Genomic DNA, 922,746 nt, shown 5'->3' with positions numbered 1-922,746 from the left:
TTCTTATTCGGATTTATTAAACGTCTGTTAATTCCATTCGGTTTACATCATATTTTCCATGCGCCATTCTGGTTTGAGTTTGGATCATATACTACAGCAGCAGGGAAAGTTGTACACGGAGATTTATCAATTTTCCAAGCACAAATTGCTGATAATGTAAGTTTAACTGCTGGTAAATTTATGCAAGGTGAATTCCCAGTTATGATGTTCGGGTTACCTGCAGCAGCATTAGCGATTTACCATACAGCTAAACCTGAAAACAAAAAAGTAGTTGCTGGTTTAATGGGTTCAGCAGCACTTACATCATTCTTAACAGGTATTACGGAACCATTAGAATTCTCATTCTTATTCGTAGCACCATTATTATTCTTTATTCACGCAATATTAGACGGATTATCATTCTTAATTTTATATTTATTAGATTTACATCTAGGTTATACATTCTCAGGTGGATTCATTGATTTCTTCACATTTGGAATCTTGCAAGGTAAAACAGCATGGTGGCTAGTAATCCCAGTTGGTTTAGTATACGCAGTTATTTATTACTTTGTGTTTAGATTCTTTATTTCAAAATTCAATTACAAAACACCTGGTCGAGATGATGCAGAACAAAAAACAACAACTGTATCTAATAGTGAATTACCGTTCTCAGTTTTAGAAGCAATGGGTGGTCAAGATAACATTAAACATTTAGATGCTTGTATTACGAGATTACGTGTAGAAGTTCAAGATAAAGACCAAGTTGATAAATCTGAACTGAAAAGTTTAGGTGCTTCAGGTGTACTTGAAGTAGGTAATAATATTCAAGCGATATTTGGACCTAAATCAGATCAAATTAAACATGACATGGCACGTATTATTTCAGGTGAAATTACGAAACCAAGCGAAACAACAGTCACAGAAGAAGGAAATCAAGAAAATGCTGAAATTCTAGCTGAAGGAGATGCAACAATTTATTCTCCTATTAAAGGTGAAATCATTGATATTAGTGAAGTACCAGATAAAGTTTTCTCTGAAAAAATGATGGGTGACGGCATAGCTATCATTCCAGAAACAGGCGAAGTTGTAGCACCATTTGACGGTAAACTAAAAATGACATTCCCTACAAAGCACGCTATTGGTTTAGAATCAACTGAAGGTGTGGAATTACTAATTCATTTCGGTTTAGAAACTGTTAAATTAGAAGGTCAAGGATTTGAAATATTAGCAGAAGCAGAAACTGATATTATTAAAGGACAACCTTTAATGAAAGTAGATTTAGACTATATTAAAGAGCATGCAGATAGCACAGTAACACCGATTGTTGTAACAAACCTTAATGATTCTAAGTTAGAAACATTAGTTAAAGGAAAAGTAGAACAAGGCGATAAAATCTTTATTGTTAAATAGAATATATAAAGAGAAGGATCTTCAAATAGATTCTTCTCTTTTTTATTTTTATTATGATAAATCATAAAATTATTATGTAAACTATTGATGTAAAATTTTACTGTTAAACTTCGTCGATTAGGGTATAATAGACTATAAATTAATACAAGGAGGGCTATTCTTGGAAAAAGAATCACGAGGTCGAGGTTCGAACGGTAAAGAAACAAGATTTATGAGATTTTTTGGAGGCCGAGATATTTATTTTATTTTAGGTCTGCTTATACTCATTGGTTTAACGGTATTTATATTCCAAAAAGTTTCATTTATTTTCGAACCATTAATCACAGTAACGACAACTTTAATTGGCCCAATTATCGTTGCGTTTATAGCATTTTATTTATTTAATCCAATAGTAAACTTTATGGAAAGGATGAATATTTCACGATTATGGGGAATCCTTATTTTACTACTTATTATCATTGCAGGTATTACGTTTATAGTTACTTTATTGATTCCAGTCGTACAGCATCAAATAGAAAGCTTTTCAAAAAACTTACCTACATATATAGATGAGTTTAGCGATAAAATTAAACAGTTATCCAAAAATTCGTTTATAGCGGATTATTACACTCAAGCTCAAAATTGGTTACAACAAAACTTTAGTGATATTCCTAAAAAAATATCAAATTCAGTAGGTAGTTTCGGAGACAAATTCCAATCATTTGTTTCTACTATTACGCATGTCGTTGTTATTATTGCGACATTCCCATTTGTGTTATTTTTCTTATTGAAAGATGGAGAAAAATTTAGAAACTATTTCATTAGTTTAATGCCTCCTAAATTTAGAAGAGATACACATGATTTAATTGATAAAATGAACCTTCAAGTTGGTTCATATATTCAAGGACAAATGATTGTAGCATTCTGTATTGGTGTATTACTATTTATTGGCTATTCAATCATTGGACTTGATTACGCATTAACATTAGCAAGTATTGCTGCTGTGACAAGTGTAGTGCCTTATTTAGGGCCTATGATAGCTATTTCACCAGCAATCGTATTGGCAGCGATTGATTCACCATTTATGCTACTTAAACTTGCAATCGTTTGGGCAGCAGTACAATTTTTAGAAGGGCATTTCATTTCGCCAAATATTATGGGTAAAACGATGAAAATTCATCCACTTACAATTATATTTGTATTGTTATGTGCAGGTAATTTAGCTGGCATAATAGGTGTTATTCTGGGAATTCCAGCATATGCTATTATTAAAGTAGCTGTAACACACGTATTTACTTTATTTAAACGCAGATATAATAAATATTATAAAGATGATTCAGGACCATATGAAATAGAAGATAATAAGGTAATAAAAGAAAATTAATGATCTTCTACCATAAATCTAATTAAGAATAAATAAGACTAGCAGTGAAGAATTCTAATACAATAGGATTCTTCACTGCTTTTTTATATGTAATAGCTTTCAATCTATATATAAATACAAATTTATTGAATTTTATGGTATTATTTGGTAGAAGGAATGATTAAGAGGTCGAAATATGAAATTATTAAATAGTAAGAGCATTATTTCATTTTTAAAAATCCCATTTATATGTCTAGTGTTTATAGTCGTCATTTATATTCTACATAATGAAATATCTAAAATTAACTTTAAAAAGACATTTGTGTTATTTAGAGAAATGGATACATTTATATTTGTCGGTATTGTTATTTTAGGTGTACTATCTGTCCTAATATTATCTTTATATGACGTGATGTTAAAGCAATCATTAAAAATTAAACTACCGCTACATAAAATTTTATCAATTAGTTTCATCATTAATACTTTTAATAGCATTTTAGGATTTGGCGGATTAATAGGTGCTGGAATTAGAATTTATTCATATAGAAATGAAGTCCAAGATAGAAAGGTGCTCATTAAGAGTGTGTCTTTATTATTACTTTCTATGTTAAGTGGGCTGAGTTTATTATGTTTATTAATTGTTCTGCATTTATTTAAAGTCGATACATTATTAGATAATATTTCATGGGCTAAAATTGTTTTATATATCGGCAGTGCTTTTTTACCGATATTTATAATCTTTTCAATTTTAAAGCCTTCCACAGAGCAAGATAGATTATTAGGTGTTAAGTTCACAATAGTTTCAGCGTTCGAATGGTTAGCAGCGAGCTTTTTACTATATGTTATTTTACAGGCTCTAAATGTTCATGTAGATTATTCACATTTAGTAGGTATATTCGTTATTGCAGCTTTATCAGGACTAATGAGTATGATTCCAGGTGGATTTGGTGCTTTTGATTTAGTAATATTATTAGGCATTAAATCGTTAGGCGTACCAGAAGAACAAGTTCTATTGGCTTTATTACTGTATAGAATTGTTTATTATTTCTTTCCATTTATTATTGCTCTTGGACTGTCTACATTCGAGTTTGGGAGTATTATTAGAAAGTATATCGAAGAAAGCAAATTCTATACGCCTGCAATGGATACAACTTCATTTATTAAAGCTATTCAGAGAGATTTATTGACGAAAATTCCTTCTATCGCATTAGGATTATTAGTCGGAATAACTGGGTTTGTTTTATATTTTAATCATGTATTTATTTTATATGATGCTATTTATTCTCATCATTATACGTTTTATTCTATTTTACTAGCTTTACATACCGCTGCGACACTGCTTTTACTTATTTGTTCTAAAGGTGTAATGTCCGGGACAATGCGATCCACATTAATGAGTATTATATCAACGCTAGTATTAATGTTCGTGTCGATTTTAACGAACGGTACAATTATTGCATTTTTATGGTTAGCAATATTATTAATATTGTTATTTATAGGTTATAAGAATGCAAATGTCGTTAAAAAAATCGTTACACCTATAAAAATTTTGCTAAGTGGCATACTCATTCTTGTCATGTTTATTTTCAACAGAATTATCACAGTGAATTATTTAAATTTATATCCACATGAAGTTACAAAATTTGATAAATATGCCGTATTTAGTCTGTTTATAGTTGTACTCGTACTATTATTACTTCTAGGAACAGTCATAACATTTATACTTTCTAAAAATAATCAAAGAAATTTAACTAAAGATTTTAATTTTGAAACGATTGAAAATATCATTCAAAAATATGAAGGTTCTTACGTGAGTCATCTAGCGTTTACAGGCGATAAACAATTTTTTGTAAACGAAGATGAAGATGTATTTATTATGTATCGTCAAACAATGAATGCCGTCATTGTATTAGGTGATCCTATCGGAAATGAAGATAAATTTTCTGAAGTGCTAACTAAATTTTATGATCAAATGTATTTTTTAGGTAGAGACATCATTTTTTATCAAGTACAAACTAAATTACTTTCTTTATACCATGAATATGGAAATGTATTCTTTAAACTTGGTGAAGAAGCGCTCATTAACCTAGATACATTTACCTTATCTGGAAAAAAGAAAAGAGGTATGCGCGCAACATATAATAAACTTGAAACTGAAGGTTATCTATTTGAAATTTTAGAGGCACCATATAGTGAAGAAGATATTCAAATGATGAAAACTATAAGTGATAATTGGTTAAATGGTAAAAAAGAAATGAACTTTTCAGTAGGCGCTTTTAATTTAAATTATTTAAATAAAGCTCCAATTGCTGTTATACGTCATGAAGCATATGGTATCGTAGGATTTTGTTCATTAATGTATACAAATTATAATCAGTCGATATCGATTGATTTAATTAGATGGAATAAAGATATTGATATAGCAGTGATGGATGCACTATATATTCACATGTTGCTTTGGGCTAAAGAACAAGGCTATAAACAATTTAATATGGGTATGGCTACATTATCAAATGTAGGTTATAACAAATATGCATACTTAAGAGAGAAATTTGCTGCTAAAGTTTTTGAAAATATGAACGGTATATATAGCTTCCAAGGTTTAAGAAACTACAAACAAAAATACCACCCAGATTGGGAACCAAGATTTCTAGTCTATAAAAAGTATAGTTCATTATTATGGAATTTAATAAGAGTGAGTTTAACGATAAATTATAAAATAAAAAATAACGATAACACCAAATAGCGAGGTGTTATCGTTATTTTTTAATCTGCACGTGTTTCTTTTATACGTTTAAACCAGCGATATAGAACATATAATACAATAATCGCAATAATGATGATAAATAATTTAGAATATATACCTGCGAATTCAATTATTTTATGCCAATGACTTCCTAATGTCATGCCTAATACAATCAGTAGTATATTCCACATACCAGTACCGATTGCTGTTAATACAATGAATAAAGGTATATTCATTTTTGTGATTCCTGCAGGTAAAGATATCAAAGTTCTTACTATAGGAATAAATCTTCCGATAAATATAGCCCAATTTCCATATTTATTTAGCCAAGTAATTGTTTTATCTAAATCTTTAGTTTTAATTCCTATGTACTTACCATGCTTATGTATTAAACGATATATACGTTCTTCGCCAATCCAAGCACCGATGCCATATAATACTAACGCACCAAGCACCGCTCCTACAACTGCTAATATACATACGACGACAATACTTAAATTAGATTGTGTTGTCATAAATCCTGCAAATGTTAATACAATTTCAGAAGGGAAGGGATGTATAATATATTCTAAAAACACGAGTATAAAGATACCTACGTATCCATATTGGGTCATAAAATCAGTAATCCATTGTTCCATAATTAACTCCTTATGTAATGATTTATGTCAAAAATATAATTAACTTTAAACAGAAAAATAACAGTACAGTACACTATTGTACATACTTTACTGCTATTTAACTAAAGGTATATTTATTTTTTAAAACGACTTCTTTCTAATTGCTCTTCTTTATATCTTTCAGGATTTTTCTTATAAAAATCTTGATGATGATCTTCTGCTTCATAAAATGATTGATATGGTAATAATTTTGTTACAACTGTTTGATTTTCAGGTAATTTATCGTTTAACTGTGCGATATATTCTTCAGCTAATTTCTTTTGGTCATCATTTGTATAAAAGATAGCTGTTTGATATTGGGAGCCACGATCTTGAAATTGCCCATGAGCATCAGTAGGATCTATAATTGCAAAAAATATTTCTAATAATCTATTGTATGAGAATAATGCAACATCGTATTGGATTTCAACAACTTCGAGATGTCCTGTTTCTCCTGTCTTTACTTCTTCATAAGTTGGATTTTCTGTTGTTCCACCCATGTAACCTGAAGTGACTTTATCAATACCTTCATACTCATCGAATGGTTTAACCATGCACCAAAAGCATCCACCTGCGAAATACGCTTTATTCATATTCATTATAATTTTACCATCCTTTATTCAGTCTCAAGTCTTATTTTCCGATAGTTTCACAATTTTTTCTTGATTTTTAAACCATAAATTGGTTAACTTAGTGTATGATATTAATTATAATATAATTAATATCAATTTTGAAGATAAAAGGTTGGTAACAATGACTTCGCAAAATCAATCAGAAACAGATGACAATCGTCAAACAGATATACCACGAAGAACGAAAAAGCGTAGAATTAAAAAAGGGCCTTTTATTCTTTTAGGTATCATTTTGCTATTAATCGGGTTAGTATTCTATATAACTGCTTCATATAAGTCCGGCTTGAAGGTTTCAACTGAGAATGGTAAGGATCATCAATTACATAAGTTCCATAGTTCTACCAGAAATGATGGTAAGGTTAATGTGCTTGTGTTAGGGGAAGATCGTAAAGTTGATAACTCACAGCCTAGAACCGATTCAATTATGGTTGTTCAATATGATTACTTAAAGAAAGATTTAAAAATCGTTTCGGTCATGAGAGATATTTATTCTGAAATACCTGGTGGTTATCGAAATTACAAAATCAATACTGCATACTCACTTGGTGGACCAGAACTATTGCGTAAAACATTGAAGAAAAACCTTGGTCTTGATCCAGAGTACTATGCCATCATAGACTTTGATGGATTCGAGCAAATGGTTGATGAAATTGCACCAGACGGTGTTCCAATCAATGTTGAAAAGGACATGTCTGAAAAAATTGGTGTTTCTCTGAAAAAAGGTCAACATAACTTAAACGGGAAAGAATTATTAGGTTATGCGCGTTATAGAAATGACGAAGAAGGCGACTTTGGACGAGTAAGAAGACAACAACAAGTTATGACAGGACTGAAATCAGAACTATTAAGTGTAAATTCAGTTCTGAAAGCACCTAAAATTGCAGGTATTGCAAGAGGTTATGTTAATACAAATTTAGATGATCAAACAATTTATAAAACGGGAGCTAGCTTTATAGCTAGAGGCGATAAAGATATTAAGACTTTAACAGTGCCAGTAAAAGGCTCTTATACAAATGAAAATGATATTGAAAATGGTGCTGTTTTAAGTATTGATAAAGAACAGAATAAAAAAGCAATAAAAGAATTTCTTGATGAATAGTAGATGAGTATGGCATTTTATCCGTATTCAAAGTGAGAGGGAGCGAGACAGAAATCGTATTTTTTAAAGATTTCATAGTCTCGCTCCCTTTTTTTAATATATTTAAAAATTAAGAATCTGATTTACGAACGCCTGCTACACCATAGTGTTCAGGTTTCATTTCTTCAATGATAACGTGTATATTTTCTTTTGGAGCTTTAGCATTCTTATGTACTGCTTCGGTAACATCATTAACTAGACCTCTTAACTGTTCATCTGATCTACCTTCAATTAATTTAACATTTACGATTGGCATTATTTTCTCTCCTCATTATATTGTATATTTGCTGAAGGACCTGTATCACCGCGCCAGTCTTGCTGGCCATCATCTTCAATGAATTCGATATTAACATCCTCAACATGTGATAAGTCTAACAACTTTAATATAATCCGTTTTCTGATATCTGACAACTCTTTTAACGTAAAGTTCTTGTTTAACTCTAATAATGCTTCAATATGCAATGCTTCTCCTTCTTTAATGACAGCTAATCGTTTAATATCGGATACAGCTTTTTCATCTAGAATGATACGTGAAGCATGTATTTCTGATTCGTGATCAGCGATACCAAGAACACCTTGGGCATTTTCAACAAATATAATACCGACAATAATAAACATCATGATACCGATTATGACTGAAGCAATACCTTCAAGCATACCTAAGCCAGTTAATCGAGCAATGATAATGGATAATACAGCGATTATACCGCCACCAGCTGCTACTGTATCTTCCATAAATACAAGTTTTGTAGCGGGCTTTGCTTTGCTGATATTTAAATAACTTTTAGTGAAAGGTGTTAATAAACCTTTGCTGGATTCTCCAGCTTCTTCTAAAATTTCTTTGCCAGCTTTTCTTAACACTGTACCTTCTAAAACAATACCGATAACGAGTACGCCGATATTAATCCAGAAAAATAAAAGTGGGCCATCAGTATCATTAGGATGAATAATATGGTGAAAACCTTCTTTTACTGTTTCGTATGAAAGAATCCCAACAATTATAACTGCTATTAAACATACTAGATTAATAAGTCGACCATATCCAAGTGGGAATTTCTCATTAGGACTGCGTTTTGAAAAAGCAGAACCGAGAAACACGAATAATTGATTAGCTGCATCCCCAAAGGAATGCATCATTTCAGCAAACATAGCGATGTTGCCTGTAAAAATAAAAGCGAAGAGCTTTAAAAAACCAAGAATGAAGTTAACGATAGCAGCAGATAAAGAAGACATGCTACCTTTTTTAAGTAAATTGAAAAATCTGCTCATAACAAGCTCCTTTGCATATTAAATTTTTATAATGATAACATCTTAATTCCCATAATTTAATATTGCTAATCATTTTAGATACTTATAATTTTATTATGTAAACTATAAGTGTTGTTTGAAATTTCTTAAGACCATTAGCTAGGGAATGTGTTATACTATAAATGTATAATATCTAAATATGTCACACTATTTGATTACTATATTAATGTATCTTAATACATTAAATGTCTTATTACACCTTATCTATGAGTTGACACTTTTTTAATATAGATATTAGGTTTATAATAGAGTTAATACATAAAATTATGTAAACAAATTTAATAACTGAAATTCTGTATATTTGTTATGGGCATATATAGATGAGTAAATTAATATTGAAAGGGGCTCTGTAGTTAATTATGAATTCAATACATAAGAAAACAGATGTAATATTAATTGGTGGTGGCATAATGAGTGCGACTTTAGGCACAATGCTTAAAGAATTATCACCAAACTTAGAAATTAAATTATTCGAAAAATTATCTAAACCAGCTGAAGAGAGTTCTAATGAATGGAACAACGCAGGTACAGGACATTCTGCTTTATGTGAATTGAATTACACTAAAGAAGAGGCGGATGGTTCCGTTAATATTGATAAAGCAATCCAAATCAATGAACAGTTTCAGTTATCAAAACAATTTTGGACTTATCTTGTAAATCAAGGTAAGTTAGCTGATCCAAAATCATTTATTCGTCCTGTTCCACATATGAGTTTTGTTTATGGCAAGAAAAACATAGAATTTTTGAGAAAACGTTGTGATGCTTTATCGAATAATCCTTTATTCACAGGTATGACATTTACTGATGATTTTGAAACATTAAAACATTGGATGCCATTAATGATGGAGGGACGTCCGACTACTGAGGAAATTGCAGCAACTAAAATAGAATCTGGTACAGATGTAAACTTCGGTAATTTAACACGTTCACTTTTAAGTAATTTAAAAGATGAAGGTGTAGAGTTATATTACAATCATTCTGTTCAGAATATTCGAAGAAATCAAGATAACACATGGCAATTAAAAATTTATAATAGTGAAACGAAGAAAACTGAATATCACAACACTAAATTTGTATTTATTGGTGCTGGTGGCGGCAGTTTACCGCTGTTACAGAAGACAGGTATTAAAGAATCTACAAATATAGGTGGCTTCCCAGTTAGTGGTTTATTCATGGTATGTAATAATGAAGACGTTATTGCTAAACATGAAGCCAAAGTTTATGGTAAAGCTAAAGTCGGCGCGCCGCCAATGTCAGTACCACATTTAGATACAAGATACATTGAAGGTAAAAGAACATTATTATTTGGACCTTTTGCCGGATTTTCACCTAAGTTTTTGAAAACAGGTTCAAATTTAGATTTAATTGAATCTGTTAAACCTAATAATGTTTTAACAATGCTATCTGCTGGATTAAAAGAAATGGGATTAACGAAATATTTAGTGGAGCAAGTACTTTTATCTGATGAAAAACGATTAGAAGAGTTAAAAGAATTTATTCCAACTGCAAAATTAGAAGATTGGGACATTGTAATTGCTGGCCAACGTGTGCAAGTAATTAAAGACACAGATGAAGGCGGGAAAGGGACACTTCAATTTGGTACAGAGCTTGTCACAAGTGAAGACGGTTCAATATCAGCTTTACTAGGTGCTTCTCCAGGTGCTTCTACAGCAGTACATGTTATGTTGCAGTTATTAGAAAAAAGTTTCTCAGAACAATTCCCAGAATGGAAACAAAGAATTAAACAAATGATACCTTCATATGAAGTACAATTGTCTGAAAATCCTGAAGTATTTGATGAAATTAATACATCAACTTCAAAAGCATTAGGATTATATAAATAATAGAACTATAAAATTTTGATACGCTTCTTTCAAAGCACACTCTAAAAAGTGAAATCTTTGAAGGGAGCTTTTTTTGGTAATATAATGTGAAGGTATCGAAATACATGCACATTAGCGTATAATTTTCATGTATTTATAATCTGTATATTTAATCGTATGTAACAAATTTACAAATTTCTTTAACTCTAAAATAAAAATTGATTTTATTCTCTTTAACTTTTAACCCAATCGCGTTAAACTATTCTTAATGAAGATTAAGGGGGGTTCACTCTATGTTTGAAAAATTACTAACTTCTATTGGTATCGGTAATTTAAAAATTGATACGAGACTAGAAAAATTAACTTTTAATGAAGAAGAACCAATTAAAGGTAAAGTGATTTTTTATGGTGGTTCATGTGACATTAAAGTAGAATATATTATGTTATCTTTAATTGAAAGAGTTAACAACAAAGATGAAGATAGTGATTTTGCTGAATTTGATAATGTATTGCATAAATACAAAGTTAATAAATCTTTCGTTATTAAAAAAGGTGCACAACAAGAATATGAATTTGAATTCAAATTAGAACAGATTGATTTTAAAGGTGAACCTGAAGAAATCTTCTTAAAAACACATGTTCATATTGATCAATCTGTCGGTGCAGATGACGAAGAACGATTAATTATAGTAAGATAGTGTTCACTATTAGTTTATAAAAATATTATTATTTTAGTATTGTAACGTTCATGTCTAAATTCTTAAAAACACACCACAAAAGTAGGGTAATCCTTAGCTTTTGTGGTGTGTTTTATTTTTATTTTGGAATAACAGGGATTAATAAGGGAAACCTTCTTTTGAATACCAATACATATAACGTTTCAGTTGATTAAAAACATTATTTATACAAAAATAAACGTATTAACGTTGAAATAGAACGTATGTTCGTATATAATAAAAATATATTCAGTCGATTGAGGGAAGGTGACATTATGTATGATTATCATTTATGTGAGGACCGAGATATCTTATGTATAGATCAGAAAAGCTTCTTTGCGAGTGTGTCTTGTATTATGAAAGGGCTGGATCCGTTAACAACAAAATTAGCAGTAATAGCAGATACTAAACGACAAGGTTCTATCGTGTTAGCAGCTACGGAGCCTTTGAAAAAGTTAGGTGTAAAAACTGGATCAAGATTGTTTGAAATACCTCATAGAAATGACATTTACATTATTAATCCAAGTATGAAACGATATTTAGAATATTCTGTAGCAATTACTAAGATAGCTTTACGTTACGTCGCACCTGAAGATTTTCATCAATATAGTATTGATGAATTTTTTATAGATATTACGGATAGTTACAAACAGTTTAGTTCTACACCAAGAGCATTTGCTCAACGTTTAATGAGAGAAATCAAAGAAGAAACCCAAATTCAGTGCGCAATTGGCATAGGCTCTAATATGTTATTGAGTAAAGTTTCATTGGATATGGAGTCAAAGACAAATGAAGATTTCATTGCTGAGTGGAGATATCAAGATGTACCGATAAAGTTATGGCCCATAAATCCACTTAGTAAATTTTGGGGGATTAATCATAGAACTGAGAAGAAATTAAATGCTAAAGGTATTTTCACAATTGGAGATTTAGCGCACTATCCACAGCAATATTTAAAGAGAGAGTATGGTGTAATTGGCACAGACCTACATTTGCACGCAAATGGTATAGATTTAAGCAAAATTAAAGAAAAGCATCGTATTATGAATCCGACGATATGTAAGAGCCAAATACTGATGAGAGATTACTACTATCATGAAACAAAAGTAGTATTATTAGAATTAGTAGAAGAAGTTGCGATGCGTTTAAGATCAAGAGATTTATTAGTTAAGACCATATCTTTTTCAATGGGATATAGTGGAGAAGGCGGCGTTAATAAACAATATACTTTAAAAGATGGCACGAATTTAACTATGGATATATTTAGAGTGATTTGGAGCTTTGCAGAACAATTGTGCGATAAACAAGCAAAATATCGAACATTAAGCGTCACTTTAAATAACTTTGTGCCAGAAAGAGCAAGACAACTTAATTTATTTATTGATGAATTTGAAAGACAACGAGATGAAGCACTTGAGAAGACAATCGATAAACTTAAAAGAAAATACGGTCCTAATGTTGTATCTAGAGCTGTGTCATATACACCAGCAGCTACAGCAAGAGAAAGAGCAGGACTCATAGCAGGACATAAAAAGTAATTTATATAATAAATCTATAAACATAATATAAATGTGTGTAAAAATATAATATTTGACAAACTATACACACATTTATATACTTAATTTTGACCGATAATCAAATATGGGGAGTGGTGCATGTGATTAAACAAGTTACACCTTATCTTTACTTTAACGGAACTTGCGAAGAAGCATTGGCATTTTATAGTGAAGCGCTAGACGGAAGTGTAAGAGAATCACAAACATATGGAGATGCTGGCATAATAGCAGAAGATCCTAAGAGAATTTTGCATGCACAATTAGAGGTAAATGGTCATATATTAATGTTTTCAGATGTTCCTAATAATGACGAGTCTCTCAATAAGAACCATAATATATATGTTGTTTTAGATTTTGAACAAGAAGAGCAAATTAAAGAAGTTTATGAAATATTTAAAAAAGAAGGTCAAGTACAAGTAGAACTTGATAAAATGTTTTGGGGTCAAACCTATGCTAAAGTTATTGATAAATTTGGAATAGGTTGGGATTTTTCATATACCCATCAAGAATAAATAATAAAAAAGCACATCGGCTATAAAGTCGGTGTGCTTTTTAGTTATTCCTCTAAAGTCTCAGCTATCTCTTCCCAAGCTCTATTTCTATGTGATTGCATAGCAAATCTAGCCGCATTTTTATCTTTAGCTTCCATACAAGCTATAATAGCACGATGTTCCACAATAGATTGGTAAGGTATAGGGCGGTTATTGATTGTATATAATCTAGCTCTGTATAATTGATCAGCATGTATATTAATTACACTGCTTAGTCTAGTATTTTGTGCAAAACTAATTAAATCAGCATGAAATTGGTCATCTAGAATAGACCAATTATATAAATCATTTCGATCAAGACTTTCTTGTTGGAGAGATACAAGATGTTTTAAATGATTAATGTTTTCTTGAGTTATTTTTGAGGTAGCTAATTCTACTGCTAATCCATCTAAACTTTCAGTAATTTCATAAATCTCTTTTAAATCTTGCTTTTTTATCGGGTTGATAATAAATCCTTTTCTAGGAACGAGTGTGAGTAAACCTTCAGTCTGTAATCTAACTAATGCCTCTCTAACAGGAGTACGACTCATCTCTAGAACTTCAGCAATTTCTCGTTCTAATAATGTTTGACCAGGTTTTAATTTCAATTGTTTTATAGCAATCCGAATAATATGATAAGCACGAATAGGTAAGCGTTGTTCATCAATCTGCTCAGCTATTTGATTTAATGTGACTTTCAATTTTTGATATTCAATTAGTTCGTCGTTTGACATAAAATCTCCTCCAAAATTAAACAATAAAAAAACGTCTATCTCGTATATTAGTTAAGTATATTATACCAGAAAGACGTTTTATCAAATATGAATAGAAGTTATTTATCTAATCTATTATTTTACAATTTTGGAATTTAAATTTTGTATGATAGCATTAGTCATTTCTTCAGTTGTAGTGTCTCCTCCTATATCTTGAGTAAGTGCGCCAGAATCAGTTGCTTTTTTTATAGCGTTATTTAATTGCATTGCTTCATCTTTGAGACCGAAATTATCTAACATTAATGCCGCACTTCCAATAGCACCAATAGGGTTTGCAATTCCCTGTCCAGCAATATCTGGCGCAGAGCCATGAACTGATTCAAACATACTAGGATATCTCCCGTCAGGATTTAAGTTAGCACTAGCTGCAATACCTAAACTACCAGCTAAAGCACTACCTAAATCAGATAAAATATCTGCTAATAAGTTTGATGCTACAACCACTTCTAAATCTTCGGGGTGAAGCACAAAGTTTGCTGCCATAGCATCTACTAACCATTGATCAGTTTCAACATCAGGGTATTCTTTACTTACACGTTCAAAGACTTCATCCCATAGCACCATACCATATTGTTGAGCATTACTTTTAGTTACGCTTGTTACTTTCTTACGCTTTCTCTTTTTAGCAGTTTCAAAAGCAAATCTGATAATACGTTCACAGCCTTTTTCAGTAAATAATGAAGATTGTACTGCTACTTCATTACCGGGACCTCTACCAGTAAAGTTTCTTCCACCAATACCTGAATATTCTCCTTCCGAATTTTCGCGTATTAATACCCAGTTTAATGATTCAACATTGGGGTGATTAAGTTTACTTTTTACTCCAGGTAAAAATTCAACTGGTCGAATGTTTGCCCATTGGTCAAAGCCTTGACAAATCGCTATGCGAAGCCCCCACAAACTAATATGATCCGGAACATTAGGAAAACCCACTGCTCCAAAATAAATTGCATCATGATTTTTTATTTGTTCTAAACCATCTTCGGCCATCATTTTCTCATGTTCTAAATAATATTCACATCCCCAAGGAAAATAATCATACTCAAATGAAAATTTACCGTTTGATTGTTCTGATAAGTGATTTAAAACACGAATACCTTCATTAATAACTTCTTTACCAATTCCATCGCCAGGTATTACTGCAATCTTAAATGTATTTTTCGTATTCATATTATCTCTCCTTTTCCTTTGTTATAAACTCATTATCAAACAACGTATACATTAAAGTCAAGTTATAATGAATTTAATCGTATATTAAATAAATTAATTGACTTAATGTATACGTTAATGTAAGATTAGAAAAAATGAAAACGCTAACATAAATTTGAAGGGGGATTTTATTTATGGATGCATCAATAATCACGCTAATATTTTTAGTATTTGCAATTATCATGTTTGCTTGGGAGAAAATACCCTTGTCTATTACTGCTATGATTGTTGCAGTAGGTTTAGTTTTAACAGATGTTCTAACAGCAGAAGAGGCGTTTGCAGGATTTGTAGATAGTAATGTACTTTTATTTATGGCGATGTTTATAGTAGGGGGAGCATTTTTTGAAACTGGGATGGCTCAGCAAATAGGAGGCATCGTTACAAAATTCGCCAAAACAGAAAAGCAATTAATTGTAGCAGTAATGTTAATAACAGGTTTAATGTCAGGGGTATTATCTAATACTGGAACAGCAGCAGTGTTGATTCCTGTTGTTATTGGAATTGCAGCTAAAGCTGGATTTTCGCGTTCTACCTTATTACTACCTCTAGTATTCGCAGCAGCGATGGGAGGAAATTTAAGTTTGATTGGTGCTCCAGGTAATATGATTGCTCAGTCGTCATTAAAAAAAATAGGGGAAGGCTTTGGCTTTTTTGAATATGCAAAAGTAGGATTACCAATATTAATAATTGGTATTTTATATTTCGCAATAATTGGTCGTAAGTTACTTCCAAAAAGAGAAGAGACAGATCTGGATGAAGATTCTATATATGCACAACAAGTTGACTATTCAAATGTACCTAAATGGAAGCAAATTGTAGCATTAGGTGTATTAATTTTAACTGTTATTGCAATGATATTTGAAAAACAAATTGGTATACCATTATATATATCAGCATGGATTGGAGCATTAATACTTGTAGCAACGAGAGTTATAACAGAGAAAAAAGCAATGAAAACTATAGATATGAATACAATACTTCTATTTGTTGGATCACTTGCTTTAGCAAAAGGAATAGATGTATCAGGAGCAGGTAAAGAAATAGCTAATGTATTAATAAATACACTTGGTAAAAATCCTTCCCCCTATGTATTGTTATTTGTAATTTTAGTATTATCTGCAGTGATGACAAACTTTATGTCGAATACTGCTACAACAGCTTTGTTAGTACCAATTAGTTTATCTATAGCAAATGGTATGGGAGCAGATCCAAGTGCTGTAGTAATGGCAACAGTTATTGGTGGATCTTTAGCATTTGCAACACCAATTGGTATGCCAGCAAATACAATGGTGTATGGTCTCGGTGGATTTAAATTTAAAGATTATGCTATCGCAGGTATTCCTTTAATCATATTATCTATTATTATTTCAATGATATTACTGCCAATTTTCTTCCCGTTTTATTAAACAAAGTTACAATTTTAATTATTTTATGTATCATAAGATATAAAGTGAATATAAATGAGGTGCGAAAATGAAAGTTTTAATTTCACCTGATTCTTTCAAAGGAAGTATTGATGCTTTAAATGCTGCTAAAGCAATTGAGTCGGGTATTCATAAAGTTGATTCTACAGTAGAAACTGAATTACTACCTATGGCTGATGGTGGAGAAGGTACTATGATAAACCTTGTACAGGCAACAAATGGCACAATAAAGACTATTAATAGTAGAGATCCCTTGAATAGAGAAATGAAAGCTGATTATGGTATTACAGGTGATGGGCAAACGGCGATAATTGAATTAGCGACAAGTTCTGGTATTGATTTGCTTTCGGCTGATGAATTAAATCCGTATGTGACAACGACTTACGGTACAGGATTACTCATTAAAGATGCTCTTGAAAAAGGAATAAAGCACTTTATCATATGTTTAGGTGGAAGTGCTACGAATGATGCAGGCGTGGGGATATTACAAGCATTAGGTTATCGATTTTTAGATAAAAACAAACAAGAAATTAAATTTGGAGGCATACATTTAAAAGATATTGAATCGATAGATGAGTCTCAAGTATTAACAAATTTAAAAAATGCACATTTTGATATTGCTTGTGATGTAACGAATGTTTTTGTCGGCAAACAAGGTGCAAGCCATATTTTTGGACCGCAAAAAGGTGCTACATACGAACAAGTAATTGAATTAGATCATGCTTTGAATCATTTTGCTCATGTCGTTGAAAAAGATAAAAATATTTTTATTAAAGAAATAGAAGGTGCTGGTGCAGCTGGAGGAACAGCTGGTGGATTAATGGCTTTCTTGAATACAAATATTGAAAGAGGTATCGAACTTGTAATAGATTTTGTGAATTTTCACGACCTTATAAGAACGCAAAACTTTGACTATATATTTACAGGAGAAGGAAAAATTGACGGTCAAACAGCAGGAGGAAAAGTTATTTCAGGAATTTGTAAAGTAGCCTCTGATTATAATATTCCAGTTATTGCAATAGGAGGTTCTGTAGAAAGTGATTTATCAGAATTACATAATCAAGGTTTAACAGTAGCATTCAGTATTACTACAAAACCAGTTAGTTTAGAATATGCTATTAAAAATGCACAAAGTTTAATAGAACAACAGTCAGAACAAATATTCCGACTGATTTATCGCAAGTAATAAAATGAAAATGTTAGATATAAGGATAGTAATAGTTTTTTATTGTAGTTGGATTAATGAGTAAGAAAATCCAATAAAAGTGTGGTTAGTGAAGTGCACCCTAAAAGTTGAACCAAAAATAAACTTTTAGGGGTGTTCATTTTATGAATAAAAAATATAGCTTAAAATTTAAATTAAAACTAGTTAAAAGATATAGAGAAGGCACTAATAGTGCTACTAGTATAGCTCGTGAATTTGGCATTGGGCGATCATTATTATTTTGCTGGAATTATCAATTTGAATATTTTGGAGAAGCAGGGTTATCTCCTAATAAAATTTCTAGGTATTATACTGACGAAGAAAAACTTCATATCTTACGATATAGAAAGAAATATCAATTATCTTATAGAGAAACAGCGATTCATTTTAAAATAATTAATTATTATTTAATAAGTCAGTGGCAGTCTAAATTTGATAAGTGTGGTATTCTTGGCATAAATAACATGCGTGAAAGTGAGAGACTGCCAATGATTAGAAAAAATGAAAATAAGAAGCTCAACGATAGTGAGAGAGCCGAATTAGAATATTTACGTGAACAAAATAAGCGATACGAAATACTTATGGCGTACGAAAAAAAGTTAAACACCTTAATTCAAGAGGATCAAAAAAACAAAAAGTGATAGCTATTAATGAATTAAGGTCACAAACAAATTATAAACTGAAAGATATATTAGATGTGGCTCAAATTGCCCGTAGCGTCTATCATTATTGGATAAAGAAGTTAGAGTCTAAAAATGGTGTTTATAATAAATTAGTTAATTTAATTAAAAAAATTGTACATGATAATAAGATGAGATATGGATATAGACGCGTTACGCTAACACTAAAAAAATTAGGTTTCATTATTAATCATAAAAAAGTACTTAGAATTATGAGAGAGAATAATTTATTATGTACAAAATTTACACGTCGCTCACGCTCTTTAAAAACATATAAAGGACAAATTGGAAAAGTAGCTAAGAATATGTTAAATCGTAGATTTAAAACCGATCGCCCATTACAAAAATTAGTGTCAGATGTTACACAATTCAATATAAAAGGCTCAAATGTAAAGCTCTATCTTTCAACTATTCTTGATATATATTCTGGTGAAGTTATTTCATTTTCGATAAGTAAATCGCCTCAATTGTCTTTCGCCATGGAATCGTTAATTACTTGCATTGATAAACTAAAAAATTTGAGCTATCGAACTACTATTCATACAGACCAAGGGTGGCATTATCAACATAATTCCTGGGTTTCTACTTTAAAGGAAAATAATATATTCCAAAGTATGTCCCGTAAGGGAAACTGTTTAGACAATGCGCCAATGGAAAATTTCTTTGGATTACTCAAACAAGAAATGTTTTACGGTATGAAATATGATAGTTACGATGTTTTAAAAAAAGATATAATTCAATATATTAAGTATTACAATCATGATCGTATCAAGACGAAATTAAATGGAATGTCACCTGTAGAATACAGGGAAAATTTCAAAGTAAATATATTATAAAAAAGTCCAACTTTTAGGGTTCACTACATAGTTGGATTAATGAGTAAGAAAATCCAATAAAAGTGTGGTTAGTTGGATTAATGAAGTAGAAAATCCAATAAGAGTGTGGTTAGTTGGATTAACGAAGTAGAAAATCCAATAAGAAGGTGTGTAGTTGGATTAATGAGTTAGAAAATCCAATAAAGGTGTGGTTAGTTGGATTAATGAAGTAGAAAATCCAATAAGAAGTTGTGTAGTTGGATTAATGAGTAAGAAAATCCAATAAGAGTGTGGTTAGTTGGATTAATGAAGTAGAAAATCCAATAAAGGTGTGGTTAGTTGGATTAATGTCATAGAAAATCCAATAAGAGGTGAAAGGGTGAGACATCTTTATGTCTCACTCTCTTTTTGTATATAAAATTGGTCATTTTGACTAATATACTTGTCAAAATGACTATAATAATGTATATTAGATGTCGTAGGTAGGTGGTTTAATGAAGAATAGAGTAAAAGAATTAAGAGCACGTGAGGGTTATAACCAGACGGAGCTTGCTAAAAAAGCAGGTATTTCTAGACAAACTGTTTCATTAATAGAACGTAATAATTTTATGCCATCAATACTGACTGCTGTGAGAATAGCTAGAATACTAAAAGAAAACGTTGAAGAAGTTTTCATATTCGAGGAGGAAGAACTATGAAAAAGAGTAAAATCATGTTATTTGGTAACTTGTTATTATATTTAATAATAGGCGGTATTATAGGTGGATTAACATCGGTTGTACTAAGCAATAATTATGAACTATTTGAATTTAAATTATCAAAAACGCAAACAGATATAACAAGTGTAGTGTTGGCTATTATATATATTATTCTAGTAATCGCTCTACTTAATGTATATAAAAAAGCACAAAGATTAAGAGAGACAGAAACAAATATTGATAATGAAGATGAAATAGAAATTCAGATTGAGCGAACGTTAATTTTAGCTCCAGTCATTTTAGGTATTAATACTGCAATTGCTTTATCTATTTTAAATATAACGATAAATATGGCAGAAGAAGTAAGTATTTTATCTACGTTAATGGTAGTAGTAACACTATTTGTAACAGCACCATTAACATATATGCACATGTCTGCCATGAGAAAATTATATCCAGAACGTAATTATCCAAAGCCAGGCGATAAAAAGTTAAACGAAAAACTTATAAATATGATGGATAGTGGTGAACAGTATATTACATTGCTAGCATTACAAAAAACATATTCACTGAATCAACAAATCATCATTTCGATTATCGCTTTAGCATCTATATATTCATTGGCTTCACATGATAATCAATTTTTCTCAGTAACACTTATGATTCTGCTGTACCTTGTTAATACAATGTATTACACTAAACAAGTTTCACAAACTTTGTAGTAAATAAGAAGAGGACAGATACTCTAACGTGCAAGAAATTTTAAACAAGCTCGTTACATTTTCTAACGAGCTAGTGGTAGTAAACAAGCACGTTAGCGCTATTAAAAGCTTTGATTTTTATTAATTTGCCTTAAATTTTATATGATATCAACGGCTAACGTGCAAGAAATTTCAAACAAGCTCGTTACATTTTCTAATGAGCAAGTGATTATAAACAAGCCCGTTAGCACTATTAAAAGCTTTGATTTTTATTAGTTTGCATTAAATTTTATACGACATCAACGGCTAACGTGCAAGAAATTTCAAACTGAAATAATCAGTTAAGTGATATGCTTATTTATTTTGAGTTAAGATTTGTGTTTTTATTCATAAGTACTCTTCTTCTATATTTAATCGTTCTTCTTTAATACCTTCTTTACTAAGTGGTTCTAAGTGACCGTGAATATATGTTTGATAGTCATATTGTTCTACTGTTTTAATATAATGATAGTATTTTTCTTTGTCGTATCCACCGTCTAATAAGTAGAAATCACCGGTATCGGCATCTCCAGCGAACAATACTTTGTCTTCTTGAACATAAGCAACTACACCGTCTTCTGAATGGGGATTTACAATGCGTTGTACTTCTAGCGTTACATTACCTAAATCAAATGAACAATGATCTTCGAATGTCATATCTGCATTGACAACTTTAATTTCTGAAATATCATCATACTCGATTTTAATATGTGTATCACAGAATTTACATTCTTCACCAGAGTTTAAGCGTTTTGCCATTGCTTCGGGTGTCCATGGCCATTGTTTTAATTTAGTTAATGTTAAATCTGTTTCTTTTTCTGCAATTGTTATACCATTAAATGCATGCATAGCAAAAGTATGGTCCCAATGCCAATGCGTAATTAACGCTACTTTCGGTTGAGGTAAATTAAGTTTTTCTATTTCATTTAGCATTTCTGTTAAATGTGCAGGCGAATTACCTGTATCTATTAACATGCTATATTTTTCTCCATGTATATATCCTAAATTAGGTCTATCTCTATGACTATCAAAAGGTAATATATATACATTCTTACTGATTTGTTTAAGTTTCACAGTCATCTTCCTTTTCAATACAATAGTGATATTATATCATCAAAATTTAATATCGCACATTACAAAGTATATGTATCGAAAGTATTCAATGCTTCTATAGCTCTATCACGATCATTATTAGATTTAAAACTAAGTCGCAATGCACCCATGATATCTTCTCTAATTTCTAAAATTCTAATGTTTGTAATAGAAATATGTTGTTGCCCTAAAATTCTCGTAACTTCACTGATCATACCTGGTTTATCTGGGATATCTACGTATAAATCAAAAGTAGAAGTCAAGGCACCTTGTTCTTTAACAGGCAAGTTGTCACGATATTCTTTTGCAGATTGGAAAAAGTCACGAATTAAACTTGGATTTCCTTCTTCGATAACTTCTTTCGTCTGTTCCATTTGTTCAATCCAATTATTCATTAACGTTACAAGATGGTCTTTATTTTCTAAAGTAATATCTCTCCACATATCCGCATTGCTACTCGCTATGCGAGTAATATCACGAAAACCTCCGGCAGCTAGCGTTTTTACATATTCTGAAACTTGTGTATTTTCTTCATTCATATGAATAAGGCTAGAAGCGATAATATGAGGAAAATGACTAACTACGCCGGTAACATAATCATGCTCTTTTGCAGACATCTTAATAAATTTTGCTTTAGTTGGTTCTAATAAATGTTTAACTTCACTATGAGCCGCTTCATTCTCAACTTGGTCATATATCAAGACATAATAAGCATTTTCAAATAGGTGTTTCTTAGCATTTACAACACCAGATTTATGACTACCTGCCATAGGGTGTCCGCCAATTAAATGAACATCTTTATTTAATAATTTTGATTCAAGTGTACTTAAACCAAGTTTTGTACTGCCTGTATCTGTGACGATAAGGCCAGGTTTCGTATCAATGTTTAATAATCTTTTACTGTACTCTATTGATTGTTGAACGGGTGTTGCCAAAATAATTAAGTCAGCTTCACTTGCAGCTGAATCAAAATCATGTGCAACTTCGTCAATGATGCCCATAGAGTAGGCAATCTCTGAAAATTTATCAAAACAGTCAAAACCTGTTATATGTATGTGTGGATGATGAAATTTAATATTTTGTATTAAACTTCCTCCAATTAAACCTAGTCCTACTATAAATATACGTTGCATAAAATCCCTCCAATACTTTAATAGTTTAAAGCAAGTTAGTGTATGAAAGCAAGTGTTATTGATTTATTTCTATAAAAGTTTAAAATATTAATTAATATGAAATAAGTAGGGAGTGGAGAAAATGACAATCAATGTAAATGATACAATCGTAACAATTAAAGAACTTGTTAATATTAATAGTCCATCAGGTTTTGCAGATCCAGCAATTGAATATTGCCAAAAATTCGCTGAAGCACTTAATTATGAAACAAGTTTAACACATAAAGGTGGATTATTAATTAATGTACCTGGTAAAAATGATGATAAACAACGTGTTATTACTGCACATGTTGATACACTCGGTGCGATTGTAAAAGATATAAAAGAAGACGGCCGATTAAAATTAGATTTAATAGGTGGATTTAGTTGGAATGCTATCGAAGGGGAATATTGTACAATTACGACACAAAGTGGATTAGAAATATCAGGCACAATCTGTTTACATGAAACAAGCGTTCACGTTTATAAAAATAATACTGAAATCCCTCGAGATGCTGAACATATGGAAGTACGAATAGATGAAAAAGTATTTTCAGCAGATGACACTAGAAATTTAGGAATTGAGATTGGTGATTCTGTTAGCTTTGAACCTCGCTTTGAACATACTGCTTCAGGATTTGTTAAATCTAGACACCTTGATGACAAAGCAAGCGTCGCGATGATTATTCAATTTTTAAAATATTTGAAAGAAGAAAATGTCGAATTACCACATACGACTCAATTTTATATTTCAAATAACGAAGAAATAGGTTATGGTGCAAACTCAAATATTTCTGATAAAGTCGTTGAATTAATAGCATTTGATATGGGTGCTCTAGGAGATGGACAAGCTTCAGATGAATATACAGTATCCATTTGTGTAAAAGATGGTTCTGGGCCATATCATGTTGGATTAAGAAATCATTTTGTTGATTTATGCAAAGAAAATGATATTAAATATAAATTAGATATTTATCCATATTATGCATCAGATGCATCAGCAGCTTTACGTGCTGGAGCAGATATCCGTCACGGGTTATTTGGCCCTGGAATAGAGTCTTCTCACGCTTTAGAACGTACACACGAAGATTCAATTTTAGAAAGTGAAAAGTTATTAAGAGCTTATTGCTTATCCGAAATTAACAGTTAATTTAAATATTAAGGGTTGACTTTAAAAAAATTATCTCGTATAGTGTATTTAAATTAATCCGATAAGCAATTGTCGGAATTTGAAAGATAAGTATCTCGTGATGTTAGTAGCAATCAGAAAGCTAATGGTTGATGTAAATTAGCACTGCACACAGTGAGAGAATTGGGCTTTCAAATTATAAAATTTAATGTGATTTTTAAAGTGAACATGATAATGAATGTTAACTAAGGTGGCACCACGGTAACGCGTCCTTACAGAATGCGTTACTGTGGTGTCTTTTTTGTATAGAAAAATATCAGTGGTCATAAGTATAAATTTAAGAATGTAGTTAAAGAAAGTTAGTGGTTGATGGAAACTAACACACTTAAATTTAGAATTGGGGATCATGTAGTTAAAGCTAAATATAGAATGAGTGAATAAGTGTTAACTTATTAATGAAGGTGGTACCGCGCAAAAGCGTCCTGTTGTATAGGATGTTGTTGCGCGGTTTTTTTATTTAGGAGGTAAAGAGAATGAACGTAAAATATAAAAGATTAAATGCTGATGTTACACCAGAAACATTAGGACAAATTGATAAGAAGAAAATGATATTAGAAAGTGCAAGTACGAATCAAATGAAAGGTAGATTTTCAATTGTAGCTTTTGATGCAATCGGTAAAGTGAACCTTTTTGATGAGTATTTTCAAATAAATATAAACGGACAAGAATCGGTTACACATGATGGACCTTATGAAGCATTAGAACAATTTATTAATGAAATGAAAGCAGATAATATTCCAGAACCACTTAAACATTTACCATTTGTTTCAGGAATGATTGGTTATTGTAGCTTCGACTTAATTAGATATCAAAATAAAATTTTAAAAAGTATAGAAGTTTCATCTGAATATCCAGACGCTTCATTTAACCTAGTTGAATCAGTATATGTATTTGATCATTTTAAAGAAGATTTATTTGTTATAACGAGTAATCTTTTCAGTAATAGAGATGAACAAGCATTGAATCAAGAATTAGACAACATGATAGAAGAGCTTCAAAATATTAAACTTTTTGAAAACAAAATTAATCATCATAAAAAAGGTGATTTAGAAACGAATATTTCTGAAGAAGCTTTTATGGAAGAAGTTTCATATTACAAAGATTTAATTAGTAAAGGCGATATGTTTCAAGTTGTTCCTTCTCGTATCTATAAATATAAACACTTTTTTGAAAATGAAAATAAAGACACTTTGAAATTACAGATGTATAAAAATTTAAAACGACAAAATCCAAGTCCTTATATGTATTACATCGATGATGAAGAAAGAACGATTATAGGTTCTTCACCAGAAAGCTTCATAAAAAAAGAAGGCAAAATTATCACAACAAATCCTATTGCAGGCACTAACAAAAGAGGAAAGACAGAAGAAGAAGATTTAGCAAATGAACAAGCTTTAATCAACGATGAAAAAGAATTATCAGAACACCGTATGCTTGTTGATTTAGGTAGAAATGATTTAAACATAATAGCAAAAACTGGTTCAGTCCATATGCCGAAACTTATGACGGTTGAAAAATTTGAGCATGTCATGCACATCGTGACAATAGTTGAAGGAGAAATTAAACCGGAAGTAACACCGCTTCAAATGATTACAGCTTTACTGCCTGCTGGCACAGTTTCAGGTGCACCGAAGACGCGAGCTATAACGCGTATATACGAAACGAGAAAACAAAAAAGAGGTATATACGCTGGTGGCGTTGGTTATATAAATTGTAATCATGATTTAGACTTTGCTTTAACAATTCGAACGATGGTTGTTGATTCAGAGTATATCAATGTAGAAGCAGGATGCGGTGTAGTTTATGATTCTGTACCACAAAAAGAATTACAAGAAACGAAGATAAAAGCTAAAAGTTTATTGGAGGTATCGCCATGATATTAGTGATAGATAATTATGATTCATTTACTTATAACTTAGTCAATTTAATAAAGCAATATGATGAAGTTATCATTCATCATCCGGATGAAGCACCATTAGATCTGGAAATAGACGGTTTAGTAATATCACCGGGTCCTGGTCATCCGTTAGATACAGACCATTTAAATAAAATTATTAAAGCATATCATGACGTACCAATACTAGGTATTTGTTTAGGCGCACAAGCATTAACTTGTTACTACGATGGGGAAGTAATTGTAGGAGAAAAAGTAAAACATGGCAAAGTAGACCAAATTGATTTTGTAGAATCATCCAAACTGTATCAAGGATGTGAAACTGGTTTTAATATTATGAGATATCATTCGCTCATAAGTGATGAAAAATCTTTTCCTAATTGCTTAAAAATAACAGGGAGAACACCCGATGCAATACAGTCGTTTGAACATCAAATTAACCCGCATTTCGGAATACAATATCATCCAGAATCATTTGCATCAGATAATGGAGATAAAATAATTAATACATTTGTAAATATAACAAAGGAAGGTGCACAAAATGAACACATTAAAACAACTCATCCAATATCGTAATTTAGATCAACAAGAAATGAAATCATTTGTGCAATTAATGATGAATGAAACAGAAGATGTTTCATTGAAAGTTGCTCACTTAGTTGCGCTAAGCATGAAAGGAGAAACATCTGATGAATTATCTTATTTAACAGAAAACCTTATAGCGACAACTTATAAAAATAGACCATATATAGAAGATAGTATTTGTGTTTGTGGCACAGGTGGTGATCATTCAGGTAGTTTCAATATATCGACTACCGCTTCATTTGTTGTAGCTGCAGCTGGATTGAAAGTATTGAAACACGGTAATAAAAGTATCACATCTAAAACGGGTAGCATTGATATATTATCTGCGTTAAATATTCAAACGACACCAATTAATGAAGCAACTAAAAGAGTTAATGATACAAACTTAGCTTTTTTAAGTGCTACTGAAACATATCCGATTATGAAAACTGTGCAACCAGTAAGAAAAACAATCACAACACCAACTACTTTTAATTTAATTGGTCCAATGATTCATCCTTACAAATTAGATTATCAAGTGATGGGTGTATATGATGAATCAAAATTATCTACTATTGCAGAAGCACTATATAAATTAGGTCGCAAACGTGCAATTGTACTACATGGTGCTGGTGGAATGGATGAAGCAACTTTATCTGGAGATAATATTATTTATGAAATTTCACAAGAAGAAGGCATCAAAAATTATACGATAAACGCAGAAGACTTTGGTTTACAAGCTGCATCAAATGATTCTTTAAAAGGTGGAACAGCTGAAGAAAATAAGCATATCACGTTAAATATCTTATCAGGACAAGACAATGGTCCTAAAAGAGATGTAGTCGTATTAAACGCTGCACTTGCATTATATATTGGTGGAGTAGTTGAAACGATTGAAGAAGGTATAGAAAAATCTCAAAGTATTATCGATAACAAAGAAGCGCTAGCTATACTAGATCAAGTAGGAGGACAAGTATATGACAATATTGGATGAAATCGTTGAATATAAAAAATCATTACTAGCTACAAATTATTATGAAACAAAGATGGAAGAATTAGAAAAAGTAGACGTACAACATAAAACAACATTTTTAAATCGTGTAAAAACAGACGATAGATTGAATATCATTGCAGAATTAAAAGCAAAAAGTCCAACAGTTTCAGACATACCTAAAAGAGATATGGCTACACAAATTAAATTGTATGAACAATATGGTGCTTCAGCAATTTCTATTTTGACAGATGAAAAGTACTTTGATGGCAGTTATGAACGTTTACAAAGCTTAACGACTAAAACAACATTACCAGTATTGTGTAAAGATTTTATAATCGATAAAAGACAAATAGACTTAGCTCATCAAGTAGGCGCTTCTATTATCTTACTAATCGTTAATATATTAACAGAAACACAATTGAAAGATTTATATGAATATGCAACACAAAAAGGTTTAGAAGTATTAGTAGAAGTACATGATAAAGAAGAATTAGCAATTGCTCATAAAACAAATGCCGAGTTAATCGGTGTGAACAATAGAGATTTAAAACGTTTTGTAACGGATGTTAAACATACAAATGAAATATTAACTACGAAGAAACAAGGTGTAACGTATATCTCTGAAAGTGGTATACGCACTGAAGAAGATATAGTAGAAATTACAAAGAGTGGTGTAGACGGCGCACTTATCGGCGAAACTTTAATGAAACATCCAGATTTAGAAACATTTCTACCAAGTATTCGAGTGTTAAAAAGGGGTGAACAGGATGTACATTAAATGTTGTGGCTTTAAAGAGAAATCGGACATCGAAACAGCTGTTAAATATCAAGCTGATGCAATAGGTTTTATCACTTTTCCTAAAAGTAAACGCTATGTAACGGTGGAAGAAATTAGCACTTTAAGTAAAGATATCGATGATAAAGTCGGTAAAGTCGCAATTGTTGTAAATCCAACAATTAAAGATATAGAAGCATTAGTAGAAAGTACTTCCATAAACACAATACAATTTCATGGTGATGAAACAGTTGATTTCATTGAAAAAGTGAAAATAAAATATCCAAATATAAAAATTTTTAAAGCATTGCCAGCCAATGATTCTTTAGAAGACAATATTCAATTATTTAAAGGACAAGTTGATTTATTTTTAATTGATACACCTTCGAAAGATTATGGTGGAACAGGAAAATCTTATGATTGGTCTATATTGGAGCATATAGAAGATGTGCCATATTTAATAGCTGGTGGTTTAGATTTAGAAAAGATACAACAAATTGAAAAACGTGAATTATCTAATATAGGGTATGACATATCTAGCGGCATTGAAACAGAAGGTAAAAAAGACAACTCAAAAATTAAAACATTATTAACACAATTGAAGGGATGATAAAAATGGCTGATGAAATACAATTAGAAGCTGACGATTTAGGATTTTTTGGTGAATTTGGTGGGCAATATGTACCAGAAACACTAATGCCAGCAATTCAAGAATTAAATGAAACTTATCAAAAATTAAAAAATGATCCAGAATTTCATAAAACATTGAATGCTTATTTAAAAGATTATGTAGGTCGAGAAACACCTTTAACTTATGCAAAAAGATATACAGAAGCATTAGGTGGCGGAAAAATTTATTTAAAAAGAGAAGATTTAAACCATACTGGTGCTCATAAAATTAATAACGCATTAGGACAAGCTTTAATCGCTCAAAAAATGGGCAAAAGAAAATTAGTTGCAGAAACAGGTGCAGGACAACACGGTGTGGCAAGCGCCACAATCGCTGCTTTGTTTGACATGGAACTTATAGTGTTTATGGGTGAAGAAGATATTGAACGCCAAGCGTTAAACGTATTTAGAATGGAACTACTAGGTGCTAAAGTTGTACCTGTTACTGATGGTCAAGGTACTTTATCAGATGCTGTTAACAAAGCTTTACAATATTGGGTTTCAAACGTTGAAGATACACATTATTTACTTGGCTCAGCATTAGGACCACATCCATTTCCTACTATAGTAAGAGACTTACAAAGCGTTATTGGTAAAGAGATTAAAACGCAAATTTTAGAGAAAGAATCTCGTTTACCTGATGCAGTTGTAGCTTGTATAGGGGGAGGTTCAAATGCAATTGGAACATTCTATCCGTTCGTTAATGACGAAGAAGTTAAATTGTATGGTGTAGAAGCTGCAGGTAAAGGTGTCGATACTAAGAAACACGCACTTGCAATCAACAAAGGTAAGCCTGGTGTACTACATGGTTCAAGAATGTATCTCGTACAAGATGAAAATGGACAAATAGAATTAGCGCACTCTATTTCAGCAGGGCTTGATTACCCTGGTGTAGGACCAGAGCATAGTTATTATAACAATATTGGTCGAGTAGAATATCCGAATGCAAGTGATAAAGAAGCGATGGATTCATTGATTAAATTTACTCAACTTGAAGGCATTATTCCAGCGATCGAAAGTGCTCACGCATTAAGTTACGTGGAAAAACTAGCTCCAACTATGGATAAAGATGAAATTATTGTTGTCACAGTTTCAGGACGTGGTGATAAAGATATGGAAACGATTAGAAAATATATGCAAAATCAAAAGGGTGAACAAAATGAGTAAATTATTTATACCATATATAATGGCTAACAAAGATTTTATTGGAAATGTGAAATTAATGGATAAGTATGGAGCTAACTACATTGAAATAGGATTGCCATTTTCTGATCCTGTAGCAGATGGACCAACAATTATGAAAGCTGGCCAAGAGGCAATTAAACAAGGTATGAATGTAAATAAAATCATCGATGAATTAACCGAACATAAAAACGACATACATACACCATATCTATTTATGACTTATTATAATTTAATTGATGCTTATGGTGTAGAACGTTTCATCGAGCGTATAGATGAAGCTAATGTATATGGATTAATTATTCCAGATTTACCATTTGAATTGGGTCAACGATTCAAAGAAAAATTAGCAAAAACAAATGTGAAATTAATACCTTTAATTGCGATGACATCAAGTGATGAACGAATTAAACAAATTGCAGAACATGCAGAAGGTTTTATTTACACAGTTACGATGAACGCAACTACAGGTGATGGTAGAGGATTCCATGAATCACTTAAAGATAAAATAAAATTTATACAACAACATTCTCAAGTACCTGTTGTTTGTGGATTTGGTATTAAAACAGAGGAACATGTTAAAGAAATTAAATCGTTTAGCGATGGGGTTGTTATAGGTAGTGAAATCGTAAAAAGGTTAGAACAAGATCCAACTACGGATACAATCGAATATATAAAGTCTATTAGAAATGCTTTAGACGAAAAATAAAGTTTACAAACCCTTCAAACAAGAAATAGAAGTTAACATCATGTATAATCGGATGTAACAAAAGAAAAGGAGTGTTTCTAATGAGCAAAAAATTACTTATGGTTGTAACAAATACATCTCAATTTAAAGATGGTAAACCAACTGGATTATGGCTAGAAGAAGCAGCAATTCCTTACAAAGTTTTCATCAAAAATGGAATAGAAGTGGACATCGCATCAGTTAGTGGTGGTAGTGTGCCAATCGATCCAAATTCAACACAAAATGATGAAACGAAAGAATATCATGATGTTTTAGAAAAACTTCAACAAACTTACGGAATTAAAGATATCGTATTTGAAAATTATGATGGCATATTCTTACCAGGTGGTCACGGGACAGTATTTGATTTCCCTAACAATCCTGATTTAGAGAATATGTTAGCTTATTATAAAGAGAAAAATAAGGTGATTGGTTCAGTTTGTCATGGACCAAGCGCATTTATTGGTGCCAAACTACCTAGTGGCGATTATTTAGTTAATGACGTTAAATTAACATCGTTCACAGATAGTGAAGAACAATCAATGGGATTAGAAAAAGACGTTCCATTCTTGTTACAAACTGAATTAGAAAAACAAGGTGCAAGATTCGTTAAAGGTAGTGATTTCGACTCACACACAGTAGTAGATCGTAATTTTGTAACCGGACAAAATCCTAATTCAAGTGAAGAAGTAGCAGAAAAAATTGTAAATGTTTTAAAATAATAAAGTGATGGAAAAAGCAGGCTGGGACATACATAAATGTCTCAGCTCTGTTTGTTTTAGAAGATCTCTAACGTGTAAATGTATAAAGTTAAGTTCTATTCCTTTTTATTCATAACCAATTAGTTATACATTTGTGTCATAAAACTCTATAGTGTGAAGTAAAATAATGGTATAGTAATGAGTATTGTTTTAGAATAAAGGTAAAATAATGTATAATTGTATTAAATACATAAATATTAGATTGGGAGTATTGTATAAATGAAATTTACAAATTTAACGACTGGTGAATTTGAAACATTTACTAATAACATGCCATATGCTCATTTTACTCAGACAGTGGGTAACTATGAACTAAAGACATCAGAGGGCACTTCAACACATTTAGTTGGTGTAAAGAATGACCAAGATGAGGTGTTGGCTGCATGTTTGCTTACAAGTGTGCCAGTAATGAAAAAGTTTAATTATTTTTATTCGAATCGAGGGCCAGTAATGGACTTTGATAATAAAGAACTTGTTGACTTCTTTTTTAAAAAAATCGTACCGTATTTAAAAAAGAACAAAGCATTATTCTTTAGAATTGATCCTTATTTACCATATCAATTAAGAGATCATGACGGTAACGTTCTAAAGAGCTTTAAACGTGATAATTTAATTCAGCAATTTGAATCTTTAGGATATGAACATCAAGGTTTTACAACTGGTTTCCACCCAATACATCAAATTAGATGGCATTCTGTACTGGACTTAGAAGGTATGGACGAAAAGTCATTAATTAAAAACATGGATAACTTGAGAAAACGTAACACTAAAAAAGTTCAAAAAAATGGTGTTAAAGTTCGCTTTTTAACTAAAGATGAAATGCCTATATTTAGAAGGTTTATGGAAGATACAACAGAGAAGAAAGATTTCGACGACCGTGGTGACGACTTCTACTACAACAGATTAAAATACTTTGATAATGTTAAAATACCGTTAGCATATATAGATTTCGAAACGTATATACCTCAATTAGAAAAAGACTTTGAGGAACATAATAAAGAAATTGAAAAAGCTGAAAAAGAATTAGAAAAGAAACCAGACAACCAAAAAGCAATCAATAAAATTAATAACTTGAAACAGCAAAGAGAAGCTAACGAAGCTAAATTAGACGAAGCTAAACAATTACAGGCAGAGCACGGTGATACTTTACCAATCGCAGCAGGATTCTTCATCATTAATCCATTCGAAGTTGTTTACTATGCAGGCGGTTCATCAAATGAATATCGTCATTTTGCAGGAAGTTATGCAATACAATGGGAAATGATTAAATACGCATTAGAACACAATATTAATCGCTACAACTTCTATGGAATTAGTGGAGATTTCTCTGAAGATGCACCAGATGCTGGCGTTATTAAATTTAAAAAGGGTTATAATGCAGATGTTTATGAATACATTGGTGACTTTGTGAAACCAATTAATAAACCAGCATATACCGCTTATAAAGTGTTAAAAAAAGTATTAAAAAAATAAACGATTTTCAGTAAGAGAGGAATTTAGATAATATGAAATTTACAGAATTAACCGTTACTGAATACGACGATTTTGTATCTGATAGTCAATATGAAAGTCATTATTTCCAAGTGAAAGAAAATATCAAAACAAGAGAAAATGATGGCTTCCAAGTCGTATTATTAGGTGTTAAAGATGAGAGCAACCAAGTTGTTGCAGCAAGTTTGTTCTCTAAAATACCAACATTAGGCAGTTATGTTTATTATTCAAACCGTGGTCCAGTGATGGATTACAGTGATTTACAATTAGTAGAATACTATTTTAAATCGCTTGAAAAATATTTAAAACAACATCAATGTTTATATGTTAAAGTAGACCCTTACTGGATTTATAACATCTATGATAAAGACCTTAATCCAATAAAAGAAGATGGCCCGAACGACCAAATTGTCGACTTAATAAAATCATTAGGATATCAACACCATGGTTTTACTACACAATATGATCCATCAAGCCAAGTAAGATGGATGGGCGTACTAAACTTAAAAGACAAGACTTTAGCAGAAGTTAAAAAAGGGTTCGATAGCCAGAGAAAACGTAACGTTAATAAAGCTCATAACTACGGTGTGAAAGTTCGTTTTCTAGAAGAAGACGAATTAGATATATTCTTCAAATTATATAGAGAGACTGAAGAAAGAGCAGGCTTTATATCTAAAACAGACGAATACTTTATGAACTTTATCAATACATACGGTTCTAAAGCATTAGTACCATTAGCGTATATAGATTTAAATGAATATATACAATCTACTCAAGAAAACTTAACTGAATTAGAAACGAAACGCGATCAAATGATGGCTAAAGAAAATAAATCAGAAAAGCAACTTAAGAAAATCGCTGAAACTGATAGACAGATTGACCATGCTCAAAAAGAATTACTAGAAACAAGTGAGTTAATGAAGACAGATGGAGAAGTATTAAATCTCTCTGCAGGTGTATTCTTTGAAAACGCATATGAAATCAACTATTTCTCAGGTGGTTCAAGCGAAAAATACAATCACTTCATGGGCCCATATATGATGCATTGGTATATGATTAACTATTGTTTCGATAATGGCTTCGATAGATATAACTTCTACGGTTTATCAGGAGACTTTACTGAAAACAGTGAAGACTACGGTGTATATCGATTCAAACGAGGATTTAATGTACAAATCGAAGAACTTATAGGTGATTTCTACAAACCAATCAATAAGAAAAAGTATTTCTTATACAATACATTACAAAAAGTACGCTCAAAAATTAAAAGATAGAAAATATATAGAAGCTGGGACATAAATACATGTCTCAGCTTCTTTCATTATAGGTGTAATGTCCTTATTGTCACAACTTGTAAAACGTGTCAACAAGAGTAGTCATATTGTCACAACTTGCGAAACGTGTCAATAAGGATAGCCATATTCTCACAACTCGTAAAACGTGTCAACAAGGGTGGCCATATTGTCACAACTCATAAAACGTGTCAATAAGGATAGTCATATTGTCACAACTTGTAATTTGTCTGAATGTTGCAAGACGAGGTGCACGTGCGACATTCATAGCCTAAATTATATAAAAAACAGGTTGAGACATTTATTTATGTCTCAACCTGTTTCAATTCTATTTAATAATGTCTATTAATTCTTTTTTCGATGCTGAGCGTGCTGGTATCCAACCGAATACTATTCCGATTAATGTTGACACACCAACTGCTAAAATTACAGATCCTAGACTGATAACACTTTGTACCATATCAGGTGTTACTGCTTCTACTAGTTTTGATATTAATATACCGAGTATCAATCCTATAATTCCGCCTATGAGACATAATACAATACTTTCAACTAAGAATTGTACTTCTATATCTCTTCCTTTGGCACCAAATGCTCTTCTAATTGCGATTTCTTCTGTTCGTTCTGCTACTGAAATATACATCACATTCATTACACCGATACCTGCAATGAATAGGGAGATACCAGCTACTGCAGCTACGAAGTAAGTAATGGCATCGAATACTTGTGTAATACTTTTCATAACTTCTTCTAAGTCTGTGTATTCGTAATTGCCATCGCTACTACCAGAACCGCTTTTATTTAATTGTTTAGCAGCTTTATTCGCTATTTCTTTCTTTTCGCTATCATCGTTTACTTTAATCTCAAGTTCTGGAAACTTTTGATTTAAGTTACCCATGTATTTACTAAATGTTTGGCTAGGCATATGCACTGCTGAATCATTCATTTCATCATTAGCAATGCCGACTATTTTAAAGCCTTGATCATCAATGAATAATGTTTGTCCTATAGCGTCATTATTAAATACTTCTTTCGCTATTGTTTTATCTACCGTGACAACTTTTTCATTTAATTCATTATCTGTTTTCGAAAATCCATGACCTTCTGTTGTATTTGAAAACTGTTCTTTTTTAATAATATTAACGTTTTGTTGTTTTTGAGCATTTGTTAATTTCGCTGAATAACTTTGATTTTTGTCTTCTTTAATTTTAACGCTTTTAACGCCTTTAATTTGTCTTACCATATCCATATCTTCTTTATCAAAAGGATTTTTAGTGGCGTTATCTGGATTACTAGGCATATAGCTTATCACTGCTTGACCTTTACTTGCACCAGTATCTTCGAATTCTTCTGAAGCTGTCTTTTTAAAGCCATTACCTAATGACATGATTGTTATTACTGCAGCAATACCAATAATGATACCAATCATCGTGAAGATATTCCGACGTTTATTTTTCATAATCGATTTAAGAGATATTGATATAATGTTAGGTAAGTTTTTCATTCAACCACCTCTTCTCGTTGAACACGACCATCTAAAATGTGTATGATGCGATCTGCTTGTTCTGCAACTTTGCGGTCATGTGTGACGATAATCATAGTTGTGTTTTTATCACGATTTAACCGTACGAATAAATCCATAATATCTTTAGATGTTTGAGAATCTAGTGCGCCGGTAGGTTCATCGGCAATAATAAATTTCGGTTGGTTTACAATCGAACGTGCTATAGCAACACGTTGTTGTTGTCCGCCTGATAATTTACTAGGTACTAAATTCTTTTTATCTTCAATGCCAACTTCTCTTAAAACGGATTCTACATGACGCTTTCTTTCTTTTGTGGACATACCTGAATAAAGTAGGGGGATGCTCACATTTTCTAATATCGTATTATTTTGTATTAATTTAAAGTTTTGAAAGACAAATCCGACTGTTTTATTTCTTACAGCAGCAAGCTTATTATCTGAAACATTTTGGTAGTTTTCTTGATTAAATAAATATTCACCAGTATAGCCTCGATCTATAAAGCCTAAAATATTAATCAATGTACTTTTTCCTGAACCAGAAGGCCCCATTATTGCAATAAACTCACCAGTATCAATCGAAATATTAATATCTTTCAAAATATGGTTTGTTTCTTCGCCATTCTTAAAGTGTCGATTAACATTTACTAAATTAATCATGAGGATACCTCAACTTTATCACCATTATTTAATGATTTTTTAGGTGAAACAATCAGTTTTTCTCCTTTTTTAAGACCTTTTTTAACAAATATTTCACCATTTTGACGTTCGATATTAAGATGACGTTTTTCAACTTTATTATCTTTGTTTAATACGAAAACATCATTATTTCTAGTTAATACACTCTTAGGTAGTTTAATAGCATCTATAGGGATTTCTGCTTCTGTAGAAAAACCACTGCGAATAGGTAAGTCGATTTTTCCTATTGTGACTTGGTATTTTGAGTTGTCCTTATTTAAAGTAGGGTTATTGGACACAGGATTTGAAGCCTGTGAACTTCCTTCTTCGCTATCGCCTTGACTCATACCAGCACCAGTAGCACCTTTTTCTTCATAGTTACTAGGTAGTTCAGATATTTTCGTGATTTTACCATGACCTTTTTCGCCAGTACTATTAACCTTGATGTTAACTGAATCTCCGACTTTTATTTTGTTCACATCAAATTCAGAAACAGAAGATTTAATTTGAGTTTCATTTGCTATCAATTTTAATATAGATTCTCCGCTTGCAGCATCTGTATCATTGTCCATTTCAATTACACCGTCAAATGATGCATAAGTACTATCATTAATTTGTTTAGTATACTGAGATAGTTCTTTTTGTGCTTCATTCAATGCGTTTAAATCTTGATTTAACTTCTTTTGTAAATCGTTGTTGTTCGGTTGCTGATTAATATTTTGATAGTCTTGATTAACTACATTTTGCGCGTCGTTAACCTTACTTGATAAGTCCTGTCTTTTTTGATCGTTGATATTGTAGTTGATTAAAGTATCGCCTTGCTTTACTTTTTCTCCGTCTTCAACCAAAGTACTCACTAAATCACCTAACTGATCATTGTTATTATATGTTTTTATTTTAGATGGGGAAGCTTTCCCAGAAATGTTTAAAGGCGATTCTTCCTTAACTTGATATGTATCATAACCGTCACTTTTCTTGTCATTATCATTACTAGTCTGTTTTACAATATATGCAGTCAAGACTAATAAGAGAATAACGATGATACCGATTATCCAAATGAGTTTCTTCTTCAAAATTTTTCACTCCTATATTAAAAATGTCTACCCCAAAATAATAACATATATTGTATAAAAATATATGGAATTCGAGGCAAATGGTGATATTATATAAATATAAATTTATTTAAATAGGGGGATCTTAGCTGAAAATTTTTATAAATTTAGAGAAAAACCAAAGTGGCTAGTAAACATGATATTATGTATTGTATTAGAATTAATCATAGTATGGATATTTACGTTGACATCATCAAAATTAAGCATAATATCTGATGTAAAAGCATCAAGTTTGTTTGCAGCGACAACATTTATCTAGGCGTGTTTGATCTCGGAATATTGATAGAAGGATATTTAATAGCAATCTTATTATATGAAACAAGCAGATTATCAGGAAAAGCATCAATAATTTAGAGTGTCGTAATGGTTGTAATTTCTATAATCATAAGTTTAATAATTGCATGAGTTAAGTAAATAAGGAAACAAATGTGACTAAAATCTCTTTCAAATATAAAAATCTCTCAATTAAGTAGTTAAAAACTATGGATTGGGAGATTTTTTTACTTTATAGTTTAGCGAAAAAATACGTAAATATTCAAATTTGAAATATTTTATTGAATATTTATCTAAAAATTTGAATCTGTATATATACTGCTATAAAAGCTTCTAAGACAAATAATTAGTTATTGAAACATCTGAATTTTCAAATAATTGTGTAAAAATACTTGATATTATGAATGCGTTTCCATATAATAAATAACTATAAACATCATTATGTATTTTAAAACATCATTATCTTAATGGAGGCGTTAATTTATAAAGTATTTATCAACAATAAGATTCTGCTACCACTATATTTATAACTTGTAACTTTAGGAATATATAAACCAAAAGGGGGATTAAAAATGGATAATATTGCATTTACTTTAATAACGTGCGCACTTTTTATGGGGGGAGTCGCATGGTATTCCTATTATAAAACAAAAAATACTATAAATGATTCTGAAGGTTATTTTTTAGCAGGGAGAGGATTAACAGGTGGTTTTATAGCAGGTTCATTAGTTTTAACAAATTTATCCGCAGAACAATTAATTGGCCTAAATGGACAAGGATATAATGCCAATATGTCTAGCATGGGTTGGGAGGTAACTGCAGGTTTTTCAGTTATTATATTGTCAGTTATTTTATTACCGAAATATTTAGGAGGAGCATTTACAACGCTTCCACAATTTATCAATAATCGTTTTGATAAGGGGACTCGATTATTAATTGTCTTTCTATTTATGTTAGGTTATGGATTAATTACAATTCCCGCTGTTTTATATTCAGGTTCAATCGCAGTATTACAATTATTTGATATACCTAGTATGTTAGGTATAACTTTTGAACAATCAATGTGGGTAGTTGTTTGGATAGTGGGTATTATTGGATCTATTTATGCAATTTTCGGAGGACTTAGAGCTGTTGCAATTTCGGATACAATTAATGGAATAGGTTTGTTAATTGTTGGTTTACTTGTTCCGATACTTGGATTTATTGCTTTAGGTAGTGGTAATTTATTTGATGGCATGGAAAAAATTGCGACTGATCATCCCGAGAAAATGAACGCAATTGGATCTAGTAAAGATGATGTCCCTTTCGGTTCAATTTTTACAGGAATGATATTTGCTAATTTATTTTATTGGGGTACTAATCAGTATGTTATTCAAAGAACACTTGGGGCCAAAAGTTTAGCAGAAGGGCAAAAAGGTGCGTTATTTACTGGTTTCTTAAAAATATTAGTACCTTTTCTAATGATGATTCCAGGAGTGATTGCTTATCATTTATACGGACCAGGATTAGAATCGATGGATCTAGCATATCCAACTCTAATTCGAGATATTTTTCCAACATTTCTTAACGGATTTTTCTTAGCTGTTTTACTAGGAGCTGTCTTCTCTAGTTTTAACTCTTTACTGAACAGTGCATCTACATTATTTGTCTATGATATTTATAAAGTGATTATTAATAAGGAAGCTAGTGACAAAAAAATGATAAGAGTCAGTCAATGGTTTGGAACAATTTTAGCGCTTGTTACATTTTTTATTTCACCATTACTAATTAATGCTCCTAACGGTTTATGGACACTAATTAGAGAATTTACAGGATTTTTCAATATTCCAATTATCGCAATAGTATTAGTAGGTATATTCTCTAAAAAAGTTCCTGCTATTGCACCGAAAATTATAATTGTATCTCATGTAATAACTTACTATCTATTAGTTTGGGGATTACCAATGATATTTAATTTTGAACTAACTATTAATTTTATTCATATTCAAGGAATAATGTTTATTGTCGAGGTTGCAATCATGTTATTAATTGGCATGATTAAACCATTAAAAATACCTTTTGTATTTGAGCAAAATTCAAAAGTTGATATGACACCTTGGAAATATACATTACCTGTAACAGTTGTATTACTTAGTACAATGACATTCACTTACATTTTATTTTCTCCAATCGGTTTAGCATCACAAAATAATATTGTATCAATTTGGTTTTGGCCTATGTCAATTTCTTTAATCATTATTTGTATAATATTATATTACATTGCACTTAAATATTGGAATGAAAAATATGAAAAATTGTTAAAGCAACAACATAAAAAAAACATATATAAAAAACATATATATGAACAAGAGATGGATAAGGAGGCGTATAAAAGTGAAAACCTCATTTGAGAAAATAAAAGAGGTCAATCCTACCAAAAATATTAACCATATAGAGAGTAGAGAATTTGAAAAATACGGTAAAATTTTAAAAAGTATTTCTTGTGATTATTTTAAAAACACTATGGAACTCTTTCCCATACCAAAAGAATTTAACCAATATGTTGCTTCAGATAGTACTTTAGAAAACGCAAAAATAAAAAAAGAAATATCTGAGAATATATATGGAGGAATGGAAATACAGATTGGATATTGTAATGGGAAAAATAGTAACTTAAATGCTTTAGAATATCATAAAGGTAGCGAAGTCAATATTGCTGTAACAGATTTAATTCTTATTTTGGGTGATATAAAAGATATTAAAAATAATGAATTTGACTCTAATAAAACAGAATTTTTTTATCTTCCAAAAGGGAGCGTTGTTGAAATTTATCAAACAACATTACATTTTTCTCCATGCAGAGTTCATAAAGAAGGATTTAAATGTATAGTGATTTTACCAAAAGGGACTAATGAATTATTAGAATTAGCTCAAAAAAATTTGTTGGAAGAAAGAGAATTATTATTTATGAAAAATAAATGGTTATTAGCTCATCCTGAAAATAAAAAGCTAATATCAAAAGGAGCATATCCTGGAATAATTGGAGAAAATTTTAATATAAAAATAATTAAAGAATAATTTAAAAGGGAGAGATACAAATGACAATAGAACAAAAAGAATTAGATATTTTAGCAGGATTCAATAAATCCAAATTTGACTATTTGCCTGAAGAGGACCGATATTTGACAGCAGATAAAACCCCTAAATTAAAATTTAATTTAATTGGAACTGGCAACATTGGGCAAGAACATATGAAAGTAACACTAATGGAAGGTAGAGCGACAATAAATGGTATGTATGATCCTAATGGACAAAGTATTGAACAAGCTAAAAATGTTTTTACAAATGAATTAAATGGCGGAAGTATAAAAATATTTAATTCTTTGGAAAAAGCTTGTAACGATTCTGAAGCAGACGCTCTACTAATTTGCACGCCTAATTATACCCACATCGATGTCATCAGAGTTGCGGCTAAAACAGGTAAACATATTTTTCTTGAGAAACCTATGACTACTAATTTAGAAGATGCATATGAATTATTAGAAATATCTAAGGATTATCCAGGTATTTTTCAAATCGGCCTTCAATATCGCTACAAACCTAATTATGTAGAAGCAATTCATGAAGCTTTAGAAAGAAAATCAGTAGGAGATATCAAAACAATATCCATAATGGAACATAGAGTACCATTTTTAGATAAAGTAGGGCAATGGAATAAGTTTACCAAAAAATCTGGAGGAACCTTTGTAGAAAAGTGTTGTCATTATTTTGATTTATTCAATTTATTTGCACAATCTAAGCCTGTTGAAGTATATGCAACAGGAAATCAAGCAGTGAATTTTCAATCGTTTGAATATGAAGGAGAGCAGTCGGATATTATCGATAGTGGATTTGTTATTGTAAAGTATGAAAACGGTGTTCAATGTAATTTTAATTTATCAATGTTTTCACCAATGTTTTATGAAGAACTGGTGCTTTGTGGGAATGAAGGACGTTTAAAAACATCAGAAACAGAACGATTTTTACCTATAAAAAATGACCAATATTATTTTGAACTTATTCGTGGAGGGGGACAACCTTCTAAAATTGCTACACCAGCATATCCACATGAAATTCAAGCGAGTGGACATGGAGGGGCTACATATTATGAGCATGTTTACTTTGTTGATAATATTCTAGGTAAAAAAACATCAACAGCAACAGTTGAAGATGGTTTTTGGTCAATAGTAGTTGGATTGGCTGTGGAAGAATCATTTAGAAAAGAGGAGAAAGTTAATATTCAGGAATTTTTAGCTGAAAAGGAAATAGCAAAATTTAATTAAATAATCATTGAAAATATATAGGGAAGTAGGGATTTGTAATGAGTAATGTTATTTTATACCTTCCAATTGGTAGGAAAACATTTGATTTGAAAGCAGCTGAAGAGCAAAGGGCTCAGAGTTCCAAATTGCTAAATCGTTTAAGTGATCAAGTGATTGAGCCTGACAATATTATTACTTCAATTGAAGATTTATTGTATTTTTTAAATAATGAAGATATTGGAGAAATAACTCGTATAGTATACCAACATTCTACATTTGCTGATGCAGCTGCATTGGTTGAATTAACAGAAATTACAGAAACACCTATAATTGTATGGAGCGTCAGAGAGCCTAGTGTTGGTGGGCGACTACGTTTGAATTCATTAACAGGAGGAAATGCAACAAGTCATCATTTGAAAAATGAAAATTATCAATATGATTTTATTTTTGGTAATGCAAATGAAAAAAATATAGAGCAAAAGTTAATTTCACTTTTAAATAATGAGAAAAATGAAAATAAGGGTATTAAAAATGATTTAAGAATAAATCACAATAATATTAAATTGAATGCTCAACAAAAATCAAAAGTAACAGATGTAATTAATAATCTTAAAGCAATTAATATAGGAGTTTTTGGAGAACATCCTACTGGTTTCTTCTTTTCAGATACTAATGAAGAAGAGCTTAAAAAGAAATTTGGAATATCGATAAAATATTTCAATCTCGATAAAGCTTTTGAAAAATGTATTGAAATTCCTAAGGAGAGATGGATAGTTGAAGTTGAGAGAGCAGAAAAGCAGGTCATAGGATTGAACAGAACTGATGAAACCGTGAAAAGATTCGCTCAATTTTCAACTTATGTGAAAGATAAAATTAATCAAGAAAAATTAACTGGTATAGCCGTACGATGTTATCCAGAGTTTTTTAATAAGTTAGGTGCAGCAGCATGTTCGACATTATCCCAATTCACTGAAGACGGTATTGTTTCATCTTGTGAATCCGATATCCATGGAGCTATATCAATGTCGATTCTTCAACAGCTGTCAGACGGTAACGCACCATATTTAGGCGATATGGTTCACATTAATGAAGACAATAATTCAGTTGTCTTTTGGCATTGCGGAGCTGGTGCTTATTCATTAGCAAATCCTAAAACTGGTGCAAAAACAGGAGTACATCCTAATAGAAAATTAGGATTTACAATGGAATTTGGACTAAAAGCAGGAAAAGTGACTATATTTAGAGTTAGTTATACTAATGAAGGTTATCGTTTATTAATTATGTCAGGAAGAGCCTTAGATACTGAACAACCTTTTAATGGTACATCTGTAGAAGTTAAATTAGCCACAAATGTTGAAAATACTGTTTATGATTTAATGGACGAAGGTTTTGAACCTCATTATGCACTTGTTTACGCTGATATAACAGACGAATTAGTAGAATTAGGAAAACAATTAAATATAGAAACAATAATATATGATAAATCACCGGAAGAAGTTAGTGTATGAAAAAAATTGTTATAGGTCAAGTCGGCGGACCTACGTCTGTTATTAATACAACATTATCAGGATTTATAAAATCTACAAAAGATGACCACGAGCTTTTTTATATAGAAAATGGTTATGAAGGATTATTTTACGGAAGATTTATAAAAGGAGAAGAAAAGTTAAATAAATGGATTATTGATAATGAAAGAGTTCCAGGAGCTTGTTTAGGTTCAGGACGCTTTTCATTATCAGAAAGAGGTATAGAAACATGTGTCGAACAGTTAAAAAGTATAAATGCTGATACTCTTGTAGTTATCGGTGGAAATGGAACTATGAAAGCCTTAAATAAAATAGAAGAAAAATCTACTAAAATAGGTTTTCAAATACAAGTAATAGGATTACCTAAAACTGTAGATAATGATTTAGGAGGAACAGATCACGCGCCTGGATTTGGCAGTGCGGCAAAATATGTTGCACAAACTACACTGGATATTAGTCGAGATTTACGATCCATGAAAAACTTTGAAAAAGTCAGAATACTAGAAACTATGGGTAGAAATAGTGGTTGGTTGGCTTTAGCTTCAGGATTTTTACGAAGATATAAAGAAGATGGTCCACACCTTATATTAATACCTGAAAGAAAAATAACTAAAGAAAAACTGATTGAAAGAGTCAAAGAAATTATTGAAAATTATGGTTATGCAATAATTGTTGTTAGTGAAGGGGTGGAATTAGAAACTTCAGGACAAATTGAAAAGGAAGTAGTGAATGGAAGAAAAATATTGGGAGGAATTTCATCAGCGATTGAAGCTTTACTAAAAAAAGAATTGAAAGTAATGGTTAGAGCTGAACTAATGGGTATGAGTCAACGAAGTTCATCAACATTTATTTCTGAAGTAGATTATAAAGAAGCAAAAGAAGTAGGGATTTATGGAGCTCAATGTGTTTCAGAAGGAAGAAGTAAAATAATGGTTTCCCTTCAAAGAACTAAGCAATTGGACTATAATATAATAAAAATACCAGTTGATTTGAAGGAAGTAGTAAAAGAAGGAGAAAGAAATGTTCCAGATTATTTTATAGATGATTATGAACAATACTATGAATGGTTAAAACCCTTCATAGATATTAACTCCTATCATTATCCTTCACCAATTGCTAGGAGAGATAATAATGTCAAAGAACCATTTTGAAACGCAAAAAGGAGAACCACTTTATCTTCAAGTTAAAAATGAAATATATAGAAGAATACAAGAAGGTGTATGGAAACCAGATACTCTTATTCCTGCAGAACAAGACTTAATAACTGAATTTAATGTGAGTAGGACAACTATCAGACAAGCAATAAATATCCTTGTCCAAGATAATTTACTAGAAAAAAAACAAGGAAGAGGAACTGTTGTTCGTCCTCAAAATTTAATTGGACATTTAGGTAAACTTAAAGGGTTTACAGAAGAAACAAGAGAACGAGGACAAGTACCTAAGTCAAAAGTTTTACGTTCTGAATATAAAGATAATTTGATATTTGAACAAGATATTTTAAATGTGTCAGAAAAAGAATCTATTTTATTGATAGAAAGAATAAGATTAGCCAATGATATCCCAATAGCAATCGAAAGATCGTGTTGGACTAAAAAAATTGGTGAAATTTTAAAGTCTTACGACCTCAATCAAGCACATTATTATGAAGTATTAGAGCAACATAATATTTATCTAAAACGTGCAAAAGAAACAATAAGAGCAATAAATGCAACAATTAATGAAGCTGATTCATTAGGAGTTAGACCAGGAGAAGCATTACTAGAAATGACACGAATAAGTTATGGCATGGATAATCGACCAATTGAGTACACAAAGACTAAATATAGAAGTGATAAGTATCAATATAATATTGAATTAAAAAGATAAGGAGACGATTTTTAATGCCATTTATAAATGGAAAAGATATGATTAATCATGCATACCAAAATGGGTATGGGGTAGGAGCATTTAGTGCACATAACGCTGAAACTATTTTAGGAATTTTAGAAGCTGCTGAAGAAGAGCAATCACCTGTTATGATACAAGTTGGACAAAAAGTTATACAAACTTTAGGAATGGAAGCTATGAAAAATTTAATAGATATTTATGAAAAGCAATTTACAATCCCTATATCTATTCATTTAGATCACAGTAGAACTTTTGACCAAACTATGCAAGCTATTCAGTTAGGATTTCAATCAGTAATGTTTGATGGTTCTGCCCTAGATATTGATGAAAACACTGATATAACTAGAACTGTAGCAAAAATTGCAAAATCACTCAATATAGGTTCTGAGGGTGAGATAGGTAAAATAGGGGGAACAGAAGACGATATTTCTATAGATGAGAAAGATGCATTAATTACAAATGTAAATGAAGCACTAACTTTTGTAGAAGCGACTGATGTAGATTATCTAGCAATCTCAATAGGAACAGCGCATGGTTTATATAAGCAAACTCCAAGTATAAGATTTGAACGTTTAAATGAAATATCAAGTGCAGTTCAAAGACCGATTGTTTTACATGGGGGTTCTGACGTACCAGATGAACAAGTAAAAAAAGCTATTAGCTTAGGTATCTCAAAAATCAATGTGGATACAGAACTACGCCAAGCTTTTACAAAAGGTATTCAAAATGTTTTGGAAACAAATCCAGATGAAATAGTACTAGCAAATTCATTAGGTTCTGGTAAGGAATTTTTAAAAATGAAAGTACAAGAAAAAATTAAAGTGTTTGGTAGTCAAGGAAAAGCAAAGGAATTTTTATAAAATTAAAGGTAATGACCTTATATCATGAGAGGATGACGTTATTATGAATAAAAGTATTTTGAAAAGTAGTTACGGTCTTTTAATTGGTGGAAAATGGTTAGAAAAAGATAAGAAAATGTCAGTATTTAATAAGTATTCACAAGAAGAAATTTCAAAAATTTCTGTAGCCGAGAAAAGTGATGTAGAAGATAGTGTTAAATATGCAAAAGAAGCTTTAAAAAAGCCATTTTCTCCATATGATCGCTTTATGATACTAAAAAAAGCTTCTGAAATTTTAATACAAAGAAAAAATGAAGTTGCTAGCATTTTGGTTAAAGAAGTTGGTAAACCAATTAATGAAGCGATTGGAGAAGTGGAGCGAGCTGCTCTAACACTTGAGGTATCTGCTGAAGAATCTAAACGTATAAATGGGGAAGCTATACCTATTGAATCAGCTCCGGGATCAGAGAATAGAAAAGCTTTAACTATTAAGAAACCAGTCGGTGTGATTGCTGCAATAACACCTTTTAATGTGCCTTTAAATTTAGTTTGTCACAAAGTGGGACCTGGTATTGCGTCAGGCAATAGTATTATATTAAAGCCTGCAGCTGAAACATCACTTTCAGCATTAGTTTTAGCTGAAATTTTTGAAGAAGCAGGATTACCTTCTGGACGATTAAATGTATTAACAGGAAAAGGTTCAGAAATCGGTAGTTATTTAACATCAAATGATGATATTAATATGTTTACTTTTACAGGAAGCCCTGAAGTAGGAAAAATGTTAAGTAAAGAAACAGGTATCAAAAAAGTATCCTTAGAATTAGGCAATAATTCAGCTACAATTGTTCATAATGATGCAAATATAAAAGAAAGCGCTATTGAAATTGCAAAAAAAAGCTTCAATAATGCAGGTCAAGTTTGTATTTCTGTACAACGTGTTTTTGTGCACGAGAAAGTTTACAATGAATTTCTTAATAACATGGTGGAAGCGACTGATAATTTAAAGATTGGGGATCCTTCTGATAAAACGACTGATATTGGTCCTATGATCGGAGAAGGTGAAACAATTCGTGTAGAAAATTGGGTAAATGAAGCAATTAGTGAGGGAGCAAAGGTACAAATTGGTGGTAAACGTAAAGGTGTATTTTATCACCCAACTATATTAACGAATATAAATCGAGATATGAAAGTTTGTAAAAATGAAGTATTTGGTCCCGTAGTAGCTATAGAGAAATATAATGATGAAAATGAAGTAATAGATAAGGTAAATGATTCAGAATATGGATTACAAGTAGGTCTATTCACTAATAATTTGGAGTTTGTTCTAAATGCAATGGACAATATAGAAGTGGGTGGTTTAATAATAAACGATACTTCTGGGTATAGAGTGGATCATATGCCGTATGGTGGCGTTAAAAATAGTGGTAATAGCAAAGAAGGTCCTAAATATGCTATTGAAGAAATGACAGAAGAAAAATTAATAGTTTTTAAATAACTTAAAATAAAAGGGCATCTTTTTGCCCTTTTATTTTAAAATTTATATGAAATGAATAAGCTAAATAAGGTGATTAAATGTTTGTTTTATCAGTTATGTTACCAATTTTTTTAGTGTTTTTAGTAGGTTATATTGGACAAATATTTTTAAAATTAAATACCGCAATTATATCTAAAATGGCTATATATATGCTTGTTCCTTTTTTAGTTTTTCGCACATTTTATACTAATCGTATAGATAGTTCCTTTTTTTATTCTATAATTTTTTTGTTATTGTTATGTTTTATAAGTATTATAATAATAAGTGTTTTTTCAAAATTAGCAAATTATTCTGAAACACAGAGGTGCGGATTAATTTTATCTAGTGCTTTCATGAACAATGGTAATTATGGGACGCCTTTGATACTATTTTTATTTGGTAAAACAGGCTTGCAAGTAGCTATAGTACTTATGGTGTTGCAACAGTTAATTATGAGTACATTAGGGGTGTATTATGCAGCAAAAGGTAGCTCTTTTAATATGAAAAGTGTAGAAGCTTTTAGACAAGTGCTGTATATGCCTATGATTTATGGTGCATTATTAGGTATATTTTTCAATTATTTACATATACCTCTTGGTACTTTATCAAAAGGAATAGATTTCATTGCTGATTCAGCAATACCTGTAGTGATGTTATCTTTAGGTATGCAATTAGCTAATTTAACTATAAAAAGAGTTAATTGGAAGTCAATTTCTTTTAGTGTCATTTTGAGGTTATTAATTTCACCAATAATTGCATTTTTAATTGTATCTCAATTTCCAATTGATGACTTAACTAAAAAGATCATGATTATTATAGCAGCTACGCCAACAGCTGCAAATACTACTATGTACGCCATTCAATTTCAAGTAGAAGAAGATAACGTGTCTGCATCTACATTAATATCAACTATATTAAGTTTAATTACCATACCATTAGTCATTTATGTAGTTTTGTAATCAATAAACACAGATATTCATATTAAGAATATGATCTTCTAGTTATTAGTTTACATAATATATATTATAGGAAGTTACGTATATTGTGATTAGGGGACCCTTTTCTATTCGTTTAACGACATACTTATATGTTTAACGTTGTTATATTTATCTATGCTATATAAATCTGGATTTTTTAATGCTTTCCATTCTTCAAATCCAATCTCGTGATTAAAATGATTTAATAGCAATGTCAATATATTACCGTGTGTAACGATTAAGCTGTTATATGATTGATTAATGGATTCATATACGCTTAAAATTCTTTTTTGAGCTTCTGAACTTGATTCGCCATTATGTATATGATATTCAAAGTCTTCAAATGTGTATTTAAGCTCATTTAACCAATTATCTAATGATATGTCGCTTAATTGACGTTCATTGAGCCTTGAATCTGTAATAACATTTACTTGATATTTACTTATATATGGTTTGATTGTTTCATATGTACGCTTCATATTACTAATGTATATTTGATCAATATTAAGGTTTGCTAATACTTGTACTAATTGTTCTGCACATAATTGGCCATCTTCAGTTAAATTTGCATGTTTATCTTGACCGATAGCTTTGCAATGTCTAAGTATGTATATCATTATGATTCTCCTTAAAATTTAATATTAAGCTACAATAACATAAACATAATATAAAACACCAATGAGTTTAAATCGTAATTATTCCGATTAACTCATTGGTGTTTCTCTTATTTATGATTTTCTACATATATATTAATAGCTTCATGCATAAATTGTGCTAATCCATCACCAAATCGGTTTATATTTTTAGTAAAACGTTCGTCAGCTACATACATTTCACCTAAACCTTTAAATATTTCTAATGAATACTCATAATTGATGTTATCATTTAAGAAATCATACCAATTTTGAATAAGTTGTTGTGCTTCTTTTGATGCTGGTGATTTTTCTTTATCATTAACTGAAGCTAGTTCTCTAAATATAGTATTCATTTCATCTTCTTTTTCGAATCTTTCTTGCTTAGGCATATTTGCTAATTGTTCATTAGCTTTATCAACTGTCTTTTCTCCCCACTTTTCTTTAGCTTCTTGTTCATAAAGATTTTGACTAAAATCAAAACCTTCGAATCTTTCTTCTTTTGTCATATTAATCTCTCCTTTTAAATGTAGATTTGTTTTATCAATGGTTTCTATCATTTTGTCTATACGCAATCTTTTTTCTAAAAGCATTTCTTTGTGTAACCTTAATGCTTCTTTGGTATCGAATGATGGATCATTGAGAATTTCTTTTATTTTTTTGAGAGGAAAATCTAGTTCTTTAAAAAATAGAATTTGCTGTAATTTTTCGAGACTTTTATCGTTATATAACCTGTACCCAGCTTCAGTTGTATTATCTGGTTTTAATAAGTTTATTGAGTCGTAATGATGGAGCGTGCGCACGCTTATTCCTACTAAATCTGCAACTTCTTTTACAGTCATTTCCATTCTTCTGACCTCCTCCTACTTATTACTATAAAGTCTAACGTAACGTAAGGGTCAACAACAAATATTAAAAAATATTATTTTTGGTCATATAGATAATGTTATAGTTGATATACTATAGAAATAAGAAAAATTGAATCAGATAGGAGCATTATTATGAGTCACAACATAAAATTTGATTTAAAGCTAGAAACTGATCGTTTATTTTTACTAGCTGGAGAACGTGTTTATACATATAAAGATACTATTAAACAAGGCATGCTTAATTCAGTTGATCGCTTAAAAGAATGGGTTTCCTTTTTTAATCATAATTTTGACGATTTTAAAGTTACAGATTTTATTAATAAAACTACTGATATAAACTTAAATAAACAATTTTTAAGATATTTTATTTTCGATAAAGAAACTGAAACTTTCGTTGGATCAATCGTTTTACAAGATATTAATTTAAGATTACCCTCATGTGAAATTGGCTATTGGATGGTTAATTCTGGTTTAGGAAAAGGATTTGCTACTGAAGCTATAAAATATGTTACAAAATATTTAGTTGAAGAACATGGCTTTGTTAGAATTGAAGCTTATATAGATGTTCAAAACACTAAAAGTATAGAAACTATCGAGCGTTGTGGATATGAATTAGAAGGAACATTAAAGAATTCAGATTTAAGTTCAGATGGTAGTAAGCTAATAAATGAAGTATTATATGCTGTAGCTACACCAGTTTATTTTAAATAATAAAATAAAACATCGACTTGAAATGTAAATTCAGGTCGATGTTTTATTCTATATTATGTTGTTTATCATTATTTTTCTCGTCTTTTTAATTTTTCAAATTGATGCCCGCTATCTATACCTTCTTTTTCGCTTAACTTTTCTAGTCTTCTTTGTCTATTCTTTTTGACTAAATACCATGTTAAAAGACTGAAGCATAAACTAATAATGGCCATAAAGGCAGCGTAACCTAATAATGGTTCGTATGTAATATCATAAAAATTAGGTAAGATAAAAGCAATAATGCCTAATATTATAAATGTTAATATTGCGCTAATAACATATTTTTTTAATATTAATGAAGACAATATTGAGAAAACGACGACAATCACAAATGATATCCATAAGTAATTTGGGAAATCAAATATATTCAAACTATTACGCCTCCTTTACAACTATATCTCATATTATACCCGATTATTAATATATTAATTAAGTTTTGCAGTATTTTTATAAAAATAATTGAATTTAACAAATGTTTTATAACCTAGCAAATTTGTACTCTAAAATGATTAATATTATAATGAAAATGAGCAATTATGTGAACATTGCAAATATTTTAAAAAGGGATGAGACAATGGGACAAAAATTACGTAGTGAAATACCTATTAACGAAACATGGGACTTATCGAGTTTATACGAAAATAACAACGCTTTTTATTCAACGTTAACTGACTTAGTTCAAAGAGTGACTGATTTTAATGAAAAATATCTCAATCAATTAAAGGATGTATCGACTATTGAATCAGCTTTACATGAACAAGCTGATCTTATTATTGATGTAATACATTTAAGTACATATGCAGAACTATTGTATTCTACTGATACGACTGACGCTGATAGTCAAAAAGTAGCAGCACAATTTTCTACTACATACGGGAAGATTGCAGGTTTATTATCATTTTTAGAATCGGAAATCTTACAATTAGAAGAGGAAACATTTAATGCTTTAATTAAACAATCAGAATACCCTAAATATTTATCATTACTAAAACGACAAAAACCACATACGTTACATCCTGAAGTTGAAAAAACTTTAGCGACGTTCTCACCTACTTTTAGTGCACCGTTTGAATTGTATGGAATTACGAAAATGTTAGATATTGAGTTTGGTACGTTTGAAGCAAATAACGAAGAAATTGCATTAGATTATGTATCATTCGAAGGAGATTTTGAAGTTCACTCAAATACTGAAGTGAGAAGAAATGCGTTTAAGAAATTCAGCGAAGCATTGCGTCGCTATGAAAATACGACTGCTGCAACATACAACGCTCATGTTCAAAAAGAAAAAATAGAATCCGAACTTCGTGGATATGATTCTGTTATAGATTTCTTGCTTGAACCTCAAGATGTTACGAGAGAAATGTACGATAGACAAATAGATGTGATTTCTGAAGAATTAGCACCACATATGAGACGTTATGCTAAATTGCTAAAGCGAACAAATAATTTAGATGAAATACGTTTTGAAGATTTAAGAATTCCGCTAGATCCAACTTATGAACCTGATGTATCAATTGAAGGATCAAAAGAATATATTAAAGATGCATTAAGTGTGCTTGGCGATGATTATATGCAAATGGTAAATGATAGTTATGACAAACGCTGGATTGATTTTCCTCAAAATAAAGGTAAACAAACAGGTGCTTATTGTGCGAGCCCATATGGCGTAAATCCATTTATATTCATTTCATGGACAAGTAAAATGACTGAAGTATTTGTATTAGCCCACGAATTAGGTCATGCTGGTCATTTTAATTTAGCGAATAAATATCAAAATGTATACCAAGCTGACTGTTCTATGTATTTTGTGGAAGCACCATCTACAATGAATGAAATGTTAATGGCAAATAGCTTATTAAAAAAATCTAATGATCCAAAATTCAAACGTTGGGTGATAAGTTCAATTATTTCAAGAACTTATTATCATAATATGGTTACGCACTTATTAGAAGCTAAGTACCAAAGAGAAGTTTATAGAAAAGTAGACGAAGGTGAAGCGTTAACTGCCCCACTGCTTAATGAAATTAAAAAGAAAGTTATTTCAGATTTTTGGGGTGACGAAGTCGAAATAACTGACGGTGCTGAATTAACTTGGATGCGCCAACCTCATTATTATATGGGATTATACCCATATACTTACTCTGCTGGATTAACAATTGGTACAGTAATGAGTCAAAGAATAGAAAATGAAGGACAACCTGCTGTTGATGATTGGTTAAATGTATTGAAATCAGGTGGTTCAAAATCTCCAGTTGAATTAGCAGAGTTAGCTGGAATTGATGTTACTACAGATAAGCCGTTAAAAGAAACAATAGCTTATATCGGTAGTTTGATTGACGAATTAGAAACATTAACAGATGAAATTGAATAATTAAATAAAGGTTCTTTTCGTCATGAATGGCGAAAAGAACCTTTATTGTTAGTGCTCTTAATGACTATTCTTATTAAACGTGTCAACAACGCTGGTCTTATTGACTATTCTTAGCAATCGTGTCAATAACGTTATCCTTATTGCCTTTTCTTGCAAAACGTGTCAATAACGCTACCCTTGTTGACTATTCTTACCAAACGTGTCAATAACGCTTGCTACTACCATTAACATTCATTCCAAAAATATAAAAGCCGTGGCCCAACTTTTGCGTTAGGTCACGGCTTTTAAATATACTTAGCTCTTTTAAAGCAATATACGAGATTATGCTTCGTCTTGTTTAACTTGAGCCCAGCCTTTTGTAGTAATCGCAATTTTACCTGTTTCAATAACGATAAGTTTTTGTTTATACAATCTACCTATTGCGCGTTTGAAACTTGCTTTACTCATATTAAATACTTCTTTGATTGCTTCTGGGTCGGATTTATCCCAGAAAGGTAGTTCTCCATCATATTCAACTAGTAAATCAAAAATAATTTGTCCGTCTTCATCAAGACGTTCATGTGCTAATGGTAAGAATGAACCATTTAACTCGCCATTTTCTTTAACGCCAATAATTCTAACGTCCATTTCTTCGCCTAACCTAGGTTCATGTCTACGTTCAGATTCATGTACGAATATTTTGTATCCGTCTTCTGAAAGTAAAAATGTTCCTACTCTTAACAAGCGGTATGGTCTAGCTGTAACATGTTGATGTAAAACTGTTTCTTCCGCAGCTTTATACATAGTATCAACAATTGTTTCAGTCGCTAATCTTGCGAACATTTGACTATTGCTATCTATTCTTAGCGTACAAAAAATCATGTCGCCATTTTGTGGCCAAAGTTCTTTAACTTTTGGAAGGTCTTCCCAAGGGATTAATACTTCTCTAGGTAGACCAACATCAACTGCTGCGCCATCTCTATCTACTCTTAAAACTTTTACCCAATCGTAACGGTCTTTTGTAATTGTTGGCATATTTTGTGTGGCAAATAATTCGCCAGAACGGCTTGGATATACAAAGAAACTATAATCTTCGCCTATTTCTAAATCGTCTTCATTATCTACTTCAGATGCATTCATTTTAATATGTTCGCTGTTAGGTCCAAGTAAATGGTACGTTGAACCTTCCAATCTATCCACTTTTAAAAAGTCTATTCGACCTACAAGTGTATCTTTTTCTTGTGCCATATCATTCTCCATTCTTATCTTATTAGTTTCTACATTATAACATGCATTTTGTTTCATGTAACGACAGTTCATTCTCTTGTCCTTTTTTGTTAGATATATGGTATAATTCATCGATAGAAGTATTAATGAAAAGGAGTCATTTAATGTTACAAGTCACTAATGTAAGTTTACGATTTGGTGATCGTAAACTATTCGAAGATGTAAATATTAAGTTCACACCAGGCAACTGTTACGGACTTATTGGGGCTAATGGCGCTGGAAAATCAACATTTTTAAAAGTGTTATCTGGAGAATTAGACTCACAATCAGGTAACGTTTCATTAGGTAAAGATGAACGTTTAGCTGTATTAAAGCAAGATCACTTTTCTCATGAAGATGAAAAAGTAATTGACGTGGTATTAAAAGGTCACGAAAAATTATGGAAAGTTATGAAAGAAAAAAATGACATTTACATGAAGCCAGACTTCTCTGATGAAGATGGTATGCGTGCTGCTGAACTTGAAGGCGAATTTGCTGAGATGAACGGTTGGAACGCTGAAGCGGATGCTTCTGTATTACTTTCAGGTTTAGGTATTAAAGACGACCTACATGATAAACAAATGTCTGAATTAGAAAATAACCAAAAAGTTAAAGTATTATTAGCTCAAAGTTTATTTGGTGAGCCAGATGTTCTATTACTGGACGAGCCTACAAACGGTTTAGATATTCAAGCAATCGCTTGGTTAGAAGAATTCTTAATAAACTTTGAAAATACAGTAATCGTTGTGTCTCATGATAGACACTTCTTAAACAACGTATGTACACACATCGCTGATTTAGATTACGGAAAAATTAAATTATTTGTTGGTAACTATGATTTCTGGTATCAATCAAGTCAACTAGCTGCACAAATGGCTCAAGATCAAAACAAGAAAAAAGAAGAACGCATTAAAGAATTGCAAGACTTTATTGCTCGATTTAGTGCGAACGCATCTAAATCTAAACAAGCAACAAGTCGTAAGAAGATGTTAGATAAAATCGAATTAGATGATATTCAACCTTCTTCAAGACGTTACCCATTTGTTAACTTTAATATTGGTCGTGAAATCGGTAACGACTTATTACAAGTTCAAGGTGTTTCAAAAACAATTGATGGTAATAAAGTTTTAAATAATGTTTCATTCACTATGAATCCTAATGATAAAGCTGTATTAATAGGAGAAAGTGAAATCGCTAAAACTACCCTACTTCGTATTTTAGCTGGTGAGATTGAACCAGATGAAGGTACAGTTAAATGGGGCGTTACGACTTCTCGTTCTTATTTACCTAAAGATAACTCAGAATTCTTTGACGGTGTAAATATGAATTTAGTTGATTGGTTAAGACAATATGCACCACCAGAAGAACAAACTGAAACATTCTTAAGAGGTTTCTTAGGACGTATGCTATTTAGTGGTGAAGAAGTTAAGAAAAAAGCAGACGTACTTTCAGGTGGAGAAAAAGTTAGATGTATGTTGAGTAAGATGATGTTATCAAATTCTAACGTACTATTATTAGACGAACCTACTAACCACTTAGACTTAGAAAGTATCACAGCTGTGAACGACGGTCTGAAGAACTTCAAAGGTTCATTAATCTTTACTTCATATGACTTTGAATTTATTAACACAATTGCTAATAGAGTTATTGATATTAAAGAAGATGGCGTAATTTCTAAAGAAATTAGCTATGAAGAATATCTAAAAGATCAAGGTATATATAGCTAATATATGCTGAGATTATACGAACAGGCTGAGACATTTATATGTCCCAGCCTGTTTTTTTGTTATATAAGTGCGAGTAGCTTACTGTTTATAATGAATTAGAAGAGAATGTCCCCTCTAACGTGCAAGAAATATAAGACAAGCTCGTTACATTTTCTAACGAGCTAGTGGTAATAAACAAGCACGTTAGCGCTATAAAAAGCTTTGATTTTTATTAATTGCCATTAAATTTTGTGCGAAATCAACGGCTAACGTGCAAGAAACTTAAGATAAGCCTGTTACATTTTCTAATGAGCTAGTGGTAATAAACAAGCACGTTAGCGCTATAAAAAGCTTTGATTTTTTTAATTGTCATTAAATTTTGTGCGAAATCAACGGCTAACGTGCAAGAAACTTCAGACAAGCCCGTTACATTTTCTAATGAGCTAGTGGTAGTAAACAAGCCTGTTAGCGTGATGTTCCCTACGATTTTGTAAAGTGCTGACGCCTGAGGGAATATTATGAGTGGGAGACTACAGGCTCGAACCATACCTTAGGCAAGCATGCACGAACAAAATCGTAGATTATTTATTTTGAGTTATAATTTATCTCCCAACCCATTCTTTGTTTCTGCATTAATTTACCCATTTTATTCATTTTAAATTTGTTGAATTGTTGTGACTTTTTGAAATAATCTGTTTTCTCTCTTTACATAAATATTCTTTCTATGTATAATGAATGCATATCAATTGAATATGTTTTTGATGAGGCGCATCAATCATTAGTAACTCCCCTATAGGACTGCAATCTTCAAGGAGTGAAAGGGTGCGATGCCGAAACATAATATTTTTGCAGAACTATTATGTTGGACGTATAGGTTAACAGCTTATTGTCTGTCATTATCTTAATGATAAATGGAGTGCATCACTTGTATATATAAATTAAAACAAGTTCGGATGCCGAACTTGTTTTTTTATTTATATTACGGCGTTGACCTCCCGATTTTAATTGGAGGAATAATCTTGACACAAAGTGTATTGAAATTTGGCGGAACATCCGTAAGTGATTTTAACAAAATTAAAAATATAGCCTATATGTTAAAATCTCGCGTTGATAATGGCGAACAACTAGTAGTTGTTGTAAGTGCTATGGGCAAAACGACTGATACTTTAATGCAAAATATTGATACGTTAACATCGCAGCCTAAAGATGAACATTTAGCAATGTTGTTAACTACAGGTGAACAACAAACAATATCTTACCTTTCAATGGTGTTGAATGATATAGGTGTTCAAACGAAGGCGATGACGGGGTATCAAGCTGGTATTAAAACAATTGGTCATCATTTAAAGAGTAAAATAGCTGAAATTGATGCTCCTAGGTTTGAAGAAGCTTTTAAAACAAACGATATTCTAGTAGTAGCTGGCTTCCAAGGTGTTAATGATGAAATGGAAATCACTACTTTAGGACGCGGTGGTTCAGATACAAGCGCTGTAGCAATAGCATCAAGTATAAATTCCACTTGTGAAATATACACTGATGTTGATGGTGTTTATGGAACAGATCCCAGAATTTATAAAGATGCAAAATTACTTTCTGAAGTTTCTTATGAAGAAATGATGGAAATGAGTGCTTTAGGAGCTGGTGTATTAGAATCAAGGAGTGTTGAAATAGCTAGAAATTACAACATACCTCTTTATTTAGGTAGAACATTATCAAACGTGAAAGGAACATGGATTATGCCACAAACAGAAATTTTAGAGAAAAAAGCAGTCACTGGAGTCGCGTTAGATACGCATATGATTCATGTAACATTAACGTATCCAATGCAAAACTTTAAATTACTGCAAAAAATGTTTGATTCTTTAGAACACGAGTCAATGAATGTAGATATGATTTCACAAATTGAAAATCAGAGAGGTCTACAATTGTCATTTACAATAAAAGATTCTGAAGTACAACAAATTGAAAGAATTATAGAAGATTTAATGCTAGATTACCCTCACCTTCGCTACATAATGAAAGAAAATTATGCAAAGCTATCCGTAATTGGAACTGGCATGAGAGACATGTCTGGTATTGCTTCTAAAGCATTCAGAACTTTAATTAGTAACGACATACCTTTTTATCAAACAACAACATCAGAAATTAGTATTTCTTATGTCGTTGATCGAGATTTAGGTGAAGAAGCAGTACGTATTTTGTGTGAAACATTTAATATATAATGAATGATGGAGTGAACAAAATGACAAAATTAGCAGTTGTAGGTGCAACAGGTTTAGTAGGAGAAAAAGTATTAGAAGTATTAGACAGAAAGAATATCCAATTTGATGAATTAGTATTATTTTCATCACCACGTTCAGCAGGTAAAGAAGTAGAATTCCAAGGTAAAACATACACTGTTGAAGCTTTAACAGACGATAAAACAGATGGACAATTTGATTATGTCATCATGAGTGCTGGTGGCAGCACGAGTGAACATTTTGCTCCACTTTTTGAAGAGAATGGCGCAATTGTTATAGATAATTCTAGTCACTGGAGAATGCACGAAGGTATCGATTTAATCGTTCCTGAAGTAAACGAACCAAAATTAAATCGAAAAATTATTGCAAATCCAAACTGTTCTACAATTCAATCTGTAGTTCCTCTGAAACCTTTACAAGATAAGTTCGGCCTTAAGCGTGTAGCTTATACTACTTATCAAGCTGTATCAGGTTCAGGTTTAGCTGGTAAAGAAGACTTATTAAAAGGAGAACAAGGTGAAGAACCAACTAACTACCCTCACCCAATCTATAATAATGTCTTACCACATATCGATTCATTTTTAGAAGATGGTTATACAAAAGAAGAACAAAAAATGATCGACGAAACACGTAAAATCTTAAACGATAACACTTTAAATGTTACAGCAACTTGTGTTCGTGTTCCTGTACAAGACAGCCATAGCGTGCATATGAACGTAACATTAGATAAAGAAGCTACAGTTGAAGATATTAAAAAATTATTCGATGAAGATGACAGAGTTGTACTCGTTGATAATGTAGAAAATAATGAATATCCATTAGCAATTCATTCTACGGGTAAAGATGAAGTATTCGTAGGAAGAATTAGAAAGGATGAATCATTAGATAACACATTCCATATTTGGTGTACTTCTGATAATTTATTAAAAGGCGCAAGTTTAAATGCAGTACAAGTTTTAGAACAAGTTATGAATTTAAATAAATAAAAAAATTGAGGAGTGTTAAGTATGTCACATATATTTACAGGTGTAGGTGTTGCGTTAACGACACCATTCACAGAAGAGAATGTAGACTACGAAGCATTTGAAAACCATATAGAATTTTTAATTGAAAACGGTGTACAAAGTATCGTGATTAACGGTACTACTGCAGAAAATCCAACTTTAACAAACGATGAAAAAAATCAATTATTAGAAATAGGTATAAAAAAAGTAAATGGTCGTGTGCCGGTTATAGCAGGTACAGGTACTAACAACACACAAGCTTCTATTGAAGCATCATTGAAAGCAAAAGAATTAGGTGCAGATGCAATTATGCTTATCACACCATATTATAATAAAACAAGCCAACGTGGTTTAATCGCCCACTTTACTAAAATTGCAAACACAGTTGAATTGCCAGTAGTTCTATATAATGTACCTTCTAGAACAAATATGACAATTGACGTAGAAACAATGATTAAATTAAGTGAAAATCCGTATATTGTAGCATTAAAAGATGCTACTGGAGATTTAGAATATGCACAAACATTAAAAGAGAAATTACCTTCTGATTTTGCTTTATACAGTGGTAATGACGATAATATGTATGACTATTACAAGCTTGGCGGAGAAGGATTAATTTCAGTTGTGGCAAATGCAATACCACAAGAAACTCAAAAATTATTCGACCTTGTTCAAAAAGATGATACGAAAACTGCTGAAAACTTAAGAGATCAAATTCTAAGTTTACTTAATGATTTAGGTGTAGATGTTAACCCTATTCCTATTAAGTTATTAACAAGTGAACTAGGTTTCGGTCAGTATGAAGTAAGGTTACCTTTAGTAACATTAAATGAAGAAGAACAACAAACATTAAGCAAAGCATTTGCTAACTTTAAAGATGGTGTAAAACAATGAAAATTTTATTAATTGGTTATGGCGCAATGAACGAACGCGTAGCAAGACTAGCAGAAGAAAATAATAATGAAATTGTAGGCGTGGTTGTTAAAGATCCTTCTAAACAATATCCCTACCCTGCCTTTGATACAATTTCATCGGCACCTGAAGCGGATGTAGCAATCGATTTTTCTAACCCAGAATTATTAATTCCGCTATTAGAAGAAGACTTTAAACTACCATTAGTTATTGCGACTACAGGTGAAAAAGAAATAATCATTGAAAAGTTAAAAGAAAAATCTAAAGATATGCCGGTATTCTTCAGTGCAAACATGAGTTATGGTGTGCATATTCTAAAAGAAATTATTCAATATGCTGTACCATTACTTGAAGACTTTGATATTGAAATGTTGGAAAAACATCATAATAAAAAAGTGGATGCACCAAGTGGTACGTTAGTACAACTATATGATGCTATTAAAGAAAAGCGTGAAGAAACTGTTCCGGTTTACAATAGACATGAAACTAACACGAAGCGTGAACCTTCTGAAATTGGAATTAGTTCTCAACGTGGTGGTACAATAGTTGGAGAGCACCAAGTATTGTTTGCTGGCCATGATGAAACGATTGAAATTACGCATCGTGCACAGTCTAAGGATATATTTGCCAACGGTGCTCTAAGTGTGGCAAATATATTAGTAAATAAAGAAAACGGATATTACACATACAATAATTTAAATGAGGAGAGAATTTAACATGGTTAAAGATTTTACTGCAGAAGAGATTATACAATATATTAGTGAGGCTGAGAAGGTAACACCTTTAAAAGTCTACGTTAACGGTCAATTTGAAAATGTTGAGTTCCCTGAGTCATTTAAAGTTTTTGGTTCAGAAACATCTAAAACAATTTTCTGTGATGCTAAAGATTGGAAAGCATTTAATGAAAAATATGCAGATCAATTTACAGATGTCGAAATAGAAATGGATCGTCGCAATTCAGCGATACCATTAAAAGATTTAACAAATACAAATGCTCGTATTGAGCCTGGTGCTTTCATTAGAGAACATGCAGTTATTGAAGATGGCGCTGTTGTAATGATGGGCGCTACAATTAACATTGGCGCTGTTGTTGGCGAAGGTACAATGGTTGATATGAACGCTTCACTTGGAGGTCGTGCTACTACAGGTAAAAATGTGCACGTTGGCGCAGGTGCAGTATTAGCGGGCGTTATTGAGCCACCTAGTGCTTCTCCAGTAGTTGTTGAAGACGATGTACTAATCGGAGCTAATGCAGTAATACTTGAAGGTGTTCGCATTGGTAAAGGTGCTATCGTTGCTGCTGGTGCAATTGTAACGAAAGATGTTCCAGAAGGGGCAGTTGTTGCTGGTACCCCTGCTAAAGTTATTAAACAATCAGCAGATGTACAAGATGGTAAAAAAGAAATCGTATCTGCTTTACGTAACTTAAACCAATAACTCAGCCTAAATTATTAGATTGGCAATATATCTAGTTTGAAATAGATTATATTAAAATTTTCAATACTATTTATATTTGCTTGGGTGGGACAATGAAATCTTATTAAAAAAATTGGATTGATGTCCCACTCTCTTTCTATACATACTATAAAGGGACTGATTTTTAAATGTCTGAATTAAATTTTGTTAAAGAAACAAGAAGATATTTGCATCAACATCCAGAATTAAGCATGCAAGAATTTGAAACAACAACATATATTGAAAATTTTCTTAAATCATTAGAAATACCATATGAACGCCCTATTACTACAGGGATTATTGGTTATTTAGAAGGTAATTCAAATAGGACAATTGCTTATAGAGCAGATATTGATGCCTTACCTATTCATGAAGAAAATGAAGTACCTTATAAAAGTAAAAATGACAATGTGATGCATGCTTGTGGACACGATGGTCATACGACAGCGTTAATGTTATTTACGAAAAGGTGTAAAGCATTATACGACAAAGGCGAATTACCACATAACGTTGTATTCATTTTTCAACCTTCAGAAGAAACGGAAGCGGGCGCAAATCAACTTATAAAATCTAAAGTATTTGATCAATTTCAAATAGAAGAAATTTATGGTGTACATATCATGCCTTTTGAAGATTTAGGTACAGTAGCATTTAAAAATGATGAAATAACTGCAAGTGCTACAGAGTATCGTTTCTATTTAAATGGCTTATCTAGTCATGTAGCGAGTAAAGAAGAAGGAAAAGCTGCATCAGAAGCATTAATGCATGTATTAAGCCAAGTGAGTCAAATTCAACAATTTCATTTAAATGGTCTTAATAGAAACATTGTACACATAGGTCAATTTAATGTTGGAGAAGCAATTAACACGGTCCCACAAAATGGCTATTTAGAAGGTACAATTCGAACTTATGATGTACAAGATTTAGAAACCGTGAAACAACAAATGATAAAAATTGCTCAAAGTGTTGAATTGTTATTTGATGTTGAATGTCGTGTTGATTTTGCTGAGGGATACCCACCTACTACAAATGATTCGACACTATACGAAAATGTAAAGTCAGCATTAAATACAACTGGTGTCGAATTACATGAACTAGAAAAACCATATTTATTCGGCGAAGATTTTAGTTTCTATGGACAATTGGCGCCAAGTTATTTTGTATTTTTCGGAACTAAAAATATTGAAAAAGATTTTGTGTATGGTCTACATACAAACAAATTAAATTTTGATGAAGAAGTGCTTATTTTAGTAGCTGATTATTATATGGCATTGTTAAATCAAGGAAGGGATAAATAATGGTTGCACGTATCACAATATATGAACAAGACTTTATAAATAACGCTAAACAGTTTACAGATGGACAAGAAGTTATGGCTGTTGTGAAAAATGATGCTTATCATTTTGGTTTAGAATTTGCAGTGCAATCATTTATCGCTGCTGGTATACAGACATTTAGTACGACATCTTTACATGAAGCTGTGAGAATTAGAAATTTAAACAGTGATGTAAATATCTTTTTAATGAATCCATCTACAGAGTTTGAAACTTTAAAACAATATAATATCGCAATGACTTTACCCTCTTTAGAATTTTATTATGAATTTAAAGACGCTTTAAGTGGTATTAAGTTGCATTTAGAATTAGAAAACTTGCTACACCGTTCAGGATTGAAAAATGCTCAAGAAATGCAAGAAGTATTAAAATTCAATACTAACCTACCCCATGATGAACAAGCTAAAATAGAAGGAATATGGACGCATTTCGGATACGCAGATGAATTTGGTGGTGATGAGTATGAAATAGAACGAGCAGCTTGGTTAAGTTGTTTAGACGAAATGCTAAGTTTAGGTTATACGTTTAAATTTATTCATGCTCAGAATAGTGCGAGTTTTGTAAGAGAAGAGGGCTTGCTTAATCAACATACACATGCGCGATTAGGTATTATTCTATATGGTTCAAGACCTTATAGTAGTCTCCCTACTTCAACTACTCATCAAAATTTTACTGTTACTGCGAATGTGATTCAAGTACGCCCTATTAAACAAGGCGAAACTTGTGGTTATAGTTTCCAATATACAGCAGATAAAGATTGTAACCTTGCAGTAGTTGATATCGGTTATGGAGACGGTATACTTAAAACACGTGCTAAACATGATGCGTTAATCAATGGTAAAAGGTATCCTATACGTGGATTGATGATGAGTCACATGTTTGTAGAAGTGGATGAATCAGTAAAACGTGGAGATATGGTAACAATGTATAGCAATGACATAAGAATAGACGAATTTACATTTAAAGGTGTAGGTGCTAATTCAGAACAAATTAGTGCACTGAACCATCATTCATTAATAAAGGAGATTAAATCATGACTGTTAAATATAATGATCAAGGCGTATTAACGATGGGGAATATCTCATTAAAGACAATTGCAGCTAGTTATGGTACCCCTACTATTGTTTATGATGAAGAACAAATTAGATCACAGTGTAGAAGATTTCATGAAGCATTTAGTAACAGTGGTCTAAAATATAATATTTCATACGCATCTAAAGCCTTTAGTAGCATTCAATTATTTAAACTAATGGCAGAGGAAAATATGGGCTTAGACGTAGTATCTGAAGGAGAACTATTTACAGCTTTAGCGAGTGATTTTGATCCGAGTAAAATACACTTTCACGGTAACAACAAGACGAATGATGAAATAGAATATGCAATTGAAAGTGGCGTTGAGTATTTCGTTATTGATTCATTAGATGAAATTACACGTATTAACCGAATTGCATCTAAACCAATCAAAGCAGTTTTAAGAGTTAATCCAGGTGTTGAAGCACATACACATGAATTTATACAAACAGGACAAGAAGATAGTAAGTTTGGATTATCGATAAAACATGGTACTGCTTTAGAAGGTGTACGAGCATTACAAGCATCAGACAAAATAGACTTTAAAGGTATCCACTTCCATATTGGATCACAAATTTTTGAAGCGGATGGTACGATTAATACGATACAAATTGTATTTGAATGGTTAAAAGAAAATAATATCGATATTGAAATTCTCAATTTGGGTGGCGGTTTCAGTATTAAATATACAAACGAAGATAAGAGCTATCCAATTGAAGAAAGTATTAAGCGCATTACTGATGCTATTAAAGAACATAGTGAAAAATATAGCATGGATATACCTGAGATATCTATAGAGCCAGGACGCTCTATAGTAGGAGAAGCGGGTGTAACTTTATATAGAGTTGGCACTATTAAAGAAATACCTAATGTTAATACTTATGTTTCAATTGATGGAGGTATGAGTGATCATATTAGAACAGCTTTATATAATGCGAAATATGAGGCACTATTAGTAGATAGACAAGAAGATGATTTACAAGAAGTAACAATAGCAGGTAAATTATGTGAATCAGGTGATTTAATCGGTAAAGATATGAAATTACCTAAATCAACAAAAATTGGTGATTATATAGCTGTATTATCGACAGGAGCGTATCACTACTCTATGAGTTCTAACTATAACCAAATGCCAAAACCGGCAGTGTTATTTGTCAGAGATGGAAAAGCAAGAGAAGTTATTAAGAGGCAAACATTAAAACAACTCATTTTGAACGATGTGAAATAAATAATTATTTATTTTTTTGAATAAAAAAGCGCTACCCAATCAGATAGAAATCTGCGGGTAGCGCTTTTAAATAATTAAAGATATCGTTATATAAACTTAAACTTTATTATTATTTAATAGTATTATAGTTTTGCAGAAAGAAACCCTAACATTGTTAGGGTTTCTTTCTAGTCTTTCAAATTCATATATTTTATAGTTTTACAACGTTTGCAGCTTGTGGGCCGCGGTCGCCTTCAACTACTTCGAATTCTACTGCTTGACCTTCTTCTAAAGATTTGTAACCTTCTTGGTTAATTGCTGAGAAATGTACGAATACGTCATTTTCTCCTTCGATTTCGATAAAACCAAATCCTTTTTCTGCATTAAACCATTTTACTGTACCTTGTTTCATAATTGAGAAACCTCCAAGACTAAAATTCAATATGCGATATTCGCATATTACAAAAAACACCAAATATATAATGTCATTTGCAATATGGAATAACGATATTGCTATTACTTATTATACGTCACTAAATATTCAAATGCAATACCAATTCAGATATTTTCAGAATTTATTAATTTGGTAAAGGTGTATAAATAGAATTGTCATTTAATATAAGAATACTATAAAAAATTTGTAAATCTTCTTCACAATCTTCACAAAAAGCAATATCGCAATTATTATAAAAAGCATGAATATTATATTTACCAACTATCTCATTTGCATATTTTTCTTGGTACGATTTCAGTAAGTCATTATAAGTTATTAGCATCTCATCAAAATCATTGCAAATGATTTCATGAATAATATGATCTGTCCAATCATCGAATAGCCACCAGCCCTCATAATCTGCCCGCATAGTAACAACTTTCCACATTTATAACGCCCCTATTCAGAATATTACCTTAAAACAAATTTAAATCTATTTGAAGATGAAATCAAGAAAAGCGCTTAGTATTTATGTTTCTAATTATTAGTTTTTTTGTAAGAAACCCTTTATAATGGATATATGAGGTGATTAATATGAACGGAAAACACATTAAAGTTTATGGACGCGTACAAGGCGTTGGTTTTAGATTTTTCACAGCACAACTGGCTAAGAAATATAATATAGTTGGCTCAGTTGAAAATGTTAACGATTATGTTGAAGTTTATGCTAGCGGGAAAACAGATGACTTAGAAAGTTTTACTAAAGGAATAATTGAAGGTGTTGCACCTGCTTCTCAAGTAGATGATTACAACATAGAAGATGTAACATTAGATGAAAATACAAAGCATTTCAAAACGTTATAATTTAGGAAGATGAAAATGAAATATAATTTATCGTATATATTAGGTGCACTATTAGCTGTACCAATATCGTCTGTTGTTTTTTTATTTAGTGTATTTCAATTAGATTTACATTTCATGTTAGATACTGGTATGTTTATCGGATCATATATATTGAGTTTTATTCCTATTCAATGGTATAGCTCTAGACGTTTTTTAAAGGAAATGGGATTAACTCGTAGAGAATATCATTTCATTAGAAAACAATTAAATGATGCGAGCCCAAAACTTAAACGGTTATATAAAAATTATATGCGTGTACGTTCATATAATGAATTTAAAAATTTAAATGAAGTTGCTAAATTAACAAGAACAATTTACAACACTGTTAAACAATCTCCAGAAAAGTTTTATACAGTCGAAAGCTTTTTCTATTCGCATTTAGATAATACAGTTAATTTAATTGATAACTACACTCTATTACAACGCATGCCGAATAAAACTAAAGAAGAAAAAGCTAAATTGAAACAAACTAAACTTACGATTGATGAGAATAAAAGGACTTTAGTTGCTGATTTAAAGCAGTTGAATGAATCGAATTATAATCAATTGGATATTGAGATGGAATTAGCTGACATGGCTAAAAACAGAAATGATTTTACTAAAGAAATACCTGAAACAACTAAAGAAAAAGTAAATTTGAAGACTAATCAAGAAAAATACGAATATGAAACGGAGCGTAATTATGACAGAAACTAATAAAAATTTATTTGATGACTTAATTGATGACCCGTTTAAGGATTCATCGAATGAAATTGCACCACAGGAAGCTCAAGAAAATGAGCAATCTGGTCAATCAGATGTAACTTCAACTTATGAAAAGAATTTCTCAGATGAAGATCAACAAAAAATAAACGAAATAGCTAAACAGATTAAACCGTTAGATAATGATGGTCTGTTACTGTATGGTCAACAAGCTCAAAACAAATTATCACAGTTTTCTCATCAAATGCTCAACCAAGTTCAATCTAAAGATGTCGGGCCAATCGGTTCTTCACTTAGAAACTTGATGAACAAATTAAAAGAAGTAAATCCTGATGAATTACAAAAACAAAATCAATCGCGTTTAAAACGTATTTTTAAGCGTGCTGAGCGCTCAGTTAATGAAATGTTTAGCAAATACCAATCAGTTGGTGCGCAAGTCGACCGCATATCTGTAGAGCTGCAAAAATCACAAAATATGCTGATGAAAGATGTTGGTCTATTAGATCAATTGTATGAAGAAAATAAAGCGTATTTTGATGCTTTAAATATTTATATCGCAGCAGCTGAACAAAAGCGTGATGAACTTAAACAAAATGATTTAGTGGAGCTTGAGAAAAAAGTTAAAGCATCTAATAACCAAATGGATGTACAAGATTTGGCTGATTTACAACAATATATAAACAGATTAGAAAAGCGAATCTATGATTTACAATTATCTCGCCAAATTACTTTACAATCAGCACCACAAATTAGAATGATACAAAATATTAACCAAACATTGGCTGAAAAGATTCAAAGCTCTATTTTAACGAGTATTCCATTATGGAAGAATCAAATGGCTATCGCGTTAACTTTATTGAGGCAACAAGGTGCTTCAGAAGCACAGAAGAAAGTTACAGATACGACAAATGAACTGTTGCTTAAAAACTCAGAAATGTTGAAACAAAATGCGATAAGAACAGCAGAAGAAAATGAACGTGGTATTGTTGATATTGAGACACTTAAGACGACACAAACAAATATCGTGGATACAATTCAAGAAACATTAAGGATACAAGAAGACGGTACACGTAAACGTCAACAAGCTGAACAAGAACTACAATCTTTAGAACAAGATTTAAAAACTAAACTATTACAACTTAAAGATGAACAACAACAACTTAGAAATACATTTAAATCATAAATAAAAAGCACTATCTCCTTTTATTAAAATAGGGGATAGTGCTTTTTTCTACATAAATTGGCTAAGTACATAGAACATTAAAGTGCCAACATAGTTACCAATTACATAACCTAATGTACCTATAATTAGTATAGGACCTACGAGGCTTTGCCACCCTTTAGATATAGCTAGCGCAGCGGCAGTTGTCGGACCACCAGCATTAGCATTACTTGCTAACAACATTTCTTCAATATTAAATTTGAATAACTTACCGAATGATAAAGTAACAGCTAAGTTAAATATTAATATAATAGCTACAAAAATAAATAATAAAGGCGCAGTTTTAATAATAATCGGTATTGATGCTGGTACACCTATTACAACAAAGAAAATATAAATTAAAAATGTTCCAAGTTCATCAGATGCATTTAACTTTTCAAAGAAATTGCTAAATGCTGCAACTACTATTAAAGATAAAGTCGTCAATAATAAGAATTGATCCCCTATAATACCAACTACAACTTCTAAAAAAGGATTTGATTTCGGAACGGCCGACTGTATCCACTCTGATAGTTTAAAGCTAACTGCTACTAGTGAAAAAGCAATAGCAATTGAATATGCAATATCCTTTAAACTAATTTCATTTCTTTTCCAATATGCTTCTGCATTGTTTTCATTAGATTCAGCATCACTATTATACAACCTTCTAAAATACTTTTTCACAAATTTTAAATTTGGAATTGTAATCAAGACAATAAAATAAAATGCCATAACACTGTTATCAGCAACAACTGTTGCCGATACAAGTTCCCCAGGTGTTTCGAACTTGGTACTTAATGCAGCAAAGTTTACACCACCACCTATATAGCTTCCAGTCATCATAGCCGCAATTTTATTAAGCTGTGGTATAAATTGATGCAATAGTAAAAAGCTGACAGCAACCCCTACTACTGTCCCTACAGAACTAATTAAAAATATAAATAATAACCTTCTACTTTCGTTCCATATTTTAAAAATATTAGATCTGAATAATAATAATGGTATTGCAAGTGGAATAACGTAATCCCAAACTTGGTCATACACTGGAGATTCAATCGGAATAATGTTTAAATTAGATAAAATCATAGCACCAATTAACGCGATTATAGCGCCAGTAATTTTAGAAGCAAAATCATATTTTTGTTCTAAAAAGATACTTAAAGCAGCTATACTTACTAAAATAGCGCATAAAATCCATGTTTCATCTTTATTAATAAAAGCAAAGACCATCATATTCCCCACCCCTTTAATTATATGTATACTTATTATGACATAAATAAAAAGAGAGTGAGACTGCGAAATCTCTTTTTCTAAAAAGTTTTCGCAGTTCTGCTACGTTGTAAAACGTAACTAGTATTTAAAAAAGGATTATTATAGTGCTAATGTGCTTGTTTTAGAAGTCTTGCCCGTTAGAAAATGTAACGAGATTGTCTATGAAGTCTAGCTCGTTAGCTGTTAAGCCTCACATATAAATTAAAGTATTACATAAGCTCATCTAATATAAAAAATCCGAGACAAGTTTATGTCTCGAATTTTTTTCTTTAACTATATTCAATTGGAGCTTGATTTTTAACTTTACCTATAATAAATCCAATGATATAACCTACTATTGCAAAAGGAATCCATTCCATCTGATATTGAGCTAGAGGCAATTCTTGCATAAATGCGATATTGATAACCCCATTACTATTAAATACAGAAATGAATGAAATAATTGTTACTAAAGCAACAGCCAATTGTTGTGCAATTGGTGGTGTCTTAACGTATTTACCTAATAGTATTAATAATACAGATGTAATAGCTATTGGATATAATACTAACAATACTGGTAATGAACCTTGGATAACTGTAGTTAAACCTTGGTTTGAAATAATGAAACTGACTAAAGTGAAAATAGTAACAAACCATTTGTATGAAATTTTTGGTAAAATTTCATGGAAGAATTCACTAACAGATACAATCAATCCTGTAGCTGTTGTTAAACAAGCTAATGCTACAATAATACCAATTAAATACTTACCGAATTCACCAAATGATACTTGAGCGGCAGTTGTTAATAGATACGTACCAATATTTTGACCATTATCATTTAATTCTTTCAATGTTGCATCTGAAATGTTCATATGATTTCCGATCCAACCTAAAGAAATATAGATAAATCCTAGTGCAATTGCAGCAATTACACCTGCCAAAATAGTTTGTTTAAATAATCCCGTTTCTCTTGTAACACCTTTACTCTTAATTGCTGTAATAACAATCATAGAGAATGCAATAGCAGCGATCGCGTCCATCGTTAAGTAGCCTTCAACGAACCCTTTACCAAAACTAGTAGCACCACTACTGTAAACTTCCATTTCTCCAGGAACGACAGGTTCTCCACCTATGCTGAAGAAAGCTTTAATGATTAGTAAAACAATTGAAATAAGTAGTACTGGTGTTAAAACAGCACCTACTTTATCTACCATTTTACTTGAGTTGAAACTTAAGTAAAATACGATAGCAAAGTAAACTAATGAGAAAATAAATAATGCCATTGAACTATTTGTGTCGAAAATTGGCGTGATACCCATTTCAAAAGATGTTGCTGCTGTACGCGGTATAGCGAACAACGGCCCAATAGTTAACGAAATAGCAACAAGCAATACGACAGCAAATACTGGATGAATTTTACCTAAAGACGCTCTATATCCTTTATCTTCAATAGAACCGGCAATAACACCGATAAGTGGTAAGCCAATCCCTGTAATTACAAATCCAAAAATAGCTGGCCAGAAAAATTGACCGCTCGATAAACCTAGCGCAGGAGGAAAGATTAAATTACCTGCTCCAAAAAATATCGCAAATAACATAAAGCCTACTACAAAAATATTCTTATTCATATGTTAAACTCCTTTTACAACTTACAATAATTTATATTTTATCATTGGAATTAGGTTTCGTCCATATGAAATTTCTGAAAATTATAAATATATTTTAACTTATTACAACGTTTATTAAATAGACTGCAATAGTAATTTTTTTAGTAGTGGTGATAATTGAGCAGGTAAATTCTCAACACCTTCTACAAATAAGCTTTGTCTACCATAAATATTATGAACTGTATTTCTTATACTCTCATCAATAGTGTCTTGATTTAAAAATACATTAAATACGTAAACGCCTTGCTTATCTGCTTCTATAACAGCTTCGTGAGTATCAATAATACCATCCTCTGCATAATCAAATGCAGAAGGTTCACCGTCAGAAAATACAATTAAAAACTTCTGTTCTTCTGATCTTTGTAGTAATTGTTGTGTTGCAACCCGTAAAGCTACCCCATCTCTATTATCATCTTGAGGTTCAAGTGTCATAATTCGTGCATCATTTTGTTTCATTGTAGATTCGTTATATAAAATGATTTCATCAATTGTGTTCGGTTGGTTAAATTTATCTGCTTCGAAAGCATCTTCACTAAAGCCAAGTATTTCATGTTTAATATCTAGATTTTTTAATGTTTCATGGAATAGTACTACACCTTTTTTAGTTTCTTCCATTTTGTCATGCATACTAGCTGAAGCATCAACTAAAAGTGTAAATGTAGCATCTAATTTTCTACTAAATGCATCTTTTTTGAAGAATAATTTGTATTGGTCATCTATAAACCAATTAAGTAAATTCTTTTGTAATCTACCTTTAGTTAAATTTTCTCTAACGTCACTATATTGATGATTCATTGATTTTTGGATAATACTTGTTAAATCTTTAATTTCAAATTGAACACTTTCAACTGCTCTTTTATATGCTTCAACATCTTCAGGAGAAATTTCTGGTTTGTTAAATGTTAATGAAACATTCTTGTTTACACCTTTTAATTGGTAAGGATTATTATTGCCTTGAGACCCACCTTCTTCGTCATCAATCGTATCGTTAGATCCTTTACCTTTTTTCTCCATCATATTAGTCATATCATCTGAAGCATCGCCTTCTCGCTCATTATCTGTCAGCACGTCGCTATTTTCACCTTCATGAAGCTCCATTTCTAAATAATGATCGCTATCAGATTGACTATCGGCTGTTTTAGTTTCAGCATCTTCAGTTACGATGTCCTCTTCGTCATGCTCAGTTTCGCTACTATCGTCCGTTTGTGCAGCATCTTGACGCTTAATATCCTCAAGTGTCCATTCTTCCTCGTAAGACGCGTATATGCGCTCAGGAAGATGATAGTATTGGTTCAGCATATCTTCTTTTAATAAATAATCAACGAGCACCATTATGCTTACTGCTAAGTCGTAACTGTCTTCTGAAGTTTTTAAATTGAAAATTTGCGTTAAGCGATTGAAAACTTGAACGAGGGCATCATCAAATTCTTCAGTAATACTAATGTTATTAATGAAGTTTTCGTTTAAGATAGCATGTTCAATCGTTAGAAATAGCAAATCAGTATATGTTGTTTTCGTTTGATAAACTTGTATTTGGCTATTGTTTTGTCTTTTCTTAACGTTTAAGCGTTTATTAAACAGCTTTTTAGTAACTGGTCTAGTGTCCATGATGATACTAGATAATCTATATTCTTCAATTAGCATAAATAATTGCTTGAAAAAATCCATATGGTCAAACGTTTCATCTAATACTTCTTGGTAAATAGAGGGGTCTGTATGTTTGAAGCCAATCGTATCTAACATAATATCAGATTTTAATCCTGCATTTGTGATATCTTCTGGTCGATGTAACCAGTTGAAACTCACATTGCATATATTATGAATGGGATCATAATGTTGGAATTTTTGGAATGCAACTTTTACATTTGGATCTTCAAGTAATAATTTTGCTAAGTCAGTTAACATCATGATTTGTTGTGCATCGATTTGTTCATCATTGAATAATATAAAACGATCACTCATGTTATTCTCCTTACTCGAAAATTAATTCTATTGCATTTTGTATTGCTTGTTGTTCTCTTTCGTCATCAATTTTATCTATAATAGCGCGTTTAATCGCTCTTCTAACTGGTATAACGGTAGCTAAGTCTGCAAGGTCTAACAACGCTCTTATACTCGCTGATTCTTCTGAGATTTGTCCTTGGCTAGACATGACTCTCAAATCTTTATTGAATTGGATAATTGAATCGATAAGTTCTTCATCGTTTAATTGACTTTGTTCTTTGATGATAGTCTTAAGTGTTTCTCCATCAATGTAGTCTATATCTAATACGACGAATCTATTTTTTAAAGCTTCGTTCATTGGTAATGTTCCAATATAACCTACGTTAATTGCAGCAATAACAGAAAAACCTTCTTTAGCTACGATAACTTCTCCTGTAAATGGATTAGTTAATGCTCTTCTGAAGTCTAATACTCCGTTTAAAATTGGTAATGTCTCAGGCTTCGCCATATTGATTTCATCAATGTATAATAATTCGCCATTCTTCATTGCTTTAATAACTGGTCCATCAATAAATACAATTTCTTGGTGACCTTGTTCATTTGTTTCGATTGTTTTAAAACCAAGTAAACTTTCAGCATCTAAGTCTACAGAACAGTTTACAGAATGCATCGGTTTATTAATGTCTTGTGCGATTGTTTCAGCTAATTTCGTTTTACCAGAACCTGTTGGCCCTTTTAGTAAAATATTTTTATTTAATTTAATCATTGATAAAGCATCTTCATATATTGTTTCATCATTGTTAATGTATTTGTTTAATTTGCTCATTGTGTACTCCTTTATATACTAATAATAAACTTAAAAAGGGAGTGGAACAGGAATCATCTCATTTTTGAAAAGATTTCATTGTACCACCCCAGCATTGAGGACTAGGATAGAAGCGTGATTTCAATCCTAGTCAACTATTGCTAATATAGTCAATGAGGTTGAGACAATTAAATTGCCCCAACCTCTGGTTTGTTTTTAATTCAATCTTTAAAGTTCTTTAAAATAAGTTTTGAAATATCCACCAACATGCCCAGAATTATCTATAATTTGATAATATTCTTCTGTTTCATTCACGACATCATAAACTTTTCCTACTGTTAACATATCGGATACTTTAAATTTTTCAGCATCAGTATGAACGACTTCTACCTTTTTTATAACGTGATTTTCTTTCCAAGTTTCATGTAACATAAATAAACGCTCCTTTAATTCACTGTGTCTAATGTAATTGTATAAATCATGCCTGTTATATCGCGAATAAATAATGAAATCATACCTTCTTCATGTTGTATGATTTGGTGTTGCATATCAATATCTTTAACATGTTCAACTATTTTATCGAAATGTTCGACATTATCAATTGTGATTGCGACTCTATCGACAGGTGGATGTGAAGATTTAAGAGGATGTGGATAATCTATTAAATGTAATTCTCCTCCATTACCACCTGGACCAATTTTGAAGACGATAGCAGATTCATCATCTATTGTCTTGTATTCAGCATATAATTGCAACTCAAAAATACTTTTTAATAATGAACCTGTTATTTGAGTTTCTGGCGATTTAACCATGATTGGACCGATTCCTTGTATTTGATGAAGAGGACTTATAGGACCATCATCATAAGCAGTACCAAGAGGCACTCCAGCGTTCTTTTCATCTGAAATTAAATAAAATGAATGACCATTATTATCGTAAAACCTAAACATATGTTTACCATTTAGTTGTTGAACCGATTCATATTCTACATTGTGGTCATCAAATTGTTGTTTATATTCATATAACGCAAAGTCTGTAGGAACACGTAAAGCAACACCATAAAAATGCGTGTCCGGCTCTTGATCCTCACCTTTATATTGTTTATAAATAATTCTAGTACCGGGAGCTAAATGTGCATCACCGATATGTAAGATATTCGTTTCTTTGTTTAATAGAGTATTTAAACCTAATATATTTTTATAAAATGATTCAGTCTCTAAAAGATTGTGGGTCCATAATGTCACACTTCTTAATCCATTCATGAATATCTCTCCTATAATTGAATTCCTATAAATTATACCAAATTAATTATAAATATGACAAATTAATCAGTTTAACAGTTAGAATTAAATTTTGATGAGAGGGTGAGTTGGTCGAATGTTGCAAGACGAGGTGCACGTGCAACATAAAGCCCTCGAATGTTGCTAGAGAAGGTCCACGTGCAACATAAAGCCTCCGAATGTTGCAAGACGAGACGCACGTGCAACATAAAGTGCCGGAATGTTGCAAGACGAAGTGCACGTGCAACATAAAGCCCTCGAATGTTGCAAGAGAAGGTCCACGTGCAACATAAAGCCCTCGAATGTTGCAAGACGAGGCGCACGTGCAACATAAAGCCGCCGAATGTTGCAAGAGAATGCCCACGTGCAACATTCCACATCCCTCCACTACAATTAACAGAAATAAAAAACCACAACGGCTTTGATAGCCGTTGTGGTTACTATATTATAGTATATTAAGACTCTAATAATAAATCTTCTGGATTTTCAATTAGGTCTTTGATTGTTTTTAGGAAACCTACTGCTTGTTTACCATCGATAATTCTGTGGTCATAACTTAAAGCAATATACATCATTGGTCTGTTTTCCATACGTTCTTTATCAATTGCAATTGGTCTTGTAACAATTGAGTGCATACCTAAAATAGCAGCTTGTGTTCCGTTAATAATCGGTGTTGACATTAATGAACCGAAGACACCGCCATTAGTGATTGTGAATGATCCGCCCATCATGTCATCTAATCCTAATTTTTTGTTATTAGCTTTAACTGCTAAGTCATGAATATCTTGTTCGATTTCTGCGAAGTTCTTCTTATCACAGTCTCTAACGTTAGGTACAACTAGACCTTCTTCTGTAGATACAGCAATACCGATATCGTAGTATTGTTTTAATAGTAAATCAGTACCGTCAATTTCAGCATTCACATCTGGATATTTCTTCAATGCTGCTACTGATGCTTTAGTGAAGAATGACATAAAGCCTAATCTTGTACCGTTATGATCTTCTTGGAATTTATCTTTTTTACGTTTACGTAATTCCATAACGTTAGTCATGTCTACTTCGTTAAACGTTGTTAACATTGCTGTATTATTTGATACTTCTAATAATTTCTTAGCAATTGTTTGACGTCTACGAGATAATTTTTCACGTACAACCGGTTTAGATGGGTTTTCATTTTTCTGTGCTGCTGGTTGACTTTGTTTTTCTTGTTGAGCTGGTTTAGAAGGTTGAGAGGCTTTTTCTACATCTTCTGGTCTAACAACATCTCCAGCTTGTGTTTTCACTTTGTTTAAATCAATGCCTTTTTCACGTGCAAGTTTACGAGCTGATGGCGTTGCTTGTACACGGTCGTTTGAACTAGCTTCTTCTTTGCTAGTATCTTCAGTTTGTTTAGTATCTTCAGATTTAGCAGCGCTTTCTTTAGGTGCTTCTGTTTGTTTTTCTTTATCTTTAGAATCTTTAGACTCGCTGTCATCACTTTCTTTTTGTTCACTTGAAGTTGAACCTGATTCACCTTCAGAAACAATCGCGATTACTGATCCAACTTCAACAGTGTCGCCTTCTTCTGCTTTAATTTCAGAAAGTACACCTGATACTTCAGAGATAACTTCAACGTTTACTTTATCTGTTTCAAGTTCAACAATATTTTCACCTTGTTCTACTTGATCTCCAACAGATTTCAGCCATTCTGAAATCGTTCCTTCTGAAATTGATTCTGCTAACTCTGGTACTTTTACCTCTGACATTATTTATTTCCCCCTAATTATGTTTTAAAGCTTCTTCGATAACTTTACTTTGTATAAGTTTATAAATTTCTGCATCACCTTCTGCAGTTGCAGAACGAACTTTACGTCCGTGATATTCTAGGTTAACATTTCTATCTTTTAGAATACTTTGCAATTGTAAGCTCACAAAACTCCAAGCACCTTGGTTTTTAGCTTCTTCTTGTGCCCAGCCTACAGTTTCTAAGTTTCTAAATTCTGAAAGAACATTTTTTATCTCTTCTTTAGGGAATGGATAAAGTTGTTCTAATGCAATTAAACAAAGCTCATCGTTAGGATTTTTTTCTAATTCAGCTTTTAAATCAATGAACATTTTTCCTGAAGCGATAATCACTTTTTTAATTTTAGTTTTTTTGTACGGTTCAACTAAAATAGGTTCGAATTGACCTGTAGTAAATTCATCAATTGGTCTAGAAACAGTTTTGTTTCTTAGTAAACTTTTTGGTGACATTAATACTAACGGTCTCATCTTATCAGTGTTTAAATATTTAGCGTGTCTTCTTAACAAATGATAATAGTTTGAAGAACTAGTTAAATTAGCAATTGTCATATTATTTTCACCAGCTAATTGTAAGAAGCGCTCTAATCTCGCTGAAGAGTGTTCTGGACCTTGTCCTTCGTTACTATGTGGTAAGAATAACGCTAAACCACTTTTCTCTCCCCATTTAGCATTACTGTTAGCCATGAAGTTATCAAAAATCATTTGTGCCATATTCGCAAAGTCACCATATTGTGCTTCCCAAATATTAAATGATTCTGGATTATCTACGTTATAACCATATTCGAACCCAACAACAGCTGCTTCTGATAATGGAGAATTATATATATCAAATGATGCTTTACCATTTGGAACATGATGTAAAGGAACAAATAGTTTTCCATCTTTTTCATCATGTAAAACAGCATGTCTTTGAGCGAATGTTCCGCGTTCAGAGTCTTGTCCTGTTAAACGAATTGGCGTACCATTTTGTAAAATTGTTGCAAATGCTAATTGTTCTGCATGAGCCCAATCCACAAGACCATCTTTTTCGAAAGGTTCACGTCTTCTATCTAAGACTTTATTAAGCTTTTTAAATACTGTAAAGTCTTCAGGATAGTCAAACATAGCATCATTTATAGCTTTCAAATCATCATAGCTCGCATTTGTTATTTCATAATCTTGCCCTTGGCTAATCTTATCAGGCATTGTCATTTCTGGATTATCCATTTCAGCATCTTTATCAATTTTATCGTGAGCGGTTCTTAGTCTTTTAGTAACATCATCAAAGATTTCATTCATTTCTTCTTTAGTAATTAAACCTTGATCTACTAATTCTTGCCCATATTTTAATTCGATTGAAGGATGTTCTTTAATAGCTTTGTACATCATTGGATTCGTGATTGAAGGTTCATCCATCTCGTTATGTCCATAACGTCTATAACCAACTAAATCTATGACAAAATCTTTATTAAATCTTTCTCTAAAGTCCATAGCCATTTCAATAGCTTTAACAGTTGCTTCTACGTCATCAGCGTTAACATGGATAATTGGTAAGTCATAACCTTTTGCAACATCAGTAGAATAAGTAGTTGAACGTCCATCTTCAGCTTCTGTTGTAAAACCAATTCTGTTGTTTGTAATAATGTGTAATGAACCACCTGTTGTATATCCATCTAAATTGCTTAAGTTCATGGCTTCAAAGTTAATACCTTGTCCAGGGAACGCAGCATCCCCATGAATTAATACAGCTAGTGATTTATTTAAATCTTGGCTTGGTCTACCAGGATCAGCTGTTGTATCTTGGTTAGAACGCGTCTTACCTAATACGACAGGAGAAACGATTTCTAAGTGACTTGGGTTGTTTGCTAAAGTTATAGTTTGTTCTATTCCATATTTACTTGTCGTTTTTGTTCCACCAAGATGATATTTTACATCTCCAGTCCAACCTGCTGTGATTTCTAATGATCCATCTTTAGGTAAAAAGATTAAAGGATTTTTATGCATAAATTCAGAAATCATCATTTCATAAGGTTTTTCTAGTACATGTGTTAAAACGTTTAATCTACCTCTATGTGCCATCCCAATTTGAATGTTTGGAATTTTAGCAGCATTTGTACGCTTTAAGATACGTTGTAACATAGGTACTAAAGTATCAACGCCCTCAATTGAGAAACGCTTTGCACCTACAAAGTTTTTATGAATATATTTTTCAAAGCCTTCAACTTCTGCTAAGCTTTTAAGTAATTCAATTTTTTCATCTTTAGATATTTCAATAGTGTTTGTTGATTCTATATACCTCTTAAGCCATACACGTTCTTCATTATTATTAATGTGTGTATACTCAAAAGCTATAGGACCTTGGTAACATGAAGTCATATATTCTATTGCTTCATATGCATTATCAAATTCACCATCAAAATGGTCAGATACTATACCAGCTGGTAATTTTTCTAATGTTTCTTTAGATAGCCCAAAGTCTTGATGTGTTAGCTTAGGTACATTTTTTCTTTCTGGACGGTATACTGGATAGATATCAGCAGTTAAATGTCCATATTGTCTGATATTGTCTATTAAACGCATAACACGTTTAACACTTGAATTGTCCACCCCTGTACCTATTTTTTGGCCAGTGCCTGTATTATTACTCGTTATTTCATCGAATAACACTTGCAAGTCTTCTGGGACTGACTCCGGATCATTAACGTAATTATCATACATTTCTAACATTAACCCTAAGTTAGTTCCAAATCTTACAGGTGCTTCGACATGATTATCATTCTTCATGTTCCACCCTCCAAGAAAATTATAAACCGTTTACATTCCCATTTTAGCACTTAACCGATTTATATTAAAGGCTAATTTACCATTTATGGCAGTTTATTTCCTATTTTACTTATTGATGAAAGTATCCTTGAAAATTACTGATATTTTAGTATATTCATCGACTACACTATCAACTTTCACAATACCGTCATACGAGTTGACTAATTTCTTAGCAATAGATAATCCTAAGCCATTTCCACCTTCTTTTCTTGAACGTGATTTATCGACTCTATAGAAGCGATCAAAAATAAATTCTAGGTCTTTTTTAGGTATACCCATTCCGTGGTCAATTATATCAATTGTGATGGTTCTATTTTTTAAATTTGTTTGTATTTCGATATTTTTATTCTTTTTGTCATATTTCATGGCATTATCCATAAAAATAAGTAACATTTGTTCAAAATGGAAACGATTAATATTCATTCTGATCGCGTCATAATTAGATTTAAAAGCAAAAGAATAGTCAGGGTGTAATTTACGTAATGATTTGATTCGTGATTGTATTTCATAATTAATATCCACGATATCATTATCATCACTTGCGCTTGTTCTTGAATCCTTAGATAGTAATAATAATTCTTCCACTAATTTCGTAATTCTTTCCATTTCTTCAATGGAAATATCCAATGATTCTTCTAATACTTCTGGGTTGTTTTTTCCCCATCTTTGAATTAAGTTCAAATGCCCTTGAATAATCTGTAATGGTGTTCTTAATTCATGTGAAGCATCTTCCACAAATTGTTTTTGTTGATCAAATGAAACTTCTAGCTGTTCCATCATGTTATTGAATGTTTGGATCATATCGTCTGTTTCTTCATAATTAGTTGGTACTTCTAATTTTTCTTGGAAACCATCTCGACGAATTTGTTTCATCTTATCTGATAGTATCGTAATTGGTTTCGTAATTTGTGATGAGAAAATATAACTTATTATTGCGATAAGGAATAAAGCAGTTAATCCAAATATACTGGCTAAAATAATCATGAATTTAATAATGGCGTCATAGCTATCTAAAGGATGAACGATTGCTTCATAGCCATTAAAGTAGCTTGTATTAATTGGACTATAAACGACTAAATAAGATTTGTTATCGACATGCATTTCATATATTTCTACTGATTTAACACGTTTAAATTCAGGAGTATATTTCAATTTGTCATTATGTGTTTCTTCAAACATTGGCTTACCAAATTTATCAAAAAGTATCATTTTTTGATTGTCTGTTATCGTCGCGTTTATATCAGTTGAAGTAATTTGTCCTAATGTCTTAGATTGAAGCAAATTAACGGTATCTTGCGCGCTTCTCGTTGCAGTTCCAGTTTCTTGGTCTTTTAAATATAAGCTAATAAAATAAATGATAAACATACTAAACAATGCGAAAATGATAAATGTAATCGTGGTTGTAAGCATCATCCATTTTGTCTTTAAAGATTGTTGTTTCATGAACGTATCACGTACCCCACTCCTCTAACCGTTTCGATGATGTTTTCCTTTTTGAACGGTTTCAATTTATTTCTTAAATAACGTATGTAAACATCTACTACATTTGTTTCCACTTCTGACTCATAGCCCCAAACATGATTTAAAATTTGTTCTCTCTGTAATACATAATTTTGATTTTCAGCGAGCAATAATAATAATTCATACTCTGTTTTAGTTAAATCAACTGATTCTCCACCTATATAAACAGAAAAAGCATTTTTATCGATTTTAATATCATTAATTTCAATAGTACTAGTGTCAGATTCTAATGTTACATTTCTACGTATAATAACTCGGATTCTAGCTAACAATTCTTCAATATCAAAAGGTTTAACTATGTAGTCATCAGCACCATAATCTAAACCGATAACTTTATCATAAGTGTCACCTTTAGCAGTAATCATAATGATAGGCGTATTTTTTTCTCGACGTATACGTCTACATACTTCTAGACCGTTCATTTTAGGCAGCATTAAGTCCAATAGTATACAATCATAATCGTCAGTTAAAGCTTGATTTAGCCCGCTCTCACCGTCATAACATATCTCTACTTCATAATCTTCATGTTTTAATTCTAATTCTATAAACCTTGCTAAATTTTGTTCATCTTCAATGATGAGTATCTTTTTCATGATGACACCTCAAATTTTTTAATTTTTTTCACTTTATAATTGACAATCGTTCTCAGTTAGTTATAATAGTAATTGAAAATGATTATCAATGAAAGAGTTCCCCCTCTAGTAAAAGATAACATTTTCAAGTTTCACATGCTCATTATATATGAGCAAAACTATTTTATCATTTAAAATAGTAAAAATTTAAAAAACTAATTGACATTCATTCTCAATTAGTTATAATAGTAATTGAAAATGATTCTCAATCAAATAAAAGAGTTCCCCCTCTAAGTATGGATTGAACATTTTCTATAACCCCCTTTTATGCCCATAAAAGTAAAACGTCCTAGTGATTCTGTCCAAATCACTAGGATGTTTTTTTAATATCTAATTTATTTTTAAGCATTAATTGAGCTAAAAGAATACAAACAATACCTCCAATAATACCTGCGATAATATCAGTTGGATAATGGACTCCTAAATAAACTCTAGAAGTAGATATCATTAATATAAAAATGACACATATTCCTGTTAAATAAGGTTTCATTGAACGTTTTGAAGCTCTAAAAACAATGTACATAATCGAGCCGAAAAATGCTGTTGAACCCATTGCATGTCCACTCGGAAAACTAAATCCTGAAATATCAATTAATCTCAGTAATGTTGGACGTTCTCTATCGAAAACATTTTTCAATAGTGGATTTAAAGTACCTGATAGAATCATTGTTAATGCAAAAAATAATGTTTCGATATTTAATCTTTTTAATTTAAGATAACAAATAATTAACAGTGATAAAGCAATCATTGCCCATACTTCTCCAACTTTAGTGAAACCAAGCATAATAGAAGTTGTAATAAAACTTTCTGTAGAATATATAAAGTTATAAACTTCGTTGTCTATCCACTTTCCTAAACGTGATTCATGAAAGAAAGCTATAACCCCGAAAATCAGGCTAAATATTAGTATTAATAACGTTCGATTAGCTTGGCTCATATAATACCTCCAATATTATTGAATATCAGATTCAATTTTGTTGAATAATGATTCTTTTGTATAACTTTCTTTAAATTTAGACATATTTTCAATCAACGTTTCACGTTCATTTTCAAGTTGATCTAAATTTCTAACTAATGTATTTTGATTCACTTCTTTTTCTTGTATAACTTTAGCATAACCATTTTTTTCGAAAATTTTAGCATTATCAATTTGGTCACCACGAGATTGGTCTAATCCTAAAGGAATTAGCAACATAGGTATTTTTAAAGTTGCAAACTCATAAATAGCATTTGCTCCTGCTCGACTGATTACTGTGTCAGAAATAGCGTAAAAATGCATAAGTTCTGATGAGACAAATTCGTATTGAACATAGTGATCATTTTCAATGTTTTCATCTTTATGACCTTTACCTGTTAAATGTATAATTTGATATTTTTTAGTTAAGTAATCTAAATTGTCACGAACAGCTTCGTTTAATATTTTAGAGCCTAAACTACCACCCATAACCAATAAAACAGGTAATTTATCATTAAATCCCGTTATTTTGTATCCTTCTTCTTTCTTACCATCTCTTAAGTCTTCTCTAATAATTGCTCCAATGAAATCTGATTTTTCTTTAGGAACATATTTTAATGTTTCTTCAAATGTTGTATACATTTTATTAGCAAACTTCATTGATATTTTATTAGCTAAACCTGGTGTTACGTCAGATTCATGAATAATAGTTGGTATTTTTAATGATTTAGCAGCGATTATTACCGGCACGCTCACGAAACCACCTTTAGAGAATACTAGATCTGGTTTTTCTTTTTTTAATGCTTTGCGAGCATCTAATACACCTTTTAATACTTTGAATACATCTTTTAAGTTTTCAAATGATAAATATCTTCGCAATTTACCACTAGATATCGGAATATATTTAGTAGTTTTTGCTGAATCAGTTATCATATCTTTTTCAATACCATTCTTTGAACCGATATAAACAGTTTCGATGCCACGTTGTTCAGCTTCTGGAATGAGTGCTAAGTTAACAGCGACGTGTCCAATTGTTCCGCCACCTGTAAATGCTATTTTTTTCATTTTAAATCTCCTTCTAATCTATCAATTTATAATACGCATAAAATGGTGCGTTTTTATCAAATGGAAATTCGTTCGATTCATGTTCTCCAATAAATTTAAAATCAAATCTACTGAATAAATTTTGAGCACGTTTGTTTTTTGAGAATGTATCAGTCAATATAACTTTTACATTATTTTCGTTAGCTACGTCAATAGCAAATTGCATCATTTTATCAGCTACACCTTTAAACTCTGGGTTAGTAGCCATTCTGTGAATGACTACAGCATTATCAATTGGTACAGGCCAGTTAAATTGCTTATACCAATCTGCTTGTGATTGGTTGATACAAACATAACCTACCACTTCATTATTTAGCTCATACAAATATAAATGACCATTTTCTATATCGGTATAGAAATCTTTTTCTAAAGGATATGCTTCATCCCATTGTGGATTATCATCTGACTTCATGATGGATTTTGCCATATTTGTTAGTTCATTAATGATTTCCATATCTGAATGTGTTGCTTTTCTCATTGTTGATCCCTCACTTATTGATGAATGTATTTAATCGTATCATCTAGTTGAATGTCTTCTTTTTGAATTTTATTGCGCATTAAGTCAATAAATTTTTCTGTTGTTTTATCTGTAAATATACCATCATCGTTAAGATTATGATCTTGTTGGAAATTTTTAACTGCGCTTTCTAATTCACTATCATAGTTTTCATTTTCATTGCTTACATTATACCCTAACGCATCTAGCCCAATCTTAATTGATTTCACTTCTTTTGCTTTATCACCGTTTTGGAATGATTTTTTAGGACTTATAATTTCAATTTCTTCATATTTAGGTGCCTTGATTTCTTTATTAGGTTTAATTCCTTTTTTATGAATATAAGACTTATTTGGCGTCAACCATCTCATATTTGTATATTTTAATATAGATGAATCATCGAATGATTGATGACTTTGTCCAATGCCTTTACCGAACGTTGTCGTTCCAACTACTTCAGCAATTTTATAATCTTGTAATGCCCCGGCGAATATTTCAGAAGCACTAGCTGAACCTTTATTTACTAATACTGAATAATCCATATCATCGATACCTGACATTTTATCTTTTTCAGTTTTTACTGCTTCAGGTTTGTCTCCTTTTGTCTCTAGATAAATGACTGGTTTGCCTTTATCAACGAAAAGGTTAACACTCGTGATTACTTCATCTAAAAGACCACCAGGATTGTTTCTTAAATCTAATACGACATGTTTAACATTGTCTTTTTTAGCTTTTTTAATAGCTGATTTAAGTTCTTCTGTTGTCTTTTCCTGGAATTTAGAAATAGAAATGATACCAGTATCATCTTTTTTCTTATAATCTACACTAGTAACATGTATTTTATCTCGTTTAATTTCTACATCAAAAGGTTCTTTACCTTCTCTTTTGATTGTGAGTGTAACTGTTGTGCCTTTTTTACCTCTTACTTGGTTAACAATTTCATTCAACGATTTATTCTTAATAGATTTGTTATTAACTTTAGTGATAACATCTAAAGACTTAATACCAGCTTTTTCAGCAGGAGAATCTTTCATAGGGCTTGTAATACGTACATAATTATTATGAGATTCCATCTCAGCACCTATACCTACAAAATCTCCAGAAATTTCTTGATTATAACTTTCAGTATCTTCAGCAGATATGTATTCACTGTACGGATCATTTAAAGATTTGACCATTCCATCAATTGCACCTTTAGTCAATTTATCCTCATCAACATCCTTATAATAATCACCTTCAATTTGTTCATATACTTTTTCAATTTTATTAATGTTCTTTTGTTTATCGTTGCCATAATTTAAGCCGAATTTATATGAAGCAAATGTAACAATAGATGTTAAAAATACTGTTATAAATAAAAGTATGAGTAATTTATACAGCGGCATTGTTATTTGCTTATCATTTTTGTCATTTGATAATTTCATGATCTCACAACTTTCTTGTCAAATATAATTTATTTTAACAGTTTATCCAATCAAATAAAAACACTTTGGTGCTCAAAACACCAAAGTGTAAACTTTTAGAACTTTAACCATTCTTCATACGATTCGTATAAATCATCAAATACGCTCATTGGTTGAGTAAACATTACTTCTGTTTCTAAATAGTCTGAGAGTGTATGATAATCATTTGAAAACTTCGGAAAAGATAAATCTTGAAAAATTAAGTCTGCTAATTTTCCCATTTCGCTGTTTTCATTACGTTTTGTTAGTGCGTATTGATAAAATGAATACTGTTTCATTTATTTCATTTTCACATCTATTGCTTTAGTTTCGCCTTTTTGAAGACTAGTTAAAGATTCGATATTAATTTCTTCAGCATCATCAGTATTAGTAATAATAACTGGGCTGATAGTAGATTTTACTTTTGAATCGATCGTATCGATATCAAATTTTAATAATTCTTGTCCTTTTGTAACTTTATCACCAGTATTTACAAGTGCCTCAAATCCTTCTCCACCTAGTTGAACTGTTTCTAATCCAACGTGAACTAAAACTTCAAGTCCATTTGCTGCTTTAACACCTACAGCGTGATTTGAAGGTTTGAATACATTAACAACTTCACCGTCAAAAGGAGCTACTACAATACCTTCTGCAGGTTTGATACCAAACCCTTCACCCATCATTTTTTGAGCGAATACTGGATCAGGTATATCTTCTATTGCTACATACTCACCTGAAATTGGTGCAAATACTTCTACATTTACGTCTTTTGTCTTGTTACCGCCAAATAATTTTTTAAACATGTTAATCGTCTCCCCTGTTATTTAAAATGATGTACTAAATCTCCGTATCCTAATTCTTCTAACTTTTCATACGGGATAAATTGAACTGCTGCAGAATTGATGCAATATCTTAATCCACCAGCTTCTTTAGGTCCATCGTTGAACACGTGACCTAAATGACTGTTAGAATCTTCTGAGCGTACTTCAGTTCTAACCATGCCATGTGTTTTATCCACTAGCTCAATAACTTCTTCGTCATTTAACGCTTTAGAAAAGCTAGGCCAACCGCAATCTGATTCAAATTTTTCTTCAGATGTAAACAATGGTTTTCCGGATAACTTATCTACATATATACCTTTATCAAAATGATTCCAATATTCATTTTGAAAAGGTGGTTCAGTACCATCTTGTTGTGTTACAAGGTATTCCATTTCATTTAATTCGTCTTTTGATTTTTTTAACACTTTAATTCCCCCAATGTTTTTCTATAAAAGCATTACGACCAGAACCTTGTTGATAACCTTGATAATGAGCCGGGTTCTTCAAATAATAATCTTGATGATGTTCTTCGGCTGGATAGAAATTCTTATAAGGTTTCACTGGTGTAATTACGGGTTTATCAAAAATTTGTCTTTCATTTAGTTCGTCTATTTTATTTAAAGCTACTTTCTTTTGATTTTCATCATGATAGAAAATTACAGGTTCATAACTCTCTCCTCTATCGAAGAATTGCCCTTTATTATCAGTAGGATCAAAAGTTTTGAAATATATATCAAGAATAGCTTCGAAATCAGTTATATTCTCATCATATTCAATTTGAACAGCTTCAACATGTCCAGTTTGATTTGTACATACCTCTTCATAAGTAGGATTTTCAACATGACCACCGCTATAACCAGAAGTCACTTCTTTAATGCCAGGGTATTCGTTGAATGGTTTAACTAAACACCAAAAACATCCACCCGCTAAAGTTGCATATGCCATTGTTGCGCCTCCCTTGTTGATTTACTTTAACTTAATATCAAAATACCATTTTTTTGCCGAAATATCTAACGTTTGAATTTGGATTGCGTCAACATTATCGATATCTATCTTGTCTAAAGATAAATATATAGTTTCTTCTTTTGGATCGATATTTATATATTCTGGTAAATCACTATACTTTTTAATTTGAGATAATACAAAAGGATTTGAAATATTTAATTTACCAATATCTATTGATTGTATTTTAAATTTAATAGTATCTTTATTTACTTTTGTAGGTATTGTATCTAACTTAATGTTAATATCCCTATTTAAAACTTGAGTCGTCGTATTAAAAATTAAGTCATTCTCCGTTATTTCTGTTTCGATGTCATAATCTTTTAAAGTCGCATTCATAAGAGATTGTAATTCTGCATTATTAAAAGAAACAGTGAAATCTTTGGACGTCTGTTCATTTGATTCATTTACAGGTTTAGATGAATCAGTTATTGAAGTGAACACATAAATAATCGCTATAAGTATTAGAACAATAAGAATAGTAAAAGCATAAAACCAAAAGCGATTATTCATCCAATTTTTATTTTCCATAATAAAACACGCCTATAGCACCTTCACCTGTATGTGTAGAAACAACTGGTGTCGTAATTGCTGTATCAAAGTTATGAATATCTTTTTTTTCTTTAATTGAATTCATTAATTTATTCACCAAATCTTCTGCATTTGCATCAGCTATACCGACTTTGATGATTTCTTTAGTTTCTAAGAATACATCTAACTCTTTAAGTAAAAATTTAACGACAGCGTTTTGAGTGCGAGCATTATGAATCATTTCTATCTTTCCGTTAATGAGTTCGCCAATAGGTTTAATGTTCATCAATGAACCTAATAAAGCTTTAGCTTTACCTATTCTTCCACCTTTAACTAAATTATCTATATTACCGATAACAACAAATAAACGCATGTTAGATTTCATATTTTCATGTTCTTTAACAATTTCTTCTGATGAATAGCCTTCGCTAATTAATTTAACAATCTCTTCTACTTGAAATCCATATGCTAAAGAAATGAATTTACTATCGATAACAGTAACTTTTGTTTCTGTCATTTGGCTAGCTTGTTGAGCCGCGCTAAAAGTACCAGATAATTCAGATGTCATATGAATGCTGATGACTTCTGAACCGTCTTCTCCTAATTTATCGTAAGTTTCAACTAATTTACCTATTGCTGGTTGGCTCGTTTTAGGTAAGTTTTCAGCTTCTCTCATTTTCAATAAGAACTCTTCAGAACTGATTTCTGTTTGGTCTTCGTAAGTAACACCGTCAATTACTATATTTAAAGGTACAACACTAATATCGTGTTCTTCTAAATAATCTTTTGGCAAATCCGTAGTTGAATCGATAACTAATTTAATTTTATTCATTGCTTTTCTCCTTTAACGATTGAACAGAAAGGCTAATTTGATCTTGAACAAAGTGACTAACTTCCTGCATCGTTTTATCTTCAAATATTGATGGGTCAATAGGGTCTAGTATATGTACATAGACATCACCAGGCACCATTTTTCTTGATTGATATTTCTCCATTATTTGAGATGTACCGTATATTGCTATTGGCACAATTTTAACTTGAGCAGATTTAGCTAATTTCAATGAACCAGCTTTGAACTCTTGCATCTCTTGGCCTTTACTTCTACTACCTTGAGGAAAAATCAATAAAGAATGTTTTTCTTTTAATTTTTTAATACCATCTTTAATCATTTGTAAACTTGCTCGTCGATTAGAACGATCTAAGTAAATACAATTTAATTCTTCCATCCATGGTTTTAAAAAAGGGATTTTTTCAACTTCTTTTTTTGAAATAAAACCAAAAGGTTGTGGTAATTGATTAATCAAAACGGGAATATCAAAATTACCTTCATGATTCGATACATAAAGCACTGGGTCATCTAGAGGTTCTGTACGACCAGATAAATGTACCTTTACGCCTGCAGATTTTAATATTTTTTGAGACCATCTCTGTGCGTATAGAAATGTCATTTCATCTTGACTTCTAATATCGTCTATTTGGTTTTTCTTTTCTTTAAGTTTAGGTAATTGAGTTGATACAAGTGCAGCATAACCGATAATACAACCAACTGTTCTAGCCATTCTTAACATATTATTTTATCCTTTCCAAGTGCATAAAAGTATGTGGAAGTATGTTTTTTTCATCTAATTCTCCTGCTTCAGATGAAATTACATTCCATTCATTAAAGGTATAAGGTGGAAAGAATGCATCTCCTTGAAATTTATCTTCTATTACAGTTACATACATATCGTCCACACGTGACATCATTTGTTCATATAAACCTTGCCCACCAAATATAAATATATGGCCTTCTAATTGGTCTATTTCATCGATTGAATGAATCACGTCTACGCCTTCGTGATAAAAAGATTCATTAGAAGTTAAAACAACATTTCTTCTATTCGGTAATGGTTTACCAATTGATTCGAATGTTTTTCTACCCATCACAATTGTATTACCCGATGTTAAATTTTTCACTCTTTTTAAATCGTTTGGTAAATGCCAAGGCATTTTATTATCTAATCCTATTACTCTATTTTGATCATGACATACAATAATTGATTTCATTTAAATTCTCCTTTAAACCGCTATAGGTGCTTTTATACTTGGATGTGATTGATAATCTTGAATTTCTAAATCTTCATAATCTATATCGAATAGTGATTTTTCTGTATTGATATTTAGTTTAGGTGGATTGTATGAAGACCTTGATAATTGTTCTTCAACAGCATCTATATGATTTTTATAAATATGAGCATCACCGAATGTGTGTACAAATTCCCCTACTTCAAGATTACACTCTTTAGCTATTAAATGTGTTAAAAGACTATAACTTGCTATATTAAAAGGTACTCCTAAAAATATATCAGCACTTCTTTGATAAAGTTGGCAACTTAATTTACCATCTTTTACGTAAAATTGGAATAATGTATGACAAGGTGGTAAAGCCATTGTATCTATCTCAGTTGGGTTCCATGCTGAGATTATATGCCTTCTAGAATTCGGATTATTTTTAATATTATCAATTAAAGTTTGAAGTTGATCGAAGCTTTGTCCGTTTTGATCTTTCCAATCTCTCCATTGTTTACCGTAAACATTACCTAAATCACCATATTTACGCATAAATTCATCATCATTTAAAATTTTATCCTTAAAGATTGCGAGTTGTTCTTTATATTGTTCATTAAATTCATCATTAACTAATGATCTTCTACCGAAGTCTGTCATATCTGGGCCAGTATATTCATCACTCTCTATCCATTTCTTAAATGCCCACTCGTTCCAGATATTATTCTTATATTGCAATAAATATCTAATATTAGTATCGCCTTTAATAAACCATAATAATTCAGTGGCAATTAATTTGAATGAAACTTTTTTAGTTGTAAGTAGTGGAAACCCTTCTGACAAGTCAAATCTCATTTGATGACCAAATATTGAAATTGTACCTGTACCAGTTCTATCGTCTTTATTTTCGCCTTCATTTAATACTTTGCGGCATAAATCGTGATATGCTTCATCAAAGTTATTCATACGAGCACCTCTTTTTAATCTTTATTCTTCTTTTCTATATTAACGAAAATACTTATAATTTACTACTGATATAATATAGAAACTCCTTTGATATTTATGTATAATAGAGATAAATATAATAACCATTACTTTAAAGGGGGCCATCTCAATGAATGAAATATTTGCTACTTTGGGATTATTTTTATTATTATGTTATATGATTAGTATGTGTATCACTGAATAAGTAATGATACGCACGCATATTTAATGTGTCATTTCATTTAAAGTTAAAAAACAGAGAAAATCCTTTATTCATTTTAGGGTTTTCTCTGTTTTTTGTTATAAGGCTTGTTTACTATTGTTTACGCGTAAGCCGTAATGCGTTTTCGAACTTTTTCGTAAGCATTGTATAACATTTAACTCTTTAAATAATAAACTGTCAAAGCGCGCCTTTAAAATTAAGTATTTATAGTGTTTTATCGGTTTATATTCTTGTATTTTAAGAATATTATTAGAAAGTTCACCCATTCTATCACTTTCTATTAAAGTTTTTTCGAACATGTGATCTAAATATAATATATCAACTTTTTCTTCATTCAACTTAACCCAATTATTATAATCTTCATTTATAAAATGAATTCTTTTTAATTCGTTATTGTTGAGTTGTAGTTTCATACCTTCAGAAATTACGAAATGAATTAAAGGGTGTTGTTCAATAGAAAATACGTTAGCGTTTGGAAATTGCTTTAATACTAAATAGCTATCTCTACCAAAACCCATTGTTCCATCAACAAAATTAAATGAAGTTTCTTTACTCGTTATATGATTTATCATTTCACTTAATATGGGTTGTTGTTGATTTTTTACCATATTTAATTTTACTTTTGCGGTATCTAAATGAAAATAAATTGGTATTTCTGAAGTGAAATATAGTTTTGGACCAGTATTTTCAAATACGATAACTGGTGAGTCATTAGATTTAAAAATCTGTTTTATCGTTAATTTTTTACGTTTTATAATAGAAATGTTTTGTATGTATTTATTTTTATTCAGCAAATGAAATGCATCTTCTACCTGTTTGTAGAGAGATGCATTTGTTTTTACTGAAGTTGTTATGCGTAAATTAGTCACAATATTCATCGAATGCGTCTTTTATATCCATACAAATTTCTTGGATATCTCTTCCTTCAATATGTTCACGTGGCATAAAGTATTTTAGTTCATTTCCTTTAAATAAAGCCATTGAAGGGCTTGAAGGAACTTGCGCAATGTATTCTCTCATTGTTTCTGTTGCTTCTTTATCTTGACCAGCAAATACAGTGGCAGTTCGAGATGGTTTTTTATCATTTTGTAAAGCGACAGTTACAGCAGCAGGTCTTGCTAACCCAGCAGCACAACCACATACAGAGTTAACAACTACAAATGTTGTTTCATTTTGCTCTGTATCTTCCATATAACCTTTAACTTGGTCAGGTGTTTCTAAGCTTTCAAATCCTTGCTCAGTCAATTCGCTTCGCATTGGTTGAGCTAATTCTTTCATGTATTGTTCATATGCATTCATATTAATTCTCCTCTCTTTTTCTGTTAGCCATTTGTTTCCAAACAGAACCTAAAGCAGCTTCGCCATTTTCAATTCTTTCAATGGCCATTTGAACTTGTAATTTAACATCAAACGCTGGATCATCTTGTCTATTCTTAAGCGCTGGTAAAGCAGTTTCGTCACCTTCATCAAAAATAAACATCGCTGCACGCCATCTTACGATTTTTTGTGGATCTTCTAAAGCTTCAATCATAATAGGTAAAGCTTCTTTAAAGCCTAAATCACTAAAGCAATCTCCAGCTGTTCTTCTTACTGCTACATTTTTATCTTTCATAGCTTCATATAAATAAGGTAATGTTTCTTTCGTCTCAATCATACCTAACAATACAACAGCCATACGTCTAATTTGTGGCTTTTCATCATTAAGTGCGACTTCCAGTAATGGATAGTCATCTTCAGTTGGCGTTGGAAAATCATTTAACATTCTTAGACGTGTTTTCCAATCTTGTTCTTGTTCGAATTCTTCCTTACTAACATGGATGAATTGTTTTTCTGGAATTGTAATATCTTTAGTTAAAGCTTCTTCAACTAAATTTTCAAGAATTGATTCTGGATATAATGCAAGAATTTCTTCTTGTACAGTTTCCATTACATCATCTAATTCGCCATAACGGATACCTAAATCATCCCATTTTCTTAAAAATACAACGTTGTCCTCATCTTTAGTTGCTTTTAACATACTATCAATATAAATCTCAGGTAGCTGTTTTCTTTTTTCTTCATTCTCCGTTGTTAATTTTATTTGATAAGGAATACCTTTAAATCTTAATACTTCAGCTTTAACTTCCCCGTAATGTTCATTGACTTTAGCTTCTTGTTCTTCGTTATCATCTTCTGTACCAGAAATAGCAGCTGTCACGTCTTTTAATAAAGTATCCCAGTTTTCTTTACCTTTTTTGTCGACTGCAATGAAATCCATAACATGAAAGACTGATCTTATACCGTCTAACTGTAAAATACGATTGATAAATTCAGGGTTGTGATCGTTGACTTCTGTATATGTTTGAGAAGTTCTATCCTCTTTCTTGAATGATAATACGATTTTCATCGTGTTTGGACTTGGTGTTGGTTCTACTCTTACGATTTCCATAATATCCTCCTTATTGAAGTTTGTTTCCCAATTGTTTTATGCGTATACCTATAGAACATTCAGATATACAATATTGATGAGCTTGATGTTTGCCTTGCGTCTCTCTATAATGCGTTTTTAATAAACATCCTTTGCAATATGTCTCCATTAATTGATCTATTTTTTTAATAGCTATTTTTTCATCTTCAACTAAAATAAGCGTCACTCCTTACTTAGACCGTAATTATATCATTAGTATTATAAATTGTGGATTATAAAGCTTATTGCATTTTATAACTTTGGCCTTTATAATTGTTAAGTTCGAATATCGCGGTTTCTAAACACCCGCTATATCAAAATTTAGGAGGAACAAAGTTATGTATAATGAATTATTTGGTATTATTACCTTTTTAATCACATTTATATTAATGTTGATTCTATACCGTATATTTGGAAAAACAGGTCTATTTGTTTGGGTTGCCGTAGGTACTATTATAGCAAATATACAAGTTATTAAAACAGTAGAGTTATTTTCAGTGAGCGCAACACTCGGAAATGTAATGTTCGCTTCAATTTATCTTGCAACGGATATTTTAAATGATATATATGGTAGAAAACAAGCTAAGAAAGCAGTTTGGCTAGGTTTTTCTTCCGTCATTGTAATGGTTATATTATTACAATGTTCATTAACATTTATACCAGCACAAGAAGATGTATCACAAGATGCATTAAAAACTATTTTTGGTATCGTGCCAAGAATAGCACTAGGTTCAATTTTCGCATATATTATTGGTCAACATTTAGATGTACTATTATTTAATATCATTAAAAAGAAATTTTCTTCTGACAGTACATTCTACATAAGAGCATATGGTAGTACAGCTATTAGTTCTATTGTTGACACAGCGATATTCGTGCTAATCGCATTCTATGGCAATATGCCTGGAACTGTATTATTTGAAATATTTATAACTACTTACTTCCTTAAACTACTAACAACAATCACAAATGTGCCTTTTGGTTATATAGCTAAGTCTATGTATCGTAAAGGGAAAATTGTAGAGTAACATTATAAATAGAAGTAAATTAAAATCGCTAATCCTTATAAGGGTTAGCGATTTTTTATTGAAATAAGGAAACAGCCTGGGACATATATAAATGTCTCAGGCTGTTTCTTTATATAGGCAGTGGCTGACTGGATTGAAAATATGCTTATAGTAAGTTTTTTTCAATCCTAGCCACCCTTGCCCGAGGAGCGGTCCTACGAAATCTTTTTAGCAAAATGAGATATCTGTTCCACTCCCTTCTCTTATAAATTCAAGCAATAAACTTACTTAAATCATCGAGAATATTATTCTTTATCTTCAGATTTTTTACGTCTGAATAATAATGCTAGGCCACCAAATAATGAAGTGATACCTAATAAACCAGCTTGTTTGCTTTCTTCTTCACCAGTGTTTGGTAATACTTTTGCACCTTTATGGTCTTTATTTGAATCAGATTTAGATGGTTGATCTTTACTATTCATATTGCTAGTTGCATTTTGACCATTAGAACTTGTAGTACCATGTTGTTTCATTGAAGAATTGTGCTTTTCGTGCATTGAACTATCAGCTTTATCGTCAGTATTTACTTTGCTGTTACTGTTGTTATTACTGTTAGTCATACCGTTATCATCTGCTTTATTGCTATCTTTTCCAGCTGGTTTAGTAGTATTGTCTTTAACAGGTTTGTCATCTCCACCAGTATTTAGTTTATCAGTACCGTTGTTGTTAGAATCTTTAGCTGGCGTTGTGATATCAGGTTTACCATTGTTGTCTTTATCCGTAACAGTAGTGCCATTCGGATCAGACTCATCTTTATTCGGAATACCATCATGATCTGCATCTTCGTCGCCGTCTGGTGTACCATTACCATCAGAATCAGGATTTGTTGGATCAGTACCTGCAGCTTCCTCGTCTTTGTTGTTTACGCCATCCCCGTCGATGTCTGGATCTTGGTTATCCGGTGTACCATCGCCATCAGTATCTTTAGGTTGGTCGCCTGTATTTGGTTTGTCAGAACCATCATCTTTACCTGGTTTGTCGTTTCCACCAGTATTTGGCTTGTCAGAACCATCATCTTTACCTGGTTTGTTGTCTCCACCAGTGTTTGGCTTATCAGAACCATCGTCTTTACCTGGTTTATCGTCTCCACCAGTACTTGGCTTATCAGAACCGTTGTTGTTAGAATCTTTGGCTGGTGTTGTGATGTCTGGTTTACCATCGCCATCTTTGTCCGTTGGTGTAGTTCCATTCGGATCAGACTCATCTTTGTTTGGAATACCATCATGATCAGTGTCTTCGTCACCGTCTGATGTACCGTTACCATCAGAATCAGGGTTACTTGGATCAGTACCTGAAGCTTCCTCGTCTTTATTATTCACACCGTCACCATCGATATCTGGATCTTGGTCATCAGGAATACCATCGCCGTCTGTATCTTTAGGTTGCTCACCTGGTTTGTCGTCTCCACCAGTGTTTGGCTTATCAGAACCATCATCTTTACCTGGTTTGTCGTCTCCACCAGTGCTTGGTTTGTCAGAGCCATCGTCTTTACCTGGTTTGTCGTCTCCACCAGTATTTGGTTTGTCAGAGCCATCATCTTTACCTGGTTTATCATCTCCACCAGTGCTTGGCTTATCAGAACCGTCATCTTTACCTGGTTTGTCGTCTCCACCAGTATTTGGTTTATCAGACCCATCATCTTTACCTGGCTTGTCATCTCCACCAGTGCTTGGCTTATCAGACCCATCGTCTTTACCTGGTTTGTCGTCTCCACCAGTATTTGGTTTATCAGAGCCATCATCTTTACCTGGTTTGTCGTCTCCACCAGTATTTGGTTTATCAGAACCATCGTCTTTACCTGGTTTATCGTCTCCACCAGTATTTGGTTTGTCAGAGCCATCATCTTTACCTGGTTTGTCATCTCCACCAGTATTTGGTTTGTCAGTACCATCGTCTTTACCTGGTTTGTCGTCTCCGCCAGTGTTTGGTTTGTCAGAGCCGTTGTTGTTAGAACCTTTAGCTGGCGTTGTGATGTCTGGCTTACCATCTTTGTCTTTATCCGTAACAGTTGTGCCATTCGGATCAGACTCATCTTTATTTGGAATACCATCATGATCAGTGTCTTCGTCACCGTCTGATGTACTGTTACCATCAGAATCAGGGTTAGTTGGGTCAGTACCTGCAGCTTCCTCGTCTTTATTATTCACACCGTCACCATCGATATCTGGATCTTGGTCATCAGGTATGCCGTCACCGTCTGTATCTTTAGGTTGGTCGCCTGTATTTGGTTTGTCATCTCCACCAGTGTTTGGTTTATCAGTACCGTTGTTGTTAGAATCTTTAGCTGGCGTTGTGATGTCTGGTTTACCATCGCCATCTTTGTCCGTTGGTGTAGTTCCATTCGGATCAGACTCATCTTTGTTCGGAATACCATCTTTGTCGGCATCTTCATCACCGTCTGGTGTGCCATTTCCGTCAGAATCAGGATTCTTCGGATCAGTACCTGCAGCTTCCTCATCTTTATTATTTACGCCATCCCCATCAATATCTGGATCTTGGTTATCTGGTGTACCGTCTCCATCTGTATCTTTCGGCGTTGTGATGTCTGGTTTACCATCTTTATCTTTATCCGTAACAGTTGTGCCATTCGGATCAGACTCATCTTTGTTCGGAATACCATCTTTATCAGCGTCTTTATCGCCGTCTGGTGTACCATTTCCATCAGAATCAGGATTCTTCGGATCAGTACCTGCAGCTTCCTCATCTTTGTTGTTTACGCCATCCCCGTCGATATCTGGGTCTTGGTTATCAGGTGTACCATCTCCATCTGTATCTTTCGGAGTCGTAATATCTGGCTTACCATCTTTGTCTTTATCCGTAACAGTTGTGCCATTCGGATCAGACTCGTCTTTGTTTGGAATACCATCTTTATCAGCGTCTTCGTCGCCATCCGGTGTGCCATTTCCGTCAGAATCAGGATTCTTCGGATCAGTACCTGCGGCTTCTTCATCTTTGTTGTTTACGCCATCCCCGTCGATGTCTGGGTCTTGGTTATCAGGTGTACCATCTCCATCTGTATCTTTCGGAGTCGTAATATCTGGCTTACCATCTTTGTCTTTATCCGTAACAGTTGTACCGTTTGGATCAGATTCATCTTTGTTCGGAATACCATCTTTATCAGCGTCTTCATCGCCATCCGGTGTGCCATTTCCGTCAGAATCAGGATTCTTCGGATCAGTACCTGCAGCTTCCTCATCTTTATTATTTACGCCATCCCCATCAATATCTGGATCTTGGTTATCTGGTGTACCGTCTCCATCTGTATCTTTCGGCGTTGTGATGTCTGGTTTACCATCTTTATCTTTATCCGTAACAGTTGTGCCATTCGGATCAGACTCATCTTTGTTCGGAATACCATCTTTATCAGCGTCTTTATCGCCGTCTGGTGTACCATTTCCATCAGAATCAGGATTCTTCGGATCAGTACCTGCAGCTTCCTCATCTTTGTTGTTTACGCCATCCCCGTCGATATCTGGGTCTTGGTTATCAGGTGTACCATCTCCATCTGTATCTTTCGGAGTCGTAATATCTGGCTTACCATCTTTGTCTTTATCCGTAACAGTTGTGCCATTCGGATCAGATTCATCTTTGTTCGGAATACCATCTTTATCAGCGTCTTCATCGCCGTCAGATGTTCCGTTACCATCAGAATCAGGATTTGATGGATTTGTACCTGCAGTATCTTCGTCTTTATTGTTCACACCATCCCCGTCGATGTCTGGGTCTTGGTCATCTGGAATACCATCATTGTCAGTATCCTTAGGATTTGTTACTACAACTGGATCAGAAGCTTCAGAAGTATTTGGCTTTTCAGCTTTATCTGTCGCTTTTGCTGTTATTTCACCTTCAGGTAAAGGTTTTGTCGGTGTAATAGTAGCGATACCTTTACCATCTGTTTCGGCCTCACCTAACTTATTACCTTTCTTATCGAATAGTTCAACTTTCGAACCTGGTTCAGCTTGAACCGTAACTGGTTCAGTTGTACCAGCTTTGCCCGTTAAGTCTGTTTGGATGACTGGTTTCGCAGGCGCTGTAGTATCTGTTGCTTTTATCGGGTCAGAAGGTACAGAAGTATTCGGCGTTTCAGCTTTATCTGTCGCTTTCGCTGTTACATTACCTTCCGGTAAAGGTTTTGTCGGTGTAATCACGACATTACCTTGATCATCAGCCGTGCCTTCCCCAATCTTATTACCATCTTTATCGAATAATTCAACTTTAGATTTCGGTTCTGCTTGAACTGTAATTGGTTCTTTTGTACCAGCTTTGCCCGTTAAGTCTGTTTGGATGACTGGTTTCGCAGGCGCTGTAGTATCCGTTGCTTTCTTCGGAATAGAAGCTTCAGAAGTATTAGGTGTTTCAGCTTTATCCGTTGCCTTAGCTGTTACATTACCTTCTGGTATTGGTTTCGTCGGTGTAATCACGACATTACCTTGATCATTCGCTGTGCCTTCACCAATCTTATTACCATCTTTATCGAATAATTCAACTTTAGATTTCGGTTCTGCTTGAACCGTAACTGGTTCTTTCTTACCAGCTTTACCTGTTAAATCAGTTTGAATGACTGGTTTCGCTGGTGCTGTAGTATCTGTTGCTTTCTTTGGATCAGAAGGTAACGAAGTATTTGGTGTTTCAGCTTTATCTGTCGCTTTCGCTGTTACATTACCTTCCGGTAAAGGTTTTGTCGGTGTAATCACGACATTACCTTGATCATTCGCTATGCCTTCCCCAATCTTATTACCATCTTTATCGAATAATTCAACTTTAGATTTCGGTTCTGCTTGAACCGTAATTGGTTCTTTCTTACCAGCTTTGCCCGTTAAGTCAGTTTGAATCACAGGCTTCGCAGGCGCTGTAGTATCCGTTGCTTTCTTTGGATCAGAAGGTAACGAAGTATTCGGCGTTTCAGCTTTATCCGTAGCCTTCGCTGTTACATTACCTTCCGGTAAAGGTTTCGTCGGTGTAATCACGACATTACCTTGATCATTCGCTGTGCCTTCCCCAATCTTATTACCATCTTTATCGAATAGTTCAACTTTAGATTTTGGTTCAGCTTGAACCGTAACTGGTTCTTTCTTACCAGCTTTACCTGTTAAATCAGTTTGAATGACAGGTTTCGCTGGTGCTGTAGTATCTGTTGCTTTCTTTGGATCAGAAGGTAACGAAGTATTCGGCGTTTCAGCTTTATCCGTAGCCTTCGCTGTTACATTACCTTCCGGTAAAGGTTTCGTCGGTGTAATCACGACATTACCTTGATCATTCGCTGTGCCTTCCCCAATCTTATTACCATCTTTATCGAATAGTTCAACTTTAGATTTTGGTTCAGCTTGAACCGTAATTGGTTCTTTCTTACCAGCTTTACCTGTTAAATCAGTTTGAATCACAGGCTTCGCAGGCGCTGTAGTATCTGTTGCTTTCTTTGGATCAGAAGGTAACGAAGTATTAGGTGTTTCAGCTTTATCTGTCGCTTTCGCTGTTACATTACCTTCCGGTAAAGGTTTCGTCGGTGTAATCACGACATTACCTTGATCATTCGCTATGCCTTCCCCAATCTTATTACCATCTTTATCGAATAATTCAACTTTAGATTTCGGTTCTGCTTGAACTGTAATTGGTTCTTTTGTACCAGCTTTGCCCGTTAAGTCTGTTTGGATGACTGGTTTCGCAGGCGCTGTAGTATCCGTTGCTTTCTTCGGAATAGAAGCTTCAGAAGTATTAGGTGTTTCAGCTTTATCCGTTGCCTTAGCTGTTACATTACCTTCTGGTATTGGTTTCGTCGGTGTAATCACGACATTACCTTGATCATTCGCTGTGCCTTCACCAATCTTATTACCATCTTTATCGAATAATTCAACTTTAGATTTTGGTTCAGCTTGAACCGTAATTGGTTCTTTCTTACCAGCTTTACCTGTTAAATCAGTTTGAATGACTGGTTTCGCAGGCGCTGTAGTATCCGTTGCTTTCTTCGGAATAGAAGCTTCAGAAGTATTAGGTGTTTCAGCTTTATCCGTTGCCTTAGCTGTTACATTACCTTCTGGTATTGGTTTCGTCGGTGTAATCACGACATTACCTTGATCATTCGCTGTGCCTTCACCAATCTTATTACCATCTTTATCGAATAATTCAACTTTAGATTTTGGTTCAGCTTGAACCGTAATTGGTTCTTTCTTACCAGCTTTACCTGTTAAATCAGTTTGAATGACTGGTTTCGCAGGCGCTGTAGTATCCGTTGCTTTCTTCGGAATAGAAGCTTCAGAAGTATTCGGAGTTTCAGCTTTATCTGTCGCTTTCGCTGTTACATTACCTTCCGGTAAAGGTTTTGTCGGTGTGATGATAGCTTTACCACGATCATTCGCTGTGCCTTCCCCAATCTTATTACCATCTTTGTCGAATAATTCAACTTTAGAATTAGGCTCGGCATTAACAGTAATTGGTTCTTTCTTAGTAGCTTTACCTGTTAAATCTGTTTCGATAACAGGTTTCGCAGGCGGTGTAGAGTCGATTACTTTATAAATGAATTCTTTAGTTACACTATTACCACTTGGATCTCTATAAGTAACCGTTACAGTGCTTGTACCTTCAGTCGTTGGCGTACCTGTAATTTGTCTAGTTTGACTATTATAAGTTAAACCTGCCGGTAAGCCTGTTACACTTGTTGGATTAATCTCGCCACTATTGTCTGTCGCGTTTGGTAATGTAAATGCTTGAATTGGCGCACCTTTTTCACTTCTCTTTTCTTTAATATCTGGTGCTGTTGGACGCATTGTGTCATTTACTGCCACCACTACAGCGACATCATCATGACTACCATCTGGATAAGTTACACGAACAGTCGCATTTTTATCACCAGTTGTTCTTGTGTCAACAGGTGTTGTGTACGCGTAACGCGTACCACTCGGTAAGCCAGCTGTATTAATCGATTGTTCAGCGTTAGGTGTCGCTTTTAACTCAACTGTTTGTTTTTTACCAGTTGGGTTAAGTCTTTCTGCGTCTGTAGGTCGTACAGTAGCATTCACTACATCAGATGCTGGTGACGTATTGTTAGCTGCATCTGTCGCTTTCGCTGTTACACTACCTGCTGGTATCGCTCTAGTAGGTGTAATTGTGACATTACCTTGAGCGTTTGCAGTACCTTCACCTAACGGTTGATTTTTATTATCAAATAATTGGACTCTTGAACCTGGTTCAGCATTAACTGTAATTGGTTCTTTTGTATTCGCTTTTTCTGTTAAATTCGTTTGGATCACTGGTTTAGGTGGTGCTGTTGTATCTTCAACCACGTATTTAAACGTTTTGCCTACTCCATTTCCAGTAGGATCAATGTATTCAACAGTTATAATACTTGTACCTACAGTCGTTGGTGTACCTGTAATTTGTCTAGTTTGGCTATTGTACGTTAAACCTGCCGGTAAGCCCGTTACGCTTGTTGGATCAATATCGCCACTATTATCTGTCGCTTTTGGAAGTGTAATCGGTGCGATTGCTAAACCTTTCTCACTTTTTTGATTTGACAGTTTTGGAGCAGTTGGAGCAACTGTATCATTTACCTTTACAACAACTGGTACGTCATCATGACTTCCATCTGGATATGTTACACGAACTGTCGCATTTTTATCACCAGTCGTTCTTGTATCAACAGGTGATGTGTACTCGTAACGCGTACCAGTAGGTAAGCCAGTTGTATTGATAGACTGTTCAGCGTTTGGTGTACCTTTTAATTCAACTGTTTGATTTTTACCAGTTGGGTTAAGTCTTTCTGCGTCTGTAACTCTTGGTGTTGCGATTCTTACATTACTAGGTTGTAATTCTCTTGTTCTTGGTGGGTCATCTGAGTCGTTATGTTTTTGAGTAACTACAATTTTAGCAGTAATATTACCAGCAGGAATATTTACAGTCGGTGTTATTGTTGCTTGACCATTTAATCCTGCTCTTCCTTCTCCTATTACTTGGTTGTTTGGAGCATATAATTTAACAGTTACACCAGGTACAGCACTTACTACAATTGGGGTTTTTGTATTGGCTTTCTCTGTTAAATCTGTTTCTATATTTGGCTTAATATCGGTATTATGAACACCTTTATATCTTAAATAATTATAGCTATTAGACCAAGCACCTGCTGCTATATGGAAGGCTTTATGTTTCCATGGATATGGTTGGCTTTCATATTCATTAAGTAATCTCGATAATGGTACAGTGACTTCAAACTCAACCGTAAATTTATCTGAACCTCGACCACTTATAGACTTAATATCAGTAGTTATTGGTGTGAATCGGTCATTCGCAAAGAAGTTATACCCACTTGGATTTTTTGCTCTAAAAGTTTTCTCTAAATTATCATCTTTCACACTGCTTAAATCAAGAGGGCTACCATTTTTCTCTACACGTAGCACCTTTATAGTTCCTTCAGTAGCACCAAAGTAATATTTAATAGGCCCCCTGCTTGCAAATTTCTTTTTATTTTCAGGAGTGTGATTAAATCTCATTTCATATCTAATTATAGCATTGTTGCCTTGTCGTCTTACATTCTGTAAATCGAAATCAACACACCAAGCATATTGATCATCTAATGGGAATTTACCCCAAGCTTCAAGTCTTCCATTGCCATCATAATCTATTTCTTGAGATATACCCGTATTGTATTTTGGTACGTCTGCTGAATCAGATCTAAACATTGAATTATCTATACTTCTTAAAGATCTTCGTGTTCTAGTACGTCTTTCTTCTCTTGGTTGTTCAGTTACTACACCAGCTTTATCAGGAGTGTCCGATTTGACTGGTTTTTCTTCAGTTTCAGTAGTTTTCTTTTCAGACTGTGTATTTTCTTTAATTTCTGGTTGTACTACTTCATCTGAAACTTGTTTGTTTTCTGTAGTTGCAGGTTGTTCTACTACTACATCATCTTTATTTGTCTTTTCTTTTTCTACTGATTTGTCTTCAGATTTTTCTGTTTCTTTTTGAGATTTTTCATCTGACTTATCTTCGGATTTTACAGTCTCATTTTTTGGTTGTTCTTCTTTAGTTGCAGGATTTTCTGTTTTTGTTTCTTTTTCTGCTACTTCTTTAGTTTTAGGTTTCTCTACTTCTTCAACCTTTTCTTCTTTGACAGTAGATTCTTGTTTATCTGCTGCGTTTTCATTGTTAACTGATTCTTCGGGTTTTACAGTTTCTTCTGTAGTTACCGATTTCTCTACTTCTACTTGTTGCTTATCAGTTTCTTCAGTTGTTGGTTGATTAGTTGAAGTTTCTTCATTTTGTTGTTTATTTTCTTCTGAAGATTTATCAGCTTCTTCAACTGTTTTAATAATTTCTTTCTCTTCGTTTTCTTTTGCTGATTCTTCTTGTTTAGCTACATCTAAAGTGTTTTCAGACGCAAAAGCATGGTCTGCTGGTGAGCCTAGGAATATGAGTGTTCCGATTAATATCGAGCATGTTCCAACAGCATACTTTCGAATACTAAACTTTTGTAATCGCCGTTGCTTATCCATTAGCAATCCCCTTTACAAATTATTTTTTGGAGAGCAACTTAACTCATAAGGCGATTCATTTTTACTATTTAGTTTTATTTATTAGTCATGAGTTAATTATCTACTCTTAATTGAATCGTTGTTATATGAGTGAAGTGGCACAAACATATGTGAATTGAATAAATAAAATATAAGTTCTCCTTTCTTTTAAATTATTCACATATAAGATATGGAACAAAATGTAATTTGTTCTAAGTTAGTATACCACTTTTATTATGTATGTAAAATACTATTCTTTTAAAACTCTATAAAATATTTATATAAATTTTGTAAAATGTAATAAAAACTTTTATTTTGAAGAATAAGATTTTTCATTTTAAGAATACATCTTTGAGATTGACTATGTACTTAAGAAGTATTAATAAATAAAGTTTATATTTAATTGAATTAAAATAGAGAGTGCACGTGTGCACTCTCCTCTACTTATATATTATTAAGAAGCGTATTATTCTTTGTCTTCAGATTTTTTACGTCTGAATAATAATGTTAATCCACCAAATAATGAAGTGATACCTAATAAACCAGTTAGTTTACTTTCCTTTTCTCCAGTGTCAGGCAATACTTTTGCATCTTCATGGTCAATATTTGAATGAGCTTTAGATGATTGATTATTATTGCTCATGTCATTAGTTGCATTTTGATCATTTAAATTTGTATTGCTATTCTGTTGACTCATTGAACTGACATTATTTAATTCATAATTAATGTTAGTCACGCCATTATCTTCTGATGAAATGTCGTCTTTAGCAGCTAATTTAATAATATCGTTATTACTACTTAATTTATCATATTTATTCATGCTTTGTTTGTTTGTAATATTGCTATTATTTGTCATGACATTTCCATCAATGTGTGATTGTATAGAGTCCTTACTATCGAATGATTTTTCCTTGTTACTAAGCGCACCATTTTCTTTAGTATCAGAGTTCATTGGATTAGTACCTGAGATTTCTTTGTTTATATTGCTTATGCCGTCGCCATCAATATCTGTGTCTTGGTTATCTAGAGTACCATCATCATCTGTATCTTTAGATTGGTCAGTATTATTTGGATTGTCATCATCAGTATTAGATTGACCAGAATCATTGTTGTTTGGATCTTGGGCAGATGTTGTGATGTCAGGTTGAGTATTACCGTCTTTGTCAGTTGGTATTGTACTGTTTGAATCAGATTCATCTTTATTTGAGATACCATCTTTATCAGAATCTTCACTGCCATCTGAAATACCATTACCGTTAGAGTCTGAGTTCGTTGGATCCGTGCTTGCAACTTCTTTATCTTTATTATTTACACCGTCGCCATTATTAGTTTGCTCATTTTCACCAGTATTTGGTTGATCAGAACCATTGTTATTACCTGGTTTCTCATCTACACCATTGTTGCTTGGATTTTGCGATGGTGTTGTTGCGTCAGGTTGTATGTCACCATCATTATTAGTTGGTGTTGAAGCGCTTGGATTAGATTCATCTTTGTCAGCATCTTCACTGCCATCTGAAATTCCATTACTGTTAGTATCTGCATTCGTTGGATCTGTACTTGCAACTTCTTCATCTTTATTATTTACACCGTTACTTTCAATATCTGAGTCTTGGTTATTTGGTGTGTTATCGTTATTTGTATCTTTATATTGATCGGTATTATTCGGATTGTTGTTACCAGTATTAGATTGACCATTACCATCTTTGTCAGTTGGTATTGTACTGTTTGAATCAGATTCATCTTTATTCGAGATACCATCTTTATCAGCATCTTCACCGCCATCTGAAATACCATTACCGTTAGAGTCTGAGTTCGTTGGATCCGTGCTTGCAACTTCTTTATCTTTATTATTTACACCGTCGCCATTATTAGTTTGCTCATTTTCACCAGTATTTGGTTGATCAGAACCATTGTTATTACCTGGTTTCTCATCTACACCATTGTTGCTTGGATTTTGCGATGGTGTTGTTGCGTCAGGTTGTACGTCACCATCATTATTAGTTGGTGTTGAAGCGCTTGGATTAGATTCATCTTTATCAGCATCTTCACCGCCATCTGAAATACCATTACTATTAGAGTCTGAGTTCGTTGGATTCGTACTTGCAACATCTTCATCTTTATTATTTACACCGTCGCCATTATTAGTTTGTTCATTTCCACCAGTATTTGGTTGATCAGAACCATTGTTATTACCTGGTTTCTCATCTACACCATTGTTGCTTGGATTTTGCGATGGTGTTGTTACATTAGGTAGATTATTACCATCTTTGTCAGCATCTTCACCGCCATCTGAAATTCCATTACTGTTAGTATCTGCATTCGTTGGATCCGTGCTTGCAACATTTTCATCTTTATTATTAACACCGTTACCTTCAATATCTGAGTCTTGGTTATTTGGTGTGTTATCGTTATTTGTATCTTTATGTTGGTCGGCATTGCTCGGATTGTTGTTACCAGTATTAGATTGATTAGAACCATTGTTGTTAGAATCTTGCGATGGTTTTGTTACGTCAGGTTGTCCATCACCATCATTGTCAGTTGATGTTGTGTTGTTTGTATTAGATTCATCTTTATTATTTTTGCCATCACTGTTTATATCTGAATCTTGGTTATCCGTTGTATCATCAGTATCTTTTGGATTTGTTACCATAATTGAATCAGAAGCTTCAGAAGTATTAGGGTTTTCAGCTTTATCTGTCGCTTTCGCTGTGATGTTGCCTTCTGGTAAAGGTTTTGTAGGTGTAATCGTAGCTATACCGTTACCATCTGTTTCACCTTCTCCAATTTTGTTCCCATCTTTATCGAATAATTCTACTTTACTTCCTGGTTCTGCTTGAACTGTAATTGGTTCAGTCGTACCGCCTTTGCCAGTTAGGTCTGTTTGAATTACAGGTTTCGCAGGTGGAGTTGTATCTGTAACTTTCATTGAATCAGAAGGTTCAGACGTATTTGGTGTTTCAGCTTTATCTGTGGCCTTCGCTGTGATGTTACCTTCTGATAAAGGTTTAGTTGGTGTAATTACCGCATTACCTTGATTGTCAGCAGTACCTTCACCTATTTTGTTTCCATCTTTATCGAATAGTTCTACTTTTGAACCTGGTTCAGCTTGTACTGTAATTGGTTCAGTTGTACCGCCTTGGCCAGTTAAATCTGTTTGGATTAATGGTTTAGCTGGTGGAGTTGTATCTGTAGCTTTTATCGGTTCAGAAGCTTCAGACGTATTAGGATTTTCAGCTTTATCCGTAGCTTTCGCTGTGATGTTACCTTCTGGTAAAGGTTTAGTTGGGGTAATAATAGCGACACCATTATTATCTGTTTCGCCTTCTCCAATTTTGTTACCATCTTTATCGAATAACTCTACTTTTGAACCAGGTTCTGCTTGTACTGTAATTGGTTCAGTTGTGCCGCCTTTTCCTGTTAAGTCTGTTTGAATTACAGGCTTAGTTGGTGGAGTTGTGTCCGTAACTTTTATCGGCTCAGAAGCATCAGAAGTATTAGGGTTCTCAGCTTTATCTGTCGCTTTCGCAGTTACATTACCTTCTGATAAAGGTTTAGTTGGTGTAATCGTAGCTATACCGTTACTATCTGTTTCACCTTCACCAATCTTATTACCCTCTTTATCAAATAACTCTACTTTTGAACCTGGTTCAGATTGAACTGTAATTGGTTCAGACGTACCGCCTTTACCTGTTAAGTCTGTTTGGATTACAGGTTTAGCTGGTGGAGTTGTATCTGTAACTTTTATCGGTTCAGAAGCTTCAGACGTATTTGGTGTTTCAGCTTTATCTGTGGCCTTCGCTGTGATGTTACCTTCTGATAAAGGTTTAGTTGGTGTAATTACCGCATTACCTTGATCGTCAGCAGTACCTTCACCTATTTTGTTACCATCTTTATCGAATAATTCTACTTTACTTCCTGGTTCTGCTTGAACTGTAATTGGTTCAGTCGTACCGCCTTTACCTGTTAAGTCTGTTTGAATTATAGGTTTAGCTGGTGGAGTTGTATCTGTAACTTTTATCGGTTCAGAAGCTTCAGACGTATTAGGATTTTCAGCTTTATCTGTCGCTTTCGCTGTGATGTTACCTTCTGGTAAAGGTTTTGTCGGTGTAATCATAGCGACACCATTATTATCTGTTTCGCTTTCTCCAATTTTGTTTCCATCTTTATCGAATAACTCTACTTTTGAACCTGGTTCAGCTTGAACTGTAATTGGATCAGTTGTTCCGCCTTTGCCTGTTAGATCTGTTTGAATAACTGGTTTAGCTGGTGGAGTTGTATCTATAACTTTTATAGGTTCAGAAGGTTCAGAAGTATTAGGGTTCTCAGCTTTGTCTGTCGCTTTCGCTGTGATGTTACCTTCTGGTAAAGGTTTAGTTGGTGTAATTACCGCATTACCTTGATCATCAGCCGTGCCTTCACCTATTTTGTTACCATCTTTATCGAATAATTCTACTTTTGAACCTGGTTCAGCTTGAACTGTAATTGGTTCAGTTGTTCCGCCTTTGCCAGTTAGATCTGTTTGAATAACTGGTTTAGCTGGTGGAGTTGTATCTGTAACTTTTATAGGTTCAGAAGGTTCAGAAGTATTAGGGTTCTCAGCTTTGTCTGTCGCTTTCGCTGTGATGTTACCTTCTGGTAAAGGTTTTGTAGGTGTAATTACCGCATTACCTTGATCGTCAGCAGTACTTTCACCAATCTTATTACCATCTTTATCGAATAGTTCTACTTTTGAACCTGGTTCAGATTGAACTGTAATTGGGTCAGTAGTGCCACCTTTACCTGTTAAGTCTGTTTGGATTACAGGTTTAGCTGGTGGTGTTGTATCCGTAATATTTAGTTGGAATACTTTTGTAACTGTATTACCACTTGTATCTGTATAAGTAACCATTACATCATTTGTACCTTCAACAATTGGTGTACCTGTAATTTGGTTAGTTTGATTATTATAGTTTAAACCTGTTGGTAATCCAGTTACGCTTGTAGGTTTGATTTCTCCACTATTATCTGTCGCATTTGGAATCGTAATAGGATCAATAGCTTTATCTTTTTCAATTGATTGATTCTCAATTGTCGGACCTACTGGAGCTACTGTGTCATTGACTACTAACACAACGAGCACATCGTCATGAGTACCATCTGGGTAACTAACACGTACAGTTGTGTTTTTATTTCCTATAGTGCTTGTGTCTACTGGTGATGTGTATACATATTTTGTACCATTTGGTAATCCAGATGTATTAATAGATTGTTCAGCATTTGGATTTTCGTTGATTTCAACTGTTTGCTCTATGCTTTTAGGGTTAAATTTGTCTGCATCTGATACATTAGCGCGGTTTTCTATAAAATTAACATGGTTAGCTCTATTTGCTCTTGCTATATTTTCAGTCGCAACTCCTATTGCAACATAGAATTTACCGTTGTTTTTTCTTAGAATATCTTTAGATACTGTTGCCGTCATTTTAGCTATATATGAATTACGTCTATGATTAAGTTCTTCATGTATATAGTAGAAGTTATCTTCATCTGTTATTTTAGTTAAATTTCTATAATAATCTCTATCAACAGGAATCATCGCTTGATATACCATAGAATTAAGCTTGCTACCACCAGTAACTAGAGCTTTATTTTTCCAATTATTAAAAGTTCCGCTACCAGTTACTCTTTGTATAGAACCTGGTGTGAGTTTTACAAATGATGGTGCATAAACATAAAAACGTCCTCGTGCTTTATTAGATTCAGCTTTATTGAAATGGATAACATAATGAAACTCAACGTTATCTCCATTTTCTTTTACGTAACTATGTGCTATATGAGCATAGTCTGATACCTCTTGATCATTTGCTTTTTTGCCAAAAGCTTTACCAGTTATAACAAAATTGTCAGAGCTAGTCTCATTATTTACATTTTCTCTAGGTGCTGAATCATCATCACTTCTTAACTCTCTTCTTGTTCTAATACTTCTTTCTTCTCTTGGTTGTTTTACTGCAACAGCAGTTTTATTAGGCGTTTCAGTTTTGTCTAGTTTTTGTTCAGATTCAGTAGTTTTCTTCTCAGTTTGTGAATGTTCTTTAATTTCTGTTGATACTACTTCTTTTTGAACTTGTTCATTTTCTTTTGCTACTGTTTTAACTTCTGATTTTACAGCGTCATTATGATTTTTATTTTCTTTAACTTCTGGTGTTACTTTTGCTGGTTGAGAAGCTTCGTCATCTTTAGGTATCTCCATTTCTTCAACCGTATCTTGTTTGACAGGAACTTCTTGTTTATTGTCTATTTCGTTCTTAACTTCTAATTTATTGATTGATTCTTCAGGTTTCGAAGACTCTGCTATAGAGTCAACTTTCTCTTGTTCTACTTGTTGCTTAATTATTTCTTCAGATTTAGCTTGTTCTGTTGATTCATCAGTTGCTGACTGATTTGTAGAAGTTGCTTCAGTCGTGTTAACTGCTTCTTCAACTTCCTTTTCAGCTTTTGATACTTCATTTTCTTTCTCTTTTTCTGTTACTTCAAGTTTAGTAGCATCTACAGTATTTTCAGATGCAAAAGCATGGTGTGTTGGAGAGCTTAGGAATATGAGAGTCCCGACTAATATCGAGCACGCTCCAACAGTATACTTTCTAATACTAAACTTCTGTAATCGCCGTTGCTTATCCATCAGTAAACTCCTTTATATTTTTATTTTTGGAGAGCAACTTAACTCATAAGGCGATTCATTTTTACTATTCAGTTTTGATATTAATCATAAGATGTACATTTTATTTAATTGAATCATTAATATGAGTCAAGTGCACAATCATTTTATGCAAATTCAATTATTTAATCATAGAATAAAAAATTATTTCAAGTTCTGTCCAATAAGAAATGGAACTAATTGTAATTTGCACCAAATTAGTATACCACCTTATTTTTGTATGTAAATACTATTTTTATAAAAATCTATGTTTTATTTATTTAAATTCACAAAAATGTAAAAAACTTTTGTTTCGAAAATGTGATTTTATTTTTGTTGAAGACTAATTATAAATCTTTGTTTTGTTTGAAGTATGGACTGTGTTCGTGTAAGTTTAAAATAATGAACATTTAAATTGAAAGAGTTGAATATCATGCCACAAATATATTTTGATGCTGCTACTAAAGGTAATCCTGGAGAAAGTACTTGTGCTTCTGTTATCATTATTGATAATGAAAGATATCACTTTACGGAGTACATCGGTTCATTAGATAACCATAGTGCTGAATGGGTAGCTTTTATAAAGTCTTTAGAGAAATCTCATGAATTAGATGTAAAGACAGCATTAGTGTATACAGATTCTAAGTTGATCGAAGATAGTTTAAATAAGAGATTTACTAAAAACGCTTTGTTTAAACCGTATTTTGAAGCTTTCAAAGAATTAGAAACAAAATTTGATTTAGTATTCGTAAAATGGATACCACGTGCCAAGAATAAAGAAGCGAACCAACTTGCTCAAACTGCTTTAAGAAAGCATTTGAAAAAATCTAAATAAATTAAAAAACGAGTCTGGGAGATAAGTAAATGTCTCAGACTCGTTTTTTTACATTGATCGTATTAGTTGTTATTAAGGTAATTTCTAAATCATAATTTACTTTGGATTTTCTGCCTTATTAATCCAACATCAACGCTTGCTTCTTTATTAATCCCACTAAAAAGGGAGTGGGACAGAAATCTCATTTTAATAAATAGATTTCGTAATCCAACCCCGGCAAGGATGACTAGGATTGGAAAAAGCTTGATATAATCGCATTTTCAATCCAGTCAGCTACTGCCATTATAATAAAAGAGGCTGAGACATGTATTTATGTCCCAGCCTCGTCTGTCATTATGAAAAGTTACTCATCAAGTATTTACTTGAAACGAATAAATCATGTTCATTACAAATAGTAATTGAATTTTCTATATGATGATTGTATTCCATTTTTGCCAATAATTCTTCTGTTTCAAGTGGTACATTTGTATGAATTGCTGCTAAACGTTTAGACATTTCTAAGTCAGCTTGATAAGTTGTAATTTTATTTTGTTGGCCAGGTGTTAATGTTTCTAGATTAGCCATAACATTTTCTACGGATTGATGTTCTTGTATTAATTTAATAGCAGTTTTCTCGCCTATTCCTTTAACACCTGGATAACCATCTGCTGTATCACCCATAAATGCTTTTACATCTACTAATTGCGATGGCTCTAAACCGTATTCTTCTCTAAATCTGTTTAAATCATATTTATTATATAGGTTAAAACCTTTTTTAGTTAACCATACATGTACATCAGTATCTATACATTGTAATAAATCTCTGTCACCGCTCACGATATAAGTTTCATGTCCCTTTGCTTGTGCTTTTTTACTAATAGTACCAATTACATCATCTGCTTCGTAATTAGTAATACCTAAGTTGCAGAAACCTAATTTTGAAGCTATATCTTTAGCTTTATCAAATTGAGGTACCATTTCTTCTGGTGGTGCAACACGATTTGATTTGTATGCTTCAAACATATCATTTCTAAATGTTTTTGAACCCATATCCCAACATATTGCCACATGGGTAGGTTTTATGTCGTTAACAGCTGTAAATGCGTGTCTTACAAATCCTTGAATTGCATTTGTTGGTGTACCAGCTGAATCTCTCATAAATTGTTTGTGTACACTCGTCGCATAAAAGTGTCTAAATAATAAAGCCATTCCATCTATTAATAAAATTCTATTTCCCATTTATTTCGCCTCTATATTTCTTTTAAGATTTTTTCAATTCTTTCTATTAAATCATTATTAATATTAATAGATAAGTAAGAATCGATAAGTTTATTTGTTTCTATATTGTATTCTTCAATGTATTGTTCTGCTTGTTCATCATAACTGTTTAAATTTTGTTTAATTTCATCATCAAAAGTTACTATTGGAGAATCAATTAATTCCATTGTATCATTTAGAATCCCTTTTTGAATCTCTTTAGCTTTAGATGTTTTTAATAGATCTTTTTTAGATATTGTTCGAACAGTTTTATCAGCTAAATCATTTAAATGGATACTGATTGCATGAACTGAAACTTTATTTTCAAACTCGTGCTTGAATTTAGAAATTAAAATTGATGCTTCATTTAATTCTACTATTGTAGGTGTTAATAATTCATCAAAAGTTTTATTATAAAAATTCTTCAGTCTTTCAGTAATTAATGAACTTTCCAAACTTAACTTTTGGTTAATATCATCTATATATTGTTTCGTGTTCGTTTGTAATGAAGTTTTGAAATCATTTGTAACGGTTGAAGTATTAAAATGTTTTTTCACGATATCATTTAGCTGAATCATGAGTCTGTCTTTTAGATAATATAGTTGGTCATCTATTTCTTTATCTAATTGATGATGTGACTTCACGACAATTTGATTGTTAAAGTTTGTTTGATTTTTATATTTAAGTAAAGTATCTTTTCTTTTTTCGAATTGATCTTTATCTTGTCTATACGTAGTAACCATTTGTTCTAGTTCATTTTCTAATTGATTAATTCTAGATTCTACTTGTGACTGTAGAACTTGTTTACTTTCAACTTTTACAAAATGATCAAGCGCGTTCATAAATTTTGTGAAGTATTCGTCATATTCTTTAATAGCATTTTTACTTGAGACTGGGTAACACTCAGGTTTAATATTTAATGCATCTAAAGATGATTCTACATATGAAATAACAGCTTCTTTATCTTCTTCGGATTCAGCTAAGTCAATCGCGTTAATTACGAATTTCAAACCTTGAGATTGCTGCAAGTTATTCATGTCGCGCATATATGATAGAAATTCTCCGTCTTTATCTGTAAATGCATGATTATAGTAGCTGACATAAATGATAAGGTCACTAGATGCAATGATTTGTTCAGTTTCTCTTGTATGACGTTGGTTGTTTGAGTTCAAACCTGGAGAGTCTATTATAACTTTATCTTTTAACCAATCCTCTTCTAATCTTAAATGAATCTTATGAACAAATGCAGCGTGTGTATCATTAGCTGTTAATTTTTCAAGTTCTTCTAGTTCAAATTGTACAGGTTTATTATTATTTAAGGCTTCTACGTATTCATAAAAGTTTGTTTCTATCGCCTCAAAAAATGCTAAGTGATTACTTGATAAGGATGGATGACTTTTAATATTCTTGTCTTTAATAAATGATTCTATCGATTCATATGATTGATTAGCGAATTCCGTAATATGATTTATTTCTTCTAATAACTGATCATATGTCTTAAACAACACTTCTTGTGTATTACCATAGCTAATTTCTGTAATACTAGCTGTAGTTGGATTAGGTGAACTTAATAGTATCGGTCGTTTTAAGATAGCATTGATTAAACTACTTTTACCAGCACTAAATGTACCGAAAACAGCAATTTTTGTTATGTTTTCATCCATTCGCTCTATTTGATTTTTAATGTTTGTTACTTCACTTTGATATATCGGTAAATCAGATAAAGTTTGAACTTTTTCTTTCAATAATGCCATGTTACTTTCTTTGTGTTCAATTATGTTCTCAGATGTCTTTTTAACTTTTGCTTCGTTGTTGTTAATGTTTAAGTCTTCTATTTTTATATATGTACGATCAATCAATTTATCTATAGATTCATCTAAGTGTATATAATAATGCTGGAAATTATTTGTTACGAGCGAAGTTAATAATTCGTTATATTCTATAAATTCTTCATATAAGCTTAGTTGATCCGTATTTTCATATGAATTTACTTTTACTTCACTATTTTGAACGATTTCTTCTATTATACTATTCGTTTCATTTCGAATTTGTCTTGTGATGATATCCGTAATACCTTTTGTATATATTAAGACATAGTCATTAGTAATGTTCGGTTGTTCTTGTACATGTTCAGCTAAAGCTTCTTTAGAAATTGTATATTTTTGATTAATTATTTTTTCAAACAGATTTGAGTCATTAATATATTTATTTAAATTTTCTAATGACTTAATCCATACTTTAGTTATTTCATCATGAATTTTTAAATCTAATTGTTCTTTAACTAAATCTAATTTTTCATTTTGTATGGCTTCTTTTTTCTTTTCTTTATTAAATAAGCCTTTAACCTTATATTCCTTCGCTGTTGTTTCTAAATATTTTCTAATTGTTTCTCTCATTTCATAAGGCATTAAATAAGCATTATCTAATATTTCTTTTCTCGTGTCTTTTAAGTTTTGTCTGAATTCATCTTTATTTTGTATAAGTGAATGCTCATTTTGTACGTTGTACTTTTCTTTGTAAGCTTTGTAATCTTCATCAAAAGTTTCTTCAGTAGAATCGATTTCAGATAGAATGTCTTCCATATTATTCTTAATATATTCTAGTTGATCATTTTTAATATAATTTGTCACGCGTTCAATAAAATGTTGATGTTCTGTTCTATTTTTATCTAATTCGTGAATAAAATGATTAAACTTTTCTTTCTCGTTATATTTTGTTTCAAATTTAGAAACATAAAATACTTCTTCTACGTTTAAATTCCAATCTTTTAGTGCTTTATTCACACGATTTTTATAAATTTCAAATGAAATTTCTTCATCATCATGTTTGTCAATTTGATTTACGACTAGAATGACTGGTATATCAAGTTTGTTTAATGACTTTATAAAGTTAAAATTCATGTCTGATTGAACATGATTATAATCGACAGTATAAAATACGTAATTTGATGTTAATAAATATTGAAAAGCACTTTCTCTATGATTATCACTCATTGAGTCTACGCCCGGTGTATCTTGGAAAGTAAATCCTTTATTAAATTTATCAGACGTAAATTCAATTTCTATCGACTCTACTTCCCTATCCTCAGTATTTAACTTCTTTACGTCTTCTTGTTCTTGTACAACTGTATATTGATTATCATTTAAATTTACCGAAATGCTATTTTGATTAGATGCTATTAATTGTGCAGTGTTACTTGTCGTCGGTACCGGTGAACTCGGTAAAATATTCTGTCCAATGACATTATTTATTAATGTTGATTTACCTGCAGAAAAGTGGCCGACAAAACTTACAGTATATTGTTTGTTATAAACTTTTTTTATCATTTCATTAATTTGCTTAATCAATGAAATGTTCGAAGATTTTTCGATTTCTTTTTTCAATTTATATAATAAGTCTAATGATTCTTGATTGCTTTTCATTATTAATCCCCTTTAAATAAGCGCAAATAATTTTGATAATGTGATTTAAATCACATATTTTTCTCAATCTCTACTCTATTATAAGTAATGAAGAGAATATAAGAAAGGATGAATCATATGACAAGGCAAAATAATCAAACGATTAAAGAAGCTGAACACCATTCACATGACGATTTAGACTTAAGTGGAACATTGTATTCAGTTTTTACAATAGGAGGTATTTTTGCAGTATTATGGGTAATTTGTTTCATTTTATATCTTGTAAGAATTTAAGGGGGGATTTACGTGCATAAGTATGAAAAAATCTGGCTGACAACTGGAATCAGTTCCTTAGTTCTATTTTTAGCGATATTAATTATTACGGCGTTACATAACGGACACACGCCTGCAGCATCAGGTAGAGAATACATTAACCCTGATAGAGTTGATGAAATTGAACCATTTAATAAACCAGGTTTGCACAAAGTTAGCGGGAAAGACTATGACTATGAACTCGTATTCGTAGCTTCAGCATTTAGCTATCAACCAGCAAAGGTTGAAATACCGAAAGGATCTAAAGTAAAAATCATTGCTACAAGCAAAGATACGTTACATGGCTTTAGTTTACCAGGTACGAACGTAAATATGATGTTAGAACCTGGACATATAAGTCAGTATGAAAAAAAGTTTGACGAAAAACGTGAATACCTCATTTTATGTAATGAATATTGTGGTATTGGACATGCCGATATGAAGTCGATGATAAAGGTTGTGGATAAGAAATGATAGAACGTTTAAGCAAAAAAGATAGTAAACTTGTTATGGCACATATGTACGTAGCAATTTGTTGTTTAATCCTAGGGGGACTCGCAGGTTTACTACAAACTTTTGTTAGATCAGGTTTATTACAACTACCTAAATCAATTTCATACTATCAAATACTTACTGTACACGGTATTGTATTAGCGTTAGTATTAACGACTTTCTTTATTATTGGATTTCAATATTCAGCAGTAGCGAAGACGGCAGGAAATCTGTCACCACTACAAAGAAAGTTAGGTTGGATTGGATTTTGGGTAATGGTTGTAGGTACAGCAATGGCTGCAACTATGGTCCTTTTAAATAAGGCAACTGTTTTATATACATTTTATGCACCTTTGAAAGCACACGTTATATTCTATGTTGGAATGGCTTTAGTCGTAGTTGGTAGTTGGATTTCTGTAAGCGGACAAATTTTAAAATATGCAGAATTTAAGAAAAAGAATCCTGGTAAGAAATCACCATTATTAAGTTATATGGTTACGATTAACGATGTTATGTGGATTGTCTGCTCTTTAGGGGTAGCATCAACAGTTCTTTTCCAACTTATACCTTGGTCTTTAGGTTTAGTTGAAAGAGTCGACGTCTCATTAAGTAGAACACTCTTTTGGTATTTTGGACATGCACTTGTTTACTTTTGGCTTTTGCCTGCTTATATGTGTTGGTATGCTATTGTTCCAAAAATTATTGGTGCAAAAGCTTTCTCTGACAATTTAGCTAGAATGTCATTCATGCTATTCTTATTCTTCAGTATTCCAGTTGGGATTCATCATCAATTAGTTGAACCAGGTATTGATGATATATGGAAATACTTCCAAGTTATTTTAACATTCATGGTTGTCGTACCATCATTTATGACAGCGTTTAGCCTTTTTGCAACTTTTGAAAATTATGGGCGTTCATTAGGATATAAAGGTTTATTCGGTTGGTTTAAATCTCTACCATGGAATGATGCAAGATTTGTATTACCGTTTTTAGGAATGCTAGCGTTTATACCAGGTGGTGCTGGTGGTTTAGTAAACGCTTCGGCACAAATGAATGGATTAATTCATAATACAATTTGGGTTACTGGACACTTCCATTTAACAGTTGCTTCAGCAGTAATACTAACGTTCTTTGGTATGATGTATTGGTTAATACCACATTGTACAGGTAGAAAATTAACTAAGTTTACAAATAAATTAGCGATTATTCAAGGTTATACATGGGCAATTGGGATGACGGTTATGAGTGGCGCAATGCATTATATCGGTTTAGTTAAAGGGGCACCTAGAAGATCTGCATTTTCAACATACGGTGGATCTAAACAAGCAGCTGAATGGGTTCCATATCAAATACTGCAAGCAGTTGGCGGAACGATACTATTTATATCAATTATCTTAGTAGTAATGGTATTTATACATTTAGTTTTCCTTTCACCTAAAGGAGACGAAGAATACCCAGTAGCTGAAGCTTTAGATCAAGACGCACCAGTTATTAAATTCGCAGAGAATTGGAGATTCTTAATCATTGTTACAGTATTATTAATCTTAATCGCTTATACCTTCCCTATCGGACAAATGTTTACCGACCCACCACCAGGAGCAAAAGGAATGGGCGAAGGTAAACTTTGGTAATATTATAATTAGAACAGGAGCGGGACAGTTATGATGTTCCTTCCTGACAACAAAATAAATCATAGCATCTCATTTCACTGATTTACTCAGTTATAAATGAGATGCTATTTTAAGTTAAGACTTATGTTCCATACTATTTTTGTAAGGAGAGAAAAATGAACGAACGAGATTATAAATTATATATCCAGTCTTTAGAAGGAAGAGTTATACTCAATAACGACCATCGTAAAGATTTATTATTTATGCAATCAGGAAATGATGGTGAAAAATATTTCAAAGCATTATTAGATGCAACTGGCAATGTATGTCATTTTAGAAATTTAGAAATAGGAAATAATAATCATACACAAATAGATTTTCTAGTAATTTCTCAAAATAAATTAATCATATTTGAAATAAAAAACTTTAGCGGAGAATGGTATTTTGAAGAAAATTTTATGAAAAGTAAATTAGGTGCACAAATTCAATCCCCTTTTATACAAATGAAAAAAATTGAGCACGAATTAAGATATTTATGTAATAAGCTTGATATTAATGTAAATATTGAATCATATGTCGTATTTACAAACTCCTGCTTTATTTTAACGAACCATTTACAATTACCTTATCACAATTTTATACTACCCCATCAGTTAAATAGCCTATCTAAAATTATTCCCATAAAAAGTCCTAATAATGATTTTTTGATTTTAAATAAAATTAAAAAATACGAAAAAACACATTCAAAATATTATCAACGAGAAAACTTTGTCGAATTTAATACCATTGAAAAAGGAATAAGGTGTCCAGTCTGTAAAAAATTAAACACTATCATTGTTAAAGATTTACAAAAATATAATTATTGTACTTATTGTGAGAAGGATGTATTAAATAAAGAAATTTTGATAAATAATTTAAGAGAATTATATTGTCTAAAAAGAGCTCCATTTACAATTAAAGAAGCTATAGATTGGTGCAGTCCATTCAAAGAGAGAACAGTTAGAAGAATTTGTACTAAGTATTTTTTGCCAGAACAAAAAAGAAATATAAAATTTAGCTATAATATGAACCATGAATTTCATAAAGATAACAAATAGTATGAATTTTGGGCAGTATCATATTGGCTAACGAGCTTGTTTAATGTAACTTGCACGTTAGCCAGTGATTTTACAATATGTTGTTGACACGTTTGATGAGAAAAGACAATAAGGGTACTGTTATTGACACGTTTGATGAGAAGTGTCAACAAGACTATCGTTATTGACACGTTTGGTGAGAAGCGTCAACAAGGGTACTGTTATTGACACGTTTGATGAGAAGTGTCAACAAGACTATCGTTATTGACACGTTTAGTGAGAAGTGTCAATAACTACCCCACCTACTACAAAAAATAGACAAATCAACACGCATCTTCGCGTTTGATTTGTCTATAACAATAAGGTTTATTTTCTTTTACCCCAATATTGATAATAAGTACATTCAATATAACCGTTAAAGAGTTTTCTTCGTTTTGTTGCTTTACGACCTATTAAATGTTCGAATTCTTTATAGCTTGTTAACATATAAAGTGAAACTTGATTGTTTTTATTTATAATTTCGCCTAAATGTTTATACATAGCTTCTACTTCGTTTCGCTCACCTATACGCTCTCCATATGGAGGGTTACCAATTATAGATACTGGACCTTCTGGTACTGAAACATCGTGAACGTCTTGTACTTTAAATTTGATAACGTCTCCTAAACCTACTTCATCAGCGTTTGCTTTAGCTATTTCTACCATTTTAGGATCTATATCACTTGCCACAAGATTAATTTCTTTATCATAGTCAGCAGCTTCATCAGCTTCTTGTCTTAATTGTTCAAATAAACCTTCTGGTATAATATCCCAATCTTCACTTGCAAAACTTCGATTAAATCCTGGTGCTATATTTTGAGCGATTAAACAAGCTTCTATAGCAATTGTTCCAGAACCACAGAACGGATCGATAAATGGTGTTTCACCTTTCCAATTCGTTAAGCGAACAAGTGCTGCTGCTAATGTTTCTTTCATTGGTGCTTCACCTTGTGCTAATCTATAGCCTCTTTTATGCAATCCTGAACCAGAAGTATCAATAGTAAGGAATGCTTCATCTTTCAACATTGAAACTTCTACTTGATACTTACTACCTGTTTCATCAATCCAACCTTTTATGTTATATACATGTTTAAGTCTTTCAACAATTGCTTTTTTAACAATTGCTTGGCAGTCAGAAACACTGAAGAGTTTAGATTTTACACTTTTACCTTGAACAGGGAACATACCTTTAGCTCCGATAACACTTTCCCATGGTAATGATTTTGTCTTTTCAAAAAGTTCATCAAAAGTGGTAGCATGAAAGCGTCCGACTACGATTTTGACTCTGTCAGCTGTTCGTAACCATAAGTTTGCTTTCACTATTGCAGTTTCGTCACCTTCAAATAATACGCGACCGTTTTCTACTGTTGTTTCATAGCCAAGTTCTTGAACTTCTTTAGCAACAATTGATTCTAATCCCATTGGACTAGTAGCGAGTAATTGATACATGTATATACTCCTTTATATTAAATTTAATATTATTTCCAAATAAAAAGCTCTCCTACGTGGGAGAGCGACACTAGTAAGTGATAAATCTGTAAGCCATGTTCTGTCCTTTAGTACTTCAAACGTGTACTAGTTACACTCGTACGCCAGTGATAATCATCTGTCTGTATGTTTAACATACCTTCTTATTCCGTTCATTTCCGTCAAAGAAGTGCTCCTACCAATTTTGGATTGCTCACTCGAGGGGTTTACCGCGTTCCACCTTCTACATTTCTGTAGAAGCTACGTCACTGTGGCACTTTCAAACTACACTAACCATATTTAAAATAAACTTAGGTTATTTCGTTGCCGTCAATAATTGCCCTGGCTTATTGTTTCACCAAGCACGAACACTACATTCATCTCAGAATGTGTGAGCATGGACTTTCCTCTACTTTACGTAGCGATTACCCGAAATATCACTCAAAGAAGAATTATATCATAAATTATGATTAATAACTATCTTTTATTCACCAAATACAGCTTTTTCAAGATTTGAAATTCTCTTTAAAATATCGACATTATTAGAGCTGTATTGTTGAGAGCCTTGTGGTCTACCTGAGGCAACTCTAATCCTTAATTGTTCGATTTCTTTATTTAATTTACTATTTTCTTCAGTTAATTTAATGACTTCATTATTTAAGTCTGCCATTTTTTGATAATCAGAAATAATGTCATCTAAAAATGCATCGACTTCTTCAGTCTTGAAACCTCTTAGACCTCTTTCAAATTCTTTCTCGTAAATATCTTTAGCAGATAACTTCAAAGTTACATCAGCCATTTTTACACCTCATTTAATAAGATTCATTACCATTATTATAATTAAATTCCATAAAATCCTGTAAATCCATGAATGTTATAACATTATAAGTATAATTTGTCTTTTCCGCAAAATCAACTAACTTAGTCTTAAAGTACTTTGGTGAAGCTTCTTGTTCGTCGTCATAAAATAAAATGGTCTTGTCAGTATTATCTAAAATGAAATCATTAGCTTGTTGAAATTGAAACGCGCCTTGATACTCACTTTGATGTATAGCGTTGAGGTAGTCAGCATTCATGACGATGTTTTGATACTTTTGCTGGTTTGTTTCATTCCATTTATTAAAATGATTTAGAAAAGGAGTCAAGATTGCGAGCTTTAAATCTGGGTATTTATTTTTTAAATCAATCGTAACTTCAGCGGACCATAATTCAAAACCAAGCTGTCCTGAAATAATAACCCATTCAAGCCCCTCTTCTATTTCATTTTCTATCAATTCTTTAATATAAGCTTTAATGACTTTTACTTCTGGTTGGTCATCTTTAAAAATATTTAACTCAAAAGGCTTATACCCTGTAAAATAAATAGAACTCATGACAAATCACCTAAATGTGTTTGTATATATTTTAAATCATGTTGAACAGCTTTATGTTTTTCTAGAAATAGTTTTTTACTTGTACGTTTATAATGGCATTCTACTGATAATTCTTTATAGTTATCTATTAATAATTCGAACTTTTGTTCATTCATATATTGTAATTGTAATATTGTATTTTTATGTTGTATAAATTGTTCTAGACATTCATCTACATATTCAACAAAAGGTACAACATCTTTATAGAAATCATATTCATGATCATTTTTAGCGTTACTAAAAATTTCTTGCATTTCAGTAAGTTTATTTAAAAGTGTTTCAATCATTTTTATCCCTACTATCAATCAGTTTGTAATTTATAATACCTCACGATAAAATGATAACATAACTAGGTATGTTCTAGAATATATATGTTTCATAAAAAACTTTTGTAACTTATAATGAAATAAGGTATAATATGTAGAGTTTTTATGAAGTAAAGCTAGGTGATGTATTTGAATTATCCAAATGGTAAAAAAGTTTCAAAAAATACTTCTAAAGTCTCACGGCAAAACCAGACAAATTATAGTAAAATACAATATGGTAAACGTGGGATGAATTTAGAAGAGGAAATTGATAAATCTAATCAATTTTATAGATTAGAAGAAATCGCAGTTATTCATAAAAAACCGACACCAGTGCAAATTGTTGATGTAGATTATCCGAAGAGACAAAAAGCTGTTATTAAGGAAGCTTATTTTAGAAAGCCTTCTACTACAGATTATAATGGTATTTACCAAGGATATTATATTGACTTTGAAGCCAAAGAAACTAAAAACAAAACGAGTTTCCCTTTAAATAACATTCATGATCATCAAGTTTCTCACATGAACCAAATTTTAAAACAAAAAGGCATATGTTTTTTATTGATAAAATTCAGCTACCATGATAGCGTATTTTTATTGCCTTTTAGGAAATTCATGGTATATTGGGACAGATATAAATCAGGAGGCAAAAAATCAATCACTAAACAAGAAATCGAAAGAGATGGTTATTTAATTCCTTACCAATATAGACCTAGAATAGACTACATAAAAATAGTTGATCAATTGATAAAAATAGAAAGTGAGGCGCTCAAATGAGTAAATCAAAAGCTTCTAATAGTAAAAATAACAAAGAACAACCTAAGAAGAAGAGGAATATCAAAAGAACTATAATCAAGGTGTTTGGTATCCTTGTTCTAGCATTTTTGGCAATGGTCATAGTAGGTGTTCTATTATTTGCATACTATGCTTGGAAAGCTCCTGCTTTCAATGAAAGTGCTTTGAAAGACCAATTACCAACTAAGATTTACGATAAGAACGACAACCTCGTAACAACCTTATACATGGGACAAAAACGTGAACACGTAAAATTTGATGATGTTCCTGACAAAATGAAAGATGCAGTATTAGCAACAGAAGATAATCGATTTTATGAACATGGTGCTTTAGACTACAAACGTTTATCTGGAGCTGTTATGAAAAACTTTACGGGCGGATTTGGCTCACAAGGTGCTTCAACATTAACACAACAAGTTGTTAAACGCTCATTCTTAACAGATAAGAAATCAGTAGAGAGAAAAGCACAAGAAGCATATCTTTCATACAGATTAGAACAAGAATACTCTAAAGATGAAATCTTTGAAATGTATTTAAATAAAATCTACTATTCAGATGGTATTTACGGTTCTCAAACAGCTGCTAAATATTATTTTGATAAGAAGCTAAAAGATCTTAATTTAGCCGAAACTGCTTATTTAGCTGGTTTACCTCAAGTACCTAACCAATATAATATATATGATAATCCTGAAGGTGCTGAAAAGCGTAAAGATACTGTACTCTATTTAATGGAAAGACATGGTAGAATTTCTAAGAAAGAAATGAAAGAAGCACAAGATACACCAATAGATAAAAACTTAATCAAACGTACTGTAGAAGAAAGAAACGATGCAATGACTGAAACACCAGACAATGAATACGCATCATATGTTAACTACGTTAAACAAGAACTTAAAGAAAACAAAGCATTCAAGAAACAGTCATTAAACGATATTATGACAAGCGGACTTAAGATTTACACAAATATGGACAAAGATGTACAAAAAACATTACAAGATTCAATCGACAATGGTACATTCTATAAAAACGATGACCAAATTGCTGGTTCTTCAATAGTAAATACGAAGACTGGTAAACTTGTAGGTATTAGTGGTGGTAAGAATTATAAAGATGTTGTAGATAGAAACCAAGCAACAGATGCCCACCCTACTGGTTCATCATTAAAACCATTACTAGCTTATGGTCCAGCTATTGAAAATATGCAGTATGCTACAAACCATAAGTTCCAAGATGAAAATGAATATAATATTAACGGTAGCATATTTAAGAACTATGATGGTAAAGGTCATGGCTCAGTAACAATGGCTGATGCACTTGCAAGATCTTATAACATACCAGCATTGAAAGCTTGGCAAGAAACAAACCAAAACGCTGGTGAGAAAGCTGTTAGAGACTTCGCATCTAAAGTAAACTTAAATTATAAAGATACAATCGGTCCATCAGAAGTACTTGGTGGTTCACAATCTGAATTCTCCACTACTCAATTAGCATCAGCATTTGCTTCTATGGGTAACGGCGGAACATACAACGAAGCTAAATCAATAAGAAAAGTTGTAACACAAGATGATGAAACAATTAAATTCTCTAAAGAAAGCCATAAAGCTATGGAAGATTACACTGCTTATATGTTAACTGAAATGCTTAAAGGAACATTCGATCCTTATGGTTCAGCTTACGGAATGGGTATTAGCGGACTTAACGTAGCTGCTAAGACAGGTACAGGTACTTATGGTGACGAAGTTTACACTGAATATAACTTACCTGAAAATGCAGCTAAAGACGTTTGGATTACTGGTTATACACCACAGTACACAATGTCAGTATGGATGGGCTTCACTAAAGTTAAAGAATACGGTGAAAACTCATTCTTAGGACATGACGAACAAGTAAAACCACAAACGTTATTCAAAGATGTAATGAGTCAAATTTCAAGTTACGATGGCACTGACTTTGAAAAACCAGATTCAGTATCAGGTAGCGGCAAGAGCTTAAGTGTTGCTGGTAATGAGGATAATCAAACAACAACTAGTTCATCACCAGACACTGGCAACGAACAAGAAAACAATGACAGTTACAATTTCTCAAACAACAATAACAACGTAAATACAAATGAACCACAAACAACACAAAGAAACTCAACACAGAATTCAACACAATCTAATACATCTCCACAACAAGCACGTAATGAAGATGTAACAACGGAACAACCTACAACTGAAGAATCCTCTGACTCCGACTCTGATGGTGATGAAGATGATTCCTCAAGTGATAGTTCCACTAATAGCTCATCCAGCTCTAGTTCAGCAGAACAAGCTGCAGAACAAGCAAAAGATGAAAATTAAAGAAAAATGGTAGCTCATATGAGCTACCATTTTTTTGTTTGATACAAAATAGTGTTGTTTAGGGTGCGGTTGTTGTCATTTCTTATCAAACGTGACAATAAGAGTAGCCTTGTTGTCATTTCTTATCAAACGTGACAATAAGAGTGGCTTTGTTGCCTTTTCTTATCAAACGTGTCAATAAGGATAGCCTTGTTGCCTTTTCTTATCAAACGTGACAATAATAAATGTAAAATCACCTGCTCTAACGTGCAAGTCCATTCAAACAAGCTCTTTAGCCCCATAAATATAAATTCCTCGTCCAATGAAAAAAGTCTTTTCATTAGAATAATTTATCTAATGAAAAGACCTTTTATTTTTGTGAGTTTCGTTTTCTTTTTAGTTGCAATTGATATCTCGCATTCATCTTAATCAATTCATCTTTAAGTGTCACCATTTGTCTATATCCCATAAAGTGATAGATTCGCTGATTAATATATTGATATCTTTCTGAAAAGTTCATAGGTACTACTGGATATTGTTCTATATTATCTATATCAAACTCTTCTATTTCATTGATTTGTTTAAAATAGTCCATAATCAGTTTGTAATATTGATCTAGAAGTTGACGTGCTTTATCAGTTTTTAATTGCTTTTGCTTTACTAACGGTTCTATTTGTTCTTCTAGTTCTATAAAGTCATTTTTATCTATCATGCGCCATCAACCTTTACTAATCCTGCTCTTAATCGTTTTTGCCCTTCTCTACAATCATCTAATAAAGGACATACTTCACATTTTGGTTTACGACTTACACAATGGTATCTTCCGAAGAATATAAGTTGATGATGACTTTTCGTCCAACGTTCTCTAGGGATAATGCTACATAGTCTATCTTCTACTTGTCGAACATTATCTTTAATTCTACATATTCCTAATCGTTTTGAAACACGTTCTACATGTGTATCCACTGCTAGTGATGGTTCTCCAAAAGCAACACTCATGACTACGTTAGCTGTTTTTCTACCTACTCCAGCTAATGATTCTAGTTCTTTATGTGTTTGTGGAACGATACCATCATAGTTATCTAATAATGATTGGCATAATTTCTGTATGTTTTTAGCTTTATTGCGGTATAAACCTATCGATCTAATATCATCTTGTAATTCTTCTAAACTTACATTTAAATAATCTTCAGGTGTTTTGTACTTTTCAAATAAAGATTTTGTAACTTTATTGACTAAGACGTCTGTACATTGGGCAGATAGTAATACTGCAATTGTAAGTTCGAAAGGATTATCATGTCTAAGTTCGCATTCAGCATCAGGAAACATCCCGTCAATTACATCAACCATTTCTAATGCTTTCTTTTTACTTATCATAAGGATTCTCCCCATTCACCCAATCAAAAGTTGGGATTAAATTAACATTATGTTTTACTTTTTTACTTTGATTAAATTTTTCACTTTCTTGTTTAGAAGAAGAAACTGTTGTGATATTTTTCTTTTTCCAATTTAATAAAATTCTATCTATATATTTAAAACTCAATTTTTCTAAACTGTGTGCTTCGTTTAGAGCACTCATAATCAGCTCGTTAGAATGTTTGTCACTATCAATCCAGTGATTAAGCGTTTGTACTTCTAGAGGTGTTAAAGGTCTACCAAAAGTAGATTCAAATTCTTGGAACAAATTTTTGAATTGAATATTCAATTTTTCATTTTCATTTTCTTGAGTACTTTCGTTTAAAACTAAAGCTAGTTGTTCATACAATGGTTCGAATGATATAAACTCATTATATTTATGCTGTTCGTCTTTTTCGATTTTAATATCTATACATTTCAGCAAAGATAATTGGTTAACTATGTGACTAACTTCTTGTATAGATAAACTCGTTCCTTGTTGAACTTCTTCTAAAGGTGGTTGTAGACCACTGTTATTTTCTTTATCCAATAGTTTAATTAAAATAACAAATTGTTTTTCATTTAAACCTAAATCTGCGTAATGATTAAATAAAGATCTTTGTATTACAACCGGTTTTTCTTTTAACATTTGGCTCGTGTACATGTTTATTTCACCTACTTTGTAATAGAAGAGTCTGAGACATAAATAAATGTCCCAGACTCATTCATTATATTAGCCATAACTGACAGGATTGATAATACGCTCATATCAAGCTTTTCAAATCTAGTTATCCTGTCGAGGTGGGGTTTAAATGAGATTTCTGTCCCACTTCCTATGGATATAAGCGATTTAATAATCTTGGGAATGGTGATGTTTCTCTTACATGTTCTACGCCACTTAACCAAGCTACTGTTCTTTCAAGGCCTAATCCAAAACCACTATGAGGAACACTACCGTATTTTCTTAAGTCAGTGTAGTATTCGTAAGCTTCTGGATCAAGACCGTATTCTCTAATACGTTGATTTAATAATTCTAAATCATTAATTCTTTCTGAACCACCAATAATCTCACCATATCCCTCGGGTGCAATTAAGTCAGCACATAAAACTGTATCAGGGTTTTCTGGATTTGGTTCCATATAGAATGGTTTAATTTTAGTTGGGTAGTTCACGATGAATACTGGTTTATCGTAGTGGTTAGCGATAGCCGTTTCATGTGGCGCTCCAAAGTCGTCTCCCCATTCAATATCAGTAAAGCCTTCCTCAATTAAGAACTCAACTGCTTCGTCGTAAGTAATACGAGGGAAAGGCGTTGTAACTTGTTCTAATTTAGAAGTATCTCTTTCTAATAGTTCTAATTCTAATTGACAGTTTTTAAGTACAGATTTAATTATGTGATGTACATAGTTTTCTTGTACTTCTAAACTTTGATCGTGGTTCATGAAAGCCACTTCGCCTTCAATCATCCAGAATTCAATTAGATGACGTCTAGTTTTTGATTTTTCTGCTCTAAAAGTTGGTCCGAAACTGAATACTCTTCCGTGTGCCATTGCAGCAGCTTCTAAGTATAACTGGCCACTTTGTGATAAGAATGCATCTTCATCAAAGTATTTAGTATGGAATAACTCACTCGTACCTTCTGGTGCAGTTCCCGTTAATATAGGTGGATCTATTTTTGTAAATCCATTGTCATTAAAGAATTCATATGTCGCACGAATAATTTCGTTTCTAATTTTCATAACAGCATGTTGACGTTTAGAACGTAACCATAAATGTCTGTGGTCCATCAAGAATTCTGTACCATGATTTTTTGGTGTGATTGGATAATCATGTGATTCTGAAATAACTTCAATATCACTTACTTGTATTTCATATCCAAATTTAGAACGGTCATCTTCTGTAATTGTTCCTGTGATATATACAGATGACTCTTGGTTTATAGATTTTGCAGTTTGGAATACTTCTTCCGAAACTTCAGCTTTAACTACAACACCTTGCATAAAGCCTGTCCCGTCTCTTAATTGTAAAAACGCAATTTTACCACTTGATCGCTTGTTAGCAATCCAAGCACCGATTGTCACTTCTTGATTGACATAATCTTTAGCTTGTTTAATCGTTATGTTCATTATTATTTCTCCTATTCAAATAAATTACCTATTGTTATTTTATCAAATAATACATGGAACTGCTATCTGTTTGAATATTTTCTTAGCTTATCTGTAAATTTATCTATGTCGCCTTCTATAACAGGTATTTCTCCTAAAGCATTAATGAAAAATTTACTATAAGTACTATCTAAAATTCTTCTGTCAAAGCACACAAGTAAGCCTTGATCATGTTTGTTACGAATTAATCTGCCAATACCTTGTCTGAATTTTGTTACTGCATCAGGCAAAACAAAATCTTTAAAAGGATTTTCAAATTCATCTTTCATCAGATGATATCTTGGGTCGTCTTGATGTATAAACGGTAATTTTGTCATCATGACACATTTTATTCCGGCAGATTGATAATCGAAGCCTTCAAAGAATGACAAAGTACCTAACAATATCGTTTTATCAAACTGATTAAATTGTTGTACTAATTTATAGACGTGCGAATGTTGTTGCTGCATTAAAATGACATAATCACTAAACATTTCTAGTTCTTCCATATATCGATAAGCTTGATATAACATTGAATAATTGGTAAATAAAACTAAACATTTTTGATTGGTTTCAGTTACAAAAGCTGATAAATAATGCACGATTGTTTCAATGTATTCATCTTGGTCTTGGTATTGATATTGTGGCATGTTTTCTGGAACGAAACATGATGCTTGATTTTTTAAATCGTATATATCATTTAGGAAATAGCTTTTAAATGCTATATCATCTGGAAACATTGATTTAAACGAGTTAAATGATTCATTAACTGTTAAAGTCCCTGAAATAAATATATTACTATTAAACTGTTCTATGAATACTTCATTTAATAAATCTTTCACTTCTTCTTTTTTTACAAATAAAGAAAGTGTTGATTTCTGGGATAATTTTTTTATAGAAACAAACGGCACTTGCCCTGCTTTTATCATATTATAAATTTTAGTATATTGATGATAAATATAAATAAGCTCTTTTCTAAATGCTTTTATATGAGCATGTGTATAAGATTTGAATCTTGATAATATTTGATTTATTGTACTAATTTGCTTCTTGAAAATTTCGGAAATCTCATCAATTTCTAAATCATAAAAGTAATGGATTTGATTGTCATATTGTTGCTGATTATGATGTTTTTCGTTAATTTGATTCATTAAATTATCAAATAAATTTTCATTTTGTTCATGCAATAAATCTATATCTCGTTTTAGTTGATAAATATCAATCGGTTCAATTGGATATTGTTCTATAACTCTTCTGTTTTCTAACTTATCCAACCTCTTAAATAATTTCTCTTGTTCATTTTTACCTAATAAACCAAGGTGATATTTAATGTGTTGATAGCTTAATACATCAGTTACTTGATTTAAAGCGTAGTCTTGTATTCTGTGCGCTTCATCTACAATTATGTGTTTGAATAATTGGTATACAGTGTCTTCTGTACTATGTTGAAGTAAGTGTGCATGATTAGTTATCCCTATTTCTACATGATTCGCACTTTCCTTAACAAATTGATAGTAATGTATATCATTTTTAAAAGGTACATAAGTAGTTCTTTTTTGTTCGAAAAATACTTTTTGTCCACCTTTTAAGTGCAATTGTTCGATGTCCCCGGTTTCAGTTTCAAGTATCCATACTAAAAGCTGCATTTTAAGAATGGTAGCTTCATAATTATCAGTGTCATCTTGTAAAATATTTAAAATTAAACCTAAAGATATATAATGATCTTTACTTTTAATAATCATAGCTTTCAAATCAAGATTGAGCACATCTAATACTTTGTTAAATTCTTGTTCTAATAGTTGATTTTGTAATAATTTAGTATGCGTCGAAACGAGAATATGTTCGCCAGTTTCTAAATAATATAATAAAGATGCAAGAACGAAACTCATAGATTTGCCACTACCTAGAGGCGCTTCAATCAACGCATTTTCATTATGCAGTAACGAATCAAATAACTGTTGAACAAGTTGATATTGTTCTTTACGATAATCAAATCCGAACTTTTCTAAAATTCTTTCATACGCTTCATCAATAGAAATCGTATCTTTACTACTAGATTTCTTTATAGGTTTTTGCTTTAAATAATATATATTTTGATATTTTTTAATATTATGCAGTGATTCTTCTTTACTTTGAGAAGTTCTTACGATTTCGAAAAGCACGTCACTTAAGTTATATTTTAAAGATTTCGATAAATAATATAATTGTTTAATTGTGTCTATCGGTAATGATTCTATTTTTTTAATAGCTTTAATAAATAATAAGGCTGTTGCTTTCGCATCTTCATCTGCACTATGTGCTTGATTTAAATCTACTTCTAAAGATTGGCTTAATTCACTTAATTGATAACTTTCTTCTTGTGGGAAAGCAATTTTAAATAACTCCATCGTGTCTATCGCTAATTTTGGTTCAAATTCAATTTGATGTTTTTCAAAGTGAGATTTTAAGAAATTTAAATCAAATAAAACATTATGCGCAACAAATACACAATCTTTTAGTTGTGCGTAAAGGGATTTGCTAACTTCTTCAAAATAAGGTGCTTCAAATAAGTCTTGTTCTGTTATGTTCGTTAAAGCTTGTATAAAAGATGGGATTTCTAAATCTGTTTTTACATATGTATGATATGTATCCACGACTTTGAAACCTTCTACAAAAGTTATACCAATTTGTATAATCTCGTCATATTGTATTTGATTACCAGTTGTTTCTAAATCTACAACCGCGTATCTTTGTGCCATATTATCTCTCCTATATTTCGATATCTGCACTCATAAATTGATAAAGTTCACCATCTTGAGATATCACTGTTAAAAAGCCATTATCTTGAATATCAATTGCTCGCCCTTTTATTCTTTTCTTGCCTTCAGTATATATCAGCTCACGATTCCAAATCATACTTTTACTTTTATATACCTCTTTTATATCGGTAAATTCCCCATTTAAAAATTGTTCATATTTATCTTCGATGGAAAGTAATAAGTTCTCTAAAAATTGATATGGCTCAATATGACTTTCTTTTTCAATATGTAAACTTGTTGCACGATCCTGCTTTGCCTTTTTAAAATCTTCTTCGGTTTGATTTAAATTTAAGCCTATTCCACATATAATTGCATTTACACCATCAGTATCAGCTATCATTTCTGTTAAAAATCCACATGCTTTTTTTTCATTGATATATATATCATTCGGCCATTTGATTTTACTTGGCAACTGGTAATGCTCTTCGATAACTTCTTGAATTGCTAGACTAATAAATAAATTAAATGTCGACATTTTTTGAATTGGTATGTCTGGTCGTAATACGACTGACATCCATAATCCTTTGCCTTTTAATGATGACCATGGTCGATTGAAACGACCTCTTCCTTTCGTCTGCTCATCGCTCAATACTATGAAAGAACCATCATCTTTATTGAGTATTGACTTAGCTAAGATTTGAGTAGAATCAACTTGTGGTTCTACATATGCTTTATTTAATATTTTGTTATTTTGAATATCTATATTAACAATATCTTCTTGCCAGTTATCAGGAAGTTGATTGAGCTTATAACCTTTATTAGATATAGATTCTATTTCATATCCGTCATTACGTAATTGATCCATCACTTTTTTTACCGTTACTCTTGAACAGTCTAAAGCTTCAGCTATATGTTGACCAGATAAATATTCATTTTGTTTGTATAAATAACGAATTATTTCATGCTTATATTTCGACATGTTCTCTCATCCATTCTATTAATTCATACCGTTTATTGTTCACTTTATTTAATACAACAGCCTCTTCCAGCTGGTTTAAAGCATGTTTAATCCACGGTCCACCAGTTTTATTAAATTCGGTCATTAATATTTGGCCATTAATATTTAATTCCGATTTATTGTATATAGGTAGTTTACCATATATTTCATCTATTAATATGTTATTCATAATAACTGGTTGATATTCAATATTTAACATTTCATGATATTCTTTAATAAGATTTAAAATATTTTTGACTTGAACATCACCATATTTATAAACGATTAAAGTTAATTGTTGTTTGCTAATATTCTTTTTGGAAAATGATTTAAGTAACTCTACATAAGCTATGATTTGTTTTCGTTCTAAATTACTAATTTTGAGTGTATTTAGTGAAGTTGTGTCGACTTTATAAATGAAGCATAAGGCTCCAATCCATAAGTCAAAGTCTGCGTCAGTAGGCATAAAAATTTCATCATTCTTAATTTGTTCAAAAAATGGTATATGTTGAAAAATTGATAAAGAATCAATTGTTCTCTTTGATTCTTTTATATAACTGCCAGAGATAAGCTTTTTTAACTCTACTATAATGCGTTCTATTGAAATGTTACTTAATAAATGAACAGTGTCTTTCATAGCATTTTGAGTGTCTATTTCAATATCAAAACCAGTTTGTGCTTGAAAACGAATACCTCTCATTATGCGTAATGCATCTTCATTCATTCTATCTAATGGTGTACCTACAGCTTTAATAATGTGATTTTCGATATCTTCTTTGCCGTTAAAATAATCATGTATACCATAATTTTTATCCATGGCTAAAGCGTTCATTGTAAAATCACGTCTAGCAACATCTTCGTATAAATCCGTTACAAATTGAACTGATGTCGGTCTACGATGATCTACATAATCTCCATCTTTTCTAAAAGTTGTAACTTCAAATTGTTGTTCATTACTTATAACCATAATCGTTCCATGTTCTTTACCGATTGGTAGTGTTTTGTCAAAAATAGACTCTACTTCATCTGGTAAGGCACTCGTCGTTATATCAACATCTGAAATTGCTTTATTCATTAAAAAATCACGTACAGATCCTCCAACAAAAAAAGCTTTATGGCCATAATTCTCAAGTTGTTCGATTATCCATTTAGACTGTTCGAAAATTTTTGTGTCATTCATATTAATCTCCTAACATGTTAATATAACAATTTTCATATTGATCAGCGATAACTTTAGATGAAAATCGCTCTTTAACATCTTGTATCATAGCTTGTTGCATTTTGTTATACAATTCGCTATCAGTTAATAAATCAATCGCTCGTTTACTTGCTAAGTCAGTATCACCAACGTCTACAGTATATCCTGTAATACCATCTTTGATTACTTCTTTTATACCGCCAGCGTTTGTCCCTATAGGTAAAACACCAGTAAGCATAGCTTCTAGTAGTACGAGACCAAAACTTTCTTTTTCACTTAATAGAAGTGTAATATCAGACATTTGATAGAATGTGTTCACTTTATCTTGTTTACCTAAAAACAGTACATTATCTTCTATGCCCAATGATTTTATTTGCTCTTTAGCATCCTGAAGTTCTGGACCGTCACCGATTAAAAGTAACTTTGATTTAATTTCTTTATTTATTTTAGAAAATGTTTCTACGACATCATGCACGCGTTTTACTTTTCTAAAGTTTGATACGAACGTAATCACTTTTTCATCTTCTTTAATGCCATATCTAGATTTTAATTCTTTATTGTAAACTTGGGGGAAACTGTCTTCTTGAACGAAATTATAAATTGTTTTGATTTCTTTATCTGGTTGTATAATTTCATAAGTTTCCTTTTTCAAGCTGTTACTAACACTTGTAACGACATCACTTTTCTCAATGCCAAATCGGATCGCGCTTTGTAAAGAAGTGTCATATCCTAATACAGTTATATCAGTACCATGTAATGTCGTCATAATCTTAACATCTTTACCAGAAATTTGTCTTGCTAATATTCCACATATAGCGTGTGGTACAGCGTAATGCATATGTAAAATGTCTAAATCATAATCATTGATAACATCTGCAATTTTAGCGCTTAATGTTATGTCATATGGAGGATATTGAAATACTGAATACTGATTAACATCAACTTGGTGAAAAGTCACGTTTGGCACAGGTTCTTTCATCCTAAAGGGCATATTAGAAGTGATAAAATGTATTTCGTGTCCTCTTTTAGCCATTTCTAACCCTAATTCTGTGGCTACTATGCCAGAACCACCCATAGAAGGATAGCAAGTTATCCCTATTTTCATGTTAATCCTCCTTACTATTTTCATCTATGCGTTCAAAACGATCTTTATCTCTCGTATTAAATTTTTGCATTGTATTTTCAAAACTTTGATTTAAATCTATATCTAGAGAGTTAGCAAGACAAATTAAAACAAATAAATTATCTCCTAATTCTGCTTCTATTGTATTATCTTCTTCAGTAGATTTTTTCTTTTTCTCACCATGAGAATGATTAATTTCTCTAGCAAGTTCACCCACTTCTTCAGTCAAACGAGCTAAATTCGCTAATGGAGAAAAATAACCAGTCTTAAACTGAGAAATATATGCATCTACTTCCTTTTGCATTTCATGCATATCCATTGTACTTCCCCCTAATATTTATATTTTGTTTTTTTGAGCCCACTTAATAAAATTATAAAGGATTTATATACATAATGACAATGTAATAAACTCGGCATAGTAGAGTTTACCGCAAAATAGCACCGTATAAAGGTATAGAAAAACTTAGATTGAGAAGTGATTTGGATCGTGGATGAATTAAATTGCGATTGGGTTCTGTTATTGGATTAAGAATGTCGTAAATTCACGAATTGCACTTCTAGTTGGATTAACTAAGGCAATAATCCAACTAGGGCACCTTTTGTTGGATTAATTAAGTCGAAAATCCAATTAGAGCACCTTTTGTTGGATTAACTAAGACAATAATCCAACTAGAGCCCCTTTTGTTGGATTAACTAAGACAATAATCCAACTAGAACCCCTTTTGTTGGATTAACTAAAACAATAATCCAACTAGAGCATCTTTTGTTGGATTAATTAAGTCGAAAATCAAATTAGAGCCTTTTTATTGGATTAACTAAGACAATAATCCAACTAGAGCACCTTTTATTGGATTAACTAAGACAATAATCCAACTAGAACCCCTTTTGTTGGATTAACTATGACAATAATCCAACTAGAGCACCTTTTATTGGATTAACTAAGACAATAATCCAACTAGAACCCTTTTGTGAAGTGCACCCCAAAAGCTGAACCAAAATAAATTTTTATGGTGCACTACATTATCAGATTAAATACCGTTTTTACCCTGGCAATACCGAAATTTATTATAATCCTCCATATAAAAAAAGCTAAGACATCATAATGTCTCAGCTTTTTGTTAATTAGTCACCACTACGTGCTATTAGTATAAATCTAGCAAGTTCTGCTACTGCTACTGCAGTAGCTGCTACATATGTCATAGCTGCTGCTGATAATACTTTCTTAGCATGTTTGTATTCTTGTTGATTGACCATATTTAATTTCTCAATTTGTCGCATTGCTCGTTTACTCGCATCAAATTCAACTGGTAATGTAATAATTGTAAATAGTACAGCGAATGACATGAATACGATACCTACCCATAATAGAGTTGTACCAAATGTATTGCTTAATGCCGTTAATACAATACCTGCTAAAATAATGATATACGATAATGAACTTCCAAGGTTTGCAAGTGGTAATAATGCTGTTCTAAATTTTAAGAATGCATATCCATGTGCATGTTGGATTGCGTGTCCTACTTCGTGGGCTGCGATTGCTGTACCAGCTACAGTAGGCTTGTTAAAGTTATCAGGTGATAATACTACTCTCTTCTTAACCGGATCAAAGTGATCTGATAAGAACCCTTCACCTTGCAATACTTGTACATCATGAATACCATTTGCTGCTAAAATTTCTTCAGCAACTTCTCTTCCCGTCTTGCCACTAGTTGAGCGTACTCTAGAATATTTGTTGTAAGTTGATTTTACTTTATATTGGAAGTACATAGGGACAATCATAATGATTATGAAATATATAATAAATGAAAACAAATAACTTCCTCCTTTTTATCCCTCTTAAATTATATATTACGGAGTGAAGACCTTCACGTCAAATGTTTTGACCCTAATTTAAATGTTTTTTGTAAATATATTAATAGTAAGAATGGAATAATACTTAACCAGAAAGCTAAATATCCTATGTGTGCCTCGTATTGGCTCAACATACTATAAACTGGATATTGATGATATACATAATCTATCACATCATTATGGAAAACCCATATCATTGTAACGACAATATGCCATGTTTTGATTTCAAATAATGGATAGAACATAAATGCTTGTACAACCATAATGCCATGAGAAACCATTAACATGAGCGCCATTGGAACAAGTTGCTCATAATGTATCATCACAAATAAATTCATAAGTACTGCCCATGCTCCGTATTTAATTAAAGTAATAAATGCTAAACATTCAAAAAGCCCTAAATGACGATTAAAATATATGGCTGCTATAGCTATTATTAGGAAGAATGTTGCTGTTGGGCTGTCTGGTACAAATGGCCAAAAGTACCATTTTGTCTCAGCAAGTTGACCACCATACCATATGTATCCGTAAACAGTGCCTAGTAGATTGGCTATAAAAAATGTGGCAAGCATTGGTTTTTGGCCCATTACGTATTTCCAAAATGCCATTTAAATTCTCCTTTGAAAAAAGAGGCTGGGACATAATAATGTCTCAGCCTGATTTATTATATTGGCAGTAGCTGACTGGTCTGAAAATATGCTTTTATTAAGCTTTATTTCAATTAGAGTCATACTTGCCGGGGTGGGACTAAGAAATCTTTTTAGTAAAATAAGATTTTTATCCCTATCCCTTTAAATTATTATTTTTTCAATTCTTTACCATTAGAGTCTGTTTCATGTAAATCTGCAACATATTTTGAAACTTTATCTATTTCTTCTTTAGAAAGGGTATCTTTAAAGCTAGGCATTTTACCAGCCCCTTTTTCGACGAAACCTTTTACGCCCTCTTCAGGTAGTTTAGATTCGACTAGGTTTGGACCTTGCCCACCGGTCAACTCACCACCATGACAACTTGTACAGTTTGACTTGATGATGTCCGTATATACAGGGTCAGATTTATCTAAGTTTGAGAATACAATTTGACCTTGCTTAGCTTGTTGTTTCCAGTCATGGTAATAACTAGATTCCCAAGTAGTGTAGAACAAAATAGCAACTGCTAATAACATAAATCCAGATGCAAATGGTCTCTTTGTCCATTTACGTTCAGGGCCTCTATCTAACCATGGTGCTAATAGTAATGCACCAAATGCGATACCTGGTAAGACGATAGCACCAAAAGTATTATATGGACCAGATGCAAATGAATATTTAAGTATTTGATATAAGAATAAGAAATACCAGTCTGGTAATGGTGTATAACCAGTATCAGATGGATCCGCCACACGTTCAAGTGGCGATGGATGTGCAACTGTTAAACATAAATAAGCAATTAAGAAAACTGCTCCAGTCATCCATTCTTTAAGTAGAAAGTCAGGCCAGAAACTTTCAGTACGACCTGGAAATTCTGAATAATCTCTATTTAACTTTGGTTTGTCGTATGACTTAATTCTTGAGTCACCAACAAACTTCATCCCTTTACCGCGATGCATGTCGCATGACCTCCTTTTTCATTTATTCACGTTAATTTTATAGTGGACCTGAAATACCTTGTTTTCTGATCATTATAAAGTGTGCTGCCAGTAACGCGAATAGTGCAGCAGGAAGGAAGAATACATGAATCGCAAAGAAACGAGTCAGAGTTTGTGCACCAACTATTTCTGCATCCCCTGCCAGTAATGTTTTAACCCAAGGCCCTATAATAGGGACGGATTCTGCAATTTGTAAACCAACTTTAGTTGCGAATAGTGCTTTCATATCCCATGGTAATAAATAACCAGTAAAACTTAAACCAAGCATTACAAAGAATATTAAGACACCTACAACCCAGTTTAATTCTCTAGGCTGTTTATATGAGCCTGTAAAGAATACACGAAGTGTATGTAAAAACATCATTACTACTACTAGACTAGCCCCCCAATGGTGCATACCACGAACGATAACACCTGCAGCAACATCGTGTTGTAAATAGTAAACTGATTTCCAAGCGTTTACGATATCTGGTACGTAATACATAGTTAAAAACATACCTGATAAAACTTGGATAACTGTAATGAAAAACGTTAATCCACCAAAACAATATACGAAAGCTGAAAAGTGATAAGCAGGGTTAACATGCTCTGGCACTTCATGATCAGCAATATCTCGCCAAATTGGTGTAATATCAAGTCTGTCATCGACCCAATCATAGATTTTATCTATCATTGTTAATCCCTCCTTATTTAGCTAATTCGTTCTCATGTTTATTACCGATTTGAATAATGCCATCTTTCACTTTTACTTCATATTGATCTAATGGTGCTAATGGCGGCGTTCCAGGTACATTCTTACCATTTTTCTCATAACGTCCGTTATGACATGGACAGAAAAATTGATTTGGATTTGAATTGTCACCATTCCACTGAACTGTACATCCTAAATGTTTACAGACTGGTGATAATGCGACAATGTCTTTACCATCCTTGTATACCCAAGCGAATTCGGTAACTTCACTCGTGTACCAAGCATCTTCTTGCTCAAATTTAAAGTCAACTTTAATTGGCTCTTTACCAAGTTCAGACTCTTTTACGCCTGTAGCGATCATATCGCCTTTGCCCTCTGCTTTAAAAACAGGATCAAGCGCAAATCTACCCATAGGTAAAATCATACCAGCAGCCATAAATGACCCAACACCCATTAATGAATAGTTTAAAAATTGGCGTCGTGTGACACGTTGGCTCATTTAGATTCCCCCCTCTATTAATCGTTCTTTTATAACTAGGACAATTTAATTTTAGCCTATTATCTCAAGACGGTCAACGCTTTGTCACAATTTATATTTTTATTTCTTGTGGTTTTATTCACTATTTTTGAGCAAAAAGAAAATAGGCTTAGACAAATTTAATTGCCTAAGCCTAATTCGTTATAATAGTAGGAGTTAAGTGGATTGAAAATGCATTTAAATCAAGCTTTTCACTCCTAGCTATTCTTAGAGGGAAAATTTCTTTCCCAATTGTTTCTATCTATTTCTTATTCCAAGTTTTTATTATAAATTTCATGAAGTTTTTAACTTCGTCTTCTATAAGTGTGCGTTTCATTTCCTCATCTAAGTCGGCCATCGGAATAGTATTAACAGTATATATTTCTTCAGTTTCAATATTTTCTAATTTATCACTTGTTAAAATAATGATATTAGTTAAACCATATTCTTTAAGACTTTGAATGAATGATTGTATATGCTCAGTATGAAAATCACTAGTAAAGAAAGCTGGAGTTAATAATAATCTACCTTTGAATTGCTTTTCAGTTAACATACCGACTAATTGAATCGTTTCACTTTGATCACAAGATGTAATTAATTGATTAGTCATATCTATATTTGAAACAGGGATAATCGCTGTGTCGATATATTCTAAATTATTTTTTAAATCCTTTAAATCTGCATGATTGAATAACATTACCAATTTTCCTCCAACTCATTAATGAATTGTAATATTTTAGTCATTTCCAAAAATGTTTCCTGATCGTTATTATCTAATGCTCGATCAATTTCATTCCTAATTAATTGTTCCCAATGATAAATGCTATATTCTTTTGGGTTATCTTTAGAAAAATTAACATTTTCGTTATCGCTAAATTGATCAAATAACATTTGCAGTAACATTATTCTATTTAGACGATCATCTCTTTGATTTAAATAGAGAATCACATTTAAATGAGACTGATCTAATCTAATATCATGAAAAATCTGTCTGCCATCATCAATGCAAAATTTTTCTTTACAATACATTAGAGATAATTGATTAGATTGTTTAGTACTTATTGATAGAAATCGATCGTCTGTCATTTCTTTCGCAAATGAAATATTTGATAAGTATTTAGGGTTACTCTTAATTAAATTTAAAATCCATACACTTTCAGCATTTTTAAACTCATATTGATATAGAATATATTCAATAAAACGTTGCTTTTCATAAATGAGCCATGTATGTTCCATTGGAATAACCTACTTATTGTAATCTTTCTAATTCTTGGTCCCAGTAAGGATTTTCTGGGTCAATTTTACGAATAGATTCTAGAATGTTTTTAGCAGTGGCAATTTGGCCAATTTCAATTAAGTAATGATAGTAGTCATTTAAGAAATCAATGTTTTGAGTTAAATCCGGATATGCTAAATCATAAAAATGTTGAGCTTCTTTATCACGCTCTTCAATACCAAATGCATAAGCAATATGCCATGCTACTATTGGATCAATGTCATCTTCATCAATATAAGTTAGTAAGTTAATTAAACCTGTAGTATTATCTTTCTCTCGATAATAGTCCGCTAATAAAATAGCAGCTTCTGTATATGATGGATCAACAGTTAGAGCATCTTGTAATAGTAAAGCACCATGTTCATCATTTGTCGTCAACATTAAGCGTGCTGTGTCAGTCATTAATTCTTTGTAATAAGCGTTTAAACGTAGACCTTCTTTACCAATCTCAATCGCTTTTTCATAATCTTTTTCGGATTCATAAATTTGCAGTAGATAATGATAAGCTTGCATGAAGTCAGGATCTTTGTGTAATAGTTTTTCAAGTTGCTTAATCGCTTCTTGTGTCAGTTCATTCTTCTGATAACTAATCGCTTGTTTGAAATAATCTTCCACAGTCATATCCATTTCAGATACATATTCATAATATTTAACTGCTTCTTCATAAGCGCCACTTTGTAAACTGGAATCTGCCATTCTAGCGTAAATAGATATACCGTTTATAATATCTTCGCCTGTTTGAACAATTGATTCATAGTTTCTAATTGCTTTTAAATACTGACCATCATAATAATACATTTCAGCCAGAGCAAATGTAATAACCATATCATCTGGTTCGATTTCTTTTGCTTCTATTAATTTTTCTATACCTACTTCGAATAATCCTTGTTGTTGATATAAGTCAGCTTCAAGCATTAATTTTTCAGTAGAGGTTGGGCTATTAAATAATACTTCATGTGCTCTATCTAACTCATTTTGGTCAATTAGACCTTCTACGTAATATACAAGCACTTCATTTTCATCAGGGTATAGCATATATAATTCTTCAAATATTTTTACACCTTGATCCACAATTCCATATTTGTATAATGTTTCACCAAGCATAAATAGCGCATCGTGATCATCAGATTGTAATACTCTATCTATCTTTTCGTCTAATTGGTTAATATTTTGCATATGAATATCATCTATAACTTTATATACATCTTCCATTTTGTAGGACTCCTTCTAATCATTTATTAGCTGCTTAAGCTTTATAAATGAATCTAATACTTCTTCTTTAGAAACGGCTTCAATTGTAAACGAACCATCGCCCGTTTGTAAAACCATTTGAATAGATTGTCCAATATTTTTTTTGTCTTTTTTCATATATTCAAATATTTTCTCAATATCAACTTGATTTAAAATATTTAATGGATAGCCAAGTTCTTTTAAATAATTTATAAATTTAAAAATACTATCTTCGTTATCGTAAGCAGTAATCTTTTGATTGATAATTTTTTGGAATAGTATACCTATCATGACAGCTTCACCGTGAGCTATTTTAGTCAAATATTCTAAACCATGTCCAAAAGTATGACCTAAGTTTAAATGTTTTCTTACATTGCCTTCAAACTCATCTTGTATAACAATATCTAATTTAGTTTGAATACCCATTTTTAAAAATGCTTCTATGTCTTCTAAGTGTGTTAACTCTTTAATTGAGGGATAAGTAGCCATTAACTTATTAGCTTCTTCTTCGTTATTTAATATAGCGTGTTTAAATATTTCACCATAACCACTTCTAATCTCGGTGTTTGGAAGCGTGTTTAAAAAGTGCAAATCGAATATAACAGCTTTGGGACGATGAAATGCACCGATTAAATTTTTACCAACAGAAGCATTAATACCTACTTTCCCACCGATAGCAGAATCATGTGCGAGCAATGTTGTTGGCACTTGTATAAAATCAATACCTCTTAGTAGTGTTGCTGCAAGAAAACCTACAAAGTCACCTGTAGCTCCTCCACCAATAGCTATTAATTGAGACTGTCTATTAATATTCATTGAAAGCAACTTTTCACTGATAGATTCAAAATAAGACATTTGTTTACACATTTCTCCACTTATGATCGTTAAATACTTAAGGTTTAGTGAATCTAAATGGTCTTTTAAATAATCTTTATGAAGTTTGTACACATCTTGATCAATCAAAACGATATTTTGTTCATTTGGTTTTAAATATGATGAGAGTTCAGATAATGCATTATCTTTTAGTATGATTGGATAATTATCTTTAGTATAAGTTGTTTCAAATATCATGACATCACCTAGAAATTTAAATTCCAATCACGGTGTTGCTTAATAGCATCTTGTAATTGGTCGATATGATTAGATTGATACTCTTCTGTAATAGCTTTAGCAATTTCGAATGCAATAACATGTTCACAAACAACACTTGCTGCTGGAACGGCACAGCTATCAGAACGTTCGATTGTAGCTTTATAATCTTCTTTAGTTTCAATGTCTACCGAGTTTAATGGTTTGTATAGTGTAGGAATTGGTTTCATAACACCATTTATAACAATAGGCATACCATTAGACATGCCACCTTCTAAACCACCTAAATGATTTGAAAGTCGGTAATATCCCTTTTCTGGATCGTATGCTATTTCATCTTGGATTTCACTGCCTGGTTTTTCAGCAGCTTTAAAGCCTTCACCAAAACTTACACCTTTGAAAGCATTTATACTTACAACAGCTTGAGCCAATCTGCCGTCTAGTTTTCTATCGTATTGTACGTAACTACCGATGCCAGCTGGTAAGTTTTCCACTACAACTTCAACTATACCGCCAATAGAATCGCCTTCTTTTTTAGCTGCGTCAATTCTCTCACGCATTTTGTCTGCTACATCATCACTAATACAACGTACATCATTATGATCTATGTTTGCTTTTACTTCATCAAGTGTATATTCATAGTCATCTTTAATTCCGCCAATTTCTATAACGCGTGAATAAATATCAATATCTAATTGTTTTAATAATATTTTAGAAACAGCACCAACAGCAACTCTAGCAGCTGTTTCACGTGCAGATGAACGTTCAAGAACATTTCTTAAATCTCTATGGTTATATTTCATACCACCTACTAAATCTGCATGTCCGGGTCTAGGTTTTGTAATAACACGTTTCATATTTTGAGCTTCTTCTTCAGTTAAAGCGTCTGCTCCCATGATTTTTCTCCAATGTTTAAAGTCATCGTTTGTTACGATAAGTGTAATAGGACTACCTAAAGTATAACCATGTCTTACACCAGAAACAATTTCTACTGAATCTTTCTCAATTTGCATACGACGTCCACGGCCATAACCGCCTTGACGCTTAAACATTTCTTCATTTATTTCATTTACATCGATTTTAAGATTAGCTGGGACACCTTCAATAATGATAGTTAATTGTGGGCCATGTGATTCGCCTGATGTTAAGTAACGCATATTATCTCTCCCTACTGTTAATTAAATATAAAATTAATCATATCATATTTAACGCGTTAAATTAACAAAAAGAAAGGATTAGTTTAACAAAAATTCGTTAAACTAATCCATATATTAATTATTCTTCATAAACCCAATTTTCATTGTTTAATTTATAGTCATTAAGTTCAGACTCATTAAACCATAAGTTAATCTCACGTTCTGCAGATTCATTTGAATCTGAGCCATGTATAATATTTCTACCTAAATCTAAACCGTAATCTCCTCTAATTGTACCTGGAGCAGCTTTAGATGGGTTAGTTTCACCTACAAGTGTTCTTGTAACTTCTACAACATTGTTTCCTTCAACAACCATAGCAAAAACAGGTCCTGAAGTAATAAAGCTAACCAATGCGTTAAAGAATGGTTTATCTGTATGTTCTGAATAATGTTCTTTAGCTAATGCTTCATCAGCTTGAAATAACTTTGCAGCAACAAGCTTTAAACCTTTTCTTTCTAATCTAGTAACGATTTCCCCTATAAGATTTCTTTGCACCGCATCTGGTTTAATCATTAAAAAAGTTCTGTCCATATGTAATCCCTACCTTTGTTTTATGTAAATCCAAGATAAGTTTATCACTGTGGGACTCCACTTGCAACCGCTTTCTAGTGGTTTCTGTTACCTATTTTTTTAATAATTTCAGCTAGCATTTTTTGGCCGGATTCATTTTCGAGAGAACTGATTAGTTTTTCCGCTTTTTTCAAGTAGTTATTACTCACTTCTTTAGACTTTTGTAATTCTTCAGATTCAATAACTTCTTGTATAACAGCGTTAAATACTTCATCAGAACTATCTATACTTAGTTGCTGTATTTTATCTTTGAACTGTTTAGAATTTTTCATTCTAAGTAATACTGGTAAAGTTAAATGTCCATTTCTTAAATCTGATCCTACTGGCTTACCAAGTTTCTTTTCAGTGCTTGTGAAATCTAAAATATCATCTATAATTTGATAACTCATACCAATATAATACCCAATTTTACCAAGCTTTTGAGCTGTCTCGTCACTTGTTCGAGCACTATAAGCACCTAGTTCAGTTGATAATGAAATTAAAAGTGCCGTTTTTCGTTTTATTCGCCTTAAATAGTTTGTAATAGATTGATCAGCAACAAATTGGTCTTCAAATTGGAATAACTCGCCACGGCATACTTCTATTATACCTTTAGCTAATTGCTCGTGTAATTTTTCGTGTTCTATTGTACTCACGACGTTTAAGGACTGAGATAATAAATAATTTCCTGTAAGGACAGCGGTCTGGGTATCCCACTTCTTTGCAATGGTATATTTACCTCTCCGTTTATCACTTTTATCAATTACATCATCATGAACTAAACTAGCCATATGTATTAATTCAAGTGTCGTAGCGACTGCTCTAACATCTTTTGACCCACTATCACCAAATTGACTAGCAATAAGCGTGAAAAGTGGTCTAATACGTTTACCCCCAGAAGATAATAAATATTGGCAAGCTTCATTAACAGTACTTTGCTCACTATTAATATAACTGTTAAGAAGCTTTTCTACTTCTTTTACTTCTTTATTTAAGTTTATCTTTGTTTTGTCATACATGTGATCACCTTTTTATTTAGGTTTATAAGCTAAATGCATAGCCGCTACGCCACCAGTAAATCCTTTATATTTAATTCTTTCATAACCAACATCTGCAAACATTTGAGCAAGTTCTTTTTTACCTGGGAAGTTTTGAGTTGATTCTTGAAGCCAATTGTACTCTTGTAAAGATTTTGCAAATAATTTGCCGAATAATGGCATGATGTTTTTGAAATAAAAACTATATAATTGTTTGAATACTGGTATAGTTGGTTGACTCGTTTCTAAACATACTACCATACCGCCTGGTTTAACAACACGTTTTAATTCGTTTAATACATGCTTGTAGTCTGGTACATTTCGCAAACCAAAACCAATTGTCACATAATCGAATTCATCGTCTTCAAAAGGTAGATTCATTGCATCGCCATGTATTAAATGGATATTAGCCATATTTTCGGTTTTCTTTTTACCTACTTCTAACATGTTTTCGCTGAAATCTAATCCTACTACTTCTCCATATGGGCCAACTGCGTGACTTAATTGAATTGACCAATCAGCAGTTCCACAACAAACATCTAGAGCTTTGCTGCCAGGTTTAACGTTCATTTCTTTCATAACGTATTTACGCCATCTTTTATGTTGTTCAAAGCTTATAATATTATTTAAAGTATCATATTTTCCAGATATATTTTGAAAAACGTGATGTACGTGTTCTGATTTAGATTTATTGTCCACTATTTATTCAGTCCTTTGGTTTCTTTTATAATAGTATGCGTATATCTCTTCTTTTATAGATTCTTTATCTAATTCAATATCAAAGTAGTCTAATAAAGTTAAAATAAATATAGATTCAATTTCTTTTAGAGAATCAATATTATTTTGAGACTTGCTATCTATAAGAGTTTGTTTTAGTTCGTTTTGTTTACTAATTGCTTTAGTCATAATATCTAAAAATTGCAAATCTCTATGTAATGTAGCACATTTGTAAAAGTACGCACTTACAAGATCTCCGATTAGAATATCTTGATTGGATACACCAGGCTCTCCAATTCTATTTAAAAAGCGCATTGAGGCATCTATAGATATTGTAGCAAGCTTAGCATTTATATCAATATTAATATCATTTAATATATTTGCTATTATTGGATTGACTACTGGTATACGACTATTATTAACGCCTTTTAACAATTCAGCAACTTCTTTATTATAAATTTTTTCTATATTATCCATCTTATCACCTCAACATTATCACCTATATATCTTAACACTAACTTTATTGAAATGAAAATGCATATATTTAAAGAAATAAAAGAAATAAGACAAATAAAAAAAGCCCTTAAAAAGGGCTTAGATACAATTCATTATTTAACTGCATCTTTTAATGCTTTACCTGCTTTAAAAGCTGGAACTTTGCTTGCAGGGATATCAATTTCTTTACCAGTCTGAGGGTTACGTCCTTTACGAGCAGCTCTTTCGCGTACTTCAAAGTTACCGAAACCAATTAATTGTACTTTCTCACCATCTGATAAAGATTTTTGAATTGATTCGAACACTGCATCTACAGCAAGACCAGCTTCTTTTTTAGTTAAATTAGCTTTCTCACTTACTGAATTGATTAATTCTGTTTTGTTCATTTCAAATTCACCTCCCAAAAGGTTATCTAATGATATGTATAATACCATTATGATAAGACTTTAACACAACAACCTGTGTCACTGCAACGATTTACAAGCTATAAATGCACTATTTTTCGAATTTTATTAATAATTTTTCACTTTTGATTTAAAAACGGGTTCTTTATCACTATTTATTGTAAATTCGGGCGAATAAGCTGGTAGTACTGGCGAATCTTCATACAATAATTTTCTGATGTCCGTTCCTGGTTTTGGAAGGTCTTTTCGTTTTTTAATTTCTTTAGATAAATCTAGCCTATAATCAATAATAAAATCATTTCCGCCATTCATATATACTGGTAATCTTTCATTGCTATATGGGCTTGGTACAGTTGGTTTCTTTTTAAAACCATACTTCTTATAATCAATTTCATAAACATTTGGTGCTACTTTATCACCTAACTGAAGTGGTTCACCGCTAGCATCTATGCGTATTCTAATATCTTTTAATACTTCGGAAGTTCTTAAATCGATTAAATAAACAGTAGGATCTTTATCTACATCCATAATGACGTATTGATAAATACCACCATTCTCAAAAGAATTACCTGGTAATTGAGATATAAATTTAGGTTTTAATTTATTGAAGTCAACTGGATGTTGTAGGTAAATCGAGTAGCTTTCATCTCTTTCTTTGATAGGTAATAAACCATCATTGGCTTTTTGATATTCATCTACAGCCGTTTGGACGATGCTTAATTGATCTTTAGCAGGAACTTGATTTTCTGCCTTTTCTTTATCAGGAAAAGCACATGCTGATAACAACAACACACAAGTAAATAATAATATGTAAATACGCTTTTGTTTATCCATGGCTTGACCCACCTAAAACGACAATCATTAAGACGCCTGCCAATATAAGTGATATTACCGCTAGAAACATCGTAATACCACTTATGATTCTATTACTAAATTTAAACCTTGATAAATATACAAATACTATTGCTAATATCATAAATCCAATTGAATAAAAAGATACCCACATTAAATCCATTCTTGAAATATCAAACATTTCACTACCCCACTTGCTTAAATATTCTCAGACTTCTTATCTCGTTCCATCAAATCTCTAACCCCATCTGGTACAGGATAATCTTCGAATAATACTTTATATAGACTTGATGTAATTGGCATTTCAACGTCATACTTTTGAGCAAGATGATAAGCAGCTTTAGTTGTACGAACACCTTCTACTACCATGTTCATTTCTTCTAAAGCTTCATCTAAAGTTGCTCCTTGACCCAGCATATTTCCACATTTCCAGTTTCTAGAATGTACAGAAGTACATGTAACGATTAAATCACCGATACCGCCTAATCCTAAGAAGGTCATAGGATCTGCGCCCATTTTAACGCCTAATCGCGTGATTTCTGCTAATCCTCTTGTTATAAGTGCTGCTTTTGCATTATCGCCGTAGCCTATTCCATCAGTTATACCTGAAGCCAGTGCGATTATATTTTTTAAAGCCCCACCAATTTCAATTCCAACTAAATCGTTGTTTGTATAAACTCGGAAATAATCAGTCATAAATAGATCTTGAGCTAGTCTCGCTACTTCTTGATTTTCAGAAGATACAGATACTGTAGTAGGATGTTTAATTGCAACTTCTTCTGCGTGACTTGGTCCAGATAGTACAGCGATACCGCCGTTAATTTTGCTGTCTATTGATTCATATATCATCTCAGATATTCTCTTGAATGTATCAGGTTCAATTCCTTTAGATACATGAATAAAGATTTTCTTTCCATATGCAATATCGTTAATATTTGTAGAAACTTCTCGTATCGCTTTTGTAGGTACAGCGATTATATAAATTGATGAATGATGTACAGCATCCTTTAAGTCCATCGTAGATTTAATGGATTCATTAATTGATATATCTTTTAAATATTTATGATTGCTGTGTTCTTTATTTATTTCGTTTACAGTTTTTTCAGTTTTGCCCCACATTAGTACGTTGTGATTATTATCTGCTAAAACGTTAGCTAAAGCAGTTCCCCAACTTCCAGTACCAAATACAGTAATATTTGACATAGTTATCCATCCTTTTTCTTTAGTTTCTTTTTCTTGAAATTAAGTGGATAGGTGTTCCCTCATATCCAAAAGCATCTCTAATTCGATTCTCTAAAAATCGTTTATAAGAGAAATGCATTAATTCAACATCGTTAACAAAAATAACGAATGTTGGAGGTTGTATAGCAACTTGTGTCGCATAGAATATATTCAATCTTCTACCATTATCAGTTGGTGTAGGATTCATTGCAACAGCGTCTGTAATAACCTCATTAAGTGTCGAACTTTGTACACGTTTACGATGATTTTCATCAGCCATTTGTATGAATGGGAATAATGTTCTTAGTCTAGATTTCTCTAGAGCTGATACGAAAGCTATTGGTGCATAATCTAAGAATTGGAAGTTATCTCTAACTTTCTTTTCGAATTTCTTCATAGTATTTGAATCTTTTTCTACTGTATCCCATTTATTAACTACTATTACAATTGCTTTACCAGCTTCATGTGCATAACCAGCTACTTTTTTATCTTGTTCGATTATGCCTTCTTCAGCATCAATTACAACGAGTACTACATTAGATCTTTCTATTGCTTTTAATGCTCTTAATACTGAATATTTTTCAGTGCTTTCATATACTTTACCTTTTTTCCTCATTCCTGCTGTATCAATTAATACATATTCTTGATCTTCATAATTGTATACAGTATCGATAGCATCTCTAGTTGTACCAGCGATTGGCGAAACGATAACACGTTCTTCACCTAGAATCGCATTGATTAAACTTGATTTACCAACATTAGGACGACCAATTAAAGATAATTTAATTGTTTCATCATCATATTCAGGGTCTTGTTCAGTTGGGAAGTGTTTAGCCGCTTCATCCAACAAATCACCTAAACCTAATCCATGGGAGCCTGATATCGGGAAAGGTTCTCCAAATCCTAATGAATAGAAGTCATATATTTCACTTCTCATCTCAGGGTTATCAATCTTGTTCACTGCTAATACAACTGGTTTATTAGACTTATACAAAATTTTAGCAACCATTTCATCAGCTTGAGTGACACCTTCTCTACCATTTACCATAAAGATGATGACATCCGCTTCATCAATTGCTACTTCTGCCTGTGCAGTTATTTGTTTTTGGAAAGGTTCATCACCTAAATCTATTCCACCAGTATCTATTAAGTTAAAGTCATGTGTTAACCATTCACCACTAGAATAAATTCTATCTCTTGTGATACCTGGTGTATCTTCAACTATTGATACTCTTTCACCAATAATTCTATTAAAAATTGTAGATTTCCCTACGTTAGGTTTCCCTACAATCGCTATAATGGGTTTTGTCATAAACCGTCTTCCTCTCATTCATAATCCTTTTTATTTTAACATATCATCGCTATTTAGCCTATGAAATATAAAAAGAGCTTTAATTTAATAATTTATCATATCATGTAATGTTGTAAAAAATAAAAACGACTGCTAATAAAGGTCTACTTCCTCTAATAGCAGTCTCATGTCATATCCTATAATTTTATAGTTTGAAATTCTTTAACTTGTCTCCGAAAACATCACCTAATGTAGGGTTATCTTCATCTGAATCTGATTGATTTAAATATGATTCATCATAGTCAGTTTCTTGTTCGATTGTATCTTTAATAGATAATGAAATTCTTTCTTCGTCTTTATCTATACCTAAGATTTTCACTTGAACGTTTTGACCTTTTTCTAATACTTCCTCAGGATTGCCAATGTGTTCGTGGCTAATTTGAGATATGTGAACTAAACCTTGTAATCCAGCAGCAATTTCAACAAAAGCACCAAATTGAGCTAAACGCACAACTTTACCTGGTACAATATCGCCTACATTAAATTCTGATTCGATTTGTTCGAATGGACTTGGTAAAGTGTCTTTAATTGAAAGCGAGATTCTTTCCGCTTCACGATCAACAGCTCTTACTTTAACTTTTACATTATCTCCAACTTGAACGACTTCATCAGGCGTTTTAACATGATTATGTGATAATTCAGAAACGTGCACTAATCCATCTACTCCACCTAAGTCAATAAACGCACCGAAGTTAGCAATTCTAGCAACTCTTCCTTCTAGAATGTCTCCTTGAGAAAGATTGTCTAATAACGCTTCTTTCTTAACGTCTAATGATTCTTGTTCCACTTTCTTGTGGCTTAGAATCACTCTGTTATTAGTTTGATCAAGTTCTTCTACTTTTAATGTTAAGACTTTTCCTAAATAGTCAGAGAAGTCTTCGATATAATGAACAGAAATTAAAGAAGCAGGTATGAAACCTCTTATACCAGCATCTACTACTAGTCCACCTTTAACTACTTCTGTTACTTCAGCCTCAATTGTTTCATCATTTTCTTGGATTTTTTGAAGTTTGTCATATGATAAATTTTCATCTAGTTTACGCTTAGATAATATATAATGACCGCTTTCTTCGTTTTGTTCAATTTTAGTTACGAAAGCTTCGATTTCATCACCAATATTGACGACTTCATTAGCTGTTTCGATGTGTTGAGTTGACAGTTGGCTTATTGGAATGATGCCATCAAATTTACCACCATCAATGTGTACAACTACATGTTTGTCTTCAATTTGTTGCACCGTACCTTTTACTTTGTCACCTTCTTGCACTTCATTTATCATGGATTCGTTGAATTCTTCCGTCATCAAAATTGCCTCCTTAAAATAAATATCTTAATATTAACTTCTTATAAAGAAGCTAAATTGTCAAGAAATTCGTACTATTTACACCATTTTGACTTTTGCCAAATTTATAATTTCATTTGTCACTTCGTCAATGGATAAACCTGTTGTATCAATACTTATTGCATCTTCCGCTTTCACAAGCGGTGAGATTTCACGATTCATATCAAATTGATCTCTTCGCTCAATGTCAATTTTTAAACTTTCTAAATCTGATTCAATGCCTCTTAGTTCATTATCTTTTAATCTTCTTAAGGCACGTTCTTCTACAGATGCTATCATGTATACTTTTAACTCTGCATCCGGTAATACTGTTGTCCCTACATCTCTACCGTCCATCACAACATTTTTTTCTTGAGCTAACTTTTGTTGTTCCTCTACTAAAAATGTTCTAACAGGTTCTTGTGAAGCTACATGAGAAACTTTTTCTGTAACATCATTCTCTCTAATTCTTTCTGATACATCAACATCGTTTAAAATGACACGCTGACCATTTTGTAAAACAATTCTTAAATCGATGTTTTGAACAAGCTGGCTAAAATCTTCTGTCTCTTGTTCGATATAATAAAGCGTAATTGCTCTATACATAGCACCAGTATCTATATAAATCATATTGAAATGCTGTGCTACTAATTTAGCAATGGTACTTTTTCCAGCAGCTGCTGGTCCATCTATAGCTATATTTATTTTACTCATTTCCTTAACCTCTCTTGTTCTTTAATCTTATATATTTTATCATAAATTATAAACTTATGAACAGGAGGAAAGATATGAAGCGAATTTTAGTAATTCATACTGGTGGAACAATTAGCATGTCAGAAGATAAAGATACAGGTAAAGTCGAAACAAACGAAGAGCATCCAATGCATAGGCATCAAGCTTTTATACAATCACTTGGAGACATAGAAGAGATTAATCCTTTCCAAGTTCCTTCTCCACATATGAACAATGATTATATCATCATTTTAAAAAATATTATTACTGATGCTATAGAAAAAGATGCATATGATGCTTTTGTTATTACGCACGGTACAGATACTTTGGAAGAAACAGCATATTTGTTAGATTTAACAATAGATACATCATTACCAATTATTTTAACTGGTGCGATGAGATCTTCAAATGAAATTGGTTCTGACGGATTATATAATTATGTTTCAGCATTAAAAGTAGCTTCAGAAGACGAAGCGCGTAATAAAGGTGTCATGGTCGTCTTTAATGACGAAATTCATACAGCTAAAAATGTTACAAAAACGCATACGTCAAATACGAGTACTTTCCAAAGTCCTAACTATGGACCAATCGGTAGTGTAACTAAGACACATGTTATATTTCATCATCAACCTTTTCCTTATAAGAAATACCCTGAAATTAACCCAAATACCAAAATCGGCTTAATCAAAGCACATATGGACATATCTAGTGATATATTTAATTTCTTTGTAGAACATCAATACAATGGTTTAGTTGTTGAAGCGCTCGGACAAGGTAATTTACCCCCAACTGCTCTAGATGGCTTACATAAGTTAATGGATGCGCATATACCAGTAGTAGTCGTATCTCGTTCCTTTAACGGAATAGTAGATGGTATATATGCATATGAAGGCGGAGGTTCACAACTTCAAAATATGGGCTTAATTTTCTCAAACGGCTTAAATGGTCAAAAAGCACGATTAAAATTGTTAGTCGGTTTAAGTAATCATTTAAATAAAGAACAATTGAAAACATATTTCGCGTAAAATAAAAAATCCTTTTTATGAGTGTATTACTCACAAAAAGGATTTTGTTTTATGATTCCAGTGGTGTTTGCTTTTTTCTAGCTATTTCTTGTGCGATTGTACCACCATGATATTTACCATTTTCAATAAAGATTGTGTTGGCATCATTACCAGCTGCTATTACACCAGCTATAAATAGATTTTCAACATTTGATTCCATGGTATCTTTATTGTATGAAGGCGCTGTGCCATATTCATTAGTTATTGTATCAATACCACATGATTCTAAGAACTTATAATCTGGGTGGTAACCAATCATTGCAAATACAAAATCGTTCTTAATTGTATATGATTTACCATCTTGATTATACGTTAAAGTCTCTTCGTCAATGTGCTCAACTTCACTGTTGAAATGCATTGTAATCTTTTCGTGATTTACCAATGATTCAAAGTTAGGTAAAATCCAAGGTTTTATACTTTTAGAGTATTCTGATCCACGATAAATTACTGTTACATTTGCACCCGCTTTTTCTAACTCGATAGCAGCATCTACTGCAGAGTTTTTGCCGCCTACGATTACAACGTCTTGATTAAAGTACGGATGTGCTTCTTTAAAGTAATGCATAACTTTATCTAACTCTTGGCCTTCTACATCTAATTCATTATGCTGACCATAATATCCTGTTGCTACAGTTAAAAATCTAACTTTATAAGTTTGTTTAGTTGTTGATACTAAAAATCGGTTATCAACTTTTTTTACAGTTAATACTTCTTCGAATGTTCTTACATCTAATTGATGATGTTTAACCACTTCTCTGTAATAAACAAGTGCTTGGTTTCTTTTAGGTTTTAAGTCTTCAACGATAAAAGGTACATCACCGATACCAAGTTTTTCACTTGATGAAAAGAATGTCTGATGCGTAGGGTAATGATATATAGCATCTACAACGTTCCCTTTTTCAATTACTACAGCGTTTATACCTTGACGTTTTTGTTCAATGGCTGCACTTAAGCCACATGGTCCACCACCAATTATTAGGCTTTCAAATTCTTGCATTTATTTCACTCCTTATAATATACCTTGATAATTATATCAATAAAGAGCTATAAATAAAATAAAATGAGCCCAAGACATAAATAATTGTCCTGGGCTCTATTTTTCTTAGTCTTCAGTTACATCTAGAACTTTGAATCCGTTTCTAGATAAATACTTAATGAATTTTTTAATGTTATCTGTCTTTTCAACTTTAATAATCATACGACGATACATTTTGTCTGTTTCATCAAATGTTACAAATGAAATAGTGTTTAATTTATATTTTGCAATAATATTAGATAGTCGCTTAATTCTACCTTCAGCATCCACTGAAGTAATCGCAATTCTTACCCCTTTTTGCTTCATACCGAATGCTGACTTAAATTGTTCCATTACATCATATCTTGTCACAATTCCAAGGAAGTCTTTATCATCGTTAACTACAGCAATAATCGGAAAATCTTGCAAGTTCAACAATGCTTCTTCAACGACTAAGTTTTCATTAAGTGAATGCAAGTCAATCGTCAGTATATCTTCAATTATTGTATCATCAATGAAATTATCTCTTGATACATTTTCCTTTTTAAAAAAGTAATGTCTAAAAATACTGTAACGTGTAATCATCCCGATATACTTGCCATGTTCAACAACTGGTAAACCGTCGATACCATGATGTTCTAACTTATCTAATGCTGAATGAATCGTATCTTTTGGATGTGCGATGTAACATTTTTCTTTAGGTATCATAATATTTGATAAATACATAATTCCATCCCCTTTAATTGATGTCTATGGTATTACTAAATCTTGACCTTGAGAAATACTGTTTCCAGAAATACCATTTGCTTGTCTAATTTTTTCAACGTTTTCAGCTGAACCGTCACCATAATATTGTATAGCAATTCGGTACAAGTTCTCTTTACCAGTTACAGTATGAGATTCTTGGCCTTGACTTTGATTAGACTGATTGTTTTGGTTATTTTGGGCGTTTTGACCATTTTGCCCATTCTGATTGTTCGCTGCATCATCAGCTGCATTTTGAACATCATCATTGCTTGAATCTGAATTTTGACCGTATTGATTTACGTTTTGATCGCTATTTTGGTCTGGTTGTGAAGCTTGGTTGTTATTAGAAGCGTCATCACTAGCATTTTCATTACTGTCACTATTATCATTATTCGAATTGCTATCATCATTTGAACTATTAGATGATTTATCACTATCATCGCTTGATTGTTTATCTTCATCTGATGATTTATTAGATTTATCGTCTTCTTCTTTATTTTTTCTATCTTTTTCAGCTTGCTCGTCAGCTTTTTTCTTAGCATCGCTATTTGTCTGAGATGTCTTTTCTGCTAATTCTTTACCATTATCATTATTTGTACCGTTTAAATATGTGCCTAAGAATATTGCTAAAGCACCAAGTATCAATATTGCTGCAACGATTGGTATAATGGCTTTTTTAAACTTGTTTGAACCATCACCATTTCCATTACCGCCGTTTCCGCTTCCGCCACTTGGAGGTGTTCCTCCACCACCAGATGCTCCAGCTCCGGCTGCACCGGCTGCGCCTGTCGCTCCTGCGGCACCAGCTGCTGCACCTTTCTTCTTATTAGAATGATCTTTATTATCTTTCTTAGAATCTGTTTCAGCAGCACTATTATTTTTAGAATTAGCTGCTAAACCTGCCGCGCCTGCTGCACCGGCACCTACAGCAGCCGCTCCAGCTGCTTTTTTCTTATTAGAACCTTTATCTTCTTTATTTGTATCTTTAGATGTTTCGTCTTTATCCTTTGGAGAAGCATTTCCAGATTGAGAAGATGTAGCTGCGCCAGCCGCTGCTGTTCCTGCAACTTTACCTTTTTTGTTTTGTTTGCCTTTTTGATTTTTATCGTCTGTATCTTTTTCAGGTTTATCTGTTAAAGATTTTTTAGAATTTTTGTTTGCATTTACAGCGCCCGTTGCTCCTGCAACTCCAGCAGCGCCTGCTGCTGCACCTTTATGATTCTTATCTTGCTTTTGTTCAACTTGATCAGTGCTTTTATCTGTTTCTTTAGGTTGTGAAGCTTGTTTTTGCGCTTCTTCTTTTCTTCGTTGTCTTCTTAACGCGCCTCTTGGAGGATACTGTTGTTTGTCTTTCTTTTGCTGTCTATTTTGTTTTCTGCTTTCTTTCCGACTAGATTGATTATCTTGATTATTTTGATTCTCTTTAATATCTTCTTGAGAATCATTTAGTTCTTGATCTGCTTTGTCTTCAGTTCGCTCTATCGGTTGACGACTTTTCTCGAATTCGTCTTTGAAATTATCTTTAGACAATAAACTCACCTCTTCATTATCTTTTTAAATTTATATACTTAATATTTAGTATACTTTATTATATCCCTGTTCAACTTACCAAGTAAAGCAATCCTATTAAAATATTGCATTTAATCTTTCTTTGAATGTGGTCTTCTGTTTTACTTCTTTTTTGTTTGGTTCATTTAGCAATTCAACATTCTTACAATTGTCACAACAAAGATTATCTTGTTTCACATATTCATCAAAATACTTTAATAAATATATTCTTCGGCATGATTCTAGCCTTATATAATTTAATATGTAACGATAAGCATTAAATTTTTGTTCTTGTTCTTTTAATATTTTTTGCTTTAATTGTTCCATAGGATATAACTCTAAAAGGAACTGAATATTTCTAGAAAGTTCCTCATTTATTTGATACCCTTCTTCAAACAAATTAAGCACATCAATATCTAAACTATTTTCATTTGCTAAATGGTTCAATATCATTAAATCTCTATCTGTATATAAACTGATTGCTTGAGATGGTCTACCATCTCGTCCAGCTCTCCCCACTTCTTGTACATATTTTGAAGGAGAAGTTGATAAATGATAATGGATTACCGTTCTTACATCTTGCTTATTAATCCCCATTCCAAAAGCGCTGGTAGCGACAATAATTTTAATATCATTATGAATAAATTGTGATTGTACAGTGGTTCTTTCTTGATAATCCAAATCCCCATGATATATCCCTGTTAGATAACCTGCTTTATAAATTTTTTCAGCAAGCTCATGACATTTTTTCTTTGAAGAAACATATATAATTGTAGGACCGGTTTTTTTAATTTCTTTTAACAACCAATTCTCTTTATCGTCTTCGCTCGAAAAATTAAAATGATGATACATTATATTTTCACGATTTAAACTTTCTTTGTGTAACTTGAACTTTCTATTTGTGATTTTTTCAATGTCGTTAAACATCTTATCTGTTAATGTAGCCGTTAATGCAATTACTTGAGCATCATTGAAATAATTTGTAACTTTTGAGATTAATGCATAGTGAGGTCTAAAATCGAATCCCCATTCACTTAAGCAATGCGCTTCGTCTATTACAATATATTTTAAAGATAAATTTCTAAAATGATTAAAATTATGATTTTCACATATAAATTCAGGACTACAGAAAATAAATTGATATTTGTTTAAATTGCGAAATACTTCGTCTTTTTCTTCTTTAGAAAGTGCTGAATGAATGGCGATAACATTTTTTTCGCCATTTATTTTCATTTGAGCTACTTGATCATCCATCAAAGAAATAAGGGGTGAAATGACAAGAACACTACCTCCAGTAATATAAGCAGGCAATTGATAGCATAAACTTTTCCCTGCTCCTGTAGAAAGTATGCTTAATACATCATGTCCATCTAAAATATATTGTATCGTTTCTTCTTGACCATTTCTAAAATCATCATAACCAAAATATTTTTTCAGTTCATCTTTTAACATAGATTTCCTCCATTGCATAAATAACGTACATTAATTTAATTTCAAAGTAACTTAAATTTTCAAGTTTCTCATAATAATATTTTAAATTTTGGTTAGGCTTTTCTTCAAATACTTCTATAAAATTGACGTAAGTTTCGTCATCTATGTATAGAGATTTATCGATTAAATAACCTTTAATATACATTTCAATAATGTGATCGTGTATTGTATGAGTCTTCACGTTTTTTAATTCTGCTAATCTTTCAATATTCGTTGTCTGATTTAATAATTGAAAAGTTGTTAAAGTTTGATAATTTAAACTAGCTTCAAATTTAATTTTCGATAAAATCGGATATTTCTCGCTATTTTCTAAACACTTTTGAATATATTGAAATTCTTGTATTAATTGTGACTTTAACTCTAGTACAGGAATATGTTCAAGAAGTGATATTTGTTCTACTGTGTAGGGCGTTTCACCAAATCCCGTCAATAAATAATGTACGTATACGATATTAAATTCATTTTCTATTTCTTCTAATAATTCGTAAATTTCGTTTATAAATAAATCGAATTTATCATTTTTAATAAATGTGTATAATTCTTTTGCCTTGAATTGAATAGATTTATCATTGATAATTGGTTGATAGAAGGAATGGTCATGCTTTTTATGACTAACCATTTGTATAACCAATAAAATCGTTTGAATTGTTTGATAAGCTTGTTCATAAAAAGTGTTGGCTTTAATTGGCTTATATTGTGAGTATGATCCATTTTCTATAATCGATTCAAAGTGATGATATTTTAAATTTGGTAAACAACCATAATAGAGTTTAAGATGTTCGATTGTAGCATCAAAATATGTTTGATGAGACTTTTTACCGATAAGAATATTATAAATACTTTTATTAGTTTTGAGTTCGTGTTTCATAGAGAGTGTTTTCATTATTATCTCTTGCAATTAAGTCACCTCATTTAATATAAAAATGTTGAAAAATATACATGTAATCACTAAAATAGTTATGTATAATAAGTGTAGCATGTTTTTTAAAGGAGGCGAAAATTTTGGCTAAATACACTATAGTAGATATGGATACATGTATTGCTTGCGGTGCATGTGGTGCAGCTGCCCCTGATATATACGATTATGATGATGAGGGTATCGCCTACGTAATATTAGACGACAATAAAGGAATCGAAGCTGTCCCGGAAGAATTACTCGAAGATATGGAAGACGCTTTCGAAGGTTGTCCTACAGATTCAATTAAAATAGCAGACGAACCGTTTGATGGAGATGCGCTTAAATTCGAATAATATATATAAGAGTATAAGACTTAAATGTCTTTCTCAAAAATAAATGAACTTAGGATAATAAATCCTTACTCAAAATAAAGTTCCTAACCTGTTTTCGTTAACGGGTTAGGAACTTTTATTTATGTTTTTGAATTAGGGTTAATCCAATAAGAAGCGTCTAAGCTTCCCTCAAATTTCTTACACATTAGAACCATATACTATGAGACAGAAATCTCCTACTAGTAAAAAAGCTGAAACATTTATTTCTGTCTCAGCTTTTCTTATTTGTTTTCTATCTTGTTATTGTTTTCAATTTATCAAATATCAATATATAGATGATTGCTATGATGACACCTTTGATGATATTAAAAGGTATAATACCTGCTGATACGATTGCTTTTAAATTGTGTGCTAAATCTGCAAGGTTCATTATTTGGCCATATAGTGGCAATAATACGAAGTAGTTCAATACGCTCATTAATATCGTCATCAATATAACACCTATTGCCAAACCGTACATCATGAATAATTTAGACTTTTTCATCTTATAAAAATAGTAAGTTGGAAGTATTAAACATACAGAAGCTAAAAAGTTTGCTGTATTTCCAATTGGTTCATGAGATACAATTAAAAAGTTAAAAATATTTTTGAATAGTGCAACTAAAATTCCTGAAACCGGACCGAATGTGAATGTCGCCACTAAAACGGGAACATCACTAAAATCCATAGTTAAATATGGTGGTAAAAATGGTAAAGGAAATTTTAAAAACATCAAAATAAAGCTAATTGCGATTAGCATACTTACCGTTAGTAAGCGCTTAGTTTTGTTATCGTTAGACATAATAACTCCTCCCATTCATCTCGTTAGAATAGGAGGAAAAGCAATAGCTAAATAAACCTAGCGCGTGCTAGATTATTCCTCCATCTTCTCCCATCCAGACTTTTACTGTCGGCCTTAGATTTACACTAAGTCAGCCAATATGAAATTAATCACATTGGGTCGCGGGCTATTACCGCCGGTATGGAATTACACCAAACCCCGAAGATGAATTTTTATTTAATTTTATTTTACGATTATATCTTAACACATTGCTAAGGGATTTTCATCAAATTAACTCATAAATATTTTATTTTGGTAAAGTGATTGTAAATTCTGTCCCTATTTGTTCTTTACTTTGCACATCTATACTACCTTCATGGGCATCTATTATTTTTTCAACAATAAATAATCCAAGGCCAGTTCCGTATTTACCTCTCGTACGAGAAGTATCCACTTTATAAAAACGATCAAATATTTGTTCTAAATGCTCTTTTGCAATGCCGACACCTGTATCTTTAACCTTGATTTGTACATAGTCTTCTAGACTATCATCAAATATAACGTCGATGCTATCTTCTTCGTGTGTGTACCTAATAGCATTATCTATTAAGTTTGTTAAGACTTGTTCTATTCTATCAACATCGCCATACCAAGTGTTGCCATCACCTACATGCTTAACTGAAAGTTTTAAATTATTTTCAATAGCTTGAGGCTTGAATTTTGTATCTATTTTATTAATTAATGTCGTGATGTTAAAGTCAGCCAATGAAACTTTAATACCTTCTGCGTCCATTTTAGCTACTTCTAATAATTCATTGACTAGGCGGCTTAATCTTTTCGATTCATCTAAAATAATATACAAGAAATCATCTACATCTTTTTTCTCTGTTACAACACCATCTACTATTGCTTCAGTATAGCCTTGTAACATAGATATAGGCGTTCTTAATTCGTGTGAGACACTTGCTATAAAGTCTTTCTTCATTTGATCCATATGATGTTCTTCTGTCATATCTCTAATGATAATGACGATACCTGATGACCCATCAATTTGAATACTTTCAATATAAGTAGATATTACGACATAATATTTATGTCCTAATTCATATTCGAAAAATTGAGTGTTCTTCTCTTTAAAAGTAACATTTCTTTGTTCACTCATATCTTTGTTCTCAAAGTCTTTTAATTCATTTAAGAATACGTCCGCTTTTGAGTTTGAAATAATAACTTCATTTTTATCATTGATACCAATGACACCATCAATCATTGAATTGATTAATTTTTCTTGAATATTGTTTTTAGACTTTACATCTTCTATATTTTTTCTAATATCTTTACTCATCTTATTAAATGCTAAACCTAGTTCACCTATTTCATCTCTCGTATAAATAGGTACTTTTTCTGTGTAATGACCTTTCGCTACTTTAAAAGCAGCATATTTAAGTTGAATAAGTGGTTTAGTAATTCGAGTTGAAAGAAAGAATGCAAATACTGTGCTGACAATCAATAATATGATAGCAGCTATCAATATACTTAACGTAATCACTTTTTGCGTTTCTTTTATTGAATTGATGTCTTGGAATAAAAATATACCCGCGTTATCACTTTGAAATGCTTGAGAAGGATAACCTAGTAAGATATAACGATGATCTTCACCGTTAACAGTTAGCTTAATCTCTTTTAAAACATGTTCATTGCTACGAAATACTTTGTTGAATGAAGGATTTTTTCTTATTTCATTAATCATTACCCCTTTTAAAGGATCTTCAGATTTTTCTTGTAAATCTTTTTTGTTTTTAATGATAATGAGTCCTGCTGGGTCTTCTACAAGCTCTCTTGCATAATCAATCGTGGAATCTTTTTCATGTGTATTTAGCATTAGTCGTTCAATTTTAGCTGCATTATTATATAAGTTTTCACCAATATTAGAGGTGTTGTAAGATTGGATAAATGTGATTAAAAAGCCACTTAATAAAAGTAAAACTGTCGTTACTATTAATATAATAGATAACCACAGTTTTACAACGACACTATTCAGCCGTCTCATTATTCAGGCGCCTCAAATTTATATCCAACACCCCATACAGTATGAATCATTTGAGCAGCTTCTTCAGATACACGATTTAGCTTTTCGCGTAATCTTTTTACGTGTGTATCTACAGTACGTAGGTCTCCGTAAAATTCATAATGCCATACTTCTTTAAGGAGTTGCTCACGATCGAATACTTTATCAGGTGATTTCGCTAAATATAATAATAATTCATATTCTTTAGGTGTTAAGTTCACTTCTTTTTGATCTGCTAATACACGATGAGCATCATTATCTATAACTAGATTTTCGAATACGATAAGATCTTTAGCAGTATTTGATTGATTGACTACGGCATGATTAGTTGTTCTTCTTAATAAAGCTTTAACTCGTAAAACTACTTCTCTTGGCGAGAATGGTTTTACAATATAATCATCTGCTCCAGATTCAAAACCTTCGACTCTATTATTTTCTTCACCTTTAGCAGTTAGCATAATAATAGGTGTAGATTTAGTTTCTCTTAGTCGTTTACATACTTCAATACCATCTAATTCTGGCAACATTAAATCTAGTAAAATACAATCATAATCTTCGTTTAAAGCTTTATCGATTGCGACTTGACCATTTTCTGCTTCATCTGTTTCGTACCCTTCTCTTTCAAGGTACATTGTTACTAATTTACGAATTCTATCTTCGTCGTCTACAACTAAAATACGGTCTGTCATTCTTACAAAACTCCTTTCTAGTCTAGCAATATTATGCGTAAGAATGTAATCCTGCTACGATTAAGTTAACTGCGATTACATTAAATAGAATGATAGCAAGGCCGCCAACTGCTAGCCAAGCAGATTTTCTGCCTTCCCAGCCTTTACCTAATCTTAAGTGTAGGAATATTGCATAATACAAGAATGTAATGAGTGCCCATACTTCTTTAGGGTCCCAACCCCAATACCTACTCCATGCCATCTGTGCCCAAATACTAGCAAATAATATACCGCCTAAAGCAAATAACGGGAAACCGATTATAACTGAACGATAACCTATTTCATCCATAAGCGATAAATTAACGCGTTTGGTTAATGGTTTTATTAAGCTAAATAAAGTTCGACCTTTGAAAATCAATCTTAGTATACCATAAAGGATTGTACCTATAACAATAGACCATATTACAGTGTTTAATTTTTGAGCATTAATAACTGCAGGTAGTTCAATTTTAGACCATTTTAATATATCTGTACGCTCTTTAGGTTCATAATCACTACCGGATACATGATCAACTAGCAAACTATCTTGTTGTGTAACAAAAGCTGGTAGATGATAATGTTGCACTGAATTACTATCATTCTTATCAATAAAGAAATAAGTGTCATCATAACCAGCGATATCTTTCATGACAACAGTCGTTAAAATAAATCCAATAACAATAACAACGAAATACATAATGACTTCAACAAAGAAACTATGTATAGATTTTTCTTTTGGACTTACTGCTGCTAATAAGTATATTAATCCTGCTACACAGCTAATGGATAAAATACCATAAGATATAGTTACCGTAATAACGTGTATAGCTAACCAACTTGATTGTAAAGCTGGTATTAATGGAGATACATCTCTTGAGAACATACTTGCATAAGCAATAAGCAACATTGCAATTGGTAATACGAACAATGCAAGAACAGGCGTTTTATAAATAGAATAAATGACTAAGAAGCCACCTACCATCATAATGCCAAACATCGTCAAGAATTCGCACATATTACTTACTGGGGCATGTCCTGCTGCTATCCATCTCGTTATAAAATAAATGATTTGTAACACAAATCCTACTATCGTTAACGTTACACCAATCTTTTCAGCTCGCTTTTTTGAAGAACGAACTGAAAATGAAAATGGCACAACTGCAACAAGATATAAAATAAATGCTGAATATAAACTGATATTACTTATATTTAATATTAAATCTTTATCCATTGTTTGCCTCCTTGCTTTCATGTGAATCTTCTTTTGTATCAACTATATGTTGAATATTATGTTTGTCTAGAACTTGATTGATTTCTTTACTAAATCCATAATAGTTCTTATTTGTATGGCCGGCAATATTAAATTCACCGTCGTTAGCGCTAACCCATACACGTCTATGGTTAATATACGAACCAACTGCTAAACCAATTAAGAATATGATGAAACCAGTTAAGAGAATAGGAAGCGTTAAGTCTTTTTTAACAGCTAATACTGTAGCCCATTGATTAGTAGCATTAGCAAATTTTACTTCATATTGATTATTCTCAGAAATATCTTGAGACTCTTTAATTCTTAAGAAACTAAATTCTGGTTTCTCACCTTTTTTATTTACTTCAAACACAAAAGCAGGATTGTTTGGATTTGGTGTTTTCGTTGCTAGTACACCATTTTCTATTTTTTCATAATCTGGTGCATAACTACGTAATTTAACTGTGTAGTCATTGCCTACTTTATATTCTTTCTTAGGATTATCCAAATTAACAGTGAATGATTCACCTAATTCTTTTCCATCTTTCGTTTTTAAATTGAACGTCATTTCTTTAAGCAATGAATTATCAAAACTACTTTGATAAAACTGTAAATTATCGTAAGTCAACGGATGGTTTACTTTGATAGAATCTGATTTAACTTCTTTTAAGTTTGCATCTGAGCCGATAACATCCTGTTTACTATTTTTATATAAAGTAGCTTTTGTTTCATAATTTTTCGCTATTTTATTTAGACTTGGATCAATAGATTCAGGATTTGTATTTGATTGAGATTTTTGGTCGTATTCTTCATAGATAAAGTCGTTGTTTTTCATATAATATTCTCTATCTGTACCTGGGACAGGTTTTGTTTCACCTTCTTTAATGTAGACCATCTCATCTAAATAAAAGCCAGGTAAGAAGCGGAGCATTGCACCGAATAATAATATGATTAATCCTAGATGGTTAATGTATGGCCCGTATCTTGATAGACGACCTTTTTCGAGCAATAGATTATCGCCATCTCTTTTTACTTTGTATCTTTTTTCATTAAAAGATTTGCCTAATGCATCTAAATCAACTTTATCTTTAGTAGACATGTATAATCTTTGGCGTTTAAAGAAAGTGATATGCTTCTTAGTTCGTTGTTTTTTTAATGATTTATGTAATGGGAGGCCTCTATCTATACTTGAAGTTATGATAGAGAATGCAACTAAGCCCAGTAATATTAAAAACCACCATGAACTGTATAAATTATGAAAACCTAATTTATAGTATAGTAAACCTAGTGAACCATAATGTTCATAATAATATTGTTCGGGATTTACGTTCATTGGGATAAAATATTCTTGTGGGAATATCGTACCTATTGATGCTGCAATCACGGTAATAACTAGTAATGTGACCCCTGTTTTTATTGACGCGAAGAAATTCCAAACGCGATCCAATAACGTTCTGTTTTTAGTTTTAGACCTTATGGCTTGTCCATCGTATCTCATAACGTCTGTCGTTTTTTTCTTGTCGTAGTCGTCGTTAATTAATCGACCACAGTTTAAACAAAGCTGAGTTCCTTCAGGATTTTTGAACCCACACTCACAAACGATTTGCTTGTTACTGTTACTCACCTTTAATCCCCCTCTACTTCACTTTGACCGATTCCATCTCTTTAATGATTTGTTTTTTCGAAAGTTCACCAGTATGTTTTGATTTCACTTTACCATCTTTATCAACTGTTATTGTTGTAGGAAGTGGGTTCACACCGTACGCATCAGTAACTAAATTATCGTTATCCATAGCGACATTAAATGTTGGTGTTTCTTTTAATGAACTTAAATATTGTTTAATTTGTTGTGGATTGTCTCTAACGTGAATAGCTACTACTTCTACGCCTTTATCCTTATATTCTTTATATTGATTTTCTAGCTCAGGCATTTCACGTTTACATGGTTCACACCATGTTCCCCAAAAGTTTATTAAAACTCCCTTACCTTTAAAATCTTCAAGGTTAACTTTTTTACCATCAACTGTTTCTAGCTCGAACAACGGCGCATCATCACCTACCTGAGCCACTTTATCTTTATCTTTTGAAAGACTAGACCATACTGTAAAAACGATTGCTATTAATATTAGAGCTGTAATAACAATTTGCAGTATTTTCTTTTGTTTCCTTTTCATTTAAAAATCCTCCCTAACACAATAAAAAACCATACATATAATATGTTATGGTGTTTTGTTTAGTATATCATGACTAAATACTAGTTTAGTGGCATAATTGTGAACGTTTTCAGCTTATTTACCATCTTGCGCTAGATGTCTTAATACTTTAACCTCATGCGGTGTCAAGGTTCTGCCCTGTCCAGCATTTAAACCTTTTAAATTTAAAGGACCGTACTCTACTCTAGATAATTTAGTTACTTCATGTCCGAAATGACTAAACATTCTTCTAACTTGTCTATTTCTACCTTCAGTTATTGTGATTTCTACATGTGTAACATTTCGGTCTCTATCTTGACTCTTAACTTTTATTAATGCTGGTTGAGTCATACCATCTTCTAACTTAATGCCTTTTTCTAACTGTTTAACCTCTTCTCTTAAAAGGTATCCTTTAAGTTTAGCTATATATTTTTTCTTTATTTTATATCTTGGATGAGTCATTAAGTTTGTGAATTCCCCATCATTAGTCAGAATTAATAAACCTGAAGTATCGTAATCTAATCTTCCAACAGGAAAAATTCGTGTTTTTAAATCTTTGAAATAATCTGTTACAACAGCGCGCCCTTTATCATCAGAAACGCTTGTAATAACTTTAGTTGGTTTATGGAATAATATATATAACTTATCTGGCATTTCAAGAGGAATCCCCTCAACTTCAATGTGATCAGTTTCTTTCACTTTAGTACCAAGTTCTGTTACACGTTCATGGTTAACTGTCACTAAACCTTCTTCTATTAACTTTTCAGCTTTTCTACGTGAAGTATAACCGCTTTTTGCAATAACCTTTTGTAATCTCTCTAATTCTTCGCTCATTATGATTGCTCCTCATTTTCAGATTCGTTCATGCTACTAAAGAATAAATCCATTTCTTCTTGTTCATTTTCATCATTTGTTGTCTTAGGCAAATCATCTAAAGATGTTAAACCGAAAACATTTAAAAAGTATTCAGTTGTATATAACAATTGGCTTCTTGATTGTTCATTATGCTTTGACTCTATTACACCTTTAGCAATTAACGTTTTTACTGAAGCATCAGAATTCACACCTCTTATCACTTCTATATCACTTCTTGTAACAGGCTGATTATAAGCAATAATCGAAAGTGTTTCTAAAGCTGCTTGTGATAATTTTGTGTTTACATTATCCAACATTAATTGCTCTAAATATGGATGCATAATTGTCTTCGCTGTTAATATACACTTGTTACCATAAAAAATAATTTGTAATGTTTCTCTCTCATATTCGCTTGCTAAATCTTTAAGTTGTGACGGTGTAATTTCTAATAACTCACATAATTGATTAACTTCAATTCCTTCATCACCTAAAGAATATAACAATCCTTCTAATAATCCTAATTTACTCACTGACATAATTGACGCCTCGATTTATTGTTATTTCTCCAAATTGATGTTGTTGAAAAACATCAATTTGTCTTAATTTCATCATTTCTAATACTGCTAAAAACATTGTGACTAATACCGGTATTGATAAATCTGGTGGTAACGCTTCGAAAAAATGATAACTTTTCTTATTTGAAAGTTCTTCTCTTATTTTAGAAGTTGCCATTTCAATTGTATAAGAATCTTCGTTAACTGTAACATTTTGTGGCTGATTAAAACGTTGTCTCTTTTTAGTCCGTTGATATGCAATGATTAAATCTGTCATATTTAAATCTAACGGCGCTCGTTTATCATGAACAGCTTCAAATTTCGATAAATCAGCTGGCTTCTTCACAAAAATTTGTTCTCTATCATTTTTCTTTTCATTTAACAATTGCGCATATTCTTTATAGTTTTGATATTCAATCAATTGTCTTACTAAATCTTCCCTAGGGTCATCTTCTAATTCATCAATATCGGATGGAGGTGTTGGTAATAATAATTTACTTTTAATCATTAATAATTCTGAAGCCATTACTAAATATTCACTTGCTACATTTATTTCTAATATTTTCATTTGATGGATATAACTTAAATATTGCTCTGTTAATTCCTTCATTGGAATATCATAAATATCTATTTCGTATTTTTGTATCAAATGAAGTAATAAATCTAAAGGACCTTCAAAGGCATCGAGTTTTACTTCATACATTTAAGACTTCCTCTTTTCTATTCCTTTTACGTGCATAAACCTAAAAATTATTATAACATGATTACGTATAAAGATTCTATGCTGTGAGGGATTTATGATGGAAACAAATATTATGGAATTTCATTATCATTTCCATGTGTTAAGACATTATTTTGAGTGTCACGATATTTTAGAAGAACACTGGAAAGAACAAGATAAATTTAGTAAAAATGACCCAATCGTAAGTTTAATATTATTTTCAACGGCTTGTTACCATTATCGCCGCGGAAATGTTAAAGGTGCACTTAAAACTTACCAAAAATCTTTACAAATAGCAGAACTAAATGACCAATTCGATCATTTAGGAATAAAAAAAACACAATATATATCGGTTGTTAATTCTCAAATATTGCGCATCCAACAAAACAAATCATATCAAAATATACAATTGCCTCTAACTTCTGCTTGTTATCAAGCGCTAGAAAGTGCATATGATGATTTTACATTTAATTATGATGAGCAAATATCAGATTATATTAAACACTATCATTTATTAAGAGATCGTACAGAAGTTATTAATAGTCGTAATTTAGCATATGAAAATCGACATGCTAAACGATAAATAACCAGTATACGCTCCCCCATATAAGAATAAAGGCAACTAAAATAATAAGTGTTATGTACTTATTAGATTCATTATTTTTATTTTGTTTACTCAATTTTCATTCTCCTTTTTAGCTCTTGGGTGATAATTTAAATACATGTCTCGTATTTGCTTTTTAGAAATGTGTGTGTAAAGTTGCGTAGTAGATATGTCTGAATGACCCAACATTTCTTGAACCGCTCTTAAATCTGCACCATTTTCTAATAAATGTGTAGCAAATGAGTGGCGTAATGTATGTGGTGTTAAAGTTTTAGTAATACCTTTCGCTAGTCCAATTTTTTTAAGTATTTTCCAAAAACCTTGTCTTGTTAATTGAGTTCCGCGTGCATTTAAAAATAAAATATCTGTAACTTGTTTTTTCAAAAGGTTAGGTCTTACTTCTTGGATGTAAACACGCAATAATTCCATTAAATGCTTACCAAGCGGAACAATTCTTTCTTTATTTCCTTTACCAAATACACGTATAAAGCCCATTGTAAGGTTAACATCTTCAACTTTTAATTCTATTAATTCTGTTACTCTGACCCCAGTACCATAGAGCAGTTCTAACATTACTCTATCTCTCTCATCTCTAGCATTTGTTATATGACTAAATGTTAGCAGTTGATTCACTTCTTCTTCACTTAACACATCAGGCAATTTTTGTTCATATTTTGGGGTCTCTATTAATATCGTTGGATCTTTTACTGCGTATTTTTCTCTAATTGCGAATTGATGGAAGCTTCTTATTGTCGCAGCTAATCTCGCAATTGTTTTAGAAGACTTTCCATCTTTCTTTAATTCCGCGAAATATTTTTGTATGACGATACGATCTATATTATCTATATGACTAATTTTATGTTCATTCAAATATTCATTATACTGTGACAAATCACGATTATAAGATTGTATCGTATTTTGGCTTAATCCTTTTTCTAATCTAATAAAATCTATAAATTCATTGATAATTTGCTCCATGTATTCACCTCATTGTTGAACTTATTTTACCATAAAAAAAGACATCACTAAAATTTGTGTTAAACACCTTTTAGTAACGTCAGCTTAAAAGATTAATCTTTTTTACATCTATGGCAAATACCATGAAAAGTTAATCTATGATCTAAAATTTTAAAGTCGAATTCTTTCTCTACACGTTTTTCTACATCTTCTAATAAATCTTCTTCAATTTCATCAACTGCTCCACATTCCATACATACCATGTGATGATGGAAATGCTTCGCTCCTTCTTTCCTTAAATCAAATCTTGCTACCCCGTCCCCAAAATTAATTTTGTCGACTACTTTTAATTCTGCTAATAATTCAAGTGTGCGGTAAACAGTAGCTAAACCTATTTCAGGCGCTTTATCTTTTACTTTAAGATAAACGTCTTCTGCGCTTAAATGATCAGATTCATTCTCAAGTAATACTCTAACAGTCGCTTCTCGTTGTGGCGTTAATTTATAGGAAGCTTTGTGTAATTGCTCTTTTACACGTTGAATACGTTCTTCCACGGTGACACCTACTTTCTTAAATAAAATCATTATCAATTAGAAACATTTCGTATACTAAATTACCAATAATTTTATAAAAAAGCAAGCGAAAACTTTGTATTATTTAGAATGATTATAATTTAATAATAAATATTGAAACGCAATCATTGTTTTTGCATCTTCAATTTTTTGAGATAACAATAAATTTTTAACTTCTTCAATTGTATATTTTTTAATATCTAGAAATTCATCTTCATCTAACTTCATTTTTCCTTCAGATAAATTATCAGCTAAATAGATGCTTATTTTCTCATTACAGAATCCAGGGCTTCCGTATACTTCACCTATTAATTCTAAGTCTTCTGCAATATAACCAGTTTCTTCTTCTAATTCTCTCAATGCAGCACTTTTTCTTTCTTCACCTATCTCCAATTTACCAGCTGGAATTTCTATTAAAACTTTTTCCATTGCTTTTCTAAATTGTTCTACGACTAATACTTCTTTTTCAGGTGTTATAGCTAACACAGCTACAGCTCCATTATGTAAGACAACATCTCTTGAGCTCGTTTCACCATTAGGTAATTTGATTTCATGTTTTTCTACTTTAAAAATCTTACCTTCGTAAATTAATTCTTTACTAATTGTATCTTCTGTTAACTTCATTCGAGCGTGCCTCTTTTCATTTAAATAATTAATCTGATAAACTTAATATATAAAGTGTAGCGAAAGGAGCTTCAATATGCAAAAAAATACTTTAAAAAGTGGTATAGAAATATCAGAAGTTGGCTTAGGTTGTATGAGTTTAGGTACAGATGTTGAACATGCTGAAACAATTATTGACGAAGCAATTAACCAAGGAATAACTTATTTTGATACAGCAGATTTATACGATTATGGTGAAAATGAAAAAATAGTTGGTAGTTTGCTGAAAAAATATCAAAATAACAGTGATATTGTTATCGGCTCAAAAGTAGGTAATCATTTTGATAAAGAAACAAAAGAACATCATTGGGACCCTTCTAAAGAGCATATAATGAACGGCGTTAAAGATACATTGCAACGCCTAGACGTAGAACAGTTGGATTTATATATGTTACACGGCGGTACAATAGAAGATAACAAAGATGAAACTATTGAAGCGTTTGAAAGGTTAAAAGAACAAGGATTAATAAGAGCATATGGTATTTCTTCTATTCGACCAAACGTCATTGATTATTATTTAGAAAATAGTAATATCGAAACAATTATGATGCAATTTAGCCTTCTAGATAATAGACCAGAAGCTCTGACAGAAAGAATCAACGATAAAGATATTAAAATATTAGCTAGAGGACCTGTTTCTAAAGGTTTATTGACTGATAAATATAATAAAGTTTTAGAAAATAAATTCAAAGATGGTTTATTAGAATATAATGCAGATGATTTAACAGAAACAGTAACAAAGTTAGCAGAAGAATTTGATAATCTATCAGCTGTTACTTTTAACTATTTAAAATCATTCGAAGCATTAGGTTCTATTATCACAGGTGCAAGCTCTAAAGAACAACTTATTACAAATATGCAACATTACAATGAAAGTCTTTCAGAAGACCAAATTAACCATGCAAGATCAATTGTTAAGAACTTAGAATATACAAATCATTTAAGCTAATAATCTAGCTTATGAACGTATATCTCTTATTAAAATAAAACGCCTCATCCGTTAGTTTTACTTCTCGGATGGGGCGTTTTCATTATAAAAACCTATTACATCTTACTTAAAAAAACTTTTTTAAATATTTTTTCTATTGTTCTTGGCGCTAACTGATAAAATCTAAGTCCAATATCCATCCACTTAGGTTCATTTATTTCTATCGTTTTATTAATCATACCTTTAATAATTTGGTTTGCTAAAACATCAATATCCAATTGTAGAAATTCAGTAGATTCATTGTACGAACCAGATGGATCAGCTTTTAAATGAAATGACGATTTAAATGGACCTGGATTTACCGTTAAGACATGTAAATCTGGTCTTTCTAATCTTAAGGCGTTTGAAAAGTTTATTAAACCTGCTTTAGAAGCGGCGTAATGGCTTGCATACGGCGTTGTTACTTTTCCTGAAATAGACGCAATATTTACAATTGATGCCCCTCTTTTCATGTTTGGCAACAATATGTTTTGTAATAAAATTAGGTTGACCAAGTTCGTGTTGTATATAGCCATAATATCTTCAAAACTATGATTATCATTAGATTTAAAATAACCTAATCCGGCATTATTTATGATGCCATCGTATTTATGATTTAAACTACCCATATTAATAATTTCATTTGAATTATTTAAATCTAATATGATTGTATCTTCAATATTATTATATTTATTTTGTAAAATTTGAGCTTTTTCTTTATTACGAACTATTATTGTAGCTTTTGCGCCGTATAAATTTAAATAATGAATTAGACTTTCTCCTAACGAACCTGTAGCACCCGTCACAATAAAATGTTTACCTATCATAGTTATCACCTTTTTATATGTATTATTATAAATGGTAACACACCTTCTAGTAATTGATTAATACATACCGAATCATTTTTGACATAAAAATTAATTACTTTATAATGAAAATGAAATCCTACGGAAGTGAGTGATTAATAATGAAAATTGTTTTTTATGGTTCAGGCAACATGGCTAACGCAATTTTTACTGGTATTGTTAACAGTAAATCAATTGAGCCGGAGAATATTTTTTTAACAAATAAATCAAATCAAGGAGCTTTAGAAGACTATCATAATTCATTAGGTGTCAGTTACAGTTATGATGACGCTGAGTTATTAAAAGATGCTGATTATGTTTTCTTAAGTACTAAACCTTATGACTTTCTAAAATTAGCTGAGCGTATTAGACCTCATATTAATGCAGATAACAAATTTATCTCTATCATGGCAGGGTTACCTATAAATTATATTAAAGAACATTTACAAAATGATAATCCTATCGCTAGAATTATGCCGAACACGAATGCTCATGTTGGTCATTCAGTAACAGGTATTAGTTTCTCTTCAAACTTCGGCCCTACTTCTAAACAAGAAGTTTTAACGTTAATTGAAGCATTTGGAACTGCTTTAGAAGTAAAAGAAGATCATTTACACCAAGTAACAGCGATTACTGGTAGCGGCCCTGCATTTTTATATCACGTATTTGAACAATACGTTAACGCAGGAACTAAGCTTGGTATCGAACAGTCTCAAGTAGAAGAATCTATAAAAGAACTTATCATCGGTACTGGTAAAATGATAGAACGCTCTGACTTAAAAATGGATCAATTGCGTAAAAACATTACATCTAAAGGTGGAACGACACAAGCAGGATTAAATGCTTTAAGCAATCACGATATAGAAGCAATTTTCACTGATTGTTTAAATGCTGCTGTATAAAGAAGTATAGAATTAGCTGAAGCAGATGAAGATAAATCTTAAAGTGATAATACTTTAAAAAACGCCAATTCGTTAGTTCATAACTTAACTAACGAATTGGCGTTTTTAATTACTTTATGTGCGTGAGAGCTTATACTTGATATGTTTCATAGTCATTAACAAAGTTAAATTTATGGTGTGTTATTTTGTTAATTTCTTCTTCAATTTCTTCGATTTCTTCTATCTCATATCTATTTGATAAATGTGTGAACAATGCTCTTTTTACATTAGCTTCAGTCATTAAAGATAAGACGTCATCTATGTGGCTATGATAATAATCATTAGCTAGATTCTTATCACCTTCTATATATGTTGTTTCATGAACAATAACATCTGCATCTTTCGCTAAAATCAATTCATTTTCACATGGCATCGTATCACCAAAAATTGTGATGACTTTACCTTTTTTCTTTGGCCCTTTAAAATCTTTAGACTGATAAGTTTGGTTGTTATAAATAAAGGTTTCATTAGCTTTAACCTCTTGATATAACGGACCAGGCTCCATACCGAGTTCTTTCAATTTATTAACGTCTAGCTTACCTTCTATATCTGGAGCGGTAATTCTATATCCGACTGATAAAATGCCGTGTTTCAATGGTAAAGCTTTTATGTGAAAACCATCGACGTTTAAATCTGTATCAGTATTAAATTCATTAATCGTTATTTGATAATTTAAGTGGGATTGAGAAATTTCTAATACTGTATTTATAAATTTAGATATTCCTTTAGGACCTACTATCGTAAGAGGTTTATCTTTTCCACCTTGGAAAGATCGACTTGTTAATAGTCCAGGTAGACCAAATATATGATCTCCATGTAAATGTGTAATAAAAATATGACTCACTTTACCTAGCTTAATACCTGTATGTAATATTCTATGTTGTGTAGCTTCACCAACATCAAATAGCCATATTTTATTTTCTTCAGGTAGGCAATTAAAGGCAATAGATTGCGTATTTCTCTCTTTGGTCGGTAAACCAGCACTTGTACCTAAAAATGTAATCTCCATCGTCTTCCTCCTAACGACATTATTATAACACGTCTTTTAAATTTATATTTATAAAAAAATAATTTCGAGTATACTAATATGTATAGTAATATTTCAATTATAATTTTGATAGTTCAAATTGAAGAATATCAAGAAGTATCATGTTATAATAAATGATATTGCATAAAGATAAAAAAGTCAGAGAATCGAGGTAATCAAATTGGCAACTGAAACTAAAAATATACCATGTTTAATTACAATATTTGGGGCGACTGGCGACTTAAGTCACCGTAAACTTTTCCCATCTATTTTTCATTTATATCAACAAAATCAACTAGACGAGCATATTGCAATCATAGGTGTTGGTCGTAGAGATTGGTCTAATGAAAAGTTCAGATCAGAGATTAAAGCTTCTGTTCAAAAGCATGTTCAAGACACAAACAAATTAGATGAATTTATGGAGCATGTATTTTATCAGTCCCATGATGTTAATGATGCTACAAGTTATCAAGAGCTTTTAGAATTTGCGAATGACCTAGATTCAAAATATGAACTACAAGGAAATCGTTTGTTTTACTTAGCAATGGCACCTCAATTCTTTGGAACAGTTACAGATTTCCTAAAATCTTCAGGTTTAACAGAAACAGATGGATTCAAAAGACTTATCATTGAAAAACCGTTTGGTAATGATTTAGCATCTGCTGAAGATTTAAATGAACAAATAAGACGTTCATTCAAAGAAGAAGAAATATATAGAATCGACCATTACTTAGGTAAAGATATGGTTCAAAACATAGAAGTTTTAAGATTCGCTAATGCGATGTTCGAACCATTGTGGAATAATAAATATATATCAAATATTCAAGTTACTTCATCTGAAATACTCGGTGTTGAAGATCGCGGTGGATATTATGAAGACAGTGGTGCATTAAAAGATATGTTCCAAAACCATATGTTACAAATGGTTGCTTTACTAGCAATGGAACCCCCTATCAGTTTAAATAGTGAAGATGTTAGAAATGAAAAAGTTAAAGTCCTTCGTTCTATTAGACCTTTAGACGAATCAGAAGTTAAGCAAAACTTTGTTCGTGGACAATATGATAGAGGACAAATAGACGGAGAACAAGTTAAGAGTTATCGTGAAGAAGATAAAGTAGCCGATGATTCAAATACCCCTACATTTGTAGCCGGTAAATTACTAATTGATAATTTCAGATGGGCTGGTGTACCATTCTTCATAAGAACAGGTAAACGTATGAAGAAAAAAGGAATACAAGTTGTAGTAGAATTTAAAGAAGTCCCAATGAATTTATATTATCAAAGAGATTCACAACTTGAATCTAATTTACTTGTTATTAATATTCAACCAAATGAAGGCTTATCATTACACTTAAATGCTAAAAAACAAGTTCAAGGTATTGAAACAGAACCTGTTCAACTTTCTTATTCGATGAGTGCTCAAGATAAAATGAACACAGTTGATGCTTATGAGAATTTAATTTTTGACTGCTTAAAAGGTGATGCAACAAACTTTACGCATTGGGAAGAATTAAAAGCTACATGGAAATATGTGGATGTAATACAAAATGTATGGGACAATGATAAAGCCCCATTCCCTAATTATAGAGCTGGCACAAATGGCCCAATTAAGAGTCAATTATTGTTGTCAGTCGATGGATTTAAATGGTGGGACGATATAAATTAATCTTTCTACCCACAGGAGTGACTGAACTTTGGAAGTAATTAAAGATTTACAAAGAGTGATTGTTTACATAGAAGACCATTTGTTAAGTGATATTAGTTTACAAACTTTAAGCGATTATGTAGATAAATCCCCTTTTCATATAAACCAAACTTTTACTATGATAGTAGGTATGACGCCTTTAGAATATCAATCAGCAAGAAGAATGACCGAAGCGGCCAAGGATATTTTAAGTGGACACACAAGGATATTAGATATAGCTATGAAATATGGTTATCGTGATGCAAACTCTTTTGCACATGATTATAATGCTTATCACGGTATCAGCCCACTACAAACAAAGACACATCAATCTATGCTTAAAATTAAAAATCGAGTTTCTATCAAACTTACAGCTACTGAAACAGAACCTTTAAATTATACTTTACAATATAAAGACGATTTAAATTTAGTAGGTAAAAATTATCATTATCAAGCAAGCGAATTAGATAACCATTTTCTTGTACCGGATTTATTGGAAATGTTAATTGAAAATAAATATGTCGAAGATTTTATTAGGTATAATGACGTTAAACCAAATCAACTTTTTATTATACGAAGACCACTTCTAGATGGTTTAGAAGTTTTCGTCGGTGTACCAAGTGATCGTTATCCAGGGCATTTAGATAACTATTACTTACCTAGTCATCATTTTGCTACTTTTAATTTACAAGGCGAATTGGATTTCGTCGTAAGTGAAGCATGGCACCATATTGAAAATCAATGGCAATTAAAAATGCCTTATTTACATGATGACTTTTATGTTGAAGTATACCCACTAGATGTTAACTTTGATCAAGAAAGTACTAAAGTACAATTATGGATACCTATTGATTACGAGAAATTAGATTAAATATAGATAAATAAAAGCAGTGAAGAAAACCCTATTATTATAGGAATTCTTCACTGCTATTTTTATATACTGTTATTGGATTAAAATTAAGTACGACATATACATAGGTGCTTTTTTATGAAGTGCAGCCATCGTTATTGGATTTTCTACTTCATTAATCCAACTAAACACAACTTCATTGGATTTTCTACTTCATTAATCCAACTACACACACTTTTATTGGATTTTCTACTTCATTAATCCAACTAACCACACCGTTATTGGATTTTCTTCCTCATTAATCCAAGTAGACACAACTTTATTGGATTTTCTACTTCATTAATCCAACTACACACACTTTTATTGGATTTTCTTCCTCATTAATCCAAGTAGACACAACTTTATTGGATTTTCTACTTCATTAATCCAACTACACACACTTTTATTGGATTTTCTACTTCATTAATCCAACTACACACACTTTTATTGGATTTTCTAACTCATTAATCCAACTACAGACACCTTTAAGGAACAAGTATGTGTGAGAGACTACAGAATCGAACCATACCCTAGACAAACATGCACGAACAAAATCATAGATTATATAAAAATAACATCTCATTTCTAACTGAATAAATCAGTGAAATGAGATGTTATTTATTTTGAGTTGGGATTTATGTCCTAGTCTCTTGACTATAACTCTTAATTACTTAGTCCATTCTGTATGGAAAATACCTTCTTGATCTTTACGTTCGTATGTGTGAGCACCGAAGTAGTCACGTTGTGCTTGGATTAAGTTTGCAGGTAGGTTTTCTGATCTATAACTATCGAAATAGTTAATTGCTGATGAGAAACCAGGTGTAGCAATACCAGCTTTAATAGCTGTAGCTGCAACTTCTCTTAATGAACCTTGGTATTTAGAAACGATATCGTTGAAGTATGGATCTAATAAAAGGTTTGTTAATTCTTTATCATTATCATAAGCTTCTTTAATTTTTTGTAAGAATTGTGCACGGATGATACAGCCTTCTCTCCAAATCATAGCAAGTTCGCCTAATTTTAGGTTCCAATTATTAGTTTCACTAGCTGTCTTCATTTGAGCAAAGCCTTGTGCATAACTACAAATTTTACTCATATAAAGCGCCTGTCTAATTTGTTCTAAGAAAGCTTCTTTATCTCCATCAAATTCTGTAACTTCAGGATTAAATGCTTGGCTTGCTTTCACTCTTTCATCTTTAAATGAAGATATGAATCTAGCAAATACTGATTCTGTGATAATAGTTAATGGGATACCTAATTCTAAAGCATTAATAGATGTCCATTTACCAGTACCTTTTTGACCAGCTTTGTCCATGATTTTTTCTACTAATGGAACACCATCTTCATCTAATTTTTTAAAGATCTCGCCAGTGATTTCGATTAAGTAACTTTCTAATTCACCAACGTTCCAAGATTTGAATGTTTCTGCGATTTCATTATGGTCCATGTGAAGAACACGTTTCATTAAGTCGTAACTTTCAGCAATTAGTTGCATGTCAGCATATTCTATACCGTTATGTACCATTTTCACATAGTGTCCAGCACCATCTGGTCCTACATACGTTACACAAGGTGCGCCATCTTTTGCTTTAGCAGAAATACTTTCCAATATAGGTGCTACAAGTTTGTATGCTTCTTCTTGTCCACCTGGCATGATAGATGGTCCAGTTAATGCACCTTCTTCTCCACCTGATACACCTGTACCAATAAAGTTAATGCCACTCTCATCTAGATATTGATTTCTACGAATAGTATCTAAATAGTTAGTGTTACCACCATCGATTAAAATATCACCTTTATCTAATAACGGTAATAAACTATCGATTGTTTTATCAGTTGCTTCACCAGCTTTAACCATTAATAAAATTTTTCTTGGTTTTTCTAATGAATCTACAAATTCTTCTATAGAATAATTCGGATATATATTTTTACCTTTTGACTCTTCAACCATTTGTTCTGTCTTTTCTTTAGAACGGTTAAATACTGATACTGAGTATCCACGTGATTCAATATTCCAAGCTAAGTTTTTACCCATTACAGCTAAACCGACTACACCTATTTGTTGTGTCATGAAATTTACCTCACTTTTTATCGTTTTCATATATATTTTAACATAATTCACAACTGTTTCGCGTCTATGAAAGCTTAATTTTCTTGAAAAACGAAATGAATACGTTTACAATTTATAAAATTACGCTAATTCTGAAATTGCTATAATTTGTTCTGTAATTTTTTGTAATTCTTCAATTGCCATACGCTCATTTTTAGTATGGATATATTCATAACCAACTCCTAAAATAACTGTAGGAATACCGAAACCACTAATTACGTTTCCGTCTGAGCCACCACCTAATTTAACTAATTCTGATGTTCTACCTATTTTTTCAGTTGCTTTTACAGCTAACTTAACAACATCATCTTCTTCACTTAAATTAAAGCTAGGGTACATTATATTGACTTCTACATCAGCGGTACAACCAAATTCTTCAGCAGTTTTTTCGAAAGCTTCTTTCATATGTTCAACTTGTTGTTTCATTTTTTCATCATTTAAAGAACGCGCTTCAGCTAAAATATATACATGGTCACTCACGATATTTGTAGCAGTACCACCTTCAAATCTACCGATGTTAGCTGTAGTTTCTTCATCGATTCTACCTAAACTCATATGACTTATTGCTTTAGCAGCGATATTTATAGCTGAAACACCTTTTTCAGGTTCAAGCCCAGCATGTGCAGTCTTCCCTTTAATTGTAGCTTCGATTTTAGCTTGTGTAGGCGCTGCAACAACTGTCGTTCCAACTTTACCAGGAGCATCTATCGCATACCCAAATTTAGCTTTAATATCATCAGGATTTAATGCTTTCGCTCCAACAAGACCTGTCTCTTCCCCTACTGTAATAATGAATTCAATATCTCCATGCTGAATTTCATCTTCTTTCATTACTTCAATTGCTTCTAAAATAGCTGCAAGACCAGCTTTATCATCAGAACCTAAAATTGTTTCACCATTAGAATAAATATATCCATCATCACGTATTTCTGGTTGAATATTATTACCTGGTGTTACAGTGTCCATATGACTCGTAAAATAAATAGGTGTCTTACTTGTATCTTGTCCGTGTAACGTACAAATTAAATTTCCAGCACCGTATCCCGTTTCATCTTGAGAGTCATCTTCTTTAACATCTACACCTAGTTGAGTGAATTTTTGTTTCAATAAATCTGCAATCTTTCTCTCATTAGAAGATTCAGAGTCGACTTTTACTAATTCTAAAAATGTGTTAATTAAGCGTTCTTCATTGATCATGCTTGTCCCTCGTTTCATTTATTTAATTATCTCACTTTCTAGTGTATAATAGTTGATAAATATATACAAAACTAATGTTCAAAGCGAGGGTAATCATGTTAAACAAAAATGTACGAAAAATTATTATTATTGTAATGTTAGTTGCTATCGTAGCTTCATTAATATTATCGGGCGTATTGCCATTCTTATTATCATAATAAAATAACTTAATAATAATATTTCATAGCAATGGACAAGAAAGTCCTAGAAGCAAAAAGCCGGAGAAAAAATCTTTCTAAAAAGAATTTTCTACGGCTTTTATTATATTATTTTTTCAAACTTCCGAATTCAGATTTAATATGCAAGTATTCTTCAATTTCATTTAATAATTGGAATACAGAGGCTACACTTTCTAATTCTATATGGTCTTTAGGTAAATCAATCGTTTGTAGTTTAATTCTAATCGCATATAAATCATGTAGTCTCATTAATGAATAATCATTACTTTGAACATGTTGCGATACATCTAATAGTAATTTGCTGCAGAGTTGATGTGCATGCTGACTATGTTGCATAGATTCTATTAGTTTCTTCATCCGTATAAGTAAGGTTAATTGTTCTTGTCTCATATCAAAATAATGATAATAGGAATTTTCATTTCTTACAAAATGATTTTTTACATCTCTAAAAGCAAGAGATTTTGCTTTCTTAATATTATCTTCAACTTTATCAAAAGAAGGAATATTAAGTTCTTTATTTGGATCTAATAACGCTTGGCTAAAGACAAAAGTTATTAAAATAAAGTCATCTTCAATTTTACGTTTATAATGATTAAGTTTTGTATCTAGACTTGGCATAAACATATTCATAATAAGCGCGATGCCTATACCAATTATCAATAATAATACTTCATTAATAATTAAGTCTAAATCAATTTTAGGTGCTAAAAATAAATGTAATATAATAACACAACTCGTTACAATACCTTCTTGAACACCTATCATGACAGTAATAGGAATGAATAATAATACCATAATCCCAAGAACTACAGGATTAGTACCTAAGAATGTAAAGAATAATGATGCTACTAGAATTGCAATTAAACATGCTATAAATCTGTACATAGCCGCTTCAACTGATTTCACTCTTGTATCTTTAGTACATAACACTACTAAAATAGCGCTTGAAGCATAATTATCAAGTCCTATTAACTTAGAAAGGATGACAGCTAATGTCATCCCTAATGCGGTCTTTAATGTTCTATACCCTATTCTATACGGTCTTATTTGCATGCCTCTATACCAATCCTTTAGATTTCATCACAATGTTCTTCGAATAGAGCTTGAATATTTGTGATAACACTCATAGGGTCATGCCCTTCGATTTCATGTCTTTCTATCATTTTTACAATTTTACCGTCTTTAAGGAAAGCAAATGACGGACTTGAAGGTGGATAACCTTCAAAATAATCTCTTGCTGTTTCTGTTGCTTCTTTATCTTGCCCAGCAAATACTGTAACTAATTGATCTGGTAATTTATCATAATGTAAAGCATGTTGCGCAGCTGGTCTTGCGATTCCACCAGCACATCCACAAACTGAATTGACCATAACAAATGTTGTACCTGGTTTATTAAAAGTTTCTTCTACTTCTTCTTTTGTTGTTAATTGTTTATATCCTGCTGCTTCAATTTCATTTCTTGCAGAGCTTACAACGTCATTCATATATAAATTGAAATCCATTTCCATAAGAAAAGCCTCCTGTAATAATAGTTATCTTTATTTTACAGGAGATTTCTAGTTAAAACAATGCGTAGGTGTTATTAATATATAGATGTATTTTCAATCGTCATACTTTGTATACGTTCTTTAACAAAGTTTAAAAACTCGCCTGCTAATAAGCCATCTAATATTCTATGATCAATAGATAAAGATAAATTAACCATATCACGAATGCCTATCATGTCATCAATTACTACAGGTCGTTTAACAATAGATTCAATTTGTAATATAGCTGCCTGTGGATGATTGATAATACCCATAGATGATACTGAACCAAATGAACCTGTATTATTAACAGTAAAAGTACCATCTTGCATATCTTGAGATGTTAGTTGATGTTTTCTACCTCTTGTAGCTAAATCATTAATTTCTTTTGCAATTCCTTTAATTGATTTATCATCAGCATTTTTAATAACAGGTACATATAATTTATCTTCACTTGCTACAGCTATAGATATATTGATATCTTTATTAATTTTGATTTCATCTTCATGCCAACTACTATTAAGCATTGGATACTTTTTCAACCCTTCTGCTACTGCTTTTACAAAAAATGCAAAGAAAGTAAGATTATATCCTTCGTTTTGCTTAAACGATGTCTTATGATGTTGTCGCGTTTTAACTAAATCAGTTGCGTCTACTTCAACTTGCATCCAAGCATGCGGTATTTCTTGTACACTTTGCAACATTTTATTTGCAATTGCTCTTCTAACACCATTAACAGGTATTGTATCGTGACTTGAATTTGAATTATGCTCTATAGCTGCACTTTCAGATTGTGGGCTTTGCTCTGCAGGAGTAGTATTCGCAATAGGCTCGCTTTTTTCTGTATTTCCTTTATTTTCTATTGCTTTTACAATATCTTTTTTAGTGACTCTTCCTAAATTACCAGTACCTTCAATATTTTCTAAATTAATGCCATTTTCGCTCGCTAATTTAAACACTACAGGTGAATACTGTCCATTATTTTTAGGTTTGTTATGAGACTCGCTTACAGACTGGTTATCATTTTTAATATTTTCTGATGCTTCTTGAATAGATTCATGATTTTCTTGTTTATTATGATCTGAATCATTTTCTTTCTCAACTTCACCTTCTACTTCCATAGTGCAAATAACGGTCCCTACATCAATCGTTTCTCCCGCTTCTACTTTAATTTCTTTTATTACACCAGTATATGAAGAAGGTACTTCTGCTGTGACTTTATCTGTAATAACTTCACAAAGTGCGTCATATTCTTCGACATGATCGCCAGGTTTAACTAACCACTGTTCAATTGTGCCTTCGTGGACGCTCTCCCCGAGTTTCGGCATTTTTACTTCCATTTTTTTACCTCCTAAAATTCAGCTAATGTTCTCATTTTTTGTTCTATTTTTTCTGGATTCATCATAAAGAAATCTTCCATTGGTGGTGAAAATGGCATAGCTGGAACATCAGGCCCTGCTAATCTAGCAATCGGAGCATCTAAATCAAATAAGCAATGCTCTGCTATAATAGCTGATACTTCACTCATAACACTACCTTCAAGGTTGTCTTCTGTAACAAGTAATACTTTACCTGTTTTCTTAGCACAGTTAATTATCGTTTCTTTATCTAATGGATATAAAGTTCGTAAATCTACTACTTCTACATCTATATCTTCAGTAGATAGGATTTCTGCAGCTTGTAATGCATAATTCACGCATAGTCCATAAGTAAACACTGTAATGTCTGAACCTTCACGTTTTACGTCTGCTTTGTCGATTGGTACCGTATAATATTCTTCAGGTACTTCTTCTTTCAATAAGCGATAAGCTTTTTTATGTTCAAAATATAATACAGGGTCATTCTCTTCAATAGACGCTAGTAATAAACCTTTTGCATCATATGGTGTTGATGGAATAACAACACGTAGACCTGGTGTGGAACAAAAAATACTTTCAATACTTTGCGAATGATATAAAGCGCCATGTATTCCTCCACCAAAAGGACTGCGTATTGTCATCGGACAATCCCAATCATTATTTGAACGGTAACGAATTTTTGCTGCTTCATTAATAATTTGATTTGTAGCAGGCACGATATATTCTGCAAATTGAATTTCTGCAACTGGTCTTTTCCCTAACATTGCTGCACCTATAGAAGCACCTACAATATTTGATTCAGCTAATGGTGAATCTAGAACACGACTTGCACCATATTTATTAAACAGATTTTTTGTTGCTCCGAATACGCCGCCTTTAAGACCAACATCTTCGCCGATAACAAAGACATTATTATCTTTTTCCATAGCTTGATCCATCGCTTGATTAATAGCGTCTAGATAAGATAATTTAGGCATTTGATTCGCCTCCTTGATCATATACATGTGTTAAAGCTTCTTCAGGTCGTGGATAAGGTGCTTTTTCTGCATTTTTTGTCGCCGTATTAATTTCTTGTTTAATTTCTTCTTCTATCTGATTAAACCACTCTTCATCTGCAACTTCATTTTCAATCAAATATTCTTTGAATTTGATATTACAATCATTTTCTTTTTCTTCTTTTAATTCTTCGGCTGGACGATAGTTATCATTATCATCTGAAGAATGTGGTGTTAAACGGCTACAAATTGCTTCAATTAAAGTTGGACCTTCTCCATTTATTGCACGTTCTCTCGCTTTTTTAACAGCTTTATATACTGCTATTGGGTCATTCCCATCTACTTGTTCACCAAAAGCGCCATATCCTTCAGCTCTTTTAGATAAATCATCTGTCGCAAACTGTAATTCAGTTGGAACTGATATAGCATATTTATTATTTTCTATTATGCAAATATAAGGTAGTTTGTGTACACCAGCAAAGTTCATCGCTTCATGGAAATCACCTTGACTCGTACTACCTTCACCTAGAGTTGCAAGTGCTATGTTCTTTTTATTATCCATTTTTAAAGATAAGCTTGCTCCAGCTGCGTGTAATACTTGTGTAGTTACACATGAACCCTGAGTTAATATATTTAAGTCTTTCTTGCTGAAATGTGAAGGCATTTGCTTACCACCACTTGAAGTGTCTCCTTCTTTTGCAAAAGCAGCTAGCATCGATTCTTCTGCAGTTATGCCTCTAGCTGTAACTAAAGCTAAATCTCGATAATATGGTGCTAATACATCATCATCTTGTAATGCATAATAAGTACCGATTTGGGTTGCTTCTTGACCTTGGCAACTAATAACAAACGGAAGTTTACCCGCTCTATTCAAAAGCCACATTCTTTCGTCGATTTTTCTACCGAGCAACATCCATTTATATATTTCTTTTAAATCTTCATGTGTTAAACCAACAGTTTTGTAATCTAACATTTCGTCACTCCTTTTTTAGACGTGAATTGCACGGTTTTCTGATTTTAATCCTAATTCCATTAATACTTCTCCAATTGAAGGATGAGCATGTACTGCTGTTGCTAATTCTTCAGTAGAACCATTCATAAAAGTAAATAAAGACACTTCATTAATTAACTCAGTTACTTTAGCACCAACCATATGAATGCCTAACACACGGTCATTTTCCATGTCTTTTATTAATATGCATTCTCCTAATCCATTGTTTTCTATAACAGATTTACCTATGGCTTTAAAAGGTACTTTGAATTTCTTATAATTTATATTTTCATTTTTAGCATCTTGTTCTGTCATACCAATTGAAGCTACTTCAGGATTTGTATAAATACATCTAGGCACCGTTAAGTAATCTAACTGAATTGGATTTTGATCAAACATGTTTTCCACAGATATGGTTCCTTCTTTAGTTGCAACATGAGCTAATTGATAATTACCTATTACATCACCTACTGCATATATATGTTTGTCTTCTGTTTGATATACATTGTTTGTAACGATATAGCCTTTATCATCTGTTTTAATCTTTGTATTTTGAATTCCAATATCTTCAGTATTTGGCTTTCTGCCAACAGCTACTAGTACTTTATCAAACGTTACTTCATCATCTCGTAATTGTACTTTAATATTTTGGTCAGTAATTGATATATTTTCTTCACTTAATGGTAAATCTTCATAGATTTTAATACCACTTTCTTGAAAATCCTTTTTGATTATTTTACTAATTTCTTGCTGTTCATTTGGAATAATCGAAGCCCCTGCTTCTACTACTGTCACATCTACCCCTAAATCGTTGAGTAAAGATGCAAACTCAAGACCTATAACGCCACCGCCTATAATTAAAATATTATTAGGTAAGGTTTCCATATTCATCATGTCATCACTAGAAATGATTGTTTTATGATTGAACTTTAAGAATGGTAATTCCACAGGTTTAGAACCTGTAGCAATTAAAACATTTTGGTTAACAAGTAATTCAGATTCACCATTTTCTAATTCTACTGACACAGTGCCAGCTTGTGGTGAGAATAGTGATGGTCCAAGTAATCTTCCATTTCCTTGATATACATCAATTTTATATTTTTTCATTAAACTTTGTACACCTGTGTACATAGTTGTAACGGTTTCATCTTTTTTAGCGACGACATCTTGGATATCAAAATCCGCGGAAGCTTGTTTGATTCCATATTGATCTGCATGATTAATATATCTTAATATTTCAGCGGTTTTTAAGTAAGATTTAGTAGGTATACATCCTTTATGTAAACATGTACCACCTATTTTATATTTTTCGACAATTGCGACTTTTTTTCCAAGTTGAGCAGCACGAATAGCAGATACATAACCTGCCGTTCCACCGCCTAGAATAACTAAATCGTATTCTTTAGACATAGTATTACTCCTTATTCATATGACTTGGTACTAATTTTACCTTGTAAAAGGTCCAAAATGCCAACATTTAGGGCTTGCATTTCTTTTTCTCCTTTGTATATCGTAACATTTTGTAGCCAAGATACATATTTTTTTACTTTATTTACTAAATATTCAGAATAACTTAACCCACCAGTTATAATGATTTGATCAACTTCACCTTCTAATGGTACAGCGCAAGCACTGATTGATTTTGCTATTTGGTAAGCCATAGCATCTAATACTAATTTGGCTTCTTTGTTTCCTTCGTTTATCATTCTTACTACTTCTCTACAATCATTTGTCCCAAAATATGAAAGTAAACCAGATGATTTACTGAGTTGATTATTTGCTTCTTCAACAGTGAAGTTGTTTTCTTTCACCCATTTAATTAAAGCATCATTGGGTATTGAGCCGGCTCTTTCAGGACTAAATGGTCCTTCTCCAAGTAACCCGTCATTTACTTCAACGACACGGCCTTTCTTATGTGCCCCTACGCTAATTCCACCACCTAAATGTGCAACGATAACATTTATATCATCGTATACTTTATTATTATCTTCAGCATATTGTTTTGCAACAGATTTTTGGTTTAATGCGTGGAAAATACTTTTTCTTTCTATTCCTTTAATACCTGTTATTCTTGCCTCTGGAATTAATTCATCTACAACAACAGGATCAACTATGTATGCTTTAATTTTGAACTTTTTAGATAATTCATAACCTATCAAACCACTTAAGTTAGATGCATGAAATCCATATTTAAACGTCTTTAAATCTTCTAACATCTTTTCATTTATAAGATAAGTACCACCTTGTATAGGCTTCAACACACCACCTCTACAAGCAATAGCGTCTATTGCTTGTAGAGAAACATTGTGTTGATTCATAGAATTCTTGATACTTTCAAGTCTATATGGAACTTGATCAATTAGTGGAAGATTTGTCACATTCATATCATGTCTTATAACATCTTCGTATAGCATTTCATAATCAGTAAATACTGCTACTTTAGATGAAGTGCTTCCTAAATTAAGTACAAGAATATTTTTCATTAACGTTTACCTCTAGATAAAATAGATTTTTCTGTACTTAAGTAAGTACTTCTTACATTCATCATTTGGTTAATACGTTCTTCAGCTAAAATTTCAGCAGCTCTAGCCGATGTAATTTTATCACGCTTGCTTATTTCAAATACTTTATCCATTTGATCATAAATTTTTTCAATATTAGCAATTGCACGCGCTTCGTTATAGCCATCTAATTCATCAGCAACATTGATAACACCACCGGAATTAGTAACAAAGTCTGGTGCATATACTATACCTTTATTTTCAAGTTGGTCAGCATGTTTATCAATATCTTCTAATTGGTTATTTGCACTACCGCAAACAACTTTAACTTTTAATCTGTTAATTGTGTCGTCATTTAATACTCCACCTAATGCACAAGGAGCAAATACGTCAGCTTCAACATCATAAATTTCATCGATACCTACACTTTTAGCGTTAAAATCATTTACAACTCTGTCTACAGCTTCTTGATTAATATCTGTAACGACTAAATGAGCACCTGCTTCATTTAAATAGCGACAAAGTTCGTAAGCAACATGACCTACACCTTGAACTGCTACAGTTTTACCTTCTAGATCATCTGAACCGAAAGCTTCTTTAACTGCACGTTTCATTGATACAAATACACCTAAAGAAGTTTTCGGACTTGGATTACCACTTGAATGGTGACTTTCTGATAAACCAACAACATAATTTGTTTCTTCAAAAATAGTATCCATATCCATTTCCGTAGTGCCCACATCTTCTGCAGTGATATATCTACCATTTAAGCTTTCTACATATCTACCTAATGCTCTAAATAATGCTTCTGATTTATCTTTTTTCGGATCTCCGATCACAACTGTTTTACCTCCACCAAGGTTTAAACCGGCAGCAGCATTTTTATATGTCATACCTCTTGATAAACGCAGTGCATCGTTTATCGCTTCTTCTTCACTTTCATATGGCCACATTCTACAACCACCTAATGCAGGTCCTAATGTTGTATCATGAATAGCAATGATTGCTTTCAAACCTGAACTTTTATCATGACAAAAAACGATTTGTTCATAGTCATATTTTTCAATTGTTTCGAATAACATAATAATCCCCTTTTCATTCTATATATAATAAACTTCATCTTTAATTTTACATCAAATGTTTTATTTATCAAATAAATTCATGCAAAATGATAGCGCTTACAAAAAGTAAAAATTTTTAGAATATTCTAAATAACTTGGTATCTATAGATTGTAATAACTTTCCAGTTATTCTAAATTAAAGCATAATTAACATTTTATTATTTAAATATACTAAATTATACTAATGTTAATGCACAGCAAATTGAATGAAATTTATCTTTAGATGAATCTGAACGAGAAGTTAATATGACAGGAACTTTAGCACCTACTATTACTGAAGCAACATCAGCATTAGCTAAATACACTAGAGACTTATATAATATATTTCCACTTTCAATTTGTGGAACAATAGCAGCATCAATATTCCCAGAAACATTTGAAGATATTTTTTTTATAATAGAAGCTCGTTTATTAATCGCAGCATCAAAAGCTAATGGGCCTTCAATTTCAACATCTGTATTTTCTTTTTTAATATAATCTACTATTTCCTTTGCATCAACTGAAGATTGCATTTTAGGGTCAACTGTTTCGATAGCAGATAATACAGCAATTTTAGGTGTATCAATGCCTAATTTCTTTAAATTTGATATTACGTTTTCAGTAATTTCTATTTTTTGATTTACGTCAGGTGCAATATTCATTGCAACATCTGAAATTGCTAACATTTTATGATATGTTGGGATTTTGAAGAAAGATAGGTGACTAATTCTCTGAGTCGTTTTTAAAGAATATTTATCTTTAAGTATTTCTTTTAAAATTTCTGACGACGATACTAATCCTTTCATTATTAAATTTGCAGTGCCTTCATTAACCGCCCTAACGCATTCTGAAATCGTATGTTCATAATCTCTTGTTTGAACAATTTTAATCTTTTCGAATTCCTCATGACTTAAATTAAAAGAACGTATTAATTCATCTTGTGGTTCTTCATCAAATAAAATAAATTTAGCTCTTGTCTGTTTAATACATTTTATAATCGCTTTAATAATACCTTCATCATTTGATTTGCAAACTGCTATAGTAGCATCTATATTTTGACCTTTATTTATCATTTCATTAAATTGCATATAAACCCCTCCTAATATTAATCATAATCAAATTTCACCGATTATTCCATCTTTTCCTTGTTTACTTTCATTCATCATCTCATATATAATATAAGTTATTAATAAATAGGAGTTTTCAATTATGCAAAAATATATTGCATTAATCATTTTAGTTATTCCGGGAATTTTAGCAGGCTTAGGCATTAAATGGATGCGAGATGCTGTCTTTGGAGAGCTCGTCCCCCAATTACAATTTATATGGCTACAGTTTTTACTAGGTCTTATATTTTTTGTGTTTGGTGTTGTTTTCATCGGTGGATATATATTGCATAGAGAAAAGAAAAATAAACGCGCTCAAGAATACTTTTTAAACAAAGATAATCAAAGGAAACAATCAAAAAAAGCTGACAAATCTTAAATAGATTTATCAGCTTTTTTTGATTTGATCGTCTTTATATAATTGATATAAATGAATAATAAATTCACCATTTGTAGGTCTTACATATGAATTTTCTTGTTTATACCAATATTTTTTTAAATCTTTATCCCACGCTAATTTAATTGCATGTCTAATTGAACGTTCTACATTATTCGATTGTACATTAAAATATTCTGATATACGTGGATACAATTCTTTTGTAAGTTGCATATTATGTGAGTGTTCTAGCATTATTTGTACGCCATATTTGATATATTTATAACCATTAAGATTATAAGAAAAACCTATTTTCTCTAATAATAAATCTATAGCATCTATTTCAGCTATAATAGGTTTATTATTATTAAGAACACGTTGAATTGTATTAAGTAATACATCAAATTCTACCGGTTTGATAAGAAAATAATCTACGCCTAAGGAAACAGATTCCTTTAATAGGTCATCACTGACAAATGCACTCATACAAATTACTTTATACTTTTTATTAGGTTTTATATATTTTTTTAGCAAAGTCATGCCATCAATATGAGGTAAAATTAAGTCTAATAAAAGAACGTCGAAAGTATCTGTATTAAGAATCTCCAGTGCTTCTTTACCATTGTAACCTATATTAACTATTTCAATATCATGTGTTTTCAAATAATGAGACACTTCGCTCACATAAGCTTTCGAATCCTCTATTATCGCTACTTTAATACTCATATTTAACACCCTATCAAATCATACTATTTTAATTTTTATTTTGAATTATCATTTCTTTAGCATGTTGTTTTGTTAATTCTGTCACTTCAACACCCGAAATCATTCTAGCTATTTCATCTATTTTATCGTCTCCGACTAATTGTTTGATAGATGTAATCGTCCGATCGTTTACAGTTTCTTTAGTAATGTATAAATGATTATCACTAATCGCAGCGACTTGTGGTAAATGGGAAATACATATCACTTGTATTGATTGAGATATTTGATACATTTTTTCTGCCATTTTTTGAGCTACACGACCAGAAACACCAGTATCTACTTCATCAAATAAGATTGCTGTCTGACCTTTATTAGATACAAATATGCTTTTTAATGCTAACATTATTCTTGATAATTCACCACCTGAAGCGATTTTATTTAAACTTTTCAGTGGTTCACCTTTATTCGGACTGATTAGAAATTCAATTTCTTCTAAACCATTTTTACCTGGTGATGTTTCAGTAAATGCTATTTCAATATTAGCATCTTGCATATGCAAGTTTTGAACTTCATCAATAAGTCTATCTCTTAACTTCAATGCGATTTTTCGTCTTTTTGTAGATAATAACTTTCCTTTTTCAAGAACTTCTTCATGTAAGCTTTGAATTTCTTCTCTTAGTTGAGTAGTACTTTGTTCATAATTTTCAATTTTGAAAATTTCATCATCAATTTTGTCACGATACTTAATAAGCTCAGGAATACTTTTACCATATTTCCGATTTAAATCATTTAAAACATTTAATCGAGATTCGTATTCATTTAATAATGATTCATCAAACTCATTATTTGTTAAATCATTATATAATTCATGTTTATAATCTTCTAACGTATAATACATTTGATCTAATTCTTCACTAAAAGCAGTATATTTATCTGGTATTATATCATTAATATTTTGAATTTCTTGATTAAGTTCATAAATTTTATCTGGTATATTTTCTTCACTACTTAAAAATAAATGAGCTTTATTTAAACTTTCGCTAATTTTCTCATGATTTTGTAGCTTTTTAATTTCTTGGTTTAAAAAGTCTAATTCATCTTCTTTTAAATTAGCATCATGTAATTCATCACGTTGAAATTTTATCAAGTCTAATCTTTGTAGTAAAGCCTGGTCTTGAGATTCTAACTTCTCTAACTCTTGCTTTTTAATTCTATAAGATTCATAAACATTAATATAATTATCAATTTCTTTTTGGTATTTACCATCAGCATAATTATCTAAAAGTGTTAAATGATATTTGGGCTTTAATAGAACTTGTGTTTCGTGCTGTCCATGTATATCCAACAATTCTTGCATAACTGTTTTTAATTCAGCTAAAGTTACATTTTGGTTATTTAATTTACAAAGACTCTTACCTGATGCGAATATTTCTCGTTTCACAAATAGAAAATCTTCATCAACGTCAATATCTAAATTTTGAAGGATTTTATTGACGTTTGGAACATTATCAATGTCAAACACACCTTCAATTGTTGATTTTTGTTCACCATGTCTTACAAAACTTTGTGACGCCCTCGCACCTACTAACTGACCTATAGCATCTATAATAATAGACTTACCTGCACCCGTTTCACCACTTAGTACAGTTAAACCATTTGAAAAATTTATTTCTAAAGATTCAATTATTGCGAATTGTTTGATTGTAAGTGCTTGTAACATAGTTTATTAAATCTCCTTTAAAGCATATTGAAAATTCTATCTGTAATAATTTCTCCAGATTCTTTGTCTTTACAGATAATTAAGCACGTGTCATCACCACAGATTGTGCCTAAAACTTCTTTCCAGTCAATTTGATCTATAATAGCACCGATTGATTGAGCATTCCCGGGTAATGTTTTTAGTACAAGTAAATTATCTGCACCATCGATTTTCACAAATGAATCCATTAAATATCTACCTAATTTATCAATTGGGTGATATTTTCTATCTCTAGGTAAACTATATATATATTGACCTGATGGAGCTGGGACTTTGATTAATTGCAACTCTTTAATGTCACGAGAAATAGTGGCTTGCGTGATGTTTAAATCGAGCTCGTTTAACCTTCTAACTAATTCTTCTTGTGTTTCTATTTGTTCGTTTGAAATAATTTCTCTTATTTTAATTTGTCGCATTGTTTTATTTGCCATTTATAACACCTCAACTAATGAATATTTATACAATTATAATAGCATAAAATTTGTAAAATGAGTAATGTAAGCGCTATTAAATATTTAAAAGACGCTTTATTATTACTAAAGCGTCCTTTTTATCATAATTATTCATCTGTTTATAATTATTTTTTTATTATTGATTTAGCAACTGATTTTATATTTGCTTTGGAGATACCTATATCTTCTAATAATAAATTAACATCTCCATGTTCTATATATTCATCATTTATACCGATTCTTCGCAGTTTATTTTCATAATCGTTTTCTATAATGAATGTTGCAATTTGTGTACCTAAACCACCAGTTAACATAGATTCCTCTATCGTAATAAACGGTATACCTTTTTCGCCTAGTTCATGTAACAACTCTACATCCATCGGCTTAATAAATCTAGCATTTACTACGGTAGCATTTATTCCTTCTTTCAATAATTCATCGGCTACTTCAGTAATTAATTCTAAAGTTGGACCGTAACTTATTAATGTTACATCATTGCCTTCTCGTTCCTTTGTCCAACTTCCTATGGATAATACTTTTATTTCTTCTCTATCTTCTACTGCTGGTGCATTACCTCTAGGATATCTAATCGCCATTGGACCATGTTCGGTTTCAAATGCAGTTTTAAGCATGTCCTTTGCTTCATTACCGTCTTTAGGCATCATAATCGTGAAATTAGGAAATTGATTTAAAAATCCTATGTCAAAGACGCCTTGGTGTGTTTCTCCATCTGCACCAACTAAACCAGAACGATCAACACCAAATAAAACGCCGAGGTTTTGTCTATCAACATCATGTAGTAGCTGATCATAAGCTCTTTGCATGAAAGTTGAATATATAGCTACATATGGTTTCATACCTTGAGTCGCTAATCCAGCAGACATTGTTACAGCGTGCTGTTCAGCAATACCTACATCAAAAAATTGTTCAGGTAGTTCTTGCTGAAACTTCGTTAATTTTGAACCAACTGGCATTGCTGGTGTAATAGCTACTACACGTTTATCTTGTTTCGCATAATTAAGTACTTCGTTGCTCATTAAAGCACTCCAGGCAGGGCCTTCTGCTTTTCCTTTAATCACTTCACCAGTTTCAAGTTTATATGGTCCTAAACCATGCCAAGTGCCTACTGTATCAATTTCTGCGGGTTTATAACCTTTACCTTTTTTAGTGACAACATGAATCAATACAGGTTTATTTATTTGTTTAGAAGCATTTATTGCTTCGTCTAATTCTTTAAAATTATGACCATCTACTGGACCAATATATTTGATACCTAACTCTTCAAAAAATATACCATCAACGACTAAATATTTTAAACTGTCTTTAATTTTATCAGCTGAGTCCCTCAATTTATCTCCACCTGGTAATCTTGTGATAAAGCTCTCAGCATCAAATTTAAAACGATTATAATTATGATTTGTTCTAATTCGTCCAAACATATTATGCATCGCACCTACATTCGGAGCAATACTCATTTCATTATCATTTAATATAATTGTTAAATCAGTTTTGTCGTGACCGATATGATTTAATGCTTCTAAAGCCATACCACCTGTCAAAGCACCGTCTCCAATAACTGGAACGATGTGATTTGTGTTTCCAAGAATATCACGTGCTTTTGCCATCCCCATGGCAGCTGATAATGAAGTGGAACTATGTCCTGCTTCCCAAACATCATGTTCAGATTCTTTCATTTTAGGAAAGCCACATAATCCTTTATATTGCCTTAAAGAATCAAACTCATGTCCTCTTCCAGTCAAAATTTTATGGATATAAGCTTGATGACCAACATCCCAAATAATTTTATCTGTTGGGCTGTTAAAGTGTTTATGTAAACTCAGTGTTAATTCAACAACACCTAAATTCGCCCCGATGTGTCCCCCAGTTATAGAACATGTTTCAATTAAAAATTTTCTGATTTCTGCGCTTAATTCCTCAAGTTCAGAGTTTGATAGTCCTTTTATAAAGGAAGGATTTTTTATTTTTGAAACATCCATTATTTTACCACCTTTAGCCCTATTACCTATAAGTTCGAGATTATTACTTTTCCCTATTTGCAAATAATTTAGTTAACGATTTAAGTTCTTCAGTATTATAATCTTTACCTAATTGCTCAAGTAAATATAACGCTTGGTTAACATGTTGCTCGAGAGCGATTTTTGTATTAGTTGTCCCAAGTATACTTATATATGTACTCTTATTATTTGTTTCATCGCTTCCAACAGCTTTTCCAATTTTTTCAAAGTCACCTTCGATATCTAATAAATCATCTTTTATTTGGAAAATTAAACCTAATTCTTGGCTAAATGAATCTAATAATAAAAATGTTTTACTATTTACTTTAGCAATTGTACAAGCTGCAACAACAGAAAAACGTATAAGCGCTCCAGTTTTATATCTGTGAATTTTACGTAGAGTATCTAATGAAATATCTTTATTTTCACTATCCATATCGAGAATTTGGCCACCTACCATACCTTGATGCCCAGCTGCTTCAGATAATAATCTTATTAATTTAACTTTTTCTTCAGATGCTAACTCTTTATCTTTAGAAATAAGTTCGAATGACTTCGTTAATAAAGCGTCTCCTGCTAAGATAGCTGTCGCCTCGCCAAATAACTTATGGTTTGTCTTTTTACCACGTCTATAATCGTCGTCATCCATTGCAGGTAGATCATCATGGATTAATGAATACGTATGTATCATTTCTAGAGCTTTGGCAGTTTCCATACCTTTATTTATGTCAGTCTTCAACATAGATAACGTCATTAATAATAAAACAGGTCTAATTCGTTTGCCACCAGCAGAAAGAGAATAGCGCATACTTTCTTCTAATTGAGTCTCAACTATAGGGATAAGTTTGGTGTTATTGAGTGATTCATTAAATTTTTCAACATAATTATTCATTATCTGATTCATTAGAATCACCTTCTTTTTTTACTAGCTTGTTAACTTTATCTTCAGCTTCTTTAAGTTTTGTTTCACATTTACTGCTCAATTCAATGCCACGTTGATAAAGTTCTATAGATTCTTCTAATGAAATATTCTCTTCATCTAATTTACCTACAACTTTTTCAAGTTCTGTCATCATTTCTTCAAATGTCTGTTCTTTAGTCACAATCATCACCTAATTTCTTTAACATTAGCTTTTATTTTACCATCTTTTAAGTTAACCGTAATTTCATCTTCTACACTTAAATCATCTTTACTTGTGATTATTTTATCATCTTTCTCAATAATAGAATAACCTCGTAACATTGTTTGTGTAGGACTTAAAGTATCTAATTGTACAAGCTTATTAGCTAATAGTTGCTTTTTATCAGTCAAAATACGATTAATCAGCTGATTTTGTTCATATTTCAAACGATCAAAATCTTGTCTGTATTGAAAAATTCTATTGGAAATTGGTCCAATTCTTAATTTATTCTGTAATATATCCATTCGATGTTTATATCGGAGTATTGTTTGCTCGAGATTTCTATTTAATTGCTTTTGATAATCATCTAGTAATTGAGTTTCCTGATCATATAATAATGATGGTGTTTTCAATTTATAGTAAGATGATAACTGATTCAGCCTTTGTTTTTCTCTTTGAATATCTTGTGTGATATGTTTCGTCAAATATTGACGTGCATTCTGAATAAGTTGATACAACGCATTTATATCTGGCGTTGCAATAACAGCGGCTTGTGTAGGTGTAGCAGCTCTAACATCACTCACAAAATCACTTAATGTCGTATCAGTTTCATGTCCTACTGCAGAAATAATAGGAGTAGAACAATTATATATAGCTTCAACTACTTCTTTCTCGTTAAAACTCCATAAATCTTCAATTGATCCACCACCACGGCCAACGATAATAACATCAACACCCATAGAGTCTGCCTCTTTAATATTGTTAATAATATTATCCTTAGCTCCTTTACCTTGAACTAAAGTACTTATGAGTACTTGTTCAGCAAGCGGGTAACGCTTGTCTAGGGTAGAACAAATATCTCTTATTGCTGCACCTGTTGAAGCAGTTAAAACTGCTATCTTTTTAGGATATTTTGGAATACTTAATTTATGATCGGCATTAAAATAACCTTTCTCAGCAAGCTCTTTTTTAAGTGCTTCAAATTTCTCATATAGCAAACCAATACCGTCTAATTGCATAGTTTGAACATAAATTTGATATGAACCTCTTGATTCATAAACGCCTATACGTCCCTCAATTAAAACTTGATCGCCTTCTTTTGGCTCAAATGATAATTGGTTAGCATTGGATTTAAACATCATTGCGCTTAATACACCTTTATCGTCTTTTAAAGCAAAATAAAGGTGCCCGCTTGAATGTCTTTTGAAATTTGATATTTCTCCTTTAATAAACACATTTTGGAGATGAGGGTCTTGGTCAAATTTATATTTTATATATTTTGTTATAGCTGTAACTGTTAAATACTTATCCATTTAATTATCACTCTTTATTATTTTGATAGGCTGCTTAGTACACCATTAATAAATTTATAATGATCATCATCACTATAAGTTTTTGATATTTCTACCGCTTCGTTAAATACGACTTTTTCAGGTGTATCTGTATATTCTAATTCATATGTGGCCATTCTTAAAATAATTCTATCTGTTTTCAGTAATCGTTCAAGCGTCCAATTTTTCAAATGTGGTTTGAAAATATCATCTAATTCGTTAGATTTTTCAATAACTTGATTGACATAGTTTTTTACATATAAATATTGTTCACCTTTAAAATCTTCAACTAAATAAGAAATAGCTTCTTCTACAGTTAATTCAGTTTTGTTGTTTTCTAATTGATACAAAGTTTTGAACACAATTTCTCTTAATTCTTGTCTTTTCATATTCTTCTCCTTCAAAGAATAAGAGGATGCACGCATCCTCTTAATTAATCATTGTTTATTATTGAAAGTGTATATTGACGATATGAACATTAACTTCTTTAGGTGTTAATGCAGTCATTGTATTTAATGCTTGTTTAATTTCTGATTGGACTTTTCTCGCTGTTTCAGAAATTTTTGTTCCGTAGTCAAATGTACAGTAAACATTAATATAAATACCATCTTCTTTTATATCGACTTTAATACCTTTACCAAAATTCTTTTTCCCGAATTTTTCTAAGGAATTCTTATTAAAAACGGATTGCATGTGAGAGACACCTTTGATATCTGTAGTTGCTATACTTGCTATTACCTCAATTACTTCTGGCGCGATCTCTATTTTACCTAAAGAAGGCTTTTCATTTTCAATTGTTTTAGCCACTTGAATCCCTCCTTAATTATCTTCATTATTTATAATATCATGAATCTCGAGGAAATTGGTATTAAAATCACCTGATTTGAAAACATGATTTTCTAATAATCTTAGATGGAAAGGGATAGTTGTATCTATACCAGTTACTAAAAATTCTGTTAAAGCTCTTTTACCAATTTGTATTGCTTCAGTACGGTCTGAACCATATACAATTAGCTTAGCAACCATGGAATCATAATAAGGCGGTATAGTGTAACCTGCATAACAAGCTGAATCTATACGTACACCAAATCCACCAGGTGTTAAGTATTGATTGATTTTACCAGGTGAAGGCATAAAGTTTTTAAATGGACTTTCTGCATTGATTCTAAACTCAATAGCGTGACCTGATAAATCAACATCTTCTTGCGTCAATGGTAATGCTTCACCACTTGCAACTTTTAATTGTAATTTAACTAAATCCATACCTGTTACCATTTCAGTAACAGGATGTTCTACTTGGATACGTGTATTCATTTCCATGAAATAAAATGTATCTTCATCTAAATCATAAATGAATTCAATCGTACCTGCATTTTCATATTCAACGGCTTTAGCAGCTCTGACAGCTGCCTCTCCCATTTCTTTTCTCATTTCCTCTGATAATACAGGTGAAGGTGATTCTTCTACTAATTTTTGCATACGACGTTGAATCGTACAATCACGTTCTCCTAAATGAATCACGTTTCCAAATGAATCGCCTAATACTTGAATTTCAATATGTCTAAAGTTTTCTATGAATTTTTCTAAATAAACGCCTTTGTTACCAAACGCTGTTTCAGCTTCTTGTTGAGTCATTCTAAATCCAGTAACAAGCTCTTCTTCATCGCGTGCTATTCTAATACCCTTACCGCCGCCGCCAGCTGTTGCTTTAATAATTACTGGATAACCAATTTTTTTCGCGCATTTTTTTGCGATTTTAACCGTGTCTACTAACCCGTCACTACCTGGTACAACAGGTACATTAGCTTTTATCATTTCCTCTTTAGCAACATCTTTAATCCCCATTTTTTGAATGGATTTGTAACTAGGGCCGATAAATTTAATTTGGCAAGCTTCACACATTTCTGCAAAGTCGCCATTTTCAGCTAAAAAGCCGTATCCAGGATGTATGCCATCACAACCTGTAGATTTAGCAATTGATAGAATGTTAGGTATGTGTAGATATGAATCTTTAGATTGTGTTGGACCAACACAATATGCTTCATCAGCAATTTGAGTATGTAATGCTTCTTTATCTGCTTCAGAATAAATGGCTACTGTTTGTATATCAAGTTCTCTACAAGCTCTAATAATTCTTACGGCTATTTCCCCTCTATTTGCTATTAATACTTTTTTCATATTATTTCACCTTGAACAACGGTTGGCCATACTCTACCATTTGTCCGTCTTCAACTAATATTTCAGTTATTTCACCTGATACTTCAGCTTGTATTTCATTAAATAGTTTCATAGCTTCCAATATACATACAGTAGTATCAGACTCAACTCTAGATCCAACTTGTACATATGGGCCTTCATCTGGTGATGGAGATTTGTAGAAAGTACCTACCATTGGTGCATTAATAGTGATGCTATTATCTACTTCAGTTTCAGGAGCAGGTTGTGTGTCAGCTTGATTTGTAACTGGTGCAGGCTCTGCTACACGTGTAGGTTCTTGATTATAGATAACTTCTTGTTTAATTTCTTTTTTTAAAGTCAGTTTAAATTCTTTATCATTAATGTCAATTTCAGTTAAAGAAGAATTGTCTAGTACGTCAACAAGTTCTTTAATTTGTTTCAAGTTCATGTAAAAAAACTCCTTTTAAATTCAAATTCATGATACTTCATACATTTTACTTTAGTGGTCATACCAATTCAAGCGATTTTAATATTTAATTAAAATTTGGGAGTGTAATACAAATTTTGAATTTTAAAAAGCCTTATATAAATACATTTACAAAACAGTCGCACACTATCCATATAATAATTTAGGCTGAGACACTTATTTATGTCTCAGCCTAAATTGTTTAAATATTATCCTCTTGATACGTAACTTCCATCACTTGTATTAATAACAAGTTGGTCACCTTCGTTAACGAATAAAGGAACATTTAAAGTATATCCTGTTTCTACAGTAGCTTGTTTAGTAGCACCAGTTGCTGTATCACCTTTAATACCTGGTTCAGTTTCAGTGACTGTTAAAGTAACTGTGTTAGGCATTTCGATACCGATTGTTTCACCTTCGTACGTTTGAATATGAACTTCCATATTTTCTTTAATAAATTTAAGTTCATTTTCTAAAGTGTCGCCAGGTAATTCTAATTGATCATATGTTTCATTATCCATAAATACATGGCTATCACCATTAGCATATAAATATTGCATACGGTGGTTATCGATTTGTGCTCTTTCTACTTTTTCACCAGCTCTAAATGTCTTTTCTTGAATGGCACCAGTTCTTAAGTTTCTTAACTTAGAACGAACAAATGCTGCACCTTTACCAGGTTTAACGTGTTGGAAGTCCATAACTTTCCAAATACCATTATCTACTTTAACTGTTAAGCCTGTTTTAAAATCGTTTACTGAAATCATTCATTTTCCTCCTAATTATCCTTCTTATAAAATAATAAGGTCTTTTGTGGATTTAGTAAAGCGCTGTAAGCCATTTTTTGTTACTAATACGTCATCTTCTATTCTTACACCACCAAGTCCTTCTACATATATACCTGGTTCTAACGTAACGCACATATTTTCTTCAAGAACTATATCTGATTTTTGTGATAATGCAGGACCTTCATGTACTTCTAATCCTATACCGTGTCCAAGAGAATGTCCAAATTGCTCGCCGTAACCATAACTAGAGATAATGTCGCGTGCGATAGAGTCTGCTTCTTTACCAGTCATACCTGGTTTAATTTGCTCTAATGCTGCTAATTGTGATTCTAATACAATATTATATATTTTTTTCATTTCTTCTTTAGGTTCACCAATAGCAAATGTTCTCGTAATATCACTAACGTAACCTTCATATAACGCACCAAAATCTAAAGTAATCATGTCTCCTTCTTCAATTACTTTATTACTTGCAACACCATGAGGTAAAGCGCCACGATGTCCAGATGCTACTATTGTATCGAATGAAGAGCATGTTGCACCTTTACTACGCATGAACATTTCCATTTCATTATTTACTTCGTTCTCAGTCATACCTGGTTTAACCCATTTAAGAATATGTTCATATGTTTCATCGACGATATCAGCTGCTTTTTGGATTTGTTTAATTTCAAAATCATCTTTAATCATACGAATTGTTTCAATTACACCTTCAATAGAAGATAATTGTACTTCGTCTGTATTTAAAGCTTGATATTCATTATACGTAATTAAATCTGCTTCAACACCTACATTTTTATAATTACCATGTTGAATTAATTCATTAATTTTATTAATCATAGGACCATTTTGATTAATAATTTCAAAATCTTCAGCTTGCGAATTCGCTTGTTGTATATATCTGAAATCAGTAATTAATTGTTTCGTATCCTGGGTGATTAATAAACTCCCGCTTGTACCAGTAAATCCAGAAAGGTATCTTCTATTGTATGGCGAAAGAACAACAATAGCATCTAACCCTTTTTGTTCCATTACTTTTCTTAAGTTTGTAAATTTCATATTTATCCCCTTTCTATTTGTACAATAAATCTATATACATTAAAATAATATCATACATAGTTTAAATTTTTCAGAGTAAAACATTGGGAGTTAAAAAATATGAAAAAAATAATAACAATATTGATGACGAGTACAATCATATTATCAGCATGTGGTAATGATAAAATAGATCAATTAGAACAAAAGAAATCAAAATTAAAAAAAGAAAATAGAAAAGCTAAACAAGAAATTACGAATCTAGAAGATAAAAATCAAACATATAAACAAAAGGAAAAAACATTAGAAAATTCTATTAAAAACAAAGAAAGCCAAGTAACATCACAATTTTCTATTACATATTTACGTTCTTCTACTCAATTTATAAATGAAACAAGATCTAACATATCTGAATATAATAAAATAAATGATGATATTAAGAAAAAACTTGGAGACGAAAATATTAAAAATAAAATAGAAAATATATATACGAATCAAAAGACAATTTCAAATGAGTATAAAAATGAGATGAAAGGCAAAACCATTCCAAAAGATTTTAAAAATTTACATGAAAATTTGGAAAGTCTATCTAAAAATATAGAAAATGTTTTCAAAGATTTAAAAGACGCTTATGAGAAAAAAGATAAAAAGAAAATAGAAGAATCTATTAATAAATTAAATGGTTTGAAGGATGAAATAGGTCAAATTAAGTGAGGTATTATCTGAAATATGATATATTAAATAGACTAATAAACTAAGGTGAGATTTTATGAAAAAGTTTTTGTTTTATTTAATTATAATAATTGCATTGTTTGGATTAATTATGAATCTTGATTTCTTTATTATGGGATTCATTAGAATGGTTATTTCATTAATCATATTTGGTATTATCATTTATTTAATTTATTATTTCTTCTTCTTAACACCCGATCAAAGAAAATACAAAAAAGCAGTTCGTAAAAACAAAAGAAAAAATAGATAAATATGAAATCGGGAGATAAATTCCCTTCTCAATATTAAAATCCCAATCCGTTGATTTTACTTCGGATTGGGATTTTTTGTTTTATTTTCTATAAGTCCATTCTTCTGATCGATATTTATCTTCTAAGTGTTTTATTTCTTCTTTTTGAGATTCTGTGAATTCTAATGGTTTAAATTCAATATTTAGTCCTTTTTTAAAACCTTCATAGAATGCTGTTTCCATTTCTTCTAATGTAATGTGACGATCTGAAATATCATTTATAGCGATTGCTTTATCCATAAATGCAGCTTTCATTTTTTCTTTTAATCTATCATTTCTATATGTAAACATATCGAACAATTCATCTACATTAATATCTTGAAGAATTGAACCATGTTGTAAGATAACACCTTTTTGTCTAGTTTGGGCGCTACCAGCTATCTTTCTACCTTCAACTACAAGTTCATACCAACTCGGTGCATCAAAACAAACTGAGCTTCTTGGACTTTTTAACTTTTCTCTTGCTTCTTTAGATTTCGGAACCGAAAAGTAAGCTTCAAAACCTAATGCTTTAAAACCTTCGAGCAATCCTTCAGATATAACTCTATATGCTTCAGTTACAGTCTGAGGCATGTTTGGATGCGACTCTGGTACGATAACACTATAAGTTAATTCTTTGTCATGTAAGACACCTCTGCCTCCTGTTGCGCGTCTTACTAAACCAAATCCTTTTTCTTTAACCTTTTCAATATCTATTTCTTTAGTGAGTTTTTGAAAATAACCGATTGATAAAGTTGCTGGATTCCAAGTATAAAACCTTATTACAGGATCAATTTCCTCCCTGCTTACAAAATTCATAAGCGCTTCATCAACAGCCATATTATAAAACGGATTGCTAGATTTTGTATTTACAAAATGCCAAGTTTCTTTCACAATAAAAACTCCTATTCGATAAATTCTATATACTTTATTATTTTAGCAAATATATTTTGATAAATCTCACAATAAATCTTATAATAGTAGTTATAGAGTTAAATTGGGAGGAATTAGACCATGAATTATTGGTACATCGCGCTCATCGTCCTAGTTTTGATTATCATTTATATGGCAATAAACTACACTTTAAATAAGCGCGCAGTCACAGAATTAGATCAAAATGAGTTTCACAAAGGATTAAGAAAGGCGCAAGTCATAGACTTAAGGGAAAAAGCCGATTTTGACTATGGTCATATCGTTGGTGCTAGAAACATACCAATGAGTGTTTTCCGCACAAGATATCAAGGGTTACGTAAAGATCAACCTATATACTTTTGTGATGCCAATGGCGTAGCAAGTTATAGAGCCGCAAAAATGATGAAGAAAAAAGGTTACACAGATCTTTACATGTTAAAAGGCGGATATAAAAAATGGACAGGAAAAGTTAAATCTAAATAGATTAAAAACGTCCAGATTAAAAACTTTAATATTTAAAAAATAGCAGTGAAAAATTCCGTTTTTTTTGGAATTCATCACTGCTATTTTTATTTTATCATTATACTTTTTCTTCTTTTAAAAGTTCGAATTTTAATACTGGTTTTCTAGCTGCTTGAGTTTCATCTAGTCTACCAATAACAGTTGTATGCGGTGCATCTAATACCAATTCAGGATCTTCTTCAACTTCTTTTGAAATTTGAATTAATGTATCACAGAATGCATCTAGTGTTTCTTTTGATTCTGTTTCTGTTGGTTCAATCATCATACATTCCTCAACATTTATCGGGAAGTAAATTGTAGGTGGATGGAAATTGAAATCAAGCAAACGTTTTGCCATATCTAAAGTTCTTACACCTAGCTTTTTCTGTCTTGAACCACTAATTACAAATTCGTGTTTACAATGTTGCGTATATGGTGTATCAAAATGATCTTGTAATCTTCTCAACATGTAATTAGCATTTAATACTGCTGCTTCAGATACTGCTTTTAGACCATCAGGCCCCATAGTTCTAATATAAGTATAAGCACGTAAATATATACCAAAGTTGCCGAAGAATGGTTTTACTCGACCAATAGAATTTGGCATATCATGTTCAAATTTATATACATCATTCTCTTTAATAACAGTTGGTTTTGGTAAATATGGAATTAAATCAGATTTGACTCCAACCGGACCTGAACCAGGACCGCCACCTCCATGAGGACCAGTAAACGTTTTGTGTAAGTTTAAATGAACAGCATCGAATCCCATATCTCCCGGACGTACTTTACTCATAATTGCGTTTAAATTTGCGCCATCATAATAAAGTTTACCGCCTGCTTTATGAACAATTTCTCTTATTTCAAGTATATCTTCTTCGAATAAACCTAAAGTATTCGGGTTCGTTAACATAATAGCTGCAGTATCATCACCTACAACCTTTTTCAAATCTTCTATATCGACTAATCCTTTATCATTAGATTTTACAGTGACAGTATCAAAACCTGCGACTTTTGCAGAAGCTGGGTTCGTGCCATGAGCAGAATCTGGTACGATAACCTTCGTTCTATTATAGTCACCGTTTGCTTCATGATAAGCTTTAATCATTAATAATGCAGTCCATTCACCATGTGCACCTGCTGCTGGTTGTAATGTTACTTCATCCATTCCTGTAATTTCTTTTAAGTGTTCTTGTAAATCATAAATGATTTCTAAAGAACCTTGAACAGTTGCTTCATCTTGAAGTGGATGAGCATTTGCAAACCCAGACATTCTTGCTACTTTTTCATTAACTTTAGGATTATATTTCATCGTACATGAACCAAGTGGGTAAAAACCTGTATCAACCCCATGGTTTTTATTAGATAGCTCAGTATAATGTCTCATTAAATCCAATTCACTAACTTCAGGTAACTCGGCTTTTTGTTTTCTAGTGAATTTATCCCCTAAAATTTCTTTTATGTTTTGATTGTCTACTTCTTTTTCAGGTAATGAATATGCAAATCTGTCTTCTCTTGATCTTTCAAAAATTAATTCACTTGATGGTTTACGCATTATATTCACCTACTTTTTCAATAAATGTATCTATTTCATCTTTCGTTCTTAGTTCAGTTACAGCAATTAACATATGATTTTTTAAATTGTCATCTACAAATCCTAAATCAAAACCACCAATAAAGCCATCTTGCAATAGTTTTTCATTAATTTCTGCAATAGGCTGGCTAAATTTAACAACAAATTCATTAAATGAAATGCCTTCTAAAACTTCAAAACCATTTTCTTTTAATTTATTTTTCATATAATACGTGTTTTCCATGTTCATTTCAGCCATTTCATAGACACCATTTTTGCCTAATGCACTCATACATACTGAAGCTGCTAATGCATTCAATGCTTGGTTTGAACATATATTAGAAGTTGCTTTATCTCTTCTAATATGTTGCTCGCGGGCTTGTAATGTTAATACAAAACCTCTGTTCCCGTCATCATCTTGAGTTTGTCCAACTAATCTACCTGGTAATTTACGCATTAATTTTTTAGTTGAAGCAAAGTAACCACAATGAGGTCCTCCATATTGAGCTGGAATACCAAATACTTGTGCATCACCGACTACAATATCTGCACCAAAATCTCCAGGAGGCGTAATTAAACCTAAAGCTAATGGGTTACTAGAAACAATAAATAAAGCTTTTTTGTCTTCAATTAATGTTTGGATTTTTTCTAAATCTTCTAAAGAACCAAAGAAGTTTGGATACTGAACACAAACTGCTGCTGTATCATCATCTATTGCAGCTTCTAATTTCTCTAAATCCGTAACAGTGCCATCTAAATCTATTTCTACAACATCAATATCTTGAGCTTTCGTATATGTTTTAAGTACTTCGATAGATTGATAATGTACAGATTTAGAAACAATAACTTTTTTCTTTTTTGTATGACCAGCTGCTAATACAGCTGCTTCTGCAAATGCTGTCCCGCCATCATACATTGATGAGTTTGCAACATCCATACCTGTAAGTTCGCAGATTAATGTTTGGAACTCAAAAATCGCTTGTAACTCGCCTTGAGAAATTTCTGGTTGGTATGGTGTATATGCAGTGTAAAATTCCGATCTAGAAATTACATGGTCAACAACCGTAGGAATATAATGATCGTATACCCCTGCTCCTAAAAATGAAGCATGTGTTTCACTCGTAATATTTTTATTAGCTAGTTGAGACAGTTCCCTTAATAAAGCTGTTTCTGATTTCTTTTCTTTAATATTTAAAGGTTGATTAAACCTAACTGACTCAGGGATGTCAGTAAATAATTCATCTACTGATTTAATACCAATTACATCTAACATTTCTGATTTATCCTTCTCTGTTAAAGGAATATAACGATGACCCATTTTATTCACTCCTATGATTTAAATGATGATTTTTTAACAATTTTAGCTTTAACTTGTCTTTTTCTTACTTGAATAAGTAGTTCTTTATCCAATTCAAACTCTTCTTTTTTAATTAAGCCCATAGCAATTGATTTACCTGTAGAAGGTGATTGAGTACCTGATGTTACATAACCTATTTCATTACCATCAGTATCTAAAATTTCATAATCAGTTCTTGGTATACCTTTATCAATCATTTCAATTCCAATTGATTTTCTGTCAGCACCATTTTCTTTTTGCTTTTTTAAAACTTCTTTTCCGATAAAGTCATCTTCAATCAATGGCTTTACAGCAAAACCTATCCCGGCTTCATATGGTGTAATATCTTCAGATAAATCTTGTCCATGTAATGGTAGACCCGCTTCTAATCTTAAAGTGTCACGTGCACCAAGACCACATGGTGTTACACCTTCTTTTATAAAACCATCCCAAATTAATTTCGTATCTTCAGAATGACAATATACTTCAAAACCATCTTCACCTGTATAGCCTGATTGAGAAAGTATAACTTCTTTACCAAATATCGTTACATTTTGTTTGAATTCAAACATTTTCATTTCACTAATATCAACGTCTACTAGTTTTTGAACAATTGATCTAGCTTTAGGTCCTTGAATCGCTAATTGACCATAATCTGATGATTTATTTTCTACTTTTGCGTTAAATCCTTTTATTTCTTTCAACCATTCGTAATCTTTATCAGTATTACCAGCGTTAACAACTAATAAATATACAGAATCCTTCAGTTTATAAATCACTAAGTCATCAATAATACCGCCTTCTTCAGTACAAAGGGCTGTATATTGAGCTTTAGAATCGTTAAGTTTTGTAATATCATTTGTAAGTGCATATTGTACAAAATTAGACGCTTCTTCCCCAGTTACTAAAATTTCTCCCATGTGACTAACATCAAAAATACCGACTTCATTTCTTACTGCATTATGTTCTTCCTTAATACTTGTAAATTGGACTGGTAAAGCCCAACCTGAAAAATCAATCACTTTTGCACCTTGATCAAGATACGTTTGATATAACGGTGTCTTTTTTAATTCATTAGCCATTATTTTTCTTCCCTTCTTGTTATGTATAATAAAAAAACAGGGTAGCTTAAGCTACCCTGTTGAAGTACTCTTCAGGAATGCGTCACAAAGTTATCCTTTTGCCTGAGAGATTCACACTAACATGGCTTGCTCCTTCGGCGATGAATTATTCATTCTCTCTAACTTTGATCATTCGCAAATATATCTTTGTCCAGAGAATTAATAATCTCTGTAACAACTACTTCTTTAGGTCTATCTGCATCAATATGTATGAATGCGATATCATTATAACTTGATTCTCGTTTTGAATACAAGCTTTTTAAATCTTCTAGTGATTTTCCATTAGCATTTGGTCTGTTTGGGTCATGATTAATTCTCTCATAAACTGTATCAACATCGCATTTTAACCAAATGTTATGAGGATTACCTTTCATAACATTTCTTGATGCCTCAGACTCAATAATACCACCACCAGTTGAAATAATAACGTCTTTATCAATCCATTCTTCCAGTGATTTTTTTTCCAAATCTCGAAAATGTGATTCTCCATACTTAGCAAAAATTTCTGGAATTGATAGTTTAGTTGTTTCAACGATATAAGTATCGATATCAACTAAAGGTTTGTCATAATGTTCACCTAAATAATTACCGATTGAAGTTTTACCTACGCCCATAAATCCTATTAATACTACTGACATTATATCGACTCCTTAGTTGCTATATTCCAACTTAAACTATATTCTATCTCATTATTCAGAAAATAAAAAGACTATAAATCATTTATTTAAAATAATTTTTATTTCGTTTTTGTAGTATTCTTCTAGATGATTATAGATTTTTATTTTATAACTATATTGAACGAGATAAAATGATAAAAAAGCAGAATAGACAAATAATATACTAAGAAGAAATGGTAAAATAAATCCATCATTTTTAAATAAATATCGTTTCACGAATTGTGATTCTCCCCTTAATGATTTCTAAGTCAATCTGTATATTACCATTATCGTTTTTATTGATTTTAAAAGATTTAATTTTATTTAATAAAGTTATATTTCCTCTGCCATTTATACTTTTATAAATTTTAGAATTTAATAAGGTATACTCAGAACTCGAGTGTTTATGGGTAAAAATTATTTTATTATGAACCTGATTAAGTTTGATTTCAGCCTCTTTGCTCTCTTCTATAATATCTTTTCTAAACATTATTAATTCATATTCACTATGATTAAAAGCATTTTCTTTCAGAGCATATATACTTTGAATTAAGAATGGTATTAACGCTAATATAATCATTAAAAATGATAAAGATAATAACATTTCTAACATCGTAAACCCTTTGTTATTTCTGAACACAAACTTTTTCATAACTATACACGTCTTCCAAGCATACTTTGTCATTCAAATAACTTAATTTTATTTTAGTAGTATCGTACTTTATTTGTTTGGATTGTACTGATTGATATAGAATTTGATAAAGCTTAATTTGTTTCTGTTCACTTTGTATATGTTTATTTAATGTATGAACTATCGGTAATAAAGTGCCTCCTAACAATACGATAATAAATATAGATAACTTTAAATCTATAAATACATAACCATTATTTTTCTTCAACAATTCTATACCTCCCTTTTTCAATACGAAATATGACAAGATAACGTTTATTATTAAACTATAATTTTAATGTTCCAAATTGATTGATATTACCTTCTCCATCGTAAACTAATGTAGTGAATTTATTATCTTTAGATATTTTTCCTTTATATAGATTAATTGAATTTATATTTCCGTTATTAATTTGATATTGTATTTTGGTTGAATTTGGTTTAAACCATACAAGTATAGGTTGTTTAGTTGATAAAGATTTGGTTTCTAAATATTCTAATTTTATTTCAAAATCATTAATGCCACTTGTTAAACCAAATTTATCTACAGAATTAATTGAAATGTGTATTGTTATGAGAACAATAATACTTAGAATACTCAACACAATTACCATTTCTATTAACGTTAAGCCTTTATTATTCATTATTGAGCTACTACTTCTCCGTTATTTAAAACAATGTTCTGACCAGATTTACAAGTCAATTGATTCTCTTTTATGAACCCATCACTTACTAAATCATTAATTGAATTTGGCTTAGCATCGTGTTTTAATGTATATGCTTCTACTTGGCCAGCCACCATTTTAACTTGTGCCTGACAACCAGTACTTTTCACGGTTTCAGACTGCTTGCTTATGTTAGGGATTATAATTATAAGTAAAATACTTATAATTAATAATACGATTAACATCTCAATCAACGTGAAGCCTTCTTCTTTTTTAAAAAACTTTATATTTTTCATTTATTTCATCCTTTCATTTAATGCCATCAACCATTTGTAGCATTGGTAAAATAATAATTAAATATAATGTGACGATTAGGAATGCCAAAGTTCCAAAGACGATGGGTTGTACCCACTTTAAATGTTTGATAATAGATTTTTCTAGTTTCTCAAGCATATATACACTAAAATAATATAATTCTAAGTCTAATTTAGATTTATGTTCTCCATGTGTAATATATTGAATCAGAGTACTATCAAAACAATTCAAGTTATTAATCGCTTGAGGTAAGGAGTCTCCTGATTTCATCGATTGTTGAATAAATAATCCGATATATTTTAATACATCGTCTTTAGTCTGCATAATATAAATTTCAATTATTTTATGAAGCGGTATGCCATTTTGAATAAAAAATGAAAAGTCTCTAGATAATCTATATGAGCGATACATCGAAATATATTGATTCAAAATAGGAATTTTATTAAAAAAGTAGATTTTCTTTGATACTTCTATACCTATATAGAAAAAATAACCTAATAACAATGTGAGAATTGCGATTAAAAATATAATTAATAACGAAGTTGGTAAGTAAGAAAATATTGTAGATAATACTTTTAATGAGGTAGAGACATTTATGTTCATTGATTGATAAATTTCATTGAATTGAGGGATAATCGTGTGATTAACTGCGGTTAGTAACATGAAAAATATAAAAAATAAAAGTGTTGGATATTGAATCGTTTTTATAAATTTTTGTTTCACTTGTTCAATCTTTTTCAAATACAAAATTGAGTGATCTATAGAATCAATCATATTGCCATATTGTTCACCAAAATAAATTTGAGTGATAATAACTTGAGGATAATTTAAAAATGAAACAACTTCATGAAGTAGACCAGTATTTTTCACTATTTCAATAAGCTTTTCCTTAATACGTAACCTTGATAATTGCGAAAATTGATCAGTTAGTAATTGTACTGATTCCATTAATGTGAAACCTTGCTTTAACATATCTGATAAGCGTGTTAAAAATAGTATTTGGTCTTTCTTTAATATATTGCCTTTCTTCATCATGATTTATTTTCTAAATATAGATTAATTTCATGACTAAATATATAAGTCATTTGTCTATATCTATTTCCTAATTGGTCATTTAAAAGTCTTTGATTGGCTATACATGCGATACCTTGTTTTATTTGCTCTTTAGATATTCCAAGTTCTAAAAGTCTATAAATAGCCCCTAAATTATCTTTCGCATGCATTGTAGATAATATTAAATGACCACTTAAACTTGCTTGTATAACTTGCTTGGCTGTTTCTTCATCTCTAATTTCTCCTATCATGACAACATCTGGATCACATCTTAAAATGGCTTTAAAAGAATTATGATAATTTATGTTTGCTTTTTCATTTACAGAAACTTGTACTACACCATCTAAAACTTGTTCAACTGGGTCTTCAATCGTAATAATATGTTTATCTTTAATTTGTTGTAAGTCATATAAAAATTGGTACATAATCGTCGATTTACCCGAACCGGTTGGTCCTGTGAACAAAAATAAGCCTTCGGAATTAAACATTTCTTCTTTAATTATTTTATAATTGTCATCAATATTATGGTCAATATATTCTTCGAAATATTTAGGCGTTAACCTAATTGAGCAAGACTCAATTCCTAGACTTAAAGGTAAAGTGGATATTCTTAAATAATATTTATATATATCATCAAATATATATTGACCACTTTGAGCTTTATTCCTTTCACTTACATCTAGATGAGCAATAAACTTCATATAAATTAATAAACGGTTATATAAAGCGTTATTAATATCACAATCATAAATCGTATTCTCACCACTTATCCTCAACTGAACTTTGACTCGATCCTCTTTCACTGGAATAAAATGAATGTCAGTTGCTTTCAAAATAATAGCATCTTTGATAATTGTCTTAAATAAAGTTTCCATAATCGCCTCCTAATATATATAAACGTAATGAAAACCTTGTTTTACTTACTATATACTTTATATTTTGTAGTAATGCCTATTTACTTTTACACATAGTAACTTTATAATTGTAAGTGACTAAGAAAGTAAACACAGAGGGGGTTCATAAGAAGATGGATAAAGTTTTTAAAACTCTAGGCTTCTGGACTGCTATATTTGCTACAATGTTTTATGTTGGCGGTATGAACATGATGGCTTATTTCTTCGTAGCTCAAACAGGATTTTTCGTATTGTTGGGATACTTAAAATTAACAGAAAGAATGTATATGTATATATTCGCACTATATTTAGTTGTATGCTTTGTTGGATTTACATATTATTCAACATTCTTACTAGAGCCAAGTTTCGGACATCATGGTTAATAGAAGTTTATCTCAACCTAAAAACACCAATTCGTTAAACAACGAATTGGTGTTTTTTATAGCTTTAACTAAAACCATTTAAATAAGGATTGCTCATTTCTTCTTGTTCTATTGTAGTATCTGGACCATGGCCAGGGAACACGGTTGTATCTGGATTTAAAGATAGAAGTTTATCTTCAATAGAATTTAATAAAGTTTGAGTATCTCCTTTATATAAATCTGTTCTACCTATTCCACCTTTAAACAGTGTATCTCCAACGATTGCAAAGTCATCAAATACAAACGTTAAACTGCCTGGTGAATGACCAGGTGTATGCAGAGCTTCAAACTCAAACTCACCTATAACATGATGTCCTTCATCAATCACTGTTGGTATTGTTTTTTGTACTACTTGAGGTAACTGATAAGCTTCAAACTTTTTAGAACCATTTTTTACAGTATCAGTTAACCAAGATTTTTCTTCTTTATGAACATAAACTTCAACGCCCTGCTTGTTGACCACTGCATCTATTCCACCAATATGGTCAAAGTGTGCATGTGTTAATAATATGGCAGCTAATTTTTTATTAAATTTTTTTATACGTTCATTTATAAATTCACCGTTATCACCTGGATCGATAACTAATAGTTCACTTTCACCTTCAATTATATAACAATTTGTTTCAACTATTCCTAAAGAATAACTATGGACTTTCATTTTCTTTCCTCCTCTTGTAAAAAGTATCTCGACAAAACACAATATTAATTATACAATTAATATGATAATAAAAGAAAAATGTATTGGGGGTAATGGAATGCCATTTATCGACACAGGGGAACTATTTGAATTATTCGGAGTAAAGATACATATCGGTGTTAATATTTTCTCATTGTTAATGCTAGCGGTATTTATACTCGGAATATTCGGTTTAATTTCAGCATTCAAAAACAAAAATGTTTTAGGCATTCTTTTTGGTGCGATTACAGTAGTAGCATTTGGTTTCTTTTCACTTGCTACAATATTCACTTATGGATATCCAATATTAAGTCATTAAAGAAAGACGAGTTAAAACTCGTCTTTTTTTATTTGTCTAAATGTCTTTGTACTGAATCTAATTTTTCATTCATTTTTCTCGATTTGTCTCTTCTATCATCAATCCTAATATTTGTACAAACTCTATCTAGTCCTTTATTAAATGGACTTTCATGAATCTCTTGTACAACTTCTAATAAATCTTTTAAGTCACCTTCAATTAATGTGTTCATTGGTGTTAATTGAAAATCTATTTTACCAGTTTCTTTATGTTTTTCCAAAATTAATTGAATATCAGCGATATACTCACTTACACTTGGTCCTTCAGTCCCGACTGGAATTACTACGACATCTACAATTGCCATTATGCATTCTCCTTATCTATTACATATGTTTTAATCAATCCTGCTGCACCAATAATCCCTGCATCATTACCTAAACTCGCAACAACAATTTCTGTGTCTTCTTTAGCAGGCTTGAACGTCATTTTTTCATAATGCTCTTTGATATATTCAATTAAAATATCACCGGCTTTACTAACGCCTCCCCCAATTATAATATATTTAGGGTTACTCATGACACTCATAATACTTGCCGCATACGCAATATAATTAGCAACTTTATCAATTATAAATAAACTAAACTCGTCTCCTATTTTTGCTGCATCAAAAACATCTTTTGCTGAAACATTTTTAGTTGTGATTAAGTCGTGGATACTAGATTTAACACTCATATTTGAATAATAATGGTGTACTAAATTAATAACACCAGTAGCAGAAGCTACAGTTTCTAAGCAACCTTTCATACCACAATTACATCGGAACCTTTTTTCATGATCTACTACGAAATGCCCAATTTCAGCTCCCGAACCATTATGTCCATGAACTAATTCATCGTTAGAGACGATTCCACCTCCAACACCAGTTCCTAATGTGATGCAAACAACATCACTTTCGTTTTGTCCTCCACCTTTAAACTTCTCTCCTAAAGCAGCTACATTAGCATCATTATCTACATAAATTGGGCCATCAAAATATTGTTGCATGATTTTTCTAACTTCAATTTTACCTGTCCAATTTAAATTTACCGCTCCATGAACTATGCCATTATCAAAATCTATTGGCCCAGGTACTCCAATTCCCATTCCAAGTACATCTGATAAAGAAATATCATGTTTTTTTAAATGTACGTTGAAAGAATCGGAGATATTCTCTAATATTCCTTCCCCTGCTTTATTAGTCGCTATTTCCCATTTTTCAACTATGTCTAATTTTTCATCGAAAATCCCTAATTTACAAGTAGTTCCGCCAATATCAGCTGATAGTATATATGTCATTTATTTTCAATCCTTCTCTGATTTATAATTAATCTTGCTTGTAAAAATGTTTCCTTCGAAATTAACATCGATTTGTATAAATCTTTAATTTCTTGCTCCATCATTTCTAATTGATCATCTTCATTTTTAAAATATATTATATAACCAAATTTTTTCAACAATTGTTGTACATCATATAAATTATTCATCTTTAACTCCTAAATGCTGCGATTTCTTTTTTCAAAGCACTGTAATTTTTATTATTTCCATTTAATTTTATCGCTTTGTTATTAAATTTCTCTGCTTTATCGTAATCATCTTTTGCACGATAACCTAATGCGAGTTGATAATTTAAATCTGCTGAGTCTGGAAAAGCTTTTAATCCTTTTTCCCATTCTAGTATAGCCTCGTCTAATGACTTATCATTAGCTTTAATTAGACCGCTAAGTATATATGTTTCATCTGACTCAAAGTGCTTATTTTTTATATGTGTAATCATCTTTTCAGCGCTATTAAAATTCCCTTGATTCATAGCATCTTTCGTTAATTCATCATAAATATAATGTTGTTGCCTATTAAAAATTACGATTATGAGAATAATAGTTAATACGAAAAATCCAATGAAATATAACCATTTACGCTTATCGTTGTCCATCCATTTTTGAATGCAATACATAATGATAGCACCACCGATAAATCCACCTAAATGAGCAAAATGGTTAACATTATTTATGAATAACGTAAATAATGAAATAATCAAAATACCTATAAATGTTTGTAAAACAAATTGTTTATTAATATTACTTTTAGTAAATAGATAAACGATAAACGCACCAATTAACCCGAATATTGCGCCACTAGCACCAATCGAAATAGAAGTTGTATCAATACTTAAAGAAACGATGCCAGCGAATAAACCGGAAATTAAGTATATCGTCCCCATCTTTATAGAACCTATGGCTCCTTCTATCAATTTACCAAATACGATTAACGAGAACATATTCATCAGTAAATGTGTGATGTCTGCATGTAAAAACATGGAGGTAAACAATCTATACCATTCGCCGTGCACCACATTGAAATGAACGAGTCCTCCATAATCTATTAAGCTAATTTGTGAATCTCGCTTAAACACTAGAACTATTGATAACCATACAATGACATTAATTGCGATTAAAAAATATGTTACTGGTGAAAATTTCAACATAAATTTATCTATAAAACTAGCGTTTAATAATTTATTTTTATATGTTGTAACAGACATTAATTTATTACGTTTAATTTGATGTTTTGTCACTACATGTGATGTTACTTTCTCAAAATCTTTAATTTCATTAATAACATAGTATTTAATTTTAGGACGACTAGTTTGCTTAAACTCTGTTAAGTCCATCTCTTTATCAGATATATAAAATACATCTAACTGTTCAAAACTAAACCCTATAAACTCTATTAAATTACTAAGATGGTCTGTGACTTTTTTAAAGTCAAAGTCCACTTCTTGATGAGTTGGTGTTTTATGTATAAATCGTTTAACTGTTTTTTTAGCTTCATGAGTCAGCCAAATTTCGTCATTATCCTCATCAATTGATAATATTGTATAACCTTCTGTGTACACTAAATAATAAATCGACTTCCACATTCTTTTTAATTTTTCCATTTATTTTTCTCCATATACTTCTCTTGGTAATAATAATTCTTGTACTGGTACATCATGACTTTCTATATCAAAACCATGAATTTGTATTGGATATACTAAACTTAAAGTTGAACCAGTATAATCCGCAAGATATTTGTCAAAATATCCTCCACCATAACCAATCCGATAACCATCATGACGAAATACAACACCAGGTACAATAATTAAATCGATATCATCACTTATTTCCGTTTCTTTAGTAATAAATCTTATTCCTTTTGAATCGAATGATATAGAATTCATATCGTATAATCGCTGAAACTTCATTTCTTTTGTTAAGTAATTTGTCGTCGGTACATAAACTTCTTTATTTAATTTAAGCAATTCTTCGATAATAGAATCCGTATTCACTTCATGGTCCATGCTCAAAACAATTGCTACAGATTTAGCTTGTATAAAATAATCATGTTTAAATAATTGTTCATATAAATCTTCATCAAAAGTTAATTTTTGAGCTTTAGTTTGTTCTTTCATTTCTTGAAGTACTTTTTTTCTAAGTAATTTTTTAGTAGTCATGGTCTTCTACACTTCCTAAATAAATTATTTAAAACCACGTTAGACACCTTTAATAATAACATAAGAAATACTGGGTAAGGTAGTTGTTGCACCTTATAAATTCATTTTCATTATATAAAAATAAAAAACACATAACTATAAAATAGCCATGTGTTTTCATTCGTTTTATTATTTAGTTTCTCTATGAAGAGTGTGTTTACCGTCGCGAGCACAATATTTTTTCATTTCGATTCGCTCTGGGTTATTACGTTTATTCTTTTTAGAGATGTAGTTTCTTTCACCACAATCAGTACATGCTAAAGTTACGTTTACGCGCATGATGAACCCTCCTGTTCTTATTTCAATTAATATACGACCTTTTTATAATACCATCTATGGTTACAGAATTCCAGTATTATTTTTCAATAGATTCATAGTGTTCACCTGTTATATAGTAATAACAACTTTCACTTATATTTTTTATATGGTCGCCTATTCTTTCTAAATACCTTGCAGCTAAATGTGCTTGAGTCGAAATAAATGGATCATCATCTATTAAATAAGTTGTATTACTAATTTCTCTATACAAATCATCAATATCTGTATCTCTTTCAATAATCTCTTTGATTAATAATATATCTTTATTTCGAATTGCATTTTCTAAATCTTTTAACATTAACATCGCTAATTTACCCATAGTTTTTAATCTTGTAAGAATAAAATAATCAGTAATAATAACACGCTTCCTAATTTGAGCAATGTTCGTTGAGTTGTCCGCCATTCTTTCTAGTTCAGAAGCAATTTTAAGTGCAGAAATCATAACGCGCAAATCTGTAGCCATTGGTTGTTGTTTTGTAATTAACATTACTACTTTTTCATTAATATCATATTCCATTTTATTAATTTTACTATCATAAGCAATAAGTGCTCTAGCGTTTTTTTTATCTTCATCGCTTAACACTGACACAGACTGTTCTATCATATTATATACTTCTTTACCTAATTCAAATAAATCTTCTATAAGTGCTTTCAGTTCGCCTTCGTACTTTTCTCTTATAACCATATTAACCAAATCTCCCTGAAATGTAATCTTCAGTTTGTTTGTCAGCCGGATTAGAAAAGATTTTGTCAGTGTTATCAAATTCATTTACGTATCCATTTAAGAAGAAAGCTGTTTTATCAGAAATTCTAGCTGCTTGTTGCATGTTATGTGTAACAATAATGATAGAGTATTTTGATTTTAAGTCTTGTACTAACTCTTCAACTTTAAGTGTTGATATTGGATCTAAAGCCGATGTAGGTTCATCCATTAAAATAACATCCGGTTCTATAGCTAAACAACGTGCAATACAAATTCTTTGCTGTTGTCCCCCAGATAAACTGTAAGCATTTTGATCTAATTTATCTTTACACTCGTCCCAAATTGCAGCGCCTTTTAAAGAACGTTCTACAATTTCATCGAGAATTTTTTTATCTGTAATACCATGAATTCTAGGTCCATAAGTTATGTTATCATATATTGATTTAGGGAATGGATTTGGCTTTTGGAACACCATACCAACATTCGTTCTTAATTCTTCAACACTATATTTCTTATCAAAAATATTTTTATCTCTATAAATAATTTCTCCAGATGTTTTTACACTTGGAATTAATTCAATCATACGATTTAACGTTTTGATATAAGTTGATTTACCACAACCAGATGGTCCTATAATTGCTGTAACTTCATTTTCAGCAATATCTAAATTTATATTTTTTAAAGCATGGAAATCACCATACCATAAATCTAAATTATTTGTTTTGTATACAATATTTTTTTCTTGTTCTATAATCTTTTTATTTTCTAAGTTTTCATTTGATGTAGCATTTTGAGATAACTCTCTTATTTTAACGTCTGTCATCATTATGACCCCTCTTCATTTTGATTTAAAGTTTACGTTGATATTTATTTCTAATATAAATAGCTATTGAGTTCATTATTATGAGTATGATTAACAATACAATAATTGCCGCTGATGAGACCAATTGGAATTCAGCTTGGGGCAGTTTAGCCCAGTTGTATATTTGCATTGGTAACGCCTGGAATGAATCAAATATACTATTTGGTGTTTTCATTAATATGGCTGGTATACCGATTACTACTAATGGAGCAGTTTCTCCTAACGCTCTCGATAAAGCTAATATGGTACCAGTTAATATTCCTGGTATAGAAGCTGGCAATACAACATTTTTAATTGTTTGCCACTTAGTACTGCCTAAGCCTAAAGAAGCTTCTCTAATAGACGAAGGCACTGATTTTAGCGCTTCTTGACTAGCTACAATGATAATTGGCAATATCATTAAAGACATCGTTAGTGCTGCTGCTATTACCGATTTCCCTAATGATAAATTCTCAAATCCTGCGCCTCGAACAAATATTGTTAGCCCTAATAAACCAAAGACTACTGATGGTACACCTGCTAAGTTAGAGATGTTCACTCTAATGAATTTTGTGAACCAATTTTCTTTAGCATATTCCACCATGTATATAGCTGTTCCTACTCCAAGAATGATTGATATTGGTGCAATCGTCATCATTAACCAAAGTGTACCAATTAACGCACCTTTAATACCTGCACTGCTTGGTGTCGTAGATGAGAAATTAGTAAAGAAATCCACATTAAGATGTGTCATTCCTTTTCTAAATATATCAAATAACAAAATAGCTAATACGACTAAACCTATTAGTGTACAAATTAAAAATACACTTTTAATAACTTTATTTTTCATTAGCCTAGTAGGTAATTTTTTGCGAACTATTGATTGATCTACTAAATTTGTATTCGACATATTAATACTCCTCTCTAAAGCGCTTCGTTACCCACTGAGAAATGATGTTCATAATAAATGTGAATAAGAACAATGTGAAACCAACCGCATATATACTGTAATAAATATCAGAACCATATGTTGCGTCGCCAGTTGCAACTTGAACAATAAACCCTGTCATGGTTTGTATAGAACCTATTAAACTAAATGATGAATCCGGTGTGCTACCAGCTGCTAGTGAAACAATCATTGTTTCACCAATTGCTCTAGAAATCGCTAATACAATTGAAGCAATGATGCCTGATAACGCTGCAGGAAACACTATTTTTGTAGCAAGTTCAAATTTAGTAGCTCCTAAACCTAATGCACCCTCTTTAATAGAATCAGGTACTGAACTCATAGCATCTTCACTCATACTTGTAATCATTGGTATAATCATGACCCCCACGACTAAACCTGGACTAATTGAGTTAAAGCTGCCTAATTCTGGGAAAACGCTTCTTAATATTGGTGTAACAAAAGTTAAAGCAAAGAAACCATAAACAATAGTTGGTATACCCGCTAAAATTTCTAAAATCGGCTTAATAATTCTTCTTGATTTATCCGATGCATACTCACTTAAATACAGTGCTGCTCCTAATCCAACTGGTACAGCAAAGACTGTTGCAACTGCAGTTACTTTTAAAGTACCGAGAATTAGAGAGAAAATTCCGTATTTAGGATCGGAAGAAAACGGCGCCCATTCTTTTGATAGTAGGAATTCCATTGGATTTACTCTTGTAAAGAAAGTTACTGTCTCAGTTAAAAGTGTAAATAATATCCCGATAGTTGTAAGTACTGAAACAGAGGCAATAAGTAGCAATACAATTGGAACTGCTTTATCAGCAAATACTTTTCCTTTATTATTATTATTTTTCTTTATTAATTCTTGAACAGAAGTTTGTTCTTTCATACAATTGACTCCTTCATTTTGAAAAAGGGCGACATTAAGACGCCCTTAGCTTTGATTGATTTTTAATTATTTTTTAAACTTTTCTAATGTTTCTTTATCTTTGTCATATTCTTCATCTTTAAGTGGAACATATCCTGCATCTTTAGATGCTTTCTTAGAATGTTCAATTACATATTCCATAAATCCGTGGAATGCATCATTTTCTTCTAGTGATTTATTTTTAGCGTATACAAACAATGGTCTACTTAAAGGATAAGAATTATCATTTATTGTTTTTTCTTCTGGTGCTATTGCTTTATCTTTATCGTCTTTAATTTTCACTGCTTTTAATGAATCTTTATTTTCTTGATAGAAGTTATATCCAAAGAACCCGATTGAATCTTTGTTATCTTGCACTGATTTAACAATAACGTTTGTATCAGCATTTTTTTCTGATTTTAAATCTTTCTCATCTAATACTTCTTCACTAAAGAAATCGTAAGTACCGTGAGATTGGTCTGGTGAAAAAGCTTTTATTTTTTTATCTGGGAATTTAGAATTTACATCTTTCCAAGTTTTAGCTTCACCATTATAAATTTTTGCTAGTTCATCTTTACTCAATTCGTCTACAAAATCATTTTCTTTATTAACTGCTACTGTTAAACCATCTTGAGCTACTTTAAATTCTGTATATTCTATGTTTTCTTTTTTAAGTTTCTCTTTTTCTTCATCTTTAATTTCTCGAGATGCATTCGAAAAGTCTGTTTCACCAGCGATAAATTTTTCAAATCCTCCACCAGTTCCCGAAACCCCGATTGATACTGACACATCAGGCTGATCCTTTGAGAATTCTTCATTTATTTTTTCCATTACAGGTGCTACTGTTGAAGAACCATCACCTTTAACTTCACCACTTAATTTATCGTCTCCAGAAGATTTGCTTTCTCCTGAACTAGATTTTTCTGCTGCGCCTCCACAAGCACCTAATAATAGTGCAGAACTTAATGCAGTTGTAGTTCCAATCAATTGCCATTTTTTCATGTCAAATCCTCCTATTAATTACACCCTTAATCTTTATTACATCTTCACTTTACAATTACTTTATTAATTACAAATAAACCTAATGTAAAGTTTGTGTTAAGACGTTATGAAAACGTTTATATCGTCATTAGTTGTGACAAATATAAGTCGAAAAGGCATAAAACGGCTAAATATAGCTGATAAAATAAAAAAGGAGCTTGGAACATAAATCCTCACTCAAAATAAATAAGTCCTCACTTTACTGATTTATTCAGTTAGAAATGAGATATTATTTTTATATAAACTTCAATTTTGTTCGTACATGTTTGCCTAGAGTATCTACTCTCTTCTTATCCTTCATAAACAATAAGCGCGAGTAGTAGATTGGTTATGTTGCACGTGGACCTCGTCTTGCAACATTCAGAGTCTTTATATTGCACGTGCGCCTTCTCTTGCAACATTCAGAGGCTTTATGTTGCACGTGGACCTCGTCTTGCAACATTCGAGGGCTTTATGTTGCACGTGGACCTCGTCTTGCAACATTCGCTACTTTATTTACACAAATAAGAGGCTGAGACAATTTATTTGTCTCAGCCTCTTTATGAATTACTTTTTATCTTTAAAGTAATAATTTATGATATCTCTACCTAAGTCCCCACCTGGTAACCATGGTTCTGGTACTGGTTGGTTTGTATATGTGATTGAGAATGATAACTCAGGGTCTTTAGCTGGTGCATATCCTACATATGTTGAGTTAACCTGTGGTTTACCATCTTTAAATACTTCTGCTGTTCCAGTCTTACCTGCTGATCTAACTACAGTATCATGGAAACTAGAATACCCTGTTCCTTCTTCTTTATTAAATGCCATATCGAAACCTTTTTGGACTTGTTTTATTTCTTTATCATTATTGTTTACTTTGTTCATCACTTCACCTTTAAATGATTTCTTAATAGGTCCAAGTGAATCTTCATTAGTAGAATTTCTAATTTCTTTTGCTAAGTGTGGTTTTAAGCGGTAACCATCGTTAGCTATTGTAGAAACATATTGTGATAATTGTATTGGTGTATAAGTATCAAATTGTCCAATTGCTAAATCAATATAATTACCTGGATTATCTTTAATAGGTTCGATTTGACCTGCTGTTTCATTTGGTAAATCTATACCTGTTTTAACACCTAACCCTACTTGGTTTAACCCTTTTCTTAATTTAATACCGGCTTCTTCCACATCAGATGGTAATGACATACCACTATTATATGGTGTGCCCGCTAATAATAATGCTGTTTTATACATAAACACGTTAGATGAATGCATAAGTGCTTCAGCATCTGTTATTCTCTTCGTACCATCTTGGTTAAAGTAAGAACGTTTTGTTAAACCACCACTAAATTTTAATGGTTCATCGACCATTGAATCTCCAACTTTTAATGCATCGTTTTGATAACCCGCTAATAAAGTAGCGCCTTTTACAGATGAACCAACTGTATATTGACTTGTAATATTTCCGATATGATTGTCAGTAATTTTGCCATTTTCATCAATATCTCGACCTGCCATTGCAAGTACATCACCATTTCTTGGGTCTTGTACAACAACCATCACTCGATCCATATCTTTGGCACCTTTATTTCGTAATGATTCTATATGTTTATCAACATATTCTTCAACTTTTTTCTGTAAATCTATATCGATTGTTAAGACAAGATCATTACCTCTAGATCCTTCAGATATAACTTCAGAACTTGTTATTTTTCCGGATTTATCAGTAACGTATTTCATTTTTTTCTTAGAACCTTTTAGAATATCTTCATATTGGTATTCTAAATATGATTTACCTACTCTATCGTTTCTTGAATATCCTTTTGATAAATAGTCGTTTACTAATTCTTTCGGTAAACCTTCCTCTTTGCTAGAAACATCACCAAATAATGTTCTTAGTGTTTCTTCATATGGATATCTTCTTTCCCAGTCCATTGTCGTATTAACACCTGGTAATTCAGATAAATGTTGAGATACTGCTGCATATTCTTCATTGCCTACATCTTCATTTTTTATGACTACCGGGCTTAACTGAGAACCTGAATTCATTTCTCTAAAAATAGCTAAAACTTGTAAATCGTCTTTAGATAATTCATCTGTATATTTCTTCGTCACTTTATTGTATAAAGCTTCATCATAATCATCTTGACTTATGTTACCGTCAGAGAAAAGTGCTTGTTCATCTTTCATAAGTTTTTGCACTTTATCTTGATTTTTGATAATCCAGTAATCTTGTTTATCTCGATCTGTGATACGAGAAGTATCCATTTTTATTAAATGAGATAATTTTTCTGCAATATCTAAAATATCATCCTGACTCGTTCTTCTATCTCTTGTATATGTAATTGCTTTCTTAGATTCATTATCGACTAGTACTTTTCCATTTCTATCGTAAATTCGACCTCTAGGGACCGATTCGTTCACAGTTATTGATTCTGTACTATCAATTGTTCTCTTATACTCAGCACCTTTTACAATTTGTAAATACCCTAATCGCATAATTAAGACTGAGAATAAAATGACAACTATCCCTAAGATGATACTTACGCGTTTATTCATTAAAAGTCGAAATTCTTCTTCTTTAGATTTCTTTTTTAATCGTTTCAAGAACTAAACCTACCTTTTCAACTCTAATATAATACTTTCATAATATATGATTATAGCTAACAATGCTATTGATATAGTTGAAATTTTATAAAAAAAGAGAGCGAGAGGAAAATCTCTTTTTTCTAAAAAGATTTCGTTATCTCACCCCAGCTTGGATGATTAGGAATGAAAAAAGCTTGATATAAGAGAATTTCAATCCAATCAACTACTGCCAATAAAAAACAAGTCCGGGACAATTAATTATGCCCCGGACTCTATTAATAAATTATTTTGCTGCTTGGTATAATTCGTTTACTTTATCCCAATTTACAACATTCCAGAATGCACTGATATAATCTGGACGTTTGTTTTGGTATTTCAAGTAGTAAGCGTGTTCCCAAACATCTAAACCTAATACAGGAATTTTACCTTCAGATAATGGGTTATCTTGGTTTGGAGTTGAAACGATTGATAATTCACCGTTATCTACAACTAACCATGCCCAACCTGAACCGAAGCGTCCAGCTGCTGCTGCTGCAAACTCTTCTTTAAATTTGTCTAATGAACCGAAAGTAGAACTGATTGCATCTACTACTTCGCCTGATGGTTCAGAAGCATTTGGAGTTAACATCTCCCAGAATAATGAGTGATTGTAATGTCCGCCACCATTGTTTTGAACTGCAGTACGGATATCATCTGGTACAGAATTTAAGTTTTTAATAATATCTTCAATAGATTTACTTTCTAAGTCAGTACCTTTAACTGCATCATTTAGTTTTGTTACATAAGTGTTATGGTGTTTCGTATGATGAATCTCCATTGTCTCTTTATCGATGTGTGGTTCTAATGCATCATACGCATATGGTAATTTTGGTAATTCAAAAGCCATAAATAATCATCCTCCTCATTTGTTTTACATACTTATCTTATCAAGTTTATTCTATTTAAACAAATCTTTTGTTTATTAATATTCAAAATATTTAGTTTAGTATTTAATCATGTTGCACTTAAATCGATTTATCATTATTATTAATTAAGAATGAGGTGAACGCATGCAATATGTTAATGAATTAAAGAGATTGATTAAGCATCCAAAAAAATATCCCATGTATAGAATTACTAAATTGAGATATGTTTTTCTACATATATTACTACTGAGTATAATTCTAATTATACCGAATACTATTCAGTATTTTCAAATCACTCAAAATATATCTACATTAGCTCACGAAGAAGTTGATGAAATTCCTAAGTTTAAAATACATAATAATGAAATGAAACTGTCTGAAGAAAAAATCATTAAACTAAATGATAAACATTCTATTGTATTTACTAAATCACAACAATTTAAAATGAAACCCGAACATCTAGTCGTCTTTAAACCACAGGACATAGAAATTTCAAATTATAATGATCATACTAAAATAAGTTATGGTTCTTTATCAAGTGTAATTCATGATGAAAAGGATTTATCTAGTTTTATCGATACTATTAATGCTTCCAAATATTTTTATTTCTCTATCATTATCTTACTATTATTGTTTATACAATTTATGAGTATTTCATTTAAAATTGCTATAGTTGCTTTTATAGGTCACTTAATTAGTATCCTGTTAAATAAAAAATCTAGATATATGACTTGGTTTAAAATGATAACATTTATTATATCTATTCCTACTTTAGTCTTATTATTAGGTATTCTTATTGGGAACGCTTTATTAATGTTTGTATCATGGTGTATAATAATTGTGGGCATTATTGTTACGGCGTATTATTTACCAAACGGAAAGAAACGTGCTAGTCTTAAACAATAATAAATTAAATAAAGGGGTCTTATCATGTCACAAATCACTCATCGTACTAAAACAAAGCCAGTTAAAGTGGGCAATTTAACAATAGGCGGTTCTGATGAAGTCGTTATTCAAAGTATGACGACTACTAAAACACATGATGTTGAAGCAACAGTAGCAGAAATCAAACGTTTAGAAGAAGCAGGTTGTCAAATAGTCCGTGTAGCTTGTCCTAACGAAGAAGATGCTTATGCTATTAAAGACATAAAGTCACAAATTAACATTCCACTTGTCGTGGATATACATTTCAATTATAAATTAGCATTAATTGCAATTGAAAACGGTGCTGATAAGATTCGTATCAATCCTGGTAATATAGGTAGAAGAGAAAAGGTAGAAGCCGTTGTAAAAGCATGTAAAGAAAAGAATATTCCAATAAGAATTGGCGTTAATGCAGGCTCTTTAGAAAAACATATTATAAAAAAATATGGTTACCCTACTGCAGATGGTATGGTAGAAAGCGCATTACACCATATTAAAATACTAGAAGATTTAGATTTCCATGATATTATCGTATCTATGAAAGCTAGTGATGTTAACTTAGCTATAGAAGCTTATACTAAAGCAGCACAAGCTTTTGATTACCCGTTACATTTAGGTATTACAGAAAGTGGTACGTTATTTAATGGTACTGTTAAATCATCAGCAGGCTTAGGGGCTATTTTAAGTCTAGGCATTGGAAATACTTGTCGAATTTCATTATCTGCTGATCCAGTTGAAGAAGTTAAAGTAGCTAAATCTTTACTTAAAGCTTTCGGCTTAGCTAGTAATGCAGCTACTTTAATTGCATGCCCTACTTGTGGACGTATTGAAATTGATTTAATATCCATTGCCAACGAAGTTGAAGAATACATTTCTAACCTTCAAGTACCTTTAAAAGTAGCGGTATTGGGTTGTGCAGTAAATGGTCCTGGCGAAGCTCGTGAAGCTGATATAGGTATCGCTGGAGCACGTGGAGAAGGACTTTTATTCATGAAAGGTAAAACAGTTCGAAAAGTGCCAGAAGAAACAATGGTGGAAGAATTAAAAAAAGAAATCGATAAACTGGCAATAGAAATGGAAAAAGCATAAAGTTCAACAAAACAGGAAAAACAAATTAAGGCACAATAAATTTTATTTATTGTGTTTTTATTAAATTTATAAAAAGGTGATTTAAATGACTCGGAAACCAAGATTAGGAATAGATATTGATGGTACAGTTACATGTCCCAAAACTTTCGTTCCTTATTTACAGAAAGATTTTAATGAGAAATTACGTTATGAAGATATAACTGAATACAATTTAGCTAATGTATTAAAGTGTGAGGAAGAAGAAATGTTAAACTGGTTCAAAAATAATGAATCTTATATATATCAAAATTCCCCAGTTGCTGAAGGCGCTAAAGATATATTAAACCAGCTAAAACACGAATATGAATTATATTACATCAGTGCCAGACACCACTATTTAGAAGATATAACTAAGACTTGGTTTGATACACACAATATTCCTTTTGATCAAATCATATTAACAGGGAGCCACGATAAATTAAAGGTTACTAAAGAACAACGTATTGATGTATTCTTTGAAGATAAATTAGATAATGCTTTAGATATTAACGAAAAGCTTAATATCCCGGTCTTTTTATTCGATACGCCTTATAATCAAAAATCACTTAATAAAGGCATATATAGAATTAATAATTGGCATGACGTATCAAGCATTTTAAGTAAAATATAAAAAAGGACTTCTTCACTAGATTTAACAACTAATGAAGAAGTCCTTTTAATTTATCCCGTTTTACAATTTTCGCATTTACCGTATACTTCTAATTTATGTGAAGTAATTTCAACATTTCCTAACTGTTGTTTGATTACATCCATTGGACAAAAATCAATAACTTTTGTGTTTCCGCATGATTCACAAATAAAGTGATGATGGTGATGATCCTGACATGAAATTCTAAACTTCATTTCTCCATCTATTTCCGTACTTTCTATAATATTTAGAGATTTAAATAAATATAAGTTTCTATAGATAGTATCAAACGATAAACCTTTGTAATCATCTTTCAAAGCTTCTTGAATATATTTAGCCGTTATATATTTATCTTCATTAACAAATAATGAAATAATATCGCGGCGTTTATTTGTATATTTATGTCCTTCACTCTTCAAGATTTGAATGGCCTCTTCTACTTTCAAGATGATAGCCTCCTTTTTTTATCAATACTTTACTATAAGTAATACTTCCTAATAACTCTATTATCAATAAACCTACTATAATACCACCCGGAGAAATATTCAAATAGAATGAAAGTATTAATCCCAGTATTACAGATAATTCACCAAATAAGATACTTAATCCTATTAGTTGTTTAAAGCCTTTTGCTAGTCTCATACTCGTAGCAACTGGTAAAGTCATTAAACTACTGACTAATAATATTCCTACAACTCTCATTGAAGCGGAAATAACTAGCGCTACAATGACAATGAATAATAATTGAATCCACTTAGGCATCCCTATTACTCGAGAATATTCTTCATCAAATGATAAAACGAAAAGCGATTTATACAGCAACATAACAAATATTAATACGATGATTGTTATAGCCAATATCGTAAATAAGTCACTTAAATTTACAGCACTAATTGATCCAAATAAATAACCAAATAAATCTTGATTAAAGCCACTAGCTAAAGAAATAAAAATAACACTTATTCCAATACCTGCGCTCATAATAATTGGTATCGCGATTTCTTGATAATGTTTGTATTCAGTTCTTAACTCTTCAATTAATAAAGCACCTGCTATCGAAAAGATAATACCGAACCATATAGGATTTACAGCTGCAAATACTGGACTAATGCTCATAAAGAATAATCCCATAGAGATACCACCAAGCGTCACATGGCTCAATGCATCCGCTATAAGAGATAATCTTCTTACAACGATAAAAGCCCCAATTAAAGGCGCAATTAGCCCAACAAGAATACCACTAATAAACGAATATCTTATAAAATCAAAATTCATAAAAGCATCGATCATACACAGCACGACCTTTCGAGCTCATATGATTGTGTATGCTGTTCATACGTAACCCAATACGCATTAGAATCATTGGGTGTACCTTCCATATATCATAACTCCTAACCATTTTTGTTTTGTTTATTATACTTTAGTTTATGTAGCAAGAAGCTAATCACTTAAAATCATATTTATCCTATTAACTAACATTTTCATTTAAGTTACACAATTCTTACTTTTTTATTAATAATTTTTATAGTCATTTAAAGTACTATTAGTAGTGTAAATCGTATTCATTACTAAATCAACCTTAATTGTTTTATAAAATAAAGTTTTAACCTCAATGTATTATTTTAAAATAGTAATAAAAAATAGCCGCTTGTGTAGCACCACAAACGACTAAACTTCAATAAGCTATGGTAAAGTAGACCTATTATTATCTATGGCCTAACATTTTACACTTAGTACACCACCCAAAGCTACTGAGTGTTTTTAGATTTATATAGTAACATTACATTTTGTAATGCGCAATATTTTTTGTCTATTCGCTTATGGCTTCTTCTTCAACACAACAACTTCTATCGTGCTGATGGTCTACGAACTGGACTGGATGTCCATATATTTTAGAAATAGCTACTTCATCTAATGATTTGAATGATTCGCTTGTTCCATGGAAATGTAAGTGTTGGTTTAGGCATGCTACTTTACTTGCCGTGTCTGCAACTACACCAATGTCGTGTGTTACTAAAATAATTGTGATTCCCTCTTCTTTCAGTTGTGTTAATAACTGATAGAATTCTGATACGTGTCGTGCATCTATACCAACAGTTGGTTCATCTAATATTAAAATGCTTGGTTTAGATATTAAAGCACGTGCGATAAAAGTTCTTTGTTGTTGCCCTCCTGATAATTGGGCTATATTTTCATTTTTTAAATTACTTATATTTAAACGTTCTAATATTTCATCGACTTTTGCTACATCATCTTTATTAAACCATTTAAACAAACCTTTATTTTTAGTTAATCCACTCATAACAACTTCTTTTACAGTTGCAGGAAATCCTGAACTAAATGCGTTAGATTTTTGAGATACATAACTTATTTTTTCCCATGATTTATATTGGTTTATTTTTTTACCACTTATATATATATCACCCTTTTGTAAAGGTAATAATCCTAAAATTAATTTTAATAACGTAGACTTACCTGATCCGTTCGGACCTACAATAGCTAAAAAGTCTCCTCTGTATATTTGGATATTAATATCTCTTAATGCTAATTTACTAGGATAACTATAACTTATGTTTTTTAATTCGAAAATTGGTGTTTCATTTTCCACATTATTCACCTCGTCAATAGATTACTATACAACGATTATTTATAAATGTAAATATTAATGTTTACGAATAAAAAAAGAATGCTATATGATTAGCATTCTTTTTTTATTATTGATTAAATATTTTATCTTTTAAATCTGGATCAAATGTACCATTCTTTATCATTTCAATCTCAAATTTATATGGTGGTTTTTTATTTTTCTTATCATCACCGACATATGGTGTTTCTAATATTTTTGGCACGTCATTGAAAGCTTCATGGTTTACAATATAATGTAATGCATCATAGCCAATAGAACCAAAACCTATATTTTCGTGTCTATCTTTTCTCGCACCTTGTGGGTTTTTACTATCGTTAACATGTAGCACTTTAATTCTATCAAGCCCTACAATTTTATCGAACTCATTTAATACACCGTCAAAGTCTTCTTTAACATTATATCCAGCATCATTTGTATGACATGTATCAAAACATACTGATAACCTTTCGTTATGTTCTACACCATCAATGATTTGAGCAAGTTCTTCGAAAGTTTTACCACATTCTGAACCTTTACCTGCCATTGTTTCTAAAGCAATACGAACATCATTATCGTTAGTTAAAACTTCATTTAAACCTTCAATAATTTTTTTAATACCTTTTTCTTCTCCAGCCCCAACGTGAGCGCCTGGATGTAAAACAATATCTTTCGCCCCAAGTGCTTCAGTACGTTCAATTTCAGATTGTAAAAATTCTACGCCTAAATTAAACACTTCAGGTTTCGTTGTATTCGCAATATTAATAATGTAAGGTGCATGAACAACAATATTTGAAAGGCCATACTCTTTCATAGCTGCTTGACCATTTTCAATATTTAAATCTTCTATTTTTTTGCGTCGTGTGTTTTGAGGCGCTCCAGTATAAATCATAAATGTTGAAGCATTATAACTAGCAGCTTCCTCTGCTGCTTGAAGTAACATCTTCTTACCACTCATAGAAACGTGAGATCCAATTAACATATCTGACACCTATCCTTTTCTACTTTGCTTTTTTGTACGTTTAGAATGTGCTTTTTTCTCTTTGAATTTCAGCTCATCTAATTCTTTCTTGAATTTCTTTTTATATCCTGGTTTTACTTTATTTTTGTTGTTACGTTTAATTCTTTGTTTTAAACTTTGTTCTATATTATCTTCTTTTTTAACACGTCTTGTACGTTTTTGACGATCTTTAATCTCGACAAATTCACCATTTTTTATATCAACGTGATTAAATTTATAGTTTTTCTTTTCGATTTGCGTAATTAAATCATCTTCATCAGGCGTATATAAAGTAATAGCAATACCTTTATAGTCTCCACGACCTGTACGACCAACTCTATGTGTAAAGAAGTCAATTTCTTTTGGCAAGTCATAGTTAATAACATGGCTTACACCTTCAATATCGATACCTCTTGAAGCTAAGTCACTCGCAACAACAAATTCGAAGTCTAACTGCTTAACACGTTTCATTTGTTGTGTACGTTCTCTTGGTGATAATCCACCATGAATAACACCAACTTTATAACCATGTTCAGATAAATAAGCCACTAACTCATTTGCTCTATCACGACTATTAGCAAAAATAATTGCTAAGTATGGATTAATAACGTCCATTACTTTTAACATTTTCGCTTGTTTCTCTTCACCTTTAGTAGGTATTAAATAAAAATCTATATTATCTTTATTAGATGATTCTGTTTCTATTTCAACAAATTCTGGTTTATCTAAATATTTATTTAAAAATGGAAGTAATGCTTTAGGTATAGTTGCACTAAACACAGAAATTTGAGCAAATTTATCAAGTCTGCTAGCAATGCTGTCTACTTTAGGCATAAATCCTAAATCAATCATTAAATCCGCTTCGTCAATTACTACTGATTTTGCTAAATGTAAATCTAATGCTTTTTCTACAGCCATATCATCAATTCTATTTGGAGTTCCTACCACAACTTGTGGCGTGTTCTTAGACTTATCTATATCTCTTGATTTATCTGTACCACCAATATATAAATTGACTTTTATACCTTTTTTATATTCCGCTAAATGAGATGCAGCGTCATACAATTGTTTAGCTAACTCTCTTGTTGGAGCTAATATAATAACTTGTGGCTCTTTTAAATCTACATCTATTTTATCAAATAGTGGTAATAAAAATGCATGAGATTTACCCGTACCAGTTTGTGATTGTCCTATTATATTTGAACCCTTTTTAATTTTTGGTATTACACGTCGTTGTACTTCTGTCGGCTGGTTAAATTTCAAATCTTTAACTGCCTCAACTAATTCATTTTCTAATTGAAAATGTTCAAACGGATGCTTAGACATAAGCGACCCTCCTCGTTTCTTTTTCACTTCATATATTATATAGTAAATGAAAGTAATATGATAGAGTTTAAGGTTATTTTGATACTTTAATTAGTTTCAATCATTCTTGACACTTGTTATAATGATTAAGAATAAGGGGGGGCTTTGTATGGAAATCGTTAAAATAACGCCTAGAGGATATTGTTATGGTGTTGTAGATGCCATGGTTATTGCACGAAATGCTTCATTAGATAAAACGTTACCGCGTCCGATATATATTTTAGGTATGATTGTTCATAATAAACATGTGACTGAAGCTTTTGAATCTGATGGTATTATTACTTTAGATGGACCAAACAGACTAGAAATTTTAGAACAAATCAACGATGGAACTGTTATATTTACTGCGCACGGCGTTTCTCCAGAAGTTAAACGTCGCGCCAAAGAAAAAGGGCTTGTATGTATTGATGCCACTTGTCCTGATGTAGAAAACACACACCAATTAATTAGAAATATGAAATCAAATGGCTATAACGTTGTTTATATAGGTAAAAAAGGCCATCCAGAACCAGAAGGTGCAGTAGGAGTAGCACCAGATATTGTACATTTAGTTGAAACAATTGATGATATTAATGCTTTACCCGAGTCTTTAAAAGATAAAAAATTAATCGTAACTAATCAAACTACAATGTCTCAGTGGGATGTTAAACACCTTATGGACGAATTAAAAGAACAATATCCAAATATCGAAATACACGAAGAAATCTGCTTAGCGACTCAAGTTAGACAAGAAGCTGTTGCTAACCAAGCAAACCAAGCTGATTTATTAATTGTTGTTGGCGACCCAAAAAGTAACAACTCTAATAGATTAGCACAAGTCTCTAAAGAAATTGCACATACAAATGCCTATAGAATTTCAGATATAAGCGAACTAAAAATTGAGTGGTTGCAAGGTGTAAGTACCGTTGCAGTAACAGCAGGTGCTTCCACTCCTACACCAATTGTTAAAGAAGTAATTGATTATATTAAAAATTATGACCCAACAAATATTGACGTTGAAAAACTTAAAAGTAATGTGCCAGTTGAAAAAATATTACCAAAAATTAAAAAACCAAAGCCTGTAGAAATTATGAAGTAATAATGATTAAATATTATAAGTTGCAGTGAAAGATTCCAAATCGGTGGAGTTTTTCACTGCTTTTTTATAGGGTAAGTATTAAATAGATAAGTTTTATTGGATTAATTAAATAAAAAAAGTCTGCGACACAAACAAATGTCCCAGACTAATTGATTAAACCTATTAATTGTACTTATAGTTTATTACATATATTCGTAAGGATCAGTATTAATATTTGATGATACAACGTTTATTTCACCATTAGTCCAATCTTCTAGTAATGATTTTAATCCGTCTTTCATGACATATTCACTATAGTGATTGGCATCTAATACGTTTATACCATCCATTATTGAATCTAAAGCTTCATGATGTTTCACATCGCCTGTAATAAATAAATCAGCCTGTTTATTTTTAGCGATATGAGCATAACCAATACCTGCTCCACCTACTATAGCAATTCTCTTAATAGTAGCTTTTTTATCACCTATAAAACGAACTGCTGGTATATCTAACTGTGTTTTATAATGTCCAACAAAATCCTCTACAGAAAGTTCTTGTGGTAATTCTCCTATAACACCTAAACCTACTGAAGAAGCTTTCTCCATTTTAATAAAATCAAAAACAGGTTCCTCATAAGGATGATATTCGTATAATAATCGTGTTGCTAAAGCTTTATCTTTCCCATCAATCATTAACTCTAATTTCGTTTCATAAACTATTTCTGTTTTATTAGATGTACCTATATGGGGATTAGCATTTTCACTTGGCTTGAATTGGCCTTTACCTTGTGATTGGTAAAATACATTACTATATTCTTCTGTTTGAGCTAATTGATGATTATCAAATGCCTTTTTCATTTCTTCTACGTTTTCATCTGGTATAAATATTTGCAGTTTATAATATGTTTCATTTTGCTTATCTAAAATTTCCACATTAGTAAGTCCTATTTTCTGACCTATCATATAACTTACACCTTTATCATACACATCTAAATTTGTATGAAGAGCAATTAATTGTATGTCATTTTGGATTAATTTTCTTATAATCGGTCCATAACTATCATTTGTGATGTTTTGAACACCTTTAAAAATTAAAGGATGATGTGCGATAATCGTATTGATATTTTGTTCAATTGCTTCATCTACTACTTCATTCGTGCAATCGAGAGTTGTTAGTATACCATTCACTTCATTTTCTTGGTTACCAATCAACAAACCTACATTATCCCATGATTCACTACTTGAGAATGGTACATGCTTATCTATTACTTGTAATAAGTCTTTAATAATCATCATAGCACCTCTTTAATCTGTTTTATTTGCGCCTGTATTTCATTATAACGAGTTTGGTCTTTATGATTTTTTAGCTGATTACTAATATTCTCTAAAGATTCAATTTCTCTTTCCCATTTTTCATAAAATAATTCATCTTTTTCTATCATCAATTTAGGACCAAACTTTAATTCATTCTCACTTAATTGCATTTTCCCTTTTTTAGCAACAATAATCTCGTATATATGCTTTTTATCTTTAATCAATTGCTCTGCTTCAATGTTGTATCCTAACATTTGCAATACTTGTCTAATTGGTAACGCATGTATATTAGCTTGTAATATTAAATCAGGGTAATGTATCAATTTTTCTTTACCTTCATCTAATATTTGAGCAATTAAAGGTCCACCCATACCACATATTGTAATAACATCTACCGTATCATTTACAACTTCTAATCCATCGCCTAACTTTATCTCAATAGACTTCGAAAGTCCGTGTAACTCGGTGTTTTTTTGAGCTGATAGAAATGGCCCTTTAACAACTTCCCCTGCGATAGCTTCTTTTACTAAATTATTTTGAATGGCGTAAATAGGCAAATAAGCATGGTCTGATCCTATATCTGCTAATTTATTATGATTTAAGTACTCACTAACTTTTGTTAAACGTTTATTTATTTGGATCATGACATTTTCCTTTCATTAAAAAAATCTTTTGCCAAGGCAAAAGATTTTTTATTATTATTTAGCATCTTCTTTTAAATATTTGACAAGTGTGTCTAAATCTTTGTCTGAAATAGTCGCTTCGTCATGCGCAGGCATTGAACCTTTACCATCACGGATGATTTTTTTCATTTCACCAGCGTCTTTAGAACTACCAGCTAATTTAGGACCCATTCCACCTTCAAGATTTTGTCCATGACAACTTGTACAATTATCTTTTGCAAATGTTGCAGCGTCAAACTTCTCAGTTTTTTCACCGCCACCTTTGCCTTCTTTTTCTTCATCCTTGTTAGCACCATGTGCTGACATGAAGAATATTAATCCCACACCGAGTAATAAAATCAGAATAAACGGGAAAACAGGATTACGATTCATTCATACAACCTCCCTTTTATTAAACCTTCATACAATTATATTTTATATTAAAACAACGCATTGTCAAAGGCTTTTTGGGATTAATATTAACTTTTACAAATTAGTCCATAAAATCTTTCAAGCGTTTACTTCTTGATGGGTGTCTTAATTTGCGTAAAGCTTTTGCTTCGATTTGTCTAATACGTTCTCTTGTTACACCAAATACTTTTCCTACTTCTTCTAAAGTACGTGTACGACCGTCATCAAGACCAAAACGTAATCTTAATACATTTTCTTCTCTATCCGTTAATGTGTCTAAAACATCCTCTAATTGCTCTTTTAATAATTCATAAGCAGCGTGGTCAGAAGGACTTTGTGCATCTTGATCTTCTATAAAGTCACCTAAATGACTGTCATCTTCTTCACCAATAGGCGTTTCAAGTGACACTGGTTCTTGAGCAATTTTCAAGATTTCGCGTACTTTTTCTGGTAGTAAATCCATTTCTTCACCAATTTCTTCTGGTGATGGATCTCTACCTAAATCTTGTAATAATTGTCTTTGAACACGAATTAATTTATTAATCGTTTCTACCATGTGTACTGGAATACGTATAGTACGTGCTTGGTCAGCTATAGCTCTAGTGATAGCTTGACGAATCCACCATGTAGCATAAGTTGAGAACTTGAATCCTTTGTTAAAGTCGAATTTTTCTACAGCTTTAATAAGCCCCATGTTACCTTCTTGAATAAGGTCTAGGAATAACATACCTCTACCAACGTAACGTTTAGCTATACTTACTACAAGTCTTAAGTTCGCTTCAGCTAAACGAGACTTCGCTACTTCATCGCCTTTTTCTATTCTTTTAGCTAATTCAATTTCTTCTTGTGCTGTTAATAGATTTACACGTCCTATTTCTTTTAAGTACATTCTTACTGGGTCATTTATTTTTACACCTGGAGGAGCACTTAAGTCATTTAAACTTAATTTATCATCAGTATCAGTAGAATCTTTTTCGTTAATAAGGTTGATTTCATTTTCGTTGATCAAATCAAAGAAATCATCCATTTGATCTGAATCCATTTCATAATTTTGCAATTTATCAGCAATTTCTTCATGACTTAAATGTCCAGCTTTTTTACCTTGTTCAATTAATTGATGCTTAACTTGTTCAATTGTTAAAACTGCTTCATTGTTAGCGCTATTGATTTTATTTAATTCTTTGTCAGACATGAATAGGCCTCCCGGTTATTTAACTCTTACATTCTATTCCGATTATATTGTACAATTTGTTCCAAATACTGTCTTTGCAACGCCATATCACCTGATTGCATTGCTTTATTTAATTGTTCATTTAAATATTCGATTGTATTTTCTTTAATTTCTTCAGGACTGATTATATTAATATAGTCTTCAATTTCTTCACTTTCTGGATCGTCATTAATAAGCAATGAATCGAGGTACATAACGGTTTCCATAATATTATGATCTTCAATGTAACTCGAAAAATCACTAATATTAAAGACATCGTTATTCTTATAATACCCATTTAAACGTGAAAAAATCACTCTATTATTCAATGAAGTAAAATCTTCTTGATTAATCCTAGAATGATATTCTAAAAACAACTGTTTTTGATTCATAAAATGTTTTATTAATGCTTGTTCAGCTCTACCGACTTTATCTAGTTTTTTTTCCTTGAAATCCGGAACATATTGGTCGTAATCGATAGTATTTTGAACTATATTAGGCGAGAGTTGATTTTTTAGACTGTTAACATCTACTTTATACAAATCAGCAACTTGTTGCAATACTTTTTTTCTTAAAAAGTCTGAGCGAATAAGATTTATATCATTAATTAATTCTTCTAAGTGTTGCTCGTGTTTTAAATCGTTGTTTTCATTAGCATAATATAATTGTTGTGCTTTAAATCCAACAAATGATTGTTTTTGGCTATCTACAAACGATTTAAACGCTTCGTTTCCGTACTCTGTAATATAATCATCAGGGTCCATTTTTTTAGGTAAATGAACTACATAAACATTTATGCCTTCATTTAATAATATTTTACCTACATTTAAAGCCGCTTCATTCCCTGCGAAATCTCCATCATACAGCAAAGTTACATTAGATGCCAGTTTTTTGACCATAATAATATGTTCTTTTGATAAAGCTGTTCCCATTGTTGCTACAACTTGCTTTATATCCGCTTGATCTGCTTTAATAACATCCATAAAGCCTTCTAATAATATCACTTCATCGTTTTGTCTAATAAACTTTCTTGCTCGATCGATATTATAAAGCATTTTTCTCTTTTGAAATATAGGAGTTTCTGGGCTGTTTAAGTATTTAGGTGTCTGATCTGTATATGTACGCCCTGAGAAACCAACTGTTTTACCTTGAAAGTTTAATAACGGGAATATTATTCTATCTCTAAATCTGTCGAAATAATCAAAAGTTTCATCATTTCTACTTAATAACCCTGCCTCAAACGCTAATACTGCATCATATCCATTTTTTTCAAGAAAATCATGAGTAAATTTAGAATGGTTAGGTGAATAACCAATTTTTCTATCATTAATTAATTCATCTGTAAATCCTCTAGATTTTAAATATGCTAAAGCTTCTTCGCCTTCTTCAGTATGTTTCAAAATATAATGAAAGTTATTTGCCATTAGTTCGTGCATTTCAATCATTTTTATATGATCGTCTACTATTGCCTCAGAAGAACTCGGTTCATTACTTTCAACATGAATATCTACTCTACTTCCAAGTTCTTTTACTGCTTCAACAAATGGAATATCCTTAATTTCTTGAATAAATTGAAAGACGTTACCACCTTTTTTACAACCAAAACAATGACATATTTGTTTATCTTCAGAAACAGAAAAGGACGGTGTTTTTTCATCATGGAAAGGGCAAAGTCCAATATAATTACGACCTCTTTTTTCTAACTTTACATATTCACTTACAACATCTAATATGTCATTTTTTTCCCGAATTTCGTTTATTGTTTCTTGTTCAATTCTCATTATTTCACCCTTTAGCGGTTTTGTTGAGTAATGATTTTTATAATATCATTAGCTGTTTCTTCTATTGCTTTATCTGACACATCAAGTACAGGACAGCCAATTTTATCAACTACTTCTTCAAAATAGTGTAACTCTTCTTCAATACGGTCATCTTTCGCATAATTTGCATCATCACTTAAACCTAATTGTATTAATCTCGCTCTTCTAATGGCATTTAAATTTTTTTGATTAATTTTAAGCGCTATACATTTTTTTGGATCAATATCAAATAATCCTTCTGGAGGTGCTACTTCCGGAACTAATGGAACGTTCATCACTTTATATCTTTTGTGAGCTAAGTATTGCGATAAAGGGGTTTTAGAAGTTCTAGATACGCCTATTAGTACAATATCTGCTTTAGGTAATCCTCGTGGGTCTCTTCCGTCATCATATTTAACAGCAAATTCAATAGCTTCAATCTTCTTAAAATAATCTTCATCTAATTTATGAATATTGCCTGGTTCATTAAGAGACTTTTCATTTAACTCATTGCTCAGTATTGTCATTAATGGCCCCATAATATCTACGTTTTCTATGTTATGTTCTTCTAGTTGTTCCTTTAAGTAATTTCTCATATCAGGTTTAACCAATGTATATACAACGATTGATTTTTGTTCTAAAGCGAGTGATACTACTTCATTAATATTATTTTCATTTTCGATGTAAGGCAATCTAACAATATCTAATGCATTACCTTCTGTTTTAAATTGTGAAGTACATGCTTTAGTTACAAGTTCAGCTGTTTCTCCTACTGAATCAGATGCAATGATTATTCTAATTTCTTCCATTTGAAATATTCCTCCTACTCGTCTTCGATAAGTGAAACAAAAGCCCTAGTTATAGTAGTTTTTGTTATTCTACCTTTAACCTTCAATTTATTATCTTTTACTTTTTTTACTACCGGTAATGCATCAATTTGCTTATCAATTAATAATTTAGCAGCATAGATTAATAAATCTTCTTCTAAACAAACTGTAATGTTTGGCATGCGGCTCATATTTATACTTACTGGTGTCTCTTTTAAGCTTTGACCACCAATTGCTGCTCTTAAAAGGTCTTTTCTTGAACATACACCTATTAAATAACCTTCTTTATCGATAACAAACAATGTTCCTACATCTTCTAAAAACATTTTACAAATTGCTTCATATACTGAAACACTTTCTTCTATAACAACTGGTATAGCCATAGATTCTTTAATTGTTATTTTTTTGATAGAATCACTTAATAATTGTGTACTAGATTTTCCTGTATAAAAATACCCTACCCTCGGTCTGGCATCTAAATATCCAGCCATTGTTAAAATAGCGAGATCCGGTCGTAAAGTTGCTCGCGTTAAGCTTAATCGTTGAGCAATTTTTTCTCCTGTTATCGGGCCATTATTTTTCACAATTTGAACGATTTGCTCTTGTCTTTGATTTAATTCGATTTCTCTCACCCCTTCAAACACAACTCAGTTATATTGATTATAACATGACTGATAAAATATACTCAATTTGAATACTTGTTTTTACTTGATTAGTACCAGATTGCGTGCTATATTTTAATTAACTTTGAAATTAAAAGCGAGTTAAGGACGGTGAAAGCTTAACAATAAAGTTTTGGCTTACAAATATATATATAAAGTGAGTGGCTACACTAATTTGGGTGGAACCGCGGGTAATATACTCGTCCCAAGGCATTGATACTTGATGTCTTGGGGCTTTTTTAATTAAATGAGGAGTGAATTTTTTTATGGCAAAAGATATGGATAAGATAGTTACGTTAGCGAAACACAGAGGTTTTGTATTCCCAGGAAGTGAAATTTATGGTGGTTTAGCTAACACATGGGATTATGGTCCTCTAGGTGTAGAATTAAAGAATAATATCAAAAAAGCTTGGTGGCAAAAATTTATTCAGCAGTCTCCGTATAACGTTGGTTTAGATGCTGCAATTTTAATGAATCCAAAAGCTTGGGAAGCATCAGGACATTTATCAAACTTTAACGACCCAATGATTGATAACAAAGATTCAAAAATTCGTTATAGAGCAGATAAACTAATTGAAGATTACATGCAAAATGTTGAAGGCGATGAGAACTTTATTGCTGATGGCATGAGCTTTGATGAAATGAAACAGTTAATTGAAGACAAAGGTATCACTTGTCCAGAAAGTGGAACAGCTAACTGGACTGACATTAGACAATTCAATTTAATGTTTAAAACTTTCCAAGGTGTAACAGAATCATCTACAAACGAAATTTTCTTACGTCCTGAAACTGCACAAGGTATTTTTGTTAACTACAAAAATGTTCAGCGTTCAATGCGTAAAAAATTACCATTCGGTATTGGACAAGTTGGTAAATCATTTAGAAATGAAATAACACCAGGTAACTTTATTTTCAGAACAAGAGAATTTGAACAAATGGAACTAGAATTCTTCTGTAAACCAGGTACTGAAATTGAATGGCAAAATTACTGGAAAGATTTCGCAGCAAATTGGTTAACAGATTTAGGTATTAAAAAAGAAAATACTAAAATGCGTGATCATGATGAAGATGAATTAAGTCACTATTCAAATGCTACAACTGATATTGAATATAAATTCCCGTTTGGTTGGGGAGAACTATGGGGTATCGCTTCAAGAACAGACTATGATTTAAAACAACATAGTGAATTCAGTGGTGAAGACTTCAATTATCACGATCAAGAAACAAATGAAAAATACATCCCTTATTGTATTGAACCATCACTTGGTGCAGACCGTGTAACATTAGCATTTTTATGTGATGCTTATGAAGAAGAAAACGAAGGTGAAAAAGAGCAACGTACAGTAATGCATTTCCACCCTGCTCTAGCACCATATAAAGCAGCAATTTTACCATTAAGTAAAAAGCTATCACCTGACGCTATTAAAGTTTATGAAAAATTAAGTGCAAACTTCGCAATCGACTTTGACGAATCACAATCTATTGGTAAACGTTACCGTCGACAAGACGAAATTGGTACACCTTACTGTATTACTTTCGACTTCGACTCATTAGAAGATAATCAAGTAACAGTACGTGACCGTGATACAATGGAACAAATTCGTATGCCAATTGATGAAGTTGAAAACTTCTTAGCGGAAAAAATTAAATTCTAATTTTTAATCTAGAAAACATACACCCCTTAAATGAGATTTAAACGCTCATTTAAGGGGTGTTTTTATATTTTTAAATTTTCAAGTTGCTTTATTAACTTTTTGGTTTTAAAAATAATGCCTATATATTCATCGTACATATTATCGATAAGGTTTTGTATTTCTTTTTTTATATCATCATTGATTTTAAAACTATTTAAATTCTGTATTGGTAATTGATACATTAAATTCATAAGATACAATGCTCTATTTGAAATTCTAAATGCATGCTCATCATGAATTAATGCCTGATTACTTAAGGGACCATTATATATAAAGCTGTAAGCATTAAGTTGTTGTTGATCCATATCACCTGTTACAACACATGCATTAAACCTTGGTTCATAACCATATTTAGGCATACATTTTAAAGCGACAATCATACTCATTGTGTCAGCGTCGACACCCTTTTCTACCGCTTGAAAAACACCTAGCAATAATTCATAGAAAAATGCATCATGCTCTTCAGCTTCAAGTGCTTTATCTATTACTTCTATGCAATAAGCACCATAAGCGCTTTTAAATATATCACTTTGCATCATTCTATGACTATTAATAATGTCAGCAGAAGTTAAAGTGCCCATTCCTTTAAATTTAGAAAAAATAAACAAGCCATGTACAAAGGGTTGAGTAGCACCTTGTAAATGATGACTTGTTTTTTTTGCACCTCTAGCCATAAGCGGAACTTTATGACCATGTTCATTTAAAATTGTAATGATTTTATTATTTTCACCGTAATCTACAGAGCGAATGACAAAACCTTCTTGTTTATAAAGCACTTTATCATCGCCTCCATTCTCATTAATACTCGTCTTCGCGATAACCCATTTGCTTAATAAAGTTAGGTTTATTACGCCAATCTTTTTGTACTTTAACCCATAAATCTAAATAAACTTTAGAACCTAACAACATTTCAATGTCTCTACGTGCCCGTTTACCTATTTCTTTAAGCATTTTTCCACCTTTACCGATGATAATACCTTTTTGTGAATCACGTTCTACATAAATTGTTGCTTCTACATGAACTTTTTCATTTTCAGCTTTTGTCATTTTATCAACATTTACACCTACTGCATGTGGTATTTCTTGATTCGTCAAATGCAAAGCTTTTTCTCTGATTAATTCTGCTACAACAAATTGTTCAGGGTGATCAGAAATTTGGTCTTTTGGATAATACATTGGACCTTCTTCAAGATATTTTTTGAATTGAGCTAATAACGTTTCAATATTTAAGCCTTCTAAAGCTGATATTGGAACAATTTCTGCAAATTCCATAGTTTTTTGATATTTTTCAATTTCAACTAACAATTGGTCAGGGTGTATTAAATCAATTTTATTTAAAACTAAAAACACTGGTGTTTTAGTTTGTTTAAGTAACTCAATGATATATTCATCACCTTTACCTATGCTTTCATCAACATTTACCATAAACATGATTAAATCCACTTCTTTTAAAGTGTTTTTCGCTATTTTCATCATGTAATCTCCTAAAGCATGTTTAGGTTTATGAATACCTGGAGTATCAATAAATATCATTTGTGCATCATCCGTTGTTAATACACCTTGTACTTTATTTCTAGTAGTTTGTGCTTTATCTGACATAATCGCAACTTTATGACCTATAACTTTATTCATAAATGTTGATTTGCCGACATTAGGTCTACCTATAATAGATATAAAACCTGATTTAAATTCGCTCATTTATCCTAAATCCTTTCCTGAGAAACCGAGTGGTAATAATTCATTAACAGTCGTTTCAATTCTTTCTTCTGTTTGATTTGTTAAAAATACTGGCATATCATCGTCACATAGTTCTTTAAGTACTTGTCTACATGTTCCACATGGTGAAGAAGGTTCATCAGCATCAACTGTAATTGTAATACATTTGAAATCACCAGGTCTTTAACCATCTGACATTGCCGCCACTAAAGCTGATCGTTCTGCACAAATAGTTGATGGATAGGCTGCGTTCTCAATATTTGCGCCATAGTATGTTTTCCCGTCTTTCGTTATTAAATAAGCACCTACATTAAATTTAGAGTAAGGTGTATACGCTCTTTTTTGCGCTTCTCTAGCACCTTCATACCATTCTTTTAAAAATTCCATATTTTCCATCCCCTTAAAAAATATTTAACAATTTAGGTAAAAATATTATTATCCCGATAATGATAGCCATAATAGATGCTAATAATACTGCTAAAGCAGCTGTATCTTTAGCGTGCTTTGCTAGTATATGAAAATCATCAGTGTACATGTCTACAATGTATTCTATTGATGTATTGAGCACTTCTGTTATTAAGACTATAAAAATGGCAATTAAAACAAATAACCATTCATACAGATTTAACTTAAAAACAAAACTCAAAACAATAACAATCAGTGCCATTAATAAATGAAATAAAAAATTATTATCTTTCTTTAGAATCGTAAAAAGTCCTACTACAGGAAATTTAAACCTATTAAAAAATTTATTCACGTGTAAGTCCAAACTCAGTTAAAATTTCATCTTGTCGTGAAAACATTTCTTTTTCTTCTGATTCTGTCATATGATCATAACCTAGTAAGTGTAAAAAGCCATGTAATGCTAAAAATCCTAATTCTCTACTTAAGCTATGATTATATGATTCTGCTTGCTCTTTAGCAACTTCTAAACAAATTATGATATCACCTAATATTCTAGGCATATCTAATCCTTCAATCTCTGGTTCATCTTCTTCTAGAGAAAATGAAATAACATCTGTTACTTTATCTTTATCTCTATAGTCTCTATTGATTGCTTGTATTTCGCTTTCATCGACAAATGAAATAGATAATTCTGCTTCTTCTTCAATTTTTTCCTTTTTAGCAGCAAATTTTAATAGTGATTCTATTTGTTCTTTCGTATCTTGATTAATGACGTTGTGATCATCAATAAAATCCATTGTTAACATGTTATTTCTCCTCTTCATAAGCGTTAATTATTTTACCAACTAATGGGTGTCTGACAACATCAGTTTGTTCTAAGTAAGTAATTTCAATACCTTTAATACCACTTAGCTTTTGGTCCGCTTCAATTAAACCACTTTTAACGCCTTTAGGTAAGTCAATTTGTGTTCTATCACCCGTGACTACCATTTTTGAGCCAAAACCTAATCTTGTTAAAAACATTTTCATTTGCGGTAAAGTTGTATTTTGGGCTTCGTCTAATATAACGAATGCGTCATCAAGTGTACGCCCTCTCATATAGGCTAAAGGAGCAATTTCAATTGTACCTCTTTCTATTAAGCGCGCTGTTTGCTCAGTCCCTAATATAGTGTGCAAACCATCATAAAGTGGTCTTAAATAAGGGTCGACTTTTTCTTTTAAATCGCCAGGTAAGAATCCTAAAGATTCTCCAGCTTCAACTGCTGGCCTTGTTAATACGATTCTTTTAACTTTACCTAAGCGTAACGCTCTTGCAGCCATTACGACAGCTAAGAATGTTTTTCCGGTACCTGCTGGTCCTATACCAAACACTAAATCATTATTCTTAATGTTATTAATATATATTCTTTGGCCCATTGTTTTGGCTCTAATTACTTTACCATTACTATCTTTCGCAACTTCTTCGTCGTATAAATTGACTAATTTATCAATTGTACCTTTTTCAGCCATTTTCACTGCTGCTTGTACATCATTTATCGTTATATTCGAACCACTTTCAATTACTTTAAGTAAATTCATTAATACACGTTCAGCTTTTTCAACATTTTCTAAACGTTTACCACGAACACTTATTTCTTGTCCTCGTGTTAAAATATCCACCTCGAGTTCTTCTTCAATATATTTTATATGCTCATCTCCATTACCTAGTAATGCTTGAGCTTGATCCATACTCTCGATTTGAATTAGTGTAGGCATTAAATAACTCCTTTATTAGTTGAATTGTTACCACTTTAAATGTACCAAACCTTTGTCTAACGTGCAATCTTATGCACTTTATTTTGAATATTATTTAAGTTTTCCTGTGATTTAATCATTTTATTTATTTTTTGAAATTCACGTAACCTATTACTATTATTTAACTTAATATTCGGATTGATTCGAATTAATGTAATAATAAATTCTCTTTCTTCTATTGGAGAAACTTTTTCTATAATTTCTCCTTTGTATACTATTTCTATCATACTATTTCCTTCGATAGATTTCGCCATATTTAACTGTTCAATATTAAATATATTATATGTTTTTTTGAAAAGACCTCTACGTATAGTCAAGAAGTGTTCTTTTACAGTATATCTCTCTAGAAGTATATTAATTATAATTAAAAACACTAGAACAAAAGTAATAAAAATTAGTAATTTATTACTTATAAGTAACGGAATTAAAGATATTAAAAATAGCAAAATTGATATCATTATAGATGAAACACTTAGTTTCTTTTTAAATATCATTTTTATCACACCTTTGTTCTTACTAAGTTTATTGTAATTCTAAATCTACAATTTGTGAATAAAAACTAAAGGTATTATCAAAATAAAAACTCAGAGAAAATTCTAGTTGTAAGAATTTCCCCTGAGTTATGCTACTCTAATAAATGTTAATCTCTAGCTATTCAACTTATTTGATGCCCTCTGGTCTTTTAAGAATTTCTGACCAAATAATACCATTAACAACATTGTTCTCGTCAATATTTACAGCTTCATCATTAAATTTATGTTTACTATTTAAGTAGAGTTGTTTAACCATCGTTCTTCTAGTTCTTTCAGAAAGTTGAGTATTATGAATAATCTCATTAGCTTCTTCTTCAAGTTTTTCAAAGCTTTCCTGTTGAACTTTAGATAAAGATTGTTTTTCTTCTTTACTAAATTCTAATAAATTTTTGATTGCTTCTTTTTGACGCTTTGGTTTATTTTTATGAATTTCTTCTTTTCTTTTATTAATCAATTCATTTTCATGAGCATCTGTTGACTGAGCTTGGCTTTGAGTTTGTGGCTGAGTTTCACTATTATTTTGCTTTGTATTTACTTGCTCAACATCTATCCCTTGTTTCTCTAGATGAGTGGATAGTTGTTTAGCTAATTGTTTATAGTGGTTAGACATTCGATCAGTCGAACTAGTTTCAGCCTTTTCTTTATAGGAATAGAACTTTTTAACTAATTCTTGTAATTCTAGTTGAGCATTATCCACTTGATTACTAGCTTGTCTTTGGACTGGCTTTTTACTCGGATTTGGATGTGCAGGCCATTGAGTATTTTGCTTTTTCTTTTTATTTTTAGCGCCATTTTCAACTATGCCACTAATCACACTAATAATAATCCAAATAACAAAGATTATAATGCCTATCTCCATTTAAATCACCTCTCTTATTCGTTCGGTGAATTTGCGTCTTGTGGATTAGTACTCTTATTTATAGCTTCTCTCATACCAGTATCAGCTTCTATATTTTTTAAATTATAATAATCTTTAACGCCGATATTGCCTGATTTAAGTGCTTCAGCCATTGCAAGAGGTACTTCAGCTTCAGATTCAACAACTTTAGAACGCATTTCTTGTACACGTGCTTTCATTTCTTGTTCTGTAGCTACAGCCATTGCACGACGTTCTTCAGCTTTAGCTTGTGCAATATTTTTATCTGCAAGTGCTTGCTCAGTTTGAAGATCTGCACCGATGTTTTTACCGATATCCACGTCTGCGATATCTATAGATAAGATTTCAAATGCTGTACCTGAATCTAAACCTTTACTTAACACTGTTTGTGAAATACTGTCTGGATTTTCAAGTACTTTCGTATGGTGTTTACTTGAACCAATTGTTGATACAATACCTTCACCAACACGTGCGATGATTGTATCTTCACCAGCACCACCAACTAAGCGATCAATATTTGCTCTAACAGTAATTCTAGCTTTCGCTTTAACTTCAATACCGTTCATAGCAACACCAGAAATAAATGGTGTTTCAATTACTTTAGGGTTAACTGACATTTGTACAGCTTCTAGAACGTCACGACCAGCTAAATCGATAGCTGCACCACGTTCAAATGCTAAGTTAATCTCAGCTCTTTGTGCTGCAATAATCGCATCTACTACTCTATCAACGTTACCTCCAGCTAAATAGTGAGATTCTAATTGATTTGTAGTTAATGCTAAACCTGCTTTATGTGCTTTAATTAACGGATTAATAACTCGTCTTGGTGAAACACGTCTTAAACGCATTCCGACTAATGTTCCTATTCCTACTTTAACGCCTGCAGCTACAGCTGAAATCCATAATCCAACTGGTACAAACGAGAATAGAATCATAAGTAATACAATAACAATTACCGCAATAATGATTATGGCGATTAAACCTGATAACATATGCAACTCTCCTTAATTTAAATTTCTCTTACGACTACTCTTGTACCTTCAACCTGTACAATTTTAACTTGTTGGTCTTTTTGAATAAAATTACCATCAGAAACAGCATCTATTCTATCATCATCAACAAGGATAATACCTGAGGGTCTCAACGCTGTAAAAGTTGTACACACTTTACCAATTAAATGACTTCTATCATCATGTGATGTATAACCTGACTCTTTGTTTGTAGAATCTCTAAGAATGACTTTTTCAAAGAATGGTATTTTTCGATTAAAACCTTTCACTAATATCACCCACTCTATAGTTGTTAAAATTAAAGCAACTGCAATAATAGCGCCCATGATTAATAAATTATCACCAACTAATATAAAACTGCCGATAATTGCAATAAAACCAAGGATACCAAGTACAGCGCCTACAACAAATAATTCAATAATGACTAAAATAACACCAATTGAAAACAATAAAACGGACATTAAACTAATTTCATCAACTATTACAAAACCTATAAAAAATATAAGTGTACATATAAAACTTGCAATGCCGGCAAAGTTTATACGTTCTGAATATAGTTGATAAAGTGCGCCTAGAAAAATAATACAAGTCAAAATCAATGTAATAATTGGCGAAGATATAAAGTCACCAAATGAAGAAACACTTTGACTTGAAACAATACCTAAATTTATGTTGTTTTGAATAAACATAAGTATGTATTCATACGCTGATGTCAATATTACCACCCCTCTATTTCATTATACAATAAATCACCAGTGAACTAAAACGTATATATCTTTTATTCTAAATATTTTATAGAAAATTTTTTTATTTTCAATTTTTTCTAAAAATATCGTATACCCATGAATAGGATTGAAAAAGCTTGATATATTTATATTTTACTTAAGTCAGCTATTGCCTATATAAAAAAGCAGTCCGAAACCTATAGGTCTCGGACTGCTTTAACATTTAATTTACGCAAATAGATTTCATTATAATTAATTAATATTCTTTGAGGGAGTTCAATAGAAAATTAATTATTTAAATTTACGTTTGCGAGCTGCTTCTGATTTCTTCTTACGTTTAACGCTAGGTTTCTCATAGAACTCACGTTTACGCACTTCTTGAATCGTACCGCTTTTTGAAACTGTACGTTTAAAGCGACGTAATGCATCTTCGATTGATTCGTTTTTACGAACTACTGTTTTAGACATCTGTATTTCCCTCCCTCCAAATATCAACAAAGCTTTATATGTCAGTTACATAGTAAATATATTACTATGTACTTAAACATTATAAAATAAGTCATTTTTTAAGTCAATAATCATTTGCAATGAATCTTAATATGCAACTAATCTTTCGTCTTTATTTGTTGCATGATTGATTACTTTTACAAGTTTTCCTTTATTAATTGGATAACCTGGTTCTATTACTTTAACTTTTACTAATTCTCCAATTAGAGATTCATCTCCATCAAATTCTATCTTCATGTAATTATCTGCATAACCAACTAATTTACCATCTTTAGAGCCTTTTTCTTCAGGAATGACTTCTAATACAGTTTGGTCGAATTTTGATGCATAATCTTTTGCAAGTTGATTTGATAGTTCTATAAGTCTATGAACACGGTCATTTTTAATGTCTTCATCTACTTGATCTGTCATTCTTGCTGCAGGTGTACCTGTTCTCATTGAATATGGGAAAACATGCAGTTCAGAGAATTGATGCTTAACTATGAAATCATAAGTTTCTTGGAATTCTTCTTCAGTTTCACCTGGGAAACCAACTATAACATCACTTGTTACTGCTAAACCAGGTAATGCTTTATGAAGTTTTTGTAGTCTTTCTGAAAAATGAGCCATAGTATATTTTCTTCTCATACGTTTCAACACAGAATCAGAACCGGATTGTAATGGAATATGCAAATGCCTTACGACTTTTGTAGATTTATCGATAACATCGATAACTTCATCTGTTAATTGACTCGCTTCTATAGAAGAAATTCTAATTCTTTCTAAGTTTTCTACTTCTTCTAAATCACGTAATAATTGCGCTAAGTTATAATCTTTTAAATCTTCACCATATCCACCTGTGTGAATACCAGTTAATACGATTTCTTTATATCCTGAATTTACAAGTGTTGTCGCTTGGCTAACTACTTGTTTAGGATCTCTTGAACGCATTAATCCTCTAGCCCATGGAATAATACAAAAAGTACAGAAATTATTACAGCCTTCTTGAATTTTTAATGAAGCACGAGTTCGGTCAGTGAAATAAGGTACTTCTAGTTCTTCATATTTTCTATTCTTCATGATGTTTCCAACACCATTTATTGGCTGTCTGCTTGTCTTATAGTCTTCAATATAAGAAATTAACTTATGACGATCTTGAGTACCTACAACGATATCTACCCCTGGTATCGCCATGATTTCTGCTGGAGATGTTTGCGCATAACAACCTGTTACACATACTACTGCATCAGGGTTTTTACGAATAGCTCTTCTTATAACTTGTCTACTCTTCTTGTCTCCTGTGTTAGTCACTGTACAAGTATTTATAATAAATACATCAGCGTTTGTTTCAAACTCTACTCTTTCGTAATCATTTTCCTTAAATAATTGCCAAATTGCTTCAGTTTCATAATGGTTAACTTTACAACCTAAAGTATGGAATGCTACTGTAGCCAACTATATTCACCTCATTAATTCTAATTGATAGCTTAAAGCAGCTAAAGCATACAATGGAGCGGTTTCAGCCCTTAATATTCTCGGTCCTAGACTTATGTTATATCCATCTTCAAATAAAGCAACTTCTTTTTCAGAAAGCCCACCTTCTGGCCCAAAGATGATTAAAACTTTTTGTCCCTTTTTTAAGTTAGAACCAATTTGATGTAAATTACTTGTTCCCCCACGTTTAGCTTCTTCTTCATAAGCTATTAATACATAATCATATTCATTTATAATATCACAAACAGAATTAAAATTCGACATATACCTGATATCTGGGATAGTCAAACGCATGCTTTGCTCACTTGCTTCTTTAATGATTTTTTGCCATCTATCAATCTTTTTAGACTGCTTTTTATGATCTAATTTAACGACAGAACGTTCAGATTGAACAGCAATAAAACGGTGTGCGCCCATTTCTGTTGCTTTTTGAATCATCCACTCATATTTATCGCCTTTTATTAATCCGCTAGCGATTGAAATCTCGACAGGTAATTCTGTCTGTCTCGTCGTATCTTCTAATGTCAGTACTTCTATATTTTGTTCATGAAAATCTATAATTTTGCAAATCATCGATTTTTGATCATTAAAAGTGATGATAATCTCATCATCAACTGTCATTCTCATTACATTTTTTATATGGTGTATGTCTTCGTTATTATGTAGAAAAAAACGCTGATTTAACTCAGCGTTTTCAAGTAAGAAGTATCTTTGCATTGTTCTCCTACTTTCTAGCTCTTATTGAAACCCAGCCGTTTTCTTTTAAAACTTTCTCAATTTTAAAACCAACTTCGGTTAATCTATTAGTGATTTCATCGCATTTCTCATCAATGATGCCAGATGTTATAAAGAAACCACCATCGTTAAGTCTATCGTAACTATCTTCTATCATTAAATCTATAACATGCGCTAAAATATTTGCAATAATAACATCGTATTGCTCAGTTTCTTCTGTTAATAAATTCCCAGTCTCAACTTTTATACTATTTTCGCAATGATTTTTTTCAAAGTTTTCTTTAGCAACTTTAACAGCTAAGTCATCTAAATCAATAGCTTTGATAGATTTAACGCCTAATAAATAGCACCCAATGCTTAAAATGCCTGAGCCGGTACCAACATCAATCACTTTATGATTTGGCTCTACAACTTCTTCTATGTGTCTTAAACACATACTTGTAGTTGGATGATCTCCTGTACCAAAAGCCATCCCTGGATCAAGTTCTATACATAAACTGTCATCAGTGTTTTCATATTCTTCCCAACTAGGAACAATCGCAAAGCGTTCTGAAGCTTTAAAAGGATGAAAATAATTCTTCCATTCATTTTCCCAGTCTGATTCTTGAATGACTGTCTTTGAAAAAGCCAATACTTCCGGTTTAATACCATCAATATTTGAAATTGTATTTTTTATTTCTTGTTCTAGCGATTCAGTAAATACTAGTTCACTAAAATAACATTTCACTCTAATATCATGATCTGGGTAATCATCAGGATTTAATTCATATATTTCACCATAAACATCGATGTGTTCTTTATCTAGTTCAGATGAATCTTCAATAACAACACCATTTGCACCTAATTCATTTAATAGTGCTGTTACGACAGGTTCTGATTCTTCATTTATCATTATAGAATACTCAATCCAATTCACGGGCTATTCTCCTTTAAAGAACTTTTTAGCTCTATCTTTTAAACTTGAAGGTTGTTCTGTTAATGTTTCTCCACCAATTTCAGCGAATTCACGTAGTAATTCTTCTTGACGTTCTGTTAATTTATCCGGTGTTACAACTTTTACAGTTACGAAATAATCACCTTTACCATAACCATGAACATTTTGAATACCTTTTTCACGTAATCTGAACTGCTTACCAGTTTGTGTTCCTGCAGGTACTGTTAGTGCCACGCTGCCATTTAATGTCGGAACAGTTACTTCATCACCTAATGCTGCTTGAGGAAATGATAGATTTAAATCGTAGAATATATCGTCTCCATCACGTTTGAATTTATCATGAGGTCTAACTCTAAATACCACATATAAATCACCTGCTGGACCACCATTAACACCTGGTCCACCTTTGCCTGCTAAACGAATTTGTTGATCATTATCTACACCTGCTGGTACTTTAACTTTGATTGTAACTTTTTTGTTTTGAGTACCTTTACCGTGACAATCTGGACATTTCTCTTCAAATTCTTGTCCAGTACCATTACATTCAGGACAAACTTTTTGCGTTTGCATTCTACCAAGAATTGTATTTTGTTCTACTGTTACATGACCTTGTCCATTACAATATGAACATGTTTTCTTCTTAGTTCCTGGTTTAGCACCATTGCCATGACAAGTATCACATTCTACATCTTTACGAACTGTAATATCTTTTTCAGTACCAAATACTGCTTCTTCGAATGATAACGTCATGCTATATTGTAAGTCATCACCTTGTCTCGGTGCATTAGGATCTCTTCTTGCACCGCCACCAAAGAATGAACCAAATATATCTTCGAATCCACCAAAGCCAGAGAAGTCTTGACCTCCAAATCCTTGTGATCCTCCACCAAATCCTTGTTGTGATGCATTATGTCCAAATCTATCATATTGAGCACGTTTATTTTCATCACTAAGAATTTCGTATGCTTCAGATAATTCTTTAAATTTGGCGTCAGCACCTTCTTCATGGTTTATATCTGGGTGATACTTTTTTGATAATTTTCTATAAGCTTTTTTAATTTCATCTTGTGAAGCATCTTTAGATACACCGAGTACTTCATAGTAATCTCTTTTAGCCAAAAAAATCTCTCCTTTACACATTGATATATTACTAGAAAAACTTGAATTAAAAAAGCCAAAGCCAATCACATTGACTTTGACTTTTTAATGAGTAATATTATTGTTTTTTATCTTCGTCGTTAACTTCAGTATACTCTGCATCTACTACATCATCATCTGAATTCCCTTGTCCTTCAGCTGATTCTGCACCTTGTTGTGCTTGAGCAGCTTGTTCATACATTTTCACTGATAATTGTTGAACGATTTCTTCAAGAGCATCTTTTTTAGTTCTGATATCTTCAATATCGTCGCCTTCTAATGCTTTTTTCAATTCTTCTTTAGCATCTTCAGCTTTAGTTTTTTCACTTTCGTCAACATTATCACCTAAGTCAGATAATGTTTTATCTACAGTGAATACCATTTGGTCTGCTTCGTTTCTTAAATCGATTTCTTCACGACGTTTTTTGTCTTCTTCCGCATTTTTCTCTGCGTCTTTAACCATACGGTCGATTTCATCGTCTGATAGTGAAGAACTAGATTCGATTGTGATTTTTTGTTCTTTATTAGTACCTAAATCTTTAGCTGTAACATTTACAATACCGTTTTTGTCGATATCGAATGATACTTCGATTTGAGGTACACCACGTGGAGCTGGTGGTATATCAGTTAATTGGAATCTACCAAGTGTTTTGTTATCAGCTGCTAATTGACGCTCACCTTGTAATACGTGAATGTCTACCGCTGGTTGGTTATCAGCTGCTGTAGAGAATACTTGAGATTTAGATGTTGGGATAGTTGTGTTTCTTTCGATTAATACTGTAGAAACGCCACCCATTGTTTCAATACCTAATGATAATGGTGTTACGTCTAATAATACAACGTCTTTAACATCACCAGTTATAACGCCACCTTGAATAGCAGCACCCATTGCTACTACTTCATCTGGGTTAACACCTTTGTTAGGATCTTTACCGATTTCTTTTTTAATTGCATCTTGTACAGCTGGTATACGAGTAGAACCACCTACTAGAATTACTTCATCGATATCTGAATTAGATAATCCAGCATCTTTCATAGCTTGTCTAGTTGGACCCATAGTTTTTTCTACTAATTCACTAGTTAAAGCTTCGAATTTAGCTCTAGTTAAAGTAGTTTCTAAGTGTAATGGGCCATTAGCGCCACCTGAGATAAATGGTAATGAAATTTGTGTTGAAGATACACCTGATAAATCTTTCTTAGCTTTTTCTGCAGCGTCTTTTAGACGTTGTAAAGCCATTTTATCTTGTGATAAATCAATGCCATTTTCTTTTTTGAATTCTTCAGCTAAATATTGAATGATAACGTCGTCAAAATCGTCACCACCAAGTTTATTATCACCAGCAGTTGCTAATACTTCGAATACACCGTCGCCTAATTCTAGAATAGACACGTCAAATGTACCGCCACCAAGGTCAAATACAAGTACTTTTTGATCTTGCTCTGTTTTATCTAAACCGTATGCTAAAGCTGCTGCAGTTGGCTCGTTAATAATACGTTCTACTTCTAAGCCAGCGATTCTACCAGCGTCTTTAGTTGCTTGACGTTCAGAGTCATTAAAGTAAGCTGGAACTGTGATTACTGCTTTAGTTACGTTTTCGCCTAAATAACTTTCTGCTGTTGATTTAAGATTTTGTAGAATCATTGCTGAAATTTCTTGTGGAGTATACTCTTTATCTTCTACTTTTTCTTTGTAATCAGTACCCATATGACGTTTTACTGATTGAATTGTATTAGGGTTTGTTACTGCTTGACGCTTAGCAACTTCACCTACTTGAGTTTCACCGTCTTTAAATGCTACTACTGATGGTGTAGTTCTGTTACCTTCAGGGTTTTGAATAACTTTAGGTTCTCCACCTTCTAATACTGATACTACTGAATTTGTTGTACCTAAGTCTATACCTATTACTTTACTCATAAGAAAATTCCTCCAATTATTTATTTGCGTTTTAAATTCAATTAATTATTCATTTACTTTAACCATTGCTGGTCTTAAAACGCGTTCTTTTAATTTGTAACCTCTTTGTAGTTCTTCAGTAATAACACCTGATTCAAAATCAGGATTGCTATCTTGCATAACTGCTTGATGTACAGTTGGATCAAATTCTTTATTCTCTGACTCAATTTCTTCTAGACCATTTTCTTTTAATGATCTCAATAAGTCATCATAAACCATTTGTACACCTTTTTTAAATGATACGAAATCTTCTGATTCGCCTTCTTGTTTTAGTGCGCGATCCATGTTATCCAATGCTGGCAACACATCTGTTAAAACACGTTGTGCTTGGTAATCTTTCGCCACACTAGCTTCTTGTTTCATTCTACGCTTGTAATTTTCAAACTCAGCATACAAACGTAAGTATTTTTCTTCTTCTTCGTTTAATTTTTCTTTTAATTGTTCGAGTTCAGTTTCCGGAATTTCGACTGTTTTTTCAGTCTCTTCAACCTCTTCTACATTTTCAACTTCTTCATTTTCGTTACCATTAGTTTCTTCAGTGGCAACGTTTTGAGATTGTTCAGACGACTCGTCGAATTTTTCATTTTGATTTTCTTCCGTCATTTCATGCCCTCCATTTTCTTTCCTTATTTAAAAATGATTCAAAAGTTGAATCACTTTATTGTAATGCATTGCAGTTGGACCTATAACGGCTAAATGACCGCTTATATCTCCCGAAATCTCATAACTTGTACTTACTATTGAAATACCTTCTAAGTCCTGATTAATTTCTTGTCCAATGTTTACGCTAATGGAATCATTAGCTGTTTCGTTTAAAAATTGGGCAATTCGTTCAGATTCCAGATACTTTAAAATTGACTGTATCATGGACACATTCGAAACGTTTAACGCCTCAATCAAGTGCATTTTTCCACCTAAAAACATTTCTTCATTTTGATCATTAATTTGTGTAATTAGCGCGTACTTAAAATTATTTATAAATTGTTGATCAATAAATGACAACGTTAATGATTCTAACGTGTTTATCAATGTAGATAAAGTATTTTGCTTAAAATGTAGATTCAAGTAATTCATAAACTTTTCTATTTGTTCATGTGTTATGAGTTTAGAAATTTGTAAATGAACTTTCTCTACATATCCATCTGCAAAAACGATAACACTCATTAAATGATTAGGGTTCACTCTAACGAAATGAATTTCAAAAATATGTCTTGAAAATTTATTGGGTCCTAATACAACAGTCGTATAATGAGAACGATTGGATATTTCCAAAGCTAACCATTTTAGCATTGCATTAACATCATATTGATTATCATCATAAAATTGGTTGAACCAGTCTATTGATTGTTTACTACGTGATTTAACCTTTAGTAATTGGTCAACATAATGTCTAATTCCTTTTTCAGAAGGAACTCTTCCTGATGAAGTATGTGTCTTCTCGAGGAGTTCTAATTCTTCTAATTGTTTCATCTCATTTCTAACTGTTGCTGGGCTTATAGGCAATTGATGCCTTTCAATAATCGACTTAGAACCAATTGGCTGGCCTAACTCAACATAATCCTCAACAATTACATTTAGTATTTGTAATTGTCTCTCAGTAATCATGTTATCACCTCGATTAGCACTCTATCTATCCAAGTGCTAATTATAATTTATCAAATTGGTCAAAGTAAGTCAACATTAAACCCTCGAATTTTTGAAAGATTTTTCATTCTTTTATTTAAGTTAATAAAAACTGCTCAAATACTTCGTTACCAATGATTTGACCACGTTCACTTAAGTATAAATGATCTTCATTTTCATTTAACAAACCATTTTCCAATAAATTATTAACCTTTTGACCAAATACTTCTTCAATCGTTTGATCAAATTTTTTATAAAATCTAGATTTTGAAACACCTTCAGTCATGCGTAAGCCTAAGAACATTTGCTCTTCCATTTGCTCTTTCAATGTAACTTCACTATTTTGCAGTACAGGCATTTCTCCATTAGTTAGTTTATTTATATATTGATTAACCGGATTAATATTACTATATCTCACACCGTTTATATATCCGTGTGCGCCAGCTCCGAAACCATAATATTCTTCATTCTTCCAATATACTTTGTTATGAAGTGATTCATGGCCTACTTTAGAAAAATTAGATATTTCATATTGATGTAGAGGTGATTTTTTTAATTTATTTTGTAAGTGTTGATACATTTCTTCACCTAAATCTTCATTAGGTAATTTTAATTTTCCTTTTCTATATAAATTATAGAATTGAGTTTTAGGTTCAAGTATAAGTGCATAGCTTGAAATGTGGTCAACATCAAGTGATAATGCTTTATCTATTGATTCATCAAATTGTTTCAACGTTTGACCAGGTAAGTGAAACATTAAATCTAAACTAACTGAGCCTATATTATGTTTTCTAGATAACTTAACTGCTTTTTCAATATCGTCACTATGATGTGTACGTCCTAAAATTTCTAATAAACCATCATCAAAAGTTTGCACTCCAAGTGATAACCTATTAACACCATATTTTTTTAAAAGTTGAATTTTACCTTCAGTTAGTTCATCCGGGTTTGCTTCAAATGTATATTCATCAGTTACAGTAAATAAATCATTTATTGATATTAGTAGTTTTTCTAATTGAACTTCTGATAATGCTGTTGGCGTCCCACCTCCAACAAAAATTGTTTCTACAACTTTATCTTTGCGAGTAGACATTTCTTTTATTAAGCAATCTAAATATTCATCAACAGGCTGATTGGCTATAAAAAACTTATTAAAATCACAATAAGTACAAATTCTAACGCAGAAAGGTATATGAATATATACACTTTTAGCCATTTAAATCCTCCTTTAAAAATAAAAACAGCTACTTAAACGCAGCTGTTTCTTGTTTAATCTTCATCCATTTTCAGTACTGCTAGGAATGCATCTTGTGGAATCTCAACGTTTCCGACTGACTTCATCTTAGCTTTACCGGCTTTTTGTTTTTCAAGTAATTTACGTTTACGACTAATGTCACCACCGTAACATTTTGCTAATACATTTTTACCCATAGATTTTATGTTTGTACGTGCTACTATTTTATTACCAATTGCTGCTTGAACTGGCACCTCAAATTGTTGTCTAGGAATTAATGTTTTAAGTTTATCTACAATTGCTTTACCTCTTTCGTAAGCAAATTCTTTATGCACAATAAAGCTTAACGCATCTACTTGGTCTCCATTTAATAAGATATCCATTTTCACAAGTTTACTTTCTTGATATCCGATTAATTCATAGTCGAAAGAAGCATAACCTTTCGTATTAGACTTCAATTGATCAAAGAAATCAAATACAACTTCAGATAAAGGAATTTCATAAATAATATTCACTCGAATATCATCTAAATAATCCATTGTAACGAAATTACCACGTTTTTTCTGACATAATTCCATTACTGCTCCGACATAGTCACTTGGTACCATCATAGTCGCTTTAACATACGGTTCATAAATCGTGTTGATTTTTTGTGGATCTGGGAATTGTGAAGGGTTATCAATTTCAACTTTCTCTCCATCTGTTAATTCACATTCGTAAATAACTGAAGGTGCAGTTGCTATTAATTCAATGTTAAATTCACGTTCAATTCTTTCTTGTATGATTTCCATGTGTAATAATCCTAAAAATCCAGTTCTGAACCCAAAGCCTAATGCTTGAGATGTTTCTGCCTCAAATTCTAAAGAAGCATCATTCAATTGAAGTCTTTCTAAAGCTTCTCTTAAGTCATTATATTTACTATTGTCTATTGGATAAAGCCCACAGAATACCATTGGATTCATTTTCTTATAACCTTGAAGTGGTTTGTCTGCAGGTCTGTCAGCATTTGTTATCGTATCACCTACGTCAGAATCAGCAACGTTTTTAATAGATGCAATTATATATCCAACATCACCTACTGATAAAGTTTCAACTGGTAATGGTTTAGGTGTATTAATACCTACTTCCGCAACTTCAAAAGTTTTATCTGTGGACATCATTTGAATTTTGTCTCCGGCTTTAACTGACCCTTCAACTATTCTAATTGAAGAAATTACACCTCTATAAGCATCGTAAGTAGAATCAAATATTAATGCTTGTAGTGGATTTTCTGGGTCACCTTCTGGTGGTGGTACTATTTCAACGACTTTCTCTAATATTTCTTCGATACCAATATTAGCTTTCGCACTTGCAAGTACCGCATCACTCGCATCTAAACCAATAACATCTTCAACTTCTTGCTTTACCCTTTCCGGTTCAGCAGCAGGTAAATCGATTTTGTTTATTACTGGAATCAACTCTAAGTCATTGTCTAAAGCAAGATAAACGTTTGCTAAAGTTTGTGCTTCGATACCTTGAGCTGCATCTACGATTAGAATAGCCCCTTCACATGCAGCTAATGAACGTGATACTTCATAAGTAAAATCGACGTGTCCCGGTGTATCAATTAAATGTAGTATGTATGTTTCCCCATCTTTCGCTGTATAATTTAATTGAACAGCGTTTAATTTGATAGTTATACCACGTTCTCTTTCTAAATCCATTGAATCTAATAATTGAGACTTCATATCTCTCGTCTCAACACTTTTCGTATTTTCCAAAATTCTATCAGCTAATGTTGATTTTCCATGATCAATATGAGCAATAATAGAAAAGTTTCTTATTTTCTTTTGGCGCTCTAGGCGTTTCATTCTGTCCATTTGAACTCCAACTTTCTCGTTAATTTTACATCTTCAGATGTAAGTAGCATCTTTGATATGATACCTTCTTTATAGAATAAATGCAAACCAATTACCAAACTGTTCATAAAGTGTTAAGCTTTATAAGGAATATGTAAATAATGATTGCACTTAAGGCGTACATTTGATAAAATATTTTTTGTTGCAATCAAATTATTTGATCACGGACAACATATTTAGGAGGTGACTCTCATGCCAAACATTAAATCTGCAATTAAACGTGTTTCTGTAACTGAAAAGAAAGACGCTGCAAACATTTCACAAAAAAATGATATGCGTTCAGCTGTTAAATCTGCAAGAACTGCTATCGAAAATAATGCTGATAACAAAGGTGAATTAGTTTCATTAGCTATCAAAAAAGTTGATAAAGCTTCTAAAAAGAACTTAATTCATTCAAATAAAGCTAACAGAATTAAATCTAGCTTAATGTCTAAAGCTAACTAATTAACAAAAGCTACAGTTCATCTGTAGCTTTTTTATTTTTAAATTTTCAAGATAAACAACTCTAAAATTAAAACTTTATCCATGTATGAAGATTTTAATTCATAGTCAGTATCAGCACATATATCTATCGTCTTTAACAGTCTTTCTAAAGATAAATTTCTTATAATTCTTAAGGCTAATTTCACTCTATAAGGATGTACTCCTATTGTTTTAGCAATTTGTTGCTCACTGTAACTTTTGCCGGCTAATATTTTACATTGATAGTACAATCTATAATTACTTGTTATTAATGCTAACAACTTAATAGGCTCTTCTTTCAAATTTATTAAATCTTTTAGCAATTCAATAGACTTCTCTTTTTTTCCTTTTTGTATATACTCCGTTAATAAAAATACATTTTGTTCAAGAGAACGGCTAACTATTTCAGTAACATCTTTTTTATTAATAACTGGTTCATCACCAATAAATAAAATTAATTTTTCTAATTCTGCATGTATAATATTAAATTGAATACCAGTTAACTCTAAAAATGCGACGAGTGCGTCTTCTTTAATGTCTTTATACTGCTCATTTAAATATGACTTAATCCATTGTTTCATTTCTTGTTCTGACATTTGCTCTATTTTATTTAGTGTTGCATTCTTTTTAACAGTTTTTACGAGTTTCTTTCTTTCGTCTAATTTTTCGTTACTTACATCAAAAACTACTAGCGTATCTCCATCATATTGCTCTATAAATTCAAGTAAAGCATCAGTACTATGGTTAATGCTATTATTCACTTTTTCACCTGTAAATAAGTAAGCATTTTTAATATGAACAACTTTCTTGTCTGAGAGGAAAGGTAAAGTTAACGCTTCTTCTATTGCATTAGAAATGGGTGTTTCGTATAAATCATATTTGGCGTAATTGAATTCATCACGCCCTTCTTTTAAATATTGATTGATAATTTCGTTAGATTTTTTCTCTATTAATGCATCTACTGCACCATAATTTAATACAATATTATCTTTCAAAATAAGTCTTCCTCTCTTATAAAGTTCTAATTAAGTATAGCATTTTTAAGCTTATTATCATATAATGAATGTAAGTATAGGAGGGAGTCATATGAACAGATTTGAAGGTGAAAATACTCAAGGGCGTAACAATGACGTTAAAGACTCTGGATTAGGTTTTATTGTAGGCTTCTTATTTTTAGCAGCGATTTATATCATTGCTCAAGTATTCAGCTTACTACCTAACTAATAGTACATATTTATATTTTTTAATCAAGGCTGGGACATAATAATGTCTCAGCCTGATTTATTGTAATCGTATAAACCATTAGTTGTTGATATCCCAGCTTTAGTCAATGTGATGGTTATTCCCCCTATATCTTGCGTGTTTAATATTTTACATTTATGGTTTTGAAGTTTTTTAATAGTTACTTTTTTAGGTAAGCCATATTTATTTCCTCTACCAGCACTTATAATACATAACCTAGGTTTCACTCGAGATAAAAATTCTTCAGTTGAACTCGTTGAACTACCATGATGTCCGACTTTTAAAATATCATATTGATGATCAATTTTATTTAAAACAGCTCGTTCATTATTCTGCGTTGCATCTCCTGTAGAAATTATCTTCTTATTGTAAACTTCTAATTCCGTTATGATTGAATTTTCATTTTTATCAGGATGACTTTTTGTATCTTGATTATAAAACCTATAAATCGCTTTACCTACTTTTATATTTTTCAACCCTACACTATCAATAATAGTTATTCCTTTTTGTTCAAGGCTACTAATTAGTAACTTCAATTCTTTGTTATCCCAAGTTCTTTTATTTATTATTAGATTTTTAATTTTTATTTTTTGGCTTAATTCTTCTAGTTCTCCCATATGATCTAAATGTGGATGTGATACAATTAAATAATCGATTTTTCGAATGCCTTTTTCATGAAGTTCAGGTATTAATACAGACTTTGTATAAGAAAGTTCATTATCTTTGATTTGCCAGTCTTTTTTATTTGATAACATTTTACCGCCTGTATCTATCATTACAATTTGATTTGTATCTTTATGATATGAAACCATCGCATCCCCTTGTCCCACATCCAAAAACCTTAATATCACTCTATCTTCTTTAAAATCATAAGTTACAGTTATAATAACTAATATAAAAATAATAATAGCTTTAAAAATTTTCTTTTTAAGAATATACATACTTATCATCACACAAATAATAAATATTAGAAAATACGATATATGAGAAAGATTCCTTACTACAATATCTTCTATATTGAAATTATTTATTATTTGTATAATATCAATAGTTATACTTAACATTAAATCTGTTAAATATATCAAAATATTAGGTACAAAGCCGATTGTTACATAGATAATCAAAAAAATCATAACTAGAGGGAATAATATTAATTCAAACCAAGGAATAAAAAAGAAGTTGGTTAATAAACCTAACCATTGAAAAGTATTAAAATGCATAATAAGAATAGGAAAAGTAGAAATTTGAGCTATTAAGTTAATACATATTAGTTTATAAATGAAATGAAATGTTTTAATAATGGGGATAGTAAGTAGTAAAAATGTAGAAACTAAATAAGATAATTGAAAACCTATGTCATAAATTATAAACGGTTTATACATGACAGACAAAATAAAGGTAATTGAAAGAATTTGTAGTGAATCAAGACGTGTAAACTTTTTAATCACAAGATATAACATTACAACAGCTACTGCTCTAATAACACTTGGACTTAATCCTGTTAATACTGCATATATAGGTAATAAAATAAAAATAATCAGTTCTGCCTGATGATATCTTAGCTTAAATTTCAACAATATATTAAACAAAAACACACTGAGTAAAGCAACATGTGAACCACTTACTGCATACAAGTGGTATATACCTAAATGTTTTAATTCTTCAATTCGTTCGCTAGATAAATACTTCGTTTCTCCTAAAGTCAATGCAATAATATCTTCAATATATTCTAAATTTAACCTTTTTAAATTTAAAATAAGATGTTCCCTATGAAACTGCAATTTTTCTAAAAGATTCAATTTACTATTAATACAAGATTTGAGAAACGGTTGTTTAATTTTAATGATGCCTTCAATATCTTGTTGGATAAGATATTCTTTATAGTTAAACTTCAAACTATTAGTATTAGGTAAAGGGTTACTATAATCATAATAAACTTCACATTTTTTAAATAAAGGTAAGTTATTAAGGATTTTATCTTTTTCTTCTTTAGATTTAATTGTGTAATAAACTTGATAAGTTTTACCTTTTTGTTGAGCAATTGATTTAAATAAATCACCGTCAATTACCATATCATCTTTAAATTCTATAAAATCATGTAACGGTGCTTTGTTACGCTTTTCATGATTAAACGAATCCAATTGTGGTAGTTGTATTGACGGTAAAATTAAATAACCAATTACGACAAAGATAATACCAAGTATCGCAATTCTATATGATTTCAATTTGATCATACAACTTAGCATGACTATACTTAAAAATATCATCCCGATATAAATATTAAAGACAATTAAAATACCTGATAATAAATATAAGGCTAAGTAAAAATACATAACGCTGCGTAACCTATTATTTTAAATATTTCACAATATCTTCAGGATGGAAATCAATTCTTTCAAAATGAACACCTGATTGTTCTAATAACTGAATCGCATATGTATGATTGTGATAATCGTCTGCATAATAAATTTGTTTAATGCCAGCTTGTATTATAGATTTAGTACAGTTTAAACAAGGAAAGTGTGTTACATATATTGTTGCGTCTTCTGAAGATACACCCAATTTTGCGCACTGAATAATAGCGTTCATTTCAGCATGGATTGTTCTTATACAATGTCCGTCGACAACTAAACATCCATTATCAATACAATGTTCTTCACCTGAAACAGACCCATTGTATCCCCCTGCAATCACTCTATTATCTTTAACGATAGTTGCACCTACCGACAACCTTTCACATGTTGATCTTAGTGATAACAAATGGCTTTGAGCCATAAAATATTCCTTCCACTTGATTCTTTCCATATTAATCATCCAACCTTTCATATACTATTATTGTAAGTATTATGTTTATGAAATGCAATTTCAATTTAAAATGACATATTCTTTCAAAGATTCTACTGTTTTATCTCCAAATCCTTTTATCTTCTTCATATCGTCTATAGATTTAAAATCTCCTTTTGCTTCTCTATATTTTATAATTGCGTCGGCTTTACTTGGTCCTATCCCGGGTATTTTCTGTATTTGTTCTTTAGTTGCAGTATTAATATTTACTTCAACATTTTCATTTTGACTACTTTGCTTATTCAAATTTGAAGGTATTTGTTCACCTTTCATTGGAACATATATACTCATTTGATCTTTTAATTTCTCTGAAAGATTTAATTTAGATAAGTCAGCTTGCTCATTTATTTGTGCTTTCTTTAAAACATCATTTATTCTTTCTGAAGATTTCATTTCATATGTTTTTGGAAATTTAACAGCTCCTTTAACATCTACAATTACTTCTTTAATATTTTCTTTAGATGATATTTCTCTCCTATCTATTTCTTGCTTTGATTCTTTACTTTCTTCATTTTCAATCATTCCACTATTATTTTTATTTATAGTTTCTATTGGCTCTTCATCTGGTTCATTCATTCCAAAAATTAATTTCAGTATGATAATCAAAGCTATAAATCCAATTAAAATATAACGATAATATTGCGAAAAATACTCCTTAATCATTTTGATTTTATCCCAAAAAACACCTCCTACATATATAAACGTAAAAGGTGTCAAAAATTACTTATTCATTTTTTGAGCAACGATAAATTGTCTATCGCCTTGTTCACTATACGTATCTATATCAAAATCAGTGAATTTTGTTTTAATTTCAAATCCTGCTAGTTTTAATAATTCTTCGTATAAACTTATTTCAAAAGTACATTGGTAGTGCTCTTCATTAAATCGTTCGTATAAACCATCTTCGCGTTCTACGAAAAATGACATCTGATGATAAACGCTATTAGGTTCTTCTCCTGTTATAGCCTGCCAAATTAGCGTAAGGCGTTCTTCTTCATCGATATAATTTTGGTTATTAAATTGATGATTCATCTTATATATGCTATGGACATCAAAAATAAATATACCCTCGTCTTTTAAATATTTATCTATATAATTAAATACTTGTAATATATCTTCCGGTTCAGTCACATAGTTTAAACTATCACAAAATATAGTAATCATATCATATTGATTTGGTAGTTCTAAATCTCTCATATCTTGACAATACCAATTTATAGATGGATTACGAGACTCTGCTATTTCTAGCATTTCTTGACTAACGTCTACACCACTCACTTGACCATATTCAGTCAATTGTGAAGTTAATGTACCTGTTCCACAACCTATATCTAATATTTCATTTTCTGAGCTACTTATAAAATGCTCAACTATATATTTCCACTTATGATAAGGTTGATCAGCTGTCAACAAATCATAATAATCGCTCATTCTATTATAAGCCATTAAGACATAACCTCATTCAAGGTAATGATTGGTGCATCTTTGTATAATCTTTCCAAGTTATAATAATCTCTTTCTTCTCTATGGAATACATGTACGACTACATTACCTAAATCGATTAAAATCCATCTTGCTTCGTTAAAGCCTTCTAGTCTTTTGACATTAACTTCATTGATTTCCGCTTCGTCTTTAACATTTCTAGCGATAGCTTGTACTTGTTTATCACTATTACCATGACAAACTACAAAGTAATCAGCAACATCACTAATACCTTGCATATCGATTGCTATTATATCTTCTGCACGTTTATCATCACATGCAATTAAACTTTGTTTCATTAATTCATTCGAATTCATTTAATCATTCCTTTATTGTTCTGTATGCATATTATAATAATTTAAGCATTCAATTGTTTTTAAATGTACAGTTTTATCATTACCAACTAAATGTAACACTGTTCGTTTAGATATTTCATAAATCGCTTTATCTAAATTTTTATCTTTAAACACGATATCTCTAATATCATCTACACCAGGTTGCGTTCTTTTAGGTTCAATATAATCAGCGATAAAGATTATTTTCTCAGTTTTATTCATATGCGCTCTACCAGTAGTGTGGTTATATATCGCATAATATACTTGCTCATCATCAATTTCATATTCATCTTTTAATCTTGCAGCTGCCACTGGCCCATGTAAAATCTCAGATCCATAGCTTAATAAATCTTGACCTAAATCATACTTCGTTACACTTTGATACAACTCTGATAACTCTTCATATTTACATAAGTCATGTAGAATGCCTGCGAGCTCAACTTTTTTCGGATCTCCATCAAAAATTTCCGCCATTTTCTTACCAGTTTCTGCTACTCTTATTGAATGGTTATAACGTTTTGTGGGTAAAGTTTCTTCTACGAGTTTAACTGCTTTTTTAATCTTCATACAACCGTCCCCTTTTGATATATCTTTCAATTCTTGGTGTAACTAACATCTTGACTGAATGATGATTTTTACAACGATTTCGTATATCCGTCGAGCTTATATCCATCCTTGGGATATTTAGGGATAACATACCACTATCAACATTTTGTTTATCTACTTCTCTATTGACCACTACAAACGTAACCATTTCTTTCAATTTATCAATATTTCTCCATTTATCTAAATTTACATATTGATCTGTTCCGATGATTAAATAGATTTGATATTCTGGATATTCATTTTGAATTTCACTAATAGTATCAAAAGTATAACTTGTTCCTTGTCTGTTTATTTCTCTTTTATCAATTACGCCGAATTCTAAATCTTCAATTGCTAACTTTAGCATGTCAATTCTTTCATTTTCTAACAACTGAGATTCATTGTGGCTTTTTAAAGGTGATTGATAACTTGGTAAAAACACAAACTCATCTGGTTTAACAAATTGATAGGCTTCACTCGCAACTAACATATGGCCTACATGTATTGGATTGAATTGGCCACCGTATATCATGATTTTTTTCATTTTATTTAAGGTAATTCTATTTTTTTGTTTTCTTTAGATTCTTTATAAAGAATAATGATACTACCTATAAGTTGAACGAGTTCACTTTCAGTTTGTTCAGATATTGAATTTGCTACTTCTTTATGATCATCCATGTTGTTTTGTAAAATGTGTACTTTAATTAATTCTCTTTTTTCTAATGCCTCGTTTAATTGTTCTATCATGTTTTCACTTATTCCGCCTTTACCTATTTGGAATATTGGATCTAAGTGATGAGCTTCTTTTCTTAAATATCTCTTTTGTTTACCTGTTAACATATTTATCTCCTTTTAAGTTCTTCTATAACTTTATTTTTCATTGCTTTTATATCCGCAGTTTCACCTGTCCATATTTTAAAACTTTCTGCACCTTGGTATATAAACATATCTAAACCATTATATATAGTTAATCCTCTACTTTCACATGCTCGTAAAAGTGGTGTTTTGTCTGGGATATAAATAATATCACAGACTAAAGCATTTGCGTGAATTTCTTCTATAGGTATAATGAGTTCATCCGATGATTCATTCATACCAACTGGTGTCGTATTAATAATAATATCGAATTCGTTCAAAATAGGCTTTATTTTATCTAATTGATACTGATTAATATCTAAATTCCAATTTTCAAATCTTTCAAGACTGCGATTTGCTACAGAAATTTTCCTTTCAGTATACTTCATCATTTCAGCGACTATGCCTTTACTTGCACCGCCAGCACCTAGTACAAGTATATTTTTGCCTGCTATAGAACCATAATTATCTAGTAAACCTTTAACAAATCCAATACCATCTGTATTATAACCTGTCCATTTATCACCATCTATATGAACAGTATTAACAGCTCCTATATGCTCAGCATTTGTAGAAATTTCATCTAAGTATGGAATAATCGTTTCTTTATGTGGAATCGTAATATTAAATCCATCAAGTTCTTTTTCTTTTATGATATCTCTTATATGCTGCATATGTTTAGGGTCTATATCAAGTGCTATATATTCATCATCTCTTTCTAACGCTTCAAAGTTATTTAAATGCATAATTGGAGAAAGAGAATGTCCTATTGGATGTCCTATAACTGCAAATTTCATGTCGCTCACCTCTTATAAAATTGATTTTCTTGATGTAACCTCTACCTCTTTAGGTGCTATTACGTTTATTTCTGCGCCTTCGTCCACTGTAATAAAGCCCAACCCAGAAATCATAATATCACGTCTTTCATCTTTAACAAATATTTCATTGTTTTTCAAATTATTAAAATTAAAATTTTCTTTAGAATATGGTGGTTTTAATAATTCCCCAATTTGGCGTTCCCATAGATCATCAGCATTTTCTAGCTTTGTTCTATGAATATTCAAATCATTTGAAATGAAACAAGTTAATGAACGACGTCCACCTTTTTTATAATCAACTCTTACTAGCCCACCTAAGAATAAAGATTGTTCTTCATTCAATTGATAAACTTTAGGTTTAATTTCTTTTTTCGGCATTATTACTTTTAATTCTTTATCTGTAACATAATGAGTCATTTGATGACTTTGGATAATTCCAGGTGTATCAAACATATAAGAATCATCATCTAAAGGTATATCTATCATATCTAAAGTTGTACCTGGAAAATGACTTGTTGTGATAACATCTTTTTCTCCAACACTCTTTTCAATCAAACGATTTATAAGCGTAGATTTACCTACGTTTGTCGTACCTACAACAAAGACATCTTTTCTATCTCTGATTTCTTCTATTGTGCCTAATAGTTCATCAATTCCTTGATTTTTAGCGGCAGAAATAAGTACAACTTTGTCAGGATTTAAACCATAATCTTTCGCTCTTTGTCTCAGCCATATTTCTACTCTCTTTTTATTAATGGCTTTTGGTAAAATATCCATCTTGTTTGCAACTAAAATCACTTTTTTCTTTCCTACAATATCCTTTAGTCGATGTATCATTGAACCTTCCAAATCAAATACGTCCACTACGTTTACAATCAAACCATCTTCATTATGAAGTGATTTCAACATATTTAAAAAATCATCACTTGTTAAATCTACATCTTGTACTTCATTATAATTTTTAGTCTGAAACACCTTTTACAAATTACATCTTCTTTATTCAAGCTGGATTTTGGAACGTAACCCGCTTCGTTCGGGTGTTCTGATTGTAATGTTGCCCCACAACCAATACATTTTGCTGTTTCTGTCAAATTTATTCCTCCCAATTAATTAAACCTTTTCTTTTGAAACGATTTAATAATCTTCTTTCTATTAATCGATTAAATTTTGTAATTAAACCGTCTGTTTTTTTCACAGGAACAACCATAATTGTATATAAACCATTTCGGTTGCCTCCAAATACATCTGTTAACATTTGATCGCCTATTACAACCACTTCTGATTTTTGTACATTCATAAGATGAGAAGCTTGTCTAAACGCTTTACCTCTTGGCTTACGAGCTTTAAATATAAAATCAATGTTTAATGTTTTTGAAAATGATTCTACACGCTTTTGACCATTATTAGAAACAATCGTTACAGTAATATCATTTTCTTTCATTCGTTCAAACCAATTTCTCACATCATCTGTTGGATCTTTAACATCCCAACCAACTAAAGTGTTATCTAAATCTGTAATAATAGCTTTAATGCCTTTACTTTTTAAATGCTCTGGACGAATATGATAAATTGATTCTACATATTCATTTGGTAAAAAATATTTTGTAAATATACCCATGTTTACACCTCTATATTATTTCTTATTCTAACATAAAAATAACTTAAATTTCTTTTACATAAAACAAAATAAAAGTGTTGCAAACCTTTAAAGATTTGCAACACTCAATATTATTCTGTAATTTCACGGTCAGAAGATTTTTCAACATCTGTATTCGCATAAATTACAAATCCAACAAGTGCTGTAGCAATGACAGCGATAGCCATTAATATTAACATTTTACTGCCTCCTTATGCCACTCTATTTAATAATAATTTTACAATTTTACTTGAGTTCACGCAAGCAACTTTTAAGAATTCATCAAAAGTCACATCTGATTCTTTATCAGCTAAATCTGAAACTGCTCTTGTTACTATAATCGGAACTTCATATTGATAACAAGTTTGCGCAATAGCGCCAGCTTCCATTTCAACGACACTAGCTGTAGGGAATGTTTCTTTTATTACTCTTCTTTGTTCTAAAGAACCAATAAAACTATCAGCTGTTGCAACTTCTCCAACAACTCCGTTTAATTCTAATTCTTCAATTGTTGAACGTGCACTTTTAATTAAATGATTTTCTGTTGTATAAGATTCAGGCATACCAGGAACTTGTCCCATTTTATACCCAAATGCAGTAGCATTTACATCATGATAGTAAACTTTATTACTTATAATAATGTCACCTATATTTAAGTTAGGATCAATAGCTCCAGCTGAACCAGTGTTAATAATTAGATCTGGTTTAAAATCATTAATCATTAAAGCGGTAGTAATTGCTGCGTTAACTTTACCTATACCACTTTGTGCAAGAACTATTTCTTTTCCTTCTAAATGTCCTTTATAGAATATAACATGTGCTTTTTTAATTGTTTCTTTATTTTCTATAGCGGATTTTAATATTTCAACTTCTTCTTCCATTGCTCCAATAATACCTATCATGTTAAATCACTCCATCATGTTCATTCTTATATATATTAACATAATAGACTTAATTATAGATATAAATTTAATTATTCCATAAATCTTGTAGACCTTGTAGAGATAAGACACCTGCTATCAATGTCGTTAATACAGCTATTACACCTATTACAAGCATCCAAGTTGGATGTCTATAATCTCCAACAATACTCTTTTTACGAGACGCTATTAAGATTGTTCCTAAAGTAACTGGTAATATTAATCCATTCATAGCACCTGCAATTATTAATAACTTTACTGGTTTACCAATCGTTAAGAAAATAATAGAAGAAATTACAATAAATAATATAATTACTAAGTTTTTATGGTTTTTAATTGATGGATGTAGCGATTGTATAAAAGTAGTACTTGTATAAGCACAACCAATAACTGACGATAAAGCCGCTGCAAATAATACAACTCCAAAAACTTGTTTGCCAACTGGCCCTAGGACATGTTCAAATACCGATGCTGGAGGGTTATCTGGATTAAGTGTAAATCCAGTGACTACAACACCTAAAACAGCTAGAAATAAAAATGTTCTCATTACGCCTGTTGTTAATATACCCGAAATTGCAGCTCTGTTAACAAAAGGAATGTAATGCTTACCAGTTATACCGGCCTCGAGTAATCTATGTGCTCCAGCAAATGTAATATAACCACCTACCGTACCACCAACTAATGTAATAATCGGTACTATCAGCTTATTAATATCATCTGGTACTATCATTTTTTGAGCTGCTTCCATTACAGGTGGTTTTGTTAAAACCATAACATAAGCAACAATTGCTATCATTAGAACACCTAGTATTTGTGTAATAATGTCTACAACTTTCTGTGCATTTCTAACAATAAATATTAATATTGCTAATACACCAGTTATACCGGCACCTATCCGTACATCAATACCAAAAATTGCATTTAAACCTAGACCTGCACCTGCTACGTTACCAATGTTAAATGCAAGTCCACCAATAGCAATTAATACCGCAATAAATGTACCTAAACCTTTGAATACATCATTAGCAATATCTTGGCCGCCTTTACCGACTACTGTAATTACTCGCCATATATTAATTTGAGCACCTATGTCTATAATAATAGATGCTAAAATAGCAAAAGCAAAACTAGCCATAAACTGTTCTGTGAATACTGCCGTTTGTGTTAAAAATGCTGGGCCAATAGAAGATGTGGCCATCAAGAATACGGCACCCCATAGTATTCTACGATGTTTATTAGTATATTCAAATGGCTTGCTTAAATCATCATACCCCTTTTGTTCTTTCATGTACATTCCTCCTAGTTTAACGCTTTAATCTCAATACCTTCAGATTTAAATTGCTTTATTATTTCTTTTACAAAATTTAAAGCATGTTCACCATCACCATGAACACAAATTGTATCTGCTTCTATATCTATTTCTTTACCGTTTATAGATGTTACTTTCGATTCTTTTACCATTTTTAATACTTGATTAACCGCTTGTTGTGTATCGGTTATTAGAGCACCTTCTTTCTTTCTAGAAACCAACTGTGCATCGTCTTCATAAGCTCTATCAGCAAAAACTTCACTTTTATATTTAAGATCAAGACGCTTACAAGATTTAATAAGTTCACTGTTAGACAATCCTACGAGAAATAACTGGTCATCAAAGTCTTTTACAGCCTTAACAATAGCATCAGCTATCTTTGAATCCTTAGCACCCATTTGGTACAAAGCGCCATGAGGTTTTACATGATAAAGTTTTGTATCATGTATTTTACAAAATGCTGACAGTGCGCCTAATTGATAAATAACCAAATCATATACTTCTTGCGGTGTTACATCAATATTTCTTCTTCCAAACCCTATTAAATCTTGGTAGCCCGGATGTGCACCGATATGAATATTATGTTGTTTAGCAATTTCAACTGTTTGATTCATAACATGTTGATCACCTGCGTGAAAACCACATGCTACGTTTGCTGAAGTTATTAAAGGTAATATCGTCTCATCATCACCTAATTTATAATTACCAAAACTTTCACCTAAATCACAATTTAAATCAACTTGCATGATTCCCATCTCCTTTATACTATTTTATGTTCATGTAAGAATTTAATTGTTATATCATTGTCTATGTATGGTTGATAACTTAAGACTCGATACAAGAAGTCTAATGTAGTAGGAAATCCTTCTATTACAGTCTCTTCAAGCGTACCTTTCATTTTTTCTATAGCTTCTTGACGATTAGCCCCTTTAACAAGTATTTTAGCAACTAATGAATCATAATAAGGCGGTATTTCATAGCCATTATATAACATGCTATCTATTCTTGTATTAAATCCATTAGGTAAGTGAAGCGCATTCACTTTACCAGCAGCCGGTCTAAATTTCTTCTCAGGATCCTCTGCATTAATTCGACATTCAATAACATGTCCATTAAAATTAATATCTTCTTGTTTGATTTTTAAATGTTCACCATTAGCCATTAATATCTGTTGTTTAATTAAATCAATATCAGTTAATAGTTCTGTGACAGTATGTTCTACTTGAATTCTTGTATTCATTTCTAAGAAATAATAACCATCATCTGTCAATAAAAATTCAATTGTTCCTGCCCCTTCATAATCACAAGCTAATGCAGCTTTTACAGCATCTTCATGTAGTGAATCTCGTGTGTCTTTGTCTAAGGCCGCACAAGGTGCTTCTTCTATTAATTTTTGGTTCTTTCTTTGTATAGAACAATCTCTTTCACCTAAATGGACAGCTTCTTTATGTTTACTTCCTAAAACTTGTACTTCCACATGTCTTGCTTTATCTATAAATGCTTCGATATATACTCGTTTATCATTAAAATATTTTTCACCTTCAGATTGTGCTTCTTTAAAATATTTTTCTACTTCGGTTTCATCATTTACGATTCGAATACCTTTACCACCACCACCGCTGGCAGCTTTAATCACAAATGGATAATTAATTTCTTTAGCTATGTTTTTTGCATCAGCGACATCTGTAACCTCCCCAATAGATCCTGGGATAATTGGTACATCAGCATTATACATTGTTTCTCTAGCTTTAATTTTATCTCCCATCAAATCCATAGTGCTATAACTTGGACCTACAAATATAAGATTTTCTTCGTCTACTCTTTTTCTAAATGTAGTTGATTCAGATAAAAAGCCATAACCAGGATGTATTGCCTCAGCTTTACTCATTCTACATGCTTCTAAAATACGCTCGATATCCAAATAACTGTCTATAGATTGATTGGGTCCAATACAATACGCTTCATCTGCTAATTGTACATGTAAACTATCTTTATCTGCTTCTGAATAAATAGCTATGGTTGTGATGTTCATCATCCTACAAGTCCTGATAATTCTAACAGCAATTTCTCCTCTATTAGCTATTAATAAACGTTTAATCATTACAATTCCCCTTTTTTACTTTAATGTAAAGATTGTTTGTCCGTATTCAACTGGTTCTCCATGGTCAATATGTATTTCTTCAATAACGCCATCTTCATCACTCGTTATTTCATTAAGAACTTTCATCGATTCTATATATCCTACTACTTGTCCTTTGTTTACTTTATCTCCTATATTAACTAATGGATTAGATAACGTTTCTTCATCTTGAAGATAAAAAGTACCAATAATTTCAGCATTTATAGATTTTGGTTCAGATTCTTCATTAGTATTTTGTTTAGTTGTTTCTTTAGGTTGTTGTACTACTTCTGAATTATGAGAATTTAAATCTAATTCAACTTGAAACTGTTCTTCTTTATATTTCATATAAGGAATATCATTCGTTTTCATTAAATTGATTAATTGTTCTACTTTTTCTATACTCATTTTTATTTCCCCTTTATTAATTGTCCTAATTTTTTAGATTTAGGTCTAATAAAATCTAATGATTTGAATTTTTTAATCTTTATTAGGTCTAAATCACGTTTCACCTTGTTTGAATATTCTTTGTATGATTCATTGGCTTCTTCGACTGAAATCCATTTAAATGTTATTTCATCATTTGCCTTTAATTGAGACAATCTTTCTCTGCCCACGAAACTAACTGTAGCTATCTTAGTGTAGCCACCTATTGTTTGTCTGTCGTTTAGAAGAATAATAGGTTGACCATTGCTTGGTATTTGGACGCTACCAGGTGCAATTGGTTCAGATATAATATCCGCACTATCCAGATGTTCTAAGTTAGATTCTCCGATTATTCGATAGCCCATCCTATCTGACATATCCGAAATCTTATAAACTTGTTCTGTTAATAACCTTTTTGAAGCATCAGTAAACTGGTCGAATTGTAACCCTTTTATTATTGGTATAATATATTTTTCCTCGTCTTCTTCAACATTAAACTTATTACCTATTACGTCTTGGTTTAAATTTTTATCTTTAAAGCTTAAAGTGTCACCAGACTTTAATGTTCTACCTTTGTACCCACCTATACCACTACGTGTATGAGTTGATAAACTACCTAAAATAGGATCAATATTCAACAATTTATGAAATGCTAAATATCCTCTTGTTCCTTTAGTGATTTGCTTAATATTTAAAACTTGACCTTTATCTACAAAAATTGCAGCATTTACCGGTACAGTTAAATTATCTAAATATATTTCAGCGTCATATGCGACAAATGTAATAATGTTTGATTCTGAAAATTTCAATGTCGGACCATTTAAAGTAACTTCTAACACAGCTGAATTTTCATTATCTACCAATGCAGTAGCTAATTTATAAAAATATTGATTCATAACGCCAGCAACTGAAAAACCATCTTTTTCATGTTTATACCTACCTAAATCTTGTACTGTTGTAAACAACCCAGGTTTTATTACTTTCATCTCACTTCACCAACTAACTGATTATAATCATACGTACCATCTAATATCTCTTTCTCAATTTTGTTATAAGTTTCTTCGTCTATTGATTCAAAAGAAATATAGTCTCCAGCTTCATATAAAATCATTGGATTACGATTTAAATTAAATACATCTATAGGTGTCCTACCGATAATTTGCCATCCCCCTGGAGATTCTTTAGGGTATAAACCAGTTTGGTTATTAGCAATCCCAACAGATCCGGCTGCAATTTTCTTTCTCGGTGTTTCCTTCCTCGGTGTATGTATTTTCTTGTCTAATCCACCTAAAAATGGAAATCCTGGTAAAAATCCTATAGCATATATTAAATATTGCCCACCAGTGTGAATATTAATAACATCCTCTTTTGTTATATTTGCATGATCTGCAACTACATTTAAGTCCGGTCCATATTGCTCCCCATAAACAACTGGTAATGTAATGCACTTTTTAGATTGGTTAGATGATTTTTTAGTTTTTTCTATTTCGTTTAATTTCAAGTCTTCTAACAATTGCTCATATGTAAAATTCAAACCATCAAACTCAACCATAATAGAATTATACGAAGTTGTAACACTTAGTACACCTGGATGATTTAATTCTTCTAGTTGCATAGCTAAAAATGAAATTTTTTCTTTTACATCAGGATTAATTTCATTTTTATCATAAATCATGAAATGTGTTTCGCTAATCGCTTTTATATTCAATTTTACACCCCTTTTATTAGCCATAATAATCAGACTATTTAAATTAATACTTCACTATAATAACATGAATTAAATCAAAACAAAAAGGCTGTTTATACATTTAATGGAAATGCGTAAACAGCCTTTTTATATTTTGTAAAAATATTTAGTCTATTTTTACTATTTTAACTTTCATTTCATTACCATTTGGTAATGGAACATTTACTTCTTGATTTAATTTTTTACCTATTAATGCTTTAGCAATTGGAGATTCGTTAGAAATTTTACCTTCAAATGGGTCTGCTTCAGCTGAACCTACTATTTTGTAACTTTCTTCTTCGTCGCCTGGTATTTCTGTAAAAGTAACTGTTCTACCAATTTGAATTTCATTTTTAGCGCCATTATCTTCGATAATTTGAGCGTGACGAATCATATTTTCTATTTTTTGAATTTCTTGTTCAATAAAGCCTTGCTCATCTTTTGCTGCATCGTATTCTGAATTCTCAGATAAGTCACCAAAGCTACGAGCAACTTTTATTTTTTCAACGACTTCTGGTCGTTTAACTGTTTTTAATTCTTCTAATTCTTGTTCTAATTTTTCAAAACCTTCCTGTGTCATAGGAAATTCTTTTTGTGTTTCCATTCTTCCATCTTCCTTTACTTTGTAATTATTTAGATATTTTGGACTAATGATTGAATCTTAGTCGTCATGATGTCTATTGCAACCTTATTACTACCACCTTCAGGGATAATGATGTCTGCATATTTTTTTGTAGGTTCTATAAATTGAATATGCATAGGTCTAACAACTGATAGGTATTGATCTATTACTGAATCCATTGTACGTCCACGCTCTTTAATATCTCTCGTTAAACGTCGAAGTATTCTAAGATCAGCGTCAGTATCAACATAAATCTTAACATCCATCAAATCTCTTAAATCTTCATTTTCTAAAGCGAATATACCTTCAAGTATAATTACGTCTTTAGGTTCGAACCTAATTGTCTTATCACTTCTAGTATGATTTGAATAATCATAAGTTGGAACTTCAATTACATTTCCCTCTTTAAGATTTTTTAAATCATTCACTAACCTTTCGTTATCGAAAGCAAATGGATGATCATAATTTGTCTTCAACCTATCTTCAAAAGACATATGTGATTGATCTTTATAATAGTAATCTTGTTCAATTAAAGCAACACTATATCCATCTAAATCTTTCATTATCTCGGATGTTACAGAAGTTTTCCCTGAACCAGAACCCCCTGCAATACCTATTATTGTTGTCTTTCCCATCAAACTAATCCCTTTCTCATCATATTATTTGGGTATATTGGATGATCCACTTTAATTTGTATTATTTGTAGTGGATGTCTCGCTGCATCTAATTCCACGCCATCTTCGTCATATATTTTATCAATAACTTGTGTGAAATTATCAATTTCAGGTCCAAAGAATTCAATTTTCTGACCAGGCTTAAAATAATTTCTTTGTTGAATAGTTGCAATTTGTGATTCTGGGTCATAGTCTATCACTAAACCACAAAAATCAAAAGGTGTTTTTTTATTTGCTTCGCGGCCAAACATTTGCTCTTCAAAATGAGGGACACCTTCAAAGAATGCTGGAGCTGTATCTCTATTAGCACATTTATCAAGTTCAACTAACCATTCTGGATCAATTTTAAAGTTCTCTGGATCTTCAGCGTAGCTATCGATAACTTTTCTATAAACGGATACAACTGTTGCGATATAGTGCATAGGTTTCATACGACCTTCAATTTTTAAAGAATCAATACCGATGTCCATCATTTTAGGTATAGATTCGATTAATTTCAAGTCTTTTGGACTCATTGCAAACGGTGTAGTATCTTCATCGCCAAAATAAGGCTCTAATTCGCCATCTTCTTCAACTGTTATTAAATCATAATCCCAACGGCAACTTTGACAACAACCACCTCTATTTGAGTCTCTCGCTGTCATATGATTACTTAATGTACATCTGCCAGAGTATGCAATACACATAGCACCGTGGATGAAAGTTTCTATTTCAATATCTACTTTTTCTTTCATTTCACGCATTTCTTCAGCACTAGTTTCACGAGCTAACACTACTCTTTCTAAGCCTTCTTCTTTCCAATATTGAACAGCGCGATAATTAGATAATGACTGTTGTGTACTTAAATGAATTTCTAAATTAGGCGCAACACGTTTACATGTTTCAATAATAAGTGGATCGGCAACTATTATGCCATGAGCACCTGTATTACTTAATCCTTTTAAGTAATCTTCCAAGCCTGGAATATTCTCATCATGAGCAAATATGTTTGTCGTAACGTATATTTTAGCACCATATTTATCAGCAAACTGAACACCTTCAGCTATCTCTTCCATAGTGAAATTATCAGCATTAGATCTCAACCCATATTCTTGTCCACCTAAAAAGACAGCGTCTGCACCATAATGGACAGCAATTTTTAATTTTTCTAAATTGCCTGCAGGTGCTAGTAATTCTGGTTTTTTCAATTTTGATTTACGACTAGCGCCAATAGGTTCTAATACTTTCATTTTAATCATTCCTTTAATCTAACTTAGTAAACTGTTTGTTTAAATAAGAAACCTTGATCCATTGGACGATGATCTTTTTGAACATCTTCAATAGGCTCTAATAACATAAATTTTTCATCTTCATACAATTCTGGGTCTTCGTTATATAAATCGATGGCTTGTCTATACTGCTCTGTAGCTACATTTATATATTCTTCTGTTTGTAAAACACCATCAATTTTTAAACTGTCAATATTTGCTTCTAATAGCTCTTCTAAGTCTTCAATTAAACAAATATCATTAGGACTCATAATATGCGTACCATTGCTATCTTCATAAATTGGATATTTATTACTTCGTTCTTCATCATACAATAGCATATCTTTATTTTCTTTTCTGTTTTCTATCTTCATTACTTTATCTTGATACATAAAGTAATTACCTAGCAGTTTACGTTTAGATTGGAACATACATGTCATTCCATGAACTTGCACTTCTATTTCCACATTGCTGTTTTTCTTTATTTCGATTACTTCTTCTATGCTTAGTTCACGTGCAAGAACTGCTCTATTAGCACCGCGTTCTCCCCAATAATTACATTGGAAATGATTTGTGACAATAGTTTCAGCATTCCAATTTAAAGGTATTGGGTTCTCTTGTTCTTTTACTGCCATCAATACTGCAGGATCTCCAAAAATAATGCGGTCAACGTTTAATTCATGTAATAAATCAATATATGCTTCTAGATCAGCTATATGTTCATTATGAAAAATAGCATTTACAGCTACATATGCTTTTTTACCATGTTCATGAATAATTTTAATAGCCTCACGTAATTCTGGTTCTTTAAATTCTCCTGCTAGTCTTAAGCCAAATTTTTCTTCACCAATGACAAACGCATCTGCACCTAATTCAATTAAAGTCTCAATGTGGTTGATTGACTTAGGCGTAACTAGTAATTCTGTCATACTTCTAACTCCTTTTTAGAAATAGCTATGCCATCTCCTACGTTCATTAAAGTTGTCTTATAGTCTTTGCGATTTATTAACCACTCATTATAATTTTTAACTTTTTTAACCATTTGTCTTACATTTCTACTTCTAACAATATCGATATCACTTACAAATCCATGATATAAAATATTATCAGTAATAATGACCCCATCATTTTTTAAAATGGCTCATATAGCTCGAAAAACTTTTGTGATTGAGCCTTAGCTGCATCAATAAATATCATATCAAATTTAATTTCATTTGGAATGAATTTTTCTGCTTTTAAAGCATCAGCGAAAATGGGATTAACTTGATTTTCAAAACCATATTGTTTTATATTGCGAGCAGCTAGCTCATACATTTCTTCATTTCTTTCAATAGTCCAAACTTTAATATCGTTATGACATGAAGCGAAATGCATTGCACTATATCCAATAGCTGTACCAATTTCTAAAATATTTTTAGCTTCTTTTATTCTAATAATTTGTTTTACAAATTCGGTCGATATCTTATCCATAATTGGGACATTATGTTGAGCAGCATACGGTCTCAAATCATCAATTTGAGATGAGTTTTGAAATAACAATTGTTCAATATACTCTATATCTTTATCCATGTCATGACTTCCTTACACTTGAATATAATAAAAAACCCAACTAGTTTATATAACTAGTTAGTATGTCTCACTCATTTATTTATATGGTTTTATAAACATTAGATATTTTATCACATAATGACATAAATAGTAAGAGTAAATTTAAAACAAGAACGCTTATAATCAGTTTCAGCGTTCTTGCTTTAATATTTTATTTAGATTGGTTTTCTTTTTGTTCTTTTAAACTAGATGAGAATAATACTTTACCACTATTGTTTTTTGTAAAATAATAGTAATCCGTATCTGGTGGATTAATTGTTGTACTAGCTGTTTCTTCAGAAATATTGCTTATTGATCCAATTGGAATACCCTTGTGTGTATAAGAGTTATATTTCGAGTCATTATTAAAGTCACTTTCTGACAAATCCTCATTTGGTTCTTTTCTAACTGCATATCTAACAGTCGCGTCAGAATCTAAAGCACTTTGCGGGTTATTTTCTATTCTGTTTATTAATAACGAAATATATCTTGATTTGTCAGTTATCTTCTTCATTTCCGACTCAACTATTGAAGATAATGTCATATATTCATGGAATGTAATTTCAGTTTCTTGGTAGTTTTTTGTTATCTTAAAAGCACCATTGTCTTTATATTTCTTAAATGTAGTGTCATAAGTATTCTTCAACATTTCATCTATAATATCATCTAATGATACATCACTTTCTGAATATTGATATGTATTCGGAGCTAAATACCCTTCTAAAGGATATCTAATATCTTTATTCATTATCTCGTCAGTTAACATGTCAGGATATTTTTTTTGGAATTTCTTTATGTAGTCTCTATCCCGCATTTTCTTCTTAAAAGTTTCTCTTGATATTGAAGTGTTCTCTTCTACTACTCCCGCTATTAGTTCAATTGTAGAACCTTCTTTTATTTCAAATTGAACAGCAGTTTTTAAATAAACTTTACCAGATTCTAAACTTTTCGCTATTTCTTTGAGCGTCATAGATGGCGAAAACTTATATTCACCTGCTTGAAAGCTAGAAATATTATTTAATTTTAAATAATATTTGAATGTCGTAGCGTTTCTTATAATATTTTTATCTGCAAGTTGGTGACTTAACGTTTCAGTCGTAGTATTTGGATTAACAGTTATGATGATTTTTTCATTGCTGTCAGCATTTACTGGTCTCGTATTTACTCCTGCAACAATTAACCCTATTAAAACTGTTAGTATAAATAATAAGAAAAGGATGACTAAAATCGTTAAACTTATATACTTAGATAACAACCTTGCATCTTTATAAATACTATTTTTCTTCATAAGCCACTTTTACTCCTTAGATAAATAAATTGTCCCTAATGATTATATCACATTAGGGACAAAGTGTACTATTACAAGTGAAGTTTAGATATCATCCATTTCAGTGTTTACGATTTCTTCAATCATATCCCACTCTTCATCTGTTTCAACTGGTAATAATTTTCCGCCTTCACCGTCATCATTAGCTTCATTAATCATTGGAATCAGTTCAATTTCTTCGTCTTGATCCGAACCTTCTTCTGCTAAGATGATATATTCTTTTTTGAATTCAGGATGGTAGAATTCTAACACTTTACGATAAAGAACTTCGTTATTATTCTCATCGATTAAAGTTAGTAATTCCTCTTCGTTATTAATTTCTAAATGTCCTTCATGATTTTGTTCACTCATTATTAATTCTCCTCTGTATGCGTTATTTAATAGAATCCAAATAACCTTGTAATATAAATACTGCAGCCATTTTATCTATTACTTTTTTTCTTTTTTTACGAGATACGTCCGCTTCAAGTAATGTTCGTTCAGCGCCGACAGTACTTAATCTTTCATCCCACAATTTCAACTTCAAATCAGGTCTTTTCTTCTCTAATAATTCTTTAAAGTAGATGGAAGCTTCACCACGTGGGCCGATTGAATTATTCATATTCTTAGGCAATCCAATAATGACAGTGTCAACATCATATTGATCTATAATTTTGATTAATTCATCAAAGCCAAAATCTTCTGTTTCTTCGTTAATTTGGAGTGTATCGATACCTTGAGCTGTCCATCCCATAGCGTCACTTACAGCTACACCTATAGTCTTACTTCCAACGTCTAAACCAATTATCCTCTTGTTAAGCATTGAATTCATTTTCTTGCTTTAAATAAGTTGATACTAGTTCTTCCATTATATCATCTCTGTCTAAGCGTCTTATTTGATTTCTAGCTTCATTGTGTCTAGGGATATACGCAGGATCACCAGAAAGTAAATATCCAACAATTTGATTCACTGGATTATATCCTCTTTCTTCTAAAGTGCGATAAACATTTTGTAGTACTGTTTTGACATCTTCTTTTGGAAATTCATCATAATTAAATTTCATTGTTTTATCAAAATTATTCATCTTTTTTTACACTCCTTAACTCCATTAACTTAGTATTAATTATATCATATTCCTTTAATACTTAAAATTATAGAGTTTTAATGTAGTTTTTAACAAACTGTAATGCTTCTGTTACTTTGGAAGGATCAGTACCGCCACCTTGTGCCATATCAGGACGACCGCCACCTTTACCATTTGTAATTTGAGCAGCTTCTTTAATGATATCTCCTGCTTTAACTTTATCTGTTAATGATTTTGGAACTGAAGCTACTAATGATACTTTTTCGCCGTTAACACTTGCTAACAACAATACGGTATCTTGCATTTTTGATTTATAGTCATCCATAATTGTTCTCAATACTTTTGGATTTTCTGCTTCAACTTGTGTAGACAATACTTTTATACCGTTAATTTCTTCTACACTTTCTTCAATATTACCTGTTTTTAAATCCGTAATAACTTTATTTTTATGTTGAAGTTCTTTTTCTAAGTCTTTAATTTGTTGTTGAATTTGATCGATTTTTTCTATTGTTCTATCTTGCTCTTTTACTTTAACATGACTCATTACATCGTTAAGAATTTGCTCTGTTTCTTTTAATGTTTCGTATGCTACCTTGCCAGTTACTGCTTCTATTCTTCTTACACCTGCACCAGTACCTGATTCTGAAACGATTTTAAACAATCCAATTTCGCTTGTGTTTTGGACATGTATACCACCACAAAGCTCAATAGAGAATGGCGACATATCTACAACGCGTACAATATCACCGTATTTTTCACCGAATAATGCCATTGCACCTTTTTCTTTAGCTTTATCGATAGACATTTCTTCAATTTGGACTGCAATGTTTTCCCAAATTTTTTCGTTCACTATTTGCTCTATTTGTTCTAATTCTTCAGCAGTTACTTGTCCAAAGTGAGAGAAATCAAATCTTAATCTTTCGCTTTCAACTAATGAACCAGCTTGGTTAACATGATTTCCTAATACTTCTTTTAATGCTGCATGTAATAAATGGGTAGCAGAATGATTTTTTGTAATACTTCTTCTTTCATCTTTATTTACAAATGCATCAACTGTAGTGCCTACATGAACTTGTCCAAATGTAACATGACCAGTGTGTAAGTTTTGACCATTTGGTGCTTTAGTAACTTCTGTCACTGCAATTTCGAATTGATCATGTCTAATGATTCCTGTATCGGCAACTTGTCCACCAGAAATTGCATAAAATGGCGTTTCTCTTAAAATAAATTGTATCGTTTCTCCACTTTCTGCTTCTTCACATATTTCGCCGTTTAGAATAATATCTGTAATTTCTGTTTGTATTTCTGTTTTATCATAACCAACAAATGTGCTCGGTGTTGTTAATTTACTCAACACTTCATTTTGAACTTGCATAGATTGCGTTTTTTGACGAGCTGCTCTTGCTCTTTCTCTTTGCTGACGCATTTCATCCGCAAAGCCTTCTTCATCTATTGATATACCTTCTTGAGTTGTGATTTCTTCTGTTAACTCAATTGGGAAACCGTAAGTATCATAAAGTTTAAATGCATCTGAACCTGATAATATATGATTATTCTCTTTAGCTTTAAGCATCATCGTGTTAAGAATCGCAAGACCTTCTTCTAAAGTTTCATGGAAACGGTCTTCTTCTGATTTAACTACTTTCTTGATGAAATCGCTTTGTTCTTTTACATTTGGATAGTATGGTTCCATTATTTCTGCAACAATATCAACTAGTTTATATAAGAAAGGTTCATTAATTTTTAAACTTTGGCTAAAACGTACTGCTCTTCTTAATAACCTTCTTAATACGTATCCACGACCTTCGTTAGCAGGTAGTGCGCCATCACTAATAGCAAAACTAATCGTTCTAATATGATCAGAAATAACTTTGAATGCTGTATCTTGTTCTTTATTTTCTCGATATTTCAAACCACTAATAAGTTCTACTTGTTCAATAATTGGAATAAATAAATCAGTATCATAGTTTGTTGGAACATCTTGAGCAATAGATGTCATTCTTTCTAGACCCAATCCCGTATCAATATTTTGATTAGGTAATGGTGTATATGTGTGATCACTATTATGGTTAAACTCACTGAATACTAAATTCCAAACTTCTAAGTAACGCTCGTTTTCTCCACCTGGGTACATTTCTTCTTCAGGATCTTCTTGTCCATAGGTTTCACCGCGGTCATAAAAGATTTCAGTATTAGGTCCAGACGGTCCTTCACCTATATCCCAAAAGTTACCTTCGATTCTAATAATTCTACTCTCTTCCAAACCAATCATGTCATGCCACAAATCATAAGCTTCTGTATCTTCTGGATGTATCGTAACGTACAGTTTTTCATGATCCATAGCCATCCAACGTTCGCTTGTTAAAAACTCCCATGCATATTGAATAGCTTCTTTTTTGAAATAGTTACCAATTGAGAAATTACCTAACATTTCAAAGAATGTATGATGTCTTGCTGTAAACCCTACATTTTCAATATCGTTTGTACGAATTGCCTTTTGAGCGTTAACAATTTTAGGATTTTTAGGTATTTCACGGCCATCGAAATATTTCTTCAATGTCGCAACCCCAGAATTTATCCATAATAACGTATCATCATCGATAGGTACTAAAGGTGCTGATGGTTCAACCATATGCCCTTTTTCTACGAAGAAATCAATGTACATCTGTCTTATTTCACTAGCTTTTAAATTTTTCATTCAAATCACTCCTCAAAATAAATAAAAAACGCCCATCCCTAAAAAAGGGACGAACGTATCGCGGTACCACCCTAGTTATGACACAATGTCATCACTTTAAGTTTATTTGATTATAGTTCAAAGAAGCAGCGTTCAATAAATAATGTCATGTTTTTCACCAACCAACATGTCTCTCTAAGCGATTATTTATTTACTCCTCTTCTTTTTGTATTCTATTTGATTATAAGCAGAGTTATTTTGTATGTCAATTATTTCATGAAGTCATAAGGTGTTTTATTTTGCATGTTTATCATTGGATCAACTTCATACATATTTTCTTCTGTCAGTATCAAATTTTTGATTTCAGTTGGTTCCTCTGTATCATCATTACTAAAATACAGTTTAAGTTTTGTATCGAAAGACGTCATACGTCCATTTCCTAATGTTTTAATACCTTGATTAAAAGCATTTTCCTCACCACAGACAACTAAAGACTGTTTTGCTCTTGTTAAACCAGTATATAAAATGTTTTTCTGTAACATTCTAAAGTATTGTCTAACAATAGGCATGATAACAATCGGAAATTCCGAGCCTTGTGATTTATGAATTGAACAACAATATGCATGTGTAACCTCTGATAAATCTTGTTTCGTGTAAGTTATTTCATTTCCCTCATAATCAACGATAATAACATCTTTCCCCAAAGCATTTTCTTCAGCTTTATATACACCTATAACAACACCAATATCACCATTAAACACGTTATCGTCCGGTCTATTAATAAGCTGTAGTACTTTATCCTGTTCACGATACTCTACTTCACCGTATTGTAAAAACCTTGTTTCTTCAGTTTTAGGATTTAAAATGTCTTGAAGTAATTGATTTAACTTATTGATACCTGCTGGACCACGATATATTGGCGCAAGAACTTGAATATCTTGCATATTATATCCTTTTTTAACTGCACCTTGAACAACTTTTTCAACGACTGAAGCAATTTGGTTACTGTTACAACTGATAAATGAGCGGTCATGATGTTTTTCATTAATAGAAACTGGAATATTATTTTTTATTTTATGTGCTAAATCAATGATTGATGAACCTTCTTGTTGCCTATATACTTCTGTTAAGTTCACACGTGGAATGACTTTTGAATCAATTAAATCTTTGAATATTTGACCAGGCCCAACTGAAGGTAATTGATCTTCATCACCTACAAAAATAATTTGCGCATAATCAGGTACTGCTCTTAAAAATTGGTACATTAACCATGTATCAACCATAGACATTTCATCCAATATAATTAAATGAGCATGTATATCATTATCTAATACATCATCAGGTTGAGTATCTTTACTCCAACCTATCAATCTATGGATAGTCATGGCTTCTAAACCAGTTGATTCACTTAATCTTTTAGCTGCTCTTCCTGTTGGAGCTGCTAAAACTATTGGAAAATCAGTTCCTTCTTGATAATCATCATAATCCAAACTAACGCCATGAATTTCAGAATATAGCTCACATATTCCTCTTATAACAGTCGTCTTACCTGTACCAGGACCACCTGTTAATAACATCATTTTATTATTGATGGCTGTTTCGAGTGCATTCTTCTGCCCTTCAGCATAAGAAACGTCATTCATGTCTTCTATTTCACCAATATGAAGTTGTAAATCACTTTTTTCAATTTCTTTTAAATCTTCTTGGTGTTGATACAATCTATGCATAATTTGAACACTTTTAGCTTCTGAGTAATATAAAGATGGCATGAAACAATTATTGTCTTCTATTATAATTTTACTTTCTTCACTCATCTCAACGATAACATCATTAATTTGCTCTTTTGCTACAACTTCAGGTTGGTTATGATTTAATAATTCATATGCACCATTGATTAAAATATCAATCGGTAAAAATGTATGACCGTTTTGTAACGATTGCTGATCTAAATAGTAATTCACACCCGCCACAACACGTTCATTATGGTCTTTTGAAATACCAATTTGTTCAGCGATTTGGTCTGCTCTTTGAAAACCAATACCATTTATATCCATAACTAATCGATAAGGAGACTGTTTTATGATGTTCATTGTTTCTTCTTTATACGTTTGATAAATACTCATGGCTAGTTTAGGTCCAAATCCTAATTCATTTAACTTTATCATTATGCGTTCTATCGCTTGATTTTCTCTTATAGATTCTACTATAGTACTACGTTTTTGTTTGTTTAATTTAGGTATTTCTTCTAATACATCTGGATCATCCAATATTTTTTGTAGTGCATTTTCACCCAATTTATTGACGATTGTCTCTGCAGTTTTCTTACCTATTCCTTTAAATAAATCACTGGACAAATAATGAATGACACCTTGTTTCGTTTGAGGTAATTCTTTCTCGAAAGTGTCAGCTTGAAGTTGCTTTCCATATTTAGGATGTTCAATAACCTTACCTTTAAAAAGATAAGTTTCACCTTCTACAATTTGAGGAAAGTACCCTACTATAGTGACTTCATGGTCAAAATCTTCATTTGAATCCATCACATCAACTTTTATAACAGTGTAATAGTTATCACTATTTTGAAATAATATTCTAATAACTTCACCTTTAACATGTGAAAGATCAAATAAAGATAAATTTTCCAATGCTAGTCCTCCTCTGACATTTGTTCAAACATTTTAATTGCGTGTCCACTTAATAAATGGTCCGGTTGTATCTCTACTGCTTTATTGAAGTATTGTAACGCTTCTTCAGCATCTTCATTTTTCATATATTTTGCTAATCCTAAATTATATAATGCATCCACATGTTGTGAATCTTTTTCAAGCACATTTTCTAATTGCGTTATGGCTTCTCCAAACATTTCTACTTGGCAAAGTGTTAAACCATATTGAAAAGCTATTTCTAAATCATCTGGTTTTAGTTCATGAGCTCTCATAACGTATGGCATTGCTTCAGTATGTGCTCCTAATTCGTTAAAACACATGCCTAACATAAAGTTAGTATCTGAATCATTTAAACCTTTTTGAATAGCAAATTGATATAATTTAACAGCTTCATCAAATCTTTGTTGATTGTAATATAAATTCGCTAAACTATAATATGCACCACCGTGCTCTTCATTTATAGTAATAGCTTTTTGGAAGAATTTTTCTGCTTTTTCTATTTCATCCGCTTCAGCCAAAATAGTACCCGCATTAATGTAATTCGTCACTTCATTTGGATTCTCTTCTATATTTTCAAATAAACATTTGAGTGCTTCATCAAATTTTTTATTTTCTATTAATTCTACGATTTCATTTTCGTTATGCATGATTTAACTCCTTTTAAATTATCATTGACTACCATTATAACAAAATTAAAAAGAGGTGTATCTTAAAAGATATCACCTCTAAAAATTTTATACCATATAGTCTAATTGCTTTTCAGTTTTATATACTTCATCAATTGTAGCGCCACCTAAACAAACTTCACCATCATATAATACGACAGCTTGTCCAGGTGTAATTGCTCTTACTGGTTCTTCAAAAATGACTTTAATTTGGTTATCTGAAATTTTTTCTACTGTAACATTTGTATCTTTTTGTCTATATCTAAATTTTGCAGAACACTGAATTGGTGTGCTGAAATCTAATTCATTGATGAAAGAAATATCAGAAGCGATTAAGTAATCACTATATAAAGCTTCATGGTGAAAGCCTTGTTCAACATATAACACATTATCTTTAAGATTTTTACCTACAACAAACCATGGATCTCCGTCTCCGCCAATTCCTAGACCATGTCTTTGTCCAATTGTATAATACATTAAACCAGTATGTTCTCCCATATCTACGCCATCAAGTGTTTGCATTTTACCATTTTGAGCAGGTAAATATTGAGATAAAAATGTTTTAAAGTTTTTTTCGCCGATAAAACAAATACCCGTAGAATCTTTCTTTTTTGCAGTTGCTAAATCTTGTTCTTCTGCAATTTTTCGTACTTCACTTTTTTCTAATTCTCCTAATGGGAACATAACTTTAGAAAGTTGTTCTTCTGTTAATTGGTTTAAGAAATAAGTTTGGTCCTTATTATTGTCTACGCCTCTAAGCATTTCTACTTTATCGCCATCGCGTCTTACACGAGCATAATGACCTGTAGCAACATAATCTGCTCCAAGTTTTAAAGCATGATTTAAAAATGCTTTGAATTTAATTTCTTTATTACACATAACATCAGGGTTTGGTGTTCTTCCTTTTTTATACTCATCTAAGAAATACGTAAACACTTTATCCCAATATTCTTTTTCAAAATTTACTGCATAATAAGGAATATCTAGTTGGTTACATACTGCAATAACATCATTATAGTCTTCAGTAGCTGTACAGACACCATTTTCATCAGTGTCATCCCAATTTTTCATAAATATGCCTACGACATCATAACCTTGTTCTTTTAATATATGCGCAGTTACAGAACTATCTACGCCCCCGCTCATACCTACGACTACACGGGTAGATTGATTATTCATTTTCTTCCTCCTTAAATTGATGATATATTTTCATAATTGCACTTACAATATAGTTAATCTCTTCTTCAGTTGTCTCTAATCCAAAACTAAATCTTACAGATTTTTTCGTTCTTTCTTCATTGCCAAACATCGCTTGTAGTACATGAGATGGTAGTGTAGATCCAGCTGTACAAGCAGAACCACTTGAAACATAAATATTAGACATATCCAATAACGTAAGCATTGTTTCAACTTCTATAAATGGAAAGTATAAATTCGTTATATGGCCGGTTGTATCTGTCATACTTCCATTAAGTTCAAATGGTATCGCATTTTGTTGTAATCCTACGATGAAATTTTGCTTTAAATTCATTAAGTGTACATTGTGATAATCCATATTTTCATTAGCTTCAATTATAGCTGTTGCCATTCCACAAATATAAGGAACATTCTCAGTACCTGCTCTTCTCTTTAGTTCTTGTTCTCCACCTTGAATAAATGTATTAAACTGAATATCCTTTTTAACAAGCAAAGCACCTATACCTTTTGGACCACCAAATTTATGAGCTGTAACACTTAGCATATCCATAGGCATTTCATTAAAATCAATAGGCATATGTCCAATTGCTTGAACAGCATCGACATGGAATGTAATTTCTTGTCCTTCAATTATTTCGGCAATCTCATATAAAGGTTGAACAGTTCCAACTTCATTATTAACAAGCATAATTGAAATTAAAGTTGTATCTGGTCTAATGCTCTCTTTTAAATGTTCTAAATCTACAACACCATTTGGATGAACATCTAAATAAGTGACTTCAAATCCTTCACGCTCAAGTTCTTCAAAGACATGCAATACAGAATGATGCTCTATACTGCTTGTGATAATATGCTTTCCTTGATTTTCTTTTTTTCTCGCAACGCCTTTTATTGCCGTATTGTTTGCTTCTGTCGCACCACTTGTAAATATAATTTCATTTGGTTGAGACCCTAAAACAGATGCAATGTCTCTTCTCGCTTGATCTAAATATTTCCTCCCATCTCTACCTATAGAATGTATAGAAGATGGATTTCCATAATGCTCTGATAATATTTCTGTTATTTTTTCAGTAACAATAGGTTTTACTGGCGTTGTCGCTGCATAATCTGCATATACTTTCATCTTGAACGTCCTTTCTTAGTTTTCAATGTCACTATTCTAGCACCATTTTATAAAATTGACTAGAAGTCTGTTTCTTTATTTCTTTCATCTGTAAATTGCTCTAATATTTTTAACTCTTCCTTCATCGATTCAGCATCAATAGGTGTATTAATAGATACATTTTCATGAATGAGCTTACAGTTTTCAATCTTCCAAACTTGGTCTCTTATTTCATCTTTAAAAATTTCATCATGCGACACAATAATTACTGCACCATTAAAACTTTGGATTAATTGTATGATTTTCTCTTGCATACCAATATCAAAATAATTAGTTGGTTCATCTAAAATTAAGATGTGTGGGTTAGAAAAATATAATTTTACAAATTGTAACCTGCACTTTTCTCCCATTGATAACTGACGAACTTTATCATTCATCCTGCTCTTATCAAAATAAAAACTCGCTAAAATAGTCCTCGCGTCTGTTATCGTCATATTCTCAATATCCATAACTTCTTCTAATACCGAGTTATTTGGGTTTAAATTTTGAAAATCTTGCGAGAAGTATCCTATGTCTAAGTCTGGGTGCTTTTTGACAGCTCCACTCATTGGTAATAAGTTACCTAAAATTAATTGTATCAATGTAGATTTACCGGACCCATTTTTACCTTCTATAATTACAGTTTGATTTCTCTTTATTTCAAAATAAGTGTCTTTAAAAATTTCACGACTCTTATATGAAAATGAAACATTTTCGAATCTTACTAAGTAATGTGATTTAAATTCATTATTTTCTATAGAAAAGGATTTATTTTCTTCTAACGGATTATCAGATTTTGATTCTTCTAATTTACGATTTAACTGATGTTCTTTTGATTTAAATCTTTTAGCTAATTTACTTAATTGTTTTTGAGCATATGGACTACGAACAGAAGCTTTCTGAGCAGCGCTTTGATACCATTCTTTGTATTTCTTAATACTTTCTTCTATTGCTTTTTGTTCTTTCTGTTCTTTTTCATATTTTAATTTTTCTGTTTCAATTTCAATATCTTTTTGATTTTTATAATCATCATAATGGCCTGAATATCGAGTTGCACCATCTTTTGTGAGCTCTAAAATAGCATCTGGTGTTTCATTTAAAAACTCTCTATCATGCGATACGAATAGAATAGCTCTTGGTTCTGATTTAAAAGCTTTTATTAACCACACTTTCATCTCTTTATCCATATGGTTAGTTGGTTCGTCTATTAATAATAATGGTGCATCTGATAAAATAACTTTTAAAAATGAGACTTTAGTTTGCTCACCACCACTTAAAGTGCCTATCTTTTGCTCAAAATGTGTTGATGATAATCCTAATTTATTCCCTTCAATAATAATGTTATTTTCAACGTTATATCCGTCTAATTCTATATAACTATTTAAAGAATCAATGTCAGATAAATCTTTTCTCAATTCAACTAACTTTGGATATGCAGACATGACATAATCCATAACATCAATATCATCATATTTACTTAAATCTTGTTCCATCATGGCTGTATCAATCAATTCATTTTTATGAATATGATGTAATAGCGTAGATTTACCAACACCATTAACGCCGATAATGGCTAAATGCTCATGGTCTTCGATATGAAATGACAAACGTTTTATAAGCTGTTTATTCTCAATTTCTAATGGTTTTTCTTCAAATAAAAATAGCATAATGTTGCCTCCCGACCCATGTATTACACATACAAGGACGCACCATTACACTATTCTCAGTAATGGTGGCTTACAATATTTAGACATATTTATCCAATCATCATTGTGTAATACAATGGTATTTTTACGTAATCAAATTAAGTGCGTAAAAATTATTGGATGTCCATGTCTAATATTGATGCCACCTTTCGCTAAATTTTCATATAGTATAACGAGAAGTTTTACATTAGTCAACTTTTAATGAGCAATTTCATAGAGCGCCTTCTTTACTATTGTTATACTTCGATTATATAAATAAGTAAGGAGAATTAAACATGCAATCACATTTCCCAATTTCTGCTTTGAATCTTGTTCCTTTAAGAAAAGGAGAATCAGAGCAAGAAGCGATTCAAAATATGGTACAACTTGCACAACATGTAGAAAAATTAGGTTACGAACGTTATTGGATAGCTGAACATCATAATGCACCTAATTTAGTAAGTTCTGCAACTGCTTTATTAATACAACATACTTTAGAACATACAGATTCAATCATGGTAGGTTCAGGTGGTATCATGCTTCCTAACCACGCTCCACTAGTCGTAGCAGAACAATTTGGTACAATGGCTACTATGTTTCCAAACCGCCTTAATTTAGGACTTGGTCGCGCTCCCGGCACTGATATGATGACTGCTTCTGCACTAAGACGTGATTCACATAAAGGTGTATATACATTCGGAGATGACATTAAACAATTATTAAAATATTTCGGTCCTGAAGAAGATCAATCATATGTAAGACCTTACCCTGGTGTAGATACAAATATCCCTATATACGTGTTAGGTTCATCAACAGATTCTGCCCACTTAGCAGCTCGCCTTGGTCTACCTTATGTGTTTGCAGCTCATTTTGCACCACAACAAATGGCACAAGCTATAGAAATTTATCGTGATTTATTCGAACCATCTGAGTATTTAGATAAACCACGTGTGACAGTATGTTTAAATGTCATAATAGGAGAAACAGATGAAGAAGCAACATATTTATCATCCACTATGCATTTAATGTTCTTAGGTATTGTTAGAAATTCACGTTTACCATTACAACCACCAACAGATCAATTAGAAAACATTTGGTCACCTCAAGAAAAATATATGGCACAAGATAAAACAAACACTTCATTTATAGGTAGTGAAGAAACAGTTAAAAAACAATTTTTAGCATTCCAAGAAAAATATAATGTAGATGAAATTATGGCAGTTAGTTATATTTATGATTTAGATAAACAGTATAAATCATTTGAATCATTCAAAAAAGTAGTAGACGAAATATACAGTGAGTAAATTAGATATAAAAACACACAGTCCGAGACATATAAAAATGTCTCGGACTGTGTGTTTATGTTCTATTTTAAATTATTATTAATATATTCTTGTACACTTGAATTGAATAGGACACCACTGTTATGTTCACCTGTAACGCCACCATAATGAATACCAATCAATTCTTTATTAGCGTTAAATATAGGTGAACCTGAGTTACCACCGTATGTGCTTAAATCATATGTAATGCTACTGCCTGAAGCGGATAATACATTACCTTTACTTTCCCATAAAGTAGCTAATGGCTTGTCACCAGGATAACCTGTAACTGTAATTGGATCACCTTTTTTCACAGATGATGTATCTACTGGACTTGAAGGTTGAACTACATCACCAATAGACTGTCCTTTACTATTCTTACCAACATGGACCACAGCTAAATCTTCTCCATCTGGAGCAGTTGTGTAATCAGTAGCTGTGAAAGTACCAAACGGGTAATTTCCTTCGCCATTTGCTCCTGGTGAGAATTTCAATTGAGATGCATCACCATTCGTAAAGTCTACTACATGTTTATTTGTTAAAATTGTATTTTTACCTACTACAACCCCAGATGCTATAGACGTACCGCCTATATCAGCAAATGCAACAGATTGGTAATGTCCAGAAGTCGTGTCTGTTATTTGCGTGCGGTCATTCTTAGGTAATATGACTCTTGGTTGTTTTGGTTCATTATGTGCATTTGCTTCTAATGGTGCACTAACTAAACCAACCATAATAACGGAGACTAAGGCCAACATAAATATTTTTAATCTATTCATTTAAAACACTCCTTTGTTGTAATGTACAATTATTTTAATATGAAATTAATATTCTAGGATAAAAATACCCTACTTTGATATTATTTATACCCAACCGTTAACTTTTATAGCAGTTTTTTACAGTTGGGCACTGAAATCGTACACTTAGGCATAAAAAAGAGATTGAACGCTCGCGTTCAATCTCAATTATTTTTAAATATAGAACATATAACCTTCTAATTCATCTTGGTTTGTATAGTTCGCTAAATATTCTAAAGTCGTATTATCCAGCACTTCTTTAACAGCGTCACGTATTCTTATCCATAACTGTTGTTGAGCTGGAGGTTCATCTTCTATTCCTTCGACTGGTGTAATTGGTCCTTCTAATAACCTTATAACATCCCCAGCAGTGATTTCAGATGGTGATTTTTGTAATTCATATCCCCCTTTTGCACCTCTGACACTTTTAATAAGACCAGCATTTCTTAATGGCCCTACCAATTGTTCTAAATATAAATCACTTAAATTATTTTCTTCGGCGATAGACTTCAATGATGTACATCCTTGACCATAACGCTTGGTCAACGATATCATTAGTGTTAAGCCATATCGTCCCTTAGTTGAAATTTTCATGTACTACACCTCTTGTTTTCTTTAAAAAGTATTGTTTAACTTATTTTATCATTTTTTTGACAGTTTGAGTAATTAGAAAGGTTGATCACAGATGAAAAACGAACCGTTAGCATATAGAATGCGTCCAAAAACGATAGATGATGTCATTAGTCAAGATCATTTAGTTGGACCTAAAGCCATTATTAGACGAATGGTAGAAACTAAAAGATTAACGTCTATGATTTTTTATGGGCCCCCAGGAATAGGAAAAACAAGCATTGCACAAGCTATTGCAGGTAGTACACAATATAAGTTTAGACAGCTTAACGCTGTTACAAACACGAAAAAAGATATGCAACTTGTCGTAGAAGAAGCTAAAATTTCTGGACAAGTTATATTACTGTTAGATGAGATTCACAGATTAGATAAAGCGAAGCAAGACTTTTTATTACCTCACTTAGAATCGGGCAAAATAGTTTTAATTGGTGCAACCACTTCAAATCCATATCATGCTATTAATCCAGCGATTAGAAGTAGAGCTCAAATTTTCGAATTATATCCGCTAGAAGAGGAAGACATTATAGAAGCTTTAAATCGTGCATTAAACGATGAAGAAAATGGATTATTATCATATCAACCTGAAGTAGATGAAGAAGCAATCGCTTATTTCGCACAAGCTAGTTATGGTGATGTAAGGAGCGCTTTGAATGCATTAGAACTAGCTGTATTAAGCGCAGATATCGAAAATGATACTCGACACGTTACGGTTGAAGACGCAAAAACATGTATACAAAAAAGCGCTTTTCAACATGACAAAGATGGTGATCAACACTACGATGTGATGAGCGCATTCCAAAAATCTATTAGAGGTAGTGATGTAGATGCTGCACTACATTACTTAGCACGACTTATAGAAGCTGGAGACTTACCTACTATAGCTAGGCGTTTATTAGTTATTAGCTATGAAGATATTGGTTTAGCTTCACCAGGCGCTGCAGCAAGAACATTATCAGCAATTGAAGCAAGTGAACGATTAGGATTTCCCGAAGCACGTATTCCATTAAGTCAGGCAGTTATAGAGCTGTGCCTCTCTCCTAAATCTAACTCAGCTATTACCTCAATAGATTCAGCATTATCAGATATTAAAAATGGTAAAGCAGGTCTTGTACCAAAACATTTAAAAGATGGACACTATCAAGGTGCTAAAGAATTAGGTAACGCAATAGGCTATAAATATCCTCATAACTATGAAAATAGTTATGTAAAACAACAATATTTACCTGATACATTAAAGCATAAACAATACTACCAACCAAAATTAACGTCCAAAGCAGAACAACAATTTGCAGAAGTCTACAAAAATTTAAAAAACAAAAACTAATTTATAATAAAGTCATCTAGAATATAAACGGAGTCAACATTATACAAAATCGTAGGAAATATCACTCTAACGGGCTTGTTTATCATCACTAGCTCGTTAGAAAATGTAACGGGCTTTTCTCATGTTTCTTGCACGTTAGCGCTATGTATCGTATATATTTAGGGTGAAATTACATTGAAATGATGATGGATATTGCGCTAACGGGCTTGTATACAACCTCTAGCTCGTTAGAAAATGTAACGAGCTTGTCTTATATTTCTTGCACGTTAGAGCAGCGTATCATATATATTTAGGGTGAAATTACATTGAAATAATGATGGATATTGAGGTAACGGGCTTGTTTACAATCTCTAGCTCGTTAGAGAATGTAACGAGCTTGTCATATATTTCTTGCACGTTAGAGAATCCATTATTCTCTTATTCATTATAAACAATAAGCTACACGTGCTTATATAATAAAAACAGGCTGGGACATATAAATGTCTCAGCCTGTTGTTTTTACTTATCTTTAACTCTCTTAACATGAATATCTTTTAGTATGTCATTCACTACATAACTTGCACAAATCAATCCTACTGTACTTGGTACAAAAGCATTTGAAGATGGTGGCATTTGTGCTTTTCTAACTTTAGCATTTTTATCTCCGACGACTTCATTAACATCTTCTCTTATTACAATAGGACTTTCATCACTAAATACTACATTTATTCCTTTATGAATTCCCATTTTTCTAAGTTTAAGACGAATAATTTTTGCCATTGGATCAGTATGTGTTTTTGAAATATCAGCAATTTCAAATCTAGTAGGGTCTGTTTTATTTGCAGCCCCCATACTTGAAATCACGTTGATGTTTCTTTCTAAACATTCTTTCATAAGATGTATTTTGTACATAATTGTATCACTAGCATCTAAAAAATAATCTATATCGTATTCATTAAATAATGCTTCGTATGTTTCTTCTGTATAAAACATATGTAATGAAGTGACTTTGCAATCTGGGTTGATTAATCTAATGCGTTCTTCCATTAAATCAACTTTAGATTGTCCAATTGTTGTAGTAAGTGCATGTAATTGTCTATTCACATTTGTAATATCTACATCATCTTTATCGATTAAAATTATATGTCCTATATTCGTTCTTGCTAGTGCTTCAGCAGCAAAAGAACCAACGCCGCCTACTCCTAGTACAACAACTGTTTTGCTTTTAAGTAAATCTAATCCTTCTTTACCAATCGCTAACTCATTTCTTGAGAATTGATGTTTAGTCATATTTTTAACTCCTTTACACAAAAATACGCAAGACATAGAGTCTTGCGTACCGATAGAATCCAATTGTGCCGTAATATTGCGTGCTAGATCATTTTGGCCTGCTAAATACAGGTGGGTGCCCTGTTTCTTATTTTGCATGTCCTCCTTAAGAGGCGTATGCGCTATTAAGAAAACCCATTAGGCTCCCTTGATCGAAAGTGTTAGGTCAAAATACATAAAGCGTATCACGAACACTTCAGATGTCTACCTTATAAATTTATTTTATCATAATTCTTTTAAATAACAAGTATTTATACTTTTGTTATTCTTCGTCTAAATCTAATTGTAAATGTAATTCTTGTAATTGGCTATTTGATACTTTGCTTGGTGCGTCAGTTAATAAACAAGATGCGCTTGCTGTTTTAGGGAAAGCAATTGTATCGCGTAAATTAGTTCTACCAGCCAATAACATAACAAGTCTATCCAACCCTAAAGCAATTCCACCATGTGGAGGTGCTCCATATTTAAACGCTTCTATTAAGAAACCGAATTGTTCTTGAGCCTCCTCATCTGTAAATCCTAAAGCTTTAAACATTTTTTCTTGTAAGTCAGATTTGTGGATTCTGATTGAACCCCCACCTAATTCAAACCCATTTAATACAATGTCATATGCATTTGCTTCAACATTTGTAGGATCTGTTTCTAACATATCTTCGTGTTCTTTTTTAGGAGCAGTGAATGGATGATGGGCAGCAACATAACGGTTAGTATCTTCATCATATTCAAATAATGGCCAATCTGTAACCCATAAGAAGTTATATTGATTAGGATCTATTAAGCCACGTTCTTTACCAAGTTTATTTCTTAATTGAGCTAAACTAGCTGCAACAACATCTTTTTTATCTGCAACAAATAGAATTAAATCACCAGATTTTGCTTCTGTTTCTTTTAATAATTCTTCTGTGTGTGATTCATTAAAGAATTTGCTAATTGGACCGTTTAATCCTTCATCAGTTACTTTAACCCAAGCTAAACCTTTAGCTCCGTATATACTTGCAAATGATTGTAATTGATCAATATCTTTTCTTGAATAGTCGTCTGCTCCATTTTCAACAACTATCGCTTTAACTTCCCCACCGTTTTCAACAGCGCTTTTAAATACTTTGAATTCCATTTGTGAAGCTAATTGTGATAAATTGATTAATTCCATACCGAAACGTGTATCTGGTTTATCAATACCATATCTCTCCATTGCTTCAGCGTAAGTCATACGAGGGAATGGTGTCGTAATATCGATTCCTTTAACGTCTTTCATAATACGTTTCATTAAACCTTCGTTCATTGTCATAACATCTTCTTGATCAACGAAACTCATTTCGATATCTATTTGAGTAAACTCAGGCTGTCTATCAGCTCTTAAATCTTCATCTCTGAAACATTTAACGATTTGATAATACTTATCAAAACCGCCTATCATTAATAACTGTTTAAAAATTTGTGGTGATTGAGGTAATGCATAAAATTCACCATCATGGACACGTGATGGAACTAAGTAGTCTCTAGCCCCTTCTGGTGTTGATTTCGTTAAAACAGGTGTTTCAACCTCAAAGAAATCTCCTTCATCTAAGTAGTTTCTAACAGAGCGTGTAATTTGATGTCTCATTTTAAATGTTTGAGCTAAACTTTCTCTACGTAAATCTATATATCTATATTTAAGACGAACATTTTCATCTATATCATTTACATCTGTAATTGAGAACGGTGGTGTTTCAGATTCATTTAATATTTCTATACTTGAAACTTGCACTTCTACTTTACCAGTTTTAATTTTATCATTAACTGATTTTTCATCTCTTTTAGTTACTTGACCTTTAACTTGTATAACATATTCAGAACGAACTTTATCAGCAATTTTTAAAGCTTCTTCTGAAAAATCTGGGTTAAAAACAATTTGTACTACGCCTTCACGGTCACGTAAATCTATAAAAATAAGTCCGCCAAGGTCACGTCTTTTTTGTACCCATCCGTTTAAAGTTACTGTCTGTCCAATATATTCTTCTGTTACACTTCCACAATAAGTTGTTCTTTTATTCATTATGATTCCACCTTTAAATAATTCTCTAATTCTGAAAATGCTACTGGTTCACTTTCGCCAGTTTTCATATTTTTAACTTCTACTTGCTCTTTTTGTAATTCATCTTCACCAATAACAATTGTATAAGTTGCATTTAATCTGTCAGCTTGTTTCATTTGGCCTTTTAATTTTCTACTTAAGTAATCTTTGTCACAACTAATACCTGCTAATCTTAGTTTATTAAGTAATTCTACTGAATAATGATCAGCTTGCTCTCCCATAGTAGCAATGAATAAATCTATAGAGTCTTCTTGTTCTATTTCAATGCCTTCCGCCTCTAGAGCGAGCAATAGTCTTTCAATACTTAAAGCAAATCCTATACCTGTTTCTTTTGGACCATCTAATAATTCTAATAATCCATTATAACGTCCACCGCCACATAGAGTTGTAATAGCTCCGAATCCTTCTGCATTGCTCATTACTTCAAATGCAGTGTGCGTATAATAATCTAAACCACGTACTAAATTGCTATCAATTTCATATTCAATACCAATTTCATCTAATAGTGTTTTAACTTCTTCGAAATAACTTTTTGAATAATCATTCAAATATTCAGTAATTTTCGGCGCATTTTTTACAGCTTCTTTATCTCGATCAACTTTACAATCTAGAATGCGCATTGGATTTGTATAAAGTCTGTTTTGACAATCTTGACAAAATGTATCAATGACTGGCTCAAAATGTTCTTGTAATGCTTTAGAATAATCTGCTCTTGATTCAGCATCACCAATACTGTTAATAACTAGTTTTAAGTTTTTCAAACCGAATGACTGATAAATGTGTACAAGCATTGCAATAATTTCAACATCGATTGCAGGATTTTCTGATCCAATTGCTTCTACTCCAAATTGAACGAATTGACGATAACGTCCTTTTTGTTTTCTTTCGTATCTAAACATAGGACCAGTATAATATAATTTTACAGGCTGATTCGCATTACCTTGCATTTTATTTTCTATGAAACTTCTCACTACACTAGCAGTACCCTCAGGTCTCAATGTGAGACTTCTATCACCTTTATCTTTAAATGTGTACATTTCTTTCTGTACAACATCAGTTGAATCTCCAACACCTCTACTAAATAAATCCGTGCTTTCAAATATAGGTGTTCTAATTTCTTTATAATTATAAATTTTCATCAGTTCGTGTAATTTATTTTCAATATACTGCCATTTATAACTATCTTTCGGCAAAATATCTTGTGTGCCACGTGGTATATTTATCATTTAATTTCCTCCTTAAAATTAAAAAAGTCCCTTGTATGCTTAATAAACATACAAGGGACGAAGATTCCGTGTTGCCACCCTAATTAGTATTCTCTAAAAAAGAATACTCACTTAACAACATTGTAACGGATGTCAATCGATCTTACTTTCATAAGATTCCCTCTTCTTGTGTTCAAAAGTATACGTGGCATCTTTATAACTTTCAGCACATGTTATAATCTCTGTGTTCAGCCTAAAGTGTATACTATTCAAGAATAAACGGTAAGTTTATATTTAGTAATTTATATTAATAGTAACCCCATACTTAATTTCAGTCAACATTTAATTTGAAAAGTAAACTTTCAAACCATCTACAATACCAGTTTCAACTATGTGTCTGTATTTGCGATCAACGATTAAGTTTTCATCAGTTGGGTTGCTTATATATCCAAGTTCTAATAATACAGCAGGTGACTTAGCTTGTCTAATAACTTGGAAGTTTTCATTTCTTACCCCTCTATCAGACAAGATAGACTTTTGATTGATTGAAGTGTGTAAAGTTTTTGCGAAATCTTTATGACTTTCATGATGATAATAAACTGTTAAACCATGTGGATTAGAAGATTCAAGTGCGTCATTATGTATGCTTATGAATACATCTCCATCAGCTTGTCTATCTTTTAATTTAACGTACTCATCTTTTGAACGTGTTAATTTTACTTTAGCACCTTCATCTTTTAACATTTTTTCCAATTCTTTAGCAGTTTTTAACGTCATTACTTTTTCTGTTACGTCTTTGTGTTTGGAGCTTGCCGCGCCTTGATCACTTCCACCATGCCCTGGATCAAGTACAATGGTTTTACCCTTTAATGGTTTTTGGACTGGATCCACATCTTCTTTAATATCTAAATTTGTATGCCAACCAGCAATCCAACCCTTTTCATTGTCACTATTAATGACTTCAAACCATTTACCTTCTCTATCTATGATTTCAAACTTATCTCCATCTTTAACATCAAATATAATTGGATAAAATGCAGCTGGACCGGTTCTCAGTTCACCATCTTCTATCATAGAAAGTGACTTAGGTTCTTCAACTTCTTGTGTTAAGAGATTAATAATAATAATAATTAATGCTAATAATATTAATCCCACGATAATAATCGGTATTGGCTTTAGTTTCTTTTTTTTAAACCATAAGCTTATTCGGTTCATTGAATAATACCATCCTTGCTTTCGAAAATAATCGTTATTGGACCATCATTAACAAGTGATATATCCATATGTGCACCAAATTCACCACTTTTGACAGGTATACCATAAGAAGCTAATTGTTCATTAAAATATCTATATATATTGTTAGCTTCGGTTGGTTCTTTAGCATTCATAAACCCAGGTCTATTTCCTTTTTTTACTGAAGCATATATTGTGAATTGTGAAATAGATAGTATTTCCCCATCAACTTGATGTATATCTAAATTCATTTTACCTTGGTCATCTTCAAAAATTCGAGTTTTGGCGATTTTTTTAGCAATGGCGTCAGCATCTTTATACGTTGACTCTTCACCAACTCCTACTAGCAATAAAAAACCTTGTTTAATTTCATTTTGAATATTTTCAGATGTCACTTTAGCTTGACTTACTTTTTGTAAAACAACTTTCAAAATATCACCTCTTAATTCCATACACGGGTAACTGTATAGATATCGCCTAATTGTTTTATTTTATCAACAATTCGATAAACGTCATTAACGTTTTTAACCATAACACTTATGTTTATAACAGCATTTTTATCTATATCAGCTTTACCTGAAACTTTTACTAATTGTACTTTAATAGAATTTACAACTTGCAAGACTTCATTTAACAAGCCATTTCGATCGTATCCTGTAATTTCCAGATCAACTTGGTAACTTTTTTGTTCATTTGTATTTTTAACCCATTCTACATCGATTAATCTCTCGGTTTCATTAATAATATTAGGGCAATCTTTTCTATGTACTTTTACCCCGTGTCCTTTTGTAATGTAACCGATGATATCATCACCAGGGATAGGGTTACAGCACTTCGATAATTTGATTAGCATATTGTCCAAGCCTTCTACATAGACACCTGTTTCAGTACGTATATCATTTTTAATCGGCATAGACTTACTGACTTCTTGAACTTGGTTTAATGACTGTTTTTTACGTTCTATTCTAATTTTTTCAGATAATCTATTAACAGCTTGTAACGCGGTGATGCCTCCAAATCCTACTGCTGCATATAAATCATCTTCGTTCGAAAAATTATATTTCTCATTTACATTTTTGATATTCTCAGAAGTTAATACTTCATCTACGTTGAAACCTTGTTCTTTAATTTCAGCTTCAATCATAAACTTGCCTTTTTCAATGTTTGCAGATCTATCTTGTTTCTTAAAGAAACTGCGAATTTTGCTTTTAGCACTTGAAGAACGCACAATTTTCAACCAATCTCGACTCGGTCCATATGAATGTTTACTCGTTCTAATTTCAACTATATCTCCAGTAGATAATTTATAATCAATCGGCACGATTTTACCGTTTACTTTTGCTCCTATCATCTTATTTCCCACTTCACTGTGGACAGAGTAAGCAAAGTCTATTGGTACAGCACCATAAGGAAGTTCTACAACATCACTTTCTGGCGTAAAGACGTAAACTTTATCACTTTGTAAATCATATTTTAATGATTCCATAAATTCTTCAGCGTCTGGAGATGTGTTATCTGTTTCAGCTATCTCTTGTAACCAACTCATTTTTTGTAAATATTCTTCAGATTTATTGCTTAAGTTTTTACCTTCTTTATAAGCCCAATGAGCAGCAACACCGTGTTCAGCTATTTCATGCATCTCATAAGTTCTGATTTGAATTTCTAAAGGATCGCCATTTGGTCCAACTACCGTTGTATGCAATGATTGATACATATTTTGTTTTGGCATAGCTATATAGTCTTTAAATCTGCCAGGCATAGGTTTCCAAAGTGTGTGCACTAAGCCCAATACAGCATAACAATCTTTAATAGATGGCACTATGACTCTAATAGCTAATAAATCAAATATTTGTTCAAATTGCTTTTTCTGTTTAACCATTTTTCTATAGATGCTATATATATGTTTAGGTCGTCCGCTTATGTCGCCAGAAATATCCATAACTTCCATTTCTGATTCAATATCTTTAACAGCATTAGAAATATATGTTTCACGTTCACTTCTTTTTTTCTTCATAAGATTAACTATTCTGAAATATTGAACGCTATCTATATATCTTAAAGAAATATCCTCCAGTTCCCATTTAATTGTATTAATACCTAATCTATGAGCTAAAGGTGCGTAAATTTCTAATGTTTCTTTTGCTATTCTTTTTTGTTTTTCTTTTGGCATGGCTTTTAAAGTTCTGACGTTATGAAGCCTATCTGCTAATTTCACAAGTATAACTCTTACGTCCTTAGCAATTGCTATAAATAGTTTACGATGGTTTTCAGCTTGCTGCGTTTCTTTTGATTTATATTTTACTTTTTTAAGTTTTGTCACACCATCTACTATAATTGCAACTTCTTCATTAAACATTTCAACCAAATCATCGTAAGTATAAGGTGTATCCTCAATTACATCATGTAAAAATCCAGCAACAATTGTTGGGCCATCTAACTTCATTTCAGTCAAAATACCTGCAACTTGTATTGGATGCATAATATAAGGTAAATTATTTTTTCTAATTTGGCCTTGATGTGCTTTAAAAGCTAAATCGTAACTTTTTTCAACTAATTTGTAAGCTTCTTCGGATAAGTAGCTTTTAGCTTTATATAAAACATCATCAGCACTATAAGGATATTCTTTATTCATAGGGACACCACCTCATCACAAATTTCTCTTTAATATTACTATTATAGCAATTAATATAAGTAATATGCCACATATAATTATTATATTTAATCTAAAAATAAAATAGTCACAAAAGTGACTATTTTATTTTAGTATTTACATACTATTCATCATATGAAATTAAAGATACAACATCGTATCCTTTTAGTTTATCTATTCCGTGTAAATATTTCAATTCTATTAAGAAAGCAATACCTACTACAATACCACCTAGTGATTCCACCAAATGGATAGCAGCTTCTATTGTACCGCCTGTTGCTAATAAATCATCAGTAATAAGCACACGTTGACCAGGTTTAATTGCGTCTCTATGCATTGTTAAAACGTTAGAGCCATATTCTAAATCATATTCATAACGAATAACTTCACGAGGTAATTTACCTTCTTTACGAACAGGTGCAAAACCAATTCCCATAGCATAAGACACAGGGCACCCTATAATGAATCCTCTTGCTTCAGGTCCAACTACTACATCTACTTGTTTGTTTTTAGCATAACTTACAATTTGGTCAGTTGCATATTTATATGCTTCCCCATTGTCCATAATTGTTGTAATATCTTTAAAATTAACCCCTTCTTTTGGCCAATCTTGTACTTCTGAAACATATTGTTTTAAATCCATTAAACTTCCTCCTCAACGTTGCCTATCAATGACTGAATCCATTTGATTAAAGCTTGACTATCATTATATAACAATGTCTTTTCAATTTCTATTTGTCTTTTCTTCTCTTGATACAACGGCGCACTTTGAATGCTATTCTTTTCCGCTTCTTTATTCACTTTTATTATACCATCATTTATTGTAATAAAGTCTAATTCATAAAAGCAATTTAGTATGAATTTTAATTGATCAGGTTTAATTTTCAAAAATTGACAAAGTTGCATACCTTCAGTTTGAATATTTGTTTCTGCTTTACTGAGTAATGCTTTATATGTTTCTTTAAATTTTTGTTCATTAGGTAAACCTTCAAAGTATGAATTAGATTGACCTTTAAAAACTAAATAATATTTATCTGCATTAACTTGATTTAAAGTTGTTTTTAAATCATCTAAATCTTTTGGTAAATCTCTAAGCACACACGCTTCAACATTTCTTTCATATCCTTCTCCATAGAACACATATCTATCATTTAGTTTTTCTTCTGTTGAATTAACTACAAACAAAGCGTCTTTTTGATTAATTTTCAATAAGTCTTGTTTATTTTTACTTCTATAATCGAATACTGTATGTTCATTACCTAACTCTAAATCTTTTACGATTATTTGTGGAGATTGATGTCCATTCCATTCGTTTACATTTAAGCTGCCCGCTATATTAATAGTTGTTTCATTTGTTATGTCGTGTTGAAGATGTCCGAAATTCCAATGAAGTGCTGCAATATTTTTGTCGGTTAATGTAAGTTTTAAATGTTTTTCACTTTGTCCAATACCTTTCACCGAATTAACCTGCACATTTTTCACTGCAAATAATGGTGCAGAAATATCAGTTCCAAAAGGTCGTAATCTCTCTAAGTCAAAAATATTTTCAACTGAAATGTCAGATACTTGAATTTCTGAATCCACAGTTAATTGCGGTAATAGTGGTTTACCTTCTGTTAACTTATACATTTCATCATTTAAAGCTTTTTTTAATGATTCTATAGCATCAATATCTAACGTCATACCTGCTGCCATATGATGACCACCAAATTTTTGTATAAGTTCAGAGTTATTTTGAAGAAATTCAAACATAGATACTTGTTCAATACTTCTAGCTGATCCTTTAGCATGATTTTGCTCTATATCTACATTTAACACGATAGTTGGTAAATGATATTGTTCAACAATTCTTGATGCTACTATTCCGAGCACACCCTCGTTCCAATCTTCTTTTGCTAAAACTAAAAATTGTGAGTTGGTGTCAATTTGTTCTTGAGCGAGAACAAGAGCTTCTTCTGTAATAGTTTCAACTATTGCTTTTCTTTCCGTATTAAAATGATCCACTTCTTCAGCAAGAAAAGTCGCTTCATCGCTGTCTTCGCACATCAATAATTCACATGCTAATCTAGCATCATCCAGACGACCAACCGCATTTAATCTTGGGCCAATTATAAATCCTACAGTTTGTTCACTGACTTCATCAGTGTAATCTGCGACTTCTAATAGTGCTTTAATACCCGGGGAAGGTTTTTCATTTAAAATGTTTAAACCTCTCTTGACCATATATCTATTCTCATCAGTTAAACTCACTAAATCTGCAATAGTACCGATTGCTACAAGTCCAAGAAAATAATCGGGCAAGTCCGCCTTAAGTGCTTTACATAATTTATAAGAAACCCCTACACCTGCTAAATATTCAAATGGATAGTCGAAGTCAGGGTGCATAGGATGGACGATAGCATATGCATTAGGTTTTGTAATACCAAATTCGTGATGATCTGTTACGATAACGTCTATCCCCAATTCATTAGCAATATCTATTTCATGATGCCCTTGAACACCATTGTCTACTGTAATGATTAAAGTAACGTCCTCATCATGAGCATTTCGAAATGCCCCTTCACTTGGACCATATCCTTCTGTAAATCTATTTGGAATATACCAACCGACTTGAGCTCCAAGTGATTCTAATGTTTTTACGAGAATTGTTGTTGATGTCACACCATCAGCATCATAATCACCATATACTAATATTTTCTCACTATTTTCTATAGCTTTATGTATTCTTGAAACAGCTTTCTCCATATCACTTAACAACATAGGATCATGAAAAAGTTCTTCTTTAGAAAGTAAATGTTCGATATCAGTTTGTGTTGTATAACCTTTAGAAACTAATGCTTTTTCTAATAGCGGGGAAATATTAAATTTTTTAATTATCTGCTTGTCTATTTCTATAGTTTGTCTAGGTATAGACCATTGATAACGTGCTTTAGTCATAACAAATCTCCTCATTTCTACTCAAAACATTATACATGAAAAATTAATGATTCTCTACTAAACAAATTAAGCATATCAAAATAAATATTTTTTGCATAGAATTGATAAACTTCAACTGCATAAAAAAGCACTTATCAAAGCAGACACATAAAGTGTAGCTTTGATAAGTGCTCATGAATTTTAAACGAGTATTTTTTCGTCGTTTGATTTTTTCTCTTCGTAGACAACTAATTTGCCGTCATCAGAATTTTTAAGTTGTTTCTTTTTCAACATGCCCCATAGCGGAACTGCCACGAACACAGATGAGAACACACCTGAAATCAGTCCTATAAGTAATGCTAATGAGAAGTTGAATATACTTGATGATCCAAAGATTAATAGTCCAATTACAACTATTACAACTGTTAACACTGTGTTAATTGATCTCGTCATCGTTTGTCTAATAGATGAATTTACAATCATATCAATTGTTTCTGGGTCTTTTATAACTTTGATTTTACGTAAGTTTTCACGAACCCTATCAAATGTAACGATTGTATCGTTTATGGAATAACCGATTATCGTTAATACAGCAGCAATAAATGTAATATCTACTTCTAATCTAAATAAGCTAAACACTGTTACAATCATGAACACATCGTGTAGAAGTGCTAATACTGCAGTAGTTCCCATTCGCCATTCGAATCTAAATGTAACATAAATGACGATACCAAGCGCTGCAATGCCTAAAGCTTTCAATGCGTTTACTGCGAGCTCTTGGCCAACTACAGGAGATACTGTACTAACATTAGGGTCATGACCTAAAGTATCTTTAAAATCAGATTTAACTTTTTTTATCTCCGATTTATCTAAAGCATCTTTAAACTGTACAGTAGCCATTTTATTACCCGAACCACTTGTCGTAACTTGAGAAGGTTCTAATCCCATATCTTTAAATTGTTTAGATACTTGTTCAGTTTTTATTGCATTATCAGATTGTAAATCAACTCTTGTACCACTTGTGAAGTCGATACCGAGATTTAATTTAAATATAGATATTATAATCGCACCAACAATAATAGTTATGATACTAAATGTTAAGAACGGTTTTGCAAGTTTAACAAAATTAACTTTATCATAAGGTGTGCTTAAATCATGCACATCTAATTTTTCGCTAATATCATGTCTTGATTTTTTAGATATGCCGAACCAAGTATACTTTTTGTTAAAGTAATTTGAGTTAATCAAGATTGATAACAGTAATCTTGTTAAGAATACTGATGCTACAAAACTCATCAGAATAGATAGTAATAACATTGTTGCGAAACCTTTAACGGAACTTTCACCAAATACAAATAATACTAATGCAGCTAATATTGTCGTTAAGTTAGCATCTAGTATTGTAACAAATGATGAACCCGAACCTTTTTTGAAGGCTTGTTTCAATGTCCTTCCGATTCTTAACTCATCTTTTATCCGTTCATACATAATAATATTCGCGTCTACAGCCATACCTACACCTAACACCAGAGCAGCTAGACCAGGTAGAGTAAGAACACCTGAAATAAAGTTGAATGCTAATAATGTTAAATAAACATAAGCGCTTAATGTAACAACAGCAACAACACCAGGTAATCTATAGTAGATTAACATGAATAAAAATACGATACCTACACCAATTGTAGAGGCAAAAATCGTTTCATCTAAAGCATCTTGACCAAACTGAGCACCTACTGAAGTAGAATAAACTTCATCTAATTTAACTGGTAAAGAACCTGAATTTAATAAGTCAGCGATTTGTTTTGCTTCTTTAACGCCTTCTTCACCTTTAAATCCGCCTGATATTTCTACATTTTCAGAATTGATAGGCTGACTAACTGTCGCTGCAGAAATATACTTAGGCTCTTTGCCTTCTTGTTCTTTCTTAGCTTCTTTTTCGTAGCTATCTCCATTTTCGTAATCCATCCAAATAACCATTAGGTTTGGATTCATTTTAGATACTTTTTCAGTTACTTCTTTAAATTTTTCTGCATCTTTTAATTTAAGTGTAACTGCTACTTCATTTGTATTATCTTTAAAACCTTGTTTAGCGCCACCTTGTACTAAATCTTTACCTGATAATAGTACATTATCTTTAGCATCTCTAATTGTTAAATTAGCTTGAGTCGAAAGTACTTCACGAGCCTCGTTTTGATCTTTAATACCCGCTAATTGTACTCTTATTCTATTGCCTTCCTCAACTTGAATCTTCGGTTCAGAAACACCCAATACGTTAACACGTGATTCCAAAGTTTTGGCGGTCGATTTAACAGCGTCTTTATCTATTTTGTCACCTTTATCTAAAGGATTGACTTGATAAAGAACTTCAAATCCACCTTGTAAGTCTAGACCTAAATTTACATTCTTCGTTATATTTTTACCGGTTGACCCTATTAAAGTAAAAATCAACACCGAGAGAAGTAAAAAGGCTATAATTCTACTACGCTTTTTCACGATAACACCTCTTACTTTTTTTAGTTCACTATATATGTTATAGCATACATTACCAGTTTTTGAATAGTCATAACGTACATGTATCAAAAAAAGACATGGATAACCATGTCTTTAACGTTAAATATATTAAACTAATTCCATCAAAATGTAAACTTTTTTATGAAGGGTCTACTTGTTTGATAGCAGGTTTTTCAAAAGTAATTTCTTGGCCTTTGTCATTTACAGTAACAACAACGATTGATTCGTCAACTGCTCTAACTGTACCTTTAATTCCACCAATTGAAGTAACTTTTTGACCTACTTCTAAGCGGTTTAATAATTCGCGATGCTCTTTTGCTCTTTTTTGTTGTGGTCTAATCATTAAGAACCAAACAAGTGCAAATATCAAAATAATTGGTAATAATTGTACTAATACTTCCATAATCATACTCCTTTAAAAGTTTTTGGGGTTATCTACATTTAGTCCATATTGTTCGAAAAATTCATCTTTGAAATCAAGTAATCGATCTTCTCTTATTGCTTGGCGAACATTCTCCATCAATTTTAACAAGAAATACAAATTATGATATGTAGTAAGACGAATTCCAAATGTTTCATCTGCTTTAATCAGATGACGCAAATAAGCTTTAGTATAGTTTCTACATGTGTAACAATCACATTCAGGATCTAATGGTGATAAATCTGTTTGATATTTCGCATTTTTTATCACTACTCTACCTTGTGAAGTCATACATGTACCATTTCTAGCTATACGTGTTGGTAAAACACAATCAAACATATCGATACCTCTAATTGAGCATTCGATTAATGCATCAGGTGAGCCAACGCCCATTAAATATCTTGGTTTATTAAATGGCATTAACGGTGTCGTATGTTCAACCATTCTGTACATCACAGGTTTCGGTTCTCCAACTGATAAACCGCCAATCGCATAACCAGGAAAATCAAGTGAAACTAAATCTTTAGCACTCTGCTCTCTAAGATCGTTGTATTCCCCACCTTGGATTATACCAAATAGAGCTTGATCTTCAGGACGTTTATGAGCTTCAAGACATCTTTCAGCCCATCTAGACGTTCTTTCAATTGATTTCTTTACATAATCATACTCAGATGGCATAGGAGGACACTCATCAAACGCCATCATAATGTCTGAACCAAGATCGTTTTGAATATGCGTTGCCTTTTCTGGACTTAAAAACAATATAGAACCATTTAAATGATGTCTAAAATGCACACCTTCTTCTTCAATCTTTCTCATATCACTTAAACTGAATACTTGAAAGCCTCCTGAATCAGTTAATATTGGTCCATCCCAATTCATAAACTTATGTAATCCACCCACCTTAGAAATGATATCACTTCCAGGTTGTAACCACAAATGATAGGTATTGCTTAAAATGATTTTCGCTTCCATTTGTTTAAGTTCTTCTGGACTCATCGTTTTTACAGTTGCTTTTGTACCAACTGGCATAAACATTGGTGTCTCAAATGAACCATGTGGTGTATGAACGATTCCCAATCTTGCACCAGACTGTTTACAAGTTTTAATATGCTCATATGTTACTGCAGGCATGTCTTTTTCTCCTTCACTATATAATAATCATTGCATCCCCAAAACTAAAGAATCTATATTCAGATTCAACAGCATGACGATAAGCATTTAAAATATTTTCGCGCGATGACAGCGCTGAAACTAACATGATTAAAGTAGATTTTGGTAAATGGAAATTTGTAATTAAGCCATCAATCGCTTTAAATTCATACCCAGGATATATAAAGATATCTGTCCAGCCACTTTCGGCTATGAATTTATCATTCCTACTTCGTATTGTTTCTAACGTTCTTGTTGAAGTAGTACCAACTGAAATAATTTTTTTACCATCGGCTTTAACTTTATTTAATAATTCAGCAGTATCTTCAGACATTTGATAATACTCTGAATGCATTTCATGTTCGTCGATATTATCTACACTTACCGGTCTGAATGTACCTAATCCTACGTGTAAAGTTATAAATGCAACATGTACACCTCTATCTCTAATTTCTTGTAATAGATTTTTAGTGAAATGTAGTCCTGCAGTTGGTGCTGCAGCTGATCCAACAGCTTTAGCATAAACAGTTTGATATCGGTCTTGATCATCTAGTCTTTCTTTAATGTAAGGAGGTAATGGCATTTCACCAAGTTCATCCAAACGTTCTTGTAAAATGCCTTCATACGAAAGTTTCATAATTCTACCACCTTGGTCTAACTCTTTAACACAAGTAGCAATTATTTTACCTTCCCCAAAAGATACACTTTGATTTATCTTTATACGTTTTGCAGGTTTGATAAGTACTTCCCATTCGTCATTCTCTTGTTGTGTTAGCATTAACATTTCAACTTTCGCACCAGTTTCTTCTTTAATTCCAAATAATCTAGCAGGCATGACTTTTGTATCATTTAGTACTAAACAATCTCCCGGTGATAACTGATGTATAACATCTTTAAATGTTAAATCTTCTAATTCACCTGTAACTTTATCGCATTTTAGTAGTCGACTACTTTCTCTATTAAGCAATGGTGTTTGAGCGATCAAAGACTCAGGTAAATCAAAATCAAAATCTTCAATATTCACAGGCTTTGCCTCTTTCCTCATTCTAATATTATTTCTTTATCTCAAAATGGTCATAACTCACTGCAGTTGCTTTTCTACCACGAGGCGTTCGTTCTATAAAGCCTTTTTGAATGAGATATGGTTCGTACACATCTTCTAATGTAATACGTTCTTCCCCAATGGTAGCAGCAATTGCATCTAGGCCAACTGGTCCACCTTTATAATTATTCAATATACAGTGCATAATTTTATAGTCAATATGGTCTAACCCTTCTTTATCAACTTGTAATAAATCTAATGCATGTTTAGTTGTACCAATTGTTATTGAATCGTCACCTTCAACTTGAGCAAAATCTCTCACTCTTCTTAACAATCGGTTAGCAATTCTTGGTGTCCCTCTGCTTCGTTTTGATAACTCATTTGTACTTTGGTCATCTATTTCAACATTAAAGACTTCAGCAGTACGTTTAATGATTTCTTTTAAACTTCCATCATCATAATATTCTAAACGTAAATGAACGCCAAATCGATCTCTTAAAGGAGCTGATAGACTTCCTACTCTAGTCGTAGCACCCACTAATGTAAATGGCGGTAAATCAATTCTAATACTTCTTGCTTCTTCACCTTTACCAACTACTATGTCTAAGAAAAAGTCTTCCATAGCTGGGTATAAAACTTCTTCTACTACACGACTCAAACGATGTATTTCATCTATAAATAGCACATCACCGGGTTGTAAAGCTGATAAAATCGCAGCTAAATCTCCTGGTCTTTCTATAGAGGGTCCACTAGCTGTACGTAAATTAACGTCCATCTCATTAGAAATGATGTTAGCAAGAGTCGTTTTACCTAAACCTGGAGGACCATATAACAAACAATGATCAAGAGGTTCTTCTCTTAATTTCGCAGCTTTAATAAAAATATCTAAATTAGATTTAATATTATGTTGACCTATATACTGATTCAATGTGTCCGGTCTTAATGATAATTCATTTTGCAAATCTTCTTCAAGTTCATGTTCATCAACTACACGATCATCCAAAAAATCACCTCATTTATTGAATAAGTAGTGCTAAAGCCCTTTTAACACATGCATCTACAGTATCGAATGTTTCTTTTTCTAAAGATTTTTTAACCTTAGTAATTTCACGTTTAGAATAACCTAATGCTTCTAACGCTAATACCGCTTCTTCTAATACATCATTTTTACTTTCGTCAGCTTGAGCAAAGAGCTCTGATTCTTCGGTAATAGTTAATTTACCTTTTAAATCTAATATAATTTGTCTAGCTGTTTTCTTTCCTATACCAGGGAATTTTGTTAAATATGCTTCATTTTCATTCTCAATAGCAATTTTAACTTCATTCGGTGTACTGGCTGCTAATATTGCTAGTGCAGATTTAGGACCAATACCGGTAACTTTAATAAGATTTAAAAACATGTCTTTCTCTTCTAAATCTATAAAACCATATAATAGATGCGCATCTTCACGTACAATTAGTTGTGTAAAGACTTGCGCCTCTTCTTCTAATTGAGATTGAAAACGATATGAATTTGGTGTTTGTATTTCATAACCTATACCGTTATTTTCAACTACTATATGTGTTGGATATAATTGAGAAATTTTACCTTTTATATATGCATACATTAGATAACTCCCTTTACATGCTCATTCCAATAACTTCAACTTCATCTACGTGTGGACTTTCTTTAATAGCATCCATCAATTCTTCTAGAGATAATTCTATATTAGAGGCATTTAATGAAATCGTTATAGTAGCTCTGTCTTTCATAGGTAAACTTTGATGAATCGTTAAAACAGATCCTTTTAATTCAGCAATTTTATTTAATACAAAAGCAAGCATACCTACTTCATCTTGAACATACAAAATTAAAGTTAAATTTCGTGTTTGTTCCTCTAATCTATCTATAGGGAAAATCGTATCCTTATATTTATAAAATGCACTTCTAGAAAGATTAAACTCTTTCACTGCATCATAAATAGTCAAATTGTTATTTTTCATGAGCGCATTTTTTACTTTTATAGTTTTTTGAACAGATTCTGGCAATACATCTTCCCTAATTAAATAAAACTTCTTTGTTGATTCATTTGATTTTTTCAATTAGAACACGCCCTATTCGACAAATTCAAATTCTCCACCTAATATTCTTACAATATCACCATTAGAAGCGCCTTTTTCTCTCAAGGCATCATCGATACCCATTGATCTCATCTGTCTAGCAAAACGTCTAACAGCTGCATCACGATTGAAGTCAGTCATCATGAATAATCTTTCAATTGAATCACCTGTAACAACATAAGCTCCATCGTCATCACGAGAAATAACAAAATGGTCTCTTGATTTTTCATGTTTATAGACAACTCTATGAATACCTGTTTCTTCTTCTATACTATCGAAATCTACACCTTCAGTTTCATCGAGTAAGTCAGCGATTTGATATAATAATTGATCAACATTTTCGCGTGTAACTGTACTAATAGGAACAATTTTTACATCTTCCTCGAGCTGTTCTTTAAACATCTCTAATTGTGCTTCTGAATCTGGTAAGTCCATCTTATTTGCAACAACTATCTGCGGTCTTCTTGATAAGTTTTCATTGTAAGATTTCAACTCTTGATTAATTGTAACATAATCTTCATAAGGGTCTCTGCCTTCCATTCCACTCATATCAATAATGTGAACTATCACTCTCGTACGTTCAACATGACGTAAAAATTGATGACCTAGACCTACACCTTCTGAGGCTCCTTCAATTAAACCAGGTAAATCTGCCATTACAAATCCTCTGCCGTCTTTAGTTTGTACAACACCTAAATTAGGCTTAATAGTTGTGAAATGATAAGCACCTATTTTAGGTTTAGCTTTAGATACAATTGATAGGAGTGTCGATTTTCCTACGCTTGGGTAACCTACTAAACCTACATCAGCCATTAATTTCAATTCTAGAATAACTTCAATTTCTTCTCCAGGCTCACCATTTTCACAAAAGTCTGGTGCTGGGTTACTCGGTGATGCAAACCTTGAATTGCCTCGACCACCACGGCCACCTTTTGCTACTGTAGCACGTTGTCCATGCTCTACTAAATCGGCTAGTACTTCTTCATTTTCTACTTTTTTTATAATTGTGCCAGGTGGAACTTTTAATACTAAATCACCTGAACCTCTACCATGCATGTTACTGCTTTGTCCATTTTCACCTTTATCAGCTTTAAATTTTCTTTGGAATTTAAAATCTAATAAAGTACGTAATCCTTCATCTACTTCAAATACTACTGAGGCACCTTTGCCTCCATCTCCTCCGGCCGGACCACCAAACGGAACATACTTTTCACGACGAAAAGCAACTAAACCGTTACCGCCATCACCAGCTTTCAAAGATATCTTGACCTGATCTATAAACATGTTTACACCTCTAGTTCATTAATATTAATAAAAAATTCTAATTCACATATTTCTTGATTATACGAAATAATTTCTATATTATAGTTTGGAAAAATTTGTTTAATTTCATTTTCGTTTATCGTAATACCTTTAGCTGACATTATTAATGTAACAAATTCCTGTTCAATAATTAATCCGATATGTGTATCTAATTCGTCAATTTCATTGACGATATGATTCATCCATTTGTGATAAATATTTAACAAAATGTTATCTGATAGGAATAAATTCCTTTGATAATCTTCATCGCTATTACATTCAATTTCAAATGTCCATTTAGAGCCTGACAATGAGATTTTGTGTGAAAATACTTCTTGAACAAACTTTCTGCATGGTGCATTTAAAAATAATTGTTCTTGTTTAAGTTCTTGATACAATTCATCTATTAATGAATTAACTTTACTTTCTTTACCCAACTGTTTATAAGTGTATAACAGTTGAAATTGATTGACAAAATCGTGTCTCGACTTTAAATACACATCTAAATCATCCATTTTATCACCTATATTGTAAGTATTCATAAATACTATTATACCATTTTAATCATTTGATTAAAAAAAGAAACACCAGAAAAAATTCTGGTGTCTCAATTTAGCGATTATTCAGCAGCTGTATATACAGATACTCTCTTTTTGTCACGACCAAAACGTTCGAATTTAACAACGCCGTCGATTTTAGCGAATAATGTATCGTCTCCACCGCGACCTACGTTTTCACCAGCGAAAACTTTAGTTCCACGTTGACGATAAAGGATAGAACCACCTGTAACGAATTGACCGTCAGCACGTTTAGCTCCTAAACGTTTTGATTCAGAGTCACGACCGTTCTTTGTAGAACCAACCCCTTTTTTCGATGCGAAAAATTGTAAGTTTAATTTTAACATGAGTTACACCTCACTTGTAATTTAGTTTAATATATTGCCCGTATTCTTCTTCAATAGTCTTTAAAGAAATGATTAGGCCTTGTAATAAAGTTTGCGCTTGTTCATTTTCTAAGTTTACACTACGTATATGAAAATATCCACCATCGTCACTGTAATCTATATCAGGTGTTTCATCAGTTAAACCGATGATTGCATTCGTCGTACCAAACACGACTGCAGATGCGCCAGCGCAGACTATATCTTTGCCGTATTCACCTGAATCAGCATGTCCAGACATAATAATATCTGTAACTTGCCCTTCATCGTTTAAACTAATATCTACTTTAATCATTGCTTACGCGTTAATTTTTTCGATAGTTAATTTAGTGTAAGGTTGACGATGACCTTGTTTACGCTTGTAGTTTTTCTTAGCTTTGTATTTGAAGACAGTGATTTTTTTACCGCGTCCTTGTTTTTCAACTTTAGCAGTAACTGAAGCACCTTCAACAACTGGTGATCCAACTTTAACTGAATCTCCACCTACAAATAATACTTGGTCAAAAGTGAATGAATCACCTTCATTTACGTCTAATTTCTCAACCCAAATTGTTTGACCTTCTTCTACTTTAACTTGCTTTCCGCCAGTTTCAATTATAGCAAACATACTTGCACCTCCTAATTTTTTAAGTCACGCCATTCATAGGTGACGTTCGTACTTAATACCTATGATTGAGCGGTTGTATGTAGCTTGAAACTACTCAACTTCAATAGATTACCATCTACAGTTACTATTGTCAATATTCTTTAATTAATTTGTATTTCTTTCTAATAATTTCAAAACGAAAGGAAAAATAATAACTAAACAAATTAAATTAAATATTATTGTTGGAATTAATCGGAATAATATAAGATTACCAAAATCTATTGAAATAAATCCTAATATGCCATAAAAAGCCATAACCCATATTTCTAATAATACCACCGAAATAATGAGTAAAATGACCATCATTAAAATATCTCTATAAAATACTTTGAATAATTTATCCATCATTACTACAAATAATGCATAACCAAATGTGTAAACACCATATACGCCGCCATAATAAATGTCAGTAAATATTCCAGTAACGATTGCTAGGATAATCGCTACTTTAGGGTTTTTATAAACTGCAATTATTAGTAAGTATAAGAATGTAAGGCGTGGAACGATAACGAATGTTTCATTAAATAGATGAATAGGTGATATTCTAGTTAATAAAGAATCTAGATAAAATAGTAAGACGCCAATCAGAGGAATAACATATAATCTCATTATTCCTCACCACTTTCGTCTGCTGAAGGGATAGTCTCAGGATCTCTATTAGCCACATAGACATGATTAAGGTCTTTAATATTTGTTGAAGTTTTTATGTATGCTACTTTAGACAATCCGTATTCATCATTTTCGACTTTCTCAACTTCTCCTACCAATAAACCTTTAGGAAGTTGATCGCCTAAACCATTTGTTACTACTTTAGATCCTTTTTTAATTTTGTATTTATTATCGATATCACTAATAACGAGAAGCCCTTTTTCTTCGTCATATCGATTAATCATACCAAAGACATTTTCGCCTTCTTGTTGAATATCCACAGAAAGCTTACTCGTTTTTACACTTGTAGAAATCAGTTCAACTTGAGATGAAAATTGGTTAGCTTTTTTGATTCTTCCTACTAACCCTTCACTAGTGATTACAGCCATATTTTCTTTCATTCCACTTTTTTTACCTTTATCAATAATAATCGTGTTCATCCATTGATCTGGACTTCTTGCAATTACAGTAGCAGATATTGGATTAAATTGTGAAATGTCTTTCATATCAAGTTCTTTTTTTAATTCTTTGTTTTCTTTTTCCAAACGAGCTTTATCAGCTCTAATCTGTTCAGTGCGCTTTGCTTCTTCTTTTAATTTTTTAACATCATCTTCCGAAGTTGTTAAATTAGTGAAAAAGTTCGATACCATCGTCACAGGATAAGAAACAATTCTACCTCCAAATGATGATGTATCACTAGCATATTGTTCACTAAGCGATGCAGATTGTGCCCTCATTGAATACCCTACTATTACTATTAACAAAACCATGGAAATTAGAAAAAATACTAATTTATTATTTTTAAAAAAATTCGACAATCTAAACACCTCTTAATTTTCAAATGTCTAAATAACAATGATATTACTATTTTATCTTACAGTTCCATTTAAATAAAGTACGAGACTGTCGATATAGTAAAAAAGTTAATATGCTTCTTCAGGTAAGAGTTCAATATTTTGATTCATTTCATTTAAATCATCTTTCAAATCTTGCTCTGTGTGATAAACGTACATTTGTGGTTCACCAAATTTATATAGTATATATTCAGTGCCTCTTTGACCAGCTACGTAATTTTCATTATAGCCCATTCTTTCTAAATCAGACACAGCCATAAACTCTCTCTTATTAATCCAGCTAAAAGCTTGTTTCGTTTGTCCTAAAGGTACATTTCTTAACAAAGGTGTATCTTCTGTTGTATAAGTAGAATTAGCTCTCCCAGGAACAACTTGTTCACTTTGTGGTGTTTCATCACTATGATCGAAAGGATTTAATTCACTTAAAGCAGGTACATTTCTATATACAATGATAATAATAACAATAATTGCTATTAATGCTAATAAATTTCTAATTAACCTAAATAACCATCTCAATTTTATGGCACCTCTCATTCAAATTTATTATACATAATTGTTTTAAAACTATCATCAGACTTGGGACCTAACTCTTTAATCATGCTGTAGTCTGATGTAAGATATGTTTGAAGCCTTTATAATGATATTAAGAGGTGAGAATTATGGAGTTAATTTATATTTTCATAGCAATATTATTGTTAATTATATTTTTTAGATTTTTCGTTGGAATATTAAGATTCGCTATAAAATTAGCTATTATCGCTTTAGTAATATATTTTGTATATCAAGGCGTTATGTATTTCATGTGAAATTTATATAATTTTTAAAGCCAACTATACGATTAAGGCCGTATAATTGGCTTTTAATTCTGTGAGAATATTCTTTATCACTTATTTAATAATTTACTTAAAATAAACAATGTAATAGAAACTAATAATCCCCACACAATCCCAGCACCAATACCACCTATAAATAAACCGAAATTGATATTAGTACTACTATCATTTATAGCAATTAAAATAGAACCTAGAAAGACACCAACTATACTCAATCCCATTACAACACCATAATCCTTTTTAACGATAGCTCGTCTATTTTTATTTTGAAAAACAGTAATTATAAATAATACAGGTAAAATAACTAATATAAACGTAATAATTTGCAAAACTAAAACTCCTGACTTCATTTTACATATATTATAACATTGTATGATTATGAACGTTCAATAATTTCTAAATCTTCTTTTGTAATATAGTCATCTTCAAATAAACTTATAAATTCTCCATCTCCTATAATGATATGATCTAGTAAATCAATTCCCATTAAATCACAACAGTATAATAGTCTTTTCGTAGTTTTGATATCTTCTAAAGATGGAGTAGGATCCCCACTAGGATGATTATGTGCTATTACAATAGAAGCAGCTGAATGTTTAACCGCTTCTCTTAATAAATCACGTGGATGTACAATCGACATATTTAAAGAACCTATGAATATAGATTGCTCATGAATAATTTGATTTTTTGTATTTAATAAGAGTGCAACAAAATGCTCTTGTTTTAAATATCTTAATTTTTCCATAAGATAATCTGCAACATCTTGAGGTTCATTTATTTCTATTTTGTCCAACACAGTATTGCTATGCATTCTCTTTGCTAATTCTATCACTGCCAATATTGTCAAAGCTTTCTTCTCACCAATTCCATTTACACTTAATAACTCTGGTAATGTTAGGTGCCTTAAATCACGTAATTGATTTACAAGTTTTAGCACTTGATTTGCACAATCTATACTAGAAAATTGTTTACTACCTGAATTGATTATAATTGCTAATAATTCTCTATTTGTTAATCTATCAGCACCATATGATTTTAATCTCTCTCTTGGCTTGTCTTCTTGTTGTAAGTCTTTGATTTTCAATGACATATTAACCTCCTAAAAATAAAATAGTAATTGATTATTAAATACACATACACTTATTGATGAAATTGCTATATAAGGTACTAATGGAACTTTTGTTATAATAGATTTTTTAAATAAAATATAACTGATAGCAGAAATACCTGAAATGATAAAAGTAAACATAAATATAAGTAAAAATTGCTTCCAAGTTAAAATGAGAATTAATATACAAAACAATTTCACATCCCCATAACCTATTCCACCTTTAGATAAAAAGTATAAAGTATGGATGATAAAAACGATTTCTAATGAAATTAATATATTTTCTAAATCGGGTTTGAATATCAAAATACCAGTTATAAACATGAGAATTAAAATATGATTAGGAACAATATAGTATTTCATATCATATATAGCTAAAGGAATTAAAAATATAATTAAAAAATAATACAAATGAGGATTATGTATTTGAGGTGAAATTAGTGGCATAATAAATAAAATACTTAATAATATTTCAACAGTGATTAAATCTTTAGGTATGGACGTATTACAATATCTACATTTACCTTTGAGATAAATATAACTAAAAATTGGAATTAAATCTTTATATTCTAGTTTATGATTACAATATGTACACTTTGAACGACATGTTAATGTTTTAAAATTGACGATTGTTGTACTTGTTAATTGATACATATAACTTGCTAAAATAGATCCTAAAATAAAGTATAAAAGCATTATTTATATCTCCTTAGTTGATATAAAATAATATATCAATTAAGGCCATAATATTCCTAATTTCATAAATTCAAAATTTTTAACTAACAAAATGAATAAGTTTTAAAACAGACAAAAAAACTTGAAAAAACCGCTATTATTAAGCAATTTCTTTCAAGTTTTTCATATTATTAATTAACGAGTATTAAAGCGACAAATATTCCGACCATACAAACGATTACCCATAGTAATAATAACTTCCATATAAATTTAACCCACTGTGTATACGGGATACCTGCTACAGCTAGTCCACCCATAAGTGAAGCAGAAGTAAGAAAAATACTATTACTAATTGCATCACCATATTGGAAAGCTAGTACAGCCATTTGTCTATTAATATTTAGGATATCAGAAATTGGTACCATTAATGGCATCGTTGTCATGGCTTGTCCTGAACCTGATGGTATAAAGAAATTAAGAAATAATTGAATAATAAACATCGTTCCAACAGTTATACTAGCAGGTAAATCTTGAATTGAATTTGTTAAATAGAAGACTATAGTATCAATTATTTTACCATCTTCCAATACAACTACAATTGCTTTAGCAAATCCTACTATTAACGCTCCAAACAAAATGGATTTCATACCATCGATTAGCGCATCAAATGTTCCATTGAAACCTAAACCACCAATAAATCCTGCCAGCAAACCTGCTACTAAGAAGTTTGCACTCATTTCATTGAATGACCAACCGAACTTGAATATCCCAAAGACATTAAAACAAATTGTACTTACAAGCAAAATTAAACATATAATTTGTCTTTTTGTAAATCGTTCGACTTTTTGGTTATCTTCACTTTCCTCAACTTCCTTTACTTCTATATCATATACTAAACTTTTAGAAGGGTCTTTTTTTACTTTTCTAGCATAGAACATTACGTAAAGTATGCCTACAATCAGAATAGCAATATAAATCGGTGTTCTTATTTCCCATCCTGAAAATAATGGCAATTCTGCGATCTTCTGTGCAACACCGACTGTAAAAGGATTGAGCATACCTCCTAGAAATCCAGCAGCTGCTCCCATTATAATCATAGCGGCTCCAGTCATTGCATCATAACCTGCTGCTCTTGCTATAGCTATTCCAATTGGTACAAATATAATCGTTTCTTCTGCTAAACCTATTGAAAATCCTAATAACGAGAAGATAAGCATCGTTAAAGGTATCATAAACTTACTATTTTTACCTAGCTTATTCATCGCTGCGTTTACACCGTTTGTGATAGTGCCAGTCTTATGTATTACGCCAAACGCGCCACCAACTAAAAAGATATAAAATATAATATCAGCACCACTTATTAAACCTTCAGGAATAGATCTGAAAATATCTAAAAAGCCAGAAGGTTCACTTTTTACAAAATGGAACGTCCCAGAAATTACTTCTTCTCTATCATTAACAGTTTTTCTATCAAATTTTCCAGCCGGTATAATATAAGTCAAAATAACACTTATCACGATAATGAATAACAAAATAGCATAAGTATGTGGATTTTTAAATGTGATATTTCTTTTCTTTTTTAACCCCATTAAATTCTCTCCTTCTTCGTTTGATTTTCTTTTACCCTATTATTCAGAAAATAATGAAAATATAAAAAAGTATTGGATTAAAAACCCAATACTTTTTATCCATTATACAAGTAATTTACGAACTTCACTGATGAAATATAAACTACCAGTTATTATAAGCAAATCACCTTGATATGATTCAATGAACTCTCGATAATTTTTAACTTTCTCTATATGCGAATGCTCAACACTTTCATAAATTGTATCAATTGGTAATGCTTTTGGAAAATCAAATGTTGTAACGAAAAATCGATTCGCTATGTCTTCAAGACTATTTAACATTTTCCCAATAGGCTTTCCATCAATAGCAGCAAATAACACGTCAATCTTCTTATCTGAGTAATAATGCTGTAATGTTTTTACTAAAGCATCAATACTTTCTTTATTATGAGCACCGTCTAAAAAGATTAAAGGATTATCATTTACCTTTTCAATTCTTCCATACCACGTTACATTTTCAATTGCGTCAATCATCTTATTGAAATCTAACTGGATTAATCCTCTTTGATACATTTCAATCAACGTTGTAATTGCTAGCGCAGCGTTTTCATGTTGATGATTACCTATCATTTTTAGTTTGATATTTTCTAATTCATAGTTGTCATAACGATACGTGAATTCTTCGCCTTCTGACACAACATATATATCCCTATCTAATTCCAAACCTTTATTATGATGATGTTCTACAACTTCTCTAATAAAATTCAAAGCATCTTTAGGTTTGATTGAATATACAAGAGGCACACTAGGCTTGATTACACCTGCTTTTTCACGTGCAATATCCATGTAAGTCTCGCCTAATATATTAGTATGGTCTAATCCGATGCTTGTTAATACAGTCATAATAGGTTGGAATACATTTGTTGAGTCGTTTAAAGCACCTAATCCTGCTTCTACTACAACAAAGTTAACTGGTCGAATTGTACCAAAATAAACAAACATAATTAATGTAATAACCTCAAATTCAGTTGCAGGACCTAGGTCTGTTTCTGCTTCAAGTCTTTCAGTTATAGGTTTGACTATTTGAACTAATTCAACTAGTTCCTCATTTGTAATTGGTTTACCATTTAAACTTATTCTTTCATTAAAAGTAATGATATAAGGTGAAGTAAAAGTACCGACTTCATATCCATTTGCTATTAGTGCATCACGAATATAACTAACTGTCGATCCTTTACCATTTGTACCAACTACGTGAATGCCTTGTATTTTATCTTCTGGATGATCAAGCTTACTTAACATCCATTTCATTCGTTTTACACCTGGTTTTATCCCGAATTTAGTGCGTTCATGTATCCAATGTAAACTATCTAAATAATTCATAAGCCTTCCTAGCCTCTCAATTGTTCAATTCTTGCTAAAACACCGTCATATTTTTCTTGATAAGTTAATTTCTTTTCTTTTTCTTCGTTGATGATTTTTTCAGGTGCTTTTGCAACGAATTTCTCATTGCTTAATTTTTTGTTCACACGATCAAGTTCTTTTTGCCATTTGTCTAATTCTTGTTGCAATCTTTCAATTTCTTTATCCATATCAATTAAACCTTCAAGCGGTAATATTACTGTAGCACCATACACTACTTCAGTCATCGCTTTTTCAGGAACTTCAATTTTAGTATCAATTATTAACTCACTAGGATTACAGAAACGTTCTAAATAATCCTTATTGTTTATTAATTGTTCTTGTACTTTTTCATCTTTAGCTTCAATATGAATTGGCACTTCTTTAGACATAGGCGTATTAACTTCTCTACGTGCTTGACGAACTGATTTTATAATTTCAACTAATAATTGCATTGAAACTTTACTATTTTCATTAGACAATTCTGGTCTTACTTCTGGCCATGAAGCTTGGATAATCGTTTCGCCCTCATGTGGTAGAGCTTGCCAAATATGTTCAGTAACGAAAGGCATAAATGGATGTAACATACGCATAGTTTGATCAAGTGTATATGATAAAACAGAACGCGTCATTTGTTTTTTAGACTCGTCGTCACTATTCATAGGAATTTTACTCATTTCAATATACCAATCACAGAATTCATCCCAAATAAAGTTATATAATACGCGTCCAACTTCGCCAAACTCATACTTATCACTTAACTCTGTAACATGAGCGATTGTTTCATTTAAACGTGTTAATATCCATTCATCAGCAACTGATTTTTCTCCTGATAAATCAATATCCTCAACTTTAAATGATTCACCTATATTCATTAAGCTAAAGCGAGAAGCGTTCCAAATTTTATTAATAAAGTTCCATACTGATTCAACTTTTTCAGTTGAATAACGTAAATCATGTCCTGGTGAAGAACCTGTAGCTAAGAAGTATCTCAAACTATCTGCACCGTACTCATCAATCACATCCATTGGGTCTACACCATTTCCTAGTGATTTACTCATCTTACGTCCATCTTCAGCTCTAACTAATCCGTGAAGTAAAACATCATTAAATGGTCTTTGATCAGTAAATTCTAAACCTTGGAAAATCATACGACTAACCCAGAAGAAAATAATATCATAACCAGTAACTAATGTATTAGTTGGGTAGTAACGTTTGAAGTCTTCATCTTCTACATTTGGCCAACCTAAAGTTGAGAATGGCCATAAAGCAGAACTAAACCAAGTATCTAATACATCTTCGTCTTGAGTCCAATTTTCGATATCTGAAGGCGCTTCTTCGCCTACATATATTTCACCTGTTTCATTATGATACCACGCAGGAATTTGATGACCCCACCATAATTGACGTGAAATAGTCCAATCACGAATATTTTCCATCCATCTGTTAAATGTGCCTTCAAAACGGTCTGGTACAAAATTAATTCGTCCATCAGTCTCTTGATTATCTAAAGCTCGTTTAGCTAATGGTTCCATTTTTACAAACCATTGAGTTGATAAATATGGTTCTACAACTGCACCACTTCGCTCTGAATGACCAACAGAATGCTCATGCTCTTCAACTTTAATCAATTCACCAGAAGCTTTTAAATCTTCTACTAATTGCTTACGACATTCAAAACGATCTAAACCATTATATTTACCTGCTAATTCATTCATCGTGCCATCTTCGTTCATTACATTGATTTTTTCTAATTGATGACGTTCACCAATTTCAAAGTCATTTGGATCATGAGCAGGTGTAACTTTCATTGCACCACTACCAAATTCCATATCAACATAGTCATCAGCTATAATTGGTAGTTCTCTACCAATTATCGGTAAAATAACAGATTTCCCTATAGAATCTTTGTATCTATCGTCATTTGGGTTAACAACGATTGCAGTGTCACCAAGCATCGTTTCGGGACGTGTAGTTGCAATTTCAATAGAACCTTCTCCATCTTTAAATGGATAATTTATATGATAAAAATGACCAGTGATATCTTCGTGAATTACTTCGATATCTGAGATAGCTGTTTTTGTTTGTGGATCCCAGTTAATGATTCTTTCACCACGATATATAAGATCTTTTTTATACATCTCAACAAATACTTTCTTTACAGCTTGAGATAAACCTTCATCTAAAGTAAATCTTTCGCGACTATAGTCTAATCCAAGACCTAACTTTGCCCATTGAGCACGAATAAAATCTGCATACTCTTCTTTCCAAGACCAAGATTGTTCTAAAAATTTCTCTCTACCTAAATCATGTCTCGTTAAACCTTGCTCATTTAATTTAGCTTCAACTTTAGCTTGAGTAGCAATACCAGCGTGATCCATACCAGGAAGATAAAGTGTATCGTAGCCTTGCATTCTTTTCATTCTTGTTAAAATATCTTGTAATGTTGTATCCCATGCATGGCCTAAATGTAGTTTCCCAGTAACATTTGGTGGCGGAATTACAATTGTATAAGTTTCTCTATCTTTATTCTCACTTGGTTTAAAATAATCATTTTCTAACCATTGTTCATAACGACCTTCTTCAACCTTTTTAAGGTTGTACTTAGGTTCCATTTCCATATAAATCACTCCTCATTAAAATAAAAAACCCGTCCTATAAACTAGGACGGGCTCAACCGTGGTACCACCTAAATTCAATATAAAATAAATTATATTGCACTCTTACGATTATCGCTCGCTCACGCGTTAACCTACTTAGTTTCAGATAACGTTCCAAACAAGGCTACCTTCAATCACCATTAATATGCATTTTCACCAACCATGCACTCTCTATCATTAATCAATGATTTACTCTTCCTCTTTAAATATTCGATTACTTTAATAATATAAGTACCGACTATATAAGTCAATATTGATTTATATTAATTCTTATAATTTTTAGATTGTTTTGTTAAAAATACTTTTATTAATGGCGCAACGATTAGCAAAATGAAAAATATTCTAAATATATGGTAACTGGATATCATTGCAACATCACCGCCTGTTTCTAAAGCTACAACAATTATTTGTGCCATACCTCCAGGTGCAGCGCTTAAGAATAAATCATTTATATTTTCATTAATAAATAGTTGGAATAAAAAGACGAGTAAAAAAGCACCAATAATAAGCATAATATTTTGAAATGCAATCGCAAAAATTGTTTTTTTCGTAATATTATCTATTAAATCAGCGATTTGAACCCCTATTCTAATACCAAATAGTATTTGAGCTATGATAATAAATTGATAATCTAATGTGAAAACTTGGCCAGTTAATAAGTTCCAAGTTAACATGACTAAAATAGGAGATAATAAATAAGGAACTGGAAATCGGAATTTATAAAAAATGAGAAATGTTACTGCGATGCCAATTAAAATAATAAATAACTCTGGTATACTCAATACGTTAAATATAGAAGGTTCTTGTGCTACGTGACCACTTTGTTCACCATTACTACCATATATAGATGAAATAATAGGTACTAAAATAACTACGAACATAATTCTTGATGTTTGAGTTAAAGTAACTACTAATAAGTCAGCTTTTTTATTTTCTTCTGCCATAACAACCATTTGACTTAGCGCCCCAGGAATAGCACTTAACAAAGCAGTTTCAAATGTGACATTAGCAATTTTCTTAAAAACAATAGAAATTAATAATGCAATTAACAAAATGAATAGTGACATTAGTACAATTTGTAACCATTCACCTTTAATATCATTTAACACAACAGGCGTAAAGGTTGATCCCATTTGTACACCCAATATTAAAAGACCTAAATTACCTAACCATGTTGGCCAAATAATTTTTCTTTTCATGAATTTGATTACAATTAAACTCGCAAATATTGGGCCAAACATCCATGGTAAAATCATATGGATTTTATCAAGGAAAAACCCTAGTGCGATAGCAAGTACACTTACTAATAAAATATTCCATTTATTACTATTCATGAAATAACACCTCGAATAGATTATATCATTTTTACAATTAAAGACCCCGAAAAACGGATTATAATCCAATTTTCCGGGGGTATATTAAACTTATTTTACAATTCTTGATAAAGCATTATCAAAGGCTTGGATTGTTTTTTCAATATCTTCTTTCGTATGTGAAGTAGATAAGAATGTACCTTCAAATTGTGAAGGTGGTAAAAATACACCTTCTTTAGCCATTTCTCTATACATATTACTAAATAATTCTAGATCAGATTTATTAGCTTCGTCAAAATTCGTAACTGGGCCTTCGTTTAAGAAGTAACCAATCATTGATCCAGCACGATTAACAGTTATTGGTACATTGTATTTACTGAATACATTTTTCAAACCTTCTTCTAATAAATCTCCCAATTCATTGAAGTATTCATAACTTTCTTCAGTCAATTGAGTTAATGTAGCATAACCACTCGTCATAGCAAGTGGATTACCAGATAATGTGCCCGCTTGATATACTGTACCTACTGGTGCTATTTGTTCCATAATGTCTCTTCTACCACCAAAGGCGCCAACTGGTAAACCGCCACCAATCACTTTTCCAAGACAAGTTAAATCTGGTGTTACACCGAAATAGCCTTGTGCACAATTATAACCAACTCTAAATCCAGTCATTACTTCATCAAAAATTAATAAAGTATCATTTGATGTAGTTATTTCACGAAGTCCTTCTAAAAATCCGTCAACAGGTGGTACAACACCCATATTACCTGCAACTGGTTCTACTATTACAGCTGCGATATCATCACCATAATGTTCGAAAGCTACCTTAACTGATTCAATATCGTTATAAGGTACTGTAATTGTATTTTTAGCTGTACCTTCTGGAACACCTGGAGAATCTGGTAGACCTAGAGTGGCAACACCAGAACCTGCTTTAATAAGCAATGAATCACTGTGTCCATGGTAACAACCTTCAAATTTCAATATTTTATTTTTTCCTGTAAAACCTCTAGCTAAACGCAATGCTGCTAGCGTAGCTTCAGTACCTGAAGAAACCATTCTCACCATTTCTATAGAAGGTACACGATCAATAACTAATTGAGCCATTTTATTTTCAAGAATCGTTGACGCACCGAAAGAAGTCCCTTTGTCCACCGCTTCATGTAATGAATTTCTCACTTTATCATCAGCATGACCAAGGATTAATGGTCCCCAACTTAATACATAATCTATATACTCATTACCATCAATATCATAAATCTTTGAACCTTTACCATATTCCATGAATATTGGATCAGTGTCTACTGATTTAAATGCACGAACCGGACTGTTAACACCACCAGGCATTAAATTTACGGCTTCGTTGTAAGCTTGTATTGATTTTTCATAACTCATATTAGTATTCTCCTTCATCTAGATATTTACAAATGTCTTTTGCAAAGTAAGTAATAATCATATCTGCACCTGCACGCTTCATAGAAATCATTTGTTCCATAACAATTTTTTCTTCATCTATCCAACCATTTAACGCTGCTGCTTTAGTCATGCTATATTCTCCGCTTACATTATAAGCAACTACAGGTACATCAGTATTATTACGTACATCACGAATAATATCTAAATAACTTAAAGCCGGTTTAACAATCATCATGTCACAACCTTCTTTTAAGTCACTTTCTAATTCTCTAAAAGCCTCTAATCTATTACTTGGATCCATTTGATAAGTCTTACGATCTCCGAATGAAGGCGCACCATCTGCTGCCTCTCTAAATGGACCATAGAAACTTGATGCATATTTTATACCGTAACTCATAATAGGTATGTTTTTGAATCCTGCTTCATCTAAACCTTGTCTAATCTCCGTTACAAAGCCATCCATCATATTACTTGGTGCAATAATGTCTGCTCCTGCTTTTGCTTGTGATACAGCTGTCTTAACGAGTAATTTTAATGATTCATCGTTATCTACATCATGAGTCGTTTCATCTATAACACCACAGTGACCGTGGTCAGTATATTCACATAAACACGTATCTGCTACAACTAATAAATCAGGGAATTTACTTTTTGCTAAACGAGTGGCTTTCTGTATGATGCCGTCATCTACAAAAGCACCAGTACCACATGCGTCTTTTTCATTTGGAATACCGAAGAACATAACACCTCTTACACCTAAGTCATATGCTTCTTTAAGTTCTTCTTCTAATAAGTTTAAGCTTAATTGATATATACCTGGCATAGACGTTATTTCATTTTTAATGTTATCTTCTTCTATTACAAAAATAGGATAAATTAAATCTGCTTTATGAACATAAGTTTCTTTTACAAGATTTCTCATTGATTGTGAAGATCTTAATCTTCTATGTCTATCAAATTTCATTACTCTACCTCTTCCAATATTTTATTTAACATATCATTCAGTGTTGCACGTGGAGCAACTTTACATTCTTGATGGTATGTTTTTAATTTTTCTTCTGTTATTTCACCAATCGCATACACTTCAATATTATCAATCTTATTATACTTTTCAAAATAACTCGACACAGCAGATGAACTAGAAAATGTAACATGCGTTACTTCGTTATTTTCAATAAGTTCATGAACTTTATCTACATTTTCATAATTCGTTTTTGGTTCGTAAATATGAAGTCGTTGAACTTCATTGTCCCATTCTCTCAAATGGTCTGTTAATTTATTTCTTGCTAGTCTACTACAAGGGATTAATATTGATTGTTTATGCAATCGATTCTCTAAAGAATCCAATAAACCTTCTTGTGTAAATGTACTTGGCATAACTTCAATCGGTATTGAATAATCTTCAGCGAGTGCTTTAGTTTTTGTACCGATTGCTGCTATATGCTTTACATTTATTAAATTTAAATATGGCTGAAATAATTTAATGGCGTTTACAGACGTAAAAATAAGCCAATCATAGTATGGTTTTATACAAGATTCGTCAACTTCGATTGGAACAATATCTATAAAAGGATAATGTTTCAGTTCTATATCTTCGCGTTGAACAGTTCTTGTACTTGTAACCACTACAATTGGCTTCATTTTAACGACTCCTTATTACGCTTCTTCTTCATTTAGCTTTCTAATAATCTCATAAGCACCTTGGGCTTTTAACTCGTCAGATACTTCTTTACCTATTTCTACTGGATCAGTTCCAACTTTAGTAGATTCATATCTTTCTTTACCATCTGGTGACATTATTAAACCTGTGAATGTAATTTCGTTGCCTTCTTTAGTTGCATAACCAGCAATAGGCACTTTACAACTACCATCCATTTCACTTAAGAAAGTTCTTTCACTTGTAACACATGTTTTAACTTCTTCATCATGAACAGCATTTAATATATCTAGTAATTCTTTATCATCACTTCTACATTCAATGCCGAGCGCGCCTTGACCGATTGCTGGCATCATCGTATCTTCACGTAAGTACTCTGTAACTATATCGTCACCCCAGCCCATACGTTTTAATCCAGCTGCTGCTAATATAATTGCATCAAAATCTTCAGTACGTAACTTTTCTAAACGTGTATCAATATTACCTCTTATCCATTTAATTTCTAGATGTGGGTATTTCGCTAAAATTTGAGCGCCTCTTCGTAATGAGCTTGTCCCAACAATACTGCCTGGTTTTAAATCAGCTAGTTTGACGTGATTGTTAGCTACATATGCATCAAAAGGTATTTCACGTGGTGGTATGCAACCTAATGTAAGACCATCAGGTAACACACTTGGCACATCTTTCAATGAATGAATAGCAAAATCAATTTCACGGTCGAATAAAGCTTGTTGAATTTCTTTAACGAACAAACCTTTTCCACCTACTTTAGATAATTGAACATCAATTATTTTATCGCCTTTAGTGACAATTTCTTTAATTTCAATATCTAAATCCGGAAATTTTTCTTTCAATTTATCAATAAATTGCTGACTTTGTGTCATCGCTAATTTACTTCTTCTTGAGCCGACAATAATTTTACGCATATTTTCCTCCATGATCATTTAGTTAAACCATTGATGAAATCCTGAAAATTTCGAAACCACCAAATAATTTATCATACAAACTAAGAATATCATAATATTAGCAACTACTAATGTCTTAGTTTTAACAGTTTTTCTTACTCGTAGGAATAAATATATACCATATAGCAATAAGACAATTAATGATCCAATTACTTTTAAGTCCAACCAAATCTCACTACCAATAATGATTAGACCCCATTGTATTCCTAATATTAAACTTATTAACAAGACTAAGAAGCCTACTAAAGAAAATCTAAATACATTTTGCTCTAGCTGTTCAATGCTTCCCATTCTAAAAAACTTTTGGTTAAATGTCTTTTCTTTTAAATTTTTTCTTTGTAATAAGTATAAAATTGCATGTGATGTACTCAATGCAAAGATAACATAACTCAAAATCGCTAATGAAATATGAATGAGTAATAATTCATTCATCATGTTTGCGGCAGTATTTTCGGCATCATATTGTTCAGGTCTGAAAGTATGAATTGTTAAAAATACAAAACCAATTAAATTAATTATAAATACTGTTAAGTCAGTTGATTTAAAATAGTTTAAAACTAACGAAACTGTAATAATCATCCAGGTGTAAAAATAAAAACCTTCAAATAGGGTTAATATCGGAAATTGTTTAGTCGTAATGATATACATGCATAAAAAGATTGTTTGAAATATCCAAACAATCCCTAATGCATAGTAACCAAGTTTTCGTACTTTATTATTCTTTTGAATAAAATCATAAAAGTAACACCCTAAACATATCATATAGATGATTAAAACAACCTCATGCAAACGTACTGCAATTATATCTTGCATAGCATCACCATTTAATTAAATTAAGATTCAACTGTATTAGGCGTCAATTGAACTTGTTTAGATTCTTTCTTTGTTTCTGTTTTATTTTCATTTATTCTCTCAACTTCATTTGTAATGTTGAAGATTTCTTGGAATAATTCTAATTTTTCATCAGATTTTTTATCTGTTGATAATTCTTTAGCTTGTGTAATAGGATCTTTAAGTAACTGATTGACGATGCTCTTCATATGTTTAGAGATTACTTTACGTTCTCTTTCAGTCATGTCAGGTAATTTTCTCTCAATGCTTGTCATTGTATCTTGTTGTATGTGAGAAGCTTTGTCTCTCAAAGCAGTTATTACTGGTACAACACCTAACATATTAACCCACTCTTCATGCTTATCAATTTCTTTAGCAATTAATAGTTCAATTTCACGCGCAGCTTTCTCACGTTCTGCTAAGTTTGCATCTACTAGACCATTTAAGTCGTCTACATCATAATTAAACATTAATTCTAAATCGTTAACTTCTGGATCAATATCACGTGGAACAGCAATGTCGATAAGAACTAAAGGTTTATGCCTTCTAAATCTTTCAACATCTCTCATCATATCTTTTGTTAATACATATTGCTCAGCACTTGTTGAACTAATTACAATATCAGCTTCCATTAAAGAACATTGCAATTCGTTTATGCTTTTTGCTACACCTTTATATTGCATAGCTAAAGCCTCAGCTTTTGCAACAGTACGGTTTAAAACAGTTATATCTGTCACGCCACTACCGTTCAAATTCGCAACAGCTAATTCTGCCATCTCACCGGCACCTATGATTAACGCTTTTTTATTATCTAATCTGCCTAATACTTTTTTAGATAGTTCTACTGCAGCATAAGAAACTGAAACAGCATTAGATGCGATATCTGTTTCACTGTGAGCACGTTTAGCTAATGTAACTGCTTGTTTAAATAAACGATTAAACATCGTTCCAGTAGTTACTTCTGTTTGTGCAGTTTGGAAAGCGTCTTTCATTTGTCCTAAAATTTGAGTTTCACCTAATACCATAGAATCTAACCCAGATGTCACTCTGAATAGATGTTCTATTGCATCATTCTCAGTTAGAACATTTGTATACGTCTTAATTGTATCTAATGATTGATTAAACCAGTCAGCTAAAAATGATTGTATATAGTATCTGCCTGTGTGTATTTGATCTACTACGGCATATACTTCTGTTCTATTACATGTTGATAAGATTACACATTCTAATATAGATTTTTTGTTACTAAGAGTTACAAGCGCGTTTTCAATTTCTTGATCATTAAACGCTAATTTCTCGCGCATCGCAACGTCTGCAGTTTTATAGTTTACACTTACTACAACTACATGCACTTCTAACGCCCCCATTAATTTATGTCCAATGTCTTAATTATAACATTTCTAATCTAGGAATGTGAGGAATTTGTTTAAATAAATTGTGACAATAATGCCCAAATATTGTCCGTCTTGTCTTTATTTAATGAAGAATAACTAATTAATACGTCCTCAGATTCTATTTCCAGTGTTTCTCGAATAATTTTGAGATGTTTTTGAACTTTACCTTTTGGTATTTTGTCTTCCTTAGTAGCAACTATAATCGTAGGTATTTCAAAATGCTTTAAGTAATCGTACATCAATATATCATCTTGTGTAGGTTTGTGGCGTATATCTATAAGTTGTATTACACATTTAAGTTCTTTTCTCGTTGTTAAGTACTGTTCAATCATCTTGCCGAATTGTTCTCTTTGTTTTTTACTTACTTTAGCATAACCATATCCAGGCACATCTACAAATATTAATTGTTCATCAATGTTAAAAAAGTTTAAAGTTTGTGTTTTACCTGGTTTAGATGAAGTTCTCGCTACTTTTTTTCTAGAAATAAGTGTGTTAATAAATGTTGATTTACCTACATTTGATCTTCCACTTAATGCTATTTCAGGTAAGCCTGTTTCCGGATATTGTTTAGACTCTACTGCACTAATTATAATGTCTACATTATTTGGATTTATTTTCATTGTAATCTCCTACATCATTCGTTTCTTTTATTATAGCTTAAATCATTAAATAATTAAACATAGCAATGTAGTGAAACAACAAGCTCTTATTTTTAAAAAGTCTTTGTAATGTCACCACTGCTAAAGAAAGAGTCCGAGACAATTATCATGTCCCGGACTCTAGATTTTATAATTTAAGCTGATGTTTTTTCATCGTTTAATAAGTTACCTTCGCTATCATATAAGCTTGGGTTCTTATGATCTCTAATTGTCTCTTCAGTTATAACGACTTTCGTTACATCATCGCTTGATGGAATATCAAACATGATATCAATTAGAGCTTCTTCAATGATTGAACGAAGACCACGAGCACCAGTCTTGCGTTCTATAGCTAATTCACTGATAGCACCTAAAGCCTCATCAGAGAATTCAAGTTCTACATCGTCTAGCTCTAACATTTTAGTATATTGTTTAACTAAAGCATTTTTCGGTTTAGTTAAGATATTTTTAAGAGCTTCAACATCTAACGTATCTAAGTTAGCTACAATTGGAATACGACCAATAAATTCAGGAATTAAACCATATGACTGTAAGTCTTCAGGTCTAATTTGTGAAAGTAATGATTCTTCATCGCTGATTTCTTCTCCAGCACTACTAAAACCAATTACCTTTTCACCTAAACGACGTTTAATAACTTCATCGATACCATCAAAGGCACCACCAAGAATAAATAAGATATTTGTTGTATCAATTTGGATAAATTCTTGGTTAGGATGTTTTCTTCCTCCTTGAGGTGGTACGCTTGCTGTTGTACCTTCAAGAATTTTAAGAAGTGCTTGTTGAACACCTTCACCTGATACATCACGAGTTATTGAAGTATTTTCAGATTTACGTGCAATTTTGTCGATTTCATCCACATAGATGATTCCTTTTTCAGCACTTTCAACATCAAAGTCTGCAGCTTGAATTAATCTTAATAATATATTTTCAACGTCTTCACCAACGTAACCTGCTTCAGTTAAACTTGTAGCATCTGCAATTGCAAATGGAACATTTAATGATTTAGCTAATGTCTGAGCTAGTAATGTTTTACCACTACCAGTTGGACCTATTAGTGCAATATTACTTTTTTGCAATTCAATACCATCTTCACTTTCTGAAGGTTGTTGAACACGTTTGTAATGGTTATAAACAGCTACTGCTAATGATTTTTTAGCGCTTTCTTGACCAATTACATAGTCATTTAATTGCTCTAATATTTCTTTAGGTGTAGGAACTTCAGTAAATTGTTCTGGTTCTTGTGATTTTAACTCTTCTTCTACTATTTCTGAACAAAGTTCTATACATTCATTACAAATGTAAACACCACTACCAGCTACAAGTTTCTTAACTTGATCTTGTTCTTTACCACAGAAAGAACATTTTAAGTTTTCTTCACCATCGTTAAATTTAAACATTTTTACACCCCTATTCTTCTTCTAGACTATACTAAAAGTACTTTATTATTTCAAATTAAACGGGTTAAAAAAGAATAGTAGCAGAAATATTCTGCTACTATGATCTATTTTAATACCGAATAACGATTATGCTTCTTTAGATTCATTAACTAATAAGTCGATAACTTTTTGGATTTTTAGGTCATTAACTAAGATATCATTATTACCTAAAGTAGATTTAATATCTTCTACAGATAATCCGAATTGTTCACTCATTTTTGTTAACTCAGCTTCAACATCTTCGTCTGAAATTTCAATGTTCTCAGCATCCGCAATAGCTCTTAAAGTTAAATTAGTTTTAACACGTTTTTCAGCGTCTTCTTTCATTTGAGCTTTAAGTTCTTCTTCTGATTGTCCTGAGAATTGATAATATAAATCAAGGTTTAATCCTTGTTGAGAAATACGTTGTTCAAACTCTTGCATCATACGATCTAATTCAGTGTTAATCATAGCTTCTGGAATATCTACAGTAGCATTATCAGAAGCTTTTGTAATTGCTTCTTCTTTTTCAGTAGCGTCAGCTTGGTTAACTTTAGCTTCTTCTAAGTCTTTACGTAATTTTTCTTTATATTCATCAACTGTTTTTACAGATTCATCAAGTTCTTGAGCTAATTCATCATCTAATTCAGGAACTTCTTTACCTTTAACTTCGTTGATTTCTGTTTTGAAAGTAGCTTCTTTACCAGCTAATTCTTCAGCGTGGTATTCTTCAGGGAATGTGACAACAACATCTTTGCTATCATTAGCTTTAAGACCGATAAGTTGTTCTTCAAATCCTGGAATAAATGAACCTGAACCAATTTCAAGATCATAACCTTCAGCTTGTCCACCTTCAAAAGCTTCTCCATCAACATAACCATCAAAGTTAATGTTAGCTACATCACCTTCAGCAATTTCACCATCTTTAACTGTTAATTCAGCTTGACGACTTACCGCATCATTTAAAGCTTCTTCGAATTCTTCGTCAGTTACTTCACGGTCTTGCTTTTCAATAGCTAAACCTTTGTATTCACCTAATTCTACTTCAGGTTCTACAGTTACAGTTGCTTCAAAGATAAGTTCTTTACCTTTTTCCATTTGTGTAACATCGATTTCTGGACGATCAACAGGGTTGATTTCTGCTTCCTCTACTGCATTACCATATGCTTCAGGTAAAATAAAATCTAAAGCATCTTGGTATAATGATTCAACACCAAATCTTTGTTCAAATAATGGTCTTGGCATTTTACCTTTACGGAAACCAGGCACATTAATTTGTTTAACAACTTTTTTGAATGCTTTGTCTAATCCTTTATCTACTTCTTCTTTTGGAACCGTAACAGTTAATAAACCTTGGTTGCCTTCTTTCTTTTCCCATGTTGCTGTCATGAATAAAAACCTCCGTGATTATCCTAATTTATTAATTTTCAACTCTTTAATTATAACATAGCTTTTCAATGTTTCAACTATAGTGTTTATATTCATTCAAATTTCTGAATAACGCCAATAAATTGTTCCCAATCATCTTGGCTCACACTTTCATAGTTAGCGTATATATTAAGGCGTTCTGATAAAAGTTTCAAGTAACATGCTATTAAAACTTCATTTTTAATAGATTTAAATTCGATTGGATAAAGTAAAATGGCATGTTGATTTAATATAGAGTTACTTAATTCTATAGACGCTGGGCTATCTATTTCAAGTTGTTCAATAATTTTAGGTATAATATTTATTTTAAAATCTGTTCTTTCAATGCCACTAAGTTCTGTAGGAACAATAGCTATATTTGTATCTATTTTATTAAATTTAACTTCAGCTGACCATTCTCCCAAACGTAAATACTCTAATATTAAGCTTTGAACATTTGGATGTAACGGTTCATTCTCAATAATTTGAGCTAATGTTAAATTGAAAATACCTAGATGGTTATCTATTAAATCTATTAATAATTGCACTTGTTCCTCAAAGTTTGTATCTTTAAAAGTCTTTAAAATTTCTGAAGCTTTAAGTTTCCTTTGTTCTAGCTTATCTTTTGCTAAATCTTGCATTGGTATTAAAGTCATTCTTGTTGCATGGTCAATAGCTTCATCTTTAATTTGATTTATGATTTCCACTACAGTTTGATACTGTTCTAATTGAAATAGGCTTTCTACAAAATATATTACAACTTGATCATATTGTTCGTGACCTTGGTTTAATAATATACTTGCTTCTTCTCTTAATTCTAGATAATGACCGCAAGACTTTAAAACTTCACATTTCATCAACGATAATTGTTCATCCATTTCAAAATGTTGTTCATATGTTTCGAATGATTCATATGCTTTATCATATTCACCATCTTGCATTGAAGTTTTAATATTTGTAATCAATTGATTCTTTAATTTAGGAAATGGAATGATATCAGACAAGGTCACTCACCTCTTCTATATAAGCCGTCTATAATTAAGCTACTCCATGTTTCATAATTTTTATTATTCGCTAAATCTGATTGTTTAACCCAATTAATTTTCAAGGTATCAGTTTCTTTAGCTTCAACACTTGATTCATTTACTTTTAATTTGAAAACTAATCCGATGTGTACTTTACCAACTTCGTTTTGGTCGTCATTAATAAAGCCGATTAGTTCCATATTTTTAACATTTTCTTTATCAAGCCCTACTTCTTCTTCTAATTCTCTTTCTGCATTATCTCGAATCACTTCTTCTACATTTGTAGCATTTGGAACATCATTCATATGACCGCCTACACCAATAGAACTTAAGCCATGAAGTCTACCTTCTCCTCCACCTGTTAGTCGTTCATATACAAGTATTTCATCATTTTCATTTTCTAAAATACAATATGAAATAAGTTGTTTATATGAAGGATCTTCTTCCATGTCCCCACGTCTTTTAACTTCGTACTCATTAATTGTTTCATAAATATATTTCGTTTCTTCATCTTGAATAGATTTAAAACCATCGAATTGATAAGCTTCATCTTTAAAAATTGTCTTTCTAGGGACAACTGTAATCATTTCATCAAATTTAGACATAGTATTCTCCTTATAAGTTGTTCTTCTTTATTTTATCAAAGCGTATATAAGGCGTAAAGAAGATACCTTTATATTAAATTTAATCTTCTTTATAAAAAAAGAGTCCAGGACATGGTAAATGCCCCCGGACTCTATATATATTTATTATTTTGCTAAAGCATCTTTAGCTTTAGTAGCTAATTCAGCAAAAGCTTTTTCGTCTGAAATAGCGATTTCAGATAACATTTTACGGTTAACTTCGATACCAGCTAATTTAAGACCATTCATTAAACGGCTGTAACTGATGTCGTTTTGACGAGCCGCAGCGTTGATACGAGCAATCCATAATTTACGGAATTCACGTTTTTTCTGACGACGGTCACGGTAAGCATAGTTACCTGATTTCATAACTTGTTGCTTAGCAACTTTGTATAATGTATGTTTTGATCCAAAGTAACCTTTAGATAATTTTAAGACTTTTTTACGACGAGCTCTCGTCACTGTTCCACCTTTAACACGTGGCATGATAATTCCTCCTTGAAATGGACCATTAGTCCAATAAATTTATTATTTTACGTACGTTAACATTTGTTTAACTCGTTTTACATCTGATTTAGATACTAAAGTAGATTTACGTAATTGACGTTTAGCTTTAGTTGATTTGTTTGCGAATAAGTGTGAAGTAAACGCTCTAGAACGCTTTAATTGTCCTGAACCAGTTCTTTTAACACGTTTAGCTGCTCCGCGATGAGTTTTCATTTTAGGCATTGAGTTTTCCTCCTAGTATTTCGGTTTATTTTTCGTTTGTGATAGGCGCTAACATTAGGAACATTGAACGCCCTTCCATTTTAGGTCTTTGCTCAACTGTTGCTATATCTTTACAAGATTCTGCAAAGCGTTCAAGCACGCGTTGACCAATTTCTTTATGCGTAATCGCACGACCTCTAAATCTAATAGATACTTTAACTTTATCTTCTTTAGATAAGAATTTTTGAGCATGTTTTAGTTTAGTTTCAAAGTCGTGTTCTTCGATAGTTGGACTCAATCGAATTTCTTTAACATTAACAACTTTTTGCTTTTTACGAATTTCTTTTTCTTTTTTCTGTTGTTCGAATTTATATTTTCCGTAATCCATAATTCTTGCAACAGGTGGTTTAGCACCAGGTGCTACGATAACAACGTCTAAATCTACTCTTTCAGCCATTTCAATAGCTTCTTGTTTAGATTTAACACCTATCTGTTCACCATCTTGGCCAATTAGTCGAAGTTCTTTTGCGCGAATTCTGTCGTTAACTTGAGTCTGATCTTTAGCTATGGTTGACACCTCCTAGATTTTTACGAAGTCGTCCAAGAAAAAAAGAGCGAATGCATAAATGCACCCGCTCTTATCCATAAACATTAAAGGTTTATTTTTACCTGCCAACTGCTTAAAGCGTCACTACAGGTGAGAAGCGGGTATGCTTCTACTTGGTCCGTTTCGTATTCAACATGACCTATCATACCAACTATAAACCTTTATGTCAATATTTATTTAATATTCTTTTCGAATTCTTCCATATCAACATCTTGACTTAAGTCCACTTTTTCTAATGGAATTAATTTCGTTTTATATTTTAACTTATGGAAAATGTAAAATACTAAGAATACAGGAATACCCATATAAGTAATGAAAAATCTTCTAGGATCAAATTCACCCGTTTGTATAAAGTCTACATCTTGGCCTACTATGACAATCGCACATAATATAAATGCAAACAATGGACCAAATGGGAATAATTTAGCTTTATATTTTAGTTTTGTTTTATCATAATCTTGTAAATCAAAAGCTCTTCTAAATCTATAATGACTGATCGCAATACCTAACCAAGCAATGAAGCCTGTCATACCTGAAGCTGCGATAATATATTCATAAGCGCCACCACTTAAATGTTCTATTATAAATATTAATACAACTACAAATGCAGTAGCTATTAACGCTGTATAAGGTACACCAGCTTTATTTGTTTTTGAAAATACTGGTGAAGCCAATTTATCTTTACTCATTGAAAACAGCATTCTTACAGAAGCATACATACCTGAGTTGCCTGCTGATAATACTGAAGTTAAGATTACTGCGTTCATAAATGAAGCTGCAAATGCTAATCCTGCATTTTCAAATACAAGCGTGAATGGCGATTTAGCAATTTCATCTCCACCCATTAGGTTCGTATTTGTGTACGGAATAATCATTCCTATTACAAATATAGCTAAAATATAAAATAGTAATATTCTCCAAAACACTTGTTTAATTGCTTTCGGCACTGCTCTTTCAGGATTTTCAGATTCTCCTGCCGTAATACCAATAAGTTCTGTACCTTGGAATGAGAACCCTGCAACTAAGAATACTCCTAATGTTAATAAGAATGTATTCACATTTGAATCTCCTAGGAACGGTGCATCTCCTACAAGAAAATTATCAAATCCTAAGTATTGACCACCTATAATACCAAATATCGTTAATAAACCGATACCGATAAAGATAATAACTGTTGCAACTTTAATAAATGCAAACCAGTACTCACTTTCACCATATACTCTAACAGATAGTGCGTTAAGACCAAATATAATCAACATGAATATGATACTCCATAGCCATGAAGGTAATATTTCTAATGGTTCCCAATAGCTAATAACTTGAGAAGCAATTGTAATATCAGCTGCTACTGTAATAACCCAGTTAAACCAATAGTTCCAACCTAAAGCGAAACCTAATGATGGATCAACAAATCTTGTAGCATATGTACTAAATGATCCCGAAACTGGTAAATATGTTGCCATTTCTCCTAACGATGTCATAAGGAAGAAGACCATAATACCAACTACTGCATATGCTAATAATGCACCACCTGGTCCCGCGTCTCTTATAGCACCACCCGAAGTCATAAATAAACCTGTACCGATACAACCACCGATAGCAATCATAGAGATGTGTCTATCTTTTAACTTCCTTTGAATATTATTAGTTGTTTTTTCTTGCGACATTGATCTTTCCCTTTCTACAATTCCACAATAGAGCCACTAAAAAAGTCGCATACCCTATTCGATATGCGACCATATATGAACATTCCATACAAATTGGTAGCACATCACTTAGTGTGACAGTCCAGTATTTATTTAACACTGGCCCAATAAATAGCATTATGGTCACTATTTATTTCGGCAATATCCCCTTTCTACATTTCAACATATGTGCCATAACACTTCTGAATGTATAATCTTGAACATCGCAACCTCTAACTCATTACTGAGGAATATTAAATTAATTTTTACTATTAAACTATAACTGAAGAATCCGAAATTTTCAATAGCCTCTTATTTTTTCAAGCGAATTTCATCAACAAGATTCCAAATAAACTCGTCTTTTTCGACTGTTTTTGAATCTTTTGATCCATACTGTCTAACATTAACTTCTTGATTTTCTACTTCTTTGTCACCTACAACAAGCTGATAAGGTATTTTTTTCATTTGAGCTTCTCTTATTTTGTAGCCCATTTTTTCATTACGATCATCGATATGAACACGAACACCTTGTGATTTCAATTCATCTTGTAATAATCTAGCATAATCATAATGTAAATCTACGTTAACAGGTATAATTTCAACTTGATTTGGTGCTAACCACGTTGGGAATACACCTTTAGTTTCTTCTATTAAGAAAGCAGTGAAACGTTCCATAGTTGAAATAACACCTCTATGGATAACAACTGGACGGTGTTCATCTCCATCTTTACCAATATATGTTAAGTCAAAGCGTTCCGGTAATAGGAAATCAAGTTGCGCAGTTGATAAAGTTTCTTCTTTACCCATTGCAGTTTTCACTTGAACATCTAATTTAGGACCGTAGAATGCCGCTTCACCAATCGCTTCTTCATATGGTAGTTCCATTTCATCTATTACTTCTTTCAATACTGCTTGAGCTCTATTCCACATTTCATCATCATCGAAGTATTTCTCTTTATCTTCAGGATCACGATAACTCAATCTGAAAGTATAGTCTTTGAATCCAAAGTCTTCGTAAACATCTAAAATCATGTTTACTACACGCTTAAATTCTTCTTTAATTTGATCTGGTCTAACAAAGATGTGCGCATCGTTTAAAGTCATACCACGAACACGTTGTAAACCTGATACTGCACCACTTGCTTCATATCTATGCATCATGCCTAATTCAGCAATACGTATAGGTAATTCACGATAAGAATGACGACTATTTTTATAAATCATCATGTGGTGTGGACAGTTCATAGGTCGTAAAACTAACGATTCATTACCTACATCCATAGGTGGGAACATGTCTTCTTGATAATGATCCCAGTGACCTGATTTTTTATAGAAATCAACGTTAGCCATGATTGGTGTATAAACATGGTCATAACCCATACTTACTTCTTTATCTACAATATATCGCTCTAATTCACGTCTAATTACAGCACCATTTGGCAACCATAAAGGTAGTCCAGCGCCAACATCTTGGTTAGTTGTAAATAGTTCTAATTCTTTACCGATCTTCCTATGGTCACGTTCTTTTCTCTCTTCTAAAATTTTCAAGTGAGCTTTCAAATCTTTTTTATCGAAGAATGCAGTACCGTAAATACGTTGCAACATTTTGTTATTAGAATCGCCTCTCCAATAAGCCCCTGCAGTTGATAAAAGTTTAAATTCTTTAATTTTCGAAGTTGAAGGTACGTGTACACCTCTACATAAATCAGTAAATTCACCTTGTGAATATAGCGTTACATTTTCGTCTTCAGGTATAGCATCAATTAACTCTAATTTATATTCATCGTTTTTGAAAAATTCTTTAGCTTCATCTCTAGATACAACTTTACGTTCAATTTTGAAGTTTTCATTTACGATTTGTTTCATTTCCTTTTCGATCGTTTCGAAGTCGTCACTAGAAATTTTGTGTTCTGTATCTATATCATAGTAGAAGCCACCTTCAATGACTGGACCAACACCAAATTTCACATCTCCATATAATCTTTGCAATGCCTGTGCCATTAAATGTGCAGTCGAGTGTCTTAACACTTCTAAAGCTTCGTCACTACCAGGTGTTACAATTTCAATATCCCCATCTTCCTCTAAAGGTCTAGTTAAATCGACTAGTTGTCCATTGAATTTACCTGCTACTGCTTTTTTTCTTAACCCAGGGCTAATAGATTGAGCAATATCTTCAGTTGTTGTGCCTTGTTCAAATCCTTTCACATTGCCATCTGGAAATTTGATATTTATTTCGCTCATAACGACTTCCTCCTCATTAAAATTATTAAAGAACATAAAAAAGAGACCTCATCCAAAGGGACGAAATCTCTCGCGGTACCACCCTCATTAACGCAAACTTATTGTGTTTACGATAACTCTACATAAGATAACGGTCTTGAGCCGAATGTGGATTAACACATCATGTATGAGGGAGTAACCGAATATATCGCATTATCTCAATTTCAGCTAGATGAGACTCTCTGTGAATGCTAAATAGACGTCATGTCCTCTAAATTTAAATATTCATTTAAGATAATTCAATTATACAACTCTATTATAAAATATCAAGCTAAAATTACGCTCTATAGTTTTTGCCTTCAAGTTCATAGTCTTCAGTAATTGTCTTAATTCGTTCCATAATTCTACTTGCTTTCGTTATTTCAGCACCTTGTCTCGTTTTGCTCAAATGAAATTCTAATTCTTCAAAATTAAAGTTCGAGCTAAAGAAAGTCGGTAGTTTATGGACCATTCTATAATGTAATAACGGACCTAATACTTCATCCCTTACCCAAGGGGTTATTTCTTCCGCACCAATATCATCAAGCATTAATACTTTTGCTTCTCGAGCAGATTCAAATCTTTGGCTAAATGAACCATCATTAAAACCATTTTTTAATACTCTAATAAATTCTGGTAAATATATAATTGTTGAAGCTTGGTTTTTCAATTTCAATTGATTAGATATTGCACCAAGTATATATGATTTACCTGTTCCAAATGGACCGTGTATATAAAGTCCTTTAGTATCTTCACCATTCACTATTTTATTACAAATTTCCATAGCTTTTTTAATAATAGTCATTCTCGCTTCATTATCTACGTATATATCTTTAATTGTTGCCTGTAATGTTTCTTCAGGCATTTGAAAAGATGTTACTAAGTTAGATTGGAAGCGTTGTTCATCATGTTCTATTTTATTCGGGCATGGTAAATATCTAATTTTAATGTGATCATTTTGAATGTATAATTCTGGAACATGCCCTTTAACAAAGTTAATGCATTTATTGTAACAATCACATTTTTCACAACTTTTCGACTGGTCTTTAAATGCTTGCAGTTGATCTAAATCTCTATCTATCATAGCATTTGTCAATTCAGATTGATGTGCTTCTATAAATGCTTTCACTTCTTTATTGGCAAGTGTATCTCTTTTTATTTTATCTAGTCTTTTTTGAAAATCTTTATTTTGTTGCAAATGCTGCCCTAGCGGTTCCATCAATGATCACCTTCTTTCCAAAATGCTTCCATTTCTCTTTGTAGAGCTTTTTTTCTTTTTTCAAATTCTTCATCAGTTTCATCTTGTTGTTTATCATTATTGGCGCCGTCTTCTTTTTCTTCACTCGATTTTTGTTTTAATAGCCAATCAGGTGTTTTTTCAATCGATTTCAATTTATATGAATTATAATTACCTTTTTCTTGACGTTGCTTTTTCTTTTCTTTAGTTTTCTTTTCAAATTCTTTAATATAATTATAAGCTTCCTCTGCTGAACTTAGCTTTAACTTCTTCCAGTTAGAAGCGATTTCCTCAATATAAGCTTTCGGTAATTGCATGTTGTTTTTGAACATAACATATTGTAATAGTATGTTCATAACCCCGTAAGGTAATTTTTCTCTAGTAATGATTTCTTCTACAAGTCTTTTCTGTGCAACGGTTGGCTCAGATTCTGTAAACGAAGATAACATTTCAATAGGGCTTGTAGTATCTAATAATTCATACCAAGATAATAATGAGTTTACTTCTTCACTTGGTTGTTCATTTTGACTTGATGTTATACTACCTTGCTTTACTTCTAATGCTGGTAAAGCACCTTCATGCTCTATTTGATAAATTGAGCGAGCATGTTTCCTTAAATCCTCTAAAGAGATTGTTTGGTTCTCTGTTATAGATTTTAAAATGATAGATTTCATATCTACAGGTGTTATACCATATAATGTAGCAATTTGTATAATTACTTCTTTTGTCTTTTTATTTAAAATCTCTTTAGAAATTAAATGATTATTCAGTAATAACTCAAGCATTTCAAAATCGAATTTTACATCGGATAAATCCAAACCTTTGTTTTTAGCATCTTGTTGTATTTCTATTGAATCTGTAGGTGCTACTTGTGACATATTAGGCACTTTAAAAACATCTGTGAAAGTTTTGGTAACATCGTTATAATCTGAAGTAGAAACACTTTTATCTTTATATCTATTTTTCAAGGCAATAAATCTTGCCTTACCTATTTGTTGGTATAAAAAAACTGATAATAATGGATCATTAAAGAATTGTTCAGTTGTAGCAGGTTGTTGTAACGAGTATATAAATGTTTGCTCTTCTTGGTTTACTTTCATAAAAGTTTTAATTAATCCAATACCTTCTAATAAATCTAACGAATCTCTAAAATTTGATAAATTAATTTTTAAATCATTCATAATTGTATAATGACTATAAGCGTCATGTTCATTATGAAAATTAAATTGTGATAAATATAAATAAACACCTATTGCATCAGTACCAATTAACGGCGTATATAAGCTAGTTAATATGTCTTGATGGACATGTGTGTAATTATAATTTGATTTCACGTAAAAGCCATCTCCAGGCTTTATACCACTAAAATATTCCGCCATTAATAATCACCTTACTTTCGGTCTTTCAAAATACCTTGCATTGATTGTAGCAATTGATCGACATCTTTGAACTCTCTGTATACAGACGCGAACCTTACATATGATACTTGATCAACATCCATTAAATGTTCCATTACTTTTTCTCCAATATCATTAGAAGATACTTCAGTAACTCCTTCAGCTCTTAAGTCTTTTTCTACTTGGTTTGTAATATCTTCTAGTTTTTGAAAAGCAACTGGTCTTTTTTCACATGAACGAACGAGACCATTTAATATTTTATCTCTATTAAAAGTTTGTCGAGCTCCATCTTTTTTAACTACTATTAAAGGTGATAGTTCAACTCTTTCGAATGTCGTGAAACGAAATCCACATGATTCACACTCTCTTCTTCTTCTTATAGCAGTCAGATCATCAGCGTGTCTTGAATCCACTACTTTAGAATTATCATATTTACAATTTGGACATCTCATTCGTTTCACCTCTCAGAACTTATATTTTCATACATAGATTATACAGTAGTTTCGGATATTTTTAAACGCTCACTACTTTACATTTGTAAATCATCAAATAAAAACACAATGCAAATTTCAAAATTCGCATTGTGTTTATTAAGTATATCAATTATGAAATTTTTTGTTCTTGTGTTTCAGTTAAAATGTTTGCCACTTGCTCAGCTAATTCAACAACTCTCATTGAATATCCCCATTCATTGTCATACCAAGCCAATACTTTAACTTTATTATCTCCAATGACCATCGTAGATTGTTCATCAACAATAGCTGAATGTGGGTCAGTATTGAAATCAATTGAAACTAATGGTTCATCGCTTACAGCCATAATCCCTGCCAATTCTCCATTACTTGCTTCTCTTAGTGCATCATTTACTTTTTCTATCGTTACATCAGTTTTCAAATCAACAACTAAATCAACTAAAGAAACGTTTGAAGTTGGTACTCTTAATGCCATACCATGCATTTTACCTTCTAATTCTGGTAATACGAGTGATAAAGCTTTTGCAGCTCCAGTCGAAGTTGGTATTATGCTGTCAGTACAAGAACGTGCTCTTCTTAAATCTTTATGCGGATTATCTAAGTTCTTTTGATCATTTGTAAAAGCATGAACGGTTGTCATTAAGCCATTTTCAATACCAAACTTATCATTTAAGACTTTAGCTACAGGGCTTAAGCAATTTGTTGTACAAGAAGCATTTGAAATAATATCAAATTCTTTTAAATTAAGTTGATTATCATTTACACCTTTAACAATCGTTTGAACTTTCCCACCTTTAGCAGGACCAGTCAATATTACTTTTTTAGCACCTGCATCTATGTGTGAAACTGCTTTATCTCCATGGTTGAATTTGCCTGTTGCTTCTATAACAATATCAATATTTAATGTTCCCCATGGTAATAATTTAGGGTCTCTCTCTGACACTAATAAAATTTTATGATCATTTATTACAATTCCATCTTCAACTGCTTTTATTTCTTCATCTAATTTGCCATGTGTTGAATCATATTTAATTAAATGTGCAATTGTTTCTGGCGGATAAGACGCATTTATCGCAACAATATTTAAATCATCAGATTTAAGTGCACCTCTTAATACCATTCTACCTATTCTTCCTAATCCGTTAATCGCAATATTTTTTTTCATAATCGAGAACCCCTTTTAATGTGATATACTATTTGTTGCAATTAGTATATCACATTAAAATCGTATTGAAAACGTTTACTATTATGTTTTTGAAAATTTTATTTTTATTAATAAAACTACGTTATTAAGTATTTTTACTCATATATTATATTTAGTATGTAACATTGAATTTTCTAGTAAAACAAAAATGCGCTCTTCAATTTAAACACTTAAAGTGTCTATCTTAAAGAACGCATCAAAATATCAGTAATTCAAACTTGAAATTATTATAAAATCATGTGGTTTTATAGTTTTTAGCAGTTAAAAATTGAATAATAGTCGATTCTAAATCTTCTTTTGTGCCATTGTTTTCAATAGTTTCATCTGCTAAATGTCGTTTTTCTTCAATTGGAATTTGTGAACGTATACGTGATAGTGCTTCGTCATCAGTCAATTGATTTCTTTCTTTCAATCTATTAATTTGGTTTGTTTCATTTGTATATACTAACCATGTTTCATCAACTGTATCTTGTAATTGGTTTTCAAATAATAAAGGGATATCCATTATAACGTTTTTTCCCTCGTTCAATGCTTGTTGTTTCTCATCTTCCATTATTTCACGAACTTTAGGATGTATAATGTTATTTAATTTATTTCTCATATTTTCATCATTGAAAACAATCTGGCCAATATACTGACGATTCATTTCACCATCAATTATTGCTTCGTCACCAAATACTTCTCGCACTTCATCTAATCCTTTACTGCCTTTTTCGACAGCTTTACGACTAGCTATATCAGCGTCCACAATATAAAACCCATGTTCTTTTAACAGGTTTGATACTGTTGATTTCCCCGTAGCTATTCCACCGGTTAAACCTATTACACGACTCATCTTTACACACCTACTTTTGACAGTTTGGACAATAATGAGTATTTCTTGTAGCTATGATTTCTTGTTCAATAGTACCACCACATTGTCCGCAAATATTTTTACCATATACAAGATGTCTTTCTTGCATCGTTCCTTTTTCTCCGTCGGCATTGTAATAATCAGAAATACTTGATCCACCATTATCAATACCTTCTTGAAGAACTTCCACTACTTCACGAAATACTTTTTCTTGTTCTTCTTCACTTAATTCTTTAACGCTACGACTAGGCAAAATTCCTGCACGTAATAAAGCTTCGCATGCATATATATTTCCACACCCTGAAATCACTGTATGGTCGAGTATTGCCACTTTTATAGGTTTATTAATAAACTTTTTTGTCTTAATTTGTTCTTTATAATGAAGAAAGGCTTCTTCAAAAAATGGCTCTGGCGCTATTTTTAATACTGAAGGATATTCTGTTAAATCTTTCAAAGCTCTTATTTCACCAAATCTTCGAATATCAGTATAAATAAGTTTAATTCCATTATCTAACTCAAAAATAACGTGCCAATGCTTTTTATGATTTGGTATCGTAATATCTTCTAATTGCGGAACTGTAAAGAAAGCACCTGTCATACCAAAATGACACATCATAATATGGTGATTTTGATCTTTTTCTAATTCTATAAATATATATTTACTTCGTCTGTATACGTTCGTAATCGTATAATTTTCAATACGCGCTTTAAATTCTTCTAAAGAGGTACCTTTAACAATCGTTTCTTTACCTGTATCTTTACCTATTTTCACTTTATCTGAAAATTTAATATGTTGAATCGTTCTTCCAATTAATTTAGGTTCGATACCTCTCTTAACATGTTCTACTTCTGGTAATTCTGGCATTTTCAGTCTTCTTTCTCTTCATTATTTTGCATCATACCATGTGTCTCCATAACTTGATTCAACACTTAATGGTACGCTCAGTTCAAGCGCATTATCCATGATTTCCTCTACAAATGGCCTGAATTCATCTATTTCATCATTTGGCACTTCAAATATTAATTCATCGTGTACTTGTAATAATAATTTTGCATTAAAGTTTGTATCTTTAATTTTATGAGCAAACTGAACCATTGCAAGTTTGATGATATCAGCTGCACTACCTTGTATAGGTGTATTCATAGCTGTTCTTTCTGCAAAGCTTCTTAAATTAAAGTTTCTATTTGTAATATCAGGCGTATATCGTCTTCTATGAAGAAGTGTTTCTACGTATCCTTTTTGTTTTGCATCTTGCACTATTGTATCCATATATTCTTTTACTTTAGGGAAACTATCTAAATAGTCATCGATAAATTTCTTAGCTTCTTTTCTCGTAATACCTAAACTTTGACTCAACCCATAATCACTGATTCCATAAACGATACCAAAGTTAACAGCTTTAGCTTGTCTTCTCATATTTCCAGTAATTTCGTCTTTACTATCTATGTTGAAAACACGCATTGCAGTTTTCGTATGAATATCTTCATTAGATGTAAATGCTTCTTTCATATGTTCGTCCCCTGTAATATGTGCCAATACACGTAACTCAATTTGAGAATAGTCAGCTGCAAAAATAACATGGTCTTTCTTACTTGGTCTAAATGCTTTTCTAATTTTACGACCTTCTTCTAATCGAATCGGTATGTTTTGCAAGTTAGGTTCAACAGAACTTAAGCGACCAGTTTGTGCCAATGTTTGGTTAAATCGCGTATGAATCTTACCTTCAGGTGTAATCATTTTTTGTAGGCCTTCAATGTAAGTAGATTGCAATTTAGATAATTGTCTATAAACTAAAATATCTTCAATTATAGGATGTTCATTTCGTAATTGTTCTAACACATCTACTGCTGTTGAATAGCCAGTCTTAGTCTTTTTAATAATTGGTAATTTTAAATCTTCAAATAATACTACACCAAGTTGCTTAGGTGAATTAATATTGAATTCAGAACCCGCATAATTATGAATTTGTTCAATTAATTTCTCAAGTCTTGAATTTAAATCTTCTTGCATATTTACTAAAGTATCCTTATCAACTGTTATACCTAATCTCTCCATATCAGCTAAAACTGTCGCTAGTGGCAACTCTAAATCATCGTGTAATGAAAGTTGTTCTCTTTCTTTTAATAGGTCAATCATTTTTTCTTTTGATTCTGAAATCGCAGTCACTTTTTTTGCGATACATTCAAATAAAACGTCTCTTTCTGGCACGTGTAACTTTTTGCCTTTTCCATAGATGCTTTCGTCATTAGGCACGTAATAAATTCCAAATTCAGACACGACTGAATATACATCATCTATTGTTCTAGAAGGATCTAATATATAACTCGCTAACATTGTATCAAATGTAACACCTTTAATTTTTACACCTAATCTATGTGATAACACAATAGTCTTTTTAACGTCATAAGCAGACAATGATACCTCTTCTCGTTCTAACCATTCATGCAAATCTTTATTTTGTTTAAATTCTTCTTCTGTTATCACAAATACCTGATTTTCCGTTTGAATAGCGAAACCTAGAACGTCTGCTTTTAGATAATTGTTTTCATTCGTCTCAAAATGTATGGACGCTTCTTTTGTATTTTTAAAATCAAAATCATCCATACTATCTATATATTCAATAACACGATCATCTGAAGCTTCTGTACTTGCATCCATTTGATCTAACAATTGTTTAAATTCTAAAGTTTTGAATAGTTTAATTTTCTCTTCATCACTATAGTCTGTTAATTTTAAATCATCTATCGTTACTTCTATAGGGCTATCTCTATTAATCGTCGCTAAATCTTTACTTAATTTTGCATTTTCTTCATTTTCAATTAGCTTTTCTTTCATTTTAGATTTTTTTAATTCATCTATATTTTCGTAAACGCCCTCAACTGTTTCAAATTGTTTCAATAACTTGATAGCAGTCTTTTCACCAATACCAGGGACACCTGGTATATTATCTGATTTATCTCCCATAAGGCCTTTCATATCAATAATTTGATTTGGTACTATTCCATCATACTTTTCAGCGATGAATTCAGGTGTATAGTGATCAATATCTGTCACACCTTTTTTAGTGTAATAAATTGTTACGTTTTCGCTAGCTAATTGTGTTAAATCACGATCGCCAGTTATAATTATAGTTTTTAAATTTTGATTATCAGCTTGTTTTGATAGCGTACCGATAATATCGTCCGCTTCATAATTTTCAAGTTCATAGTGTTTAATATTATAACTTTCAACTAATTGACGAATATATGGCAATTGGCTACGTAATTCATCCGGCGTTTTTTCACGTCCACCTTTGTATTCACTATACATGTTATTTCTAAATGTTGTTTTTCCAGCATCAAATGCAACCATAAAATGAGTCGGTTGTTCTTCTTTTATTATTTTATCTAAAATCATTGTGAAACCATAAATTGCATTTGTGTATACGCCCGCTTTATTAGTTAAAAGAGGCAATGCAAAAAAAGCTCTAAATGATAAACTATTTCCGTCTATAAGTACCAATTTTTCCAATGTGAGATACCTCCATCATTATATTGATTTCATTTTATCATATATAAGTCCATATTTAGATTGTTTCGCATAAAATAAAAAAGCAAGATATCGAAGTATCTTGCTCAATCATCAAAATGAAGGGGTCTAGATTCATTCTATCTATAAACCATGAAACTAGTGTGAATTTATTGTAAAGATTATATGAAGATTATTCATTAAATAATTTAACTATAAAATTAGAGCCCTCGCCTACTTTAGATTCTACTTTAATTACACCATTATGTGCTTCTATAATATGTTTTGTAATAGACAGTCCTAAGCCAGTACCTCCAGAATCTCTACTTCTTGCTTTATCAACTCTATAAAAGCGTTCAAATATACGAGCATGCTCTTCTTCAGAAATACCTATACCATTGTCTTTAACAGAAATAATTTGTCCGTCTGTTTCATTTTTAATTGTTAAAACAACTTCACTAGATGGCGAAGAGTAACTAATGGCATTCGTTAACAAATTAATAAGAACTTGAGTGATTTTATCTTTATCTCCAAGTGCATATACATCATTATCGATATTACCTATCAATTCAATATCTTTTTTATGTGCTGCATTACTTACAGTTTGTATACAATGCTCTCCTATTTCAGTTAAAGAAATACGTTCTTTTGGAATTTTATTACTTTGTTCAATTTTAGATAAATCTAACAAGTCTTGTACTAATGATTGTATCCTGTTTGATTCTTCAAGAATGATATTTAAAAACATATCTAAAGATTCTGGATCATCTTTAGCACCATCTAATAAAGTTTCAGCAAAGCCTTTAATAGAAGTTATAGGTGTCCTCAGTTCGTGAGATACATTTGCAACAAAGTCTTTGCGCATATGTTCTAATTTTTTCAATTTTGTAATATCATGCATTACTACTACGAGACCTAAAAGATTTTTCTTACGTCTTGATAGGACTGGTATAGTAGATACTTCGAAAAATTTATTATGAACATTATTAATATACAATTCAATTTGCTCAAATAAAGGTTGTTCTAACTTCAAAGCTTCGTTCATCATTTGGCTGATTTCTTGATTAGGCATAACATCTTTAAACAATTGCCCTTCTGCATTCCCAACTCTATCAAATAAATCATGATAAGTTTTATTAGCTATAACAATATAACCATCTCTATCGATCATCAACGTTGCACTTGGAATGTTTTCTAATGTCGTTTCTAATCTATTTCTTTGAAGTTTCTGCTCATTATTTAAATCGTCTAGCGTTCTAGCGAGCTCATTAGTGTTAATGAATAAGTCTTTCGTTTCTTTAACATTACTTTCTGGAACTCTTACTCTATACTTACCAGAAGCTAATAATTTAGTAGCATATGTTACTTCTTTTATAGGATAGATGTAAGAAGTATTGATGTATCTAACTACGAAATAAATAAGTGGTAAAGTAAATAATAAGACGATTAACAAGTATTGCCAAATATCTTTTTGAATAATTGCTATAGTTTCAGATTCTTTCGCTAAAACAATCGTATATTCACCATATTTTTTAGCAGAAATTAATTCACTTTTTTCTTTATTAAGTTTAAACGATTCATCGAATTTTCTAGCTTCTTTAATGGCATCATCTTTTTCATCATCAAAAATTTTAGTCCCTTGATTTTGAGAACTATATAATTCTTTATTATTCTTCATGACTAAAACATCTTGTACAAATACATTTAATATATTATCCAAATCTTCTGGATGTTGTTTGGCAATATCGTAAATCTTTCTAGAATCGTTTTTCATTTGTTTATCTTCTTGCTTAGATATTAGATCATAACTTGAATTATGTAGGAAAAACCCTAATATAAGAAAACTTACAACGGTAACTGTTGTAAGTATAATTAAAAGCTTATTATAAAACTTAATCATTATTTTTTGGTCTTTCTAACTTATAACCTAAGCCTCTCACCGTTTTTATAAACTGAGGCTGTTTAGGGTTTTCTTCAAGCTTATCTCTTAAATGACTTATATGTACATCTACAATACGTGAATCTCCTGCAAATTCATAATTCCATACTGAATTCAGCATATGTTCTCTAGTAATCACACGGCCTTGTCTTTCGATTAAATATAGTAATAATTCGAATTCTTTCGGTGTTAATTCTAAAAGCTCGTCATTTCGATAAACTTCAAAATAATCTGGACGTATTCGAATTGAACCTAATATAATATCTTCATCTTCATCTAATTGACTAGATTCGATTTGGCTAACTCGTCTTAAAATTGCTTTAACTCTTGCTACCACTTCTCTTGGAGAAAATGGCTTTGTCATGTAATCATCTGCACCTAGTTCTAAACCTAATACTCTATCAAATTCATCATCTTTTGCTGTTAACATTAAAATAGGAACTTGATTTTTATCTGAACGTATTGTTTTACATACTTCAATACCATCCATTTCAGGTAACATGACATCTAAAACCACTAAATCCGGTTTTTCTTCGTTGACTTTCTCTAATGCTTGGACACCATCATAGGCTACAATAACTTGGTAACCCGCTTGTTCTATATTATATTTAAGCAAAGTGACGATTGATTGTTCATCGTCTACTACCAATACTTTTTGTGACATGCAAGAACCTCCTTAAGCGATTTAACATAATTATAACGTAAATTATTAAAAAAATAATACGTATTTAGAGAACTTTACAAAAAGTTAACACTGTATTAACAATTAAGCTAATAAAATAGGGAGTAGGACAAAAATCTCATTTTCAAAAATTTCGTAGTCCCACCCCCATTAAAAATGACTAAGTATGAAAAAGCTTGATTTAAGCACGTTTTAATACCTAATCAGATACTGTCTTGTAATGAATGAAGCTGAGACATTTATTTATGTCCCAGCCAGTACTTTAACTATATTATTCCTATTGTAACACTTCTTTAACTGATTTAACTGCTTCTGCAGATTCATCTAATAATTCTTTTTCTTCATTTGTTAAATCTAATTCAATAATTTTTTCTATACCATTACTACCTAGCACAGTTGGTACACCTAAATAGATATCCTCATACCCATATTCGCCTTCTAAATAAGCAATAGAAGGTAATACGCGTTTTTGATCTTTCAAAATAGATTCCGTCATTTCAATTAATGCAGCTCCAGGAGCGTAATAAGCAGATCCATTTCCTAAAAGGTTAACAATTTCTGCCCCACCTTTTCTTGTACGATCTACAATTGCATTAATTTTTTCTTCTGAAAGTAATTTTTCTAATGGAACTCCACCAGCTGCTGAGTATCTAATTAAGGGAACCATAGTATCCCCATGACCACCAAGTACAAAACCTGTTACATCTTTAACAGATAAATCTAATTCTTCTGCAACGAATGTTCTGAACCTAGCTGTATCTAATACACCCGATTGACCAATAACTCTCTCTTTAGGAAATCCTGATGCTTTATATACAGTGTACGTCATAGCGTCAACAGGATTTGTTAAAACTAAAATAATTGCATTAGGTGAATATTTGACTATTTGTTCAGTAACTGATTTCATGACTTTTTGGTTTGTTTGTACTAAATCATCTCTCGACATACCAGGTTTTCTAGCTATACCCGCTGTAATAATTACAACGTCAGAGTCTTTTGTATCTTCATAGTTTGATGTCCCAATAACTTTAGAATCAAACCCAAGTACTGGTGCGCTTTCAGCTATGTCTAATGCTTTACCTTTAGTAGGATTTTCAGATTGAGGTATATCAACTAATACAATATCCCCTAATTCTTTTTGTGCTGCTACAAAAGCTGCTGTAGCACCTGTAAAGCCGGCGCCAATAATTGATACTTTTTTTCTTGTCATAAATTACATCTCCTTAAAATAAAAGGGAGGTTATATATAACCCCCCTCAATTAATCACATTATGGTAAATTTTTAACTAATTCATCAGCGAATTCTGAAGATTTAACTTCAGTTGCGCCTTCCATTAAACGAGCAAAGTCATATGTTACTACTTTAGATGCAATAGTCGCTTCTACAGATTGTGTAATTTTATCTGCAGCTTCTTGCCAACCAATGTGTTCTAATAATAGAACACCACTTAATAATACTGATGAAGGATTCACTTTATCTAAACCAGCATATTTTGGTGCAGTACCATGTGTAGCTTCAAAGATTGCATGACCAGTTTCATAGTTGATGTTAGCTCCTGGTGCAATACCAATTCCGCCAACTTGTGCTGCTAAAGCATCTGAAACATAGTCACCATTTAAGTTCATTGTAGCTACAACATCAAATTCAGCAGGGCGCGTTAAAATTTGTTGTAAGAAAATATCTGCGATTGAATCTTTAATGATTAATTTACCTTCAGCTTCTGCATCAGATTGTGCTTTGTTCGCAGCATCTTTACCTTCTTCTTCAACGATTTTATCGTATTGTTGCCAAGTGAATACACGATCACCAAATTCACGTTCAGCTAAATCATAGCCCCATTGTTTGAACGCACCTTCAGTAAACTTCATAATGTTACCTTTGTGTACTAATGTAACGTTACGACGATTGTTATCAAACGCGTAGTTAATCGCTGCTCTAACTAATCTTTCAGTACCTTCTTTAGAAACAGGTTTAATACCAATTCCTGAAGTTTCAGGGAATCTAATATTTTTAGCACCCATTTCATTTTGTAAGAAATCAATAACTTTTTTAGCATCATCAGAACCCTCTTGGAATTCGATACCAGCATAAATGTCTTCTGTATTTTCACGGAAAATAACCATATCTGTATCTTCAGGACGTTTTACCGGTGAAGGAACACCTTTAAACCAACGTACAGGTCTTAGGCAAGTAAATAAATCTAATTCTTGACGTAAAGCAACATTTAATGAGCGAATACCTCCACCAATTGGTGTAGTTAAAGGACCTTTAATGGCGATTAAATATTCTCTAATTGTATCTAAAGTCTCAGCAGGTAACCACTCGCCTGTTTCATCGTAAGCCTTTTGACCAGCTAATACTTCTTTCCATTCGATTTTCTTTTCGCCATTATAAGCTTTTTCTACAGCTGCATCTAAAACTTTACTTGCTGCATTCCAGATATCTGGACCAATACCGTCTCCGATAATATACGGAACAATAGGATTATTCGGAACATTTAAAACGCCTTGATTTGTTGTAATTTTTTCTGCTGTCATTATATGATTCCTCCATTTAAATATGTTTATTTATATTATATTTATAAAACTATCTATTTTCAATTAGTTCATACTTACGATTACGTTCACCTGTATATTCAGCTCTTGGTCTCATAATTCTATTTTCTCTATATTGTTCTATAATATGAGCGGTCCAACCTGCCATACGGCTTACTGCAAATATCGGTGTGAATAAATCATGGTCTATACCCATGCTATGGTAAACAGTTGCACTAAAGAAATCAACATTAGGCAATAAACCTTTTTCTTCTTTCATTATTTCTGCAATACGTAATGAAATTTCGAATAACTCTTTTTGACCAGTTTCATCAGTGATACGACGACTCATTTCTTTTAAGTACTTAGCTCTTGGGTCACCATTTTTATATACTCTGTGACCGAATCCCATAATTTTTTCTTTATTTTCGATTTTTTCTTTAATATAACTATCTGTCTTATCAACAGTTCCAATTTCAGTCAACATTTTCATAACTTGCTCATTAGCGCCACCATGCAATGGACCTTTTAAAGCTCCAGCTGCTGCTGTTACACCTGAATACATATCTGATAATGTTGAAACTGCTACCCTAGCTGTAAATGTTGATGCATTAAATTCATGATCTGCATGTAAAATTAATGCTTTATTAAATCCTTCAATTTCTACGTCACTAGGAACTTCCCCTCTTAACATGTACAAGAAGTTACCTGCATAGCTTAATTCCTTTTTAGGTTTAACAACTTCTTTACCATTTCTAACTCTTGAGAAAGAAGTTACTAATGAAGCTACTTTTGCTTGAATTCTTATCGCACGTTCATAATTTGTTTCATCATCAAACACTTCAGCTTGTGGATCAAAATGAGCTAAGTATGATAATGACGTACGCAAACCTGTCATCGGATGTACTTTATCCGTTGCATAATCTTCAAAATGTGAGTACATTCTCGGGTTTAAAGTCATATAATGCAATAATTTTTCTTTTAAGTCTTCTAGTTCTTCTTTATTTGGTAATCTTAGATTCCACAGTAAAAACATTACCTCTTCAAATAATGCATTTTCTGTTAAGTCATCTATATCATAACCAGCATAAGTTAGTTGATTATCTATAATAGAACTAATTTTTGTTTCAGAAGCAATAATACCTTCTAGTCCTTTTGCTACTTGTGCCATATTGTTTATCCCCCTTACTAAATAATTGCCCATGTATGTAATGGCTTTCATATACATTATATATAATTTAAGCCATTTTGTGAATGCGAACACCTTTTAAACTTTTAAAAAGTTAATTAATATCGTTAAATAAATTAGGATAAGTGTAAAATTATTGAAAATACAATTTTCATATAACTTTTAGACGATAAGCTTTGAACCAAGTGTTATAAAGGTTTTGAACACTTTTAATTCTTATAAAAGTTATCAGATATATACGTTACTCCTCTTTAATCATTCATTTTATTTATTGTTTATGATAAAAATAATAAATCATTTTTAATAGACTTAACTGCATACAATTTATGTATATTTTAATTGCTATTTTAATAGTGTAAGTGCATAATAAAATATATATTAAGACGTATTAAGGAAAGAAGGAATTAATTTTTATGTCAAATAATTTACAAAGGGAATTAAGTAATAGACACGTTCAACTAATTGCTATAGGTGGAGCAATAGGAACTGGTCTATTTTTGGGTGCAGGTGAAACAATACATTCAGCTGGCCCTTCAATTTTATTAACCTATATCATAATAGGTTTCATACTGTTTATGTTTATGAGAGCTTTAGGGGAAATATTATTATCTAATACAGACTTTCATTCATTTGCAGACGTTACACATACATATATTGGTCCATTTGCTGGATACATTACAGGTTGGACTTATTGGTTCTGTTGGATAGTTACCGGCATGGCAGAAGTAACAGCCGTAGCAAAATACATAAGCTTTTGGTTTCCTGAAATACCAACTTGGATTACAGCACTATTCACAATACTCGTACTAATGACAATGAATTTAATGACCGCAAAATTATTTGGAGAATTAGAATTTTGGTTCTCAATCATTAAAATTACAACAATTATTGCCTTAATTGTTGTAGGAATCATCATGCTAGTCATGGCTTATAAAACGCCATATGGTACAGCTTCACTTACTCATATTTGGAGTCATGGTGGATTGTTCCCTAATGGGATGAATGGATTTTTCTTATCATTCCAAATGGCGGCATTTTCATTCGTAGGTATTGAATTGATAGGTGTAACTGCAGGAGAGACTAAAGATCCACACAAAACTATTCCAAGAGCTATAAACAGCGTACCTATTAGAATTATGTTATTTTACGTAGGGTCACTAATCATTATCATGTCTATAACACCATGGAATCAAATTGATCCTGCTGAAAGCCCATTCGTAAAATTATTTGGTCTAATAGGCATACCTATTGCTGCTAGTATTATTAATTTTGTTGTCTTAACAGCAGCAGCTTCATCTTGTAACAGCGGTATTTTCTCTAATAGTAGAATGCTTTATGGTTTATCCCAAAACAATCAAGCAAATAAAGGTTTCGGTGAAACAAATAGCAGAGGCGTACCATATAAAGCAACTTTATTTAGCTGCTTATTATTAATGATATCTGTACTTTTAAACTATATTATTAAAGACGCAGGCGAAGTTTTTAAATATGTTACATCAGTATCTACTGTACTATTCTTAGTTGTTTGGTCATTGATAACAATAGCATATATTAGATATAGAAAATTAGCACCAGAACTTAACAAAACGTCAAACTTTAAATTACCTGGTGGTGTTCCGATGGCATGGATTACATTAATATTCTTTATTTTTGTATTTATATTGCTTATGACTAACAAAGTAACTTTAATCGCTATTTTAATTACACCAATTTGGTTTGTTATATTGACCATCATGTATTTTATACAAAAAAGAAAATTTAAATAGATTCACTTAAAAACCATCAAAATTCTTATTTATTAAAGAATTTTGATGGTTTTTTATTTTTATATATAAATAAAAAAAGTCCAAGACAAAAAATTGTCTCAGACTCTTTCATTATATTGATTAAAGTACGTTAGCGTATCCTTCATAAATCTTATGTTGTTTTGGATCTAAAGTGATTAATGTGCCGTCAACAATTTTTTGACGAGCATCTTCTACGCCAACTATAGTCGCAATACCTAAGTTTAATCCAACTACTGCAGCGTGTGAAGTTAATCCACCTTCTTCAGTAACTAAACCTTTAGCATTTTCAAGGTAAGGAACCATATCAGCATCACTAGATTGTGTAATAACTATAGCTTCGCTTAAATCTTTACCTTCTAAATCTTCAGCTTTATCAACTACTACAGCTTTACCGACAGCAGATGAATGGCCAATACCTTGTCCTTTAGCTAAATCATCACCTACTAAGTGAATTTTCATTAAGTTAGTTGTACCTGTTTCACCTGTTGGTACACCAGCAGTAATGATGATTAAGTCACCATTATCCACTAAACCAGTATTTACTGCTGTTGAAACAGCATTGTTTAATAATTCGTCTGTAGTTTGTTTACCTTTTCTAACTACTGGTAAAACGCCCCAAACTAATGACATATGACGTGCAGTTGTTTCATTAGGTGTTACTGCAATAATATGAGAATGTGGTCTATATTTAGATATAGTTTGTGCAGTAGCACCACTTTCTGTTGCTGCTACAATTGATTCAACATTTAAGTTTAATGCAGTGTGAGCTACTGATACACCAATTGCATTAACTAAGTTTGTATCAATCATCTTAGAACGATCTGATAATAATTTTTTATAGTCTTGTGCTTTTTCAGCCGCTACTGCAATATTTTGCATTGTGCGAACAGCTTCTTCTGGATATAACCCAGCAGCTGTTTCACCTGATAACATAACAGCATCTGATCCATCGTAAATAGCGTTAGCTACGTCACTTGCTTCAGCTCTCGTACAACGTGGGTTTCTTTGCATAGAATCCAACATTTGTGTTGCTGTAATAACAGGTTTACCTAGTTTATTACATTTTTGAATTAATTGTTTTTGTACCATTGGAACTTCTTCAGGTAAAATTTCAACACCCATATCTCCACGAGCAACCATTAAACCATCAGAAACTTGAAGGATTTCATCGATGTTTTCAATACCTTCTTCGTTTTCTATTTTTGGAATTATTTTAATGAAATCAGTATTACTTTCTTCTAAAATAGCGCGAATATCTAATACATCCGAAGGTCTTCTTACGAAACTCGCCGCTATGAAATCAATACCTTGTTCAATACCAAAACGAATATCACTAGCATCTTTATCTGTAATACCAGGTAAGCTCACTTTAACGCCTGGTAGGTTTACACCTTTTTTATTTTTAAGTTCTCCAGAGTTATCAACTGAACAATGAACTTCTCCTTTAGATGCATCAATAGATTTAACTGTTAATTCAATTAATCCGTCATCTAAAAGTATTTTAGAACCAACTTCAAGATCTTCAGCTAAATTCTCATAAGTTACTGAGAAAGCTTCTGTTGTCCCTTCTACTTCTGTAGTTTTAACAGTAATATCATCACCTTTAGTCAATTCAATAAAACCATTTTGCATAGTATGCGTTCTAATTTCTGGACCTTTAGTGTCTAATAAAATACCAATGTTTTTGTTTAATTTCTTACTTACTTTACGAATCGTATCGATACGATTTTTATGTTCGTCATGATCACCATGTGAAAAGTTTAATCTTGCAACGTTCATACCTGCAAGCATTAATTTTTCTAACATTTCTTCAGACTCTGAAGCTGGACCTATTGTACATACAATTTTTGTCTTTCTCATTTTAAATGACCTCCGTATTTTTGTTTTATATAGATAGCTGATTTGCTAATTCATACATTTTATTATCAATGCTATGCTCTGATTGGAATATTTCATCAAAGTTTGTACGAGTTAGTATATTTTTTTGAATACCAACTGCTTTTGCACTTTCGCCTTCAATAAGTAATTCTACTGCATATCCGCCCAATCTAGAAGCTAAAACTCTATCCATACCTGTTGGTGTACCACCACGTTGGATGTGTCCTAAACAAGAAACACGTGTATCTATATTTATAAATTTCTTAAGCTCTTCGCCACATTGATTACCTGTCATAACGCCTTCAGCACAAACAATGATTGAATGTTTTTTACCACGTTCCATACCTTGTTGAATCTTTTCAGCAATTTCTTCAATGTCAGATTTAACTTCAGGTATTAATATTGTTTCAGCTCCAGCAGCAAGTCCAGACCATAAAGCTAAGTCTCCTGCATCTCTTCCCATTACTTCTATAATAAAAGTACGTTCATGGCTTGATGCTGTATCACGAATTTTATCGACTGAATCAATAATCGTATTAAGTGCAGTATCAAAACCAATTGTAAAATCTGTACCATTTATGTCATTATCGATTGTTCCTGGTACGCCGATTGTTTTAAGACTTTTAGCTTCTTCACTTAATCTTTGTGCACCTCTGTAGCTACCATCTCCGCCGATAACTACTAACCCTTCAATACCTCTTTTTTCAAGGTTTTCAATTGCTTTAGCGCGGACTTCTTTTTCTTTAAATTCTGGACATCTAGCAGAATATAAGAAAGTTCCACCTCGTTGAATCATATCTCCAACTGATCCTAATTCTAGTTTTTCAATGTTATCATTAATTAAACCTAGATAACCTTGATAGACACCATAAACTTCAATATCATGGTATATTGCTTTACGAACGACAGCACGAATAGCTGCATTCATCCCTGGTGAATCTCCACCACTCGTTAATACTGCAATTTTTTTCATAAATATACAGACCTCTCTTAATATATGATTGTTAATTTAAAAATAACACAAATGTGAACTTGATTCCATTAAAACTAACGTTATTTAGATATGTAAACGTCTTCTTTGATAAAGCTTCACACTTTCACAATAATCAATTTATTGAAAACGTTTTATAATAATGAATATTATGCATATATACTCATTATAAACAAAAAGAAAAGTCTTACATAAGTAAAAGACTTTTCTTTTTGTTTATAAAATATTAATCAATATAACTTCCAATATTTCGGTACTTATTAAATCTATCTTCTACTAAATTATCAGGTGATAATTTTCTCAGCTCTGATAAATGAAGTTCCAAAGAATTTTTAATTAGTTTAGCTTGGTTTTCGACATCTTTATGTGCACCACCAAATGGTTCTTTAATAACTTCATCTACAACATCCAATTCATTTAAATCAGGTGCAGTAATTTTCATTGTCTCAGCAGCCATTTGAGCTAAATTAGAATCTTTCCATAGTAAAGCAGCTGCCCCTTCTGGTGATATAACAGAATATGTACTATTTTCTAACATCAGTAAGCGGTTTGTAACACCTAATCCAAGCGCGCCACCACTGCCTCCTTCACCTATTACAATTGAAATAACAGGCACACTTAAAGAAGCCATTTCTACTAAATTTTTAGCAATAGATTCACTTTGACCTCTTTCTTCGGCAGCTTTTCCTGGATATGCACCTTTAGTATCGATAAACGTAACAATCGGTCTATTGAATTTCTCCGCTTGTTTCATTAATCTCAATGCTTTCCTATACCCTTCAGGGTGAGCCATACCAAAGTTTCTATATATATTGTCTTTCGTATCTTTACCACGTTGATGACCGATAACAGTTACAGGGACACCGTTAAAATAAGCTAATCCACCAATTAAAGCCGGATCATCTCTGAATGTGCGATCACCATGTAATTCAATAAATTCATCAAAAATATACGGAATATAATCTAAAGTAGTTGGTCTTTCCTGTAGCCTTGCGAGTTGTACTCTATCCCATGGTTGTAAGTTTTCATATATTTTCTCTGTTTCTTTTATTAATGTTGCTTCTAGCATTTCAATTTCATCTGCTAGATTAACATTATGCTTTTCTTGATAAGCTTTTATTGATTCAATTTTTTCTTTTATTTCCTTTAGTGGCTTTTCAAATTCAAGCATTATCTTTCACCTCATTATAATGCATACTTAGTACTGTACTAAGTGTACGGTACATATCTTTTCTATGCACTACTTTATCTAATTGACCGTGTTCTAACAAGAATTCAGCAGTTTGAAAATCATCCGGTAATTTTTCACTAATTGTTTGTTCTATAATTCTACGACCCGCAAAGCCAATTAAAGCTCTAGGCTCAGCAAAATTCAAATCACCAACTGAAGCAAAACTTGCAGAAACACCACCTGTTGTTGGGTGGGTCATATATGAAATAAATAATAAACCTTTATCACTATGACGCTTAATAGAAACACTAGTCTTAGCCATTTGCATGAGTGAGATAATACCTTCTTGCATTCTTGCTCCTCCACTTGCTGTAAATAAAACAAAAGGCAAATTGTTATCAGTGCAGTAATCTACTATTCTACAAATTTTTTCGCCTACAACTGCGCCCATACTACCCATTCTAAATCTAGAATCCATAACACAAACACCATATGGAACGCCATCTATTTTTGAAATACCAGTTACTACTGCATCATTCAAACCTGTTTTCTGTCTGTCTTTTTGTAGTTTTTCTTCATAACCTGGAAATTCTAATGGATTCGCTGCTATCATCCCTGCATCAAATTCCTGGAATGCACCTTCATCACTTATAGCTTGAATTCTATCATGAGCAGTTAAAGGTATATGATGATCACAATTGAAACAAACATTCAAATTTTGTACAAGTTCTTTAGTATACATAATTTTTTTACATTTAGGGCATTTCGTCATAATACCTTCAGGAACGTCGTTATCTTTGCTGTTTTGAACTGTCACATATTTTTTCTTTTTCTGGTTACGATTGAACAAGTCTTTAAACATGTCACTACCCCCTGACTTAATTACTATTATCTCTTTCAAATCTATCGCTATATTGAGAGAGTAACTTCCAAATCATATACATAATTTGGTTATTATTTGAAGAAACAAGTTCTTCTTTTGATTGTGCTTCAATGTTAGTATGCTCTTCACAGAAGTTCTCAATCATCCACTTAAGTTCGTTTATTTCATCTAATTGAGAATCATTGTGTATCAAAAATCTACCAATTAAATCAAAAAGTTGGTGTTGGTACATATCACTTAAGAATGTACCTTCACCTCTTCTCGTATGTATCACACCTAGTAACTCTAAAGCTCTAAGTGCTTCTCTTATACTTGAACGTCCAACATTAAGCGTATCGCTGAGAAATCTTTCAGAAGGTAGTTTTTCTCCCACTTGAATATTTTTTTCAACAATAATTGTTTGAATTTGTTCAACAATTTTGATTAAACCTTTTTGTTTATCTTTATCCAATGTGGTGTCTCCTTCCGAAATTATGATAAATCTGCTAGTTCATATGTCTTACGTTCAATTTCATCTATATCTACTTCAATACGTGCAACGCCTGATTCCATTCCTGCTTTAGCTACCGCCTTTGCTACGTATGGTGCTACTCTAGGATCGAATGGGCCTGGGATGACATAGTCAGCGTTTAATTCTTTATCTGAAACTAAGTTAGCGATTGCTTCAACAGCTGCTTGTTTCATTTCTTCATTAATATGAGTCGCACGAATATCTAATGCACCTCTAAATATACCAGGGAATGCTAGGACATTATTAATTTGGTTTGGAAAGTCAGAACGACCTGTACCGATTACTTTTGCTCCTGCTTCTTTAGCTATATCTGGCATGATTTCTGGAACTGGATTTGCCATTGCGAAGATAATTGAATCTTCAGCCATAGTGTCAACCATATCTTTAGTTAGAGCACCTTCTACAGACACACCAATAAAGACATCAGCATCATTAATGACATCTTCTAATTTACCTTCAATTTTATCTTTGTTAGTCCATTTAGCTACAAATTCTTTAGTAGGGTTCATGCCATATTCACGACCTTCAAAGATTGCACCTCTAGAATCACACATAATCATATTTCTAACACCATAACTGTATAGAAGTTTGATAATTGCGATACCTGCTGCACCTGCTCCGTTTAATACAACTTTGATGTCAGCTAAATCTCTATCTGTCAATTTAAGCGCGTTTAATAAGCCTGCAACTGTAACAATTGCAGTTCCGTGTTGATCATCATGAAAAACTGGTATTTTTGTTTCTTTTTTTAGTCTTTCTTCAATTTCAAAACATCTTGGAGCTGAAATATCTTCTAGGTTTACGCCACCATAATTTGGCTCTAGTAACTTCACTGTATTTACGATTTCATCTACATCAACTGTATTTAATGCAATTGGAATACCATCTACTCCAGCAAAACTTTTAAATAATACAGCTTTACCTTCCATTACCGGTATACTTGCTTCTGGACCAATATCCCCTAATCCAAGAACAGCTGTACCATCAGTTATAACAGCTACTGCATTAGATTTCATTGTGTAATCATAAACCTTGCGGACATCTTCATGAATGTCCTTACATGGTTCAGCTACCCCTGGAGAATAAGCTAAACTTAATTCTTCTTTATTTGTGACTTTAACTTTTGCGTAAACGCCTAATTTTCCTTGTTTTTCTTTGTGCATGTATAAAGCATCGTCTCTTAATGACAATATAATCATCCCTTCGTTATTATATGTATCTCCCAATATATTATACATGAAATTTCCTATTTTTAATTAAAAAATTCTCCATAGTGGTCAGACCACCATGGAGAATACTATATCATAATTTAATTGATTAATAAAGCCTATATCAATCGTATATTTTCGTAACCTATCATATCGATAAAATCTTTAATATTTCCTTTATCAGAATTTAAATAACCCATATTATGAGATGTATAATCTTCGTCATTAAAATAAGTTACTTTAATGCCACTTTTATGATTTTGCGTAACCCAATCATTAAGTTCAAATACATTTCGAACAACTAATTCAGAAGTTGTTTTGATTTTGTACTCTTTATAATCTTCTAATAAATCTATTTGGTTGATAATTATTTGCATTTTACCGTTTCTGTTTTCGAATTTACCTTGAATAATTAAAGGTTTATTTTCTATATTCATTGTTTCAATTTTTTTATACGTATCCGGAAAAATAACGCCTTCAACTTCATTAATGCCGTCAATTAAATTAACGAATGCCATGTTTTGTCCTTTTTTAGTTCTTATTTTTCTTAAAGAAGCAATCATAACAAGCATTGGCACTTTATCGTTTTGTACTCTAATTGGATAAATCGTTAAATATTGATGCTGCTTAAATAATGTTAAGATAGGATGTTCTGTAGCATAAAATCCTAAATATTCTTTTTCATATTCACTTTTCATTAAACTAGGCATTTCTTCTACTTCTTTAAATTCTTTTTTAACATTTAAACCCAACTCTGAAAGTAAATTATTCGCATCTCCAACAGATGCGCTACTTTCGAAAACATCATCTAAAGACTGTAGCATTGTTGCTCTAGTTTGCTTAAAATCATCTAACGCCCCAGCATAAATAAGTGCTTGAATTAGTTTTTTATTCTTAACTTTATTTGGTAGCCTATGCACTAAGTCGTACATATCTTTATAAGGTCCTCTATACTTTCTTTCTTCTACTAAACTCTTTACGCTTTGATAACCGACAGTTTTAATTGCACCTAAAGATGTGTATATACCAGTTTTGGTTGCTTTGTAGAACCATTCACTATGATTAATAGATGGCGGATAAATTTTTACACCTATCCTTTTTAATTCTGTAACCATTTGTTCAGTTTTATTTTCATTACCAACTACATTAGATAAAATAGATGCATAAAAGTAAGTAGGATAATGCACTTTTAAATAAGTCATAATGTAAGCTATTTTACTATATGCGACAGCATGAGCTTTAGGGTAACCATAATCAGCGAATTTTAAAATTAAATCAAAAATTTTAATAGCTGTTTGTTCTTCATAACCACGACTTAAACTCCCATTTATAAAATGTTTTCTTTCATTTTCAAGAACAGATCTATTTTTCTTACTCATAGCCCTTCTTAAAATATCAGCTTCACCATAGGAGAAACCAGCAAATTTACTAGCTATTTGCATAATTTGTTCTTGATAAATAATAACACCATATGTAGACTTTAAGATTTCTTCTAAATCAGGATGCAAGTATTCAATTGGTTCAACTTTTCTTCTTCTTTTTATATAAGTAGGTATTTCTTCCATAGGTCCTGGTCTATATAAAGAAGTCACTGCTACTATATCTAAGAAATGGTCAGGTTTTAACCTTTTCAACACACTTCTTACACCTTGAGATTCTAGTTGGAATATTCCAGTAGTTTCTCCACGTGATAATAGTTGAAATACTTTTTGATCATCATAAGGTATATTTTCGATATCAATTTCAGTTTTTTCTTGATACTTAACTTGATTCACAACTTGCTGAATGATTGATAAATTCCTTAATCCTAAAAAGTCGATTTTTAACAGACCTAATTTTTCAGTTTCTGTCATCGTCCATTGTGTTAATACACCTGTATCTCCCATCATTGTCGGTACAAATTCATGTAAAGGTTGATCGTTTATAATGATACCTGCTGCGTGTGTCGAAGTATGTCTTGGTAAACCTTCTAATTGTTTACATAATTGGAACCATTTTTCGTTTAAATGGTTTTTACTGACGAATTGTTTAAATTCATCACTTTCATATGCCTCGTCTAAAGTTATACCTAACTTGTGTGGTATTAACTTAGATATATAATTTAAAGTTGGTTCATCAAATTGTAATATTCTACCTACATCTCTGGCAACTGCTCGTGCTAGCAAATGACCGTAAGTCACTATACCTGCTACTCTATTATCACCGTACTTCTCTTGGACATATTGAATAACTTTATCCCGCTTCGTATCTTGGAAATCAATATCAATATCCGGCATAGTTACACGTTCTGGATTTAGAAAACGCTCAAATAATAGGTCATATTCAATAGGATCCAATGTCGTAATATTTAGTATATAACTTACGAGCGAACCACCTGAAGAGCCACGCCCTGGACCAACTAACACATCATTTGATTTCGCATAATTTATTAAGTCACTCACTATAAGGAAGTAATCTGAATATCCCATGGATACTATAATGTCATACTCATATTTCAACCTTTCAGCATAAGTGTCATTAAATTGTGGAAAGTTTGATTTATTGTTCATCAATAATTCCCACAGATAAGTATCACTATCTTTGCCATTTGGCGTAACATACTTCGGCAATAAATCTTGATGGTATTGAATTTGTACATTACATTTTTCAGCTATTTCATCAGTTGTTTTGATAAATTTAGATGAGACGTCAATTTGGCTTAATTCTTCCATAGTTAAAAAATGTTGGTTTAAATGCGTATTAAAATCAGATATTGTTAATTTTTCATTATTTTTAATAGCATTTAATGCAATTAAACTATCGCTATCTTCATCATTTAAATATAAAGCCGATTGCATATACACTTTTTTATAATTTTCTTCAACTGATGAATCATGGGATATGTACTTGTCTTGGTCAGATATTTTTATTGAATGGAATAAATGTTCATTATCAATATTTAAGTTTTTACCTATTATGATTAAACCTTCTGAATAAGTATTTAACCACTCGATTGGCGTTGAATGTCTTTCTTTAAGAGATATCGCTGAAGATAATTTAACTAAATTTTGATAACCAGATTGATTTTTGGCTAACAACACACATTCTAATTCATTTAATTGATCATCTAAATAAATGGTCAAACCAAATATAGGTTTAATACCTTGTTTTAAACATTCATCATAAAATTGCAAAGCTCCATACATGACATTTAAATCTGTTATAGCAAGCGCTTGATAATTTTCATTTTTAGCCTTTTTAATAACATCTGGAATTCTCAAACTAGAATTCAACAAATCAAATGACGAATGAATATTTAAATGACTTACCATGCGCTTTACCTCCTATATTTCAGATTTAATATCTCTAGCTAATTCATCGAACTCTTCCCAACTGTATACAGAAGCACCTGATGCATTAGGGTGTCCTCCACCATTGTATTTTGCCGCAATATGATTTATTTTTATACCTTTAGATCTAATGCGACATCTAATTTCTTTTCCTTCATCGACTGCAAACACCCAAGCTTTCACACCTTTAATATCTGCAACTGCATTGACAAATAATGATGCTTCATTTGGTAAAATATCAAATTTTTCTAATATATCTTTCGTTATTTTTATATAACAAAATCCGTTTCCATCATAGTTGAAGTTTTGAAGGATGTACCCTTGAAAATGTAATAGCTTTGGTTCACGTTCACTAAGTTGATTAAGCATTTCATTGCGGTTAAATTCTTTAGTCATAAGTGAAGCGGCTACTTCCATAGTATGAGGTGTCGTATTATCAAACAAGAAACGACCAGTATCTCCTACTATACCTAAATATAATACACGACTTGCTTTTGTATTAATTTCAGATTGGTTTAAATTCCACTCTTGATTTAAATCATAAATAATTTCACTTGTTGAAGAAGCTTCAGTGTTAACATAATTAATATCGCCATATGAATCAACTGGTGGATGATGATCTATTTTAATGAGCTCTTTACCTAGTTTAAATCGATTATCATCGATTCTTGGTTCATTTGCCGTATCACAAATTATTACTAAAGCATTTTGGTATACTTCATCCTCAATATTGTCTAATTCACCAATAAACTCTAATGAAGGTTCTGATTGTCCAACTGCATAAATATTTTTTTCGGGAAAAGCTTCTTCTAAAATATATTTCAGTCCTAGTTGCGAGCCGTAAGCATCAGGGTCTGGTCTTACATGTCTATGTATAATTATTGTTTCGTATTCTTTAATTTTATTTAAAATGTCATTCATATTGGTCCCTCTTTCTATATATTTACTTATATTTTATAAATTGATATAATGCTTCTTGGTAGGAGGATTAAACTATGTCACCTGAAATTATGTCCGTATTGGTTGCGTTATCCGTAACCGTAATGATTCTCGCTTTAATTTTTACTATTTTAAACTTTGCCCGTTCATTCAGAACAAAAAGAGATGTTAGAAAAGCATATCATAAAGAACGTGCGAGATTTTTCTTTGGTATCTTCTTAATAGCATTCTCAGCAGACCAAGTACTTTTGTTTCCAACTTTAGTTACTTACATAATTGTCTTAGTATTGGTGTTCTTTGGTATTGTTAATATTACCTATGGACATAAAGCAAGTAAATACTTTAAAGGTAATTTACCGATTGAGAACAAAGCTTGGGAAGAATTCGAACGAAAAAAACGTAATCAATCATCTTAAAAACGGAGTGGGACAGAAACCTCATTTTACTAAAAAGGTTTCGTTGCCCCACCCCGGCAAGAATGATTAGAATTGAAAAGCTTGATATAAGTGCATTTTCAGTTCAGTCATCTATTGCCAATATTTTTCTTTGGTCTGGAGCATTTATTGTTTTCCAGACTTTTTTATTTATCTAGTAATTGACACATCAACAATGCTTTCGCAACAGTATTATTACCATTCATCATAGATATTTCAAATTTAGCAGACAACCTGCCCATATCTAAAACTGATATATTAACAGTAACTTCTTCATCAATTTGTACCGTTTTAAAATAATAAATGTCTATATGTTCAATCATCAACTCTGATTTCTTCAATTTTCTCACTTCATATCTAAGTGCTTCTTCTATTACTGCTATATAAATTGATTTCGTCATCATACCAAATTGATTTGTAAGTTGTGGAGAAATATTAACTTTTATTTTGCCGTTCTCCATACTAATTTGTTTAGCAATTTGATCATGAATTGTTTCTCCTATCTGAGGCTGTCTACTCATCAGTTGCATTGTCTTTAACACATCTTCTCTTGAGATTATACCAATTAATTCTTTCGTATTTGAGACAACTGGTAACAATTCAATACCTTCCCAAATCATCAAATGAGCACATGTAGCTATCGTTGTATTTAAATGCGCAACGATTGGTGCTTTAGTCATTAAAGCTTTAATCTGTTTATCTGGCTCTTCATTAACAATATCTTTACTCGTTAAAATACCGATGACCTTTAGTTCATTATCGACAACTGGAAATCTAGTATGAGAAGTTTGTTGTGACATTTCGTTCCAATCTCTCACTTTTTGGTTATCAAATAAATAAGAAGTTTCTTCAATTGGTATCATGATATCTTCTACCATAAGAATTTCTTTTTTAATCATTTGGTCATAAATAGCTCGATTGATTGCATTGGCTACTAAAAACGTATCATAATTAGAAGATATTATAGGTAAATCATGCTCATTGGCATATTCGATAATGTCATCATCCGCTTCAAATCCACCCGTTATTAATACGGCTGAACCTCTTTTCAACGCTTCCATTTGAACATCTGCTCTATTACCGACTATAAGCAATGTATTCATCGTTAAGTATTTAACAACATCTTTGATTTCCATAGCACCAATTGCAAATTTAGATAAGGTTTTATGTAAGCCTTGTTTACCACCTAAAACTTGTCCATCTACTATTTTCACAATTTCATTAAAAGTTAAGTTTTCAATTTGTTCTCTTGATTTTCTTTCAATTCTAACTGTACCTACTCTATCAATTGATGCTACTAACCCTTTATTATCAGCTTCTTTTATCGCCCTGTATGCAGTACCTTCTGAAACATTTAAATCTTTAGCAATCTGTCTGACAGAGATTTTATGTCCAACAGATAACGATTCAATGTACTTTATTATTTGTTCATGTTTCGTCATGTTTTATACCCTCTATCGATTATAATGAATTAATTATATTATACATTCTTGAGAGATTAAAAGATATGTTTACATAAGAAAGAATCATTAACAAAATATAAGAGACTGGGACATTTATTTATGTCTCAGCCTCTTATATTAATTATAATTCTACATGTTCACCTGGTTTTAAAATATGAACTTCTGCTTTTGTTACAGCTTTTTCAAATTCTTTTGGATCTTGTTTAATTAAATCAAATGTGTCGTAATGGATTGGAACGACTTTTTTAGGTTTGATAAACTCATTGATGGCATAACTTGCATCATCAATGCCCATTGTAAAGTTGTCACCGATTGGTACAAAACATAAATCAACAGGATGTCTATCAGCTATTAACTTCATATCGCTGAATAAACCTGTATCACCTGTATGATAAATTGTGCCACCTTCAGTTTCTAGAACAATACCTGCAGGCATTCCTAAATAAATTATTTCGCCATTTTCTTCTGTAAAACTATTACTGTGGAATGCTTGAACAAATTTTACTTTACCAAAATTAAATTCAATGTTCCCACCAATATTCATTGGATGTAGGTTTTCAAGTCCATGTTTATTAGATAAATAATCAATTGCTTCTGGTAATGCAATAACTAGTGCACCTGTTCTTTTAGCAATATTTACTGTATCCCCAATATGGTCGCCATGACTGTGTGTCAATATGATATAATCTGCTTCTACTTCATCTACATTTAAGTCACTCATAGGATTGCCAGATATAAATGGGTCTACAATCACTTTATGATTTTTACTTTCGAAATATATAACTGATTGACCATGAAATGATACTTTCATGAATTTCCCTCCTCACAATATCTTTTCTCTATATTATATACCCTAAATTTGAATTTATTAAGCAGGAAGTCTAGAATAATGATGTACGAAAGATAATTGGGAGGCTGAATTATGAAACACAATGAAATTACAACGTTTTTAAATGAGAAAAATGTAGATGCTGCATGGATAACAACACCTTTAAATATTTTTTATTTAACTGGTTATTTATCTGAACCTCATGAACGTTTATTTAGTTTATTAATTACAAAAGACGGAGAAGAAACACTATTTTGTCCAAAAATGGAAGTTGAAGAAGCTAAAAATGCTGGGTTCAAAGGGGATATCGTTGGATATTTAGATACTGAATCAGCTTTTGACTTAATTGAAGAAAGAACTTATAAAACTTTCGCTATTGAATCCGAACATTTATCTGTTAAACGTTTTCGCGAAGTAGAAAAAGCTTTTAATGTTGAAAAATTCGAAGATATTGATCAAGTGTTGAAAGATGTAAGAAACATTAAAACTCAAAATGAAATTGAATTATTGCATGAAGCGGCTAAATATGCAGATTTAGCAATTAAAGCTGGTGCCGAAAAATTGGCTGAAGGTGTAACTGAAATCGAAGTACTTAATCATATTGAAACAACTATGAAACAACATGGGATTTCAAAAATGAGCTTTGATACGATGGTATTATTCGGAGATCACGCAGCAGCACCACATGGTACCCCGGGAGATAGAAAATTACAAAACAATGAATATGTTTTATTTGATTTAGGTGTTATATACAAAGGTTACTGCTCGGACATTACAAGAACAATAGCATTTGGTACACCGCCTGAAAAAGCTCAAGAAATTTATAACATTGTATTAGAAGCAAATAAAAAAGCAATTGATATTATTAAACCAGGCGTTAAAATCTCTGAATGTGATAAAGTAGCACGAGATATTATAAGTAATGCTGGATATGGTGATTACTTCCCACATAGACTCGGTCACGGTTTAGGATTAAGTGTTCATGAATTCCCTGATATTTCTAGCGTTAACACAGATACATTTAAAGAAGGTATGGTTTTAACTGTTGAACCAGGCATTTATGTTCCTGGAGTAGCTGGTGTTAGAATTGAAGACGATATTGTTGTAACAAAAGACGGCCATGAATTTTTAACAGGTTATGAAAAATGATAAAAGAATCTTGCGTTGAAACAATTGAACAAATTAACCATGCGATTAAAAACGGAGCAAATCGTATAGAATTATGCGATAACTTATCTGTAGGTGGCACTACACCTAGCTATGGTATGGTTAAAATTGCAACTGAGTTATGTCATCAAAATGATGTACAAGTTGCTGTTATGATTAGGCCTAGGGGTGGAGACTTTAATTACGATTATTTTGAATATGAAGTAATGAGACAAGATATTATTCAACTTAAAACTTTAAATGTAGACGCATTTGTTTTTGGTTGTTTAGATGAAAATGAACAACTCGATGAATGGAAAATGGATGCTTTAAAAGAAACATGCGGAGATACACACGCAGTATGTCACATGGCATTTGATTTAATCAATCCATATATTCAATTAAAGTCTCTTGATTGGCTAATTGACCACGGCTTTGAGCGCTTGTTAACACATGGCGGCCCAAGTGATCAATCAGTCTTTGATAACGTATTCCATCTCGGTAAATTGCTAATGCATTCAAAAGGCAACATCACAATTATGCCAGGTGGCGGACTTAATAAAGATAATTTACAAACGTTACTTAACGACATACCGTTTGATGAAGTACATGGAACTAAGATTGTTTAAATTATAAAAGACAAATCTGAATTAATATCAGATTTGTCTTTTTCATTATAGTAACTTAGATTTTTTATTTTTGTACATCAACTTTAATAAATTGTTTTATATTTTGTTTGTACTTTTCATAATCATAATTATTATTTGTATTATCAGTAACTAATGTATCTATTTTAGAAAGTGAACAAATATTATGTAATGAAACTTTATCAAACTTAGAACTATCAGTTAGAAGAAAAACTTCCTTAGATTGTTTAACCATTATTTTTTTAGCTGGTGAAAGTTCTTCGCTATAATGTGTAACACCATGATTATAGTGTATAGCAGGGGTTCCTAAAAATAATTTTGTTGGATTCAAACCACTTAAAACCTCATTAGTTATATATCCATTTAATATATAGTTATCTTTATATAGTATTCCACCCGTGACAATCACTTTATTTTGTGAAGATTTTAATATAGACGCTATATGGATGTCGTTAGTAATTATTGTTAATTCTGACTTGTTGATTAGTTGTTTAGCAAATTGAAAAGTCGTAGATCCGGAATCAATTATAATAGTATCTCCTTCTTCGACAAATTCAGCTGCTTTTTTACCAATACACTCCTTTTCAATTATATAACTAGATTCTCTGTCGTGAAAATCTAACTCATCAACTACTTCGTCACTACGTAAAACTACGCCCCCATGAGTCCTTTTTATCTGATTAAATTGTTCTAAACTTTTTAAATCTCTACGAATAGTAGCTTCATGGACATTAAATGAAATAGATAATTCATGTACCGTCGCCTTTTTATTTTGTTTTAAATAATTAATTATATTTTGTTCACGTTCTGCTGGTAGCATAAAAAAACATCTCCATATTTAATCTTTTCCTATTATTATAACAAAAGACTATACTTACTGTTCTTTTTTACACTTATTTATATTAATATTTTGGCAATTTTATAAAGTAAGTTAATATTGAACTAAAGAAATAAAGGATAGCCAAAATCCATATAACGCCTCTAGCCTCTACTATATCTATAAATAAATTCACAATCATTGGCCCTATAAATACAGGTAAACCAGCACCCAAATTCAATACCGCCAATGCTGCTCCTTTATCATTTTTAACAAGAGATGGTATTAAAGCAGATAAAGGAACATATGCTGCTAATAGCGCTCCCCAAATTATACCTACTATTGTTAAAATTACTAAATTGCCATTTGTCCATAAAGGTATATATCCTATTAATAATGTTGTAACACCACATCCGACGCCACCAAATAACATAATTGTATTTCGCCAACCGAATTTATCACCAACTATTCCAAAAATGAGATTAAATGCAATATTTGAAATAAATATCACAGACCAAACACCTAACCATTTAGAAGTTGGTATGCCAAAAGTTGCTAGATAAATTGGTAAGAACACTGGAAATGCAAATTGAGCAGTAGTATTAATAATTCGAACAATACCACCTAATAAAACTTTAGGCTCATCCTTCATAATCGTTATGCCTCTAAATATTTCTGCGATTTTTTCTTTTGAATTACCTTTGTTAGTTGGTAAAGTATCTTTATTAATAATTAATGCTAAAAATCCACCGAGAGCTACCCAAAATAAAGAACTCCAAAGCGTATTAACATGTCCTAATACTTCTATAGCAAAAATTGAGTAAACAGCACCTAATACATTTAATCCTCCAGTAAATACAAACCAAAACCAACCTACTGCTGAACCTAATTTATCTTTTTCTGCACGATAAGATATCCAAACTAAGAATGAATATGCAAATAAAGGATAACCAAAGCCTCTTAATGCATAAGCTGGAATCATTACTCCTAAGTTATTGGTTGGTAGTGCTATTCCTACAAAACCAACTGTTCCAATAATATATATAAATAAACCAACAGCCATTGTTTTCTTACCGCCAAGCGACTCAGCTAATACACCACTAAACCAACTTGAAATAGCAATTGTAACACCATAACTAGCAAACAATGCGCTTGTTTCCTTAATTGTAAATCCTTGACCATGTAACCAAGGACTTAACCAACCAATTTCTAAACCATCACCCATCATAAATATTAAAATACCAATATAACCCCATGCTATTTTACGTGGCATTCCTAGTATTGTTTGATTTAAGTTCAATATATTCACCCCTTTTTACAATTTACCAATTATATTTTAAATATATTTTTTTCCAATCTCTGTTATTTGCAGCATCATCCATTGCTTTGTTTAGGTCACTAATTTCATTAATTTCATAATATGATTGAGGAATTAATTTACTTAGTGCTTCTTGATAATCTTGATTATCAAAACTTTGAATCAATTGTTCAAATTCTTTTTTAGTACTTCTTGAACTGCCGGATAAAGTTAATCCTTTCTCTAAAATATCTCGTGTATTTATACCTACTAAATCTTCTGTAACACCCATTAAGATTATTTGCCCTTGTCGATCTATTAAATCAATTGCTTGGTTAATCGCAGATTCAGAAAATTTGCCACCTGCACATTCAAACACTGTATGAATTCCATTCTCTTTTTTAAATGGATAATCATTTACTAAGTGTGTAGTAGCTATATTAGAGAATTCTGCTAATTTTTCTTCAACTGCACCAAATACAATTAGATTCTCTTTTTTAATTCCAAATATATAATATAGGGCTGTTGCTGCAAGATAACCAACGGGACCATCACCAAAAACTGCAATTTTAGGAGATTGCTCAGTTGTTAGTTTTTCCAATTGATTCATTGGGAATAAAGACACTGAACATAATTCAGCTAATAATGCTACATCTTCATTTAACTCTTTCGGTATTTTAACGACGTTATCACCATGAATAACTAACTTACTTTGACAAATTCCATCATAACCACTTCCCATAAAAACTGCATTTTCATCATAATTGTCTAATAAATTAGTATTTTCGACATTTTCTTTTTGTAACCTTGACGGAATGTTAGGTACAATAACCACTTTATCTCCTTCTTTAATTTTGTCATGATTAGATTCTTCAACTACTCCAATACCTTCATGAAATAAAGCCATTGGTAATTTTCTATCTAGTGCTTCTTTTCGACGATTTCCTGTATAATATCTCAAGTCAGCATGACATACACTTGCTTTAGTTGGTCTTATAATTACGTCATTGTTTCCAAATACATGTTGAATAGTTGTTTCTTTAAACTTTCCTGGTTTAATTAATCTATACGCAGTAGAAGTTATATTATTGTTCATTTATGCTCATCCTCCGTTTTTCAAAAGTTTATTTGTGTTCATATCGGTATCATAAACTCGTTTATATTACGTTGTCAACATTTTAATGTTCATTTATATTGATTTTATGTTCATTTATGCTTATTATAATGAGTAAGTGCTTTCACAAGGAGGATATATTATGACTTATAGTATTGGTATAGATTACGGCACTAGTTCTGGTAGAGTTTTTCTAGTGCAAACTGAAAACGGAAAGATAATTTCTCAATTCGTAAAAACATATACACATGGGACAATAGATGAATATTTATTTGATCAAAAATTACCACATGGTTTTTCATTACAAAACGGAAATGATTATTTAGAAGTTCTAGAGGAAGGCATACCCTATGTCATCAACCATTCAAATGTAGATCCTAATGAAATTATAGGTTTAGGAATAGATTTCACTTCATCAACAGTAATTTTTGTAGGTGATAATATGATGCCTATACACAATAAGCCTAGATTTAAGGAGAACCCTCATGCTTATATAAAACTATGGAAACATCATGGTGCAGAAGCTGAGGCTAATTTATTATATGATACTGCGATAAAAAACAAACAGCGTTGGTTAGGTAACTACGGTTATAACGTGAGTAGTGAATGGATGATTCCAAAAATAATGGAAGTAATGAATAAGGCTCCAGAAATAATCGAACAATCCTACGCTATCATGGACGCTGGAGACTGGATAGTTAATATATTAACTAATAGCAATATACGATCTAATTGTGGTATAGGATATAAATCTTTCTGGGAGGAAGATAAAGGCTTTCACTATGATTTATTTGATGAAATAGATAAAAATATTTCAAAAGTGGTTAAAGATAAATTAGAAGCTCCTATAATAAAGATTGGTGAATCAGCTGGTTCAATATGTAAAAAGATGGCTTCTAAATTAGGGTTATCTGAAAAAACGCAAGTTAGCCCTTTCATCATAGACGCACATTCTAGTCTACTTGGCATTGGATCAGAAAAAGAAAAACAAATGACTATGGTTATGGGGACAAGTACATGTCATATAATGTTGAACAAAAAGCAAAAAAAAGTACCTGGAATTTCAGGTTCAATTAAAGGTGCAATTATACCTGAATTATATGCTTACGAAGCTGGACAATCAGCAGTCGGTGATTTATTTGAATACGCAGTAAAACAAACTCCTAGTTCCTATGTTTCTGAAGCAGATGAAAGAAATATTTCAATACATCAGCTTTTAGAAGAAAAAGCGAATAAATTAACACCTAGAGAAAGTGGACTGATAGTTTTAGACTGGCATAATGGAAACAGAAGTGTATTGAGTGATAGCACTTTAAGAGGAAGTATCTTTGGATTAACATTACAAACTAAGCACGAAGAAATTTATAGAGCATATTTAGAAGCAACAGCTTTTGGAACAAAAATGATAATGCAACAATATGAAGACTGGGGTATGGATGTTGAAGATGTGTTTGCATGTGGTGGCATTCCTCAAAAAAATAAACTATTGATGGAAATTTATGCAAATGTCTTGAATAAAAAAATCACAGTAATAGATAGCGAATATGCTCCAGCAATAGGTGCTGCTATTCTAGGAGCCGTTGCTGGAAAAGTATATTCTAATGTGCAATCTGCTTCAAAAGCTATGAAAGCACCTATTCTGTATGAAATTGAACCAAATAATTTTGATGTCGAAAGTTATAAAATACTTTTTGATGCTTATAAAGAATTACATGATATTCATGGTTATAAAAAAGCAAGAATAATGCAAAGTATAACTAAATAATTTAATCTATCAAAAAAAGCACAAAATGTTTAATATACCAACATTTTGTGCTTTCTCTATTATTTCAAGATGTCTTGATAAGGTGTAAATTCCTTATCAAATGTTTTTGCTACTTCTTCGTAAGTTAATTTACCATGAATTGTGTTTAAACCTTTTGCTAGTGCTTCATTTTCTTGGCATGCTTTTATATAGCCTTTGTTTGCAAGTTGTAATGCGTATGGAGTTGTTGCATTATTTAAAGCTATTGTTGACGTTCTAGGCACTGCGCCAGGCATGTTAGCAACTGAATAATGAACGACACCGTGCTTAACATATGTAGGATCGTCATGCGTTGTAATTCTATCCGATGTTTCGAATGAACCACCTTGATCAATTGCAATATCCACAAGTACTGAACCAGGTCTCATTTTCTTAACCATATCTTCAGTTACAAGCTTTGGTGCCTTTGCACCAGGGATAAGAACAGAACCTATCACTAAATCACTTTCAACTACAGATTCTTCGATGTTTAATGGTGATGACATCATTGTTTGTACACTAGAACCAAATAAATCATCTAATTGTTGTAATCTAGTAGGATTTAAATCAATAATTGTAACATCAGCACCAAGACCGACTGCCATTTTAGCAGCATTTGTTCCTGCTTGTCCGCCGCCAATTATTGTGACTTTTCCACGTTTAACACCGGGTACACCAGATAATAGAATTCCAATTCCACCATTAGTTTTTTGTAAGAATTGAGCACCAATTTGTGTAGACATTCTTCCTGCAACTTCACTCATAGGTGCTAATAATGGTAGAGAGCGATCTTTTAATTGAACAGTCTCATAAGCAATTGCTGTTACTTCATTTTCTAATAATGCATTAGTTAACGATTCTTCTGCTGCTAAATGAAGATATGTAAAAAGTATTAAATCCTTTTTGAAAAATTGAAATTCTTCTTCAAGAGGTTCTTTAACTTTCATAACCATTTCAACATTCCAAGCTTCTTTTTGATCAACAATTTCAGCACCTAAAGCCTTGTAGTCTTCGTCTGTAAATTGTGAACCTAAACCTGCACCAGTTTCTACTTTAACTGAGTGTTTTTGGTCAATTAAAGTTGCTACTCCACTGGGTGTTAACGCCACCCTATTCTCATTATTTTTTATCTCTTTTGGTACTCCAATTATCATAATAAATTCCCTCCTTGACTCAATCATAACGCCATAATTTTGAAAGCGCAATCATTTTTATTCAAAAATTATACTATTGCTAATGTCTTAAATTTCTAAATATTCAAACAATAATTATACTTTATCATATTATGATTAAAAATGTGACATTATCTCTATTATTAAAAAGTTAATTTGTTATTTTTTCAGAAAATTATGATATAATAAGATAAAAGAACTAGGAGGCGGTTCAGATGTTAAATTATAAAAATATTCTTATAGCAGTAGATGGATCAACTGAGGCAGAATGGGCTTATAACAAGGCAGTAGCTGTAGCAAAACGTAACGATGCTAAATTAACAATTGTTAATATTGTTGATTCTCGCTCATACGCTAGTGTTGAGGCTTATGATACTCAAATAGTAAATAAAGCTACAAGCTTCGCTGAAAGTTTATTATCTGGATATAAAGAAAATGCTGAAAAAAATGGTGTAGCAAATGTTGCAACTAAATTGGAATTTGGCTCACCTAAAACGATTATTCCTAAAAAGTTAGCTGATGATTTTGAAGTCGACTTAATCATGTGTGGTACTTCAGGACTAAATGCAGTAGAACGCTTCATTGTAGGTTCAGTTTCAGAAGCAATTGTTCGAAATTCTCCATGTGACGTTTTAGTTGTTAGAACTGAAACAATGCCTGAAGATTTCGAACCAACAGTTGCAACAAAAGAATTATTCGATCAACATCACGATGGGAAATAATTTTTAAGAACTAAATATTAATCGAGTTTAGGATATAATTCCACACTTCCAAAAAGCTTGAGAGTTGGGCAGAAATCTCATTTTATTAAACAGATTTCGTAGTCCTACCCCGGCAATGAGGCTGAGACATGTATTTATGTCTCAGCCTCAAATTTTTTATTATTTTTGTTCGTTATTTTGGTCTTGTATATCTTCATTACTTTTTTGCTTTTGTTTTTTCGCTTGTTCTCTACCTACTCTTCTCATTACAATTCTAACTAATCGCAACAGTGCTCTCTCTGGTCTCATGATATTCCTCCTCATTGCTTCTTTAATTATGTATAGCCTTAACGATAAATAGATAAACATAAAGGAATTGGATAACTAACATTAAAATTTTCATATAAATAAAAGAGGTTGAAACAATTAATTTGTTTCAACCTCTTGATTATTAATAATTATTTACCTAAGTTACCAAATTTCATAACATCACGAGCGATTACAACTTCTTCGTCAGTTGGAATAACAATTACTTTAACTGGTGAATGTGGGTAGTTGATAAATGCTTCTTCACCATGTAATCCTGTGTTTAAGCGTGGGTCCCAATATACACCCATGAATTCTAAACCTTCTAATACTTTAGCACGTACAGTATCAGAGTTTTCACCAACACCTGCAGTGAATACAATAGCGTCTAAACCATGCATTCTTGTTGCATAAGAACCCATATATTTATGAATTCTAGAAGCGAATACATCTAATGCCAATTTAGCTCTTTCATTACCTTCGTTTGCATCTTGTTGTATATCTCTTAAATCACTTGAAGAACCTGAAATACCAAGTAATCCTGATTCTTTGTTTAAGATATTTAATACTTCTTCTGCATTTTTGCCCGTTTTTTCCATGATAAATGGAATTAAAGCTGGGTCTAAGTTACCTGAACGTGTTCCCATTGTTACACCAGCTAATGGTGTGAAGCCCATAGATGTATCTACAGATTTACCGCCATCAATAGCTGCGATTGACGCGCCATTCCCGATATGGCATGAAATAATTCTTAATTGATCTATAGGACGATCTAATAATTCAGCTGCTCTTTCTGATACATATTTATGACTTGTACCATGGAAACCATATTTACGAATACCGAAATCTTTATAGAAGTTATAAGGTAAACTATATAAATATGATTCTTCTGGCATAGTTTGATGGAATGAAGTATCAAATACTGCAACGTGAGGAATATTTGGTAATAGCTTTCTGAAAGCCTTAATACCCATAATGTTTGCTGGGTTATGCAAAGGCGCAAGTTCTGTTAATGATTCAATTTTTTCTAACACATCATCTGTTACAAGTGCTGATTCAGGGAATAATTCTCCACCATGTACTACACGGTGACCAGTTCCTTGAATATCATTAATATCATTGATAATGTTATGATTTTTCAGTGCATCTAACATAATGTTAACTGCAATATCATGATTTTCAATATCTAATGTTTCAGTAATTTTTTCTCCGTTTACTACAATTGAGAAAACTGAATTTTTTAAACCAATACGTTCTATCAAGCCTTTTGTTATTACTTTTTCTTCAGGCATTTCAAATAATTGAAATTTTAATGATGAACTACCGGCATTAATTGCTATTATTTTTGTCATTTAGACTTCCTCCTGATAATACTTTTCTATACTATTTAAACACTAATACAGATACTAATCAAGTATTAATACAGTTTATGAAGGATGATTTTCTTTCATCCATTCATCAACTTCATCTAAAAACGTTTTCAGTTGGGCTTGTGCTTTGAAGTCTGGAATATTCGCTAATAATACCTCAACAGAATGAGTTTTCCCTGAGTCTTTCTTTTGTAAGATTAATAATGATTTTTTAGATTGTTCTGTCTTAAACAATGTTTTAGGGAAGTTTAAAAATGCTTGCATTTCTGTTTCTGTTGCAATAAATTTTTGAAGCTGTTTCACTTCTTCACCTTCGAATAATTGACTTGGAACAATTAAAAATACATAACCACCTGGTCTCACTGCATTGACTGCTTGTTCTAATAATAAATAATGGCTATAACTGTGACCATTTTCGAAACCTAATTTCATTTCTTTACTACGTTCATCAACTGGATAATACCCAACTGGTAAATCCCCTACTACAACGTCCGCTTCTTCTAATGGTAGTGGCATAATTGCATCATGTGGATATACATCGAATGGTATTTCCAAGAAGTTAGCAAGATGAATACTTACACGCTGTAATACTGGGTCTACTTCTATTAAATGATGCATTACAGTTTTTTCTTGGTTCTGTTCATTTATTGTCGCACTTAAATGTCCTGTTCCACTTGCTATATCTACAACATTTAATTCCTCTTTATTCTTATTAAATAAGTTAACAAGGTAGCTTAATATAAAGCCTATTGAGTCCGGTGTCATTTGATGATTAGGTTGAATGATTTCTTCTTTTAGCAAACTTAAATATGCAAATTGAAATGCTTTTCTTCTCTCTTGTATTGTCGATTGTTCTAAGAGGTCTCTTTGGTTGGTATAAATATCTTCCATTGCTAAACCTAAGTTTTCAATGTAACTTTGTCCATTTTCATCATGTAATTTTTTACTATTTTCATCCAGTTTCTCATACAATGTTTCCATAATATTTTTTTCTTCAGTCATAATTGCCCTCTTTCGTATAAAAAGCTGCCCATTCATATGGACAGCACTTTATAGTTGTTTATTAGTTTAAGTTTTTGAAAGCTTCTAAAGCTTTATCATAGTCTGGGTGATTTGTGCCTTCACTCACAATTTCTGAGTAAACAACTTTATTGTCTTTATCTAATACAAAGACAGAACGTGCTAGTAAACGTAATTCTTTCATTACTACACCATAATTTTCACCAAATGATAAGTCACGGTGATCACTTAATGTAATTACGTTTTCTAAACCTTCAGCTGCACACCATTTCTTTTGAGCAAATGGTAAGTCGTTTGAAATTGTTAGAACAACTCCATCTTGTACATCTGCTGCTTCTTCATTAAATTTGCGAGTTTGTTGACTACAAACACCTGTATCTAAAGAAGGTACGGCACTAATGAGTTTCTTTTTACCTTCATAGTCTTTTAAAGTTCTTTCTGATAAATCATTTGCTAATACAGTAAAGTCTGGTGCTGTTGAACCTACTTCTACTTCTTTACCTACTAATGTAATAGGTTCATTCTTGAATGTAACTTGCGCCATTAAAAAAGCCTCCTTAATCTTGATAGGTATATTCTATCATGATTAAAGAGACTTTGAAATTCATTTGTTTATGAGTTTTGACTCGTTACTCTTTGGAAATCTTTTCTCATTTCAATGTATTTATTTTTCAAAACAACTGTATCACCAAAGTAATCGTGAATACCTTTATGTTTTTTATTAAATGCTACGACTATATAAGGTAAGCCAAGCAATATGCCCGAAATAATTCTACCTATCCATTCTCTAAATAACACATCAGTAAATTTTAACGGCTTTGCATCTTCTCGATAAACACTCAAGCCAAGTATCATTTTTCCTAATGTTGCCTTAAAATAATAAGTCATTAACACAAAATATAAATAAAATATCAACGCGCTAACAATATTTTCAACACTGAAATATGGTACGAATAGGTACTCACTCTTAATACTTGTTGACGCGAATAGCGGTCCTAATACAATACCTTTAAACCCAGCTAAAGCAAGTAAATCAATGATATAAGCTAAAAATCGAACCCAGAATCCAGCAAATACGATAGATTTTATACTAGACATATACTTATTTACAGTGCGTTCTATGTCACTTTGTTCACGAGAAGAAGCGACTTGTTCGTAATGTACTTCAGTCATTTAAAATCCTCCTTACTCACCATATAGATACATAGGTTGTGGTGAATTATTTGCTTTAATAAGTGCTTCATATTTACTTATATCATCAAAACCTAACATAGATGAAATTTTACTTTTAGCTCCCATTGGGAAGTTCATGAATGAACCAGTTGTATCATAAGTAACTACTTGTGCATTTTTAGATTTTACTGCATTTCTTAAATCTTTAATTGCATCATCTTCATAACCAATTTCATCGATTAATCCGTTTGATTTTGCTTGTTGTGAAGAATATATTCTTCCGTCTGCTAATTTCTTAACTTTATCTTCTGGCATATCTCTGCCATCTTTAATAACTTTAACAAATTGTTTATAGCTATCATCTATGATTGATTGCATAATGTCTTTTTCTTCTTTAGACATATCTTTCATAGGGTTTAATATTTGTTTATGTTTACCTGAAACAACTGATTGATCTTTTACGCCTAAGTTATCTGCTAGTTCAGCATAATTAATACTAGAGATAATAACCCCTAATGAACCAGTTAAAGTTTGTGAACCTGCATAAATTTTATCAGCTGGAGTAGAGATGTAGTATCCCCCAGATGCAGCCATATTTTTCATTTGTACATAAACTTTCTTGTTTTTCGCTTTTATTTCTTCAAGTTTTTTATGTATTTCGTCACTTTCGTATGTACCACCACCTGGTGAATTAACTTCTAATAAGACGCCTTTTACGCTATTATCTTTTTTAATTTTATCTAATTTCTTTAAAAATGATTGATGATTATACCCACTGCCACTGAATAATGATTCTTCAGTTCCAGTATCTTGTATAGTTCCATCAACAGATAATTTAACTATTTTACTACTGCTATCACTTCCTGATTGGACTGATTCACTTATGCCGTCAGAACCTGTAACAGTATTTTTCCAAGAATTATCAAGAAATACACCTACTGTACTCATCACAATACCACCAATAACAAGTACTAGTGCAATAATAATTGCAACTAACCTTTTTGACATACTATCTTCCTTTCTATTTTAAGATTTTACATTTATAATGATAACAGACTTTCATATCAACTGTAACAATTTGGGAGGAAGATTTTATGAATTCTAATAAACATATTTATTTTTTCACATCTAAAGATAAAGACATACTTCAAACATGTGACGAAATCAAAGCACAGATGGAACCATATGGCTTTAAATTCGTAAATAATCACGAAGAAGCGGATATTATCGCTTCAATTGGAGGGGATGGTAGCTTCTTACAGGCATGTCGCAAAACTAATTTTAATAAAGACAAAATTTATGTCGGGATTCGTACACGCTTAGATCAAAATTACTTATATGTTGATTTTAGTGTTGATGACATACAAAACTTGATCGATTCTATTAATTCAAATGATGTAATGGTCCGTAAATACCCAGTTTTAGAAGTAAACCTTAACGATCAGATGTCATATATGTGTTTAAATGATTTTTACATTAAATCTAGTGTTATTAAGCCAATGAAGATGGAAATTTATATTGACGATGAATACTTTGAAGCATTTAATGGTGATGGTTTACTAATCTCTACCCCTACAGGTTCAACAGGTTATAATAAATCTTTAGATGGCGCTATAATTGACCCGATGATTCGAAGCATGCAACTAACTGAAATTGCTTCATTAAATAATAATAACTTTAGAACAGTAAGTAGTTCTGTCGTCTTAGGCGAAACGCGTACCCTTAAAATTGTATTAGATAAAGAAGGCAATTATTATCCTATCATGGGATTAGATAATGAAGCATTAAGTATACAAGAAACTGAGTTTGTTAGACTTCAAATAAAAAATAAATATATACGTACACTCAGACTCCCACACAATTCATTTTGGAGCAAAGTACAAAGGAAATTTTTATAATAGAAAAAAGCCCGAGACACATTTATGTTTCGGGCTTTTATTATATATGTGAGGTAATGACCTCTAACGTGCAAGAAATTATTAACAAGCTCGTTAGCGTTATAGGCCTATATTTTAAAATCGTATATATTAAAAATCTTCTTAATTTGTTAATTAATATCTCAACGGATTAGGAGGATTTTTTGAGCTAATGAATTATCTCCCTGTCTCATGTTATTTTAATCACATTAACTGTACAGTCACATAATCATAAATATTTTTAATAATCAAAATGATAGTCACAACAATAAATAATACTTTTACATAAGATACGCCTTTTTTAATAGCAAACGTCACTCCTAAGTATGAACCTGCTACCATTGATGCGGCCATACATAATCCATATACATAATTGACTTGTCCGAGAAACATGAACAATAATAAAGCACCAACGTTTGAAGCAAGGTTTAAAAACTTTGCATTACCTGCTGCATGTAAGTAGTCAAGGCCAATTAATAACAACATGAATAGGAAAAACGAACCTGTTCCACCACCTAAGAAGCCATCATAATAACCAATAACAATTACACCAATAATAAAAAGTATCGCCTTTTTTAATGATAATTTTTTATATTGGTTAATATCTCCCCAATCTTTCTTTACAATGGAATACACTGTAACAAGAGCAAGAATGATAATAGCTAACGGCTTTAAATATTCTGGTGGTAAATAAGTCGCAGTTATTGCTCCCAAGATTGAGCCGATAAAGCTTAAAGGAAATAACTTTCCGACAATATCAAAATCCACTTTCTTTGCTTTAATAAACTTCATTGTACTTGTAAATGTACCAAAAGAACTTGCTAATTTATTTGTACCTAACGCAACTGCTGGATCCATTCCAACTGCTAGTAGCGCCGGTAAAGAAATCAAACCACCGCCACCTACAACAGAATCTATAAATGACGCAATTAAACCAAATACTATAATGATGAGTAGGATATTAATATCAAACTCCATCGTCTCATCTCCTCTACTTTATGAATACGACATCCCAACGTCTATTTTAAAGTAGATCATCCATCCATTCTTCTTTCTCTTTTTGAATATCATCATGTTTAGAAATTGTGATTGTTTCTACATTTTCTACCGCTTCATCAATTAATGGACCAAAATCAAAATTCGATTCAAAATATTCTACTTTTTCTAATTTTGGATTTGTTTTCGGGTTTTTCGGCGTAAAAATTGTACAACAATCTTCAAAAGGTTGAATCGATAAATCGAAAGTGTTAATAGCTTGTGCTTTTTTAACAATTTCATCTTTATCGAATGTTAATAGTGGTCTTAAAATAGGCATAGATGTAACACTATTTATTGCATACATACTGCCAAGAGTTTGACTAGCTACTTGTCCTAAGTTTTCTCCATTAACGATAGCATGTGCTCCAATATTATGAGCAACTTTTTCTGTAACTCGAAGCATCATTCTTCTCGTACTTGTCATTGTATAACTTTCTTCAACAACTTTATGAATTTGTTTTTGTAAATTCGTAAAAGGTACAATATGAAGTTTAATGTCCCCTGTTAAATAAGAAAGCTGTTTCGTTAAGTCGATAACTTTTTGTTTTGCTTGTTCACTAGTATATGGTGGGCTATGAAAATGAATAGCTTCAATTGTTACACCGCGTTTCATTACCTCCATGCCAGCTACTGGAGAATCTATTCCACCAGAAAGCATTAATAAAGTTTTACCCCCAGTTCCTACAGGTAAACCTCCTGCACCTTCTAGGACTTTATTATACATATAAATTGCATCTTTTCTTACTTCTACTTTAATTTTATGATCAGGCTGTTTAACATCAACCGTGATGTTGTTAGTGTTTTCGAGTACATGACCACCTAGAGCTTGGTTTAGTTGAAAAGTATCCATTTCAAATGTCTTATCTGCACGTCTAACATCTATTTTAAATGTGTCACCATCATTAAATTCATTCGCGAATTGAAGTGCAATTTCCTTCATAACATCTAACTCTTTTTCAATTCTTACTACTGGGCTAACTGAATGTACACCAAACACCGACGTTATACGTGTCATCATTTCTTCAATATCTGAACCTTCATAGACATCTATATACATTCTATCTCGATTAGCACGTACCTTATATCCTTGTAGTGGCATTAAGCGATCTTTAATGTTAGCTCTTAACTTATTTACAAACATCTTTCTATTGCCTGATTTTAAAGTTAATTCACCGTACCTAACTAATATATGATCATAATTCATTTTTTAATAACTCCTTTACTTCTATATATACTTTATTAAAGGCTTCTTTAAATGTTTCGATTTGTTCTTCTGTTATATCATACGTTATGCTAATTCTTATACTACCTTCTATACGACTATTACTCATACCCATAGCTTTTAGCGTTTCATTATGTGAACTTTTTTTCGAAGAACATGCACTTGTAGTTGAAAGGTAAATATCAAATTTTGAAAAAGCATTAACCAATACTTCACCTTTTACTCCCGGAAATGAAATATTCAAAATATATGGAGCTGCGTCGGTCGGAGAGTTAATTACTATACCTTCATAATTTTCTATAAACGAACGAATTTCAGACCCCTTCGCATATAATACTTTACGATGTTGTTCACAATTCTCTTGCATAAATCTCATAGCTTTAGCTAAAGAAACATTAATTGGGGCATTTACTGTACCACTTCTAATACCGTATTCTTGTCCCCCACCAAATATGATTGGTTTAATAGATCTGAGTTGGTTCAACACTAAAATTCCAGAGCCTTTTAATCCATGGAATTTATGAGCGCTTAAACTATAACTATCCATTAAATTGATATCTAAAGGGATTTTACCAAATCCTTGAACACCATCTACATGAAAATGAACTTTAGGATAAGCTTCAAGTATTTTGCTAATCTCTTCTATAGGTTGAACTTGGCCCATTATATTATTGACATGCATACAAGTTACAAGGATGACATCATCATTAAGTAGCTTTTCTAAAGAATTTAAATCTAATTTACCATCAGCAGTTGTATTAATATATTTCAGGTTAAATCCTTGTTCTTCTAACGCTCGCATCGTTTCAAGTACAGATGGATGTTCCATTTTAGTTGTTAAAATCGTATTCCCAAATCTTTTCTTCGTTTGAGCCATACCTTGCAAGACTATATTATTTGATTCAGTGGCTCCACTAGTAAATATGACATCAAATTTATCATTTAAATTTAAGTATTGTTTTATATTTTTTCTTGCTTTATCAATCAAATGTGCAATTTTTATTCCTGCACCATGAGGGCTATTTGGATTAAAAAAATAATGTTGGTTCATTTGAGTATATGACTTAATAACATCCTCATGAGGCTTCGTAGTTGCAGCATTATCTAGATATATCATACTGTCACCTCTTTTTTTCATTATATAATGATACCACAAGTCAAATGGTATAGATATACTTAAAAATGATAGAATAGCTAACGTAAAAAAATGAAGATTGACAATTGATTATCCAAAAATAACAAGCTAGAACAAATTATTGTTCTAGCTTGTTATTATAAATATTTATTAATTTTGCTGATAAACTTCTTCTTCGATTTTATCACTGATTCCAGGTTCAACTTTTTCTAAAGCCGCTTCTGAAATTTCTATTGCACGTTTGTATCTATTATTAGCGAAAAGTCTTTCTGCTTCATTAAGACTTTTGTTTAATTCGTTATTTTCTTTTCTATATCTATTACCATATTGAATTAATGTTTCAGCATGAACTGCATTAATTAAAACGTCTGTTGTTTCATCTTCAAACTTATTCATTTGTAAAACGATATTGCTCACTTTATCTTTCACAAACTGAACATTAATCGGTCTTTGGCTAAAGATTTTATTAACTTCGCGTATTTCATGATCGATTTCATTTTTCATAATGATAAATCTTTCAGGTACGCTAGGTAAATTTGAAGCAAGTAAATTTCTGTATATTTCTTCTTTCTTAGATTGAACTCTAAGTGTGTTTTGTTGAGCTGTTGCTTCATCTTCACGTAATGAAACAAGGTGATTTTGAATTTTTTCTTGATTGTCATTAATAACTTTTACGTGTTCTTCAATATATAGTAAATTATCTTCTACTTCACTGTATCTAACACTTGCTTTTGCCATCTCACTCAAAATTTCATCATATACAGTTATTAAATTTTGAATTTCATTTTCATACTGTCTTACTTTATGAACATCTTCTTCAGAAATATAATAGTTTTCTTTTACATATTCAATTTCTGTTTGTAGCGTATAGTTCATATCTTTAGCATGGAATAATTCATCTGTAATAATTTCTTTGGATTGTTCAACTGTATTTTTAGATTTAACTTCATGTTCGATTAAATCGTACATATCATCTAATGAATCGTTAATCTCAGTAATAATGTTTTCAGCTTCACTTAGTTCTAATCTACCTATTAATGGTTCAACTAAATTCAATCTACCTCTTAAAGTTTGTAAAGTACTTTCTACTTTAACATGTTCTAAATTATAACCTTCTACTTTTAAATCGCGACAACCAAATTTTAAATCTTGGAATTGTCCTGGTAATTCTTTTTGAACGTCTTTGATTAATAGAGGAATTTCATTCATGTCTTCTTGCATGCGTTTCATATCTGTATGTAATTGATCAATATGACCTTTTGCTTTAACATAATGTCCCTCATCAATAAGTTCTTCATACTGCTCAATTCTAGGATAAAATGCTTCGATATTTTTTTCGATTAAATCAGCTGCATCACCGAATTGGTGTCTGTTTGCTAACACTTCTCTTTTGGTTTCTCTGTAGATTTGCTTACATTCTTCATACAATTTATCGCTTGATTCTACTGTTGTAATTAATTCTGTAACACTCTGAGTTAAGCGCGTATATTTCTTTTCGATGCCATCCATAATCTTATCTGCATCAGCTATACTTTCTTCCGATTGCGAAAACTTAAATTTATCTAGCTCTGCATCGGCATCATGTATTTTAGCATCCACTACTTTCAAATCTTCTTGTAGCACTGTTTGCCACTCTCGTTTAAATTGATCATACTTATCTTTAGCTTCGCCGCGCACATTTAATTTTTTAAGTTTAGCTAACTCATCTTGAAACGGTAATTGTTTAATTTTTTGTTTACGCTGTTCAGTCTCAGTAATCAAATTTCGCTTTGATGTACGCAACCATAACATTATACCAATACCAATTAATATAATGATGATAATTGCAAGTGTTATATAAATTGCCATTATGTATTCTCCTCCTAAATCGTTCTCTTTATTATAACGTAAAATATTTATCCAACAAACCTTTTTCTGTGCAATTTGTATCTAAAGTTCTAAAATAGATTTATAATTTAAAAAAATAATGAAAAGAGGAATAAATATGTCTGAACATAATTTGAATTATTCACTATTAAGCAAACAATTAGATGGCCTTTTATCAGGTGAAAAAGACCTAATTGCAAATTTAAGTAATACATCTGCTTTTATTAATCAATTTTTACCCGAAATTAATTGGGTAGGTTTTTATCTTATTAAGAATAATGCATTAAAACTTGGTCCGTTTCAAGGATTACCTGCTTGCGTTGATATAGAAATTGGTAAAGGCGTATGTGGAACAGCTGTAGAAAATAACTCAACTCAGCTTGTAGATGATGTCAATGCCTTCCCTGGGCATATAGCTTGTGATGCAAACAGTAAATCTGAAATAGTTATACCACTATATTATAACAAAGAAGTTATCGGTGTGTTAGATATAGATGCACCAATAAAAGCAAGATTTACAGAAAAAGATAAAGATTGTTTAGAACAACTTGTGCAAGTACTCGAAAAGCATCTCTATATCTAAAAATAGTTTGACATTACCCATCAAGAACAGTATACTATTCTTTGTGTGAATTAACGGAAGTAGCAGTTAAATATTATAGGGCTCTATGTTATTCCCAGAGAAGGCGTGTTGTGTAACCGCGGCTGCAAGGTGAAGGCACACAAATATAACATATCCATATGAGCATTTAACATTCTTTCTTGTTTCTTCATAACAATCAAACAAGAAAAAGGAGGAACTTCAAAATGGCAAGATTTAGAGGTTCAAACTGGAAAAAATCACGTCGTTTAGGTATTTCATTAAGCGGCACAGGTAAAGAATTAGAAAAACGTCCATATGCACCAGGACAACACGGCCCTACTCAACGTAAAAAGTTATCTGAGTATGGTATGCAATTACAAGAGAAACAAAAATTACGTTACATGTACGGAATTAACGAACGTCAATTCCGCACTATCTTCGACAAAGCTGGTAACATGCAAGGTGTTCACGGTGACAACTTCATGGCACTATTAGCTTCTCGTTTAGATGCTGTAGTATACCAATTAGGTTTAGCACGTACTCGTCGTCAAGCACGTCAATTAGTTAACCATGGTCACATCACTGTAGATGGTGGTCGCGTAGACATCCCATCTTACACTTTAAAACCAGGTCAAACTATTGGTGTTCGTGAAAAATCACAAAAATTAAACATTGTTGCTGAATCTGTAGAATTAAGTAACCACGTACCTGAGTACTTAACATTTGATGCTGATAAATTAGAAGGATCATTTGTACGCGTTCCAGAACGTAGTGAATTACCTGCTGAAATCAATGAACAATTAATCGTTGAGTACTACTCTCGTTAATAGTTTAAATTTATATCCCCACTCCATTCGGAGCGGGGATTTTTTTATAAGATTTTATTCATTTAACCATTCACTTAAACTTTGAGGATAATCTGTAATAACGCCATCTACTCCAATTTCTATCATTCTTACAAAATTATGATAATCATTTACAGTGTAAGGTAATATTTTTAAACCATGCGCATGTATACTTTTCACAAACCCTTTCGTAAGCAATTTATAATTTGGATTTAAATACTGAGCATATTCACTTATTTTTTGTATTGTATCATTTCTAATAAGACGATGTCTTTTACTTATCAGCACACCAAGTTTTATATTTTTATTTAATTCTCGAACCTTTTTCACGCTGTTTCTATCAAATGATTGGATAATAATACGATTGATATCAAGCCCTGTCTTAATAATTTCATTTATTAACTCTTCTTCTATGCCTGGATATTTATCTGGATGTTTAACTTCTATTAGTAATTTAATATTGGTAGGCTTGATAAGCTGTAATACTTCTTGTAGCAATGGTATACGTTCTCCTATAAATTTCTCTCCTTTCCATTTACCTATATCATATTTTAATAATTCATCATAAGTTAAATCTTTAATGGTACCTTGTTCTAAAGTTGTTCTTTCAGTCGTAGGATCATGCATAACAACTAATTTTCCATCTTTAGTTCTATGTATATCAATTTCTAACATATCGATGTTTAATGTGAGAGCATATTTATAAGATGCTATCGTATTTTCAGGTATCAATGAAGGAACACCTCTATGTGCTACCTTAATTATTGAATTTATACTGTTCAGATTCATTGTCTACTCCTTAATTATCCGTCATAATGTAAAGTATACCTAAAATTATTTATTTAAAGAAAGGAAAAATAATTATGACTACACATATTTTTGACTTAAAAGGAACATGGACTAAAGGTAGAAATACTTCAGGCCATATTACAACTAATAATTTATCAACGAGAGTTTCGATTCCAGAGGTTATGGACGGACCTGAAATTGGCACAAATCCTGACGAAATGTTACTAGGCGCAGCTTCAACTTGTTATATGATTACTTTAGCAGCAATGATTGAGCGTTCTGAAATTGAAATCGAAAGAATTGAAGTTGATTCAAAAGGATATGTTGATGTGGAAAATGGTGTCATTACTTATAAAAAAATAGAACACTATCCTGTAATTTATATTGGGGATGAACCTGATGAAGATTTACAAGGAAAACTTAAAAGACTTGTTCAAAAAGCAGAAGAATCTTGTATGGTGACACGTGCCTTAGCTGGAAATGTTCAAGTTATTGCCAGTGGCGAAGTAAGATATTGATATGAAAGCGTTTTAATCTGAATTTTCTATAAATTCACTATATTTTTATTATTTTCTTTGCTACAATATAGAACATAAATTCAATAAGGAGTGTATATAAATATGTATCAACATGATTCTTTATTACTCGCACCAGGTCCTACGACAGTTCCTAGGCAAATTCTAGAAAGTATGAACTTACCTATGACTGGTCATAGAACAAAGGAATTTAGTCAAATTATTCATCAAGCATCAAGAGATCTACAAACAATTTTTGGGGCTAAAAACCCTGTAGCTATCCTTACTTCTTCTGGGACAAGCGCTTTAGAGGCGGCAATGGTCAATATCGTAAACCCAGACGACCATATCGTGATTATAGTATCAGGCGCTTTTGGAGACAGGTTTAAAAAGATAGCTGCTTCCTATCCATTTAACGCTCATATTTTTGAAGTTGAATGGGGAAATGGTGTAGACATAGAAGAATTCGAAGCATATATTAATGCACTCGACGAAAATATAACTGCTGTATTCACTCAATTTTGTGAAACATCGACTTCAGTGAAACATCCTATCCGTGAATTAGGTAAATTAGTACATGATATTGATCCAAATATTTATTTTGTAGTAGATGGTGTAAGCATCATTGGTGCTGTAGACGTAGATATGGAAAGAGACAATATTGATTTATTAGTTGCGGGTAGTCAAAAAGCTATCATGCTACCTCCAGGTGCTGCTTTTGTAGCTTATAATGATCGATCTATAGAAAGATTTAAAGAAGTTACAACATCACGTTTTTATTTAGACTTAAATAAATACATTACTTCATTAAATGATGATTCTACTCCTTTCACACCAGCAGTTTCACTTATAAGAGGTGTTCAAACTTATTGTGATTTAATTAATGAAGAGCAATTCGAAAATACTATTAAGCGTCACGAAGTGTGTAAAGAAGCTGTTAGAGCTGGTATAAAAGCATTAGATATCGATTTATTAGTAGAAGATCAATTTGCATCCCCTACTGTTACAGCATTTGTACCTAATAAAGAAGAAGTAAAACCAATTAAAGATGAATTACTAAATCGTTTTAATATAACAATTGCTGGTGGTCAACAACATCTTAAAGGTTCAATTTTAAGAGTTGGACACATGGGTAAAGTGTCGCCTAATGATATGTTGAAATTCATTAGTGCATTAGAAATTGTATTATCAGAACTGAGAGGTACATCCGTACTCGGAAAAGGTATCACAAAATTCCAGGAGGTAATTAATCAATATGTTTAAAGTTATAGTCGTAGACCCAATTTCAGAAGAAGGTCTAAAAAGTTTATTAGAACATGATAATTTTGAAGTTGATATTAACACAGGTCTATCTGAATCAGAACTTACTGAAATTATAGGCAATTACGATGCATTAATAGTAAGAAGTCAGACTCAGATAACTCCTCCTATATTAAGTGCTGCAAAACAATTACGTGTAATTGCACGCGCAGGTGTTGGCGTTGATAATATTGATGTTGATTATGCAACAAAAGAAGGAATATTAGTAATCAACGCACCAGATGGTAATACAATTTCTGCAACTGAACATTCTATGGCTATGATTTTAGCGATGGCTAGAAATATTCCTGAAGCTCATCGTTCATTGCAAGAAGGAAACTGGGATAGAAAAACATTCCGCGGTACGGAGTTATATCAAAAAACACTAGGTGTTATTGGTGCTGGCCGAATTGGTCTTGGTGTTGCAAAAAGAGCACAAAGTTTTGGTATGAATATACTCGCATTCGATCCTTATTTATCAAGCGATGAAGCAAAGCGTTTAGAGGTTACACGAGCTACAGTTGAAGAAATTGCAGAACAAGCAGACTTTATAACAGTACATACTCCTCTTACACCTAAAACTAAAGGTATTGTAAATGAGGACTTTTTCAATTTAGCAAAACCCAATTTACAAATCATTAACGTTGCTAGAGGTGGTATTATAGACGAAGACGCCTTAATTAAAGCATTAGATGAAGGTAAAATTGCTAAAGCTGCACTCGATGTATTTACAGAAGAACCAGCAAACAACACACCTTTAACGCAACACGATAAAATCATTGTAACTCCTCACCTAGGTGCATCTACAATTGAAGCACAAGAAAAAGTAGCGGTATCTGTGGCAAATGAAATCATTGATATTTTTGAAAATAATAATGTTTTACATGCAGTGAACGCCCCTCAAATTTCTGGTGATGTTGAAGAAGAATTAAGACCGTTTGTACAGTTAAGTAGAACTACTGGTGAAGTAGGTATACAATTATTTGATAAAGGACCACGTGAACTTAAAATTAAATATCATGGTGAAATAGCTTTAGATGATACTAGTTTAATTACACGTCAATTAGTAATGGGTGTACTAAAACAAGATTTAGGCGATCACGTTAACCTTATAAATGCATTAGTTTTACTAAATGAACAAGGTGTAACTTATCAAATTGAGAAGAATAGTAAAAAATATGGTTTCAGTAACTATATAGAACTTGAGTTAATCAATAAAGAACATTCAGTTAAAATTGGTTCAACCGTTCTTAATGGATATGGTCCTCGCATCGTAAGAATCAACGACTATCCGGTAGATTTCAAGCCTGAAAAACATATGTTAATTATTAATCATAATGACCGTCCAGGTATTGTTGGTAAAATGGGACAATTACTTGGAGAGCATAAAATAAATATCGCTTCAATGCACTTAGGTAGACATTCTATCGGCGGCGAAGCAATGATGGTACTTTCAATTGACCAAGAAGCAACTGATGAAACTATTTCAGACCTTTATGGCATTGATGGTTTCCAAAGAATTAATAAAGTAGAATTAGATAAACCAATAGATTAATCTATAAATATAAAAGAGAGTCTGGGACAATTATTTATGTCCCAGACTCTCTTTATTATCTTTATCAACTCTATTTAATTAGTATATTTCTAATATCCAATACATTATCTACTATATAATCTGCGTCATTTTCTTCTAATTCTGCTCTAGCTGCTTGCCCTTTCAGTCCTGTTAAAGTACCTATGAAAGTTGCGCCTGTTTTCTTAGCGCTTAGAAGATCTGCTAACGAATCGCCTACTATATATATTTCTTTATCTTTAAATGCTTCTTCTTGATTATTAATATAAGTTAAATAATTTTCATCACTATTACCACCGTGTGCTATTAAATAGCTAAATGGGTTTGGTTTACCTAAAGGTTTGTGCTCTGGGTATGTAGTTTCAGCATTTAGCACTTCCGAAGCAGTACCAATATGATATTCATCAAATTGTGTTAACCAACCAATCGTTTCAAAAGGCACTAGTGTTTCTGTTCTTGGTCTCCCAGTTGCTATACCAATTTGAAAACCATTATTTTTTAAATCAGTTAATAATTCATTTACTTTAGTAATGTCTGCTAACACAACTTCTTCTTTTATGTAGCCTTTCTTAAAATCAGTTTTAGCTGATTTCTTTTCAACTTCTTCGTATAGTTCGAAACCTAAATACCATTCTTGATAAAGTTCTTGAGCGATATCCCAGAAACGGCTTTTCAATTCAAAAATAGAAGCATCTTCAATATTTAATTGAGATTTTGCAAATTCAATTAAGTCAGAGTAAATATTTTCTTTACCAGAAGTTGCTTGAGATAAAAATTCAAGTGGCGTTTGAAGCTCGATATTATAGTTACTTAATTCTTTAGACCACCCTTTTAATGTTTCTATAGAAAAGTTTTGATTACTCAAGTCAAATTTACTTGTATTTGCTTTTTTTAATAAATCAATTAAATGTGTACTAATCACTATAAAAAGCATATCCCAATTGGAATTTAAGCCTAATGATTTAAGTTGATTTAAAATTTTGTCATCTAGAAATACATCTTTTCTAATTTTTCTAATATCATTTTCACTTAAATGAGTTAAATCTATAGTGCTTTGTAAATTTAAAAATTGGTCACTATATAACATTTCATATACAGTTAAAGCCGAAACGTCAAAACACCTTTCTTCACTTAAAAACACACCATCTACATCGAACAATATTTGTTTCATAATATGCCTCCATTTTTAGAACATTCTGATTATAATTTTATCATATCTATATATTTAAAACAGTAGATATTGTGGTCCTTTTAAATGAAAACGTTTTATATTAAAATTCTATAAATATTTAAGAAAGCGAGGCAGAAATTCTTATTAAAAAATAAGATTTCTGCCTCGCTTTCTTAAGATAAATTGTTATTTTTTATTAGCTTTATTAGCAATATAAGTTACTTCTTTTTGAAGTGTATTTGTTCTTTCTTCTAATAATTCCATTACTTTTGCAATTTTTTCACTTTTTTTCATATCACTAGGAAATTCACTTGGATTTATAGGATCGCCATATTTGATAAAAGATTTATGTCTAAATGTAAAAATAGACTTCACTTTTTTAGGTCCTTCAAACGCTGCAGGTATAATAGGTTTATTACTTAAGACAGCTATTGTTGCAGCGCCTCTTTTTAGTGGCGCTTCGCCCGCTTCTGCTCTATGTCCAGATGGAAATATTCCTACGCTTTTTCCTTGGTTTAATAGTTTTACAGGTGTTTTTAAAGTGCTTGGTCCTGGTTTTTCTCTATCTACTGGAAAAGCATTTAACGAATGGAAAAACTTATCTGACCAGTCTTTAGAGAACAATTCTTTTTTAGCCATATAATGAATTTCTGTAGGATATAAACTTAGTGCTAACATAATTACTTCAACATAACCACTGTGTGTACATGTCACAATATATGGTTGTTCTGGTACTTTTTCTTTATTAATAATCACGAGTTGTTTTCCGAATTTTTGAAACACTGAATACAATACACTACTTGCAAATTTATACATATGTTGACCACTCTCTTCTTAATGATATTCATATTTTATCACTCTACAACTTTAGTCTCAAGTTTTCATACAAAATATTGTAACAATTAAAATACATCATATTATTGGCAATTTTTCTTGATTTCTATAATAATTATTTTATGGATAGCATTAAGGAGGCGTTAAGTAAACATGGATCAAAATGATCAAAATCAAAATTCAAATCAACTAAATGGTACTTCAAATGAATATTACTACAAAAAGAAAAATAATATTCCGTGGTACCAAAGTTGTCTTATTCCATTTTTATCAGGTATTCTTGGTGCAGCTTTAATACTTGCACTATTTTTTGGCGGTTCTAAATTATTGGATGTATTTAATTCAACCAATGATGATGCCAATGTTACAAACGCGCCAGCAAGTGAAAAAGGTGGAAACACTAAAGATAAGGAAGCGAAAAACAATTCGGTTTCTAAAATGGTCGAAGATGTCTCCCCTTCTATTGTCGGAGTTATAAACAAACAAAAAGTGAGTGGCTTAGAATCATTTTTTGGAGGTAATAATTCTGAAGGTTCAGATGAATCACAAGAAACTGGTGCCGGAACAGGCGTGATTTATCAAGTCGATAAAAATAGCGCTTATATTGTGACTAATAATCACGTTATTGAAGGTGCTAATGAAATTGAAGTTAGACTTCATAACGATAAAGCTGTAAAAGCTAAATTAGTTGGTAAAGATGTTATGACAGATTTAGCAGTACTTAAAATTGATGGTAAATATGATATTAATCCTGTTAAATTCGCAGATTCTTCAAAAGTTAAAGCTGGTGAAACTGTATTTGCACTAGGTAATCCTCTTGGTGTAGAATTTGCAAATAGTGTTACCCAAGGTATTATATCTTCTGAAGAACGTACTATGAATGTTCAAACATCTGAAGGTGTTACAGAAGCAACTGTTATTCAAACTGATGCTGCAATCAACCCAGGTAATTCTGGTGGTGCTCTTGTCGATTTAAATGGTAATTTAATCGGTATTAACTCTATGAAAATATCACGACAAGATGTTGAAGGTATAGGTTTTGCCATACCAAGTAATGAAGTTAAACATATCATTAAAGATATTATGGACGATGGAAAAGTAACTAGACCATACATTGGTATTAGTATGATTTCAATCGACGATATCCCTGACCAATATAAAAAAGAATTAAAACTTACTGTTGATAGTGGCGTATACATTTCAGAAGTTGACGAGAAAGCAAATAATGGAATTAAAAAGGGCGATGTCATCACTGAAATAGATGGTAAGAAAGTTAAAGATGATTCGGATATTCGAAATTATATTTATAATGATAAAAAACCAGGTGACAAAATCACTCTAAAAGTCGTTAGAGATGGTAAAGAAAAATCAGCAAAAGTCACATTAAAAGAACAGAATTAAAAACTAACTAGGGACATAAATGTTAATTCAAAATAAATAAGCATATCACTTAACTAATATTTTAGTTCATAAGTGATATGCTTATTTTTATAAAAACATGACTATTACACATTTTAATGTCTCAGCCTGGTTCTTTATAAAGGCAGTGTATGTGTTATTAGAATCCTCTGCCAGCACCACCGCCGGAGAAGCCGCCGCCTCCGCCGAAACCGCCGCCAGAAAATCCGCCACCGGAACTACCAGGTGGCCCACCAAACATAAACGGTCCAGCCGAACCTCTTCTCGTTCTTCTTCTTGTACCGCCTCGTGGTGGTTTACCTCCACCATTTAAGAAATAAATAATGAAAAATATAATGATAAAAATAATAAATACTATAAAGGGAATTTTACCTAAACCACTACTTTGTGGTTCATCCTCAGTAAATTTTTTCCCGTCATATCCATAGCTTTTAGCAATTTCGTCCCAAACTGCGTCATACAATTTAGTTAAACCTTTACTATAATATGCTTTAGATTTATTTTTATCGGAAGTTTTTGCTGCTTTTTCTTGATAAGGCATAAAATTATCATCTATTAATTGTCCTACTTTTGAATCATTTAATACGCCTTCAAGTCCATCTCCAACAGCTATATCTATACCTCTATTATTATTTTCATTGCCATTATCTAAATTAAGTAGAATAACTATACCACGGTTATGTTTCTGGTCGCCTACTTTATAATGACGTCCTGCCTCGAGCGCATAGTCTTGCCTAGGTGTTTGCCCAATTGATTTCATTGTCATTAACATAATATCTGCGTCGGTACCATCTTGTAGTTTTTGACCTTTTTTATTTATGTTGTTCTTATCTTTATCTAATACTAAATTAGCGTGATCTTGAACAAATACTGGCTTTTCAAGTTTAGGAAATTTATCCACTGCAAAAGCTGTCGAGCTAAACGTGAGTAAAATTGCGATTATTAATAAATTTACGCGTTTTAAAAATTGATTCATTAAGAATCATCTCCACCAAAGTCAACTTTAGGTGCATCTTTTGCTTCACCTTTTGCTTGGAAGTATTCTTTCTTATCAAAATTGAATAAACCAGCTATGATACTTGATGGGAATTTACGTGTTGCTTGATTATATTCATTAATAGAATCGTTATAATCTTTTCTTGCAACAGCAATTCTGTTTTCTGTTCCAGCAAGTTCATCTCTTAAACCTGTGAATTGTTTATCTGCTTTTAAGTCTGGATAATTTTCACTTATCGCTATTAATCGGCTTAATGCACTATTTACTTCACCATTTGCTTCTGCTTTTTCTTGTGGCGTATTTGCACCGGCTAATTTACTTCTTGCATCTGAAACATCTTTAAACACTTTCTCTTCATGTTTCGTATAACCTTTTACTGTATCAACTAAGTTAGGTATTAAATCTACACGTCGTTGTAATTGGTTGTCGATATTAGATAGAGATTTGTCCGCTTCTTCTTCTAATCCTACCAACCTGTTATATGGTCCAATCATAATTATACCAAGAATAACAAATACTGCTACAACAGTAATTATGGGTGCTAAGTATTTTTTCATTATTAAACTTCCTTTCACTGAATTTTACACTATTCATTATACATTATATGGTAGATAAAACTATAATTCTACAATAGAAAAGGAGTGGTAAAGAAATCTAGTATTTATAACAAGATTTCATTGTCCCTCTCCTTTTCTAAATTTTTATGAATATTTAACCATTGTATATTTCTTCTTACCTCTTCTTACAATTGTAAATTCATCTTCAATTTTGTCTTCAGTAGTAATTTCATGATTAACATCTTGAATTCTTTCACCATTTAAATATATTGCACCATTATTAATGTCTTCTCTTGCCTGTCTCTTAGATGGAGATACACCCGCTTCTATAATAAACTCTACTAATTGAGTTGTTTCTTTACTAACTACAGCTGTTGGCACATCTTTGAAACCTGCTTCGATTTCATCTTTTGTTAAAGATTTAATATCTCCTTTGAATAAAGCATTTGTAATTCTTTTTGCTTCTTCTACAGCATCTGGACCATGGATAAACCCAACCATTTCTTCAGCAAGCACTTTCTGTGCTTCTCTTAAATGAGGCGCTTCTTCTACCGTTTTTTCTAATCTTTCAATTTCTTCTCTGTCTAGGAAAGTAAAGTATTTCAAGTATTTAACAACATCTGCGTCTTGTGAATTAATCCAGAATTGGTATAACTCGTATGCAGAAGTTTTACTTCTATCTAACCAAACTGTACCTGATTCTGATTTACCGAATTTTTTGCCATCTGCTTTTGTAACTAATGGAATTGTGAATCCAAACGCCTCAGTTTCACCATACATTCTTCTCATTAAGTCAAGACCCGCTGTAATGTTACCCCATTGATCTGAACCACCGATTTGCATTTTACAGTCGTAATTTTTATTTAAATAACCGAAATCAATAGCTTGTAAAATCATATAAGTAAATTCAGTGTATGATATGCCCATTTCCAAACGTGCTTTTACTGAATCTTTACCTAACATATAATTCACACCAACATGTTTCGCATAATCTCTTAAGAAAGAAATTAAATCTATTTCTTTCAACCAATCTTTATTATTTACTAAAATTGCAGCATCTTCGCCTTCAAATTCAAAAATCTTATGCATTTGATTCATAATGCCACGAACGTTTTCTTCGACTTGTTCATCAGTCTGTAATTTTCTTTCCTCAGTTCTTCCAGACGGATCACCAATCATACCTGTACCTCCGCCTACTAAAACAATAGGTGTATGACCATGATTTTGGAATCTTCTTAAAGTTAAATAAGGTAATAAATGCCCTATATGTAAACTATCTGCAGTTGGATCTGCACCACAGTATATTTTTACTGACTCTTTATTTAATAATTCTTCAATTCCCTCTTCATCAGTTTGCTGATAAACAAGGCCTCTCCATTTTAAATCTTCTAATAATGCATTTGCCATAATATTTTCCTCCTCCAAAATAAAATAAAATAAAATAAAATAAAAAAGCACCCTTACAATAAAATGTAAGGGTGCTTGAATACACGGTACCACCATACTTATGACATTATTATGTCATCTCTCATTAATGTTACGTACATTAAAAACGTAGAACTATTTTTTACAAGGTGTATTCACAATTACCTCTTTATCAGTTCCCAGCACCACTGACTCTCTTAAAAAGATAATAATCATTACTTCTCCTTTAGTTCAACACAATCTTCAATTAATTACAAAGTATAAAGCTAACAATTTTAAAAGTCAATATTATTTATATATGTTATAATTATGATGATTAGATTGGAGGTTAAAATTTGAGTTCAAATCAGTCTAAAAATAAATTCAAAGATCAATTTAATCGTTCAAGTAAGAAATATAAAAATACTTTTAAAGAAGCAAAATGGACTCCAAAACTAATATTCTTTACAACTTACCAAGTCATAAGCAATTTGTTTTTTATTATTCTTTTTATTAGTTGTTTATTACTAGCATTAGGTTTAGGTATTGGTGGCGGATACTTTGCAGGCCTCGTCAAAGATGAAAAAGTGATGTCTAAGAAAGAAATGAAAGAACAGCTTTATTCTATGACCGAAAGCACGTCTGTATATTTTGGTTCTGGAGAATCTCTTGGCCGATTAAAAAGTGATGTCCAAAGGGATGTTATTAAGGGAAATGAAATAAGTGATAATGTAAAAAACGCACTTATAGCAACAGAAGACGAAGAGTTTTACCAACATAATGGTATTGTACCAAAAGCATTTTTACGTGCCTCAGTACAAGAAGTACTAGGTAGTTCAAATTCTTCTGGTGGTAGTACTTTAACGCAACAATTAGTTAAAAATCAGTTATTAACAAATGAAACATCATTCGAACGTAAAGCAAAAGAAATGCTGCTATCTATGAATGTCGAAAAAAACTTATCAAAAGATGAAATTATAGACAGTTATTTAAATGTAGTATCATTTGGACGTAACTCTAATGGGTCTAATATTGCAGGTATTGAATCAGCTGCACAAGGTGTATTTGGAAAATCTGCTAAAAATTTAAATGTTGCACAATCAGCTTATTTAGCAGGATTACCTCAAAACCCATATACTTACACACCATTTTTACCAAACGGTGATTTAAAAGATGATAAATCATTAGAGTTTGGTATTAATCGTCAGCACTATGTACTTAAAAGAATGTATCAAGAAGAAAAAATCAGTAAAAAAGAATACGATGAAGCTTTAAAATTTGATATTAAAAAATCATTTGTCGATAAAGTTGAAGAACCAAATCAAAAATATCCATTCTTAACTGAAGAAGTGGAAGATCGTACAATCGACATTTTAAAATATCATTTAGCTAAAAAAGATAACATTTCTAAGAAAGAATTAGACCAAACGCCAGTGTTAATGACTAAATATACTGAGAAAGCTAATAAAGCAATGCGTACTGAAGGATACAGAGTCGATACAACAATCGAAAAAGATATGTATGACACTCTTCAAGATGTAAAAAATAATTCAAATAGCTATTCTTGGGATAGAGAAGCAAGCTACACTAATGCGGAAGGTAAAAAAGCAACAAAAGATTTCCAACACGAAGTTGGTGCATTACTAAAAGAAAATGGTAGCGGTAAGATCTTAGCATTTGTAGGTGGTCGTGATTATGAAAAATCACAAATCAATCACGCAACAAAAGCAAAAAGATCACCTGGTTCTACAATGAAACCACTCTTAACATATGCACCAGCATTTGAACATGGTTTAATCACACCAAACACTGCTTTACTAGATAAAAAGTTTGATATCAATGGTTATTCACCTGATAACTATGATAGAAGAGAGTTTGGACCCGTAACTGTAGATTATGCATTAAGAAATTCACTTAACTTAAGTACATTAAGATTATACAGTAACGTACAGGATTATAAACCATGGGAAAACCTTAATAAAATGGGTATGAACGTACCAGAAAACGTACAAGATGGATTAGCTCTAACATTAGGTACAGCTGACTTCACTTTAGGACAAGATGTTGATGGATTTAGTACTTTAGCTAATAAAGGTGAATATAACGATAGTTATATGATTGAATCCATTAAAACACGTGACGGTGAAGTTGTTTACCAACATAAGAAAGACCCTAAACGTATATTCAGTGAATCTACTACTTATTTAACAACTGATATACTAAAAGGTGTACTAGACGATGGGTCAGGTTATCAAATTAAAGATTCTTATGATGGAACATGGGCAGCTAAAACAGGTACATCAGAATCTGGTAAAGACAGCTTATTAGTAGGATATACACCGAAAGTAACATTAGGTATTTGGATGGGCTATGATCAACCAATTACATTTGACGAAGATAGTCATTATCAAATCTTTATGTGGAGAGATATGGTTAACGCCCTATCAAATACAGATAGAGAGAAATTAGGATATGACAGCGATTTCGAAAAACCAAGTACAGTTAGTGAGAAGACAATTTGTCAATACACAAACTCTACTGGTAGTTGTAGTAAAGGCGAATCAAAAGCTTCTACATTAATCTCTGATAAAGTAGATACTTCTGAAAAAGACATTTATTCAGAATCAGTATTGAAACGACTTGGTATTGCTGTAGATGGAAATACATCATCTAAAATCAAACCTAAAGAGAAAGTATCTAAAAACTCTAAAGAAGCTTGGTCATACAACTCAAGCGAAAACAAAAAAGCAGATTCAGATAGCGGTAAACCATCCAGTGGTACAAATACTAAACCACCAAGTGGTGACTAACCTAATTATCATAAAACGAATATAATAAAAACAGGTTGAGACAATTATTTATATCCCAACCTGAAACTTAAAACATCAATCCTTTAGTTTTATAACTTTCGGATTGATGTTTTTTTATTTGATATATGATATTTTTTAGAATAAACCTTTCGCTGTGCCATCTTCATTAACATCCATATTCAAAGCAGCTGGTTGTTTCGGTAATCCAGGCATCGTCATAATATCTCCTGTCAATGCTACTATAAAACCCGCCCCTGTTTTCGGCAATAATTCTCGTATTGTTATATCAAATTCTGTAGGCGCACCTAATTTTGTAGGATCATCGGTAAATGAATATTGTGTTTTAGCGACGCATACTGGATATTTATCCCAACCATTTTCTTTTATTGTTTTCAATTGTTTATAAGCTTTATCTGTAAATTTGACTGTACGACCACCGTAAACTTTTTGAACGATGGTTTCAAGCTTATCTTCTATAGACATTTCTAAATCATATAGTGGTTTAAATTGTTGAGGTTTTTCTAGTACTTTTAAAACTTCTTTTGCTAAATCTATACCTCCTTTACCACCTTTTTCCCAAACTTCAGTTAAAGCAACTTTCACACCTTGCTCTTTACACCAATCTTCAACAAATTTTACTTCTTCATCCGTATCATGAATAAAAGCATTGATTGCTACAACTGGCTCTACACCAAATTGTTTAATATTTTCAATATGTTTATTTAAGTTTACAATACCTTTTTTGACTGCTTCTACATTCTCAGTTTTTAGTTCATTTTTTGAAACGCCGCCGTGCATTTTTAAAGCTCTAATAGTAGCTACAATTACAATAGCACTTGGATCAAATCCTGCTTTACGCGCTTTTATGTCTAAAAATTTTTCTGCCCCTAAATCGGAACCAAACCCACTCTCTGTTACAACAACATCCGCTAGTTTACGCGCAGTATTTGTTGCAATAATTGAATTACAACCGTGAGCAATATTAGCAAATGGCCCACCATGTACTAGTGCTGGTGTACCTTCAATAGTTTGAACAATATTAGGTTTGATAGCATCTTTTAAAATGAGCGTTAAAGCTCCTTCTACTTTTAAGTCTCTCACTGTTACAGGTTTTTTATCTACTGTATAACCAACAGTTATATTGGCAAGGTTTTCTTTCAAATCTTCTATTCCGTTTGAAAGACAGAATATCGCCATTATTTCAGACGCTACAGTTATATCAAATCCATCTTCTCTTGGAACACCTCTACCTGGTCCACCTAGTCCAACTACTACTTGTCTTAGTTCTCTATCGTTCATATCTAATACACGTTTCCATTCAATTCGTCTTGAATCTATATTGAGTTCATTACCATGATATATATGATTGTCTATAAAAGCAGATAATGCATTATTAGCAGTTGTAATAGCATGTAAGTCACCATTAAAATGCAAATTAATTTCTTCCATTGGGAGTACTTGAGCGTAACCTCCCCCAGTCGCTCCACCTTTCATGCCAAAAACAGGTCCTAGTGATGGTTCACGTAGAGCTACCATAACTTTTTCATTCAATTGATTTAAAGCATCAGCTAGACCTACTGTTACAGTAGATTTCCCTTCTCCTGCTGGTGTTGGACTCAATGCTGTAACTAATACAACTTTCCCTTTTTCTGTTTTATCTTTTAATTTTGTAATATCAACTTTCCCGCGAAAATGTCCATAAGGTTCAAGTGCCTCGTTTATTATACCTACTTTTTCAGCTATTTCATTAATGCGTTTTAACGTACTTTGATTTGCAATTTCTAAATCTGATAAATGACTCAAGCTCATTCACTCCTTAAATTTAAATAACAAATTCATATGTATACCTTTTCAACTTCTATCTTTAGCATATACAAATATGCATAAAAAGTCGATTAATATTATTGTGAAATTCATATGAAATACTATTGTTAAAAATCAAATTTTTGACATAAAGAAAGCCAAGAAACTCCTTTATATTTAAAGGATTATTCTTGGCTTTTTAACATGATTAATATTAACTTATTCTTCTAAAGTAGATAAATCTCCTGCTGGTAAGTCTAGTTCCCAAGCTTTTAATACACGTCTCATAATTTTACCTGATCGTGTCTTAGGTAATTTATCCTTAAATTCTATCTCACGAGGTGCTGCATGCCCAGCTAAACCTTCTTTAACAAACTTTCTTATTTCTTCTTTTAGTTCATCAGATTCTTCATATCCATCTCTTAAACCAATGAATGCTTTAATAATTTCTCCACGAACTGGATCTGGTTTACCTATTACACCCGCTTCAGCAACTGCTGGATGTTCAACAAGTTTAGATTCAACTTCAAACGGTCCTACTCGTTCACCTGCAGTCATGATGACATCATCAACACGCCCTTGGAACCAGTAATAACCATCTTCATCTTTATAAGCTGAATCTCCAGAAACGTACCATTCGTCGTTAATGAAATATGAATCATATTTAGGCTGGTTATTCCAAATTGTTCTCATCATTGAAGGCCAACCTTTTTTCAGAGCTAAATTACCCATTCTATTTGGTGGTAGTTCATTACCTTGATCATCAACAATTGCTGCTTCAATACCTGGTAATGGTTTACCCATTGAACCAGCTCTAATATCCAATGAAGGATAGTTAACAATCATGTGTCCACCTGTTTCAGTCATCCACCAAGTATCATGTACGCGGTGGTTGAATACATTATAAGCCCATTTAATTACTTCTGGGTTTAGTGGTTCACCCACTGAAAGAACATGTCTTAATGATGAAAGGTCATACTTTTTAACAATGTCATCACCAGCGCCCATTAACATTCTTAGTGCAGTTGGTGCTGTATACCAGATTGTAACGTTGAATGTTTGGATGAATTCATACCATCCTTCAGGTGAGAATCTTCCACCTGCCACACAATTTGTTACGCCATTTAGCCATGGACTAAAGATACCGTATGATGTTCCTGTAACCCAACCCGGATCAGCAGTACACCAGTATACGTCATCTTCTTTAAAATCTAAAACATATTTACCAGATATATAATGAACTAACATTGCTTCTTGTACGTGTAATACACCTTTAGGCTGTCCTGTTGAACCTGAAGTGTAATGTAAAATTAATCCGTCTTCTCTATCTAACCATTCTATTTCAAATTCACTATCAGCTTTTTCGAGTTCTTTATTGAAGTCAATATACTCTTCAGAAACATTTTCATCAACAATTACAATATGTTCTAAATTCGGTAATTCATCTTTAGGTATTCGATCTACTAGATCATTAGTTGTGATGATTACTTTAGCTTCACTATTTTCTAAGCGATCTTTTACCGCTTTTTCCATAAACGCTTCAAACAATGGTCCAACAATACCACCAATTTTTAATGTTCCTAACAAAGCAAAATATAATTCTGGTGTTCTTGGCATAAATATAAATACACGGTCACCTTTTTCAACATTTGCTTTATCTTTTAAAAGATTAGCGGCTTTATTACTAGCAATTTGTAAGTCTTTAAACGTATAACTATCTTGTCTATTTTGATCTTTATAGTGGAGTGCAAATTTGTCCCCTTTACCATTGTCCACATGACGATCTATACATTCATATGCCATGTTTATTTTACCAGTTTCACTCCAACTGAAATTTTTCTCAATATCTTTCCAGTTATGATTATTAACTGCATTCTCATAATTTGATAGATTATAATCTTCGTTTAATGCTTCGTATACTTCGACTTTCATCTAAATCTCCCCTTTTATAAATGTAATCGTTTCCAATAAAGCCTGAGTCTATTATAATATAAGTAGATGATACTTTTCAAAAAAATTTGATTATTCAAAATAAACTTTATATTTACACATTACCATATTAATAGGAAGGAGGTATACTATGGACTATAAAAAGACCTTCATATCAGAAACTATACCCTTTACATCTGATTCTAATATAACAATTGAAGGTCCTGTAGAACCCGAAAAATTAAAAGAAATGACTTTTGATGAAGGGTTAGATAGTTTTCGCGTACCTAAGGAACAATTTGAAGCGCTAATAGAAATTTCTGAATTACCTGAAGGAAGAATTATTGTATGTAGAATAGATCAACATATTATCGGTTATACAACTTACGTTTATCCTGATCCACTTGAGCGTTGGTCAGATGGTAACCTACCCTATATCCTTGAGTTAGGTGCTATTGAACTTTCTTTAGAATACAGAAAATATGGACTTGGAAAGAAAATGCTTAAATTAGCTATGAAGTCACCAGAAATGGAAGATTATATCGTTATCACTACAGAATACTATTGGCATTGGGATTTAAAAAACAGTGGTTTAGATGTTTATGAATATCAAAAAATCATGCATAAAATGATGGCAGAAGGTGGTTTAGAAGTATTTGCGACTGATGACCCAGAAATAATCAGCCATCCTGCCAATAGTTTAATGGCAAGAATAGGAGCAAATATTAGCCAAGAGCAAATGGAAGCTTTCGACAGACTAAGATTTATGAATCGGTTTTTCTTTTAAGGAGGTATATTATGTTAGTTGAAAAAATTATGACTTCACCTTGTACAACAATTCAAGGTAACCAATCTATTGAAAATGCTTTAGAACTTATGACACAAAAAGAAATTAGGCATTTGCCAATTGTAAATGAAAAAGACGAATTGTTAGGAATTATTTCAGATAAAGATATAAAAATGGCTTTACCAAGCATTTTATCTGATGAAGACCCAAATAATAGTTTAAGTTTATCTGTTTCTAAAATTATGAGAAGAAATGTTATTAGATGTCATCCTTTAGATTTTGTAGAAGATATAGCTTTAGATTTTTACGAAATGGCAATTGGAGCTATACCAGTTCTCCGTGATAATAAAGTAATTGGTATCGTCACACAAAAAGATATGTTAAATACATTTTTAGAACTAACTGGTGTTACAATTCCTGGTTCTATAATTGAAGTACATATTGACGATAAAATTGGTGCATTACACGATATTACTGCTATATTTAAAGAACAAAATATTGATATATTAAACGTCCTTGCTTATGCTGATCAAGAAAATGTTAAGAAAAGATATCTTATGTTACGAGTAAAATCAATGAATCCTGAAAAAATATATAAATTATTGGAAGAAAAAAATTACCATGTCATATATCCATTTGGTATAAGAAATGACTAATGTTAAATATGTGTATTCAGAGGATTTATTGAAATATCGTTTTTCAGATAGTCACCCTTTCAATCAAATGCGTTTAAAGTTAACGACTGATTTGCTTATTGACCTAGGTGTGCTTAAATCTGAACATTTGATACAACCAAGAATAGCAACTGACGAAGAATTAGAACTCGTTCATGAACCGAGCTACATAGAAGCTATTAAAAAAGCAGGCAATGGAGATTTACCTATAGAAGAATATGATAAATATGGATTAAATAGTGAAGACACCCCTCAATTTGTAAACATGCATGAAAATAGTGCAAGAGTTGTAGGTGGAACTTTGAATGCAGTTGATGCAGTTATGTCTGGTGAAGCAAAGAGAGCATGCCATTTAGGTGGTGGATTACATCATGGATTCAAAGGGAAAGCAAGTGGATTTTGTATTTATAATGACAGTGCTGTTGCAATACAATATTTACAATCCAAATATAAACAAAGGGTTTTGTATATTGATACAGATGCACATCATGGAGATGGCGTTCAATGGTCATTTTATACTAATGAAGATGTTATGAATTATTCTATTCATGAAACAGGTCGATATTTATTCCCTGGAACAGGTGCCATTACTGAGCGTGGAGATGGTAAAGGATTTGGTAGAACTGTAAACATACCATTAGACGCATACACGGAGGATGAATCATATATAGACGTATTTAAAGAAACAGTAGAAGCTGTATGTAAAGCTTACAAGCCAGATATTATACTAAGTGTAAATGGTGTCGATATTCATTATTTAGATCCACTCACGCATTTAAGTTGTACTTTGAATACGTTATATCAAATACCATATATCGTAAAAAATCTAGCAGACGAATATTGTGATGGTAAAGTCATTATGATCGGTGGAGGCGGATATAATATTTGGAGAGTTGTACCTAGAGCTTGGTCTCATGTTTGGTTTGCTTTAAATAATCTTGATACCCCAAAAGGAAATATACCACAGACTTGGCTTGATAAATATCAAAGCAGCGCTCCGTTTCCTTTACCAAAAACATGGATAGATGAAAAAGATGATTATATGGAAATACCAAGAAAAACCGAAATAACTGAAAAAAATAATAACACGAAATTAAGAATTTTAGAGTGGTATAAATAAAAAAGAGGGAGATTCGTTTATCGAATTCCCTCTTTTATTATTTAGTTGTGCCTCTATATTCTATTCTATACGGCAATATAACATTAGGCTCGTCAATTTGTTCGTCATTCATATATTTAGTTAACAATCTCATTCCAACAGCTCCAATGTCATAAAGCGGTTGAGTAACACTTGATAATTGTGGTCTAACCATATGAACAAGTCTTGTGTTATTAAAGCTGACAACTTGCAATTCTTCAGGTATTTTAACACCTGCATCTTGAGCAGCATGAACAATACCAATTGCTTGTTCATCACTTATACAAAGAATTGCATCAGGATTAGCTTGAGATACTGTCTCATATGCTTTACTGCCATCTTTATATGTTTCATTACCAACATATTTAGCATTGTCATTAATATCTAGACCAGCCTCTTCTAATGCAGACTCAAGACCTTGGATTGCATCGTCTTGTGCTTTCTCTGAGTATCCACCACCAACAAATGCAAACTTCTTAGCACCGTTCTCAATAAGTGTATTTGCTATTTCTTTACTAGCTTGTGTGTAATTAATGTTTACAGATGCTAATTTTGATTCTTTATCATTTGTTCCAGATACTACAACTGGTACAGATGATTTCTCAATTAACTCAACAGTTTCGTCAGTTAATGTTCCACCAAGGAAGATAATACCATCAACTTGTTTACTCAATAAGTTGTTAAATATTTCTTGTTCTTTATCACTATCGTTATCAGAGTTAGAAATAATTGTATGATATTTATACATTGTTGCTATATCTTCTAATCCTCTTGCTAATTCAGAATAATAAACATTCGAAATATCTGGTATAATTACGCCAACTGTTGTAGTTTTTTTACTTGCTAAACCACGTGCAACAGCATTTGGTCTATAGTTTAATCTCTTAATAACTTCGTTTACTTTATCTCTAGTTGACGGTTTAACATTTTGGTTACCATTTACAACACGAGATACAGTAGCCATTGAAACTTTTGCTTCTCTTGCTACATCATATATTGTTACAGTCATAATATCCTCCCATTTTTGAAAACGTTTTCTAGTACATTCTATCACGTTTTCATATTGTTTTCAAAGCATATGAAAGCGAACTCACAATTACTCATTATAAGATATTCATAAACTCTTGTCGATAAAAGAAACTTAAGTTTTTAAAAGAAAGTGTAAAATGAAAATTGTTTTTCAGAAAACGGCGATAAATTAAACTATACCACATAAAGCTTATGTTTTTCCATAATAAAATCCCTCTAAAGTGAACACATATTATGTTTACTTAAAGGGATAATATTAATAAATATTTTTTAATTGAGCTTATTTCTCATAAAGTTTTGCAGCTTTTACAATTTCTTTGTAAAATGCATCAAACTCATTTAAATCCATTTGTTGTCCAGCATCACTTAATGCTACTGATGGATCTGGATGTACTTCTGCCATAACACCATCAGCTCCTACTGCTAATGCTGCTTTAGCACATGGTAACATGATATCTTTACGGCCAGTACTATGTGTAACGTCAACCATAACTGGTAAGTGTGTACCTTGTTTTAAGATTGGAACAGCTGAAATATCTAAAGTATTTCTAGTTGCTTTTTCATACGTTCTAATACCACGTTCACATAGGATGATATTGCTATTACCTTGTGAATGTATGTATTCTGCAGCGTAAATAAATTCTTCAATAGTTGCAGATAATCCGCGTTTTAATAATACAGGTTTATTCGTTTTACCTGCTTCTTTTAATAACTCAAAGTTTTGCATGTTACGAGCACCTATTTGGAATACATCTAAGTAGTCGTCTGCTAATTCAAAGTGAGCAGGGTTTACGATTTCACTTACAACATTTAAACCGTATTTATCTTTAGTATTTTTTAAAATTTGTAGACCTTCTTCTCCAAGCCCTTGGAAATCATATGGAGATGTACGTGGTTTGAATGCGCCACCTCTTATGAATTTCTCGCCTCTATTAGCTAAATCTTGTGCTACTGTATCTACTTGTTCTTGTGACTCTACAGAACATGGACCAAATACAAATTGCTTTTTATTATTACCTACTATTGCACCATTATCAAACTGTACGATAGTATCTTCTGGTTTTAATTTACGAGAAACATATAAATGTTTTTCATTTTCAGATTTTTGTAAGTCAGTTGAAGCTTTAAATATTTCTTTAAATAATTGCTTAATAGTATTATCGTTAAATGGTCCTTTATTAGCGTCAATTAATTTATTTAACATTTCTTTTTCACGCTGTGGATCATAAACTTGAGTACCTTGTTTACTTTTTTCTTCACCAATCTTTTTAGCTAGGTCACCACGTTCTGATAACAATCCTAAAATTTCGTCATTAATTTCTTCTACTCTCTGTCTTAAATTCTCTAATTCATTTGTCATCCTCTTCACCTCATGTAAACAATTTAACTCACATACTTTAAAGCGATAAAATATATAAGTGATTAGATAGTAGTATAACAATTAAAATCGAGCTATTCAACCTTAATTGTTATTTTTCTGAAAATAATTATAATTTATGTTTATGTTATATATAATACCTCATATGTATAAATATTAAAAAGAAAGTGGAACAGAAATCTCATTTTTTTAAAAGAGATTGTAATCCCACCTTTGTTAGCTACTGCCAATATAATAAATCAGGCTGAGACATTAATATGTCTCAGCCTGGCTTCTATCTTTAATGCTTACTTTTTATCAAAAGTCTTTTTTTCTACTACTGTTTTAGGTCCTTTTAGATCTTCATCATTAACTTCAGACTTAATCGCACCTTTTTGTGCTTTTAATTCTTCGTCATCGACATCGTCAGCTGTTACAACATTTTTGTTTGCTTTCTTTTCAGCTTGTTTAGATTTTACTTCGTCAGCTTTTTTCTTTGTTTCTGTTTTTTTCTCTTCAGCTTTTGCTTTAGCTTGTTCTGCTTTATCAGCTGCTTCTTCTTTCTTTTCTTCAGTTTTAGCTTTTACTTCTTCTTTTTTGTCTTCAGCTTTAGCTTTTACTTCTTTTGCTTTTTCAGTTGCTTCTTCTTTCTTTTCTTCTGCTTGTGTACGAAGTTCTTCAGCTTTTGTTTGAGCTTGAGCTTTTAAATCGTCTGTTTTAGTTTTAACATCTTCAATAATTTTATTTGACTGTTCGCTTAAATCATCTTGAAGAGCTCTACCTGATTTAGGAGCTAATAATAAACCGGCAATCCCACCTACTACTGTTCCTAAAATCACACCAAATACAAAATCTCTACCACTTGTATTATTTTCATGTTTTGCTTCATATGTTTCTAAACCATGTGTATATAAATCTCTATTATATTGATTTTCCATCAATAAAACCTCCTGTTTAAATTAATTAATGTTAATAGACAATAAAATGTTTGAGGCTGAGGCATTTAATTATGTCTCAGCCTCATTAACTTTATTTTTTCAATCCTGCATTAATTTTATCTTCGTCTAATTTATCACCAGACGTCGTTTGTTCATTATAATCTTTAGGAACTTCCGCTTCATAATCTTTAGAAGTCGTTGTACCATTTTTAAATGAAGCATAACTTCTACGATTCTTCCTCATTTGCCATTTGTCTGCAACTTCCATTGCAACATTTGACCATTGTACTACTTGAGAAATTTTATCTTCATTTTGAGAGATATTATGCGTAATTGAATTTGTAACTCTATCTACTGAAGAGTTAAGTGTTTGTACTGAATCTCCAACACCTTTAACTGCATCTACAACAGAATTTAAACGTAATGATTTATCTTGAATATCTTCAGTTAAGCGGTTTGCTTTGTGAAGTAAGTCAGTTGATTCACGTGTAATTCCTTGTATTTGGCCTTGAATGCCATCTAAAGTTTCATTGATTCCTTTAACTGTTTTTAATAATTGCACTAAGAACATTGCTAATACTACACAAATAACTAAAAATGCAATAGCAGCAATAATACCTGCTAATGGTAATAACCAATCCATACTGAACGCCTCCTAATAATTATAAAACTTAATATGATTTACTAATATTTAATACCCTTAATCATTATGCATAAACATAATATTATGATTCAGTAAGAGTACTCACATAGGCTCTTTGAACTTTTTGTATGTCTCCAGCGCCCATAAATAGTATAACACCATTTGAATGGTTTTTAAGTTGTGAAACTGTTTCTTCACTAATTAATTTTGAATTTTCAATTAACGCTTGTAGATCATTTATTGTTAATTCACCTTGTTGCTCTCTTATAGAACCAAATATATCACATAAATAAACTTGATCCGCTTGATTTAAGCTTTCTGCAAATTCATTTAAAAATGTTTCAGTTCTTGAAAAAGTGTGTGGTTGAAATACTGCTATCACTTCTTTTTCAGGATATTTTTTTCTCGCTGACTCAATTGTAGCATTAATTTCCCTTGGATGATGTGCATAATCATCTATTAAAACTTGATTATCATAAAAACTTTCACTAAATCTTCTTTTTACACCGCCAAATGTTAATAATGCTTCTTTTATATTATTAATATCTAAGTTTTCTAAATAACATACTGCAATAACTGCAAGTGCATTTAATACATGGTGGTCTCCATACATAGGTGTCGTAAATGAACCTATATATTGCTTACCATTTTTAAAGTAAACATCAAAAGTAGTGCCTTTTGAAGAAGTTTGAACGTTTTCAGCATAAACATCATTTTCATTTTCAAATCCATAAAAATAAATCGGAATATCTGCTTTTATTTTTCTTAATTCTGCGTCGTGGCCCCAAGCTATAATAGCTTTCTTTACGTTATTTGCCATTTCTTGAAAGGCATTCGTCACATCTTGTAAATTCTTGAAGTAGTCGGGGTGATCGAAATCAATATTTGTCATAATTGCATAATCAGGGTAGTAACTTAAGAAATGCCTTCTATATTCACATGCTTCAAATGCAAAATAAGAACTATCAGGTAAGCCCATACCCGTTCCATCCCCAATTAAAAATGATGTTTTTTGATCACCATTCATTACGTGAGAAAGCAAACCAGTTGTTGAAGTTTTTCCGTGAGCACCTGTTACTGCTACAGAAGTATATTGAGACATAAATTCACCTAAGAATATGTGATATCTTTTAACTTCAAGACCTAACTCGTATGCTTTAGCAATTTCGGGATGAGTATCAGGAAAAGCATTTCCAGCTATAACTGTCATACCTTCATGAATATTTTCTACATCAAAAGGTAATATTTTTATTCCTTTATTTTTCAATGCAATTTCAGTAAACACTGTATTTTCTATATCAGAACCTTGTACATTATGGCCCATGTCATGCATAATTTGTGCTAAAGAACTCATTCCAGCCCCTTTTATTCCGACAAAATGAAATAATGTCATTTCATGTCACTCCTTCTATTTCTTATATGTTAGTTTTTCCATTTTCTAATGTATCTTTTGAAATTAAAACCTCTCTCGGTTTCGAGCCATTTGGTCCTGAGATAAAGCCGTTTGCTTCTAAGTTATCAATCATTCTAGCAGCTCTATTATAACCAATTTGGAAATGCCTTTGTATCAATGACGTAGATATATGACCTTCATTAACCATAAATTCACATACATCATCAAATAGTGCATCAGCTGGTTGCTCATTCACTTTTTTCAATAATGTTTCTTGTTTAAATAAATAGTTAGGTTCCATTTGATCGCTTACATAGGAAACTGTTTCGTCAATTTCATCATCTGACACAAATGCACCTTGTACTCTAATCGGTTTATTCATACCATTTCCTAGATATAACATATCACCGTTACCAAGTAGTTTTTCAGCACCACCAACATCAAGAATTGTTCTAGAATCTATAGAAGATGAAACCATGAATGATATTCTAGTAGGAACATTTGCTTTTATCAATCCTGTAATAACATTTACAGATGGTCTTTGTGTAGCTAAAATCATGTGAATACCACATGCTCTCGCTTTTTGTGCAATCCTAGCTATTGATTGTTCAACTTCTTGTGGAGACATCATCATTAAATCTGCTAATTCGTCTATTACAATTACAATTTTAGGCATGCGTTTTTCATAAGTGGCTTTCTTATTATAAGCCGTAATATTTCGAACATGCAATTCCGCAAACTCTTTATACCTTTTTTCCATTTCTTCTACAGCCCATTTAAGACTTGCTGTAGCAGCTTTAACATCTGTAATAACTGGTGAAACTAGATGTGGTAAATCGTTATATGGCGCTAGTTCTACCATTTTTGGATCAATGAGTAGCAACTTCAATTCATCAGGATGATTTTTGTATAACAAACTCGTCAAAATTGCGTTGATACATACTGACTTTCCTGAACCAGTAGCTCCAGCTATTAATGCGTGCGGTGTTTTTGAAATATCCATTAATAAAGGTTCATTATTAATCTTAAAGCCCATAGCTACTGTTAATTTACTTTCAGCTTGTTGAAAAGCTTTAGATGTAATCATTTGACCTAATGGTATTTTTCTAGGTGTTTGATTTGGCACTTCAATACCTACTAAACTCGTTCCTGGAATTGGCGCTTCGATTCTTATATCTTTTGCTGCTAATGCCATTTTTATATCATCTTGAAGTGCTGTAATTCTTGAAACTTTAACGCCTTTTTCTACAGATAGTTCAAAGCGAGTTACAGTTGGCCCTTGTATCATATTGACAACATGAGCAGGTACATTAAAGTGATAAAACGCTTCGTCTAATTCTTTTTTCTTCTCTTCTAACCATTCTGTATTATCCTCTTGTTCAACTACATCGTCTAAAATTGTCAATGGTGGTAATACAAATGATGGTCCTTTACGTTTTGTCACTGTTTCAAGGCTCTCGTTGTCGAAATCATTATTCGTCTGATTATTTTCAGAAGCATTATTCACTTTAGTTTCTTGCTTTACATTTGTTGAAGTCTGATTTTTAAATGTATGATATTTCTTTTTATCTGAAGGCGTCATAACAACATTAAATGGAGATGATTTTTTATTATTAGGTTTAAGTACTGGTTCTAAAGATTTCTTTTTATTTTTTGGTTCATCTCTCAACTGTGACTTATCTTCAAGTTCTTCGTTTGATTCAGAGATTTCAACTTTAGATTGAGTATCTTCAGTTTCATTTAATTCTTTTTCTGATGTCGTAAACTCATCATCTATAAATGACAGTTCTTCGTCGTCATCTTTTTCTTCAAAGTCTTCATTAGTCGTTTCTGGGACTTCTTCAAATTCAATATCATCTTCTACAAAATTATCTTCTACAAAATTATCTTCTTTGAAATTATCGTTATTTTCATTTCCATTAAAGGACGAGTCTACCCCTTCTATAACTTCTTCTTCAAAATATTCATTAGAGATTTCTGGAACTTCCTCAAATTCAATATCATCTTCTACAAAGTTTTCTTCTTCGATACTATTATATTCACTTTCATTAGGAACACGCTTTATTTCTGTATCTTCAACTTCTTCAAATTGTAAATCTGAGGATTTCGCTGTTTCTTCTACTGGTTCTGTATTTTCAGATTGATTATCTAAAGACTCATTATTTGATTCTTCTGTAGCTAATTCTGTTAATTCTTCAAACTGTACGTCTAAATCTTCTGAGTTTTCTTCTTTAGCTGGTTCTATTCCATCGATTTCTTCAACATCAAGATTTTCTTCTTGTTGTTGTTTTTGTTCTTCTGGTTCTTCATCAATATCCAAATTTATTTCTTTAAATTCATATGTAGTCATGTCGTTTACATCTGGTTGCAATGACTCTTTAGAGCTTTCTTCTTCAAATTTCAACTCATTTTCGTCACTGTTAGGTTGTGTAATATAATCATCTGATGACTTAATGTCTTCAGTTGTAGTTTCTTCAGTGTTATCTTCCGGCTCTTCATCGATTTGATTATTTTTAATAAAAGATGCCTGTTTTTTGAAAAATTCGTCTTGTTGTTTAATTTGAGATTTTTCTTCTTCAGATTGAATATTTTGTAGTTCTTGTTCTCTTTTTTCTCTTAAAGCTTTTTCAAATTGTTTTTTCTTTTGAAGCTTCTTTTCTCGCTCTTTTCTAATTTCAGAAACAATTTGAGAAGCGTATATATTTTCAATATTTATAGTATTGTCCGTCTTTGAATAAGTGGGCGTATCACGTACCACTTCACTATTGCTACTTTGATTATTAGTGCTCTCATATCCGTTACTATCTTTGTTATCTTCTTCTTTGATGTTAGAAGTATCAGGTGTAGAAGGTTCTTTTAAACCACTGTTTGGAACATCTTTTTGTTTTCTCATTCCAAATATAGCAGAAGGCACTTCTGAAGCGTGAAACTTGGGTTGATTTAAAGAAGATAATCTTCGATTGAAAGCATCGTCTTCTTTATCATGAACAGATTTCTTTTTGAAAACTGAAGAATATTGTTCAGTGCTAGAAGGTCTTGTTAAACGTTTGTTCTCATAAACACCCTTCTCTTTTTTAGGTTGTGGTTCAGAGGGTGCTTCTTCTCCGTCATGACTTCTTCTGCGACGCCTTCTTCTATTTGTTGGATATGACGCTTCATTTTCATTATAAAATCGCTCATCATAGTAGTTATATTCTTGTTGTGAATCATGCTCTTGATCAGAATTTTGTTCAGTCTCTGTTTCAGTTTCAGCGTCAACATCCATATCTATTGGAAATCTAAATTTACCTCTTGGTCTTTTATAAATTTCTTCGTTTACTTCTTCATCTTCTGAACCATGGTCAAAAGAAATATTTTCATTTTCTTTTTCTTTATTTTTTTGTTTATTTTTAGACTGACCGAATATATCATCAAACCAACTCATAGGTTCACTACCTTTCATCTTCAAAAAATGGTGTTCCTACAGTATAACTATCATCTAATACCATTATACCTTTTTCTTTCGGAGCACCTTCTAAATCTAGCTCTTTCATAGAACAAACCATGCCACTTGAAGGAACGCCACGTAATTCTGCGTCTTTAATAATCATACCACTTGGCATAACTGCTCCTACTTTAGCTACGACTACTTTTTGATCTTGCTCTATATTTGGAGCTCCGCATACAATTTGTAATGTTTCGTTTCCAACATCGATTTTACATACAGATAATTTATCTGCATCCGGATGTTTAGATTTTTCTTTAACAAACCCTACTACAAATTTAGGTGATAAATCAACTTCTAATTTATAGTTGATATTATTCTTTTCTAGTAAATCTTGAATACTACTAACATGTTTTTCTTCAGTTTTGATATTTCCGTTTCCTTCAATTTGAACATATTTAGAAGCATTAAAAATATTAAAACCAACAATGTTGCCATCGCTTTTTATAATTGTAATATCATTTTGATTTTCATATTCCAAACTTTCTGTTGATGGTTCTAATGAAACTAACAATACATCCCCAATACCATTTTTATTATAAAATAAATTCATAATTATAACTCCTTATCATTTCTTTTCATTATTTTTCATATTTTTAAATATTTCTCTATTTTTTTCTAATCTTTCTATTACTTCTTTATTCCTTTTACGTGAATGATTTTTACCTAATATAAATATAGGTTCTAATGGTTCATCCGGTTTGTAAGAGAATGACAGCGAAGTTATAGGCACTAAACCATTTTGGAAGAAATGCATATTCATTTGCGCTACCACATCATAGCCTATTTCATTTTTGATGTCACAAATAACCAACACATCTTGATGAGGTGTTGCAAGAAGCATTTCTCCTTCGATATTTTGATAAACATCCTTAAGGAATGACTGATTTAAAATTCTAGAAGCATCATATCCATCATTTGTATTCACAAAATAAAATGTATTGCCTTGTACTTCATCAGATTTATATGATGTTTTTCTTTTTTTAATGTTAAATAAAGCTTGTTCTTTTATTTGATTATGAGACATATTTAGTTCTTCTAACATAGATTCATCGATTAATCTATAAGTGTTGCCTAAATCCAACGCATAATAAATGTTTGTTTCGGCTGTATGTTCATCTATTATAAATGGAGTACCTTCTTTAGTTTCTTTATGGAAACTTGTAGATCTAATTACAGGTAATATTTCTATTTTACTTATTTCCTTAGTAGATTCATCTTGCATTGCATGAATTGTTTCAGTTACATAATAAACAATTTCATCTACAATTTTATCTCCACTATTTTTATACTTTGCAATAATTGGTGAAATTTTTACTGATAAACCTTTTTGGTTATCTTTACGTTCAATTCTTAAACTTTCATCTTCTCTATCAAACTTGAAATTAGCATCTAATGATTTCAAGCGTTCTTTTAGTAAATCTCTCATTTGAAAGACATTCATACATAACACTCCTATTTTTATACCTTTATCTAGTTTACAACAAATTAGCGCCATGTTACAGTGATAAACTTATTTAAATCAATGAAAAAAGTAGGTTTCGAGAAATAAAATCAACTTTTATTTCAACCTACTTTTTTTCGATTTATTTCTTCAATCCTTCTATAAATTCACTTATTTGTTCTATAGTTTTTCTTTCTTTTCCAACATATCTTCCTAGTTCTTTTTGATTATCAAATGCTACAAAACTCGGAATACCCATCACACCAACTTCTTGGCATAATTCAATAAATTCATCTCTATCTACCGAGACGAACTGATAATCATTGTATTTTTGTTCTAATGCCGGTAAATCTGGGTCAATAAAATGGCAATCAGGACACCATGAAGCCGTGAACATGAAAACGGTTGGGTCATTTGTTAATTGATTAAATTCTTCTATTGATGTTAATTGTTTCATTTTTTTACACTTCCTATCATAATTGTTTGTTGTCCACCTTTAATCATATGATATCTTTTCAGTATATGATAAACAAATAAACTGACTACAGCCGGTAATAAGAAATGGAAGAATAAAATTTGTAACCATACTTCTGTAGATGCGCCCATCGTTTGTATTGTCATAATTTGACCAACAAACCCACTTGAACCCATGCCAGCTCCTGCTGCATTATTTTCCATCGGCCAAAACACTGTCATTATTGGAGCTACTACAATACTGGCTACTACAGGTGGAATTAAAATAAATGGGTGTTTTAAGTAATTTGAAATTTGTAACTTACTTGTTCCAATTCCGTGTGCAATGATACCTGAAATACCATTATCTCTATATCCTGTTACTGCAAATCCTACCATGTGACAACATCCACCAATAGTGGCTGCTGCTGCGGCTGTTCCACTCAAACCTAACATTAAAGATAAAGCTGCACTAGAAATCGGACTAGATAAAGTCATTCCTACTAAGCAACTTACGAATATTCCCATCAATAAAGGCTGTTGTTCCGTGCTTATTTGGATCCAATTTCCTAAGTGTTTCATAAACGCATCGATAAATGGTGCGATAAATTTCGCAATACAAACACCTACTAATAATGTCAAAATTGGAGACAAAATAATATCTATTTTAGTTTTCCCTGAATATACTTTTCCTAATTCACTTGCAAAGACTGAAGATAAATAACTGCCAACCGCCCCTCCTTGTTCGTAACCATACATACCAGTTACTACTGTTGCAAAAATGATGAGCGGCGAGGCGCCTAAACCATAACTAACAGCTACCCCTACCCCAGCTCCAGTTAAATTTTGTGCTAACTTTCCTATTTCAATCATTATTGATGTATCAAAATATGTATTCAATGTACGGCCAAGTGTTTCAATTATAAGTCCTACAATTAAAGTACTAAATAAACCTAAAGCCATATAACTTAATCCATCTATAATCGTTCTACTAAAAAAAGATTTTATTTTGATCATTATTCACACTCCTTAAAAAAGATTATACTATAAAAAAACACATATCATTATTAAATTTAATATTAATAACGACATGTGTCTTATATAATTAACCTTAATAATAGCAAGATATAGAATTTAACTATCTGCTAGTTTATTTAAATTCTAATTATATTTTAAATGTTCGATTTTTTCTTTATTAATGTCTTGAACAATTTCTACTAATAATTGTTTAGCATTTAAATAATCTCTAACATCATATATCGCTTTACTTGTATGAATATAACGAGCACAAACACCAATAACTGCAGTTGGTATACCTGTTAATGCTTTATGAATCTCACCGCCATCTGTACCTCCCGGCGATTGGAAATATTGATGATTAATATCTTTTTCTTCAACTATATTAATTAAATAGTCTCTCATTCTTTCAGATAAAATCATAGTTCTATCAAGAATTCTTATTAACACACCTTCACCTAGTGATCCAGATAATCCGATATGACCTTTCATATCATTGGCAGGTGAACAGTCTACTACTAAGGCTATGTCAGGTTCTATTAAGTTAACACTTGCTGAAGCACCGCGTAATCCAACCTCTTCTTGTACGTTAGCGCCTACATATAAATCAACATCTAAATCAATATCTTTAACTGCTTCTAATAATTCTAACCCAACTAAACATCCATATCTATTATCCCATGCTTTAGCTAAAATTCTGTTTTCAGTGAGTTGCTCTAGATTTGTTCTAGGTACAATTGTATCTCCAATATTGATTCCCATATCTTTAAGTTGTTGCATATTTTCTGCTCCAACGTCTAACAACATATCTTCAATTGCAACACCAGATTCTTTACCAGTTCTAAAATGTTTCGGAATACTACCTACTACGCCATTGTAATATTGATTATCTCTTGTTTTTAATTGCAACGTTTGTGATAACCATACATCAGATGATACACCACCTAAAGGTGTGAATTTCAACATGCCTTCTTTTGTCATTTCTGTTACCATAAATCCAATTTCATCCATATGGGCTGCAACTAAAACTTTTGGTGCATTTTCTTTTTTAGATTTTTTTACACCATAAATACTCCCCATATTATCTCCGATTATTTCGTCAACAAAAGGTTTCATTTGTTCTTTTAAATATTCACGAGCTTCACCTTCAAAGCCAGGTACAGCATGTAATTCAGTCAAAGTTCTCATTCTATTTATTGTTTCTTGTCCAATTTGTGTCATAATGATTCTCCTTGCTAAAATTTTATCTATCATTCTTTCTTTATGGTACACTAGATTTAAGTTAAAGGAGGCATGGTCATGCAAAATAATAAGTTGCGACTAGTCATGTTATTGTTTTCAATTTTTACTGGTATAGGGATTCTTACAGCATTAATTTACTTTAAACAATTTAAACATTACAGCTGCGAAGAAATTTTAAAACAAGTAAAAAGCCAATTTAATGACGTTGAAGGTTCTTACATTTTACATATCCCAAAGACCTACCAAAAGTTTGGTATTGAAACTAAAGTAGTTCATGGTGGAATAACAATTAACAAAAATGGTAGCCCAGTCCATTACGAATTTATTGCCGATGCTTTCAATGGTCAAGTTATAGACATTTATGAAATTTAATTTTCAAAGAAAACATAACGTACATTTTTTGTACGTTATGTTTTCTTTATTCTATTTCATCGTTGTCTAAAGCGTTAAATGATTGTTTAATAGCTTCTAATCCACCAATTAATTTATCTTCACTACATGCTACATTAAGTCTAAAGTGATGACTTTCATCAAGCTCATATGAATTTCCAATACCAGTCGCGATTTTACCAACAGACTGTAACGCTTTTTGTACTTTTTCCTCACTATAACCACTATTTGAGAAATCAATCCATGCTAAATATGTCGATTCAGGCTTAATGAAACTTAATTGATCTGACATTTCATTATCTACGAATTCTTTTAAAATTCTCATATTTCGTTCTATATGATCGTTTAATTGATCAACCCACTCTTCAGCTTGGTTATATGCAACTTTTACCGCCTCTACCGCTAAAGTATTTGCAGCTGCAAGTCCATAATAAGTTCCTAGTTTTCTATTAAATTGCATTGTAAAATAGCGATGTTTTGTAATCATATAGCTACTTGCTAAACTAGCTAAGTTAAATGTCTTTCCTAAGCCTGTTACCACTAAAATTGGAGAATCTAACTGCATAAGATTTGCCATAGAATAAAAGCCGTTTTCACTTCTTACAAAATCCATATGAATTTCATCAGAAACTATAAACACATCATGTCTCTCACATATTTCTTTTATTTGCTCACATTCTTCTTTAGTCCAAACTTTACCTGTTGGATTGTGAGGATTACAAAATACTAAAACTTTCACATCTTCCCTAGAAGCTACTTTTTCAAATTGTTCTACGTCTAATTTATAGCCTTCATCAGTTTGGATAAGAGGAGATTCAACTACCTCTCTTTTATTTCCTTCTATAAGGTTAAGAAAAGCATTATAAGATGGTGTATGAATAAGAACACCTTCGCCTTCTTTCGTAAATTCACGAATCACTTCTGTGACTGTGAATAATATACTTGGCACATAGTATATATCATTTTTTTGAACGTTAACGCTGAATCTTTTTTTATACCAATTTTTAATCGCATTTAAATATTCATCTTGTTTCCACACTAAATAACCAAAATGTGCTTGATCTAATTTATTTTTCAAATGTTCTATAATAAATTCAGGCGTTTTAATATCCATATCAGCTATCCAAAATGGTTCTAAATTCTCGTAATCATATACTTTTTGTTGCCCGTCATAAGCAACTGTAGCTGTACCTCTTCTATCGATAACTTCATCAAAATTATACTTCAATTAGCTCATCCCTTCTGATATCGTTTTTAATTTTTCTCGTTTCATCATCAATCTTAACTGCAAAATGATTAATATCGTGATAAAACAAGAACCAATAATTTTCTTTTATATATTTTTGTATTAATCTTTCTTTAGCATTAATAGAATCCATAGGATAATCGTCATATGCTGTAACCCAAAGTGGATTTAAGTGTGCAAATGTTGGAAATATATCTGCCATATGAACTGCTTTTTCCCCATTGCTTTCAATTTCAATAACTGAATGTCCCGCGCTATGGCCTCCTGTATGTTTCATCGTTATACCAGGTATAACTTCAAATTCATCTTTGAATGTAACAACTTGATGTTCAATATTTTTATGGTTTTCTTCCCAATAAGTAGACTTACTTCTAATATTGGGCGCTCTCATTTCATTCCACTCTATTTGCGAAGTGTATATGACAGCATTTTTAAATACAGATTGACCATCCGGCGTTGTTAGCCCACAAGCATGATCAAAGTGCATATGTGACATAATTACAATATCTATATCATCAACTGTTAAGTTAAATTGTTCTAAAGAACCATGTATATCACTTTCATATGTAGCTCCATAATTACGTTTTTGTTTTTCAGTAAATTTTCCATTACCCACACCAGTATCAATAATCATATTATGATTATTATTTTGTATTAAAATAGGATGACATACTAGTGGTATTTGATTGCGTTCATTACACGGATACTTCTTCGTCCATAATGGTCTTGGTACAACACCAAACATGGCTCCACCGTCCATATTCGTAATACCACCTTGTAATGGATATAAATTGAATTCTCCAATATTAAACAATATATTCCCCTCCATTCATTATTATTATTTTATCATTTATTATTATAATGAACACCCATCAAGGTTTAGATAAATATGTTTTGTGATGGTAAAAGAGTAGTTGTGAGCGCTATGTTGCACGTCGACCTTCTCTTGCAACTTTCGGGGACGCTATGTTGCACATGGACATCGTCTTGCTACATTCGGGGGTGGTATGTTGCACGTCGACCTTCTCTTGCTACATTCGGGGGTGGTATGTTGCACGTCGACCTTCTCTTGCAACTTTCGGGGGCGCTATGTTGCACGTCGACCTTCTCTTGCTACATTCGGGGGTGGTATGTTGCACGTCGACCGCGTCTTGCAACATTCGGGAGCGCTATGTTGCACGTGGACCCCGTCTTGCTACATTCGGGGGTGGTATGTTGCACGTCGACCGCGTCTTGCAACATTCGGGAGCGCTATGTTGCACGTGGACCCCGTCTTGCTACATTCGGGGGTGGTATGTTGCACGTCGACCTTCTCTTGCAACTTTCGGGGGCGCTATGTTGCACATGGACATCGTCTTGCTACATTTCGAAACTGTACTTCGGCTTTTAATACAATTTTAAAGTTTTAAGTAATACTTTCTTGGCTTGCCTTCAATAATTTCAAAATATTTATTACAAATTCTTCTCAGTGTGTGTTTATTATTAGTACTACACCATCTTTCTGCATCTTGTAATGTAAATGGTTCGCCTTTACAAATAAACAGTTCTTTTAAGTTATACAAATATATACTTCTTCTACTAAACTTATTTGAGCAGATAGTACAACATACACTTTTCTTCTTCTCGCTTATGTTTAGTTTATCAACGCTTTTACAATTCGGGCACTTCAAGCCATGTTTAATATCATCAAATGGAACTCTCTTATTATTTTGATATATGTCAGAAAAAGTATTCTTTTCCTCTTCAATTATTTTTAAAATTCTATTATTTTCTGCTGTTTTATAATTTTTGAACAATCTTTGGATTTTATGTAATTCAGTTGGTAATAGAACTTCATATTGGGGCGGTATTTGGGATTTTAAAGTAAAAGTGGGATTAGTGAAGATTAGTATAGTCTTTATTTCTCTATTAATTTCACATTTCTTTAAAAGCAGTTTTAATTCATTATTAGCTCGATATAACTGTTGAAATGGTGTATAAAACATACTTCCATAATCATTTATAAATTGGTCGTTTTTTATATAGTAATCACCACTATAATTTTTTATTTCAAAGTGATAAACATAATCATCAGAAACGACTAAAAAATCTATTTGTACTCTATTATTTATATTAAGTTCAATATTGTAGAGAAATGGTAAATGATTAATTAGTTTTAGTTTTTGATAAATAATTGCTTCGCCTTCTAGTCCCTTCAAAAAAGTAGCCATTTGACTATCAAGTGAACTTTTATCAATTCTATTAATTAAAGAAGTAAAATATACTATATTTTGCATCGGCAAACCTCCAATATTTTTTATATAATTATAAACGCTTTTTATTATATAGAAAAGAAAAAAAGGACGAGACATGGCTGTCTCGTCCTTTTTAACTACATTATTTAAAACTTGCTTCCATACGATAGATTCTAAATCCTCTGTTTGAGAATTTGTCTTCATATTCTGTGCGTATGTTCTCTTCTGGTTCATTCTCATGTAAGTTTAAATTGATTAAGTCGAATGTCATTCCAAAGGCTGACATACTTTCTAAACTATATTCGAACAATCCTTGGTTATCTGTTTTAAAGTGGATTTGTCCGTCTTTCTTTAATATATGTCGATAGATTTCTAAAAACGATGAAAACGTTAATCTACGTTTTGTGTGACGTGTTTTCGGCCATGGATCAGAAAAGTTTAAATAAATTCTCGATACTTCATTTTCTACAAAGTACTCTGTAAGTAATTTAGCATCTTGATTAATCAACTTAATATTCTCAAGTTCTAATTCTTTTACTTTTTCTAATACTCGAACCATGACGTTTTTGTCTCTTTCTATTGCAACATAATTAATTTCTGGATGACGTCTTGCCATTTCAGTTATAAACCTACCCATACCTGTACCAACTTCGATGTGTATTGGTTGGTCTTTTTCAAACCATTCAGCCATTTTATACTGCTGATTCAAATCAACATCAACAATTTGGGGATGACTTTTTAAGAAATCATCTGCCCAAGGTTTATTTCTCATTCTCATTCAAAGTAACTCCTTATATAAATACATTTCGATTCATGACTTCACTTAAGAAATTCAACCAATCATTCATATCATTATAGCGTTTTTTCTCTTCGTACCACTCAACCATAGCAATAGCCTGTATAAGCGTATACCATTTCATTCTTTTCTTTAAGTCATGTGTATCATTAATACCATACTTACTTAACCAATCAACCCAATCTTTTTCATCAACATAAGTATACAATATCATACCTATATCTATAGCAGGGTCAGCAATCATCGCGCCTTCCCAATCTACTAAGTATAATTCGTCTTGATCAGATAAAAGCCAATTATTATGATTCACATCGCCATGAATAACAGTATAGAAGCGACTATCTAGCATTGGCATATTTTCTTCTAAATATAGCAACGCTTTTCTAACAGTTCTATTCGCTAATACGTGCCTAGATAAAGAACTATTAATTTTATTAAATAATAACTCTGGGTGCATAGGTTTCATTTCCATACGCTTTAACATATTAAGTAATTGTTTTGAAGAATGTATTTTTTTAAGAAGTTTGGCAACGCGGTTAGAATTCATTTCATCTTGGACTAACTCTCGACCATTTTTCCAATGTTGTGCAGTTACAACTTCTCCAGTTTCAATTCTTTTTGTCCAAACTAATTTTGGTACAATCCCTTCAGCTGACAAAGCTGTTAAGAAGGGGCTTGAATTTCTTTTTAGGAAGAGTTTGCGGCCGTCTTGTTCTGCCATATATGCTTCACCAGATGCCCCACCTGCTGAGTCTAATGTCCATCCTAATTGATAAAAATGTTCCAACCTATCCACCTCACTTTCAGAAAAAGAAAAAGACTCATGAACATCAATTTTCAAGAGTCATTACTTAATCTTAAAAAACCCGTTTATTTTTTGTCATTTTAGTGCGCTTGATTTAAATTTTATTATTTTTCTGTGCAGATTTCAACCACATAAATGAAAACTTTGGGGTATTTTGAACCTATTCAGATACAAAATATCTATAAAGTTCAGTATTTACGTGGTTTACACTATATTAATAAATTACACTAAAATATTTTTTCTATGTTTGACTCTATATAATTGTTAAACGATTTTTGTAATTCTTTTGTAATTTTACCTACTGTACCATCAGAAATGAATGTGTCATCCACTTGAATTACCGGCATAACTTCAATTGAAGTACTTGAAACTATAACTTCATCAGCACTTTTCAAAAATTCTACATCAAAAGGTTCCTCAACAAATGGTATATTCAATTCGTTAGCTATCTCATTGATAACTCTTCTTGTAATACCATTTAAAATTAAATTATTCGCTGGGTGTGTATATATTTTACTGTCTTTTACAGCAAAAACATTGCTAGAACTTCCTTCTGTTACAATTCCATCTCTATGCATGATAGCTTCTCCAGCATCACTTTGAGTTGCTTTCTCTTTAGCTAAGACATTACCAAGTAAATTCAAGCTTTTAATATCACATCTTAGCCATCTAATATCATCTACAGTAATTGCTTTTATGCCATTTTCTAATTCATCGTATGGTCTTTCATAACTTTTAGAAAATGCTGAGAATACAGGTTTCGTGCTCGCTTCTGGGAAAGGATGATTTCTTGGTGCGACTCCTCGTGTTACTTGGATATATACGCCACCATTTTTGACGTTATTTTTTTCTGCCAATTCTTCAATTAATTCTGTTAAGCTTTTTACAGTATAATCTTCTAAATTTAAGCCGATTTCCTTTGCACTTCTGAATAAGCGTTCAAAGTGTTCTTTAGCTGTGAATGCATTACCGTCATAGATGCGTATATATTCGTATATACCATCGCCGAAATTATAACCTCTATCAGTATAACTAACCTTGCCTTCTGATTCATCTACAAATTCATCATTAATATATACAAATGTCACTCTAAATCATCCTTTACACAAATATTATATATAGCTTCTAAATAAATAGCAGTTGCATCAAATAATTGTTTTTTTGTAATATATTCATTTTTTTGATGCATTAAATCTTCTGATTCTTTAAACATTGCTCCAAATGCAACGCCTTTATCTAGATTGCGAGCATAAGTGCCTCCACCAATTGTAAACGGCTCTGATAAGTCTTTAGTTTGGTTGCGGTATGCAGACAATAATTTATCGATAAACGGATCATTCTTATCTACATAATGAGGTTCCTGATGTTTATCCATATCTATTTCAAATCCTCTATCCGCAATTTCTTCAGTAAATCGTGTTAAAGATTGTTCAAAGTTGAAACCTTCTGGATATCTCAAATTAATACCAAATTGTCCACCATCAACATCAGTATAACTCATTATTCCAGTATTAGTAGTTACTTCTCCCATTTCTTCAGTCGCAAATTTCATACCCATTTTTTCACCATTTGGCGAATTTACTAAATAATCATTGGCAAATTTCACATATGAATTTGCATATTTATCTAAATTTAAATTGTTTAAAAATTGTATTAAAAGTAAGCCTGCGTTAATACCTTGTGATGGATCCATACCATGAGCCGATTTACCATGAACAGTTAAATTCAAGAAACCTTCATCTATTGAAGTTTCACCTTCAATTTCATTCTCTTCTAAAAATGTTTCGAAATTTTGAACAACGTTTGTCATTTGTTCTTTAATTAAAAGTTTGGCTTGAGCAGTATCTGGTACCATGTTAAAACGTTCACCCGAGAAGAATGCTTTTAATTCAACTTCAGGCTCGTCATCGTCTTCTTCATAACCAGATTGTAAAATATTAAAAGTGACGATTCCCTTTTCACCATAAATTAATGGAAACTCTGCATCAGGAGCGAAACCGATTGTAGGCATTTCTTCAGTTTCAAAATACCTATCAGTACACTGCCAATCAGATTCCTCATCTGTTCCTACAATGATATGTATTCGTTTTTTCCAATCTACTTTCATATCTTCTAATATTTTTACAGCGTAGTAAGCTGCAATTGTAGGACCTTTATCATCTAAAGTACCTCTAGCGATAATAGTATCTTCAGTTTCTACTGGGTCAAATGGATCTGTGTCCCACCCGGCACCTGCTGGTACTACGTCTACATGACATAAAACTCCTAATAAGTCATCACCTTTACCCGCTTCGATTCTTCCGACTATGTTTTCAATATCTTTATAACTAAACCCATCTCTTTCTCCGAGTTTATACATGTAATTCAGTGCTTTTTTCGGACCTGGGCCAACTGGTTCATCAACATTACTTTCTGCATCATTTCTTACACTTTCAATGCTTAATAAACCTTTTAAGTCTTCAACAATATCTTTTTCATATTCTTTAACTTTATTTCTCCACATCGGATATCATCTCTTTCTTACTTGAATAGTTATCTATATGATACATGAAAATTTTAAAAATATGAAATAGAAATACCAAAAATTCTTAAGTTTTTTAACTACTTATTATTTCCTTATACATACGACTATAGTCGTGTGTATTTAACATTTTTATTTCCCAAATTTTTATCGACCTTATAGAGTAAAAAAGACCGACAAAACTGTCGGTCTTAAAATAAATTATTATTTTTTTAAATCTTCTTCAGTCACAATTCTTAAATTACCGTTTGCTGTTCCACCTTCATCATCGAATTTAGCTTCACGTAAATCAGTGTTATCACTATCATCTTTTTTCAAACGTGATTTTGCATCTGAAGCGTAGCCTTTAGGATTTTCTTTAGCTTTTTTCAATTCTGTTTTAGCTTTTTCTTTATAAGACTCTGGATCTTCTTTGTATTTAGAATATTCGTTTTGTGCTTTATCTTTTATTTCAGACGCTTTTTCTTTTGCTGATGCTTTATAATTTTCAGGGTCTTCTTTATATTTATCATATTCATTTTTTAGCTTATCTCTGTTTTCTTTTTTAGATAATACTACTGCTGCTGCAGTTCCCCCTAATACAACTAATGTTCTAAATAATCCTGCTTTTTTAGCCATTTTATATCCACCTCTATTTATTTAATAATACTAGTTTACCCAACACAGTATTTTTCAAACATATAATTATTCTTATAATCCTAATAATTTAAAATCTTCTTCAAGTAAATGTCTATATTCACCTAAAGCTAATTCTTCATCCAAGTTCAAATTATTTATTTGAATTCGTTTTAAATACGTAACTTCACAATCAATTGAATGAAACATTCTTTTCACTTGATGAAATTTACCTTCATAAATTGTCACATATGCTTTTGATTGAACATCATCTTCTATAATTTCTAATTCGCTTGGAGATGAAGTGAAGTCACCTAGATCTATTCCATTTTTAAAAATTCCAATCGCTTCTTCTTTTATATGACCATCAACTTCAACATAATATTTTTTTGGCACTTTATGTTTAGGATTCATTAGTTGATGAGAAAATTTCCCGTCATTTGTTAGTAATAACAACCCTTCTGTGTCTTTATCTAATCGTCCAACTGGGAATAAATCCATATGCATATATTCTGGAACGATATCGATAACTGTTTCGTGCTCATCATCTTCAGTCGCTGATATAAATCCTGCTGGCTTGTTCATCATTAAATAAACAACTGGTTCATATTCTATAGGTATTTCATCAAAAACGACAATATCTTCTTCTGGATTAATATGAATATCTGGTTTTTTAACCAGTTCATCATTAACAGTTACTAAATTTTGTTTTACAAATTTTTTAACTTCTTTTCGAGTTCCAATTCCAGCATTAGCTAAAAATTTATCTAGTCTCATTTCTACACCCACTTAATTTTACGTCTTATTTTAGCAGTTAAATCACCAAAGAATTCATCAGCTAAACGAGAACGCATTGTTAAATAACCATATACAATCATACCAACTAGAGCACCTACTATTAATACTATTAAAGCACCCAATTTCGATGTTGGATCAATAATTAATGAAATAATAAAGTAACTTAATTCTACGAACAACATCATGATAATTGTATAAAATAGAATTCTCAATGTATGTTGAATTGTTACATTAAACTTATAATTAGCATGTTTCCAAAGAACATAACAATTTAATGCTACTGCGATCAATAGTGCAATTGCAGTACCTAATACTGCTCCTAAAGTATTAAAAGCAATAATTAAAGGTAAATTGATGATTGCTTTAACGCCTAATGCGCCAATCACTATCCATACTGTTAATGCTTGTTTATCAATACCTTGAAGCATCGATGCTGTTACTGATAATAACGCTATTAATATACTAACTGGTGCATACCAGAATAGAATTTCTGTACCCATTGGACTATAACTATAAAACACATTGTACAATGGTTGTGCTAATACCATAATACCTAATGAAGCTGGAACAGTTAAATATAGTAGTACTCCTAATGATTTTCTTATTTGTATATGCATTTCATCAATTCTTCCTGAATTGTAAGTGTTAGTAATAAACGGTACTAAACTTACAGCGAAACCTGCCGCTAATGAAGTAGGAATCATTACAATTTTATTAGTAGTCATGCTAAGCATTGTAAAATAAACATCGTGAAGAGAACTATTTACTCCACCTATAGCAAGTCCAGTATTATGTGTAAACTGGTCTATTAAATTTATGATTGGAAAACATAAACTTACAATTACAAATGGAATACTGTATTTAATGATTTCTTTATATATTTTGACATAAGAAACATCTATATCGCTCGTATCTTGTGCAACTTCTGCTTTAATTAAATGTCTACGTTTTATCCAGTAATATAATAACGTTAATAGGGCAACAATCGCACCTATCCCAGCTGCAAAAGTAGCAACTTGGTTCGCTACTAACACTGAACCATCCATTACATATAAAACAATGTAACTTCCACCTAAAATAAATGCAATTCGAGCAATTTGTTCAGTCACTTCAGAAACTGCAGTAGGACCCATTGAGTTGAAGCCTTGGAAAATACCTCTCCAAGTTGCTAATAAAGGAATAAAAAGAACAACAAAACTAATAGTACGAATTACATTAGTAATATCTTCAACTTTCCATCCACCTTCTATACCACCTTCGTTTGCTAATGTTAATTGAGCTATCGTTGGTGATAAGAAGAACAGTAATAAGAATCCAATTAAACCAGTAATAGACATTACTATAAAACTCGACCGGTATAATTTTTGACTTACTTTATAAGCACCTAATGCGTTATATTTAGATACATATTTAGCAGCTGCTAATGGTACACCAGCAGTTGCGATTGTTATCATGATTGTGTATGGTTGATAAGCATATGTAAATGGTGCAAGATTTTTTTCATCGCCGATTATAGCGTAAAAAGGAATTAAGTATAAAATACCTAATATTTTTGTAATTAAAATACTAGCTGTGAGTAAAAATGTCCCTCTCACAAGCGCTTTACTCTCTGACATATTTTCATCCCTATCTCAATTTACTTTTAAATTTAATAATAACAGGTTTATTTCTATTGTACTACTTTTTTTAAAAACCATTATTCGTTAAAATATCATTACATAAATCTTTGGAGGTAACTTATGTATCATACAATTATAATAGGCGCAGGACCAAGTGGTTTAATGGCTGCCTACAGTGCCAGTAAAGATGGTCAAAGCGTTCTATTAATAGAAAAGAAAAAAGGCCTCGGCCGAAAACTTCGTATATCTGGTGGTGGCAGATGTAACGTTACAAATCGACTCCCATACGAAGAGATAATAAAAAACATTCCAGGAAACGGAAAGTTTTTATACAGCCCATTTTCGACTTTTGATAATGAATCTATTATTGATTTCTTCGAATCTCGTGATGTAAACCTTAAAGAAGAAGATCATGGACGCATGTTCCCTGTTTCAAATAGAGCACAAGATGTAGTCGATGCACTCGTAAAAGCCATTAAAGATAACGGCGTTGAAATTCGCCAAGAAACTACAGTATCATCAATCGAAAGTGAAAATCAACAAATAACTGGTGTAACATTACAAAATGGTACTTTCATACCTTCACAAACAGTTATTATAGCATCCGGTGGTTGTAGCGTCCCACATACAGGTTCAACTGGAGATGGCTACAAATTTGCTGAACAACTTGGACATACCATAACTGAATTATTCCCAACTGAAGTACCTATTAAATCAAGTGAGCCATTCATTAAAAATAAAATATTACAAGGTCTCAGTTTACAAGACATAGGACTTTCCGTTCTAAAGAAAAATGGAAAACCAAGAATTACACATCAAATGGATATGTTGTTTACCCACTTCGGTGTTTCAGGACCAGCCGCATTAAGATGTAGCCAGTTCGTATATAAAGAACAAAAATCACAAAAGAAACAAGAGATTAAAATGGCTATTGATGCCTTTCCAGAAATAAAACAACATGATTTAGAACAACAAATTATAAAAAAATTAAAAGACGAACCAAATAAAGCTATTAAAAATTCGTTAAAAGGTTTAATACAGGAACGTTATCTGCATTTTCTATTAGAACAGTCAGATATAAATTTAGATGTAACTTATCACAATTTATCACAACAATCCATCAAGACTTTCGTAGAAAACTTAAAAGCATTCACTTTTACTGTTAACGGAACTTTACCAATCGATAAAGCATTCGTTACTGGTGGTGGCGTAAATATAAAAGAAATCGAACCAAATAAGATGCATTCAAAAATTTGTTCTGGCTTATTCTTCTCAGGTGAAGTGTTAGACATTCACGGTTATACAGGTGGATATAATATAACAAGTGCACTTGTTACTGGTTATGTTGCAGGGCATAACGCTTCGTTATATAATTCTTAGGAATTACATTGCTAACGAGCTTGTTCAAAATTTCTTGCTCGTTACAATTTGTAACGTGCTTGTTTCCTTACTCTTGCTCGTTAGAATTTGTAACTGGCTAGACTAATATTTCTTGCTCGTTAGCGCTATACTCTCTTCACATTAAGCATAAATAAATCAAGGGTAAGACATTATTAATGTCTTACCCTTGATTTTCATAATAGTTAATACTACAGCGTTTATTTAAACTCTTTTATTTTCAAGCCCTTCATCGCCCCATGCATTCATGCCGCCTTCAACGTTCACAGCATCTATATCATGGTCGTTTAAATATTCTACAACTTTAGCGCTTCTAACGCCACCAGCACATACTATATAATATGTTTCATTCTCTTTAAAATGATTTAATTCGTTTGGTATTTCTCCCATTGGGATGTGTTTTGCACCAGGTATTACACCCATTGCTACTTCTTCGTCTTCTCTAACATCTACTATGTTAATAGGACTGCTTGAAGTTATTTTGTCTGCTAATTCTTTAATTGTTATTTCTTCCATTTTGATTACACTCCTCTTTTTAATTTGCTACAATATTAACCAATTTTTGAGGTACGGCAATCACTTTACGTACTGTTTTGCCTTCAATTGCTTGTTTCACTTTATCAATTTCTAAAGCAAACTGTTCCATTTCTTCTTTAGATAAATCTTTAGAAACTTTAGTTTTTTCTTTTAATTTACCATTAACTTGAATAACAATTTCTACTTCATTGTCTACAAGTAAAGAAGGATCAAATGTTGGCCATTCTTCATAAGCAATCGTATCGTCATGTCCTAATTTTGCCCATAGTTCTTCTGAAATATGAGGTGCTATAGGCGATAACATTTTCACAAAGCCTTCAACATAAGCTTTACTTAATTTATCTTGCTTATAACAATCATTGATAAACACCATCATCTGACTGATAGCTGTATTAAAGTTCAATGTATCGAAATCTTCAGTTACTTTTTTAACAGTTTGATTGTAAACTTTATCTAATTCAGGTGTTTGTTCGTCTACAACCTTATCTGTAATTTGATTTTCTTCTGTTACAAGTAATCTCCAGATTCTATCCAAGAAACGACGTGAACCATCTAAACCATTTTCACTCCAAGCGATTGCCGCATCTAAAGGTCCCATAAACATTTCATATAGACGCAATGTATCTGCACCGTGAGATTTAACGATATCATCCGGATTAACAACATTACCTTTAGATTTACTCATTTTCTCATTACCTTCACCAAGTATCATGCCTTGGTTATATAATTTTTGGAATGGTTCTTTCGTTGGAACTACACCGATATCGTAAAGAACTTTGTGCCAAAATCTTGAATATAATAAGTGTAACACTGCATGCTCTACTCCACCAATATATAAATCTACAGGCAACCAATGTTTTAGTTTTTCGGGATCTGCTAACATTTCATCATTGTGAGGGTCTATATATCTTAAATAATACCAACAACTACCAGCCCATTGTGGCATAGTATTCGTTTCGCGACGACCTTTCATACCTGTTTCTGGATCTACTACATTAATAAATTCATCAATATTAGCTAATGGTGATTCTCCTGTACCAGATGGTTTAACTTGGTCAGTTTCTGGTAATAACAACGGTAATTCTTCTTCAGGTACAGTGGTCATTGTGCCATCTTCCCAATGTATTACTGGAATTGGTTCACCCCAATAACGTTGACGACTGAATAACCAATCTCTTAATTTATAGCTAATTTTCTTCTCGCCGATACCTTTTTCTTCTAACATTTCAATTGCTTTAGGTACCGCTTCTTCTTGAGTTAGACCATTTAACTTGTCTGAATCTATCATTTTTCCATCTTCATCATATACAGTAACGATGTCTAAATTGAATTTTTCAGCAAATTCTCCATCTCTTTCATCGTGTGCTGGAACTGCCATAACAGCACCTGTACCATAACTAATTAATACATAATCAGCAATCCATATAGGCATTTTTTGACCTGTAAATGGATTAGTTGTAAATGCTCCAGTAAATACACCGCTTTTATCTTTTGCTAAATCTGTTCTTTCTAAGTCAGATTTACGAGAAGCTTCAAGTTTATATTGATCTACTGCCTCTTTTTCATCTTCAGTAGTAATTTTATCTACTAATGGATGTTCTGGTGATAACACTGCAAAAGTAGCACCAAATATTGTGTCTGGACGAGTTGTAAATACGTTAAATGATAAGTCTGTATCATCTATGTTAAATGTTAATTCTGCACCTTCTGAACGACCAATCCAGTTTCTTTGCATATCTTTAATAGATTCAGGCCAATCTACGTCTTCTAAATCTTCTAGTAATCTATCAGCATACTCAGTTATTTTTAATACCCATTGTCTCATTGGCTTACGTACTACTGGGTGTCCACCACGTTCTGACACACCATCGACAATTTCTTCATTAGATAATACTGTACCTAAAGCTGGGCACCAGTTAACTGCTACTTCATCTACATATGCTAAACCTTTATTGTATAACTGAATAAAAATCCATTGAGTCCATTTATAATATTCTGGGTCTGTTGTATTGATTTCTCTATCCCAATCATAAGAAAAGCCAAGTTCTTGAATTTGTCTCTTGAACGTAGCTATGTTCTGAGCAGTAAATGCTTTAGGGTCATTACCAGTATCAATAGCGTATTGTTCTGCTGGTAAACCAAACGCATCCCACCCCATTGGATGTAAAACGTTATACCCTTGCATGCGTTTATATCTTGAAATAATATCAGTCGCTGTATAACCTTCTGGATGTCCTACGTGTAATCCAGCTCCTGATGGATATGGGAACATATCTAAAGCATAAAATTTCTTTTGACCTAAATTGTCATTTGTTTTAAATGTTTTATTATTTTCCCAATAATTTTGCCATTTTTTCTCGATTTGTTGATGATTATAATTCATTAATTGTTCCTCCTGTAAAATAAAAAAAGCCACCCCAAACCATAGTTACAGTTGGGACGACTAAAATATAATGCCGCGGTACCACCCAGAATTCACTTAAAAAGTGCACTTCATTTATATGGTTTAAGATTGCTTTAATTTAATACTATCATCTGGTAAGTTCACTTAATGGATATCATCAGTTCCCACCACCACTGACTCTCTAAAGATTCGCATTAAAGTTACTACTCCTATACATTCTTAATATTATTCAATTTCTAAGGAATTTGCAAGTTTTATTTCATTTTATGCAACATTCCCCTTTTTTATTCCTTTGTCGTAAATTATTAAGAAATAATAACCAACAAGAATTAAGGCAATCATGCTAAAGAACATGACTTTCATATCAAATACATCTACGATAACACCACCCACTACAGGCCCAAAAGCTTTACCTACAGTTGAAGATGCATTTACAATACCTTGATATGCTCCCATACGACCTTTAGGTGCAAGTTTATTCGCAATTGCCGGAACTGCTGGCCAAACAAACATTTCACCGAAAGTTAAAATAACCATACCTACAACGAACATCGTAAATTGTTCCGCCACACTTGTTACTAAATAACTAACTATAAAAACACCTAATCCAACACCCATTTGTAATTTTAAACGTTCTTTAAAACGATTAATAAATGGTGCGATTAATGGTTGTCCAGCTAATATTAACACGCCGTTGACAGTCCAAAGAAGACTATATTGCTTCAAGGAGATGCCTACTGATTGTGTATATGTCGCAATTGTCGTTTGCCATTGAACATAACCAATCCAACATAAACTAAACATCACACATAATAAAATCAGTGCTTTGAATTTCTTTTTATCTTTAACTTCTACAGCACTTGAAATACCCTCGTTATTTTTCACATTTACATTTAAATCTACATTATAATAACGTAAAGCTATAATAATGAATACAACATATAATAACAAATTAGCCATAAATATATATTTAAAGCTGAAGTCTGCTACAAAACCACCAGCTGCAGCACCAATAGAAACACCTAAATTTTGAGCTAAATAAATAGCATTAAATGTTGTTCTTCCTCCATTAGGCCAGCTTGCTGCAGCCATCGCATAAATTGCAGGTACGATTATGCCACCACCGAATCCTAGAATAACTAACCAGAAAGGATACCACGGCCAGTCATTTAAGAAATTTAAACCAACTAAACTTCCTATATTTATAATAGAAGCAAATATGATAGATCGAAAACCACCAATTTTATCAAATAAAGAACCGCCCAGTAAATTTCCGATTACGCTCCCAAATGCGTTAATCATTAATACAACACCGGCGGTACTTAAACTTTTATTTAATTCCTCATTCATATATATCGTATTTAAAGGCCACAAAAAACTAGCGCCCGTTATATTAATTGCCATTCCAATAATAAGCCACTTTACGATTTTTGGCATTTTCAAAGGGCATCACTCCCGTCAATTTTTTTCTCAATTTGAATAGTCTAAACCTTTTTCTGCAAAAGTTCAATATTATATGTTAAAATGCTTTAGATAAGTTTGTAGAACAGGATGTGAAATAAATTGACAGAACAATTCCGCTTTGCCTTTGATAACAAAAGATATCATACATGGAATTATCATTTAAAAAATAAATTTGGTGAAAAAATATTTAAAATAGCACTCGATGGTGGATTTGATTGTCCAAACCGAGATGGTACCGTTGCTCATGGTGGTTGTACTTTCTGTTCAGCTGCTGGTAGTGGTGACTTCGCTGGTAATAGAGCTGAACCAATTCATGTACAATTTAAAGAAATTAAAGATAAAATGCATGAAAAATGGTCTGAAGGTAAATATATCGCCTATTTCCAAGCTTTCACAAATACTCATGCCCCAGTCGAAGTGTTACGAGAAAAATACGAAGCAGCATTGTCTGAAAAAAATGTTGTAGGTTTATCTATAGCAACAAGACCAGATTGTCTACCTGATGATGTTGTTGAATATTTAGCTGAATTAAATGAACGTACATATTTATGGGTAGAATTAGGATTACAAACTGTGCATCAAGAAACTTCTGATCTTATAAATCGTGCACATGATATGAAATGCTACTATGAAGGTATAGAAAAATTAAGAAAGCATAACATCAACATATGTACACATATTATTAATGGTTTACCTGGTGAAGATTATAATATGATGATGGAAACAGCTAAAGAAGTAGCTCAAATGGATGTACAAGGAATTAAGATTCACCTTCTACATTTATTAAAAGGTACGCCTATGGTTAAACAATATGAAAAAGGTATGCTTGAATTTATGACACAAGAAGATTATACAAATCTTGTTTGTGATCAGTTAGAAATTTTACCAGAAGAAATGATTATTCATAGAATTACTGGAGACGGCCCTATCGATTTAATGGTAGGTCCAATGTGGAGCGTTAATAAATGGGAAGTATTGAATTCTATAGACAATGAATTAAAAGCTCGTGGGACAATGCAAGGTTCAAAATTCATTAAAGCTGAGAGCGTTCAATCATGATTGTAGAAGGAATATTGCCATTTGCTAGGCATTTAATTTCAAGTCATATAGATAAAAATAGTATCGTAGTTGATGCAACTTGCGGTAACGGAAATGATACATTATTTCTTGCCAATCAAGTAACAAATGGTCAAGTTTATGCTTTTGATATTCAAGAAAAAGCTATTAACACCACAAAAGAAAAAACAAAAGAATATAACAATATTCAATATTACTTAGAAGGACATGAAAAAGCTGCCGATATCATTTCTGCAGAACATAATAGTATCGACGCATCTATCTTTAATTTAGGCTATTTACCTAAAGGAGATAAAAGCATCACAACAAACTCAAATACTACCATATCCGCCATTCAATCATTATTCGAATTAACTAAAAAGAATGGCATCATTGTGCTAGTTGTTTATCCAGGACATCCAGAAGGACAAATCGAATCAAATGATGTATTAAACTTTGTTAAAAATATAGATCAAAATGAAGCACATGTATTAAACTATCAATTTATTAACCAAAAGAATAATCCTCCATATATTATAGGTATAGAAAAAAGAAATTAATAAGAGGGAGTGGGACAGAAATCTCATTTTAATAAATAGATTTCGTAGTCCCACCCCGGCAAGGATGACTAGGGTTGGAAAAAGCTTGATATAAGCGCATTTTCAATCCAGTCAGCTACTGCCATTATATTAAAAGAGGCTGAGACATGTATTTATGTCCAGCCTCTTTTTTGAATATAACTTATAAAACAAGAGCTATTATTCCTTATTGGATTAACTATAACATTAACTTACGAATGAATTTTTATCCCCTTGCTCAACTACAACCAATATAATAGAAGAGCCCGAAACAAATTCATGTCCCGGACTCTTTTTACATTTTATAAATTAAATAAGTGGAAGTATATGTAGTTTCGTTTAGATATTACATGTATCAACTATAGATTTGAATTGCTCTTCAAACAAAGTTTGTCTTTTTTTAATTTCCTCACAAGCATATTTAATTAATTCATTTTTATGCTCGTCAAACTCTTGATTAACTTCTACGATAACTGTTCTTTCATCATCTTCCGGCCTTGTCTTTTTAATCCAACCTTTTTTAACTAAATTATTATATAACCTAGTTCTTTTATATGGTTTTATATCAATGTGTTCGTCCAATTCTTTTAAACTCATTGAACCTTTGTTCCATAAAACTACTAATGTTAAAAATTCTTCTTTTTCAATTTGAAATTTCTCTTCAATATTATCAAAAATATTATTTATATTTTTTTGAATATCATCTAATAAGATTAAGTCACTTATATCGCCCTCTTTATATCCCATAAGCTCTCCTCCAGTGTGTCATATAAATATAATATACCCACAATGATAGGTTTAAATCTTATTATGTATGATTATTATTTCTTATTCTTCATCTTCTATAAGTAAGCCTACGTAATGAATACGGTTATTCATAAATGATATCAAGTATCTCATGACATTTTCTCGTTCAGGTTCATTGTGTATTTCATGATTTAAACCATGCCAAGATTTATAATAAAGCTCATTTGTATTAATGTGTCTTGCTACTGATTTAATAGAATCTAAGTCAGCAATTTTATCTTCTGTACCTGACATCAATAGTAATGGAATAGATGATATATGTTGAAGATTTTCCATTGTCGTCTTCATCGTTTCTAAAATTGTCTTATACCAATGATAGCTAACTTTATTAAGCATTAAAGCATCGTTATTTGTATCATCGATTACTTCTTTATTTCTAGTTAAACTTTCAATAGTAATTCCAGCGTCAAATTTTGCATCTTTTGCAACTGTACCGAAGCTAGAAGCTAAAAAGTTTCTTCTTGTCGAAATATTTTGTTGAAAAGCTACTAATGGAGAAATAAGTAAAACACCTTCAACTTTTAAGTCTACTTTCTCTAATAAATTTAAAAGAATCAATCCACCTAATCCAACGCCTAAAGTGAAAACAGGTAAATGGTATTCCTCCGCTATTGATAACCATTCTAAAACTTGCTCATGATATTCTTCAAAATCATCTATGTGCCCTCTATGTACTCTTGAAGTTTGTCCTTGACCTCTTAAGTCACCCATAATAACGTGGTAACCTTCTCTACGTAGCTTTGTAATAACGAACGCGTAACGTCCAGTATGTTCAAGCATATTATGTACGATTACTACAATACCTTTAGCTTCTTTTTCAGTTTCCCATTTCCACATAATATATTACTCCTTTTACCTAAATAGCTACTTTTTTGTTAAACTTAGTATAACAAATTTTTTAAAAAGAATGGAGAATCTTGAATGATAAAATCTTTTAACAATAAAACACCTCAAATTGATTCTAGTAGTTATATTGCAGAAAATGCCACAATTATCGGGGATGTTGAAATAGGTAAAGAAAGTTCAGTTTGGTTCAATGCTGTTATTAGAGGTGATGTAGCACCTACAAAAATAGGCAATGGTGTTAATATTCAAGATTTAAGTTGTCTACACCAAAGTCCTGATCAACCATTAATAATAGAAGATAATGTTACAATAGGACATAAAGCTACATTGCACTCTAGCATTATTCGCAAAAATGCACTGATAGGAATGGATTCTACTATATTGGATGGAGCTGAAATTGGAGAATATGCATTCATTGGCGCAGGTTCACTAGTACCACCTGGCAAGAAAATACCTCCGCGCACATTGGCATTTGGTAGACCAGCAAAAGTAGTAAGAGAATTAACAGACAAAGACTATGAAGAACTAGACAGAATTAATCAATCATATATTGAAAAAGGAAAATTATATAAAGATAACCAATAATTTTAACATTACACTGATAAAAGATGAAGACGATAAATTGAAGTTGTTGCTTGCGTTACACGTGAACCGCGTCTTGCAACATTCGGAGACATTATGTTGCACGTGGACCGCGTCTTGCAACATTCAGGGGCATTATGTTGCACGTGCACCTCGTCTTGCAACATTCAGGGGCATTATGTTGCACGTGCAGCCCGTCTTGCAACATTCACAATAAAAAAAAGAGGCTGTGACATAAATACAAGTCTCAGCCTCTTTTTTTATAATGGCAGTAGCTGACTGGATTGAAAATACACTTATATCAAGCTTTTTCCAATCCTAGTCATCCTTGCCGGGGTGGGACTACGAAATCTATTTATTAAAATGAGATTTCTGTCCCACTCCCTTTTTAATTTAAGCAATTTTAAATTTACTGTGCATATACGGTAACTTAACAACGATATAAGAAATTATAATCTCATAGAACATTGAGAAGAATTTTTGGAAGAAGAACAATACATTTTGAGATAGGATTGTTCCAAGCCCCTGCCCGCTAAATTGATATGTTACTAATAAAAAGTTATCTATTAAATTTAATACAATAACTGTTACAAATACTGTCCACGATTTCTTTGTTATCATAGCTATTAAAATTGCAATAACACTTATTAAAATAGGTTCAAATACGAATAACTGTAAAAAGCTATCTAACGGTTTCCCAAATATATAAAACGCCATATCCCTAAACATAACGATTACTCCTTTGTTAACAATTCTATTCTCATACATTGTAACACGTGACATGGCTATGTTTTATTAAGTTATTCTAAAGATTTAAACCGTATCTTAACAATAAATTAATAATTGTATAAATTGAATCTTAACATTAACTTCGCAACAACTTCATAATCAAATGTTATATTGAAAATGTAAACAACGTCATGATTTAAAGGAGCATTAACCTATGCGTTTCTTTAAAAAATTCTTGTTATCTGTTCTAATACTTACGTTTCTCCCTCATGCCATTAGCATAGCATCTGAACCAATTTCTCCTACAATGGATCAAATTAAAGAATAACACCCTTTTCTAGGTTGTTATTTATGTTATTTTTATGTCTTTTTCTTTTATTAGTGTAAAAATATATTTTATTGGTATGAAAACGCTTAACTAAATTATATTATACATGATAGAATAAAAGAAAGAAGATATTTGATTAAGGAGGACTTGCTATGCCTGTCGTTAAAGATTTTTTTATTGCATTATCTAACAATAAGTTTATGAATGAATCAGCTAAGAGAATGGGTCCTGCACTTGGTGCGAAAAAGGTTGTAGCGGGAGTTGATATTGATTCAACAATCGATACAGTAGAGAAATTAAATGAAAGAGGAATTTCTTGTACGTTAGATAATTTAGGTGAGTTTGTAACTTCACGCCATGAAGCGTTAGAAGCACAACAAAATATCGTCGAAATAATGCGACGATGTTATAACGCTAATATTCAAGCACATGTTTCAATTAAGTTAACACAATTAGGGATTAATATTGATAAAGATTTTACTTATCAAAATACTCGGGAAATTTTATTAAAAGCTCAAGAATTTGATAATTCATTTGTTAACATAGATGCTGAAAAATTTGAAGACTTAGTTGGCATTACTGAAATACTTGATAAATTGAAAAATGAATTCAATAATGTCGGCACAGTAATTCAAGCATACTTACACGACGCAATGAATATTATGGATAAGTATCAAGATTTAAGGCTTCGCTTAGTAAAGGGTGCTTATAAAGAAGGCCCTCACATCGCCTATCAAACTAAAGAAGAAATAGATAGAAATTATATAAAGTTAATTGAACACAGACTGTTAACGGCTAATGCTTTTACATCTATTGCTACACATGATCACAACATTATTAATCATGTTAAACAATTTGTTAAAAACCATAATATCGATAAAAATTCATTTGAATTCCAAATGCTATACGGTTTCAGAACTGACTATGCATATGAATTAGCTGACGAAGGATACAACTTTACTATGTATGTACCATTCGGGGAAGATTGGTTCGGTTATTTCATGCGCCGTTTAGCAGAGAGACCTCAAAATATTAATCTAATGCTATTAGATATATTCAGTGCAAAAAACAAAAAGACATTTATCACGGGAGCGGCAGGAGTTGCAGCTGCATCATTGTTAACAATTGGTAGTATTGCATTGTTTAAGAAAAACAAATAAAAAAAATAATCATTACACGGTTTTAATTATATTTAATAGAAAAACTCCTAATACATCGGTTTATAACCAACATGTTAGGAGTTTTTTTATGAACTATTTTATATTGTTTTTTCTATATTTTTTAATAAGTTAGCCATTTCAATAGCTGCTAGAGCTGCATCTCCACCTTTATTACCAGCTTTTGTACCTGCTCTTTCTATTGCTTGTTCTATTGTTTCCGTAGTTATAACACCAAAGATAACAGGTATATCTGTTGTATCACTTACTTTAGATACGCCTTTTGCTACTTCATTACATACGTAATCATAATGTGTTGTTGCGCCTCTAATTACACACCCTAATGTAATGACAGCATCATAATTCCCTGAGTTAGCTAATTTTTTAGCTACTAATGGAATTTCAAAAGCACCCGGTACATAAGCTACATGTACATTTTCTTCTTCGACATTATGTCTAATTAAAGTATCTTTTGCACCGTCTAATAGTCTTCCTGTAATAAAATCATTAAATCTACCTACTACAATTGCTATTTTTAATTCTGATCCATTCATTTTACTTTCAAATTTCATTTCAATTCTCTCCATTTCAATTATAATAAATGACCCATTTTTTCTTTTTTTGTATCTATATAAGATTGATTATTAACATTTGGATTCATCACAACTGGTATTCGTTCTGTTATTGTAATACCTAAGTCGTTAAGCTGTTGGAACTTATCTGGATTGTTACTAATTAGTTTAATATGATTAATATTGAAATATTTCAATATATGAATAGCTTCCGTATAATCTCTTAAATCCGCTTCAAACCCTAAAGCTTTATTAGCTGTGATTGTATCGTAACCTTGTTCAATTAATTCATATGCCTTTAATTTATTAATTAAACCAATACCTCTACCTTCTTGTGGTAAATATAAAATAATACCACCATGCTCTTTGATGTATTTCATCGCATACTCAAGTTGTTCACCACAATCACATCTCGCACTGTGAAAAATATCTCCAGTTAAACAAGCTGAATGAATACGAACGTTCGTATCATTTTTTATGTCACCTGAAGTAATCGCTAAATATTCTTTGTCGTCCAATTGTGATGAAAAACCATACATATCAAATTCTCCAAAAGATGTTGGCAATTTAATTTTCGATTCAAATTGTACGATTTGATCATGTTTTTTTCTATATTTTACTAAGTCTTCTATCGTTATCATTTTCAAATCATGTTCTAATTTAAATGTATATAGCTCTTCACGGTTAGACATAGTTCCATCATCATTCATTATTTCACAAATTGCACCAGCTGGTTTTGCGTCAGTTAATTTTGCTAAATCTATACAAGCTTCCGTATGCCCTATTCTTTCAAGCACACCATTGTCTTTCGCAATTAACGGAAAAACATGTCCTGGTTTAACAAAAGCATCGCCGGAACTTTCACTGATTAACGCTTTAATTGTATCCGTTCTTTCAAATGCACTAATACCAGTAGTTGTAGATATGTGATCAACACTTACAGTAAAAGCTGTTTTGAATTTATCATTAGTACTTGTCATAAGGTGTAAATCAAGTTGAGTTGCAATCTGTTGACTAATAGGCGCACAAATTAATCCTCTAGCAAATTTAGCCATAAAATTAATTGTATCAACAGTTAAATATTCTGATACTGCTATTAAGTCGCCTTCATTTTCTCTATCTTCATCATCCACTACAATAACAGGTTTGCCTAACTTCAAATCTTCTAATGCCGCTTCAATACTATCAAACATAGTTAGCCTCCTAAAATCCAAAATTCAGTAATTTTTCTTGTGATAATTGACTGTTATTTTGATTCGTTATTTTTTGAACATATTTAAACAATAAATCCGTTTCTATGTGTACAGAATCACCTTGTTTTTTATTTACAAAAATCGTACGTAATCTTGTTTCAGGTATGAGATGAATTTCAAATGAATTTTGATTTAACTTGAATATCGTTAAACTTACTCCATCTACAGTTATCGAACCTTTATCAATCATTTGATTTAATAATGATTCATCTACATTAATTTCGATTAACCATTCATCATTTCTTTTAGTGATGCGCTTTATAATACCTTTGCCATCAACATGTCCACTAACGAAATGTCCTCCGAATCTTCCATTCGCTAACATTGCACGTTCCAGATTCACTTGATCATTTACCGTAAGATTTTCTAAATATGTCACAGAAATTGTGCCTGTAATTACTTCAACTTTAAATAATGAATCATTTCGTTCTGTAACAGTTAAACAAACACCATTGACACTTACTGAATCTCCTAGTGACAAATCATCACATATTTCTGGAGCTTGTATTGATAATGACTTTACACCACTTTTTGTGCTCACATTTTTAATCGTACCTACTGTTTCAATTATTCCTGTAAACATACACTCACTACTTTCTTAAAATTAATTTAAGATCTTCGTCAATGATTTCTGTTGATATAAATTTAAACTGTTTAATTTTGGATAAAGGATAAACATCATTTGTTTGATAAAATTGATATTTGCCTTGACCACCAATTACTTTCGGGGCTTGATAAATAATTAATTGGTCAGCTAAATCTTGTTCTATAAATTGACTAACAAGTGTTGGTCCTGCTTCTACTAAAACACTCGCGTAACCTAATTTATATAGAAGTTGAAGCATGTTTTCTAAATTTGATAAATCACTTTTATATAACTCAATATTTTGTGTGTCTTTAATTTCAAAATTTGGATGGTTTGTTACTACTATTGCAGGATTATCTCGATCTTTGAAAATTTGTAAATCTTCATCGAAAGAAGACTGTTGGGATAAAACAATGCGTTTTGGCTCTTTGAAGTTTGGTTTTCGTGATGTTAGTAGCGGGTTATCTTCTCTCACTGTGCCGCCACCCGTAATAATTGCATCATTTTCACTTCTTAAATGAAGTACATCTTCTTTCACTGCTTTACATGTAATCCATTTACTTTCCTTAAAATCAGTAGCAACTTTCCCATCTAGACTAGTTGATATTTTTAATGTTACAAAAGGTGTCTTCTTCTTTTGTTGAATAAAAAATTCTTTATATAATTCCTCCGCTCTACTTGAAGGCGAATGTATTACTTCTACTCCTGCCTCTTCAAGCATATCGTGTCCACTTTTACTTAGTGATCCATCTTTCACAGCATATTCTACTCTAGAAATACCACTTTCTATTATTGCTTCAGAACACGGCGGTGTTAAACCATAGTGTGAACACGGTTCAAGAGAAACATATATTGTTGCACCTTCTGCTTCTTTACCAGCCATATTAAGTGCTTGAATTTCGGCGTGTGCTTCACCTTTTTTTAAATGAGCACCAAAACCGATAATTCTATTATCTTTTACGATAACAGCACCAACAGAGGGATTCGTACTAGTTTGTCCTTTTAATTGTTCAGCTAATTGAATAGCAAATTCTAAATATTGATTCATTTATATACCTCCTAAAAATGAAAAAAAGACACCGAAAATTAACATTTCGGTGTCTTGGGAGTAAAAAATGTATCAAGAAATAAGCCTTTAATAGATTAAAGACAAAAACATTTTTGTATAACGAAATAAGCGTATTGTATACGCTTCGTCTATTCTTTCTCCCATCCAGACTATACTGTCGGCTTCAGATTTTCACTGAATCAGCCACAAATGCTAAGCAAATGCAGGTCGCGGGCTTGAATTACCGCCGGTTGGGAATTTCACCCAGCCCCGAAAGAATATTATTAAATTATAATCATCAGTAATCACTGATGACCATATTCTATACTAAAATAGTATGGTTTACAAATATATTACTAAATTTAATATATTTATTTATTTTTCTTCTTTTTCGACTTTTTCTTTCTGTTATTATTTTTTAAGTTTCTTTCTTCTAGTTCAATATATAAATCATTAACGGCTCTAACTGTTTCATCCACTAATAATGAAACGCCATTAACATCAAAATTTACACCACTTGTAATTTGTCCTATTGCTTTTAAATTTGGCATTGTTCCATATTTAGGGCTAATTATTTCATTAGAATATGGCACTACTAAAATACCACCAAAAGGATGAGGCGCAATGATTTGTTTATTTTCTAAACCTTTTATAAAATGCTCATCCTCATTTAATTCAGATAAATGCATTTTAGGACCTGTTGCATTAATAACATAGTGATAACTATCTTCATTTTCACTATTTTTATATTTTAGTCTAAATTTCCCATAATATTTACGAACGTTTTCTAATCCTTCTTTTACAACTACATCTCCACTTTCTATCCATTCAATTAATTGTTTAGCTGAAGATTGTGGCATGGGGTTAGCGTTTCTTTTAAAATGCTGACCGTATTTAGATAAAAATGTTTCTTTATCTTTTATAGTCATTGCGTTCCATAGTGGAATCATATTATGTTTTACTTCTTCAACAAAGGATTGGAAGTGTCCAACTTCGTCTTCATGCTTTAAATCATATTTTATATTGATTACATTATCTTTTTTAAATCGATGTAACATTTTCTTTAAATCAATATTTTGATATTCACACTCTTTTTTAAACAATTCTTCTATTTCAAATAATGGTGCTATTCCTTTATGAATTTTTTTGATTTTTTCTACTTCTTCAACACAAATATACTTTAATTTAATATCATGGTTAATACCACGAACTGTCGGAAACTGAGCATGTCTAGAAGTCACTACAATCGGAAATTGTTTATGGTTTTCCATAACATATCGAATAACATCAACTGAACTTAATCCTGTACCAATAATAGCAATATCGTCATTTTCTTTAACGCCTCTCAAAGATTGTACAGTTGGATAAGGTGATTCTATATATCCTTTCACACCTTTTAATTTATAAGGATCTTTGTAAGGTAAAGTTCCAATCGTCATAAAAACATAATCATATTTTTGACATACCGCTTCATTATCTTCTATATAACAAATATCTATTTTATATTGTCCTCGCTCATCTTTAATTTCTTCAACATAGCAACTATCAACTTTGTATTTGTGAACGAAGATATTATCATATTTGTTTAAAATATTATGTAAAATAGATTTCATATAATGACCAAAAACTAATCTTGGTAAATACTTTGCTTTTCCATAATCAAAAATGTCATTGTTTTTATACCATTTTTTAAAATCTTTTTCGTCATCTGGATCTAATGACATTTGATTGGCCGGAAGATTAATAAGTAAACGATCACTATCATTTTGAAATGGCTTCCCCATCCCCATGTCTTCTGAACTATCAAAAATATCCACGGTGATGTTTTTAAAATTTTTATGTTTAGTCAATTGGTTTAAAGTGCTTACGCCAGCAGTTCCCATACCTATAATTGCTACTTTCAAATTTTTCTCCTCCAAAATAACACAGTTTATATTACTTTAATTTTACCATTAGTATTTAAAATAAATGTATGATTTCTCTATTCTTTATATTATATTATTACCTCATTTCAAATTTCTAACCGTAATATGCCTTAAACACTATTGTCCATGCACTATATGCAAGATTTCAGCATACGATTTCTTGTCACTTTTTTATTCTTTACATATATGACAATATTCTTACTTTAATATTTTTCGCGATTTTACGCTTTTTATAAATTTTCTTATTTTTTATAATATTCGCTTTTCAAAAACCTTAGCACATGTAAATTTTATAAATATGCAAATAATATGCTATAATGATAAACGTTGTTATTTTACATATTAAAATAAAGGAGAAGTGTTATGTTATCAATACAAGACTTAACTAAAGTTTATCGTGGCGGTAAAAAAGCTGTAGATAGTATCAGTATGGAAATTGAATCTGGTGAATTTATAGCATTTATTGGTACGAGTGGTAGCGGTAAAACTACTGCTTTAAGAATGATTAATCGCATGATTGAACCCACTGGTGGAACAATCACTTTAAACGGGAAAGATTTAAGCAAGATGAATGCAGTAAGTTTAAGAAGAAGTGTAGGATATGTCATTCAACAAATTGGTTTAATGCCACATATGACAATTCGCGAAAATATTGTTCTAGTTCCTAAATTATTAAAATGGAATAAAGAAGAAAAAGAAAAGAAAGCAAAAGAGCTTATTAATTTAGTTGATTTACCTGAAAGCTATTTAGATTTATATCCCTCTCAATTATCTGGAGGACAACAACAACGTATAGGTGTCGTTAGAGCGCTAGCAGCAGATCAAGACATTATCCTTATGGATGAGCCGTTTGGTGCCTTGGACCCTATTACGAGAGATACACTCCAAGATCTTGTCAAAACGCTACAACATAAATTAGGAAAAACAATTATCTTCGTAACACACGATATGGATGAAGCTATTAAGTTAGCAGATAGAATTTGTATCATGTCTGAAGGAGAAATTGTTCAATTTGATACACCTAATAACATTCTTAAACACCCAGCTAATGATTTCGTTAGTGAATTTATCGGTCAAAATAGATTGATACAAGATAGACCTAACTTAAAAGTGGTAGATGACGCTATGATTAGTGCTATTACAATTACTTCTGAAAAAACAATAGACGAAGCTGTAACATTAATGCGTGATAGACGTGTCGATGTTCTATTTGTTACGAATCTCAAAGGTAAATTAGTAGGTTGTATTGACATTGAAGACTTAAATGAAGGCTATCGAAAAGGTAGCGATATTATCGATATGATGGACCGAAATGTTTACACTGTTAAAACAGGTACGATGCTTCAAGATTCAGTGCGTACAATACTTAAGAGAAACGTTAGATTAATTCCTGTTGTCGATAACCAAAACTTAATCAAAGGTGTTATAACAAGAGCTAGCCTTGTTGATATAGTTTATGATTCAATTTGGGGATTAAATGAAGAAGAAGCAAAAACAAGTGATATTAAATAAGGAGTGAACAATTGTGATAGAATTTCTTCAAGTTAATGGACAAGAACTATTTCAAAAAACAATAGAACACTTCTATATCTCTTTCGTTGCGCTTTTACTAGCAATGGTTGTTTCAATACCTTTAGGCATCGTGTTAACACGAACGAAAAAACTTGCCAAAATAGTATTGTCAATAGCTAGTGTTCTACAAACCGTACCATCTTTAGCGGTATTAGCAATTATGATACCTTTCTTAGGGGTCGGTAAATTACCTGCAATTATTGCATTATTTATTTATATTTTATTACCTATACTAAACAATACGTACATAGGCATTAATAATGTTGATAAAAACGTTAAAGGTGCCGGCATTAGTATGGGGATGACTAAATTCCAAGAAATGTATATGGTTGAACTCCCTCTAGCCATTTCTGTAATCATGAGTGGTATACGCTTATCTAGTGTATATGCTATCAGTTGGGCAACTTTAGCAAGTTTCATAGGAGCAGGTGGTTTAGGTGACTTTATCTTTAACGGGTTAAACCTATATCAACCAGACCTAATAATCGGTGGTGCAATTGCGGTTACAGCAATCGCGCTAATTATGGATTTTGTACTTTCTAAAGTCGAAGAATGGGTTACACCTAAAGGGTTAAAAGTTTCAAGATAAGGAGGAAACATAAACATGAAAAAATATTTTAAATTGTTTATTCCGATAGTTACGCTAACAGTAATTTTATCCGGATGTTCCCTACCTTTTCTTGGAGGAACTGGTGATAAAAACTCTGTAAAAATCGGAATGCAAAACACAAGTGAATCACAAATAATAGGTCATATAGATAGACTAATGATTGAACATGAAGCAAAAAAAGATAATGTTAACGAAAATAATATTCAAATGATTAATAATTTAGGTTCTTCAACTGTTACATTCAACGCAATGAATACAGGTGACGCTAATATATCCAGTGCACGTTACACAGGTACAGATTTAACTGGCGCTTTAAACATGGACCCTATTACAGATCCTGATAAAGCTTTGAAAGTTGTAAGAAAAGCTTTCGATGAAGATTATAATCAAAAATGGTACGGTTCATACGGATTCGAAAATACTTATGCTATGATGGTTACAAAAGAAACAGCTGAGAAATATAACCTTAAAAAAGTATCGGATATGAAAAATGTTGCAGATAAATTAGAGGCAGGCGTAGACTCTTCTTGGATGAAACGACCTGGTGATGGTTATCCTGCTTTCAAAGAAAAATATGGTTTTGACTTCAAACGTACAAGACCTATGCAAATCGGTTTAGTATATGATGCATTAAATACTGGAAAAATGGATGTAGTCCTTGGATATACAACTGATGGTAGAATCGCAAGTTATGACTTAGTTGTATTAGAAGACGACTTACGTTTCTTCCCTCCATATGATGCAAGTCCTCTAGTTACTGAAGAATTAATTAAAGAAAAACCTTATGTAGATAGAGCGATGAAAAAACTTGAAGGAAAAATTTCAACTGAACAAATGCAAAAATTAAACTACGAAGCTGATAATAACTTAAAAGAACCAGCTGTAGTTGCTGAAGAATTCCTTAAGAAACATAATTATTTTGACGATGAAAAGGACGGTGAGTAAATTGACGAATGGAAATGTATTAACACAATTAATTGAATACTATAAGTATAATGGTGGTTATATTTTTCAACTATTCTTAGACCATTTACTCATTTCTGTTTATGGCGTATTATTTGCGGTTATAGTAGGTATACCATTAGGTATTATTATTGCAAGATATTCTAAATTATCAGGTTTCATCATAACTTTAGCAAATATCATACAAACCGTACCTGCTTTAGCACTATTAGCTATTTTAATGCTAGTTATGGGATTGGGTTCAAATACAGTTGTTATGACTGTCTTCCTATATGCCCTACTCCCTATCATCAAAAATACTTATACTGGTATTAAAAACGTAGATAGCGGAATCAAAGACGCGGGTAAAGGTATGGGAATGACTTCTAAACAAGTATTAACGATGGTCGAACTACCATTATCACTTTCCGTAATGATTGGTGGTATAAGAATTGCGTTTGTAATCGCAATTGGTGTTACAGCTATAGGATCATTCATCGGCTCTTCATCCCTTGGTGATATAATCATTAGAGGTACAAATGCTACAGACGGTACATCACTTATTCTAGCTGGTGCAATTCCAACAGCTTTACTAGCAGTACTAAGTGATATTGTGTTAGGGTATATAGAAAGAAAATTAGATCCTACTAAGCGTAAGCAAAAGGAACCTCAACCACAAACACTTTCGGAGTGATAAAATGAAATTTATATTAAAAATACTCATTGCATTTGTTGCAATATTAATACTTTCACCCAAGAAAAAACTTAAGTAAATGTAATAAAATGGACATAAATATAATAATTTTTGCAATTAAATTATATTTAATGTTACCATGTTTAAAACAAGGGAGGAAGCCAAATGAAATTCAGAGTATTAGGCAGTTTATTTTTATCTTCATCTCTATTATTAGCAGCTTGTGGAAATAGCGGTGATGATGATTCAGGAAAGAAAACTGAAAAAAAAGAAGAAACTAAAAGTGCTAGTCAAGTAATATCTGATTTACAAGACAATGCTAAAGATGTTAATAGTTATCATACAGATAATGCGATTGCAATGAAACCTAAAGACGGTGAATCACAAAAAGTCAAAGTCGGCATGGATGTTGACGAAAAAGAAACAGCAAAACTAGTAACAAATCAAGCCGGTCAAGAAATGACGATTTACGTACAAGGTAAAAAAATGGTAGCTAAAGCGAACGATCAATGGATAGATTTATCATCTCAAGTAGATAACATGGATATAGATAGTTCATTAGATCAATTAAACTATGAAAAATACGTTAAATCATTAGATGGATTCAAAGATGCTAAAGCTAAAAAAGTCGATGATGGATATGAATTAAAATATAACATCAAAAATAAAGAAGACTTCAAAAAATTAGCTAGTTCATCAGGTAATAAAGACCAACTTGAACAATTTGAAGATCAAATTGATGACGTTTCTGGTGATGCAGTTCTTAAAGTAAATAAAGATAATGAAATTGAATCATATATTTTAGATTCTAAACTTAAAAAAGACAAAGACACAGCAAACATCAAGACAAAAGTTACTTATGATAAAATCAATGATATAGATGAAATTAAAATTCCAGACGAAGCAAAAGATGCTAAGAAAATAGAAGACTTACAAAAAGAGCAATCTTCTGATCAGAAATCTTCTGAAAGTTCAAATTCAGAAGAAGCATCATAATATAACGATAGAAAGTCCGAGACATATATAATATGCCTCGGACTTTTTTAATTATTTTAGCAGTATATAATTGGACTGACAATACGCTTATATCAAGTGTTTCGATATTAAGGATCTGTGCTATGTAGAGATACTCTTATTGGATTAAGCATGATATTAGCTCACATAGACACTATCTTCTATTAAAAGTGATTTATCATATAAAAAAACAGCCAATCCTTTTCCTGGATTGGCTGTTTTTATAGAGTTAGAATTTATTTTCTAGCCTCTTCTTGTTCTAGTTTTTTATCTAATTCTTTTATAGAAAGTGATTTATCAGTATCTTTATATTTATAAACAATATAGTACTTACCTTCTGTTTTTAAATCTGAATAGAATTCTGCAATAATACGTGCGTTACTTTGTGCCCATTTAATATCCGTTGCATATTGATGTACACCTGGTTTCTCAGGATTCCATCTCATACTATATAAAGTATTTTGCTCTGGATTTGATAAATAGTGATCATGAATAAACTTAGCGCCACCTGATATTGCTTTATGTGGGGTATCCCAACCTTTTTTCTTAGCATATCTAGCTCCAGTACCTATTGGATCTTCATCTAATGCGCCTACACCATAGAAATTGTAGTATTTCTTACCATCAGATTCTTCTTTAGAATTTGTCACTTTTCCTTTATCCGTTAATAATACACCATTAGCTAGTTTACTCTTATTATTACCTGTTTCTAAAATAGCATGACTAATTAAGTACACCTCATTAACATGTTCTTGTTTAGCAGCATCTAAAAATTGATTTGAGTATTTCTCAAGTGCTCCTCTTTCTCTTAGCATGTGGTGGAATCTTTTTTCATCAATACCTTGATACTCTGATAAATTTAAAAACTGATAAACTTGTTTTTTATCATTTAGTATCTTTTCAACATCCATTACATCATGTATTTCACTTCTTGACGCATTCTTCCAATTGCCTGACTCTGTTGCTACCTGCATTTTCGTATCATTTTTATATTGTTTTTCAACGGCTTTACTTAAAGTTAGTGGTACCTCTACATTTTCTTCTTGTTTATCTACTTCGTAAAACTTTAAATGATTTGAAATTAAATAATAGAACAGGCCAACAATTATTGCTAAAACTAATAATAATACGACTATATTTTTAATTGTTTCTAGCCTGGCATTCTTCATCGTTTCACCTCTAAATTTGTAAACTTATAACCGATATCATTTTGATTAACTATTTTTAAAAAGTTTACCTCTTATATTTTAAAGGATTACAACGGAATATTCAAAATTTAAATTATTAAGTTTTAATTACTATTATATTTCAATTCAAATAAAAAAAGCAGACATACTTTAAAAGCATGTTTGCTTATTTATAAGGTGTATAGTCCATGAAAATAAATGACATTGCAGCTGATCTATTTTTATAGTTGTAATGACTTAGATTAATCGTTCCTTCTTCTTCGCCATTTCTATAATTCATAAATCGGTTTACATTGTTAATCATTACAAAATCAGCATTATCTCTAATATTATTTAGTTCATTGTTTCTCGCAAAAAAATGTTCTAAATTTAAGTGTTCATAATCCATAAGATGAACCTCCTAGTCTTTGCCCCAATAAAACATATGTCCATATATATCCAAATATACACGTTATTATGGCAATTGTAAATCATTTAAACGTATAATTTTTAATGTGCTTTTTTATGTTTTATTTCGGCTATATTTTTATATTTTTTACGTAAATTTACGTTTTATTTTGTTTAATCTATATTAGACCTTTATATATGTTGTTTTCAAATTAAACGCTTGTTCCTAAAATATATATAATTAGTACATCCGGAAATACTAGTGTGCATGCCCACAAAAAGAGGCAACCATGTTAGACAAGCAATTCAATTTGAATTATAAAAAATACGAAAAGATGATACATCATCTTTTGCATCAACACCAAATTAAATATCATTACGATGATTACTTTCAACTTATGGTTATAAAACTATGGGATTTATTAAAATCCTATGATGAATCGAAATCTACAAATCAGGAAAAATACATTTATTTAAAGTTAAAGTATTATTTAATCGATTGTCTAAGAAAAAATATTAAAGAAATAAACCGTTTTTTGCCTACATCTGATTATACACTACTTGATCAATCGTACAGTGATTTTTATCAATATGAATTATATAGTTTATTGGAGATTTTAAATGAAGAGGAGTTGACTTGGCTCAATTTAACATTACAGGGTTTTTCTACAAACGAAATAAGCATATATATGAATAAGAGTCCTTCATCAATTAAAAGATATAGAAAATCAACTAGAGAAAAATTAAAATCGGAATTCTTATTTTAGATTTTAACAATGAGCTATACACTGTCAGCATTTATATATAAAATATTAAGTGTTAGGAGGTGTAGTTACTGAAGACATTAATTTGTGCAGACATGACCTTTTTAAAACGTTCAGAAAATCCTATATATAAATACCAAATAGAATATATACAGCATCCAATCCAATACACTAACCTTTCTGTTAAAACCCTTATAGACGATGCTTTAAAAATTGAAGGTGCTAATATGCGCACTCGCGAACAATATGCTAAATATATTTTGAAAGTTCATAAACTTATTCCTCTCATGATTTACGCTACACAAGACTTTGTTCTATTCCCTACTACATCAAAATCTCACTTTGATTATATGTTAATCAATGCTAAGCAAATACAACATATTGAACCATTGTCATATCATACAGAAATAAAATTTAAGAATAATAATACTATCAATATAGATCAAGATTATCATCTGATTAGTAAAAAGTTTGGTGAATCCTTAAGACTCATACACTACCAAAAATATCATTTAAGGATTTAAAAAAGAGTGGGCACATGAAATCTTATAATAAAATTAGACTCATTACCCTCTCTCTTTAAAATGTATTTTATTATTTTGTTAATTTACTACTCACACCTGAAAGTAAAGCTTGATAAGCACTATTAAAGAAAGTTAGTAATACTTCATCTCTTCTCATAATGCTTTCTAAGTCTTCTTCATAAATTAAAAAGCTACCATCTTTACCATTGTATTCAGCATAAGAAGGTTCAACTTGTTTTAAATTTATTTTATCTTTTTTAAATGGATTAATCTTCAGAACATAGTATGGCGACTCTCTATACTTATCTCCAAAATAATAACATAATGAAACTGTATATTCATCATTACCTTCAACATAAAAAATAGAAGTAACATCAAATTTATCCCAGAATAAACCTGTTTTTACATCTTTAATATTTCTTGAATGTAGAAATTGATAATGATCGTATTGTGCTTGTTGCATCAAGCGAAGTGCATGATAAGCTATTTTAGGATTAAAAGTACGTTCTTTATCATCCTTATCTAATGTTGTTTCATAAGGTATATTATAAGGTTTCGTATTAATTTTAATTGTTATATCATGTTCTTCTAATATTTCGAAAATAAATTCATAATATTCCTGAATTGTTTGTCCTGTTTTTATTAGTAATGACTGCTCTTCTTTGTCTACTTTCACAACCAATGTTTGATCCAATAAATCTAAAGTTATTTCAAATTCATGACCATTACTTTGTAATACACCTGTTGATAAACCAACTTGATTAACTGTCAGCATGACATGTTTATATAGTGGCTCTGGTTCTTTTGTTTCTATACAACACTTACCCATTATTTGTGCTATATATCTTATAGTTGCTCGTGTTTCACGCCACTCGTCAAAATATAATAAACTCATTCATGACACCCCCTACATATGCTACGATAAATCTTTGAGCCATTTGGCTATTAGTATTCTTTTTGTGAAGTAAGCATTTACCCACTTTATGCCTTTATAACCAATGAAAAGTAATACGACACCTAGAATGATGTAGAGTAGCTGAAATAATAGCGCCTCACTTAAAGGTTTTGTAAAGTATAAAGTGAATGTACCTAATATTAACAATGCTGCCGTAATGAGAATACCTACCATGAGGACATTACCAAATAGTAGTCCACCTAACGTCATAGCTTTATCTATTGAACTCGGTGGTTTAGCTTTATCTATAATTTCTTTCTCAAGAAAATTAGAAACAAAATGACTAGGTTTACCATGTTGCTCTAATAGATTTTCATTGCTATTTAGCATCTCTGTAGCAACTTCTTTTTCTTTATTGTTTATAAACCACAATTTTTTATAAACAACTGATTTATATTGTTCGTTATTCATGCAACACCTCTAAATGTCATTAGTAAATTTATTATAACATTAATCAATATACGTTGGGATTAAATTAATCTTAGATTTAAACTATTAAATAAAACCTATTTTATGCTCGTTCAAGATAACGTTCTATAATTTCTTCAGCCTTTACATTCTTATCTAAAATATTTATATGACTAAAGTCCAAGTCTTCTGTAATATCATGTGTTATAACAATAACATCCATTCCAGCATCAACAGCTGCTTGAGCTCCATTAGGTGTATCCTCAATTGCTAAGCACTTATCAGGTTCTACGTTTAATTCATGAGCTGCCTGAATATATAATTCCGGATTAGGTTTTACAAATGCTACATCTTCTCTTCCTTTTATAACATTTATATTTTTATTCAACTCTAAACGTTCAACGTTATGTATTATATCTTTTTTGTAACTACTAGTAGCAATACCCATCTTCAAATTAGTTTCCACACTATAATCGTATAATTTTTTAACTTCTGGTTTTAGTGGTAAATTGTATGTGCCTTTATAATGATCTTCAAACATTTCTTTTAATGCGATTTCTGAACCTAGTGCATTAAATATTCTTTCATCTAATTCTTTTGATACTGATCCGATTGAGGCTTTATATTCATCTAAAGATATAGGTGGATTTTTATAATTTTCAATATGCTTATTTAGTGTATTAAATAAATGAATCTCTGTATCTATAATTGTACCGTCAAAATCGAAAATAATTGCTTCGTACATATTTAACACTCCATTCTAAAAAAATAAAAGTCACGAAATCGTGACTTATTTGTATTTTATAAACCTTCTGATTTAAGAGTTAACTCTAAACGATCGATAATATTCTCCAATTGTATAATACTTAACCCTTTTTCTTTAGCAATTGCTTCTTGATTAGATGCTAAATATTGGACAATAAGTTGTAAAGGGACAATTGCTCCACACTTTTTATTATCCTCATTAATAATAAATAACCCGTCTGATTTACTTAAATTTAAATCTTGTTGTTCTTCCGAACTAAGATCGCCTTGAAAGTAAACTTCACCATGCTCAAAATTTTGATGTTTTCTTTCTTCTAAACTTATAACGGCTTCGTGAATACTTTCTTGATTTAAGCCTTTATAAAATTTATTTATTATATTTTTTCGACTTTTTTTGTCATTGATTAAAGTTACATTTGTAAGCACAGTAATTCACCTCATCTCATTTATTCAATTTTAACATTTTATTCTGAATTTTTAGAGTGTTTTAATATTACATTTTGGATACATTTATTACATGGCTTTTTCTAAATTCACTAAAGTTTCATAATTTTCCACTTTTTCATATTGTATTTATTTTCTTGAAGTTATACCTTTAACTAGGCGAGAATAAATAAAGAAATCGGGGATGTTATTGTGAAACAAGTTTATAACCCATTAAGACGTTTACATTTTTACGCAGCATTTTTTATTACGCCTTTACTTCTAACTTTATCTTTAACAGGCATTGGTTATTTATTTTTTACCAATGTAGAGAATCATATATATGAGGATGAATTTTTCTCAAATAGCGAAACAAAAGGTCATCAATCATTAGATGGTGCAGTTAAAGAAATACAAGAAGTTTATAAAGGATACGAAATCAAAAAAATAAGTATTATGGATGAACCTTACAATAACCGTGTCACAATCGGTAATGACAAAGGAGACTCTAGATACATATTTTTAGATGAACATAATCAAAGAGTGGCTAATCAAAATGCTAAATTCACTTATTCAAATGTACTTAGAGAATTACACAGCTCTTTATTTGTTGGTGGTACAATCGTAAATTATTTAGTTGAATTAGCAGCATGTTGGACAATCTTTATGATACTATCTGGTGTTTATTTAACTTTCAAATCAAAAGCATTAAAGAATACTAAAAAGAAAAACGCATTCTTATTTAATAGACGACTACATGCAATAGTTGGATTAATCATAGCTATACCTATTTTTATAGTAGTCTTAACAGGCTTACCTTGGTCGGCGTTTATGGGAAAACAAATTAATCAGTTTGCAGAAGATCATCCAAAGTTAGGATATACAGCATTAAAATCTAACCCTCCAAAATCTGAAGATAATGAATTACCTTGGGCAACTAGAACTAAAGAAAAACCCAAATCGGACAAGGATGCACATGCAGAGCATCATGGTAATTCAACAAGTATGATTGGTACAAATGGTCAACAAAGCTTAGAGAACATTATAACTCAAAGTAAACAAGATGGCATTAAAGAACCCTTCTCAGTAGTATATCCAGGAGATAAAGATGGGGTCTTCACTGTTTCTAAAAGCAGTAACAGTGGTGTAACTGGTCTAGACGTCCCACCTAAAGAAGAAACTACAGCTTATTATGATCAATATTCTAGCAAACAATTAGGTAAAGTTGACTATCAAGATTATGGAATTGTAGGAAAATGGTTTAGCTATGGTATTCCCCTTCACGAAGGTCATCTATTCGGTACAGCAAATAAAGTAATGAATTTACTAGTTTGCATCACATTCATAGGTGGCATAGTATTAGGTTTTATCACTTGGATGAAACGACGAAAAACTGGTACCTTTGGCGCTCCTCCAATTGTTAAAGGAAAGTGGTCACTTGGATTAATAATACCACTAGTGTTGTTAGGCATAATAATGCCGTTGTTTGGAGCTTCATTAGTGATTGTAGCAATAGTTGAATTTATATTATGGAAAAAAACTCAAAAAACCGTTACCTAAATATATCTAATAAAAAATAAGCATATCACTTTCAAACTGAGATAATCAGTTAAGTGATATGCTTATTTATTTTGAATTAGGATCTAGGTCCCGAACTCAATCTTTATAATAAATATTCTTAATGGCTTTCATCATAATCATTACAAACCGCTTCTAATAAATATCTTAATTCATCATCATCCATATCATCTGGTACTCTCACTTTGATTAAATGGTTTTGATTTGTTATGACATGAAAGTAATGATGATCATTTTCATAGCCTTTTCCTAATATTTGCATGCATAACATCCCCTTTTGTTTTTTATCGAACGCTATGACCATAATATACCATATTGATATGATTATTATTATGAATTAGTTTTAATTTATAGTAAATAACACAAGAATCAATCTATACTTTTGATTATCTTAGCTGGATTTCCTCCGACTACTTTATTAGAAGGAACGTCTTTAATCACTACTGCTCCAGAGGCAATTACTACATTATCACCGATAGTGACCCCAGGATTAACAACAACGCTACCGCCAATCCAAACATTATCACCAATTACTATCGGTTTAGCAAATTCTAATCCGGAATTTCTTTCACCTGGATCAATTGGGTGTGTCGCTGTGTATAATCCTACATTAGGACCAAACATACAATTATCACCGATATGTATTGTAGAAACATCTAACATTGTACAGTTGTAGTTAGAATAAAAATTTTCTCCTATAAAAATATTATATCCATAATCAACATTAAATAGTGGATTAATTTCAAAGTTTTCTTTATAATCACCTAATAATATTTGTAGTACTTTTTTTCTTTTGTCTTTTTCTTTAATCGGTAATTGGTTAAACTCATATGTTAATTCGCGTGCTTTTTTTCTATCTTCTACTAATTCATTGTCACTCGGTAAATATAAGTCCCCTCTTATCATTTTCTCTTTTTCAGTCATATTATCGTTCCTTTCTATTAATGAAACATCATTTTACATTATACATTTAATATAAACAAATAGAGAGTAAGACTAGAATTGAAAAATATTTTCAATCCAATCAACAATTGCCAATGTAATGAAAGAGCTGGGAACATAATTCCTTAGTTCGTTTTTGGATGGGACTGATCAAAAAGCAAGAGTTGATATTGTTATTGGATTTTCTATCTCATTAATCCAACTAACCATACCTTTATTGGATTTTCTAAGACAATAATCCAACTAACCACACTTTTATTGGATTTTCTACTTCATTAATCCAAATACACATACCTTTATTGGATTTTCTAAGACAATAATCCAACTAACCATACCTTTATTGGATTTTCTACTTCATTAATCCAAATACACATACCTTTATTGGATTTTCTATCTCATTAATCCAACTAACCACACCTTTATTGGATTTTCTACTTCATTAATCCAAATACACATACCTTTATTGGATTTTCTATCTCATTAATCCAACTAACCATACCTTTATTGGATTTTCTATCTCATTAATCCAACTAACCACACCTTTATTGGATTTTCTAAGACAATAATCCAACTAACCACACTTTTATTGGATTTTCTAAGACAATAATCCAACTACGCACCTTCTTATTGGATTTTCTACTTCATTAATCCAAATACACACTCCTTTATTGGATTTTCTACTTCATTAATCCAAATACACACTCCTTTATTGGATTTTCTATGACAATAATCCAACTAACCATACCTTTATGAAGTGCACCACAAAAGTTGAACCACAAATAAAGCACTTTTGTATATCTTAACGAGAAAAGTCTAAAATGAAATATGTTTTAAGGATTGCTATAATAGCAACAAATATAAGAAAAATGGAAAATTTAAAAATCAACAAAACGAGTCTGAGACATATTTATGTCCCAGACTCGATAAGTTTTTTATAAATTAGGTTCAGGATGAACATAAGACGAATATACCCCTGATTTTTGTAATTCTTTTTCAACTAAGTCACATATATCGTGAGCTTCGTCTAAAGAAAGTTTTTTATCTACAACAATTGTAACATCTAAAAACACACTATTTCCGTGGTATCGGCCTTTAATCGATGGAACATCTATTACACCAGGTATTTTAGATATATCCTCACTATAATTGTTTAAATCTTTTTCGTGAAATCCGTCACTAAGTGTAAATATAGATTCTTTAAATATTGAAAAACCAGTAAACACAATAATCACACCTAAAATAACTGCTAAGACAATATCCACTATAGGAAATCCAATTTGTGTGAATATTAGACCTATACCAGTACCAATACTGACTAGTGCATCGGATAAGTTATCTTTAGATGCAGATTTTAAAGATGTACTCTTTGTTTTCTTTGATAAAGAATCATTAAATTTATATACGAGAAGCATGACAATACCACTGATGAAACTGACCCATATTGTTAAAGTGCTAGGTTGACCGTACTCTCCAGTGAAAAGTATAGGTATATTAGATGATATAACTTGAATACCTACGAACATGATTATAAATGAAACGATTAAAGTTGTGATATTCTCAGTCTTCATATGTCCATACGGATGATTCTTATCTGCTGGCTTTATAGATATTTTTAATCCTACTAATACAGCCACTGAAACGAAAATATCCGTTAAGTTGTTTAAACTATCTGCTCTTAAAGCAGAAGAATGATAACTGGTACCTACTATATATTTTATAATTGAAAGAATGATATACATAACAATACTAATATATGCACCCTTTTGAGCTAGTCTTAAGTTGTTTGCCATATTGTCCACTCCATTTTTGTCATTGAAATATGATTATATAACAAAACAACAGACAAGTTAATGAATTAGCTATCGTAAAATAATATTAATTTAGTGGGTTAATTCTAGTTTAGGTCTACCTATAATTTAATATTTATTTCAGTAAAAAGGAGCTTGGTATATTATGTACCAAACTCCATTTTTATAACTTCTCAATATTAATTATAAAATGCTTAAACCACTTGCTTTAATATCTTTAGCGAAACCTTTAACTGTATCTACTGATAATTCATTTACATCTCTTCCAATGTTAGGAACCTTAGCCACTACATCTTTTGGACATGTTATAATATCAACACCAATTTCATCTGCTTGAACGACATTAAATAATTCTCTACAGCTTGCCCATAACAATTTCACGCCTTCTTTGCTATGACAAACTTTTTCTGCTTCTTTCATTAAAGGAAGTGGATCTACACCAGTATCAGCAATACGTCCTGCAAATACAGATACGTATGTTTCAACACCCGGTTTAATCACTTCAACAATTTCTTTTACTTGTTCTATTGTATATACTGCCGTAACGTTTACTTTCACGTCATTCTCTGACAGTTTTTTAATAAGTGAAATCATCGATTCACCTTTAGTATTAACGACAGGAATTTTTACGAATACATTTTCACCGTATTGTTTTAAAATTTCCGCTTCTTTTTCCATAGTTTCTATATCATCCGCAAATACTTCAAATGAAATTGAAGCGTCTGGGATTGCTTTAACTGCTTCTTCAGCAAATGTTTTATAGTCAGTAACGCCTGCTTTTTTCATTAAACTAGGATTTGTAGTAAAACCATCTACTTCATTATTTTGGTATGCTTGCTTCATTTCTTCGATGTCTGCACCATCAGCAAATACTTGTACTTTTAGATTACTCATGCTATTCATTCCTTTCAATTTATGTAACATTATCGTACCACAATTTGCAATCGCTTACTAAATTATTTGATTTATATAACATTTGTTAAGCTTCCTTAAATGTAATTTCAATAGTTTTATGTCATAATATACATAAATATAAGTTTAATTATAAATATGATTTATATATTTAAAATATGGATTAACTAGGCGGTGAGTTACGATGATTGACAAGCATGAAATAATTAAACACTTCAAGCTATATTCAACGGGCTCCTTTCTAGGAGACGAAGCCATCATAAATAATAGAAAGAAAAGTTTAGTCGAACGCTATTATATCTTTTCTTATTATTTAGAAATTAACGATTTTAAAATTTTAATCAATACTGGTTTTTCAGAACGCGTTAAGCCTAGCACCGATTTAAAAACTTTAAAACTTTTTCATAGACAAGATTATAAAGTTTTTGAAACGTTGCCAAGCCAACTTATGAAAGACCATATTCATCCTGATCAAATTGATTACTGTATTATTACAAATTTCGCTAGTCACCACATTGGATATTTAAATGCTTTTAAAAACGCTACGATTATCACTTCTCATGAAGCTTATCATGATTTCATAACACAACAAGTTTCAAACAATAGCCTACAATTGAGTTTCCATGTTATGCCTGATGACTTTAAAGATCGTATAGAGTTTATAGAAAATTTTTCGAAAGTTGATGATTCTGTTCTTGGTAAAGGATTTAAAATTTTTAATAATGATTCACTAATCAGTTATTATTTACCTGGAGCAATGCCTGGTCAATTTGGCTTAATGATGAAATTTCAAGATTTAAATATATTCATGTGTAGTGACGCTGCATGGTGTCGTTCAAATTTAGACAAAAATGAACTTCCTACAAAACGATTACTTAAACAATCATACAATGGCGAGCGTTTTATAGAAACCCATATGAAATTAATTGATTTTAAGCATAGCAGTAACAAAAAGTTATTTATTCTTCCAAGCCACTGTAAAAAGATGGATGATTTTGAAGAAGTATTAAAGTTATTAGATGCATTGAATTAACATTTATGATAACATAAGCGATTATATGGAAATTTTGGAGGCCATCATGGATAAAGCTAAACGCTATTTTTATATATCAGTTGTACTCATGATTATTAGTTTATTTTTAAGTGCACAGAATCCTCTCATAGAATCATGGTTTGGATCTCTAGTATCACTTGTATTAATCAGCAGTATTTTAAACGGTATTCTATTACTTATTGCTGTTATTACAACTGATAAGTCAATTAAATATCAAACTGAAAAGCATAAAACTATTGCGAAAATCAGTAAATTTTTACCAATTTTATTATTTGTAGTTATTATTTACCACATTGTCGTTATAGTGAAATTCTTTGGTATAATTTAAGGTTAGGATATTATCAATGTCTCAACCTCTGTCATGATATTGACAGTAACTGACTGGAATGAAAAATGCGGTTATATCAAGCTTTTTTTACTCCTAGTCACCCTTACCGGGGCGGTACTATGAAATCTTTTTTGAAAAATAAGATTTCTGTCCCGCTCCTTTTTATTTTGGAGGTTTTTATATGATTTATGTCGTAATATTTATAGGTGGTGCAATTGGAGGTGGATTACGCTATCTTTCAAGTTTTATTATTTCAAGTAATACCTTCCCCTTCTCGACTTTATCAGTAAATCTAATTGGTGCTCTTCTTATGGGTATTTGCTCTACTTATTTTATAAAATATTTTAAAAAACACCCTTATATACAGAAAATGATAACAACTGGTTTCTTAGGTGCGCTCACTACGTATTCTAGTCTAAGTTTAGAAACAATACACTTGTTAAAAAGCGGACAATTTATATTAGCTTTTACTTATGTAACTATAAGTATTATCTTAGGATTTATATTTGTTGCTCTCGGATATAAGAAAGGGACAGAGGAAAAATGATATTAATTTTAATAATGATAGGCTCTGGTGTAGGAGCAGTACTTAGACATATGACAAATCAAATTATCAGTAAATTTTTCACGCAAAGTTTCCCCTTTGCTACATTAATCGTTAATGTTGTTGGAAGCTTTATTATTGGTCTTTGTGCACAATATATAGCAGAAAGTTCACATATTTATTCGATATTAGCTATCGGTTTTTGTGGAGGTTACACAACTTTTTCAACACATATACTTGAAGTATATGAACGTTACTTATTAAAATCATATAAACAAATGATATTATATATAGCATTAACGGTTATATTATCATTAACTGCTTGTTATTTAGGCTATATCATTTAACAAATTTCAAAGTTTTTTAAAGTAATAACACCTATACTTAGGCATTCATACACTTAAAAATTCGAAAAAATTCTCCCAATCCAAAATTTTAAAATCTAACGGATTAGGAGAATTTATTTATATTTTACTTATTCACCTTATTTACCAGTAAATTTCTCTGGGTCAGGTCCAATTCTTTCGTCTTTATTTAAATTATTTAATCGTGACAATTGATCTTCATTTAATTCAAAATCAAAAACATTTAAATTCTCTTCAATTCTTGATGGTGTTACTGATTTAGGTATCACAACTATATCTTCGTCAATATTCCATCTAATGATAACTTGAGCCGGTGTTTTACCTATTTCTTTTGCTATCTCTTTAACTGTTTCATCTTCTAAAATTTGTCCATTCATTAATGGAGACCATGATTGAGCTACAATTTTTTGTGCTTTTAAGTATGTTCTTAAGTCTTTTTGAGTTAGATATGGATGGCATTCAATTTGATTAATCACTGGTTTAATAGATGCTTCTTGTAACAAACTTTCTAAATGTGAAACATTAAAATTACTCACACCTATATTTTTAATTTTTCCATCGTTATATAAAGCTTCCATTGCTTTCCACGTTTCAGCAATTAATTCTTTATCGTCTCCAGGCCAATGAATCAGATATAAATCTACATAGTCTAGCCCAAGTCTTTGTAATGAAGCTTCATATGCATTTTGGACATTTTCCATACCGTAATCCGTCATCCATAATTTAGTAGTTATAAATAAATCTTCTCTATTTAAGCCTGCTGATTCTAAACCTTCTTTAATACCTTGGCCTACTTTTTCTTCATTTTTGTAAGTTTGTGCTGTATCTATATGACGGTAACCACTTTCTATAGCATGTTTAACCGCTTCTCTACATTCATCATTGTTTTCAACTCTAAACGTTCCTAATCCTAGTGCTGGTATTGTATTACCATTGTAAAATTCTACTTGTTTCTGTGTCATGTTATTTCCTCCTGGTTTTATCTTTATAATAGTATTGAAGCTACTTTTGTTTCTAGATATGGCTCAATACCTTCTGAACCGCCTTCTCGGCCAAAACCACTTTCTTTCATACCACCGAACGGGATATGTGCAGCACTTGGACCTCCATCATTCCAACCAATCACACCATAATTTAAGTTTTCATATAATTCTATGCCAGTTGCATAATTTTCTGTAAAGAAATATGCTGCTAAACCAAATGGTGTATCATTCGCCTTCTTGATTACTTCTTCTAATGAGTTATATGTTTGAATTGGTATAACTGGTCCAAATGTTTCTTCAAACATAATTTTCATATCATCAGTAACTTCAGATAGAATAGTTGGCTCTACAAAATAACCACCATCTTTATAACTATCTCCTCCAGTTACTACACGGGCACCTTTACTAGTTGCATCATCAATATGTGATTTTATTTTCTCAAATCCATCACTATTGATTACAGGACCAATGTCAGTAGATTCATTTTGCCCGTTACCTACTTTCAATTTGTTCACTTCAGATTTTAATGAAGATTCAAATTTATCTTTAATAGATTCATGTACATATATTCTATTAGCACATACGCAAGTTTGACCAGCATTTCTAAACTTAGATGCTATTGTACCTTGTACGGCTTTTTCTATATCAGCATCTTCATGAACAATTAAAGGTGCGTGCCCTCCTAATTCTAACGTAACTTTTTTAAGAGTTGAACTAGATTGCTCCATTAATTGTTTACCTACTGGTGTAGAACCAGTGTAAGTGATTTTAGAAATTAATTCATGGCTTGTAAAGATTTTACCAACGTCTTTACCTGAACCATTAACGTATTGTATAACATCTTTATCAAAACCAGCTTCATGAGCTAAATCTACAAATTTCATTGTTGTTAATGGTGTATCTTGTGCAGGTTTACAAATAAATGTACATCCTGCTGCTAGAGCTGGCGCTGCTTTTCTTGTCATCATTGCTGCTGGGAAATTCCATGGTGTAATACTTGCGACAACACCCACCGGTGCTCTAGTAACGATTAATCTTTTATTATCTACATGCTCTGGTATTGCTCTGCCATAAGTTCTTTTAGCTTCTTCAGCAAACCATAAAATGTAATCTGTAGCATACTTTACTTCACCTTTTGATTCTTTTAATGGTTTACCACTTTCTTTAGTCATAATTAACGCAATTTCTTCTTCTTGTTCTAAAATGAGCTCACGCCATTTATATAGAAGTGCACTTCTTTCGTGAGCTGTTGTTTTTTTAAATTTTTGAAAAGCATGATGAGCATTTTCAATCATTTCGTTAATCTCTTCTTCACTATTATTGTTCAAAGTTTCAATAATTTCTTCCGTAGCAGGATTTCTAACATCAAATTGTTTCTCACTCATTTTCACAACCACCTTTTCATATTATTTATAAAAAAAGAAAACGCTACTATTATTGTAGCGTTTTCTGCTTAAGGATTAAACTTTTCTAACTCGTCCATTATTCTTTCTAGATCTTCAACACTGTATTGGAATCTTCCATGGAATACAAATTTATTGAAGAAATGTTGTAATTGTTGTTCACCAACAAGCACTTTAATATTTGGATCTTGTGAGTAATTACTAATTGTGGCTTCATCCACTTCATCAGGATGGAAATAGATGATTGGTGTTGGCGTATATTTAAGTTCGAGTTGTCTTTGTAATTCTTCAGATGTTTCGTCCACTTCTTTAACTTTATCAGTATAATCATGAAATGCAGCTGATTTTTTACTAGCTTGTTTTTCAAGGAGTAAAGTTTGTTCTTTTTTAGGATTTAAATCCAATGTTTCAAACACTTGCCCAAGTACAGGGAACTCACTAAATTGCTGTTCAGTTATACCATGATATATATGGCCGTTTACCAAATTAGAGTCAATAACATAAATACCAGTTCTCGTTAAAACAATATGATCGATTTGATGTACCTTACCTAAAGGATCTTTAGGTAAAAAGATATTTGCCATTATATGCATATCTTCAGGTCTTATTCTTCGTTCATTAACAAGTTGATCACGGAGATCTAATAAATGTCTATCAGTTATATATTCTCCTTCATTTTTCGAAAATATTTTTAATGAGTCAATTTCTCTTTCTTTTTGAGAAATTTCAACTTGATGCTCTTCTTTTTGTTTAGATAGAACCTTTTTGTTTTCTACTCGTTCATGGTCCAATTTTTCTTTGTGTTCAGATTTAAGTGACTCATTTTGCTTCTTATGTTGTTCCTGAACTTTCGCCAAAGAATTCTTTCTTTGTTTTAATGAAACAAAGAATAATATGATAAATATTATCGCAATAACGACAGCTGCGATTAATCCATAATGAATCGGTTCTAATTGACTCATATTTGCTGATCGCTCCCTTTCTTATGTATTACATCTATTATAGTAAATATTATAAATAAATTCAGTATATATCTTCAATATTCTTCTCTAATTTAAGCATTATTTTTTGATTTTTTAAATACTTCGTACATTTCTATAGTTAATACACACTTTATTAGTAAATTAAAATTCTCAGATATCTAAGAATATATATAAAAAGAATCTCACCACTAGATCATATAACTAATGATGAGACTCTTTTTTAATACTGATTTTACTTTTAGGTTTATTTATTTACTAAATCTTTTAATAATTCTACTTTATCTAATTGTTCCCATGGTAATTCTACATCAGTTCTACCAAAATGACCGTATGCTGCAGTCTTTTTATATATTGGTTGTCTTAAGTTTAGCATTTGAATAATACCTGCTGGTCTTAAATCAAATAATTCTCTTATTTTTTCTACTAGTACATTTTCTTCAACTTTACCAGTACCAGCAGTGTCAACAGCAATTGAAACAGGTTGTGCTACTCCAATTGCGTATGCAAGTTGAACTTCACATTTATCAGCTAGGCCGCTAGCTACGATATTTTTAGCTACATAACGAGCCGCATAAGCACCAGATCTATCAACTTTAGTTGGGTCTTTACCACTGAAGCAACCTCCACCGTGTCTAGCATAACCACCATATGTATCAACGATGATTTTTCTACCTGTTAAACCTGCGTCTCCTTGTGGCCCACCAATAACAAATCTTCCAGTAGGATTAATAAAGAATTTTGTTTGATCATCTAATAATTCCTTAGGAACGATTGGATATATAACATGATCTTTAATATCTTGTTGAATTTTTTCTAATTCTATTTTTTCATGATGTTGTGAAGAAACAACAATAGTATCTACTCTTAAAGGTTTATCATTTTCGTCGTATTCTATTGTTACTTGTGTCTTTCCATCTGGACGTAAATATTCTAAAGTGCCATCTTTACGTACATCAGTTAATCTTTTTGACAATTGATGAGCTAGATATACTGGTAACGGCATATATGTTTCAGTTTCATTTGTAGCATAACCAAACATTAAGCCTTGGTCTCCAGCACCGATAGACTCAATTTCACTATCTGTTAAATCGTCTCTATCTTCTAAAGCACAATCAACACCTTGAGCAATATCAGGTGATTGTTCATCGATAGCTGTTAGTATTGCCATTGTTTGGAAATCATAACCATACTTCGCTCTAGTATACCCTATATCTTTTACAGTCTCTCTTACTACTTTCGGAATATCTACGTATGTTGAAGTTGATATTTCTCCTGAAATTAAAGCCATACCTGTAGTTACAGTTGTTTCACAAGCGACTCTCGCTTTTGGATCACCTTTTAGTAATTCATCTAAAATTGCATCAGATATTTGGTCGGCAATTTTATCAGGATGTCCTTCTGTTACTGATTCGGATGTGAAGAGTCTTCTGTTTTTTGACATAAAAAATCTCCTTTAGATTATGTTGTACGGTCTCTTCCTCAGTGCAAATAAAAAGTGCCTTCTCTCTATAAAACAATAGAGAGAAGGCACACTCGTGTCCATTCGCTCTTATCGTTCAGACAATATTGGTCTGCAAACGGTTTGGCACCTTCCTTTCATTTAGAAAGAGGTTGCTGGGTTTCATTGGGTCCATGTCCCTCCACCACTCAGGATAAGAGAATCCGTCAGAAATGATAATACTAAAGTTTTAGAATTATGTCAATGAAACACGAAATAAATATTTTGTCATAAACTTTTAACAATAAATTCGTTTATTAGTATAGACTATTTATCTCAATGTGTTATACTAATTCCATGAAAATGCTTACAAAATAATTTTTAGACATGGGGGTCGTCATTTATGGCAATACAGTCAATTACAGAATCAATCGAATTAACTAATCTTCTTAGCAAAGAAACAACTTTAAAACAACTTTCTAGATCTGAGTTGTACAAACACATTTTAGAATCAGGTGAAGGTGTGTTAACTGAATCCGGAGCTATTAGAATGGAAACTGGTAAATACACAGGTCGCTCACCTAAAGACAAATTTATTGTTAAAGAAGAAGACACGGAACAAGATATAGATTGGGGTTCTATAAACCAGCCTATTTCTGAACACAGTTTTTTAAATTTATATGATCAAGTTATTGACTATTTAAACCAAAAATCACAACTTTATGTCTTCAACGGATATGCGGGTGCCGATGAATCTACTCGTTTAGATTTACGTGTTATAAACGAACTACCTTGGCATAATTTATTTGCACAAAATATGTTTATCCGCCCTGAAACAAAAGAAGAGGCTTTAAATATCAATCCTAATTTCACAATAATAAGTGCCCCTGGTTTCAAAGCAGACCCTGAAAAAGATGGAACAAACTCTGAAACATTTATTATTACTTCTTTTAAACATCGTGTAATTTTAATTGGCGGAACAGAATATGCTGGAGAAATGAAAAAAGGTATTTTTTCAGTTATGAATTACCTTCTTCCTAAAAAAGGTATCATGAGCATGCACTGTTCTGCAAATGTTGGATACAATAATGACGTTGCTTTATTCTTTGGTCTATCTGGAACAGGAAAAACAACTTTATCAGCTGATCCAAACAGAAAATTAATTGGTGATGATGAACATGGTTGGAACGAAAATGGCGTATTTAATATTGAAGGTGGCTGTTATGCTAAAACTGTAAGTTTAAGCCAAGAAAAAGAACCTCAAATATATGATGCTATTCGTTACGGTACAGTCTTAGAGAATGTTGGTGTGCAAAAAGATGGTACAGTTGATTATGACGACACAACATTAACTGAAAACACACGAGCTGCATATCCAATTGACTTCATTGATAATATCGTACAACCGTCAATTGCAGGTCATCCAAATACTATTATTTTCTTAACAGCTGACGCATTTGGTGTGTTACCACCTATTTCAAAACTTGATAAATCTCAAGCTATGTATCATTTCTTAAGTGGTTTCACTTCTAAATTAGCTGGTACAGAAAGAGGCGTAACGAGCCCTCAACCAGTGTTCTCAACATGCTTCGGTTCACCGTTCTTACCATTACATGCAACAGAATATGCTGAGTTACTCGGTAAATTAATTGATGAACATGGCGTAGACGTTTACTTAGTAAATACAGGATGGACTGGCGGAGAATATGGTGTTGGTTCTAGAATGGAATTAAAATATACTCGTTCTATGATAAGACGTGCAATAAGCGGAGAAATTAAAAACTCCGAATTTATTCAAGATGAAATATTCGGTTTGAATATTCCTAAACATGTAGCTGGCGTACCTTCAGAAATTTTATATCCTCGTAATACTTGGGTATCTCAAGAAGCGTATGATGAAAAAGCTAAACAACTTGCAAAGGACTTTAAAGAGAATTTCTCTAAATTCGGTGAAGCTTCTGAACATATTCAAGAAGAAGGCGGATTTAGTTATAATCGAATTTAATCTTATATTAGAGAAAAACTGAGTTCATTTATTTATGGCTCAGTTTTTTTGTTCACATAAATTCATCCAATTTTGTAGTTCGATTAAAGTTTCTTTTTCTGTTTGAGGTCTAAAAACGTGACCTTCCCCTTGTTTATAAATCGTTTTGTGAAAGACGGTTTCTTTTATTAAATGTTGTTCTAAGTGGTAAGCCATTTCTATTCCTACTTGAGCATCCTCATCTCCATGAATAATTAATATAGGAGGGCTGTCTTCACGAATCATTTTAAGCGCATCACGCCTTTCATAAGCTCCCGGTTGCTTCTTAGGGTGACCTACCATACGACGCAGCATTCCTCTCAAATCAACACGTTCTTTATACATCATAAGCATATCTGTTACCCCGCCCCATATAATATAACTAGATGCTTTTACTTTTTGATACGTAAGCAGACCTTGTATTCCACCTCTTGAAAAACCTATCATATGAATAGGTGCTTCTGGATATTTTGATTTTAAAATATTAATGCCGGTAATAACATCATTTAAATCATCACCACAAAACTCATCTCTTCCTTCGCTACCGTTACTTCCTCGATAATATGGTGCAAAAACAAGTGTATTTGGATTTTTAAATTGAGCCATTCTACCTGGTCGAACTCTACCTACTTGACCCTTACCACCTCTTAAATAAACAACAATGCGTTTCACTTTGGCATGGGGAGTCATGAGCAAGCCTCTCACTTTTAAGTCATCTACTGAATAAGTAACTTCTTCAGTGTAATGATTGTTAAAAAATATAGGCATTCTTTTTCTATTTAAGAAATCCAAGTTCATACACCCTTTCTAAACATGTTAATATTGCTTTACCTTTAAGTAAAAAACTTTTATCTTCTTCGTTGACTTCATTTATATTATCTACAATTATAGGACCATACGTCTCTAAATAATCATTTTTTTCGAATATTTCTTCAACATTAACAATATATACATCTTTATCAAATGGAATTTTATCATGGACGATATATGAGGCAATAAACATGGCACACTTAGCTTTAGCGCCCGTTTCTTCGTATAATTCTCGAATAACTGCTTCTTTATTCGTTTCATTTTTTTCAACTTTTCCACCAGGTAACTCTATACCTCTTATTTTATGGTGTGTTAGAACAATTTGATTGTTATATATAGGTATCGCTAATACATGCTTTGCATGTTGGGCTTCTATTTGTTCTTTAAATTGTAGATCAACAAACAATCCATTTGGATCTTTATAACGCATGATACACGACCTCTTTCATTGATTATGATAAACTGTATATATATTTTATTAGAAAGGTAGAAACTATTGAAAAAGTTAATTTTTACAACCCTTGTTATGACAATTACTCTTATTCTAGCAAGTTGTAGTCAACAAGGTCAAAATAATTATAAAGATAGCTCAGATGCTATTGAATCTTTCCAGAAAAACATTAAGAAAATTGATACTCATTCAATTCATTCTAAAAATGTAACGACGGTTGATTATCAAGATAAAAAGATAAAATTGAATCAAGAATCGTACGGTCGTACTAATCACCACGATAAGCTAGCTTTCAATATCGAACAAGAAAGTAATAGTAAAGCATTTAAAACGATGAACAAAAGTATATATGTTGACTCAAACAAACTCAAATCTTCACCTAAATCTAATTACTTAAATTATCATACACAAAATGCAGAAGTTGATTATTATCAAAAACTTGGTCAAGATTGGTTTGATTTAACAACATTTAACCAAAGTTTACTAAAACCTATTGAAGATGATATCAATTTAGAAGATAGAACATTGTCTTACGAAGGTACAGGTAAAGTTATGAAATACTTATATGATTTTGGTTATAGCCAATCACCTTTAATTGACCAAAATTCATTAAGTAATATAAGTGATTTAAAAATTAAAAAAGGTAACTTTAAATTATCATTCCAAAAGAATAAAAGCTTGCCTAAACAGCTTACATTTGACATAGAAGCTACTGGAAAAATTAAAAATGAGAATATTAAAATCCACATGAAACAAACGACAGATTTCTATAAATTTAACAGCACAGATGTGAAGCCATATAAAAATTTAACAAACAATCAATATAAATAGGAGCTTAGCAATGAAAAAATTATTTATTAAGCTAATTCGATTATATCAAAGATATATTTCGCCTCTTACGCCTCCAACATGTCGCTTTCATCCGACATGTTCTAATTACGCTATAGAAGCAATTTCCGAATACGGCGTTCTCAAAGGAACTTGGTTGGCTATTAAAAGAATACTAAAGTGCCATCCATTTCACCCAGGCGGTTTTGATCCAGTACCAACTAAAAAAGACCATAAACATTAATATTTATAAATTATAAGTCCAGTTAGCTGCTGTAAAAATACTAATTAAGTCTGAGACCTTTCTACATCTCAGACTTAATTTTTTTTAATTTATTATATATAACAACAGGCGGTGAATATAACAAGTTTTGATTTGTTAACTTTGAAGATTTATAGACAAAGTCATCTTCAAAATAATAATCACTTGGCGTTATATCACTTGGTAAATCACTATATTGTGCCAAATATGCTGTGAAATAACTACTTAAACCAAATTCATACATACCGCCTATAACGACTTTCAATTGATTTTCTTTACAATATTGTATAATTTCTAAAGCTTTGTCTATTCCACCTACTCTTGATGGTTTAATAACAACACCATCAATTACGTTTGATTCTCGAAACTTTTGTATCATTTCTAAACTTGTAGCAGACTCATCAATAAAAACAGGTATTTCTAATTTATTAGTTACTTCTTTGTATTGTTTAAGTTCTTTAAATGGTTGTTCTACATAAATAAAATTTTCATCATAAAAACTATTTAGCACTTTTATAATATCTGTATTTAAAACACCATTCGCATCGATTGCTCTTTTAACTTCAGGATAATTCATCTTCAAATATTTCATATCCTCTTTTATATTATCATTCCATTTTACTTTGATGCGCGATGGCAATCGACCGTTGTAGCTTTTAAAATATTCTTGAAGGTTCCCACTAATTGTTGCACCATAATCTACTTCTATCTCTTGTAACTCATGAAATTTTTGAAAGAATATCATAGACATGACGCTTCTTGCATTGGGATAGTCGTTTAAAGACTCTAATGATAAACTAGCTTTATCATAACTATCAAGTTGGTTGTATTTATTATTTTCATACCATATGGTTAAAATATTTTGAACAGATTGTATCGTCTCGTAATGGTACCAATTAGTAGAAAAAGCATTACATTCACCGTAAAAAGTATTTCCTTCATAATCTTTCCATTCAACTACTAATACTTCCCTACTATCAAGTTCAATTAAAGGCGTTTTAATGGGAATCTTAAATTCAGCAGTAAACGTATAAAAGTTCATTTTATTTCCTAACATAATCTACCCACGCCTTTACTTTATGTCTAGATAACTTGCCCGTCGAAGTTCTTGGAATTTCTTTAATTTTATAAAAATGTTTAGGATGTTTATACTTGGCTAAATGATTGTTTAACAAGTTGATTAATTCCTCATCTTTAATTTGTTTAGATGATTCATATACAAGTGCAGGAACTTGCCCCCATTTTTCATCTTCTACCGGAACGGCTACACAATTAATGATGTCTATATGGTTTAACACAACATGTTCAATTTCAAATGGATATATATTTTCGCCACCACTTATGATTAAATCTTTTCTCCGATCATAAATAAAAATAAATCCTTCGTCATTAATAGAACCAATATCCCCCGTTTTAAAATATCCATTTATAAAATCTTCTTCAGGATTATTAGATGTTAAATAACCATTCATTACATTTTCACCCAATACAGCTACTTCCCCGTGGCCTTGCTCATTACTATTTATAATTTTCAACTTAACATTTGAAGGTACTTTCCCTACAGTTTCTGGTTCCTCTTTCAACATATCAGGACTTGCTGTAACGAATTGAGAACACGTTTCTGTCATACCAAATGAATTATATATAGGTAATGATCTACTTAAAGACTCTTTAATAAGTGAAGGAGATAATTTTGCCCCTCCTAATAATATTTTTTCTAAATTGTATGGTTGGTCTAAATTTGATTCCATTAACCATTGCAAAGTTTGAGGTACGAGTGATATATGAGTTATATTATTGTTTTTTATAAGATTCATTACACGATTTGTCTCAAATTTCGGTTCAATGATTATCGTAAAACCAAAGATTAAACTTCTAATCAATACACTTAGGCCTGATATATGATAAATAGGTAACACTGAAAGCCACCGAGTTGATTCACCAAAACCTAAGCTTTCTTTACAACCAAGTGCACTATAATAATGATTGTTAAATGTTTGAGGAACAGCTTTAGCAGGTCCTGTTGTGCCAGAAGTGAACATAATTGTGGCAATTTTATTTATATTAAATGGCTTAATTTCATACACTTCGTTTCGCCCTTCAATATCATTTATATTGATTACTTTTTGATTTATTTTTAAATCTTGATAACTTAAAACTGTATGAACATCTATGCAGTTTAATTGGTTTTCAATTTCTTTAGCAGTTAATTTAGTATTGATCATAACAAGCTCAACATTTTCCAACCATGCACCTATAATAAGTGCAGCATGATGGATATCATTTTTAATATATAAAGCTACTCTTTCAAGATTTAACTCATTCAAAAATTGCGCATATTTTTTTGCATCTTTTAATAATTCTTTATAAGTTAAAATGTTTTCTCCTTGCTGAATCGCTATTTTATGAGGTGTTTTAATTACACGTTCCTCAATCCAATGTCTCATTTGTTATTTGACCTCCTTACAACAATATATATTATACCTATAAATTAGTGGTAACACATAAAAAAAGCTTAAATATGTATGGATAAAAACATGAAAGTTGCAAGACAAGCCCCACTTGCAACATAGTATCTCTGTCAACTACTGCCAATACAAAAAGAGAGTCTGGGACAATTATTTATGTCCTAGACTCCCAATAAAAAATTATGCAGTTTTTAAAGCTCTTTTTTTAGATAATGCTTGCTCTAATATTAAGAATATTAAACCAATAATTGTTAGGAACGGCGCAACTAATGCTAAATTTTCTGTTCCTAATTGGCTCACAACTATACCACCAATAGCTGCACCTAATGCATTCCCGATATTAAACGCTGATTGGTTTAACGTACTTGCTAGCATCGGAGCATCTTGAGAGACAATTGTACTCTTAAATTGTAATGACGGACTCATACTAAATCCAATCAAACCAAATACAAATATTCCTACTACCATTAGCACGCTATAGTTTTGAATGTAATACATTAAGAATATATAGATAGGAAATATAACGAATATAATTTGTAAGGCTTTGTTTAAGTTCCAATCTGCCAATCTTCCACCAATAATATTACCTAATGTAACCCCTACACCAAAAATAATTAAAACAAATGATATCCAACGTTCTTCAATATTAGAAACATTAATCAATATTTGTGAAATGTAAGTGAAGTAAGCAAATACACTACTAAATCCAAATAGTGTCACACCTAAAGTTAGCCATAATTTTAAATCTTTTAACACATTCAATTCATTCTTAATCGAAATTGGTTGCGTTTCTTCTTGATTTGGAACATATTTGATAATCCCTATAAGTGTAAATAAGCCTAAAACACTTATAACAACAAATGTCATTTTCCAGCCTAATAATTGACCAATAAATGTCCCGAATGGTACACCGATAATATTACTTAATGTTAATCCCATAAACATTAAAGCCATAGCACTTGCTCTTTTATGAGGTGCTACCATATTCGCTGCGAATAATGATCCTATTCCAAAGAATGACCCATGAGCTAAAGCAGCTATAACCCTACTAATCATAAGTGAACCATAGTTAGGGGCGAAACTACCAATACCATTACCTATTATAAATATAGCCATTAATAAAATAAGCAAGTTCTTTCTAGGTAATTTATAAGTTGCTAGTACGATAATTGGTCCACCAATTGCTACACTCAGAGCATACCCTGTAATAAGTTGACCCGCATCAGATACAGAAACATTTAAGTCTCTCGCAATGTTTGGTAAAAGTCCCATAATTACAAACTCTGTCATACCAATTGCAAAAGCTCCTAAACTTAATATCCAAATCGCTAAAGGATATTTTTTCATTTATAGTCACTCCTTAATCATATTATTTTAATCAGATTTATCTATGATAGTACTTTTACAAATTTAAAACAAGAGTATATTTAATATTTCTCAAAATAAAAAAGTTGAGAAAATATTCTCAACTTTTAAAATATTTATTTACTTGTTTGTGTTAATCCATCCAATTGCTATTGTTTCATATCCCGTGTGTACACTTGCCACTGGTACAAGAGGTTCAACTGATACTTGAATATTTCTATTCAATGTAAGAATACGCTCTTTCCAAATATGTGCTTCTTTTTCATTACCAGCATGCAATACACCAATTCTTTCAACACCTTTAGCGATTGCTTCATCAATATGACGCACTAAATAAGCTTCTATCTTCTTCATACCTCGAGACTTAACTTCTAAATCGATTTTCCCATGTTCAAGTTTCAATAAAAGTTTAATATTCAATAAACTACTTAATAAATATTTACTATTTGTTACGCGACCACTATTTTTTAACTGCTGTAAATTTCTAGGCAATAAATATAGTTCACTTGAGTCTTTATAAGATTCTAATTGATTAACAATTTCATCAAATGAACACCCTTCTTCAGCAAGTTTTCTACCCTGTTCTAATAAATCTTTCTGTGGAAAACTCCCCGTGCCGCTATCGATTACATGTATTTCCATCGGGAAGGTCTGTGCAGTAGATAATGAAGAATTATAAGTGCCAGATAAAGCGCTAGAAGGATGTATTGCTATAACATGCGTATAACCTTCTTCTTGAATATGTTGGTATGTTTCAATAAAATCTTGTGGCGTTGGTTGAGCAGTTTTTGCACCATTCCCATTTTCTTTTAACATTTCAAAAAATACATTTGAACTTTCAAATTCCGTATCTTTATATGGTTTTCCATCGATAATTGTTGATAAAGAAACAACAAATACATCTTTGCTATCAACATTATCATCAATATAAGTTGTAGTATCTATTAACCAAGCTAATTTCATACTTCCTCCAAAAAAACGCATCACTATCACGCTGTTTATTTAAGTTAATGGTAAATCCCACTATCTCATCTTCATTTTTACCACAAAACCTATAAATTAACAATTAAAAATGCATGCCATAAATTTTTATGATTATACAATAAAATACATTTTATAATATCAATATATCTTTTATAATTATATTAATCGAATAACACCTATTTTTACAATTTCATTAAAAATTATTAATTATATTAATATATAAAGAGAGAGGCATAATTCTTTTTTAAAGATTTCATAGTCCCACCTCGACAAGAATGACTAGAATTATAAAAAGCTTTGTATAAGCACATTTTCAATCCAGTCAGCTACTGCCAATATAACAAACGAGCCTTAGTCATAAATGTCCTAAAAAACCTAAAATACTATTATTAGTTGGATTAATGTCGGGGTAAATCCAATAAAGGTGTGTGTACTTGGATTAATGAGGTAGAAAATCCAATAAGAGTGTGGTTACTTGGATTATTGTCATCGTTAATCCAATAAGAGTATTGTTAATTGGATTATTGTCTTAGTAAATCCAATAAGAGTGTAGTTAATTGGATTATTGTAGGTGTAAATCCAATAAAGTATGTGTACTTGGATTATTGTCGGGGTAAATCCAATAAAGGTGTGTGTAGTTGGATTATTGTAGGTGTAAATCCAATAAGAATGTAGTTACTTGGATTAATGAGGTAGAAAATCCAATAAGAGTGTGTCTAATTGGATTATTGTAGGAGTAAATCCAATAAGAGTGTGGTTACTTGGATTATTGTCTTAATAAATCCAATAAAGGTGAATATGTCCATATAATTGTGTAATAAAAAAAGAGCCAAATATAGCTCACTTTAGTACAATGTAATCGACTAAGAAAATATTGTAGAGGTGACCTATATATGACTCAGTTAAATATTAACGTAGACTTTGAAGAATTGGCAAGTGCTATTTTAGAAAGTAATTTAAATACTGCTATGAAAAGTATAGCTGTAACTGTATTAAATGCTTATATGGAAATGGAAAGAGATCAGTTTGTGAACGCTGATTTCAAACAAAAGCATCCTGAAAGGATTGCACAACGAAATGGCTACTATGAACGTGATTTTATGATTCCAGTCGGAACACTTCATTTAAAAGTACCTAGAACGCGTGATGGCGAATTTACAACTGAAGTTTTTGATCAATATTCTCGCTCTGATCAATCACTGATTTTAGCGATGATAGAAGCTTATATTAATGGCGTTTCAACTAGAAACATCACGAAAATTGTAGAGGCTCTGGCAGGTAAATCTGTTTCGAAATCTACGATTTCAGAAGTTATGAAAAATATTGACCCCGATATTCAAAAGTGGTCGAGTAGACCTATTACTAGTCATCAGTACAGATATGTATTTGTTGATGCCATGCATATTAAAGTTAGAGAGAATAATAAAATAGTTTCTAAAGGAGTTTATATAGCTATGGGAGTAAATGAACTTAAAAGACGTGAAATTATTGGTTTTAAAATTTCTAATCAAGAATCTGAACAGGCTTGGTCTGAGTTCTTTGAAGATTTAAGAATGCGTGGCCTCACAACTCCTGAGCTCATTATTTCTGATGCACATTCTGGTCTTATTAAGTCTATTAAATCACAATTTATAGATTCAACTTGGCAACGTTGTACATTTCATCTTCTTAAAAACATCATTGAAAGATTTCCAAAAAAGAATTCACAAGAGGCAAGAACATTACTTAAATCTATTTTTCAAGCTCCTACATATCAACATGCGCTTGAAAGTAAAAATGAATTTGTAACTAAGTATGAAAATAATCCTAAGTATTCAGAAGCTTTAAATATATTAGATCAGGGCTTCGAAGATGCCACACAGTTTTATAGATTTCCAGCACAACACCATAAGAATATACGAACTACTAACTCTATTGAAAATATAAATATGCAGCTTAGAAAAAGAGAGAAAGTCATTAAGACTTTCCCTAACCTAGACTCAGCTTTTAGATTAATTGGTGCATTACTCATGGATATTCAAGAAAATCTAGATAATGCTAAAAGACCTTTTATTCCTTAAACTTACTACTTATTTTTGAAAAATAAGTAGAGATTAACAAAATGAATCTGCTAAAAATCAAACAGATTTATTTTGTTAATACATTCTAAAAAACCAAAGGTTGATTACTTCTAAAGATATTACACATAAATATGGACTTGACTATAAAGGTGTGTGTACTTGGATTATTGTAGGAGTAAATCCAATAAAGTATGTGTAGTTGGATTAATGAGGTAGAAAATCCAATAAGAGTGTGGTTACTTGGATTATTGTCTTAGTAAATCCAATAAAAGTATGTGTACTTGGATTAATGAGGTAGAAAATCCAATAAGAGTGTGGTTACTTGGATTATTGTAGGAGTAAATCCAATAAGAGTGTGTCTAATTGGATTATTGTAGGAGTAAATCCAATAAAGTATGTGTACTTGGATTATTGTAGGTGTAAATCCAATAAGAATGTAGTTACTTGGATTAATGAGGTAGAAAATCCAATAAGAGTATGTCTAATTGGATTATTGTAGGAGTAAATCCAATAAGAGTGTGGTTACTTGGATTATTGTAGGAGTAAATCCAACTACAATATCACCTCTTGCTTTTTGATCAATCTCATCCAAAAAAGAGCTAAGGTTTTATGTCCATAGCTCTTTTTCTTATATTTATTTCTATTAAGTCAAGCCTGCACGAACAAAATGTAAGATTATATAAAAATAACATCTTATTTCTAACTGAATAAACAGTGAAATGAGATGTTATTTTGAGTTAGGATTTATGTCCCAGACTTTTTATTCATTATTTATTTATTTAAAAGTTCTTTCTTAAAGAAATCAGATTGTTTTTCTAAAGAAATAGGATCTGAATACAAGAATTCATTAATTGAGTAATAAATGACATGGTCATTTTTAATTGCGTCAGTATTTTTCCAAACGTTACTCTTAGTAAATGCATTATTAGGAGCTTTGCCATCTTGAGTCGGCACTAATAGGTAATCGCCAGTGTACTTTTGGAAATCTTCTTGTGAAACTTCCATGTATCTTTCCTTAGGAATATCTTTCTTAGCATCTGGATCTTGTTTCAAGCCATAACCATTATATATGACATCACTACCTCTACCAAATCCAGGGCCGAACAAATACATAAGTTTAGGTTGGATATCCATAATCGTATAAGTATTATCTTCCCCTAGTTTCTCTTTAACTTCCTTACCATCATCTTTCATTTTCTTATCTAAATCTTTAATCTGTTGTTTTGCATCATCTTCTTTACCAACTAACTTGCCAATATCTTCATGCATATCTTTATAAGTTAAATCCTTAACTCTAAACGATACAGTTGGTGCTATTTTTTTCAATTTATTTATATTTTTATTCTCAGCATATGCAATAATTAAATCAGGCTTCAATTTAGCAACAGCTTCAGGATCTTCAGGATCTACCTTTTTAATATCATCTTGTTTTAAGAACTTTGAATCAGGATATACATTAGTAATTGCTATAGGTTCAACACCTAATTTTTTAAAATTACCATAACTAGCAGTTAAATCTACAATTCTTTTAGGTTTATTAGGAACCTTAATTTTATTACCATCTTGGTCAGTATATGTAACTTCCTTACTATCACTACTATCTTTGGAATCTTTACTATCATTATTGCCACACGCAGCTAACAAGAATACTAAACATGCCATAAATAAAAATAAATATCTTTTCAATTTTTACACTCCTTTATTGAGAATCTTTATCAATTATACTATTAATTTAGGATTCTACAATATAAAATTGTAAAAAAGATATATTATTCATATTTTGATTAACTAAATAATTTATAAAAGTAAAAAAAGAAACCCTAATGTACAGGGTTTTAAATATTAAAATAAAGTATATTATTTATCTTTGTTTGAAAAATCATCAAAATATGGATGTACTACTGTTTTTGTTTTTTCTTCTGCTTGAGCGTATATTTCAATTGTAAATTCTCCTGGTGACTTAAAGTAAAATGTATATGAACCATGTGCTAAAGCTGGTTCCCACACTTCAAAACCGTCTTCTTTGAGTGTCTCATATATTTTGTCTACACTTTCTTCATCTTCCTGTGGAAAGCCTATATGGAACGTATCTGGATAACTTGCATTTTCATCTTTTATTAAATTGAATAATAAACCATCATCGTCATTTAATGCTGTAAACATATTTCCAGCGGAAGCAATACATTTTAAACCAAAATATTTTTCTAAAAATTCCTTTGTCGTCACAACATCTTTAACTGCTATATTTATATGATTAAGTTTCATTTTTTTACCTCTTTCTCTTCTTTTGAATTCTGAATTTGAGTTTCTAATAACTCTGTAAATCCTCCTAAAAAACTTTTAATTGTTTCTAATTCTTGTTCATTATAGTTAGAGCTTAATCCTAGCAAATTCTTATTTAAATCTGAAAAAACCTCTTGAACTTCAACTTTTTGTTCATATTGTGGAACGATAATAACTTTACGACGATCTTCAGGATGCCTTTCTCTTCTCACGTAGCCTACTTTTTCTAATCTATCTACTAATGAAGTAACACTTCCAGTTGTTAATCCTACTTTATTAGCCAACTCGCCTGCCGTGATAGGCCCAGTCTCTCGTAATAAATCTATCGAAGTAAAGTCATGACTGTAAACTTTCAATAATTCAGAAACACGTTGTTGATATAATACAATGCGTGTTCCCAAACCTCTCACAAGAGAAACTAATTCTTCATCAGAATTAGTTATTTCATCTTTATTATTTTCTTTCAAAAGTGCACCTCCTTTTATCTTGATAATCAAGATACTTTGTTGTCTAACTAACTTAACACGTGTGATTTTATATTGCAATGATTTCTGTTTACACACCACTTTCTAAAATTATTTAAAAAGTAAAAAAGACCTTACCTAGCGTTAACTAAGTAAGATCTTTAAGTATGAAATATCTTAAAAGATAGTTATCAATGAATATTGAATATAGTAATTTTAGTTCAGTATATAACAATATGTTGCATTAATTCATATTTGCTTTAATCCAATTATATATTTCATCGTTTATCGATATGTATGTAATTTTTCCTTCTCTTGGCCCACTTAAAACACCTAATGTGTGTCCATCTTTATTAAGTAGCGGACCTCCTGATTGTCCAGGATAAGTTTCTAAATCCGTCTCAACGAAGTATTTTGAAGACCCTATTATTTTACCTACATCTCCCCATTGACTTACACCTTCTTCTTCTTCTTTAAAGCCTGGATATCCTACAGAAGAAATTTGTGTGCCTACTTTTTTATTTGAATCTTTCGTCTCCATAGACACTGGAGGAACAACATCACCTATATGTTGATTATTTTTATTAGGTTTTACCTTTATTAACGCAATATCATAACTCCAGCGAGTATTTTGATCTAACCAACCTTCATGTATGATGATGTCTTTTGATTCAAATACACCATACGGTTTTTCATCTTTATTTTGACCAGGCGTTATTTTTACTTTAGTAGCCTTGCCAGCGATGTCATGTTTATAGAGACAGTGAGACGCTGTTAAAACTGTATCTTTAGAAATAACAGTCCCTGTACAACCCGTATGCTTAACTTTCTCTATCTCCCCATTATAGTTTCCAAAATCTATATTTAATTTTGTTACAGATTGATTGACTGGTGTTACTAAATTAAGTTCTGCTTTTGCCTGTCCAGACATAAAGCCTGAAGCAAGTAGCATTGTAATTATAGTGCTCAAAAATAATGTTTTTTTCAATTTTTTTCCTTCTCTCTCTTTTGATGTACAATTTTTGATATGCAAACATTATTATATACTGAATTTTATCATACTAAATTTTCAATAAATATTCCATATATTTCAAGTTAAATTTCAAATAAATTTAAAAATATATAAAAAATGAGACTGAGACATGAATACATGTCTCAGTCTCTATCATTATAATGGCGGTAGTTGACTGGGGGGACTCCGAAATCTTTTCAATAAAATGAGAATTCTATCCCACCCCCGTTTTAAAATATTGTAAATACATAGTTTTTAGAAACTAAGCCCATTTGCTTACTGTTGAACATAAAAAAGAGCAAGGTCAACGTGTCAGAGAATTATTCTCTTGACACTTTTTTGACACTTGCTCTTTATAAATTTCCTTCAAATAATGAAGAAAGCTAGTAATATCAACGTCTTGGAGTTGTTGATAATTAAGGTACAAACGGAGAGTGAGGGATTCGAACCCTCGAGACGCTTGTGACGCCTACACACTTTCCAGGCGTGCTCCTTCGGCCAACTCGGACAACTCTCCACATAAAAAAATCAGAAGCGATATTTCACCTCTGATTATATGACCCCTACGGGACTCGAACCCGTGTTACCGCCGTGAAAGGGCGGTGTCTTAACCGCTTGACCAAGGGGCCTTATGGCTCCACAGGTAGGATTCGAACCTACGACCGATCGGTTAACAGCCGATAGCTCTACCACTGAGCTACTGTGGAATAATAATGGAGCGGGTGATCGGAATCGAACCGACATCATCAGCTTGGAAGGCTGAGGTTTTACCACTAAACTACACCCGCGTAGTAAAAATTTATATGGGGCGACTGATGGGAATCGAACCCACGAATGTCGGAACCACAATCCGATGCGTTAACCACTTCGCCACAATCGCCATACTTGTAAAAAAGTATGGCTCAGGACGGAATCGAACCGCCGACACAAGGATTTTCAGTCCTTTGCTCTACCGACTGAGCTACTGAGCCAAATTTATAAATGGCGGTCCCGACGGGAATCGAACCCGCGATCTCCTGCGTGACAGGCAGGCATGTTAACCGCTACACCACGGGACCATCATTGAAAAAAAGTAATTGCGGGAGGCGGATTTGAACCACCGACCTTCGGGTTATGAGCCCGACGAGCTACCGAACTGCTCCATCCCGCTTTAATATTAAATAAATCGGCTACCCTTTTAATATAACACAATTATTAATACTATGTCAAGAAAATATTAAAATTATTTTATTTAAAATGGTGACCCCTACGGGACTCGAACCCGTGTTACCGCCGTGAAAGGGCGGTGTCTTAACCGCTTGACCAAGGGGCCTCTCCATGAGAACTACTTTATTATATATAGAAATATAGAAAAGGTCAATGCTATTTCTTTACTTTCTTTAATAAAAAACAAGTACTTTTAACATCTTCGATACAATTTTCACTAAAGGGAAAAATAGACTTGATTTTTAAAGATTTTTTAAAGATAAAGCTAAAAATTATAATGTGAATTACATAAAAATATAGCCTTATCTTTAAATATAAATCCTTAATTAATTTAAATAATTTATCATTTTATCACTTGCATTTTTCGCCATTTGAACACAATCTGGTAAACCTACCGCATCAAATGATGCTCCTGTAAGAATTAAATTGTTATAATTATCTTCAATATGTTTTTGTATATGACGAATACGATCAATATGCCCTACTTCATATTGCGGCATACTATTAGGTAATTTCGTTACAATGAAGAATTCAGGTTCACCTTTAATCGTCATAATTTTATTTAAATCATTTAGTGCTACTTGTTTAAGTTGTTCTTCATCTTTATGATGAATAATATTTGACCCAGGCTTACCTACATAAGCTCTTAGTAATACTTTGCCTTCAGGCGTCGTATGTGGCCATTTTTTATTAGTCCATGTGCATGCAGTTATAGCAGTATCGCTCGTTCTAGCTATTACAAAACCAGTACCATCTTTATCATTAAGTACTTGTTCTTTATCAAAAGCCATCACAACTGTAGCAACACTTGTAGAAGGCATATAATTGAAATAATCTAATTCTATATCATCTTGGAACCACTTCACAAAATGTTGGTGTGGCGTTGTTACAATGACACCATCATAATGATGATTTTTACCATTAACTGTGACAACTGTTTTTTTGCCTTTTTGTTTAACATTTTGAACTTCTGAATTTAAATTTATTTTTACATTTCTATCTTCAAGGTTATCTTTTAATGTATTAACGAAAGATTCCAAACCATGTTTGAATTGTTTGAACTGCCCTTTAGGTTTTATAGTAACATTTTGATTCGCTTTATTTTTTGCTTTTTGTGCAATCATACCTTTGATGAGACTACCTTCTTGTTCTTCTTGCTCTTTAAAATGTGGGAAAGTAGTTTTCAAACTTAATTTATCAATGTCTGCACCGTAAATTCCAGACATTAACGGTTCAATTAAATTTTCAAGTACTTCATTTCCTAGTCGGTGTCTAAAAAAGTGACCTATTGATATATCAGTATGCATTGGTTTAACTGGCAAGAAATAATCTAACCCAGCTCTAGCTTTAGCGAGTGGAGATATTAATTGGGTTTTTAAAAATGGTTTTATTTCTGTAGGAATACCCATAATAGAACCACCTGGTATAGGATATAGCTTGTTATGACTGTATATATAAGATTGACCTGTTTTGTTTGTTACTAAATCATCAGCAATCCCTATTTCTTCTGCTAGTTCTGTCATAATAGTTTTTCTACCGAGATATGATTCTGGTCCTAATTCTATTGTATATCCATCTTTACGGTAAGTTTTAATTTTACCGCCAACTCTATCTGATTGTTCATAAACATCTATTTTTAAATCTGAATCTTCTTTTCTTAAATAATGGGCAGCAGATAACCCAGTTATCCCTGCCCCAATTATTGCAATTCGTTTTGACATATTTCACACTTCTTTCTTCTTCGAGAATCGAATTAGAATTTTTTATTTATTGCGGAAACCATAGCCTCAATGAATTTTGGATCGATATTCGGCATAGGCGGTCTATGATAATTTACGCCTAATTCATCACATACTACTTTACATTCATAGTCGTTATCATATAAAACTTCTAAATGTTCACATACAAATCCTACTGGCGTATATATAAAGTGCTTATAACCTTTTTCATTATATAAATCACGTGTTAAATCTTGAACATCTGGTCCTAACCAAGGTTCACCTGTCTGTCCTTCAGATTGCCAACCTACTGAAACATGTTTAATATCTGAATCTTCAGCTAAAATACGAGCTGTTTCTTCTAGTTGATCTGGATAAGGATCATTAGCTTTTTTAATTTTTTCCGGTAAACTATGCGCTGAAACGATAAGTACAGTTTCATCATGGCTTTCTTTAGGAATCATTTGTAACGTATCGTTAATCATTGTAGTCCAATATTCAATAAATGCTGGTTCATTATAAAATTGTTCAACATGATGTAGTTTAATACCATATTTATCCGCTTCTTCTTGAGCACGTTTATTATAGCTACCTACTGAGAAGTTTGAATAATGTGGAGCCAATACGATTGTAACAGCCTCATCAATTCCATCTTTATTCATTTGTTCAACTGCATCTTCAATGAAAGGATTGATATGTTTTAGGCCGATATAAAGTTGGAATTCTACATCTTTATAATTTTCATTTAAAGCTCCTTGTAGACTTTCAGCTTGCTTTTTAGTTGTACCCGCTAAAGGTGAAATACCACCAATTGCTTTGTAACGGCTTTTCAAATCTTCAATTTGTTCATCTGAAGGTTTGCGCCCACGTCTAATATGTGTGTAATAAGGCACGATATCACTTTCTTCATAAGGTGTACCGTATGCCATAACTAATAATCCTATTTTTTTACTCATTTTCCTTACTCCCTCTAATAAAATTAAAGCTATTTAATGTGATTACTGTTTTGATTTATATTCTGCTGAATAATCATGTACAAATTTTGCTACGCGTTGTAATGTAGATGGTTGAACTTCTGGAAATACACCATGACCTAAATTAAAGATATAGTTATCATTCATTAAGCCTTGATCTAATATTTGTTTTAATTTATCTTCTATTATTTCCCATGGAGCCATTAATACAGCTGGGTCTAAATTACCTTGTAGCGCTTTTGTTATACCTTTTGCTCTTGCTTCTTTAATTTGTAAACGCCAATCTAAACCAATTACATCTACAGGTAATTGATTCCACTCTTCAATTAAATGACTAGCTCCTACTCCAAATGTTGTAACCGGTACATTTTTCTCTTTAATTGCGCTGAAAATTTTATTCATAGATGGTCGAATAAAGTAATGATAGTCTTCAGCATTTAAAGCCCCTACCCATGAATCAAACACTTGAATCATCTTACAACCTGCATCTATTTGTGCATGTGTATAGCGTATAGACATATCTGCTAACATATCCATCAATTTAAACCATGCTTCAGGTTGCTGATACATAAACGCTTTTGTTTTATTATAATTTTTTGAAGGTCCACCTTCAATCATATAGCTCGCTAAAGTGAAAGGCGCACCTGTAAATCCTATTAAAGGAACATTTAATTGTTCTTGAGTTAATATCTTGATAGTGTCTAAGACATATTTAACATCTTCTTCAGGATTAATTTCTCCTAATTTGTTTATGTCTGAAATGTCCTTAATAGGATTATGAATAACTGGACCTATTCCAGCCTTGATTTCTACATCTACACCAATACCAGTTAATGGCGTCATTATATCCTTATATAAAATTGCTGCGTCCGTATTGTATTGATCAACAGGCAATTTTGTAACATAAGCACATAACTCAGGTTGATGTGTAATTTCAAATAAAGAATATTTTTCTTTAATCTTTCTATATTCAGGTTGAGATCTCCCTGCTTGTCTCATAAACCATACTGGTGTATGCGTTGTTTTTTCTCCTCTTGTTGCCTTTAAAATTGTATCGTTAAACGGTACACTCATTTATTTCACCTCATTATAATCATTACAATCTATTCTAACATATTCTGTTATAAACACATCATTGTGTGAAAAAAGTCATAAATTATACAAAACATTCAGATATATGTTTTATTTTACCGCTTACATGTTTATAATTTAATTAAAGAGATAGGGGGTAAAAAATTATGAACTTTTATATAACAACAGGAACATATCATTTTCTTCAAAACATAATGAAGAAGCATCCAAACGAAAATATTCATCATTATACTAGACAAGATACTACAGTTCTTATTCACGAAACAAATGGTGAATCTGTATTTGCACAACCAAGAGAATATAGTGTTATCGAATCTCGAGGTGAGTTTTATGACCATGAGTTCATAGCAGCAAGCTACATTCCTGTTTCAGAAGAAATGAGACATCGATTTGAAAATCATTATACTAATATCGATAGTGAGTTCGACAGATTTGAAGGTTTTGAATCCTTTAGATTATTACGTCCTAAAAAAGGTGATACTTACATGATTCTTTTAGGTTACGATTCTAATGAATCTTATGAAGACTTTACGAAGTCAGCATTTTTCGCTGAATATTTCTCAAGAGAAGCAACACGAAAATTCTCTGGTGCAGAACAATATTCAACTGCTAACTATACGAAATATTGGTATAGACCTGAAGATGACGAATAAAAATAATAAGAGTCTGTGACATAATCAATGTCACAGACTCTTTTGTTATATTGGCGGTAACTGACTAAATTGAAAATGCAATTATATAAAACTTTTTTCAATCCTAGTCATTCTGTTCCGTTCCTTTTTTAATCTCTTAATAGTTCTTGATGTTTTTTTATTTTTTTAATAGAGGAATCGATAGTTAACCAACCTACAATGAAGAATATTATAAAGAAATATGATGTCGTAACAAATTTCACTATATAAATAATTGATAATATAGCACCTAGTACCCACATCATAGATATTAAAAATTGATGATAACCTTTAATGACTTTACCTTCATTTACTGGCCATACTTGTGGCCATAGTCCATACGCTTGTTGTTTATAAAACTGCGATAATTGTAAAATGAGTAAGTACATAATAAGTGCGCCTAATATTGCCGAAATAATAGCCTGATCAATCCACCATATAAGTATTAGTCCTATAATAAGAAATCTCAATACAATAAAGAATGCATCTTTCCCTCTCGCAAAACTTCTTATAAATAGAAATTTGTACATATAATTTTCATTGAACTTCTTAGAAGATGGTGTTCTTAAGAATAAATCTAAATACTTTCTTCGAACTGTTCTTTCATTTAATACTTTCACATCTGTAAACATATTTACAAGCTTATAATAATTCATCTTATGATTATACTCAATTGCTATTAATGTTTCCCATTGATAGAAAGTTCCTCTATTAATACTCTCCATTAAAATGACTAATGAAATTAATACTAATATTGTCGTAATTCCTGAAAATAGCCCTACTTTTAACGTTATAAAATAACCACTGGCATAAACAATGAATAATAATATGTTTGCACCCCATACTTCAAGACCATACTTTAACCAAAACCATTTAATAATAAGCCCCATTAAAGGATAAATAAAACTTAATACTATAACTGTAATGTATAAATAAAATTTACTTCCTAATAATTCATAAAATAATGGAAACCCTACAATTAATACGATTATAGGTAGAAACAATCTATTGATATAACTATATATTATTGCTTTTTTGATATAAATACTTAAATGTTTTTCAAATGGTAATAAATATAACTTATCCGCTTCTCTGAAAAGTGTTCTAAGTGGAAATATAGAAACAACTGCTAAAATTACGCTTAATATCAACCTATAATTTATATTTTGTGGTATATCTTGTAGCCAATTACTATAACCTAAAGCAAACGCACCAAGCATAATTGTTAAAAATATAAGAAAGTGACCGTTAAATATAAATTTATTATAATTTAACTTCTCAATTAACTCTTCTTTTTGTCTTGTATTAAATAAACTTTTAGCATCATACATATGTCTCACCTTGTGTTAAATGAATATAAATATCATCCAAAGTAGCATTTGTAAGTCCTGTCTTTTCCCTTAATTCATCTAAGTTTCCCATCGCGATGAGTTTACCTTTATGCAATATAATAAAACGATCACAATATCTTTCAGCAGTTGCTAATATGTGAGTAGACATTAACACTGATGCACCTTGATTTCGTCTTTCAACAATAAGATCTAACATAGTTTGAATACCTAGAGGGTCCAGTCCTAAAAATGGTTCGTCGATAATATATTGTGCTGGTTCAACTAAAAATGCACATACAATCATGACCTTTTGTTTCATACCTTTAGAAAAATGTATTGGGAATACTTTCAATTCATTTTCTAGTCTTAATCTTTTTAATAACGGCATCGCTCTATCTAGTGCTGTTTTCTTATCAATTCCATATGCCATAGCAGTCATATAAATATGTTCTTCTAATGTTAATTCATCATATAATACTGGACTTTCCGGTATATATGTAAGATTTCTTCTATATGATTCTATATCAGATTTTATATCAATATTATTAACAGACATCTCACCTTGTTGTGGTGTCAATAATCCTAATAAGTGTTTAATAGTAGTACTTTTCCCTGCTCCATTTAAACCGATAAGCCCTACTACTTCATTAGCTTTACATTCGAATGAGATATCATGGATGACAGCTTTCTTGCCATAGCCGCCTGTTAAATTATTCACTTTAATTGCCATGTGAACGCACCTCCAAAATACATTGTAGCATGTTCTTATTGTTTCGTTCATCAAATATTATCTTAATCTAATGAGAAGAAACTTTGAGCATGATATAATAAACATAATATTTACATAGGAGATGATAACATGTCAGAAACAATATTCAGCAAAATAATCGACGGAGAAATTCCTTCATTTAAAATTTATGAAAATGAACACGTGTATGCATTTTTAGATATTTCACAAGTTACTAAAGGTCATACGTTATTAATTCCGAAAAAAGCTTCACCAAATATTTATGAAACAGATGCAGAAACGATGAAACATATTTCTGAGGCGTTACCAATTGTTGCTAATGCCATTAAAAAAGCATTTAATCCTGATGGCTTGAACATTATTCAAAATAACGGTGAGTTTGCTTCACAATCTGTATATCATATACACTTCCACCTTATTCCAAGATATAAAGATGATATCGATGGATTTGGCTACATTTGGGAAACAAATGAAGATAAATTAGATGATGCTAAAAAAGAAGAAATTGCAAAAGCTATCCAATCACAATTTTAATAATTGTGCTTATCTCTTCTTTAAATGGGTAAATAAATAACTAAGAGTACTAAGGAGGAAAAATTATGAAATTTACAAGATTCGCTTTAGGTGTAGGTGTTGGACTTGCAACTGGTTTTGCAACAGCAATACTTAACACTGATCGCTCAGGTGATGCTTTACGCACAGATTTAAAATCAACTGCTGATGGATCAAAAGTTCAAATAAATGAAATTAAAGATAACGTAGCAGAAATTAAAGAATATGTTTTAAAAACTAAAGATGAAAGTCAAATAGCTATTCAATCATTAAGTGAAGAAATAAAAACGATGATTAGTCAATTTAAGGCTGATATCGACCCGAATATTGATCGCATTCAAAAAAATATTGAAAATATAAGTAATCGTGGTAATGAAATTCAAAAAGAAATTCAAAATACGAAACTACCATTTCTAAAAAAATAGAAAACATGTTAAAATTATTATATTATTAAAGTGTTACATCTTAGCATGATACATAAGTATCATGCTTTTATTTTACAAATAAAGGGGAGATTGTTATGACGAATGAACGGGATATGATAGAGAAAATGTTATTCACTCATAAAGTTTCACAATTATCGAAAGCTTTATGGAAAACAATCGAAAAGGATTGGCAACAATGGATAAAACCTTTTGATTTAAACATCAATGAACATCATATTTTAATTATTATAAGAAGCTTAGATGAAGCAACTATTTCAGAAGTTAGTAAATACGGTGTTATGCACGTTTCTACAGTATTTAATTTTGCTAAAAACTTAGAAAAACGTGGCTATTTAACAATGCCTAAAAGCCAACACGATAAAAGAACTACTTATTTAGAGTTAACTGATAAAGGATTGTCAGTATTACGTAAAACTTATTTTAGTTATTCAAATGACACAAACAGACTATATGATATAGCTACCGATTATGAGAAAGTTATGTTCAATATGCCAGAATTTACCGATGTTAAATATATCGTTGGTCAAATTTATGGTAGTGACTTTATTAAACATATTGAAGATAACCACGAACAGCTTAAAAAATATCTACTTGACGAACAATCAGAAGATGATGCATAATATCAAGATAATTATATCTGAGAAGGTGACATACTTATGTTTCTATGTTCTAAATCCATCAATATACAATCTCGGTATGGACTACAGAGAATTGTATTAATTAGTACTTTAGTTTCATTTTTAACATTTATCGTCACTTACGAAATATTCATGTATTTACAAATTCAACCATTAAAGGACGATAAGTTTATTTTATTCTTATTCGTCCTTTGCTTAATTTATCCAATTCATAAATTTTTGCACCTGATTGTACTCATTTATTATCGTAAGTCATTTAAGATGAATAAAACGACTAAAGCAAAACGTGGTCTACCATTATATAATATACGTGTAGATCAACCAGTAAATAAGATTGTATTTTGTTGTGCACTTATATGCCCTATTGTAACCATAACTGCACTTTCTATTTTTCTAATCAATATCATCCCTCAATATGGACATTATATTTTATTTATTATGTCAGTTAATATAGGTATATCTATTATAGATTTACTTTATTTAAAAATTATATTGTTTACTAAAAAAGGGACTTATATAGAAGAAAGAAAGAATGGCATCGAGTTGTTAACAAAACGTTCACTAAATACAGAACATTTATAGGATATTTTTTGTAATCAATTTCCTAAATGTGCTATATTTATCATTGTATTCTTACAAAAGGAGTTCTAATTTATGAAATCAATTAAAAAATTAGTGTTACCCGTAACACTTTCAGCATCAGTTTTAACATTAGGTGCCTGTGGTAATGGTTCAGATAATTCAGGCGAAACTTTAATCGAAACAAAAGCTGGCGATGTATCATCTCAAGACGTATTAGATAAAATGGGTAGCGATGAAGTCGCTCAAAATGCTTTTCAAATTGTTCTTAACAAAGTCTTAAAAGATAAATACGAGGACAAAGTTGACACTAAAAAATTAGATAAACAAGTTGATAAGCAAATTGAACAATATGGTGGCAAGAAGAAATTCGAAGAAGCATTGCAACAAGAGAAACCTGGTGCAACTTTAAAAGACTTCAAGGAATCACAAAAAACTTCTAAATATCAAGAAGAATTTATTAACGATTCTATAAAAGTTTCTGATAAAGAAATTGAAGAAAATGCTAAAAAAGGTTCTCATATATTAATAAAAGTTAAATCTGAAGATTCTAAAGATGGCTTAAGTGATAAAGAAGCTAAGAAAAAAGCAGACGATTTACTTAAAAAAATCAAAGATAACCCAGATGACTTCGATAAAATAGCTAAAGAAGAAACACAAGACGAAGGTACAAAAGATAAAAATGGTTCATTAGGATTTGTACTTAAAGGTCAAATGGATGAAGCATTTGAAAAATCATTATTTAAACTTAAAGACGGAGAAATTTCTGATGTCGTGAAATCTCAATATGGTTACCATATAATTAGAGCTGACAAAGGCGAAGCTAGTAAAAAACAAAAAGAAAGCCTAAAAGAACAATACCGTCAAATGAAAATTCAAAAAGAACCAAAACTTATCATTAATGCATACAAGAAATTATTAGATGAGTACAAAGTAGACTACAAAGATAAAGATATTAAAAAATCAATCGAAGATAATATCTTAAATGCTAAAGCTCTACAACAGCAACAAATGCAAGCTGCACAACAACAAACAGCTCAATAAATAAAACTACTAAATCCGGCTGGGACATAAATACATGTCTCAGCCTTTTTTATTATAATGAGATTTTTATCCCACTCCCATTTTTTATATGAAGTGTCGCTTTATGTTGCACGTGGACCTTCTCTTGCAATATTCCACGTGCTTTACCTCATAAAAAAGAGTCTGAGACATAAATAATTGTCTCAGACTCTTTTTTGTATTGGCAGTAGCTGACTGGTATGAAAATGCGCTTATAACAAGCTTTTTTCATACCTAGTCACCCTTGCCGGGGTGGGACTACGAAATCTTTTTAATAAAATGAGATTTCTGTCCCACTCCCTATTTCTCGTTATATTAATCTAAAGTTTCAGGTTTATAGAACTGTCTATTTTCTAATGCAAAAATACGTTCTGTAAATTGCCCTTTTTCTACTTTTTTAAGATGTTTTTCAAACATCATCATTCTCGCATCTAAATTATCAATGAAGTGAAGAACTTCTGCTTCTTTAACCATTGGCAGTTTAGGCGATCCATATTCTAATTTACCATGATGGCTTAAGACAAGATGTCTAAGTAACATAACTTCTTCGCCTTCTATATTATGTTCCTTTGCAACTTGAGATATTTCATCACTAATAATTGAAATATGTCCTAATAAATTACCTTCCACTGTATAAGTTGTAGCTACTGGCCCTGAAAGTTCTTTAACTTTTCCTAAATCATGCAAAATAATGCCACTGTATAATAAACTACGATTTAAAATAGGATATATATCACATAAGGCTTTTGCCTGTCTCAACATCGTTACAACATGATAACTTAGTCCAGATACAAAGTTATGATGGTGTGAGCTCGCTGCTGGGAAAGTGAAGTAATCTTTTTGGTATTTTTTTAGTAAAATACGTGTGATTCTTTGTAATTTAGCATTTTCAATATCTAATACATATGTCATGATTTCATCTGACATTTCTTCAATTGTTAGAGGTGCTGCTTCTAGAAAGTTTTCTAATTTTACATTATCTTCTTCAGTAGCTACTCTAAACTTATTTACTTTCATTTGTTTACGTCCACGGTAATCTATAACATCACCTTTAACGCGAATAACTGTTTCTGGAACAAGTAGTTTTATGTCTTCATTAGTGACAGTCCACACTTTTGCTTCGATATCTCCGCTTTTATCTTTTAAATAAAGTGTCATATATGGCTTACCTTGTGCTGTTACGCCTTGAGTTGCACGATGTATTAAGAAGTAATGATCAACCGAATCTCCTGGCTTTAGTGTTTCTATCGTTCTCATTAATTCTTGCCTCCTTCTATTTTTGTCAGAGTTATTGTTTGTTTTTGTGGAACAGAATTATCTTTATTACACGTAAAGTATAACACTTGTATATCTTTAGACATTGACATTAAATATTTAATCATTATTTCTTTACGTTGTTTATCAAAGTGAACAAATGCATCGTCAACAATAATTGGAAACGGATAATATTTGTGTAACGACTTAATTAAGCTAAATCTTAAAGCAATATACAATAACTCTTTAGTTGATTGGCTTAATTCAGTTGGATGGAATATTTGACCATTCTCATGCCTTACACTCACCGTTTGTTCATCATATATAACTTGATTATATCTACCTTCTGTTAATGTTTTTAAGATATCCGTGGCATCCTTCACTACAAATGGTAAACGTTTATCTTTAATTTGTTTAATATGAGCTTCAACTAAGCTTTGTAAATAACTTAAAGCTGCCCAATCTTTTGCTGTTTCGTTCACTTTTTCTTTTAATAAATGATATTCATGTCTTAAATTAGATAATGTTTCATCTGTTTCCATCTGGTTAATTTTTGCGGTTAAATCACTAATTTCAGCTTGTACTGATAAATATTTATCATTATATTCATCGACTTGATGTTCTAATTGAGTTCTTTCATTTTCTAAATCTGTTTTCGTCATATAACTAAGTTGCGTATTTTTGTCGTAATCATAGTTTTGATTACTTAAATAGTTTGTTAATTGAGAAAATCTATTTAAATTCTCATGGTACGTTACATACTCTTTATGATGACGATAATAAGATTCTTCATCTTGTACATTAATATAATCGAACAGAGTCTGTATAACATTATTATTTTCTTCTAATCTTTCGTTTAAAGCGTTAATTTCATTTGTGAGTAAAGCTTGTTGTTCGATATTTCTCGCTTTAATATTAGATTCTTTTTGTTGTTCGTCTAGAGTTTGTTTGACGTCATGGAATAAAGAGATTTCTTGATAATGAATACCAGCATGACTGACAATACTATCAGCTTCTCTGTAAAATGCATTTATTGTTTCTTCTTTTTCATTTCTTATTTTAGATAGCCTATCTATTTCGATTCTGTTTTGTTTAATTTTCTTAATTGTATTTAGAGCATCATTTAATAACTGAGAAGATAATTGATTTGAAACGTGTAGACTTGATTTTGTTTCCTCAATCGCTCGTTCTTTTTTCGCTATGATATCTTCCACTTTTTCTAATTCTTTAGTTAGTTCTGCTTGCTTTGTAGCAAGTATTTCTTGTGATTGATAATAACGATCTAATTCTTGTCTTATTTTTGTTTGTTCTTCTAAATTAAAGTCCAAACTATAAAACTGTTTAAGCTGAGACACCTTCTCCTCAAGTTCATCAATTTCTCTTGAAAATGCTTCATCATGATCTAACTCTTTTGTTTTAATGAAAAATGATAGTACAAGAAGTAATAAACCAACAACGGCAAATATACCACAAAATACAAATTGAGATATAACAAATGCATATATTGCTATCGCAACAAACAGAATTCCACCAATTACTGAGCCTAAACGATATTGTTTTGTTCTTTTCTCATTTTCTTCTTTTTGCTTTTTAAAACTGTCTTCCATCTTTTGATAGAGTGAACGTTTTTCCCCGAGCTCTAAAGCCTTTTGATTATATACTTTCTTTTGTTCATAATTTTCATCTGAAACTAAGTCATTGTGTAATCTTTCGATGCTATGATTATAACGCTCTTGTTCAATATCTTGTTGGTTCATCGCACGTTTAATTTGTTCACGTTCAGCGATATTTTCATCTTTAATTCTATTTAACTCAGCAATATGTGTTTTCATTGCTTCGGATGTGTCTACAGATAAATATTCTTCATCCCAACCAATATCTTGACGTAGTAACGTATTATCACGTTCTGTATCTTCAATTTGTTTATTTAACTGCTTTAATTCTTGATGTCTTTCTTTAATATCAGTTTCTCTTTGACGAATGCTATTTAATGCCTTTTCATCACGTTCTGACATCACTTTAACTTGATTTAATGTATGATTTACTTGTGTAAGCTTTTCATTTCGTAAAGTCAAATCTCGCTTAATACTTTCTTTAGCTCTAATAGCGGATTCATAACGCTCTATCCCCTGCTCAGGGAATGTATATGGTTCGATGTTTAATTTTGTTTCTAAATCTTTCCATTCAGCTACATCTTTATGTAAAGATATTTCTTTTTCTTTGCTAGATAAACGATTTGTAAGATTACCTAAATTATCTTTTAGTTGATTTAATCTTCTAGATACTTTATCTTTTTCATCTTGTAACCGTTCATATTCCGCCATTTTCTTTTCTTCGTTTTTAATTTTTATTTCTATATCATTTAACTGTTCAAGTTGAACGTTTAAAATTGGGTTTTTCCCATTTTTCTTATATAATGCATCTTTTTCTAACTGCATTAAATTACTCATACCAGTAAATTCTGTAGAACCTAAAGCACCAGCCTGTAATAAATACATTTGCAATTGATCTTCAGTTAAATTTTTATGAATGTCTTGTAATCCTAAAACATTAAATGAAAAAATACCTTGATATGTTTTTTTATTAATGAAATTTAGTTTTTGTTTAAGCCATTCTTCATCTTTAACTTTACCGTTTGGGAGATAAACTTTAACGTCTCCAGTAACACGACCTTTAACGCGTTCAACTTCTACACTTTGACCATCAAAATCTAGTTCTAATTTACCGCCGTATTGATTGCCTAATCGTGGCTCTAGTCTCGGTTCATTTTCTTTCTTTGTTGGAAACCCAAATAGAATAGAATGAATAAATGCTTGTATAGTGGATTTACCGGCTTCATTCTCTCCATAAATCTGCATAAAACTTTGGTCAAATTTAATTTTACGAGACATGAGTTGGCCATAGCCATAAATTTCTAATGATTTTAATTTCATCGCTTTAACCTCTCATTCTTCTTTTTAAAATTTCTTCGCCACGTTCAATGAGTGCTTCTTTATCAATATCACTAAACGGTTCTAGGAAACGATTTGCTTTAGGATTCATATATAAATCGCTCAATGCATCTTCTAATATTTGGTCATCTTCTAAAATATCATCATTAAATTCGTTAGCTAACATCACTTCAGAATCTTGTTCATAAAATACATTTAATTCTTCAATAAAAATAAAATTAGTTTGATTTTCTTCATACTCTTGAATCAATTGAATAACTTGATTAATTTCTTCTTGCTTAAGTACTTCATCATGCTTTACATATACGTCTAATTGGTAGAAGGCTTTCCCTTCAGTTCGCACACTATCTTTGAACTTTTGAATCGCTTCGTACAATGCATGTTTACCTTTAGCTTTTGTTTCAATTATAGCTTTTTCAAAACGTATATATTGTGTCGGTTTAAATCTGGCTTCTAACTTCGCCTCATCACCTTCTACTAATAAATAGCCTTTTTCGCCTTTTTCTTTAAAATGACGTGCTTGAATATTACCTGGATAGTGAATTTGAGATAGTTCACTAATCATTTGGCGCTCGTGTATATGTCCTAAAGCCCAGTAATGATAAAGTTTACTGTTTAAGTCTTCCACATTAAATTCAGTATATCTGTTTTTGACATTCGAAGCTTGAGAATAAGTTCCATGTAGTAATCCAATATGTATACCTTTATTGCCAGTTGATTCAGGGTATTCATCAACTTTATTTTCATAACTTGCATCTTTTTGATAACTAAATCCATGTAAATAAACGACTTGACCATTTTTTGTGATAAGTTGATATGTTGAAACTTTATCACTAAATACCGTAACGTTTTCTGGCCAAACAGTATGAACTGAATCTGATAATGGATCGTGATTACCATGGATAATATATACAAATATTTGTTCTTGTTCTAGCTTTTTAAATTGTTCTCTCAAGTAAACTTCCGCACGTAAAGTTCTGTTATCTTGATCAAATAAATCACCTGAAATAATAACAAAGTCAACTTGTTCTTTTATTGCATCATCAATAATATTAGTAAAACTATTATAACCACTCTGTTTAACATCGTTTAAAATAGAAGGGCTTAAATAATGTCTAGATTTAAATGGACTATCAAGATGTAAATCTGCACAATGTATAAATTTAATCATTTAACTAACCTCTTTCACTATTAGTTCATTTTCTTAATTATTTTATTCAAGCACAATTCAATAGAATAATCAGATTAATAAGTAGTCTTTTAATGTATTAATTTTACCATATTCAAGGCATATACGATACATGACAAAGGTAATAAACAACGGTTTAAACCTAAAAAAAGTCTTGTTAGATACGACTACGTACCTAACAAGACTTTTGAAATTAAGAATTATTGTTGACCTTCTTGATTATCTTCAAGACTACCATAAATATCTTCTAATGGTTTCATGATAACACGGTTTAAATCTTGAATAAGTTGACTCATAGCTTGTTCAGCTTGCATTAATTCAGAAATTGTTTCGTTTTGCTCAATTTCTTGTGCTGACTTTTGAGCTCTAGCGATATCTACTTCTGAGATTTCTTCGCCTTGCATTTGTTTGTTTTGTAAATCTAGTTGAACTTCACGGAATTCATCGAATAATTTTTTAGTTTCTGGGTCAGCATTTACTTTTTCGTATTGCTCTTTAATTTTGTTATATTCGTTGCTTTCACGTAAAGTTTGTTCTAGTTCATTCGCTTTGTCATAAATATTTACTTCTGCCATAATAAATTCGCTCCTATAATTAAAAAGTGTATTAGAATATCAATTCCAATAATACTGTATCACACTTCGAAAGCTTATACAAAAATAGCGATTATACCTTGGAACAAGCCTATTATGCCACCTAATACAAATCCTAGTAATGTGATTAATTTCAACTCTTTGTTTGAAATTTCTATTACTAACTTTTCAAGATATGACAATTCGAAGCGATCAATTTGTTCTTTAATCAATTCTGCTAATTTCATTCTTTCTAGAATTAAACTAATATTATCTCCAACTTTTTGAATCATATAGTCAATAAATCTTTCTGTACCTTTACCTTCCATATATTCAAATAAACTTGGTACAAGTTCATATAATGGTGTGTTTAAATATTTATGCACATTAACAGATTCAGTTATTTCATCAGCGATAAGAACTTTTGCTTTATCTTTCCTTCCAAGTGTAACAACTTCATCTAATGATTTTGACATCCACTTTTCATATTGTGTTTGTACTTGTAAATCAATCATATTATGAATTTTTTCTTGCTTAATTACATTTCTCAGTTCTTTTCGAACCTTATATACAATGTCTTCAGTAGTCATAAACATTTGAATCATGCCCACCATTTTTCCTTTTTGTTCGAAAAATTCTTCTACCATTGTATATATATCATTTTTGCCTTTATCAGATGCTAAATAAATATCAATTTTCGATAATATCTCAGGTGTAACACGATTCACTTGTCGACTTAAATCCTCATATATTTCTTCAGGGATTAAACTATGAATTGCATCTTTTTGATGAATTTCATAATATTTATCCACTTTTTGTTCTATTGTATTTTTTAAAGTTTCATTTAATTTTTCTTCCAATGGATAATCAATTCTATTTATAAAATCTTGTGGTGTGTAGTTTTTTTCTTTTAATGTTTTAAATTGAACTTTAATTGTATCTTCAAGAACACTTTTAGTATTAGGGTTAACAAGTTTTTCTTTAAATACTTCCGGAGTCAATAAATGGTTTGTTACCATCTGACCTACTTTTTCCGATAATTCATTTCTTCTTTTTGGAATAAGTCCTGGAGTAAATGGTAGTTTATAACCAAAAATTTTCTTTTCATGGTATGGATGAAATAACATTTTAATAGCGACAAAGTTAGTAAAGCCACCAATAATTGAACCTATTATCATCATTCCTATAATTGTTAATATAGTTGTCATATCTGTTCTCCTTTAAAAAAAGCTACTTCTTTAGAATAATCTAAGAAGTAGCTTTTCACAAATATTAAACAAATAATGATTGAGTTTTACGTAAGAAATATGTTTCTGCTTCACGTTTCTTCGCAGTACCAAATATTGGTTGACGTTCGTCATTTAAAACTCTATACAAATCTGTTTTTTTATTAGATTGTAAAATGTAGCCTGATTTTGCATCAATAGTAGTCCAATAAATATCACTCGTATTATCATGGTTTGGATATGCACAATGATGACGAGAAATAATTTGAATTACCTCTAGAGGGTCACAACCAAATGTTGTGTTTAAAACGTCTGAATCTCTGAATAATGCACAGATAGATACACAAGTTGTCCAGTTTGGTAATACACGTTCTTTTTCTATTTGTACTAAAGTTTTTTTAGATAATCCTACTGTATTCGCCATTGTATCTTGAGTGTAACCTGCCTCAATACGAACCATTTTAAATTTTGTTTGAATTATCGTTGTAAAAGTTTGTTTATCCATCAATAACTACCTTTCTATTTAAATTCTATTATTAATTTATTATATTATGTTGCAAAAATACACGATTTTTTCGAGCACAAGTATCATCATAATACATTTTGCATAAAAATAAAAGAGATAAATTGATTTTTTATCAATTTATCTCTTTAATACGTTGAAATGTTAATTTTTCGCCAATTTTGACTTTTCTCTCTCAGAAAGAATTAATGCACATGCAGCATCACCTGTAATATTTACTGATGTACGTGTCATGTCTAATAATCTATCTATACCGATGATCATACCAATTGCGGCTGGGTTTATACCGATTGATGTTAAAATCATAGCTAACATAACTAAACCTACACCAGGTACACCAGCTGTACCAATAGATGCTATAACAGCTATTATAACTACCGTAATCATTTGCATGACTGTCAAGTTCATCCCAGATACTTGGGCAATGAAAATTGTAGCTACGCCTTGCATTATGGCTGTACCATCCATGTTAATTGTTGCACCAAGTGGTTGAACAAACGAACTAATTTCTTTTCTAACTCCCATATCTTTTGTACATTCTAGAGAGATAGGCAACGTTGCATTTGAACTAGATGAACTAAATCCTACAGCAATTGCTGGTAAGAACTTTTTAAAGAACCATAAAGGATTTTTTCCTGCTAAGATTTTGACTGCTCCACCATAAACAACAAAGAAATGTATGAATAATGCCAACAATACAATGACGAAATACATACCTAGTTGCTTGATAGCTCCAAAACCTGCATTTGTGAATGCCGTTGCAACTAGACCAAATGTACCTATTGGAGCAAATACATTCATAATCATTGTAACGATATACATGAGTATATCATTGGTCTGTTCGAGAAAAGTCCTGACGACTTCTATTTTATTACCTAATGCTATCATTCCTATACCAATGAAAATCGCAAATGTGATGATTGGTAACATATCTTGTTCAACCATAGACTGCATTGGATTTTTAGGAAATAAATTAATGAGCGTTTGATCGAATGTTTGATTTTCTGGTGCTTCAGCATCCCCAGATTTAGCTTTCTGTTCAGCTCCATATTTCTTAACTTCGTCACTATTTAATAAGTCTCCTTGGCCAGCACCTGGTTTAAATACAAGTGCTAAAGCCATTGCGATAATTATTGCGATAGCTGTTGTTGTTAAGAAAAAGATAACGGTCTTTAAACCAATACCACCAAGTAGCTTAGGGTCACCGACACCTACAACGCCTAATACGATAGAAACAAATACTACTGGAACTACTAACATGAATATTAGATTCAGAAATATTTGCCCTAGTACATTAAATATATACTGATTAGTATTTTGAACAAAACTATTACCTTCGTAAATATTAAATATAGATCCCACTACTATACCTAATATTAAAGCTATAACAATCTTTAAAGTTAAATTCTTTTTTACTTTCATATTTATACTACCCCCAATTGTTAACGTAAAATAATTTCTCCATGTCATTATTATATAGTAAGCGCTTTCTTTTTGTAAGACTTATTTAAAATTTTATACAAAAAAATGAGTTAATATCAAAATTTTGATATTAACTCATTAAAATAATCATGTATTTAATTGATTAATTGATGTTCCATAGCATAAACAGCAGCTTGAGTTCTATCTGATACTTTAAGCTTATTTAATATATGGCTAACATGGGTTTTTATCGTTTTTTCAGAAACAAAAAGTGTTTCTGCTATTTCTTTATTAGTTTTTCCTTTTACCATCTCTTTAAGTACTTCTATTTCCCTCTTTGATAATTTATTAGCTCTGTGTGGTTTTTGTTCACTTTCAGAGATAACAGATTGAACTTTAGGGTGAATTTTTCGTTCACCTTTTAATACATCTCTTATTGTTTGTATCAGTGCTTCTGGTTCTACATCTTTTATTTCATATCCATCCGCTCCTTTATCAAGCGCGGATATGACATGTTCTTCATCAAGAAAGCTCGTTAAAACTAATACTTTTATGTTTGGATATTTTTTCTTTAGAATACCAGTTATTTCAATACCGTTCATCTCAGGCATTACTAAATCTAGCAATATGATATCTGGTTGTTCATTTTCTTCTAAATAATCTAACAATAATTTTCCAGTTGGAAAATCTGCTACGATATTAAAATCTTTCACTGTATCAATCAAAAATCTTAATCCTTGTCTTACTATATGATGGTCATCCACTAATATTACTTGATAATTCATTTTTACAACCCCTAATCACATTTAAAGTGGTATTGTTAATTCTATTTTGGTACCTTTATTTGTACTAGAACTGACTTCTATGTGTCCTTTCATAACTTGTGCACGCTGTTTCATATTTCTTAAACCATTAGAAACTGTTTTTTCTGTTTTACTACTTTCAAATCCTATGCCTTCATCTATAATAACCACTTTAAATTGTAATTTGTTTTGTTCCATATAAATGTTGGCATGATGTGTTCCAGAGTGTTTCTTAATATTATTTAATGATTCTTGAATAATGCGATAAACATTCTCTTCTATTGTATTCGGTAAGTCAATTAAACCTTCAACTTCAAATTCAGATTCAACGTGAATAAATTGACTGTATTGTTTAATTGCAGAAATAAGACCGTTTTCTAGACCAACAGGTTTTAATTGCCAAATTAAAGCTCTCATTTCATTTACCGCACTTTGACTTGTTTCTTCAATTGTTTGGAATGCTTTTTTAGCCTTTTCGTGATCCGTGATACCTTTAGCAGCATGAGCTGTAATCTTTAAAGAAAATAACATTTGATTTACTGAGTCATGCAAGTCTCTCGCTAACCTGTTTCTTTCATTTATTCTTGCAGCTTCTTTTTCTTGATCTGTTAATATAATCCTTTTGATTGCTGAACCTATTTGAAAGGCCACTGATTCTAATAATTCTAAGTCTTCTTCAGAATATCTTTTTGTTTCTGGCGTAGCAATGTTTAATAAGCCAAATTGTTCATTTCCTGATCTTAAAGGCACTGTAGCGTGATGAGTAATACCATCTGTTTTATCATGATGTTCTCTAGTTGCCTTAACAATTCTAGAACAATTAATGATATTAGAGGCTTTTGTTAATTTTTTATTATGATAAGCTGTAACACACCAACACGTACCTTCAGTCATATATTGACAATCATTATGTGTTAAAGCAGGCGGTAATGCTTCTTCTGCAACTAATTCATGACGTCCTTTTTCATCAATGAAAAAGATCCACCCTGTATGAAAATTACTTCCATTCACTAATTTTTTTAGAGCACCATGCATCATACTATACATTTCTGTTTCTTCATTTAAAAACTCTGCAATTTCTTTCAATAAACTTGTACGTGTCGGTTTCTCCATTTACATCACCTTTATCATCATTGGTTATACACCTATTATACATACCATCTCTTTATCATTTAAATGTTTAAATTAAGCGGTAAAGATACTTCTTATGTAATTTTCTTGTTATACTAATTATAACTTAAATTTAGTTATAACATCATTTTTCCGATTTTAAGCTAAATATTCTTGGAGGATATCATGAAAATAATAATACCATCGAAATACGAAGGACAAACAATAGAAGAAATGTTTAAATCTTTGCAATTACCTAAGAAAGAATTACATTTATTGAGAATGTCCAAAGAAATAACACTTAATAACGAACCAAGCACGTTGCGTAGTCATGTGTCAAAAGGAGATAAACTTCATATTCCTGTCTTAAATGAAACAAGTCAGTATGTATCAAGCTATCGTCTTGCTGAAGTTAAATATGAAGATGAATATTTTGCAATCGTTGTAAAACCTAAAGGCGTTAAAACTCATCCTAACGATTTACAAGAAGCAAATACTTTAATGAACCATGCTATTTATACTATAGATTCTGATTATGTAGAGCCCGTGCACAGATTAGATCAGGAAACAGTTGGGTTATTACTAGTAGCAAAACATCCTATTGCTAAAAAAATATTGGATCGTATGCTAGAAGATAGACAAATTAAGCGTACTTATAAAGCACAAGTAGATAGTTTATTGCCTTTGAAACCACAAACAATCGATATGCCTATCGGTAAAGATAAGTTTCACCCTAATAAACGTCGCGTATCACCTACTGGTCAGCGCGCTGTAACACATATTCTTGAAAGTCATATGCTTGATGAGCACACAGCAGAAGTCGAACTAAAATTAGACACAGGTAGAACACACCAAATCCGTGTACACTTAGCAGAGATTGGTCATCCAGTAGTTGGAGATCCACTTTATAACAATAGTAAACTGAGACAATTGAAACTGCACAGTTACAAAATTGAATTTGAACATCCATTTAAAGATGAATTCGTTTCAGTTACGCTTGAAGATTAAAATATAAAATGAATTAGGGGGTGGGACAGAAATCTCATTTTATTAAAAAGATTTCGTAGTCCCATCCCGGCAAGGATGACTAGGTATGAAAAAAGCTTGACATAAGCGCATTTTCATACCAGTCAGCTACTGCCAATACAAAAAGAGAGTCTGGGACAATTATTTATGTCCCAGACTCTAATTATATGTTTTCAAGGATACATTACTTATAATTATTTATCTTTTAAACCTTCGTTTGAATTTATTAAATAAATTAGATTTCTTACTTCTTATTGGTTTCCCTATTTTAATTTCACTTTGCTGTAATTGTTTAGCCTTAAGAATTGCTTCTTCCATCAATATTTGTTGAGAACTAGCTTGTTTGTTTCCAGCATCATTGTAATGATACTTTCCATTTGAATCTTGGATCCTTCCCTTCAGTCCATCATCAAGTTGTAAATTCAAATAGTCTTTTAATCTTTTAACGATGCTTTCATCTAAAATTGGAAATAAAATTTCAACTCGTTTTATCATATTTCTTGTCATCATATCTGCTGATGATAAGTACATTTTTTCTTCACCGTTATGATAAAAATAATATATTCTAGAATGTTCTAGATATCTCCCCACAATGCTAATTACTTCTATATTTTCACTTACACCTTGTATACCTGGCTTTAAACAACAGATACCACGAATTATCAGTTTAATTTTCACTCCATTTTGAGAAGCTTCAAATAATTTCTTTATGACTTTTTTATCTGTTAAAGAATTCATCTTAGCAATAATAAGTCCATTACCATGTTCTTTATGAGCTTCAATTTCTTGATCTATGTGATCAACAAATACATCTCTTATTTCAAATGGCGCTACAATCAGCTCATTATAATTTGGCTTTAATGAATAACCACTTAAATAATTAAAGAAATTAATCGCATCTTCTCCTATATCTGGATTAGTAGTAATGATACCCATGTCTGTATATAATTTTGCAGTTTTATCATTATAGTTACCTGTTCCTAAATGTACAAACGGCATAACTTTACCGTTAACACGTTTTATCACAAGAGTAATTTTACTATGTGTTTTTAAAAATGTCATTCCATAAATAACATTACAACCTGCATCTTCTAGCATTTTAGCCCACTGTACATTATTTTCTTCGTCAAACCTTGCTTTTAATTCTACTAATACAGTAACCTGTTTACCATTTTCTGCAGCATTTTTCAACGCTTGAATAATAGGTGAATCACTACTTACACGGTAAAGTGTTTGTTTAATGGCAAGTGTATCAGGGTCTTCAGAAGCTTCTTTAATAAACTCTACAATTGGTTTAAATGATTCGTATGGGTGATGGAAGAATATATCTTTTTCTAATGCTAACTCATATATATTATTTTTATTTAAAGACGCAGGAATTTGAGGCGTATGTGGTTTGAATAATTCATTCGGTAACAAATCCTCCAATTGACTAACTAACGAAAATAAAACAGTTAAATCTACAGGCCCATTTACCCTATATATATCATGATTATCTATTTCAAACTCATTCATGAGAAATATACTTTTTACTTCAGAATCAATATGTCTACTGTCAATTTCTAATCGGACAGCCACACCACTTTTTCTTTCTTTTAAAAATCTTTCAATTTCAATAAGTAAATCTTCAGCACCATCTTCATGTATCGTTAAATCTGCATTTCTTGTAACTCTAAAAGTATAAGTATTAATGACTTCATAACCATTGAATAATTGTTCGATGAATAAAGAAATCACATCTTCAAGAAATACAATATATTTTTTACCTTCGTGTTCAAGTTTAATAATTCTGTCCAATAGAACTGGAACGGGTACAATTGCTGATCTGATTTCTCCATCATCTAGTTTTATATCTACAAATAAATTAAGCATTTTATTATTTAATTTGGGTAATGGTCTGTATGCATCAATGCCTAATGGTGATAAAGTTGGCAGTATTTCTGAGTTGAATTGAGCGTGTAATTGTTCAATTAGAATTTCTGGTAACCTTTCTGGTTGAGTAATATAAATATTATAAGTTTTTAATTTTTCTTTTAATTCATTAAATCTTTTATATTGCAAATCGACATTGATTCTATTTTTTTCTTCAATGCAAATAAGTTGTTCTTTAGGTGTTAATTGCGCTTTGTTCTCAGGTTCATTAAAGTTCATTTTAATTTGGTCTTTTAACCCGGCCACTCTTACCATAAAGAACTCATCTAAATTAGAACTGTGAATTGCTATAAATTTTAATTGTTCAAGTAATGGATTATTAGAATCAAATGCTTCTTCAAGAACACGGTAATTAAAGTCTAACCAACTAAGTTCTCTGTTATTATAGTATTTTGAATTATCTAGATTATATTGTTTAGCTTGTTCTCCCATAATTACCACACCCTTTACAAATTTGCATCGTTTAAAAAGTTAGTACTGTTCTATTAAAACGTATAAACATTAACCTTGAGTAAATTTTATATTAAGTTTTTTTGGTAATAATTTTTCTATATGTTTCTTCTGTCTTTCAGATTGATATTGCTCCGCTATAGGATCTGTTACATATTGTACTTCTAGTACATATTCATCTTTAGATTCTGTCAATGTTAATGAATCAACACAGTCTGTATTTGATACATTAAGTGCATGAGCAAATTTAATTAAACCGCCTAGCTTCTGTATTTGATCTATCTCATTAGTTTTGAACCAATTAGTTTCTTTTGCATAAAATTTTAATAAAGTTTTATTTTTAAAACTTGCTAATAAAGCTAATTTCACTCTCTCTTTATGCGACAATCCATTGATACTACTATTTGCGATTATATAATATGTGTGTTGAGAACTGGAATCTGCATCAATAAATGAACCTAAATAGTATAAATAAGCAGCATCTTTAAATAATGATTTATCACTTTCAGAAATAGTAATATCGTTTATTTCCATTACTTTATTTAGTAGAGTTTCTGCAAGTTTTACCCGTTGTCGTCCATTAGAAGGATTAATATTGTACTCATTTGCTAAATATTTAAGTGCATCAGTGGCCACATTATCTTTATTAAAAGCTTTGGAAAAATCTTCTTTTAATATGGTCATAACAAGTCCTTCTCTTAAACCTTTTCTAGAGAAACTAAATTCTGTTGCATCTACAACCTCGAATAATGTATTAAATACAATTGAACTTGGCATAATAATGTCTACTCTATCTCTACTTAATCCATCTAAATCTTTCAAATCGTTTTTGTCTGATTTTTTCAATACATCAAACACTTCTTCTAAACCTTTTTTATTCATGTCATAACCATGAACACCTGCTATCGGATAATTGTGTAAAGATTGATGAATTCTCGCATTATTTCGTGCAGAACCACCGATACCTATAATTGGTAATCCTTTATTTTTAATCCATTTTTCTGATTCAAATTGATCTTTAACATATTTTTCACATTTTTTTATAGCGTTCTTATCATTATGATTTTTTCCTTCAAAGAACATTTTTTGTAGCGTTACAACTCCAAATGGGAAACTTACTGCATTCATTAGTTTTTTATTTTCAAAATGTGTAATTTCTGTTGAACCACCACCGATATCTACGGTGATTCCATTTTGAATATTAAGCGTATGAGTAGCAGCAAAGAAACCATAAAATGCTTCATCTTCATCAGGAATGACTTCTATATCTAAACCTGTTTTAGTTTTTACTTTTTCTTTAATTTCATTTAAATTCTTCGATTGTCTAACAGCTGCAGTGGCTGCAGGCACTAATTCATCTACATTGAACTTCATAGCAACTTTTTTGAAACTATATAATGTTTCACTTAATATTTCGATACCTTCTTCAGTCATAACTTTATCTTCTGTTAAATATTGACTTAATCTAGCTGGGGTTTTAATGTTTTGTAATTCATTTAATCCTGTTTCATCTGAACATTCAAAAATAACGAGTCTAATAGTATTTGAACCGATGTCAATTAAACCTATTCTCTTCATATATACCTCCGAGTGTATCTTTTGATATGCAAAAAGGTGCCTATAGCACCTTTTTGACTTCTTTATATTTCTAATAGCTGCTATTATTCTTTAGAGCTTATCATGTCTTCTGGTTTGATCCATTCATCAAATTGTTCTTCTGTTAATAGACCAGACTGTACTGCAGATTCTTTCAATGTTAAACCATTTTTATGAGCATTTTTAGCTATTGAAGCTGCATTTTCATATCCAATATGTGGATTTAAAGCAGTAACTAACATTAATGATTGATTTAAATATTTATCAATATTTTCATCAATAGGCTCAATACCTATTGCACAGTTATCATTGAATGTTTCCATACCATCTGCTAATAAATAAATTGATTGTAATGTATTGTATAATATTACAGGTTTGAATACGTTTAATTCAAAATTACCTTGTGATGCTGCTATTCCAACCGTAGTATCGTTACCCATTACCTGAACTGATACCATTGTTAACATTTCACATTGCGTTGGGTTTACTTTACCCGGCATAATTGAAGATCCAGGTTCGTTTTCAGGAATTGAAATTTCCGCTAGACCTGCTCTAGGACCTGAAGATAACCATCTTACATCATTCGCTATCTTCATTAAATCACTAGCTAATGCTTTAAGTGCACCATGTACATAAACAACTTCATCATGAGCTGTTAAAGCATGGAATTTATTTTCAGAAGAAACAAATGGATAACCTAATTGTTCAGCAATTTGTTTCGCAACTTTATCTCCAAATTCAGGATGAGCATTTATACCAGTACCTACTGCTGTACCACCTATTGCTAAGTTAAGTAGCTGACCTTTAGATTCATTTAATAAAGATTCACATTTATCCAACATGTATCTCCAACCGCTTACTTCTTGTCCTAAAGTTAATGGTGTCGCATCTTGAAGATGCGTTCTACCTATTTTAATAATGTCTTTGAAAGAAGTTTCTTTCTCTTTAAATGTATCTCTTAACTTACTTAATGCAGGTAATAATTTTGATTCTATTTCATGATATAATGCCACATGCATCGCAGTTGGATATGTATCATTCGAACTTTGAGACATGTTGACGTGATCATTTGGATGTACACTTTCCTCTGAACCTTTTTCTTCTAAATAGTTGTTTGCAACGTAACTAACAACTTCGTTAACGTTCATATTACTTTGTGTACCACTACCTGTTTGCCATACAACTAATGGAAAATGTTCATCTAAGTTACCTTTTAAAATTTCATCAGTAGCATATACGATAGCATCTTTCTTATCATCAGATAGCTTACCTAGTTCATGATTAGCAATAGCTGCCGCTCTTTTCAAATGAGCGAATCCGTATATTACTTCAATTGGCATTTGTTCCTTACCAACTGGGAAATTTTGTTTACTTCTTTGTGTTTGCGCTTTCCAAAACTTGTCACTCGGTACTTTTATTTCACCAAAAGTATCATGTTCAATTCTGTAATCCATTTACATTACTCCCCTTTATTACATGTTTAAATCAATTTAACTTCACCTTTATTATAGCCTATAAATATAATGAATAAAACTGTTAGTAGTCTGATAATTCAAATTTGTAAACAATATACAATCGTAAAAGTGCATAATTCAATTTTTTACAAATAAAGATTTTGATATTTGATATTTTTTAAATAAAAAAAGAATTTATGCACTAAGTTCTCATGCATAAATCCTTTTTTGAAAATATTTGAAGATATATCAACACTAATTTATTTTTCTTCTTTTTCTTCTTCTTTTTCTTCGTCATTTTGTTCAGAGATTTGTTCCATCTCTTTACCTAGTTCTTTGACGTCTTCTAAATCTTGAACCATTTCATTTTCTTCTTCATTTTCATTATGATCAATGTGTTTATCCAAATTGTTCACCTTCTTACGAAAATTGAATTGAGAAGTAAGATCTTACATCTTCAGGTAGACCTTGCGCCGCTTCATTATCTAATACAACAGTAACCATTCTATGTTGTTTTAATTTTGCTGAATCAACAGAACCATTAGCAGGTTCTTCATATAATTGTTTTACTGCTTTAGCTTTTTCTTTACCCGTAACAAGTAATACGACTTCGCGAGCAGGATGTATCGAAGAATCATAATCTAAACCGATTCTACTATCGTCAGTTAATGTTAAAACATTTAACATTAATTTATTTTTCTTCTTATCAGTATTTACTTTATCTTTAATCACTGATTCAACATCGCCACCAACATCAGTTTTTATGACTTGCTTACTAGGAACACCTAATTCAGTGTAATAGTCTTCTTTACCGTCAAAATCTAAAACATGAATTTGACTAAAATTAACTGGACTCTTTTTTACATTATCGAATAACTCATCAAAAAATGTTGTGTTTTCGTCATTTAGATGTACGCCTACTACCGATGTACTGTCACCATTAAATTGTTTACGTACAATATCAGCGGCATAACGTGCAGCTATACTTTTTGTTTCGAATACTTTAAAATTTAAAGCCATTTTCTCCACTCCTCATTTCAACTTATCTATTATCATGTCAATAATCATTGTTCATTATCTATAATATACCCTTTTTTAATCGTAGTTAAAACATTTATTTCTGAATCAACTATAACAAGGTCTGCTTGTTTACCTTTTTTGATTGAACCTAGCCTATCTTCTACGTTTAATCGTATAGCTTGATTTAAACTAGTTGTTCTCCAAGCTTCTTCTAACGGGATATTTGCGTAGTTCATCAAATTTTTCAATCCTTTATTCATGAGTAAAATACTTCCAGCTAATGAACCATTTTCTAATCGCGCCTCATGATCTTTCACGTGAACATTTTGTCCACCTAAATCATATTCTCCATCTTTCATACCTTTTGCTCTCATTGCATCAGTAATCACGCAGAAATTTTTGTTGCCTTTCGATAAATAAGCTAATTTAACGGACGCTGGATGTGAATGTACACCGTCTACAATAACTTCTGTCGTTAACCTTTCATCTGTCAATGCAGCTCCAAAAACGCCCGGCTCTCTGTGAGTAAATGTAGTTTGAGCATTATATAAATGAGTAATATGCTGTAAGCCATTATCAACTGCTTCTTCTATACCATCATAATCCGTAATCGTATGACCAGCAGAAAAAATCACTTTATCATTAAGTGCCTGTATTGTTTCTTTAGCACCTTCTACTTCCGGAGCTATTGTTATAATTTTCATTTTATCTTTAGCTACTGATTGAAATGCTTCAAACTTTGCAACTGAAGGTCTTGCTACATATTTAGGATTTTGCGCACCAACTTTATGCTCAGAAATAAATGGACCTTCTAAATGTACTCCTAATATTTCTGCGCGTTTATCATCTAAAGGCTTATACTCTGCTACATTTTGTAACGCTTTATTAATTGCTTCTGATGATTGTGTCATTGTAGTCGCTAAGAAACTTGTTGTTCCTTCTGATAAAAGATTTTCAGATAGTATATTCAATGTTTCCGGTGTTGCATCCATTGCATCCTGACCATATCCCCCGTGTATATGTATGTCAATAAAGCCTGGAATAATATGTTGACCATTTACATCAACAACTTCTAAATTGCCGCTATATGAACCTTCTTGTATATCTTGTATATATCCATCCTGTATTTCAATATAACCATTTTCTATTTTTCCTTGTTCAGTATAAATTACTGCATTATCTAAAATATAATGTCCCATTTTAAAGTCTCCTTAAAAATTATATTTAAATATTCACCTAATTCGTATATAATAAAGATAACATAACATTACTGGGGGGCTAATTAAATGAATACATTACTAATCTGCATGGTTGGTGTAGCGTTTCTTACTTCAATGTTAACAGCTGGTCGTGATTCTAAAGACTATGGACTTAAAGAAGAAGATTTAAACAAAGAGCTTGAATCTTTAAAACAAAATAATCAATAACTGAGACCCCTACGGCCTCAGTTTTTTTATTTTAAATTTGGATAATCTTGTTGTCTTAATGCTTCATAAATTAATATAGCTGCTGTATTAGATAGATTTAAAGCTCTTACATTATCATTCATAGGTATTCTTAAAGCTGTTTCTTTATATTTTTCTTTAACCCAATCAGGTAAACCACTTGTTTCTCTACCAAACACAAAGTAATGATCTTCATCAGTATTGCTGTAATCAAAATCAGTATGCGGCTGTGTACCGAATTTAGTTAATAAATAATAGTGACCACCTTCTGTTTTTTCAAAAAACTCTTCAATGCTATCGTAATAAGTGATGTTAACGAATTTCCAATAATCTAATCCTGCTCTTCTCAACATCTTATCGTCAGTGCTAAATCCTAATGGTTTAATTAAATGTAAATGTGTGTCTGTAGCAGCACAACTACGTGCAATGTTTCCTGTATTAGCTGGTATTTCTGGTTGATATAAAACTACGTGGTTCGTCATAATTTATTGTCTCCTCATTTCTAATCCTTTAATCATTTCTTCTTGTACTTCTTCAATTTCATGTTCATAATGCGACATGATAAAGGTTCTTGCCTCTTCCCCTTGAATTTGGCCAATCGCCCAATAAGCAGTAGCTCTAATCATTGGTCTAGGGTCTGTTAAAGCAACATCTTTCAATTCAGGTATAGCACTTTCTTCGTTAAAATGTGCCAATGCAACAATCGCATTTCTTTGAATAGGCTTTTTACCTCTCCATGCACCAGCTAAATGTCCATAAGTATTTTTAAATTCTTTATTAGACATCTTTAATAACGGTACTAATCTCGGCTTCAAAATTTCAGGTTCTAGCACGATATCATCATGTTGAGTGTTTATACCTCTATTTCTTGGGCACACTTGTTGGCATGTATCGCAGCCATAAAGACGATTTCCTATCTTATATCGATACTCGTCCTTTAAGTATCCTTTAGTCTGTGTTAAGAAGCTTATACATTTTTGACTGTTTAATTGACCATTACCTACTAGTGCACCTGTAGGACATCTGTCTACACATATATTACAATCTCCGCAACTATCTATCACTGGATCATCGGGCTTAAACGGAATGCTCACAAGCATTTCTCCTAAATAAGTCCAAGTCCCTAAATCCTCATTAATTATGAAACCATTTTTACCTGCAAAACCAAGTCCCGCTCTTTCAGCAACAGCTCTGTCAGATAATACACCTGTATCTACCATTGATTGGATTTCAACATCTGGTACTTTTTCTTTTAAAAATTCTCCAAGTTTATCTAATCGATTTCTCATAATTGTATGATAGTCTTGTCCCCAAGAAGCTCTCGCAAACATACCTCTTCTATCACCGCGCACACTTTTTGGAGCGCCTTTTAATTTGTTAGGATAACCTACTGCGATAGCGATAATCGAGCGTGCTGAAGGCAGTGATAATTTTGGTTCTGTTCTTAAAGCTATATCACTTTCTTCAAACCCAGAAGCATAACCTTTGTTATGGTAATCTGCTAGTTTCTTTTTTAACTCATCAAAAGGATCTGCAGTTGTAAACCCAATGCTATCTATTCCTATTGAATGCGCATAATCTATCACTTCTTGTTTTAATTGATCTAAATTCAAATTTACTCACCTCACTATCAAACATGCCTATATATTTTAACATATTTAATTCTTAAAAATTGCATATCTTTTAATGAAACAAAATTAAAAATAAGTCCGAGACAAATATTTATGTCTTGGACTTATTTTAGCATTTATTTTTAATTTTTTTGTAGTAAATAACTTAAGAAATAATTGTAGTACCGATTGAATTTGAATTAGAACTATTTATTAAAGCGTGTTTAACTGTGCCTGGAATAATTTTAACACTACTACATCCATCTTTAATAGCCGATACAGCACCACTCACCTTTGGTATCATGCCTCCATATATTTCAGTAGTTTCAATATAAGTATTAATTTCTTGTATGCTTAATTCAGATTTAACTTCATCCTCTATTAATACACCAGGAATATCACTTACTAAAAATAAATCTGCATTCATTTCGCTCGCTATTTTATATGCTAAACTATCTGCATTAATATTATATTTTTGACCATTTTCATGATTAATACCAATCGGTGCTATTACAGGTATAGCTAACTTACATATATCTGCTAAAACTGGTTTGTTTACTGAGAGACATTCTGCAACGTATCCATACTTTTCATTTATAGGTTCAATCTCAAATAAGTTAAGATCTATTCCGTTTAATCCTATAGCTAATGTTTCTTTACGGTTCACTTGATGTACAATTTTTGGATTGACTTCACCTATCAATGTATTTACAGTTTGAAGCAAAGTTTGTTCATCAGTAACACGTAAACCATCTAAAAACTTACTTTCAACCCCTAATCTATTGAGCTGTTTTTTAATAAATGGTCCTCCACCATGAACAATAATAGGTGTGTAATTATCTTTTCTTAAAGCATGTATATCTTCTATAATCGTATCGCAAAGGTCACTTAATATGCTACCGCCTATTTTAATTACTGCATACTTCATTTTAAAAACTCCTTATTAGGTGCTATATAAAGCATTAATACGCACATATTCGTATGATAAATCACAACCAAGTGCTGTAGATTTAAATAAGCCGTTACCAACTTTAGCTTTAATAACAATAGTGTCCTGTTCCATATTTGCTTTAAGGTCTAATGCATCGAATGGAACTGGCATACCTTGTTTCACAATCAAATGATCACAAAGCCACACGTCCACATTATTTGGAGAAATTGTATTGTCTGCATATCCAATTGCTGTTACAAATCTTCCGAAATTAGGGTCGCCACCATGAATAGCTGTTTTAACTAAACTAGAGCCAACGATTGTTTTGGCTATAGCATTATTTTTTTCTTTTGAAATTGCACCTTCAACTTCAACTTTTATTAGTTTTGTAGCACCTTCACCATCTTGGGCAATGCTTTTTGCAAGATGCTCACAAACATAGCGAACCGCTTCAACAAATTTATGCCATTCAGGATGTTCTTTAGTTAACTGTTGTTTACCTACCATTCCATTAGCTAGAAGTAACACCATATCGTTTGTACTCGTGTCACCATCTACAGTAATCATGTTAAAGGTATCATCTACTGTAGGCTTTAATATGTCCTCTAAATCCTCAGCTTGTACGTTAGCATCTGTCGTCATAAACCCTAACATTGTCGCCATATTAGGATTTATCATCCCTGAACCTTTACTAGATCCACCTACAGTTATAACTTCACCATCTATGGTTACTTGAACAGCGATATGCTTCGTTTCTTTATCAGTTGTTAAAATAGATTCATTAAAATCTTTAGAACAAGTTGCACCTTCAATATCTATATGTTCAACGCCGTATTTAATTTTATCCATAGGTAAAAATTCTCCGATTAAACCTGTAGATGCGACAGCTATTTCATGTTCTGGAAGTTGAAGTTTTTCAGAAATCCATTTTTTTGTTTGTATTGCATCCCTTAAACCACGTTCACCAGTACAAGCGTTAGCTATTGCTGAGTTAATAACCACTGCTGATAATTGTTTTGAAACATTTAAACTTGCTTGTGTAACTTGTAAAGGTGCAGCTTTAAACGCATTTTGAGTATATACTGCTGCGCATTGAGCAGGATTTGATGAATATAACCAACCAAAATCTTTCTTTGCTCGACGTAATCCAACATGTATTCCACCTGCTGTGTAACCATTAGGAGATGCGACATCCCCGTCTTGCAAAATCGTTATTTCAGAGTCTATAACTTGCTTAGTTTCTTCAATCATCAAATTCCTCCACTCTATGGGTATATTGGTAATAAATCTAAACCTTCCATCTCATCAAAGTTATATAGTTTATTTAAATTTTGAATTGCTTGTCCACTAGCACCTTTTACAAGGTTATCAATTACTGAAACAATAATAGCTTTATTTCGTTTTTCATCTACATAAATTCCTATATCACAATAGTTACTCCCAAGAACTTCTTTAGTTTTGGGAAAATCTCCTAAATCTCTAATCCTTACAAAAGGCTTATCTTTATACATATCTTTGTATAAAGCATGTAGACTTTCTTCTGTGTAATCTTTTGTTAAATCAATATAAATGGTTGATAATATACCTCTTGTCATTGGCACAAGGTGTGGTGTGAAAGTTACATTAACTTCGGTATTAGAAAGATTCGTGAGATATTGTTCTATCTCTGGTATATGTTTATGTCCACCTAATTTATATGCTGATAAATTTTCATTCATTTCACCATAATGAACATTTTGACTTAAACTTCGTCCAGCTCCTGATACACCAGTCTTTGCATCAATAATAATAGAATCAAGTTTAATTAACTCATCAGTTATTAGCGGATGTAATGCTAATAAAATAGATGTAGGAAAACAGCCGGGGTTTGCGATAATTTGGTTATTTTCATTTACCTCTGACCATTCGGGTAAACTGTAAAATGCTTGATTCAATACAGATTGTTTGGCTGGTTGTTCTCCATAAAATGATTTATATACATTTGGATCTTTTAATCTAAAATCACCTGATAAATCAATTACTTTAATGTCTCTTTCGATTAAGTCAGGGATAAAATGTTTACTAACATTTGAGGGGGTTGCAAAAAATATTAAATCACATTGTACCTCTTTTACATCTAAGCTTGAGAATTTTGCCTGAATACTGTTTTGTAAATGAGGATAAGTATTTTTAATCGCTTCTCCTGATTTAGAATGTGAAAATATATATTTGATTTCAACTTCTTTATGTTGATTTAATAATCTAATTAATTCCACTGCTCCGTATCCACTTCCGCCGACAATTCCAACTTCAATCATTACGACACCTCTTTTTTATATTTGTATTATAAAACTTTTGACAAAAATTGCTTTGTTCTATCATTTTGAGGATTATCAAATATTTGTTCGGGAGTGCCTTCTTCTTGTACTATTCCTTCGTCCATAAATATAACGTGATCACTTACATTTTTAGCAAATCCCATTTCGTGCGTCACCACTACCATTGTCATACCTTCTTTAGCCAAATCTTTCATAACACTCAATACTTCACCTACAACTTCGGGGTCTAATGCCGAAGTTGGTTCATCAAATAATATAACTTGAGGATTCATTGCAAGTGCACGTGCTATTGCAACACGTTGTTTTTGTCCGCCTGATAGTTTAGACGGGTAAACATTATATTTATCTTCTAGTCCAACTTTATTTAATAATTGGATGGCTTGGTCATCTAATTCTTTTTTGCTTCCTTTTTTTAATGTTAATGGTGTTAAAGTGACGTTTTCTATTACTTTTTTATGTGGGAATAAATTAAATCCTTGGAAAACCATCCCCATTTTTTGTCTTAATTGGTCTAACTTTGTCCCTTTAGCATTCGTTAAATCATTATTTTTAAATAATATCTGTCCTGAGGTTGGTTCTTCTAATAAGTTCAAACATCTTAAAAGCGTACTTTTACCGCTTCCTGAAGGTCCAATAATAGCAACAACTTCACCTTGTTTAATATTTAAATTAATGCCTTTTAATACTTCGTTTTTTCCAAATGTTTTGTGTAAATCGTTAACTTTAATCACTTACACTGAACCTCCTTTCAGCGAAATACATTACTCTTGATAATGTAAAGGTTAATATGAAGTATAATACCGCTGCGACTAGTAACGGTGTAAATGGATCGAACGAAGCACCTTGTACTACTTGTGCATTAAACATCAGTTCGCTTACACCTATTACAGATACAATTGATGATTCTTTAATAACAGTTACAAATTCATTACCTAAAGCAGGTAAAATATTTTTAATAGCTTGTGGCATAATTACTTGCTTCATCGCTTGAGTTCTATTTAATCCTAATGATCTAGCTGCTTCCATTTGTCCATTATCTACAGCATTAATACCTGCTCTAATTATCTCTGCAATATAAGCACTACAATTAATGATTAATGCGATAATACCGCAAATAAGTGCTGATAAATCGAGTCCGAGTACTGCGGTTGTACCGAAGTACACTAGAAATACTTGTACAAGTAAAGGTGTACCTCTAATAAATTCTATGTACACTGAAGCGATAGACTTAAGTATTTTGCTATTACCTAATTTCATTAGTGCTAATACGCAACCAATAATTGCACCTGCTACTACACCTAAGAAAGATAGTAGAATTGTAATACCGATACCATGTAAGAAATAAGAACCATACTTACTAAAGAATGAACCATCATCAAACATAGCTTCTGTTGCTTTGTCTTGATAATCCTTTATCAAATTATTATCTCTCACATCTTTTACGCTTTTGTTTACTCTATCCATTAATTCTGGCGAGTTTTTCGGTAAAGCAATCGCGGTTGTTTTATCGGCATCAGAAAATTCAACATCAGAATAAGTTAAATTAGGATTTTTCTCTAGATAAGCGTCTGCAACTGGACCTTCTATAATCATTCCGTCTATTTTTCCAGAATTAAGTGACATGATAACTTCGGGTACCCTAGTAAGAGAGCTAAGTTGTGATTCAGGCATTTCAGTTTTTGCAAGTTCTTCTTGAGTCGTTTGCTTTTGAACACCAATCATTTTACCTTTAAAATCATCGACCGTTTTTAATTTGTCTTTATCTTTTTTCTGGACAATCATCCTTTGTTTGACTTCCATATAATAATCCGAAAAATCTACTTCTTTTTTTCTTTCAGGAGTTGGTGCCATACCAGAAATAATCATATCGATTTTTCCAGTTTTTAATGCGCCGAGTAAACTATCAAATTGCATATTCACAATTTTTAATTCTATATCGTTATCTTTTGCTATTTTTTTAGCGAGCTCGATATCAATCCCGGCATATTCTCGATTACCATCCTTAGTATGTTCGAATTCATATGGTGCATAATCAGCTGATAATCCTACTCTTAATTCTCCACGTTCTTTTGCTTTATCCCATTGATCCGTTTGTGCTGCATTAGCTTGGCTTATACTAATGTTTGGAATCATAAGTGATAAACAAATGATGGTGAAGACAATTTTTAATAATACATTTCTTTTCACAGTTCCAACCTCCTGAATTAATAATATTCATTATTATACGCATTATTGTAATTTTATGCAACAGTGTTTTTTAAAAAATAGTATGAATGTTCAAACATTCATACTTGTTTATCATTATATTTCGTTTAAGCTTTTCCCTGTGTTTATTACTTCAAGTGCGCTATCAAGTGATATCTCAACCATATTCTGAACAGCTGTTTTTGTATAAAATGCTATATGGGGTGAAATTAACACATCATCACGCGATAATAAATCTTTTAATATTTCATCTTCAATAGATTTATTTGAATAATCATATGCAAAATAATCAAATTCATGTTCATATACATCTAAAGCAGCGCTATGTATTTTTCCTTCATTTAATCCTTTCAATAAGGCTTTAGTATCAACTGTAATACCTCTTGAAGTATTCACTAAATATGCACCATTTTTCATATAACTTATCGTTTCTTCATCGATCATATGCATTGTTTCATCATTAGCAGGAACATGCAGAGTTATAAGGTCCGCTTTAGATATAGCTTCTTTTAAGTCATCAAAAAATTCAACATTATCACAACTTTGGTCATAAGGGTCATAACCTATAACCTTTGCACCAAATCCATTGAATAATTGAGCTGAAACTTTTCCTATTCGACCTACTCCAATAACAAGTATAGTCATACTTCTTAATTCATTAGCAATAACATTTTCATCCCATGTAAAATCTTGATTAGTAACACGTTTATGTATTTTATTAATGTTACGAACTAATTCTAATGCTCTACATACCGCAAACTCTGCTATGGCATTAGGACTATATGCTGGTATATTAGTAATTTTAATATCATGTTTAGCTGCTTCTTCTTTATTGAACATATCAAAACCTGCAGTTCGGCCAGCTATTTGCTTAATTCCTACCTTATTAAGTGCCTCATATATATCATCATCATATTTATGTAGTTGTTGAGTACTAATAGCATCAAATGCTTCTAAGGAAGATACATTATCTAAAGTTAAATGTTCTTCAACACATACTATTTCATGATTATTCACTTTCCCCCAGTTATAAGCAAAATTTTTCTCGTCTTCTCTTATATCAAATAATTTTATTTTCATCATTTACTTCCTTTCAATATGCAATATTGTGAATAATCATTAATTGTACAAGAAAACAAAGAAACAAACAATCTATTTTTCAATATATTCTTACTATTCAGAATATAATATGTAGTTTTAGGGCTTATTCTTTTTTACATAAATAAAAGCCAAGGACATAAATCCTTAGCTCAAAAATGGACTACGAAAACTTATTTAACAAAATGAGGTTTCTGGCCCTCTCTCTATGCTTTATTATTAAAAGCAAATATATCTTTTTGATATTTTGGTAATACTTTCAAACATAGTGTGTGTATAATGTATGCACTTATTAAAGGTATAATGAAGTATGCTAATAACAATAATAATACGTTAACTATAAACTGTCCGTCCATATATTTTATAGCATTAGCTGGTCCGACAAAACCTGTGTAGCCAAAACCTGTAGACATTGGTGTTCCTTTAATTCCAACAAAGTAAGTCAATAGTCCACAAATTAATCCATTAAACAGTAACGGTACTGCGATTATAGGATGTTTGAAATAAACTGGTATCATTAGTTTTGCTGCACCAACAATCAATACAATATTTGTGCCTCTATTATTAACTTTCCATGATCCTATTAAGAACGTCATACAAGCTGCTACAATACCCATATTACCTGCGCCAGAGCTTAAACCTTCTAATCCTACAGCAGTAGCAATAGCAACTAAGGAAATAGGTGTTACCATTAATAAAGAGTATGTAATTGCTATTAAGATACACATTAATAATGGATTTAAAGTAGAAAAATGACCAATTAAATTGCCAATACCTTTAGTTACAGTACTTACATAAGGTAAAGTTAACATGCCAATAAATCCACTCACAACAGAAACTAAAATTGGTAATATAAGCATATCTAATGAACCAAATTTTCCTTTTAATTTAATCATTAAGAAACAACTTATTACCAATACAACTATTAAATTTACTACATCCCCAATACTTGCAAATGTATATGTACCATTCTCTATTTTAACAGCACCTGATCCAATCAATCCTGCAGCTCCAATCATAACAGCATCAGTAGCTTGGAATTTAAATAGATTTGCTACAATCACTCCTATTATAAAGCTCATACCAAACTGCATTAACAGTAAAGCTTGGTTAAACATTTCTAATATAGGATGAAACTGTGCTAAGTATGTAAAAAGTACGCCAAGAATAGCATTTGGTATTAAAGCAATAACGATACCAACACCAATACCATTTAAAATATTAGAAAAAAATTCTTTTGCAGTGAAATGTTTATCCATAGTATTCCTCCAGATGTAAATATGTATTAATGATATAGGACTTTATCTTTTTAAACAATCGTATTTTCACATTTATCCTAAACTTCTTAATATTATATAAAATAAAAAAGCCATAAACCTAAGTTTATGGCTTTCAATATAGTACCGGCGGTCGGGCTCGAACCGACACGTCCGCAATGGACACGGGATTTTGAGTCCCGCGTGTCTGCCAATTCCACCACGCCGGCATAACTTTATCCTATAAAAAAATCTTCCCTATGGAAGAAATAATGGAGCGGAAGATAGGATTTGCACCTATATCTCATTCCGGGAAGGAATGTATTCTAAAAGTTGAAATACTCCCGCATTTTAATAATTAATCATTTAGGAAAAATGGAATTGGAGCGGAAGATAGGATTTGCACCTATATCTCATTCCAGGAAGGAATGTATTCTAAGAGTTGAAATACTCCCGCAATATTTATTAATGGAGGCGGCAACCGGATTTGAACCGGTGAATAGAGGTTTTGCAGACCTCGGCCTTACCACTTGGCTATGCCGCCAAACAACTGGGCTAGCTGGATTCGAACCAGCGAGTGACGGAGTCAAAGTCCGTTGCCTTACCGCTTGGCTATAGCCCATTAATAAAAATAAGGGCGGCTGATGGGAATCGAACCCACGAATGTCGGAACCACAATCCGATGCGTTAACCACTTCGCCACAACCGCCATGGCAGGGGTAGTAGGAATCGAACCCACACCAAAGGTTTTGGAGACCTCTATTCTACCGTTGAACTATACCCCTATAAATAATAATGGTGGAGGGAGGCAGATTCGAACTGCCGAACCCGAAGGAGCGGATTTACAGTCCGCCGCGTTTAGCCACTTCGCTATCCCTCCGATAGATGGTGCCGGCCAGAGGACTTGAACCCCCAACCTACTGATTACAAGTCAGTTGCTCTACCAGTTGAGCTAGGCCGGCTTAAACTTTAAAAGATGGCTCAGGACGGAATCGAACCGCCGACACAAGGATTTTCAGTCCTTTGCTCTACCGACTGAGCTACTGAGCCATACATTAAATTTTAAAAATGGCGGTCCCGACGGGAATCGAACCCGCGATCTCCTGCGTGACAGGCAGGCATGTTAACCGCTACACCACGGGACCTAAAAATAATAATTGCGGGAGGCGGATTTGAACCACCGACCTTCGGGTTATGAGCCCGACGAGCTACCGAACTGCTCCATCCCGCTTTAATAATAAATAATTAGTGTACAAATATAATGGCGGAGGAAGAGGGATTCGAACCCCCGCGAGCCGTTAAGCCCCTGTCGGTTTTCAAGACCGATCCCTTCAGCCGAACTTGGGTATTCCTCCACTATATAAGTATGGACCTTGCAGGACTCGAACCTGCGACCCAACGGTTATGAGCCGTTTGCTCTGACCAACTGAGCTAAAGGTCCAAAATCAAAATATGTATGACATATTTAATTTTAATGGCGGCAGAGGGGATCGAACCCCCGACCTCACGGGTATGAACCGTACGCTCTAGCCAGCTGAGCTACGCCGCCATAATGGTAATGTATTAATTTTAAATGGTGGAGACTAGCGGGATCGAACCGCTGACCTCCTGCGTGCAAAGCAGGCGCTCTCCCATCTGAGCTAAGCCCCCATTTAATATATAACTTTTAAAGAGTCGGGAAGACAGGATTCGAACCTGCGACCCCTTGGTCCCAAACCAAGTGCTCTACCAAGCTGAGCTACTTCCCGTAACCTTAACTGGTCATTACGCGCCCGAGAGGAGTCGAACCCCTAGCCTCTTGATCCGTAGTCAAACGCTCTATCCAATTGAGCTACGGGCGCATATTAAAATGGTGCCGAGGACCGGAATCGAACCGGTACGATAATCACTTATCGCAGGATTTTAAGTCCTGTGCGTCTGCCAGTTCCGCCACCCCGGCAAATAATGGAGCAGAAGACGGGATTCGAACCCGCGACCCCAACCTTGGCAAGGTTGTATTCTACCGCTGAACTACTTCTGCAAAATTAAATGCTTAATTTCTTTAAATAATGCGGGTGAAGGGAGTCGAACCCCCACGCCGTAAGGCGCTAGATCCTAAGTCTAGTGCGTCTGCCAATTCCGCCACACCCGCTAATGGTGAGCCATAGAGGATTCGAACCTCTGACCCTCTGATTAAAAGTCAGATGCTCTACCAACTGAGCTAATGGCTCTAAAACATGGTGCCGGCCAGAGGACTTGAACCCCCAACCTACTGATTACAAGTCAGTTGCTCTACCAATTGAGCTAGGCCGGCTAAATGGTGGAGAATGACGGGTTCGAACCGCCGACCCTCTGCTTGTAAGGCAGATGCTCTCCCAGCTGAGCTAATTCTCCATTTAATATATGTAATTTTTATATTTGCCCGGCAACGTCCTACTCTCGCGGAACGTAAGTCCAACTACCATCGGCGCTAAAGAGCTTAACTTCTGTGTTCGGCATGGGAACAGGTGTGACCTCTTTGCTATCGTCACCAGACAAATAGTAAAAACTTATTAAGAATGTATTGCACATTCAAAACTAGATAGTAAGCAGATTTTACGGCTCAAAAACCGATTTTAAAAATTTGATTAAGTCTTCGATCGATTAGTATTCGTCAGCTACACACATTACTGCGCTTACACCCCGAACCTATTAACCTCATCATCTTTGAGGGATCTTATAACCGAAGTTGGGAAATCTCATCTTGAGGGGGGCTTCATGCTTAGATGCTTTCAGCACTTATCCCGTCCATACATAGCTACCCAGCTATGCCGTTGGCACGACAACTGGTACACCAGAGGTATGTCCATCCCGGTCCTCTCGTACTAAGGACAGCTCCTCTCAAATTTCCTACGCCCACGACGGATAGGGACCGAACTGTCTCACGACGTTCTGAACCCAGCTCGCGTACCGCTTTAATGGGCGAACAGCCCAACCCTTGGGACCGACTACAGCCCCAGGATGCGATGAGCCGACATCGAGGTGCCAAACCTCCCCGTCGATGTGAACTCTTGGGGGAGATAAGCCTGTTATCCCCGGGGTAGCTTTTATCCGTTGAGCGATGGCCCTTCCATGCGGAACCACCGGATCACTAAGTCCGTCTTTCGACCCTGCTCGACTTGTAAGTCTCGCAGTCAAGCTCCCTTGTGCCTTTACACTCTGCGAATGATTTCCAACCATTCTGAGGGAACCTTTGAGCGCCTCCGTTACTCTTTAGGAGGCGACCGCCCCAGTCAAACTGCCCGCCTGACACTGTCTCCCACCATGATCAAATGGTGCGGGTTAGAAAGTCAACACAGCCAGGGTAGTATCCCACCAGCGCCTCCACGTAAGCTAGCGCTCACGCTTCTAAGGCTCCTACCTATCCTGTACAAGCTGTGCCGAATTTCAATATCAGGCTACAGTAAAGCTCCACGGGGTCTTTCCGTCCTGTCGCGGGTAACCTGCATCTTCACAGGTACTATGATTTCACCGAGTCTCTCGTTGAGACAGTGCCCAAATCGTTACGCCTTTCGTGCGGGTCGGAACTTACCCGACAAGGAATTTCGCTACCTTAGGACCGTTATAGTTACGGCCGCCGTTTACTGGGGCTTCGATTCGTAGCTTCGCAGAAGCTAACCACTCCTCTTAACCTTCCAGCACCGGGCAGGCGTCAGCCCCTATACATCACCTTACGGTTTAGCAGAGACCTGTGTTTTTGATAAACAGTCGCTTGGGCCTATTCACTGCGGCTCTTCAAGGCTTGCACCTTAAAAAGCACCCCTTCTCCCGAAGTTACGGGGTCATTTTGCCGAGTTCCTTAACGAGAGTTCGCTCGCTCACCTTAGAATTCTCATCTTGACTACCTGTGTCGGTTTGCGGTACGGGCACCTATTTTCTAACTAGAGGCTTTTCTTGGCAGTGTGAAATCAACGACTCGTCGGATTCATGATCCAACTCCCCATCACAACTCAACCTTACGAGTGCCGGATTTGCCTAACACTCAGTCTTGTTGCTTGGACGTGCACTCCAACAGCACGCTTCGCCTATCCTACTGCGTCCCCCCATCGTTCAAACAATCATAGGTGGTACAGGAATATCTACCTGTTATCCATCGCCTACGCCTATCGGCCTCGGCTTAGGTCCCGACTAACCCAGAGCGGACGAGCCTTCCTCTGGAAACCTTAGTCAATCGGTGGATGGGATTCTCACCCATCTTTCGCTACTCACACCGGCATTCTCACTTCTAAACATTCCACATGTCCTTGCGATCATGCTTCAACACGTTTAGAACGCTCTCCTACCATTATCCTTACGGATAATCCACAGCTTCGGTAATATGTTTAGCCCCGGTACATTTTCGGCGCAGTGTCACTCGACTAGTGAGCTATTACGCACTCTTTAAATGATGGCTGCTTCTAAGCCAACATCCTAGTTGTCTGGGCAACGCCACATCCTTTTCCACTTAACATATATTTTGGGACCTTAGCTGGTGGTCTGGGCTGTTTCCCTTTCGACTATGGACCTTATCACCCATAGTCTGACTCCCAAGTTAAATTATTTGGCATTCGGAGTTTGTCTGAATTCGGTAACCCTAGAGGGGCCCCTCGTCCAAACAGTGCTCTACCTCCAATAATCATCACTTGAGGCTAGCCCTAAAGCTATTTCGGAGAGAACCAGCTATCTCCAAGTTCGATTGGAATTTCTCCGCTACCCACACCTCATCCGCTCACTTTTCAACGTAAGTCGGTTCGGTCCTCCATTCAGTGTTACCTGAACTTCAACCTGGACATGGGTAGATCACTTGGTTTCGGGTCTACGACCAGATACTCATTCGCCCTATTCAGACTCGCTTTCGCTACGGCTCCACATTTACTGCTTAACCTTGCATCAAATCGTAACTCGCCGGTTCATTCTACAAAAGGCACGCCATCACCCATTAACGGGCTCTGACTATTTGTAAGCACACGGTTTCAGGTTCTATTTCACTCCCCTTCCGGGGTGCTTTTCACCTTTCCCTCACGGTACTGGTTCACTATCGGTCACTAGAGAGTATTTAGCCTTGGGAGATGGTCCTCCCAGATTCCGACGGAATTACACGTGTTCCGCCGTACTCAGGATCCACTCAGGAGAGAAATAACTTTCGACTACAGGACCTTTACCTTCTATGGTTGGCTTTTCCAAAACCATTCGTCTAATTATTTCCTTTGTAACTCCGTATTGAGTGTCCTACAACCCCAATAGGCAAGCCTATTGGTTTGGGCTATTCCCGTTTCGCTCGCCGCTACTCAGGGAATCGAGTTTTCTTTCTCTTCCTCCGGGTACTAAGATGTTTCAGTTCTCCGGGTGTGCCTTCTCACATACTATGTATTCATATGTGGATAACATGACATAACTCATGCTGGGTTTCCCCATTCGGAAATCTCTGGATCAAAGCGTACTTACAGCTCCCCAAAGCATATCGTCGTTAGTAACGTCCTTCTTCGGCTTCTAGTGCCAAGGCATCCACCGTGCGCCCTTAATAACTTAATCATGTAAATCCTTAGTTAAGCACTATGTATCGAAGATACAACCATGTTTAACTAACCTTTACCAGTTATTAATCTGTGATGTCGTCTAAAAAGACGACGCGCGATTATTAAGCTTGTTGAATTTCGTTAAAAATTCACTCGGTTTTTTGCTTGGTAAAATCTATTTGCTTACTTATCTAGTTTTCAATGTGCAAAATAATAATGGTGGAGACTAGCGGGATCGAACCGCTGACCTCCTGCGTGCAAAGCAGGCGCTCTCCCATCTGAGCTAAGCCCCCGTAATGGGTAATTTAATTTAATGGTGGGCCTAAATGGACTCGAACCATCGACCTCACGCTTATCAGGCGTGCGCTCTAACCAGCTGAGCTATAGGCCCATTCTTAATTTGAATGTCAAATAAACATTCAAAACTGAATACAATATGTCTCCGTTATTCCATGACCTTACGGTCATTCCGTAATATCCTTAGAAAGGAGGTGATCCAGCCGCACCTTCCGATACGGCTACCTTGTTACGACTTCACCCCAATCATCTGTCCCACCTTCGACGGCTAGCTCCTAATAAAAGGTTACTCCACCGGCTTCGGGTGTTACAAACTCTCGTGGTGTGACGGGCGGTGTGTACAAGACCCGGGAACGTATTCACCGTAGCATGCTGATCTACGATTACTAGCGATTCCAGCTTCATGTAGTCGAGTTGCAGACTACAATCCGAACTGAGAATAATTTTATGGGATTTGCTTGACCTCGCGGGTTCGCTGCCCTTTGTATTATCCATTGTAGCACGTGTGTAGCCCAAATCATAAGGGGCATGATGATTTGACGTCATCCCCACCTTCCTCCGGTTTGTCACCGGCAGTCAACCTAGAGTGCCCAACTTAATGATGGCAACTAAGCTTAAGGGTTGCGCTCGTTGCGGGACTTAACCCAACATCTCACGACACGAGCTGACGACAACCATGCACCACCTGTCACTTTGTCCCCCGAAGGGGAAAACTCTATCTCTAGAGCGGTCAAAGGATGTCAAGATTTGGTAAGGTTCTTCGCGTTGCTTCGAATTAAACCACATGCTCCACCGCTTGTGCGGGTCCCCGTCAATTCCTTTGAGTTTCAACCTTGCGGTCGTACTCCCCAGGCGGAGTGCTTAATGCGTTAGCTGCAGCACTAAGGGGCGGAAACCCCCTAACACTTAGCACTCATCGTTTACGGCGTGGACTACCAGGGTATCTAATCCTGTTTGATCCCCACGCTTTCGCACATCAGCGTCAGTTACAGACCAGAGAGCCGCCTTCGCCACTGGTGTTCCTCCATATCTCTGCGCATTTCACCGCTACACATGGAATTCCACTCTCCTCTTCTGCACTCAAGTTCCCCAGTTTCCAATGACCCTCCACGGTTGAGCCGTGGGCTTTCACATCAGACTTAAGAAACCGCCTACGCGCGCTTTACGCCCAATAATTCCGGATAACGCTTGCCACCTACGTATTACCGCGGCTGCTGGCACGTAGTTAGCCGTGGCTTTCTGGTTAGGTACCGTCAAGACTTGTTCAGTTACTAACAAATTTGTTCTTCCCTAACAACAGAGTTTTACGATCCTAAGACCTTCATCACTCACGCGGCGTTGCTCCGTCAGGCTTTCGCCCATTGCGGAAGATTCCCTACTGCTGCCTCCCGTAGGAGTCTGGACCGTGTCTCAGTTCCAGTGTGGCCGATCACCCTCTCAGGTCGGCTACGTATCGTTGCCTTGGTAAGCCGTTACCTTACCAACTAGCTAATACGGCGCGGGTCCATCTATAAGTGACAGCCGAAACCGTCTTTCAACATTGAACCATGCGGTTCAATATATTATCCGGTATTAGCCCCGGTTTCCCGGAGTTATCCCAGTCTTATAGGTAGGTTACCCACGTGTTACTCACCCGTCCGCCGCTAACATCAGAGAAGCAAGCTTCTCTGATGTTCGCTCGACTTGCATGTATTAGGCACGCCGCCAGCGTTCATCCTGAGCCAGGATCAAACTCTCCATAAAAGAAGTAAGCTTGATTAGCTCTTGTTGATTGGTTAAGCCAATCACTCTTTGAAGTACTTTCAGTACTCAATTATTGGAATTAACGTTGACATATTGTCATTCAGTTTTCAATGTTCATTTTTAACCGCTACAAGAATCAATTATACCAGTTATTTTATTTCGATGCAAGCTTTATTTTTAAAAAGTTTTAATTTGTTTTTTTCGCTAGAAACAATCTTTTCAAGTTGTTAATTGCGATGTAACTCACTCGCATAATTTATATTACATTGTTATTTCGTTAAATTCAAGCATCAAATTTACACTTTATTAACCTTTTTAACAAATTCTATAAGTTGTATTCGTCTATGTGTTTCGACGACTTTTTTATAATATCAAGTTATATAGAGAACGTCAACGATTTATTCAAACAAATATGTATATTATTTCACTTTAAAAGCCACTATATATCATAATAGAAAATATGCTATACTTTATCAGTATTAAATAGTGTGGAGGGAATAGAATTGAAGCTATTTCGTAAAAAACCTACTAGTAAAATAAATAGAATAAGATCTTTTGCATTAGGATTAATCTTCTTAGGAATGATAATAATGTATATAGGTGTATTCTTCTTTTACTATTTCAAGAGTCAAATTGTTTTTAGTATTTTCTTAGTACTTGGTATGCTGGCATTAGGATTATCATTTATTGTTTATTTCTGGATTGGGATGCTTAGTTCGAGAACAATACAAGTTAAATGTCCAAACTGTGATCAATATACTAAGATGTTGGGTCGAGCAGATATCTGTGCAAATTGTAATCAACCTTTAACTCTAGATAAGAACTTAGAAGGAAAAACTTTTAATCAAGATTACAACAACAAACGTAAATCTAAGAAGTTAGAAGAAGCCGAACAGGATAATAATACTGAAGAACATAAATAAAAAAGCTAAAGACCTAAAGTCTTTAGCTTTTTTATTTGTTTTTATTTTTACTTTGACATTCCGGACAAACACCATATATTTCCATTCTGTGGTGTGTAACAGAAAAACTTGTTACATGTTGAGCTAGTTGTTCAACTTCATCTAATCTCGGATAATGGAAATCAGTAATCTTTCCACATTGATCACAAATGATATGATAATGGTTGTGTGTTTCAAAATCAAAACGACTTGATGCATCACCATATGTTAATTCTTTAACAAGTCCAGTTTCTTTAAAAACTTTCAAGTTATTATAAACTGTAGCAACACTCATATTTGGAAATTGTGGTGAAAGTGACTGATAAATTTCATCAGCTGTAGGATGACTATCTGCTTCTATTAAATATTGAAGAATAGATTGACGTTGTGGTGTTATTCTTACGCCTGTACTTCTCAATGTTCCAATCGCATCTTCTAATAAATGTTCAACATCTTCTGTACTATGCTGCATCCTTTCACCCACCTTCTAATTTATAATGATTATTATTTATAATATAGCCCCTATAACAGTGCTTTGTCAAACAATTAATCAATATCCTGACTGAATATTCACTTCATTATTTAACTCGCTATTATCATTTTCTATCATTTTATTGAGATTTTCTATTAATATATCTGCACATCTCTCCATATTACGATTGTCATTACCCGTGATGTGTGGGGTTATCGTAACATTTTCCATATCATATAGCTTTGAATCCTCCGGCAGTGGTTCAATTTCAAAAACATCTATAGAAGCATGTCGTATTTCTTTATTTTCTAATGCTTTTACTAACACATCTTCAGAGACTACAGTTCCTCTTCCTACATTAATAAAGTGTACATCATCATTCATAGATTTGAAGTCTTGTTCATCTAATAAATGTACCGTGTTATCTGTTTCAGGTAATACATTCACAATAAAGTCTGCTTTATGATAAACTTTACCTCTTTCTTCTATAGAATATACTTCATCAAATTCATCTACTTTGTGACCTGTTGTATTTATACCAATCACATTCATATTAAATGCTTTCGCAATACGTGCAGTTCTTTCAGGAATTTTGCCAGTCCCTAAAAATAGGATTGTCTTATTATAGATAGAACCGGGATTTAACTTATGTTTAAATTCATGGTTCTTTTGCGCTTCATATGTTTCTTTAAATAGTTTTATATCATTAAATATGTAACCAAAAATAAACTCTGCAATTTGAATTGCGTGTACGCCTCTAGCATTTGTTAATTTAATTCCTCTTTTGTCGATATAATCGAGTGGTAAATTATTTACACCAGTAGCAAACCACGCTATCAATTTTAAGTTCTTGCATTTATCTAAAAAGGTTTCATCTACTTCGCTATGATAAGCTACCAATACATCCGCTTCTTTTAATACATCATTATCAGCTAATTCTGGATGCTTATAGAAAGTAAATTCAACTTTAGGAAATGCATTTACTAATCTTTCTTCTTGATCCTTCAATTTCATCAAAGCAACTACCTTCATTTATATCATTCCTTCAAAAAGTTTTTTAAGTCTTCTATTTGTGTTTTAACTTTAACTTTTTCAATAACATGTATTACTTTATTATCTTCATCAAGAACAAATGTAGTTCGAACTATCCCCATTGATTCTTTACCAAAAGATTTTTTCAGTTGATATACACCAACCTTTTCAGATAATTGATAATCTTCATCTACTAACAAATCAAAATTTAGGCTATGTTTGTTTGAGAAATTAGAATGTTTCTTCTCACTGTCCCCACTTATACCATATACTTTAGTATTCAATTCATTAAAATCTTCTAAATTATCTCTAAAGTCACATGCTTCTGTAGTACATGTAGGTGTATTATCTCTTGGGTAAAAATACACAATAGATTTACTGCCTTTTAAGTCTTCACTAGATATTGTTTCACCATTTTGATTATTTAAATTAAAATCTGGAAATTTGTCACCAATTTTTGTCATCATATACACTCCTTATCAACGATAGATACTTAATTTTATGATACGATATATATGAAAATAATTAAAACAAAAGAGGTTGATAAAATGGATTTTAAAAATAGTGAATATTTACAGACACTTTCTGATGAATATATTTTAGGTGGCGTTAACTCCCCTTCTCGTTCATATAAAGCGGTCGGTGGTGGAGCACCTGTAGTTATGAAAAAAGGGAAAGGCGCTTATTTATATGATGTAGATGGAAATAAATTCATAGATTATTTACAAGCTTATGGCCCTATTATAACAGGCCATGCTCATCCTCATATTACTGAAGCTATTAAAGGAGCAGCAGAAGATGGCGTACTACTAGGTACACCAACTGAATATGAAATTACATTTGCTAAAAAGCTACGTGAAGCTATCCCTTCATTAGAAAAAATTAGATTCGTCAACTCAGGTACAGAAGCTGTAATGACTACAATAAGAGTTGCGCGTGCATATACAAAAAGAGATAAAATTATAAAATTTGCTGGTTGTTATCACGGTCATTCAGATTTAGTACTAGTTGCAGCGGGTAGTGGTCCAGCTCAATTAGGAACGCCTGATTCCGCAGGAGTACCAAAAAGTGTAGCTCAAGAAGTAATAACAGTTCCTTTCAATGACATTGAATCATTTAAAGAAGCAATGGAACATTGGGGCGACCAAGTTGCTGGTGTTCTAGTTGAACCTATTGTAGGTAACTTTGGTATGGTTGAACCTAAAGAAGGTTTTTTAGAAGCTGTAAATGATATTACTCACGAACATGGTGGCTTAGTTATTTACGATGAAGTGATTACAGCATTTCGTTTCCATTATGGTGCAGCTCAAGACTTACTGGGCGTATACCCTGATTTAACTGCTTTTGGTAAAGTAATTGGTGGTGGACTACCAATCGGCGCTTATGGCGGTCGACAAGAAATCATGGAACATGTTGCACCTTTAGGTCCAGCTTATCAAGCTGGTACAATGGCTGGTAATCCATTATCAATGAGAGCAGGAATTGCATTATTAGAAGTTCTTGAACAGCCTGATGTATATGATTATTTAGATAAACTAGGTAAACAATTAGAAGAAGGTCTTCTAGAATTAATTGAAAAACATAATGTTAAAGCTACAATTAATCGTATTAAAGGTGCTTTGACTATCTATTTCACTGATGAAAAAGTTGAAAATTACATTCAAGCTGAAAACACAGATGGTGAGAAGTTTGCTAAATTCTTTAAATCTATGCTAAATCAAGGCATCAATTTGGCTCCATCTAAATATGAAGCATGGTTCTTAACAACTGAACATACTGAAGAGGATATAAAAGAAACTATAAAAGCAGCAGATATCGCTTTATCTCAACTATAAACTTGAAAATTGTTTAAAAACAATGTATAACCTATATATATATAATAGACTTGTGAATAAAGTTACAAGCTTTCTTCAACAACAAAAAGGAATGGTTCTATGAAATTTGGGGCAAGAATATTTAAGACAGGTATCGCAATTGTCCTTGCTATATTTCTAGCAAATTTACTACCAGGTTCAGTCATGCTTACTTCCATAGCTGGGGTTACAGCAATGGTAGCTATGCAACCAAGTGTTTATCGATCATTTAAAACAGTAGTAGAACAATTTCAAGGTAATATCATTGGTGCGGTTACTGCCATTACCATATTCTCTATTTTTGGTAACAATGTAGTCTTTATTGGTCTTACTGCGGTTATTATTATTTCAATACTTTATAAATTTAATTTACAACACGTTTCTAATTTAGCCGTTGTTACAGCTTTAATCATACTTGGGCATCATGAAGGCGACTTCTATATTTCTGCATTCTACAGATTTGCTCTCGTTATGATAGGTGTATCAAGTGCATTCATAGTGAATTTTGCTTTTCTACCACCAAAATTTGAAACTAAAATGTATTATAACTCTTTAAATATCTCTACAGATATATTTAAATGGTTCAGATTAGTATTAAATGGTACAACAGAATTTCATTACGTTAAACAAGATTTAGAAAATATTAGAACTCGTATTGTAAAGTTAGAACAGTTTTATCTTTTCTATAAAGAAGAGAGAGCTTATTCTAAGAAAAAAGCATTTGCTCAAATGCGCAAAAAGGTGCTATTTAAAGAAGCTATCATGGCAACTAGGCGAGCCTATGAAGTATTGAGAAAAATGAATCGGTATGAAAATGATATTCATAATTTAGATGATGACTTTAAAGTACAAATGAAATTTGAATTAGATGAATTGATGGCATTACATGAACAAATACTCGTTCGTATCTCACAAAAAGCAAAACACGAACTCGATAATGTGCCTGATCATCTAGTAGAACCATATAAAGAAGAGCTAATGGATATTTTCATTAAAGAAATCACAAGTAACCCTGATCAAGATGATTATGATATAGAAAACATAATGCAAGTCATTTCAGCAATGTTGGATTACAAATCTAGTATTTTACATTTAGATAGACTTTCATCAAGTTACTTTAAATTCCACCCTGAAGATAGTGATATAGAAATTGCTGAGGAAGATTTCGATTTATAAGTTTGACTGGCAAAGCTACAATACTAACACTTATCTTAAAAAGAGACGGAGACACTTTTATGTCTCCGTCTCTTTTATTATATTGCTCTTTTTTCATTATATAAAGATTTTTTATACTGTATACCATTTAACACGTGCCCATTATAACTTCTATAGAGTATATGTTTTTCTTCTATTTGATTCGGACTTTTAACTCCAACTGCAGCTGCTAAATTAAATAATCCTTCATGCAAGCTTACAATATAATTCGACACTCTATATTCTTTCTCTGATACGACTAATGCTGTTTCTTTTTTAGGGTCAGTAGTTGCAACACCAACCGGACAATTATTAGTATGACATTGTTGTGCCATGATACACCCTACATTAATCATCAAACTTCTTGCAACATTGACTAAATCTGCGCCTAATCCTAATGCAATAGCAATTTGATCAGGTGTAATTAATTTACCTGAAGCGAATACTTTTACTTTATCTCTAATTCCGTTGTTTTTGAGTTCTAGGTCAAGCAGTGGTAAAGCAGTAAACAGTGGTAATCCTACTGTATCCGTCAATTCTTGAAAAGTTGCCCCTGTCCCACCTTCACTACCATCTACTGTAATGAAATCAGGAATGATTCCACTTCTTGACATTTCGCTTATCAAATCTTTTAAGTCTTCTATATTACCTACTACGATTTTAATTCCTACAGGTTTTTCTGATAGATTTCTTAACTTATCAACAAATTGTAATAGCTCTAGGTTATTATGTAGAAATTCAAATCTATTTGGAGAGTTAACAGTTTCATATGGCGTCACGTTTCTAATTTCAGCAATTTCTTTCGTTATCTTCTTGCCATCAATATGCCCGCCTCTTGTTTTTGCACCTTGAGCTAATTTTAGTTCAAAAGCTTTTACTTGTTCTATTTTAGATTTCTCTATAAATTCATCCTCATCGAAGTTACCTGCTTTATCCCTTACTCCGAATAATCCCGGGCCAATTTGAAAAATGATGTCACAATTTCCGGATAAATGATGGTCACTTAAACCACCTTCTCCTGTATTCATCCAAGAACCGCTTCTTGCTAAGCCTTTAGATAATGCAGTTATAGCATTTTTACCAAGTGCACCGTAGCTCATCCCTGATTGGCCTACTAATCTATTTACTACAAAAGGATGCTTTAATTCTGGACCAATTACCATTTCATTAGTTTCCGTTAATTTATAAGGTTCTACAGTTTTTTTAACTTGTGACTCTTTTCTATCAAATAACCCTTCATTATCAACATTATAAATATAAGTAGACATCATATCTTTTTGATTTATTTCTAATTCATCAACATCTATAGGAAACATAGAATTTTGGATATAAAAACCTGGTTCTTCAAATTGTCTCTTAGAACCAAAACTTTCTATTCGACTCTTATATTTACCTGGCATTACCATATTTAAATATTGCTTTCTAGAAAATGGTTTGCCATCGTTATCATTTAATATTAGATATTGTCTTAATTCTGGCCCAACACTTTCTAAAAAGTATCTTGCTCTCCCTAGTAAGGGATAATTTCTTAATACGCTATGATGTTTTTGTCTTTTGTCTATTATATAAAGCGTTACCCCCGTGATTAACAATCCAATTATAATAACAAAAAATAATATGTTCACAATTAATTGTAATACACTTAGAAAAGTCATAAAAATTCCCCCTCTTTTCTACTATGATAACTTAATAATATCATAGTTAGATAGAGGGGGATGTAATTTTACTCGAAAGATTGTATATTGTATAAATTGAAGTAGCTGCCTCTAGCTTCCATTAACTCTCTATGCGAACCAACTTCTTCAATATTTCCATTTTGTATAACGACTATTTTATCTGCATGCGTAATTGTTGAAAGTCTATGCGCAACAATTAAAGTCGTTCTTTCAGCGCTTAATATTTCAAGTGCATCTTGAATAATTTTTTCACTTTCTAAATCTAACGCACTTGTCGCTTCATCTAGAATCAGTACAGGTGGGTTATTTAAGAATATTCTCGCAATAGATACACGTTGTTTTTGTCCACCTGAAAGTTTAACACCACGTTCTCCTACTTCTGTTTCATATCCATTAGGCAATGACATAATAAAGTCGTGAGCATTAGCTTTTTTACTTGCTTCAATGACTTCATCTTCAGTCGCGTCTGGTTTACCTAATAATATATTTTCTTTAATTGAATCCGAGAATAAAATATTATCTTGTTCAACCATGCCTACTTGATGACGTAAGCTCTCTGTTGTGAAATCTTTAACGTTATGTTCATCTATCATAATTCTACCTTCTGTTACATCATAAAATCTAGGTATCAAACTAATTAATGTAGATTTACCGCCGCCACTCATGCCCACAAATGCGAATGTTTCACCTTTATTAATATTTAAATTAATTTGATGTAACACTTCATCGTCATATTCATTATATTTAAATGAAACATTTTCAAATTCAATATCACCATTCGTAATTTTAATGGGTTCGGCGTCTTCTGTATTTTTAACATCGTATTTTTCATCAAATAAATGAAAAACTCTGTCCATAGAAGCAATACTTTGAGTTAACGTTGTTGATGAAGAAACTAGTCTACGTAACGGTCCATAAAGTTGTTCTAAGTAAGCAACAAATGCTGCTAAAGTCCCTACTGTTAATTGTCCATTTATAACTAAAAATCCTCCGATACCTACTACTAACAATGGCCCTAAATCTGTTACTGTATTGATGACAGCAAATGATTTAGCGTTCCATAATGTATGTTCAGTAGCTTTCGTTAGAAAATTACGGTTACGTTCGTCAAATCTTTTTTCTTCATTTTTTTCAATAGCAAAACTTTTAATCACAGACATTCCAGAAACTCGCTCATGTAGAAAACCTTGAAGCTCAGCTAAACTTTGTGATCTTTTTCTAGTTAGCCTTCTTAACTTTCCGAAGAAGTAATAAATACTAAAGATGAATAGTGGAAAAATTGCAATTGCTGCAAAAGTTAATTTAATATCTAAAACAAACATAATACTTAATGCTATAACAATTGTTACTAAGTCTAGCCAAACATTCATAAGCCCCGTTAATATAAAATCTTTTGTCTGTTCAACATCATTAATAACACGTGAAATTACTTCACCCGCTTTGTTGTTCGCATAAAATCTTGAACTCAAAGCCTGTAAATGTGTATATAATTTTTTACGAATATCATACAAAATCTTGTTAGATGTCCATTGCGCTAGATATTGTCTAAAGTACTCTATTGGTGGTCTTAAAACTATAAATATAAATCCCATAATTAATAGTGCATAAGTTAACTTTTCAGTTTTTTGCCCAATTGATAGTGCACCATTATTTATTACATCATCAATAACGAATTTTATTAATAATGGTAATAATAAAGGAATCCCAAATTTTAAAATCCCAATGATAATCGTACCTACAATATGCCAAGTATATGGCTTTACAAATTGTAAATACCTTTTGATCATTTTTGTTCCCCCATTCATAATATCAAAACGAAACAGCCTAGCAGATCGCTAGGCTGTATAATTTTTTCATTCTCCTGGATAATGTCTATCAATAGAATGAAATCTTTCTTGCCAAACTTTAATAAAGTCAGGCGCAAATGGTCCTTTTTTCCTTTCAATCCATTGTTGTAGAATATCAACATTTCTTCGTAGAATTGTATCAATATCTTTTGGATAATTCATTTGTTTCATATGCTGACGATATTCATCTTCATCTAAGAGATGATATTTCCCACTTGGGTACACTTTTATATCTAAATCGTAATCAATATATTTAATTGCTTCTTCATCACAAACAAATGGTGAAGAAAGATTACAATAATAATAAACACCGTCGTCGCGGAACATACAAATGACATTAAACCAATATTCAGCATGGAAATAAACAATCGCAGGTTCTCTTGTAACCCAAGTTCGTCCGTCACTTTCTGTTACGAGTGTACGATTGTTTCCACCGATAATGACATGACTCGTACCTTTAAGAATTGTTGTTTCAGACCATACACGATGTATATTACCATCATGTTTATAACTTTGAACCTTAATTACTTGGCCTTCTTTTGGTATGGATTCTTTGACCATGTTCCACACCACCTTTTAAATATTTACCAAGCTATTATATCATACTTCAATAAATAATCTAAAATAATGTTTTAGTTAAAGTAATTGATTCATTTGCGTGAAAATTTTAGTCATTGACGTAGAAAATGACAAAGTATCTTTTTCGTTTTTGTTCATCCACTTATAAGGTGGTTTAATATTTTCTTTTTGCATGTATGCCTTATATACTTTCATATTCCAAGTCATATGCGTAAATACATGTTTAGTTTGTATAACAGGTTCATTCTCTATCGTAATGACAGAATCAAGTTCATCTTCAATAGCATCAATACTTGTGTCTTGTTCAAACATTGGAAATTCCCACATACCATTTAATAATTTAGTATCTCTTTTACGTATAAGGATTTGACCTTCTCGGTTCGTAATATAAAGTACGTCATAATCAATTGTTTTTTTCTTAATTTTCTTTTTCTTAACTGGTAATTCTAAAACAACACCTTCTGCGAATGCTTCACAGTGCTTTTGAACTGGACATAATATACATATAGGCTTTTTAGGTGTACAGATTGTAGCGCCTAGTTCCATCATCGCTTGGTTAAAATCACCAGACTTTGTTTCTACGAATGGTTGCAATTCTTTTTCAAATAATTTTTTAGTTTTAGGTTGAGCAATATCAGCATCGTTACAAGTTAACCTACTCCAAACTCTCAATACATTTCCATCCACTGCCGGCAATGGATGATTATGTACGATACTCATAACAGCAGCATTAGTGTATGGACCTACCCCTTTAAGGGATTGAAAGCTTTCTGGATCATCAGGTACTTTCCCATTATATTTGTTGTGGACTTCTTTGACCGCTTCATGAAAATTTCTAACCCGTGAATAATAACCTAAACCTTCCCAATATTTAAGGACATCTTCTTCATTTGTAGTACTTAATGCTTCAATTGTAGGGAAACGCTCTATAAAAGCATTATAATATGGTCTTACAGTATTAACTTGAGTTTGTTGCAACATCACTTCACTTAACCAAATGTAATATGGATTTTTAGTTTCTCTCCAAGGCATTTGTCTTTGATTTTCATCAAACCATTTAAGTAAATCGTGCTTAAATTCATTTATTTCTAACATTTTGACACTACTTTCTGGTTAATTGCTTTAAGATTTCTATACTTATGCTATATAATATATATCATATACCTTAAAGTAAAGAGGTGAAATTTATGGATACTGGAACACATGTCGTTATGGGTGTAGCCTTAACTGGCCTTGCAACGTTAGATCCAAACGTAACACCAACGTTTGCAGCAGTTGCAACTGGTATTATGGTTGGCTCTCAAATTCCTGATATAGATACAGTATTAAAGTTTAAAAATAATGCTATATATGTAAAAAACCATAGAGGAATCACGCATTCTATTCCTTTTACATTATTATGGCCACTTATTTTATCATTTTTAATATTTGTTATATTTCCAAGTGTTAATTTATTACACATTTGGTTATGGACACAGCTTGCTGTATTCTTTCATGTTTTTGTAGATATTTTTAATTCTTATGGTACACAAGCACTCCGGCCAATTTCTAACAAATGGATACAATTAAGTATTATAAATACCTTCGACCCTATCATATTCATTACGCATTTGATTGCTATACTTTTTTGGACATTAGGATTGAATGCGGGTGTTGCATTCGGCACACTATACCTTGCACTGGCATTTTATTATGCGATACGATTCATATTACAAGATGCTATCAAGAAACAAGCTTTAAAACAAATCCAACAAGAGCATAATCCAGTGAAAATTTTCGTAGCTCCAACCATTCGTTTTATGGAATGGCGCATTGCGATACAAACTGAAACGCACGATTATGTTGGACGAAGCTACGGTCGTAACGTTTCATTTAATGATGTCTTCAAAAGACAAGCTTTCCCTAACGACCATATTATGGAACATGCTAAATTCGACAAAAATCTCAGAGCATTTTTAAACTTCAGTTCAATATATAGATGGGAAGTTACTAGAGTAGATCAACATACGACAGAATTAAGGTTCATCGATTTAAGATATTTAAAAAATGGCCATTATCCATTCGTTGCGATACTACTACTAGATGACGATATGAAAGTCACAAGTTCATATATCGGTTGGGTCTTTACAGAAGAAAAATTAATGAAAAAATTAGAAGTATAATTAATATATGACACGAGAAAGTTCAGCATATAAAAAATCCCCTTTCAAAGTTTTCAACGTTTAAGTTGCATACTTTAAAAGGGGGTTTTTCTTCAGTTTAATCTTTAAAATATTTTACTTTATCTGCTCTATTAACATTTATCCAAGCTAAATACACAATACCTAATTCAAAATAAAATAATATGTGATAAGGTAAATTGGTTACAGAAGCATTCCCTAAAATCATTGTCTGTTGGAAACCATTAATAATATAAAATAATGGATTTAACTTGAGTACATTCACCCAAACAGCATACATATTATTCGGGACATATAAAACTGGCACGATGAATAATAATATGATTAATAAACCAAATACAATAAATCTCGTTTTATAGAAATATTTTCCCAGCAAACCAATGATGGATGCTAATGGAACAAGTAAAATATATGCCATTACTAAATAATAGAAAAAACCTAAATGATTAATATCTATTATTTCAGACATGTTTGTAGATACCATACCTGTAATTGTAATAATTATAAGAAACATTAACATTGCTAAAAATACTTGGGCAGATGTCCCAACATAATAAGGAACAGATAACCTATTGTATAGTGCCCCTTGCTTTCTTACAGTTTTCTCAGCGTGAAATAACGATAAAAATATCCATATATAAGCAAAAAATCCTACAAGTCTAAAGAATGAAGTTGATCGTTGTATATCTATTGTATCTCGTATCAACAGTTGTCCAAATGTTAAAATAAGCAATAATAACATTATACCAAACGCTGATAAATAGTACTTGTAATGATAACGAACTTCAAAGAAGCAATATTTGATCATATGTGGAAAATGCTTGATGTGTTGTTCAAATAATTCGTTCATATTAACCTCCTATAATCGAATAAAGATCCATTTGTTTGCTTTCAAGTCTGCTACCATATACCCGTCTCTTGATTTAACGACCCAATTATCACTAGAAATATTATATTTTTTGATGAGTTTTTCTTTATTTTTAATATCAAATGTAAAGCCAATTAATTTATTATCGCTGTCAAAAATCATATGGACTTTTTGACCTTCCATTTGCTCATTAAACCTATTTTCATTTTCTGGTCTGATAGTCTCAGATACTTGTTTATGGCTTTTATGCATAAAACTATTATAAAAATCAATATAATTTAAATAATTATCATCCACATAATCTTCTAATTCAGACCAATTTTTTTCTTCGTATAAGCCTGCTGGATTAAAGAAGTATAAATTATTTTTATTTGTTGTATAAGCTTGACTGTCTATTTCTAGTCTGTATTTAGATTCATTTTCACCAGTGACATCTAGGAAACTATATTGAGGAAGTTTATAATTTTTATCTTTAGATGATGATTGTACTTCTGTATCTTTTTTTAACGATAATATATATGCTGATTTGTCTATGTATTCAGGCTTACTGTTCGTAGCAATAACTTGTTTAGTTGTATCTTCTTTATTAGAACTTAAATTTCCTACATCCAAGAACATGAATAATGCTGCTAACAATGCGCCAATAAGAAAAGTCGTACCGTAAAATAACATTTTTTCTATAGATTTAGGTATTTTACCGTATTGATATTTGCGCATTCTTTTATAACCTTCACCTTGTGCAACTGGTAACTCTTGCTGTGATATTCTCCATTTCAAATCATATAACGACTTTTGTTCTTTGTCATAAAGTTGATTATACTTTTTATAATAATCTCTATAGTGATTTAAAACTTCTTTCACTGTACCTTCTTTTCTAACTTGACCGTATGTTAACCAAATTAAATAGTTGCTCATTTTCTCTATAGAATGAACATGATCATCTATCAATACTGCAGCTCTATCATTTTCTTTCTGTTCTGTTAAAAAATCATGAAATTTTTGTTGAAATGATTCATTTAAATATTGAATGATATTTGTAAAAATCGCTACAGTAGGTTTCATATAATTACTAATACCAATAAGTAATTGAGCATACTCACTTTGAGTAATTTCTTGGCATGTAGAAGTACCTTTATCTTTTAGCTCTGCAAAATCTAAAATCTCATCTTGTAACTTAGATATGTTTTTAGCACTAACCTTTGATAAACTTAGCGTTCTTATAATCAATTCATTTAAAGTTTGAAAATCATTTTCTTTATGCGAAACATCAGCAAGAAATGTTTGTTCGTTATTGGTTACTTTACCTATGTTGGGCGATATTTCCTTTGTCATTAATCTGCTGATTAATTCTTTACCTGATTCATCATCGCCTATTATACCAAGTACTTCACCACGATATAGATGTACCGTCACATTCTTCAAAATAATTTCTCTATCTAAACGATTTAATTTGAACAAAGATATAATTTTATTCTGTTTTTTAGTTTTGTAATAATATTTTGTTGCATTAACAACTCTTACTAATATTTGCTGTGTCATACTGCACCACCATTATAGTTGTAGAAGACTAACTGGAATGCCTTCTTCAATTTTTGAACCTTTTAATCTAAAGCCCCACGCAAACACACCATTAATTCTTTCAACTTTAAAGTAACTGCGCGTCTCACCTATTAGTCCATAAACCTTTCCTGTTTCTATCTTAGATGTATCAACAAGATAAGCTTCTGCAATTAAAGCTTTTCTTTTATAAACTTCGTATTCATTTAGAATGCCCATCGCTTCAGCTTTTCTCATTTTTTCTCTATAATCCGCTATTACTGTGTTTAATTCGTATTCTGTCATTTCTACAAATTTTTTATCTTCACTCATCTACAATACCACTTTCTCTTAATTTGTCATTAATCATATCAAATGTATAGCCTTTTCTCGCTAATGCTTGAACGACATGAGTTTTTAGTTCATATCCATTATATTTCTTTTGATATTTATTATATACCTTTTCTAAATCTTTCATCAAAATATTTTCAACATCGTCAGAAGTTGGTTCTATATTTAAATCTGTTAAATGCTCGTTAATAAGCGAAAAAGCATATCCTCTTTGTTGTAGCGTTTGTACGATAGATTGTTTTAACCTATTTGGTGGCTGTTTCTTTTTACTCATAATTTTATTTGCAATATTTATAATTCTATCATCAGACATTTCTTCTTCAAATTTTGATTTATATTTTAATATTAAATCATTTGATAATCCTTTTTCTTTAGCTACTCTTTCAAAATGATCTGGACCTTTATCAGTTGTTTTTAAAATTGTATTTTTCAAACTTTCAATATAATCTTCATGATTAATATAGCGATTGTTTTTACAGTAATCAATTACATCTTTAACTAAATCGTAACTGTACTCTTTGTCCGTTAAATATTGTTCTACTTCTAGTTCCGTTCTTTTTTTATGGGATAGATATATAATTGCTTGATTTAAAGCTTGTCTATATTGATCATAGTCTTTAATTTTTTGAAGTTGTTCTTTCGTAACTTCCATATCTTTTCTTAAATTAAAATATATATAAGTAGCTTGATCAATACCCATCTCAAATTCGTTGTTAATAAATAAATTTAGCCGTTCTTTGTTTTTCTTTTGTACTTCTAATTTAGTGATTTTCAGCAAATTGAATCCCTCCACATTTATATATAGAATACAATAAAACACACTGAGTTTAAAAGTTTAATCACTTAACCCAGTGTGCTTTGTTATTGGTTTAATTCATTTATAGCTTGTGTATATTGACTATCTGTAATATATTTTTGTTGTTTCATTTTCTCTAATGTTGATTTAATCCTTGTTACATAACTATCACTAATGTTATTAATATCGAAATTTGATGGCGCATTAACAACGCTTGCTAAAATTGCACTTTGTAATACTGTAACTTGTGGTAAATAAGGATTATTTTTATCTACTGTAGCGCCAAAATAATAATTAGCCGCTTCTTCTATAGTATAATTGTTTCCTCCGAAATATATATTATTAACATAAAAACTTAGTATATCATTTTTATCATAAGTATCTTCTACTCGCTTAGCTACAAACATTTCTTTTACTTTACGCGTCATTTGAGTTTCGTTCGTATAAAAATAATTTTTAACGACTTGTTGTGTTATCGTACTACCACCTTGTGTCAATTCACCATTTTTTAATGATACTACTAAAGCTCTTGATACACCTCTTAAGTCTATACCCTCATGATCATAGTACCGTTTATCTTCTACGGCAACGAATGCATTTTTCGTATAATCAGGCATATCTTCAACTTGAACATAAGATGGTTTATCTTCTATTTTTGTTAATTCATCTACGTCCGATGTTCTTGACCACATATACATAACTGCGATATAGAACGCGATAACAAGTATGATTAATATAGCTAAAAATCCAAATAATTTGGACACTTTTTTTCTTTTTCTAGGTTGTATAGGTTCTTGATAGTAGTGTTGATATCTTCTATATTGAACTTCTTCTTCAGAATTTGTTTGAGAAATATCATTTTTCTTATTTTTAAATAGCCCCATCTTTGCGCTCCCTCATTCGTATTTCTTTTATTATTATATCTTGTAATAAGTATTTTAAACACTGGTTTTTACTTAAAAACAAGAAAATCAGTCCGGAGACTTACTTTTACGTATTACTTTTAGCGTATTTGGGTATATATATTAGTATATGCAAACAAGGAGGAATAATGAATGGCAAAAATAAAAGCAAATGCAGCACTTGTACAAGTTTTAAAAAATTGGCAGATTGACCATGTGTATGGAATACCTGGTGATTCAATAGATAAAGTTGTTGATGCTCTTAAAACAGAAGAAGAAGCGATTAAATTTTATCATGTGAGACATGAAGAAGTCGCTGCACTTTCCGCTAGTAGTTATGCTAAGCTAACTGGAAAAATAGCAGTAGCTCTAAGTATAGGCGGACCAGGAGCAATCCATCTATTAAATGGTATGTATGATGCCAAAATGGACAACGTGCCTATGCTTGTATTAGCTGGTCAAACAGACTCAGACAAATTGGGAACAAAATTTTTCCAAGAGGTTGATTTACCAGCATTATTCGAAGATGTTGCCGTTTATAATAAACAAATTGAATCAGCGGAAAACATCCACGAAACAGTTAACGAAGCAATTAAAACAGCATACGCTAAAAAAGGTGTTGCTGTACTTACAATTCCAAGTGATATATTAAGTGGAAAAATAGAAGATAAAGTTCCAAGAGAAACTTATGAATTTCAAAATTCAGTTAAATATGCTGAAGAAAGTGAAGTTCGAAAAGCAGCTGAATTAATTAATAATAGTGAAAAACCTGTTGTATTAACGGGTGTTGGAGCTAAAGATGCAAAAGATGAACTACTCGATTTCATCGATCACATTGATGCGCCGGGTGTAATCACATTACCAGCAAAAGGTATCATCCCTGATAAACACCCTAATTTCATGGGTAATTTAGGTAAAATTGGTACAAAACCAGCTTTCGAAGCTACTAAAGACGCAGACTTATTAATTTTAGTCGGTACTAACTATCCTTATGTAGATTATTTACCTGATAAAGATATACCATGTATTCAAATCGACATTAAACCATCAGTTATTGGCAATCGTTTTAATGTAGATGTTGGTTTAGTTGGCGATACTAAAAATGTACTAGATTCATTAACTAAAGAAGCTAAAAAAGTAAATGACCGTAAATTCCTTAAAGCATGTCAAGAAAATATGAGAACATGGAATAAATGGCTTGAAGAAGATAGAACAGACGATAGCATGCCAATTAGACCTGAAAGATTAATGGCAGAAATTGAAAAAATAGCTACCAAAGATACTGTTTATTCAGTAGATGTTGGTACTTCTACAGTTTGGAGTACACGTTATTTACAGCTAGACCATAATAATCAATTTATTACTTCATCATGGTTAGGTACAATGGGCTGTGCTTTACCAGGAGCAATCGCTAGTAAAATAGCAAATCCTGATAAACAAGCAATCGCAATTACCGGTGACGGTGGTTTATCTATGGTTATGCATGACTTTGTAACAGCCGTACTATACAAACTACCAATCATTGTTGTCGTATTAAATAACCAAGAGCTTTCCTTCATTAAATATGAACAACAGGCAGCTGGTGAATTAGAATACGCTATCGATTTAGGAGATATAGACTTCGCTAGATTTGCTGATAGTTGTGGTGGTATCGGTTATAACGTTTCAGATGTAGAAGATATTGCACCAACATTAGAAAAAGCAAAACGAGCAGATAAACCAGTAATCGTTAATGTAAGAGTAGATCCAGATGCTGCCCCACTACCAGGAAAAATCGTTTGGGATGAAGCACGAGGCTATGCGAAATTCGAAATTAGAACAGCGTTAGAAGAAAACAGATTAGAAAAAATGCCACCATTAAAAACATTAATTAGAAGATTCTTCTAAATTAATAGTCTAATTAGAAGAGCTTAGGACATAAATCCTAACTCAAAATAAATAGCATCTCCTTTCACTGATTTATTCAGTTAGAAACGAGATGCTATTTTTATATTGGCAGTAGCTGACTGTACGGGCTTGTTTATTTTTTCTTGCACGTTAGACAGACATTTCTTGAATATGTCCATATAATTGTGTAATAAAAAAAGAGCCAAATATAGCTCACTTTAGTACAATGTAATCGACTAAGAAAATATTGTAGAGGTGACCTATATATGACTCAGTTAAATATTAACGTAGACTTTGAAGAATTGGCAAGTGCTATTTTAGAAAGTAATTTAAATACTGCTATGAAAAGTATAGCTGTAACTGTATTAAATGCTTATATGGAAATGGAAAGAGATCAGTTTGTGAACGCTGATTTCAAACAAAAGCATCCTGAAAGGATTGCACAACGAAATGGCTACTATGAACGTGATTTTATGATTCCAGTCGGAACACTTCATTTAAAAGTACCTAGAACGCGTGATGGCGAATTTACAACTGAAGTTTTTGATCAATATTCTCGCTCTGATCAATCACTGATTTTAGCGATGATAGAAGCTTATATTAATGGCGTTTCAACTAGAAACATCACGAAAATTGTAGAGGCTCTGGCAGGTAAATCTGTTTCGAAATCTACGATTTCAGAAGTTATGAAAAATATTGACCCCGATATTCAAAAGTGGTCGAGTAGACCTATTACTAGTCATCAGTACAGATATGTATTTGTTGATGCCATGCATATTAAAGTTAGAGAGAATAATAAAATAGTTTCTAAAGGCGTTTATATAGCTATGGGAGTAAATGAACTTAAAAGACGTGAAATTATTGGTTTTAAAATTTCTAATCAAGAATCTGAACAGGCTTGGTCTGAGTTCTTTGAAGATTTAAGAATGCGTGGCCTCACAACTCCTGAGCTCATTATTTCTGATGCACATTCTGGTCTTATTAAGTCTATTAAATCACAATTTATAGATTCAACTTGGCAACGTTGTACATTTCATCTTCTTAAAAACATCATTGAAAGATTCCCAAAAAAGAATTCACAAGAGGCAAGAACATTACTTAAATCTATTTTTCAAGCTCCTACATATCAACATGCGCTTGAAAGTAAAAATGAATTTGTAACTAAGTATGAAAATAATCCTAAGTATTCAGAAGCTTTAAATATATTAGATCAGGGCTTCGAAGATGCCACACAGTTTTATAGATTTCCAGCACAACACCATAAGAATATACGAACTACTAACTCTATTGAAAATATAAATATGCAGCTTAGAAAAAGAGAGAAAGTCATTAAGACTTTCCCTAACCTAGACTCAGCTTTTAGATTAATTGGTGCATTACTCATGGATATTCAAGAAAATCTAGATAATGCTAAAAGACCTTTTATTCCTTAAACTTACTACTTATTTTTGAAAAATAAGTAGAGATTAACAAAATGAATCTGCTAAAAATCAAACAGATTTATTTTGTTAATACATTCTAAAAAACCAAAGGTTGATTACTTCTAAAGATATTACACATAAATATGGACTTGACTCATTTCTTATAAATTTCATGTGTATTTTATATAAATCAGCCTAATTTATACCGCTAACGTGCTTGTTTTATAACTCTTGCTCGTTAGAAATTGTAACGGGCTTGTCTTTTTTTTCTTGCACGTTAGACAGACGTTTCTTATAAATATCATGTGAAATTCATATTAATTAACCTAATTTATACCGCTAACGTGCTTGTTTTATAAGTCTTGCTCGTTAGAAATTGTAACGGGCTTGTTTATTTTTTCTTGCACGTTAGACAGACGTTTCTTATAAATATCATGTGAAATTCATATTAATTAACCTAATTTATACCGCTAACGTGCTTGTTTTATAAGTCTTGCTCGTTAGAAATTGTAACGGGCTTGTTTATACTTTCTTGCACGTTAGCCATCATTTCCTTTTAAGATTTACCACATAAAAAAACCACCCACCGTAATGGTGAGTGGCAATTAAAGCATTTATTGAAGCAATGCAAGTGATTCACGGCTAAAGTCTTCTAAGTCATCTGGTGTACGACTTGTGACGATGCCATTGTCAACGACTACAGATTCGTCAACGACTTTTGCACCTGCATTTTGTAAATCTTTACGAACTGATAAGAAACTTGTTAAAGTTCTACCATTTAATAAATCAGTATCAATTAATAATTGAGGTCCATGACAAATTGCGAATGAAGGTTTCTCTTCTTGTACGAAATGTTTTACGAATTCTCCAAAACGTCCTTTTTCATCTCCACGTAATAAATCAGGAGAAAAGCCACCAGGAATCAAGACTGCATCATAGTCTGCTGCATTTGCTTCATCTATACCAACGTCTACTTTAACTTTTTCGCCTTTTTTACCAGTGATTTCTTTACCTTTTTCTTCACCTACAACAACAACTTCGTGTCCTGCGTCTGTTAATGCTTTTTGTGGGCTTGTTAATTCAACGTCTTCAAATAAGTCAGTTACAACTGCTGCTACTTTCTTACTCATAATATCAATCTCTTCCTTTCATAATGTGTCTACTCTCTGTATACCACATATCTGAAATTATAAACTTATTTCAAGTTTATTTTATGATAGGAAGACACCGTATTAGTCTTGCATAGCTTGAACTTTTTTCTCTAATTCATCTAATAATGCAATCCATTCATCCACATCAGAAACTTCCATATCTTCTGGATTCATTGCTTCAATTTCATCTAAAAAATCATATAATCTTTGTTTAATATCAGTCAAAGACGTCTTTTGGGTCATATTGATACTCCTTTTAATGTTTTTAATAATATTATTATGAATGATTACAAGTATAAAAACAATGATAATCCAGTATTGGCATTCATTCCTACATAAATAACCAAAGCTAAAGGCCCATCACAGAGCGAAATAAGCATTTGACAAAAAGCTTGAAGAGATGGAAAATAAAAAATCGAGAGAGTAAACAAAAGTTTATTTTATTCAAAGTTAACGATAGTGCTATAAAATGAATGATGTTAAACAGGTATCATTCAAGATGAAAGGATTTTATAAATGGCAATACATAGTGGTTTAAAGAAGAAAAAAATAACAATTAATAACGACCCTTGGGAAGCTTATAATGACATAGATGAACATGGCTCACTTCAACTAAGTAATATTGAATTTACAACTACGACTTTATGTAATATGAGATGTGCGCATTGTGCAGTTGGCTACACTTTACAATTGAGAGACCCTGACACTTTACCGATGGATTTAATTTTAAAAAGATTAGACGAAGTTCCTCATCTAAAAACAATCTCTATTACTGGCGGAGAGCCAATGTTTAGTAAAAAGTCTATTAGAGAAACAGTGGTACCTCTTTTAAAATATGCATATGATAGAGGTATTTATACTCAGATGAATTCTAACTTAACACTGCCTTTAGATCGTTATTTAGAAATTGCTGAATACATAGATGTGATGCATATTTCTCACAACTGGGGTACGATTGATGAATTCAGTGAAGTCGGCTTCCACGTAATGGACAAGAAACCACCTTTAAAGGCACGCTATAAACTTTACGAACAAATGATTCAAAACTCAGCTACCTTGTCAGAACAAGGCATGTTTGTATCAGCTGAAACAATGTTAAACCGTAACACTAAACCTTATTTGAAAAAGATTCATAATGAGATTGTACATGATATGAAATGTAGCCGACATGAAATACACCCGATGTACCCATCAGATTTTGCTAGTCAGTTAAACATCATGACATTAGATGAAATGAAGGAAACTATACATGATATTTTAGACTTTAGAGATAAAGATACTTGGATGTTAATTGGCACATTACCATTTTATCCATGCTTCTTAAATGAATCGGATCAGTACTTGTTAAATCGTTTGAATCAAGCTGAAAATGTCACTTTACGAAATGACCCTGATGGTCGAAGTAGATTGAATGTTAGTGTATTTTCTGGAGATGTTATCGTTACAGATTTCGGTGATGAAACTGGATCAATCGCAAATATTAAACAAGATAAATTAGAAGATGTTTACCAAACATGGATGAATTCGTCACTAGCAAAATCTTTAAATTGTCATTGTCCAAAAGTTAAATGTTTAGGTCCTAACTTACTTGTAAAAGATATGTATTATAAAGATGTAGACTTTAAGGCAAATGAGCATAGAATGAATCACTTATAAAAAGATTTCCTAATCCTAGCTTGTTTTAGATTTATCGGACCGTATTTTACATTTGCGGTTCGATATTTTTTATTTATCGACCTGTATTTTGCGTTTGCGGTTCGATGTTTTTTATTTATCGGACCGTATTTTACATTCCATATACTTCTTACATAAAATCCTCATCTCTGATTTTTCATTACAACATAGTTAAAAGAAAGATTTTTACATGATTTGCAATAAATATAAGAAAAACAGTAGAAATTCAATATTAAAATTGAATTTCTACTGTTTTTGGATTTTCAGGACATTTATGACCAAGCCTAACTTTATTAAATATATAGTTTTGTCGACATAAATTCTAACGTTCTCTTGCTTTCGTCTCTTCTTTCGTGTCTTAAATTCACACGATCTTTAGCTGTTTCGTAAAACCACTTTTCATCTTCTGTTTCTGGATAAATAGCTGGTACTTTAACTTTTTTACCATTTTCGTCTAGTGCAACAAATGTTAAAAAGCTATATGCAGCTAAGTGTTTATTTTGGTTAATATTATCTTCACTGACAACTTTCACGCAAATTTCCATAGAAGAAGTGCCAGCATATGTAACGAATGAAACTAAAGAAAGTACTTCTCCAGTTCTAATCGGTTGAATAAAATCTACAGAATCAATAGATGCTGTAACTACTGAATTTCCACTATGTCTCATCGCTGCAATAGCAGCTATTTCATCGATTTCTGCAATTAATTTACCACCGAACATAGTATTATGATGATTTGTATCTTCAGGAAAAATCTGAATAGATTTAACGCTTCTTGATTCTGTCATGCCTTTACTTTCTTTCATTATTACATCCCCCTATTAAAAACTATGTAATTTAAAAATCTTGATATATTTAATACAGTTCTCTACTACCTATATAATATTTTAGGCTGAGACATAAATAATGTCTCAGCCTCATTAAAATTGATTAATGATAATGTTCTTCGTCATCGAAAACTTTCTTTTCTAGTGCTTCTTCTGCTGTATCAATACGTACTGATTCTTTGCCATCGAATGTTTTCGATAAATATAACATGATTGCTCCACCGAATGTAAAGATAGAGAAAACAAAAGCAATCATTACTGCCCATTCCATAGGTGTACTCATGATAACCCCTCCTTAGAATAACAAACTTTACAATTTTATTTATCTTTATTATACATGATGTTTTAGCAATTGGCTATGTTTTAAAATGCCCAGTTACCATCTCTAAAGACTGGTTCTCTCTCACCATTTTCTAAAATACCATCGATTGATAAATCTTTACTACCTATCATAAAGTCAACATGTGTCATAGAGTCATTTAAGCCATTTTCAGCTAGTTCTTCTTCTGTCATATTTTTACCATCTTCAATACAGAATGCATAAGCTGAACCAAGAGCAATGTGGCATGAGGCATTTTCATCAAATAATGTATTATAGAATAAAGCATTCATGTTAGATATCGGTGAATCTACTGGCACAAGTGCTACTTCACCTAATCTTTTAGCACCTTCATCTGTTTCTAAAATACCTTTTAATATTTCTTCACCTACACCAGCTTTATAATCAACAACTTCTCCGTCTTTAAAAGTAATCGTGAAATCATCGATGATATTACCGGAATGGCTCAATGGTAAAGTGTTTTTAACAGTTCCATTTACACCATTTTTATGCGGTGCAGTAAATACTTCTTCAGTTGGCATATTAGCAACAAATGAATTACCTTTAGAGTTTACTGAGCTAGCACCGCTCCAATATTGAAGTTTCGGTAATTCAATTGTTAAATCTGTGCCTTCAGATTTATAATGCAACGCTTTATACTTTTTATTATTTAAGTATTCAGCCTTCTCATGTAATGTCTTATCATGCTCTTCCCAAGCTTTAACCGGATCTTCTTGGTCAACACGTACTGTTTTTAATATTGTTTCTAATAGTTTATCAAACGCTTCTTGATCATCTAAATCTGGGTACATCATTTTTGCCCATCCAACAGAAGGATAAGCAGCAACGCACCAGCTTACTTTATCACTTTGAATAGCTACCATATAATCTTTAAATGCTTTACCACTTGCTGCCATAGCTTTATTAATTTTCTTCGGATCAGCATCTTTTAGGCTATCAGGACTTGAAGATATAAGCGATAAGAAAGCTGCTTTTCTATCTAAGTAATCTAATCTTTCATCGACTACATATTGTTTAATTTCACTAAAGAATTCTTCTGGTTCATATTTATATTTCAATTGTTGTAATCGATCATCTTTATATTTAACTTGTACGTCTTCTGCGCCAACTTTATAAGCTTCTTCAACTAACAAGTGAACGAATGAACTTGATTCAATAGATGCTTGAATATAGACAGGTTCCCCTTTTTGTACATTCAAACCGACTTTGACTAATAATTCTGCATAATTTTGTAAGTCTTTCTCATATCCCATATTGATAACCACCCTCTGCTATTTTCTTAATTCACCTAATGCTTGAGTAATTGCACTCATCTCACTTGCTGAAATGTTTTTTCTAGACATAACCATAGTATGAATATCTTTTAATTCCTCTTTCTTTTCTTCTGGAATTGCGTCTTTATTTAACACACTCGTGTTTACTAGACGTAATTTTTCTTTTAAATCATCTACCATTTGTTCAATTGTTTCTGTCATTTGTTATCATCCTTTCAGAATAAGTTTAGCAAAAAGTACATATAATTAAAATAGTGAAACTATACATTAACTTTACAATATATATTAAGATTATATACAATAAAATCAAGTAATTTAATAGGAGTGATATAAGATGGCAGTTCAAGAGATACTTTCATGGACACTATTTGAAAAAATAGACATTCCAAATGAAATTAATCAATATCTCGCTAATGGTGAAGAAGCTTATAGTGCTTTCAAAACATTTAGAGATACGGCAGTCTTTACTAATAAACGCATTATAATTCGTGATTTACAAGGTATAAGTGGCAAAAAAATCGAAACTTATTCCATACCATACAGTATAGTTTTAATGTGGTCTACAGAAAACGCAGGTAAATTTTTAGACTTAAACGGAGAAATAACCTTGTGGACTAAAGCTGGCCAATTTAAAATTAAAATCGGAAAAAATCTTGATATTATGCCATTCGAAAAGTTACTATCAAACGCTTTATTGTAGATTATTTGTGTTTACAATATCACATTAATGGGAATGAATGTAATTAGTTAAATTTTAAATAATAAATGATGCCTATGTAAACAAATTTTATGCATTTATATGATATGATATGTAGGTCGAAGATATTTATTTAGATTAATATATTGAAAGGGGAAAACATTATGCAAAACAAATTAGTTCCTGCAATTTTGATTGGTGGCGCTATCGGTGCAGCAATTGCATTAGCAGATAAAAACACACGTCAATCATTATCAAATCAAGTACAAAATATTAAAGAAGGTAACACTTCTAGAGAGCCTTCTAAATTCGATCAAATTAAAGACGAAGTTTTATATTGGAAAGATGTAATAGAAGAAATTCGTCGTAAAAACCCAGAGTTAGAACAATCTATTATGGATGCGAAAGACACATTCATTGAGAAGAAAAATAACAGACAAATCTCAGGTCCAAATCATTCATAAATTTTAAAAGACTAGGCTTCTTTAAGCGACCTAGTCTTTTTTAACATTAAATATAATTAGGAGAATTTTTATGGCAAAAGATAAATCTAGCTCAAAGTTTTTAGAACAAGCTAAACACTTTAAAGATGAACAAAAAAAGTCTATAAAAAAAGAAAACTATATTCAACCTCAAGTGTTTGAATCTAAAACACCAAAAAAAGATAATCAAATATTTTTTGTATCAAAAATAAATAAGCCGGCAAAATACACTAAAAATGGTAATATTTTAACTACGTTATTATATAGAATTAGTAAAGATAATGCTACAGGTTTAGCTGCACAGCTATCTTACTACTTCTTATTAGCATTATTCCCTACACTTATCTTTATATTAACATTGATTCCGTTGTTCCAAATTAGTCCAGATACAATTACGAACATGATTTCGGAAAATGCTCCTGGCGATACAGCTAAACTGATTACCGGTATAATTGATGACGTCATGCAGAACGCTAGTGGCGGCCTATTCTCATTCGGTTTAATTGCGGCGCTTTGGTCCGCATCAAACGGAATGACAGCTTTAATGAACGCATTTAATGTTGCATATGATGTCGAAGACGGCCGTAATGCAATCGTATTAAAAATAATGAGTGTGTTCTTCACAATCATTATGGTTGTTGTATTTGGTTTAGCAATTGCATTACCAATATTTGGACAACAACTTGGTAATCTATTATTTGGTCCACTTGGTTTAGAATCTGAATTACGTTGGATCTTTAGTTTAATTAAATTTGTGTTACCACTAATCGTGACATTTATAGTATTTATGACGCTTTACGCTTTAGCTCCAAATATTAAAATTAAATTACTTTCAGTAATTCCTGGTGCTGCCTTTACTACAATTGTATGGTTAGGCTCAAGTGCCCTATTTGGACTATATGTTAATAACTTTGCTAACTACTCAAAAACATATGGTAGTATCGGAGGTATTATCGTGTTAATGTTATGGTTATTCTTAACAGGATTAATCATTATCATTGGAGCAGAAATAAATGCTGTTTTACATCAAAAGAAAATGCTTAAACATGGGCCACCAGAACAGCAAACTTTTGATAATATAGCAGAAAATGGTGAGATGACGAATGCCTCTATTGAATGATATTTTAAAATTCAATCAGACCTTTGTGGCAAACAAAGAATATGAGAACTTTATTACTACAAAAACACCTAACGCAAAAGCAGTTATATTAACTTGTATGGATACACGGCTTACCGAACTATCAACAAAAGCATTAGGCTTTAAAAACGGTGATGTTAAAGTCGTTAAAAATGCAGGTGCTACTATATCGCATCCATATGGATCAACAATGCGAAGTTTATTAGTGGCAATATACGCTCTTGGCGCAGAAGAAATTATTATAATGGGTCATAAAGATTGCGGAATGGGTAACCTTGATGTAGGTTCAGTAATTGAAACTATGAAAAGTCGTGGTGTTACTCAAGATACATTAAATACGATTCAACACTCTGGCATTGACATTCAACGATTTTTAAGAGGATTTGATGATGTAATACAGAACATTGAATCGAACATACAAAAAATTTATAATCATCCATTATTCGACCAATCAATTCCGATACATGGATTAGTCATTGATCCACATGACGGGTCATTGGAACTTATACAAAACGGTTATGACGCTATTAAATAGCACTTTAACTTGTAAAATACTATTAGAGATTTAAATATCAATCACATAGTCAAAATAATGCTGCTACTTCGTTGAATTTTAGTCAACCGAGTAGCAGCATTTATTTATATATGATTTTGTATGTGTGTACTTATTTTTAATTTATCAAATTGTGTTGAAAAGCGTAAATAACAGCTTGTGTTCTATCTTGTACTTCTAATTTACTCAAAATATTACTTACATGTGTTTTTACAGTTTTAATCGTAATATGTGAAGCACTAGCAATTTCTTGATTAGAATAGCCTTTTGCAATTAATAATAGTATTTCCATTTCGCGATCTGTGAGCATCTCAAATAATTCAGCTTTTTGATTCATACGGTTACGCATTTTAACTAATACTTCCGCTTCAAATACTGATTCTTTATTATAAGTTTTACGAATAGCATTAGCGATATCATCTGCTGAAGTTGTCTTTAAAATATAACTATCAACTCCTGCATCTAAAGCTTGATATACTTCATTGTCATCTATAAAACTTGTTAACATCACAATTTTAACGCTTGGCTGGTGTTGCTTAATATATTGAGTTGCTTCGATACCGTTCATATCATCCATCACTAAATCCATTAATATTATATCTGGTTTCAGTTCTTCTGCTTTCTCGATTCCTTCTCTACCAGAAGCAGCTTCACCCACTACTGAGATATCTTCTTGTGTTGATAAATAACTTGATATACCTATTCTTACCATTTCGTGATCATCAACGAATAATACTCTAATTGTCATACTCTTCCTCCTTATTATTCGGTACCTTCACTTCTATTCTCGTTCCTGAATTAGGCATAGAAATAATATTAAGTGTTGCGCCAATTTCAAGTGCACGTTCATTCATAGTATTTAAACCATAGCTTTGAGGATCTCTTTTAGATGTGTCAAAGCCTACGCCATCATCTTGTAATCTTAAAATAACGTAATCGCTTGTTTCGATTAATTCTATTGATAACTTCGTACCTTTAGAGTGACGTAATGTATTTGAAATTGCTTCTTGCGTTATTCTAAACAAGTGGTCTTCAGTACCTTTAGCAATTTCTATATCCTCTATATCATAAACAACTTTCATAGGTATTTTTTGTTTTAAATCGACGACTAAATCTTTAATACCTTCACCTAATGATTTGTTTTTTAAACCTAATGGTCTTAAATGGAGTAACAATGCTCTCATTTCAAGTTGTGAATCTTGAATCATCTTTTCTAATAAATTAACTTGTTTTGCTAAAGGATCGGTTAATTCAGTAGATTTAATAGCAGATAACATCATGCTCGCAGCAAATAATTGTTGGCTGACGGAATCATGTAGTTCTCTAGCTAATCTTTGTCTTTCGTCTTCTATAATTTTCTTTACAACAGAATCTTGCATTTGGTAAGACTCATTAATAATTTGTTGAGATTTCAACCTTAATGTATAAAGTTCTTCATGTAATGGGATTAAAGTTTGATAAATTTCTAACGTTTCTTTGTGTAAATCTATTTCATGATTATTAACGCCCAACACTTCACCTTGAAAAGAACGTTCTAATTGTTCTTTAATCCAATGGTGTTGCTGATTAATCTTATAAGCTACTGCTGAACCTATGATAATACAAAGAAGTATAACAACAATATTAACGAATAAAAAGGCAGGTATACCCATTATTTGTGTATAAAACAAACCTTGAAAATAAATAATGTTAATAAATATTCGATCTAAGAAAAACAATACAACTACAATTGAATAAACAAGTATTAACATTGAACCAATGATACGTGAATAGTTATTCATCGGAAAATCACCTCAACATCTCCCATAAATGTTGAGTAAAATATATTCACTTTAAATGTATTTTTGTGACTATTAACGTTGTAGTGTACAGTTTCATTTTTAACTCTGTAAACTTCGTCATTTAAATATAATCTACCAAAAAGAGCTGTAACATGTACATTAACTTGGTAATTATATGGTACGATAACTTGAGTTTTACCTATAAGTTGCCTTACAACTATTACATTGTTTTCGGATAAATTGGCAGCTAAAGATAAATCTAATTCTACATCTCCTACAGCTTGTTGAATTTGGATATCATCCCATTTATATATGTAGTGAGGTGTTTTTTGAGGTAAGAACCAACGTTGTTTAATGAAAGACTCATTTATGTTTTCGTTAGCTGTCGTTTCGACATGCTCGACTTTCAAAGGTTTTTTCCTGTATATGATATAGCGAATCACTAAAAATATTAAAAATAAAAATAAAATCATAAGCATATACGGGTTTGAAAGTAACGCATAAATTAACAAGATAGCCCCTATCCAAAATAAAATTAGACCTCTTAATTTATGGAAGTATAAATAGCCTACATAAATAAAAATCATGCCCGTTATTACAACAAGCAGTAATCCTATTTTTTCAAAGAAGATATAGTAAATATTCGATAATAAAATTAAAATTGTTAATACAATTAATAATTCTGTCGATATAAATTTATTCTTCAATCTACCACTCCTATTTTAGAGAAGCGAATTCATTTGTGTGAGCATTGACCGCTCAGCTACAGCATGTGCAATTTGATCTAAAGTACGTTTTATCGTTTCTTCAATCTTTGCTGAATCACTTTCTAACATATTGATTTGTTTTTGTAACCATACTAAATCATGGTCTTCTAATTTTTTGGCATACGTAATTTTAAAGTCTTCTATTTTGTCCATATACTTATTGTCTAATTCTAAAGTATACTTTTCAATTAGTTCAAATAAGTTTTGACGCTTTTGTTCTAAATATAAAATATATTCTTCCATTGCTTTTATTTTAACATCTAATTGCTTTGCACATGTATCTAAACTTTCATAATAAGAAACAAGAATAAGTTGCTTTAATTGATTTGAAACAACATTAAACATAGAATCACCTATTTCTTTCAGATTAACCTCTATTATAAAATGTTATTAAAAATCTCGAAATGGACCTAGGAACCAACTTTCTATAGGTCCTTAGTCTTAGAAAAGAAAGTATATAGAATGAATTAGGCTGAGACATTGATCAATGTCTCAGCCTCTGTTTTTAGTCTTCTAATTTCGTTAATAATAATGGTCCATCTTTAGTAACAACTATAGTATGTTCTATTTGAGCGACAAAACTTTTATCTTTTGTCTCAAATGCCCATTCATTTTTACCATCGCCAACAATTGTAGCGTTTGATGAAATAAACGGTTCAACTGCTAACACCATTCCTTCTTTTAGCAATTGCTTTTCTAAAGGATCAAAATAGTTCATAACATGTTGTGGTGAGTCATGTAGTGAACGACCAACACCATGGCCAGTTAAGTTTTTAATTACTTTCAAGCCATTCTTTCTTGCTGTAGAATTTACAGCTCTACCAATTTGAGATAATTTAGTGCCTGGTTTAATCTTTTTCATTGCTTCTTCAAAAGCCATTGCTGCAACATCTACTACAAGTTGTTTTTTAGGATCATCTGCTTCTCCTACAACGAAAGAAATACCTGTGTCAGCATAGTATCCATTCTTTCTTGCTGAAACATCTATATTAACTAAATCACCTTCATTGATTACACGGTTACCAGGAATACCATGCGCAACTTCTTCATTTACACTTATACATGTATAACCAGGAAAATCATATTCTGCGATAGGAGCAGATTCTGCTTCTAATTCCTCAAATCTTTCCTTCGCTATGTTATCCAACTCTTTAGTTGTAATTCCGGGTTTCGTTGCTTCTTTCAATTCATCACGAATTATTGCACAGATTCTGCCTATTTCTTTAAGGCCTTCAAGTTCTTCATTGTTTTGAATAATCATTTAAATCCCGTTCTTTCTTTTAAATTTTTTTGTCGTCTTTATTATATCAGAAAATACATGGTATACTATAAAAAAATGATTTCGGAGTTTTGTATATGAAAGAAAATTGGTTAATCAGATTTATAGGTGCAAGAATTATCAAAACAGGTTTAGCTACATTTTTAACTGCACTAATATGTATGGTTTTGAATTTAAATCCCATTTTTGCGGTTATAACATCAATTGTCACAATAGAACCTACAGCAAAAGCATCTTTAAAAAAAGCTTTTGTCCGCTTCCCAGCTTCTATATTAGGCGCATTTATAGCAGTAATCAGTACATATTTCTTCGGTGAGTCGCCATTAAGTTATTCTTTGGCTGCTACAGTAACTATATTTGTATGTTACCAACTTAAACTTATAGATGGTATGCTAGTAGCTGCTATTACAGCGGTTGCAATGGTGCCTGTTATCCATGATGCTTTTGTATATAACTTTATATCTCGTTTAGCAACAACGACAATCGGGTTAACAACAGCAGGTTTAGTAAACTTCATCATATTACCACCAAAATATATTACACAAATTGAAAACATAAATAAAAATATGGAACGTCGTATTTTAGAAATTTACATAAACAGATTAAAAGAATTACTCATTGGAGAATATGAATCCAATATATCAATGAAACAAATGACTTCATTGCAACAGTCAGCAACAAAAATAGAACAATTGATTAAATATCAAAAAGAAGAATATGATTATCACCGTACAAAAAAAGAATCTAAAGCATATATTAGAAAAGTCGAAATGGCCTATCACACAAATAGATTATTGAATTCTCATTTATTAAATCTCATTTATTTACCTGAAGAAACATTCATAACGTTTACTGAAAATGAAAGAAGAGCAATTTCTAATTTAATCATTTCTTATAAAGATTTATTAAATCATAAAGAATTTAAAAAGCAGAAAAAAGCCGCATCTATCCTTAAAAACAGCGTTAAAGGCCTCGATGAATTTGATGAAAACCAAATAAAAAGCCATATCATATACGAAATCTTAATGATAAACCGAATTATAAACGATCGTTTTTCTAATATAACGAAAAAGGGTTAAAGTAATAAAACAAAAGTCTGGGACATTGATAATGTCCCAGACTTTTGTTTTTATATTATTTTTCTTTTAACAACCTATTTATAATAGCTCGTTTTGCTGCTTCTTCAACTGAATTATCTAATTCTTCTGGACTGAATTCAATCCCTTTTCTTTCACAAGCTTTTTTCAATAAATAATCAGTAATTTCATGATTTTTTGGTAATATTGGTCCATGTAAATACGTACCTATTAAGTTTTTATAATGTATACCTTCTTTTTTATCTGTATCATTATTTCCGTACCCATTTATAACTTTACCAAGTGATGGATATTCATGATATGTACGACCACCATGGTTCTCAAAACCAACAATTTGACCAAATGTTTCAGACTCCATAACAATATCTCCAGTAAGCCTTTGTTTTTTAGATTCAGTATATATGTCTAAAATATTTAAGCCTTCAAGTCTCGTACCGTCTGGCGTTACATATTCAGAACCTAAAAATTGATAACCACCACAAATCGTTAATGTTGGCAAGCCGTCTTCGATTGCGTCTTTTAGTTGTGTTTTAATTTTCTTAAGTTGTTCAGTAGCAAGACTTTGTTCTCTGTCACTACCTCCTCCAATAAAGAAAATATCACAATCATCCAAACTCAAACCTTCTGTATCTATAATATCTACGACTTCTACTTTAATATTGCGCCATTTAGCACGTTGCTTTAAAGCAATAATATTACCGATATCTCCGTAAAGATTTAATTTATCTGGCATAAAATGAAATATTTTTATCGCTGACATTATACTTCCTCCTTAAACGCTCTATTTAGTACACGATGCATCGGAGATAGTGAAGTATAGTTAGGTATAGCAACAGTAAATTGAGGATACTCCATTGACATTCCAGTCGCTTTTTCAATAGACTTTTCAATGATAATGTCTGCATCTACTTCTGCATATTTTAATCTAAGTGCTAGTTCTTCAGCTCTTTGTCCCGTACATATAACTGCTTTTATATTTTGGCGTGATAACTTTTCAAAGTCCGCATCGTAAATCCAAGAAATATCTCTACCATCAGCTCCATTATCATTTAAACTGATAATGTATACTTTCTCCGAATCTATTTGTTCACCTACTGATAGACTAGCATTTAAACCAGCTGGATTTTTAGCTAAGTTAATTAATACTTCTTTATGACGATTTTTGTAATATTGCATACGGCCATTATCAGACGTATAAGATTCAAACCCGGCATTAATACTCTTATCGTTCAACCCTAATTCCCTTAAAACTGTATATGCAGCAACAACATTAAACACGTTGTAGTCTCCAGCTATTTTCATATCAAAAATAGTACCATTTATACCTGCATCTATAAATGGCTCTTGTTTAAAGGAGGAAACTTCATATTTAGGTTTTTCACGTTTAAATCCACAAACACAATCATAATGGCCAATTTGATTGTAATGAACATGTTTGTAATTTAATAATCGACCACAATTCGGGCAATATTTACTTTCAACCATCGTACTTTGTTCAAATTCATGAATGCCCGCTTTCATGCCGTAGTATATAACTTCATCACTAGCAATTTTTAATCTACTTACGAATGGATCATCAGCATTTAATAATAGTTTAATACCCCTACCTTTAATTGTATTAGCTATATTATCGACCATTGTATCAATCTCGCCAAATCTATCCATCTGGTCTCTAAAGAAGTTTGTTACGACCATCATCGTTGGTGTCATTTCTTTCAATACTCTTGGTATTGAACCTTCATCAATTTCGATAATAGCAATTTTAGTATCTTTATTAGACTGAATAACAAAGCTTGAAGTAATACCCGCTGCCATATTGGCACCTTCATTATTATGTATTATATTTATATTATTTTTCTTTAAAGTATGGCCAATTAAATTGGAAGTAGTCGTCTTACCATTTGTTCCACTTATCATTACAATTTCATCAACATCATTTGCTAACTTTCTTAATATAAGTGGATCTATCTTACGAGCGACTTGTCCCGGAAGGTCGGTACCTTGTTTTCCCATTTTTCTACTTGCAAACCTAGCAAGTTTAGCCATATTTTTCGCAACATACTTCTTCATACGTTACCTCCTTATTCTGTCATATTATTATAACACGTTCAAAAGCTTTTAAAAAAGACTTTCACTAAGTTAAAACATTGGTATACCCTTACAAATAATGTATAATAAATATATAAACAAGTTTATTATAGAAGGGAAGATTTTAAATGTTATCTAAAAATATACTAGACGCTTTAAACAATCAATTAAATCACGAGTTTTATGCAGCACACGCATATATGGCTATGGCAGCATATTGTGCGGATAAGAGTTATGACGGTTTTGCAAACTTCTATATTCAACAAGCTAAAGAAGAACGTTTTCACGGTATGAAAATTTATAATTATATAAATGACCGTGGTGAAAAAGCTATCTTTACATCATTAGAAGCTCCAAAGACTGAATTTAATTCATTATTAGAAACATTTAAAGATGGCCTTGAACAAGAAAGAGATGTAACACGACGCTTCTATAACTTATCGGAAATCGCTAAAAATGAAAATGACTTTGCGACTATTTCGTTCTTAAATTGGTTCTTAGATGAACAAGTTGAAGAAGAATCAATGTTTGAAACACACATTGACTACTTAGAAAGAATCCAAGAAGATAATAACGCACTATTTATATATGAAAAAGAATTAGCTGCTCGTCAATTTGATGAAGATGGTGAATGATTCTTAAGATAAGTAAAGGTCTAGGACATAAATGTCCTAGACCTTTTTATATTGCAATTTTAAAGTTGAACGTTGCACGTGAATCTCGTCTTGCAACATTCGCCCTCCCCACCATCTTTATTTTTATCATTTCGAACAATTTTATTTACATTTTCATTATATATCCATATAATGACTTTCAAAGGAAGTGATTGAATGTCTTCATTTGTCGCGTTAGATTTTGAAACGGCTAACGGCAATCCTGAAAGTATTTGTTCAATAGGAATGGTTAAAGTTGTTGACCATCAAATTACTGAAGATTTTTATACTTTAGTTAATCCTAAAGATTATTTTTCTAAATTTAATATTAAAATTCATAAAATACAACCATCTGATGTGGAAAGCTCCCCTACTTTTGATGTAGTCTTCCCTTATATGATGGACTTCATAGGCGATTTACCTGTTGTCGCACACAATGCAAAATTTGATATGAATGTATTATTTAAATCGCTTATCAAATTGAATATAGAAATACCCGATATGACATATTTTTGTTCTTGTATATTAGCAAGAAAAACAGTAAATAATCATAGATACGGTTTAGCGCATATGATGTCTTATTATAATATTGATTTTAAAGGTCATCACCACGCTCTTAACGATGCAAAAGCATGTGCAATTATCACTTATAGATTGTTGCAACACTATCAAGATTTAAACAGTGTCATAAACATTTACGGTAAAACTTTATCTGACAAAAAATATGTATATAAAAAATAGGGAAACAACTTAATTAAAAGTTGCTTCCCTATTTTTTATTTTATTCTTTGTGCTGAAATTCTTTTTTAATATCTCTTTTAAGACTTGCTTTATTGACTGGTCTTTCTAATTTTCGATCTGCCCAGAATAATAATAAAGCGATAGCAACAATACCTATTAATTTAACAATATCAAAACTTCCTGTATCGATTGTACTCTTTACAAAAAGTAAAATCATTAATACTGTTATTCCGATAATAGCAAATTTAAATTTCATATCAATCTCTACTTTCTGAATAATGAATAAATACCCGTTCAATGTGATTTCAAAACTTAATCACAATCTATATTAGGATACTAGTACTTTAACACTTTATCAAGTTTTCTACTTATAAAAAGTCATATATCGTCAAATTCCGGTATGTTTTAGACACTAAATTTCCTATTGAAACACCAATTAATCTAATTGCTGTATCTTGATCTTTAAGACTGTTATATAGTTCATATGCAATGTTATATATTTCTACTTCATCATGTACAGGGTTATTCACACTTGTTTGTTTAGACAATGTTTCAAAATTATGAGTTTTCATTTTCACCGTTATAGTACGACCTGCAAGTTCGTGCTTATCTGCTCTAACAGCTACTTCCCCACTTAAAGTACGTATTTTATTTAATATGAAATCATCATCATTTTGGTCTGTTTCAAAAGTAGTTTCTCTACCTATAGACTTTCTAATTCTTACTGGTTTAACAGGTGAGTTATCAATTCCTCTTACTTTATTATAAAAACTCAATCCTCTTTTCCCAAACATTTGAATGAGTTCCATTTGACTATAATCATATAAATCTTGACCAGTATGGATGTTCAATTCTTTCATTTTTTCTTCAGTCACTTTACCTACTCCTGCAAATTTACCTATTGGTAGTGACATCAATAAGTCATGTGTGTTCTCATAATTTATAACTGTTCTACCACTCGGCTTGTTCATACCACTAGCAAGTTTTGCTAAAAATTTATTATACGAAACACCTGCCGAAGAAGTAAGTTGTGTCTTATCGTAAATGTCTCTTTGAAGATATTGAGCAATAGTAGAGGCTGATAAATCTCTGCGAACTAGTTCAGTTACATCTAAATATGCTTCATCTAAAGATAATGGTTCAACTATATCAGTATAACTTTTAAATATCTCCATAATTTCATTAGAAACTTCTCTATAATGATTAATTCTAGGCCGAACATAATAACCATCAGGACATAATTGATGGGCTCTAGCCATAGGCATCGCAGAATGTACACCATATTCCCTAGCTTCATAGCTTGCAGTTGATACAACGCCACGTCCAGAAGCTCTACCACCGATGATAACCGGTTTACCTTTTAACTTTGGATTATCCCTCACTTCTACTTGAGCAAAGAATGCATCCATATCTATATGAATGATTCGACGTTCCATCTTAAACACCTCTATAAAAAATAGGAATATGGTTTCCCAAATTCCTATATATTATAACAAAAATTGTATTAAGTTGTTGAAGATATGTTTTTCTTGTCAGTATATAAATTTATGCCTACATCAGTATCTTCGATATATTTCATTTGTTGATGATTATATAAAACTTGCACCATATAGAAATCCCCTATACAAGCTGCACCATGGAATGCAAAAATATATATAATCGAACTTAATTTCAACCATAATAGTACCAAAAGTAAACCAATACTAATAATTACAAATGGAGCTAGCGCGATGGTATAAAATTGTCTACGTGTAAATATTTCTTTTGGCATAGATGCGTAGAACATACCACTTTTGTAACCGTATTTTACTTTTTTCGATGGTTGAAAAATTTTAAAACAAATACCATGAATAAGTTCATGAATAAATATTAAAATTATTAAACCAATAACACCTACAATAATATTTCTAAGAATACCTTCTTCTTGTATATATATAAAATTCGCCATTACTTTAAAACCAATTAATACGAGTGAAAGAAATAGGACAAATTGTAATAATGCTAATCGTTTTAATATAGAAGTGCTATTGAGTAAGTCAATTTTTAACATACAATTCCTCCATCAGATTGAATCTCTTTATCCGTCCCCTCATATTATAGATTAAAAACGATATTAATTCTATTCTTAATTTAACTTATTTGATATTATTTTAATTGGTTTAATGGTATTTTATATAGCTTATCATCATTATCAGAAGGATTACCTCTACCATCTGAATTATTACTAATGAAATACAACGTTTCTCCTTCAATCATGACATCTCGAATACGTCCGTGATCTGTAATGACCTTTTTAACTTTATCATTTTTAGTGTCAAATTCTAGAACTGCTTCACCTCTTAAAGCTGCAGAATAGATTTTCCCATCATGGTAAGCTAAACCTGAAGGAGCCCATGTTTCATCTGCTCCAGAAGTAAATAATGGTGACACCATACCATCTTTTTCTTCATTCCCTTCTATAACCGGCCAACCATAATTTTTACCTTTCTTTATGTCATTAATTTCATCATTAGCTAAGTCTCCGTGCTCGCTAGCATAAAGCTTATTATCTGAAGGCCACACAAGACCTTGCGGATTTCTATGACCATAACTATAAACATATGAATTTGAAAATGCATTATCTTTCGGTTTACTACCATCTAAATTTAATCTTAAAATCTTGCCACCTAAAGAATCTTTATATTGTGCAATTTCATCATTTGCAGCGTCACCAGTAGTAGCATACAACTTATCATCAGGACCAATCTTCAATCGACCACCATGATGGAAATCTCCACACGGAATTTTGTCTAATAATACTTCCTCTTCTTCCCATGAGTCACCATCTAACTTCAATTTTACAATTCTGTTAAACTGCCCTTCGTTGCCTTCATACGTATAATAAGCATAAGCTTCATTGGATTCTTTAAAGTCAGGTGCCAACACAAAGCCTAATAATCCCGCTTCAGCAGCAGTTGCAATCTTCTCATCTAAGTTCACCTTTTGATCAGTCTTCTGATTACCCTCAATCTTAACAATCTTGCCAGGACGCTCAGTTAAATAAAAAGTATTATCCATCTTCTCAATAGACCAAGGTGTGTTCAAACCATCAACCACAGTCTCCATACCTTTAGATTCCTCATCATTAGACTTCTTCTCATCCGAATCACTTTGTTGTTTATTAGAATCATTTTGCTTTTCATCACTACTCTCTTCAGTCTTATTCACACTCTCCTCAGAATCATTACCACAAGCCGTTAATAAAAAACTTACAGAAATAGCACTTGCCAACATTCGTTTCATAAACAACCCTCCTTAACTTATTTATACAGATGAATGCGTTTACAAACAATAATATCGCTCAAAATAATAAAAAACAACCAGCTAATAAACTGGTTGTATGTTTAATAATATCTATTTATTTGATTGTTTTGACTTTTACATATCCCATTTTAACTTCACATTCCTTAACACAATGAATAACAAGATACTTAATGCGAATAAGTAGAGCATTTGATTACTATATTCTCCCCATGAAAACTGGCCAATCCATATCATTTGCATTACTTCAATACTATGTGACATTGGAAATATTTTCGCCACAACTTGAACATAAGATGGTAGAGAATCAAGTGGTAAAACAACCCCAGAGGTAAATAACATCGCCATAAAAAATCCTGAAGAAACTAAATTTGCTGTTCTTGCAGACTTAATAAATAAAGCAACTAAAAAACCAATGGAGTAAAAAATATAAATAATCATCACGTAAATAAACATAAATATCAGCAAATCAATGAAATTCATATAAATTGATGCATGGTAAACAACGATTGATAAACTCAAAAAGAGTAATGTCGATAAAACGCTTATGAGAGAAAATGTGAATACGAGAGAAATAAAATATGTTCGTAAATTTACAGGGTACGTGCTATATCTTTTTAATACACCTTGTTCTCTTAATTCTAATACTGTAATAGGGATTCCCATTAAACCTGCATTCGCGAGTAAAAATACGATGTTCACAGGAACAACCGTATCTATCCCAAGCACGTGCTTACCATATTTTGTAGCTTCATCTCCAAACGCTCCGCCAAAGACAATTGTTAAAATGATTGGTAAAACAATCATAAAAAATATTGAAACAGGTTCACGCAATAACGACCTTAATTCTATTTTAAAAAATGCATATTGTTCTCTAATCAAATGCTTTCCTCCTGTACAAAAGCCCCAGTATAATAGAAATAAATATCTTCTAAATTAACTAGATGAACGCTAAATTCTTTTGAATGTACCAGCTCACCACCTGATTTAATCACATCTTTATTTGTAAATAAATTGTATACAGAGCCAGAAACCTTTACATTTACTAGATCATTATCTGCCTTTAAAACTTCTTTTAGTTTGTCTGCATATTGCTCTCTCGTTTTGATAACATAACTATATGGAAAACTACTAATTAAATGTTCTGTTTCTCCATGTAAGACAATATTCCCTTGATTAATTAAGTACGTATAATCACAATACTGTGATGCTTGATTTAAATAATGGTCAGATGTAATGACAATTTTGTCTTTCGCATAATCACGAACCATATTCCAAATTTCGTCTCGACTATACGTATCAAGTCCTGAAACAGGTTCATCCAAAACTATTACTTTATGATTAGGCATTAATAACATCGCTATTAAAATTCTTCTTTTCGTCCCACCAGATTATTTCTTTGTTTTAATATTATAATATTCTTGTAAATTAAACTTTTTTAAATATGCATATGTATCTATATCTAATTGAAATAACTCTTTAACAAGCGTTAATTCTTCCTTCACAGTACAATTTTTTCTTAACGTATTCTGCTGTGTTAAAAAACCAATTTCCCGATTTATCTTCGCTTTTTCAGGCTGTACTTTATTGATAAAAACTTCTCCCTGATTAGGCTTTCTTAACCCTACTAAAATTTCTAAAAAGGTCGTCTTTCCACTTCCATTTGGACCAGCAATTAAGTATACACCTGGTTTATTAATCGAAAAATTAATATTCTCCAACACCTTTTTATCACGATAGGATTTATATAAATTATTTGCCCGAACCTCCATAAATACCCCCCTTATCTAGTTTTGTAATCTTATGTTTATAATCTTAAAATCCCCTTCCTTTGCATTATTGTTTTACTACCATTTTATATATAATAGCCTAAAATTTATCCATAAAATACCATAAATGGAATTAACATTCAATATAAATATGTAATTTCAATAAAAAAACAACCAGCTAATAAACTGGTTGTTCAATAAATTTATTTACTTAAATTCTTCTAACCTGTGAAGTTGTCTTCCTTCTTCATCAAAATTCTCTTCTGCCAACCATTTATTAAATGCTTGTTTATGCTTCGGCCATTCCTCTATTAACATGGAAAAACAACATGTGTCTCTTGAGCGATTTTTATACACTACAGCGTTTCTGAAAGTCCCTTCATACTGAAAACCTAAACGTAATGCAGTTTTATAGGAGTTAGCATTTAAAGAATCACATTTCCATTCGTAGCGTCTGTATTGAAGTTCTTCGAATACATATTTAGCTAATAAATAGTGTGCTTCTGTAGACATTCTTGTTCTTTTTAATGAATCTGAAAAGTTAACATGTCCTTCTTCGACTACTCCATTTGCTTGATCAACTCTCATTAAACTAAATATTCCTAGAGCTTTGTTTGTCTCTTTATTTATCACCGCATAGAAGATAATTGTCGTGCTTTCAATCTTTTCGTTTAACTCTTCTTCAAAAGATTCATAGTCTTGAGGATACTCATATGGTAAGTAAGTCCAATTACTAGGATGAGAATCTCTATATGCATTATAGAGGTCTTTAGTGTGTGAATGAGATAACCGAGTAATAATAGTATACTTACCGACATAATGTATATCAGTAGGAAACTTTCTTGGCTTCCAGTTAGGTAACTCTTCACCAATTGGTAGGTTGTATTCGTTAATTCTCTGTTTCATTTAATCACCGCATTTCATTCTTTTTTACAGTATAACGTGTTAAGAATGTTTAAGCATCTAAATTCTATTAAACGAAAGTTGATTTTCTCATAAAAAAACAACCAGCCTTTAAACTGGTTGTTGGTATAAATTACTACTTATTTTCTTAATTATAATGAAAGCTTCTACATGGAGCAAAACAAAAACAGTTACTTAAATTATGATTGCTAGCTCATATAATGCTTTATTTTGTTTAAACACTTTATGATATAATAACTATATTTTCGATAATAAATTCCCTTTTTTATCTTTACTATTTATTAAATATAAGATATATAAATCATAATTTAATTAATATGAGATAAGAGAGCTTATAAAATACAAAACCATTTCAAATCAATGTTTCAAAATATTGAACATCATATTATTAAAATAATTCATTTTAATAATAAATTTGCATCTAATGTATTCTCAGCACCAAATAACAATTTAGCTTTTTCAATAATAATTTGATCACCTGTTACCATAAAAACTATTAAGTTTTCCTTTGCTCTTGTACAAGAAACATAAAAAATTTTTCTAGTTCTATTAATAACATTGTTATTAATAGAACCTTTACCAAATAACGTTTTGAAATCGTATTTATTCCATTTCCCATTATCCAGTACTAATAGAACATTATCGTATTCACTCCCTTTAACACTGTGTTGAGTAGCATAAGGCAAGTATTCTCTTTGGTAATTAATTGAATTGATATACGACTGGAAAGGTAATTCACTTAGTCTGTTCCATAAATATTTTCCTTTACCGTTAATGAATTCATTAAACCTATCATCTATTTGCTTATAAAATATATTTACAGCCTCTTGAAATACCTCATGTATAGATTTGTTGTCTAAATTTTCAAAATAATTCATTTTACTATATAATTTTTGTTTATCTTTATAATTTTTTATTTGGTATTTTGTTTTTCGTAAAAACTCATTAAATTTTCCTTCTTGATAACATTCAATTAATTCATAGATTTTATCTAATTGTAAGAGGATTTCATCTCGTTTAGAAGTACCTTCATACTTTCCAGTAAGCCCATTCAGCTTATATGATAAAAGAGACTCTCTGTCAATCAAGATTTTTTCTACTTCATCTTTCCATGACATTGTTTTCAAGTCATAATAGTATTTAGAATAATATTCATCACTTTTAATTAATTCAAGAACTGATTTTTTATTTTGTTTATTAACAACATTTACTTCCATAGCTATCTCTTCAAACGTTTTATTTAAGACGCAGATTTTTTCATTATTTAATTTACTTCTTATTTTATCAATCAAGTCATAAAGCTTATCATTATTATATAAGTTATATAAATCACTAAAACCTGAATTATTTGCATTAAATTTGTGAGTTAACAAAAGTACTTTAGTATTACTTGAATTTTTAAAATCCCAATTCTGGAAAATTTCATGATTCTTTACATCTTCAAATATTTCTATTTTATCCGCATATATAAATCGAGCACTTCCATTAATAATTTTGCCGTTTCTCATATTAGGTGCGGATTTATCCAGTGATGGCTCTTGTTGTATAGAGTCTACTGATTCCCGTAATTTATTAGCAAGATCAATCACAGATTTAGGGTTTCGTCTATTTTGTATTTTGTCTATTCTAATCAAATTAAAATCTTCCAAACTACCAGTACCTGTATCATAAATAGATTGCATAGGATCCCCAAAAAAACCAATTATACATTCTTTTTTGCTTTTGTTTATCTGATTTAAAAAAATATCAATAACTTTTGGATCAGTATCTTGATACTCGTCAATAAAAATAAAATTAGAAGTATCCTTTAAAATATCAGACAGTTTAGGATATTTACTAAACATCTTTTGAGCAACTAATAAAACATGATCATGGCTAATTTTTCCATTCTTCAAACTAATATATTCATCATATTCGATTTTCTCAGGTAATTCCATTATAGTAAAACAATCAATATCTTTAGGTTTATTGAATAGCGTTTGCTCAGTGTCATTAACTAATTCCACTATGACATCTTTTATTTCTATTTGATATTTTTTAATCATATTCCACATAAATTCATGTATTGTGGAGACTACTAACTTCTCATTATCAATTCTTGATCGTATTTCACGAACAGCATTGTTTGTATAAGTAATACAAACTATAGTCTTTAAAGGATAAAGTCTTGTTACTTCCTGAATAAGAGAAATTAAGGAATATGTCTTACCACTTCCGGCGCCTCCTGAAAATACAAAATTTTGTTTCTGTTCAATGCATCTTAAAGCCTCTGTAACTTCTTTTTCTATTGAATTTTTAACCATTTTAGCCCCTCCTCAATATAACTTGGAGTTTCCCAATTACTAAAATTAGAATCACTTAATAGTAGTATTTCTGTAGCAAATGCCGATTTCTTACCTATACATTCTTCAGCTAATTTATAAGGCGAAAGATCCTTTTCTAACTTTTTTGTATTTTTCAAACCCTGCTGAAACCTATCACTATTAGCTTTGAGAAAGTCTTTATTTAAATGAATGAAGGCATCTTCAAAACTGCTAGCTTGATTACCATTTTCCTCTATTTGGTATGCTATTCTAAAATTGCCATTTAGATCAAATGAATACTTATCGTTATTATCTTCTTGTGAAAATCTTACGATTTTATTATTCATAGATTTAATTATATGGAAATCATCTGTACTAAGGAATTTTTTTAAGGATGAGTTGCTTGTAGTTGTCGCATCTGAAGGATTACACTTATTTTTAACACCCTTCGTTTTTCCTTCTTTATATCTGGCAGCATCAATATCTGTAATAATTAATGCTTTAATACCCAAGAAACTAATTAATTTTCCAAAAAGATGCGCATAATTCCCCACTTCAATAATTGATATATTCTGTGAAAGTAAAGGTCTTTCTGTGGCCTCTTCCATATCAACTTTTTTCATCATTGCTGGAAGTAATATTCTTTCAGTGTCTCCTTCAATAAATATAGCTTTATCTGCAAAAAACAGCTCTGAGCGACTTAATGTTAGATATTGTTTTACAAATTTAAAGGCTTCTTGATTATCATATTTTCTCTCAAGTTCATTAAAATTTTTAGCTACTGAATTTGTTCCCTCCTTTTTAAGATATCGAACATCATTAAAATCACACTCTGAAACAATGTGCGAGGAATGTGTAGTAATAATTGTTTGCATTCCTAATTCATGATTATCAGTTGTCAATCTTTCTTTAATTAATGCTTTAATATTTTTAATGAAAATATATTGAAGTTGTGGATGGGTGTGCGCCTCTGGTTCCTCAATAAATAAAATATTAATATCTGCAGGTTCCTCATTCTCTTTTCCATGAAATCCAGCAATAATTGTTTCTATTTCAAAAATTATACCGATTAGGTTCAAATATCCTAAACCGTTATAACTTTCAGGTAAATGTACTTCATCATATTTATAATACAAAGTGGTATTTCCGGAAAGAAGTTCTTTTTCTCCTAAAGAAGATTGTATACTAATTTGAGTTTCACCATCTACTCCTCCAAACTTAGCAACACTTTGATTAATATTAGAAAAAACATTCTCATAAATTTTATTCAAAGATTCATCAGTATCCATAATGGCTTTTTCAAATTCATTAATAGTTTCAGATTCATTTCCCTTTAAATATTCATAATATCTTGATGAAAGTGATGATAAAGAGTGATTATTATGTTTATTGGAAACTTCACGACTAGCTTTTATACTTTGAAATCGTATAATTTTTTGTACTTCTTTTTTATCTAGTGGTAAAGACTTATCATTAGTAAGCTTTTTATGTACTATATCATATCCACGTGAATACACAGTTAAATTAAAATATTTTTTAAAATTCTTTTTAATATACTTTATAAATTGTTCGAAATTTTTTTCTGGTAGATTTTCATAATCATTTTTCAATTTTCTAAAATTGATACCTGAAATCGAGTAATCAAATTCTAAAACTACAAAATTATTTTCTGGATTCAAATCAAGCATCAGATTTTGAATATTAATGTAATTATCATTTTCATCGTAACTAATCAAAAGGGTTAACTTAATACCATCTTCTTCAACACCCTTTTCTATTTCATTAACTCTTTCCACTAATTGTTGAAACAATTTTTTTTGAAAATCTAAATTAAAATCATCCCATTTAAATTGATTACTTTCAAAATTTAAGAATTTATCCATAACTGTTAATAATGATGTTTTTCCACAATTATTTTTCCCAACTATTAAAGAAAGTTCACTTTTTAAATCTAACTTAAAATCTTTCAACATCCTATAATTTACTATTTCAACTGATTCTAGTAACAACTACATATCCCCCTCATCATTCTAGACTAATACCATTATTCTAATATATACTCTTAAAAACTGGAAGTGCAGGTTAATATAAACTCCTTTATAACTTCAAGTAAACTTATAATGTTAGACTTATATTATTTTATCTATAAAAATAGACACTCAATTTTAATTGAACGTCTAAAATTTCATTGTTTATTCACTTATTTTCTCTATTAAAGCGACTGTTTCTACATGTGTCGTGTGTGGAAACATATCCACTGGTGTGATTTCTTTTAGTTGATAACCGCTTCCTTTTAATATTTCTACATCTCTTACTTGTGTTGCTGGATTACATGATATATACACAATACGCTTTGGTGACAATTCAATTAGTGTTTCTATAAATGTTTGATCGCATCCTTTTCTTGGTGGATCGACCATAACGACTTCTGGCTTAATGCCTTCTTTTTGCCATTTTAATATAACTTCTTCTGCTTTTCCTGCTTCCCATGTCGCATTCTCTATATGATTGATTTTCGCATTTTCTTTTGCGTTTTCTATAGCTTGTTCTACTATCTCTACACCATATACATGTTTAGCTTTTTGTGACATATATGACCCTATTGTGCCAATTCCACAATATGCATCAATTACTGTTTCTTCACCGTTTAATTGTGCGTATTCTAATGCTTTGCTGTATAGTTTTTCGGTTTGAGTTGGATTAATTTGATAGAAAGATGTATCTGATATTTTAAATTGATATTCTGCTAGTTGATCTGTAATTGTATCTTGTCCATAAAGTGTATAAGAAGTTCTTCCCATTATAACGTTTGATTTTTCTCGGTTCACATTGTGTTTAATACTAACTACATTATCAAATTCTGAAGTAATAAATTCTATGATTTTATTTTTATGACTTAATTGTTTACTGTTTGTTACAAAAATAACCATAGTTTCCCCAGTATAATAACCTGTTCTTAAGATGATATGTCTTAATTCACCTTTATGCTTATCTTCGTTATAAATACTTAAATTCAAATCTTCTATTAATCGCTTTATTTTAACCATAATTGTGTCATGCTTCTTATCTTGTATCATGCAGTGATCGATATTTACAATATCATGGCTTCTTTGTCTATAAAATCCTAATTCAATTTCACCATGTTTATTTTTCCCGACTGGTATTTGAGATTTATTACGGTAATGCCAAGGGTTCTCCATACCTATTGTGTCATGTATAACGGTATCTTCAAAATTCGATTTACGCTTGAATAAATTGACGACTTGTTCTTTTTTCATTTGTAATTGGGCTTCGTAGCTTAAATGTTGTAATTGACACCCACCACAAACTTTATAATATTCACAAGGTGGTTCAACTCTTTCATTTGATGTTTCTTTTATAGTTAACAGTTTACCAATAGCAAATTGCTTTTTTACTTTTATAACTCGGAATTCTATTTCTTCATCTTTAATTGCATTTGGTACAAATATTGGGTATCTATCAAATTTTACAACGCCATGACCTTCATGTGTAAAATCTATAACTTGTCCCGTATACACTTCGTTTTTATTTACTATACTTGCCATAATTTCTCCTTCTTTCACGTACAACATAGAAAAAAGGGACAGTTAAATGTCCCTATGTATTTATTCTTCAGTTTGCTCTTCGTGAAGTCTTTCTCTTTCTCGTTCTACAGTTTCAATACCATGCTCTGCTTTCACACGTTCTAATTTAGAAAATACTTGTATATGTCTTTTTAAATTCACAAAATTGGCTGGTAGAACGCCACCAAATTCACCATCTACATTCAACTGTATTTGTTCAAATGAAGATACGTTAATCGTTTTTGCTTTTGTATAATGTACTTTAGGGTGGTTAATATGATCGCCTCTAGAAGCTAATGTCATAATATGACCAAGTTCAGCAAAATTAACTTTCTCTAATATTAATAAAGTGAAATTACCATCATTGATTTCAGCATCTGGTACTAATTTTTCAAAACCACCAATTGAATTTGTTAAACCTATTAAAAACATCATGGCTTCACCTTGAAAAACATTCCCATCATATTCAATTCGAATATCTGTTGATTTAATTTGTGGTAACATTTCTAAACCTTTGATGTAATAAGCTAATGGTCCTACCATAGTCTTTAATTTGCTTGGTGCTTCATATGATACTTCGGTGATTTTACCACCACCAGCAATATTTATAAAGTAGCGATTGTTCATTTTACCAACATCTACTGGCACGAGATCACCTTTAATGATTGTATCTACAGCTTCCATAATATCATTAGGTATAAGCAATGCTCTTCCAAAGTCATTTACCGTCCCCATTGGAATTAAACCTAATTTAGGTCGATTAGTTGCTTCAGCGATACCATTGATAACTTCATTAAGAGTACCATCTCCACCAGCTGCTATAATAACATCATAATCATGTTTCAAAGCTTCTTTAGCAGCATATGTAGCATCTCCAGCACTCGTTGTAGCATGAGCGCTTGTTTCGTATCCAGCTTGTTCTAATTTAATCAACACGTCTGGTAGTGCTCTCTTAAATAACTCTCTACCTGATGTTGGATTATAAATGATTCTAGCTCTTTTTTTCATTGTGATCCCTCTTGTATATTCTTATATCTTTATATTATAGCAAATGATACATATTAGAAAGTAAAATATATTAACGTTTTGTGTACTATAAATATTTTTATATATCATTTTAATTGATTCCACAAAGTATTGAGTAATAACAAAGGTTATACCAAAGAAAAAATGGGTCTGAGACAATTAAGTATGTCTCAGACCCATATATTTATCTTTTATCTTTTTTCTAATTCTGATTTTAGTAATTGGTTAACAACTTGAGGGTTCGCTTGTCCTTTTGAAATTTTCATAATTTGACCAACTAAGAAGCCCATTGCTTTCCCTTTACCATTTTTAAAGTCTTCTACTGATTGTGGATTATTGTCTAATGCTTCAGTAACAAATCCTAATAACGTTTCTTCATCAGAAATTTGAACAAGACCTTTATCTTTCATAATTTGTTGAGCGTCGCCGCCATTTTTAGCTAATTCAGGGAACACTTTTTTCGCAATTTTACTACTCATTGTTCCATCTTCAATTAACTTAATCATTCCAGCTAAGTTTTCTGGTGTTAATGCAGTATCTTGTAAATCGATTTGATTTTTATTTAAATATTCATTAACTCCACCCATTAACCAGTTTGAAGTCAATTTAACGTCTGCTCCATGCTCAATCGCTTCTTCGAAGAAATCAGACATTTCTTTAGTTAATGTTAATACGTGAGCATCGTATGCTGGTAAACCTAAGTCATTTACATAACGCTCTTTACGAACGTCTGGTAAGTCAGGAATTGTTTTTCTTACACGCTCTTTCCATTCATCATCAACATAAAGTGGCACTAAATCTGGTTCTGGGAAGTAACGATAGTCGTCTGAACCTTCTTTAATACGCATTAAGATTGTTTCGCCAGTAGCTTCGTTAAAGCGACGAGTTTCTTGTAGAATTTCTCCACCTGCTAATAACACTTCAGCTTGACGTTTTTCTTCATGTTCTAAACCTTTACGAACATAGTTGAAAGAGTTTAAGTTTTTCAATTCTGCTTTAGTACCAAACTCTTCTTGACCGTATGGACGTAATGAAATGTTAGCGTCACAACGAAGTGACCCTTCTTCCATTTTACAGTCTGATACGCCAGTGTATTGGATAATAGCACGTAATTTTTCTAAGTAAGCATACGCTTCTTTAGGTGAGCGAATATCTGGTTCAGATACGATTTCAATTAATGGCGTTCCTTGTCTGTTTAAGTCGACTAAAGAATAACCATCTTTATGAGTAAGTTTACCCGCATCTTCTTCCATGTGTAAACGTGTTATACCAATACGTTTTGTTTCGCCGTCAACTTCTATATCAATCCAACCATTTTCACCAATTGGTTGATCGAATTGTGAAATTTGGTACGCTTTCGGATTATCTGGATAGAAATAGTTCTTTCTATCAAATTTTGATTCTGTAGCAATATCCATGTTTAATGCCATTGCTGCACGCATAGCCCAATCTACAGCAGTTTTGTTTACTACTGGTAGAACACCTGGATATGATAAATCTATTACATTTGTGTTTGTATTCGGTTCAGCACCAAAATGAGCTGGTGATGGTGAAAACATTTTTGATTCTGTTTTTAATTCGACGTGTACTTCTAAGCCGATTATTGTTTCAAAATGCATTCAGATTCACTCTCCTTGTAATGTTTTATAGTCATCATGTAAGTTAAATTGTGTTTCATATTGATAAGCAACTTTGTATAATGTTTTTTCATCGAATGGTTTACCAACAATTTGTAAACCAATTGGACGACCATTTGATTTACCACAAGGAATTGATATTGATGGTACGCCAGCTAAGTTAACAGGAATTGTTAAAATATCATTCGCGTACATTGTTAATGGGTCATCAACTTGTTCACCAATATTAAATGCTGTTGTTGGAGCAGTTGGTCCAACGATAACATCATAGTCTTTAAATATTTTTTCAAAGTCTTGTTTAATTAATGTTCTTACTTTTTGAGCTTTTTTGTAATAAGCATCATAATAACCAGAACTTAATGCAAATGTTCCTAACATAATACGACGTTTAACTTCATCTCCGAAACCTTCGCCACGAGATTTTTTATATAACTCTTCTAATGTATTTGCAGATTTAGAGTGGAAACCATAACGGATACCATCGAATCTAGCAAGGTTTGCAGACGCTTCTGAAGATGCAATGATGTAATAACTTGCTACACCATATTTAGTATTCGGTAATGAAACGCGGTCAACAGTAGCACCTAAAGATTCTAAAGTTTTAACAGCTTCAGTAACTGAATTTTTTACATCTTCAGATACACCTTCACCAAGAAACTCTTCTGGAACTGCTATTTTTAATCCTGTGATGTCTTTACCTATTTCTGAAGTGAAATCTACATCTTCAACAGGTGCACTTGTTGAATCTTTTTCATCATGACCTGCGATTGTTTCTAAAATTAAAGCATTATCTTTTACGTTTCGTGTAATCGGTCCAATTTGGTCTAATGAAGATGCAAATGCAACTAAACCAAAACGTGATACACGTCCATATGTAGGTTTCATACCTACTACACCACAATATGATGCAGGTTGGCGTATTGAACCACCTGTATCTGAACCTAATGAGAATGGTACTAAACTAGCCGCAACTGCAGCTGCTGAACCACCAGAAGAACCACCAGGAACAGCTTTATGATCAAATGGGTTTACGGTTTTCTTAAAATAAGAATTTTCGTTTGAACCACCCATTGCGAATTCATCCATGTTTAATTTACCAATTAAAATTCCATTTTCAGCTTTTAATTGATTCATTACAGTAGATTCATAAATAGGAATGAAACCTTCTAACATTTTACTTGCACAAGTCGTTTCAACGCCTTCAGTAATAATGTTATCTTTGATACCCATTGGAATACCAAATAGTTTACCTTCCATTTTATCTTCTGCTTGTAATTTATCTTGTTCTTCTGCCTGTTTTAAAGCTTCTTCTTTGTTAAGAGCTAAGAAAGCTTTTATGTTTTTATCATCTGATTCAATTGCATCAAAAATGTCTCTTACGATATCAGATGGTTTGATTTCTTTGTTTTTAATCATTTCTGATAAACGTTCTACCGTTTCATAACGAATTGTCATGCTTTAGTCCTCCTCGTTCATAATAGCTGGTACTTTAAATTGGCCAGCTTCAGTTTCTTTAGCATTTTTTAATGCTTCTTCTTGAGGAATCCCTGATTCACTCTTATCTTCTCTTAGAACATTTTGTAAATCTAATACGTGGAATGTTGGCTCAACATTTTCTGTATTAGCTTCATCTAATTGTCCTGCAAAGTTTAAGATATCCTCTAACGATTGTGTGAATTCATTGACTTCGTCTTGTGAAACTTCAAGTCTAGCTAAATTAGCAACATGTTCAACTTGCTCAGATGTTACTTTCGTCATGTGCGACGCCTCCTTAGTTAATCTAACATCATATAATTTTAACAAATTTTCATATAAAAATCTAAAGTTAATAGAAAATAACTACATGAAAGCGTATACATTGATGTATAATAAATTATCAGAATAATTTCTGAACTTAAGTCAATGAGTGAGAGGTGGTTTTTCATGTTAATACTTGGAAATACGTTTAAAAATGTAAAAGTCGAAACTTCTTGGGAAACATATGTCATGATTGCTGTATATTTTACGATTTTGTTAGCAATCGGATTTTATGCATACAAAAGATCGACAAGCACGCTTGACGAATATATGTTAGGCGGAAGAGATTTAGGTGCATTAGTAACAGCATTATCTGCTGGGGCTTCTGATATGAGTGGTTGGATGATTATGGGGCTACCTGGGTCTGTTTATAGTATTGGATTATCAGCTACTTGGATAGCTATCGGGTTAACGATTGGTGCATGGCTTAATTACATATTAGTTGCATCACGTTTAAGAATTTACACAGAGCTTTCCGACAATGCGATAACATTACCTGATTTCTTTGAAAAGCGATTATCGGACAATACTAGAATTGTAAAAATAATTTCTGGTTTAGTAATCGTCATATTCTTTACTTTATACACACATTCAGGAATGGTAGCAGGTGGTGTTTTATTTAATAGTGCATTTGGATTAAACTATCATGTCGGTTTAATACTAGCTGCTAGCATCGTTATTCTCTATACATTATTTGGAGGTTATTTAGCTGTATCATTAACTGACTTCTTTCAAGGTGTCATTATGATATTAGCTTTAGTGCTCGTTCCAATAGTAGCTATACTCAAATTAAATGGTCTAGATACATTTTCAGAAGTCGGCCGATTAAACCCCACTAGTCTAGATTGGTTTAAAGGAACAACAACAGTTGGCATAATCAGTTTACTCGCTTGGGGTTTAGGTTACTTTGGTCAACCACATATTATAGTACGTTTTATGTCTATTAAAACTCACAAATTAATGCCGAGAGCTAGAAGAATCGGCATTTCATGGATGGCAATTTCTTTAATCGGAGCATGTATTACAGGTCTTATCGGTATCGTTTTTGTGGAAGTAAACAATGTAAAAGTCGATAATCCTGAAACTATTTTTATTGTGATGAGTCAATTTTTATTCCATCCATTAATCGGCGGATTTTTCTTAGCAGCTATTTTAGCAGCTATTATGAGCACGATATCTTCACAATTACTAGTAACTTCTAGTGCATTAACTCAAGATTTTTATATGCTTTTAAGAGGTAAGACATTACAAGATAAAGAACACGAAAAAGAGTTCGTTCTCGTCGGACGTATTTCAGTATTAATCGTATCCTTAATCGCAATGTATATTGCTTGGCATCCAAACGATACAATACTCAATTTAGTGGGAAATGCTTGGGCTGGCTTTGGAGCGGCATTTGGTCCCCTTGTACTATTATCGTTATATTGGAAACGCCTTACTAAATACGGAGCTATAGCTGGGATAGTAAGTGGTTCACTAATTGTAATATTTTGGATATTAATGAAAGAACACGGCGGTATTTTTGAATTTTATGAAATTATTCCTGGTTTTATAACGAGTATGATTTTAACAATCATTGTAAGCCTATTCACAAATCCTCCAGAGGAAAAAACAGTAAATAATTTTGATGAAATGGTTAAAATTCTAAAAAATTAATAAGAAATTTTTAATATTTTAATTAGTCAAACTTTTAAGTTTTGGCTGAATTTTAAAAATTCGCTATACCCTACATAAACAAAGGCGTCAGCATATTTTACTTTTATTCGAATTGTGTACAATTTGTGACATGAAAATCAAAACATGGTAAGCTAAATATACACTTTGGTTACTTTTTACCCTTTGAATATTATTTCAATTGTGTATAATGGGCAACGTGCAACTTTAAAATATATAAAAAATATAAAGGAGCGGGAAAATGTTTATTTTAGGACAAATTGACGCTAGTGCTGGAGTTGTTTCAGGCTGGCAGACTTACTTCATGATTATAGTCTATTTTGTTGTACTATTAGCGATTGGTTATTATGCATATAAACAATCTACAAGCAATTTAGATGAGTACATGTTAGGTGGCCGTAGTATAGGTCCTTACGTAACAGCTTTATCCGCTGGTGCATCCGATATGAGTGGTTGGATGATCATGGGGCTTCCGGGAGAAGTTTATAGCATTGGTCTATCAGCAACATGGTTAGCTATCGGTTTAACAGTAGGTGCTTGGTTAAATTACATATTAGTCGCACCAAAATTACGTGTTTATACAGAACACACAGGAAACGCGATTACAATTCCAGATTTCTTTGAAAAACGCGTAGCAGATAATTCACATGTATTAAAAGTTATTTCAGGTATTATTATAGTAGTATTCTTTACATTGTATACATCAGTAGGTATGGTTTCTGGTGGTACACTATTTGAAAGTGCATTCGGTTTAGATTATAGACTTGGTGCTATTTTAACAATGGGTATCGTTGTTATATATACTTTCTTTGGAGGATACTTAGCTGTTTCTTTAACAGACTTCTTCCAAGGTGTCATTATGTTAATAGCGATAGTTATGGTCCCTATTGCAGCACTAATAACGCTAAATGGTTTTGATACATTTAACACAGTTGCAGAAGTAAAACCTACAAACCTTGATTTGTTTAAAGGTACTTCAGCAATTAGTATCATTGGTTTAATAGCATGGGGCTTAGGTTACTTTGGTCAACCTCACATAATCGTTCGTTTCATGTCAATTAAATCTCATAAACTTTTACCAAAAGCTAGACGTTTCGGCATTGGCTGGATGGCTATTTCATTAATTGGTGCTTGTTTAGTAGGTTTAACTGGTATTGCGTACATTCATGATACAACTCAAACAATTGATAACCCAGAAACAATCTTTATTTTAATGAGTCAAGTATTGTTCCATCCATTAGTTGGTGGGTTCTTCTTAGCTGCTATATTAGCTGCTATCATGAGTACAATTTCATCTCAATTACTTGTTACATCAAGTGCTTTAACTCAAGACTTCTATAAGATTATAACTAGAAAAAGAGGTAAAGAAGCAGATAGAGATAAAGAATTTGTATTAATAGGACGTTTTGCAGTATTACTTGTAGCAATCGTTGCTATCATGTTAGCATGGACGCCAAACGACACTATTTTAAACTTAGTAGGTAATGCTTGGGCTGGGTTCGGTGCAGCATTCGGACCTCTAGTATTAATGTCATTATACTGGAAAGGCTTAAGTAAAAATGGTGCTATCGCAGGTATGGTAACATCATCTATCGTAGTATTATTCTGGATTATGATGAAAGGACACGGAGGTATTTTCGAACTTTATGAAATTATCCCTGGTTTCTTAACTAACGTTGTTGTAACAACAGTTGTAAGTTCATTTACGAAAAAACCAGAAAAACACGTTATTGATAATCTAGATAAAATGAATCGTATTTTAGATGAAAAATAAAACAAATGATTATAGATTATAATATTTGTAGTCAGAGTAAAGCTCCCGATCCGATGGATTGGGAGCTTTATTATGTATTGATAGTGGTAAACTGGAGACGCTATGTTGCACGTGGGTCGCGTCTTGCAACTTTTGGAATCCTTATTGCCACTTCTCATCAAACATGTCAATAACGGTAGCCTTATTGTCACTTCTCGCCAAACGTGTCAATAACGATAGTCTTGTTGCCACTTCTCGCCAAACGTGTCAATAACGGTAGCCTTATTGTCTTTTCTCACCAAACGTGTCAATAATGGTAGCCTTGTTCCCTTTTCTCCATAATCTTGGCAATAAAGAGATTTCTACCCCACTCCTATATTAAAAATTCTCCTAATCTGCTATTTAAAAATTAACGGATTAGGAGAATTATTTTAAGCTCTTATTTATTTGTAAATATGAATTTCTGGTTCTTTATCATCTTTTGTTTTAGTAATTAAAGACTGTGGTTCTTCCCCATCAATTATTGAAATTTCAATATCATCTATACCTTTAAAGTACTTCTCAGATAAATCTGCGACATATTGCGTCACACCTATAACTTCGGCTTTGCCATAATAATCTAGTGGAATTTTAATTTCAAGCTCTGTTAGTTTATCATCTTCAAACTTACCTGTACCTACTGATTGTGTAAAATTAGGGAAATATTTTTGTAAGTCCTGGTTAAATTGTTCGAAATTAGAATTTAAATTTTTGTCTAAATCAGCTGCTTCTGATGATGGAATCGTGACATGTTTTTCATTCATATTTTCCCAGCTTTTAACTGACCTTTTACCGCCTTCACTTGTTCCATATGTTACAAACTTACCAGGTTTAATATCACCTTCACCTGATTGAATGAATATAGCAAAATTAATCGGGATATTTTTTATATCATCTCTTACACGTAATCGAGATAAGATTTCTTCCGCCATTTCTTTACCTTGTTTCTCTGCTTCTTTTTCATCTAACTTTTTAGTATATGTTTCACCATATTCTTCTTTTTGATATATATGCTCACTGTTCATTGCTAAACCGATCGTCATACCTGAGATCTTTTGTTTCTTAGCATCACTTTCGGTAAAGTAATCTTGCTCAATAATATGAGATAAGTATGTAGGAGAATTCTCAGCTATTTTTTCAGGGTCTGTTTCGCCTTTATGACTTGGGTTCAGACCTAAATTTTCACCAGCTTGTTTTTCTTCCTTTTCTTCAGCACTCATATTCTTTATTTCATCTTTAGTATATTTAGGTGCTAAATAAGCTCTAACTGTATCTTTTTCAAGATATTGACCATCACGGTACAAATATTCATCAGGTGAAAATGTTTGTTTACTAATGTCTAACAAGCCACTTTCAAATGCTTCGCTATTATAACTAGATACCATATTATCTTGTGTTAATCCTCTAGCAGCACTTATTTTAAATGGTAATAAAGTACGATAATAATCATTTGAGATTTGCATACCAGTAGAAATCTGTTTTGTTTGTTCTTTATCTTTTTCAGATTTGTTTTGGTTATCTTTTTGAGTTGTATCAGATGAGCATGCTGTAAGTAACATAACAGATGCTAATATTAGTAATCCTTTTTTCATATCATTAACCTCTATTCATTGATATTACGATATTTATCCAACCAGTCTTGTTCTGACCAAACTTCGATATTTAATTTTTCTGCTTTTTCGAGTTTAGAACCTGCTTCTTCACCAGCTATTACAACATCTGTGTTTTTAGTAACACTATTTGTTACTTTAGCTCCATATGATTGTAATATATTAGTAGCTTCTGGTCGTGTCATCTCTGTCATTTTACCAGTTAAGACAAATGTTTTTCCACTAAAATCTGGATGACCTTCTATTTCGGATTGTTTAACACCTGTATATGTCATATTAACATTTTTCTTTTTTAATTTTTCAATTAAAACTTGTATGTCTTCATTTTCCATATATGTTACTAAAGATTGAGCCATTTTATGACCAACATCAGGAATTTCAGTTAAGTCATCAATTTGTGCTTCGAATAATCGATCAATCGTCTCAAACTTTTCAGCAATCACTCCACTTGCTTTAATACCAAGATGTCTTACACCTAATCCGAATAATAGATGTTCTAATGATTTTTCTTTAGATGCTTCGATTGCCGTTAATAAATTTTGAACTTTTTTCTCGCCCATTCTTTCTAACGGTAATAAATCTTCTTTTGTTAAATAGTATAAGTCGCCTACATCTTTAATCTTATCGTGCGTGTATAATTGTTCGATAATTTTTTCGCCTAAACCATCTATGTTCATAGCTTGTCTTGATACAAAGTGAATGATCCCTTCGACAAGTTGAGCTGGACATTTAGGATTAATACAACGTAGAGCAACTTCTCCTTCGATTCTGACAAGCTCATGATCACAACTAGGACAATGTGTTGGCATGTGATAAACTTCGCTATCTTCTGCTCTACTTTCTACTATACTACGTATAACCTCAGGTATGATGTCTCCTGCTTTTTTAATAACGACTTTGTCGCCTATTCTAATATCTTTTTCATGGATTAAATCTTCATTATGTAATGATGCTCTAGAGACAGTCGTTCCAGCTACTCTAACTGGTTCTAATATAGCAGTTGGTGTTACTACACCTGTTCTACCTATACTTAATTCAATATCTAACAATGTTGTTAAAACTTCTTCTGCCGGGAATTTATAAGCAATTGCCCATCTTGGTGATTTTTGAGTAAATCCTAGCTCTTCTTGCTGACTTAAGTCATCTACTTTTATAACAATGCCATCTATATCATAAGGCAATTGGTTTCTTTTTTCTGTCCATTTTTCAATAAATGATAATACACCTTCAATATCATCAAATGTTTCTCTTTCTTTATTCGTTTTAAAACCGAGTTCATCTAAGTTGTTTAACGCTTCTGATTGACTGCTCGCTTCAATTTCTGTTAAATCATTCACACTATATAAGAAAATATCTAACTTTCTCTTAGCAGTTAGCTTAGAGTCTAATTGTCGCAATGATCCTGCAGCCGCATTACGAGGGTTTGCAAATAGTTGTTCTCCATTCTTTTCTTTTTGCTCATTTAAAGAAAGGAAAGAACTTCTAGGCATATATGCTTCTCCACGCACTTCAATAGAAAGAGGTTCTTTAATTTTTAAAGGTATTGCGTGAATTGTTTTTAAGTTTTCAGTAATGTTCTCACCAGTAGTACCATCACCTCTTGTTAAACCTTGCACAAAAAGCCCATTATCATATTTTAGAGATACTGCTAGTCCATCAATTTTAAGCTCACAAGTATATTTTATATTACTTACTTTATCTCTTACACGCTGGTCAAATTTTCTAAGGTCTTCTTCGTTAAAAGCATTACCTAAAGATAACATCGGTGTATCGTGATTAATTTTTTCGAATTGAGATAAAGGTGGTCCACCAACTCTTACAGTTGGCGAATCACTTGTTTTAAGTTCTGGATGTTCTTCCTCAATTGAGATCAATTCATGTAGTAATTTATCATATTCACTATCAGGAACAGATGGATTATCTAATACATGGTATTCATAATTAAATTTATGCAATAAGTGGTGAAGTTCATCAACTCTTGATTTTAATTCTTCCATATTTATTCTCCTTTTTTCTCAATTGGTGCAAACTGTGCCAGTAATCTCTTTGGTCCTTCTTTTTGGAATATAATATCTAATTCAACTGAACCGTTCTTATCATTTACTGCACTAACCATTCCTTCGCCCCATGATTTGTGCGTTACTTTATCTCCTACATTCCAAGTAGTATTAGAATTTTGATTATTATTAACTCTTCTCGCAAAACCACGTTTAGGCGTTGCTGTTTGTTTAGATTTAAATGAAGTTTTTGGTTTAACGCCGTCTAATAAATCTTCTGGGATTTCTTTTAAGAATCTAGATTTCATATTAGCTTGAGATCTACCAAATAAACTTCTAGTCGTTGCATGGGACACATGTAATTGTTCTTCAGCACGTGTAATAGCTACATATGCTATGCGTCGTTCTTCCTCCATTTCATGTTCTTCTCCAGATTGTAAACTTCTGAAGTGAGGGAAAATACTTTCTTCCATACCCACTATAAACACTATTTTAAACTCTAAACCTTTGGCTGAGTGCATTGTCATTAAAGTAACACCCGCTTCTAAATCAGCGTCATCTACGTCTGCAACTAATGATAAGTCTGTTAAGAAATTCATTAAAGATTGTTCTTCAACTGGTGTGTTCTTTTCATAGTCTCTAGGTACTGATAAGAATTCATCGATGTTTTCTAGTCTACTTTGAGATTCTAAAGTTTGTTCATTTTCAAGCATTTTTCTATAACCAGATTTATCTAAAATTTGTTCAACTAATTCTGTTATAGATAAAAATTCTTGCTGCTGCATAAAGTTATTCATCATCTCATAAAAATCTGCACCTTCTTGAGTGACTTTTTTAGATAAACCAATAAAGTCTACTTCTCCTAATGCATCAAAATAACTTAAATTATTTATAGAAGCATATTGTGCAATTTTTTGAACAGAAGAAGGACCAATGCCTCGTTTTGGTATGTTTATAATACGCTCAAAACTAATATCATCATTACTATTTGAAACTAAACGTAAATAACTTAAAATATCTTTAATTTCTTTACGGTCATAGAACTTTGTGCCGCCTACCATAGTATAAGGAATGTTGGATTTTAAAAATGTTTCTTCAAGCACACGGGATTGTGCGTTTGTTCGATATAAAATCGCGATATCTTGATTATTATACCCTTCTTGCTTTTTCTTTAATATTTGACGAATAACATATTCTGCTTCGTCACGTTCAGTTGTCGCTTCATAATACTGAATTTTTCCACCTGAAGTATTGTCAGTCCATAAAGCTTTCGGTTTTCTCTCTGAGTTGTTTCTGATGACTTCGTTGGCTGCAGTTAAAATAGTTTTAGTTGAACGGTAATTTCGTTCTAAATAAATAGTTTGTGCGTTTGGATAATCCTCTTCAAAAGATAAAATATTTTTAATATCAGCACCACGCCAACCATATATAGATTGGTCAGAGTCACCTACCACACATATATTTTGAAACTTATTTGCTAATAATTGTACAAGTGTATATTGCGCTTTGTTTGTATCTTGATATTCGTCTACATGAATATATTGGAATTTATTTTGGTAATATTCCAATACTTCTGGTACGCGATTAAATAACTGAATTGTATACATAATTAAATCATCAAAATCTAAAGCATGATTTCTTAATAATTTTTCTTGATAGCCTTTATATACTCGTGCGACCATTGAAGCATAAAAATCATTCGCTTCTTTTTCTGCATCTTCAACTGTCTTTAATTCGTTTTTTAAATTAGAAATAGCACCAATAAACATTCTTGGTTCATATTTTTTACTATCTATATTTTCTTTTTTTAATACTTCTTTTATAACTGACTTTTGGTCAGTTGGATCAATAATTGTGAAATTTCTTTCGATTCCAATTCGATCAATGTCACGTCTTAAGATTCTTACACACATTGAATGGAATGTTGATATCCAAATACTTTCAGCCTCAGGACCAACGAGATGACTGATTCTTTCTTTCATTTCTTTAGCTGCTTTATTTGTAAACGTTATAGCCAATACGTTATATGGCGATACATCTTTTTCATCAAGTAAATATGCTATTCTATGCGTCAACACTCTAGTCTTACCACTACCAGCACCTGCCATGATTAATAATGGGCCTTGAGTCGTTTTGACTGCTTGTTTTTGTTCGTCATTCATTCTATCTAACAATGCGTTCATAAAAACCTTCCTTTATTGTTTTACTTTTACAGTTTGTAAAGCTTTTTTTAAATTATCATATATGATGTTACCAACTACTATTGTATCTGCGTACTCTGCCATTTCTTGAGCACTATTCAAATCATTGATACCGCCACCGTAGAAAAGTTGTGCTTGCTCTAAATGTTCTTTAATAGCTTTTACTTCTTCTACGTTGCCATACTTACCACTATATTCTAAATAAAAAATTGGTAAATGATATAATTTATCGACCATACGTGCATAACTTATTAAATCCTCAACATCCAATTGAGTATTAGCTTTAGTTAACTTTGCTACCTTACTTTCTTCATTCATAACAACGTAACCTTCTAAAAATATTTCATCGAAATCCATCATGTATCCATATTCTTTCACCGCTTCATGTAAAATACCGTTATGATATTTAACTTCATCACTGTTTAAGACACTTGGAACAAAGTAGAAATCGAACCCTGGTACAACACTTTCAATATTCGAAATTTCTAATGCACAAGGTAAAGGATAACGTCTAACACGACTCATCAAATTCAGTATATTGTCTTCTGTCACGTTATCTGTACCACCAATTATGATGGCATCTGTTCCTGATTCACAAACTTTCATTAAATCATCGTCTGTTATGGATTTAGCAGGATCTAATTTAAACACATGTCGCCACAATTTAATATCGTACATACTCAATCTCCTTTAATTATCATAAGATTAATTATAGCATTTTTGTGATTGAATTCCGAAATGAAATAGACGATTTCAAACAAAAAAGAAGCGAATAATACGCTCCTCATAATCGTAAAAATTCGCTTATTGTTTTTAGCATTTAATAAAATTAATATCCATAATCAAAATACTCTTCTAATGTTACATTTTTTTGATGAATCTTCTGTGCTAAATCTTTTCCAACATATCTTAAGTGCCATGGTTCATATTGATATCCGGTAATATCTTCTTTACCTTCTAAATATCTAATAATAAACCCATATTCATGTGCATGTTTTTCCATCCATTTACCTTCATCAGTATCCCCGAAAGAAGATCTAAAATCATCTGTAGCTGTATCAGAACCTACGTCAAAAGCGAGACCTGTTTGATGTTCTGAGTTACCAGGTGTTGCGCTATACTGGTTTGCAGCTTCTTCTCCATCTCTTGCTACATAATCTTTATATAACTGTTCTTGGCTCTCATAAGAACGATAACCACTTCTAAACACTAAATCTAAATCTTGATTTCTTGCATCTTGAATTAATTTGTTCAATTGATTTCTTGCAGTAGCATTTTCACCAGGCGCATAATCTTTAGGTAAATCAATTTTTTTATTTACAAAAACATGACCGTCAACATAAGTTACACCATTTTTCTTAGTAACTTTATGTTTATCTTTTTCATCTTGTTTTTCATTTTCTTTTTGCTTGTTGTTTTCATTTTGTTTCGATTCATTGTTAGACTTATTCTCTTCTGACTGATTATCTTCTGTATTTTGCTGTATACCACATGCACTTAATAAAAGTGTAGCAACAGCAAGTGCTGTAAATAACTTCTTCATTATAAACGCTCCCTAATTAACCTAGTTTAATAATTATATAGCTTTTCATATAATTTATCAAAATTAAATATAATGAATAAGGCTGAGACATAATTAAATGTCTCAGCCTGTATTTTGAGTGAGAGATATGTATCTCAGACTCTATTATCTATTTTTCGAATTCTATGTTCATTCTTTCTAAAATCATCGTGTAAGCATCATTGCCCCATTGCAAAGAACGTTTAACACGTGAAATAGTAGCTGTCGATGCACCTGATTCTTTTTCAATATGTGCATATGTGTTGCCTTGTTTAATCATCTTAGCAACTTGAAGTCGTTGAGATAATGATTGTATTTCATTAACTGTACATAAGTCATCAAAAAATTGATAACATTCTTCTCTAGTTTCGAGCGTTAAAATAGCATCAAATAGTTCGTTTAGTGCTTGACCTCGTAATTTTTCAATTTGCAAAAAATCAACCCCTGTTTAATAAGTTCATTAATTGCATTTTAATGCATTACTCTATTAAAGTACAGCATAAACTATTTTATTCGATTCCAGCTCTCTTGAATATTGTATCTACTTGGTTTAAATGATGATTTTCATCGAAGCATTCATCTAATTCTTTAGCGTCCAATAATTCAGTAATTCTACTGTCTTGTTCAACTAATGTTCTAAATGGTGTTTGAGTTTCCCAAGATTCCATCGCTTTTGGTTGAACGATATCATAAGCTTCTTCTCTAACCATACCTTTATTGATTAATGTTAGCATAACACGTTGAGAGTATATAAGGCCAAATGTTTTGTCTATATTTTTTTTCATATTTTCAGGATATACTGTTAATCTATCTATAATATTTGTAAATCTATTTAAAGCGTAATCTAAAGCTATTGTTACATCTGGTAACATAATACGCTCTGCTGAAGAATGTGAAATATCTCTTTCATGCCATAAAGGAACGTTTTCATAAGCGGTAGTGATATAACCACGAATAACTCGTGCTAAACCAGTAACGTTTTCTGATCCAATTGGATTACGTTTATGAGGCATAGCTGATGACCCTTTTTGTCCTTTTGCAAATGCTTCTTCAACTTCTCTTGTTTCAGTTTTTTGTAATCCACGAACTTCAACAGCGAATTTTTCTATAGAAGTTGCGATTAAGCCTAATGTCGCAATGTAGTAAGCGTGTCGATCACGTTGTAATGTTTGAGTTGAAACCGGTGCACAATCTAACCCAAGTTCTTTACATACATGTTCTTCGATTTCAGGCGGGATGTTAGCGAATGTACCAACAGCTCCACTCATTTTACCAACTTCAATTTCTTCACGTACACGTTTAAATCTTTCTAAGTTACGTTTCATTTCCGTATACCATAATGCCATTTTGATACCAAATGTAGTTGGTTCTGCATGTACACCATGTGTTCTACCCATCATTAAAGTTGTTTTATGTTCAATAGCTTTATTTTTTAAAACTTCTAAAAATCTTTCTAAATCTTTTTCAATGATTTCATTTGCCTGTTTAACAACATAACTTAATGCCGTATCTACTACGTCAGTTGAAGTTAAACCGTAATGTACCCACTTACGTTCTTCTCCTAATGTTTCTGAAACTTGTCGTGTAAATGCTACAACATCATGTCTTGTTTCTTGTTCGATCTCTTTTGCACGGTCTACATCGACTTTAGCATTTTCTCTAATTAACTTTACATCTTCTTCTGGAATATGTCCGAGCTTGCTCCATGCTTCACAAGCAAGTATTTCTACTTCTAACCAAGCCTCAAAACGATTTTGTTCAGACCAAATATTAGTCATTTCTTCTCTAGAATAACGTTCAATCATTGATAAATTCTCCTATCATATATTAGTCACTTACAGTATAACAAACATCACACAATACGTACATTATTTATAAAAATATAAATATAGTTCGTGAATTAGTGTAAGAAATATATTTTTAAATACATTATACATTGTAACAGTGCTTATCAAAATTAAAAGCTAAATACGATAAAAACATAAAAAACTCCTATCAAAGTTTTACTTTTTAAGTATCTACTTTGATAGGAGTATAATGCTCAATTTAAACCTAAGTTTTAATTAATCTTTTATTTTTTTACCGACAAATTGGATTTCTTGTTTTAGCACTTCATATTCGCCCTCTTTATTTTCTATAAATACAGGTTTTTCGAATCTTTTTACAGGTGTGTATCCTTGTTCTCTCATACGTTTAAGGCACATTTCGATTGTTTCATTGTCTTCTACTTTAAACTTCATCTGTATCATACGCCTTTAATTTTTTACTTCGTACGCCTTTAACCCAGAAGCCACCATGAATATTTTTAGGTTCGTATGCTATTACGAAAGCTTTTGAATCTAACTGTTTAATTGTGTCCATCAGTTTTAATTCAAATCTTCTTGGTGTTAATATTTGCATTACTAATCGATCGCCGTCTCTTCCTTTGGCAACGTAATGCGTTACACCATATCCTAAATCTCTTAACTTTCTCGGTAAATCTGTTTCATATTCTGCAGTTGTAACGTTAACTACAATATATCCTAAAGCTATTTTTTCTTCAATCTTCATACCAACAATAATACCCGCTGCAAATCCTAACGCATAAGCTAAAATGTTTTGAATTTGATCTAAACTATTAATTACTAAACCTAATCCAATAACATAAACAACTACCTCTAGTACACTTACTGCAGCAGCTACATATCGATATCCCTTTAATGTCAAAATGGTTCTCATAGTTAAGCATGATACATAAATAATATTAATAATAAATATTGATAGTACCATCAACCATGGATTATCTAATATAGCTGACATTTAAACCCTCCATTTTTCAAAATACTGGAATCATTTTATCAACGTAATTAACAAAAGTCACGCTTTATTTTGGCCAAGTGTATCTAGTATAAGGCATTTCTCTTTTATGAGCGTTTCTTACATAATGATTTTGAATGATTTCTTGATCTTTTTCATCAATTTTCTTACCTTCTAAGAAATCATCTATCGCATCGTATGTTACACCGAGTGCTACTTCGTCTGGTAAAGCTGGTTTGTCTTCTTCTAAATCAGCAGTTGGTATTTTATTAATAAGATGATCTGGTCCACCTAAATATTTTAAAATTGCTTTACCTTGCCTTTTGTTTAAACCAAATAATGGAGCTACATCACACGCACCATCGCCAAATTTAGTAAAGAAACCTGTAATGTTTTCAGCCCCGTGGTCAGTACCTAATACTAAACCACTGTTTGCAGATGCAATTGAATACTGTACTTTCATACGTTCTCTTGCTTTTTCATTTCCTTTTTGGAAATCCGTCAATTCAACGCCCGCTTCATTTAAGCTTTTAATGCTTGCTGTCACTGCAGGTTTAATATTAACTGTTACACGTTTCGTCGGGTTAATAAAATCTAACGCATCTTGCGTATCTTGTTCATCAAATTGTTCACCGTATGGTAGTCTTACAGCTATAAATTCGTACTCAGCGCCTTCTTCTTCATTTAATTCATCTACTGTAATTTGTGCAATTTTCCCAAGCAATGTAGAATCTTGTCCACCAGAAATACCTAAAACAAGTGATTTAATAAAGCTATGCGCTTTTATATATGACTTTAAAAAGTTTTTAATTTCTATAAATTCTTGTTCTGGATCTATCGTCGGTTTTACGTTCATTTCTTTAATTATGATTGATTGTAAATCTCTCATCATTCATCCACTTCCTTTATAGCGTCTGCTACTCTTTCAGCAACTTCAAAGATTTTCTTATTCTTATTATCCCAACAAGTTTTACTTAAGTCCACTGGATACTCTTCAGGGTTCAAGTAACGCTTATTTTCTTCCCATAATATTTCTAGATTATTGAATGCAAATTCCTTAATTTCTTCAATTTCAGGTAATTTATAGACTAGTTCTCCATCTTTAAAAATATCATGGTGTAAATCGATTGCTTTAAAGTTTTTAATATATTTCATTTTATAAGTATGAACTGGATGGAACATTTTTAATTTTTCTTCTTTATTTGGATCTTCTTCTTCTAAAGTAATATAGTCACCTTCAGATTTATTTGTTTTCGTATTTATAATTCTATAAACATTTTTCTTACCAGGAGTTGTAACTTTTTCAGCATTATTTGAAATTTTAATTCTGTCTGATAATTCACCATTCTCATCTTCAATAGCTACTAATTTATAAACAGCACCAAGAGCTGGTTGATCATAAGCTGTGATTAATTTTGTGCCAACACCCCAAGCAGTTACTTTTGCACCTTGCGCTTTCAAGCTTGTAATTGTTTCTTCATCTAAATCGTTAGACGCAAATATTTTAGCATCTTCAAAACCAGCTTCGTCTAACATTCTTCTTGCTTCTTTAGATAAATAAGCGATGTCTCCAGAATCTAAACGAATTCCAATAAAGTTTATTTTATCGCCTAGTTCTTTAGCCACTTTAATAGCATTTGGTACACCCGATTTTAGTGTATGGAATGTATCTACTAAGAAAACGCAATTTTTATGTCTTTGAGCGTATTTCTTAAATGCTACATATTCATCATCATATGTTTGTACCATTGAGTGGGCATGTGTTCCAGAAATAGGAATACCAAATAATTTACCAGCTCTCACATTACTAGTTGAATCAAAACCACCAATAACAGCAGCTCTAGCTCCCCAAATTGCAGCATCCATCTCTTGTGCGCGTCTTGTGCCAAACTCCATAACGATTTCATCATGCACTACTTGCTTAATCCTACTTGCTTTAGTAGCAATTAAAGTTTGGAAATTCACTATATTTAATAAGGCTGTTTCGATTAATTGCGCTTGTATTAAAGGCGCCTCCACTCTAATTAATGGTTCATTATTAAAACAAAGCTCTCCTTCTCTCATTGCACGAATGTTACCAGTAAAACGTAATTCTTTTAAATAAGCTAAATAATCATCTTTATAGCCTACTTCTCTTAAGTATTCAATATCAGTTTCTGTAAATTTAAGATTCTCAATAAATTGAACTATTCTTTCTAAACCACTAAAAATAGCATAACCACTATTAAAAGGCATACTTCTAAAGTATAAATCAAATACTGCTGTACGTTCGTGAATGCCATCGCCCCAATAAGTCTCTCCCATATTTATTTGATATAAATCCGTGTGTAACATTAAACTATCGTCTTCATATATATACATTGTTAGATACTCCTCAGATTATGTAATTTTATATTATTTTATCATACTTTTGATAATTAATTTTAGAATTTGAAATTATTTTAATTTCTTCATATAAAGTGATTTATCTCTGTGATAAAATACTAAAGATGTCAAATAAATACGTGGGGGGCTACGAAATGAAAAATTCATCATTTAAAAAATTATTTATTATACTCTCAATCATTGTTGCTGTTTCTGGTTTCTCACAAGGGATGCTTTTACCATTAATATCAGTCATATTTGAAAGAAGCGGTGTCTCTAGTTCTTTAAATGGATTACATGCAACATCTTTATATATTGGTGTATTTCTATCTTCATTCTTTATTGAAGGTCTTGTACGTCGCAGTGGATTTAAATATATGATTTTAATAGGTGGCGCTATAGTCGCATTATCCTTACTCTTATTCCCTGTTTTAAAAACCTTATCCATTTGGTTTATTTTAAGACTTTTAATAGGTATTGGCGATAATATGTTACATTTCAGTACACAAACATGGTTAACTCATATCACACCTAAAGAAAAATTAGGTAGAACCATTTCTGTATATGGTTTTAGTTTTTCTGCTGGGTTTATGCTCGGACCTCTACTGGCTAAACTCGTAGATGTTTCAGAAACATTACCATTTATCTTATCTGCAATTCTATCCATTATTACAATTTCTTTAGTCTTATTAATACACAATGAATTTCCGTCATCTAATGTTCGTCCTATTAGCATGATTAATACATTGAAAAACTTCGGTGATGTAATCAAAACTTCTTGGATTGCATTTATGTTTCCATTATTATACGGGTTATTTGAAGCTGGTTTACACAGTAACTTCCCAGTATACGGTTTAAGAAATGGTTTAGATGTAACAAGTATCACATTAATATTACCTGCATTTAGCCTTGGAGCAATATTATTCCAAGTACCAATTGGTATGTTCAGTGATTTGCATGGACGTAAAAAAGTATTAACAGGGTTAACCTTAATAGGCAGTGTTATATTCCTATTGGGCGACTTCTTACCAACGACACCATTTATTATGATGGCTCTATTCCTTACAGCCGGATTATTCACTGGATCATTTTATGGTTTAGGTGTCAGCTTTATGACAGACTTAACACCACGACACAACTTACCTGCCGGGAATTTAATGATTGCTATGTCGTTTAGTGTTGGTAGTATTATCGGACCGATGCTAGGTGGCGCAATTATTGAAATATCAAATGGTACTGTCTTCTTTACAATGGTTGCTTCATTTATATTTATCGTGTTCATTTTATTACTATTTCATAAAACACCAACTGAAACAGCACAATCATAAAATTTCTATATTAGAGTCCGGGACATAAAAATTGACCCGGACTATTTTTTTAATTGTTTAAACTATACAAATTTTCAGAACTTTCAATTGATAAGTTAAATTAACCGTGTTATAGTATTCTCTATAAATTAAAAAACACTTTAGTTTGGTAGAGAGTAAAAGCGAGGTTAATAATATGGATTATGTACGTTATAAAGAAGATGTTATTTCAAACAAAGAGAAAGAATTAGCTTTTTTAAACTATTTTAATGAAAGAAATTTCGAAGTAATCGATATGAGTTTTATTGAAAAACTCCAATGGAAACAACTAACACAAGATGATTTAGATAGTTTAGATACACGCAGTATTTGGAAAAATGGTGATTCATTCTATAGTTTAAGAAATGATTGGACAGATCAAATACAACATTATAGCCGTGAATATCAACTGAAAGCATCCCGTGTTACTTATGCAGGACCTATCGCAGTGAATGAACATATTCACACAAACCTAGGTATCGAAATTTTTAACCCGACTAGACAAGACATGCTTCAATGTTATCAATATATCTACGATTTTATTCATACTAAACTAGATTTAAATATTGATTTTGCTGTAATCGGTCATTATCAATTATTCGATTTATTGCTTTCTTCAGAAGAACATACAGATGAATTGTATCAGGCAATAAGCGAACGTAACATTTCGAAAATATCAAAATTATTAACACAAGAACATCCTGTTGTAAAACTTTTAAAGACACCAACACATAAACAATTAGAATTTCTAACAACTTTTGCTGATGTTAATCACCCTACTTATCAGTCTCTACAATTTTGGAAAAAGGCACTTAAAGAATCTGGTGTTCAACACGTACATTTAGATATTACAACAATGCCTCCAAAATCTTATTACGTGGGAAGTTTTATTCAACTTTATCAAAACGAAAATGGAAATCCAATCGCTTCAGGCGGTCATTATAATGGCACTTTAGAAGGATTTGGCTTTGGTATCCAATTAAATTAGGAGGTTCTTATGTTAACAGTTGCATTAAGTAAAGGTCGTTTATTAAAAGACTTCATAAAATTTATTGATTCAAACGGAAACAGTAAATGGGTAGAGGCATTAAATAATAGAGAGAGAAAATTACAAATTCAAAGTGAGGACGTTAGATTTATCTTAGTAAAAGGTCAAGATGTTTCAACGTACGTAGAACAAGGTATTGCAGATATTGGTATTACAGGTAGTGATATTTTAGATGAAAAAGAGAACTTAAATGTAAATAACTTGGTCGATTTACCGTTTGGATATTGTCATTTTGCTGTTGCAAGCAAACCAGAAGTAACGGAATATAAAAAAATTGCTACAACATACGTTAAAACAACAAAAGCATATTTTAAAGAAAAAGGACAAGATGTATCCATCATACCATTGTCCGGGTCTGTAGAATTAGCTGCAGTCGTTAATATGGTAGACGCTATAGTAGATATAGTCCAAACAGGTACCACCCTTAAATCTAACGGATTAGAAGAAAAGGAATCTATAGGAGATATTAATGCAAAATTAATAACCAATAAACATGCGTTCTTTAGTAAGTCCAAAAGCATAGAATCCTTTATTAAAGAGATTGGAGTGTCTATTAATGCTATCTAAAACTGAATTCAAACATAAATTTGAACAAGATTGTATCACTGAAGCTAGCCATACTGAAAATGTAAAAAATATAATTAACGATGTTAAAGAAAATAAAGATAATGCATTATTTAAATATAATGAGAAATTCGACAATGTTAAACTAGAAAATTTAGAAGTTTCTAAACAAGAAATAGAAAATAGCATTAATTTAATTTCTGAAGAATTAAAACAAGCATTAATGAATAGTCACGAGAACATTAAAACATTTCAACAGAAAATCAAACATGAAAATCTCACAACTGGTCAAACATACCAACTTTATCATCCTATTGAAAAAGTCGGCATTTATGTACCCGGTGGAAAAGCAAGTTACCCTTCTACTGTATTGATGACTGCAACATTAGCAAAAGTTGCAGATGTTAAAGAAATTACAGTCGTAACACCACCTCAAAAAGATGGTATTAATTCAGCTATTCTTGCTGCATGTTATATTGCTGGCGTAAATCGCGTCTTCCAAGTTGGTGGTGCACAAAGTATAGCTGCTTTAGCTTACGGAACTGAAACAATTCCAAAAGTCGACAAAATAGTAGGTCCTGGTAATCAATTTGTATCTTTAAGTAAACAATTATTATATGGCGTCGTTGGTATTGATCAAATCGCAGGTCCTAGTGAAATAGCCATTATTGCGGACGATTATTCTAATGTAGATTACATCATTCAAGACATCTTAGCTCAAGCAGAACATGACGAGAAAGCAAGAACTTTTCTTATATCAACAGACAAATCATTTTTAACTAAAGTAAGCCAAAATTTACAAAAAGCGATTGATGCTTCTCCAAGAAAAGAGATTATAGAAAAAAGTATTTCTGACTATCACTACCCTATTCATACAGTTGACACAAACGAAACTATTGATATCGTTAACTATATAGCTCCAGAACATTTATCCATTCAAACAACTGATCCTAGTTTATATATAGGCAAAGTTAAATATGTTGGTGCAATGTTCTTAGGTCAATATTCACCGGAAGCTATCGGAGATTATTCTGCTGGGCCAAGTCACGTATTGCCTACGGACCAAACAGCAAGATTCTCAAATGGTTTAACGGTAAATGACTTTTTAACTAGCCATTCTGTTATACATTTAGATGAACATGCTTTTCAAAAAATAGCACCTAGTGCGATTAAAATTGCTGATGAGGAAGGCTTATATCAACATAAAAAATCTCTAGAAATCAGATTAAATAACAACAAGGAGTACTGATATATGATAAGGATTAATAAAAATGAAAGCCCCATACCTGCTATGGAGTCAGAAAAATTAAAAGAAATTATTGCTTCATCAGAATTTAATTTCTATCCAGATGAAGAGTATGATGCATTTCTTGAATCTTATGCTAACTTTTATGGATTATCTCCTAATCAGATTTCTGCAGCTAATGGTTCCGATGAGTGGATTCAAAAATGTATGATTGCTCTACCTGAAGGCCCTGTTCTAACTTTAAATCCAGATTTCTTTATGTATACTGCGTACGCTCAACAAATTAAACGACCTATTTATTATGTTGATGCAGAACCTGATTTCACGTTTTCTTTATATAAAATCTTAAATGAAATTAGACGCATTAAACCAGCATTTTTCATAATGAGTGTCCCTCACAATCCTTCAGGCATACAGTATCCTGAACAATTTTTAAACGAGATTTCTCAACTTATGAAAGAAATCGGAGGATATTTTGTAATTGACGAAGCATATTTGGATTTTGGTGATGCATATGTAATTGACTTAGAGGACCATGTCATTCAAATGAGAACTTTGAGTAAAGCTTTTGCATTAGCAGGCTTAAGAGTAGGAATTGTCATTTCTACTGAAAAGACTATCCAAAAATTAAATAGTATTGCTCATCCATATCCTTTAAATACACTTACTTTACAAATCGCTAAGTCTTTATTTGATGATACAGATCGGGTTCAATCGTTAATAAACAGACAGAGAAATTTAAGCATACAATTGCGCGATATATTTGAAGAACATGTGAGTGATATCATCCATGTTATACCTTCTAAGACAAACTTTGTATTAACGTATGGTGACTTAGCAAATGATTTAGGAGAATACATTTACAGTAACGGATTCTTCCCTAGATTTTATGATGACAATAGAATGTCACATACTGTACGTTATTCTATCGCTACTGAACACCAATTGAATGAATTAGAACAAATTGTAATTGACTGGAGGAAATCATATGACTTATCGCAAGAAAAGAACAACTAAAGAAACTAATATTGATATCGAATTATCTTTTGAAAATACCGAAACAAATATTAATACCGGTGTAGGGTTTTTAGACCATATGTTAACTTTGTTTAGCTTCCACAGTGGTATTTCATTAAACATAGAAGTAGATGGAGATACTTACGTAGATGACCACCATACTGTTGAAGACATCGGCATAGTTATCGGACAATTATTACTTGAAGCTATTAAAGATAAGCAGTCATTTGCAAGATATGGTTCATTCTATATCCCGATGGATGAAACATTAGCGCGTGCTGTAACTGATATTAGTGGTCGTCCTTATTTATCTTTTAATGCTGAATTCTCAAGAGAAAAAGTTGGTACATTTGATACTGAACTTGTTGAAGAATTTTTTAGAGGACTTGTCATTAATGCTCGTCTTACGACCCACATTGATTTATTAAGAGGAGGAAATACACACCACGAAATAGAAGGTATCTTTAAAGCATTTGCTAGAAGTCTTAAGATTTCTTTAAGTGCAAATGATTATGAAGGTATCCCTTCTTCTAAAGGTGTGATCGAATGATTGCGATAATCGATTATGGTTTAGGTAATATTAAAAATATAGAACGCGCATTGCTAAATTTAGGTTACGATGCTGTACTAACATCAGATGAAAAAATGATTAAATCAAGTACTCACGTTATATTACCAGGCGTTGGGCATTTTAAAGACGCGATGTTGCAACTTCAAAAAAGTGGACTTGATCGTGTAATTCACGACATTAAAGATAGTCATCGTATTATAGGTATTTGCTTAGGTATGCAAGTGTTATTTGAATTTAGTGAAGAAGGTTCAACTAAAGGACTAGGATTACTAGAAGGCAAAGTTGTTCCTATTAGCAGTCCCTACCCTGTTCCACATTTAGGTTGGAACACTTTACAGAGTACTCATCCATTACTAAATAAAGATGTTTACTTTATTCATTCTTACCATGTAACAACTGATTTACCTATTGTAGCGACAGCCGATTATGGTCAATCTATAACAGCGATTGTTCAAAAAGAAAATATTATCGGTATACAATTTCACCCAGAAAAAAGCGGTGATTTTGGACTAAAAATACTAGACAAAGCTTTGAAGGAAGGTTTTTTACATGATTGAAATTTGGCCAGCAATTGACTTAATTGATTCAACAAATGTAAGACTTACAGAAGGAAAATATGACTCTAAAGAATCTATGAATAGAACAGCTGAAGAAGCAATTAAATTTTACTCACAATTCAAAAGCGTGTCTAGAATTCACGTAATAGATTTAATTGGTGCAAAAAATCAACAACCTACTGAATCAGACTACATAGAACAACTCGTACATTTAACAGATTTACCTATAGAAGTTGGCGGTGGCATTCGAACACTTGAAACGATAGACGCCTATTTCGATAAAGGGATTGAATACATTATTGTAGGTACTAAAGGTATAAGCGATATAAATTGGCTATCTGAAATTGCGCATAGATATCCTGGCAAAATTTACTTATCTGTTGATGCTTATGTTGAAGAAATTAAATTAAATGGATGGATTGACGATGCCGGTATCAATTTATTTGAATTTATTACGCAAATTGATGGCTTACCACTAGGTGGCATTATTTATACAGACATTTCTAAAGACGGTAAATTATCAGGCCCTAACTTTGAACTCACTGGGCGTCTCGTAACCTCGACTAATATACCAATTATTGCTTCTGGTGGTATTCGTAGCAAACAAGACATTGAACAACTAGAAAGATTAAATGTTCACGCAGCGATTGTCGGAAAAGCAGCAAATACAGATTCATTTTGGGAGGGCATTTCATGATAAAGAAAAGAATAATCCCATGCTTAGACGTAAAAGATGGGCGTGTCGTTAAAGGCGTTCAATTTAAAGGTTTAAGAGATATCGGTAACCCTGTTGAGTTAGCTGAATACTATAATAACGAAGCTGCAGATGAACTTGTCTTTTTAGATATTTCTAAAACTGAAAATGGACATCAAATGATGTTAGATATTATTTCTGAAACTGCATCTAAGTTATTCATTCCTTTAACAATCGGTGGCGGTATAAGTACTATAGATGATATATCATCACTACTTAACCATGGCGCTGATAAAATTTCACTAAATTCTAGCGCTCTTAACAATCCATCTTTTATTAAAGAAGCAAGTGAAAAATTTGGAAAGCAATGCATTTGTATAGCTATTGATGCTAAATGGGAAGATGATAAACAAGATTGGTATTGTTATACACATGGTGGAAAGAAAAGAACTGATAAACGTGTGTTAGATTGGGTTGAAGAAGTTGAATCTTTAGGTGCAGGTGAACTATTAGTCACAAGTATGGATTATGATGGTGTTAAACAAGGTTTTGACCATACTTTGCTTAGCGAGATTAAGAAACATGTTTCTATACCTATCATCGCTTCAGGTGGTGGCGGAAACAGTCAACACTTTGTAGATTTATTCAAACAAACTGATGTATCAGCTGGTTTAGCAGCAAGTATTTTTCATGATAAAGAAACGACAGTTCAAGCTGTTAAATCTCATTTAGCAAAAGAAGGAGTTGATGTGAGATGAATAACCTTTCCCCAGATTTTTCTAAAGGATTACTACCAGCTATATTGCAACATTATAAAACAGGACAAGTGTTGATGCTTGGCTATATGAATGAGGAAGCTTTTAATTTAACAGTTCAAGATAAAGTTTGTTGGTTTTATTCAAGAAGTAAAGAACGCCTTTGGAAAAAAGGTGAATCATCAAATCATATTCAACATGTGATAGACATAAATTTAGACTGTGATGATGATACACTTTTAATTCAAGTTAACCCAGATGGTCCAACGTGCCACACAGGTTCGCAAAGTTGCTTTAATACCGATGAGCCTTTTTCTATAGAATCTTTAGAAGAAACTATTCAAGAAAGTGTTCAATCAAACCGTTCTCAATCTTATACACAATATTTATTAAATGAAGGTATTGAAAAAATCACTAAAAAGTTTGGCGAAGAATCATTTGAAGTTGTCATTGCTTCAATGAAACAAGATAATGAAGAACTTAAAAATGAGGTGGCCGATGTATTGTATCACCTATTTGTCATACTTCATGATAGAGGCGTATCAATAGAAGAAGTAAAAGAAGTACTATCTGAACGTCATAAAAAATCAGGAAATTTTAAAGGTGAACGAAACGATATAAAAAATTGGTAAATTGTCATAAATCAAATATTGTTAAAAATATGCAGTCGCTTATACTAGAACATAGAGGTGTTAATATGTTACAGGAAAAAGCGACTGCTTTTATTAAATCTATGCATCAAGAATTAAATATCGATAACGAAGAAACAAAGAAAAGAATCCAACAAATAATCAATGAAATAAATGAAACAAACACTTATAAACATACAACAGATGAGTTAATATACGGTGCTAAAGTTGCGTGGAGAAACTCTAATAGATGTATTGGAAGACTGTTTTGGGATAAATTAAATGTTAGAGACATGCGCTTTATTGATAATGAAATAGATTTTGTCCACTCTATAGAAAATCATATTGAAATAGCTACCAACAACGGAAAAATCAGACCATTAATTAGTATTTATTCAAATGACTTTGAAATTAAAAATGAACAACTCATTAGATATGCAGGTTACGAAAATAAGGGTGATCCAAAATCAAAAAATATTACTCAATTAGCTGAACATTTAAATTGGAAAAGTGATCACACTGATTTTGATTTATTACCTTTAATATATCGTTATAAACAACAACCATTAAATTATCATATTTATAAAGACAATCTCATAAAAGAAATACTTATTAAACATGATGAGTGTCCCCTTTTAGAGCAACTCGGCTTAAAATGGTACGCTGTTCCAATCATTTCAAATATGGATTTAGAAATCGGTGGCCTTTATTATCACACCGCTCCTTTTAACGGTTGGTATATGGAGACGGAAATTGGCGTACGTAATTTTACTGATGAATATCGTTACGACAAGCTAAAAGATATTGCTAATGCATTAAACCTTGATACTACTAAGACCACTAGTTATTGGAGAGATAGAGCATTAGTTGAATTTAATTATGCTGTTTACCATTCATTTAAAGAAGCTGGTGTATCCATAGTTGACCATTACACAGCATCAAAACAGTTCAAGAAATTTGAAGAAAATGAAGAAAATAAAAATCGTAAAGTTACTGGGAAATGGAGCTGGCTTGCCCCACCATTGTCACCATCTCTTGTACATAATTATCATAAAGGATATGATAATGAAACAAGAAGCCCAAATTTTTTATATAAAAAGAAAGGCAATAAATGTCCATTTCATTAGAAAGGAAGAATTTTATGAAATTATACTATCTAGGTCCTACTGGGACATTCTCACATATGGCAGCATTAAATTATAAAAATGAAAATATTACTGATTACATACCACAATCTAACTTATATGAAGTTGTAAAGGCAATTGAATCAGATAAAGATAGTATAGCTATTGCCCCTATTGAAAATTCAATAGAAGGTACAATTAATATTATTGCTGATACACTAACAGAACAAAAAGTTCATGTTATCGATGAACTACATTTAGACATAGCTTTTTCACTATACGTTAAAGAAGGTACAAATTTAGAAGATATTAAAGAAGTTGTATCAATTGCCCCTGCTATTAATCAAACATCAAAATTTATAACAAAACATCAATTTAAATATCGTTACTCAAACAGTACTGTGCAAAGTTTAGATGAAATAGATGAACACACTGGAGCAATTGCACCAATGGGATTAGAAAAAGATCGCAATGATGTTATCGCATTAGCAACACATATTGAAGACTATCCACATAACACAACTAGATTTTTAGTGCTTTCCTCTGAACAAAAACGAGTTGAAAAAGCGACAGATAGCATCTTACTTATAACACCTGATGAAGACAAACCAGGCTTATTAGCAAGCATTTTAAATACATTCGCTTTATTTAACATTAACTTATCATGGATTGAATCACGTCCTTTAAAAACAAAATTAGGCATGTATCACTTCTTCGTGCAAGCTGATTGTAGCGCTGATGACGTAGAAATGAAGAAAGTAATTACAATATTAAAAACATTAGATTTCAAAGTTAACGTGTTAGGTAATTTTAATAAAGATATATAGATTTTACATATAGAATTAAATGATATAAAAAAGTGCTCACAACCTTGGGATTGTGAGCATTTTTTATATCTTAATATTATTTATTTTCAGTTCCTTTTATAATTTCATTAAGTCGCTCTACATTTTTTTGTTTAATTTGCGATAAATTAAAATTATTATACAAATAGATATCTGAGGCATTAATAAATTGAATTTTATCAGATATTTTATCAATGAATTTATTATCATAAATATAAATATCTTTATTGATTGCTTTTTCATAACTTTTTATAAGAATACTTTGTTTTGATTTAATATTTTCAAACTTATTGTTACCTATTAACAATGTGGAACCAGACTGTGCACCTTTATCTACTTTATTGATATCCATAGAATACTTACCTGTTGGCACTGCTAAATAACGAATGCCACCCTCACAATTAACAAAGTAGTTATTTGTAATCGTAGTTTCTTTTGATTTAAGCATTGTTACTGCATAATCTCCCAACCCATCAAATCTATTATTTTGTATATGTATGTTTTCATAAAAGCAATCATACAAACTTGCATGTGACCCAATAGCTCTATTCCATGCAGACATATTCATATCTCCGGAATTTCCAAAATAACAATTTTCTATTATTGCATTCTTTGTAACCGTACCATCTGTTGCACCAAATTTAGGGAATGCTCCTTCTGTTTGTATATCAATTTGGATAGCTTCACTGAAAGATCTTGTGCCACTATCATCTCTAAAACCTAGAAAATGACTATTCGTCACATAAAATCCATCCAATCCACAAGCATCAATAGCGTGTCCCCCTACTACATTTTTAAACGTGACATCATGAATCTGAATATTATTAGCATGACCTATCGACATAATCGTGTTATTTGTATTATTAGTATGACCATATGCATCAAAAGTGCCACCAATTATATTAATATTGCCATGTCCTTCATAACCATAATATTTCTTAAAACTGTGTCCATTTTTCAACATAGCGCTAGGAGATTTTCTTATTAGTGTAGCATCATCGTGTAATATAAGATTTGTATTACGATAAATCACAAGTTCATATAAAATGTGGTACTCACCTTTAGGTATATAAACAGTTACTGGCCCTTTTCTCGCTTCAAATAAAGCGAGTTGAATCCCTAAAGTATCTAGAACGCCACATTTACCTTTGGCACCATAATTTGCAACATTAATTATTCTAGTCATAACTTCAAAACCACCTTGATTTAGCGTATACTTTTCTTATAAACATATTACACCGATTATTAAATATAAACAATTAGGGGGATATTATTTTGAAGAAAGCATTAATAGTAGTGGATTATTCAAATGATTTCGTAGCAGAAAATGGTAACTTAACTTGTGGTGAGCCGGGACAAATAATCGAAGACAATATATTTAGTAAAATTGACTCATTTAATAAAAATGACGAAAATATTTTCTATTTAATGGATTATCATCATAAAGACGACCCTTATCATCCTGAAACTAAATTATTTCCGCCACACAATATCGTAGGTACTGAAGGTCGCGATTTATATCAATCATTAAAACCTCAATATGAACAAATTAAAAATCAAAAAAATGTATTTTGGATTGATAAAACTAGATATAGCGCATTTTATGGAACTAATTTAGATAGCCTTTTAAGAGAGCGCAATATTGATACAATAGAAATTGTTGGCGTATGTACTGATATTTGTGTTTTACATACTGCTGTCGATGCTTACAACCTTAATTATCAAATTTATATTCCAAAAAATTGCGTGGCATCTTTCAATCAAGCTGGGCATGATTGGGCGCTTACACATTTTGAAAATAGTCTAGGCGCTGTTGTAGAATAGACGTTTCGTTCGTGTTAAAATAAATATTAGAATAATGATAGTAAAAGGAGAATTCACATTGGTAAATACATTAATTTTTGGACATAAAAATCCTGACACAGATACTATTGCTTCAGCTTTAGTAATGCAAGACTTACAAAAAGAATTAGGTAATGATGTAGAAGCAGTAAGATTAGGAAAAGTATCTGACGAAACACAATTCGCTTTAGATTACTTCAAAGTAGAAGCACCATCACTATTAGAAACTTCTGTAAAAGATAGAGAAGTTATCCTAGTTGATCACAATGAATTCCAACAAAGTGCTGATGATATTGTAGACGCTACAGTTACTATGGTGGTTGATCATCACAGAATTAGCAATTTTGAAACAGCTGCACCTTTATACTACAGAGCAGAGCCTGTTGGGTGTACAACGACAATCCTTAAAAAAATGTATGAAGAACATAACATCGAAATCAAACCAGAAATTGCTGGTTTAATGATTTCAGCAATTATTTCAGACACTTTATTATTTAAATCTCCTACATGTACTGAAGAAGATATTAAAGCAAGTGAAGCATTAGCGAAAATTGCCAATGTTGATTTAAATGAATATGGTCTAGAGATGCTTAAAGCTGGTGCATCTGTTAAAGGTAAATCACCAGAATTCCTATTAAATATGGATGCTAAATCTTTCAATATGGATGATAAAGTTGTTAGAGTTGCTCAAGTTAACACAGTTGATGTTAATGAAGTATTAGAAATCAAAGAAGATGTTGAAAATGAAATCAATAAAATCATTGCTAATGAGCAGTATGATTTATTTGTATTCATCATCACTGATATACTAAATAGTGATTCAACAGTTATTGCTCTAGGTAAAGAACAACAAGCTGTTGAAAAAGCATTCAGTACTAAGTTAGAAAACAACCAAGCATTATTAGCTGGCGTGGTATCACGTAAGAAGCAAGTAGTACCACCAATTGATGATGTTTTAGGTAAATAACTTTTATAAGGAGTGTGTTTGCAATGGAAATTAAACAAGGTACGAACAAGTTCTATGTTGGAGAATCAGAAGATCAATTTGATGCTGAAATCACGTATCATGATTCAGATGGTGATGTTCTCGTAGTTGATCACACGTTTGTAGACCCGTCACTACGTGGACAAGGAACAGCTAGAAAGTTAGTAGACACTGTTATTGACAAGGCCCGAAACGAAGGCAAAGTTATAGACCCTGTATGTCCATATGTGAAAGACGTTATGGACAAAGACCAAAGCACACACGACGTATTAAAGAAATAATAATTTAAGTAAAAAGCCTCCTAATCCATTAATTAAAAATCTAACGGATTAGGAGGCTTTTTCAATCTAGAAACTAATGTCTCACCACTTATATATCAGTACTTTCTATTAATCTTTTCAAAAGTGTTTTATGTTTTGGTTTAGCTTCTTGTTCTGTACATTTATTCATTGGTGGATAACCAAGGTCTTTTGCATCTTTGAATGTAACTTCATCAATATAATTTGATGCTGTTTCATAATCATAACAGTTTGGAAAAGCATATTTATGATTAAAGTGATCCACAACAACTCTTGTAGTAGATGATGGTTCTTGTTTAAACGGCACAGTTGTAGCAATAACAATTAATATAATGATAATAATACTAACGGTTATTATGACTTTTTTAGTCATTAAATTGAACCCCTACTTGATTTCTAATTTCATCTAATACTTTCAAAGTGTCTATCGTTCTTTGGTGTGTATTAATAGAAGACTCTGTTTTATTATTTTCAATACATTTTATAAACTCTTCTATTTCTTCTTTCATTGTATAATCATCACTATCGCTATAAGTATCTTTTATTGAACCATCTTTATTAAATACATTTATAACAGTAGGAGCACTTATCTTATTGATAGTTACATAACCATCTTCTCCAATGATTTCAGAAGGGCTTGGTCGATCACATATTTTAGAATAACTTATTGTGACTTGGAATGAATCATAATTTAAAATCGCATTACCTTGGCCATCAGCCCCAGTATTTAATTTGAACCCAGTTGCTTTTATTTCTTTAGGGAATCCGAATAAATGGATAGCCGGTGCAACTGCATATACACCTAAATCCATTAATGCGCCGTTTCCTAACTCTGGTTTAAAAGCATTTTCAACTATACCTTCTTTATATTTATCATATCGAGAAGAGTATTGATGATAGTGAAAATCTGCATAACGTATTTCTCCGATATCTGCATTTGCTTTAGCAAACTGTAAAAATGGTTTTAATACAGTTGATTTCATCGCTTCCATAACAGTTACATTATATTCATGTGCGAGTTTAGATAATGCTTCAAATTGTTCCACATTGATAGTAGCTGGTTTTTCTATTAAAACATGTTTGTTATTTTCAATTGCCAACTTTGCTTGTTCAAAGTGAAATGCATTAGGTGAAGCAATATATACAGCGTCAAAATTGGATGATTCACAAAATTGATTTAAATCTGTAAAAATTTCTTTTAAATCATGTTTGTCTTTAAAATAATTAGCTCTTTCTTCTGTTCTAGAATATACAGCATAAGGTTCGAAAGTAGCTGTTTGTCTACCACACTCTATTAACTTATCAGTTATCCAATTTGTACCTATAAAACCAAATTTCATGATGTTCACCTTTTCTTAATAAATTTTTGTTAATTTTTACTTTTTAGTAATAAAGACTTCGCTTTTAATTATAACTATTGTTAAAATATATACAATAGAAGTTATAAAGGAGATATTAACTTTGACTATAGCAAACCAATTCGAGACAATTCAATCATTTTTTGATAGCGATATAACAAAGGATATTAAATTCAGAAAAAAACAACTTAGATTATTAAAAAAATCTATTAAATCGCATGAAACAGAATTATTAGCAGCATTAAAGCAAGATTTAGGTAAAAATTCGGTTGAATCATATGCAACAGAAATTGGTTACATTTACAAAAGTATCTCGTTGATGCTTAAGGATGTCAAGAACTTGGCTGGCAAGAAAAACGTAAATACGCCAGTATTCTTATTTCCTGCAAAAAGTTATACTGTAAACGAACCTTATGGAACGGTTTTAATTATCGGTCCTTTTAACTATCCATTCCAATTAGTAATGGAACCATTAATTGGCGCAATTTCAGCAGGAAACTGTGCTGTCGTTAAACCTTCTGAACTTACGCCTAATGTGAGTCAAATCATTCAACAAATAATTGAAGATGTATTCCCCGCTTCATACATATCTTGTATAACTGGTGAACAAAATGTAACAGAAGAATTATTACAACAACCGTTTGATTTTATATTCTTTACAGGTTCTACAAAAATTGGGCAAATTGTATATGAACAAGCGAGTAAGCAACTTATACCAGTTGCGCTAGAATTAGGTGGCAAAAGTCCAGCTATTGTAGATAAAACAGCTAATATTAAAGTTGCAGCAGAACGAATCGCTTTTGGTAAATTTATCAACGCAGGTCAAACTTGTGTAGCACCTGATTATGTTATTATTGACGCATCAATCAAACAACAATTCATTAAAGCAATTCAATCAACTATTCAAGAGTTTTATACTAAAAATGCTAAAAACAGTGAAGATTTTGGCAGAATTGTTAATGAGAAACATGCAAATAGACTGAATTCGCTCATTAATAATACAAATGGCGAAATTGTTTATGGTGGAGAAACTAACGTAACAGATCGTTATATAGAACCTACAATTGTTGATAATGTGAAGTTTGATGACGTTTTAATGGAAGATGAAATATTTGGACCAATTCTACCTATTATGTCGTACGATGCATTCGGAGATGCGATACAATTCATAAAGAATAAACCTAAACCACTCTCTCTATATTTATTTAGTGAAGATGAGAATCATACAGATGAAGTTGTTAATCGTATATCATTTGGTGGTGGTTGCATCAATGATACGTTAATGCATGTTGGCAATCATAACTTGCCTTTCGGTGGTGTAGGACACTCTGGTATCGGTCGTTATCATGGAAAAGCATCATTTGAATTATTCAGTAACCAAAAAGGAATTATGTTCAAAACGACGAAATTAGAAACAGGCGTGCTCTTCCCCCCTTATAAGGGTAAAGGGAAATACGTCAGAGCAATGTTTAAAAAATAAATAAGAGTGGGACAAAAATCTTATTTTAATAAAAAGATTTCGTAGTCCTACCCAGGCAAAGAAAGAGGCTGAGACATAAATAATGTCCCAGCCTCTTTCTTTGTATTGATAGTAATGTACTTGACTCCTATATTATATGTGGACTTTTCTCAGTAATCTTGGCAATAAGGAGACTGTTATGTTGCACGTAGATCTTGTCTTACATCATTTGTTACCTTATTTACCCAAAACGGCTTTCTATTAATTGTTTTTTACTATTAAATAATGTTGGATATGATAGAAATCCTAATATTACACTCGTTGTAACTGCTGATGTTATTAATATAAATACAATTAAGATTTGAAAGAATACTGCATCAATTGGGTCAGCACCTGCAATAATTTGACCGCTCATCATTCCAGGTAATTGTACGAGTCCTATAGTCTTCTGTTGTTCTATTGTAGGAATAGCACTTGTTTGTATAGAAGTCATCAATTGCTTATGAATAGCTTGTTTTGGTGTGCCTCCTAAAGATAGTATCAGCTTTACTAAATTTTCATTTTGTTGAATCTCTGAAATAAATCGATTTAAGAATAAAATACTTAACACCATCGCATTACCAATAACCATACCAGTTATAGGAATTACATATTGCGGAGTTGGTGGTATAATTTTCAAACCAATAAGAATGCCTTGTGTTATTAACTCAATCGATACATACGCTAACAACAATTTCCAAGTAATACCTGGAATAGATAAGCCTTTCTTTCTAGCATTTTGAGTTGCTGCACCTATAATTAATACGACCATCAATATCATAAATATTGGATTATCTTTATCAAAAATAAATTGTAATATATATCCTACAATTAATAATTGAATAAAAGACCTTATACCAGCGATAACCGTGTCTTTTTCTAAACCTAATTTCAGTGATTTAGAAATAACTATAGGAATAATTATAAAAATTACCATTAATATCAAAGAAGTTATACTCATTATATTTTAGCTCCTATGAATTTTTTTACTTTCTTATTTGTAGTATGTCTGATTTCTTCACTTGTACCAGTTTCAACGACTTCTCCGTTCATCATGACCCAAATATAGTCACTCATACGAATTGCTTGGTTAACATCATGTGTAATCCAAATCATCGTAACATCATGCTTTTTATTAATGAGTGTTAATAATGATTCAATAGCTTCGACTGAGCTTCTGTCTAGAGCTGAAGTTACTTCATCTAGCAACATAACACTTGGTTTGGTAACTAAAGAGCGAGCTAATGATAATTTTTGTTTTTCGCCACCAGATAATTCTTTACTATTTTTATTTAAAAATGATATTGGTAAGTCAACATCTTTTAAAAATCCTTCAGCTTCTTTATCTGTCATAGTTCTATTTTGTAATGTTAAAGGAAGTTCTAAATTATCTTTAACGGTACCATTAATCATTGTTGCTTCTTGTGAGACAAGTTGCACTTTTCTTCTTAGTTTAATAGCTTCATATTCATTAATTAAATGCCCATCAATAAAAATATCGCCCTCTGTTGGAGAGTTTAAAGAATTAATAAATGATAATAAAGTAGACTTTCCAGCGCCTGATGGCCCTATAATTGTAGTAATCTTACCTTGATATATTTTACCGTTCACTTTATTTAAAATTGTACTACCTTCTATTTCATAGCCTATATTTTTAAATTCTACATCTACTTGTTCAGACAATCTAATACCCCCTTATATAAAGCTACATATATGACAATTTTGATTTTAAACTTTTATTTAAATATATCAATAAAAATTTTTACTTTTAACAATATTACACTTAAAAATTAAAAAACTCTTCATTAGATTTTTTATCACTAATGAAGAGATTTCTTATATCGTACTCAAAATTATTTAGTTAATTTTAATATAAATCTGTTCGTAAACTATTAAAAATAGGAATAGATTCTCTAATTTGGCTTTGGGCATTTAAATCTAAATTAACAACTAATGTGCCTTCACCTTCATACAAACAGTCGATAAGTGCACCGTCTGGGCTATATGCTAAACTATGCCCTCCAAATTCGTTATCATCACATTTACCTACAGTATTACATGCTACTACGTAAATCTGGTTTTCAATTGCTCTTGCTTGTAATAATGCTTTCCAATGATCAATACGTGATTTTGGCCATTCAGCAGGCACAAAAATGACTTTAGCATCTTCTAATGTTAATGAACGTGATAATTCAGGAAATCTTAAGTCATAACAGATAATAGAACCCATCTCAATTTCATCTATATGAAATACAGTTGGCTTTTTTTCTCCAGAAGTTAAAAAGTGATGCTCGTTTAACATTGGAACGAGATGTGCTTTATCGTAAGTATTAATGAGTTTCCCTTCTTTATTTACAATAAGCGCTCTATTATAAATGTCTTCACCTTTTTTATAAGCAATAGAACCTGCAATAATATGTTTCTTAACCTCTTTTGCTTTGTTTTTTAAAAAAGGTATTATCACTTCCCCATCAACATCAGCAATGTTCTCTAATTCATTTAATCGATATGATGTGTTCCACATTTCAGGTAACACAGCTATATCTATATCTGTAGCTAAACTATCTAACCATTGACTAACTTTTTCTATATTTTCATCAGGTTTACCTGGTATTACATGCATTTGATATAAAGCTATTTTCATTCTATTCACCTTCAATCAGATAAATTGAACACATACACCTTCAGCGGCTTTTTGTTCATTTTCTATTTCTGTTAATTTACCAGTTTCTTTATTTCTACTGAATAACACTAAATTATAAGAATGTTCATGTGCTACAACTAAGAATGAATCACTTGGAGTAATATTAAAGTCTCTTGGCCAAGTACCTCCACTTGAAACAATTTCAACTAATTCAAGATTCGCACCATCACCTAGTATTTTAAATACAGCAATACTATTATGACCACGATTTGACGCATATACGAATCTACCATCATGACTTAATCTAACTGCAGCTATTTGTGAATTTAATTCAAAATCATCAGGAATAGTCATTTGTGGTTCAGTAACCGGGCTAAACACACCATTTTCATATGATAATACAATTATAGTATTGCTTAATTCTGTAACTAAATAAGCATATTTGCCACTAGGATGGAATGCTAAATGTCTCGGTCCACTTCCAGCTTGGAATTTCGTCGTTTCATATAGTTCTAATCCGTCTAAAGAGTATTTAAACGTTCTTATTACATCTGCCCCTAAATCAACTGTAACAATATAGTCTAAATCTGGTGTTTGCATTGCATAATGAATATGGCTACCATCTTGTCTTTCTTTATTAGGTCCATTACCATCACCATGATATGAATCGATTAATCTAAGGACTTCCCCATTTTCAGGATTAAGTTCATATAATCTTACTATGCCTGCACCGTATACTGCTTCAAATAAAAATTTACCATCTTCAGATATTGAAATATGACAACCTGTACCTTCTGTTGAAGCTAAGCAATCATTTATAAATGTTAAACTTTTATCTTCATTAATTAGAAAACTTGCGACACCACAATCATCGTCTTGTTTTTTAACTGCGTATAAATATTTACCATGTTGCATAATATATGTAGAAGCTTCTACTTCATAGCCTACTTCTACTTTTTCTATAGTTTGATCATTTTCATCAACATCAAATCTATAAATACCCTTTCCATCCTTTTTTGTATAACTACCAATATAACCTTGTGTTTTCATAAAATATAATTCCTCCCTAAATTATCTCTTTGTCTTCATTCTACATGAAATTACTGAATAACTATAATAAAAAACGTATACCAAAAGGCATACGCTCTAATAACTTATATAATCATAACATTTTAACAAATGAAAATTAACCAAATAAATCACTAAAAAACGCCACAAACCACTTAAAAATACTACTGATAGCGTTCACTATGTCACCTGCCATAAAGGAACCCCCCCTTTATTCACCTTATTACTTAGTCATTATCATTTTATAATATTATATTTAATATAATTAAAGTTTTCCCTAAGTCGTAATATTTCGTGCTTAACTGCAATAAAAATATGTTAATATATAAATATAAATAAAAACTCAAACAGTTGGGCATTGAAATAATACAGTTAGGCAAAAGAAGTAAAATGTAAACCATTATGATTTATAATTAAGTGTGAGGAGGGGCGCTATGTATCAACCAGTACAAACCCAAATTGATAAAATTGCTACAAGTCTTCAAAATTCAAATAATTTAGACCATGTAAGCTATTTAAAGGTAAAGTATGGACTAGAAGTATTTGTAGGGAATATTATGAAGACTGTTGTTATATATGGTGCTGCCCTTCTAAGCCATATATTCTTCTATACACTTATTGTTCACCTTAGTTATTTTGCTATAAGATATTTTGCATTTGGTGCGCATGCAAAATCTACTTTTTTATGTACCATTCAAAGCCTAATAATGTTTGTGATTACACCGCTAATTGTCATCAATATAAACGTACCGTATTGGATATTTTTGACATTAGCGCTCATAGGGTACATAATCATTATGAAATATGCACCTATGGAAACTAAAAAACATCCACTATTAGGTAAGTGGAAAAAGGGTTTAAAACTTAGGTCAATCATTGCAGCTACAATTTTGATAATCATTTCTTTATTCGTTAAAGAACCCTATCAACAATTAATCTGTTTGGGATTGATCTTCGAATCGGTATCACTATTACCTATATTTTATAAAAAGGAGGAAACAATATCATGAATTTATTAGCAGGATTATTTTCAAAAACAATTTCTAACGTTTTATCAGCAATCGGTGAGAAAGCAGTAATCAGAGGGTGTACAGCATTTTTAGATGAAACTGAAGTACCAGCTGAATTATTAAAAGAAAAACAATAAGTTGTCAATAAGGAAGTGTAATATATGGACTCGCTTTCTAATATAGAATCTTTACCTTTTGGTTTATTACAGGTCGTACTATTTACAATTTTATTAGCTATCACACAGAATTATCGATATAACAAAAGGGATTATGTAATCTTATTTATAGGGTTCATAATCCCTTCACTTTCTTTTTATTATCTGTTTGGCATGGGGGCTATAATATACGTATGCCTTTTTAATTTTGTATTTTTTTATAATAAATTTAAATTATTCGGCATTATAAATACTTTAATCGTTATTATTATTTCAGTAGTTTCTGACTATTTATCAATTTTAACTACTAGATATATTATAGATATTGTTGATAGTATGACTTATTATTTCATTTGTTATACTATTATCCATTCATTTATAACTATCTCTATTGCAGTTTTAATTAGGATGTTAATGAACAAACTTAAATTAAGTTATTTATATAATAACCGTATTTATTTACTGTTGTTAGCTGCGTTCCTTGCTCTATCATTTTTTGTGTTCTATATTTATATGCCTGAGAACTATGATACTGAAAAAGAGTTTGAGTTCCAAACTTTATTTTATGTTATTTATGTTTGTGTGGCGGCAATTTTTGTCATTTTAATTTCTTTTACGGTCATCAGAGAAATGGCTTTACAGCGTACTAAAAAGGAGATTAATCATTATTATAAATATACCTTACAGATTGAACAGATTAATAATGAAATGAGAAAGTTTCGTCATGATTATATCAATATTCTTGCTACTTTGTCTGAGTATATTAGACAAGAAGATATGGATGGTTTAAGCAAATATTTTGATGAAAATATTGCGCATTTACATGATGATATGAAGTTAAATACGATTAAAATAAATGGTTTACAGAACTTGCATGTAAGAGAGATTAAAGGTTTGCTAACAACTAAAATTATTCAATCCCAAGAGCAAAATATTAATATTAGTGTTGAAGTTACTGAACAAATTGATCATATCAATATGAATATTGTTGAGTTGAGTAGATGTATAGGTATCATAATGGATAATGCTATTGAAGCATCTGAGTTTGTTGATGCACCTACTATTCAAATTGCTTTTATTAAAAATGAAGAATCTGTGCTACTTGTATTTATGAATAAATGTTCTAAAGATACACCAAAAGTACATAAGTTATTTGAAGACCAATTTTCTACAAAAGGTCGTAAACGAGGTATTGGTTTAACAACATTAAAAGAAGTAACTGAAAAGACTGAGAATGTTTTTTTAGATACGTATATTAATGATCAATTCTTTATTCAAAAGCTCGAGATTTTAAATGATCATAATGAGGAAGTGATACGATGAAAATTATCATTTGCGAAGATGACCCAAAACAATTAGAACGAATGCAAACAATCATTAATAATTATATTATGATTGAAGAAAAAGAAATGTCTATTGAGCTTGCGACTAATGATCCTTATGAGTTACTAGAACATGTAAAGACTTCTAATGATATCGGTTGTTATTTCTTAGATATCCAACTAGATGCTGATATAAATGGAATTACTTTAGCGAGCGAGATTAGAAAACATGACCCTATTGGTAATATAATCTTTGTTACAAGTCATAGTGAATTAACTTATTTAACATTTGTTTATAAAGTTGCTGCTATGGATTTTATATTTAAAGATGACCCTGATCAGCTCAAGACACGAGTTATTGATTGTTTAGACACTGCTTATATCCGTTTAGGCATGTTATCTAAAAATACTAATGTTGAAAAATTAGAATTAACGCGTGGTAGTAATTCAGTATATGTCCAATATGATGATGTCATGTTTTTTGAATCATCAACTAAATCTCATCGATTAATAGCTCATCTTGATAATAGACAAATCGAATTTTATGGCAGTCTAAAAGAACTAACAAATCTAGACGACAGATTCTTTAGATGTCATAACAGCTTTGTTATAAACCGTCGAAATGTTGATAGAATTGATACAAAAGATCGCACTGTTTACTTTAATAATGGTGAACATTGTTATGCGTCTGTAAGAAATATAAAAAAGATTTAACTTTCATTTTATACATAAAGGGGTAAGCCATTATATTTATGGTTTACCCCTTTAATTATTACTATTCATTTTTTAATGATTCTTTAAATGATTCGATGTCTTCTATGTAGTATTTTACTTCACCGCACGATAAACAAACAGCAGCTTTAGGTACAGCAATCGCTTTTTTCAAGACGTCATCAGTTTCTTCTTCTTTAACTAACCTTACATCAACTAGAGTACCTGGTACGTTAATACGAAGTTCGTCAACCATTTCTTGATTACAGCTTTTACATATCATACAAGAACATCTCCCCTTTATTTATCTAAATCTTTTTGTTTATTTTACTCCTATATGCTCTTTGATGCAAAACTGAAGCATATTACTTTTAGTGAATATTATAATTTATTATAACTCAATATTTCTAGATTTTATATAAGTTAAAAATTCTATGTAAATTTTATAAAATAATACTAGCATATCCAGATTGTTTATGGCATAATAAAAATATCACCGGTGATATTAATTATAAAGGAGGTTGTGTATGAAGATATTTCTTCTCTTCATAAGTTTTACAACTACTTTCTTAATTTGTATAACATTAAATTCATCCAATATAACCTATGCAGAAACAAGTGAAACACCCATTGCTTTTCAATTTCTCACTTCCACTAATCAACCCATTCCTAATGAAACATTTCAACTTCAATTAGATAATGAAACGAAGTCTTTAACAACTAAATCTGATGGACTCGCTATTATACAAATCCCAAATGCATCTTTAAAGAAAAGCTACGTACTTACTACTTCTAATCAACAAACATTTACGGTTGAACCTAATAAACTCTATAGATTAACATCATCTCATAATACTATTTCTACTCCTTCTAATATAAATAGCCAAAACATTAGCATTAATGTTATATCAAATACTTACCAACAATTAAATAATATAGAAGTTAAATTGATAAGTAACAATCAAGAATTTACAGGTAAAACTAATCAAAATGGTCAAGTAGTAATTGAAATACCTGCGAATATCCCAAGAGACACTCTATTTAATGTACAAATTCAAGGTGTAGACACTAAGTCCACAATCAAAATTGGTGAAGATAAATATTACACATACAGTAATAATAACAAGCAAGCTTCACTCCATATTACAAATAATACTAGCCCTCAAGCCATAGTTACTAATAACAATCCAAATGATACTAATCATTTCCCTAACCAAACTGATTCATTAAACAATTCGCAATCAAACACTCAGAACACAAATCATAATTATCAAATTTCTATAGTTAAAGACAATTTAACTTCAAATAATTCTAATACCACTGAGACAGTACAAAAAGATACAAATAAAAAAGCCTTGTCCGAAAAGAAAACACTTCCTGATACAGGACAAAACAATCATATAATTAAATATATTTTTAGCACACTTTTTATAGCTATAGCTACTACTATATTCTTTATATTAAAGCATAAAAGAACTCAAAAACAAAATTAGATTATATTAAAATTACACCCCCTCCTAAATATTCAATTATAATTTTAAATCACTTTATTCATATACCTTTACCCCTATTATTTTTAAAAGTGTAATTTTAATTAATATTCTTTAACACATTAAAATAAAATTTGGTAGTTAAATAAAAAAGAGCAATCACTTATACTAAGTGATTGCTCTCCTCATTTTTAATTATTAGATTCAATTTCTGAAACTATCTCTTTAGTTTTTTGTTCTAGATCTTCAAAATCCTTTTTAAATACAAATGCTAAGACAGCTACACCTGCACCAACAGCTACTGTTGTAATTGCAATTAAGATGAAAAAGAATTTGAAAATTCCTTTAATACAGTTCATTGAAGTCACCTCTATCATCATTTTCTACCATTTACATCATAACATAATAAGCATTATACATAAAAGATATACTCTCATTATACATCTAATTCATAGAATACGATTTAATTCTTGTATAAAATGTAACATTTATTGTATCGATTTTCATTTGATTTTTATTTTTAAATATTTCTTCTAATATACCATTGAAATAACTTCTGATTATTGGTAATATTCAGATTATTATATAATTTGGAAGGTGTTCATTATGAGTAATTTAAAGAAATTTAGTCAGTTTATTAATAAAACTTTTGTCGTTTGGATGTTAATAGCTGCTATTTTAGGTTTTAGTTTTCCAGGTACCATCGCTCAAATAGCACCTTATATCCCTTATTTATTGGGTATAGTGATGTTTGGCATGGGTATGACCATTTCAACGAATGATTTTAAAGAAGTATTTAAATCACCTAAGAGTGTAATTATCGGCGTTATATTACAGTATACTGTAATGCCTGTCACTGCTTATTTAATTGCTAAAGGTTTAAATCTTAGTCCAGATATAGCTTTAGGTGTGATATTAGTAGGTTGTTGTCCTGGTGGCACAGCATCTAATGTAATTAGTTATTTAGCTAAAGCAAATACCGCTTTATCAGTTTCAATTACTACATTATCAACATTACTTGCACCAATTGTAACACCTTCTCTCATTTTCTTATTTGCTAGAGAATGGTTGCAAGTATCATTTATGGAAATGTTCATTTCAGTAGTTCAAGTAGTGTTAATCCCTATTATTTTAGGTGTAATTGTACAGAAATTCTTTAGACCAGTAGCAGAGAAATCTGTCGATATTTTACCTATTATTTCAGTTATTGCAATTTCATTGATCTTATCAAGTGTGGTTGCAGGTAATAAGACACAAATTATCGCAACTGGTTTATTATTGTTTGGTGTCGTTTTATTACATAATGTTTGTGGCCTCACTATTGGCTATCTTTTAGCCAAAGCATTAGGTTTAGGACGACCTGATAAACGAGCAATTTCTATTGAAGTTGGTATGCAAAATTCTGGCTTAGCTGTTTCATTAGCTACAGCTCACTTTAATCCACTATCAGCAGTACCAGGCGCAATATTTAGTTTCATACACTTATTAACAGGTCCTAGTATTGCAATATTTTGGTCAAACCAAACAAAGCGTGATCAAAAACGGGTTGAATCTGCACCTGTTACAGATAACTTGTAATAATTTAATATTATTAACTCAAAAACACACATTCGTTTTATTAGTTAAACGAATGTGTGTTTTTCTGATAATAGATATTTTCAATTTTTCTTTTTATGTTTAAAATACTTATCTTGTTGTATTTAAGTTAAATTAAATTGTTAACCTCTGTACCATTCTTTCCATTTCTTTTTTGTATAGATATATATTTGATTCCACATCATACATACCTCCTAAATAACTTAATGATATGTGATAAATTAAATATAACATGGTAAAAAATTACATAGGTTAAGACATTATTACAATCTCTTTAATTAATTATGACCAATATTAAGGTTTATAGCTTATTTGCGTGACAAATGAAATATTTTCTAGCAAAATGAATAAGAATAGGAGTGATGATTTTGCAACAAGTAAGTATGCAAACATTTGAATTTAGAGGAAACCACTACGATTATGGAGTTGCGCAAGCTAAGTGGTTACAATCTACTAAAATGCTCGAAAACAGAGAAAAAGAATGGCGAGTTAGAAGGCCTAGATTTGATATAAATATAAATGAAACGAAAAAAATATATCAGCAATTCGCCCCGCAAATATGGGAAGAACTGATGGGCATACAAGATACTCTAAAAATGCCTTTAGAGCAAGTCCTTCTTAATTACGGTCATTATAGAGTTTATGCTAAAGATAGTGGTTGTTCGGTATTTTTAGGTAAAAACTTTATGGTTCGAAACTATGATTACAATCCTGCTACTTATGACGGACGTTTCAGCTTATTCCAACCTACTGATGGTGGTTACGCTCAAATTGGTCCAACATCTCGAGTAACTGGGAGAATGGATGGAATGAATGAACATGGTTTATCGATGGGTTATAATTTTATGCATCGTAAAAAGCCAGGTGATGGATTTGTATGTTATATGATTGGTCGTCTTATTTTAGAATGTTGTAAAAATATTGATGAAGCTGTTTCGTTGTTGAAAGAAATACCACATAGAAGTTCATTTAGTTACATTTTGATGGATGCATCTAACAACAGCATTATTGTAGAAGCTACACCAAGATCAGTAGTAACTAAAGAGAACATTCTTTGTACGAATCATTTTGAAGTATTAACACATGAAAATAGAAATTATATAAAAGAATCAGTAGAGCGATATAATAGAATTGAAAATATAACTAACGAAAATTTACCTTTAGAAACTGCTTTTGAATACTTTAATAACCCTGATTATGAAATTTATAGCAAACTTTTTAGAAGTTGGTCAGGTACGATACACACATCTGCTTATATTCCTGAACAACTAGAAGTTAAATTTGCATTAGGTGAAAATGGTTATATACACACTTTTAAATTTAATGAATGGTTACAAGGCAAACCTTTAGAATCACTATATGTTACAGGAGAAATAGATTCAGATATAATATTTGCAAGTGAATAAATGCATCAATTAAATAACCTCTAATCCATAAATTAAATTTAACGGATTAGAGGTTATATTTTATATAGCCTATTATTTAATTTTTATATCACCGTTATCAGTATAACTTTCAATAACATTTTTACCATTACCAACCTTTTCCCCGTGAAAAGCACTGTTTTCTATTTTTGTGCTACCTGAATCAGCATGTAATTGAAGTAATGTATCTTGTGGTTTATGTTTATAATCTATAAGTATATTTCCGTCTTCAGTAGATGCTTTAATATCACATTCATTTTTCAAATCTCTTATTTTGATATTACCTATTGAAGTTATCATTTCATTATTTTTTAGTACTGAGTTATCTACTGTGATATTACCTGTATCCAATTCTCCATTAAATTCATATAATTTGGAGTTTTTAATACCAATACTCCCAACATCGGCCATAGCTTTAACATGTTGAAAATCTACTTGATCAAACGTTATATTCCCTGTCCCAGTAATAATATTACTATTTTTACTCTTAACATTTTCTATATTGATATTACCTGTATTAGTAGTGATATTAAATGCATTATAATTTTTTTCAGGAAGCGTTATCGTAAGATGATTATTAACTTTCCTAAAAGGAATAAAGTTAGCGTTAAATGTAAGCTTTTTATCTTGCTCAGAAAAATGTAATAAATTGTTTTCTATATTTGCGTTAACTTTATGTTTTCCATCGTAATTAATTTCTAAATAACGCCCCTTTTTTACATCTACATCTGTATTTTGAGCATTAATTATAATTTGATTCGTTTCATTGTTTTTAAATACTTTTTTGTATGTTTCTTGTTTTTCATACTGTTTGTTTACTGAAAACCATAGAAAAGTACCAAGTAATCCAAAAACTACAAAAATACTTAAACCTACAAAAAATAGTTTTTTCATTACTCTGCACTCCTCTTAATGATTTTTATACACCATCTTAAATATTTTAATATGCCTTTGTAACTTACTTCAATAAGTTTTAATCCAGTAATTAAGAGCATCAATCTGAGTCCTAAGAATGAAATAGCAAACATAATGTTCGTTACATCTATCCAATGGAATCCATTAATGAAGATGTTCACAACACTAACAATAGGTCCTAACATCATAACTGCTCCTATTAAGACTACTATTAATAGAATAAATGTTATAAAAAGAAATGGTGTAATGATAAATAAAATGTTGAAGAAACTTAGTCCTAGAGTTGCCATAATAGCATGAAAAACATTTTTAAAATTCGGAGCCATTTCTGCATCAGTTATAGCAGTATTGGCATATACTTTTTTTGCAATTGCTTTAGGGTTGCCAAGTTCATGGATAAGTTCTTCTTCATTCTGAGCCTCAAAAAACTTAGTCTCATATTCATACATAATTTTGTCTCTTTCCGCCTTCGGTAAACGAGACAATTCATCCTCTAAATAATTGAGGAACGTGATTTTATCCATATTCTGTTTCCCCTTTATTATTATCTCAAGTTTTCAATTTAATTTTAACACTCTTCCTACAAACAACATCATATTATCATCTGAAAAATTTGATTTCAAGTTATATCAGTGTGATATACTATGCACAACAAATAAATAAGGGGGTTTTGATATGAGTAAACTTATCAAGCCAAATAAGCTTTCTAAAGGTGACACAGTAGCGATTGTTTCTTTGTCTTCTGGTTTAGCTGGAGAAGAAGATATGATGTGGAGAACTAATGTTGGTATTGAAAGATTAAAAGATGTATTCGGACTGAAAGTAAAGATAATGCCAAATGCGCTTAAAGGTTCAGACTTTACATACAACCACCCTGAAAAAAGAGCAGAAGATTTACATCAAGCACTCAGAGATCCTGAAGTTAAAGCAATTATCTGTTCTCTAGGTGGAGATGACTCTGTTCGTTTATGGCCTTATATAGATTTAGAGTTAATAAAAAATAATCCTAAAATATTTAGTGGTTATTCTGATACAACTGCGTTACATTTTATGTTTTATCAAGCTGGCGTTTCCAGTTTTTACGGTCCATTGCTACTCACTGACTTCGCTGAAAATGTTGTAATGGATGATTATACTGTTCATTCAATTAAACAAACTTGGTTCCAAAACGAGCCAGTTGGTGATGTACCTACTTCACCCCAAATTAGAAAATACGGTTTAAAATGGGATGAAAGCAACAAAGATATCAATAGAGAATCTTTCGATAATAACGGGTATGAAATTTTAAATGGAAAAGGAAAAGCAACTGGACGTTTAATTGGAGGTTGCATGGAATTATTCCATTCTTTAAAAGCAACAGATGTATTTCCAAATAAAGATGCTTTTGATGATGCTATATTGTTCATTGAGACAGCAGAAGTCCACGCTCCACCTTGGTTAATGGAAGATTACGTGCGTGCATTTGGTTCAATGGGAATTTTCGAAAGAATAAATGGCGTAATTATTGGTCGTCCTCAAGATGATGTTTATTATGAAGAATATAAAGAAGTTTGGACTAAAATGTTAAAAGAATGGAATCAAGAAGATATGCCAGTATTCTACAATGCAAGTTTTGGTCATAATGAACCGAAATGCATTATCCCATACGGTGCATTGGCTGAACTAAATGTAGATAAAGGTACTTTCTCAATTCTTGAAAATGCTGTAGAGTAATTAATCTTCAGTTATTCTGCTTTGCGATTTATTTCAGAATTGTTATAATATTTAGTATATAAAAAGGGGGATAATTAAAATGACAAAACTAGTTACATATTATGAACAATCACAACCTATTAAAGAATATTTAAACGATATGACTACCAATAAAGAAGAACTCATTGAAATTTATAAATCTTTTCAATTACCTAAAAATGATGAACGTTTAGATAAAATAAAAGATAAAAATTATAAAGTTCTCGTCATCACTGAAGATTGGTGTGGGGATGCTATGATGAATATCCCAGTACTATTGAACATTGCAGACTACACTAATATGGAAGTTAAAGTATTTCATAGAGATGAAGATACAAATTTAATTGATCAATATTTAACAAATGGTACTGCAAGATCTATACCAATTTTTGTATTTTTAAATGAAAAACATGAACAAGAACATGTATGGGGTCCTAGAGCCATTACAGTTCAAAAATTCGTTGAGGAAACAAGAAAAGACTTACCATCTAAAGAAGATTCTTCTTTCCCTGAAAAAGAAAAAGAAGTACATCATAAAATCCATGATGAATATAAAATGAATACACAATTCTGGGATGATGTATACGAATCAATCGTAAGCATCTTAAGATAAATCGGATTGGAACAGAAATCTTATTTTTCAAAAAAGATTTCATAGTACCGCCCGGCAAGAGTAACTAGGAGTGAAAAGCTTGATATAAGCATATTTTCATTCCAGTCAACTACTGCCAATATCACGATAGAGGCTGAGACAAATAATTGTCTCAGCCTCGTTTTATGTAAATTACCCCTATATGTATCTCTCCATCCCCATGGTTCGATATAAACAGTTTACTTTATCTACAAAACAAATAAAAATATATGTCAGTAAAGTTAACATTTGAAATTTCGCAAGTGAAAAGCGCTCGTCCGGGAATTAACGAGCGCTTTTCGGGGAAGGGTTATTAATTAAGGAAACATTTATTTTTATAAAGCCGGGAAACTTTATAAAAATAAGTTGAATCATTTTATGATCCATTTCAACGTTACAATTACAGATAACTATCTAAACACGTTCTACACAAAGTCATTCACTATCATGAAAAAACATATACGAAATATTTTTAAGGAATTGAATGTATTGTGGTTCGTGTTGTGTTATCTATGACTAAAGTATATCAAGTCTTTTTCTGAATTTGTTGAATCGTTCTTAACTCTAATTTTTTGTTTCTTAAGTGTTCTAAAAGTTTAGTACTTTAACAGTTAGGAATGCCTAACTGTTAAAGTAACTGATAAATCAGGCTTGAATAATTCTTATTAAAATACTAAGTTTATACAATTTTAGTCTTTTTTATACGAATAAACTTATAAATAGTATAAATATAATACCAGATACAGAAATGACGGTTTCTAATAATGTCCATGTTAAAAATGTCTCTTTCATTGTTAATCCGAAATATTCTTTAAACATCCAAAATCCTGCGTCATTTACGTGTGAAGCAATAACACTACCTGCACCAGTTGCTAATACGACTAGAGCAAGATTCGCATCAGAAGCTTCTAATAACGGCGCTACGATACCTACTGTAGAAATTGCTGCGACTGTAGCTGATCCTAAAGCGATTCTAAGAACAGAAGCTACTATCCATGCAAGTAAAATTGGACTCATTGCTGTGCCAGTAAATAATTCTTCAACAGTTTTTCCGACGCCACCATCAATCAATACTTGTTTAAAAGCACCGCCACCACCAATAATTAATAACATCATTCCAATTGGATATATAGCGTTTGTTAATGTATCCATAACTTCTGTAATTTTTTTACCTCTTTTTAGTCCCATAGTGAATATAGCAAACAATACTGAGATCAGCATAGCTGTTGCCGCTTCACCTATAAAACTGATAAACCCTAGTACACCTTGAGGATTCTCAGGTGAACCAGTAAGTAAATCAACAATTGTTGAAATTAACATAATAAATACTGGTAATAGTGCTGTTAAAGCTGAAATACCAAATCCTGGCGTTTCTTCAATTTTAAATGTTTTTTGCTTACCTAGTGAATTTAAATCACCAGACTTAGTGAATCCTTCTGGAACTACTTTTTTGGCAAACATCGTAAATAATGGTCCGGCAATAATTGTAACTGGAATCGCAACAATTAAACCAAATACAAGCACTTCACCTATTTCTGCACCAAATTCTTTTGCAATCATGACTGGTCCTGGATGAGGAGGTAAAAAGCCATGTGTAACAGATAATGCTGCTGTCATTGGTATACCTAAATAAAGTGTTGAAACTTTAGATTCTTTTGCAATCGTAAATACAATTGGGATTAATAATACGAGCCCTACTTCAAAGAATAAAGCGATACCGATTATAAATGATGCTACCACTACTGCCCATTGGATGCGCTTTTGACCAAATTTATCAATTAGCGTATGTGCAATTCTCGTTGCACCGCCTCCATCAGCTAATAACTTACCAAGCATTGCACCTAATCCGAATATCAATGCGATGTGGCCTAGTGTAGACCCCATACCAGATTCGACCGTTGAAATGATTTTATTTAATGGCATGCCAAGCATTACACCTGTAATCATTGCTGTAATTATTAATGAAACGAATGTGTTAAGCTTTAACCACATAATTAATGCTAATAGTAAACCAACTGCTACAATAACGACTAGTAGTGGTGTAATTTCTGAAATCATATTAATCTCTCCTTATGAATGCATTTCTTGGAATTCTGCTATTGAGTTATATTCTTCTGTTAACTTACGACTTAAATTAATGAAAATTGGTATTAAAGATTGATAAATATCAACATTTTCTTCTATTGGCTGGTGTTGGTATGTTTTGCCTACCATATTATTCAACACTTCAAAATCATCTATTTCACCTAATGCTTTTAACCCTAAAACACATGCCCCTAGACAAGAACTTTCATAACTTTCAGGAACTTCAACAGATGTATCAAAAATATCTGCCATCATTTGACGCCAAACTTCACTTTTTGCAAATCCACCTGTTGCTTTAATTTGATTAGGGGATTTATCCATTACTTCAATTAACGCTAAATAAACTGTGTATAAATTAAGTAATACACCTTCTAAAGCTGCTCTGATCATATGCTCTTTCTTGTGCGTTAAAGTCAAACCAAAGTAACTTCCTCTTGCGTTAGCATTCCATAATGGTGCACGTTCACCTGCAAGATAAGGATGGAATATTAAACCGTTCGCCCCTGGTTGAACTCTGCTAGCTATTTTAGTTAATACATCGTAAGAGTCCACACCTAAGCGTTTAGCTGTTTCTACTTCACTTGCTAATAACTCGTCTCTTAGCCATTTGAGTACTACACCACCATTATTAACTGGACCACCAATACAATAATGATCTTCTGTTAAGACATAACAAAAGATTCTACCTTTTTCGTCAGTTTTTGGTTCATCAATTATCGTTCTAATTGCCCCACTTGTACCGATAGTTACTGCTACTTCTCCTTTTCTAAAACTGTTTACACCTAGATTAGATAGAACGCCATCAGAAGCGCCTACAACCACAGGAATATCTACATTAATCCCCATTAAATCAGCATATTTTTTAGACATATTTTTCATAATATGTGTTGTTGAAACGAGTTCAGGTAATTGAGAAGTTTCTATTTCTAATAAATCTAATACTTCTTTATCCCAATCTAATGATTTTAAGTTCATCATACCTGTAGCGGAACCTATAGAATGATCCATTGTGTATTGACCAAATAATTGATAAATGACATAAGTTTTAATATCTATCCATTTGTTTGTATTGTTATATATTTCAGGTTTTTCATGTTTTAACCAAAATATTTTAGATAACGGTGACATCGGGTGTATAGGTGTACCCGTTCTTTTATAAATTTCTAAACCGTTATGTTCTTTATTGATTTTTTCTGCATAATCACTCGCTCTATTGTCAGCCCATGTTATACATTCTGTTAATGGTTGATTATTTTTATCCATCGCAATTAAGCTATGCATCGCACTACTAAAGCTAATTAATTTAATATCTTCAGGTTTTGCGTCTATTTCTCTTATAACTTTTTTGACTGTGAAAAGCACTGCATCAAATATTTCTTCAGGGCTTTCTTCAGCTACTCCTATTTCATCTGTTGTCATAGGATATTCAATGCTATGTTTTTTCAAAAACTTCCCTTCGTTATTATAAATAACAGCTTTTGTACTTGTTGTTCCTATATCTACACCTATCATGTATTTCATTGTATAACCCTACTTTCTATCTATATTGGTTTGTGAATTCCATAAAACTTCGATTTGTTCATCTACGTCGTCAAAGTTTAAATGAAATGCTTCTTTCATTTTATTTCGATCTTTGTTTTCTATTGCTTCAATATATACTTTATGATTATGAATAACTCTTTTAAAATCTTCAGGTTCATTTTCCATACGCTGTCTCATTGATACTAAAATTAAACATTCCATAACTGGTGTTAAATTACGCCATATCATTTCAATATATTGATGATTAATTGCAGTAATCATAGATTCATGAAACAGTAGATCTAGCCTTGTAAACTCATCAGCATCTTCAAATTCCACAGCAACAGTCATCATTTTTAGAATTTTATTTAATTCTTTAATAACGACTGAATTATCATCTAATTGTAGTCTTTCAAAAACAAATGACTCTAACATGAGCCTAATGTCGTATATTTCTTTCTGATTAACATTTGATAATCCCGTTACAATTGCGCCCATTCTTTCAAGCGATATTAAACCATCTTGTTGCAAAAGTTTAAGCGCGTCTCTTACAGGTGAACGACTGACCTCAAATTGTTGAGCTATTTTATTCTCACTTAATTTATCGCCTTGATTAATGGCTTTACTAATAATACCCAATCGAAGTTCACTAGCTACTTGTTCACCAGTAGAACGATATTTTAACCATTCGCTCGGATAATGATAATGATGTTTCATCTATCTTTCCTCACCTTCCGTATACTTGTATACAAGTTATACAAATAATTGTAACCGTTTACTATAGTTTTGTAAACGGTTACTTGAAAATTTATATTATTTTATTATTCGTGACATCTATTTAAGTATCTTTAAGATAATATCTTTCTTATTCTTCTATGTACAGCCTGTTTAATACTATTTCACCTAATGCCTTGCTTGCAGTCAACATTGCATCTTCATTAACCACGAATTTAGGACTATGATTAAAGAAAGCTTCTTCTACATCATAAGGTTTACATCCTACAAAAAAGAAAGTTCCTGGTATTTTTTCTAAGTAACTAGCAAAATCTTCAGAGCTTGTTAGTTGTTCATGTTCTTTCAATAATTTAAAATATTCACCTTGACTAGTAGCTAAAATATCAACTAAATAATCTGTCTGTTTATAATGATTGATTAAAGGTATGCAGTCTAAGTCATATTGGAATTGACATTCAACATTAAAAGTTTCTTCAAGACCTTCTATCATTTGCAAGATTTCATCATGAATTTGATGGCCAATACGATTTTCCATATATCTAACATCACCCGCAAGTTCAACATTCTCTTGAATTACATTAAGTGATCCCGTGCCGTTAAATGAACTTATCGTGACTACACCCATATCAAATGGATTTAATCTACGCGATATTACTGTTTGTATATTCGTCACAAACGTACTAGCTGCCATTATGGCATCATTTGCTAAATGCGGACTGGAACCATGTCCTCCTTTACCTTTAACCTTCAAATGAAATAGAGATCTACCGCCCATTGTAGGACCTTTTCTATATGAAATAACTTCAGGCGTAAAATCTGGAAATAGATGAATACCATAGATTTCATCTACGGTATCTAATAGACCTGATTCCAACATATCTATTGCACCACCTGGAGCTAACTCCTCAGCGTGTTGATGAATAATAACAACCTTTCCAGGTAAACTATCCTTTAATTCTATTAAAGATTCTGCTAATACCATTAAATAAGCTGTATGAGCATCATGCCCACAAGCATGCATCCATCCTTTATGTTTAGATGAAAATGCCAATCCTGTTTCTTCATCAATGTTTAAAGCATCAAAATCTGCTCTTAAAGCAATTGTTCTACCAGGTTTCCCGCCATTTATTTCTACAATCAAACCATAGTTTCCGCCAATACGATTATGTATTTTAACTTCCTTATCTTTATAAAACATTTCTATATATTGAGCTGTTTTTTCTTCGAAAAACGAAGGTTCAGGATATTGATGTAAATAGCGATAGTGCTTAATCATGTCGTGTTCTTTTTGTTCTAGTTTTTTAAATAATAGACTTCTTAACATTAAACCACCTCATTTTCCTTCTAGTTAACTGCCGCCAATATAATGAAAAAGCCTGAGACAATTTATTTATGTCCCAGACTCCGGCTAATTTATCCCGACTTCTTACTTTTTGTCTTGATTTTGTTTTGCTTTATCCGGATGTTCATCAACTTTATCTTCTTTTTCAAATTTCGCAATTAGCGCTGTTAAAAAGAAACCTAAACCGGCACCAATCATTAACGAACTTGGTGTACCATTAAAGAAAAAGCTCGCAACGATACATATAATACCTATAATAATATAGTGTTTAATAAATTTTTTACCCAAGAATATCCCTCATTCATTTATCTAATAAATTAAATTTAACACACAAATGAAGGATAAACCATTATATATTCTTATTTATAATGACGAAATGGTTAATAACTGTAAATACTAGAATACAAACAACCGTTATCCCAATTTGGTAACCTTCCATACCTAAGTAACCACTATTTAAAATATCTGGAAGAAAGTCTAGTGGATTATATTTCATCACTTTAACTATTTTTTCTCCTATTTGAGGAACGATTGAAAGTATATTGAATATAGTTGGTAAGAGTATAATACATACGATAGCTGTAGTATAAACCATCACGGCTTTTCCAGTTAATAAATTAATAATATTCAATAAAGTTACATAGAATAAAATGATAATGAGTAGTTCACCAAACATTTTAAAGAAATCTGTAAACTCTAAATCACCTGTTGTCATCATAAATGTAGATAGCAACGTAACTACAGTGCCTAATATAGTAAACAAAATAATGATTCCTATTACTGAAATTAATTTACCATATAAGTACATCGTTCTGTTTTTCTTAGAATTTAAAAATAACTGAATTGTTCCATATGACATGTCTCTAACAATTGTTCTTAATGTAAACATTAATAATACTAATCCACCAAAAGCAAAGAAACCAGTTAATACATCAGGAGAAGTAAATACATTATCCATATTTAAAGAAATAATGATAACAGCAATGCTAGGAATAATTGCTAGAAATAAGCCGAATAAGCCTAATGGACTTTTAAATATTCTCGTTATATCATATTTAACGTGTTGTAAGATGTTCATTATGCTTCAACTCCTTTATTAATATTAAAGTACTGATCTCTTAATGTAGTTTTATTATTTTCGATATATTTAGGGTAAATATCTTTTTCGCTGAGTAATCTGAGTACATTTTGATAATCTTGCAATGCTTCAATCGCGATTAACCCTTCATGTTTATTACTAGATATCACTTTAAAATTCATCGTTAGAACATCAAGCGCTTCGTTGTATTGATTACTTTCAACTAAGAATTTCGTAATTCTTTTTGATTCATCTTTCATATTATAATCTTCAACAATACGACCATTTTTCATAAATACAGTTCTGTCACATATGAGTTCAATATCTTCTAATTTATGACTTGAAATAAGAACTTTGATATTCAGTTCTTTACTTACACGTTCAATTGTTTTTAACACATCAATTGAACCGTCTGGATCCATGCCATTCGTTGGTTCATCTAATATTAAATAGTGTGGTTTATTCATTAAAGCTACTGCTATTGATAATTTTTGTTTCATACCCATTGAATATTTTTGAACTTTTTTGTTTATATAAGGTTTGATTCCAAATGACTCTATCAATTGATTAACATATGCGTCATCAACCTCTTTACCTAAAACTTCTCTAAAAAAGTTTAAATTATAATAACCAGTTTTATTCAAATACAGTTTAGGATTTTCAATTAAATAACCTACTCGTACGTCACTTTCTTGTTCAAATTTCCCACTATATTTAACGATGTTTTCGTTCATAATTTTCATCAATGTAGTCTTACCTACACCATTTTTACCAATTAAACCTACTATTTGACTATCTCCAAATTCAAAGTCGATGTCGTTTAAAACTTGCTGCTTGCCGTAATATTTATTTATGTTTGTTAATTTCAAAATGTGTCACCTCTTCTATATTGTTATCTCGCCTTTTCTTGCTTTAGAAATTGCTATTACGTAAGTAATGATAAATAATATGATTGATATAGAAACAAAAATTTCATCTCCATAATTTGTAAAAACATTTGTTTGAATAGATAATTTATTCAATAGTTTATCTGTGTACGGTACTATACTTGGTAATATAAAACCAATCAAAATAATCCATATTACTAATGGTATTTTTAAAAACCTTTTAAAATCACAAAGCGGTAATATTAAACTAATCGTAAATAAATTAGCAGCAACATTCGTTAGTATCCCTGACATATTTATAACAACATCCATATCACTTGCCGCATACATTAATGCCACTAAATTATATAAACCAATCGTAACCGAGTTGATCAGGATTAAAATAATAGCAGTTAAATAGTGCATATTAACCGTCGTTATTTGTGTTATAGGATAACTTAAAAAGTTCATTTCTGATTTATTCTTGTTAATTCTTAAATATATATAATAAGGAAACGCCAAAGTGACAACATGTAAAAGAAACATGAGCATCCCTAATAGAAATATTTTGATGTAATTATTAAATGGTAAAATCATTGTAACTGGTAATGCAAGAATCATTACCAATATATAAATTAAGTAAGGTTTTAATAATATTAAATTACGGTATAATATCGGCTTCATTTTACACCTCCGTAAATGGTAATTTTATCTTTCTTAGCACTATGAATAGCTCTACTAAATTGAATTATCCATATAATAATGGCAACTATTAACAACATTGAAGGTGTATAGTATAAAAATATTTTCCAACCTAGTATTTCTGAAAATGCATATGAACGATTTGAATATGTTCCGAAATACAACATTGCAAATATAGCGTACATAGCTCCCAATATCCAAGCTCCTAGTTGATTAATATTAACATGTGCATACGTTGGATAAACTATACTTAATGTTAATAAATTTGTTGCTACAATAAATATAGCTGCTTGAAGAAATATCGTGTCATTCTTATATAAAGCTATTATGATAATCAATACAAAAGAAATAATTGTCAGTAATAAGTTATATAAGTAATGTGCTTTTACGATATCTATTTTAGAAATAGGCAAACTATTATAAAAAATTTGGCTACTTTGCTTATTCAATAATATGGCATTATTAATACAATGAATTGAAACTGTAGCAATAAAATATATCGGAACAAAATTTATTATTTCAATGTTTTCAAATCCAAATGTGAATTGAGCAAAGAAAGTTAAAACAAAACAGATAAAATATGCTAACAAGTAACCTCTTTCATACATAAAGTTTCGGTAAAAAATTGCTTTCATTTAAACCACAACCTTATTTTTTTGGTCTTTTTCAATTCTTACCATCACTTCTTCTATTGTTGGTGTTTCAATCACTACCTCTTTTCCAAATAACTCAAGAAATACATGACTATTTTCTGTCATTCCTGAAAATCCAGTTTTTGTTTCTTTAATATTAATCAATAGCGATTTTAATTCATCATCCAGCATATTTGAGTCGCCTTTAACAATTTTATATTTCTCGGTTAAGTCATTCACACTTTCATTTAATAAAATTGATCCGTCTTTTAAATAAACAATATAATCAGCAATTTTTTCTAAATCTGAAATAATATGTGTAGAAAAAAATACTGTTTTTTCTTCATCAATTAATTCTTTTTGCAATATTTCAAGAACTTCATTTCTAACTACTGGATCTAAACCTGCAGTTGGCTCATCTAATATATATAGTTCAGCGTGATGACTCAAAGCGATTGCTAAAGATAATTTCATTTTCATACCTGTTGAGAAATGTTTTACTTTTTGTTTGTAAGTTAAACCAAATTGTTCAACATATTTCGAGAAAATATCATGATCCCAATTTTTATAATATTTACTTACTACTGATTCAATTGTTTTGATATTCCATTTTTCGTACATATATAATTCTGAATAAACAAAGCCAATTTTATTTTTAATTTCTACAGGATGCTCTCTCAAATATTCTCCTAATATTTTCAGATCTCCACTTTGTTCTTTTAAAAGACCCATTAAAATTCTTATAATCGTCGTTTTACCTGAACCGTTAGCGCCAATAAAACCTGTTACATAACCTTTTTTTACATCAAACTGTATATCGTTAAGGCTAAAATTTTTAAGATGATAGTTTAGATTATTTACTTCAATAGCTTTTGTCATATTACTCACCTTCCTCATAAATTAACGATATAATTTCATTTATTTCTTTCAAATCCATCCCTATTAATTTCGCTTGTTTTGTTAGTTCTTTAGCCAAGTCTTCAATCACAATAAATTGTTTTTCTTTCATTATCGAGGCATCTTGTTCTTTTACAAATGTGCCTTTACCTCGAATTGAAGTTACAAACTGTTCTTGTTCTAAATCGACGTAGGCGCGCTTAGTTGTAATTAAACTAACTCCTAAATCACTTGCTAGCTCTCGCATTGAAGGTAATGGTGTACCAGGTTCAACTTTACCTTGTAAAATATTCGCCTTTATTTGTTCTTTTATTTGTTCATAAATAGGTTGATTACTATTATTCTGCAAAAGTATCTTCATGTCCTACCTCCTCCAACTAACTGTGTATAAACAGTATATACACTATACATTGTTTAGTCAAATATTTTTCTATAATTTACATCAATTTCTTGTAATAACGATATTTATAAACAACAAAAAAATAGAGTGTGTATATCAATTGATATACACACTCTATATACACTTATATTATTTCAATTCATGAATCGCTTTAGCTATTGATTCAAATACATATTCAATGTCATTTTTTTCAATACAGCTAAATGCTACACGTACATCTGTTTTATTCAATGCAATAACACCGATGCTATAATTTTTAATTAAATGCAATCTTAGTTTTTCAGCTTCTACATCTGCTAATTTGATTGCCATAAAGTAACCAGAATTAAATGCATAAGGCGTCCATAAATCTTTATATTCTTCACGATATGCTACATCTTTCGTTACTTCATATCTTTCTTTTAAAATATTGATATTGTGATCAACTTGTTCTTGGAATGAAGGGTCTTCCATAGCATGTACAATTGCTGTTTGACTCGGTAATGCACAGCTTGATAAATTACTTCTAATTAAACCTTTTAATTTAGAAACTAATACTTCTTTTACAGTTTCATTTTGGGAACCAAAAGTTAAGAATCCAACACGGAATCCCCATGAGAAGTATTCTTTCGTTGCACCATCAATTTTAACAGGCATAATATTGTCATGGTTTAATCGAGATAATGCAGTGAATACTGACTGTTTATAAATATCTTCAAAGAACAGTCCATAATAAGCATCATCAACTAAAGCAATTACTTGTGTTCCTTTGTCAGCTAATTGGTTAATTGCTGAAACCATTTCTTCCACTTCATTTACTGTTGGCGTGTAGCCAGTCGGGTTATTAGGGAAGTTTAAGACTAATACAACTTTATCTTTATTGTAATTTTCTAAAGCGCGTTTAAAATATTCTAAAGTATAACTACCATCTTCTTCAAAAGATTGATAAGTTTCAATTTGAGCATTATGTCTTACGCCAAATGTTAATTTATAGTTACCCCAATTATGTTCAGGTAATAAAATAGTGTCATCATGATTAACAAATAAATCACCAGCAAGTGATAAACCGTGAGTTAACGCGTTTGTTACAACAGGTTTTGAAATAGCATTTTCACTTAAATCTGGATTATCTTTTAAAATTTTATTTTTCCATAATTCTCTAAGTTTTTCATAACCTTGAGGTGGAGCATATGGGAATATATCGCTAGGTTCTCTATCGCTAAATTGACTATATAATGCATCTGTATACATAATACCTTCGTCAGTAGTAGCCATGCCAATTGTTGCATTGTATTTAGTACCTTTAGCATCGGCAGATTGAGATAATATACCTTTAGGGAAGTACATTGATTTACCTAAATCAGAAAGCATATCCAATACGATTGGAGATTCATTTTTTAATTGTTCATTCAATTCTAAAGCTAGTGGGTTCATAGAAAGTCATCCTCTTTCGTTAATATGATACCTCTATAGTAGACGAGATTTATTAAAATGAAAAGGATGTATATGCAATTTAATGATTTTATTTTTGTTTAAATTATACTTTTGATAAGAAAATAAAAATTGTTATAATATAATCATTAAGAAAAGGAGTTTATAAAATGTCTACCATTACTAAAGTACTCGCTGGATTAGCTGTAGTCGCATTTATAATAGGCGTTGTTATGGAAATTAGCGGGGATTCAGGTATTAAATTTACCATTGCATCTATATTATTTCTAATTGCTGCATTTATTAATCGAAATAGCGATCGTAACAAACAGAGTCATAAAAAATAATTATGAAATAAAAGTACAAAACAGCACTTCGTTAAGGTTAGGAAACGAAGCGCTGTTTTTTTGTGAAGAATATTATGGTGGATGGAATGTTGCACGTGGGACTTGTCTTGCAACGTTCCGTCCTTCTATGTTGCACGTGGTGCTCGTCTTGCAACATTATGATCTTCTATGTTGCACGTGGTGCTCGTCTTGCAACATTATGATCTTCTATGTTGCACGTGGTGCTCGTCTTGCAACATTCTAGCCTTCTATGTTGCACGTGGTGCTCGTCTTGCAACATTCCGCTCTGATTTTAATCACGATTTTAACTCCTTACTTCAATTCATCTGGTACTTTCCAATAGTCGTCTTTATTTTCTTTATTGAATACTTTTTTAAATCCTTTTGAGCTATATGCTTCTTTTATATCTTTTACCCATTGTTTATCTTTATTTTTTCCATTTACTACAACTTGTAAGTATAAATCGTTAACTAAATCTTCTTTTAATAGTCCTTTTGAAGGGTCTACATCTGATGCATAAACAATTGATCCAGGTATAACTGCGTAATCTACTTCTCCTAGTATTCTAGGTATATTGGCTGAATCCATTTCTTTAATTTTTATATTTTTTGGATTGTCAGAAATATCTTTTTTAGAAATTGTAATATCATCTTTATCTGCATCTAATTTAATCCAACCTGCTTTTTCTAATAATCGGTATGCTCTGGCAGCATTTGAAGGATCTTGCGGAATAGCCACAGTGTCTCCATTTTCTATGCTTTTAATATCTTTGTTATCTTCTGAAAAAATTTGAGCTGGTACAGTTGGTATTTTGTTAATATTTGTTAATTTGGCATCTCTTTCTTTATTAAATGTATCCATATAAGCTTTATGTTGATCAACATTTACATCTACACTACCTTCTTGTAATGCAACATCTGCTTGTAATAATTCAGTAAAATCTTTTTGTTTCACGGTATATCCTTTATTTTCTAGTTCTGGTTTAATACCTTTTAAAAATAGCTCACTGTATGGACCTGGTGATGTTGCTATTGTAATTTCCTTTTTCTCTTTTTCCCCGCTTCCGCAAGCTACTAATATAACGGATACTATAAGAATCATTGATAAAAATATATTTCTTTTCATTATAAATCCTCCCTTTCATTCCCGATTAAACTCATATGTTTTATAGTAATAATATCACTTACATTTTTAAAGTCAATAACATGAGCATGTGTTAAAATTTACGAAAGGAGGGCTTTATATGAGTCTATATCAAAAAGAATTTGAGACAAAAGCGGGTAAAATGGTTGGTATTTGTGACGAGACGCACTTATTATTACTACATTTTAATGATAAGTATAGTTTGGAAAAGGAAACAGAAAAAATTAAGCAAACGCTAAATGAAGATATTTCAAGTGGAAATCATGAAATATTGGATAAGTTAGAACAAGAGCTTTCTTTATATTTTGATGGTAAATTAAGTGAGTTTTCAGTTCCGATAAACTTTAATATTGGTACACCTTTCCAACAAAAAGTATGGAACGCTCTATGCGATATTCCTTATGGAGAGACAATTTCTTATAAACAATTAGCCGAAAATATTAATCAGCCCACAGCCTTTAGAGCAGTAGCTAATGCAAATGGTAAAAATCAACTTAGTATTATTGTTCCGTGTCATAGAGTAATAGCAGCTGACGGGTCATTAGGAGGTTATTCAAGCGGAGTTGATAGAAAAGAAAAACTCTTAGCTATCGAAAGTAGTTTAAATGTTTAACTATAAACAATTTCTCGAACTTACGTTATATTGGCAAAGTGGGACTACGAAACCTTTTTATGAAAATAAGATTCCTGTCCCACTCCAATTAAATATGCTTTCTTTTAAATACTTTTAACCATATATTTATAATCATGTCCACTTAACACTCTGTCATGAAGTGGTTCAAATCCTAGATTTCTATATAATTTCATAGCACCTTCATTATCTACTTCGCAATTAAGTGTCACTGTTTCATAACCTTGATTTCTACCATAATCAAATATGTAATCAATCAATTTAGTTGCGGTACCTCGACCTCTATAGTCTGAAAATACAGCTATAGATTCTATATATAAATCGCCTTCGTTCGCTTCTTTTTCAGGTAATGGCGTTCCTTCCAACTTAAATTCTTCTTTGAAATCAATATTATGCCAGTTATCTTCGAGTTGCTTTTCTTCATCTCCAGAATAACAATTAATAAAGCCAGCAATATTTCCCTCTACTTCATATACATGCATGTTTTTATAATGATTTCTATAATTGCCCTCTTCAATACTTTGTTGAATGATTTTTAATACTTTTTCCTTTGGATTATTCTCAACTAACGGAATTTGCATATCATGCCAAATAATATACATAAGTTCACTTAATTTAGCTGCATCTGTCTTTTTAGCTTGTCGTATCATATTATTTACCTCTCTTAACCAAATTAATTTCATTTTAACATAAAAAATTCCTCTCACCACAATGGCGAGAGGAATTGTAATGGTATTATTTTATTACATCATACCTGGCATTCCGCCCATGCCGCCCATATCTGGAGCAGCTGGTTCGTCTTCAGGTATATCTGCTACTACCGCTTCTGTTGTTAAGAACATAGCCGCAACAGATGCTGCATTTTGTAATGCTGAACGCGTAACTTTCGTAGGGTCTACAATACCTGCATCTAACATGTTAACCCATTCTTCAGTTGCTGCATTGTAACCAATACCTTCGTCTGCATTTTTAAGTTTTTCTACGATGATTGATCCTTCTAAACCAGCATTTTCTACAATTTGGCGTAATGGTGCTTCTAATGCTTTCAATACAATGTTCACACCAGTTTTTACATCACCTTTAGCTTCAACTTCAGATACTTTGTTATAAATTGAAACTAGTGCTGTACCACCACCTGCTACGATACCTTCTTCTACAGCAGCACGTGTTGAGTTTAATGCGTCTTCGATTCTTAACTTACGTTCTTTCAATTCTGTTTCTGTCGCTGCACCTACTTTGATTACAGCTACACCGCCAGCTAATTTAGCTAAGCGTTCTTGTAATTTAGTACGATCAAAGTCAGAAGTTGTTTCTTCAATTTGAGCTTTGATTTGACCAACGCGAGCATCGATATTAACAGAATCGCCTTGACCTTCAACGATTGTAGTATCATCTTTTGTTACTTGTACTTTACCTGCTTCACCAAGCATATCTAATGTTGTTTCTTTTAAATCTAAACCTAAATCATCAGTTATAACTTGACCACCAGTTAAAATAGCTAAATCATCTAACATTGCTTTACGACGATCACCGAATCCTGGTGCTTTAACTGCAACTGCAGTAAATGTTCCACGTAATCTGTTAAGTACTAAGTTTGTTAAAGCGTCTCCTTCTACATCGTCAGCTACAATTAATATTGGTCTGTTTGTTTGTAATATTTTTTCTAATACAGGTAAAATATCTTGGAATGATGAGATTTTTTTATCTGTAATTAAGATGTATGGATTTTCTAATTCTGCAGTCATTTTATCAGAATCAGTAACCATGTAAGGTGAAGTGTAACCTCTATCGAATTGCATGCCTTCAACTACTTCTAATTCTGTGTTGAATCCTTTTGATTCTTCAATTGTGATAACTCCATCGTTACCTACTTTTTCCATAGCTTCTGAAATAAATTTACCAATTTCCTCGTCAGCTGCAGAGATAGAACCTACTTGTGCAATTTCTTCTTTCTTCTCTACAGGTTGTGAAATCTCGTGTAATTCTTCTAAAGCAACTTTAACAGCCTTATCGATACCTTCACGAATACCTACTGGATTCGCACCACTAGTAACGTTTTTCAAGCCTTCTTGAATCATTGCTTGAGCTAATACAGTAGCAGTTGTTGTTCCGTCACCAGCAACTTCATTAGTTTGGTTAGCAACTTCAGCAACTAATTTCGCTCCCATATTCTCATAAGCATCTTCTAATTCAATTTCTTTAGCGATTGTTACACCATCATTTGTAATAAGTGGTGAAGTGAATTTTTTATCTAAAACAACATTACGTCCTTTAGGTCCTAATGTTACTTTAACTGCATTAGCTAATTTGTCCACGCCTGCTAACATTGAACGACGTGCATCTTCTGAAAATTTAAGTTCTTTAGCCATCTATAATACCTCCATTAATTATATATCAATGTTTCATTTCAATTTTTAATCAATTACTGTTCAACTATTGCTAAAATATCATCTTCTGAAAGGATAATATATGTTTCTTTATCACGTTTAACTTCTGTTCCTGCGTATTGTTGATAAACAACTTGATCACCAACAGATACATCAACAGTCAGTCTTGTACCGTCTTCTAAACGTTTACCTGGTCCAACAGCTACAACTTTACCTTCGTTAGACTGTTCTTTAGCTGAATCTGTTAATACAATTCCACTCGCTGTAGTTTGTTCTTTTTCTGTTTTTTCGATAATAATTCTATCTCCCAATGGTTTTAACATTTATAAAATCCTCCTTGGCGCTTTTAATATTAGCACTCTTAATAGTTAAGTGCTAACTATATTTTTATAATAATCAAACTTGGTCAAAATTACAAGTAAAATAACTTAAACTTTTCTCTTTTTTACAAAAATACGATACAATATTAACATGTTTATTTTTGGAGGAAATTATAGAAATGCAATTTAAAAGATTAACAGTCAATGTAACTACACTTTTACTATTTGTAATTGTACAAACAATCGCAATCGTGCCAAATACTATATACGCAAATGCTAATCTATCCAATACAACACGATTGGAGATTTCATTAACATGGATGGCAATTACAGCTATCATTACGGTATTAATATTATGGTATATGAATTCAAATATTAAAAATCCAACTCGACTCGAACAACAAACTAAAGAACCTTGGTTATACGTTATCTTTTGGTGTATCGCCGGTATATTTCTTGCTATGTTCGGACAAGGGATAGCTGCTTATATAAATATTTACGTATTTAATCAACCTATTGAAAGTGGCAATACCCAGAACTTAATGAAAATAGCACAGGAATCTCATATTTTAATTTTATATATCGTTTTAGCTGGACCTATTTTAGAAGAATTAATTTTCCGTAAATTAATATTTGGTGAAATTTTTAATATGATTAAAAAACCTACTTGGCTAAGTTTTATCATTGCTGTTCTTGTTAGTTCGTTTGTGTTTTCATTAGCGCATTCTGATCCAGAGCACACTTTAATTTACGTTGTAATGGGCACAGTTTTCAGTGGTCTTTATGTATTAACAAAACGTATCATTGTTCCAATTATTGCACATATGGGAATGAATGGTGTCGTAGTAATTGGACAAATCTTTTTAAAAGATGATCTTCAAGACCAATTAGAAAAACAGTCTCAAATGGCACATTTAATTTACAACACTATTATTCATATGCTTTAAATCTAGAATATGTTTTAGTCATCCCTATTCCGTTGGTTAAATTCAAGGGTTTAGGGATTTTTTATTGATAATAATCAAAATTTTAATTATATTAAAAGTAATAAGTTATAATTTGTAAAATAAGTTATAATATAAGAAATGAGGGGGTATTTATATGGTCTTAACATTTAACGAATTTCAGTATGAACATATTAATATTGAAGAAAAGGAACAAAACATAAAGTCGTTATTAAAAGACTTTGAATCTGCAAATACTTTAGAGGAAGCAATAAGTTTTGTTGATGATATTAATAAAATCCGTAACCACACTGATACGCATTTTAACATTGCGCTTATCCGTTCTTCCATCGATACAAACGATGAATTTTACAATAAAGAACGTGACTTTTTCGATGAAAACATGCCAAGAATTCAAAACTTAGACAATCTATTTTATAAAGCACTTTTGAATTCTAAACATAAAGACGGATTAGTATCACATTTTGGTGAACAGTTATTTGAGTTGGCTAAAGTTGAACTCAATACTTATCATCCTTCTATTAATGATTTATTAGTAAAAGAAAATAAACTCATAAGTGAATATGATAAATTAATTGCGTCTGCTGACATATTATATAAAGGTGAACACCTGAACCTATCTCAATTTAACAAATATTTTATTAATCCAGACAGAGATATTAGAAAGGAAGCATACATAACAAAAGAACAATTCTTTGAAGAACACTTAGAAAAGATAGACCGCATTTACGATGACCTTGTTCATGTAAGACATGAAATTGCACTTAAACTCGGCTATAACAATTTTATTCAACTTGGTTATGATCGTATGCAAAGAATTGGTTATAATGCAGAAGATGTAGAAGTATTTAGAAATCAAATAAAGGACCATGTTGTACCAATTACCGAACAAATTAATAAACAACATGCCGAGCGTATTAATGTCGATCAATTAAAAGTTTATGACCAAAACTTTACTTTTAAATCTGGTTCTCCTAAACCCCAAATTGGCACACAAGCAATCATTAAAAATGCTCAAAAAATGTACCATGAACGTTCTAATGAAACAGGCAAGTTTATTGATTATATGATAGATAAATCATTATTTGATTTAGAAGCTAAAAAAGGAAAAGAGAGTGGTGGATATTGTACGATAATAAATGACTTTAATTCACCATTTATTTTTGCTAACTTCAACGGCACACAAGGTGATATAGAAGTTATGACACATGAAGCGGGACACGCTTTTCAAGTATTTGAAAGTTTAAAATACTCAGTCCCAGAATATTATTTTCCAACTTCAGAAGCATGTGAAATACATTCTATGAGTATGGAGTATTTAACATATCCTTGGATGTCATTATTCTTTGGTGAAGATACCGAAAAATTCAAGCTATCTCATTTAGAAGACAATATTAAATTTTTACCTTATGGCGTTGCGATTGATGAATTTCAACATAAAGTGTATGAGAACCCTAACCTTACACCAGAAGAAAGACGTAAAATTTGGTCAGATTTAGAACGAAAATATTTACCGAATAAAGATTATGACGGTGTTAATCATTTAATAAACGGTAGTTTTTGGCATAGACAAGGTCACGTGTTCGCTTTACCTTTCTATTATATCGATTATACTTTAGCAACTATTTGTGCCATGCAATTTTATATTAGACATGAAGAAAACCCTGATAAAGCTTGGAATGATTACTTAAAAATATGTCAAATCGGCGGTTCAAAATCATTTATAGATATAATGAATTCTGTACAATTAAACTCACCATTTAAAGAAGGTACAGTTAAAGAAATTGTAAGCCACTTATATGACGCTACGCTTAATATAGATCAATCAGAGTTTTAATAATTATAGAATAAAAAAAACAAGACTGAGACATAAATAAATGTCTCAGTCTTGTTTTTTATTTCATGTTCTTCTTAATCTTCTAATAATAAAGACGATGATTGCACCTAATACAATGACGATAGCAATTGAAATGCCTAGTATAGTTTGTTTCGTTATATCTTTTTTATCACTTGCATTTTCAAAATCATGTGTCGTTTTTTTAGTTGTCTGGTCATTATCTACTGTAGTTGTTTCTGTCGTTTTCTCATGATTTTTAAATTTCGGTTCTGCTAAATCTGGTCTTGTCCCCACTTTACTCGTAACTAAATCTAGTACATCTTTATCCATTTTATTATAATATTCTTCAGCATTACCTGGAATGAATTTTGGAGAATGTTCTGATGATTGTATACCGTCTTGTTGATAGTTTCCTATTTCATCTGTGTTTGGATAAGAAGGCATAGTTGGTATAGAATTTTCTATATCGTTTCCCTTTGAATTGTCTGATTTAGATTGGTTAGATGATTCATTTGATTTTGGTGGTTCTGAAGATGAATCATTTTTATTTGATTGATTTGGTGGTGGAGTTTGATTGTTATTTCCTCCATTATTTTGAGGTTCTTCGGTACTTGGCTCTTCCGTACTTGTATCACCTTTATTTGGTTCTTCGGTACTTGGCTCTTCCGTACTTGTATCGCCTTTATTTGGTTCTTCGGTACTTGGCTCTTCTGTACTCGTATCGCCTTTATCCGGTTCCTCGGTACTTGGCTCTTCTGTACTCGTATCGCCTTTATCCGGTTCCTCGGTACTTGGCTCTTCTGTACTTGTATCGCCTTTATCCGGTTCCTCTGTACTTGGTTCTTCCGTACTCGTATCGCCTTTATCCGGTTCTTCCGTACTCGTATCGCCTTTATCCGGCTCTTCGGTACTTGGTTCTTCCGTACTCGTATCGCCTTTATCCGGTTCTTCGGTACTTGGCTCTTCCGTACTTGTATCGCCTTTATCCGGTTCCTCGGTACTTGGTTCTTCCGTACTCGTATCGCCTTTATCCGGTTCCTCTGTACTTGGTTCTTCCGTACTCGTATCGCCTTTATCCGGCTCCTCTGTACTTGGTTCTTCTGTTGAATTTTCAGTATTTTTCTCTTCTGATTTATCTTCTTCTGTCGATTTATCTTGTACTGATGTTTTTTGCTTCTCTATCTTTTCATTACTTACATCGTTGTTTGTATTAGGAGAAGTATCTTTCGTATTATCTTCAATTGTTTCCTTGGCATCAACATTATTTACTGTATAACCTGAAAATGCTATTGAAGATAATATCACGGATGATAAAAATACATTTCTAAATATCTTCATAAAGATCTCCCCTCCTTGTTATTTTTTACAATTTCAGTATAAATGATAATTAAAACCTTTTCTATGCTTATATATAATATGTTACACAGAATTAATATTTTGTAATAACTTATTCATAAATCTCTAACTTATTACACATAATAAAACACCTGTTTTTTAAAAACAACAGGTGTAGAGTTTTAATACTATTTATTAAATTCAATATCATACTTTGTAAATTTCAAATAAACTTGTCCTGATTCTGTAGATGTTCTAAAGTTAACTGCATCATTATCAGGGAATATTCTTGATGTGAATACACATTCTCCATCATTCACAAAGATTTCTAAACTAGAAGTATCACTGTATATTCTAAGTTGGTTTAGCTCATTATCTAAAACAGTGGATCTTGTAGCCTTTTCTACCGCTTCACTCACTACTCCACTCTCAAAGCGATCTAAAGTAAGTTTTTTAGTTTTTGTGTTATATATTATTTGCGTTGAACACTTTTTAGAAACACGCACTTCAAAATAGATTTCAGTTGCATCATTATCAAGTATGTCTATAATGAGCTCATACTGTTTCCCTTCATACGGGTGTAATTTCACGGAATGCTTATTTGCATATCCTTCTGCAGTTTCTTCATTACTTCTTAATTTTTCTAATGCTTTAATTGGTCTTTGTTTAAGTTTGTTATTTTCTATCGTTAATTCTCTAGGAAGTGTTAAACAGTGTGCCCAACCTTCATCATCAGTCGCATAATCAATTTCAGGTAACCCCATCCAACCTATTAATATACGCTTTCCATCTTTATCTAAAAATGTTTGAGGTGCATAAAAATCAAAGCCTTGGTCCAATTCTTTAAACTGGCCATGTTCCATCGTCAGTTCTTCTAAGTTAACATTCCCAATTATGTATCCTGATTGGTAAATATTTTCGAATCGATCGTCCTCTGCTTCAATACCTTGAGGTGAGAAAACGAGTACATCTTGTCCATCTAATTCAAATAAATCTGGGCACTCCCACATAAATCCAAATTCATTTAATTCTGTTTTCAGTTCACCTTTAAAATTCCAATTTTTAATATCTTCTGATTCATAGACAATAACTGTACCTGTTTCATCTTCTCTTTGAACACCAAATATAGCATAATACTTGCCGTTTTGTTCCCATACTTTTGGATCTCTAAAATGTTCAGTATATCCTTCTGGGCTACTTTCTATAACAGGTTTTTCTAATTTTTTAAAAGAACCGTCTTCTTGTTCTACTGCTATCATTTGATTAGATGTACGTTCCCATTCAGAATCTCTTACATTACCTGTATACATTAAATATAGTTTACCATTGTAATCAAAACCACTACCAGAATAAACGCCATGACTATCATACGATGTGTCTGGAGCTAAGGCTATTCCTTTGTCTTCAAAATGAATTAAATCATCACTTATGTAATGGTACCAATATTTAATACCGTGTACTGCACCCAATGGATACCATTGATGAAATATGTGATATTTACCATTATGATAAATTAAACCATTAGGGTCGTTTAATAACCCTGTTTTAGGCTGTATATGAAAAATTTGACGCCATTCAGACTGATTTACTTTTTCTTGTAGCTCTAAATATTCTTCTTCTGTTATATCTGATAATTTTGTATATCGTTCTTCACGTGTCCAATTAACCATTACCATTCTCCTTACTTTAATTTTGAACCGGTTCCATTTTATATTACTCAGTTATTTTATCATAACTTATTCTTTACTGCTCTTCAAAGTGAGTATCTATTACGTTAAGCTTTTTAACTTCTTCACCATTTAAAATATTTTGTAATACTTCAACTGATGTTTCACCCGCTTCTCTATAATTAAACGAAACTGTTTGTATAATAGGTGCGATAATTTTTGTGATTTTATTACCACCAAAGCCAATAATTTTAGGCATATCGTAATCAGCGTTTAACACTGAGTGATAAATTCCTAACGCGATGTTGTCCGTAGCTGCCACAATAACTTCATTATCTCGAACCTCAATATGTTTTCCGACTTCTTGTGCATCAGACATACTAAACGTACTTTCAATAAATCTAGGTACAATGCCGTTGTTTTTTAATGATACAAATAATCCATCTTTCCTTGTCTTACCTACTGCGACATCGTATTCAGAAACACCTATATAAGTGACATGCTTATAATTGTTTTTTATAATCCACTTCGCTACTTGTTCGCCGGCATGATAATCATCGTGTACGATTGAATATAATAGCTCATGAGATTGTCCTACTATAATGACTGGGCATTCTATTGAATTTATTGCATTGAGATGATCATCTGAAATATGTGTAGCTAATAATATAATTCCATCTACTTTTCTTTTGGCCAATGTATAAATAGACTCTATTTCTCTTTCTTTTGATAAATCAGTATTTACAATCATTGTTTGTACATCTTGTAATAATAATGTAGATTCTATGCTTTTTAATGTTTCAGTTGTCGCATAAGAATCTAATCTAGGCACGATTGCTCCTATTAAACCTGTTCTTTTAGCTTTCAAACTTTGCGCAAACTGATTAGGTTTATAACCTGTCTCTTCTACAACTCTATGTATTTTTTCTCTTGTTACTTTGCTAATTGATCCGCCATTTAAGTATCTAGAGACAGTACTTTTAGATACACCTGCCATTTTAGCAATATCTTTTATAGTCTTCATGAATACACCTCTCAAAGAAACATTCTATCATAAAACCGTTTCCATTACTCTAAAAATAAATAACCAAAATATAAGATATACATAACTTTCATTTCATTATATAAAACCATTTTTTTAATAAATAAAAGGCTGAAACATCAAAAATGTCTCAGCCAAACACAATTTATAAAATTATTGTTTTTCTACTGTTATTGTCCAAGAAGCATCGCCGACTTGTTCATAATTAGTTACGGGATAACCGTTGTCCGCTGCCCAATTTGGTAATGCTTCAGTTGCTTGTGTACAATCAAAGTCTATTTTTAATTGTTCACCTGCTTGTAATTCGTCCATTTTATTTTGCGCTTCAATTAATGGGAATGGGCAAACCATTCCTACTGTACCTAATTCATGTACCATTTATAAACACTCCTTAATTATATACTTTGAGTTGAAACTTGTGTTTTTGTTTGTTTTGCTTTTCTAGGCTTAACAAAGATAAAGTAACTCATAAACCATGCTCCAACAATCATTGAAGGTAATGCAACCCAACCTTGCCAGCTCATTGCTGCAGTTGATACCAAACCGTTACCTATAGAACAACCACCTGCTAATGATGCTCCTACACCCATGCAAGCTCCACCAATAACACTGTTGCGAATCGTTTTAGTATCCGGCATTCTCCATTTGAATTCTCTTGAACCTTTAGCTGCAATGTAAGAACCAACAAAGATTCCTAATACTAGAAATACACCCCAATTAATTAATGACATGTCGCCAGTAACTAAAAATTGAACGATATTTGCTGATGGTGTTGTAATGCCTAAACCACCAATTCTACCTGTTGATGCACTCATTGGCCATGCAATCAATGCAATTAATCCTACTACTACAGCAGCAGCAAATGGATGATATCTCTTTTCAAATAATATATGTCTAATACCCGTATGCTTTTGTTTCAATTGAGGTATAGCTATTTTTGGTTTTTTTAATGTCTTTGTAACAAAGTAAGCTGTAATACCAACTAATAATACTATTAAAATCCATACTGGAATATTTAATGTTTCTGCCATATTTGAATTCACAACTGTATATGAATTTATATTTTCTTGTAATGGATTTAAAGGACCCGATTTCATAATTGCAGCAGTTACACCATATAGAACTAAAGCAATCCAACTACCAATAAGGCCTTCAGCAGCTCTATACCAAGTACCAGTTGCACATCCTCCAGCAAGTATAATACCTATACCAAATACAAATGATCCTATTATTGTACCAACTAGAGGAAATGTTGCAGCTTCTAGTTTAAATACGCCTAAACCTACTAAAGTAAATAACCCGATACTTTGAACTGAAATAGCAATTAACAAAGCATAAAACATTTTATTATTTTTCTGTACGTACATATCTCTAAATCCGCCAGTTAAACAAAATCTTGTTCTTTGCATAACGAAGCCAAGTAATATACCAACAATTAAACCACTAATTATCATCCAGATCATTTCATTTAACAACTCCTATTCTGATTATAACGATAGGAATAATATTATATCATATTTCTGGATTTTTCAAGTTACTATTTGATTACAAAATTTATACAGCACAAAATAAAACCAAGTCTAGGACATAATTGTGTCTCAGACTTGGTTTTATAGTTCTTATATCTTCCATTTTTCTTAAGTTTATTGCTATTATAGCGACTCTTAAATCATATATTACTTTAGATTTTCCTCGTGAAGATATTCGAAAGTGTATTACTTTTAGGTTTGAACCAGAAAAAAAGTTAATTCTTAAGTTTACGTGTTACTTAATCCAATAAAAGCATGATTACTTGGATTATTGTTGGAGTAAATCCAATAAGAGTGTGGTTAATTGGATTATTGTTGGAGTAAATCCAATAAGAGTATGTGTAATTGGATTATTGTTGGAGTAAATCCAATAAGAGTATGGTTAATTGGATTATTGTCTTAGTAAATCCAATAAGAGTGTGGTTAATTGGATTATTGTTGTAGTAAATCCAATAAAAGTGTGGTTAATTGGATTATTGTTGGAGTAAATCCAATAAGAGTGTGGTTAATTGGATTATTGTCATCGTTAATCCAATAAGAGTATAGTTAGTTGGATTATTGAGGTAGAAAATCCAATAAAGGTATGTGTACTTGGATTATTGAGATACTAAATCTAATAAGGAGCCACTACTTGGATTTATATAATACTTAATCAAACAACAATATCAACTCTTGCTTTTTGATCAATCCAATCCAAAAAAAGAGATAAGGATTTACATCCCTAGCTCTTTTCTGTTTCATCTTCATCCATACCTAATTCTTCTTCCATAAGTTTTTGTTCTGCTTTTAAATATTTCTTATATCCAACCTTAGATATCAAAATACTTATTTCATACAGTACAATCATAGGAAGCGTGAATAGTATATGTGTCATAAAGTCTGGCGGTGCTATTAAAGCAGCTAAGACTAATAATATGAAGTATGCATATTTTCTGTTTTTCTTTAAAAACATTGGTGTCACAATACCTAATCGCGTTAAAAACAATAGCAGTATAGGCAGTTGAAATACAAATCCGAAAGGTATAGTAAATTTAAACAACTCACTAAAATATTCTTTAATGCCTATCGTTTGTTTAATGCCCATATCGTCTGCCAATCCCATTGTAAACGAAATTAAGTAAGGGAAAATAACAAAATAAGAAAACAATAATCCAATGATAAATAATCCTAAACTAAAAGGAATATAACTTAAAGTGACTTTTTGTTCTTTTGGATGTAATCCTGGTGATATGAAAGCCCATAACTGGTATAAGATAACTGGTGAGACAATTATAAAAGCTATTACGACAATCATTGCTATGTATATTGTAAGAGGGTCCGTTATTCTGAAAGCATTTAGTTCTAATGATTGAGTAAAATCATCATTCGTAATGTAATGAATGACTGGTTTTGCAAAGAAAAAACCTATTACTAATCCCCCGATTAGAAAGTAAGCAACTACCATTATACGTTTACGCAATTCTTCTAAATGTTCGACAAATGTTAAGTTGTCTTTATTCACCGCTTTACCTCCAATCTAAAAAAAGATGTGGCAGGATTCCCGCCACATTTATATGAACATTATGTCCGTGCTTTATTTAACTTCTTTGTCCTGACTTTGTTCGTCGTTATTTTTCTTATCGTCGAAGTTTGTCATGCCATCTGTAGCGTCTTTAAATTCTTTCAAAGTTGAACCCATTGCTCTTCCGAATTGTGGTAATTTCTTCGGTCCGAAAATAATCAGTGCAACTACCCCTATAAATAATAAACTAACTGGTCCTGAAATGCCGACAGTATTGATAAACGCTAATGCTTCCATCTTGATACCCTCCTATTGATTCTTCATAAAGAAGATTAAAGATTGTAGTTCTATTCCTAAATCTATATGATGTACTTGAACTTTCTCAGGTACGTTTACTCTTTGAGGTGTAAAATTCAGTATTCCAGTAATACCTGCTTTTGTTATTCTATCTGCAACTTTTTGTGCAGCTTGTTGTGGTACTGTCAATATTACAACTTCAATACCAAGTTCTTCAAGTACTTTCTCGAAATCGTCCATGCTATCAATCGTTAATTTACCTACCATATTACCTACTACATCTTCAGATTGATCAAAAGCTGCTACAATTTGCATTCTATCATTAACCGTAAAGTTATAGTTAACGAGTGCAGTACCTAAATTACCTACACCAACAATAGCTACTTTTGTCATATCATCTTGCTCTAAAGTTGTTCTGAAAAACTTTAATAAATAACTGATGTTATAGCCGTATCCTTTTTTGCCTAGTTCTCCAAAATATGAAAAATCACGACGAATTGTCGCTGAATCAATTTTGAGACCTTCACTAAGTTCTTTTGAAGACACACGGTCCACACCTGAATTATGCAAAGTGCTTACAAATCGATAGTACAGTGGCAATCGTTTCAAAGTTGCTTTTGGGATCTTCACATCATTCTTCGCCAAAATCCTCACCTTTTCTACTATAAAATAATGTGATTGCGTTCACATCTATTGGGTTAATTATATCAAACTTTTCTTGAAATAACTATACAAATATTGTATGCAAATAAGATACATTTCTTTAGTGTTTTCATGTAGAATAATAAGTAATAGAGAGGTGTAGATATGATACTTTTACAAATAAATAAATTAGAAAAGTCTTTTGACGGCGACATAATATTTTCAGATGTCGATTTTGAAGTCAAAACAGGCGAAAGAATAGCTATCGTCGGCAGAAATGGTGCTGGAAAAACCACATTGATGAAAATTATTGCTGGCACTGAATCATATGACTCTGGAAACTTTTCTAAAGGTAAAAATGTTTCAATGGGTTATTTAACTCAACAAATGACATTAGATTCTTCCGATACTGTTATGAATGAAATGAGAAAACCTTTCGAACATATCATAAAGCTAGAACAGAAAATGAATAACTTAACAAAATGGTTAAGCGAACATGCTGAACAGTATGATAGCGAAGAATATAAAGAACAGTTATCGCAATATGAATATTTATCTAATCAATATGAACTATTAGATGGGTATCAATATGAAAGTAAAATAAAAACAGTGTTAACAGGTTTGAATTTTACTGAAGAAGATTTTGATAGAGAAATACATTCATTTAGCGGTGGTCAAAAAACAAGGTTATCAATGGCTCAAATGTTATTACGCGAACCTGATTTATTGCTGCTTGATGAACCTACAAACCATTTAGATATGGAAACTACAGAATGGTTGGAAAATTATTTAATACACTTTAAGGGTGCTATTGTCATCATCAGTCATGATAGATATTTCTTAGATAAAATTGTTAATCAAGTATATGATGTGGCACTTGGTTCTGTTAAGCGTTATATCGGCAATTATAGTAAATTTCTAAAAGAAAGAGATGCCCATTATGAAAAAGTAATGGCTGAATATGAAAGACAGCAAAGTGAAATTAAAAAATTAGAAACATTTGTTGAGAAAAATATAACGAGAGCATCAACAAGTGGTATGGCAAAAAGTCGTAGAAAAGTTCTTGAAAGAATGGAAAAAATCGAAAAACCAAGGCTAGATGCTAAAAGCGCTCAAATAGCTTTTGAAATTAACCGTTCAACGGGTGAAGATGTTTTATCTGTTAAAAACTTAGAAATTGGCTACTCTGATCGCATTACACCCCCTATAAATTTAGAGGTAAAAAGACACGACCGAATTGCTATAATCGGTCCAAATGGTATTGGGAAATCCACATTAATAAAAACGATTGCCCAAAAACTAGAATCATTATCTGGTGATATACGTTATGGTTCCAATGTCCAAATCGGTTATTACGATCAAAAACAAGCTGAATTTAAATCTAATTTAACGATTTTAGATTATGTTTGGAATCAATATTCTCATATGCCAGAAAAAGATATTAGAACGATTCTTGGGCGTTTTTTATTTACACAAGAAGAAGTTAAAAAAATAATCAATGATTTATCTGGTGGAGAAAAAGCTAGATTACAGCTTGCATTACTCATGTTAGAAAAAAATAACTTACTCATTTTAGATGAGCCTACAAACCATTTAGATATTGATTCAAAAGAAATGTTAGAACAAGCTCTACAAAATTATGAAGGTACACTCTTATTTGTAACTCATGATCGTTACTTTATTAATGAACTTGCTAACAAAATATTTCATATTACTGCTGATGGTAACGAATTATTCCAGGGAGATTATCAATATTACTTAGAAAAATTAGAGCAACGAGAAGCAATCGAAAACTATGAACAAAGTAACAAAAAGCAAACCGCTTCTACTAATGATGATGACTTCTATATCAATCAGAAACAACAAAAGAAAGAAAAAAGAAAATTAGAAAGACAACTTGAAGAAATAGAAAGTAATATATCTGAATATGAATCACTTATAGAAGATTATGAATATCAACTTACTTTGCCTGAAGTATTTAATGATATTGAAAAGAGTAATCAAATTAATAAACAAAGAATAGATACAGAACATCTGCTCGAAGAAAGTATGAATAATTGGGAAGAAATACAAAATCAATTAGATTAATTTAAAAGTATTAGAGTTATTTTTACACTCTAATACTTTTATTTTTTATATTTAGCCACATTTTTATTCACATTAAAAAGTCTTGTTTTACTAGTAATCCACAGAGTTATCCTACTTATCCACAGGTAAATTGTACAAACCATTCTTTTTAATAATAAGTTATCCACAAATATTTAAAAAGATATACCTAGTTTATCCACAAAATGTGCTTAACTTGTGCACAAGTACAAATGTTCCGTATTGACTTTATTAATTAAGCATGTACTTAATACTAAGAAAGTAAAGATTATTAATTAAAAATATATTTAAACATAATTTTTTAATAATATAGAAAATATTAGTAGATTTAAAATCTAAAAAGCCTTATAATTCAGGTAACCAATTTCTTTTTAATTTTCAAAATTTATATATTTTATTAAATTGGCTAATTTCACTAATCATTGGTCTGACATGAAACAGAAGGGATGGTAGTTCATGAAAGAAAATAATGAAAATATAGAGCGCTATTCAACCCAGGCTAAAGAATTACTAAATCTTAAAATTATAACTAAAGATGAATATGAGGAAAGAATACAAGACTACACTGATTACACAAATAGTGAAGGTAAGTATTCACGAAAACAATAGCATTATCTTAATACTTATAGTATTTAATAGATTTATCATATACATGCCTATTTGAAACAAAAATAAGCATATCACTTAACTGATTATTTCAGTTTAAAAGTGATATGCCTATTTTTTATAGTTTACGATTTTGTTCGTGCAAGCTTGCCAATAGAAAATTTATTGTTTAAAAACAACTCTAATCCATCATTTCTATATCTAATGAACTTTTTCCATTAAGCTTCATGTCCGCTGTCTTACCGTTTATATAAAGGTAATGAGCTACTGAACCAATCATCGCAGCATTATCTGTACAGAGATTTAGAGGTGGTATTTTTAATTCTATTTGTTCTCTTTCACATTCTTGCGCCAATACTTTTCTAAGCCCTTTGTTTGCGGCAACTCCTCCTGCCACGACTAGCTGGTCTACTTTATATTCTTTAATGGCAGACATCGTTTTACCTACAAGAACTTCTACAACACTATTTTGAAAGCTTGTTGCTACGTCTTCGGGTATAATTTCTTCATTTTTTTGTCGTTTGTTATGAAGTGTATTTATAACAGCACTTTTCAAACCACTAAAACTAAAATCATAACTATCTTTTTCTAACCATACTCTTGGGAAATTTAAATTATCTTGCCCAATTTCTGCTAATCGATCTACTTCTGGTCCACCTGGATAAGGTAATCCTATTGTTCTAGCTACTTTATCATATGCTTCGCCTACAGCATCATCTCTTGTTTCACCTATTATTTCAAAGTTTAAATGATCTTCCATATAAATTAATTCTGTATGACCACCTGATACAATTAGCGCCATTAATGGGAATTGTAGAGGCTGAATTAGATTGTTAGCGTATATGTGACCAGCAATATGGTGTACTGGGATTAATGGCTTTTGGTAACTAAATGCTAAAGCTTTAGCACTCGCTACACCTACCAATAATGCCCCAATTAATCCTGGACCTTCTGTAACAGCAATGGCATCTATCTCTTCCATAGTCATCTCTGCATTTTTCAAAGCTTCATCGACTACTCGAGTAATCACTTCTACATGTTGTCTACTCGCTACTTCAGGTACTACTCCACCAAACTTCTTATGTGTCATCATCTGTGTTACGACTTCGTTACTTAATATTTCTTTACCATCTTTAATCACACTAGCTGCAGTTTCATCACAACTTGTTTCAATACTTAATATTATAGATTCACACATTTTTTAGACTCACCCACATTACTTTTGCATCCTCTCCGTCGCCATAATAATTTTTTCTGACGCCACCATAAGTAAACCCTGCTTTTTCATATACATGTCTTGCTACATCATTTTCAATTCTTACTTCTAAACTCATTGTTGTGCATGTTGAACTCGCAAAGTTCATTACGTATTCTAATAACAATTGACCGACTCCGCTATTTCTATAATTTCTACTTACTGAAATCGTCGTAATTTGTGCTTGATCTATCACGAGCCACAAACCACAATAAGCAATAATTTCTTCACCTAGCGATACTACAAAATAATGAGCAAATTCATTCTTCTCTAATTCATGATAAAAAGCTTCCATCGACCACGAACTATTAGTGAAACTCTGCTTTTCTATTTCATAAACTTGAGGGACATCTTCCATTGACATTATTCTAATTTCTAACGTGTTGTCTGATTGTTTTTCCAATTTTGTTCCGCCTCTGATAATTTTAAATATCGTGGTTTTAGTTCGTGTACATTTTTAACAGGTTCTTCTTTTATATCATACATTCTAGAAGCATCTGGTAAATAAGATTTTATTTCACCTGCTAATTGATCTTGGAGCTTCTCAGCATCTTTCCCTACATATATATATGTTTTGTTTAATGACTCCAAGTATTCTTTAAGTGCTTCTATAGAGATGTACGTATCTTCCATTACATTTGTTAATACATTATCTTCATACTTATATACACCAGTAAAGACATGATTACGTCTTGCATCAAATATAGGGACGATTAGCATTTCTTTTATATCAGTTGTATGTGCCAAGGCTTTTAAAGAAGACACTTCATAAACTGGTATATTAAGTGCATATGCTAAAGTTTTAGCTGTAGTGATACCAATCCTTAATCCCGTATAAGAACCTGGTCCATTCGCTACTACAATTTCAGTTAAATCTTTAGGTACAATATTGGCTTCTTTTAACATATTCTCAATTACCGGCATCAATTGTAACGAGTGATTCTTTTTTATATTTGATTGATGATTAAGTAATATTTGGTTTTCATTCATAATTGCAACGGCTAATGGTTGATTGGAAGTATCAATCAGTAATGTCGTCATTATTTAACAACTCCTTCAATTGTTTATAGTGTTCACCTTTTGAAACAATTTCAAACGTTCTTGTATGCTCATCTAATCTCTTAATATTAATTTCTAATCTCTCTTCAGGTAGATAATCTTCAATGAATGTACTCCATTCGATTAATGTAACACCATCACCATTAAAATACTCATCAAAACCTAAATCTTCATCGCTATCTTCTAATCTATAACAATCCATATGATGAAAAGGCAATTTTCCTTTGTATGATTTAATTATATTAAAGGTAGGTGAATTAATATTTCGCTTAACGCCTAAAGCTTTACCAAAAAATTGGCTAAATGTCGTTTTACCTGCCCCTAAATCACCATTAAGCAAAATGACATCATTTTTCGATACATGCCTTGCTAATTTTTCTGCAATATTTTTAGTTTGATCTAATGTTTGAACTTCAATATACAAATGTAACACCTACCTTTAATTTTACTAAGTTAAACTAACTGAATTATTATAACAAATAATTAAAAAATTGGGTAATGAATGGTTTTTATCACTAAAGCGCTTACATTGTCTAAATATTTAGAAAAATCCAAATCTTCTGTTGACATGTACCGAAATATGGGTTAAATTTAGTACATAAATTTTTTAATTATTCAAAATATATCGAAAAATAAAGATTCTCATTTAAGAAGAAAGGACGAGTTGTAATGAAATTCTATATGACGGCACATAAACCGACAACTGAATATAGCTTAATAGTAATTTTATTACGCTCAGTAGGACTCGAACAACAGTAACTTGCAATTTACTGTATGGTTTAAGTCCTATTTCTACTTGAATGGGACTCGTAAACAGCGTCCCATTATATTGGGAGGCTGTTTTTTTATTTTCTAGAGGAGTGTAAATATGAGAAGTGACATGATCAAAAAAGGTGACCAACAAGCACCTGCAAGAAGCTTATTACATGCAACAGGACAAATTAAAGACCCAACAGATATGAACAAACCGTTTATTGCTATCTGTAACTCTTACATCGACATTGTCCCAGGACATGTTCATCTAAGAGAGTTAGCTGATGTTGCTAAAGAAGCAATCAGAGAAGCAGGTGGTATTCCATTCGAATTTAATACGATTGGTGTAGACGATGGCATTGCAATGGGACATATTGGCATGCGCTACTCATTACCAAGTAGAGAAGTTATCGCAGATGCAGCAGAAACAGTTATTAACGCTCACTGGTTTGACGGCGTATTCTACATGCCAAACTGTGACAAAATCACACCAGGAATGTTACTAGCATCAGTTAGAACAAACGTACCAGCTATTTTCTGTTCAGGTGGACCGATGAAAGCAGGTTTATCTTCAACAGGAAAAGCATTAAACCTATCTTCAATGTTCGAAGCAGTTGGTGCATTTAAAGATGGATCAATGAGTAAAGAAGAATTCTTGGATATGGAACAAAACGCGTGTCCTACTTGTGGTTCTTGTGCAGGTATGTTTACTGCTAACTCAATGAACTGTTTAATGGAAGTGCTAGGTTTAGCTCTACCTTATAACGGAACAGCAATTGCAGTTGGTGAACAAAGAAAAGAATTAATTCGAGATGCTGCATTCAAGTTAATGGATTTAGTTAAAAATGATATTAAACCAAAAGATATCGTAACAAAAGATGCTATCGATGACGCATTTGCTTTAGATATGGCAATGGGTGGTTCTACTAACACAGTTCTACACACATTAGCTTTAGCAAATGAAGCAGGAATTGATTACGATTTAAACAGAGTAAACGAAATTGCTAAACGTACACCGTACTTATCTAAGATTGCCCCAAGCTCATCTTACTCAATGCATGATGTACATGAAGCTGGTGGTGTTCCAGCAATCATCGGTGAATTGCTGACTATGGATAATGTATTACATCCAGATAGAATTACCGTAACTAGTAAAACATTAAGAGAAAACAACGAGAATAGAGAAATTAATAACCTCGATGTTATCCATAAAAAAGAAAACGCATTTTCAAAAACTGGAGGTTTATCAATATTATTTGGAAATATCGCTCCAGATGGTGCAGCTATTAAAGTCGGCGGAGTTGATCCATCTATTAGTAAATTCGTCGGTAAAGCGATTTGCTTCGACTCACATGATGAAGCGGTTGAAGCAATTGATAATCATACAGTACGTGAAGGTCACGTAGTTGTTATTAGATATGAAGGTCCTAAAGGTGGACCAGGAATGCCAGAAATGTTAGCCCCTACTTCATCCATCGTAGGTAGAGGTTTAGGTAAAGATGTTGCACTTATTACTGACGGAAGATTCTCTGGTGCAACAAGAGGTGTTGCTGTCGGACACATTTCACCTGAAGCTGCTGCTGGTGGCCCTATTGGATTAATTAACGATGGAGACGAAATCGTAATTGATTTAGTTAATCGTAAATTAGATGTTAATGTTTCTGACGCTGAATTACACGAAAGAAAACAAAATATCAAACCATTTAAAGCAAAAGTAAAAACTGGCTATTTAGCTAGATATACTGCCCTTGTTACAAGTGCAAATACAGGTGGCATTATGAAAGTACCAGATGAATTAATTTAAGGAGTGATTATCATGGCACTAACTACTAAATCTTATAATGAACCCGATGAAGCAACTAAGGAAAAAACAATAACTTACACAGGAGCAGAATTACTCGTACAATCATTTATTGATCAAAAAGTTGATTATATCTTTGGTTATCCTGGAGGCGCTGTTCTTCCATTATATGATGCTTTTTATGATGGTAAAGTTCCTCACATTTTAACTAGGCATGAACAAGGTGCTGTTCATGCCGCGGAAGGATATGCAAGAGTTACTGGTAAACCAGGCGTGGTTGTTGTAACAAGTGGACCTGGTGCTACAAATACAATAACAGGTATTGCAGATGCAATGAGTGACTCTATCCCTTTGATCGTTATTACTGGACAAGTGCATAGACCAGGTATTGGTAAAGATGCTTTCCAAGAAGCGGATTTACTTTCTATGACAACACCAATTACAAAACATAACTATCAAGTAACAGATGTGAAAGATATTCCAAAGATTATAGACGAAGCTTTTCATATTGCTTCTACTGGTCGTAAGGGACCAGTTGTAATCGATTTTCCTAAAGATATCGGCGTATTAGAAACAGTTGAAGTTGAACCAAGAGATTTAGATTTACCAGGTTATCAGCTTAATTTAAACCCTGAAGATAAAGAAATTGAGCAAATCATTCAAATGATGAGTGTAGCTAAAAGACCAATTATTTTAGCTGGAGCTGGTGTGAATCATGCAGAAGCTTCTAAAGAACTCACTGAATTTGCTAACAAATTTAAAATTCCAGTAGTGAATACTTTATTAGGATTAGGGTCAATTCCCTACTCTGACCCATTATTCTTAGGCATGGGCGGCATGCATGGTTCTTACGCAAGTAATATGGCACTTACAGAATGTGATTTGTTGATTAACTTTGGCAGTAGATTTGATGATAGATTAGCAAGTAAACCTGATGAGTTTGCTCAAGACGCTAAAGTTATTCATGTCGATATCGATCCAAGTGAAATCAATAAAATTATACCTACTGATTTAGGTGTTATTGCCGATGCAAAGCTCACTCTAGAAGCATTGTTAGAATATGATGCTCATGAATTAATTCATAACGAATGGTACGAACATTGTCTATCAAATAAAGCGACTTACCCATTCAGATACGATACACCTACAGATGACTTTGTTAAACCACAACAAGCAATCGAGTATATTGGTAAAATCACTGACGGTGATGCATTAGTTTCTACAGATGTAGGTCAACACCAAATGTGGGTCGCTCAATATTATCCGTTTAAAACACATGGACAAATCATTACAAGTGGTGGTCTTGGAACAATGGGATTCGGAATTCCAGCTGCAATGGGTGCGAAATTTGCATATCCTGATAAGACAGTTGTTGCCTTTGTTGGTGACGGTGGATTCCAAATGACTAATCAAGAGATGGCTATTCTTAACGAATTTGATAACGATATTAAAATTGTTCTTATCAATAATGGAACACTAGGGATGGTAAAACAGTGGCAAGATAAATTTTACAGTCAACGTTTCTCACATTCAGTATTTTCTGGACAACCTGATTTCATGAAGCTTTCAGAAAGTTATGGCGTTAAAAGTTTCATGATTGATTCAAATGAGAAATTAGAATCAACACTTGATGAAGCATTTGCACATAAAGGCCCTGCTCTTATCGAAATTAGAATATCCCCTTCTGAACCAGTACTACCAATGGTTCCAAGTGGACAACCAAATTATAAGATGGAGGGCGTGGAATAATGAAAAGAACAATTAAGACATTAGTGCTCGATAGAGCGGGCACACTCAACCGGCTTACAAGTATTTTTGTAAGGAGACAGTACAACATTGTTACTCTTTCAGCAACGCCAACTGAAACTGAAGGCATTACTAACATTACATTTATCGTCGATGTTTCAGATGAAAGTAGTATCGAAACGATCATTAAACAATTAGAAAAACAAGTGAACGTAATTTCAGCTTTAGATATTACAGAAACAAATTTATTTAATCGTGAGTTGATTCTTATAAAGCTCGGTCATCCTAGCAATTATCAAGAATTCGAATCAGTGATCGAACCTTATAAAGAACAGCTCACAATTTTAAAAGATGTTGAAGAACACATCTATTTACAAGCTTTTGGAACCCATCAAACAATAGAAAATCTATTGGATGATTTAGATATATATCCAGTGACACAAGTGTCACGAACAGGTTCTGCAGGATTACTATAAAAACAAAACAAATTAACTATTGGAGGCATTTTATTATGACTAAAGTATTTTATGACAACTCGGTAACAGAAGACGCATTACAAGGTAAAAAAATTGCAGTAGTTGGGTATGGTTCTCAAGGACATGCACATGCACAAAACTTAAAAGATAACGGATATGATGTAGTTATCGGTATTCGTCCAGGTAAATCATTCGATCAAGCTAAAGAAGATGGCTTTGAAGTATATCCAGTTAACGAAGCAGTTAAACAATCTGACGTTGTAATGATTCTATTACCAGATGAAATCCAAGGACAAGTATATAAAGAAGAAATTGAACCTAATTTAGAAGCAAATAATGCATTAGTATTTGCCCATGGATTTAACATTCATTTCAAAGTCATTCAACCACCTGAAAATGTTGATGTGTTCCTAGTAGCACCTAAAGGACCAGGTCATCTTGTAAGACGTACATTTACAGAAGGCAGCGCAGTACCAGCTTTATATGCTGTGTACCAAGATGCTTCAGGTAAAGCAACTCAATTAGCGCTTAGCTATGCAAAAGGAATTGGAGCAACTCGTGCTGGTGTAATTGGTACTTCATTTGAAGAAGAAACTGAAACAGACCTATTTGGTGAACAAGCTGTATTATGTGGCGGTGTTACTAAGTTAATCCAATCAGGATTTGAAACACTAGTAGAAGCTGGATATCAACCAGAAATTGCTTATTTCGAAGTATTACACGAAATGAAATTAATCGTTGATTTAATGTATGAAGGCGGAATGGAAAACATGCGTTACTCTATTTCAAATACTGCTGAGTACGGTGACTATGTTTCAGGAGAACGCGTTATTACACCAGATGTTAAAGACAACATGAAAGCAGTATTAAAAGATATTCAATCAGGAGCATTCAGTGATAGCTTCATTAAAGATAATGAAAATGGCTTTAAAGAGTTCTTAAGAATGCGTAAAGAACAACAAGGTCATCAAATTGAATCAGTTGGTAGAGATTTACGTGACATGATGCCATTTGTTAAAGCTAAAAGCATTCAGTCCAAATAAATCATAGTAACTTAAGGAGAGGATAATTATGCCAGATCATATTCAAATATTCGATACAACTCTAAGAGACGGAGAACAAACACCTGGAGTAAACTTTTCATTCGAAGAACGTCTCAAAATTGCTAAACAACTAGAAAAATGGGGAGTAGATGTTATCGAAGCAGGATTCCCCGCTTCTAGTGAAGGTAGTTTTAAATCAGTGGAAAGTATTTCACAAGCATTAACAACAACAGCTGTATGTGGTTTAGCTAGATGTAAAAAATCAGATATTGATGCTGTACATGAATCTACAAAGTTAGCTCAACATAGACAAGTTCATGTATTTTTAGCAACTAGCCCTATCCATTTAGAATTCAAATTAAAAATGACTGAAGATGAAGTATTAGCGTCGATTAAAGAGAATATCACATATGCTAAAACATTATTCGAAAACGTACAGTTTTCACCTGAAGATGCTACAAGAACACCTTTACCATTTTTAATAAAAGCAATTCAAACTGCTGTTGATGCTGGTGCTAATATAATCAATATTCCAGATACTGTAGGTTATTCGTATCCTTTAGAATATGGTCAACTCTTTAAGACAATTATTGAATCAGTTGAAAGTGACCATGAAGTGATTTATAGCTCTCATTGTCACGATGACCTAGGCATGGCCGTAGCAAACGGCCTTACTGCTTTTGAAAATGGCGCTCGTAGAGTTGAAGGTGCAATAAATGGTATCGGAGAGCGTGCTGGTAATACTGCACTCGAAGAAATTGCACTTGCATTGTATGTAAGAAAAGACCATTACAACCTTTCTACTAATATTAATTTAGAAGAAACAAAAAATACAAGTGACATGGTCAGTCGTTATTCAGGCTTTCAAGTTCCTAGAAATAAAGCCATTGTCGGACAAAATGCATTTAGCCATGAATCAGGTATTCATCAAGATGGCATTTTAAAAAATCCAGAAACATATGAAATTATGACACCACAACTCGTCGGTGTTGTAAAAAATTCATTACCTCTAGGTAAATTATCCGGTAAACATGCTTTCAGTGAAAAACTAATAGAACTAGGCTACGACTTAACACCAGACGAACAAGTCGAAGTATTTAAACAGTTTAAATCTATTGCAGATAAGAAAAAACAAGTAACTGATCGTGATATACACGCTATTTTACGCGGTAGTGAACATGAAGAAAATGCGTATTATAAAGTTAATGCTCTTCAACTGCAATTCGTATCTAACGGCCTGCAAAGCGCAGTCGTCGTTATTGAAGATAAAGAAGGTAAAACTTATCAAGATTCATCGATTGGATCTGGTTCTATCATTTCAATTTATAATGCCATAGATAGAATTTTTGATTATTCACCTACTCTTCAACAATATAGAATTGAATCAATTACTGAAGGAACGGACGCTCAAGCTGAAGTTCATGTACAAGTTGAATTTGAAGATGAAACATATACAGGTATCGGTATTGATTACGATATTTTATATGCTTCATGCAAAGCTTATGTTGAAGCGCATGCGAAACATAGTGAAACTACATTGAAAGAAGGCGTGAAGTCATGACATACAAAATCACTGCCCTACCCGGTGATGGTATAGGCCCAGAGATTTTAACAGGTAGTTTAGAAATTTTAGAAATCCTGTCAAAGAAATTTAATTTTGAATATGAAGTAGTATCAAAAGATTTTGGAGGTATCGCCATAGATAAACATGGCGAACCTTTACCTCCTGATACATTAGAAGCATGTAAAAACAGTGATGCTATTTTGTTAGGTGCTGTTGGAGGACCTAAATGGACAGATCCTAAAAACAGACCTGAACATGGACTATTAGGTATCAGAAAAGCACTTAAACTTTTTGCTAATATTAGGCCTACAATTGTTACTGAATCAACTGCACACCTTTCTCCACTTAAAGAATCATTAGTAAAAAATACAGATTTTATCATCGTTAGAGAATTAACAGGCGGTTTATATTTTGGCGAACCAAAATATTTCGATGAAAATAAAGCTGTAGATACTCTAGCTTATTCAGTTGATGAAATAACACGAATAGCACATGTTGCTTTTAAACTAGCTCAACATAGAAATAAAGTTGTAACTTCAGTAGATAAAGAAAATGTATTAAGTTCTTCAAAATTATGGAGACAAACATTAGAAACAGTTTCAAAACAATATCCTGATGTAACTTTAAATCATTTACTCGTAGATGCTTGCAGCATGCATCTTATAACAAATCCAAGACAATTCGATGTAATTGTAACTGAAAACTTATTTGGTGATATTTTAAGCGATGAAGCATCGGTTATCCCAGGTTCATTAGGATTATCACCTTCAGCTAGCTTTGGAGAAGACGGACCTAGTTTATATGAACCTATTCATGGTTCAGCTCCTGATATCGCTGGAAAAGATATAGCAAATCCAAGTGGCATGTTATTATCTTTAGCAATGTTAATACGTGAAAGTTTAAATCAACCAGAATGTGCACAACATTTAGAAGTTATCGTATTTAAAACAATAAAAGAAGGTATTTCAACAAAAGATTTAGGTGGACAATCTAGCACATCTGAAGTCTTCGAAACTATTAAAAAATCAATTTAAAAGGAGGAAACGACATGAGTCAAACATTATTTGATAAAGTATGGAATCGACATATAATAGCCGGTAAAGAAGGTGAACCACAATTATTATATATCGACTTACACCTAATACATGAAGTCACTTCTCCTCAAGCTTTTGAAGGCTTAAGATTGCAAAATAGGAAAGTCCGACGACCTGATCGTACATTTGCTACGTTAGATCACAATGTACCGACAGTTGATATATTCAATATTAGAGATGAAATAGCTAATAAACAAATTCAAGCTTTGCAAAAAAACTGTGAGGCTTTCGGTGTAAAGTTATTTGATATGGGTTCAGATGAACAAGGTATTGTGCACATGGTTGGACCTGAAACAGGTTTAACACAACCAGGAAAAACAATTGTATGTGGCGATTCTCATACAGCTACACATGGCGCATTTGGTGCTATAGCTTTTGGTATTGGTACAAGTGAAGTAGAACATGTTTTTGCAACACAAACTCTATGGCAAACTAAACCTAAAAACTTAAAAATACAAGTAGATGGAAGTTTACCTAATGGTGTTTATGCCAAAGACCTTATTCTTTATTTAATCAATCAACATGGTGTAGATTTTGGAACTGGTTACGCATTAGAATTCGCTGGAGAAGCAATTGAAAATATGACGATGGATGAACGCATGACCATTTGTAATATGGCAATTGAAGCTGGCGCAAAATACGGTATGATGAAACCAGATGAAACAACTTTTGAATATGTTAAAGGTCGTGAATACCAACCTGAAAACTTTGAAGAAAAAGTAGAAGAATGGAAAGAACTCTATTCGGACGAAGACGCTACTTACGATAAAATTATCAATGTAGATGTGACCGATTTAGAACCACAAGTGACTTGGGGAACTAGTCCCGAGATGGGCGTAAGTTTTAGTACTCCTTTCCCTGAAATAAATGATTTAAATGATGAAAGAGCTTATAATTATATGGGACTTGAACCAGGTCAAACAGCAAGAGATATTCCTTTAGGATATGTATTTCTAGGTTCATGTACAAATGCTAGACTTTCAGACTTAATCGAAGCAAGTAAAATCGTAGATGGTCATACCGTCCACTCTAATATAACAGCTATTGTTGTCCCTGGTTCAAGAAGTGTTAAACTTCAAGCCGAGGCATTAGGTCTAGACAAAATATTTAAAGACGCTGGTTTTGATTGGAGAGAACCTGGATGTTCAATGTGTCTAGGTATGAATCCAGACCAAGTACCTGATGGAGTACACTGTGCATCTACAAGTAACCGTAACTTCGAAGGAAGACAAGGTAAAGGAGCTAGAACTCATCTAGTATCCCCTGCTATGGCTGCAGCTGCTGCAATTAATGGTAGATTTGTAGATACAAGAAAGGTGGTCATTTAAATGGAACCTATTAATATATTTAATGGTAAAACTGTACCTCTATTAAATAATAATATTGATACAGATCAAATTATTCCTAAAGCATTTTTAAAACGTATTTCTAAAACAGGATTCGGACCATTTTTATTCGATGAATGGCGCTACCTTTCAGATGGCTCAGAAAATCCAGAATTCAATTTAAATAAACCTGAATATAAAGGCGCATCTATTTTAATTTCTGGAGATAACTTCGGTTGTGGTTCATCAAGAGAACACGCTGCATGGGCTTTAAAAGACTTTGGTTTTCTTATTATAATAGCTGGTAGCTTTAGTGATATCTTTTACATGAACTGTACTAAAAACGGTATGCTTCCTATTGCTATTGAAAATAAAACAGATAGAGAATCAATTGCTCAACATAGTGAAATTACAATAGATTTACCAAATCAAGAAATTATAACACCAGAAGCTAAATATCACTTCGATATTGATGCAACATGGAAAAATAAACTCGTTAATGGACTAGATGATATTGCAATTACATTAACATATGAAGACCAAATTAATGAATATGAAAAAACGCACAACTAATATAGGAGTGATAGAATGACCTTAAAAACTCGATTAAGTACCGATGATATCGAAGATGCATTTTTAAAACTTAAAGATACCGTCAAACAAACACCACTTGAAAAAGACTTATACTTATCTCAAAAATTTGATTGTAATGTATATCTAAAACGTGAAGATATGCAATGGGTAAGATCTTTTAAATTACGAGGCGCGTATTACGCGATTAATCAACTAACTGATGAACAACGTGCTAATGGTGTAAGTTGCGCAAGTGCAGGTAATCACGCACAAGGTGTTGCATTTACAGCTAAGTATTTAGGTATTAAAGCTGTAATATTCATGCCTGTTACTACTCCGTCACAAAAAATAAATCAAGTTAAATTTCATGGTGGAGAATTCGTGCAAATTGAATTGATCGGTGATACATTCGATGATTGTCTAAAACACGCACTAGAGTACACTAATAAATTTAATTTATCATTTATTGATCCATTTAATAATTTAAATACGATTGCAGGACAAGGTACTATAGCAAAAGAAATCCTAGACTTTTCTTCTGAAGAAAATATAAATTTTGATTATTGTTTTGCAGCAGTTGGAGGCGGCGGCCTTATCTCTGGAGTTGGTACTTATTTAAAAGATAAGAGCCCTTCTACACAATTAATTGGTGTTGAGCCATTAGGTGCTAGCAGTATGGCACAATCTGTGAAAGCTAATAAAGTTGTAGCACTTACAGATATAGATAAATTCGTAGATGGTGCTTCAGTAGGTAAAGTTGGCGAATTAACATTTGATATCGCTAAAAACGTTGTAGATAATTTTGTCGCAATCGATGAAGGTGAAGTGTGTAGCACAATCTTAGATATGTATTCGAAATTAGCTATTATAGCTGAGCCTGCAGGTGCTTTAAGTGTATCGGCATTAAACCATTACAAAAATGAAATTAAAGGTAAAAATGTAGTATGTATCGTCAGTGGTGGCAACAATGATATTAATAGAATGAAGGAAATAGAAGAACGTTCATTGCTATTTGAAGATATGAAACATTACTTTATTGTTAATTTCCCTCAAAGACCTGGTGCTTTAAGAGAATTTGTTAATGATGTTTTAGGACCGAATGATGATATTACTAAATTCGAGTACTTAAAGAAATCGAGTCAAAATACAGGTACCGTTATTATCGGTATACAATTAAAAGACCATAATGATCTTGATCAGCTTTATAAAAATGTTAGTGAATTTGACCCTAAATACATTTATATTAATCAAAATAAGATGCTTTACTCATTACTCATATAATACAAATGAGTCTGGGACATAAATAATTGTCCCAGACTCTCTTTTTGTATTGGCAGTAGCTGACTGGTATGAAAATGCGCTTATATCAAGCTTTTTTCATACCTAGTCATCCTTGCCGGGGTGGGACTATGAAATCTTTTTAATAAAATGAGATTTCTGTTCCACTCCCATTTGTATGTATAGAAATAGAAAGATTAGTCTTTAAATTAAATCAAAAAAAAGAGACCTAACAGGTCTCGAGTGCGGCTCATCGCATCCATTTTATAATAATTTGCCCGGCAACGTCCTACTCTCGCGGAACGTAAGCCCAACTACCATCGGCGCTAAAGAGCTTAACTTCTGTGTTCGGCATGGGAACAGGTGTGACCTCTTTGCTATCGTCACCAGACAAATAGTAAAAACTTATTAAGAATGTATTGCACATTCAAAACTAGATAGTAAGCAGATTTTACGGCTCAAAAACCGATTTTAAAAATTTGATTAAGTCTTCGATCGATTAGTATTCGTCAGCTACACACATTACTGCGCTTACACCCCGAACCTATTAACCTCATCATCTTTGAGGGATCTTATAACCGAAGTTGGGAAATCTCATCTTGAGGGGGGCTTCATGCTTAGATGCTTTCAGCACTTATCCCGTCCATACATAGCTACCCAGCTATGCCGTTGGCACGACAACTGGTACACCAGAGGTATGTCCATCCCGGTCCTCTCGTACTAAGGACAGCTCCTCTCAAATTTCCTACGCCCACGACGGATAGGGACCGAACTGTCTCACGACGTTCTGAACCCAGCTCGCGTACCGCTTTAATGGGCGAACAGCCCAACCCTTGGGACCGACTACAGCCCCAGGATGCGATGAGCCGACATCGAGGTGCCAAACCTCCCCGTCGATGTGAACTCTTGGGGGAGATAAGCCTGTTATCCCCGGGGTAGCTTTTATCCGTTGAGCGATGGCCCTTCCATGCGGAACCACCGGATCACTAAGTCCGTCTTTCGACCCTGCTCGACTTGTAAGTCTCGCAGTCAAGCTCCCTTGTGCCTTTACACTCTGCGAATGATTTCCAACCATTCTGAGGGAACCTTTGAGCGCCTCCGTTACTCTTTAGGAGGCGACCGCCCCAGTCAAACTGCCCGCCTGACACTGTCTCCCACCATGATCAAATGGTGCGGGTTAGAAAGTCAACACAGCCAGGGTAGTATCCCACCAGCGCCTCCACGTAAGCTAGCGCTCACGTTTCTAAGGCTCCTACCTATCCTGTACAAGCTGTGCCGAATTTCAATATCAGGCTACAGTAAAGCTCCACGGGGTCTTTCCGTCCTGTCGCGGGTAACCTGCATCTTCACAGGTACTATGATTTCACCGAGTCTCTCGTTGAGACAGTGCCCAAATCGTTACGCCTTTCGTGCGGGTCGGAACTTACCCGACAAGGAATTTCGCTACCTTAGGACCGTTATAGTTACGGCCGCCGTTTACTGGGGCTTCGATTCGTAGCTTCGCAGAAGCTAACCACTCCTCTTAACCTTCCAGCACCGGGCAGGCGTCAGCCCCTATACATCACCTTACGGTTTAGCAGAGACCTGTGTTTTTGATAAACAGTCGCTTGGGCCTATTCACTGCGGCTCTTCAAGGCTTGCACCTTAAAAAGCACCCCTTCTCCCGAAGTTACGGGGTCATTTTGCCGAGTTCCTTAACGAGAGTTCGCTCGCTCACCTTAGAATTCTCATCTTGACTACCTGTGTCGGTTTGCGGTACGGGCACCTATTTTCTAACTAGAGGCTTTTCTTGGCAGTGTGAAATCAACGACTCGTCGGATTCATGATCCAACTCCCCATCACAACTCAACCTTACGAGTGCCGGATTTGCCTAACACTCAGTCTTGTTGCTTGGACGTGCACTCCAACAGCACGCTTCGCCTATCCTACTGCGTCCCCCCATCGTTCAAACAATCATAGGTGGTACAGGAATATCTACCTGTTATCCATCGCCTACGCCTATCGGCCTCGGCTTAGGTCCCGACTAACCCAGAGCGGACGAGCCTTCCTCTGGAAACCTTAGTCAATCGGTGGATGGGATTCTCACCCATCTTTCGCTACTCACACCGGCATTCTCACTTCTAAACATTCCACATGTCCTTGCGATCATGCTTCAACACGTTTAGAACGCTCTCCTACCATTATCCTTACGGATAATCCACAGCTTCGGTAATATGTTTAGCCCCGGTACATTTTCGGCGCAGTGTCACTCGACTAGTGAGCTATTACGCACTCTTTAAATGATGGCTGCTTCTAAGCCAACATCCTAGTTGTCTGGGCAACGCCACATCCTTTTCCACTTAACATATATTTTGGGACCTTAGCTGGTGGTCTGGGCTGTTTCCCTTTCGACTATGGACCTTATCACCCATAGTCTGACTCCCAAGTTAAATTATTTGGCATTCGGAGTTTGTCTGAATTCGGTAACCCTAGAGGGGCCCCTCGTCCAAACAGTGCTCTACCTCCAATAATCATCACTTGAGGCTAGCCCTAAAGCTATTTCGGAGAGAACCAGCTATCTCCAAGTTCGATTGGAATTTCTCCGCTACCCACACCTCATCCGCTCACTTTTCAACGTAAGTCGGTTCGGTCCTCCATTCAGTGTTACCTGAACTTCAACCTGGACATGGGTAGATCACTTGGTTTCGGGTCTACGACCAGATACTCATTCGCCCTATTCAGACTCGCTTTCGCTACGGCTCCACATTTACTGCTTAACCTTGCATCAAATCGTAACTCGCCGGTTCATTCTACAAAAGGCACGCCATCACCCATTAACGGGCTCTGACTATTTGTAAGCACACGGTTTCAGGTTCTATTTCACTCCCCTTCCGGGGTGCTTTTCACCTTTCCCTCACGGTACTGGTTCACTATCGGTCACTAGAGAGTATTTAGCCTTGGGAGATGGTCCTCCCAGATTCCGACGGAATTACACGTGTTCCGCCGTACTCAGGATCCACTCAGGAGAGAAATAACTTTCGACTACAGGACCTTTACCTTCTATGGTTGGCTTTTCCAAAACCATTCGTCTAATTATTTCCTTTGTAACTCCGTATTGAGTGTCCTACAACCCCAATAGGCAAGCCTATTGGTTTGGGCTATTCCCGTTTCGCTCGCCGCTACTCAGGGAATCGAGTTTTCTTTCTCTTCCTCCGGGTACTAAGATGTTTCAGTTCTCCGGGTGTGCCTTCTCACATACTATGTATTCATATGTGGATAACATGACATAACTCATGCTGGGTTTCCCCATTCGGAAATCTCTGGATCAAAGCGTACTTACAGCTCCCCAAAGCATATCGTCGTTAGTAACGTCCTTCTTCGGCTTCTAGTGCCAAGGCATCCACCGTGCGCCCTTAATAACTTAATCATGTAAATCCTTAGTTAAGCACTGTGTATCGAAGATACAACCATGTTTAACTAACCTTTACCAGTTATTAATCTGTGATGTCGTCTAAAAAGACGACGCGCGATTATTAAGCTTGTTGAATTTCGTTAAAAATTCACTCGGTTTTTTGCTTGGTAAAATCTATTTGCTTACTTATCTAGTTTTCAATGTGCAATGTTGAATGTCAAATAAACATTCAAAACTGAATACAATATGTCTCCGTTATTCCATGACCTTATGGTCATTCCGTAATATCCTTAGAAAGGAGGTGATCCAGCCGCACCTTCCGATACGGCTACCTTGTTACGACTTCACCCCAATCATCTGTCCCACCTTCGACGGCTAGCTCCTAATAAAAGGTTACTCCACCGGCTTCGGGTGTTACAAACTCTCGTGGTGTGACGGGCGGTGTGTACAAGACCCGGGAACGTATTCACCGTAGCATGCTGATCTACGATTACTAGCGATTCCAGCTTCATGTAGTCGAGTTGCAGACTACAATCCGAACTGAGAATAATTTTATGGGATTTGCTTGACCTCGCGGGTTCGCTGCCCTTTGTATTATCCATTGTAGCACGTGTGTAGCCCAAATCATAAGGGGCATGATGATTTGACGTCATCCCCACCTTCCTCCGGTTTGTCACCGGCAGTCAACCTAGAGTGCCCAACTTAATGATGGCAACTAAGCTTAAGGGTTGCGCTCGTTGCGGGACTTAACCCAACATCTCACGACACGAGCTGACGACAACCATGCACCACCTGTCACTTTGTCCCCCGAAGGGGAAAACTCTATCTCTAGAGCGGTCAAAGGATGTCAAGATTTGGTAAGGTTCTTCGCGTTGCTTCGAATTAAACCACATGCTCCACCGCTTGTGCGGGTCCCCGTCAATTCCTTTGAGTTTCAACCTTGCGGTCGTACTCCCCAGGCGGAGTGCTTAATGCGTTAGCTGCAGCACTAAGGGGCGGAAACCCCCTAACACTTAGCACTCATCGTTTACGGCGTGGACTACCAGGGTATCTAATCCTGTTTGATCCCCACGCTTTCGCACATCAGCGTCAGTTACAGACCAGAGAGCCGCCTTCGCCACTGGTGTTCCTCCATATCTCTGCGCATTTCACCGCTACACATGGAATTCCACTCTCCTCTTCTGCACTCAAGTTCCCCAGTTTCCAATGACCCTCCACGGTTGAGCCGTGGGCTTTCACATCAGACTTAAGAAACCGCCTACGCGCGCTTTACGCCCAATAATTCCGGATAACGCTTGCCACCTACGTATTACCGCGGCTGCTGGCACGTAGTTAGCCGTGGCTTTCTGGTTAGGTACCGTCAAGACTTGTTCAGTTACTAACAAATTTGTTCTTCCCTAACAACAGAGTTTTACGATCCTAAGACCTTCATCACTCACGCGGCGTTGCTCCGTCAGGCTTTCGCCCATTGCGGAAGATTCCCTACTGCTGCCTCCCGTAGGAGTCTGGACCGTGTCTCAGTTCCAGTGTGGCCGATCACCCTCTCAGGTCGGCTACGTATCGTTGCCTTGGTAAGCCGTTACCTTACCAACTAGCTAATACGGCGCGGGTCCATCTATAAGTGACAGCCGAAACCGTCTTTCAACATTGAACCATGCGGTTCAATATATTATCCGGTATTAGCCCCGGTTTCCCGGAGTTATCCCAGTCTTATAGGTAGGTTACCCACGTGTTACTCACCCGTCCGCCGCTAACATCAGAGAAGCAAGCTTCTCATCTGTTCGCTCGACTTGCATGTATTAGGCACGCCGCCAGCGTTCATCCTGAGCCAGGATCAAACTCTCCATAAAAGAAGTAAGCTTGATTAGCTCTTGTTGATTGGTTAAGCCAATCACTCTTTGAAGTACTTTCAGTACTCAATTATTGGAATTAACGTTGACATATTGTCATTCAGTTTTCAATGTTCATTTTAAAAATTTTATGGAGCGGGTGATCGGAATCGAACCGACATCATCAGCTTGGAAGGCTGAGGTTTTACCACTAAACTACACCCGCTTATTCGATTTAAATTGATGAATGGTGCGGCCGAGAGGAGTTGAACCTCCACGGGATTTCTCCCACTAGGCCCTCAACCTAGCGCGTCTGCCATTCCGCCACGACCGCGCATGGTTTGCAGCTCTTTCAATCAATTTCTTATTTAAGTGACTGTCATTAATTATATTACTTAATGTTTACAAAGTCAACAATTTAGTTTAACTTTTTAATGTAATTTTACTTTCTTGAAATTGCCTTAACGTTTTGGTTCGTTTTGTTTAAGCAACGTTTATTATCATACGACGGATTTCTAATTTCGTCAACAACTTTTGTACGTTTTTTTATAAAAAAAGTACTACACTTCAAATTTCTAGTGTAGTACTTTCCTTTAGTTTATTTTTGATACTATTTTTAACTTTCCACCACATCGTCCACATCTATATTTCTGTGTATTTACCTTTTTGATTCTTTTAAATTTCAATTTACATTTAGTACATGTATATACATAATTAGCTCGTTCATCATAACTTTTAATAGGTTTACAAAATCTCGGTGCATCTACTAATTGTATTAACTGCTTAAAATCTTTATCTCTATGTTGATATCCTTTACCTTCTATATGTAGATGATAGTGGCAAAGTTCATGTTTAATAATATCAATTAGTGCTTTTTCACCGAAATGATTAAGTTGTTCTGGATTAATTTCTATATTATGTGAATTAAGTAGATATCGCCCACCCGTTGTTCTTAAACGTTTATTAAATATTGCTTGATGTTTAAAGGGCTTTTGAAAATACTCCAACGAAATTTGTGAAACAAGTTCTTGTAGTTCATTATTTTCCATTAGGATCTATCATTGTTAGTGATATTTTTTGTTTTTCTAGATTAACATCTAACACCCATACATCTACAATATCTCCAACGCTAACAACATTCATTGGATGTTTTACAAAACCTTTCGATAATTTAGATATATGAACTAAACCATCTTGTTTAACTCCTACATCTACGAACGCACCGAAATCTACTACATTTCTTACAGTACCACTTAATGCCATATTTGGTTTTAAATCTTCCATGGATAAAACATCTGATTTCAGAATTGGTGTTTCAAACTGATCACGTGGGTCCCTAAGAGGTGCAATTAGTGAAGAAATGATATCTTCTAATGTAGGTACACCTATATTTAGTTTCTCACTCGTTTCATTTAATTCTATTTTATTTAATTTTTCTTTTAAGTTATCTGTTCCTATATCTTCTTTAGATAACCCTACATATTTAATTAATTCATAAGCTGCTTCATAACTTTCTGGATGTATAGCAGTTTTGTCTAAAGGTTCTGTACCTTCTAAAATTCTTAAGAAACCGATACTTTGTTCAAATGTCTTATTACCTAATCTAGGTACTTTCGCAATTTCAGAATGATGTTTTATAGCGCCTTGCTCTTCTCTAAACTTGATAATATTATGCGCTACAGTATTGCTCAAACCTGATACATAACTTAATAATGATGGTGAAGCTGTGTTTACATCAACACCAACTTGGTTTACAGCAGTTTCTACAACGAATTTTAAAGTTTCTGATAAACTCTTTTGGTTAACGTCATGCTGATATTGTCCTACACCTATTGATTTAGGATCAATCTTCACTAATTCACTCAATGGATCTTGTACACGTCTACCTATTGACACTGCACTTCTTTCCTCAACTTTAAAGTCTGGGAATTCTTCACGTGCAACTTCCGAAGCTGAATATACTGATGCTCCCGCTTCGTTAACAATTATAAACTGACAAGATAAGTTATGTTTCTTTATCATTTCTGCCACAAATTGTTCCGACTCTCTACTTGCAGTACCATTACCTATAGCAACCAATTCAATCTGATGCTTATTAACCATATCTAAAAATACTTTTTCCGATTGTTCTATTTTAGATACTGGTGGATGAGGATAAATTACATTCTTATCTACAAATGAACCGTACTCATTTATTACTGCTAATTTACAACCAGTTCTATAGGCTGGATCTAGTCCTAATATCTTTTTACCTTTCAATGGAGGTTGTAATAATAAGTTCTTCAAATTCTCAGAAAAAATTTCAATAGCATGATTTTCAGCTTTTTGAGTTAATTCAGTTCTTATTTCTCTTTCAATTGATGGTAATATTAAACGTTTTAAACCATCTTGTATTGCTTCTTTTATAACTTCAAAATGTTTATGCTTTTCACCAATATATTGTTTTATCAAATATGACTCTAACTTTTCTTGGTCTATATCGAAACTTACTTTTAGTACACCTTCAGTTTCGCCACGATTAATTGCCAACACTCTATGAGGTACGATTTTTTTAATAGGCTCTTCATATTCGTAATACATTTCAAATATATTTTTTTCGTCTTCTGCTTTTTTCTTTTTCTCAGTTACGAGTTTACCTTGAGTTTCAATTTGATTTAATATGTATTTTCGGTATTTTGGTTCATCAGAGACAATTTCGGCGATTATATCTTGTGCACCTTTAATAGCGTCTTTTTCTGATTTAACTTCTTCAGTAATATATTGAGCCGCTTCATCTTCAAGTGTATGTGTATCTTCGCCTTTAATAATCCATGTTGCTAAAGGCTCAAGCCCTTTTCTTTTTGCTTCTGTTGCTCTCGTTTTTTTCTTTTTCTTAAATGGACGATACAAGTCTTCTATTCTTTGAAGTTTTGTTTGTTTTAAAATATCATTTTTTAAATCTTCAGTAAGCAACCCTTGTTCATCGATAAGTCGTATAACTTCTTCTTTTCGTTTCTGTAAATTAACAGCATAATTATATTCAGTTTCTATAAGTTTGATTTCAACTTCATCTAATCCACCTGTTAGTTCTTTTCTGTATCTCGCAATAAAAGGAACTGTATTCTTATCTTCTAGCAATTCTAGAACTGTTTTAATTTGTTTTTCTGAAAACGGATGGTTATTTTTTATAATGTTAATCAATTCTTGATTCATAGTTGCCTCCTAAAAATGTTTATAATTTATTTTAACATAAATCACGAAATTGAAATTATTGCTAACTTATTATTAATATAAAAAAGTCCGAGACATAAATAAATGTCCCAGACTCTCTATCGTTATAGTTTATTCACTTCATGGCTGCTTCTTGCAACTTTTTAATTGCGGTTCTTTGTAATCTAGAAACATGCATCTGGCTAAGTCCAATTTTTTCTCCAGTTTCTTTCTGACTCAAGCCTGTTATAAACGTGTATTGAATGATTTCCCGTTCACGCTCTGTTAATATTGGTAGAATTTTTTCAAGTATCATTCTTTTTTCAGTTAAATCGTAACCTTCTTCTGAATCTCCCATTATATCTAACAGCGTAACAGTCGATCCATCTTTATCTGCTTCAATAGTGTGGTCGACACTCAATGCATTATAACTTTGTCCCATTTCCATAGCTTCTAATACATCTTCTTCTGTTACTTCTAACCTATTTGCAATTTCAATAATTTTAGGCGAACGACCTAATTCATTCGTTAACTCTTCATTAGCTCTTTTAATCTTTGGGCCAATTTCTTTAATTCTTCTAGGAACGTGTACACTCCATGTTTTGTCTCTAAGATATCTTTTAATTTCACCAATTACTGTCGGCACTAAAAAAGCTTCGAATTTACGTTCGAACGATGTATCAAATCTTTTAATTGCGCCTAACAACCCGACCATACCTACTTGAACGAGATCTTCATGGTGTGCTTGACCTTTAGAATATTTATAAGCTAATGATTCGATTAACTTTTGATAATGTAATACAAGTTTTTCTTGAGCATCATTATTATTATTTTCCTGATAGTCTGCAATCCATGCATTTATTTCATTTGGTGAAACTTCTTTATAAGCTTTGGACTCTTCCGTCATGTGTTTGCACCTGCTCTTTAGATAAATACTTTATCATACTTATTGTAACACCAGCGTCTTTTTGAACACTCACTTCATCCATTAATGATTCAATAAGAAACAAACCTAATCCGCCTTGTCTCATGAAATTAACATTATCACTTTCTTGATATGGACCTAACACTTTTTTAGCTTCTTCATAGTTAAAGCTTTTACCTGAATCAGAAACGATGATTTCAATTTTATCTGTATATACAAGATAACCGATAAGTATTTCTCCATCAACTTTATCACTATAAGCATGTTTCACTGCGTTTGTGACCGCTTCTGATACTGCAATTTTTGAGTCTTCTATATCTTCATATGAAGCACCAGCACGATTGAAGACACCAGATAATGTTAATCTTACTAGTCCTACGTATTCCGCTGCTGCAGGAAATCTCATCTCTATATAATCATAGTTAGATGTCATTTTATTTTACCTCCGTTCCCTTGTTGACATGCATGAGTTCTTTAAGACCCGTAATTTCAAATAATCTTTCAATTCTTTCTGATACGCCGAGTACATATAAAGATTTCCCATGCTCGTTTAATGATTTTAATGTGCCAACAAATAAACCTAAACCGGTAGAATCTAAATAACTCACATCTTGCAAGTTTACATGTATATCATGAGTTCCTTTTTGTCTAATTGGTTGTAAAACTTCTTGTAGTTCTGGCGCAGTGTATACATCTAATTCACCGCCAACCTTTATTTCGTAATAATTTTCATGTTCTGTTGTTTCAATGTTAAGATTCATTCTTCCTTACACCCCTACTTATATTAGACTTTCATCATTAATATCTACCCTATATATTTAATATTAATCTTATTATTTTACACGTTTTACAATTAATATCGTTAAGTCATCTCGTTTGTTAGGATTTTGAAGCTTCACAAGCTCTTCATATAGTATTTGTACGATATCTTGTGGATGTAACTGTTTATGTTCTTTTATCATATTAAGTAAATCTTTAGTTTTGATGAATTCATTTTGCTGATCTCTTAATTCAGTAACGCCATCTGTAAATACTATAATCATATCTTGCAATTCAATTTTAATTTCGCTTTGTTTATACCTTGTATGTTTATTTACACCAAGTACAATTCCTCTTTCGGTCATTTCCTCAAACTCTCCAGTTTGATCTCTGTATATATAACCAGGTTCATGACCAGCAGAGCTATAATAAAGCATATTATTAATTTCCTCATAAAGTCCATAAAACATCGTGACAAACATATTTTGGTTAACGTTTTTTTCGACTACTCGGTTTAAACGTTTTAAACCATCACTTGGTAATTGAGAATGGCCGTATGAGTCCATTCCAAATTTAATCATACTCATCGCAAGTGCTGCAGGAATACCTTTCCCTATAACATCTGCCACTGCAAAGCTCATTGTGCCATCATTATGGTCAATCAAATTGAAGTAATCTCCACTTACTCTTTGTGCTGGCACAGAAATTGCCCCAATTTGAATGCTATCAAACTGAGGGATTTGGGGTTTCAGCATCGTTTGTTGTAGACTTGACGCCACATCCATTTCCTTATCATGAATTTTAATCTTGTTTAACAATTTCTTATAGTCTCTATATGTGAAACCATAGCCAATGATTACTTCTATTAATACGTCAAAAGAACTTACAATCTGTTGTTTTGTTAAATCATTTTGATCGCGAATGATTTCTAAATGCAATTGCACGATTTCTTCTGGCGAAACATTATCTTCAATTGCTTCATTAGAATAAGTTTGGCAATTTGATAGAATATCATCATTTGAAGTATTTACGTATTCTAACAATAATTGTTGATAATATTGCTTCTTCTGCTCTGACACAAAGTCACCTCGTTTCTAAAAGACTAAAAAAGCTTTAGGCTAATCCTAAAGCGATTGTTGCTTTAAAAGATGTATAATTCTTCTAAAACATATATTCAATATCCTATGTATTACCTAATGTATCAAATTTATATTGCAAAGTGAGATTGAGGCTAATTGCAATTGCAGAATCAACCTCTTTCATCTTTGCATCAGATAAATATGTTAATTTTTCTTTCAACCGTTTCTTATCGATTGTTCTAATTTGTTCTAGCAAAATAACTGAATCTCTATCTAGTTTATATTTCGCTGCTTCAATTTCTACATGTGTAGGTATTTTAGCTTTATTAATCTTCCCAGTAATCGCTGCTACAATAACAGTCGGACTATATCTATTACCTGTGTCATTTTGTATAATAACGACTGGTCTTGTTCCCCCTTGTTCAGAACCAGTTACTGGAGAAAGATCTGCGAGATATACATCTCCTCTTCTCATTTATTCACCTTGTTGAGAAGTTAAGTGTGACTCATTAGAATCACAAGCTTCACATTCACTATAATATGCTTCAGACGCAAGGGAGAGATTTAAATCAGCCATATAACGGTATCCTTCTTTCAGTGTTTGTTCTAAACTTTGATTGCGATTTTGTGTTAACGATGTCATAACAAATACCTCCAGATTAATTAAGCGTTAAAATTATGAAAATTAAGTTATTAATATCATAACAAATGTATTTAGTTTTGACTATATCATTTTAGTAATTCATTTGTAATTTCACTATTTTCACCTGCGTAATATATACGTGGTAATCGTTTTTTCAGATTACAAAGCACCTCATAATTTATTGTATCTAAAGCGTTTGCAATTTTTTCAGCTGACTGTTCCGAATCTATATCGTTATCCATGAGAATAACCTTATCTCCAACTTCTACATCATCAGGTACTTTAATCATTGTTTGATCCATGCAAACTCTACCTATTACAGGGCACTGAGAACCATTGACATTAACGTACGTATTTTGCATTTTTCTTAAATAACCGTCTGCATAACCAATAGGCAAAGTTGCTACTTTCGTTTTTTCTGAGGTCGTGTACGTTGCTCCATAACTAACAGTATCGCCTGCTTCGAGATATTTAGTTTGAACAACTTCTGTTACAAGTTGTGCTGCTGGCTTTAATTTCAAGTTTGAAATTTCTTGTATATATTGTGATGGATAATATCCATATAGTGAAATACCAAACCTTACAGCAGTACAAATAGATGCGTCATATCTTAAAGCACCAGCAGAATTTTGAGCATGAACATACTCTGGAGTATGTGAAGATTCTACAAATTTCTCGAATAAATTATATTGTTGTTCAGAAAAGTCATTTGGTTCATCAGCAGATGCAAAATGGGTATAAACACCTTCAAAAATTAAACGTTCATTCGTTTCAATCGTATTAATGACATGTTGGTATGATTCGATACTTCTCAGTCCGATTCTACCCATTCCTGTATCTATTTTAACATGCATCCAAAGTGGCTTATCTGTTTCATCATTTAAATATTCAATTGCACTTGATAACCATTCTTCTGATGGCACCGTTACTGCTACTCTATGTTGAACTGCTTTATTAATATCTTGAGTGTTGATTACACCTAATACTAGAATCTTAGCTTTAATACCATGCATTCTCAGTTCTATTGCTTCGTCTAAAGTAGCAACAGCAAAAAAGTCTACCCCTTCATTCATAAGATATGTTGCTATTGGCACACTTCCTAATCCATATCCATTAGCTTTAACTACCGCCATAATCTTTTTATTTGGGTGTAAACGGCCTACTGCTTGATAATTTTCTAGAATCGCTGGTAGATCAACGTTGATATAAGTTGGCCTATAATATTTTTCGGACAACAGCAAAGCACCTCCTTGTATAATATTTGTATTTTATCATATCGCTGTTATTCTTGCTTACTATTATCCACTTCTACTACAACAAATGCTTCCGCGTACGATTGAGTATGTGCAATGGAAACATGCGTTATAAATCCCTCACATTTAATATTCGGTTTCCCTTTTGAATCAGGTAAACAACTAACAGAATGAAATCCATAATCTTTTCCTATACCTGTTCCCATTGCTTTAGTAAAAGCTTCCTTTACAGCAAATCTACCTGCCAAAAATTCTACTTTCCTATCTTCTAAAGAAATGTTATTAAATATTTCTATTTCATCATCTGTGAGTATTTTTTGTGCCATTGATGGTCGTTTATTATACCAATCACGAATGCGGTCAATCTCAATTAAATCAATCCCTACTCCGTGAATCATACGTTTTCACCTTCATTTTCATATTCATCTTTATTATCATCAATTCTATTTTGTATAGAACGTTTAATTTCGTTTGCTATATCAACTTTTAAATATTTTAATCCGCTATTTCCACCTGCAGTAGATAATGAAATACTAGCTAAGTTAAATTTTCTCATGAAAAAACCTTCATACAAGTCAACATTCTGAATTCTACCCATCGGTATTGTCGATTCTTCAATCATAAAAATACCTGATTTAATATTTACTTCATCATTTGTTATGTCATAACGGAAATTGCGGTACATATAATATGGTTGAATGATTAAGCCATATATACCAATAATCAAACCTATTCCAATAGGAATTAATATAAACCATTTCGAAATATCTGTTAACCACAATTTAAGTACGACAAACATAGCGATTGTTATGATTAAAATTATTGCTAAAGTAATCAGAGTACCTATTCGTTCAACTGTTTTTCCTTTTGGATCCATTTTATGTTTAGGAAGCATCTTCACTTACCTCCTTTTCCTTATACCAATTATAAATATCGATAGCGTCTTTTTTATTAATAAATCTCAAGCCTTTAGACAACATTCCATTACCATATGCAAGATGAATATTAAAATGTGCTATATCTTTTCTTTTAATAATAGGATTTTCGTTTAACTCATACGTTAAAATTTTATCTCTATTTGCCCAAATTGTTTCATATTCAAATGGCGATGCATTTAAAATACTAATCGAATCATCAAATACTTTAAATCCGGATTTTGTAGTTTGAACAGTCGCATATAATAACATGATTAAAATAATTGCCGCTCCTATAATCCAAGTGTATGACCATAAGTATATTTGTATAGGTAATACAATAGCGATAATAAATAAGCTTGGAATAAAAATTCTTCTTCTAATTCCTTGTAATGGTAATCCTTGTTTTACTGGTTTAAATTGAAATTGTGGAATAATTTCTTCAAGTAAGTTGTATGCTTTCTGTTTCTTTAAAAATGGTAATATCGTTACATGTGTAACATCTAACTCTTCAGCATTTTCAAAATTACCGTCTGTCGTTATAATTGCAGAAATTTTAGTATAACCAATCATTCTTCTAAAAAGTGTTTCTTCTTCTTTCAATGCTTGAATTCTTGTAATTGGTACTGTTCTTTTCTTAACTGTTAACAATCCGTATTTTACAGTTAAAAGTTCTCCGTCAAACGTTAGCTGATACCTAAAGTTCTTAACAAAGACAATTAATGAACCAATAATATAACTCAATATAACAAATATTACGCCTAAACTTACCATAATAACTGTTAAATTAACAAATTGGTTAATAAGCGGATCTATTAATGCTTCGACATCCATAACTTGTGCTAAAAAGCCATACAGTGACCCTAAAGCTGCGAACACTATTAAAATACCACCACTTGTAAAACTCATCTTCAATAATTCTTTTACTGATAATCTGTAGAAAACGACATCTTCTTTCTCATTTATCGTTTCTTGTTCATTTTCATTTCGTTCTTCTTTATGTTCATCATTTAAATCAGCTTCATTATCACTAACTTTACTATTTGCATTTTTAATTTTATTTTTTCTTTCTTTTATGTAATTAGATAAATCATCGCTTTGTTTTTTAGTGACTGTATCTAGTTCTATACCATCACTTGCAGTTTTTACACTTAGATTAACACCACCTAATATTTGATGGACTATATTTTGAGATGTATCCATAGATTGTATACGTGCAATGTTTAATTCTTTTCTATTTTTAGAAAAAACGCCCCATGTCATAATAAGTTGGTCATTTTCAATCCAATATCTTGTTTTGTATATTTTAATACTTTTAGTAATTGTGCCCAATACTGAAAAAATTAAGATAGCCCCTGGAAATATTAACTCGAAAATATTATCGAACCCACTTCTAATTACTAAAAAGATACCTATAATTAAAGGGAATAAATTGGATTTTATAGATTGTAACAATCCACTGACATATGAGATTGGATGTAATTTTTGAGGATTAAACATCATCTGTCACCTCTTTTACTTTAGTAATGATTTTCTTCCTTGTTTCTTCGGCTAATTCTCGATTAACCATTGGTAGTCTGACCTTACTGCCCGCTGTTACGACTACAACGAAATATATATTAAATCTTCTAGAAATTGGTCCATGTTCAATTTCAATAAATTGAATTCTATTAATAGGCTGTACTGAACGCTTTTGATAGTATAACCCTTTTTGAATTTCAATTGAGTGTTCACTTATTTCAAATGAAGTTCGCTTCAATCGTATAATTGGATTTATAAAACCTAAAACAATTATGATTACTAATAAGGCTGTAACAGGATAAATTAGAAAATGCCACCAATCAAACCTTTGCCATAACCAAATAAAAACACTGTATAACAAAATTAAAAAAACAATTGAAATACAATGATCGATATAATCATATTTTATAGATTGCTTTGGCATTTTGTTATCTAAAACTTTTTTATACATACTATCTCCTTCTCCATTACAATTTAGGTGTATTATATCATAAAAAAAGACGCATAACCTTTGAGATTATGCGTCTTTTTTAATTATTATTTTGAATGCTCAGCGAATGTTCTACCTGAGAATTGTTTTTTTGAACGTGGTTTACTAGGTTTATTATTTTTACCTTTATTACGGTCAAAATTATTGTTTTTATCATTGCTACGACGTTTGTTTTTGCCATCAAATCTAGTTCTAGATTTACCACGACTACCGCCACCACTGCGGTTGCCTTGTTTACCTTTGTAACCAGATTTTTTAGATAATGGTTTTTCAAATGTTAATTGTACGTCAGCCTCATCATTAGATTTAATTAATTCTTGTAATAAAGCTGCTACTAATTTTTGATTACCGTATTCACTGATTAATTCTTCAGCAATTTTTTCGATACGGCCTTCAATTGGGTTTTCTACCCATTTTTTAACTTTATCTTTAACATCTGATTCTTTTGCTTTCATTACTTCACCTGGTGTTGGTGGACGTAAAGCAGTCATTTGACGTTTGTTTGCTTTTTCAATTTGACGGATATAATCCATTTCAATTGGGTTAACAAATGTTACTGCAGCGCCTTTTTTACCTGCTCTACCTGTACGACCAATACGGTGAGTATAGCTTTCAGTATCTTGAGGAATATCAAAGTTATAAACATGACTTACGCCAGAAATATCTAATCCACGTGCCGCTACATCAGTAGCAACTAGAATATCAATTTGGTCATTTTTGAATTTTTTCAATACTTCTAAACGTTTAGCTTGTGTAATATCTCCGTGTAAACCTTCAGCACGATAACCTTTAGTGATTAAAGCACTTGTTAATTCATCTACACGTCTCTTTGTACGGCCAAATACAATTGCTAATTCTGGATTTTGTACGTCTAGTAAGTTTGTGAAAGTTTCGAACTTCTCAAGTTCTTTAACAATAGTATAATATTCATCAATTTGAGGATCAGAAAGTTCGTTTGACATCGTCTTAACGATTTTAGGGCTCTTCATGAATTTTTGTACTAATTCTTGAATTGCTTTAGGCATAGTAGCAGAGAATAGTAATGTTTGACGATTTTCACTTGGAAGTTTAGACATTATAAATCTCATATCATCTATAAAGCCCATGTTCATCATTTCATCTGCTTCATCTAATATTAAAGTGGTAATAGAATCTGTTTTTAACGTTTTTCTATTTAAGTGGTCAATAACACGTCCAGGAGTACCTACTACAATTTGAGGTCCTTTTTTCAATGATTTAATTTGTCTATCGATTGGCATACCACCAAATACAGTGATAACATTTACGTTTTGACCTTTACTAAAGGTACGTAATTGTTCTGCTACTTGCATTGCTAATTCACGCGTCGGTGCAAGTATTAATGCTTGTACGCCTTGTTTGTCGGCTACTTTATCTATTAATGGAATACCAAAAGCACCTGTTTTACCTGTACCAGTTTGTGCTTGACCTAACACATCTGTACCATTTAATGTATGTGGAATACTCTCCACTTGAATAGGTGTTGGTTCAGTAAATCCCATTCCGTCCAAAGCGTTTAAGGTAGCTTCGGAAATACCTAATTCTTTAAATTTTTGCAAAATAATTCTCCTTTTATATAGTTAATTCTCTCGTCTTTTTTATTCAACTTCTATATACTACCACCCTTTTTACAATAGCGCAATCTGATAAAACTGTAGTTTACATTTAATTTTCACTAATTAAAATGCAAAAAAACTGCGCTAAAAAAGGGTTTAGCCCAGTTTTAAAATATTTTTTTATTTTTAAATATAAATTTTTCAACTTCATAAAAAACAGTTTTATTAACTTTTGATATACAAATTTCATGTGGTCCTCTATCAACTTCTACCAATTTAGCATGTTTCATTCTTTTAACTAATTGACGAGATTTTTCAATTGGTACTAGTCCATCTATTGTACCATGTATAATTAAAGTTGGTGAAACTATTTGTTCTGGTATATATAAAGCTCTTTGTTGTAATTTCTTAAACGATAGAAAGGATTCAAAATTAATTCTAATTGTTCTTAGGAGAATCATTTCTAAAATTTTAACATCAGCGTATCTCATGTTATTAATAAATCTATATGGATTTTTAGCTAAATATTTAATATTAACATTCTCATAAGCTGGCGCTATCAAAACTAATTTGTCTGGAGGATGTATTTTAGCAAGTAACCCTGCAATGATTCCTCCCATAGAAAAGCCTACTATAACAATTTTATCTACTTTTTTACTTAGCAGCTTGTATGATTGTTTCGCTTTTTCGAACCACATATCTTCGTCTGTTCCTTTTAATAATAGAAGTGAACCATGTCCTGGATATTCTGGTGCTTCTAGCATGAAATCATAGCGTTCACTTAAATACTCAATCAATGGTAATAATTCGTATCTGCCACCTGTGTACCCATGTAAAAAAAGTATGCCTAATTTCATTTTAGTTCATCAATAATCGTTTCAAGTGACATTCCTCTCGAACCTTTAAATAAAGTGACAGAATCAGAATTTAAATGTTTGCTTAAATATGTTTTTATATCTTCTTTGTTTTCAAAATGACGAGCATCAGTTACAAAGCCTTGTGCCTTATTATAAATATGCGCCGCTTCTTGTCCATAAGTTAAAAGTCTTTGAATATCTTTACCTTCAAAATATAACCCCACTTGTTCATGCATATCTTTACTGATAGAACCTAATTCTAATACATCCGCTAAAACAATTGTTTTATCTTTTTGTTCTATATTATGAAGTGTATCAATTGCTGCTTTCATGCTCGTAGGACTAGCATTATAAGCATCGTTTATAAATAAACCATATTGAGATGTATCAATTTGTTGCATTCTCATGTCTGTAATCGTTAAATCTGCAAGTGCATTTTGTATAACATCATCAGTTACACCTAATTGCTTAGCGACTTGAATAGCATATGTTGCATTTTTCACGTTATGTGCACCTAATATATTTAAATGATAGACAATATGTTCATTATTCAAATTAAAGTTAATACCACTACTTGAAGTTTGGTTCGTATATATTTTAACTTTATTTTGATCATTGAGACCAACAGAAATTGATGACTTATCTAATTCTGCAACTAATGGTTGAAGTAACGGTTCATCACCATCGTAAATCAAGATGCCATTTTCATCTAAACCTTCAGCGATTTCGAATTTAGCTTTTGCTATTCCTTCTCTAGATCCTAAATCTTGCATATGTGATTCGCCAATATTTGTGATTATTGCAATATCTGGTTGTGCAATTTTCGTTAATTCTCTTATTTCTCCAAAGCCGCTCATACCCATTTCTAATATAGAAACTTCAGTGTCTTCATCTAAATCCAATATCGTAAGCGGGCAACCAATTTCATTATTATAATTACCTTGTGTTTTTTTTACTTTGAAGTTTTGACGAAGTACACTTTCTACCATATCTTTAGTTGTTGTCTTACCATTTGAACCAGTTATAGCAACAACTTTTGGATTCACATATTTTAAATACGCTTTAGCTAAATCTTGAAGAGCTTTTAAAGTATCTTCTACTTGAATAATCGGACCTCCAGGTGGATTTGGTATGTCTTTTTGCCAAAAGGCAGCACCTGCTCCATCAGCTAAAGCTTGTTTAACAAATCGATGGCCATCAACGTTCTCTCCTTTAAATGGAATGAACAATTGTCCTTTTGTTAAGCTTCTAGAGTCAATACAAGTACCGTCAACATATGTGTCTAAAAATTCATCTTGAACTTCGCAATCTATCCAATCTTTTATTTTACTTAATTTAAATTTCATAAGTATAACCCTCAGTCAATTTTGTATTTAATTTCTTTTTTACTATTATATCTCTCAATAGCAAGTTCAATTAACTTTGTAATTAATTCAGTATAGCTAAGATTCATGTTTTCCCATAATAATGGATACATACTATACTGTGTGAAGCCTGGCATTGCATTTGTTTCATTTATATATATAGTGTTATCTTCTGTTAAGAAGAAGTCTGCTCTTGCTAAACCAGAACAATCAGTTGCTTTGAAAGCTTCTATTGCCATATTACGTAGAGTAGTTGCAGTTTCATCATCTATATCAGCAGGAATTTGAAGTTTTGCCTTCCCATCCTGATATTTAGATTTATAATCGTAGAATTGAACTTCTTTTACAACTTCACCAGGTAAAGTTGTTTCAGGATAATCATTTCCCAATACTGCAACTTCTATTTCTCTCGCGTCAACACCTTGCTCAATAACAAGTTTACGATCGAATTGAAAAGCTTCTTTAATGCCTTCAAGTAATTCTTCTTTATTTGTACACTTACTTATACCAACACTTGACCCTAAGTTAGCTGGTTTAACGAACACTGGGTATTCTAATTTGTTTTGTATAAGTTCAATAATATTATGTTCATACTTTTCATATTCACTTTTTAAAAAGCTGACATATGGTAACTGAGGTAATCCTCTATGTGCAAATAAATGTTTCATCACTAATTTATCCATACTACTAGACGCAGCTAGTACCCCGTTTCCAACATAAGGTATATCTAAGACTTCGAATAAACCTTGTATTGTACCGTCTTCACCATTAGGTCCATGTAATAATGGGAATACCGCATTATACGGTTCACCGTGATTACTTTGTTCTAATAGTCTTGAGATAGGTGTTAATTCGTCAGATTGAAGACGTAGCTTTTCAATATCTTCAATTTTATAATCGATGGACTCTGCTCCTTTTATCCAATCACCATCATTTGTTATGTAAATAATATCTACGTTATATTTATTTAAATCTACTGCATTTATCACATTTTGTGCTGTGAGAATAGATACATCATGTTCTGCGCTTTTCCCACCATAAATGATACATATATTTTCTTTAGACATTAAGACGCCCCCATGTAAATTAGTAGACTACATTTTATCATGTTTTTAATGATTGTTGCACCTTTCTACATCTTTAATTTAAAAATTAACTTCTTGAAAATGGCAAAATTGTACCATCTTATGTACAATCGAGTTATAATGGAAAATATGTAATTTAGCGTTAATTAAAGGAGTATATTAATGGAAACTTCTACTCGTACATTAAATAAGTCATTTATTCAAAGAATCGATTGGCGATTAATATTTATCGTCCTTCTTCTATTTGCAACAAGCTGTTTAATTATCAATTCAGCAATGTCTAGTGGACAATATGGAACAAACTTTTTGTTAAAACAAGTTTTGTATTATGCCATGGGCTTTATTTTGGCCATAATTTTAATATTTATATCGCCAAAAACAATACGTAAATATGTATGGATTGTTTACATCTTAGGTAACCTGTCTTTAGTTGGTTTATTAGTGTCACCTGAATCAAGTTTTACACCGATTATTAATGGCGCTAAAAGTTGGTACAGACTTGGACCAATAAGTGTTCAACCATCCGAGTTTATGAAAATTATATTAATATTGGTGTTAGCAAATGTTGTTTATCAACATAATAGGTTTACATATAATAAATCAATAACAAGAGATTTTAATTTATTATTCAAAATCTTCTTAACTTCTCTCGTTCCAATGGGATTAATCTTGTTCCAAAACGATTTAGGGACGACTTTAGTTTTAATAGCGATTATTTTAGGTGTTATTATCGTATCAGGCGTTACGTGGCGAATTTTGGCTCCAGTGTTTATAGCATTATTTGCTTTTGGATCTAGTGTTATTTTGCTAATGATTTATAAGCCAAGTATCATTGAAAAAGTTTCAGGCGTTCAAACTTATCAATTTGGACGTATTAATTCTTGGTTAGATCCATACACATATAGTTCTGGAGACGGGTATCATTTAACAGAATCTTTAAAAGCAATCGGTTCCGGCCAAATATTCGGTAAAGGACTGAATAACGGCGAAGTATATATACCAGAAAACCATACCGATTTTATTTTCTCTATAATTGGTGAAGAGTTTGGTTTTATTGGAACAATAGCGGTGCTTATAATATTTTTAATGTTATTCTTCCATCTCATAAAACTGGCAACGACTACTTCGCATCCGTTCAATGCTATTTTCATCATTGGTTATTTAACATTTGTACTATTCCATGTTGTACAAAATATTGGTATGACGATACAGTTGTTACCTATTACAGGTATACCTTTACCGTTTATTAGTTACGGCGGATCTTCACTATGGTCGCTTATGGCCGGCATAGGTATTATCCTATCAATTTATTATCATGAAAAAGATAAATTTGCAGTTGTCAAAGAAGATAAATAAAAAAAGGATTTATTCATTAGATAAAAACCTAATGAATAAATCCTTTCTTATTTGAGATTGGAGATATTTATTCCAAACTCAATTTATACACAATCTACTGAACAATTATTTCAATTTATTTGTAGCTACGTTTGGTAAACTGCGCATAATCTCAATGCGAGACTTTGTTTCTGTTATGTTTACGCCTAATGATGATAAAAGTTTGACCACATTCTTTACCTTTGACTTAGGTTGTTTCATGGGTACCACCTCTTATTCAAATTAAATATCTTATTATCATTTTACATTATTATATAGTATTTGACTATACTTCAAATGGACTATTTTGTTATTTTTCTATATATTTTGTTAATTTATACTAAAATTTTAACATTTATATCTTAAATAACTTCATATCCTGCATCAAAAATTGCATTTTCAATATTATCTATGCTTGCTGGATCTTCAAATACAACACGCACTTGATTATCTTCAGGGCTTGCTACAACTTCTTTAACACCAATTAATTGCCCTACTGATTCTTCTACAGCTTGTTTACAATGAGCACAACTCATTCCTTCAACATCTATGATACGTTCTTTCATTATGAACATCTCCTAATCATATTTTTATTTATTTACATTGATTTATATATATACCTATTTTGTTTAATTATATGTATATATATGAAAATGGTCAAATACAACCTTTCCATTTTTATTTTAAATGTATTATACTAGTTTAAAGATACAGAAATGGAGGCATTGATATGAATTTTGTACCAAATTTTTCATTTGATTTTTCTCTTATTATATCAGTGCTATTGGTATTGGCATTTATATTAAACGTTGTATTTGGATTTGTTATCATATTCCTAGAACGTAGAGAAGCGAGCGCAATTTGGGCATGGTTGTTAGTATTATTATTCGTACCATTACTCGGTTTCTTTTTATACTTATTATTTGGTAGACAAATTCAGAATAAAAGCATCTTTAATTTAGATGAACAAGATAAAATAGGTTTAGAACATATTGTTAATGAACAACTTAAAGCAATTGATGAAAATAATTTCGAAGTAGATAAACCAGAAATCGCGAATTATAAACATTTAATTCATATGCTTTTATACAATAATTCAGCCTTTTTAACAACTGATAATAAAGTGAAAATTTTTACTGATGGCAATGATAAATTCGATGCATTAATCGAAGATATTAGAAATGCTAAACATTACATACATATTCAGTATTATATTTTTAGAAAAGACAATCTAGGTAAAAAAATATTATACGAACTCGAGAAGAAATTACACGAAGGCTTAGAAGTCAAAATGTTATATGATGATATGGGCTCACGTAAACTTAACCTTTCATCATTCAAAAAGTTTAGAGAAATTGGCGGAGAAGTGGCAAGTTTCTTCCCTTCTAAATTACCTCTCATTAACTTTAGAATGAACAACCGTAATCATAGAAAAATCGTAGTGATTGATGGCGAAGTTGGTTATGTTGGTGGATTTAATGTTGGCGATGAATATTTAGGACTAGATAAAAAGTTCGGTTATTGGAGAGATACGCATTTACGATTAGAAGGCGACTCTGTTAATGCCTTACAACTTAGATTTATGATGGATTGGAACTCTCAATCAACACGTGACAAAATGCGTTATGAATCAAGATACTTCCCAGATGTTGAATCTGGAGGTAAAGTTGGTGTGCAAATTGCTTCCAGTGGTCCCGACGAAGACTGGGAACAAATCAAATATGGTTATCTTAAAATGATTTCAGAAGCTAAAAAAAATATCTATATTCAAACACCATATTTTATACCTGATTCATCATTCTTGGACGCTGTGAAAATAGCTGCATTATCTGGTGTAGATGTGAACGTCATGGTACCTAATAAACCAGATCATCCTTTTGTTTATTGGGCTACTTACGCTAATGTTGGTGAATTAATAAAAGCCGGCGTTAATGTTCATATATATGAGAAAGGTTTCATTCATTCAAAAATGGTCGTTATAGACGACGAAATTGTAAGTATCGGTACGGCTAATATGGATAACAGAAGCTTCGTATTAAACTTTGAAGTCAATGCATTCATTTATGATGAGGAAATAGCTGAATCATCAAGATTAGCATATCAAAACGATATGAAACATTCTTCAACATTAACTATTGAAAAATATGATAGTAGAAGTACATGGATAAAACTTAAAGAAGGTTTAGCTCGATTGCTAACACCACTTCTTTAAACAATATGAGAGTGAGACAAAAATCTTATTTTGTGAAAAAGGTTTCGTAGTCCCACTTAGTCACCTTTACCAATATAATATACAGTCCGGGACAATTATTTATGTCCCGGATTTTTTTAAGGAGAAAATGATATGGATAAACAATGGATTATAAAAGAGGCTGAACGTCATGCCCGTTCATTACACAAAGAGGATACAACGGGTCATGATTTTGAACATATTATGAGAGTGAGACATCTCGCTTTAGATATAGCTAAACATGAAAAAATAGATACTTTCATAGTAGAATTAGCAAGTTTGCTACATGATTCTGTAGATAGAAAATTATTTAAAGACTCAAATAAAGCTTGGGATAATTTATACGTATGGATGAACAAAGTACAACTTTCAACTGAAATACAAAAAGAAATCATTCATATTTTAAAATACATCAGCTATAAAGGCGGCAAAAATAAAGGTAAGCTTAATAGTTTAGCTGGTAAAGTTGTACAAGATGCGGACAGAATAGACGCTTTAGGTGCTATAGGTATTGCTCGAACATTTCAATTTGCAGGTCATTTTAATGAACCTATGCATATTACAGATTCAAAACCTAGAGATTTAAATACGATAACAGCAGATCAATATCATAATGAGCCTAATACTGCGATTAATCACTTTTATGAAAAATTATTATTACTTAAAGACCAAATGAATACAGTTAGAGGAAAAGAAATCGCAGAAGATAGACATAAATTTATGCTAATGTTTTTAGAACAATTTTTCGAAGAATGGAATGTCGGAATATAGTGTCGTCGAATGTTGCACGTGGACCTTGTCTTGCAACTTAGAACGCCGGTATGTTGCACGTGGGCCTTGTCTTGCAACTTAGAACACTAGAATGTTGCACGTGTGCCTCGTCTTGCAACTTAGACAACAAAAAAAGCGGAAATTCTTATTTAAAAGAATTTCCGCTTTTTCTATTTTACAGGATTGTTGTTACCCTGACTTATTTCTTTTTCTTTTTATTTGAAACGAGCTTAGCTGGTTTCTTATCATTGTTAGCTTCTTGTTGGTTTTTTTCGTGCGCTTCAATGATTGGTTTCATTTCTTCTTCAACTTTACTGTTATAGAAGACATTACCTAACCAAGTTTGAACAACTAGGAAAGCACCACCGACAGCCCAGTATAAACCTAATGCTGAAGCTGAAATGTATGACATCCAAATAATCATGATTGGAGAAATGAACATCATCATTCTCATCATATTCTTTTGTTCATCAGGTACATTAGCGTATTTCATAGAAACAAATGCTTGTAATGCATAAATGATACCTGCAATTATAGTAATGAAGATATCTGGTTGCGTTAAGTTGAACCATAGGAATTGTGGATATTCTGTAATTCCACCTTCAGTTGGGAACTTCAATACATAGAACAAGCCCATTACGATAGGCATTTGAATAACAATTGGTAAACAACCCATGTTCATTGGGTTAATACCGTGCTTTTTGTATAGTGCCATCATATCTTGATTGGCTTCCATTTTTTCTTCTTGAGTTCTAGCACGTTTAACTCTCTCCTGAATTTTTTCCATTTCAGGTTTAGCTAATTTCATTTTTTCACGCATTAATTTTTGATTTTTATACGTTTTCATCATGAATGGGAATAAGACTAAACGCACGATTAACGTAATAATTATAATTGCTAGTCCATAGTTGTGATCTAAGTTAGCACCGAGCCAATGAATTAAATTGTCCATTGGTTTAACAAATGTATTATAAAAGAATCCATCTCTATTCTCAGGTTTAGAATAATCACACCCAGCTAGCACAACCATTACACCGAATAATAATGGCCATAAAGCTTTTTTCTTCATTTTTCCACCTCTATTGATATACTCACATAAAGGTTATTCTACCATAGTTTCTATTCAACATAAATCAATATCTTAAATTTATAGTACTTTTTTATATTGATTATGAAAGCCCTTCACAGTTTGTTCAATATTTGTACTTTTTGCTATAGCTGAAATAATGCTAACCCCATCCGCACCAGCGTTTATCAAAGGTATGACGTCAGCTTCTGTTATACCTCCAATAGCAACAATTGGTATATTTTCATCATATCTTCTTAAGTTAGAAATGAGGTCATAACCACCCTCTTCACCTGCATCACTTTTAGAAAGCGTTGAATGTATAGGACCTGTACCTATATAATCAACAAGTGAAATATCTGATAAATTATATTCTTCTTTATTAGCAACGCTTAATCCAATGATTTTATTTTCAAACTTATCTTTAAATAACGATACATTTTTATCGTCTTGTCCAACATGGATACCATCAGCATTTATTTTTAAGGCTAAATCGACATCGTCATTTACTATGAACGGTACATTATATTTTTTACATAGTTCAAATAATTGTTTCGCTAATGTTTCTTTGTCTTTGCCTGTTTTACTATTAGGTCCTTTTTCTCGATATTGAAACATTGTAATACCTGATTTTAATGCTTCCTCAAGAACAGTATATAAATTTTTGTTAGGGACGTCTTGGCTGCCTGCTATAAAATAAACTTTTAGCAATTCTTGTTTAAACATCATTTCACTTCTTTCACTTTCTGTTTTTGCTTAACAATTTCATCCGTTATTGCATTCAATTGATCAATAAATGCAACTTTGAATGTACCTGGTAAATGCGCGCCGGATTGTTCACTCGCAATTTCGCTAGCGATATTATACGTTGATAATGCTTCTCCTAATAAATCTACTGTAATTTGTTTTTCATTTGCAAGAAAAGCACCCACTACAGCACCTAGTAAACATCCTCCACCAGTAATTTTTGTCAGCATTTCACTACCATTATTTAATTCTAAATATTGATTATTACATGCAATAACATCTGTTTTTCCTGTTAATATAATCGGTAAATTCAATTGTTTATGCGCTTTTTTAGCAATTTTTACTACGTCTAACGAATCATCACTATCTGTGCCTTTCATAGTTGTTTCTTCGTCAACTAAAGCTAATATTTCTGATGCGTTACCTCTTATTACATCAACTACTTGATCGTTAAGAAGTGTTTGGCAGAATGTCTTTCTAATTGTGGATGCTCCAACTGCAACTGGGTCTAGTACAACGGGCACTCCGTTATCATGCATTATTTTCGCATATTCTTTCATATCATATGCTTTATCAGTTGTAATTGTACCTATATTTACTAAAAAGGCGCTTGCTACTTTCGAAAATTCTTCCGCTTCTTCTGGTTCTTCACTCATAGCTGGACTTGCTCCTAGCGATATTAAACCGTTCGCTGTAAAGTTTTTTACAACATCGTTTGTATAACATACTACGAGTGGTCCTGTTTCTCGAATATTTTGTAGTTTACTCATAATCCAATCCCTCTACTTTTTGATATGCGAAATGATTTACTGGTCCTCTACCTTTTCCTATTTCTGGCGTGTACTTAATTGCTAAAGTAATAAATCTCTTAGCTGTATTAACCGCTTCTTCTATCGTATGTCCTTTAGCTAATTCTGCTGTAATCACTGCGCTAAATGTACAACCAGTCCCATGTGTGTGTTGCGTATCAAATCTTTCACTCTTCCAACTTCTTATACCCTCTTGTGTAAATAAATAATCAATAGCATCACCTTCTAAATGACCGCCTTTAATGACAACACCTTTAGAACCAACTTCATTTAAGAAAAATTCTCCAGCTTTTTTGATTTGTTCTTCTGTTTGAATTTTATACCCTGTTATATCTTCAGCTTCTGGTATATTTGGCGTTACCACAGTAGCTAATGGTAATAATATAGATTTTAATTTATTTTTACCTTTATCATCCATCAGTGAATCTCCACTTTTAGCGACCATTACAGGATCAATGACATAAGGTTTATTAGCTTGTTCAATATAAGGTTTGATTGTTTCCATCATTTCTTCTGATGCAATCATGCCCGTTTTTATTGCATCTGGCGTTTCATCATCGAATACACTTTTCAATTGAGATTCAAGTACTTCTATAGGTAAATGGTAGACATCTTGTACACCTAAAGTATTTTGAGAAACGATACTAGTTGGAACTGCCATTCCATATACTCCTGACGCTTGAAATGATTTTAAATCTGCCATGATACCTGCTCCGCCTGTTGGGTCGGTACCAGCAATCGATAACGCAATGTTTGGTTTTTTCATATTTATCTCTCCTCAAATTCCCATTTTTCTTGAATATACGACATGTTGAAGAAATTGCGTTCATGAACAGTGCTTTCTAAAAAATTTCTTTCGACTAGTTCTATTTCTGCTTTAGATGCATTTTCACTAAAAGTATCGAGCCAGTTGTCTAGTACGCCCATTAGTTCATCCATACCTTTATAGTAAAATTTAAACCATTCTTGTAACTTATGATTAGACGAAAAATTATTTCTCTCAATAGCTAGTTGAGCTATCCTTCTATATACATATGGACATGGTGCCATAGCTGCTACAGTATAAGCAACATTTTCATGTGCGTACGCATTATAATACATATGCTTAATATAGTGATCTGCAGTAGGATACCATGCCCCATCTTTTATTACTTCATGATAATCTTCACCGATATAATCCGCTAATATTTGATGAGCTCCTACTTCCCCTGAAGAAGCGAATTCTATTTGTTCTAATAAAAATTTCAACTCTTCTTTAGAGTCTATCTTAGGAATTAATAGCGCATAGACTTTAGCAAATTCATTTAAATATCTGGCATCCGCTTTTAAATAATGCTTTACAGCTTCTGCTGAAATGTCATCATTTACAAACCCTTGAATGAATCCATCATTATATATTTCTTCAATAATTGGTTCTACTTTTTGTTGTAACTGCTCAGAAAAACGCATGTTATCTCTCCTAATAATTTTTTAAATAAAAAAATGACTTCTTTCGTATAAAAAGAAGTCAATTAAAAGTAGAGTATACGTTAATTGACCACTTTCCTACGTTGGCATTATCCAAATCAGGTATAAGGGACTGAACGAATTCATCTCAGCCTATAGGCGCCCCTAGTAGTCATTCCTTTATTCAATTACTTTAAGATTATCAAATACATTTATAATGGTCAAATTAAACAACATTAGTAAAATATAAAAAATCGCCTAGGATATTTCCTAGACGATTGAATTAATATTATTTATATAACTTGAAAATTAAGCTTTTAGCTTACCACCAGCCATGAGTTTTACGGAATTCAATTGCAGCTGCTTCAGAACCATAACGTTGTTTCGCGTAGTTTAACATACCTTTAGTTTGTGTAGCTACAGAACCAGTTCCCCATGATTCTTTAGTTTGACCTAAACCTTGGTAACCGTTAGGGCTTACCGCATTTGGATTACCACTTGATTCTGGTAATACAATTGTATTCCACATTGCTTCAGTTCCACCTGCAGCTAAGAATTGAGCTTTAGTAGATCCACCAGTGCTAGCCGATTGAGCTGGCGCTTTATATGAAGTTTGTGAAGTTTGAACTTTATTGTATGTTGGTTGAGCTGGTGCTTTGTATGATTGTGTTGGTGCTTGATAGTTAGCTTGGTAAGCTGGTGCTTCAACTTGTGTTTCAGTTTGTTGAACCGGAGCTTGTTGAGCTACTGGAGCTGTTGCTGGTTCAGCTGATTGTGCTGGTGCTTGTAATGATAAAGTTTGACCAACAACAATTAGATCTGAATTTAAGTTGTTCCATGCTTTCAATTGAGATACTGTTACATCATATTTAGATGCAATTTTCCCTAAAGTATCTCCTGAAACTACAGTGTATTCTGTAGTCGCTTCAGTATTTTCTGCTTTCGCTTCATTAACTTTAATTACTTGGTTAGGTAAGATTAAGTTTGAATTTAAACCATTGTCCGCTTTAAGTGCGTCAACTGTTGTTCCGTATTGTTTAGAGATCTCAAATAAAGTGTCTCCCGATTTTACTGTATGAGTTGCTGCATCAGCTGTAGCTGTTACCCCTGTCGTAACTGCAACTGCTGCTGTTGAAACTGCTAATAATTTTTTCATGATTGAATATTTCCTCCTGTAAGGTTATCTCTTTATTTATGATTTTTACTTTATAAACTATATCATTAAATTTGATGACATAGGTTACAACCATATGAAAAATTACAGCTAATTATTACAATTGTATTACATAAATCTCAAGAATATTTTACAGCTTTATACTTTCTTGAGAACTTTCATGAAAGTATTCTTTTAAGTTGTGTAAAATTAATTAAAGTGCAATTTGTAACACCACTGTAATTGGTTACACAATTATAATTAAACTCTTAAGTCATATATAAACTACTTATAAAATATAAAATACTTCCCACAAATTTTAGAATAAGTTTGTAGGAAGTAATTAAACGTCCAATAATTTGAACAATTTAATAAGCGTCTGGTTATTTATATTCTAGACACACTGGAATATAGAATCGAGAGTATTTTAGTTTTGGAAGACTATTTTTATTAATAGAGGAATTAGAATGAATCTATGATTTTACTACCATAGATTTATTCGAGGTTTGTGGTTGTTCAGATGTGTCTGTTTCATCATGTATAATTTCAATCATTTTATTATACTGTTTATAAACTTCATCTTGCGACAAGTTATCTTGTTCGTTCTCTTTGGCCTTTTGTTCAGCTGTATTTCTTTCATCGCTCATTCTAACAGATAGTTCTTCTGAATAAGTGTCAGCACTTTCACTTATTAAATCACTTATCTCTTCTTTAGATTGAGGGACACCTTTCCTATTTGTTGAAGGCATATTTAAAAACTTTATCGTTTCACAAATAATTTCAGTAATATATTGCTTTTTATCATCTTTAATATATACACGTGTTTGTATTTGGCCTGTTAAAGCTATTAATTGACCTTTCTTCGTATATTGATGAATGTTATAAGCTAATTTCCCAAAAGCTTTGCACACAATAAAGTCAACAACCATATTACCTTCTTTAGATTTATAACCCCTTTCAACGGCTAAACAAAATGTAGAAATGATAGTGTCACCTTTCTTAAAATAGGCAGGGTCTTTAGTTAACCTCCCAACTAAAACAGATTTATTAAGCATATCTTTCACCTCCTTATATTTTTAATATAAGGAATCAACATTTTTACGTCAAAATCCATTTTTTTATATTTTCCATCATAATTTTCAACAATATCCTTAGAATATTGTTATTTACTTAAAAAGTGCTTTATAATAGAACACAAAGTTAAACATTCGTAGTTTTAACATTTAAGGGGGATGTTTATGAAAACATTTAAAGCAGTTCGCTTTCAAATCGTAAATGATGAACAGATTACAGAATATGAATTGTTAGATGGTATTATTATAAATAAAGAAAATAGTGGAACAGGTTGGTTATTAGAAATTTTAATCTCTGATATTCATTATGAACAAATGAAAGAATATCATGACACTCAAAAATTATTAGACACACGCGTCGTTATTACAAGACCATCTAATGACCCTGCATTATTTGATGCGACTATAAAATATATAGAGCAATTAGATGAAAAAATTTCAGTAGTATTTGAATGTCATATTTATACTTTAAGACAAGTTTATGCTGAACGATTACTAGAACAATTAATAGAAGAAGGATTAACAGGTGAAGAACTTAAAACTTCATTTAATCGACTTATGCAATCTAAACCAAAATTAAAAGATGAAAAAAGTAATATATAATAAAGAGTGAGATATAAATCTCTCGACTATTTACAACAAATAAAGCCACACCATTGAACATTCAATGGTGTGGCTTTATACATCTATATATTTTTTATTTTTGATCCACAAGTGCAAAGCTAATTTCACAACTACATGCAACTTCTCCATCTACTGTTGCTTTAGCAGTACCTTTTCCTATTGGACCTTTAATTCTATTGATTTCTACTTCTAATCTTAGCGTGTCACCAGGCACTACTTGTCTCTTAAATCGACACTTATCGATTCCTGCAAACATAGCTAACTTACCTTGGTTTTCTTCTAATCGTAGCATTGCTACTGCACCTGTTTGCGCTAAAGCTTCAACGATTAGTACGCCAGGCATTACGGCATAATCAGGAAAATGACCTTGGAAGAAAGGCTCATTCCCAGATACTTGCTTAATACCAACACAACGTTTACCATCTTCTAATTCTACAATTTTATCTAATAATAAAAATGGATAACGATGAGGTATTATTTTTTTAATTTCATTATAATCGTAAATAATTTCTTCCATCATGAACTCCTTCCTGTTAATTCAAAGATGTGCTGCCAAGTTTCAGGTTTAAATACACCAAATGGATTATGCAAAATGCCATAACCAATCATAGTCCCGACAACAAATAGCAAGACCATTAAAATTAGCAGTATAAGTAATTTCATCCATAACGGTATTACACGATGTTCAACTTCAATACCTTGAATCGTTTCAACTCTACTCGTTTGAATTTTTTCTTTAAACCTTTTAAATGGCGACTTTCTATTTTTTTCGTCAGTTCTCGATGATTGTGTTTCAGCCATACTAAACCCTCGCTTTATCTTTTAACTTGCCTTCATCATTAATGCGTTCTACATCTGCACCTAATGTTTTTAGTTTACCATGAAAATCAACATAACCTCTATCTAAATGTTTAAGTTCTGTAACATTTGTATAACCATCAGATACTAGTCCAGCAAGTATAAGTGCTGCACCTGCTCTTAAGTCTGTTGCTTTTACATCTGCACCTTGTAAGTCATCATGTCCCGTAATCATAGCACTTCTACCGTTAATAAATATATCAGCATTCATACGTTTAAATTCTTCAACATGCATGAATCTATTTTCAAAGACAGTTTCAGTTATTTTACTTGTTCCGTTAGCAGTTAATAACAACGCCATAATTTGAGATTGCATATCCGTCGGGAAACCAGGATGTGGCATCGTTTTAACATCGATAGCTTTAATTTCACCAGGCACTTGAATATTTAAGCCATCTTTAATTTCTGTTATTTGAACACCAGCTTCTTCTAGTTTCGAAACTAAGCTTGACATATGTTCTCTTATTGCTCCGATTACATTTATATTACCTCTTGTAATAGCACCAGCAATCATAAATGTACCAGCTTCAATTCTATCAGGAATAATAGAATGCTCCGCACCTACTAAATGATCGACTCCAATTATTTTAATTGTATCCGTACCTGCTCCATGTACTTGAGCACCCATTTCATTTAAATAATTAGCTAAGTCAACTATTTCCGGTTCTCTAGCAACGTTTTGTATTTCAGTTTTTCCGTCTGCTAATACAGCTGCCATCATAATATTTTGAGTAGCACCAACGCTTGGGAAATCTAAATAAATTTTACTGCCTTTTAAACCATTAGGTGTAGTTGCTTCTATAAATCCATTATGTAATTCTATTTCAGCACCCAATGCTTCGAAGCCCTTTAAATGTTGTTCAATTGGTCTTGATCCAATTGCACAACCTCCCGGTAAAGCAACTCTAGCATGACCTTCTCTTGCTAATAATGGACCCATTACTAATATGCTTGCTCTCATTTTGCTTACATATTCATAAGGTGCCTCTATTTTTAAAGGATTAGATGAATCAACCTTTACAGTATTATTATCTGCCTCATATTCTATTTCTGCATTTAAATGTGTTAATACGTTATTTATTGTATCAACATCACTTAACTTTGGTACATTCGTTAAAACGCTTTGACCTTCAGACGGTAAAAGTGTAGCTGTCAATATAGGTAGAACTGCGTTTTTAGCCCCTTCTACAACAACTGTTCCTTCTAGACGTTTCCCGCCTTTTACGACGATTTTATCCATATAATTGTCCTCCACAAATACATCACTATTATTTAATTTACAAAAGTATATATATATTAAATACACACTTTTAATTAATCATAAACATTCACCAAAACATTATACTACTTTTTTGTTCTTTTTACATACATTTATGTATTTTCTTGTAATTTTTAGAAAAGTAATTTTAATTGTAACGAATATTGGAGGATATCTAAAATAAAACGACTCAGACTTGTACCTAATAAAACAGCTAAAATGATTATAAATGTTTGAGCTTGCGCTATATGATTTTTCTTGAAAATTTGCTCTAACCTAACGCCTTGTAACGCCCAAAAAGCTAAACATACACATACAACATGAAGAATTAATCCTATAATACCTAATTGACCATAATATTCCATACTCTCAATCCTTTCACTAGAACAAAGGGAGTGGGACAGATATTTCATTTTCCTAAAATATTTCATAGTCCCATCCCGGCAAAGATGACCAGAATTGAAATAACTTTGATATAAGCGTATTTTCAGTCCAGTCAGCTACTGCCATTATAATAAATTAGGCTGAGACATATATTTTTGTCTCAGCCTGTATAATTATCTAAATTTAGCCACTTCAATTCGATTAATTGCACGACTTAACGCGCGTTCAGCACGTCTATAATCAACATCATCACGATTACTATGTAATCGTTCTTCTGCACGTTCTTTAGAATTAATCGCACGTTCTTTATCTATATCCTCAGCTGTTTCAGCTGACTGAACTAGAACAGTAACTTTATCAGTTCTTACTTCAACAAATCCTTCGGAAACAGCTAAATACTCTGTACCACTTGCTTTGTTTACTTTAACATATCCTGTTTTTAATGCTGCAACAGTTGGAATATGGCCAGCCATTACACCCATTTCTCCAGTTTCAGTATGTAAAACAACAAGTTCAACATCTTTTGCTGAGTAAACAGATCCATTAGGAGTGACAACATCTAAGGTAAATGTATTCATTTTCCATTCCTCCTAATTAGTATTAGACCTCTACACCCATGTTTTTAGCATTTTCAAGAACTGCTTCGATACCACCGACTAAACGGAAAGCATCTTCTGGTATATGGTCATATTGTCCCTCTAGTATTGCTTTGAAATCTTGTACAGTTTGACTAACTGGTACATATGATCCTTTTTGGCCAGTAAATTGTTCTGCTACATGGAAGTTTTGAGATAAGAAGAATTGAATACGACGAGCACGTTCAACTGTTTTCTTATCATCATCTGATAATTCATCCATACCAAGGATAGCTATGATATCTTGTAATTCTCTATACTTTTGTAAAGTCTGTTGAACACGACGTGCAACGTCATAATGCTCGTCACCAACAATTTCAGGTGTTAAGGCACGCGACGTTGAAGCCAAAGGATCAACCGCTGGGTATATACCCATTTCTGTCAATTTACGCTCAAGGTTTGTAGTTGCATCTAAGTGAGCGAAAGCAGTAGCTGGCGCTGGGTCAGTATAGTCATCGGCTGGTACGAATACCGCTTGAATAGATGTAACTGATCCTTTATTAGTAGATGTAATACGTTCTTGTAATTGTCCCATCTCAGTAGCAAGAGTTGGTTGATAACCAACTGCTGAAGGCATACGACCTAACAATGCAGAAACTTCAGAACCTGCTTGAGTAAAGCGGAAGATGTTATCAATGAATAATAATACATCTTGTCCTTGTTCATCACGGAAGTATTCAGCCATAGTTAAACCTGATAATGCAACTCTAGCACGAGCACCTGGTGGTTCGTTCATTTGTCCAAAGACCATTGCCGTTTTCTTAATAACGCCTGAATCGCTCATTTCATAGTATAAGTCGTTACCTTCACGTGTACGTTCACCTACACCTGCGAATACAGAAATACCACCATGCTCTTGAGCAATATTATTAATTAATTCTTGAATAAGAACTGTTTTACCTACACCGGCACCACCGAATAGACCGATTTTACCACCTTTAATATATGGCGCTAATAAGTCTACTACTTTAATTCCAGTTTCAAGAATTTCTACTTTTGTAGATAAATCTTCAAACTTAGGAGCTAAACGATGAATAGGGTCACGACGAACACTTTCATCAAGCTCTTCACCTAAATCAATTTTTTCACCTAAAACATTAAACACACGACCTAATGTAGCATCTCCAACCGGTACTGAAATAGCTTTACCAGTGTCTACTACTTCTTGACCACGTTTCACACCATCAGTTGATGCCATAGCTATTGTACGTACAACATCATCACCAAGGTGTAATGCAACTTCTAATGCTAAATTAAAAGTGTTACCGTCGGGACGGTCTACTTTAATTGTCAAAGCATTATTAAGTTCCGGCAATTCACCATGTGGGAAACGTACGTCAATAACTGGCCCTGTAATTTGCGTTACTCGGCCTAATCCCATGTAAATTCCTCCTAATCTTATTCTAGTGCAGCTGCTCCGCCTACAATCTCAGTAATTTGTTGAGTAATTGCAGCTTGTCTAGCTCTGTTATATTGTATTGATAATTCGTCAATTAATTCAGAAGCATTGTCTGTAGCATTTTTCATAGCCGTCATTCTAGAAGCATGCTCACTTGCTTTACCGTCTAATACAGCACCATAGATTAAACTAATAGCATATTGTGGTAATATAACTTCTAAAATAGTTTCTTTATCTGGTTCGAATTCGTAGCCAGCCATTAAGCTTGAACCTTTTCCTGTATCTTCATCAGATAAAGGTAGTATCCTTTTAGACCTAACTTGTTGCTCAAGAACACTTACAAAGTGACTATAGTATAAAGTCAGTTCATCGTAAAATTCTTCGTTGAATAAGTCTACTGCTTTTTCAGTTAAAGCTTGAACATCTTTAAAAGTAGGTTGATCTGGTAATCCCGTATATTCTTCAACAACATTATAATCTCTGTTCTTCAAGAAATCTCGACCTACACGACCTACTACAACAATTGCATATTCATCTGGGTTGTTGTTATGTTTTTCTTTAATATCATTTACTAAATTTTTTAATATATTTGCACTATATGGTCCTGCTAATCCTTTGTCAGAAGTTATCACTAAATAACCTGAACGTTTTACTTCTCGTTTTTTAAGCATCGGATGAGATACATCCGAACTTTTAGAAGCAATAGCTGTTATTGCATCTTGCATTTTATTCATATAAGGTTCAAATGCACTTGCGTTTTCTTCAGCTCTACGTAATTTAGAATTAGAAACCATGTTCATTGCTTTTGTAATTTGACTCGTACTTTGCGTAGAAGTGATTCTTCCTTTGATTTCTCTAAGTGAAGCCACAATTTCACCACCTTTTATTTAAAGCTTAATATTACTCTACTTGAGATTTATTAAATACTTTTTTGAATCCTTCGATAGCAGAAACAAATTTATCATCAGATGGTAATTGTTTTGTTTCGCGAATTTCTTTATATAAATCGCTAGCATTAGAATCGATCCAATTTAAGAATTCATCTTCAAATCTTGTAATGTCTACAACAGGAATGTCATCTAAATGACCTTTAGTCAATGCGTATAAGATAACAACTTGTCGTTCAACAGATAATGGTTTATTTTGATCTTGTTTAAGTACTTCTACTGTACGTTTACCACGTTCTAATTTCGCTTTAGTTGCAGCATCTAAGTCTGAACCGAATTGAGCAAATGACTCTAATTCACGATAAGAAGCTAAGTCTAAACGTAAAGTACCAGCAACTTTCTTCATTGCTTTAATTTGTGCCGAACCACCAACACGTGAAACTGATAAACCTGCGTTAATCGCTGGCCTTACACCTGAGAAGAATAAGTCTGATTGTAAGAATATTTGACCGTCTGTAATTGAAATAACGTTTGTCGGTACGTAAGCAGAGATATCACCTGCTTGCGTTTCAACGAAAGGTAATGCAGTAATTGAACCGCCACCTAATTCATCATTCAATTTAGCAGCACGTTCTAATAAACGACTGTGTAAGTAGAATACGTCACCTGGATAAGCTTCACGGCCTGGCGGACGACGTAGTAATAATGATAATTCACGGTAAGCTGCTGCTTGTTTCGTTAAATCATCATAAACAACTAATACGTGTTTACCATTGAACATGAACTCTTCACCCATAGCTACACCAGAATAAGGTGCAATATACAGTAAAGGAGCAGGTTGAGCTGCAGATGCTGATACAACGATAGTGTAATCTAATGCACCATGTCTACGTAATGTTTCAACTGCTGTACGAACTGTAGATTCTTTTTGACCTATAGCTACGTATATACAAATCATATCTTGGTCTTTTTGGTTTAAAATAGTATCGATTGCTACAGTAGTTTTACCTGTTTGACGGTCACCGATGATTAACTCACGTTGTCCACGTCCAATTGGTACTAATGCGTCAATCGCTTTAATACCAGTTTGTAGAGGTTCATCTACTGATTTACGATCCATAACACCTGTTGCAGGTGATTCTACAGGGCGTGTTTTAGAAGTGTTAATTGGACCTTGTCCATCTATTGGTTGTCCTAAAGGATTCACAACACGTCCGATTAATTCTTCGCCTACTGGTACTTCCATGATACGTCCAGTACGCTTAACTTCATCGCCTTCTTTAATACCTTCTGCAGGTCCTAAAATGACGATACCTACGTTATTTTCTTCTAAGTTTTGTGCCAAACCTAAAACGCCAGTATGAAACTCTAAAAGTTCACCAGCCATAACGTCATTCAAGCCATGAGCTAATGCAATACCATCCCCGACTTGGATAACTGTACCAACGTCGGTAACTGACATTTCAGACTCATAGTTTTCAATTTGAGAGCGTAATAAAGCACTGATTTCTTCAGCTTTAATGGCCATCTATGTCACTCCTTAATAATTATTTCATTTGATGAAATGATTTTGTTAATTGATTTAAATCATTCTGAATCGAGCCGTCGTAAACTTTCGTACCTATCGTTACACGAACACCGCCAATTAAAGAATCATTTATTTCATTTTCTAAAATTAATTTCTTTAAACCTGTACGCTTAATAAAAACTTTCCCTATTTCATCTAATTCTTCGTTAGATAACGGATAGACAGATTCAACTTTCATTAAATCTTGACTATGTACTTGATTATAAATATTTCTATAATCTATAAAAACACTAGGAATTAAAGACAATTTGTTGTTATTAGCTAATAAGAATAATGTGTTCATTAAAGGTTTAGATACGCCTTTGAATACATTTTCAACTAAAGCTTGTCTGTCTTCTTGAGCTAACTTTGGATTATAATCTATAGCCTTAATTTCATCTAGATTTGGTTTCACACTATTTTCTAGCGTTTCGAGTTCGTTTAATATTGTGTCTTCTATGTTATGTTCTTCTGCTACATCATATAAAGCTTGGGCATATTTTTGACTTATATTCGCCATTATTTTTCCCCTGCCTCTTTAATGTATTTTTCAACAAGTTCTTTTTGATCTTGTTCAGAAATCTCTTTATTAATTACTTTAGAAGCTATTAATACAGAAAGTTCAGATACACGATTATTAATATCAGCAATTGCTCTTTGTTTCTCTTGCTGAATCTCTGCTTGTACTGATTGAATTAACCCATTTGCTTTAACATTTGCATCACTTATAATTTGCTCTTGTTGTACTTTAGCTTGATGTTTTGCATCATCAAGAATTGTTTGTACTTCTTCTTGAGTCTTTTTAAGGATGTCTCTATTTTCTTCTTCTAATTTTTTTGCATTTACCTTTGCTGCTTGAGCGTCATCAATATCTTTATTGATAGTTTCTTCACGTTCATCCATTATGGATTTCAATGGTCCCCAAGCATATTTCTTTAATAAAGCTAACAGGATTAAAAACGTGATTAATGTGAATAAAGCTGTTCCCCATTCAACGCCACTGCCTGTAGCACCTAAAACCAATACGTTATGATCCACTGCCAATTACACTCCTTTCATTGCAAGTCAAGGTTCTAACACCTCATAAATGAATGGCGAAATCCTTTTTAGATAGACTCCGCCTGTTCTAAAAATATGTTAGCTTATCGGTTCATTACCATGAATGCTACTACAACTGCAATGATAGGTAGGGCTTCAACTAAACCAACACCGATAAACATAATTGTCATTAATGGACCACGTGCTTCTGGTTGACGTGCAACACCTTCAACTGTTCTTGAAACGATAAGACCGTTACCAATACCTGCTCCTAATGCTGCTAAACCGATTGCGATTGCCGCTGCTAATACACCTAAACTCATTATAATTTTCCTCCTAGAATTAAAAATATTAATTGTTTTTTAAATTTTATATTAATGATCTTCTGCCACTTTGTGGGACATATAAACCATTGATAACATTACAAATATGTACGCTTGAATTGAACCTATAAAAATTGAGAATGCTTGCCATACCATAGCAGGTAAAAATGCGCCTAAAACTCCTAAAGCGCCGCCAGCAGCTAAAGTACCTAGTAAACCTAATAATACTTCACCTGCAAATATATTACCGTACAAACGTAGACCAAGCGTCAATGTTGAAGCAAATTCTTCAACAATTTTGAATGGCACCATTAAAGCTACCGGTTGAACGAACGATTTTAAATATCCACTCGTTCCACGCATTTTCACACCGTAGAAGTGTGTGAGCAATACCATTAAAGTAGCTAATGTTAATGTCACAGTAGGATCTGCTGTTGGTGATTTCCACCATAATGTGTGTCCTACAACAATTGAGAATGGAAGTCCTAACATATTAGAAACAAAAATAAATAATATTAATGTTACTGCAAGGAAATGGAATTTCCCTCCCTCTTTCCATGCCATATTACTTTGAATGATGCCTTTAACGAAGTCAAAAATCCATTCAATAAAGTTTTGAGCACCAGAAGGTCTTACTTTTAAATTTCTAGTACAAGCTACAGCTATCGCAAAAACGATAATTGCTGAAACTACTATCATTAAGACACTTGAAAGATTGAATATTAAGTCAAACCCTCCAAAATTGATGGACCACAAAGGTGATTCGTGTTCCATATTTTCACCTCTTTTCACAATTTTAATTATTTAATCGAGATTTTTGAGTGACCTAAACATGATTAACACATATGCAATCATCAGCCCTACTAAAATTCCGATAATATCAACAATTATTGGATATTTAAGCCAGAAACAACATGCAACAATAGTTACAAGGTACCTTACCCAGTTTCCAGTTGATAATTGTAATGATTCAGCATTTTTTGCTCGATTGAGGTAAACTTCCCATGAAAACAAGTTAACAGCTGATGCTATTGTTCCAATTATTAGTCCTAAAATGAACTCATGTTTCAAGAAGAAATAAACGACAACTAGAAAAATAACGAAGAAAATAAAATACTGTAAATAAGACTTGAAAAAGCCCTTGAAATCAAACATGCAGCTGAAACTCCTTTAATTAGTTATATATCTTTGAAAACCGTTTCATCACACAATTTTCATGATAATATAGTGGCCTTATAGTGTCAATGCTATGTCAAAAATAGAAAACAAATTTTTGTCATTTTTTTGTCACAGAATTGACACAAACCACTTCTAACTTATTTTGTTTTGAACGGTGCAGGTGCTTCAGTCAAAATATCAAAATAATACTTAATATTTTCACATATTCTCTTAGATGCTAAGCCATCACCATATGGATTTTGAGCAATGCTCATGCTTTCATATGAAGATTGATCATTTAATAGTTTTTTCGTTTCGTTGTAGACATCCTCTTCTTCTACGCCAACTAGTTTTAACGTACCAGCTTCTACCCCTTCTGGGCGCTCAGTTGTATCTCTCAATACAAGGACTGGCTTCCCAAGTGAAGGTGCTTCTTCTTGTACACCGCCAGAATCAGTAAGAATCAAATGAGAATTTGCCGCAAAGTTATGAAAATCAATAACTTCTAATGGCTCTATTAGTTCGATACGATTATGATCACTTAATAATTGTCCAGCTATATCTCTGACCTTTGGATTTTTATGCATTGGGTATACAACGACAACATCTTCATGCTCTTCAACAATACGTCTAACAGCTTTGAAGATATTTTCCATTGGTTTACCAATATTTTCGCGTCTATGCGCTGTTAACAACACGATGCGTTTATCTTTATGGCGGTTAATGATTTCACTTTCGTAATTTTCACTAACCGTTGTTGATAATGCATCAATAGCTGTATTACCTGTAACAACAATAGATTCGTCTTTTTTATTTTCTTGAAGTAAATTATGTTTAGACTGATCAGTTGGTGAGAAGTGTAAATCAGCAAGGACCCCCGTCATTTGTCGATTCATTTCTTCTGGGAATGGAGAATACTTATTCCAAGTTCTTAAGCCTGCTTCAACGTGTCCAATTGCGACTTCGTTATAAAAAGCAGCTAAGCTACCAGCAAAAGTAGTAGTTGTATCTCCATGTACCAATATCATATCTGGTTTCGCTTCTTGAATAACACTTTCAAGTCCACCTAGCACTCTAGAAGTTACTTCAGAAAGTGTTTGCCCTTGTTTCATGATATTCAAATCATAATCTGGTGTGATATCAAATGTTTCAAGAACTGAGTCCAGCATTTCTCTATGTTGTGCAGTCACAACTACAATTGGTTGTAACTCCGGATCATTTTTCAGTTCTGAAACCAAAGGTGCCATTTTAATAGCTTCAGGTCGCGTACCAAATATCGTCATAATTTTCTTCATTGTAATAAAATCCTCCTATTATTATTTAGTGCCAAACAGACGGTCGCCTGCATCACCAAGTCCTGGTGTAATGTATGCATGCTCGTCTAATTTTTCATCTAAAGCGGCAATATATATATCTACATCTTCATGTGCTTCTTGTAGTGCCTTAACCCCTTCAGGTGCAGCAACTAATCCCATAAAGCGGATTTTAGTAGCGCCACGATTTTTTAATGATTGAATAGCTTCAATCGCAGATGCACCTGTAGCAAGCATAGGATCTACTACAATAATTTCACGTTCTTCAATATCTTGAGGTAACTTAACAAAATACTCTATTGCTTCAAGTGTTTCTGGGTCACGATATAAACCAACGTGGCCAACTCTCGCAGCAGGTACAAGTTTCATAATACCGTCTGTCATACCAAGACCAGCACGTAAAATAGGAATGAGCGCTAATTTCTTACCTGATAATCTTTGCGCTGTCATTTTTGTAACAGGTGTTTCAATTTCTACGTCTTTTAAATCAAAATCTCTTGTAACTTCATAAGCCATAAGCATGCCTACTTCGTCAACAAGCTCTCTAAATTCCTTTGTTCCAGTTTTTTTATCACGAATATAGCTCAATTTATGTTGAATGAGCGGGTGATTAAAAACATGTACTTTACCCATAAGGCAATCCTCCAATAACTATTATTTGTTGTAAAGTGGGAACTTAGAAGTTAATGATAATACACGTTCATGTGCTTCTTTTAATGTTGTTTCATCTTCAGGATTTTTTAGCACTGTCGCCATTATTCTACCAACTTCTTCCATTGCACTTTCATCAAATCCACGAGATGTAACAGCTGGTGTACCTAATCGAATACCACTTGTTACGAAAGGCTTTTCTTGATCAAATGGTATTGTATTTTTATTACAAGTTATTCCTACTTCATCTAAAGCATTTTCAGCAACTTTCCCTGTAATACCAAGAGAACCTTTAACATCGACACAGATTAAATGGTTATCTGTTCCACCAGATACAATACGTAAACCTTCTTCTTCTAGTGTAGCAGCTAACTTTTGAGCATTCTTAATCACTTGTTTTTGGTAATCTTTAAATTCTGGTTCTAATGCTTCACCAAATGATACAGCTTTACCTGCAATGACATGCATTAATGGACCACCTTGGATACCAGGGAAAATGATTTTATCGATTTCTTTAGCATATTCTTCTTTACAGAAAATCATGCCACCACGAGGACCTCTAAGTGTCTTGTGCGTCGTAGTTGTAACAAAGTCAGCATATTCTACTGGGTTTTGGTGTAATCCAGCAGCAACTAAACCAGCGATATGAGCCATATCTACCATTAATTTAGCGCCTACTTCATCTGCAATTTCTTTGAAACGTTTAAAATCAATTCCTCTTGGATAAGCAGAAGCACCAGCAACTATTAATTTTGGTTGAGTTTCTTTAGCTACTCTTAAAACTTCATCATAGTCAATTTGTTCATTTTCTTTAGACACGCCATACTCTACAAAGTTATATAGTTTACCACTAAAGTTAACTTTAGCTCCGTGAGTTAAATGTCCACCATGACTTAAATTCATTCCAAGTACAGTATCACCTGGTTCTAAAGCAACAAAATACACAGCCATATTTGCTTGTGAACCAGAATGTGGTTGTACGTTAACATGGTCTCCACCGAAGATTTCTTTTGCGCGTTCTCTCGCTATATCTTCTACGATATCAACATGCTCACAACCACCATAATAACGACGACCAGGGTAACCTTCTGCGTATTTATTAGTTAATACAGAACCTTGAGCTTCCATCACCGCTTCAGAAACAAAGTTCTCAGACGCGATTAATTCTATGTTGTTATTTTGTCTGTCGAACTCTTTTTCCATTGCTTCGAAAAGTTTTTCGTCTTGCTTTTTAATAAATGACATGTACAATCCCTCGCTTTTAAGAATTTAATACTTTGCTCTTTCACCGCCAATTAATTTTGGACGGCTTGTTGCTACTGTTACTACTGCTTCACCGATTTGTCTAGTTTCAACTGATATCGGTACTGCTACATGCTTAATATGCATACCAATTAATGTTTGACCAATATCAATACCTTTATCGCATTTGATATGTTCAACTAATACAGGATCATCCATATGTTGATATGCATAGGTTGATAAGCTGCCTCCAGCATTCCGTTGTGGAACAACAGAAACCTCAGTCATTAAGTAGGGATCAAACAGTTCGCGTTCGATTGTAATAGCTCGATTTATATGTTCACAACCTTGAAATGCAAAATGAACACCTGTCTCTTTATGTATTGAATCAAGCGTTTCATACAATTCTTTCGCAATCTCTGCTGAACCATTCGAGCCTATTTTTGCCCCTCTAATCTCTGAAGTAGAACATCCTATAATACATAGTTCATTTTCAGTAAAAAATTGTTTAGACTTAAGCTCATTAAATAATTGTATTAAATTATCTTTCATGAACAATCACCTTCAATTTTATCTATGCGTTTTTGATGTCTACCGCCTTCGAACTCGCTCGTCAACCAAGTTTTGACGATGAGAAGTGCTAATCCTTCACCGATGACACGTTGGCCTAATGCTAATACATTTGAATCATTGTGTTGTCTTGTTACTTCCGCAGTAAAAACATCATGCACAAGTGCACAACGTACCCCTTTTACTTTATTAGAAGCAATCGACATACCAATGCCAGTTCCACAAATTAAAATACCTTTATCGAAATTACCATTTGCTACATTTTCTGAAACAGGTTTAGCATAATCTGGATAATCCACTGATTCACCTTTATGTGTTCCAAAATCTTTATATTCAATGTTCATTTCTTCTAATAATTTTTTAATTGCTTCTTTGTATTCAAAGCCTCCATGGTCTGCTGCAATAGCTACTTTCATCTTCCCACCTCCCAATTTGTTTATACTTTCATATTATAACGTATTTTTCATGCGTGATATAGCTATTATACAAATTATTTGTATTCTTAATTACTCTGTAATAATTCGATTATCAATTTCTTAATTTCTTCATAAGTATTTCTATACACACCTATTTGCTGTCCAATTGGATCTACTACGTCTCCAGCTTTTCCACTCGTATAATGTTTTAATGAATCAATATTTTTATGTTCATACATGGATTGCAATATCGATTTGTGATTTTCTGTCATAGTCAAAATTAAATCTGCATCTAAATCTGCATCGCTAAATTGTTGCGCTGATTCAGGAATCGGTAAATTATTTTCCAATATAATATCCATTGATTGTTGAGATATCGGTGCACCGTTAAATGCTGAAATACCTCTCGAATGTATTTCGTAATCAGGCATCAAATCTTTAGCTATAGCTTCTGCTAATGGACTTCTACAAGTATTACCTGTACATACAAATATTATTTTCACAATTCATCTTCCCCTTTAAATCTATGTCCGCTTGCTTTATCTATTCTATTCATTAATGCAACAGTTTGATCTGTTCGTTCATAACCATTTATCAATATATGTTCAATATCATTTAATTGGTCTGCGATTCTTAATGCATCGTATAAATCATGATGAGCACCTTTAATATCATTTTTATTTTTTCCTAAAGGAATAAATTTAATGTTTTCAGGAACTAAATGCTCTATGCTCCTTGGACCAATAAAAGCTAGTTTTTTACTACTTAATAAATTAAGATCGAGCGGTTTTGTTATACCACCCTCTATTAACGTTACTGGTTGAGAAGGTGCATAGTGCTGATATTTCATTCCTGGGGCAATTGGTTTATTTATATCTATTTTTTTATCTATAATACTATACGGCAAAACCTCATTAATCATTTCAGCAGTTATAGACCCTGGTCTTGCTATTTTAAAAGGAAAAGTCGTACAATCTATTACTGTACTTTCTATTCCTTCATCTATATCTTCAGCTTGTATAATTCCATAAATCCTCGTATTTAAGTCATGTTTTACATGTTCAAATTTTGTAGGCGAAGGTCTCCCACTTAAATTTGCACTTGGAGCTGCAATTGGTAAATTGACTAATTGCAAAATCTCTCTTCCAATAGCATGACTAGGCATTCTTACAGCAACTGAATTCAACCCTCCCGTTACTCTATCATCTAAATATCCTGACTTATATGGAACGATAAATGAAATTGGACCTGGCCAAAAAGCATCCATCAACAATTCTGTTTCTTCTGAGATATTTTCTGTAAAATCTTTTAATTGATTTTTATTATGAATATGAACGATAAGTGGGTTATCAGATGGACGACCCTTAGCTTTATAAATATTTTTAATTGCTTCTTCGTCTTTTGCATTTGCTCCTAATCCATATACTGTTTCCGTCGGCAAAGCTATAAGTTGATTTTGACGGTAACCATCTATAATCTGATTGATGTGTGGATAACTAGCTAAGTTATGAACAAACTTACGCACATCCCAAACATATGTTTCCAAGGCTATACTTCCCTTCCTCATCGTATTTACTGTATACAAATAAAAGTTATACACATTTTGTGGATAACTCAACCCTTTTGTGCATAACTTATTAACAACCCATCCAATTAAATTGTATCATACGATTCTTTTGATTTATATCTTTGATAATTGCCAAATTTTTAACTTTATAGTGTTCATGGATATATGATTTTAAAATTTCACCTTGTAAATGACCGATTTCAAATATGACTAGTCCATCTTTTTTCATCACTTTATCTAAATCATTTAGTATGCGTTTGTAAATAGCTAAACCATTGTTTTGTGTGAATAAAGCAAGGTGTGGTTCATATTCCAGTACGGTTTCTGACATTTCTACTTTTTCTTCGTAGCTTATATAAGGTGGGTTTGATAAAAGTACATCGACTTTAATGCCATTATTAATCAGAGGTTTCAAAGCATCGCCTTGAAGAAACTCAATTTCTACTTGATTTAATCGAGCATTTTCTTTCGCAACTTTTAATGCATCATCGCTAATATCAGTTGCAATAACATTTAAATTAGTACGCTCCTTCTTTAAGCTAATTGCAATAGCCCCTGTGCCTGTTCCAATATCGCAAACTGTTTGTTCGTGTTGATTTATAGTATTTAATGTTTGCAAAACTAATTCCTCAGTTTCAGGTCTAGGGATTAGAACATCATTATTTACTATGAATTTTCGTCCATAGAACTCAGCAAATCCAACGATGTACTGTACGGGTTCCCCTAAATACATTCTTTCTCTATAAGTCAAAAATTTCTTAAGTATATTATCTGGTACTGGCTCTTGTTGTTTTAAAAGGATTTGTGTTCTGGACAAACCAGATATGTCTTCTAATAGCCAATCAGCACGAGAAGTTTCTAACCCTCGTGCTGATAAAGCTTTATATGTTTCAGTTAATAATGTATGAAAATTATAATTCTCCATTGTTTAAATCTTCCAATTTCTCTGTTTGTTCATGCATCGTTAACGCATCTATAATTTCACCAATTTTACCGTCCATTATTTGATCTAATTTTTGAATTGTTAAACCTATACGATGGTCAGTAACTCTGTTTTGTGGGTAATTATATGTTCTAATACGTTCAGAACGGTCACCTGTCCCAACAGCTGATTTCCTTTTTTCAGCATATTTGGCATGTTCTTCACGAACCATCATATCAAAAACTCTTGCTTTTAATACTTTTAGTGCTTTTTCACGGTTTTTAATTTGTGATTTTTCAGAAGATGTTGCAATAATACCTGTAGGTACGTGTGTAATTCGCACGGCTGAGTCAGTCGTGTTAACGTGCTGACCACCTGCACCACTAGAACGATAAGTTTCAATTTTCAAATCTTCACTACGAATATCAACTTCCACGTCTTCAGCCTCTGGTAATATAGCAACAGTCGCAGTTGAAGTATGAACTCTACCACCCGATTCAGTTTCTGGAACACGTTGCACACGGTGTGCACCATTTTCATATTTTAATTTACTAAACGCGCCTGTCCCTTGAACAGAAAAACTGATTTCCTTATAACCACCATGATCGCTTGGGTTTTCTTCTACTACGTCTATTTTGTATCCTTCCATTTCAGCAAAACGAGAATACATTCTAAATAAATCTCCAGCAAATATTGCTGCTTCATCTCCACCTGCTGCACCACGTATCTCAACGATTACGTTTTTCTCATCATTTGGATCTTTCGGAATAAGTAAGAACTTCAACTCTGACTCTAATTCTGGGATGCGATCAGTTAAACTGTTAATTTCATCTTTTAACATTTCTTGATCGTCTTTGTCATCTGTTTCTTCTAGCATTACTTTCGCGTCTTCGATATCAGTTTTCACTGATTTATATGTTCGATAAACGTCTACTGTTTTTTGTAAATCAGATTGTTCTTTAGAATATTCTCTAAGCTTATCCGTATCAGATACAACATCAGGATCACTCAATAGTTCGTTAAGTTGTTCATATCTATTTTCTACGATTTCTAATTGATCAAACATTTATATCACTCCTTGTTTCTGTTCTTATAATATGATGATCTCTACATCTCGGTTCATAACTTTCATCTGCCCCTACTAAAATAATAGGATCATTAATATGAGCGGGTTCCCCGTTAATAAGCCTTTGTGTGCGACTGGAAGGTGATCCACAAACAGCACAAACAGCCTGTAATTTAGTTACGATTTCAGCGACTGCCATCATTTCAGGCATAGGTTCAAAGGGCACACCTTTGAAATCCATATCCAGTCCTGCTACAACTACACGATAGCCTTCTTCGGCTAATTTTTGTGCAACTGCAACGATTTCATTGTCAAAAAATTGAACTTCGTCAATACCAATTATATCAATACCTTGTAAATCGTGCTTTAAAATTTCACTTGAATGTTCAATGCTTATAGCATCTAATTGATTACCGTTATGAGACACGACTGCTTGTTCACTATAACGATTGTCGATAGCCGGTTTAAATACTTTAACATCTTGTTTAGCATACAAACCTCTTCTGAGCCGTCTAATTAGTTCTTCAGATTTACCACTAAACATACTTCCGCAAATACATTCTATCCAACCGGAATGGTAATTTTCGTACATATTACTTGTCCACCTTTTTCAACATAATCGCTTAATTATATCATATTATAAATTTCTGTTCTTAATTTTTACAAAAAAAAGCACCCTTTAAAAAAGGATGCTTGATGCGCTTCATGATTAGTTGTTTGATTTGAAACCAAATTTTTTGTTGAAGCGTTCCACACGACCATCCGCAGATGCGAATTTTTGACGTCCAGTATAGAATGGATGTGAATCAGAAGAGATATCTAAACGGATAACTGGGTATTCGTTGCCATCTTCCCATTCCATTGTTTCACTAGAAGTACGAGTAGAACCACTTAAAAATTTGAAGTCTGTAGTCGTATCTAAAAAGATTACTTTATGATACTCTGGATGAATTCCTTGTTTCATTTCTTTCAGCTCCTTTGCCCTGAACCATCTGGAACAGAGTTTATTTGTGACTTATTCACTCAATACTTACATATTATATATGTTGAGTAATTAAATTGCAACCTTAAATTTTATATGATGGACTTGCCAGTTTTAGCACTTTCTAACATAGATTTTCTTAAAACTTCAAAGAACTCTTCATTAGTTTTTGTGCGTTTTAATTTTCTTATAAAACGTTCTGCAAAATCATTTTGGTCCGTAAATAGGTTTCTTAACTGCCATACCATTTCTAATTCTTTTGGATCAAGTAACAATTCTTCTTTACGTGTTGAACTTCTTCCTATGTCAATTGCAGGGAATACTCGTTTCTCTGATAATTTACGATCTAAATGAAGTTCCATGTTACCTGTACCTTTAAATTCTTCATAAATCATATCATCCATGCGTGAACCAGTTTCAACAAGTGCAGTTGCTAAAATTGTTAAACTACCACCCGCTTCAATATTTCTTGCAGCGCCGAAGAAATGTTTAGGTCTGTGTAAAGATGCTGGATCTAAACCACCGGATAAAGTTCTACCACTTGGTGGAATAACTAAGTTATATGCACGTGCTAATCTCGTTAATGAATCCATTAAAATGATTACGTCTTCACCAATTTCAACAAGTCGCTTAGCGCGTTCTAATAACAACTCAGCTACTTTTACATGGTGTTCTGGCGGCTCATCAAAAGTAGAATTCACTACTTCTGCTTGTTCTACAGATCTCTCAATATCTGTAACCTCTTCAGGTCGTTCTCCAATTAATAATACAAATAATTTCGCATTAGGTTGATTTATTGCAATAGCATTAGCGATTTCTTTTAATAATGATGTTTTACCTGCTTTAGGAGGGGCAACTATCATTCCACGTTGTCCAAGACCAATTGGTGTAATTAAATCCATAATTCTTGTTGAATAATTTTTTTCTGTTGTTTCTAATTGGATACGTTCTTGTGGGTATAAAGGGGTTAACGCTTGAAAGTGTGGTCTTTTTTTAACTTCTTCTGCATTTTGATCATTCACAAAATCTACTTGTAATAGACCGTAATACTTTTCATTTTCCTTAGGTTTTCTAACTTTACCAGTTACTTTATCACCTTTTTTTATTTCAAAACGTCTTATTTGGCTAGCTGAGATGTAAATATCTTTCTCACCTTTAGAGTAGTTAACTGTTCTTAGGAAACCATATCCATCAGGTTGTATATCATCTAAAATGCCTTCCATATAATAGTTTCCGTCTTTCTCCATTTGTGCTTCCATAATGGCTAAGACAAGTTCTTTTTTATTTAATTTACTATAGCTACTGATTTTGAGTTCTTTAGCCTTAGATGTTAATTCTTTAGTTGTATAATTCTTGTATAATTCGTGAAACGATTCATACTGAGGACTTGTTCTGACTCTTTCTGCCATGATATTGACACCCATTTCTTAAAATCTATTTATTACTTTTACCCAGATTTACAATCTGCCATTAAACTATAGCATTTTTTTACGTTTAAGACAAAATATGTTGTGAACTTTAATTAAAAAATACTTTTATATGGTAAAATATACCTAAACATCTATATTTATCTCTTTTTATAGTAAAATTATACTAAAATTTGTTACTTCAATCGTGAAAATAGCTTAAAACATCAAGAAATAATACATTATTTTTGTAATTATAACTTAATTATACAATATGAATTTACTCAATTTTGAACGTTAGTAGCTGTTAATTTCCAAATCCTAATTACTATTTATTAAAAAACCAGCAACTTTCTATTTTGATTAAGAAAGTTGCTGGTTTTAATATTCACAGGAATAATTTATCCTGTATCATTTTTATAATACTTATTTAAAGTAGCCTGGTATTGCTTTGACTTCTAGGAATTCTTCTATACCATAGTCTCCCCATTCTCTACCAATACCTGATTGTTTATAACCACCGAATGGTAAGTCAGGTTTTCTACCTGCGTCATTTAACTCGACAGTTCCTGCTTCGATTGATCTAGCTACTTTTCTAACTTGATCTGTATCATTACCATAAACATAAGCTGCTAATCCGTATACTGTATCATTAGCAATTTCAATTGCTTCATCTAAATCTTTATAGGTAATGATTGTACCTACCGGACCGAATATTTCTTCTTGAGCAATTGTCATATCGTTTTTAACGTCTGTAAACAATGTCGGTTTTATGAAATAACCTTTTTCTAGTCCTTCAGGTTTACCTACTCCACCTGCTGCTAGTGTTGCGCCTTCATCGATACCTTTTTGAATATAACTTTGTACTGTATCAAATTGTTTTTTAGAAATAACTGGACCAATATCTTGTCCTTTTTCTCTAGGATTACCAACTTTTACATTGTTTATAGCTTTTGTTGCAGCTTCTATAAATTCATCTTTAATACTTTCAGGTATAATTGTACGAGTTGCTGCTGTACAAACTTGACCAGTATTTAAAACAAATTTAGCTACTGCTCCTTTAGCTGCTTTTTCGACATCAACATCATCTAAAATAACTAATGGTGATTTACCACCTAATTCTAATGAAACTTTCTTGAAGTCTTGTGCAGCTTTTTCCATAATTTTTCTACCAGTTGGGCCTGAACCTGTAAATGACATCATGCGAACATCTGGATGCTCACTTAATGGATTACCTACACCTTCACCATCGCCATTTACTAAGTTGAATACACCTTTTGGCACTCCAGCTTTTTCAAATATTTCAGCTAAAATGATAGCTGCAAACGGCGTTTCTTCTGATGGTTTTAACACTACAGGTGAACCTGCTGCAAAAGCACCAGCTAATTTTAATGATGTTTGGTTAGTTGGGAAGTTCCATGGTGTAACTAAACCTGCAACACCAATACCTTCTTTAACAACTAAGTCATCACCACGACGTTCTTCAAATTCTATTCTATCTATCGCTTTACTTGCTTCTCTAAAATGATTTAATCCCATTTGATAATGAACTGATTCTGATTTTTCTATCGGTGAACCAAGTTCATCTGTCATTGCATCTATTAAATCTTCTTTTCTATTTTCATACTCATCAGCAATTCTTTCTAATAATGCTTTTCTTTCTTCTACTGATGTGTTTCTAAATTTTACATATACACTTTTTGCTGCTGCTACAGCATCGTCAACATCTTCTTTGTTACCTGCAGCAATCTTACCTGCAACTTCTTCAGTTGCTGGATTGATTACGTCAAGAGTTTGACCACTATGACTATCTACCCATTCGCCATTAATATATTGCTTTACATCTTGTCTCATATATTATCTTCTCCTTTATAGTCATTACATTATTTATTATAGTATGTTATACCCACTTTTTTAAAATAATGTGTTTATAGAAATAAAAAAAGAAGTAGGACAGGAATCTAATTTTCTAATCAGATTCCTATCCTACTCCTATTTTCGTATCTTAAACTTAAATAATTTTTAGATAAGTTTATAAAACAAAACACTGTTTTACGAATGGTTTTCCTCTAGTTCTACATTGCGTTGCGCCCACTCTTCTAATGGGACAAGTGCTTGCGCTAATTCGTAACCTTTGTTAGTAAGATGATATTCAACTGATAGAGGTGTTGTTGTCACAACTTTCTTTTCTACTAATCCCCATTCACTTAATTCAGTTAGTTTGAGGGATAAAGCTCTTGGTGTAATACGTTTCAAATCTCTCTTCATATCAGAAAAATGAGCTGCTTTGTCATTACAACGAGATAAATAATTGAGTATTAAACCATTCCAACTACGCCCGATAACTTTAAAAGTTTCTTCTAAGTATGGACACATTTCCATGTTACTCACCTCTTTTACTTCATACTCTTATATTACTACATTTTATATATAAAGTATATATTTTATACTCAAACTTCTTCAGTCCAAATATCTGCCCCTAAATGTTTTAATTTGTCTACTATACCACTATAACCTCTATAAATATGGTTAACATTATATACAGTTGTAACGTCTTCAGCAATTAATCCCGCAATTAATAATGATGCACCCGCTCTCAAATCACTAGCAGCCACACTGGCACCTGTAAGCTTTGATGGATAATATATAGCTGTTCCGTTTTCTAAATTAACTTTTGCACCCATTCGCAATAATTCATCAACATGTTTAAACCTTGCTGGGTAAATTGTTTCTACTACTTTACTTTGTCCTTTTGCTTTTAATAAAAGTGGTGTGAATGGTTGTTGTAAATCAGTAGCAAAACCTGGGTAAACTGATGTTTGAATGTCTACAGGTTTATATTCATCCCTACCTCTAATAATGATAGAGTCTTCTCCTAATTCAATCTCAGTACCCATTTCTTTTAATTTCGCAATCAGAGGTTCTAAATGTAGAGGGATGATGTTTTCAATCAATACTTCCTCTCCCATAGCAGCTGCTGCACACATATATGTTCCAGCTTCTATTCTATCAGGAATAATTGAGTGATTAGTTCCGTGTAAATTCTCGACACCTTCAATTTTTAAAGTATCAGTACCTGCGCCTCTAATTTTTGCACCCATATTGTTTAACAACGTAGCAACATCTACTATTTCAGGTTCTTTAGCAGCATTTTCTATAACTGTTTTACCTTTAGCTAAGCATGCAGCTAACATGATATTAATAGTTGCTCCAACACTTACAACGTCCATGAAAATTTTTGCTCCAGTTAATTCTTCAGCAATTAAATACATAGCACCTTGTTCATTCGTTACCTTAGCACCTAAAGCTTCAAACCCTTTAATATGTTGATCGATTGGTCTCGGACCAAGCGGACAACCTCCTGGCAAACCAATTACACACTTTTTAAAACGTCCAAGCATTGCACCCATCATATAATAAGAAGCTCTTAATGATTGAACTTTATTATTAGGTAATGGTAGATTAACCGCATCACTTGAATCAACAACGATTTGATCACCATTTAATTCAGTTTTTATATTTAAATCTCCAAGCAGGCTCATTAATGTCTTAACATCTGAGATATCTGGCAAGCCGTCTAGAGTTACAACATCATTGGCCATTAAACTAGCAGGTATTAATGCAACCGCACTATTTTTGGCACCACTAATTTGGACTTTGCCATTTAGTTTTTTTCCGCCTTTGATTTTTATTACTTCTTGAGACATATGTTTACTCCTTTACTTCATCGTCTTAGAGAATGCATACTCTCTCAACATGAATAATATGATAATTAATTCCATTATATACTATTCAATAACATAAACGCAAAAACGTAAAAAGTAAATAGTAAGAAATAAATTCATAAAAAAAAGACCTTGAAAAAGGTCTTTTTTTAAATAAATTAAGCTTGGTTTGAAGTACCAAATTCTTGGATTTTACCTTGTACTGTTGCTTTAATCGCTTCACGAGCAGGTCCTAAATATTTACGTGGATCGTAAACTTCACTGTCGTTGTTTAACACTTCGCGAACTGCTTTAGCAGAAGCTATTTGGTTCTCAGTGTTAACGTTGATTTTAGCTGTACCGTATGAGATAGCTTTTTTGATATCGTGTGTTGGGATACCAGTACCACCGTGTAATACTAATGGTAAACCAGTTGAAGCACCGATTTCTTCCATTTCTTTAAATCCTAAGTTTGGTTCACCTTTGTAAGGTCCATGAACTGAACCTAGTGCTGGAGCTAATGTGTCGATACCAGTTCTTTCAACTAGTTCTTGACATTCTTTAGGGTCAGCATAGATAACACCTTCAGCGATTACGTCGTCTTCTTGTCCACCAACTGTTCCTAATTCCGCTTCAACAGAAACACCGTTAGCGTGAGCATATTCAACAACTTTTGACGTGATTTCAATATTTTCTTCAAATGAATGATGAGAAGCATCAATCATAACTGAAGTGAATCCAGCATCGATTGCTTCTTTACATTTGTCGAAACTTGAACCATGGTCTAAATGAATAGCTACAGGTACTGTAATGCTATAATCTTCAATTAATCCTTCAACCATTTTTACGACAGTTTTGAAACCGCCCATATAACGTGCAGCTCCTTCAGAAACACCTAAAATAACTGGTGCATTTTCTTCTTGAGTAGCTTGAAGAATCGCTTGTGTGAATTCTAAGTTATTTAAGTTGTATTGACCAACTGCATAACTATTTTCTTTCGCTTTAATTAACATTTCTTTCATTGAAACTAAAGGCATTGAGTTTCCTCCTATATGTGCAAGGCACGAATATTTACAAACTAATTATACCAAATTATTTTCATATTTGCATCTTTTGAAAGCCCTATCCTAAATGTTTTCTTACAATTTTCATAACTTCTTCAATTGTAAACGGCTTCATTAATACACCAGTTATATTGTCTTTAGTGAGCGTCTCTATATCTGTAGACGTTTGGAAAGCCGAAATGATATAAACTGGAACATCTGGATTTGTTTCTCTTATTTTAAATAAAACTTTTTCTCCTGATATACCCGGCATTCTTTTATCTATAAATATAAGTTTATATTCATTTTCGAGAAATTTATTTATACCTTCTTGGCCATTTTCAGCTGTATCAACATGATATTGATTTAACTCAAAAATTTCCTTTAATAATTGTCTTATATTTTTTTCATCATCTATAATAAGTACATCCATTGAAGATACCTCGCTTTTTATATAAAATAAATTTATTATCATTTAAAGGAGAATGCAATAGTGCTTAAAATTTTTAATACACAGCTGAACGGCATTTTTAGTAAAATAGATGCACAAGAAGAAGAAATCGCAATTGCTTCACAATTACTTATGCAAGCTGCTGGTGGTGAAGGTAAAATCCATATAAAAACTTTTGATGAGGCTAATCACCTTTCATCATTTATAACAGATAGCAAAGAAAGTTTGCCTCAATCTCAAACAATGTCTTCATTAACAGATATAGATTCCATCGATACAACGGATCGCGCTTTATTAATTGCGCCATTCTTTACTGATGAATTAAATACTTGGATAGAGAAATTAACTGATAAAGATGTTGATTTTGTTGTTATAGCGAATAAAGACAAAGAAAATAAGGCCCACGAAACTTTAATGCATTATATTGATTTATGTACACCACGACCAATCGTACCTACAGCTGATTACAGCAAAATTATAACACCACATATGATGGCAATAAATTACATACATTATATCATGTATGCTGAAATGTATGAGATTACTCAAGACTTAAATGAAGAAATATAATAAGCAAATGTTGCAAGACAAACGCCACGTGCAACTTAGAGCGTCAGAATGTTGCTAGACAAGTGCCACGTGCAACTTAGAGCATCAGAATGTTGCTAGACGAGCGTCACGTGCAACTTAGAAGACCAGAATGTTGCTAGACAAGTGCCACGTGCAACTTAGAGCATCAGAATGTTGCTAGACGAGCGTCACGTGCAACTTAGAGCGTCGGAATGTTGCTAGACGAGGTCCACGTGCAACATAAATTTCCCTTATTGACAAGACTATTGAGAAAAGTCAATAAGGCCCTCGTTATTGACACGTTCGGTGAGAAAAGACAATAACTTGCCCGATACAACCTAAAACTGAGAATCCTTAAAAAAGAAGAGTCTGGGACATAAATACTTGTCCCAGACTCTCTTTAATTTAAAACCTATAATTATTGTTGATGATTAATACTTGCTTCTACAAATCCATGGAATAATTTTTGTGGACGTGTAGGACGAGATATAAATTCTGGGTGGAATTGACATGCTACAAACCATGGATGATTTTCTAATTCTACAATTTCTACTAATCTTCCATCTGGGCTTGTACCAGAGAATCTCATACCGTTTGCTTCTAATTTTTCACGGTAATCGTTATTGAACTCATAACGATGACGGTGTCTCTCTTCTACTTCTGTTTCGCCATATACTTTATGTGCAATTGTCCCTTCTTCGATTTTACATGGATAAATGCCTAATCTTAAAGTACCACCTAAATCTTCAATGTCTTTTTGTTCTGGTAATAAGTCGATGATTGGATAAGGTGTATTTGGATTTAATTCTGCTGAATGTGCATCTTGTAAACCTACTACGTTCCTTGCAAATTCAACTGTTGCTAATTGCATACCTAAACAAATACCTAAATAAGGTACATTGTTTTCACGAGCATATTGAATTGCTAAAATCTTTCCTTCAACACCTCTATCTCCAAAACCACCAGGTACTAAAATACCATCAACATCTGCTAATTCTTCTTTATAATTAGTTGAATCTAAATTTTCAGAGTTAATCCATTTAATTTCAATATCTTTTTTGAAGTCATAACCTGCATGTTTTAAAGACTCAGCTACTGATAAATAAGCGTCTTGTAAACTAACGTATTTACCAACTAATCCTATTTTTACAGAACCATCTAGATTACGTACTGTTTCTAGTAATTGATTCCATTCAGTTAATTCTGCTTCTGGTGCTGCATCTAATGATAAACGATTAATAACGATATCATCCATATGTTGTTCTTGTAATGCAAGTGGGATTTGATAAAGTGTATCTGCATCTCTACATTCTATTACTGATTGTTTCTTAATATCACAGAACAATGCAATTTTATCTCTTAAATCTTCCGTCATTTCATACTCAGTACGAACAACAATTAGATCTGGCTGTATTCCTAAGCCTCTTAGTTCTTTAACACTATGTTGAGTTGGTTTTGTCTTCATTTCACCAGCAGCTTTAATGTATGGAAGTAAAGTACAGTGAATATACATAACGTTTTCTCTTCCAAGATCACTTTTAATTTGTCTAATTGCTTCTAAAAATGGTAATGACTCTATGTCACCTGTTGTACCACCAATTTCTGTAATAACAACATCAGCATTTGTACTTTCACCCGCCATTAACAATCTTGATTTAATTTCATTTGTAATATGCGGTATAACTTGAACAGTACCACCTAAGAAATCCCCACGTCTTTCTTTTTTAAGTACGTGTGAATATACTTTCCCAGCTGTTACGTTTGAATATTTATTTAGATTAATATCTATAAATCTTTCATAATGTCCTAAGTCTAAATCTGTTTCAGCGCCATCTTCTGTTACGAAAACTTCACCATGTTGATAAGGACTCATTGTCCCTGGATCGACATTTAAATATGGATCGAATTTTTGTATCGTTACATTAAGTCCTCTATTTTTAAGTAATCTTCCTAGTGATGCTGCTGTAATACCTTTACCAAGAGACGAAACTACGCCACCTGTAACAAATATGAACTTTGTCATGTCCTTACCTCCATTTGATAATTAAAAAATAAAAAAGCTCCCACTTACATTAATTAAAATGTAAGATGGGAGCTATAGTTTATACGTTTGTCCTATTTAAAGGAGCCCAAATAAAATATTACCATCTTTTAATGAAAAGTCAATTATAATTCTTCTTCTTCCTCTTCTTCCTCGTCGTCGTCTTCTTCCTCTTCTTCGTCAACGACTAACCCAGCTTCATCTAATTCATCTTCAACTTCTTCATCTTCTGGATCTGCAGGATCATTTAATCCTTCTTCATCATCTTGAGCGATTGTTATATCAACATCTTTAGTTTTATCTTCTTCACCTAATAATGTGATGCCTGTATCTTCTTCATCATCTTCATCTAACACGTTGAATTTTTGAATAGTTGGTGCTATCTTCTCTTCGATATCTTCAACTGAATACCAGTCACGAAGACCCCAAATGTTCTCGCCTACACTTAAAAAGCGTCCATCTGTATTTAAATCTGTATAAAATTGTAGGATACGGTTTTCAATTTCAGAATCTTTATAATTACCGATACGTTTAAACTCATCAACCATGTCATATAAATTTGTTTCTTTGCTATTCTCACTTAAGTAAATATAAGCCATTTCTATAAATGAATGTTCATCGACCATTTCTTTAGTAAAATCTTTTAATTTCATGCTTTACTCTTCCTTTCAACAATCGTACTATTGTCGCGCATTAATATTTATAATCATAACAGTTTACGATTATAATTGACAAGCTGATTTTTAGCAAATGTTTGTTAATAGTTAATATATTTCATCAACTTAATATAATCGTCAGCTTTTTGTATTTCAACAAAGTTCGCTTTGTAACATAATGCTTTTAATTTATTGTTTGAACCAAACAGAGATATGTGCAACTCTTTCTTGCCTGGGAACTTCCTTCTTACGAAAGTACTAAGTTGTCTTAATGCACTTTCAGCTATACCTTCTTTTCTTTCGCTCTCTTCAACTTCTATACTTCGAATATCAAAGTTATCACTTTTATGTTCTAAAACAATAATACCCACTTTTTTATTATCTTTCATTAAATGTATGTTTATAAATTCATTATCGTAGTCATCATCATGTAATTCTAGTTTTAACGAAGATACATACTTAGAATCTAAATCTAAATAATACAATCGTTCTTTGCCAAGTGGTCCTTCTTCTTTAGTTGCGGTATGCATGAAGCCTGCTCTTTCATACAAGTTCCATGCTGCCTCATTTTCAGCATCTACTACTAAAAATAAATGATCAAAATCAGGAAACACTAATTGTACATATTCAGGCAAATTCATCATGATTGTCGTGCCATAACCATTACCTTGATATTTTTCATTGATTGAAAGTGAACGAATATACACAACATTTTCTGGTGTTTCATAACCTTCATGCTGATAATATTTATGTAAAACGAAGAAACCAACTATTTCATTGTCTCGATTAACTACGACATTTGGTCTTCTATCAGAATCTTGTATCGCTTCATCTAGAACTTCTTTAGGTAGCGAAGAATATATTTGTTGACGCTCATTTAATTGAAATTCAGATAGTGCTGTTCTCATACTTTCTTCAAATGGTTTAATAAAAATATCACCGAACTGTTTTTCTTTAATCATTTACGATCCCCCCGTTGATTTAAATATATCATAACCAATTATAAGTTACTTCCGCAATTAAGAACCTTTTATTTATAAAATATGTATGTTATCTCTATAATTTTTAGGGTACTTGAATATAGACTGTTAAAGTTTAAAAAGGGGGAAAACAATGAGTCAGTCGAATGAACAACCAGATAATCAGAGTAACAAAACAACGTTAGTGTTCTGGGTATCCATGTCTATAATCATATTAATCACTTTATTAGCCGGAGTATTTCCTTCAGGCTTTGGAAAGTACGCCAATATTTTATATGGATGGATATCCAATAGTACGGGATGGTTATTCCTTATTATTGTATTTGTTTTAGATATATTTTTAATAGGGTTAGCTATAACTAGATTTGGACGTTTTAAGTTAGGTAGAGATGACGAAGAGCCAGAATTCTCATTCATATCCTGGGTTGGTATGCTGTTTTCTGCAGGCTTAGGTGTAGGTATCGTCTTTTGGGGCGTTGCCGAACCTATGACACATTATTTAAAATCACCTCTTCCTAATGAAGTAGACGGTAGTACATTAGAATCAGCAAGATTAGCAATGGGATATACATTTTTCCATTGGGGTATATCTCAATGGTCAATCTTTGCTATGGCTGGGCTAATCGTAGCATTCTTCCAATTTAGAAAAAGAAGAAATGGCCTAATTTCTACTGCTATGGAACCAGTATTTGGTGAAGCTTATAAAAAGCCATATAGAAATGTCATTGATGTGTTAGCGATTGTAGCTACTGTTATGGGTATTGCTACTTCAATCGGTTTAGGTATTATGCAAATCGGTGGAGGGCTTAATCATGTATTTGATATACCCAACAATAATTGGACTAAAATTATTATTACTATCATTATGACATTAATATTCCTAGGATCTGCCGCTTCAGGCTTGAACAAAGGCGTAAAATGGTTAAGTAATTCAAACATTTTTATATGTTTTGCATTACTAGTATTCATTCTAATTTTAGGACCAACACAATTTATATTTGAAACATTCACAGTTGCAATTGGCGATTATATCACGAATTTTGTTCAATATAGTTTAAGATTAAATCCATATGAAGGAGATAATTCTTGGATACAACAATGGACAGTGTTCTATTGGGCATGGGTGATTGCATGGTCTCCATTTATAGGTGGATTTGTAGCTCGTGTTTCTCGTGGTAGAACAATACGTGAATTTGTAATCGGTGTTCTAATTATACCACCACTTATCTCAATGAGTTGGATTGCGACATTCGGTGGAACAGCAATGTATCTTGTTATCAATAAAGGTGCAAGTATAGCAGAAGATGTTAAAGGTGATTACACAGTAGCACTCTTCTCATTATTATCACACTTCCCTCTATACGAGTTCACAAGTATACTAGCGATTATTTTAATTTTCTTATTCTTAGTTACGAGCGCTGATTCAACTACATTTATTCTTTCAAGTATGTCGGACAGAGGCTCAATTACACCACCATTCAAATACAAATTAGTTTGGGGTATACTGATTGGTGCTATATCAGTTGCAATGACGTTAGCAGGTGGTTTAGAAAGCTTACAAACCGCTTCCATCGTCGCCGGTCTTCCATTCGCATTCATACTCTTTATGATGATATTCTCTATCATGAAAGCATTGCGAAGAGAGCCTACTAAGCATTTCAAAATGACTTATATCGATGACGACACAGATTTTTCTAAATCATTAGAAGAACGTGAAGACGAAGAAAATAAAAAATAAAAAATATATACACTTTCACATAGAAAATTTGAATTTTTATGTGAAAGTGTTTTAATTTATACTTAACTTTCTTATCATTATATTTATAGTATAATGAATAATAATTTATGTCGTTATATTATTAAGGTACAAACGCATATTATAATAAGGAGTACATTCATGAAAATTATTCAACCAAAAATAAAGAAAGAATTTGAATATGAACCTGAAGAACACTATACACTATTACAATCTTCTTATGATTTATATTTTAACAAAGCGCATATTGAATTCGATGAAGACACAACGCAAATGGATACACTATATTTTAACCAATGTACGTTTGAATCTATTGATTTTACAAAAATACATGGGCTTGACCTTGTGTTTCATGGCTGTGACTTATCAAATTGCCAGTTTGAAGACGCTTCATTAAATAGAATACAATTTAAAGATTGCCGTATGATTGGTGCGACATTTACTGACTTAACACTTAAACATGTCCAATTTTCAAATTGTCAGTTAAAGATGAGCCAATTTGTTAATTGCCAATTTGACCACGTTTTATTTAATGATAATCAAATGTCTGAAACTTACATATCATTCTGTAAGCAAAAAGCTCTTGAAATTAAAGATTGTAGTTTAACTTCATTAGAAGTAGTAGAAACATCTTTAAATGGCATTGATTTATCATCAAATGAAATAGAAGAACTTGTAATACAGCCTACAGATTTAAAAGGCGCTACTGTTTCGGAATACCAAGCCTATGACATACTCCCTTTATTTGGAGTCAAGGTAACTTAAAGTTAAAGGATGATCAGCATGAATAAAATGATAGATTTATTAAAGCAATTTGGTTTAAGTGAATATGGATCAAAAGCTTATATTTATTTAGTACAAAACCCAGGTATCACTGCCTACAAATTAAGCGAACTATCAAGCGTACCCAATTCAAAAATTTATGAATCATTAAATAAATTAGAAGAACAAGGACTTGTATACTATAATTTACAAAATCAAAAAAAGTTTTATTATGCTATTTCACCTAAACAAACAGTAGAATTATTTGAGAAGAAACAAAATAATGCATTGATTCAATTAGAAGAAGAAATGGATAAATTAAATATCGCAAATCAAAATGACGCAATACAAATAGAAGTTTTAACAAACGCATCAAACATATATAGTAATATTTCAGAAGCGGTTAAAACTGCAAAAAAGCAAATAACTGTTTCTATTTGGCCAGATATATATGAAGTCATAGACAAAAATGCGCATAAAGATATTCATATCCAAGGAATGACTTTTCAAGTAGATAAACCAGGACACGATTTAATCAATCACAGATATACCAATTATGTTCAAAGCTCATTGACCCTTAAACCATTTATCGTAATCATCGATAATCAATATATGATTTACGGTCAAACACCAGATGATGATATGCGTGCGTATATCAGTCGAGATAGCACGCAAATTAAAATGATGAAAGATTACATTTGGCACGACGTTCTTGTGAATTTATATATAAGCAAGTTCGAAGAAAATATAGAAGACGAAATAACCCTTAAGAGAAAAAGATTTTTCTCTTAAGGGTTATTTTAATGGAAAAATTATTTTACTACGTTGGGATGTAGTAACTACCTAAGTAGTTAGTAATAATGTATCAAACTATCTTCCCACCGTCAACACGAATCGGTAAATATAATTTCTTTAACTTATGACCATTACGGTCGAGGTAAGCTAGTTCTAAATCATTTTCTCCATCAGGATCTATTGGTGTATATCTAAATGTAACGTGTCCCTCATAAACATTATGCTTATCAAAGTATGGTCTATCCGGCACAAGTCTTTTACCTTTTTTCGTTTTAAATTCATCAGACTGTTGTAAGATTTCATCATTAACACGTAAAAATAAACTTGCATAAATATTATTATAATATTTATCTGGATAGTCATCCTTTTTAACTACTTTGATATCAGCACTTAAAAATATCTCTTTATCTTTAACTTTATAACTCAAATTACTAAATTTCATTGTTCCAAAAGTTATATTATGCGTTTGATTAAGTTTAATTTTCTCTTCCTTAAATTCATAATCTTGAAATTCTGCGTTTACTTTACGATACTGAATGAATCCTAATATAACGAGAACTACAAATACAATTAAAGAAGATAATAGAATTACTTTATTTTTCATTCTAATGCACCTGCTTCTATATGAACAACCTCATCTACAACACTTTCTATGTCTTCAAATTGATGTGAAGCAATCAGTATTGTACATCCTTGCTGTTTTAATTTTTCAAGGATTTGAACAAGTTTCTCAATACTCTTCCTATCCAAAGCATTGGTAGGTTCATCTAAAACAATTAATTCAGGATCACCCATTAAAGTTTGAGCAATGCCAACTTTCTGTTTCATCCCTAATGAATATTTTCGAACTTTTCTTTTATCTTTATAATCTAATCCAAGTTCTACTAAATATTTAGTCATTTCATTGATATCTGTTATTCCTTTTAATGCAGCTACTAATTTAAGATTTTTTAAAGCCGTAAATTCAGTTATAATACTTGGTTTTTCTATAAATACACCGACTTTAAGAGGGTATTTTGAGCCAAATTTAAGCGGTTCATTATTAATCATTACTTGCCCATCAACTTTAATCAATCCTAATATCGCCCTTAAAAGCATTGTCTTACCAGAACCATTACGTCCTTTAAATCCATAAACTTTTCCACGCTCAATTTCTAAATTAATATTTTTAAGCAATTGATTGCGTTGGTGTTCTTTTGATACATCTATTAATTTAATCATACTTCATCATCACCTCTTTGAAATTTCATGTGATGATCACGTCCTAATTCAAAGACCAATAACATATTCACCACAACAATAGATAGCACACAACATATAAAATTTGTGTAAGAAACGCCTTGTATTCTTGAAAATAAAGATGTATTTAAAATGTTAAAATCTAAATCAAATCTTGTTGTGGCGATAATCCACATCAACGATATTAAAAAGCTTATATAAAATTTATAAGCAATGTAACTCCAAATAAATACAATCATTAAGAAATAAACACTTATTATTAAGTTCAATAAGTGAGTTACATTATGCGAAAATTCTCCGTCAATAGCAGAAATGGTAAACCATATACCTAGAATATAAATTAAACTCATAATGAATGATATGATGATAAGAACCATCCATCTTCCCTTAATATTTAATAGCATTTGCCACTCTACAATGTAATATTGATAAAGAACATGTATAAAGCGATAAATGAAAAATATGGCAAGAAACATAATCATTATGTACAACCCAGGTATTCTATATAAATGCATACTCAATTCAATGTCATTGTTACCTCGAAAAATAAAATTCCATAAACCATCTCTTAAATATGGTCTGAATAGCATTAGTACCAAAATAAATATTCCGTATATAATCATGAACGTTTTCCATAAACTTTGTATAATACCAACAGTAAATTTTAGAATATTCATCACATTATTTCCTTTTTCATAATAGTCCATTCAACAATTAAATAGACAAACACTATAAATAACAATTGATATATCATCCACGACCAAGAAATTGAAAATAATTTCTTTGAATCAAGAATTAACCAATTCCATTTTCCACTTTGCATTATGACAAAATCTAAAAGCACAAGCACATTTACAAGTAATAATGATATTGCACGATTAAAAAACCTTAAATATAAAGTAAGTGACAATAATGAAATCGTAAAATTCCCTACTATCATCAAGCAAGCTGTTACAATAAACACTATATTAAATTGAAGTTGAAAGTTCATAGCAACCATACTTGCCAACATCATTTCGATACTTATTAGCAAAGATATAAAACCGACATATAACAACACATCTATCTTTAAATAATTTCTATATCCAATAAACACTTTATGAACAAGTTCATTTCGGTAAAACACAATCGTCATAATAGTTAATATTGGTAGAACAACATAAGTAAGCGTAAACTTACTTAATAATAAATTTGTAAATTGAAAATCATCAGAAGGAAAATACCCGACGTTTCCCTTCTGATAGATAATCATTAATCCAAAGAATAAAATATGCCACGCTAGAAATTTTGTATTAATCAATGATGTAAATCGATATTTAATCAAGTTCATATTTGCGCATACCTCTTATATAGAAATAAATTGATAAACTGATAAACAATATGAAAGTCAAGACAATCGGTAAAAATTCGAAGTACATGAATTCCGTTCGTCCCGTTAAGAAATATATTGGAGGAACTACATATGGTTTATATGATAAATTTGTTAATATAATCAATAAAATTTGAAAAATAAATGGACCAATCATTGCCAAAATTCTATTATTCGTATATATAGAAAGAGTTATCCCAAATATATTCATTATTGCCCCCCAAATACCAGCCAATAAAATATATAATAAGATATATAATAATGGCATTGTATAGTATAAAGGTACACTTAATGTATTTGAGCTATGAATTCCTATTAGATTATTAGTATATCTTTCTGGCGATATATTAGGTAATATTAAAAATTCACCTATAATATTCATTAATAAAGGGATTATTACAAGAAGCGAAGCAATAATACTTGAGTATAAAATCACCTTTATATCTACTGACTTATTCACATGATACATATAAGCATGATGTAATAAATGTTGCTTACGATCTTGTATAAAAATATCACTTACACCTATGGATACAGCTAAAGGCATAATCAATAGATAAACCGTTTGTAAAGCACTAAACCCATCAAATAATAAAGATCGTGTATATGGTGTGTTTTCTAATAGTACATAGATACCATAAGTTTGATAAGCATTGTATAAATGCAATAGAGCAATTATCGTTAAAAGGATAAATGCTATAAATAGTTGTAACCTTAATATGCGTAATTTCATATATTTAAACATTATTATCACCTTATGTAGAAGCTCTTTAGTGGCATAATTTTCTACTATTTCAATCTTAAACTTTTTTTACATTATTTTACATTTTAATCTAATTAAAGCTCTTTTACAACAATGCTTTAATTTATTTAATTTAATTATTACCAACTTATTCAAGGCATAAAAAAAAACTTTTGCTATTTAGCAAAAGTCTAAAATTAATATTTTATTCCCTTAACAAGGCATCGCGTTTAATACTACTTTAGGATCTGTAACTGTACCAATCATTCCCGGTTTTAAGTTCACACCTAATGCAATATTATCTTGTTTTAAATCTTCTAGCCATTCTTCAAATACTTCAGTTTCTACTTCGATGATGTCATATTCCTCAAAGTCATTGTGATGTACTTTTTCTACAAGTTTTCTTGTACTCCATACTGTCATCATATTTGGTAAGCTGCTGTCTTCTTCTGAAACGATAATAAATTGCTTTTGCCCTTTTACTGTTAACCCGTATACATAGTCTTCATTACAAATATCTTCAGCAAATTCTTCAATACGAATATCATCTAACTCACTCATGATTTGTTCGATAAATCTTATCGCTTCGACTTCTGTACCTGAAAATTCTTCATAACGGTCTACTATGAATCGGTCACCTTCGTCTAATATATCGTCCATTTCATAAGTTACAAAGCGGTCTAGATCTAATTCCATCACTTTTTCGTATGTTGTAATGTTAGTTTCTTTTAAATACTTTTCTGCGTATTCTTGTTTTGACCAAATTAAACGAGTATTTGTATCTGCATCTCTTAAAATTCTTTTATCTGTTAGAACAACGTAAAATTTTTCTTTCGTTAATATTTGTTTGAACATAGACATATCCTGGATAGCCATTGTTATACCACCCTCTTCTTTATATTTAATACCAATAAAATATAGTATATTTAAAAGCTATAAGTCAATGAAAATTTGCTTTAATTTCCATAATTATTTTAAATGCTATTCATCGTAGAGTTCAGAAAGGAATTTTTGTTCTAATTGAAGTGCTTTAGATTCTGTTTCAGCATGCCATATGCCAGCAAATCTTGCATTTACTTTATTCTTTCCAAACCAATCCCCATCGAAGAATGAGAGTGGATAAAGATGGCCATCTTCAACATATTTTTCAATCACTTTATAAAAGTGTTCGTTATCTCCTTTTGCATGGTAACTTAAAAATTTATGAAAACCATCTTTTAATCTATTTTTAAGTAAAAGCATACTCGTTGAACCATTTTGTCTAAAGTTTAAATCTATGGCATATATTTTTCCTTCTTTATCTATCAGTAAATCAAAGCCTGAAACACCTTTATAACCATATTCAACACCATTTTGCATAATTTCATATCCTGCATCTATAACGCTTTGTGGTACTTCGTCTGAATTAACATTACCATTATAAAATCCGTAGTCATCTGTTAATTGTTTAACTGCCCCTATATATTGGATACCAGTATCTTCACTATATACATATTGCACACAATAATTGTCTACCTCTTCGATAAATTGTTCTATAATAATATGTTCTGTTTCAGTAGCTTCTTTAATTCTTTGATTTGCTTTCTTTAGATCATCTTCAGTATAACATATCATAACCCCATACCCACCTGCTGTCGGTAATTCATCTCCCGGCTTTAATACAAGAGGTAGTTCCCAATTTTTAATTTCTTCTTCATATTCTTTAACACTAACACATTCACGTCTAGGTAAATACTTTCCTTTAGTCCACTGTGATAATTTCGATTTATTGTTTAAGTCTATAAACTTTGGTTTATATATAGCATAATCGTCCTTATCACATAAATGTTCTCCATGAATATATTGAAAGAATATTTTATTACGCTTATTTGTTAATTGTTGTATCAATTGTTCGTAACTTTCTTTATCTTTAAAACGATGTATATTGTCTGGCACTTTTTCTCCAACTAGATTTAACAAATCTTCTATCCTTTTTGTTAAACATGCTTCATGAATAATCATTGGCATTTTACTAATAACCAATTCTCTAGCTGTTAAAAAATTAGATTGATCTTCTTCGGCTTTTAACCAAGGATTATCTTCATAGGATGGCCTCGAATTATAGATAATATTATCTTCATATAAATCTTTAAGTGTTAATAATAAAGGTTTATGATAGGCTTTTGTCATAATAAGTTCTCCCTTAATGTTTGATGATGCTCGATAATCTCATTTCTAAGGGGTACGTTCTCTATTAATTCTAATCCCATCGATGCTAATATTTTAGCACCGCTTATCAATGCTTTATCTCCCATTGTACTTGCTGCAGCTTGGCAAAATTCTTTCGTATGACCAACTAAATTAGATGGTCCGATTTTAATATGTGGATGTATAGTAGGTATGATATGACTTACATTCCCCGTATCTGTTGATCCAAAACCAAAATCATCTTCTATAACATCTTCTCCTAAAGATTCTGCATGTTTTCTAAACAATTCATCTAAAGGTTTATTAATAACAAATTCATTTACACCGTTTTGTATTGGTCTTACTTCTGACTTACAACCAGTTTGCAATGCAGCTCCTTCAGCGATTTTTCGAACTCTATCAGTCAGTTCATCTAAATGTTTACGTGAGGTTGCTCTAGTATAAAATCTTGCATGTGTAAAATCAGGAATAATATTTGCCGCTTCACCTCCATTTAATATTACACCGTGCACTTTATCTGTTTTCTTAATTTGTTGTCTCAACATACTTACACCGTTAAAGAAGGACAACATAGCGTCTAAAGCATTAATCGCTTCAAAAGCATTCTCAGACGCGTGAGCACTCCTTCCATAAAACTTTACATCGAATACATCTACTGCTAATGATGGCACTGTGACATACGTCTCATGGCCAGGGTGTACCATAAGTGCAATGTCTAAATCGTCTATAATACCCGCTTTAACATAACTAGCTTTAGCGCTACCATTAACCCCGCCTTCTTCTGCTGGACAACCAAGCACGACTATTTTACCGCCCACTTGGTCAATAACTTTTGATAAACTAATACCTGCTAAAACGCTCGAAGTACCGATTATATTGTGTCCACATGCATGCCCTAAGCCTGGCAATGCATCATATTCCGCTAAAAAACATATCGTTGGACCTTCTATTTTCGTGTCATATGTAGCTATAAATCCAGTCGGATGCTTTGCTATATTTTTCTCTATCTTAAAATGATGATTTTTCAGTTGATCACTTAACAATCTTGAAGCAAAAACTTCTTCATTACCTAGTTCTGGACGTTCGTGTATTTGATGGCTCATAGACAAATATAAGTGTTTATTTTGTTCAATATAATTTAAAATATTTTGCGATAAATTGCTCATTCACTATACAACCTTTCCAATATAAAAGCGCACTCCTTAGTTAGGAAATGCGCCAATCGAAATTTTATCTCTCAGTTGAACACTGCAGGATTTGGCACCTTTCCATGTAGGGAGGTTGCTGGACGTCAAAGGGCCTTTCCCTCAGTCACTCTTGATAATACGTATGAAATTGTTTTAATTCTAACTTTAACACTCGGATATGTCAATGTTTTGCGAGCGCATCATTTGAGTTTAAGTACCATTTTTCAGCCTTTTTCTCAAATTCTTTAATCATACTATCTTTACCTTGATAATACTCTACACTATCCGCTGGAAAATCTATAGATAAGTCATGTTTAAGGCGACTATATCGTTCTCTCTCGCCGTTAAATGTTCTCAAATAATCTCTAAAAGAAATAAGTCTCAATATGTGTGGGCTGTCTTCATCATAGATATGTAAATGATGAGAGACATCACCGTTATGATTATATTTTTTAAAATAACGATTTCCAATAACGCCTCGTTCTCCTTTAGACTCGTAACCTAGTGCAGATAATTCCTTTGTATAATCATCTATCGTTTCACTATCTTTTACCACCATTAAAATATCAATGATAGGTTTAGCTGATAACCCTGGGATAGCTGTAGATCCAATGTGTTCTATATTTATGCTATGTTCTTTTAATAACGATTGTAAATATTTCTTTTCTTCTAAAAAAAGATGTTGCCATATACTATCGTATGGGACGACTCTTAATCTCTCCATACACATCACTCCATTTTCAGAATAATTTATTTTATTATCTTATAAAGTAACACATAAAGAAAGTAATTGAAATCTGAATTTATTGTTTTTTCAAAATTTACTTGATATAATGATGCCGAAATCAAAGGAGGAATCTTCATGACAAAGATGAATGTAGAAAGTTTTAATTTAGATCACACTAAAGTAGATGCACCATTTGTAAGACTTGCGGGAATTAAAGAAGGTTTAAATGGAGATGTTATTCACAAATATGATATTCGTTTTAAACAACCAAATAAAGAACATATGGAAATGCCCGCTTTACACTCTTTAGAACATTTAATGGCTGAAAACATTAGAAACCATACTGATAATGTTGTAGATGTAAGCCCAATGGGTTGTCAAACAGGCTTTTACGCTTCATTTATAAATCATGACGATTATGATGATGTCTTAAATATTATAGAAAAAACGTTAAAAGATGTTGAGCAAGCTACAGAAGTTCCAGCATGTAATGAAGTACAATGTGGTTGGGCAGCAAGCCACTCATTAGAAGGTGCCCAACGACTTGCAACTGAATTCTTATCGAAAAAAGATGGATGGAATGTAATATTTAAAGAAGATTAATAAAATACACTATTATGTTTAAAATAGAAAAAAGGAGTGAAACGGAGATTTAATTTTTCAAAAAATCTCTGTTTCACTCCTTTTTAATTACATTTTTCTAACGATTTTAATAAGTACATATTGTAATGGTAATCTACCCCATAAAGCCCATGTAGGTAATTGTTTCCCATTTAACGGTATATTTTTTTGTGCCATATATACGTTTGCTGGAAATACAGCAACTAAGAACCATTCAATTAATTTCTTAGTCATACTACTTGGTTTTCTAACGAGTAATAAAATACCGAAAATAATTTCCATCACGCCTGAAATCCATACAATTCCTTTTTTAAAGGGTAAGAAATTAGGTACGATAGCTTCAAAACCTTCTGATCTCATAAAATGCATAAGGCCTGCAAAACTAAATGCAAGACCAAAAATACGTCTTACTGCGTTCATTATTTAATCCCCATTTCACTTAAATAGCTCTTACCGAACTGCGGTAATTCTACATTAAAGTTATCTGCAATTGTTGCACCAATTGAACTAAACGTTGTATCCCCTGAAAGTTCGTGGTATTCCGTAATGCTTGGACTAAACATTAATAATGGAACATATTCACGAGTATGGTCAGTACCATCAGCTGTTGGATCATTACCGTGATCTGCTGTAATAATAACTAAATCATCTTCGCGAACATTTTCTAACAATTCACCTAAACGATTATCGAAATCTTTAATTGCTTGAGCGTAACCTTCTTTATCTCTTCTATGGCCATATAACGCATCAAAATCAACTAAATTTAAGAAACTAATTCCTGTAAAGTCTGTATCTACAACTTTAAGAAGTTGGTCCATGCCGTCCATATTATCTTTCGTACGTATTGCTTTTGTTACACCTTCTCCGTCATAAATATCATTAATTTTACCAATTGCAATTACATCGTAATCTGCATCTTTTAGCGTGTTCATGACAGTTTTACCAAATGGTTTCAATGCATAATCGTGTCTATTAGATGTTCTTGTGAAATTACCTGGTTCTCCTAAATATGGTCGTGCAATAATACGCCCGATTAAATATTTAGGGTCTTTAGTTAGTTCTCTAACTTTTTCACAAATATCATATAATTCCTCTAATGGAATGATATCTTCGTGTGCAGCAATCTGTAATACTGGGTCTGCTGACGTATAAACGATTAAATCGCCTGTTTCCATTTGATGTTTACCGTATTCTTCTATAATTTCAGTACCTGATGCTGGTTTATTTGCCACAACTTTTCTACCTGTTAAATCTTCTATTTCTTTAACAAGTTCTTCAGGGAAACCTTCAGGATATACTTTGAATGGTTTATCAATATTTAATCCCATGATTTCCCAATGTCCTGTCATTGTATCTTTTCCTACAGACGCTTCACTTAATTTTGTATAAAATGCTTTAGGTTTTTCTACATTATTGATAACTGGTAAAGATTCTATATTTCCAAGTCCTAATTTTTCTAGGTTTGGTAAGGATTCTTTGAAACCTTCTAGCGTATGCTTTAATGTATGTGAACCTTCGTCACCAAAATCTTTAGCGTCTGGTGCTTCGCCTATTCCTACTGAATCCATTACAATTAAATGAATACGTTTAAATCGGTTTGTCATTTGACACACTCCTAATCTGTAATCACTTTATGGATTAAAGTCGGCTTCACTTGTTCATCAGAAATATCAATGTTATTTAAAATTTTCTCTTCAACATCTTTAATATCTTCTTGATTTGCATAGATTGTTACAAGTGATTCTCCTTCTTCAACTTTATCTCCAACTTTTTTATTTAATACTAAACCAACGGCTAAGTCAATTATATCATCTTTTGTAGCTCTTCCTGCCCCTAAAAGCATTGAAGCAACACCAATCTCATCAGCTACAATGTTAGATACATATCCAGATTTTTTCGCCTTTACTTCAAACGTATGTTGAGCTTGAGGTAATTTAGAAACATCATCAACTACCGAACCATCTCCGCCTTGGTTTTCAAGGAATACTTTAAACTTCTCAAGTGCTTTACCGTTTTGGATAACTTCTTGTAATTTTTCTCGTGCCTCATCTAAATTCTCAGCTTTTTTAGCTAATACAACCATTTGAGATCCTAAAGTTAATACAAGTTCTGTTAAATCTTCAGGTCCTTCACCTCTTAACGTTTCTATTGCTTCTTTCACTTCAAGTCCATTGCCAATTGCTCTTCCTAATGGTTGACTCATATCAGAAATAATAGCCATAGTATTTCGCCCTACATTATTCCCTATTTTCACCATTGCATGCGCTAATAATTCTGAGTCTTCTAGCGTTTTCATAAACGCACCAGCACCCGTCTTCACATCTAAAACAATCGCATCTGCTCCAGCTGCAATTTTCTTACTCATTATAGATGACGCAATAAGTGGGATAGAGTTAACTGTTCCAGTAACATCACGTAGACCATAAAGCTTTTTATCTGCTGGTGTTAAGTTTCCAGTTTGACCAATAACAGCTACTTTATCTCTATTTACTAAATCAATAAATTCTTGTTCTGATATTTCTACATGGAAACCTTCAACCGCTTCTAATTTATCTATTGTACCGCCAGTGTGACCTAATCCTCGGCCACTCATTTTTGCTACAGGTATATCTAATGCGGCTACTAAAGGAGCCAATACTAAAGTAGTTGTATCTCCCACTCCACCTGTTGAATGTTTATCCACTTTAATACCTTCAATTTCAGATAAATCAATTTGATCGCCTGATTCAACCATTGCCATCGTTAAATATGCACGTTCGTTATCAGTCATGTCTTGGAAATATGTCGCCATTGCAAAGCTTGAAGCTTGATAATCAGGTATTTCTCCATCAGTATACCCTTTAATGAAAAATTCAATTTCTTCTTTCGTTAATTCTTTCCCGTCTCGTTTCTTAGCTATAACATCTACCATTCTCATAATGAAACCCTCCTGTTTATGAATACGCTTACTTGTAATTCAAAAGATTAAAGGTACATAAACGTACCTTTAATTTTAATAATCTGAATCAGATGATTCACCTTTTAATATTTTTACACCTGCTGAAGCACCAATACGAGTTGCACCATTATCAATCATCGTCTTAACATCTTCGTATGAACGGATACCACCTGAAGCTTTAACGCCCAAATCAGGACCAACTGTTTCTCTCATTAATTTGATATCTTCTGCAGTTGCGCCACCTGATGAAAATCCAGTTGATGTTTTAACGAAATCTGCACCTGCAGCAAGCGCTAATTCACATGCTCTAACTTTCTCATCTTCTGTTAATAAACAAGTTTCAATAATTACTTTAGTTGTTACACCATTTGCTGCTGCTACAACACTTTCAATATCACGTTTAACTTCTTCATCACGACCGTCTTTAAGCGCACCAATATTGATGACCATGTCTACTTCTTGTGCACCTTTTTTAATAGCGTCTTCTGTTTCAAAAGCCTTCACTTCACTTGTTGTTGCCCCTAAAGGGAACCCAATTACTGTACAAACTAATACATCTGTACCTTCTAATGCTTTTCTTGCATGTGCAACATGTGTTGGATTAATACATACAGATTTAAATCCATATTCTTTCGCTTCTTCTAATAAAGCATCAATTTGTTCCAGTGTTGTGTCTGGTTTTAAAGCTGTGTGATCGATATATTTTGCTAATGTCATAGTGAATCCTCCTCGTATATTCTATCTTTAACTATATTATAAACAAGCTTTGAACAAATGTAAAATGATATAAGAAATTTTGTTCATAAATCTAGTAATGCTTGTGCTGTATATTGATCAGTGATCAATATATTACTTAAATGACCTTCTAAAGCACCACGTATAGCAGAAATTTTGTGGTCTCCTCCAGCTACTAAAATAGAATTTTCTATTTCTTTTAGAGCATCTAATTCAATACCTATCGTTCGGTCATTTATAGCTTGATCTGCAACTTCCCCTTGCTCGTTATAAAAGCGTGAACAAATATCTCCTACAGCTGAGTGTTTAATTCTCTCTTTTTCTTCATCGTTAAAAAATCCTAATTTAAATAATAAAGAAGAATCTCTAACTGTTCCTACTGTAAACAAAGCGATATTAACTTGTCTTCCTTGTTCTAAAATAGATTGGATGTGTCTATCTTTTTCTACCATTTGCTTAACTTCTTTCACATCAAATATAACTGGTAGAGGCAAATCTCTAGGTGTCGCATTATAAGCTTGTGCAAACCTTTCAAGGATTTGATGGCTTCTTGTGTCTATATGAGAAAAACTAATACCACCTTTAAGTTGTATTACACCAATATCCTTTAAATGTGTAGACTGTAAAAATTGAGACACTTGATACATTGTTTTACCCCAACTAATGCCAATATTATCTCCATCTTTAACAATAGTATTTAAATATTCCGCGGTACGCTTTCCAATAGCACTTTGTACGTTTAAATAATCATTATGCGATGCATGTTCAACAATACAATCTTTCAATTGGTATTTAGCTTTTAATAGTGAAGCTAAACTTTCAGCATCTTGATATGGATCTTCAATTGTTACTTTGACAAACCCATGTTCTTTCGCGTGATTCAATAATCTCGATACAGTTGGTCTAGAGATATTAAGCTTTTGAGCTATTGCTTCTTGGCTTAAACTATCTTCATAATATAGTTTTGCTACGCGTATGCTGTCTTTATTTTTTTGTAAATCCATCTCCATTCACCACTTTCTTTCAACTTAATCGTACAAAAATTCGCAAAAAATTGAAACAAATGTTATCTTTAAATTGAAAAAACTTTTATTTTTAAAGGAGAAGATAGTTATGACACAAGGGACACCGCATATTCAACCAAATGGTGTAAAAATTGCAAAAACTGTACTAATGCCTGGGGATCCATTACGTGCTAAATTTATTGCTGAAAACTTTTTAGAAAATGTTGAACAATTCAACGATGTAAGAAATATGTTAGGATACACAGGTACATATAAAGGAAAAGAAGTATCGGTTATGGGCTCAGGTATGGGTATCGCTTCAATCGGTATTTATTCTTATGAACTATATAATTTCTTTGATGTAGAAACGATTATCCGAATTGGATCATGCGGTGCTATGCAAGAGAATATCAATTTATATGATATTATTATTGCACAAGGTGCATCTACTAATTCTCGCTATGTTGACCAATTCAACGTACCAGGTTACTTCGCACCAATTGCTGACTTCGGTTTAGTATCAAGCGCTAAAAATAAAGCAGACGAAATTGGAGCAACTACTCATGTAGGTAATATCTTCTCAAGTGATATTTTCTATAATGCAGACACAGAAGTAACAAGTAAATGGGCAAGATTAGGTATTTTAGGTGTTGAAATGGAATCAGCAGGTTTATACGTAAATGCTGCTGCTGCCGGTAAAAAAGCACTAGGTATCTTTACAGTTAGTGACCACTTATTAAGAGACGAAGCAACAACAGCAGAAGAAAGACAAAATTCATTTACTCAAATGATGGAAATTGCTTTAGAAATCGCTGAATAAAAAAAGAAGCTAAGACATTATATGTCTTAGCTTCTTTTTTTATAATGTTGTTACATTCAAAGGAGCTATGTTACACGTGAAGCTCATCTTGCAATATTCAGGTCCCTTATTGTCATTTTTCGTAAAACGTGTCAACAACAGTGCCCTTATTGTCATTTCTCGTAAAACGTGTCAATAACAGTACCCTTATTGTCACTTCTCATCAAACGTGTCAACAACAGGTCCCTTATTGTCATTTCTCATCAAACGTGTCAACAACAGTGCTCTTATTGTCACTTCTTACCAAACGTGTCAACAAGCAAAACTATATACATCAAATATTCTATATTCTTTAATAATAAAAAAGCACCGGCTTATTGAGAATTCTCAATAAGCCGGTGCTTGATAATGAGATAGATTTATTTAAACTGCCTCATTTATATTTTATTATCCTAAGAATGATTTAAGCATCCAGTTGTGTTTTTCAAGACTTGTTACCATACCTAATAACATGTCTCCTGTCATTTCGTCATCTAATTTTTCTGCTAATTGTATACCTTCTTCTAATTGTCCAATTACAGTTGTGAAGTCTTTTGATAATTGTTCTACCATTTGGTTAGCTGATAGATTTTTCTCTGCTTCTTTAACTTCTGACCATTCTAAAGCTTCTTGTAAAGTAGCGATTGGGTTACCATCGATTGCTAAAATACGTTCAGCAATGTCGTCGATATATACACTTGCTTCATTGTATAATTCTTCAAATTTTTCGTGTAGTGAGAAGAAGTTTGGCCCTTTTACATACCAATGATAATTGTGTAGTTTAGTGAAAAGTACTGTCCATTCTGCTACTTGTTTGTTTAATACTTCAATTACTTCTTTATTGTTATTCATTTATTACACTCCTCTAAGATTTGTTTGTTATTTGGTCTCTTTTGATTACAATAACTATTATATTATAATCATTCTAATCTGTCAACGCTATTTACACACTTATTTAGAATCATTATAAATAAGTTGCAAATTCTAAAAGTTTTTTTCTCAAATAAATTAAGGTAAAAGACTACATTAGTCTTTTACCTTATTCACCATAAAATAAACATTTATTTAGATTTTTCGAGTTTAAGTGGTACTTTAATTTCTTTATCTACTTTTTTACCTTCCATCAGTTTCAATACTGAATTTACTGATTCTTGTCCCATTTTTTCAGGTTGCTGAGCGATTGTTGCATCTAACTTACCTTCTTTAATAGATTGCATCGCATCTTCATTTCCGTCAAATCCTACAACGAGTATATCTTTATCGCCTACCGCTTCTATTGCTCCTAAAGCCATCTCATCGTTATGAGAGAATATTGCTTTAACACCTGGATGAGCTTGTAATATGTTTTGAGTGACATTGAGCCCTTCTGCACGATCAAATTTAGCGCTTTGCTTTGCGATAACATCTAATGATTTATCTGCTACTTCATGGAATCCTTTTCCTCTTTCTCTAGTAGCACTTGCGCCAGGTACACCTTCTAATTCAGCGACTTTAGCATTTTCACCTAATTCATCTAAGATAAATTTGCCACCCATCTTACCGCCTTCTATATTATCCGAAGCAATAAATGTAGCGACATCACCTTTATCAACTGATCTATCTAAAGTAATAACTGGAATACCTTCATTGTTAGCAGATTGAACTGCACTAGAAATGGCACTTGAATCAGTTGGATTCACAACTAAATAATCAACCTGTTGTTGAACTAAGTCTTCTATATCATTTGTTTGTTTAGCAGAATCATCCCTTGCATCTACTACTTTAACATTCATACCTTGCTTTTTAGCCTCTTTTTGAAGTCCTTCTTTAATTGAAACAAAAAATGGATTATTTAAAGTCGAAACACTTACCCCTATTGTAATATCTGATTTCTTTTTATTCGTTTTACTACCATTGTCTTTTTTTAATGGAGATTCTAACGAACATGCTGATAAAAACACTACCAACGAAAGAAAAAGTATTAAAAATTTCTTCATCATTTATCCCTCACTTTGTTAATTATTTTTTACGATCTATAAGAACAGCAATTAATATAACAATACCTTTTACTACTTGTTGATAGAATGAAGATACACCTAATAAGTTCAATCCGTTATTCAACACGCCGATAATAAGTACACCAATTAGTGTACCAACGATACGCCCTTTACCACCTGTTAAAGACGTTCCACCTAACACTACTGCTGCTATGGCATCTAGTTCATATGAAGTACCAGCAGTCGGTTGAGCTGAATTTAGACGTGATGTTAATATTGCTCCAGCTAAAGCTGACATTAAACCAGATATACCATAAATTAAGATTTTTACTTTATTAACTTTGATTCCTGAAATTTTAGAAGCTACTTCATTTCCCCCGATGGCATATGTATGTCTACCAAAAGTTGTCTTCTGTAGAATAATTGCCAATACAATAAATACGATAATCATCGTTACTGCCGGTACTGGTATACCAAAGAAATAACCTTTACCAAACAATTGGAATAAATAACTATCACCTAAGTCTGTTATAGGATTACCATCTGTAATAACTAACGTTAATCCTCTAAAAATTGTCATAGTTGCCAATGTTGCAATAAATGGCGCCATGCTACCGAAAGTAACCAAAACACCGTTAAATACCCCTAGTAAAAATCCTCCTAATACACCAACAATTAAAGCTACAATTGGATCAAGACCACTCGTAATTAAAATTGCTGTAAATGCACTTGATAAAGCTAATATAGACCCTACTGATAAATCTATACCACCTGTCAAAATAACAAACGTCATACCAAAAGCAATTAAACCGTTAATAGATACTTGTCTCAATAAGTTAAGTAAATTCGATAAATCTAAAAATGCAGTATTTAAAACACTTATAACAACCACTAAAAGAATCAATCCTATAAATGGTATAATTTTTTCTAACAATGATGATTTAGCTGTTAACTGTTGCATTTAATTCCCCTCCTGTAGCCAATGTCATAATATTTTCTTCTGTAATTTGTTCCGCTTCAACTTGTCCCTTTATTTCTCCTTCTTGTACAACTAAGACTCTATCACTCATACCGATAACTTCTGGTAATTCTGAAGAAATCATTATAATAGAAACACCGCGCTCAGTTAATTCGTTCATTAATTGATAAATTTCTCTCTTTGCTCCAACATCAATACCTCTAGTCGGTTCATCTAGTATTAAAACTTGTGCACCCGTACCAATCCATTTAGCTAAAACTACTTTCTGTTGATTACCACCGGAAAGTGAAGAAACAAGTGCTTTTCTATTTGTTTTAATATTTAGTCGTTTACTCATTTGATCAGCAAATATATGAACAGACTTTTCTTTCGTAAAGCCTTTATTGGAAAAGCTTTCTAAAGAAGGTAAAACCATATTATCTTCAATAGAGAAATCTAATATCAGACCTTCGTCCTTTCTGTTCTCAGTAATAAGCCCAATTCCGTTTTTCATAGCGTCTTCTGGTGAATTAATGGAAACTTTTTTACCGTTAATCGTAATGTCTTTACTGCCTTTATCTATGCCGAATAAACTTCGCATTATTTCAGTTCTGCCAGCCCCCATTAGTCCACTAACACCAAGAATTTCTCCTTTTCTTAATGAAAATGATATATCTTTAATTTGATGTTCATCATTATTTAACGATTTAACGTCCATGATGATATTACCAGGTGAAACAGTTCTTTTCGGGAATTGTTCTGTTAAATCTCTACCTACCATTGATTTAACTATCTCATCATAATTAGTATCATTCGTTTCTTTATATAACACTGTTTTACCATCTCTCATTACAGTTATCTCATCAGATATCTCAAAGATTTCTGCCATTCTATGTGAAATATATACAAATGCAACGCCTTGTTTTTGCAAGCTTTTAATGAGCTTAAACAATTGATTAATTTCTTTATCCGTTAAAGCAGCTGTTGGTTCATCCATAACGATTATTTTAGCGTTCGTCATCAATGCTTTAGCAATTTCTATCATTTGTTGTTCACCAATAGAACATTTTCCTGCAACTTTTTTAAGTGGTATTTTAAAGTTTAACTTTTCAAATACTTTCATTGCTTCTTTCTTCATTTGTCTCTCGTTTAAGATTCCAAATTTATTTCTAATTTCTTTACCAATAAACAAATTTTCTAACACTGTTAATTCTGACCAAATATTTAATTCTTGGTGTATAAAAGTTATGCCTGCTTCTTCAGCCATTTGTGCATCTTTATATTCAATATTTTCATCTTTGTATATTATCTGACCCTCATCTTTGCCGTGTATACCTACTAAAATTTTCATTAACGTAGATTTACCTGCCCCGTTTTCTCCCATCAATGCATGTACAGAAGCTTCCTTTAAAATAAAATCTACCCCAGTTAATACTTTATTTTGTCCAAAAGCTTTATGTATATTCTTCATCTGTAACATGGTAACCCTCCTTTAGAATAAAACATCACTTTCCAATATGACATTTGCAAATGGTGTTGCTTCTCCAGTTCTAATAATCGCGACTGTATCATTTGTTAATTCTTTAAATCGTTCATGTGATACATATTCTGTATCAATATTAGATTGAGTAATCTTTTCAAAAAGCGAAACATTATCTTCTTTTATTTCTTCCGCAACGATCATTTTTTGAACCGACATATGCTTCATCACTTCTTCGTAAACGCTTTCAAAATTTGGTACACCAAAAGACAGTGCTAAATCAATCTTCTTCACTTCTTTTGGAATTGGTAGACCACAATCTGCTATTACTATTCTGTCTGTATGACCAAGATCACTTAATACTTTAGATATTTCACTGTTTAAAATCCCTGTTTTATACATGCCATTCTCCCTCTATTTCTGAAAGTTTAGGCATACCACCTTGTGCACCCATACCTGTTACTGAATAACTTGCTGCTAAGTTTGCAAAATCTAACGCTTTTTCTAGATTGAATTCTTTCTGTAACGCTACTGCAAATGCACCGTTAAATGTATCACCTGCGCCAGTAGTATCTTTAACTTCTCGTTTATAACCTGGTACTTCTACCTTTTTGTTACCATCGTGATAGACTGCACCTTTATCTCCTAAAGTAACAATCAATTTATTCGGATATTTTGCTAACGCTTCATCCATATTTCCTTTAAACATTCCGTTACTTTCTGTTTCATTAGGAGTTAAGTAATCAGCTTTTTCAATAACATTATCACTAACTTCTCTAAAAGGAGCTGGATTTAATATAGATGTAATTTCATTTTCCTTACAGTAATCAATTACATGTTCAACTGTTTCACTAGGTATTTCTTGTTGAAGAAGAACGATGTCACCTTTATTAAGGTGTGCTAAGTGTTTCTCAACATATTCAGGTGTTACTTCGTTATTGGCAGATGGAACAAAAATGATACTATTATCTTGTTCAGCCAATGTTATGTGAGCAGTACCTGACGGCATTTGTGTAACGGGTTCCACACCATCTACTAAAACGTAGTTATTTTGTAGATTTTGATAAATTTCTTTACCGAAATCATCATCTCCTATGCGCCCTACTAAATATACTTCTTCCCCTAATCTTGCTGCTGCCACAGCTTGATTAGCGCCTTTTCCACCTGGTGTAGTGAAAAAACTATCTCCTAATATTGTTTCACCTTTTTCAGGTCTTTTTGAAGCTGAAACTACTAAATCTATAGACATACTTCCTATAACCATAATCTTTTTCATTTTACTCTCTCCTCGTCGATTGTCGTTCTATTAAACTAACGTCTAATATTTGATGATGTTCTCTTTCTTTACCTTCTAGTTGATTGATAAGCTGTTGACAAGCCTTTTTGCCTATTAAATATGCTGGTTGATGAATTGTAGTTAAACTTGGTGTATACATACGAGATAATGGTATATCATCATAACCTACAACTTGAACATCAGAAGGAACTTTAAATTCATGATGTAACAAAGTACGCATAACAGCAAATGCGCTCACATCATTACTACAAATAATACTATCAATATTGTGCTTATGAATCATCGATACTAAATCTTCTTCAATGAGAAAACGTTCATCTACAGTAATGTAAGGGATGTTCTTTTCATCAAAAATAGATTTAGCACCGGATAGTCTTTCGTTAAATGATTTATATTGTAAGTTTTGTTGCATAATTAAAACAGATTTTGTCGAACCTTTAATGACGGCTTGAGCTTGTAACTGTCCACCTTTATAATGATTTGTTTCAACAAATTCATGGTCGGCATACACTCTATCTAATAAAACAAATGGCATATTATATGATTTAAAAGAATCAAATGTTTCTTGAGTAGATAATTGTGATGCAATAATCCCACTACAATTATGCACATTGAATGTGTTTATATACGCTAATTCTTTTTCTTCATTTCCATCACCATTACCTAAAATGATGTGATAACCCTTAGCCATCGCTTCATCTTCAACACCTCTAGCGACAACCGTGAAAAATGGATTGCTAATATCAGGTAATAATAAACCTATCATTTTAGATTTACGTTTATACAATGTCCGAGCTGTTTCATTTGGTCTGTAATTTAAATCTTTGATCGCTTTATTAATCTTCTTTCTTGTTTCTTCTTTGACATACCCACTTCTATTAAGAGCTCTTGAAACTGTCGCCACTGAGACACCAGCGTATTTAGCAACTTCTTTAATCGTAGCCATTCGTTCAACTTCCTTTTGTGTAACCGTTTACATAAAAGGATACCACCACTCTAAAACTATTGCAATACTAATCTAAAAAATACTGACGTTCTTCTTTAGTTGGTAGTTTACATGCTTGCTTAAATTGGATGCGATGTCTTATTTTTGCAAATGAATCGTAACCTAGATTTCTAAGAAAACGAGGCACTATTTTCAATAGGAATGCAAAAATTTTATATTTCTTAATTTGATTCAATAAGTGAATAATAGCATCTGTTTTAGTAAATACTTGTGATTTATCAACTACAACAATTGTGTCTATATTTTTCAATTCAGGTTGAACTTTAATTAAGTTCTCTCCATATTGCCCTTCTAATTGTGCAAATTGGAATCTCGTTGGAATATTATGATGAATCAACCACATTACTACTCTATTACAATAACCACAATCACCGTCATAGTATACTATAGCCATAAATATCACCTTATTCCTTTCTTTAGTTTTAAGATAACACGATTATAAGAAACATTAAATTAATAAGGGAGTGAACCAGAAATATCATTTTGCTAAAAAGACTTCATAATACCATCCCTATATAATGAAACAGTCCGAGACATTTATATATGTCCTGGACTGTTATTATTGTTATTGAGCTTCTTTAAATTGTTTATATTCTTGTTCGTTAATTGTTATAATTTTAAATCCTATGTATCCAAATATTATAGATATGATTGGGACCGTATAATTAAATACTGCATACATCCCATACTCCAATACGTTTACATTTAAGGTCTGAGCTATAAACACACCACAAGTATTCCATAAGAAAAATACTGAAGTCACTGTTCCACCATCTTCTAGAGCTCTAGATAAATTTTTAGGGTGTAACCTCTTTTCTAAAAACGTATTAATATACATTCTTGATGGTACAACAATTGAAATATATTGTTCTGAGCATGAAGCGTTTGTACCAATACATGAAATAATAACAGAAGCGATTAGTCCACCAGTACCTTTAGCTACTTTCAAAACTTGTGTAATAATTGCCTTCAACATACCTGAATATTCGAGTATTCCACCAAATGTCATCGCAACAATTGTCATAGAAATGGTATAAAACATTGACTCCAAACCACCCCTATTAAATAGTTCTTTTACGAGTTCATTCTTTGTTTCTAACACATATCCTGTTTGTAAAGCTTGAACGCTATCATGAATACTTCCACCTTGAACAAAAATTTGTGATAAAAATCCTAAAATAATACCAATTACTAATGCAGGTATTGCAGGTACTTTTAAGGCTACTAAAATAATAACAATCAGTGGTACTAATAGTAACCAAGGTGAAATGACAAATTTATCAATCATTTCATTATTAATTGCATCAATTTTACCTTGATTAATGTCACCTGCGGAAAATTGTCTACCGAGTATAAAGAAAGCAATTAACGAAATTACAATAGCAGGTACAGTTGTATAGAACATATGCTTAATATGATCGAATAGATTTGTACCAGTTAAACCAGCTGCTAAATTTGTGGTGTCAGATAAAGGGCTCATTTTATCACCAAAATAAGAACCTGATATGATAGCACCAGCAATCATTCCCGCTGGAATATCCATACTCAGTCCTATACCCATTCCGGCTACGCCTACTGTGGCCATCGTAGACCAACTACTACCAATTGCTAAAGATACAATGGCGCATATAATAGCAATGGTCACTAAAAATAATGAAGGCGTAATAAGCTTTAAACCGTAATAAATCATCGTGGCAACTATACCGCCACCTATCCATGCCCCAATGATTAAACCGACTAGTATAATAATAACAATCGCAGGTAGTGCTAATTTTATCCCCTTATACATCATTTCTTCTATATCTTTCCACGTATGCCCATGATAATAGGCAACTATGGCTGCTATAGCTGTCCCTATCATTAAAGGAATATGAGGTGCTAATTCTAAAACAACAACAGTATAGAGCATGCTTACTATCATAAATAGAAACGGAACAATAGCCCATACAAAACTTATATTCTTTGTTGTAGATTCTTTTACCATAATGACTAATCCCCCTATAATAAAGCGCTTACATTTAAAATTGTATAACTTTCCACCATAATTTACAAATTAAATTTTAAAATATAATTTGATTATAAATACAAAAATGCATTGTAAAAGTTAGCCTTTGACTAACTTTTACAATGCATTTCATTAATATTAAAAAGATTTATAATCTAAGCTACATTTAACATATCCAATACTTCTTGCATTATCACTTCAAAATCATCTTTATAATCATCGTTAAAGCGTAATATAACTGCTCTTTCATCTGTTTTTAAGCGGTTTTTTAATATATATTTCTTTTCGAATAGTCTCTTAATGGCACGAGCAGATTTGTTTTGCTTTATGTATCCTTTTTCAATTGCATCTTTAAGGTGTACTTCTTTCACTTCATTTAATTTCATTAAGAAGAAAAATTCATGTTTCTTTAAGCCATACTTTTGTTCAATTACTACAAAGATATTGTCAATTTTATTTTGGTAATCAAAGAATTCAGAACATGAAGTAATTGCTTCTGAATAAGATTGAGTGCTCATTGTTGTAACCTCCTAAAAATTAGTTAATTAAATTATCTTAAAATAATCTTACCATAAAATTAAATAACATCAATATGGAATTTAATAAAATATTTGACATTTTGTGTAAATTAGAATAATTTATATGACTACATACAAAAGAGGTTTATTTTTGAAGACATCTACAATTTTTTTAAATACAAAAAAAGATTATAACGATAACGTTATAATCTAAAAGGAATAAACTATTTCAGTTTTTATTATTTTTATCTTTCAAATAAAATTCTTTGCTTGTGAAAAATTCTCGTGTCAAGTCTTTAACTTTAGGTGATAACATAATAACAGCTATAATATTGGGAATAAGAATGCATGCTAACGCTATATCTAATAATTTCCACAATTGTGTACCTGCCCCAAACGCACCGAGCGCTATAGATAAAACATATACTATTTTCATAATAAATCCAGCTGTTAATCCAAATAAATATTCTGCCATTCTTGAACCATAATAAATAACTACAATTATAGTAGAGAATACAAAGAATACCATTGATATAGAAACAATCCAGCTTCCAAATGTACCAAATGCATCATTAAAAGCTCTAGCTGTCAGTGCAGCTGATTGTTCTTTTGCATCATCTGCTTTCCAAACGTCTGAAACCAATACAACAAACGCTGTTGTACTACATATAATTAAAGTATCAACAACTATTTCACTTACACTCCAAAAAGCTTGTCTCACTGGATGATCTGTCTTAGCAGCAGCGTGGGCAATTGGAGAAGTACCTAAACCTGCTTCGTTTGAATAGATACCTCGAGCAAATCCCCATCTAACCGTTGTAGCTAAAGCAGCTCCAAAACTACCTCCTAATGCTGCATCAGGATTAAAAGCTTTTTCAACTACTAACGCTATGACTCCCGGTAAATGTTGAATGTTCATTAAAATGATAATAAAACCCATAATACAATATAATCCAACCATAACCGGCACAATCATTTCAGTGAATGTTGCAATTCTTTTAATACCTCCAAACACAACTAAAGCAGCTAACACAGCTAAAATGATTCCTGTATAACCCATATCGATATTGAATGTATCTTCTACCGTGCTTGCTGCTGAATTTCCTTGCACCATAATACTCGGAATGAGTTCCAACATAAGCGCGAATGCAAAAATAAAAGCGAATACTATTCCAACTTTTTTATTTTTCATTCCTTTTTTCATATAGTATGTAGGTCCCCCTACAAATTCGCCTTTACTATTCTTTTCTCGATAATGTATACCAAGTACGTTTTCACTATACTTTAGAGCCATCCCTAAAAATGCAATAACCATCATCCAAAATACTGCACCAGGTCCACCCATCATGATTGCTGTAGGTACCCCTACGATATTTGCTGCACCAACAGTAGAAGATAAAGCAGAAGTTAATGCTTGCCTCGGTGTAATCGTTCCTTCACCTTTAGGTTTTTTATTAATACTGCCAAATGTTTGTTTCATCATATAGCCAAAATGTCTAAACTGTATAAACCCTAAATAAATTGTTAAAAATAAACTAGATACTAATAATAGAGTTACGAGTGGATATCCCCATAACCAATCTGAAAATGCTACTATTTTGTCCATAAACACGTCCCCTTTGTTGTTTATTGATAAGAGCAATTTTAATTATATATATCATATTACAGAAAATTCTATCAATTTAAAAGATAATTTTTCACTTATAAATTAAAAACACCATTTGATATTAAACAAATAGTGTTTTTCAATGAAAATTTATTTTATTTATCCAACGTGTATTACACGACAATGTTTTAAAAATTGATGTGAATATTGTTTTTTTATATCTTCAACTGTCCCATAACATAAACCTATCATTCTCCATTTTGGATTATGGCGGTAGAATGAGTCTTTTTCTAAACTCCATTTTACCATTTTTCCATCATGATTATATCTAGGTAGTGTCATTTCATGACCATCTAAAACATTTAGGAATAGTTGGAATATTTCAGGGTCTATTCGCTCAAATTGATCGATTACAAGCCATTCTCTTTCTGAATTTGTGATATGCCCCGTGATAAATCCTTCACGATAATATAGAGCTCCACTTTCGTTAGGTAAATACCTTCCGTATAACATTTCTTCAGAAAAATCTGGATGTCCTGTTGTATAAATACCTTTAGCAAGCTCGCGCTCTACGTAATGTTTTGCTTTTTTTATACCTTCTTCTTTACTATCACATAACATTAATACAATTGGCTTATCTTTTTTATCTTCTTGTTCTTGTGGAATCGAGACTTGATATTGTTGTGAATTATTTTGAGAAAACTCACCTCTACTCATATCCATCATTGCATCATATTGAGCTTTTGTTAAATTAGCTATAGATTGCTTAGAATTTTCTTGTAAGAAATATAATTTTTTTAATGTTTGATGTCTATTTAGTTCTGCTACACTTATAGGATTAATATCCTTTTCATATCTAATAGTTATGCAAGTTGAATCAGTTCGTCCTGGTTGTGGTGGAAGTTTATGTATACTATCTGTAACTTCACCAACACCAATAATTGAATGATTCGCGTTTTTATTTAAGAATACAAGCTGATCCCCGATTTCAAGTTGTGTATAATAAATATAACCATTTCTTTTAATACCATTCACTGTATGTGTGAAAATAGTATATGTTTCATCTTCTTCAAACTGTATTTCTTCTGAAAGTAAGAAATATCTAGGTATTTTAACTTCTCCTTGTCCTAGGCCAATAATTAATTCAAATTCTTCTTTAGATATACGATTGAATAATTGATCCGTTAGTTGCTTAATACGCAATTCTAAATGTTCACTTCTCTTTAAGTATTCAACTGAAAGCATTGTTAAAGAAGTTTCAAATTTAAAATGAATGCTTACTTTTTGGTTGCCGCCTGTCTGAACATCAATAATTTCCCCATATCCTAATAATCCCACTTGATTTTGGACTTGATAATAAATTACTTTATCACCAGGTTTTGCCGTCTTAAAGGCATGGTAACCTTGAGTAGGATTAAAACTTGCACCCGATTCAAATACTGCAACTTGTCCTTCTAGAGGTTCTGTATGATTCCACCTATTATATCCACAATTTAGCCAAAAGTAGTTTGTTTCTTCAGACATATGTATACTCCTTGTTATAAATAATTATCAATTTTAAACGATTTACTATGTAAATATGACGTTTATTATACTAATCATATTTTTTACATGACATTAATATTAACATTGTATAAGACATTAGCATCCGTGTCTATGTTTACACAAGTAAAAACTGAGACATTATATATGCCTCAGTTCAAGATTAATGTATAAAATTATAACTTGGTACGAGTGAAGCTGGTACAGTTCTGTATGTTAATACACCAGGTGAAGATGTAAAATTCATTTCTGATACTTGAATACTACCGTCATTATTAATGCGTTCAACAAACGAAACATGACCGTAATAACCAGCAGAAGATTGTAAAATCGAACCTACAGCAGGTTTATGATTTACTCTATATCCATCTTTAGCTGCAGCGCTAGCCCAGTTGTTCGCATTCCACCAATAAGTGCTTATTGGTTTACCGATTGCTTTACGTCGATTAAATACGTGCCAAGTACATTGACCCCAATCATATAAATTTTGGTGGTAGAACATAGGAGGTGTATAGCTACCAGTGTTATTAGAGCTTGATTGTCCACCACCTGTTGACACTGAACCACTTACTTTTAATTTTTGTCCCGGATAAATAATGAAATTTGATAAACCATTTAAAGACATTATTTTTTGATATGTTGTACCATATCGAGCAGCAATTACTGATAATGAATCTCCTGATTTAACCGTATAAGTAGTTGTACTAGTAGATGTGTTTGATGAACCCGTATTATTTGAACTTGAACTACTAGAAGTCCCTTTTACTTTTAATTTTTGGCCAGGATAAATAATTGTATTATTCAACCCGTTTAAAGACATTATTTTTTGATATGTTGTGCCATATTTACCAGCAATTACTGATAACGAATCCCCTGATTTAACCGTATAGTACGTCGTTGATGACGTTGAAGTCGATCCTGTATTCGTATTAGACGAACTAGAAGAACCAGGTACTTGAATGATTTGATTCGGAAAAATTAGATTAGAGCTTAATTTGTTTAAGCTTTTAATTTTTGCGATAGTTGTATTATGTTTTTCAGCAATTAACCAAAGTGAGTCTCCGCTCTTAACTTTATATGATGCAGCTTCAGCACTTTGTGATGTTAAAGCTACTGCTACAGAAGCACCTACAAATGCTGTTAATGTCTTCTTCTTCAAAATTAGTTACCTCCATTATCTTACATTTTTATATAAAGATATTAATTCTTCCTAATTATACACTGTTATGGCGCAATTTTATATTACAGTTTTATTTCATTTATATTAATAGAATTATAGAAAAATTCTTTTAAAGACAATTAATTTTTTTATTTATATGATGAGAATACACTGTAAAATTGAAATAAATGACAATATAACAATTTAAATCTGCACAAAAAAACTGTCGTCAAAGTTATTAACTTTACGACAGTTTAAATGTATATTACAAAACTAATAATCTATTTATTGAAGTATTAACGATAAACCGGCTAATGTTGGCATTAAATTAACTAGAACGCCTCCGATTTTCAACCCCATTGTTATTTCTTTATCTTTAAAAGTACTAATAGCTAATATTAGCCCAATTAAAGCAATAATAAATGGTATCACTGGATTTGGATATTTTGGCTGTTCAAAAAATATTCCTAGACCAGCTATAACGGCACAAACAAGTGATAAATATAAGAATTTTTTCATATTAGTATAACTCCTATCTAGACGTAACTTACTATAACTTCTAGTTGCCCGTTAATGTGATTATCTAAATCATCAGCCGTTAATATGAGGTGACTTCCCGTTGACACTTCATATACATTTCCGTCTGTTATGATTTCACCTTCCCCAGAAATAATACTCACTAAGCAATAATCTCTAGGTTTTCTGAAGTTAAATGTACCTTCTATTTGCCATTTCGTAACAGTGAAAAAGTCGCTTTCTACAAGCATTTGACCTTTTTGTTCATCAGAATCTATTCTCACAGGTGCTACATTTGGGCTTGTTGGTCCTATATTGATAACATCAATACTTTTATCAAGATGTAATTCACGTTTCTTACCATCTTGCTCAATTCTATCGTAATCATAAATTCTGTAAGTAGTATCTGAGTTTTGTTGCGTTTCTAGTATCATAATACTTTCTCCGATTGCATGCACTGTACCACTTGGCACATAGAAAAAGTCTCCCTTTTCAACTTTAACGCGCTTGAATAAATGATCCCAATCTTCATTTTGAATATATTCTTCAAGCTGTTCTTTCGAATTTGCATAAGTTCCATATATAATTTCTGCGTCTTCTTTTGCGTCAAGAACATACCAGCACTCAGTTTTACCAAACTCACCATTTTCATGTTCGTGTGCATATTCATCATCTGGATGAACTTGTACAGATAATTTTTGGTTTGCATCTAATATTTTCGTAAGCAATGGAAATTTCTTTTCTGAAGGATTTCCAAATAATTCAGGATGTTCTTCCCAAACCTTATCCAATGTTTGACCTTCGTAAGCTCCATTGGCAATAACATTAGGTCCATTTTGATGCGCTGATATACCCCAACATTCCCCAATATTACCATCAGGAATGTCGTAGCCCATTTTTTCTAAATTACGTCCTCCCCAAATACGCTCTTTAAATACGGGTTTCAATACTAATGGAGACATTTAATCATCCTTTTCTTTTTTGTCGTTAAAAATATATGTAAGTTCAATTAATTAAATTAAATATATACCCTTCGTGATTGTACCATATAGTGCTTTACTTATGAAATACTGAAATGGCAGTGGGAAGGAAATCTCATTTTTCTAAAAAGACTTCATAGCCTCATCCTAGAAAGAATGAGACTACATTTTAACTTATTATTTACTCCAATATATATCTCCACCAGGTCCTAATGGTAAACCTAGTAAGAACCATATAATCATAAATATAGGCCAAACGATCGCCAATACAATCGAATATGGCATTAAACTAGAAATTAATGTTCCAAGTTTCATATTCTTATCATATTTTTGAGCGTATGATAGTAATAATGGTAAGTAAGGCATCATCGGTGTTATTGGATTTGTGATTGAATCTCCTATACGATAAACCATCTGTGTAAATGCGGGATGATATCCTAATAACATAAACATAGGTATAAATATTGGTGCTAATATCGCCCATTTTGCGGACGCGCTACCTATTAGCAAGTTAATTAAACAACTTAATAATATTAATCCTATTATTAACACTACACCATTTTGACCTTGTAATAATTCTGCGCCTTTAACTGATATAACAACACCTAGGTTGCTCCAATTTAAATACGCTAATAATTGTGAAGCAAAAAATACAATTACGATAAAACTTCCCATTGTCGCCATTGAATCAGTTAACATTTTCCCTAAATCTTTTGTATTTTTAAGTTTACCTGACATAATTCCATAAACAAAACCGGGAACAAAGAAAACAACAAGAATGATTATACCAACACCATCCATTAATGGCGATTCTTCGATTAAGCTTCCAGTATTAGCGTTTCTTAGCCAGCCATTTTCAGGTATTGATAAAGCTAATAAAATTACTATAACCGCAAAGAAACTCCAATTAGCAAACTTTAATGCTTTGTTTTCTTTAGATGTTATTTCATTATCATCACTTGAACTATCTGTTTCTTCTTTATATGTACCTAGACGTGGTATAACAATTTTCATACTTACAAAATAAATTGCTGGTAATAAAATGATAGAAGATGCTGCTATAAAATACCAGTTCATAGCTACGTTCAACGAAATATCTTTGCTAATAATTTCAGCTGCTGGTTTGGTAAATGCATAAACAAGCGCATCACTCATACCTAAAGTTAAATTAGCTGCAAACGCCCCTAAGGCAGAAGCATATGCCATCGCTAAACCAGCTATCGGATGATAACCAAGTTTAATAAAAACTAATGCCGTCAAAGGTGGTAAAACTACTGGAGCTGCATCTCCAGCAGCATTCCCAATAATACCTACAAATATAATAATGGGTACTATAATTTTCTTAGGCGCTTTATTAACTATCATTATCATTAATTTATCAAAATATCCTGTTTTTTCTGCTACACCTATTCCGAGCATAACTGCAAGTACAAGGCCTAATGCTGGGAATTCGGAAAAGTTTGTTATAGATTCACTTAATATTTTAGAAAAACCTTCTCTAGAAATTAGATTTGTTACTTCTACTGTTTTTCCTGTACCTGGGTTTTCTACTTTTATATTGAACAAAGATACAAACCAAGATAGTACAATTAATCCTACACATAAAAGGAAAAATAATATACTTGGATCTGGCAATCGGTTTCCTGCTTTTTCTATGAAGTTTAAGAATCTATTAATAATAGAAACTTTTCTCTTTGTCTGATTCATAATAGCCCCCTTAATATAAGAAATTAGAAATATTATATCATAAAATATCTATATATTTTGAAGTTTCTGACGATTTGTAATGTATGATTTTATTATTTATATAAAATCTATTTATTCGGTGTAATTTGGATATTATTTTTTTAATAATTAATATTGCTAAACTCTTGAAGGGACCTTATACTTAAGATACAAATATTAAATTGTAATAAGCTTTTTCATTATTGCAATGATAAGTTACAGTTTATTATTTTACTGTGAGAAGTCTTTATATATGATTATGAAATGGAACGGATGGGTTATACATACCCAAAGCGATAAGCATCCTGAAGCTTATCGCTTTTTATTTTTATAAATAATATATAACGAATAGAGGCCGAGACAAATGTCTCGGCCTCTTTCGGTTTATTGAGCAAGTGTTTCGCCTCAAGCTTTATTTAATATCATTAATCATCATCTAATGTGTTTTAATACTGCGTTTTCAACTTCAGACAAATGAAATGCCATTTTTTCTTCAGCTAATTTACTATTTTGACTTTTTATAGCTTCGTATATATCTTTATGTTCATTATAGAGCTTCTCAATCGATTTGCTTTTTGTATATAAATATATTCTTCTTGTTTCTTTCATAGTATGTTGCATTAATTCTGATACATTGCGCAATAGCTGTTTTAACATGTAATTATTTGAAGCATCAGCAATAGCAAGATGGAATCTTAAATCTGAAGCTTCTCCTAATTCATTTTTTTTAATTGCTACTTTCATATCAAAAAGTGCCGCTTCAATTTCCTTAAGATTATTTTCATCACGATTAGATGCTGCCAATCTTGCTACACCAACTTCAACTATATTACGTACTTCTAATAAATTTTCGATGTCTTCCACATTAGCATTAATTGCTTCAAGATTAAATTTTGTTTCTTCTCTATTTATAACAAAAGTTCCTTGTCCATGTTTAATATCGACATATCCCATTGCTCGTAAAGCATTCAATGCTTCTCTAATAGTAGCTTGACCAACACCAAAACTCTCAGATAATGCTTTGATTGACGGTAATCGATCACCAGGATTTATACGACCTTCGTTAATATCAAATATGATGACATCTGCAACTTTTTCATATAATTTCTGATTCGATATTTTCATTTTTTATTTCTCCACCTTGTAAAATCATTAGTAGAGCAATTATATCATTTTATATTTTTGACTTGATCACATTTTAAGATTTTTTAGAAAATTCCCTTTCAATGCTTGAAATTGCTTCTTCTAATGTTGCTCCTGTTGATAATGATACGCTCGCTAGAAATGCTCCTTCAACAATAGGCCCGTCAACTTTATATAATTTATAATCACCTTCGTATAAATCGATAGCCATTTCCAAGTTCATTTCTGCTGACCCAATATCGTAAAATAACAATGCATCTTCTGTCAGTTCATCGATGATTTCGTTAACTGTATCGATACTTGTTCCTATCTCACCTTCATTATTTCCGCCTTTAGCAATTACTGTTACATCTGGTGACATTTGTGCTAACAAATCTTTCACACCTTGTGCTATATCTTTACTATGACTAATAATTCCTATTGTCGCCATTTTCTACACATCCTCACTTAAAGCATTCAATACAAATACCATACTCTGTGCACCTGGATCGATATGTCCAATTGAATCCTTTTTGAAATATGCTGCTCTACCTTTAGTAGCTTCTAAATCTTTCGTATCATCTGCAAATTGTTGTAATTGTTCTTTACTTATAGATTGATTGTTTTCTAAGTACTCAGATGTTTTTTGTAGCACATCATACATCGTTTTTTCGCCACCAGAAACTTTACCTCGTGTTGCTACAGCATTTTTAAATTCATCAATGTATTCTTTCAAATTATCTTGATTAATTTCATCATAGTTAAGAGAAGCCATTTTTACAAAACTAAATCCATAGAGTGGACCAGACGCCCCTCCTACAGAACTCATTAATGTCATACCTGTTGATTTCAAAACTTCACTTAACGTATTCCCAGAAATTTTCTCGTCAACTGCTTTGAAACCTCTCAGCATATTAACGCCATGATCCCCGTCACCAATTGCTCTGTCTAAGTCTGTTAAAAGTTGTTCTTCTTGTTCAAAAGTATTTCTTAAATCTTTTAATTTTTTAGTTAATAAATCTGCATCCATGGATAAATCCTCCTATACGAAATATTTACTTTCTGTCGGTGCATCAAAAGCATCGCGATATTCATCATCATAAGGTACTAAAGTAATAGAAAAACCTTGCATATCTAAAGCTGTCATATAATTACCGATTAAATATTTTTCGATATTTAATTCATTTTCTTTAGCATATTCATTAAAGTAATGTGAAACAATCGCTAATTCAGAATCTGGAGTTGCACCCATGCCATTAATCATTACGATTAATGTTTTATCTGATATTTCTTTCTCTAATTCGTGCATTAACCTTTTAATTATTTCATCGATTGGTTCAATATCCTCTTGATATATACCACGTTCACCATGAATACCGATTCCTATTTCCATTTGATTCTCTTTTAAATCAAAACCGTATTGACCAGTAGTTGGTACTAAACAAGGATAAATAGCCATACCAATTGTTCTTATCTTTTCGATAAATGTTTCTGTTCTACTCTTTATATCAGCGAGATTGAATCCATTATCGGATAAGAAACCTGCATATTTATGGACTAAGACTGTTCCGGCTACACCTCTTCTATCTTCTATGTTTTCGATAGATATATCATCTCTCACCACGATTGACTCACAAGAGATACCTTCCATCTCAGCCATTTCTTGCGCCATCTCAAAATTCATTACATCCCCTGCATAATTTTTCACTATTAAAAGAACACCTTCATCTGTAGCTACATGTTTGATTGCTTCTAAAATTTTATCAGGAGTAGGAGATGTAAACACTTCACCACATACAGCTGCATCTAACATACCCTCTGCCACATAACCAGCATGAGCAGGTTCGTGGCCTGAACCTCCTCCAGAAACTAAAGCAACACCTTTTGTTTTTAGTTTTTTTCTTACTACTACATTTTCACTTATTATTTCAACCGCATCATCCATTATTTCAATGCCTTTTAACATATCAGCAACAAAATTTGTTTTTTCTTTCATTAATTTCTTCATACTATGACCTCCCGATTGAATTCTATTACCTCAATACTATTATAAAACGTTTAAGGTAGTAAGCGTTAACAATATGGATATATATAAAATCCATACACAAGAGACATTATCAAGAATTCGTATTAGCTGCATTGAATAATACGTTAATCTATAAAAGTCATGTTATGCATGGATTTTATACTAAGTTATTTATTTTATTTGATACACTCTTGTTTCAAAAGGTTTTAACTTTTGTGTTTTTTCAATATCTCTATAATTATTCAGTAATAAATCATAATCTTCAATTTTAAAAGCTTTAGATATATCTGCTTCTTCACTAGTTAAATTACACATTATAATAACTTGATTGTTATCAAGCTTTCTCTTATAAGTATAAATTTGTGGATGATATTCATCTACTAATTCATAAACACCATAATTAAATACATTATTAGATTTTTTAAGTTTAATTAGCTTTTTATAGTAACTTAAAATTGAATCTTCATCTTCTAATTGTTGTTCAACATTTATACTTTTATAATTAGGATTTACATGGAACCAAGGTCTTTCTTTTGAAAATCCTGCATAATCAGTTTGATTCCATTGCATCATTGTTCTCGAATTATCTCGATTTACTTTACTGAAATCATGTAATAATTGCTCTACGTTTTCTCCATTTTCTTTTTTTAATCTAACTTCATTTTTGACTGATACATCATTAAATTCTTCTAATGATTGGAATGGATAGTTAGTCATACCTATTTCTTGTCCTTGATATATAAATGGCGTCCCTTTTTGTAAGAAATAATTCGTCGCATGACTTGTCGCACTTTCATACCAATAATGTTGATCGTCTCCCCACGTTGAAACAAGTCTTGGTTGATCGTGGTTTTCAATAAATAAAGCATTCCAACCCTTACCTTCTAATTGGTTTTGCCATTTGGTCATAACTTCTTTATATCTTTGAATGTCGAACCCTGCATCTTCAGTATTCCATAATCCTAAGTGCTCAAATTGAAATATCATATTAAATATTCCATTTTCAAACCCGACCCAATTTTCAGCATCATATGGAGAAACACCGTTCGCTTCACCGACTGTCATGATATCATACTTATTAAAAGTTTCGTCTCTCAGCTCTCTTAAATGTTCTAAAATACCTGGCCTATTTGTATATCGCTCGAACGCAGGTTTAAAATTCGTTTCATTTTCAGCATATTCAATATCACCATCTTCAAATGATTTTTGAATATGTGTAATGGCATCTACTCTAAATCCATCAATTCCTTTATCAAACCACCAATTAATCATCTTATATAATTCTTTTCTAACATCTGCATTTTCCCAGTTAAGGTCTGGCTGTTTTTTACTAAATATATGCAAATAATATTCATCAGTTTCATTTGTTTTTGCCCATGCAGAACCATTAAAAATACTTCCCCAGTTATTGGGCTCTTTATTATTATTTCCTTCTTTCCAAATATACCAATCTCTCTTAGAATTTTTTTTACTGGATTTTGATTCTATAAACCATGGATGTTCATCTGAAGTATGATTTATAACTAAATCTAAAATTAATTTCATACCGAGATCATGCGTTTCTTCTAGTAATAAATCAAAGTCCTCCATCGTACCGAATTCTTCCATTATATCTTGATAGTCACTTATATCGTAGCCATTATCATCATTAGGTGACGTAAAAATTGGAGAAACCCAAATTACATCAATTCCTAAATCTTTTAAATAACTTAATTTCTCTCTTATGCCGTTAATATCACCTATCCCATCGTCATTAGAATCTTTAAAACTTCTTGGATAAATTTGATAACATACAGCTTCTTTCCACCAAATACGCTCTTCCATATTTAAACATTCTCCTGTCTTTTTGTAGATGCTCTTTCTATAATCTCAGTCGGTATAATAGTGTTTTTCTTAATTATATGTGGATCTTCTATTAATTTAATCATGGCTATACCTGCTTCTTCCCCTAAATATTCAGGATGAATATTTACAACTGTTTGGGGTGGCGAAGCAGATTCATTAATGAAAGAATCATTAAATGTTGCAGTCATTACATCATCAGGAATTCTTATGTTGTAGTGATACAAAACACTTAATAAATTTATATTTAACATGCTATCTGATGTAATAATTGCGCTTGGAAATACTTCTTGTTCCTTCATTTTCTTAACGACTTCCATAATTTCATTTCTTTCAGGTCGTGCATTAAAAATATGAAATTCATTAACATTATTTTTTAAGCAAACCCTTTTAAACCCTTCAATTCGATCTATTGCCACTGCATACGAATCTGGTTCAGCAATAAAAGCTAAATGGTTATGTCCCTTATCTATCATAAACTGCGTCATTAATTCGCTCGCTTCAATATTATCGTTATCAATATGAATAATATCTCGTTCTTGTAGTTGCTTGCCTATAACAACAAACGGGAATTTATTTTTTTTAAGTAATTTTATAATTGGATCATTTTCTTTTGAATACAGCATGATAAATCCATCAATAGATTTAGATTTCATTAAACTTTCTACTTCTGCGATTAATTCTTCTGACTCAATCGCAGTGGTCATAATCGTAGAATACGCTCTTTTTTTACATGCGATAGATATGCCCATCAATACATCGGTAAAGAACGGATTTTGAGTCATTTCTTTAGATGCTGTCTTTAAAATTAATCCTATTGTTTTTGTTTTTTGAGTTACAAGTGTTCTTGCAGCTACATTAGGTTCATAACCTAATTTTCGCATAACAGCTTTTACTTTTTTCGATGTATTTTCACTGATGCTTTTATGACCGCTTATTACTCTTGAAACTGTTGAAGGGGCTACATTAGCCTCTTTTGCGACATCTTTAATTGTAACCACAAAACCACTCCTTATTATCCTTTAGTTGCACCTGCAGTTAATCCAGTGACTAAATATCTTTGTAAAAGTAAAAATACGATTGAAATTGGGATTGCTATCATCATAGCACCTGCAGCAAAAACTGTGAAATTATTACCGAACTGGTCATTTATAAAATTAAATAATCCAACTGCCAATGTATATTTTTCAGGACTTCTTAATAAGATTCTAGGTAATATAAAGTCCATGAATGGTCCCATAAAATTAAACAGTGCTACTACTGCTAATATCGGTTTAGCTAAAGGTAACATAATTGTGAAGAATATTCTCATATGCCCAGCACCATCCATTTTGGCTGACTCATCTAATTCTTTTGGTATTGTATCAAAATACCCTTTCACTAAAAACGCATTCATCGGTATTGATCCACCGATATAGATCAAAGTTAGCCCAAATAATGAATCTAAAAGACCGATAGTATTTAACAAGATATAAATAGCTACCATCGCCATTAAAACAGGAAACATTTGAAGTATTAAAAATGCTATTAACCCATATTTTCTACCTACAAATCTATATCTTGAAAAAGCATAAGACGTTAAACCTACAAATATAACTGAAAATAATGCATTTGCAGTCGCAACGATTAATGTGTTTTTATACCAAGTTAAATAATCACTAGAAGGATCTGTTAATAAAAATATATAGTTTTTTAGCGAAGCATCTTTAGGTATCATACTTGATCCATATAAATTTGAACCCGAGTTTAAAGATAATCCTAATGTCCATAATAACGGATAAATAATGATAATAAACATAACAGCCAAAATACTATACATCAAAATAGCTCTTAATATATTTTTGTTTTTCTTATTCATTAAATATCCCCCTCATCTTTAAACGTACTTGTTTTTCTAAATTGTATAAATGCAATTATTGCGATAAATATCCCAATAATTAATGAAATAGTAGCTGCCATATTATAGTTTTGCATATCGAATGTTAAGCGATAAACCCATGATATTAATATATCTGTACTTCCTGCGTTTTGGCCTGATACTGGCGGTCCACCTTTATTAAATAAATATATAAGGTTAAAGTTATTAAAATTACCTGCATATTGCATAATCAATAACGGAGCAGTTGCAAACAAAATATGAGGAAATGTTATGTTTCTAAATTTCTGCCAACTCGAAGCGCCATCCATATCAGCTGCTTCATACCAATCTGATGAAATACTTTGTAATACACCAGTAAATAAAGCAAATACAAAAGGAAAACCTAACCATACTTGAATGAATATCAAAGCTATTTTCGCCCAAAATGGATCGTTTAACCACGCTGGTGCTATACCTAATAAGGGTTGCAATATATCATTATTTATTGAACCAAAATCATCGTTAAATATTGCTGCAAATATTAAAATAGTAACAAATGATGGTACTGCCCATGGAAGAATCAATACTGTTCTAATTAATTTTTTAAACTTTACCAACGGGTGATTTACAATTATAGCCAACAATAATGCCAACACAATTTGTAAAGTTGTAGCTACTAGTGTCCATACAATTGTCCAAGTTAATACATTAAAAAAAGTTGTCTTCCAAATAGGAACAGTTAATAACGATTTAAAATTATCAAAGCCAACCCATTCTAATAAATTTCTAGGAGGTGCATTATATAAATTATAATTCGTAAAAGCTAAAAAACACATAAATAGTAATGGAAACACTACAACAAAAATTAATAAAAAAATACCTGGTGAAATCAATAAATAAGGGAATGTTTTATCCCATGTTGCAACCATACGCCCTTTACTATCTTTAATTTCGTGACCTCGGTTATATTGTTCGGCGTTTCTATATGCATCGATTATATTTACAACGTAAAGTGTGATAGCAAATGCTATAAGTATGAGGGATATAATCCCTTGCGCTAACAATACTCTTGAATCATCTAGTTTTGGCACTGTACCAAGCGTAAATAACCCCCAAAATCCAATGTTCATAAACTGATAAAAAACACTTATAAAACTAATAAAAAATATAATAAAAATACTGCCTTTTATGTATCTTTTATTATAAAATTGTCCAACACCTGGAATAACGGACAATATCCCAGCTAATTTAGGATTTCTATTCTTCATATTTGACACCTTCTTTTATTTTTTAGATGCATTCATAATTTTCACCTGTTCGTCTATATTACTTTTTGCTTCATCTAATGCTTCTTTTGAATCTTTCCCATTTGACATAAATATCGCTGCATTTCCCATAGGATCCCAGACCTGACTCATTTCTGGAATATTAGGCATTGGAACAGCATTTTGTGCTTGTTGCTCATATGGTCTTAGAAGTTCATTTTTAGATGAAACATCTGTACGTCCTGTAATTTCTTGCATATCGTCAGTATATTTCTGCATGTTCTTTTGATTTGTTAGAAATAATAATAAATCTTTAGCCCAATATTTCTCCTTACTGTACTCTGATATAAACCAACCACGAACACCTAAAAATGGTTTCATTTGTTTGCCATTATCTTTAGGTAAAATCGCTGTACCAAAATCGTCACCTAATTCTTCTTTAAACTCTGAAGTTTGCCATGGACCAGTCACAAACATACCAACTTTTCCTTCTTTAAATAAACCAACAATGACATCTTGATCTGCAGACTTTGTGATATAACCTTTTTCATACCATGATTGCAGTCTTTTGCCACTTTCTACTACAGCTTTATCATTTACTGCTACATCTGTAGTATCAAACCCGTTATCTTTTTCTTTAAAAATGTATCCGCCTTGTGAAAATAAAAATGGGTAATTAAAGTAAAAGTTTTTAGCATCAAACATGAAACCATATTGTTTTTTATCTTTATCAGTTATGTTTTCAGCAATTTTTTCTACATCTTCCATAGTCTTTGGTGGTGTTTTTACAAGCTTTTTATTATAAACAACAGCCGTTGATTCAACTATTACTGGTAATGCTAATTGTTTACCTTCGTAGTTTAATGCATCTAATGCATCTTTTGAATATCCTTCAAGTTCTTCTTCTGTAAAATCAATTTCTGCTGCCAATCCTTGTAAGTATGCATCTCCTGCTCTATCTTGAGGTTGAAAGAATAAATCAGGTCCTTTTCCAGAGGGGCCATCTAAAGATAAATTGTCAACTTGGTCATCTTGTGCAGTGTTTTTTAGAATAATTTCTATTCCTGTTTTTTTAGTGTATTCTTTCGTTACTTCTTTATAGAAAGACATTTGCCTATCTCCATCAACCCACATTGTTAACGATTCAGGTTTTGAAGTCTTTTCATCATCATTTAAAGCTTTATCAATATCTTCTTGTGTACGTTTTGGACCACAACTTACTAATAACGTAACAACTAGTATCACTGAGCAAAATTTTATTATTCGCTTCATATGCTCTCCTTCTTTCAAGTGTTAATTTGACACTGATTTAATTTTTTATTTTTTCTCCGGTTTCTTTATCAAAGAAATGACATTTATTTAAATCGATGGCTAATTCAATTTCTTCATTAGGATTTACTACTGTTCTTGCATCTAATTTCGCTGAAAATTCAATGTCACTAAACAAACCATGTATCATTATTTCTGAACCTAATAATTCACTTACTAATACTTTTGTTTTGAATGTTGTATCCCGATGTGCTGATATAAATATTGGTTCATCGTGAATATCTTCTGGTCTTATACCAAATCTTATGTCTTTCCCATCATAACCAGCATTTGTTAATAATCTTGTCTGTCTCTCATTCAACTTAATCACTTGATCGCCTATTTCTAAGTTATCTTGATTTATTTTTGCATCGAAAATGTTCATTGCAGGTGAGCCAATAAATTGAGCAACAAACTCATTTTCTGGCGAATCATACACTTCTCTTGGTGTACCTATTTGCATGATATCTCCATCTTTCAATACAACGATGCGACTTGCCATTGTTAATGCTTCAGTTTGGTCATGTGTTACGTAAATTGTTGTCGTTTGTAGACGTTCATGTAATTTCAAAATTTCAGTCCTCATTTGAACACGTAATTTTGCATCTAAATTAGATAAAGGTTCATCCATTAAAAATACTTTAGCATCTCTAACAATCGCTCTACCCAAAGCTACTCTTTGTCTTTGTCCACCAGATAAAGCTTTAGGCTTTCTCGGTAAAAATTCTTTTAAACCTAAAATTTCTGCAGCATATTGTACCCTTTTGTCTATTTCTTTTTTATTCATTTTTCTAAGTTTTAAGCCAAAAGCCATATTATCGTATACTGTCATATGTGGATATAAAGCATAATTTTGAAATACCATCGCTATATCTCTATCTTTAGGTGCTACATCGTTCATTCTTGAACCATCAATAGAAAATTCTCCATCCGTTATATCTTCTAGCCCTGCTATCATCCTTAATGTTGTTGATTTGCCACACCCTGACGGACCGACAAACACTATGAATTCTTTGTCTTTAATATGTAAATTAAAATCATTAACCACCGTATTTCCTTTATCATAGGTTTTCTTAATATTTTCTAATTTTAAATCGGTCATATGATTCCCTCCGTTAATTGAAATCGCTTTCATTTTTAAATATAAACTTATCATATGTGTAATTTAACAATTTGTCAATGAATTTTACGCAAACGTTTGCATTTATATTTACATACATATATTAGCTTTATAAATATTTATCTATAATCTAGCGCAAACGTTTGTTTTAATAATGTATTTTATTGTTGCAATTTTAGTTCATAGGGTGTACTATATGAAAAGTAATAAGTACAGGAGGTGTACTAATGGAAAATAATGAATTAAAAAAAGCATTTAACCTATTTCAAGAATCTATTGTTAACATTCATAGCGAAGTAGCAAAAATTTTAAATAAGTCTGGGTTAGATGAAGTAATCTCTAAAGAACAATTTCAAACTCTAAAAATTATTAAAGAATCTCCTAAATGTACATTTAGCTTTATAGCTCAAAGACAAGGTGTTTTTAAAACAGCAATATCTAACAGAATTAATAAACTAAAGCATTTAGATCTTATTTCAATCCAACAAGGTGAAGATAAAAGAGAAAAATCTGTATTGCTAACTGAAAAAGGATTATCTCTTGTTAGTCGTACTGAAGATATAATCTATGAAACTTTTAGTCGTAAATTATCTTCTCATTTCTCTGATCAAGAAATCATCACATTCGTTAAACAGCTCCAAAAAGCAAACAATCTTATAACTGGAAAGGATAATGCTAAACATGTTTGATGATATAAAAAACTTATGGACACATAAATTTATGCTCATTTCTTTAATAGCAATCATGCTTTTACCGCTTATTTATAGTTCTGTATTCGTGGGGTCTTTGTGGGATCCTTATGGTAAAACTGACGAATTAAAAATATCAATAGTCAATTATGATAAAGGCGGCGAAATTAATGGTGAGAAGACGAATATAGGTGATGACGTCGTTGATAAATTAAAGGATAATGATAAATTCAAATGGGAGTTTGTAGAACAATCTACTGCAGATAAACATTTAGAACGCGGTGAATCTTATGCAGTTATAACAATACCTGAAAATACAACTAAAAACGCTGGGTCCATGTTAGATAAATCTCCAGAAAAAATTGATTTAAATATTAAAACAAACCCTGGATATAGTTATACTGGTTCTCAAATTGCAACTAAAGCAGTAACAGCAGTTGAAGATAACCTAAGTAGTTCTATTCGAGACAAATACATTACAGAAGTATTTAATGGCATGAATAAACTTACAGATGGTTATAAAGATACCTCTAAAGCTTTAGGACAAATGTCTGATGCAGAATCCCAACTTATAGATGGTAATCAACAAGTTGAATCTGGGTTAGAACAAATGGCACCTATGGCCGGAGCTCAAGGAGAGCAACTTCTACAAGGTAGTAAGCAAGTATCACAAGGTCTAAACGAACTACAAGCTAATAATAATAAATTGAAAGATAATATTGATAAAGCTATTAAACAGTCTGAAGGTCAATATTTTAATAAGAAAAATACAGATTCCATCAATAAACCAGTTAAATCAAGTGAAAACGACTTAACTGAAGTAGATAATTATGGTCAAAGTTTCGCACCATATATTCTTGCATTAAGCTTATATGTCGGAGCAGTAGCCTTTGCTGCAGTTTATCCAATAGATAAACGTATGGGAGATTCAACAGGAATCAAATGGTGGTTAAGTAAATTTGTTATTTATTTCTTACAATCTGTAGGTTCAGCACTCGCACTAGCAGTACTATGTCTATATATATTTGATATGGATATCGCCAACCATGGATATTTCACACTGACACTTCTATTATGGAGTTTAGCAGCTTATATGATTGTTACTTTCTTAACTGTAGTATTAGGTAATATCGGTAAATTCTTAGCAATCATATTATTAATTTTACAGTTAGGTTCAAGTGAAGGTACTTTCCCTATTCAATTATCAGGCAAGTTCTTCCAAGACTTACATCCATTTTCTCCAATGAGCTATGTCATTAAAGCATTAAGAGAAAATATATTTAACTTTACAAGCGACGTAACGTACTTACAATCTATGTTGATTATTGGAAGTATCGCAATTGTTTTTGCATTACTATCAATGCTTGTTTATACAATACGTTCTAAATATCCAAACTTTAGACGTAAAGCAAACGAAAACGATTATTAATATAGCTACGTATCCCTATTTAAAAAGAAGCTGGAACATTATAAATGTTCCAGCTTCTTTGATTTTAGGTTAGAAAAAGTAAATTCGTGAGTCTATTTAATCGTAAATCCAACAAGAGAGGATCTATTTGGATTTTCGACTTTATTAATCCAACAACATGCCCTCTATTTGGATTTTCGACTTTATTAATCCAACAACATACCCTCTATTTGGATTTTCGACTTTATTAATCCAACAACATACCCTCTATTTGGATTTTCGACTTTATTAATCCAACAACATGCCCTCTATTTGGATTTTCGACTTTATTAATCCAACAACATGGGCTTTATTTGGATTTTCGACTTTATTAATCCAACAAAATGACTCTTATTGGATTTTCGGCGTAATTAATCCAATAACAATATATTCTATCCAAAAAAGAGCCAGAGATTTATATCTCAAGCTCTTTTTTTAATATATTTCTTAACTATATTTATTTTTCTTCATAGTCTATTACAATTTTACCTATACTATTTCCTTTTTCTATCATTTCATGAGCTTTTGTAATTGTTTCTACAGTTAAGCCTTTTAATGTTTGATAATGTGTTGTTTTAATAGAGCCTCTATCTATTAATTTCATCAATTCACTTAAATATTTATGATGTTGTTTCATATCTTCAGTTTCATATTTAGGTCTTGTAAACATAAATTCAAATGAAAATGAAACACTTTTATCTTTTAATAAATTTAAATCTACTTTATCCATAAAATTAACTAACGCTACAATTTTACCTCTAGGCTTTATCATTTCTGCCATTACTGCAAAGTATTCATCACTATTATGCGTATCAAAAATATAATCTACTTCATTGATACGGTGAGCTTTTAATTCATCTGGTAAATGGTGTTTATGATTTAATACAATATCAGCGCCCATTTTTTCAGACCATCTTCTTGTTTCTTTTCTAGAAGCTGTAGTGATTACAGTTAAACCTAGATGTTTTCCAATTTGAGTTGCTATTGAACCAACACCACCAGCTCCATTAATAATCAGTAATTTCTTCCCTTCATTATCTTCAGGGTTTGTTGATATATTTAACCCTTCGCAGAGCGCTTCAAACGCTGTAAGTGAAGTTAAAGGCAATGCAGCAGCTTCTACATTGGATAAATGTTCTGGTTTAATACTTACTAGTCTTTCATCAACGAGTTGATATTCTGCATTAGAACCTTGTCTTATGTTAGATCCTGAGTAGTATACTTCATCTCCAACATGGAATAATTCAACATCATTTCCAACCGCTTCTACAACACCTACTGCATCATAGCCTAATACTTTGTAATCATCGTAGTTTGCCGTTCGTAACTTTGTATCTACTGGGTTAATACTTGCTGCTTTTACATTTACAAGTATATCTTTACCTTCAGCTTTAGGCGTAGGTAAGTCTAATTCTTCAAAACCGTTTTCTTCATTTAAATCAAAGCCGTTTTTAAATCCAATTGCTTTCATTTAATCCCCACCTCTTCTTTTATTTTATAAAGGCTTACTATAATAGTTATGATCTTCATCTAAAACCATACCTAATTTTTGATATAGTTTGTTTCCAGCTACATTTGTTTTCTCAGTCTCCAAATACATTATCTCATACCCATTTTCTTTACCATATTGAAATGCTTGGTTCATGAGTTTCTCACCAACGTGTTTACCACGTGCTTGCTCAGTAACAAATAAATCATTAATAATAAGTAGTTGTGACATTTTCATCGAAGAAAGCATCGTATATAATTGTATAAATCCAATAACATCATTTTCTTCTTCAGCTATAAATATAGTAGCATTTTTATTTTTTAAATTATAATACAGAAACGTATTAGCTTGTTCTTTATTAGATTTTTTTCCCGCATGAACACGATATGCATTAAAAATTGGTACAATTCGTGAAATGTCATCTTCGTTAATTTTTACGATATTCAATTGTATATCCCCCTGTTTATCTATAAAAATTTATCTATCACTCATAATTGTGTTTTCATCAGCTTTAAGTTTCGGTCTTACTACAAGTTCGCCACTACATTCTGGGCAAACATAATATAGATTTTCTGCACAATCACGGCAAAAAGTATGTTCTTTAACACAAATAAAAGCATTACTTTTTTCATGGAAAACATAATCGCAATTGTCGCATTTTGTTTTCATTTCCAATACCATCTCTATCACTCCATTATTGTATGTTAATATTGATTATAATTATCATATCATTTTTTAGTATTTAATATTAATATGAAGGTGATTATATTGGAAAAAGAACTTGTCGGTAAATGTAAGATTTGTCAAAAGAATATTTATTGTAACAGTGGTTTTATAGAAGGTATTGTTTTAGAAGATAAGACATTAATTTGTTTTAAATGTACAAAAAAACAGGCTGAGACATAATTAAATGTCTCAGCCTAATTAATTATACACCTTGATCGAGTTTATCCATCATAGTTTTCATCAATTTTATTTGTCCAGTATGGTAATTAGTATGCGTAACACCAAAAGGTATTGTTTCAGCAAAAGTTGTCATATTAGCTAATGGCTCATTTCGTTTACGATCTAATTGGTCATCTACAATATTTAATATTCTGTCTAATTGTGTATTTAAAATACCTTTTAGTTCTTTAAATGTTGGTTTAGCGCCAGTAAAGCTTTGAGGTGAAGTACCAGGTGCAAATGACTTTCCTAATTCAGCCCCTAAAGTATTCTCTTCCTCAGTCGTACCAAATACAAACGTTTCATTCGCAACTATGATATGACCTAGCTGCCACTTAATATTATTATTAGCCAACTCTAACTGAAAGTCTGCCTCTTTCTCATCAATATCTTTTATAATATTTGATAACATATTATAAGAAATTTCAAACTGTTCTTTTAGCATATAAATCTTCCCCCTATTATTATTTCATTAATATGAAATATCTCCTCATGATTTGGAAGTTAATCAAGTGACTTTCTACTTTATCTTAATATCCTATATACAACATAACTTGTTATAGCATATGTATCAAGAAACAGGCTTTATTCCATGACTGTATAGGGAGTATAATTTTATCGTATATTATTTAACCAATAGCCAATCTAATATATCTAGAAAACTTTTAGCTTATATATTCTTTTCTGCTACGACTATATAAACAGGCTGATTACCAATTTTACCTTCTGGATAAAATACATCTACTTTATCAAATCCTGCATCTCGAACTTGTTCTACCATATCTTCTGACGAGACTCTTGGAGCTTTTGTTAAATCTAGCTTTTCTAATTCAATACATAGAAATACGCCTTTATTTTTTAAGACTCTATATATTTCATTTAAAGCCTGCGAAAGTGGACTTACTTCATGCAGTGATATTGATGCAATTGCTCTATCGAATGTTTCGCTACTTAATTGAATATCTTTAAAATCTGATACCAGTGTTTCAATATTCGTAATTTCTTTTTCCTTAGATTTTTTATCTAAATAATTTAAAATGTCTTCATCAAAATCAATTGCAGTTACTTCATCTACGTACTTAGATATTGGAAGACTTATATACCCTACTCCAGCTCCAAGATCTAATACTTTATCCACTTTATTTAGAGAAATAAATGATAGTATATCTTCTACTGGAATTCTTTGTATCGTCTCTAAGTTATTGATTTTCTTTGTTAATTTTTGATTCATTAAAATACCTCCTCAAATAGATAAAACAGAATTTATATATAAATTTAATTATGCTTCTTTGCTTATATCGTGCTTTAATAAAATTTAATTTTAATGCAGTAATTCACCTTTCAAAGATATTAAAGACTTTTTATATCTTTGATTGAATCATATTAACACCAGATATAATACAAGTCAACTTGGAGGTTTAGAGATTTTAATATATTTTATATAATGATAAAAATATTTATTAGTTAAGTATAAAAAAATCCCATAAGCATTTGCTTATGGGAATCAAAATAATATTGGTAAACAATATTAACGTTTTGAGAATTGTGGTGAACGACGAGCGCCTTTAAGACCAGGTTTCATACGTTCTTTCATACGTGGATCACGAGTAAGTAATCCTGCGCGTTTTAATGAAGCACGGTATTCTGGGTCAGCTTCTAACAATGCACGTGCAATTCCGTGACGGATAGCTTGTGCTTGTCCTGTTAAACCGCCACCTTGAACGTTTACTAAAACATCATAGTTTCCTTTAGTTTCAGTTACTTCAAATGGTTGGTTTAAATCTAAAATTAATGATTCAAATGGTAAGTAGTCACGTACGTCACGTTTGTTAATTGTTATGTTACCTTCACCAGGTACTAAACGTACACGTGCTACTGAATGTTTACGACGGCCTGTGCCTTGATATTCAACTTGTGCCAATGTAGTATCCTCCTCTTAATTAACCACGTAACTCGTAGTTTTCAGGTTGTTGTGCAGCATGTGGATGCTCTGCACCAGCATATACGAATAATTTTTTACCTTGTTTTTCACCAAGTTTATTATTTGGTAACATACCTTTGATAGATGTTTCTAATAAACGAACTGGGTTTTTCTCTTTTAATTCACCAGCTGAAATTGATTTGATTCCGCCTGGGTGATTTGAGTGACGGTAGTAAATTTTATCTTGTTCTTTGTTACCTGATAAGTAGATTTTGTCAGCATTGATAATTATAACATTATCTCCTGTATCAACGTGTGGTGTATAAGTTGCTTTATGTTTACCGCGTAAGATTGATGCGATTTCTGATGATAAACGACCTAACGTTTCTCCTTCAGCATCAACAACAAACCATTTGCGATCGATGTTTGCTTCATTAGCCATAAATGTTTGACGCATTATAGTGTCCTCCTAAATTTTAAAAAAGTTCTGGTCAAGATGTATGAATTCGCCTGTACCAAAGAAAAAACATACATCTTATATTCCGTTATCTGATTCCTGCTTCTATATCTTAAAACACAATAAGATTCCGGGGCTTATCGTGGTGGTGATATAAAACAATACCGTTAACTATAATATAATTTATTTCGCTTTTTGTCAATTGATTTCAAACAATTTATATAGAGTTTTTCTTATGAATGTGAATGTGTTCTCCAAACTCTTCTTTGAGTTCTTCTTCGCTAAGATAAATTCTTTCTAAGTATAATCCATGTGCAGGTGCTGTATGTGGCACTTTATTACGATCTCTTTCTTCAAGTAATTTATGAATTTCCTGACCGCTTCTTTTCCCTTCACCTACAAGAATTAAATAAGCTACCATAACGCGTACCATATTATATAGGAAACCAGATCCTGTCACGATAAATTCAAAGCCTTCTTCCGTTTCTACAACTTCACTTTGATAAATTGTTCTTTCTTTGTTTTTTACTTCTGTCTTTTGTGAACAAAAACTTGTAAAATCATGTGTCCCTAAAAATGATTTAGCTGCTTCGTTCATTGCGTTTATATCGACCGGTTTCTTTTGTTGTACTTTTGTATCGTGTTCAAATACTTTTCTAGCTTCGTCTATATAAACTTTGTAACGATATTTTTTACCTACACAATGATATCGACAATGAAATGTATCACTGATTTGTTCTACGCTTTGAACATATATATCTTTTGGTAAAGCAGAATTAAATGCATACTGCCATTTATCTGGGGCGATATTCAAATCTGTATCAAAATGAAAATATTGTTCTATAGCGTGAACGCCTTTATCCGTTCTACTAGAAGGATGAATTCTAACAAATGTACGGTGCATTCTTTTTAGAATTCTTTCAAATTCATATTGGACTGTTCTTTCATGGTGTTGTATTTGAAACCCCATGAATTGTCCTCCATGATATGAAATTTTCACTAACATCCTCAAAATAGGCACCTCAATTTCTTAATAAATATATAACAATTGCTATGATAATAATTGTTGATAATGCTAACGTATCTCTCATACGCCAATTTAACTTACGATATGTTGTTCTAACATTTGATGCATTATAACCTCTTGCTTCCATTGCTACTGCTAAGTCGTCTGCTCTCTTAAAAGCCGAAATAAACATAGGAATTAATAAAGGTATAATAGCTTTAAATCTATTCATAATACTTCCAGACGTAACATCTGAACCTCTTGATGTTTGAGCCTTTATTATTCTTTCCAATTCATCCATTAAAGTTGGGATAAACCTTAAAGATATAGACATCATCATAGCCATTTCGTGAACTGGAAACTTTATTTTTTTTAAGGGTCTTAGCATTGATTCTATTGCATCTGTTAAACTAATTGGGCTTGTAGTAAGGGTCATAATAGTTGAAATCATAACAAGTAACACAAGTCTTAATACAATAAATGTTCCTTGTACTACACCATTTTGTTCAACTGTAAATATTTTAAAATCAATGAGCACAGGACCGCCTTTTGTTACGATTAAGTGCATGACGAATGTAAAGATAAATAGAATCATCACTGGAGTAAGACCTTTAATTAAAAACCAAAGTTTTATTTTTGATAAATACATAATGAATAAAACGGATAAAATCATGAAACAATAACTCAACCACGAATTACAAAAGAATATTAACACCATAAAAAGTAGTACAAAAATCATTTTCATTCGAGAATCAAGTTGGTGAATAATTGTATTACCAGGAATATAACGACCAATTATCAGTTTATCTGTCATGTTTCATCACCCACTTATCATACATATCTTTAAACATTTCTTCAGAAGTTGCAAGTTGATCAAATTGCATATTGTATTTGCGCTCAACTGCTTGTTGTAATTGGATGATTTTTGGAATGTCTAAATGTGCTTGTCTCACTAATTCTTCATTAGTAAAAATATTAATAGGTTTATCTTCAGCTATTAATTCTCCTGCTTTAATCACTTTCACTTCATCTGCGTATTTCAAAACGATGTCCATTTGATGAGAAATAAGTATTACTGTAATACCTAAGTCCATTTGTATTTTTCTGAACAAATCCATCATGTCTTGTTGTCCTTTAGGGTCTAAGCCCACTGTAGGCTCATCAAGGACTAATATTTCAGGTTCCATAGCTAATACACCCGCGATAGCTATACGTCGTTTTTGGCCACCTGAGAGCTCGAATGGCGACTTCTTTAATAAAGCATGTTCCATACCTAATAAATCCATTAATTCTTCTGCTCTTTTAACTGCTTTATCTTTATCCATACCATAATTAAGTGGACCGAATATAATATCTTTTTCGACTGTATCTTCGAATAATTGATGTTCTGCAAATTGAAAAACGATGCCAACCTTTTTACGAACAGGGGATAATTTCTTAGATTTTGTCTTTCTATTGATTTCTATTTCATCAATAGTTAACTGCCCTTCAGTTGGCTTTAATATTGCGTTTAAATGTTGGATTAGCGTAGATTTCCCCGACCCAGTTTGTCCTACAACTGCATAAAATTTCGATTCGTTAAAAGTGGTTGAAATATGATTTAACGCTCTATATTGAAATGGCGTTTTTAAACCATAGTCATAACTTACATTATTAAATATAATTTTCATAAGCGATTCACCAACTGTTCAAAAGATGAAAATGCGTAATTATTTAATAACAGGCTATTCATTCTCATTGCGAAAGGTAAATCTAATCCTATTTCAGTTAAATATGCCCCTTCTTTAAATATTTCTTCTGGGACATCTTGTTTATAAACTTTACCTTTATTCATAACGATAATTTCATCAGCTTCTACTGCTTCTTCTAAATCGTGTGTAATTGAAATGACTGTTAAGTGACGTTCATCTTGTATAGTTTTAATTAAATTCATGATGCTTTCTTTTCCTTCAGGGTCTAACATTGCTGTTGCTTCATCTAAAATAATGACATCTGGCGACATAGCTAAAATACCTGCAATTGCAACGCGCTGTTTTTGACCGCCTGACAAATGAGATGGCTCGAATGTCTTCATTTCTAACATACCTACTTCAGTTAATACTTGATCTACAATTGTATGCATAAGACTATATTCTATGCCTTGGTTCTCCATTCCAAACGCAACATCATACTCTACAGTAGAGCCTATAAACTGATTATCAGGATTTTGAAAAACGATACCGATATGTTTTCTAACTTCGTCGATATTTTCTTCAGATACTTTAATATCTTTTACAATAATATCTCCTTCATAATTATTGTTGATACCCATGAGCAATTTAGCAATTGTAGACTTACCTGAACCATTATGGCCAACGATTGATGTCCATTTACCGCGTTTTATATTAAATGTAACATTTTCCAATGCAGTAGGTTCATCTTCATCGTATTTAAATGTAACATTCGAGAACCTAATAATTTCGTTCTGCACCATCTATATTCATCCTTCGAAAATTAATTGTCTCTCTATTTTACAGCATCACGAAAGAAAAGTAATCATATATTGCTTTAAAATACTTTTAATTACTTAAGTTCAAATATAAAAATTAATGTTTGATTATCTTTTAATTTTTTCCATAAAAAAAATCCGTATAAACGGATTTAAAATAAAAAAGCGCGCACTCCACCATAGACGAGTTCACGCGATAAGTCATTCAAATGTGATGGAGTACTCTGAGCTAGACAATATCTATGTGTGGTAAACATTATCATTGCACTCATTTGCTTTGTGTGTGTGTGAAATAAACTGTATTTATAAAGAATGATTGAAGTGACTTGCGTCACTCCAATAAAGAATAAATTATACTAATTCAATAATTACTGACTCTGCTCCGTCACCGCGACGTGGTCCCACTTTCATAATACGAGTGTATCCACCTTGACGCTCTTCGTAACGAGGCGCAACATCATTGAATAATTTTTGTAAAACAGTAATTGTTTTGTCATCTTCTAGGATTTTAACATCACGTAATGTTTGAGCAGCTCTACGACGTGAAGCTAGATCACCTTTTTTACCTAAAGTAATTAAGTTATCGACAACTTTACGTAGTTCTTTAGCACGAGCTTCTGTAGTCTCGATGCGCTCAGAAACGATAAGTTGAGTAGCTAAGTCACGTAACATTGCTTTACGTTGATCCGAAGTACGACCTAATTTTCTGTAACCCATGAATTAACCTCCTTTATTAGTCTTCTTTTCTTAAACCAAGACCAAGATCTTCTAATTTATATTTAACTTCTTCTAGAGACTTACGACCTAAGTTTCTCACTTTCATCATATCTGCCTCAGATTTATCTGCTAATTCTTGTACAGAGTTAATTCCTGCACGTTTTAAACAGTTGTATGAACGCACTGATAGGTCTAATTCTTCTATAGACATTTCTAGTACTTTCTCTTTTTGATCTTCTTCTTTTTCAATCATAATTTCAGCATTTTGTGCTTCATCTGTTAAATTAACAAAAATGTTTAAGTGTTCAGTCATGATTTTAGCGCCTAAAGAAACTGCTTCTTGAGGAGATAAAGAACCATCTGTCCAAACATCTAAAGTTAATTTATCATAATCACTACTTTGCCCTACACGTGTATTTTCAACAGTGTAATTAACACGATTTACTGGAGAATAAAGTGAGTCGATTGGAATGACACCAATTGGCAAATCACTTGTGTTATTTTTTTCCGCTAAAGCGTATCCGCGACCAGTATTAGCAATTAGACGTATTTTAAGGTGACCACCTTTAGATACAGTTGCAATCTTTAACTCTGGGTTTAAGATTTCAACATCACTATCATGCATAATATCTTTCGCAGTAACTTCACCTTCATCTTTAATATCGATTTCAAGTGTTTTATCTTCTTCAGAATAAATTTTAAGTGCTAATTTCTTGATGTTCATAATGATAGTCGTAACGTCTTCAACTACATTTTCGACTGCTGAGAATTCGTGAAGAACACCTTCAATTTCGATATTTTTAACTGCCGCACCTGGTAATGAAGATAATAGGATACGACGTAAGGAGTTGCCTAGTGTTGTACCATAACCACGTTCTAGCGGTTCAACAACGAACTTACCGAATGTAGAATCATCACTAACTTCTATTGTTTCAATTCTAGGTTTTTCGATTTCAATCATTATAAATATATCCTCCTTATAAACGTCGATTAAATTTTATTAATTTCTATCCAGTGACTTTTGAACTTATGAACTAACAAAAATTATACACGACGACGTTTTGGTGGACGACATCCGTTATGAGGTACTGGTGTAACGTCTCTAATAGCTGTAATTTCTAATCCAGCTGATTGTAACGCACGGATCGCTGATTCACGACCTGGGCCAGGACCTTTAACTGTAACTTCTACAGTTTTTAAACCATGTTCCATAGCAGTTTTTGAAGCTGTTTCTGAAGCCATTTGTGCTGCGAATGGAGTTGATTTTTTTGAACCTTTGAATCCTAACGCACCAGCTGAAGACCATGATAATGCATTACCGAAATCATCAGTGATCGTTACGATTGTATTGTTGAATGTTGAGCGAATGTGAGCAACACCACTTTCGATATTCTTTTTCACTCTACGTTTACGAGATACTTGTTTACGTGCCATTTATATGTGCCTCCTTTACTTATTATTTTTTCTTGTTCGCTACTGTTTTAACTGGTCCTTTACGCGTACGCGCATTGTTCTTAGTTTTTTGACCACGAACTGGTAAACCACGACGATGGCGGATACCACGATATGAAGCTATTTCCATTAAACGTTTAATGTTTAAGTTTGTTTCACGACGAAGGTCACCTTCAACTTTGTAGTTATCTACAACTTCACGGATACGACCTAATTCGTCATCTGTTAAATCACGAACACGTGTGTCTTCAGATACGTTTGCTTCTTTAAGAATTTGTTGTGCTGTTGTTTTTCCGATACCATATACGTAAGTTAACGAAATTACTATGCGTTTCTCACGTGGTACGTCAATACCTGCAATACGAGCCATTTATTTACACCTCTCTTTTATTAGCCTTGTTTTTGTTTGTGTTTTGGATTTTCACAAATCACCATTACTTTACCTTTACGACGAATAACTTTACATTTTTCGCAAATTGGTTTTACTGATGGTCTTACTTTCATCTTTGTATACCTCCTTGTATTTGGAGTGACGATTATTTATAACGATAAGTGATTCTTCCGCGTGTTAGGTCATACGGAGACATTTCAACTGTTACTTTGTCGCCAGGTAGAATTCTAATATAATTCATTCGAATTTTACCACTCACGTGTGCCAAAATTTCATGTCCATTTTCTAATTCTACTTTAAACATAGCGTTTGGTAAAGTATCTAATACAGTACCTTCTAATTCGATTACATCTTGTTTAGCCATGATCATTTCCCCCTTTTTCTATTCATTATCGTGAAATACTAATTGTATTTCATGTTTTAAAACCTGGTCCAAAATACGAGACATACTTTAGGTGATTAAATCACATAGAATAAGCACAGGTTTATAAAATTGGGATGATTTTAATACTTAAGATTTGCATTCGACAACACTTCAAATACTTATCGCTTTTAGTAATCACTCCGATTGTATTTCAAAAACCTAAATACTGTCTTGATCCTTAAAATTGAACGCTAACACGCGTTCAAGAACCACCTAAAGCTAGGCGAATTCGGGGTGAAAGCGTCATTACTTTAATGTTTCAAGAATTTGAATAACATCTTCAGTAACATTTTCAATTTCACGAGAACCATCGATGTTTTTCAAAACACCTTGATTTTCATAGAAATCTAAAAGTGGTTTTGTTTGTTTAACATTAACACTTAAACGATTTGCTACTGTCTCAGGATTATCATCTTCACGTTGGTATAGTTTACCGCCATCAAGATCACAGATGCCTTCAACTTTTGGTGGATTAAATACTAAATGATAAGTTGTTCCACACACTTCACAAATACGTCTGCCAGTTAAACGATTCATAAGTTCTTCTTCAGGGACTTGGATGTTAATTACTGCATCAACTTCACGACCTAAGCTACTTAATATATCATTTAATGCATCAGCTTGTTCTACTGTACGAGGAAAACCATCTAGTAAGAATCCTTTTTTCGCATCTTCTTCAGCAAGTCTTTCTCTAACGATACCTATAGTCACTTCATCTGGAACAAGTTCCCCACGATCCATATAAGATTTCGCTTGTTTACCAAGGTCAGTCTCTTCTTTAATCGCTTTACGGAACATATCACCAGTTGAGATATGGGGAATAGGGTATTTCTTAACAATTTCACTCGCTTGAGTTCCTTTACCTGCACCAGGTAAACCCATTAAAATGATGTTCATAAATGCCCTCCTACTTGTTTATCGTCTTCTAAAGCCTCTATACTCTCGTTGATTAAGTTGAGCTTCTAAAGTTTTCATTGTTTCAATAGCAACACCGATAACGATTAGTAAGCTTGTACCACCAACTTGTATAGCTTGTGGTAAGTTCATTAACTTAATAGCTAAAATTGGAATTATAGAAATTACAGCTAAGAAAATTGAACCAACAAATGTTAAACGATAGAGCACTCTAGTGATATATTTTTTAGTTTGTTCACCAGGTCTAATACCCGGTACATAACTACCTTGTTTTTGTAAGTTTTCTGCCATTTTTTCAGGATTAACTTGAACAAATGCATAAAAGTAGGCGAAAGCTATAATTAAAATAACATAGACTATCATTCCAATATTATGAGATGGATCTGCATATCTAGTAACTGTTTGCGCCCAATCTTGTTCTGGGAAGAACAATGTTAAGGTTTTAGGCAACATGAAAAATGCCATTGCAAAAATTACAGGTATAACACCAGCTGCATTAACTTTTAAAGGTAAATATGTTGCTTTTGCAGATAATCCTGCACCTGAACCTTGTTGTTGACGTTTAGCATATTGAATTGGAATTTTACGAATAGCTTGTAGTACATATACTGCACCAACTGTAAGTAAAACCATACCAACAAATAAACCAATCGCTTTTAACCAAGCCATTGTAGTATCATCTGCACCAACAAAGCTTTGTTGGTAAAATTGTATTAATGAGTTTGGTAATGAAGATAATATACCGGCAAAGATAATAATTGAAATACCATTACCTACACCGAATTGTGTTATCTGCTCACCTAACCACATTAAGAAAGCTGTTCCAGCTGTTAATACGAGTGCAATTAAAACATAATTTAAAACTGAAGTATTTTGAATTAAATTACCGCCAAGCATATTATTAAATGAATATGACATACCTAAACCTTGAACGAAAGCTAAAACGATCGTGAAATAACGCGTAAATTGATTAATCTTTTTACGTCCTACCTCACCTTGTTTAGCCCACTCAGTGAATTTAGGCACAACATCCATTTGTAATAATTGCATTACAATTGAAGCAGTAATATAAGGCATAATACCCATAGCTAAAATTGAGAAGTTCTGCAAGGCACCTCCACCGAATGTATTAAACAAATCGGTAATACCTTGCGAACCTTTATTTTGATTAAAAGCATCTGGATTAACGCCAGGAGCTGGAATATAAGTCCCAACTTTGAATATAACGAGCATTGCTAGTGTGAATAATATCTTGTTACGAATGTCTTTAGTCTTCAAAAAACTAACGATCGTTTCAAACATTAGATCACCTCATGCGTTCCGCCCTTACCTTCGATTGCTTCAATTGCTGAAGCTGAGAATTTATGAGCTTGTATTGTTAATTTCTTTTCTAATGAACCGTTTCCTAATACTTTGATACCTGATTTCTCAGATTTCACTACACCTGATTCAACTAATAATGCAGGTGTGATTTCAGTTCCATCTTCGAAACGATTTAATTGGTCTAAATTAACAATTGCATAATCTTTACGGTTGATGTTAGAGAATCCACGTTTTGGTAAACGACGGAATAATGGTAATTGACCACCCTCGAAACCTAAACGAGTACCGCCACCTGAACGTGCTTTTTGACCTTTATGTCCACGTCCACTTGTTTTACCGTTACCTGTTGCCATACCACGACCAACACGGTTACGCTCTTTACGAGCACCTTCAACTGGTTTCAATTCATGTAATTTCATTTTGGCACCTCCTTAATACTTTGATTATTATTATTGTTCAGTAACTTTGATTAAGTGATTAATTTTCTCGATTTGCCCACGAATCGCAGGATTGTCTTCAACTATAACAGTTGAGTTTGTCTTTTTTAGTCCTAACGCTTGAACTGTCTTACGTTGAGTTTCAGGGCGACCTATAATGCTACGAGTGAGGGTAATTTCTAATTTAGCCATAGTGTTTTTTCCCTCCTTAATTTAATAATTCTTCTACTGATTTACCGCGTAGACTAGCTACTTGTTCGGCATTTTTAAGTTCTTTAAGTCCTTCAATTGTAGCACGAACCATATTGATTGGTGTGTTTGAACCTAATGATTTACTTAAGATATCAGTGATACCAGCAAGTTCTAATACCGCACGAACTGGTCCACCTGCAATAACACCTGTACCAGGTGCTGCTGGTTTAATTAAAACATTACCTGCACCAAAACGTCCAATAACTTGGTGAGGAGTCGTTCCTTCAACACGTGGAACTGTTACTAAATCTTTTTTAGCAGCTTCTACTGCTTTTTTAATAGCTTCAGGTACTTCTTGTGCTTTACCTGTACCGAAACCTACGCGACCATTTTTGTCTCCAACAACTACTAAAGCTGTGAAACGGAAACGACGACCACCTTTAACTACTTTAGCTACACGGTTAATCGTAACTACGCGCTCTTCAAATTCTTTAACTTCTTGTTCTTTACGACGCATGAGTGTCCCTCCTTTAAATTAAAATTGAAGTCCGTTTTCGCGAGCTGCATCAGCTAATGCTTGAATACGTCCGTGATATAAATATCCTCCACGGTCAAATACTACAGTTTCAACGCCTTTTTCTGACGCACGTTTTGCAACGCTTTCGCCAACTTTAGCTGCAGCTTCTACATTACCTGATTGCTCTATATTTAAGTCTTTATCTAAACTTGATGATTGAGCGATTGTAACACCGTTTACGTCATCAATAACTTGAGCATAAATATGTTTGTTTGAACGATAAACATTTAAACGTGGTTTTTCGCTTGTTCCAGCTAATTTAGAACGCACGCGAGCATGTCTTTTCAAACGAACTTTATTTTTGTCGATTTTAGCGATCATGTTAGTGCTCCTTTCTTATCTTAGTGATTACTTACCAGTTTTACCTTCTTTTTGACGAACATATTCGCCTTCGTAACGAATACCTTTACCTTTATAAGGTTCTGGTGGACGGATTGAACGGATGTAAGATGCAACAGCACCAACACGTTCCTTAGAAATACCTTCTACTTTAATTTTAGTGTTTTTATCTACTGATAATGTGATACCATCTTCAGCAGTAATTTCAACTGGGTGAGAATATCCTACGTTAAGGATGATGTTATTACCTTGCATTTGAGCACGGTAACCTACACCGATAAGTTCTAAGTTTTTCTCAAAACCTTTAGATACACCTTCGATCATGTTAGCGATCAATGCACGAGTTGTGCCATGTACTGTTTTGTGTTCTATAGAGTCAGATGGACGAACAACTTCTAAAGTGTTCTCCTCTTGTTTATATGTCATTTCTTCATTAAAAGTACTAGTTAATTCACCTTTAGATCCTTTTACTGTAATCGTGTTACCTTCGATAGCAACAGTTACGTCTGAAGGAATCTCAATAATTTTCTTTCCAACACGGCTCATTATGTGGGCACCTCCTTATAATTTTATAATTACCAGATATAAGCTAATACTTCTCCACCGATTCCACGTTGCCTAGCAACTTTATCAGTTACAACACCTTCAGATGTAGAGACAAGTGCAATACCTAAACCGTTAAGAACTCTTGGAATCTCGTCAGCTTTAGCATAAACACGTAAACCTGGTTTAGAAATACGTTTTAAACCTGTGATAACACGCTCGTTGTTTTGACCATATTTTAGGAACATACGGATAACACCTTGCTTATCATCTTCGATATATTCTACGCTTTTTACGAATCCTTCGTTTTTAAGGATTTCAGCGATTTCTTTTTTAATGTTTGATGCAGGTAACTCTAATTTTTCGTGACGTACCATGTTTGCGTTACGTACGCGAGTTAACATATCTGCAATTGGATCTGACATTGTCATTTGTGTATCCTCCTTTCATTCTTTTGAGTTTTACCAACTAGCTTTACGTACGCCAGGGATTTGGCCTTTGTACGCTAGTTCACGGAAACAAATACGACAAAGTTTGAATTTACGGTATACTGAATGTGGACGTCCACAACGTTCACAACGCGTATATTCACGAACTCCGAATTTTTGTTTACGTTGTTGTTTAGCGATCATTGATTTTTTAGCCACTTAATTAGCCTCCTTTATAATTAGAGATTACTTTTGAAATGGCATACCGAATTGTGTTAACAATTCACGAGCTTCCTCGTCAGTGTTAGCAGTTGTTACGATAACGATATCCATTCCGCGTACTTTACTTACTTTATCATAGTCGATTTCAGGGAAAATTAATTGTTCTTTAACACCTAATGTGTAGTTACCGCGACCGTCAAATGCTTTTTTAGAGATACCGCGGAAGTCACGTACACGTGGTAATGAAACTGAGATTAATTTATCAAAGAATTCATACATTCTTTCTCCACGTAATGTTACTTTTGCACCGATTGGCATACCTTCACGAAGACGGAAAGTCGCAATTGATTTTTTTGCTTTAGTTACTACTGGTTTTTGACCAGTGATTGATTGCAATTCTTCAACAGCTGAATCTAAAACTTTAGAGTTTTGAACCGCATCACCGATACCCATATTTACTACGATTTTTTCGATTTTTGGTACTTCCATTACTGAGCTGTAGTTAAATTTCTTAACTAATTCAGATGAAATTTCATTATTAAACTTTTCTTTTAAACGTGTCAAAGTGGATCCTCCTTTCACTTAATAATTATTCTTTTGATGATTTAATTTCTTCGCCTGATTTTTTAGCGATACGAACTTTTTTACCATCTACTACTTTGAATCCAACACGAGTTGGTTCGTTTGTCTTAGGATCTAGTAATTGAACGTTTGATACATGGATAGTACCTTCTGTTTCTAAGATACCACCTTCTGGATTGAACTGAGTTGGTTTCTGGTGTTTTTTAATAACGTTCACACCTTCTACAACTACGCGTTCTTTCTTAGGTAATGCTTCTAAAACTTTACCAGTTTTACCTTTATCTTTACCTGAGATAACGATTACGTTGTCACCTTTACGTACGTGCATGTGTAGGCACCTCCTTAGGAATTTTGTTTTTTATCATTATAGATTAAAGTACCTCTGGCGCTAGAGAAACTATCTTCATGAAGTTACCTTCACGTAATTCACGCGCTACAGGACCGAATATACGTGTACCACGTGGACCTTTGTCATCACGAATGATTACACATGCATTTTCGTCAAATTTGATGTATGAACCATCTTCACGGCGTACACCTGTTTTAGTACGAACAACAACAGCTTTAACGACTTCACCTTTTTTAACAACGCCGCCTGGTGTAGCATTTTTAACAGTAACAACGATAACGTCACCAATGTTTGCTGTTTTACGACCAGTTCCGCCTAAAACTTTGATTGTTAATACTTCACGAGCACCAGAGTTGTCTGCCACTTTTAAACGTGTTTCTTGTTGGATCATCTTTGTTTGACCTCCCTTATCTTTATACTTCTATTAAATAATTACTGATTCTTCAACGATTTCAACTAGACGGAAATGCTTAGTTGATGATAAAGGACGTGTTTCTGCAATCTTAACGATATCGCCCATTTTTGCTGAATTATTTTCATCATGAGTTTTATATTTTTTTGAATATTTGATTCGTTTACCATATAATTTATGAGTTTTGTAAGTTTCTACAACTACTGTAATAGTTTTATCCATTTTATCTGAAACTACTTTACCAACGTAAACTTTGCGGTCATTTCTTTCGCTCACAGTAATGAACCTCCTTTACTTGATTATTTATTATCTGCTGCTTTCTCTTCTTCGATTTCTCTTTCACGAACGATTGTTTTCAAACGTGCAATCGTTTTTTTAACTTTTCGAATGTTAGCAGTCTCTTCAAGTTGACCAGTTGCTAACTGAAAGCGTAAGTTGAATAATTGTTCTTTAGCTTCTTTAATTTCTTTTTCAATTTCAGTAGTGGTTAAATTTCTGATATCCTTAGCTTTCATTTGTGTCACCACCCAATTCTTCACGTTTTACAAACTTAGATTTAACTGGAAGTTTGTGTGCAGCAAGACGTAATGCTTCACGTGCTACTTCTTCTTGAACACCTGCAACTTCGAACAAGATACGTCCTGGTTTAACTACTGCTACCCAACCTTCAACTGCACCTTTACCAGAACCCATACGTACTTCTAAAGGTTTTTTAGTGTAAGGTGTATGTGGGAATATTTTGATCCATACTTTTCCGCCACGTTTCATATAACGTGTCATTGCGATACGAGCTGATTCAATTTGACGAGATGTAATCCAAGCTGCTGATTGAGCTTGTAAGCCATACTCACCAAATGTTACTTCATTTCCGCCTTTTGAACGACCAGTTGTTTTAGGACGATGTTGACGACGGAATTTAACACGTTTTGGTAATAACATTATTATTTTCCTCCTTCACTAGACTTCTTTGTAGGAAGAACTTCTCCACGGTAGATCCATACTTTAACACCTAGTTTACCGTACGTAGTGTCGGCTTCTTCATGTGCGAAATCAATGTCTGCACGTAGTGTATGAAGTGGAACAGTTCCTTCTGAATATTGTTCTACACGAGCGATATCCGCGCCACCTAGACGACCAGATACTTGTGTTTTGATACCTTTAGCACCCAATTTCATTGCACGTTGGATTGCTTGTTTTTGAGCACGACGGAAAGATACACGATTTTCTAATTGACGAGCAATGTTACCCGCAACTAATGTAGCATCTAAATCAACTTTTTTGATTTCGATAACGTTGATGTGTACTTTTTTGTTAGTCAATGCGTTTAATTTATTACGTAATTTTTCTATTTCTGAACCGCCTTTACCAATAACCATTCCTGGCTTACCAGTGTGGATTGCAATATTGATGCGGTTTGCTGCACGTTCAATTTCAACACTTGAAACTGAAGCTTCTTTTAATGCTTCTGCGATATATTTACGAACTTTTAAGTCTTCATGTAAAAGTGTTGCGAAGTCTTTATCTGCATACCACTTTGCTTCCCAGTCACGAATTACACCGACACGAAGTCCGATTGGATTAATTTTTTGACCCACTATATTCCCTCCTTAATGATTTGGTTAATTATGCTTCTTTAACTTCTTTAGCTTCTTTAACTTCTTTTTCGCCAACTACGATTGTAATGTGGCTAGTACGTTTGTTAATCGCACTTGCACGACCTTGTGCACGTGGACGGAAACGTTTTAATGTAGGTCCTTCATTAGCGTAAGCTTCTCTTACTACTAAAGTATCAGGATTTAAATCATAGTTATGTTCTGCATTTGCTAATGCTGACATTAATAATTTTTCAACAACAGGTGATGTTGCTTTATTCGTTAATTTTAAGATGGCAATTGCTTCTGCCACTTCTTTACCTCTAATAAGATCTAAAACTAATCTCACTTTACGAGGTGCGATTCTTATTGTTCTAGCAACCGCTTTTGCTTCCATTGTGACTTCCTCCTCTTTTTAGAAATTAGCGTTTAGTCTTTCTGTCGTCTGCAGCGTGCCCTTTATAAGTACGTGTAGGAGCAAACTCTCCTAATTTATGACCAACCATGTCTTCAGTAATGAAAACTGGTACGTGTTTACGACCATCATATACTGCAATTGTATGTCCTATAAAATTAGGGAATACTGTTGAACGACGAGACCATGTTTTAATAACTGATTTTTTTTCACCTTCGTTTTGAGCTTCAACTTTTTTCATTAAATGATCATCAACGAAAGGTCCTTTTTTAAGACTACGAGCCATTATGGCGCCTCCCTTCTTATTATTGCGCGCGGCATTTAAGCCGCACACGTAAATAAGGTATTATTATTTTTTCTTACGACCACGAACGATAAATTTAGATGAACGTTGGCTTTTCTTACGAGTTTTCTTACCAAGTGTTGGTTTGCCCCATGGAGACATTGGTGAATCAAGACCGATTGGTGTACGACCTTCACCACCACCGTGTGGGTGATCGTTAGGGTTCATTACAGAACCACGAACTGTAGGACGTTTACCCATCCATCTAGTACGGCCGGCTTTACCAACTGTGATTAATTCGTGAGCAATGTTACCAACTTGTCCGATTGTAGCACGGCAAGTAGATAAAATCATACGAACCTCACCTGATTTTAGACGAACTAGTACGTATTTACCTTCTTTACCAAGTACTTGAGCACTTGTACCAGCAGAACGAACTAATTGTCCACCTTTACCTGGTTTTAATTCGATATTGTGAATTGTAGTACCAACTGGGATATCTTGTAATGCTAATGCGTTACCTAATTTGATATCTGCTTCTGGACCATTGAAAATTTCTTGTCCTACTTTTAAACCTTTAGGAGCAAGGATATATCTTTTCTCACCATCTGCGTATACTACTAATGCAATATTAGCAGAACGGTTTGGATCATATTCAACTGTTGTTACTTTAGCTGGAATTCCATCTTTGTTACGTTTGAAATCAATTACACGGTATTGACGTTTATGACCGCCACCTCTGTGACGAACTGTCAATTTACCTTGGTTGTTACGTCCCGCTTTTCTCGGAAGCGGTTGTAATAATGATTTTTCAGGAGTCGTTGATGTGATTTCAGCGAAATCTGAAGAAGTCATATTACGACGACCATTTGTAATTGGCTTATACTTTTTAAGAGCCATTGTCGTTTTACCTCCTTAATGGTAATTGTTTATTAGTTGAAAAAGTCGATTGATGAACCGTCTTTTAGAGTTACGATTGCTTTACGACGTTTGTTAGTGAAACCATTGTAACGACCAACACGTTTAGCTTTCGCTTTAATGTTCATGATGTTAACTGAGTCTACTTTAACGTCGAAAATTTCTTCGATTGCGATTTTAACTTGTGTCTTATTTGCACGAGTATCTACATCAAATGTGTATTTGTCTAATCCCATATCTGATGAAGATTTCTCTGTGATTACGGGGCGCTTAATAACATCTCTTGCTTCCATTATCCGAGCACCTCCTCTACTTTATCCACAGCTGCTTTTGTTATTACGACTTTGTTAGCGTCTAAAATATCTAAGACGTTTAAACTTTGAGCGTCAATAACTTTTACACTTGGAATGTTACGAGCTGATAATTCAACATTGTTATCTAAAGCATCAACGATGAATAATACTTTTTTAGAAAGTTCTAAATTGCTCATTACATTTTTTAATTCTTTAGTTTTAGGAGCATCAAAATTGAATGCTTCTAATACTGCTAATTCGTTATCATTTGCTTTTGCAGATAATGCAGAACGTAATGCTAAACGACGCATTTTCTTAGGCATTTTGTAAGAATAGCTTCTTGGTGTTGGTCCGAATACGATACCACCACCACGCCATTGTGGCGCACGAATTGTACCTTGACGAGCACGTCCTGTACCTTTTTGTTTCCAAGGTTTACGTCCACCACCACGAACTGCTGAACGATTTTTAACTGCATGAGTACCTTGGCGTAATGAAGCGCGTTGTAAGTTAACTGCTTCAAATAATACGTGTTGGTTTGGTTCGATACCAAATACACTATCATTTAATTCGATAGATCCTGATTTAGAACCATCTACTTTTAATACATCAAAATTAGCCATAATGTTGTTTCCTCCTTTCACCTAAATAATTATTTATTACCTTTTTTGATTGAAGTTGTAAGTTTTACTAAGCCTTTTTTAGGACCTGGAACATTTCCTTTTACAAGAACTACATTGTTCTCTGCATCTACTTTAACGATTTCTAAGTTTTGCATAGTTACTGTGTTTGCTCCCATACGGCCAGGTAATCCTTTACCTTTGAATACTTTAGAAGCATCTGAAGCCATACCCATTGAACCAGGGCTTCTGTGGAAATGAGAACCGTGACTCATTGGTCCACGTGCGAAGTTATGGCGTTTAATTGAGCCTTGGAAACCTTTACCTTTAGAAACGCCTGTTGCATCAATAATGTCTCCTGCTTGGAATGTATCTACAGTGACTTCTTGACCTACCTCGTATGCTGAAACATCTATGTTTCTGAATTCACGAGTGAAGCGCTTAGGTGCTGAACCAGCTTTTTTAGCATGTCCTTCAGCAGCTTTAGTAGCATATTTATTAGATTTACGATCTTTTTTATATGCTTGTTTGTCTTCAAAACCGATTTGTAGAGCGTTATAGCCATCTACTTCTTCAGTTTTCTTTTGTAATACAACGTTTTGACTAGCTTCTACTACAGTTACTGGTATTAATTCACCATTTTCTGCGAATACTTGAGTCATTCCAATTTTTCTTCCTAAGATTCCTTTGGTCATCGAAAGTCGCACCTCCTGTTATTTTGAATGAATTATAATTTGATTTCGATGTCTACACCAGATGGTAAGTTTAAGCCCATAAGAGCATCAACTGTTTTAGGTGTAGGGTTAAGAATGTCGATTAAACGTTTATGCGTACGTTGTTCGAATTGCTCACGTGAATCTTTGTATTTGTGAACGGCACGGATTACTGTATAAACTGATTTTTCAGTTGGTAACGGAATCGGACCAGACACTTGAGCTCCTGAACGTTTAGCAGTTTCAACAATTTTCTCTGCTGATTGATCGATCATGCGGTGATCATACGCTTTTAAACGGATACGAATTTTTTGTTTTGCCATAATTTTCCCTCCTTGTTCGTCTACTTTATAGTGATAGACTTCTCCACGAAAACTCTCTTACACACCGCCATGGCAAAGCGGCCGGGTGTGTCAGTAACCTCTCGCTTCATCGCTTCTTAAAGTCCAACATTAGATATGATACATGATTTGCATCCATTAATCAATAGATAATCATATATTTCTCTAAGTTTTATCTAGCACATACCCATGTATTATAACGGAATTCTTTTACCTTTTCAATAGATAATTTAAAATAGATAATTTGTAATCTAAATGTTATAATGTAAAAAGTATTTTAACAGGTGGTGAAAACATGAAAAGAGGAATCAAGTCAGTATTACTTGTTCTTTCTATTATATTAGTAATTTCTGAACTTTTATTAGCTATTCCTTTTATAGGTGGGAGCATTGTTCTTTCAACTGGTTATAATGCCCTTGTATTTAATGGTTCTTTATATTTCATATCTACATTGATATTGTTAATAGATAATCAAAATTCTGTCAAAGCTATTTTTGTCATACCTTTAATAGGATTAATTGCGAGTTTTATTTCTATCATTCCCGTTGTTGGATGGTTATTACACATATTAATGGTCGTATTAATGGTTATTTTCTTATTTACAATTATAATAGCCCCTGTGTACATTCCATCTAAATCGTTCAAAACTACTTATAAAGATTAAAAAAGTCACGCGCTTATGCACGTGACTTTTTTTATGAATGAACAAACATGAAATATGCTACGAATACAAAGAATAAACCATACATTATAGGATGTATTTCTTTGTGTCTCTTTGCAACTATCATAGTAATAGGATAGAAAATAAATCCGCATGCTATACCTGTCGCAATTGAATAAGTTAATGGCATCATAATCATAGTTAAAAATGCCGGTACTGCTATTTCGAATTTCTGCCAATCAATTTTACCTAGGTTGCTTACCATTAACACACCAACAATAACTAATGCCGGTGCTGTTACAGCACTTGTAACAACTGACATTAATGGAGAGAATAATAACGCGGCTAAGAAACAAAGACCGGTTACTACGCTTGCAAAACCTGTTCTTGCACCTACAGCAACACCTGCGCTTGATTCGATATAGCTTGTAGTTGTAGATGTACCGAAAATAGCCCCTACTATAGTAGCTAATGAATCTGAGAATAGTGCTTTTCCAGCTCTAGGTAACTTATTATCTTTCATTAAACCTGCTTGGTTTGCTACTGCAACTAATGTACCTGCTGTATCAAAGAAATCAATAAATAAGAAAGTTAATACAACGATTAAGAATTGCACATTAAATATAGTGGATAAATCTCCAAAAGCTTCAAATGCTGCACCGAATGTTGGTGCAACACTTGGTACTTTACCTACCACGCTACTTGGCATGTCGATTAAGCCTGTTACTAATCCACCAACTGCCGTTAATACCATACCAATAAAAATAGATCCTGGAATTTTTTTCGCCATCAATATAATAGTGATGATAATCCCGAATACTGCTAATAATACTTCTGGATTGTGCATTGTACCTAAAGTTACTAAAGTAGAATCTTCTTTTTGAACAATACCTGCTCCTTGTAAACCTACAAATGTTATAAATAAACCTATACCTGCTGAAACTGCCATCTTAAGTTCAAACGGTATAGCATTAATGATAACTTCCCTTAACCCACTCATTGTTAGAAAAGCAAATATCACACCTGAAAATAGTACACCCGTTAATCCTGTTTGCCATGGAATACCCATAGTTAATACTACTGTAAACGCAAAAAATGCATTTAATCCCATACCTGGTGCTAAACCAATTGGGTATTTAGCTATAATTCCCATGAATAAACAACCAACTAACGCTGCTAATGCTGTCGCTACGAATACTGCACCTTGATCCATTCTCATAGAATCAGGTATATTTTCAACACTAGCTAAACTTAACATTGAAGGGTTAACTGCTAATATGTATGCCATTGATAGAAATGTTGTTAGCCCACCTAGTATTTCTCGCTTATAACTTGTGCCTAGCTCATCAAATTTAAAGTATCGTTTCATTTCAAGACTCCTTTATTAATTTCAACACTGTACATTGTATTACTGTAATGTTTAAAAATCAATACTTTTACGAACATTGATTAAAAACATTCACATTATGTTCGTATTTGTAACTACAAAGCAATTTGAATCGTAATTCCTTCATTATATATAAATAAAAAACATCAACAATGACATTTCGTACGTAACATTGTTGATGTTTAATTTTATAATTTTAAATCTTTTAAGGCATCTTTAAATGGATTATTTTCAACTTCTTCATTTTTCATATATTTGTTCATTTCTTTTTTACTGATTTTACCTGTCTTTTTATTTTTAAGTCTTTTATCCATGTGTTCTTGCGATTCAGTATGTCCACATACACAACGATACACTGCCGTTTTCCCTGTACCATATAACGTAAGTTTCTTCTTACAGTTTGGACATCTAGCATTTGTAACTCTTTGTTGATTTTTCTTCGTTTTACAAGTAGGGTCCTGGCAAACTAACATTTGGCCATTTTTCGTTTTAACTTTTAACATGAATTTCCCGCACGTAGGACATTCTGTAGCCGTTAAATTATCATGCTTAAATTTGTCATCGCTATTTTTTATATCAGAAATAATCTCTTTCGTAAAACTTCTCATCTCTTTCATAAAAGCTTCTTTCTGATACTGACCTTTTTCAATTTGTGTAAGTTTCATTTCCCATTCAGCAGTTAATGCCGGAGATGTTAGTTGCTCAGGTGCTAAGTTTAATAATTGTTTGCCTTTAGGTGTTATTTTAATTTTACCTTGCACAGCTTCTATAACATTAGAACTATATAACTTTTCGATAATATCTGCTCGTGTAGCTACAGTACCTATTCCACCAGTTTCATTTAATGTTTTAGACATTTTCTTATCATTCAAGTTAAAGAATAATTGTGGTGATTCCATAGCTTTTAATAATGTTCCTTCATTAAAGTAAGCTGGTGGCTCTGTGTCTTTTCCAATGACATTTACTTTTTGGATGACCACTTGTTCGTGTTCCTTAAATGGTAATGCTTTAACAACCGCTTCTTCTTGATGAATTGCTTTAAAACCTAAATCAATTGCTACTTCTTGAACCAATTTAAAAGTCTCACCTTCTACAGTTAAATCAACAGTTGTTTCTTCATATTGATATGGTGGAAGTAATACTTCTAAAAATCGCTCAGCTACTAGCATATATATTTTTTGTTCTCTCGGTGATAATTGATCCATATTTGCTCTAACTTCTGTTGGAACAATTGCGTGATGATCCGATACTTTTGTATTATCAACAAAATGTTTCCCTGCGCGTATTTCTTTTTTAATTAACGGTACAGCATATGATTTTAATGGTGTAGCAGTTAAAGTAGACACCCTATCTTTTAATGATGAAACCATATCACTTGTTAAATAGTTTGAGTCTGTTCTTGGATAAGTTAAAACTTTATGCTGTTCGTATAAAGTTTGCATAGTATTTAACGTTTCCTTAGCGCTCATCTTATAGCGTTGGTAAGCTGTTTGTTGAAGGCTAGTTAAATCGTATAATTTTTGAGGGTATTTAGTTTTCTTCTTTTTATTAACTTTTTTAATTTCGCCTTTTTTATTTTGTAATTTATTTTTCAAGCTTTCGATTTTTTCTTTATCAAAAATACGGTCACTATTTTGTGTAAGCCATTTGAATTTATAACCGTCCACTTCAACGTTCATCTGATAATATCTTTCAGGTTTAAATGACTGTATTTCGTCTTGTCTCATCTTAACAAGATTCAATGTTGGTGTTTGCACTCTACCACAAGATAATTGTGCATCGTATTTAGTAGTTAGTGCTCGTGTTGCGTTTATTCCAACAATCCAGTCCGCTTCACTTCTACATAATGCTGCTTTATATAAATTGTCATATGCTTTACCAGGTTTTAAATTCTTGAATCCTTCTCTAATTGCCTTTTCAGTAACTGAGCTAATCCATAATCTTTTTATTGGTTTCTTTATTTTAGCTTTTTCGATAATCAATCTTGCTACTAACTCACCTTCTCGCCCCGCGTCAGTTGCAATGATTATTGATTGAACGTCATCACGTTTCATTAAATGTTGTACAGTATTAAACTGACTGCGCGTCTTTTTAATAACAACATGTTTCATATAATCAGGGATAATAGGAAGTTCACTTAATTTCCATTCTTTAAATTTCTTATCATATTCCTCTGGTGTTGCATTCGTAACTAAATGACCTAACGCCCATGTCACAATATATTGTTTGTTCTCGAAATAACCTTTCTTTTGATCATTCACGCCCATTGCTTTAGCAATGTCACGACCAACAGATGGTTTTTCAGCAAGAATTAATGCTTTCATAATTATTTCACCCATTCTTTTTTCATTCTTATTAGTATAACACGGATGATTATCCATCTAAAGTTATCAAAAACTTTTATAACAAGACAATTAATCGTATAATAGATTATAAATAATCGATGTCCATTAAAGGAGTGACTTTCATGCAAATACTTCCACTTAAGCAAATCGATCCTGTCGCCCAGTATATACAAGAGAAAAACATTCAAGATGAAAATCATGTACAATATATTCCAGATTGTATTGATAGTATTAAGTCATCTTTAAATAACAAATTTGATGAACAATCTTTTTTCTATCTTTACAATAATGAAGAAATAACCGGGATTCTAGGTTTCGAAAAAGTAGATAAAGAAACTGTAAATGTATGGGGCCCTATCGTAAATGACACTTCTGAAAAAACTTTACAATCATTAAAAGAAGCTTGGGATATGCTTTTAAATAATCATCCAGAAGTTAAATATTGTCACATATCTTTACATAAAAACCACATACTCAACAATAGTAAGTTAAAAGCATTGCGAGCAGGCTATGTTGAAACACAATATACACTTGAAATACACCAGCCCCCTCACGAAATAGAGGAACAACATCAAATGATTCATTACAGTAAACCATATTTTTATTCGTTCGATAAACTTCATTCTAAAAGTTTCATAGATAGTGAAGTAACTTCTGAAGATATAATAGATTCTTTAGATGATGACCACGCTTTATATTTATTTATGGCGGAAGGTCTCGTAAAAGGATACATTTATCTTTCAATAGATATACCAAAACACTTGGCAACTATTCCTTATCTTGCTTCACATAGAGATTACAGAAAACAAGGCATCGCTTTTCAAATGATTCATTATGCTACAACTCAAGCTTTCAATCATAATGAAGTTGAAACAGTACGCATTCATGTTGACAGTAAAAACCACGAACAAATACAGCTTCTATATGAGAAAGTTGGATTTAAAATTACAAACGAAGTGCATCATTTCAAGTACGTTCGCCTCTCTTAGGAAGCGGGATGACTAAGTTTGAAAAAAGCTTGATATAAGCGTATTTTCAATCCTAGTCAGGTACTGCCAATATATAAAAAGTCTGGAACATAATCTATGTTCCAGACTTTTTATTGTAATTTAACATTGTAAGCGATTTATTAAGTTTATTAATTGTTTTGCATATTTAATAATGGGTAAAATGGAAGATGAATTCAATTATAGAAAGCGAGTTGTCCATATGGATTATCTTATAGCTCTGTTACCAGCATTGTTCTGGGGGAGCGTTGTATTAATTAATGTGAAAGTCGGTGGTGGACCTTATAATCAAATTTTAGGTACGACTATCGGTGCATTTATTATAGGTATATTACTCTTCATTTTTGGAGATGTAGAATTTACATTCCGTACTATTATTATAGGGATGATTTCCGGTGCCTTCTGGGCTTTAGGACAAGGATTCCAATTACGGAGTGTTGATTTAATTGGTGTTTCTTTAACAATGCCAATATCTACAGGTTTACAACTATTGGGTACAACATTATTTAGTGCCGCATTCTTAGGTGAATGGGATACTGGCACACAAGTTGCACTTGGATTAACAGGATTAGTTCTTTTAATCATCGGTGTTATTTTTACTTCTGTGCAGAAGAAAGGTTCAACTAGCAGTGGTAATTCTAAAAAATTCGGCCAAGCAATACCGATTTTACTTATTTCAACTGTTGGTTATGTAGTTTACGTTGTAATCGGCCAAGTATTTGGCGTAGAAGGATGGGACGCTTTATTCCCTCAATCTATAGGTATGGTTATCGGTGGTGTGATTTTATCATTTAAACATAAGCCATCCGTTAAATATACAACTTTTAATTTATTACCAGGTATAGTATGGGCATTAGGTAACATGTTCCTATTTATCTCTCAACCAAAAGTTGGGGTTGGAACAAGTTTCTCATTCTCACAAATGTTAGTTATCGTCTCCACTTTAGGGGGTATATTCTTATTAGGCGAACAAAAAACAAAACGCCAAATGACTTTCATTTGGATTGGTATAGTTCTCATAATTATCGCAGCATTTATTATAGGTTTTGCTAAAGGATAATTAAATTAAAGAGAAGGAGTGTTTAATATGTATAATGATTTAAAAGATAAAGTCGTTATCATTACAGGAGGTAATAGCGGTATAGGTAAAGCAACTTCAGAACGTTTTGGAAAAGAAGGCGCTAATGTCGTTATTAACTATCTCAACAATTCAGAAGAAGCGGAAGAAGTTGTAAAAACTATTCAAGATTCAGGCAGCAAAGCAATTGCTGTTCAAGGTGATGTATCTAAAGAAGAAGATATTAAAAACTTAATACAAAAAGCTCACGAAGAATTTGGCCGAATAGATGTTATGATTAATAATGCTGGTTTTGAAAAGCCTATACCAACACACGAAATGAGTACAGAAGAATGGTCTAAAGTAATAGATATCAACTTAACTGGTGCTTTCTTAGGTAGTAGAGAAGCGGTCAAATATTATTTAGAACATGATATTAAAGGACAAATTATTAACACAGCAAGTGTTCATGATAAAATTCCATGGCCAAACTACGTTAACTACGCTGCAAGTAAAGGCGGTTTAAAATTAATGATGGAAACAATGTCAATGGAATACGGTAAATACGGTATTAGAATTAATAACGTTTCACCAGGTGCTATTGTTACAGAACATACACGTGAAAAATTCTCGGATCCTACTACAAGAGATGAAACATTAGAAATGATACCATTAAATGAAATTGGTGAAGCATATCAAGTAGCCAACATTAATGCATTCTTAGCATCTGAACAAGCAAGCTATGTACACGGTACAACTATTTATGTAGATGGCGGAATGACTAACTACCCAGCATTTATGGGTGGTAAAGGTTAATATATAAATGCTCCTAACTCGTTAGATTTTTAATTAACGAATTAGGAGCATTTTTTTCTTGAATTATTTATGTCTCATACGCTTTTTCTATACAAATAATAACTGATACATATATAAAATCACAATTGAAATAATAATACTTAGATTAGTGGCCATGCCGACAATAGGCAACGTTTTATATTTGAAAGTAATAGCGTATGAAAGCACTGATACACCTATCGGCAACAACCAGCCAATTAATAATGTTGTTTTAATCATTGGATCAGAAACTGGTAAGAAGAAATGGACAAGTAGTCCCATTAATAGACCGAACCCATAATGGAATAATAAATATTTAACAACGATTGGTAAATATGCCTTTTCAATTTTGAAGTTAAGGAATAAGCCTAATAATATCATAGACAATGGCATATTAGCGTTGGATATAATTTCAAAGAAGTTTATCGCTTTTCCTGGTATTTGTATGTTTAATATGTTTAAAATGAACATAATAATATAAGTCATTAGAGGCACAGTTTTTAATAATTTTACGCCCATTTGTTTGAAATCAAATTGGTCTCCACCATCATTAAAGTAACTGCCTACAAAATAAGTTACTCCAAACATAATAATCGCCGTACCGATATCTAGCATACCAAAATATAATAACCCTGTTTTAGGCCATATTTGTGCCACCAACGGATAAGCAAATAAGCCGATATTTACAGAAGCGGCCATCATCCCTACTGTACCTCTTATTTGATTATTATATTTTTTCTTGAATAACCATATAATAAGTAACTTAGCTAAAACACCGTATAAAATCATTAATATAGGTAGCCAACCTAAAGATAAGTCCAAGTCTGATCCGTTCAAATTGACGATAACTAATGATGGTAAAGTTACGTTTAGTACTAGTGTAGCTAATACATTACCATCAGAAGCTTTAAAGAATTTCAACTTTTTAAGTATGTACCCTAATGTAATCAATAAGATTATCATTATGAAATTTTCAGTCATTTTATCACTTCTCTCGTAAAACTCACATTTTTATATGTTAACATTGTTTAATTTTTATGCACACTTTTTGTTTGAAATTCTTTTTAATTATACTAAAATTAATTTAGTTATGTTTTAATATATCATGAAACTCAATATCAATTATACTTGCTAAGTCATTTGGGTCTATTTCAACTTGATACCCTCTCTTACCAGCACTTATAATAAAACTTGATAAAGACTGAGCACTGTCATCAATAATTGTTTTGAAAGATTTTTTCATACCAATTGGAGAACAACCACCTCTTACATACCCTGTTACTTTTGTAAGTTGATCAAGTGGTAGTAATTCAAGCTTTTTCTGTCCAACAGACTTACTTGCTTTCTTAATATCTAAATGTTCAACTACTGGTATTACAAAAATATAATGCTCATTTTTATCATTCATTAGAACTAATGTTTTATATACTTGCTCTACTGGTTTTTGTATAAGTTTTGCAACTTGATCCCCTTCAATATGTTCTTTCCCTATTTTAAATTCGTGGATATGATAAAATATATTGTGCTGATCAAGTATACGCATAGCATTCGTTTTTAATTTTTTCATCTTTGTCACCAACTTTAATTCATTCAATAATATAAAGGAGTGTTTCAATTATGGATTTAAACCAACAATTGTCTGAACTTAAATATGATTATATTCGTATTCAAAATGATTTAGAAAAGCGAGAATCTACAGGTCAAGCAACTCAAATGTTAGAAAAGCAACTCGAACAAATTGAGGATGAAATTAGTAAAGTACGTGCTCAATTAAATCAAGATTAACGAAAGGAAGCAACCATGTTAATTTTAATTCTTTTATTATTCACACTTATTTATCTTATCATAAGCTATTTAAGTATTTATCAACTTCATACGATGTTAACTCAAGCTTTACGTTTTATCATGGGACTTATGTTATTAGTCTTTTTAGGAAGTATGATATTTACTTTTCCACTTCAATACTGGTGGTTACTAGCTGTATTGCTATGCTTAGTTTTAAATATAGAAATTACAGCATTTAAATATCGTGTGAAAGATAAAAAAGGTATTCAATTACTTAATTTAATGACAATTTTCATTCTCATTATTTATGTTATTTTAATATTTATTATTTTTTAATTAATGTCGAAAGAGTCCGGGCCATAAATAATTGTTCTGGACTCTTTTTTATTAATATAAATCCGCTAAGCTTTGTAATCTTTTCGCACCTTCATATAATTGTTCATCATCCAAGGCTAATGATATTCTTACATGATATTTACCATTTTCTCCAAATGGAATGCCAGGTGCTACTAAAATCGATTGTTCTTTAAGTAAATATTCTACAAAAGATTCACCATCAAACTTCGGTGGAACTTTTAACCATAAAAATATACCACCTTTCATCGGCTCAAATGGTATATTCACTTCATTTAAAGCAGCTTCAAACTTTGTTCTTCTTTCTTTAAATATTTCGTTTTGTTCATTTAAAAAGTCATCACATTCATTTAATGCCAATGTGCTTGCATCTTGTAATGCACCAAACATACCAGCATGTGTGTGAGTTTGATATTTTTTTAGCGCTGCTATCATCTCTTTATTACCCACTGCAAAACCTACTCTATAACCAGACATATTATAACCTTTAGATAGTGAATATATTTCAATTGCAGTTTCTTTAGCATCTTTAGATTGCAAAATGCTCGGATTCTTTTCATCAAATCCAAAAGCACTGTAAGCAAAATCATGCACAATTTGAGTGGACGTATCTTTAAATCTTTGAATTGTTTCATCAAAGAATGAAGTCGTTGCTACTGAACCAGTGGGATTGTTTGGATAAGTTAAATAAATTAATGTTGTATTTTTTAAAACGTTTTGATTTACTTCATCCCATTTAGGTAAGTAATGATGTTCAGGCTTTAACTCAAGCGGATAAGGATTGGCTCTCGCTAATAAAACACCAGCTAAATAGTCTGTATATCCTGGATCGGGTAATAGGACATTTTCATCAGGTTCTACTACGCAAGTTGGTAATGAGACTAAACCATTTTTAGTACCGTATAATATACACACTTCATCTTCTGGATCTAATTCAACATCGTAATGCCTCTTATAAAAATCTACTATTGCTTGTTTAAATGTCGATTTCCCGTGAAAAGCTCCATATTTTTGATTTTCCGGTTTTTGAATCGCATTAATAAATTCGTCAACGATCACTTTAGGCGTTTCCCCATCTGGAATACCTACTGCCATGTTAACAAGTGGTAACGGTCCGTGTTCAACTTTGCGCCCCATCGTCTTACCAAAATAACTATCAGGTATTTGAGACAATAATCGAGATGTTCCCATTATAACGACTCCTTATCAAATAAATTCGAATAAATACTATATGAATATATTCTATCAGAGTATATATATCACACAAGCTTTAGCTGATTAATTTACTAAGAATTATATCATTTTATTTAAAAATTAAAAAATCAGAGGAAAACTCTTAATAATAAGAATTACCTCTGATTAATTTCTAATGACTATATAAAATATTTATTCTACCCTTTCACTTAGGTTTTTAAATATTTTCTTTTTAAATTTCATAATGATTTCATATGAAATTGGTACAACTAATAATGTTAATATCGTAGATGAAACAAGTCCACCTATAACAGTTATAGCTAATGCTTTAGATATCAGTACAGAACTTCCACCACCGAATAACAACGGTACTAAAGCACCAATTGTAGCAATAGCTGTCATTAATATCGGACGTAAACGTGTTCCTGCTGCTTCAATTAAAGCTTCTCGTGTTGACATACCGCTTTGTTCCATATTAATAACTCTATCTATTAATACAATCGCATTGGTTACAACGATACCAATAAGCATTAACATACCAATCATACTTGGAACTGAAATTGTTTCTTGCGTAATTAACAATCCAGCTACTACACCAATAATAGATACTGGTAATGAGAATAGTATCGCAAATGGTGCTAATCCACCTTTAAATGTTAAGACAATAACTAAGTAAACGATTAATATCGCAGCTGCCATTGCCAACACTAATTGTTCTATTGCTTCATTAATATCATCATTGGTACCACCTACGTTTACATCTACATCATTAGGTTTATCCAATTTAGATACTTTTTGATTAACATCAGATGTTACTTTGGCAACATCGTCTGCAGTAATTTTTGCATCTACTGAAACGGATATTTTATCATTTTCTCTCGTAATTGTATCAGGTGAAGTTGTTTTCTTAAGTGATGCTATCTCACTCAATTTAACGTCTTTACCTAATGGTGTCGTTAATTTTGTATTTTTTAATTTGTCTTCTGACCAGTCTGTTTTTTCATCCTTAGTCAATTTCACATCTATAGATTTACCATCGTCATTTAATTTTGTAACGACTTTATCTTGTGTTGTTTGATTAAGTGTCATTGCAATTTGACCAGCTGATAAGCCGAGTTTCGTTGCTTTATTTTGGTCTACTTCAATATCATACTGTTCATATGATTCAGAAAGGTTTGAACTTACGTTTTCAACTCCACTTACTTTAGCAATTTCTTTTTCTACACTTTTAACTGTATCTTCTATTGCTTCAGTTGATGGTCCAGAAACTTTAACAGATACTTCGTTTGCTGTACCGCCTGTAGAAAAGTCTTGTTGTTTCCATTCTCCTTTATGATCAAATGTTCCAATGTGATCCATTACTTTTTTACCAACATTGTCCCAATTTGGAGTATCTTTATCATATTTCACCATTAAAGCCATATCATTTTGAGCTGACGGATTGAATGGATTTTCTCCACCGACGCTATATTGAACAAAGTCTACATTTTTATCTTTTGATAAATACTTTTCTGCCTGCTCACCATTTTTAACAACTTGTTCTTCTTTTTCACCAGGTGAAGGTTTATAAGTTAGTGCTAACATCTTGTCTTCACCAGTATCTATAAATGATTTCCCAATATACGGAGTAAATACTAAAACGATACTCGCTACGACAAGTATAAGACTTAGTAATATAACAAGCCACTTATGATTTAAGTTCCATTTTAATACATTTTTATATTTACCAGCTAACCAATTGCCTTTTTCTTTTTTGCGTTTTTTAATACCATTTTTAAAGAATATGTGTGATAACACTGGTACTATCGTTAACGCGATTAGTAATGAAGCAAGTAAACTAAATGCTACTGCTAAAGCAAATGGTCTAAACATCTCACCGATTTGACCAGTTACAAACGCTAATGGTAAGAATACGACAATTGTAACGATAGTAGATGACATAATCGGAATAAACATTTCTTTAGTTGCACTCGTGATTAATTTTCCACCAGTTAACTTTTCAGCGCTATCCGTCATCCGTCGATAAATATTCTCTATAACGACAATCGAATCGTCAATTACACGACCTATCGCTACTGTTAAGGCACCTAATGTTAAAATATTAAGTGAAACATCTAACGCCTTTAACCCTATTAAAGCCATTAGTAATGACATTGGTATTGATACCATTGCTATAATTGTTGATTTCAAGTCTCTTAAGAAGAAGAGTATGATGATTACAGCTACAATTGAACCTATCAACGCTTTTTCAACCATTGTAGATACAGAGTCTTTAATAGTTGAAGCTGTTTCCATTAATTGTACTGATTCAATATTTTTATGATCTTTCTTATAAGCTTCAACTTCTTTATCTACATTATCTACTACATCCACTAAATTGGCATCCGTAGCTTTTGTAACTTGTAACGCAAGGGCATTTTTGCCGTTAGTTTTTGAAATTGAATCTCGTTTCTTTTCTTTTTTAACATCAGCAATGTCTGACAGTTTTACTGTTGGAATACTTTGCGATGCTTCAGAACTTTCTTCATCGCCTTGCCTTGCTTGCTGTGCTTGACTTGCCTGTTCTGCTTGACTAGCGCCTCCTTGACTAGCTTGCTGGTCTCCACCACTCGAAGCGCCACCAGTCATTGGAATTTCTAAATCTTTTAATGCTTTAATTGATGTGAAACGACCATCGACTACTATAGATTTCAAGTCATCTCCGAAAGTATATAACCCTAATGGCGATTCTTTTGTAGCACCATCGATATATTGAAGAACTTCATCTTCTGACAAACCTCGTTTAGTAAGTTCATTTTGATTAAATTCTAAGTTAACTTCTTCCAATGTTTGTCCTGATAAAGACACACTTTCAACTCCATCAACTTTTTCAAGCTTAGGAATTAAATCTGATTCCATTTGTTTTGTAACTTTTTCTAAATTATCATTTTTATCAGAAATTGAATAACTGACTACAGGGAATGAGTACATAGACATTCTACTCATGTCTGGGTCTTGAACGCCTTCAGGTAAATCAAGTTCCTCTAATTTCTTTCTTAATTCTGTTTCTGCTTCATCCATGTCTGTTTGGTATGTATATTCTAATGTGATGGCAGATGCATTTTCTAACGATTGACTCGTTACATTTTCTACACCTTCTAAGTTTTGTACTTGTTTTTCTACAGGCTCTGTTACATTATCAAGTACACTTTCGGGTGTAGCACCAGGATATGGCGTTGTGACTGTAATAACTGGTGTTGTTACATCCGGTAATAACTCAAGTTTCATTTTAAAAGCTGAATATACGCCACCCAATAATATAATAATTGTCATTAACAAAATGGCAAATTTATTATTGAGTGAGAACTTTATCATTTTTTGAACCACTCGTTTTCCCCCTATTTATCTTTTCTTAACTCATTCTATAATATAACGGTCACTATTCATACAACTAACAGAGAATAAAGCACTAAAAATTTTTAATTTTTAGTGCTTTATTAATCTTAATTTCTCTTTATTTTTTTCTCTATTTTTCTCTTATAAGTTGTAACAGCCGGTTTAACCTTTTCTATTGCTGTATAAATTGGTTTATTTAATACATAATCAAATTCACCAATTTTTTCGCTTAAGTATGTTCCCCAAACACGTTTAAATGCCCATAAACCATAATGTTCATGATCTTGGTCTGGGTTATTGTCAGTGCCACCAAAGTCAAACTTAGTTGCACCTTTTTCTTTAGCAAAACGCATCATTTCGATAATCATACGATGGTTCGGTAAAAATTCACGATACTCGTTTGAAGAAGCACCATATAAATAATATGATTTTTTACCACTAAATATAAGAATACCACCTGATAAATAAACGCCATCTGGTTTTTTCTCTTTAAGTTCTTCCATTTCTTGAATGCGTTTTTCATAATTTCCTAGCTTTTCTTCTGCATCTTTTAGTTGGTTTACAACTTTCTTATTTTGACGTTTATTTTCTAGTTTTTCTTTTTCTTCTAATAAAGCATCACGTTCTTTAAATAAATCTTTAAGAACTTTATCTGGAACAACTTTGACTAAGAATAACTCACAATCTCCATCTGGATGTAAATGGTCATAGATGTTTTCAAAGTATGACAAATCTCTAGTTAAGAAATTATCACGTTCGCCAGTTTCTTCCATGATTTGCGCAAAGATTTTTAAATCGTCTCTATTTCCTATAATTAAATCAGTTCCTCGTTTTAACGAGTTTCTCACACGTGAACGATTACGCTTATCAAAGCTTTGCATTAAATCTTCTTCAGATTGATCTACTTTAGTAATCATCGTCATTCGTGGTTGAATATATGATTTACTTAAACCATCTTCAAAACCTTTATGTTTGAATCCTAAAGAAGTTAAAAATTCTAATACACCTTCTGACTCTTCTACTTCAATATCAGGGTCAATTTTAATCGCATAACTTTTTTCATTTCTAGCTAATTCTTTCGAGAGTTCCAAAAGCATTTTTACAGATTTTTCATCTTTGTAATCTACTACAAAACCTCTTGATATGTAACACAATGTGTAAGGTAATTTTGGTACTTTTTTAAATAACATTTGCGCTACACCAGTAAGTGTTTCACCGTCACCTACAGCAATACGACGAGAATACCAACCTGTAAGCTTTTTGGATTCTGCCCACTTTGTAAGTTGCAACATATCACCATTAGGATGTTGCTTTACAAATTCATCATGTTGCTCATGAGTGATATTCATTTTTTTAATCGCCATTTATAAATCTCCTTTTTATCAATTCGTTTCTTAATTATACAATGAAACGTTCATTAATTTCACGTATTAGCCTAACATTTGTTATACTTAATAAACAAAACCATAAAGTTAGGATTGAAATAAATGAGACAATTATTACTTGTGTTGTTCATTATACTCAATACTATCATGATTGTTACAAGTTTAAACGTTGATATTGAAATCAATTTTTTAAGTTACCGCGTTATACTTGTTGCATTCAGCTTTTTATTGAGCATAGTATTCATCCTTGAAAATGCTAATAAATCCACACTAACTTTAGCAATTTTAAGTGCACTTGTTGCTTTAGGTCATTTATCAATAATTATTCAGAATGTATACCTTAATGTATATTCTAATTAAATTCAAACATCTTGAGTTTTGGTGCTAACCTCTGCTCAGCATAATTCTCCCAATCCACTGGACTGGGAGAATTTAATTATATCTATTAAGTTTAATTAACTTTAAACACTTTTCTATTAATCATGAATAAAATGATTAAAATGAGTGAAACTATGACAATTGTTAATACATATGGTATAACATCGTGTTCTCCTTTTATCCCGACAAGTGGTGTTACAAGTCCTCCAAATGCAAATTGTGATAATCCTAATAAACTAGAAGCACTTCCGGCACCACGTTTATTGTTTGCCATAGCTATTGAAAATCCTGTAGTACCAATTGCAGAAACAGGACTTACTAAAATAAAGAAACCAATCATAAGTATCCAAATTGACCAACTATTTAACAACGTTAGAGATACTATAATAACGCCTATAATTTGTACAAAAGCGAATACTTTCATCAATGTATGTTCATCAAAACGATCAACCAATTTATTAACCAACTGTCCTGAAAATATTAAACCAAGTCCATTAAAAGCAAACATCCAACTAAAAGCAAAAGAGGAAACGCCATATACTGATTGTACGATAAATGGTGATGCTGAAATATAACTAAACAGTAATGCAAAAGTACTACCTTGTATAAATAATGGTAATAAGAATTTTGGATTTTTTAATAATTCTTTAAAGTCTCCTAAAATTTCGCTTATTCTACCCGAAGAACGATTATTTTCAGGTAATGATTCTGTTAATTTATAAAATGATAAGCAGAACATTATCGCTCCAAAAGCTGTCAGTACTAAAAAGACAGTTTTCCAAGTAGAGAATTCAAGTATTATCCCCCCTAGCACAGGTGCTAATATAGGCGCGACACCGTTAACGAGCATTAATACAGCTAAAAATTTAGTTAAAGCCTTTCCGGAATATAAATCACTCGACATTGCCCGGGAAATAACTGCACCTGCTCCGCCGGTAAAACCTTGAACAAATCTTAAAGCCATCACGACATATATATTTGGAGCAAACACACATAATATCGAAGCGATAGTGTAGACAACCAACGCAACCATTAAAGGTTTCTTACGACCAATAAAATCTGACAGTGGTCCTACAAATACTTGTCCTATTGCTAAACCTATCATAAATAATGTTAAAGTAAGCTGTGTATTCGATGTGCTTGTATTAAAATCATTACTTATCTCAGGTAATGCAGGTAAATACATATCAATAGAGAATGGACCAAAAGCAGTTAATAAGCCTAATATAATAATTAAAAATAACGAAGGTTTAGCCTTCTTTTGTTCGATCATAAGACATGCTCCTTTATGTATAATACTTTCTATTATATGCTTTTTAAATTTCAAATATCAATATTATATTTTATTACGATATATAAACGCTTTACTTTCACGAAACCATCATTCAAAATATAGTCAGAAACAAAGTAACGGAGTGAAATAATGAATATATTTTTAACCGGTGCAACAGGCTTTGTAGGTGCTGAATTAATAAAATCACTTGCTAAAGATGCGCACAAGAATTTTTACATTTTATACAGATCTGAACAAAAGAAATTAATGCTATTAAATAAAGTGGAAGAATCATATCATGAAAGAATGCATTTTATTTATGGTGATATTACGAATGAAAATTGTAACGTTAGTGAAAATCAAATTAAAGACATACCACAAATAGATAAATTTTATCATTTAGCTGCTTTAGTGAAGTTTAATTTTGAATTAGCTGATGAATTGTTCCAAATTAATTATACGGGTACTCAGCATGCAATAGAATTAGCGAAAAAGCTGAATAGTAAACATTTCCTTTACGTATCCACTGCTTACACAATAGGTGAAAAAGAATTAGCCTATGAAGAACTTCACCCGAAAGATGCACCAACAAACAACCCATATGAAGCTTCTAAAGTACAAGCTGAACATTTAGTCGCTCAGGAAAAAGATATGGCAACATCTATCATAAGACCAGCTATCATTATAGGAGATTCAGTAACTGGAGAAGCAGATTCTAAATTTACATTATATGGATTTATGAAAGCTTTAAAAGTGTTTAAACGAAGAATCACTAATAAAAACATTGAAACTGTATACAGATTATTTGGAGATAGCACACATACTTCTAATTTTGTACCTGTTGATTATGTTGTAGATGTTTTGACGGTGGCTTGTGATTATGCAGAAAATCAAAAAATTTATCATGCAACAAATAATTATCCGCCTTCAAATGATTTTATTTTTGAAACAATAAAAAAACATTTAGATTTTCATCAATTAGAAGTCGCACCTATATCTGAAATTAATACCATTACAGATGAAGAAAGAGTGCTTAATAGTTTTATAGATGTATTTGCACCTTATTTTTCAAAATCCATTAACTTTAACGATGAAAATACAGCATATATGATGAATCAAGCAGGTAAAGACACTTTACAATTGAGTCATGATGCACTAGATATGATTATTCGTGTATATTTTGAAAAATAAAGGTTTCTTTATACAAATGAAACAGCAACCCGTTATTTTAAAATTAACAGGTTGCTGTTTTTTTACGTTTAACCACCAATATAATTCATGTTGATTTTGTTTTTCTTACGTCTCGCCACTGTTGCTTCCGTTCTTTCATCTGAATATTTATCATCTCGAATATTCCATAAATGTTTGAGTGTTGATAATATTTCATTATCTGTCTTTCCATCTCGCAATTCAGTTTTTATATCATAACCATTTTTCTCAGCAAAAAGACAACCATAAAATTTTCCATCTGAGGAGATTCTTGCTCTTGTACATGAAGAACAAAATGATGCAGATACACTTGTAATTAATCCAAATTGAGCACCATTATCTTTATGTCGGTAATAAGTCGCGACCTCGCCAAAATAACTTGATTCTACTGGTTCGATTTCAAAATGTTGACCGATTTGTTCTAGCATTTCTTTTTTCGTGACTACTTTATCAAAATTCCAACCATTATCATTTCCTACATCCATAAATTCTATAAATCTTACGACAATATTGTTATTTTTAAAGTATTCTACTAAAGGTATAATTTCTTGATTGTTAATACCTTTTTGTATAACTACGTTTACTTTTACTTTAAAACCTATTTTCTTAGCGTAATCAATTTGTTCAAGTATTTGTGAAGCAGAGATATTACGGTTGTTAATCGATTTAAATAGTTCATTATCTAATGCATCTATGCTGACATTAATCCTTCTTAATCCTGCATCGTATAGATTTTGGCCGTGTTTTTTTAGCAACAAACCATTCGTTGTTAAACCAATATCATTAATACCTTCAATTTCATTAATACCTTGGATTAATTTATACAAATCACGTCTTAAAAGAGGTTCTCCTCCTGTAATTCTTACTTTTTCAACACCAAGGCTACTGTATAATCGAGCTAAACGGATGATTTCGTCAAAACTGAGCAGTTCTTGTTTAGGTAAAAATACAAAGTCATCGCCAAATATTTCTTTTGGCATACAATAATCACATCGAAAATTACAACGATCCGTAACAGATATTCTTAAATCTCTAATTGGTCGTCCTAATTTATCCTTGATTGCTTGATTCATCGTAACGCCCCCTCTACCTACAACAGTTAATGCTCTATTTCTTTCAAATCCTCTTGATAGTTAATATTTTTATACCAATTATGTTGATTATTTATTTCATCCACATCTAACCATTGTGCAGGTCTATTTTCATATATTTCTTTCATTCTATATTGACCTTGATCTAAAGATTGTTTAATTTCACTTTTAACACGATGACTGTAAAATGCTAATGTTGGCATTTTAAAACCATTCGCTTCATATCCAGCAATATCTAGCTGTTCCTCCATTACTCGAGATATAAAAAATTGATATAAATAACTGATAGATTTTTCAGTTACCATCGGTGTATCACATGCAATCACAAAATAACATTCGGTATCGTATGATTCCATTACACTGTATATACCGCTTAATGGACCGTTATTTGCATATACTGGTTCATCTACTACAACATCACTATAATCAAATGAATCTTTTAAAGTTTCATTTGTACTTATTACAATTCTCTCGAATAAGTTGGTTTGATTCAAAGTTTTAATAATTTTTTTATAGAATACTTCTCCTTCAATTGTTGCAAAAGCTTTTGGTGAACCAAAACGACTGGATTGTCCTCCAGCTAGAATTATTGCTATCATTTTTCTTTTACCCTCCACTAACTGGTGGAATAAGTGCAACTGTAGCATCACTAGTTATTGTGTCATCATCTTGCACAAACTCCTCATTAACAGCTATTTGAAAAATTTCTCCTTTTAATTCCGGATAATTTTCAAATAAATATTGCTTAAATTCTAACACAGAGTATGTTTTATTGAGCGTAATTTGCTCTTCTTTTTTGTTTAATAATTCTTTTAAATGAGCAAAATACAATACTTTCATAATCAGTCCTCCATTTTAATTGAAGAATGGTATTGTTTTTGGGAACCTTGCCATTCTTCACCATCTTCCCATATCTCTTTTTTCCATATTGGTACAATTTCTTTTATTCGTTCTATAGCATATTCATTTGCAGCATATGCATCGTGTCTATGTGGTGAAGAAACGCTGATAACAACCGCAATATCAGAAATTTGTAACTCACCAATCCTATGTGCAATTGCAATAATTGTACCAGGCCACTTTTCTTCAATTTCTTTGCCGATTTGAGCCATTTTTTTCTCAGCCATAGGTTTATAAGCTTCATATGCTAAGTATTCTGTCTTGATGCCTTTTGTCCATTCTCTCACATGTCCTGTAAATACTACAATAGCTCCTTGTCGTGAGTTTAATGTCCATTCTCTATATTTTTCTGGATTTATTGGTTCAGAGACAATTTCATATTGTTTCATAATTGCACCTACTCTTTTTGGAATAACCATTTTTTGAACCAACCAAGAAATTGTTTTCTTTCTTCTTGATTGTATACATTAAAATTATAAATTACATTGCTTAATTCATCTTTTAGATTATCTGTATTATTACCCAATACTACTTTAGGATAACCTTCAGATTTGAATCCTTCAATCAATAAAATATCTGGTTGAATAGATAAATCTTTATTAATAATTTCTGTTAACGAACGTTGAACTTTCGTCACACGTTCAATTAATTCATGTCCCAAAACAATACTTTCTTCTGCACCACTATTAATAAATGAAAGACTATCTACTTCTTTATGATTTAAAGATATATCTTGTGTTCCATGCCCATGGTGTTTAATCGTCGAAACAGATAACTGGTATTCTTGGCATATTTTAATTAATTCATTAATCAAAGTTGTTTTACCACTATTTTTATAACCTACAATTTGCATGATTTTCATATATTTAAATTACTTTCGTATGATTGATGATCAGTAAGTAATACCTTTACTTCATCACCTTTACTGTAACCTCTAGTACCACTCGGCAATATGATCATTCCGTTGCTTTTTGCTATTGCAACCACAGCGTTTGATTTATTAAAACCTGATGGAACAGCAATTATCCCGTCGTTTGTAAATGAGAGTTTACCTCGAATGAATCTAGTAAAAGGATTTGGTTTTTTAAAGTCTTCACCTAATTTAGCATTTATAATAACTGGATATATATCTTTGCTTGCCATCATTCTTAGAATAGTTGGCTTTGTGAATAAATGAAAACCCGAATAACATGCAGAAGGGTTACCTGATAACCCAAATAATAGTTTGTCATTTTTATAAGCTACTGTTGTAACACTACCAGGTCTCATTTGTACTTTATTGAATAATACTTCTGCACCAATTTCTTTATATACTTGTGGTAAATAATCAAAATCCCCTACTGATACGCCACCTGTTGTAATGACAATATCATTTTCTGCCAGTGCTTTATTTACACTTTCAGTACATCCTTGTAAGTTATCCTCTTGTATTTTATAAGCTTTGGATTGAATATTCATTTGGTCACATAACGCTTTAATCATTGGGCCATTTGAATTTCTGATTTTACCTGGTTCTAATGGTTCATTAGGTCCTACTAACTCACTACCTGTTGCAATAATAGCTACTGTCGGTCTTTTAAATACTTTTACTTTTTCATAACCAAAAGTAGCTAACACAGCTATAACACCACTGTTAACCAATTGACCTTTTTCTAATACAACATCATCTTCCGTACATTCTTCACCTTTAAATGCAATATTTTCTCCAGTTTTAAAAGGTTTTCTAATAGTAAATCCATTTTCATTTTCTGTCGTTTGTTCAAACATAACGACTGCATCTGCACCTTCAGGTATAGGAGCTCCAGTCATAATACGAACCGCTTCGTAACCTTTAATACGCACTTTAGATGATGTTCCTGCTCCTATGTGATCAACTACGGCGAATTGTATTCGGTTATTACCTTCTGCCCCTTCTGAATCTTTACTATTGATAGCAAAGCCATCGAATGGTGATTTATTAAATCTAGGAATATCATATGTAGCGATAACATCTTCCGCCAATATATAATCCAGAGCATCATCAATATGTACTGTTATAGGATCTTTATTCTCAACAACTTCAATAACACGTTTTATCGCATCATCAACTGGTATTGGTTTTCTAATTTCAACTGTCATAATATGCACTCCATTCATAATTTAACTATGTTCACATGTTATAATAAACTTAAGAAAGGATGATTATACATGTCAGATTTCACACATTTTAATGAACAAGGTCGAGCGAAAATGGTAGACGTTTCAAATAAAGAAACAAGTACAAGAATTGCTGTCGCTCATTCAAGTATTCAAGTTAATGAAAAAATTTATAACCAAATTCAAAATGGTAAAAACAAAAAAGGTGACGTACTAGGAACCGCTCAAATTGCAGGTATTATGGCTGCGAAAAACACGAGTCAGCTTATTCCTATGTGTCATCCTTTACAACTTACAGGTATTGATATCGAATTTAACTGGGATGTTGAAGATTTGAATAACTTAAATATAACTGCAACAGTTAAGACTAAAGGCCAAACTGGCGTTGAAATGGAAGCATTAACGGCTGCCAGTGTATCAGCTTTAACAATTTATGATATGTGTAAAGCTGTAGACAAAGGCATGATTATTGGTGAGACTTATTTATCTCATAAATCCGGAGGCGTTAATGGAGACTTCAATCGTCAATAATTTACTTATTAAGCTCATACACTAAATGATTTAATTCTTTAGTTATGAGCTTTTCCATTGCCAATTTCACAGCGCCAGTTGACCCTGGTATAGACATTATAATTTGCTTACCTACTGTTCCAGCGACTGCTCTAGATAAAATTGCACGAGAACCTACATCTTCTGTATAGCTCAAATATCTAAATATTTCTCCAAAGCCCTCTATTTCTTTATCAAATAACGGTGTAATTGCTTCGATTGTAACATCTCGTGGACTTATACCTGTCCCACCTGTTGTTATAATGGCGTCAATATCTTGGGATAGCCATGTTTGAATAGCTTCTCGTATAAAAGATGCATCATCTCTAACTATTTTATAATGCTCTTCTTTTACCGACACATTCATACCATTTAAATAAGATAGAACAAGTTGCCCACCTTTATCAGTTTCTTTATTTCTAGTATCACTAACTGTTAAAACTGCAATGTTTATATTTCTATCAATTTTATCAATCACACTCATTATTTAACCTCCTAACCAAACATATTTTCTACAAATTGTTTACCCTCTTCTACAGATCCGATATCGTGAATTAATAATCTTCCGTTATTAAAAGCAACAACTCGGTGATCATCATATAAATATTGAATCATATAAGCATTTGATTTATGCAACAAACCATTTTGAGCTATAAACTTTTCAATAGCTGGGCGATTTAACTTTTCATTAATATATTGAATTGTATCGCGACCACACAGCTCAGTAATCATTTGACTTGATGATGATAAATGAGGATAAGTTGGATTTTCTCCGCATGTTTCACATTCATCTCGTTTCATTTGTGTAAAACCAAATGATTGATGGTCACCTTCCCATACATCACCGAATGTTAACTTCGGCGTAAACTCTTCTCCAGATAAAATTTTAAGCGCATCTGTTACTTGTAAGCTTGTCGCCATAGTAACTGCTGGATTAATGACACCAACAGTATCACAAGTGCGATTTATAGCTGGGATTTCTGGTAATAAACAATTAAAGCACGGTGTTTTTTCTGGGATAAATGTAGCTTGAACATATGTAGATTCTAAGCAAGCACCATAAATCCATGGAATATTCATTTTATATGCAAAATCATTTATTAATAATCTCGTATTAAAATTATCTGTAGCATCAATGATGACATCAGAATATCTTGCAACTTCTTGTAATAATTTAGCGTCACATTGTGCGATATAAGTTTTTATTGTTATATCTTCTCTAATTTTTCTTAAATGTTTTTCTGCAGCGACTACTTTTGGAAGCATTTCTTTTATATCACTTTCAGTAAATAACGTTTGTCTTTGCAAGTTTGATACTTCTACATAATCACGATCTATAATATTTAATCGCGCTATCCCTGAGCGTGTTAACTGTTCCGCAACATGCGTTCCAAGTGCACCCATCCCTACTATTGTCACATTACTTTTTGCTATATTTTCTTGTCCTTTTTCACCAATTTTATCAAATAAAATTTGACGAGAATATCGTTCGTTCATTTATACCAACCTTTCACGACTCTTTATCTCTATTATAGATTGAAATTGCAATATCCTCAATCAATAGAGGGAATTGAACAGAAATATAATAATTTAGGGAGCGGTACAGAAATCCTAATTTTAAAAAGATTTTATAGTGCCACTATAACTAACGAGTTTGAGAGATTGATTATGTTCCACTCCCTAAGAACATTAAATTGTTTTCTTTTCTACTTTTGTCATATGCATCATCGAGATTAAAGCTACTAAACCAAATATCGCTAACAAGAAAAATGCTAAATGGTTTGAACCTGTTAAGGCTGTGACCATAGTAATAATAAGTGGTGGGAAAAATCCTCCTAAACCGCCCATCATTGATACGATTCCGTTTACTACACCAGCTTCTTTGCTGAAATAAGTAGGAACAAGTTTGAAAATTAGCCCATTTCCAATACCTGCAGACACACTGATTGTTAAGCAACCAATTGTAAATAACATGATATGATTTGATAATGCTAGTATTAAAGCACCAGCTATCATAATGCCAAAGAATATTTTCAACATATTTAATGCATTAAATTTATCGCCTAACATACCACCAATTGGTCTTAATATTGTAGCTATTGCGATAAACACACCAGTTCGTATCCCTGCATCTACTTTGTCGATTTCAAAGTGTCCTACTAAAAAGTTTGGTAAAAATAATCCGAAAGCTACGAATGCACCAAATGTGATGAAATACCAAAAACTGAAATAGTAAAGTTTATAGTTGTTTGCTACTTGTTTAGTTTGTTTTAACATAGGTACTTTAACTTTAGGCTCTTGTTTATCTCCAAAAACAAACATCAAAATAGCAAATAACGCCATTACTAGTACATATAATTGAACAGTATGTTGCCAACCTATAGCCCCTGCTATTGGTGGAGCTAAAAATGATGAAACAGCTGTACCTAAATTACCCATACCGTATATACCATTAGCAAAACCATGTTTTTCTTTCGGATAATATTTAGGAATCGATGTAACACCAACTGAAAACACTGCACCACCTAAACCAATAAAGAATCCAGCTATCATTAGTCCTGTAGTTGAAGTTGCTTGACTTAAATAAAATACTGGAAAAATTAAAATAATAAAACTAATTAAAAAGACAAGTCTAGATCCAATTAAGTTTGTGTAATAACCAATAGGAATTCTTAGAATTGAACCTAGAATAACAGGTATCGCTAAAATAATAGCTTTCTGACTTTCTGGTACGTTAAAATCTTGTGATATGTATGGCATTAAAGGAGCTAAAATACTCCACACCATAAATCCTGCCATTAAGCTTAAGGTTTGTAACGGTAATTGGACTTTACCTGTGTTGTTTTTCATGACTTTCACCCTTTTTATTTGTAGATAATTTAAAACTCTTTTCAACTACATTTTAGGTTATTTGTGAAAAACTGCACATAAGGAATTCCCCTTACCTCCTTCAGTAATTTCCCTATAAAGTAATGTTGTGAGGTAGAAGTACTTAACTCAAAATAATTTTCCTAATCTGCTGATTTGAAAGTGCATGGTTGTCTAGAGTATGGCTCGAGCCTGTAGTCTCTCGCGCATACTATTCCCTTGGGCGTCAGCACTTTACAAATTCGTGCAAGTGAAATTCAAAGCTAAATTGATAGTTAATCTAATAAATTGAGCTCTTATTGGATTTTCGGCTTAATTAATCCAACTAAACGGGTTCTTATTGGATTTTCAACTTAATTAATCCAACTAAACGGGTTCTTATTGGATCTTCGGCTTAATTAATCCAACTAAATGGGCTCTTATTGGATTTTCAACTTAATTAATCCAACTAAACGGGTTCTTATTGGATTTTCAACTTAATTAATCCAACAAAACAGGCTCTTATTGGATTTTCGGCTTAATTAATCAGTCAAGTCCATATTTATGTGTAATATCTTTAGAAGTAATCAACCTTTGGTTTTTTAGAATGTATTAACAAAATAAATCTGTTTGATTTTTAGCAGATTCATTTTGTTAATCTCTACTTATTTTTCAAAAATAAGTAGTAAGTTTAAGGAATAAAAGGTCTTTTAGCATTATCTAGATTTTCTTGAATATCCATGAGTAATGCACCAATTAATCTAAAAGCTGAGTCTAGGTTAGGGAAAGTCTTAATGACTTTCTCTCTTTTTCTAAGCTGCATATTTATATTTTCAATAGAGTTAGTAGTTCGTATATTCTTATGGTGTTGTGCTGGAAATCTATAAAACTGTGTGGCATCTTCGAAGCCCTGATCTAATATATTTAAAGCTTCTGAATACTTAGGATTATTTTCATACTTAGTTACAAATTCATTTTTACTTTCAAGCGCATGTTGATATGTAGGAGCTTGAAAAATAGATTTAAGTAATGTTCTTGCCTCTTGTGAATTCTTTTTTGGAAATCTTTCAATGATGTTTTTAAGAAGATGAAATGTACAACGTTGCCAAGTTGAATCTATAAATTGTGATTTAATAGACTTAATAAGACCAGAATGTGCATCAGAAATAATGAGCTCAGGAGTTGTGAGGCCACGCATTCTTAAATCTTCAAAGAACTCAGACCAAGCCTGTTCAGATTCTTGATTAGAAATTTTAAAACCAATAATTTCACGTCTTTTAAGTTCATTTACTCCCATAGCTATATAAACTCCTTTAGAAACTATTTTATTATTCTCTCTAACTTTAATATGCATGGCATCAACAAATACATATCTGTACTGATGACTAGTAATAGGTCTACTCGACCACTTTTGAATATCGGGGTCAATATTTTTCATAACTTCTGAAATCGTAGATTTCGAAACAGATTTACCTGCCAGAGCCTCTACAATTTTCGTGATGTTTCTAGTTGAAACGCCATTAATATAAGCTTCTATCATCGCTAAAATCAGTGATTGATCAGAGCGAGAATATTGATCAAAAACTTCAGTTGTAAATTCGCCATCACGCGTTCTAGGTACTTTTAAATGAAGTGTTCCGACTGGAATCATAAAATCACGTTCATAGTAGCCATTTCGTTGTGCAATCCTTTCAGGATGCTTTTGTTTGAAATCAGCGTTCACAAACTGATCTCTTTCCATTTCCATATAAGCATTTAATACAGTTACAGCTATACTTTTCATAGCAGTATTTAAATTACTTTCTAAAATAGCACTTGCCAATTCTTCAAAGTCTACGTTAATATTTAACTGAGTCATATATAGGTCACCTCTACAATATTTTCTTAGTCGATTACATTGTACTAAAGTGAGCTATATTTGGCTCTTTTTTTATTACACAATTATATGGACATATTCAATTAATCCAACAAAAGGTGTTCTACTTGGATTATTGTCTTAATTAATCCAACTAAATGGCTCTTATTGGATTTTCAACTTAATTAATCCAACTAAACAGGCTCTTATTGGATTTTCAACTTAATTAATCCAACAAAACAGGCTCTTATTGGATTTTTGTCTTAATTAATCCAACAAAACAGGCTCTTATTGGATTTTCGGCTTAATTAATCCAACAAAACAGGCTCTTATTGGATTTTCGGCTTAATTAATCCAACAAAAGGTGTTCTACTTGGATTATTGTCATACTTAATCCAACAAGCAAGTCATCTCTTGCCACTATAAATCGTATCATCAAAAAATAACGTACAAGGCTCGATGTCCTTGCACGTTACAACTTTATATCCTATTGATTTGTACGATATGATGATTAACCATTTAAAAATCTAATAATTTTTTCTTCATAGCATATTCAACTAATTCTGGACGAGATTTTAAATTAAGTTTATCCATAATTCGTGCTTTATGTGCTTCGATTGTTTTTACTGAGACAAATAACTTTTCAGCTATGTCTTTATTTCCGTACCCTTTTGCGATTAAAGGAAGTATCTCTAATTCTCTTTGAGATAAAATTTTAAATGGATCATTCGAGTTAGTATCTGATTGGTTACTTGGGTTAACAAGCTCATTAACAAGTGCACTCGTAACTTTCGAATCAATATACATTTCATCTTTATAAACTGTTCTTACTGCGTGAATTAATTCTTCATCTGGCGCATTTTTCAAGATATAACCTTTAGCTCCATTTCTTAAAACATGAAACAGATATTCTTCATCGTCAAACATCGTTAATATAAGTATTTTAGTTTCCTTAAAATCTTCTGAAATTTTACCCGTCGCATTTAATCCAGATTCACCTGGCGGCATACTTAAATCCATAATCAATACATCAGGCTTATGTTTAGCAACCATTTGATATGCTTCTATTCCATCTGCGGCAGTTGCCACTACTTCCATATCTTCTTGATAGTTTAATATCATAGAAAAACCTGTTCTAACAACTGCATGATCATCTGCAATTACGATTTTCATTTGTCTTCCTCCACGTTTATGCTATTGGCACTTTTAATTTAATGTTAGTACCTTTACCTATTTTGCTTTCAATATTAACGCTACCACCTACTATTTCTGCACGCTCTTGCATGCCATACAGACCTAGCCCTGACCCTTTAGGTTGACTTCCAATAACAAAACCGGCACCTTGATCAGCCACTTCTACTTGAATCATATTGTCTTCAAATAACATGTGTACATCAACACTATCTACATTAGCATATTTTAAAGAATTAAATACCGCTTCTTGGACAATTCGGTAAACAACCGTTTCAATTTCTGGATTAAATCTAAGCTCAACAGAATCAAAGTGATAATGAACTATAAATCCAAAGTTCTTCTCCAACTGTTTGAAATATGATTTAAATGCAGCATTTAAACCTAAGTCATCTAATGAAGATGGTCTTAACTCTAAAGATAAATTGCGAATATCATCTATTAATCTAGACATTATACTTTCTATATCTTGTGACTGAGTTTTCAATTGATCTATATCATCTTGGTATTTAAGTAATCTCAACTCTACACTGACATTTAATAATTCTTGAACAACACCGTCATGTAGTTCTCTTGAAATTCTTTTTCTTTCATTTTCTTGTGCTGAAATGATCTTTTGCATCATTGTTTGTTGATGTAATTTTTGTTGTCTTTCAATTTGTGGGGACACATTTTGTAGCGTGTACACCATGATATCTTCTTCTTGGCTAATCGTTTGATAAGTCGCAGTGAAAGGTTCTACTGATCCACTGTTTGTTTGCATAAATACTTGGAAGCTTGTATTACCAATGTTCCTTGATTCTAAGAAACAATCTCTACACGATTGTAGTGCGTATTCATTTGAATAACCTTCACACCTACTACATATAGCATGTGTCAAAGGTTCTTGATTATCTTCTGAAATGATTTTTCTAGCCGCTTTATTCATATCAATAATTTGTCCTTTACTATTTAAAAAGACGATCATTTCACTTGTTTTTTCATAATACTGCTTTAAAATATTGTTTAATTTTGAAGCGTTATCTACACTCATGAATTAATCATATCCTCTCTTTGAAAAGGGCCAAAACTAGAAAAATGCAATTGTTCTAAATTTGGTAATCGTTTATCGTTTCTTTGTCCTAACAATAGAACACCCTTCACTCTATTTTTAATCCATAATGGAAATGCAATAAGAGCAGTTAATTCCTCGCTTTGAATAATCGGATAATTAAAGACTTGGTCATTGTAAATGCTGTCTTTAATATTATGAAGAATTATTTCTTTACCACTCTTAATTACAATTCCTGCTATACCCCTGCCGTTTCTTAAAATGATGTTTTTATATCTATGATTCAAATTTCCAGATACATACTGCCATTTTATGTGACTAGACAAATTTGTGTCCAAAGCCATAGCGATACCAGCAAAATCAAAATCATACTTATTTCTAATTTGATCAAGTTTTTCTTGAAAATTAAAATCATCAGACATTTTTCAGCACCTCAACTCATTTTTCACCTTTAGTTTAATTCGTTTTATGCTTTCTGTAAATAATATAACTTCTACTAAAGTAAGTTAATGGCACGCTCCACACATGTACTAATCGAGTGAATGGCCACATACTTGTTATCAATAACCCTAAAATAATATGCGTCTTAAATGTCCACGGAACAGTAGTCATTAATTCCGCATTAGGTCTAAAAATCAACAAACCTCTAAACCACACAGAAATTGTTTGTCTATAATCAAAATCTGGTACCGTTGCATTCGTCCATAAAGTAGCTACACATCCCATAAATACAATCGCTAATAATAATATATTAACTAAAATATCGGAAAATGAACTCATTCTTCTTACATTGTGTTTAGTAATTCTACGAGCTGTTAATAAAAACATACCGATTAATGTAACTATACCAAATATACTTCCGATATAAACCGCTCCTATATGGTATAAATGATTGCTTACACCTATAGCACTTAGCCATTCAGCAGGTATACCTAAACCAACAATATGCCCAAAAATAACTGGAATAATACCTAAATGGAATAAAATACTCCCCCACATTAATTGCTTTTTCTCAATGAATTCACTTGATTTTGCGGTCCATGAAAACTGATCATATTTAAATCTAAATATATGCCCAACTATAAATATGGCTACACATAAATAAGGAAAAATGACCCAAACAAATTGATTAATCATGACTCGCCACCTTCTCTTGTTCAATTACACATGATTTTAATGTTTCACGTAATGCTTTAATAATATGGAAGTACGGACTATTTTTCTGAGCTAAAACTTTCATTAATTCATATGTTCCGTCTTCGATAACCATCACAACGAGCGTTAAACTTTCTTGTGCTCGACTATCTCCTATCCATTCAGCTGCATATAAAAATTCTAGCATTAATGGTAAAAAATCCGATAATTCACTTTTAGGCATTTCTAAACCAAACATTTCATATAAAACTTTTAACCTTGCTAACATTTGTCCTCTTTCTTTTTGTTCAGTTAACTTATTATAAGTCATATACAAAGTTGTTTTCTTTTCAAAATCAAATGTCTCTGTATAAACTTCTTGAATGTCATCTAGTGATATTTCGTACATATTATCCCAGTATTGTTGTATAGAATCATAAGCTGGATGTTTTTCATCAAACGCTGATTCAAAAGCTTTTGGATGAAAATCTAATTTTTCAGGATACGTAAGTTGATTACTAAAAAAACCAAAACTCTTTTTATATTGATTCAAAGCTTCTAAATTAATCACGGAAAATCCCTCCATAGAAGTTCTCATTATAAATCTCTTGCCCTGATTTACCATTTGATATACTTTGTACGCCACATCCGTCACAATTCGAGCCAAACATTTCTCCACCAAATCCTTGGCTACCTTGTGCTCTATAAGTATCCATGTATCCTTCTTTATGAGATGTTGGTACTACGAATCGATCTTCATGTTTCGCTATAGCTAATAATCTATACATATCTTTAGTTTGTCTTTCTGATAGGCCTACTCTGTCTAATCTAGATAAATCAAATTCTTTGTTACTAGATTTTGCTCTCATATAGCTACGCATCATAGCCATTCTTTGCAATGCTAATTTAACAGTTCTAGTATCACCAGCTGTAAGCATGTTAGCTAAATACTGTACTGGTAGTCTCATTTCTTCTATAGCTGGGAAAATCATATCCGGATTTCTAATCGAATCTTTACCTTCAAAGTAATTCATAATTGGACTAAGTGGCGGACAATACCAAACCATAGGTAAAGTACGGTATTCAGGATGTAGTGGAAACGCAAGCTTATACTCTATAGCTAATTTATAAACAGGTGAATTTTGAGCCGCTTCAATCCAATCTTGAGTGATTCCGTCTTTTTCAGCTTGTTGAATAACATCTTCATCGTATGGATCTAAAAATAAATCTAATTGTTTTTCGTATAAATCTTGCTCATTTTCTGTTGAAGCTGCTTCTTGTACTTTATCAGCATCATATAGTAGTACACCTAAATAACGCATACGTCCTGTGCAAGTTTCAGAACAAACAGTTGGTAATCCAGCTTCAATTCTAGGGAAACAAAACGTACATTTTTCTGCTTTATTTGTTTTCCAGTTGAAGTAAACTTTTTTATATGGACACCCTGTCATGCAGTAACGCCATCCACGACAAGCGTCTTGGTCTACAAGTACAATACCGTCTTCATCTCTTTTATACATAGCGCCTGATGGACAAGACGCTACACAACTAGGATTTAAGCAGTGTTCACATAACCTAGGTAAATACATCATAAATGTCTGGTCAAAATTAAATTTAATTTCTTCTTCAATCTTTTGTATGTTTGGATCTGTCGGACCTGTAACGTGTGCACCTGCAAGATCGTCCTCCCAGTTCGGTCCCCATTTTATATCTAGCTTTTTTCCTGAAATAACGGATTCTGCTTTTGCAACAGGTGAATGTTTACTTTCTTTAGCTGTCGTTAAATGCTTGTAATTATACGTCCATGGTTCATAGTAATCTTTCATTTCTGGCATATCAGGGTTGAAGAATATTTTACCTAGTGCAATTTTTGATAGTTTACTACCTGATTTTAATTCTAATTTACCTTTTTTATTTAGCATCCATCCACCTTTATAAGTTTCTTGGTCTTCCCATCTTTTTGGATATCCTATCCCTGGTTTAGTTTCAACGTTATTGAACCATATATATTCAGCACCTTCTCTATTTGTCCATGTACTCTTACACGTAACACTACAAGTATGACATCCTATACATTTATCTAAGTTCATAACCATAGCTACTTGCGCTTTAATCTTCAAGCCAATCTACCTCCTTCATTTTTCTAATGGCTACATATACATCTCTTTGGTTACCGATTGGACCGTAATAATTAAATCCATAGCTAATTTGTGCGTATCCACCGACTAATTGCGTTGGTTTTAAATGAATACGTGTTGGAGCATTATGTGAACCTCCACGAGTATCTGTAATTTCTGACCCTGGTGTTTCAATATGTTTATCTTGAGCATGATACATAAACATCGTGCCTCTAGGCATTCTATGAGACACTACTGCTCTTGCTGTTACTAGCCCATTTCTGTTGTAAACTTCTAACCAATCATTATCATTAATATCATTAGATTGTGCATCTTCTTTAGAAATCCAAACTGTCGGCCCTCCTCTGAAGAGAGTTAGCATGTGTAGATTATCTTGATAAGTTGAGTGGATATTCCATTTACCATGTGGTGTTAAATAACGTAATACAAGTGTATCAACGCCACCTTTAATCTGTTTATCCTTCGTACCAAATACCATAGGTGGTAATGTCGGTTTATAAATTGGTAAGTTCTCCCCAAATTGTAGAAACACCTCATGGTCAATATAGTAACTTTGTCTACCTGTTAATGTTCTAAATGGTACAAGACGTTCAATGTTAGTTGTAAATGGTGAATATCTTCTTCCTAACTTGTTAGAGCCTGGGAACACTGCTGTCGGTATAACTTCTCGAGGTTGAGCAGTAATATTAGGGAATGTAATTTTTTCAGATGCTCTTTCTGCAGAAATATCTTTAAGTTCCATTCCTGTTTGTTGTTCTAAATCTTCGTATGATTTTTGTGATACTTTACCGTTTGATGCAGATGATACATTTAATATGACATCTGCAACTTTTCTAGCAGTATCCATCCTAGGCAAGCCATTTTTAACCGTACCATCTTCCCACGTATCAAGCATTAACTTCAATTCGTCATATTGTTCTTTCACAGAAAAGCTAACACCATGAGCACCTATTTTACCTTTTTCTAATAAAGGTCCGACTGATATATATTTGTCATAAATTTGAGTATAATCTCTTTCTACAACTGCAAATCCAGGCATTGTTTTACCAGGTATTGCTTCAATTTCACCTTTAGACCAATCTTTTACTAAGCCCAATGGTGTGGCTATTTCTTGTTGTGTATCATGTGCTAACGGTGTTGTTACAACATCTTTAAACACGCCTTTCATATGTGTTTTAGCTAATTCTGATACTGATTTTGCTATGGTTTTATAAATATCCCAGTCTGATTTTGATTCCCATAATGGATCGACTGCTGGGTTAAATGGATGTATAAATGGATGCATGTCTGTTGATGATATATCGTGTTTTTCATACCATGTTGCTGCTGGTAAAACGACATCAGCATATAAAGGTGTGGTCGTCATTCTAAAATCTAAAGCTACTAACAAATCTAATTTACCGTTAGTTTCTTCACGCCATACAATTTCTTCTGGTTTTTCCGTTTCATTTGGATTTGCTAATAATCCATCTTTAGTACCTAATAAGTGTTTCATAAAGTATTCTTGACCTTTAGCAGAACTCGAAATTAAATTAGAGCGCCATACAAATAATGTTTTAGGATGATTCTTTTTAGCATCAGGATCTTCAATTGCAAATTTTGTTTTTTTAGATTTAACTGCATCAACTGCTCTTTTAACAATTGCTTCATTGGAATCATCTCCTGATTCTTTAGCTTCTTCTCCAAACAATAAGCTATTGCAATCAAATTGCGGATATGAAGGTAGCCAACCTAATCGTGCAGCTAAAACGTTATAATCTGCCGGGTGTTGGTGTTTAAGCTCATTAGATAATGGTGACTGTAATTTATCTACACCTGACTCTTCGTATTTCCATTGATCTGTAGCAAAATAAAACCAGCTTGTAGCATTTTGTAATCTTGGTGGTCCTTGCCAGTCTTTTGCAAAAGCGATTGTTGACCATCCTTCTATCGGTCTACATTTTTCTTGACCAACATAGTGAGCCCAACCACCACCGTTTACGCCTTGGCATCCACATAAAATAACTAAGTTTAAAATAGCTCGATAAATCGTATCTGAGTTAAACCAATGATTGATACCTGCCCCCATAATAATCATAGAACGTCCTTCTGTATCGATTGCATTTTGAGCAAATTCCCTTGCGATTTGAACAACAACTGATGATTTTACACCTGTTATTTTTTCTTGCCATTTTGGTGAATATAGAGAGTTTTCATCATCATACCCTGTAGCTTCTAATGGATGATTAAAGCGTCTTATTCCGTATTGACTAGCCATTAAATCATAAATAGTTGATACGTAAATTTTTTCTCCATTTTGATTTTCAATTTCTTTTACTAATATAGGTCTTTCAAAAATACCATTTCCTTCGTTATCAAAATAAGGAAATTGAATGGTCATAATTGATGCATCGGCGTCTTTAAAAGTTAAAGCTGGATCAATGACAGTGCCATCTTCATTTTCTAATTTTAAATTCCATTTCACATCTTTTTCATAGCGTTGACCCATTGTGCCATTCGGAACTACGAGTTGTTTAGAATTTTGATCATATACAACAGGTTTCCATTCAGCATGTTCAGTCTTTATACCTAAATCACTTGAACGTAAAAATCTTCCTGCTTTATAGCCTTCTCCATGGGGTTCTAATTGAATAATAAATGGCATATCAGTATATTGTTTAGCATAATTAATAAACATTTCTTCTTTTTTATCTTCATAATATTCTTGCAAAATAACATGTGTCATAGCTTGAGCTAAAGCCGCATCTGTACCTGGATTAGGTGCAAGCCAATTGTCCGCAAATTTCACATTTTCTGCATAGTCTGGAGCTACCGAAACGACTTTAGTTCCTTTATATCGTACTTCTGTCATAAAATGAGCGTCCGGTGTTCTCGTTAAAGGTACATTCGACCCCCACATAATAATGTATCCTGCGTTATACCAATCACTCGATTCTGGAACATCGGTTTGTTCTCCCCAAATTTGTGGTGATGCTGGTGGTAAGTCTGCATACCAATCATAAAAACTTAACATTTCTCCACCTAATAGAGATATAAAACGTGCACCAGAAGCATAACTAATCATCGACATTGCTGGTATTGGTGTAAAGCCAGCTATTCTATCTGGTCCATATTTCTTAACAGTATAAATAATTTGAGCTGCTATTAATTGAGTAACATCTCGCCAATTAACACGTACGTGCCCGCCTTTACCACGAGCACTTTTATATGATTCAGCTTTCACATCATCTTCTACAATTGATGCCCAAGCTACTACTGGATCTCCAAATTCATTCAATGCTGCTTTCCATAATTTCCATAGCTTCCCTCTTACATATGGAAATTTAATACGTAACGGACTATATTCATACCAAGAGAAAGAAGCTCCTCTTGGACAGCCTCTTGGTTCAAATTCAGGCATATCGGGACCACATGAAGGATAATCAATTTGTTGATTTTCCCATGTAATAACACCGTTCTTTACAAAGACTTTCCATGAACAAGAACCTGTACAGTTTACACCGTGTGTTGTTCTAACAACTTTGTCATGGCTCCATCTTTCTCTGTACATTTTTTCCCATTCTCTACTCTTCTCTTCTAAAATTGACCAATTTCCATTAAATTTTTCTGTAGGTTTAAAGAATTTCAAACCGAGTTTAGCCATATATAGAACCTCCTAATATTTGCCCTTTATTAATAAAATTGTACATTTTTTCACAAAGTATATGTATTAGGGGATTACCTATACCGCTTCTCGAAATCCCTAACTAAAGATAAAAAAGCTGAGACATCGATAAATGCCTCAGCTTACAAATATTATTAAGTTAAATATTCATTTAATCTCTATTATTTCATGTGCTAATCGTTGAACTTCTTTTTTAGAATGTGTTACGAGAATGATAGGAATATGCCATGTATTAAATATATATTTAATAAGGTTCATCCCTTCTTCTTTAGTTTCATCATCAAGACTAGAAAATGGTTCATCTAGCAATAATAAATTAGGTTTCACACTTAAAACTCTACAAAGTGCAACGCGTTGTGATTCTCCACCCGATAATGTTGAAGGATATTGCTTTAAGCAATGTTCAATTCGCAAATGTTTAATTAATTGTTTTGTATTTTCATTTTGACTTGTCATAAAATGAATGTTTTCATTTACCGTCATATGGGGAAAAAGTTGATAATCTTGGAATAAATAACCTATATTTCTATCTTGTACTTTTACTAAATGGTGATGATCACTTAATAAATTGTGGTTAACTTTAATCTTACAGTCATCCGCTTCATTCAAACCTGCTATTATATTTAACATCGTCGTTTTACCTATTCCCGACTTACCTACTATTGCGTATATTTTAGGTTCATTAGATTGAACGTTCATTTCAATCGTTCGCGTTTTGAAATGCTTTTTAATTTGAATATCAATCACTAATATCTACTCCCATTTATGATTCTTCTGGTTCAATATGTTAATAGTGCTAATAACGCAAATAGCAAATGCAATCAATACAAGCACCCATATCCAGGCTTTATGTTCTTCTCCTGCTTGAACTAAGAAATATATTTCTAATGGTAATGTATTCGTTAATCCAGGTATATAGCCAGCGATCATTAAAGTTGCACCAAATTCACCTAATGCTCTTGAAAAGCTCATTACAATACCTGAAAATATTGCTCGCTTTGATAATGGTAAAATAATCTGTCTAAAAATCTTACTTTCGCTAGCTCCCATTGTTCTCGCAGAGTTTAACATTTTAGGATTGATAGATTGAAATCCATTTATTACGTGTTGATACATTAAAGGCAAACTTACGATAACAGCTGCTATGACAGCTCCAACCCATGTAAATATAATTTGAACATGAAAGACTTCATCTAAAATGCCACCAAACAATTTGTTTTTAGAAAATATAATCAATAATATAAATCCCATCACAGTAGGTGGCAAAACGATTGGTAACATAATAATACTTTCAATAATAGGACGCATTTTACCTTTATATCTATGCATTAATTTCGCCAGAAAAATCCCTAATATGCATACAATAATAGTACTGATTAACGATACTTTAATTGATATCCAAAGTGGTGTTAAATCTGGCATAATTTATCTCCTATTCTTCAAAGTGATAATCTTTAAATATTTGTTTGGCTTCTTTTGTTTTTAAGAATTCAAACCATTCTTTTGCTTCTTTATTATCCGTTACAAGACCTGCTCTATAAACAATAGGTCTGTCTAAAGGTGCATCAGACAATTTTTCAATATTTTTCACTTTTTCATTTTTACCTTTATAAATATCTGTAGCATAAACAAAGCCTGCTTCTGCATTTTCATTTTGTACATAATTTAGTACTTGTTTAACATCTTTTGCAAATACAAAAGTACTCGTCATGCCATTATATATATCTTCTTTTTTCATATATTCAATTGCATACTGACCTGCTGGTACACTTTTTTCTTCACCAAGAGATATTTTTTTTGGTGAACTGATATCTTTTAAATTTTTAATTGGAGAGTTTTTATATTTTATAATGATTAATTTATTTTCAGCATAATCATAAACTTCAGAAACTTTATCTTCATCTTTTAATTTATCGATATCAGAAGTATTAGCTGACATCATGACATCGACATCTGCGCCAGCTTCAACTTGTTTACGAAGACTACCTGACCCACCATAGTTAAATTTAATTTTTGTTTTAGGATGTTCTTTCTTAAATTCTTTTTCTAATGCTTTTGTAACATCTGTTAAACTCGCTGCTGCTGCAACAGTAAATGTTTTGTCAGCATTTTCTTTTCTAGCTTTGTCCTGATTTGATTCTGAACTACATCCAGCTAAGACAAGTAGTAATGTCAGAATCAATAGTAAGGCCTTCTTCATTTTCTCATTCATCTCCGTTTCAAAATATGTATAAACTTAATTTACACCTTTCAATCGATTAATGAAAGTTCCTTATATATTTTTTCACAAATATGTATTAAATAGAATAATCAAATTAATTTTCAGGGTAATATGATTGACAATTTAGGGCTTTACCTAACCTAAATTAATTTAATTTTTAGAATATAACGTAAGTTATGTAAAAGCTTTCTTCTTTTAAAAGTTCATTCTTCACAGTAAAATAGTAATCATAAATAAATCGATAATTAAAGTGAGGAATATATATGGAGCAGAATATGACTTTTAACCAACCCATTTTAAGATATGAACATCAAGAATTAAGAGAAACTACAGATGATTATGTCACTGAATTTCCGATTACCATTATGGTTAATGGTGAAGAATTTGCTACAATAATTTGCTCACCGAAAAACCTCAAGGAACTTGTTCTAGGATTTTTAGCTTCAGAAGGCATTATATTCAAAAAAAGTGATTTAATGCAAATCTCAATAGATGATTCGAAAGGTTTTGCTCATGTAGAACTAAATAAAAAAATAAATCTTAAAGATAATAAATTCACACAACGTATGATTTCATCTTGTTGTGGTAAAAGTCGCTCTTTTTATTTTAACAATGATGCTTTAACTGCTAAAATATCGAATTCAAAAATAAAAATAAAGCCGAATCAAATTCTTAGTATGATGGACCAACTTCAAACAGAAAGTAAAATTTTCCAACAAACAGGTGGATTGCATAACGCTGCTATTAGTGATGGCGACATGTTTTATGAACATCGAGCTGACATTGGTCGACACAATGCGCTAGATAAATTATATGGATACTGCATCCAAGAAGATATACCTGTAAGAAATAAAGTGCTTATTTTTAGCGGTCGTATTTCCTCGGAAATATTAATAAAAGCAGCAAAGATTGGCGTTGGTGTTATACTTTCCAAATCAGCACCAACTAATTTAGCTATTGAAATAGCTAATGATCTTAACATAACAGCTATAGGTTTTATAAGAGATGGTAGCTTTAACGTATATTCTCACCCAGAACGATTAGAAATAGATTAACTACTAGTTTACATGAATAATGCTCTTTCAAAAATGCATAACTGCATTTTAAAGAAAGAGCATTTTGTACTTTTTATTCTACTGTAAATTCTTTTAAAGCTTCATATTGGAATCCACCATATTGATAACCTTGTGCTTTATACATATCTTTTGCAGTATCTTCACCATCTGCAACGAGTATTACGGATTTCCCTTTCGCATAATTCGCTACAAACGATTGCATTTGTGATCCTATACCTAGTCTTCTCATTGGTTCTCTAACAGTAAAGCTATCTAGTTCGACATATGCTTCATTATCCCATATTAGTAAAATCCCAGCTGGTTTCCCTTTATAATAAGAAATGACTTGTATAGGATTGTCCGAATTAAATTGCTTTTTATTATCTTCTACTTTCAATTCTGCATAGTCTGTTCCAAACTTTTTATCAAATTCATAAGAAATATTTAAAAAATCTACAATATTATCTTCATCTGTAGGCATTACTTCTATATCATCATGTGGTTCTTTTAATAATTTTTGAGGTGTAACTACATATAATTCTATCCAACTATACTCATAACCTCTATAAGTTAAATATGAACTTAATGGTTCCTCAAGTCGCTCATTTTCTGGGAATACAAATTTTAAAAATGGTTGCTTATGTTGATCATGTAATGCTTTTAACATTTGTTCATCTTTTTTAAAGGTATGTAAATCTGGCATAATTTTATAAACTATTTTATTTGAATCATATTGTATTCTTTTATGCAAAGTTTGATAGTGAATATATCGATTTGTAGTTTCTAAAATATCGCCGTCAGTAATTATATCTTTAAACGATATCACATTACTTCACCTCTTAACTATTTCTTATCCTTTTAATTTCAGGTATATGTTTTAAACTAAATAATAACATAGTTGTTAAAATAGCTTTAACGATATCTCCTGGCAAGAATGTAGCTGCGAAAATATATCTCTTAGAAATAGAGATATTCATGAATTCCCCCATGACAAATCCACCGATTAAATTCAATAATAGTACACCTATTACTATATTAATGATAAGTACGTAAACAAATGTTAACTTCTTCCATTTTATATCGATAAAGTAACCAATAAGAAATGTAATAAGCGGGTATCCTAATATGTAGCCTGCTGATGGACCGAAAAATACACCTAATCCGCCTCTTCCTCCAGTTAAAATAGGTAGTCCGACTGCCACTAATAATAAAAATATAACTACACTAAGCGTACCTCTTTTATACCCTAATAGACACCCAGCCAACATGATGCCTGTATTTTGAAAAGCTATTGGAACCGGCATAAAGGGTAACGGAATTGGTGGTATAAATGCTAGCATAGCTATAAATGCGGTAAACATTGCGATAATAACGATATCTTTTGTCTTCAAAATTTTCACTCCTATTAATAAGATAAGATATATTATATCACATTGTTAACCAAAATAAATATTAAGTTAACAATCAATCAAAAAGTGCTACAGCCCCATATAAAGCAGAATCATTACCTTTTGAAGTCGTTTCAATACGTGCATGCCCATAATCTTCTGGTAAATATTGATTTATATATGGTTCAATTAAATCAATCAGCTTCTCCTCTTGTTTAGAGATACCTCCACCAATAAGTATAATCTCAGGATCAAATACTATTTGAACTTGTGCAATTCCTTCTGCGACTTTTTTAGCCCAGTTCTTTAATATAGTCATTGCTTTTTCATCATCGCTATATGCCAACTCAAATAACTGTTCTACAGAAACAGGTTCTCTATATTGCTTATTAATTATTGATTTTAAAGCATTTGTTGAAGCACGGTCTTCATACGTTGTATTTGTCTCTTCATCATATAATAAATAACCAATTTCACATGCTTTATAATTCGCACCTTCTAATAATTTATCTTCGTAATAAGCGCCTCCTATTCCAGTACCAATTGTCATTAAAAATAATGATTGAGTATTACCATCATGCTCAGATAATTCCCCTAACAACGCACAAGATACATCATTGTGAATCTCAACATTATGAGTGATATATGCCAATGACTCTTTAAAGTTTGTTCCATTATATCCAGGTATTGTCGGGCCTGCATAAGTAATCACACCTTTTTCAGAGTCAACCACTCCTGCTGTTGAAATACCTACTTTGGGATTATTCAACTCGAAGTCATTCACATACATTTCTATAATACTTTTAACTTCATTAAGTATTTCGTTTTGAATATTTTCCGGTGTTTTGACTTTTTGATAACCATGAAGTTTTTGTGCTTCATCTATTACTCCAGATTTTATATAAGTTCCACCTATATCTATAGCTATTTTCATGTTAGCCCTCCTTAAGTGATAAATGCTTAGTCATTAATTCTTTTGCAGTTGTGATGTCTTTATTATGGATTGCTTCTACTATACGTTTATGTGTTTGAGATGTTTCTTTATAGTCAATTTCTTGCTGTTGATTTTCAATATGATAAAAGTATGATTGTACGACTGTACTCAACTGTTCAAATAGTGCATTACCAGTCGAATGTAAAATTGCTTGATGGAATTTACGATCATTCTCATAATGATTCTTTACATCCTCATTTACTATTTGAGACAATAATTCAATATCTTTATTATTTTTAATAATTTCTTCTATAGCTGCACATTCAAAAATAATTCTTAAAGATAATAAATCTTGTTTCGAGCCATTTGCAACTTGAAAACTAAATAAAAAACCTTCTACTAAGCTCGTTACATCAGGTGCTTTAATGACTGTACCTCTACCTTGAACCGTTTCTATAACACCTGTATGTTCTAAATAACTAAGTGCTTCTCGTACAACAGAACGGCTTACACCATACATTTCAGTAAGCGCTCTTTCTGTAGGTAATTTGTCGCCCATAGTTAAGCCATTTGATAAAATATATTGTTTAATTTCTTGTAAAACTTGTTCCTTTAAACTTTGTACTTCTATTTTATTTAAATTACTCATGATTTACGCTCCAAATCTTCTATCCATTCAAACACTCTTGAAAGATGGTTATTCATTATTTCATGCGCTAAAATTAAATTTAACGATTCTATAGCTTCTATAATCTTACCATGTTCGTAAAAAGATTTTTCTATATCTTCTTGAACTACGACTTTATTGAATTGATTCTTTGAAAAATATTCTTTAATAACTTTACTCATAGAAATAAGCGTTTGATTTTTAGTAAATAAAATGATGGTTTCGTGAAAAATCGAATCATATAGCGCCAATTGATCAGCTTGTTTTATAGAGTCATAATATTTCTTATTAATATCTTTCAACTTTTGAGAGTCTACGTTTAATTTTCCTTCGATAATTAAACGTATAGCACCTAATTCTATAATTTTACGTACTTCTAATAATTCTTTAATTTTAAATCCATGAACTTTCATGTGAGACTCAAAAAGCATAGATAGATGCTTATCTTTTTCAGTTATATACATACCACTTCCAGATTTAACTTCTATTAAACCACTTTGTTGTAACCTACTAACTGCTTCTCTTACTACTGTTCTACTAACACCTAATTTTTCAATGAGTAATTTTTCAGAAGGGAGTTTATCACCATTTTCAAATTGATGAATTGTTATATATTCTTTTAATTTTTCAACTGCTACGTCCACTAAGGATGTTCTTTTCATCATTGTATCTCCCCCCTTTTTAAAGTTTATTTTATCATACAAAAATCTAGTTTTATAAAAACAATTGACACTTAATGATGCAATCGCTTACAATATAATTATAAATTGGTCTGACAATATTATCAATTATAAAAATAAAAAAGGAGTTTTTAATGATGAAAGGCTTATATTCAGCGTTACTAGTACCATTTGATAAAGAAGGAAATATTTTAGAATCAGGTTTGAGACAAATTGTACGTCAAAATATCGACGTTCAAGGTATTGATGGTTTGTATATCAATGGTAGTTCTGGGGAAAATTTCTTAATAAACACAGAGCAAAAAAAGCGAGTATTCGAAATTGTTAAAGATGAAGCTGGAGATGAAATTAAATTAATCGCTCAAGTTGGTGCATTAGATTTAAATGAATCAATCGAATTAGGTAAATTTGCTACTTCTCTTGGCTATGATGCATTATCAGCAGTTACACCATTTTATTACCCATTTAGTTTTGAAGAAATTAAATATTACTATAATGCAATTATCGAAGCGACTGGAAATGACATGATTATTTATTCAATTCCTGCGCTTACTGGCGTGAATTTATCCATTCAACAGTTTGAAGAGCTTTTTGAAAATGAAAAAGTAATCGGTATTAAATATACTGCTGCTGACTTCTTCTTATTAGAAAGAATTAGAAAAGCATTCCCTGATAAATTAATTTTATCTGGTTTTGATGAAATGCTTATTCAAGCAGCTATATCTGGAGTAGATGGCGCAATTGGTTCTACTTACAACATTAATGGTCAGAGAGCAAGAAAAATTTTCGAATTAGCTAAACAAGGTAACATTCAAGAAGCTTATGATATTCAACATGAAACAAACGATATCATCGAACAAGTACTTGCTTTAGGAATATACCCTACATTAAAAGCAGTATTATCAGCTAAAGGAATTGAAGCTGGAGAAGTAAAAAGACCATTAGCACCTTTAGATAATGAGGTATTAGAAAAAGTTAAATCACTCGTTTCAAAATACAACTTATAATTTATTGATGAACAAAGGGGATGTCATACATGAATGAAGTAGGTTTTGGTACAGCAAACTGGGTCGCATTGATACTTTATCTATTGGGAACACTATTAGTCGGGGTATACTTTACTAAGAGAGCCGGACAAGATACAGAGGCGTTCTTTAAAGCAAAAGGTAGAGTACCGTCTTGGGCTGTAGGTTTTTCAATATATGCAACTACATTAAGTGCCATCACATATATGGGTACACCAGAGCGTGCGTTTAATACAGATTGGTCGTATGCTGCCGGGAATATCGCAATTATTGCAATCATACCGTTACTTATCTATTTCTATATACCTTTCTTTAGAAAATTAGATGTAACAACTGCTTATGAATATTTAGAAGAACGTTTTGGCGTTATTATAAGAGTTATTGGCTCATTGGCTTTCACATTATTCCATGTTGGACGTGTCGCAATCGTTATTTACTTACCAACATTAGCAATTACAGCCGTTTCTGATATTAATCCTTATTTAATCGCCGCATTGGTAGGTCTATTATGTATGATTTATACATTTATGGGCGGTATCGAAGGTGTTATTTGGAGCGATGTTATACAAGGTATTATTCTGATCGGCGGCGCAGTAGCAATTATCTTCTTAGGTGCGTTTCAAATTGATGGCAACTTTGCAACAGTAGCTCAAGAAGCAGTACAAGACAAGAAATTTATATCTATGGATAATTGGAAACTTGGGGGCGCAGCAGCTGCTATACCTATCATCTTTATTGGTTCCATATTTAATAACTTACACCAATATACGGCCAGTCAAGATATCGTTCAACGTTATCAAACAACAGGTTCTGTAGCTTCAACAAATCAGTCACTTTGGACTAACGGTTTACTAGCATTTATCACAATTCCGATTTTCTATGGAATGGGAACTGTATTATATTCTTTCTATAATAATACAGCAGCTTTACCAGAAGGATTTAACATATCCGCATTAGTACCTTATTTCATTTTGACACAAATTCCGCCGTTTGTTGGTGGTCTATTAATTGCAGCGATATTTGCAGCTGCTCAATCAACAATTTCATCTAGTTTAAACTCGATTTCAGCATGTGTCGTTGTCGATTTAAAACAAAGATTTTCTAAAAATAATGATTCTAAAAATGATGTACTTTTAGCTAGAATCATCATTATAATAGCAGGTGTATTCGGTACATTAGCTTCATTATATTTAATCAATCAAGAAACTAATGAAACATGGGATCTATTCCTATTAGTAACAGGACTATTTGGTGTACCAATTGCAGGGGTATTCGCTGTAGGTATCTTTACTAAAAAAGCAAACTCAATCGGTGTTATTATCGGTTTAATCGTTGCTGCAATTGCTTCGTACTTTATTGGTAAAACGGATATCACACCATTTACAGTATCAGTAATAGGGTTCTTTATTGCATTTATCGTAGGTTATCTTGCGAGCTTACCATTCTACAAACAAACTAAGAATATTAAAGGCTTAACAATATATACGATAAATGATCAATACGTAAAAGAAACTAAATAGTTCGATTATAATAAATTAAACTAAAGTACTAAAAAATATAAAACAGTGGAGTCCGGGACATTAATTTGTCTCGGGCTCCACTGTTTTAATATTATTTATAAGTTTAATTTTACGACTTAAAGTTGATTAATCAGCTTTTTTTAATAATTCTTTCTTTAAGAATTCACGTTGTACTTCTAATGAATACGGATCATTATACCAGAAAGTTTGAGCATCAATTTCTATTACTTTATCATTCTTAACAGCAGGTATAGATTTGTATGATTCAGTATTAATAAATTCTGGTTTTTCTTGTCCTTTTGTTAATGGTAAGAATAAATAATCTCCAGAATATTTTTCAATTTCTTCTTGTGAAATTTTCTTCCATCCATCTTTTTTAACGTCTTTCTCAACGCTTTCAGGCATTTTTAGACCAAATGCTTGGTAAAGTACTTCTGTACCTCTACCCCAGTTTTCACCGTAGCTGTATATATCTTTTTGGAAAGCTTCGATTACAGATACAGTTGTATCTTCACCGATTTTCTCTTTAATTTCTTTACCATCTTTAGCAGTTTGTTTCTTCCATTTTTCTACCCATTTTTTTGCTTCATCTTCTTTGTTTATAAGTTTACCTAATTCAACTTGCATATCTAAATAATTGTGTTTGTTGTAGTCATATGGAATAGTTGCTGCAATCTTTTTATATTTGTTTAAATTTTTATCTTGGTTATATGTAATGATTAAATCTGGTTTTAATTTTGCTACTTGTTCAACATTATCTTCGCTTACTTTTTCAATGCCTTTAATTTTATCTTTTAACACACTTGTTTGATCTGTTGATGCTGGAACTCCTACTGGTTTAACGCCTAAATGTAAAAATCCACCAACATAAGACGGAGCTAATACGACAATTCTTTTAGGATCTTTTGGTATATCAATTTTTTTACCATCATCCAATGTGTAACTCACTGTATCATTACTAGATTTTGTATCATTTTTACTTTTGTCTTCTTTATCTTCTGATTTGTTCCCGCATGCTGCTACAATCAAAGCTAAAGCCAAAACTAATGTTAATAACTTTTTCATAATACCCTCCTGTTGATAACGATTATCATTTGCAATAAAGCAATTATATATTGTTTTCCAAAATATATCAATAAGAATTTTTAAATAAATAAAAAAAACTACCTTACAAAAAGGTAGTTTAAAAATTTATTTATTTTTGGCAGGTAATGTTTTCACCAAAGTGAATAAGACTACTGTTTGGAAGAATAACATTATACATAACCCTATTCTGATATAAAAGTTATCAACCATCCATATAGAAAAACCAACCACAATATATACACTAATAAGTAATTCGAATTTCTTTTTCAATGTATATCCTCTATATTTTTGAAAATCTTCAACATATTCTTTATATACTTTAGTATTTATAAGCCATTTATGAAAACGTTCAGAGCTTTTTGCGAAACAAAAAACTGCTAATAAAATAAAAGGAGTAGTTGGTAGTAAAGGCAATACAGCGCCTAAAAACCCGAGCGCAGTTGCAAGTATCCCGATCGACATGTAAACATATTTCATTTAACTACCTCTCTTTAGAATGATTATGTACATTATAAGAACGCCTAAGTTAAAAAAGCAAGTAAAAGTTATTTGAATATTGTTGGTTTAAATTTCAAATGATACAATAAAATAATTATAAAAGATTAGAATTGAGGGATTTATATTGAAAAATGAACAGCTAAAAGGCACTTTACTTGTCTTATTTGGTGCTTCTTTCTGGGGTATAGGTGGAACAGTTACAGAAAAATTATTTACAGATTATCATTTACCTGTTTCATTGTTTGTAGCTGTTCGTTTAACACTGAGTGGTTTCTTCTTGTTATTAATAGCTAAACTTATTCAACGACAACCTTTAATGCATATATTTAAAGTAAAACATTCATTATTTCAGCTTATTATCTATGCTTTATTTGGTATGTTAGGCGTCCAATATACATTTATGGCAACGATAGACAAAGGTAACGTAGCTGTGGCAACATTATTACAATTTCTAGCTCCTGTAGTCATTCTTATTTATTTACTGCTAACTAGAAAAAGTAAATTTAGAATTGCAGATATTACGATTATTTTATGTTCATTATTTGGAACAAGTTTATTATTGACTAATGGTAATTTTTCTACCCTTTCTGTTCCAAGTAATGCAGTTGTTTGGGGATTATTAACTGCATGTGCAGCAGCTTTTTATACAGTTTATGCTACTAAATTATTCATTAATTGGCCTTCGCTAGTAGTTATCGGTTGGTCCATGTTTATTGGCGGTATAGCTTTATCTATCATTAATTTAGACTTTTCATTTCCTTGGCATTTACTCGATTTAAAAGGCGTTTTATATTTTATTTTTGTCATCACTTTTGGAACAATGTTTGCTTTTTGGATGTATCTAGAAAGTGTTAAATACATAAGTCCTCAAACTACAGCATTATTTGGTGTGATGGAACCTGTTACTGCAGTTATCTCTTCAGTTATTTGGTTAAAAGTTTCATTTGGATTATGGCAATTAATCGGTATGATTATCATTTTAACAGTAGTACTTTATATGTCGATTGGTATGAAACCTAGACGCAAAAAACGTAAAAAGTATAAAGTTAATAAAGCTTTATAAACATAAAATACCAATAACGCTCATCTCCTTAAATAGATTAAATGGAGTTGAGCGTTAAATTTTCTTCTCTTATTTTGTTCTTTCTTCTCGTGCTTGTTTAGCTAACTTTTTAATAGTAATATCATCCATTGGCGGATTATGAAGGCCAGCTCTAATATCTCTATAATATCTTTGCAATGGGCGTTCCATCTCTAAACTTTTGGCGCCAACAATTCTCATGGCGCTATCAATAATTTTAATTGCGTGATTAACGACAACATGCTTTGCTGCACCTATTTCTTCATTAATTCGTGCGTTTGTTATAGGTGGATTTTGATATTTATCGATTACACTATAAATATAATGGCGTGCTGTTGTAAGCTCTAATTCCATGTTTCCTATATTTTGCTCAACTGCTGGTATATCAGCAATAACACCTTCTATGCTACCTGGACTATACTCGTTTGCAAAATCAACAGCATAATCACGTGCAGCCTGTGCAATTCCTAAATAAACAGCTGGTATATGAAGGTTCCAAGGATTTGGTACGGCGCCACGTGGACCTTTAGATACTTCTACTAAATACTTTTTATCTATTTTCACATCGTCTAATACTAGATCATGGCTTTCTGTAGCACGCATACCTACCATGTTCCAATTTTCTGCAATTGTTAATCCTTCAGTTTCCCTAGGTATTAAGAAAAATCCTAGAGCTTCTTTTTCAGGGATAAAAGCTCCGACTAAAAAGTGAGTCAATCTTTGGCTCATTGTGGTAAAAGTTTTCACACCATTTATAATATACTCGTCACCTACTAATTTAGCATTTGTACTGGGTCTAGCACCACGAGTTGGACTTCCCGTATCTGCTTCACTAACCGCCCTATTAACGATTGCACCATTTAGAACTTCTTCAGCAAATTCATCCATGATTTCTTTATCCCATAAATTTTCTGAATATATTTGGCCAACGACACCCATATGCCATCCTATCGATAAAGCTGTTGCACCATCAATTTTGCTTAAAGTTTCTTGTAATATAATAACATCTTCAGGTGTCGCACCCTCTCCACCATACGATTTTGGCAATACTGTTTTTGTGTAACCTTCTTTAATCAACCAATTAATATTTTCATAAGGAAATTTTGAGTGTAAATCATTTTCTTCAGCATGTTTTTGTAAAGCCTCTTTATGATTTTCAATTTTATTAATCCATTTCTGTTGAAACTCTGTTTTAATAAATAAATCTCTGCTCATCGTTTTCACGCTCCTTAGTATCACTTTATCACTGTCATAATATGCTTTCAATACATATCCGACTGTATAGATAAGTTTTTAAGCATAAAAGAGAGTGGGATAGAAATCTCATTTTATTAAAAAGAATTCGTAGTCCCACCTTGTCAACTACTGTCATTATAATGAATAAGGCTGAGACATGTATTTATGCCCCAGCCCAAAAATTAAATTAGCACTAAATGAATAAATTGAGAACACTATTATTTCTCATTTTAATGATTTAATATGATTCACCTAGTTCATCAAAGTCTTGATCATTATATTTATCTTCATCTAATTGACCAGTTAGTTTAGCTGTCGCTGTTCCTGCTAGCATAGAATCATTAACGTTTAAAGCTGTTCTACCCATGTCAATTAATGGCTCTACTGAAATTAAAACCCCTGCTAATGCAATAGGTAAATTTAATGTAGATAATACGAGAATTGCCGCAAATGTTGCGCCTCCACCTACACCGGCTACACCAAATGAACTGATTACAACGACGCCAATTACTGACAATATGAACGGTAAGTCTATATCTACACCTGCACTTGGCGCAATCATAATTGCGAGCATCGCTGGATAAATACCTGCACAACCATTCTGTCCTATTGATAACCCGAATGAACCAGCAAAGTTTGCTACGCCTTCAGGTACACCTAAACGTTGAGTTTGCGTTTGCACGTTTAATGGTAATGTACCTGCACTTGATCTAGATGTAAATGCAAATAATAATGTTTCGCCTGTTTTTTTAACATAAGTAGAAGGATTTAAACCAACTACTGTTACTAGAATTAAGTGAATAATAAACATCGTTATTAAAGCAGCGTAAGAAGCTAATACAAATTTTCCTAACGTCCAAACCGCTTCAAAATTACTTGTCATAACTGTTTTTGTCATAATAGCTAAAATACCATATGGAGTTAATCTTAATACAAATGTCACGATACCCATTACTAAAGCGTAAATAGCATCGACACCTCTTTTAAGTAAGTTACCTTTTTCCGGTTCTTTTCTCATCACACGTAAAAAGCTAAATCCAACGAAACCAGCAAATATTACAACAGCTATTGTAGATGTTCCTCTAGCACCTGTGAAGTCTAAAAATGGATTAGCTGGTAATAGCTCTATAATTTGGCTTGGTAAATTGTTTGCTTCCATATCGTCCGATGTTTGTTGAATTTCTTGTCCTCGACTATTTTCAACATCACCCATGTCTATTTGTGATGCATCTAAATTAAATATCATTGCATATATAACGCCAACTAAAGCTGCAACTGCAACGGTACCTATTAAGAATGTAAATATCCATGCACCAACTTTAGCAAAATTTTGTCCTATAGCTATTTTCGTAAAAGCAGAAACGATTGAAATGAATATTAATGGCATTACAATCATTTGTAGTAGTTTAATGTAACCAGTACCGATTACATCTAGCCACGAAGCTGTATTTTCTGTCACTTTAGAATCTACGCCATAAATCAAATGTAATACTAAACCTAATAATATCCCGATACCTAAACCTATTAATACACGCTTAGAAAACTTCACGTGTTTTTTACTTAAGTAGGCTAATACCCCTATAAATATTAAGAAAACAACAATATTTATGATTACCCATAATGTTTCCATTTAGTTTTCCTCCTAATTCTTTTAATTCCGATATACTAAATAAGAATACACGTAAAAAAAAGTAAATGCAACAAGATAATTAGTATTTTAAAAATTCTGATTTTATATAAAAACTAAAATCAAAAAGTTCTAACTAATTTATATCCGTTGCATTTACAAAGCTTGATTTATTATGCGTTATTTAGCTCTTCTAAGCTATCTTCAAATTGCCAACCTTTTTCCTCAAGTACATTTCTATAGAAAGGATCTTTGCCAATTAATTTAATTTCATCTGCTAATGATTCTACTTCGTCTAAATGGTGCGTTGTTAAAATAATTAAGCATGATGACTTTAGACTATTTAATAAGTGATGTATGTCATATCTTGATTTTAAATCTATACCGACAGTCGGCTCATCTAAAATTAATATATTTGGATTACCTAACAACCCAATTAACAAATTGACTTTTCTTTTAGTTCCACCTGATAAAGAAGAAACTTTCGACTGTCTTTCAGTCAAATTTAATTTTTCACAGTAAGTTGTTATTTGTTCATCAGTAATTGACTTTTTATACAAAGCTTTAAAGAATTTAATGTTTTCATTAACAGTCATATGTTCAAACAAAGCAATGTCTTGAGGTATATAACCTATTTTATTTTTTATTTGTCGATTATTTAATTTTTTTCCAAAATAAAATATATCACCACTAGTAGGTTGTTCAAGGGAAGCAATCATTCTCAGCAAAGTAGATTTACCAGCACCATTTTCACCTAGTAAAACAGTTAATGTCTTATCGTTGAATTCTGTACTAAAATCGCTAAATATATGTTTATTTTTATAATTTTTATTGAGGTTTTTAATCTTAATCATCAATACACCACCTATATTTGTATAAATACATATACAATATTTATAGCTATTGCCCATAATAAAGCCATAAATATTTTATGACTTAATGTATTTATTTTGAATAATAATACCGAAAGTCCAAATTCATAGATTAGCAATATTAAAAACGTTATCAAGTAAAATTTGAAACTTAATGACCATGATAAACATAATCCTATTATGAAAATGATAAAAAATAATAATAAAGTATGTGTTAAAATATATGTCAAATATAGTTTCATTTTAGTGTTATTAAACATTAGTAATCTTTCTAGAGCTGCATTTTGCTTCAACCTTTGATGTAACACAATCTGGCTTGTACTGATAACTAATAATAATGCAATAATTAATCCTGCGCTTATAGAAACGTCGGAATTTTTATTTACAGCATGTTGTTCCATTTTAGAGTTTGGCGTATCTTTTTTATATTCTTTTTTGATTGTTTCTAGACTTACATTCTGTCCTGATTTGTCTAAATGTTTTTGAATAATGATTGGAATTTGTTGTTCATATAATGCTTTACTAGTTACTTCTAATGCAATCTCACCAATAAAATCATCTTTATAATATAAAGGTATTGCATCTCTTAAATTATTATTAGATAGCTTTTTGTTAAAACCTTCAGGTATTTGCATACTCACTATAGCTTGCTTTTTTTGAATAACATCTTCAATATAAGCTTCATCTTTTTGTAATTTAATTACTTCCAAATATTTAGTATGTTCCAAAGTATGAATTAAATTTTTAGATTCACTAGATTGATCCATATCTTGAATCGCTATAGGGACTTTAAATACTTTATTTGAAGAAGCTTCAACCATAAAAACTACACTTACAGTTAAAATAATAAAAAGTATTAAAATGATATATTGTACCCATTGTTTTAATACGACTAAATTGAATATAGGTTTCATTGGCGATACCTCCAAACTAAAGAAATAACCAATAAACACATAACTATTAATATATTCCAATAAAACATAGGGTGTACATTTAATATATAATTGTTAAGTATTAATTCTAATAATTGATTCATTACAATAGTAAAAGGCGACATATCTATAATATTATTAAACAGCCCTTTTAAATAAACAACAGGAATCGTTGCCCCAGAAAATATTAGTATAACGACAGTCAAAACAATTTTCCAAACATAATTAAATGCTTGTCTTGCTGTTATATCAATAAAAATAAATATAGCCGTCAATGCAAAAAGATAATATACAATATATATTAATAAAGTTGGCCAGTTATACATTTCAAAATCAGGATTCAAAAATTTTAGAATCAACCATAAACCAAAGCAACTCCATATAGCTGTATAAATTAAGCTGAATAACCCTCTCACAATAGTTAATTTTTCATAAGAGAAATGAAACATACTAAGTCTTTCCTTTAAGGCATTTTTTTGGTCCATTTTTAATATGCTGAATATAGAAAAGAAAAAGAAAAAAATGGATACAAAGTAAAATGCTACAATATAATAACTTGCTGTATCGTATACTTTTACTGGTTCTTCTTCGAAAGAACCATTTCTATTTAATCCTGTAAATAACATATCAGTCATCATAGTAAGCAATTCTTCATCAGAAGCATTTTCATATACATGTGTATATGATAGTGCTCCTCCCATCGATAACATTAATCTACTATATACAGAATCTGTTAATTGCATAATAACTATGCTTTCGATGGACTGTGTGTCATATGTATTAACAACAATTGGAAGTTCTCCATTTTTATAAAAAGCTTTTGTCATGCCTTCTTTAAATAAGAAATAACCATCTATTTTTTTACTTTTTAATAATTTTGCTGCTTGTTGTTCATTATAATGCTCAATATTAAGATTATCTCCAAGTGATTGTCCATCACCAACAGCATTTAATATTAACTTTGTTTCTTTAGATTGATCTTTATCTACGATACCAATTGTAAAGCTGTCGTCTTTTTGATTAAAATGTTGAATCCCTATCATTAAACCAAGCAATGCGATAAATAATAATAAAATATATACAAGCAAATACCACTTTTTAATTAAAAAAGAGTGGTATATGTTGAACAATTTTAAAGTCGACATATAACCACTCCTTCCATATTAATTAATATCGTTTGTTACATCTTTTACGATATCTTCAAATTTGTCTTGAACTTCGTCGCCAATATCATCTACTTCTGAAGATGATAAAGTATTAAAGTCTACTGCGCCGTCTTTTTTGAATTTAATATCTTTCTTCAATTCAGTTTTGCCATCAATCATTAATTTAATTGGCTCACCATTTTGTTCAAAACTTATATTAAATTTTTGTTTTTGCTCATTATTTTTAACATCAGTTGTTAAATTATTTTCATAATTTAAATCAAATTTGCTACCAGTTGAAGGTGTTAAAGTTACTGTACCTTTATCAGTACGTTTATCTCCATCAACTTTAGATTTATTATCTAATTGAACCATAGTATTGCTATATTCATTTTCTTTTACATTAAGTTTGTATTTATCACTAATGTTATCACCATCAGTAGATTTACCTTTTAATGTTATTACATCTTCGTTGTCAGGAACTGATAGTTTGTAATCAACTTGAACGCCATCGTCAATAACGTTTGCTCCTGTTAATTTAACTTGTTCGTCATCTTTATTAGTGATTGTTAAGTCACGCTTTAAGATTTCTTTTCCATCTACAAATATAATTGACTTCACTTTTGGATAATTAGACTCATCTTCGTCTTTTGCTTCTTTTAATAAATCATCAATCTCTTTATTATATTCTTTAACATTACCTTGTTTTTCAGCAATTTCTTTGATGTCTTTATCCTTTTTCGCTTGTTCTAATACTGAAACAGTGATTTTTTTAGTATCTTTAGAGCTTAAATTCATCGTAACTTTCTTTAGTTTCTTTTCGTCACCAAAAATTTTAACTTTTTCTTTATCTTTTTTAAAGTTATCGTCATCTAATTGATCTACGATAAGATCACTATATCGTTTAGATATTTTATCTATTTGGTCTTGTGAAACTTGAGAACTTGATAAAATTGTATTTAAGTTTAATGAATCATTTGTAACATTATTACTTTCACCTTGATCAAGTGATTCTCCAGTTGCTTTTTCAATACCTTTTTTAATTTCATCATTTTTCACTTTATAAATACTATCAAATAATGGTGTTTCTAAATACTGATTGTTTTTATCAGCACTCCACTGGAAATTACCAATTTTATTATCTGCAATTGTTGGTTCAATACCTAATTTAGAGTTTTTCTTTTTTGGATCATGTCCTACATTAAATATAAGATTAGTTGAATCTATAACTGATTTTGGTAGCCCAATTTGTGATAATAGACTATCCGGAACTTCAACTCCCAGTTTATAAGACATTTCATAAGACTCATCTTTCATTTTGTCTTGAAACTTAGATTCATTTTCAAATCTGTCATTAAAATAATCTTTCCATAAACTTGCTGACTTTTGCTCACTTAATAAATATGTATTCTTTGGGGTGTTAGTTAAAAAATAATAAGTCGCTGCCCCACCAATCCCTACAACAGCAACAAATGCAACTACTATTGCTATAATAAGCACTTTAATTTTAGTAGACATATTCTACACCTCTTTTGATTTGATAACATTATCATATCAAATGTTACAACTTTATAACATATTATTTTGAAATTAATTATATTTTTTTAAAAATACACATTTTTCCTGGTTTATTATAACTTTCAGCCATCTTATTTTTTTCTATTTTAATGATTTGAGCTTTAGAAGGCCAAAAAGCTGGTAATATTAGCTTATTATATTGCTTCCATAGAGGATCAATATAATAATAATAATGTTCATCAAATCCTATTAATAGTGTTACATGTATATTTGAAACTAACTTTTTATTATTTCTTCCTATTTTAAATGTTTTCCAAACAGGCGATTGACCTAATTTTGTATGATAAATTAAAACCGGATGTTTTTTTGCTAATATGTTCTCTAATTCATACAGTGTTGTACCTGTACCGTCTACCAAATCTGCATCAAACTTATTAAGGTAAGGTGCTAAAACATTAGGAAATATACTTTGGTGTCTTAAAAAGCTAATTAAAAATTGATTGCCTACATAACCTTTTTTAGGGTTATCAATATGTGTTGGCCAATCTTTCATTATAGTTATAGCATCAATTTTTTTATAATAATAATTCAGTAACATTGAACTTGCTACACCTTCACACCCCATAACCATCGGTATAGGAAACAACTGGCTTTTTGGCTTTACAGATAACAACACTTTCATAATTTCATAACTCCTTAAAATTTATTTAATAAAGATAAAAAGTGTCCCTAATAAGGCACACTTTCGATTTTTATAAAACTTCTCCTTCAATTTCCATTAGCAAATTTTTAATTTTTCGATGTTGTATTTTTGAGACTTCAATTGCTACAGTTCTTTCATCTTTATCGTTTCTCTTTTTAGAAATTAAACCTTTTTCTTTTAAATTTTGAACTGCTTTAGATATATAATAAGGCTTAAACTTTGAATTTTTTATAATATCTTTAACATTATAGCAATCCTTTTCACCTTTATATATATAAACTAATATATATAGTTCTTCAAATGTTAATACAAATTGGCTTTTTATTTTTGTTAAATGTTCTTTGGCTTTCTTGCTAACTGTAACTAATTCTACTACATTTCTAATTTGTACGGCTTCCATTGCTTACCACTCCCCAAGTTAAAATAGCTATTTGTTGAATTGGTCGATTAAGCATTTTATCTTTCTTATAGCATATTTTTCCTTTTCAACACAATGAATTTTTATTTATTTATTATTTTATAATAAGTTTTAAAAACATTCAACAAAATTTGTAAAAACAGGAAATTAACTTCCATTAAATCCTATAAATCTCTTTAATATCAATACTTTTATGGAATAGAAACTAAAATATTTACTATCGTCTTTATTTTAAAGTTCTTAATATTTTAATAATAATTACTTTTAAAATATAAAAATAGAAATTGTAGTTAAACCTGTTTTCAAACAAAAAAAGTAGTAAAAACTCTTAACGAATCAAGAATTTTTACTACTTTTAAATTGGGTGTGGGAAAGAAATCTCGTTTTATTAAAAAGATTTAGTAGTCCCAACCTGTTCATTATTATGATTAATAATTATTTTTTCTTACCTAGTGTATCGATAAAGCTTAATGCAGATAAACCTAATAATTGTAATGCATGCTTAGATCCTTTAAAACCGTGGCCCGCTTCATAGTGTTTATAAGCTGCTACTGATAATACTGATCCAATAATTAACGATCCTAATCTTGAGAATGTTTTGCTGAATGCACTTAAGAATAGAAATGCTGAACCTAATACTTCAAGTCCACCAGTTAATTTCATTGCGTTTCTAGAAAGACCAAATCCTTCTTCAAATTGTTGAGCCATACCGTCATCGTTTTTTACTTTCGGTTGACTAGCTTTAAATAACTCTTTACCTACATATACGTTTAATAAATATCTTAACATTACTAAATTTCCTCCTTATTTTTCATATAATCATCAACAATTGGCTTAACTTTTTCGCCTAATAGTTTAATAGATTTCATCACTTTTTCATGAGGCATAGAGCCTACTGGTAAATGAAGCATAAACCTTGTTATACCAAGATCTTCATGAAGCTTAATGATTTTGGCTGCAACTGTTTCTGGACTACCAACAAATAATGCGCCATGAACAATTTCTTGTTCAAATTTTTCGATTGAGTACATCGGCCATCCTCTTTCTATGCCTAATTGATTAATAACATAAGCACTAGAAGGATAGTATTCTTGTTTAGCTATTTCATCAGATTCTGCTACATAACCCCAAGAATGCGTAGCAATAGGTAACTTACTTACATCATGTCCTTTAGATTCAGCTATCGCTTTATACATCGCTACATTGCGTTTAAAACGACTTGGCGCACCACCTATAATAGCATAAGTAATAGGCAAGCCCAATTCCCCCGCTCTCATAGATGATTCTGGATTTCCTCCTGTTGCCAACCAAATAGGTAATTTCTCTTGTACAGCTCTTGGATAAACATCTAATCCATTAATTGATGGTCTTGTTGATCCTTGCCAATTAACAGTTTTATTCTCATTAATATTTAACAATAAATCTAGTTTCTCTTTATACAAAATATCATAATCTTTCAAATCATATCCAAACAAAGGAAATGACTCTATAAATGAACCTCTCCCAGCCATAATTTCAGCTCTACCATTGCTCAATGCATCTAGAGTTGCAAATCTTTGGTAAACTCTCACTGGATCATCTGAAGAAAGGACTGTCACGGCAGAAGATAATCTTATTCGATTTGTTTGAGGAGCTGCTGCTGCTAACACAGATACTGGATCAGATACTGCATAATCTTCTCGATGATGCTCACCTAAACCATATATATCCAAACCTACCTTATCAGCTAAAATAATTTCTTCTACAATTTGATTGATTCTTTCTGATGCTGTGAAAGGTTTATCAGTACCATCGACAGGAGATAACTCTGCAAAAGAGGAAAGACCTAATTCAAACTTCATATTCTCACCTCGATATACTATTTATACTAGATATAATTATAATACTATTTTAATAAATGTCAAGGTTCTTGTTAAATAAAGATTTAAATTTCTATACTTAAATACGCCCTTAAAAGTAAACATTAAAAATGAAAACTTTTAAGGGCGTATTTAGAGATTGTTTATTCATTCAATTTACAATATTCTAGTAAAGCTTCTTTTAAAGGTTTTGTTAATTCCAAATTCCTTATATCATCAATTGTCATAGGATCTAAATAAATACATTTAATAGGGATATTATTTTCAAAAGCTACTACTGCCTCCCCATCAACACTTCCTTCAAACATCACTTCTACGGTAGAAAAATAGAGACCTAATACATAAATGAGAGCATCTCGATATCTTTCTCGATTTTTAATATATTCTGCTACTTGATCGTCTTGTATATAATAAGCATCTACAAGTGTCATGCCTTCTATATGTTTAGGTATGGATGTAACATGCGTTTCTGTCGAGACATTCTTTCTTTTTTTAAGAAATTTAAACATATTGTTATCTTCCTTTAACTTTATATTCTAATTTGATTTACTACGTTGATATTCTTGATATTCAAAAAATACTTGGAATAACATAATAAGCATAGCAGGATGATAATCATTCGTTTGAATATCAATTTGATGATTCGAAGCAATTTTAAACCTTTCAGACTTTGTTTCCATCAAAACTTGGTTTCGCTGATTTGTTACTCTTACTGATCTAGAGATAAATCCAGATTCAAATACTAATTCATCATTGTTTATACCTTTAAATATCATTTTAGGTTTCCAACCTATTTTAGTTTCAACAACACCTATTTTTTTATCGTTCTTAAAAACTTCCCATACTGTTTTAAAAGGCGTTTTAAGTTTACCTTCTAAACTTTTCTCTTGGAGTACAGAATAATTTCCACCTTGAAATTCAATGATAAAATTATGTTTTTTTCTTCCTAAAATCGCAAAAGTTTCTTGATGCGTTGATGTATAATATAAACTCAATTTATAAACTGGTTCTTCATACTGATTGAAAACGTCGATGGGCTTTGTAGAAGATCCGAAGAAGTTTTCTTTAAAATGAAATCGATTCATACATTATCTCCTTCAATAAGTATTTATTGATTTCATTTTATCATAGCCTTATCCCTTCCTCTATAATCGAATGTATTTAATATAAATAACTTATTAATTATTTTATTTACTTCCTCTTCAGCACTCTTCTTTATTGAAACAAGTACCATTCTTTCATCTTGTTCATTTCTATATTTCATAACATAGTTTAGTTTGACTAATGCTTTAACAGCTTTATTAATCTTCACCATATCCCAATTAAATTTAAGTTTTATTGCTTTCAATGTGCATACTTCATTTTGATATTGTTGAATAAGTATCAATAACATTAATTGATCCATACTTAAATGATATCCCTCTACAATATCTTTTTTTATTGAAACTAATTGGTCATTTATATAAAGCGTAACTTCTATTATCTGATTTGTATTGATAGTGTCATATCTTTCAATTAATAATGTTTTTAAATCTTTTGTTACTTGATGAATTAAAGTTTCAATTTTTATTCTGTGACGAGTTTCTACCATTATAAGTATTTTTCTCTCATCGTCTTTTGCACGTTGCTTTTCATAATAATCTAAATCTTCTAAGTATGAAATGACATGCGTTAACATTGTCTGATTTATATTTAGCAATGCTTTAAGTTCTCCTGTAGTAAAAGATGATTGTTCTTTACGATTATACATATATTTTAATATTTTCAAGTGATACATATTAATTTCAAATTCTTTTTTTAAGTACTTCTTTACTTGGCTATTTACATAATTCATTCTTAATAAATCATTAATTTGCTTATTCATTTATAAAAACCACCTTAATTAATTAAATTTATTTTATTTTTATATAGATATGTTTAATAAAACTTGGTGATGAATAATATTGAACAATTAGATTATTTGGTTCTTTCACAATACTTACTTCTCTCAATTCTAAATCCATGTTCGTTAACAATTCATTATTACCTAGCTTAGTGTTTTCGCTTATGATGATATTATTTGGCCTACATACAAAACTATTTATTTCTATATTTTTCATTTTTATTCTTTGATGCATCATTTTAAAACTATGTGTATTTGGAAACACGAGTAATTGATATTCATAAAAATAATTCGTTAATAATATATGCTCATTAAAATAAACAATTCCTCCTCTTAATCTTTTCAGTGTTAACATCAATTCAAACAGTTGTCTTTGGCTTTCAATGTTTGATTGTTTTTCTTTAATCATAAAATGGCTGCTTTGAGAAGGGATCATACTATCTATCCATATATCATTTATAAGCATCGTTACTTTTTCATTATGAAATACACTCCATTTAAATATTGAAACAAGTGATGTAATTCTATTAGGAAATTTAGGTTGGTATAAAATGTTGAACGAAGGGATATCTTTAAATTTTTCGCTTATTTCTTTGTTAATATCAGTTTCATTTTTTATTTTATATGATATAAGAAAATGCGAGTCCAATTTGTGAGACATTCGATGAGCTAAATAATCATTGCGAGTGTTTAAAATGAGTATCATGGTTGCATCTACTAAATATTTAGAAATTGTCTCAGTTATAATATTGAATTGCTGATAAGAAGTATCAATATAAAACTTAAACGATTGCATTCCGTAATAATATGTACATTCAGTCAAATAAATTAATAACCTTTCAAAATAAATTAAAAAGTTATTTAAACTAGAATGCTTATTCAATTGAATTTCAAATGAAATATCAAATTGGTTTTCTAAGCAAAATGAAAATATTTGATCAATGATTTTGTTATCTTCAAAACCTAGTTCGTAAAATTCACAAAGTAATGCATGTGAGAACAATAAACAATATTTACCGTATTCTCTACGCATGCATAATAACTTAGATTGGTGATACTGGTTTGTTAAAGTTTCCTTATGAGTAACATAAACAAGTAAATCAGGTGATAATACATTTGATGATTGAACATCTCTCATATCAATTTCTATATTATCCTCTACAATTAAACTCATTTCTGATTCTCTAATGAATTCCCGTAATATTGAAAAATCATCCATTAAAGATGTCTTATCATTACGAAACGAAAAATATTCATCTTGATACATTTGTTTTCTAAATTTCCCCGGTGTAATATCGTATCGCTCTCTAAAATTTTTTATAAAGCTACTTTCATTACTATATCCATTATCTATAGCAATTTGAGATAAAGTGTGAGCAGTGTACATTAATTCATAACTACTATAAATCAATCTTACGTCTTTTAATAAATCGGTAAATTTCCTACCTGTATGTTGCCTTAATTTATTTGAAAGTTTCCTTTTTGAATATAGGCTGGTCCTGGCTACCTCTGCTATTGTTATTTTATTTTTATTATTCTTATAAACATAATCTATAGTATTCGCTATATCAGAATATACTTTATCTCGGCCATAATTTAAGTAATTATCGTCAATAACTCTTGAATCGAAGAGTAATTTTGCTACATCATTAATACTTCCAAATATACTTTCTAAAACATTCCTATTCTCCCTACCTTCCCTATTTAAATAATTAGAAATGAGTTTAATCATGCGCGCCTTTAATAAAGCATTATCTATTTTATTTGGATTTAGAAAATAACGCTTATTAAAATGATATATTTCATCTAATTCTATCCTCGAGAGTGTAAGACAGGCGATGATTGTATCTTTATTGGTGATGACACCAAAAAGTTCAAGATCATTTATGATAATGACATCGCCACTTTTATATTCATTTTTAGAATGATTAATAGAAATACTTGCTTTTCCTTCTATTATATATAGGACAATAATTCCTAAATTAAATTCATATTGTATATTCAACGGATGATAAATTTTCAAATTACAATCATGTAGCATAACTAACACCTCTATTTAACTTGCAAAACCTTATTAATAAGTAAAGTAATTATAATTCAAAAATTATTGATAAAAATACTTTATTTCTGACTTTTTATTATGAAATTTTGTACTTATTTAATTTCGTTAAAATCAATATTTTTTAGTAAGGTAGTATGAATCAGTTGATATAAATTTATAAAGTCAAATATTTATTTATGTCTTAAATATTACAATCGTGTAACAATAAAAATTATTTTAAAAGAAAATTGCTTATAAATACTGTTATTAAAGCATTTTAAACTCATATAAAAGTGTTCAGAATTATTACATGAAATCTTAAGATATTTAAATTAAATTACAAAGCTTTAACATTCAACACAAAGCATTCAATTTCTGCTAAAGTAGATTTTGTTGATAAACAGCAGAGAAAAAAACTTATAAATTACAAAACATATACGAAAACATTTTTAAATTATCTAGGAGGATTTTTACATTATGAAAAAAATAGCAACAGCAGCAATTGCAACAGCAGGAATTGCAACATTTATGGCACATGACGCAGATGCGGCAGAAAATAACCAAGGTTATAACCCAAATGATCCACATTCTTATGAATACAGCTACACAATTGATCAACAAGGTAACTATCACTACACTTGGAAAGGGAACTGGAACCCTTCAACTCAATCATACGGTAACGAAGCTCAACAACAAGTAGCTAACAATACTAGCTCAAATAATACTGAAGCTTCTTCTAATACAAATTATTCACAACCAGCATTCAATGCTGCACCAAACGGTGGAGGTTTAGGAGCTACAAATACTGCTTCTTCAAACCAAGATAACGTTCGCGTTTCAACTACACAAGCACCAACATCAGATAACCAAACTACAACTTCAAGCTCAAGTTCAAAAGTTAGCACTACAACTACTTCAACTTCTCGTCCATCAAATGGCGGAGGCGCTAACTTATACACAGCTGGTCAATGTACATACTATGCATTCGACAAGCGTCCTGACTTAGGTAACACTTGGGGTAACGCAAATAACTGGGCTAGCGCAGCTGCTCAATCAGGTTACACTGTAAATAACAAACCTTCATCAGGTGCTGTATTACAATCAACATCAGGTGCATACGGTCACGTAGCATATGTTGATAATGTTAATTCAGACGGTTCAATTGAAGTTTCTGAAATGAACTATGCAGGTGGAGTTGGAGTAGTATCTACTCGTACTATCTCAGCTACTGAAGCAGGTTCTTACAACTACATTCACTAAGATATTTAAAAAAAAGAGCAATCATAATGATTGCTCTTTTTTATGCTTTAGTATCTACTTTTTTTATGCTAATACCTGTCATACCATAAAATGCCGCGAAGATAACGCATAGATAACATGGTACTGCCCACCAGAAGAAATCTCCTAACGATACATGTAATAAATCTCTATAATAAATGCCAGATGTACCCCATGGAATAAATGGTAATACCATAGTTCCACAATCTTCTAGCGTTCGTGACAGATTGACTCTGTCTAAACTTCTTTCATCATACACATCCATTAATAATACACCAATCATAATAATAACAACTGATGCAACACCAGCAGCAAATACTAAAATTAAGCTACCAGCAATAGTTACAAATATAAGATGTGAATCTTTACTTATTTTACGAGATATTGTTGACAGTATTACTTTTAAACTGCCAGAAGCTTCTACAATTCCCGCGAAAGCATAACCACAGAAAATTGTAACAATTATTTCTGTCATACTCATTATGCCACCACGTTTTACAAGTTCTACCATAGAATTTGAAGCATCATTATTTGATAAAGATGTCATACTTATATCAAAACCATTCATTGTAACGTTAAAAGCATCAACTAAATCAAAACCATTGTTAAATATACCAACAACCATAGCTACTGCACTTGATAATAGCATCATTGGCACTGTTGGCTTACCCATACTTATGCCTATAACAATGACAATTACAGGTACCCAAACCCAAAAATTTAAATTAAAAGCTGTATCAATATTGCCTAATAAAGTATTAATACGTTTACTTTCAACATTTTCAGCATTAAATTGTAAACCTGCAAAGAACCATATTACAAGGCCGATTACTGATGCTGGAACTGTAGTCCACATCATATGTCTTATATGGTGAAATATATTTACTTTAGTTACAAGGGCGGCTAAATTAGTAGTATCAGATAACGGCGACATTTTATCACCAAACACGCCACCTGCTATAACAACACCAGCAATCATGCCTGCTGGTATATTCATTTCACTTCCTATAGCCATCAATGCAATCCCTGCTGTACCTACTGATCCCCATGCAGTTCCAGTCGCTACAGAAGTTACTGCTGTAATAATAAAAGCTGTTACTAAGAAATATGTAGGATTTATCATTTCTAAACCATAATAAATAAGTGCAGGTACAGTGCCAGAAAACATCCAAGTACCAATTAATATACCTACAGCAATAATAATAAAAATTGCAGGCATAGCAGTTGCTAATCTTTTAGTAATACCATCTTGTATTTCTTCCCAACTCAAGCCTACTCTTATTGCTATAAAGCCAGCATATATAGCTGCTAAAATAAGCAATGGTTGTATTGGGAATTGTAAAATTCCAAAACCTATTAAAACTATTATCCCCATGACCACAATAGTTGATACTGCTTCAAAAAGTGTTGGTAGCCTCTTCATATATCAAACCCCTTTCTAATAAATGAAGATTTCTTACAATTTTTTATAATAAAAGAAGTAGTTGTATATTTTACCAACTACTTCTTTTGTTTTACATGTGATATAAATGAATTATTACAAGAAAATGACATAAGTATTCTCACAATTCATTAAAAAACCCTATATTGATGGGCTATATCCTATATTACTGCATGTCATATTTCTATTTAAATATTACTAAAAGATTTTATAAGGTTATGATTAAGTAACAACTCGATGAAAATACACACAAACTCAATTTCATCTGTTAGAGTATATTTTGTCGTCGGAAAACGACACACACTTAAAATATAAATTATAAAATTAAACATATACGAAATTTACGGAGGAATATTTAAAATGAAAAAATTAACAACGATTGCAGTATTAACTACGGGATTAGCTACAACAATTATAGGGAATGGAGAAGCTTCTGCTGATACATTTGACCAAAACCAAAATTTACAACAAACTCAAACTCAAAACTATAATTACAACTACACTAGTAACTATAGCCAAAATTTCAATACTTCAAACATGAATGGATCAATTAATTCTTCATTCACTCAAACAGCAACACAAACTACAGGTTCATCAGCTAACTTATACACAGCTGGACAATGTACTTATTATATCTTCGATAAAAAAATGGAAGATGGAGATCCTATCAGCTCAACTTGGGGCAATGCTAACCAATGGGCTTCAAACGCAGCAGCTGATGGACACACAGTAAACAATACACCTAAAGAAGGTTCAATCTTACAATCATCTGCAGGTGCATTTGGTCACGTAGCATACGTTGAAAATGTAAACTCAGACGGTTCAATCGAAGTTTCTGAAATGAACTACCAAGGCGAAGGTGTTGTATCTTCTCGTACTATCTCAGCTTCAGAAGCTGGTTCTTACAACTACATTCACTAAAATTTGAATACTTTTTAAAAAGTCCAGACATTATTCATGTCTGGACTCTTTTTTATGCGATGAAAAAGGGATGTTTAAAGCTCTAACGGGCTAGAGTACATAAACAAGTACGTTAGAGCTTCATTTCTCCTATTTTCAATGTGATTTTATACTGAATTTATTTGATATAGTGCTCTAACGGGCTAGATATTTTAGTCTTGCACGTTACATTTTCTAACGGAATATGTCCATATAATTGTGTAATAAAAAAAGAGCCAAATATAGCTCACTTTAGTACAATGTAATCGACTAAGAAAATATTGTAGAGGTGACCTATATATGACTCAGTTAAATATTAACGTAGACTTTGAAGAATTGGCAAGTGCTATTTTAGAAAGTAATTTAAATACTGCTATGAAAAGTATAGCTGTAACTGTATTAAATGCTTATATGGAAATGGAAAGAGATCAGTTTGTGAACGCTGATTTCAAACAAAAGCATCCTGAAAGGATTGCACAACGAAATGGCTACTATGAACGTGATTTTATGATTCCAGTCGGAACACTTCATTTAAAAGTACCTAGAACGCGTGATGGCGAATTTACAACTGAAGTTTTTGATCAATATTCTCGCTCTGATCAATCACTGATTTTAGCGATGATAGAAGCTTATATTAATGGCGTTTCAACTAGAAACATCACGAAAATTGTAGAGGCTCTGGCAGGTAAATCTGTTTCGAAATCTACGATTTCAGAAGTTATGAAAAATATTGACCCCGATATTCAAAAGTGGTCGAGTAGACCTATTACTAGTCATCAGTACAGATATGTATTTGTTGATGCCATGCATATTAAAGTTAGAGAGAATAATAAAATAGTTTCTAAAGGAGTTTATATAGCTATGGGAGTAAATGAACTTAAAAGACGTGAAATTATTGGTTTTAAAATTTCTAATCAAGAATCTGAACAGGCTTGGTCTGAGTTCTTTGAAGATTTAAGAATGCGTGGCCTCACAACTCCTGAGCTCATTATTTCTGATGCACATTCTGGTCTTATTAAGTCTATTAAATCACAATTTATAGATTCAACTTGGCAACGTTGTACATTTCATCTTCTTAAAAACATCATTGAAAGATTTCCAAAAAAGAATTCACAAGAGGCAAGAACATTACTTAAATCTATTTTTCAAGCTCCTACATATCAACATGCGCTTGAAAGTAAAAATGAATTTGTAACTAAGTATGAAAATAATCCTAAGTATTCAGAAGCTTTAAATATATTAGATCAGGGCTTCGAAGATGCCACACAGTTTTATAGATTTCCAGCACAACACCATAAGAATATACGAACTACTAACTCTATTGAAAATATAAATATGCAGCTTAGAAAAAGAGAGAAAGTCATTAAGACTTTCCCTAACCTAGACTCAGCTTTTAGATTAATTGGTGCATTACTCATGGATATTCAAGAAAATCTAGATAATGCTAAAAGACCTTTTATTCCTTAAACTTACTACTTATTTTTGAAAAATAAGTAGAGATTAACAAAATGAATCTGCTAAAAATCAAACAGATTTATTTTGTTAATACATTCTAAAAAACCAAAGGTTGATTACTTCTAAAGATATTACACATAAATATGGACTTGACTTTCTAACGAGCTAGAGTACATAAACAAGCACGTTAGAGCTTCATTTCCCCTATTTTTAATGTGATTTTATATTGAATTTATTTGATATATCGCTCTAAAGGGCTAGATATTTTAGTCTTGCACGTTACATTTTCTAACGGGCTAGAGTTTTTAAACAAGCACGTTAGAAAGATACTATAGGAAAGCATGCACTTTAAAAATCGAATATTTTTCATTATTAATACTTAAAGATTAGTAGTTAACCGCTAAAACATGTATAATAATACCAATAGTTAAGCGAGGAGGAAATGATATGACGAACAGTGAACAGAACCCTTTTCAAGAATCTACAATTCATGAAGAAAATAATATAAATGTTGATAATCAAACATCTACTAATGATGATGAACGTTTATTCGGGATGCTCATATATTTAACGAGTCTATTTACTGCATTAATTGCACCTTTAATTATATGGTTGATTAAAAGAGATGAATCTTCTTTTGTAGATCGAATCGGTAAAGATTATTTAAACTTCTTTATTTCTTATACAATATGGGGAATAGTTGCTGGAGTACTATGTTTGATTATTATTGGCATTATTTTACTTCCAATATTAGCAATTTTAGTATTTATCTTCACCATTATTGGCGCAGTTAAAGCTTATCAAGGTGAAACTTATTTACCACCATTATCTATTCGCTTCATTAAATAGAAATAATTAAAACACTTTTTGTATAAAAAAGTGTTTTTTTTCTTTTTAAAGATAAAAGAGGCTCATTACTTTAATTATTAATCATGATAAAATAACTTGTATTCTTTTACACTCAAGAATACATATATTTATACGTCCCCTTTTTAAACATCATTTGTGCAATTCCTAAGATGGAATCGCATAATTTTTTTGTATTAAAAACTATAGTGCTTTAAAGGAGGAAATTTTTTGAAAGAAAACCTTAAAAAAACAAGAAGAAGATATATAAGTCTACCTACTCAAATATTAATTGCTTTAATATTAGGTGTTGTTGTAGGCTATTTTTTAAATGGACAAGATCAACTTATTAAATTTATACAACCAGTCGGTGATGTATTTTTAAACCTTATTAAAATGATTGTAATTCCTATTGTGTTTTGTTCATTAGCATTATCAATATCTAATGTTGGCGATATGCATACAGTCGGTAGATATGGTTGGAAAACATTACTTTACTTTGAAATCATTACAACTATTGCTATTGGTTTAGGTATTATATTCGGTAATTTATTTAAACCAGGTTTAGGATTAGATGCAGATAAATTGCCTAAAGGCGATATTTCTACATATGAAAGCACTGCTGATGCAGCAGAAAAATCTACTTATGGAAATCATATAATAGATACAATTGTAAGCATTATTCCTACTAATATATTCGAATCTTTAGCTGCAGGAGAGTTACTCCCAATTATATTCTTTGCTGTATTCTTCGGATTAGCTATTGCTGCAATTGGAGAGAAAGGACAGCCTGTTAAGGATGTTCTTGGAGGTGCACTAGAAGCTGTATTTTGGATGATACATAGAATTCTACGCCTTGCACCATATGGTGTATTTGCTTTTATTTGTGTAACGATTATGACATTTGGATTATCTGCATTAATTCCATTAGTTAAGCTATTAGCTGTTGTTGTAGGTGCTATGATATTCTTTATTGTTGTTGTTTTAGGCATAGTAGCCAAAATTTGTGGTATTAACATTTTTTCAATTGTTCGCATATTGAAAGATGATTTATTACTTGCTTTCTCAACATCAAGTTCTGAAACTGTTTTACCTTCAGTGATGGAAAAAATGGAAAAATTCGGTGCACCAAAAGATATCGTATCCTTTGTAGTACCTACAGGATATACTTTTAACTTAGATGGTTCTGCTTTGTACCAATCTATAGCAGCGTTATTTGTTGCTCAAATGTATGGCGTACATTTAAGTCTAGTAGAACAACTTATTCTAATGTTCACTTTAATGATCACGTCTAAAGGTATGGCTGCTGTTCCTGGTACTTCTATTGTTGTATTAATTACCACTCTAGGATCGATGGGATTAAATCCAGAAGGTTTAGCATTAATCATTGGTATCGATAGATTATTAGATATGATGAGAACGTGTGTTAACGTAGTAGGAAACGCACTCTCTACAGTCGTTATTTCAAAATGGGAAAATAAATATGACCATGAAAAAGGTCAACTATATTTAAATTCTCTAAAAAAATAACAAAAAAAAGATTCGGCTTGGGGGAGCCGAATCTTTTTTATTTTAATGAATCCTGTATTTCTTTAATTTCTTCTTGTTTTAAATCAACTACAATTTCTCCGTCTTTAGTGTCTTCTTTCAGAGCTTCTTTCGCTTCTTCTGAATGGTATAGCTCAGCAACTCTTTTTAAAGTTTTATTATCTTTATCTTTTGTATTTGCAGCTATAAAGTTGATATATGGTTTAGCAGCATTTGCATCTGGGTTTTCTGAATAGATAGGGTCTTTCTTAGGATTTAATCCTGCTTTAGATGCAACACCATTATTTATAACAGCGATATCTACTTCATCTAACGCTCTAGCTGTTTGTTGAGCATCGACTGCTTTAATATTTAAATTCTTTTTATTTTCAACTATATCTTTAGGACCACCATCTAATCCAAAGTCTTTCTTCAATTTAATATACCCTGCTTTTTCTAATAATTTTAAAGCTCTAGCTTGATTAGAAACGTCGTTTGGTATAACAACTTTAGCACCGTCTTTTAAATTTTTAATATCTTTTATTTGATTAGAATAAATACCCAGTGGAGCGAACACAGTTGTTCTAATTGGTGTGATTTCTGTTCCTTTATTTGCTCTTTGGAATTGATCTAAAAATGCAAAATGTTGGAATGAGTTTAAATCAATATCACCGTCTGACAATGCTTTATTGGGAACGTTATAATCCGAAAATTGTTTAACCTCTACATTAATATCTTCTTTTTTAGCTAATTCTGCTACTTTATCCCATACAGCAGTATCATTTGAAGCGATACCCACTGTTACCTTTTTATCATCTTTTTTATCACCACATGCTGCTAATAGTAAAACTAATGTCATTAATAATGTTAATACTTTTTTCATTTTATTCGCTCCTTTTCTTATGTATATAAATAAAAATCCCTTTTAAGCTTAGCTCAAAAGGGATTAACTTTATCTGCCAAGTTTAAAACTTGATGGATTTAGCACAGTTCTCTTTATAGAGTCCGCTGCTGAGATTTCATCGGGCCATATCCCTCAATCTCTCTTGATAATTTTTATTTGATTAATTCTGATAATACCTATCATATTACTCTAAGTCAATACTTTTTTTAACTTCTTCTTACAATTTTAGACAATACATTACCTAAAGATTGGATAAGTTGTACCATAATGACTAGAATAACGACCGTAATGACAATAACAATTGTATCAAAACGTTGATAACCATAAGCTAAAGCTAAGTCACCAATACCGCCTCCACCTACTGCACCGGCCATCGCTGTAGCACCAATTAAACCGATAATAGATGTTGTTAATGCTAGAATTAAAGACCCCAGTGCTTCAGGTAATAAGAAATGTCGAATAATTTGAAACGGTGATGCTCCCATAGAATGTGCCGCTTCTATGACGCCTGAATTCACTTCTAACAGTGAGTTCTCTACTAATCTTGCAATATAAGGCGCAACATAGACTGTTAAAGGTACTATTGCTGCAGAAGTTCCAATAGATGTACCCACAATCATTTTAGTAAAAGGTACAATAGCAATAAGTAAAATAATAAACGGCACCGAACGGAATATATTAATAACTGGATTTAGCACATGATATATAAAAGCATTTGGCCAAATACCATTCTTTCTAGTTATAACAAGTAAAATACCTAAAGGAATACCAATTAATGCACCGATTACTAAAGAAACAGTAACCATGTATAGCGTTTGGTATATAGCGTCATATAGTTGAGATGAATCTAAAGATGATCCAAACATTATGCTTCAACCTCCTCATATTCAATATTTAAATCTGTTAAATACTGAAAACTATTTTGAATTGCTTCTTGTTCTCCATTCAGACGTAGTGTTAAATAACCTACTGGTGTACCTTGAATGTCTGACATTGATGCAAACAGTATATTTATTTGTACGTGGAATTTAGTGATTAAATCATTGATAATACTATGTGTCACTTGTTCACCATCTATGTATAATTTAATGTCTGTAGCAGTTTTATCTTCAGGAATAAGTTTTCTTAAGTTTGAAGATATATCTGTAGTTATCACAGTTGATACAAAGTTTTTAGCAGTTGATGTTTGGGGGTGACTAAACACATCTAATACAGGACCAATTTCAATAACTTCACCATTTTCCATAACCGCTACTTTATTGCATATTTGTTGGATAACACTCATTTCATGGGTAATTAATAATATTGTGACTCCAAATTGTTCGTTAACTCTCTTTAGCAGTTTTAAAATTGAATCTGTAGTTGCAGGATCAAGCGCACTTGTTGCCTCATCACATAATAAGATTTTAGGATCTGTAACTAATGCTCTAGCAATTGCTACTCTTTGTTTTTGACCACCTGATAATTCATTTGGATATTGTTTACCTTTGTCTTCTAAACCAACAAATTCAAGCAATTCATTCACTTTATCTTTAATGTCATTTTTATTTTTACCTTGTAAAATTAAAGGCATAGCTACGTTATTAAAAACTGTCTTTGAATTTAACAAGTTAAAATGTTGAAATATCATTCCTATATTTTTCTTAATGACTTGTAACTTTTTCTTCGAATATTTATTCACATCATGACCGTCTACTAATACTTCTCCAGATGTCTTTTCTTCTAATACATTCACTAACCTAATTAAAGTACTCTTCCCCGCACCGCTATATCCGATAACACCGAATATATCTTGCTCTTCTACTTTAAAACTTACATCTTTAAGTGCTTGTATTTCAGAATTCTTTTGTTGGAAAATTTTATTCACATTTTTAAATTCTATCATAACATTTATCCCTTCCGAATTCTTATTATTATGATAAGAATTATATTGATGTTTACCTTTAACGTCAATACTTATAATCAAACTTTTCTAAATATTCATATATCTATATTGTATTTTTTCTCTTAAATACTTTATTCACATTTTCTTGATGAATTTTTATTAATGTAAGCGTTATCAATAAAATATTGACAACTTTGTGAACAATCAATAAAATGAAACTTAAGATGTATTTTTACATCCAAAAACAAGGGGGTTATAAGTATGGCTGAGCATGATTTCAAGCGTTTAGCAGCAGATCCAAAGTTTAAAGAACTTGTGAAAAAAAGAAATAACTTTATATTTCCTATATCTATATTCTTTATTTTTGCTACACTGCTATTTCCAGTATTGACTGGATATACAAATATCTTGAATAATATTGCATTTTGGAATATCTCTTGGGCATGGATTTACGCATTATTATTATTCATTATGGTATGGACTCTTGTCACTTTATATATGCGTAAAGCTAAATCTTTTGATAAAGATGCTGAAGCATTATTAATGGCGCATAGAGAGGGGCAAAACAAATGAATGTAATTGTCGTCGTTATGTTTATACTATTTGTTAGTATTACATTGTTTATTACATATTTTGCATCTAAAAGAACGCAATCAGCAAATGACTTTTATACTGCTGGAGGCGGGTTAACAGGTTGGCAAAATGGGTTAGCAATTGCTGGTGATTACTTATCAGCTGCATCATTTTTAGGTATAGCGGGTGCCATCGCATTATGGGGATTTGATGGTTTTTTCTATAGTATCGGTTATTTAACCGCGTATCTCATTGTGTTATACATTGTTGCAGAGCCTTTAAGAAACTTAGGTAAATATACTTTAGCAGATATGATTGCAGCTCGATTTGAGCTTAAAAAAGTTAGAGCAATGGCAGCAGTATCTTCCATTACCATTGTTATTTTCTATATGTTAGCTCAATTAGTTGGAGCTGGTGCACTTATTCAATTGCTATTCGGTATACCTTATACACTTGCTGTTATTTTGGTCGGTATCATGATGACAATTTATGTATTGTTTGGTGGTATGACTGCAACAAGTTGGGTTCAAATGGTTAAAGCCGTATTACTTATGATTGGTACTATTATTATTTCATTTTTAGTGCTATTACATTTTAATTTCAATCTTTCTACTATGTTTGGTGAAATGCACAATATTAAATCACCTGCTTTTAAAAGTGAATTTATCAACCCTGGCTCACAAGGTAAACCGCCTTTAGATAATATCTCACTAATTATTGCTTTACTATTTGGTACAGCAGGTTTACCTCACATACTGATGCGATTCTTTACAGTTAAAGATGCCAAAACAGCAAGATCTTCTGTAATGTGGGCAACATGGATTATTGGTATATTTTATATTTTAACGATATTACTAGGATTTGGTGCGGCTGCATTATTAACACGTGAAGAAATCATAAACGCTAACCCTGCTGGTAATATGGCAGCCCCATTATTAGCTGCAAAGTTAGGCGGAGACTTCTTAATGTCATTCGTTTCAGCCGTAGCATTTGCTACGATATTAGCAGTAGTAGCTGGATTAGTATTGACTGGAGCATCTGCTTTCGCGCATGATATTTATGGGCAAGTGATAAAAAAAGGGAAAATTAGTGAGCGTGAGCAAATGAAAGCAGCAAAATTAGCATCATTAGCGGTTTCAATTATATCTATTATACTAGCCTTATTTGCACAGAATTTAAATGTAGCGTTCTTAGTATCATTAGCATTCTGTGTCGCAGCAAGCGCAAATTTACCTGTTATTATATTCACAATATTTTGGAAGAGATTTAATACTCATGGTGCAATTACTGGTATAGCTGTTGGCTTAATTGTGTCACTTGTACTCGTAATATTAAGTCCAAATGTCATGAATCCAGAAGGAACAGCATTTATTACAATGTCACCAATATTCCCATTATCAAACCCTGCAATCATATCAGTTCCAGCAGGATTTATTGGTGCATTTTTAGGGACATTCTTAGGCAAATCAGAATCTCATGATAAATTCCAAGAAGTGCAAGTTAAATCAGCGACAGGCATTTCAACTTCAGATATTTCACATTAAAAATCAGTTCAGTTATGTTAAAGAGTCTGGGACATAAATAATTGTCCCAGACTCTCTTTTTGTATTGGCAGTAGCTGACAGGTATGAGAATGCGCTTATAACAAGCTTTTTTCATACCTAGTCATCCTTGCCGGGATGGGACTACGAAATCTTTTTAATAAAATGAGATTTCTGTCCCACACCCTTTCTTAATTTTTAATTAGCCTATTCATAAATTATTTTAATTTCGCTTTTTGTAAAAATTTAACTTTTTTACTTAATGATTTTGAAGACATAGATTTCAGCATTTTATTTCTCATTTTTATTTTCATCGTATTGGATGCCTGTCCAGCTTTTCCAATTTTCCTAGATTTTTTAATTACTTTTTTAGTGTGCTTAACTCTTAGTTTATTGTATCTTTTTAATGCTGCATCAACGTCTTTTTCTTTTAATAAGTTGGTTAAAGTAACAGCATCTTCAATAGCTTGTCCTGCTCCTTGCCCCATATTTGGCGTCGTTGCATGAGCTGCATCACCTAATAATACTACTCTTCCTGAAATGAATGATTTTAATGGTGTAAGGTCATACATATCATGGTGCAAAATACCAAGTTCTTCTTGAGCGTCTAATACATTACGTACTTCATCAGGATATTGATTAAAATATGCTTGAAGATGAGGCTTTTCGAATGATTTAAACTGTAAATCATTCTCTTTGGCATTCATTGTACAGAACCAATATAATTCGTCATCCTTTAAAGGTACAATTCCAAATCTACCTTTATGTCCCCAATATTCTAATGCAGTAGTTCGATCAATATTCAAGTTTTCATTTACAACGCCTCTGAAACAAGTATACCCTGCGTATTTAGGTTCAGATTTTGGTTGAATTTGTTTCCTAATATTTGAATTCAAGCCATCTGCTGCGATAACTAAATCAGCTTCTGCTTCTTGCCCATTTTCAAAATATAACCTTATATTATCTGGAGTTTGTTTAAATTCTTTTAATTTATAATCTAAATTTATACGTTCTGGAGGTACATGTGTTTTTAATATTTCATGCAAAACACTTCTATGAATTGTTATATTTTGTTCCTCATCTTGGTTCATTTTTAAAGTGTTTAAAAATGAATCTAAATTAGTTCGAATTTCGATTTTGTTAAGGGCTTGTCCTTCTTGTTCAATTGCATATGTCATTTTGTAAGGCTTTAATGCTTTTAGTACATTGCTTCCAATGCCTATCCCAGCACCTACTTGATTCAAGTCATTTCTTTTTTCATAAACTCGTACATCATGCCCCGTTTGATAAAGTAAACCAGCAGCAGTTAAGCCACCTATTCCCCCACCAATTACTGCTATTTTCATTTTGTTCACTACTTTCTTTAAAATAAAAATCTTTACTTCTCAATTATAATTAATATAACTATATTTTAACATGAAGTCATTACGATAAATAACCCCAGTTCAATTAATAAACCCCAAAAGTTAAATTATTAGTGACTTTCGGGGTTCTTATTATCAATATTAAGAACTAGAGTTATCTATTATTTATAATAATCTTTATATATTTCAGCTTTCTTTAAATCATGTTTATCATAATAACTTTCCATAATCTTACCAATACTCGTCGCCCAGTTCACATCAGTCGCATATAAATGCTGTCCTGGATTGTAAGGATTCCACCTCATTTTGTATAAAGTATCTTGTCCATTATCTAGATAATCTTTTCTTACAAATCTTGCGCCACCATCTATTGCTTTTTCAGGTGAAGTCCAACCCTTCTTACGCGCATAACTGCTTCCTGTTTCAACTGCGTCTTGATCAAAAGCACCAATGCCATAAAAGTTATAAAAAGTTTTTCCATTGGACATTTTAACACCGCTAGCCAACTCAGAATTGCCGTTTCCAGTTTCTATGAAAGCATGACTTAATAAATAAATAATATTAATATTATACTTATCTTGTGCGTTTAAAAATGCTTTTTCTTTACCTTTCAAAACACCTTTATCTTTTAAAATATCTTTAACTTGTTTTTCAGATATATCAACTTTTTCAGATATATCCATGAATTGTAAATCTGTTTTACTCTTATCAATATCCATATACTTATCGATATCTTTCTTATCTGCATACACAAATTTATTATCTTTTTGTGTCACAGCTGGTGAATCACTCTTTGTCTGAATTTCCAAAGCTTCTTCATAAGTATGTGTTTGATGATTCTTGAAAAAAGGAGACTCGAAAATAATTAATAAAATAATAAATACAAATATAATAATGAGTCCTAATATTAGGGTGAATCTATCTTTCAAAAAGTTAATGATTCTCACACCTTTTCTTTTAATATAACCATATTACGTTATAAACTTATCTTAAAATATAACAAATATCAATAAAACCGTTTATTTTATATTTTTAAATAATATAAAAATAGAGTCCAGAACAATTATTTATGTCCTGGACTCTCCTTCATTTCATTATTCTTCTCTGCTCATACCTTTTAAGAAATTCAACAGCATTGTTATACTGCTATTTATTTCTGGGTCTTTTAATGCGCCTAATAAATCTTTAACTGAAGTTTTATTATTCGAATTGGCTCTATTTGCTACTCTCATTCCGTTATTTATCTTTTTCACAAATACAGAAGCTTCTTCTAAATCTAAATCTCCAAACATAAACAATACGTTGCCTATATTATCTAATATACCTTCATACTGTTCTTTATTTAATTCTGTTACAATGTTCCCCGTTATAACTTTTCTTTGAACGATAGCTGCATGTACAGCATCTAATGCTTCTGCTTTTTCTAAAGCATCGAGTATATCTATTCCTTTTTCAATAGCAATTTTTTTATCGCTCAATCTTTCTTGCAGGATTTTCATATCCTTTTCAATTTTGTATTCTTTCGGCTCTTCCATTCGTTTAATGACTCGAATTCTCTCACCCATTATAATTCGCCACCTTTATTTGGGAATGTATAATCTGGTCTTTCCCATTTATCTTGAACTCTAACACTGATTTGTGGATTTCTCGTACCAAATCTATAATTGTGTTTTGGTATTGGCGCACGACCATTTTTTGTAATGACTTCAAGCTTTGCATAGTTATCTTTATATGCTGGTGTATTCGTATCCTTATCAACGTCACTATCTGTAACAAAGTTTGGTGCACCTTCGTTTTGGTCGTTCAATGGAATGTAAATATGATTACCTGACACTCTATCTGTAACTTGTACATTCAATTCTGTTGTACCAGCTTTAGATGTGACTTTCACTCGTGCACCGCTTTCTATACCATGTTCTTCTGCCAATTCTTTTGAAATTTCACAGAAATTCTTTGGTAATTTATAAGCTAAACCAGGTACTTGATATGTCATATTACCTTCGTGGAAATGTTCTAATACTCGCCCATTATTAACATGAAGTGACATTTCTTCAGTCTTTTTAGATTCTACATTGAATTCTAATGGGTACAATCTCGCCTTACCATCAGGGAAATGGAATTGCTCAGTATATAGTAATGGTGTATCAGAACCATCTTCATTCATCGGCCATTGTAAACTATTATAACCTTCTAATCTATCGTATGTTGCGCCTCTTACTAACGGCATTAAACTTTGTGCTTCAAACCAAATTTCACTAGGATGTTTATAATCCCAGTCTGCTCCTAATGATTGAGCAATCAATTGAATAATTTCCCAATCTGGTTTGGAATCTCCAAGCGGATCTAATGCTTTATTAATTCTTTGAATACGTCTTTCAGTATTCGTAAATGTCCCATCTTTCTCTAATGATGGTGACGCGGGTAAAACAACGTCTGCAAATTCTGCTGTTTTTGAGAAGAATAGATCCTGCACAACTAAGAAGTCTATTTTTTCAAAAGCAGATCTAACATAGTTAAGGTTAGCATCGACTACCCCTGTATCTTCACCTTTTATATAAAGTGAACGTAATTCACCTTCATGTATACTATCTATCATTTCATGATTGTCTAACCCAACTTCACTATCTAACTCTACATTCCACGCTTTTTCAAATGGTTGACGTATTTTTGCATCAGTAACATCTTGATAACCAGGTAATGTATTAGGCATACTGCCCATATCACTACATCCTTGAACGTTATTATGTCCTCTTAATGGATAAGCTCCTGTTCCTGGTCTCATATAGTTACCAGTCACTAGTAAAAGGTTAGATATAGCTGTACTTGTGTCACTACCTACGCGATGTTGTGTTACACCCATAGCCCAACAAATTGAAACGGCTTCTGTTTGAACAATTTCTTTAGCAAGCGCTTTTAAATCATCTTTACTAATACCTGTTCTTTCTTCAGCATATTCGAGCGTAAATGGTGCCAAACTCTCATAGTATTCATCAAAATCATTAACATATTCAGAAATAAAGGCTTCATTATGCCAATTTTGATCGATAATATATTTGGACAATGCTGATAACCATACTAAATCTGTCCCTGGTGTAGGTTGATAAAACTTATCTGCACGGTCAGCCATCTCGTGTTTTCTAATATCAAACACATATAATTTTTGTCCTAGTAATTTATGTGCTCTCTTAATGCGACTTGCGATAACTGGGTGCGCTTCAGCAGTATTCGTTCCAATAGTAATAACCATATTTGCTTTCTCTAAGTCTTCAATTGAACCTGAGTCTCCACCATAACCAACTGTTCTAAATAAACCTTGAGTTGCTGGAGATTGGCAATAACGGGAACAGTTATCTACATTATTAGTACCAATTACTTGTCTAGATAGCTTTTGCATTAAATAAGATTCTTCATTTGTACATTTAGATGAAGAAATAAATCCTAATGCATCTTTACCGTATTCGTTTTTGATTTCAGAGAATTTCTTACTAACAAGTTCAATTGCTTCTTCCCATTCTACTTCTTGGAAATAACCTTCTTTACGTACAAGTGGTTTTAATAAACGGTCTTCTGAATTGACGTAATCCCAAGCAAACTTACCTTTCACACATGTTGAAATGTGATTAGCTGGAGAATCTTCATGTGGTAATACTCTTAGAATTTCTCTACCTTTAGTCCATACGTCGAATGAACAACCCACTCCACAATATGTACAAACTGTTTTTGTCTTTTCGATAGTTTCTTCACGCATTGCCGCTTCAGAATCTGATATAGCAAACAATGGTCCATATCCTGTTTCTGCCTTTTTAGTTAACTCTATCATTGAACGCAGTAGACCAGGTTTTTGGTCCGTCATATAACCTGCTTGTCCGAGCATGTCATTTTCCATTAATGCGTTACAAGGACACACTGTGACACATTGTCCACAGTTCACACAACTTGACTCATCTATTGCTTTATCATTATCCCAAATTACTCTTGGCTGTTGACGTTTCCAATCAATCGTTAAAGTTTCGTTTACTTGAACGTCTTGGCATACTTCTACACATCTACCACACAATATACATTGGTCTGGATCGTATCTATAAAAAGCACCAAAATCTTCTTCATAACCTTTAGATTTAAATGGTATTGATTGATGTTCCAAACCAAATTCGCCCATAGTATTATGAATTTCACAATCACCATTATTGTAATCACATACTGTACAATATAGTTCGTGATGCTCAAGAACTCTATCTAGTGCTTGTTTTTGTGCTGATTTAACATTTTCTTTTTGAGTATTTACAACCATACCGTTTTCAATCATTGTGCTACATGCTCTTTGAAGTTGTCCATTTACTTCAACAATACATGAATCACACGTTTCGATTGGTCCAAGTGATTCGTTATAACAAATTGATGGAACAAAAGATAACTCTTGAGCTTTTATAAAATCTAAAAGTCTCATACCTTCTTCTACAAGATAATCTGTACCATCAATTGTTAATATTTGATGTTCTTGCATATCATTGTCCCCCTCTTATTCAATTTTGCCCATAAAAGTCATATTACCCAATATTTTTAAATGACTTATTTTAATTATAATTTTACATTTTTACTAATGCAAACATTTGTAGAATTTAACAATATTAATTATCTGAAATTTCTAAAATCTTATTGCTAAGTATACGGAACTTTGCTAATCTATTGTTATTCTATTTTGAAAGAGGTTTTAGCGATGATTACATTTATTTCTTCCATTATCATATTGATTTTAGGTTATGTTTTTTATGGAAAATACATAGAGCGTGTTTTCGAAATCTATCCAGATAAAGAAACACCTGCTTATAGTAAACAAGATAACATGGACTTTGTACCAATGCCTGCCTGGAAAGGTTGGATGATACAATTATTAAATATAGCGGGGCTTGGACCTATTTTTGGAGCAGTTTCAGGTGCATTATATGGTCCAGTTGCATTTATATGGATAGTAGTAGGATGTATTATCGCAGGTGGCGTGCATGATTACTTTTCAGGTATGCTTAGTTTAAGACATGGTGGCGCACAGTTTCCTAAACTTGTACAACATTATTTAGGTAAGTTTATTAGAGTATTTACAGATATTGTATCTGTCGTGCTTATGGTGTTAGTTGCTGCTGCTTTCGTAGCTGGTCCAGCACAACTACTTTCATCAAAAACACCTATTTCATTCTTGGTAGCATTAATTATCATATTTGCGTACTTTATTCTTGCTGCTATTCTTCCTATTAATAAAATAATTGGTCGTATTTATCCAATATTTGGTGTTATTTTAATTGTGATGGCTGTTAGCGTAGCAGTTGCGTTGATATTTAGTGGAAAACCAATTCCAGAAATTACAGTTCAAAACTTACATCCTAGTGGCATCCCAGTATGGCCCCTTCTTATGGTAACAATATCATGTGGTGCTATTTCTGGTTTCCATTGTACTCAAAGCCCTATTATTTCAAGAACTGTTAAAAATGAATCAGAAGGCAGAAAAGTATTTTATGGTGCCATGATTTCCGAAGGTATTATTGCTCTTATTTGGGCAGCAGCTGGTATGACTTTCTTTGGTGGTACTAAAGGTTTAGCAAGTCAGTTACAATCAATAGGACCAGCAGGTGTTGTAGATCAAATCTCAATTCAATTACTAGGACCTGTAGGCGGTGTATTAGCATTACTAGGCGTTATTATTTTACCGATTACTACCGGTGACACTGCATTAAGAAGTTCTAGAATGATTATAGAAGATTTTGTTAAAGATAAAGTGAGCATAAATTCTAAAGCTTTAATGATCGCTGCAAGTTTTGCTGTTGGTATTCCTGCTTTCTTTCTATCTACAATCGATTATTCATTCTTATGGAGATATGTAGGTTTCACAAATCAAATTGTCGCAACTGTCATGTTATGGGTTAGTGTGAGTTATTTACTTAGATATAATAAAGCACATCTCGTTGCTGGGATTCCAGCATTGTTTATGACAGGAGCTGTCAGCGTATATGTGTTATATGCACCAGAAGGCTTATCCCTCCCTTATAACACTGCTTTAATTGGTGGCGCTGTAGTATTTATTATTGTTTCAATATTATATGTAAGAGCCATACTTAAACAGACTGAACCAATTGCTTCACCAACTCAAGATTTATATACGTCTTAATTTGAGATTAAATCTATCTATGCATAACCAAACTTATTCTAAGCAAACCTAGCCTGGATAATGTGTTATGTATAGATTTTTTATTTTTAAATCATGACTATCTATAGTTGAAGTATAGCTGTATGATATGATTAAAACAGTTTATAAAAAGGAGCGTATTATATGACTTTCAACGTACAAACACTTAAAAATCAAAATCCCATCATTTCTAAAATGGCAAACCATGAAGAAATTTTTTGGCAAAACCCAGACTATCAGTCCGATTCCTCGCTTCCTTTTACAATTGATGATATTAAAGATGCGGAAGCAAGATTGAGCCGTTTTTCTTCATATATAAAAACAGTTTTTCCAGAGACAAAAGAAAACAATGGAAAAATCGAGTCTCAAATTTTTTCATTAGATACATTTAAAAATATAGAATTTCCTAAATTAAAAGGTCAATTGCTTTTAAAAGGCGACCATGCCTTACCTATTTCAGGTTCTATTAAAGCACGCGGTGGTATTTACGAAGTTTTGAAATTTGCAGAAGAAACAGCTATTAAAAATACTAACTTCACTGAAAATAGTGATTATAGTATTTTAGCAACTGACCAATTCAAAAATTTATTTTCACAATATCGCATTGCTGTAGGTTCCACAGGAAACTTAGGCTTAAGTATAGGTATTATGAGTGCGAAATTAGGGTTTAAAGTCACAGTACATATGTCACAAGACGCAAAAGAATGGAAAAAAGCTTTATTAAAATCTAAAGGTGTGGAAGTTGTAGAACACGTTCAAGATTATGGCTACGCTGTTAAAGAAGGCAGACAACTTGCTCAAAACGACCCTTATTGTCACTTTGTAGATGACGAATCTTCAAGTGATTTATTCTTAGGATATGCAGTAAGTGCACTTCGTGTTTATAAACAACTTGAGGAAAGAAATATCACTGTAGATGACAATCATCCTCTATTTGTTTATTTACCATGTGGTGTTGGTGGTGGCCCAGGAGGCGTAGCTTTTGGCCTTAAAATGATTTTTGGAAAAAATGTTCATCCCGTATTTATAGAACCTACGGAAGCACCTTGTATGACTTTAGGTATGGTTACTAAATTACATGATGCCATTAGCGTACAAGATATCGGTTTAACTGGTAAGACTGTAGCAGATGGTTTAGCTGTTAGCAGGCCTTCAAAACTAGTTGGAGATATAATGACATCATTGTTATATGGTGCTTGTACTGTAGAAGATGATCAACTATATCTTTATTTAAAAACTTTAAAAGATCAAGAAAATATCTTTATAGAACCATCTGCAACATCAGGCTTCCATGGTGTAAAAAATATAATAGAAATTAATAAAGATACAGAAAATGCAACCCATCTCGTGTGGTCTACTGGAGGTAATATGGTACCTGATAAAGAACAGGCATTATATTATCAAAAAGCTGAAGAAATAATAGATAAGGAGTAAGCTAACTTGATATTACTAATTATATTAGGTGTTGTAGCTGGTCTATGTGTACCACTTCAAACATCAATAAACACGAGATTAGGAAGTTATACAAAATCGCCTATCCTTGCTTCTTTTTATTCATTTTTAATTGGTACGTTAACATTAATCATTATTAATTTAATAATGAACCCTCAAAAATTAACACCGTCATTCATTATGAACCAAGAATTTTCTTATGTATGGTTTACTGGTGGTATGCTAGGCGTAGTTTTCTTAACAGGAAATTTATTGCTCTTGCCAAGAATTGGCGCTGCTTTGACAGTAGTAATGACAGTATCAGGTCAAATTATTATGGGACTATTTATCGACCAATTTGGCTTATTCGATGCAGAAGTTCATACTATTAATATAGGCAGAATTAGCGGCGTTTTGCTGATGTTAATTGGTATAATATTTATGAATTATAAAAAGAAATCTGCAAGAATTATTACGAATGAAACGCAATACACAAAATTTTGGATGATTTTAGGTTTGTTTACTGGTTGTTTACCACCTATCCAAACCGCCATCAATAGTGCATTAAGATATGAAGTTCAATCTTTCTATTTATCATCACTCATTTCTTTCGCGATTGGTACGATAGTATTACTAATACTATCTCTTATTATAGTTAGAAGAGTACATTTTAAATTAAACCAGGAAGGGCAAGGTAGAATCAAACTTATTTATTTCATCGGTGGACCTTTAGGAGTTGTATTTGTAACAACTAATATTCTACTAATGCCAGAATTGGGTGCTGCACTAACATTAATGGTTGTTATATTTGGACAAATGCTAATGGGATTAATCATCGATCACTTCGGTATGTTTAACACGCCAAGGTATAGAATTACTTTAAGAAGAGCTGTTGGCGCATCTTTAGTCTTTATCGGTATAATAATATTGAAATTATTTTAATTCATTAAGGGGTGAATGATATGGACTTAACATTACAATCTGGGGATGGTATGTTAAATATTAGAGTTGGTGCTATCATTAAATCGAATAATCACTATTACTTTCACTATGATAAAAAAAGGAATTACTATGCCTTAATTGGTGGGCGCGTTAAATATTTCGAAAGCTCAGATTCGGCAATTAAGCGAGAAATTAATGAAGAGTTAGGCATTGAATGTAATGAGGTACAATTCGTTACTACAATACAAAATTTCTTTGAATACCAAAATACGTCTATTCATGAAATTTTATTTATGTACAAACTTGATTTAGACGAACATATTAAAAATATTCCTAATAATCATAATCAAAATAATATCGATTATGTATACGTTAATTTAACGGATATTCCAGAGTTAGACATTAGACCTGAAAAAGCAAAAGAAATCATACTAAAACAAATTGACATACAACCATTATTTATCGATAGAAATTCTACTAAATAATAGTAATTTTCGTTTAGAGTACATTTTCATGTACTCTTTTTTAATTATTTATATTCTTTATAATCAATTGTGGTTATATTTTCTCACTCAGCTAAATTTTACTATTCTTATTCATTATCATAAATATTAAGTAAAACTTTAAAAATACAGCATTTTTATTGTAAAATGTTTATTTTATTCACCTATAGGGTAGTTAAAGTGAACAACATGTTCACAATTACTTATATTTTTTCTAATTATAATAATTCTTTTACTTGTCTCTTTGCTCAGTTTAAATTATAATAAGTATGAAATTAGAATTATTATAATTAAGGAAACATAGGAGGACAATTATGACTAACAATTCAAAACTTACAGGTCTTTTTGGTGCACCTGTATCAGATCGTGAAAATACTATGACTGCTGGTCGTCGTGGCCCTATCTCAATGCAAGACATTTATTTCTTAGAACAAATGGCGCATTTTGATAGAGAGGTTATTCCAGAACGCCGTATGCACGCTAAAGGTTCTGGTGCTTTTGGTACTTTTACAGTAACACATGATATTACACAATATACAAACGCGAAAATCTTCTCAGAAATCGGTAAACAAACAGAAATGTTTGCACGTTTTTCTACAGTTGCTGGTGAACGTGGTGCTGCAGAAGCAGAACGTGATATCCGTGGTTTCGCACTTAAATTCTACACAGAAGAAGGTAACTGGGACTTAGTTGGTAACAACACACCTGTATTCTTCTTCCGTGATCCTAAATTATTCGCAAGTTTAAACCACGTTGTTAAACGTGATCCAAAAACAAACATGCATAACCCACAATCAAACTGGGACTTCTGGACACTTTTACCTGAAGCATTACACCAAGTAACAATCTTGATGACTGACAGAGGTATTCCAAAAGGTTTCCGTAACATGCATGGTTTCGGTTCTCACACTTATTCAATGTACAACGATGAAGGCGAAAGAGTATGGGTTAAATTCCACTTCAGAACTCAACAAGGTATTGAAAACTACACTGCTGAAGAAGCGGAACAAGTTATTGCTAAAGACCGTGAATCAAGTCAAAGAGACTTATTCAACGCAATCGAAGAAGGCAATTTCCCTAAATGGAAAATGTACATTCAAGTTATGACTGAAGAACAAGCTAGAAATCATAAAGACAATCCATTCGATTTAACTAAAGTATGGTTCAAAGACGAATACCCACTTATTCCAGTTGGTGAATTCGAATTAAACCGTAACCCAGAGAACTATTTCCAAGATGTAGAACAAGCTGCATTCGCACCTACTAACATCGTTCCTGGTATTGATTTCTCACCAGATAAAATGTTACAAGGTCGCTTATTCTCATATGGAGATGCTCAACGTTACCGTTTAGGCGTTAACCATTGGCAAATCCCTGTTAACTCCCCTAAAGCTGCGGAAAACGTATGCCCATTCTCTAGAGATGGTCAAATGAGAGTTGATGGTAACTTTGGTAGCGAAATTAACTATTATCCAAATAGTTATAGCAAACACGAATCACAACCTGAATATAAAAAACCAGGTCTTGAAGTAGAAGGACAATTATACGAACACGATTTCCGTGAAGATGACGATAACTACTACGAGCAACCAGGTAAATTATTCCGTCTACAATCACCAGAACAACAACAACGTATCTTCCAAAACACTGCAAATGAAATGCAAGGTACTACTGACGAAGTTAAACACCGTCACATCCGTAACTGCTACAAAGCAGATCCAGATTACGGTAAAGGTGTAGCTGAAGCATTAGGCATTGACATTAACTCAGTTGATTTAGAAGGATAATATAAAGATAAAACACGCCATGTATAATGGCGTGTTTTTTTATACATATAAATAGATGAAGTAGCAAAGTGTGAATAGTTGTGGACCTTCTCTTGTGATACTCAGAGTGTCTAACAACTTTAAAATTCGATTTTCTAGCCTTTTATACTTATAGTTTTATAATAATAAATACAAATTTTAATAGACAGAGAAAAATAGGGAGCGTTACAGAATCTCATTTCACTAAAAGATTTCTGTTCCGCTCCCCTCTCTTTTTTAATTAACTGCTTTTTGTGTCTTAATCATATGTAGGAAGTAATAGCTTACTAATCCTACTAAGGCTACAATAGCCATTGCGAAGTATAGTCCTGAATATCCTATTGAGTTTGTAAAGTTACCTAATACATATGGTCCAAAGCCCAATCCGAAGTCTAGACCTATAAAGTATGTTGAAGTTGCTAATCCCATTTTTTCTATTGGAGATACTTTGATAACCAACGCTTGGAAGATTGATTGTAAATTCCCAAAGCCTAATCCTACAAATGCGCCTGCTATTAATAATACTAATCCACTGTTTGCTATACTGATGAGGAATAGTCCTAATACTAAACAAATAAATGCTGGGATGGTTACAATATTCTCCCCTCTTTGATCCATAATTCTACCTGTAAATGGTCGTGTTAGTAGAATTGCAATAGCGTATACAACGAAGAAGAAACTTGCTGCATCTACTAGATTATTTTCTTGTGCGAAGAATTGAATAAATGAAAGTACTGAAGAATATGCAATACTCACAATAACAACAACAATTGCTATCGGTAATGCATGAACTGAGAAGAAGTCCGTTAGTTTAAATCCTTTTTTAGTTTCATTTTGTACTGCTACCGGTGTTTCTATCTTCATAAATATTGACATTACAAATGCGATAACAATTAAAGTTGTACAAATTATAAATAATCCTTCCATTGGTATGTGTTGATATAAGATCAGCCCTATAAACGGCCCTATAGCCGTCCCTAGTACCATACTTAAGCTGTACATACTTATACCTTCACTACGTCTATCCGCAGGTGTTATATAAGCTGCTATTGTCCCTGTTGCAGTACTTGCAATACCACTGGCAGCTCCGTTAATAATACGTACAATTAATAGTAATGCGAATGACGATGCAGAAACTAAATATAATCCATTAGTAATAACTAATAATAAACCTCCGATTACTAATACTTTTTTCGTTCCCAATATGTTGATATATTTACCAGTTATAAATCTACCAACTAAAGAACCCACAATAAATAGTCCTGATGCTAGTCCTGCTAAGCTATCAGAAACGTGAAAAGTTTCTTTACTATATCCACCTACTGTAACTAATAATAAATACATAGATAAAAAGATAAAGAAACTAATAACAAAGTTAAATATAAAATCTTTCGTCCATATAGGATGTTTAATTTGATTACTCACTACTCCGTTGCCTCCTCAATTAAATAATTTCGAAATTGGTTTAACAATTCCTCTGCTTTTAATAACTCTTGTTCATCTGCACCTATTGCTTCAAAACATTTATTCTGAAATTCTAAGACTTGTTCATAAATTTCTTTATGCATTGCTTCGCCTTTTTCAGTTAATGTTAAAAACTTTTCTCGTTTATCTTCTTTACTGTTAATGGCTTGAACAAGGTTAAAATCAATAAGCTTTTTGATTATTTTACGAGCTGTAGGCTTTTCTATAAAAGAACGCTTGGACACTTGTACGAGTGTTGTAGGTTGATTCCCTGCAATATCACGTAAGACTCTATACTGAGCTGCATATAAATCATATGGCTCTAAAATCACATTAATGTGATGTATATATGGCCTATAAACGTTTATGTAACTATTAAAAAAATTATTCATTCTTTTATACCGCCTTTTCTCATAAAAATAAAGTTAGCTTTGCTAACTAATACTACGCTATTCTACTCCTCTCAAATATTTATGTCAACATGCTTTTCTAATTACAACATTACATAAGCAATTTTTACTATAATGGAATTAAATGATTAATAGGAGGAGAAAAGATGCTAGAACATTTATTTAATAAGTTAAATGATAAAGAAGAAGAAATGATAGCCATCAGAAGATATTTACATGAGAACCCTGAATTATCTTTTGAAGAAGAACAAACAGCTAAATATATTGCTGACTTTTATCAAGATAAAGATGCTATTGTAGAGACAAATATAGGCGGAGAAAATATACATGGCATTAAAGTAACGATTGATTCTGGTAATCCTGGCAAGACACTTGCGTTAAGAGCGGATTTCGATGCCCTGCCTATTAAAGAAGATACAGGTTTAGAATTCTCATCTAAAAATGAAGGTATCATGCATGCTTGTGGTCATGATGCGCATACAGCGTATTTAATGATTCTTGCAGAATGTTTAATAGAAATGAAAGATAAATTGAACGGAAGAATTGTTATCATACATCAACCAGCTGAAGAAAAACCTCCAGGTGGCGCACAATATTTAATTAAGGATGGCATATTGGATGGCGTAGATAATGTTATAGGTGTACACGTTATGAGTACTATGCCTGCTAACAACGTTTATTACCGAGAAGGAAATGTTCAATCTGGACGCAACTTTTTCAAATTGAAAATCACTGGTAAAGGTGGACATGGTTCTTCTCCACATTTAGCTAACGATCCAATTGTCGCTGCTAGTAGTTTCGTTATGTCAATACAAACAATAGTATCAAGAAGGTTGAATCCATTTGATATGGGCGTTATTTCAATAGGATCATTTGATGGAAAAGGACAATTTAATATCATTAAAAATGAGGTTGAACTAGAAGGTGATGTTAGAGGAATGAATGGTGATGCCCTTGAATTAATGGAAAATGAAATTAAAAGAATAGCCCATGGATTAGAGGCAATGTATGGCGTTGACTGTGACTTACAATATACAAATGATTATCCAGTATTATATAACGATCCAAGTTTAACAAAACAAGTTGTACAATCTATTGAATCAGCAAATATTCCCGAAGTTAATGAAGTTATAAGATGTGAACCACAGCCACCTTCAGAAGACTTTGCATACTATGCTGAAGAGTTACCGTCTACATTTTTCTATGTCGGAGCAAGTCCAAAAGATAAAGAAACATATGCCCACCATCACCCAAAATTTGATATTGATGAAAGTGCAATGCTTATTGCAGCTAAAACAGTTGCTTCTGCTACCGTAGATTATTTAGGTAAAAAATAATTTAGTTATGATAAAACTAGCAATAAAGCAACCTGGGATATAATTGTCATGGTAAATCTTATAAAGGCGTCTGTAGTTGGATTATTGTCCTCGTAAATCCAATAAAGGTGTATGTACTTGGATTATTGTTCTAGTTAATCCAATAAAGAGTGGTCTATTTGGATTATTGTCCTAGTTAATCCAATAAGAAGGTGTCTACTTGGATTATTGTCTTAGTTAATCCAATAAAAAGTGCTCTACTTGGATTATTGTTCTAGTTAATCCAATAAGAGGGTCTGTATTTGGATTATTGTCTTAGTTAATCCAATAAAGAGTGGTCTATTTGGATTATTGTCATACTTAATCCAATAAAGAGTGGTCTATTTGGATTATTGTCCTAGTTAATCCAATAAAGGTGTATGTACTTGGATTATTGTTCTAGTTAATCCAATAAGAGGGTCTGTATTTGGATTATTGTCTTAGTAAATCCAATAAGAAGGTGTCTACTTGGATTATTGTCTTAGTAAATCCAATAAAGGAGCGTCTACTTGGATTATTGTCATACTTAATCCAATAAAAGTGTATGTACTTGGATTATTGTTCTAGTTAATCCAATAAGAGGGTCTGTACTTGGATTATTGTCTTAATAAATCCAATAAGAAGGTGTCTACTTGGATTATTGTCTTAGTAAATCCAACAATAATATCAACTCATGCTTTTTTGATTAATAACATCCAAAAAAGAGCTAAGGATTTATGCCCTAGCTCTTTTTATTTACACACTCTTATCTTTTCTTTTAGGATACCCAACGATTATGGATACTATGCCACAAACGACGAGTAAATAAGGATAAAATGAATATGGTATCAATGAGACACTTGAAATGCCTGCAACACTTGTTGCTGCTAACACTTGGCCTCCGTAAGGTATGATACCTTGCACACTACTTGCGAATATATCTAGTATGCTGGCAGACTTCCGGGCGTCAATTTCATAATCTTCCGAGATTTCTTTTGCTAAAGGTCCAGCAGTTATAATAGCAATTGTATTATTAGCTGTAGCGAAGTTTGTTGTAGTTACTAAACTTGCTATACCAAACTCTGCTCCCTTTTTAGTTTTAACTCGACTTGTTACAGTATTGAGCAACCATTGAATGCCGCCTTGATATTGAATCATTCCGATAATACCTCCGATGAATAGAGCTATCATCGCTATATCTTGCATACCTATTAAACCGTCAGATATGGCTTTTAAGTTTTCATTAATTGTAAAGGATCCTGTGGTCAATCCGATAAAGCTTGCAATTACAACACCTAACACTAACACCATTAAAACATTCATACCACATAAAGCGGCGATTAATACAAATAAATAAGGTATCACTTTAACTAAAGAATAGCCACCTTGACTTGTTTCTGCTATACCTAAATCTTTAGTTAGAAACCAAAGAATAACAACTGTCATAATCGCTCCGGGTAAGACAATGAAAAAGTTCACTTTAAATTTGTCACCCATTTTAGTTTTTTGAGTTCTAACAGCTGCAATAGTTGTATCAGATATCATCGATAAGTTATCTCCAAACATTGCGCCACCTACAACTGTTGCTATCGATAAGGCAATTGAGATATCTGTTGACTCAGAAATACCAACACCTACAGGGGCCAATGCCGCTACTGTCCCCATGGATGTACCCATCGCAACTGAGATAAATGCACCTACGATGAATAAACCAGCTAGTAAAAATTGAGGTGGAATTAATGATAAGCCAAGGTTTACAGTCGAACTTACCGCTCCCATTGCTTCAGCCGTTTCACTAAACGCTCCAGCAAATAAAAATACAAATACCATTAATAAAATATTAGGGTGGCCGGCCCCTTTTGTAAATATGTCTATTTTTTTCGTTAAATTAGTTTTTGGATAAATAATAAATGCAAAAACAGTTGAAATCAATAAAGCAACATTTATTGGTAGAAAATTAAAATCACTTGTAATAATACCTGTACCTATAAACAAAGCAACAAATACTATTAAAGGTGATAGTGCCCAAAACGATGATTTTTTATTTATTTGTTCCATTGGAATCTCCTTATTGTTAACTTTAATACTTCAAAAGATTACATGACATCATACTATACGTCAAATTATTTTTTTGATGATTAGATTATTTATTTTAGGCAATATCATATATAATAGTGGTTAAATAATATTGAAGGAGTTATACGATGATTATAAGCAATACTGTGAATAGCTTTATACACAACCATCAATTAACAAAATCATCATTTGAATTATACTATACGAGATATTTTAATGAATTCTCAAATGCTGGTAAATATGTTGATAATCTTGTATCAGCTCTTCCTTATACTATTCCAAAAATCGAAAATGACATTCGAAATATATCACATGTAAACGATCAGCTCGTACACATTATATTTGATATTCGTTTGCTGTTTTTAAAACAATATAAAGTTTATTTGCAACCTAATATCTACTTTTTAATTGGTGACTATCAAGATTTTGGCACCATCCCTACAAAATCTTCAACAACATTATTTTTATTTATAGAAAAGTTATCCGAACGCGTTGATGATTTATATGCAATGGTCGCCTATTACTTCACTAAATTATACATACACCAAACAGAGTATATTCAACACTTCTTCAATGAACAAACTCAAATTAAATACCCTAATATGCTTTTAGAAGAAATAGCAACTTTAGGCATCATGCGGCAATTAGATATTAATTATCCTTTTATGTCAGATTCAAATTATAATAAAATACAAAAATTAGAACAAGAACTACATTATATATAACTTCAAAAGGAATGGAAGTGAGACAGATATATACGTCTCAACCTCCACTCCTTTATTTTTTATTCATCATGTGTATTTTTCAAAGACTTCATCAAGTCTCTTATAAGAATAGTTACACTATGTTTTTTTGATAAATTACTTATATATAAAGCTACTTCTAATTGTTTAATATCTGTGTCATCAATAATTTTCATTTCTTTTTTCGATTGAACGATATTATAAACTAGTTCACTAAACAGCATATATCTATTAGAATTAATCGTAATATCCAATGCTGATTGAGCATATGCTAAGCATCTATCGTATAATGCTTCACTAAAATAAATATTCGATAAAGTATAATATAGTTTTATTTTATAGTTGTCCTCTACGTTAAAACGTTTAGCTATTTGCAAACCTTCTTCTAATGAAGATTTAGCCAACTGATTATTACTTTCTCTATAATAGAAAATTGCTCTCGTATTACAAATTGAAACTTGTAATTTAGTAAACATATTTGAATCAATTAACTTATACGCTTCTTCTATTAATAAGATTGCTTGATTTATATCTTCATATTTATAAAAAGCTATGATAGATCTCACCCATTTAGATGCTGCGATTTCGTCAGTGGAACTATTTGATAAATAGTTACCATCAATAATAGGTGTTAAAGCATCGTAATCTCTATCTTCAAGTAACCTTTCAATTACTTTTAACTTTTGTTCAAGTTGTGTATCTAGTTCTTCCCCAACATATAAATAGTCCATACTGCAATTTAATTTTCTAGAAATATTAAATAGTAATTGCGATCCCGGTTGCAATTCGTTTTTTTCTATTTTAGAAATCTGACTTTGTGTTGCAATACCTTTTGCTAGTGATTGTTGAGATAACTTTAAATCTCTCCTACGTTGTTTAACACGCTCTCCTAATTTCATCTATAACGCTCCCCGACATTCTATTGTCTTTATTTCATACATCTTTATGTTTAAACTTATTACACTTAATAAATCTTACATCTTTTATATATAAAAAGACTAACTATGTCTCTTCATTCTAATCTCGCTAGAAAGAAAATACAATTAATTTAGCTATTACAAATTTGCGACAATATCGGTGATACTTTGCTTTAATGATTCAAGTAATTTAAAATATGTAACAATATACAATTTCATAGGGGGCAGAACTCATGTTCACAATCATAAAAAATGGTGATATTTATTCACCAAAATATATTGGCCAAAATTCAATTCTTATTCAAGGTCAAACCATCCTCAAAATCGGTGATATAGATATAGAAAAATTTAAAGATATCGACCCAAACTTGAATATAATTGATGCAGAAGACAATATTCTTATACCCGGTATAATAGACCCACACATTCATTTATTAGGCGGTGGAGGCGAAGCAGGTTATATGACGCGGACGCCAGAGGTGAATTTATCTGAACTTATAGAGTGCGGTATTACATCAGTAATAGGATTAATAGGTACAGATGGTATTTCTCGTACACTTTCAAGTTTATATGCAAAAGCCAAAGCTCTTGAAGCAGAAGGAATTTCAACATATATGTATACAGGTAACTATCACTTACCCGTTACTACTATTACTGATTCTATAAAAGAAGACTTAATGTTAATAGACAAAGTAATTGGTACTGGAGAAATCGCTATTAATGACTTTAGATCTTCTATACCTAGCACAAATGAACTGGCTAAAATTATTGCAGAAACTACTGTTGGAGGAATGTTGAGTGGTAAAGCAGGAGTTACTCACTTTCATTTAGGTACTGGAAAACATAACTTAAATCAAATTCATAATTTACTAGCAAACTATGATGTCAAAGCGAATAAAATATACATTACGCATTTCGACAAAAGTTTAGATTTACTTAAAGAAGGCATCACTTTAAGTAATCAAGGTGTTTATATAGATTTAACAGCTGATACAAATACTGTAGACTGTGTAGATTATTACCTTCAAAATAATGGCGATATCGCTCAACTCACTATTTCATCTGACGGTCACGGTAGTTTGCCTAAATTTGACCACAATAATCAACTTGTTGGGTATGATGTTGCTAAATGTTATACATTAACAGAACAACTCTTTAATTTACTCAAACATTATCATCAAGATAAATGGGATGATATTATAGCACTGTTCACTTCTAACGTAGCTAATGCATTAACATTACATCATAAAGGACATATTCATGAAAACTATGACGCCGATATTTTAATCATTGATAAGAATAGCAATAAGATTAAAAATGTCCTAGCAAAAGGAAAAGAAATGTTATCTGATTACAAAGTAATACGTAAAGGTATGTATGAATAATTAAGGGCCCGGGACAATTATGTATGTTCCGGACCCTTAATTTCTATATATCAATATTATTTAATATTTTCCTTGCATTTTCTTTAAGTTCATTTACTTTTTCGACGCCTTTTGTTCGTTCAATATAATCGTAACCTTCTTGTAAATGGAATGTTCTATTCGAAGTATTATGTGCATCACTTCCGATTATATGAATAGCATCTTTGTCTAATAAGAAATCCGCAGATTTTTTAGCATCTTCTCCATATCTATTAACTAATGATCCTGCTGTAACTTGGCATAGCGCACCTCGTTCAATTAAATCAAATAATATTTTCGGGTTATCTTGTATAGGAATTATTCGTTCTGGATGAGCTAATATAGGTCTATAGCCAGCATTAAATAATTTATCAAATGTTTCATCTGCAAATTCTGGAATACTAAAGAACGGAAATTCAATTAATACATAGCGTGAACCTTCAGTTATAGGTAATAATTCACCGGACTGTAAGCCTTCCAGCTCTTTACCAAACATATGAATTTCCTGACTCGGATGAACTTTTAAATTTATGCCATTTTCATCTAGCAATGCCTGTACTTCTTTTGTTCGGTTTTTAACTATATTAGCATCATTTTTAAATCTGTGTTCTATATAGTGTGGTGTAGCTACTAAATCAGTTATCCCTAACCCTTCTGCAACTCTAGCTAATTCAAGCATACTGTCAGCGTCAATTGGTCCATCATCAACATCATAAAGCAAATGATTGTGTATATCTATCATATGTACAGCTCCTTTTTATGAATCAACTTTTTCTACAAATTATCCTTATTACCTTTATTGTAACAAATTTTCACTCAATCAATATATCAAAATGATTTGTGTTCATGTATAAGCAAAGAATTTGAAAAGTCCAACCACTTTAATCATGATTAATATATAAACATTTAGGAGTGAATTATTAATGGAATTACAAGATGTCATTAACAAACGTCGTTCAGTAAAACAATACGAACCTTACGAAATGGATCGTGAAACGATAACAAAATTATTAAACAAAGCTTCTTTATCACCTTCTGCTTGGAATTTACAACAGTGGAAAGTGATTGTAGCACATTCTGATGAAGCTAAAGAAAAACTATACGAAGCAGCGAACAAACAAATTAAAATTAAAGAATCCAGCGCTACTTTCATCGTGCTAGGTGATTTAAATGCCCATAATACAATTGGTGATATTGCCGATGACTGGATAAAGCATAATCATATACCTGCTGAAAAACGCGAAGGGTTAATCCAAAGTGTTAATACTTTCTTTGAAGATGAAACAAATAAGAGAGATGAAGCGGTGCGTGGTGCTTCACTATTTGCTATGAATTTAATGTTAATCAGTGAGGACGAAGGCTATGCTACTTGCCCAATGATTGGTTTTGACAAACAAGCTGTTGTCGATTCTTTTAATATTGATGATAATTTAGTACCAGCAATGTTAATTACAATTGGTAAAGGCGAAATGTCCAATGATAGAGCATCTCGTCATGATGCATCATCATTTGCTAAATTTGAATAAAGACAATACATAATGTCTAAACTTTGTAATAATATTATAATATTTCACCTCAAATTTATATTATAATAAAAGTAACAAAGTGAGGTGTTTAAATTGAACAAACGTTATCAAAAAGTTCTATTACTTTACTTAATTTCAACGTTAGTACCATATACTTTGCTTAACA

Annotated in this window: 906 protein-coding genes, 37 tRNA genes, 6 rRNA genes, 2 other RNA genes, 3 pseudogenes, 9 riboswitches and 5 other annotated features (2 of these 968 running past the window's edge); of the genes and pseudogenes, 225 read left to right on the top strand and 729 right to left on the bottom strand. The window is 31.9% G+C overall.

Annotated features, from left to right (window positions below; translation table 11 throughout):
* The 3 genes from ptsG to mprF form a co-directional block, all read left to right on the top strand.
* A protein-coding gene (gene ptsG, locus ACNMOQ_RS07710; protein ID WP_016999576.1) for a glucose-specific PTS transporter subunit IIBC crosses the window boundary here: on the top strand, window positions 1–1,389 show its 3' portion. It extends 639 nt beyond the left edge of the window; 1,389 of the gene's 2,028 nt are visible here — the last part of the coding sequence; its start codon lies beyond the left edge, outside the window; it ends in the stop codon at window positions 1,387–1,389.
* A 211-nt stretch (window positions 1,390–1,600) separates the two neighbouring features.
* Window positions 1,601–2,752 (top strand): AI-2E family transporter, encoded by a 1,152-nt coding sequence (locus tag ACNMOQ_RS07705; RefSeq protein WP_082892512.1) that lies wholly within the window; start codon window positions 1,601–1,603, stop codon window positions 2,750–2,752.
* Between the two features lie 175 nt (window positions 2,753–2,927).
* Window positions 2,928–5,477: a bifunctional lysylphosphatidylglycerol flippase/synthetase MprF gene (gene mprF / locus ACNMOQ_RS07700; RefSeq protein WP_416349651.1), complete on the top strand. Its 2,550-nt coding sequence runs from the start codon at window positions 2,928–2,930 to the stop codon at window positions 5,475–5,477.
* Between the two features lie 20 nt (window positions 5,478–5,497).
* Here the strand turns inward: mprF and ACNMOQ_RS07695 are convergent, their stop codons facing one another.
* Window positions 5,498–6,115: a DedA family protein gene (locus ACNMOQ_RS07695; protein WP_064204981.1), complete on the bottom strand. Its 618-nt coding sequence runs from the start codon at window positions 6,113–6,115 to the stop codon at window positions 5,498–5,500.
* A gap of 113 nt (window positions 6,116–6,228) precedes the next feature.
* Window positions 6,229–6,732, bottom strand: a complete 504-nt coding sequence (msrA, locus tag ACNMOQ_RS07690) for a peptide-methionine (S)-S-oxide reductase MsrA (protein WP_239706264.1) — start codon at window positions 6,730–6,732, stop codon at window positions 6,229–6,231.
* Window positions 6,733–6,886: 154 nt separating this feature from the next.
* Between msrA (ACNMOQ_RS07690) and ACNMOQ_RS07685 the strand changes: the two genes are divergently transcribed.
* The gene (locus ACNMOQ_RS07685; protein ID WP_016999572.1) at window positions 6,887–7,864 is read left to right on the top strand and encodes an LCP family protein; all 978 of its coding nucleotides are present in this window, start codon (window positions 6,887–6,889) and stop codon (window positions 7,862–7,864) included.
* A gap of 109 nt (window positions 7,865–7,973) precedes the next feature.
* On the opposite strand, the gene ACNMOQ_RS07680 is transcribed toward ACNMOQ_RS07685, so the two are convergent.
* Both ACNMOQ_RS07680 and ACNMOQ_RS07675 read right to left on the bottom strand, forming a co-directional pair.
* Entirely contained in the window at window positions 7,974–8,159 is a 186-nt protein-coding gene (locus ACNMOQ_RS07680) for a 2-hydroxymuconate tautomerase (RefSeq protein WP_016999571.1), read from the bottom strand.
* Window positions 8,159–9,172 carry a cation diffusion facilitator family transporter gene (locus ACNMOQ_RS07675; protein ID WP_103269146.1) on the bottom strand — a complete coding sequence of 338 codons (1,014 nt, stop codon included), beginning with the start codon at window positions 9,170–9,172 and terminating at the stop codon, window positions 8,159–8,161. The genes ACNMOQ_RS07680 and ACNMOQ_RS07675 overlap by 1 nt, the downstream gene beginning before the upstream one ends.
* Before the next feature lie 398 nt (window positions 9,173–9,570).
* Here ACNMOQ_RS07675 and mqo point away from each other — a divergent pair, with 398 nt between their 5' ends.
* The 4 genes from mqo (at window position 9,571) to ACNMOQ_RS07655 (ending at window position 13,818) form a co-directional block, all read left to right on the top strand.
* Window positions 9,571–11,055 carry a malate dehydrogenase (quinone) gene (gene mqo, locus ACNMOQ_RS07670; protein ID WP_416349650.1) on the top strand — a complete coding sequence of 495 codons (1,485 nt, stop codon included), beginning with the start codon at window positions 9,571–9,573 and terminating at the stop codon, window positions 11,053–11,055.
* 272 nt (window positions 11,056–11,327) lie between these two features.
* Window positions 11,328–11,732 carry a sporulation protein gene (locus tag ACNMOQ_RS07665; RefSeq protein WP_016999568.1) on the top strand — a complete coding sequence of 135 codons (405 nt, stop codon included), beginning with the start codon at window positions 11,328–11,330 and terminating at the stop codon, window positions 11,730–11,732.
* A 293-nt stretch (window positions 11,733–12,025) separates the two neighbouring features.
* Window positions 12,026–13,288, top strand: a complete 1,263-nt coding sequence (locus ACNMOQ_RS07660) for a Y-family DNA polymerase (protein ID WP_416349649.1) — start codon at window positions 12,026–12,028, stop codon at window positions 13,286–13,288.
* Window positions 13,289–13,407: 119 nt separating this feature from the next.
* Complete coding sequence (locus ACNMOQ_RS07655) at window positions 13,408–13,818, top strand: VOC family protein (protein WP_416349648.1); 411 nt, start codon at window positions 13,408–13,410, stop codon at window positions 13,816–13,818.
* Between the two features lie 44 nt (window positions 13,819–13,862).
* Here ACNMOQ_RS07655 and ACNMOQ_RS07650 read toward each other — a convergent pair whose 3' ends face one another.
* Both ACNMOQ_RS07650 and ACNMOQ_RS07645 read right to left on the bottom strand, forming a co-directional pair.
* Window positions 13,863–14,570, bottom strand: coding sequence for a GntR family transcriptional regulator (locus ACNMOQ_RS07650; protein ID WP_135020192.1), 708 nt, complete (start codon window positions 14,568–14,570; stop codon window positions 13,863–13,865).
* A gap of 114 nt (window positions 14,571–14,684) precedes the next feature.
* Window positions 14,685–15,779, bottom strand: a complete 1,095-nt coding sequence (locus ACNMOQ_RS07645; RefSeq protein ID WP_070045228.1) for a tartrate dehydrogenase — start codon at window positions 15,777–15,779, stop codon at window positions 14,685–14,687.
* Window positions 15,780–15,952: 173 nt separating this feature from the next.
* On the opposite strand from ACNMOQ_RS07645, the gene ACNMOQ_RS07640 reads away from it, so the two are divergent.
* The 6 genes from ACNMOQ_RS07640 (at window position 15,953) to ACNMOQ_RS07615 (ending at window position 21,361) form a co-directional block, all read left to right on the top strand.
* Window positions 15,953–17,224: an SLC13 family permease gene (locus ACNMOQ_RS07640; protein ID WP_070045227.1), complete on the top strand. Its 1,272-nt coding sequence runs from the start codon at window positions 15,953–15,955 to the stop codon at window positions 17,222–17,224.
* Between the two features lie 67 nt (window positions 17,225–17,291).
* Window positions 17,292–18,428 (top strand): glycerate kinase family protein, encoded by a 1,137-nt coding sequence (locus ACNMOQ_RS07635; RefSeq protein ID WP_416349647.1) that lies wholly within the window; start codon window positions 17,292–17,294, stop codon window positions 18,426–18,428.
* A gap of 143 nt (window positions 18,429–18,571) precedes the next feature.
* On the top strand, window positions 18,572–19,087 hold the full coding sequence (locus tag ACNMOQ_RS07630) for a transposase (protein ID WP_416349646.1): 516 nt from the start codon (window positions 18,572–18,574) through the stop codon (window positions 19,085–19,087).
* Complete coding sequence (locus ACNMOQ_RS07625) at window positions 19,084–19,962, top strand: IS3 family transposase (RefSeq protein ID WP_082892532.1); 879 nt, start codon at window positions 19,084–19,086, stop codon at window positions 19,960–19,962. The genes ACNMOQ_RS07630 and ACNMOQ_RS07625 overlap by 4 nt, the downstream gene beginning before the upstream one ends.
* A 473-nt stretch (window positions 19,963–20,435) precedes the next feature.
* Window positions 20,436–20,639 (top strand): helix-turn-helix transcriptional regulator, encoded by a 204-nt coding sequence (locus ACNMOQ_RS07620; protein WP_016999561.1) that lies wholly within the window; start codon window positions 20,436–20,438, stop codon window positions 20,637–20,639.
* Window positions 20,636–21,361, top strand: a complete 726-nt coding sequence (locus ACNMOQ_RS07615) for a DUF3169 family protein (RefSeq protein WP_415362756.1) — start codon at window positions 20,636–20,638, stop codon at window positions 21,359–21,361. The genes ACNMOQ_RS07620 and ACNMOQ_RS07615 overlap by 4 nt, the downstream gene beginning before the upstream one ends.
* Window positions 21,362–21,727: 366 nt before the next feature.
* Here the strand turns inward: ACNMOQ_RS07615 and ACNMOQ_RS07610 are convergent, their stop codons facing one another.
* A complete protein-coding gene (locus ACNMOQ_RS07610; protein WP_416349645.1) occupies window positions 21,728–22,459 on the bottom strand; it encodes an MBL fold metallo-hydrolase in 732 nt (243 codons plus the stop codon).
* A 53-nt stretch (window positions 22,460–22,512) separates the two neighbouring features.
* The gene (locus ACNMOQ_RS07605) at window positions 22,513–23,604 is read right to left on the bottom strand and encodes a prephenate dehydrogenase (protein ID WP_016999549.1); all 1,092 of its coding nucleotides are present in this window, start codon (window positions 23,602–23,604) and stop codon (window positions 22,513–22,515) included.
* Between the two features lie 121 nt (window positions 23,605–23,725).
* Here ACNMOQ_RS07605 and ACNMOQ_RS07600 point away from each other — a divergent pair, with 121 nt between their 5' ends.
* The 11 genes from ACNMOQ_RS07600 to ACNMOQ_RS07550 all read left to right on the top strand — a co-directional run bounded on the left by ACNMOQ_RS07600 (window position 23,726) and on the right by ACNMOQ_RS07550 (window position 35,142).
* Window positions 23,726–24,772, top strand: coding sequence for a M42 family metallopeptidase (locus tag ACNMOQ_RS07600; protein ID WP_103269484.1), 1,047 nt, complete (start codon window positions 23,726–23,728; stop codon window positions 24,770–24,772).
* 512 nt (window positions 24,773–25,284) lie between these two features.
* The gene (locus tag ACNMOQ_RS07595; protein WP_416349644.1) at window positions 25,285–26,688 is read left to right on the top strand and encodes an anthranilate synthase component I; all 1,404 of its coding nucleotides are present in this window, start codon (window positions 25,285–25,287) and stop codon (window positions 26,686–26,688) included.
* Window positions 26,685–27,281, top strand: a complete 597-nt coding sequence (locus ACNMOQ_RS07590; protein ID WP_214269870.1) for an anthranilate synthase component II — start codon at window positions 26,685–26,687, stop codon at window positions 27,279–27,281. The genes ACNMOQ_RS07595 and ACNMOQ_RS07590 overlap by 4 nt, the downstream gene beginning before the upstream one ends.
* A complete protein-coding gene (trpD, locus tag ACNMOQ_RS07585) occupies window positions 27,247–28,263 on the top strand; it encodes an anthranilate phosphoribosyltransferase (protein ID WP_064205254.1) in 1,017 nt (338 codons plus the stop codon). The genes ACNMOQ_RS07590 and trpD overlap by 35 nt, the downstream gene beginning before the upstream one ends.
* Window positions 28,247–29,041: an indole-3-glycerol phosphate synthase TrpC gene (gene trpC, locus ACNMOQ_RS07580; RefSeq protein WP_016999554.1), complete on the top strand. Its 795-nt coding sequence runs from the start codon at window positions 28,247–28,249 to the stop codon at window positions 29,039–29,041. Before trpD ends, trpC begins: the two co-directional genes overlap by 17 nt.
* A complete protein-coding gene (locus ACNMOQ_RS07575) occupies window positions 29,031–29,648 on the top strand; it encodes a phosphoribosylanthranilate isomerase (RefSeq protein ID WP_416349643.1) in 618 nt (205 codons plus the stop codon). Before trpC ends, ACNMOQ_RS07575 begins: the two co-directional genes overlap by 11 nt.
* A 5-nt stretch (window positions 29,649–29,653) precedes the next feature.
* A complete protein-coding gene (gene trpB, locus ACNMOQ_RS07570; protein ID WP_416350398.1) occupies window positions 29,654–30,874 on the top strand; it encodes a tryptophan synthase subunit beta in 1,221 nt (406 codons plus the stop codon).
* Window positions 30,867–31,598: a tryptophan synthase subunit alpha gene (gene trpA, locus ACNMOQ_RS07565; RefSeq protein WP_416349642.1), complete on the top strand. Its 732-nt coding sequence runs from the start codon at window positions 30,867–30,869 to the stop codon at window positions 31,596–31,598. The genes trpB and trpA overlap by 8 nt, the downstream gene beginning before the upstream one ends.
* An 80-nt stretch (window positions 31,599–31,678) precedes the next feature.
* Window positions 31,679–32,338 carry a type 1 glutamine amidotransferase domain-containing protein gene (locus ACNMOQ_RS07560; RefSeq protein WP_064205250.1) on the top strand — a complete coding sequence of 220 codons (660 nt, stop codon included), beginning with the start codon at window positions 31,679–31,681 and terminating at the stop codon, window positions 32,336–32,338.
* A gap of 258 nt (window positions 32,339–32,596) precedes the next feature.
* A complete protein-coding gene (locus ACNMOQ_RS07555) occupies window positions 32,597–33,850 on the top strand; it encodes an aminoacyltransferase (protein WP_416349641.1) in 1,254 nt (417 codons plus the stop codon).
* Window positions 33,851–33,882: 32 nt separating this feature from the next.
* On the top strand, window positions 33,883–35,142 hold the full coding sequence (locus ACNMOQ_RS07550) for an aminoacyltransferase (RefSeq protein ID WP_016999559.1): 1,260 nt from the start codon (window positions 33,883–33,885) through the stop codon (window positions 35,140–35,142).
* 346 nt (window positions 35,143–35,488) lie between these two features.
* Here the strand turns inward: ACNMOQ_RS07550 and ACNMOQ_RS07545 are convergent, their stop codons facing one another.
* Genes ACNMOQ_RS07545 through ACNMOQ_RS07535 form a run of 3 tightly spaced genes read right to left on the bottom strand, consistent with a single transcriptional unit; the run spans window position 35,489 to window position 38,432 of the window.
* Complete coding sequence (locus ACNMOQ_RS07545; RefSeq protein ID WP_017000597.1) at window positions 35,489–36,664, bottom strand: ABC transporter permease; 1,176 nt, start codon at window positions 36,662–36,664, stop codon at window positions 35,489–35,491.
* The gene (locus ACNMOQ_RS07540) at window positions 36,661–37,341 is read right to left on the bottom strand and encodes an ABC transporter ATP-binding protein (RefSeq protein ID WP_017000596.1); all 681 of its coding nucleotides are present in this window, start codon (window positions 37,339–37,341) and stop codon (window positions 36,661–36,663) included. Before ACNMOQ_RS07540 ends, ACNMOQ_RS07545 begins: the two co-directional genes overlap by 4 nt.
* The gene (locus ACNMOQ_RS07535; RefSeq protein WP_064205248.1) at window positions 37,338–38,432 is read right to left on the bottom strand and encodes an efflux RND transporter periplasmic adaptor subunit; all 1,095 of its coding nucleotides are present in this window, start codon (window positions 38,430–38,432) and stop codon (window positions 37,338–37,340) included. The genes ACNMOQ_RS07540 and ACNMOQ_RS07535 overlap by 4 nt, the downstream gene beginning before the upstream one ends.
* Window positions 38,433–38,607: 175 nt before the next feature.
* Between ACNMOQ_RS07535 and ACNMOQ_RS07530 the strand changes: the two genes are divergently transcribed.
* The 10 genes from ACNMOQ_RS07530 (at window position 38,608) to ACNMOQ_RS07485 (ending at window position 49,748) form a co-directional block, all read left to right on the top strand.
* Complete coding sequence (locus ACNMOQ_RS07530) at window positions 38,608–38,730, top strand: hypothetical protein (protein ID WP_415362741.1); 123 nt, start codon at window positions 38,608–38,610, stop codon at window positions 38,728–38,730.
* A 586-nt stretch (window positions 38,731–39,316) separates the two neighbouring features.
* Window positions 39,317–41,134 (top strand): solute:sodium symporter family transporter, encoded by a 1,818-nt coding sequence (locus ACNMOQ_RS07525; RefSeq protein WP_308864842.1) that lies wholly within the window; start codon window positions 39,317–39,319, stop codon window positions 41,132–41,134.
* Window positions 41,118–41,801: a DUF4867 family protein gene (locus ACNMOQ_RS07520; RefSeq protein WP_308864840.1), complete on the top strand. Its 684-nt coding sequence runs from the start codon at window positions 41,118–41,120 to the stop codon at window positions 41,799–41,801. Before ACNMOQ_RS07525 ends, ACNMOQ_RS07520 begins: the two co-directional genes overlap by 17 nt.
* A gap of 20 nt (window positions 41,802–41,821) precedes the next feature.
* Window positions 41,822–43,045, top strand: a complete 1,224-nt coding sequence (locus ACNMOQ_RS07515) for a Gfo/Idh/MocA family protein (protein ID WP_416349640.1) — start codon at window positions 41,822–41,824, stop codon at window positions 43,043–43,045.
* Window positions 43,046–43,083: 38 nt separating this feature from the next.
* Window positions 43,084–44,532 (top strand): hypothetical protein, encoded by a 1,449-nt coding sequence (locus ACNMOQ_RS07510; RefSeq protein ID WP_416349639.1) that lies wholly within the window; start codon window positions 43,084–43,086, stop codon window positions 44,530–44,532.
* On the top strand, window positions 44,529–45,701 hold the full coding sequence (locus ACNMOQ_RS07505) for a diphosphate--fructose-6-phosphate 1-phosphotransferase (RefSeq protein WP_416349638.1): 1,173 nt from the start codon (window positions 44,529–44,531) through the stop codon (window positions 45,699–45,701). The genes ACNMOQ_RS07510 and ACNMOQ_RS07505 overlap by 4 nt, the downstream gene beginning before the upstream one ends.
* Window positions 45,682–46,416, top strand: coding sequence for a GntR family transcriptional regulator (locus ACNMOQ_RS07500; protein WP_416349637.1), 735 nt, complete (start codon window positions 45,682–45,684; stop codon window positions 46,414–46,416). The genes ACNMOQ_RS07505 and ACNMOQ_RS07500 overlap by 20 nt, the downstream gene beginning before the upstream one ends.
* Before the next feature lie 14 nt (window positions 46,417–46,430).
* Window positions 46,431–47,297, top strand: a complete 867-nt coding sequence (locus tag ACNMOQ_RS07495; RefSeq protein WP_308864830.1) for a class II fructose-bisphosphate aldolase — start codon at window positions 46,431–46,433, stop codon at window positions 47,295–47,297.
* Window positions 47,298–47,340: 43 nt separating this feature from the next.
* Window positions 47,341–48,771: an aldehyde dehydrogenase family protein gene (locus tag ACNMOQ_RS07490; protein ID WP_416349636.1), complete on the top strand. Its 1,431-nt coding sequence runs from the start codon at window positions 47,341–47,343 to the stop codon at window positions 48,769–48,771.
* A 77-nt stretch (window positions 48,772–48,848) separates the two neighbouring features.
* Entirely contained in the window at window positions 48,849–49,748 is a 900-nt protein-coding gene (locus ACNMOQ_RS07485; protein ID WP_416349635.1) for an AEC family transporter, read from the top strand.
* Between the two features lie 104 nt (window positions 49,749–49,852).
* Here the strand turns inward: ACNMOQ_RS07485 and ACNMOQ_RS07480 are convergent, their stop codons facing one another.
* Both ACNMOQ_RS07480 and ACNMOQ_RS07475 read right to left on the bottom strand, forming a co-directional pair.
* Entirely contained in the window at window positions 49,853–50,383 is a 531-nt protein-coding gene (locus tag ACNMOQ_RS07480) for a histidine phosphatase family protein (protein WP_416349634.1), read from the bottom strand.
* Between the two features lie 107 nt (window positions 50,384–50,490).
* On the bottom strand, window positions 50,491–51,246 hold the full coding sequence (locus ACNMOQ_RS07475) for a MerR family transcriptional regulator (RefSeq protein WP_416349633.1): 756 nt from the start codon (window positions 51,244–51,246) through the stop codon (window positions 50,491–50,493).
* A 153-nt stretch (window positions 51,247–51,399) separates the two neighbouring features.
* Between ACNMOQ_RS07475 and ACNMOQ_RS07470 the strand changes: the two genes are divergently transcribed.
* The gene (locus tag ACNMOQ_RS07470) at window positions 51,400–51,978 is read left to right on the top strand and encodes a GNAT family N-acetyltransferase (RefSeq protein WP_017000591.1); all 579 of its coding nucleotides are present in this window, start codon (window positions 51,400–51,402) and stop codon (window positions 51,976–51,978) included.
* Window positions 51,979–52,046: 68 nt separating this feature from the next.
* Here the strand turns inward: ACNMOQ_RS07470 and ACNMOQ_RS07465 are convergent, their stop codons facing one another.
* Window positions 52,047–52,388 (bottom strand): hypothetical protein, encoded by a 342-nt coding sequence (locus ACNMOQ_RS07465; RefSeq protein ID WP_017000590.1) that lies wholly within the window; start codon window positions 52,386–52,388, stop codon window positions 52,047–52,049.
* Between the two features lie 203 nt (window positions 52,389–52,591).
* On the opposite strand from ACNMOQ_RS07465, the gene pepF reads away from it, so the two are divergent.
* Entirely contained in the window at window positions 52,592–54,388 is a 1,797-nt protein-coding gene (gene pepF / locus ACNMOQ_RS07460; protein WP_135032493.1) for an oligoendopeptidase F, read from the top strand.
* A gap of 321 nt (window positions 54,389–54,709) precedes the next feature.
* On the opposite strand, the gene ACNMOQ_RS07455 is transcribed toward pepF, so the two are convergent.
* The gene (locus tag ACNMOQ_RS07455; RefSeq protein ID WP_064205259.1) at window positions 54,710–55,615 is read right to left on the bottom strand and encodes a CvfB family protein; all 906 of its coding nucleotides are present in this window, start codon (window positions 55,613–55,615) and stop codon (window positions 54,710–54,712) included.
* 143 nt (window positions 55,616–55,758) lie between these two features.
* On the opposite strand from ACNMOQ_RS07455, the gene ACNMOQ_RS07450 reads away from it, so the two are divergent.
* The 9 genes from ACNMOQ_RS07450 (at window position 55,759) to lysA (ending at window position 66,583) form a co-directional block, all read left to right on the top strand.
* Window positions 55,759–57,360 carry an ABC-F family ATP-binding cassette domain-containing protein gene (locus ACNMOQ_RS07450; protein WP_416349632.1) on the top strand — a complete coding sequence of 534 codons (1,602 nt, stop codon included), beginning with the start codon at window positions 55,759–55,761 and terminating at the stop codon, window positions 57,358–57,360.
* Between the two features lie 732 nt (window positions 57,361–58,092).
* Window positions 58,093–58,269: riboswitch (Lysine riboswitch) on the top strand.
* 89 nt (window positions 58,270–58,358) lie between these two features.
* Window positions 58,359–59,561, top strand: coding sequence for an aspartate kinase (locus ACNMOQ_RS07445; protein ID WP_016999773.1), 1,203 nt, complete (start codon window positions 58,359–58,361; stop codon window positions 59,559–59,561).
* A 20-nt stretch (window positions 59,562–59,581) separates the two neighbouring features.
* On the top strand, window positions 59,582–60,565 hold the full coding sequence (locus ACNMOQ_RS07440) for an aspartate-semialdehyde dehydrogenase (RefSeq protein WP_016999774.1): 984 nt from the start codon (window positions 59,582–59,584) through the stop codon (window positions 60,563–60,565).
* Between the two features lie 21 nt (window positions 60,566–60,586).
* Window positions 60,587–61,477, top strand: coding sequence for a 4-hydroxy-tetrahydrodipicolinate synthase (dapA, locus tag ACNMOQ_RS07435; RefSeq protein ID WP_416349631.1), 891 nt, complete (start codon window positions 60,587–60,589; stop codon window positions 61,475–61,477).
* Complete coding sequence (gene dapB / locus ACNMOQ_RS07430; protein ID WP_016999776.1) at window positions 61,474–62,211, top strand: 4-hydroxy-tetrahydrodipicolinate reductase; 738 nt, start codon at window positions 61,474–61,476, stop codon at window positions 62,209–62,211. The genes dapA and dapB overlap by 4 nt, the downstream gene beginning before the upstream one ends.
* Window position 62,212: 1 nt before the next feature.
* On the top strand, window positions 62,213–62,932 hold the full coding sequence (dapD, locus tag ACNMOQ_RS07425) for a 2,3,4,5-tetrahydropyridine-2,6-dicarboxylate N-acetyltransferase (RefSeq protein WP_064205142.1): 720 nt from the start codon (window positions 62,213–62,215) through the stop codon (window positions 62,930–62,932).
* 167 nt (window positions 62,933–63,099) lie between these two features.
* The gene (locus tag ACNMOQ_RS07420) at window positions 63,100–64,248 is read left to right on the top strand and encodes a M20 metallopeptidase family protein (RefSeq protein ID WP_064205143.1); all 1,149 of its coding nucleotides are present in this window, start codon (window positions 63,100–63,102) and stop codon (window positions 64,246–64,248) included.
* Window positions 64,248–65,321 (top strand): alanine racemase, encoded by a 1,074-nt coding sequence (alr, locus tag ACNMOQ_RS07415; RefSeq protein ID WP_239706401.1) that lies wholly within the window; start codon window positions 64,248–64,250, stop codon window positions 65,319–65,321. The genes ACNMOQ_RS07420 and alr (ACNMOQ_RS07415) overlap by 1 nt, the downstream gene beginning before the upstream one ends.
* Window positions 65,318–66,583, top strand: coding sequence for a diaminopimelate decarboxylase (lysA, locus tag ACNMOQ_RS07410; RefSeq protein ID WP_416349630.1), 1,266 nt, complete (start codon window positions 65,318–65,320; stop codon window positions 66,581–66,583). The genes alr (ACNMOQ_RS07415) and lysA overlap by 4 nt, the downstream gene beginning before the upstream one ends.
* Window positions 66,584–66,773: 190 nt before the next feature.
* On the opposite strand, the gene cspA is transcribed toward lysA, so the two are convergent.
* On the bottom strand, window positions 66,774–66,974 hold the full coding sequence (gene cspA, locus ACNMOQ_RS07405) for a cold shock protein CspA (protein ID WP_016912585.1): 201 nt from the start codon (window positions 66,972–66,974) through the stop codon (window positions 66,774–66,776).
* A gap of 166 nt (window positions 66,975–67,140) precedes the next feature.
* Window positions 67,141–67,443 carry a DUF1033 family protein gene (locus ACNMOQ_RS07400; protein WP_064205146.1) on the bottom strand — a complete coding sequence of 101 codons (303 nt, stop codon included), beginning with the start codon at window positions 67,441–67,443 and terminating at the stop codon, window positions 67,141–67,143.
* Between the two features lie 146 nt (window positions 67,444–67,589).
* On the opposite strand from ACNMOQ_RS07400, the gene ACNMOQ_RS07395 reads away from it, so the two are divergent.
* Genes ACNMOQ_RS07395 through ACNMOQ_RS07385 form a run of 3 tightly spaced genes read left to right on the top strand, consistent with a single transcriptional unit; the run spans window position 67,590 to window position 69,783 of the window.
* Window positions 67,590–67,859: an acylphosphatase gene (locus ACNMOQ_RS07395; protein ID WP_070045767.1), complete on the top strand. Its 270-nt coding sequence runs from the start codon at window positions 67,590–67,592 to the stop codon at window positions 67,857–67,859.
* A 15-nt stretch (window positions 67,860–67,874) separates the two neighbouring features.
* Window positions 67,875–68,594, top strand: a complete 720-nt coding sequence (locus tag ACNMOQ_RS07390; protein ID WP_016999783.1) for a 5-bromo-4-chloroindolyl phosphate hydrolysis family protein — start codon at window positions 67,875–67,877, stop codon at window positions 68,592–68,594.
* Window positions 68,581–69,783 (top strand): toxic anion resistance protein, encoded by a 1,203-nt coding sequence (locus ACNMOQ_RS07385; RefSeq protein ID WP_064205147.1) that lies wholly within the window; start codon window positions 68,581–68,583, stop codon window positions 69,781–69,783. The genes ACNMOQ_RS07390 and ACNMOQ_RS07385 overlap by 14 nt, the downstream gene beginning before the upstream one ends.
* Window positions 69,784–69,831: 48 nt before the next feature.
* Here ACNMOQ_RS07385 and ACNMOQ_RS07380 read toward each other — a convergent pair whose 3' ends face one another.
* The 27 genes from ACNMOQ_RS07380 to ACNMOQ_RS07250 all read right to left on the bottom strand — a co-directional run bounded on the left by ACNMOQ_RS07380 (window position 69,832) and on the right by ACNMOQ_RS07250 (window position 95,722).
* The gene (locus ACNMOQ_RS07380; protein ID WP_416349629.1) at window positions 69,832–71,034 is read right to left on the bottom strand and encodes a DUF819 family protein; all 1,203 of its coding nucleotides are present in this window, start codon (window positions 71,032–71,034) and stop codon (window positions 69,832–69,834) included.
* A 308-nt stretch (window positions 71,035–71,342) separates the two neighbouring features.
* A complete protein-coding gene (gene brnQ, locus ACNMOQ_RS07375) occupies window positions 71,343–72,680 on the bottom strand; it encodes a branched-chain amino acid transport system II carrier protein (RefSeq protein ID WP_016999786.1) in 1,338 nt (445 codons plus the stop codon).
* Between the two features lie 114 nt (window positions 72,681–72,794).
* Window positions 72,795–74,681, bottom strand: coding sequence for a vWA domain-containing protein (locus ACNMOQ_RS07370; protein ID WP_070045608.1), 1,887 nt, complete (start codon window positions 74,679–74,681; stop codon window positions 72,795–72,797).
* 10 nt (window positions 74,682–74,691) lie between these two features.
* Window positions 74,692–75,489 carry an ATP-binding protein gene (locus ACNMOQ_RS07365; protein WP_016999788.1) on the bottom strand — a complete coding sequence of 266 codons (798 nt, stop codon included), beginning with the start codon at window positions 75,487–75,489 and terminating at the stop codon, window positions 74,692–74,694.
* A 207-nt stretch (window positions 75,490–75,696) separates the two neighbouring features.
* Window positions 75,697–75,900, bottom strand: coding sequence for a DUF6501 family protein (locus ACNMOQ_RS07360; RefSeq protein ID WP_016999789.1), 204 nt, complete (start codon window positions 75,898–75,900; stop codon window positions 75,697–75,699).
* 14 nt (window positions 75,901–75,914) lie between these two features.
* Window positions 75,915–76,730, bottom strand: a complete 816-nt coding sequence (locus tag ACNMOQ_RS07355) for a VOC family protein (protein ID WP_064205151.1) — start codon at window positions 76,728–76,730, stop codon at window positions 75,915–75,917.
* Window positions 76,731–77,203: 473 nt separating this feature from the next.
* Window positions 77,204–78,493 (bottom strand): 2-oxoglutarate dehydrogenase complex dihydrolipoyllysine-residue succinyltransferase, encoded by a 1,290-nt coding sequence (gene odhB / locus ACNMOQ_RS07350; protein WP_064205152.1) that lies wholly within the window; start codon window positions 78,491–78,493, stop codon window positions 77,204–77,206.
* A gap of 13 nt (window positions 78,494–78,506) precedes the next feature.
* Complete coding sequence (locus ACNMOQ_RS07345) at window positions 78,507–81,293, bottom strand: 2-oxoglutarate dehydrogenase E1 component (RefSeq protein WP_064205153.1); 2,787 nt, start codon at window positions 81,291–81,293, stop codon at window positions 78,507–78,509.
* A gap of 105 nt (window positions 81,294–81,398) precedes the next feature.
* Window positions 81,399–82,775 (bottom strand): HAMP domain-containing sensor histidine kinase, encoded by a 1,377-nt coding sequence (locus ACNMOQ_RS07340; RefSeq protein ID WP_017000183.1) that lies wholly within the window; start codon window positions 82,773–82,775, stop codon window positions 81,399–81,401.
* Entirely contained in the window at window positions 82,772–83,446 is a 675-nt protein-coding gene (locus tag ACNMOQ_RS07335; protein WP_017000182.1) for a response regulator transcription factor, read from the bottom strand. Before ACNMOQ_RS07335 ends, ACNMOQ_RS07340 begins: the two co-directional genes overlap by 4 nt.
* Before the next feature lie 349 nt (window positions 83,447–83,795).
* A complete protein-coding gene (locus tag ACNMOQ_RS07330; RefSeq protein WP_017000181.1) occupies window positions 83,796–84,422 on the bottom strand; it encodes a phosphatase PAP2 family protein in 627 nt (208 codons plus the stop codon).
* 15 nt (window positions 84,423–84,437) lie between these two features.
* Window positions 84,438–85,505: an undecaprenyldiphospho-muramoylpentapeptide beta-N-acetylglucosaminyltransferase gene (locus ACNMOQ_RS07325; RefSeq protein ID WP_239703834.1), complete on the bottom strand. Its 1,068-nt coding sequence runs from the start codon at window positions 85,503–85,505 to the stop codon at window positions 84,438–84,440.
* A gap of 13 nt (window positions 85,506–85,518) precedes the next feature.
* On the bottom strand, window positions 85,519–86,022 hold the full coding sequence (locus tag ACNMOQ_RS07320; protein ID WP_147641251.1) for a GNAT family N-acetyltransferase: 504 nt from the start codon (window positions 86,020–86,022) through the stop codon (window positions 85,519–85,521).
* Between the two features lie 14 nt (window positions 86,023–86,036).
* Window positions 86,037–87,464, bottom strand: a complete 1,428-nt coding sequence (locus ACNMOQ_RS07315) for a S41 family peptidase (protein WP_416349628.1) — start codon at window positions 87,462–87,464, stop codon at window positions 86,037–86,039.
* A gap of 95 nt (window positions 87,465–87,559) precedes the next feature.
* Window positions 87,560–87,781, bottom strand: coding sequence for a YozE family protein (locus ACNMOQ_RS07310; protein WP_017000177.1), 222 nt, complete (start codon window positions 87,779–87,781; stop codon window positions 87,560–87,562).
* On the bottom strand, window positions 87,782–88,285 hold the full coding sequence (locus ACNMOQ_RS07305; protein WP_017000176.1) for a PTS sugar transporter subunit IIA: 504 nt from the start codon (window positions 88,283–88,285) through the stop codon (window positions 87,782–87,784).
* Window positions 88,286–88,302: 17 nt separating this feature from the next.
* Window positions 88,303–88,728, bottom strand: a complete 426-nt coding sequence (msrB, locus tag ACNMOQ_RS07300) for a peptide-methionine (R)-S-oxide reductase MsrB (RefSeq protein WP_017000175.1) — start codon at window positions 88,726–88,728, stop codon at window positions 88,303–88,305.
* Window position 88,729: 1 nt separating this feature from the next.
* Window positions 88,730–89,248: a peptide-methionine (S)-S-oxide reductase MsrA gene (gene msrA, locus ACNMOQ_RS07295; RefSeq protein ID WP_416349627.1), complete on the bottom strand. Its 519-nt coding sequence runs from the start codon at window positions 89,246–89,248 to the stop codon at window positions 88,730–88,732.
* Window positions 89,249–89,269: 21 nt separating this feature from the next.
* Complete coding sequence (locus ACNMOQ_RS07290) at window positions 89,270–89,836, bottom strand: DUF2140 family protein (RefSeq protein WP_064205158.1); 567 nt, start codon at window positions 89,834–89,836, stop codon at window positions 89,270–89,272.
* Window positions 89,826–90,668, bottom strand: a complete 843-nt coding sequence (locus ACNMOQ_RS07285) for a DegV family protein (RefSeq protein WP_064205159.1) — start codon at window positions 90,666–90,668, stop codon at window positions 89,826–89,828. The genes ACNMOQ_RS07290 and ACNMOQ_RS07285 overlap by 11 nt, the downstream gene beginning before the upstream one ends.
* Window positions 90,661–91,404, bottom strand: coding sequence for a lysophospholipid acyltransferase family protein (locus tag ACNMOQ_RS07280; RefSeq protein ID WP_064205160.1), 744 nt, complete (start codon window positions 91,402–91,404; stop codon window positions 90,661–90,663). The genes ACNMOQ_RS07285 and ACNMOQ_RS07280 overlap by 8 nt, the downstream gene beginning before the upstream one ends.
* Window position 91,405: 1 nt before the next feature.
* Window positions 91,406–91,882, bottom strand: a complete 477-nt coding sequence (locus tag ACNMOQ_RS07275) for a dihydrofolate reductase (protein WP_017000170.1) — start codon at window positions 91,880–91,882, stop codon at window positions 91,406–91,408.
* Between the two features lie 12 nt (window positions 91,883–91,894).
* Window positions 91,895–92,848 carry a thymidylate synthase gene (locus tag ACNMOQ_RS07270; protein ID WP_064205161.1) on the bottom strand — a complete coding sequence of 318 codons (954 nt, stop codon included), beginning with the start codon at window positions 92,846–92,848 and terminating at the stop codon, window positions 91,895–91,897.
* Window positions 92,849–93,166: 318 nt separating this feature from the next.
* Window positions 93,167–93,967, bottom strand: a complete 801-nt coding sequence (locus tag ACNMOQ_RS07265; protein ID WP_064211562.1) for a class I SAM-dependent methyltransferase — start codon at window positions 93,965–93,967, stop codon at window positions 93,167–93,169.
* Window positions 93,951–94,388 (bottom strand): BrxA/BrxB family bacilliredoxin, encoded by a 438-nt coding sequence (locus tag ACNMOQ_RS07260; protein ID WP_218729619.1) that lies wholly within the window; start codon window positions 94,386–94,388, stop codon window positions 93,951–93,953. Before ACNMOQ_RS07260 ends, ACNMOQ_RS07265 begins: the two co-directional genes overlap by 17 nt.
* 1 nt (window position 94,389) lies before the next feature.
* Window positions 94,390–95,517, bottom strand: coding sequence for a conserved virulence factor C family protein (locus ACNMOQ_RS07255; protein WP_416349626.1), 1,128 nt, complete (start codon window positions 95,515–95,517; stop codon window positions 94,390–94,392).
* 10 nt (window positions 95,518–95,527) lie between these two features.
* On the bottom strand, window positions 95,528–95,722 hold the full coding sequence (locus tag ACNMOQ_RS07250) for a zinc-finger domain-containing protein (RefSeq protein WP_081501341.1): 195 nt from the start codon (window positions 95,720–95,722) through the stop codon (window positions 95,528–95,530).
* Between the two features lie 151 nt (window positions 95,723–95,873).
* Here ACNMOQ_RS07250 and ACNMOQ_RS07245 point away from each other — a divergent pair, with 151 nt between their 5' ends.
* Window positions 95,874–96,563, top strand: coding sequence for a queuosine precursor transporter (locus ACNMOQ_RS07245; protein WP_064205164.1), 690 nt, complete (start codon window positions 95,874–95,876; stop codon window positions 96,561–96,563).
* A 284-nt stretch (window positions 96,564–96,847) separates the two neighbouring features.
* On the opposite strand, the gene ACNMOQ_RS07240 is transcribed toward ACNMOQ_RS07245, so the two are convergent.
* Both ACNMOQ_RS07240 and ACNMOQ_RS07235 read right to left on the bottom strand, forming a co-directional pair.
* The gene (locus ACNMOQ_RS07240) at window positions 96,848–106,084 is read right to left on the bottom strand and encodes an Ig-like domain-containing protein (RefSeq protein WP_416349625.1); all 9,237 of its coding nucleotides are present in this window, start codon (window positions 106,082–106,084) and stop codon (window positions 96,848–96,850) included.
* 484 nt (window positions 106,085–106,568) lie between these two features.
* Window positions 106,569–112,757, bottom strand: a complete 6,189-nt coding sequence (locus ACNMOQ_RS07235; protein WP_416349624.1) for an Ig-like domain-containing protein — start codon at window positions 112,755–112,757, stop codon at window positions 106,569–106,571.
* A 448-nt stretch (window positions 112,758–113,205) separates the two neighbouring features.
* On the opposite strand from ACNMOQ_RS07235, the gene ACNMOQ_RS07230 reads away from it, so the two are divergent.
* Complete coding sequence (locus ACNMOQ_RS07230; protein WP_416349623.1) at window positions 113,206–113,607, top strand: ribonuclease HI family protein; 402 nt, start codon at window positions 113,206–113,208, stop codon at window positions 113,605–113,607.
* Between the two features lie 333 nt (window positions 113,608–113,940).
* On the opposite strand, the gene ACNMOQ_RS07225 is transcribed toward ACNMOQ_RS07230, so the two are convergent.
* The gene (locus ACNMOQ_RS07225; RefSeq protein ID WP_416349622.1) at window positions 113,941–114,825 is read right to left on the bottom strand and encodes a 5'-3' exonuclease; all 885 of its coding nucleotides are present in this window, start codon (window positions 114,823–114,825) and stop codon (window positions 113,941–113,943) included.
* A gap of 11 nt (window positions 114,826–114,836) precedes the next feature.
* A complete protein-coding gene (locus tag ACNMOQ_RS07220) occupies window positions 114,837–118,265 on the bottom strand; it encodes a dynamin family protein (protein WP_416349621.1) in 3,429 nt (1,142 codons plus the stop codon).
* A 117-nt stretch (window positions 118,266–118,382) separates the two neighbouring features.
* Between ACNMOQ_RS07220 and ACNMOQ_RS07215 the strand changes: the two genes are divergently transcribed.
* The 4 genes from ACNMOQ_RS07215 (at window position 118,383) to ACNMOQ_RS07200 (ending at window position 121,755) form a co-directional block, all read left to right on the top strand.
* Window positions 118,383–118,538: a hypothetical protein gene (locus tag ACNMOQ_RS07215; protein ID WP_167751224.1), complete on the top strand. Its 156-nt coding sequence runs from the start codon at window positions 118,383–118,385 to the stop codon at window positions 118,536–118,538.
* A 12-nt stretch (window positions 118,539–118,550) separates the two neighbouring features.
* Window positions 118,551–119,030, top strand: coding sequence for a cytochrome c oxidase subunit II (locus ACNMOQ_RS07210; RefSeq protein ID WP_174700876.1), 480 nt, complete (start codon window positions 118,551–118,553; stop codon window positions 119,028–119,030).
* Window positions 119,027–120,679: a b(o/a)3-type cytochrome-c oxidase subunit 1 gene (locus ACNMOQ_RS07205; protein ID WP_135031035.1), complete on the top strand. Its 1,653-nt coding sequence runs from the start codon at window positions 119,027–119,029 to the stop codon at window positions 120,677–120,679. The genes ACNMOQ_RS07210 and ACNMOQ_RS07205 overlap by 4 nt, the downstream gene beginning before the upstream one ends.
* Window positions 120,680–120,834: 155 nt before the next feature.
* Window positions 120,835–121,755 (top strand): nuclease-related domain-containing protein, encoded by a 921-nt coding sequence (locus ACNMOQ_RS07200; RefSeq protein WP_416349620.1) that lies wholly within the window; start codon window positions 120,835–120,837, stop codon window positions 121,753–121,755.
* Between the two features lie 345 nt (window positions 121,756–122,100).
* Here ACNMOQ_RS07200 and ACNMOQ_RS07195 read toward each other — a convergent pair whose 3' ends face one another.
* The 5 genes from ACNMOQ_RS07195 to ACNMOQ_RS07175 all read right to left on the bottom strand — a co-directional run bounded on the left by ACNMOQ_RS07195 (window position 122,101) and on the right by ACNMOQ_RS07175 (window position 124,939).
* The gene (locus tag ACNMOQ_RS07195) at window positions 122,101–123,222 is read right to left on the bottom strand and encodes a THUMP domain-containing class I SAM-dependent RNA methyltransferase (protein ID WP_070045591.1); all 1,122 of its coding nucleotides are present in this window, start codon (window positions 123,220–123,222) and stop codon (window positions 122,101–122,103) included.
* 84 nt (window positions 123,223–123,306) lie between these two features.
* Window positions 123,307–123,677: RNase P RNA component class B (rnpB, locus tag ACNMOQ_RS07190), an RNA gene on the bottom strand.
* A 47-nt stretch (window positions 123,678–123,724) separates the two neighbouring features.
* On the bottom strand, window positions 123,725–124,039 hold the full coding sequence (gene gpsB, locus ACNMOQ_RS07185; protein WP_017000954.1) for a cell division regulator GpsB: 315 nt from the start codon (window positions 124,037–124,039) through the stop codon (window positions 123,725–123,727).
* Window positions 124,040–124,052: 13 nt separating this feature from the next.
* A complete protein-coding gene (locus ACNMOQ_RS07180; protein WP_416349619.1) occupies window positions 124,053–124,613 on the bottom strand; it encodes an SLOG family protein in 561 nt (186 codons plus the stop codon).
* A complete protein-coding gene (locus ACNMOQ_RS07175; RefSeq protein ID WP_017000952.1) occupies window positions 124,610–124,939 on the bottom strand; it encodes a DUF1798 family protein in 330 nt (109 codons plus the stop codon). The genes ACNMOQ_RS07180 and ACNMOQ_RS07175 overlap by 4 nt, the downstream gene beginning before the upstream one ends.
* 168 nt (window positions 124,940–125,107) lie before the next feature.
* Here ACNMOQ_RS07175 and recU point away from each other — a divergent pair, with 168 nt between their 5' ends.
* A complete protein-coding gene (gene recU, locus ACNMOQ_RS07170; RefSeq protein ID WP_416349618.1) occupies window positions 125,108–125,734 on the top strand; it encodes a Holliday junction resolvase RecU in 627 nt (208 codons plus the stop codon).
* A complete protein-coding gene (locus ACNMOQ_RS07165; protein ID WP_416349617.1) occupies window positions 125,731–128,094 on the top strand; it encodes a transglycosylase domain-containing protein in 2,364 nt (787 codons plus the stop codon). Before recU ends, ACNMOQ_RS07165 begins: the two co-directional genes overlap by 4 nt.
* Before the next feature lie 349 nt (window positions 128,095–128,443).
* On the opposite strand, the gene ACNMOQ_RS07160 is transcribed toward ACNMOQ_RS07165, so the two are convergent.
* The 30 genes from ACNMOQ_RS07160 to cmk form a co-directional block, all read right to left on the bottom strand.
* Complete coding sequence (locus tag ACNMOQ_RS07160; RefSeq protein WP_070045590.1) at window positions 128,444–128,785, bottom strand: YpoC family protein; 342 nt, start codon at window positions 128,783–128,785, stop codon at window positions 128,444–128,446.
* Window positions 128,782–129,450, bottom strand: coding sequence for an endonuclease III (nth, locus tag ACNMOQ_RS07155; RefSeq protein WP_016999965.1), 669 nt, complete (start codon window positions 129,448–129,450; stop codon window positions 128,782–128,784). Before nth ends, ACNMOQ_RS07160 begins: the two co-directional genes overlap by 4 nt.
* Window positions 129,440–130,132: a DnaD domain-containing protein gene (locus tag ACNMOQ_RS07150; RefSeq protein WP_016999966.1), complete on the bottom strand. Its 693-nt coding sequence runs from the start codon at window positions 130,130–130,132 to the stop codon at window positions 129,440–129,442. Before ACNMOQ_RS07150 ends, nth begins: the two co-directional genes overlap by 11 nt.
* A gap of 169 nt (window positions 130,133–130,301) precedes the next feature.
* Complete coding sequence (gene asnS, locus ACNMOQ_RS07145; protein WP_416349616.1) at window positions 130,302–131,594, bottom strand: asparagine--tRNA ligase; 1,293 nt, start codon at window positions 131,592–131,594, stop codon at window positions 130,302–130,304.
* A 62-nt stretch (window positions 131,595–131,656) separates the two neighbouring features.
* Window positions 131,657–134,350: a helicase C-terminal domain-containing protein gene (locus ACNMOQ_RS07140; protein WP_416349615.1), complete on the bottom strand. Its 2,694-nt coding sequence runs from the start codon at window positions 134,348–134,350 to the stop codon at window positions 131,657–131,659.
* Between the two features lie 10 nt (window positions 134,351–134,360).
* Window positions 134,361–135,329 (bottom strand): biotin--[acetyl-CoA-carboxylase] ligase, encoded by a 969-nt coding sequence (locus tag ACNMOQ_RS07135; protein ID WP_416349614.1) that lies wholly within the window; start codon window positions 135,327–135,329, stop codon window positions 134,361–134,363.
* The gene (locus tag ACNMOQ_RS07130; protein WP_416349613.1) at window positions 135,316–136,527 is read right to left on the bottom strand and encodes a CCA tRNA nucleotidyltransferase; all 1,212 of its coding nucleotides are present in this window, start codon (window positions 136,525–136,527) and stop codon (window positions 135,316–135,318) included. The genes ACNMOQ_RS07135 and ACNMOQ_RS07130 overlap by 14 nt, the downstream gene beginning before the upstream one ends.
* 1 nt (window position 136,528) lies before the next feature.
* Entirely contained in the window at window positions 136,529–137,650 is a 1,122-nt protein-coding gene (bshA, locus tag ACNMOQ_RS07125; protein ID WP_064204572.1) for an N-acetyl-alpha-D-glucosaminyl L-malate synthase BshA, read from the bottom strand.
* A 1-nt stretch (window position 137,651) separates the two neighbouring features.
* Window positions 137,652–137,987 carry a nucleotide pyrophosphohydrolase gene (locus tag ACNMOQ_RS07120; protein WP_016999972.1) on the bottom strand — a complete coding sequence of 112 codons (336 nt, stop codon included), beginning with the start codon at window positions 137,985–137,987 and terminating at the stop codon, window positions 137,652–137,654.
* Between the two features lie 803 nt (window positions 137,988–138,790).
* A complete protein-coding gene (locus tag ACNMOQ_RS07115) occupies window positions 138,791–139,480 on the bottom strand; it encodes a zinc metallopeptidase (protein WP_016999973.1) in 690 nt (229 codons plus the stop codon).
* A gap of 53 nt (window positions 139,481–139,533) precedes the next feature.
* Window positions 139,534–140,127: a DUF1405 domain-containing protein gene (locus tag ACNMOQ_RS07110; RefSeq protein ID WP_216683626.1), complete on the bottom strand. Its 594-nt coding sequence runs from the start codon at window positions 140,125–140,127 to the stop codon at window positions 139,534–139,536.
* A 191-nt stretch (window positions 140,128–140,318) separates the two neighbouring features.
* The gene (locus ACNMOQ_RS07105) at window positions 140,319–141,107 is read right to left on the bottom strand and encodes a menaquinol-cytochrome c reductase cytochrome b/c subunit (RefSeq protein WP_064204570.1); all 789 of its coding nucleotides are present in this window, start codon (window positions 141,105–141,107) and stop codon (window positions 140,319–140,321) included.
* Window positions 141,108–141,144: 37 nt separating this feature from the next.
* On the bottom strand, window positions 141,145–141,819 hold the full coding sequence (gene qcrB, locus ACNMOQ_RS07100) for a menaquinol-cytochrome c reductase cytochrome b subunit (protein WP_016912349.1): 675 nt from the start codon (window positions 141,817–141,819) through the stop codon (window positions 141,145–141,147).
* 13 nt (window positions 141,820–141,832) lie between these two features.
* On the bottom strand, window positions 141,833–142,336 hold the full coding sequence (locus ACNMOQ_RS07095) for a ubiquinol-cytochrome c reductase iron-sulfur subunit (RefSeq protein ID WP_016999977.1): 504 nt from the start codon (window positions 142,334–142,336) through the stop codon (window positions 141,833–141,835).
* A 280-nt stretch (window positions 142,337–142,616) separates the two neighbouring features.
* The gene (locus tag ACNMOQ_RS07090; RefSeq protein WP_016999978.1) at window positions 142,617–143,051 is read right to left on the bottom strand and encodes a DUF2487 family protein; all 435 of its coding nucleotides are present in this window, start codon (window positions 143,049–143,051) and stop codon (window positions 142,617–142,619) included.
* A complete protein-coding gene (locus ACNMOQ_RS07085) occupies window positions 143,051–143,590 on the bottom strand; it encodes a YpiB family protein (protein ID WP_016999979.1) in 540 nt (179 codons plus the stop codon). Before ACNMOQ_RS07085 ends, ACNMOQ_RS07090 begins: the two co-directional genes overlap by 1 nt.
* 13 nt (window positions 143,591–143,603) lie before the next feature.
* Window positions 143,604–144,842, bottom strand: a complete 1,239-nt coding sequence (locus ACNMOQ_RS07080; RefSeq protein WP_016999980.1) for a tetratricopeptide repeat protein — start codon at window positions 144,840–144,842, stop codon at window positions 143,604–143,606.
* Between the two features lie 15 nt (window positions 144,843–144,857).
* Window positions 144,858–145,931: a 3-dehydroquinate synthase gene (aroB, locus tag ACNMOQ_RS07075; RefSeq protein WP_016999981.1), complete on the bottom strand. Its 1,074-nt coding sequence runs from the start codon at window positions 145,929–145,931 to the stop codon at window positions 144,858–144,860.
* A gap of 8 nt (window positions 145,932–145,939) precedes the next feature.
* Window positions 145,940–147,106: a chorismate synthase gene (gene aroC, locus ACNMOQ_RS07070; protein WP_416350388.1), complete on the bottom strand. Its 1,167-nt coding sequence runs from the start codon at window positions 147,104–147,106 to the stop codon at window positions 145,940–145,942.
* A 118-nt stretch (window positions 147,107–147,224) separates the two neighbouring features.
* Window positions 147,225–147,677, bottom strand: a complete 453-nt coding sequence (gene ndk / locus ACNMOQ_RS07065) for a nucleoside-diphosphate kinase (RefSeq protein WP_064204568.1) — start codon at window positions 147,675–147,677, stop codon at window positions 147,225–147,227.
* A gap of 74 nt (window positions 147,678–147,751) precedes the next feature.
* A complete protein-coding gene (locus tag ACNMOQ_RS07060; protein WP_103269574.1) occupies window positions 147,752–148,714 on the bottom strand; it encodes a polyprenyl synthetase family protein in 963 nt (320 codons plus the stop codon).
* Window positions 148,715–148,726: 12 nt separating this feature from the next.
* Window positions 148,727–149,434, bottom strand: coding sequence for a demethylmenaquinone methyltransferase (locus ACNMOQ_RS07055; protein WP_026023674.1), 708 nt, complete (start codon window positions 149,432–149,434; stop codon window positions 148,727–148,729).
* Complete coding sequence (locus ACNMOQ_RS07050) at window positions 149,435–149,926, bottom strand: hypothetical protein (protein WP_416350387.1); 492 nt, start codon at window positions 149,924–149,926, stop codon at window positions 149,435–149,437.
* 131 nt (window positions 149,927–150,057) lie between these two features.
* On the bottom strand, window positions 150,058–150,330 hold the full coding sequence (locus tag ACNMOQ_RS07045; protein WP_016912122.1) for an HU family DNA-binding protein: 273 nt from the start codon (window positions 150,328–150,330) through the stop codon (window positions 150,058–150,060).
* A 126-nt stretch (window positions 150,331–150,456) separates the two neighbouring features.
* A complete protein-coding gene (locus tag ACNMOQ_RS07040; RefSeq protein WP_064204565.1) occupies window positions 150,457–151,182 on the bottom strand; it encodes a hypothetical protein in 726 nt (241 codons plus the stop codon).
* A complete protein-coding gene (locus tag ACNMOQ_RS07035; RefSeq protein ID WP_416350386.1) occupies window positions 151,175–151,381 on the bottom strand; it encodes a DUF2768 domain-containing protein in 207 nt (68 codons plus the stop codon). The genes ACNMOQ_RS07040 and ACNMOQ_RS07035 overlap by 8 nt, the downstream gene beginning before the upstream one ends.
* 17 nt (window positions 151,382–151,398) lie before the next feature.
* Window positions 151,399–152,403 carry an NAD(P)H-dependent glycerol-3-phosphate dehydrogenase gene (locus tag ACNMOQ_RS07030; RefSeq protein WP_016999989.1) on the bottom strand — a complete coding sequence of 335 codons (1,005 nt, stop codon included), beginning with the start codon at window positions 152,401–152,403 and terminating at the stop codon, window positions 151,399–151,401.
* A gap of 19 nt (window positions 152,404–152,422) precedes the next feature.
* A complete protein-coding gene (der, locus tag ACNMOQ_RS07025) occupies window positions 152,423–153,733 on the bottom strand; it encodes a ribosome biogenesis GTPase Der (protein ID WP_016999990.1) in 1,311 nt (436 codons plus the stop codon).
* Between the two features lie 184 nt (window positions 153,734–153,917).
* Window positions 153,918–155,075, bottom strand: a complete 1,158-nt coding sequence (gene rpsA, locus ACNMOQ_RS07020) for a 30S ribosomal protein S1 (protein WP_016999991.1) — start codon at window positions 155,073–155,075, stop codon at window positions 153,918–153,920.
* Between the two features lie 78 nt (window positions 155,076–155,153).
* The gene (cmk, locus tag ACNMOQ_RS07015) at window positions 155,154–155,807 is read right to left on the bottom strand and encodes a (d)CMP kinase (protein WP_064204564.1); all 654 of its coding nucleotides are present in this window, start codon (window positions 155,805–155,807) and stop codon (window positions 155,154–155,156) included.
* A 74-nt stretch (window positions 155,808–155,881) separates the two neighbouring features.
* Between cmk and ACNMOQ_RS07010 the strand changes: the two genes are divergently transcribed.
* Window positions 155,882–156,850, top strand: a complete 969-nt coding sequence (locus ACNMOQ_RS07010; protein ID WP_064204563.1) for an asparaginase — start codon at window positions 155,882–155,884, stop codon at window positions 156,848–156,850.
* 49 nt (window positions 156,851–156,899) lie between these two features.
* Here ACNMOQ_RS07010 and ACNMOQ_RS07005 read toward each other — a convergent pair whose 3' ends face one another.
* From ACNMOQ_RS07005 to ACNMOQ_RS06985, 5 genes are all read right to left on the bottom strand, one after another.
* Window positions 156,900–157,886, bottom strand: coding sequence for a YpdA family putative bacillithiol disulfide reductase (locus ACNMOQ_RS07005; protein WP_016999994.1), 987 nt, complete (start codon window positions 157,884–157,886; stop codon window positions 156,900–156,902).
* Window positions 157,887–157,991: 105 nt separating this feature from the next.
* Window positions 157,992–158,630 (bottom strand): CBS domain-containing protein, encoded by a 639-nt coding sequence (locus ACNMOQ_RS07000; RefSeq protein ID WP_016999995.1) that lies wholly within the window; start codon window positions 158,628–158,630, stop codon window positions 157,992–157,994.
* 24 nt (window positions 158,631–158,654) lie between these two features.
* Entirely contained in the window at window positions 158,655–160,181 is a 1,527-nt protein-coding gene (locus ACNMOQ_RS06995; RefSeq protein ID WP_416350385.1) for a LysM peptidoglycan-binding domain-containing protein, read from the bottom strand.
* Between the two features lie 96 nt (window positions 160,182–160,277).
* The gene (locus ACNMOQ_RS06990) at window positions 160,278–161,651 is read right to left on the bottom strand and encodes a RecQ family ATP-dependent DNA helicase (protein ID WP_064204560.1); all 1,374 of its coding nucleotides are present in this window, start codon (window positions 161,649–161,651) and stop codon (window positions 160,278–160,280) included.
* Entirely contained in the window at window positions 161,638–162,558 is a 921-nt protein-coding gene (locus tag ACNMOQ_RS06985; protein ID WP_237714332.1) for a helix-turn-helix domain-containing protein, read from the bottom strand. Before ACNMOQ_RS06985 ends, ACNMOQ_RS06990 begins: the two co-directional genes overlap by 14 nt.
* Window positions 162,559–162,692: 134 nt before the next feature.
* Here ACNMOQ_RS06985 and ACNMOQ_RS06980 point away from each other — a divergent pair, with 134 nt between their 5' ends.
* On the top strand, window positions 162,693–162,941 hold the full coding sequence (locus tag ACNMOQ_RS06980; protein WP_016999149.1) for a ferredoxin: 249 nt from the start codon (window positions 162,693–162,695) through the stop codon (window positions 162,939–162,941).
* 271 nt (window positions 162,942–163,212) lie between these two features.
* Here the strand turns inward: ACNMOQ_RS06980 and ACNMOQ_RS06975 are convergent, their stop codons facing one another.
* From ACNMOQ_RS06975 to ACNMOQ_RS06935, 9 genes are all read right to left on the bottom strand, one after another.
* Window positions 163,213–163,761: an ECF transporter S component gene (locus tag ACNMOQ_RS06975; protein ID WP_016999148.1), complete on the bottom strand. Its 549-nt coding sequence runs from the start codon at window positions 163,759–163,761 to the stop codon at window positions 163,213–163,215.
* Between the two features lie 78 nt (window positions 163,762–163,839).
* A riboswitch (FMN riboswitch) is annotated at window positions 163,840–163,971 on the bottom strand.
* Window positions 163,972–164,047: 76 nt separating this feature from the next.
* On the bottom strand, window positions 164,048–165,787 hold the full coding sequence (locus tag ACNMOQ_RS06970; RefSeq protein WP_016999147.1) for an ATP-binding protein: 1,740 nt from the start codon (window positions 165,785–165,787) through the stop codon (window positions 164,048–164,050).
* Window positions 165,787–166,494, bottom strand: a complete 708-nt coding sequence (locus tag ACNMOQ_RS06965) for a response regulator transcription factor (RefSeq protein ID WP_016999146.1) — start codon at window positions 166,492–166,494, stop codon at window positions 165,787–165,789. Before ACNMOQ_RS06965 ends, ACNMOQ_RS06970 begins: the two co-directional genes overlap by 1 nt.
* Window positions 166,495–166,525: 31 nt before the next feature.
* Window positions 166,526–167,743 (bottom strand): c-type cytochrome biogenesis protein CcsB, encoded by a 1,218-nt coding sequence (gene ccsB / locus ACNMOQ_RS06960; RefSeq protein ID WP_416350384.1) that lies wholly within the window; start codon window positions 167,741–167,743, stop codon window positions 166,526–166,528.
* The gene (resB, locus tag ACNMOQ_RS06955; protein WP_016999144.1) at window positions 167,736–169,385 is read right to left on the bottom strand and encodes a cytochrome c biogenesis protein ResB; all 1,650 of its coding nucleotides are present in this window, start codon (window positions 169,383–169,385) and stop codon (window positions 167,736–167,738) included. The genes ccsB and resB overlap by 8 nt, the downstream gene beginning before the upstream one ends.
* A 13-nt stretch (window positions 169,386–169,398) precedes the next feature.
* Window positions 169,399–169,935, bottom strand: a complete 537-nt coding sequence (gene resA, locus ACNMOQ_RS06950) for a thiol-disulfide oxidoreductase ResA (RefSeq protein WP_016999143.1) — start codon at window positions 169,933–169,935, stop codon at window positions 169,399–169,401.
* A gap of 114 nt (window positions 169,936–170,049) precedes the next feature.
* Window positions 170,050–170,787, bottom strand: coding sequence for a pseudouridine synthase (locus tag ACNMOQ_RS06945; RefSeq protein ID WP_016999142.1), 738 nt, complete (start codon window positions 170,785–170,787; stop codon window positions 170,050–170,052).
* On the bottom strand, window positions 170,787–171,344 hold the full coding sequence (gene scpB / locus ACNMOQ_RS06940; protein WP_016999141.1) for an SMC-Scp complex subunit ScpB: 558 nt from the start codon (window positions 171,342–171,344) through the stop codon (window positions 170,787–170,789). The genes ACNMOQ_RS06945 and scpB overlap by 1 nt, the downstream gene beginning before the upstream one ends.
* Window positions 171,331–172,065, bottom strand: a complete 735-nt coding sequence (locus tag ACNMOQ_RS06935) for a segregation and condensation protein A (RefSeq protein WP_016999140.1) — start codon at window positions 172,063–172,065, stop codon at window positions 171,331–171,333. Before ACNMOQ_RS06935 ends, scpB begins: the two co-directional genes overlap by 14 nt.
* A 97-nt stretch (window positions 172,066–172,162) precedes the next feature.
* On the opposite strand from ACNMOQ_RS06935, the gene ACNMOQ_RS06930 reads away from it, so the two are divergent.
* Window positions 172,163–172,666 carry a DUF309 domain-containing protein gene (locus tag ACNMOQ_RS06930; protein ID WP_416350383.1) on the top strand — a complete coding sequence of 168 codons (504 nt, stop codon included), beginning with the start codon at window positions 172,163–172,165 and terminating at the stop codon, window positions 172,664–172,666.
* 93 nt (window positions 172,667–172,759) lie between these two features.
* Here the strand turns inward: ACNMOQ_RS06930 and xerD are convergent, their stop codons facing one another.
* The 3 genes from xerD to ACNMOQ_RS06915 form a co-directional block, all read right to left on the bottom strand.
* Window positions 172,760–173,665: a site-specific tyrosine recombinase XerD gene (gene xerD, locus ACNMOQ_RS06925; RefSeq protein WP_416350382.1), complete on the bottom strand. Its 906-nt coding sequence runs from the start codon at window positions 173,663–173,665 to the stop codon at window positions 172,760–172,762.
* A 92-nt stretch (window positions 173,666–173,757) separates the two neighbouring features.
* A complete protein-coding gene (gene fur, locus ACNMOQ_RS06920) occupies window positions 173,758–174,198 on the bottom strand; it encodes a ferric iron uptake transcriptional regulator (protein WP_016999136.1) in 441 nt (146 codons plus the stop codon).
* A 99-nt stretch (window positions 174,199–174,297) separates the two neighbouring features.
* A complete protein-coding gene (locus ACNMOQ_RS06915) occupies window positions 174,298–174,840 on the bottom strand; it encodes an NUDIX hydrolase (protein WP_016999135.1) in 543 nt (180 codons plus the stop codon).
* 76 nt (window positions 174,841–174,916) lie between these two features.
* Between ACNMOQ_RS06915 and ACNMOQ_RS06910 the strand changes: the two genes are divergently transcribed.
* Window positions 174,917–175,828: an aldo/keto reductase gene (locus ACNMOQ_RS06910; protein WP_323711081.1), complete on the top strand. Its 912-nt coding sequence runs from the start codon at window positions 174,917–174,919 to the stop codon at window positions 175,826–175,828.
* Window positions 175,829–175,923: 95 nt separating this feature from the next.
* On the opposite strand, the gene ACNMOQ_RS06905 is transcribed toward ACNMOQ_RS06910, so the two are convergent.
* The gene (locus ACNMOQ_RS06905) at window positions 175,924–176,673 is read right to left on the bottom strand and encodes an SDR family NAD(P)-dependent oxidoreductase (protein ID WP_016999133.1); all 750 of its coding nucleotides are present in this window, start codon (window positions 176,671–176,673) and stop codon (window positions 175,924–175,926) included.
* Window positions 176,674–176,813: 140 nt separating this feature from the next.
* Between ACNMOQ_RS06905 and proC the strand changes: the two genes are divergently transcribed.
* Window positions 176,814–177,593, top strand: a complete 780-nt coding sequence (gene proC, locus ACNMOQ_RS06900; protein ID WP_416350381.1) for a pyrroline-5-carboxylate reductase — start codon at window positions 176,814–176,816, stop codon at window positions 177,591–177,593.
* A 130-nt stretch (window positions 177,594–177,723) separates the two neighbouring features.
* Here the strand turns inward: proC and rnz are convergent, their stop codons facing one another.
* Window positions 177,724–178,641, bottom strand: coding sequence for a ribonuclease Z (gene rnz / locus ACNMOQ_RS06895; protein ID WP_016999130.1), 918 nt, complete (start codon window positions 178,639–178,641; stop codon window positions 177,724–177,726).
* A 199-nt stretch (window positions 178,642–178,840) separates the two neighbouring features.
* Here rnz and zwf point away from each other — a divergent pair, with 199 nt between their 5' ends.
* Together zwf and ACNMOQ_RS06885 are read left to right on the top strand one after the other, a co-directional pair.
* Complete coding sequence (gene zwf / locus ACNMOQ_RS06890; protein ID WP_064211256.1) at window positions 178,841–180,325, top strand: glucose-6-phosphate dehydrogenase; 1,485 nt, start codon at window positions 178,841–178,843, stop codon at window positions 180,323–180,325.
* A gap of 28 nt (window positions 180,326–180,353) precedes the next feature.
* A complete protein-coding gene (locus tag ACNMOQ_RS06885; protein ID WP_064211255.1) occupies window positions 180,354–181,214 on the top strand; it encodes a helix-turn-helix domain-containing protein in 861 nt (286 codons plus the stop codon).
* Window positions 181,215–181,899: 685 nt separating this feature from the next.
* Here ACNMOQ_RS06885 and gndA read toward each other — a convergent pair.
* Both gndA and ACNMOQ_RS06875 read right to left on the bottom strand, forming a co-directional pair.
* Window positions 181,900–183,303, bottom strand: a complete 1,404-nt coding sequence (gndA, locus tag ACNMOQ_RS06880; protein WP_017000276.1) for an NADP-dependent phosphogluconate dehydrogenase — start codon at window positions 183,301–183,303, stop codon at window positions 181,900–181,902.
* A gap of 120 nt (window positions 183,304–183,423) precedes the next feature.
* Window positions 183,424–184,539 carry a M20/M25/M40 family metallo-hydrolase gene (locus ACNMOQ_RS06875; protein ID WP_416350380.1) on the bottom strand — a complete coding sequence of 372 codons (1,116 nt, stop codon included), beginning with the start codon at window positions 184,537–184,539 and terminating at the stop codon, window positions 183,424–183,426.
* 95 nt (window positions 184,540–184,634) lie between these two features.
* Between ACNMOQ_RS06875 and prli42 the strand changes: the two genes are divergently transcribed.
* Complete coding sequence (prli42, locus tag ACNMOQ_RS06870) at window positions 184,635–184,736, top strand: stressosome-associated protein Prli42 (protein WP_017000274.1); 102 nt, start codon at window positions 184,635–184,637, stop codon at window positions 184,734–184,736.
* A 108-nt stretch (window positions 184,737–184,844) separates the two neighbouring features.
* Here the strand turns inward: prli42 and ACNMOQ_RS06865 are convergent, their stop codons facing one another.
* From ACNMOQ_RS06865 to ACNMOQ_RS06825, 9 genes are all read right to left on the bottom strand, one after another.
* Window positions 184,845–185,810 carry an aromatic acid exporter family protein gene (locus ACNMOQ_RS06865; protein WP_017000273.1) on the bottom strand — a complete coding sequence of 322 codons (966 nt, stop codon included), beginning with the start codon at window positions 185,808–185,810 and terminating at the stop codon, window positions 184,845–184,847.
* A 17-nt stretch (window positions 185,811–185,827) separates the two neighbouring features.
* Window positions 185,828–186,265, bottom strand: coding sequence for a BrxA/BrxB family bacilliredoxin (locus ACNMOQ_RS06860; RefSeq protein WP_017000272.1), 438 nt, complete (start codon window positions 186,263–186,265; stop codon window positions 185,828–185,830).
* A 74-nt stretch (window positions 186,266–186,339) separates the two neighbouring features.
* Window positions 186,340–187,623: a dihydrolipoamide acetyltransferase family protein gene (locus tag ACNMOQ_RS06855; protein ID WP_017000271.1), complete on the bottom strand. Its 1,284-nt coding sequence runs from the start codon at window positions 187,621–187,623 to the stop codon at window positions 186,340–186,342.
* 11 nt (window positions 187,624–187,634) lie between these two features.
* Window positions 187,635–188,618 (bottom strand): alpha-ketoacid dehydrogenase subunit beta, encoded by a 984-nt coding sequence (locus ACNMOQ_RS06850; protein WP_017000270.1) that lies wholly within the window; start codon window positions 188,616–188,618, stop codon window positions 187,635–187,637.
* On the bottom strand, window positions 188,611–189,609 hold the full coding sequence (locus tag ACNMOQ_RS06845; RefSeq protein WP_017000269.1) for a thiamine pyrophosphate-dependent dehydrogenase E1 component subunit alpha: 999 nt from the start codon (window positions 189,607–189,609) through the stop codon (window positions 188,611–188,613). The genes ACNMOQ_RS06850 and ACNMOQ_RS06845 overlap by 8 nt, the downstream gene beginning before the upstream one ends.
* A 15-nt stretch (window positions 189,610–189,624) precedes the next feature.
* Entirely contained in the window at window positions 189,625–191,037 is a 1,413-nt protein-coding gene (lpdA, locus tag ACNMOQ_RS06840; protein ID WP_416350379.1) for a dihydrolipoyl dehydrogenase, read from the bottom strand.
* 11 nt (window positions 191,038–191,048) lie between these two features.
* Complete coding sequence (gene buk / locus ACNMOQ_RS06835) at window positions 191,049–192,110, bottom strand: butyrate kinase (RefSeq protein ID WP_064211252.1); 1,062 nt, start codon at window positions 192,108–192,110, stop codon at window positions 191,049–191,051.
* On the bottom strand, window positions 192,110–193,210 hold the full coding sequence (locus tag ACNMOQ_RS06830; RefSeq protein WP_017000266.1) for a Glu/Leu/Phe/Val dehydrogenase dimerization domain-containing protein: 1,101 nt from the start codon (window positions 193,208–193,210) through the stop codon (window positions 192,110–192,112). Before ACNMOQ_RS06830 ends, buk begins: the two co-directional genes overlap by 1 nt.
* A 215-nt stretch (window positions 193,211–193,425) precedes the next feature.
* The gene (locus ACNMOQ_RS06825) at window positions 193,426–194,316 is read right to left on the bottom strand and encodes a phosphate acyltransferase (RefSeq protein ID WP_416350378.1); all 891 of its coding nucleotides are present in this window, start codon (window positions 194,314–194,316) and stop codon (window positions 193,426–193,428) included.
* A 121-nt stretch (window positions 194,317–194,437) separates the two neighbouring features.
* Between ACNMOQ_RS06825 and ACNMOQ_RS06820 the strand changes: the two genes are divergently transcribed.
* Window positions 194,438–194,713: a DUF2627 domain-containing protein gene (locus tag ACNMOQ_RS06820; protein WP_017000264.1), complete on the top strand. Its 276-nt coding sequence runs from the start codon at window positions 194,438–194,440 to the stop codon at window positions 194,711–194,713.
* Window positions 194,714–194,722: 9 nt separating this feature from the next.
* Here the strand turns inward: ACNMOQ_RS06820 and ACNMOQ_RS06815 are convergent, their stop codons facing one another.
* The 13 genes from ACNMOQ_RS06815 to ACNMOQ_RS06755 all read right to left on the bottom strand — a co-directional run bounded on the left by ACNMOQ_RS06815 (window position 194,723) and on the right by ACNMOQ_RS06755 (window position 206,584).
* Window positions 194,723–195,436: a sporulation initiation factor Spo0A C-terminal domain-containing protein gene (locus tag ACNMOQ_RS06815; protein WP_070045399.1), complete on the bottom strand. Its 714-nt coding sequence runs from the start codon at window positions 195,434–195,436 to the stop codon at window positions 194,723–194,725.
* 28 nt (window positions 195,437–195,464) lie between these two features.
* The gene (gene recN / locus ACNMOQ_RS06810) at window positions 195,465–197,135 is read right to left on the bottom strand and encodes a DNA repair protein RecN (RefSeq protein ID WP_017000262.1); all 1,671 of its coding nucleotides are present in this window, start codon (window positions 197,133–197,135) and stop codon (window positions 195,465–195,467) included.
* Window positions 197,136–197,152: 17 nt separating this feature from the next.
* A complete protein-coding gene (ahrC, locus tag ACNMOQ_RS06805; RefSeq protein WP_017000261.1) occupies window positions 197,153–197,605 on the bottom strand; it encodes a transcriptional regulator AhrC/ArgR in 453 nt (150 codons plus the stop codon).
* A gap of 146 nt (window positions 197,606–197,751) precedes the next feature.
* On the bottom strand, window positions 197,752–199,623 hold the full coding sequence (gene dxs, locus ACNMOQ_RS06800) for a 1-deoxy-D-xylulose-5-phosphate synthase (RefSeq protein ID WP_017000260.1): 1,872 nt from the start codon (window positions 199,621–199,623) through the stop codon (window positions 197,752–197,754).
* Window positions 199,624–199,666: 43 nt separating this feature from the next.
* Window positions 199,667–200,545, bottom strand: a complete 879-nt coding sequence (locus ACNMOQ_RS06795) for a polyprenyl synthetase family protein (RefSeq protein WP_416350377.1) — start codon at window positions 200,543–200,545, stop codon at window positions 199,667–199,669.
* Complete coding sequence (locus tag ACNMOQ_RS06790) at window positions 200,526–200,744, bottom strand: exodeoxyribonuclease VII small subunit (RefSeq protein WP_017000258.1); 219 nt, start codon at window positions 200,742–200,744, stop codon at window positions 200,526–200,528. The genes ACNMOQ_RS06795 and ACNMOQ_RS06790 overlap by 20 nt, the downstream gene beginning before the upstream one ends.
* A gap of 5 nt (window positions 200,745–200,749) precedes the next feature.
* Window positions 200,750–202,075, bottom strand: a complete 1,326-nt coding sequence (gene xseA, locus ACNMOQ_RS06785) for an exodeoxyribonuclease VII large subunit (RefSeq protein WP_064211058.1) — start codon at window positions 202,073–202,075, stop codon at window positions 200,750–200,752.
* A gap of 17 nt (window positions 202,076–202,092) precedes the next feature.
* Window positions 202,093–202,482 (bottom strand): transcription antitermination factor NusB, encoded by a 390-nt coding sequence (nusB, locus tag ACNMOQ_RS06780; protein ID WP_017000256.1) that lies wholly within the window; start codon window positions 202,480–202,482, stop codon window positions 202,093–202,095.
* A 58-nt stretch (window positions 202,483–202,540) separates the two neighbouring features.
* Window positions 202,541–202,900, bottom strand: coding sequence for an Asp23/Gls24 family envelope stress response protein (locus ACNMOQ_RS06775; RefSeq protein WP_017000255.1), 360 nt, complete (start codon window positions 202,898–202,900; stop codon window positions 202,541–202,543).
* 12 nt (window positions 202,901–202,912) lie between these two features.
* Entirely contained in the window at window positions 202,913–204,271 is a 1,359-nt protein-coding gene (gene accC, locus ACNMOQ_RS06770; protein WP_017000254.1) for an acetyl-CoA carboxylase biotin carboxylase subunit, read from the bottom strand.
* Between the two features lies 1 nt (window position 204,272).
* A complete protein-coding gene (gene accB, locus ACNMOQ_RS06765) occupies window positions 204,273–204,719 on the bottom strand; it encodes an acetyl-CoA carboxylase biotin carboxyl carrier protein (RefSeq protein WP_017000253.1) in 447 nt (148 codons plus the stop codon).
* 227 nt (window positions 204,720–204,946) lie between these two features.
* The gene (gene efp / locus ACNMOQ_RS06760; protein ID WP_017000252.1) at window positions 204,947–205,504 is read right to left on the bottom strand and encodes an elongation factor P; all 558 of its coding nucleotides are present in this window, start codon (window positions 205,502–205,504) and stop codon (window positions 204,947–204,949) included.
* A gap of 24 nt (window positions 205,505–205,528) precedes the next feature.
* A complete protein-coding gene (locus tag ACNMOQ_RS06755; protein ID WP_017000251.1) occupies window positions 205,529–206,584 on the bottom strand; it encodes a M24 family metallopeptidase in 1,056 nt (351 codons plus the stop codon).
* A gap of 99 nt (window positions 206,585–206,683) precedes the next feature.
* Between ACNMOQ_RS06755 and ACNMOQ_RS06750 the strand changes: the two genes are divergently transcribed.
* Together ACNMOQ_RS06750 and ACNMOQ_RS06745 are read left to right on the top strand one after the other, a co-directional pair.
* Window positions 206,684–207,274 carry a hypothetical protein gene (locus ACNMOQ_RS06750; RefSeq protein WP_017000250.1) on the top strand — a complete coding sequence of 197 codons (591 nt, stop codon included), beginning with the start codon at window positions 206,684–206,686 and terminating at the stop codon, window positions 207,272–207,274.
* Window positions 207,275–207,329: 55 nt separating this feature from the next.
* Entirely contained in the window at window positions 207,330–207,542 is a 213-nt protein-coding gene (locus tag ACNMOQ_RS06745) for an SA1362 family protein (RefSeq protein ID WP_017000249.1), read from the top strand.
* A gap of 81 nt (window positions 207,543–207,623) precedes the next feature.
* Here the strand turns inward: ACNMOQ_RS06745 and ACNMOQ_RS06740 are convergent, their stop codons facing one another.
* Window positions 207,624–208,454 (bottom strand): lipoate--protein ligase family protein, encoded by an 831-nt coding sequence (locus tag ACNMOQ_RS06740; protein ID WP_064205409.1) that lies wholly within the window; start codon window positions 208,452–208,454, stop codon window positions 207,624–207,626.
* A gap of 120 nt (window positions 208,455–208,574) precedes the next feature.
* Between ACNMOQ_RS06740 and ACNMOQ_RS06735 the strand changes: the two genes are divergently transcribed.
* Window positions 208,575–208,955, top strand: coding sequence for a rhodanese-like domain-containing protein (locus ACNMOQ_RS06735; RefSeq protein ID WP_064205408.1), 381 nt, complete (start codon window positions 208,575–208,577; stop codon window positions 208,953–208,955).
* Window positions 208,956–209,052: 97 nt separating this feature from the next.
* On the opposite strand, the gene gcvPB is transcribed toward ACNMOQ_RS06735, so the two are convergent.
* From gcvPB to comGA, 10 genes are all read right to left on the bottom strand, one after another.
* Entirely contained in the window at window positions 209,053–210,528 is a 1,476-nt protein-coding gene (gcvPB, locus tag ACNMOQ_RS06730; protein WP_017000246.1) for an aminomethyl-transferring glycine dehydrogenase subunit GcvPB, read from the bottom strand.
* Window positions 210,521–211,864: an aminomethyl-transferring glycine dehydrogenase subunit GcvPA gene (gcvPA, locus tag ACNMOQ_RS06725; RefSeq protein ID WP_064205406.1), complete on the bottom strand. Its 1,344-nt coding sequence runs from the start codon at window positions 211,862–211,864 to the stop codon at window positions 210,521–210,523. The genes gcvPB and gcvPA overlap by 8 nt, the downstream gene beginning before the upstream one ends.
* A gap of 11 nt (window positions 211,865–211,875) precedes the next feature.
* Window positions 211,876–212,964, bottom strand: coding sequence for a glycine cleavage system aminomethyltransferase GcvT (gene gcvT, locus ACNMOQ_RS06720; protein WP_135031055.1), 1,089 nt, complete (start codon window positions 212,962–212,964; stop codon window positions 211,876–211,878).
* Between the two features lie 80 nt (window positions 212,965–213,044).
* Window positions 213,045–213,136: riboswitch (glycine riboswitch) on the bottom strand.
* A complete protein-coding gene (locus ACNMOQ_RS06715) occupies window positions 213,123–213,641 on the bottom strand; it encodes a shikimate kinase (protein WP_064205405.1) in 519 nt (172 codons plus the stop codon). (Overlaps the previous riboswitch by 14 nt.)
* A gap of 235 nt (window positions 213,642–213,876) precedes the next feature.
* Window positions 213,877–214,272, bottom strand: coding sequence for a competence type IV pilus minor pilin ComGF (comGF, locus tag ACNMOQ_RS06710; RefSeq protein WP_394877676.1), 396 nt, complete (start codon window positions 214,270–214,272; stop codon window positions 213,877–213,879).
* Window positions 214,273–214,285: 13 nt separating this feature from the next.
* Complete coding sequence (locus ACNMOQ_RS06705; protein WP_416350376.1) at window positions 214,286–214,558, bottom strand: hypothetical protein; 273 nt, start codon at window positions 214,556–214,558, stop codon at window positions 214,286–214,288.
* A gap of 58 nt (window positions 214,559–214,616) precedes the next feature.
* A complete protein-coding gene (locus ACNMOQ_RS06700; RefSeq protein WP_416350375.1) occupies window positions 214,617–214,973 on the bottom strand; it encodes a prepilin-type N-terminal cleavage/methylation domain-containing protein in 357 nt (118 codons plus the stop codon).
* Window positions 214,973–215,290, bottom strand: a complete 318-nt coding sequence (gene comGC / locus ACNMOQ_RS06695; protein ID WP_070045385.1) for a competence type IV pilus major pilin ComGC — start codon at window positions 215,288–215,290, stop codon at window positions 214,973–214,975. Before comGC ends, ACNMOQ_RS06700 begins: the two co-directional genes overlap by 1 nt.
* Window positions 215,291–215,303: 13 nt before the next feature.
* Window positions 215,304–216,344, bottom strand: a complete 1,041-nt coding sequence (gene comGB, locus ACNMOQ_RS06690) for a competence type IV pilus assembly protein ComGB (RefSeq protein ID WP_416350374.1) — start codon at window positions 216,342–216,344, stop codon at window positions 215,304–215,306.
* Window positions 216,341–217,237 carry a competence type IV pilus ATPase ComGA gene (gene comGA, locus ACNMOQ_RS06685; RefSeq protein WP_017000235.1) on the bottom strand — a complete coding sequence of 299 codons (897 nt, stop codon included), beginning with the start codon at window positions 217,235–217,237 and terminating at the stop codon, window positions 216,341–216,343. Before comGA ends, comGB begins: the two co-directional genes overlap by 4 nt.
* Before the next feature lie 152 nt (window positions 217,238–217,389).
* On the opposite strand from comGA, the gene ACNMOQ_RS06680 reads away from it, so the two are divergent.
* Entirely contained in the window at window positions 217,390–217,638 is a 249-nt protein-coding gene (locus ACNMOQ_RS06680; RefSeq protein ID WP_017000234.1) for a DUF2626 family protein, read from the top strand.
* A 64-nt stretch (window positions 217,639–217,702) separates the two neighbouring features.
* Here ACNMOQ_RS06680 and ACNMOQ_RS06675 read toward each other — a convergent pair whose 3' ends face one another.
* Window positions 217,703–218,335: an MBL fold metallo-hydrolase gene (locus tag ACNMOQ_RS06675; RefSeq protein WP_064204537.1), complete on the bottom strand. Its 633-nt coding sequence runs from the start codon at window positions 218,333–218,335 to the stop codon at window positions 217,703–217,705.
* Window positions 218,336–218,432: 97 nt separating this feature from the next.
* Here ACNMOQ_RS06675 and ACNMOQ_RS06670 point away from each other — a divergent pair, with 97 nt between their 5' ends.
* Window positions 218,433–218,672, top strand: a complete 240-nt coding sequence (locus ACNMOQ_RS06670; RefSeq protein WP_017000232.1) for a DUF2759 domain-containing protein — start codon at window positions 218,433–218,435, stop codon at window positions 218,670–218,672.
* A gap of 28 nt (window positions 218,673–218,700) precedes the next feature.
* Here the strand turns inward: ACNMOQ_RS06670 and ACNMOQ_RS06665 are convergent, their stop codons facing one another.
* From ACNMOQ_RS06665 to ACNMOQ_RS06605, 13 genes are all read right to left on the bottom strand, one after another.
* Window positions 218,701–219,015 carry an MTH1187 family thiamine-binding protein gene (locus ACNMOQ_RS06665; RefSeq protein ID WP_394877673.1) on the bottom strand — a complete coding sequence of 105 codons (315 nt, stop codon included), beginning with the start codon at window positions 219,013–219,015 and terminating at the stop codon, window positions 218,701–218,703.
* A complete protein-coding gene (locus ACNMOQ_RS06660) occupies window positions 219,015–219,986 on the bottom strand; it encodes an ROK family glucokinase (RefSeq protein WP_416350373.1) in 972 nt (323 codons plus the stop codon). Before ACNMOQ_RS06660 ends, ACNMOQ_RS06665 begins: the two co-directional genes overlap by 1 nt.
* Window positions 219,983–220,174: a YqgQ family protein gene (locus ACNMOQ_RS06655; RefSeq protein ID WP_017000229.1), complete on the bottom strand. Its 192-nt coding sequence runs from the start codon at window positions 220,172–220,174 to the stop codon at window positions 219,983–219,985. Before ACNMOQ_RS06655 ends, ACNMOQ_RS06660 begins: the two co-directional genes overlap by 4 nt.
* Before the next feature lie 2 nt (window positions 220,175–220,176).
* Entirely contained in the window at window positions 220,177–221,625 is a 1,449-nt protein-coding gene (locus ACNMOQ_RS06650) for a rhomboid family intramembrane serine protease (protein ID WP_135020316.1), read from the bottom strand.
* Entirely contained in the window at window positions 221,626–222,180 is a 555-nt protein-coding gene (locus ACNMOQ_RS06645) for a 5-formyltetrahydrofolate cyclo-ligase (protein ID WP_416350372.1), read from the bottom strand.
* A 168-nt stretch (window positions 222,181–222,348) separates the two neighbouring features.
* Complete coding sequence (gene rpmG / locus ACNMOQ_RS06640; protein ID WP_016911879.1) at window positions 222,349–222,498, bottom strand: 50S ribosomal protein L33; 150 nt, start codon at window positions 222,496–222,498, stop codon at window positions 222,349–222,351.
* A 76-nt stretch (window positions 222,499–222,574) separates the two neighbouring features.
* The gene (gene phoU, locus ACNMOQ_RS06635) at window positions 222,575–223,222 is read right to left on the bottom strand and encodes a phosphate signaling complex protein PhoU (RefSeq protein ID WP_064211048.1); all 648 of its coding nucleotides are present in this window, start codon (window positions 223,220–223,222) and stop codon (window positions 222,575–222,577) included.
* Window position 223,223: 1 nt separating this feature from the next.
* Complete coding sequence (gene pstB / locus ACNMOQ_RS06630; protein ID WP_017000224.1) at window positions 223,224–224,066, bottom strand: phosphate ABC transporter ATP-binding protein PstB; 843 nt, start codon at window positions 224,064–224,066, stop codon at window positions 223,224–223,226.
* Between the two features lie 22 nt (window positions 224,067–224,088).
* Window positions 224,089–224,991 carry a phosphate ABC transporter permease PstA gene (gene pstA, locus ACNMOQ_RS06625; RefSeq protein ID WP_064211047.1) on the bottom strand — a complete coding sequence of 301 codons (903 nt, stop codon included), beginning with the start codon at window positions 224,989–224,991 and terminating at the stop codon, window positions 224,089–224,091.
* A 1-nt stretch (window position 224,992) separates the two neighbouring features.
* Window positions 224,993–225,922: a phosphate ABC transporter permease subunit PstC gene (gene pstC / locus ACNMOQ_RS06620; RefSeq protein WP_017000222.1), complete on the bottom strand. Its 930-nt coding sequence runs from the start codon at window positions 225,920–225,922 to the stop codon at window positions 224,993–224,995.
* Window positions 225,923–225,988: 66 nt separating this feature from the next.
* The gene (locus ACNMOQ_RS06615; protein ID WP_017000221.1) at window positions 225,989–226,942 is read right to left on the bottom strand and encodes a PstS family phosphate ABC transporter substrate-binding protein; all 954 of its coding nucleotides are present in this window, start codon (window positions 226,940–226,942) and stop codon (window positions 225,989–225,991) included.
* Between the two features lie 585 nt (window positions 226,943–227,527).
* On the bottom strand, window positions 227,528–229,522 hold the full coding sequence (locus ACNMOQ_RS06610) for a peptidoglycan D,D-transpeptidase FtsI family protein (RefSeq protein ID WP_064211060.1): 1,995 nt from the start codon (window positions 229,520–229,522) through the stop codon (window positions 227,528–227,530).
* Window positions 229,523–229,835: 313 nt separating this feature from the next.
* The gene (locus ACNMOQ_RS06605) at window positions 229,836–230,438 is read right to left on the bottom strand and encodes a superoxide dismutase (protein ID WP_016998592.1); all 603 of its coding nucleotides are present in this window, start codon (window positions 230,436–230,438) and stop codon (window positions 229,836–229,838) included.
* A 163-nt stretch (window positions 230,439–230,601) separates the two neighbouring features.
* Between ACNMOQ_RS06605 and ACNMOQ_RS06600 the strand changes: the two genes are divergently transcribed.
* The 3 genes from ACNMOQ_RS06600 to ACNMOQ_RS06590 all read left to right on the top strand — a co-directional run bounded on the left by ACNMOQ_RS06600 (window position 230,602) and on the right by ACNMOQ_RS06590 (window position 233,119).
* A complete protein-coding gene (locus ACNMOQ_RS06600) occupies window positions 230,602–231,363 on the top strand; it encodes a DUF1189 family protein (protein ID WP_016998591.1) in 762 nt (253 codons plus the stop codon).
* 33 nt (window positions 231,364–231,396) lie between these two features.
* Entirely contained in the window at window positions 231,397–232,470 is a 1,074-nt protein-coding gene (gene ispG, locus ACNMOQ_RS06595) for a flavodoxin-dependent (E)-4-hydroxy-3-methylbut-2-enyl-diphosphate synthase (RefSeq protein WP_174700891.1), read from the top strand.
* Window positions 232,471–232,555: 85 nt separating this feature from the next.
* The gene (locus ACNMOQ_RS06590; protein ID WP_064204530.1) at window positions 232,556–233,119 is read left to right on the top strand and encodes a 5' nucleotidase, NT5C type; all 564 of its coding nucleotides are present in this window, start codon (window positions 232,556–232,558) and stop codon (window positions 233,117–233,119) included.
* Window positions 233,120–233,169: 50 nt separating this feature from the next.
* Here the strand turns inward: ACNMOQ_RS06590 and ACNMOQ_RS06585 are convergent, their stop codons facing one another.
* The 5 genes from ACNMOQ_RS06585 to ACNMOQ_RS06565 all read right to left on the bottom strand — a co-directional run bounded on the left by ACNMOQ_RS06585 (window position 233,170) and on the right by ACNMOQ_RS06565 (window position 238,086).
* Window positions 233,170–233,583: a Fur family transcriptional regulator gene (locus ACNMOQ_RS06585; protein ID WP_016998588.1), complete on the bottom strand. Its 414-nt coding sequence runs from the start codon at window positions 233,581–233,583 to the stop codon at window positions 233,170–233,172.
* Window positions 233,546–234,427 carry a metal ABC transporter permease gene (locus tag ACNMOQ_RS06580; protein ID WP_016998587.1) on the bottom strand — a complete coding sequence of 294 codons (882 nt, stop codon included), beginning with the start codon at window positions 234,425–234,427 and terminating at the stop codon, window positions 233,546–233,548. The genes ACNMOQ_RS06585 and ACNMOQ_RS06580 overlap by 38 nt, the downstream gene beginning before the upstream one ends.
* 520 nt (window positions 234,428–234,947) lie before the next feature.
* On the bottom strand, window positions 234,948–235,745 hold the full coding sequence (locus ACNMOQ_RS06575; RefSeq protein WP_064204529.1) for a metal ABC transporter ATP-binding protein: 798 nt from the start codon (window positions 235,743–235,745) through the stop codon (window positions 234,948–234,950).
* A gap of 106 nt (window positions 235,746–235,851) precedes the next feature.
* The gene (locus ACNMOQ_RS06570) at window positions 235,852–236,742 is read right to left on the bottom strand and encodes a deoxyribonuclease IV (RefSeq protein ID WP_016998584.1); all 891 of its coding nucleotides are present in this window, start codon (window positions 236,740–236,742) and stop codon (window positions 235,852–235,854) included.
* 9 nt (window positions 236,743–236,751) lie between these two features.
* Entirely contained in the window at window positions 236,752–238,086 is a 1,335-nt protein-coding gene (locus ACNMOQ_RS06565) for a DEAD/DEAH box helicase (RefSeq protein WP_416350371.1), read from the bottom strand.
* Between the two features lie 148 nt (window positions 238,087–238,234).
* On the opposite strand from ACNMOQ_RS06565, the gene ACNMOQ_RS06560 reads away from it, so the two are divergent.
* Window positions 238,235–239,203 carry a 4-hydroxy-3-methylbut-2-enyl diphosphate reductase gene (locus ACNMOQ_RS06560; protein ID WP_016998582.1) on the top strand — a complete coding sequence of 323 codons (969 nt, stop codon included), beginning with the start codon at window positions 238,235–238,237 and terminating at the stop codon, window positions 239,201–239,203.
* A 182-nt stretch (window positions 239,204–239,385) separates the two neighbouring features.
* On the opposite strand, the gene ACNMOQ_RS06555 is transcribed toward ACNMOQ_RS06560, so the two are convergent.
* The 7 genes from ACNMOQ_RS06555 to ACNMOQ_RS06525 all read right to left on the bottom strand — a co-directional run bounded on the left by ACNMOQ_RS06555 (window position 239,386) and on the right by ACNMOQ_RS06525 (window position 246,039).
* A complete protein-coding gene (locus tag ACNMOQ_RS06555; RefSeq protein ID WP_416350370.1) occupies window positions 239,386–240,477 on the bottom strand; it encodes a Nif3-like dinuclear metal center hexameric protein in 1,092 nt (363 codons plus the stop codon).
* Window positions 240,477–241,142, bottom strand: coding sequence for a tRNA (adenine(22)-N(1))-methyltransferase (locus ACNMOQ_RS06550; RefSeq protein ID WP_416350369.1), 666 nt, complete (start codon window positions 241,140–241,142; stop codon window positions 240,477–240,479). The genes ACNMOQ_RS06555 and ACNMOQ_RS06550 overlap by 1 nt, the downstream gene beginning before the upstream one ends.
* Window positions 241,143–241,196: 54 nt before the next feature.
* Window positions 241,197–241,553, bottom strand: a complete 357-nt coding sequence (locus ACNMOQ_RS06545) for a c-type cytochrome (protein ID WP_064204527.1) — start codon at window positions 241,551–241,553, stop codon at window positions 241,197–241,199.
* A 100-nt stretch (window positions 241,554–241,653) separates the two neighbouring features.
* Complete coding sequence (gene rpoD / locus ACNMOQ_RS06540) at window positions 241,654–242,763, bottom strand: RNA polymerase sigma factor RpoD (protein ID WP_416350368.1); 1,110 nt, start codon at window positions 242,761–242,763, stop codon at window positions 241,654–241,656.
* Between the two features lie 26 nt (window positions 242,764–242,789).
* Window positions 242,790–244,562, bottom strand: a complete 1,773-nt coding sequence (gene dnaG / locus ACNMOQ_RS06535) for a DNA primase (protein WP_016998577.1) — start codon at window positions 244,560–244,562, stop codon at window positions 242,790–242,792.
* A gap of 11 nt (window positions 244,563–244,573) precedes the next feature.
* Window positions 244,574–245,389, bottom strand: a complete 816-nt coding sequence (locus tag ACNMOQ_RS06530; protein WP_016998576.1) for a pyruvate, water dikinase regulatory protein — start codon at window positions 245,387–245,389, stop codon at window positions 244,574–244,576.
* 14 nt (window positions 245,390–245,403) lie between these two features.
* Window positions 245,404–246,039 (bottom strand): helix-turn-helix transcriptional regulator, encoded by a 636-nt coding sequence (locus ACNMOQ_RS06525; protein WP_016998575.1) that lies wholly within the window; start codon window positions 246,037–246,039, stop codon window positions 245,404–245,406.
* Between the two features lie 296 nt (window positions 246,040–246,335).
* Between ACNMOQ_RS06525 and ACNMOQ_RS06520 the strand changes: the two genes are divergently transcribed.
* A complete protein-coding gene (locus tag ACNMOQ_RS06520) occupies window positions 246,336–247,724 on the top strand; it encodes a glycine--tRNA ligase (RefSeq protein WP_064204526.1) in 1,389 nt (462 codons plus the stop codon).
* 62 nt (window positions 247,725–247,786) lie between these two features.
* Here the strand turns inward: ACNMOQ_RS06520 and recO are convergent, their stop codons facing one another.
* The 20 genes and pseudogenes from recO to lepA form a co-directional block, all read right to left on the bottom strand.
* Entirely contained in the window at window positions 247,787–248,539 is a 753-nt protein-coding gene (recO, locus tag ACNMOQ_RS06515; protein WP_416350367.1) for a DNA repair protein RecO, read from the bottom strand.
* Window positions 248,540–248,561: 22 nt separating this feature from the next.
* A complete protein-coding gene (gene era, locus ACNMOQ_RS06510; RefSeq protein ID WP_016998572.1) occupies window positions 248,562–249,461 on the bottom strand; it encodes a GTPase Era in 900 nt (299 codons plus the stop codon).
* Window positions 249,462–249,866, bottom strand: a pseudogene (cdd, locus tag ACNMOQ_RS06505) (cytidine deaminase).
* Window positions 249,867–249,879: 13 nt separating this feature from the next.
* Window positions 249,880–250,236 (bottom strand): diacylglycerol kinase family protein, encoded by a 357-nt coding sequence (locus ACNMOQ_RS06500; RefSeq protein ID WP_070045622.1) that lies wholly within the window; start codon window positions 250,234–250,236, stop codon window positions 249,880–249,882.
* Complete coding sequence (ybeY, locus tag ACNMOQ_RS06495; RefSeq protein WP_064204521.1) at window positions 250,229–250,690, bottom strand: rRNA maturation RNase YbeY; 462 nt, start codon at window positions 250,688–250,690, stop codon at window positions 250,229–250,231. The genes ACNMOQ_RS06500 and ybeY overlap by 8 nt, the downstream gene beginning before the upstream one ends.
* A gap of 1 nt (window position 250,691) precedes the next feature.
* Window positions 250,692–251,639, bottom strand: a complete 948-nt coding sequence (locus tag ACNMOQ_RS06490; RefSeq protein ID WP_064204520.1) for a PhoH family protein — start codon at window positions 251,637–251,639, stop codon at window positions 250,692–250,694.
* 56 nt (window positions 251,640–251,695) lie between these two features.
* A complete protein-coding gene (locus ACNMOQ_RS06485) occupies window positions 251,696–252,172 on the bottom strand; it encodes a PH domain-containing protein (protein ID WP_218729389.1) in 477 nt (158 codons plus the stop codon).
* Between the two features lie 166 nt (window positions 252,173–252,338).
* The gene (locus ACNMOQ_RS06480) at window positions 252,339–253,070 is read right to left on the bottom strand and encodes a hypothetical protein (RefSeq protein ID WP_016998567.1); all 732 of its coding nucleotides are present in this window, start codon (window positions 253,068–253,070) and stop codon (window positions 252,339–252,341) included.
* Window positions 253,071–253,084: 14 nt separating this feature from the next.
* Window positions 253,085–254,080 (bottom strand): flotillin-like protein FloA, encoded by a 996-nt coding sequence (floA, locus tag ACNMOQ_RS06475; RefSeq protein ID WP_016998566.1) that lies wholly within the window; start codon window positions 254,078–254,080, stop codon window positions 253,085–253,087.
* Between the two features lie 17 nt (window positions 254,081–254,097).
* Entirely contained in the window at window positions 254,098–254,787 is a 690-nt protein-coding gene (locus ACNMOQ_RS06470) for an NfeD family protein (RefSeq protein WP_026023587.1), read from the bottom strand.
* Between the two features lie 327 nt (window positions 254,788–255,114).
* Window positions 255,115–255,291: a 30S ribosomal protein S21 gene (gene rpsU, locus ACNMOQ_RS06465; protein WP_016998564.1), complete on the bottom strand. Its 177-nt coding sequence runs from the start codon at window positions 255,289–255,291 to the stop codon at window positions 255,115–255,117.
* 126 nt (window positions 255,292–255,417) lie between these two features.
* Window positions 255,418–256,764 (bottom strand): tRNA (N(6)-L-threonylcarbamoyladenosine(37)-C(2))-methylthiotransferase MtaB, encoded by a 1,347-nt coding sequence (mtaB, locus tag ACNMOQ_RS06460; protein ID WP_016998563.1) that lies wholly within the window; start codon window positions 256,762–256,764, stop codon window positions 255,418–255,420.
* A 6-nt stretch (window positions 256,765–256,770) separates the two neighbouring features.
* Window positions 256,771–257,520, bottom strand: coding sequence for a 16S rRNA (uracil(1498)-N(3))-methyltransferase (locus ACNMOQ_RS06455; protein ID WP_416350366.1), 750 nt, complete (start codon window positions 257,518–257,520; stop codon window positions 256,771–256,773).
* 7 nt (window positions 257,521–257,527) lie between these two features.
* Window positions 257,528–258,454 carry a 50S ribosomal protein L11 methyltransferase gene (gene prmA, locus ACNMOQ_RS06450; protein WP_218706098.1) on the bottom strand — a complete coding sequence of 309 codons (927 nt, stop codon included), beginning with the start codon at window positions 258,452–258,454 and terminating at the stop codon, window positions 257,528–257,530.
* 3 nt (window positions 258,455–258,457) lie between these two features.
* Window positions 258,458–259,591, bottom strand: coding sequence for a molecular chaperone DnaJ (gene dnaJ / locus ACNMOQ_RS06445; RefSeq protein ID WP_016998560.1), 1,134 nt, complete (start codon window positions 259,589–259,591; stop codon window positions 258,458–258,460).
* A 97-nt stretch (window positions 259,592–259,688) separates the two neighbouring features.
* Window positions 259,689–261,524 carry a molecular chaperone DnaK gene (gene dnaK, locus ACNMOQ_RS06440; protein ID WP_016998559.1) on the bottom strand — a complete coding sequence of 612 codons (1,836 nt, stop codon included), beginning with the start codon at window positions 261,522–261,524 and terminating at the stop codon, window positions 259,689–259,691.
* A gap of 45 nt (window positions 261,525–261,569) precedes the next feature.
* A complete protein-coding gene (gene grpE / locus ACNMOQ_RS06435; protein WP_064204516.1) occupies window positions 261,570–262,166 on the bottom strand; it encodes a nucleotide exchange factor GrpE in 597 nt (198 codons plus the stop codon).
* A 27-nt stretch (window positions 262,167–262,193) separates the two neighbouring features.
* Window positions 262,194–263,168 (bottom strand): heat-inducible transcriptional repressor HrcA, encoded by a 975-nt coding sequence (gene hrcA / locus ACNMOQ_RS06430; protein ID WP_016998557.1) that lies wholly within the window; start codon window positions 263,166–263,168, stop codon window positions 262,194–262,196.
* Between the two features lie 115 nt (window positions 263,169–263,283).
* Window positions 263,284–264,402: a radical SAM family heme chaperone HemW gene (gene hemW / locus ACNMOQ_RS06425; RefSeq protein WP_239705974.1), complete on the bottom strand. Its 1,119-nt coding sequence runs from the start codon at window positions 264,400–264,402 to the stop codon at window positions 263,284–263,286.
* A gap of 53 nt (window positions 264,403–264,455) precedes the next feature.
* A complete protein-coding gene (gene lepA, locus ACNMOQ_RS06420) occupies window positions 264,456–266,279 on the bottom strand; it encodes a translation elongation factor 4 (protein WP_416350365.1) in 1,824 nt (607 codons plus the stop codon).
* Between the two features lie 231 nt (window positions 266,280–266,510).
* On the opposite strand from lepA, the gene rpsT reads away from it, so the two are divergent.
* Window positions 266,511–266,762, top strand: a complete 252-nt coding sequence (rpsT, locus tag ACNMOQ_RS06415; RefSeq protein ID WP_064204513.1) for a 30S ribosomal protein S20 — start codon at window positions 266,511–266,513, stop codon at window positions 266,760–266,762.
* A gap of 38 nt (window positions 266,763–266,800) precedes the next feature.
* Here rpsT and holA read toward each other — a convergent pair whose 3' ends face one another.
* A complete protein-coding gene (gene holA / locus ACNMOQ_RS06410) occupies window positions 266,801–267,775 on the bottom strand; it encodes a DNA polymerase III subunit delta (RefSeq protein ID WP_016998553.1) in 975 nt (324 codons plus the stop codon).
* A 91-nt stretch (window positions 267,776–267,866) separates the two neighbouring features.
* Here holA and ACNMOQ_RS06405 point away from each other — a divergent pair, with 91 nt between their 5' ends.
* On the top strand, window positions 267,867–268,004 hold the full coding sequence (locus ACNMOQ_RS06405) for a YqzM family protein (RefSeq protein ID WP_016998552.1): 138 nt from the start codon (window positions 267,867–267,869) through the stop codon (window positions 268,002–268,004).
* 47 nt (window positions 268,005–268,051) lie between these two features.
* Here the strand turns inward: ACNMOQ_RS06405 and ACNMOQ_RS06400 are convergent, their stop codons facing one another.
* The 33 genes and pseudogenes from ACNMOQ_RS06400 to sal(B) all read right to left on the bottom strand — a co-directional run bounded on the left by ACNMOQ_RS06400 (window position 268,052) and on the right by sal(B) (window position 299,608).
* Window positions 268,052–270,355 carry a DNA internalization-related competence protein ComEC/Rec2 gene (locus tag ACNMOQ_RS06400; protein WP_416350364.1) on the bottom strand — a complete coding sequence of 768 codons (2,304 nt, stop codon included), beginning with the start codon at window positions 270,353–270,355 and terminating at the stop codon, window positions 268,052–268,054.
* A gap of 16 nt (window positions 270,356–270,371) precedes the next feature.
* A complete protein-coding gene (locus tag ACNMOQ_RS06395; RefSeq protein WP_026023586.1) occupies window positions 270,372–270,827 on the bottom strand; it encodes a ComE operon protein 2 in 456 nt (151 codons plus the stop codon).
* A 60-nt stretch (window positions 270,828–270,887) separates the two neighbouring features.
* Window positions 270,888–271,529: a helix-hairpin-helix domain-containing protein gene (locus ACNMOQ_RS06390; protein WP_037539188.1), complete on the bottom strand. Its 642-nt coding sequence runs from the start codon at window positions 271,527–271,529 to the stop codon at window positions 270,888–270,890.
* Window positions 271,530–271,586: 57 nt separating this feature from the next.
* Complete coding sequence (locus ACNMOQ_RS06385) at window positions 271,587–272,312, bottom strand: class I SAM-dependent DNA methyltransferase (protein ID WP_218729386.1); 726 nt, start codon at window positions 272,310–272,312, stop codon at window positions 271,587–271,589.
* Complete coding sequence (gene rsfS, locus ACNMOQ_RS06380; RefSeq protein ID WP_016998547.1) at window positions 272,312–272,665, bottom strand: ribosome silencing factor; 354 nt, start codon at window positions 272,663–272,665, stop codon at window positions 272,312–272,314. Before rsfS ends, ACNMOQ_RS06385 begins: the two co-directional genes overlap by 1 nt.
* Window positions 272,666–272,677: 12 nt before the next feature.
* Complete coding sequence (gene yqeK, locus ACNMOQ_RS06375; RefSeq protein WP_416350363.1) at window positions 272,678–273,250, bottom strand: bis(5'-nucleosyl)-tetraphosphatase (symmetrical) YqeK; 573 nt, start codon at window positions 273,248–273,250, stop codon at window positions 272,678–272,680.
* Entirely contained in the window at window positions 273,240–273,812 is a 573-nt protein-coding gene (gene nadD / locus ACNMOQ_RS06370; RefSeq protein ID WP_064211032.1) for a nicotinate (nicotinamide) nucleotide adenylyltransferase, read from the bottom strand. Before nadD ends, yqeK begins: the two co-directional genes overlap by 11 nt.
* A 5-nt stretch (window positions 273,813–273,817) precedes the next feature.
* Complete coding sequence (yhbY, locus tag ACNMOQ_RS06365) at window positions 273,818–274,108, bottom strand: ribosome assembly RNA-binding protein YhbY (RefSeq protein ID WP_016998544.1); 291 nt, start codon at window positions 274,106–274,108, stop codon at window positions 273,818–273,820.
* A gap of 2 nt (window positions 274,109–274,110) precedes the next feature.
* Entirely contained in the window at window positions 274,111–274,920 is an 810-nt protein-coding gene (gene aroE / locus ACNMOQ_RS06360) for a shikimate dehydrogenase (RefSeq protein ID WP_016998542.1), read from the bottom strand.
* Between the two features lie 12 nt (window positions 274,921–274,932).
* Window positions 274,933–276,032 (bottom strand): annotated as a pseudogene (gene yqeH / locus ACNMOQ_RS06355) (ribosome biogenesis GTPase YqeH).
* Between the two features lie 2 nt (window positions 276,033–276,034).
* Entirely contained in the window at window positions 276,035–276,559 is a 525-nt protein-coding gene (locus ACNMOQ_RS06350) for a YqeG family HAD IIIA-type phosphatase (protein ID WP_016998538.1), read from the bottom strand.
* Window positions 276,560–276,789: 230 nt separating this feature from the next.
* On the bottom strand, window positions 276,790–277,479 hold the full coding sequence (locus ACNMOQ_RS06345; RefSeq protein WP_103268849.1) for a 5'-methylthioadenosine/adenosylhomocysteine nucleosidase: 690 nt from the start codon (window positions 277,477–277,479) through the stop codon (window positions 276,790–276,792).
* A gap of 67 nt (window positions 277,480–277,546) precedes the next feature.
* The gene (locus tag ACNMOQ_RS06340; protein WP_016998532.1) at window positions 277,547–278,785 is read right to left on the bottom strand and encodes an NRAMP family divalent metal transporter; all 1,239 of its coding nucleotides are present in this window, start codon (window positions 278,783–278,785) and stop codon (window positions 277,547–277,549) included.
* 11 nt (window positions 278,786–278,796) lie between these two features.
* Entirely contained in the window at window positions 278,797–279,552 is a 756-nt protein-coding gene (gene pxpA, locus ACNMOQ_RS06335) for a 5-oxoprolinase subunit PxpA (protein ID WP_416350362.1), read from the bottom strand.
* Window positions 279,553–279,566: 14 nt separating this feature from the next.
* A complete protein-coding gene (locus ACNMOQ_RS06330) occupies window positions 279,567–280,907 on the bottom strand; it encodes an acetyl-CoA carboxylase biotin carboxylase subunit (protein WP_103268850.1) in 1,341 nt (446 codons plus the stop codon).
* 15 nt (window positions 280,908–280,922) lie between these two features.
* Window positions 280,923–281,333, bottom strand: coding sequence for an acetyl-CoA carboxylase biotin carboxyl carrier protein (locus tag ACNMOQ_RS06325; RefSeq protein ID WP_064211028.1), 411 nt, complete (start codon window positions 281,331–281,333; stop codon window positions 280,923–280,925).
* A gap of 2 nt (window positions 281,334–281,335) precedes the next feature.
* Window positions 281,336–282,337 (bottom strand): 5-oxoprolinase subunit C family protein, encoded by a 1,002-nt coding sequence (locus tag ACNMOQ_RS06320; RefSeq protein WP_416350361.1) that lies wholly within the window; start codon window positions 282,335–282,337, stop codon window positions 281,336–281,338.
* The gene (gene pxpB, locus ACNMOQ_RS06315) at window positions 282,334–283,059 is read right to left on the bottom strand and encodes a 5-oxoprolinase subunit PxpB (RefSeq protein ID WP_082894574.1); all 726 of its coding nucleotides are present in this window, start codon (window positions 283,057–283,059) and stop codon (window positions 282,334–282,336) included. The genes ACNMOQ_RS06320 and pxpB overlap by 4 nt, the downstream gene beginning before the upstream one ends.
* A gap of 145 nt (window positions 283,060–283,204) precedes the next feature.
* Window positions 283,205–283,681: a transcription elongation factor GreA gene (greA, locus tag ACNMOQ_RS06310; protein ID WP_016998523.1), complete on the bottom strand. Its 477-nt coding sequence runs from the start codon at window positions 283,679–283,681 to the stop codon at window positions 283,205–283,207.
* Between the two features lie 29 nt (window positions 283,682–283,710).
* Window positions 283,711–284,334: a uridine kinase gene (gene udk, locus ACNMOQ_RS06305; protein ID WP_016998522.1), complete on the bottom strand. Its 624-nt coding sequence runs from the start codon at window positions 284,332–284,334 to the stop codon at window positions 283,711–283,713.
* Window positions 284,334–285,602: a peptidase U32 family protein gene (locus tag ACNMOQ_RS06300; protein ID WP_416350360.1), complete on the bottom strand. Its 1,269-nt coding sequence runs from the start codon at window positions 285,600–285,602 to the stop codon at window positions 284,334–284,336. The genes udk and ACNMOQ_RS06300 overlap by 1 nt, the downstream gene beginning before the upstream one ends.
* Window positions 285,603–285,625: 23 nt before the next feature.
* Window positions 285,626–286,549, bottom strand: coding sequence for a peptidase U32 family protein (locus ACNMOQ_RS06295; protein ID WP_016998520.1), 924 nt, complete (start codon window positions 286,547–286,549; stop codon window positions 285,626–285,628).
* Window positions 286,546–287,189, bottom strand: a pseudogene (locus tag ACNMOQ_RS06290) (O-methyltransferase). The gene ACNMOQ_RS06295 and the pseudogene ACNMOQ_RS06290 overlap by 4 nt, the downstream one beginning before the upstream one ends.
* 190 nt (window positions 287,190–287,379) lie before the next feature.
* Window positions 287,380–288,495, bottom strand: coding sequence for an endolytic transglycosylase MltG (gene mltG, locus ACNMOQ_RS06285; RefSeq protein ID WP_416350359.1), 1,116 nt, complete (start codon window positions 288,493–288,495; stop codon window positions 287,380–287,382).
* Between the two features lie 84 nt (window positions 288,496–288,579).
* Complete coding sequence (locus ACNMOQ_RS06280) at window positions 288,580–288,885, bottom strand: DUF1292 domain-containing protein (RefSeq protein ID WP_016998517.1); 306 nt, start codon at window positions 288,883–288,885, stop codon at window positions 288,580–288,582.
* Between the two features lie 22 nt (window positions 288,886–288,907).
* A complete protein-coding gene (gene ruvX, locus ACNMOQ_RS06275) occupies window positions 288,908–289,336 on the bottom strand; it encodes a Holliday junction resolvase RuvX (protein WP_016998516.1) in 429 nt (142 codons plus the stop codon).
* Window positions 289,329–289,598 (bottom strand): IreB family regulatory phosphoprotein, encoded by a 270-nt coding sequence (locus ACNMOQ_RS06270; RefSeq protein WP_016998515.1) that lies wholly within the window; start codon window positions 289,596–289,598, stop codon window positions 289,329–289,331. Before ACNMOQ_RS06270 ends, ruvX begins: the two co-directional genes overlap by 8 nt.
* Before the next feature lie 67 nt (window positions 289,599–289,665).
* Window positions 289,666–292,296 carry an alanine--tRNA ligase gene (gene alaS / locus ACNMOQ_RS06265; protein WP_416350358.1) on the bottom strand — a complete coding sequence of 877 codons (2,631 nt, stop codon included), beginning with the start codon at window positions 292,294–292,296 and terminating at the stop codon, window positions 289,666–289,668.
* A gap of 42 nt (window positions 292,297–292,338) precedes the next feature.
* Window positions 292,339–292,506 (bottom strand) — a binding site (T-box leader).
* 38 nt (window positions 292,507–292,544) lie between these two features.
* The gene (recD2, locus tag ACNMOQ_RS06260; RefSeq protein ID WP_016998513.1) at window positions 292,545–294,917 is read right to left on the bottom strand and encodes an SF1B family DNA helicase RecD2; all 2,373 of its coding nucleotides are present in this window, start codon (window positions 294,915–294,917) and stop codon (window positions 292,545–292,547) included.
* Window positions 294,918–294,919: 2 nt separating this feature from the next.
* Window positions 294,920–295,585 (bottom strand): tetratricopeptide repeat protein, encoded by a 666-nt coding sequence (locus tag ACNMOQ_RS06255; RefSeq protein ID WP_103268857.1) that lies wholly within the window; start codon window positions 295,583–295,585, stop codon window positions 294,920–294,922.
* Between the two features lie 87 nt (window positions 295,586–295,672).
* A complete protein-coding gene (gene mnmA / locus ACNMOQ_RS06250; protein WP_070045745.1) occupies window positions 295,673–296,782 on the bottom strand; it encodes a tRNA 2-thiouridine(34) synthase MnmA in 1,110 nt (369 codons plus the stop codon).
* The gene (locus ACNMOQ_RS06245) at window positions 296,775–297,923 is read right to left on the bottom strand and encodes a cysteine desulfurase family protein (RefSeq protein ID WP_416350357.1); all 1,149 of its coding nucleotides are present in this window, start codon (window positions 297,921–297,923) and stop codon (window positions 296,775–296,777) included. Before ACNMOQ_RS06245 ends, mnmA begins: the two co-directional genes overlap by 8 nt.
* Before the next feature lie 59 nt (window positions 297,924–297,982).
* A complete protein-coding gene (gene sal(B), locus ACNMOQ_RS06240; protein ID WP_416350356.1) occupies window positions 297,983–299,608 on the bottom strand; it encodes an ABC-F type ribosomal protection protein Sal(B) in 1,626 nt (541 codons plus the stop codon).
* A gap of 314 nt (window positions 299,609–299,922) precedes the next feature.
* Here sal(B) and ACNMOQ_RS06235 point away from each other — a divergent pair, with 314 nt between their 5' ends.
* Complete coding sequence (locus ACNMOQ_RS06235) at window positions 299,923–300,930, top strand: LLM class flavin-dependent oxidoreductase (RefSeq protein ID WP_064204501.1); 1,008 nt, start codon at window positions 299,923–299,925, stop codon at window positions 300,928–300,930.
* A 62-nt stretch (window positions 300,931–300,992) separates the two neighbouring features.
* Here ACNMOQ_RS06235 and ACNMOQ_RS06230 read toward each other — a convergent pair whose 3' ends face one another.
* Window positions 300,993–301,727, bottom strand: a complete 735-nt coding sequence (locus ACNMOQ_RS06230; RefSeq protein ID WP_016999256.1) for a trypsin-like serine peptidase — start codon at window positions 301,725–301,727, stop codon at window positions 300,993–300,995.
* Between the two features lie 192 nt (window positions 301,728–301,919).
* Window positions 301,920–302,339: a cysteine metabolism transcriptional regulator CymR gene (gene cymR / locus ACNMOQ_RS06225; protein ID WP_016999257.1), complete on the bottom strand. Its 420-nt coding sequence runs from the start codon at window positions 302,337–302,339 to the stop codon at window positions 301,920–301,922.
* A gap of 91 nt (window positions 302,340–302,430) precedes the next feature.
* On the opposite strand from cymR, the gene ACNMOQ_RS06220 reads away from it, so the two are divergent.
* Window positions 302,431–303,699: a replication-associated recombination protein A gene (locus tag ACNMOQ_RS06220; RefSeq protein ID WP_016999258.1), complete on the top strand. Its 1,269-nt coding sequence runs from the start codon at window positions 302,431–302,433 to the stop codon at window positions 303,697–303,699.
* Window positions 303,700–304,197: 498 nt separating this feature from the next.
* On the opposite strand, the gene ACNMOQ_RS06215 is transcribed toward ACNMOQ_RS06220, so the two are convergent.
* The 59 genes from ACNMOQ_RS06215 to ACNMOQ_RS05925 all read right to left on the bottom strand — a co-directional run bounded on the left by ACNMOQ_RS06215 (window position 304,198) and on the right by ACNMOQ_RS05925 (window position 367,912).
* Window positions 304,198–304,968 carry a tRNA threonylcarbamoyladenosine dehydratase gene (locus ACNMOQ_RS06215; RefSeq protein ID WP_016999259.1) on the bottom strand — a complete coding sequence of 257 codons (771 nt, stop codon included), beginning with the start codon at window positions 304,966–304,968 and terminating at the stop codon, window positions 304,198–304,200.
* A gap of 52 nt (window positions 304,969–305,020) precedes the next feature.
* A non-coding RNA gene (ssrS, locus tag ACNMOQ_RS06210) (6S RNA) lies at window positions 305,021–305,213 on the bottom strand.
* A 56-nt stretch (window positions 305,214–305,269) separates the two neighbouring features.
* The gene (aspS, locus tag ACNMOQ_RS06205; RefSeq protein ID WP_325889561.1) at window positions 305,270–307,042 is read right to left on the bottom strand and encodes an aspartate--tRNA ligase; all 1,773 of its coding nucleotides are present in this window, start codon (window positions 307,040–307,042) and stop codon (window positions 305,270–305,272) included.
* Window positions 307,042–308,307, bottom strand: a complete 1,266-nt coding sequence (hisS, locus tag ACNMOQ_RS06200) for a histidine--tRNA ligase (protein ID WP_016999261.1) — start codon at window positions 308,305–308,307, stop codon at window positions 307,042–307,044. The genes aspS and hisS overlap by 1 nt, the downstream gene beginning before the upstream one ends.
* A gap of 321 nt (window positions 308,308–308,628) precedes the next feature.
* A complete protein-coding gene (locus tag ACNMOQ_RS06195) occupies window positions 308,629–309,501 on the bottom strand; it encodes an N-acetylmuramoyl-L-alanine amidase (RefSeq protein ID WP_325889562.1) in 873 nt (290 codons plus the stop codon).
* Window positions 309,498–309,950 carry a D-aminoacyl-tRNA deacylase gene (gene dtd, locus ACNMOQ_RS06190; protein ID WP_416350355.1) on the bottom strand — a complete coding sequence of 151 codons (453 nt, stop codon included), beginning with the start codon at window positions 309,948–309,950 and terminating at the stop codon, window positions 309,498–309,500. Before dtd ends, ACNMOQ_RS06195 begins: the two co-directional genes overlap by 4 nt.
* 11 nt (window positions 309,951–309,961) lie before the next feature.
* Entirely contained in the window at window positions 309,962–312,151 is a 2,190-nt protein-coding gene (locus ACNMOQ_RS06185; RefSeq protein ID WP_415364517.1) for a RelA/SpoT family protein, read from the bottom strand.
* A 142-nt stretch (window positions 312,152–312,293) separates the two neighbouring features.
* Window positions 312,294–312,812 (bottom strand): adenine phosphoribosyltransferase, encoded by a 519-nt coding sequence (locus ACNMOQ_RS06180; RefSeq protein ID WP_064204324.1) that lies wholly within the window; start codon window positions 312,810–312,812, stop codon window positions 312,294–312,296.
* Window positions 312,812–315,106 carry a single-stranded-DNA-specific exonuclease RecJ gene (gene recJ / locus ACNMOQ_RS06175; RefSeq protein WP_416350354.1) on the bottom strand — a complete coding sequence of 765 codons (2,295 nt, stop codon included), beginning with the start codon at window positions 315,104–315,106 and terminating at the stop codon, window positions 312,812–312,814. Before recJ ends, ACNMOQ_RS06180 begins: the two co-directional genes overlap by 1 nt.
* 180 nt (window positions 315,107–315,286) lie before the next feature.
* A complete protein-coding gene (secDF, locus tag ACNMOQ_RS06170) occupies window positions 315,287–317,578 on the bottom strand; it encodes a protein translocase subunit SecDF (RefSeq protein ID WP_278759424.1) in 2,292 nt (763 codons plus the stop codon).
* 157 nt (window positions 317,579–317,735) lie between these two features.
* Window positions 317,736–317,999, bottom strand: a complete 264-nt coding sequence (gene yajC / locus ACNMOQ_RS06165) for a preprotein translocase subunit YajC (RefSeq protein WP_016999267.1) — start codon at window positions 317,997–317,999, stop codon at window positions 317,736–317,738.
* Window positions 318,000–318,011: 12 nt separating this feature from the next.
* Window positions 318,012–319,151, bottom strand: coding sequence for a tRNA guanosine(34) transglycosylase Tgt (gene tgt, locus ACNMOQ_RS06160; protein ID WP_416350353.1), 1,140 nt, complete (start codon window positions 319,149–319,151; stop codon window positions 318,012–318,014).
* Window positions 319,152–319,167: 16 nt separating this feature from the next.
* A complete protein-coding gene (gene queA, locus ACNMOQ_RS06155) occupies window positions 319,168–320,193 on the bottom strand; it encodes a tRNA preQ1(34) S-adenosylmethionine ribosyltransferase-isomerase QueA (protein ID WP_064211068.1) in 1,026 nt (341 codons plus the stop codon).
* Between the two features lie 28 nt (window positions 320,194–320,221).
* On the bottom strand, window positions 320,222–321,214 hold the full coding sequence (gene ruvB, locus ACNMOQ_RS06150) for a Holliday junction branch migration DNA helicase RuvB (RefSeq protein WP_016999270.1): 993 nt from the start codon (window positions 321,212–321,214) through the stop codon (window positions 320,222–320,224).
* A gap of 13 nt (window positions 321,215–321,227) precedes the next feature.
* On the bottom strand, window positions 321,228–321,818 hold the full coding sequence (gene ruvA, locus ACNMOQ_RS06145) for a Holliday junction branch migration protein RuvA (protein ID WP_064211069.1): 591 nt from the start codon (window positions 321,816–321,818) through the stop codon (window positions 321,228–321,230).
* Window positions 321,819–321,831: 13 nt separating this feature from the next.
* Window positions 321,832–322,293 (bottom strand): ACT domain-containing protein, encoded by a 462-nt coding sequence (locus tag ACNMOQ_RS06140; RefSeq protein WP_064211070.1) that lies wholly within the window; start codon window positions 322,291–322,293, stop codon window positions 321,832–321,834.
* 12 nt (window positions 322,294–322,305) lie between these two features.
* Window positions 322,306–323,595 (bottom strand): GTPase ObgE, encoded by a 1,290-nt coding sequence (obgE, locus tag ACNMOQ_RS06135; RefSeq protein WP_016999273.1) that lies wholly within the window; start codon window positions 323,593–323,595, stop codon window positions 322,306–322,308.
* A 2-nt stretch (window positions 323,596–323,597) separates the two neighbouring features.
* Window positions 323,598–324,155: a Spo0B domain-containing protein gene (locus ACNMOQ_RS06130; protein WP_416350352.1), complete on the bottom strand. Its 558-nt coding sequence runs from the start codon at window positions 324,153–324,155 to the stop codon at window positions 323,598–323,600.
* Between the two features lie 77 nt (window positions 324,156–324,232).
* Entirely contained in the window at window positions 324,233–324,517 is a 285-nt protein-coding gene (gene rpmA, locus ACNMOQ_RS06125) for a 50S ribosomal protein L27 (RefSeq protein ID WP_016999275.1), read from the bottom strand.
* A 10-nt stretch (window positions 324,518–324,527) separates the two neighbouring features.
* Window positions 324,528–324,848: a ribosomal-processing cysteine protease Prp gene (locus tag ACNMOQ_RS06120; protein ID WP_016999276.1), complete on the bottom strand. Its 321-nt coding sequence runs from the start codon at window positions 324,846–324,848 to the stop codon at window positions 324,528–324,530.
* Window positions 324,849–324,851: 3 nt separating this feature from the next.
* A complete protein-coding gene (rplU, locus tag ACNMOQ_RS06115; protein WP_016911517.1) occupies window positions 324,852–325,160 on the bottom strand; it encodes a 50S ribosomal protein L21 in 309 nt (102 codons plus the stop codon).
* 12 nt (window positions 325,161–325,172) lie between these two features.
* Window positions 325,173–325,245, bottom strand: a sequence feature (ribosomal protein L21 leader region).
* Between the two features lie 59 nt (window positions 325,246–325,304).
* On the bottom strand, window positions 325,305–325,808 hold the full coding sequence (mreD, locus tag ACNMOQ_RS06110; RefSeq protein WP_016999277.1) for a rod shape-determining protein MreD: 504 nt from the start codon (window positions 325,806–325,808) through the stop codon (window positions 325,305–325,307).
* Window positions 325,808–326,665: a rod shape-determining protein MreC gene (gene mreC / locus ACNMOQ_RS06105; protein WP_416350351.1), complete on the bottom strand. Its 858-nt coding sequence runs from the start codon at window positions 326,663–326,665 to the stop codon at window positions 325,808–325,810. Before mreC ends, mreD begins: the two co-directional genes overlap by 1 nt.
* A 105-nt stretch (window positions 326,666–326,770) precedes the next feature.
* Window positions 326,771–327,217: a DUF4930 family protein gene (locus ACNMOQ_RS06100; RefSeq protein WP_416350350.1), complete on the bottom strand. Its 447-nt coding sequence runs from the start codon at window positions 327,215–327,217 to the stop codon at window positions 326,771–326,773.
* Window positions 327,218–327,584: 367 nt separating this feature from the next.
* Complete coding sequence (locus tag ACNMOQ_RS06095) at window positions 327,585–327,863, bottom strand: hypothetical protein (protein WP_016999281.1); 279 nt, start codon at window positions 327,861–327,863, stop codon at window positions 327,585–327,587.
* Window positions 327,864–327,910: 47 nt separating this feature from the next.
* Window positions 327,911–328,624, bottom strand: coding sequence for a RadC family protein (gene radC, locus ACNMOQ_RS06090; RefSeq protein WP_016999282.1), 714 nt, complete (start codon window positions 328,622–328,624; stop codon window positions 327,911–327,913).
* Window positions 328,625–328,633: 9 nt separating this feature from the next.
* Window positions 328,634–329,338 (bottom strand): prepilin peptidase, encoded by a 705-nt coding sequence (locus ACNMOQ_RS06085; RefSeq protein ID WP_416350349.1) that lies wholly within the window; start codon window positions 329,336–329,338, stop codon window positions 328,634–328,636.
* Window positions 329,339–329,508: 170 nt separating this feature from the next.
* Window positions 329,509–330,906: a YfcC family protein gene (locus ACNMOQ_RS06080; protein ID WP_416350348.1), complete on the bottom strand. Its 1,398-nt coding sequence runs from the start codon at window positions 330,904–330,906 to the stop codon at window positions 329,509–329,511.
* Window positions 330,907–331,008: 102 nt separating this feature from the next.
* Window positions 331,009–332,268: a bifunctional folylpolyglutamate synthase/dihydrofolate synthase gene (locus ACNMOQ_RS06075; protein ID WP_064204333.1), complete on the bottom strand. Its 1,260-nt coding sequence runs from the start codon at window positions 332,266–332,268 to the stop codon at window positions 331,009–331,011.
* Window positions 332,269–332,276: 8 nt separating this feature from the next.
* Complete coding sequence (locus tag ACNMOQ_RS06070; protein WP_416350347.1) at window positions 332,277–334,907, bottom strand: valine--tRNA ligase; 2,631 nt, start codon at window positions 334,905–334,907, stop codon at window positions 332,277–332,279.
* A 39-nt stretch (window positions 334,908–334,946) separates the two neighbouring features.
* Window positions 334,947–335,161, bottom strand: a binding site (T-box leader).
* A gap of 48 nt (window positions 335,162–335,209) precedes the next feature.
* Window positions 335,210–336,280 (bottom strand): AbrB family transcriptional regulator, encoded by a 1,071-nt coding sequence (locus tag ACNMOQ_RS06065; protein ID WP_416350346.1) that lies wholly within the window; start codon window positions 336,278–336,280, stop codon window positions 335,210–335,212.
* Window positions 336,281–336,370: 90 nt separating this feature from the next.
* Complete coding sequence (gene hemL, locus ACNMOQ_RS06060; protein WP_064204336.1) at window positions 336,371–337,657, bottom strand: glutamate-1-semialdehyde 2,1-aminomutase; 1,287 nt, start codon at window positions 337,655–337,657, stop codon at window positions 336,371–336,373.
* Between the two features lies 1 nt (window position 337,658).
* Entirely contained in the window at window positions 337,659–338,642 is a 984-nt protein-coding gene (gene hemB / locus ACNMOQ_RS06055; RefSeq protein WP_064211076.1) for a porphobilinogen synthase, read from the bottom strand.
* Window positions 338,642–339,319, bottom strand: a complete 678-nt coding sequence (locus ACNMOQ_RS06050; protein WP_064204338.1) for a uroporphyrinogen-III synthase — start codon at window positions 339,317–339,319, stop codon at window positions 338,642–338,644. The genes hemB and ACNMOQ_RS06050 overlap by 1 nt, the downstream gene beginning before the upstream one ends.
* Window positions 339,320–339,334: 15 nt before the next feature.
* On the bottom strand, window positions 339,335–340,261 hold the full coding sequence (gene hemC, locus ACNMOQ_RS06045; protein WP_016999291.1) for a hydroxymethylbilane synthase: 927 nt from the start codon (window positions 340,259–340,261) through the stop codon (window positions 339,335–339,337).
* 18 nt (window positions 340,262–340,279) lie between these two features.
* Window positions 340,280–341,113 (bottom strand): cytochrome C assembly family protein, encoded by an 834-nt coding sequence (locus tag ACNMOQ_RS06040; RefSeq protein ID WP_016999292.1) that lies wholly within the window; start codon window positions 341,111–341,113, stop codon window positions 340,280–340,282.
* 20 nt (window positions 341,114–341,133) lie between these two features.
* Complete coding sequence (gene hemA / locus ACNMOQ_RS06035) at window positions 341,134–342,483, bottom strand: glutamyl-tRNA reductase (RefSeq protein WP_016999293.1); 1,350 nt, start codon at window positions 342,481–342,483, stop codon at window positions 341,134–341,136.
* A 74-nt stretch (window positions 342,484–342,557) separates the two neighbouring features.
* Complete coding sequence (gene yihA, locus ACNMOQ_RS06030) at window positions 342,558–343,145, bottom strand: ribosome biogenesis GTP-binding protein YihA/YsxC (RefSeq protein WP_016999294.1); 588 nt, start codon at window positions 343,143–343,145, stop codon at window positions 342,558–342,560.
* Window positions 343,146–343,318: 173 nt separating this feature from the next.
* Window positions 343,319–344,581, bottom strand: coding sequence for an ATP-dependent Clp protease ATP-binding subunit ClpX (gene clpX / locus ACNMOQ_RS06025; protein ID WP_016999295.1), 1,263 nt, complete (start codon window positions 344,579–344,581; stop codon window positions 343,319–343,321).
* A gap of 126 nt (window positions 344,582–344,707) precedes the next feature.
* Window positions 344,708–345,988 carry a trigger factor gene (gene tig / locus ACNMOQ_RS06020; RefSeq protein WP_016999296.1) on the bottom strand — a complete coding sequence of 427 codons (1,281 nt, stop codon included), beginning with the start codon at window positions 345,986–345,988 and terminating at the stop codon, window positions 344,708–344,710.
* Window positions 345,989–346,080: 92 nt separating this feature from the next.
* On the bottom strand, window positions 346,081–347,016 hold the full coding sequence (locus ACNMOQ_RS06015) for a hypothetical protein (protein ID WP_416350345.1): 936 nt from the start codon (window positions 347,014–347,016) through the stop codon (window positions 346,081–346,083).
* Complete coding sequence (locus ACNMOQ_RS06010; protein WP_016999298.1) at window positions 347,013–347,636, bottom strand: NUDIX domain-containing protein; 624 nt, start codon at window positions 347,634–347,636, stop codon at window positions 347,013–347,015. The genes ACNMOQ_RS06015 and ACNMOQ_RS06010 overlap by 4 nt, the downstream gene beginning before the upstream one ends.
* A 144-nt stretch (window positions 347,637–347,780) precedes the next feature.
* Window positions 347,781–348,140 carry a 50S ribosomal protein L20 gene (rplT, locus tag ACNMOQ_RS06005; protein WP_016999299.1) on the bottom strand — a complete coding sequence of 120 codons (360 nt, stop codon included), beginning with the start codon at window positions 348,138–348,140 and terminating at the stop codon, window positions 347,781–347,783.
* Window positions 348,141–348,182: 42 nt separating this feature from the next.
* Entirely contained in the window at window positions 348,183–348,383 is a 201-nt protein-coding gene (rpmI, locus tag ACNMOQ_RS06000; RefSeq protein ID WP_016999300.1) for a 50S ribosomal protein L35, read from the bottom strand.
* A 25-nt stretch (window positions 348,384–348,408) separates the two neighbouring features.
* A complete protein-coding gene (infC, locus tag ACNMOQ_RS05995) occupies window positions 348,409–348,939 on the bottom strand; it encodes a translation initiation factor IF-3 (RefSeq protein ID WP_064204340.1) in 531 nt (176 codons plus the stop codon).
* A 23-nt stretch (window positions 348,940–348,962) separates the two neighbouring features.
* Window positions 348,963–349,090: a sequence feature (ribosomal protein L20 leader region), on the bottom strand.
* 52 nt (window positions 349,091–349,142) lie between these two features.
* Window positions 349,143–350,636 carry an amino acid permease gene (locus ACNMOQ_RS05990; protein ID WP_416350344.1) on the bottom strand — a complete coding sequence of 498 codons (1,494 nt, stop codon included), beginning with the start codon at window positions 350,634–350,636 and terminating at the stop codon, window positions 349,143–349,145.
* 89 nt (window positions 350,637–350,725) lie between these two features.
* Window positions 350,726–350,898, bottom strand: a riboswitch (Lysine riboswitch).
* A 68-nt stretch (window positions 350,899–350,966) separates the two neighbouring features.
* Window positions 350,967–352,895 (bottom strand): threonine--tRNA ligase, encoded by a 1,929-nt coding sequence (gene thrS / locus ACNMOQ_RS05985; RefSeq protein ID WP_016999302.1) that lies wholly within the window; start codon window positions 352,893–352,895, stop codon window positions 350,967–350,969.
* A 316-nt stretch (window positions 352,896–353,211) separates the two neighbouring features.
* The gene (gene dnaI, locus ACNMOQ_RS05980; protein ID WP_016999303.1) at window positions 353,212–354,132 is read right to left on the bottom strand and encodes a primosomal protein DnaI; all 921 of its coding nucleotides are present in this window, start codon (window positions 354,130–354,132) and stop codon (window positions 353,212–353,214) included.
* Window positions 354,132–355,529, bottom strand: a complete 1,398-nt coding sequence (locus ACNMOQ_RS05975) for a replication initiation and membrane attachment family protein (RefSeq protein WP_416350343.1) — start codon at window positions 355,527–355,529, stop codon at window positions 354,132–354,134. Before ACNMOQ_RS05975 ends, dnaI begins: the two co-directional genes overlap by 1 nt.
* Window positions 355,530–355,540: 11 nt before the next feature.
* Window positions 355,541–355,999 (bottom strand): transcriptional regulator NrdR, encoded by a 459-nt coding sequence (gene nrdR, locus ACNMOQ_RS05970; protein WP_016999305.1) that lies wholly within the window; start codon window positions 355,997–355,999, stop codon window positions 355,541–355,543.
* Between the two features lie 151 nt (window positions 356,000–356,150).
* On the bottom strand, window positions 356,151–357,185 hold the full coding sequence (locus tag ACNMOQ_RS05965; protein WP_064204343.1) for a glyceraldehyde-3-phosphate dehydrogenase: 1,035 nt from the start codon (window positions 357,183–357,185) through the stop codon (window positions 356,151–356,153).
* A 274-nt stretch (window positions 357,186–357,459) separates the two neighbouring features.
* Window positions 357,460–358,059: a dephospho-CoA kinase gene (gene coaE / locus ACNMOQ_RS05960; RefSeq protein WP_016999307.1), complete on the bottom strand. Its 600-nt coding sequence runs from the start codon at window positions 358,057–358,059 to the stop codon at window positions 357,460–357,462.
* Window positions 358,060–358,069: 10 nt separating this feature from the next.
* Window positions 358,070–358,942, bottom strand: a complete 873-nt coding sequence (gene mutM / locus ACNMOQ_RS05955; RefSeq protein WP_218729365.1) for a DNA-formamidopyrimidine glycosylase — start codon at window positions 358,940–358,942, stop codon at window positions 358,070–358,072.
* Window positions 358,943–358,963: 21 nt separating this feature from the next.
* Window positions 358,964–361,588, bottom strand: a complete 2,625-nt coding sequence (gene polA, locus ACNMOQ_RS05950; RefSeq protein WP_064211081.1) for a DNA polymerase I — start codon at window positions 361,586–361,588, stop codon at window positions 358,964–358,966.
* Between the two features lie 190 nt (window positions 361,589–361,778).
* Window positions 361,779–363,485 (bottom strand): two-component system histidine kinase PnpS, encoded by a 1,707-nt coding sequence (gene pnpS, locus ACNMOQ_RS05945; protein WP_064211082.1) that lies wholly within the window; start codon window positions 363,483–363,485, stop codon window positions 361,779–361,781.
* Window positions 363,478–364,188 (bottom strand): response regulator transcription factor, encoded by a 711-nt coding sequence (locus ACNMOQ_RS05940; RefSeq protein WP_016999311.1) that lies wholly within the window; start codon window positions 364,186–364,188, stop codon window positions 363,478–363,480. The genes pnpS and ACNMOQ_RS05940 overlap by 8 nt, the downstream gene beginning before the upstream one ends.
* 295 nt (window positions 364,189–364,483) lie before the next feature.
* Complete coding sequence (gene mdh, locus ACNMOQ_RS05935) at window positions 364,484–365,416, bottom strand: malate dehydrogenase (protein ID WP_218706194.1); 933 nt, start codon at window positions 365,414–365,416, stop codon at window positions 364,484–364,486.
* A 59-nt stretch (window positions 365,417–365,475) separates the two neighbouring features.
* Window positions 365,476–366,744, bottom strand: coding sequence for an NADP-dependent isocitrate dehydrogenase (gene icd, locus ACNMOQ_RS05930; RefSeq protein WP_016999313.1), 1,269 nt, complete (start codon window positions 366,742–366,744; stop codon window positions 365,476–365,478).
* Window positions 366,745–366,793: 49 nt separating this feature from the next.
* Window positions 366,794–367,912 carry a citrate synthase gene (locus tag ACNMOQ_RS05925; RefSeq protein ID WP_416350342.1) on the bottom strand — a complete coding sequence of 373 codons (1,119 nt, stop codon included), beginning with the start codon at window positions 367,910–367,912 and terminating at the stop codon, window positions 366,794–366,796.
* Between the two features lie 431 nt (window positions 367,913–368,343).
* On the opposite strand from ACNMOQ_RS05925, the gene ACNMOQ_RS05920 reads away from it, so the two are divergent.
* Window positions 368,344–369,696, top strand: a complete 1,353-nt coding sequence (locus ACNMOQ_RS05920) for an amino acid permease (RefSeq protein WP_064204347.1) — start codon at window positions 368,344–368,346, stop codon at window positions 369,694–369,696.
* A 120-nt stretch (window positions 369,697–369,816) separates the two neighbouring features.
* Here ACNMOQ_RS05920 and pyk read toward each other — a convergent pair whose 3' ends face one another.
* The 8 genes from pyk to ACNMOQ_RS05880 all read right to left on the bottom strand — a co-directional run bounded on the left by pyk (window position 369,817) and on the right by ACNMOQ_RS05880 (window position 380,609).
* Window positions 369,817–371,577: a pyruvate kinase gene (pyk, locus tag ACNMOQ_RS05915; RefSeq protein ID WP_182093989.1), complete on the bottom strand. Its 1,761-nt coding sequence runs from the start codon at window positions 371,575–371,577 to the stop codon at window positions 369,817–369,819.
* 25 nt (window positions 371,578–371,602) lie between these two features.
* Entirely contained in the window at window positions 371,603–372,568 is a 966-nt protein-coding gene (gene pfkA / locus ACNMOQ_RS05910; RefSeq protein WP_017000651.1) for a 6-phosphofructokinase, read from the bottom strand.
* 244 nt (window positions 372,569–372,812) lie between these two features.
* Window positions 372,813–373,757: an acetyl-CoA carboxylase carboxyl transferase subunit alpha gene (gene accA / locus ACNMOQ_RS05905; protein ID WP_017000650.1), complete on the bottom strand. Its 945-nt coding sequence runs from the start codon at window positions 373,755–373,757 to the stop codon at window positions 372,813–372,815.
* Entirely contained in the window at window positions 373,750–374,619 is an 870-nt protein-coding gene (accD, locus tag ACNMOQ_RS05900; RefSeq protein ID WP_017000649.1) for an acetyl-CoA carboxylase, carboxyltransferase subunit beta, read from the bottom strand. The genes accA and accD overlap by 8 nt, the downstream gene beginning before the upstream one ends.
* A 16-nt stretch (window positions 374,620–374,635) precedes the next feature.
* Complete coding sequence (locus tag ACNMOQ_RS05895; RefSeq protein WP_017000648.1) at window positions 374,636–375,091, bottom strand: FadR/GntR family transcriptional regulator; 456 nt, start codon at window positions 375,089–375,091, stop codon at window positions 374,636–374,638.
* Between the two features lie 20 nt (window positions 375,092–375,111).
* Window positions 375,112–376,341: an NADP-dependent malic enzyme gene (ystJ, locus tag ACNMOQ_RS05890; protein WP_070044736.1), complete on the bottom strand. Its 1,230-nt coding sequence runs from the start codon at window positions 376,339–376,341 to the stop codon at window positions 375,112–375,114.
* Between the two features lie 137 nt (window positions 376,342–376,478).
* A complete protein-coding gene (locus ACNMOQ_RS05885) occupies window positions 376,479–379,670 on the bottom strand; it encodes a DNA polymerase III subunit alpha (RefSeq protein WP_135020692.1) in 3,192 nt (1,063 codons plus the stop codon).
* 12 nt (window positions 379,671–379,682) lie between these two features.
* Window positions 379,683–380,609: a DHH family phosphoesterase gene (locus tag ACNMOQ_RS05880; protein ID WP_017000645.1), complete on the bottom strand. Its 927-nt coding sequence runs from the start codon at window positions 380,607–380,609 to the stop codon at window positions 379,683–379,685.
* A 74-nt stretch (window positions 380,610–380,683) separates the two neighbouring features.
* On the opposite strand from ACNMOQ_RS05880, the gene ACNMOQ_RS05875 reads away from it, so the two are divergent.
* Entirely contained in the window at window positions 380,684–381,043 is a 360-nt protein-coding gene (locus tag ACNMOQ_RS05875) for a YtpI family protein (RefSeq protein ID WP_064204351.1), read from the top strand.
* A gap of 164 nt (window positions 381,044–381,207) precedes the next feature.
* Here ACNMOQ_RS05875 and ACNMOQ_RS05870 read toward each other — a convergent pair whose 3' ends face one another.
* Entirely contained in the window at window positions 381,208–382,503 is a 1,296-nt protein-coding gene (locus tag ACNMOQ_RS05870) for a DRTGG domain-containing protein (protein WP_017000643.1), read from the bottom strand.
* Between the two features lie 142 nt (window positions 382,504–382,645).
* Window positions 382,646–383,335: a metal-dependent hydrolase gene (locus ACNMOQ_RS05865; protein ID WP_017000642.1), complete on the bottom strand. Its 690-nt coding sequence runs from the start codon at window positions 383,333–383,335 to the stop codon at window positions 382,646–382,648.
* A 108-nt stretch (window positions 383,336–383,443) separates the two neighbouring features.
* Between ACNMOQ_RS05865 and ACNMOQ_RS05860 the strand changes: the two genes are divergently transcribed.
* Window positions 383,444–384,502: a M24 family metallopeptidase gene (locus tag ACNMOQ_RS05860; protein ID WP_064211084.1), complete on the top strand. Its 1,059-nt coding sequence runs from the start codon at window positions 383,444–383,446 to the stop codon at window positions 384,500–384,502.
* Complete coding sequence (locus ACNMOQ_RS05855) at window positions 384,499–385,128, top strand: copper homeostasis protein CutC (protein ID WP_017000640.1); 630 nt, start codon at window positions 384,499–384,501, stop codon at window positions 385,126–385,128. Before ACNMOQ_RS05860 ends, ACNMOQ_RS05855 begins: the two co-directional genes overlap by 4 nt.
* Before the next feature lie 64 nt (window positions 385,129–385,192).
* Here the strand turns inward: ACNMOQ_RS05855 and ACNMOQ_RS05850 are convergent, their stop codons facing one another.
* The 3 genes from ACNMOQ_RS05850 to ACNMOQ_RS05840 form a co-directional block, all read right to left on the bottom strand.
* Entirely contained in the window at window positions 385,193–385,966 is a 774-nt protein-coding gene (locus tag ACNMOQ_RS05850) for a DeoR/GlpR family DNA-binding transcription regulator (protein WP_416350341.1), read from the bottom strand.
* 82 nt (window positions 385,967–386,048) lie between these two features.
* Entirely contained in the window at window positions 386,049–387,236 is a 1,188-nt protein-coding gene (locus tag ACNMOQ_RS05845) for an MFS transporter (RefSeq protein WP_275589329.1), read from the bottom strand.
* A gap of 49 nt (window positions 387,237–387,285) precedes the next feature.
* A complete protein-coding gene (locus ACNMOQ_RS05840; protein WP_416350340.1) occupies window positions 387,286–388,356 on the bottom strand; it encodes an alcohol dehydrogenase catalytic domain-containing protein in 1,071 nt (356 codons plus the stop codon).
* 160 nt (window positions 388,357–388,516) lie between these two features.
* On the opposite strand from ACNMOQ_RS05840, the gene ACNMOQ_RS05835 reads away from it, so the two are divergent.
* Window positions 388,517–390,139, top strand: coding sequence for a ribulokinase (locus ACNMOQ_RS05835; protein ID WP_416350339.1), 1,623 nt, complete (start codon window positions 388,517–388,519; stop codon window positions 390,137–390,139).
* A gap of 59 nt (window positions 390,140–390,198) precedes the next feature.
* On the opposite strand, the gene ald is transcribed toward ACNMOQ_RS05835, so the two are convergent.
* Window positions 390,199–391,311, bottom strand: coding sequence for an alanine dehydrogenase (ald, locus tag ACNMOQ_RS05830; protein WP_239752529.1), 1,113 nt, complete (start codon window positions 391,309–391,311; stop codon window positions 390,199–390,201).
* Window positions 391,312–391,544: 233 nt separating this feature from the next.
* Between ald and ACNMOQ_RS05825 the strand changes: the two genes are divergently transcribed.
* Complete coding sequence (locus ACNMOQ_RS05825) at window positions 391,545–392,051, top strand: universal stress protein (protein ID WP_017000638.1); 507 nt, start codon at window positions 391,545–391,547, stop codon at window positions 392,049–392,051.
* A gap of 159 nt (window positions 392,052–392,210) precedes the next feature.
* Here the strand turns inward: ACNMOQ_RS05825 and ACNMOQ_RS05820 are convergent, their stop codons facing one another.
* The 6 genes from ACNMOQ_RS05820 to sppA all read right to left on the bottom strand — a co-directional run bounded on the left by ACNMOQ_RS05820 (window position 392,211) and on the right by sppA (window position 396,907).
* Window positions 392,211–392,339, bottom strand: coding sequence for a hypothetical protein (locus ACNMOQ_RS05820; RefSeq protein ID WP_017000637.1), 129 nt, complete (start codon window positions 392,337–392,339; stop codon window positions 392,211–392,213).
* A gap of 149 nt (window positions 392,340–392,488) precedes the next feature.
* Window positions 392,489–393,688, bottom strand: coding sequence for an acetate kinase (locus ACNMOQ_RS05815; protein ID WP_017000636.1), 1,200 nt, complete (start codon window positions 393,686–393,688; stop codon window positions 392,489–392,491).
* A gap of 75 nt (window positions 393,689–393,763) precedes the next feature.
* Window positions 393,764–394,708 (bottom strand): class I SAM-dependent methyltransferase, encoded by a 945-nt coding sequence (locus ACNMOQ_RS05810; protein WP_218729661.1) that lies wholly within the window; start codon window positions 394,706–394,708, stop codon window positions 393,764–393,766.
* Window positions 394,709–394,769: 61 nt separating this feature from the next.
* Window positions 394,770–395,270: a thiol peroxidase gene (tpx, locus tag ACNMOQ_RS05805; protein WP_017000634.1), complete on the bottom strand. Its 501-nt coding sequence runs from the start codon at window positions 395,268–395,270 to the stop codon at window positions 394,770–394,772.
* Window positions 395,271–395,338: 68 nt separating this feature from the next.
* Complete coding sequence (locus ACNMOQ_RS05800; RefSeq protein ID WP_017000633.1) at window positions 395,339–395,899, bottom strand: RDD family protein; 561 nt, start codon at window positions 395,897–395,899, stop codon at window positions 395,339–395,341.
* 12 nt (window positions 395,900–395,911) lie between these two features.
* A complete protein-coding gene (sppA, locus tag ACNMOQ_RS05795; RefSeq protein WP_064204352.1) occupies window positions 395,912–396,907 on the bottom strand; it encodes a signal peptide peptidase SppA in 996 nt (331 codons plus the stop codon).
* Between the two features lie 86 nt (window positions 396,908–396,993).
* Between sppA and ACNMOQ_RS05790 the strand changes: the two genes are divergently transcribed.
* The gene (locus tag ACNMOQ_RS05790) at window positions 396,994–397,797 is read left to right on the top strand and encodes an NAD kinase (protein WP_017000632.1); all 804 of its coding nucleotides are present in this window, start codon (window positions 396,994–396,996) and stop codon (window positions 397,795–397,797) included.
* A gap of 222 nt (window positions 397,798–398,019) precedes the next feature.
* Here ACNMOQ_RS05790 and ACNMOQ_RS05785 read toward each other — a convergent pair whose 3' ends face one another.
* The 4 genes from ACNMOQ_RS05785 to ezrA all read right to left on the bottom strand — a co-directional run bounded on the left by ACNMOQ_RS05785 (window position 398,020) and on the right by ezrA (window position 403,058).
* Window positions 398,020–398,793: a sulfite exporter TauE/SafE family protein gene (locus ACNMOQ_RS05785; protein WP_416350338.1), complete on the bottom strand. Its 774-nt coding sequence runs from the start codon at window positions 398,791–398,793 to the stop codon at window positions 398,020–398,022.
* Between the two features lie 46 nt (window positions 398,794–398,839).
* On the bottom strand, window positions 398,840–400,057 hold the full coding sequence (gene thiI / locus ACNMOQ_RS05780) for a tRNA uracil 4-sulfurtransferase ThiI (protein WP_070044696.1): 1,218 nt from the start codon (window positions 400,055–400,057) through the stop codon (window positions 398,840–398,842).
* A complete protein-coding gene (locus ACNMOQ_RS05775) occupies window positions 400,047–401,192 on the bottom strand; it encodes a cysteine desulfurase family protein (RefSeq protein WP_416350337.1) in 1,146 nt (381 codons plus the stop codon). Before ACNMOQ_RS05775 ends, thiI begins: the two co-directional genes overlap by 11 nt.
* Window positions 401,193–401,360: 168 nt before the next feature.
* On the bottom strand, window positions 401,361–403,058 hold the full coding sequence (gene ezrA, locus ACNMOQ_RS05770; protein ID WP_064211086.1) for a septation ring formation regulator EzrA: 1,698 nt from the start codon (window positions 403,056–403,058) through the stop codon (window positions 401,361–401,363).
* Between the two features lie 136 nt (window positions 403,059–403,194).
* On the opposite strand from ezrA, the gene ACNMOQ_RS05765 reads away from it, so the two are divergent.
* Together ACNMOQ_RS05765 and rpsD are read left to right on the top strand one after the other, a co-directional pair.
* Window positions 403,195–403,659: a GAF domain-containing protein gene (locus ACNMOQ_RS05765; protein ID WP_416350336.1), complete on the top strand. Its 465-nt coding sequence runs from the start codon at window positions 403,195–403,197 to the stop codon at window positions 403,657–403,659.
* A gap of 224 nt (window positions 403,660–403,883) precedes the next feature.
* The gene (gene rpsD / locus ACNMOQ_RS05760) at window positions 403,884–404,486 is read left to right on the top strand and encodes a 30S ribosomal protein S4 (protein ID WP_017000627.1); all 603 of its coding nucleotides are present in this window, start codon (window positions 403,884–403,886) and stop codon (window positions 404,484–404,486) included.
* Window positions 404,487–404,540: 54 nt separating this feature from the next.
* Here the strand turns inward: rpsD and ACNMOQ_RS05755 are convergent, their stop codons facing one another.
* Window positions 404,541–405,293 carry a glycerophosphodiester phosphodiesterase gene (locus ACNMOQ_RS05755; RefSeq protein WP_017000626.1) on the bottom strand — a complete coding sequence of 251 codons (753 nt, stop codon included), beginning with the start codon at window positions 405,291–405,293 and terminating at the stop codon, window positions 404,541–404,543.
* 74 nt (window positions 405,294–405,367) lie between these two features.
* On the opposite strand from ACNMOQ_RS05755, the gene ACNMOQ_RS05750 reads away from it, so the two are divergent.
* The 3 genes from ACNMOQ_RS05750 to serA all read left to right on the top strand — a co-directional run bounded on the left by ACNMOQ_RS05750 (window position 405,368) and on the right by serA (window position 408,662).
* A complete protein-coding gene (locus ACNMOQ_RS05750; protein ID WP_017000625.1) occupies window positions 405,368–405,811 on the top strand; it encodes an SACOL1771 family peroxiredoxin in 444 nt (147 codons plus the stop codon).
* Between the two features lie 102 nt (window positions 405,812–405,913).
* Window positions 405,914–407,071 carry a pyridoxal-phosphate-dependent aminotransferase family protein gene (locus ACNMOQ_RS05745; protein ID WP_064204357.1) on the top strand — a complete coding sequence of 386 codons (1,158 nt, stop codon included), beginning with the start codon at window positions 405,914–405,916 and terminating at the stop codon, window positions 407,069–407,071.
* Window positions 407,064–408,662 carry a phosphoglycerate dehydrogenase gene (serA, locus tag ACNMOQ_RS05740; RefSeq protein ID WP_017000623.1) on the top strand — a complete coding sequence of 533 codons (1,599 nt, stop codon included), beginning with the start codon at window positions 407,064–407,066 and terminating at the stop codon, window positions 408,660–408,662. Before ACNMOQ_RS05745 ends, serA begins: the two co-directional genes overlap by 8 nt.
* A 70-nt stretch (window positions 408,663–408,732) precedes the next feature.
* On the opposite strand, the gene ACNMOQ_RS05735 is transcribed toward serA, so the two are convergent.
* Both ACNMOQ_RS05735 and ACNMOQ_RS05730 read right to left on the bottom strand, forming a co-directional pair.
* On the bottom strand, window positions 408,733–409,851 hold the full coding sequence (locus ACNMOQ_RS05735; RefSeq protein ID WP_416350335.1) for an HAD family hydrolase: 1,119 nt from the start codon (window positions 409,849–409,851) through the stop codon (window positions 408,733–408,735).
* A gap of 186 nt (window positions 409,852–410,037) precedes the next feature.
* A complete protein-coding gene (locus ACNMOQ_RS05730) occupies window positions 410,038–410,667 on the bottom strand; it encodes a lysophospholipid acyltransferase family protein (RefSeq protein WP_064204360.1) in 630 nt (209 codons plus the stop codon).
* Between the two features lie 171 nt (window positions 410,668–410,838).
* Between ACNMOQ_RS05730 and ACNMOQ_RS05725 the strand changes: the two genes are divergently transcribed.
* A complete protein-coding gene (locus ACNMOQ_RS05725) occupies window positions 410,839–412,086 on the top strand; it encodes a S1C family serine protease (RefSeq protein WP_064204361.1) in 1,248 nt (415 codons plus the stop codon).
* Between the two features lie 157 nt (window positions 412,087–412,243).
* On the opposite strand, the gene ACNMOQ_RS05720 is transcribed toward ACNMOQ_RS05725, so the two are convergent.
* The 3 genes from ACNMOQ_RS05720 to tyrS all read right to left on the bottom strand — a co-directional run bounded on the left by ACNMOQ_RS05720 (window position 412,244) and on the right by tyrS (window position 415,065).
* The gene (locus tag ACNMOQ_RS05720; RefSeq protein WP_416350334.1) at window positions 412,244–413,080 is read right to left on the bottom strand and encodes a TPM domain-containing protein; all 837 of its coding nucleotides are present in this window, start codon (window positions 413,078–413,080) and stop codon (window positions 412,244–412,246) included.
* Window positions 413,080–413,658 carry a LemA family protein gene (locus ACNMOQ_RS05715; RefSeq protein ID WP_416350333.1) on the bottom strand — a complete coding sequence of 193 codons (579 nt, stop codon included), beginning with the start codon at window positions 413,656–413,658 and terminating at the stop codon, window positions 413,080–413,082. The genes ACNMOQ_RS05720 and ACNMOQ_RS05715 overlap by 1 nt, the downstream gene beginning before the upstream one ends.
* 144 nt (window positions 413,659–413,802) lie before the next feature.
* Window positions 413,803–415,065 (bottom strand): tyrosine--tRNA ligase, encoded by a 1,263-nt coding sequence (gene tyrS, locus ACNMOQ_RS05710; protein ID WP_064204362.1) that lies wholly within the window; start codon window positions 415,063–415,065, stop codon window positions 413,803–413,805.
* A gap of 64 nt (window positions 415,066–415,129) precedes the next feature.
* Window positions 415,130–415,318, bottom strand: a binding site (T-box leader).
* A 100-nt stretch (window positions 415,319–415,418) separates the two neighbouring features.
* On the opposite strand from tyrS, the gene ACNMOQ_RS05705 reads away from it, so the two are divergent.
* A complete protein-coding gene (locus ACNMOQ_RS05705) occupies window positions 415,419–417,872 on the top strand; it encodes a transglycosylase domain-containing protein (protein ID WP_416350332.1) in 2,454 nt (817 codons plus the stop codon).
* 135 nt (window positions 417,873–418,007) lie between these two features.
* On the opposite strand, the gene ACNMOQ_RS05700 is transcribed toward ACNMOQ_RS05705, so the two are convergent.
* Together ACNMOQ_RS05700 and acsA are read right to left on the bottom strand one after the other, a co-directional pair.
* Window positions 418,008–419,675: a formate--tetrahydrofolate ligase gene (locus tag ACNMOQ_RS05700; protein ID WP_416350331.1), complete on the bottom strand. Its 1,668-nt coding sequence runs from the start codon at window positions 419,673–419,675 to the stop codon at window positions 418,008–418,010.
* Between the two features lie 219 nt (window positions 419,676–419,894).
* Window positions 419,895–421,607, bottom strand: coding sequence for an acetate--CoA ligase (gene acsA, locus ACNMOQ_RS05695; protein WP_064211703.1), 1,713 nt, complete (start codon window positions 421,605–421,607; stop codon window positions 419,895–419,897).
* 148 nt (window positions 421,608–421,755) lie between these two features.
* Here acsA and ACNMOQ_RS05690 point away from each other — a divergent pair, with 148 nt between their 5' ends.
* From ACNMOQ_RS05690 to ACNMOQ_RS05680, 3 genes are read left to right on the top strand one after another with little or no spacing between them, the layout of a single operon-like run.
* Window positions 421,756–422,391 carry a GNAT family N-acetyltransferase gene (locus ACNMOQ_RS05690; RefSeq protein WP_070044693.1) on the top strand — a complete coding sequence of 212 codons (636 nt, stop codon included), beginning with the start codon at window positions 421,756–421,758 and terminating at the stop codon, window positions 422,389–422,391.
* An 11-nt stretch (window positions 422,392–422,402) separates the two neighbouring features.
* The gene (locus ACNMOQ_RS05685; RefSeq protein ID WP_017000613.1) at window positions 422,403–423,047 is read left to right on the top strand and encodes a CBS and ACT domain-containing protein; all 645 of its coding nucleotides are present in this window, start codon (window positions 422,403–422,405) and stop codon (window positions 423,045–423,047) included.
* Window positions 423,040–424,185 (top strand): acetoin utilization protein AcuC, encoded by a 1,146-nt coding sequence (locus tag ACNMOQ_RS05680; RefSeq protein ID WP_416350330.1) that lies wholly within the window; start codon window positions 423,040–423,042, stop codon window positions 424,183–424,185. The genes ACNMOQ_RS05685 and ACNMOQ_RS05680 overlap by 8 nt, the downstream gene beginning before the upstream one ends.
* A gap of 37 nt (window positions 424,186–424,222) precedes the next feature.
* On the opposite strand, the gene ccpA is transcribed toward ACNMOQ_RS05680, so the two are convergent.
* The 11 genes from ccpA to ACNMOQ_RS05625 all read right to left on the bottom strand — a co-directional run bounded on the left by ccpA (window position 424,223) and on the right by ACNMOQ_RS05625 (window position 437,182).
* The gene (ccpA, locus tag ACNMOQ_RS05675) at window positions 424,223–425,212 is read right to left on the bottom strand and encodes a catabolite control protein A (RefSeq protein WP_017000611.1); all 990 of its coding nucleotides are present in this window, start codon (window positions 425,210–425,212) and stop codon (window positions 424,223–424,225) included.
* Between the two features lie 300 nt (window positions 425,213–425,512).
* On the bottom strand, window positions 425,513–426,592 hold the full coding sequence (locus ACNMOQ_RS05670; protein ID WP_064204367.1) for a bifunctional 3-deoxy-7-phosphoheptulonate synthase/chorismate mutase: 1,080 nt from the start codon (window positions 426,590–426,592) through the stop codon (window positions 425,513–425,515).
* Between the two features lie 305 nt (window positions 426,593–426,897).
* A complete protein-coding gene (locus ACNMOQ_RS05665; protein ID WP_017000609.1) occupies window positions 426,898–427,527 on the bottom strand; it encodes a YtxH domain-containing protein in 630 nt (209 codons plus the stop codon).
* A gap of 91 nt (window positions 427,528–427,618) precedes the next feature.
* On the bottom strand, window positions 427,619–428,170 hold the full coding sequence (locus ACNMOQ_RS05660; protein WP_017000608.1) for a DUF948 domain-containing protein: 552 nt from the start codon (window positions 428,168–428,170) through the stop codon (window positions 427,619–427,621).
* An 82-nt stretch (window positions 428,171–428,252) separates the two neighbouring features.
* Window positions 428,253–429,563 carry a UDP-N-acetylmuramate--L-alanine ligase gene (gene murC, locus ACNMOQ_RS05655; RefSeq protein WP_064205241.1) on the bottom strand — a complete coding sequence of 437 codons (1,311 nt, stop codon included), beginning with the start codon at window positions 429,561–429,563 and terminating at the stop codon, window positions 428,253–428,255.
* Between the two features lie 22 nt (window positions 429,564–429,585).
* Entirely contained in the window at window positions 429,586–432,987 is a 3,402-nt protein-coding gene (locus ACNMOQ_RS05650; protein WP_463675593.1) for a DNA translocase FtsK, read from the bottom strand.
* Between the two features lie 7 nt (window positions 432,988–432,994).
* Window positions 432,995–433,600, bottom strand: a complete 606-nt coding sequence (gene ytpR / locus ACNMOQ_RS05645) for a YtpR family tRNA-binding protein (protein WP_218688415.1) — start codon at window positions 433,598–433,600, stop codon at window positions 432,995–432,997.
* Between the two features lie 15 nt (window positions 433,601–433,615).
* A complete protein-coding gene (locus tag ACNMOQ_RS05640) occupies window positions 433,616–434,491 on the bottom strand; it encodes a DUF1444 domain-containing protein (protein ID WP_017000604.1) in 876 nt (291 codons plus the stop codon).
* A gap of 142 nt (window positions 434,492–434,633) precedes the next feature.
* On the bottom strand, window positions 434,634–434,948 hold the full coding sequence (locus ACNMOQ_RS05635) for a thioredoxin family protein (RefSeq protein WP_017000603.1): 315 nt from the start codon (window positions 434,946–434,948) through the stop codon (window positions 434,634–434,636).
* Complete coding sequence (locus ACNMOQ_RS05630; RefSeq protein WP_017000602.1) at window positions 434,945–435,961, bottom strand: PTS sugar transporter subunit IIC; 1,017 nt, start codon at window positions 435,959–435,961, stop codon at window positions 434,945–434,947. Before ACNMOQ_RS05630 ends, ACNMOQ_RS05635 begins: the two co-directional genes overlap by 4 nt.
* Window positions 435,962–436,105: 144 nt before the next feature.
* Window positions 436,106–437,182: a M42 family metallopeptidase gene (locus ACNMOQ_RS05625; RefSeq protein WP_416350329.1), complete on the bottom strand. Its 1,077-nt coding sequence runs from the start codon at window positions 437,180–437,182 to the stop codon at window positions 436,106–436,108.
* Window positions 437,183–437,260: 78 nt separating this feature from the next.
* Here ACNMOQ_RS05625 and ACNMOQ_RS05620 point away from each other — a divergent pair, with 78 nt between their 5' ends.
* Window positions 437,261–437,575 (top strand): hypothetical protein, encoded by a 315-nt coding sequence (locus tag ACNMOQ_RS05620; RefSeq protein ID WP_017000601.1) that lies wholly within the window; start codon window positions 437,261–437,263, stop codon window positions 437,573–437,575.
* A 46-nt stretch (window positions 437,576–437,621) separates the two neighbouring features.
* On the opposite strand, the gene ACNMOQ_RS05615 is transcribed toward ACNMOQ_RS05620, so the two are convergent.
* From ACNMOQ_RS05615 to ACNMOQ_RS05570, 10 genes are all read right to left on the bottom strand, one after another.
* Complete coding sequence (locus tag ACNMOQ_RS05615; protein ID WP_064211699.1) at window positions 437,622–438,821, bottom strand: MalY/PatB family protein; 1,200 nt, start codon at window positions 438,819–438,821, stop codon at window positions 437,622–437,624.
* Window positions 438,811–439,653: a YtnP family quorum-quenching lactonase gene (locus ACNMOQ_RS05610; RefSeq protein WP_017000599.1), complete on the bottom strand. Its 843-nt coding sequence runs from the start codon at window positions 439,651–439,653 to the stop codon at window positions 438,811–438,813. The genes ACNMOQ_RS05615 and ACNMOQ_RS05610 overlap by 11 nt, the downstream gene beginning before the upstream one ends.
* Window positions 439,654–440,236: 583 nt before the next feature.
* Window positions 440,237–441,115, bottom strand: coding sequence for a nuclease-related domain-containing protein (locus ACNMOQ_RS05605; RefSeq protein ID WP_416350328.1), 879 nt, complete (start codon window positions 441,113–441,115; stop codon window positions 440,237–440,239).
* 100 nt (window positions 441,116–441,215) lie between these two features.
* Window positions 441,216–441,851: a tRNA (guanosine(46)-N7)-methyltransferase TrmB gene (gene trmB / locus ACNMOQ_RS05600; RefSeq protein WP_017000074.1), complete on the bottom strand. Its 636-nt coding sequence runs from the start codon at window positions 441,849–441,851 to the stop codon at window positions 441,216–441,218.
* Window positions 441,852–441,864: 13 nt separating this feature from the next.
* Entirely contained in the window at window positions 441,865–442,656 is a 792-nt protein-coding gene (locus ACNMOQ_RS05595) for a phosphotransferase family protein (protein WP_017000073.1), read from the bottom strand.
* Window positions 442,657–442,901: 245 nt separating this feature from the next.
* On the bottom strand, window positions 442,902–443,762 hold the full coding sequence (dat, locus tag ACNMOQ_RS05590) for a D-amino-acid transaminase (RefSeq protein ID WP_064211696.1): 861 nt from the start codon (window positions 443,760–443,762) through the stop codon (window positions 442,902–442,904).
* Window positions 443,759–445,177, bottom strand: a complete 1,419-nt coding sequence (gene pepV, locus ACNMOQ_RS05585; protein ID WP_416350327.1) for a dipeptidase PepV — start codon at window positions 445,175–445,177, stop codon at window positions 443,759–443,761. Before pepV ends, dat begins: the two co-directional genes overlap by 4 nt.
* Window positions 445,178–445,399: 222 nt before the next feature.
* Complete coding sequence (locus tag ACNMOQ_RS05580) at window positions 445,400–445,813, bottom strand: YtxH domain-containing protein (RefSeq protein ID WP_017000071.1); 414 nt, start codon at window positions 445,811–445,813, stop codon at window positions 445,400–445,402.
* 72 nt (window positions 445,814–445,885) lie between these two features.
* A complete protein-coding gene (locus ACNMOQ_RS05575; RefSeq protein WP_064211693.1) occupies window positions 445,886–446,587 on the bottom strand; it encodes a pseudouridine synthase in 702 nt (233 codons plus the stop codon).
* A gap of 2 nt (window positions 446,588–446,589) precedes the next feature.
* The gene (locus tag ACNMOQ_RS05570) at window positions 446,590–448,224 is read right to left on the bottom strand and encodes a putative polysaccharide biosynthesis protein (protein ID WP_416350326.1); all 1,635 of its coding nucleotides are present in this window, start codon (window positions 448,222–448,224) and stop codon (window positions 446,590–446,592) included.
* 123 nt (window positions 448,225–448,347) lie between these two features.
* Between ACNMOQ_RS05570 and ACNMOQ_RS05565 the strand changes: the two genes are divergently transcribed.
* Window positions 448,348–449,607, top strand: a complete 1,260-nt coding sequence (locus ACNMOQ_RS05565; protein ID WP_416350325.1) for a BaiN/RdsA family NAD(P)/FAD-dependent oxidoreductase — start codon at window positions 448,348–448,350, stop codon at window positions 449,605–449,607.
* A 222-nt stretch (window positions 449,608–449,829) separates the two neighbouring features.
* Here ACNMOQ_RS05565 and ACNMOQ_RS05560 read toward each other — a convergent pair whose 3' ends face one another.
* The 3 genes from ACNMOQ_RS05560 to ACNMOQ_RS05550 all read right to left on the bottom strand — a co-directional run bounded on the left by ACNMOQ_RS05560 (window position 449,830) and on the right by ACNMOQ_RS05550 (window position 454,009).
* Window positions 449,830–450,141 carry a rhodanese-like domain-containing protein gene (locus ACNMOQ_RS05560; protein WP_017000068.1) on the bottom strand — a complete coding sequence of 104 codons (312 nt, stop codon included), beginning with the start codon at window positions 450,139–450,141 and terminating at the stop codon, window positions 449,830–449,832.
* Window positions 450,142–450,160: 19 nt separating this feature from the next.
* The gene (leuS, locus tag ACNMOQ_RS05555; RefSeq protein WP_064205232.1) at window positions 450,161–452,545 is read right to left on the bottom strand and encodes a leucine--tRNA ligase; all 2,385 of its coding nucleotides are present in this window, start codon (window positions 452,543–452,545) and stop codon (window positions 450,161–450,163) included.
* 285 nt (window positions 452,546–452,830) lie between these two features.
* On the bottom strand, window positions 452,831–454,009 hold the full coding sequence (locus ACNMOQ_RS05550; protein WP_325889591.1) for an MDR family MFS transporter: 1,179 nt from the start codon (window positions 454,007–454,009) through the stop codon (window positions 452,831–452,833).
* A 120-nt stretch (window positions 454,010–454,129) separates the two neighbouring features.
* On the opposite strand from ACNMOQ_RS05550, the gene mnmL reads away from it, so the two are divergent.
* Together mnmL and mnmM are read left to right on the top strand one after the other, a co-directional pair.
* Complete coding sequence (gene mnmL / locus ACNMOQ_RS05545; RefSeq protein WP_017000066.1) at window positions 454,130–455,089, top strand: tRNA modification radical SAM protein MnmL/YtqA; 960 nt, start codon at window positions 454,130–454,132, stop codon at window positions 455,087–455,089.
* Window positions 455,086–455,646, top strand: coding sequence for a tRNA 5-(aminomethyl)-2-thiouridylate-methyltransferase MnmM (mnmM, locus tag ACNMOQ_RS05540; RefSeq protein ID WP_103269102.1), 561 nt, complete (start codon window positions 455,086–455,088; stop codon window positions 455,644–455,646). Before mnmL ends, mnmM begins: the two co-directional genes overlap by 4 nt.
* Window positions 455,647–456,003: 357 nt before the next feature.
* On the opposite strand, the gene ACNMOQ_RS05535 is transcribed toward mnmM, so the two are convergent.
* Window positions 456,004–456,411, bottom strand: coding sequence for a transcriptional regulator, SarA/Rot family (locus tag ACNMOQ_RS05535; RefSeq protein WP_064211688.1), 408 nt, complete (start codon window positions 456,409–456,411; stop codon window positions 456,004–456,006).
* Between the two features lie 81 nt (window positions 456,412–456,492).
* Window positions 456,493–457,308, bottom strand: a complete 816-nt coding sequence (locus ACNMOQ_RS05530; RefSeq protein ID WP_064211687.1) for an alpha/beta fold hydrolase — start codon at window positions 457,306–457,308, stop codon at window positions 456,493–456,495.
* 84 nt (window positions 457,309–457,392) lie between these two features.
* On the opposite strand from ACNMOQ_RS05530, the gene ACNMOQ_RS05525 reads away from it, so the two are divergent.
* Window positions 457,393–457,902, top strand: a complete 510-nt coding sequence (locus tag ACNMOQ_RS05525; protein WP_416350324.1) for a gamma carbonic anhydrase — start codon at window positions 457,393–457,395, stop codon at window positions 457,900–457,902.
* Window positions 457,903–458,292: 390 nt separating this feature from the next.
* Here the strand turns inward: ACNMOQ_RS05525 and ACNMOQ_RS05520 are convergent, their stop codons facing one another.
* Window positions 458,293–458,628 (bottom strand): hypothetical protein, encoded by a 336-nt coding sequence (locus tag ACNMOQ_RS05520; protein WP_017000832.1) that lies wholly within the window; start codon window positions 458,626–458,628, stop codon window positions 458,293–458,295.
* Between the two features lie 480 nt (window positions 458,629–459,108).
* Here ACNMOQ_RS05520 and ACNMOQ_RS05515 point away from each other — a divergent pair, with 480 nt between their 5' ends.
* Window positions 459,109–460,116: a proline dehydrogenase family protein gene (locus ACNMOQ_RS05515; RefSeq protein ID WP_064205369.1), complete on the top strand. Its 1,008-nt coding sequence runs from the start codon at window positions 459,109–459,111 to the stop codon at window positions 460,114–460,116.
* Window positions 460,117–460,214: 98 nt separating this feature from the next.
* On the opposite strand, the gene ribH is transcribed toward ACNMOQ_RS05515, so the two are convergent.
* The 5 genes from ribH to ACNMOQ_RS05490 all read right to left on the bottom strand — a co-directional run bounded on the left by ribH (window position 460,215) and on the right by ACNMOQ_RS05490 (window position 465,476).
* Window positions 460,215–460,685 (bottom strand): 6,7-dimethyl-8-ribityllumazine synthase, encoded by a 471-nt coding sequence (ribH, locus tag ACNMOQ_RS05510; RefSeq protein WP_416350323.1) that lies wholly within the window; start codon window positions 460,683–460,685, stop codon window positions 460,215–460,217.
* Window positions 460,686–460,705: 20 nt separating this feature from the next.
* On the bottom strand, window positions 460,706–461,878 hold the full coding sequence (ribB, locus tag ACNMOQ_RS05505) for a 3,4-dihydroxy-2-butanone-4-phosphate synthase (protein ID WP_239703710.1): 1,173 nt from the start codon (window positions 461,876–461,878) through the stop codon (window positions 460,706–460,708).
* 10 nt (window positions 461,879–461,888) lie between these two features.
* Entirely contained in the window at window positions 461,889–462,521 is a 633-nt protein-coding gene (locus ACNMOQ_RS05500; RefSeq protein ID WP_017000837.1) for a riboflavin synthase, read from the bottom strand.
* Between the two features lie 7 nt (window positions 462,522–462,528).
* Window positions 462,529–463,572, bottom strand: a complete 1,044-nt coding sequence (gene ribD / locus ACNMOQ_RS05495) for a bifunctional diaminohydroxyphosphoribosylaminopyrimidine deaminase/5-amino-6-(5-phosphoribosylamino)uracil reductase RibD (RefSeq protein WP_416350322.1) — start codon at window positions 463,570–463,572, stop codon at window positions 462,529–462,531.
* Window positions 463,573–463,721: 149 nt separating this feature from the next.
* A riboswitch (FMN riboswitch) is annotated at window positions 463,722–463,854 on the bottom strand.
* A gap of 89 nt (window positions 463,855–463,943) precedes the next feature.
* Complete coding sequence (locus ACNMOQ_RS05490) at window positions 463,944–465,476, bottom strand: FAD/NAD(P)-binding protein (protein WP_218688425.1); 1,533 nt, start codon at window positions 465,474–465,476, stop codon at window positions 463,944–463,946.
* Between the two features lie 384 nt (window positions 465,477–465,860).
* On the opposite strand from ACNMOQ_RS05490, the gene ACNMOQ_RS05485 reads away from it, so the two are divergent.
* The 5 genes from ACNMOQ_RS05485 to ACNMOQ_RS05465 all read left to right on the top strand — a co-directional run bounded on the left by ACNMOQ_RS05485 (window position 465,861) and on the right by ACNMOQ_RS05465 (window position 470,311).
* Window positions 465,861–467,009, top strand: coding sequence for a betaine/proline/choline family ABC transporter ATP-binding protein (locus ACNMOQ_RS05485; protein WP_017000840.1), 1,149 nt, complete (start codon window positions 465,861–465,863; stop codon window positions 467,007–467,009).
* 13 nt (window positions 467,010–467,022) lie between these two features.
* Complete coding sequence (locus ACNMOQ_RS05480; protein ID WP_070044677.1) at window positions 467,023–467,658, top strand: ABC transporter permease; 636 nt, start codon at window positions 467,023–467,025, stop codon at window positions 467,656–467,658.
* Window positions 467,659–467,673: 15 nt separating this feature from the next.
* Window positions 467,674–468,624: an osmoprotectant ABC transporter substrate-binding protein gene (locus ACNMOQ_RS05475; protein ID WP_017000842.1), complete on the top strand. Its 951-nt coding sequence runs from the start codon at window positions 467,674–467,676 to the stop codon at window positions 468,622–468,624.
* Window position 468,625: 1 nt separating this feature from the next.
* The gene (locus tag ACNMOQ_RS05470; RefSeq protein WP_135032669.1) at window positions 468,626–469,315 is read left to right on the top strand and encodes an ABC transporter permease; all 690 of its coding nucleotides are present in this window, start codon (window positions 468,626–468,628) and stop codon (window positions 469,313–469,315) included.
* Between the two features lie 165 nt (window positions 469,316–469,480).
* The gene (locus ACNMOQ_RS05465) at window positions 469,481–470,311 is read left to right on the top strand and encodes a DUF6612 family protein (protein WP_064211681.1); all 831 of its coding nucleotides are present in this window, start codon (window positions 469,481–469,483) and stop codon (window positions 470,309–470,311) included.
* 254 nt (window positions 470,312–470,565) lie between these two features.
* Here the strand turns inward: ACNMOQ_RS05465 and sagB are convergent, their stop codons facing one another.
* Together sagB and ACNMOQ_RS05455 are read right to left on the bottom strand one after the other, a co-directional pair.
* The gene (gene sagB, locus ACNMOQ_RS05460; RefSeq protein WP_064211334.1) at window positions 470,566–471,498 is read right to left on the bottom strand and encodes a peptidoglycan release complex glucosaminidase SagB; all 933 of its coding nucleotides are present in this window, start codon (window positions 471,496–471,498) and stop codon (window positions 470,566–470,568) included.
* A gap of 184 nt (window positions 471,499–471,682) precedes the next feature.
* Window positions 471,683–471,904, bottom strand: a complete 222-nt coding sequence (locus ACNMOQ_RS05455; protein ID WP_017000846.1) for a hypothetical protein — start codon at window positions 471,902–471,904, stop codon at window positions 471,683–471,685.
* Between the two features lie 334 nt (window positions 471,905–472,238).
* Between ACNMOQ_RS05455 and ACNMOQ_RS05450 the strand changes: the two genes are divergently transcribed.
* A complete protein-coding gene (locus ACNMOQ_RS05450; protein ID WP_064211367.1) occupies window positions 472,239–472,670 on the top strand; it encodes a sigma-70 RNA polymerase sigma factor region 4 domain-containing protein in 432 nt (143 codons plus the stop codon).
* 92 nt (window positions 472,671–472,762) lie between these two features.
* Window positions 472,763–473,191 (top strand): competence protein ComK, encoded by a 429-nt coding sequence (locus tag ACNMOQ_RS05445; RefSeq protein WP_210618569.1) that lies wholly within the window; start codon window positions 472,763–472,765, stop codon window positions 473,189–473,191.
* 70 nt (window positions 473,192–473,261) lie between these two features.
* On the opposite strand, the gene ACNMOQ_RS05440 is transcribed toward ACNMOQ_RS05445, so the two are convergent.
* The 4 genes from ACNMOQ_RS05440 to ACNMOQ_RS05425 all read right to left on the bottom strand — a co-directional run bounded on the left by ACNMOQ_RS05440 (window position 473,262) and on the right by ACNMOQ_RS05425 (window position 475,745).
* The gene (locus ACNMOQ_RS05440) at window positions 473,262–474,086 is read right to left on the bottom strand and encodes a DUF5996 family protein (protein WP_218688427.1); all 825 of its coding nucleotides are present in this window, start codon (window positions 474,084–474,086) and stop codon (window positions 473,262–473,264) included.
* Window positions 474,087–474,107: 21 nt separating this feature from the next.
* Window positions 474,108–474,557, bottom strand: a complete 450-nt coding sequence (locus ACNMOQ_RS05435) for a hypothetical protein (protein ID WP_017000850.1) — start codon at window positions 474,555–474,557, stop codon at window positions 474,108–474,110.
* 100 nt (window positions 474,558–474,657) lie between these two features.
* Window positions 474,658–475,299 (bottom strand): HAD family hydrolase, encoded by a 642-nt coding sequence (locus tag ACNMOQ_RS05430; RefSeq protein ID WP_064211335.1) that lies wholly within the window; start codon window positions 475,297–475,299, stop codon window positions 474,658–474,660.
* Window positions 475,300–475,355: 56 nt separating this feature from the next.
* Window positions 475,356–475,745 carry a hypothetical protein gene (locus tag ACNMOQ_RS05425; protein ID WP_064211336.1) on the bottom strand — a complete coding sequence of 130 codons (390 nt, stop codon included), beginning with the start codon at window positions 475,743–475,745 and terminating at the stop codon, window positions 475,356–475,358.
* A gap of 210 nt (window positions 475,746–475,955) precedes the next feature.
* Between ACNMOQ_RS05425 and ACNMOQ_RS05420 the strand changes: the two genes are divergently transcribed.
* A complete protein-coding gene (locus ACNMOQ_RS05420; RefSeq protein ID WP_416350321.1) occupies window positions 475,956–477,302 on the top strand; it encodes a PepSY-associated TM helix domain-containing protein in 1,347 nt (448 codons plus the stop codon).
* A gap of 118 nt (window positions 477,303–477,420) precedes the next feature.
* On the opposite strand, the gene ACNMOQ_RS05415 is transcribed toward ACNMOQ_RS05420, so the two are convergent.
* The 4 genes from ACNMOQ_RS05415 to ACNMOQ_RS05400 form a co-directional block, all read right to left on the bottom strand.
* Window positions 477,421–477,582, bottom strand: a complete 162-nt coding sequence (locus ACNMOQ_RS05415) for a hypothetical protein (RefSeq protein WP_017001124.1) — start codon at window positions 477,580–477,582, stop codon at window positions 477,421–477,423.
* A 107-nt stretch (window positions 477,583–477,689) separates the two neighbouring features.
* The gene (locus tag ACNMOQ_RS05410) at window positions 477,690–478,244 is read right to left on the bottom strand and encodes a sugar O-acetyltransferase (protein ID WP_416350320.1); all 555 of its coding nucleotides are present in this window, start codon (window positions 478,242–478,244) and stop codon (window positions 477,690–477,692) included.
* 950 nt (window positions 478,245–479,194) lie between these two features.
* On the bottom strand, window positions 479,195–480,052 hold the full coding sequence (locus ACNMOQ_RS05405; RefSeq protein WP_017001143.1) for a cation diffusion facilitator family transporter: 858 nt from the start codon (window positions 480,050–480,052) through the stop codon (window positions 479,195–479,197).
* 201 nt (window positions 480,053–480,253) lie between these two features.
* Entirely contained in the window at window positions 480,254–480,964 is a 711-nt protein-coding gene (locus ACNMOQ_RS05400; RefSeq protein WP_017001142.1) for a transaldolase, read from the bottom strand.
* 202 nt (window positions 480,965–481,166) lie between these two features.
* Here ACNMOQ_RS05400 and ACNMOQ_RS05395 point away from each other — a divergent pair, with 202 nt between their 5' ends.
* The 4 genes from ACNMOQ_RS05395 to crcB (ACNMOQ_RS05380) all read left to right on the top strand — a co-directional run bounded on the left by ACNMOQ_RS05395 (window position 481,167) and on the right by crcB (ACNMOQ_RS05380) (window position 483,255).
* Window positions 481,167–482,015 carry an MBL fold metallo-hydrolase gene (locus ACNMOQ_RS05395; protein ID WP_017001141.1) on the top strand — a complete coding sequence of 283 codons (849 nt, stop codon included), beginning with the start codon at window positions 481,167–481,169 and terminating at the stop codon, window positions 482,013–482,015.
* A gap of 46 nt (window positions 482,016–482,061) precedes the next feature.
* Window positions 482,062–482,364: a hypothetical protein gene (locus tag ACNMOQ_RS05390; protein ID WP_017001140.1), complete on the top strand. Its 303-nt coding sequence runs from the start codon at window positions 482,062–482,064 to the stop codon at window positions 482,362–482,364.
* A gap of 181 nt (window positions 482,365–482,545) precedes the next feature.
* Window positions 482,546–482,911 (top strand): fluoride efflux transporter CrcB, encoded by a 366-nt coding sequence (gene crcB / locus ACNMOQ_RS05385; protein WP_064211340.1) that lies wholly within the window; start codon window positions 482,546–482,548, stop codon window positions 482,909–482,911.
* Window positions 482,908–483,255, top strand: coding sequence for a fluoride efflux transporter CrcB (gene crcB / locus ACNMOQ_RS05380; protein WP_017001138.1), 348 nt, complete (start codon window positions 482,908–482,910; stop codon window positions 483,253–483,255). Before crcB (ACNMOQ_RS05385) ends, crcB (ACNMOQ_RS05380) begins: the two co-directional genes overlap by 4 nt.
* A gap of 137 nt (window positions 483,256–483,392) precedes the next feature.
* Here the strand turns inward: crcB (ACNMOQ_RS05380) and ACNMOQ_RS05375 are convergent, their stop codons facing one another.
* The 4 genes from ACNMOQ_RS05375 to metK all read right to left on the bottom strand — a co-directional run bounded on the left by ACNMOQ_RS05375 (window position 483,393) and on the right by metK (window position 488,083).
* Window positions 483,393–484,235 carry an aldo/keto reductase gene (locus tag ACNMOQ_RS05375; RefSeq protein WP_218688430.1) on the bottom strand — a complete coding sequence of 281 codons (843 nt, stop codon included), beginning with the start codon at window positions 484,233–484,235 and terminating at the stop codon, window positions 483,393–483,395.
* 23 nt (window positions 484,236–484,258) lie between these two features.
* Window positions 484,259–485,641 carry an NAD-dependent succinate-semialdehyde dehydrogenase gene (locus ACNMOQ_RS05370; protein ID WP_070045732.1) on the bottom strand — a complete coding sequence of 461 codons (1,383 nt, stop codon included), beginning with the start codon at window positions 485,639–485,641 and terminating at the stop codon, window positions 484,259–484,261.
* Window positions 485,642–485,709: 68 nt separating this feature from the next.
* Window positions 485,710–486,621 (bottom strand): nuclease-related domain-containing protein, encoded by a 912-nt coding sequence (locus tag ACNMOQ_RS05365; RefSeq protein WP_064211344.1) that lies wholly within the window; start codon window positions 486,619–486,621, stop codon window positions 485,710–485,712.
* Window positions 486,622–486,886: 265 nt separating this feature from the next.
* The gene (gene metK, locus ACNMOQ_RS05360; protein ID WP_064205308.1) at window positions 486,887–488,083 is read right to left on the bottom strand and encodes a methionine adenosyltransferase; all 1,197 of its coding nucleotides are present in this window, start codon (window positions 488,081–488,083) and stop codon (window positions 486,887–486,889) included.
* Window positions 488,084–488,188: 105 nt separating this feature from the next.
* A riboswitch (SAM riboswitch) is annotated at window positions 488,189–488,301 on the bottom strand.
* 182 nt (window positions 488,302–488,483) lie between these two features.
* On the opposite strand from metK, the gene pckA reads away from it, so the two are divergent.
* Entirely contained in the window at window positions 488,484–490,085 is a 1,602-nt protein-coding gene (gene pckA, locus ACNMOQ_RS05355; RefSeq protein WP_064211346.1) for a phosphoenolpyruvate carboxykinase (ATP), read from the top strand.
* Between the two features lie 39 nt (window positions 490,086–490,124).
* Here pckA and ACNMOQ_RS05350 read toward each other — a convergent pair whose 3' ends face one another.
* Together ACNMOQ_RS05350 and ytkD are read right to left on the bottom strand one after the other, a co-directional pair.
* The gene (locus ACNMOQ_RS05350; RefSeq protein ID WP_416350319.1) at window positions 490,125–490,895 is read right to left on the bottom strand and encodes an alpha/beta hydrolase family protein; all 771 of its coding nucleotides are present in this window, start codon (window positions 490,893–490,895) and stop codon (window positions 490,125–490,127) included.
* Entirely contained in the window at window positions 490,879–491,343 is a 465-nt protein-coding gene (gene ytkD / locus ACNMOQ_RS05345; protein ID WP_416350318.1) for an RNA deprotection pyrophosphohydrolase, read from the bottom strand. The genes ACNMOQ_RS05350 and ytkD overlap by 17 nt, the downstream gene beginning before the upstream one ends.
* Before the next feature lie 66 nt (window positions 491,344–491,409).
* Here ytkD and ACNMOQ_RS05340 point away from each other — a divergent pair, with 66 nt between their 5' ends.
* Both ACNMOQ_RS05340 and yidD read left to right on the top strand, forming a co-directional pair.
* Window positions 491,410–492,195, top strand: coding sequence for a DUF6612 family protein (locus tag ACNMOQ_RS05340; RefSeq protein ID WP_218708820.1), 786 nt, complete (start codon window positions 491,410–491,412; stop codon window positions 492,193–492,195).
* A gap of 10 nt (window positions 492,196–492,205) precedes the next feature.
* Window positions 492,206–492,436: a membrane protein insertion efficiency factor YidD gene (gene yidD / locus ACNMOQ_RS05335; protein ID WP_416350317.1), complete on the top strand. Its 231-nt coding sequence runs from the start codon at window positions 492,206–492,208 to the stop codon at window positions 492,434–492,436.
* A gap of 61 nt (window positions 492,437–492,497) precedes the next feature.
* Here the strand turns inward: yidD and menC are convergent, their stop codons facing one another.
* From menC to ACNMOQ_RS05315, 4 genes are all read right to left on the bottom strand, one after another.
* A complete protein-coding gene (menC, locus tag ACNMOQ_RS05330) occupies window positions 492,498–493,511 on the bottom strand; it encodes an o-succinylbenzoate synthase (RefSeq protein WP_416350316.1) in 1,014 nt (337 codons plus the stop codon).
* Window positions 493,498–494,901: an o-succinylbenzoate--CoA ligase gene (menE, locus tag ACNMOQ_RS05325; RefSeq protein WP_070045727.1), complete on the bottom strand. Its 1,404-nt coding sequence runs from the start codon at window positions 494,899–494,901 to the stop codon at window positions 493,498–493,500. The genes menC and menE overlap by 14 nt, the downstream gene beginning before the upstream one ends.
* A 201-nt stretch (window positions 494,902–495,102) precedes the next feature.
* Window positions 495,103–496,269 (bottom strand): MFS transporter, encoded by a 1,167-nt coding sequence (locus ACNMOQ_RS05320; RefSeq protein ID WP_416350315.1) that lies wholly within the window; start codon window positions 496,267–496,269, stop codon window positions 495,103–495,105.
* Between the two features lie 138 nt (window positions 496,270–496,407).
* Complete coding sequence (locus ACNMOQ_RS05315; protein ID WP_416350314.1) at window positions 496,408–497,250, bottom strand: DegV family protein; 843 nt, start codon at window positions 497,248–497,250, stop codon at window positions 496,408–496,410.
* 914 nt (window positions 497,251–498,164) lie between these two features.
* Between ACNMOQ_RS05315 and ACNMOQ_RS05310 the strand changes: the two genes are divergently transcribed.
* Window positions 498,165–499,331: an IS256 family transposase gene (locus tag ACNMOQ_RS05310; RefSeq protein WP_064205432.1), complete on the top strand. Its 1,167-nt coding sequence runs from the start codon at window positions 498,165–498,167 to the stop codon at window positions 499,329–499,331.
* 771 nt (window positions 499,332–500,102) lie between these two features.
* On the opposite strand, the gene ACNMOQ_RS05305 is transcribed toward ACNMOQ_RS05310, so the two are convergent.
* From ACNMOQ_RS05305 to hemE, 16 genes are all read right to left on the bottom strand, one after another.
* A complete protein-coding gene (locus tag ACNMOQ_RS05305) occupies window positions 500,103–501,017 on the bottom strand; it encodes an ABC transporter substrate-binding protein (protein ID WP_182094003.1) in 915 nt (304 codons plus the stop codon).
* A gap of 171 nt (window positions 501,018–501,188) precedes the next feature.
* On the bottom strand, window positions 501,189–501,596 hold the full coding sequence (locus ACNMOQ_RS05300) for a VOC family protein (RefSeq protein WP_182094004.1): 408 nt from the start codon (window positions 501,594–501,596) through the stop codon (window positions 501,189–501,191).
* The gene (locus ACNMOQ_RS05295) at window positions 501,593–502,081 is read right to left on the bottom strand and encodes a MarR family winged helix-turn-helix transcriptional regulator (RefSeq protein ID WP_064211352.1); all 489 of its coding nucleotides are present in this window, start codon (window positions 502,079–502,081) and stop codon (window positions 501,593–501,595) included. Before ACNMOQ_RS05295 ends, ACNMOQ_RS05300 begins: the two co-directional genes overlap by 4 nt.
* A 241-nt stretch (window positions 502,082–502,322) precedes the next feature.
* Window positions 502,323–503,066 (bottom strand): trypsin-like serine peptidase, encoded by a 744-nt coding sequence (locus ACNMOQ_RS05290; protein WP_416350313.1) that lies wholly within the window; start codon window positions 503,064–503,066, stop codon window positions 502,323–502,325.
* Between the two features lie 452 nt (window positions 503,067–503,518).
* Window positions 503,519–503,607 (bottom strand) — tRNA-Ser (locus ACNMOQ_RS05285).
* Between the two features lie 40 nt (window positions 503,608–503,647).
* Window positions 503,648–503,719: transfer RNA gene (locus tag ACNMOQ_RS05280), tRNA-Glu, on the bottom strand.
* 3 nt (window positions 503,720–503,722) lie between these two features.
* Window positions 503,723–503,797 (bottom strand) — tRNA-Asn (locus ACNMOQ_RS05275).
* 7 nt (window positions 503,798–503,804) lie between these two features.
* A tRNA-Gly gene (locus ACNMOQ_RS05270) sits at window positions 503,805–503,878 on the bottom strand.
* A gap of 16 nt (window positions 503,879–503,894) precedes the next feature.
* Window positions 503,895–503,970 (bottom strand) — tRNA-His (locus ACNMOQ_RS05265).
* Between the two features lie 18 nt (window positions 503,971–503,988).
* Window positions 503,989–504,061, bottom strand: a tRNA-Phe gene (locus tag ACNMOQ_RS05260).
* A gap of 11 nt (window positions 504,062–504,072) precedes the next feature.
* Window positions 504,073–504,148 (bottom strand) — tRNA-Asp (locus ACNMOQ_RS05255).
* Window positions 504,149–504,166: 18 nt separating this feature from the next.
* Window positions 504,167–504,240, bottom strand: a tRNA-Met gene (locus tag ACNMOQ_RS05250).
* An 87-nt stretch (window positions 504,241–504,327) separates the two neighbouring features.
* Window positions 504,328–504,402, bottom strand: a tRNA-Glu gene (locus ACNMOQ_RS05245).
* Window positions 504,403–504,622: 220 nt separating this feature from the next.
* A complete protein-coding gene (gene hemY, locus ACNMOQ_RS05240; protein WP_064211354.1) occupies window positions 504,623–506,017 on the bottom strand; it encodes a protoporphyrinogen oxidase in 1,395 nt (464 codons plus the stop codon).
* Between the two features lie 32 nt (window positions 506,018–506,049).
* Window positions 506,050–506,970, bottom strand: a complete 921-nt coding sequence (gene hemH / locus ACNMOQ_RS05235) for a ferrochelatase (protein ID WP_416350312.1) — start codon at window positions 506,968–506,970, stop codon at window positions 506,050–506,052.
* 42 nt (window positions 506,971–507,012) lie between these two features.
* Window positions 507,013–508,062, bottom strand: coding sequence for a uroporphyrinogen decarboxylase (gene hemE, locus ACNMOQ_RS05230; protein ID WP_017001050.1), 1,050 nt, complete (start codon window positions 508,060–508,062; stop codon window positions 507,013–507,015).
* 164 nt (window positions 508,063–508,226) lie between these two features.
* Between hemE and ACNMOQ_RS05225 the strand changes: the two genes are divergently transcribed.
* On the top strand, window positions 508,227–508,733 hold the full coding sequence (locus tag ACNMOQ_RS05225) for an antibiotic biosynthesis monooxygenase family protein (RefSeq protein WP_017001049.1): 507 nt from the start codon (window positions 508,227–508,229) through the stop codon (window positions 508,731–508,733).
* Between the two features lie 128 nt (window positions 508,734–508,861).
* On the opposite strand, the gene ecsB is transcribed toward ACNMOQ_RS05225, so the two are convergent.
* Window positions 508,862–510,082 (bottom strand): ABC transporter permease EcsB, encoded by a 1,221-nt coding sequence (gene ecsB / locus ACNMOQ_RS05220; protein ID WP_064211355.1) that lies wholly within the window; start codon window positions 510,080–510,082, stop codon window positions 508,862–508,864.
* On the bottom strand, window positions 510,075–510,812 hold the full coding sequence (locus ACNMOQ_RS05215; RefSeq protein ID WP_017001047.1) for an ABC transporter ATP-binding protein: 738 nt from the start codon (window positions 510,810–510,812) through the stop codon (window positions 510,075–510,077). Before ACNMOQ_RS05215 ends, ecsB begins: the two co-directional genes overlap by 8 nt.
* 129 nt (window positions 510,813–510,941) lie before the next feature.
* Here ACNMOQ_RS05215 and ACNMOQ_RS05210 point away from each other — a divergent pair, with 129 nt between their 5' ends.
* The 5 genes from ACNMOQ_RS05210 (at window position 510,942) to ACNMOQ_RS05190 (ending at window position 514,089) form a co-directional block, all read left to right on the top strand.
* Window positions 510,942–511,364 carry an HIT family protein gene (locus ACNMOQ_RS05210; protein ID WP_017001046.1) on the top strand — a complete coding sequence of 141 codons (423 nt, stop codon included), beginning with the start codon at window positions 510,942–510,944 and terminating at the stop codon, window positions 511,362–511,364.
* 65 nt (window positions 511,365–511,429) lie between these two features.
* Window positions 511,430–511,807 (top strand): YtxH domain-containing protein, encoded by a 378-nt coding sequence (locus ACNMOQ_RS05205; RefSeq protein ID WP_017001045.1) that lies wholly within the window; start codon window positions 511,430–511,432, stop codon window positions 511,805–511,807.
* Between the two features lie 95 nt (window positions 511,808–511,902).
* Complete coding sequence (locus ACNMOQ_RS05200; RefSeq protein ID WP_017001044.1) at window positions 511,903–512,448, top strand: HTH-type transcriptional regulator Hpr; 546 nt, start codon at window positions 511,903–511,905, stop codon at window positions 512,446–512,448.
* A 150-nt stretch (window positions 512,449–512,598) separates the two neighbouring features.
* Window positions 512,599–513,048: a DUF3267 domain-containing protein gene (locus tag ACNMOQ_RS05195; protein WP_231051484.1), complete on the top strand. Its 450-nt coding sequence runs from the start codon at window positions 512,599–512,601 to the stop codon at window positions 513,046–513,048.
* Between the two features lie 72 nt (window positions 513,049–513,120).
* Window positions 513,121–514,089 (top strand): peptidylprolyl isomerase, encoded by a 969-nt coding sequence (locus tag ACNMOQ_RS05190; RefSeq protein WP_017001042.1) that lies wholly within the window; start codon window positions 513,121–513,123, stop codon window positions 514,087–514,089.
* A gap of 333 nt (window positions 514,090–514,422) precedes the next feature.
* Here ACNMOQ_RS05190 and yhaM read toward each other — a convergent pair whose 3' ends face one another.
* The 9 genes from yhaM to ACNMOQ_RS05145 all read right to left on the bottom strand — a co-directional run bounded on the left by yhaM (window position 514,423) and on the right by ACNMOQ_RS05145 (window position 525,160).
* Window positions 514,423–515,364, bottom strand: coding sequence for a 3'-5' exoribonuclease YhaM (gene yhaM, locus ACNMOQ_RS05185; RefSeq protein WP_016999941.1), 942 nt, complete (start codon window positions 515,362–515,364; stop codon window positions 514,423–514,425).
* A complete protein-coding gene (locus ACNMOQ_RS05180; protein WP_016999942.1) occupies window positions 515,364–518,294 on the bottom strand; it encodes an ATP-binding protein in 2,931 nt (976 codons plus the stop codon). Before ACNMOQ_RS05180 ends, yhaM begins: the two co-directional genes overlap by 1 nt.
* A 4-nt stretch (window positions 518,295–518,298) precedes the next feature.
* The gene (locus ACNMOQ_RS05175) at window positions 518,299–519,483 is read right to left on the bottom strand and encodes a metallophosphoesterase family protein (protein ID WP_016999943.1); all 1,185 of its coding nucleotides are present in this window, start codon (window positions 519,481–519,483) and stop codon (window positions 518,299–518,301) included.
* Between the two features lie 218 nt (window positions 519,484–519,701).
* Entirely contained in the window at window positions 519,702–520,076 is a 375-nt protein-coding gene (locus tag ACNMOQ_RS05170) for a YlbF/YmcA family competence regulator (protein WP_016999944.1), read from the bottom strand.
* A gap of 74 nt (window positions 520,077–520,150) precedes the next feature.
* Window positions 520,151–521,281 carry a DUF445 domain-containing protein gene (locus tag ACNMOQ_RS05165; protein WP_239724662.1) on the bottom strand — a complete coding sequence of 377 codons (1,131 nt, stop codon included), beginning with the start codon at window positions 521,279–521,281 and terminating at the stop codon, window positions 520,151–520,153.
* A gap of 64 nt (window positions 521,282–521,345) precedes the next feature.
* Window positions 521,346–521,804 (bottom strand): XRE family transcriptional regulator XdrA, encoded by a 459-nt coding sequence (xdrA, locus tag ACNMOQ_RS05160; RefSeq protein WP_016999946.1) that lies wholly within the window; start codon window positions 521,802–521,804, stop codon window positions 521,346–521,348.
* A 162-nt stretch (window positions 521,805–521,966) separates the two neighbouring features.
* A complete protein-coding gene (locus ACNMOQ_RS05155; RefSeq protein ID WP_416350311.1) occupies window positions 521,967–523,244 on the bottom strand; it encodes a dicarboxylate/amino acid:cation symporter in 1,278 nt (425 codons plus the stop codon).
* 155 nt (window positions 523,245–523,399) lie between these two features.
* Window positions 523,400–524,029 (bottom strand): response regulator, encoded by a 630-nt coding sequence (locus ACNMOQ_RS05150; RefSeq protein WP_416350310.1) that lies wholly within the window; start codon window positions 524,027–524,029, stop codon window positions 523,400–523,402.
* A gap of 21 nt (window positions 524,030–524,050) precedes the next feature.
* Window positions 524,051–525,160 carry a GAF domain-containing sensor histidine kinase gene (locus ACNMOQ_RS05145; RefSeq protein WP_416350309.1) on the bottom strand — a complete coding sequence of 370 codons (1,110 nt, stop codon included), beginning with the start codon at window positions 525,158–525,160 and terminating at the stop codon, window positions 524,051–524,053.
* A gap of 183 nt (window positions 525,161–525,343) precedes the next feature.
* Between ACNMOQ_RS05145 and ACNMOQ_RS05140 the strand changes: the two genes are divergently transcribed.
* On the top strand, window positions 525,344–526,165 hold the full coding sequence (locus ACNMOQ_RS05140) for an RluA family pseudouridine synthase (protein WP_416350308.1): 822 nt from the start codon (window positions 525,344–525,346) through the stop codon (window positions 526,163–526,165).
* 216 nt (window positions 526,166–526,381) lie between these two features.
* Here ACNMOQ_RS05140 and ACNMOQ_RS05135 read toward each other — a convergent pair whose 3' ends face one another.
* The 6 genes from ACNMOQ_RS05135 to nagA form a co-directional block, all read right to left on the bottom strand.
* Entirely contained in the window at window positions 526,382–528,547 is a 2,166-nt protein-coding gene (locus tag ACNMOQ_RS05135; RefSeq protein ID WP_064211360.1) for an RNA degradosome polyphosphate kinase, read from the bottom strand.
* Window positions 528,548–528,616: 69 nt separating this feature from the next.
* Window positions 528,617–530,143 carry a Ppx/GppA family phosphatase gene (locus tag ACNMOQ_RS05130; RefSeq protein ID WP_239706483.1) on the bottom strand — a complete coding sequence of 509 codons (1,527 nt, stop codon included), beginning with the start codon at window positions 530,141–530,143 and terminating at the stop codon, window positions 528,617–528,619.
* A gap of 83 nt (window positions 530,144–530,226) precedes the next feature.
* Entirely contained in the window at window positions 530,227–531,615 is a 1,389-nt protein-coding gene (gene fumC / locus ACNMOQ_RS05125) for a class II fumarate hydratase (RefSeq protein ID WP_064205113.1), read from the bottom strand.
* A 260-nt stretch (window positions 531,616–531,875) separates the two neighbouring features.
* Window positions 531,876–532,022 carry an SAS053 family DNA gyrase inhibitor gene (locus ACNMOQ_RS05120; protein ID WP_167751609.1) on the bottom strand — a complete coding sequence of 49 codons (147 nt, stop codon included), beginning with the start codon at window positions 532,020–532,022 and terminating at the stop codon, window positions 531,876–531,878.
* A gap of 13 nt (window positions 532,023–532,035) precedes the next feature.
* A complete protein-coding gene (locus tag ACNMOQ_RS05115) occupies window positions 532,036–532,635 on the bottom strand; it encodes a 6-phosphogluconolactonase (RefSeq protein ID WP_016999960.1) in 600 nt (199 codons plus the stop codon).
* Window positions 532,636–532,679: 44 nt separating this feature from the next.
* On the bottom strand, window positions 532,680–533,834 hold the full coding sequence (nagA, locus tag ACNMOQ_RS05110) for an N-acetylglucosamine-6-phosphate deacetylase (RefSeq protein ID WP_416350307.1): 1,155 nt from the start codon (window positions 533,832–533,834) through the stop codon (window positions 532,680–532,682).
* Window positions 533,835–533,921: 87 nt separating this feature from the next.
* On the opposite strand from nagA, the gene ACNMOQ_RS05105 reads away from it, so the two are divergent.
* Complete coding sequence (locus ACNMOQ_RS05105) at window positions 533,922–534,062, top strand: hypothetical protein (protein WP_016999958.1); 141 nt, start codon at window positions 533,922–533,924, stop codon at window positions 534,060–534,062.
* 26 nt (window positions 534,063–534,088) lie between these two features.
* On the opposite strand, the gene trmL is transcribed toward ACNMOQ_RS05105, so the two are convergent.
* From trmL to ACNMOQ_RS04915, 38 genes are all read right to left on the bottom strand, one after another.
* Window positions 534,089–534,562, bottom strand: coding sequence for a tRNA (uridine(34)/cytosine(34)/5-carboxymethylaminomethyluridine(34)-2'-O)-methyltransferase TrmL (trmL, locus tag ACNMOQ_RS05100; protein ID WP_016999957.1), 474 nt, complete (start codon window positions 534,560–534,562; stop codon window positions 534,089–534,091).
* Window positions 534,563–534,565: 3 nt separating this feature from the next.
* Window positions 534,566–535,693, bottom strand: a complete 1,128-nt coding sequence (gene queG / locus ACNMOQ_RS05095; protein ID WP_016999956.1) for a tRNA epoxyqueuosine(34) reductase QueG — start codon at window positions 535,691–535,693, stop codon at window positions 534,566–534,568.
* A 163-nt stretch (window positions 535,694–535,856) separates the two neighbouring features.
* Window positions 535,857–536,618 carry an acetylglutamate kinase gene (gene argB, locus ACNMOQ_RS05090; RefSeq protein WP_016999955.1) on the bottom strand — a complete coding sequence of 254 codons (762 nt, stop codon included), beginning with the start codon at window positions 536,616–536,618 and terminating at the stop codon, window positions 535,857–535,859.
* A gap of 15 nt (window positions 536,619–536,633) precedes the next feature.
* The gene (gene argJ / locus ACNMOQ_RS05085) at window positions 536,634–537,872 is read right to left on the bottom strand and encodes a bifunctional glutamate N-acetyltransferase/amino-acid acetyltransferase ArgJ (RefSeq protein WP_416350306.1); all 1,239 of its coding nucleotides are present in this window, start codon (window positions 537,870–537,872) and stop codon (window positions 536,634–536,636) included.
* Window positions 537,873–537,886: 14 nt separating this feature from the next.
* Window positions 537,887–538,918, bottom strand: coding sequence for an N-acetyl-gamma-glutamyl-phosphate reductase (argC, locus tag ACNMOQ_RS05080; RefSeq protein ID WP_416350305.1), 1,032 nt, complete (start codon window positions 538,916–538,918; stop codon window positions 537,887–537,889).
* 26 nt (window positions 538,919–538,944) lie between these two features.
* Window positions 538,945–539,670, bottom strand: a complete 726-nt coding sequence (locus tag ACNMOQ_RS05075; RefSeq protein WP_016999953.1) for an amino acid ABC transporter ATP-binding protein — start codon at window positions 539,668–539,670, stop codon at window positions 538,945–538,947.
* A complete protein-coding gene (locus tag ACNMOQ_RS05070) occupies window positions 539,663–541,126 on the bottom strand; it encodes an ABC transporter substrate-binding protein/permease (protein ID WP_416350304.1) in 1,464 nt (487 codons plus the stop codon). The genes ACNMOQ_RS05075 and ACNMOQ_RS05070 overlap by 8 nt, the downstream gene beginning before the upstream one ends.
* A 114-nt stretch (window positions 541,127–541,240) precedes the next feature.
* Complete coding sequence (locus ACNMOQ_RS05065; protein ID WP_135022191.1) at window positions 541,241–542,224, bottom strand: D-2-hydroxyacid dehydrogenase; 984 nt, start codon at window positions 542,222–542,224, stop codon at window positions 541,241–541,243.
* Window positions 542,225–542,448: 224 nt separating this feature from the next.
* Window positions 542,449–543,501, bottom strand: coding sequence for a PTS sugar transporter subunit IIC (locus ACNMOQ_RS05060; RefSeq protein ID WP_416350303.1), 1,053 nt, complete (start codon window positions 543,499–543,501; stop codon window positions 542,449–542,451).
* Window positions 543,502–543,643: 142 nt separating this feature from the next.
* Window positions 543,644–543,728, bottom strand: a tRNA-Leu gene (locus tag ACNMOQ_RS05055).
* A 43-nt stretch (window positions 543,729–543,771) separates the two neighbouring features.
* Window positions 543,772–543,846, bottom strand: a tRNA-Gly gene (locus ACNMOQ_RS05050).
* A gap of 34 nt (window positions 543,847–543,880) precedes the next feature.
* Window positions 543,881–543,955, bottom strand: a tRNA-Gly gene (locus tag ACNMOQ_RS05045).
* 12 nt (window positions 543,956–543,967) lie between these two features.
* Window positions 543,968–544,042: transfer RNA gene (locus ACNMOQ_RS05040), tRNA-Cys, on the bottom strand.
* Between the two features lie 6 nt (window positions 544,043–544,048).
* A tRNA-Gln gene (locus ACNMOQ_RS05035) sits at window positions 544,049–544,120 on the bottom strand.
* 14 nt (window positions 544,121–544,134) lie between these two features.
* Window positions 544,135–544,207, bottom strand: a tRNA-His gene (locus ACNMOQ_RS05030).
* A 2-nt stretch (window positions 544,208–544,209) separates the two neighbouring features.
* Window positions 544,210–544,283 (bottom strand) — tRNA-Trp (locus ACNMOQ_RS05025).
* An 11-nt stretch (window positions 544,284–544,294) separates the two neighbouring features.
* Window positions 544,295–544,378, bottom strand: a tRNA-Tyr gene (locus tag ACNMOQ_RS05020).
* Between the two features lie 6 nt (window positions 544,379–544,384).
* A tRNA-Thr gene (locus ACNMOQ_RS05015) sits at window positions 544,385–544,460 on the bottom strand.
* A gap of 15 nt (window positions 544,461–544,475) precedes the next feature.
* A tRNA-Phe gene (locus ACNMOQ_RS05010) sits at window positions 544,476–544,548 on the bottom strand.
* Between the two features lie 19 nt (window positions 544,549–544,567).
* Window positions 544,568–544,643: transfer RNA gene (locus tag ACNMOQ_RS05005), tRNA-Asp, on the bottom strand.
* Window positions 544,644–544,655: 12 nt separating this feature from the next.
* Window positions 544,656–544,729, bottom strand: a tRNA-Met gene (locus ACNMOQ_RS05000).
* Between the two features lie 31 nt (window positions 544,730–544,760).
* Window positions 544,761–544,853, bottom strand: a tRNA-Ser gene (locus tag ACNMOQ_RS04995).
* Between the two features lie 12 nt (window positions 544,854–544,865).
* A tRNA-Ile gene (locus ACNMOQ_RS04990) sits at window positions 544,866–544,939 on the bottom strand.
* 34 nt (window positions 544,940–544,973) lie between these two features.
* Window positions 544,974–545,047, bottom strand: a tRNA-Met gene (locus ACNMOQ_RS04985).
* A 25-nt stretch (window positions 545,048–545,072) separates the two neighbouring features.
* Window positions 545,073–545,148, bottom strand: a tRNA-Ala gene (locus ACNMOQ_RS04980).
* A 24-nt stretch (window positions 545,149–545,172) separates the two neighbouring features.
* A tRNA-Pro gene (locus ACNMOQ_RS04975) sits at window positions 545,173–545,246 on the bottom strand.
* A 19-nt stretch (window positions 545,247–545,265) separates the two neighbouring features.
* Window positions 545,266–545,339: transfer RNA gene (locus tag ACNMOQ_RS04970), tRNA-Arg, on the bottom strand.
* 9 nt (window positions 545,340–545,348) lie between these two features.
* A tRNA-Leu gene (locus ACNMOQ_RS04965) sits at window positions 545,349–545,437 on the bottom strand.
* 6 nt (window positions 545,438–545,443) lie between these two features.
* Window positions 545,444–545,518: transfer RNA gene (locus tag ACNMOQ_RS04960), tRNA-Gly, on the bottom strand.
* Window positions 545,519–545,547: 29 nt separating this feature from the next.
* Window positions 545,548–545,629 (bottom strand) — tRNA-Leu (locus ACNMOQ_RS04955).
* Window positions 545,630–545,632: 3 nt separating this feature from the next.
* Window positions 545,633–545,708, bottom strand: a tRNA-Lys gene (locus ACNMOQ_RS04950).
* A 7-nt stretch (window positions 545,709–545,715) separates the two neighbouring features.
* Window positions 545,716–545,791, bottom strand: a tRNA-Thr gene (locus tag ACNMOQ_RS04945).
* 4 nt (window positions 545,792–545,795) lie between these two features.
* A tRNA-Val gene (locus tag ACNMOQ_RS04940) sits at window positions 545,796–545,871 on the bottom strand.
* 26 nt (window positions 545,872–545,897) lie between these two features.
* Window positions 545,898–546,012: ribosomal RNA gene (rrf, locus tag ACNMOQ_RS04935) — 5S ribosomal RNA — on the bottom strand.
* 88 nt (window positions 546,013–546,100) lie between these two features.
* Window positions 546,101–549,027: ribosomal RNA gene (locus tag ACNMOQ_RS04930) — 23S ribosomal RNA — on the bottom strand.
* A 201-nt stretch (window positions 549,028–549,228) separates the two neighbouring features.
* A tRNA-Ala gene (locus ACNMOQ_RS04925) sits at window positions 549,229–549,304 on the bottom strand.
* 21 nt (window positions 549,305–549,325) lie between these two features.
* Window positions 549,326–549,402: transfer RNA gene (locus ACNMOQ_RS04920), tRNA-Ile, on the bottom strand.
* A gap of 93 nt (window positions 549,403–549,495) precedes the next feature.
* Window positions 549,496–551,051, bottom strand: a 16S ribosomal RNA gene (locus tag ACNMOQ_RS04915).
* The 16S, 23S and 5S rRNA genes sit together here with 26 tRNA genes alongside, the layout of an rRNA operon.
* A gap of 503 nt (window positions 551,052–551,554) precedes the next feature.
* Between ACNMOQ_RS04915 and ACNMOQ_RS04910 the strand changes: the two genes are divergently transcribed.
* Window positions 551,555–551,974 carry a YgzB family protein gene (locus ACNMOQ_RS04910; RefSeq protein WP_017000499.1) on the top strand — a complete coding sequence of 140 codons (420 nt, stop codon included), beginning with the start codon at window positions 551,555–551,557 and terminating at the stop codon, window positions 551,972–551,974.
* 31 nt (window positions 551,975–552,005) lie between these two features.
* Here the strand turns inward: ACNMOQ_RS04910 and perR are convergent, their stop codons facing one another.
* The 3 genes from perR to bcp all read right to left on the bottom strand — a co-directional run bounded on the left by perR (window position 552,006) and on the right by bcp (window position 553,960).
* Window positions 552,006–552,464 (bottom strand): peroxide-responsive transcriptional repressor PerR, encoded by a 459-nt coding sequence (perR, locus tag ACNMOQ_RS04905; protein WP_017000498.1) that lies wholly within the window; start codon window positions 552,462–552,464, stop codon window positions 552,006–552,008.
* A 78-nt stretch (window positions 552,465–552,542) separates the two neighbouring features.
* Complete coding sequence (locus tag ACNMOQ_RS04900; protein WP_017000497.1) at window positions 552,543–553,496, bottom strand: phosphoglycerate dehydrogenase; 954 nt, start codon at window positions 553,494–553,496, stop codon at window positions 552,543–552,545.
* A gap of 5 nt (window positions 553,497–553,501) precedes the next feature.
* On the bottom strand, window positions 553,502–553,960 hold the full coding sequence (gene bcp / locus ACNMOQ_RS04895) for a thioredoxin-dependent thiol peroxidase (RefSeq protein WP_416350302.1): 459 nt from the start codon (window positions 553,958–553,960) through the stop codon (window positions 553,502–553,504).
* 84 nt (window positions 553,961–554,044) lie between these two features.
* On the opposite strand from bcp, the gene ACNMOQ_RS04890 reads away from it, so the two are divergent.
* Together ACNMOQ_RS04890 and ACNMOQ_RS04885 are read left to right on the top strand one after the other, a co-directional pair.
* On the top strand, window positions 554,045–555,331 hold the full coding sequence (locus ACNMOQ_RS04890; RefSeq protein ID WP_416350397.1) for a glutamate-1-semialdehyde 2,1-aminomutase: 1,287 nt from the start codon (window positions 554,045–554,047) through the stop codon (window positions 555,329–555,331).
* Window positions 555,332–555,430: 99 nt separating this feature from the next.
* Window positions 555,431–556,525 carry an FUSC family protein gene (locus ACNMOQ_RS04885; RefSeq protein WP_017000494.1) on the top strand — a complete coding sequence of 365 codons (1,095 nt, stop codon included), beginning with the start codon at window positions 555,431–555,433 and terminating at the stop codon, window positions 556,523–556,525.
* 77 nt (window positions 556,526–556,602) lie between these two features.
* On the opposite strand, the gene ACNMOQ_RS04880 is transcribed toward ACNMOQ_RS04885, so the two are convergent.
* The 4 genes from ACNMOQ_RS04880 to mutY form a co-directional block, all read right to left on the bottom strand.
* Window positions 556,603–558,198 (bottom strand): FMN-binding glutamate synthase family protein, encoded by a 1,596-nt coding sequence (locus ACNMOQ_RS04880; protein WP_017000493.1) that lies wholly within the window; start codon window positions 558,196–558,198, stop codon window positions 556,603–556,605.
* A gap of 68 nt (window positions 558,199–558,266) precedes the next feature.
* Window positions 558,267–560,006 (bottom strand): ABC transporter ATP-binding protein, encoded by a 1,740-nt coding sequence (locus ACNMOQ_RS04875; protein ID WP_416350301.1) that lies wholly within the window; start codon window positions 560,004–560,006, stop codon window positions 558,267–558,269.
* 66 nt (window positions 560,007–560,072) lie between these two features.
* Window positions 560,073–560,627, bottom strand: coding sequence for a nucleoside tri-diphosphate phosphatase (ntdP, locus tag ACNMOQ_RS04870; RefSeq protein ID WP_017000491.1), 555 nt, complete (start codon window positions 560,625–560,627; stop codon window positions 560,073–560,075).
* A gap of 75 nt (window positions 560,628–560,702) precedes the next feature.
* Complete coding sequence (mutY, locus tag ACNMOQ_RS04865) at window positions 560,703–561,740, bottom strand: A/G-specific adenine glycosylase (protein WP_239724928.1); 1,038 nt, start codon at window positions 561,738–561,740, stop codon at window positions 560,703–560,705.
* Between the two features lie 92 nt (window positions 561,741–561,832).
* Here mutY and ACNMOQ_RS04860 point away from each other — a divergent pair, with 92 nt between their 5' ends.
* Complete coding sequence (locus tag ACNMOQ_RS04860; RefSeq protein WP_017000489.1) at window positions 561,833–562,807, top strand: metal-dependent hydrolase; 975 nt, start codon at window positions 561,833–561,835, stop codon at window positions 562,805–562,807.
* Between the two features lie 97 nt (window positions 562,808–562,904).
* Here ACNMOQ_RS04860 and ACNMOQ_RS04855 read toward each other — a convergent pair whose 3' ends face one another.
* The 5 genes from ACNMOQ_RS04855 to ACNMOQ_RS04835 all read right to left on the bottom strand — a co-directional run bounded on the left by ACNMOQ_RS04855 (window position 562,905) and on the right by ACNMOQ_RS04835 (window position 567,260).
* Complete coding sequence (locus tag ACNMOQ_RS04855; RefSeq protein ID WP_017000488.1) at window positions 562,905–563,675, bottom strand: ABC transporter permease; 771 nt, start codon at window positions 563,673–563,675, stop codon at window positions 562,905–562,907.
* Between the two features lie 9 nt (window positions 563,676–563,684).
* A complete protein-coding gene (locus ACNMOQ_RS04850; RefSeq protein ID WP_239724927.1) occupies window positions 563,685–565,232 on the bottom strand; it encodes an ABC transporter ATP-binding protein in 1,548 nt (515 codons plus the stop codon).
* A 12-nt stretch (window positions 565,233–565,244) separates the two neighbouring features.
* Window positions 565,245–565,562 (bottom strand): YfhH family protein, encoded by a 318-nt coding sequence (locus tag ACNMOQ_RS04845; RefSeq protein ID WP_017000486.1) that lies wholly within the window; start codon window positions 565,560–565,562, stop codon window positions 565,245–565,247.
* Complete coding sequence (gene recX / locus ACNMOQ_RS04840) at window positions 565,555–566,358, bottom strand: recombination regulator RecX (RefSeq protein WP_017000485.1); 804 nt, start codon at window positions 566,356–566,358, stop codon at window positions 565,555–565,557. Before recX ends, ACNMOQ_RS04845 begins: the two co-directional genes overlap by 8 nt.
* An 83-nt stretch (window positions 566,359–566,441) precedes the next feature.
* Window positions 566,442–567,260, bottom strand: a complete 819-nt coding sequence (locus ACNMOQ_RS04835; protein WP_064204908.1) for a glycosyltransferase — start codon at window positions 567,258–567,260, stop codon at window positions 566,442–566,444.
* Window positions 567,261–567,431: 171 nt separating this feature from the next.
* Between ACNMOQ_RS04835 and ACNMOQ_RS04830 the strand changes: the two genes are divergently transcribed.
* Window positions 567,432–569,165 carry a pyruvate oxidase gene (locus ACNMOQ_RS04830; RefSeq protein WP_070045777.1) on the top strand — a complete coding sequence of 578 codons (1,734 nt, stop codon included), beginning with the start codon at window positions 567,432–567,434 and terminating at the stop codon, window positions 569,163–569,165.
* Between the two features lie 266 nt (window positions 569,166–569,431).
* Window positions 569,432–570,598: an IS256 family transposase gene (locus tag ACNMOQ_RS04825; RefSeq protein WP_064205432.1), complete on the top strand. Its 1,167-nt coding sequence runs from the start codon at window positions 569,432–569,434 to the stop codon at window positions 570,596–570,598.
* 602 nt (window positions 570,599–571,200) lie between these two features.
* Here the strand turns inward: ACNMOQ_RS04825 and ACNMOQ_RS04820 are convergent.
* On the bottom strand, window positions 571,201–571,716 hold the full coding sequence (locus tag ACNMOQ_RS04820; RefSeq protein WP_416350300.1) for a type 1 glutamine amidotransferase domain-containing protein: 516 nt from the start codon (window positions 571,714–571,716) through the stop codon (window positions 571,201–571,203).
* A gap of 102 nt (window positions 571,717–571,818) precedes the next feature.
* The gene (locus ACNMOQ_RS04815; RefSeq protein ID WP_017001206.1) at window positions 571,819–571,980 is read right to left on the bottom strand and encodes an SE1561 family protein; all 162 of its coding nucleotides are present in this window, start codon (window positions 571,978–571,980) and stop codon (window positions 571,819–571,821) included.
* Window positions 571,981–572,253: 273 nt separating this feature from the next.
* On the opposite strand from ACNMOQ_RS04815, the gene yfkAB reads away from it, so the two are divergent.
* Window positions 572,254–573,393 (top strand): radical SAM/CxCxxxxC motif protein YfkAB, encoded by a 1,140-nt coding sequence (gene yfkAB, locus ACNMOQ_RS04810; RefSeq protein WP_416350299.1) that lies wholly within the window; start codon window positions 572,254–572,256, stop codon window positions 573,391–573,393.
* A gap of 311 nt (window positions 573,394–573,704) precedes the next feature.
* Here yfkAB and ACNMOQ_RS04805 read toward each other — a convergent pair whose 3' ends face one another.
* From ACNMOQ_RS04805 to ACNMOQ_RS04790, 4 genes are all read right to left on the bottom strand, one after another.
* Window positions 573,705–574,217, bottom strand: a complete 513-nt coding sequence (locus ACNMOQ_RS04805; RefSeq protein ID WP_064204904.1) for an acyl-CoA thioesterase — start codon at window positions 574,215–574,217, stop codon at window positions 573,705–573,707.
* Window positions 574,218–574,341: 124 nt separating this feature from the next.
* Window positions 574,342–574,521, bottom strand: a complete 180-nt coding sequence (locus ACNMOQ_RS04800; protein WP_016999024.1) for a hypothetical protein — start codon at window positions 574,519–574,521, stop codon at window positions 574,342–574,344.
* Between the two features lie 80 nt (window positions 574,522–574,601).
* Window positions 574,602–575,831: an aminopeptidase gene (locus ACNMOQ_RS04795; RefSeq protein ID WP_416350298.1), complete on the bottom strand. Its 1,230-nt coding sequence runs from the start codon at window positions 575,829–575,831 to the stop codon at window positions 574,602–574,604.
* An 18-nt stretch (window positions 575,832–575,849) separates the two neighbouring features.
* The gene (locus ACNMOQ_RS04790; protein ID WP_016999026.1) at window positions 575,850–576,053 is read right to left on the bottom strand and encodes a DUF1128 family protein; all 204 of its coding nucleotides are present in this window, start codon (window positions 576,051–576,053) and stop codon (window positions 575,850–575,852) included.
* 133 nt (window positions 576,054–576,186) lie between these two features.
* Between ACNMOQ_RS04790 and ACNMOQ_RS04785 the strand changes: the two genes are divergently transcribed.
* The 4 genes from ACNMOQ_RS04785 to ACNMOQ_RS04770 all read left to right on the top strand — a co-directional run bounded on the left by ACNMOQ_RS04785 (window position 576,187) and on the right by ACNMOQ_RS04770 (window position 578,704).
* A complete protein-coding gene (locus tag ACNMOQ_RS04785; protein ID WP_064204901.1) occupies window positions 576,187–576,552 on the top strand; it encodes a PH domain-containing protein in 366 nt (121 codons plus the stop codon).
* A gap of 161 nt (window positions 576,553–576,713) precedes the next feature.
* Entirely contained in the window at window positions 576,714–577,013 is a 300-nt protein-coding gene (locus ACNMOQ_RS04780; RefSeq protein WP_016999028.1) for a hypothetical protein, read from the top strand.
* 70 nt (window positions 577,014–577,083) lie between these two features.
* Window positions 577,084–578,151: a YihY/virulence factor BrkB family protein gene (locus tag ACNMOQ_RS04775; protein WP_064204900.1), complete on the top strand. Its 1,068-nt coding sequence runs from the start codon at window positions 577,084–577,086 to the stop codon at window positions 578,149–578,151.
* The gene (locus ACNMOQ_RS04770; protein WP_016999031.1) at window positions 578,135–578,704 is read left to right on the top strand and encodes a beta-class carbonic anhydrase; all 570 of its coding nucleotides are present in this window, start codon (window positions 578,135–578,137) and stop codon (window positions 578,702–578,704) included. The genes ACNMOQ_RS04775 and ACNMOQ_RS04770 overlap by 17 nt, the downstream gene beginning before the upstream one ends.
* A 136-nt stretch (window positions 578,705–578,840) precedes the next feature.
* Here ACNMOQ_RS04770 and ACNMOQ_RS04765 read toward each other — a convergent pair whose 3' ends face one another.
* The 5 genes from ACNMOQ_RS04765 to map all read right to left on the bottom strand — a co-directional run bounded on the left by ACNMOQ_RS04765 (window position 578,841) and on the right by map (window position 582,531).
* On the bottom strand, window positions 578,841–579,470 hold the full coding sequence (locus ACNMOQ_RS04765; protein ID WP_016999032.1) for a response regulator transcription factor: 630 nt from the start codon (window positions 579,468–579,470) through the stop codon (window positions 578,841–578,843).
* Window positions 579,460–580,503 (bottom strand): sensor histidine kinase, encoded by a 1,044-nt coding sequence (locus ACNMOQ_RS04760; protein ID WP_016999033.1) that lies wholly within the window; start codon window positions 580,501–580,503, stop codon window positions 579,460–579,462. Before ACNMOQ_RS04760 ends, ACNMOQ_RS04765 begins: the two co-directional genes overlap by 11 nt.
* Entirely contained in the window at window positions 580,500–581,210 is a 711-nt protein-coding gene (gene liaF / locus ACNMOQ_RS04755) for a cell wall-active antibiotics response protein LiaF (RefSeq protein WP_016999034.1), read from the bottom strand. The genes ACNMOQ_RS04760 and liaF overlap by 4 nt, the downstream gene beginning before the upstream one ends.
* Before the next feature lie 15 nt (window positions 581,211–581,225).
* On the bottom strand, window positions 581,226–581,615 hold the full coding sequence (locus ACNMOQ_RS04750; RefSeq protein WP_016999035.1) for a hypothetical protein: 390 nt from the start codon (window positions 581,613–581,615) through the stop codon (window positions 581,226–581,228).
* A 160-nt stretch (window positions 581,616–581,775) separates the two neighbouring features.
* On the bottom strand, window positions 581,776–582,531 hold the full coding sequence (map, locus tag ACNMOQ_RS04745; protein WP_016999036.1) for a type I methionyl aminopeptidase: 756 nt from the start codon (window positions 582,529–582,531) through the stop codon (window positions 581,776–581,778).
* Window positions 582,532–582,626: 95 nt separating this feature from the next.
* Between map and ACNMOQ_RS04740 the strand changes: the two genes are divergently transcribed.
* The gene (locus tag ACNMOQ_RS04740; protein WP_016999037.1) at window positions 582,627–583,628 is read left to right on the top strand and encodes an FUSC family protein; all 1,002 of its coding nucleotides are present in this window, start codon (window positions 582,627–582,629) and stop codon (window positions 583,626–583,628) included.
* Between the two features lie 55 nt (window positions 583,629–583,683).
* On the opposite strand, the gene gatD is transcribed toward ACNMOQ_RS04740, so the two are convergent.
* Together gatD and murT are read right to left on the bottom strand one after the other, a co-directional pair.
* Window positions 583,684–584,406: a lipid II isoglutaminyl synthase subunit GatD gene (gene gatD / locus ACNMOQ_RS04735; RefSeq protein ID WP_016999038.1), complete on the bottom strand. Its 723-nt coding sequence runs from the start codon at window positions 584,404–584,406 to the stop codon at window positions 583,684–583,686.
* Window positions 584,406–585,716: a lipid II isoglutaminyl synthase subunit MurT gene (gene murT, locus ACNMOQ_RS04730; RefSeq protein WP_103269089.1), complete on the bottom strand. Its 1,311-nt coding sequence runs from the start codon at window positions 585,714–585,716 to the stop codon at window positions 584,406–584,408. The genes gatD and murT overlap by 1 nt, the downstream gene beginning before the upstream one ends.
* A 146-nt stretch (window positions 585,717–585,862) precedes the next feature.
* On the opposite strand from murT, the gene ACNMOQ_RS04725 reads away from it, so the two are divergent.
* On the top strand, window positions 585,863–586,369 hold the full coding sequence (locus ACNMOQ_RS04725) for a ferritin (RefSeq protein WP_016999039.1): 507 nt from the start codon (window positions 585,863–585,865) through the stop codon (window positions 586,367–586,369).
* 195 nt (window positions 586,370–586,564) lie between these two features.
* Window positions 586,565–587,128: a 3'-5' exonuclease gene (locus tag ACNMOQ_RS04720; protein WP_016999040.1), complete on the top strand. Its 564-nt coding sequence runs from the start codon at window positions 586,565–586,567 to the stop codon at window positions 587,126–587,128.
* A gap of 40 nt (window positions 587,129–587,168) precedes the next feature.
* On the opposite strand, the gene ACNMOQ_RS04715 is transcribed toward ACNMOQ_RS04720, so the two are convergent.
* The 15 genes from ACNMOQ_RS04715 to gatC all read right to left on the bottom strand — a co-directional run bounded on the left by ACNMOQ_RS04715 (window position 587,169) and on the right by gatC (window position 603,429).
* On the bottom strand, window positions 587,169–587,384 hold the full coding sequence (locus ACNMOQ_RS04715) for a hypothetical protein (protein ID WP_016999041.1): 216 nt from the start codon (window positions 587,382–587,384) through the stop codon (window positions 587,169–587,171).
* A gap of 112 nt (window positions 587,385–587,496) precedes the next feature.
* Window positions 587,497–588,564: a DNA polymerase IV gene (gene dinB / locus ACNMOQ_RS04710; RefSeq protein ID WP_016999042.1), complete on the bottom strand. Its 1,068-nt coding sequence runs from the start codon at window positions 588,562–588,564 to the stop codon at window positions 587,497–587,499.
* Between the two features lie 68 nt (window positions 588,565–588,632).
* The gene (locus ACNMOQ_RS04705; RefSeq protein ID WP_016999043.1) at window positions 588,633–589,178 is read right to left on the bottom strand and encodes a DUF3267 domain-containing protein; all 546 of its coding nucleotides are present in this window, start codon (window positions 589,176–589,178) and stop codon (window positions 588,633–588,635) included.
* A gap of 95 nt (window positions 589,179–589,273) precedes the next feature.
* Window positions 589,274–590,410: a PQQ-dependent sugar dehydrogenase gene (locus ACNMOQ_RS04700; RefSeq protein ID WP_416350297.1), complete on the bottom strand. Its 1,137-nt coding sequence runs from the start codon at window positions 590,408–590,410 to the stop codon at window positions 589,274–589,276.
* A gap of 135 nt (window positions 590,411–590,545) precedes the next feature.
* Entirely contained in the window at window positions 590,546–591,310 is a 765-nt protein-coding gene (locus ACNMOQ_RS04695; RefSeq protein ID WP_016999045.1) for an ABC transporter permease, read from the bottom strand.
* Window positions 591,307–591,777 (bottom strand): ATP-binding cassette domain-containing protein, encoded by a 471-nt coding sequence (locus ACNMOQ_RS04690; protein WP_416350296.1) that lies wholly within the window; start codon window positions 591,775–591,777, stop codon window positions 591,307–591,309. The genes ACNMOQ_RS04695 and ACNMOQ_RS04690 overlap by 4 nt, the downstream gene beginning before the upstream one ends.
* A 42-nt stretch (window positions 591,778–591,819) precedes the next feature.
* The gene (locus ACNMOQ_RS04685; RefSeq protein ID WP_416350295.1) at window positions 591,820–592,200 is read right to left on the bottom strand and encodes an ATP-binding cassette domain-containing protein; all 381 of its coding nucleotides are present in this window, start codon (window positions 592,198–592,200) and stop codon (window positions 591,820–591,822) included.
* A gap of 204 nt (window positions 592,201–592,404) precedes the next feature.
* Window positions 592,405–593,103 carry a GNAT family N-acetyltransferase gene (locus ACNMOQ_RS04680; RefSeq protein WP_416350294.1) on the bottom strand — a complete coding sequence of 233 codons (699 nt, stop codon included), beginning with the start codon at window positions 593,101–593,103 and terminating at the stop codon, window positions 592,405–592,407.
* 416 nt (window positions 593,104–593,519) lie between these two features.
* Window positions 593,520–595,424, bottom strand: a complete 1,905-nt coding sequence (locus ACNMOQ_RS04675; RefSeq protein WP_416350293.1) for a UvrD-helicase domain-containing protein — start codon at window positions 595,422–595,424, stop codon at window positions 593,520–593,522.
* Window positions 595,406–597,433, bottom strand: a complete 2,028-nt coding sequence (locus ACNMOQ_RS04670) for an ATP-dependent nuclease (RefSeq protein WP_416350292.1) — start codon at window positions 597,431–597,433, stop codon at window positions 595,406–595,408. Before ACNMOQ_RS04670 ends, ACNMOQ_RS04675 begins: the two co-directional genes overlap by 19 nt.
* 183 nt (window positions 597,434–597,616) lie before the next feature.
* The gene (rlmD, locus tag ACNMOQ_RS04665; RefSeq protein ID WP_416350291.1) at window positions 597,617–598,990 is read right to left on the bottom strand and encodes a 23S rRNA (uracil(1939)-C(5))-methyltransferase RlmD; all 1,374 of its coding nucleotides are present in this window, start codon (window positions 598,988–598,990) and stop codon (window positions 597,617–597,619) included.
* 60 nt (window positions 598,991–599,050) lie between these two features.
* Complete coding sequence (locus ACNMOQ_RS04660) at window positions 599,051–600,016, bottom strand: diacylglycerol kinase (protein ID WP_016999051.1); 966 nt, start codon at window positions 600,014–600,016, stop codon at window positions 599,051–599,053.
* A 209-nt stretch (window positions 600,017–600,225) separates the two neighbouring features.
* Complete coding sequence (gene gatB, locus ACNMOQ_RS04655) at window positions 600,226–601,653, bottom strand: Asp-tRNA(Asn)/Glu-tRNA(Gln) amidotransferase subunit GatB (protein ID WP_016999052.1); 1,428 nt, start codon at window positions 601,651–601,653, stop codon at window positions 600,226–600,228.
* A 6-nt stretch (window positions 601,654–601,659) separates the two neighbouring features.
* Window positions 601,660–603,126, bottom strand: coding sequence for an Asp-tRNA(Asn)/Glu-tRNA(Gln) amidotransferase subunit GatA (gatA, locus tag ACNMOQ_RS04650; protein ID WP_064204893.1), 1,467 nt, complete (start codon window positions 603,124–603,126; stop codon window positions 601,660–601,662).
* A 3-nt stretch (window positions 603,127–603,129) separates the two neighbouring features.
* Window positions 603,130–603,429, bottom strand: a complete 300-nt coding sequence (gene gatC / locus ACNMOQ_RS04645) for an Asp-tRNA(Asn)/Glu-tRNA(Gln) amidotransferase subunit GatC (protein ID WP_016999054.1) — start codon at window positions 603,427–603,429, stop codon at window positions 603,130–603,132.
* A gap of 165 nt (window positions 603,430–603,594) precedes the next feature.
* On the opposite strand from gatC, the gene putP (ACNMOQ_RS04640) reads away from it, so the two are divergent.
* Both putP (ACNMOQ_RS04640) and putP (ACNMOQ_RS04635) read left to right on the top strand, forming a co-directional pair.
* Window positions 603,595–605,124, top strand: a complete 1,530-nt coding sequence (gene putP, locus ACNMOQ_RS04640; protein WP_016999055.1) for a sodium/proline symporter PutP — start codon at window positions 603,595–603,597, stop codon at window positions 605,122–605,124.
* Between the two features lie 259 nt (window positions 605,125–605,383).
* Window positions 605,384–606,916: a sodium/proline symporter PutP gene (putP, locus tag ACNMOQ_RS04635; RefSeq protein WP_416350290.1), complete on the top strand. Its 1,533-nt coding sequence runs from the start codon at window positions 605,384–605,386 to the stop codon at window positions 606,914–606,916.
* 422 nt (window positions 606,917–607,338) lie between these two features.
* Here putP (ACNMOQ_RS04635) and ACNMOQ_RS04630 read toward each other — a convergent pair whose 3' ends face one another.
* The 11 genes from ACNMOQ_RS04630 to ACNMOQ_RS04580 form a co-directional block, all read right to left on the bottom strand.
* The gene (locus tag ACNMOQ_RS04630; protein WP_016999057.1) at window positions 607,339–608,526 is read right to left on the bottom strand and encodes a CamS family sex pheromone protein; all 1,188 of its coding nucleotides are present in this window, start codon (window positions 608,524–608,526) and stop codon (window positions 607,339–607,341) included.
* A gap of 11 nt (window positions 608,527–608,537) precedes the next feature.
* Window positions 608,538–610,541, bottom strand: coding sequence for an NAD-dependent DNA ligase LigA (gene ligA, locus ACNMOQ_RS04625; RefSeq protein WP_239706235.1), 2,004 nt, complete (start codon window positions 610,539–610,541; stop codon window positions 608,538–608,540).
* 2 nt (window positions 610,542–610,543) lie between these two features.
* Complete coding sequence (pcrA, locus tag ACNMOQ_RS04620) at window positions 610,544–612,724, bottom strand: DNA helicase PcrA (protein WP_239706234.1); 2,181 nt, start codon at window positions 612,722–612,724, stop codon at window positions 610,544–610,546.
* A 12-nt stretch (window positions 612,725–612,736) separates the two neighbouring features.
* Window positions 612,737–613,420, bottom strand: a complete 684-nt coding sequence (pcrB, locus tag ACNMOQ_RS04615) for a heptaprenylglyceryl phosphate synthase (RefSeq protein WP_016999060.1) — start codon at window positions 613,418–613,420, stop codon at window positions 612,737–612,739.
* Between the two features lie 151 nt (window positions 613,421–613,571).
* Window positions 613,572–614,285, bottom strand: coding sequence for a M15 family metallopeptidase (locus ACNMOQ_RS04610; protein WP_103269081.1), 714 nt, complete (start codon window positions 614,283–614,285; stop codon window positions 613,572–613,574).
* 148 nt (window positions 614,286–614,433) lie between these two features.
* Complete coding sequence (locus ACNMOQ_RS04605) at window positions 614,434–614,736, bottom strand: YerC/YecD family TrpR-related protein (protein ID WP_016999062.1); 303 nt, start codon at window positions 614,734–614,736, stop codon at window positions 614,434–614,436.
* 76 nt (window positions 614,737–614,812) lie between these two features.
* Window positions 614,813–616,108, bottom strand: a complete 1,296-nt coding sequence (purB, locus tag ACNMOQ_RS04600; RefSeq protein ID WP_016999063.1) for an adenylosuccinate lyase — start codon at window positions 616,106–616,108, stop codon at window positions 614,813–614,815.
* Window positions 616,109–616,366: 258 nt separating this feature from the next.
* The gene (locus tag ACNMOQ_RS04595) at window positions 616,367–616,543 is read right to left on the bottom strand and encodes an NETI motif-containing protein (RefSeq protein ID WP_064498971.1); all 177 of its coding nucleotides are present in this window, start codon (window positions 616,541–616,543) and stop codon (window positions 616,367–616,369) included.
* The gene (locus tag ACNMOQ_RS04590) at window positions 616,533–617,102 is read right to left on the bottom strand and encodes a DUF2179 domain-containing protein (RefSeq protein WP_016999065.1); all 570 of its coding nucleotides are present in this window, start codon (window positions 617,100–617,102) and stop codon (window positions 616,533–616,535) included. The genes ACNMOQ_RS04595 and ACNMOQ_RS04590 overlap by 11 nt, the downstream gene beginning before the upstream one ends.
* Window positions 617,103–617,166: 64 nt before the next feature.
* Window positions 617,167–617,988, bottom strand: coding sequence for an ammonia-dependent NAD(+) synthetase (gene nadE, locus ACNMOQ_RS04585; RefSeq protein WP_026023611.1), 822 nt, complete (start codon window positions 617,986–617,988; stop codon window positions 617,167–617,169).
* Entirely contained in the window at window positions 617,988–619,460 is a 1,473-nt protein-coding gene (locus ACNMOQ_RS04580; protein ID WP_064204888.1) for a nicotinate phosphoribosyltransferase, read from the bottom strand. Before ACNMOQ_RS04580 ends, nadE begins: the two co-directional genes overlap by 1 nt.
* 158 nt (window positions 619,461–619,618) lie before the next feature.
* Between ACNMOQ_RS04580 and ACNMOQ_RS04575 the strand changes: the two genes are divergently transcribed.
* From ACNMOQ_RS04575 to ACNMOQ_RS04520, 12 genes are all read left to right on the top strand, one after another.
* Window positions 619,619–620,791, top strand: a complete 1,173-nt coding sequence (locus tag ACNMOQ_RS04575; protein ID WP_064204887.1) for an MFS transporter — start codon at window positions 619,619–619,621, stop codon at window positions 620,789–620,791.
* Window positions 620,792–620,966: 175 nt separating this feature from the next.
* Window positions 620,967–621,797, top strand: a complete 831-nt coding sequence (locus tag ACNMOQ_RS04570) for an ATP phosphoribosyltransferase regulatory subunit (RefSeq protein ID WP_016999069.1) — start codon at window positions 620,967–620,969, stop codon at window positions 621,795–621,797.
* Window positions 621,798–621,806: 9 nt separating this feature from the next.
* Window positions 621,807–622,424, top strand: coding sequence for an ATP phosphoribosyltransferase (gene hisG, locus ACNMOQ_RS04565; RefSeq protein ID WP_064211552.1), 618 nt, complete (start codon window positions 621,807–621,809; stop codon window positions 622,422–622,424).
* On the top strand, window positions 622,414–623,670 hold the full coding sequence (gene hisD / locus ACNMOQ_RS04560; RefSeq protein WP_416350289.1) for a histidinol dehydrogenase: 1,257 nt from the start codon (window positions 622,414–622,416) through the stop codon (window positions 623,668–623,670). The genes hisG and hisD overlap by 11 nt, the downstream gene beginning before the upstream one ends.
* A gap of 3 nt (window positions 623,671–623,673) precedes the next feature.
* Window positions 623,674–624,684 carry a pyridoxal phosphate-dependent aminotransferase gene (locus ACNMOQ_RS04555; protein ID WP_064205128.1) on the top strand — a complete coding sequence of 337 codons (1,011 nt, stop codon included), beginning with the start codon at window positions 623,674–623,676 and terminating at the stop codon, window positions 624,682–624,684.
* Window positions 624,656–625,234, top strand: a complete 579-nt coding sequence (gene hisB / locus ACNMOQ_RS04550) for an imidazoleglycerol-phosphate dehydratase HisB (RefSeq protein ID WP_016999073.1) — start codon at window positions 624,656–624,658, stop codon at window positions 625,232–625,234. The genes ACNMOQ_RS04555 and hisB overlap by 29 nt, the downstream gene beginning before the upstream one ends.
* Complete coding sequence (gene hisH, locus ACNMOQ_RS04545; RefSeq protein WP_103269078.1) at window positions 625,231–625,812, top strand: imidazole glycerol phosphate synthase subunit HisH; 582 nt, start codon at window positions 625,231–625,233, stop codon at window positions 625,810–625,812. The genes hisB and hisH overlap by 4 nt, the downstream gene beginning before the upstream one ends.
* On the top strand, window positions 625,805–626,509 hold the full coding sequence (gene hisA, locus ACNMOQ_RS04540) for a 1-(5-phosphoribosyl)-5-((5-phosphoribosylamino)methylideneamino)imidazole-4-carboxamide isomerase (protein ID WP_016999075.1): 705 nt from the start codon (window positions 625,805–625,807) through the stop codon (window positions 626,507–626,509). Before hisH ends, hisA begins: the two co-directional genes overlap by 8 nt.
* A complete protein-coding gene (hisF, locus tag ACNMOQ_RS04535) occupies window positions 626,506–627,264 on the top strand; it encodes an imidazole glycerol phosphate synthase subunit HisF (protein WP_016999076.1) in 759 nt (252 codons plus the stop codon). Before hisA ends, hisF begins: the two co-directional genes overlap by 4 nt.
* Window positions 627,261–627,893 carry a bifunctional phosphoribosyl-AMP cyclohydrolase/phosphoribosyl-ATP diphosphatase HisIE gene (gene hisIE / locus ACNMOQ_RS04530; RefSeq protein ID WP_103269076.1) on the top strand — a complete coding sequence of 211 codons (633 nt, stop codon included), beginning with the start codon at window positions 627,261–627,263 and terminating at the stop codon, window positions 627,891–627,893. The genes hisF and hisIE overlap by 4 nt, the downstream gene beginning before the upstream one ends.
* Before the next feature lie 65 nt (window positions 627,894–627,958).
* The gene (locus tag ACNMOQ_RS04525; protein ID WP_239706232.1) at window positions 627,959–629,017 is read left to right on the top strand and encodes a nitric oxide synthase oxygenase; all 1,059 of its coding nucleotides are present in this window, start codon (window positions 627,959–627,961) and stop codon (window positions 629,015–629,017) included.
* Between the two features lie 14 nt (window positions 629,018–629,031).
* The gene (locus tag ACNMOQ_RS04520) at window positions 629,032–629,841 is read left to right on the top strand and encodes a prephenate dehydratase (RefSeq protein WP_016999079.1); all 810 of its coding nucleotides are present in this window, start codon (window positions 629,032–629,034) and stop codon (window positions 629,839–629,841) included.
* Window positions 629,842–629,917: 76 nt separating this feature from the next.
* On the opposite strand, the gene ACNMOQ_RS04515 is transcribed toward ACNMOQ_RS04520, so the two are convergent.
* Window positions 629,918–631,045, bottom strand: coding sequence for a glycoside hydrolase family protein (locus ACNMOQ_RS04515; RefSeq protein WP_416350288.1), 1,128 nt, complete (start codon window positions 631,043–631,045; stop codon window positions 629,918–629,920).
* A gap of 86 nt (window positions 631,046–631,131) precedes the next feature.
* On the opposite strand from ACNMOQ_RS04515, the gene ACNMOQ_RS04510 reads away from it, so the two are divergent.
* From ACNMOQ_RS04510 to ACNMOQ_RS04500, 3 genes are read left to right on the top strand one after another with little or no spacing between them, the layout of a single operon-like run.
* Entirely contained in the window at window positions 631,132–631,683 is a 552-nt protein-coding gene (locus ACNMOQ_RS04510) for a cysteine hydrolase family protein (RefSeq protein WP_416350396.1), read from the top strand.
* Between the two features lie 58 nt (window positions 631,684–631,741).
* Complete coding sequence (locus tag ACNMOQ_RS04505) at window positions 631,742–632,668, top strand: manganese-dependent inorganic pyrophosphatase (RefSeq protein WP_416350287.1); 927 nt, start codon at window positions 631,742–631,744, stop codon at window positions 632,666–632,668.
* A 23-nt stretch (window positions 632,669–632,691) separates the two neighbouring features.
* On the top strand, window positions 632,692–632,967 hold the full coding sequence (locus tag ACNMOQ_RS04500; RefSeq protein WP_416350286.1) for a GNAT family N-acetyltransferase: 276 nt from the start codon (window positions 632,692–632,694) through the stop codon (window positions 632,965–632,967).
* 88 nt (window positions 632,968–633,055) lie between these two features.
* On the opposite strand, the gene ACNMOQ_RS04495 is transcribed toward ACNMOQ_RS04500, so the two are convergent.
* Both ACNMOQ_RS04495 and ACNMOQ_RS04490 read right to left on the bottom strand, forming a co-directional pair.
* A complete protein-coding gene (locus ACNMOQ_RS04495; protein ID WP_016999084.1) occupies window positions 633,056–633,358 on the bottom strand; it encodes a hypothetical protein in 303 nt (100 codons plus the stop codon).
* The gene (locus tag ACNMOQ_RS04490; protein ID WP_064205136.1) at window positions 633,351–634,325 is read right to left on the bottom strand and encodes a Gfo/Idh/MocA family protein; all 975 of its coding nucleotides are present in this window, start codon (window positions 634,323–634,325) and stop codon (window positions 633,351–633,353) included. The genes ACNMOQ_RS04495 and ACNMOQ_RS04490 overlap by 8 nt, the downstream gene beginning before the upstream one ends.
* Before the next feature lie 121 nt (window positions 634,326–634,446).
* Here ACNMOQ_RS04490 and ACNMOQ_RS04485 point away from each other — a divergent pair, with 121 nt between their 5' ends.
* Window positions 634,447–635,823 carry an aldehyde dehydrogenase gene (locus ACNMOQ_RS04485; protein WP_239706226.1) on the top strand — a complete coding sequence of 459 codons (1,377 nt, stop codon included), beginning with the start codon at window positions 634,447–634,449 and terminating at the stop codon, window positions 635,821–635,823.
* Between the two features lie 220 nt (window positions 635,824–636,043).
* On the opposite strand, the gene ACNMOQ_RS04480 is transcribed toward ACNMOQ_RS04485, so the two are convergent.
* From ACNMOQ_RS04480 to pglS, 4 genes are all read right to left on the bottom strand, one after another.
* On the bottom strand, window positions 636,044–636,802 hold the full coding sequence (locus ACNMOQ_RS04480) for an ABC transporter permease (protein WP_416350285.1): 759 nt from the start codon (window positions 636,800–636,802) through the stop codon (window positions 636,044–636,046).
* Window positions 636,802–637,524 carry an ABC transporter ATP-binding protein gene (locus tag ACNMOQ_RS04475; protein WP_416350284.1) on the bottom strand — a complete coding sequence of 241 codons (723 nt, stop codon included), beginning with the start codon at window positions 637,522–637,524 and terminating at the stop codon, window positions 636,802–636,804. Before ACNMOQ_RS04475 ends, ACNMOQ_RS04480 begins: the two co-directional genes overlap by 1 nt.
* A gap of 184 nt (window positions 637,525–637,708) precedes the next feature.
* Entirely contained in the window at window positions 637,709–638,485 is a 777-nt protein-coding gene (locus ACNMOQ_RS04470) for a carbon-nitrogen family hydrolase (RefSeq protein ID WP_016999089.1), read from the bottom strand.
* 15 nt (window positions 638,486–638,500) lie between these two features.
* Window positions 638,501–639,535, bottom strand: coding sequence for a 6-phosphogluconolactonase (gene pglS, locus ACNMOQ_RS04465; protein ID WP_394876852.1), 1,035 nt, complete (start codon window positions 639,533–639,535; stop codon window positions 638,501–638,503).
* 452 nt (window positions 639,536–639,987) lie between these two features.
* Here pglS and ACNMOQ_RS04460 point away from each other — a divergent pair, with 452 nt between their 5' ends.
* Genes ACNMOQ_RS04460 through agrA form a run of 4 tightly spaced genes read left to right on the top strand, consistent with a single transcriptional unit; the run spans window position 639,988 to window position 642,754 of the window.
* On the top strand, window positions 639,988–640,563 hold the full coding sequence (locus ACNMOQ_RS04460) for an accessory gene regulator AgrB (RefSeq protein ID WP_016999091.1): 576 nt from the start codon (window positions 639,988–639,990) through the stop codon (window positions 640,561–640,563).
* Window positions 640,560–640,700 (top strand): cyclic lactone autoinducer peptide AgrD, encoded by a 141-nt coding sequence (gene agrD, locus ACNMOQ_RS04455; protein ID WP_016999092.1) that lies wholly within the window; start codon window positions 640,560–640,562, stop codon window positions 640,698–640,700. Before ACNMOQ_RS04460 ends, agrD begins: the two co-directional genes overlap by 4 nt.
* 24 nt (window positions 640,701–640,724) lie before the next feature.
* Window positions 640,725–642,041, top strand: a complete 1,317-nt coding sequence (agrC, locus tag ACNMOQ_RS04450; protein ID WP_016999093.1) for a quorum-sensing sensor histidine kinase AgrC — start codon at window positions 640,725–640,727, stop codon at window positions 642,039–642,041.
* Window positions 642,038–642,754 carry a quorum-sensing response regulator AgrA gene (agrA, locus tag ACNMOQ_RS04445; RefSeq protein ID WP_016999094.1) on the top strand — a complete coding sequence of 239 codons (717 nt, stop codon included), beginning with the start codon at window positions 642,038–642,040 and terminating at the stop codon, window positions 642,752–642,754. The genes agrC and agrA overlap by 4 nt, the downstream gene beginning before the upstream one ends.
* Window positions 642,755–642,815: 61 nt before the next feature.
* Here the strand turns inward: agrA and ACNMOQ_RS04440 are convergent, their stop codons facing one another.
* Complete coding sequence (locus ACNMOQ_RS04440; protein ID WP_016999095.1) at window positions 642,816–643,034, bottom strand: hypothetical protein; 219 nt, start codon at window positions 643,032–643,034, stop codon at window positions 642,816–642,818.
* A gap of 244 nt (window positions 643,035–643,278) precedes the next feature.
* On the opposite strand from ACNMOQ_RS04440, the gene ACNMOQ_RS04435 reads away from it, so the two are divergent.
* Window positions 643,279–644,244 carry a hypothetical protein gene (locus ACNMOQ_RS04435; protein WP_416350283.1) on the top strand — a complete coding sequence of 322 codons (966 nt, stop codon included), beginning with the start codon at window positions 643,279–643,281 and terminating at the stop codon, window positions 644,242–644,244.
* A gap of 188 nt (window positions 644,245–644,432) precedes the next feature.
* Here the strand turns inward: ACNMOQ_RS04435 and ACNMOQ_RS04430 are convergent, their stop codons facing one another.
* Window positions 644,433–644,600 carry a hypothetical protein gene (locus tag ACNMOQ_RS04430; RefSeq protein ID WP_016999097.1) on the bottom strand — a complete coding sequence of 56 codons (168 nt, stop codon included), beginning with the start codon at window positions 644,598–644,600 and terminating at the stop codon, window positions 644,433–644,435.
* Between the two features lie 247 nt (window positions 644,601–644,847).
* Between ACNMOQ_RS04430 and ACNMOQ_RS04425 the strand changes: the two genes are divergently transcribed.
* Window positions 644,848–645,819, top strand: a complete 972-nt coding sequence (locus ACNMOQ_RS04425; RefSeq protein ID WP_218708348.1) for a bile acid:sodium symporter family protein — start codon at window positions 644,848–644,850, stop codon at window positions 645,817–645,819.
* Between the two features lie 386 nt (window positions 645,820–646,205).
* Window positions 646,206–647,243, top strand: a complete 1,038-nt coding sequence (locus ACNMOQ_RS04420; RefSeq protein ID WP_103269064.1) for a C45 family autoproteolytic acyltransferase/hydolase — start codon at window positions 646,206–646,208, stop codon at window positions 647,241–647,243.
* Window positions 647,244–647,315: 72 nt separating this feature from the next.
* Here ACNMOQ_RS04420 and ACNMOQ_RS04415 read toward each other — a convergent pair whose 3' ends face one another.
* Together ACNMOQ_RS04415 and ACNMOQ_RS04410 are read right to left on the bottom strand one after the other, a co-directional pair.
* On the bottom strand, window positions 647,316–648,155 hold the full coding sequence (locus ACNMOQ_RS04415) for a DUF4097 family beta strand repeat-containing protein (protein ID WP_135021536.1): 840 nt from the start codon (window positions 648,153–648,155) through the stop codon (window positions 647,316–647,318).
* Entirely contained in the window at window positions 648,155–648,700 is a 546-nt protein-coding gene (locus ACNMOQ_RS04410; protein ID WP_416350282.1) for an HAAS signaling domain-containing protein, read from the bottom strand. Before ACNMOQ_RS04410 ends, ACNMOQ_RS04415 begins: the two co-directional genes overlap by 1 nt.
* 151 nt (window positions 648,701–648,851) lie before the next feature.
* Between ACNMOQ_RS04410 and ACNMOQ_RS04405 the strand changes: the two genes are divergently transcribed.
* Both ACNMOQ_RS04405 and ACNMOQ_RS04400 read left to right on the top strand, forming a co-directional pair.
* Window positions 648,852–649,889, top strand: coding sequence for a S66 family peptidase (locus ACNMOQ_RS04405; protein ID WP_218688140.1), 1,038 nt, complete (start codon window positions 648,852–648,854; stop codon window positions 649,887–649,889).
* A 79-nt stretch (window positions 649,890–649,968) separates the two neighbouring features.
* Window positions 649,969–650,520, top strand: coding sequence for a thioredoxin family protein (locus ACNMOQ_RS04400; RefSeq protein ID WP_325889711.1), 552 nt, complete (start codon window positions 649,969–649,971; stop codon window positions 650,518–650,520).
* A gap of 717 nt (window positions 650,521–651,237) precedes the next feature.
* On the opposite strand, the gene ACNMOQ_RS04395 is transcribed toward ACNMOQ_RS04400, so the two are convergent.
* The 12 genes from ACNMOQ_RS04395 to ACNMOQ_RS04340 all read right to left on the bottom strand — a co-directional run bounded on the left by ACNMOQ_RS04395 (window position 651,238) and on the right by ACNMOQ_RS04340 (window position 662,209).
* Complete coding sequence (locus tag ACNMOQ_RS04395; RefSeq protein ID WP_016999104.1) at window positions 651,238–652,596, bottom strand: gluconate:H+ symporter; 1,359 nt, start codon at window positions 652,594–652,596, stop codon at window positions 651,238–651,240.
* 12 nt (window positions 652,597–652,608) lie between these two features.
* Window positions 652,609–654,144 carry a gluconokinase gene (gene gntK, locus ACNMOQ_RS04390; protein WP_070044727.1) on the bottom strand — a complete coding sequence of 512 codons (1,536 nt, stop codon included), beginning with the start codon at window positions 654,142–654,144 and terminating at the stop codon, window positions 652,609–652,611.
* Window positions 654,145–654,153: 9 nt separating this feature from the next.
* On the bottom strand, window positions 654,154–654,861 hold the full coding sequence (locus ACNMOQ_RS04385; protein WP_016999105.1) for a GntR family transcriptional regulator: 708 nt from the start codon (window positions 654,859–654,861) through the stop codon (window positions 654,154–654,156).
* A gap of 148 nt (window positions 654,862–655,009) precedes the next feature.
* Window positions 655,010–656,203 carry an amidohydrolase gene (locus tag ACNMOQ_RS04380; protein WP_135021545.1) on the bottom strand — a complete coding sequence of 398 codons (1,194 nt, stop codon included), beginning with the start codon at window positions 656,201–656,203 and terminating at the stop codon, window positions 655,010–655,012.
* A gap of 102 nt (window positions 656,204–656,305) precedes the next feature.
* Window positions 656,306–656,509, bottom strand: coding sequence for a hypothetical protein (locus ACNMOQ_RS04375; RefSeq protein WP_016999108.1), 204 nt, complete (start codon window positions 656,507–656,509; stop codon window positions 656,306–656,308).
* A 61-nt stretch (window positions 656,510–656,570) separates the two neighbouring features.
* Window positions 656,571–657,299, bottom strand: a complete 729-nt coding sequence (locus ACNMOQ_RS04370; protein ID WP_103269059.1) for an ABC transporter permease — start codon at window positions 657,297–657,299, stop codon at window positions 656,571–656,573.
* Window positions 657,299–658,168, bottom strand: coding sequence for a phenol-soluble modulin export ABC transporter ATP-binding protein PmtC (gene pmtC / locus ACNMOQ_RS04365; RefSeq protein ID WP_218708376.1), 870 nt, complete (start codon window positions 658,166–658,168; stop codon window positions 657,299–657,301). Before pmtC ends, ACNMOQ_RS04370 begins: the two co-directional genes overlap by 1 nt.
* A gap of 15 nt (window positions 658,169–658,183) precedes the next feature.
* Window positions 658,184–658,849, bottom strand: coding sequence for a phenol-soluble modulin export ABC transporter permease subunit PmtB (gene pmtB, locus ACNMOQ_RS04360; protein WP_182094027.1), 666 nt, complete (start codon window positions 658,847–658,849; stop codon window positions 658,184–658,186).
* Complete coding sequence (locus tag ACNMOQ_RS04355; protein ID WP_182094028.1) at window positions 658,846–659,502, bottom strand: ABC-2 transporter permease; 657 nt, start codon at window positions 659,500–659,502, stop codon at window positions 658,846–658,848. Before ACNMOQ_RS04355 ends, pmtB begins: the two co-directional genes overlap by 4 nt.
* Window positions 659,503–660,378 (bottom strand): phenol-soluble modulin export ABC transporter ATP-binding protein PmtA, encoded by an 876-nt coding sequence (gene pmtA, locus ACNMOQ_RS04350; RefSeq protein ID WP_194200049.1) that lies wholly within the window; start codon window positions 660,376–660,378, stop codon window positions 659,503–659,505.
* 1 nt (window position 660,379) lies between these two features.
* A complete protein-coding gene (gene pmtR / locus ACNMOQ_RS04345) occupies window positions 660,380–660,757 on the bottom strand; it encodes a PSM export ABC transporter transcriptional regulator PmtR (RefSeq protein WP_016999120.1) in 378 nt (125 codons plus the stop codon).
* A 168-nt stretch (window positions 660,758–660,925) separates the two neighbouring features.
* Entirely contained in the window at window positions 660,926–662,209 is a 1,284-nt protein-coding gene (locus tag ACNMOQ_RS04340) for an aminotransferase class I/II-fold pyridoxal phosphate-dependent enzyme (RefSeq protein WP_239704081.1), read from the bottom strand.
* Window positions 662,210–662,376: 167 nt separating this feature from the next.
* Here ACNMOQ_RS04340 and ACNMOQ_RS04335 point away from each other — a divergent pair, with 167 nt between their 5' ends.
* Window positions 662,377–662,553, top strand: a complete 177-nt coding sequence (locus tag ACNMOQ_RS04335; RefSeq protein ID WP_167543685.1) for a hypothetical protein — start codon at window positions 662,377–662,379, stop codon at window positions 662,551–662,553.
* A 312-nt stretch (window positions 662,554–662,865) separates the two neighbouring features.
* Here ACNMOQ_RS04335 and ACNMOQ_RS04330 read toward each other — a convergent pair whose 3' ends face one another.
* On the bottom strand, window positions 662,866–663,678 hold the full coding sequence (locus ACNMOQ_RS04330; RefSeq protein WP_416350281.1) for a MetQ/NlpA family ABC transporter substrate-binding protein: 813 nt from the start codon (window positions 663,676–663,678) through the stop codon (window positions 662,866–662,868).
* A gap of 118 nt (window positions 663,679–663,796) precedes the next feature.
* Here ACNMOQ_RS04330 and ACNMOQ_RS04325 point away from each other — a divergent pair, with 118 nt between their 5' ends.
* Window positions 663,797–664,309 (top strand): methylated-DNA--[protein]-cysteine S-methyltransferase, encoded by a 513-nt coding sequence (locus ACNMOQ_RS04325; RefSeq protein ID WP_416350280.1) that lies wholly within the window; start codon window positions 663,797–663,799, stop codon window positions 664,307–664,309.
* Between the two features lie 104 nt (window positions 664,310–664,413).
* On the opposite strand, the gene ACNMOQ_RS04320 is transcribed toward ACNMOQ_RS04325, so the two are convergent.
* From ACNMOQ_RS04320 to groES, 3 genes are all read right to left on the bottom strand, one after another.
* Window positions 664,414–664,977: a GNAT family N-acetyltransferase gene (locus ACNMOQ_RS04320; protein WP_416350279.1), complete on the bottom strand. Its 564-nt coding sequence runs from the start codon at window positions 664,975–664,977 to the stop codon at window positions 664,414–664,416.
* A 93-nt stretch (window positions 664,978–665,070) separates the two neighbouring features.
* Entirely contained in the window at window positions 665,071–666,696 is a 1,626-nt protein-coding gene (groL, locus tag ACNMOQ_RS04315) for a chaperonin GroEL (RefSeq protein WP_064204924.1), read from the bottom strand.
* 53 nt (window positions 666,697–666,749) lie between these two features.
* Window positions 666,750–667,037, bottom strand: coding sequence for a co-chaperone GroES (gene groES / locus ACNMOQ_RS04310; protein WP_016999250.1), 288 nt, complete (start codon window positions 667,035–667,037; stop codon window positions 666,750–666,752).
* 176 nt (window positions 667,038–667,213) lie between these two features.
* Here groES and mroQ point away from each other — a divergent pair, with 176 nt between their 5' ends.
* Together mroQ and ACNMOQ_RS04300 are read left to right on the top strand one after the other, a co-directional pair.
* Window positions 667,214–667,981 carry an intramembrane glutamic endopeptidase MroQ gene (mroQ, locus tag ACNMOQ_RS04305; RefSeq protein WP_016999249.1) on the top strand — a complete coding sequence of 256 codons (768 nt, stop codon included), beginning with the start codon at window positions 667,214–667,216 and terminating at the stop codon, window positions 667,979–667,981.
* 154 nt (window positions 667,982–668,135) lie between these two features.
* A complete protein-coding gene (locus ACNMOQ_RS04300) occupies window positions 668,136–669,836 on the top strand; it encodes a M3 family oligoendopeptidase (RefSeq protein WP_239724899.1) in 1,701 nt (566 codons plus the stop codon).
* Window positions 669,837–669,899: 63 nt separating this feature from the next.
* Here ACNMOQ_RS04300 and ACNMOQ_RS04295 read toward each other — a convergent pair whose 3' ends face one another.
* The 8 genes from ACNMOQ_RS04295 to ACNMOQ_RS04260 all read right to left on the bottom strand — a co-directional run bounded on the left by ACNMOQ_RS04295 (window position 669,900) and on the right by ACNMOQ_RS04260 (window position 677,852).
* A complete protein-coding gene (locus tag ACNMOQ_RS04295; RefSeq protein ID WP_416350278.1) occupies window positions 669,900–671,174 on the bottom strand; it encodes an SdrH family protein in 1,275 nt (424 codons plus the stop codon).
* Between the two features lie 185 nt (window positions 671,175–671,359).
* Window positions 671,360–672,841 carry a sucrose-6-phosphate hydrolase gene (locus ACNMOQ_RS04290; RefSeq protein WP_218688131.1) on the bottom strand — a complete coding sequence of 494 codons (1,482 nt, stop codon included), beginning with the start codon at window positions 672,839–672,841 and terminating at the stop codon, window positions 671,360–671,362.
* Window positions 672,842–672,914: 73 nt separating this feature from the next.
* Entirely contained in the window at window positions 672,915–673,862 is a 948-nt protein-coding gene (locus tag ACNMOQ_RS04285) for a LacI family DNA-binding transcriptional regulator (protein WP_416350277.1), read from the bottom strand.
* A 171-nt stretch (window positions 673,863–674,033) separates the two neighbouring features.
* Entirely contained in the window at window positions 674,034–674,258 is a 225-nt protein-coding gene (locus ACNMOQ_RS04280; protein WP_017001229.1) for a sulfurtransferase TusA family protein, read from the bottom strand.
* Window positions 674,259–674,275: 17 nt separating this feature from the next.
* On the bottom strand, window positions 674,276–675,343 hold the full coding sequence (locus tag ACNMOQ_RS04275) for a YeeE/YedE family protein (protein WP_017001228.1): 1,068 nt from the start codon (window positions 675,341–675,343) through the stop codon (window positions 674,276–674,278).
* Window positions 675,344–676,130: 787 nt separating this feature from the next.
* Entirely contained in the window at window positions 676,131–676,910 is a 780-nt protein-coding gene (gene tatC, locus ACNMOQ_RS04270; RefSeq protein WP_194200057.1) for a twin-arginine translocase subunit TatC, read from the bottom strand.
* A 72-nt stretch (window positions 676,911–676,982) separates the two neighbouring features.
* Window positions 676,983–677,207 carry a twin-arginine translocase TatA/TatE family subunit gene (locus ACNMOQ_RS04265; protein ID WP_017001151.1) on the bottom strand — a complete coding sequence of 75 codons (225 nt, stop codon included), beginning with the start codon at window positions 677,205–677,207 and terminating at the stop codon, window positions 676,983–676,985.
* A 12-nt stretch (window positions 677,208–677,219) separates the two neighbouring features.
* Window positions 677,220–677,852, bottom strand: a complete 633-nt coding sequence (locus tag ACNMOQ_RS04260) for a redox-sensing transcriptional repressor Rex (protein ID WP_026023746.1) — start codon at window positions 677,850–677,852, stop codon at window positions 677,220–677,222.
* A 162-nt stretch (window positions 677,853–678,014) separates the two neighbouring features.
* Here ACNMOQ_RS04260 and ACNMOQ_RS04255 point away from each other — a divergent pair, with 162 nt between their 5' ends.
* On the top strand, window positions 678,015–679,937 hold the full coding sequence (locus tag ACNMOQ_RS04255) for an ABC-F family ATP-binding cassette domain-containing protein (RefSeq protein ID WP_416350276.1): 1,923 nt from the start codon (window positions 678,015–678,017) through the stop codon (window positions 679,935–679,937).
* Window positions 679,938–680,411: 474 nt separating this feature from the next.
* On the top strand, window positions 680,412–680,564 hold the full coding sequence (locus tag ACNMOQ_RS04250; RefSeq protein WP_017001154.1) for a hypothetical protein: 153 nt from the start codon (window positions 680,412–680,414) through the stop codon (window positions 680,562–680,564).
* A gap of 178 nt (window positions 680,565–680,742) precedes the next feature.
* Here ACNMOQ_RS04250 and tsaD read toward each other — a convergent pair whose 3' ends face one another.
* The 4 genes from tsaD to tsaE are packed head-to-tail and all read right to left on the bottom strand — an operon-like array spanning window position 680,743 to window position 683,299.
* Entirely contained in the window at window positions 680,743–681,759 is a 1,017-nt protein-coding gene (gene tsaD, locus ACNMOQ_RS04245; protein WP_218688119.1) for a tRNA (adenosine(37)-N6)-threonylcarbamoyltransferase complex transferase subunit TsaD, read from the bottom strand.
* On the bottom strand, window positions 681,752–682,180 hold the full coding sequence (rimI, locus tag ACNMOQ_RS04240; RefSeq protein ID WP_369917454.1) for a ribosomal protein S18-alanine N-acetyltransferase: 429 nt from the start codon (window positions 682,178–682,180) through the stop codon (window positions 681,752–681,754). The genes tsaD and rimI overlap by 8 nt, the downstream gene beginning before the upstream one ends.
* 11 nt (window positions 682,181–682,191) lie before the next feature.
* Window positions 682,192–682,857 carry a tRNA (adenosine(37)-N6)-threonylcarbamoyltransferase complex dimerization subunit type 1 TsaB gene (gene tsaB, locus ACNMOQ_RS04235; RefSeq protein WP_416350275.1) on the bottom strand — a complete coding sequence of 222 codons (666 nt, stop codon included), beginning with the start codon at window positions 682,855–682,857 and terminating at the stop codon, window positions 682,192–682,194.
* Window positions 682,838–683,299, bottom strand: coding sequence for a tRNA (adenosine(37)-N6)-threonylcarbamoyltransferase complex ATPase subunit type 1 TsaE (gene tsaE / locus ACNMOQ_RS04230; protein ID WP_257504810.1), 462 nt, complete (start codon window positions 683,297–683,299; stop codon window positions 682,838–682,840). The genes tsaB and tsaE overlap by 20 nt, the downstream gene beginning before the upstream one ends.
* Window positions 683,300–683,743: 444 nt before the next feature.
* Here tsaE and ilvD point away from each other — a divergent pair, with 444 nt between their 5' ends.
* From ilvD to ilvA, 9 genes are read left to right on the top strand one after another with little or no spacing between them, the layout of a single operon-like run.
* Window positions 683,744–685,432: a dihydroxy-acid dehydratase gene (gene ilvD, locus ACNMOQ_RS04225; protein ID WP_416350274.1), complete on the top strand. Its 1,689-nt coding sequence runs from the start codon at window positions 683,744–683,746 to the stop codon at window positions 685,430–685,432.
* 12 nt (window positions 685,433–685,444) lie between these two features.
* Window positions 685,445–687,178, top strand: a complete 1,734-nt coding sequence (ilvB, locus tag ACNMOQ_RS04220; protein ID WP_064204916.1) for a biosynthetic-type acetolactate synthase large subunit — start codon at window positions 685,445–685,447, stop codon at window positions 687,176–687,178.
* The gene (gene ilvN, locus ACNMOQ_RS04215; RefSeq protein ID WP_017001159.1) at window positions 687,178–687,651 is read left to right on the top strand and encodes an acetolactate synthase small subunit; all 474 of its coding nucleotides are present in this window, start codon (window positions 687,178–687,180) and stop codon (window positions 687,649–687,651) included. Before ilvB ends, ilvN begins: the two co-directional genes overlap by 1 nt.
* An 11-nt stretch (window positions 687,652–687,662) precedes the next feature.
* Window positions 687,663–688,694: a ketol-acid reductoisomerase gene (gene ilvC / locus ACNMOQ_RS04210; protein ID WP_257504811.1), complete on the top strand. Its 1,032-nt coding sequence runs from the start codon at window positions 687,663–687,665 to the stop codon at window positions 688,692–688,694.
* A 28-nt stretch (window positions 688,695–688,722) separates the two neighbouring features.
* On the top strand, window positions 688,723–690,255 hold the full coding sequence (locus tag ACNMOQ_RS04205; protein WP_416350273.1) for a 2-isopropylmalate synthase: 1,533 nt from the start codon (window positions 688,723–688,725) through the stop codon (window positions 690,253–690,255).
* A complete protein-coding gene (leuB, locus tag ACNMOQ_RS04200; protein WP_239706212.1) occupies window positions 690,252–691,292 on the top strand; it encodes a 3-isopropylmalate dehydrogenase in 1,041 nt (346 codons plus the stop codon). Before ACNMOQ_RS04205 ends, leuB begins: the two co-directional genes overlap by 4 nt.
* 14 nt (window positions 691,293–691,306) lie before the next feature.
* A complete protein-coding gene (gene leuC / locus ACNMOQ_RS04195) occupies window positions 691,307–692,680 on the top strand; it encodes a 3-isopropylmalate dehydratase large subunit (protein WP_064204915.1) in 1,374 nt (457 codons plus the stop codon).
* Window positions 692,681–693,250 (top strand): 3-isopropylmalate dehydratase small subunit, encoded by a 570-nt coding sequence (leuD, locus tag ACNMOQ_RS04190; protein WP_017001164.1) that lies wholly within the window; start codon window positions 692,681–692,683, stop codon window positions 693,248–693,250.
* 15 nt (window positions 693,251–693,265) lie between these two features.
* Window positions 693,266–694,531, top strand: a complete 1,266-nt coding sequence (gene ilvA / locus ACNMOQ_RS04185) for a threonine ammonia-lyase IlvA (protein ID WP_017001165.1) — start codon at window positions 693,266–693,268, stop codon at window positions 694,529–694,531.
* A gap of 273 nt (window positions 694,532–694,804) precedes the next feature.
* Here ilvA and rrf (ACNMOQ_RS04180) read toward each other — a convergent pair.
* From rrf (ACNMOQ_RS04180) to ACNMOQ_RS04075, 22 genes are all read right to left on the bottom strand, one after another.
* Window positions 694,805–694,919: ribosomal RNA gene (gene rrf / locus ACNMOQ_RS04180) — 5S ribosomal RNA — on the bottom strand.
* Between the two features lie 88 nt (window positions 694,920–695,007).
* Window positions 695,008–697,934 (bottom strand): 23S ribosomal RNA (locus tag ACNMOQ_RS04175).
* Between the two features lie 279 nt (window positions 697,935–698,213).
* A 16S ribosomal RNA gene (locus ACNMOQ_RS04170) occupies window positions 698,214–699,769 on the bottom strand.
* A 131-nt stretch (window positions 699,770–699,900) separates the two neighbouring features.
* Window positions 699,901–699,974, bottom strand: a tRNA-Gly gene (locus ACNMOQ_RS04165).
* A gap of 22 nt (window positions 699,975–699,996) precedes the next feature.
* Window positions 699,997–700,082 (bottom strand) — tRNA-Leu (locus tag ACNMOQ_RS04160).
* Between the two features lie 259 nt (window positions 700,083–700,341).
* Window positions 700,342–700,797: a SprT family protein gene (locus ACNMOQ_RS04155; protein WP_064204135.1), complete on the bottom strand. Its 456-nt coding sequence runs from the start codon at window positions 700,795–700,797 to the stop codon at window positions 700,342–700,344.
* A complete protein-coding gene (locus ACNMOQ_RS04150; protein ID WP_416350272.1) occupies window positions 700,787–702,940 on the bottom strand; it encodes a Tex family protein in 2,154 nt (717 codons plus the stop codon). The genes ACNMOQ_RS04155 and ACNMOQ_RS04150 overlap by 11 nt, the downstream gene beginning before the upstream one ends.
* A 133-nt stretch (window positions 702,941–703,073) precedes the next feature.
* Window positions 703,074–703,844 carry an RNA polymerase sigma factor SigB gene (sigB, locus tag ACNMOQ_RS04145; protein ID WP_016999688.1) on the bottom strand — a complete coding sequence of 257 codons (771 nt, stop codon included), beginning with the start codon at window positions 703,842–703,844 and terminating at the stop codon, window positions 703,074–703,076.
* The gene (gene rsbW / locus ACNMOQ_RS04140; RefSeq protein ID WP_016999689.1) at window positions 703,819–704,295 is read right to left on the bottom strand and encodes an anti-sigma B factor RsbW; all 477 of its coding nucleotides are present in this window, start codon (window positions 704,293–704,295) and stop codon (window positions 703,819–703,821) included. Before rsbW ends, sigB begins: the two co-directional genes overlap by 26 nt.
* A gap of 1 nt (window position 704,296) precedes the next feature.
* Window positions 704,297–704,623, bottom strand: coding sequence for an anti-sigma factor antagonist (locus ACNMOQ_RS04135; RefSeq protein WP_016999690.1), 327 nt, complete (start codon window positions 704,621–704,623; stop codon window positions 704,297–704,299).
* A 72-nt stretch (window positions 704,624–704,695) separates the two neighbouring features.
* On the bottom strand, window positions 704,696–705,700 hold the full coding sequence (locus ACNMOQ_RS04130) for a SpoIIE family protein phosphatase (RefSeq protein ID WP_016999691.1): 1,005 nt from the start codon (window positions 705,698–705,700) through the stop codon (window positions 704,696–704,698).
* A 103-nt stretch (window positions 705,701–705,803) separates the two neighbouring features.
* Complete coding sequence (locus ACNMOQ_RS04125) at window positions 705,804–706,175, bottom strand: type II toxin-antitoxin system PemK/MazF family toxin (protein ID WP_016999692.1); 372 nt, start codon at window positions 706,173–706,175, stop codon at window positions 705,804–705,806.
* Window positions 706,176–706,343, bottom strand: a complete 168-nt coding sequence (mazE, locus tag ACNMOQ_RS04120; protein ID WP_016999693.1) for a type II toxin-antitoxin system antitoxin MazE — start codon at window positions 706,341–706,343, stop codon at window positions 706,176–706,178. It lies immediately after the preceding gene.
* A gap of 86 nt (window positions 706,344–706,429) precedes the next feature.
* Window positions 706,430–707,578: an alanine racemase gene (gene alr, locus ACNMOQ_RS04115; protein ID WP_135031096.1), complete on the bottom strand. Its 1,149-nt coding sequence runs from the start codon at window positions 707,576–707,578 to the stop codon at window positions 706,430–706,432.
* A 47-nt stretch (window positions 707,579–707,625) separates the two neighbouring features.
* Window positions 707,626–707,994 (bottom strand): holo-ACP synthase, encoded by a 369-nt coding sequence (gene acpS / locus ACNMOQ_RS04110; protein ID WP_278825475.1) that lies wholly within the window; start codon window positions 707,992–707,994, stop codon window positions 707,626–707,628.
* Entirely contained in the window at window positions 707,991–708,491 is a 501-nt protein-coding gene (locus ACNMOQ_RS04105; protein ID WP_016999696.1) for a PH domain-containing protein, read from the bottom strand. Before ACNMOQ_RS04105 ends, acpS begins: the two co-directional genes overlap by 4 nt.
* A complete protein-coding gene (locus tag ACNMOQ_RS04100) occupies window positions 708,481–710,013 on the bottom strand; it encodes a PH domain-containing protein (RefSeq protein ID WP_325890001.1) in 1,533 nt (510 codons plus the stop codon). The genes ACNMOQ_RS04105 and ACNMOQ_RS04100 overlap by 11 nt, the downstream gene beginning before the upstream one ends.
* Window positions 710,003–710,482, bottom strand: coding sequence for a PH domain-containing protein (locus tag ACNMOQ_RS04095; RefSeq protein ID WP_416350271.1), 480 nt, complete (start codon window positions 710,480–710,482; stop codon window positions 710,003–710,005). The genes ACNMOQ_RS04100 and ACNMOQ_RS04095 overlap by 11 nt, the downstream gene beginning before the upstream one ends.
* Before the next feature lie 86 nt (window positions 710,483–710,568).
* Entirely contained in the window at window positions 710,569–712,098 is a 1,530-nt protein-coding gene (locus ACNMOQ_RS04090; RefSeq protein WP_064210827.1) for a DEAD/DEAH box helicase, read from the bottom strand.
* Between the two features lie 164 nt (window positions 712,099–712,262).
* A complete protein-coding gene (locus tag ACNMOQ_RS04085) occupies window positions 712,263–712,952 on the bottom strand; it encodes an alpha/beta hydrolase (RefSeq protein WP_325889999.1) in 690 nt (229 codons plus the stop codon).
* Window positions 712,949–714,298 (bottom strand): UDP-N-acetylmuramoyl-tripeptide--D-alanyl-D-alanine ligase, encoded by a 1,350-nt coding sequence (locus tag ACNMOQ_RS04080; protein WP_416350270.1) that lies wholly within the window; start codon window positions 714,296–714,298, stop codon window positions 712,949–712,951. Before ACNMOQ_RS04080 ends, ACNMOQ_RS04085 begins: the two co-directional genes overlap by 4 nt.
* Before the next feature lie 11 nt (window positions 714,299–714,309).
* Window positions 714,310–715,383, bottom strand: coding sequence for a D-alanine--D-alanine ligase (locus tag ACNMOQ_RS04075; RefSeq protein ID WP_135021142.1), 1,074 nt, complete (start codon window positions 715,381–715,383; stop codon window positions 714,310–714,312).
* Window positions 715,384–715,563: 180 nt separating this feature from the next.
* Here ACNMOQ_RS04075 and ACNMOQ_RS04070 point away from each other — a divergent pair, with 180 nt between their 5' ends.
* Window positions 715,564–716,757, top strand: a complete 1,194-nt coding sequence (locus tag ACNMOQ_RS04070) for an FtsW/RodA/SpoVE family cell cycle protein (protein ID WP_135021140.1) — start codon at window positions 715,564–715,566, stop codon at window positions 716,755–716,757.
* A gap of 105 nt (window positions 716,758–716,862) precedes the next feature.
* Here the strand turns inward: ACNMOQ_RS04070 and ACNMOQ_RS04065 are convergent, their stop codons facing one another.
* The gene (locus ACNMOQ_RS04065; RefSeq protein WP_016999704.1) at window positions 716,863–716,997 is read right to left on the bottom strand and encodes an Lmo0850 family protein; all 135 of its coding nucleotides are present in this window, start codon (window positions 716,995–716,997) and stop codon (window positions 716,863–716,865) included.
* 140 nt (window positions 716,998–717,137) lie between these two features.
* Window positions 717,138–717,341 carry a copper ion binding protein gene (locus ACNMOQ_RS04060; protein ID WP_016999705.1) on the bottom strand — a complete coding sequence of 68 codons (204 nt, stop codon included), beginning with the start codon at window positions 717,339–717,341 and terminating at the stop codon, window positions 717,138–717,140.
* A gap of 164 nt (window positions 717,342–717,505) precedes the next feature.
* On the opposite strand from ACNMOQ_RS04060, the gene cls reads away from it, so the two are divergent.
* Entirely contained in the window at window positions 717,506–718,987 is a 1,482-nt protein-coding gene (cls, locus tag ACNMOQ_RS04055; RefSeq protein WP_369964800.1) for a cardiolipin synthase, read from the top strand.
* A 132-nt stretch (window positions 718,988–719,119) separates the two neighbouring features.
* Window positions 719,120–719,776, top strand: a complete 657-nt coding sequence (locus tag ACNMOQ_RS04050) for an HD domain-containing protein (protein ID WP_416350269.1) — start codon at window positions 719,120–719,122, stop codon at window positions 719,774–719,776.
* A gap of 199 nt (window positions 719,777–719,975) precedes the next feature.
* Here ACNMOQ_RS04050 and yidC read toward each other — a convergent pair whose 3' ends face one another.
* From yidC to ACNMOQ_RS04015, 7 genes are all read right to left on the bottom strand, one after another.
* Entirely contained in the window at window positions 719,976–720,845 is an 870-nt protein-coding gene (gene yidC, locus ACNMOQ_RS04045; RefSeq protein ID WP_016999708.1) for a membrane protein insertase YidC, read from the bottom strand.
* 78 nt (window positions 720,846–720,923) lie between these two features.
* Entirely contained in the window at window positions 720,924–721,571 is a 648-nt protein-coding gene (gene thiE, locus ACNMOQ_RS04040; RefSeq protein ID WP_167751577.1) for a thiamine phosphate synthase, read from the bottom strand.
* On the bottom strand, window positions 721,568–722,359 hold the full coding sequence (gene thiM / locus ACNMOQ_RS04035) for a hydroxyethylthiazole kinase (RefSeq protein WP_135031101.1): 792 nt from the start codon (window positions 722,357–722,359) through the stop codon (window positions 721,568–721,570). The genes thiE and thiM overlap by 4 nt, the downstream gene beginning before the upstream one ends.
* Window positions 722,352–723,164, bottom strand: coding sequence for a bifunctional hydroxymethylpyrimidine kinase/phosphomethylpyrimidine kinase (thiD, locus tag ACNMOQ_RS04030; protein ID WP_103268929.1), 813 nt, complete (start codon window positions 723,162–723,164; stop codon window positions 722,352–722,354). The genes thiM and thiD overlap by 8 nt, the downstream gene beginning before the upstream one ends.
* Before the next feature lie 2 nt (window positions 723,165–723,166).
* Window positions 723,167–723,847 carry a thiaminase II gene (gene tenA / locus ACNMOQ_RS04025; RefSeq protein ID WP_416350268.1) on the bottom strand — a complete coding sequence of 227 codons (681 nt, stop codon included), beginning with the start codon at window positions 723,845–723,847 and terminating at the stop codon, window positions 723,167–723,169.
* 76 nt (window positions 723,848–723,923) lie between these two features.
* A riboswitch (TPP riboswitch) is annotated at window positions 723,924–724,021 on the bottom strand.
* A 145-nt stretch (window positions 724,022–724,166) separates the two neighbouring features.
* Window positions 724,167–725,000: a LysM peptidoglycan-binding domain-containing protein gene (locus ACNMOQ_RS04020; protein ID WP_016999713.1), complete on the bottom strand. Its 834-nt coding sequence runs from the start codon at window positions 724,998–725,000 to the stop codon at window positions 724,167–724,169.
* Between the two features lie 470 nt (window positions 725,001–725,470).
* Entirely contained in the window at window positions 725,471–726,052 is a 582-nt protein-coding gene (locus ACNMOQ_RS04015; RefSeq protein WP_016999714.1) for a single-stranded DNA-binding protein, read from the bottom strand.
* A 183-nt stretch (window positions 726,053–726,235) separates the two neighbouring features.
* Between ACNMOQ_RS04015 and ACNMOQ_RS04010 the strand changes: the two genes are divergently transcribed.
* Window positions 726,236–726,673, top strand: coding sequence for a YwpF family protein (locus ACNMOQ_RS04010; protein ID WP_016999715.1), 438 nt, complete (start codon window positions 726,236–726,238; stop codon window positions 726,671–726,673).
* Between the two features lie 94 nt (window positions 726,674–726,767).
* Here ACNMOQ_RS04010 and fabZ read toward each other — a convergent pair whose 3' ends face one another.
* From fabZ to ACNMOQ_RS03860, 30 genes are all read right to left on the bottom strand, one after another.
* The gene (gene fabZ / locus ACNMOQ_RS04005) at window positions 726,768–727,211 is read right to left on the bottom strand and encodes a 3-hydroxyacyl-ACP dehydratase FabZ (protein ID WP_016998917.1); all 444 of its coding nucleotides are present in this window, start codon (window positions 727,209–727,211) and stop codon (window positions 726,768–726,770) included.
* Window positions 727,211–727,495, bottom strand: a complete 285-nt coding sequence (locus ACNMOQ_RS04000; protein ID WP_016998916.1) for a DNA-directed RNA polymerase subunit beta — start codon at window positions 727,493–727,495, stop codon at window positions 727,211–727,213. The genes fabZ and ACNMOQ_RS04000 overlap by 1 nt, the downstream gene beginning before the upstream one ends.
* 1 nt (window position 727,496) lies before the next feature.
* The gene (gene murA / locus ACNMOQ_RS03995) at window positions 727,497–728,792 is read right to left on the bottom strand and encodes a UDP-N-acetylglucosamine 1-carboxyvinyltransferase (protein WP_016998914.1); all 1,296 of its coding nucleotides are present in this window, start codon (window positions 728,790–728,792) and stop codon (window positions 727,497–727,499) included.
* A 152-nt stretch (window positions 728,793–728,944) separates the two neighbouring features.
* A complete protein-coding gene (locus ACNMOQ_RS03990; protein ID WP_016998911.1) occupies window positions 728,945–729,175 on the bottom strand; it encodes a DUF1146 family protein in 231 nt (76 codons plus the stop codon).
* A 192-nt stretch (window positions 729,176–729,367) separates the two neighbouring features.
* Window positions 729,368–729,772: a F0F1 ATP synthase subunit epsilon gene (locus tag ACNMOQ_RS03985; RefSeq protein ID WP_016998910.1), complete on the bottom strand. Its 405-nt coding sequence runs from the start codon at window positions 729,770–729,772 to the stop codon at window positions 729,368–729,370.
* A 22-nt stretch (window positions 729,773–729,794) separates the two neighbouring features.
* Window positions 729,795–731,210, bottom strand: a complete 1,416-nt coding sequence (gene atpD, locus ACNMOQ_RS03980; RefSeq protein WP_064204155.1) for a F0F1 ATP synthase subunit beta — start codon at window positions 731,208–731,210, stop codon at window positions 729,795–729,797.
* Window positions 731,211–731,227: 17 nt separating this feature from the next.
* Window positions 731,228–732,097, bottom strand: a complete 870-nt coding sequence (gene atpG / locus ACNMOQ_RS03975) for an ATP synthase F1 subunit gamma (protein WP_016998909.1) — start codon at window positions 732,095–732,097, stop codon at window positions 731,228–731,230.
* Window positions 732,098–732,128: 31 nt separating this feature from the next.
* Window positions 732,129–733,643, bottom strand: a complete 1,515-nt coding sequence (gene atpA, locus ACNMOQ_RS03970; protein ID WP_016998908.1) for a F0F1 ATP synthase subunit alpha — start codon at window positions 733,641–733,643, stop codon at window positions 732,129–732,131.
* A gap of 19 nt (window positions 733,644–733,662) precedes the next feature.
* Window positions 733,663–734,202 carry a F0F1 ATP synthase subunit delta gene (locus tag ACNMOQ_RS03965; protein ID WP_016998907.1) on the bottom strand — a complete coding sequence of 180 codons (540 nt, stop codon included), beginning with the start codon at window positions 734,200–734,202 and terminating at the stop codon, window positions 733,663–733,665.
* Window positions 734,202–734,726 carry a F0F1 ATP synthase subunit B gene (locus tag ACNMOQ_RS03960; protein ID WP_416350267.1) on the bottom strand — a complete coding sequence of 175 codons (525 nt, stop codon included), beginning with the start codon at window positions 734,724–734,726 and terminating at the stop codon, window positions 734,202–734,204. The genes ACNMOQ_RS03965 and ACNMOQ_RS03960 overlap by 1 nt, the downstream gene beginning before the upstream one ends.
* Window positions 734,727–734,824: 98 nt before the next feature.
* Entirely contained in the window at window positions 734,825–735,043 is a 219-nt protein-coding gene (atpE, locus tag ACNMOQ_RS03955; RefSeq protein ID WP_016998905.1) for a F0F1 ATP synthase subunit C, read from the bottom strand.
* 51 nt (window positions 735,044–735,094) lie between these two features.
* Window positions 735,095–735,817, bottom strand: a complete 723-nt coding sequence (gene atpB / locus ACNMOQ_RS03950) for a F0F1 ATP synthase subunit A (protein ID WP_016998904.1) — start codon at window positions 735,815–735,817, stop codon at window positions 735,095–735,097.
* A 30-nt stretch (window positions 735,818–735,847) separates the two neighbouring features.
* Window positions 735,848–736,198 carry an ATP synthase subunit I gene (locus ACNMOQ_RS03945; RefSeq protein ID WP_016998903.1) on the bottom strand — a complete coding sequence of 117 codons (351 nt, stop codon included), beginning with the start codon at window positions 736,196–736,198 and terminating at the stop codon, window positions 735,848–735,850.
* A 161-nt stretch (window positions 736,199–736,359) separates the two neighbouring features.
* Entirely contained in the window at window positions 736,360–737,496 is a 1,137-nt protein-coding gene (gene wecB / locus ACNMOQ_RS03940; RefSeq protein ID WP_064210830.1) for a non-hydrolyzing UDP-N-acetylglucosamine 2-epimerase, read from the bottom strand.
* Window positions 737,497–737,517: 21 nt separating this feature from the next.
* Window positions 737,518–738,147 carry a uracil phosphoribosyltransferase gene (upp, locus tag ACNMOQ_RS03935; RefSeq protein ID WP_016998902.1) on the bottom strand — a complete coding sequence of 210 codons (630 nt, stop codon included), beginning with the start codon at window positions 738,145–738,147 and terminating at the stop codon, window positions 737,518–737,520.
* Between the two features lie 21 nt (window positions 738,148–738,168).
* Window positions 738,169–739,410 (bottom strand): serine hydroxymethyltransferase, encoded by a 1,242-nt coding sequence (locus tag ACNMOQ_RS03930; RefSeq protein ID WP_016998901.1) that lies wholly within the window; start codon window positions 739,408–739,410, stop codon window positions 738,169–738,171.
* Between the two features lie 24 nt (window positions 739,411–739,434).
* Entirely contained in the window at window positions 739,435–739,959 is a 525-nt protein-coding gene (locus ACNMOQ_RS03925; protein ID WP_218688350.1) for a TIGR01440 family protein, read from the bottom strand.
* Window positions 739,956–740,393: a ribose 5-phosphate isomerase B gene (gene rpiB, locus ACNMOQ_RS03920; RefSeq protein WP_016998899.1), complete on the bottom strand. Its 438-nt coding sequence runs from the start codon at window positions 740,391–740,393 to the stop codon at window positions 739,956–739,958. Before rpiB ends, ACNMOQ_RS03925 begins: the two co-directional genes overlap by 4 nt.
* 86 nt (window positions 740,394–740,479) lie before the next feature.
* Complete coding sequence (locus ACNMOQ_RS03915; protein WP_016998898.1) at window positions 740,480–740,896, bottom strand: low molecular weight protein arginine phosphatase; 417 nt, start codon at window positions 740,894–740,896, stop codon at window positions 740,480–740,482.
* The gene (locus ACNMOQ_RS03910) at window positions 740,893–741,939 is read right to left on the bottom strand and encodes an L-threonylcarbamoyladenylate synthase (RefSeq protein WP_416350266.1); all 1,047 of its coding nucleotides are present in this window, start codon (window positions 741,937–741,939) and stop codon (window positions 740,893–740,895) included. The genes ACNMOQ_RS03915 and ACNMOQ_RS03910 overlap by 4 nt, the downstream gene beginning before the upstream one ends.
* 91 nt (window positions 741,940–742,030) lie before the next feature.
* Complete coding sequence (gene prmC, locus ACNMOQ_RS03905; RefSeq protein ID WP_416350265.1) at window positions 742,031–742,885, bottom strand: peptide chain release factor N(5)-glutamine methyltransferase; 855 nt, start codon at window positions 742,883–742,885, stop codon at window positions 742,031–742,033.
* A complete protein-coding gene (gene prfA, locus ACNMOQ_RS03900; RefSeq protein WP_016998895.1) occupies window positions 742,872–743,948 on the bottom strand; it encodes a peptide chain release factor 1 in 1,077 nt (358 codons plus the stop codon). Before prfA ends, prmC begins: the two co-directional genes overlap by 14 nt.
* On the bottom strand, window positions 743,941–744,540 hold the full coding sequence (locus ACNMOQ_RS03895) for a thymidine kinase (RefSeq protein ID WP_016998894.1): 600 nt from the start codon (window positions 744,538–744,540) through the stop codon (window positions 743,941–743,943). The genes prfA and ACNMOQ_RS03895 overlap by 8 nt, the downstream gene beginning before the upstream one ends.
* A 117-nt stretch (window positions 744,541–744,657) precedes the next feature.
* The gene (locus ACNMOQ_RS03890) at window positions 744,658–744,912 is read right to left on the bottom strand and encodes a type B 50S ribosomal protein L31 (protein ID WP_016998893.1); all 255 of its coding nucleotides are present in this window, start codon (window positions 744,910–744,912) and stop codon (window positions 744,658–744,660) included.
* A 110-nt stretch (window positions 744,913–745,022) separates the two neighbouring features.
* Entirely contained in the window at window positions 745,023–746,339 is a 1,317-nt protein-coding gene (rho, locus tag ACNMOQ_RS03885; protein ID WP_416350264.1) for a transcription termination factor Rho, read from the bottom strand.
* Window positions 746,340–746,762: 423 nt separating this feature from the next.
* Window positions 746,763–748,190, bottom strand: a complete 1,428-nt coding sequence (locus tag ACNMOQ_RS03880; protein WP_016998892.1) for an aldehyde dehydrogenase family protein — start codon at window positions 748,188–748,190, stop codon at window positions 746,763–746,765.
* 198 nt (window positions 748,191–748,388) lie between these two features.
* Complete coding sequence (locus tag ACNMOQ_RS03875; RefSeq protein ID WP_016998891.1) at window positions 748,389–748,718, bottom strand: winged helix-turn-helix transcriptional regulator; 330 nt, start codon at window positions 748,716–748,718, stop codon at window positions 748,389–748,391.
* Between the two features lie 68 nt (window positions 748,719–748,786).
* Window positions 748,787–750,043 (bottom strand): UDP-N-acetylglucosamine 1-carboxyvinyltransferase, encoded by a 1,257-nt coding sequence (locus ACNMOQ_RS03870; RefSeq protein ID WP_016998890.1) that lies wholly within the window; start codon window positions 750,041–750,043, stop codon window positions 748,787–748,789.
* Window positions 750,044–750,219: 176 nt separating this feature from the next.
* Entirely contained in the window at window positions 750,220–751,077 is an 858-nt protein-coding gene (fdaB, locus tag ACNMOQ_RS03865; protein ID WP_016998889.1) for a class IIb fructose-bisphosphate aldolase FdaB, read from the bottom strand.
* An 85-nt stretch (window positions 751,078–751,162) separates the two neighbouring features.
* Window positions 751,163–751,516, bottom strand: a complete 354-nt coding sequence (locus tag ACNMOQ_RS03860) for a response regulator (protein ID WP_016998888.1) — start codon at window positions 751,514–751,516, stop codon at window positions 751,163–751,165.
* A gap of 60 nt (window positions 751,517–751,576) precedes the next feature.
* Between ACNMOQ_RS03860 and ACNMOQ_RS03855 the strand changes: the two genes are divergently transcribed.
* The gene (locus tag ACNMOQ_RS03855; RefSeq protein ID WP_103268940.1) at window positions 751,577–752,104 is read left to right on the top strand and encodes a DUF2529 family protein; all 528 of its coding nucleotides are present in this window, start codon (window positions 751,577–751,579) and stop codon (window positions 752,102–752,104) included.
* A gap of 418 nt (window positions 752,105–752,522) precedes the next feature.
* Here the strand turns inward: ACNMOQ_RS03855 and ACNMOQ_RS03850 are convergent, their stop codons facing one another.
* The 3 genes from ACNMOQ_RS03850 to ACNMOQ_RS03840 all read right to left on the bottom strand — a co-directional run bounded on the left by ACNMOQ_RS03850 (window position 752,523) and on the right by ACNMOQ_RS03840 (window position 755,763).
* Window positions 752,523–754,127: a CTP synthase gene (locus tag ACNMOQ_RS03850; RefSeq protein WP_016998886.1), complete on the bottom strand. Its 1,605-nt coding sequence runs from the start codon at window positions 754,125–754,127 to the stop codon at window positions 752,523–752,525.
* A gap of 143 nt (window positions 754,128–754,270) precedes the next feature.
* Window positions 754,271–754,798 (bottom strand): DNA-directed RNA polymerase subunit delta, encoded by a 528-nt coding sequence (gene rpoE, locus ACNMOQ_RS03845; RefSeq protein ID WP_016998885.1) that lies wholly within the window; start codon window positions 754,796–754,798, stop codon window positions 754,271–754,273.
* A gap of 104 nt (window positions 754,799–754,902) precedes the next feature.
* Complete coding sequence (locus ACNMOQ_RS03840) at window positions 754,903–755,763, bottom strand: GNAT family N-acetyltransferase (RefSeq protein ID WP_416350263.1); 861 nt, start codon at window positions 755,761–755,763, stop codon at window positions 754,903–754,905.
* A gap of 151 nt (window positions 755,764–755,914) precedes the next feature.
* Between ACNMOQ_RS03840 and ACNMOQ_RS03835 the strand changes: the two genes are divergently transcribed.
* From ACNMOQ_RS03835 to ACNMOQ_RS03825, 3 genes are all read left to right on the top strand, one after another.
* The gene (locus ACNMOQ_RS03835; RefSeq protein ID WP_103268942.1) at window positions 755,915–757,519 is read left to right on the top strand and encodes a BCCT family transporter; all 1,605 of its coding nucleotides are present in this window, start codon (window positions 755,915–755,917) and stop codon (window positions 757,517–757,519) included.
* A gap of 159 nt (window positions 757,520–757,678) precedes the next feature.
* The gene (locus tag ACNMOQ_RS03830) at window positions 757,679–758,302 is read left to right on the top strand and encodes a pentapeptide repeat-containing protein (protein WP_135031107.1); all 624 of its coding nucleotides are present in this window, start codon (window positions 757,679–757,681) and stop codon (window positions 758,300–758,302) included.
* A gap of 18 nt (window positions 758,303–758,320) precedes the next feature.
* On the top strand, window positions 758,321–759,091 hold the full coding sequence (locus ACNMOQ_RS03825; protein WP_182094050.1) for a TrmB family transcriptional regulator: 771 nt from the start codon (window positions 758,321–758,323) through the stop codon (window positions 759,089–759,091).
* Window positions 759,092–759,164: 73 nt separating this feature from the next.
* Here ACNMOQ_RS03825 and ACNMOQ_RS03820 read toward each other — a convergent pair whose 3' ends face one another.
* From ACNMOQ_RS03820 to ACNMOQ_RS03780, 9 genes are all read right to left on the bottom strand, one after another.
* Window positions 759,165–759,698 carry a hypothetical protein gene (locus ACNMOQ_RS03820; protein ID WP_064204163.1) on the bottom strand — a complete coding sequence of 178 codons (534 nt, stop codon included), beginning with the start codon at window positions 759,696–759,698 and terminating at the stop codon, window positions 759,165–759,167.
* The gene (locus ACNMOQ_RS03815; protein WP_135031109.1) at window positions 759,695–760,315 is read right to left on the bottom strand and encodes an ABC transporter ATP-binding protein; all 621 of its coding nucleotides are present in this window, start codon (window positions 760,313–760,315) and stop codon (window positions 759,695–759,697) included. The genes ACNMOQ_RS03820 and ACNMOQ_RS03815 overlap by 4 nt, the downstream gene beginning before the upstream one ends.
* A complete protein-coding gene (locus tag ACNMOQ_RS03810) occupies window positions 760,312–761,010 on the bottom strand; it encodes a hypothetical protein (RefSeq protein WP_416350262.1) in 699 nt (232 codons plus the stop codon). Before ACNMOQ_RS03810 ends, ACNMOQ_RS03815 begins: the two co-directional genes overlap by 4 nt.
* Window positions 761,010–761,663: a hypothetical protein gene (locus ACNMOQ_RS03805; RefSeq protein WP_016998876.1), complete on the bottom strand. Its 654-nt coding sequence runs from the start codon at window positions 761,661–761,663 to the stop codon at window positions 761,010–761,012. The genes ACNMOQ_RS03810 and ACNMOQ_RS03805 overlap by 1 nt, the downstream gene beginning before the upstream one ends.
* Window positions 761,650–762,435, bottom strand: a complete 786-nt coding sequence (locus ACNMOQ_RS03800; protein ID WP_416350261.1) for a hypothetical protein — start codon at window positions 762,433–762,435, stop codon at window positions 761,650–761,652. The genes ACNMOQ_RS03805 and ACNMOQ_RS03800 overlap by 14 nt, the downstream gene beginning before the upstream one ends.
* Window positions 762,436–762,657: 222 nt before the next feature.
* Window positions 762,658–763,320, bottom strand: a complete 663-nt coding sequence (locus ACNMOQ_RS03795; protein WP_218706684.1) for a DUF2750 domain-containing protein — start codon at window positions 763,318–763,320, stop codon at window positions 762,658–762,660.
* A 105-nt stretch (window positions 763,321–763,425) separates the two neighbouring features.
* Entirely contained in the window at window positions 763,426–764,613 is a 1,188-nt protein-coding gene (ldmS, locus tag ACNMOQ_RS03790; RefSeq protein WP_218688336.1) for an L-aspartate--L-methionine ligase LdmS, read from the bottom strand.
* Window positions 764,610–765,797, bottom strand: coding sequence for a M20 family metallopeptidase (locus ACNMOQ_RS03785; RefSeq protein WP_070044868.1), 1,188 nt, complete (start codon window positions 765,795–765,797; stop codon window positions 764,610–764,612). The genes ldmS and ACNMOQ_RS03785 overlap by 4 nt, the downstream gene beginning before the upstream one ends.
* 61 nt (window positions 765,798–765,858) lie before the next feature.
* A riboswitch (SAM riboswitch) is annotated at window positions 765,859–765,958 on the bottom strand.
* Window positions 765,959–765,999: 41 nt separating this feature from the next.
* A complete protein-coding gene (locus ACNMOQ_RS03780) occupies window positions 766,000–766,542 on the bottom strand; it encodes a GrpB family protein (RefSeq protein ID WP_016998871.1) in 543 nt (180 codons plus the stop codon).
* Between the two features lie 138 nt (window positions 766,543–766,680).
* Here ACNMOQ_RS03780 and ACNMOQ_RS03775 point away from each other — a divergent pair, with 138 nt between their 5' ends.
* Entirely contained in the window at window positions 766,681–767,148 is a 468-nt protein-coding gene (locus tag ACNMOQ_RS03775) for an S-ribosylhomocysteine lyase (protein ID WP_016998870.1), read from the top strand.
* 87 nt (window positions 767,149–767,235) lie between these two features.
* Here ACNMOQ_RS03775 and ACNMOQ_RS03770 read toward each other — a convergent pair whose 3' ends face one another.
* The 5 genes from ACNMOQ_RS03770 to ACNMOQ_RS03750 all read right to left on the bottom strand — a co-directional run bounded on the left by ACNMOQ_RS03770 (window position 767,236) and on the right by ACNMOQ_RS03750 (window position 771,843).
* Entirely contained in the window at window positions 767,236–767,586 is a 351-nt protein-coding gene (locus tag ACNMOQ_RS03770) for a DoxX family protein (RefSeq protein ID WP_016998869.1), read from the bottom strand.
* On the bottom strand, window positions 767,586–768,770 hold the full coding sequence (gene deoB, locus ACNMOQ_RS03765; RefSeq protein WP_218706680.1) for a phosphopentomutase: 1,185 nt from the start codon (window positions 768,768–768,770) through the stop codon (window positions 767,586–767,588). The genes ACNMOQ_RS03770 and deoB overlap by 1 nt, the downstream gene beginning before the upstream one ends.
* A gap of 11 nt (window positions 768,771–768,781) precedes the next feature.
* Window positions 768,782–770,083, bottom strand: coding sequence for a pyrimidine-nucleoside phosphorylase (locus tag ACNMOQ_RS03760; protein ID WP_016998867.1), 1,302 nt, complete (start codon window positions 770,081–770,083; stop codon window positions 768,782–768,784).
* Between the two features lie 75 nt (window positions 770,084–770,158).
* Window positions 770,159–770,821 (bottom strand): deoxyribose-phosphate aldolase, encoded by a 663-nt coding sequence (gene deoC / locus ACNMOQ_RS03755; RefSeq protein WP_016998866.1) that lies wholly within the window; start codon window positions 770,819–770,821, stop codon window positions 770,159–770,161.
* Window positions 770,822–770,904: 83 nt separating this feature from the next.
* A complete protein-coding gene (locus ACNMOQ_RS03750) occupies window positions 770,905–771,843 on the bottom strand; it encodes a sugar-binding transcriptional regulator (RefSeq protein WP_135031114.1) in 939 nt (312 codons plus the stop codon).
* A 109-nt stretch (window positions 771,844–771,952) separates the two neighbouring features.
* On the opposite strand from ACNMOQ_RS03750, the gene deoD reads away from it, so the two are divergent.
* A complete protein-coding gene (gene deoD, locus ACNMOQ_RS03745) occupies window positions 771,953–772,663 on the top strand; it encodes a purine-nucleoside phosphorylase (RefSeq protein WP_064204172.1) in 711 nt (236 codons plus the stop codon).
* 426 nt (window positions 772,664–773,089) lie between these two features.
* On the opposite strand, the gene ACNMOQ_RS03740 is transcribed toward deoD, so the two are convergent.
* The 26 genes from ACNMOQ_RS03740 to ACNMOQ_RS03615 form a co-directional block, all read right to left on the bottom strand.
* The gene (locus ACNMOQ_RS03740) at window positions 773,090–773,533 is read right to left on the bottom strand and encodes a Dps family protein (RefSeq protein ID WP_016998863.1); all 444 of its coding nucleotides are present in this window, start codon (window positions 773,531–773,533) and stop codon (window positions 773,090–773,092) included.
* A 209-nt stretch (window positions 773,534–773,742) separates the two neighbouring features.
* Window positions 773,743–774,657 carry a D-ribose ABC transporter substrate-binding protein gene (locus tag ACNMOQ_RS03735; RefSeq protein WP_026023602.1) on the bottom strand — a complete coding sequence of 305 codons (915 nt, stop codon included), beginning with the start codon at window positions 774,655–774,657 and terminating at the stop codon, window positions 773,743–773,745.
* A gap of 22 nt (window positions 774,658–774,679) precedes the next feature.
* Window positions 774,680–775,618, bottom strand: a complete 939-nt coding sequence (locus tag ACNMOQ_RS03730; protein ID WP_016998861.1) for an ABC transporter permease — start codon at window positions 775,616–775,618, stop codon at window positions 774,680–774,682.
* Entirely contained in the window at window positions 775,599–777,095 is a 1,497-nt protein-coding gene (locus tag ACNMOQ_RS03725) for a sugar ABC transporter ATP-binding protein (RefSeq protein ID WP_135031115.1), read from the bottom strand. Before ACNMOQ_RS03725 ends, ACNMOQ_RS03730 begins: the two co-directional genes overlap by 20 nt.
* Before the next feature lie 12 nt (window positions 777,096–777,107).
* A complete protein-coding gene (rbsD, locus tag ACNMOQ_RS03720) occupies window positions 777,108–777,497 on the bottom strand; it encodes a D-ribose pyranase (protein WP_016998859.1) in 390 nt (129 codons plus the stop codon).
* Window positions 777,490–778,371: a ribokinase gene (gene rbsK / locus ACNMOQ_RS03715; protein ID WP_135031116.1), complete on the bottom strand. Its 882-nt coding sequence runs from the start codon at window positions 778,369–778,371 to the stop codon at window positions 777,490–777,492. The genes rbsD and rbsK overlap by 8 nt, the downstream gene beginning before the upstream one ends.
* A 1-nt stretch (window position 778,372) precedes the next feature.
* Window positions 778,373–779,338 carry a LacI family DNA-binding transcriptional regulator gene (locus ACNMOQ_RS03710; RefSeq protein ID WP_070044870.1) on the bottom strand — a complete coding sequence of 322 codons (966 nt, stop codon included), beginning with the start codon at window positions 779,336–779,338 and terminating at the stop codon, window positions 778,373–778,375.
* 67 nt (window positions 779,339–779,405) lie between these two features.
* Window positions 779,406–779,792, bottom strand: a complete 387-nt coding sequence (locus ACNMOQ_RS03705) for a thiol-disulfide oxidoreductase DCC family protein (RefSeq protein ID WP_239752697.1) — start codon at window positions 779,790–779,792, stop codon at window positions 779,406–779,408.
* A gap of 171 nt (window positions 779,793–779,963) precedes the next feature.
* Window positions 779,964–781,382 carry a Na+/H+ antiporter NhaC gene (gene nhaC / locus ACNMOQ_RS03700; RefSeq protein ID WP_416350260.1) on the bottom strand — a complete coding sequence of 473 codons (1,419 nt, stop codon included), beginning with the start codon at window positions 781,380–781,382 and terminating at the stop codon, window positions 779,964–779,966.
* 176 nt (window positions 781,383–781,558) lie between these two features.
* On the bottom strand, window positions 781,559–781,921 hold the full coding sequence (locus ACNMOQ_RS03695; RefSeq protein WP_016998854.1) for a transcriptional regulator, SarA/Rot family: 363 nt from the start codon (window positions 781,919–781,921) through the stop codon (window positions 781,559–781,561).
* Window positions 781,922–782,150: 229 nt separating this feature from the next.
* The gene (locus tag ACNMOQ_RS03690) at window positions 782,151–783,527 is read right to left on the bottom strand and encodes an alanine/glycine:cation symporter family protein (RefSeq protein WP_416350259.1); all 1,377 of its coding nucleotides are present in this window, start codon (window positions 783,525–783,527) and stop codon (window positions 782,151–782,153) included.
* A 159-nt stretch (window positions 783,528–783,686) separates the two neighbouring features.
* On the bottom strand, window positions 783,687–785,051 hold the full coding sequence (locus tag ACNMOQ_RS03685) for an EVE domain-containing protein (RefSeq protein ID WP_416350258.1): 1,365 nt from the start codon (window positions 785,049–785,051) through the stop codon (window positions 783,687–783,689).
* A gap of 181 nt (window positions 785,052–785,232) precedes the next feature.
* Window positions 785,233–786,228 (bottom strand): LysM peptidoglycan-binding domain-containing protein, encoded by a 996-nt coding sequence (locus tag ACNMOQ_RS03680; protein WP_016998852.1) that lies wholly within the window; start codon window positions 786,226–786,228, stop codon window positions 785,233–785,235.
* 285 nt (window positions 786,229–786,513) lie between these two features.
* Window positions 786,514–786,747, bottom strand: a complete 234-nt coding sequence (locus ACNMOQ_RS03675) for a hypothetical protein (protein ID WP_016998851.1) — start codon at window positions 786,745–786,747, stop codon at window positions 786,514–786,516.
* Window positions 786,748–786,764: 17 nt separating this feature from the next.
* Window positions 786,765–787,706, bottom strand: a complete 942-nt coding sequence (gene manA / locus ACNMOQ_RS03670; protein ID WP_416350257.1) for a mannose-6-phosphate isomerase, class I — start codon at window positions 787,704–787,706, stop codon at window positions 786,765–786,767.
* Between the two features lie 195 nt (window positions 787,707–787,901).
* Window positions 787,902–789,431, bottom strand: coding sequence for an AbgT family transporter (locus tag ACNMOQ_RS03665; protein ID WP_416350256.1), 1,530 nt, complete (start codon window positions 789,429–789,431; stop codon window positions 787,902–787,904).
* 450 nt (window positions 789,432–789,881) lie between these two features.
* Window positions 789,882–790,574, bottom strand: a complete 693-nt coding sequence (locus ACNMOQ_RS03660) for a FadR/GntR family transcriptional regulator (RefSeq protein ID WP_064204178.1) — start codon at window positions 790,572–790,574, stop codon at window positions 789,882–789,884.
* 73 nt (window positions 790,575–790,647) lie between these two features.
* Entirely contained in the window at window positions 790,648–791,022 is a 375-nt protein-coding gene (dhaM, locus tag ACNMOQ_RS03655) for a dihydroxyacetone kinase phosphoryl donor subunit DhaM (RefSeq protein WP_016998848.1), read from the bottom strand.
* 3 nt (window positions 791,023–791,025) lie between these two features.
* Window positions 791,026–791,601 (bottom strand): dihydroxyacetone kinase subunit DhaL, encoded by a 576-nt coding sequence (dhaL, locus tag ACNMOQ_RS03650; protein WP_135031119.1) that lies wholly within the window; start codon window positions 791,599–791,601, stop codon window positions 791,026–791,028.
* 12 nt (window positions 791,602–791,613) lie between these two features.
* Entirely contained in the window at window positions 791,614–792,579 is a 966-nt protein-coding gene (gene dhaK / locus ACNMOQ_RS03645) for a dihydroxyacetone kinase subunit DhaK (protein WP_182094057.1), read from the bottom strand.
* Window positions 792,580–792,768: 189 nt separating this feature from the next.
* Entirely contained in the window at window positions 792,769–794,421 is a 1,653-nt protein-coding gene (locus ACNMOQ_RS03640) for a glycoside hydrolase family 13 protein (RefSeq protein ID WP_135021100.1), read from the bottom strand.
* A 2-nt stretch (window positions 794,422–794,423) separates the two neighbouring features.
* Window positions 794,424–795,440 carry a LacI family DNA-binding transcriptional regulator gene (locus ACNMOQ_RS03635; protein WP_016998843.1) on the bottom strand — a complete coding sequence of 339 codons (1,017 nt, stop codon included), beginning with the start codon at window positions 795,438–795,440 and terminating at the stop codon, window positions 794,424–794,426.
* A 14-nt stretch (window positions 795,441–795,454) separates the two neighbouring features.
* Window positions 795,455–796,297, bottom strand: a complete 843-nt coding sequence (locus ACNMOQ_RS03630) for a sugar ABC transporter permease (protein ID WP_064204182.1) — start codon at window positions 796,295–796,297, stop codon at window positions 795,455–795,457.
* A complete protein-coding gene (locus ACNMOQ_RS03625) occupies window positions 796,297–797,565 on the bottom strand; it encodes a sugar ABC transporter permease (protein ID WP_016998841.1) in 1,269 nt (422 codons plus the stop codon). The genes ACNMOQ_RS03630 and ACNMOQ_RS03625 overlap by 1 nt, the downstream gene beginning before the upstream one ends.
* Window positions 797,566–797,580: 15 nt before the next feature.
* Window positions 797,581–798,834 carry an extracellular solute-binding protein gene (locus tag ACNMOQ_RS03620; RefSeq protein ID WP_016998840.1) on the bottom strand — a complete coding sequence of 418 codons (1,254 nt, stop codon included), beginning with the start codon at window positions 798,832–798,834 and terminating at the stop codon, window positions 797,581–797,583.
* Window positions 798,835–798,871: 37 nt separating this feature from the next.
* The gene (locus ACNMOQ_RS03615; RefSeq protein WP_016998839.1) at window positions 798,872–799,972 is read right to left on the bottom strand and encodes an ABC transporter ATP-binding protein; all 1,101 of its coding nucleotides are present in this window, start codon (window positions 799,970–799,972) and stop codon (window positions 798,872–798,874) included.
* Window positions 799,973–800,217: 245 nt separating this feature from the next.
* On the opposite strand from ACNMOQ_RS03615, the gene ACNMOQ_RS03610 reads away from it, so the two are divergent.
* Window positions 800,218–800,679 (top strand): MarR family winged helix-turn-helix transcriptional regulator, encoded by a 462-nt coding sequence (locus ACNMOQ_RS03610; RefSeq protein WP_016998838.1) that lies wholly within the window; start codon window positions 800,218–800,220, stop codon window positions 800,677–800,679.
* Complete coding sequence (locus ACNMOQ_RS03605; RefSeq protein WP_416350255.1) at window positions 800,672–802,108, top strand: YhgE/Pip domain-containing protein; 1,437 nt, start codon at window positions 800,672–800,674, stop codon at window positions 802,106–802,108. The genes ACNMOQ_RS03610 and ACNMOQ_RS03605 overlap by 8 nt, the downstream gene beginning before the upstream one ends.
* A 475-nt stretch (window positions 802,109–802,583) precedes the next feature.
* Here ACNMOQ_RS03605 and ACNMOQ_RS03600 read toward each other — a convergent pair whose 3' ends face one another.
* From ACNMOQ_RS03600 to rpsJ, 40 genes are all read right to left on the bottom strand, one after another.
* Complete coding sequence (locus tag ACNMOQ_RS03600; RefSeq protein ID WP_016998836.1) at window positions 802,584–803,597, bottom strand: zinc-binding alcohol dehydrogenase family protein; 1,014 nt, start codon at window positions 803,595–803,597, stop codon at window positions 802,584–802,586.
* 24 nt (window positions 803,598–803,621) lie between these two features.
* Window positions 803,622–804,062: a GNAT family N-acetyltransferase gene (locus tag ACNMOQ_RS03595; RefSeq protein ID WP_416350254.1), complete on the bottom strand. Its 441-nt coding sequence runs from the start codon at window positions 804,060–804,062 to the stop codon at window positions 803,622–803,624.
* Between the two features lie 30 nt (window positions 804,063–804,092).
* Window positions 804,093–804,284, bottom strand: coding sequence for a DUF1272 domain-containing protein (locus ACNMOQ_RS03590; protein WP_369917425.1), 192 nt, complete (start codon window positions 804,282–804,284; stop codon window positions 804,093–804,095).
* 259 nt (window positions 804,285–804,543) lie between these two features.
* The gene (locus tag ACNMOQ_RS03585; protein WP_416350253.1) at window positions 804,544–805,005 is read right to left on the bottom strand and encodes a DinB family protein; all 462 of its coding nucleotides are present in this window, start codon (window positions 805,003–805,005) and stop codon (window positions 804,544–804,546) included.
* A gap of 225 nt (window positions 805,006–805,230) precedes the next feature.
* Window positions 805,231–805,791 carry a class I SAM-dependent methyltransferase gene (locus ACNMOQ_RS03580; protein WP_416350252.1) on the bottom strand — a complete coding sequence of 187 codons (561 nt, stop codon included), beginning with the start codon at window positions 805,789–805,791 and terminating at the stop codon, window positions 805,231–805,233.
* A gap of 297 nt (window positions 805,792–806,088) precedes the next feature.
* Window positions 806,089–806,481, bottom strand: coding sequence for a 30S ribosomal protein S9 (rpsI, locus tag ACNMOQ_RS03575; protein ID WP_016998830.1), 393 nt, complete (start codon window positions 806,479–806,481; stop codon window positions 806,089–806,091).
* Between the two features lie 19 nt (window positions 806,482–806,500).
* Complete coding sequence (gene rplM / locus ACNMOQ_RS03570; protein ID WP_016998829.1) at window positions 806,501–806,938, bottom strand: 50S ribosomal protein L13; 438 nt, start codon at window positions 806,936–806,938, stop codon at window positions 806,501–806,503.
* A 217-nt stretch (window positions 806,939–807,155) separates the two neighbouring features.
* Window positions 807,156–807,950 (bottom strand): tRNA pseudouridine(38-40) synthase TruA, encoded by a 795-nt coding sequence (gene truA / locus ACNMOQ_RS03565; RefSeq protein ID WP_070044888.1) that lies wholly within the window; start codon window positions 807,948–807,950, stop codon window positions 807,156–807,158.
* Between the two features lie 10 nt (window positions 807,951–807,960).
* Window positions 807,961–808,758, bottom strand: a complete 798-nt coding sequence (locus tag ACNMOQ_RS03560; protein ID WP_064204190.1) for an energy-coupling factor transporter transmembrane component T family protein — start codon at window positions 808,756–808,758, stop codon at window positions 807,961–807,963.
* Window positions 808,748–809,614 carry an energy-coupling factor transporter ATPase gene (locus ACNMOQ_RS03555; RefSeq protein ID WP_016998826.1) on the bottom strand — a complete coding sequence of 289 codons (867 nt, stop codon included), beginning with the start codon at window positions 809,612–809,614 and terminating at the stop codon, window positions 808,748–808,750. The genes ACNMOQ_RS03560 and ACNMOQ_RS03555 overlap by 11 nt, the downstream gene beginning before the upstream one ends.
* Window positions 809,611–810,417, bottom strand: a complete 807-nt coding sequence (locus ACNMOQ_RS03550) for an energy-coupling factor transporter ATPase (protein WP_016998825.1) — start codon at window positions 810,415–810,417, stop codon at window positions 809,611–809,613. Before ACNMOQ_RS03550 ends, ACNMOQ_RS03555 begins: the two co-directional genes overlap by 4 nt.
* A 366-nt stretch (window positions 810,418–810,783) precedes the next feature.
* On the bottom strand, window positions 810,784–811,149 hold the full coding sequence (gene rplQ / locus ACNMOQ_RS03545) for a 50S ribosomal protein L17 (protein WP_016998824.1): 366 nt from the start codon (window positions 811,147–811,149) through the stop codon (window positions 810,784–810,786).
* Between the two features lie 16 nt (window positions 811,150–811,165).
* Window positions 811,166–812,110, bottom strand: coding sequence for a DNA-directed RNA polymerase subunit alpha (locus ACNMOQ_RS03540; RefSeq protein ID WP_064204192.1), 945 nt, complete (start codon window positions 812,108–812,110; stop codon window positions 811,166–811,168).
* 83 nt (window positions 812,111–812,193) lie between these two features.
* Window positions 812,194–812,583, bottom strand: a complete 390-nt coding sequence (gene rpsK, locus ACNMOQ_RS03535) for a 30S ribosomal protein S11 (protein WP_016998822.1) — start codon at window positions 812,581–812,583, stop codon at window positions 812,194–812,196.
* A gap of 22 nt (window positions 812,584–812,605) precedes the next feature.
* On the bottom strand, window positions 812,606–812,971 hold the full coding sequence (gene rpsM, locus ACNMOQ_RS03530; RefSeq protein WP_016998821.1) for a 30S ribosomal protein S13: 366 nt from the start codon (window positions 812,969–812,971) through the stop codon (window positions 812,606–812,608).
* 20 nt (window positions 812,972–812,991) lie between these two features.
* Window positions 812,992–813,105 (bottom strand): 50S ribosomal protein L36, encoded by a 114-nt coding sequence (gene rpmJ / locus ACNMOQ_RS03525; RefSeq protein WP_003156543.1) that lies wholly within the window; start codon window positions 813,103–813,105, stop codon window positions 812,992–812,994.
* Window positions 813,106–813,137: 32 nt separating this feature from the next.
* Window positions 813,138–813,356 (bottom strand): translation initiation factor IF-1, encoded by a 219-nt coding sequence (gene infA, locus ACNMOQ_RS03520; RefSeq protein WP_001118443.1) that lies wholly within the window; start codon window positions 813,354–813,356, stop codon window positions 813,138–813,140.
* 306 nt (window positions 813,357–813,662) lie between these two features.
* Window positions 813,663–814,313 carry an adenylate kinase gene (locus ACNMOQ_RS03515; protein WP_016998820.1) on the bottom strand — a complete coding sequence of 217 codons (651 nt, stop codon included), beginning with the start codon at window positions 814,311–814,313 and terminating at the stop codon, window positions 813,663–813,665.
* 18 nt (window positions 814,314–814,331) lie between these two features.
* Window positions 814,332–815,633 (bottom strand): preprotein translocase subunit SecY, encoded by a 1,302-nt coding sequence (gene secY, locus ACNMOQ_RS03510; RefSeq protein WP_016998819.1) that lies wholly within the window; start codon window positions 815,631–815,633, stop codon window positions 814,332–814,334.
* Window positions 815,633–816,073, bottom strand: coding sequence for a 50S ribosomal protein L15 (gene rplO, locus ACNMOQ_RS03505; RefSeq protein ID WP_016998818.1), 441 nt, complete (start codon window positions 816,071–816,073; stop codon window positions 815,633–815,635). Before rplO ends, secY begins: the two co-directional genes overlap by 1 nt.
* Before the next feature lie 30 nt (window positions 816,074–816,103).
* Window positions 816,104–816,283 (bottom strand): 50S ribosomal protein L30, encoded by a 180-nt coding sequence (gene rpmD / locus ACNMOQ_RS03500; protein WP_016998817.1) that lies wholly within the window; start codon window positions 816,281–816,283, stop codon window positions 816,104–816,106.
* 16 nt (window positions 816,284–816,299) lie between these two features.
* On the bottom strand, window positions 816,300–816,800 hold the full coding sequence (gene rpsE, locus ACNMOQ_RS03495; RefSeq protein ID WP_016998816.1) for a 30S ribosomal protein S5: 501 nt from the start codon (window positions 816,798–816,800) through the stop codon (window positions 816,300–816,302).
* Between the two features lie 18 nt (window positions 816,801–816,818).
* On the bottom strand, window positions 816,819–817,181 hold the full coding sequence (gene rplR / locus ACNMOQ_RS03490) for a 50S ribosomal protein L18 (RefSeq protein ID WP_103268772.1): 363 nt from the start codon (window positions 817,179–817,181) through the stop codon (window positions 816,819–816,821).
* 27 nt (window positions 817,182–817,208) lie between these two features.
* On the bottom strand, window positions 817,209–817,745 hold the full coding sequence (gene rplF / locus ACNMOQ_RS03485) for a 50S ribosomal protein L6 (RefSeq protein ID WP_016998814.1): 537 nt from the start codon (window positions 817,743–817,745) through the stop codon (window positions 817,209–817,211).
* Between the two features lie 29 nt (window positions 817,746–817,774).
* The gene (rpsH, locus tag ACNMOQ_RS03480) at window positions 817,775–818,173 is read right to left on the bottom strand and encodes a 30S ribosomal protein S8 (RefSeq protein ID WP_016998813.1); all 399 of its coding nucleotides are present in this window, start codon (window positions 818,171–818,173) and stop codon (window positions 817,775–817,777) included.
* A 30-nt stretch (window positions 818,174–818,203) separates the two neighbouring features.
* Complete coding sequence (locus ACNMOQ_RS03475; RefSeq protein ID WP_016998812.1) at window positions 818,204–818,389, bottom strand: type Z 30S ribosomal protein S14; 186 nt, start codon at window positions 818,387–818,389, stop codon at window positions 818,204–818,206.
* A gap of 27 nt (window positions 818,390–818,416) precedes the next feature.
* A complete protein-coding gene (rplE, locus tag ACNMOQ_RS03470; RefSeq protein WP_016998811.1) occupies window positions 818,417–818,956 on the bottom strand; it encodes a 50S ribosomal protein L5 in 540 nt (179 codons plus the stop codon).
* Window positions 818,957–818,981: 25 nt separating this feature from the next.
* Window positions 818,982–819,302 (bottom strand): 50S ribosomal protein L24, encoded by a 321-nt coding sequence (gene rplX / locus ACNMOQ_RS03465; protein WP_064204193.1) that lies wholly within the window; start codon window positions 819,300–819,302, stop codon window positions 818,982–818,984.
* A 43-nt stretch (window positions 819,303–819,345) separates the two neighbouring features.
* Entirely contained in the window at window positions 819,346–819,714 is a 369-nt protein-coding gene (rplN, locus tag ACNMOQ_RS03460) for a 50S ribosomal protein L14 (protein ID WP_016998810.1), read from the bottom strand.
* 33 nt (window positions 819,715–819,747) lie between these two features.
* Window positions 819,748–820,011, bottom strand: coding sequence for a 30S ribosomal protein S17 (gene rpsQ / locus ACNMOQ_RS03455; RefSeq protein WP_103268771.1), 264 nt, complete (start codon window positions 820,009–820,011; stop codon window positions 819,748–819,750).
* Between the two features lie 23 nt (window positions 820,012–820,034).
* Complete coding sequence (rpmC, locus tag ACNMOQ_RS03450) at window positions 820,035–820,250, bottom strand: 50S ribosomal protein L29 (RefSeq protein ID WP_016998808.1); 216 nt, start codon at window positions 820,248–820,250, stop codon at window positions 820,035–820,037.
* Entirely contained in the window at window positions 820,240–820,674 is a 435-nt protein-coding gene (gene rplP, locus ACNMOQ_RS03445; RefSeq protein WP_070044890.1) for a 50S ribosomal protein L16, read from the bottom strand. Before rplP ends, rpmC begins: the two co-directional genes overlap by 11 nt.
* 2 nt (window positions 820,675–820,676) lie before the next feature.
* Window positions 820,677–821,330: a 30S ribosomal protein S3 gene (rpsC, locus tag ACNMOQ_RS03440; protein ID WP_016998806.1), complete on the bottom strand. Its 654-nt coding sequence runs from the start codon at window positions 821,328–821,330 to the stop codon at window positions 820,677–820,679.
* Between the two features lie 28 nt (window positions 821,331–821,358).
* On the bottom strand, window positions 821,359–821,724 hold the full coding sequence (gene rplV / locus ACNMOQ_RS03435; RefSeq protein ID WP_016998805.1) for a 50S ribosomal protein L22: 366 nt from the start codon (window positions 821,722–821,724) through the stop codon (window positions 821,359–821,361).
* 25 nt (window positions 821,725–821,749) lie between these two features.
* Window positions 821,750–822,028 (bottom strand): 30S ribosomal protein S19, encoded by a 279-nt coding sequence (gene rpsS, locus ACNMOQ_RS03430; RefSeq protein ID WP_016998804.1) that lies wholly within the window; start codon window positions 822,026–822,028, stop codon window positions 821,750–821,752.
* Between the two features lie 63 nt (window positions 822,029–822,091).
* Window positions 822,092–822,925, bottom strand: a complete 834-nt coding sequence (gene rplB / locus ACNMOQ_RS03425) for a 50S ribosomal protein L2 (RefSeq protein WP_016998803.1) — start codon at window positions 822,923–822,925, stop codon at window positions 822,092–822,094.
* Window positions 822,926–822,957: 32 nt separating this feature from the next.
* Window positions 822,958–823,236 (bottom strand): 50S ribosomal protein L23, encoded by a 279-nt coding sequence (gene rplW, locus ACNMOQ_RS03420; protein WP_103268767.1) that lies wholly within the window; start codon window positions 823,234–823,236, stop codon window positions 822,958–822,960.
* A complete protein-coding gene (gene rplD, locus ACNMOQ_RS03415; protein WP_064204194.1) occupies window positions 823,236–823,859 on the bottom strand; it encodes a 50S ribosomal protein L4 in 624 nt (207 codons plus the stop codon). Before rplD ends, rplW begins: the two co-directional genes overlap by 1 nt.
* Before the next feature lie 29 nt (window positions 823,860–823,888).
* On the bottom strand, window positions 823,889–824,551 hold the full coding sequence (gene rplC, locus ACNMOQ_RS03410) for a 50S ribosomal protein L3 (RefSeq protein ID WP_016998800.1): 663 nt from the start codon (window positions 824,549–824,551) through the stop codon (window positions 823,889–823,891).
* Between the two features lie 32 nt (window positions 824,552–824,583).
* Entirely contained in the window at window positions 824,584–824,892 is a 309-nt protein-coding gene (gene rpsJ / locus ACNMOQ_RS03405) for a 30S ribosomal protein S10 (RefSeq protein WP_016998799.1), read from the bottom strand.
* Window positions 824,893–825,205: 313 nt separating this feature from the next.
* Between rpsJ and ACNMOQ_RS03400 the strand changes: the two genes are divergently transcribed.
* A complete protein-coding gene (locus ACNMOQ_RS03400; RefSeq protein WP_016998798.1) occupies window positions 825,206–825,574 on the top strand; it encodes a hypothetical protein in 369 nt (122 codons plus the stop codon).
* A 31-nt stretch (window positions 825,575–825,605) separates the two neighbouring features.
* Here ACNMOQ_RS03400 and ACNMOQ_RS03395 read toward each other — a convergent pair whose 3' ends face one another.
* Together ACNMOQ_RS03395 and ACNMOQ_RS03390 are read right to left on the bottom strand one after the other, a co-directional pair.
* A complete protein-coding gene (locus tag ACNMOQ_RS03395; protein ID WP_016998797.1) occupies window positions 825,606–826,940 on the bottom strand; it encodes an NCS2 family permease in 1,335 nt (444 codons plus the stop codon).
* 206 nt (window positions 826,941–827,146) lie between these two features.
* On the bottom strand, window positions 827,147–829,282 hold the full coding sequence (locus ACNMOQ_RS03390) for a DNA topoisomerase III (RefSeq protein WP_070044891.1): 2,136 nt from the start codon (window positions 829,280–829,282) through the stop codon (window positions 827,147–827,149).
* 143 nt (window positions 829,283–829,425) lie between these two features.
* Here ACNMOQ_RS03390 and ACNMOQ_RS03385 point away from each other — a divergent pair, with 143 nt between their 5' ends.
* The 3 genes from ACNMOQ_RS03385 to ACNMOQ_RS03375 all read left to right on the top strand — a co-directional run bounded on the left by ACNMOQ_RS03385 (window position 829,426) and on the right by ACNMOQ_RS03375 (window position 832,183).
* On the top strand, window positions 829,426–830,292 hold the full coding sequence (locus ACNMOQ_RS03385) for a GNAT family N-acetyltransferase (protein ID WP_016998795.1): 867 nt from the start codon (window positions 829,426–829,428) through the stop codon (window positions 830,290–830,292).
* Window positions 830,293–830,512: 220 nt separating this feature from the next.
* A complete protein-coding gene (locus ACNMOQ_RS03380) occupies window positions 830,513–831,370 on the top strand; it encodes a GRP family sugar transporter (RefSeq protein ID WP_016998794.1) in 858 nt (285 codons plus the stop codon).
* A 27-nt stretch (window positions 831,371–831,397) separates the two neighbouring features.
* On the top strand, window positions 831,398–832,183 hold the full coding sequence (locus ACNMOQ_RS03375; RefSeq protein WP_016998793.1) for a glucose 1-dehydrogenase: 786 nt from the start codon (window positions 831,398–831,400) through the stop codon (window positions 832,181–832,183).
* Window positions 832,184–832,270: 87 nt separating this feature from the next.
* Here ACNMOQ_RS03375 and ACNMOQ_RS03370 read toward each other — a convergent pair whose 3' ends face one another.
* Both ACNMOQ_RS03370 and ybaK read right to left on the bottom strand, forming a co-directional pair.
* On the bottom strand, window positions 832,271–833,182 hold the full coding sequence (locus ACNMOQ_RS03370) for an AEC family transporter (RefSeq protein ID WP_016998792.1): 912 nt from the start codon (window positions 833,180–833,182) through the stop codon (window positions 832,271–832,273).
* Window positions 833,183–833,285: 103 nt separating this feature from the next.
* Entirely contained in the window at window positions 833,286–833,768 is a 483-nt protein-coding gene (gene ybaK, locus ACNMOQ_RS03365) for a Cys-tRNA(Pro) deacylase (RefSeq protein ID WP_016998791.1), read from the bottom strand.
* A gap of 50 nt (window positions 833,769–833,818) precedes the next feature.
* Between ybaK and ACNMOQ_RS03360 the strand changes: the two genes are divergently transcribed.
* Both ACNMOQ_RS03360 and mspA read left to right on the top strand, forming a co-directional pair.
* A complete protein-coding gene (locus ACNMOQ_RS03360; RefSeq protein ID WP_016998790.1) occupies window positions 833,819–833,986 on the top strand; it encodes an SE1832 family protein in 168 nt (55 codons plus the stop codon).
* 15 nt (window positions 833,987–834,001) lie between these two features.
* Entirely contained in the window at window positions 834,002–834,322 is a 321-nt protein-coding gene (gene mspA / locus ACNMOQ_RS03355) for a membrane stabilizing protein MspA (protein WP_016998789.1), read from the top strand.
* Window positions 834,323–834,373: 51 nt separating this feature from the next.
* On the opposite strand, the gene ACNMOQ_RS03350 is transcribed toward mspA, so the two are convergent.
* From ACNMOQ_RS03350 to ACNMOQ_RS03340, 3 genes are all read right to left on the bottom strand, one after another.
* Entirely contained in the window at window positions 834,374–835,531 is a 1,158-nt protein-coding gene (locus ACNMOQ_RS03350; RefSeq protein ID WP_416350251.1) for an aminotransferase class I/II-fold pyridoxal phosphate-dependent enzyme, read from the bottom strand.
* Window positions 835,532–835,726: 195 nt separating this feature from the next.
* Window positions 835,727–838,900: an efflux RND transporter permease subunit gene (locus tag ACNMOQ_RS03345; protein ID WP_416350250.1), complete on the bottom strand. Its 3,174-nt coding sequence runs from the start codon at window positions 838,898–838,900 to the stop codon at window positions 835,727–835,729.
* 116 nt (window positions 838,901–839,016) lie between these two features.
* Complete coding sequence (locus ACNMOQ_RS03340) at window positions 839,017–840,267, bottom strand: lipid II:glycine glycyltransferase FemX (RefSeq protein ID WP_026023597.1); 1,251 nt, start codon at window positions 840,265–840,267, stop codon at window positions 839,017–839,019.
* A 129-nt stretch (window positions 840,268–840,396) separates the two neighbouring features.
* On the opposite strand from ACNMOQ_RS03340, the gene ACNMOQ_RS03335 reads away from it, so the two are divergent.
* Entirely contained in the window at window positions 840,397–840,654 is a 258-nt protein-coding gene (locus ACNMOQ_RS03335) for a hypothetical protein (protein WP_016998785.1), read from the top strand.
* Window positions 840,655–840,745: 91 nt separating this feature from the next.
* On the opposite strand, the gene ACNMOQ_RS03330 is transcribed toward ACNMOQ_RS03335, so the two are convergent.
* Window positions 840,746–841,945, bottom strand: a complete 1,200-nt coding sequence (locus ACNMOQ_RS03330) for a multidrug effflux MFS transporter (RefSeq protein ID WP_016998784.1) — start codon at window positions 841,943–841,945, stop codon at window positions 840,746–840,748.
* A gap of 150 nt (window positions 841,946–842,095) precedes the next feature.
* Between ACNMOQ_RS03330 and ACNMOQ_RS03325 the strand changes: the two genes are divergently transcribed.
* Window positions 842,096–843,136, top strand: a complete 1,041-nt coding sequence (locus tag ACNMOQ_RS03325) for an SDR family oxidoreductase (RefSeq protein ID WP_416350249.1) — start codon at window positions 842,096–842,098, stop codon at window positions 843,134–843,136.
* Between the two features lie 68 nt (window positions 843,137–843,204).
* Here the strand turns inward: ACNMOQ_RS03325 and moaA are convergent, their stop codons facing one another.
* Genes moaA through ACNMOQ_RS03295 form a run of 6 tightly spaced genes read right to left on the bottom strand, consistent with a single transcriptional unit; the run spans window position 843,205 to window position 847,263 of the window.
* Window positions 843,205–844,227, bottom strand: a complete 1,023-nt coding sequence (gene moaA, locus ACNMOQ_RS03320; protein ID WP_416350248.1) for a GTP 3',8-cyclase MoaA — start codon at window positions 844,225–844,227, stop codon at window positions 843,205–843,207.
* Window positions 844,228–844,253: 26 nt separating this feature from the next.
* The gene (gene mobA / locus ACNMOQ_RS03315) at window positions 844,254–844,844 is read right to left on the bottom strand and encodes a molybdenum cofactor guanylyltransferase MobA (RefSeq protein WP_016998781.1); all 591 of its coding nucleotides are present in this window, start codon (window positions 844,842–844,844) and stop codon (window positions 844,254–844,256) included.
* A gap of 7 nt (window positions 844,845–844,851) precedes the next feature.
* On the bottom strand, window positions 844,852–845,085 hold the full coding sequence (gene moaD / locus ACNMOQ_RS03310; protein WP_016998780.1) for a molybdopterin converting factor subunit 1: 234 nt from the start codon (window positions 845,083–845,085) through the stop codon (window positions 844,852–844,854).
* Window positions 845,086–845,087: 2 nt separating this feature from the next.
* Window positions 845,088–845,534 (bottom strand): molybdenum cofactor biosynthesis protein MoaE, encoded by a 447-nt coding sequence (locus ACNMOQ_RS03305; RefSeq protein ID WP_416350247.1) that lies wholly within the window; start codon window positions 845,532–845,534, stop codon window positions 845,088–845,090.
* Window positions 845,535–845,542: 8 nt separating this feature from the next.
* Window positions 845,543–846,007: a molybdopterin-guanine dinucleotide biosynthesis protein B gene (mobB, locus tag ACNMOQ_RS03300; RefSeq protein ID WP_416350246.1), complete on the bottom strand. Its 465-nt coding sequence runs from the start codon at window positions 846,005–846,007 to the stop codon at window positions 845,543–845,545.
* A complete protein-coding gene (locus tag ACNMOQ_RS03295) occupies window positions 846,004–847,263 on the bottom strand; it encodes a molybdopterin molybdotransferase MoeA (RefSeq protein ID WP_416350245.1) in 1,260 nt (419 codons plus the stop codon). The genes mobB and ACNMOQ_RS03295 overlap by 4 nt, the downstream gene beginning before the upstream one ends.
* Before the next feature lie 69 nt (window positions 847,264–847,332).
* On the opposite strand from ACNMOQ_RS03295, the gene moaC reads away from it, so the two are divergent.
* Window positions 847,333–847,812 carry a cyclic pyranopterin monophosphate synthase MoaC gene (gene moaC / locus ACNMOQ_RS03290; RefSeq protein ID WP_016998776.1) on the top strand — a complete coding sequence of 160 codons (480 nt, stop codon included), beginning with the start codon at window positions 847,333–847,335 and terminating at the stop codon, window positions 847,810–847,812.
* Between the two features lies 1 nt (window position 847,813).
* On the opposite strand, the gene ACNMOQ_RS03285 is transcribed toward moaC, so the two are convergent.
* From ACNMOQ_RS03285 to modA, 14 genes are all read right to left on the bottom strand, one after another.
* Window positions 847,814–848,314: a MogA/MoaB family molybdenum cofactor biosynthesis protein gene (locus ACNMOQ_RS03285; RefSeq protein WP_016998775.1), complete on the bottom strand. Its 501-nt coding sequence runs from the start codon at window positions 848,312–848,314 to the stop codon at window positions 847,814–847,816.
* Window positions 848,315–848,325: 11 nt separating this feature from the next.
* Window positions 848,326–849,327: a ThiF family adenylyltransferase gene (locus tag ACNMOQ_RS03280; protein WP_103268752.1), complete on the bottom strand. Its 1,002-nt coding sequence runs from the start codon at window positions 849,325–849,327 to the stop codon at window positions 848,326–848,328.
* A gap of 192 nt (window positions 849,328–849,519) precedes the next feature.
* Window positions 849,520–850,680: a nitrate/nitrite transporter gene (locus ACNMOQ_RS03275; RefSeq protein WP_016998773.1), complete on the bottom strand. Its 1,161-nt coding sequence runs from the start codon at window positions 850,678–850,680 to the stop codon at window positions 849,520–849,522.
* A gap of 688 nt (window positions 850,681–851,368) precedes the next feature.
* Window positions 851,369–852,535: an IS256 family transposase gene (locus ACNMOQ_RS03270; protein WP_064205432.1), complete on the bottom strand. Its 1,167-nt coding sequence runs from the start codon at window positions 852,533–852,535 to the stop codon at window positions 851,369–851,371.
* 516 nt (window positions 852,536–853,051) lie between these two features.
* Window positions 853,052–853,705: a nitrate respiration regulation response regulator NreC gene (gene nreC, locus ACNMOQ_RS03265; protein WP_416350244.1), complete on the bottom strand. Its 654-nt coding sequence runs from the start codon at window positions 853,703–853,705 to the stop codon at window positions 853,052–853,054.
* A 16-nt stretch (window positions 853,706–853,721) separates the two neighbouring features.
* Window positions 853,722–854,756 carry a sensor histidine kinase gene (locus tag ACNMOQ_RS03260; RefSeq protein WP_239703982.1) on the bottom strand — a complete coding sequence of 345 codons (1,035 nt, stop codon included), beginning with the start codon at window positions 854,754–854,756 and terminating at the stop codon, window positions 853,722–853,724.
* The gene (gene nreA / locus ACNMOQ_RS03255) at window positions 854,753–855,196 is read right to left on the bottom strand and encodes a nitrate respiration regulation accessory nitrate sensor NreA (protein WP_135031148.1); all 444 of its coding nucleotides are present in this window, start codon (window positions 855,194–855,196) and stop codon (window positions 854,753–854,755) included. The genes ACNMOQ_RS03260 and nreA overlap by 4 nt, the downstream gene beginning before the upstream one ends.
* 34 nt (window positions 855,197–855,230) lie before the next feature.
* On the bottom strand, window positions 855,231–855,911 hold the full coding sequence (gene narI / locus ACNMOQ_RS03250) for a respiratory nitrate reductase subunit gamma (protein ID WP_017000338.1): 681 nt from the start codon (window positions 855,909–855,911) through the stop codon (window positions 855,231–855,233).
* Window positions 855,904–856,479 carry a nitrate reductase molybdenum cofactor assembly chaperone gene (narJ, locus tag ACNMOQ_RS03245; RefSeq protein WP_239724198.1) on the bottom strand — a complete coding sequence of 192 codons (576 nt, stop codon included), beginning with the start codon at window positions 856,477–856,479 and terminating at the stop codon, window positions 855,904–855,906. The genes narI and narJ overlap by 8 nt, the downstream gene beginning before the upstream one ends.
* Window positions 856,472–858,028 (bottom strand): nitrate reductase subunit beta, encoded by a 1,557-nt coding sequence (narH, locus tag ACNMOQ_RS03240; RefSeq protein WP_182094071.1) that lies wholly within the window; start codon window positions 858,026–858,028, stop codon window positions 856,472–856,474. Before narH ends, narJ begins: the two co-directional genes overlap by 8 nt.
* Window positions 858,018–861,689 (bottom strand): nitrate reductase subunit alpha, encoded by a 3,672-nt coding sequence (locus ACNMOQ_RS03235; protein ID WP_218688320.1) that lies wholly within the window; start codon window positions 861,687–861,689, stop codon window positions 858,018–858,020. Before ACNMOQ_RS03235 ends, narH begins: the two co-directional genes overlap by 11 nt.
* 168 nt (window positions 861,690–861,857) lie before the next feature.
* Window positions 861,858–862,457, bottom strand: a complete 600-nt coding sequence (locus tag ACNMOQ_RS03230) for an ATP-binding cassette domain-containing protein (RefSeq protein ID WP_064204592.1) — start codon at window positions 862,455–862,457, stop codon at window positions 861,858–861,860.
* A gap of 6 nt (window positions 862,458–862,463) precedes the next feature.
* Complete coding sequence (gene modB / locus ACNMOQ_RS03225) at window positions 862,464–863,132, bottom strand: molybdate ABC transporter permease subunit (protein ID WP_416350243.1); 669 nt, start codon at window positions 863,130–863,132, stop codon at window positions 862,464–862,466.
* Window positions 863,133–863,142: 10 nt separating this feature from the next.
* A complete protein-coding gene (gene modA / locus ACNMOQ_RS03220; protein WP_026023691.1) occupies window positions 863,143–863,910 on the bottom strand; it encodes a molybdate ABC transporter substrate-binding protein in 768 nt (255 codons plus the stop codon).
* A 284-nt stretch (window positions 863,911–864,194) separates the two neighbouring features.
* On the opposite strand from modA, the gene fdhD reads away from it, so the two are divergent.
* Complete coding sequence (fdhD, locus tag ACNMOQ_RS03215) at window positions 864,195–864,986, top strand: formate dehydrogenase accessory sulfurtransferase FdhD (protein WP_218707121.1); 792 nt, start codon at window positions 864,195–864,197, stop codon at window positions 864,984–864,986.
* A 73-nt stretch (window positions 864,987–865,059) separates the two neighbouring features.
* Here the strand turns inward: fdhD and ACNMOQ_RS03210 are convergent, their stop codons facing one another.
* The 5 genes from ACNMOQ_RS03210 to ACNMOQ_RS03190 form a co-directional block, all read right to left on the bottom strand.
* Complete coding sequence (locus ACNMOQ_RS03210; protein ID WP_135031154.1) at window positions 865,060–865,812, bottom strand: GNAT family N-acetyltransferase; 753 nt, start codon at window positions 865,810–865,812, stop codon at window positions 865,060–865,062.
* 13 nt (window positions 865,813–865,825) lie between these two features.
* Window positions 865,826–866,377 (bottom strand): biotin transporter BioY, encoded by a 552-nt coding sequence (locus ACNMOQ_RS03205; RefSeq protein ID WP_064204596.1) that lies wholly within the window; start codon window positions 866,375–866,377, stop codon window positions 865,826–865,828.
* 73 nt (window positions 866,378–866,450) lie between these two features.
* Entirely contained in the window at window positions 866,451–867,308 is an 858-nt protein-coding gene (locus ACNMOQ_RS03200; protein WP_416350242.1) for an ROK family protein, read from the bottom strand.
* Between the two features lies 1 nt (window position 867,309).
* On the bottom strand, window positions 867,310–867,957 hold the full coding sequence (locus tag ACNMOQ_RS03195) for a FadR/GntR family transcriptional regulator (protein WP_017000349.1): 648 nt from the start codon (window positions 867,955–867,957) through the stop codon (window positions 867,310–867,312).
* Window positions 867,954–868,640: a FadR/GntR family transcriptional regulator gene (locus tag ACNMOQ_RS03190; protein WP_103268744.1), complete on the bottom strand. Its 687-nt coding sequence runs from the start codon at window positions 868,638–868,640 to the stop codon at window positions 867,954–867,956. The genes ACNMOQ_RS03195 and ACNMOQ_RS03190 overlap by 4 nt, the downstream gene beginning before the upstream one ends.
* 152 nt (window positions 868,641–868,792) lie before the next feature.
* Here ACNMOQ_RS03190 and ACNMOQ_RS03185 point away from each other — a divergent pair, with 152 nt between their 5' ends.
* Both ACNMOQ_RS03185 and ACNMOQ_RS03180 read left to right on the top strand, forming a co-directional pair.
* Window positions 868,793–869,662 (top strand): N-acetylneuraminate lyase, encoded by an 870-nt coding sequence (locus ACNMOQ_RS03185; protein WP_416350241.1) that lies wholly within the window; start codon window positions 868,793–868,795, stop codon window positions 869,660–869,662.
* Between the two features lie 29 nt (window positions 869,663–869,691).
* The gene (locus ACNMOQ_RS03180) at window positions 869,692–871,200 is read left to right on the top strand and encodes a sodium:solute symporter family protein (RefSeq protein WP_416350240.1); all 1,509 of its coding nucleotides are present in this window, start codon (window positions 869,692–869,694) and stop codon (window positions 871,198–871,200) included.
* A gap of 126 nt (window positions 871,201–871,326) precedes the next feature.
* Here ACNMOQ_RS03180 and ACNMOQ_RS03175 read toward each other — a convergent pair whose 3' ends face one another.
* Together ACNMOQ_RS03175 and ACNMOQ_RS03170 are read right to left on the bottom strand one after the other, a co-directional pair.
* Window positions 871,327–872,265, bottom strand: coding sequence for an ABC transporter substrate-binding protein (locus tag ACNMOQ_RS03175; protein WP_416350239.1), 939 nt, complete (start codon window positions 872,263–872,265; stop codon window positions 871,327–871,329).
* A gap of 126 nt (window positions 872,266–872,391) precedes the next feature.
* Complete coding sequence (locus ACNMOQ_RS03170) at window positions 872,392–872,763, bottom strand: YbaN family protein (protein ID WP_017000934.1); 372 nt, start codon at window positions 872,761–872,763, stop codon at window positions 872,392–872,394.
* A 145-nt stretch (window positions 872,764–872,908) separates the two neighbouring features.
* Here ACNMOQ_RS03170 and ACNMOQ_RS03165 point away from each other — a divergent pair, with 145 nt between their 5' ends.
* Window positions 872,909–873,847, top strand: a complete 939-nt coding sequence (locus ACNMOQ_RS03165) for an EamA family transporter (protein WP_082892494.1) — start codon at window positions 872,909–872,911, stop codon at window positions 873,845–873,847.
* Between the two features lie 69 nt (window positions 873,848–873,916).
* Here ACNMOQ_RS03165 and ACNMOQ_RS03160 read toward each other — a convergent pair whose 3' ends face one another.
* From ACNMOQ_RS03160 to ACNMOQ_RS03095, 14 genes are all read right to left on the bottom strand, one after another.
* The gene (locus ACNMOQ_RS03160; protein WP_416350238.1) at window positions 873,917–875,080 is read right to left on the bottom strand and encodes an acyl-CoA dehydrogenase family protein; all 1,164 of its coding nucleotides are present in this window, start codon (window positions 875,078–875,080) and stop codon (window positions 873,917–873,919) included.
* A gap of 259 nt (window positions 875,081–875,339) precedes the next feature.
* Window positions 875,340–876,731, bottom strand: a complete 1,392-nt coding sequence (locus tag ACNMOQ_RS03155; RefSeq protein ID WP_064204602.1) for an L-cystine transporter — start codon at window positions 876,729–876,731, stop codon at window positions 875,340–875,342.
* Window positions 876,732–876,901: 170 nt separating this feature from the next.
* The gene (locus ACNMOQ_RS03150) at window positions 876,902–877,582 is read right to left on the bottom strand and encodes an ABC transporter ATP-binding protein (protein WP_017000931.1); all 681 of its coding nucleotides are present in this window, start codon (window positions 877,580–877,582) and stop codon (window positions 876,902–876,904) included.
* An 11-nt stretch (window positions 877,583–877,593) separates the two neighbouring features.
* A complete protein-coding gene (locus tag ACNMOQ_RS03145) occupies window positions 877,594–878,514 on the bottom strand; it encodes an ABC transporter permease (protein WP_103268987.1) in 921 nt (306 codons plus the stop codon).
* Entirely contained in the window at window positions 878,511–879,677 is a 1,167-nt protein-coding gene (locus ACNMOQ_RS03140) for an ABC transporter permease (RefSeq protein WP_017000929.1), read from the bottom strand. Before ACNMOQ_RS03140 ends, ACNMOQ_RS03145 begins: the two co-directional genes overlap by 4 nt.
* Window positions 879,678–879,695: 18 nt before the next feature.
* Complete coding sequence (locus tag ACNMOQ_RS03135; RefSeq protein ID WP_017000928.1) at window positions 879,696–881,195, bottom strand: DUF6583 family protein; 1,500 nt, start codon at window positions 881,193–881,195, stop codon at window positions 879,696–879,698.
* 76 nt (window positions 881,196–881,271) lie between these two features.
* Window positions 881,272–881,877, bottom strand: a complete 606-nt coding sequence (locus ACNMOQ_RS03130; protein WP_103268990.1) for a C39 family peptidase — start codon at window positions 881,875–881,877, stop codon at window positions 881,272–881,274.
* Between the two features lie 70 nt (window positions 881,878–881,947).
* Complete coding sequence (locus ACNMOQ_RS03125) at window positions 881,948–882,298, bottom strand: transcriptional regulator, SarA/Rot family (RefSeq protein WP_017000925.1); 351 nt, start codon at window positions 882,296–882,298, stop codon at window positions 881,948–881,950.
* Between the two features lie 453 nt (window positions 882,299–882,751).
* Complete coding sequence (locus ACNMOQ_RS03120; RefSeq protein ID WP_017000924.1) at window positions 882,752–883,105, bottom strand: hypothetical protein; 354 nt, start codon at window positions 883,103–883,105, stop codon at window positions 882,752–882,754.
* A 2-nt stretch (window positions 883,106–883,107) separates the two neighbouring features.
* Window positions 883,108–884,157, bottom strand: coding sequence for an LLM class flavin-dependent oxidoreductase (locus ACNMOQ_RS03115; protein ID WP_218707167.1), 1,050 nt, complete (start codon window positions 884,155–884,157; stop codon window positions 883,108–883,110).
* A 161-nt stretch (window positions 884,158–884,318) separates the two neighbouring features.
* Window positions 884,319–884,684, bottom strand: a complete 366-nt coding sequence (locus tag ACNMOQ_RS03110) for a hypothetical protein (protein ID WP_239703988.1) — start codon at window positions 884,682–884,684, stop codon at window positions 884,319–884,321.
* Window positions 884,685–884,711: 27 nt separating this feature from the next.
* Window positions 884,712–885,260 carry a tubby C-terminal domain-like protein gene (locus tag ACNMOQ_RS03105; RefSeq protein ID WP_103268992.1) on the bottom strand — a complete coding sequence of 183 codons (549 nt, stop codon included), beginning with the start codon at window positions 885,258–885,260 and terminating at the stop codon, window positions 884,712–884,714.
* Between the two features lie 32 nt (window positions 885,261–885,292).
* Window positions 885,293–886,039 (bottom strand): transcriptional regulator, SarA/Rot family, encoded by a 747-nt coding sequence (locus ACNMOQ_RS03100; protein WP_416350237.1) that lies wholly within the window; start codon window positions 886,037–886,039, stop codon window positions 885,293–885,295.
* A gap of 28 nt (window positions 886,040–886,067) precedes the next feature.
* Window positions 886,068–888,098 carry a helix-turn-helix transcriptional regulator gene (locus tag ACNMOQ_RS03095; RefSeq protein ID WP_416350236.1) on the bottom strand — a complete coding sequence of 677 codons (2,031 nt, stop codon included), beginning with the start codon at window positions 888,096–888,098 and terminating at the stop codon, window positions 886,068–886,070.
* A 477-nt stretch (window positions 888,099–888,575) separates the two neighbouring features.
* Between ACNMOQ_RS03095 and ACNMOQ_RS03090 the strand changes: the two genes are divergently transcribed.
* A complete protein-coding gene (locus tag ACNMOQ_RS03090) occupies window positions 888,576–889,358 on the top strand; it encodes a CHAP domain-containing protein (RefSeq protein ID WP_017000912.1) in 783 nt (260 codons plus the stop codon).
* A 40-nt stretch (window positions 889,359–889,398) separates the two neighbouring features.
* On the opposite strand, the gene nhaC (ACNMOQ_RS03085) is transcribed toward ACNMOQ_RS03090, so the two are convergent.
* On the bottom strand, window positions 889,399–890,799 hold the full coding sequence (gene nhaC, locus ACNMOQ_RS03085; RefSeq protein WP_416350235.1) for a Na+/H+ antiporter NhaC: 1,401 nt from the start codon (window positions 890,797–890,799) through the stop codon (window positions 889,399–889,401).
* A gap of 378 nt (window positions 890,800–891,177) precedes the next feature.
* Between nhaC (ACNMOQ_RS03085) and ACNMOQ_RS03080 the strand changes: the two genes are divergently transcribed.
* From ACNMOQ_RS03080 to ACNMOQ_RS03065, 4 genes are all read left to right on the top strand, one after another.
* Window positions 891,178–891,738, top strand: a complete 561-nt coding sequence (locus ACNMOQ_RS03080) for a CHAP domain-containing protein (RefSeq protein WP_416350234.1) — start codon at window positions 891,178–891,180, stop codon at window positions 891,736–891,738.
* Between the two features lie 318 nt (window positions 891,739–892,056).
* A complete protein-coding gene (locus ACNMOQ_RS03075; RefSeq protein WP_064205432.1) occupies window positions 892,057–893,223 on the top strand; it encodes an IS256 family transposase in 1,167 nt (388 codons plus the stop codon).
* 435 nt (window positions 893,224–893,658) lie between these two features.
* Window positions 893,659–894,060 (top strand): DUF4870 domain-containing protein, encoded by a 402-nt coding sequence (locus ACNMOQ_RS03070; protein ID WP_315294800.1) that lies wholly within the window; start codon window positions 893,659–893,661, stop codon window positions 894,058–894,060.
* Between the two features lie 228 nt (window positions 894,061–894,288).
* Window positions 894,289–895,587 carry a cation:dicarboxylate symporter family transporter gene (locus ACNMOQ_RS03065; RefSeq protein ID WP_416350233.1) on the top strand — a complete coding sequence of 433 codons (1,299 nt, stop codon included), beginning with the start codon at window positions 894,289–894,291 and terminating at the stop codon, window positions 895,585–895,587.
* 37 nt (window positions 895,588–895,624) lie between these two features.
* On the opposite strand, the gene gmpC is transcribed toward ACNMOQ_RS03065, so the two are convergent.
* From gmpC to ACNMOQ_RS03050, 3 genes are all read right to left on the bottom strand, one after another.
* The gene (gmpC, locus tag ACNMOQ_RS03060) at window positions 895,625–896,467 is read right to left on the bottom strand and encodes a dipeptide ABC transporter glycylmethionine-binding lipoprotein (protein ID WP_103268997.1); all 843 of its coding nucleotides are present in this window, start codon (window positions 896,465–896,467) and stop codon (window positions 895,625–895,627) included.
* Between the two features lie 66 nt (window positions 896,468–896,533).
* A riboswitch (SAM riboswitch) is annotated at window positions 896,534–896,640 on the bottom strand.
* Window positions 896,641–896,694: 54 nt separating this feature from the next.
* Window positions 896,695–897,354, bottom strand: a complete 660-nt coding sequence (locus ACNMOQ_RS03055; RefSeq protein WP_017000902.1) for a methionine ABC transporter permease — start codon at window positions 897,352–897,354, stop codon at window positions 896,695–896,697.
* Complete coding sequence (locus ACNMOQ_RS03050; protein ID WP_017000900.1) at window positions 897,354–898,373, bottom strand: methionine ABC transporter ATP-binding protein; 1,020 nt, start codon at window positions 898,371–898,373, stop codon at window positions 897,354–897,356. Before ACNMOQ_RS03050 ends, ACNMOQ_RS03055 begins: the two co-directional genes overlap by 1 nt.
* Window positions 898,374–898,634: 261 nt before the next feature.
* Between ACNMOQ_RS03050 and ACNMOQ_RS03045 the strand changes: the two genes are divergently transcribed.
* Both ACNMOQ_RS03045 and ACNMOQ_RS03040 read left to right on the top strand, forming a co-directional pair.
* Window positions 898,635–898,946, top strand: coding sequence for a DUF485 domain-containing protein (locus ACNMOQ_RS03045; RefSeq protein WP_017000898.1), 312 nt, complete (start codon window positions 898,635–898,637; stop codon window positions 898,944–898,946).
* Window positions 898,943–900,490 carry a solute symporter family protein gene (locus tag ACNMOQ_RS03040; RefSeq protein WP_218688309.1) on the top strand — a complete coding sequence of 516 codons (1,548 nt, stop codon included), beginning with the start codon at window positions 898,943–898,945 and terminating at the stop codon, window positions 900,488–900,490. Before ACNMOQ_RS03045 ends, ACNMOQ_RS03040 begins: the two co-directional genes overlap by 4 nt.
* Window positions 900,491–900,705: 215 nt before the next feature.
* On the opposite strand, the gene ACNMOQ_RS03035 is transcribed toward ACNMOQ_RS03040, so the two are convergent.
* From ACNMOQ_RS03035 to fdhF, 4 genes are all read right to left on the bottom strand, one after another.
* The gene (locus tag ACNMOQ_RS03035) at window positions 900,706–901,833 is read right to left on the bottom strand and encodes an FAD-dependent monooxygenase (RefSeq protein WP_416350232.1); all 1,128 of its coding nucleotides are present in this window, start codon (window positions 901,831–901,833) and stop codon (window positions 900,706–900,708) included.
* 179 nt (window positions 901,834–902,012) lie between these two features.
* Window positions 902,013–902,792: an N-acetylglucosaminidase gene (locus ACNMOQ_RS03030; protein ID WP_369917462.1), complete on the bottom strand. Its 780-nt coding sequence runs from the start codon at window positions 902,790–902,792 to the stop codon at window positions 902,013–902,015.
* Between the two features lie 153 nt (window positions 902,793–902,945).
* Window positions 902,946–903,416: a helical membrane plugin domain-containing protein gene (locus ACNMOQ_RS03025; RefSeq protein ID WP_017000947.1), complete on the bottom strand. Its 471-nt coding sequence runs from the start codon at window positions 903,414–903,416 to the stop codon at window positions 902,946–902,948.
* Window positions 903,416–906,355, bottom strand: a complete 2,940-nt coding sequence (gene fdhF / locus ACNMOQ_RS03020; RefSeq protein ID WP_064204616.1) for a formate dehydrogenase subunit alpha — start codon at window positions 906,353–906,355, stop codon at window positions 903,416–903,418. Before fdhF ends, ACNMOQ_RS03025 begins: the two co-directional genes overlap by 1 nt.
* Before the next feature lie 213 nt (window positions 906,356–906,568).
* Between fdhF and ACNMOQ_RS03015 the strand changes: the two genes are divergently transcribed.
* The 5 genes from ACNMOQ_RS03015 (at window position 906,569) to ACNMOQ_RS02995 (ending at window position 912,689) form a co-directional block, all read left to right on the top strand.
* Complete coding sequence (locus ACNMOQ_RS03015) at window positions 906,569–908,008, top strand: carbon starvation CstA family protein (protein WP_135021044.1); 1,440 nt, start codon at window positions 906,569–906,571, stop codon at window positions 908,006–908,008.
* A 162-nt stretch (window positions 908,009–908,170) separates the two neighbouring features.
* Entirely contained in the window at window positions 908,171–909,460 is a 1,290-nt protein-coding gene (locus tag ACNMOQ_RS03010) for a D-serine ammonia-lyase (RefSeq protein ID WP_416350231.1), read from the top strand.
* A 6-nt stretch (window positions 909,461–909,466) separates the two neighbouring features.
* Window positions 909,467–910,399 carry a DMT family transporter gene (locus ACNMOQ_RS03005; protein ID WP_017000944.1) on the top strand — a complete coding sequence of 311 codons (933 nt, stop codon included), beginning with the start codon at window positions 909,467–909,469 and terminating at the stop codon, window positions 910,397–910,399.
* Between the two features lie 20 nt (window positions 910,400–910,419).
* On the top strand, window positions 910,420–910,884 hold the full coding sequence (locus ACNMOQ_RS03000) for an NUDIX hydrolase (RefSeq protein WP_017000943.1): 465 nt from the start codon (window positions 910,420–910,422) through the stop codon (window positions 910,882–910,884).
* Between the two features lie 332 nt (window positions 910,885–911,216).
* Window positions 911,217–912,689 carry a catalase gene (locus ACNMOQ_RS02995; protein ID WP_017000942.1) on the top strand — a complete coding sequence of 491 codons (1,473 nt, stop codon included), beginning with the start codon at window positions 911,217–911,219 and terminating at the stop codon, window positions 912,687–912,689.
* Between the two features lie 255 nt (window positions 912,690–912,944).
* Here ACNMOQ_RS02995 and ACNMOQ_RS02990 read toward each other — a convergent pair whose 3' ends face one another.
* Together ACNMOQ_RS02990 and ACNMOQ_RS02985 are read right to left on the bottom strand one after the other, a co-directional pair.
* The gene (locus ACNMOQ_RS02990) at window positions 912,945–914,132 is read right to left on the bottom strand and encodes an MFS transporter (protein ID WP_064204618.1); all 1,188 of its coding nucleotides are present in this window, start codon (window positions 914,130–914,132) and stop codon (window positions 912,945–912,947) included.
* Window positions 914,132–914,563 (bottom strand): MarR family winged helix-turn-helix transcriptional regulator, encoded by a 432-nt coding sequence (locus tag ACNMOQ_RS02985; protein WP_017001145.1) that lies wholly within the window; start codon window positions 914,561–914,563, stop codon window positions 914,132–914,134. Before ACNMOQ_RS02985 ends, ACNMOQ_RS02990 begins: the two co-directional genes overlap by 1 nt.
* 164 nt (window positions 914,564–914,727) lie before the next feature.
* Here ACNMOQ_RS02985 and ACNMOQ_RS02980 point away from each other — a divergent pair, with 164 nt between their 5' ends.
* Complete coding sequence (locus ACNMOQ_RS02980; RefSeq protein WP_416350230.1) at window positions 914,728–915,918, top strand: M20 family metallopeptidase; 1,191 nt, start codon at window positions 914,728–914,730, stop codon at window positions 915,916–915,918.
* Between the two features lie 753 nt (window positions 915,919–916,671).
* On the opposite strand, the gene ACNMOQ_RS02975 is transcribed toward ACNMOQ_RS02980, so the two are convergent.
* Entirely contained in the window at window positions 916,672–917,973 is a 1,302-nt protein-coding gene (locus tag ACNMOQ_RS02975; protein ID WP_016998755.1) for a Na+/H+ antiporter NhaC family protein, read from the bottom strand.
* A gap of 146 nt (window positions 917,974–918,119) precedes the next feature.
* On the opposite strand from ACNMOQ_RS02975, the gene ACNMOQ_RS02970 reads away from it, so the two are divergent.
* On the top strand, window positions 918,120–918,716 hold the full coding sequence (locus ACNMOQ_RS02970; protein ID WP_016998757.1) for a hypothetical protein: 597 nt from the start codon (window positions 918,120–918,122) through the stop codon (window positions 918,714–918,716).
* Window positions 918,717–918,775: 59 nt separating this feature from the next.
* Here ACNMOQ_RS02970 and ACNMOQ_RS02965 read toward each other — a convergent pair whose 3' ends face one another.
* Entirely contained in the window at window positions 918,776–919,633 is an 858-nt protein-coding gene (locus tag ACNMOQ_RS02965; RefSeq protein ID WP_016998759.1) for a helix-turn-helix domain-containing protein, read from the bottom strand.
* Window positions 919,634–919,884: 251 nt separating this feature from the next.
* Between ACNMOQ_RS02965 and iadA the strand changes: the two genes are divergently transcribed.
* Window positions 919,885–921,036 carry a beta-aspartyl-peptidase gene (gene iadA, locus ACNMOQ_RS02960; protein WP_016998761.1) on the top strand — a complete coding sequence of 384 codons (1,152 nt, stop codon included), beginning with the start codon at window positions 919,885–919,887 and terminating at the stop codon, window positions 921,034–921,036.
* A 43-nt stretch (window positions 921,037–921,079) separates the two neighbouring features.
* Here iadA and ACNMOQ_RS02955 read toward each other — a convergent pair whose 3' ends face one another.
* Window positions 921,080–921,796, bottom strand: coding sequence for a tyrosine-protein phosphatase (locus tag ACNMOQ_RS02955; protein WP_135021030.1), 717 nt, complete (start codon window positions 921,794–921,796; stop codon window positions 921,080–921,082).
* Window positions 921,797–921,977: 181 nt separating this feature from the next.
* Between ACNMOQ_RS02955 and ACNMOQ_RS02950 the strand changes: the two genes are divergently transcribed.
* Both ACNMOQ_RS02950 and ACNMOQ_RS02945 read left to right on the top strand, forming a co-directional pair.
* On the top strand, window positions 921,978–922,580 hold the full coding sequence (locus ACNMOQ_RS02950) for a nitroreductase family protein (protein ID WP_016998763.1): 603 nt from the start codon (window positions 921,978–921,980) through the stop codon (window positions 922,578–922,580).
* A gap of 93 nt (window positions 922,581–922,673) precedes the next feature.
* Window positions 922,674–922,746, top strand: the 5' portion of a protein-coding gene (locus tag ACNMOQ_RS02945; RefSeq protein WP_016998764.1) for a hypothetical protein. It continues 113 nt past the right edge of the window; 73 of the gene's 186 nt are visible here — the first part of the coding sequence; it begins with the start codon at window positions 922,674–922,676; its stop codon lies beyond the right edge, outside the window.

The sequence above is a fragment of the Mammaliicoccus lentus genome (assembly GCF_947036595.1).
GTDB lineage: Bacteria > Bacillota > Bacilli > Staphylococcales > Staphylococcaceae > Mammaliicoccus > Mammaliicoccus lentus.
The sequence above is the reverse complement of the archived record's forward strand: the minus strand, read 5'-3'. Positions and strand labels throughout refer to the sequence as shown.

Coding starts and splice junctions, on each gene's coding strand:
- ACNMOQ_RS07705 (WP_082892512.1), top strand. CDS start 1,601: ATGAGATTTTTTGGAGGCCGAGATATTTATTTTATTTTAGGTCTGCTT.
- mprF (WP_416349651.1), top strand. CDS start 2,928: ATGAAATTATTAAATAGTAAGAGCATTATTTCATTTTTAAAAATCCCA.
- ACNMOQ_RS07695 (WP_064204981.1), bottom strand. CDS start 6,115: ATGGAACAATGGATTACTGATTTTATGACCCAATATGGATACGTAGGT.
- msrA (WP_239706264.1), bottom strand. CDS start 6,732: ATGAATATGAATAAAGCGTATTTCGCAGGTGGATGCTTTTGGTGCATG.
- ACNMOQ_RS07685 (WP_016999572.1), top strand. CDS start 6,887: ATGACTTCGCAAAATCAATCAGAAACAGATGACAATCGTCAAACAGAT.
- ACNMOQ_RS07680 (WP_016999571.1), bottom strand. CDS start 8,159: ATGCCAATCGTAAATGTTAAATTAATTGAAGGTAGATCAGATGAACAG.
- ACNMOQ_RS07675 (WP_103269146.1), bottom strand. CDS start 9,172: ATGAGCAGATTTTTCAATTTACTTAAAAAAGGTAGCATGTCTTCTTTA.
- mqo (WP_416349650.1), top strand. CDS start 9,571: ATGAATTCAATACATAAGAAAACAGATGTAATATTAATTGGTGGTGGC.
- ACNMOQ_RS07665 (WP_016999568.1), top strand. CDS start 11,328: ATGTTTGAAAAATTACTAACTTCTATTGGTATCGGTAATTTAAAAATT.
- ACNMOQ_RS07660 (WP_416349649.1), top strand. CDS start 12,026: ATGTATGATTATCATTTATGTGAGGACCGAGATATCTTATGTATAGAT.
- ACNMOQ_RS07650 (WP_135020192.1), bottom strand. CDS start 14,570: ATGTCAAACGACGAACTAATTGAATATCAAAAATTGAAAGTCACATTA.
- ACNMOQ_RS07645 (WP_070045228.1), bottom strand. CDS start 15,779: ATGAATACGAAAAATACATTTAAGATTGCAGTAATACCTGGCGATGGA.
- ACNMOQ_RS07640 (WP_070045227.1), top strand. CDS start 15,953: ATGGATGCATCAATAATCACGCTAATATTTTTAGTATTTGCAATTATC.
- ACNMOQ_RS07635 (WP_416349647.1), top strand. CDS start 17,292: ATGAAAGTTTTAATTTCACCTGATTCTTTCAAAGGAAGTATTGATGCT.
- ACNMOQ_RS07630 (WP_416349646.1), top strand. CDS start 18,572: ATGAATAAAAAATATAGCTTAAAATTTAAATTAAAACTAGTTAAAAGA.
- ACNMOQ_RS07620 (WP_016999561.1), top strand. CDS start 20,436: ATGAAGAATAGAGTAAAAGAATTAAGAGCACGTGAGGGTTATAACCAG.
- ACNMOQ_RS07615 (WP_415362756.1), top strand. CDS start 20,636: ATGAAAAAGAGTAAAATCATGTTATTTGGTAACTTGTTATTATATTTA.
- ACNMOQ_RS07610 (WP_416349645.1), bottom strand. CDS start 22,459: ATGACTGTGAAACTTAAACAAATCAGTAAGAATGTATATATATTACCT.
- ACNMOQ_RS07605 (WP_016999549.1), bottom strand. CDS start 23,604: ATGCAACGTATATTTATAGTAGGACTAGGTTTAATTGGAGGAAGTTTA.
- ACNMOQ_RS07600 (WP_103269484.1), top strand. CDS start 23,726: ATGACAATCAATGTAAATGATACAATCGTAACAATTAAAGAACTTGTT.
- ACNMOQ_RS07595 (WP_416349644.1), top strand. CDS start 25,285: ATGAACGTAAAATATAAAAGATTAAATGCTGATGTTACACCAGAAACA.
- ACNMOQ_RS07590 (WP_214269870.1), top strand. CDS start 26,685: ATGATATTAGTGATAGATAATTATGATTCATTTACTTATAACTTAGTC.
- trpD (WP_064205254.1), top strand. CDS start 27,247: ATGAACACATTAAAACAACTCATCCAATATCGTAATTTAGATCAACAA.
- trpC (WP_016999554.1), top strand. CDS start 28,247: ATGACAATATTGGATGAAATCGTTGAATATAAAAAATCATTACTAGCT.
- ACNMOQ_RS07575 (WP_416349643.1), top strand. CDS start 29,031: ATGTACATTAAATGTTGTGGCTTTAAAGAGAAATCGGACATCGAAACA.
- trpB (WP_416350398.1), top strand. CDS start 29,654: ATGGCTGATGAAATACAATTAGAAGCTGACGATTTAGGATTTTTTGGT.
- trpA (WP_416349642.1), top strand. CDS start 30,867: ATGAGTAAATTATTTATACCATATATAATGGCTAACAAAGATTTTATT.
- ACNMOQ_RS07560 (WP_064205250.1), top strand. CDS start 31,679: ATGAGCAAAAAATTACTTATGGTTGTAACAAATACATCTCAATTTAAA.
- ACNMOQ_RS07555 (WP_416349641.1), top strand. CDS start 32,597: ATGAAATTTACAAATTTAACGACTGGTGAATTTGAAACATTTACTAAT.
- ACNMOQ_RS07550 (WP_016999559.1), top strand. CDS start 33,883: ATGAAATTTACAGAATTAACCGTTACTGAATACGACGATTTTGTATCT.
- ACNMOQ_RS07545 (WP_017000597.1), bottom strand. CDS start 36,664: ATGAAAAACTTACCTAACATTATATCAATATCTCTTAAATCGATTATG.
- ACNMOQ_RS07540 (WP_017000596.1), bottom strand. CDS start 37,341: ATGATTAATTTAGTAAATGTTAATCGACACTTTAAGAATGGCGAAGAA.
- ACNMOQ_RS07530 (WP_415362741.1), top strand. CDS start 38,608: ATGATATTATGTATTGTATTAGAATTAATCATAGTATGGATATTTACG.
- ACNMOQ_RS07525 (WP_308864842.1), top strand. CDS start 39,317: ATGGATAATATTGCATTTACTTTAATAACGTGCGCACTTTTTATGGGG.
- ACNMOQ_RS07515 (WP_416349640.1), top strand. CDS start 41,822: ATGACAATAGAACAAAAAGAATTAGATATTTTAGCAGGATTCAATAAA.
- ACNMOQ_RS07510 (WP_416349639.1), top strand. CDS start 43,084: ATGAGTAATGTTATTTTATACCTTCCAATTGGTAGGAAAACATTTGAT.
- ACNMOQ_RS07505 (WP_416349638.1), top strand. CDS start 44,529: ATGAAAAAAATTGTTATAGGTCAAGTCGGCGGACCTACGTCTGTTATT.
- ACNMOQ_RS07500 (WP_416349637.1), top strand. CDS start 45,682: ATGTCAAAGAACCATTTTGAAACGCAAAAAGGAGAACCACTTTATCTT.
- ACNMOQ_RS07495 (WP_308864830.1), top strand. CDS start 46,431: ATGCCATTTATAAATGGAAAAGATATGATTAATCATGCATACCAAAAT.
- ACNMOQ_RS07490 (WP_416349636.1), top strand. CDS start 47,341: ATGAATAAAAGTATTTTGAAAAGTAGTTACGGTCTTTTAATTGGTGGA.
- ACNMOQ_RS07485 (WP_416349635.1), top strand. CDS start 48,849: ATGTTTGTTTTATCAGTTATGTTACCAATTTTTTTAGTGTTTTTAGTA.
- ACNMOQ_RS07480 (WP_416349634.1), bottom strand. CDS start 50,383: ATGATATACATACTTAGACATTGCAAAGCTATCGGTCAAGATAAACAT.
- ACNMOQ_RS07475 (WP_416349633.1), bottom strand. CDS start 51,246: ATGGAAATGACTGTAAAAGAAGTTGCAGATTTAGTAGGAATAAGCGTG.
- ACNMOQ_RS07470 (WP_017000591.1), top strand. CDS start 51,400: ATGAGTCACAACATAAAATTTGATTTAAAGCTAGAAACTGATCGTTTA.
- pepF (WP_135032493.1), top strand. CDS start 52,592: ATGGGACAAAAATTACGTAGTGAAATACCTATTAACGAAACATGGGAC.
- ACNMOQ_RS07455 (WP_064205259.1), bottom strand. CDS start 55,615: ATGGCACAAGAAAAAGATACACTTGTAGGTCGAATAGACTTTTTAAAA.
- ACNMOQ_RS07450 (WP_416349632.1), top strand. CDS start 55,759: ATGTTACAAGTCACTAATGTAAGTTTACGATTTGGTGATCGTAAACTA.
- ACNMOQ_RS07440 (WP_016999774.1), top strand. CDS start 59,582: ATGACAAAATTAGCAGTTGTAGGTGCAACAGGTTTAGTAGGAGAAAAA.
- dapA (WP_416349631.1), top strand. CDS start 60,587: ATGTCACATATATTTACAGGTGTAGGTGTTGCGTTAACGACACCATTC.
- dapB (WP_016999776.1), top strand. CDS start 61,474: ATGAAAATTTTATTAATTGGTTATGGCGCAATGAACGAACGCGTAGCA.
- dapD (WP_064205142.1), top strand. CDS start 62,213: ATGGTTAAAGATTTTACTGCAGAAGAGATTATACAATATATTAGTGAG.
- ACNMOQ_RS07420 (WP_064205143.1), top strand. CDS start 63,100: ATGTCTGAATTAAATTTTGTTAAAGAAACAAGAAGATATTTGCATCAA.
- alr (WP_239706401.1), top strand. CDS start 64,248: ATGGTTGCACGTATCACAATATATGAACAAGACTTTATAAATAACGCT.
- lysA (WP_416349630.1), top strand. CDS start 65,318: ATGACTGTTAAATATAATGATCAAGGCGTATTAACGATGGGGAATATC.
- cspA (WP_016912585.1), bottom strand. CDS start 66,974: ATGAAACAAGGTACAGTAAAATGGTTTAATGCAGAAAAAGGATTTGGT.
- ACNMOQ_RS07400 (WP_064205146.1), bottom strand. CDS start 67,443: ATGTGGAAAGTTGTTACTATGCGGGCAGATTATGAGGGCTGGTGGCTA.
- ACNMOQ_RS07395 (WP_070045767.1), top strand. CDS start 67,590: ATGAACGGAAAACACATTAAAGTTTATGGACGCGTACAAGGCGTTGGT.
- ACNMOQ_RS07390 (WP_016999783.1), top strand. CDS start 67,875: ATGAAATATAATTTATCGTATATATTAGGTGCACTATTAGCTGTACCA.
- ACNMOQ_RS07385 (WP_064205147.1), top strand. CDS start 68,581: ATGACAGAAACTAATAAAAATTTATTTGATGACTTAATTGATGACCCG.
- ACNMOQ_RS07380 (WP_416349629.1), bottom strand. CDS start 71,034: ATGATGGTCTTTGCTTTTATTAATAAAGATGAAACATGGATTTTATGC.
- brnQ (WP_016999786.1), bottom strand. CDS start 72,680: ATGAATAAGAATATTTTTGTAGTAGGCTTTATGTTATTTGCGATATTT.
- ACNMOQ_RS07370 (WP_070045608.1), bottom strand. CDS start 74,681: ATGAGTGATCGTTTTATATTATTCAATGATGAACAAATCGATGCACAA.
- ACNMOQ_RS07365 (WP_016999788.1), bottom strand. CDS start 75,489: ATGAGCAAATTAAACAAATACATTAACAATGATGAAACAATATATGAA.
- ACNMOQ_RS07360 (WP_016999789.1), bottom strand. CDS start 75,900: ATGTTACATGAAACTTGGAAAGAAAATCACGTTATAAAAAAGGTAGAA.
- ACNMOQ_RS07355 (WP_064205151.1), bottom strand. CDS start 76,730: ATGAATGGATTAAGAAGTGTGACATTATGGACCCACAATCTTTTAGAG.
- odhB (WP_064205152.1), bottom strand. CDS start 78,493: ATGTCAGAGGTAAAAGTACCAGAGTTAGCAGAATCAATTTCAGAAGGA.
- ACNMOQ_RS07345 (WP_064205153.1), bottom strand. CDS start 81,293: ATGAAGAATGATAATCATGTCGAAGCACCTGTAAGATTTGGAACTAAC.
- ACNMOQ_RS07340 (WP_017000183.1), bottom strand. CDS start 82,775: ATGAAACAACAATCTTTAAAGACAAAATGGATGATGCTTACAACCACG.
- ACNMOQ_RS07335 (WP_017000182.1), bottom strand. CDS start 83,446: ATGAAAAAGATACTCATCATTGAAGATGAACAAAATTTAGCAAGGTTT.
- ACNMOQ_RS07330 (WP_017000181.1), bottom strand. CDS start 84,422: ATGAGCCAAGCTAATCGAACGTTATTAATACTAATATTTAGCCTGATT.
- ACNMOQ_RS07325 (WP_239703834.1), bottom strand. CDS start 85,505: ATGAAAAAAATAGCATTTACAGGTGGCGGAACAATTGGACACGTCGCT.
- ACNMOQ_RS07320 (WP_147641251.1), bottom strand. CDS start 86,022: ATGAGAAAAGCAACACATTCAGATATGGAAATCATTAATGAACTAACA.
- ACNMOQ_RS07315 (WP_416349628.1), bottom strand. CDS start 87,464: ATGAAATTATCAAATGACAAAAATGATAAGCAAATAACAATGCCGCTG.
- ACNMOQ_RS07310 (WP_017000177.1), bottom strand. CDS start 87,781: ATGAAACAGTATTCATTTTATCAATACGCACTAACAAAACGTAATGAA.
- ACNMOQ_RS07305 (WP_017000176.1), bottom strand. CDS start 88,285: ATGTTTAAAAAATTATTTGGCGGTAACAAGACAAAAGACGTAAATGTA.
- msrA (WP_416349627.1), bottom strand. CDS start 89,248: ATGGCATATGCAACTTTAGCGGGTGGATGTTTTTGGTGTTTAGTTAAA.
- ACNMOQ_RS07290 (WP_064205158.1), bottom strand. CDS start 89,836: ATGGAAAATAAAAATTGGATGAATAATCGCTTTTGGTTTTATGCTTTT.
- ACNMOQ_RS07285 (WP_064205159.1), bottom strand. CDS start 90,668: ATGAATAAAATTAAATTAGTTATCGATTCAACTACGGATTTGCCAAAA.
- ACNMOQ_RS07280 (WP_064205160.1), bottom strand. CDS start 91,404: ATGTTAAGAATGGCTAGAACAGTTGGTTGTATTATCGGTTATGCTGCA.
- ACNMOQ_RS07275 (WP_017000170.1), bottom strand. CDS start 91,882: ATGAAATCAATTATTGTATGTCATGATCAAAATAGAGTAATAGGATTA.
- ACNMOQ_RS07270 (WP_064205161.1), bottom strand. CDS start 92,848: ATGAATAACTTTGATGAAGCATATCACGATTTATGCCGCAAAGTATTA.
- ACNMOQ_RS07265 (WP_064211562.1), bottom strand. CDS start 93,967: ATGAATATTGTGACTAATTTACGCATAACAACTTCAGTAAAAACAAAT.
- ACNMOQ_RS07260 (WP_218729619.1), bottom strand. CDS start 94,388: ATGAATGCATATGAACAATACATGAAAGAATTAGCTCAACCAATGCGA.
- ACNMOQ_RS07255 (WP_416349626.1), bottom strand. CDS start 95,517: ATGGAAATCGTAAGAGTAGAACCAACACCAAGTCCAAACACGATGAAA.
- ACNMOQ_RS07245 (WP_064205164.1), top strand. CDS start 95,874: ATGTATAATGAATTATTTGGTATTATTACCTTTTTAATCACATTTATA.
- ACNMOQ_RS07240 (WP_416349625.1), bottom strand. CDS start 106,084: ATGGATAAGCAACGGCGATTACAAAAGTTTAGTATTCGAAAGTATGCT.
- ACNMOQ_RS07235 (WP_416349624.1), bottom strand. CDS start 112,757: ATGGATAAGCAACGGCGATTACAGAAGTTTAGTATTAGAAAGTATACT.
- ACNMOQ_RS07230 (WP_416349623.1), top strand. CDS start 113,206: ATGCCACAAATATATTTTGATGCTGCTACTAAAGGTAATCCTGGAGAA.
- ACNMOQ_RS07225 (WP_416349622.1), bottom strand. CDS start 114,825: ATGGGAAATAGAATTTTATTAATAGATGGAATGGCTTTATTATTTAGA.
- ACNMOQ_RS07220 (WP_416349621.1), bottom strand. CDS start 118,265: ATGAAAAGCAATCAAGAATCATTAGACTTATTATATAAATTGAAAAAA.
- ACNMOQ_RS07215 (WP_167751224.1), top strand. CDS start 118,383: ATGACAAGGCAAAATAATCAAACGATTAAAGAAGCTGAACACCATTCA.
- ACNMOQ_RS07205 (WP_135031035.1), top strand. CDS start 119,027: ATGATAGAACGTTTAAGCAAAAAAGATAGTAAACTTGTTATGGCACAT.
- ACNMOQ_RS07200 (WP_416349620.1), top strand. CDS start 120,835: ATGAACGAACGAGATTATAAATTATATATCCAGTCTTTAGAAGGAAGA.
- ACNMOQ_RS07195 (WP_070045591.1), bottom strand. CDS start 123,222: ATGTATCAATTACTCGCTACTAGTCCAATGGGATTAGAATCAATTGTT.
- gpsB (WP_017000954.1), bottom strand. CDS start 124,039: ATGGCTGATGTAACTTTGAAGTTATCTGCTAAAGATATTTACGAGAAA.
- ACNMOQ_RS07180 (WP_416349619.1), bottom strand. CDS start 124,613: ATGAGTTCTATTTATTTTACAGGGTATAAGCCTTTTGAGTTAAATATT.
- ACNMOQ_RS07175 (WP_017000952.1), bottom strand. CDS start 124,939: ATGATTGAAACACTTTTAAATAAACTTACTGAAATGCAAGAAATTTTT.
- ACNMOQ_RS07165 (WP_416349617.1), top strand. CDS start 125,731: ATGAGTAAATCAAAAGCTTCTAATAGTAAAAATAACAAAGAACAACCT.
- ACNMOQ_RS07160 (WP_070045590.1), bottom strand. CDS start 128,785: ATGATAGATAAAAATGACTTTATAGAACTAGAAGAACAAATAGAACCG.
- nth (WP_016999965.1), bottom strand. CDS start 129,450: ATGATAAGTAAAAAGAAAGCATTAGAAATGGTTGATGTAATTGACGGG.
- ACNMOQ_RS07150 (WP_016999966.1), bottom strand. CDS start 130,132: ATGTACACGAGCCAAATGTTAAAAGAAAAACCGGTTGTAATACAAAGA.
- asnS (WP_416349616.1), bottom strand. CDS start 131,594: ATGAACATAACGATTAAACAAGCTAAAGATTATGTCAATCAAGAAGTG.
- ACNMOQ_RS07140 (WP_416349615.1), bottom strand. CDS start 134,350: ATGGCACAAAGATACGCGGTTGTAGATTTAGAAACAACTGGTAATCAA.
- ACNMOQ_RS07135 (WP_416349614.1), bottom strand. CDS start 135,329: ATGTCGAAATATAAGCATGAAATAATTCGTTATTTATACAAACAAAAT.
- ACNMOQ_RS07130 (WP_416349613.1), bottom strand. CDS start 136,527: ATGAATGACACAAAAATTTTCGAACAGTCTAAATGGATAATCGAACAA.
- bshA (WP_064204572.1), bottom strand. CDS start 137,650: ATGAAAATAGGGATAACTTGCTATCCTTCTATGGGTGGTTCTGGCATA.
- ACNMOQ_RS07120 (WP_016999972.1), bottom strand. CDS start 137,987: ATGGATATGCATGAAATGCAAAAGGAAGTAGATGCATATATTTCTCAG.
- ACNMOQ_RS07110 (WP_216683626.1), bottom strand. CDS start 140,127: ATGGCATTTTGGAAATACGTAATGGGCCAAAAACCAATGCTTGCCACA.
- ACNMOQ_RS07105 (WP_064204570.1), bottom strand. CDS start 141,107: ATGCATCGCGGTAAAGGGATGAAGTTTGTTGGTGACTCAAGAATTAAG.
- qcrB (WP_016912349.1), bottom strand. CDS start 141,819: ATGATAGATAAAATCTATGATTGGGTCGATGACAGACTTGATATTACA.
- ACNMOQ_RS07095 (WP_016999977.1), bottom strand. CDS start 142,336: ATGAGCCAACGTGTCACACGACGCCAATTTTTAAACTATTCATTAATG.
- ACNMOQ_RS07090 (WP_016999978.1), bottom strand. CDS start 143,051: ATGTTATTCAATCATGCAGATTTAAAGGATTTAAAAAATAATTTAGAA.
- ACNMOQ_RS07085 (WP_016999979.1), bottom strand. CDS start 143,590: ATGGAACATACATGGCTCATTTATGAAAAGCAACGTTTTATTGAATAT.
- ACNMOQ_RS07080 (WP_016999980.1), bottom strand. CDS start 144,842: ATGGAAGATGTATATAAAGTTATAGATGATATTCATATGCAAAATATT.
- aroB (WP_016999981.1), bottom strand. CDS start 145,931: ATGATATTTGAAACAACTTATACTAAAGATAATTATCCAATCATACTA.
- aroC (WP_416350388.1), bottom strand. CDS start 147,106: ATGCGTTACTTAACATCAGGCGAATCACATGGCCCACAATTAACTATC.
- ndk (WP_064204568.1), bottom strand. CDS start 147,677: ATGGACAGAACTTTTTTAATGATTAAACCAGATGCGGTGCAAAGAAAT.
- ACNMOQ_RS07060 (WP_103269574.1), bottom strand. CDS start 148,714: ATGTATGACAAAACAAAGATAAACTTAAATAAAGAAGTAAAAGAAGTA.
- ACNMOQ_RS07050 (WP_416350387.1), bottom strand. CDS start 149,926: ATGGATAATATAGAAAAAATTTATAATAAAGAAGTTGCTGAATTGTTA.
- ACNMOQ_RS07045 (WP_016912122.1), bottom strand. CDS start 150,330: ATGAACAAAACAGAATTAATCAATTCAGTAAGTGAGAAAGCTAATTTA.
- ACNMOQ_RS07040 (WP_064204565.1), bottom strand. CDS start 151,182: ATGGATAAACAAAAGCGTATTTACATATTATTATTTACTTGTGTGTTG.
- ACNMOQ_RS07035 (WP_416350386.1), bottom strand. CDS start 151,381: ATGTTTGATATTTCAAGAATGGATTTAATGTGGGTATCTTTTTATTCA.
- ACNMOQ_RS07030 (WP_016999989.1), bottom strand. CDS start 152,403: ATGTCAAATATTACTGTATTTGGTACTGGAAGTTGGGGAACTGCTTTA.
- der (WP_016999990.1), bottom strand. CDS start 153,733: ATGACAAAACCCATTATAGCGATTGTAGGGAAACCTAACGTAGGGAAA.
- rpsA (WP_016999991.1), bottom strand. CDS start 155,075: ATGACGGAAGAATTCAACGAATCCATGATAAATGAAGTGCAAGAAGGT.
- cmk (WP_064204564.1), bottom strand. CDS start 155,807: ATGAGTAAAATAAATATAGCTATAGATGGACCAGCAGCTGCTGGAAAA.
- ACNMOQ_RS07010 (WP_064204563.1), top strand. CDS start 155,882: ATGAAGCGAATTTTAGTAATTCATACTGGTGGAACAATTAGCATGTCA.
- ACNMOQ_RS07005 (WP_016999994.1), bottom strand. CDS start 157,886: ATGCAAGAATTTGAAAGCCTAATAATTGGTGGTGGACCATGTGGCTTA.
- ACNMOQ_RS07000 (WP_016999995.1), bottom strand. CDS start 158,630: ATGTATTTATCAAATATTATGATACCTAAAGAAAAATGTTACATCGCA.
- ACNMOQ_RS06990 (WP_064204560.1), bottom strand. CDS start 161,651: ATGTTAAAAGATGAACTGAAAAAATATTTTGGTTATGATGATTTTAGA.
- ACNMOQ_RS06985 (WP_237714332.1), bottom strand. CDS start 162,558: ATGAAACACGAACTCAAAACTAATAAAAGTATTTATAATATTCTTATC.
- ACNMOQ_RS06975 (WP_016999148.1), bottom strand. CDS start 163,761: ATGTCTAACGATAACAAAACTAAGCGCTTACTAACGGTAAGTATGCTA.
- ACNMOQ_RS06970 (WP_016999147.1), bottom strand. CDS start 165,787: ATGAGACGGCTGAATAGTGTCGTTGTAAAACTGTGGTTATCTATTATA.
- ACNMOQ_RS06965 (WP_016999146.1), bottom strand. CDS start 166,494: ATGACAGACCGTATTTTAGTTGTAGACGACGAAGATAGAATTCGTAAA.
- ccsB (WP_416350384.1), bottom strand. CDS start 167,743: ATGGATAAAGATTTAATATTAAATATAAGTAATATCAGTTTATATTCA.
- resA (WP_016999143.1), bottom strand. CDS start 169,935: ATGAAAAGGAAACAAAAGAAAATACTGCAAATTGTTATTACAGCTCTA.
- ACNMOQ_RS06945 (WP_016999142.1), bottom strand. CDS start 170,787: ATGAGCGAAGAATTAGAGAGATTACAAAAGGTTATTGCAAAAAGCGGT.
- scpB (WP_016999141.1), bottom strand. CDS start 171,344: ATGTCAGTGAGTAAATTAGGATTATTAGAAGGATTGTTATATTCTTTA.
- ACNMOQ_RS06935 (WP_016999140.1), bottom strand. CDS start 172,065: ATGTATGAAGTAAAACTCGATGCCTTTGAAGGTCCTTTAGATTTATTA.
- ACNMOQ_RS06930 (WP_416350383.1), top strand. CDS start 172,163: ATGGAAACAAATATTATGGAATTTCATTATCATTTCCATGTGTTAAGA.
- xerD (WP_416350382.1), bottom strand. CDS start 173,665: ATGGAGCAAATTATCAATGAATTTATAGATTTTATTAGATTAGAAAAA.
- ACNMOQ_RS06915 (WP_016999135.1), bottom strand. CDS start 174,840: ATGAAGTTAACAGAAGATACAATTAGTAAAGAATTAATTTACGAAGGT.
- ACNMOQ_RS06910 (WP_323711081.1), top strand. CDS start 174,917: ATGCAAAAAAATACTTTAAAAAGTGGTATAGAAATATCAGAAGTTGGC.
- ACNMOQ_RS06905 (WP_016999133.1), bottom strand. CDS start 176,673: ATGATAGGTAAACATTTTATTGTGACGGGTGCTACAGGTTCGTTAGGA.
- proC (WP_416350381.1), top strand. CDS start 176,814: ATGAAAATTGTTTTTTATGGTTCAGGCAACATGGCTAACGCAATTTTT.
- rnz (WP_016999130.1), bottom strand. CDS start 178,641: ATGGAGATTACATTTTTAGGTACAAGTGCTGGTTTACCGACCAAAGAG.
- gndA (WP_017000276.1), bottom strand. CDS start 183,303: ATGACACAACAAATAGGTGTAGTCGGTTTAGCTGTAATGGGTAAAAAC.
- ACNMOQ_RS06875 (WP_416350380.1), bottom strand. CDS start 184,539: ATGATCAATGAAGAACGCTTAATTAACACATTTTTAGAATTAGTAAAA.
- prli42 (WP_017000274.1), top strand. CDS start 184,635: ATGTTAAACAAAAATGTACGAAAAATTATTATTATTGTAATGTTAGTT.
- ACNMOQ_RS06865 (WP_017000273.1), bottom strand. CDS start 185,810: ATGCAAATAAGACCGTATAGAATAGGGTATAGAACATTAAAGACCGCA.
- ACNMOQ_RS06860 (WP_017000272.1), bottom strand. CDS start 186,265: ATGGAAATGGATTTCAATTTATATATGAATGACGTTGTAAGCTCTGCA.
- ACNMOQ_RS06855 (WP_017000271.1), bottom strand. CDS start 187,623: ATGGAAGTAAAAATGCCGAAACTCGGGGAGAGCGTCCACGAAGGCACA.
- ACNMOQ_RS06850 (WP_017000270.1), bottom strand. CDS start 188,618: ATGCCTAAATTATCTTATCTAGACGCTATTAATCAAGCGATGGATCAA.
- ACNMOQ_RS06845 (WP_017000269.1), bottom strand. CDS start 189,609: ATGTTAGATTACAAAACTGTTGGTTTAACACATGAAGATTTAAAAGAA.
- lpdA (WP_416350379.1), bottom strand. CDS start 191,037: ATGTCTAAAGAATACGATTTAGTTATTCTAGGCGGTGGAACGGCAGGT.
- buk (WP_064211252.1), bottom strand. CDS start 192,110: ATGAAAAATATTCTTGTACTTAATTTAGGAAGCACTTCATCTAAAGTA.
- ACNMOQ_RS06830 (WP_017000266.1), bottom strand. CDS start 193,210: ATGTTATTCGAAACAATTGAAAAATATGACTATGAACAAATCGTTTTT.
- ACNMOQ_RS06825 (WP_416350378.1), bottom strand. CDS start 194,316: ATGCAATTTAATGAAATGATAAATAAAGGTCAAAATATAGATGCTACT.
- ACNMOQ_RS06820 (WP_017000264.1), top strand. CDS start 194,438: ATGCAAAAATATATTGCATTAATCATTTTAGTTATTCCGGGAATTTTA.
- ACNMOQ_RS06815 (WP_070045399.1), bottom strand. CDS start 195,436: ATGAGTATTAAAGTAGCGATAATAGAGGATTCGAAAGCTTATGTGAGC.
- recN (WP_017000262.1), bottom strand. CDS start 197,135: ATGTTACAAGCACTTACAATCAAACAATTCGCAATAATTGAATCTTTA.
- ahrC (WP_017000261.1), bottom strand. CDS start 197,605: ATGGCAAATAAAACAATGCGACAAATTAAAATAAGAGAAATTATTTCA.
- dxs (WP_017000260.1), bottom strand. CDS start 199,623: ATGGATGTTTCAAAAATAAAAAATCCTTCCTTTATAAAAGGACTATCA.
- ACNMOQ_RS06795 (WP_416350377.1), bottom strand. CDS start 200,545: ATGAATCAGATAATGAATAATTATGTTGAAAAATTTAATGAATCACTC.
- xseA (WP_064211058.1), bottom strand. CDS start 202,075: ATGGATAAGTATTTAACAGTTACAGCTATAACAAAATATATAAAATAT.
- nusB (WP_017000256.1), bottom strand. CDS start 202,482: ATGAAAAGACAAGAATTAAGAGAAATTGTGTTCAAAACTTTGTATCAA.
- accC (WP_017000254.1), bottom strand. CDS start 204,271: ATGAAAAAAGTATTAATAGCAAATAGAGGGGAAATAGCCGTAAGAATT.
- accB (WP_017000253.1), bottom strand. CDS start 204,719: ATGAACTTGAAACAAATTAAAGAACTTGTTGACGTACTAGACAATTCT.
- efp (WP_017000252.1), bottom strand. CDS start 205,504: ATGATTTCAGTAAACGATTTTAAAACAGGCTTAACAGTTAAAGTAGAT.
- ACNMOQ_RS06755 (WP_017000251.1), bottom strand. CDS start 206,584: ATGAAATTTACAAACTTAAGAAAAGTAATGGAACAAAAAGGGTTAGAT.
- ACNMOQ_RS06750 (WP_017000250.1), top strand. CDS start 206,684: ATGAAAAAAATAATAACAATATTGATGACGAGTACAATCATATTATCA.
- ACNMOQ_RS06745 (WP_017000249.1), top strand. CDS start 207,330: ATGAAAAAGTTTTTGTTTTATTTAATTATAATAATTGCATTGTTTGGA.
- ACNMOQ_RS06735 (WP_064205408.1), top strand. CDS start 208,575: ATGAATTATTGGTACATCGCGCTCATCGTCCTAGTTTTGATTATCATT.
- gcvPB (WP_017000246.1), bottom strand. CDS start 210,528: ATGCGTAAACCATCAAGTGAATTAATTTTTGAAAGATCAAGAGAAGAC.
- gcvPA (WP_064205406.1), bottom strand. CDS start 211,864: ATGGGTCATCGTTATATTCCTTTAACAGAGAAGGATAAATCAGAAATG.
- gcvT (WP_135031055.1), bottom strand. CDS start 212,964: ATGGCTAATGAATTAAAAAAGACACCGTTATATCAAACGTATCTTGAT.
- ACNMOQ_RS06715 (WP_064205405.1), bottom strand. CDS start 213,641: ATGTCAGTAGTATTAATAGGATTTATGGGCGTAGGTAAAACTTCAATC.
- comGF (WP_394877676.1), bottom strand. CDS start 214,272: ATGTTAGAAATGTTATTATCTTTATCATTTTTAATGATTATATTAGCG.
- ACNMOQ_RS06700 (WP_416350375.1), bottom strand. CDS start 214,973: ATGAATAATAAAGGCTTAACGTTAATAGAAATGGTAATTGTGTTGAGT.
- comGC (WP_070045385.1), bottom strand. CDS start 215,290: ATGAAAAATATAAAGTTTTTTAAAAAAGAAGAAGGCTTCACGTTGATT.
- comGB (WP_416350374.1), bottom strand. CDS start 216,344: ATGATGAAGAAAGGCAATATATTAAAGAAAGACCAAATACTATTTTTA.
- comGA (WP_017000235.1), bottom strand. CDS start 217,237: ATGGAAACTTTATTTAAGACAATTATCAAAGATGCTATTATTTTGAAA.
- ACNMOQ_RS06680 (WP_017000234.1), top strand. CDS start 217,390: ATGGATAAAGTTTTTAAAACTCTAGGCTTCTGGACTGCTATATTTGCT.
- ACNMOQ_RS06675 (WP_064204537.1), bottom strand. CDS start 218,335: ATGAAAGTCCATAGTTATTCTTTAGGAATAGTTGAAACAAATTGTTAT.
- ACNMOQ_RS06670 (WP_017000232.1), top strand. CDS start 218,433: ATGCCATTTATCGACACAGGGGAACTATTTGAATTATTCGGAGTAAAG.
- ACNMOQ_RS06665 (WP_394877673.1), bottom strand. CDS start 219,015: ATGGCAATTGTAGATGTCGTAGTAATTCCAGTCGGGACTGAAGGACCA.
- ACNMOQ_RS06660 (WP_416350373.1), bottom strand. CDS start 219,986: ATGACATATATACTATCAGCTGATATTGGCGGAACTACTTGTAAATTA.
- ACNMOQ_RS06655 (WP_017000229.1), bottom strand. CDS start 220,174: ATGAATAATTTATATGATGTACAACAATTGTTGAAAAAATTTGGTTAT.
- ACNMOQ_RS06650 (WP_135020316.1), bottom strand. CDS start 221,625: ATGGAAAAATTAAAAAGAATGTGGAAGTCGATTTATTATTTAGTGTAC.
- ACNMOQ_RS06645 (WP_416350372.1), bottom strand. CDS start 222,180: ATGACTACTAAAAAATTACTTAGAAAAAAAGTACTTCAAGAAATGAAA.
- rpmG (WP_016911879.1), bottom strand. CDS start 222,498: ATGCGCGTAAACGTAACTTTAGCATGTACTGATTGTGGTGAAAGAAAC.
- phoU (WP_064211048.1), bottom strand. CDS start 223,222: ATGGTTATAAGAGAAAAGTACGAAGGCGAACTGAAAGCACTTATAGAA.
- pstB (WP_017000224.1), bottom strand. CDS start 224,066: ATGATGACAGACGTTAAAATAAGAGAGTTATCTCAAAATGCTACATCA.
- pstA (WP_064211047.1), bottom strand. CDS start 224,991: ATGTCGAATACAAATTTAGTAGATCAATCAATAGTTCGCAAAAAATTA.
- pstC (WP_017000222.1), bottom strand. CDS start 225,922: ATGAAAGAACAAACTTCTGTTCAAGAATTAATAAAGAAAAATAATAAT.
- ACNMOQ_RS06615 (WP_017000221.1), bottom strand. CDS start 226,942: ATGAAAAAATGGCAATTGATTGGAACTACAACTGCATTAAGTTCTGCA.
- ACNMOQ_RS06610 (WP_064211060.1), bottom strand. CDS start 229,522: ATGAATAAACGCGTAAGTATCATCTTAGGGATAGTTGTCATTTTATTC.
- ACNMOQ_RS06605 (WP_016998592.1), bottom strand. CDS start 230,438: ATGGCTTTTGAATTACCAAAATTACCATATGCGTATGATGCATTAGAA.
- ACNMOQ_RS06600 (WP_016998591.1), top strand. CDS start 230,602: ATGCAATATGTTAATGAATTAAAGAGATTGATTAAGCATCCAAAAAAA.
- ACNMOQ_RS06590 (WP_064204530.1), top strand. CDS start 232,556: ATGACTCGGAAACCAAGATTAGGAATAGATATTGATGGTACAGTTACA.
- ACNMOQ_RS06580 (WP_016998587.1), bottom strand. CDS start 234,427: ATGATCGATGCTTTTATGAATTTTGATTTTATAAGATATTCGTTTATT.
- ACNMOQ_RS06570 (WP_016998584.1), bottom strand. CDS start 236,742: ATGTTAATTGGATCTCACGTTTCTATGAGTGGTAAGAAGATGTTACTT.
- ACNMOQ_RS06565 (WP_416350371.1), bottom strand. CDS start 238,086: ATGTCTAAGCATCCGTTTGAACATTTTCAATTAGAAAATGAATTAGTT.
- ACNMOQ_RS06560 (WP_016998582.1), top strand. CDS start 238,235: ATGGAAATCGTTAAAATAACGCCTAGAGGATATTGTTATGGTGTTGTA.
- ACNMOQ_RS06555 (WP_416350370.1), bottom strand. CDS start 240,477: ATGATTATTAAAGACTTATTACAAGTAATAGATAAGCATGTACCATTC.
- ACNMOQ_RS06550 (WP_416350369.1), bottom strand. CDS start 241,142: ATGATCCAAATAAATAAACGTTTAACAAAAGTTAGTGAGTACTTAAAT.
- ACNMOQ_RS06545 (WP_064204527.1), bottom strand. CDS start 241,553: ATGAATCGTAATCCTGTTTTCCCGTTTATTCTGATTTTATTACTCGGT.
- rpoD (WP_416350368.1), bottom strand. CDS start 242,763: ATGTCTGACAAAGAATTAAATAAAATCAATAGCGCTAACAATGAAGCA.
- dnaG (WP_016998577.1), bottom strand. CDS start 244,562: ATGAGAATTGAACAAGAAACAATAAACGAAATTCGGGAAAAAAATGAC.
- ACNMOQ_RS06530 (WP_016998576.1), bottom strand. CDS start 245,389: ATGGAAGAAATTAGAATAATCATTGCATCTGATTCAGTAGGAGAAACA.
- ACNMOQ_RS06520 (WP_064204526.1), top strand. CDS start 246,336: ATGGCAAAAGATATGGATAAGATAGTTACGTTAGCGAAACACAGAGGT.
- era (WP_016998572.1), bottom strand. CDS start 249,461: ATGAGCGAATTTAAATCAGGTTTTATATCTATTATAGGTAGACCTAAT.
- ybeY (WP_064204521.1), bottom strand. CDS start 250,690: ATGTTAACAATGGATTTTATTGATGATCACAACGTCATTAATCAAGAT.
- ACNMOQ_RS06490 (WP_064204520.1), bottom strand. CDS start 251,639: ATGCCTACACTAATTCAAATCGAGAGTATGGATCAAGCTCAAGCATTA.
- ACNMOQ_RS06485 (WP_218729389.1), bottom strand. CDS start 252,172: ATGATATTTAAAAAGAAACTAAGTGTTTCATCTATAATGATATCAATT.
- ACNMOQ_RS06480 (WP_016998567.1), bottom strand. CDS start 253,070: ATGGAGATAGGCATTATAATCTTTGTTATTTGGATTATTATTAGTGTG.
- floA (WP_016998566.1), bottom strand. CDS start 254,080: ATGTTATCAGGTTTAATCGCCATAATCATTATTGCGGTAATTGTTATT.
- ACNMOQ_RS06470 (WP_026023587.1), bottom strand. CDS start 254,787: ATGTTTATTCAAAACAACATAAATTTAGGTATTGTTTCAAGTCAAAGT.
- rpsU (WP_016998564.1), bottom strand. CDS start 255,291: ATGTCTAAAACAGTAGTTCGTAAAAACGAATCAATCGAAGATGCATTA.
- ACNMOQ_RS06455 (WP_416350366.1), bottom strand. CDS start 257,520: ATGCAAAGATACTTCTTACTTGAAAACGCTGAGTTAAATCAGCGTTTT.
- dnaK (WP_016998559.1), bottom strand. CDS start 261,524: ATGAGTAAAGTAATAGGTATAGACTTAGGTACAACAAATTCAGTAGTA.
- grpE (WP_064204516.1), bottom strand. CDS start 262,166: ATGACGGAAGAAAATCAAAATGAAAAATTCGACGAGTCGTCTGAACAA.
- hrcA (WP_016998557.1), bottom strand. CDS start 263,168: ATGATTACTGAGAGACAATTACAAATACTAAATGTAATTGTTGAGGAT.
- hemW (WP_239705974.1), bottom strand. CDS start 264,402: ATGGCTAAAAGTGTATATATTCATATACCTTTCTGCGTTAGAATTTGT.
- lepA (WP_416350365.1), bottom strand. CDS start 266,279: ATGGACAGAATGAAACGCCTAGAGCGCCAAAAGAAAATAAGAAACTTT.
- rpsT (WP_064204513.1), top strand. CDS start 266,511: ATGCCAAACATTAAATCTGCAATTAAACGTGTTTCTGTAACTGAAAAG.
- ACNMOQ_RS06405 (WP_016998552.1), top strand. CDS start 267,867: ATGAACAGATTTGAAGGTGAAAATACTCAAGGGCGTAACAATGACGTT.
- ACNMOQ_RS06400 (WP_416350364.1), bottom strand. CDS start 270,355: ATGTATTTTTACTTAGCCTTATATTTATTATCAGGTATTTTAATTGTC.
- ACNMOQ_RS06395 (WP_026023586.1), bottom strand. CDS start 270,827: ATGGAAAGAATCAAGTGGAAGGAATATTTTATGGCTCAAAGCCATTTG.
- ACNMOQ_RS06390 (WP_037539188.1), bottom strand. CDS start 271,529: ATGATTAAGGAGTATTTTTCGCAATATTATCGTTATATTTTAATTGGA.
- ACNMOQ_RS06385 (WP_218729386.1), bottom strand. CDS start 272,312: ATGGCTTATAATAGAATGAGCGATTATTATGATTTGTTGACAGCTGAT.
- rsfS (WP_016998547.1), bottom strand. CDS start 272,665: ATGAATTCGAATGAATTAATGAAACAAAGTTTAATTGCATGTGATGAT.
- yqeK (WP_416350363.1), bottom strand. CDS start 273,250: ATGAAGATTAAAAAAGCAGTTAAACTCGTAGAAGAAACTTTACCCACA.
- nadD (WP_064211032.1), bottom strand. CDS start 273,812: ATGAAAAAAATCATGATATACGGTGGCCAATTCAATCCAATACATGTA.
- yhbY (WP_016998544.1), bottom strand. CDS start 274,108: ATGTTAACAGGTAAACAAAAGAGATATTTAAGAAAAGAAGCTCATCAC.
- aroE (WP_016998542.1), bottom strand. CDS start 274,920: ATGAAATTTGCAGTTATAGGACATCCAATAGGACATTCTCTTTCTCCA.
- ACNMOQ_RS06350 (WP_016998538.1), bottom strand. CDS start 276,559: ATGGGTATATTTACAAAATATTTTTTACCAAATGAATATGTAGAATCA.
- ACNMOQ_RS06345 (WP_103268849.1), bottom strand. CDS start 277,479: ATGATAGGTATTATTGGAGCAATGGAAGAAGAAGTTGAAATATTAAAA.
- ACNMOQ_RS06340 (WP_016998532.1), bottom strand. CDS start 278,785: ATGAAAGAACAAAAGGGGTATGATGATTTAAGCAAGCCATTTGAATAT.
- pxpA (WP_416350362.1), bottom strand. CDS start 279,552: ATGCAAGTTGATTTAAATTGTGATTTAGGTGAAAGTTTTGGTAATTAT.
- ACNMOQ_RS06330 (WP_103268850.1), bottom strand. CDS start 280,907: ATGATTAAACGTTTATTAATAGCTAATAGAGGAGAAATTGCTGTTAGA.
- ACNMOQ_RS06325 (WP_064211028.1), bottom strand. CDS start 281,333: ATGAGTATAGAAAAAGTAGAACAATTAATCAATTTAATGAAAACGAAT.
- ACNMOQ_RS06320 (WP_416350361.1), bottom strand. CDS start 282,337: ATGAAAGTAATAAAACCTGGGTTGTTTACAACAGTACAAGATTTAGGT.
- greA (WP_016998523.1), bottom strand. CDS start 283,681: ATGGAAACACAAAAAGAATTTCCTATGACACAGGAAGGTTTTGAAAAA.
- udk (WP_016998522.1), bottom strand. CDS start 284,334: ATGGGAAAGACAACAATAATAGGTATTGCAGGGGGTTCTGGTTCAGGG.
- ACNMOQ_RS06300 (WP_416350360.1), bottom strand. CDS start 285,602: ATGAAAGTATTAGAACCTATTGGCGCTAGTCGTAAATCAAAATTGAAA.
- ACNMOQ_RS06295 (WP_016998520.1), bottom strand. CDS start 286,549: ATGACAGAATTACTAGTTACGCCTAAGTCAATCAACCACATTGAGACT.
- mltG (WP_416350359.1), bottom strand. CDS start 288,495: ATGAAGAAAAATAGTATTTATAAAGATGCAAGGTTGTTATCTAAGTAT.
- ACNMOQ_RS06280 (WP_016998517.1), bottom strand. CDS start 288,885: ATGAGTGAACAAAATCATGAAGGACATTTAGAAATTAATAACGAAGAG.
- ruvX (WP_016998516.1), bottom strand. CDS start 289,336: ATGCTTAACAAGAGGATAATTGGTTTAGACGTTGGAAGTAAGACTATA.
- ACNMOQ_RS06270 (WP_016998515.1), bottom strand. CDS start 289,598: ATGAATAATTTTGATAAAACAATGAAATTTAATTATGATGAATTTCCA.
- alaS (WP_416350358.1), bottom strand. CDS start 292,296: ATGAAAAATTTAAAAGCTAGTGAAATAAGACAGATGTACATTGATTTC.
- ACNMOQ_RS06255 (WP_103268857.1), bottom strand. CDS start 295,585: ATGCATAACGAAAATGAAATCGTAGAATTAATAGAAAATAAAAAATTT.
- mnmA (WP_070045745.1), bottom strand. CDS start 296,782: ATGAATAATCAATCTACCCGTGTAGTCGTAGGTATGAGCGGGGGCGTA.
- ACNMOQ_RS06245 (WP_416350357.1), bottom strand. CDS start 297,923: ATGAAAGTATATGCAGATTATGCAGCGACAACGCCAGTAAAACCTATT.
- ACNMOQ_RS06235 (WP_064204501.1), top strand. CDS start 299,923: ATGCAATCACATTTCCCAATTTCTGCTTTGAATCTTGTTCCTTTAAGA.
- ACNMOQ_RS06230 (WP_016999256.1), bottom strand. CDS start 301,727: ATGAATAGATTAAAAATATTTATGTTGGCCTTAGTCTCCGTTATTATG.
- cymR (WP_016999257.1), bottom strand. CDS start 302,339: ATGAAAATTTCAACTAAGGGACGATATGGCTTAACACTAATGATATCG.
- ACNMOQ_RS06220 (WP_016999258.1), top strand. CDS start 302,431: ATGAAAAACGAACCGTTAGCATATAGAATGCGTCCAAAAACGATAGAT.
- ACNMOQ_RS06215 (WP_016999259.1), bottom strand. CDS start 304,968: ATGACTAAACATCAATTCTCAAGAAATGAGTTAGCGATTGGTAAAGAA.
- aspS (WP_325889561.1), bottom strand. CDS start 307,042: ATGAATAAAAGAACAACTTATTGTGGAAGTGTAACAGAAGAATATATT.
- hisS (WP_016999261.1), bottom strand. CDS start 308,307: ATGATAAATATACCACGTGGCACACAAGATATTTTGCCGAAAGATAGT.
- ACNMOQ_RS06195 (WP_325889562.1), bottom strand. CDS start 309,501: ATGAACCGAATAAGCTTATGGTTTAAAAAAAAGAAACTAAAGCCAATA.
- ACNMOQ_RS06185 (WP_415364517.1), bottom strand. CDS start 312,151: ATGAATAAAGAATATCCTTATAGTGCTGATGATGTTTTATATAAAGCT.
- ACNMOQ_RS06180 (WP_064204324.1), bottom strand. CDS start 312,812: ATGGATTTAAAACAATATGTTTCAGAAGTACAAGATTGGCCAAAAGAA.
- recJ (WP_416350354.1), bottom strand. CDS start 315,106: ATGACTAAAGCACGTTATCAATGGTCTATACCTAGACAAACTATAGAA.
- yajC (WP_016999267.1), bottom strand. CDS start 317,999: ATGGAAGTATTAGTACAATTATTACCAATTATTTTGATATTTGCACTT.
- tgt (WP_416350353.1), bottom strand. CDS start 319,151: ATGCCTGCAGTAACATATGAGCATATTAAAACTTGTAAACAGTCTGGT.
- ruvA (WP_064211069.1), bottom strand. CDS start 321,818: ATGTATGCATATATAAAAGGTAAAATTTCTCAATTATATCCAACACAT.
- obgE (WP_016999273.1), bottom strand. CDS start 323,595: ATGTTTATAGATCAGGTCAAGATATCTTTGAAAGCTGGTGATGGCGGT.
- ACNMOQ_RS06130 (WP_416350352.1), bottom strand. CDS start 324,155: ATGAATACTTACAATATAGGTGATAAAATGGATGATTTAGATGTGTAT.
- rpmA (WP_016999275.1), bottom strand. CDS start 324,517: ATGTTAAAATTAAACTTACAATTTTTCGCATCGAAAAAAGGGGTTGGT.
- ACNMOQ_RS06120 (WP_016999276.1), bottom strand. CDS start 324,848: ATGATTAAAGTAGATATTAGTTTAAACGATGAAGGGCAAGTTACAGAT.
- rplU (WP_016911517.1), bottom strand. CDS start 325,160: ATGTTTGCTATAATTGAAACTGGCGGAAAGCAAGTTAAAGTAGAAGAA.
- mreD (WP_016999277.1), bottom strand. CDS start 325,808: ATGAGATTATATGTTATTCCTCTGATTGGCGTCTTACTATTTTATCTA.
- radC (WP_016999282.1), bottom strand. CDS start 328,624: ATGTCATTGAAAATCAAAGACTTACAACAAGAAGACAAGCCAAGAGAG.
- ACNMOQ_RS06085 (WP_416350349.1), bottom strand. CDS start 329,338: ATGCTTTTATACTTTATTTTAGGATCTATTTTAGCAAGTTATATGTAT.
- ACNMOQ_RS06080 (WP_416350348.1), bottom strand. CDS start 330,906: ATGGGGTTAAAAAAGAAAAGAAATATCACATTTAAAAATCCACATACT.
- ACNMOQ_RS06075 (WP_064204333.1), bottom strand. CDS start 332,268: ATGAATTATTTAGATAGTTTACATTGGATACATGAACGCACTAAATTC.
- ACNMOQ_RS06070 (WP_416350347.1), bottom strand. CDS start 334,907: ATGGAAATGGAACCTAAGTACAACCTTAAAAAGGTTGAAGAAGGTCGT.
- ACNMOQ_RS06065 (WP_416350346.1), bottom strand. CDS start 336,280: ATGAATAGTAATAAATGGAATATTTTATTAGTAAGTGTACTTGCTATC.
- hemL (WP_064204336.1), bottom strand. CDS start 337,657: ATGAGTTATGAAAAATCAATACAAGCTTACAACGAAGCCGTAAATTTA.
- hemB (WP_064211076.1), bottom strand. CDS start 338,642: ATGAAATTTGATAGACATAGAAGATTAAGATCTTCACAATCAATGAGA.
- ACNMOQ_RS06050 (WP_064204338.1), bottom strand. CDS start 339,319: ATGAAGCCAATTGTAGTGGTTACAAGTACAAGAACTGTTCAACGCGAA.
- hemC (WP_016999291.1), bottom strand. CDS start 340,261: ATGCGTAAAATTATTGTCGGCTCAAGAAGAAGTAAATTAGCGATGACA.
- ACNMOQ_RS06040 (WP_016999292.1), bottom strand. CDS start 341,113: ATGCAAGATATAATTGCAGTACGTTTGCATGAGGTTGTTTTAATCATC.
- yihA (WP_016999294.1), bottom strand. CDS start 343,145: ATGAAAATAAATCCAAATAATGTAGACATTATAATTAGTGCAGTAGAG.
- clpX (WP_016999295.1), bottom strand. CDS start 344,581: ATGTTTAAATTTAACGATGGTGAAGAAAACTTAAAATGTTCTTTCTGT.
- tig (WP_016999296.1), bottom strand. CDS start 345,988: ATGACAGCAACATGGGAAAAGAAAGAAGGCAACCAAGGTTTATTAACT.
- ACNMOQ_RS06010 (WP_016999298.1), bottom strand. CDS start 347,636: ATGTCTAAATTTGATGAAATGATTACAGTTGTCCCTAGAAAGACAATT.
- rplT (WP_016999299.1), bottom strand. CDS start 348,140: ATGCCACGTGTTAAAGGTGGAACAGTGACGAGAGCTCGTCGTAAAAAA.
- rpmI (WP_016999300.1), bottom strand. CDS start 348,383: ATGCCTAAAATGAAAACTCATCGCGGAGCAGCTAAACGTGTTAAAAGA.
- ACNMOQ_RS05990 (WP_416350344.1), bottom strand. CDS start 350,636: ATGTCGCAAGAAAAAACAACTAATAATATTCAAAGGAAGTTAAAAGAT.
- thrS (WP_016999302.1), bottom strand. CDS start 352,895: ATGAGCGAAATAAATATCAAATTTCCAGATGGCAATGTGAAAGGATTT.
- dnaI (WP_016999303.1), bottom strand. CDS start 354,132: ATGGAACCGCTAGGGCAGCATTTGCAACAAAATAAAGATTTTCAAAAA.
- ACNMOQ_RS05975 (WP_416350343.1), bottom strand. CDS start 355,529: ATGGCGGAATATTTTAGTGGTATAAAGCCTGGAGATGGCTTTTACGTG.
- nrdR (WP_016999305.1), bottom strand. CDS start 355,999: ATGAGATGTCCAAATTGTAAATATGATAATTCTAAAGTAGTGGATTCA.
- ACNMOQ_RS05965 (WP_064204343.1), bottom strand. CDS start 357,185: ATGAAAAAAAATATTGCGATTAACGGATTAGGAAGAATAGGTAGAATG.
- coaE (WP_016999307.1), bottom strand. CDS start 358,059: ATGAGTCGTGTAATAGGTTTAACCGGTGGAATAGCTACGGGGAAATCA.
- mutM (WP_218729365.1), bottom strand. CDS start 358,942: ATGCCAGAATTACCAGAAGTAGAACATGTTAAGAGAGGTATCGAACCT.
- pnpS (WP_064211082.1), bottom strand. CDS start 363,485: ATGATTAAGTTTTATAATAAGCTTTTAATTATACTTACAACAGTTACC.
- ACNMOQ_RS05940 (WP_016999311.1), bottom strand. CDS start 364,188: ATGTCACAAAAAGTATTGGTAGTAGACGATGAACAATCAATCGTCACT.
- mdh (WP_218706194.1), bottom strand. CDS start 365,416: ATGACAAGAAAAAAAGTATCAATTATTGGCGCCGGCTTTACAGGTGCT.
- icd (WP_016999313.1), bottom strand. CDS start 366,744: ATGACAGCAGAAAAAATTACAACAAATCAAGGCGTTTTAAATGTTCCG.
- ACNMOQ_RS05925 (WP_416350342.1), bottom strand. CDS start 367,912: ATGGCACAAGTAGCAAAAGGACTAGAAGGTATTATTGCTTCTGAAACA.
- ACNMOQ_RS05920 (WP_064204347.1), top strand. CDS start 368,344: ATGTCAAATAATTTACAAAGGGAATTAAGTAATAGACACGTTCAACTA.
- pyk (WP_182093989.1), bottom strand. CDS start 371,577: ATGAGAAAGACAAAAATTGTATGTACAATAGGTCCAGCTTCAGAGTCT.
- pfkA (WP_017000651.1), bottom strand. CDS start 372,568: ATGAAAAAAATTGCAGTATTAACGAGTGGTGGAGATTCACCAGGGATG.
- accA (WP_017000650.1), bottom strand. CDS start 373,757: ATGCTTGAATTTGAAAAGCCACTAAAGGAAATAAAAGAAAAAATTGAA.
- accD (WP_017000649.1), bottom strand. CDS start 374,619: ATGTTTAAAGACTTGTTCAATCGTAACCAGAAAAAGAAAAAATATGTG.
- ACNMOQ_RS05885 (WP_135020692.1), bottom strand. CDS start 379,670: ATGGTAAGTCATTTAAATATTCATTCGTCATTTGATTTGTTGAATTCT.
- ACNMOQ_RS05880 (WP_017000645.1), bottom strand. CDS start 380,609: ATGAATGACATTTTAAATAAAATTAAAGAATACGAAACAATAATTATA.
- ACNMOQ_RS05875 (WP_064204351.1), top strand. CDS start 380,684: ATGTCACCTGAAATTATGTCCGTATTGGTTGCGTTATCCGTAACCGTA.
- ACNMOQ_RS05870 (WP_017000643.1), bottom strand. CDS start 382,503: ATGACGAAACATGAACAAATAATAAAGTACATTGAATCGTTATCTGTT.
- ACNMOQ_RS05865 (WP_017000642.1), bottom strand. CDS start 383,335: ATGAAAGTATCATTTCATGGTCAATCAGTTATATATTTCGAAAGTAAA.
- ACNMOQ_RS05855 (WP_017000640.1), top strand. CDS start 384,499: ATGATAAAAGAATCTTGCGTTGAAACAATTGAACAAATTAACCATGCG.
- ACNMOQ_RS05850 (WP_416350341.1), bottom strand. CDS start 385,966: ATGCTACCAGCAGAACGTGAACAAAATATAATTAATTATTTAAAACAA.
- ACNMOQ_RS05845 (WP_275589329.1), bottom strand. CDS start 387,236: ATGCCACGTAAAATAGCATGGGGTTATATTGGTATTTTAATATTTATG.
- ACNMOQ_RS05840 (WP_416350340.1), bottom strand. CDS start 388,356: ATGAACAATAATATAACTTCTACTGCGTATAGATTAATTAAACCAGGA.
- ACNMOQ_RS05835 (WP_416350339.1), top strand. CDS start 388,517: ATGACTTATAGTATTGGTATAGATTACGGCACTAGTTCTGGTAGAGTT.
- ald (WP_239752529.1), bottom strand. CDS start 391,311: ATGATAATTGGAGTACCAAAAGAGATAAAAAATAATGAGAATAGGGTG.
- ACNMOQ_RS05825 (WP_017000638.1), top strand. CDS start 391,545: ATGTTAAATTATAAAAATATTCTTATAGCAGTAGATGGATCAACTGAG.
- ACNMOQ_RS05820 (WP_017000637.1), bottom strand. CDS start 392,339: ATGAGACCAGAGAGAGCACTGTTGCGATTAGTTAGAATTGTAATGAGA.
- ACNMOQ_RS05815 (WP_017000636.1), bottom strand. CDS start 393,688: ATGACAAAAATAATAGCAATTAATGCCGGTAGTTCATCATTAAAATTT.
- ACNMOQ_RS05810 (WP_218729661.1), bottom strand. CDS start 394,708: ATGACTGAAGAAAAAAATATTATGGAAACATTGTATGAGAAACTGGAT.
- tpx (WP_017000634.1), bottom strand. CDS start 395,270: ATGGCGCAAGTTACATTCAAGAATGAACCTATTACATTAGTAGGTAAA.
- ACNMOQ_RS05800 (WP_017000633.1), bottom strand. CDS start 395,899: ATGACTGAAGTACATTACGAACAAGTCGCTTCTTCTCGTGAACAAAGT.
- sppA (WP_064204352.1), bottom strand. CDS start 396,907: ATGTCAAAAAGGTTAGTTGCAATTATTATTGCACTAGTACTTGTTATT.
- ACNMOQ_RS05790 (WP_017000632.1), top strand. CDS start 396,994: ATGAATTCTAATAAACATATTTATTTTTTCACATCTAAAGATAAAGAC.
- ACNMOQ_RS05785 (WP_416350338.1), bottom strand. CDS start 398,793: ATGGAGTTTGATATTAATATCCTACTCATCATTATAGTATTTGGTTTA.
- thiI (WP_070044696.1), bottom strand. CDS start 400,057: ATGAATTATGATCATATATTAGTTAGGTACGGTGAATTAACTTTAAAA.
- ACNMOQ_RS05775 (WP_416350337.1), bottom strand. CDS start 401,192: ATGATATATCTAGATAATGCTGCAACTACGAAGCCTCATGAGGATGTT.
- ezrA (WP_064211086.1), bottom strand. CDS start 403,058: ATGGCAATTTATATAACACTTGCAATTATCATCATTATATTAATTGGT.
- ACNMOQ_RS05765 (WP_416350336.1), top strand. CDS start 403,195: ATGTCTGAACATAATTTGAATTATTCACTATTAAGCAAACAATTAGAT.
- rpsD (WP_017000627.1), top strand. CDS start 403,884: ATGGCAAGATTTAGAGGTTCAAACTGGAAAAAATCACGTCGTTTAGGT.
- ACNMOQ_RS05755 (WP_017000626.1), bottom strand. CDS start 405,293: ATGAATCTGAACAGTATAAATTCAATAATTAAGGTAGCACATAGAGGT.
- ACNMOQ_RS05750 (WP_017000625.1), top strand. CDS start 405,368: ATGACTACACATATTTTTGACTTAAAAGGAACATGGACTAAAGGTAGA.
- ACNMOQ_RS05745 (WP_064204357.1), top strand. CDS start 405,914: ATGTATCAACATGATTCTTTATTACTCGCACCAGGTCCTACGACAGTT.
- serA (WP_017000623.1), top strand. CDS start 407,064: ATGTTTAAAGTTATAGTCGTAGACCCAATTTCAGAAGAAGGTCTAAAA.
- ACNMOQ_RS05735 (WP_416350335.1), bottom strand. CDS start 409,851: ATGAAACAAATATTGTTCGATGTAGATGGTGTGTTTTTAAGTGAAGAA.
- ACNMOQ_RS05730 (WP_064204360.1), bottom strand. CDS start 410,667: ATGTATAAATTTGCAAGTAGTGTATTGTATTCAGTGTTTCAAAAATTC.
- ACNMOQ_RS05725 (WP_064204361.1), top strand. CDS start 410,839: ATGGATCAAAATGATCAAAATCAAAATTCAAATCAACTAAATGGTACT.
- ACNMOQ_RS05720 (WP_416350334.1), bottom strand. CDS start 413,080: ATGAATCAATTTTTAAAACGCGTAAATTTATTAATAATCGCAATTTTA.
- ACNMOQ_RS05715 (WP_416350333.1), bottom strand. CDS start 413,658: ATGAAAAAATACTTAGCACCCATAATTACTGTTGTAGCAGTATTTGTT.
- tyrS (WP_064204362.1), bottom strand. CDS start 415,065: ATGGCAAATGCATTATTAGAAGATTTAAAATGGAGAGGCCTTGTTTAT.
- acsA (WP_064211703.1), bottom strand. CDS start 421,607: ATGAAAGTCGAAGTATACGAAGCATTAAACGAAGATTATAATCTATCA.
- ACNMOQ_RS05690 (WP_070044693.1), top strand. CDS start 421,756: ATGGACTATAAAAAGACCTTCATATCAGAAACTATACCCTTTACATCT.
- ACNMOQ_RS05685 (WP_017000613.1), top strand. CDS start 422,403: ATGTTAGTTGAAAAAATTATGACTTCACCTTGTACAACAATTCAAGGT.
- ACNMOQ_RS05680 (WP_416350330.1), top strand. CDS start 423,040: ATGACTAATGTTAAATATGTGTATTCAGAGGATTTATTGAAATATCGT.
- ccpA (WP_017000611.1), bottom strand. CDS start 425,212: ATGACTGTAACAATATATGATGTAGCAAGAGAAGCAAAAGTTTCAATG.
- ACNMOQ_RS05670 (WP_064204367.1), bottom strand. CDS start 426,592: ATGACAAATGAATTAGAGAATTTAAGACAGAGAGTAGAAGAAATTAAT.
- ACNMOQ_RS05665 (WP_017000609.1), bottom strand. CDS start 427,527: ATGGAAAATCAATATAATAGAGATTTATATACACATGGTTTAGAAACA.
- ACNMOQ_RS05660 (WP_017000608.1), bottom strand. CDS start 428,170: ATGGATTGGTTATTACCATTAGCAGGTATTATTGCTGCTATTGCATTT.
- murC (WP_064205241.1), bottom strand. CDS start 429,563: ATGACATTATTTCATTTTGTCGGAATAAAAGGGGCTGGAATGAGTTCT.
- ACNMOQ_RS05650 (WP_463675593.1), bottom strand. CDS start 432,987: ATGAGTTGGTTTGATGATATATTCGGTCAGTCTAAAAATAAACAAAAA.
- ytpR (WP_218688415.1), bottom strand. CDS start 433,600: ATGAATTTATTTTATAATAAAAATGGTATTGGGGATGTATTGTTAGTT.
- ACNMOQ_RS05640 (WP_017000604.1), bottom strand. CDS start 434,491: ATGAATGTCTTTCAAATGAGAGATTTACTAAAAGAACGCTTGAAATCA.
- ACNMOQ_RS05635 (WP_017000603.1), bottom strand. CDS start 434,948: ATGAAACAATTAACATCAATAGAAGAATTTAATCAATTAACAAATGAC.
- ACNMOQ_RS05630 (WP_017000602.1), bottom strand. CDS start 435,961: ATGATCAAAATAAAATCTTTTTTTAGTAGAACGATTATAGATGGATTA.
- ACNMOQ_RS05625 (WP_416350329.1), bottom strand. CDS start 437,182: ATGACACAAATTGGACAAGAAACAATAAATAGAATGAGAACTTTGACT.
- ACNMOQ_RS05620 (WP_017000601.1), top strand. CDS start 437,261: ATGCAAAATAATAAGTTGCGACTAGTCATGTTATTGTTTTCAATTTTT.
- ACNMOQ_RS05605 (WP_416350328.1), bottom strand. CDS start 441,115: ATGCAAAATATAGTATATTTTACTTCTTTAATTAATAGAATTGATAAA.
- trmB (WP_017000074.1), bottom strand. CDS start 441,851: ATGAGAATGAGAAATAAACCTTGGGCAGATGATTTCTTAAAAAGTCAT.
- pepV (WP_416350327.1), bottom strand. CDS start 445,177: ATGTGGAGAAATAAAGTTAAAGAATATGAAAAAGATATTGTTGAAGAC.
- ACNMOQ_RS05580 (WP_017000071.1), bottom strand. CDS start 445,813: ATGGCTAAAAAAGCAGGATTATTTAGAACATTAGTTGTATTAGGGGGA.
- ACNMOQ_RS05575 (WP_064211693.1), bottom strand. CDS start 446,587: ATGAGACTAGATAAATTTTTAGCTAATGCTGGAATTGGAACTCGAAAA.
- ACNMOQ_RS05570 (WP_416350326.1), bottom strand. CDS start 448,224: ATGTCAGAGAGTAAAGCGCTTGTGAGAGGGACATTTTTACTCACAGCT.
- ACNMOQ_RS05565 (WP_416350325.1), top strand. CDS start 448,348: ATGTATCATACAATTATAATAGGCGCAGGACCAAGTGGTTTAATGGCT.
- ACNMOQ_RS05560 (WP_017000068.1), bottom strand. CDS start 450,141: ATGGAAGAAATAACAATTAAAGAATTAGCAGACAAAATAACTTCAAGC.
- leuS (WP_064205232.1), bottom strand. CDS start 452,545: ATGAATTATAATCATCAACAAATCGAGAAAAAATGGCAAAATTATTGG.
- mnmM (WP_103269102.1), top strand. CDS start 455,086: ATGATTGTAGAAGGAATATTGCCATTTGCTAGGCATTTAATTTCAAGT.
- ACNMOQ_RS05535 (WP_064211688.1), bottom strand. CDS start 456,411: ATGGGATATAAAGAGGGCGATATAAGTGACTTAATCTTATTAGATGAT.
- ACNMOQ_RS05530 (WP_064211687.1), bottom strand. CDS start 457,308: ATGTGGAAATGGGAAACTGAAAAAGAAGCTAAAGGTATTGTAGTAATC.
- ACNMOQ_RS05525 (WP_416350324.1), top strand. CDS start 457,393: ATGATAAAATCTTTTAACAATAAAACACCTCAAATTGATTCTAGTAGT.
- ACNMOQ_RS05520 (WP_017000832.1), bottom strand. CDS start 458,628: ATGTTTAGGGATATGGCGTTTTATATATTTGGGAAACCGTTAGATAGC.
- ACNMOQ_RS05515 (WP_064205369.1), top strand. CDS start 459,109: ATGCCTGTCGTTAAAGATTTTTTTATTGCATTATCTAACAATAAGTTT.
- ribH (WP_416350323.1), bottom strand. CDS start 460,685: ATGAAATTTGAAAGTAAAATGAATGGATCAGAATTAAAAATAGCAATT.
- ribB (WP_239703710.1), bottom strand. CDS start 461,878: ATGTTTGATAGTATTGAAGCGGCATTAGAAGATTTGAAGTTAGGCAAA.
- ACNMOQ_RS05500 (WP_017000837.1), bottom strand. CDS start 462,521: ATGTTTACAGGAATAATTGAAACAGTAGGTACGATTAAAAATGTGAGC.
- ribD (WP_416350322.1), bottom strand. CDS start 463,572: ATGAATCAATATTTAGAATTTGCTATTCAATTAGCTGAACAATTAAAA.
- ACNMOQ_RS05485 (WP_017000840.1), top strand. CDS start 465,861: ATGTTATCAATACAAGACTTAACTAAAGTTTATCGTGGCGGTAAAAAA.
- ACNMOQ_RS05475 (WP_017000842.1), top strand. CDS start 467,674: ATGAAAAAATATTTTAAATTGTTTATTCCGATAGTTACGCTAACAGTA.
- ACNMOQ_RS05465 (WP_064211681.1), top strand. CDS start 469,481: ATGAAATTCAGAGTATTAGGCAGTTTATTTTTATCTTCATCTCTATTA.
- sagB (WP_064211334.1), bottom strand. CDS start 471,498: ATGAAGAATGCCAGGCTAGAAACAATTAAAAATATAGTCGTATTATTA.
- ACNMOQ_RS05455 (WP_017000846.1), bottom strand. CDS start 471,904: ATGGATTATGAACACTTAAATTTAGAACATTTTTTTGCGAGAAACAAT.
- ACNMOQ_RS05450 (WP_064211367.1), top strand. CDS start 472,239: ATGATACATCATCTTTTGCATCAACACCAAATTAAATATCATTACGAT.
- ACNMOQ_RS05445 (WP_210618569.1), top strand. CDS start 472,763: ATGACCTTTTTAAAACGTTCAGAAAATCCTATATATAAATACCAAATA.
- ACNMOQ_RS05440 (WP_218688427.1), bottom strand. CDS start 474,086: ATGAGTTTATTATATTTTGACGAGTGGCGTGAAACACGAGCAACTATA.
- ACNMOQ_RS05435 (WP_017000850.1), bottom strand. CDS start 474,557: ATGAATAACGAACAATATAAATCAGTTGTTTATAAAAAATTGTGGTTT.
- ACNMOQ_RS05430 (WP_064211335.1), bottom strand. CDS start 475,299: ATGTACGAAGCAATTATTTTCGATTTTGACGGTACAATTATAGATACA.
- ACNMOQ_RS05415 (WP_017001124.1), bottom strand. CDS start 477,582: ATGCAAATATTAGGAAAAGGCTATGAAAATGATCATCATTACTTTCAT.
- ACNMOQ_RS05410 (WP_416350320.1), bottom strand. CDS start 478,244: ATGACTGAAAAAGAGAAAATGATAAGAGGGGACTTATATTTACCGAGT.
- ACNMOQ_RS05405 (WP_017001143.1), bottom strand. CDS start 480,052: ATGGCAAACAACTTAAGACTAGCTCAAAAGGGTGCATATATTAGTATT.
- ACNMOQ_RS05400 (WP_017001142.1), bottom strand. CDS start 480,964: ATGAGTAATCTAAAAGTACAAGTATTTGCTGATGGTGCAGACATCGAA.
- ACNMOQ_RS05395 (WP_017001141.1), top strand. CDS start 481,167: ATGATTGACAAGCATGAAATAATTAAACACTTCAAGCTATATTCAACG.
- ACNMOQ_RS05390 (WP_017001140.1), top strand. CDS start 482,062: ATGGATAAAGCTAAACGCTATTTTTATATATCAGTTGTACTCATGATT.
- crcB (WP_064211340.1), top strand. CDS start 482,546: ATGATTTATGTCGTAATATTTATAGGTGGTGCAATTGGAGGTGGATTA.
- crcB (WP_017001138.1), top strand. CDS start 482,908: ATGATATTAATTTTAATAATGATAGGCTCTGGTGTAGGAGCAGTACTT.
- ACNMOQ_RS05375 (WP_218688430.1), bottom strand. CDS start 484,235: ATGACACAGAAACAAGTAGAATTTTACAATGGTAATACAATACCAGCA.
- ACNMOQ_RS05370 (WP_070045732.1), bottom strand. CDS start 485,641: ATGAGTGAGAAACAATTTGATGTTAGAAATCCTGCTACGGAAGAAATT.
- ACNMOQ_RS05365 (WP_064211344.1), bottom strand. CDS start 486,621: ATGAGTCAATTAGAACCGATTCATTATGGATTAATCGCAGCTGTCGTT.
- metK (WP_064205308.1), bottom strand. CDS start 488,083: ATGTCAAAAAACAGAAGACTCTTCACATCCGAATCAGTAACAGAAGGA.
- pckA (WP_064211346.1), top strand. CDS start 488,484: ATGGCAATACAGTCAATTACAGAATCAATCGAATTAACTAATCTTCTT.
- ytkD (WP_416350318.1), bottom strand. CDS start 491,343: ATGCGTTATAAAGATCCAAATGGATTGTTTGTTGATCTACAATTTAAA.
- yidD (WP_416350317.1), top strand. CDS start 492,206: ATGAAAAAATTATTTATTAAGCTAATTCGATTATATCAAAGATATATT.
- menC (WP_416350316.1), bottom strand. CDS start 493,511: ATGTTAGGAAATAAAATGAACTTTTATACGTTTACTGCTGAATTTAAG.
- menE (WP_070045727.1), bottom strand. CDS start 494,901: ATGAGACATTGGATTGAGGAACGTGTAATTAAAACACCTCATAAAATA.
- ACNMOQ_RS05320 (WP_416350315.1), bottom strand. CDS start 496,269: ATGAAAAAATATCCTTTAGCGATTTGGATATTAAGTTTAGGAGCTTTT.
- ACNMOQ_RS05315 (WP_416350314.1), bottom strand. CDS start 497,250: ATGAAATTAGCTTGGTTAATAGATACTACAACTTATATTGATGATAAT.
- ACNMOQ_RS05310 (WP_064205432.1), top strand. CDS start 498,165: ATGACTCAGTTAAATATTAACGTAGACTTTGAAGAATTGGCAAGTGCT.
- ACNMOQ_RS05300 (WP_182094004.1), bottom strand. CDS start 501,596: ATGAAACTTAATCATATAAATATAGCAGTTAAAGATGTTGTGACGACA.
- hemY (WP_064211354.1), bottom strand. CDS start 506,017: ATGTCAAAACGAATTGCAATAATTGGGGCAGGGATAACTGGGTTATCT.
- hemH (WP_416350312.1), bottom strand. CDS start 506,970: ATGAGTAAAAAAATAGGATTATTAGTTATGGCATACGGTACACCTTAT.
- hemE (WP_017001050.1), bottom strand. CDS start 508,062: ATGAGTGTACCGTTTAACGATACAATTTTAAAGGCAACAAGAGGAGAA.
- ACNMOQ_RS05225 (WP_017001049.1), top strand. CDS start 508,227: ATGAACTTTTATATAACAACAGGAACATATCATTTTCTTCAAAACATA.
- ecsB (WP_064211355.1), bottom strand. CDS start 510,082: ATGTATGATGCTAAAAGTTTATTTAATACAAGACAAAAAGAAGAGTTA.
- ACNMOQ_RS05215 (WP_017001047.1), bottom strand. CDS start 510,812: ATGGCAATTAAAGTGAATAATTTAACAGGCGGCTATGGCAAGAAAGCT.
- ACNMOQ_RS05210 (WP_017001046.1), top strand. CDS start 510,942: ATGTCAGAAACAATATTCAGCAAAATAATCGACGGAGAAATTCCTTCA.
- ACNMOQ_RS05205 (WP_017001045.1), top strand. CDS start 511,430: ATGAAATTTACAAGATTCGCTTTAGGTGTAGGTGTTGGACTTGCAACT.
- ACNMOQ_RS05200 (WP_017001044.1), top strand. CDS start 511,903: ATGACGAATGAACGGGATATGATAGAGAAAATGTTATTCACTCATAAA.
- ACNMOQ_RS05195 (WP_231051484.1), top strand. CDS start 512,599: ATGTATTTACAAATTCAACCATTAAAGGACGATAAGTTTATTTTATTC.
- ACNMOQ_RS05190 (WP_017001042.1), top strand. CDS start 513,121: ATGAAATCAATTAAAAAATTAGTGTTACCCGTAACACTTTCAGCATCA.
- yhaM (WP_016999941.1), bottom strand. CDS start 515,364: ATGAGAACGATAGAAACACTAAAGCCAGGAGATTCGGTTGATCATTAC.
- ACNMOQ_RS05180 (WP_016999942.1), bottom strand. CDS start 518,294: ATGAAATTAAAATCATTAGAAATTTATGGCTATGGCCAACTCATGTCT.
- ACNMOQ_RS05175 (WP_016999943.1), bottom strand. CDS start 519,483: ATGATTAAATTTATACATTGTGCAGATTTACATCTTGATAGTCCATTT.
- ACNMOQ_RS05170 (WP_016999944.1), bottom strand. CDS start 520,076: ATGGCAGAAGTAAATATTTATGACAAAGCGAATGAACTAGAACAAACT.
- ACNMOQ_RS05165 (WP_239724662.1), bottom strand. CDS start 521,281: ATGACAACTATATTAACAATTATAGGAATGATGATAATAGGTTCAATT.
- xdrA (WP_016999946.1), bottom strand. CDS start 521,804: ATGGATAAACAAACTTTTACAACGATAATTCAAACAAAATTTAAAATG.
- ACNMOQ_RS05155 (WP_416350311.1), bottom strand. CDS start 523,244: ATGAAAGTAAAAAAGAATTTAACTTTAAAGATTGTTATAGCTTTAATA.
- ACNMOQ_RS05150 (WP_416350310.1), bottom strand. CDS start 524,029: ATGAATTATCAAGTAATATTAGTGGATGACCATCATATAGTAAGACAA.
- ACNMOQ_RS05145 (WP_416350309.1), bottom strand. CDS start 525,160: ATGGAGAAACCGACACGTACAAGTTTATTGAAAGAAATTGCAGAGTTT.
- ACNMOQ_RS05140 (WP_416350308.1), top strand. CDS start 525,344: ATGAAAATAATAATACCATCGAAATACGAAGGACAAACAATAGAAGAA.
- ACNMOQ_RS05135 (WP_064211360.1), bottom strand. CDS start 528,547: ATGGGAGAACAAGCTAAACAATATAATCTAGATAATTCAAAATACTAT.
- ACNMOQ_RS05130 (WP_239706483.1), bottom strand. CDS start 530,143: ATGAAGAGAATAGGTTTAATTGACATCGGTTCAAATACTATTAGACTC.
- fumC (WP_064205113.1), bottom strand. CDS start 531,615: ATGGATTACAGAATTGAACATGATACTTTTGGTGAAATAAAAGTACCG.
- ACNMOQ_RS05115 (WP_016999960.1), bottom strand. CDS start 532,635: ATGGCTTTAAATTTTAAAGTATTCGAAACAAAAAGTATAGCTGCACGT.
- nagA (WP_416350307.1), bottom strand. CDS start 533,834: ATGGGACATTATATTTTAGATAATGCAGTAATTTATACTGAACAAGGA.
- ACNMOQ_RS05105 (WP_016999958.1), top strand. CDS start 533,922: ATGAATACATTACTAATCTGCATGGTTGGTGTAGCGTTTCTTACTTCA.
- trmL (WP_016999957.1), bottom strand. CDS start 534,562: ATGACGAACCACGTAGTTTTATATCAACCAGAAATACCAGCTAATACA.
- argB (WP_016999955.1), bottom strand. CDS start 536,618: ATGAAGTATGCAGTAATTAAAATAGGCGGTAGCATATTAAGTGACCTT.
- argJ (WP_416350306.1), bottom strand. CDS start 537,872: ATGATTGAAGAAACTAAGCAAGTTATAGACTCTGAAATAACGATTTTG.
- argC (WP_416350305.1), bottom strand. CDS start 538,918: ATGATTGAAGTTGGAATTGTCGGCGGAAGTGGATACGGAGCAGTGGAA.
- ACNMOQ_RS05065 (WP_135022191.1), bottom strand. CDS start 542,224: ATGAAAATAAAATTATTTGATATAAGAGAAGACGAGAAAAATTTTGCT.
- ACNMOQ_RS05060 (WP_416350303.1), bottom strand. CDS start 543,501: ATGGATAAACATTTCACTGCAAAAGAATTTTTTTCTAATATTTTAAAT.
- perR (WP_017000498.1), bottom strand. CDS start 552,464: ATGCAGCATAGTACAGAAGATGTTGAACATTTATTAGAAGATGCGATT.
- ACNMOQ_RS04900 (WP_017000497.1), bottom strand. CDS start 553,496: ATGAAGGTAGTTGCTTTGATGAAATTGAAGGATCAAGAAGAAAGATTA.
- bcp (WP_416350302.1), bottom strand. CDS start 553,960: ATGACAAAAATTGGTGACAAATTTCCAGATTTTAATTTAAATAATCAA.
- ACNMOQ_RS04890 (WP_416350397.1), top strand. CDS start 554,045: ATGGATTTTAAAAATAGTGAATATTTACAGACACTTTCTGATGAATAT.
- ACNMOQ_RS04885 (WP_017000494.1), top strand. CDS start 555,431: ATGAAATTTGGGGCAAGAATATTTAAGACAGGTATCGCAATTGTCCTT.
- ACNMOQ_RS04880 (WP_017000493.1), bottom strand. CDS start 558,198: ATGACTTTTCTAAGTGTATTACAATTAATTGTGAACATATTATTTTTT.
- ACNMOQ_RS04875 (WP_416350301.1), bottom strand. CDS start 560,006: ATGATCAAAAGGTATTTACAATTTGTAAAGCCATATACTTGGCATATT.
- ntdP (WP_017000491.1), bottom strand. CDS start 560,627: ATGGTCAAAGAATCCATACCAAAAGAAGGCCAAGTAATTAAGGTTCAA.
- mutY (WP_239724928.1), bottom strand. CDS start 561,740: ATGTTAGAAATAAATGAATTTAAGCACGATTTACTTAAATGGTTTGAT.
- ACNMOQ_RS04860 (WP_017000489.1), top strand. CDS start 561,833: ATGGATACTGGAACACATGTCGTTATGGGTGTAGCCTTAACTGGCCTT.
- ACNMOQ_RS04855 (WP_017000488.1), bottom strand. CDS start 563,675: ATGAACGAATTATTTGAACAACACATCAAGCATTTTCCACATATGATC.
- ACNMOQ_RS04850 (WP_239724927.1), bottom strand. CDS start 565,232: ATGACACAGCAAATATTAGTAAGAGTTGTTAATGCAACAAAATATTAT.
- ACNMOQ_RS04845 (WP_017000486.1), bottom strand. CDS start 565,562: ATGAGTGAAGATAAAAAATTTGTAGAAATGACAGAATACGAATTAAAC.
- ACNMOQ_RS04835 (WP_064204908.1), bottom strand. CDS start 567,260: ATGGGGCTATTTAAAAATAAGAAAAATGATATTTCTCAAACAAATTCT.
- ACNMOQ_RS04830 (WP_070045777.1), top strand. CDS start 567,432: ATGGCAAAAATAAAAGCAAATGCAGCACTTGTACAAGTTTTAAAAAAT.
- ACNMOQ_RS04825 (WP_064205432.1), top strand. CDS start 569,432: ATGACTCAGTTAAATATTAACGTAGACTTTGAAGAATTGGCAAGTGCT.
- ACNMOQ_RS04820 (WP_416350300.1), bottom strand. CDS start 571,716: ATGAGTAAGAAAGTAGCAGCAGTTGTAACTGACTTATTTGAAGACGTT.
- ACNMOQ_RS04815 (WP_017001206.1), bottom strand. CDS start 571,980: ATGACCCAAAAGACGTCTTTGACTGATATTAAACAAAGATTATATGAT.
- yfkAB (WP_416350299.1), top strand. CDS start 572,254: ATGGCAATACATAGTGGTTTAAAGAAGAAAAAAATAACAATTAATAAC.
- ACNMOQ_RS04805 (WP_064204904.1), bottom strand. CDS start 574,217: ATGAAAGAAAGTAAAGGCATGACAGAATCAAGAAGCGTTAAATCTATT.
- ACNMOQ_RS04800 (WP_016999024.1), bottom strand. CDS start 574,521: ATGAGTACACCTATGGAATGGGCAGTAATGATTGCTTTTGTTTTCTCT.
- ACNMOQ_RS04795 (WP_416350298.1), bottom strand. CDS start 575,831: ATGGGATATGAGAAAGACTTACAAAATTATGCAGAATTATTAGTCAAA.
- ACNMOQ_RS04790 (WP_016999026.1), bottom strand. CDS start 576,053: ATGACAGAAACAATTGAACAAATGGTAGATGATTTAAAAGAAAAATTA.
- ACNMOQ_RS04785 (WP_064204901.1), top strand. CDS start 576,187: ATGGCAGTTCAAGAGATACTTTCATGGACACTATTTGAAAAAATAGAC.
- ACNMOQ_RS04780 (WP_016999028.1), top strand. CDS start 576,714: ATGCAAAACAAATTAGTTCCTGCAATTTTGATTGGTGGCGCTATCGGT.
- ACNMOQ_RS04775 (WP_064204900.1), top strand. CDS start 577,084: ATGGCAAAAGATAAATCTAGCTCAAAGTTTTTAGAACAAGCTAAACAC.
- ACNMOQ_RS04770 (WP_016999031.1), top strand. CDS start 578,135: ATGCCTCTATTGAATGATATTTTAAAATTCAATCAGACCTTTGTGGCA.
- ACNMOQ_RS04765 (WP_016999032.1), bottom strand. CDS start 579,470: ATGACAATTAGAGTATTATTCGTTGATGATCACGAAATGGTAAGAATA.
- ACNMOQ_RS04760 (WP_016999033.1), bottom strand. CDS start 580,503: ATGAATAACTATTCACGTATCATTGGTTCAATGTTAATACTTGTTTAT.
- ACNMOQ_RS04750 (WP_016999035.1), bottom strand. CDS start 581,615: ATGTTTAATGTTGTTTCAAATCAATTAAAGCAACTTATTCTTGTTTCT.
- map (WP_016999036.1), bottom strand. CDS start 582,531: ATGATTATTCAAAACAATGAAGAACTTGAAGGCCTTAAAGAAATAGGC.
- ACNMOQ_RS04740 (WP_016999037.1), top strand. CDS start 582,627: ATGAAAGAAAATTGGTTAATCAGATTTATAGGTGCAAGAATTATCAAA.
- gatD (WP_016999038.1), bottom strand. CDS start 584,406: ATGTCAGCGATAAAAATATTTCATTTTATGCCAGATAAATTAAATCTT.
- murT (WP_103269089.1), bottom strand. CDS start 585,716: ATGAAGAAGTATGTTGCGAAAAATATGGCTAAACTTGCTAGGTTTGCA.
- ACNMOQ_RS04725 (WP_016999039.1), top strand. CDS start 585,863: ATGTTATCTAAAAATATACTAGACGCTTTAAACAATCAATTAAATCAC.
- ACNMOQ_RS04720 (WP_016999040.1), top strand. CDS start 586,565: ATGTCTTCATTTGTCGCGTTAGATTTTGAAACGGCTAACGGCAATCCT.
- ACNMOQ_RS04715 (WP_016999041.1), bottom strand. CDS start 587,384: ATGAAATTTAAATTTGCTATTATCGGAATAACAGTATTAATGATTTTA.
- dinB (WP_016999042.1), bottom strand. CDS start 588,564: ATGGAACGTCGAATCATTCATATAGATATGGATGCATTCTTTGCTCAA.
- ACNMOQ_RS04705 (WP_016999043.1), bottom strand. CDS start 589,178: ATGTTAAAAATTGACTTACTCAATAGCACTTCTATATTAAAACGATTA.
- ACNMOQ_RS04700 (WP_416350297.1), bottom strand. CDS start 590,410: ATGAAACGAATGTTGGCAAGTGCTATTTCTGTAAGTTTTTTATTAACG.
- ACNMOQ_RS04690 (WP_416350296.1), bottom strand. CDS start 591,777: ATGCCTAATCATAAAGTAATAGTTTTGGATGAACCTGTTTCAGGACTT.
- ACNMOQ_RS04685 (WP_416350295.1), bottom strand. CDS start 592,200: ATGGAGGTTCGGGCAAATAATTTATATAAATCCTATCGTGATAAAAAG.
- ACNMOQ_RS04680 (WP_416350294.1), bottom strand. CDS start 593,103: ATGAAACAGAGAATTAACGAATACAACCTACCAATTGGTGAAGAGTTA.
- ACNMOQ_RS04675 (WP_416350293.1), bottom strand. CDS start 595,424: ATGGTTAAAAATTCAATAGAAAAAGAAGTTACAGAGGCTTTAAGATGC.
- rlmD (WP_416350291.1), bottom strand. CDS start 598,990: ATGGCAAGTATAGTAAATAAAAACGAAGTGTATACGGGACAAGTTATA.
- ACNMOQ_RS04660 (WP_016999051.1), bottom strand. CDS start 600,016: ATGAAAAAAAGAGCTAGAATCATTTATAATCCAACATCAGGTAGAGAG.
- gatB (WP_016999052.1), bottom strand. CDS start 601,653: ATGCATTTTGAAACAATAATCGGCTTAGAAGTACACGTCGAATTAAAA.
- gatA (WP_064204893.1), bottom strand. CDS start 603,126: ATGACAATTCGTTATGAAACGGTAGAACGTTTATCAGAAATGATTAAA.
- gatC (WP_016999054.1), bottom strand. CDS start 603,429: ATGACGAAAGTAACATCTGAGCAAGTTGAACATGTTGCTAATTTAGCT.
- putP (WP_016999055.1), top strand. CDS start 603,595: ATGTTAATACTTGGAAATACGTTTAAAAATGTAAAAGTCGAAACTTCT.
- putP (WP_416350290.1), top strand. CDS start 605,384: ATGTTTATTTTAGGACAAATTGACGCTAGTGCTGGAGTTGTTTCAGGC.
- ACNMOQ_RS04630 (WP_016999057.1), bottom strand. CDS start 608,526: ATGAAAAAAGGATTACTAATATTAGCATCTGTTATGTTACTTACAGCA.
- ligA (WP_239706235.1), bottom strand. CDS start 610,541: ATGGAAGAATTAAAATCAAGAGTTGATGAACTTCACCACTTATTGCAT.
- pcrA (WP_239706234.1), bottom strand. CDS start 612,724: ATGAACGCATTGTTAGATAGAATGAATGACGAACAAAAACAAGCAGTC.
- pcrB (WP_016999060.1), bottom strand. CDS start 613,420: ATGTACGATATTAAATTGTGGCGACATGTGTTTAAATTAGATCCTGCT.
- ACNMOQ_RS04610 (WP_103269081.1), bottom strand. CDS start 614,285: ATGAAGAAGTTATTTACAGCACTTGCTGTTGCTACACTTTTATTAAGT.
- purB (WP_016999063.1), bottom strand. CDS start 616,108: ATGATTGAACGTTATTCTAGAGAAGAAATGACTAATATTTGGTCTGAA.
- ACNMOQ_RS04595 (WP_064498971.1), bottom strand. CDS start 616,543: ATGAAGTTTAAAGTAGAAGACAATGAAACAATCGAAATGTGCCTTAAA.
- ACNMOQ_RS04590 (WP_016999065.1), bottom strand. CDS start 617,102: ATGTCAGCTATATTAGATAATCCATGGTTGATGGTACTATCAATATTT.
- nadE (WP_026023611.1), bottom strand. CDS start 617,988: ATGAGAGATTTACAATCAATCATAATTAAAGAAATGAACGTAAAACCG.
- ACNMOQ_RS04580 (WP_064204888.1), bottom strand. CDS start 619,460: ATGTATATATATGAAGACGATAGTTTAATGTTACACACGGATTTATAT.
- ACNMOQ_RS04575 (WP_064204887.1), top strand. CDS start 619,619: ATGAAAAATTCATCATTTAAAAAATTATTTATTATACTCTCAATCATT.
- ACNMOQ_RS04570 (WP_016999069.1), top strand. CDS start 620,967: ATGGATTATGTACGTTATAAAGAAGATGTTATTTCAAACAAAGAGAAA.
- hisG (WP_064211552.1), top strand. CDS start 621,807: ATGTTAACAGTTGCATTAAGTAAAGGTCGTTTATTAAAAGACTTCATA.
- hisD (WP_416350289.1), top strand. CDS start 622,414: ATGCTATCTAAAACTGAATTCAAACATAAATTTGAACAAGATTGTATC.
- ACNMOQ_RS04555 (WP_064205128.1), top strand. CDS start 623,674: ATGATAAGGATTAATAAAAATGAAAGCCCCATACCTGCTATGGAGTCA.
- hisB (WP_016999073.1), top strand. CDS start 624,656: ATGACTTATCGCAAGAAAAGAACAACTAAAGAAACTAATATTGATATC.
- hisH (WP_103269078.1), top strand. CDS start 625,231: ATGATTGCGATAATCGATTATGGTTTAGGTAATATTAAAAATATAGAA.
- hisA (WP_016999075.1), top strand. CDS start 625,805: ATGATTGAAATTTGGCCAGCAATTGACTTAATTGATTCAACAAATGTA.
- hisF (WP_016999076.1), top strand. CDS start 626,506: ATGATAAAGAAAAGAATAATCCCATGCTTAGACGTAAAAGATGGGCGT.
- hisIE (WP_103269076.1), top strand. CDS start 627,261: ATGAATAACCTTTCCCCAGATTTTTCTAAAGGATTACTACCAGCTATA.
- ACNMOQ_RS04525 (WP_239706232.1), top strand. CDS start 627,959: ATGTTACAGGAAAAAGCGACTGCTTTTATTAAATCTATGCATCAAGAA.
- ACNMOQ_RS04520 (WP_016999079.1), top strand. CDS start 629,032: ATGAAATTATACTATCTAGGTCCTACTGGGACATTCTCACATATGGCA.
- ACNMOQ_RS04515 (WP_416350288.1), bottom strand. CDS start 631,045: ATGACTAGAATAATTAATGTTGCAAATTATGGTGCCAAAGGTAAATGT.
- ACNMOQ_RS04500 (WP_416350286.1), top strand. CDS start 632,692: ATGGAAATTAAACAAGGTACGAACAAGTTCTATGTTGGAGAATCAGAA.
- ACNMOQ_RS04495 (WP_016999084.1), bottom strand. CDS start 633,358: ATGACTAAAAAAGTCATAATAACCGTTAGTATTATTATCATTATATTA.
- ACNMOQ_RS04490 (WP_064205136.1), bottom strand. CDS start 634,325: ATGAAATTTGGTTTTATAGGTACAAATTGGATAACTGATAAGTTAATA.
- ACNMOQ_RS04480 (WP_416350285.1), bottom strand. CDS start 636,802: ATGAGTATAACTTCTTTGATATTAATGGTAATTTTTATAATTATTCCT.
- ACNMOQ_RS04470 (WP_016999089.1), bottom strand. CDS start 638,485: ATGAAAATAGCTTTATATCAAATGCATGTAATACCAGGTAAACCTGAT.
- pglS (WP_394876852.1), bottom strand. CDS start 639,535: ATGAAAACACAAGGTTATATTGGTAGTTATACAAAAAAGGATGGAAAG.
- ACNMOQ_RS04460 (WP_016999091.1), top strand. CDS start 639,988: ATGTATCAACCAGTACAAACCCAAATTGATAAAATTGCTACAAGTCTT.
- agrD (WP_016999092.1), top strand. CDS start 640,560: ATGAATTTATTAGCAGGATTATTTTCAAAAACAATTTCTAACGTTTTA.
- agrC (WP_016999093.1), top strand. CDS start 640,725: ATGGACTCGCTTTCTAATATAGAATCTTTACCTTTTGGTTTATTACAG.
- agrA (WP_016999094.1), top strand. CDS start 642,038: ATGAAAATTATCATTTGCGAAGATGACCCAAAACAATTAGAACGAATG.
- ACNMOQ_RS04440 (WP_016999095.1), bottom strand. CDS start 643,034: ATGATATGTAAAAGCTGTAATCAAGAAATGGTTGACGAACTTCGTATT.
- ACNMOQ_RS04435 (WP_416350283.1), top strand. CDS start 643,279: ATGAAGATATTTCTTCTCTTCATAAGTTTTACAACTACTTTCTTAATT.
- ACNMOQ_RS04430 (WP_016999097.1), bottom strand. CDS start 644,600: ATGAACTGTATTAAAGGAATTTTCAAATTCTTTTTCATCTTAATTGCA.
- ACNMOQ_RS04425 (WP_218708348.1), top strand. CDS start 644,848: ATGAGTAATTTAAAGAAATTTAGTCAGTTTATTAATAAAACTTTTGTC.
- ACNMOQ_RS04415 (WP_135021536.1), bottom strand. CDS start 648,155: ATGAAAAAACTATTTTTTGTAGGTTTAAGTATTTTTGTAGTTTTTGGA.
- ACNMOQ_RS04410 (WP_416350282.1), bottom strand. CDS start 648,700: ATGGATAAAATCACGTTCCTCAATTATTTAGAGGATGAATTGTCTCGT.
- ACNMOQ_RS04405 (WP_218688140.1), top strand. CDS start 648,852: ATGAGTAAACTTATCAAGCCAAATAAGCTTTCTAAAGGTGACACAGTA.
- ACNMOQ_RS04400 (WP_325889711.1), top strand. CDS start 649,969: ATGACAAAACTAGTTACATATTATGAACAATCACAACCTATTAAAGAA.
- ACNMOQ_RS04395 (WP_016999104.1), bottom strand. CDS start 652,596: ATGATTTCAGAAATTACACCACTACTAGTCGTTATTGTAGCAGTTGGT.
- gntK (WP_070044727.1), bottom strand. CDS start 654,144: ATGAAATACATGATAGGTGTAGATATAGGAACAACAAGTACAAAAGCT.
- ACNMOQ_RS04385 (WP_016999105.1), bottom strand. CDS start 654,861: ATGAAACATCATTATCATTATCCGAGCGAATGGTTAAAATATCGTTCT.
- ACNMOQ_RS04380 (WP_135021545.1), bottom strand. CDS start 656,203: ATGTTAAGAAGTCTATTATTTAAAAAACTAGAACAAAAAGAACACGAC.
- ACNMOQ_RS04370 (WP_103269059.1), bottom strand. CDS start 657,299: ATGAACATCTTACAACACGTTAAATATGATATAACGAGAATATTTAAA.
- pmtB (WP_182094027.1), bottom strand. CDS start 658,849: ATGAAGCCGATATTATACCGTAATTTAATATTATTAAAACCTTACTTA.
- ACNMOQ_RS04355 (WP_182094028.1), bottom strand. CDS start 659,502: ATGAAAGCAATTTTTTACCGAAACTTTATGTATGAAAGAGGTTACTTG.
- pmtA (WP_194200049.1), bottom strand. CDS start 660,378: ATGACAAAAGCTATTGAAGTAAATAATCTAAACTATCATCTTAAAAAT.
- pmtR (WP_016999120.1), bottom strand. CDS start 660,757: ATGAAGATACTTTTGCAGAATAATAGTAATCAACCTATTTATGAACAA.
- ACNMOQ_RS04340 (WP_239704081.1), bottom strand. CDS start 662,209: ATGAACCCACTAGCTTTAGAATTGAATGAACAATTAAAAAATGAATCT.
- ACNMOQ_RS04335 (WP_167543685.1), top strand. CDS start 662,377: ATGTCTACCATTACTAAAGTACTCGCTGGATTAGCTGTAGTCGCATTT.
- ACNMOQ_RS04330 (WP_416350281.1), bottom strand. CDS start 663,678: ATGAAAAGAAATATATTTTTATCAATGATTCTTATAGTATCCGTTATA.
- ACNMOQ_RS04325 (WP_416350280.1), top strand. CDS start 663,797: ATGAGTCTATATCAAAAAGAATTTGAGACAAAAGCGGGTAAAATGGTT.
- ACNMOQ_RS04320 (WP_416350279.1), bottom strand. CDS start 664,977: ATGATACGACAAGCTAAAAAGACAGATGCAGCTAAATTAAGTGAACTT.
- groL (WP_064204924.1), bottom strand. CDS start 666,696: ATGGCTAAAGAACTTAAATTTTCAGAAGATGCACGTCGTTCAATGTTA.
- groES (WP_016999250.1), bottom strand. CDS start 667,037: ATGTTAAAACCATTGGGAGATAGAATTATTATCGAAAAAACAGAAAAA.
- mroQ (WP_016999249.1), top strand. CDS start 667,214: ATGCAATTTAAAAGATTAACAGTCAATGTAACTACACTTTTACTATTT.
- ACNMOQ_RS04300 (WP_239724899.1), top strand. CDS start 668,136: ATGGTCTTAACATTTAACGAATTTCAGTATGAACATATTAATATTGAA.
- ACNMOQ_RS04295 (WP_416350278.1), bottom strand. CDS start 671,174: ATGAAGATATTTAGAAATGTATTTTTATCATCCGTGATATTATCTTCA.
- ACNMOQ_RS04290 (WP_218688131.1), bottom strand. CDS start 672,841: ATGGTTAATTGGACACGTGAAGAACGATATACAAAATTATCAGATATA.
- ACNMOQ_RS04285 (WP_416350277.1), bottom strand. CDS start 673,862: ATGAAGACTATAAAAGATATTGCTAAAATGGCAGGTGTATCTAAAAGT.
- ACNMOQ_RS04280 (WP_017001229.1), bottom strand. CDS start 674,258: ATGGTACATGAATTAGGTACAGTAGGAATGGTTTGCCCATTCCCATTA.
- ACNMOQ_RS04275 (WP_017001228.1), bottom strand. CDS start 675,343: ATGATCTGGATGATAATTAGTGGTTTAATTGTTGGTATATTACTTGGC.
- ACNMOQ_RS04265 (WP_017001151.1), bottom strand. CDS start 677,207: ATGGAAGCATTAGCGTTTATCAATACTGTCGGCATTTCAGGACCAGTT.
- ACNMOQ_RS04255 (WP_416350276.1), top strand. CDS start 678,015: ATGATACTTTTACAAATAAATAAATTAGAAAAGTCTTTTGACGGCGAC.
- ACNMOQ_RS04250 (WP_017001154.1), top strand. CDS start 680,412: ATGAAAGAAAATAATGAAAATATAGAGCGCTATTCAACCCAGGCTAAA.
- tsaD (WP_218688119.1), bottom strand. CDS start 681,759: ATGTGTGAATCTATAATATTAAGTATTGAAACAAGTTGTGATGAAACT.
- rimI (WP_369917454.1), bottom strand. CDS start 682,180: ATGTCAATGGAAGATGTCCCTCAAGTTTATGAAATAGAAAAGCAGAGT.
- tsaB (WP_416350275.1), bottom strand. CDS start 682,857: ATGACGACATTACTGATTGATACTTCCAATCAACCATTAGCCGTTGCA.
- ilvD (WP_416350274.1), top strand. CDS start 683,744: ATGAGAAGTGACATGATCAAAAAAGGTGACCAACAAGCACCTGCAAGA.
- ilvB (WP_064204916.1), top strand. CDS start 685,445: ATGGCACTAACTACTAAATCTTATAATGAACCCGATGAAGCAACTAAG.
- ilvN (WP_017001159.1), top strand. CDS start 687,178: ATGAAAAGAACAATTAAGACATTAGTGCTCGATAGAGCGGGCACACTC.
- ACNMOQ_RS04205 (WP_416350273.1), top strand. CDS start 688,723: ATGCCAGATCATATTCAAATATTCGATACAACTCTAAGAGACGGAGAA.
- leuB (WP_239706212.1), top strand. CDS start 690,252: ATGACATACAAAATCACTGCCCTACCCGGTGATGGTATAGGCCCAGAG.
- leuC (WP_064204915.1), top strand. CDS start 691,307: ATGAGTCAAACATTATTTGATAAAGTATGGAATCGACATATAATAGCC.
- leuD (WP_017001164.1), top strand. CDS start 692,681: ATGGAACCTATTAATATATTTAATGGTAAAACTGTACCTCTATTAAAT.
- ilvA (WP_017001165.1), top strand. CDS start 693,266: ATGACCTTAAAAACTCGATTAAGTACCGATGATATCGAAGATGCATTT.
- ACNMOQ_RS04155 (WP_064204135.1), bottom strand. CDS start 700,797: ATGGAAAATAATGAACTACAAGAACTTGTTTCACAAATTTCGTTGGAG.
- ACNMOQ_RS04150 (WP_416350272.1), bottom strand. CDS start 702,940: ATGAATCAAGAATTGATTAACATTATAAAAAATAACCATCCGTTTTCA.
- sigB (WP_016999688.1), bottom strand. CDS start 703,844: ATGACGGAAGAGTCCAAAGCTTATAAAGAAGTTTCACCAAATGAAATA.
- rsbW (WP_016999689.1), bottom strand. CDS start 704,295: ATGACATCTAACTATGATTATATAGAGATGAGATTTCCTGCAGCAGCG.
- ACNMOQ_RS04135 (WP_016999690.1), bottom strand. CDS start 704,623: ATGAATCTTAACATTGAAACAACAGAACATGAAAATTATTACGAAATA.
- ACNMOQ_RS04125 (WP_016999692.1), bottom strand. CDS start 706,175: ATGAGAAGAGGAGATGTATATCTCGCAGATCTTTCTCCAGTAACTGGT.
- mazE (WP_016999693.1), bottom strand. CDS start 706,343: ATGACATCGTTAACACAAAATCGCAATCAAAGTTTAGAACAAACACTG.
- acpS (WP_278825475.1), bottom strand. CDS start 707,994: ATGATTCACGGAGTAGGGATTGATTTAATTGAGATTGACCGCATTCGT.
- ACNMOQ_RS04105 (WP_016999696.1), bottom strand. CDS start 708,491: ATGCTTCCTAAACATAAAATGGATCCAAAAGGAAAAACAGTTGAACGA.
- ACNMOQ_RS04100 (WP_325890001.1), bottom strand. CDS start 710,013: ATGATGTTTAATCCTCAAAAATTACATCCAATCTCATATGTCAGTGGA.
- ACNMOQ_RS04095 (WP_416350271.1), bottom strand. CDS start 710,482: ATGTATAAAAAAGTTTTAGATAACAAAATGCCAAAGCAATCTATAAAA.
- ACNMOQ_RS04085 (WP_325889999.1), bottom strand. CDS start 712,952: ATGAAATTAGGCATACTTTTTTTACATGGGTACACAGGTGGCAGATAC.
- ACNMOQ_RS04080 (WP_416350270.1), bottom strand. CDS start 714,298: ATGAAATTTAAATTAAGTAAAATAAAAGATTGGATAGATTGCGAAGTT.
- ACNMOQ_RS04075 (WP_135021142.1), bottom strand. CDS start 715,383: ATGTCTAAAGAAAATATATGTATCATTTATGGTGGGAAAAGCGCAGAA.
- ACNMOQ_RS04070 (WP_135021140.1), top strand. CDS start 715,564: ATGGAAACTTCTACTCGTACATTAAATAAGTCATTTATTCAAAGAATC.
- ACNMOQ_RS04065 (WP_016999704.1), bottom strand. CDS start 716,997: ATGAAACAACCTAAGTCAAAGGTAAAGAATGTGGTCAAACTTTTATCA.
- ACNMOQ_RS04060 (WP_016999705.1), bottom strand. CDS start 717,341: ATGAAAGAACGTATCATAGATGTTGAAGGAATGAGTTGTGCTCATTGT.
- cls (WP_369964800.1), top strand. CDS start 717,506: ATGAATTTTGTACCAAATTTTTCATTTGATTTTTCTCTTATTATATCA.
- ACNMOQ_RS04050 (WP_416350269.1), top strand. CDS start 719,120: ATGGATAAACAATGGATTATAAAAGAGGCTGAACGTCATGCCCGTTCA.
- yidC (WP_016999708.1), bottom strand. CDS start 720,845: ATGAAGAAAAAAGCTTTATGGCCATTATTATTCGGTGTAATGGTTGTG.
- thiE (WP_167751577.1), bottom strand. CDS start 721,571: ATGATGTTTAAACAAGAATTGCTAAAAGTTTATTTTATAGCAGGCAGC.
- thiM (WP_135031101.1), bottom strand. CDS start 722,359: ATGAGTAAACTACAAAATATTCGAGAAACAGGACCACTCGTAGTATGT.
- thiD (WP_103268929.1), bottom strand. CDS start 723,164: ATGAAAAAACCAAACATTGCGTTATCGATTGCTGGTACCGACCCAACA.
- tenA (WP_416350268.1), bottom strand. CDS start 723,847: ATGCGTTTTTCTGAGCAGTTACAACAAAAAGTAGAACCAATTATTGAA.
- ACNMOQ_RS04020 (WP_016999713.1), bottom strand. CDS start 725,000: ATGAAAAAATTATTAGCAGTTTCAACAGCAGCAGTTGCAGTTACGACA.
- ACNMOQ_RS04015 (WP_016999714.1), bottom strand. CDS start 726,052: ATGCTTAATAAATCTGTTTTAGTTGGGAGGTTAACTAAAGACCCTGCC.
- ACNMOQ_RS04010 (WP_016999715.1), top strand. CDS start 726,236: ATGAAAACATTTAAAGCAGTTCGCTTTCAAATCGTAAATGATGAACAG.
- fabZ (WP_016998917.1), bottom strand. CDS start 727,211: ATGGAAGAAATTATTTACGATTATAATGAAATTAAAAAAATAATACCT.
- ACNMOQ_RS04000 (WP_016998916.1), bottom strand. CDS start 727,495: ATGGCTGAAACACAATCATCGAGAACTGACGAAAAAAATAGAAAGTCG.
- murA (WP_016998914.1), bottom strand. CDS start 728,792: ATGGATAAAATCGTCGTAAAAGGCGGGAAACGTCTAGAAGGAACAGTT.
- ACNMOQ_RS03990 (WP_016998911.1), bottom strand. CDS start 729,175: ATGGAATATTATGGTCAATTAGGTATTATAGGATTAATTCTTCATGTT.
- ACNMOQ_RS03985 (WP_016998910.1), bottom strand. CDS start 729,772: ATGAATACATTTACCTTAGATGTTGTCACTCCTAATGGATCTGTTTAC.
- atpD (WP_064204155.1), bottom strand. CDS start 731,210: ATGGGATTAGGCCGAGTAACGCAAATTACAGGGCCAGTTATTGACGTA.
- atpA (WP_016998908.1), bottom strand. CDS start 733,643: ATGGCCATTAAAGCTGAAGAAATCAGTGCTTTATTACGCTCTCAAATT.
- ACNMOQ_RS03965 (WP_016998907.1), bottom strand. CDS start 734,202: ATGGCGAATATAAGTCAAAAATATGCCCAAGCTTTATATGATGTAGCA.
- atpE (WP_016998905.1), bottom strand. CDS start 735,043: ATGAGTTTAGGTGTATTAGCAGCGGCAATCGCAATCGGTTTAGCAGCA.
- atpB (WP_016998904.1), bottom strand. CDS start 735,817: ATGGAACACGAATCACCTTTGTGGTCCATCAATTTTGGAGGGTTTGAC.
- ACNMOQ_RS03945 (WP_016998903.1), bottom strand. CDS start 736,198: ATGTTTGATTTCAAGGGCTTTTTCAAGTCTTATTTACAGTATTTTATT.
- wecB (WP_064210830.1), bottom strand. CDS start 737,496: ATGAAGAAAATTATGACGATATTTGGTACGCGACCTGAAGCTATTAAA.
- upp (WP_016998902.1), bottom strand. CDS start 738,147: ATGGGTAAAGTACATGTTTTTAATCACCCGCTCATTCAACATAAATTG.
- ACNMOQ_RS03930 (WP_016998901.1), bottom strand. CDS start 739,410: ATGTCATTTATTAAAAAGCAAGACGAAAAACTTTTCGAAGCAATGGAA.
- ACNMOQ_RS03925 (WP_218688350.1), bottom strand. CDS start 739,959: ATGAAAGATAATTTAATACAATTATTTAATGAGCTTAAGTCTAAACAA.
- rpiB (WP_016998899.1), bottom strand. CDS start 740,393: ATGAAAGTAGCTATTGCAGCAGACCATGGAGGCTTTGAATACAAAGAA.
- prmC (WP_416350265.1), bottom strand. CDS start 742,885: ATGGAGAATTATAATTTTCATACATTATTAACTGAAACATATAAAGCT.
- prfA (WP_016998895.1), bottom strand. CDS start 743,948: ATGTTTGATCAATTAGAAATCGTAGAAAATAGATATGAACAACTTAAC.
- ACNMOQ_RS03895 (WP_016998894.1), bottom strand. CDS start 744,540: ATGTACGAAAATTACCATTCCGGTTGGATAGAATGTATTTGCGGAAGT.
- ACNMOQ_RS03890 (WP_016998893.1), bottom strand. CDS start 744,912: ATGAAACAAGGAATTCATCCAGAGTATCATAAAGTAATCTTTTTAGAT.
- rho (WP_416350264.1), bottom strand. CDS start 746,339: ATGGCAGAAAGAGTCAGAACAAGTCCTCAGTATGAATCGTTTCACGAA.
- ACNMOQ_RS03880 (WP_016998892.1), bottom strand. CDS start 748,190: ATGAGACAAGATGTAAAGCAATATATTAATGGCGAATGGGTAGATAGT.
- ACNMOQ_RS03875 (WP_016998891.1), bottom strand. CDS start 748,718: ATGGAAATGTGTCCATACTTAGAAGAAACTTTTAAAGTTATCGGGCGT.
- ACNMOQ_RS03870 (WP_016998890.1), bottom strand. CDS start 750,043: ATGTCTCAAGAAGTAATAAAAATCAAAGGCGGAAAAAAACTAAATGGC.
- fdaB (WP_016998889.1), bottom strand. CDS start 751,077: ATGCCTTTAGTTTCAATGAAAGAAATGTTAATTAAAGCGAAAGAAAAT.
- ACNMOQ_RS03860 (WP_016998888.1), bottom strand. CDS start 751,516: ATGGATGTACTTATTATAGATGATGAAAAAAATATAAGACAATTATTA.
- ACNMOQ_RS03850 (WP_016998886.1), bottom strand. CDS start 754,127: ATGACAAAGTTCATATTTGTTACAGGTGGCGTAGTTTCGTCTCTTGGT.
- rpoE (WP_016998885.1), bottom strand. CDS start 754,798: ATGAAATTAAAAGATTTTACTAAAGAAATGGTCGATGAACATTCATTT.
- ACNMOQ_RS03840 (WP_416350263.1), bottom strand. CDS start 755,763: ATGATTAAAGAAAAACAGTTCGGTGATATTTTTATTAAACCATTTGAA.
- ACNMOQ_RS03835 (WP_103268942.1), top strand. CDS start 755,915: ATGAGTCAGTCGAATGAACAACCAGATAATCAGAGTAACAAAACAACG.
- ACNMOQ_RS03830 (WP_135031107.1), top strand. CDS start 757,679: ATGAAAATTATTCAACCAAAAATAAAGAAAGAATTTGAATATGAACCT.
- ACNMOQ_RS03825 (WP_182094050.1), top strand. CDS start 758,321: ATGAATAAAATGATAGATTTATTAAAGCAATTTGGTTTAAGTGAATAT.
- ACNMOQ_RS03820 (WP_064204163.1), bottom strand. CDS start 759,698: ATGAAAAATAAAGTAATTCTATTATCTTCTTTAATTGTATTTGTAGTT.
- ACNMOQ_RS03815 (WP_135031109.1), bottom strand. CDS start 760,315: ATGATTAAATTAATAGATGTATCAAAAGAACACCAACGCAATCAATTG.
- ACNMOQ_RS03810 (WP_416350262.1), bottom strand. CDS start 761,010: ATGAATATTCTAAAATTTACTGTTGGTATTATACAAAGTTTATGGAAA.
- ACNMOQ_RS03805 (WP_016998876.1), bottom strand. CDS start 761,663: ATGAACTTGATTAAATATCGATTTACATCATTGATTAATACAAAATTT.
- ACNMOQ_RS03800 (WP_416350261.1), bottom strand. CDS start 762,435: ATGAAATTACGCATATTAAGGTTACAACTATTTATAGCATTTATCCTT.
- ACNMOQ_RS03795 (WP_218706684.1), bottom strand. CDS start 763,320: ATGGCTATCCAGGATATGTCTATGTTCAAACAAATATTAACGAAAGAA.
- ldmS (WP_218688336.1), bottom strand. CDS start 764,613: ATGACAAAAGCCTATCATAAACCTTTATTATTAACACTTAAAGATTTA.
- ACNMOQ_RS03785 (WP_070044868.1), bottom strand. CDS start 765,797: ATGAGCAATTTATCGCAAAATATTTTAAATTATATTGAACAAAATAAA.
- ACNMOQ_RS03780 (WP_016998871.1), bottom strand. CDS start 766,542: ATGGAGAGATTAAGAGTCGTCCCATACGATAGTATATGGCAACATCTT.
- ACNMOQ_RS03775 (WP_016998870.1), top strand. CDS start 766,681: ATGACAAAGATGAATGTAGAAAGTTTTAATTTAGATCACACTAAAGTA.
- ACNMOQ_RS03770 (WP_016998869.1), bottom strand. CDS start 767,586: ATGAACGCAGTAAGACGTATTTTTGGTCTTGCATTTAGTTTTGCAGGC.
- deoB (WP_218706680.1), bottom strand. CDS start 768,770: ATGACAAACCGATTTAAACGTATTCATTTAATTGTAATGGATTCAGTA.
- ACNMOQ_RS03760 (WP_016998867.1), bottom strand. CDS start 770,083: ATGAGAATGGTAGATGTTATAGCTAAGAAACGAGACGGGAAAGAATTA.
- deoC (WP_016998866.1), bottom strand. CDS start 770,821: ATGACATTAGCAAAATATATCGATCACACAGCTTTAAAACCAGACACA.
- ACNMOQ_RS03750 (WP_135031114.1), bottom strand. CDS start 771,843: ATGGATTTACAAAAAAATAAAGACAGCATACGCGTAGCAAAACTATAT.
- deoD (WP_064204172.1), top strand. CDS start 771,953: ATGACACAAGGGACACCGCATATTCAACCAAATGGTGTAAAAATTGCA.
- ACNMOQ_RS03740 (WP_016998863.1), bottom strand. CDS start 773,533: ATGAATAACAATAAAGAAGTAATTGAAGTATTAAACAAACAAGTAGCA.
- ACNMOQ_RS03735 (WP_026023602.1), bottom strand. CDS start 774,657: ATGAAGAAATTTTTAATACTTTTTCTTTCGTTGGTAGTGTTTTTATCA.
- ACNMOQ_RS03730 (WP_016998861.1), bottom strand. CDS start 775,618: ATGCAACAGTTAACAGCTAAATCATCATTGTTAGAAAAAATTATACCA.
- ACNMOQ_RS03725 (WP_135031115.1), bottom strand. CDS start 777,095: ATGTTACAGATGAAGAATATACATAAAGCTTTTGGACAAAATAAAGTA.
- rbsD (WP_016998859.1), bottom strand. CDS start 777,497: ATGTATAAAACAGGGATTTTAAACAGTGAAATATCTAAAGTATTAAGT.
- rbsK (WP_135031116.1), bottom strand. CDS start 778,371: ATGAAAAAGATTATGGTTATAGGAAGTATGTCTATAGATTTAGTAGTT.
- ACNMOQ_RS03710 (WP_070044870.1), bottom strand. CDS start 779,338: ATGGCTACGATTAAAGAAGTTGCTAAATACGCTGGTGTCTCAGTGGCG.
- ACNMOQ_RS03705 (WP_239752697.1), bottom strand. CDS start 779,792: ATGGCTATAGTATACTATGACGGTGATTGTGGTTATTGTAATAGAGTA.
- nhaC (WP_416350260.1), bottom strand. CDS start 781,382: ATGGTAAAAGAATCTACAACAAAGAATATAAGTTTTGTATGGGCTATT.
- ACNMOQ_RS03695 (WP_016998854.1), bottom strand. CDS start 781,921: ATGAGCACTCAATCTTATTCAGAAGCAATTACTTCATGTTCTGAATTC.
- ACNMOQ_RS03690 (WP_416350259.1), bottom strand. CDS start 783,527: ATGGACAAAATAGTAGCATTTTCAGATTGGTTATGGGGATATCCACTC.
- ACNMOQ_RS03685 (WP_416350258.1), bottom strand. CDS start 785,051: ATGTCTGAAGAAACAAACTACTTTTGGCTAAATTGTGGATATAATAGG.
- ACNMOQ_RS03675 (WP_016998851.1), bottom strand. CDS start 786,747: ATGAAAAAATTCTTATATTTATCACTTGTTTGTGCCGTTATAGCTGGT.
- manA (WP_416350257.1), bottom strand. CDS start 787,706: ATGTCTCCATTAGTATTGAAACCCGTATTTAAAGAGCGTATTTGGGGA.
- ACNMOQ_RS03665 (WP_416350256.1), bottom strand. CDS start 789,431: ATGAATCAGACAAAGAGAAAAGTTTCTATTATTAATAGATTCTTAAAC.
- ACNMOQ_RS03660 (WP_064204178.1), bottom strand. CDS start 790,574: ATGAAAATATCGAATCAGAAATTATATGAAAAAGTTGCAGATGTCATC.
- dhaM (WP_016998848.1), bottom strand. CDS start 791,022: ATGGCGACAATAGGAATTATTAGTCATAGTAAAGATATAGCACAAGGT.
- dhaL (WP_135031119.1), bottom strand. CDS start 791,601: ATGGATGCAGATTTATTAACTAAAAAATTAAAAGATTTAAGAAATACT.
- dhaK (WP_182094057.1), bottom strand. CDS start 792,579: ATGAAGAAATTAATGAAAGAAAAAACAAATTTTGTTGCTGATATGTTA.
- ACNMOQ_RS03640 (WP_135021100.1), bottom strand. CDS start 794,421: ATGGAAGAGCGTATTTGGTGGAAAGAAGCTGTATGTTATCAAATTTAT.
- ACNMOQ_RS03630 (WP_064204182.1), bottom strand. CDS start 796,297: ATGAATAAGAAAAACAAAAATATATTAAGAGCTATTTTGATGTATAGT.
- ACNMOQ_RS03625 (WP_016998841.1), bottom strand. CDS start 797,565: ATGAAGAATAGAAATCCTAAATTAGCTGGGATATTGTCCGTTATTCCA.
- ACNMOQ_RS03620 (WP_016998840.1), bottom strand. CDS start 798,834: ATGAAGCGAATAATAAAATTTTGCTCAGTGATACTAGTTGTTACGTTA.
- ACNMOQ_RS03615 (WP_016998839.1), bottom strand. CDS start 799,972: ATGACCGATTTAAAATTAGAAAATATTAAGAAAACCTATGATAAAGGA.
- ACNMOQ_RS03610 (WP_016998838.1), top strand. CDS start 800,218: ATGGAAAATAATGAATTAAAAAAAGCATTTAACCTATTTCAAGAATCT.
- ACNMOQ_RS03605 (WP_416350255.1), top strand. CDS start 800,672: ATGTTTGATGATATAAAAAACTTATGGACACATAAATTTATGCTCATT.
- ACNMOQ_RS03600 (WP_016998836.1), bottom strand. CDS start 803,597: ATGAAAGCAATTGGATTTAAAAACGGCTTTGATTTAAATGAAGAAAAC.
- ACNMOQ_RS03590 (WP_369917425.1), bottom strand. CDS start 804,284: ATGAAAACAAAATGCGACAATTGCGATTATGTTTTCCATGAAAAAAGT.
- ACNMOQ_RS03585 (WP_416350253.1), bottom strand. CDS start 805,005: ATGCTAAAAGAACAGTTTGAAATTTCTTATAATATGTTATCAAATATT.
- ACNMOQ_RS03580 (WP_416350252.1), bottom strand. CDS start 805,791: ATGAATCAAAAATTAACAAAGAAAATCAATAACTTAGAGACGATACAA.
- rplM (WP_016998829.1), bottom strand. CDS start 806,938: ATGCGTCAAACATTTATGGCTAATGAAGCAAACATCGATCGCAAATGG.
- ACNMOQ_RS03560 (WP_064204190.1), bottom strand. CDS start 808,758: ATGACAGATAAACTGATAATTGGTCGTTATATTCCTGGTAATACAATT.
- ACNMOQ_RS03555 (WP_016998826.1), bottom strand. CDS start 809,614: ATGAAAATTATATTTAATAATGTAAGTTATGACTATGGTTTAAAAACG.
- ACNMOQ_RS03550 (WP_016998825.1), bottom strand. CDS start 810,417: ATGGTGCAGAACGAAATTATTAGGTTCTCGAATGTTACATTTAAATAC.
- rplQ (WP_016998824.1), bottom strand. CDS start 811,149: ATGGGTTACAGAAAATTAGGTCGTACTTCGGATCAACGTAAAGCAATG.
- ACNMOQ_RS03540 (WP_064204192.1), bottom strand. CDS start 812,110: ATGATTGAAATCGAAAAACCTAGAATTGAAACAATAGAAGTTAGTGAT.
- rpsK (WP_016998822.1), bottom strand. CDS start 812,583: ATGGCACGTAAACAAGTATCTCGTAAACGTAGAGTGAAAAAGAATATC.
- rpsM (WP_016998821.1), bottom strand. CDS start 812,971: ATGGCTCGTATTGCAGGTATTGACGTACCACGTGAGAAACGCATAGTA.
- rpmJ (WP_003156543.1), bottom strand. CDS start 813,105: ATGAAAGTAAGACCATCAGTAAAACCAATTTGCGAAAAATGTAAAGTT.
- infA (WP_001118443.1), bottom strand. CDS start 813,356: ATGGCTAAACAAGATGTAATCGAATTAGAAGGTACTGTATTAGATACT.
- ACNMOQ_RS03515 (WP_016998820.1), bottom strand. CDS start 814,313: ATGAACATCATTTTAATGGGTTTACCTGGTGCAGGTAAAGGAACTCAA.
- secY (WP_016998819.1), bottom strand. CDS start 815,633: ATGTTTGAAACGATCGTTAGTTTTTTGAAGACTAAAGACATTCGTAAC.
- rplO (WP_016998818.1), bottom strand. CDS start 816,073: ATGAAATTACATGAATTGAAACCAGTTGAAGGTGCTCGTAAAGAGCGT.
- rpmD (WP_016998817.1), bottom strand. CDS start 816,283: ATGGCTAAATTAGAAATTACCCTCACTCGTAGCATTATAGGTCGCCCT.
- rpsE (WP_016998816.1), bottom strand. CDS start 816,800: ATGCGTCGTAAAGAACAAGAAGTTAAAGAATTTGAAGAGCGCGTAGTT.
- rplR (WP_103268772.1), bottom strand. CDS start 817,181: ATGATCGCTAAAATCGACAAAAATAAAGTTCGTTTGAAAAGACATGCT.
- rplF (WP_016998814.1), bottom strand. CDS start 817,745: ATGAGCCGTGTTGGAAAGAAAATTATTGAGATTCCTTCAGACGTAACT.
- rpsH (WP_016998813.1), bottom strand. CDS start 818,173: ATGACAATGTCAGATCCAATTGCAGATATGTTAACTCGCGTACGTAAC.
- rplX (WP_064204193.1), bottom strand. CDS start 819,302: ATGCACGTACGTAAAGGTGACAACGTAATCGTTATCTCAGGTAAAGAT.
- rplN (WP_016998810.1), bottom strand. CDS start 819,714: ATGATCCAACAAGAAACACGTTTAAAAGTGGCAGACAACTCTGGTGCT.
- rpmC (WP_016998808.1), bottom strand. CDS start 820,250: ATGAAAGCTAAGGATATCAGAAATTTAACCACTACTGAAATTGAAAAA.
- rplP (WP_070044890.1), bottom strand. CDS start 820,674: ATGTTATTACCAAAACGTGTTAAATTCCGTCGTCAACATCGTCCTAAA.
- rplV (WP_016998805.1), bottom strand. CDS start 821,724: ATGGAAGCAAAAGCGGTTGCTAGAACAATAAGAATCGCACCTCGTAAA.
- rpsS (WP_016998804.1), bottom strand. CDS start 822,028: ATGGCTCGTAGTCTTAAAAAAGGACCTTTCGTTGATGATCATTTAATG.
- rplB (WP_016998803.1), bottom strand. CDS start 822,925: ATGGCTCTTAAAAAGTATAAGCCAATTACAAATGGTCGTCGTAATATG.
- rplW (WP_103268767.1), bottom strand. CDS start 823,236: ATGGAAGCAAGAGATGTTATTAAGCGCCCCGTAATCACAGAGAAATCT.
- rplD (WP_064204194.1), bottom strand. CDS start 823,859: ATGGCTAATTTTGATGTATTAAAAGTAGATGGTTCTAAATCAGGATCT.
- rplC (WP_016998800.1), bottom strand. CDS start 824,551: ATGACCAAAGGAATCTTAGGAAGAAAAATTGGAATGACTCAAGTATTC.
- rpsJ (WP_016998799.1), bottom strand. CDS start 824,892: ATGGCAAAACAAAAAATTCGTATCCGTTTAAAAGCGTATGATCACCGC.
- ACNMOQ_RS03400 (WP_016998798.1), top strand. CDS start 825,206: ATGAAAAGAGGAATCAAGTCAGTATTACTTGTTCTTTCTATTATATTA.
- ACNMOQ_RS03395 (WP_016998797.1), bottom strand. CDS start 826,940: ATGAAACGATACTTTAAATTTGATGAGCTAGGCACAAGTTATAAGCGA.
- ACNMOQ_RS03390 (WP_070044891.1), bottom strand. CDS start 829,282: ATGAAAGCATTAATTCTTGCTGAAAAACCATCTGTTGGTCGTGACATT.
- ACNMOQ_RS03385 (WP_016998795.1), top strand. CDS start 829,426: ATGCAAATACTTCCACTTAAGCAAATCGATCCTGTCGCCCAGTATATA.
- ACNMOQ_RS03380 (WP_016998794.1), top strand. CDS start 830,513: ATGGATTATCTTATAGCTCTGTTACCAGCATTGTTCTGGGGGAGCGTT.
- ACNMOQ_RS03375 (WP_016998793.1), top strand. CDS start 831,398: ATGTATAATGATTTAAAAGATAAAGTCGTTATCATTACAGGAGGTAAT.
- ACNMOQ_RS03370 (WP_016998792.1), bottom strand. CDS start 833,182: ATGACTGAAAATTTCATAATGATAATCTTATTGATTACATTAGGGTAC.
- ybaK (WP_016998791.1), bottom strand. CDS start 833,768: ATGAAAAAATTAAAAACGAATGCTATGCGTATACTTGATCAGCACAAT.
- ACNMOQ_RS03360 (WP_016998790.1), top strand. CDS start 833,819: ATGGATTTAAACCAACAATTGTCTGAACTTAAATATGATTATATTCGT.
- mspA (WP_016998789.1), top strand. CDS start 834,002: ATGTTAATTTTAATTCTTTTATTATTCACACTTATTTATCTTATCATA.
- ACNMOQ_RS03350 (WP_416350251.1), bottom strand. CDS start 835,531: ATGGGAACATCTCGATTATTGTCTCAAATACCTGATAGTTATTTTGGT.
- ACNMOQ_RS03335 (WP_016998785.1), top strand. CDS start 840,397: ATGAGACAATTATTACTTGTGTTGTTCATTATACTCAATACTATCATG.
- ACNMOQ_RS03330 (WP_016998784.1), bottom strand. CDS start 841,945: ATGATCGAACAAAAGAAGGCTAAACCTTCGTTATTTTTAATTATTATA.
- ACNMOQ_RS03325 (WP_416350249.1), top strand. CDS start 842,096: ATGAATATATTTTTAACCGGTGCAACAGGCTTTGTAGGTGCTGAATTA.
- moaA (WP_416350248.1), bottom strand. CDS start 844,227: ATGAATCAAGCAATCAAGGATAAATTAGGACGACCAATTAGAGATTTA.
- mobA (WP_016998781.1), bottom strand. CDS start 844,844: ATGATAGCAATAATTCTAGCTGGAGGACAATCCAGTCGTTTTGGTTCA.
- moaD (WP_016998780.1), bottom strand. CDS start 845,085: ATGAAAGTATTGTATTTTGCTCATTTAAAAGAATTATTAAACAAAAAA.
- ACNMOQ_RS03305 (WP_416350247.1), bottom strand. CDS start 845,534: ATGAAACAATATGAAATTGTCTCTGAACCAATAAATCCAGAAAAATAT.
- mobB (WP_416350246.1), bottom strand. CDS start 846,007: ATGAAAATCATGCAAATTGTAGGTTATAAAAATAGTGGTAAAACAACT.
- ACNMOQ_RS03295 (WP_416350245.1), bottom strand. CDS start 847,263: ATGACAGTTGAAATTAGAAAACCAATACCAGTTGATGATGCGATAAAA.
- moaC (WP_016998776.1), top strand. CDS start 847,333: ATGTCAGATTTCACACATTTTAATGAACAAGGTCGAGCGAAAATGGTA.
- ACNMOQ_RS03285 (WP_016998775.1), bottom strand. CDS start 848,314: ATGAGTGTGATTGATAAAATTGATAGAAATATAAACATTGCAGTTTTA.
- ACNMOQ_RS03280 (WP_103268752.1), bottom strand. CDS start 849,327: ATGAACGAACGATATTCTCGTCAAATTTTATTTGATAAAATTGGTGAA.
- ACNMOQ_RS03275 (WP_016998773.1), bottom strand. CDS start 850,680: ATGAAAAACAACACAGGTAAAGTCCAATTACCGTTACAAACCTTAAGC.
- ACNMOQ_RS03270 (WP_064205432.1), bottom strand. CDS start 852,535: ATGACTCAGTTAAATATTAACGTAGACTTTGAAGAATTGGCAAGTGCT.
- nreC (WP_416350244.1), bottom strand. CDS start 853,705: ATGAAAATCGTAATTGCAGATGATCATGCAGTTGTTAGAACAGGTTTT.
- ACNMOQ_RS03260 (WP_239703982.1), bottom strand. CDS start 854,756: ATGAGTGTAGATAACGCTTCAAAATTAAACAATATTTTAAAGCAGTAT.
- nreA (WP_135031148.1), bottom strand. CDS start 855,196: ATGTCTGATGATTTTAATTTTCAAGAAAAACTTGATCAAATTAGAAAT.
- narI (WP_017000338.1), bottom strand. CDS start 855,911: ATGATTAATCAATTTGTTTGGGTCATTTTTCCTTATTTATGTGTAGCC.
- ACNMOQ_RS03235 (WP_218688320.1), bottom strand. CDS start 861,689: ATGGCTAAACTCGGTTTGAAATTCTTTAAACCTACAGAAAAATTTAAT.
- modB (WP_416350243.1), bottom strand. CDS start 863,132: ATGCCAGATTTAACACCACTTTGGATATCAATTAAAGTATCGTTAATC.
- modA (WP_026023691.1), bottom strand. CDS start 863,910: ATGAAGAAGGCCTTACTATTGATTCTGACATTACTACTTGTCTTAGCT.
- fdhD (WP_218707121.1), top strand. CDS start 864,195: ATGGAGCAGAATATGACTTTTAACCAACCCATTTTAAGATATGAACAT.
- ACNMOQ_RS03200 (WP_416350242.1), bottom strand. CDS start 867,308: ATGAAAATAGCTATAGATATAGGTGGAACTTATATAAAATCTGGAGTA.
- ACNMOQ_RS03195 (WP_017000349.1), bottom strand. CDS start 867,957: ATGAGTAATTTAAATAAAATAGAAGTACAAAGTTTAAAGGAACAAGTT.
- ACNMOQ_RS03190 (WP_103268744.1), bottom strand. CDS start 868,640: ATGATGAAAAGAACATCCTTAGTGGACGTAGCAGTTGAAAAATTAAAA.
- ACNMOQ_RS03185 (WP_416350241.1), top strand. CDS start 868,793: ATGAAAGGCTTATATTCAGCGTTACTAGTACCATTTGATAAAGAAGGA.
- ACNMOQ_RS03180 (WP_416350240.1), top strand. CDS start 869,692: ATGAATGAAGTAGGTTTTGGTACAGCAAACTGGGTCGCATTGATACTT.
- ACNMOQ_RS03175 (WP_416350239.1), bottom strand. CDS start 872,265: ATGAAAAAGTTATTAACATTAGTTTTGGCTTTAGCTTTGATTGTAGCA.
- ACNMOQ_RS03170 (WP_017000934.1), bottom strand. CDS start 872,763: ATGAAATATGTTTACATGTCGATCGGGATACTTGCAACTGCGCTCGGG.
- ACNMOQ_RS03160 (WP_416350238.1), bottom strand. CDS start 875,080: ATGAGCAGAGATTTATTTATTAAAACAGAGTTTCAACAGAAATGGATT.
- ACNMOQ_RS03155 (WP_064204602.1), bottom strand. CDS start 876,731: ATGGAAACATTATGGGTAATCATAAATATTGTTGTTTTCTTAATATTT.
- ACNMOQ_RS03150 (WP_017000931.1), bottom strand. CDS start 877,582: ATGATTAAGATTAAAAACCTCAATAAAAATTATAAAAATAAACATATA.
- ACNMOQ_RS03145 (WP_103268987.1), bottom strand. CDS start 878,514: ATGAAACCTATATTCAATTTAGTCGTATTAAAACAATGGGTACAATAT.
- ACNMOQ_RS03140 (WP_017000929.1), bottom strand. CDS start 879,677: ATGTCGACTTTAAAATTGTTCAACATATACCACTCTTTTTTAATTAAA.
- ACNMOQ_RS03135 (WP_017000928.1), bottom strand. CDS start 881,195: ATGTCTACTAAAATTAAAGTGCTTATTATAGCAATAGTAGTTGCATTT.
- ACNMOQ_RS03130 (WP_103268990.1), bottom strand. CDS start 881,877: ATGAAAGTGTTGTTATCTGTAAAGCCAAAAAGCCAGTTGTTTCCTATA.
- ACNMOQ_RS03125 (WP_017000925.1), bottom strand. CDS start 882,298: ATGGAAGCCGTACAAATTAGAAATGTAGTAGAATTAGTTACAGTTAGC.
- ACNMOQ_RS03120 (WP_017000924.1), bottom strand. CDS start 883,105: ATGTTAAGATATTTATTAAACGTATATGTAGGTAAAGAGTTATTTAAA.
- ACNMOQ_RS03115 (WP_218707167.1), bottom strand. CDS start 884,157: ATGAAGTTTGAATTAGGTCTTTCCTCTTTTGCAGAGTTATCTCCTGTC.
- ACNMOQ_RS03110 (WP_239703988.1), bottom strand. CDS start 884,684: ATGTTTAAATTTCTTAAAAAAAGAAAGAATGTCTCGACAGAAACGCAT.
- ACNMOQ_RS03105 (WP_103268992.1), bottom strand. CDS start 885,260: ATGAATCGATTTCATTTTAAAGAAAACTTCTTCGGATCTTCTACAAAG.
- ACNMOQ_RS03100 (WP_416350237.1), bottom strand. CDS start 886,039: ATGAATAAGCAAATTAATGATTTATTAAGAATGAATTATGTAAATAGC.
- ACNMOQ_RS03095 (WP_416350236.1), bottom strand. CDS start 888,098: ATGCTACATGATTGTAATTTGAAAATTTATCATCCGTTGAATATACAA.
- ACNMOQ_RS03090 (WP_017000912.1), top strand. CDS start 888,576: ATGAAAAAAATAGCAACAGCAGCAATTGCAACAGCAGGAATTGCAACA.
- nhaC (WP_416350235.1), bottom strand. CDS start 890,799: ATGAAGAGGCTACCAACACTTTTTGAAGCAGTATCAACTATTGTGGTC.
- ACNMOQ_RS03080 (WP_416350234.1), top strand. CDS start 891,178: ATGAAAAAATTAACAACGATTGCAGTATTAACTACGGGATTAGCTACA.
- ACNMOQ_RS03075 (WP_064205432.1), top strand. CDS start 892,057: ATGACTCAGTTAAATATTAACGTAGACTTTGAAGAATTGGCAAGTGCT.
- ACNMOQ_RS03070 (WP_315294800.1), top strand. CDS start 893,659: ATGACGAACAGTGAACAGAACCCTTTTCAAGAATCTACAATTCATGAA.
- gmpC (WP_103268997.1), bottom strand. CDS start 896,467: ATGAAAAAAGTATTAACATTATTAATGACATTAGTTTTACTATTAGCA.
- ACNMOQ_RS03055 (WP_017000902.1), bottom strand. CDS start 897,354: ATGTTTGGATCATCTTTAGATTCATCTCAACTATATGACGCTATATAC.
- ACNMOQ_RS03050 (WP_017000900.1), bottom strand. CDS start 898,373: ATGATAGAATTTAAAAATGTGAATAAAATTTTCCAACAAAAGAATTCT.
- ACNMOQ_RS03045 (WP_017000898.1), top strand. CDS start 898,635: ATGGCTGAGCATGATTTCAAGCGTTTAGCAGCAGATCCAAAGTTTAAA.
- ACNMOQ_RS03040 (WP_218688309.1), top strand. CDS start 898,943: ATGAATGTAATTGTCGTCGTTATGTTTATACTATTTGTTAGTATTACA.
- ACNMOQ_RS03035 (WP_416350232.1), bottom strand. CDS start 901,833: ATGAAAATAGCAGTAATTGGTGGGGGAATAGGTGGCTTAACTGCTGCT.
- ACNMOQ_RS03025 (WP_017000947.1), bottom strand. CDS start 903,416: ATGGGTGAGAGAATTCGAGTCATTAAACGAATGGAAGAGCCGAAAGAA.
- fdhF (WP_064204616.1), bottom strand. CDS start 906,355: ATGCAAGAACATCAAATATTAACAATTGATGGTACAGATTATCTTGTA.
- ACNMOQ_RS03015 (WP_135021044.1), top strand. CDS start 906,569: ATGATTACATTTATTTCTTCCATTATCATATTGATTTTAGGTTATGTT.
- ACNMOQ_RS03010 (WP_416350231.1), top strand. CDS start 908,171: ATGACTTTCAACGTACAAACACTTAAAAATCAAAATCCCATCATTTCT.
- ACNMOQ_RS03000 (WP_017000943.1), top strand. CDS start 910,420: ATGGACTTAACATTACAATCTGGGGATGGTATGTTAAATATTAGAGTT.
- ACNMOQ_RS02995 (WP_017000942.1), top strand. CDS start 911,217: ATGACTAACAATTCAAAACTTACAGGTCTTTTTGGTGCACCTGTATCA.
- ACNMOQ_RS02985 (WP_017001145.1), bottom strand. CDS start 914,563: ATGAATAATTTTTTTAATAGTTACATAAACGTTTATAGGCCATATATA.
- ACNMOQ_RS02980 (WP_416350230.1), top strand. CDS start 914,728: ATGCTAGAACATTTATTTAATAAGTTAAATGATAAAGAAGAAGAAATG.
- ACNMOQ_RS02975 (WP_016998755.1), bottom strand. CDS start 917,973: ATGGAACAAATAAATAAAAAATCATCGTTTTGGGCACTATCACCTTTA.
- ACNMOQ_RS02970 (WP_016998757.1), top strand. CDS start 918,120: ATGATTATAAGCAATACTGTGAATAGCTTTATACACAACCATCAATTA.
- ACNMOQ_RS02965 (WP_016998759.1), bottom strand. CDS start 919,633: ATGAAATTAGGAGAGCGTGTTAAACAACGTAGGAGAGATTTAAAGTTA.
- iadA (WP_016998761.1), top strand. CDS start 919,885: ATGTTCACAATCATAAAAAATGGTGATATTTATTCACCAAAATATATT.
- ACNMOQ_RS02955 (WP_135021030.1), bottom strand. CDS start 921,796: ATGATAGATATACACAATCATTTGCTTTATGATGTTGATGATGGACCA.
- ACNMOQ_RS02950 (WP_016998763.1), top strand. CDS start 921,978: ATGGAATTACAAGATGTCATTAACAAACGTCGTTCAGTAAAACAATAC.